720 protein-coding genes, 2 tRNA genes, 97 pseudogenes and 2 other annotated features (1 of these 821 running past the window's edge) are annotated in these 922746 nt (G+C 60.4%); of the genes and pseudogenes, 360 read left to right on the forward strand and 459 right to left on the reverse strand.

Annotation, left to right across the window (positions count from 1 at the left end; genetic code table 11):
* Both fbcH and petA read right to left on the reverse strand, forming a co-directional pair.
* A protein-coding gene (fbcH, locus tag IVB54_RS29280; protein ID WP_018454938.1) for a cytochrome b/c1 crosses the window boundary here: on the reverse strand, window positions 1–124 show its beginning. Its footprint begins 1949 nt before the window's first position; the window shows 124 of its 2073 coding nt (coding positions 1–124); its start codon is at window positions 122–124; its stop codon lies off the left edge, out of view.
* 62 nt (window positions 125–186) lie between these two features.
* Window positions 187–717 carry a ubiquinol-cytochrome c reductase iron-sulfur subunit gene (gene petA, locus IVB54_RS29285; RefSeq protein WP_026232845.1) on the reverse strand — a complete coding sequence of 177 codons (531 nt, stop codon included), beginning with the start codon at window positions 715–717 and terminating at the stop codon, window positions 187–189.
* A gap of 279 nt (window positions 718–996) precedes the next feature.
* Here petA and IVB54_RS29290 point away from each other — a divergent pair, with 279 nt between their 5' ends.
* The 6 genes from IVB54_RS29290 to IVB54_RS29315 all read left to right on the forward strand — a co-directional run bounded on the left by IVB54_RS29290 (window position 997) and on the right by IVB54_RS29315 (window position 4724).
* A complete protein-coding gene (locus IVB54_RS29290) occupies window positions 997–1455 on the forward strand; it encodes a tRNA (cytidine(34)-2'-O)-methyltransferase (protein ID WP_018454940.1) in 459 nt (152 codons plus the stop codon).
* Window positions 1456–1483: 28 nt separating this feature from the next.
* Window positions 1484–2116: a 7-carboxy-7-deazaguanine synthase gene (gene queE, locus IVB54_RS29295; RefSeq protein WP_018454941.1), complete on the forward strand. Its 633-nt coding sequence runs from the start codon at window positions 1484–1486 to the stop codon at window positions 2114–2116.
* 17 nt (window positions 2117–2133) lie between these two features.
* Entirely contained in the window at window positions 2134–2499 is a 366-nt protein-coding gene (locus tag IVB54_RS29300; protein WP_018454942.1) for a 6-carboxytetrahydropterin synthase, read from the forward strand.
* Window positions 2500–2503: 4 nt separating this feature from the next.
* Entirely contained in the window at window positions 2504–3403 is a 900-nt protein-coding gene (gene hemF, locus IVB54_RS29305) for an oxygen-dependent coproporphyrinogen oxidase (protein WP_088930634.1), read from the forward strand.
* Complete coding sequence (locus IVB54_RS29310) at window positions 3394–4146, forward strand: HAD family hydrolase (RefSeq protein ID WP_018454944.1); 753 nt, start codon at window positions 3394–3396, stop codon at window positions 4144–4146. The genes hemF and IVB54_RS29310 overlap by 10 nt, the downstream gene beginning before the upstream one ends.
* A gap of 371 nt (window positions 4147–4517) precedes the next feature.
* Window positions 4518–4724 carry a DUF2158 domain-containing protein gene (locus IVB54_RS29315; protein WP_247776549.1) on the forward strand — a complete coding sequence of 69 codons (207 nt, stop codon included), beginning with the start codon at window positions 4518–4520 and terminating at the stop codon, window positions 4722–4724.
* 112 nt (window positions 4725–4836) lie between these two features.
* Here IVB54_RS29315 and IVB54_RS29320 read toward each other — a convergent pair whose 3' ends face one another.
* Window positions 4837–5829 (reverse strand): TauD/TfdA family dioxygenase, encoded by a 993-nt coding sequence (locus IVB54_RS29320; RefSeq protein WP_018454946.1) that lies wholly within the window; start codon window positions 5827–5829, stop codon window positions 4837–4839.
* A 471-nt stretch (window positions 5830–6300) separates the two neighbouring features.
* Here IVB54_RS29320 and IVB54_RS29325 point away from each other — a divergent pair, with 471 nt between their 5' ends.
* On the forward strand, window positions 6301–6516 hold the full coding sequence (locus IVB54_RS29325) for a hypothetical protein (RefSeq protein WP_018454947.1): 216 nt from the start codon (window positions 6301–6303) through the stop codon (window positions 6514–6516).
* 99 nt (window positions 6517–6615) lie between these two features.
* On the opposite strand, the gene IVB54_RS29330 is transcribed toward IVB54_RS29325, so the two are convergent.
* A complete protein-coding gene (locus IVB54_RS29330) occupies window positions 6616–10365 on the reverse strand; it encodes a LuxR C-terminal-related transcriptional regulator (RefSeq protein WP_247363615.1) in 3750 nt (1249 codons plus the stop codon).
* 130 nt (window positions 10366–10495) lie between these two features.
* Here IVB54_RS29330 and IVB54_RS29335 point away from each other — a divergent pair, with 130 nt between their 5' ends.
* The gene (locus tag IVB54_RS29335; protein WP_204514104.1) at window positions 10496–10825 is read left to right on the forward strand and encodes a nuclear transport factor 2 family protein; all 330 of its coding nucleotides are present in this window, start codon (window positions 10496–10498) and stop codon (window positions 10823–10825) included.
* Between the two features lie 50 nt (window positions 10826–10875).
* On the opposite strand, the gene IVB54_RS29340 is transcribed toward IVB54_RS29335, so the two are convergent.
* From IVB54_RS29340 to IVB54_RS29360, 5 genes are read right to left on the reverse strand one after another with little or no spacing between them, the layout of a single operon-like run.
* Window positions 10876–11643 carry a TSUP family transporter gene (locus IVB54_RS29340; RefSeq protein WP_018454949.1) on the reverse strand — a complete coding sequence of 256 codons (768 nt, stop codon included), beginning with the start codon at window positions 11641–11643 and terminating at the stop codon, window positions 10876–10878.
* Window positions 11640–12896: a CCA tRNA nucleotidyltransferase gene (locus IVB54_RS29345; RefSeq protein ID WP_018454950.1), complete on the reverse strand. Its 1257-nt coding sequence runs from the start codon at window positions 12894–12896 to the stop codon at window positions 11640–11642. The genes IVB54_RS29340 and IVB54_RS29345 overlap by 4 nt, the downstream gene beginning before the upstream one ends.
* 9 nt (window positions 12897–12905) lie before the next feature.
* Entirely contained in the window at window positions 12906–13169 is a 264-nt protein-coding gene (locus IVB54_RS29350; RefSeq protein ID WP_018454951.1) for a DUF6111 family protein, read from the reverse strand.
* Window positions 13166–13837 carry a CoA pyrophosphatase gene (locus tag IVB54_RS29355; RefSeq protein WP_027568565.1) on the reverse strand — a complete coding sequence of 224 codons (672 nt, stop codon included), beginning with the start codon at window positions 13835–13837 and terminating at the stop codon, window positions 13166–13168. Before IVB54_RS29355 ends, IVB54_RS29350 begins: the two co-directional genes overlap by 4 nt.
* Window positions 13834–14445 carry a DUF1285 domain-containing protein gene (locus tag IVB54_RS29360; protein WP_018454953.1) on the reverse strand — a complete coding sequence of 204 codons (612 nt, stop codon included), beginning with the start codon at window positions 14443–14445 and terminating at the stop codon, window positions 13834–13836. Before IVB54_RS29360 ends, IVB54_RS29355 begins: the two co-directional genes overlap by 4 nt.
* A 280-nt stretch (window positions 14446–14725) precedes the next feature.
* Between IVB54_RS29360 and IVB54_RS29365 the strand changes: the two genes are divergently transcribed.
* The 7 genes from IVB54_RS29365 (at window position 14726) to IVB54_RS29395 (ending at window position 25958) form a co-directional block, all read left to right on the forward strand.
* The gene (locus IVB54_RS29365; RefSeq protein WP_018454954.1) at window positions 14726–15724 is read left to right on the forward strand and encodes a MoxR family ATPase; all 999 of its coding nucleotides are present in this window, start codon (window positions 14726–14728) and stop codon (window positions 15722–15724) included.
* Entirely contained in the window at window positions 15724–16668 is a 945-nt protein-coding gene (locus tag IVB54_RS29370; protein ID WP_247776550.1) for a DUF58 domain-containing protein, read from the forward strand. The genes IVB54_RS29365 and IVB54_RS29370 overlap by 1 nt, the downstream gene beginning before the upstream one ends.
* Window positions 16665–19478: a DUF4159 domain-containing protein gene (locus tag IVB54_RS29375; protein WP_026232848.1), complete on the forward strand. Its 2814-nt coding sequence runs from the start codon at window positions 16665–16667 to the stop codon at window positions 19476–19478. Before IVB54_RS29370 ends, IVB54_RS29375 begins: the two co-directional genes overlap by 4 nt.
* 7 nt (window positions 19479–19485) lie before the next feature.
* On the forward strand, window positions 19486–21549 hold the full coding sequence (locus IVB54_RS29380) for a membrane protein (protein ID WP_018454957.1): 2064 nt from the start codon (window positions 19486–19488) through the stop codon (window positions 21547–21549).
* A gap of 261 nt (window positions 21550–21810) precedes the next feature.
* On the forward strand, window positions 21811–22824 hold the full coding sequence (locus IVB54_RS29385) for an alpha/beta hydrolase (RefSeq protein WP_026232849.1): 1014 nt from the start codon (window positions 21811–21813) through the stop codon (window positions 22822–22824).
* 221 nt (window positions 22825–23045) lie between these two features.
* Window positions 23046–23450 carry a DUF2946 family protein gene (locus IVB54_RS29390; RefSeq protein ID WP_018454959.1) on the forward strand — a complete coding sequence of 135 codons (405 nt, stop codon included), beginning with the start codon at window positions 23046–23048 and terminating at the stop codon, window positions 23448–23450.
* 147 nt (window positions 23451–23597) lie between these two features.
* Entirely contained in the window at window positions 23598–25958 is a 2361-nt protein-coding gene (locus IVB54_RS29395; RefSeq protein ID WP_247776551.1) for a TonB-dependent receptor, read from the forward strand.
* Window positions 25959–25980: 22 nt separating this feature from the next.
* Here the strand turns inward: IVB54_RS29395 and IVB54_RS29400 are convergent, their stop codons facing one another.
* The 5 genes from IVB54_RS29400 to IVB54_RS29420 all read right to left on the reverse strand — a co-directional run bounded on the left by IVB54_RS29400 (window position 25981) and on the right by IVB54_RS29420 (window position 29992).
* Complete coding sequence (locus tag IVB54_RS29400) at window positions 25981–27138, reverse strand: hypothetical protein (protein WP_247776552.1); 1158 nt, start codon at window positions 27136–27138, stop codon at window positions 25981–25983.
* A gap of 30 nt (window positions 27139–27168) precedes the next feature.
* On the reverse strand, window positions 27169–27870 hold the full coding sequence (locus tag IVB54_RS29405) for a methyltransferase domain-containing protein (protein WP_018454962.1): 702 nt from the start codon (window positions 27868–27870) through the stop codon (window positions 27169–27171).
* 37 nt (window positions 27871–27907) lie between these two features.
* Window positions 27908–28423: an N-acetyltransferase gene (locus IVB54_RS29410; RefSeq protein ID WP_018454963.1), complete on the reverse strand. Its 516-nt coding sequence runs from the start codon at window positions 28421–28423 to the stop codon at window positions 27908–27910.
* A 67-nt stretch (window positions 28424–28490) separates the two neighbouring features.
* Complete coding sequence (locus tag IVB54_RS29415) at window positions 28491–29438, reverse strand: glycosyltransferase family 2 protein (RefSeq protein WP_026232850.1); 948 nt, start codon at window positions 29436–29438, stop codon at window positions 28491–28493.
* 62 nt (window positions 29439–29500) lie between these two features.
* Window positions 29501–29992 carry an NUDIX domain-containing protein gene (locus IVB54_RS29420; protein WP_018454965.1) on the reverse strand — a complete coding sequence of 164 codons (492 nt, stop codon included), beginning with the start codon at window positions 29990–29992 and terminating at the stop codon, window positions 29501–29503.
* A gap of 80 nt (window positions 29993–30072) precedes the next feature.
* On the opposite strand from IVB54_RS29420, the gene IVB54_RS29425 reads away from it, so the two are divergent.
* Window positions 30073–30954: a metallophosphoesterase gene (locus tag IVB54_RS29425; RefSeq protein WP_018454966.1), complete on the forward strand. Its 882-nt coding sequence runs from the start codon at window positions 30073–30075 to the stop codon at window positions 30952–30954.
* 39 nt (window positions 30955–30993) lie between these two features.
* Here IVB54_RS29425 and IVB54_RS29430 read toward each other — a convergent pair whose 3' ends face one another.
* From IVB54_RS29430 to IVB54_RS29440, 3 genes are all read right to left on the reverse strand, one after another.
* The gene (locus tag IVB54_RS29430) at window positions 30994–31548 is read right to left on the reverse strand and encodes a hypothetical protein (protein ID WP_018454967.1); all 555 of its coding nucleotides are present in this window, start codon (window positions 31546–31548) and stop codon (window positions 30994–30996) included.
* Between the two features lie 199 nt (window positions 31549–31747).
* Complete coding sequence (locus IVB54_RS29435; protein WP_007595122.1) at window positions 31748–31954, reverse strand: hypothetical protein; 207 nt, start codon at window positions 31952–31954, stop codon at window positions 31748–31750.
* Window positions 31955–31983: 29 nt separating this feature from the next.
* Window positions 31984–33615 (reverse strand): isocitrate lyase, encoded by a 1632-nt coding sequence (locus IVB54_RS29440; protein WP_018454968.1) that lies wholly within the window; start codon window positions 33613–33615, stop codon window positions 31984–31986.
* 222 nt (window positions 33616–33837) lie between these two features.
* Between IVB54_RS29440 and IVB54_RS29445 the strand changes: the two genes are divergently transcribed.
* The gene (locus IVB54_RS29445) at window positions 33838–35283 is read left to right on the forward strand and encodes a short-chain fatty acyl-CoA regulator family protein (RefSeq protein WP_018454969.1); all 1446 of its coding nucleotides are present in this window, start codon (window positions 33838–33840) and stop codon (window positions 35281–35283) included.
* A 138-nt stretch (window positions 35284–35421) separates the two neighbouring features.
* Here IVB54_RS29445 and IVB54_RS29450 read toward each other — a convergent pair whose 3' ends face one another.
* Entirely contained in the window at window positions 35422–35715 is a 294-nt protein-coding gene (locus tag IVB54_RS29450) for an antibiotic biosynthesis monooxygenase (RefSeq protein WP_007607017.1), read from the reverse strand.
* 229 nt (window positions 35716–35944) lie between these two features.
* Here IVB54_RS29450 and IVB54_RS29455 point away from each other — a divergent pair, with 229 nt between their 5' ends.
* Both IVB54_RS29455 and IVB54_RS29460 read left to right on the forward strand, forming a co-directional pair.
* A complete protein-coding gene (locus tag IVB54_RS29455; protein ID WP_018454970.1) occupies window positions 35945–36751 on the forward strand; it encodes a hypothetical protein in 807 nt (268 codons plus the stop codon).
* Window positions 36752–36915: 164 nt separating this feature from the next.
* Complete coding sequence (locus IVB54_RS29460) at window positions 36916–37257, forward strand: hypothetical protein (protein ID WP_018454971.1); 342 nt, start codon at window positions 36916–36918, stop codon at window positions 37255–37257.
* A 228-nt stretch (window positions 37258–37485) separates the two neighbouring features.
* On the opposite strand, the gene IVB54_RS29465 is transcribed toward IVB54_RS29460, so the two are convergent.
* The 3 genes from IVB54_RS29465 to IVB54_RS29475 form a co-directional block, all read right to left on the reverse strand.
* Window positions 37486–39075 (reverse strand): IS66 family transposase, encoded by a 1590-nt coding sequence (locus tag IVB54_RS29465; RefSeq protein WP_247776553.1) that lies wholly within the window; start codon window positions 39073–39075, stop codon window positions 37486–37488.
* A gap of 69 nt (window positions 39076–39144) precedes the next feature.
* Window positions 39145–39498, reverse strand: a complete 354-nt coding sequence (tnpB, locus tag IVB54_RS29470) for an IS66 family insertion sequence element accessory protein TnpB (RefSeq protein WP_247383196.1) — start codon at window positions 39496–39498, stop codon at window positions 39145–39147.
* Window positions 39495–39917, reverse strand: coding sequence for a transposase (locus tag IVB54_RS29475; protein ID WP_247383198.1), 423 nt, complete (start codon window positions 39915–39917; stop codon window positions 39495–39497). Before IVB54_RS29475 ends, tnpB (IVB54_RS29470) begins: the two co-directional genes overlap by 4 nt.
* Before the next feature lie 662 nt (window positions 39918–40579).
* Here IVB54_RS29475 and IVB54_RS29480 point away from each other — a divergent pair.
* A complete protein-coding gene (locus IVB54_RS29480; RefSeq protein ID WP_247776554.1) occupies window positions 40580–41089 on the forward strand; it encodes a hypothetical protein in 510 nt (169 codons plus the stop codon).
* Window positions 41090–41121: 32 nt separating this feature from the next.
* On the opposite strand, the gene IVB54_RS29485 is transcribed toward IVB54_RS29480, so the two are convergent.
* On the reverse strand, window positions 41122–41466 hold the full coding sequence (locus tag IVB54_RS29485; protein ID WP_247776555.1) for a hypothetical protein: 345 nt from the start codon (window positions 41464–41466) through the stop codon (window positions 41122–41124).
* A 405-nt stretch (window positions 41467–41871) separates the two neighbouring features.
* On the opposite strand from IVB54_RS29485, the gene IVB54_RS29490 reads away from it, so the two are divergent.
* Window positions 41872–43005 carry an AAA family ATPase gene (locus IVB54_RS29490; protein ID WP_247776556.1) on the forward strand — a complete coding sequence of 378 codons (1134 nt, stop codon included), beginning with the start codon at window positions 41872–41874 and terminating at the stop codon, window positions 43003–43005.
* A 3-nt stretch (window positions 43006–43008) separates the two neighbouring features.
* Entirely contained in the window at window positions 43009–43743 is a 735-nt protein-coding gene (locus tag IVB54_RS29495) for a DUF4435 domain-containing protein (protein ID WP_247776557.1), read from the forward strand.
* Between the two features lie 185 nt (window positions 43744–43928).
* Here the strand turns inward: IVB54_RS29495 and hxsC are convergent, their stop codons facing one another.
* From hxsC to hxsA2, 3 genes are all read right to left on the reverse strand, one after another.
* A complete protein-coding gene (hxsC, locus tag IVB54_RS29500) occupies window positions 43929–45149 on the reverse strand; it encodes a His-Xaa-Ser system radical SAM maturase HxsC (RefSeq protein WP_247776558.1) in 1221 nt (406 codons plus the stop codon).
* Window positions 45146–46594, reverse strand: coding sequence for a His-Xaa-Ser system radical SAM maturase HxsB (hxsB, locus tag IVB54_RS29505; RefSeq protein ID WP_247776559.1), 1449 nt, complete (start codon window positions 46592–46594; stop codon window positions 45146–45148). The genes hxsC and hxsB overlap by 4 nt, the downstream gene beginning before the upstream one ends.
* A gap of 351 nt (window positions 46595–46945) precedes the next feature.
* Entirely contained in the window at window positions 46946–47230 is a 285-nt protein-coding gene (hxsA2, locus tag IVB54_RS29510; protein WP_247776560.1) for a His-Xaa-Ser repeat protein HxsA2, read from the reverse strand.
* A gap of 1210 nt (window positions 47231–48440) precedes the next feature.
* Between hxsA2 and IVB54_RS29515 the strand changes: the two genes are divergently transcribed.
* Together IVB54_RS29515 and IVB54_RS29520 are read left to right on the forward strand one after the other, a co-directional pair.
* Window positions 48441–48782 carry a response regulator gene (locus IVB54_RS29515; RefSeq protein WP_346658624.1) on the forward strand — a complete coding sequence of 114 codons (342 nt, stop codon included), beginning with the start codon at window positions 48441–48443 and terminating at the stop codon, window positions 48780–48782.
* 175 nt (window positions 48783–48957) lie between these two features.
* The gene (locus tag IVB54_RS29520; protein WP_198288278.1) at window positions 48958–49128 is read left to right on the forward strand and encodes a hypothetical protein; all 171 of its coding nucleotides are present in this window, start codon (window positions 48958–48960) and stop codon (window positions 49126–49128) included.
* 256 nt (window positions 49129–49384) lie between these two features.
* On the opposite strand, the gene IVB54_RS29525 is transcribed toward IVB54_RS29520, so the two are convergent.
* A complete protein-coding gene (locus tag IVB54_RS29525) occupies window positions 49385–49654 on the reverse strand; it encodes a hypothetical protein (RefSeq protein WP_247776561.1) in 270 nt (89 codons plus the stop codon).
* A 370-nt stretch (window positions 49655–50024) separates the two neighbouring features.
* Between IVB54_RS29525 and IVB54_RS29530 the strand changes: the two genes are divergently transcribed.
* Entirely contained in the window at window positions 50025–50294 is a 270-nt protein-coding gene (locus IVB54_RS29530; RefSeq protein WP_247776562.1) for a DUF1488 family protein, read from the forward strand.
* Between the two features lie 625 nt (window positions 50295–50919).
* Here IVB54_RS29530 and IVB54_RS29535 read toward each other — a convergent pair.
* A complete protein-coding gene (locus IVB54_RS29535) occupies window positions 50920–51648 on the reverse strand; it encodes a Crp/Fnr family transcriptional regulator (RefSeq protein WP_247565824.1) in 729 nt (242 codons plus the stop codon).
* 434 nt (window positions 51649–52082) lie between these two features.
* On the opposite strand from IVB54_RS29535, the gene IVB54_RS29540 reads away from it, so the two are divergent.
* Window positions 52083–52319: a hypothetical protein gene (locus IVB54_RS29540; RefSeq protein ID WP_247455975.1), complete on the forward strand. Its 237-nt coding sequence runs from the start codon at window positions 52083–52085 to the stop codon at window positions 52317–52319.
* Window positions 52320–52415: 96 nt separating this feature from the next.
* On the opposite strand, the gene IVB54_RS29545 is transcribed toward IVB54_RS29540, so the two are convergent.
* Genes IVB54_RS29545 through IVB54_RS29560 form a run of 4 tightly spaced genes read right to left on the reverse strand, consistent with a single transcriptional unit; the run spans window position 52416 to window position 53551 of the window.
* Complete coding sequence (locus IVB54_RS29545; RefSeq protein WP_219683869.1) at window positions 52416–52646, reverse strand: hypothetical protein; 231 nt, start codon at window positions 52644–52646, stop codon at window positions 52416–52418.
* A complete protein-coding gene (locus IVB54_RS29550) occupies window positions 52643–52987 on the reverse strand; it encodes a hypothetical protein (protein WP_247776563.1) in 345 nt (114 codons plus the stop codon). The genes IVB54_RS29545 and IVB54_RS29550 overlap by 4 nt, the downstream gene beginning before the upstream one ends.
* On the reverse strand, window positions 52988–53254 hold the full coding sequence (locus tag IVB54_RS29555; RefSeq protein ID WP_247336604.1) for a hypothetical protein: 267 nt from the start codon (window positions 53252–53254) through the stop codon (window positions 52988–52990).
* 51 nt (window positions 53255–53305) lie between these two features.
* Complete coding sequence (locus IVB54_RS29560; protein ID WP_247412541.1) at window positions 53306–53551, reverse strand: hypothetical protein; 246 nt, start codon at window positions 53549–53551, stop codon at window positions 53306–53308.
* A gap of 47 nt (window positions 53552–53598) precedes the next feature.
* Between IVB54_RS29560 and IVB54_RS29565 the strand changes: the two genes are divergently transcribed.
* The gene (locus IVB54_RS29565; protein ID WP_247776564.1) at window positions 53599–53757 is read left to right on the forward strand and encodes a hypothetical protein; all 159 of its coding nucleotides are present in this window, start codon (window positions 53599–53601) and stop codon (window positions 53755–53757) included.
* Here IVB54_RS29565 and IVB54_RS29570 read toward each other — a convergent pair whose 3' ends face one another.
* From IVB54_RS29570 to htpX, 6 genes are all read right to left on the reverse strand, one after another.
* On the reverse strand, window positions 53758–54465 hold the full coding sequence (locus IVB54_RS29570; protein WP_247776565.1) for a hypothetical protein: 708 nt from the start codon (window positions 54463–54465) through the stop codon (window positions 53758–53760).
* Window positions 54466–54738: 273 nt separating this feature from the next.
* On the reverse strand, window positions 54739–57456 hold the full coding sequence (locus tag IVB54_RS29575; protein ID WP_247776566.1) for a hypothetical protein: 2718 nt from the start codon (window positions 57454–57456) through the stop codon (window positions 54739–54741).
* A gap of 65 nt (window positions 57457–57521) precedes the next feature.
* Window positions 57522–57731 (reverse strand): hypothetical protein, encoded by a 210-nt coding sequence (locus tag IVB54_RS29580; RefSeq protein ID WP_247776567.1) that lies wholly within the window; start codon window positions 57729–57731, stop codon window positions 57522–57524.
* 197 nt (window positions 57732–57928) lie between these two features.
* Entirely contained in the window at window positions 57929–59116 is a 1188-nt protein-coding gene (locus IVB54_RS29585; protein ID WP_247776568.1) for a tyrosine-type recombinase/integrase, read from the reverse strand.
* 312 nt (window positions 59117–59428) lie between these two features.
* Window positions 59429–60070 carry a tetratricopeptide repeat protein gene (locus tag IVB54_RS29590; protein ID WP_026232851.1) on the reverse strand — a complete coding sequence of 214 codons (642 nt, stop codon included), beginning with the start codon at window positions 60068–60070 and terminating at the stop codon, window positions 59429–59431.
* 134 nt (window positions 60071–60204) lie between these two features.
* On the reverse strand, window positions 60205–61137 hold the full coding sequence (gene htpX, locus IVB54_RS29595; RefSeq protein ID WP_026232852.1) for a zinc metalloprotease HtpX: 933 nt from the start codon (window positions 61135–61137) through the stop codon (window positions 60205–60207).
* A 186-nt stretch (window positions 61138–61323) separates the two neighbouring features.
* Here htpX and IVB54_RS29600 point away from each other — a divergent pair, with 186 nt between their 5' ends.
* From IVB54_RS29600 to IVB54_RS29610, 3 genes are all read left to right on the forward strand, one after another.
* A complete protein-coding gene (locus IVB54_RS29600; RefSeq protein WP_247366961.1) occupies window positions 61324–62625 on the forward strand; it encodes a lytic murein transglycosylase in 1302 nt (433 codons plus the stop codon).
* A 256-nt stretch (window positions 62626–62881) separates the two neighbouring features.
* Window positions 62882–63385 carry a DUF1993 domain-containing protein gene (locus tag IVB54_RS29605; RefSeq protein WP_018454975.1) on the forward strand — a complete coding sequence of 168 codons (504 nt, stop codon included), beginning with the start codon at window positions 62882–62884 and terminating at the stop codon, window positions 63383–63385.
* 183 nt (window positions 63386–63568) lie between these two features.
* Window positions 63569–64669, forward strand: coding sequence for an alkene reductase (locus IVB54_RS29610; RefSeq protein ID WP_018454976.1), 1101 nt, complete (start codon window positions 63569–63571; stop codon window positions 64667–64669).
* 188 nt (window positions 64670–64857) lie between these two features.
* On the opposite strand, the gene IVB54_RS29615 is transcribed toward IVB54_RS29610, so the two are convergent.
* The 7 genes from IVB54_RS29615 to glpD all read right to left on the reverse strand — a co-directional run bounded on the left by IVB54_RS29615 (window position 64858) and on the right by glpD (window position 72561).
* Window positions 64858–66600, reverse strand: coding sequence for an ABC transporter substrate-binding protein (locus IVB54_RS29615; RefSeq protein WP_039799251.1), 1743 nt, complete (start codon window positions 66598–66600; stop codon window positions 64858–64860).
* A gap of 127 nt (window positions 66601–66727) precedes the next feature.
* Window positions 66728–67057, reverse strand: a complete 330-nt coding sequence (locus tag IVB54_RS29620) for a DUF2160 domain-containing protein (protein WP_018454978.1) — start codon at window positions 67055–67057, stop codon at window positions 66728–66730.
* An 11-nt stretch (window positions 67058–67068) separates the two neighbouring features.
* Window positions 67069–67875, reverse strand: a complete 807-nt coding sequence (locus IVB54_RS29625; protein WP_018454979.1) for a carbohydrate ABC transporter permease — start codon at window positions 67873–67875, stop codon at window positions 67069–67071.
* The gene (locus tag IVB54_RS29630) at window positions 67875–68777 is read right to left on the reverse strand and encodes a sugar ABC transporter permease (RefSeq protein ID WP_018454980.1); all 903 of its coding nucleotides are present in this window, start codon (window positions 68775–68777) and stop codon (window positions 67875–67877) included. The genes IVB54_RS29625 and IVB54_RS29630 overlap by 1 nt, the downstream gene beginning before the upstream one ends.
* Window positions 68777–69862: an ABC transporter ATP-binding protein gene (locus tag IVB54_RS29635; RefSeq protein WP_247776569.1), complete on the reverse strand. Its 1086-nt coding sequence runs from the start codon at window positions 69860–69862 to the stop codon at window positions 68777–68779. The genes IVB54_RS29630 and IVB54_RS29635 overlap by 1 nt, the downstream gene beginning before the upstream one ends.
* A gap of 12 nt (window positions 69863–69874) precedes the next feature.
* Window positions 69875–71014, reverse strand: a complete 1140-nt coding sequence (locus IVB54_RS29640) for an ABC transporter ATP-binding protein (protein WP_247776570.1) — start codon at window positions 71012–71014, stop codon at window positions 69875–69877.
* Window positions 71011–72561 (reverse strand): glycerol-3-phosphate dehydrogenase, encoded by a 1551-nt coding sequence (glpD, locus tag IVB54_RS29645; protein ID WP_085361305.1) that lies wholly within the window; start codon window positions 72559–72561, stop codon window positions 71011–71013. Before glpD ends, IVB54_RS29640 begins: the two co-directional genes overlap by 4 nt.
* 230 nt (window positions 72562–72791) lie before the next feature.
* Between glpD and IVB54_RS29650 the strand changes: the two genes are divergently transcribed.
* Both IVB54_RS29650 and IVB54_RS29655 read left to right on the forward strand, forming a co-directional pair.
* Window positions 72792–73070 carry a type II toxin-antitoxin system Phd/YefM family antitoxin gene (locus IVB54_RS29650; protein WP_018454984.1) on the forward strand — a complete coding sequence of 93 codons (279 nt, stop codon included), beginning with the start codon at window positions 72792–72794 and terminating at the stop codon, window positions 73068–73070.
* Window positions 73067–73492 (forward strand): type II toxin-antitoxin system VapC family toxin, encoded by a 426-nt coding sequence (locus IVB54_RS29655; protein ID WP_018454985.1) that lies wholly within the window; start codon window positions 73067–73069, stop codon window positions 73490–73492. Before IVB54_RS29650 ends, IVB54_RS29655 begins: the two co-directional genes overlap by 4 nt.
* Before the next feature lie 2 nt (window positions 73493–73494).
* On the opposite strand, the gene IVB54_RS29660 is transcribed toward IVB54_RS29655, so the two are convergent.
* Both IVB54_RS29660 and IVB54_RS29665 read right to left on the reverse strand, forming a co-directional pair.
* Entirely contained in the window at window positions 73495–74337 is an 843-nt protein-coding gene (locus IVB54_RS29660) for a DeoR/GlpR family DNA-binding transcription regulator (protein WP_018454986.1), read from the reverse strand.
* 91 nt (window positions 74338–74428) lie between these two features.
* Complete coding sequence (locus IVB54_RS29665; RefSeq protein WP_018454987.1) at window positions 74429–75103, reverse strand: HAD-IA family hydrolase; 675 nt, start codon at window positions 75101–75103, stop codon at window positions 74429–74431.
* Window positions 75104–75257: 154 nt separating this feature from the next.
* Here IVB54_RS29665 and IVB54_RS29670 point away from each other — a divergent pair, with 154 nt between their 5' ends.
* A complete protein-coding gene (locus IVB54_RS29670) occupies window positions 75258–75734 on the forward strand; it encodes a nuclear transport factor 2 family protein (RefSeq protein ID WP_026232853.1) in 477 nt (158 codons plus the stop codon).
* A 230-nt stretch (window positions 75735–75964) separates the two neighbouring features.
* Here IVB54_RS29670 and IVB54_RS29675 read toward each other — a convergent pair whose 3' ends face one another.
* The 13 genes from IVB54_RS29675 to IVB54_RS29735 form a co-directional block, all read right to left on the reverse strand.
* A complete protein-coding gene (locus IVB54_RS29675) occupies window positions 75965–76156 on the reverse strand; it encodes a hypothetical protein (protein WP_018454989.1) in 192 nt (63 codons plus the stop codon).
* Between the two features lie 222 nt (window positions 76157–76378).
* Entirely contained in the window at window positions 76379–76789 is a 411-nt protein-coding gene (locus tag IVB54_RS29680; protein WP_018454990.1) for an acyl-CoA thioesterase, read from the reverse strand.
* A 36-nt stretch (window positions 76790–76825) separates the two neighbouring features.
* Window positions 76826–78922 carry a 3-hydroxyacyl-CoA dehydrogenase NAD-binding domain-containing protein gene (locus IVB54_RS29685; protein ID WP_247776571.1) on the reverse strand — a complete coding sequence of 699 codons (2097 nt, stop codon included), beginning with the start codon at window positions 78920–78922 and terminating at the stop codon, window positions 76826–76828.
* Between the two features lie 2 nt (window positions 78923–78924).
* Window positions 78925–80208, reverse strand: coding sequence for an acetyl-CoA C-acetyltransferase (locus tag IVB54_RS29690; RefSeq protein ID WP_018454992.1), 1284 nt, complete (start codon window positions 80206–80208; stop codon window positions 78925–78927).
* A complete protein-coding gene (locus tag IVB54_RS29695) occupies window positions 80208–82475 on the reverse strand; it encodes an acyl-CoA dehydrogenase (RefSeq protein WP_018454993.1) in 2268 nt (755 codons plus the stop codon). Before IVB54_RS29695 ends, IVB54_RS29690 begins: the two co-directional genes overlap by 1 nt.
* 176 nt (window positions 82476–82651) lie before the next feature.
* Entirely contained in the window at window positions 82652–83275 is a 624-nt protein-coding gene (locus IVB54_RS29700; RefSeq protein ID WP_026232855.1) for a flavin reductase family protein, read from the reverse strand.
* A 178-nt stretch (window positions 83276–83453) separates the two neighbouring features.
* Complete coding sequence (locus IVB54_RS29705; protein ID WP_247363620.1) at window positions 83454–84053, reverse strand: TetR/AcrR family transcriptional regulator; 600 nt, start codon at window positions 84051–84053, stop codon at window positions 83454–83456.
* Window positions 84054–84087: 34 nt separating this feature from the next.
* The gene (locus IVB54_RS29710) at window positions 84088–87225 is read right to left on the reverse strand and encodes an efflux RND transporter permease subunit (RefSeq protein ID WP_018454996.1); all 3138 of its coding nucleotides are present in this window, start codon (window positions 87223–87225) and stop codon (window positions 84088–84090) included.
* A gap of 179 nt (window positions 87226–87404) precedes the next feature.
* Window positions 87405–88511 carry an efflux RND transporter periplasmic adaptor subunit gene (locus tag IVB54_RS29715; RefSeq protein WP_085361298.1) on the reverse strand — a complete coding sequence of 369 codons (1107 nt, stop codon included), beginning with the start codon at window positions 88509–88511 and terminating at the stop codon, window positions 87405–87407.
* Window positions 88512–88727: 216 nt separating this feature from the next.
* Window positions 88728–90059: an MFS transporter gene (locus IVB54_RS29720; RefSeq protein ID WP_018454998.1), complete on the reverse strand. Its 1332-nt coding sequence runs from the start codon at window positions 90057–90059 to the stop codon at window positions 88728–88730.
* A gap of 145 nt (window positions 90060–90204) precedes the next feature.
* The gene (locus IVB54_RS29725; RefSeq protein ID WP_018454999.1) at window positions 90205–91368 is read right to left on the reverse strand and encodes a crosslink repair DNA glycosylase YcaQ family protein; all 1164 of its coding nucleotides are present in this window, start codon (window positions 91366–91368) and stop codon (window positions 90205–90207) included.
* Window positions 91369–91476: 108 nt separating this feature from the next.
* Window positions 91477–91725: a hypothetical protein gene (locus IVB54_RS29730; RefSeq protein WP_007595197.1), complete on the reverse strand. Its 249-nt coding sequence runs from the start codon at window positions 91723–91725 to the stop codon at window positions 91477–91479.
* A gap of 119 nt (window positions 91726–91844) precedes the next feature.
* Window positions 91845–92090 (reverse strand): hypothetical protein, encoded by a 246-nt coding sequence (locus tag IVB54_RS29735; RefSeq protein ID WP_018455000.1) that lies wholly within the window; start codon window positions 92088–92090, stop codon window positions 91845–91847.
* Between the two features lie 513 nt (window positions 92091–92603).
* Between IVB54_RS29735 and IVB54_RS29740 the strand changes: the two genes are divergently transcribed.
* Window positions 92604–93245 (forward strand): OmpA family protein, encoded by a 642-nt coding sequence (locus tag IVB54_RS29740; RefSeq protein ID WP_018455001.1) that lies wholly within the window; start codon window positions 92604–92606, stop codon window positions 93243–93245.
* A 57-nt stretch (window positions 93246–93302) separates the two neighbouring features.
* Here the strand turns inward: IVB54_RS29740 and IVB54_RS29745 are convergent, their stop codons facing one another.
* Entirely contained in the window at window positions 93303–94733 is a 1431-nt protein-coding gene (locus tag IVB54_RS29745; protein ID WP_085352672.1) for a phospholipid carrier-dependent glycosyltransferase, read from the reverse strand.
* Between the two features lie 51 nt (window positions 94734–94784).
* Here IVB54_RS29745 and IVB54_RS29750 point away from each other — a divergent pair, with 51 nt between their 5' ends.
* Window positions 94785–95486: a FecR family protein gene (locus IVB54_RS29750; RefSeq protein ID WP_018455003.1), complete on the forward strand. Its 702-nt coding sequence runs from the start codon at window positions 94785–94787 to the stop codon at window positions 95484–95486.
* A 2-nt stretch (window positions 95487–95488) separates the two neighbouring features.
* Window positions 95489–96658 (forward strand): hypothetical protein, encoded by a 1170-nt coding sequence (locus tag IVB54_RS29755; protein WP_247776572.1) that lies wholly within the window; start codon window positions 95489–95491, stop codon window positions 96656–96658.
* 155 nt (window positions 96659–96813) lie between these two features.
* Here IVB54_RS29755 and IVB54_RS29760 read toward each other — a convergent pair whose 3' ends face one another.
* The 3 genes from IVB54_RS29760 to IVB54_RS29770 form a co-directional block, all read right to left on the reverse strand.
* The gene (locus tag IVB54_RS29760) at window positions 96814–97302 is read right to left on the reverse strand and encodes a VOC family protein (protein WP_018455005.1); all 489 of its coding nucleotides are present in this window, start codon (window positions 97300–97302) and stop codon (window positions 96814–96816) included.
* Between the two features lie 42 nt (window positions 97303–97344).
* Window positions 97345–97773 carry a VOC family protein gene (locus tag IVB54_RS29765; protein WP_026232857.1) on the reverse strand — a complete coding sequence of 143 codons (429 nt, stop codon included), beginning with the start codon at window positions 97771–97773 and terminating at the stop codon, window positions 97345–97347.
* A gap of 131 nt (window positions 97774–97904) precedes the next feature.
* Complete coding sequence (locus IVB54_RS29770) at window positions 97905–98417, reverse strand: cupin domain-containing protein (RefSeq protein ID WP_018455007.1); 513 nt, start codon at window positions 98415–98417, stop codon at window positions 97905–97907.
* A 127-nt stretch (window positions 98418–98544) separates the two neighbouring features.
* Between IVB54_RS29770 and IVB54_RS29775 the strand changes: the two genes are divergently transcribed.
* Window positions 98545–98763 (forward strand): CsbD family protein, encoded by a 219-nt coding sequence (locus IVB54_RS29775; protein WP_007606928.1) that lies wholly within the window; start codon window positions 98545–98547, stop codon window positions 98761–98763.
* A 58-nt stretch (window positions 98764–98821) separates the two neighbouring features.
* Here the strand turns inward: IVB54_RS29775 and IVB54_RS29780 are convergent, their stop codons facing one another.
* The 5 genes from IVB54_RS29780 to ggt all read right to left on the reverse strand — a co-directional run bounded on the left by IVB54_RS29780 (window position 98822) and on the right by ggt (window position 105032).
* Entirely contained in the window at window positions 98822–99286 is a 465-nt protein-coding gene (locus tag IVB54_RS29780; protein WP_026232858.1) for an FKBP-type peptidyl-prolyl cis-trans isomerase, read from the reverse strand.
* A 60-nt stretch (window positions 99287–99346) separates the two neighbouring features.
* Complete coding sequence (locus IVB54_RS29785; RefSeq protein WP_018455010.1) at window positions 99347–101638, reverse strand: xanthine dehydrogenase family protein molybdopterin-binding subunit; 2292 nt, start codon at window positions 101636–101638, stop codon at window positions 99347–99349.
* A gap of 2 nt (window positions 101639–101640) precedes the next feature.
* The gene (locus tag IVB54_RS29790; RefSeq protein ID WP_026232859.1) at window positions 101641–102657 is read right to left on the reverse strand and encodes a xanthine dehydrogenase family protein subunit M; all 1017 of its coding nucleotides are present in this window, start codon (window positions 102655–102657) and stop codon (window positions 101641–101643) included.
* 4 nt (window positions 102658–102661) lie between these two features.
* A complete protein-coding gene (locus IVB54_RS29795; protein WP_026232860.1) occupies window positions 102662–103276 on the reverse strand; it encodes a 2Fe-2S iron-sulfur cluster-binding protein in 615 nt (204 codons plus the stop codon).
* Between the two features lie 169 nt (window positions 103277–103445).
* The gene (ggt, locus tag IVB54_RS29800; RefSeq protein WP_247776573.1) at window positions 103446–105032 is read right to left on the reverse strand and encodes a gamma-glutamyltransferase; all 1587 of its coding nucleotides are present in this window, start codon (window positions 105030–105032) and stop codon (window positions 103446–103448) included.
* Window positions 105033–105216: 184 nt separating this feature from the next.
* Here ggt and IVB54_RS29805 point away from each other — a divergent pair, with 184 nt between their 5' ends.
* Window positions 105217–105999 (forward strand): rhodanese-related sulfurtransferase, encoded by a 783-nt coding sequence (locus IVB54_RS29805; protein ID WP_018455015.1) that lies wholly within the window; start codon window positions 105217–105219, stop codon window positions 105997–105999.
* Window positions 105989–106207: a SlyX family protein gene (locus IVB54_RS29810; protein WP_007606917.1), complete on the forward strand. Its 219-nt coding sequence runs from the start codon at window positions 105989–105991 to the stop codon at window positions 106205–106207. Before IVB54_RS29805 ends, IVB54_RS29810 begins: the two co-directional genes overlap by 11 nt.
* 6 nt (window positions 106208–106213) lie before the next feature.
* Here the strand turns inward: IVB54_RS29810 and IVB54_RS29815 are convergent, their stop codons facing one another.
* Together IVB54_RS29815 and IVB54_RS29820 are read right to left on the reverse strand one after the other, a co-directional pair.
* Complete coding sequence (locus IVB54_RS29815) at window positions 106214–108118, reverse strand: diguanylate cyclase (protein ID WP_018455016.1); 1905 nt, start codon at window positions 108116–108118, stop codon at window positions 106214–106216.
* 171 nt (window positions 108119–108289) lie between these two features.
* The gene (locus tag IVB54_RS29820; protein WP_007595236.1) at window positions 108290–108505 is read right to left on the reverse strand and encodes a hypothetical protein; all 216 of its coding nucleotides are present in this window, start codon (window positions 108503–108505) and stop codon (window positions 108290–108292) included.
* 110 nt (window positions 108506–108615) lie between these two features.
* Here IVB54_RS29820 and hemE point away from each other — a divergent pair, with 110 nt between their 5' ends.
* On the forward strand, window positions 108616–109650 hold the full coding sequence (gene hemE / locus IVB54_RS29825) for a uroporphyrinogen decarboxylase (RefSeq protein ID WP_247776574.1): 1035 nt from the start codon (window positions 108616–108618) through the stop codon (window positions 109648–109650).
* 203 nt (window positions 109651–109853) lie between these two features.
* On the opposite strand, the gene hemC is transcribed toward hemE, so the two are convergent.
* The 3 genes from hemC to IVB54_RS29840 are packed head-to-tail and all read right to left on the reverse strand — an operon-like array spanning window position 109854 to window position 113127.
* Window positions 109854–110834 carry a hydroxymethylbilane synthase gene (gene hemC, locus IVB54_RS29830; protein ID WP_018455018.1) on the reverse strand — a complete coding sequence of 327 codons (981 nt, stop codon included), beginning with the start codon at window positions 110832–110834 and terminating at the stop codon, window positions 109854–109856.
* Window positions 110835–110859: 25 nt separating this feature from the next.
* Window positions 110860–112485 (reverse strand): choline dehydrogenase, encoded by a 1626-nt coding sequence (locus IVB54_RS29835; protein ID WP_018455019.1) that lies wholly within the window; start codon window positions 112483–112485, stop codon window positions 110860–110862.
* Window positions 112486–112536: 51 nt separating this feature from the next.
* Window positions 112537–113127 carry a TetR/AcrR family transcriptional regulator gene (locus tag IVB54_RS29840; protein ID WP_018455020.1) on the reverse strand — a complete coding sequence of 197 codons (591 nt, stop codon included), beginning with the start codon at window positions 113125–113127 and terminating at the stop codon, window positions 112537–112539.
* Between the two features lie 100 nt (window positions 113128–113227).
* Here IVB54_RS29840 and IVB54_RS29845 point away from each other — a divergent pair, with 100 nt between their 5' ends.
* Window positions 113228–113593 (forward strand): nuclear transport factor 2 family protein, encoded by a 366-nt coding sequence (locus IVB54_RS29845; protein ID WP_018455021.1) that lies wholly within the window; start codon window positions 113228–113230, stop codon window positions 113591–113593.
* A 344-nt stretch (window positions 113594–113937) separates the two neighbouring features.
* Window positions 113938–115899: an EAL domain-containing protein gene (locus tag IVB54_RS29850; RefSeq protein ID WP_018455022.1), complete on the forward strand. Its 1962-nt coding sequence runs from the start codon at window positions 113938–113940 to the stop codon at window positions 115897–115899.
* Between the two features lie 145 nt (window positions 115900–116044).
* Here the strand turns inward: IVB54_RS29850 and IVB54_RS29855 are convergent, their stop codons facing one another.
* From IVB54_RS29855 to pgm, 4 genes are all read right to left on the reverse strand, one after another.
* Window positions 116045–117025, reverse strand: a complete 981-nt coding sequence (locus IVB54_RS29855) for a PDR/VanB family oxidoreductase (protein WP_085349959.1) — start codon at window positions 117023–117025, stop codon at window positions 116045–116047.
* A gap of 11 nt (window positions 117026–117036) precedes the next feature.
* Window positions 117037–117789, reverse strand: coding sequence for a GntR family transcriptional regulator (locus IVB54_RS29860; RefSeq protein WP_007595257.1), 753 nt, complete (start codon window positions 117787–117789; stop codon window positions 117037–117039).
* A gap of 6 nt (window positions 117790–117795) precedes the next feature.
* The gene (locus IVB54_RS29865; protein WP_026232861.1) at window positions 117796–118845 is read right to left on the reverse strand and encodes an aromatic ring-hydroxylating dioxygenase subunit alpha; all 1050 of its coding nucleotides are present in this window, start codon (window positions 118843–118845) and stop codon (window positions 117796–117798) included.
* Between the two features lie 282 nt (window positions 118846–119127).
* Window positions 119128–120774 (reverse strand): phosphoglucomutase (alpha-D-glucose-1,6-bisphosphate-dependent), encoded by a 1647-nt coding sequence (gene pgm, locus IVB54_RS29870; RefSeq protein ID WP_018455025.1) that lies wholly within the window; start codon window positions 120772–120774, stop codon window positions 119128–119130.
* A 141-nt stretch (window positions 120775–120915) separates the two neighbouring features.
* On the opposite strand from pgm, the gene IVB54_RS29875 reads away from it, so the two are divergent.
* Both IVB54_RS29875 and IVB54_RS29880 read left to right on the forward strand, forming a co-directional pair.
* Complete coding sequence (locus IVB54_RS29875) at window positions 120916–122058, forward strand: alpha/beta hydrolase (RefSeq protein WP_085357448.1); 1143 nt, start codon at window positions 120916–120918, stop codon at window positions 122056–122058.
* Between the two features lie 85 nt (window positions 122059–122143).
* Window positions 122144–122962, forward strand: coding sequence for a transglycosylase SLT domain-containing protein (locus IVB54_RS29880; protein ID WP_039799270.1), 819 nt, complete (start codon window positions 122144–122146; stop codon window positions 122960–122962).
* Between the two features lie 260 nt (window positions 122963–123222).
* On the opposite strand, the gene IVB54_RS29885 is transcribed toward IVB54_RS29880, so the two are convergent.
* On the reverse strand, window positions 123223–124008 hold the full coding sequence (locus IVB54_RS29885; RefSeq protein ID WP_247776575.1) for a response regulator transcription factor: 786 nt from the start codon (window positions 124006–124008) through the stop codon (window positions 123223–123225).
* Window positions 124009–124254: 246 nt separating this feature from the next.
* Between IVB54_RS29885 and IVB54_RS29890 the strand changes: the two genes are divergently transcribed.
* On the forward strand, window positions 124255–125103 hold the full coding sequence (locus IVB54_RS29890) for an MBL fold metallo-hydrolase (RefSeq protein WP_247776576.1): 849 nt from the start codon (window positions 124255–124257) through the stop codon (window positions 125101–125103).
* A 30-nt stretch (window positions 125104–125133) separates the two neighbouring features.
* Here the strand turns inward: IVB54_RS29890 and IVB54_RS29895 are convergent, their stop codons facing one another.
* The 3 genes from IVB54_RS29895 to IVB54_RS29905 all read right to left on the reverse strand — a co-directional run bounded on the left by IVB54_RS29895 (window position 125134) and on the right by IVB54_RS29905 (window position 128543).
* The gene (locus IVB54_RS29895; protein WP_085349964.1) at window positions 125134–126024 is read right to left on the reverse strand and encodes an aldose 1-epimerase family protein; all 891 of its coding nucleotides are present in this window, start codon (window positions 126022–126024) and stop codon (window positions 125134–125136) included.
* 74 nt (window positions 126025–126098) lie between these two features.
* A complete protein-coding gene (locus IVB54_RS29900) occupies window positions 126099–127511 on the reverse strand; it encodes a mannose-1-phosphate guanylyltransferase/mannose-6-phosphate isomerase (RefSeq protein WP_247363630.1) in 1413 nt (470 codons plus the stop codon).
* A gap of 24 nt (window positions 127512–127535) precedes the next feature.
* Window positions 127536–128543 (reverse strand): NAD-dependent epimerase, encoded by a 1008-nt coding sequence (locus IVB54_RS29905; protein WP_026233673.1) that lies wholly within the window; start codon window positions 128541–128543, stop codon window positions 127536–127538.
* Between the two features lie 383 nt (window positions 128544–128926).
* Here IVB54_RS29905 and IVB54_RS29910 point away from each other — a divergent pair, with 383 nt between their 5' ends.
* From IVB54_RS29910 to IVB54_RS29940, 7 genes are all read left to right on the forward strand, one after another.
* Window positions 128927–130012: a glycosyltransferase family 1 protein gene (locus IVB54_RS29910; RefSeq protein ID WP_085349966.1), complete on the forward strand. Its 1086-nt coding sequence runs from the start codon at window positions 128927–128929 to the stop codon at window positions 130010–130012.
* 162 nt (window positions 130013–130174) lie between these two features.
* Window positions 130175–131356, forward strand: a complete 1182-nt coding sequence (locus IVB54_RS29915) for a glycosyltransferase (protein ID WP_210350951.1) — start codon at window positions 130175–130177, stop codon at window positions 131354–131356.
* A complete protein-coding gene (locus IVB54_RS29920) occupies window positions 131277–132737 on the forward strand; it encodes a glycoside hydrolase family 5 protein (protein WP_247363631.1) in 1461 nt (486 codons plus the stop codon). Before IVB54_RS29915 ends, IVB54_RS29920 begins: the two co-directional genes overlap by 80 nt.
* A gap of 27 nt (window positions 132738–132764) precedes the next feature.
* A complete protein-coding gene (locus IVB54_RS29925) occupies window positions 132765–134039 on the forward strand; it encodes a glycosyltransferase family 4 protein (RefSeq protein ID WP_018458846.1) in 1275 nt (424 codons plus the stop codon).
* Complete coding sequence (locus IVB54_RS29930; protein ID WP_018458847.1) at window positions 134036–135427, forward strand: hypothetical protein; 1392 nt, start codon at window positions 134036–134038, stop codon at window positions 135425–135427. Before IVB54_RS29925 ends, IVB54_RS29930 begins: the two co-directional genes overlap by 4 nt.
* Window positions 135428–135906: 479 nt before the next feature.
* On the forward strand, window positions 135907–139818 hold the full coding sequence (locus IVB54_RS29935) for a hypothetical protein (protein WP_018458848.1): 3912 nt from the start codon (window positions 135907–135909) through the stop codon (window positions 139816–139818).
* A gap of 215 nt (window positions 139819–140033) precedes the next feature.
* On the forward strand, window positions 140034–141191 hold the full coding sequence (locus tag IVB54_RS29940; RefSeq protein ID WP_018458849.1) for an acyltransferase: 1158 nt from the start codon (window positions 140034–140036) through the stop codon (window positions 141189–141191).
* Window positions 141192–141207: 16 nt separating this feature from the next.
* Here IVB54_RS29940 and IVB54_RS29945 read toward each other — a convergent pair whose 3' ends face one another.
* The gene (locus IVB54_RS29945; protein WP_240543968.1) at window positions 141208–142569 is read right to left on the reverse strand and encodes a polysaccharide pyruvyl transferase family protein; all 1362 of its coding nucleotides are present in this window, start codon (window positions 142567–142569) and stop codon (window positions 141208–141210) included.
* 19 nt (window positions 142570–142588) lie between these two features.
* Window positions 142589–144046 carry a lipopolysaccharide biosynthesis protein gene (locus tag IVB54_RS29950; protein ID WP_247776577.1) on the reverse strand — a complete coding sequence of 486 codons (1458 nt, stop codon included), beginning with the start codon at window positions 144044–144046 and terminating at the stop codon, window positions 142589–142591.
* 247 nt (window positions 144047–144293) lie between these two features.
* On the opposite strand from IVB54_RS29950, the gene IVB54_RS29955 reads away from it, so the two are divergent.
* Window positions 144294–145439: a glycosyltransferase family 4 protein gene (locus IVB54_RS29955; protein ID WP_247371314.1), complete on the forward strand. Its 1146-nt coding sequence runs from the start codon at window positions 144294–144296 to the stop codon at window positions 145437–145439.
* Between the two features lie 22 nt (window positions 145440–145461).
* On the opposite strand, the gene IVB54_RS29960 is transcribed toward IVB54_RS29955, so the two are convergent.
* From IVB54_RS29960 to IVB54_RS29975, 4 genes are read right to left on the reverse strand one after another with little or no spacing between them, the layout of a single operon-like run.
* On the reverse strand, window positions 145462–146556 hold the full coding sequence (locus tag IVB54_RS29960; RefSeq protein WP_018458854.1) for an acyltransferase: 1095 nt from the start codon (window positions 146554–146556) through the stop codon (window positions 145462–145464).
* On the reverse strand, window positions 146553–147659 hold the full coding sequence (locus IVB54_RS29965) for an acyltransferase (protein WP_018458855.1): 1107 nt from the start codon (window positions 147657–147659) through the stop codon (window positions 146553–146555). Before IVB54_RS29965 ends, IVB54_RS29960 begins: the two co-directional genes overlap by 4 nt.
* 8 nt (window positions 147660–147667) lie before the next feature.
* Window positions 147668–149011, reverse strand: a complete 1344-nt coding sequence (locus IVB54_RS29970; protein WP_018458856.1) for a hypothetical protein — start codon at window positions 149009–149011, stop codon at window positions 147668–147670.
* A gap of 7 nt (window positions 149012–149018) precedes the next feature.
* Entirely contained in the window at window positions 149019–150230 is a 1212-nt protein-coding gene (locus IVB54_RS29975) for an acyltransferase (RefSeq protein WP_240543140.1), read from the reverse strand.
* Between the two features lie 281 nt (window positions 150231–150511).
* Here IVB54_RS29975 and IVB54_RS29980 point away from each other — a divergent pair, with 281 nt between their 5' ends.
* The 4 genes from IVB54_RS29980 (at window position 150512) to IVB54_RS29995 (ending at window position 154455) form a co-directional block, all read left to right on the forward strand.
* Entirely contained in the window at window positions 150512–150721 is a 210-nt protein-coding gene (locus tag IVB54_RS29980; RefSeq protein ID WP_157643072.1) for a hypothetical protein, read from the forward strand.
* 138 nt (window positions 150722–150859) lie between these two features.
* Window positions 150860–151369, forward strand: coding sequence for a hypothetical protein (locus IVB54_RS29985; protein WP_018458859.1), 510 nt, complete (start codon window positions 150860–150862; stop codon window positions 151367–151369).
* A 28-nt stretch (window positions 151370–151397) separates the two neighbouring features.
* Window positions 151398–153629 (forward strand): AAA family ATPase, encoded by a 2232-nt coding sequence (locus tag IVB54_RS29990; protein WP_018458860.1) that lies wholly within the window; start codon window positions 151398–151400, stop codon window positions 153627–153629.
* Between the two features lie 532 nt (window positions 153630–154161).
* Window positions 154162–154455 (forward strand): hypothetical protein, encoded by a 294-nt coding sequence (locus IVB54_RS29995; RefSeq protein ID WP_018458861.1) that lies wholly within the window; start codon window positions 154162–154164, stop codon window positions 154453–154455.
* 37 nt (window positions 154456–154492) lie between these two features.
* On the opposite strand, the gene IVB54_RS30000 is transcribed toward IVB54_RS29995, so the two are convergent.
* Complete coding sequence (locus IVB54_RS30000; protein ID WP_247776578.1) at window positions 154493–155923, reverse strand: undecaprenyl-phosphate glucose phosphotransferase; 1431 nt, start codon at window positions 155921–155923, stop codon at window positions 154493–154495.
* 592 nt (window positions 155924–156515) lie between these two features.
* Between IVB54_RS30000 and IVB54_RS30005 the strand changes: the two genes are divergently transcribed.
* The gene (locus IVB54_RS30005) at window positions 156516–157253 is read left to right on the forward strand and encodes a metallophosphoesterase family protein (protein ID WP_026233678.1); all 738 of its coding nucleotides are present in this window, start codon (window positions 156516–156518) and stop codon (window positions 157251–157253) included.
* A 102-nt stretch (window positions 157254–157355) separates the two neighbouring features.
* On the opposite strand, the gene IVB54_RS30010 is transcribed toward IVB54_RS30005, so the two are convergent.
* A complete protein-coding gene (locus IVB54_RS30010; protein ID WP_018458864.1) occupies window positions 157356–157619 on the reverse strand; it encodes a hypothetical protein in 264 nt (87 codons plus the stop codon).
* Between the two features lie 941 nt (window positions 157620–158560).
* Here IVB54_RS30010 and IVB54_RS30015 point away from each other — a divergent pair.
* Entirely contained in the window at window positions 158561–158944 is a 384-nt protein-coding gene (locus IVB54_RS30015) for a hypothetical protein (RefSeq protein WP_143273163.1), read from the forward strand.
* 179 nt (window positions 158945–159123) lie between these two features.
* Here IVB54_RS30015 and IVB54_RS30020 read toward each other — a convergent pair whose 3' ends face one another.
* The gene (locus IVB54_RS30020) at window positions 159124–159339 is read right to left on the reverse strand and encodes a hypothetical protein (protein ID WP_018458866.1); all 216 of its coding nucleotides are present in this window, start codon (window positions 159337–159339) and stop codon (window positions 159124–159126) included.
* Between the two features lie 1403 nt (window positions 159340–160742).
* On the opposite strand from IVB54_RS30020, the gene IVB54_RS30025 reads away from it, so the two are divergent.
* On the forward strand, window positions 160743–161576 hold the full coding sequence (locus tag IVB54_RS30025) for a Crp/Fnr family transcriptional regulator (protein ID WP_204514099.1): 834 nt from the start codon (window positions 160743–160745) through the stop codon (window positions 161574–161576).
* 114 nt (window positions 161577–161690) lie between these two features.
* Here IVB54_RS30025 and IVB54_RS30030 read toward each other — a convergent pair whose 3' ends face one another.
* Together IVB54_RS30030 and IVB54_RS30035 are read right to left on the reverse strand one after the other, a co-directional pair.
* Complete coding sequence (locus IVB54_RS30030) at window positions 161691–162122, reverse strand: hypothetical protein (protein WP_018460247.1); 432 nt, start codon at window positions 162120–162122, stop codon at window positions 161691–161693.
* Between the two features lie 233 nt (window positions 162123–162355).
* Complete coding sequence (locus IVB54_RS30035; protein ID WP_026233982.1) at window positions 162356–162625, reverse strand: cyclase; 270 nt, start codon at window positions 162623–162625, stop codon at window positions 162356–162358.
* A gap of 606 nt (window positions 162626–163231) precedes the next feature.
* Between IVB54_RS30035 and IVB54_RS30040 the strand changes: the two genes are divergently transcribed.
* The 3 genes and pseudogenes from IVB54_RS30040 (at window position 163232) to IVB54_RS30050 (ending at window position 166538) form a co-directional block, all read left to right on the forward strand.
* Window positions 163232–163639, forward strand: a complete 408-nt coding sequence (locus tag IVB54_RS30040) for a hypothetical protein (RefSeq protein ID WP_085349974.1) — start codon at window positions 163232–163234, stop codon at window positions 163637–163639.
* Window positions 163640–164457: 818 nt separating this feature from the next.
* Window positions 164458–164895 carry a hypothetical protein gene (locus IVB54_RS30045; RefSeq protein WP_247363643.1) on the forward strand — a complete coding sequence of 146 codons (438 nt, stop codon included), beginning with the start codon at window positions 164458–164460 and terminating at the stop codon, window positions 164893–164895.
* A gap of 519 nt (window positions 164896–165414) precedes the next feature.
* Window positions 165415–166538: pseudogene (locus IVB54_RS30050) on the forward strand (OpgC domain-containing protein).
* A gap of 358 nt (window positions 166539–166896) precedes the next feature.
* On the opposite strand, the gene IVB54_RS30055 reads toward IVB54_RS30050, so the two are convergent.
* The gene (locus IVB54_RS30055) at window positions 166897–167106 is read right to left on the reverse strand and encodes a hypothetical protein (protein WP_245288561.1); all 210 of its coding nucleotides are present in this window, start codon (window positions 167104–167106) and stop codon (window positions 166897–166899) included.
* Window positions 167107–168066: 960 nt separating this feature from the next.
* Window positions 168067–168864, reverse strand: a complete 798-nt coding sequence (locus IVB54_RS30060) for an alpha/beta fold hydrolase (protein WP_247375306.1) — start codon at window positions 168862–168864, stop codon at window positions 168067–168069.
* A gap of 346 nt (window positions 168865–169210) precedes the next feature.
* On the opposite strand from IVB54_RS30060, the gene IVB54_RS30065 reads away from it, so the two are divergent.
* Complete coding sequence (locus IVB54_RS30065) at window positions 169211–169411, forward strand: DUF6494 family protein (protein WP_085349977.1); 201 nt, start codon at window positions 169211–169213, stop codon at window positions 169409–169411.
* A gap of 220 nt (window positions 169412–169631) precedes the next feature.
* Complete coding sequence (locus IVB54_RS41760; protein WP_346658303.1) at window positions 169632–169853, forward strand: transposase; 222 nt, start codon at window positions 169632–169634, stop codon at window positions 169851–169853.
* Window positions 169854–170577: 724 nt separating this feature from the next.
* Here the strand turns inward: IVB54_RS41760 and IVB54_RS30075 are convergent.
* Together IVB54_RS30075 and IVB54_RS30080 are read right to left on the reverse strand one after the other, a co-directional pair.
* Window positions 170578–170814 carry a hypothetical protein gene (locus IVB54_RS30075; protein WP_247363650.1) on the reverse strand — a complete coding sequence of 79 codons (237 nt, stop codon included), beginning with the start codon at window positions 170812–170814 and terminating at the stop codon, window positions 170578–170580.
* Between the two features lie 1856 nt (window positions 170815–172670).
* On the reverse strand, window positions 172671–173582 hold the full coding sequence (locus IVB54_RS30080; RefSeq protein WP_247776579.1) for a hypothetical protein: 912 nt from the start codon (window positions 173580–173582) through the stop codon (window positions 172671–172673).
* 1151 nt (window positions 173583–174733) lie between these two features.
* Between IVB54_RS30080 and IVB54_RS30085 the strand changes: the two genes are divergently transcribed.
* A complete protein-coding gene (locus IVB54_RS30085; RefSeq protein ID WP_007595423.1) occupies window positions 174734–174943 on the forward strand; it encodes a hypothetical protein in 210 nt (69 codons plus the stop codon).
* 319 nt (window positions 174944–175262) lie between these two features.
* Window positions 175263–175439: a hypothetical protein gene (locus tag IVB54_RS30090; protein ID WP_157643135.1), complete on the forward strand. Its 177-nt coding sequence runs from the start codon at window positions 175263–175265 to the stop codon at window positions 175437–175439.
* Window positions 175440–175619: 180 nt separating this feature from the next.
* Here the strand turns inward: IVB54_RS30090 and IVB54_RS30095 are convergent, their stop codons facing one another.
* From IVB54_RS30095 to IVB54_RS30100, 3 genes are all read right to left on the reverse strand, one after another.
* Window positions 175620–175832 (reverse strand): hypothetical protein, encoded by a 213-nt coding sequence (locus tag IVB54_RS30095; RefSeq protein ID WP_018459962.1) that lies wholly within the window; start codon window positions 175830–175832, stop codon window positions 175620–175622.
* Between the two features lie 230 nt (window positions 175833–176062).
* Entirely contained in the window at window positions 176063–176197 is a 135-nt protein-coding gene (locus IVB54_RS41500) for a hypothetical protein (RefSeq protein WP_007595432.1), read from the reverse strand.
* Window positions 176198–176628: 431 nt separating this feature from the next.
* A complete protein-coding gene (locus IVB54_RS30100) occupies window positions 176629–176874 on the reverse strand; it encodes a PilZ domain-containing protein (protein WP_018459961.1) in 246 nt (81 codons plus the stop codon).
* A 492-nt stretch (window positions 176875–177366) separates the two neighbouring features.
* Between IVB54_RS30100 and IVB54_RS30105 the strand changes: the two genes are divergently transcribed.
* Both IVB54_RS30105 and IVB54_RS41765 read left to right on the forward strand, forming a co-directional pair.
* On the forward strand, window positions 177367–177540 hold the full coding sequence (locus IVB54_RS30105; RefSeq protein ID WP_162847251.1) for a hypothetical protein: 174 nt from the start codon (window positions 177367–177369) through the stop codon (window positions 177538–177540).
* A gap of 1176 nt (window positions 177541–178716) precedes the next feature.
* Complete coding sequence (locus tag IVB54_RS41765) at window positions 178717–178899, forward strand: hypothetical protein (protein ID WP_345946354.1); 183 nt, start codon at window positions 178717–178719, stop codon at window positions 178897–178899.
* Between the two features lie 58 nt (window positions 178900–178957).
* Here the strand turns inward: IVB54_RS41765 and IVB54_RS30110 are convergent, their stop codons facing one another.
* The 6 genes from IVB54_RS30110 to IVB54_RS30135 all read right to left on the reverse strand — a co-directional run bounded on the left by IVB54_RS30110 (window position 178958) and on the right by IVB54_RS30135 (window position 186190).
* Entirely contained in the window at window positions 178958–179104 is a 147-nt protein-coding gene (locus IVB54_RS30110) for a hypothetical protein (protein ID WP_204513776.1), read from the reverse strand.
* Window positions 179105–179243: 139 nt separating this feature from the next.
* Window positions 179244–179741 carry a hypothetical protein gene (locus IVB54_RS41770; protein ID WP_345946562.1) on the reverse strand — a complete coding sequence of 166 codons (498 nt, stop codon included), beginning with the start codon at window positions 179739–179741 and terminating at the stop codon, window positions 179244–179246.
* Window positions 179742–183215: 3474 nt separating this feature from the next.
* Entirely contained in the window at window positions 183216–183674 is a 459-nt protein-coding gene (locus IVB54_RS30120; protein ID WP_088930802.1) for a hypothetical protein, read from the reverse strand.
* Window positions 183664–184239: a hypothetical protein gene (locus IVB54_RS30125; RefSeq protein ID WP_247295607.1), complete on the reverse strand. Its 576-nt coding sequence runs from the start codon at window positions 184237–184239 to the stop codon at window positions 183664–183666. The genes IVB54_RS30120 and IVB54_RS30125 overlap by 11 nt, the downstream gene beginning before the upstream one ends.
* The gene (locus IVB54_RS30130) at window positions 184232–184891 is read right to left on the reverse strand and encodes a hypothetical protein (protein ID WP_247295609.1); all 660 of its coding nucleotides are present in this window, start codon (window positions 184889–184891) and stop codon (window positions 184232–184234) included. Before IVB54_RS30130 ends, IVB54_RS30125 begins: the two co-directional genes overlap by 8 nt.
* Window positions 184892–186013: 1122 nt before the next feature.
* The gene (locus IVB54_RS30135) at window positions 186014–186190 is read right to left on the reverse strand and encodes a type II toxin-antitoxin system VapC family toxin (RefSeq protein ID WP_018458887.1); all 177 of its coding nucleotides are present in this window, start codon (window positions 186188–186190) and stop codon (window positions 186014–186016) included.
* A 659-nt stretch (window positions 186191–186849) separates the two neighbouring features.
* Here IVB54_RS30135 and IVB54_RS30145 point away from each other — a divergent pair.
* The 3 genes from IVB54_RS30145 (at window position 186850) to IVB54_RS30155 (ending at window position 189148) form a co-directional block, all read left to right on the forward strand.
* Complete coding sequence (locus IVB54_RS30145) at window positions 186850–187659, forward strand: YqaJ viral recombinase family protein (protein ID WP_247776580.1); 810 nt, start codon at window positions 186850–186852, stop codon at window positions 187657–187659.
* Between the two features lie 71 nt (window positions 187660–187730).
* Window positions 187731–187958 (forward strand): hypothetical protein, encoded by a 228-nt coding sequence (locus IVB54_RS30150; protein WP_247776581.1) that lies wholly within the window; start codon window positions 187731–187733, stop codon window positions 187956–187958.
* Window positions 187959–187975: 17 nt separating this feature from the next.
* Window positions 187976–189148 carry an ERF family protein gene (locus IVB54_RS30155; RefSeq protein WP_247368007.1) on the forward strand — a complete coding sequence of 391 codons (1173 nt, stop codon included), beginning with the start codon at window positions 187976–187978 and terminating at the stop codon, window positions 189146–189148.
* A gap of 811 nt (window positions 189149–189959) precedes the next feature.
* Here the strand turns inward: IVB54_RS30155 and IVB54_RS30160 are convergent.
* From IVB54_RS30160 to IVB54_RS30180, 5 genes are all read right to left on the reverse strand, one after another.
* Window positions 189960–191324 (reverse strand): HlyD family type I secretion periplasmic adaptor subunit, encoded by a 1365-nt coding sequence (locus IVB54_RS30160; protein ID WP_247295615.1) that lies wholly within the window; start codon window positions 191322–191324, stop codon window positions 189960–189962.
* An 18-nt stretch (window positions 191325–191342) separates the two neighbouring features.
* A complete protein-coding gene (locus IVB54_RS30165; RefSeq protein ID WP_247776582.1) occupies window positions 191343–193166 on the reverse strand; it encodes a type I secretion system permease/ATPase in 1824 nt (607 codons plus the stop codon).
* Between the two features lie 12 nt (window positions 193167–193178).
* Window positions 193179–196484, reverse strand: coding sequence for a hypothetical protein (locus tag IVB54_RS30170; protein WP_247776583.1), 3306 nt, complete (start codon window positions 196482–196484; stop codon window positions 193179–193181).
* Between the two features lie 730 nt (window positions 196485–197214).
* Window positions 197215–197757 carry a hypothetical protein gene (locus IVB54_RS30175; protein WP_247295619.1) on the reverse strand — a complete coding sequence of 181 codons (543 nt, stop codon included), beginning with the start codon at window positions 197755–197757 and terminating at the stop codon, window positions 197215–197217.
* Between the two features lie 141 nt (window positions 197758–197898).
* Window positions 197899–198516: a sigma-70 family RNA polymerase sigma factor gene (locus IVB54_RS30180; RefSeq protein WP_247295621.1), complete on the reverse strand. Its 618-nt coding sequence runs from the start codon at window positions 198514–198516 to the stop codon at window positions 197899–197901.
* Window positions 198517–199310: 794 nt separating this feature from the next.
* On the opposite strand from IVB54_RS30180, the gene IVB54_RS30185 reads away from it, so the two are divergent.
* The 10 genes and pseudogenes from IVB54_RS30185 (at window position 199311) to istB (IVB54_RS30230) (ending at window position 213596) form a co-directional block, all read left to right on the forward strand.
* A complete protein-coding gene (locus IVB54_RS30185) occupies window positions 199311–199505 on the forward strand; it encodes a hypothetical protein (protein WP_157643074.1) in 195 nt (64 codons plus the stop codon).
* A 116-nt stretch (window positions 199506–199621) separates the two neighbouring features.
* On the forward strand, window positions 199622–200872 hold the full coding sequence (locus IVB54_RS30190; protein ID WP_247295623.1) for an HlyD family efflux transporter periplasmic adaptor subunit: 1251 nt from the start codon (window positions 199622–199624) through the stop codon (window positions 200870–200872).
* A 3-nt stretch (window positions 200873–200875) separates the two neighbouring features.
* Complete coding sequence (locus IVB54_RS30195) at window positions 200876–203266, forward strand: peptidase domain-containing ABC transporter (RefSeq protein ID WP_247776584.1); 2391 nt, start codon at window positions 200876–200878, stop codon at window positions 203264–203266.
* Window positions 203267–204226: 960 nt separating this feature from the next.
* Complete coding sequence (locus IVB54_RS30200; RefSeq protein WP_247295628.1) at window positions 204227–204646, forward strand: hypothetical protein; 420 nt, start codon at window positions 204227–204229, stop codon at window positions 204644–204646.
* A gap of 267 nt (window positions 204647–204913) precedes the next feature.
* The gene (locus IVB54_RS30205) at window positions 204914–205312 is read left to right on the forward strand and encodes a nuclear transport factor 2 family protein (RefSeq protein WP_246648595.1); all 399 of its coding nucleotides are present in this window, start codon (window positions 204914–204916) and stop codon (window positions 205310–205312) included.
* 42 nt (window positions 205313–205354) lie between these two features.
* Entirely contained in the window at window positions 205355–208720 is a 3366-nt protein-coding gene (locus IVB54_RS30210; RefSeq protein ID WP_247776585.1) for an adenylate/guanylate cyclase domain-containing protein, read from the forward strand.
* Window positions 208721–208918: 198 nt separating this feature from the next.
* The gene (gene istA, locus IVB54_RS30215) at window positions 208919–210091 is read left to right on the forward strand and encodes an IS21 family transposase (RefSeq protein ID WP_247776586.1); all 1173 of its coding nucleotides are present in this window, start codon (window positions 208919–208921) and stop codon (window positions 210089–210091) included.
* Window positions 210092–210182: 91 nt separating this feature from the next.
* Window positions 210183–211673 (forward strand): annotated as a pseudogene (gene istA / locus IVB54_RS30220) (IS21 family transposase); the annotation flags it as partial.
* Between the two features lie 8 nt (window positions 211674–211681).
* Window positions 211682–212545: an IS21-like element helper ATPase IstB gene (gene istB, locus IVB54_RS30225; RefSeq protein ID WP_346658833.1), complete on the forward strand. Its 864-nt coding sequence runs from the start codon at window positions 211682–211684 to the stop codon at window positions 212543–212545.
* Window positions 212546–212708: 163 nt separating this feature from the next.
* Complete coding sequence (gene istB, locus IVB54_RS30230) at window positions 212709–213596, forward strand: IS21-like element helper ATPase IstB (RefSeq protein ID WP_276017385.1); 888 nt, start codon at window positions 212709–212711, stop codon at window positions 213594–213596.
* Window positions 213597–213809: 213 nt separating this feature from the next.
* Here istB (IVB54_RS30230) and IVB54_RS30235 read toward each other — a convergent pair.
* Window positions 213810–214181: pseudogene (locus tag IVB54_RS30235) on the reverse strand (transposase); the annotation flags it as partial.
* Window positions 214182–215350: 1169 nt separating this feature from the next.
* Here IVB54_RS30235 and IVB54_RS30240 point away from each other — a divergent pair.
* The 3 genes from IVB54_RS30240 to gmd (IVB54_RS30250) all read left to right on the forward strand — a co-directional run bounded on the left by IVB54_RS30240 (window position 215351) and on the right by gmd (IVB54_RS30250) (window position 217790).
* Window positions 215351–215758 (forward strand): hypothetical protein, encoded by a 408-nt coding sequence (locus IVB54_RS30240; RefSeq protein ID WP_247776587.1) that lies wholly within the window; start codon window positions 215351–215353, stop codon window positions 215756–215758.
* Window positions 215759–216023: 265 nt separating this feature from the next.
* The gene (locus IVB54_RS30245; RefSeq protein WP_247776588.1) at window positions 216024–216506 is read left to right on the forward strand and encodes a transglutaminase-like cysteine peptidase; all 483 of its coding nucleotides are present in this window, start codon (window positions 216024–216026) and stop codon (window positions 216504–216506) included.
* A 192-nt stretch (window positions 216507–216698) separates the two neighbouring features.
* Complete coding sequence (gene gmd, locus IVB54_RS30250) at window positions 216699–217790, forward strand: GDP-mannose 4,6-dehydratase (protein WP_247766797.1); 1092 nt, start codon at window positions 216699–216701, stop codon at window positions 217788–217790.
* A 74-nt stretch (window positions 217791–217864) separates the two neighbouring features.
* Here gmd (IVB54_RS30250) and IVB54_RS30255 read toward each other — a convergent pair whose 3' ends face one another.
* The 4 genes from IVB54_RS30255 to IVB54_RS30270 form a co-directional block, all read right to left on the reverse strand.
* Entirely contained in the window at window positions 217865–218851 is a 987-nt protein-coding gene (locus IVB54_RS30255; protein WP_247294384.1) for an NAD-dependent epimerase/dehydratase family protein, read from the reverse strand.
* 15 nt (window positions 218852–218866) lie between these two features.
* A complete protein-coding gene (locus tag IVB54_RS30260) occupies window positions 218867–220063 on the reverse strand; it encodes a glycosyltransferase family 4 protein (protein WP_247766798.1) in 1197 nt (398 codons plus the stop codon).
* A 29-nt stretch (window positions 220064–220092) separates the two neighbouring features.
* Window positions 220093–221067, reverse strand: a complete 975-nt coding sequence (locus IVB54_RS30265; RefSeq protein ID WP_247777527.1) for a GDP-L-fucose synthase — start codon at window positions 221065–221067, stop codon at window positions 220093–220095.
* A 746-nt stretch (window positions 221068–221813) separates the two neighbouring features.
* Window positions 221814–222758: an ABC transporter substrate-binding protein gene (locus tag IVB54_RS30270; RefSeq protein WP_247766799.1), complete on the reverse strand. Its 945-nt coding sequence runs from the start codon at window positions 222756–222758 to the stop codon at window positions 221814–221816.
* Between the two features lie 362 nt (window positions 222759–223120).
* Here IVB54_RS30270 and IVB54_RS30275 point away from each other — a divergent pair, with 362 nt between their 5' ends.
* The 5 genes from IVB54_RS30275 to IVB54_RS30295 all read left to right on the forward strand — a co-directional run bounded on the left by IVB54_RS30275 (window position 223121) and on the right by IVB54_RS30295 (window position 229588).
* Window positions 223121–224563, forward strand: a complete 1443-nt coding sequence (locus tag IVB54_RS30275) for an undecaprenyl-phosphate glucose phosphotransferase (protein ID WP_247766800.1) — start codon at window positions 223121–223123, stop codon at window positions 224561–224563.
* A 108-nt stretch (window positions 224564–224671) separates the two neighbouring features.
* Window positions 224672–225853 carry a glycosyltransferase family 4 protein gene (locus IVB54_RS30280; protein WP_247776589.1) on the forward strand — a complete coding sequence of 394 codons (1182 nt, stop codon included), beginning with the start codon at window positions 224672–224674 and terminating at the stop codon, window positions 225851–225853.
* Between the two features lie 150 nt (window positions 225854–226003).
* Window positions 226004–227296, forward strand: coding sequence for a hypothetical protein (locus IVB54_RS30285; RefSeq protein ID WP_247766802.1), 1293 nt, complete (start codon window positions 226004–226006; stop codon window positions 227294–227296).
* Between the two features lie 52 nt (window positions 227297–227348).
* A complete protein-coding gene (locus IVB54_RS30290) occupies window positions 227349–228149 on the forward strand; it encodes a glycosyltransferase family 2 protein (RefSeq protein WP_247766803.1) in 801 nt (266 codons plus the stop codon).
* A 98-nt stretch (window positions 228150–228247) separates the two neighbouring features.
* Window positions 228248–229588: an oligosaccharide repeat unit polymerase gene (locus IVB54_RS30295; protein WP_247766804.1), complete on the forward strand. Its 1341-nt coding sequence runs from the start codon at window positions 228248–228250 to the stop codon at window positions 229586–229588.
* A gap of 119 nt (window positions 229589–229707) precedes the next feature.
* Here IVB54_RS30295 and IVB54_RS30300 read toward each other — a convergent pair whose 3' ends face one another.
* Genes IVB54_RS30300 through IVB54_RS30315 form a run of 4 tightly spaced genes read right to left on the reverse strand, consistent with a single transcriptional unit; the run spans window position 229708 to window position 234487 of the window.
* Window positions 229708–231000: a right-handed parallel beta-helix repeat-containing protein gene (locus tag IVB54_RS30300; protein WP_247776590.1), complete on the reverse strand. Its 1293-nt coding sequence runs from the start codon at window positions 230998–231000 to the stop codon at window positions 229708–229710.
* A 50-nt stretch (window positions 231001–231050) separates the two neighbouring features.
* The gene (locus IVB54_RS30305; RefSeq protein ID WP_247766806.1) at window positions 231051–231446 is read right to left on the reverse strand and encodes a hypothetical protein; all 396 of its coding nucleotides are present in this window, start codon (window positions 231444–231446) and stop codon (window positions 231051–231053) included.
* Window positions 231437–232189 (reverse strand): hypothetical protein, encoded by a 753-nt coding sequence (locus IVB54_RS30310; RefSeq protein WP_247776591.1) that lies wholly within the window; start codon window positions 232187–232189, stop codon window positions 231437–231439. Before IVB54_RS30310 ends, IVB54_RS30305 begins: the two co-directional genes overlap by 10 nt.
* 42 nt (window positions 232190–232231) lie before the next feature.
* Window positions 232232–234487 carry a polysaccharide biosynthesis tyrosine autokinase gene (locus IVB54_RS30315; protein ID WP_247766808.1) on the reverse strand — a complete coding sequence of 752 codons (2256 nt, stop codon included), beginning with the start codon at window positions 234485–234487 and terminating at the stop codon, window positions 232232–232234.
* A gap of 81 nt (window positions 234488–234568) precedes the next feature.
* Here IVB54_RS30315 and IVB54_RS30320 point away from each other — a divergent pair, with 81 nt between their 5' ends.
* On the forward strand, window positions 234569–234718 hold the full coding sequence (locus tag IVB54_RS30320; RefSeq protein ID WP_247766809.1) for a hypothetical protein: 150 nt from the start codon (window positions 234569–234571) through the stop codon (window positions 234716–234718).
* A 35-nt stretch (window positions 234719–234753) separates the two neighbouring features.
* Here IVB54_RS30320 and IVB54_RS30325 read toward each other — a convergent pair whose 3' ends face one another.
* The 4 genes from IVB54_RS30325 to IVB54_RS30340 form a co-directional block, all read right to left on the reverse strand.
* Window positions 234754–235377 (reverse strand): hypothetical protein, encoded by a 624-nt coding sequence (locus IVB54_RS30325; protein ID WP_247766810.1) that lies wholly within the window; start codon window positions 235375–235377, stop codon window positions 234754–234756.
* Between the two features lie 139 nt (window positions 235378–235516).
* Window positions 235517–237004 (reverse strand): O-antigen ligase family protein, encoded by a 1488-nt coding sequence (locus IVB54_RS30330; protein ID WP_247375387.1) that lies wholly within the window; start codon window positions 237002–237004, stop codon window positions 235517–235519.
* Between the two features lie 28 nt (window positions 237005–237032).
* Window positions 237033–237551 carry a hypothetical protein gene (locus IVB54_RS30335; RefSeq protein WP_247375389.1) on the reverse strand — a complete coding sequence of 173 codons (519 nt, stop codon included), beginning with the start codon at window positions 237549–237551 and terminating at the stop codon, window positions 237033–237035.
* Between the two features lie 217 nt (window positions 237552–237768).
* Window positions 237769–238971 carry a polysaccharide biosynthesis/export family protein gene (locus tag IVB54_RS30340; RefSeq protein ID WP_247397777.1) on the reverse strand — a complete coding sequence of 401 codons (1203 nt, stop codon included), beginning with the start codon at window positions 238969–238971 and terminating at the stop codon, window positions 237769–237771.
* 273 nt (window positions 238972–239244) lie between these two features.
* On the opposite strand from IVB54_RS30340, the gene IVB54_RS30345 reads away from it, so the two are divergent.
* From IVB54_RS30345 to IVB54_RS30355, 3 genes are all read left to right on the forward strand, one after another.
* Complete coding sequence (locus IVB54_RS30345; RefSeq protein WP_247776592.1) at window positions 239245–239772, forward strand: hypothetical protein; 528 nt, start codon at window positions 239245–239247, stop codon at window positions 239770–239772.
* Between the two features lie 74 nt (window positions 239773–239846).
* Window positions 239847–240122, forward strand: coding sequence for a hypothetical protein (locus IVB54_RS30350; protein WP_247776593.1), 276 nt, complete (start codon window positions 239847–239849; stop codon window positions 240120–240122).
* Between the two features lie 165 nt (window positions 240123–240287).
* Window positions 240288–241568 carry a hypothetical protein gene (locus IVB54_RS30355; RefSeq protein WP_085359809.1) on the forward strand — a complete coding sequence of 427 codons (1281 nt, stop codon included), beginning with the start codon at window positions 240288–240290 and terminating at the stop codon, window positions 241566–241568.
* Window positions 241569–241578: 10 nt separating this feature from the next.
* On the opposite strand, the gene IVB54_RS30360 is transcribed toward IVB54_RS30355, so the two are convergent.
* Window positions 241579–242202, reverse strand: a complete 624-nt coding sequence (locus IVB54_RS30360; RefSeq protein ID WP_085359807.1) for a transglutaminase-like cysteine peptidase — start codon at window positions 242200–242202, stop codon at window positions 241579–241581.
* Window positions 242203–242394: 192 nt separating this feature from the next.
* Between IVB54_RS30360 and IVB54_RS30365 the strand changes: the two genes are divergently transcribed.
* Together IVB54_RS30365 and IVB54_RS30370 are read left to right on the forward strand one after the other, a co-directional pair.
* Entirely contained in the window at window positions 242395–243132 is a 738-nt protein-coding gene (locus IVB54_RS30365) for a metallophosphoesterase family protein (protein ID WP_085359805.1), read from the forward strand.
* Window positions 243133–243315: 183 nt separating this feature from the next.
* Entirely contained in the window at window positions 243316–243855 is a 540-nt protein-coding gene (locus tag IVB54_RS30370) for a hypothetical protein (RefSeq protein WP_231188850.1), read from the forward strand.
* A 41-nt stretch (window positions 243856–243896) separates the two neighbouring features.
* Here the strand turns inward: IVB54_RS30370 and IVB54_RS30375 are convergent, their stop codons facing one another.
* Entirely contained in the window at window positions 243897–244346 is a 450-nt protein-coding gene (locus IVB54_RS30375) for a hypothetical protein (RefSeq protein WP_247363721.1), read from the reverse strand.
* Between the two features lie 226 nt (window positions 244347–244572).
* Here IVB54_RS30375 and IVB54_RS30380 point away from each other — a divergent pair, with 226 nt between their 5' ends.
* Both IVB54_RS30380 and IVB54_RS30385 read left to right on the forward strand, forming a co-directional pair.
* Window positions 244573–244881, forward strand: coding sequence for a hypothetical protein (locus IVB54_RS30380; RefSeq protein WP_247776594.1), 309 nt, complete (start codon window positions 244573–244575; stop codon window positions 244879–244881).
* A gap of 759 nt (window positions 244882–245640) precedes the next feature.
* The gene (locus tag IVB54_RS30385) at window positions 245641–246864 is read left to right on the forward strand and encodes a hypothetical protein (RefSeq protein WP_018456118.1); all 1224 of its coding nucleotides are present in this window, start codon (window positions 245641–245643) and stop codon (window positions 246862–246864) included.
* A 20-nt stretch (window positions 246865–246884) separates the two neighbouring features.
* Here IVB54_RS30385 and IVB54_RS30390 read toward each other — a convergent pair whose 3' ends face one another.
* The 3 genes from IVB54_RS30390 to IVB54_RS30400 all read right to left on the reverse strand — a co-directional run bounded on the left by IVB54_RS30390 (window position 246885) and on the right by IVB54_RS30400 (window position 248097).
* Window positions 246885–247160: a hypothetical protein gene (locus tag IVB54_RS30390; RefSeq protein WP_083926416.1), complete on the reverse strand. Its 276-nt coding sequence runs from the start codon at window positions 247158–247160 to the stop codon at window positions 246885–246887.
* 203 nt (window positions 247161–247363) lie between these two features.
* Window positions 247364–247780, reverse strand: a complete 417-nt coding sequence (locus tag IVB54_RS30395; RefSeq protein WP_018456120.1) for a hypothetical protein — start codon at window positions 247778–247780, stop codon at window positions 247364–247366.
* Between the two features lie 41 nt (window positions 247781–247821).
* Window positions 247822–248097, reverse strand: coding sequence for a hypothetical protein (locus IVB54_RS30400; RefSeq protein WP_018456121.1), 276 nt, complete (start codon window positions 248095–248097; stop codon window positions 247822–247824).
* 998 nt (window positions 248098–249095) lie between these two features.
* On the opposite strand from IVB54_RS30400, the gene IVB54_RS30405 reads away from it, so the two are divergent.
* From IVB54_RS30405 to IVB54_RS30415, 3 genes are all read left to right on the forward strand, one after another.
* A complete protein-coding gene (locus IVB54_RS30405) occupies window positions 249096–249269 on the forward strand; it encodes a hypothetical protein (protein WP_162847250.1) in 174 nt (57 codons plus the stop codon).
* 639 nt (window positions 249270–249908) lie between these two features.
* The gene (locus tag IVB54_RS30410; protein ID WP_247368938.1) at window positions 249909–251459 is read left to right on the forward strand and encodes an EAL domain-containing protein; all 1551 of its coding nucleotides are present in this window, start codon (window positions 249909–249911) and stop codon (window positions 251457–251459) included.
* Window positions 251460–251574: 115 nt separating this feature from the next.
* On the forward strand, window positions 251575–251940 hold the full coding sequence (locus IVB54_RS30415) for an antibiotic resistance protein VanZ (RefSeq protein WP_018456125.1): 366 nt from the start codon (window positions 251575–251577) through the stop codon (window positions 251938–251940).
* Between the two features lie 43 nt (window positions 251941–251983).
* Here IVB54_RS30415 and IVB54_RS30420 read toward each other — a convergent pair whose 3' ends face one another.
* Both IVB54_RS30420 and IVB54_RS30425 read right to left on the reverse strand, forming a co-directional pair.
* Window positions 251984–252382, reverse strand: coding sequence for a CHRD domain-containing protein (locus IVB54_RS30420; RefSeq protein WP_039799634.1), 399 nt, complete (start codon window positions 252380–252382; stop codon window positions 251984–251986).
* A 196-nt stretch (window positions 252383–252578) separates the two neighbouring features.
* Window positions 252579–252863, reverse strand: a complete 285-nt coding sequence (locus IVB54_RS30425; RefSeq protein WP_018456127.1) for a hypothetical protein — start codon at window positions 252861–252863, stop codon at window positions 252579–252581.
* 239 nt (window positions 252864–253102) lie between these two features.
* Between IVB54_RS30425 and IVB54_RS30430 the strand changes: the two genes are divergently transcribed.
* Window positions 253103–253252, forward strand: a complete 150-nt coding sequence (locus tag IVB54_RS30430; RefSeq protein WP_240543981.1) for a hypothetical protein — start codon at window positions 253103–253105, stop codon at window positions 253250–253252.
* A 6-nt stretch (window positions 253253–253258) separates the two neighbouring features.
* The gene (galE, locus tag IVB54_RS30435) at window positions 253259–254251 is read left to right on the forward strand and encodes a UDP-glucose 4-epimerase GalE (protein WP_018456129.1); all 993 of its coding nucleotides are present in this window, start codon (window positions 253259–253261) and stop codon (window positions 254249–254251) included.
* Between the two features lie 40 nt (window positions 254252–254291).
* Here the strand turns inward: galE and IVB54_RS30440 are convergent, their stop codons facing one another.
* Window positions 254292–254750, reverse strand: coding sequence for a hypothetical protein (locus IVB54_RS30440; protein ID WP_018456130.1), 459 nt, complete (start codon window positions 254748–254750; stop codon window positions 254292–254294).
* A gap of 186 nt (window positions 254751–254936) precedes the next feature.
* On the opposite strand from IVB54_RS30440, the gene IVB54_RS30445 reads away from it, so the two are divergent.
* The 3 genes from IVB54_RS30445 to IVB54_RS30455 all read left to right on the forward strand — a co-directional run bounded on the left by IVB54_RS30445 (window position 254937) and on the right by IVB54_RS30455 (window position 258184).
* On the forward strand, window positions 254937–255173 hold the full coding sequence (locus IVB54_RS30445) for a hypothetical protein (protein ID WP_245288431.1): 237 nt from the start codon (window positions 254937–254939) through the stop codon (window positions 255171–255173).
* 179 nt (window positions 255174–255352) lie between these two features.
* Complete coding sequence (locus IVB54_RS30450; protein ID WP_026233092.1) at window positions 255353–256024, forward strand: hypothetical protein; 672 nt, start codon at window positions 255353–255355, stop codon at window positions 256022–256024.
* Window positions 256025–256042: 18 nt separating this feature from the next.
* Window positions 256043–258184, forward strand: a complete 2142-nt coding sequence (locus tag IVB54_RS30455) for an adenylate/guanylate cyclase domain-containing protein (protein ID WP_247363723.1) — start codon at window positions 256043–256045, stop codon at window positions 258182–258184.
* 35 nt (window positions 258185–258219) lie between these two features.
* Here the strand turns inward: IVB54_RS30455 and pobA are convergent, their stop codons facing one another.
* Window positions 258220–259392, reverse strand: coding sequence for a 4-hydroxybenzoate 3-monooxygenase (pobA, locus tag IVB54_RS30460; protein WP_018456134.1), 1173 nt, complete (start codon window positions 259390–259392; stop codon window positions 258220–258222).
* A gap of 48 nt (window positions 259393–259440) precedes the next feature.
* On the opposite strand from pobA, the gene IVB54_RS30465 reads away from it, so the two are divergent.
* Together IVB54_RS30465 and IVB54_RS30470 are read left to right on the forward strand one after the other, a co-directional pair.
* A complete protein-coding gene (locus tag IVB54_RS30465; protein ID WP_018456135.1) occupies window positions 259441–260346 on the forward strand; it encodes a helix-turn-helix domain-containing protein in 906 nt (301 codons plus the stop codon).
* Window positions 260347–260705: 359 nt separating this feature from the next.
* A complete protein-coding gene (locus IVB54_RS30470) occupies window positions 260706–261317 on the forward strand; it encodes an NYN domain-containing protein (RefSeq protein ID WP_018456136.1) in 612 nt (203 codons plus the stop codon).
* Between the two features lie 18 nt (window positions 261318–261335).
* Here the strand turns inward: IVB54_RS30470 and pcaG are convergent, their stop codons facing one another.
* Window positions 261336–261962, reverse strand: coding sequence for a protocatechuate 3,4-dioxygenase subunit alpha (gene pcaG / locus IVB54_RS30475; RefSeq protein WP_026233093.1), 627 nt, complete (start codon window positions 261960–261962; stop codon window positions 261336–261338).
* Window positions 261963–261966: 4 nt separating this feature from the next.
* Window positions 261967–262755 (reverse strand): protocatechuate 3,4-dioxygenase subunit beta, encoded by a 789-nt coding sequence (pcaH, locus tag IVB54_RS30480; protein WP_039799636.1) that lies wholly within the window; start codon window positions 262753–262755, stop codon window positions 261967–261969.
* Between the two features lie 97 nt (window positions 262756–262852).
* On the opposite strand from pcaH, the gene IVB54_RS30485 reads away from it, so the two are divergent.
* From IVB54_RS30485 to IVB54_RS30495, 3 genes are all read left to right on the forward strand, one after another.
* A complete protein-coding gene (locus IVB54_RS30485; RefSeq protein ID WP_018456139.1) occupies window positions 262853–263797 on the forward strand; it encodes a LysR family transcriptional regulator in 945 nt (314 codons plus the stop codon).
* Window positions 263798–263848: 51 nt separating this feature from the next.
* Complete coding sequence (gene pncB / locus IVB54_RS30490; protein WP_018456140.1) at window positions 263849–265153, forward strand: nicotinate phosphoribosyltransferase; 1305 nt, start codon at window positions 263849–263851, stop codon at window positions 265151–265153.
* A gap of 246 nt (window positions 265154–265399) precedes the next feature.
* Window positions 265400–266707, forward strand: a complete 1308-nt coding sequence (locus IVB54_RS30495) for a GGDEF domain-containing protein (protein ID WP_018456141.1) — start codon at window positions 265400–265402, stop codon at window positions 266705–266707.
* A 14-nt stretch (window positions 266708–266721) separates the two neighbouring features.
* Here the strand turns inward: IVB54_RS30495 and IVB54_RS30500 are convergent, their stop codons facing one another.
* Window positions 266722–267342, reverse strand: a complete 621-nt coding sequence (locus IVB54_RS30500; RefSeq protein WP_247777529.1) for a TetR/AcrR family transcriptional regulator — start codon at window positions 267340–267342, stop codon at window positions 266722–266724.
* 51 nt (window positions 267343–267393) lie between these two features.
* On the opposite strand from IVB54_RS30500, the gene IVB54_RS41775 reads away from it, so the two are divergent.
* Together IVB54_RS41775 and IVB54_RS30505 are read left to right on the forward strand one after the other, a co-directional pair.
* Entirely contained in the window at window positions 267394–267660 is a 267-nt protein-coding gene (locus tag IVB54_RS41775) for a hypothetical protein (RefSeq protein ID WP_018456143.1), read from the forward strand.
* 219 nt (window positions 267661–267879) lie between these two features.
* A complete protein-coding gene (locus tag IVB54_RS30505; RefSeq protein ID WP_018456144.1) occupies window positions 267880–271284 on the forward strand; it encodes an acyl-[ACP]--phospholipid O-acyltransferase in 3405 nt (1134 codons plus the stop codon).
* Between the two features lie 72 nt (window positions 271285–271356).
* Here IVB54_RS30505 and tcuB read toward each other — a convergent pair whose 3' ends face one another.
* The 3 genes from tcuB to tcuA are packed head-to-tail and all read right to left on the reverse strand — an operon-like array spanning window position 271357 to window position 274916.
* Entirely contained in the window at window positions 271357–272463 is a 1107-nt protein-coding gene (tcuB, locus tag IVB54_RS30510) for a tricarballylate utilization 4Fe-4S protein TcuB (protein WP_026233095.1), read from the reverse strand.
* Window positions 272464–272467: 4 nt separating this feature from the next.
* Window positions 272468–273496, reverse strand: coding sequence for an esterase (locus IVB54_RS30515; RefSeq protein ID WP_018456146.1), 1029 nt, complete (start codon window positions 273494–273496; stop codon window positions 272468–272470).
* 28 nt (window positions 273497–273524) lie between these two features.
* Window positions 273525–274916, reverse strand: a complete 1392-nt coding sequence (gene tcuA / locus IVB54_RS30520) for an FAD-dependent tricarballylate dehydrogenase TcuA (RefSeq protein ID WP_018456147.1) — start codon at window positions 274914–274916, stop codon at window positions 273525–273527.
* 157 nt (window positions 274917–275073) lie between these two features.
* Between tcuA and IVB54_RS30525 the strand changes: the two genes are divergently transcribed.
* Window positions 275074–275757: a GntR family transcriptional regulator gene (locus IVB54_RS30525; RefSeq protein WP_018456148.1), complete on the forward strand. Its 684-nt coding sequence runs from the start codon at window positions 275074–275076 to the stop codon at window positions 275755–275757.
* Between the two features lie 13 nt (window positions 275758–275770).
* Here the strand turns inward: IVB54_RS30525 and ybaK are convergent, their stop codons facing one another.
* From ybaK to mobB, 8 genes are all read right to left on the reverse strand, one after another.
* Window positions 275771–276244 carry a Cys-tRNA(Pro) deacylase gene (gene ybaK / locus IVB54_RS30530; protein ID WP_018456149.1) on the reverse strand — a complete coding sequence of 158 codons (474 nt, stop codon included), beginning with the start codon at window positions 276242–276244 and terminating at the stop codon, window positions 275771–275773.
* 246 nt (window positions 276245–276490) lie between these two features.
* Window positions 276491–279259, reverse strand: coding sequence for a formate dehydrogenase subunit alpha (gene fdhF / locus IVB54_RS30535; protein ID WP_018456150.1), 2769 nt, complete (start codon window positions 279257–279259; stop codon window positions 276491–276493).
* Entirely contained in the window at window positions 279256–280965 is a 1710-nt protein-coding gene (locus IVB54_RS30540; protein WP_018456151.1) for an NADH-ubiquinone oxidoreductase-F iron-sulfur binding region domain-containing protein, read from the reverse strand. The genes fdhF and IVB54_RS30540 overlap by 4 nt, the downstream gene beginning before the upstream one ends.
* A gap of 248 nt (window positions 280966–281213) precedes the next feature.
* Window positions 281214–281501: a hypothetical protein gene (locus IVB54_RS30545; RefSeq protein ID WP_026233096.1), complete on the reverse strand. Its 288-nt coding sequence runs from the start codon at window positions 281499–281501 to the stop codon at window positions 281214–281216.
* A gap of 91 nt (window positions 281502–281592) precedes the next feature.
* Window positions 281593–283248: an OFA family MFS transporter gene (locus IVB54_RS30550; protein WP_018456153.1), complete on the reverse strand. Its 1656-nt coding sequence runs from the start codon at window positions 283246–283248 to the stop codon at window positions 281593–281595.
* Between the two features lie 316 nt (window positions 283249–283564).
* On the reverse strand, window positions 283565–283828 hold the full coding sequence (locus IVB54_RS30555) for a sulfurtransferase TusA family protein (protein ID WP_018456154.1): 264 nt from the start codon (window positions 283826–283828) through the stop codon (window positions 283565–283567).
* 66 nt (window positions 283829–283894) lie between these two features.
* Window positions 283895–285151 carry a gephyrin-like molybdotransferase Glp gene (gene glp, locus IVB54_RS30560; RefSeq protein WP_018456155.1) on the reverse strand — a complete coding sequence of 419 codons (1257 nt, stop codon included), beginning with the start codon at window positions 285149–285151 and terminating at the stop codon, window positions 283895–283897.
* 9 nt (window positions 285152–285160) lie between these two features.
* On the reverse strand, window positions 285161–285688 hold the full coding sequence (gene mobB, locus IVB54_RS30565; RefSeq protein WP_085350470.1) for a molybdopterin-guanine dinucleotide biosynthesis protein B: 528 nt from the start codon (window positions 285686–285688) through the stop codon (window positions 285161–285163).
* Window positions 285689–285895: 207 nt separating this feature from the next.
* Here mobB and fdhD point away from each other — a divergent pair, with 207 nt between their 5' ends.
* Both fdhD and mobA read left to right on the forward strand, forming a co-directional pair.
* On the forward strand, window positions 285896–286786 hold the full coding sequence (gene fdhD / locus IVB54_RS30570) for a formate dehydrogenase accessory sulfurtransferase FdhD (RefSeq protein ID WP_018456157.1): 891 nt from the start codon (window positions 285896–285898) through the stop codon (window positions 286784–286786).
* On the forward strand, window positions 286773–287408 hold the full coding sequence (mobA, locus tag IVB54_RS30575) for a molybdenum cofactor guanylyltransferase MobA (protein WP_039799641.1): 636 nt from the start codon (window positions 286773–286775) through the stop codon (window positions 287406–287408). Before fdhD ends, mobA begins: the two co-directional genes overlap by 14 nt.
* Window positions 287409–287415: 7 nt before the next feature.
* Here the strand turns inward: mobA and IVB54_RS30580 are convergent, their stop codons facing one another.
* From IVB54_RS30580 to IVB54_RS30590, 3 genes are read right to left on the reverse strand one after another with little or no spacing between them, the layout of a single operon-like run.
* Window positions 287416–289365, reverse strand: coding sequence for a molybdopterin biosynthesis protein (locus tag IVB54_RS30580; protein ID WP_018456159.1), 1950 nt, complete (start codon window positions 289363–289365; stop codon window positions 287416–287418).
* Window positions 289366–289377: 12 nt separating this feature from the next.
* The gene (locus IVB54_RS30585) at window positions 289378–290484 is read right to left on the reverse strand and encodes a molybdopterin-binding protein (protein ID WP_247776595.1); all 1107 of its coding nucleotides are present in this window, start codon (window positions 290482–290484) and stop codon (window positions 289378–289380) included.
* A gap of 54 nt (window positions 290485–290538) precedes the next feature.
* A complete protein-coding gene (locus tag IVB54_RS30590; protein WP_247363726.1) occupies window positions 290539–291372 on the reverse strand; it encodes a substrate-binding domain-containing protein in 834 nt (277 codons plus the stop codon).
* A 301-nt stretch (window positions 291373–291673) separates the two neighbouring features.
* Here IVB54_RS30590 and IVB54_RS30595 point away from each other — a divergent pair, with 301 nt between their 5' ends.
* Window positions 291674–292567, forward strand: a complete 894-nt coding sequence (locus tag IVB54_RS30595) for a helix-turn-helix transcriptional regulator (RefSeq protein WP_018456162.1) — start codon at window positions 291674–291676, stop codon at window positions 292565–292567.
* Window positions 292568–292666: 99 nt separating this feature from the next.
* Complete coding sequence (locus IVB54_RS30600) at window positions 292667–293896, forward strand: ABC transporter substrate-binding protein (protein WP_018456163.1); 1230 nt, start codon at window positions 292667–292669, stop codon at window positions 293894–293896.
* A 184-nt stretch (window positions 293897–294080) separates the two neighbouring features.
* Here the strand turns inward: IVB54_RS30600 and IVB54_RS30605 are convergent, their stop codons facing one another.
* On the reverse strand, window positions 294081–295058 hold the full coding sequence (locus tag IVB54_RS30605) for a TAXI family TRAP transporter solute-binding subunit (protein WP_247363727.1): 978 nt from the start codon (window positions 295056–295058) through the stop codon (window positions 294081–294083).
* A 107-nt stretch (window positions 295059–295165) separates the two neighbouring features.
* On the opposite strand from IVB54_RS30605, the gene IVB54_RS30610 reads away from it, so the two are divergent.
* Complete coding sequence (locus IVB54_RS30610) at window positions 295166–296140, forward strand: tripartite tricarboxylate transporter substrate binding protein (protein WP_247363728.1); 975 nt, start codon at window positions 295166–295168, stop codon at window positions 296138–296140.
* Between the two features lie 380 nt (window positions 296141–296520).
* Window positions 296521–296596 (forward strand) — tRNA-Ile (locus tag IVB54_RS30615).
* 222 nt (window positions 296597–296818) lie between these two features.
* Here IVB54_RS30615 and IVB54_RS30620 read toward each other — a convergent pair.
* Window positions 296819–298609: a hypothetical protein gene (locus IVB54_RS30620; protein ID WP_346658305.1), complete on the reverse strand. Its 1791-nt coding sequence runs from the start codon at window positions 298607–298609 to the stop codon at window positions 296819–296821.
* A gap of 261 nt (window positions 298610–298870) precedes the next feature.
* Between IVB54_RS30620 and IVB54_RS30625 the strand changes: the two genes are divergently transcribed.
* A complete protein-coding gene (locus IVB54_RS30625; protein WP_247563179.1) occupies window positions 298871–300535 on the forward strand; it encodes an amidohydrolase in 1665 nt (554 codons plus the stop codon).
* A 110-nt stretch (window positions 300536–300645) separates the two neighbouring features.
* On the opposite strand, the gene IVB54_RS30630 is transcribed toward IVB54_RS30625, so the two are convergent.
* From IVB54_RS30630 to IVB54_RS30645, 4 genes are all read right to left on the reverse strand, one after another.
* Window positions 300646–301218, reverse strand: a complete 573-nt coding sequence (locus tag IVB54_RS30630; protein ID WP_247363731.1) for an ABATE domain-containing protein — start codon at window positions 301216–301218, stop codon at window positions 300646–300648.
* Entirely contained in the window at window positions 301215–302105 is an 891-nt protein-coding gene (locus IVB54_RS30635; RefSeq protein WP_247363732.1) for an EamA family transporter, read from the reverse strand. Before IVB54_RS30635 ends, IVB54_RS30630 begins: the two co-directional genes overlap by 4 nt.
* 5 nt (window positions 302106–302110) lie before the next feature.
* Window positions 302111–302437 (reverse strand): hypothetical protein, encoded by a 327-nt coding sequence (locus tag IVB54_RS30640; RefSeq protein WP_085359688.1) that lies wholly within the window; start codon window positions 302435–302437, stop codon window positions 302111–302113.
* Between the two features lie 63 nt (window positions 302438–302500).
* Window positions 302501–303376: an alpha/beta hydrolase gene (locus tag IVB54_RS30645; RefSeq protein ID WP_247776596.1), complete on the reverse strand. Its 876-nt coding sequence runs from the start codon at window positions 303374–303376 to the stop codon at window positions 302501–302503.
* Between the two features lie 262 nt (window positions 303377–303638).
* Between IVB54_RS30645 and IVB54_RS41505 the strand changes: the two genes are divergently transcribed.
* The 5 genes from IVB54_RS41505 (at window position 303639) to IVB54_RS30665 (ending at window position 305291) form a co-directional block, all read left to right on the forward strand.
* On the forward strand, window positions 303639–303767 hold the full coding sequence (locus tag IVB54_RS41505; RefSeq protein ID WP_018455653.1) for a hypothetical protein: 129 nt from the start codon (window positions 303639–303641) through the stop codon (window positions 303765–303767).
* A gap of 139 nt (window positions 303768–303906) precedes the next feature.
* Window positions 303907–304116, forward strand: a complete 210-nt coding sequence (locus IVB54_RS30650) for a hypothetical protein (protein ID WP_018455654.1) — start codon at window positions 303907–303909, stop codon at window positions 304114–304116.
* Window positions 304117–304236: 120 nt separating this feature from the next.
* Entirely contained in the window at window positions 304237–304416 is a 180-nt protein-coding gene (locus tag IVB54_RS30655; protein ID WP_018455655.1) for a hypothetical protein, read from the forward strand.
* 261 nt (window positions 304417–304677) lie between these two features.
* Window positions 304678–304890, forward strand: a complete 213-nt coding sequence (locus IVB54_RS30660) for a hypothetical protein (protein WP_018455656.1) — start codon at window positions 304678–304680, stop codon at window positions 304888–304890.
* 104 nt (window positions 304891–304994) lie between these two features.
* On the forward strand, window positions 304995–305291 hold the full coding sequence (locus IVB54_RS30665; RefSeq protein WP_026232997.1) for a hypothetical protein: 297 nt from the start codon (window positions 304995–304997) through the stop codon (window positions 305289–305291).
* A gap of 72 nt (window positions 305292–305363) precedes the next feature.
* Here IVB54_RS30665 and IVB54_RS30670 read toward each other — a convergent pair whose 3' ends face one another.
* From IVB54_RS30670 to IVB54_RS30690, 5 genes are all read right to left on the reverse strand, one after another.
* Window positions 305364–305654, reverse strand: coding sequence for a hypothetical protein (locus IVB54_RS30670; protein ID WP_018455658.1), 291 nt, complete (start codon window positions 305652–305654; stop codon window positions 305364–305366).
* Window positions 305655–305821: 167 nt separating this feature from the next.
* Complete coding sequence (locus IVB54_RS30675; protein ID WP_018455659.1) at window positions 305822–306313, reverse strand: Hsp20/alpha crystallin family protein; 492 nt, start codon at window positions 306311–306313, stop codon at window positions 305822–305824.
* Window positions 306314–306678: 365 nt separating this feature from the next.
* Window positions 306679–307551: an RNA polymerase sigma factor RpoH gene (gene rpoH, locus IVB54_RS30680; protein ID WP_026232998.1), complete on the reverse strand. Its 873-nt coding sequence runs from the start codon at window positions 307549–307551 to the stop codon at window positions 306679–306681.
* 25 nt (window positions 307552–307576) lie between these two features.
* The gene (locus tag IVB54_RS30685; RefSeq protein ID WP_018455661.1) at window positions 307577–307759 is read right to left on the reverse strand and encodes a hypothetical protein; all 183 of its coding nucleotides are present in this window, start codon (window positions 307757–307759) and stop codon (window positions 307577–307579) included.
* A 120-nt stretch (window positions 307760–307879) separates the two neighbouring features.
* Window positions 307880–308431: a TetR/AcrR family transcriptional regulator gene (locus tag IVB54_RS30690; RefSeq protein WP_247363734.1), complete on the reverse strand. Its 552-nt coding sequence runs from the start codon at window positions 308429–308431 to the stop codon at window positions 307880–307882.
* 115 nt (window positions 308432–308546) lie between these two features.
* Between IVB54_RS30690 and IVB54_RS30695 the strand changes: the two genes are divergently transcribed.
* From IVB54_RS30695 to IVB54_RS30705, 3 genes are all read left to right on the forward strand, one after another.
* Window positions 308547–309404 (forward strand): oxidoreductase, encoded by an 858-nt coding sequence (locus IVB54_RS30695; protein WP_018455664.1) that lies wholly within the window; start codon window positions 308547–308549, stop codon window positions 309402–309404.
* A gap of 47 nt (window positions 309405–309451) precedes the next feature.
* Window positions 309452–310453 (forward strand): NADP-dependent oxidoreductase, encoded by a 1002-nt coding sequence (locus tag IVB54_RS30700; RefSeq protein WP_018455665.1) that lies wholly within the window; start codon window positions 309452–309454, stop codon window positions 310451–310453.
* A gap of 242 nt (window positions 310454–310695) precedes the next feature.
* Window positions 310696–311499 carry an enoyl-CoA hydratase-related protein gene (locus IVB54_RS30705; protein ID WP_018455666.1) on the forward strand — a complete coding sequence of 268 codons (804 nt, stop codon included), beginning with the start codon at window positions 310696–310698 and terminating at the stop codon, window positions 311497–311499.
* 15 nt (window positions 311500–311514) lie between these two features.
* On the opposite strand, the gene IVB54_RS30710 is transcribed toward IVB54_RS30705, so the two are convergent.
* From IVB54_RS30710 to IVB54_RS30735, 6 genes and pseudogenes are all read right to left on the reverse strand, one after another.
* Window positions 311515–312312 carry an adenylate/guanylate cyclase domain-containing protein gene (locus IVB54_RS30710; RefSeq protein ID WP_247363736.1) on the reverse strand — a complete coding sequence of 266 codons (798 nt, stop codon included), beginning with the start codon at window positions 312310–312312 and terminating at the stop codon, window positions 311515–311517.
* A 133-nt stretch (window positions 312313–312445) separates the two neighbouring features.
* Window positions 312446–313630: an adenylate/guanylate cyclase domain-containing protein gene (locus tag IVB54_RS30715; protein WP_018455668.1), complete on the reverse strand. Its 1185-nt coding sequence runs from the start codon at window positions 313628–313630 to the stop codon at window positions 312446–312448.
* Window positions 313631–313773: 143 nt separating this feature from the next.
* A complete protein-coding gene (locus IVB54_RS30720) occupies window positions 313774–314355 on the reverse strand; it encodes a HutD family protein (RefSeq protein ID WP_247363737.1) in 582 nt (193 codons plus the stop codon).
* 73 nt (window positions 314356–314428) lie between these two features.
* Window positions 314429–315277: an SDR family oxidoreductase gene (locus tag IVB54_RS30725; RefSeq protein ID WP_018455669.1), complete on the reverse strand. Its 849-nt coding sequence runs from the start codon at window positions 315275–315277 to the stop codon at window positions 314429–314431.
* A 9-nt stretch (window positions 315278–315286) separates the two neighbouring features.
* A pseudogene (locus IVB54_RS30730) lies at window positions 315287–315838 on the reverse strand (carboxymuconolactone decarboxylase family protein).
* Window positions 315816–316517, reverse strand: coding sequence for a TetR/AcrR family transcriptional regulator (locus tag IVB54_RS30735; protein ID WP_018455672.1), 702 nt, complete (start codon window positions 316515–316517; stop codon window positions 315816–315818). Before IVB54_RS30735 ends, IVB54_RS30730 begins: the two are co-directional and overlap by 23 nt.
* 118 nt (window positions 316518–316635) lie before the next feature.
* Between IVB54_RS30735 and IVB54_RS30740 the strand changes: the two genes are divergently transcribed.
* From IVB54_RS30740 to IVB54_RS30750, 3 genes are all read left to right on the forward strand, one after another.
* Complete coding sequence (locus IVB54_RS30740; RefSeq protein ID WP_247363738.1) at window positions 316636–317625, forward strand: tripartite tricarboxylate transporter substrate binding protein; 990 nt, start codon at window positions 316636–316638, stop codon at window positions 317623–317625.
* 25 nt (window positions 317626–317650) lie between these two features.
* Window positions 317651–318187 carry a VOC family protein gene (locus IVB54_RS30745; protein ID WP_018455674.1) on the forward strand — a complete coding sequence of 179 codons (537 nt, stop codon included), beginning with the start codon at window positions 317651–317653 and terminating at the stop codon, window positions 318185–318187.
* Between the two features lie 114 nt (window positions 318188–318301).
* A complete protein-coding gene (locus IVB54_RS30750; protein ID WP_018455675.1) occupies window positions 318302–319114 on the forward strand; it encodes a class I SAM-dependent methyltransferase in 813 nt (270 codons plus the stop codon).
* 24 nt (window positions 319115–319138) lie between these two features.
* Here IVB54_RS30750 and IVB54_RS30755 read toward each other — a convergent pair whose 3' ends face one another.
* The 4 genes from IVB54_RS30755 to IVB54_RS30770 all read right to left on the reverse strand — a co-directional run bounded on the left by IVB54_RS30755 (window position 319139) and on the right by IVB54_RS30770 (window position 325131).
* On the reverse strand, window positions 319139–320695 hold the full coding sequence (locus IVB54_RS30755; protein ID WP_026233000.1) for a L,D-transpeptidase: 1557 nt from the start codon (window positions 320693–320695) through the stop codon (window positions 319139–319141).
* A gap of 329 nt (window positions 320696–321024) precedes the next feature.
* Window positions 321025–322074, reverse strand: coding sequence for a fatty acid desaturase (locus IVB54_RS30760; protein ID WP_018455677.1), 1050 nt, complete (start codon window positions 322072–322074; stop codon window positions 321025–321027).
* Between the two features lie 246 nt (window positions 322075–322320).
* The gene (locus IVB54_RS30765; RefSeq protein ID WP_247285483.1) at window positions 322321–323541 is read right to left on the reverse strand and encodes an IS701 family transposase; all 1221 of its coding nucleotides are present in this window, start codon (window positions 323539–323541) and stop codon (window positions 322321–322323) included.
* A 153-nt stretch (window positions 323542–323694) separates the two neighbouring features.
* Window positions 323695–325131, reverse strand: coding sequence for an oligosaccharide flippase family protein (locus tag IVB54_RS30770; RefSeq protein ID WP_247294652.1), 1437 nt, complete (start codon window positions 325129–325131; stop codon window positions 323695–323697).
* 304 nt (window positions 325132–325435) lie between these two features.
* On the opposite strand from IVB54_RS30770, the gene IVB54_RS30775 reads away from it, so the two are divergent.
* Entirely contained in the window at window positions 325436–326503 is a 1068-nt protein-coding gene (locus IVB54_RS30775; RefSeq protein ID WP_018455679.1) for an endo-1,4-beta-xylanase, read from the forward strand.
* Between the two features lie 3 nt (window positions 326504–326506).
* Here the strand turns inward: IVB54_RS30775 and IVB54_RS30780 are convergent, their stop codons facing one another.
* The 3 genes from IVB54_RS30780 to IVB54_RS30790 form a co-directional block, all read right to left on the reverse strand.
* Window positions 326507–327457, reverse strand: a complete 951-nt coding sequence (locus tag IVB54_RS30780) for a DUF6492 family protein (protein WP_247294657.1) — start codon at window positions 327455–327457, stop codon at window positions 326507–326509.
* Window positions 327458–327552: 95 nt separating this feature from the next.
* Window positions 327553–328347 (reverse strand): rRNA adenine N-6-methyltransferase family protein, encoded by a 795-nt coding sequence (locus IVB54_RS30785; protein WP_018455681.1) that lies wholly within the window; start codon window positions 328345–328347, stop codon window positions 327553–327555.
* Window positions 328344–331814, reverse strand: coding sequence for an AAA family ATPase (locus tag IVB54_RS30790; RefSeq protein ID WP_247776597.1), 3471 nt, complete (start codon window positions 331812–331814; stop codon window positions 328344–328346). The genes IVB54_RS30785 and IVB54_RS30790 overlap by 4 nt, the downstream gene beginning before the upstream one ends.
* Window positions 331815–331956: 142 nt before the next feature.
* On the opposite strand from IVB54_RS30790, the gene IVB54_RS30795 reads away from it, so the two are divergent.
* From IVB54_RS30795 to IVB54_RS30810, 4 genes are all read left to right on the forward strand, one after another.
* The gene (locus IVB54_RS30795) at window positions 331957–338400 is read left to right on the forward strand and encodes a non-ribosomal peptide synthetase (RefSeq protein ID WP_247776598.1); all 6444 of its coding nucleotides are present in this window, start codon (window positions 331957–331959) and stop codon (window positions 338398–338400) included.
* 141 nt (window positions 338401–338541) lie between these two features.
* Window positions 338542–338715: a hypothetical protein gene (locus tag IVB54_RS30800; RefSeq protein ID WP_247294660.1), complete on the forward strand. Its 174-nt coding sequence runs from the start codon at window positions 338542–338544 to the stop codon at window positions 338713–338715.
* Between the two features lie 245 nt (window positions 338716–338960).
* On the forward strand, window positions 338961–339692 hold the full coding sequence (locus IVB54_RS30805) for a 4'-phosphopantetheinyl transferase superfamily protein (RefSeq protein WP_018455684.1): 732 nt from the start codon (window positions 338961–338963) through the stop codon (window positions 339690–339692).
* Window positions 339689–340669, forward strand: a complete 981-nt coding sequence (locus IVB54_RS30810) for an LLM class flavin-dependent oxidoreductase (RefSeq protein WP_018455685.1) — start codon at window positions 339689–339691, stop codon at window positions 340667–340669. Before IVB54_RS30805 ends, IVB54_RS30810 begins: the two co-directional genes overlap by 4 nt.
* A 138-nt stretch (window positions 340670–340807) precedes the next feature.
* Here IVB54_RS30810 and IVB54_RS30815 read toward each other — a convergent pair whose 3' ends face one another.
* From IVB54_RS30815 to IVB54_RS30825, 3 genes and pseudogenes are all read right to left on the reverse strand, one after another.
* Window positions 340808–341833, reverse strand: coding sequence for a histone deacetylase family protein (locus tag IVB54_RS30815; RefSeq protein ID WP_018455686.1), 1026 nt, complete (start codon window positions 341831–341833; stop codon window positions 340808–340810).
* 126 nt (window positions 341834–341959) lie between these two features.
* Entirely contained in the window at window positions 341960–342901 is a 942-nt protein-coding gene (locus IVB54_RS30820; protein WP_026233001.1) for an SMP-30/gluconolactonase/LRE family protein, read from the reverse strand.
* Window positions 342858–344929 (reverse strand): annotated as a pseudogene (locus tag IVB54_RS30825) (PQQ-dependent sugar dehydrogenase). Before IVB54_RS30825 ends, IVB54_RS30820 begins: the two are co-directional and overlap by 44 nt.
* Before the next feature lie 206 nt (window positions 344930–345135).
* Between IVB54_RS30825 and IVB54_RS30830 the strand changes: the two are divergent.
* The 3 genes from IVB54_RS30830 to IVB54_RS30840 all read left to right on the forward strand — a co-directional run bounded on the left by IVB54_RS30830 (window position 345136) and on the right by IVB54_RS30840 (window position 347371).
* A complete protein-coding gene (locus IVB54_RS30830) occupies window positions 345136–345369 on the forward strand; it encodes a hypothetical protein (RefSeq protein ID WP_007606355.1) in 234 nt (77 codons plus the stop codon).
* 9 nt (window positions 345370–345378) lie between these two features.
* Window positions 345379–345555 carry a hypothetical protein gene (locus IVB54_RS30835; RefSeq protein WP_018455689.1) on the forward strand — a complete coding sequence of 59 codons (177 nt, stop codon included), beginning with the start codon at window positions 345379–345381 and terminating at the stop codon, window positions 345553–345555.
* A 226-nt stretch (window positions 345556–345781) separates the two neighbouring features.
* Complete coding sequence (locus tag IVB54_RS30840; protein WP_247294664.1) at window positions 345782–347371, forward strand: gamma-glutamyltransferase; 1590 nt, start codon at window positions 345782–345784, stop codon at window positions 347369–347371.
* 2 nt (window positions 347372–347373) lie between these two features.
* On the opposite strand, the gene IVB54_RS30845 is transcribed toward IVB54_RS30840, so the two are convergent.
* From IVB54_RS30845 to IVB54_RS30860, 4 genes are read right to left on the reverse strand one after another with little or no spacing between them, the layout of a single operon-like run.
* A complete protein-coding gene (locus IVB54_RS30845; RefSeq protein WP_247294666.1) occupies window positions 347374–348660 on the reverse strand; it encodes an FAD-binding oxidoreductase in 1287 nt (428 codons plus the stop codon).
* Between the two features lie 12 nt (window positions 348661–348672).
* Window positions 348673–349404, reverse strand: coding sequence for an amino acid ABC transporter ATP-binding protein (locus tag IVB54_RS30850; protein ID WP_247375406.1), 732 nt, complete (start codon window positions 349402–349404; stop codon window positions 348673–348675).
* Entirely contained in the window at window positions 349401–350054 is a 654-nt protein-coding gene (locus IVB54_RS30855) for an amino acid ABC transporter permease (RefSeq protein WP_018455693.1), read from the reverse strand. The genes IVB54_RS30850 and IVB54_RS30855 overlap by 4 nt, the downstream gene beginning before the upstream one ends.
* A gap of 30 nt (window positions 350055–350084) precedes the next feature.
* Window positions 350085–350843, reverse strand: coding sequence for an ABC transporter substrate-binding protein (locus tag IVB54_RS30860; RefSeq protein WP_018455694.1), 759 nt, complete (start codon window positions 350841–350843; stop codon window positions 350085–350087).
* Window positions 350844–351024: 181 nt separating this feature from the next.
* Here IVB54_RS30860 and IVB54_RS30865 point away from each other — a divergent pair, with 181 nt between their 5' ends.
* A complete protein-coding gene (locus tag IVB54_RS30865) occupies window positions 351025–351681 on the forward strand; it encodes an XRE family transcriptional regulator (protein ID WP_247294672.1) in 657 nt (218 codons plus the stop codon).
* A 105-nt stretch (window positions 351682–351786) separates the two neighbouring features.
* Here the strand turns inward: IVB54_RS30865 and IVB54_RS30870 are convergent, their stop codons facing one another.
* Together IVB54_RS30870 and IVB54_RS30875 are read right to left on the reverse strand one after the other, a co-directional pair.
* The gene (locus IVB54_RS30870; protein WP_247294675.1) at window positions 351787–353052 is read right to left on the reverse strand and encodes a D-amino acid dehydrogenase; all 1266 of its coding nucleotides are present in this window, start codon (window positions 353050–353052) and stop codon (window positions 351787–351789) included.
* A 70-nt stretch (window positions 353053–353122) separates the two neighbouring features.
* On the reverse strand, window positions 353123–354451 hold the full coding sequence (locus IVB54_RS30875; RefSeq protein WP_085350327.1) for an aspartate aminotransferase family protein: 1329 nt from the start codon (window positions 354449–354451) through the stop codon (window positions 353123–353125).
* A 149-nt stretch (window positions 354452–354600) separates the two neighbouring features.
* On the opposite strand from IVB54_RS30875, the gene IVB54_RS30880 reads away from it, so the two are divergent.
* Together IVB54_RS30880 and IVB54_RS30885 are read left to right on the forward strand one after the other, a co-directional pair.
* Window positions 354601–355149 (forward strand): cupin domain-containing protein, encoded by a 549-nt coding sequence (locus IVB54_RS30880; RefSeq protein ID WP_007600574.1) that lies wholly within the window; start codon window positions 354601–354603, stop codon window positions 355147–355149.
* Window positions 355150–355289: 140 nt separating this feature from the next.
* Entirely contained in the window at window positions 355290–355442 is a 153-nt protein-coding gene (locus IVB54_RS30885) for a hypothetical protein (RefSeq protein WP_018455699.1), read from the forward strand.
* A gap of 42 nt (window positions 355443–355484) precedes the next feature.
* Here the strand turns inward: IVB54_RS30885 and IVB54_RS30890 are convergent, their stop codons facing one another.
* Genes IVB54_RS30890 through IVB54_RS30900 form a run of 3 tightly spaced genes read right to left on the reverse strand, consistent with a single transcriptional unit; the run spans window position 355485 to window position 359282 of the window.
* Window positions 355485–357740: a xanthine dehydrogenase family protein molybdopterin-binding subunit gene (locus IVB54_RS30890; protein ID WP_018455700.1), complete on the reverse strand. Its 2256-nt coding sequence runs from the start codon at window positions 357738–357740 to the stop codon at window positions 355485–355487.
* On the reverse strand, window positions 357733–358788 hold the full coding sequence (locus IVB54_RS30895; RefSeq protein ID WP_247294681.1) for a xanthine dehydrogenase family protein subunit M: 1056 nt from the start codon (window positions 358786–358788) through the stop codon (window positions 357733–357735). The genes IVB54_RS30890 and IVB54_RS30895 overlap by 8 nt, the downstream gene beginning before the upstream one ends.
* Window positions 358785–359282, reverse strand: a complete 498-nt coding sequence (locus tag IVB54_RS30900; protein ID WP_018455702.1) for a 2Fe-2S iron-sulfur cluster-binding protein — start codon at window positions 359280–359282, stop codon at window positions 358785–358787. Before IVB54_RS30900 ends, IVB54_RS30895 begins: the two co-directional genes overlap by 4 nt.
* 240 nt (window positions 359283–359522) lie before the next feature.
* Between IVB54_RS30900 and IVB54_RS30905 the strand changes: the two genes are divergently transcribed.
* Both IVB54_RS30905 and IVB54_RS30910 read left to right on the forward strand, forming a co-directional pair.
* Window positions 359523–360167, forward strand: coding sequence for a TetR/AcrR family transcriptional regulator (locus tag IVB54_RS30905; protein WP_247294712.1), 645 nt, complete (start codon window positions 359523–359525; stop codon window positions 360165–360167).
* 53 nt (window positions 360168–360220) lie between these two features.
* On the forward strand, window positions 360221–360628 hold the full coding sequence (locus tag IVB54_RS30910) for a DUF4864 domain-containing protein (RefSeq protein ID WP_247294684.1): 408 nt from the start codon (window positions 360221–360223) through the stop codon (window positions 360626–360628).
* Here the strand turns inward: IVB54_RS30910 and IVB54_RS30915 are convergent.
* Window positions 360625–361890: an MFS transporter gene (locus IVB54_RS30915; protein ID WP_026233006.1), complete on the reverse strand. Its 1266-nt coding sequence runs from the start codon at window positions 361888–361890 to the stop codon at window positions 360625–360627. The two genes, IVB54_RS30910 and IVB54_RS30915, sit on opposite strands and share 4 nt — an antisense overlap.
* Window positions 361891–362066: 176 nt before the next feature.
* Here IVB54_RS30915 and IVB54_RS30920 point away from each other — a divergent pair, with 176 nt between their 5' ends.
* The 8 genes from IVB54_RS30920 (at window position 362067) to IVB54_RS30955 (ending at window position 369429) form a co-directional block, all read left to right on the forward strand.
* Window positions 362067–362489: a hypothetical protein gene (locus IVB54_RS30920; protein ID WP_018455707.1), complete on the forward strand. Its 423-nt coding sequence runs from the start codon at window positions 362067–362069 to the stop codon at window positions 362487–362489.
* Between the two features lie 79 nt (window positions 362490–362568).
* Window positions 362569–362853, forward strand: coding sequence for a hypothetical protein (locus IVB54_RS30925; protein ID WP_018455708.1), 285 nt, complete (start codon window positions 362569–362571; stop codon window positions 362851–362853).
* A gap of 9 nt (window positions 362854–362862) precedes the next feature.
* Window positions 362863–364284: a TolC family protein gene (locus tag IVB54_RS30930; protein ID WP_247294686.1), complete on the forward strand. Its 1422-nt coding sequence runs from the start codon at window positions 362863–362865 to the stop codon at window positions 364282–364284.
* 13 nt (window positions 364285–364297) lie between these two features.
* Window positions 364298–365635, forward strand: coding sequence for a copper oxidase (locus IVB54_RS30935; RefSeq protein WP_247776599.1), 1338 nt, complete (start codon window positions 364298–364300; stop codon window positions 365633–365635).
* Between the two features lie 35 nt (window positions 365636–365670).
* Window positions 365671–366126, forward strand: a complete 456-nt coding sequence (locus IVB54_RS30940) for a cupredoxin family protein (protein ID WP_085383679.1) — start codon at window positions 365671–365673, stop codon at window positions 366124–366126.
* 16 nt (window positions 366127–366142) lie between these two features.
* Window positions 366143–366445: a copper-binding protein gene (locus tag IVB54_RS30945; protein WP_085357864.1), complete on the forward strand. Its 303-nt coding sequence runs from the start codon at window positions 366143–366145 to the stop codon at window positions 366443–366445.
* A 346-nt stretch (window positions 366446–366791) separates the two neighbouring features.
* A complete protein-coding gene (flhA, locus tag IVB54_RS30950; RefSeq protein ID WP_247776600.1) occupies window positions 366792–368933 on the forward strand; it encodes a flagellar biosynthesis protein FlhA in 2142 nt (713 codons plus the stop codon).
* A gap of 295 nt (window positions 368934–369228) precedes the next feature.
* Window positions 369229–369429: a hypothetical protein gene (locus IVB54_RS30955; protein WP_247294690.1), complete on the forward strand. Its 201-nt coding sequence runs from the start codon at window positions 369229–369231 to the stop codon at window positions 369427–369429.
* A gap of 299 nt (window positions 369430–369728) precedes the next feature.
* Here IVB54_RS30955 and IVB54_RS30960 read toward each other — a convergent pair whose 3' ends face one another.
* The 6 genes from IVB54_RS30960 to fliI all read right to left on the reverse strand — a co-directional run bounded on the left by IVB54_RS30960 (window position 369729) and on the right by fliI (window position 376081).
* Window positions 369729–370949 (reverse strand): FAD-dependent oxidoreductase, encoded by a 1221-nt coding sequence (locus tag IVB54_RS30960; RefSeq protein WP_247294692.1) that lies wholly within the window; start codon window positions 370947–370949, stop codon window positions 369729–369731.
* Window positions 370950–371090: 141 nt separating this feature from the next.
* Complete coding sequence (locus IVB54_RS30965; RefSeq protein WP_247294694.1) at window positions 371091–372050, reverse strand: AraC family transcriptional regulator; 960 nt, start codon at window positions 372048–372050, stop codon at window positions 371091–371093.
* Between the two features lie 333 nt (window positions 372051–372383).
* Window positions 372384–373439, reverse strand: a complete 1056-nt coding sequence (locus IVB54_RS30970; RefSeq protein ID WP_247294696.1) for an anti-sigma factor — start codon at window positions 373437–373439, stop codon at window positions 372384–372386.
* Between the two features lie 51 nt (window positions 373440–373490).
* Window positions 373491–374036 carry a sigma-70 family RNA polymerase sigma factor gene (locus tag IVB54_RS30975; protein ID WP_018455718.1) on the reverse strand — a complete coding sequence of 182 codons (546 nt, stop codon included), beginning with the start codon at window positions 374034–374036 and terminating at the stop codon, window positions 373491–373493.
* Window positions 374037–374214: 178 nt separating this feature from the next.
* Window positions 374215–374634 (reverse strand): flagellar export protein FliJ, encoded by a 420-nt coding sequence (gene fliJ / locus IVB54_RS30980; RefSeq protein ID WP_007606301.1) that lies wholly within the window; start codon window positions 374632–374634, stop codon window positions 374215–374217.
* Between the two features lie 121 nt (window positions 374635–374755).
* Window positions 374756–376081 carry a flagellar protein export ATPase FliI gene (fliI, locus tag IVB54_RS30985; RefSeq protein WP_018455719.1) on the reverse strand — a complete coding sequence of 442 codons (1326 nt, stop codon included), beginning with the start codon at window positions 376079–376081 and terminating at the stop codon, window positions 374756–374758.
* A 415-nt stretch (window positions 376082–376496) separates the two neighbouring features.
* Between fliI and IVB54_RS30990 the strand changes: the two genes are divergently transcribed.
* From IVB54_RS30990 to IVB54_RS31005, 4 genes are all read left to right on the forward strand, one after another.
* Window positions 376497–377198 (forward strand): response regulator transcription factor, encoded by a 702-nt coding sequence (locus IVB54_RS30990; protein WP_007600544.1) that lies wholly within the window; start codon window positions 376497–376499, stop codon window positions 377196–377198.
* A 170-nt stretch (window positions 377199–377368) separates the two neighbouring features.
* Window positions 377369–377773, forward strand: coding sequence for a DUF350 domain-containing protein (locus tag IVB54_RS30995; protein WP_247294700.1), 405 nt, complete (start codon window positions 377369–377371; stop codon window positions 377771–377773).
* A 1-nt stretch (window position 377774) separates the two neighbouring features.
* Entirely contained in the window at window positions 377775–378161 is a 387-nt protein-coding gene (locus IVB54_RS31000) for a hypothetical protein (RefSeq protein WP_247294702.1), read from the forward strand.
* A gap of 3 nt (window positions 378162–378164) precedes the next feature.
* The gene (locus IVB54_RS31005) at window positions 378165–379325 is read left to right on the forward strand and encodes a glutathionylspermidine synthase family protein (RefSeq protein ID WP_247776601.1); all 1161 of its coding nucleotides are present in this window, start codon (window positions 378165–378167) and stop codon (window positions 379323–379325) included.
* Between the two features lie 173 nt (window positions 379326–379498).
* On the opposite strand, the gene IVB54_RS31010 is transcribed toward IVB54_RS31005, so the two are convergent.
* The 6 genes from IVB54_RS31010 to IVB54_RS31035 all read right to left on the reverse strand — a co-directional run bounded on the left by IVB54_RS31010 (window position 379499) and on the right by IVB54_RS31035 (window position 386267).
* Complete coding sequence (locus tag IVB54_RS31010) at window positions 379499–380371, reverse strand: protein-glutamate O-methyltransferase CheR (protein ID WP_085357855.1); 873 nt, start codon at window positions 380369–380371, stop codon at window positions 379499–379501.
* Window positions 380368–381567 (reverse strand): chemotaxis response regulator protein-glutamate methylesterase, encoded by a 1200-nt coding sequence (locus tag IVB54_RS31015; RefSeq protein ID WP_247294705.1) that lies wholly within the window; start codon window positions 381565–381567, stop codon window positions 380368–380370. The genes IVB54_RS31010 and IVB54_RS31015 overlap by 4 nt, the downstream gene beginning before the upstream one ends.
* Window positions 381568–381642: 75 nt before the next feature.
* Window positions 381643–382008 (reverse strand): response regulator, encoded by a 366-nt coding sequence (locus IVB54_RS31020; protein ID WP_007600538.1) that lies wholly within the window; start codon window positions 382006–382008, stop codon window positions 381643–381645.
* Between the two features lie 72 nt (window positions 382009–382080).
* Window positions 382081–382551 carry a chemotaxis protein CheW gene (locus IVB54_RS31025; RefSeq protein WP_085409211.1) on the reverse strand — a complete coding sequence of 157 codons (471 nt, stop codon included), beginning with the start codon at window positions 382549–382551 and terminating at the stop codon, window positions 382081–382083.
* 24 nt (window positions 382552–382575) lie between these two features.
* The gene (locus IVB54_RS31030; RefSeq protein WP_247363751.1) at window positions 382576–385416 is read right to left on the reverse strand and encodes a hybrid sensor histidine kinase/response regulator; all 2841 of its coding nucleotides are present in this window, start codon (window positions 385414–385416) and stop codon (window positions 382576–382578) included.
* A 197-nt stretch (window positions 385417–385613) separates the two neighbouring features.
* Entirely contained in the window at window positions 385614–386267 is a 654-nt protein-coding gene (locus IVB54_RS31035) for a histidine phosphotransferase family protein (protein ID WP_018458347.1), read from the reverse strand.
* Window positions 386268–386438: 171 nt separating this feature from the next.
* On the opposite strand from IVB54_RS31035, the gene IVB54_RS31040 reads away from it, so the two are divergent.
* Entirely contained in the window at window positions 386439–387266 is an 828-nt protein-coding gene (locus tag IVB54_RS31040; protein WP_247300655.1) for a 3'(2'),5'-bisphosphate nucleotidase CysQ, read from the forward strand.
* A 14-nt stretch (window positions 387267–387280) separates the two neighbouring features.
* Here the strand turns inward: IVB54_RS31040 and IVB54_RS31045 are convergent, their stop codons facing one another.
* A complete protein-coding gene (locus tag IVB54_RS31045) occupies window positions 387281–387766 on the reverse strand; it encodes a YHS domain-containing (seleno)protein (RefSeq protein ID WP_026233560.1) in 486 nt (161 codons plus the stop codon).
* 139 nt (window positions 387767–387905) lie between these two features.
* Here IVB54_RS31045 and IVB54_RS31050 point away from each other — a divergent pair, with 139 nt between their 5' ends.
* From IVB54_RS31050 to IVB54_RS31070, 5 genes are all read left to right on the forward strand, one after another.
* On the forward strand, window positions 387906–388511 hold the full coding sequence (locus IVB54_RS31050) for a DUF1134 domain-containing protein (RefSeq protein ID WP_018458350.1): 606 nt from the start codon (window positions 387906–387908) through the stop codon (window positions 388509–388511).
* Between the two features lie 119 nt (window positions 388512–388630).
* Window positions 388631–389929 carry a hypothetical protein gene (locus IVB54_RS31055; RefSeq protein WP_247337937.1) on the forward strand — a complete coding sequence of 433 codons (1299 nt, stop codon included), beginning with the start codon at window positions 388631–388633 and terminating at the stop codon, window positions 389927–389929.
* 156 nt (window positions 389930–390085) lie between these two features.
* Window positions 390086–390160, forward strand: a tRNA-Val gene (locus IVB54_RS31060).
* A gap of 792 nt (window positions 390161–390952) precedes the next feature.
* Window positions 390953–391150, forward strand: coding sequence for a hypothetical protein (locus tag IVB54_RS31065; protein WP_247371227.1), 198 nt, complete (start codon window positions 390953–390955; stop codon window positions 391148–391150).
* The gene (locus IVB54_RS31070; protein ID WP_247371224.1) at window positions 391150–391899 is read left to right on the forward strand and encodes a hypothetical protein; all 750 of its coding nucleotides are present in this window, start codon (window positions 391150–391152) and stop codon (window positions 391897–391899) included. The genes IVB54_RS31065 and IVB54_RS31070 overlap by 1 nt, the downstream gene beginning before the upstream one ends.
* 93 nt (window positions 391900–391992) lie before the next feature.
* Here IVB54_RS31070 and IVB54_RS31075 read toward each other — a convergent pair whose 3' ends face one another.
* Both IVB54_RS31075 and IVB54_RS31080 read right to left on the reverse strand, forming a co-directional pair.
* Entirely contained in the window at window positions 391993–394062 is a 2070-nt protein-coding gene (locus tag IVB54_RS31075) for a recombinase family protein (RefSeq protein ID WP_247776602.1), read from the reverse strand.
* Window positions 394052–394222 (reverse strand): hypothetical protein, encoded by a 171-nt coding sequence (locus IVB54_RS31080; protein WP_247293539.1) that lies wholly within the window; start codon window positions 394220–394222, stop codon window positions 394052–394054. The genes IVB54_RS31075 and IVB54_RS31080 overlap by 11 nt, the downstream gene beginning before the upstream one ends.
* Before the next feature lie 508 nt (window positions 394223–394730).
* On the opposite strand from IVB54_RS31080, the gene IVB54_RS31085 reads away from it, so the two are divergent.
* The gene (locus IVB54_RS31085; RefSeq protein ID WP_247338444.1) at window positions 394731–394877 is read left to right on the forward strand and encodes a hypothetical protein; all 147 of its coding nucleotides are present in this window, start codon (window positions 394731–394733) and stop codon (window positions 394875–394877) included.
* Window positions 394878–395353: 476 nt separating this feature from the next.
* On the opposite strand, the gene IVB54_RS31090 is transcribed toward IVB54_RS31085, so the two are convergent.
* The gene (locus tag IVB54_RS31090; RefSeq protein WP_346348203.1) at window positions 395354–395692 is read right to left on the reverse strand and encodes a cupin domain-containing protein; all 339 of its coding nucleotides are present in this window, start codon (window positions 395690–395692) and stop codon (window positions 395354–395356) included.
* A complete protein-coding gene (locus tag IVB54_RS31095; RefSeq protein ID WP_247367270.1) occupies window positions 395596–396015 on the reverse strand; it encodes a nuclear transport factor 2 family protein in 420 nt (139 codons plus the stop codon). The genes IVB54_RS31090 and IVB54_RS31095 overlap by 97 nt, the downstream gene beginning before the upstream one ends.
* A gap of 130 nt (window positions 396016–396145) precedes the next feature.
* Between IVB54_RS31095 and IVB54_RS31100 the strand changes: the two are divergent.
* The 5 genes and pseudogenes from IVB54_RS31100 (at window position 396146) to IVB54_RS31120 (ending at window position 400109) form a co-directional block, all read left to right on the forward strand.
* Window positions 396146–396698 (forward strand): annotated as a pseudogene (locus tag IVB54_RS31100) (Ada metal-binding domain-containing protein).
* A 31-nt stretch (window positions 396699–396729) separates the two neighbouring features.
* Window positions 396730–397203 carry a transposase gene (locus IVB54_RS31105; protein WP_247297715.1) on the forward strand — a complete coding sequence of 158 codons (474 nt, stop codon included), beginning with the start codon at window positions 396730–396732 and terminating at the stop codon, window positions 397201–397203.
* Window positions 397184–397537: an IS66 family insertion sequence element accessory protein TnpB gene (gene tnpB, locus IVB54_RS31110; protein ID WP_148750250.1), complete on the forward strand. Its 354-nt coding sequence runs from the start codon at window positions 397184–397186 to the stop codon at window positions 397535–397537. The genes IVB54_RS31105 and tnpB (IVB54_RS31110) overlap by 20 nt, the downstream gene beginning before the upstream one ends.
* Window positions 397538–397589: 52 nt before the next feature.
* Complete coding sequence (locus tag IVB54_RS31115; RefSeq protein WP_247384585.1) at window positions 397590–399161, forward strand: IS66 family transposase; 1572 nt, start codon at window positions 397590–397592, stop codon at window positions 399159–399161.
* Window positions 399162–399635: 474 nt separating this feature from the next.
* Window positions 399636–400109 (forward strand): hypothetical protein, encoded by a 474-nt coding sequence (locus IVB54_RS31120; RefSeq protein ID WP_247338441.1) that lies wholly within the window; start codon window positions 399636–399638, stop codon window positions 400107–400109.
* A gap of 136 nt (window positions 400110–400245) precedes the next feature.
* Here IVB54_RS31120 and IVB54_RS31125 read toward each other — a convergent pair whose 3' ends face one another.
* Complete coding sequence (locus tag IVB54_RS31125; RefSeq protein ID WP_247338440.1) at window positions 400246–402036, reverse strand: adenylate/guanylate cyclase domain-containing protein; 1791 nt, start codon at window positions 402034–402036, stop codon at window positions 400246–400248.
* Window positions 402037–402218: 182 nt separating this feature from the next.
* Window positions 402219–403589: an IS1182 family transposase gene (locus tag IVB54_RS31130; RefSeq protein ID WP_026233905.1), complete on the reverse strand. Its 1371-nt coding sequence runs from the start codon at window positions 403587–403589 to the stop codon at window positions 402219–402221.
* 579 nt (window positions 403590–404168) lie between these two features.
* On the opposite strand from IVB54_RS31130, the gene IVB54_RS31135 reads away from it, so the two are divergent.
* The 3 genes from IVB54_RS31135 to IVB54_RS31145 all read left to right on the forward strand — a co-directional run bounded on the left by IVB54_RS31135 (window position 404169) and on the right by IVB54_RS31145 (window position 406160).
* Window positions 404169–405053 carry a hypothetical protein gene (locus IVB54_RS31135; RefSeq protein ID WP_247368937.1) on the forward strand — a complete coding sequence of 295 codons (885 nt, stop codon included), beginning with the start codon at window positions 404169–404171 and terminating at the stop codon, window positions 405051–405053.
* Between the two features lie 358 nt (window positions 405054–405411).
* Window positions 405412–405774: a hypothetical protein gene (locus IVB54_RS31140; RefSeq protein ID WP_247368940.1), complete on the forward strand. Its 363-nt coding sequence runs from the start codon at window positions 405412–405414 to the stop codon at window positions 405772–405774.
* The gene (locus tag IVB54_RS31145) at window positions 405771–406160 is read left to right on the forward strand and encodes a hypothetical protein (protein WP_247336284.1); all 390 of its coding nucleotides are present in this window, start codon (window positions 405771–405773) and stop codon (window positions 406158–406160) included. Before IVB54_RS31140 ends, IVB54_RS31145 begins: the two co-directional genes overlap by 4 nt.
* Here the strand turns inward: IVB54_RS31145 and IVB54_RS31150 are convergent.
* Together IVB54_RS31150 and IVB54_RS31155 are read right to left on the reverse strand one after the other, a co-directional pair.
* Window positions 406141–407163, reverse strand: coding sequence for a site-specific integrase (locus IVB54_RS31150; RefSeq protein ID WP_247477909.1), 1023 nt, complete (start codon window positions 407161–407163; stop codon window positions 406141–406143). The two genes, IVB54_RS31145 and IVB54_RS31150, sit on opposite strands and share 20 nt — an antisense overlap.
* 143 nt (window positions 407164–407306) lie before the next feature.
* A complete protein-coding gene (locus IVB54_RS31155; protein WP_247335417.1) occupies window positions 407307–407504 on the reverse strand; it encodes a Dabb family protein in 198 nt (65 codons plus the stop codon).
* Window positions 407505–407787: 283 nt separating this feature from the next.
* On the opposite strand from IVB54_RS31155, the gene IVB54_RS31160 reads away from it, so the two are divergent.
* A complete protein-coding gene (locus IVB54_RS31160; RefSeq protein ID WP_247335419.1) occupies window positions 407788–407982 on the forward strand; it encodes a chorismate-binding protein in 195 nt (64 codons plus the stop codon).
* Here the strand turns inward: IVB54_RS31160 and IVB54_RS31165 are convergent.
* Window positions 407969–408130, reverse strand: a complete 162-nt coding sequence (locus tag IVB54_RS31165; protein WP_247300649.1) for a hypothetical protein — start codon at window positions 408128–408130, stop codon at window positions 407969–407971. The genes IVB54_RS31160 and IVB54_RS31165 overlap by 14 nt on opposite strands.
* Before the next feature lie 729 nt (window positions 408131–408859).
* Window positions 408860–410818, reverse strand: a complete 1959-nt coding sequence (locus IVB54_RS31170; protein ID WP_345956924.1) for a hypothetical protein — start codon at window positions 410816–410818, stop codon at window positions 408860–408862.
* 3492 nt (window positions 410819–414310) lie between these two features.
* Between IVB54_RS31170 and IVB54_RS31175 the strand changes: the two genes are divergently transcribed.
* From IVB54_RS31175 to IVB54_RS31185, 3 genes are all read left to right on the forward strand, one after another.
* Window positions 414311–415000: a response regulator transcription factor gene (locus IVB54_RS31175; RefSeq protein WP_018458359.1), complete on the forward strand. Its 690-nt coding sequence runs from the start codon at window positions 414311–414313 to the stop codon at window positions 414998–415000.
* 73 nt (window positions 415001–415073) lie between these two features.
* Window positions 415074–416495, forward strand: coding sequence for a type II and III secretion system protein family protein (locus IVB54_RS31180; protein ID WP_247335472.1), 1422 nt, complete (start codon window positions 415074–415076; stop codon window positions 416493–416495).
* 10 nt (window positions 416496–416505) lie between these two features.
* Window positions 416506–417168 carry a CpaD family pilus assembly lipoprotein gene (locus IVB54_RS31185; protein WP_018458361.1) on the forward strand — a complete coding sequence of 221 codons (663 nt, stop codon included), beginning with the start codon at window positions 416506–416508 and terminating at the stop codon, window positions 417166–417168.
* Window positions 417169–417211: 43 nt separating this feature from the next.
* Here the strand turns inward: IVB54_RS31185 and IVB54_RS31190 are convergent, their stop codons facing one another.
* The 11 genes from IVB54_RS31190 to IVB54_RS31240 are packed head-to-tail and all read right to left on the reverse strand — an operon-like array spanning window position 417212 to window position 425612.
* Window positions 417212–418249 (reverse strand): EscU/YscU/HrcU family type III secretion system export apparatus switch protein, encoded by a 1038-nt coding sequence (locus IVB54_RS31190; protein WP_247363754.1) that lies wholly within the window; start codon window positions 418247–418249, stop codon window positions 417212–417214.
* On the reverse strand, window positions 418246–419067 hold the full coding sequence (gene sctT, locus IVB54_RS31195; RefSeq protein WP_247363756.1) for a type III secretion system export apparatus subunit SctT: 822 nt from the start codon (window positions 419065–419067) through the stop codon (window positions 418246–418248). The genes IVB54_RS31190 and sctT overlap by 4 nt, the downstream gene beginning before the upstream one ends.
* A gap of 11 nt (window positions 419068–419078) precedes the next feature.
* Window positions 419079–419354, reverse strand: coding sequence for an EscS/YscS/HrcS family type III secretion system export apparatus protein (locus IVB54_RS31200; RefSeq protein WP_018458364.1), 276 nt, complete (start codon window positions 419352–419354; stop codon window positions 419079–419081).
* Between the two features lie 2 nt (window positions 419355–419356).
* Complete coding sequence (sctR, locus tag IVB54_RS31205) at window positions 419357–420022, reverse strand: type III secretion system export apparatus subunit SctR (RefSeq protein ID WP_018458365.1); 666 nt, start codon at window positions 420020–420022, stop codon at window positions 419357–419359.
* Window positions 420015–421100 (reverse strand): type III secretion system cytoplasmic ring protein SctQ, encoded by a 1086-nt coding sequence (gene sctQ, locus IVB54_RS31210; protein WP_051113044.1) that lies wholly within the window; start codon window positions 421098–421100, stop codon window positions 420015–420017. The genes sctR and sctQ overlap by 8 nt, the downstream gene beginning before the upstream one ends.
* 26 nt (window positions 421101–421126) lie before the next feature.
* Window positions 421127–421660, reverse strand: a complete 534-nt coding sequence (locus IVB54_RS31215) for a hypothetical protein (RefSeq protein WP_247282067.1) — start codon at window positions 421658–421660, stop codon at window positions 421127–421129.
* Window positions 421636–422946: a type III secretion system ATPase SctN gene (gene sctN / locus IVB54_RS31220; protein ID WP_083926521.1), complete on the reverse strand. Its 1311-nt coding sequence runs from the start codon at window positions 422944–422946 to the stop codon at window positions 421636–421638. Before sctN ends, IVB54_RS31215 begins: the two co-directional genes overlap by 25 nt.
* Window positions 422947–422993: 47 nt before the next feature.
* Window positions 422994–423614, reverse strand: a complete 621-nt coding sequence (gene sctL, locus IVB54_RS31225) for a type III secretion system stator protein SctL (protein WP_018458369.1) — start codon at window positions 423612–423614, stop codon at window positions 422994–422996.
* The gene (locus IVB54_RS31230; protein ID WP_157643061.1) at window positions 423611–424243 is read right to left on the reverse strand and encodes a nodulation protein NolU; all 633 of its coding nucleotides are present in this window, start codon (window positions 424241–424243) and stop codon (window positions 423611–423613) included. Before IVB54_RS31230 ends, sctL begins: the two co-directional genes overlap by 4 nt.
* A 13-nt stretch (window positions 424244–424256) precedes the next feature.
* Window positions 424257–425123, reverse strand: a complete 867-nt coding sequence (gene sctJ, locus IVB54_RS31235) for a type III secretion inner membrane ring lipoprotein SctJ (protein ID WP_018458371.1) — start codon at window positions 425121–425123, stop codon at window positions 424257–424259.
* A gap of 9 nt (window positions 425124–425132) precedes the next feature.
* Window positions 425133–425612, reverse strand: coding sequence for a nodulation protein NolB (locus IVB54_RS31240; protein ID WP_247282066.1), 480 nt, complete (start codon window positions 425610–425612; stop codon window positions 425133–425135).
* Window positions 425613–425797: 185 nt separating this feature from the next.
* Here IVB54_RS31240 and IVB54_RS31245 point away from each other — a divergent pair, with 185 nt between their 5' ends.
* The 4 genes from IVB54_RS31245 to IVB54_RS41780 all read left to right on the forward strand — a co-directional run bounded on the left by IVB54_RS31245 (window position 425798) and on the right by IVB54_RS41780 (window position 428747).
* The gene (locus IVB54_RS31245; RefSeq protein WP_247282065.1) at window positions 425798–426493 is read left to right on the forward strand and encodes a nodulation protein NolW; all 696 of its coding nucleotides are present in this window, start codon (window positions 425798–425800) and stop codon (window positions 426491–426493) included.
* 283 nt (window positions 426494–426776) lie between these two features.
* Window positions 426777–427049: a transposase gene (locus IVB54_RS31250; protein ID WP_247368945.1), complete on the forward strand. Its 273-nt coding sequence runs from the start codon at window positions 426777–426779 to the stop codon at window positions 427047–427049.
* A 37-nt stretch (window positions 427050–427086) separates the two neighbouring features.
* Window positions 427087–427368 carry a transposase gene (locus tag IVB54_RS31255; protein ID WP_247359464.1) on the forward strand — a complete coding sequence of 94 codons (282 nt, stop codon included), beginning with the start codon at window positions 427087–427089 and terminating at the stop codon, window positions 427366–427368.
* Between the two features lie 1004 nt (window positions 427369–428372).
* Complete coding sequence (locus IVB54_RS41780) at window positions 428373–428747, forward strand: ATP-binding protein (RefSeq protein WP_345947066.1); 375 nt, start codon at window positions 428373–428375, stop codon at window positions 428745–428747.
* A gap of 1062 nt (window positions 428748–429809) precedes the next feature.
* On the opposite strand, the gene sctV is transcribed toward IVB54_RS41780, so the two are convergent.
* The 6 genes from sctV to IVB54_RS31290 form a co-directional block, all read right to left on the reverse strand.
* Window positions 429810–431933: a type III secretion system export apparatus subunit SctV gene (gene sctV, locus IVB54_RS31265; RefSeq protein ID WP_247344790.1), complete on the reverse strand. Its 2124-nt coding sequence runs from the start codon at window positions 431931–431933 to the stop codon at window positions 429810–429812.
* Complete coding sequence (locus IVB54_RS31270) at window positions 431914–432357, reverse strand: histidine kinase (protein ID WP_247776603.1); 444 nt, start codon at window positions 432355–432357, stop codon at window positions 431914–431916. The genes sctV and IVB54_RS31270 overlap by 20 nt, the downstream gene beginning before the upstream one ends.
* Window positions 432358–432359: 2 nt before the next feature.
* Entirely contained in the window at window positions 432360–432896 is a 537-nt protein-coding gene (locus IVB54_RS31275; protein WP_018458378.1) for a hypothetical protein, read from the reverse strand.
* Between the two features lie 36 nt (window positions 432897–432932).
* Entirely contained in the window at window positions 432933–433823 is an 891-nt protein-coding gene (locus IVB54_RS31280; protein ID WP_018458379.1) for a hypothetical protein, read from the reverse strand.
* Between the two features lie 126 nt (window positions 433824–433949).
* Window positions 433950–434234 carry a hypothetical protein gene (locus IVB54_RS31285; protein ID WP_018458380.1) on the reverse strand — a complete coding sequence of 95 codons (285 nt, stop codon included), beginning with the start codon at window positions 434232–434234 and terminating at the stop codon, window positions 433950–433952.
* Window positions 434235–434301: 67 nt separating this feature from the next.
* Window positions 434302–434487 carry a hypothetical protein gene (locus tag IVB54_RS31290; RefSeq protein WP_247363765.1) on the reverse strand — a complete coding sequence of 62 codons (186 nt, stop codon included), beginning with the start codon at window positions 434485–434487 and terminating at the stop codon, window positions 434302–434304.
* A gap of 629 nt (window positions 434488–435116) precedes the next feature.
* Here IVB54_RS31290 and IVB54_RS31295 point away from each other — a divergent pair.
* Window positions 435117–436976: an HrpF/NolX family T3SS translocon protein gene (locus IVB54_RS31295; protein ID WP_275996078.1), complete on the forward strand. Its 1860-nt coding sequence runs from the start codon at window positions 435117–435119 to the stop codon at window positions 436974–436976.
* Window positions 436977–437052: 76 nt separating this feature from the next.
* On the opposite strand, the gene IVB54_RS31300 is transcribed toward IVB54_RS31295, so the two are convergent.
* Window positions 437053–437472: a transposase gene (locus IVB54_RS31300; protein ID WP_026233566.1), complete on the reverse strand. Its 420-nt coding sequence runs from the start codon at window positions 437470–437472 to the stop codon at window positions 437053–437055.
* A gap of 1973 nt (window positions 437473–439445) precedes the next feature.
* Here IVB54_RS31300 and IVB54_RS31305 point away from each other — a divergent pair.
* Window positions 439446–440069 (forward strand): hypothetical protein, encoded by a 624-nt coding sequence (locus tag IVB54_RS31305; protein WP_018458384.1) that lies wholly within the window; start codon window positions 439446–439448, stop codon window positions 440067–440069.
* A gap of 117 nt (window positions 440070–440186) precedes the next feature.
* Here IVB54_RS31305 and IVB54_RS31310 read toward each other — a convergent pair.
* A pseudogene (locus IVB54_RS31310) lies at window positions 440187–440630 on the reverse strand (transposase); the annotation flags it as partial.
* 564 nt (window positions 440631–441194) lie between these two features.
* Between IVB54_RS31310 and IVB54_RS31315 the strand changes: the two are divergent.
* The 3 genes and pseudogenes from IVB54_RS31315 to IVB54_RS31325 all read left to right on the forward strand — a co-directional run bounded on the left by IVB54_RS31315 (window position 441195) and on the right by IVB54_RS31325 (window position 442754).
* Complete coding sequence (locus IVB54_RS31315; RefSeq protein WP_247363768.1) at window positions 441195–441395, forward strand: hypothetical protein; 201 nt, start codon at window positions 441195–441197, stop codon at window positions 441393–441395.
* Window positions 441396–441421: 26 nt separating this feature from the next.
* Window positions 441422–441654: pseudogene (locus IVB54_RS31320) on the forward strand (hypothetical protein); the annotation flags it as partial.
* 113 nt (window positions 441655–441767) lie between these two features.
* The gene (locus IVB54_RS31325; protein WP_247478235.1) at window positions 441768–442754 is read left to right on the forward strand and encodes an IS110 family transposase; all 987 of its coding nucleotides are present in this window, start codon (window positions 441768–441770) and stop codon (window positions 442752–442754) included.
* 14 nt (window positions 442755–442768) lie between these two features.
* On the opposite strand, the gene IVB54_RS31330 is transcribed toward IVB54_RS31325, so the two are convergent.
* Genes IVB54_RS31330 through IVB54_RS31345 form a run of 4 tightly spaced genes read right to left on the reverse strand, consistent with a single transcriptional unit; the run spans window position 442769 to window position 445754 of the window.
* Window positions 442769–443371, reverse strand: a complete 603-nt coding sequence (locus IVB54_RS31330) for a plasmid pRiA4b ORF-3 family protein (protein ID WP_247776472.1) — start codon at window positions 443369–443371, stop codon at window positions 442769–442771.
* Window positions 443368–444933, reverse strand: coding sequence for an IS66 family transposase (locus tag IVB54_RS31335; RefSeq protein ID WP_247776473.1), 1566 nt, complete (start codon window positions 444931–444933; stop codon window positions 443368–443370). Before IVB54_RS31335 ends, IVB54_RS31330 begins: the two co-directional genes overlap by 4 nt.
* Before the next feature lie 51 nt (window positions 444934–444984).
* On the reverse strand, window positions 444985–445338 hold the full coding sequence (gene tnpB, locus IVB54_RS31340; protein WP_091898177.1) for an IS66 family insertion sequence element accessory protein TnpB: 354 nt from the start codon (window positions 445336–445338) through the stop codon (window positions 444985–444987).
* Window positions 445332–445754 (reverse strand): transposase, encoded by a 423-nt coding sequence (locus tag IVB54_RS31345; protein ID WP_247365184.1) that lies wholly within the window; start codon window positions 445752–445754, stop codon window positions 445332–445334. The genes tnpB (IVB54_RS31340) and IVB54_RS31345 overlap by 7 nt, the downstream gene beginning before the upstream one ends.
* Window positions 445755–446292: 538 nt before the next feature.
* Between IVB54_RS31345 and IVB54_RS41510 the strand changes: the two genes are divergently transcribed.
* Window positions 446293–446424, forward strand: coding sequence for a hypothetical protein (locus tag IVB54_RS41510; RefSeq protein WP_018460471.1), 132 nt, complete (start codon window positions 446293–446295; stop codon window positions 446422–446424).
* A gap of 76 nt (window positions 446425–446500) precedes the next feature.
* On the opposite strand, the gene IVB54_RS31350 is transcribed toward IVB54_RS41510, so the two are convergent.
* The 3 genes and pseudogenes from IVB54_RS31350 to IVB54_RS31360 all read right to left on the reverse strand — a co-directional run.
* Entirely contained in the window at window positions 446501–447001 is a 501-nt protein-coding gene (locus IVB54_RS31350) for a Mov34/MPN/PAD-1 family protein (RefSeq protein WP_018460470.1), read from the reverse strand.
* Complete coding sequence (locus IVB54_RS31355) at window positions 446989–448665, reverse strand: ThiF family adenylyltransferase (protein WP_256465309.1); 1677 nt, start codon at window positions 448663–448665, stop codon at window positions 446989–446991. The genes IVB54_RS31350 and IVB54_RS31355 overlap by 13 nt, the downstream gene beginning before the upstream one ends.
* Window positions 448666–449359: 694 nt before the next feature.
* Window positions 449360–450179: pseudogene (locus IVB54_RS31360) on the reverse strand (ISNCY family transposase); the annotation flags it as partial.
* A gap of 158 nt (window positions 450180–450337) precedes the next feature.
* Here IVB54_RS31360 and IVB54_RS31365 point away from each other — a divergent pair.
* The 3 genes and pseudogenes from IVB54_RS31365 to IVB54_RS31375 all read left to right on the forward strand — a co-directional run.
* A pseudogene (locus tag IVB54_RS31365) lies at window positions 450338–450613 on the forward strand (transposase); the annotation flags it as partial.
* A 371-nt stretch (window positions 450614–450984) separates the two neighbouring features.
* Window positions 450985–451167 carry a hypothetical protein gene (locus tag IVB54_RS31370; protein ID WP_157643078.1) on the forward strand — a complete coding sequence of 61 codons (183 nt, stop codon included), beginning with the start codon at window positions 450985–450987 and terminating at the stop codon, window positions 451165–451167.
* A gap of 159 nt (window positions 451168–451326) precedes the next feature.
* Window positions 451327–454503: a Ulp1 family isopeptidase gene (locus IVB54_RS31375; protein WP_345956915.1), complete on the forward strand. Its 3177-nt coding sequence runs from the start codon at window positions 451327–451329 to the stop codon at window positions 454501–454503.
* Between the two features lie 318 nt (window positions 454504–454821).
* On the opposite strand, the pseudogene IVB54_RS31385 reads toward IVB54_RS31375, so the two are convergent.
* The 5 genes and pseudogenes from IVB54_RS31385 to panB form a co-directional block, all read right to left on the reverse strand.
* Window positions 454822–454929: pseudogene (locus IVB54_RS31385) on the reverse strand (transposase domain-containing protein); the annotation flags it as partial.
* Window positions 454930–456303: 1374 nt separating this feature from the next.
* Window positions 456304–457440, reverse strand: coding sequence for an MFS transporter (locus IVB54_RS31390; RefSeq protein ID WP_247367985.1), 1137 nt, complete (start codon window positions 457438–457440; stop codon window positions 456304–456306).
* An 807-nt stretch (window positions 457441–458247) separates the two neighbouring features.
* Window positions 458248–458601: a hypothetical protein gene (locus IVB54_RS31395; protein ID WP_247367982.1), complete on the reverse strand. Its 354-nt coding sequence runs from the start codon at window positions 458599–458601 to the stop codon at window positions 458248–458250.
* Between the two features lie 136 nt (window positions 458602–458737).
* Window positions 458738–459589: a pantoate--beta-alanine ligase gene (gene panC / locus IVB54_RS31400; protein ID WP_247367979.1), complete on the reverse strand. Its 852-nt coding sequence runs from the start codon at window positions 459587–459589 to the stop codon at window positions 458738–458740.
* A gap of 14 nt (window positions 459590–459603) precedes the next feature.
* On the reverse strand, window positions 459604–460476 hold the full coding sequence (gene panB, locus IVB54_RS31405) for a 3-methyl-2-oxobutanoate hydroxymethyltransferase (protein WP_018458909.1): 873 nt from the start codon (window positions 460474–460476) through the stop codon (window positions 459604–459606).
* A gap of 2452 nt (window positions 460477–462928) precedes the next feature.
* Here panB and IVB54_RS31410 point away from each other — a divergent pair.
* From IVB54_RS31410 to IVB54_RS31430, 5 genes and pseudogenes are all read left to right on the forward strand, one after another.
* A complete protein-coding gene (locus tag IVB54_RS31410; RefSeq protein WP_247367997.1) occupies window positions 462929–463171 on the forward strand; it encodes a Dabb family protein in 243 nt (80 codons plus the stop codon).
* A gap of 297 nt (window positions 463172–463468) precedes the next feature.
* Window positions 463469–465001 carry an IS21 family transposase gene (gene istA, locus IVB54_RS31415; protein WP_247777530.1) on the forward strand — a complete coding sequence of 511 codons (1533 nt, stop codon included), beginning with the start codon at window positions 463469–463471 and terminating at the stop codon, window positions 464999–465001.
* An 11-nt stretch (window positions 465002–465012) separates the two neighbouring features.
* Entirely contained in the window at window positions 465013–465756 is a 744-nt protein-coding gene (istB, locus tag IVB54_RS31420) for an IS21-like element helper ATPase IstB (protein WP_247454818.1), read from the forward strand.
* Between the two features lie 269 nt (window positions 465757–466025).
* A pseudogene (gene pabB, locus IVB54_RS31425) lies at window positions 466026–467415 on the forward strand (aminodeoxychorismate synthase component I).
* Window positions 467412–467976, forward strand: a pseudogene (locus tag IVB54_RS31430) (aminodeoxychorismate/anthranilate synthase component II). Before pabB ends, IVB54_RS31430 begins: the two co-directional pseudogenes overlap by 4 nt.
* A gap of 112 nt (window positions 467977–468088) precedes the next feature.
* Here IVB54_RS31430 and xopAD read toward each other — a convergent pair.
* Both xopAD and IVB54_RS31440 read right to left on the reverse strand, forming a co-directional pair.
* The gene (gene xopAD / locus IVB54_RS31435; RefSeq protein ID WP_345946588.1) at window positions 468089–476494 is read right to left on the reverse strand and encodes a XopAD/skwp family type III secretion system effector; all 8406 of its coding nucleotides are present in this window, start codon (window positions 476492–476494) and stop codon (window positions 468089–468091) included.
* Window positions 476495–477252: 758 nt separating this feature from the next.
* Window positions 477253–477446, reverse strand: a pseudogene (locus tag IVB54_RS31440) (DDE-type integrase/transposase/recombinase); the annotation flags it as partial.
* A 115-nt stretch (window positions 477447–477561) separates the two neighbouring features.
* Here IVB54_RS31440 and IVB54_RS31445 point away from each other — a divergent pair.
* Window positions 477562–477963: pseudogene (locus IVB54_RS31445) on the forward strand (IS21 family transposase); the annotation flags it as partial.
* Window positions 477964–478464: 501 nt separating this feature from the next.
* Here IVB54_RS31445 and IVB54_RS31455 read toward each other — a convergent pair.
* Entirely contained in the window at window positions 478465–478881 is a 417-nt protein-coding gene (locus tag IVB54_RS31455) for a hypothetical protein (RefSeq protein ID WP_245288516.1), read from the reverse strand.
* 623 nt (window positions 478882–479504) lie between these two features.
* Between IVB54_RS31455 and IVB54_RS31460 the strand changes: the two genes are divergently transcribed.
* A complete protein-coding gene (locus IVB54_RS31460; protein ID WP_247477805.1) occupies window positions 479505–480779 on the forward strand; it encodes a hypothetical protein in 1275 nt (424 codons plus the stop codon).
* A 278-nt stretch (window positions 480780–481057) separates the two neighbouring features.
* On the opposite strand, the gene IVB54_RS31465 is transcribed toward IVB54_RS31460, so the two are convergent.
* The 4 genes and pseudogenes from IVB54_RS31465 to IVB54_RS31480 form a co-directional block, all read right to left on the reverse strand.
* Window positions 481058–481378 carry a hypothetical protein gene (locus IVB54_RS31465; protein ID WP_157643128.1) on the reverse strand — a complete coding sequence of 107 codons (321 nt, stop codon included), beginning with the start codon at window positions 481376–481378 and terminating at the stop codon, window positions 481058–481060.
* A 126-nt stretch (window positions 481379–481504) separates the two neighbouring features.
* A complete protein-coding gene (locus tag IVB54_RS31470; protein ID WP_247372323.1) occupies window positions 481505–481765 on the reverse strand; it encodes a hypothetical protein in 261 nt (86 codons plus the stop codon).
* Between the two features lie 65 nt (window positions 481766–481830).
* Entirely contained in the window at window positions 481831–482181 is a 351-nt protein-coding gene (locus IVB54_RS31475) for a Fic family protein (protein ID WP_245288556.1), read from the reverse strand.
* Window positions 482182–482454: 273 nt separating this feature from the next.
* A pseudogene (locus IVB54_RS31480) lies at window positions 482455–482541 on the reverse strand (plasmid stabilization protein); the annotation flags it as partial.
* 538 nt (window positions 482542–483079) lie between these two features.
* Here IVB54_RS31480 and IVB54_RS31485 point away from each other — a divergent pair.
* The 5 genes and pseudogenes from IVB54_RS31485 to IVB54_RS31500 form a co-directional block, all read left to right on the forward strand.
* A pseudogene (locus tag IVB54_RS31485) lies at window positions 483080–483510 on the forward strand (integrase core domain-containing protein); the annotation flags it as partial.
* A 1034-nt stretch (window positions 483511–484544) separates the two neighbouring features.
* On the forward strand, window positions 484545–484871 hold the full coding sequence (locus IVB54_RS31490) for a GcrA family cell cycle regulator (protein WP_083926576.1): 327 nt from the start codon (window positions 484545–484547) through the stop codon (window positions 484869–484871).
* 1135 nt (window positions 484872–486006) lie between these two features.
* The gene (hemN, locus tag IVB54_RS31495) at window positions 486007–487341 is read left to right on the forward strand and encodes an oxygen-independent coproporphyrinogen III oxidase (RefSeq protein ID WP_018459901.1); all 1335 of its coding nucleotides are present in this window, start codon (window positions 486007–486009) and stop codon (window positions 487339–487341) included.
* A 231-nt stretch (window positions 487342–487572) separates the two neighbouring features.
* Window positions 487573–487698 carry a hypothetical protein gene (locus tag IVB54_RS41515; protein ID WP_256374451.1) on the forward strand — a complete coding sequence of 42 codons (126 nt, stop codon included), beginning with the start codon at window positions 487573–487575 and terminating at the stop codon, window positions 487696–487698.
* Window positions 487699–488978: 1280 nt separating this feature from the next.
* Window positions 488979–490532: a carbohydrate porin gene (locus IVB54_RS31500; protein WP_247282780.1), complete on the forward strand. Its 1554-nt coding sequence runs from the start codon at window positions 488979–488981 to the stop codon at window positions 490530–490532.
* 783 nt (window positions 490533–491315) lie between these two features.
* Here the strand turns inward: IVB54_RS31500 and IVB54_RS31505 are convergent.
* Together IVB54_RS31505 and IVB54_RS31510 are read right to left on the reverse strand one after the other, a co-directional pair.
* Window positions 491316–492245: a TauD/TfdA family dioxygenase gene (locus tag IVB54_RS31505; protein WP_018459905.1), complete on the reverse strand. Its 930-nt coding sequence runs from the start codon at window positions 492243–492245 to the stop codon at window positions 491316–491318.
* Window positions 492246–492954: 709 nt separating this feature from the next.
* Entirely contained in the window at window positions 492955–493899 is a 945-nt protein-coding gene (locus tag IVB54_RS31510) for a hypothetical protein (RefSeq protein WP_088930847.1), read from the reverse strand.
* A gap of 360 nt (window positions 493900–494259) precedes the next feature.
* Between IVB54_RS31510 and IVB54_RS31515 the strand changes: the two are divergent.
* The 6 genes and pseudogenes from IVB54_RS31515 to IVB54_RS31540 all read left to right on the forward strand — a co-directional run.
* Window positions 494260–494865, forward strand: a pseudogene (locus IVB54_RS31515) (DDE-type integrase/transposase/recombinase); the annotation flags it as partial.
* Between the two features lie 123 nt (window positions 494866–494988).
* A pseudogene (locus tag IVB54_RS31520) lies at window positions 494989–495890 on the forward strand (IS3 family transposase); the annotation flags it as partial.
* Window positions 495891–496061: 171 nt separating this feature from the next.
* Complete coding sequence (istA, locus tag IVB54_RS31525; RefSeq protein WP_247361339.1) at window positions 496062–497600, forward strand: IS21 family transposase; 1539 nt, start codon at window positions 496062–496064, stop codon at window positions 497598–497600.
* A gap of 15 nt (window positions 497601–497615) precedes the next feature.
* A complete protein-coding gene (gene istB / locus IVB54_RS31530; protein WP_247356441.1) occupies window positions 497616–498377 on the forward strand; it encodes an IS21-like element helper ATPase IstB in 762 nt (253 codons plus the stop codon).
* 101 nt (window positions 498378–498478) lie between these two features.
* Window positions 498479–498712: pseudogene (locus IVB54_RS31535) on the forward strand (integrase core domain-containing protein); the annotation flags it as partial.
* 147 nt (window positions 498713–498859) lie between these two features.
* Window positions 498860–499070 (forward strand): annotated as a pseudogene (locus IVB54_RS31540) (transposase); the annotation flags it as partial.
* 278 nt (window positions 499071–499348) lie between these two features.
* Here the strand turns inward: IVB54_RS31540 and IVB54_RS31545 are convergent.
* From IVB54_RS31545 to IVB54_RS31555, 3 genes and pseudogenes are all read right to left on the reverse strand, one after another.
* Window positions 499349–501976 carry a Ulp1 family isopeptidase gene (locus IVB54_RS31545; protein WP_247777531.1) on the reverse strand — a complete coding sequence of 876 codons (2628 nt, stop codon included), beginning with the start codon at window positions 501974–501976 and terminating at the stop codon, window positions 499349–499351.
* Window positions 501977–503138: 1162 nt separating this feature from the next.
* Window positions 503139–503507 carry a hypothetical protein gene (locus tag IVB54_RS31550; RefSeq protein ID WP_026233973.1) on the reverse strand — a complete coding sequence of 123 codons (369 nt, stop codon included), beginning with the start codon at window positions 503505–503507 and terminating at the stop codon, window positions 503139–503141.
* 90 nt (window positions 503508–503597) lie between these two features.
* Window positions 503598–503980 (reverse strand): annotated as a pseudogene (locus IVB54_RS31555) (transposase); the annotation flags it as partial.
* Between the two features lie 89 nt (window positions 503981–504069).
* Here IVB54_RS31555 and IVB54_RS31560 point away from each other — a divergent pair.
* Together IVB54_RS31560 and IVB54_RS31565 are read left to right on the forward strand one after the other, a co-directional pair.
* Window positions 504070–505290 (forward strand): annotated as a pseudogene (locus IVB54_RS31560) (IS701 family transposase).
* Window positions 505291–506172: 882 nt separating this feature from the next.
* Entirely contained in the window at window positions 506173–506817 is a 645-nt protein-coding gene (locus IVB54_RS31565) for an FMN-binding negative transcriptional regulator (RefSeq protein WP_018455512.1), read from the forward strand.
* A 736-nt stretch (window positions 506818–507553) separates the two neighbouring features.
* Here IVB54_RS31565 and IVB54_RS31570 read toward each other — a convergent pair.
* Window positions 507554–513121, reverse strand: a complete 5568-nt coding sequence (locus IVB54_RS31570; protein ID WP_018455510.1) for a trifunctional serine/threonine-protein kinase/ATP-binding protein/sensor histidine kinase — start codon at window positions 513119–513121, stop codon at window positions 507554–507556.
* Window positions 513122–515280: 2159 nt separating this feature from the next.
* Between IVB54_RS31570 and IVB54_RS31575 the strand changes: the two genes are divergently transcribed.
* The 5 genes and pseudogenes from IVB54_RS31575 (at window position 515281) to nolL (ending at window position 522306) form a co-directional block, all read left to right on the forward strand.
* Window positions 515281–515910, forward strand: coding sequence for a response regulator transcription factor (locus tag IVB54_RS31575; protein WP_051112989.1), 630 nt, complete (start codon window positions 515281–515283; stop codon window positions 515908–515910).
* A 49-nt stretch (window positions 515911–515959) separates the two neighbouring features.
* Complete coding sequence (locus tag IVB54_RS31580; protein ID WP_051112988.1) at window positions 515960–516388, forward strand: response regulator; 429 nt, start codon at window positions 515960–515962, stop codon at window positions 516386–516388.
* A gap of 1203 nt (window positions 516389–517591) precedes the next feature.
* Window positions 517592–518854: a diaminobutyrate--2-oxoglutarate transaminase gene (gene ectB, locus IVB54_RS31585; protein ID WP_018455506.1), complete on the forward strand. Its 1263-nt coding sequence runs from the start codon at window positions 517592–517594 to the stop codon at window positions 518852–518854.
* 592 nt (window positions 518855–519446) lie between these two features.
* Window positions 519447–520608: pseudogene (locus tag IVB54_RS31590) on the forward strand (transposase).
* Between the two features lie 576 nt (window positions 520609–521184).
* The gene (gene nolL, locus IVB54_RS31595) at window positions 521185–522306 is read left to right on the forward strand and encodes a nodulation factor fucose acetyltransferase NolL (protein ID WP_247776604.1); all 1122 of its coding nucleotides are present in this window, start codon (window positions 521185–521187) and stop codon (window positions 522304–522306) included.
* A gap of 538 nt (window positions 522307–522844) precedes the next feature.
* Here the strand turns inward: nolL and IVB54_RS31600 are convergent.
* From IVB54_RS31600 to IVB54_RS31625, 6 genes and pseudogenes are all read right to left on the reverse strand, one after another.
* A pseudogene (locus IVB54_RS31600) lies at window positions 522845–523212 on the reverse strand (3-methyl-2-oxobutanoate hydroxymethyltransferase); the annotation flags it as partial.
* 228 nt (window positions 523213–523440) lie between these two features.
* Entirely contained in the window at window positions 523441–524442 is a 1002-nt protein-coding gene (locus IVB54_RS31605; RefSeq protein ID WP_247368784.1) for an aminotransferase class III-fold pyridoxal phosphate-dependent enzyme, read from the reverse strand.
* Window positions 524443–524619: 177 nt separating this feature from the next.
* Window positions 524620–525252, reverse strand: coding sequence for a dethiobiotin synthase (gene bioD / locus IVB54_RS31610; RefSeq protein WP_039799456.1), 633 nt, complete (start codon window positions 525250–525252; stop codon window positions 524620–524622).
* Window positions 525249–526404, reverse strand: a pseudogene (locus tag IVB54_RS31615) (8-amino-7-oxononanoate synthase). Before IVB54_RS31615 ends, bioD begins: the two are co-directional and overlap by 4 nt.
* An 86-nt stretch (window positions 526405–526490) precedes the next feature.
* Window positions 526491–526844: an aspartate 1-decarboxylase gene (panD, locus tag IVB54_RS31620; protein ID WP_018455497.1), complete on the reverse strand. Its 354-nt coding sequence runs from the start codon at window positions 526842–526844 to the stop codon at window positions 526491–526493.
* A 50-nt stretch (window positions 526845–526894) separates the two neighbouring features.
* Window positions 526895–527609, reverse strand: a pseudogene (locus tag IVB54_RS31625) (radical SAM protein).
* Window positions 527610–533633: 6024 nt separating this feature from the next.
* Here IVB54_RS31625 and gmd (IVB54_RS31630) point away from each other — a divergent pair.
* The 4 genes from gmd (IVB54_RS31630) (at window position 533634) to IVB54_RS31645 (ending at window position 540046) form a co-directional block, all read left to right on the forward strand.
* On the forward strand, window positions 533634–534719 hold the full coding sequence (gmd, locus tag IVB54_RS31630) for a GDP-mannose 4,6-dehydratase (protein WP_018455490.1): 1086 nt from the start codon (window positions 533634–533636) through the stop codon (window positions 534717–534719).
* Window positions 534700–535677, forward strand: a complete 978-nt coding sequence (locus tag IVB54_RS31635) for a GDP-L-fucose synthase (RefSeq protein ID WP_018455489.1) — start codon at window positions 534700–534702, stop codon at window positions 535675–535677. The genes gmd (IVB54_RS31630) and IVB54_RS31635 overlap by 20 nt, the downstream gene beginning before the upstream one ends.
* A gap of 219 nt (window positions 535678–535896) precedes the next feature.
* Window positions 535897–537723 carry a glutamine--fructose-6-phosphate transaminase (isomerizing) gene (glmS, locus tag IVB54_RS31640; protein ID WP_018455488.1) on the forward strand — a complete coding sequence of 609 codons (1827 nt, stop codon included), beginning with the start codon at window positions 535897–535899 and terminating at the stop codon, window positions 537721–537723.
* Window positions 537724–538696: 973 nt separating this feature from the next.
* The gene (locus tag IVB54_RS31645; RefSeq protein ID WP_018455486.1) at window positions 538697–540046 is read left to right on the forward strand and encodes an MFS transporter; all 1350 of its coding nucleotides are present in this window, start codon (window positions 538697–538699) and stop codon (window positions 540044–540046) included.
* 474 nt (window positions 540047–540520) lie between these two features.
* Here IVB54_RS31645 and IVB54_RS31650 read toward each other — a convergent pair whose 3' ends face one another.
* The 13 genes from IVB54_RS31650 to IVB54_RS31710 all read right to left on the reverse strand — a co-directional run bounded on the left by IVB54_RS31650 (window position 540521) and on the right by IVB54_RS31710 (window position 556104).
* A complete protein-coding gene (locus tag IVB54_RS31650) occupies window positions 540521–541387 on the reverse strand; it encodes an electron transfer flavoprotein subunit beta/FixA family protein (protein ID WP_018455485.1) in 867 nt (288 codons plus the stop codon).
* A 412-nt stretch (window positions 541388–541799) separates the two neighbouring features.
* A complete protein-coding gene (gene nifA, locus IVB54_RS31655; protein WP_157642943.1) occupies window positions 541800–543560 on the reverse strand; it encodes a nif-specific transcriptional activator NifA in 1761 nt (586 codons plus the stop codon).
* A 259-nt stretch (window positions 543561–543819) separates the two neighbouring features.
* Window positions 543820–544656, reverse strand: coding sequence for an SDR family oxidoreductase (locus IVB54_RS31660; RefSeq protein WP_247776605.1), 837 nt, complete (start codon window positions 544654–544656; stop codon window positions 543820–543822).
* 917 nt (window positions 544657–545573) lie between these two features.
* Window positions 545574–546548: a nodulation protein NodZ gene (locus IVB54_RS31665; protein WP_026232960.1), complete on the reverse strand. Its 975-nt coding sequence runs from the start codon at window positions 546546–546548 to the stop codon at window positions 545574–545576.
* A 198-nt stretch (window positions 546549–546746) separates the two neighbouring features.
* Complete coding sequence (locus IVB54_RS31670) at window positions 546747–548753, reverse strand: carbamoyltransferase (protein ID WP_247363789.1); 2007 nt, start codon at window positions 548751–548753, stop codon at window positions 546747–546749.
* Window positions 548754–548942: 189 nt separating this feature from the next.
* Window positions 548943–549731, reverse strand: a complete 789-nt coding sequence (locus IVB54_RS31675) for an ABC transporter permease (protein WP_026232959.1) — start codon at window positions 549729–549731, stop codon at window positions 548943–548945.
* Window positions 549732–549734: 3 nt separating this feature from the next.
* Window positions 549735–550649, reverse strand: a complete 915-nt coding sequence (gene nodI / locus IVB54_RS31680) for a nodulation factor ABC transporter ATP-binding protein NodI (protein ID WP_018455479.1) — start codon at window positions 550647–550649, stop codon at window positions 549735–549737.
* Between the two features lie 4 nt (window positions 550650–550653).
* The gene (gene nodU, locus IVB54_RS31685) at window positions 550654–552366 is read right to left on the reverse strand and encodes a nodulation protein NodU (protein ID WP_018455478.1); all 1713 of its coding nucleotides are present in this window, start codon (window positions 552364–552366) and stop codon (window positions 550654–550656) included.
* An 11-nt stretch (window positions 552367–552377) separates the two neighbouring features.
* A complete protein-coding gene (nodS, locus tag IVB54_RS31690) occupies window positions 552378–553007 on the reverse strand; it encodes a nodulation methyltransferase NodS (RefSeq protein WP_018455477.1) in 630 nt (209 codons plus the stop codon).
* A 22-nt stretch (window positions 553008–553029) separates the two neighbouring features.
* Complete coding sequence (gene nodC, locus IVB54_RS31695) at window positions 553030–554388, reverse strand: chitooligosaccharide synthase NodC (RefSeq protein ID WP_247478850.1); 1359 nt, start codon at window positions 554386–554388, stop codon at window positions 553030–553032.
* Between the two features lie 14 nt (window positions 554389–554402).
* Window positions 554403–555062, reverse strand: coding sequence for a chitooligosaccharide deacetylase NodB (gene nodB / locus IVB54_RS31700; protein ID WP_018455475.1), 660 nt, complete (start codon window positions 555060–555062; stop codon window positions 554403–554405).
* On the reverse strand, window positions 555059–555691 hold the full coding sequence (locus tag IVB54_RS31705; protein WP_018455474.1) for a NodA family N-acyltransferase: 633 nt from the start codon (window positions 555689–555691) through the stop codon (window positions 555059–555061). The genes nodB and IVB54_RS31705 overlap by 4 nt, the downstream gene beginning before the upstream one ends.
* Window positions 555688–556104, reverse strand: a complete 417-nt coding sequence (locus IVB54_RS31710) for a response regulator (protein ID WP_247289263.1) — start codon at window positions 556102–556104, stop codon at window positions 555688–555690. Before IVB54_RS31710 ends, IVB54_RS31705 begins: the two co-directional genes overlap by 4 nt.
* A gap of 442 nt (window positions 556105–556546) precedes the next feature.
* Here IVB54_RS31710 and IVB54_RS31715 point away from each other — a divergent pair, with 442 nt between their 5' ends.
* From IVB54_RS31715 to IVB54_RS31745, 7 genes are all read left to right on the forward strand, one after another.
* On the forward strand, window positions 556547–557491 hold the full coding sequence (locus tag IVB54_RS31715) for a LysR family transcriptional regulator (protein ID WP_018455472.1): 945 nt from the start codon (window positions 556547–556549) through the stop codon (window positions 557489–557491).
* 1796 nt (window positions 557492–559287) lie between these two features.
* Entirely contained in the window at window positions 559288–560007 is a 720-nt protein-coding gene (locus IVB54_RS31720) for a MerR family transcriptional regulator (RefSeq protein WP_026232958.1), read from the forward strand.
* Between the two features lie 1338 nt (window positions 560008–561345).
* A complete protein-coding gene (hisC, locus tag IVB54_RS31725) occupies window positions 561346–562422 on the forward strand; it encodes a histidinol-phosphate transaminase (protein WP_247523711.1) in 1077 nt (358 codons plus the stop codon).
* Window positions 562423–562631: 209 nt separating this feature from the next.
* Window positions 562632–563660 carry an LLM class flavin-dependent oxidoreductase gene (locus IVB54_RS31730; protein ID WP_039799450.1) on the forward strand — a complete coding sequence of 343 codons (1029 nt, stop codon included), beginning with the start codon at window positions 562632–562634 and terminating at the stop codon, window positions 563658–563660.
* Window positions 563661–563990: 330 nt separating this feature from the next.
* The gene (locus IVB54_RS31735) at window positions 563991–564266 is read left to right on the forward strand and encodes a hypothetical protein (RefSeq protein WP_026232955.1); all 276 of its coding nucleotides are present in this window, start codon (window positions 563991–563993) and stop codon (window positions 564264–564266) included.
* 555 nt (window positions 564267–564821) lie between these two features.
* Window positions 564822–565166, forward strand: a complete 345-nt coding sequence (locus tag IVB54_RS31740) for a hypothetical protein (protein ID WP_247289248.1) — start codon at window positions 564822–564824, stop codon at window positions 565164–565166.
* Between the two features lie 1310 nt (window positions 565167–566476).
* Window positions 566477–567214, forward strand: a complete 738-nt coding sequence (locus IVB54_RS31745) for an outer membrane beta-barrel protein (protein WP_247404916.1) — start codon at window positions 566477–566479, stop codon at window positions 567212–567214.
* A 478-nt stretch (window positions 567215–567692) separates the two neighbouring features.
* Here the strand turns inward: IVB54_RS31745 and IVB54_RS31750 are convergent, their stop codons facing one another.
* From IVB54_RS31750 to IVB54_RS31765, 4 genes and pseudogenes are all read right to left on the reverse strand, one after another.
* A complete protein-coding gene (locus tag IVB54_RS31750; RefSeq protein WP_247776606.1) occupies window positions 567693–568145 on the reverse strand; it encodes a LuxR C-terminal-related transcriptional regulator in 453 nt (150 codons plus the stop codon).
* Window positions 568091–568414 carry an autoinducer binding domain-containing protein gene (locus tag IVB54_RS31755; protein ID WP_247776607.1) on the reverse strand — a complete coding sequence of 108 codons (324 nt, stop codon included), beginning with the start codon at window positions 568412–568414 and terminating at the stop codon, window positions 568091–568093. The genes IVB54_RS31750 and IVB54_RS31755 overlap by 55 nt, the downstream gene beginning before the upstream one ends.
* Window positions 568415–569220: 806 nt before the next feature.
* Window positions 569221–570567: a cystathionine beta-lyase gene (metC, locus tag IVB54_RS31760; RefSeq protein ID WP_346658835.1), complete on the reverse strand. Its 1347-nt coding sequence runs from the start codon at window positions 570565–570567 to the stop codon at window positions 569221–569223.
* Between the two features lie 363 nt (window positions 570568–570930).
* Window positions 570931–571339 (reverse strand): annotated as a pseudogene (locus IVB54_RS31765) (transposase); the annotation flags it as partial.
* Window positions 570943–571058, reverse strand: a sequence feature (AL1L pseudoknot). It overlaps the preceding pseudogene by 116 nt.
* A 712-nt stretch (window positions 571340–572051) precedes the next feature.
* On the opposite strand from IVB54_RS31765, the gene IVB54_RS31770 reads away from it, so the two are divergent.
* Window positions 572052–572879: a transglycosylase domain-containing protein gene (locus IVB54_RS31770; RefSeq protein ID WP_247776608.1), complete on the forward strand. Its 828-nt coding sequence runs from the start codon at window positions 572052–572054 to the stop codon at window positions 572877–572879.
* A gap of 132 nt (window positions 572880–573011) precedes the next feature.
* Here the strand turns inward: IVB54_RS31770 and IVB54_RS41380 are convergent, their stop codons facing one another.
* The 5 genes from IVB54_RS41380 to IVB54_RS31790 all read right to left on the reverse strand — a co-directional run bounded on the left by IVB54_RS41380 (window position 573012) and on the right by IVB54_RS31790 (window position 574628).
* Entirely contained in the window at window positions 573012–573230 is a 219-nt protein-coding gene (locus IVB54_RS41380; RefSeq protein ID WP_253075304.1) for an FMN-binding negative transcriptional regulator, read from the reverse strand.
* Window positions 573227–573487 (reverse strand): FMN-binding negative transcriptional regulator, encoded by a 261-nt coding sequence (locus tag IVB54_RS41385; protein WP_346658855.1) that lies wholly within the window; start codon window positions 573485–573487, stop codon window positions 573227–573229. The genes IVB54_RS41380 and IVB54_RS41385 overlap by 4 nt, the downstream gene beginning before the upstream one ends.
* 180 nt (window positions 573488–573667) lie before the next feature.
* Window positions 573668–573820 carry a rubredoxin gene (locus tag IVB54_RS31780; protein WP_026232952.1) on the reverse strand — a complete coding sequence of 51 codons (153 nt, stop codon included), beginning with the start codon at window positions 573818–573820 and terminating at the stop codon, window positions 573668–573670.
* 94 nt (window positions 573821–573914) lie between these two features.
* A complete protein-coding gene (locus IVB54_RS31785; RefSeq protein WP_247776609.1) occupies window positions 573915–574406 on the reverse strand; it encodes an MFS transporter in 492 nt (163 codons plus the stop codon).
* 30 nt (window positions 574407–574436) lie between these two features.
* Window positions 574437–574628, reverse strand: coding sequence for a hypothetical protein (locus tag IVB54_RS31790; protein WP_247532466.1), 192 nt, complete (start codon window positions 574626–574628; stop codon window positions 574437–574439).
* A 106-nt stretch (window positions 574629–574734) separates the two neighbouring features.
* Here IVB54_RS31790 and IVB54_RS31795 point away from each other — a divergent pair, with 106 nt between their 5' ends.
* From IVB54_RS31795 to IVB54_RS31810, 4 genes and pseudogenes are all read left to right on the forward strand, one after another.
* The gene (locus tag IVB54_RS31795) at window positions 574735–574953 is read left to right on the forward strand and encodes a hypothetical protein (RefSeq protein WP_157642942.1); all 219 of its coding nucleotides are present in this window, start codon (window positions 574735–574737) and stop codon (window positions 574951–574953) included.
* Between the two features lie 842 nt (window positions 574954–575795).
* The gene (locus IVB54_RS31800) at window positions 575796–577016 is read left to right on the forward strand and encodes an IS701 family transposase (RefSeq protein ID WP_247285483.1); all 1221 of its coding nucleotides are present in this window, start codon (window positions 575796–575798) and stop codon (window positions 577014–577016) included.
* A gap of 238 nt (window positions 577017–577254) precedes the next feature.
* Window positions 577255–578015, forward strand: a pseudogene (locus IVB54_RS31805) (IS5 family transposase).
* A 147-nt stretch (window positions 578016–578162) separates the two neighbouring features.
* A complete protein-coding gene (locus tag IVB54_RS31810; protein WP_247296012.1) occupies window positions 578163–578531 on the forward strand; it encodes a hypothetical protein in 369 nt (122 codons plus the stop codon).
* Between the two features lie 219 nt (window positions 578532–578750).
* On the opposite strand, the pseudogene IVB54_RS31815 reads toward IVB54_RS31810, so the two are convergent.
* A pseudogene (locus tag IVB54_RS31815) lies at window positions 578751–578951 on the reverse strand (DUF2285 domain-containing protein); the annotation flags it as partial.
* A gap of 910 nt (window positions 578952–579861) precedes the next feature.
* Here IVB54_RS31815 and IVB54_RS31820 point away from each other — a divergent pair.
* The 4 genes from IVB54_RS31820 (at window position 579862) to IVB54_RS31835 (ending at window position 581172) form a co-directional block, all read left to right on the forward strand.
* Window positions 579862–580125: a hypothetical protein gene (locus IVB54_RS31820; RefSeq protein ID WP_247531351.1), complete on the forward strand. Its 264-nt coding sequence runs from the start codon at window positions 579862–579864 to the stop codon at window positions 580123–580125.
* Between the two features lie 26 nt (window positions 580126–580151).
* Window positions 580152–580385: a hypothetical protein gene (locus tag IVB54_RS31825; protein WP_247531353.1), complete on the forward strand. Its 234-nt coding sequence runs from the start codon at window positions 580152–580154 to the stop codon at window positions 580383–580385.
* Between the two features lie 3 nt (window positions 580386–580388).
* Complete coding sequence (locus IVB54_RS31830) at window positions 580389–580610, forward strand: hypothetical protein (protein WP_247339997.1); 222 nt, start codon at window positions 580389–580391, stop codon at window positions 580608–580610.
* Window positions 580611–580962: 352 nt separating this feature from the next.
* On the forward strand, window positions 580963–581172 hold the full coding sequence (locus IVB54_RS31835) for a hypothetical protein (protein WP_247776610.1): 210 nt from the start codon (window positions 580963–580965) through the stop codon (window positions 581170–581172).
* Window positions 581173–581987: 815 nt separating this feature from the next.
* Here IVB54_RS31835 and IVB54_RS31840 read toward each other — a convergent pair.
* On the reverse strand, window positions 581988–582410 hold the full coding sequence (locus IVB54_RS31840) for a hypothetical protein (RefSeq protein ID WP_247298775.1): 423 nt from the start codon (window positions 582408–582410) through the stop codon (window positions 581988–581990).
* A 19-nt stretch (window positions 582411–582429) separates the two neighbouring features.
* Window positions 582430–582651 carry a hypothetical protein gene (locus IVB54_RS31845; RefSeq protein WP_247369965.1) on the reverse strand — a complete coding sequence of 74 codons (222 nt, stop codon included), beginning with the start codon at window positions 582649–582651 and terminating at the stop codon, window positions 582430–582432.
* Window positions 582652–583884: 1233 nt separating this feature from the next.
* Here IVB54_RS31845 and IVB54_RS31850 point away from each other — a divergent pair.
* Window positions 583885–584139, forward strand: a complete 255-nt coding sequence (locus tag IVB54_RS31850; RefSeq protein WP_247369963.1) for a hypothetical protein — start codon at window positions 583885–583887, stop codon at window positions 584137–584139.
* 604 nt (window positions 584140–584743) lie between these two features.
* Here the strand turns inward: IVB54_RS31850 and IVB54_RS31855 are convergent.
* Both IVB54_RS31855 and IVB54_RS31860 read right to left on the reverse strand, forming a co-directional pair.
* Window positions 584744–585181 (reverse strand): hypothetical protein, encoded by a 438-nt coding sequence (locus IVB54_RS31855; protein ID WP_247385644.1) that lies wholly within the window; start codon window positions 585179–585181, stop codon window positions 584744–584746.
* Window positions 585182–585986: 805 nt separating this feature from the next.
* Complete coding sequence (locus IVB54_RS31860) at window positions 585987–586352, reverse strand: DUF6074 family protein (RefSeq protein WP_247776611.1); 366 nt, start codon at window positions 586350–586352, stop codon at window positions 585987–585989.
* Between the two features lie 53 nt (window positions 586353–586405).
* Between IVB54_RS31860 and IVB54_RS31865 the strand changes: the two genes are divergently transcribed.
* Window positions 586406–586585, forward strand: a complete 180-nt coding sequence (locus tag IVB54_RS31865) for a hypothetical protein (RefSeq protein WP_018455441.1) — start codon at window positions 586406–586408, stop codon at window positions 586583–586585.
* 177 nt (window positions 586586–586762) lie between these two features.
* Here IVB54_RS31865 and IVB54_RS31870 read toward each other — a convergent pair whose 3' ends face one another.
* Entirely contained in the window at window positions 586763–587026 is a 264-nt protein-coding gene (locus tag IVB54_RS31870; RefSeq protein ID WP_157642940.1) for a hypothetical protein, read from the reverse strand.
* A 484-nt stretch (window positions 587027–587510) separates the two neighbouring features.
* Between IVB54_RS31870 and IVB54_RS31875 the strand changes: the two genes are divergently transcribed.
* Window positions 587511–587879 carry a hypothetical protein gene (locus IVB54_RS31875; protein ID WP_247776612.1) on the forward strand — a complete coding sequence of 123 codons (369 nt, stop codon included), beginning with the start codon at window positions 587511–587513 and terminating at the stop codon, window positions 587877–587879.
* Window positions 587880–587881: 2 nt separating this feature from the next.
* Here the strand turns inward: IVB54_RS31875 and IVB54_RS31880 are convergent, their stop codons facing one another.
* From IVB54_RS31880 to IVB54_RS31895, 4 genes are all read right to left on the reverse strand, one after another.
* Complete coding sequence (locus IVB54_RS31880) at window positions 587882–589363, reverse strand: RES domain-containing protein (RefSeq protein ID WP_247776613.1); 1482 nt, start codon at window positions 589361–589363, stop codon at window positions 587882–587884.
* A 127-nt stretch (window positions 589364–589490) separates the two neighbouring features.
* Complete coding sequence (locus IVB54_RS31885; protein ID WP_247337010.1) at window positions 589491–590036, reverse strand: hypothetical protein; 546 nt, start codon at window positions 590034–590036, stop codon at window positions 589491–589493.
* Window positions 590037–590065: 29 nt separating this feature from the next.
* Window positions 590066–590743, reverse strand: a complete 678-nt coding sequence (locus IVB54_RS31890; protein ID WP_247776614.1) for a DUF6035 family protein — start codon at window positions 590741–590743, stop codon at window positions 590066–590068.
* A gap of 160 nt (window positions 590744–590903) precedes the next feature.
* Entirely contained in the window at window positions 590904–592100 is a 1197-nt protein-coding gene (locus IVB54_RS31895; protein WP_247542198.1) for a Fic/DOC family N-terminal domain-containing protein, read from the reverse strand.
* A 174-nt stretch (window positions 592101–592274) separates the two neighbouring features.
* On the opposite strand from IVB54_RS31895, the gene IVB54_RS31900 reads away from it, so the two are divergent.
* A complete protein-coding gene (locus IVB54_RS31900) occupies window positions 592275–592841 on the forward strand; it encodes a hypothetical protein (RefSeq protein WP_157642939.1) in 567 nt (188 codons plus the stop codon).
* A gap of 264 nt (window positions 592842–593105) precedes the next feature.
* On the opposite strand, the gene IVB54_RS31905 is transcribed toward IVB54_RS31900, so the two are convergent.
* From IVB54_RS31905 to IVB54_RS31925, 5 genes and pseudogenes are all read right to left on the reverse strand, one after another.
* Window positions 593106–593918, reverse strand: a complete 813-nt coding sequence (locus IVB54_RS31905) for an arylamine N-acetyltransferase (RefSeq protein WP_247453506.1) — start codon at window positions 593916–593918, stop codon at window positions 593106–593108.
* A gap of 471 nt (window positions 593919–594389) precedes the next feature.
* A pseudogene (gene queF / locus IVB54_RS31910) lies at window positions 594390–594832 on the reverse strand (preQ(1) synthase); the annotation flags it as partial.
* 202 nt (window positions 594833–595034) lie between these two features.
* Complete coding sequence (locus tag IVB54_RS31915) at window positions 595035–595247, reverse strand: hypothetical protein (RefSeq protein WP_247409040.1); 213 nt, start codon at window positions 595245–595247, stop codon at window positions 595035–595037.
* A gap of 27 nt (window positions 595248–595274) precedes the next feature.
* Complete coding sequence (locus IVB54_RS31920) at window positions 595275–595742, reverse strand: GTP cyclohydrolase I (protein ID WP_247776615.1); 468 nt, start codon at window positions 595740–595742, stop codon at window positions 595275–595277.
* Between the two features lie 658 nt (window positions 595743–596400).
* Window positions 596401–596631, reverse strand: coding sequence for a hypothetical protein (locus IVB54_RS31925; RefSeq protein ID WP_247776616.1), 231 nt, complete (start codon window positions 596629–596631; stop codon window positions 596401–596403).
* A 1254-nt stretch (window positions 596632–597885) separates the two neighbouring features.
* Between IVB54_RS31925 and IVB54_RS31930 the strand changes: the two genes are divergently transcribed.
* Window positions 597886–598569, forward strand: a complete 684-nt coding sequence (locus IVB54_RS31930; protein WP_247409038.1) for an HAD family hydrolase — start codon at window positions 597886–597888, stop codon at window positions 598567–598569.
* A gap of 384 nt (window positions 598570–598953) precedes the next feature.
* Here the strand turns inward: IVB54_RS31930 and IVB54_RS31935 are convergent.
* The 3 genes and pseudogenes from IVB54_RS31935 to IVB54_RS31945 all read right to left on the reverse strand — a co-directional run.
* Window positions 598954–599572: pseudogene (locus IVB54_RS31935) on the reverse strand (nitrogen fixation protein FixA); the annotation flags it as partial.
* A gap of 21 nt (window positions 599573–599593) precedes the next feature.
* A complete protein-coding gene (locus tag IVB54_RS31940) occupies window positions 599594–600337 on the reverse strand; it encodes a LuxR family transcriptional regulator (protein ID WP_247298780.1) in 744 nt (247 codons plus the stop codon).
* Window positions 600338–601235: 898 nt separating this feature from the next.
* The gene (locus tag IVB54_RS31945; protein WP_247409037.1) at window positions 601236–602099 is read right to left on the reverse strand and encodes a hypothetical protein; all 864 of its coding nucleotides are present in this window, start codon (window positions 602097–602099) and stop codon (window positions 601236–601238) included.
* Window positions 602100–602917: 818 nt separating this feature from the next.
* Here IVB54_RS31945 and IVB54_RS31950 point away from each other — a divergent pair.
* The 5 genes from IVB54_RS31950 (at window position 602918) to IVB54_RS31970 (ending at window position 607786) form a co-directional block, all read left to right on the forward strand.
* Complete coding sequence (locus IVB54_RS31950) at window positions 602918–603154, forward strand: hypothetical protein (protein ID WP_018455420.1); 237 nt, start codon at window positions 602918–602920, stop codon at window positions 603152–603154.
* Window positions 603155–603794: 640 nt separating this feature from the next.
* Window positions 603795–604667: a phosphoenolpyruvate mutase gene (aepX, locus tag IVB54_RS31955; protein WP_247777534.1), complete on the forward strand. Its 873-nt coding sequence runs from the start codon at window positions 603795–603797 to the stop codon at window positions 604665–604667.
* A 362-nt stretch (window positions 604668–605029) separates the two neighbouring features.
* Complete coding sequence (locus tag IVB54_RS31960; RefSeq protein ID WP_247336995.1) at window positions 605030–605830, forward strand: phosphocholine cytidylyltransferase family protein; 801 nt, start codon at window positions 605030–605032, stop codon at window positions 605828–605830.
* 7 nt (window positions 605831–605837) lie between these two features.
* The gene (locus IVB54_RS31965; protein WP_247776617.1) at window positions 605838–606443 is read left to right on the forward strand and encodes a CDP-alcohol phosphatidyltransferase family protein; all 606 of its coding nucleotides are present in this window, start codon (window positions 605838–605840) and stop codon (window positions 606441–606443) included.
* A gap of 233 nt (window positions 606444–606676) precedes the next feature.
* Complete coding sequence (locus IVB54_RS31970; RefSeq protein WP_247363836.1) at window positions 606677–607786, forward strand: histidinol-phosphate transaminase; 1110 nt, start codon at window positions 606677–606679, stop codon at window positions 607784–607786.
* 604 nt (window positions 607787–608390) lie between these two features.
* Here IVB54_RS31970 and IVB54_RS31975 read toward each other — a convergent pair.
* Window positions 608391–608863: pseudogene (locus IVB54_RS31975) on the reverse strand (transposase); the annotation flags it as partial.
* A gap of 82 nt (window positions 608864–608945) precedes the next feature.
* The gene (locus tag IVB54_RS31980) at window positions 608946–609179 is read right to left on the reverse strand and encodes a hypothetical protein (protein WP_247285856.1); all 234 of its coding nucleotides are present in this window, start codon (window positions 609177–609179) and stop codon (window positions 608946–608948) included.
* A gap of 1226 nt (window positions 609180–610405) precedes the next feature.
* Here IVB54_RS31980 and IVB54_RS31985 point away from each other — a divergent pair.
* Window positions 610406–610639: a hypothetical protein gene (locus IVB54_RS31985; RefSeq protein ID WP_018455411.1), complete on the forward strand. Its 234-nt coding sequence runs from the start codon at window positions 610406–610408 to the stop codon at window positions 610637–610639.
* Window positions 610640–610704: 65 nt separating this feature from the next.
* Here IVB54_RS31985 and IVB54_RS31990 read toward each other — a convergent pair whose 3' ends face one another.
* Together IVB54_RS31990 and IVB54_RS31995 are read right to left on the reverse strand one after the other, a co-directional pair.
* On the reverse strand, window positions 610705–611193 hold the full coding sequence (locus tag IVB54_RS31990) for a hypothetical protein (RefSeq protein WP_157642934.1): 489 nt from the start codon (window positions 611191–611193) through the stop codon (window positions 610705–610707).
* A gap of 156 nt (window positions 611194–611349) precedes the next feature.
* A complete protein-coding gene (locus tag IVB54_RS31995; protein WP_247776618.1) occupies window positions 611350–612342 on the reverse strand; it encodes a hypothetical protein in 993 nt (330 codons plus the stop codon).
* 799 nt (window positions 612343–613141) lie between these two features.
* Here IVB54_RS31995 and IVB54_RS32000 point away from each other — a divergent pair.
* The 5 genes from IVB54_RS32000 to IVB54_RS32020 all read left to right on the forward strand — a co-directional run bounded on the left by IVB54_RS32000 (window position 613142) and on the right by IVB54_RS32020 (window position 616122).
* The gene (locus IVB54_RS32000) at window positions 613142–613330 is read left to right on the forward strand and encodes a hypothetical protein (protein WP_247776619.1); all 189 of its coding nucleotides are present in this window, start codon (window positions 613142–613144) and stop codon (window positions 613328–613330) included.
* Between the two features lie 179 nt (window positions 613331–613509).
* Window positions 613510–613650: a hypothetical protein gene (locus tag IVB54_RS32005; RefSeq protein WP_247369848.1), complete on the forward strand. Its 141-nt coding sequence runs from the start codon at window positions 613510–613512 to the stop codon at window positions 613648–613650.
* Window positions 613651–614205: 555 nt separating this feature from the next.
* Window positions 614206–614424: a hypothetical protein gene (locus tag IVB54_RS32010; RefSeq protein WP_247367554.1), complete on the forward strand. Its 219-nt coding sequence runs from the start codon at window positions 614206–614208 to the stop codon at window positions 614422–614424.
* 380 nt (window positions 614425–614804) lie between these two features.
* Window positions 614805–615191, forward strand: a complete 387-nt coding sequence (locus tag IVB54_RS32015; protein WP_247776620.1) for a hypothetical protein — start codon at window positions 614805–614807, stop codon at window positions 615189–615191.
* Window positions 615192–615522: 331 nt separating this feature from the next.
* Window positions 615523–616122, forward strand: a complete 600-nt coding sequence (locus IVB54_RS32020) for a hypothetical protein (protein WP_247776621.1) — start codon at window positions 615523–615525, stop codon at window positions 616120–616122.
* A gap of 39 nt (window positions 616123–616161) precedes the next feature.
* On the opposite strand, the gene IVB54_RS32025 is transcribed toward IVB54_RS32020, so the two are convergent.
* Genes IVB54_RS32025 through IVB54_RS32035 form a run of 3 tightly spaced genes read right to left on the reverse strand, consistent with a single transcriptional unit; the run spans window position 616162 to window position 617671 of the window.
* Window positions 616162–616569 (reverse strand): hypothetical protein, encoded by a 408-nt coding sequence (locus IVB54_RS32025; RefSeq protein WP_247484952.1) that lies wholly within the window; start codon window positions 616567–616569, stop codon window positions 616162–616164.
* Window positions 616570–616571: 2 nt separating this feature from the next.
* On the reverse strand, window positions 616572–617255 hold the full coding sequence (locus tag IVB54_RS32030; RefSeq protein ID WP_247776622.1) for a hypothetical protein: 684 nt from the start codon (window positions 617253–617255) through the stop codon (window positions 616572–616574).
* Entirely contained in the window at window positions 617210–617671 is a 462-nt protein-coding gene (locus IVB54_RS32035; RefSeq protein WP_247412733.1) for a hypothetical protein, read from the reverse strand. The genes IVB54_RS32030 and IVB54_RS32035 overlap by 46 nt, the downstream gene beginning before the upstream one ends.
* Window positions 617672–617955: 284 nt before the next feature.
* Here IVB54_RS32035 and IVB54_RS32040 point away from each other — a divergent pair, with 284 nt between their 5' ends.
* Window positions 617956–618108, forward strand: a complete 153-nt coding sequence (locus tag IVB54_RS32040) for a hypothetical protein (protein ID WP_247776623.1) — start codon at window positions 617956–617958, stop codon at window positions 618106–618108.
* A gap of 393 nt (window positions 618109–618501) precedes the next feature.
* Here the strand turns inward: IVB54_RS32040 and IVB54_RS32045 are convergent, their stop codons facing one another.
* Complete coding sequence (locus tag IVB54_RS32045; RefSeq protein WP_247284183.1) at window positions 618502–618966, reverse strand: hypothetical protein; 465 nt, start codon at window positions 618964–618966, stop codon at window positions 618502–618504.
* Between IVB54_RS32045 and IVB54_RS32050 the strand changes: the two genes are divergently transcribed.
* A complete protein-coding gene (locus tag IVB54_RS32050) occupies window positions 618965–620206 on the forward strand; it encodes a cytochrome P450 (RefSeq protein ID WP_247776624.1) in 1242 nt (413 codons plus the stop codon). The genes IVB54_RS32045 and IVB54_RS32050 overlap by 2 nt on opposite strands.
* A 653-nt stretch (window positions 620207–620859) precedes the next feature.
* Here the strand turns inward: IVB54_RS32050 and IVB54_RS32055 are convergent.
* Both IVB54_RS32055 and IVB54_RS32060 read right to left on the reverse strand, forming a co-directional pair.
* Window positions 620860–623328: an ATP-binding protein gene (locus IVB54_RS32055; RefSeq protein ID WP_247776625.1), complete on the reverse strand. Its 2469-nt coding sequence runs from the start codon at window positions 623326–623328 to the stop codon at window positions 620860–620862.
* Complete coding sequence (locus tag IVB54_RS32060) at window positions 623315–623515, reverse strand: hypothetical protein (RefSeq protein WP_247776626.1); 201 nt, start codon at window positions 623513–623515, stop codon at window positions 623315–623317. The genes IVB54_RS32055 and IVB54_RS32060 overlap by 14 nt, the downstream gene beginning before the upstream one ends.
* A gap of 775 nt (window positions 623516–624290) precedes the next feature.
* Between IVB54_RS32060 and IVB54_RS32065 the strand changes: the two genes are divergently transcribed.
* Window positions 624291–624704 carry an alkaline phosphatase family protein gene (locus IVB54_RS32065; protein ID WP_247776627.1) on the forward strand — a complete coding sequence of 138 codons (414 nt, stop codon included), beginning with the start codon at window positions 624291–624293 and terminating at the stop codon, window positions 624702–624704.
* A 5-nt stretch (window positions 624705–624709) separates the two neighbouring features.
* On the forward strand, window positions 624710–624892 hold the full coding sequence (locus tag IVB54_RS32070) for a hypothetical protein (RefSeq protein ID WP_247776628.1): 183 nt from the start codon (window positions 624710–624712) through the stop codon (window positions 624890–624892).
* Here the strand turns inward: IVB54_RS32070 and IVB54_RS32075 are convergent.
* The 5 genes from IVB54_RS32075 to IVB54_RS32095 form a co-directional block, all read right to left on the reverse strand.
* On the reverse strand, window positions 624875–626464 hold the full coding sequence (locus IVB54_RS32075) for an IS66 family transposase (protein WP_247776629.1): 1590 nt from the start codon (window positions 626462–626464) through the stop codon (window positions 624875–624877). The genes IVB54_RS32070 and IVB54_RS32075 overlap by 18 nt on opposite strands.
* Window positions 626465–626533: 69 nt before the next feature.
* Window positions 626534–626887 carry an IS66 family insertion sequence element accessory protein TnpB gene (gene tnpB, locus IVB54_RS32080; protein ID WP_007601228.1) on the reverse strand — a complete coding sequence of 118 codons (354 nt, stop codon included), beginning with the start codon at window positions 626885–626887 and terminating at the stop codon, window positions 626534–626536.
* Complete coding sequence (locus IVB54_RS32085; protein ID WP_247336378.1) at window positions 626884–627306, reverse strand: transposase; 423 nt, start codon at window positions 627304–627306, stop codon at window positions 626884–626886. The genes tnpB (IVB54_RS32080) and IVB54_RS32085 overlap by 4 nt, the downstream gene beginning before the upstream one ends.
* A 738-nt stretch (window positions 627307–628044) precedes the next feature.
* A complete protein-coding gene (locus tag IVB54_RS41785) occupies window positions 628045–628248 on the reverse strand; it encodes an alkaline phosphatase family protein (protein ID WP_346658856.1) in 204 nt (67 codons plus the stop codon).
* 1074 nt (window positions 628249–629322) lie between these two features.
* Complete coding sequence (locus tag IVB54_RS32095; RefSeq protein WP_247293746.1) at window positions 629323–630735, reverse strand: MATE family efflux transporter; 1413 nt, start codon at window positions 630733–630735, stop codon at window positions 629323–629325.
* 1087 nt (window positions 630736–631822) lie between these two features.
* Here IVB54_RS32095 and IVB54_RS32100 point away from each other — a divergent pair.
* Both IVB54_RS32100 and IVB54_RS32105 read left to right on the forward strand, forming a co-directional pair.
* Entirely contained in the window at window positions 631823–632080 is a 258-nt protein-coding gene (locus IVB54_RS32100; RefSeq protein ID WP_247766851.1) for a hypothetical protein, read from the forward strand.
* A 98-nt stretch (window positions 632081–632178) separates the two neighbouring features.
* Window positions 632179–632384 (forward strand): annotated as a pseudogene (locus tag IVB54_RS32105) (cold-shock protein).
* Window positions 632385–632458: 74 nt separating this feature from the next.
* Here the strand turns inward: IVB54_RS32105 and IVB54_RS32110 are convergent.
* Entirely contained in the window at window positions 632459–632827 is a 369-nt protein-coding gene (locus IVB54_RS32110; RefSeq protein WP_346658857.1) for an ABC transporter substrate-binding protein, read from the reverse strand.
* A gap of 686 nt (window positions 632828–633513) precedes the next feature.
* Between IVB54_RS32110 and IVB54_RS32115 the strand changes: the two genes are divergently transcribed.
* From IVB54_RS32115 to IVB54_RS32125, 4 genes and pseudogenes are all read left to right on the forward strand, one after another.
* The gene (locus IVB54_RS32115) at window positions 633514–634713 is read left to right on the forward strand and encodes a pyridoxal phosphate-dependent aminotransferase (protein ID WP_247776630.1); all 1200 of its coding nucleotides are present in this window, start codon (window positions 633514–633516) and stop codon (window positions 634711–634713) included.
* A 66-nt stretch (window positions 634714–634779) separates the two neighbouring features.
* Window positions 634780–635322: pseudogene (locus IVB54_RS32120) on the forward strand (isocitrate lyase/phosphoenolpyruvate mutase family protein).
* On the forward strand, window positions 635319–635441 hold the full coding sequence (locus IVB54_RS41520) for a hypothetical protein (protein WP_256465310.1): 123 nt from the start codon (window positions 635319–635321) through the stop codon (window positions 635439–635441). Before IVB54_RS32120 ends, IVB54_RS41520 begins: the two are co-directional and overlap by 4 nt.
* A gap of 426 nt (window positions 635442–635867) precedes the next feature.
* Window positions 635868–636776 (forward strand): LysR family transcriptional regulator, encoded by a 909-nt coding sequence (locus IVB54_RS32125; protein WP_247777535.1) that lies wholly within the window; start codon window positions 635868–635870, stop codon window positions 636774–636776.
* A gap of 229 nt (window positions 636777–637005) precedes the next feature.
* On the opposite strand, the gene IVB54_RS32130 is transcribed toward IVB54_RS32125, so the two are convergent.
* Together IVB54_RS32130 and IVB54_RS32135 are read right to left on the reverse strand one after the other, a co-directional pair.
* Window positions 637006–637551: a DUF2285 domain-containing protein gene (locus tag IVB54_RS32130; RefSeq protein ID WP_247776631.1), complete on the reverse strand. Its 546-nt coding sequence runs from the start codon at window positions 637549–637551 to the stop codon at window positions 637006–637008.
* Between the two features lie 414 nt (window positions 637552–637965).
* Window positions 637966–638244 carry a DUF2285 domain-containing protein gene (locus IVB54_RS32135; protein ID WP_247776632.1) on the reverse strand — a complete coding sequence of 93 codons (279 nt, stop codon included), beginning with the start codon at window positions 638242–638244 and terminating at the stop codon, window positions 637966–637968.
* Between the two features lie 446 nt (window positions 638245–638690).
* Here IVB54_RS32135 and IVB54_RS32140 point away from each other — a divergent pair, with 446 nt between their 5' ends.
* Together IVB54_RS32140 and IVB54_RS32145 are read left to right on the forward strand one after the other, a co-directional pair.
* Window positions 638691–638972, forward strand: coding sequence for a helix-turn-helix transcriptional regulator (locus tag IVB54_RS32140; RefSeq protein WP_247776633.1), 282 nt, complete (start codon window positions 638691–638693; stop codon window positions 638970–638972).
* 706 nt (window positions 638973–639678) lie between these two features.
* Window positions 639679–640413 (forward strand): annotated as a pseudogene (locus IVB54_RS32145) (IS630 family transposase); the annotation flags it as partial.
* Between the two features lie 182 nt (window positions 640414–640595).
* Here IVB54_RS32145 and IVB54_RS32150 read toward each other — a convergent pair.
* Window positions 640596–640700 (reverse strand): annotated as a pseudogene (locus tag IVB54_RS32150) (transposase domain-containing protein); the annotation flags it as partial.
* Window positions 640701–640959: 259 nt separating this feature from the next.
* Between IVB54_RS32150 and IVB54_RS32155 the strand changes: the two are divergent.
* From IVB54_RS32155 to IVB54_RS32170, 4 genes and pseudogenes are all read left to right on the forward strand, one after another.
* Window positions 640960–641466 carry a tyrosine-type recombinase/integrase gene (locus tag IVB54_RS32155; protein WP_247776634.1) on the forward strand — a complete coding sequence of 169 codons (507 nt, stop codon included), beginning with the start codon at window positions 640960–640962 and terminating at the stop codon, window positions 641464–641466.
* 221 nt (window positions 641467–641687) lie between these two features.
* Window positions 641688–642095, forward strand: a complete 408-nt coding sequence (locus tag IVB54_RS32160; protein WP_247776635.1) for a hypothetical protein — start codon at window positions 641688–641690, stop codon at window positions 642093–642095.
* Between the two features lie 492 nt (window positions 642096–642587).
* Window positions 642588–643594, forward strand: a pseudogene (locus IVB54_RS32165) (tyrosine-type recombinase/integrase).
* Window positions 643595–643709: 115 nt separating this feature from the next.
* Window positions 643710–643853 (forward strand): annotated as a pseudogene (locus IVB54_RS32170) (transposase domain-containing protein); the annotation flags it as partial.
* Between the two features lie 29 nt (window positions 643854–643882).
* Here IVB54_RS32170 and IVB54_RS32175 read toward each other — a convergent pair.
* The 5 genes and pseudogenes from IVB54_RS32175 to IVB54_RS32195 form a co-directional block, all read right to left on the reverse strand.
* Complete coding sequence (locus IVB54_RS32175; protein WP_247776636.1) at window positions 643883–644758, reverse strand: IS4 family transposase; 876 nt, start codon at window positions 644756–644758, stop codon at window positions 643883–643885.
* Window positions 644656–645117 carry a hypothetical protein gene (locus IVB54_RS32180; protein WP_247776637.1) on the reverse strand — a complete coding sequence of 154 codons (462 nt, stop codon included), beginning with the start codon at window positions 645115–645117 and terminating at the stop codon, window positions 644656–644658. The genes IVB54_RS32175 and IVB54_RS32180 overlap by 103 nt, the downstream gene beginning before the upstream one ends.
* Window positions 645118–645174: 57 nt before the next feature.
* A pseudogene (locus IVB54_RS32185) lies at window positions 645175–645270 on the reverse strand (transposase DNA-binding-containing protein); the annotation flags it as partial.
* Window positions 645271–645510: 240 nt separating this feature from the next.
* Window positions 645511–645667 (reverse strand): annotated as a pseudogene (locus IVB54_RS32190) (IS256 family transposase); the annotation flags it as partial.
* 137 nt (window positions 645668–645804) lie between these two features.
* Entirely contained in the window at window positions 645805–646545 is a 741-nt protein-coding gene (locus IVB54_RS32195; RefSeq protein ID WP_247776638.1) for a hypothetical protein, read from the reverse strand.
* A 671-nt stretch (window positions 646546–647216) separates the two neighbouring features.
* Between IVB54_RS32195 and IVB54_RS32200 the strand changes: the two genes are divergently transcribed.
* Entirely contained in the window at window positions 647217–647444 is a 228-nt protein-coding gene (locus IVB54_RS32200; RefSeq protein WP_247777537.1) for a hypothetical protein, read from the forward strand.
* 439 nt (window positions 647445–647883) lie between these two features.
* Here the strand turns inward: IVB54_RS32200 and IVB54_RS32205 are convergent, their stop codons facing one another.
* Window positions 647884–648933, reverse strand: a complete 1050-nt coding sequence (locus IVB54_RS32205) for a lysine 2,3-aminomutase (RefSeq protein ID WP_247777539.1) — start codon at window positions 648931–648933, stop codon at window positions 647884–647886.
* 1679 nt (window positions 648934–650612) lie between these two features.
* Here IVB54_RS32205 and IVB54_RS32210 point away from each other — a divergent pair.
* The 7 genes from IVB54_RS32210 to IVB54_RS32235 all read left to right on the forward strand — a co-directional run bounded on the left by IVB54_RS32210 (window position 650613) and on the right by IVB54_RS32235 (window position 660916).
* The gene (locus IVB54_RS32210) at window positions 650613–651302 is read left to right on the forward strand and encodes a hypothetical protein (protein ID WP_247776639.1); all 690 of its coding nucleotides are present in this window, start codon (window positions 650613–650615) and stop codon (window positions 651300–651302) included.
* Window positions 651303–651321: 19 nt separating this feature from the next.
* A complete protein-coding gene (locus tag IVB54_RS32215) occupies window positions 651322–652353 on the forward strand; it encodes a pyridoxal-phosphate dependent enzyme (RefSeq protein ID WP_247777540.1) in 1032 nt (343 codons plus the stop codon).
* Window positions 652354–652357: 4 nt separating this feature from the next.
* Window positions 652358–653569, forward strand: a complete 1212-nt coding sequence (locus IVB54_RS32220) for an ATP-grasp domain-containing protein (RefSeq protein WP_247776640.1) — start codon at window positions 652358–652360, stop codon at window positions 653567–653569.
* On the forward strand, window positions 653490–655058 hold the full coding sequence (locus tag IVB54_RS32225) for a lyase family protein (protein ID WP_247776641.1): 1569 nt from the start codon (window positions 653490–653492) through the stop codon (window positions 655056–655058). Before IVB54_RS32220 ends, IVB54_RS32225 begins: the two co-directional genes overlap by 80 nt.
* Window positions 655059–655167: 109 nt before the next feature.
* Window positions 655168–655296, forward strand: coding sequence for a hypothetical protein (locus tag IVB54_RS41525; RefSeq protein WP_256465311.1), 129 nt, complete (start codon window positions 655168–655170; stop codon window positions 655294–655296).
* A gap of 1195 nt (window positions 655297–656491) precedes the next feature.
* The gene (locus IVB54_RS32230; RefSeq protein WP_247776642.1) at window positions 656492–658993 is read left to right on the forward strand and encodes a CoA transferase; all 2502 of its coding nucleotides are present in this window, start codon (window positions 656492–656494) and stop codon (window positions 658991–658993) included.
* A gap of 702 nt (window positions 658994–659695) precedes the next feature.
* On the forward strand, window positions 659696–660916 hold the full coding sequence (locus IVB54_RS32235) for a Xaa-Pro peptidase family protein (protein WP_247776643.1): 1221 nt from the start codon (window positions 659696–659698) through the stop codon (window positions 660914–660916).
* 473 nt (window positions 660917–661389) lie between these two features.
* Here IVB54_RS32235 and IVB54_RS32240 read toward each other — a convergent pair whose 3' ends face one another.
* From IVB54_RS32240 to IVB54_RS32260, 5 genes are all read right to left on the reverse strand, one after another.
* Entirely contained in the window at window positions 661390–661686 is a 297-nt protein-coding gene (locus IVB54_RS32240) for a hypothetical protein (RefSeq protein ID WP_247776644.1), read from the reverse strand.
* Between the two features lie 464 nt (window positions 661687–662150).
* Window positions 662151–663416 carry a Coenzyme F420 hydrogenase/dehydrogenase, beta subunit C-terminal domain gene (locus IVB54_RS32245; protein ID WP_247776645.1) on the reverse strand — a complete coding sequence of 422 codons (1266 nt, stop codon included), beginning with the start codon at window positions 663414–663416 and terminating at the stop codon, window positions 662151–662153.
* A 322-nt stretch (window positions 663417–663738) separates the two neighbouring features.
* Window positions 663739–664761 (reverse strand): 3-hydroxyacyl-CoA dehydrogenase NAD-binding domain-containing protein, encoded by a 1023-nt coding sequence (locus tag IVB54_RS32250; protein ID WP_247776646.1) that lies wholly within the window; start codon window positions 664759–664761, stop codon window positions 663739–663741.
* A gap of 33 nt (window positions 664762–664794) precedes the next feature.
* A complete protein-coding gene (locus tag IVB54_RS32255) occupies window positions 664795–665688 on the reverse strand; it encodes a 3-keto-5-aminohexanoate cleavage protein (RefSeq protein ID WP_247776647.1) in 894 nt (297 codons plus the stop codon).
* A 937-nt stretch (window positions 665689–666625) separates the two neighbouring features.
* On the reverse strand, window positions 666626–667846 hold the full coding sequence (locus IVB54_RS32260) for an aminotransferase class I/II-fold pyridoxal phosphate-dependent enzyme (RefSeq protein WP_247776648.1): 1221 nt from the start codon (window positions 667844–667846) through the stop codon (window positions 666626–666628).
* Between the two features lie 205 nt (window positions 667847–668051).
* Here IVB54_RS32260 and IVB54_RS32265 point away from each other — a divergent pair.
* Together IVB54_RS32265 and IVB54_RS32270 are read left to right on the forward strand one after the other, a co-directional pair.
* Window positions 668052–668665 (forward strand): annotated as a pseudogene (locus IVB54_RS32265) (transposase); the annotation flags it as partial.
* Between the two features lie 504 nt (window positions 668666–669169).
* Window positions 669170–669541, forward strand: coding sequence for a transposase (locus IVB54_RS32270; RefSeq protein ID WP_247776649.1), 372 nt, complete (start codon window positions 669170–669172; stop codon window positions 669539–669541).
* Window positions 669542–670644: 1103 nt separating this feature from the next.
* Here IVB54_RS32270 and IVB54_RS32275 read toward each other — a convergent pair.
* The 3 genes and pseudogenes from IVB54_RS32275 to IVB54_RS41790 form a co-directional block, all read right to left on the reverse strand.
* On the reverse strand, window positions 670645–672297 hold the full coding sequence (locus tag IVB54_RS32275; protein ID WP_247776650.1) for a class I adenylate-forming enzyme family protein: 1653 nt from the start codon (window positions 672295–672297) through the stop codon (window positions 670645–670647).
* A 738-nt stretch (window positions 672298–673035) separates the two neighbouring features.
* Entirely contained in the window at window positions 673036–673431 is a 396-nt protein-coding gene (locus IVB54_RS32280) for a transposase (protein ID WP_346658858.1), read from the reverse strand.
* A gap of 21 nt (window positions 673432–673452) precedes the next feature.
* Window positions 673453–673533: pseudogene (locus IVB54_RS41790) on the reverse strand (hypothetical protein); the annotation flags it as partial.
* A 738-nt stretch (window positions 673534–674271) separates the two neighbouring features.
* On the opposite strand from IVB54_RS41790, the gene IVB54_RS32285 reads away from it, so the two are divergent.
* The 3 genes from IVB54_RS32285 to IVB54_RS32295 all read left to right on the forward strand — a co-directional run bounded on the left by IVB54_RS32285 (window position 674272) and on the right by IVB54_RS32295 (window position 675792).
* Window positions 674272–674589 carry a recombinase family protein gene (locus IVB54_RS32285; protein WP_247776651.1) on the forward strand — a complete coding sequence of 106 codons (318 nt, stop codon included), beginning with the start codon at window positions 674272–674274 and terminating at the stop codon, window positions 674587–674589.
* A gap of 82 nt (window positions 674590–674671) precedes the next feature.
* Complete coding sequence (locus tag IVB54_RS32290; RefSeq protein ID WP_247776652.1) at window positions 674672–675160, forward strand: recombinase family protein; 489 nt, start codon at window positions 674672–674674, stop codon at window positions 675158–675160.
* 119 nt (window positions 675161–675279) lie between these two features.
* Complete coding sequence (locus tag IVB54_RS32295) at window positions 675280–675792, forward strand: hypothetical protein (protein WP_247776653.1); 513 nt, start codon at window positions 675280–675282, stop codon at window positions 675790–675792.
* A 69-nt stretch (window positions 675793–675861) separates the two neighbouring features.
* Here the strand turns inward: IVB54_RS32295 and IVB54_RS32300 are convergent.
* Window positions 675862–677417, reverse strand: a pseudogene (locus IVB54_RS32300) (ISL3 family transposase).
* A gap of 138 nt (window positions 677418–677555) precedes the next feature.
* On the opposite strand from IVB54_RS32300, the pseudogene IVB54_RS32305 reads away from it, so the two are divergent.
* Window positions 677556–678588, forward strand: a pseudogene (locus tag IVB54_RS32305) (IS110 family transposase).
* Between the two features lie 470 nt (window positions 678589–679058).
* Here the strand turns inward: IVB54_RS32305 and IVB54_RS32310 are convergent.
* The 3 genes and pseudogenes from IVB54_RS32310 to IVB54_RS32320 all read right to left on the reverse strand — a co-directional run.
* The gene (locus IVB54_RS32310) at window positions 679059–679379 is read right to left on the reverse strand and encodes a hypothetical protein (RefSeq protein ID WP_247776654.1); all 321 of its coding nucleotides are present in this window, start codon (window positions 679377–679379) and stop codon (window positions 679059–679061) included.
* Window positions 679380–679542: 163 nt separating this feature from the next.
* Window positions 679543–680289, reverse strand: coding sequence for a hypothetical protein (locus tag IVB54_RS32315; RefSeq protein WP_247776655.1), 747 nt, complete (start codon window positions 680287–680289; stop codon window positions 679543–679545).
* A 57-nt stretch (window positions 680290–680346) separates the two neighbouring features.
* Window positions 680347–680442, reverse strand: a pseudogene (locus IVB54_RS32320) (transposase DNA-binding-containing protein); the annotation flags it as partial.
* Between the two features lie 690 nt (window positions 680443–681132).
* Between IVB54_RS32320 and IVB54_RS32325 the strand changes: the two are divergent.
* Window positions 681133–683598 (forward strand): CoA transferase, encoded by a 2466-nt coding sequence (locus IVB54_RS32325; protein WP_247776656.1) that lies wholly within the window; start codon window positions 681133–681135, stop codon window positions 683596–683598.
* Between the two features lie 1087 nt (window positions 683599–684685).
* Here the strand turns inward: IVB54_RS32325 and IVB54_RS32330 are convergent.
* On the reverse strand, window positions 684686–685669 hold the full coding sequence (locus IVB54_RS32330; protein ID WP_247776657.1) for a nitronate monooxygenase: 984 nt from the start codon (window positions 685667–685669) through the stop codon (window positions 684686–684688).
* 425 nt (window positions 685670–686094) lie between these two features.
* Between IVB54_RS32330 and IVB54_RS32335 the strand changes: the two are divergent.
* The 3 pseudogenes from IVB54_RS32335 to IVB54_RS41795 all read left to right on the forward strand — a co-directional run.
* Window positions 686095–686347 (forward strand): annotated as a pseudogene (locus IVB54_RS32335) (transposase); the annotation flags it as partial.
* Between the two features lie 514 nt (window positions 686348–686861).
* A pseudogene (locus IVB54_RS32340) lies at window positions 686862–687028 on the forward strand (IS110 family transposase); the annotation flags it as partial.
* Between the two features lie 691 nt (window positions 687029–687719).
* Window positions 687720–687875, forward strand: a pseudogene (locus IVB54_RS41795) (IS30 family transposase); the annotation flags it as partial.
* Here IVB54_RS41795 and IVB54_RS41800 read toward each other — a convergent pair.
* The 3 genes and pseudogenes from IVB54_RS41800 to IVB54_RS32355 form a co-directional block, all read right to left on the reverse strand.
* Complete coding sequence (locus IVB54_RS41800) at window positions 687857–688264, reverse strand: zinc ribbon domain-containing protein (RefSeq protein WP_346658836.1); 408 nt, start codon at window positions 688262–688264, stop codon at window positions 687857–687859. The pseudogene IVB54_RS41795 and the gene IVB54_RS41800 overlap by 19 nt on opposite strands.
* 358 nt (window positions 688265–688622) lie before the next feature.
* Window positions 688623–688847 carry a hypothetical protein gene (locus IVB54_RS32350; protein ID WP_247776658.1) on the reverse strand — a complete coding sequence of 75 codons (225 nt, stop codon included), beginning with the start codon at window positions 688845–688847 and terminating at the stop codon, window positions 688623–688625.
* 132 nt (window positions 688848–688979) lie between these two features.
* Window positions 688980–689425 (reverse strand): annotated as a pseudogene (locus IVB54_RS32355) (ATP-binding protein); the annotation flags it as partial.
* Between the two features lie 1256 nt (window positions 689426–690681).
* On the opposite strand from IVB54_RS32355, the pseudogene IVB54_RS32365 reads away from it, so the two are divergent.
* Window positions 690682–690824, forward strand: a pseudogene (locus tag IVB54_RS32365) (IS3 family transposase); the annotation flags it as partial.
* A 384-nt stretch (window positions 690825–691208) separates the two neighbouring features.
* Complete coding sequence (locus tag IVB54_RS32370; protein WP_245286348.1) at window positions 691209–691718, forward strand: IS5 family transposase; 510 nt, start codon at window positions 691209–691211, stop codon at window positions 691716–691718.
* A gap of 182 nt (window positions 691719–691900) precedes the next feature.
* On the opposite strand, the gene IVB54_RS32375 is transcribed toward IVB54_RS32370, so the two are convergent.
* The 3 genes and pseudogenes from IVB54_RS32375 to IVB54_RS32385 all read right to left on the reverse strand — a co-directional run bounded on the left by IVB54_RS32375 (window position 691901) and on the right by IVB54_RS32385 (window position 696773).
* The gene (locus IVB54_RS32375) at window positions 691901–693121 is read right to left on the reverse strand and encodes an IS701 family transposase (RefSeq protein WP_247285483.1); all 1221 of its coding nucleotides are present in this window, start codon (window positions 693119–693121) and stop codon (window positions 691901–691903) included.
* Between the two features lie 210 nt (window positions 693122–693331).
* The gene (locus IVB54_RS32380; RefSeq protein WP_247776659.1) at window positions 693332–694966 is read right to left on the reverse strand and encodes a class I adenylate-forming enzyme family protein; all 1635 of its coding nucleotides are present in this window, start codon (window positions 694964–694966) and stop codon (window positions 693332–693334) included.
* 774 nt (window positions 694967–695740) lie between these two features.
* Window positions 695741–696773, reverse strand: a pseudogene (locus tag IVB54_RS32385) (IS110 family transposase).
* A gap of 138 nt (window positions 696774–696911) precedes the next feature.
* On the opposite strand from IVB54_RS32385, the gene IVB54_RS32390 reads away from it, so the two are divergent.
* Together IVB54_RS32390 and IVB54_RS32395 are read left to right on the forward strand one after the other, a co-directional pair.
* Window positions 696912–698468 carry an ISL3 family transposase gene (locus IVB54_RS32390; protein ID WP_247776660.1) on the forward strand — a complete coding sequence of 519 codons (1557 nt, stop codon included), beginning with the start codon at window positions 696912–696914 and terminating at the stop codon, window positions 698466–698468.
* Window positions 698469–698556: 88 nt separating this feature from the next.
* A pseudogene (locus IVB54_RS32395) lies at window positions 698557–698832 on the forward strand (transposase); the annotation flags it as partial.
* A gap of 2225 nt (window positions 698833–701057) precedes the next feature.
* Here IVB54_RS32395 and IVB54_RS32400 read toward each other — a convergent pair.
* Entirely contained in the window at window positions 701058–701219 is a 162-nt protein-coding gene (locus IVB54_RS32400; protein ID WP_247776661.1) for a hypothetical protein, read from the reverse strand.
* Window positions 701220–702420: 1201 nt separating this feature from the next.
* Here IVB54_RS32400 and IVB54_RS32405 point away from each other — a divergent pair.
* Window positions 702421–703338, forward strand: a complete 918-nt coding sequence (locus tag IVB54_RS32405; protein ID WP_247776662.1) for a TauD/TfdA family dioxygenase — start codon at window positions 702421–702423, stop codon at window positions 703336–703338.
* A 311-nt stretch (window positions 703339–703649) separates the two neighbouring features.
* On the opposite strand, the pseudogene IVB54_RS32410 reads toward IVB54_RS32405, so the two are convergent.
* The 3 pseudogenes from IVB54_RS32410 to panC (IVB54_RS32420) all read right to left on the reverse strand — a co-directional run.
* Window positions 703650–704339, reverse strand: a pseudogene (locus IVB54_RS32410) (IS630 family transposase); the annotation flags it as partial.
* 40 nt (window positions 704340–704379) lie between these two features.
* Window positions 704380–705535: pseudogene (locus tag IVB54_RS32415) on the reverse strand (IS30 family transposase).
* A gap of 1103 nt (window positions 705536–706638) precedes the next feature.
* A pseudogene (gene panC, locus IVB54_RS32420) lies at window positions 706639–707322 on the reverse strand (pantoate--beta-alanine ligase); the annotation flags it as partial.
* Window positions 707323–707482: 160 nt separating this feature from the next.
* On the opposite strand from panC (IVB54_RS32420), the pseudogene IVB54_RS32425 reads away from it, so the two are divergent.
* Window positions 707483–708289 (forward strand): annotated as a pseudogene (locus tag IVB54_RS32425) (IS5 family transposase); the annotation flags it as partial.
* 29 nt (window positions 708290–708318) lie between these two features.
* On the opposite strand, the pseudogene IVB54_RS32430 reads toward IVB54_RS32425, so the two are convergent.
* A pseudogene (locus IVB54_RS32430) lies at window positions 708319–708975 on the reverse strand (IS21 family transposase); the annotation flags it as partial.
* Between the two features lie 146 nt (window positions 708976–709121).
* On the opposite strand from IVB54_RS32430, the pseudogene IVB54_RS32435 reads away from it, so the two are divergent.
* Window positions 709122–709559: pseudogene (locus tag IVB54_RS32435) on the forward strand (IS21 family transposase); the annotation flags it as partial.
* Window positions 709556–710368 carry an IS21-like element helper ATPase IstB gene (istB, locus tag IVB54_RS32440; RefSeq protein WP_247776663.1) on the forward strand — a complete coding sequence of 271 codons (813 nt, stop codon included), beginning with the start codon at window positions 709556–709558 and terminating at the stop codon, window positions 710366–710368. The pseudogene IVB54_RS32435 and the gene istB (IVB54_RS32440), both read left to right, overlap by 4 nt.
* A 124-nt stretch (window positions 710369–710492) precedes the next feature.
* On the opposite strand, the pseudogene IVB54_RS32445 reads toward istB (IVB54_RS32440), so the two are convergent.
* The 9 genes and pseudogenes from IVB54_RS32445 to IVB54_RS32485 form a co-directional block, all read right to left on the reverse strand.
* Window positions 710493–710804, reverse strand: a pseudogene (locus IVB54_RS32445) (transposase); the annotation flags it as partial.
* A 61-nt stretch (window positions 710805–710865) separates the two neighbouring features.
* Window positions 710866–712809 (reverse strand): CocE/NonD family hydrolase, encoded by a 1944-nt coding sequence (locus IVB54_RS32450; protein ID WP_247776664.1) that lies wholly within the window; start codon window positions 712807–712809, stop codon window positions 710866–710868.
* Between the two features lie 390 nt (window positions 712810–713199).
* Window positions 713200–713925, reverse strand: a pseudogene (locus IVB54_RS32455) (IS630 family transposase); the annotation flags it as partial.
* Window positions 713926–714181: 256 nt separating this feature from the next.
* Window positions 714182–715483, reverse strand: a complete 1302-nt coding sequence (gene glyA / locus IVB54_RS32460) for a serine hydroxymethyltransferase (protein ID WP_276577060.1) — start codon at window positions 715481–715483, stop codon at window positions 714182–714184.
* Window positions 715477–716850 carry an L-serine ammonia-lyase gene (locus IVB54_RS32465; RefSeq protein WP_247776666.1) on the reverse strand — a complete coding sequence of 458 codons (1374 nt, stop codon included), beginning with the start codon at window positions 716848–716850 and terminating at the stop codon, window positions 715477–715479. The genes glyA and IVB54_RS32465 overlap by 7 nt, the downstream gene beginning before the upstream one ends.
* A gap of 1 nt (window position 716851) precedes the next feature.
* Window positions 716852–717448 (reverse strand): sarcosine oxidase subunit gamma family protein, encoded by a 597-nt coding sequence (locus tag IVB54_RS32470; RefSeq protein WP_247776667.1) that lies wholly within the window; start codon window positions 717446–717448, stop codon window positions 716852–716854.
* On the reverse strand, window positions 717441–720434 hold the full coding sequence (locus IVB54_RS32475) for a sarcosine oxidase subunit alpha family protein (protein WP_247776668.1): 2994 nt from the start codon (window positions 720432–720434) through the stop codon (window positions 717441–717443). The genes IVB54_RS32470 and IVB54_RS32475 overlap by 8 nt, the downstream gene beginning before the upstream one ends.
* Entirely contained in the window at window positions 720431–720718 is a 288-nt protein-coding gene (locus IVB54_RS32480) for a sarcosine oxidase subunit delta (protein WP_247776669.1), read from the reverse strand. Before IVB54_RS32480 ends, IVB54_RS32475 begins: the two co-directional genes overlap by 4 nt.
* Before the next feature lie 14 nt (window positions 720719–720732).
* A complete protein-coding gene (locus tag IVB54_RS32485) occupies window positions 720733–721986 on the reverse strand; it encodes a sarcosine oxidase subunit beta family protein (protein WP_247776670.1) in 1254 nt (417 codons plus the stop codon).
* 299 nt (window positions 721987–722285) lie between these two features.
* Here IVB54_RS32485 and IVB54_RS41805 point away from each other — a divergent pair, with 299 nt between their 5' ends.
* Together IVB54_RS41805 and IVB54_RS32490 are read left to right on the forward strand one after the other, a co-directional pair.
* Complete coding sequence (locus IVB54_RS41805) at window positions 722286–722441, forward strand: dihydroneopterin aldolase (RefSeq protein ID WP_346658837.1); 156 nt, start codon at window positions 722286–722288, stop codon at window positions 722439–722441.
* On the forward strand, window positions 722422–722682 hold the full coding sequence (locus IVB54_RS32490) for a dihydroneopterin aldolase (RefSeq protein WP_247777541.1): 261 nt from the start codon (window positions 722422–722424) through the stop codon (window positions 722680–722682). Before IVB54_RS41805 ends, IVB54_RS32490 begins: the two co-directional genes overlap by 20 nt.
* A 30-nt stretch (window positions 722683–722712) precedes the next feature.
* On the opposite strand, the gene IVB54_RS32495 is transcribed toward IVB54_RS32490, so the two are convergent.
* The 8 genes from IVB54_RS32495 to IVB54_RS32530 all read right to left on the reverse strand — a co-directional run bounded on the left by IVB54_RS32495 (window position 722713) and on the right by IVB54_RS32530 (window position 738033).
* Window positions 722713–723933 (reverse strand): GlxA family transcriptional regulator, encoded by a 1221-nt coding sequence (locus tag IVB54_RS32495; RefSeq protein ID WP_247776671.1) that lies wholly within the window; start codon window positions 723931–723933, stop codon window positions 722713–722715.
* Window positions 723934–724084: 151 nt separating this feature from the next.
* Entirely contained in the window at window positions 724085–725134 is a 1050-nt protein-coding gene (locus IVB54_RS32500) for an ABC transporter substrate-binding protein (protein WP_247776672.1), read from the reverse strand.
* Between the two features lie 892 nt (window positions 725135–726026).
* Window positions 726027–727097, reverse strand: a complete 1071-nt coding sequence (locus IVB54_RS32505; RefSeq protein WP_247776673.1) for a CobW family GTP-binding protein — start codon at window positions 727095–727097, stop codon at window positions 726027–726029.
* Window positions 727094–728740, reverse strand: coding sequence for an amidohydrolase (locus IVB54_RS32510; RefSeq protein ID WP_247776674.1), 1647 nt, complete (start codon window positions 728738–728740; stop codon window positions 727094–727096). The genes IVB54_RS32505 and IVB54_RS32510 overlap by 4 nt, the downstream gene beginning before the upstream one ends.
* Before the next feature lie 204 nt (window positions 728741–728944).
* Window positions 728945–731398: an FAD-dependent oxidoreductase gene (locus tag IVB54_RS32515; protein ID WP_247776675.1), complete on the reverse strand. Its 2454-nt coding sequence runs from the start codon at window positions 731396–731398 to the stop codon at window positions 728945–728947.
* A gap of 329 nt (window positions 731399–731727) precedes the next feature.
* Window positions 731728–733359, reverse strand: coding sequence for an amidohydrolase (locus IVB54_RS32520; protein WP_247776676.1), 1632 nt, complete (start codon window positions 733357–733359; stop codon window positions 731728–731730).
* 26 nt (window positions 733360–733385) lie between these two features.
* Complete coding sequence (locus IVB54_RS32525) at window positions 733386–734372, reverse strand: GTP-binding protein (protein WP_247776677.1); 987 nt, start codon at window positions 734370–734372, stop codon at window positions 733386–733388.
* Window positions 734373–735453: 1081 nt separating this feature from the next.
* Window positions 735454–738033 carry an FAD-dependent oxidoreductase gene (locus IVB54_RS32530; RefSeq protein ID WP_256465312.1) on the reverse strand — a complete coding sequence of 860 codons (2580 nt, stop codon included), beginning with the start codon at window positions 738031–738033 and terminating at the stop codon, window positions 735454–735456.
* 134 nt (window positions 738034–738167) lie between these two features.
* On the opposite strand from IVB54_RS32530, the gene IVB54_RS32535 reads away from it, so the two are divergent.
* Window positions 738168–738728: a cupin domain-containing protein gene (locus tag IVB54_RS32535; RefSeq protein ID WP_247776678.1), complete on the forward strand. Its 561-nt coding sequence runs from the start codon at window positions 738168–738170 to the stop codon at window positions 738726–738728.
* A gap of 534 nt (window positions 738729–739262) precedes the next feature.
* Here the strand turns inward: IVB54_RS32535 and IVB54_RS32540 are convergent.
* The 5 genes and pseudogenes from IVB54_RS32540 to IVB54_RS32560 form a co-directional block, all read right to left on the reverse strand.
* Window positions 739263–739496 (reverse strand): hypothetical protein, encoded by a 234-nt coding sequence (locus IVB54_RS32540; RefSeq protein WP_247776679.1) that lies wholly within the window; start codon window positions 739494–739496, stop codon window positions 739263–739265.
* 325 nt (window positions 739497–739821) lie between these two features.
* Complete coding sequence (locus tag IVB54_RS32545) at window positions 739822–740907, reverse strand: IS5 family transposase (protein WP_247776680.1); 1086 nt, start codon at window positions 740905–740907, stop codon at window positions 739822–739824.
* A gap of 293 nt (window positions 740908–741200) precedes the next feature.
* Window positions 741201–742706: an AMP-binding protein gene (locus IVB54_RS32550; RefSeq protein WP_247776681.1), complete on the reverse strand. Its 1506-nt coding sequence runs from the start codon at window positions 742704–742706 to the stop codon at window positions 741201–741203.
* A 566-nt stretch (window positions 742707–743272) separates the two neighbouring features.
* Window positions 743273–744474, reverse strand: a pseudogene (locus tag IVB54_RS32555) (acetyl-CoA C-acyltransferase).
* A gap of 69 nt (window positions 744475–744543) precedes the next feature.
* Window positions 744544–745713, reverse strand: coding sequence for a 3-hydroxyacyl-CoA dehydrogenase (locus IVB54_RS32560; RefSeq protein ID WP_247776682.1), 1170 nt, complete (start codon window positions 745711–745713; stop codon window positions 744544–744546).
* On the opposite strand from IVB54_RS32560, the gene IVB54_RS32565 reads away from it, so the two are divergent.
* A complete protein-coding gene (locus tag IVB54_RS32565; RefSeq protein ID WP_247776683.1) occupies window positions 745712–747268 on the forward strand; it encodes an ISL3 family transposase in 1557 nt (518 codons plus the stop codon). The two genes, IVB54_RS32560 and IVB54_RS32565, sit on opposite strands and share 2 nt — an antisense overlap.
* Before the next feature lie 12 nt (window positions 747269–747280).
* Here the strand turns inward: IVB54_RS32565 and IVB54_RS32570 are convergent, their stop codons facing one another.
* Both IVB54_RS32570 and IVB54_RS32575 read right to left on the reverse strand, forming a co-directional pair.
* On the reverse strand, window positions 747281–747826 hold the full coding sequence (locus tag IVB54_RS32570; protein ID WP_247776684.1) for a 3-hydroxyacyl-CoA dehydrogenase NAD-binding domain-containing protein: 546 nt from the start codon (window positions 747824–747826) through the stop codon (window positions 747281–747283).
* A 29-nt stretch (window positions 747827–747855) separates the two neighbouring features.
* On the reverse strand, window positions 747856–748389 hold the full coding sequence (locus IVB54_RS32575; protein WP_247776685.1) for an enoyl-CoA hydratase/isomerase family protein: 534 nt from the start codon (window positions 748387–748389) through the stop codon (window positions 747856–747858).
* A gap of 839 nt (window positions 748390–749228) precedes the next feature.
* On the opposite strand from IVB54_RS32575, the gene IVB54_RS32580 reads away from it, so the two are divergent.
* Window positions 749229–750410 carry an acyl-CoA dehydrogenase family protein gene (locus IVB54_RS32580; protein WP_247776686.1) on the forward strand — a complete coding sequence of 394 codons (1182 nt, stop codon included), beginning with the start codon at window positions 749229–749231 and terminating at the stop codon, window positions 750408–750410.
* 4 nt (window positions 750411–750414) lie between these two features.
* Window positions 750415–751551, forward strand: a complete 1137-nt coding sequence (locus IVB54_RS32585; RefSeq protein ID WP_247776687.1) for an acyl-CoA dehydrogenase — start codon at window positions 750415–750417, stop codon at window positions 751549–751551.
* Between the two features lie 96 nt (window positions 751552–751647).
* Here IVB54_RS32585 and IVB54_RS32590 read toward each other — a convergent pair.
* From IVB54_RS32590 to IVB54_RS32635, 9 genes are all read right to left on the reverse strand, one after another.
* Window positions 751648–752780 (reverse strand): IS3 family transposase gene (locus tag IVB54_RS32590; RefSeq protein WP_247776688.1). Its coding sequence is split into 2 segments (ribosomal slippage): window positions 751648–752522 and window positions 752522–752780, totalling 1134 coding nucleotides; the frame shifts between segments, so codons are not numbered across the junction.
* 797 nt (window positions 752781–753577) lie between these two features.
* Window positions 753578–754408: an ABC transporter permease gene (locus tag IVB54_RS32595; protein ID WP_247776689.1), complete on the reverse strand. Its 831-nt coding sequence runs from the start codon at window positions 754406–754408 to the stop codon at window positions 753578–753580.
* A 5-nt stretch (window positions 754409–754413) separates the two neighbouring features.
* Window positions 754414–755664, reverse strand: coding sequence for an ABC transporter permease (locus IVB54_RS32600; protein ID WP_247776690.1), 1251 nt, complete (start codon window positions 755662–755664; stop codon window positions 754414–754416).
* A 65-nt stretch (window positions 755665–755729) separates the two neighbouring features.
* Entirely contained in the window at window positions 755730–756023 is a 294-nt protein-coding gene (locus IVB54_RS32605; RefSeq protein WP_247776691.1) for a hypothetical protein, read from the reverse strand.
* Window positions 756020–756799: an extracellular solute-binding protein gene (locus IVB54_RS32610; RefSeq protein WP_247776692.1), complete on the reverse strand. Its 780-nt coding sequence runs from the start codon at window positions 756797–756799 to the stop codon at window positions 756020–756022. Before IVB54_RS32610 ends, IVB54_RS32605 begins: the two co-directional genes overlap by 4 nt.
* A gap of 76 nt (window positions 756800–756875) precedes the next feature.
* Window positions 756876–757964 (reverse strand): ABC transporter ATP-binding protein, encoded by a 1089-nt coding sequence (locus IVB54_RS32615; RefSeq protein ID WP_247776693.1) that lies wholly within the window; start codon window positions 757962–757964, stop codon window positions 756876–756878.
* An 855-nt stretch (window positions 757965–758819) separates the two neighbouring features.
* The gene (locus IVB54_RS32620) at window positions 758820–759884 is read right to left on the reverse strand and encodes an ABC transporter substrate-binding protein (protein ID WP_247776694.1); all 1065 of its coding nucleotides are present in this window, start codon (window positions 759882–759884) and stop codon (window positions 758820–758822) included.
* Window positions 759885–759966: 82 nt separating this feature from the next.
* A complete protein-coding gene (locus IVB54_RS32625; RefSeq protein ID WP_276577061.1) occupies window positions 759967–760446 on the reverse strand; it encodes a TOBE domain-containing protein in 480 nt (159 codons plus the stop codon).
* A gap of 668 nt (window positions 760447–761114) precedes the next feature.
* Complete coding sequence (locus tag IVB54_RS32635; RefSeq protein ID WP_247776695.1) at window positions 761115–762752, reverse strand: GMC family oxidoreductase N-terminal domain-containing protein; 1638 nt, start codon at window positions 762750–762752, stop codon at window positions 761115–761117.
* Between the two features lie 413 nt (window positions 762753–763165).
* Between IVB54_RS32635 and IVB54_RS32640 the strand changes: the two genes are divergently transcribed.
* Window positions 763166–764397, forward strand: a protein-coding gene (locus tag IVB54_RS32640) for an IS3 family transposase (RefSeq protein ID WP_247776696.1) whose coding sequence is annotated in 2 segments (ribosomal slippage) — window positions 763166–763457 and window positions 763457–764397 — 1233 coding nt in all. Because the reading frame shifts where the segments join, the coding sequence is not laid out codon by codon here.
* Window positions 763450–763566 (forward strand) — a sequence feature (AL1L pseudoknot). (Overlaps the previous gene by 117 nt.)
* 625 nt (window positions 764398–765022) lie before the next feature.
* Here the strand turns inward: IVB54_RS32640 and IVB54_RS32645 are convergent.
* The 13 genes and pseudogenes from IVB54_RS32645 to IVB54_RS32705 all read right to left on the reverse strand — a co-directional run bounded on the left by IVB54_RS32645 (window position 765023) and on the right by IVB54_RS32705 (window position 779069).
* Window positions 765023–766657, reverse strand: a complete 1635-nt coding sequence (locus IVB54_RS32645) for a thiamine pyrophosphate-requiring protein (protein ID WP_346658859.1) — start codon at window positions 766655–766657, stop codon at window positions 765023–765025.
* Window positions 766658–767843: 1186 nt separating this feature from the next.
* A complete protein-coding gene (locus tag IVB54_RS32650) occupies window positions 767844–768446 on the reverse strand; it encodes a plasmid pRiA4b ORF-3 family protein (RefSeq protein ID WP_085394294.1) in 603 nt (200 codons plus the stop codon).
* Window positions 768443–770008, reverse strand: a complete 1566-nt coding sequence (locus IVB54_RS32655; protein ID WP_247776698.1) for an IS66 family transposase — start codon at window positions 770006–770008, stop codon at window positions 768443–768445. The genes IVB54_RS32650 and IVB54_RS32655 overlap by 4 nt, the downstream gene beginning before the upstream one ends.
* Window positions 770009–770161: 153 nt before the next feature.
* On the reverse strand, window positions 770162–770923 hold the full coding sequence (gene istB / locus IVB54_RS32660) for an IS21-like element helper ATPase IstB (RefSeq protein ID WP_247776699.1): 762 nt from the start codon (window positions 770921–770923) through the stop codon (window positions 770162–770164).
* A gap of 15 nt (window positions 770924–770938) precedes the next feature.
* On the reverse strand, window positions 770939–772477 hold the full coding sequence (gene istA / locus IVB54_RS32665; protein ID WP_247776700.1) for an IS21 family transposase: 1539 nt from the start codon (window positions 772475–772477) through the stop codon (window positions 770939–770941).
* A 174-nt stretch (window positions 772478–772651) separates the two neighbouring features.
* Window positions 772652–773006, reverse strand: a pseudogene (tnpB, locus tag IVB54_RS32670) (IS66 family insertion sequence element accessory protein TnpB).
* Entirely contained in the window at window positions 773000–773422 is a 423-nt protein-coding gene (locus IVB54_RS32675) for a transposase (RefSeq protein WP_247776701.1), read from the reverse strand. Before IVB54_RS32675 ends, tnpB (IVB54_RS32670) begins: the two are co-directional and overlap by 7 nt.
* An 84-nt stretch (window positions 773423–773506) precedes the next feature.
* Window positions 773507–773891: pseudogene (locus IVB54_RS32680) on the reverse strand (IS21 family transposase); the annotation flags it as partial.
* Between the two features lie 601 nt (window positions 773892–774492).
* On the reverse strand, window positions 774493–776031 hold the full coding sequence (locus tag IVB54_RS32685) for a porin (RefSeq protein ID WP_247777546.1): 1539 nt from the start codon (window positions 776029–776031) through the stop codon (window positions 774493–774495).
* 311 nt (window positions 776032–776342) lie between these two features.
* A complete protein-coding gene (locus tag IVB54_RS32690) occupies window positions 776343–776594 on the reverse strand; it encodes a hypothetical protein (RefSeq protein WP_247776703.1) in 252 nt (83 codons plus the stop codon).
* A gap of 756 nt (window positions 776595–777350) precedes the next feature.
* Window positions 777351–778236, reverse strand: a pseudogene (locus IVB54_RS32695) (IS66 family transposase); the annotation flags it as partial.
* A gap of 120 nt (window positions 778237–778356) precedes the next feature.
* Complete coding sequence (gene tnpB, locus IVB54_RS32700) at window positions 778357–778662, reverse strand: IS66 family insertion sequence element accessory protein TnpB (protein ID WP_247776705.1); 306 nt, start codon at window positions 778660–778662, stop codon at window positions 778357–778359.
* Window positions 778659–779069, reverse strand: coding sequence for a transposase (locus tag IVB54_RS32705; protein WP_247776706.1), 411 nt, complete (start codon window positions 779067–779069; stop codon window positions 778659–778661). The genes tnpB (IVB54_RS32700) and IVB54_RS32705 overlap by 4 nt, the downstream gene beginning before the upstream one ends.
* 170 nt (window positions 779070–779239) lie before the next feature.
* Here IVB54_RS32705 and IVB54_RS32710 point away from each other — a divergent pair, with 170 nt between their 5' ends.
* The 3 genes from IVB54_RS32710 (at window position 779240) to IVB54_RS32720 (ending at window position 780631) form a co-directional block, all read left to right on the forward strand.
* Entirely contained in the window at window positions 779240–779386 is a 147-nt protein-coding gene (locus IVB54_RS32710) for a transposase (protein ID WP_247776708.1), read from the forward strand.
* A 229-nt stretch (window positions 779387–779615) separates the two neighbouring features.
* Entirely contained in the window at window positions 779616–780098 is a 483-nt protein-coding gene (locus IVB54_RS32715) for a hypothetical protein (protein WP_247776710.1), read from the forward strand.
* Window positions 780099–780241: 143 nt separating this feature from the next.
* Entirely contained in the window at window positions 780242–780631 is a 390-nt protein-coding gene (locus IVB54_RS32720; protein WP_247776711.1) for a hypothetical protein, read from the forward strand.
* A 111-nt stretch (window positions 780632–780742) separates the two neighbouring features.
* On the opposite strand, the pseudogene IVB54_RS32725 reads toward IVB54_RS32720, so the two are convergent.
* A pseudogene (locus tag IVB54_RS32725) lies at window positions 780743–781624 on the reverse strand (IS3 family transposase); the annotation flags it as partial.
* Window positions 781625–781846: 222 nt separating this feature from the next.
* Here IVB54_RS32725 and IVB54_RS32730 point away from each other — a divergent pair.
* The gene (locus IVB54_RS32730) at window positions 781847–783229 is read left to right on the forward strand and encodes an IS110 family transposase (RefSeq protein ID WP_247776718.1); all 1383 of its coding nucleotides are present in this window, start codon (window positions 781847–781849) and stop codon (window positions 783227–783229) included.
* A gap of 2 nt (window positions 783230–783231) precedes the next feature.
* On the opposite strand, the pseudogene IVB54_RS32735 reads toward IVB54_RS32730, so the two are convergent.
* Together IVB54_RS32735 and IVB54_RS32740 are read right to left on the reverse strand one after the other, a co-directional pair.
* Window positions 783232–783489: pseudogene (locus tag IVB54_RS32735) on the reverse strand (transposase); the annotation flags it as partial.
* Between the two features lie 407 nt (window positions 783490–783896).
* Window positions 783897–784763, reverse strand: coding sequence for a Crp/Fnr family transcriptional regulator (locus tag IVB54_RS32740; RefSeq protein ID WP_247776720.1), 867 nt, complete (start codon window positions 784761–784763; stop codon window positions 783897–783899).
* Between the two features lie 602 nt (window positions 784764–785365).
* Here IVB54_RS32740 and IVB54_RS32745 point away from each other — a divergent pair.
* Window positions 785366–786461, forward strand: a pseudogene (locus IVB54_RS32745) (ISNCY family transposase).
* Window positions 786462–786486: 25 nt separating this feature from the next.
* Window positions 786487–786624: a hypothetical protein gene (locus IVB54_RS32750; RefSeq protein WP_247776722.1), complete on the forward strand. Its 138-nt coding sequence runs from the start codon at window positions 786487–786489 to the stop codon at window positions 786622–786624.
* Between the two features lie 68 nt (window positions 786625–786692).
* Here the strand turns inward: IVB54_RS32750 and IVB54_RS32755 are convergent, their stop codons facing one another.
* Complete coding sequence (locus tag IVB54_RS32755) at window positions 786693–787532, reverse strand: transporter substrate-binding domain-containing protein (protein ID WP_247776724.1); 840 nt, start codon at window positions 787530–787532, stop codon at window positions 786693–786695.
* Window positions 787533–788364: 832 nt separating this feature from the next.
* Window positions 788365–788871, reverse strand: a pseudogene (locus tag IVB54_RS32760) (IS5 family transposase); the annotation flags it as partial.
* Window positions 788872–789122: 251 nt separating this feature from the next.
* On the opposite strand from IVB54_RS32760, the gene IVB54_RS32765 reads away from it, so the two are divergent.
* Window positions 789123–790784: an electron transfer flavoprotein-ubiquinone oxidoreductase gene (locus IVB54_RS32765; protein ID WP_247776725.1), complete on the forward strand. Its 1662-nt coding sequence runs from the start codon at window positions 789123–789125 to the stop codon at window positions 790782–790784.
* A 262-nt stretch (window positions 790785–791046) separates the two neighbouring features.
* Window positions 791047–792255 (forward strand): diaminopropionate ammonia-lyase, encoded by a 1209-nt coding sequence (locus IVB54_RS32770; RefSeq protein ID WP_247776727.1) that lies wholly within the window; start codon window positions 791047–791049, stop codon window positions 792253–792255.
* Between the two features lie 180 nt (window positions 792256–792435).
* Here the strand turns inward: IVB54_RS32770 and IVB54_RS32775 are convergent, their stop codons facing one another.
* The 3 genes from IVB54_RS32775 to IVB54_RS32785 form a co-directional block, all read right to left on the reverse strand.
* Window positions 792436–793086, reverse strand: a complete 651-nt coding sequence (locus tag IVB54_RS32775; RefSeq protein ID WP_007596236.1) for a CoA transferase subunit B — start codon at window positions 793084–793086, stop codon at window positions 792436–792438.
* Window positions 793087–793101: 15 nt separating this feature from the next.
* On the reverse strand, window positions 793102–793809 hold the full coding sequence (locus IVB54_RS32780; RefSeq protein WP_018453837.1) for a CoA transferase subunit A: 708 nt from the start codon (window positions 793807–793809) through the stop codon (window positions 793102–793104).
* A gap of 1051 nt (window positions 793810–794860) precedes the next feature.
* Window positions 794861–795805, reverse strand: a complete 945-nt coding sequence (locus tag IVB54_RS32785; RefSeq protein ID WP_247776734.1) for a TauD/TfdA family dioxygenase — start codon at window positions 795803–795805, stop codon at window positions 794861–794863.
* A 1612-nt stretch (window positions 795806–797417) separates the two neighbouring features.
* On the opposite strand from IVB54_RS32785, the pseudogene IVB54_RS32790 reads away from it, so the two are divergent.
* Window positions 797418–798378: pseudogene (locus IVB54_RS32790) on the forward strand (IS256 family transposase); the annotation flags it as partial.
* A 772-nt stretch (window positions 798379–799150) separates the two neighbouring features.
* Here IVB54_RS32790 and IVB54_RS32795 read toward each other — a convergent pair.
* From IVB54_RS32795 to IVB54_RS32820, 6 genes are all read right to left on the reverse strand, one after another.
* Window positions 799151–799747 (reverse strand): urea carboxylase-associated family protein, encoded by a 597-nt coding sequence (locus IVB54_RS32795; protein WP_247776736.1) that lies wholly within the window; start codon window positions 799745–799747, stop codon window positions 799151–799153.
* A complete protein-coding gene (locus tag IVB54_RS32800) occupies window positions 799708–800802 on the reverse strand; it encodes a 2Fe-2S iron-sulfur cluster-binding protein (RefSeq protein WP_247776737.1) in 1095 nt (364 codons plus the stop codon). The genes IVB54_RS32795 and IVB54_RS32800 overlap by 40 nt, the downstream gene beginning before the upstream one ends.
* A 104-nt stretch (window positions 800803–800906) precedes the next feature.
* Window positions 800907–802304, reverse strand: a complete 1398-nt coding sequence (locus tag IVB54_RS32805; protein WP_247776739.1) for an aromatic ring-hydroxylating dioxygenase subunit alpha — start codon at window positions 802302–802304, stop codon at window positions 800907–800909.
* Between the two features lie 135 nt (window positions 802305–802439).
* Window positions 802440–803249, reverse strand: a complete 810-nt coding sequence (locus tag IVB54_RS32810) for an IclR family transcriptional regulator (protein WP_247776740.1) — start codon at window positions 803247–803249, stop codon at window positions 802440–802442.
* A gap of 13 nt (window positions 803250–803262) precedes the next feature.
* Window positions 803263–805302 carry an alpha-ketoacid dehydrogenase subunit alpha/beta gene (locus tag IVB54_RS32815; RefSeq protein ID WP_247776742.1) on the reverse strand — a complete coding sequence of 680 codons (2040 nt, stop codon included), beginning with the start codon at window positions 805300–805302 and terminating at the stop codon, window positions 803263–803265.
* Between the two features lie 275 nt (window positions 805303–805577).
* Entirely contained in the window at window positions 805578–806162 is a 585-nt protein-coding gene (locus IVB54_RS32820; protein WP_346658838.1) for an Lrp/AsnC family transcriptional regulator, read from the reverse strand.
* Between the two features lie 1017 nt (window positions 806163–807179).
* On the opposite strand from IVB54_RS32820, the gene IVB54_RS32825 reads away from it, so the two are divergent.
* Together IVB54_RS32825 and IVB54_RS32830 are read left to right on the forward strand one after the other, a co-directional pair.
* Complete coding sequence (locus IVB54_RS32825) at window positions 807180–808016, forward strand: ABC transporter substrate-binding protein (protein WP_247776743.1); 837 nt, start codon at window positions 807180–807182, stop codon at window positions 808014–808016.
* A 175-nt stretch (window positions 808017–808191) separates the two neighbouring features.
* Window positions 808192–808435, forward strand: a pseudogene (locus IVB54_RS32830) (transposase); the annotation flags it as partial.
* A 353-nt stretch (window positions 808436–808788) separates the two neighbouring features.
* Here IVB54_RS32830 and IVB54_RS32835 read toward each other — a convergent pair.
* From IVB54_RS32835 to IVB54_RS32845, 3 genes are all read right to left on the reverse strand, one after another.
* Window positions 808789–809754, reverse strand: a complete 966-nt coding sequence (locus IVB54_RS32835; protein WP_247776745.1) for a nitronate monooxygenase — start codon at window positions 809752–809754, stop codon at window positions 808789–808791.
* 293 nt (window positions 809755–810047) lie between these two features.
* On the reverse strand, window positions 810048–810812 hold the full coding sequence (locus IVB54_RS32840) for an amino acid ABC transporter ATP-binding protein (protein ID WP_247776747.1): 765 nt from the start codon (window positions 810810–810812) through the stop codon (window positions 810048–810050).
* Window positions 810813–810825: 13 nt separating this feature from the next.
* A complete protein-coding gene (locus tag IVB54_RS32845) occupies window positions 810826–811656 on the reverse strand; it encodes an amino acid ABC transporter permease (protein WP_247777550.1) in 831 nt (276 codons plus the stop codon).
* 1253 nt (window positions 811657–812909) lie between these two features.
* Here IVB54_RS32845 and IVB54_RS32850 point away from each other — a divergent pair.
* On the forward strand, window positions 812910–813365 hold the full coding sequence (locus IVB54_RS32850; protein WP_247776749.1) for a thioesterase family protein: 456 nt from the start codon (window positions 812910–812912) through the stop codon (window positions 813363–813365).
* 803 nt (window positions 813366–814168) lie between these two features.
* On the opposite strand, the gene IVB54_RS32855 is transcribed toward IVB54_RS32850, so the two are convergent.
* From IVB54_RS32855 to IVB54_RS32915, 13 genes are all read right to left on the reverse strand, one after another.
* The gene (locus IVB54_RS32855) at window positions 814169–814951 is read right to left on the reverse strand and encodes a carnitinyl-CoA dehydratase (protein WP_247776751.1); all 783 of its coding nucleotides are present in this window, start codon (window positions 814949–814951) and stop codon (window positions 814169–814171) included.
* A gap of 930 nt (window positions 814952–815881) precedes the next feature.
* Window positions 815882–816763, reverse strand: a complete 882-nt coding sequence (locus IVB54_RS32860; protein WP_247776753.1) for a 3-keto-5-aminohexanoate cleavage protein — start codon at window positions 816761–816763, stop codon at window positions 815882–815884.
* Between the two features lie 123 nt (window positions 816764–816886).
* A complete protein-coding gene (locus IVB54_RS32865) occupies window positions 816887–817453 on the reverse strand; it encodes a hypothetical protein (protein WP_247776755.1) in 567 nt (188 codons plus the stop codon).
* A gap of 1634 nt (window positions 817454–819087) precedes the next feature.
* On the reverse strand, window positions 819088–820245 hold the full coding sequence (locus tag IVB54_RS32870; RefSeq protein WP_247776759.1) for an acyl-CoA dehydrogenase family protein: 1158 nt from the start codon (window positions 820243–820245) through the stop codon (window positions 819088–819090).
* Window positions 820246–820293: 48 nt separating this feature from the next.
* A complete protein-coding gene (locus tag IVB54_RS32875) occupies window positions 820294–821490 on the reverse strand; it encodes an acyl-CoA dehydrogenase family protein (protein WP_247776760.1) in 1197 nt (398 codons plus the stop codon).
* Between the two features lie 116 nt (window positions 821491–821606).
* Entirely contained in the window at window positions 821607–822854 is a 1248-nt protein-coding gene (locus IVB54_RS32880; protein ID WP_247776762.1) for a CaiB/BaiF CoA-transferase family protein, read from the reverse strand.
* Window positions 822855–823024: 170 nt separating this feature from the next.
* Window positions 823025–825526 (reverse strand): CoA transferase, encoded by a 2502-nt coding sequence (locus tag IVB54_RS32885; protein WP_247776763.1) that lies wholly within the window; start codon window positions 825524–825526, stop codon window positions 823025–823027.
* A 441-nt stretch (window positions 825527–825967) separates the two neighbouring features.
* Window positions 825968–826984 carry a 3-hydroxyacyl-CoA dehydrogenase NAD-binding domain-containing protein gene (locus tag IVB54_RS32890; RefSeq protein WP_247776765.1) on the reverse strand — a complete coding sequence of 339 codons (1017 nt, stop codon included), beginning with the start codon at window positions 826982–826984 and terminating at the stop codon, window positions 825968–825970.
* A gap of 845 nt (window positions 826985–827829) precedes the next feature.
* A complete protein-coding gene (locus IVB54_RS32895) occupies window positions 827830–828762 on the reverse strand; it encodes a 3-keto-5-aminohexanoate cleavage protein (RefSeq protein ID WP_247776766.1) in 933 nt (310 codons plus the stop codon).
* Window positions 828763–828865: 103 nt separating this feature from the next.
* A complete protein-coding gene (locus IVB54_RS32900; RefSeq protein ID WP_247776767.1) occupies window positions 828866–831241 on the reverse strand; it encodes a penicillin acylase family protein in 2376 nt (791 codons plus the stop codon).
* Between the two features lie 629 nt (window positions 831242–831870).
* Window positions 831871–832647 carry a GntR family transcriptional regulator gene (locus IVB54_RS32905; RefSeq protein ID WP_247776769.1) on the reverse strand — a complete coding sequence of 259 codons (777 nt, stop codon included), beginning with the start codon at window positions 832645–832647 and terminating at the stop codon, window positions 831871–831873.
* Between the two features lie 383 nt (window positions 832648–833030).
* Window positions 833031–834476: an amidohydrolase family protein gene (locus tag IVB54_RS32910; protein WP_247776774.1), complete on the reverse strand. Its 1446-nt coding sequence runs from the start codon at window positions 834474–834476 to the stop codon at window positions 833031–833033.
* A gap of 963 nt (window positions 834477–835439) precedes the next feature.
* Window positions 835440–836762 (reverse strand): aminotransferase class III-fold pyridoxal phosphate-dependent enzyme, encoded by a 1323-nt coding sequence (locus tag IVB54_RS32915; RefSeq protein ID WP_247776776.1) that lies wholly within the window; start codon window positions 836760–836762, stop codon window positions 835440–835442.
* Between the two features lie 872 nt (window positions 836763–837634).
* Between IVB54_RS32915 and IVB54_RS32920 the strand changes: the two genes are divergently transcribed.
* Both IVB54_RS32920 and IVB54_RS32925 read left to right on the forward strand, forming a co-directional pair.
* Complete coding sequence (locus IVB54_RS32920) at window positions 837635–838582, forward strand: aminotransferase class IV (protein WP_247776779.1); 948 nt, start codon at window positions 837635–837637, stop codon at window positions 838580–838582.
* Window positions 838583–838595: 13 nt separating this feature from the next.
* A complete protein-coding gene (locus tag IVB54_RS32925) occupies window positions 838596–839786 on the forward strand; it encodes a glycine C-acetyltransferase (RefSeq protein WP_247776781.1) in 1191 nt (396 codons plus the stop codon).
* A 136-nt stretch (window positions 839787–839922) separates the two neighbouring features.
* Here IVB54_RS32925 and IVB54_RS32930 read toward each other — a convergent pair whose 3' ends face one another.
* From IVB54_RS32930 to IVB54_RS32940, 3 genes and pseudogenes are all read right to left on the reverse strand, one after another.
* The gene (locus IVB54_RS32930; RefSeq protein ID WP_247363696.1) at window positions 839923–841272 is read right to left on the reverse strand and encodes an IS701 family transposase; all 1350 of its coding nucleotides are present in this window, start codon (window positions 841270–841272) and stop codon (window positions 839923–839925) included.
* Between the two features lie 74 nt (window positions 841273–841346).
* A complete protein-coding gene (locus IVB54_RS32935) occupies window positions 841347–841856 on the reverse strand; it encodes an IS5 family transposase (protein ID WP_245286348.1) in 510 nt (169 codons plus the stop codon).
* A pseudogene (locus IVB54_RS32940) lies at window positions 841796–842107 on the reverse strand (IS5 family transposase); the annotation flags it as partial. The pseudogene IVB54_RS32940 and the gene IVB54_RS32935, both read right to left, overlap by 61 nt.
* 114 nt (window positions 842108–842221) lie before the next feature.
* Between IVB54_RS32940 and IVB54_RS32945 the strand changes: the two are divergent.
* Window positions 842222–843442: an IS701 family transposase gene (locus tag IVB54_RS32945; protein WP_247285483.1), complete on the forward strand. Its 1221-nt coding sequence runs from the start codon at window positions 842222–842224 to the stop codon at window positions 843440–843442.
* A gap of 403 nt (window positions 843443–843845) precedes the next feature.
* On the opposite strand, the gene IVB54_RS32950 is transcribed toward IVB54_RS32945, so the two are convergent.
* The 4 genes from IVB54_RS32950 to IVB54_RS32965 all read right to left on the reverse strand — a co-directional run bounded on the left by IVB54_RS32950 (window position 843846) and on the right by IVB54_RS32965 (window position 849876).
* Window positions 843846–845015: a M20 aminoacylase family protein gene (locus IVB54_RS32950; RefSeq protein ID WP_247776782.1), complete on the reverse strand. Its 1170-nt coding sequence runs from the start codon at window positions 845013–845015 to the stop codon at window positions 843846–843848.
* 277 nt (window positions 845016–845292) lie between these two features.
* The gene (locus IVB54_RS32955; RefSeq protein WP_247776783.1) at window positions 845293–846516 is read right to left on the reverse strand and encodes a Xaa-Pro peptidase family protein; all 1224 of its coding nucleotides are present in this window, start codon (window positions 846514–846516) and stop codon (window positions 845293–845295) included.
* A gap of 122 nt (window positions 846517–846638) precedes the next feature.
* Window positions 846639–847556, reverse strand: a complete 918-nt coding sequence (locus IVB54_RS32960) for a D-aminoacyl-tRNA deacylase (protein ID WP_247776785.1) — start codon at window positions 847554–847556, stop codon at window positions 846639–846641.
* A gap of 1099 nt (window positions 847557–848655) precedes the next feature.
* On the reverse strand, window positions 848656–849876 hold the full coding sequence (locus tag IVB54_RS32965; RefSeq protein ID WP_247285483.1) for an IS701 family transposase: 1221 nt from the start codon (window positions 849874–849876) through the stop codon (window positions 848656–848658).
* A 114-nt stretch (window positions 849877–849990) separates the two neighbouring features.
* Here IVB54_RS32965 and IVB54_RS32970 point away from each other — a divergent pair.
* The 4 genes and pseudogenes from IVB54_RS32970 (at window position 849991) to IVB54_RS32985 (ending at window position 855652) form a co-directional block, all read left to right on the forward strand.
* A pseudogene (locus IVB54_RS32970) lies at window positions 849991–850751 on the forward strand (IS5 family transposase).
* Between the two features lie 74 nt (window positions 850752–850825).
* On the forward strand, window positions 850826–852175 hold the full coding sequence (locus tag IVB54_RS32975) for an IS701 family transposase (RefSeq protein ID WP_247767993.1): 1350 nt from the start codon (window positions 850826–850828) through the stop codon (window positions 852173–852175).
* Window positions 852176–852601: 426 nt separating this feature from the next.
* Window positions 852602–853078, forward strand: a complete 477-nt coding sequence (locus IVB54_RS32980; protein ID WP_247777552.1) for an Lrp/AsnC family transcriptional regulator — start codon at window positions 852602–852604, stop codon at window positions 853076–853078.
* Between the two features lie 849 nt (window positions 853079–853927).
* Window positions 853928–855652 carry an MFS transporter gene (locus IVB54_RS32985; protein WP_247776786.1) on the forward strand — a complete coding sequence of 575 codons (1725 nt, stop codon included), beginning with the start codon at window positions 853928–853930 and terminating at the stop codon, window positions 855650–855652.
* A 388-nt stretch (window positions 855653–856040) separates the two neighbouring features.
* On the opposite strand, the gene IVB54_RS32990 is transcribed toward IVB54_RS32985, so the two are convergent.
* Together IVB54_RS32990 and IVB54_RS32995 are read right to left on the reverse strand one after the other, a co-directional pair.
* Window positions 856041–856229, reverse strand: a complete 189-nt coding sequence (locus tag IVB54_RS32990; RefSeq protein WP_247776787.1) for a hypothetical protein — start codon at window positions 856227–856229, stop codon at window positions 856041–856043.
* A gap of 28 nt (window positions 856230–856257) precedes the next feature.
* Window positions 856258–856569, reverse strand: coding sequence for a hypothetical protein (locus IVB54_RS32995; RefSeq protein ID WP_247776789.1), 312 nt, complete (start codon window positions 856567–856569; stop codon window positions 856258–856260).
* Between the two features lie 528 nt (window positions 856570–857097).
* Between IVB54_RS32995 and istA (IVB54_RS33000) the strand changes: the two genes are divergently transcribed.
* The 7 genes from istA (IVB54_RS33000) to IVB54_RS33025 all read left to right on the forward strand — a co-directional run bounded on the left by istA (IVB54_RS33000) (window position 857098) and on the right by IVB54_RS33025 (window position 862945).
* On the forward strand, window positions 857098–858636 hold the full coding sequence (gene istA, locus IVB54_RS33000) for an IS21 family transposase (protein ID WP_247776790.1): 1539 nt from the start codon (window positions 857098–857100) through the stop codon (window positions 858634–858636).
* Window positions 858637–858651: 15 nt separating this feature from the next.
* Window positions 858652–859413 (forward strand): IS21-like element helper ATPase IstB, encoded by a 762-nt coding sequence (istB, locus tag IVB54_RS33005; protein ID WP_247776699.1) that lies wholly within the window; start codon window positions 858652–858654, stop codon window positions 859411–859413.
* A 315-nt stretch (window positions 859414–859728) separates the two neighbouring features.
* On the forward strand, window positions 859729–859890 hold the full coding sequence (locus IVB54_RS41810; RefSeq protein ID WP_346658839.1) for an autoinducer binding domain-containing protein: 162 nt from the start codon (window positions 859729–859731) through the stop codon (window positions 859888–859890).
* A 106-nt stretch (window positions 859891–859996) separates the two neighbouring features.
* A complete protein-coding gene (locus IVB54_RS41815) occupies window positions 859997–860254 on the forward strand; it encodes a helix-turn-helix domain-containing protein (protein ID WP_346658860.1) in 258 nt (85 codons plus the stop codon).
* 463 nt (window positions 860255–860717) lie between these two features.
* A complete protein-coding gene (locus IVB54_RS33015) occupies window positions 860718–860888 on the forward strand; it encodes a hypothetical protein (RefSeq protein WP_247293539.1) in 171 nt (56 codons plus the stop codon).
* Window positions 860878–862509, forward strand: coding sequence for a recombinase family protein (locus IVB54_RS33020; RefSeq protein ID WP_247776794.1), 1632 nt, complete (start codon window positions 860878–860880; stop codon window positions 862507–862509). Before IVB54_RS33015 ends, IVB54_RS33020 begins: the two co-directional genes overlap by 11 nt.
* Window positions 862510–862549: 40 nt before the next feature.
* Window positions 862550–862945, forward strand: coding sequence for a hypothetical protein (locus tag IVB54_RS33025; protein ID WP_247776796.1), 396 nt, complete (start codon window positions 862550–862552; stop codon window positions 862943–862945).
* Here the strand turns inward: IVB54_RS33025 and IVB54_RS33030 are convergent.
* A pseudogene (locus IVB54_RS33030) lies at window positions 862915–863175 on the reverse strand (IS3 family transposase); the annotation flags it as partial. The gene IVB54_RS33025 and the pseudogene IVB54_RS33030 overlap by 31 nt on opposite strands.
* 251 nt (window positions 863176–863426) lie before the next feature.
* Here IVB54_RS33030 and IVB54_RS33035 point away from each other — a divergent pair.
* The 4 genes and pseudogenes from IVB54_RS33035 to IVB54_RS33050 all read left to right on the forward strand — a co-directional run.
* A pseudogene (locus tag IVB54_RS33035) lies at window positions 863427–863948 on the forward strand (helix-turn-helix domain-containing protein); the annotation flags it as partial.
* Window positions 863949–864167: 219 nt separating this feature from the next.
* Complete coding sequence (istA, locus tag IVB54_RS33040; RefSeq protein ID WP_247777554.1) at window positions 864168–865652, forward strand: IS21 family transposase; 1485 nt, start codon at window positions 864168–864170, stop codon at window positions 865650–865652.
* A pseudogene (gene istB / locus IVB54_RS33045) lies at window positions 865649–866460 on the forward strand (IS21-like element helper ATPase IstB). The gene istA (IVB54_RS33040) and the pseudogene istB (IVB54_RS33045) overlap by 4 nt, the downstream one beginning before the upstream one ends.
* A gap of 130 nt (window positions 866461–866590) precedes the next feature.
* Window positions 866591–867240, forward strand: a pseudogene (locus tag IVB54_RS33050) (IS30 family transposase); the annotation flags it as partial.
* 46 nt (window positions 867241–867286) lie between these two features.
* On the opposite strand, the pseudogene IVB54_RS33055 reads toward IVB54_RS33050, so the two are convergent.
* From IVB54_RS33055 to IVB54_RS33080, 6 genes and pseudogenes are all read right to left on the reverse strand, one after another.
* Window positions 867287–867601: pseudogene (locus tag IVB54_RS33055) on the reverse strand (DDE-type integrase/transposase/recombinase); the annotation flags it as partial.
* 94 nt (window positions 867602–867695) lie between these two features.
* A pseudogene (locus IVB54_RS33060) lies at window positions 867696–868931 on the reverse strand (IS66 family transposase); the annotation flags it as partial.
* A pseudogene (locus IVB54_RS33065) lies at window positions 868924–869385 on the reverse strand (transposase); the annotation flags it as partial. The pseudogenes IVB54_RS33065 and IVB54_RS33060, both read right to left, overlap by 8 nt.
* A gap of 83 nt (window positions 869386–869468) precedes the next feature.
* Window positions 869469–869765 (reverse strand): annotated as a pseudogene (locus tag IVB54_RS33070) (IS3 family transposase); the annotation flags it as partial.
* Entirely contained in the window at window positions 869766–871133 is a 1368-nt protein-coding gene (locus tag IVB54_RS33075; RefSeq protein ID WP_247337952.1) for an IS110 family transposase, read from the reverse strand.
* A gap of 237 nt (window positions 871134–871370) precedes the next feature.
* Window positions 871371–871625 (reverse strand): annotated as a pseudogene (locus tag IVB54_RS33080) (transposase); the annotation flags it as partial.
* A 164-nt stretch (window positions 871626–871789) separates the two neighbouring features.
* Between IVB54_RS33080 and IVB54_RS41820 the strand changes: the two are divergent.
* The 3 genes and pseudogenes from IVB54_RS41820 to IVB54_RS33090 form a co-directional block, all read left to right on the forward strand.
* A complete protein-coding gene (locus IVB54_RS41820) occupies window positions 871790–872146 on the forward strand; it encodes an acyl-homoserine-lactone synthase (RefSeq protein WP_346658861.1) in 357 nt (118 codons plus the stop codon).
* Entirely contained in the window at window positions 872139–872312 is a 174-nt protein-coding gene (locus IVB54_RS41825; protein ID WP_346658840.1) for a hypothetical protein, read from the forward strand. The genes IVB54_RS41820 and IVB54_RS41825 overlap by 8 nt, the downstream gene beginning before the upstream one ends.
* Window positions 872313–872407: 95 nt before the next feature.
* Window positions 872408–872623 (forward strand): annotated as a pseudogene (locus IVB54_RS33090) (LysR family transcriptional regulator); the annotation flags it as partial.
* Window positions 872624–872722: 99 nt separating this feature from the next.
* Here the strand turns inward: IVB54_RS33090 and IVB54_RS33095 are convergent.
* Both IVB54_RS33095 and IVB54_RS33100 read right to left on the reverse strand, forming a co-directional pair.
* Window positions 872723–872941 (reverse strand): annotated as a pseudogene (locus IVB54_RS33095) (DUF2274 domain-containing protein).
* A gap of 27 nt (window positions 872942–872968) precedes the next feature.
* Entirely contained in the window at window positions 872969–873193 is a 225-nt protein-coding gene (locus IVB54_RS33100) for a TrbI/VirB10 family protein (RefSeq protein ID WP_346658862.1), read from the reverse strand.
* A gap of 81 nt (window positions 873194–873274) precedes the next feature.
* Between IVB54_RS33100 and IVB54_RS33105 the strand changes: the two genes are divergently transcribed.
* Entirely contained in the window at window positions 873275–873442 is a 168-nt protein-coding gene (locus IVB54_RS33105) for a hypothetical protein (protein WP_247777574.1), read from the forward strand.
* Window positions 873443–873520: 78 nt separating this feature from the next.
* On the opposite strand, the gene IVB54_RS33110 is transcribed toward IVB54_RS33105, so the two are convergent.
* The gene (locus tag IVB54_RS33110) at window positions 873521–875326 is read right to left on the reverse strand and encodes an ABC transporter ATP-binding protein (RefSeq protein WP_247776798.1); all 1806 of its coding nucleotides are present in this window, start codon (window positions 875324–875326) and stop codon (window positions 873521–873523) included.
* A 986-nt stretch (window positions 875327–876312) separates the two neighbouring features.
* On the opposite strand from IVB54_RS33110, the pseudogene IVB54_RS33115 reads away from it, so the two are divergent.
* Both IVB54_RS33115 and IVB54_RS33120 read left to right on the forward strand, forming a co-directional pair.
* Window positions 876313–876590 (forward strand): annotated as a pseudogene (locus tag IVB54_RS33115) (ATP-binding protein); the annotation flags it as partial.
* 290 nt (window positions 876591–876880) lie between these two features.
* Window positions 876881–877998 (forward strand): annotated as a pseudogene (locus tag IVB54_RS33120) (IS630 family transposase).
* A gap of 616 nt (window positions 877999–878614) precedes the next feature.
* On the opposite strand, the pseudogene IVB54_RS33125 reads toward IVB54_RS33120, so the two are convergent.
* Window positions 878615–880183, reverse strand: a pseudogene (locus IVB54_RS33125) (IS66 family transposase).
* Between the two features lie 84 nt (window positions 880184–880267).
* On the opposite strand from IVB54_RS33125, the pseudogene IVB54_RS33130 reads away from it, so the two are divergent.
* Window positions 880268–880762: pseudogene (locus tag IVB54_RS33130) on the forward strand (transposase); the annotation flags it as partial.
* On the opposite strand, the gene IVB54_RS33135 reads toward IVB54_RS33130, so the two are convergent.
* Window positions 880737–881503, reverse strand: a protein-coding gene (locus IVB54_RS33135) for an IS5 family transposase (RefSeq protein WP_247776799.1) whose coding sequence is annotated in 2 segments (ribosomal slippage) — window positions 880737–881167 and window positions 881167–881503 — 768 coding nt in all. Because the reading frame shifts where the segments join, the coding sequence is not laid out codon by codon here. The pseudogene IVB54_RS33130 and the gene IVB54_RS33135 overlap by 26 nt on opposite strands.
* Before the next feature lie 114 nt (window positions 881504–881617).
* Here IVB54_RS33135 and IVB54_RS33140 point away from each other — a divergent pair.
* Both IVB54_RS33140 and IVB54_RS33145 read left to right on the forward strand, forming a co-directional pair.
* Window positions 881618–882838: an IS701 family transposase gene (locus IVB54_RS33140; protein WP_247285483.1), complete on the forward strand. Its 1221-nt coding sequence runs from the start codon at window positions 881618–881620 to the stop codon at window positions 882836–882838.
* Window positions 882839–883373: 535 nt separating this feature from the next.
* Window positions 883374–883589: pseudogene (locus tag IVB54_RS33145) on the forward strand (transposase); the annotation flags it as partial.
* A 130-nt stretch (window positions 883590–883719) separates the two neighbouring features.
* Here IVB54_RS33145 and IVB54_RS33150 read toward each other — a convergent pair.
* Together IVB54_RS33150 and IVB54_RS33160 are read right to left on the reverse strand one after the other, a co-directional pair.
* Window positions 883720–884586 (reverse strand): annotated as a pseudogene (locus IVB54_RS33150) (IS110 family transposase).
* Between the two features lie 466 nt (window positions 884587–885052).
* Window positions 885053–885306, reverse strand: a pseudogene (locus IVB54_RS33160) (transposase); the annotation flags it as partial.
* A 987-nt stretch (window positions 885307–886293) separates the two neighbouring features.
* On the opposite strand from IVB54_RS33160, the gene IVB54_RS33165 reads away from it, so the two are divergent.
* A complete protein-coding gene (locus tag IVB54_RS33165) occupies window positions 886294–887205 on the forward strand; it encodes a TauD/TfdA family dioxygenase (protein WP_247776801.1) in 912 nt (303 codons plus the stop codon).
* A gap of 135 nt (window positions 887206–887340) precedes the next feature.
* A pseudogene (locus IVB54_RS33170) lies at window positions 887341–887709 on the forward strand (transposase); the annotation flags it as partial.
* Between the two features lie 429 nt (window positions 887710–888138).
* Here IVB54_RS33170 and IVB54_RS33175 read toward each other — a convergent pair.
* From IVB54_RS33175 to IVB54_RS33190, 4 genes and pseudogenes are all read right to left on the reverse strand, one after another.
* Window positions 888139–889140, reverse strand: a pseudogene (locus tag IVB54_RS33175) (IS256 family transposase); the annotation flags it as partial.
* A gap of 205 nt (window positions 889141–889345) precedes the next feature.
* Window positions 889346–889672 (reverse strand): hypothetical protein, encoded by a 327-nt coding sequence (locus tag IVB54_RS33180; RefSeq protein ID WP_247776802.1) that lies wholly within the window; start codon window positions 889670–889672, stop codon window positions 889346–889348.
* A gap of 81 nt (window positions 889673–889753) precedes the next feature.
* On the reverse strand, window positions 889754–890626 hold the full coding sequence (locus IVB54_RS33185; RefSeq protein ID WP_247776803.1) for a pantoate--beta-alanine ligase: 873 nt from the start codon (window positions 890624–890626) through the stop codon (window positions 889754–889756).
* Between the two features lie 206 nt (window positions 890627–890832).
* The gene (locus tag IVB54_RS33190) at window positions 890833–892320 is read right to left on the reverse strand and encodes a pentapeptide repeat-containing protein (protein WP_247776805.1); all 1488 of its coding nucleotides are present in this window, start codon (window positions 892318–892320) and stop codon (window positions 890833–890835) included.
* An 822-nt stretch (window positions 892321–893142) separates the two neighbouring features.
* Here IVB54_RS33190 and IVB54_RS33195 point away from each other — a divergent pair.
* Window positions 893143–893400, forward strand: coding sequence for a hypothetical protein (locus IVB54_RS33195; RefSeq protein WP_247454874.1), 258 nt, complete (start codon window positions 893143–893145; stop codon window positions 893398–893400).
* Window positions 893401–893469: 69 nt separating this feature from the next.
* On the opposite strand, the gene IVB54_RS41830 is transcribed toward IVB54_RS33195, so the two are convergent.
* Complete coding sequence (locus tag IVB54_RS41830) at window positions 893470–894081, reverse strand: MATE family efflux transporter (RefSeq protein WP_346658841.1); 612 nt, start codon at window positions 894079–894081, stop codon at window positions 893470–893472.
* On the opposite strand from IVB54_RS41830, the gene IVB54_RS41835 reads away from it, so the two are divergent.
* A complete protein-coding gene (locus tag IVB54_RS41835) occupies window positions 894032–894406 on the forward strand; it encodes a hypothetical protein (RefSeq protein WP_346658863.1) in 375 nt (124 codons plus the stop codon). The two genes, IVB54_RS41830 and IVB54_RS41835, sit on opposite strands and share 50 nt — an antisense overlap.
* Here the strand turns inward: IVB54_RS41835 and IVB54_RS41840 are convergent.
* The 3 genes from IVB54_RS41840 to IVB54_RS33210 all read right to left on the reverse strand — a co-directional run bounded on the left by IVB54_RS41840 (window position 894384) and on the right by IVB54_RS33210 (window position 896749).
* Entirely contained in the window at window positions 894384–894890 is a 507-nt protein-coding gene (locus IVB54_RS41840) for an MATE family efflux transporter (RefSeq protein WP_345947107.1), read from the reverse strand. The two genes, IVB54_RS41835 and IVB54_RS41840, sit on opposite strands and share 23 nt — an antisense overlap.
* A 160-nt stretch (window positions 894891–895050) precedes the next feature.
* Complete coding sequence (locus IVB54_RS33205; RefSeq protein ID WP_247454876.1) at window positions 895051–895323, reverse strand: hypothetical protein; 273 nt, start codon at window positions 895321–895323, stop codon at window positions 895051–895053.
* Between the two features lie 628 nt (window positions 895324–895951).
* Window positions 895952–896749 (reverse strand): ATP-binding cassette domain-containing protein, encoded by a 798-nt coding sequence (locus tag IVB54_RS33210; protein WP_247776812.1) that lies wholly within the window; start codon window positions 896747–896749, stop codon window positions 895952–895954.
* Here IVB54_RS33210 and IVB54_RS33215 point away from each other — a divergent pair.
* Window positions 896687–896998: a hypothetical protein gene (locus IVB54_RS33215; protein ID WP_247767844.1), complete on the forward strand. Its 312-nt coding sequence runs from the start codon at window positions 896687–896689 to the stop codon at window positions 896996–896998. The genes IVB54_RS33210 and IVB54_RS33215 overlap by 63 nt on opposite strands.
* Before the next feature lie 239 nt (window positions 896999–897237).
* Here IVB54_RS33215 and IVB54_RS33220 read toward each other — a convergent pair whose 3' ends face one another.
* Complete coding sequence (locus tag IVB54_RS33220; RefSeq protein WP_247776814.1) at window positions 897238–897432, reverse strand: hypothetical protein; 195 nt, start codon at window positions 897430–897432, stop codon at window positions 897238–897240.
* A 209-nt stretch (window positions 897433–897641) separates the two neighbouring features.
* On the opposite strand from IVB54_RS33220, the gene IVB54_RS33225 reads away from it, so the two are divergent.
* The 12 genes and pseudogenes from IVB54_RS33225 (at window position 897642) to IVB54_RS33280 (ending at window position 910915) form a co-directional block, all read left to right on the forward strand.
* A complete protein-coding gene (locus IVB54_RS33225) occupies window positions 897642–897923 on the forward strand; it encodes a helix-turn-helix transcriptional regulator (RefSeq protein WP_247767210.1) in 282 nt (93 codons plus the stop codon).
* A gap of 623 nt (window positions 897924–898546) precedes the next feature.
* Window positions 898547–899017, forward strand: a complete 471-nt coding sequence (locus IVB54_RS33230; RefSeq protein WP_247452812.1) for a hypothetical protein — start codon at window positions 898547–898549, stop codon at window positions 899015–899017.
* 216 nt (window positions 899018–899233) lie between these two features.
* Window positions 899234–899593, forward strand: coding sequence for a hypothetical protein (locus IVB54_RS33235; RefSeq protein ID WP_247767211.1), 360 nt, complete (start codon window positions 899234–899236; stop codon window positions 899591–899593).
* A gap of 597 nt (window positions 899594–900190) precedes the next feature.
* Window positions 900191–900424: an RES domain-containing protein gene (locus IVB54_RS33240; RefSeq protein ID WP_247371775.1), complete on the forward strand. Its 234-nt coding sequence runs from the start codon at window positions 900191–900193 to the stop codon at window positions 900422–900424.
* A gap of 19 nt (window positions 900425–900443) precedes the next feature.
* Window positions 900444–901244: pseudogene (locus tag IVB54_RS33245) on the forward strand (IS630 family transposase); the annotation flags it as partial.
* Window positions 901245–901469: 225 nt separating this feature from the next.
* Window positions 901470–902165: a hypothetical protein gene (locus IVB54_RS33250; protein WP_247282118.1), complete on the forward strand. Its 696-nt coding sequence runs from the start codon at window positions 901470–901472 to the stop codon at window positions 902163–902165.
* Between the two features lie 900 nt (window positions 902166–903065).
* Window positions 903066–904778 carry a nodulation protein NodU gene (nodU, locus tag IVB54_RS33255; RefSeq protein ID WP_247776816.1) on the forward strand — a complete coding sequence of 571 codons (1713 nt, stop codon included), beginning with the start codon at window positions 903066–903068 and terminating at the stop codon, window positions 904776–904778.
* 343 nt (window positions 904779–905121) lie between these two features.
* Window positions 905122–906612 (forward strand): annotated as a pseudogene (gene istA / locus IVB54_RS33260) (IS21 family transposase); the annotation flags it as partial.
* A gap of 8 nt (window positions 906613–906620) precedes the next feature.
* The gene (istB, locus tag IVB54_RS33265) at window positions 906621–907484 is read left to right on the forward strand and encodes an IS21-like element helper ATPase IstB (RefSeq protein WP_346658622.1); all 864 of its coding nucleotides are present in this window, start codon (window positions 906621–906623) and stop codon (window positions 907482–907484) included.
* A 246-nt stretch (window positions 907485–907730) separates the two neighbouring features.
* Window positions 907731–909320 carry a hypothetical protein gene (locus IVB54_RS33270; RefSeq protein WP_247776817.1) on the forward strand — a complete coding sequence of 530 codons (1590 nt, stop codon included), beginning with the start codon at window positions 907731–907733 and terminating at the stop codon, window positions 909318–909320.
* Between the two features lie 9 nt (window positions 909321–909329).
* The gene (locus tag IVB54_RS33275; protein ID WP_247455554.1) at window positions 909330–910016 is read left to right on the forward strand and encodes an HAD hydrolase-like protein; all 687 of its coding nucleotides are present in this window, start codon (window positions 909330–909332) and stop codon (window positions 910014–910016) included.
* Window positions 910013–910915 carry an NAD(P)-dependent oxidoreductase gene (locus tag IVB54_RS33280; RefSeq protein ID WP_247396070.1) on the forward strand — a complete coding sequence of 301 codons (903 nt, stop codon included), beginning with the start codon at window positions 910013–910015 and terminating at the stop codon, window positions 910913–910915. Before IVB54_RS33275 ends, IVB54_RS33280 begins: the two co-directional genes overlap by 4 nt.
* Before the next feature lie 208 nt (window positions 910916–911123).
* On the opposite strand, the pseudogene IVB54_RS33285 reads toward IVB54_RS33280, so the two are convergent.
* Window positions 911124–912399 (reverse strand): annotated as a pseudogene (locus tag IVB54_RS33285) (transposase).
* 201 nt (window positions 912400–912600) lie between these two features.
* On the opposite strand from IVB54_RS33285, the pseudogene IVB54_RS33290 reads away from it, so the two are divergent.
* From IVB54_RS33290 to IVB54_RS33300, 3 genes and pseudogenes are all read left to right on the forward strand, one after another.
* A pseudogene (locus tag IVB54_RS33290) lies at window positions 912601–912853 on the forward strand (integrase core domain-containing protein); the annotation flags it as partial.
* Window positions 912854–912902: 49 nt separating this feature from the next.
* Window positions 912903–913514 (forward strand): hypothetical protein, encoded by a 612-nt coding sequence (locus tag IVB54_RS33295; protein ID WP_247396072.1) that lies wholly within the window; start codon window positions 912903–912905, stop codon window positions 913512–913514.
* A 389-nt stretch (window positions 913515–913903) separates the two neighbouring features.
* Window positions 913904–914965 (forward strand): pyridoxal-phosphate dependent enzyme, encoded by a 1062-nt coding sequence (locus tag IVB54_RS33300; protein ID WP_247384641.1) that lies wholly within the window; start codon window positions 913904–913906, stop codon window positions 914963–914965.
* A gap of 103 nt (window positions 914966–915068) precedes the next feature.
* On the opposite strand, the gene IVB54_RS33305 is transcribed toward IVB54_RS33300, so the two are convergent.
* The gene (locus IVB54_RS33305) at window positions 915069–915563 is read right to left on the reverse strand and encodes a hypothetical protein (protein ID WP_247776819.1); all 495 of its coding nucleotides are present in this window, start codon (window positions 915561–915563) and stop codon (window positions 915069–915071) included.
* Window positions 915564–918685: 3122 nt separating this feature from the next.
* Here IVB54_RS33305 and IVB54_RS33310 point away from each other — a divergent pair.
* Complete coding sequence (locus IVB54_RS33310) at window positions 918686–919000, forward strand: co-chaperone GroES (protein WP_247282145.1); 315 nt, start codon at window positions 918686–918688, stop codon at window positions 918998–919000.
* Window positions 919001–919084: 84 nt separating this feature from the next.
* Window positions 919085–920743: a chaperonin GroEL gene (gene groL, locus IVB54_RS33315; protein ID WP_247776820.1), complete on the forward strand. Its 1659-nt coding sequence runs from the start codon at window positions 919085–919087 to the stop codon at window positions 920741–920743.
* A gap of 249 nt (window positions 920744–920992) precedes the next feature.
* Here groL and IVB54_RS33320 read toward each other — a convergent pair whose 3' ends face one another.
* Window positions 920993–921337: a prolyl oligopeptidase family serine peptidase gene (locus IVB54_RS33320; protein WP_247470283.1), complete on the reverse strand. Its 345-nt coding sequence runs from the start codon at window positions 921335–921337 to the stop codon at window positions 920993–920995.
* Window positions 921338–922746: the final 1409 nt, after the last annotated feature.

Here is a 922746-nt window from a genome sequence, read left to right on the forward strand (position 1 = left end):
AGTTCAGGTTGCGCGGGGTGGGATAGACCACGAAGGAGGAGTGCATGAGGCCGAGGATCGGCAGACGTCGCTCGATCCATTGCAGGGCCGGATTGCTCGGCTGGTAGTCGGATGGTCCGCTCATGATGCGATCCTGAGGAAATAATACGACGAGACGGCGCGAAGCTTCGGACGAGGGCCCGAAGCTCAGCCGATCTGGATTTTGGTGTCGGAAACGAACTGGTACGGCGGCACCGGCAGGTTCGCGGGCGCGGGCCCCTGGCGGATGCGGCCGGACGAATCGTACTGCGAACCATGGCAGGGGCAGAAGAACCCGTCGTAATTGCCTTCATGGGCGATCGGGATGCAGCCGAGATGGGTGCAGATGCCGATCACGACCAGCCACTGCTCATGGCCGGACTTGACCCGGGCCTCGTCGGACTGCGGATCGGGCAGGCTCGCCACGTTGACGGCGCGCGCCTCGTCGATCTGCTTCTTGGTGCGGTGGCTGATATAGATCGGCTTGCCGCGCCAGAACACCTTGATGTCCTGCCCCTCGGCAACCGGGCTGAGATCGACCTCGATCGGCGCACCAGCGGCGATGGTCGACGCATCAGGATTCATTTGGGAGATAAAGGGCCAGAGCGCGGCTGCGCCCCCTACTGCTGCAGCTGCCCCCGTTGCAACGAATAAGAAATCACGGCGTGTCGGATGGTCCGCCGAAGACGCTGTCGTCACGATTCCAACCCTTTCTTCTTATGCAGCCGGCGGAACCGCTCCGGGAGCCCCCAAGGTCCCCAGAACAGCCTGCCGGCGCCCGCGGCCCCCCCGCGGCGGCAGAACTTCGCGTGCCCCCACCAAAACAAGGCGAAAACAGCAGTCCAGAATCGTTCTATTGGCACCCTTGCCGGGCGAGCGCAAGCCCGCTATCGGCGCGGGAGCGTGCAATGCACGAATTCCGCGGCCAGCGATGTTTTATTGAGACATTTCCGGCCCGCACCGAACCCGGCACCGCCCATGCAGATAGCGCTTTTCCAACCCGACATCCCCCAGAACACCGGCACGATTCTCAGGCTCTGCGCCTGTCTGGGCATGGCCGCCCATATCATCGAACCGGCGGGCTTCCCGGTCTCCGACCGGCATTTCCGCAGGGCGGGAATGGACTACCTCGATCAGGTCAGCATCGTCAGGCATGACTCCTGGTCAAAGTTCGAGCAATGGCGGGCGGCGCAAGGCGCTCGCCTGCTGCTGTTCACCACCAAGGGGGCGACCGACTACCGCGATTTCCGTTACCAGACGGCGGACATCCTGCTATTCGGGCGCGAGAGCGCCGGCGTCACCGAGGCGGTGGTCGAGGCGGCGGACGCGCGGCTGGTGATCCCGATCGCTCCGGGGCTGAGGTCGCTCAATGTCGCCATGACCGCGGCGATGGCCGCAGGCGAAGCGCTGCGGCAGCTCCGGAACCCGCAAGTTTAATATGTTGAGGTATGTTGAGGAGAGACGGTTGAGTTACGCGGTCAAGGAAATCTTCCTGACCTTGCAAGGCGAAGGCGCCCATGCCGGGCGCGCGTCCGTGTTTTGCCGTTTTGCCGGCTGCAACCTCTGGAGCGGGCGCGAGGCCGACCGTCAGGAGGCCACTTGCAAATTCTGCGACACCGATTTCGTCGGCACCAACGGCACCCTCGGCGGTCGCTATGGCTCGGCCGCGGAACTCGCAGACACCATCGCCGCGCAATGGACAGCCTCCACCGAAGACCGCTATGTGGTGCTCACCGGCGGCGAGCCGCTGCTCCAGGTCGATACCGCGCTGGTCGACGCGCTCCATGCCCGCGGCTTCGAGATCGGCGTCGAGACCAACGGCACCATCGCCCCGCCCGAGGGGCTCGACTGGATCTGCGTCAGCCCAAAGGGCGGCAGCGATCTGGTGATCCGGCGCGGCCACGAGCTGAAGCTGGTCTATCCGCAACCGCTCGCCATGCCGGAGGCCTTCGCGGATCTCGCCTTCGAGCGCTTCTCACTGCAGCCGATGGACGGGCCCGAGGTCGCCCAAAACACCGCGGGCGCCATCGACTATTGCCTCAATCATCCGCAATGGCGGCTCAGCGTGCAGACGCATAAGTCGCTTGGTATCAGATAGGATTGGTTTTCGAACAGATGTGGGAATTGACGAAATCGTTTCGCTTCGAGGCGGCGCACTCATTGTCGGGAACGACGTTCGGCGCGGATAGCGAAGAGATCCACGGCCACTCCTTTCGCGCCGAGGTGACGCTGCGCGGCACGCCCGATCCCAAAACCGGCATGGTGGTCGATCTCGGCCTGGTCCAGCGCGCCATCGAGGATGTGCGCATGACGCTGGATCACAAGTACCTCAACAAGATCGAGGCGCTGGGCACACCGACGCTGGAAAACCTCTCGCTCTTCGTCTGGGAGCGGCTGGCTCCTATCGGCAAGCTCACCCGCGTCAGCATCCACCGCGACAGTTGCAACGAGAGCTGCACCTATTACGGTCCGCAGGGCTGACGAAATGACATCCACATTGGACCCGAGCTTGATCGAAGACCGCAAGACGCGCGCACGCGCCTGGTTCGAAGCCTTGCGCGACGACCTCTGCGCGAGCTTCGAGCGGCTGGAGGACGATGCCCCCGAGAGCCTTTATCCCGGTGAGGCCGGCCGCTTCAAACGCACACCCTGGCAGCGCACCGATCATACCGGCGCGGCCGGCGGCGGCGGCGTGATGTCGATGATGTCCGGCCGCCTGTTCGAGAAGGTCGGCGTGCATTGCTCCACCGTGCACGGCGAATTCGCACCAGAGTTTCGCGCGCAAATTCCGGGCGCGGCGGACGACCCGAAGTTCTGGGCCTCCGGCATCTCGCTGATTGCGCATCTGCGCAATCCGCACGTGCCGGCGGTGCACATGAACACGCGCTTCGTCGTCACCACCAAAGCCTGGTTCGGCGGCGGCGCCGATCTTACGCCGGTGCTCGACCGCCGGCGCACGCAGGACGATGCCGATAGCATCGCCTTCCACGCCGCAATGAAACAGGCCTGCACGCAGCCGAACGGCATCGCCGATTACGACAAGTACAAGAAGTGGTGCGACGAGTATTTCCACCTGCCGCACCGCAAAGAGGCGCGCGGCATCGGCGGCATCTTCTACGACTGGCACGACAGCGGCGACTGGGACGCTGACCTCGCCTTCACCCGGGATGTCGGCCGCGCCTTCCTGAAGGTCTATCCCGACATCGTGCGGCGCAATTTCGCGACAAGCTGGACCGCGGAGGATCGCGAGGAGCAATTGATCCGGCGCGGCCGCTATGTCGAGTTCAACCTGCTCTACGACCGCGGCACCATCTTCGGTCTCAAGACCGGCGGCAATGTGGATTCGATCCTGTCGTCGCTGCCACCGGTGGTGAAATGGCCATGACGACGATGAAGCCCGCAATGAGACCGCTGCCGCGCGCCATGCTGATCGACATGGACGACACCATCCTGTCGGCCTATGCGCGGCCCGAGATCGCCTGGAACACGATCACAGCGGAGTTCGCCGAGGAACTCGCGCCGCTGCCGCCGCAACTGGTCGCGAGCACCGTCCTGGCCTTCGCGAAGAATTTCTGGGCCAATGCGGACGCTTCGTGGCGGCTCAAGCTCGCCGAAGCCCGGCACCTCACCGTCAAGGGCGGTTTCGCCTCGCTCGCAGCCGCCGGTCATCGCGCCCTGCCCGACGACCTCGCCATTCGCCTGGCCGACCGCTTCACCGCCTATCGCGAGGAGGAGATGTTCGTCTTCCCCGGCGCGCATGACGCTATCGACAGGCTCAAGGCGCTCGGCATCAAGCTCGCATTGGTGACCAACGGCGCCGCCGACACCCAGCGCGCCAAGGTGGAGCGCTTCGAGCTGGCGCATCGCTTCCACCACATCCAGATCGAGGGCGAGCACGGCTTCGGCAAGCCCGAGGAGCGCGCCTATCTGCACGCGATGGAGGCGCTCGGCGTCACCGCAAGAGACACCTGGATGATCGGCGACAATCTGGAATGGGAAGTCGTGACGCCGCAGCGTCTCGGCATCTACTCGATCTGGATCGACGTGCATGGCGACGGCCTGCCCGAAGGCTCGATCGTCAAGCCCGACCGCATCATCCGCTCGCTGACAGAACTGGTGCCGGACTGACTGCAATCGGGGTGCGCAAACAAAAACGTCGAAAACAACCCCATGCACAGTAGACGGCCGCAGCAAAATCAAGGACTTGCGGCAAGCGCAAACTGCGGATCTGACGAAATCATTTGCGCCGTCGGGCAAAACAGGCGCATGGTGTGATGGTCGCGACGCACGGGACGGAAGAGCCCTTGTGCCATCCATCGAACAGGCACCATTGCCTCTCGTGATGGGATCGCTCCGGCCTAAAGCTCTCTGATCGACGTTTCAGCAGTCTGGCCGGTGGATGCGCGCTACCGCAACACATCCACTGACCGAGTAGCCCGTGATCGGCATGTCATGCCGGTTTGCTAGCTTCGCCGTCAATCAACCCGAAAGGACCATCCATGGAACTAAAAGCCGGCGATATCGTCATGCTGAAATCCGGCGGGCAGCCGCTCACCGTCGCGGACGTGAAGGGCGACGACGTGATCTGTCTCTGGATGGGCGCGGAGGGCGATCTGTTTCGCGAGACGCTCCCGGTTGCGGTGCTCGAGCACCTGGAAGAGCTCGACGACGAAGACGAGGATGAAGACGACGAAGACGAGGAGTAAGCGCGGCTGAGGCCGCGTCCTCATTAGGTCGGGGTGCTCGGCTCCGCCCAACCTGGTGTCCGCTCCTCTGTCCATATCGGCACGAGAGCGGACATCGCTGGATGCTCGAACGTCAATCCAACGGAACGTTCAAACTGGTCCCTTTGGTGATGATGCCGCCACGGTTACCGATCTCGATCGAGCCATAGCGCTGCTTGAAGCAATCGGGCAACGGCCGGTCGCTCTCCATGCTGAGCCAAAGGCGCAATAAATGACGCTTCTGGCCTGCATCGGGCCAATCGCGGAATCCGGTCCGGTCATGCAGCAAGGCATGATTGTAAACGAACTGCATGTCGCCCGGCTGAAGCCGCATGCCGAAATGCAGCGCGGGATCATTTGCGAGCGCGTCAAAAAGATCGAGCGCCTCGACGTGAGCCGGCGTCAGTCTCGGCGCATCGGGAAAGCGCTGCGCACTATCGATATATTGGCGCTGATAAAACCCGGTCAGGAACCCCGCATGCCAATTCAGCACCGGGATTTCAAGATATGGCTTTTCGTTCTCCGGCACCTCGCCCCGTCGGTCCGTCGCGATCGGATCAAACAAGAGAGCGGCAAGGTCGGGACGTCTGTCAAACATCTCGTTGTAGATTGTCGTCGTACTGACAAGGAGAGAATCCCCTCCCTCCATCGCCTCGCGAATGCATAACAATCCAACCACGTCGGACGAATCCGTGTGGAATGTTTGCCGTTCCGAGGTTTGATAAATTCGGGTGTTCGGATCCTTAGCATCGGCGCCGGTGTCACGGACGTGACCGAGAATGTGGCCCGCTGCATTCTGAGACCGCGCCGATCCAAGATGGGCGCCCACTCCGCAAAAGATCGTAGCGGCAAACTCCTGACTGTATTTTGCCACCGGGAGGCCGCGGATCACTTCGAAGCCAATGCCTACCAGGAGCTTCTTCTTGAGATCTTCCAGGTGCGCGCCGAGATGGGGAAGCGGAAAGCTTTCCTTCGTGATCTCGGCGATTTTTTTGTTTCTGCCAAGATATGTTTCAGCCACGCCCTCGAGTTCGGCGATTTCGCCGGCAGCAAGCGATATCAACCATCGATCAGGATTGGCTTTCATCTCAGCCCCCTCCCAGGCGGATGGGATATCGACCTTCCCTGGAGGGCGATGGATCCCGCTGGGCAGTGAGACCACATTCATAGGGTTGGTTCCTGAGGGAGATTTAACGTCAGACATCGGCGCGGACGATCGACGATATTGTGCCGACCGCTTGTTTGCAACTTGGCTGACGCGCAGCCCTGGGCCGAGTGCACTGTCGCCGACAACGGGTGCGCTCGCTTGACGAGATCCGTTCCGGGCAGTTGGCGATCCGCTTCCGCCAAGGGGATCGGTTAACAACATGGCCTCTCGTGCGATCGATCAAAGCCCGGGAAAAAATGGCATCAGCCGGAACGTTCGCGAAGCTGGCTGAGTTAAAAGCCATACGCGTCGCGCTGTGGTCATAGCCGCACCGCGCGCCCGATAAAGGCCCTGCACGAAGCGAAACCTACTCTGCGGCGTGCTTCGCAGCACGGCCGCGCGAGGATCGCGATGTACACGACGGCGATATACGATGAGCTGAGGCAGATCGAGCGCGACGTCGTCGAAGGAGAACGCCGGCTCGCCGAGCAGGAGGCGCTGATCATCGAAATGAAGCGCCAGAACGAGGACACAACCAAAGCTGAAGGCGAACTCGAACGGATGCGCATGGAGCAGCGAGGTCGCGATCAGGATCGGCAACGTCTGCTCTCACGGCTGCAACCCTGAACAACTGCTCCCCATCAGGCTGATCCGCCAAAGGCGTCGCGTTCCTGAGCCGTGGCTACGGTGACAGTTGCCATTTTCGGTCAATGACGATGCAGCGGTTCAGATCAGCAAATCATGATGCGCAGGTAGAATCGCTTGGTGCGGGCTGTTGGTGCCGTGATCGTCCGCGTGTCCGTTCAGTGCATGAGGGACGAGCTTGACGTTGAACCCGAGGCCTTCTTCCTGACCGGGCGGAACGTGCGCATCCAGCGGATGATTGAACTCTTTCAGTCCGACTATCTCGACGAAAGCAGAAGGAGCTACGCCGCTATCGAACCGGAATACCGGTCCCTGGTCTGCGCCGCCGGTTTCGAACGCAGCCTTGGCCGCGTGTGCGTCGTCTGCGATTGCTGCAGATTGCGCAGCGTGCTGCGAGTTACCGTGGTCCACGGTGGCTGGTTCTGCTGTCTTCACGGTCCCCGCAGCCTGCGAAGCCGAAGAGGGATGCTCGGCCCCATCGCCGGCGCCGTTGCCCGGTTTGCCTCCATGTTCCGTCGATTCCGTGCTTGCCGCCTTTGCAGATCCTGGCTCCGAAGCGCGTTGCGAGTTGCCGTGGCCCGCGCTGGCGGGCGTTGCGGCGGCCGGATCGATCGCTGCTCCGTCCAGCGGGCTTGCAGCGGCTGAGTGCCCGGATTTTCCGTGTTCCGCGCCGTCTGGTTCTGCCGTTGTCGCTGGTGTTTGCGCGCCTTCGGAAGCCGAAGCGTGATGCTCGCCACCACGGTCGGCGGCGTTGCCCGCTTTGGAGCCAGCTCCAGTCGATTCGCTGGCTGCCGCCTTCGAAGATTCTGGTTCTGAAGCGTGCTGCGCATTGCCGTGACCCGTGCTGGCGGCCGTTGCGGCGCCCGGATCGATCTCGGTTGCGTCTGGTGCGTTTGCAGCGGTTGAGTGCCCGGATTTGCCGTGTTCCGCGCCGTCTGGTTCTGCCTTCTGCGCTGCCCCTCCCTGAGCCTCCGGGTCCTTATCGTGATGCTCGGCGCCATTGCCGACGCCGTTGCCGGGTTTGCCCCCATCTTCCGTCGACCCCGTGCTTGCCGCCTTTGCAGATCCTGGCTCCGATGCGTGCGGCGGGTTGCCGTGGCCTGCACCGGCGGCTATCGCGGCGCCCGGATCGATCTCGCCTGCGTCTGGTGCGTTTGGGGCGGCGGAGTGCCCGGATTTGCCGTGTTCGGCGCCGCCTGGGTCGGCCTTCTTCGCTGGCCCTCCCGGAGCTTCCGAAGCCGAAGCGTGATGCTCGGCGCCATTGCCGACGCCGTGGCCCGCTTTGGAGCCAGCTTCAGTCGATTCGTCGGCTGCCGCCTTTGCAGACCCCGGCTCCGAAGCGTGCTTCGAGTTGCCGTGACCCGCGTCGGCGGCCGTTGCGACGTCCGGATCGGTCTCGGCTGCGTCCGGTGCTTTTGCAGCATTTGAGTGCCCGGCTTTGCCGTGTTCCGCGCCGTCTGGTTCTGCGTTCTTCGCTGACCCTCCTGGAGCGTCCGAGGCCTTATCGTGATGCTCGGCGCCATGGCCGACGCCGTTGCCCGGTTTGGAGCCAGCTTCAGTCGATGGGTCCGAAGCGTGCTGCGAGTTGCCGTGCCCCGCGCTGTCGGCGGTTACGACGCTGGGTTGGCCGATCTCGTTGGGCCCCGTCGACGAAACGCCGTTGCCCGCATTGATCGGACCATTGTTCGATGCGACATTTGCCGCTGCCGGGGCCGTCGCGCTATGAGCAAGCTCGATGGATGATGCGTGAGCCGACGCGGCAGACGCACCATCGCTCTCTTCCGTTGCATCCGCCGACGCGTCGCTGGAGCTTCTGAGCCTCGTCGACGTTCCCAAGCCGGTCCGGGCCGGCCCGAAATGGAAACCCGAGCCGTTGTTGGCCAGAAGGGCCCAGGCTCCAGCCGTCCCGAGCGTGCTCTCGCTCCCCTCGATACTGGTTTGGACATGATCCTTCGTCAGAGCGGCCTCATCGGTTGCGATCGCCGGTATCAGCGCGGCTTCGAGCTGCTCCAAGGTGGTCGCAACAGCCGCGCCATCTGGCTCGGAGCCGACATCCGCCTCCGCAACGGCCACGATCCCCTCGAGATGGATTTCCAGCAGGCCGCGATCGCCGATATCAAGGATATGATCGGTCGCATTCACATAGACGATCGTCTCGTTGCTTGCGGAGTCGTAGACCCAGGCGAGTGTATGTGGCGGTATAGACTTGGTTGCCGCCGTCATGTGCAGCCAGGCAAGCCCTCCGAAAGCCGCAAGATTGATCCTGCCCGGCCCAGATGCGAAATCGAACACGGCGTCGGAAGAGGTCGACTTGAACTGGTTAGACTCGGAGTCAATCGGGGAGCGATAAACAATTTTTCCAACGTCGCCGCCCCCGCCGACACCGGCATCGTGACCAGGGTCCGCGCCAACAAATTTATGGAGATTGTCACCCGCATCGCCCGGGCCCTTTTCGCCCAGAGCGCCTTCAGCGAGGTTGCCGCTTCCAGTGGTCACAGCGGCGAAAGACAGGCGGACATCGTGCGAAAGGAAACCCGGGGCTGAATTGTGGTCATGATTGGCGGCAGCATGGGTGATCGCGGCCAGTTTTGTGGTCGCACTCTCTTCAGTGACGGCCAGGATGCTGTCGATCGACGCTTGACGAAGGTCATGCGCGTGGGCGGCGAGATGGGGATCCTCCAGTGCGTAGATCAACGCACCGGTGAGAATAGCAAAGTTGCCATACCCTCCATGCATCGACATCGCATTGGAAAGAAGCCGCGGGAATTGATGTTCCGGGGCCGGGTCAGCTCCGACCTGTATGTCGTTTGCTCCTCGCAGTAAGGGCACGGGAAGATCGGGCGCGCCCGATCCAGCAGGAGCGTGGTGCGTCCACGCTTTCGCGCCCCCGAATTGCTCGGCCGCGCGTAGCGCTTCCATTGCCGCCGCCGGGTTGGTGATTTGGGCGGCCTTGGCGAACAAGTCTCTCTGAGCCTGCGTGGGCGGCTCGCCGGATTCCCAGACGACGAGGTGCCGGAGAATCCCTTTTTTCCAGGGCTCGTACCCCGCGTGCTCGTCCACGTGGCCGACGCCGTTCTCATCCGGGAAGATGTCGTTCGCTTCCGACGCCTTGAGTTCGTCCGCAATTGCGAGCGCCAGAAATGCCAGGGAGAGCGCGGCCAGGCCGGAGGGCCGTTGCAGCAATGCGATGGTCGCGAGCACAGTTCTGTTGGTGATCTCAAGCTTCTGGAAAATATTGTACAGGTGGACCTTGACCGTCCCGTCGGAAACGTTGAGCTGACGCGCGATCTCCTTGTTCGACATTCCTTCCGCCACGAGTCGTGCGATTTGACGTTCCCGTTGCGTCAACAGCTCCAGCATCCCTTCGACTTTGCTATCGCCGTCCGCCTCCTTGCCGGGTGCGGAGAGATCGGACTTCTCCAGTGCCACGCCGCTCTTCGTCATCAGCCGCAGCGATCGCAGCATCGTGGCGGGAGAGGCATACTTCGAAATTGCGCTGCAGGCGCCGGCTGCGATGGCTGAAGTCAGATCGTGGTCGGTATCGGACTCGGTGAAGAACACCAGGCGCGTGGAGAGCTTCTCCGCCTTCACAATCGCGAGGATCTCGGAGACCGTCAGATCCGGCACCTTGTCGGCAAGAAGCGCGACGTCAGGTGTCAGCTTCCGAATTGCTTCGAGGCAGCTTGTCCGATCGCTGGACGATGCGACAACGTCGAAGTCCGGCTGCGTCCCGAGGACCGACCTCAGTCCCTGCAGAACGATCGGCTGTGGATCGACGATCACGAGCCGGATGGGCTTGAGTATCCCCTGCCTGGCGGACGTGTCCAACATCGACTTTGGCCCTCGGCCCGGTCCCCTATGTCGTTCGCCATATGGCCGTGCCCGGGTGGGATATTAAAATCAAAAAAGGCCTGGCGGTTCCAGAGCCTACCCAGATTTGGACGCGATGCGAGTGAAAAATATGTCCTTTGACCCGATGGCCGTTGCGGTCGACTGGCTTGATGCCTATCGCGCGGGCGATATCGAAGCGATTTTGGAACTTCATGCCGAGGACGCCGTGGTCCACTGCGGCTGCGCCGGCGGCCAAACCATCACCGGCCGCGAAGCACTTCGTGCCTATTGGGTCGATCACCTCCGGAAATATCCGGCAGGCACGTTGGATGATCTCAATCCCTGGCGCAACGACGGCACCATTATCTCGTACCTCACCAGTGCTGGCGTCATGAGTGCACTTTTGGCATTTGACGCCGCCGGCAGGATCAAGGAACTGGACTGCAGTCCCTCACACTAGACCCGCGGCGTGAACCAAACTGGCAGCGGGACAGCGCCACATCCGATTGATTAGATGAGCTGCCTCGCCCCAGCCGAGATCATCACTACGCCGCCGGTGATCACCGCGACGTCGAGGATCGCGGTGTGGATGTGCACCGGCATCCGCTCGACGAAGGCTTTTGCGAGGAACGCGCCGGGGATTGCGATTGCTCCGATCAGCAGCGCAAAGGCGAGCACCTGTGCGGTCACGGCGCCGGCGAGGCCGAACACCGAGATCTTGATGAGGCCGGTGCCGAGCGAGATCATGGCATCGGTCGCGATCACGGCCGCGCCTTCCAGGCCCGCGGCCATCAGCAGCGACAGCAGGATCACGCCGGAGCCGGAGGTGCCGCCGACCAGCACGCCATAGCCGACCGAGCCGGCCGCAAGCCCAGTGTCGCCGATCTTGACCTGGCGGCGGCGGAGCACACGGCGCAGCGGCACGCTCAGGATCAGCATGGAGCCGATCACCAGCGCCGCGCCCGCATTGGTCAGCCGTGTGTAGCCGTAGGCACCAAGCGCTGCCGTCAGTGCCGCACAGGCCAGCACGATCAGCGCGCGGCGGCGATCGGCATAGCGGAGATAGGCGAGCGCGCGGCTGGAATTGGTGAAGATCGCGGAGATCGCGATGATCGGCACCACCGGTTCGGCGCCGACGAGAGGCACCAGCACCAGCGGCATCAAGGCGCCGGTGCCGTAGCCGGCGAGACCACCGATAATCGAAGCAAACAACGCCATCAACGCGACCAGCAGGAGCTGAAAGATCGAGATGTCGGCGAAGCCTGAGACGATGGTCACGTTCTCTCATCGCGGCTGACGCGTGCCGCAGCTTGATCGGCGATGGAAGCGAGTGCGGCTTCCTCTAGGGGAAAATCCGCCGCAAGCCAAGCGTCCTCCGCGAGCGTCAACACATGTCCGAGCGAGGGTCCTTCCGCCATGCCGCGCGCGATGAAGTCGGCGGCGCGAAGCGGAAATTTCGGCGCAGTCCAGCGCTGCGGCAGCTCGGCGAGCGCACGCCATCGCGACGAGCCGACGTCACCGCCGGCTCTCGCCCAGCCCAGCAACACGCGATCGTGATAGCGATCCGCACCGAGCCGGTAGAGCAGCCGCCGCGCATCGGCTTCGTCCTTGGTGGCCAAGCGCCACCAGCGGTGCCCCATCGAATCCAGCGCCTTGGTTTCCGCATTGGAGAGCCTCAGGCGCGTGGCGACGCGCTTGGCGTCTTCAGTCACCGCGATCGCCAGCGCGGCGAGGCGCCGCGTGCTGCTTGCGGTGAGGCCGAGCTCGCGCTCGATCACGATCATCGCCGCGAGCGGTCCGGTGTAGACCACGCCGCCGGTCAGCGCCTGCAGCAATCCGCCATCGGCCATCGCAAGCGCGGCGGCGGACGCGCCGGGAGCGACCAGAAGCTTCAGCGTCTCCATGCGCAGCCGCTCGGCCGAGAGGCTCGCGAGGCCGGCGCGTCCCCGGATGCAGGCGAGATAGCCGTCGCGGTCGGGATCGCCGGCGCCGAAGGCGGCGTGGATGCGGAAGAAGCGCAGGATGCGCAGGAAATCCTCGGCGATGCGCTGGTCGGGATCACCGATGAAGCGCACGCGCCGCGCGGCCGCATCCGCGATGCCTCCGACGTAATCGCGGACGACGCCGTCGGCATCGACCGAGAGCCCGTTCATCGTGAAGTCGCGGCGCTCGGCGTCCTTCACCCAGTCGCGGCCGAACGCGACCTTGGCCTTGCGGCCGAAGGTCTCGGTATCCTCGCGCAACGTCGTGACTTCGTAAGGTTGCCCGTCGATGACGAGGGTGACGGTGCCGTGGTCGATGCCGGTCGGCACAGCCTTGATGCCGGCAGCTTTGGCGCGCCGCATCACCTCGTGCGGGAGCGCCGTGGTCGCGATGTCGATGTCGCCGGGGACGAGGCCGAGCAGCGCGTTGCGCACGGCGCCGCCGACAACCCGCGCCTCCTCGCCATCCGCATTGAGCAATTGCAGGACGCGCGCGGTGCCACCCGAAATCAGCCAGGGCGCATCGGCGAGCATGGGCACCGCGCTCATCGGCCGGCCCTATCTTTCCACGCCCGGCACGAGCTTGCCGTTCTCGACATGGGCGGGGACATAGGTCGAATCCGGTGCGGCGCCGGAGAAATGCGCAAAGCCGATCAGCCCGGCGATCACCAGCACGAGCGCCGCCAGCATGAGACGCGCGACGATGGTGATCGGCCAGGACGATTGCACGAACAGGCCGGAACGCGTGGCGGCCAGGAACAGCGCATAGACGGCAAAGGGAACGAGGAAGATTCCGATCTCGGTCAGGATCGGCCGAATCATGACGAATAGATCCGCTCATAGAGCACACGGAGCATGCCGGCCGTCGCGCCCCAGATGTAGCGTTCGGCAAACGGCATCGCGTAGTAGGACCGCTCCATGCCGCGGAATTCCTTGCTGTGCACCTGGTGGTTGGCCGGGTTCATCAGGAAGGATAGCGGCACTTCGAACGCATCATCAACCTCGGAATGGTTGATCGTCAGCTCAAAGCCCGGGCGCACCCTGGCCACCGTCGGCAGGATGCGGAAGCCGAAGCCGGTGCCGTAGAGATCGAGATAGCCGATCGGCTCGACGAAGTCGCGCGACAGCCCGACCTCCTCCTCGGCCTCGCGCAGCGCCGCATCGAGCGGCGAGCGGTCGGTTGCGTCGATCTTGCCGCCGGGGAATGCGATCTGGCCGGCATGGTCGTTCAGATGCGCCGAACGCTGCGTCAGCAGAATGGTCGGCTCGGGATGATCGACCACCGCGATCAAGACCGCCGCCGGCCGCACCGGCTGCTCGCGCGCGATGATCTCGAGCATCTTGTCGGTGCCGGGATCGCCCGAGGCCGGAATGATGTTGGGATCGTAGAGGCCGGGCGGAACGTCGAAGCCGAGCCGCGCGGCGGAGCGGGCGAAGAAATCCGCCGCACCGATCACGGCGGGATCGTTCCTGGAGATAGGCTTGTTCAAAGCGCGGCCCTCACCTGCTCCGCATCGGCCATGGCGAAGAACTCGCCGGCCGACTCGACACCGAACATCGGCTGGCCATCGACCATCCGCTCCTCACCCATGTCAACCAGATCGTAATAGAGCGCGCGGGTGACCTTGGCCCAGAGCTCGGCGCGGATATGCAGATAGGGCGTCAGCCCGCCGTCCTTGGCCTGCTCGAAGCGCAGCCGGTGCGCCGCATCGCAGGTGACCCAGTCGTCGACATTGGTGCGGAAGCGGAGCACGCGATGGTTGGCATCGCCGTCCTTCTGCATCTCGACCGCCATGAACGGCGCGTCGTCGACGCGAATGCCGACCTTCTCCACCGGCGTGACGAGGAAATGCTTGTCGCCTTCGCGCTTGAGGATGGTCGAGAACAGGCGAACCAAGGCATGACGGCCGATTGGCGTCCCCAAATAGAACCAAGTACCATCTGACGCGATTCGAATGTCGAGATCGCCGCAAAACGGCGGATTCCACAAATGCACCGGAGGCAGGCCCTTTTTGGCGCCTTCGGCATCGGCAGCAGTTTTGGCAGCGGCAGTCAGCCCCTCAAGACCGCGATCGGCGCTCTGCCCTTGGTTCGCCATGGTTTGCCCTGACTTTGTCATTTGGCACGATCGGTCATTTGGCACGATTGGTGCAGGTTTACGTTGTATCCGGGTACTCGGTTCCACCCCGCATTCGTCCGGTGTGGAGGTCGCCACTTCGTGATGCCCTACATATCCCTAAGCCGATAAGGTGGGGATAGGTTAATTCAACGAATACATGGCCTTCCTGCAAGTCTAGCATAGGGCCCACGTCTTGAGTTGAGGACGTGATGACATGACGACGCAAGCGAGCTGCATGGCAGGCTGAAGGAGCTAACGGATGGCGGAGAGTGTCGAGAAGCTCGAAGACGGGATAGTCCGTTCGGCCGAGCAGGTGTCGAGCCAGATTCGCGCGGCAAAGGATGCGATCGCGTCCGTCATCTTCGGCCAGGATCGCGTGATCGAGAACACGCTGGTCACCATCCTCTCCGGCGGCCATGCGCTGTTGATCGGTGTCCCCGGTCTGGCCAAGACCAAGCTGGTCGAGACGCTCGGCATCACCCTCGGCCTCGATGCCAAGCGCATCCAGTTCACGCCCGATCTGATGCCGTCGGACATTCTCGGCGCCGAAGTGCTGGACGAGAGCACCTCCGGCAAGCGTGCCTTCCGCTTCATCTCCGGCCCCGTGTTCGCGCAACTGCTGATGGCCGACGAGATCAACCGCGCCAGCCCGCGCACGCAGTCGGCGCTGCTGCAGGCGATGCAGGAGCAGCACATCACCGTTGCCGGCGCGCGTCACGATCTGCCGAAGCCGTTCCACGTGCTCGCCACGCAAAACCCGCTGGAGCAGGAAGGCACCTATCCGCTGCCTGAAGCCCAGCTCGACCGTTTCCTGATGGAGATCGACGTCGACTATCCCGACCGCGACGCCGAGCGCCGCATCCTGTTCGAGACCACCGGCGCCGACGAGACGCTGGCGAAGGGCTCGATGACACCTGATGCACTCATCACCGCGCAGCGACTGATCCGGCGCCTGCCGGTCGGCGATTCCGTGGTCGAGGCGATCCTGTCGCTGGTGCGCTCGGCCCGTCCGGGTCCGGACGGCGGCGACACCAGCAAGTTCATCGCCTGGGGACCGGGCCCGCGCGCCAGCCAATCGCTGATGCTCGCGGTGCGCGCTCGCGCGCTGATCGACGGCCGCCTCGCGCCCTCAATCGACGACGTGCTCGACCTCGCCGAGCCCGTGCTGAAGCACCGCATGGCGCTGACGTTCCAGGCGCGCGCCGAAGGCCGCACGATTCCGGACGTGATCCGGCAATTGAAGACACGGATCGGTTGATGGCGGCGGAGAACGGGCACACAGCAAAGGAGGTCATCGCGATCCGACGTGCCGATGGCGAAAGCCGCACGCTCGCCGCTTCGCTGCCGCGCCTGGTGCTCGAGGCCCGCCGTATCGCCGCCAACGTCATCCACGGCCTGCACGGCCGCCGCCGCGCCGGCTCCGGCGAAAATTTCTGGCAATACCGCCGTTTCGTCTCCGGCGAACCGTCGCAGAATGTCGACTGGCGGCGCTCGGCGCGCGACGATCTCCTCTATGTCCGCGAGCTCGAATGGGAAGCCTCGCATACGGTCTGGATCTGGCCCGATCGTTCGCCCTCGATGGCGTTCGCGTCAAAGCAGGCGCGTGAATCCAAGCTCGAGCGGACGCTGATCGTCGCCTTCGCGCTGGCCGAGCTGCTGGTCTCCGGCGGCGAGCGCGTCGGCATCCCCGGTTTGATGGCACCGACCGCCAGCCGCAGCGTCATCGACAAGATGGCGCAGGCGATGCTGCATGACGATGCCGACCGCTTGAGCCTGCCGCCCTCCTTTGTGCCCGCGGCGCTGGCCGAGACGATCGTGCTGTCGGACTTCTGGTCGCCGCTCTCCGAGATCAGGACCACGCTCGCCGGCCTGTCCGGCTCCGGCGCGCATGGCACGCTGGTGCAGGTCGTCGATCCCGCCGAGGAATCATTCCCCTATTCCGGCCGCGTCGAGTTCGTCGAGCCCGAGGGGTTCGGCGTGATCACCGCCGGCCGCGCCGAGAGCTGGGCGCAGGATTACACCGCCCGGCTCGCGCTGCACCGCGATCAGATCCGCGCCGAGACCAACAAGCTCGACTGGCTGTTCACGACGCATGCGACCGACCGCTGGGCCGCCGAGCTCTTGCTGTTCCTGCATGCCGGCATGCAGGTGAGCAAATCGGGCGCGCGCACCACAACGATCAAGGCGGGGCCGGCAGCATGATGGGACTGCCGCTCGCCTTCACCGAACCGCTGCTCCTGATCGGCCTCGTCAGCCTGCCGGTGCTGTGGTGGCTGTTGCGCGTGATGCCGCCGCGGCCGCGCCGGATCGAGTTTCCGCCGACGCGCCTGCTGTTCGACATCGCACCGCGCGAAGAGACCCCGTCGCGAACGCCGTGGTGGTTGACCGCATTGCGGCTGCTGGCTGCGGCACTGGTCATTTTCGCCGCCGCCGGTCCGATCTGGAATCCGCAAACAGGCGCGGCCGCCAGCAAGGCGCCGCTGATGATCATGTTCGACGACGGCTGGAGCGCGGCCTCGAACTGGGACATCCGGATCAGGGCCGCCGACGAATTGATCGCCAGTGCCGAGAACGACCGCCGTGCGATCGCGCTGGTGCCGCTGTCCGAGCCGAACCGCGATATCACCCTGATGCCGGCGGGCGCCGCGCGCGTCGCGCTGCGGCAGCTGACGCCAAAGCCGTATTCGATCGAGCGCGTCGAGACCCTGACCGCAATCGATCGCTTCCTGAAGGCGACCGGCGACTGCGAGATCGTCTGGCTCTCCGACAGCGTCGATACCGGTCGCGGCGAGGAATTCGTGGCGGGCCTCGGCAAGACCATCGGCGATCGCAGCCTGACCGTGTTCGAAGGCGGCACCTCCTCAGCCCTAGCCCTGGTCGCGGCCGAGAACGCCGCAGCCAGGATGACGGTGAAGGTGCTGCGCACCGACGGCGGCATCGCCATCGGCACCGTGCGCGCGCTGGACCAGAAGGCCTCGCCGATCGGCGAGGCGCGTTATTCGTTCGGCCCGCAGGACAAGGAAACCGAAGCGTCGTTCGATCTGCCGGTCGAGCTGCGCAACGACATCACGCGGCTGGAAATTGCCGGTGAGCGCTCCGCCGGCGCAGTGCAGCTGCTCGACAAGCGCTGGCGCCGCCGCGCCATCGGCATCGTCTCGGGCTCGACCAGCGAGACCGCGCAGCCGCTGCTGGCGCCGACCTTCTATCTCACCCGTGCGCTGGCGCCGTTCGCCGACGTGCGGCTTGCCGACAAGGGCTCGCCGCAGCAGGGCATCACGCAGTTCCTCGATCAGAAGCTGCCGATGATCATCCTTGCCGATGTCGGCACCATCGCCCCTGAAATCCGCGAGCGTCTCAATGCCTGGATCGACCAGGGCGGCGTGCTGGTGCGGTTCGCCGGTCCGCGGCTGGCGCAGGCCGAGGACGATCTCGTCCCGGTCAAGCTGCGCAAGGGCGGCCGGACGCTCGGCGGCAGCCTGACCTGGGAAAAGCCGCAACATCTTGCCTCCTTTGCCGCCGATGGTCCGTTTGCCGGCGTCGTGGTCCCCAAGGACGTCACCATAAGCCGCCAGGTGCTGGCCGAGCCCGACGCCGTGCTCGCCACCAAAAGCTGGGCGTCGCTGGAAGACGGCACGCCGCTGGTAACAGGCGAGCATCGCGGCAAGGGCGTCGTCAGCCTGTTCCACGTCAGCGCCGACATGCGCTGGTCGGATCTGCCGATGTCGGGGACCTTTGTCGAAATCCTGCGACGTGTCGTCGACATGTCCGGCTATACCGCCAAGCCGGGCCCAGGCGTTGCCACTGAGGCGAGCGCCGAAACGGTGGCGCCGTTGCACATCCTCGATGGCTTTGGCGCCTTCGGCCCGCCGCCGGCCGCCGCAAAGCCGCTGCCCGCGGATTATCGCGACCGCGCCACACCCGATCATCCGCCGGGCTTCTATGGTCCGGCAGAAGGACCGCTCGCCGTGAACACGCTTGCCAGCGCCGACCGTATCGCAGCCCTGAACACCGCGAGCCTGCGCGCCCGGCATGCCACCTACACCAACGCCGAGCCGCAGGACTTGCGCGGTTGGCTGCTATCGACGGCGCTCGCGCTGTTCCTGATCGACGCCATCATCGTCGCGGTACTCGGCGGCGGCCTTGCCGCGCTGGTGCGCCGCCGCGCCGCGCCCGCGATGATCGTCTTTGGGCTGGTGCTCGCAGGTCTCGCCTCGTTCGTGCCGACGCCGTCGCATGCGGACAGCGCGCCCGACGAGTTCGCGATGAAGGCGGTGTCGCAGACCCGCCTCGCCTATGTCGTGACCGGCAATGCCGACGTCGATTCCATCGTCAGGGCCGGGCTATCCGGACTGACGCTGTTCCTGGCGCAGCGCACCGCGCTCGAGGCCGGCGATCCCGTCGGCATCGACCCGGCGCGCGACGAACTCGCTTTCTTCCCGCTGATCTACTGGCCGATCGTGCCGGGCGCGCCCAAGCCGTCGCGGGACGCCATCAACAAGATCGACGCCTATATGAAGCAGGGCGGCACCGTGCTGTTCGACACCCGCGACGCGGTCGAAGCGCCACCCGGCGCGAACGGCGCCGCGCAGACCCCGGCCATGCAGACGCTCCGCGAGATCCTGTCCTCGCTCGACGTGCCCGAGCTGGAGCCGGTGCCGCGGGAGCACGTGCTGACCAAGACCTTCTATCTGTTGCGCGACTTCCCCGGCCGCTTCAGCACCGGCCAGACCTGGGTCGAGACCTTGCCGCGCGAAGACGACGAGGACAGCGCGCAGCGGCCGGCACGCGGCGGCGACGGCGTCTCGCCGATCATCATCACCTCGAACGACCTGGCCGGCGCCTGGGCCGTGCGGCCCGACGGCCAGTCCATGCTGCCGGTGATCGGCGCCGACCCCCGCCAGCGCGAATTCGCCTACCGCGCCGGCGCCAACATCGTGATGTACACGCTGACCGGCAACTACAAGGCCGACCAGGTGCACGCACCGGCCCTGATCGAACGGCTGGGGCAGTAGGATCGATATGAATTACGGCATCGCATTCACGCCGCTTGTTCCCACGATCGTCCTGTGGCTCGCGCTGGCCGCGATCGCCGTCATCGCGCTCGTGCTGCTGCTGGCGCGGGCGCGCGGCGCTGCCGTGCGCGTGGCCGCGCTGGCGCTGTTCCTGCTGGCGCTCGCCAATCCCTCCTTTACCCGCGAGGACCGCGATCCCCTCACCTCGGTCGCCGCAATCGTCGTCGACAAGAGCCCGAGCCAGAATTTCGGCAATCGCAATCGCGAGGCCGCAACGGCGCAGGAAGCGCTGGTCGACAGCCTGAAGAAGATCAAGGGGCTCGAGGTCCGCGTCGTCGATGCCGGACAGGCTGACGGCGAGACCGACGGCACCAAGCTGTTCGGGGCGCTGGCCTCGGCCTTGTCGGACGTGCCGGTCGACCGCGTCGCCGGTGCGTTCCTGATCACCGACGGCCGCGTCCACGACATTCCGGCCAACGCCGCCGGGCTCGGCTTCCAGGCGCCGGTGCATGCGCTGATCACGGGGCAGAAGGACGAGCGCGACCGCCGTATTGCGGTCATCGCCGCGCCGCGCTTCGGTATCGTCGGGCAGCCCCAGACCATCACCTACCGCCTCGACGACCAGGGCGTCAGCGGCGAGCGCGCCAAGGTTACGGTCCGCAGAGACGGCGAGGTCATCAACGAGCGCACGCTTTCGAGCGGCCAGAGCGCAAGCGTCGACGTCGACATCAAGCATTCCGGGCCGAACATCGTCGAGATCGAGGCCTCGCCGCTCGAGCGGGAATTGACGCCGGTGAACAACCGCGCCGTCGTCGCCATCGACGGTGTGCGCGACAAGCTGCGCGTGCTGCTGGTCTCGGGCGAGCCGCATTCCGGCGAGCGCACCTGGCGCAATCTGCTCAAATCCGATGCCAGCGTCGATCTCGTCCACTTCACCATTCTACGGCCGCCGGAGAAGCAGGACGGTACGCCGATCAACGAATTGTCGCTGATCGCGTTTCCGACCCGGGAGCTGTTCCAGCAGAAGATCAACGAATTCCAGCTGATCATCTTCGACCGCTATGCCCGCCAGGGCGTGCTGCCGATCGCTTATTTCGACAACATCGCACGCTACGTGCGTTCCGGCGGCGCGGTGCTGGTCTCGGCCGGCCCCGACTACGCCTCCAACACCAGCATCTGGCGCACGCCGCTGGATTCGGTGCTGCCCGCCGAACCGGTCGGGGTGACGGAAAAGCCGTTCTACGCGCATCTGTCCGACGTCGGCAAACGCCATCCCGTCACGCGTGGCCTCGAGGGCTCCGCCTCCGAGCCGCCGCGCTGGAGCAGGTTCTTCCGCACCGTCGATACCCGCAATGCGGTCAACCCGCCCGTCATGACGGGCGTCGACGGCAAGCCGCTGCTGTTCCTGTCGCGTTTCGGCGAGGGCCGCGTCGCGCTGCTGCTCTCCGACCACATCTGGCTGTGGGCGCGCGGCTATGAAGGCGGCGGTCCGCATCTCGACCTGTTGCGGCGGATGTCGCACTGGCTGATGAAGCAGCCTGATCTGGACGAGGAAGCGTTGCGCCTGCAGGTGCAGGGCAAGAATCTCGTGGTGGTGCGCCAGACCATGGCGGACAGCGTCCAGCCGGTGAGTGTGACCTCGCCGTCGGGCGTGTCGCGCGACCTGACGCTTGCAGCCGGAGATCCCGGCGAATGGCGCGCCAGCCTGCCGGCGAGCGAGCTCGGGCTGTGGCAGGCCACCGACGGCACGCTGAAGGCGCTGATCAATGTCGGCCCGACCAATCCGAAGGAGTTTTCGGAAGTCACCTCCACCACCGAAACGTTGAAGCCGCTGACCCAGGCGACCGGCGGTGACGCCGTGCGCGTGGTCGACGGCGCCAGCGTCGAGCTGCCGCGCATTCTGCCGGTCCGCTCGGCGAGCGTCTTCCATGGCGACGGCTGGATGGGCGTGCGGATGCGCGACGCCAGCGTGGTGAAGGGCGTCGGCGTGCTGCCGATCTTCGCCGGCCTGATCGGGCTGTTGCTGCTGCTCGGCGCGTTTGCTGCGACGTGGATGCGCGAGGGGCGCTAGGCGGCTTACGCGCGTCCCTTCGCTTCCCGTTAGTCGGATAAATCCCATCGTCACTTCTTCGCCGGAAGCTCCATAACGCCTTCGACCCCGAACTCGGTCGCATGTAGCACGTTGTGAAATCTGGAGGCGGTTCTTCCTCGACCCTGGGCAGGCGTGTCCCTGTCCAGGCATCGCCCGCAGCGGACAAGAGCAGTTCTGAACGCAGCCCTTCGCAGCACTTAAACAGTGCGAGCGTTCGATGAGAAGCGGAGTTACTCGACCATGACAGACCCACTTCACCAGCGCACGTTCAGCTCGCCTCGTCAGACAACGCGCTATATCGAGTGCGGGCCGGTCGACAGACCGTTGATGATTTTCGTCCATGGCTGGCCGAGCATCAGTTTGATGTGGCGCGCGCAGATGGAAGCGTTTGCCGCCGACGGTTGGCACTGCGTCGCTCCCGATCTGCGCGGCTACGGCGGCTCTTCCACGCCTGCAGCCAACGACGCCTATACCATCGAGGAAATCGTGACGGACATGGCCGAACTCCATGATCACCTGGGCGGCAAGCCTGCGATCTGGGTTGGCCACGACTGGGGCTGTGTTGTGGTCGGTGAGTTGGTCGCGCATCAGCCAAAGCGCAGCCGCGGAGTCGTGCTGACCTCGCTGGCATATCAACCCGACGGGCACGCCCTGCGCACAGTCGTCCCGCTGGTCGACCGGACGATTTATCCGGTCGACCAATATCCGGATGGCCAATGGGATTACTACCGTTACTACAACACGCACTTCGAGGCGGCAGTCGCCGACCTCGATGCAGACTTGGCAGCATCGCTGGCGTCGATCTTTCGGCCAGGCGACCCCGCCGGCATCGGCAAGGTTTCGCCGAATGCGATGGTCACGCGCAATGGAGGGCGCTTTGGCGCCGCGCACCGCGCTCCGCCGACTGAGCCCGATTCGGCTCTCTGGCCGCCGGCGGACTTCGACGTGCTGGTGCAGACGTTCAAGGCTCATGGCTTCCGCCCATCCTGCGCGTGGTACATGAACGACGACGCCAACATCGCCTATGCGCGCAAGGCACTCAATGGCGGCCGCCTGTCGCAGCCGGTGCTGTTCGTTAACGGCGACTTTGATCAGATCTGCAGCATCACCGGAAATCGCCAAGGTGACCCGATGCGCGCCACCTGCCCGGACCTGACCGTAACGAGCATGCCCGCAGGGCATTGGCTGCCGCTGGAGCGCAAGGCAGAACACATCGAGGCCATCCGCACCTGGCTCCGGAGCAAAAAGCTCTGATGCCACCTGCTCGCGCTGACACTGAGTCCAATCGCCGTCCGCGTAAGCCGTTTGACAGGTCCTCAGCCTAGGCTTTCAGTTGCCTGCACGACACGGCAAGGAGCCGGCCCGCTCGGGTCGGCTCGACAGCGGTTGACATCCGCTGACGGATTGCGCGATGTTACATTATAACATCGCGGGATCAGGGGATGATACCTCGCGATGTGGGGTGGCGTTTCCAGATGAAGTGGTTCCGGTCGAATATCAGGCACGGCGCCCGGCTCGCGATCTTCGCGATGCTGGTGCAGTTCGCGCTGACGTTCGGCCACAGCCATTGGTTCGCCCAGGCGGCTCCCCTCGCCCAGTCCTCGCTGCAGCAGACCGACGGCGCCCAAGCTCCCGCTTCGATCGACCGTTCCGCGGTCGAGAGGCAATCGCCATTGGCTCCCGACAGGGAGCAACCGGGCGAGGACAATTGCGCGATCTGCGCATTGGTCGCGATGGCGGGCACCGTCTTGTTCGCGGCGCCGCCTGTGTTGCTGCTGCCGCAGGCGATCGACCTGCTCTACCGCACCACCGACGCCGAATTCGTCCACCTGAAATCGGCCGGTACGGCATTCCAGCCCCGCGCCCCTCCCGCGTCCTGACTTCCACAACGCTTGATCACGCCCGGGCTCGCCGCTTTCAGGCGCATTCCCGGGAGCAGCTGAAGTCGAATTCCGTCGCGCAGCGACGGCAGGCCGCCTCCGATCAGCAGACGAACATGCGGACGGCGCCTGACTGGAATCAGGACCATGTCATTCAAATTGCGGCGCGCGCAGCGCCTTGGCGGAGCAAGCCTGCTCCTGCTCGGCGCCGCCACCTCGGCGCTGGCCGAGGATAAGTCATCGACCGAGATCCCCGCCGTCACCGTGACGGCTCCGAGCCCCATCGTGCGCAGGGCGGTGGTGCCGACCCGCAACCCCGGTCGTCCCACCCGAACCGCGCGGGCACGCAGCCACCAACGCGCTGCGGACGCCACGCCGGCAACCTCCACGCCGGCCGCACCTCAGCAGGGCGTGCTGCCCATCGTGACCAACCAGTTCGCGACGGTCACGGTGGTGCCGAACGAAGAGATCCGCCGCGAGGGCGGCGGCCAGCTCGGCGACCTCCTGTTCTCGAAACCCGGCATCACCGGATCGAGCTTCGCGCCCGGCGCCTCCAGCCGGCCGATCATCCGGGGACTTGACGTCAACCGCGTCGGCATCGTCGAGAACGGCACCAATGCCGGCGGCGCCTCCGATCTCGGCGAGGATCACTTCGTTCCAATCGATCCGCTCGCGACCAACCAGGTCGAGGTGGTACGCGGGCCGGCTGCGCTGCGCTATGGCTCGACCTCGATCGGCGGCGTCGTCAGCGCCACCAACAACCGGATTCCGGATGCGCTGCCGAACTGCGGTGCCCAGCCGTTCCAGAGCTTCGGCCTGCCGGTCAAGGCGCCGCTCGCAGCGGCCGCGACTTCGCCTTGCGTCAGCGCCGAGACGCGCAGCGCGTTCAGTTCGGTCGACCGCGGCGTCGAAAGCGGCGTGCTGCTCGACACCGGCGGCGGCAATTTTGCCTTCCATGCCGACGTCTACGGCCGCAACACCACCGACTATAGCATCCCGAGCTACCCGTACCTGAATGACCAGACCCGGTCCGTCGCCAACGGACGCCAGCCCAACTCGGCGACGCGCTCGGACGGCGCCTCGATCGGCGGCTCCTACTTCTTCCAGGGCGGCTATATCGGTGCGGCGATCACGCAGAACGACGCGCTCTACCACATCCCCGGCGTCGACGGCGCCGACCACAACACGCGCATCGACGGCCATCAGACCAAGATCAACGTCAAGGGCGAGTACCATCCCGACGCTACGGCCATCGATGTCGTTCGCTTCTGGGCCGGCGCGACCGACTACCGACACAACGAGATCGGGCTTGCCGATCCCGCCGATCCCAACACCGACGGCGTGCGGCAAACCTTCACCAACAAGGAGCAGGAGATCCGCACCGAGGTGCAGCTGATGCCGTTCAACGCGCGCTTCGCCGAGGTAACGACGGCGCTGGGCTTCCAGGTCGGCCATCAGGAATTGAGCGCGCCGAGCCCGGACAATCCGGGCACGCTGTTTAACGGCCTGTGGGACCCGAACAACAGCACGCGCGTTGCGGGCTATGCTTTCAACGAGTTCAAGTTCACGGAAGCGACGCGGGCGCAGATCGCCGGCCGCATCGAGCATGTCGAGCTGCACGGCACGACGCCGGATTTTCCCGCGGACTTCCTGCCCGACGGCACGCCGCAGGCGGGTATCGGTCGCAATCCGTCCTTCACGCCGAAGAGCGGCAGCATCGGCCTGTTGCAGGACCTGCCGGGCGGCCTGGTCGGCAGCATCACCGCGCAATACGTCGAGCGCGCGCCGAAGGCGGCGGAGCTGTTCTCGCGCGGCGCACATGATGCGACCGCGACCTTCGACATCGGCAACCCCAACCTCACCATCGAGACCGCGAAATCCGTGGAGGTCGGCCTGCGCAAGGCAACGGGGCCGTTCCGCTTCGAGGCGACGGTCTACTACACGCATTTCAACAACTTCATCTATCGCCGTCTCACCGGCGTGATGTGCGACGACGACTTTGCCTCGTGCGGCACGCCCGGCGCCGAGGTGAACCAGGCGGTCTATTCGCAGCGGGACGCGAACTTCCGCGGCGGCGAATTCCAGTCGCAGCTCGACTTCGGTGCATTCCAGGGCGGCATCTGGGGCATCGAGAACCAGTTCGACGTGGTCCGGGCCACCTTCACCGACGGCACCAATGTGCCGCGCATTCCGCCGGTGAGACTGGGCGGCGGCGTGTTCTGGCGCGACGACAACTGGCTGATGCGCGTTAATCTGTTGCACGCCTTCGCTCAGAACAACGTCGCGGTGATCGCGGAGACGCCGACGCCGGGCTACAATCTCTTGAAGGCCGAGGTGAGCTACAAGACCAAGCTCAACCCGAATGCATTCGGCGCGCGCGAGATGCTGCTCGGCCTCGTCGGCAACAATCTGTTGAACGAAAACATCCGCAACTCGGTGTCCTACACCAAGGACGAGGTGTTGATGCCCGGCATCGGGGTACGGGCGTTCGCGAACTTCAAGTTCTGAAAGCGCGATTGCTAGCCGGACTTCATCGTGCTGTGGCTGAGGCGGCCGCTTCGGGGGCCCCCTCTGATGCCTCCTGAAACAGCACGGCAAACAGCAGGGTCCACAATGTCAGGAGAGAAATAGGGATCGTGTAGTACGGCGTCGCGATCGGATAGGTGAAGAAGAAGGCGAGGTTGAGCGCCAGATTGGCGATCGTGAGCAGCGCGACGCGGCGAATGCCGTTCGCCTGCCGCAACAGCCAGATCGAGCCTGCGATTCCGATGACGATCAGCAAGGTCTGGAGCGGATCGGCCAGATAGTCCCGGACCACCGCGAACGAAAAATCCAGTGGCCTGACATCGGGATTGTTGCCGTAGGTCGATGCGAACGGACTGCCGGCGTTGACGGCGTAAGAGACGATGGTCGGGATCACGCCGGCCAGCAACGCGACGCCGAACACAAGCCCCTGCAAGAACCGGGACATCGTCCGCTTCGCAAGAAACGCGACGAGGAGAAAGAGACCATAGCCCGACGCCAGGAAAAGGTTGGCCAATCGAAAGTCGACGGTCAATCCGAGCAGGAAACCGATTGGCGCCAGCAGCCAGATATTCGGTTGAGATCGCGGGCCCGCCAGCCATCGCGCCGTGAGACATCCTACGAGCGCGCACACGACGACCGTCGGGGCCATCGAATAGCTCGCCTTGACCGGATTGACCATCAGGTAGATCGCAAGACAGCCGAACGTCCCGGCCATCAGGACCAACCTCATGCTGCGCGCGAGAGAAAGCGCAAACAGCGCAAAGCCCAGGACGACAATGGTCGCCAGCATGTACATGGGCGCGACCTGGTGCCTTGGCGGAAACAACGCCAACACGAGGCCGACGCCCGGCGGGTATTGAATGACGACCTTCCCCGTGGCCGGCATCAGATTGTGACATGGCGCCGCGGTCGTATCGTTCCAGTCGGGGTAGCCGATCTCCTTCAGCTTTGCTTTCTGATAGCCATCGTCGTCGCGGGTGAGGCTGGTGTCGAATCCCTCCACCAGCCCGAATCTCTGGAACAGATGCGCCTGCCGCAGGTAGCAGATGTCGTCATAGACGCCGCGCGCCTCGTTCCATCGCATCATGGTCCAGAAATGGCCGACCAGCACCGCGAGAAACAACACGACGAAGAAGGCTTTGCTGGTGTGGATCTTCTTCATCGGGATCATGCTGGGGCGGGAGGCGCTGCTTCAGCGGAATGCAAGATAGAGATTGGACGATAGCGGGCCGAGCGACAAACCGGTGTAGCCCACAGCCGCGGACATGGGGTTGGACGACTTGGCACTCGCAGACTCGGCAACCAGCGCGGCGAGCCCCAGCAGCCGTTTTCGCGTCATCAGGATCAGGTTCTGCTCGTCGGTCCATTCCGACTTGCCGGCGATCATGCAGGCGATCCTGAAGGTGCCGTCCAGATAGTGCGCCAGCGGGATGGCCGTGTGGTGCTCAACCGGAAAGAACCTGTTGGGCACCGTGATGAAGACCCGCCGCGCGACGCGGCCAAGCTCCTCGACCAGGAGCACCTGGTTTTCATGGCTGCCGGCATGCTCGAGCACGGCATTGGACGTCGCGACGTCGAACGCATTGTCGTCAAACGGCAGCCGTGTATTCGGTTCGATCTGCACGTAACGGCAAAGCGGAAAAGCCGCCTTGAACCCGATACCTTCGCCGAGCCCGCAAGCCGTGATCTTGTGCTGATGCGGGTAGCTTCGCTCCAGCACGTTGGCGCCGTCGTTGATCACGTCGGACACGCCGACATCCAGGATCTCGTCCGCCGAGGACGGCTGCATCTGGGCGATGAAATCCTGGTAGATGCGGTCGCGCGCCGCGATCAGCAGCTTTTCCGCCGTGCTCCCGGACGCCACTTCCCGGTAATATTGCTGATCGACCGGCACTGCCCTACCTTCATGTGAGCTTCGAAGCGAGGGCGCGTCAGGTTCGCGTCTTGCTCCAGTCGGGACCGACCGGCCCCGATACGCCTTCGAACGCGCCCTCGACCAACTCGATGACGAGGAGCCGGCTGTAATCGACCGGGCCCGGCATGGTGACGCGTCCCTTGGGGACTTGCTTGAAGCCGACGCGGCTGTAATAGGGTTCGTCGCCGACCAGCAGCACCAGGCGATGGCCCTGCGCCTTGGCATCCTTCAGCGCGCGCTCGAGCAGCAGCCGGCCGACGCCGCGGCTGCGGAACGGAGGCTCGACCGTCAGGGGCCCGAGCAGCAACGCCGGCGTGTCGCCGACGCAAATCGGCAATTGCCGGACGGATCCGACCAGCAACGTACCGACGCGGGCGGTGAAGGATAGATCGAGCACATGGTCCACGTGCTCGCGGATGCGGTACGCGCTGAGCACGAAGCGGCCCGGTCCGAAGGTGCGTTCGTGCAGCCGCTCGATCGCCTGAGCATCGCCGACGGCTTCCGACCGGATGGTGAGGGAAAGATCGTTCATCGCGTCGGCGGGATATCACCTTGGAGGGCAGCGGTCCATACGATTGCGCCCGGCCCCCGGGGCAATTTCAGCTCCGCCCGAGCGGTGGTTGGGACAGGTAGGCGAGCATCTTCATTTCCCGCCGCCCGCGCGTCACGGTGTCGAGCACGAGCCCCGACGAAGCCGAAAGCAGCGCCATGATCATCAGACCCATGGAAAGCACGGCGGTCGGCAGGCGCGGTACCAGGCCGGTTTCGAGGAAGGTGATCACCACGGGCAATCCGAAAGCGATCGACAGCAGCGCGAAGACGATGCCGATCGCCGAAAAGAAGCGCAGCGGCCGCTCCAACCGGTTGAGCTTCAGCATCGTGTTGAAGATGCGCAACCCATCCTGCCAAGTATTGAGCTTGGAGAAGGAGCCTTCCGGGCGCGCATAATAGGGCGTCCCGACCTCGGCGACCGGCAGCGACAATTCCAGCGCATAGACCGCGAACTCGGTCTCGATCTCGAAACCGCCGGACAGGACGGGAAAGGATTTGACGAAGCGGCGGGAGAACACGCGGTAACCGGACAAGATGTCCTTGAAGGTGTGGCCGAAAGTCGATGCCAGGAAACCGGTGAACAGCCGATTGCCGATGCGATGACCGCGCCGGTAGGCCGCTTGCGATTGATCGACACGCAGGCCGACAACCATATCCAGATGCTCGTCGAGGAGCTGGTCGATCATGCGCGACGCGCTCGGCGCGTCGTAGGTCGCATCGCCATCGACGAGCACGTAGATGTCGGCTTCGATGTCTGCGAACATGCGGCGAACGACGTGGCCTTTGCCCTGGCGCCGTTCGCTGCGCACGATCGCTCCCGCCTCGCGCGCGACCGCCGCGGTACGGTCGGTCGAATTGTTGTCGTACACGTAGACCTCGGCCGCAGGCAGGGCCTTGCGGAAATCGGCGACGACCGTCGCGACGGCGGCTTCCTCATTGTAGCAGGGCACCAGCACGGCGACCCGAAATGGCCATGACGTCGTCGATTCAGACAATCTTCATCCCTCGTCCATGCGCCGACACCGCAGGCGCGGCGATCTACTAGCACGGGCAGCCATCATCGCCACGTCGCAATCCGCGGCCTGCCGTCCAGCACTTCGGCGATCCGCAGCCGCGTGCCCGGCGTGGTCCCTTCGGGCAGCGCAGTGACCGCGAAGAATCCGCACTCCGCGATCTCGCGGTTGGGCGCGGGCAGGCGATCCTGCTTGAACTGCCTGACGACGTAGACCGCGACATGGTCGCGGCGGGAGACGTGGCTGTTGAGGAAGATGCCGTGCAGCACGGCGTCGCCGGTGAGATCGATATCCCCCTCCTCCTTGAGCTCGCGGCGCATCGCGTGCTCCATGGTCTCGCCGAGATCGACGCCGCCGCCGGGCAGATACCAGCCCGTGACGTAGCTGTGCCTGACCAGGAACACCCTGGTGTCGGCATCCACCACCACGGCGCGGACGCCGAGCGTCATCCCGCGGACCAGCAGGAAATAGGCGTGGAAGATTCGCCGCAGCAGCGGCTCGAATTTCCGTCGGACGCTGTTCAGACGTTCCCCCATCGGGCTCCCTTGATGCCCCGCTTGCACCTAGCCTGCGACCTTGCCATTACAGCGGACGAATAGCGAGGCAATCGCCCCCCATGGCTCCCTTCACGCTCGCCCATCTGTCCGACCCGCATCTGCCGCCGCTGCCGAAGCCGCGGCTGATCGAGCTCGCCGGCAAGCGCGCGTTCGGCTATGTCAACTGGACGCGCAACCGTCACAAATACCAGCGCCGCGAGGTGCTCGACGCCCTTGTCGCCGACGTGAAGGCGCAAGGTCCCGACCACATCGCGGTCACAGGCGATCTCGTCAATCTGGCGCTGGAGGCGGAGTTCGCGCCGGCGCGCGCCTGGCTCGACGGCGTCGGTCCGCCCGACCGCGTCACCACGATTCCCGGCAATCACGACGCTTATGTCCGCGCTACCTTTCATCGCTTCGGCGAAACCTTCGCGCCCTATCTTGCGGGCGACGATGGCCGTATCGGCTTTCCGAGCCTGCGCCGGCGCGGGCCGCTCGCACTGATCAGCCTGTCCACGGCGGTGCCCACCTTGCCGTTGATGGCGACAGGCGCGCTCGGACGCGAACAGCTCGCGGCGCTCGAAGAGGTGCTCGAGCGGCTCGCAACCGAGGACGTCTTTCGCGTGCTGCTGGTGCATCATCCCCTGAAGTCCGGCGCGCGCCACAAGCGCATGACTGACTCCGCCGGGCTGCTGACGCTTTTGAAACGCCACGGCGTCGAGTTGATCCTGCATGGACACGACCACATTCATTCGACGATGTGGTTCGAGGGACCCAACGGCAATATTCCGGCCCTCGGCGTGCCGTCGGCCTCCGCGCTCGCGCACGGCCGCACCCCGGCTGCGGCCTACAATCTGTTCACGATCGAGAAGGACAACGCCGGCTGGCGTTGCGAGCAGACGGTGCGGAGCCTGGGGGTTGGACTTCAGATCGGACAGATCAAGCATGTGAGATTGATTTGAGGCCGCCCGTCATTGCTCGCAATGACGACGGCGAACGTCTCACCAGCTCCGCAGCGCCGCGAGCACGGCAACACCGAACAGCGCGGCGGCGCCGAGCACAAATCCGAACACGAACGGCCACACGCGCGAGCGGCGCCGCGGCGGCGCTAGCTCGGGCTTCGGCTCGGGCGGGACCACCATCGCATGCTCGCGTTCGATCATGCGGCGGGCGACATAATCAGTCACGGCCTCGACGATGACAGCGGTGTCGTGCGATTCGGCGAGCACGATGCGGCCGAAGCGGGTGTCCTGCACGAAGCGGTACATTCGCTTGTCACGCCCCATCAAGATATGCGCGACGACGTCGATCCAGAGCCTGGGCGTGTCGCCCTGGCTGATGCCACGGTCGAACAGGTCGATCTGATCGGGCACCTGCGCGAACAGGGGATCGAGCGAATCGTTGAGGATCTCGAGCCGCGCCACCTCGGCATCGCGCAAATCGACGACGACGCCGGTCCGGTCGGCGGCCTCGATCCGCGCGCGCAACAGCGCATCGCGCAGCCGCACCGGGCGCGGCTGGCTGGGATGGATCCCGCTGGTCTCGGGCTCTGACATTGGCGGCCTCGTCCTCACTTGGCGGGATTAACCTATCAGCAACCAAAGTGTCCGCAAAGGGCCTACAATTCCAGTGACTTACGACGCCCACAAATCTTTCACCTGTGCCAAAAACAGACGGTCCCACCCGGCTTGCGCCGGATGGGACCCTCCGTCCTTGGACGTCTTCTTATTCAGATTGGCATGCAAGTTCAGATTGTCACGCCGAGACCCGCGACGGCTCTTCCACGATCGAGAAGCGGACGCCCGCCTTGTGGCGGTTCTCTTCCGAGACCGAGCGCCAGGCGTCCTCGGCCTCCTTGCGGGTCTTGAACGGACCCTGCACCTGGGCCGAACCTTCCACGAGCTTGTGGAAGTTCATCGAACCGAACTCGCCGCCGATCACCCAGAAATTGCTGTTGGTCATTGTCGTCTCCTGTCGATTAGCGTGATGCGTTAGCCGAACTGGTTCATCGTGTTGTGGGCACCGCCCGCCTTCAGGGCAGCCTCGCCGGCGAAGTATTCCTTGTGGTCGTCGCCGATGTCGGAGCCGGCCATGTTCTGATGCTTGGCGCAGGCGATACCCTGACGGATCTCGGCGCGCTGGACGTTCTTGACATAGCCGAGCATTCCCTGGTCGCCGAAATATTCCTTCGCCAGATTGTCCGTCGATAGCGCCGCCGTGTGATAGGTCGGCAACGTGATCAGGTGGTGGAAGATGCCGGCACGCTTGGCCGAATCCGCCTGGAAGGTACGGATGCGCTCGTCGGCTTCCTTCCCCAGCGGCGTATCGTCGTATTCCGGCTTCATCAGCTCGGCACGATTGTACTTGCTGACGTCCTTCCCGGCTTCCTTCATGGCGTCGTAGACCTGCCAACGGAAGTTGAGGGTCCAGTTGAACGAGGGCGAGTTGTTGTAGGCCAGCTTCGCGTTCGGAACCACCTTGCGGATCCGGTCGACCATCTTGGCGATCTGCTCGATATGCGGCTTCTCGGTTTCGATCCAGAGCAGGTCGGCGCCGTTCTGCAGCGAGGTGATGCAATCCAGCACGCAGCGGTCTTCGCCGGTGCCCGGGCGGAACTGATAGAGATTGGAGGGCAGGCGCTTCGGACGCATCATCTTGCCGTTACGGTTGATGATGACGTCGCCGTTGCGGGCGTTCTCCGCGGTCACTTCCTCGCAATCCAGGAAGCTGTTGTACTGGTCGCCGAGGTCGCCGGGCTTGTGGCTGACCGCGATCTGCTGGGTCAGGCCGGCACCGAGCGAGTCGGTGCGGGTCACGACGATGCCGTCTTCAACGCCGAGTTCGAGGAAGGCGTGACGGCAGGCCCGGATCTTGGCCAGGAACACCTCGTGCGGCACGGTGACCTTGCCGTCCTGGTGGCCGCACTGCTTTTCGTCCGAGACCTGGTTCTCGATCTGGAGCGCGCAGGCACCCGCCTCGATCATCTTCTTGGCGAGCAGATAGGTGGCCTCCGCATTGCCGAAGCCGGCGTCGATGTCGGCGATGACGGGCACGACATGGGTCTGGAAGTTATCGATCTTCTCGATCAGCTCCTTCTCTCTGGTCTTGTCGCCTTCCTTGCGGGCCTTATCGAGGTTGCGGAAGATATCGTTCAGCTCGCGCGAATCGGCCTGACGCAGGAAGGTGTAGAGCTCTTCGATCAGCGCCGGCACCGAGGTCTTCTCGTGCATCGACTGGTCCGGCAGCGGGCCGAACTCGGAGCGCAGCGCCGCGATCATCCAGCCGGACAGGTACAGATAGGTGCGATCGGTCTTGCCAAAGTGCTTCTTGACCGAGATCAGCTTCTGCTGGGCGATGAAGCCGTGCCAGCAGCCCAACGACTGCGTGTACTTGGTGGGGTCGCCGTCGTAGGCGGCCATGTCGGCCCGCATCAGCGCCGCGGTGTAGCGAGCGACGTCGAGGCCGGTCTTGAAGCGATTCTGCAGGCGCATGCGGGCGACGGCCTCGGCCGACACCCCGTTCCAGGTCGGCTGGGTCTCAAGGAGCGACCGGGCCGCCTCGACCTCACTCTGATACGAGGCAGGGGCCTGGAAGGTGCTGATGCCGCGGGGCTGGTAATTCATGTGCCTGATCCTTTCACGACGATGGCACCGCCATCGACATTCTTGACAATGCATTGCGAGATGCGTGTCAGAAGCTAAACGCGAGAAAGCCTAGCTCGTATAGTAGTCTTGTATTTGAATGGTGATGTCATGTAACATAGGTGATTGTAATAAATGTCACTTTGTAAAACTTGTAAAGAATATAGGTCAGTAAGACTGCCTTACGACTTTGGAGACCTGAGAATGCCCGCCGGATCCGGTAAGAAGCTCTTCGTCGGCCCGCGCTTCCGGCGGATCCGGCAGCAATTGGGGCTGTCGCAGACTCAGATCGCCGAGGGGCTCGGGATCTCGCCGAGCTATGTCAACTTGATCGAGCGCAACCAGCGTCCGGTGACTGCGCAGATCCTGCTACGGCTGGCCGAAACCTACGACCTCGACCTGCGCGACCTCGCGACCGCCGACGAGGACCGCTTCTTCGCCGAACTCAACGAGATCTTCTCCGACCCGCTGTTCCGCCAGATCGACGTTCCCAAGCAGGAACTGCGCGATCTGGCCGAGCTTTGCCCCGGCGTCACCCATGCGCTGCAACGGCTCTATGCCGCCTATACCGAGGCCCGCCAGGGCGAGACGCTGGCCGCGGCGCAAATGGCCGACCGCGACGTCGGCACCCGCTATGAGGCCAATCCGGTCGAGCGCGTCCGCGAGCTGATCGAGGCCAACCGCAACTACTTTCCGGAACTCGAGCAGGCCGCGGAGACTCTGCGCGACGGACTGAACGTGCCGGCCGAAGAGCTTTATGCGGCACTGGCGGCACGGCTGCGCGAAAAGCATTCGATCCAGACCCGCATCATGCCGGTGGACGTGATGCGCGAGACGCTGAGGCGCTTCGACCGCCATCGGCGCCAGCTCCTGATCTCCGAACTGGTCGACCCGCCCGGCCGCGCGTTCCAGCTCGCCTTTCAGCTCGGCCTCGTTGAATGCGCGCAGCATCTGGAGACCATCATCGGCCGCGCCGGCGCGCTCGACGACACACCGCGCCGCCTATTCCGGATCACGCTCGGCAACTACTTTGCGGCCGCGGTGATGATGCCCTACCCGGCCTTCCTGGCCGCGGCAGAAGCGTTGAACTACGACATCCATCTGCTGGCGCAGCGCTTCAATTCCGGCTTCGAGCAGGTCTGCCATCGGCTCACCACCCTGCAGCGGCCGAACGCGCGCGGCATCCCGTTCTTCCTCTTGCGCGTCGACAATGCAGGCAATGTCTCGAAGCGATTTTCGTCGGGCACGTTCCCGTTCTCGAAATTCGGCGGCACGTGTCCGTTGTGGAACGTGCACTCGACCTTCGACACGCCTGACCGCCTGCTGAAGCAGGTGATCGAGCTGCCGGACGGCACGCGCTATTTCTCGATCGCGCAGATGGTGCGCCGCCCCGTCGCGCCGCACCCGCTGCCACAGCCGCGCTTCGCCATTGGCCTCGGCTGCGAGATCCGTCACGCCGCGCGCCTCGTCTACGCTGCCGGCATCGATCTGGAGAAAACGGAGGGCACGCCGATCGGCGTCAACTGCCGTCTCTGCGAGCGCGAAAACTGCGCCCAGCGCGCCGAGCCGCCGATCACGCGCACCCTGATCCTGGACGAGACGACGCGGCGGGTGTCGAGCTTTGCATTCTCGAATGCGAGGGAGCTGTAAAGCACACCGCTGTCATGCCCCGCGAAGGCGGGGCATCCAGTACGCCGCGGCCTATCGGTTCAATCCCTGCCGTTTCGGAGTACTGGACGCCCGGTCAAGCCGGGCGATGACAGTTGAATGTGCGGCTGCACCCAATCCCTACGCCAGCGTATGCACGATCACCGGCCCGGCGGCGGCGCGGGCGTCGCCTGCAAGCAGCGCGCCCAGATCCTTCTCGATCCAGGCGATCGCACGCCTGTTCGCCTCCTCCGCCTGCTCGAATTTGTCGAAGATCGAAATCGCCGTGACCGTGTCGTCACCGGCATAGACGACGTAATAGGCGCGGAAGCCGTCGACGTCGCTGATGATCGGAACGGCGCCTTCCTTGATACGGCGCGCCAGCTCTTCGGCGCTCCCGCTTTTTGCCTTGGCCTGACGGATGGCGGCATACATGGCATCCTCGCTTCCGGCTATCTGGTTTGAGGGCTTGGTGCCCGGACCGCATGCTACGCCGAAGCGCGCGGGCAATCCACGCTTGGTTAACTCGGCGCTAATTCAGTTCCGCGATCCGCAACGATCGATTAAGCACGCCTCAACATCGCTGCCTTAGTCTCGCCCCACTCACTTTTCGCAAACAACGGCGGCTTATTCTGCCGCGTGAAGTGACATCAGGGGGTTCATCATGCGCATTGCGTTGCTGCTGACCGCGACCATTGTCGGCGCGCTCTTTGCCAATCCATCCCATGCCGGACCGCTGGATCCGTCCTCCGGCGCAGCGCAGGCGTTACCGCCGGGCTTCCAGAGCTACCGCGGCTACATGTTCGACCTGTCGGAGAATTCCGACCGCAAGGATGTCGACAAGCTCACCGACAATGTGAAGAGCCAGATCGACGTGGTCGAGGCTGCCGGCCTCTCGCCGCGCGTGCTGCGCTTCTTCCGCACCGTCCCGATCATCGCCAGCGAGCTGGCCTGCCTCGACGAAGGCGCCGCGACCGCGTGCTACGGCCGGGTCACGCCTGACATCCAGCGCACCGCTCCCCGCACGCTGACGGTCTGGGACCCCAACAAGCAGCGCTGGAGCAATCCGAACGCCGTCGACCTCGCGGTCGATTCCGGCCTCGGCGTGATCATGCTGCGGCCGGATATGATGCGTTACGAAAAGGAAGCGGTGCTGCTGCACGAGCTCCTGCACGCCTACCATGCGCGGCTGTTGCCGGACGGCTACGCCAACAAAGGCGTGATCGGCTATTACGCCTACGCCAAGTCCAAGGATCTCCTGCCCAAGGAGTCCTATGCGCTGAAGAATCACATGGAATTCTTTGCGGTGACCGCCAGCATCTTCCTGGCCGGGAAGAGCGAATTCCACGACCCGAAGTCGCGCGAGGCGCTCAAGGAGAAGTTGCCGGACTATTACAAGTATCTGGTGGGGGTGTTCGGCTTCGACCCCGATCCGGCAGCTGCGAGCGGCCCGGTCGCCTCGCTGAAGTAAGACAGACAGCGCAAAACCAAGGCAGAGAGCCGCGCGCACAGCGCGGCTTTTTTGTTTTGGTCACCGGAAGCTGCGGATGACGCGCGGCCGGGAATTGCCAAGGTGGGGCCCGATCTGCATAGTCCCGCCCGCATCGATACCGTTTTCGAAGAGGATAGAACAACATGGCGGACGCCGACCTGGATGTCGTGATCCGGCAACTGGCCAGACAGCTGCATACGGGCCTGATGACCCGCGCCAAGGAGCGCCGGGATCGATTCAACGGCCTTGCGGCCAAGGCCAAGGGCAAGGAGACCGGCGACCGCTTCAAGATGATGGCCAAGGCCACCATGGAGCAGGCCGTTGCCGCCGCCAAGCGCCTGCAGATGTCCGCCGACAACGTCGCCGACAGCTACGCGCGGTCGATGCGGATCGCCGCCAGCACACCGGTCGCGGTGAAGGTGGAGAAGAAGGCGCCCAAGGAAAAGCCGGTGAAGAAGGCGAAGAAGGCCAAAACCAAGAAGTAGGAACGCACTTTCTTCCTTCTCCCCTTGTGGGAGATTCGCGCACAGCCTAACCGGTTGAAACGATGAGGAAAAGCTCGGCCGGTGTCCGTGTGGTGTCCCCATTACGGGGTTCCTGCACCGGCATCGGCCAAAGGATGCGCAAGCGCCGCGACGGAAGTCGAAGGTGCCCGAACCCAAACCACAATTCGTCAAATACTTGCGGACAAGCGTAAGCGCTTAGCCGCAACCCTATTGAGGCTGGCTTGACGTTTTGCGGAATCGCCACGGCATGAGGTCTTCGATGCGGCTATGGGGATGGCCGTCGATGATCGTCTCGAGTGTTTCGGCGATGTAGGCGGCCGGGTTGACGTCGTTGAGCTTGCAGGTGGCGACGATCGAGGCGAGCAAGGCCCAGTTTTCGGCTCCGACCTCATGACCGGCGAAGAGCGCATTTTTTCTGGTCAGGCAGACTGGCCGGATGGCGTTCTCGACAGGGTTCGTGTCGAGCTCGAGGCGCCCGTCTTCGAGGAAGCGGGTCAGACCTTGCCAGTGATTGAGCGCGTAGCGGATGTCCTCGGCGAGCGTCGAACCGCTGGAGATCATCGACAGCTGCTTCTCGAACCACATTTTCAAAGCGGCGACGAGAGCCAACGAATGCTCCTTTCGTGCGGCGAGCCGGATGTCCGGCGATGCACCGCGCACCATGGCTTCAATGGCGTAAAGCTGTGCGATGTGCCGAATGGCGGCCTCGGCGATCGGCGATTTGCTATTGCGGGCCAATTTGACGAAGCGTCGGCGCAAGTGGCTCCAGCAATGCACGAGCGTCCAAGGCCCTTGCAGTCGAGCGACTTCGGTCAGTCGATCATAACCGTCATAGGCATCGCATTGCAGGAAGCGTCCGCCAAAGCCATCCAGGAACTGCTCAGCGAAGGCACCGCTGCGACTGGGGGCATATCGGAACAGCACGATCGGCGGACTTGGGCCGCTGTGGCCGCGGTCGTCTGAGGCAATCGCCCAGAAGTAGCCTTTCTTCGTTTGGCCGCGCCCGGGATCGAGTACCGGCGCCTTGGTCTCGTCCATGAACAGCCGATCCGCCATGGCCAGGTGGTGGCGCATGTGGTCGGCGATGGGCTGAAGATGGAAGCAGGCGCGGCCGGACCAGTTGCCCAGTGTCGCCCGATCAAGTCGGATGCCCTGGCGCGCATAGATCTCGGCCTGACGGTAAAATGGCGTATGGTCGCCAAATTTGGAGACGATCACATGCGCGATGGCCGCTTCGGTCGGCAGCCCGCCGGGCACGACGTGCTCCGGTGCGTGCGCCTGCACGACGGGGCCGGAGCAGCGGCGACAGATGTATTTTGGGCGGCGTGTGATCAGCACGCGCCATTGCGCCGGGATCACGTCGAGGCGCTGGCTGACGTCCTCGCCGATCTTCGTCATGGCGCCGCAACCGCACGGGCAAAGCGTACTCGCAGGCTCGATGATCCGTTCCACCCGCGGCAAATGGGCAGGCAGGCAGCCGCGATTGCGATGAGAACCTTGATCCGGCGCGCTCCGCGATCGGCCCTTGATCACAGCCTCGGCTCTCTCCTGCGCCGCGTCCAGGATGCCTTGCGCGATCTCCACGTCTTCCAGCGGCAAGTGATACTGATCTGGCCGCAGCTTCTCGGACGTCGCGCCGAACTTCTCGCGTCGCAATTCGCCGAGAATGACCTCCAACCGACGCCGCGCCTCTTCCGACGTCGCCAGCGCCGCCTGATGTTCGCTCAAGGCCGCCTGCGTTTGCGCCAAAAGCGCTTTCAATTGTTCATTTTCGTCGCGCAGCGCCGCGATGCTCATGCGCTATTTCGAGCACATCGCCGCCGCGCGTGCCACATTCAAAATAGCTTCCGAGTCATTCTGCCGCAGTTATCCAGCCGCCTGGGGACGCCGCGCTTCTTCCGGGCGGACCAACCTCCAATCCAGCCCTTCGAACAAGGCAGCGAACATCGCGGGCGACATTCGCATCACGCCGTCTGCGATCGTTGGCCAAACGAACTTGCAACCTTCAAGACGCTTGTGCACCAACACCAGACCCGTTCGATCCCAGACCAAAATCTTGATCCGGTCCGCTCGTTTCGATCGGAACACGAAGGCTGCGCCGCTGAACGGGTCGAGACGAAGCATCTCCTGCACCTTCGCCGCAAGCCCATCGTGGCCACAGCGGAAGTCGATCGGCCGCGTCGCGATGTAAATCTTCAGATCGGCACCGGCCGCGATCATCGTGACGCTCGCATCGCGCGGATCACACGGGACAGCTGCTCGCCATCTATGGCTGTGTCCGTCCGCAGCACGACATCGCCGATCGCGATCTCGAGCTTGATCGCCGGAACCTGACGCTCCTCCAACGCACCTTCCACGACCAGCGGCGCGAATGTCGGCTGCGATGCCTCGCGCGGCGGCAACATGCCTCGCTGTCGAAACCGCCGCCGCCAATCGTAGATCTGCCAGCGCGTCGCTCCGTGCTTGCGCGCCACCTCGGACACCTGGGCACCGGGTAACAGACTCTCGGCGACGATCCGAGCTCTCTCGGCTTCCGAACGTACGCGGCGCCCCGATGGTCCTTCAAGAACCTCCAGCCGGCTCACCGACCCCCTCGTTGAGCCGTCCAAATGGACGTCCTTTTTGCTGTCCAATCCCATCCCAAACCTCCGTCCAAGCCGGAGGCTTCTTTCGCACGTTCATTCGAATTCTGAAGCAAGGGTATCGGCTTCGCGCTTACGGACAAGCTCGGCAATGGCTCGACTCAAAGTAGCGAGTCGGCCCACTACTATTGCACTACGGGTCCGCTAGCGCCGCCGTGCACCACGGCGTTAGGGACGATGCGGGCAACCTGTAGGCCTGTGGCCCGGCCCCAACGCACTCGCCATCAGACGGCGATCCAGCGGAAGGATACTCGGGGGTGACGCAGGGTCTCCTAGAGGCGGTTCTAGAGCGCCAATAGTGGGCCGATGCACCCATGAACGACGGCTTATTCGTTCGATGGGACGTTTAACGCAACCCTCACGGATTGCGCGCGCGTGATCCGAGGGCATCAGCAATGAAACCTCAGATCAGACTAATCATCAGCGTCAATGTTGCCGCCTGCCTGTTTGGCATCGCGGCGATAATAAAAGCGTTGATGTAACCCAAGGGGCGGGAGTTTGCTCAGGCAGGCTTCCGCTTCTTTGCTTCTTCACCTTGGGCTTTTCCTTCAACGGCTCATGAGGCTTCTTGAGTGCGCCACGTAGCGCAGCCTAGGAACGCTCTTGGGCCTCCTCATCGCTGACTCTTGCGTCATTTTTATCTGCCACGGGAGCCGTCCATGCCTGCTACCAAATTCTCTGCGATTGAGGCTGACCTGACCTCTCGCCTTGGACAGATTGCCATAAATACTGCGGTAATTGAAGAATGGCTTGGCCACATACTAGCGACACTAATCGATGCTGATCCGGGCGGCCTTCACGTTGTGACTAACGATTTGAGCATCGGCACGATTATCCAGTCTATCAAGACCGTAATCTCAATTTTTGAGCCAACCCGGCCCGACCTGTCGGAGCTTAGAGAGCTAATCGAGGATGCGGACGAAATACGCATTGAACGAAATGAATTTGTACATGGCCTTTGGGACCAAACAAATTGTGCACCTGGATCAGCCCTAGTCCAACTCACCAACTGGAAAAAGGCTGAGGTAACAAGGGAACGCCTTGTTACGACGGCGGAACTCCAAGAGCTTCTGGTTGATTGTGACGATTGGCTTGAGCGGTTCGTCATCCTTGGACGCAAGTTCGGCTTCCCCCGCCGGAAGGGGCAAGCCAAATCCATCTTTGCTTAGACCCTCGGGCGCGACGACATCGCCACTTTGGTCTACTTCCCCTTCCGCCGATATCGGCCGAGCGCCTCGGCGCTGCGCCCGGCGTAACCCTTCGCCCTCGCGATGTCGGCCTCGGTCAGCCTTGCCCTGATCCGCTGCCAGACCTTCCGGAACTGAGCCTTGGCGTCGTTGAGGCTGGCGCCGCCTCCGGCTTCGTCCGCCTTGCACGGCCTGCCGGCCAGCCAGCAATTCCACGCCCACAGCTCGGTGCCGGCTGAGCCGTTGGCCCGCCTGATGCGGCCGATGGACAGCCCGCGCCACAGCACCTCATAGTCGTCTTGGCAGCGCTCGCCGCCGATCACGGTGCCGCGCAGGGTCAGGGTCTCGTCGTCGGTCATACTGGGGATAAAGGGATTGCGTGGGTTGGGATCAAGCCTTCGATGAGCTGTAAAAGGCCCACAACGCCAAGCAAGCGTTCGGCAGCGAGCAAGGTAGCAACATGCGGTGGGTGAGTGCCCTAACCAGTTCCGCCTTTGCTAGAGGCGCGAATGACGGTAAGCGGCGAGCCTCCAATCCACCGATTAGGGATTACACCAGACGCCATTTGGGAATCCCAGCGATTCCGATTTGCATAGGCTGCGATTCGCGGGCATGAAGCTTGTCTCGTACGCACGACAGACACTAGGCCCCTCATCTTGCTGATGCGCAACGTCGTCCAAATTGCGCGGGCAATTTAACCTGTTATCTAAAGTTCTGCGGTAGAAACGTCTCTTCTCGGCCAAATTGGTACACGGGCAGCAAGCATGAGAATTGAGAGCTTCGAAGTCCTCGATCTGAACGGGCGCGAACACAAGCTAAGTGCTGCGTTCGGCCCTGGCGTAAACATTCTAACCGGCCGAAACGGCGCTGGAAAAACAAGTATCCTTAAGCTCCTCTGGTACATCATCAGCGGGAACATCTCCATCGCGCTCGACGAGGTCAATTTCCAGCGGGCAACGATCAAGACGGACATGTACGAAGTTACGGTTTTTCGAATCAACCGAAACACGTGCAAAGTCGAACTGACAATGCCCGGCCAAGAAACAATGCTCTTCGAGGACGAAAGCGATGACGACGAAAATTATCACATTGACGCGGAAATGCGCCCCAATCAGATGTTGCAGGAGTTGGGAGGATCAATTTTCTTCCCAACTTTTCGACGTATCGAAGGTGGCTTCACTTTGAACGCGACTCTAGCGCCACCATCGCTGCGCCCTTCCGTCAACGCTCCCCCACGCAAGAATGCCGTGGAAGAAGGTCTCCTCTTGCTTTCACGAAGACTCAGCAACGGCCCACACATGTTCGTGGCCGCAATATCGACTGTAGACATTGTGGGCCTTCTACTGCGTCAGTACACGGACCTTTCTGAGAAAGTTAATAGACATCAGCAAGAGACGTCGCAGAGCATCATTCAAATTATCAAGGATTTCAAATCTGATGAGACCGAAGTAAAGGAGATCAACAAGGCAAACGATGTTTTAGACGGCATAAGAGCGTCCATTGAAGAGATGGATCGTCAGCGCGCCATCGTCATGACTCCAATTGAGGGAATATCGACAGTAGTTGAGGGATTGTTCAAACACACCGGAATCACATTTGACAGACGCTTGAGCTTTGGTGACGCTGCGAGTGCGGTCAATTCAAACGCGCTTTCGGCTGGTGAAAAGCAAATGCTTAGTTTTGTTTGCTACAATGCGTTCTATCAGAACAGCGTCATCTTTATTGACGAGCCAGAGCTGAGTCTGCACGTTGATTGGCAACGACAGTTGTTTCCTATTCTGATGAAACAACAGTCTTCGAATCAGTTCATAGTTGCCACCCACTCGCCTTTTATTTACAGCAAGTATCCCGACGCCGAAATTAGCGTTGACCCGGATCGTGGTGATCAGGAAAATTAAGCAATGCCGACCGCGAACAAAGCTGAGCCCACCATCGACGAAGTGATTGCAACCTTAAATCACTCCAGTCTTCCTACGCTCGTAATTGAAGGCACGGACGACATCATCATCTTCCGGCGATTAGAAGAGCAGTCAGAGAACCTAACGCTTTCCGTGCTTCCGGTGGGTGGACGAAAGACGGTTCTAGCCCTCTTCGATCGACTTGCAGAGATTAAGTCAGAACAGGCTATCGCATTCGTCGCAGACAGAGACCTCTATGTCTTCACCGCAATTCCGGCGGAATACACTGCAGACAATCTGATTTTCACCGAAGGCTATTCAATCGAGAACGATGCGTTTCGCGACATTGATTGCGAGAGGCTTCTTGATGCCACTGAACGACAAACATTTATTGACGAGATGAAGCGTTTTTCTCATTGGTATGCATTAGCCGTTTCACGAGCGGGCGCCAAACTCAAAACCCATCCTAGTCGAATTTTGGACAATGCCGTCGAGTGGGCGCAGATGACGCAATTAAATCCTGCAGAAAGCTATCCGCAGGATATCTATGACAGCGTCATTGCAGATTATAACAAGCTCATCCGGGGAAAATCCCTCTTCGAACTTTTTTTACGCCGAATGCACGGCGGACGACCCGCCCAACACAATAAAAAAGCGTTGATGGAAATGGCCGCTACCGCTCCCGGCCCGTACATCAGGAGCTTGTTTGACAGAGCGGAAGCGCTTCTCGTGACGTGAACGCCTGTCTCTCGCACACGCATTTGAGACCTGAACGTCGATTGCCGCGCTCATCAAGCTCGCCCCCGCTACGGCGGTAACTTTCGAGCACCCCTCCCATTCGAATCACAGCTTCGCTATGCGGATCGCCGGGCCTGCCCCGGTTCAACGCCCGCATGATCCCGAGCCGAGCCGCCATCCTCGCGCTATTCCGCGTGGTCAACTGCTCGGCAACCTTCAGCCGATGCCCCGCGTGTGATTGCGCGTACGCCGCGACTGAACCGTGGACGTCCGGTCGTAAAGAATCCGCTACAGGTGTTCTTCTCGTCACACCGATCGCATTCTTCGACAAAACCATTTTTCCAGTCCGAGATAGACTGGAGCGCATGCGGCCAAGCTGACTTCGGAAGGACGCATTTCGGCAAGTTATAGATCGACACGTTGACGCCAGCGCCACTCAGGTGGTCAACGGCCTTGGCAAGGCCGTGGCCGTAGTCCACCGGATCCATCCAGAGCGTGGCATCATTTGCAATGGCAAAGCCCGTGTTTTCCAGACCCATTAACGCGACGTGATCGACAAATGGCAGATTACGGGCAATCCATCGGCCCGTGTCCTCGATGATCGGCGCGGTCAGCGCATGTAGGACAACGCGTATTTCGACGCGCTGTCCCCGGTCCTTCAGCTTAAGAATGCCCAGTAACGTTTCGTCGAAGGCGCCCTTGGCCTGAACGACGTGATCGTGGATATGATCGACCGACGCATAGACCGGGATGGCCGCCATCAAATTCGGATGGCTAATTTCCCTCCAGGCATCCACGATTTGCGAGTTCGCGAATGCGCGACCGTTCGTGAGCACTTGGATGGCGGTCGCCGGGAGCCGGTCGCGGCATTCCTTCAGGACAGCAATGAAGTCCTCCCAATCCGACAGCGTCTCTCCTCCAGTGAATGTCAGGGCACGCGTTGCTGGGTCAAGAAGAGGTAGGCTTTCTTTGATTTCGTCGAGAATCCACCGGTCATCGACATCTTTCGGCGGCTGCGAGCACATCAGGCAGTAATTGTTGCATCGCTCCGTGACCAGAAAGGAATTGTGTACCGAATTTCGGCGATACAGCGTACGGAATTTCCTCGACGCATGATCCAGGCCCATGACGTCGCCATCCGCGAGATAGTCATATTTCGGCGGCACCGCGAGTAACCGTCCTTTGAACGTGCCGGGTAGGTCGATCGCGCCGTCGGCGACGACGAAGATGGACGGCCAATCGGCTTCTATCGCGCGCCTGATTTCGTCTGGCGTTCTGGCGAGCGCGAAATCCGCCACATGACGTTCGGCGGCACTATCGACCGACCGGAGTCTAAGGACCGACCGAGCTTTGTCAGAGGAAAATCCAACGCTCTGGGAGGCCGTGCCGTAGAGAGGAAGGGTCATGCGGCGGCCCACCGTCGCAATATGGCAGCATCTTCCGGAGAGTTCTCCAGAATATCCAACAGCAGGCCCATGATGCCTTTCTGCCGGGCGCAAAACGCCGACAGAGGCTTGATTCCCAGCGCATCACCCTGCGTGGCGTGATGATAGACAGGATCCGCGCCGCAGTGGCTTTCATACACACAGGTCGAACATTCGGGCGCGCACTGGGTCAGTGACGACGAAATCGCGCCAATTAGCTTGTCGGACAGAATGAGAGAGTTGTAGCTGTCGTGTTCGACGTGACCGAGCCGGAAAGCGTCGTCACCGATCTCGGCAAGCATCCTGCCTTCATCCGAAGCGAAAACACTGCCGTCATAATTGTAGACGAGCGCGCCAAGCCCAGCGCCGGCCGGGCTACGCAAATCTACGTAACCGATCGGGCGATCCGAGAGCATCCGTGTGAGAAGCAACGCCGCATAAAACTCCCGGAACGGGGTACCCTGTCGGTTGATCTCCAGAACTCGGCGCAATCCTCGCTCGTAGAACGCAAGCCACTTCTGCGCGTCGTACTTGGCGAACTGCTTCGTTTTGATCGCAAATCCGAACGGAGAAAGCGGGCGCAGGAAGATGCCATCCAGCCCCAATTGGAGATATTCGTCGATGATCTCATCGACGCGGTCGAGGCTCGCCTCCGTGGTAGTCATCAAGGCCCCGATCCTGTCGGCACCTAGAATCTCCTTGGCTCGTCGGATTCCAGCAACAGCTAGTTCATAACTGTTCGCACCGGGTCGGGGACGGTTCTTGTTGTGCAGATCGGCTGGACCGTCGAGGGAGGTTGAGAGCAGTACGTTGTTCTCTTTGCAGAAATCGAGAACGGTTTCGTCCAACAAGGCCAAGTTTGAGGCGATGACGAAGTCGAGCTTCTTGCCGGACCGTTGCTGCGCAGCGGCAACAATCGTTCTGATCAGCGGAAAATTGAGAAGGGGCTCTCCCCCCTGGAACTCAATCTTGATGCGGGCGGCAGGACTGGCGAAGGCGATGTCCAACGCACGCATCGCGGTTTCTTCGCTCATGTCGAAGCGCGAGCGGTCGGTGCTTTGGCGGGAGACCTGGCAGTACGGGCAAGAGTGTTCGCACCGTAGCGTTACGACAAAAATATGCAGCGGGGTTACTTGTTGCAGGAACGACATCCGGCTTCTCAGCCGCGCTGCTAAAAGCTGCCGTTGGGCTTTCTGGTTGGTCCCGGTGACAAGATGAGCCGCGTACGCCTTTTCGTAGAGGCCGTCGCCAGGGCGTATCCGAAGGTCGACTAGCCTGTTCAGCTCATCTTCAGTCAAGCGAATGAAATCACCGACCATGTTGGCGACGAGGTACTGGCTTCTTCCGATGCGCTCAAGATTGAATGGCAGCAACGAAAGATCTTCTGCCGCCGCGCCGAAGGCGTCAGGAGGTAGGAAACGTGCCATGGTGCTCCGGCTGAACTTTATCCGCCATCATTGTGGGTAGCGGCCAACGACCCGAAGGCAAGTGCAAGAATGACGTTCCGGACGCCTTCGGTCTTCTCAGCCACCCGAGTTCGCAAATTCTCGTCGGCGACTAGGTTTAGGAACCGTTCCTTCAGGTCGTCCGGACTTAATGGCGCGCCTTTTTGCGGATGAGCGGTGGGAGCAAGACGGCAGACATAGCGCTCGCCCACCCGGTTAACCCGGCAAGTCGCCGTTCCGATCAGACGATAGATTGCCGCGTCCAACGCCCCGAGGCTTTGGACGCTTGAATCGAAATCGACAGTTACCTCGACCGGAGACGCCGCAAGATCCTTAGCGGCTAGAGGCATGTGACGAATGGGATGCATGTGACGCATGCGATGAGTGCCCCGCAACAATCGTCCCGTCAGGCTGTTTGGTCATCACGAAGCCGAGAAGATCCTCGCCCGCCTGAAAGTGCGCGTTAGGCGCAGGCTTCGCATGCAAATCCTGCTTCACCGCCGACGTTACGTCGTCATTGAGGACCGTCGGCTTGGCTTCTGCGCCGTGCACCGAGAGACCAGTAAGTGACGCAAGCGCCGCGCCAAGCGAGAGCAGTATTTTGGATTTGTCAGTCACTTTATCCCCCACAGGCCAAGAATTTGAAGTATGCGCCATCTACAACTTAAAGAGGTGACGAGTCCATAGCGTTTGTTCAATAATTGAGCATCCGACGTGGCGTAGCCTCCTGAAATCCCCAGCTCTATCGCTCATCAACGTGCCGGCGGCGAGCTACTGCCGGTCGTGGGTGTGGACTAGGGCACACTCATGAAGCGGCGGCCGCCTGATGTCCGGGTTTGCCGCCAACATCGGCCAAAGAGCGGGTGGGCTCCGAGGTCGCAGATGGGCCAATACCGGAAGTAGCCAACTTGTTCGATCACCCCTGTCGATGCGGACGCTGAACGTCAGCGAAAATTCGAGCGATGCCGCTCCCGGCATCATCTTCCCCACGCTAGGTGACTACCTATCCAAATGCCGCGATTGCAAGCACAACGGCGGCGACGAGGATCGGACCTGCATCGGAGAAAAAGGGAATCATGTGGCTGACCTACGCACTGCCCGATGATCATGAACCTAGAAATATCGCCACGGACAAGCACGCGCAATCTGTGCGCTAGGAACTTTGTTCAATCTCATGATCGTTCTAACATTTGCACTGACGCAGACAGGACAGAAGAACCAAGACTCACTTGCGATTACCCTCGGACCCGGACTGGGATTGTAACCGCACATCGTTCGATGACATTGAAAACCGTCACAAGCATCATAACCCATGAATGCAATTTCAGGGGCGGGATAACCTGAACAATACACTTTCGTTCCAGTCCAGCATTTGCCACCGTTCCCTTTTGAATCACTCTTCACGTATGTCATTCCCAGATCAGTGCAGTCTGCTGGCGACCCATAGCAAAATGGGGCTGTCCCGATCCACATCCCTGACTCCGCAAATGCATCTCTGCTTAGCAAGATAGCGGTTAGTGCGAAGACTATCCTGAATAGGATCATAGAAGCCTCCCTACCTGTAAGAGATGTGGAGGGGGCACCAGGTGGATACCCTGAGACCCACCGCAGAAGATATTTGAGCAACCAGAGACGCCTGTAAAGAAAAGATCCGCATGTCGCACGACTTACCAGTGGTCAGTCGCACTGCGCGTCGCAAGGCCCAGTGATGACATCAGCGCCCGCAGACTTTCCGTGATCCAGATCAAGGGATTGGCCTACCCTTGGGGGCCATATACGCCTAGGCAGGCTGGACATGGCTATGATGGCGCAGCGGACAGTTGTGGTCGTGATCGACGACGATGCGAGCCTTCTGAAGAGCGTGGCGCGGCTGTTGGCGTGCCACGGCATTGAGAGCCGGACGTTCGCCTCGGCCGAGGCGTTGCTTGAGAGCGACAGCGTGCAGACGGCAACCTGCTTGCTGCTTGACATTCACCTCGGGGGAATTTCGGGGATCGCGCTGCAGCGCCGGCTTGCGGCATCGGGATCGAAGTGGCCGGTCATCTTCATGACCGCGAGCGACGACGAGGCCACGCGCAATGAGGCGATGGACGCCGGATGCATCGCCTATTTACGCAAGCCGTTCGCACAGGATGACTTGCTGAATGCCCTATCGAAAGCTCAGGCTTAGCAGGCGCAGCCAGAACAAGAACGTTCGGGGGCGCTACGTCGGTTTGGCGTCCAGAGGGGCGGTCCAACCTTGCGCTCTGCCGGGTCCGGTCTAACCCTGACACCCGACTTATCCACGGGCGGCGGGATGATATGATTATCTGCGGCTAAACGTCCGATGCGCAACGGAGTGTTCGATGGCGAAGGAGATCAAACAACTGCGGAAGCAAGCTGAAAAGGCCGCGCGCGCTGCAAAGGCAGTCGCAGATGCTGAGGTATCTCAGGAACTACAAGCCTTAGCACGCGCCTTCAAAAGCCAAGCCGACGTTCTGAAGTCAAAAAGGCGAGCAGGCAAGAAGAGACGGTGAACTTGATCCTTGAAGAACAGCTGTAGAATACTTTGCGATTGGTTGCGCAAGCAGGCTTCATTTATCCTGTTCTCGCCGAAGGAGGTGATGACCTTCGCATGCTGCCCTTGTCGCTGCGGAAAGAGCAACTTGGCACATCTGCTGGCGCGGCGTCCTGAAGGTGTCTTCATCAATCCTTTTAAACGCGGCGAGCTTGGGCCTGATCTGTTTCGCGCTTGCTTGCGGGCAAAGAAAGAGGCCGCCCGCTGCGGCGGCCTTAGTTCATCCGTTGCCGTAGCTGGTCCGTGATTGCGCGCTGATCGTCCGCGTGTTCTTGTGCCACCCGGCGGGCTTCCAGGCCGCGCTCATCCGATTGGGTGGTGAGATCGAAGATCATCTGCGCTTGGCGAGCCAACTCCTCGAAGTTCTTCGCAGCTTGACGGAGCGAGTCTCTGGTGCTCGGATATTGGCAGTTATCCGCTTTAGTGTGGAACTCCTCCGCACGCATAAGCCAATATTTCGGTGGGTGCATACGCTCCGCGCCCATAGGCCAATCCCTCAATGAGCCGTTTCAGGCCCTTAATGCAGGTTAAGTGGGAAGGTTCCCGGATGCACCTTAAAACAGCAAGGCAGGCGGCTGCTCAAATTAAACTGGCCATCTCGGAAAGCGACCGGGCATCATCGGCCGGAGCGATCGAGAACCCGCGATAGGAACGATGCCCATCAGCCACTCTTGGTTCTGCATGCGTTTCAGACGCATGAGGCTATCGGTTCGGTAGCCGGGAGCGGCCTCAGCCCTAGGTCGTGCCACCTTGGCCTGGGGCCGTTCTTTGGGCTGAAGGCTGAGCTGCGATGAGGGTGAGCTTCATCCCAGCTCGGCCGCGATTTATCGAAGACTGAGCGACGGACTTCCCGAGATGCCACTTACCTCTGATCCATCTGGCGAGTTCGATGCCGCGAACAACGAAGCGTTGTTCTTTGCGATGTTCGCGGGCGACGACCGCATTGATTGTAGAGTGGATATAACCGCCCTGCGGGATCGCGCTGCGGCAGACGGAACCAGCCCAAGCGACGTTATCGAGACGTTCAAGAGGCATCGCTCGACGATTGAGCGGATCGCAAGTGAACAATACGACACCGGCGCAACGATGCCCGTTGTGCGAACGCATCAGCTTACGCCGCAGTAGCGCGTTCGGCCTTCCTGTCTAGGTCAACGAATGGTCGATCTTGGCGGCTGCAGCCTCGCCAATACCCTGCCGTCGGCAGCTCTGACGGCAATTGCCTTGTTGAGCATGGCCGCCTTTTTTTCCCAATCCGCAAAGCTTCTAGCTCGTCCTCGGCATCCAGGGCCATGATCGAGCTTTCTGGACAAGCGACCTCACCGCATTCCCGCCAACGTCCGGGGTCAACAGGATAGCTCTTCAGGGCACCGCTCCATCGGTTTATAGGCCACTGTGGCCGTAAGCAGGCCCACCCGGACCGCGGAGACGGCCCCGGCTTCAGGGGGCTGTTATAGGCCGGGGCCGCTCCGCCAGCTCGGATGACCGAGCGAGACAACAAACCAACTACTGAGAGCAGGTTCCTAACCGGAGCGTCAGCAGGTCCTCGCGGCGTCAGCAGCCGCAGCGCGAAGTATCAACGATACATAACGGCAAATTAGCGCATCCGCCTGAACTTAGGACCTGCCGTTGCAGTGCGCCAACCGACCCATTGGACCACGAGCGGCGCTTGTTTCAGTTTTCGAAGAGGTCGCCCACTGAGGGCGGCCTTACTTTCCAGATTGGCCTGATAGGCTGTGAGGCGCTGAGTTTTCTAACCGCTTGGCGTCAGATGGAGATAGGTGCGATCGAACCCTGCCAGCTCTTCCAAGCGTTCCTGGTCGAGCAAGTTGAAGCCGGATTTGTCCGTTTCGACCAACCGTTCCCCGCGCAGAGCTTGAAGTGTACGGTTCGTATGGACCACTGAAAGTCCCAAGCAATCGCCAAGATCAACTTGAGTGATGGGCAAGCTAAACTCTCCGCCGCGAGTGCGCCCGATTGCTTGAAGCCGCTCGTGCACTTCGATCAACAGGTGAGCCATTCTCTGCAGGGCGGCCCGCCGCCCGACATTCACGATCCATTCTCGAAAGATAGAACCATCGATCAGCGTCTCTCGCCACAAGGCCGCGGCCAGGTGCGGCTGTCGCGCCGTTACCTCCGTCAGCTCGGCATGCGAAATGAACCCAAGCGTGCAAGGCGAGAGGCTGACCAGATCATGGTCCATGATCCCGAGGTGAAGGCTTTGAAGGTCAGGTATGTCGCCGGGAATATGCAAGGACAGGACCTGTCGCTCTCCGTCGGCCGTGGTTTTCGACCGCGAGGCAAATCCCTCAACGATCAGACAGCACTCGCCGGGACGACTGCCGTCCGCCACGATGATTTCACGGGCGCCAAGATGCCGCTCACGAATCCGCAGGCTCTGAATGGCGCGGATGTCTTCGCCATCCAGGTGGTTCGATACAGCGAGTTTCGTAATGAGCGCTGACGCAAGATTTGCCGGCATCGGATCACCCTCATGCGACCTGAATGACGACAGCCACTCCGGCCTGATAGGCGGGAGTCGCTTGAACTCTCAGCGCCGGCGCCCAATGGTATCTGCCGGGCATAGACAATAACTTATCAGGAATGAAACCGGTCCTGCGACTTCAGTCGCTTTGGTTAGTTAAGCGCGAGCCCATTGATCCAGGTTAAGAAAGTACCGCAGATTGCATCAATCGCTAAGGCCGACCGCCAGGACCGCACGCGGGACAAGGCGACACCTACATCGATGCCACTTTTTCGGTTTTTTGATCTCTATACGGGCCTCCCCATGCGGTCGGTGCGTCGTTGACCAATGGACAAACGATGCGCCCGCCACCAAGCCGCCCGAATCACGTCCCGTTACTAAGCATTGACTCGCGCGCAGCGTGGATAGCCCAACAGACAGGGCGGACTACTATGGCCGATGCGAACTGGGACGACTTGGATAGGTTTGAACAAAGGCTGCTGATCAAGTTGTTCGGCGGCGGCTCAACGCGATACGATGATCCGGTGGTTGTTGAGGGTCTTCGACGCCGTGGCTTTGTAGACGAAAACAACCAACTTTCCGTGCCAGGGCTGCGTGTTTTCGCCGTTGCTTTCCGCGAACAGCAAGCAAAAGCCCGATCCCATTTGGCTATCCGGACAAGCCACTGAGTCAGAGCCGCCGCAACAACCGATGACGCCGCCGCCACTGTCGCCATCCATTCGGTTGCTTTTGCTGCCGTTCCTGAAGACGTGCGAGGGATGCATCTAGTGTCGTTCCGTCGATTGCGCCGTCGTCGCACCGAACGCGCGGATGGCGACCTCCTGCGTTGCCCACATGCGCCACTCTTCGAGATCACCGGCATAGCGCAGCATCGATTTGCGAAATGCCGCATCATCAACGCTCATGCCTTTGTCGAGCAGCAGGTAATTTCCATGCTTGACCAATGCCTCGTTCCGACGATCGATAAACAATTGCTGTGCCTCTTCGAACGTCATTTCGAGCCTCCGCGCTTAACTGCCAATTTCCAAATTCTGTTTCCGCCTTCACCAGGCCGGACCCCAGTCGAGTCAAGCTCGGAATGCCAGACACTTCCCCCGTGCGTGACGAAGGAACCCGGCGGATACGTCCGCGATGCATCCCAAATGCCCAAGTACCGCAGTGTCGGGCGCGACTCGAGTTCCTTGATCCGCTCTCTCAGCGGCGTGATTGCTGCCAGGACGAAATCGCCGATCACCGGTGCCAGCGATTTGACGAGGCCTTCGATCTCGGCTCGCCGTTGTGGCGAGACTCGGGCTTCGATCGCACGGCGCTCTTCGAGAGTTGGAACGTTCGTCATTTACACGTGCTTGATGTTGGGAGCTTTCCCATGGCGTCGCTCATACGCAAGCGACAGCCGAGCTTGCTCGCGGACCAGCGCGCGACACGCGCGCATGTTGCCAGGATTATCGCGGCGCCAGAGCAGTTCGCGGATTTGTTTGGTTATCCGATTGATGGCAACCAAATCATCGGCTTCCGGCAAAATGCGAACCACCGAACGCCCCATCTTGCGGGCAACCAAACGGCGGCCAGTTTCTAGGTCCGTCGCTGATAACTTGACGACCATTGTCGTCTCCTCATTATTTCGAAGTCGACCTTCAAATAGCAGATCGCGACCTCAACCTTCGTTACGCTGTAACTTGCGGTGCTGTTTCTGCAACGCCAGCTTCAAAGCTTGGGCGAGTGCTCGCGCATCCTGCTCGTCCCACTCCGCCAATGTGCCCTGGCCGCGAAGCCAGTCCTTGTCGTCCCAGTCGAGATCGACGGCAATTCGCGTAGCGCCGCTCGCCTTGCGCGCGCGGTGTGCCCGCATGCGCTGGGCGGCGGCCGTCGGTGCAAGCTGCGCCTTCGCCTTTGTTTTCACGGTGGCCTCCTAAATGCCGTCAACTCCCGTCTAGGAATCTGATCCCATTGCACAAGGACCAGCCGGTGCGGTTCTCGGGGCTTTGCAGGCCGGTTTCGAGTCCACCCGCCCCGGTGTGCTGGCTTTCGATCCGCTGCGCCACCCGCGAGGGCGTACAGATCACGCAGCCGTTCAAGACCTTCATCGCGGCCCGCGAATACGGTTGATCAGCGATCATCGATTTCTTGAGCCATGCGTTGCAGACACATTGACGCCGTCTCCATCGCCTGCACGACGCAAAAGTGGCTCTCTTCATCGATCTTGTTCGCGGCGTGCCATGACTGGATACGCGCGCAGAATTCCGTGGTGTATTTCAGCAGCTCGTTGTGGAAGGCGCCCGCCTGCTTGATGACGTTCATGTCGATCTTCGGCGGCTTCGGCAGCTTGCGCGGCTCCGGCTGCGCCTCGTTGGCATGCTGCGGGCTCGGCTCAGGCATCTTGCGCGCCTTGCCGTCCTTGCCGATGCGCTTTTCAACTGGGGAATGATCCCCAGTTCGCGCGCGGGCTTTCGCGACAGTCTTATGATCGACTCCGATCTCTTCCGCGATGGCGCGATCCGATTTCTGCGGATGCGCTGCAATCGCGGCCCTCGCGACCTTGTGCGCAGGCACGTAGGTCATCAGCTTTTCAAGCTCTTTGCGGGGGCGATCGAAATAGTCGTACACGAATTGCTTCCAGCTCTGATTGTCAGCCTCGACGCGGGCGCGCAGCGTCACGAGCATCTCGCCCGCCTCCCTCCGGTGGTTGGCGGAGTCGTTGTCGTTCTGATCTGCGAGCCGCAGCTTGATGCTGATCGCTTTCACGACATCAACGAGCGCCGCGCTTTCATGCTGCGAAACGACTTTCTTCAATGCCGAGACGTTTGCTATTGCCATTCTTCACACTCCAATGATTTCTTCGGCAACGCCGACCTCGACGACGCCGTGACCGGTGACGTGACCTGACCCGAAAATCCCCTCTTTTCTACAAACCCCTCTTTTCTCCTCTCCTCTCCTCTCTTGCTCTTCAATTTCTTCATCTCTTCCAGCAAGAGAGTAAAATGGGTCACTAGTGTCACGACGGCTCAAAAGACGATTACGATCAGATGCTTGAGTCCGTGACCGTGTTCGTGACCAAGTCTCCTCGTTTTCGCTATTTCGGGTCACTGGTCAGTGACCCGGAACAGCATCATCATCGTCATCCTGGTCACTAGTGACCCGATTTGTGTGCCGCGCGCGCATCTTGATCACGCTCTCGCGCGCGTCCCAGGTCGGCGGGATCAGCGAGTTGACCTCGCGATCCGGCGCCGTGGCGGTGGGGATCTTGCCCTCGAACAGCCGGCTCCCGTACGCGGCCCTGTGGTAGCGCAGGCCGCGCTTGTTGAGCGCGATGCCGCAATAATAGCGGCTGGTTCTGTCGCGCATCTCCTTCCGATGCATGCCGATCCGGCCGTCTCCCATGGCCTTGAGCGCCTTGCTGATGGCTTCGTTCGTCGGCAGGCGCCGGTCCTCGCCCTTCAGCTCCAGCCACCACGCAGAGTGCGCGAGACAGAAGTCGGAAGTCTTGAGCCGCGCCATCGGGTCGAACTCGATGCACTCCTCCAAGAAGCCCGCCACGAGGTTGCTGTCCTGATGGATCGCTGTGGCAGTCTCGGCGATGCTGTCGGTGGTCGCGATCGAACCACGGTCCAGCGCCCTCCGCAGGCCCGCCATCGCCCAATTCAGGATGCCCGGCAGCTCGGCCGCCACGACGAATTCGCCAGGGCTGGCGAAGCCCTGCCGGATCGCTTCAGCCGCCGTGCCGATGGGCCGCTTGTCGTCGAACGCGCGGGTCACCTCGATCACGATCATGCGGCTGACGATGGCCCGCGTCGCCTCCTTGAACTGCGGCTGGAAGTTGGTCGCCCAGAAGATCGGCGAGCGCACGATCTGCTGCATCATGGGACCGTTCTTGATGTTGATCTGCACCGGCTCGCCCGTGACGATGGCCTTGACCGTGGCCGACATGTGCCATTGCGGCCCGAATGCTTCGTGCAGCACCCACGGCGCCCGCCGCACGAACGGCATCAGGCCATGCGTGCCGTCAACCGTGCCGATGCCGGCCGTAATCGGCTTGTTGCCGAACAGCCCACTGACCACCTCCAGCACGCCAGACTTGGCGCGATTCTCGTTTCCCCAGAACACACAGGCTTTGCGCAGGCCGCGCGCCTTCTTATCGATCAGCGCGGCGCCGATCAGCTCCTGCACCACGCCGACGAGATCGCGCTGCTCGTCGGCCGGCTTGTCGCCGAACATGTCACCGACCATGGTTTCCCACCACGGGCATTTGGCGTCGCCCTGGTACTCGACCTCGACCCGCCACGTGCAGAAATGATCCGGTCGCGCCGGCTCCAGCGCGCCGGTCTTGGGATCGATCAGCCCGGAGCGCGTCGGGATTTTGCCATGCTGATCCCAGGGCAATTCGCCGTCGCGCCACAGCTCGGGCCGGCGCAGAATCCAGTTGCGCGTCTCGCTGATCAGCCTCGTCGCGGTCTTATAGCCGAGCGCTTCGCAGTTGTGCTCGATTCGCACGTCGAGCCATTTGGTCTCGGCGCGCAGCTCCCAAATGCCGTTGGCGTAGAACCATGCACCGTCCTTGGTGTTGATCAGCTCCTCGCCCTCGCTCGCGAAATGCGCGATGACCGCCTTGCCGATCGCGATGTGCAGCTCGTGCGGTTTGGGCGGCGCCGGCGTGGGCAGCTTGACCACATTGCCCCCACGGGCAGTGCCGGTCGCCTGCTGCTCGACCTCGAAGTTGGCGACTTCACTCTCGACGACCTTCAGCTCAGCCTGGGCGCGCTTCTTCTTCTCCTCCGGCGGATGCTTCCTCATCCAGTCCTCGCACATCTTGACGAGGCCGCGTTCCTCGCGCCGCCAATTCCAGCGGCTGCCATAATCGCCTGCCGCGCGCTCGGTGTAGGCGAGCACGGTGGCGACGACCTCATCCTTGGGCACGCCGGAATTGAGCAGCGCCGCCGTGCATTGCAATTGGGTCTGATGCACCGAGGCGTCGCCGCCGGCCATGAACATCATGTTTTCGAGGCGCTGCTGCACGTCGATCGGCGGCTTCAGGTTGAAGCGCTTGGCGTACTCGGCAAAGAAGTCGAGCATATCATTGCCGGTGCCGGCCGGGTTCGCATGCTCGCGCTCCTTGCGCAGCATCACGGGCGATTGCTCACTCAGCCATTCTTCCAATTCTTCGAGGTCATAGCGGCGATCGGGATGCAGCTCGATGATCTCGACCGGGACCAACTCGCCGTTCTTGCTGTTGCGCGAGCCGGGCAGTCGCATCACGCGGCTGACCTCGCACACCGCGAGATCGCCGGCCATGACATCGGCGAGCTGGCGATAGAACGCCTCCAGGCGGTCTTTGTTCGCCTGGGTGTCGACCGGTTCCTTGAAGAAATAATAGACGTGGATTCCGTTGCCGGAGAATACGATCGCGCTCGGCTGATACTTCAGCCGCTTGAGCTGCTTCAGCACCTCGGCGCGCGGATCGGCGCCGAGCCCGTCGACACCTTTGAAGTCGATGTCGGTATGGCCCGCGTTGGTCTCCTTGCAATTCTCCTTGTTGCGCTTCTGCGTGCCCTCGCGCTGTGTCGAGACGCAAACGAACGTGCCGCGCCCGTTGATGTCCCACTTCTCCATGAAGTCTTGGACGTGCGCGAAATTGCGGCCGATGATGTGGCGCTCGGCGCCCTCCATGCGCTCATTGGTGAATGAGCAGATGTAAGCCGGCCCGGTGGTGTTGGCGAGGAGTGCTTTCAGGAACTCGATCGGGCCGATGGCCTGCGGGTTCGTGCTGTTGGCTTGCGCGCACGCGGGCGCCCTTGTATCAGTGACAACCATTCTAAAAATTCCTGAGATGACGATTGAGAGGCGGCTGGCAGGCCGCCTTTTCAGCGACTACGCGACTACGCCACATTCTCGCGAGCACGACGCCACGCTGCGGCAGCCTCGCGCGAGATCAGCACGCGCCTGCCGACGTTGAACGTCGCGGGCATCAGGCCCTTCGGCTTCAATTTATAGAAGAGCTGCGAGCTGATCCGATTACGCGTGCAAAACTCGTCAACACTGTAGGCGTCGGCGTCATCCGGACCGTTCGGTCGCATCGGAGAGTGCATCAGTATGCTCCTTATAATTTTCGGTGAAGCCAGGTGACCTCACCGCATGAGGAGCAGTATTAATAACGCCGCGTTTGCATTTGTCTGCAACAGCAAGGAACGCGCTGCTCGATAAGACACCTTTAAGATCAGGAACTGTTCGAAAAGACACGCAGCGTCAGGCGTGGATGGTCACAGCACCACAATGAAGAGAAGCCTCAAGCGGCACGGCACCTCGTGCTGGATGTGACGCTCGTCTCGAGATCGAGTAACGCCGCCCGCGTCAGCGATTCACTTGGATCGCCAATGATGTACCGGCTGTAGTTCTTCTCGATCATCGCGACCGATGTGTCGTGGTGAGCGGCAACAACGCGGGTCGGCACGCCTTTCAGCAGGTGCCGGACGATCGAACAGTGCCGCAGAGCATAGGGCGTCACCTCCGGGCCAAGCCCGAGACTTTCGACGACCGGACGGAAGCTCGTCGCCAAGTTCCACATCTTGTCGAACATCGAATCATGCCCGGCCCGGCCGGCAACCTGCTTACGCAGCGCCTTAGCCAACCGTGTCGAGATCGGCAGCGGCCGATATTCGATCTTGCGGTTCTTGCCCTTGCGGCTGGTCGGCATCATCAAGCGCGCCGCGTTCAGATGATCCTGCAAATCGGCTGGCGTCAGCTTGAACACCTGACTTTCACGAGCGCCGGTCTCGGCCAGAACGTCGATCAGCAAGCCGAAGTCACGATCCTCATCATACGACCCGGTAACTAGCGCGGCGACGGTTTGATCGGGCAGGATCACGTTGCGAGCGACCTCGCTATCGGGCAGCTTCCTGAGGCCATTCTTCCATGCGGCGGCATTGGTGATGCGCTTATCGTTCCTGGCAGCCAGCGCGAGCGCGGCCTTGAGCGAACGGCCGATGCGATCGGCGGATGAGGGCTTTAGGCCGGCCTTGACCAGGCCGGCGCGCCAGTCGCGCAGCTCCCGCTCGGTCAGCAGTGCGACCGCCTTGCTCTTCAAGGCGTCGGTCAGATGTAGGCGGAGCTGGGTGGCGTTGTATTTGCGTCCGCCGCGAGTTTCGAGATCGGCTTCATATGCATTGATGGTCTCGGCGACACTGATCGGCTGCTCGGTGTTGCCTTCGCCGGCACGCGCCAACATCTTGGCGCGCTCCAGCGCTTGCCAATATGACATGACGCTTTCGCCGTTGGCGTCTTCGTGGTCGTCGGCGAGACCGAACCGCTTGAGCCAGCCATGGCACTTCACCGACCACGTGCCGGGACCAGTGTTGCGACGATATGCGAGAAAGATGCCGGGCGCGATCAGCGCGGTGTATGGCTTCTTACGTGTCGCGAGCTTCAAGCGCGCAGTACGGTTTTCCAGAAATGACGAGCGGGTGCGGCGGGCCATGGTGTCCCTCGAAATGTCCCCAAAATGGGGGTGGGTCGGGATGGCACCCATCGTACCTGAATAGGAATAAGATAAGCAAACACAATGAGTTATGTGAGCTGTATGGGTCTGTATAGGTCGCTATGGACTTCGGTTTCTCCCCTTGTGGGAGAAGGTGGCGTGAAGCGCCGGACGAGGGGTGGTTTCCGCGAATTCAACTGCAGCAGACTCACGCGCGGAGAGATACCCCTCACCCGTCTCGCCGCTTCGCGGCGAGCCACCCTCTCCCACAAGGGGAGAGGGTTGCAGCGGCGCACGCAGCTCTAGATATCTCTACCGCCCTGGCGCGGCGAGCCGGGTCGGCTCGGCGCTCGCGAGTTCAGCGAGTTTTGCGCGTGCCGCGTCGCGGGTGCGGGCATCCTTGCCGGCGGGCAGCGCCAGCGCGGCTTCGAAATCGGCGCGCGCTTCATTCGCCTGGCCACGCGCCAGGAAGGCGAGGCCGCGATCGAGCCGAGGCTGCGCATCGGAGGGGTCGAGGCGGACCGCGGTGTTGTAGCTCAGGATCGCGCGATCGAGATCGCCGGCGGCCGCGAGCGCGAGACCGCGCTGGTGATAGGGCGCGGCGTGCCTGGGATCATGCGCGATCGCCTCGTCGTAATCCTCGATGGCAAGTTCGAGGTCGCCGTTCTGCCGGCGCGCCAGCGCCCGATCGCGATAGAGCGAGGCACGGTTGGGATTGAGATGGATGGCCTCGTCGAAATCCGCGATCGCCCGCCGCCAGTCGCCGTGGCGCAACGCGATCCGTCCGCGCCCCTCATAGGCGAACGCGATCAGCGAGCCGCGCAGCGGCGAGAAGCCGATCACCGCCGAACAGATGTCGGGCTCGTCCTCGTCTCCGCAATTGACGACGGTGTGCGTGGACAGGCCAATCAGCACGCCCACGACGATCAACAATGGTACTGCAGCTTTGGTCATCTTCGACGGTGGCAGGCAGAGGGCCGGCCACGCATCCCCTTTCGCAGGAACTGTCACGGCAGGGTGTTAACACCGGCCGGGACCGTCCTGTGTGCGACAGGTCACAAAGCGTGCAAATTAGAGCCGCTGCTGCGTCAGCCCCAAGGCCCGCGCGAGGAGGAGCGGCCCCACGGGCTCCGCGGCGGATAGTTCTCATTGGCGCCGACCGACGGCGACGCCTGCGCACCAAGCTCGGCTGCGAGCTGCTGAAGCGCCGCGATGCGATTTTGCGTCGAGGGATGGGTGGCAAACAGATTGTCCACGCCGTGGCCCGACAGCGGATTGATGATGAACATGTGCGCGGTGGCTGGATTTCGTTCCGCCTCGAAATTCGGGACCTGATGCGCCGCGCTTTCGATCTTCACCAGCGCCGATGCCAGCCACATCGGCTGACCGGCGATGCGTGCGCCGAGATTGTCCGCGGCGTATTCGCGGGTGCGGCTGATCGCCATCTGCACCAGCATGGCGCCGATCGGGGCGAGGATCATCATCAGGATCGAGCCGACGATGCCCGGGCCGTTGTTGTCGCGGTTGCCGCCGAAGAACATGCCGAACTGCGCCAGCATCGAGATCGCACCGGCAATGGTCGCGGTCACAGTCATCAGCAGCGTGTCGTGGTGCTTGATATGAGCGAGCTCGTGCGCGATCACGCCCGCAAGCTCCTCGCGGCTGAGCTGGTGCATCAACCCGGTGGTGACCGCAACCGCGGCATTCTCGGGATTGCGCCCGGTGGCAAACGCGTTGGGCTGCGGCTCGTCCATCAGGAACACGCGCGGCATCGGCAAGCCGGCGCGGGCCGCTAGCTCGGCCACGAGCCCGACCAGCTCCGGTGCGCTGCTGCGGTCGACCTCATGGGCGCCATACATGGACAGCACCATCCGGTCGGAGTTCCAGTAGGTGAAGAGATTGGTCGCCGCGGCAATGACGAGCGCAATCATGGCGCCGCCGGCACCGCCGATCAGATAGCCGACGCCCATGAACAGGGCGGTGAGGCCTGCGAGCAGCATTGCGGTACGAAGATAATTCATGGCCGTCTCCCGAGGCCGGCCGTAGCCGCTGGAGGCGTTGCGGGCCGGCGAGCATGAGGTAGGGATGACCCCGGCCCGCCCGCAAGGTTTCAAGGTGCGTCGCGGAGCCGCGGCACTGGTTTGAGGTCAATCGTTCCATTAAGCTTGGCCGAGAATCCAAGCGTCTCCTCCCCTTGCGGAAACCTCATGCTCCAGACCCGATTTGCGATCGCGGCCGCCGCCCTGCTCACGCTCGCCCTTCCCGCCTCTGCCCAGTTCGCGCCGCCGCCGGCAAAGCCCGCGGCTCCCAGGGCCACTGGGCCCTCGCCGCGCGCGGCGTCGTGCCATAACGGGGCGAACTTCGATCGCTTCCTGGTCGACGTGAAACAGCAGGCCGTTGCCGCCGGCGTGTCGCAGCGGACGATCGCGGCGGCCTCGCCTTACCTCGTCTACGACCAGGGCATCGTCAATCGCGACCGCGGCCAGCGCGTGTTCGGCCAGCTCTTCACCGAATTTGCCGGCCGCATGGCCGCGCCCTATCGCATGCAGAACGGCCAGCAACATATCAAGCAACATGCGGCCGCGTTCGCACGCGCGGAAAAGGAATACGGTGTGCCGCCGGCAGTGATCGCCGCGTTCTGGGGACTGGAGAGCGATTTCGGCGTCAACATGGGTAATCTGCCGACACTGAAATCGCTGGTGTCGCTGGCCTATGATTGCCGCCGCTCGGAGATGTTCGTGAACGAGACCATCGCCGCGCTGAAGATCATCGACCGGGGCGACCTGCAACCGGACGAGATGGTCGGCTCCTGGGCCGGCGAGCTCGGTCAGACCCAGTTCCTGCCCGTGCATTACGTCAACTACGCCGTCGACTATGACGGCGACGGCCGACGCGATCTCCTCCGCAGCGAGGACGACGTGATCGGCTCGACCGCGAACTACATCGCCAACGGCTTGAAGTGGCGGCGCGGCGAGCCGTGGCTGGAGGAGATCAAGGTGCCGCAGAACCTGCCGTGGGATCAGACCGACCTCACGGTGCAGCTGCCGCGCTCAAAATGGGCGCAGCTCGGGGTTACCTATCCCGACGGCCGGCCGCTGCCGAACGACAATCTCGCGGCCTCCGTGCTGCTGCCGATGGGACGCTTCGGTCCGGCCTTCATGGCATACCCGAATTTCGCGGCCTACACCGAGTGGAATAACTCGCTGATCTATTCGACCACCGCGGGCTATCTCGCCACCCGCATCGCGGGCGCGGCTCCGATGCGAAAGCCGTCCACACCGGTCGCGCAGCTGCCATTCAACGAGCTCAAGCAATTGCAGCAGCTTCTGGTCCAGGCTGGCTTCAATGTCGGCAAGGTCGACGGCGTGCTGGGCCAGCAAAGCCGCGCCGCGGTGAAGGCGATGCAGATCAAATACGGTCTGCCGGCCGATTCCTGGCCTTCGGCCGAACTGCTCGCTCGCATGCGTGGGGGCACGGCACAGGCGCAGCCAGTGGGGACGATCCGGTAAGCACCAGGATCGCTGTCATGCCCCGCGAAAGCGGGGCATCCAGTACGCTGCGGCCTTCAATCACAGCTGCTCGGAGTACTGGATCGCCCGGTCAACCGGGCGATGACACGAGGGTATGACGCCGATAGCACCACAGCCCGCTCGGTAGAATTTTCGCACTGCACAAGCCCCTCCGGCGATTGTATTTTTCCATGACGTTCCCATGTGAGTAGCTCAGGTTTCTCCTGAGATTTCCCACTTTTGAAGCGAGCATCACATGTCCTTCCACGACGCCGTCGTTCCTGCCTATTTGCAAATGTTGAACAGCCTGATCGGCCTGCTCACGAAAGCCGAAGCGCATTGTGCGGCCAAGAAGGTCGACCCCAGCGTCCTGCTGGGCTCCCGCCTGTTTCCGGACATGCTGCCGCTCTCGAAGCAGATCCAGCTGGTCAGCGATTTCGCAGCCAAAGGTTGCGCCCGGCTGACCCATAGCGACGTGCCCTCCACACCGGACACCGAGACCAGCTTTGCGGAGTTGAAGCAGCGCCTGGCGAAGACCATCGACTACGTGAAATCGTTCAAGCCCGAGCAGTTCGAGGGCGCCGACACCAAGGACGTCACCTTCCCGGCCGGCCCCGACAAGTCCATCACCATGAAGGGCCAGCAATTCCTGAGCGCGTTCTCGCTGCCGAACTTCTATTTCCACGCCGCAACCGCCCACGGCCTTCTGCGCCACGCCGGCGTCGAGATCGGCAAGCGCGATTTCCTCGGCGCGAACTGAAAGGCGATTATTCAGACGGCCGCGGCGGGAGATCCAATCTGCTGCTGCGGCTGAAATTGCACATGCTTTATGCTGCGCGGCTCGGCTGCGCATCTCGCCTGCAGTTTCTGTATGGCTCCTCCCTTGCGCTGATTGCCGCAATGCACAAGTGTTCCGGATCTCTCACCGCCTGGAAGCATTCTCATGAGCCGTTCGACCAAATTGTTTGAGACCTACAAGCTCGGCCCGATCACGCTGGCGAACCGTTTCGTGATGGCGCCGCTGACGCGCAACCGCGCCGTTCCCGGCACCTTCGTACCGGGCGCGCTCGCCGCTGACTATTACGCCCAGCGTGCCTCGGCGGGGCTTCTGATTACCGAAGCGAGCCAGGTCTCACAGCAGGGCCAAGGCTACCAGGACACCCCCGGCATCTACTCAAAGGACCAGGTCGCCGGCTGGCGCACGGTCACCGATCAGGTGCATCAGCGCGGCGGCAAGGTCTTCATCCAGCTCTGGCATGTCGGCCGCATCTCGCATGTCGACCTTCAGGCCAATGGCGCAGCCCCGGTGGCGCCGAGCGCGATCCGCGCCAAGGGCAAGACTTTCGTCAACGGCACTTTCGCCGACGTCTCCGAGCCCCGTGCGCTCGAGCTCTCCGAAATTCCAGGCATCATCGACGATTTCAGGCGCGCCACGAAGAATGCGCTCGAAGCCGGCTTCGATGGCGTCGAGATCCACGGCGCCAACGGCTATCTGCTCGAGCAATTCGCCAAGGACGGCACCAACAAGCGTACCGACGCCTATGGCGGCTCGATCGAGAACCGCGCGCGGCTGATGCTCGAGGTCTCCAGGGCCGTCGTCGCCGAGGCCGGCGCTGATCGCACCGGCATCCGCATCTCGCCGGTGACGCCGGCCAACGACATCTCGGATTCGAACCCGCAAGCCTTGTACGACCATATCGTCGACGGCCTCGCCGCGCTCAAGCTCGTCTATCTCCATGTCGTCGAAGGCGCCACCGGCGGTTCGCGCGACATCGCGCCGTTCGACTATGCGGGCCTGCGCAAGCGCTTCCCCGGCGCCTACATCGCCAACAACGGCTATGATTTCGACCTCGCTGCCAAGGTGCTCGAGGCGAACGCGGCCGATCTCATCGCCTTCGGCAAGCCGTTCATCTCCAATCCCGATCTGGTCGAGCGGCTGAAGCAGGGCGCGGCGCTGAACGACTGGGACAAGAACACGTTCTACGGCGGCGGCGCGAAGGGATACACGGACTATCCGACGCTGGCGGCTGAGCCGGCGGAATAAGGCGTCGTTGTCGCTCCATCCTCCGTCATTGCGAGGAGCGAAGCGACGAAGCAATCCAGACTACCTCCGTGGAAAGACTCTGGATTGCTTCGCTTCGCTCGCAATGACGTGTGGAAGCAAAATCCACGACAATAAAAAGAAAAAAGGCCGGGATTGCTCCCGGCCTTTCGTCGTTATGCTGATGTGCCTTACTGCAGCGAAGCGCGCTTCGGGGGCTGTGCCGGCCACGACTTGATCAGAGTGTCGTAGTCGACCGTCTCACCCTTCGGCTTCTCGTTGGCGAGCTTGCGCTGCGGGGCAATCGTGCCGTCCTTCTGGGCCTTGGCGAACCAGAACTCGGCCGACTCCTTCTTGTGCAGCTTCGGACCGCAGGCGCCCTGCACGCCCGACTTCTCCAGACGCTCCATGACGGAGTCCTGGGCCGCGGCAAGCGAGTCCATCGCGGCCTGCGGCGTCTTGGCACCGGACGACGCATCGCCGATGTTCTGCCACCACAGCTGCGCCAGCTTCGGATAGTCGGGCACGTTGTTGCCGGTCGGGGTCCACTGCACGCGCGCGGGCGAGCGGTAGAACTCGATCAGGCCGCCGAGCTTCGGCGCACGCTCGGTGAACGACTTGTCCCAGATGTCGGATTCACGGATGAACGTGAGACCGACATGGCTCTTCTTCAGCGACACCGTCTTGGAGACGATGAACTGGAGATAGAGCCAGGCCGCCTTGCGGCGATCCGGGGGAGTCGATTTGAGCAGCGTCGCCGAACCCGCATCCTGGTAGCCGAGCTTCATGCCTTCCTTCCAGTACGAACCGTGCGGCGACGGAGCCATACGCCACTTCGGCGTACCGTCCGCGTTCATCACGGCGATGCCCGGCTTCACCATGTCGGCGGTGAAGGCGGTGTACCAGAACATCTGCTGGGCGATGTTGCCCTGCGCCGGCACCGGACCCGACTCGGAGAAGGTCATGCCCTGGGCCTGCGGCGGAGCATACTTCTTCATCCACTCGAGGTACTTGGTGATCGAGTAGACCGCGGCCGGACCGTTGGTGTCGCCGCCACGCTCGACCGAGGAGCCGACCGGACGGCAGCCTTCCATGCGGATGCCCCATTCGTCGACCGGCAGACCGTTCGGGATGCCCTTGTCGCCGTTACCGGCCATCGACAGCCAGGCGTCGGTGAAACGCCAGCCGAGCGACGGGTCCTTCTTGCCATAGTCCATATGGCCATAGACCTTGACGCCGTTGATCTCCTTGATGTCGTTGGTGAAGAACTCGGCGATGTCTTCGTAGGCTGACCAGTTCACGGGCACGCCGAGCTCGTAGCCATACTTGGCCTTGAACTTGGCCTTGTAGTCGGCGTTGGTGAACCAGTCGTAGCGGAACCAGTAAAGGTTCGCGAACTGCTGGTCGGGCAGCTGATAGAGCTTGCCGTCCGGCGCCGTGCCGAACGACTTGCCGATGAAGTCGTTGACGTCGAGCATGGGGTCGGTGACGTCCTTGCCCTCGCCGGTCATATAGTCCGACAGCGCGATGGTCTGGCCGTAGCGGAAGTGGGTGCCGATCAGATCGGAATCGTTGATCCAGCCGTCGTACACGTTCTTGCCGGACTGCATCTGGGTCTGCAGCTTCTCGACGACGTCACCTTCCTGGATGATGTCGTGCTTGAGCTTGATGCCGGTGAGCTCGGAGAACGCCTTGGCCAGCGTCTGCGACTCATATTCGTGGGTCGTGATGGTTTCGGAGACCACGTTGATCTCCATTCCCTTGAAGGGCTCGGCGGCCTTGGCGAACCACTCCAGCTCCTTCTTCTGGTCTTCCTTCGACAGCGTCGAGGGCTGGAATTCCGCGATCCACTTCTGGATCGCGGCGTCGTCGGCGGCGCGCACCGGCGCCGAGACGGCCAGCGACACCGCGACGATGGCGGCGACGCTGGACATCGTCAGAAAGCTATTCTTGGTCAATGGACGTTCCCTTCTCCTAAACTGCCGCATGTTATTCCTCCGTTGCAGCGACAAACTTTTTACAGGCCCGGGTTGGTCCCGGATCTGGCCGTTCCTTCGCGGGCTAGACCGTGCGGAAAATGAGTACGGCCGTGGCCAGCGAAATTCCTGATGCGATCCAAAGGCGCGAAATTTCAACTCCGTCCTCGCCGATCGGCAGCGTGGCGAGGGGGTCGGTGCCGGCGAAGGCGATCCACAGCAAGTGGATGACCGCCGCCGTGATCAGGGAGATGAACAGGCGGTCGCCGCGCGTGGTCGGGATGCGCAGCACGCCGACGCGCTCGGCTTCGGGATAAGCCACCCCGAGCCAGGTCATCACAGCCAGCGTGCAGGCGAGCGCGACAAAAAAGATCGCCGTCGGCGGCGTCCAGGCCATCCATGCAATCCATTCCATTTGATGCCTCCCTAGACCCGACCGAGCGCGAAACCGCTCGCGATATAATTGCGGACGAACCAGATCACGAGTGCGCCCGGGATGATCGTCAGCACGCCGGCTGCCGCCAGCAGGCCCCAGTCCATGCCCGCAGCCGACACCGTGCGCGTCATGATCGCCGCGATCGGCTTGGCCGAGACCGAGGTCAGCGTGCGCGCGAGCAGCAGCTCGACCCAGGAGAACATGAAGCAGAAGAAGGCGGCGACGCCGATGCCGCTCGCAATCAGCGGCACCAGGATCTTGATGAAGAAGCGCGGGAAGGAATAGCCGTCGAGGAAGGCGGTCTCGTCGATCTCGCGCGGCACGCCGGAGACGAAGCCTTCCAGGATCCACACCGCCAGCGGGACGTTGAAGATGCAGTGCGCGAGCGCGACCGCCCAGGGCGTATCGAACAGCCCGATCGCCGAATAGAGATTGAAGAACGGCAGGGCATAGACCGCGGCCGGCGCCATGCGGTTCGAGAGCAGCCAGAAGAACAGATGCTTGTCGCCGAGGAAACGGTAGCGCGAGAACGCGTAGGCCGCCGGCAGCGCCACCGAGATCGAGATGATGGTGTTGAGGACGACATATTCCAACGAGTTGATATAGCCGGAATACCAGCTCTCATCGGTGAAGATGCGCTTGTAGTGCTGGAGCGTCGGCGCGTGCGGCCACAGCGTCATCGTCGAGACGATCTCGGCGTTGGTCTTGAAGCTCATGTTGACGAGCCAGTAGATCGGCAACAGCAGGAAGATCAAAAACAGCGCCATGATGAGGCGACGGCCGGGGATCGAGTGCATCACACGGCTCCTTCCTGCGGCTTCCGATCGCTGCCGGCGTTGGTCATGACGGTGTAGAAGATCCAGCAGACGATCAGGATGATGAGGTTGTAGACCAGCGACAGCGCGGCGGCCTTGCCGAGGTCGAACTGGCCGAGCGCGATCTTGACCAGCTCGATCGACACGAAAGTCGTCGAATTGCCGGGCCCCCCACCAGTCACCACGAACGGTTCGGTGTAGATCATGAAACTGTCCATGAAGCGCAGCAGCACCGCGATCAGCAGCACGCGGTTCATCTTCGGCAGCTGGATCGCCTTGAACACGGCCCAACGCGAGGCGCCATCGATCTGCGCCGCCTGGTAATAAGCCTCCGGGATCGACTTAAGTCCGGCATAGCACAGCAGCGCGACCAGGCTGGTCCAGTGCCAGACGTCCATCACGATGACCGTGACCCAGGCGTCGATGTCGTTGGAGACGTAATTATAATCGATGCCGGTCGCATTGAGGACATAGCCGAGCAGGCCGATGTCGGGACGGCCAAAGATCTGCCAGATCGTGCCGACCACGTTCCACGGGATCAGCAGCGGCAACGCGAGGATGACGAGGCAGGCCGCAACCGTCCAGCCCTGGCGCGGCATCGAGAGCGCGACGACGATGCCGAGCGGCACCTCGATCGCGAGGATCACCAGCGAGAAGAACAGATTGCGGCCGAGCGAAGCCAGGAAGCGGCCGCCGAGGTCGGTCGAAGGATCGAGCAATTCCTTGAACCAGCCGACACCGTTCCAGAAGAACTGGTTGTTGCCGAAGGTGTCCTGCATCGAATAGTTCACCACCGTCATCAACGGCAGCACTGCCGAGAAGGCGACGACCAGGAACACCGGCAGCACCAGGAACCAGGCTTTTTGGTTGATAGTCTTGTCCATCAGGCGGCTCCCTCCACCAGAAGGCTGTCGGCATAGACGTGGACGTGCGACGGATCGAATTTCAGGCCGCCCGTGCCGTCCGGGCTGGTGAAGCCGGCCGGCGCGCGCGCCGCGAGCTTGGCGTCACCGAGCCGCGCGCGCGCGAAGCGGATGCGGCCGAGGTCGTCGACGCGTTCGATCTTCGCACTGAGCAGGCCGGGCGCCGGCGCGACGGCCTCAACGAATTCCGGACGGACGCCGATCTCGATCTTCGCGCCAGCAGGCAGCTTGTCGTAGCTGCGGTTGAGCGCGATCACATGACCGCCGATCTTGGCCTCACGGCCCCTCACCTCGGCCGACAGGATGTTCATGCCGGGCGAGCCGATGAAATAGCCGACGAACGTGTGCGCCGGCTTGTCGAACAACTCGGCCGGCGTGCCGCTCTGCACCACGCGGCCGTCATGCATGACCACCACGGTGTCGGCGAAGGTCAGCGCCTCGGTCTGGTCGTGGGTGACGTAGATCATCGTCAGGTCGAGCTCGCGATGCAGCGCCTTCAACTTGGAGCGGAGCTGCCATTTCAGCTCGGGGTCGATCACGGTGAGCGGCTCGTCGAACAGCACGGCGGCAACGTCGGAGCGTACCAGGCCGCGGCCGAGCGAGATCTTCTGCTTGGCATCGGCCGTGAGCCGCGTCGCCTTGCGGTTCAGATAGGGCTCGAGGTCGAGCAAGCGGCCGATCTCGGCGACCCGCTTGTCGATCTCAGCCTTCGGCACGCCGCGGTTCTTCAGAGGGAACGCCAAATTTTGCCCCACCGTCATGGTGTCGTAGATCACCGGAAACTGGAACACCTGGGCGATGTTGCGCTTCTGGGTTGACAGCGGTGTGATGTCCTCGCCGTCGAACAGGATTTTCCCCCGCGACGGCGTGATGATGCCGGAGATGACGTTGAGCAGCGTGGTCTTGCCGCAGCCGGACGGCCCGAGCAGCGCATAGGCGCCGCCCTGCCGCCAGGTCATGGTGACAGGCTTGAGAGCAAAGCTGTCCTGCGGGGCATCATTGCCGCCGTAGGAGTGGGCGAGATCGACGAGGTCAATGCGGGCCATGTCGCATCCCCCTCAGGCTTTTTTCTTTGACGCGTTTTCTTCACGCGAACCGCTCGGCACTTCGCTTGAAAACGCTATGGGACCGGGTGCCGCGACCAGCCGGTCGGCAGCATCGAAAACGAACACGTCGTTGGGATCGAGCACGGCATCGAGCGTCTGGCCGGGCTCGAATTCGTGCACGCCGTGCAGCACCGCCACCCAGTTCGATCCGTCGCGGGTCAGATGCACGAAACTCTCCGAACCGGTGATCTCGGTCACCGTTACCGTCGCATGGAAGGCGTGGCGGTCAGTCTCGCCATTGGCAAGTGCGAGCTGATGGGCGCGAAATCCGACGCGATAGGCGCCGTCCGCGAGCGAGGAATAGAGACCGGACGCCGGCGCGGCAATGCCGCCCGCATATTGCACGGAACCGTTCTTCTTCTCGATGCCGACGAGATTCAGCGGCGGATCGGAGAACACCTGCGCGACCCGCAAGGTCTGCGGATGACGGTAGACCTTTGGAGTCTCGCCGATCTGGAGCGCCTCTCCCTGCCACATGCACACCGTGTTGCCGCCGAGCAGCAGCGCCTCGGTCGGCTCGGTGGTGGCATAGACGAAGATCGCGCCGGAGGCCTCGAAGATGCGCGGCAGCTCGGTGCGCAGTTCCTCGCGCAGCTTGTAGTCGAGATTGGCGAGCGGCTCGTCGAGCAGCACGAGGTCGGCGCCCTTCACCAGCGCGCGCGCCATCGCAGTTCGCTGCTGCTGGCCGCCGGAAAGCTGGAGCGGCGTGCGCTTCAGGAACGGCTCGAGCCGGAGCAGCCGGGCGGCTTCCGCAACGCGCGCCTCGATTTCGGCGCGCGGCTTGCCCTGCACGCGCAAAGGCGAAGCGATGTTCTCGTAGACCGACAGCGAGGGGTAGTTGATGAACTGCTGATAGACCATGGCGACCGAGCGCTGGCGCACGTCGACCCCGGTGACGTCCTTGCCGTTGACCAGCAGCTTGCCCGATGTCGGTTTGTCCAGGCCAGCGAGCAGCCGCATGATCGAGGTCTTGCCCGACAGCGTCGGCCCGAGCAGCACGTTGAGCGTGCCGCTCTCGAGCGTCAGCGAGACGTCGCGGATGTGTGGGACCCAGTCGACAGTCCGGGTCACGTGATCGAGTGTCACCGTCATGAGCGTCCTCCGGCTTCCAGCAGGGGACTTTGCTGCACGGCGTGGGTCCTGATCCAGTCGTCCAGCGCCGCGATCTCGTCGGCACTTAGTCGCAGGCCGAGCTTGGAACGGCGCCAGACGATATCTTCGGCGGTGACGGCCCATTCGTTGGCGATGAGATAGCGGACTTCGCGCTCGGTCAGCGTCGCACCGAAGGCCTGGCCGAGATCGACCGCCGATTTCGCATCCCCAAGCAGCTTGATCGCCCTCGTGCCATAGGCGCGCGCCAGGCGCCGCGCATGCTCGTGGCTGAGGAAAGGATAGCCGCGCTGAAGCTCGGCGATCAGGCCGTCGACATCGGACACGCCCATGTCGCCGCCGGGCAGCGGCCATTTGCCGGTCCAGCCTTCGCGTGCTTTCGCACTGCGAAGATAGGGCGCGAGCCGCTCCAGCGCCTCCTCGGCGAGACGGCGATAGGTCGTGATCTTGCCGCCATAGATCGACAGCAGCGGCACGCCGCCGGGCGTGTCGAGTTCGAACACATAGTCGCGCGTCGCGGCCTTGGCTTCGCTGGCCCCGTCGTCATAGAGCGGACGTACGCCGGAGTAGGTCCAAACCACGTCATCGGGCGTGACAGGCTTGGCCAGATATTCGCTCGCCGCCGTGCAGAGATACTGGATCTCTTCGGCCGTCGCCTTCACCTTGGCGGGATCGCCGTCATAGTCGCGGTCGGTGGTGCCGATCAGCGTAAAATCGTCCTGATAGGGAATGACGAAGATGATGCGGCCATCTGCATTCTGGAACATGTAGGCGCGGTCGTGGTCGTAGAGTTTTTTCACGACGATGTGCGAGCCCTGCACCAGGCGCACCTTGGCTTTCGCGTTGACGCCGGCGCCGCGGCCGAGCACATCCTCGACCCAGGGCCCGCCGGCATTGACAACCGCACGGGCCTGGATCGACGAGCGCGCGCCTGTCAGCGTGTCGATCATGCTGACGGTCCAGATGCCGTCTGACTGTTTGATATCCGTCGCGCGAGTGCGGGTGCGGATCTCGGCGCCCTTGTCGGCGGCATCGCGTGCGTTGAGCACGACGAGACGGGCGTCGTCGACGAAGCAGTCGGAATATTCGAACGCGCGGCCGTAGCGGTTCGGGATCAGCGGGCGGCCGACCTCGTCGCGTCGGAGGTCAACCGAGCGCGTCGCCGGCAACAGATGACGGCCACCGATGTGGTCATAGAGAAAGAGGCCGAGGCGCAGCAGCCAGGCTGGCCGCAGGCCCGCATGGTGCGGCAAAACGAAACGCAGGGGGCGAATGATGTGCGGCGCGATGCCCCAGAGAATCTCGCGCTCGATCAGCGCCTCGCGAACCAGCCGGAACTCGTAATATTCGAGATAGCGCAGGCCGCCATGCACCAGCTTGGTCGACCAGGACGACGTCCCGCTCGCCAGATCGTTCATTTCGCACAGGAAAACCGTGTTGCCGCGGCCCACCGCGTCGCGCGCGATGCCGCAGCCGTTAACACCGCCTCCGATAATGGCGAGGTCGAAAATACGATCCAACAGACGCATCCCCCGGCGACCGCCCGTTCAATCGAGCGGTTACTTTCGCTTTTGATTAGATCACACCAGAAAACGAAAGCAAGATGAAAGAGGAGAGAAACGAAGTGAAAGCGGAACTTTTAAGCGGGCACACGGGGGGCGAAATAGGCAGTTCAGGAGGGATTTGAGCGGCATTATTGCTCTTGAAAAGTCGTCGATGACCCTTATTAGTAAGAATAGTCATATTGGTCGTTGTTTGCATGACGGAACACACTGCACCAGATTCACCAGCGACGGACTCGTGGACGCTTGCCAACGCCAAGGCCCGGCTCTCCGAGGTGATCGATCGTGCCCAAGCCGGCCCGCAAATCATCACCCGACACGGCAAGCCCAACGCGGTGATCGTTTCCGTCGAGGAATGGGCGCGCAAGACGGCGCGCAAAGGTACCTTGGCCGAATTCCTGCTGGCTTCGCCGCTGCGCAGCGGCGACCTCGAGCTTGAACGCGTTCACGACGCGCCGCACGACGAGCTGCCGTGAATCTACTGCTCGACACCAACGTGTTGTCGGAGGTCCAGAGGCCCGCCCCTTCGCCGAAAGTCTTGTCATGGCTTGATACGATCGACGAGGATCGTGCGTTCATCAGCGCGGCATCGATCGCCGAGCTTCGTCGCGGCATCGCGTTGCTGGAGGACGGCCGTCGCCGTGCAGCACTGGCCGCCTGGCTTGCCCGCGATCTGCCGGAGCGTTTTGCCGGGCGCACACTGCCGATCGACCACGCGGTCGCGGAACGCTGGGGTGACCTGATGGCTCAGAGTCGCAGAAGCGGTCTCGCATTGTCTGTCATGGACGGCTTCTTTGCCGCGACCGCGCTGGCAAACAACCTCATGCTCGTCACGCGCAATGTGAAGGATTTTGCGGTATTCGGCGTGCCGCTGCTGAACCCGTGGGACAACCCATAGTCCTACCTCAGCCGCACCACCGGCGCGGCCTCGGGCGCTTCTTGTGCCTCGGCCTGAGCCTCATCGACGTCCGCCCCCTTCGGCATCGCGGCCATCACCTCGATGCCCTTGCCGTGGCAGATGGTGGCGAGGCGCTCTGGCAATTCCTGGTCGGTGACGAAGGTCTGGATCTGGCTGATATGCGCGATGCGGACCGGCGCGCTGCGCCGGAGCTTGGTGGAATCAGCGACCAGCATGACGCTGCGGGCGTTGGCGATGATGGCCTGCGCCACCTGCACCTCGCGATAGTCGAAGTCGAGCAGCGCGCCCTCCTCGTCGATCGCGGACGCTCCGATGATGGCATAGTCGACCTTGAACTGGCCGATCAGCTGCGTCGCGGTCGAGCCGACCACCGCGCCGTCGGCGCGCCGCACCGTGCCGCCGGCGACCACCACCTCGATGCGGGGATGACGATAGAGCAGCATGGCGACGTTCAGATTGTTGGTGATAACGAGGAGGTCCTCGTGCGAGGTCAGCGCGCTCGCGACCTCCTCGGTCGTGGTGCCGATGTTGATGAAGAGCGAGCAGCCGTTCGGGATCAGCGAGGCGGCCGCGGCTCCAATCGCCTTCTTCTCGTCGGCGGCGACGAAGCGCCGCGCCTCGTAGGCGAGGTTTTCGACGCCGGATGCGATGATGGCGCCGCCATGAATGCGGGTCAGCGAGCGCCGCTCACAGAGGTCGTTGAGATCCTTGCGGATGGTCTGCGCCGAGACCTCGAACCGGCGCGCCAGCTCCTCGACCATGACGCGGCCCGAGGCTCGCGCGATGTTGAGGATTTCGGCTTGGCGATGGGTCAGTCCGGTCACGGCGATGGCCTCAAGTCAGGAAGCTGCATGGTGCGGCGGTTCGCGCGCTCGGTCAATGCGCGCGCCGATCACGGTTAACGGACCAAGGTCCTCACCACGCCATTGCGGCGGCGAGACGCGCCAGCAGCTCCGGATCGTCGAAGGCGCTGGCGGAGGCGATGGCCCCGGCGGCGACGAGATCAGCATGGCTGAGGCTGGTCCGGATACCGATGGTCGGAATGCCGGCCGCTGCGGCCGATTGCACGCCGGTGCGGGAGTCCTCGAACGCGATCGAGGCCATGGCGCTGGCGCCGGCAAAGCGCAACCCTTCCTGATAAGGCAGCGGATGCGGCTTGCCGTGCAACAGCTCGGCACCGATCACGAGCGCCTTGAAGCGGTGCGTGATGCCGAGGCCGGACAGCAGCAGCTCCGCATTGAGCCGCGGGGCATTGGTCACGGCAACCATGGGAATACCGGCCGCATCCGCCCTGTCGAGCAGCGCCATCAGGCCCGGCAGCGGCTCGATCTGCCCGGCAACAAGCGTGCGGAAGACTTCCTCCTTCTCATCGAGGATCAAGGCACGCCGTTCGGGCGCCTCGTCGGGCAGAAAACGCTCGCCGATCGATACATTCGCGAAGCCTTGCAGCTCTCTGGAGAAGCGCGCGTGATCGAAGACGTGGCCGCGAGGGCCGAGCACCAGATTGAACGCCTTCAAGTGCAGCGGATCGGTGTTGGCGAGCGTACCGTCGATGTCGAACAGCAACGCCCTGCCGATAGCCTCGATCATGTCCGTACTTTCCCGAATATATGACGCATCAATACGAAAGCCGTATCAATACAGCGTCAATCGCGCAATGACGCACGTGCATGACCAATACGCGACCCTCGACAAAGTCGCGTGCGACTGCAACACTCCATGCAAGACCAAAAAGGAGGAAACGATGACGATCAACCGACGCGATCTCGCTCTCTCGACTCTTGCCGTCCCAGCTCTTGCCGTCTCCACTCTTGCAGTTTCAGCGCTCACGACACCGGTGCTGGCGGCCTCGGCCGACGAGGAAGCCGTGGCGAAGAAGGTCGAGGCGTTCCGTCTCGCCCAGATCGCGGCCGATCCCAAGGCGCTCGGCGCACTCTGCGCCGAAGAGGTGAGCTACAGCCATTCCAGCGGCAAGGTCGAGGACAAGGCGACCTTCATCGCCAACGCCACCGACGGCAAATCCAAATTCCTGTCGATCGAGTACAAGGACCCGACCATCAAGGTCGTCGGCCCCGCCGCGATCGTGCGCTTCCACTGGGTGGCGGAACAAGAGATGGCGGCTGATGGGAAAAAAGTGCCGACCAACCTTCACATCCTGATGAACTGGCAGAAGCAGGGCGACGACTGGAAGCTGCTCTCACGGGCGGCGACGAAGTTGTGAACAACGGCTCTTCCCCTCTCCGTTGCGGGAGAGGGTGGCTTCGCGAAGCGAAGTCGGGTGAGGGGTTTCTGTCCGACAACGAATCCTCTCGCATTGGAATTCGCGGAGACGACCCCTCATCCGGCGCTACGCGCCACCTTCTCCAACAAGGCGAGAAGGGAAGGCAGAGTTCGCGGCAAAAGATTCCCACCTCTCGGGCCACACGCGGCCCGGAATGACCCGCGGGAGGACTAAGCCGCTTCCTTCACATCACCGTTAACCAGCTTGCGCGCGGCGCGCTCGGCTTCGCGGGCGTTGCGGAAGAGCTGGCCTTCGAGACGGTTGAAGCGGCTGGACGAGGCGAAAAAGCAGTAGCCTCCCTGGGAACGAACGACGATACCTGCGGTCTGCGAATCGACTTCGATGATGTAGCTGTCCGGCATGGTCCGTGGATTCCTCAGTGCGGGCAAACAACGGCAGTTCTGCCCAAAGGTTCCTGGGCATTTTGACGCCGTTTCCACCCCGGATCGACACGCGACGGAGTACGCCGGGACCTCATCCGTTTTATGACTGGTTCTTGGCAAAGCCGCGGCGGCGGGACTCAGTCGCGCCGCGTTTGGTGTTGCCGCACGCATCAGACAGATGAGGCGCAACGCCGCGTGCGATTACGTCGCGATCGCGGTGTCGGTCGGGCGAACCGGCTGCGGGCGGCCGTGCTCGTCGATCGAGACGTAGGTGAAGTTGCCGTCGGTGACGAGGAACGGTTGCTGCTCGCCGCGGCGCAGCGCCCATGCTTCCAGATGCACGGTGATGGAGGTGCGCCCGACGCGAACGAGGTGGGCGTGGACCGAAACGAGATCGCCGACATAGACGGCCTTGCGGAAATTCATCGCCTCGATGGCGACGGTCACGGTGCGCGACTTCGCGACCTTTGACGCAAACACGCCGCCGCCGACGTCCATCTGGCTGAGCAGCCAGCCGCCGAAGATGTCACCGTTGGCGTTGGTGTCGGCAGGCATCGCCAGCGTGCGAATGCAGAGATCGCCGCCCGGCCCGGCATCGGCTTGCTCGTTCATGCCGCTCTCACTTGAAGATTGCTCACTTGAAATTGCTCACTTGAAATTGTCCCAGCCCGGATCCGGCGCAAAGCGCTCGCCGAATCTTCCGGCCAGCGCGCGCAAGGTGGATACGACATGATCGACGCCACGCGTGCGCGCATAATTCAACGGGCCGCCACGGAACGGTGCATAACCGGTGCCGAAGATCATGGCGCCGTCGACCATGTCGGCATCATCCACGATACCCTCGCGAAGCGCCGCGACGCAGACGTTGGACATCGGCAGCACCAGGCGGTCGATCATCTGGTCGGTGACGCGCGGACCGGTCTCGGGCAACGGCGCCTTCTCGGCCTTGCCGTCACGCCAGACGTAAAAGCCCTTGCCGGTCTTGCGGCCGAGTTCGCCCTTGGCGACCTTCTCGCGCAGCCAGGCCGGCGTCGGCGGCAGCAGATCGCCGAACTTGGTGCGCAGCATGTCGCCGACATCGAGACAAATGTCGAGCCCGACCTGGTCGGCCAGTTCGATCGGCCCCATCGGCATGCCGAACTGCTCCGCGGCGGCGTCGATCAGGCGCTGGTCGATCTTCTCGTCCAGCATCACCATCGCTTCCAGCATGTAAGGCGTCAGCGCGCGGTTGACGAGGAAGCCCGGCGAGCTCTTCACCGGCAACGGCAGCCGATCGATCGCGCCGACGAAGGCGAGTGCCTCCTTCAGCACCTGCGTATCGTTACCGTCATGGCTGACGACTTCGACCAGTTGCAACCGCGACACCGGGTTGAAGAAGTGGAGACCGACCAGCCGCTCCGGCCGCGCCAGCGTGGTGCGCAAATCCTGCAGCGGAATGCTCGACGTGTTGGTCGCGAGGATCGCGCCCGGCTTCATTCGCGGCTCGAGGCCGGCATAGACCTTCTGCTTGAGCTCGAGCTTCTCCGGGACCGCCTCGATGATGAGATCGGCGTTGCGGACGCCCTCCCCATCCATGTCAGGCATGAGGCGATCGAGCGCGTCGCGCACCTCGGTCGGCTTGCGGATGATCTTGCCGTAGAGCTCGGCGGCGCGCTTGACTGCGCCCGCGATCGGCTCCGCCTTCATGTCGGCGAGCGAGACGCGCACCCCCTGCCCCGCGCACCAGGCCGCGATGTCGCCGCCCATGGCGCCCGCGCCGATGACGTGGGCATGCCTGATCGTGTTGCCGGAGCCTGCCGCTTTCTTCATCTGCTCGCGCAGGAAGAACACGCGGATCAAATTCTGCGCGGTCGGCGTCACCATCAGCTTGGCGAACGAGGCCTGCTCTGCCCCGAGCATCGCGGCCTTGCTGCCGCCATGGGTCTCCCAGAGATCGATCAAGGCATAGGGCGCCGGATAATGCTCGCGGGACGCGGCCTTCGCCGCCTCCGATCGCATCCGTTTGGCCAGCAGCCCGCGCACCGGGCCGAAATTCGCCGCACGCGTCAGAAAACCCGGCCGCGCCCTCTTGAGGCGGCCGAACAGCGCATCCTTGACGGCATTGCGAACGTGGCGCTCCTGCGTCACGGTGTCGACGAGGCCGAGCGATCTGGCGCGGCGGGCATCGATGGTGCGGCCGGTCAGCATCAGGGCCATCGATTGTGTCGGATTGACCAGCGCAGTGAAACGCGCGGTGCCGCCGAGACCGGGATGTAGCCCCAGCATCACCTCAGGGAAACCGAAGCGCGCGCCGTCGATCGCGATGCGCGATTGGCAGGCGAGCGCGACTTCGAGCCCGCCGCCGAGGCAGAAGCCGTGGATCACCGCGACCGTCGGCAGCTTCAGCGCTTCAAGATGATCGACCACCGCATGGGCGGCGCGGATCCGCGTCTCCACCATCCCGGCGTCACTGGCGCCGCGAAATTCGTTGACGTCGGCGCCCGCGATGAAGCCGGACGGCTTTGCGGAGCGGATCACGAGGCCGGCAGGGCGCTCGGTCTCGATCGCCGCCAGCACGGCGTCGAACTCCTCCATCACCTCCGAGGACAGCGTGTTGGCGCTGGCGTCAGTGCGGTCAAACAGCAGCCAGGCGACACCGTCGGCGTCGCGCGTCAGCTTGAAGTGCTTGTAGGGACGATCGGCGGCGGGCTTGGGCCCGAGCTCCAGCACGCCGTCGCCGAGCGCGGTCATGATCCTGGAATCCATGGTCATACCGCCTCGATCAGCATGGCGCCGCCGAGCCCGCCGCCGATGCATTCGGTGGCAACGCCGCGCCGCGTGCCGAGCCGCTTCATGGTGTTGACGAGATGCAGCACGATGCGATTGCCGGACGTGCCGACGGGATGCCCGAGCGAGATAGCGCCGCCATCGACGTTGAGTTTGTCGCGGTCGACCTCGCCGGCAGCGCCGTCCAGTCCCAAAATCTCGCGGCAGAACTTGTCGTCATTCCAGGCGGCGAGGCAGCCGAGCACTTGGGTGGCGAACGCCTCGTTGAGCTCCCAGGTCTCGACGTCCTGGATGGTGAGATCATTGCGCTTCAGTAACGGCGTCGCCGACATCACAGGACCGAGACCCATGATGCTTGGATCGAGTGCGGCCCAGTTGCTGTCGACGATGACGGCCTTCGGCGTCAGCTTGTGCCTGGCGACCGCTTCGTCGGACGCCAGGATCACCCAGGACGCGCCATCGGTGATCTGCGAGGAATTGCCGGCGGTGACCTGGCCCCAGGGACGCTCGAACACGGGCCGGAGTTTTGCGAGCCTCTCGGCCGTCGAGTCCGGACGCACGCCATCATCATGGTCGAAGAATTTTCCGTCGCGGGAGAACGCGGTTTCGACTTCGCCCTTGAGAAAACCTTCCGCCTGCGCATGCGCGAGCCGGCGATGGCTCTCGGCGGCATAGGCATCGGACTGCGCACGGGTGATGCCGAAGAGATGGCCGACGACTTCGGCCGTCTGGCCCATGTTGAGATCGGTAATAGGATCGGTCAGCCCGCGCTCGAGGCCGATGATCGGTTTGAGATAGCGCGGCCGCAGCTTGAAGGCCGCGGCAAGCTTCGCGGCGACGCCCTTGGCGGTGGCGAGGCCGGCGAACCAGCGCACGCCGGAATTGGGCCAGACCAGCGGCGCGTGGCTCAAGGCCTCGGTGCCGCCGGCCAGGATCATGTCGGCATGGCCCTCGCGGATGTAGCGGTACGCGGTGTCGATCGACTGCATGCCGGATCCGCAATTGATCTGAACGGTGAAGGCGACCATGTCCTCGCCCATGCCGAGCCGGAGCGCGGCGACGCGAGCCGGGTTCATTTCGTCCGCGATCACGTTGACGCAGCCGAGGATGACCTGGTCGAAGGTATCAGGCGAAAACGGCTGACGCGCCAGCAGTGGCCGGCCGCATTGCACGGCGAGATCGACCGGCGTGAACGGCCCCGGCCCCGAACGCGCCTTCAAAAACGGCGTCCGACTGCCGTCGACGATGAAAACCGGTCGTGCCATCAGCTCGCCGCCCTTTGTTCACCGAGTTCCTGGAAGAACTGATGCACGTCGCCGGTTTTCTTGTAAATCGGCGACAGCGCCTCCGGCGCAAAATCGTCGACCTCGATCACCTTTGTAACGGCTTCGCGGGCCGCGGCCAGCTGCTCGCCCTCCGCCTGCGTGATCACACCCTTGGCCACCGCATCCTTCCAGTCGCTCAGATGAGCCGCGCGCATGCGCCTGGCGATGGCGTCCGCACCTGCGATCAGGTTGAACGCGCGCTCCAGCCGGGCGAAGCCGCCATCGTCGTCGACATAAGCGAGATCGGGCGTGAGGCGGTCGCGCGCGGCCGACGGCTCCAGCACGAGGCTCGCGCATTGATGCACGACCCGGTCGGAGGGACCCAGCACGCGGGCGCCGAAGGGCTGGACCACGAATTTGAGGATGCCTGCGACGAAGCGGTTCGGCAGATTGGCGAGAATCTCGGCAAGCCGGTTCTCGATGGTCCGAAAGCCCGTCGCCATGCACCATTCGAGCGCGGCAAAATCCTCCTTCTGCCGGCCCTCGTCCTGCCAGCGCTTCAGCGCGGCAGAGAGCAGATACAGCTCGGACAGGATGTCGCCGAAGCGCGCCGACAGCATCTCTTTGCGCTTGAGCGCGCCGCCGAGCGTCAACAGCGCCATATCGGCGCAGAGGGCAAAAGCCGCCGAGTAGCGCGAGAGCTGACGATAGAATGGCCTGGCGTCACCCGCATCGGGTGCAAGCGCGAAGACACCAAAGCTCCAGCTCCGGCCGAACGCGCGCAAGAGTGTCTCGAAGCTGTGGCCGACATGTTTCCAGAACACCTTGTCGAAGGCGGTGAGCCCGCGCTCGCGATCGGCATCGGCAAGCGCATTCATCTCGTCGAGCAGATAGGGATGGGCGCGGATGGCGCCCTGTCCGAACACGATGAGATTGCGGGTGAGGATATTGGCGCCCTCGACGGTGATGCCGACCGGAACGGCGCGGTGGAGATTGCCGAGATAGTTTTGCGGACCGTCGATCACGGCCTTGCCGCCATGGATGTCCATAGCGTCGTCGACCGCGGTGCGCATCCGCTCGGTCGCGTGCAGCTTCATGATGCCCGAGATGACGGCGGGATGGATCCCGGCATTCAGTGCCGCGCAGGTCAGCCGTCGCGCCGCGTCGAGCTGATAGGCAGTGGCGACAATGCGGGCGAGCGGCTCCTCGACGCCCTCGAATTTGGAGATGGAGATGCCGAACTGCTCGCGGATGCGGGCATAGGCGCCGGTGGTGCGGGCGGCATAGGCGGCGCCGGCGGCGGAGAGCGACGGCAACGAGATGCCGCGGCCGGCGGCGAGCGCCGTCATCAGCATCTTCCAGCCCTGCCCCAGCCGCGCCTGGCCGCCGATGACGTAGTCGAGCGGAATGAAAACGTCGCGGCCCCAGTTCGGACCGTTCTGGAAGACCTGCATCGAGGGCAAATGGCGTTTGCCGATTTCGACGCCGGGAAGATTGGTCGGGATCAGCGCCACGCTGATGCCGAGCTCTTCCTGGTCGCCGACGAGATAATCGGGATCATAGGCCTTGAAGGCGAGGCCAAGCAGCGTCGCGACGGGGCCGAGCGTGATGTAGCGCTTGTGCCAGTTGAGCTTCAGGCCCAGCACCTCCTGGCCCTCGAAGGTGCCTTTGCAGATGATGCCGGTGTCGACCATCGAGGCGGCATCAGAGCCGGCCTCGGGGCTGGTGAGGCCGAAGCAGGGAATGTCGCGGCCATCGGCAAGACGCGGCAGCCAGCGCTGCTGCTGCTCCTTCGTGCCGAAGTGCATCAGGAGCTCGCCGGGGCCCAACGAGTTCGGCACCATCACCGTCACCGCGGCGGCGATCGAGCGGGTCGATATCTTGCGCACCACTTCCGAATGCGCATAGGGCGAGAAGCCGAGGCCGCCGAACTCCTTCGGAATGATCATGCCGAAGAATTTTTCGCGCTTGACGAAGTGCCAGACATCGGGCGGCAGGTCGCGCCATTCCCAAAAGATCTTCCACTCGTCGAGCATGGCGCAAAGCTCGTCGACGGGGCCGTTGAGGAAGGCCCGCTCCTCTTCGGTCAGCGTTGCCTGCGGGACCTTCAGCAGCTTCGACCAATCGGGGTTGCCGGTGAAGAGATCGGCGTCCCACCAGACGTCGCCGGCCTCCAGCGCCTCGCGCTCGGTGTCCGACATCGCCGGCAGCACGCCGCGCGCCCAGGAGAAAATCGGCTTGGTCAGGGTGTCGCGGCGGAAGCTCATGGCGGACCTCATGCATCGGCGCGGTGATCGGGCATTTTAGCGGAAAGTGGCCGGCGGCGGTGAAGACTTCGCCTGCGGAAAGACGCGAATTGACGCGGCCGGGCAGCCGCCCAGGGGCCATAACGGCCGAGGCGTGGTGGCAGTTCCGGGAGGGGATAGCTTCGCGGTCGGCCGGTCTAATCCGGCCGCACCATCTCGAACATGTTTTCCGGCTTGATTTCGAAATAATCCCCGCTGCGGCCGGCGCGTACGATCGGGCGGGCGGCGGCGGTCTGGTAGACGCCGTCCTTGATCATGGCCTTGTCGATGTGGACGGCAACGACCTCGCCGAGCGTCAGCCAGGCATTGGCTTCCTTGCCGTCGGCGCCCTTGAGGCGGACGATATCGGACACCTTGCATTCGAAGGCGACGGGACTCTCGCCGACGCGCGGCACGTTGACGAGCCTGCCGGGCACGGCGGTGAGGCCCGCAACTTTGAACTCGTCGACCTCAGGGCCAACATGCGCCGCAGTCGCGTTCATGTGCCTGGCCAGGTCCATGGTGGCGAGGTTCCAGACGAACTCGCCGGTCTGCTGGATGTTTTCGACCGTGTCCTTCCAGTTGGTGGAGGAGAAGCCGATGATCGGGGGGACGTAGCAGAAAGCGTTGAAGAAGCTGTAGGGCGCGAGGTTGACGTGGCCGTTGGTGTCGCGCGACGAAATCCAGCCGATCGGCCGCGGCGCGACGATGGCGTTGAAGGGATCGTGCTTGAGGCCGTGGCCCTTGGCGGGCTCGTAGAAGTGCAGGTCTTTGTCGGTCACGCGCTGTTTCCTTCTCGTCATTGCGAGCGCAGCGAAGCAATCCAAAATCCCTCCGCAGAGACAGTCTGGATTGCTTCGCAAAGCTCGCAATGACGGAGTTTGTTGATCCGTCCTTGCCCGCCATCAGCCGTCATTCCGTGGCGGTCGGCCTGCTTATAGGAGGAAATCCGCCGCCGCGTCAGTGGCGCGGGGACAATCCCGCGATGACGAAATCGATCATCTGGTCGATGGTCGGGCCCGGCTTGGTAGCGCACTGGGCGATCATCTGGGGGTGGAAAAAGCGCATCATCGCGGTGCAGGCGCACAGCGCAGCCAGTTGCAGGTCCGGCGCCTCGAACTCGCCGGAAGCCACGCCTTGCGTGATCATCTGGCCGATGACCCCGGCAATGCACTCCATGTGGTTGACGCAGACGTCCCAGTCCTCCTGCATCGCGATCTCGACCATCTCGTGCAGCTTATTGTCGCCGACATAGCGCTCGGTGTTCATGCGATTGATGGTGGTGAGCAGCTCACGGAATCGCGGCAGTACCGGACCGGGCCTGGCCACGATCCGCTGCGCTTCCAGCTCGACCTCGCCCATTAGCGAACGGGCCACCGCCTGATGGATCGCCTTCTTCGATTCGAAGAAGCGATAGACGTTGGCGGGGCTCATCTTGAGCTCCTTGGCGATGTCGCCGACCGTGGTCTTGAGATAGCCGATCTGGCGGAACAGCCTCTCGGCCACGTCGAGAATGCGTTCCCGGGTGTCGCCTTCGATATGTTCCGAAACCAGTGTCATCTGTCAGACTCGTCAATCAGCAGTTCATCTTCACTTATTCAGCCGCCTCAGCAAGCGGAATTGCGTTCTGGTCATCGCTCCCATGCTGCGGCGCGGCAGGCTGCTCGGGCGTGCCCGCCTCATCCAGGCTCTTGCGGAACCAGAGGGCGTAGAGGCCCGGCAGGTACAGCAGCGTCAGGAAGGTCGCGACGAACAAGCCACCCATGATGGTGATCGCCATCGGCCCCCAGAATGCCGAGCGCGACAGCGGGATCATGGCGAGGATGGCGGCAAGCGCCGTCAGCACCACCGGACGGGCGCGGCGGACGGTGGCCTCCACGATCGCCTCGCGGCGGGTCAGGCCGTGCGAGACGTCGGTCTCGATCTGATCCACCAGGATCACGGCGTTACGCATGATCATGCCGGCGAGCGCGATCAGGCCGAGCAGCGCCACGAAGCCGAACGGGGCGTTGGCGATGTTGAGCCCGAACGAGGCGCCGACGATGCCGAGCGGCGCAGTCAGAAACACCAGGATCAGGCGCGAGAAGCTCTGCAGCTGGAACATCAGCAGCGTCAGCATCACCATGACCATCAGCGGGAAGAGAATGAAGATCGAGGCGTTGCCCTTGGCGGATTCCTCGAACGCGCCGCCCGCCTCGATGCGGTAGGCCGGCTCCAGGTTGTCCTTGATTGCCTTCAGCTTCGGCGCGATCTGGCCGGTGACGTCGGGCGCCTGCACGCCGTCGACGACGTCGGAGCGCACGGTGATCGCCATGTCGCGGTTACGCCGCCACATGATCGGTTCCTCGTGCGCATACTCGATCTTGGCGATCTGCTGCAGCGGCACGGCCACGCCGTTGCGCGAGGTGATGGTGAGATCGCCGACGGCGCCGAGGTCGAGCCGCTCGGACGAGACGGCGCGCGCGACCACGCCGACCTTTTCGATGCCGTCGCGCACGGTCGTCACCTGCGAGCCCGAGATCAGCATCGACAGCGCCTGCGACACGTCCTGCGGGGTCAGGCCCATGGCGCGTGCGCGATCCTGGTCGACGACGAGCTTGAGGTAAGGCGACTGCTCGTTCCAATCGAGCTGGACGTCCTTGACGCTCTTGTTCTGCCGCATGACGTCGCGGACTTGGTAGGCGATCTCGCGCACCTTGTTGGCGTCGGGTCCGATGACGCGAAACTGCACGGGAAAACCAACCGGGGGACCGAAATTGAAGCGGTCGACGCGCACGCGGGCCTCGTTGAGCGCGCCGTCGGCAACGGCGTGTTCAAGCTTGGCCTTGATGCGCTCGCGCGCCTCGACCCCCTTTGCGACGATGACGATTTCGGCAAAAGCCTCGTTCGGAAGCTGCGGATTGAGGCCGAGCCAGAAGCGCGGCGAGCCCTGTCCGACATAGGCCGTGTAGGTCTCGATGTCCTTGTCGTCCTTGAGCATGGTCTCGGCCTTCTTCACCGCCTTTTCGGTGACGTTGAAGGCGGTGCCCTCGGGCAGGCGAAGCTGGAGGAACAGCTCGGGACGCTCGGACAGCGGGAAGAACTGCTGCTGGACGTGGCCGAAACCGACGATCGAGGCGATGAAGACGCCGACGGTCGCGACCACCACGGTGATGCGGTGGTCGACGCACCACTGCACGATGGCGCGCAGGCCCCGATACATGCGGGTCTCGTAGACCGCGTGCGGATCGTGATTGTGGTGCACCTTGATGTTGGGCAGCAGCATGACGCCGATATAGGGCGTGAAGATCACCGCCACGAACCAGGACGCGACCAGCGCGATCGCCACGATCCAGAAGATGCTGCCGGCATATTCGCCGACCGCGGAATTGGCAAAGCCGATGGGGAGGAAGCCAGCGGCCGTGACCAGCGTTCCCGTGAGCATCGGAAACGCAGTGGATTCCCAGGCAAAGGACGCCGCACGCATGCGGTCCCAGCCCTGCTCCATCTTCACCACCATCATCTCGACGGCGATGATGGCGTCATCCACCAGCAGGCCGAGCGCGATGATCAGCGCACCGAGCGTGATGCGGTGCAGGTCGAGCGACATCGTGTTCATGACGACGAAGACGATGCCGAGCACCAGGGGCACCGACAATGCGACCACGATGCCGGTGCGCCAGCCAAGCGCCAGGAACGACACGAACAGCACGATGACGAGGGCTTCCATGAAAGAGTGTACGAACTCGCCGACCGCGTGCTCGACCACCTTGGGCTGGTCGGCGATCAGTTTGACGTCGACGCCCTGCGGCACCGCCTTCATGAATTCAGCCGTCGCCTTCTCGACCTCCTTGCCGAGATCGAGGATGTTGGCGCCCTTGGCGGTGACGACGCCGATGCCGATCGCGGCCTTGCCTTCCTGGCGCACGACGAAACTCGGCGGGTCGACATAGCCATGGGTGACGGTGGCGATGTCGCCGAGGCGGAACACGCGACCGTTGCTCTCGACCGGGGTTTCGGCGACGGCCTTGGCGCCGTCGAGCGCACCGGTGACGCGCAGCGGCACGCGCTGCGACGAGGTCTCGACCGTGCCGGCCGGCGTCACGTTGTTCTGCTTGGCGAGCGAATCGAACAGCGCCTGCGGCGTGATGCCGAGCGTGGCGAGCTTGGCATGGCTGAACTCGACGAAGATGCGCTCATCCTGGTTGCCGTAAACGTCGACCTTGGTCACGCCCGGCACCTTCAGAAGGCGCTGACGGAAACCTTCCGAGACCTTCTTGAGCTGGGCGTAGTCGGCGCCGTCGCCCGTCATCATGTAGAGGATGGAATCGACGTCGGAGAACTCGTCGTTGACGACGGGCCCGAGAATCCCTGCGGGCAGCTGGCCCTGCACGTCGACCAGCTTCTTGCGCAGCAGATAAAAGAGATACGGCACGTCCTTCGGCGGCGTAGAATCGCGGAAGGTCACCTGGAGCGCAGTGAATCCGGGCTTGGAATAGGTCTGCACCTTCTCGAAGTAGGGCAGCTCCTGGATCTTCTTCTCGATGGGATCGGCGACCTGCGCCTGCATTTCCTGCGCTGTCGCGCCCGGCCACAGCACGGAGACGTTGACCACCTTCACCGTGAAGAACGGATCCTCGGCGCGACCGAGCTTCTGATAGGAGAAGAATCCGGCGACGCCGAGTATGAGCATCAGGAACAGGATCAGCGTCGGATGGCTGACGGCCCAGGCCGAAAGATTGAAGCGCTTCATCGCACTCTCCAAAGATGATCCGGTTGCAAAAAACCACAGCCACTCTGTTGAACGCGTCGTCGCGAGGCAGCGAAGCAATCCAGGGGGCTGGGCAGGTTCTGGATCGCTTCGCCGCTTCAGCCCCAGCATTTGCGCTTGGGCCGAAACTCACCTCACACGACGTAACTCGTAAAAGAGACTTAAAAGGACAGTGACGACACGACCCGTACCTTCTGGCCGGGATCGAGCTTCTGAACGCCGAGGGCGACGATCTTGGCGCCCTCTTCGACACCACCGGTGATGACGACGTCGTTGCTCTCGTAGGACTTCACCACGACCGGCTTCAGCGTGACCGCGCCGTTGTCGTCGACGACGTAGAAGGACGGCTTGCCGCCTTCGTTGAACAGCGCCGACAGCGGCAGCCGCGCGACGCGTTCGGTGGCGGCGTCCGACAGCGTCAGCGTCGCGGTCATGCCGAGCGAGACCTTGTCGTCGGCCTCGGGCAGCGAAAACTTGGCAAGATAGGTGCGCGTGGCGGGATCCGCGGTGGGCGCGATCTCGCGCAGCTTGGCCGTGTACTTTTTGCCCGGCTCCGACCAAAGAGTGACGCTGGCGGCGCCCGATTTGGCACGTCCGACCAGCGTCTCAGGGATCGCGACGACCGCTTCCTTTTCGGCAAAGCGGGCGACACGGATCGAGGTCTGGCCTGCGGCAACCACCTGGCCAGGCTCGATCAGCGTTGCGGTGACGACGCCACGGGCGTCGGCGTTGAGCGTCGCGTAGGAAAGGGAATTGTTGGTCAGTTCGACCGAGCGCTCGGCCCGGTTCAGGCGGGCGCGGGCCTCGTCGGCAGCGGCGCGGCTCGAATCCAGCTGCGCGTCGGTGGTCCAGCCCTTGGCCTTCAAATCCTTGGCGCGCTGCTCGGCCGCGGCGGCCTGGGCCAGCACGCCGGTCGCAGCGGTCTGTTCGGCGACGGCTTGCTCGGCCTGGAGCTTCAGATCGACCTCATCGAGGACCGCGAGCGGCTGACCGATCTCGACGGTCTGGCCAACTTCGACCAGACGCTTGGCGACCTTGCCCGCGACCCGAAAGCCCAGATCGCTCTCGATCCGCGGCCTGATCGTGCCGACGAAGCTGCGCTCGGGCTTTTCGGCATCGTAGTGGGCGGTGGCGACCAGGACCGGCCGCGGCGGGTCGGCCTTTTCAGCGACGGTGTCATTGCACCCAGCGAGGGCGGCAGCCATCAGCGCCAGCGAAACACCGGCCAAAAGCCTCGAATAGCTGGACAAAACGGATCGGACGAACATCGGAGGACACTCCCTCGGCTGCAATGAGAGGAATGTCGACTAATCACTGATGAAAGTCAATAATCGTCAGTCATCAGGAAAGCGTGATCGTTAAGAGGTGGTAACCTCCCCGCTGCCCTTGGCGGAAAGCCCGGACTGTTGGAAGAGAGCGTCGCGCCGCGGCCCAGAGGGACCGCACGGAATGGGCCTGGCTTTCGCCAGGGCGACATTTCGAGGCTACCGCCCCTGTTCGGCGAACTCGTGCTTGCTGTCGTGGCCACCGATGAAGACCAGGATGCCGGCGATCAGCGGCAGCACCGCGAGCACGAGCAGTCCGGTCGAGGTCTGCCCGGTGGCTTCCTTGACCCAGCCGATCAGATACGGTCCGCCGAACCCGGCGAGATTGCCGATCGAGTTGATCAGAGCGATGGCGCCGGCCGCCGCCGTGCCGGAGAGCCAGGCCGTCGGCAGGGTCCAGAACACGCCGAAGCAGCAGAACACGCCGATCGCGGCAACCGTCAGCACGATCATCGTCAGGGTGGGGTCGGTGAGATAGCTGGAGACGCCGAGAGCGACGGCGGTGAGCAGCAACGGCGCGCCGACATGCATCACGCGCTCGCGCGTGGCATCGGAATGCCGCGCCCACAGGATCATTGCGATGGTGCCGAACAGATACGGAATCGCGGTGACGAAGCCGGTCTGGGCGTTGGTGAGGCCGAACGCCTTGACGATCTGCGGCAGCCAGAACTGCATGCCATAGAGCGCGCCGACGAAGCCGAAATAGACGAGGCTCAGCATGATCACCTTAGGTGAGGTCAGCGCCTCGCCGAGCGACATATGCTTCACCGCCTGCTTGGCCGCGATCTCGGCATCGAGCTTGGTCTTGAGCCAGGCCTTCTGCTCGGCCGAGAGCCAATCCGCCTTCTCTGGCCTGTCGGTGAGATAGAACCAGGTGACGATGCCGAGCAGCACGGAGGGAATGCCCTCAATGATGAACAGCCACTGCCAGCCCTTCAGGCCCATGGCCCCGTCGAGGCCGAGCAGCAGGCCAGAGACCGGCGCGCCGATCACGGTGGAGACCGGAACGGCGATGGCGAAGGCCGCGAGGAAGCGGGCGCGATATTCGGCCGGATACCAATAAGTGAGATAGAGGATGATGCCGGGGAAGAAGCCGGCTTCGGCGACGCCGAGCAGGAAGCGCAGCACGTAGAAGCTCGTGACCCCGCTCGTGAGCGCCATCAGCGCCGAGATGATGCCCCAGGTCACCATGATGCGGGCGATCCAGCGGCTGGCGCCGAACTTCTCCAGCGCCAGATTGCTCGGCACCTCGAAGATGAAATAGCCGATGAAGAAGATGCCGGCGCCCCAGGAGAAGATCAGCGGCGTGAATTTCAGCTCGGCATTCATGGTCAGCGCGGCGAAGCCGAGATTGACGCGGTCGAGATAGGAGAAGAAATAGGCCAGCACCAGGAACGGGATCAGACGCCAGGAGATGGCGCGGATCGTCGAGGTCTCGATTTCCGACTTGGCTGCGCCGGTCGAACCGGCATAGGTCGTGGTCTGGCTCATGGCTTCCCCCGGGTTGTTGCTTTTATGGGCTGATCCGGGGTTTTGAGCATCGCCGCGAAAGAGTCAATGGAGCAAGCAATGCAAGGGGCGCAGCCGGCCACCACGTTGCGCTACGACAGAGCTCGGTGATCCCCGCCGCGCACAACTACTCTGCCAATTGAAACTTCGCAAAGCGATCGAGCTCCTCCTCGATCTTCCGTTTGAGCTCCTTGCGCCCCGCGGTCTTCTTCCCCTCGCCGACCCAGGTCCATTTCTGCATCAGCAGCTTCTTCGCCTGCCGGTCGGTCTTCAGATCGAGCGCGGCGACGATCTCGTCGCCGACCAGCACGGGCAGCGCGAAATAGCCGAGCTTGCGTTTGGCCTTCGGCACATAGGCCTCGAACAAATGGTTGTAACCGAAAATGAGATTGGTGCGCTTGCGCTGGATGATCAGCGGATCGAACGGCGACAGGATATGGACCAGATCCGGCGGCGCGCACTCGCCCGGCTCGAGCGCAGCCGGCACTGCCCAGTGCTCCTGCTTGCCGGCACCGTCGATGGCGACAGGCACGAGCTCGCCACGGCGGACGCGCGAGCCGATCAGGGCAGCCACCGCCGGCTTGCGCGGCGCGTTGAGATGGCAGACCGAATCGAGGCTCACGACACCTTGCGATCGCAGCGCGCGATCGAGCAGATAGACCGTGATGTCCTTTGCCGACGCCGGCTTCGGCAGCTTGTCCCAGCCGAAATGGCGCGTCATCAGCTCATAAGTCTTGAGCATGCCCTGGCGCTCGCTGACGGTCACGGCACCCATGTAGAAGGCGAGCTGCAATGCCCGCTTCGAGGGTTTTCGGCTTTGCCAGAGATGCTCCTTCTCGGTGAGCACGTCGTCCTCGATGTCGCGGATCGTCAGCGGGCCGGCGCGCACCAGCCGCATCACCTTGCGCATGTCGGCAGGTTTCACCGAGGCGAACCATTTGTGCCCCTCGCGGCGGTGCTCGCACATCGCCGGCAGGAAGAAGCGGAAGTCGCCGGCCGGCACGTAAGACAGCGCATGCGTCCAATATTCAAAGACGCTCTTGTCGACGCTCTGGGCATGGCGCAGGTCGGCGCGCCGGTAGGACGGAATCCGGCTGAACAGGATGTGATGATGGCAGCGCTCGATCACGTTGATGGTGTCGATCTGCACATAGCCGAGATGGGCGACCGCGTCGGAGACGGCTTGCGCGCCGTCACCGAACGGCGCGCGCTCGTCCAGCCGCTGGGCATGAAGCCAGATTTGCCGGGCCTGTGTCGTGGTGAGTGGAATCGGTTTGGGCGCGCGGGACATTGCGGAATGCAGTGTAGCGGGATTCGCATCCAGCCAAGAAGCCGATCCAGGAGCGGACAAGGAAAAACCGCGCCGCCATCTGCTGACAGCGCGGTCGGAAGGCGCTTGCTACTTCATCGACATGGCCTTCTGCGCCTTCATGTAATGCATGCAGGCGCTTTTCATCTTGCCGTTGCTCATGTCGGTGTTGGCCATGGCCATTTCCTTGTTCATGGCCGTCTTGGCCGGCGTATCCGCCGTGCCGCCCATCATGGCGGCGGACTTCATCATATTGTCGCTGGTGCACGCCATCATCGCGGCAGATGCAGGGGAAACGGCGAACGCGACCAAAGCTGCAGCTGTGAGCAAGATTTTCATCGAAAAGTCTCCTCCGCAAAACGAAACCGGCGTCATGTCGGCCTTCGCAATACGTATTCTCCCGCGAAGACGTTTCGTGGAGAAGACAATTTCTTGCTGCGGTGCGAAGACGGCAGGACTCAGCGGCCGGCTTTCGGGGCTTTGGACCGGTCGCCGACGCTGCCTGTTGCGACATCGGGTTCGCACGAGGCCTTGCCGCGCTCCTCCGCCTGGCAGCGATAGACGTTGCCGGTGAGACGATCGACCAGCCACATGTTCTCGTCGGTCGGCGCTTGAAGCCCGACATAGCGGGAGGTCAGCCCCGTGATTAGTGTCGACAGCAAGATCGCCACCGCGATCATCGCCGCCCCGATATAGATGGGCATGGAGCTCAGGGACACGGTCCGATCCGGCGGGCCATTGCGATAAAACTGGTAATCACTTGGCCTCGGCACTGGGTGGAACTCAGCTCCCTTCGTTTGCGCTTGTTGGAGGCTGTGCCCTGCTAGGCGTCCATCTGGCCGAAAAATTGTTCACAGACAGGCCAACACGCGACGGCTTTGCGACAATCGGTGAGCATGGGTTTCCTTGAGTGAACCGGCCCCCGCCGCCCGAGCGGCACCTCGGCGCGGCGGTCCTCAGTGATGCGGATCACGACAGGACTGCGACGGCTCGAACCATCGCCGAAGAGGTGTGCGACCACTTCTCTTCCCGCGCTGGCGCCCCTCCTCGGAGCGGACCGCGGGTCGGCTCTCTATGAACCGAAACCGCTTGAAATACGCTGCCGTGGTCCAGGACGGCCCCGTTTCCACCGTGACCAAGATCACACCAGGGCTTTTGAACCTGCCCTATGCTCGCAGCATCAAATAGCCATCAGGCGTCACAACGAGGATACGACAATGACCCGTTTCAATAACTCTTTTGCACTCAAGGCGGTGACCCTCTCGGCAATTCTGTCGATGACAGCCGGCTTGGCTATGGCCGGCGACGGCAATGTCTCTACCAACCAGATCCTGGATGCACTGAAGCCGAAGCCCGTGACCCGGGGTCTGTCCGCAGGTCCGCAGGTTGATCCGGCGGTCCAGGCCAAGGAATCGACGTTCCTGAACACCGTGCGCAACCGCTCGACGCGGTCGCTGTCGACGGGCGAGCGCGAGCAGATTGCCGAGCTCGCCGCGACCAAGCCGAAGATCGATCTGGAGATCCAGTTCGACTACAACTCGGCCGACATCGCCAAGACGTCGGTGCCGTCGGTACAGGCGCTCGGCAAGGCGCTGTCCGATCCCTCGTTGAAGGGCTCGACCTTCGTGGTCGCCGGCCACACCGATGCGGTCGGCACCGAGGCCTACAATCAGGGGCTCTCCGAGCGGCGGGCCGACACCATCAAGAAATACCTGGTGCTGAACTACGGTCTCACCGGCACCGATCTCGTCACCGTCGGCTACGGCAAGACCAAGCTGAAGGACGCCGCCAACGGCGCCGACCCGATCAACCGCCGCGTCCAGGTCGTGAACATGGACACCAAGACCGCGTCGAAGTGATTCCGAAATTGTCGCCCATCAAGACGCCGCCTGCCGTTCTCCCGGCGGGCGGCGATTTCATATCCAGCTTTGGAAGAGCATCAGCCGATTGAAGGTCTGCATCGATGTGCCGACGAAGGCCGCCGAGATCGGCAGCATGGCGGCAAAGCCGATCGCGACGACCCCGACATAGGCCCACAACAGCCAGCCCGGTAGACCGTCCCGCCGCAGCACGTAGACCAGCGCGAGCGACGCCACGGTCGCAGCCGGCAGATAGTAATAGATGAAGGCGAGCGTACGCGGCAGCAACGCCCAGGCGAGCCAGGACCCGAAATAGAAGACCGCGATCAGGAACGCATCCCGGCGACGCGCGACGACGAAATCGCGCAGCACGACGGCGAGCGCGAGCAGCGTCGGCCACAGCACCAGGGGGTTACCGAGAAAGACGATCGCGGAGACATTGTCGTCCACGGTCTTGTCGAACAGGAACCACACCGGGCGCGCGAGCAGCGGCCATGACGGCCAGGCGCTCATATAAGTGTGGCCGGCGATGGCAGTGGTGGTGTTGTCCGCGAAGATCCGGCGCTGCGCCTCGACCAGATCCGGCAGCGACACGCCGTAGAGTGGGACGAAGGCCGCAAGATATGTCATCGCGGGCAGGACAGTGAAGCAGAGCACGACGTGATGTAATCTGAAGTCGGGCCAGAGATCAGGCCGGTACCAATCCCCCGGCTTCGCGTCGGCAAACAGGGTGTGCCAGCCCTGCATCAGGCGGATCACCGCGACGATGACGATGCAGATTCCGAGCGGAAACAGGCCGCTCCATTTGCAGGCGGCCGCACAGCCGAACAGGCTGCCGGCAGCCGCGAATAATGCATGGGGACGATCCTTTCGAAAGCCATGCATGAAGGCGGCAATCGCGAGCAGGCCGAAGCCGAGTGCAAAAATGTCGAGCATCGCGACGCGCGCCTGCACGTACAGCATCTGGTTGCAGGCGGCGATCAGCGCGGCGGCGATCGCAGGCCCTTGCGCGGCGAACAGCGCGAGGCCGCACAGATAGATCGCGACGATCGCGAGCGCGCCGAACAATGTCGCGGGATAGCGCCAGCCCAGCGCGCTGTCGCCAAAGGCCGCGATCGATAGCGCGATCAGCTCTTTCGCCAAAGGTGGATGCATCGGATTGAGCATCGATTGCGACACCGCTGGTGCCAGCATCTGCCGCGCCGCCGGCACGTAGTGCACTTCGTCGAAGACGAACTTCTCCGGCGTCGTCAGGCCAATCAGCAGGGCAAGATGCGCGACCAGGAAAATCGCGACAGCAATCACTGCGCTCCGCGACACCTTCGGAACCGCAGGCAAGTCAAGTCGCGTTTGTGGGGATGTCTTGCGTGGCAATTTTGCGTCACCGCGGAGAATAATAGAGATCGCGGTTTTCATTGAACGCATTCTGCCGCAACTGTCACTAAGCATAACGCAGGTCTCGCGCTGCTTGTGATAATTCCGCCACATCGCAAGCGCGCGTGATCCGGTACGATCAGGGACACATCGATCGGTTGCGAAATGAATTTGCGTTTCTGGCTTTTCTCCACGCTGTTGTCGACCCTCTTGTGCGCGGCCCCTTGCGCCCAAGCCCAGACGCGCGTCGGTGAAGCCGTCTTGATCCAGAATGAAGTCGTTCGCGTGGCCTCGACCACGACGCCGATCAGCGTCGGCGACAGCATGCTGCGGGACGAGACCGTGCGCACCGGCGCCGGCAGCGCGGCTCGCTTCGTGATGGCCGACAGCACCAATCTGTCGCTCGGTCCGAGCGCCACGCTCAAGCTCGACCGCACCGTCTTCAACGACGAGCACAGCTATCGCGACGTCGCGATCCGCATGACGACCGGCGCATTCCGTTTCGTCACGGGACATTCCGAGAAGACCGCCTACAAGATCACGACCCCGCTCGCGACCATCGGCGTGCGCGGTACCACTCTCGATATCCTGTCCCAGCGCGGCCGCTCGGTCGTCGTGCTGCAGGACGGTGCCGCCAGCGTCTGCACGACGAGCCAGCAATGCGTGCAGCTCACCCAGCCCGGCGACACCGCAATCATCACCTCGACCGGCGGCAAGATCTCCATCAGTAAGACCAATACGCCGCCCTGGACCTTTGCCGCGACCTGCGCCGCGAGCGCGGGACTGTGCGCGGTCAGCCAATATGCGGAGGCCTCGCCGACCGTCACGCCCGCCATCCATGACGACGGCATGCTGTGCGGACGCTGAAGATGGCGAATCTCACCAGCCTCAGGCGCTTCATCCTGGCGAGCGTGCTGACCGCCGTGGCTGCGTTTGCGTTTGTCGCGTTCCATGCCCGTCCGGCGGCAGCCGCCGCGATTTGCGAGCCCGAGTGCGGAGGGTCGACGCCCACCCCGGCGCCGAGCTATTCCCCCTCGCCCACGCCGACCTACAGCCCCTCGCCCTCGCCCAGCCCCACCCCGTCATCGTCGCCGAGCCCTTATCCGTCATCCTCGCCGAGCCCGACGCCGACACCGATACCAACCGGCGCGGATTCAAGCGGCAGCTCGATCGGCGGCCTTGCCAATCAGCGCTTCAACCAGATGATCACCAACCGGGTGCTTGGCACGGTGCTGCTCGGGGTCAACGAGCAGATCAATTGCAGCAACTGCGTCAGCGCGTTCGGCTCCGCAGGCTCGTTCTCGGCCGGAATCCACGGCCGCAAGGAGCTGACCAACAATCTGTCGCTGCTCGCCGGCATCGCCTACACGCAGTACAGCGAGGGCGGCTACAACATCACAAGCGCTCCCATCGCCGCGTTCGCGCTGCGCTATGATTTCACCGACTGGGGCTCGTCGCGCCCGTTCTTCGACGTCGGCACGATCCTGACGCCGTGGGAGAAGGCGCGCTACACCCGCAGCTACAACACCAGCCTCGGCCCGGTGAACGTCACGAGTTCGACCAACGCCGCGAACTACGCCGTTTATGGCCGCGCCGGCTGGATGAGCCGCGTGTCGCCCCGCGACGAGGTCGCCGCCTCGATCGAGGTCTGGCAGCTCTGGCAGCGTGTCTCGGGCTATACCGACAGCGCAGTGGCGTTCAATCCGTTCGACGCCAGCATCGCGACCGGCACCGACCGCACCAGCCTGGTCAAGATCGGCGGCCAGTGGACGCATCTCTACGGCAGCAGTATCGAGGCCAACATCAATGGTGGCTGGGTGCAGTCATTCGCCAGCCATAGCGGCATCGTCGCCACCGTGACCGGTGACGGCATGGTGGTGCCGACCATGGGTAACCAGGGCTGGTTCGAATATGGCGGCCGGCTCGGCTTCCGCGTGCAGAAGGGCTGGATCGTCGACCTGTTCGCCAACGGCACGCTCGGCCCGCAGCCGGTGGGTAACACCATCCATGGCGGCGTGGGGCTGCGGATCAATTATTAGCGGCAGGCCTTCGCTCATATTCCGCTGTCATGCCCCGGCTCGACCGGGGCATCCAGTACGCCGCGGCCTATCGATTGACCAACGACCGTCTCGGCGTACTGGATGGCCCGGTCAAGCCGGGCGATGACAGTGAGGATGTGGCAAGGGGACGCCCTTCACGCCGCCGACTTGCCATCGAACGCCCGCCGCAGCGCCTCCACGTCCAGTTTCACCATCTTCATCATGGCCTGCATCGCGCGTGCGGCAGCCGCCTTGTCGGGGCTGGAGAGGAATTCGAACATCACCTTCGGCACCACCTGCCAGGCCACGCCCCAGCGATCCCTGAGCCAGCCGCACTGCTCTTCCTTGCCGCCATGGGCCAGGAACGCATTCCAGACGCTGTCGACCTGGGCCTGATCGTCGCAATGGATCATCAGCGAGATCGCGTGGGTGTATTCCATTTTCATGCCGCCGTTGAGCGCGACCAAAGGCTGTCCCGCCACCGAGAATTCGACGACGAGCACGGAGCCTTCCTTGCCGGACGGGCCATCTGAAACGTTGCGCTGAACATGCGTGATCGCCGAATTCGGCACGAGCGAGACGTAGAACTTCGCGGCTTCCTCGGCATCGCCGTTGAACCACATGCAGGGAACGACCTTGGACATCTTGAATGCTCCTCTTCGGTTTCTTGCTGTTGTGGGGTTAGATCAGGCGTTCGCCATGTCGGACTGCGCCGCGAAGGCTGCCATGTCCATCCAGTTCACGCCCCACATGTGGCCGTCCGGATCCTCGAAGCTGCGGCCGTACATGAAGCTGTATTCGTCCTTCGGGCTGGGATCGGCCACCCCGCCTGCAGCCGCGGCCTTGCTGACGATATCGTCGACCTCGGTCCGGCTATCGGCGGACAGGCAGAATAGCGCCTGGTTTGAGGTCTTTGCATCCGAGATCGGCTTCGGCGTGAACTGCCGGAATTTCTCGTGGGTCGTCAGCATCGCGTAGATGGTCTCGGAAAAGACCATGCAGCTCGCTGTTTCGTCGCTGAATTGCGGGTTCCTGGTCGCACCGACCGCCTCGTAAAAGGCAGTGGCGCGCTTGAGGTCGGTCACGGGCAGATTGAGGAAAATCATCCTGGGCATCGGAGCTCCTTGGGCGGGGTTCTGCCCAAGGACGGACAGCCAAGCGGCGATCCGACACGGCTTCCGGATCTTTTTTGGAGCCCTGCCCGCGAGGTTCTGTCACACAGAACCCGCTGGCTTTCAGGCGATCCTCACTTCTTCTCGTTCGGATCGCGGTGAATGGGATCGACCCACAGGACGGTCGCTGGCTTCTCGACCGGCTCGATATCGAGGTTGATCGCCACCGCCTCGCCGTCGCTGCGCACCAGCACGCATTCCAGCACCTCGTCCGCGCTGGCGTTGATCTCCTGATGGGGCACGTAGGGCGGCACGAAAATGAAGTCACCGGGGCCGGCCTCTGCGGTGAATTGCAGGCTCTCGCCCCAGCGCATCCGCGCCTTGCCCTTCACCACATAGATCACGCTTTCGAGATGGCCGTGGTGATGCGCGCCGGTCTTGGCGTCGGGCTTGATGCTGACCGTGCCCGCCCACAATTTCTGCGCACCGACGCGCGCGAAATTGATCGCGGCCGCGCGGTCCATGCCCGCCGTCGACGGAACGTTGGTATCGAGCTGGTTGCCGGGAATGACGCGCACGCCGTCATGTTTCCAGCGATCGTGGTGATCGTGGTCATGGTGGGAATGCGAATGGTCATGGCCGGTCATGGGACTTGCTTTCTATTGGTTCCGTGTGCGGCAAACTAACCCAAAGCCGCGACATCGAGCCATAACAAAATCGGAACCCTCATAACCGTCGAACGTTGTCTTGGCGAGCAAACCGCAGGAGAGTTTCATGGGTAGCACGACCGACAAGATCAAGGGCACCGCAAACGAGGCAATGGGCAAGGCCAAGCAGGGCGTCGGTGAAGCCACTGGATCCGAGCGCCTAAAGGGTGAAGGTGCAGTCCAGGAAGTGAAGGGCAAGGGCCAGCAGGCCATGGGCGACGCCAAGGACGCCGCGAAGGACGCGGTTGATCGCGCAGCCGCTGCGGCCAAGCGCGCGACGGAGTAACGGCCTCGCACTGAATGCGAAAAGACCGGCCGAGAGGCCGGTCTTTTTGTTTGCGGGCTTACTTCACCCCGAGCAATTCCACGTCGAACATCAGCGTCGCGTTCGGCGGGATCACGCCGCCTGCGCCCCGGGCGCCATAGCCGAGCTGCGGCGGAATGATCAGCGTGCGCTTGCCGCCGACCTTCATGGAGGCAACACCCTCGTCCCAGCCGGCGATGACGCGGCCCTTGCCGATCGGGAATTCGAAAGGCTCGTTGCGATCCACTGACGAGTCGAATTTCTTGCCCTTCTGGCCGTTCTCGTAGAGCCAGCCGGTGTAGTGCATCACGCAGATCTGGCCCGGCTTGGGCGAAGCTCCGGTGCCGGCGACGCTATCGGTAATCTGCAAACCTGAAGCTGTTGTCATGGTCTTCCCTGCGGTCTGGGCCGAGGCCGTGGTGGAAACGAAATCGGACACGCCGGCGATCACGGTGATCGCGAGTGCCGACATGATGGCGAGGAGCATGCGCTGTAAACGCTGCATAAGAGACCTTCCGTTTGAGGCGCAAGGTGTCTAGCGCAACGCTGACGCCGTTTCCACCCCTCACACCTCGATATTTTCGAGCCGCACGGGCAGCTTGCGGATGCGCTGGCCCGTGGCGTGATAGATCGCATTGCAGATCGCCGCATTGGTGCCGACATTGGCGAGCTCGCCAAGGCCTTTCACGCCGGCCGGGTTGATACGGTCGTCCTGCTCGGAGAGCAGGATCACTTCGACACCGGGCACGTCGGCATTCACGGGGACGAGATAGTCGGCGAGATTATCGTTGACGTAGCGTGCATTGCGCTCGTCGATCTCGGTGGCCTCCAGCAGCGCCGAGGACATGCCCCAGATCAGGCCGCCCATGAGCTGGCTGCGCGCCGTGCGCGGATTCATGATGCGGCCCGCCGCAAACGCTCCCACCAGCCGGGGGCAGCGGATTTCATGGGTAAAGCGGTTGACGCGGACCTCGACGAACTCAGCACCGAAGGCATAGGCGATCTTGTCTTTCATCTGATGGCCACCGACGAGCCGCGCGTGCCCGCTGTGCATGGCCGTGAAGGAATCCAGCGGCGCGCCTTCGGGCTTCCACTCGCCGTATTCCTCGACGATGCCGACGCCGAGCGCGTCGAAGGCCTTCTCGAGATCGAGTGGACGATCGCTCTGCGCCGCCTGCGTGCTCGGCGCCTGGCTGATGCCGACAGTCTCCTTGGCCTTGTCGGCGAGGCTGTCGCTCGGCATCACGGCCTTGAACAGCCTTTGGCGAATGCGGTCGCAAACCATCATCACCGCCGAGCAGGTGCTGGCAGTCGAGTTCGAACCGCCGGCAACGGGCGCCGGCGGCAGATCGCTGTCACCCAGGAAGACCGCGACCTTCTCCAGGGGCACGCCGAGCCGCTCGGCCGCGGTCTGGGCGATGACGGTATACGCACCGGTGCCGATCTCGTGACCGGCGATCTCGACCCGGGTACGGCCGTCGCGCTGGAGGCGGACGCGCGCGGCAGACGGCGCCATCTGCGTCGGATAGCAGGTGGCAGCACAGCCATAGCCGACCAGCCAGTCGCCGTCCGACATCGATTTCGGCTGCGGCGAGCGCTGCGACCAGCCGAACGCCTTCGCGGCCTCGTCGAAGCACGCCATCAAGGACCGCGATGTATAGGGCTTGCCGCCGATCGGCTCGACGGTGGTGTCGTTGATGCGGCGGAGCTCGACGGGGTCCATGTTCAGCTTCACAGCGAGCTCGTCCATCGCGCTCTCCAGCGCGAAGAGATACGGCACCTCCGGCGGCGAGCGCATGAAGCCGGGCGTATTGCGGTCGGCGCGCACGATCGACACCAGACTTGCGACGTTCGGGCAGGCATAGAGCCGCGTCGTCGTCTTGGTGCCGCCGACGCAATAGGCATCCGGACGCGACGAAACCTCCGCGCCGTCGTGCCTCAAAGCCACCAGCTTGCCGTCCCGACCCGCACCAAGCCTGATCTCATGGCGCGTCTCGGCGCGGTAGGTGGCGATGGTGAAACCCTGGTCGCGGGTTGGCACCAGCTTGATCGGCCGGTTCAGGCGTTTGGCAATGCCGGCGATGATGGCAGTGCGGGACGTCATCGAACCGCGCGAACCAAAGCCGCCGCCGACATAGGGATTGACGACACGGACCTTGTCGGCGTCGATACCGAGCTGCTCGGCGACGCCGTTCTTCAGGCCGTAGACGTACTGGCTGCCCTCGTAGACGACGAGCTCGTCGCCCATCCAGGCGCAGCTCGTCGTAAACAGCTCCATCGGATTGTGGTGCTGGGTCGGCGTTTCATAAGAGGCGGTGAGCTTGACCTCGGCCGCGTCGAACGCCTTGGCGAAATCGCCGACCTCCGGGTCTTCCTTGAACTGTGCGTTCTGCCCCTTTGCCGCTGCCGTGGTGGTCCCCGGCGAGTCGAAGCTCGCACTCGGCGCCGCGGCCGTGTAGCTGACCTTGACGCGATTGGCGGCCTCGCGCGCCGCCTCGTAACTCTCGGCGATGACGACGGCGATGATCTGGCCGTCATGGGCGATGTCGGCCGATTTCAGCGGCTGGATCGTGGTGCCGGCATAGCCGCCATTGCTGAACAGTTTCGATTCCTTCAGCTTCGGAGCGTTCTCGTGCGTGACGATGTCGATCACGCCGCGGACCCGCCTGGCATCGTCGAGATCGAAACTGTCGATGCGGCCCTTGGCGATGGCGCTGGTGACCAGGAATGCGTAAGCTGGATTGTCGAGCGGCATGTCGGACGCATATGTCGCCCGGCCCGTGACCTTTGCGGCCGCGTCATAGCGCGGCACCGGCTTGCCCATGTTCGCTTTCGGCTCGGGAGCTGCAGCGGTCATGATCAGATCTCCATCGTTACGGCCTGCTGGAGCGCGCGCGCCACCACGCGCTTGCCGAGCGCGATCTTGAAGCTGTTGTGCTGGCGGCCCCTGGCGTCGGCAAACGCGGCATCGGCCACACGCTGCGCCAGACCGTCGTCGAATTTCTGTCCCTTCAGCAGCGCCTCCGCCTCGCGCGCCCGCCACGGCACGGTGGCGACGCCGCCGAGCGCGACACGCGCGTCCCTGATCGTGCCATCCTGCACGTCGAGCGCGACCGCAGCCGACGACAGCGCGAACTCGTAGGACTGCCGGTCGCGCGCCTTGAGATACACCGAGCGCGGCCAGCGGCCGGGAACGGAGAACGCAGAGATCAGCTCACCGGGCCGAAGCGTGGTCTCGATGTCGGGCGTCCTGCCGGGTGCCTTGTGCAAATCCGCAAACGGCAGGTTGCGCGTTCCGGACCTGCCGGTAATCTCGACCATCGCATCGAGCGCGATCAGCGCCTGCGCAAAATCGCCGGGATAGGTCGCGATGCACTGATCGGACGTACCGAGCACCGCATGCATGCGATTGACGCCGTCCATGGCGGCACAGCCCGAACCAGGATTGCGCTTGTTGCAATTCTCATAGGAAACGTCGCGGAAATAGCTGCAACGCGTTCGCTGCATCACGTTACCGCCGAGCGTCGCCATGTTGCGCAGCTGGGCGCTGGCGGCGAGCTTCAGGGAATTCGCGATCACCGGATAGTGGCGCTGGATCTCGGCATGCGCGGCCACGTCGGACATCTTCGCGAGCGCGCCGAGCCGCAAGCCGTCACTGCCGGGCTCGATCGCCGACCAGCCCCGCGCCAGCGGATTGATATCGACGATCGCGGCGGGCCGCATCACGTCCAGCTTCATCAGGTCGATCAGCGTGGTGCCACCAGCGAGCGGCTGTGCTGTAGCCTTCGTCAGCGGATTGTTCGCAGTTGCGGCAGCACTGAGCGCCTGCACCGCCATGTCGGGGTCTGTTGCCCTTTGATACGAAAACGGTCGCATGCGCCTAGCCTTTCATGATCTCGGGCGCGGCCTGCTTCACGGCGGCGACGATGTTGGGATAGGCGGCGCAGCGGCAGATGTTGCCGCTCATGTATTCGCGGATGTCGGCCTCGCTGCCCGCATGCCGCTCCTTGACGCAGGCAACGGCGGACATGATCTGGCCCGGCGTACAATAGCCGCATTGAAACGCATCGTTGTCGACGAAGGCCTGCTGCATCGGATGCAAATGATCGTCGGTGGCAAGGCCCTCGATCGTGGTGATCTCCTGCCCCTCGGCCGCGAGCGCGAGCGTCAGGCACGACACCACGCGCCGGTCGTCGATCAGTACCGTGCAGGCACCACATTGGCCGTGGTCGCAGCCCTTTTTGCTGCCGGTGAGCTTGAGATGCTCCCGCAGCGCGTCGAGCACCGTCGTGCGGGCGTCGATGCGCAGGCGCTTGTCCTTGCCGTTGACCCGCAGCGTGACATCGACAGGAAGCGCCGGATCCTGGGCGGCCGACACGCTCGCATCCTGCGCGGCCGCACGCGCCGTCATGGGGACCAGCGCGCTGCCGGCAACGCCGGCCATGAAGGCGCGCCGATCGAATTCGGACGGTCCGGAACCTGATTTTTCGGACATGGAGGGCCTCCGCCGCTTCGAGCAAGAGCAGCGCACGCCTGCACCGCTCATCGGCCCTTAACCTGAAGCAATGAGCTCCGTTCCGAACGAGAAAGGGCGACGCAGCAAATGCCGCGTCGCCCTTCGTCAACTTTTCCTGATCTCGCGCGGGGAACTCCGTGCGCGGTGGTCAGTATCCAAGCGCGCAACCGTCTTTGCGCGGATCGGAACCGCCGGTGAGCGTGCCCTTGTCCCAGTCGATCCAGATCGCCTGCGCGCCGCCGAGCGGACCGACGACGCTGGTGGTCTTGTGGCCGAGCTTCTTCAGGCCTTCGACAATGGCGGCCGGCACGCTGTCCTCGAGCTGGTACTGACCTTCATAATGCAGGCCGCGCGGCATATCGATCGCCTCCTGCACGTCGCAGCCATAATCGAGAATGTTGGTCACCACATGGGTCTGGCCAACCGGCTGATATTGTCCGCCCATCACCGCGAACGGCATCACGGAACGGCCGCCCTTGGTGAGCAGGCTTGGCATGATCGTGTGCAGTGGACGCTTGTCGCCGGCGATGCAATTCGGGTGGCCGGGCTGGATGCGGAAGCCGCCGGCGCGGTTCTGGAGCAAAATGCCGGTCTTGTTCGAGACGATCGCCGAGCCGAAGGAATGCGCAACCGAGTTGATGAAGGAGCAGACGTTGCGGTCCTTGTCCACGACGGTGATGTAGATGGTCGACGGGTTCATCGGCGGCGCGACGTTCGGCAGGTCGAGCATGCCGTCCATGCGGATCTTGTCGATGTGCTCGTTGCAGTATTCCTTGGCGAGGATCCTGGCGACCTCGATCTGCATATGCTCGGGATCGGCGACATGCAGCTCGCGATGCATGTAGGCGATGCGCGCGGCCTCGGCTTCGAGGTGGAAGCGCTCGATGCTGAGCGGCGCGTATTTCGTCAGGTCGAAACGCGACAGGATGTTCAGCATCAGCAGCATGGTGAGGCCGGGTCCGTTCGGCGGGCACTGCCAGACGTCATAGCCCTTGTACATGGTCCCGATCGGCGTCGTCGTCTCAGTGGTGTGCGCGGCGAAATCGTCGAGCGTGTGCAGGCCGCCGATCCCGCGCAGGGTCTCCACCATGTCTTCCGCGATCGGGCCCTTGTAGAAGGCGTCGCGGCCGTCCTTGGCGATCGCCCGCAGCGTCTTGCCGAGCTCGGCCTGGCGGATGACGTCGCCGGCCACCGGCGGCTTGCCGTGCGGCAGCAGATACCGCTCCGTGTTGGTGCCGGCCTTCAGCTTCTCGAACTGGTTCTTCCAGTCGAAGGCGATGCGGGGGGCGACGACGTAGCCTTCCTCGGCCGCCTTGATCGCGGGCTGAAGCAGCCGCTCGAAGCCGAACTTGCCGTGATCGCGCAAGACGGTTGCAAAGGCGTCGATCACGCCGGGGATCGAGACCGCATGCGCCGAGGTCAGCGGCACGGAGTTGATCTTGCGCTCGAGATACCAATCGGCGTTCGCCGCCTTCGGGGCGCGGCCGGAGCCGTTATAGGCGATGATCTTGCCCTCGCCGCGCGGCTGGATCAGCGCAAAGCAGTCGCCGCCGATGCCGGTCGATTGCGGCTCGATCACGCCGAGAATGGCCGAACCCGCGACAGCCGCGTCCACCGCCGTGCCGCCCTCGCGCAGCACCTCGATCGCGGCAAGCGACGCCTGCGGATGCGAGGTCGCCACCATCGCGTTGGTGGCGTGGACCGTGGACCTGCCGGGGAAATGGAAGTTTCTCATCGAATTCTGCTCTCATTGGGCGTCTGGTGCGGATGGCGCGCCATCTCGGAAAAACCGGGCCTACATGACACATTCCGGCCGGCCGGGGCAATGCTGGCATGCCAGGGAAATGGCTGCCATCCGCCGGGAATAGAGCTGCTCGATGCGGGTTTTCCGGGCGAGCCCCGCCTGCTAAACGGGCGCCATGATTTACAAGGTCGCCGCCTTCTACCAATTCGCCGCGCTGCCCGATTACCGCGAGCTGCGCGAGCCACTGCGCGCGTTCTGCGCCGGCCTGGAGCTAAAGGGCAGCGTGCTGCTCGCGCAGGAGGGCATCAACGGCACGGTCGCGGGCGCGGGCGAGGCCATCGACGCGCTCACCCAAGAGCTCGCTCACGGCGACATGTTCGGCGGCAGGTTGAACAATCTCGAATTGAAGTTCTCGACCGCCGAGACGATGCCATTCGGCCGGCTCAAGGTGCGGTTGAAGAAGGAGATCGTCACGCTCGGCGACGAAAGCGCCGACCCGACGCGGCAGGTCGGCACCTATGTCGATGCGGCCGAATGGAACGCGCTCATCGAAGCGCCGGATACGCTGGTGCTCGACACCAGGAACGCCTTCGAGGTGGCGATGGGGACGTTCGAGGGCGCGCTCGACCCCGGCATCAGGAGCTTTGGCCAGTTCAAAGATTTTGCGGCCGAGCAGCTCGATCCCGCCAGACACCGCAGAATCGCGATGTTCTGCACCGGCGGCATCCGCTGCGAGAAGGCGAGCGCACACCTGCTCGCGCGCGGCTTTGCCGAGGTCTATCACCTCAAGGGCGGCATTCTCAAATATCTGGAAGAGGTGCCGGAGGCTCAGAGTCGCTGGCGCGGCGAATGCTTCGTGTTCGATGAGCGTGTCGCGCTCGGCCACGGTTTGCAACAACTTGGTTTGCAAGAATTTGGATTGCGCGAACGGGACAAGGACGCGGCACGTGACGAATGAGATCAAGACGCTCGGCGAGCGCATCGACACGCTGGAGACCCGCCTCGCCTATCAGGACGACGCGATTGAGACGCTGAACCAGACCATCACCGCGCAGTGGAAGCAGATCGACGCGCTGACGCGGAGAATCGCAGAGCTCGGCGAGCGGCTGCAGGAGGCCGAGGCGAATGCGCCGGGAGCCGCCAATGAGCGTCCGCCGCATTATTGAGCGGGCTTACTGACCGGACGCCTTGAGAAGAAGGTTACTCACCTCGCCCGACATCATCAGCCGGTTGCGCCCGGCCTCCTTGGCGGCATAGAGCGCCTGGTCGGCGGCCTCGACCAGCGAGGTGACGCCGGCCGTGCGCTCCAGCGCCGGCCGGCACGCAGCACCGCCGAGCGAAGCGGTGACGCAGCCAGCCACATGGTTGCTGGTGTGGACCAGGCCCGCATCACGGATCGCCCGTCGAATCCGGTCGCCGATCAGGGCGCAGCCCGCAGCGTCGGTGTTCGGCAACAACATGGCGAACTCCTCGCCGCCGTAACGCGCCGCAAGATCGCCGGAACGCTGCGCCTCAGCAGCGATGATCTGGGCCACCTGCCGGAGGCAGGCATCGCCCGCGGGATGGCCGTAGTCGTCGTTGTAAGACTTGAAGTGGTCGACGTCGATCATCAGCAAAGAGAGGCTGGAGCGCTCGCGATAGGCACGCGCCCACTCCTCCTTCAATCGTTCATCGAAGCGGCGGCGATTGGCAAGCCCGGTGAGGCTGTCTTCGATCGCGAGCGTTTCGAGCCGGGTCTCGAGCTTCTTCTGCTCGGTGATGTCGCGCGAGATCGCGACCACGCCGTCGACGCGGCCATTCTCCTTGCGGGTCACCCGCATGGTCGATTCGAGCCAGACTTCCGAGTTCTGCCGGTGCACATTGCGATAGGTGACCCGCGCCTCCTCCGCATCGCCGCGCTTCATGGCGTCGACGAGGGCCTGGACCTGCGGCCGGTCGTCCGGGTGAATGCCGGCCAGCGCGAGGGTACCGATCAGTTGATTGGCGCGCCAGCCAACGACGCCGATCGATGACGGCGAGACATAGCGCAGCCGCTCGTCGAGCCCGATACGGGTCACCATGTCACTGGAGCCTTCGGCAAGCAGCCGGAAATGCGCTTCCTTCTCGACCAGCGCGGCCGCCATACTCTGGCCCCGTTGCAGCTGCCGCACCAACACCGCACCGATGATCGCGATCAGCATGACCAGCGCGAGCACGTAGAGCATGCGGGAGATCGCCGCAGCACGCCAGGGCGCCAGCAATTCGGCCTTGTCGACGGTGGCGAGCAGGACCAGCGGATAACGGCCGGAGCGCTTGAAGAAGCTGACCCGGTCGGCACCGTCGAGCGGCGACTTGAAATGGTAGGCGCCGCCCGGCCGCTGCAAGGCGGTATCGCGGAACAGCGGCGTATCGGCAACGCTGCGACCGACGAACCTGTCGTTGCTGGGGTTACGCGCGATGATCAGGCCGTCGCCGTGCGTCAGCGCCACCGAGCTGTTGCGGCCGATCTCGAACTGTTCGTAGAAATGCGAGAGATATCCCGAGCTGATGGTCGCGAGCACCACGCCGCCGAAGCTGCCGTCCAGCTTGTTGAAACGGCGCGACAGGGTGACGACCCACTCGCCGTCGAGCAGGCTCTTCACGGGGCGGCCGACATGGGGTTCCCGTTTCGGCGAGAGCTGGTGATAGCGGAAGAACGCGTCGTCATTGAGCGTCGAGCCGATCGTGCCAGGCGAGGTCAACCAGTTGCCGCGCTCGTCGATGATGGCGAGGCTATGGATGCGCTCTATCGCCTTCTTTCGCGCCTCCAGCAGGTTTCGGAGCTTGGCGATCGTGGCCGGCTCACTGCCGTCCATCTCCAGCCGGCTGACGACGCCGACGACGCCTGAATCCAGGAGATCGAGGCTGTCCTCGGCATGTTGCGTCAGCGAGCGCGCAACGTTCGCCATTTCTGCCTCGGCGCCCTTGAGCACCGCGTCGCGGGCCGCCCATTCCCGCCAGCCGCTGACGCCGAGGATGGCCACGCAGGTCAGCGCGACGAACGCAGCCGCCCGCAGCGGCAGGCGGCTCCATCCGGCTCTTTGGGTCACAGCACTCATGCAGCAGAATTCTCCGATGCCCGGAAACTCTGCTGCTTCTGTTATTGAACTCTGAAACACCGGGAGAAATATGCAGTGATGTCCCCGGCTTTCCGTAGTCGTACGGACGCCGGAATCAGCGCATCGCTAACAAGGCATTAGCAAACCTATCGGAATCCGGCGCTCTCCGCCTTAGCTGAAGATCGCCTTAACCTTGTCCCAGAGCGAGGGATTGTCGGCCTCCGCATCGGCCTTCGAGGGCGTCGGCTGGGCGGCGCTCACGGGGTCGGACGCCGGGAAGGTATCTTTCAGACCGGCGTCGAGCTTGGCGTGGCGGTCGGCGGCGAGCGCTTCGTGCAGATCGTCGGCGTGCTTGTCATGCGGCGCGGGGTTGAATGTCTCAGCCATGGTCTCGTCCTCCGTTGGCTGGTCAACGCGGCCCAATTGCGCTTGGTTCCCCTGTTCCGCTTCGGGCCGTGGCGGTGTATCAGGAGCCCTAACCATCTTCAGGACCGTTCGTGCCCCAGTCTGCGACCAAACCATTCATCGACGTCCTCTCCGGCCCGCGGCAGGTCGTTCCGCCGATCTGGATGATGCGGCAGGCCGGCCGTTACTTGCCCGAATATCGCGAGGTGCGCGCCAAGGCCGGCGGCTTTCTCGATCTCTGCTTCAACCCGGAGCTTGCCGCCGAGGTGACGCTGCAACCGATCCGGAGGTTCGGCTTCGATGCGGCGATCATCTTCTCCGACATCCTGGTGATCCCCTATGCGCTCGGACGTTCCGTGCGCGTCGAGGTCGGCGAGGGTCCGCGGCTCGAACCGCTGGATGATCCCGCCAAGGTCGCAACACTGGCGAAGCACGCCGATTTCGGCAAGCTCGCGCCGGTGTTCGAGGCCCTCAAGATCGTGCGCAGCGCGCTCGATCCCAAGATCGCGCTGATCGGCTTCTGCGGCGCTCCGTGGACGGTGGCGACCTACATGGTCGCCGGCCAGGGTACGCCCGACCAGGCCCCGGCGCGGATGATGGCCTACCGGCATCCGGAGGCGTTCGCCGAGATCATCGACGTGCTGATCGAGAACTCGATCGAATATCTGCTGGCGCAGCTTGCGGCCGGCGCCAGCGCCTTGCAGATCTTCGACACCTGGGCCGGCGTGCTGCCACCCTCCGAGTTCGCGCGATGGTCGATCGAGCCGACCCGGCGCATCGTCGAAGGCGTGCGCGCCAAGGTGCCGGACGCCAAGATCATCGGCTTTCCGCGCGGTGCCGGTGCGCAACTGCCCGGGTTCGTCGAGGCGACCGGCGTCAACGCCGTCAGCATCGACTGGACCGCGGAGCCGGCCTTCATCCGCGAGCGCGTGCAGAGCAAGGTTGCGGTTCAGGGCAATCTCGATCCGCTGGTGCTGATCACAGGCGGCGCCGCGCTCGACCGCGCGATCGACGATACGCTGGCGAATTTCGCGCAAGGGCGGTTCATCTTCAATCTCGGCCACGGCATCCAGCCGGAGACGCCGATCGCCCATGTCGAGCAGATGCTGAAGCGGGTTCGGGGCTGATTTATTTTGCGCCTGGGGAGCGGAAAAACAAAAAAACGCGAAAACAACTCCATGCACAGTAGAGAGGCCACGCCCGATCAATGACTTAGGGCGGACTGAAATCAGGTGCGCCGTGATCGCATCAGAGCGCGCCAACATTTGACCCGTCGGGCAAAACAGGCGCATGATGCCATCATCCCACCGACCCCCGCCTCGCGGCCGACTTAGCGCGGCCGGCTGCGCTCGATGATCTCCGCGGCGCCCTTGGCCAGCAGATCCAGTCCCACCGCACGGCCGAGTTCGCGTGGGCGATTGGCGGGGCCCGAACGCAAGGCTTCGATGATGGTGTTGCCGGAGAGATCGAGCACGGACGCGGTGAGCGACATCTGATCACCCGCAATGGTCGAAAAGCCCGCCACCGGCGAATTGCAATGGCCGTTCAGCACCCACAGCACCTCGCGCTCTGCATCGGCGCAGGCGTGGGCAGCGGGATCGTCGATCGATGCGAGGACGCGACGCGTCTGCCAGTCCTGCGCGGCGCATTCGACGGCGACGATGCCCTGCCCCGCTGCCGGCAGCATCTCGGCTGCGGTAAACTCGTAGGCGATGCGCTGTGAAAGGCCGACGCGGTCGAGGCCGGACCGCGCCATGATGAGCGCATCCGCAGGCCCCACCGCGCCGCCATCCGGCAGGCGCTGCTTCTCGCCATTGTCGAGTTTTCGCACGCGCGTGTCCGCGGCGCCGCGGAAGTGGATGATCTCCACGTCCGGAAACAACCGCCGCGCATAGGCGGCGCGGCGGACGGCGTTGGTGCCGATCTTGAAACCCTTGCCACGAGATTGGCGCAACGCCTCCAGCGTCACGCCGTCACGCAGCACCAGCGCGTCGTTGGGAGGATCGCGCGAGAGCGTGGCGCCGATCACGAGGCCGGGCGTGTCTTCGTTGCCGGGCATGTCCTTCAGCGAATGCATCGCCGCGTGGAGTTCGCCCGACAGCACCGCGGCGCGGATCTGCGCCACGAAGGCACCGCCCTTGCCGCCATGGGGCAACAGCTTACTGGTCTGGTCGAGATCGCCCGTGGTGTCGAACTTGACGATCTCGACGTCGAGATCGGGCATGGCGGCGGTCAGGCGGCGCGCGATCTCTTCCGTCTGTGCCAGCGCCATCGCGCTCTTGCGTGTGCCGATCTTGAATCGCGTAGCCAAGCCCAAATCCTCTCAAGACGCGAGTTTACCGCGCATCCTCCAATATCATGTCGGAGGCCTTTTCGGCGATCATGATGATCGGCGCGTTGGTGTTCCCCGACACGAGATCGGGCATGATCGAACCGTCGACGATTCGGAGGTCTTCGAGGCCCCTCACCTTCAGCCGCTGATCGACCACCGCGAGCGCATCATTGCCCATACGACAGGTCGAGGTTGGATGGTAGATGGTGCTGCCCCGCTCACGGCAATAGTCCAGCAGCTCGGCATCCGTGGACACCTTCGCTCCGGGATCGTACTCGTCGACCACGAACGGCTTCAGCGCCGGTGCATGCAATATCTTGCGCAGGATCTTCAGGCCTTCCACGTTGGTGGTGCGGTCGGTCTCGGTCGACATGTAGTTGATGCGGATCTCCGGCGGCACTGTCGGGTCGGCGCTCTTGATGCGCAAGGACCCGCGGCTTTCGGGACGGAGCTGGCACACCGACGCCGTGAAGCCGGAGAAATCGTGCAGCTTCTCGCCCATCTTGTCGGTCGAGAACGGCAGGAAGTGGACCTGGATGTCGGGCGAGGCCAGCCGCGGACTGGTCTTGAAGAACGCGCCCGCCGTGCCGGCCGCGATCGTCAGCCAGCCTTTGCGGAACAGCGCATAGCGCGCGCCAGCCATGGTGCGGCGGAGCGGATGATTGACGGTGTCGTTCAGCGTGATCTTCTGCGAGCAGCGCATCACGATGCGGACCTGCATGTGGTCCTGGAGATCGTGCCCGACGCCCGGCGCGTCCAGCACGACGTCGATGCCGTGCTTGCGCAGGAGGTCGGCGGGTCCGACGCCGGAGAGCTGGAGCAGCTGCGGCGAGTTGTAGGCGCCGCTCGACAGCACGACCTCCTTGCGCGCACGGGCGCGGCGCAATGTGGCGCCCTGACGGTATTCAACGCCGATCGCGCGGCGGCCCTCGAACAGCACGCGCTGGCCAAGCGCGCCAGTTTCGATCTTGAGATTGCGACGGGCCTTGGCGGGGCCGAGATAGGCCACCGCCGTCGAGGCGCGGCGGCCGTTGCGCGTCGTGGTCTGGAACAGGCCGACGCCTTCCTGGGTGGCGCCGTTGAAATCAGGATTGTAGGGCAGACCGGTCTCGACCGCGGCATCGATGAAGGCCTTCGACAGCGGGTCGGTCACCACCATGTTGGAGACCGGCAGCGGGCCGCCGCTGCCGTGGTATTGATCGGCGCCGCGCGACTGGTTCTCGGCCTTCTTGAAATAGGGCAGCACGTCGTCATAGCCCCAGCCGGCGTTGCCGCGCTGACGCCATCTGTCGTAATCCTCGTGCTGACCGCGGACATAGAGCAGGCCGTTGATCGAGCTCGATCCGCCCAGCGTCTTGCCGCGCGGCTGGAACACCTGACGGCCCTTCAGCTCAGGCTCCGGTTCGGTCTGGTACATCCAGTTGACGGTCTTTTCCTTGAACAGCTTGCCGTAGCCGAGCGGCACGTGGATCCAGATGTTGGAATCCTTCGGGCCTGCCTCGAGCAGCAGCACGCTGTGCTTGCCGTTGGCCGACAGCCGGTTGGCGAGCACACAGCCGGCAGAGCCGGCACCGACGATGATGTAGTCGAATTCAGGGTCGGAGGGTGTCAGGGAGGAAGTTGCGTTCATGCGCTACTGTTCTTTTTGTTGACGGGCGTTTCCAATCATCACTTAGCACGATCATGCAGCCACGCGCAGCGCCTCGACCAGCGACCTGAACGCACGGGCATATTCCGCACCCGCCCTTGCGATATCGGCGCGTCCGGCGCAGGCGACGGCGGCCTCCGTTACCGCGCCGAGCAGCAGCCGGGCCAGCGGCTCGACCGGCTGCCGCGCGATCAGGCCGGCCTCCATCGCCGCCGCAATCGCGCGCGGCAGCTTGCCGCCGAAATGTTTGGCGTCGATCTCGCGCCAGCGCTCCCAGCCGAGCACGGCCGGGCCGTCGCGCAGGATGATCTGGCCGGTCGGGCCCTTCGCGGTCGCGGCGAAATAATGCTGGGTGCCGGCGACCATCGCGGCAAGCACGTCCTTCTCGGCACGGGCCGTGCTGTCGATTTCGGCGACGAGGTCGCGCGAGACCTCATTGAACACCGCTTCGAACACCGCCTCCTTGGTCTTGAAGTGATGATACACCGCGCCCTTGGCGACGTGGGCGGCTTCGGCGATCTCGTCCATCGTCGTCGCGACAAAGCCTTGCGTCCCGAACAGGCGGCGCGCCGCCGTCAGGATCGCCTCCGATGTCGCAGCCCGCCGCTCCGCCTGTTTCGCCATGGGTCTGCTGTAGTCGAAATGGACGAGGACAGCCAGTTGACTTTTCGACCGTCGGTCGGTATTTACCGACCAACAGTCGGTTTTATTCGTGAGGTGCACCATGCCGAGCCGTGATGTCGTCGAAGCTTTTGCCAAACGATTGGAGGACGGGGATTTCGTCGGGGCGATCCTCGACTACTACACGCCGGACGCCGCCACCTATGAAAACCAGGGCGATCCCGTGGTCGGACGCGACAAGCTCGCCGCCAAGGAGCGCGGCGTGCTGGCAGCCTTCAAGGAGGTCAAGGCGGTGCGCATTGGGCCGAGCCTGATCGAAGGGGATCATGTCGCGACGCGCTGGAGATTCAGCTTCACCAATGCCGAAGGCATCATCCGAACGTTGGATGAGATCGCATGGCAGACCTGGCGGGGCGATCAGTTGATCGAAGAGCGGTTCTATTACGATCCGAAGCAGTTGGGGCGGTGATGCCTGAAGCACAACTGTCATCGCCCGGCTTGACCGGGCGATCCAGTACTCCGAGACAGGCGTGATTGATCCGATAGGCCGCGGCGTACTGGATGCCCCGCCCCAGTGCGCAAGTGCGCACAAGGCGAGGCATGACAGCGGAATTGGTAGCGAACATAGCCTCCCGTCACAGCCGTAACGCGAGGCGCCGCATTTGTATCGATTTGTTATCGATACAATATCGCGAACACGCAGAAGTGGTCAGAGCAATCGTCGCAAGTTTGGATAATTCATAGTTCGTCAAAGGTTTGCAGCGAATTCTCCTGACCGGGCCGGACAAGCGGCCCATGCTGCTAGGCTCTGGAATGCGGACTCAAACGACCAGCTATTTCGCGCGGCTGTTCGCCGGCGATCTGTCGGCCTTTGGCGGTCCCGTAACCGACGAAGCCGTCGCCGGCCATATCCGCGCCGAACAGATGTCGCTGGTGCTCGGCTATTCGGTCGGCATCATGCTGGCCAATGCCTGCAACGCCGGGGTACTCGTCGTCGCGCTGTGGCATTCGCCGGACTTGAAGCTGGCCTTGATCTGGGCCGCCATCGTGGCGGGCGCCGCGATCGCGTTCGGCCTGCAATCCCATGCCGCGCGCCGCATCACCAAACCGCAATTCGTCTCGCGCCGGGCCATGCATCGGCTGGTGCGCAATGCTTTCATCCTCGGCGCCGCCTGGGGCACCGTTCCGGTCGCATTCTTCGTCAATGCCTCAACGGGCGGGCAGCTCGTCATCACCTGCCTTTGCTCGGGGATGCTGGCGGGGGGCGCGCTGGCCTTCGCCACCATCCCGATCGCCGCGATCGCATTCACGGCCCCGATCTTCGCTGGCATCGCGATCTGCCTCGGCAGGAATGGCGATCCGGCGTTTCTGCTGATCGCTTTCCTGGTGGTCGTCTACGGATCAGTGCTGCTGCGCAGCGTGTTCGTCAATTCGATCGCGTTCGCACGGCGCGTGATGCGGCAGATCGAGGCCGAGCGTACGGTGCGGCAGGACTCGCTGACCCATCTGCCCAATCGCGTCGCGTTCAACGAAACGCTCGATGCAGCCTTGAAGCGGCTCGCTCTGTCCGGCGAGGAATTCGCGGTGCTTCTGCTCGATCTCGATCGTTTCAAGGAGGTCAACGACAAGTTCGGCCATCCCGCCGGCGACGAGTTTCTGGTCCAGATCGCGAGCCGCCTGCAACGCTGCACCCGCGCGGCCGAGCATGTCGCACGCATCGGCGGCGACGAGTTCGCGCTGGTGATGGCCAATCGGGCGCGGCCGGAGGATGCGCTCGAGATCGCCGAGCGCTTCGTCGCGGCCTTCGACGAACCGTTCCAGATCGAGGGTCGCCAGATCGTCGGCGCGACCAGCGTCGGCATCGTGCTGGCGCCGCGCGACGGCAGCACGCAACTCGACATCATGAAGAACGCCGACACCGCGCTCTACCGCGCCAAGAAGGCCGGACCCGGCACGGTGTGTTTCTTCGAGGAAGCCGACGACCGCTCGTCACGCGACCGCAAGGCGCTGCAATCGGATCTGGAAGGCGCCGTCGCCAGGAACGAGCTGTTCCTGGTGTTCCAGCCGTTCCTCGACCTCGACGGCAACCGCATCACCGGCTTCGAGGCACTGCTGCGCTGGCAGCATCCCCAGCGCGGACTGGTGCCGCCGAGCGAATTCATACCGATCGCCGAGCAAACCGGCTTGATCCACGAGATCGGCGAATGGGTCGTCCGCCGCGCCTGCGCGACGGTTGCCGAGTGGCCCGAAGAGATCAGGGTCGCCGTAAATTTCTCGGCCGCGCAGTTTCACAACAACGGCCTCCTCCAGATCATCGTGCAGGCGCTCGCGGACGCGAAGATCGCCCCGCACCGGCTCGAGATCGAGATCACGGAATCGATGCTGCTGTCGAAATACGCCTCGGCCGCGTCGGTCCTGAACGCGCTGCTGGAGCTCGGCGTCACCGTGGCGCTCGACGATTTCGGCACCGGCTTCTCCTCGCTGACTTACCTGCGCAAGCTGCCGTTCAGCCGCATCAAGATCGACCAGTCCTTCATCCGCGACATGCTGGTGCAGCCCGACTGCGCCGCGATCGTGAAATCGGTGATTGGGCTCGCGCGCGACCTGCGCATCGGCGTGGTCGCCGAAGGCGTCGAGACCGCCGACCAGCTCGAATATCTGCGCCAGATCGGTTGCGACGAGGTGCAGGGTTATCTCATCAGCCGGCCGGTGTCGGCGGATGGCGTTCTGGCGCTGCTTGATCCGAAGAAGTTGCGGGCGACCTACGCGGCGTAGCCACCAAAGCATTCACGGCGTCACGGCCGGGCCTGTCCATCCACACCTACGACATCGCACGAAGAACGTGGATGCCCGGGCCTTCGCCTCGCCGAAGCGGCTCCGACCGCGCAGGCGGGACAAGCCCGGGCATGACGACCTCACCTCAGACCGGATCCGCCCGCAGCAGCGTGTCCACCGTGATGGTGCCCCGCGCGCGGGAAACGCAGGCGCAGATCTTCTGGTTGCTTTGCTTCTGATGGTCGCTGAAGAAGACGTCGCGATGGTCGATCTCGCCGTCGATCGCGACCACGTCGATGGCGCAGAGGCCGCATTCGCCCCGCTTGCAATCGTACATCACGTCGTGGCCGCTGGCGTTGAGCACGTCCAGCATCGAGCGCTCGCGCGGGATCTCCAGCTCGACATCGGAGCCCTTCAGGCGCACGCGAAATGTCTCAGTCGGCAGCGTGCCGCTGGAGCCGAAAGTCTCGTAGCGGAGATCGGGAAGCGGATGGCCGGCGCCGATCCAGGCGTGGCGCGCGGCATCCAGCATGCGCATCGGGCCGCAGAACAGCGCCAGCGTGTCTTTGGGCACCGAGGCGAACAGGGCGTCGAGATCGAGCCGCTTGCCCTCATCGCTGGCGTGAACGACCAGGCGATCACCCAGCGTTGCGGCGAGATCGTCGAGATAGGCGGCCTCGGTGCGCGAGCGCACCGCGTAATGCAGCGTGACATCGGTGCCGCGCCGGGCCAGCGCCTGCGCGGCACCGAGGATCGGGGTGATGCCGATGCCGCCGGCGATCAGGCAGTAGTTTTGGCGTGCCCAATCGACGGCGAGCAGCGAGGCGGGCGTCGTGATGTCGAGCCGCGCGCCCGGCCGTAACGACCACATATAGCGCGAGCCGCCACGCGAGTCCTCGGCGCGGCGCACGGCGATCCTTAGACCCTGGGACGAGGCTTCCCCGACCAGCGAATAGGACCGCGTCTCGGGCTGCCCGTCGATGGTAACGCTGATATTGATGTGGCTGCCGACCGGATAGGCCGTGCCGTCGAACTGGTCGGGCCGGATCAGGAATTCGCGGATGCCGGGTGCGAGATCGCGCATCGAGACGAGCGTCGCCGGAATCCAGGTTTCGATGAAGCGCATGGTGACTGCCCTCAATCGGTTGCGGACTTGATCAGCGCAAGCGCCGGCAAGAGGTCGAGATGGGTCCGGTTGCGCAGTGCGAGCCGCAAATTGCGCACCGCGAGCCGCGCATGCTCGCGCATGACCGCTTCGGCGCGGGCGCCTTCGCGGTTCTCGATGGCGTCGATCACGACGCGGTGGTGCTCCTGCCCGATGATCAGGATTTGCTGTGCCTCGGGCAGCGCCGACTGCGCCATCACGAAACCGCTCGGCGACGCAAACGGCAGCGACGAGGCGCGGTCGATCTGCCGGATCAGCGGCGGGCTACGCGACAATTCGGTGAGCAGGGCGTGGAAGCGCGCGTTCAGCGTGACATAGGACGAGAACGCATCGACCGAGATCGGCACCTGGCGCAACAACTCGTCGATCGCGGCGAGGCACTCCTTCAGCGGCTCGAGCTCGCGCGCGGAGACGCCGCGCTCGGCGGCAAAGCGCGCGGCGAGCCCTTCCAGCGTGCCGCGCAGCTCGATGGAATCGGAGATGTCGCGCTCGGAGAACGCCTTCACCATGAAGCCGCCGGAGGGAATCGCCTCCAAGAGGCCCTCCTCCTCCAGCCGCACCAGCGCCATGCGCACCGGGGTGCGCGAGGCGCCGGTGGTCTCCACCGCCTGGAGCTCGGAGATGCGCTCGCCCGGGCGCAACGAGCCCGACAGGAGCTGGTCGCGCAGCGCGAGCTGCGCCTTCACGGTCTGCGAGACGGAGCGGTCGACCTCGCGCTCGGCCATGTCGGCTTACTCCGCGGCCTGAAGATGCTGCGGCGGATTTTCCTTTGCCACCATCTTGTCGATCAGCTTGCGCGTCCACATCGCGCCGGCGTCGATGTTGAGATTGTAGAAGATGCGATCCGGGTTCTCGTCCATCGCGCGCTGCTGCGCCTCGAGGATCAGCTCGTCCTCGTGGAAAATGCCGGAGACGCCGTCCCGGATCTCGGTGGTGATGCGCTGCTCACCGAGCTGATAATTGCGCACGAAGGCCCAGAAATAGTGGCAGGTCTTCTCGGTCTCGGGCGTGATGGTGTTGAGCACGAAGCCGTTGACGCCCTGCGAGCGGTCGCCTTCCGGCGCGCCGGTGCCGGTCGGGGCCACGCCGACGTCGATGGCAATGGTGCAGGGCGCTTCGAAACGGATGATCTGCCAGCGGTCGACGAGGCCGGACTTGCCGAGTTGTTTCGCCCAGAACGGCGGCGCCTCGATGCCGCGCATCCAGCGCGTCACCGTGACCGTCTTTTCGCCATGGGTGACGTCGAACGGCGCCTCCGCGACCGCCTCGTTGCCGATGGAAGAGCCGTGCACGAAGGTCTCGTGGGTGAGGTCCATGAGGTTGTCGAGCACGAGGCGATAGTCGCAATTGACGTGGATGGTCTTGCCGTCGCCGGCCCAGGCGGGGTCGTGATTCCAGTGCAGGTCGGGCACCAGCGCAGGATCCGCCAGCGCGGGATCGCCCATCCAGAGCCAGATGTAGCGATGACGCTCGACCACCGGATAGGCGCGCACGCAGGCCGACGGGTTGATGGTCTCTTGCGAGGGCATGAAGGTGCAGCGCCCTTGCGCGTTGTACTTCAGGCCGTGATAGCCGCAGACGACGGTGTCGCCTTCGAGCCTACCCTTGGACAGCGGCACCAGGCGGTGCCAGCAGGCATCCTCCAGCGCAGCCACCGAACCATCGGCCTTGCGGTACATCACGACGTGCTTGCCGCAGATCGTCCGCGGCAGCAGTGCCGGCTTCACATCGGCGTCCCAGGCGGCGGCATACCAGGCGTTCATCGGGAAGGGTTTTGTCACCGGTTCACTCCCAAGGCTTGTGGATACGTTATGTATACAATAGCGATTCCGTTCAAGGGCGGATGGGAGCGTATTATAATACCTTTATCTCGCATCGTGTATACAAATCTGTTCCGCTGTCATTCCCCGCGAAAGCGGGGAATCCAGTACTCCGCGGCGGTTGTTGGTTTACTCAACTGGCGCCACGGCGTACTGGATCACCCGCTTTCGCGGGTGATGACACCTGTTGATGCGGCGAGTCCCCCCCGGGGGAGCAGTGGCAGCGGCGCTTTGGCTCGACGACTACGCCCCGAACACCTTCGCCAACCCTGTCTGAGCCTCCTGCTGAATCGCCTTCAGGTGCTCGGGGCTGCGAAAACTCTCCGCGTAGATCTTGTAGACGTCCTCGGTGCCTGACGGCCTTGCGGCGAACCAGCCGAAATCGGTCTCGACCTTGATGCCGCCGAACGGCTGGCCGTTGCCGGACGCCTTGCTCAGGGTGGCGCGGACGGGATCGCCGGCGAGATCCTTCAGGCCGAACTGCTCGGGCGTGACGGACTTCAGGATGTTCTTCTGCGGCGTGGTGGCGGCGACGTCGATGCGCGCGTAATGGGGCACGCCGAACTCGACGGTGAGATCGTTGAAGAGCTGGCTCGGATCGCGGCCGGTCTTTGCCATGATCTCGGCCGCGAGCAGGCCGAGGATGATGCCGTCCTTGTCGGTGGTCCACACCGTGCCGTCGCGACGCAGGAACGAGGCGCCTGCACTCTCCTCGCCGCCGAAGCCGAAGCCGCCCGTGAGCAGGCCGTCGACGAACCATTTGAAGCCGACCGGGGTCTCGACCAGCTTGCGGCCGAGTTTTTTCGCGACGCGGTCGATGATCGAGCTCGACACCACCGTCTTGCCGATCGCGGCGCCCTTGCCCCAGTTCGGGCGGTGCGCGAACAGATAGAAGATCGCGGTCGCGAGATAATGGTTCGGATTCATCAGGCCGCCGGTGCGCGTCACGATGCCGTGGCGGTCGGCGTCGGTGTCGTTGGCGAAGGCGACGTCGAAGCGGTCGCGCATCGCGATCAGGCTCGCCATCGCGTAAGGCGAGGAACAGTCCATGCGGATCTTGCCGTCCCAGTCCACCGTCATAAAACGGAACGTCGGGTCGATCGCCTCGTTCACCACGGTTGCCTTCAGGCCGTAGCGCTCGATGATCGGATGCCAGTAATGCACGGCGGCGCCGCCGAGCGGATCGATGCCGATATTCACGCCGGCGGATTTGACCAGGTCGAGATCGACCACGTTGCCGAGATCGGCGACATAGGGTGTGACGAAGTCATAGGCGTGGACGTTCGCGGCTTTGCGTGCCCTGGCGTAGTCGATGCGGTTCACGCCTTTGAGGCCGTCGGCGAGATAGGCATTGGCGCGCTTCTCGATCACGGAGGTCGCGTCGGTGTCGGCCGGTCCACCATGCGGCGGATTGTATTTGTAGCCGCCGTCCTCGGGCGGATTGTGCGAAGGCGTGACGACGACGCCGTCGGCAAGGCCGGAGGTGCGGCCCTTGTTGTAGGTCAGGATCGCATGCGAGATCACCGGCGTCGGCGTGTAGCCGCCGTCCTTGTCGATCATGATGTCGACGCCGTTGGCCGCGAACACCTCGACGGCGCTGACCAGCGCCGGCTCGGCCAGCGCATGGGTGTCGATGCCGATAAAGAGCGGACCGGTCAGCCCCTTTTCACGTCGGTAATCACAGATTGCCTGCGTCGTCGCGAGGATATGGCCCTCGTTGAAGCTGGTTTTGAACGAGGTGCCGCGATGGCCGGAGGTGCCGAACGCCACCCGCTGCGCGGGATCGGCGACATCAGGCTTGCCGGCGAAATAGGCCGTCACCAGCCGCGGAACGTTGGTGAGCGCGTCCGGCGAGGCCTGCTTGCCCGCCGCGGGATGAACATCAGCCACTGGATATACCTCGTCCTGTCGTAGAATTGCGCGATACCATAGCATCGGCCAAGCCCCCGCCAAGAGCACAACACCCGCGATGGGGCGGCCGTTCCTGGGATCATGCTATGGTCTTTTGATCGGGGCTTTTCGAGTCGGGGCATGACGCTGTTTCAGAGGCTCTTGGTTGTTCTGATGGCCTGGTTTGCGACGGCTGGCATCGTGCCCGATGCAATGGCCGCGGAGTTCTACACCGAGGACTTGCGTATCCCGATGGCCGAGGCCGGACCGCAGGGCCTGGAGGCGTTCCTGGTCCGGCCAGCCGGGACCAAGCGCTATCCGCTCGCGCTGCTCAGCCACGGCTCGCCGCGCAGTTTCGACGATCGCGCGACGATGTCCGCGCACAAATATTACGGCATCGCTCTCGAATATGCCCGGCGCGGTTTCGCCGCGCTGATCGTGATGCGGCGCGGCTACGGCACCTCGCCCGGCGGGCGCGTCGACAGCGTCGGCGGCTGCGCCAATGCCGCTTATCTGCCGGCGGCGGCGGTCGCGGTGGCGGATTTGCGCGCGGCGATCGAGGCGATGGTGCGCAGGGCCGACGTCACCACCTCGGGCATGATCGCGGCCGGCCATTCCGCCGGCGGGTTCGCCACTGTCGCCTTGACCGCGCAGGCGCCAGCGGGTCTCGCCGCCGCGATCAGCTTTGCCGGCGGGCGCGGCTCGCGCGACGATGACGACGTCTGCAATCCGAACGGGCTGGTGCAGGCCTTCGCCACGTTCGGCAAAACCTCCCGCGCGCCGATGCTGTGGGTCTACGCCGCCAACGATTCGTACTTCGGTCCCGACCTCGCGCGCCGCCTCCATGACGGATTTCGCGCCAGCGGCGGCAACGCGAAATTCGTCGCAGCGCCGCCTTACGGCGACGATGGCCACTATCTCTATTCGGTGGTGAGCCGTCCGCAATGGACGCCCTATCTCGACGCCTTCCTGCGCGAGCGAGGTCTCGGCCACGACGTCCTGAGCCCGCCCGATCCGCTGCCGCCGCCGGGCCAGCTCAGCGAGGCCGCGCGGGCCGAGTTCGCGCGCTATCTCGCCAGCACGATGCCGCACAAGGCTTTTGCGGTGTCGCCGAACGGCGGTTACGGCTGGCGTACGGGGCGCGCGACCGCCGACGACGCCCAGCGCGATTCACTTGGCGCCTGCACAAAATGGTCACCCACCTGCACACTCTATGCGGTCGACGACAAATTGGCCGGGGCTGCGCCAAGCACATCAACCGACCAGAGCTCGCGGTCGCGATAGCTTCATTGCGCCGCTGGCCGGTCGCGCCGTCCGAGCCAGGCCGCCAGAAAATCGGTTGTTAACTCGAAAGATATAATACATGTCCATGCTGCGGGATCGAACACACATCAATGCCCGCGCGGCGTGGACACACGTTGCGATCGCTGTGCTTTGGTTGGCATCCACCTCCGTGCACGCTCAGGGCAGCGCTCTGAACGCCGCGGAACCGGCGTTGGCGGCTGGCGGTCACGATGCAGATCTCGGCGCTGGAGAGACGCCGGCCTCGCGGGCGGCGATTCGAAAAATTATCGAAAGAGAAACGGCCAGGACCGATCTGCCCGCCGACATCGCGGAGGCCGTCGTCTTCGTTGAAAGCGGATACAATCCGGGCACCATTGGCGCCGTCGGCGAGATCGGCCTCATGCAAATTCGACCCGAAACGGCAGCGATGCTCGGATTTCGGGGACATAACGCAGAGCTCGCAGAGCCCGATATCAACATCCACTATGGCGTTCTCTATCTGAGCCGCGCATGGCGCCTGGCAGGCGGGGACCTTTGCCGCGCCCTGATGAAATATCGAGCCGGTCATGACGAGGAGTCCATGACGCCGCGCTCCCAGGTCTACTGTAATCGCGCCCGCAATCGTCTTGTCGCCATGAACTCGACGAATGTGGGAAACCAGGCTGCCGCCGTCCCAGATGTGGCACCGGCGCCAACTCCGGCGCCCACCGTCTCGAAGTCGGCGCACAATCAGAAATCAGCGCACAATCAAAACAGACCGGCACAGCCGAAGGACGTTTACGCACGTTACGGTCAAGGCACGGCGGTCGCGAGCAGGGCATACTGGGCAGCACAGGAAGCCCGGGTCCGCATCATCAAGGCTCGCGTCGAAGCCAAGTGGAAACGGGTCGCATCACGCCAATAGAATTAGAGTCGCCTGCCTTGAGACGAGCAGCGATTGGACGAACGACATTTTTGAAACCGGACTTTGAAACCGAACCTGAATAGAGATCATGCACAATAGTTTGAGAGTTTTGTTTGCAATCTTCGCGACCGGCGCCGTGGCGCTGTCGGCCTTTCTCGCCATTCGGTTCCTGGTCGGCTTCAGTGGCTGAACCCGACGGCTCAGCCGGCACCGTTTCGTGCTGCGCCCGGCTTCTAGAGCCGCTCGCTCAGCGCGAGCTTTTAGCCGACGCCGGTGACCGTGGTGATGACGGGCGTGCCGCTGCCGACGAGCTTGCGGCGCAGCCTCGCCACCAAGGCATCGACGGTGCGGATGTCGACCTCGGCCTGGCGATTGCTGACGACCTCGATCAGATAGTCGCGGCTAAGCGGCCTGCCGTCGGCACCGACGAGCGCCGCGAGCAGGTCGAATTCGGCGCGCGTCAGCGCCACCGGCTTGCCGTCGCTGCCGAGCAGCTCGCGCCGCGTCAGGTCGATGATCCAGTCGCCGAAGGCGATCGAATTGTGGTTGCGCGCCGCCTTGCGGTCGATCGAGCGCCGCCGCAGCACGCTTCGCGCGCGCGCGAGCAGATCGCGCAGATCGATCGGCTTGGTGACGTAGTGGTCGCCCGCGACCTCGAGGCCGAGGATGCGATCGACGTCGGTGTCGCGGCGGGTCACGAAGATGATGCCCGCGTTGCTGGTCGCCTGGATCTCCTTGGCGAGATCGAAACCGTCGCCGTCGGGCAGCTGCACGTCGAGGAAGACGAGATCGGTCCGCGTCCGCAGCGCCTGGCGGCATTCCGCGCAGGAGCCGGCGCCGACCACGTCGAAATTGTTCTCGCTGAAATAGCCGACCAGCATCGTCCGCGTCACCGGATCGTCCTCGACGACGATCAGCCGCTCGCGGCCAGCGACACGCAATTCCTGAACTGCGGAATCAGCCACGATGTTGGATGTCCTGTGTGCTTGCGAACTGGCCTGGATGCTCAGGTCGCCGAGCGCGCCGTCCTGTGAACGTACATTCACGACTGTTCGAGCCCCCTCGAATTGCCTGCTGCAACACTAGGCGCGTTATCGCGCCCAAACAACATTGGTCACGATCTGGCCGAATTAAGTATGAATTGGCCCACACTTCTCGTCCCGCGCATCGTGTTCGGGGGCCCCGCACAAGCGGTTGTTGTGGGGGCTGACGGCCGTCCCACGGACGCTTGCCTCGCCAAACGCTTCAAATCTACTGTAACGCCCGAAAAGTCTGCCCCAGGAGGTGGCGCCATGGAAGTCATCCTGCTCGGCACCGGCGGCCCGCGCCCGGACCCGCGCCGCATGGCGACGACAACGCTGCTCAGGCTCGGCGGAGAAAATATCCTGATCGACGCAGGCCGCGGCGTCATGGTGCAGCTCAGCAAGGCCGGCGTGCCGCTCGGCTCGATCAACACGGTCTTTCTCACCCATCACCATTTCGACCACATCGGCGACCTCTACGACGTGATGCTCAATTCATGGCTGCACGGGCGCAAGGACGATCTGCGCATCTATGGACCGCCGGATACCGAACGGCTCGTCAATACGCTGGTCACGCAGGTCTACGACAAGGACATCGCCTGGCGCGATCAGGGCGAGCCGAGCTTCGGCGGCTGGAAACCTGTCGTCGCGACCGACATTATACCGGGCCCCGTTCTCGACACCGGGCGCTGGAAGATCAGTGCCGAACTCGTCTCGCATGGCGACGGCCTCGACATGTCGCCGGCCTTCCTCGCACGCTGGACGTGCCTCGGCTACCGCTTCGAGGCCGAAGGCAAGGTCATCGCAATTTCCGGCGATACGGTGCCGTGCCCCGGTCTCGAACGACTGGCTGAGGGGGCCGATCTGCTGGTCCAGTGCTGCTTTCTCGCCACGCCGGAGATCGACAACGAGCACCTGCGCCGGCTTGCGAAATTCACGATCGCCTGCGGCGATACAGTCGGCAAGGTCGCGGCCAAGGCCGGCGTCAAGAAGCTCGCGCTGACTCATCACCGGCCTCGCACCGATGATTCCATGCTGAATGCGCTGCTCGCGGATGTCAGGCGGGACTACGCGGGTCCTGTCGTGCTCGGCGAGGACCTCACGCGGATCGAGGTCTGAGAACTCGAGATGCGCGAAGGCCGTCCGGCCTCAGGACGATCCAACCTCAACCCGAAATGACAATTGCTCTTCCGTCCCGGGCGCGATGTGCATCAGGCCCGCCTTGTCAGTGAATTCGCCGTCGAAGCCGGCGGGACTGGCATAGCCGCGCCAGGGCTCGATGCAGAGGAACGGCGCGCCCGACGGTTTCGACCAGACGCCAAGCTCGCGAAAGCCGCGCCATGACATTTTCAACCACGGCCCGGTGGACGCGCCCTGCTCCGCGGCATAGCGGACCGAAGTGCTCGCAATCCGATCGAAGATGATTGCGTCGTCGACGAACAGGGATTCTGACAGGGGCAACACGGAGCCTTGGACCGGGCTCGGCTCCGTTGCCGGACGCAGCAAGCCGCCGTCGAGACGGCGGACGGGGGATGGCTCTGCGTTCGCGAAGCTCAGCGCGTAACTCTCCTTCGCCAGTCCTGGTTGCAGCGGCCAGTTGAAAGCGGGATGGCCGCCGAGCGAGGCCGGCAACATCTCCTTGCCGGTGTTCGCGACCACGAGTGAAAGATCGAGACCGGATTCGTCGAGCGCATAGGTTGCCGTCAGGCGGAACGCAAAGGGGTAGAGCGCGCGCGTCGTCTCGCTGTCTTCGAGCACCAGGATACAGCGACTTTCGCCACGTTCCATCCACGCAAAGCGGCTGTCACGCGCGAAGCCGTGCTGGGTCATCCGGTAGGTCCTGCCCCGGTGCCGCAATTCGTCATTGGCGAGACGCCCGACGATCGGAAACAACAGCGGCGCATGGCGCGGCCAGGCCGCCCCCGCCTGCCAAACGAACTCGATGCCGGCATCGCTCGCCAGCGAACACATCTCCGCGCCTTGCGCCTTGATGGTCGCGGCGAGCCCGCCGCAGCGGATTGTGTGCGTGTCGTCGGTCATAACAGCCTGCTCCGATCATCGCAATTCGCAGGACAATTTCTAAATGTTCGCGGAATGTTGGAGCGACATTCTGCTCAAGAGCGCTGATAGTCGTCTTCAATCCGGATGATGTCGTCTTCCCCGAGATAGCTTCCCGTCTGGACCTCGATCAGCTCCAGCATGATTTTACCGGGGTTCTCCATCCGGTGCACCGCGCCCATCGGGATGTAGATCGACTCGTTCTCGTGCACGCTTTTGACGGTGTCGTTGACGGTGACGCGGGCGGTGCCGCGGACCACGATCCAGTGCTCGGCGCGATGATGGTGTTTCTGCAGCGACAGACGCCCGCCCGGCTTCACCACGATGCGCTTGACCTGGTGGCGCTCGCCATTGTCGACCGACTGGTAGCTGCCCCAGGGCCGATGCACCTTGAGGTGCTCCTCGGTGACCTTCGGTGCGACCGCCTTGAGTTTCGTGACCAGCCGCTTCAGCCCGTTGGCATCCTTCTGACGCGAGACCAGCACTGCGTCCGCGGTCGCGACCACGATGAGATCGTCAACGCCTTCGAGTGCGACCAGCGCGGCATCGGTGGTGACGTTGCAGTTGCGGCTATCTTCGAACACGGCGGCGCCGTGCGCGGCATTGCCTTGCGCGTCCTTGTCCGACAATTCCCACACCGCGTGCCAGGAGCCGACGTCGGACCAGCCGCACGACACCGGCACGACCGCTGCGCGCGCGGTCTTCTCCATCACCGCATAGTCGATCGAGATCGCCTTGGCCGCGCCGAACGCCTCGGGCTCCAGCGTCACGAAGCCGAGATCGCGACCGGCATTGGTCACGGCATTGGAGATGGTCTCCACGCTCGCCGCATCGACCTTGCGGTATTCGTCGAGCAATACGCTGGCCGGGAACATGAAGTTGCCGCTGTTCCAGAGATAGCCGGAATTGACATAGTCGGCTGCCTTCACCGCATCCGGCTTCTCGACAAAGCGCGCGACCGCGTGCACCTCGCCGGAGATGACCTCGCCCGGGCTGATATAGCCGTATTCGGTCGCCGGCCGCTCCGGATTGACGCCGAAGGTGACGATGCGCCCGGCGCTCGCGGCGGTGAGGCCCTGGCGGCACGCCGCGACGAACGCGGCATTGTCCTGCACCACGTGGTCGGCGGCGAGCGCGAGCACGATCGCCTCACTCGAGCGGTTCTGCGCGAACACCGCGCCGGCGGCGATCGCAGGACCGGAATCGCGCCGCATCGGCTCGAGGATCACGTCGGCCTCGATGCCGATTTCGGCGAGCTGCTCCAGCACCATGAAACGGTAGGAAGCATTGGTGATGACGATCGGGCGATCGAACAGCGAGGCCTCCGAGACGCGGAGCAGCGTGTCCTGGAAGGTCGAGCGCGTGCCGAACAGCGGCAGGAACTGCTTGGGGCGCACCTCGCGCGAAGCCGGCCACAGCCGCGTTCCGGCACCGCCGCACATGATCAGGGGGATAATTTTTTGGGACACGTGTGAGCTACTCAAGAGAGGGGTTTATACGCGGTGATAATTTCGGTACCATTCGACAAAGCGGCCCAAGCCATCCGCCAGCGGCGTCGAGGGCGTGAAGCCGACGTCGCGTTGCAGGGCCGAAATGTCGGCGCGCGTCTCGAGGACGTCGCCTGCCTGCATCGGCAAAAGCGTGCGGATCGCGGGCTTGCCGATGATCTTCTCCAGTGTCTCGACGAACTCGATCAAATCGACCGAGCAATTGTTGCCGATGTTATAGACGCGATACGGCGCATAGCTCGACGAGTTTTCCGGCTGCTCGGCGTTCCACGCGGGATTCGGCGTCGCGGGACGATCAAGGGTGCGGATCACGCCCTCGACGATGTCGTCGACATAGGTGAAATCGCGCCACATATTTCCATTATTGAAAAGCTTGATCGGCTCACCCGCAAAGATCGCGCGCGTGAAGAGCCAGGCGGCCATGTCGGGCCGGCCCCATGGACCATAGACAGTGAAGAAGCGAAGTCCGGTCACCGGCAGCTTGTGAACATGTGCGAACGTGTGCGCCATCAGCTCGTTGGCCTTCTTGCTCGCGGCATAGAGGCTGACCGGATGATTGACCGAATGCTCGGTCGAATACGGCAAGGTGCGATTGGCGCCATACACGGAGCTCGACGAGGCGTAGACGAGATGCGCCAGGCCGTGGCGCCGGCCCGCTTCGAGCACGGTGACGAAGCCATCACAATTGGCGCGGATGCTGGTGATGGGATCGTCGATCGATGCGCGCACGCCGGGCTGCGCCGCAAGGTGCACTACGCGGTCGGGCGAGACCTCGTCGAACACACGCGTCACCGCAGCGAAGTCTGCAAGATCGATCTCGTGGAATGTGAAAGCCTCATGCTTGAGCGTCTCGAGGCGAGCGCGCTTGAGCGCGGGATCATAGTAAGGGGTCACTGCGTCGATGCCGACAACTCGTTCCCCGCGCGCAAGCAAGCGCTCACAGACATGCATGCCGATGAAGCCGGCAGCGCCGGTAACCACCACGGGGGCCAAAATAAACTCCGTTGTCCGTCCTCATATACCGCATTGCCAGACTGAACCGGTAGAGGCAAGGGTTCAGCATTGGAGAACAGCCCCCTAGCATCGGCAAGCTTAATGCCGGGCGCTTCGGATGTCAGCCTTCCCCAAGTTAACCAGACGGGAGCGCCCTCTGCCTGCCGACGCAACATCAGGCGCGCGTCCATAAAAGGCTCCCGGCTGCCCGGGAAGACTTTCAACAAGTGTTCCCGGGGAGCACCGAACGAACAGCGCGATCACGCGGCCGATGCCGTCATAATTCCGTGCCTTCGGGCTGCTTCTTTCCGTGCTCACATTTGGTTCGAAAGCACACATCGCGACCCACGCGTTGTGGCATCGACAACCCGAACGGCACAAAATTGAAGCTTTTCATCAACGGCCGCTTTCTCTCGCAAAAGCTGACCGGCGTTCAGCGTTATGCCGCCGAACTGGTCAAAGCGATCGATGCCCTGCTTGCGTCCGACCAATCGCCCGCTGCCCTCAGAGGAGCCGAGTGGCAATTGCTCGTGCCGAGCGAGACGAGCGAAGCGATCAATCTCGCCCACATCAAGGTACGCAAGATAGGACGGCTGAGCGGACATGCCTGGGATCAGATTGAACTTGCGCGCGCCGCCGCTGGAGGTCGCCTGATCAGTCTGGCCAATGCCGGACCTGTGTTTCATGGCGATCATATCGTCGTCATCCACGACGCACAGGTCTTCCGCCGGCCCGATTTCTTCAATTGGCGCTATTTGGCCGTCCACCGCACGATGGGCCGCCTGCTTGCACGGCGGGCCACGATCGCGACCGTATCGGCCTTTTCTCGCAATGAATTGGCTGCAATGCTTGGCCTTTCGAAAACGGACATTCCGATATTCCCCAACAGCGCGGAGCATTTCGCGTCCACAACGCCTGATCACGGTATTCTCGAACGATTAGGGCTTCAGCCGGGAAAATATTTTCTCTTTGTCGGCTCCAGAACCAAGAACAAGAATCTCGCCGTTGCAATCGAGGCGGCGCGGCTGCTCGAACGAAAGGACGTTCCCCTCGTCATTGTCGGCGGAGATAACAGCAAGGTATTTCAAGACAATCTGGGCGAGAGCGAATCGGGCCTGCTTCTGGCAGGACGCATGGCGGATGGCGAGATTGCAGCTCTGTATGCGCACGCTCTGGCGTTTGTCTTTCCCTCTCTATACGAGGGCTTCGGTGTACCGCCACTTGAAGCCATGATCTTCGGCTGTCCGGTCATAGCCTCGACGGCTGACGCGGTGATGGAAACGTGCGGCGAAGCAGCTGCTTATTTTTGCGCCAACGATGCTCAAGCGCTGCAACAGCTTATGCTCGAAAGGTTGGCAATCGGCGCAATCTCTGATCAGGAGCGCCGAAAGCAACAAGATCGTCTTGCATTATATTCGTGGCAAGACTCGGCGCGAGCACTGTTGGATTTTCTCGCGTCGCGCGCATAGCGGCGACAACGGCCGCCATCCAACGAGTTCCGTGTGTACGTTCGACTTCGAAGCAAGAGAGCTTCGACATCGCGGCGCAACAACACCACACCGCTGCCCAAATCTCGCTATGGATTGGATGGATTGTGATCGCATCCGTTGATGCTCAATTAAGGATGCGCCATGTCGATCTTCCCAACTCAATCTTCCGCAAGGCAGGCGGTGAAGGTGCTGCATGTCGCGGAAACCATCCGGGGTGGGATAGCGAGCTACCTGAACGAATTGCATCCGCAGCAGCAAGCGAGCTTCGGCGCGGAGAACGTGCACTATGTTGTGCCATCGGATCATCGCCACGACCTCGTCGGAATCGATGACAGCCAGATCACGACCTTCGACAGATCGGGCCGCAGCATCGCCGGACTATTTCAGATGCTGCGGGCGAGCATGCAGGCGCTCGACGCCTTCAAACCCGACGTAATGCATCTCCATTCGTCGTTTGCCGGACTCGTTCTCAGGCCCGCGTTGGCGGCTCGTTCCGAAGGTCCTCGCGTCGTCTATTGCCCGCATGGCTGGGCGTTCTCGCGAGAGACCGGCCGCCTGAGCCATCTGGCGGCAAAAGCTGCAGAGACTCTTCTGGCCCGCACGTCGGATCGTATCATCTGCATTTCCGGCGATGAATTCAATGAAGCGGTCCGGGCGGGAATTCCGACCGACCGTCTGACCCTGGTGCACAATGGCATCTCCAAGAGCCGCCCACTGCCGTACGGCGCTGCGACAGATTGGACTTCAAAGAAGGCCAAGGTCCTTTTCATTGGCCGTCTTGATCGACAAAAGGGCTTCGACCTCCTGATCGAGGCCGCACGATCCCTCGAAGATGTCCTGGATGTTCGCATTGTCGGCGCCTCCGTGGTCAACAAGTTCGACGGAGCTGCGGTTCCCGCCAACGTCTCGCTGCTAGGCTGGCTGGATCGTCAGCAGATCGAGGCTCAGCTGGAGGCGGCCGATCTCGTCGTCATCCCGTCACGATGGGAGGCCTTCGGCCTCGTCGCTCTGGAAGCGATGCGCGCGGCCAAGCCCATCCTGGCCTTCCACAGCGGAGCGCTGCCTGAAATCGTCGTTGACGGCGTCACCGGCGTGCTTTGCGAACCTGTTGCGGTTCAACCTCTCATCGACGGCTTCCGACGGATGCTCGATCTGGATCTCAAGGTCCTGGGGCAACGCGGCTACGATCGCTTCAAGCAGTTTTATGACGTCCAGAAGACACACCGCCAATTGCATCAGGTCTATGTCGAACTCCTCGACGACAACAAGAGCGGAGTCGAGCAGAACGTGGCACTGCAATCGGACCTCTCGAAGCCTTTTTGAGGTGAGTTGCGGCAGGCGAGAAATGATGACGGGTATGATCCAGGCGATGGCGGGCCACCGCACCTTGGGTCGCAACAGGCTGCTCTGGATCGCGAGCCTCATCGCGTCTGTTTCTCTGTCTGTCCCGGCATGCGCTCAACAGGCTCAGACGCTTGAAAGCAGATTCCTGTTGGGTATCGGCACCCATCAGGGACTGGGAGGGCCGGTCAGTTCGCGAGGCTACGTGCCCTCCGTGAACGTCAGCCAGATCAAGCAACTGGGCTTTAACGCCTTCCGCGACGATTTTCCCTGGTCTGATTTCGAATTGCCGGGACGTCGGATGGGCTTCACGCCGCGGTTGGGCAGGCTCGACGCGCAGGTTCAGTCCGGCATCGCCCGGCCGCTCCTCATCCTTGCATTCGGCCATCACCTCGTGCCGAACTCATCGCCTCCGACGACGGACGAAGCCCGGCAGCGGTTCGCGGACTATGCGGCAGCGGCCGCGCGATCGGTCGCGCCGCAGCGCCCGATCTTCGAACTCTGGAACGAGTGGAATCTGGCAGCCAAGAAGGACCCTTCATTCTCAGCCGACAACTACCTGGCCCTCGCGAAGGTAGCACGGCCCGCGGTCAAGCAGGCGGTGCCGAATGCACCTTTCGTCGTCGGCGCGATCGGCGACGATCCCGGTTGGACGTGGACGGAGAAGATGCTGCAAACCGGCATCCTTCAATACGCCGATGGCGCCTCGATTCATCTCTACAATTTCTGCATGGCGCCGGCGAAGCGCAATTCGGCCGAGATTATCGACCGGCTCACGGCGTTCCATCGACTGGTCGGCCAAGCGAGCGGCAATCCCGACTTCCCCATTTACGTGACCGAGACTGGCTGGACCACGGCTGCGAACAAATGTGGTGTCAGCGAGCAGGCTCAGGCCGATAACACGGCACAGCTCATCCTGTGGGCCTCGACAGCGGCGCGCTGGCTCAAGGGGATGTGGATCTATGAGCTCAAAAATAGTGGTCAGAATCCAGCCGAGCTGGAGGACAATTTTGGCCTCTACGGTTTCGACAATTCGCCCAAACCCGTAGCCTGCGCGGCGCGTGGCGCCTGGGCATTCGTCCGTTCCACTCTAACCGCCGAACGAAGAAGCCTTGCCAACGGGGTGATGTCGATCGGAGCATCCTCGACCACCGGCGGCAAGATCGCGGTCTGGTCCGAGGATCCGGATCGACGCTACGAGGTCCGGATCAGAGGCGATCTGCCGGGGGCGACTTTCGCGGCCCCCTGCGATGCAACTGCAAGGCCAGCCTCCGGGATCTGGCTGCCGGTTTCGAGCACGCCGGTGCTGATCGCCGCCAATAATGACGCCATTCCCGCACTGGATATACGGCCGGCACGGTAATCGGATCGGCACAAAGAGGTTGACGCGATGAAGATCCTTTTGACATCCACGCTTTATCCGACCCCGCAGGCACCAAAGATCGTCGGCGGAGCAGAGATCTTCGCGCGGAGATTTGCCGAGGGCCTGGCTCAGCGCGGCGACGAGGTCGAGGTGGTGCGCGCCGCATCCGCACCCGAGCAGGGCCGTGAATTATGCAACGGTATCAACGTCTATTCCGCACCGGTGCAAAACGTCTATGCGCCGTTCACGGAGCAAAAGAACGTCGTGAAACGAAGCATCTGGCATGCGATCGACGATTGGCAGATCCAGGCCCCGATGATCGCGGAGCGCATTCGCGCTTTCAAGCCGGACGTTCTGCATTCCAATAATTTATCGGGCCTGACCACGGCGATCTGGCGGGTAGCCGCCAAGCTCGGAGTTCCGGTCCTGCATACGCTTCATGATTATTATTTGACGTGTCCACGCTGTTCCCGCTTCGACAAGGGCCGCTCCTGCGAACACACCTGTACGAGCTGTGGGATCCTGACGTACCACCGCAAACGGGCGACGCATTGGCTCGATGCCGTGGTCGGCGTCAGCGAGCGCGTCCTCTCCATTCACACCGATATGGGCATGTTTGCCGAGACGCCAATCCGCACCGTCATCCGCAATGCCTCGACCGAGCCGCCGCGCTCACCCTACCCGCGGCCTGTCTGCACGACGGAAGTGACATTCGGCTTCATCGGACGGATCACCGAGGAGAAGGGCATCGACAATCTCATGCGAGCGCTGGCCATGCTGCCGCCCGATCGGATCCGGATGATGATTGCCGGCCGCTTGGGCGATCAGGAACAACAGCGCCTGAGAGCACTGGCGCCGCATGCACGGGTCGAGTTCATGGGATTCGTGTCTCCCGATGAATTCTACAGGCAAGTCGACGTCGTGGTCGCTCCGTCCATCTGGCACGATCCGGGCCCGCTCGTCGTCGCCGATGCCAAGGCGGCGGGCAGACCGCTGCTCGGTACGCACTTTGGCGGCATGCCGGAGGCGATCGAGCATGGCGTAACCGGGTGGTTGACCGAAGCAGATCCACAATCCCTGGCCACGAGCATGCGCGAAATCGCCGCGGACCCGCACAAGATCGACGAGATCAGCCGTCGGCTTATCGCCGACACGAACAAGTGGATCTTTTCCGACGTATTGTCGTCGTACAAGAACCTGTATGAACAACTGCGTCAGCGACGGATGTCGTCCGTGCGCCCGGCAATAGCCGGGGTACCACAAGCGCATGCGGTGGCAAAGAGTAGCTTCATTCCGAGATGACACGTCTCTTCGCGATCGCCGGCTACGTTTACCAAAGCGCAGCAGCGATCATCCTGATCTTTGTGATCAGTCACCTGCTGCCTGCCGCCGACTACACCAATTATTCTCTCGCAATGGCCTCGAGCCAGTTGCTCTGCGTCCTCATGTTCGAGTGGCTGCAGCTCGCGGGGCTGCGCTTTCTTGCGGCCGCCAAGGAGAGCGAGGCGGCTCGACTGAGATCGTCGCTCTTTGCGGCGGCCCTCATGAGCGCCGGCGCGCTCGTTGCGGTCGGGAGCTGCGCCTCCTTGGTCAGCGGCCTCACGCCACGGCTGGTCGTCCTCGGCCTGAGCGTGGCCGTTCTTCAGGGCTCGACCGATTTGTACTTCTTGTCGGTACGACTGTCGAACCGGCTGGGGACCGCCTCCTGCCTTCTTGCCTTGCGTGCGACGGCTCTTTTGGGCGGGGCCGTCTCGGGCGGAATGATCTCAGGCACGGCCGAAGCAACGCTGCTCGGCATCGCATTGGGTCACCTGCTTGGGCTCCTTGCCGGTCTCATCGCATATCGCACGCCGCTGGATCGCGTGTCGCTGCGAACAATGCTGGCTGACTGGAAGGACTTCTCGCGTTACGGCATGCTTGCAGCCGGCGCGTCCGTGATCCATTTGTCCGTGCCGGTTCTGCTTCGTATCATCGTCGTCGGGCGACTCGGCGCCACAGGAGCCGGTGCAGGATTTTCCATTGCGCTCGACCTGCTGCAACGTCCCTTCTGGGTCCTCAATGCGGCGATCCACACCGTGAGTTATCCTGAAGTGGTCAATGATTTCGAGCACGGGAGCGCCACGAAGTCGAGACAATCGGCGCGGCACATGTTCGAGTTCATGATCTGCACAACCCTCGTCCTGCTGGGCGGGCTTGTCGCCTTCATTCCGGACGCGGCCCGCATCCTGGTCCCGCGGGAGAGCGTCGAGGGCTTCCTGGCGACAGGGCCGGCGGTCGCTGCTTTCTACTTCCTCCATACCCACCTGCAGGCGACGATCGCGGTCGTTCCCCACCTGGAAAAGCTCGCGACCAGGCTCGCCCTCGTTGCTGCCGGGCAGCTGGCAATGGTTGCGGCGTTCTCCCTGGTTGCCGTCTGGGCCGGCCTGTCACCCCAAGCGGCAGTCACCTGCGCCTCGATCGCCACGCTCGCGGCGATCTTGGCCGGGCTTGGCCCTACCCTCAGGTTCGATGCGTTCCCGCGCTGGCCCTTGGTGCTTCAGGCGCTCGCAGCCGCCATTCTGATCGGATCGCTCAGTCATGCGCCGAGCGAACCGGCGGCGTGGCTTGCTGGAAAGATCGTCATCGCCGCAATCGTCACGGCTGCGGTCGGCTGGCGCGGAAACTTTCTCCTCCTGGCCCGCCCGAGCTGATCTGTCGACCGGTCTCTTGCAAACCTTCTTTGGAGCTAGATGCGCCCTTGACGCTCTGCCCGCGTCCGCGAAGTTCCTACCGTGGAACTCTCTACTTCGCTTCAAAATGCGGCGAAGTGACTGACAACCAGTACGAGAATATTGAGTGACTTGCTCGTGCCGGCAAAATCTACCAGCGCATCGGGTCGGCCTGACAGCTTCACAGCTCCGCGCCCCAAGTCACATGCATCATTGAAGCGCGACATGCGCATAGATTCAGCAGTGAAACCTTGCGAATTCTTGGAAGCGCCATGTTGAGGTCATGCTGCGTCGGCACGACATCGTTATTGTCTTGAATCAGAGTCGAGCTGTTCCTGCGAGGAACTGCTGATCGCTCTCGATTTGTAGCTCCGATTTTTATCTGAAATTCACACTCGATCGAGAAGGTTGAACGCAAATCCCTGCGAGCAATTTCGTTCGCGTAGAAACTCGAGTGTGAAATGTCGTCAGATCAAACCGTCCTCTCCGCAAGCGGCTTCATCAACTCCATCGGCGTCAACACGCATGCCGGCTTCGGGTGGACCGACTACAATAACCTCGCATTGATGGTCGATGACCTGAAGTATCTTGGCGTCACCCATTTGCGCGACGCGATGGGAACCAGCCCCGCCGCACAACCGGTCGTTGAAGGGCTGGCGGCTGCCGGCTACAAATTCGACTTCCTGGTGTCGTCCGCCCTGCCCCAGCTGGGCACCGCCGGCCTCCAGAAGTATATCGTGTCGCTCGAGAAGTTCGTGGCGAGCCATCCAGGCAGCATCAGCGCCATCGAGGGGCTCAACGAGGCCAATCACCAGCCCTTCAGCTACAATGGCAGCTCGAGCCTTAGCGCCGCGGCCCAGTTCCAAAGCGCGCTCTATCAGGCGGTCAAGGCAGACGGCACGCTTTCCAGCATTCCCGTCATCAATTTGTCGCTCGCCTACAACGATCCCCAAGGCTACAGCCAGCTCGGCAACATGTCGGGCTCGGTCGATTTCGCCAATGCGCATGCCTATGTCAGCACCAGCTTGACGACCAGCAGCTCACTTGCTGCCACCTTGAGCGCCGTCTCGACCGCCGCGCCGGGAAAGCCCATCGTGATTACGGAGACCGGCTACACCACCCAAGCCAACACCCAATATCTCGGTGTCGACGAGACGGTGCAGGCCAAGTCGATCTTGAACACCCTGGTGGATGCCTACAAGGCTGGCGTGAGTGCGACCTATCTCTACGAGATGTTCGATCGCGACTCGTCCGCCAGCAACACCAATCCTGAAGCCAACTTCGGTTTATTCAACTCCGACGGAACGCCGAAGCTCGCCGCGACGGCAATTCACAACCTGACGAGCATTCTGGCCGATGACGGCAAGGGCGGCCTGCAGCCGACTAATCCATTGAACTACACCCTCAGCAACATGCCGGCCTCGGGCAACAGCATGGTGCTCGGCAAGAGCAATGGCGCCTACGAGCTTGTCGTTTGGGCGGAGCCGAAGCTCTGGAATGATGCGGCCGATGCCGAGATCTCCAATCCGACCCAGACGGTCACGGTGAACCTGGGCGGCGTGCATCATTCGGTCAAGGTGTACGACACGCTGACCGGGACCACCGCGATCGCGAGCTACACGGACGTCAGCACCATTACGATTCCGGTCAGCGATCACCCGCTGATCATCGAGATCGACGCGCCTGCGACCACCCCGATTCCGCCGGACACCCGAACCAGTGTCAGCGGTACGGCTGCCGAGATCGTGCCGCAACTGTCCGACCTGAGCACGTCGACGGCGCTTCAAGCCATTACGCTCACCGACTCGCATGTCCTGCCCGTCGCTTCGAAGGCGACGATGGACTATATGATCGCGCATTACGGCAATGCGCTGTCCAAGATCCAGGGCGGCCATTCCTTCTCGATCACGAACTCGGCCGCGACCTGGAGCAGCACGAAAACCTATGATGCCAGCGGCAACCTCCTGTCGAAAGCGGACACCGGCCTGAACGCAAGCGGACTGCCCACTTCGACCACGATCGTCTACACCGACGGGTCCAAAGACGCGATCGGCTACACCGGCGGCGTAAAGACCACCTCCGTCCATTTCGCTACCGACGGAACCAAGACCACCGACACCTACAACACCACCGGCACGCTTCTCAGCGAAGTCGTGCAAAAACCGGACGGCTATTATTCGACGGCCATCTACACCAACGGCGTGAAGACCACGGTCTACGTCAAGAACGCCGACCACACCCAGGACAACTATACCTACAACATCAAGGGGCAGAGCTACACGAGCCAAGTCCAGCACCTGGATTCAACCGGCAAGGTCACGTCCGTGGTCCGCAGCCATGCGGACGGCTCGCTCGATTCGACACAGGTCTACAACAGCGACGGCAGTCGCGTGATCACCACCTATAGCGCCACGGGGGTCAAGCTGGTCGAGACCGACTACCATGCCGATCGCAGCAAGGACGTCTGGACCTACAACATCAAGGGCCAGAACTACGCGACCGAGCACGACGTTTACGATACGACCGGCTTTCTCACGACCCTGACGCGCCTCCACACCGATGGCAGCCTGGCGTTCAAGCTGGTGCAAACGACCGACGGCACCAAGACGACCGATTGGTACAATGCCGCCGGCAGCCTCACCAGCGAAGTCGTCCAAAAGGCCAACGGTTTCAGCTCGACGACGCTCTACAGCAACGGCGTCAAAACCAACGCCTATGTCAAGAATGCCGACGGCAGCCAGGACAATTACGCCTATGGCATCACCGGCCAGAGCTACAGCACACTGATCCAGCACGTCGATCCCTCCGGCAAGGTCACGGCCGTGACCCGCAAGCATGCCGACGGCACGCTCGACTATACGCAGGTCATCAACAACGACGGTAGCAGCGTCGTCACCAACTATGACTCAGCGGGAAAGCGGACGAAGGAAACCGACTATAACGCCGATGGCAGCAAGGATATCTGGCTTCTCAACATAACCGGCCAGACCTACACGACCGAGCACGACATCTACGATGCGGCGGGCTTCCTCACCTCGCTCGTTCGCACGCACGCCGATGGCAGCCTGGCTTTCAAACTGCAGCAGGGCAGCGACGGCACCAAGGTCTCGGACTGGTACGACGCCAGCGGCATCCTCACCAGTGAGGTCCTGGAGAAGACGAGCGGCTACAGCGCAACGACGATCTACACCAACGGCGTCAAGACCGCGGCCTACATCACCAATGCGGACCAGAGCCACGACAATTACAGCTACAATATAACAGGTCAGAGCTATACCACGCAGTACCAGCACCTCGACCCCTCCGGTGTCACGACCGAAGTGGTCCGCACGCATGCCGACGGGTCGCTCGACTACAGCCAAGTCGTCAATAGCGACGGCAGCAGCGTGGTGAGCAACTACAATGCCTCCGGCGTCAAGATGACGGAGACCGATTACCACGCCAACGGTTCGAAGGACGTCTTCCAGTTCAATATCGTGGGCCAGACCTACACGACCGAGCACGACAGCTACGATCCGACCGGCTTCCTCACTAACATCGTGCGCACCCACGCCGATAGCAGCCTCGCCTTCACGCTTGTCCAGAGCTCAGACGGGACCAAAACCTCGGACTGGTACGACGCCAAGGGCGTTCTGACCAGCGAGGTGACGACGAAGATCGACGGCTATAGCTCCACGACCGCCTACACCAACGGCGTCAAGACTGCCGCGTACATTACCAACGCCGATGGCACGTCGGACAATTGGAGCTACAACATCAAGGGGCAGTCCTACACCACGCAGCATCAGCACCTCGATGCCTCCGGGCATATCGTCGAGCTTACCCGGACCCACGCCGATGGCACGCTGGACTATACCCAGGTCATCAACAACGACGGCAGCAAGCTGACCGGCATCTACGACGGCTCCGGTTCCAAGACCCAGGAGATCGCCAACAACGCCGACGGTTCGAAGGACGTGTTCCTGTTCAACTTCAACGGACAGGCCGGCACGACGCAGCACGAAAACTACAATTCAGCCAATGCACTCCAGTTCTTCGACGACACCAAAACCGACGGCACACACAACGTCACGGCGGTTGCGAGCGGCGTGACGATCCAGGGCGGGGCCGGCAACGACCTGTTCTCGGCGGCGCCGAGCTCGACCACAATCGTCTACGATCACGGCCAAGACCAGATCGTCAACTTCCAGGCCGGCGACGCCGCCACTCACGACGTGATCCAGATCTCGAAGCTCCTCGCCGCGGACTACGGCCATCTGCAAATCACGCAGTCGGGCGCGAACGCCCTGGTCACGCTTTCGGCCAGCGACTCGATCCTCCTGAAGAACGTCAACGTCGCCAGCCTGACGAGCCACGATTTCCTGTTCGTCTGACCACGGCGAATTGTCCGCAGGATCGCATCAATATCTCAGGCGCCGGGACCAGCTCAGGCAAGTCCCGGCGCCGTTCAATAATTAGGCGGTTGCCTTGTCGCGAGGCAGGAGCTGCATAACGGCTATTCGCCTGCCGTCGAACGCCGGCCCAGCGAACTTGCGTCACAATTGACCGCTAAGCAGACGGTAGCGTCAGGCAAGGAATTCGACACGCGATGGAAGCCAATGAAGCAAGACGGTTCGTCGTTCTCGACTTCTATCGTTTCGTTGCCGCTCTCGGCGTTTTCATTTTCCATCTGAAGACCATCGACAGCGGTATCGCGCCGATCTGGAACGGATCTTATGGCCTTTTCGTGGACATGTTCTTCATCTTGTCCGGGTTCGTGATCTCCTATTCCTATCCGTCTGACGCGCGTGGTCTCAAGGCATATTCCCGGTTCATGATCCGCCGCATTGCGCGGATCTATCCGCTGCATTTTCTGACTTTACTCGTGTTCGTATTGCTGATCGGGTTCGGTCTGGACCGATCGGCGAGGTCGACGCCGCTGGACTTCCTGTACAACCTCGTGCTGCTTCAGGCCTGGGGCGTTACCGATCATTTGAGCTTCAACTCTCCGTCCTGGTCGATCAGCGCGGAATTCTTCTGCTATCTGATCTTTCCCCTGCTTATGCTGCTTGCACGCAAGGTCCATCCGCTGGTGCTGGCCGCCATCGTCGCTGCGCTCTATCTGGTCCTGGCCCACGGCCATTTGCCGATCTGGCAAGAACGATCGCAGATGTATGGAGCCAATTATGACTACGGGATGCTCCGTGCGCTGCCGAGCTTCTTGAATGGAATCCTGCTCGCCATATTGTTCAGGTTGTCGCACCCGTATCGGCACAAGCCGGTCGTCTTCGCCGGCATCGCCCTGTTCGGGATCTCCGTGCTTGTCCTGAACATCTTCGCCAAGCCGGATCTGGCCATCATTCTGTTCTCCTGCGCGATCCTGCTCACCGCCGTCGGGGAGAGCGCTTTCGTGCAAATTCCGGGCAGCCGCCTCCTCGGGCGGCTCGGCAACACTTCATACTCGATCTACATGCTGCACGACGCCGTCCTCATCGCCGTATTCAAGCCGTTGTGGGCGTCGCTTGGTCTGCGTCCGGATCAATTTGGCCTCTTTGCTCTCGCGTGCTGCGCGATCCTGACCATCATCGCCGATCGCACCTATGCCTATTTCGAGAACCCGGCGCGGCGGCTGATCAATCGTGGGGCCGACATCGGATTTGGATCGCCGCGCAAAGTGCAATCGTCCGCCAAGACGCCTGCCACCAACAAGACGTCTGTCACCAAGACGTCCGTGCGTTTCGACGAGACGGAGCAGGCCGCCAACTGACGTCCGCCCGCTTCCCTCAGGCGACCTTACCGTCGGACACCGCGTCAACCGACATCAAACCATCGCCCCGCAGCGGAGCGATGTTGGCGCGCGACAGCTCCATGACTGCCGGCAGCATATTGCGGACCTGCGCGCCGGCCGTCTTGTAGGCGCCGAGGAACCTCAGCAGAAACTTCTCGAGATTGTCTCCCGCGAGCAGTTGCTCAGGTGAGAGAAGAAGCGATTCGCTCACACCGAAATGAGCGAACAGGCCCTGGAACTTGTCCTGGTATGTGATCGCCGCAACCGGCGTTCCCTGTCCGAGAGCCGCAATCGCAAGATGCATGCGGCCGGTGACGACGCCGTCCACCAGACCGACGACTGCCTTGATCTCGCTCGCTGACAGCACGTGCTCGACATGATGAACATGGTTGCCCAGCGCTGCGCTCAGGCGACCGGCCAGCGGTCGAAGGCAATTGTCGTCGGCGATCTCCGGACGATAGTCGTGCGCGAGCAACACCCAGCTCGCGTTATGCTCTCGAGACATGCGCTCGATTGCGCTCGCCGCGAGTTCGATCATTCGCCGTAACTTGGCCGGCTCGGATTTCCTGAACAACATCGGGTGGATATTGAAGACAAAGACGTCGCGTCCCTGCCTGCGCTGCTCCGCAATCGCGGCCGCAATCTGCTTCACAGCCGCGGTCTCCGCCTGTGGCACCAGCATGAATGCGGAATCAGCGACGAGGTGCGCACGATTCGGGGCGAACTCTTTGAAGCGCTGAAGAGATAGTGCATCGCGCAAATTCAAGACCACGCCGGGATCGAGCAGCCGAAACACCTCGCGCAATGCCTTGGCCGGACGGGAGTTGAAGCTGAATCCGAGCACGCTGACCTTGGCGCCGCACGCTGCCATGAGATCGGCGACGAGCAGCATGCGAGCGGCGTCCACGGGGGAATAGTAGCCGTCCAGCACGTCTGCCCCCAGAACCATTCCGAAATCCGGCCTGGTGAGAGAAAGCTCCTGCGCCACCGTCATATAGGAAAACGGCTGCCTCCAAAATTCGAGCGGCTTGAACCCCATTGCGCGCACTTCCGCGCTTGCCGCTTTGGTGGCGGTGACAATGTAGACCTCGATGTTCGGATGGGCCTGCTTCATCTCGCCGACGGCCGCCTCGATCATGGCCTCATCGCCGCGCGACTGATGAATGCTCCAGGGGTCGGACGGGAGCAGGACGAGCCGGCGCGGGTTGTTGCGCGGCGCGGCACTGCCGCCGATAGCCTTCCTGGCGATCTGCCACCTGCGCAACTCGAGCAGATCGACCGCAAAGGGCGTGTTCTTCGCGCTGTTGAGCCAGCCTCGGAGATGCTTGCGAACGGGTACCGGAATCAATTGCTTCACGACGTCTTCCTCGTCTTCATCAGGCGGTCGCACCACGCTTCACGACGAAAGCGATCAGGGAGAACAGCTGCTTTCGCCAGAACAGCAAGATGCTCATCAGATAGGTCGCCCCGAAACATGACGAGAGCAGTCCTATCCGCAAATAGGGATTCATGTCCGGGGTCGCTTCGCGGCATAGCGCAACTGCGCCATAAGCCAGAAGGATGGCGCAAAGACAGCCTGCGACGGGCCGCAGAAACTGGTTCCAGCTCAGGCCCAGCAGCCTGAGCGCCAGCGCGAACGTCACGGGCGTCACCACGAGCTGCGCGACAGCGAAGATGGTGGCCAGCTGACCAATGTCGTGCGACGGCAGCAGGAACATGGCGGGGACCACCGTGGCGAATTTGAGAATGTTCAGCAGGAAAACGTAGTTGGGCTTGCCCATGGCGCCAAAATAGGCGCTGTTCACGAACTGCACCGTCTGAATCGCGCCGATGAGCATCAGCGGCCTCATCACGGCTTCGCTGCCGGCCCATTTTGAGCCGAACAGCAGCAGGGAGAACTCCGGCGCGATCGCCGCCAGGAGCACAAAGACCGGAGAGCCAATCAATGCTCCGAGGCTCACGCTTCGCAGATAGGCGTCGGCAATACGGTGACGCTCATGCGCGATCTTGGACAGTGCGCTCAGCGCGACGTCCATGACCGCCTGTGTCAGCAACTGCATCAGGATAATGTAGACCCGCGCGCCCACCGTGTAGATGCCCAAGGCCGCGACGCCATAAAGCGACAGGATGATCATGTCGATCGTACGCACGATGGCGAAGTCCAGCAGCCTGTTCGACACGACGTGGATGCTGTAGCCGGAGAGTTCGCGCAAGCTCTTCAGATCGTAGCCGCGCATCGGGAGCCATCTGGGCTGGCTCCAGAGCCACAGGCCGCTGACCGCGCTCTGAACGACCACCTGGATCACGAGACTGAGGGCACCGAACCCGGCATAGGCACAGGCGATCCCGACCACTCCGGAGATCGCGGTCGCCACCATGGTCCTGAGCGCAAGCACACGAAAATCCATCTGGCGCTTGTAGAGCGCCTCCTGGAACAGCGTGGCGGTACCGATCGGAAGCGAGAGGCTCGCAGCCGTCAAGAGCGGCGCAAGTCCCTTCACGTCGAGCCAACGCTCGATATCGGTCGCCAGCAGGGCGATGAGAACGGCAAGGAGGACCGATGCCGCCAGTGAGCAGAAAAATGGCAGCGTCACGTCCGCAGGCTCGAGCGTGCGTCGCTGGATCAACGCGTCACCGCACCCGAATTCGGAAATGGAGCTCAGGAGCAGCAGGATGAAGCCAACCAGCGCGGCAAGACCGAAATCCGCAGGATTGAGCAGCCGCGCCAATATCAAGAACAGAACAAATGACAGCGCACGGCCGCCCCAGTTCTGCGCCAGCGACCACAACAACGCGACCACGACCTGATGTTGTTTGCCCGGAGTGACGTTCATCAAAAAATCGACCCAATTCCGACAGATCCAATCACAATCGCCCGCTAGACAAACAGGGAATCGATGACCGCGCGTGACGTCGCCCTTTTCCACTCCGTCCCGATGGCGGCAGCAATCGCGCAGCAGTACGACGACGTTATGGCAATCAGATGAGCACCATCTATCATCCGATTTAGCGTGGAAGTGAGTTCAAATCGTGGACTACACTCCAACCGGCTCAGCGATGTGATGCAAAATGGATGCCTTGATGAATTCGCCTACCACCGCCTTCAATCGCAACTCCAGGCGCTTGCGCGTGGCGATCTACGCGCCGCATTTTGCAGAATATTCCTACCGGCTCGCGTCGGGCTTGGCGCGCCATTGCGATGTTCGCCTCGTCCTCAACCGCAAGGATGCGAACCAGCAGTGGGAACTGGCCGATATCGCGGTGACGACACCCTTCAACACAAGGATCCGCGATTTGAGCCTGCGCCGCGCCGGCGCCATCGGCATTCCAGCTTCATTCATGGACATAATTTCGTTTCGTCCAGACGTGGTTCATTGTCACGAAGTTCCGGAAGTCTACACATCCAAGCTGATCCAGTTCCTGCGTCCGCTTGGAATCCCGCTGGTGCTGACCGTTCACGACGCAATTCCTCATTCGGAAGGCGGCTCGGGCACCTCTCCGCGCGAGGACGGCTGGCGCGCGCGCATGCGCGCGGCAGCGTCAGTCGTCACGACGCACGGCGAGAGCTGCATTGCAGATTTCCGCCATGCGACGCCGGACTTTAATGGAGAAATCGTCTCCAGCATGCACGGCGTGCTCATGGTGCCCCCGACGCGCGCCGCGGCCATCGAACCCGAATCTGCACGAATCCTGTTTTTTGGGCGGATGTGGGCTTACAAGGGGTTGGACATCTTCATCGATGCGATCGACCTGCTGGACCGGCGCGGCGTGGCGCACGAAGCGATCGTCGCGGGCCGCGGTCCCGAGATGACGCGGCTCGGCGCGCGCATGGAGGCCATGCCGACGGTCAAAACGATCGATGCCTATATCTCGCCCGAGGATACGGGACAATTATTTCAGTCTGCGACCGTGGTCGCCCTGCCCTATAAGGATGCGACGCAGAGCGGCGTGCTGGCGTCTGCTTACGGGAATTCCCGTCCCGTCGTCGCCAGCGCCACCGGTGGCATTCCTGACGTCGTGACAGACGGCGTGAACGGGCTTCTGGTCCCGCCTGGTAATGCTGCCGCCTTGGCCGATGCGCTCGAACGCGTCCTGACCTCGAAATCGCTTACCGCGACATTGACCGACGGTGCACGGCAGACAGCGGCGGGCCAGTTGAACTGGGATCGCATCGCCGATGGCCTGTTGCCATCCTACCGCAAGCTTGCCGGCCGTACCGTGAGCTGATCGTGACTTATATTGCGATCTTCTAGGCGGACTGTTCCATCTTGCTCAATGACCGAAAGAACATGCCGCGGACCGCGCCATCCAACAATCGTCTCAGCCTCACCTCGATCAGCTCGTAGGTGATCGCGCTTGCAACCAGCGACATCAACGATCCCAGCAGGATGAATGCTGCCCACAGCAGCCAGCGGTCGACACCGACAGCGACGAGCTTGAGCCCGATCACCTGTAACGGAAACAGGACGAACGGGTGCACGAGATAAAGGCTGTAACTTATCTTGCCGACATACTGCAGGGCCGGCGTGCTGAGCGCCCTGGCGAGACCGGAGTCCGGGGCCAGCACCATGGCGAACAGCAAAAGGCCCGGAATAAGACCTACGAACGGGTGAAACAGCACCAGGCTCGCGTACATGGCGACCCCGCACGTCAGGCCCGCCATCAAGCCAAGAGGTCCCGGAATGGAGATGCGCCAACCCGTGGCGCTGAGAAGCATGCCAATGCAGAAGAACGCCGTGATCGGGCAATGCAGGAGACAGGCCACGCCCAGCAAGATCAGGGGCGCCGCCAGCATTCTCCCTCCGATGCGCCACACCGAGAATGTCAGCCCGAACCAGATGTAGAACGCCCATTCGTAAGTCAAGGTCCAGGCATTCTGCTGAGCAATGGGCAAGCCGAGAGCGTCCTGCACGAAGAACAGATTGGCCGTGAAGATCGCGAGATAACCGGTCAGATCGATCCCGCGGAAGAATTTGTAGCCCACGATCGGGCCAATCACGAACAGCGCGAGATGCAGCACGACGAACACCGGCATGATGCGCAGGACACGGTCGAAGAAGAACCTTGGCAGCGAGCCGTGCCGCACCAGACTGGCCGGGATCAGGAAGCCGCTGATCATGAAAAACAGCTCGACACCGTGGCCGCCGACATTGATCACCGATTGCAGCCAGAGCCAGAGCGGCGGCAGGAAGCCCGGATCCGGAATGTCGTACACGCCTCCCTTTGGCATGTCGTAGAAATGATCCATCAGCACGCTCAGCGCCGCAATGCCACGAAGTCCCTGGACGGAGGGAACGAAAGATCCGTCGTATCCGGCATTCGGCTGGCGCGTTTTTTCGATCACTCAGCTGCCCCTTGCGCGCTGAGCGCCGGCTCGAGAACGACCGCCCTCCTGCGCTTCGACCGGAACCTCTGGCCGAACGATATGCTGGGCTTCTCGACGAACGCATATGTCGACCAGCTGACCAGAATTGACAATGCTGCGACCAGCGCGGCGAAAGCGGCCCATCCCAGCGGTCCATCACCGAGCCAGACGAGGCGATGGATCCAGACGATCACGAACGGCGACATCAAATAGACGGAATAGCTGATGGTTCCCACGAACGCCATCGAGCGCCAGGCCATCCTCTCACCGAACGCCGCAAACGCGATGAAGACGAGCGCTGCGCAGACATAAGCCGACCCGATCGAATAGCTGTAGAAGAAGTTCTCCTGATAGACGCCGCCGAACCGCCTCTCCGCCAGCGTGATGGCGAAGATCGCATAGAACACCGTACAAACGGCGACGTGCGGCCATCGCAGCTTTCCGCCGATGACGGTGTCGCGGATGACCTTGCCCAGGAACATCGCCGAAAGGTTCAGCCCAACCTCCATCAGCGACGACACCGTCCTGCTTTCGATCAGAAGTGCTGCGGCGGTCCCGACCAGCGCCGCAGCAATGACAATCGCAACTGCAGTAAAGCGCCGGTTCAGCAATCCCATCGCGAAAAGAATGGTGCATCCGACATAGAACAGGAGCTCGATCGCCAACGTCCAGTAGAAGATCCAGAGGTTCGGGATGTTCACGAAAGTCTGCAGCATCGTCACGTTCGCGATGACCTGCGACAACGGGTAGGCATTGGCCTCCAGCACCTGCATCGTGACGAGCCCGATCACCATCGACGTCCAGTACGCCGGGTAGAGCCGAAAGAAGCGGCTGATCGTGAAATCGCGCACAGGAGTAGCACTGTCCGGAAAACTGAACGGGATGACGAATCCGCTGACGAAGAAGAACAGCACGACTCCGAACCGGCCGAAGTTCATGTAGTAGCCGATCGCATCGTGGAAGACCCAGTAATACGCGCCGGTGGGGTGCTTCTGGACGATCACCTCGAACACGTGCTGGAACAGCACCGCCAACACGGCAATGCCGCGCAGCGTATCGATGAATGCAAGCCGTCTATGCATCGTTTGTCTCATCTGCTCCCACGCGCTGCCGTCCCTGGCATATCTACGCCGAGACCCTCCAATGAGCGGATCGGCCGCGGCAATTCTATCGGAACGGTATCGGCTGCCCGTGCGGAGGTCGCCCGCCGGGAGAATACTTCGCTGAAGCTCAATGCGATGATCAGGAGCCCTGATGCTGGACCGTAGTTCAGGACGGTGATGGTAAACAGGTTGACCACGAAGAGCAGCGTCAGCTTGTAGACGTCGGTCGCTCCGAAGTTGGCGCGGAACACCATCACCATGAATGCGACGAACGGAAGCCCGAACATCAGGTATGTTCCGATGTAGAAGTTGTCGACCGGTACCCAGTACGCCGCGAGCGGCGAGAAAAGCTTCTGCGGATAGTTGAAGCAACCCGCGCCGCAGCCGGTTACCAGACCGATCGGCATCAGCTGGCTCATGTAGACGAACGGCAGCTGCCAGCTGTTATTGATGCGGTCGAGAATGCTGAACAAGGTCGAGTGCGGCACTGCTGCGGTGCCCGATGCGACCACGATCATGAAGAACGGAACGAGGATCGCAGCGAACGACCACAACGCGATCGCGCGGATCGCGGGGAAACGCGACTTCTCCGGCAGCATTCGCACGATCACCAGCAGCACCAGGTACAGCACGAGAACGATCATGGTCGTCTTGCTGGTGGTCAGACGAATGACGTAAACCGCCAGGGAGCCGTACAGAAGGCACCAGAGCGTGCTCTTGCGGATCGACGTGATCGCAAACGACACGAGGATGAAGAATGCGGCCATGGTATTGTCGGCGGCAAAGCCCATCAGCCGCTGATCGTCACCGCCATAGGCCCACCATAGCCGGCCCGCCTCACGCACGGCGCCAAAGGATTCATATTTGTAGCCGACCCAGGGCATGAGGTAGAACTTGGTCAACAACACGCCGATGACGGAGAGATAGAAGGTCACGGCGATGATCGACAGCAGCTTTCGGTAGGAACCCAGGCTCGAATCGCAGAAACAGAATCCGACAAACACCGGCAGCATCATCTTGAAAGCCGAGATCGCGGCGGTCGCAGTGCCCATCATGAAGTAGCCGAGCACCAGCGACAGCATGATCTGCGCGAACACCAGGAGCGCCAGGGTGCTGCGATTGCGCAAAATGCAATGCACGAAGAACTGGGCCAGACACAGCAGCGCGACGCCGTCGGGCAGGTACCAGAGCGTGTCCAGATGAAAGATGCTGGTGTAGTAGCGGATCACGCCGCCGAAGGCGTCTCGGACCAGATAAACCCCGAGCGCGATCGCCTCGATGTTGAGGCTGACCAGCGTGATCTGCGGGCGCTGCAGCGCAAGGGCCGTCATGCTCGCCTCAATTCGTCAGCCGCGCCGATGGCGCCGGAGATGGCGAAAAATCGGGCCGGCTTCCAAGGGCATTCCGAAGCAGCTTACCGCCAAGACTCTCGATGTAGAGATAGCTGAAGTTCGAAACTACCAGCACAGCGGCCAGGGAGATCACGAGGTTCAGCGTCGCCGGCAGCCCCGTCCAGATCGAATCGAGCGCCGCGATCGGCCGTGGCCCAAGTGCCCGCACGAAGTACTCCGCGAAGAGCACCACGAGCGCATGCACCATATAGATGGAGTAGGATCTGCGCCCCAGCCACACCAGCGGCCGCGCCACCAGAATCTTCGGCACCAGCAACGCATCCGGAAACGCCAGCAGCGTGCCAAGGAAGGCTGCGAAAACAAGCGGCGCCAGGAAGGTGGTCGCCGGATTGGTCTCTGCGAGGCTGACCAGGACGATACTGGCAATCATGGCGATCAACTGCAGCCCTCCCTGCACGGCAGGGCTCGGCTTGCCTGGCAGCCGACGAACGATCCTGACGGTCAAGACACCGAGGAAGAAGCTCACAAAACAGCGAAGAATGCCGAAATCGGTCTGGAGTCCCAGACTCCTCTTGTCGAGCACGAAGACGATCACGACAAGACTTGCGACCGCGACGAGCCCGGAGACGGCGTAGAACCACGACAGCGAACGCATGCGCTGGGCCAGCAGGACGATCAGGCCGAACACCAGGTAGGTGTAGAATTCGACACTTATGCTCCAGCTCGGAGCGTTCCAGCTGAGATAGTCGATCAGTCCCATCGAATGCAGGAGAAAGACGTTGAGCAGGAAGGAATAGGCGTTGTTCACCTCGAAGGCGGCTGGCGCGGCAACCACGACGCCTGTGGCGACCAAGCCGATACGCAGGAGGCGGAACAGCAGGTTTGCGATCAGCATGACGATGTGAAGCGGATAGACCCGCGCCAAACGCCGCACCATGAATTCGCGCAGCGAGAAGCGTCCGAAGTCGCCCTCGACGTAGCTCAACGACATCACGATGCCACTGAGAACGAAGAACAAGTCGACCAATAGCCACGCGCTTCTGAAGAACGAGCAATTGATCCACGCATTGTGTGGGAATGCCGCGAGAAAGGTCGGCATCAGCAGGAGATGGTGGATCACCACAGATGTCGCGGCGATACCCCGGATGCTGTCGAGCGGCAGGACATGCGCTTTCTCACGATGAACCAACTCCGTCACATCGACATTCCGTAGCTGTTGCACCGCAGCAGTCTGTATCAGGTCTTTGCGTGCTTTCAATCGTCACGATTGAGGATTCGCGTATGACGCATGACGACCGGCGATAAATTCAACGCTCTCTGTCATTCGAACATGCGCGCGACAACTTTGCGCCATTTTTGCTGATCGAGGAGCATCGGGACGAACGAACTGACTCGCCGGCGAATGGTCGCGAGCATTTGCGAACAAAGTATGCGCGAAACCCGGCGGTGTTGCGATTTAGCCTGTACAGAAGATGTTTCTTGATCCAGGCGCTATCCAGCGCTGCTCGCTCGAACAATTTTCGTGTGTCAATTTCGCGACAAGATTTTTGCGACCGCCTCATAAATCTTCAAACTGCAAAAATCGCAGGCGCCATTGTGCCGATCTCGCAGGCATTGCAAATCGTACTTGCACAACCGACGAAAGGTAAGGCACTGATGTATCAATCGATGGGAAGCGCGACCGAATGAAACCCGCTTTTGCATCGCACAAAAATTGACACAGTTGGCTGCCACTCTTCGCGTGTACTGGTTTGCAGCAACGACGAAGGGACACGGATGAGCTGCGAAGTGACGCGTCGTACGAAGCCGAGATGGCTACCCATCATCTTGACGGGATTTGCTCTGATCGCATCGGGCGTCGGTCCGACCCGCGCTCAATGCGTTGGATTCTCGGACCGCGCCTCACAAACCGAACTCGACGCCTTCGTGAAGGCGCCGTCTTCGCTTCTGGAACGGCTACGCAACGACAAAGAGAAGCTGAGGGCTCGCCTTTCTTCATATATCGCGACCAATCCATCGGTGTTGCCGTCGGTGCAGACGCTCATTTCCGAATTGGCTTCCCCCGACCGCTCGACCATCGGCGCGGCGCTGCGGCTCGCAGAAGCGCTGTGCACGTCAACGAAACCGGACGCTGCGCGCAAGATTAGGGATTTCACGCAGCGAGTCGGTGACCTCGCCGTGCAGGCGGGCTATTCCGCGGCGGGAGAAGATGGCTCCAGCGCCCAATTGCAGCCGAGAGACAACAAGCCGACGCAGCCTCGGGGCGGAGCGCTGTTGGAAGGCGAATGGAAGACCAAACTGGCCAATCCATTCAAACCTGTTCCCCTCCCGAATTGATCCTGACCATTAAGGCAGCGAATTTCAGATGTATCAGCCTAGAGAACACTTCCAATCGGGACACCGGTTTGGCATCGAGTTTGGCGGCGCGGTCCTCAGCTTTGACCGTGTCACTGATGTCCTTCGTCGGCAATGGCCGCTGATCGCTGCGGCAGTTGGCGCTTCGCTGGCTCTGGTGATCGTCTATCTGGTTCTGGCAAAGCCGATGTATACGGCAAACGCCCGTATCATGATGGACACCCGGCAAACCCAGGTTCTGGACAAGGACAGCGGGACCAACAGCGCTCTGATCGACACCGGCTATGTCGACAGCCAGGTCGAAGTCATCAATTCTGACGATCTTATCCTTTCAATCGTTCGCCGCCTGCGGCTCACCGAGGATCCGGAATTCAACGGATCCAATCCAGGACTTCTCGCCGTCGTTACCGGCAAGATCATGTCAGTGTTCGAATCCGGCGAACCGCCCACGCAGGAGCGGATCGAACATGCCGTGGTGGAATCGATTCAAAAGAGTCTCAGGGTCGAGCGCGTCCTGACCACATACGTCTTGTCGCTCAATTATCGCGCACACAGCCCGGACAAGGCAGTCAAGATCGTAAATGCGATCGCCGATGCCTACATCGTGGGTGCACTGGAAGCAAAATACCAGTCCACTAAACGGGCGACCGAATGGCTCCAGCAGCGGAGCGTCGAGCTCAGCGAGCAGGCGACGGCCAGCGACCGCGCGGTGCAAACCTTCAAGGCAGAGCACAATATCGTCGGAACCAGCCGCGGCCTCATGTCCGAGCAGCAATTGTCGGACTTGAATACACAGCTGGTTCAGGCGCGGGCGGCCACGGCCGAAGCCAAGGCGCGCCTCGATCGGATCGAAGCGATTTCCGACCAAGACCTCGCCCAACCCACCGTGACGGACGCCCTTAACAACTCGGTCATTACGCGCCTGCGCGCCCAGTACCTCGATTTACAGGCCCAATATGCCGATTGGTCAAGGCGTTACGGCAAGACCCATCTTGCAGCGGTCAATTTGGCCAACAAGATGGAGGAACTGCGCAAGAATATCGCCGATGAGCTTCATCGGATTGGGGACGCTTATCGCAGCGACTACGAGATCGCAAAAAGCCGAGAGGCTTCTCTCGATAAGAACGTGAAAGAGCTGGTCGCCCAGGCGGGTCACACCGGCCAGGCAGAAGTCAAGCTGCGCGATCTCGAAAGCGCGGCCGACACCTATCGCAATCTCTACAACAACTTCCTGGAGAAGCTGCAAAGCGCCACCCAAAATCAGAGCTTCCCGCTCAGCGAGGCACGCCTGATCAGCACCGCGACCAAGCCTGATCGCAAAAGCTCGCCGCGGACGGTTTTGGCCTTGGTGGGAGGCTTGGTCGGCGGCCTCTGCCTCGGCTTCGGCGCCGCCTTTGCGCGCGAGCTCCTCAACGACGTCTTGCGGACCCCCGGAGAGGTCGAGGACGAACTCGGCGTGAAGTGTCTTGGCGTTCTCCCAGATATTCGCCCGCCGACAAAGACGCGCGCGTTGCTTTCGGCATCCGCGAAAGCCGACGAAGCGGGACTATCCCGCTATGTCGTCGATCATCCGTTCTCGCGGTTTGCGGAAACGTTGCGCAACATCAAGGTCTCAATCGACGTTGCGCGCATGACCCGAGAGATCAAGGTCATCGGCATTGTATCGTCGCTGCCAAAGGAAGGAAAAACGACAGTCGCGGCCAATTTCGCTCAGTTGATTGCCATGACAGGTCACCGCACCATCCTCATCGACGGCGACCTGCATACGCGCTCACTCACACGGGAACTCGCGCCGAACGCCAACAGCGGACTGGTCGAGGCCCTCAGTGATCCCACGGGCTTCAGCTATCACGTGCAACGAAGCAAGGAGACCGGTCTCGATTTCCTGCCGTCCATCGTTGCTTCGCGCATGGTCAATTCGGCCGACGTCATCGCATCGAGGCCAATGGCCGACCTGCTCGCGATGCTCCGGGAACACTACGAATATATCATTATCGATCTTGCGCCTGTGATGCCGGTGGCGGACTCAAAAGCGTTCAGCGTCCTCATCGATGCAATGGTCTATGTGATCGAATGGGGAGCAACCACGCGAGCTGCGCTTCAAGAATCAATTTCGGGGTCGGAGATCCTTCAGAAGAAGCTGCTGGGTGCTGTCCTCAATCGCGCCAACCCGAAGATGCTTGGACGCATCGAGGCGTATAAGGGTAAGCACCGCAACAGCTATTACGTCGAACATTCCTAGAGCGAGGGGCGCAGCAAGCCGCACAGTCCGCGGCTGCGCCCCTAGCGCAGGCCCCGACCTGCTGACGGCCGCCGCGGAGCCTTCCGAAGAGACTGCAGGGACCCACTTTTCGGTCCCATCGTCTGCAGGAGCCGACCGAAACGGGCCGTCGGAAATTCGCAGCCGTGGGGCGGGACGCCAGGCGGGGCGAAGATGCGTCAGCGGGGCTCTATTTGAGTTCCGGGGCCGCGACGACGTCGGAACCAACCCGCCAAGTGACCCCATCGTCGGGCTCCGATACGCGCCCAATCCCCGTATTCATCCGGAATCCACAAATGCCGATCTCTGCCATAGCCCAAGGCATGGATTGACGACGGCGATCCGGACGAAAGATAGTAGATAGTGACGTGTTGCCTGCACAAACCTGCCCCCGGCACGAAGGGCTGTTGATCGTGACCGCAACCTGGACTGCCGAATCTTTGAGCACCTTTCCTTCCGAGGTTCAGGGGGCTAACGTGCGCTCATACTCTTCGCATTTTTTCGGCAGGTTCGGATGGTGATTGCTCTTATTGTCCTGAGCATCTGGGTGTTGCTCAATATTCTTTTCGTGTTGATCGTGGTTCCCCCGCGTAAGGCCCGCCGGGGATCCCGACCGCTGGCGACCACTCTCGCGCCTGCCCCGCTCGATCCGAATCGCCGAGAGCTCGAGCATGACGAGCCTTTTTCGCTTCGTCACGTCGTTGCCTCAGTCGCCATGGGAGCGTTCTTCGTCCTTGTGCCGCCAATGCTTGCGCTGCGGGACGCCGTCCTTCGTCTCTTCAAGAAGACCCCCGGCAACGGAAGCTGAGGGCCGATAAGTGCCGCCGCCACCTAGGCGGCTCCTACTAATAGGCCTCCTGGAACAGGACCGTCGAGGCCGTACGCGCCATGATCTTCAGATCCAGCCAGATACTCCAATTGCTGACGTACCAGACGTCATATTCCACCCTTTTTTCCATCAAGTCGATCGTCGGGGTTTCTCCCCGGAAGCCGTTGACCTGAGCCCAGCCTGTCAGGCCCGGCTTCATGTGGTGGCGGTAGACGTATTTGCTGATGAGTTCATCGTAGTAATTGTCATGGGCGAGCGCATGCGGGCGCGGCCCGACCAGGGACATGTCGCCGCGCAAGACATTCCAAAGCTGCGGCAACTCGTCGATGCTTGTCATGCGAAGGAAACGCCCGATCTTAGTGACCCGAGCATCCCGTTTGGTGGCCTGGGTAATCGTCTGGCCGTCCTCGCAGACCGTCATGGTCCGAAATTTCCATATCTCGAACGGCTTGCCGTTGAACCCTCGGCGCGACTGGCGGAAGATGGCAGCTCCCGGCGATCCGAGCTTGATCAGAACGGCGACTGTCAGCAGCAGCGGTGCAAGTATGACGAGCGCCAACAAGGCCACCCCTCCATCAAGACAGCGCTTTTGGAAACGCTCGAAAACACTGAGCGGCGGCCGCTGAATCTCGACCGCTACGGTCCCGCTGACTGGCAGGAATGGGCGCGACACGAGGTCGGCGATTGAATCATCCGGCAGAAGGCGTACCGGTTGGGGCACCGCGCGCAGGAAGGGCCCGATCTTTCGGAGCATCGGCAATTCGTTCCAATCGATCGCTAGAAGATATTCATCGACGTCCGCCTGGCGCGATTGCCGAATAACATCGCGAATCTGTCGCTCCCAATGGCCGTCGCCGCTGTCGATCCCAAGCACGAAATGACGCATGACGTCGAAACCGTTTCTGCGCAAATCCTTGAAGCGGCTTGAGGTGAAATCGAGCGGCTTCAGGCTCAACAGGATCACCTTGCGATCGACCAAGCGGCTTCTGGCATAGTTTGTCGCGAGTACGAACTGCCAGACAAAGCGCAGACTGATCAATCCGGCGCCTCCGATTGCAGCAAAAATGATCACTGTGCCGCGAGACAGATTGTCCGTGGATTTGAGCAGAAATGCCGCCATAGCGAGGATCGTCAGCGACGCCAACCAGATGAAGACGGCCTTGCGCAGCTGCCAGACCAGATTCAGCAAGCGGTGCGTGGCGTAGACGTCCTGGGAATATGCGACCGCGACGAACACAACGCCGACAATCAATCCTGCCCCCATCGACGCGCCGTCGCCAGTGGAGGCAAGCGCAACATTGTAGAGCGCCGCCCCTGCACCATAACTGAGCAGGATCAGCAGCAGGTCGGCAGCGATGATGACGATCTGAAAAGGCCGCTGAAGAGCCGTGCCGCGCGTTGACGACAGTGCACCAGCGCCTTCAGAACCATAAGTTGCAACAGCCATTCGAACCTCTGCTATCGAGAATGCTTGACGCTGATCCGTGATGCTGAAGATCCGTCACTTCCCCGAACGCAAACTGTGAAGTGATCACAGCGATATTGTGGCGCTGCACGCGAAACTTTTGCGATGCATGAATGCATCGCGTTTTGTTGAGAGGTCATGGGCGCGGAAGACCTGCGTCACAGTGCTGACACACGATCGAAACTCGCTGCCCTATTTTGAATCAGGTTCCGCGTCGAATTCGCTGGGGCGCCTGCGTGAAGCGATAGCAGCTCATCTTTGATGCGCCTGTTGCCCACATTGAGTGACTCCGCAACCGATGTGATTCGATTAGTAGAAGTCCGATGAATTACGATCTAGAGCTGTATCCGCCCAGCTGTCTTCAGCGAGGCAGGCATCTTCCCGCTGCCGGGCGCGATGCAGCCCACGGCAGAGTTGCCTGATTTGCTCAGCGCGCGCCGACAAGCTAAGCAAGCGAATACCCTCCTTTCCTTCGGCGCAATCGGGCTGTCTGAGAGGCGACACCCTTCAATAAGGTCCGGCCGCGGACCGACTTGGCGAAACTGTCCCCACCACCTCACCGAGTGTGCGCGCCATGACATCTTTTGCCCAATCACACCCGCCGATTCATAGGCCGCAACTGCCGGATGGCGTCCGAATTTACGCGATCTCGGATATTCATGGCTGCTCGCATTTGCTGCAGCCCATGCTGCGGGTCATCGACGCCGACTTGGCCCACAGTCGGCCACGCTATGCGATCGAGGTGTTCATGGGCGACTATGTCGATCGCGGCCCGGACACGCGCGCCACGCTTGACCTCTTGGTCGAACGAAGCCGGCGGGGAAACTCGATTTTTCTCAAGGGAAACCACGAGGCATTTTTAGTGAGGGTTTTCGAAGACCCTTCGTTGTTTGAAGATTGGCTTCGCATCGGTGGCGCCCAGACACTCATGTCCTATGGACTCGCGCCGCCAGACCTGAAGCGCGACGACCCAGCGTCGATCATGCGCGATTTGATCCGCGCAATGCCGGGTGAGCATCTGGAGTTCCTGGACGAACTACGGCTTAGCTTTACCTGTGGAGATTTTTTCTTCGTCCACGCCGGCGTTCGCCCGGGTGTCCCCTTGGCCGAGCAAAGCGAAAGCGACCTGCTTTGGATTCGCGAAGAGTTCCTTCAGAGTGAGGAGCAGTTCGGCAAATATATCGTTCATGGTCACACGCCGGTGCGCACCGCCGAAGTTCTGGCAAACCGGGTCAACATCGATACGGGCGCCTACGCGACGGGCAATCTAACTCTCATGAGCATACAAGGCAGCCGGATGCTCGCGGTATGACTGCCCAGGATATGACTAGCCTGGGAATGTCTCCCGATTCGTCGGGAAGATTGTTCCTGAAGCCAATGGAATGCCTCGGCGGTCACGAGCTAAGAGCATCACCTAGTTGAGCACGAGTGGCATTTCCCCTCCAGCCCGCGTGTCGGCCATCCAGTTGCGCCAGGCCCGCTCATGCTTGGCGTAGAGCTCCAGCCATCGTTGTCCCGGCTTGTTCTGATCGAAGCGAAGGCCAGGGCCGAGGGGCGCGTCGGGCTTGTCCAACGTCTCGAACTCGATGGTTTCCGCGATCGTCAAACCGAAAAGGACACGCTGTCCTGTACCGTCCACGATGTACCGTCGCGGTGCGTCCCTCATCGGCTGGGTCATGTTCTGTGTCGCCTATGGTCGTGAGAACAAAGGTGTCGCTCGCACGCTGGACGAGGCCTAAAGGGCACGTCGGACGCGCCCGAATGCCGAGCTGGGAGTCGATCGGGCTGTTCTGCGCGAGGTACCGGAGGGTTCGTTCGTCGTCGTTCGTTGCGACCGCCGCGGACGCAGCGCATAGACCGACATGACGCCGGCGCAGAAGATCAAGGCGAAGACAAATGCAGAAGCCATAGGAGTCGTCCCTGAATAGTGCAGTGCTCATCAAGAGTGAGCAGTGTGTCGACATCATGATTCCTGATGATCTTGGTGGCTCTCCTGCTGCCAAAAGATTGCCCACGCGTGATCGTGTCCTGAGCAGCAGCATCTGAGTTGTCTGATAGCGCGATCTTTTGGCCGGACGCACCGACACGGATGGTCACCTTCAAATCTGTTCTGTCCCGTCCAGGTGGATTCGCGCACCTGAAGAGCTGGATTTCGCAGCCATTCTATGGAACGATGCGCTTGCAACCTTTTAGAGGCCGTCGCGTTATTTCTCGCCCATTTCGAGAGGGATTGATCCAATGAACTTCCGCACCCTTGCTCCATCCATTGCTCTTTCTGTTCTTGGCCTTGCTTTGATAACGACCGCAGCTTCAGCCGCGGAGCTCGCGCTTGCTCCTGCGCATCATCGGTCGGCCCACCTCCGAACCGGTTACGTGTTTTGGGATGATGTCTACCCGCCTGCGATCTATGGCCCCAACCTTCGCTCTGTCGAGGAAGTCGCCGCGCTCAAGGCGGAGGCCCGACCTGTGTCGCAACGCTGGTGGGGGTATTGGTACGCTCGGTGAACGGCACAGCGTTTAGCGACCAGCCGCGTTCACCCATGAATCGCCGCAACACCGGGCAGCCGGTGGCGGCGATTTTGTTTGAGCTTGCCTGGCCGATCCAACCATGATCACCGCATGGGCGGCAGCATGAGGCCCAAAACAGCGGCGGCAAGCCTATGTTTTTTCGCGGGATACTGGCTGCAAGCGCATGCTGCGGCCGCAGGTGAATGCGCCTTGCGGCCCGAGCGCTTCGTACTGCTTTCCGACACCGTGTATTGGGTTGTTTCAATCCCAGCCGGCACGGAATGCCTGCAAGGCCTGCGCGGCAGAACTCAGCTTCTGGATGAAGTTAAACTGGCAGAGGCGCCCAGTGCCGGTCATGTGACGATCGTCGGCCCGTCATTTCGCTACCAAGCCCCCTCACGTCCAGGGACTGACCGGTTTCGAATTGCGGTGTCAGGCGAAAACCGCAGGCAGCGCGGATCCTCGATCATCGCTGTGGAAGTGACCGTCAGATAGGGCCGTGCCGACTGGCGAGGAAGCGGAGCCGGAGCGCTGTCGCTGCACTGGACGGCTCGATGGAGAAATTGAGGCAGCCCCAGCCCGTGCCGCCTAAACTCAGTTCCGTCGCGGAAGGATCCTCACGGAAGGCTGCTGCCGATTGCCGGCAAGCTTTCGAGGTCCCGTCGGGAACGCTGCTACTTCGCCTGCGCACCCCGGTCCCAGGGCCGCTTGCCATCCGCGCCCCTGTCCCACGGCCGCGCGGTCGGGGCGTCCTTCTCCTGCGTGGCGGCCTGCGCACGATCGGCCTGAACCCGTTCGCGATCGGTTAATGGGGCCTTCGGGGCTAGCGGTTCGGGCTGCGCCAAGGCCGGCGTCGCGATGAGCAGCATCGCCAAAATCAATTTTTTCATCCCCGGCCTTAACACACTGGCCGCAGGCTGTCCGATCTATTCGGAGCCATAGCTCGAAGGAAAAGGCCCACAACGGTGGGCCTTTCGGTGAGAGCTGATGAATAGATCGCCCTATTTCTGATCTTCGTTGCTGGTGCCTGATCCGGGGCTTCCGATCGGCAAACCATTAGCTGAATGACCAACCCCGGAGTTACGCTCGGCTTGCGCGGCGGCCGGCGTCTTTCCGTTCGCGGTTGGGGGTTGGACGTTCGGATTGTTCTGGCTGGGGTTGGGGCTGCTCGTGTTCACGTTAGCGCCGGTGGTGGTGCCTTGAGTCCCTATGCCGGAAGGAGCCGAGGGGCCCGAGGTCGCGCTGCTCGACGAGGTGCCTGTCCCAGCACCAGAGCTTGCCGCCGAACCCGCGCCGCCGCCGGCTCCCCCACCCGAGCCGCCACCGCCGCCTTGGGGGAACGCTGTCGACGAGAATGCTATGCAGGCAAGGACAACGAACAGAGGTTTGCGGATCATGGATGCGTCTCCCTGCGCTTGAACAGCAATCACGACAGACGCAGGAAGTTCCTTCGCTGCCGCGGTCCGAATTCCCTGCGAACAGGGAATTTTACAGGGAAAGCGCGCCTGCGGTGAGGCCGCTATCCCATGAAAATGCGAACATTTGCCTCGAAATTCAGTGCATCCGGGGCGCGATCCGCCAAATCCGAACAGGGAATTTATCGCTAGCGAACAGGGAATTTGCGTGCATACGGCTGGACGAAACAGGCGATGTGCGGGCTACGGATCCGTGCCGCATGCCGTGGCGCGAATAGCGCAAGCATCGCCTGTGGATCACCGCCAGTGCAGGGGCGGCGTCTGCGCACGGCGAGGAATCCCGAACAGTCGCCGAATTTAACTGGCAGCAGGGCCCTCCTAGGCTAGGCTGTGTACTCATTAAGCAGCTGGCCGCGTTATGTCCGCACTTTCGGCAGACCTAAGCGTGCTGGCCTGGGGCCTCCTGACGGACAACGCCCGCATGTCCGTTGAGGGCAAAAGCGTCGCTCTGGCGGACGGCGGCAAATTTCCGGCTTTACCCCAATCGACCGACGGATAATTGCACCGTGTCAACGGAAGCGCCGGGCCAAAAGACGTGCACGCCCCACACCGCCGAAGACGTCAGCTAGGAAGCCAAGAGCAAGCGCTGCCGGAACCATCACCGGTTGATCATCCCGCAGGGCCCCGCTCGCCGAGTCGCACAACGGGCGTGAATAGTATGATGTATGCAAGATCCTGCTTGCGCGGCGAGACGCCGGCAGCGTCTCCGCAAATGTCCGTGCTTGATCTCGACTAATGGCTCTGTTTGGATAGTTGCCTTTCGGCAACTCATAATTCGGATAATCCTAGTGAATGAAATAGATGGACGCGGCCGTTCAGTGGGGGCTCTTTCACAAGAAAGCATCGGGACCGTCAACCGCACTGGCATCGGGAATCGGCTACTGGCAGCGCTGCCGCCAGCGGATCTCAGCTTGCTCACGCCCTACTTCCAGAAGATCTCGTTTGAGCCAGATGCGGTTCTGGTGCGCTCGGGCGATGAGATGGACCCGGTCTATTTTCCCCATAGCGGCGCAATCGCCTTCATGCTCGATATGCCGGACGGGCAAACGGTCGCAACCACCTTGATGGGACGGGAAGGCGCTTTGGCCTCTTTCTCCGTACTCGGCCCATCGCTTTCATCCGTGACCGCGATTGCACGCATCGCTGGCACAGCATCATTGATTTCCGCCGCCAAATTTCGGGATGCCTATGCGCAAAGCGCAGCCATCAGGAATGTCGTTCAGCTCCACGCCCGCGCGGTGTTATTGCAACTCCAGCACGTAGCCGCTTGCAACGCGCTGCACCGGGTGGATGGCCGCATGGCGCGGTGGCTTCTGCAGCTTCACGACCGCGTTCCCGATGACCTCCTTCCGGTGACGCAGGAGGCGCTTGCGCAATTGCTTGGGGTGCGGCGGACGACAGTGACTCTGACGATGAGCAAGCTGCGCGCGGCCGGCGCCGTCCCCTCCGACCGGCGCGGGTTTATCGAGATCGACCGGGTGCGGCTCGAGCGCGTTGTATGCGACTGCTATGCGCTCATGCAGCGCAAGATCGATCGGATGTATTGCCAGGAATTGTCGGCGCCCCAGCCTACCCGTGCGCCGTTCCGGGAAAGCGCCATCGTCTCGTCCGGCGGAGCGAGTGGTGAATCCAGAGCCGTTTCGCAGAAATAGAGACCATGCGATAGCCGCCTTCGGTCAGAAGCTGCCATTAGGTAGCAGGCCGGCGCAGGTCCGCAACGGGACATGAGCCGACTTCGCTCCAAGCAGCGATACTTGTCAGGCTCCTTAGCGGCCGTAGGGGAAGCAGCGGTGGCGATCGAGTGTGAGACCGAAATGCGCTCCTAGCGCAGCGATGGCCGCATCCTGCTCAGGATAAGGATCGGCATTGCATGCGGCAACGATGATGATCCGGAACCCGCCGCGATCCTTGCCACCCGGTGGCAGCATCGCTGTAGCCAGTGGATTACCCTCCCTGTCACGCAACGTGAGGAAAAGCGGCATCTCTCGCTGTACATGGGCCTCGAGGCCGATGTCGCGCTCGATCGCGTTGGGCTGCTCCGGACGCCAGGATTGGACTGCCTTCTCTCGCTCGCGGCAGAAATATTTCTCGACTGTGTGGCGCATCAGGCGCGACTCTTGCACCGCTTCACCTTCCGTTTCGATACGGAACCAGGTCTTACCCTTCGGCGTGTCGCAAACATACTGCATTTCGCCCATCCTGATCGCCGCAATTCTAGGGCGGCGGGCCCGCAAAGCCAGAATGTCATTCTCGTCGCGTTTCGATCTTTGCGTTTTTACACAGCCAGGGTCAATCGCGTCACTTTGGCCGCGTGCCGTTCTCTACCGGTCTACCCCTGTGAACGGATATCGTCAGACCGCTTCGGCATGTCTCAATGGGCCAACAGGCGACATGGTACCACCACAGCCGGCACTTGGCCGGGATCGATACTTCACGCCTTTTTGGTAAACCAAATCGTTGGAGCTTTCGCTACTCCCGCATTCTGCATGGCATTCTTCAATTCAGCACTCTCCGCGAAGGCTTGCGCAGCTTCAATCGTGGCAAACTCGTGAGTTACTGTGATGTCATTGGGATTTTCGACTGCTCGGTAGACAGCCTCGGCTGTTACGCCCTTCGTCTTCTGAACCGAAGCAAAATCGTCGTAAACTTTCCGCCAGGTCTTGTAGTCGGAAACCGTGTGTCTAACAAACATAGTCGTCATCAGATGTTCCTCCCAGACTGGTCGTAGCAATCTTTCCACGAACGCTTGAAACAGCACTTCCAGTAGCACCAGTATAATACCGGCCACCGCTGGGAGCTATTTCATTTCCGGGTTGCACTGATGGCATCGGACCCTTGCCCTTTGTCCGATAAAACTGAGGCGTGCTGCCACTTCGCTGATGGGCTAGCTCCGGGCGGTCTTGCGGGAGCAGCATCATCGCCTCCGCACTCGACGCCAATAGGTCGTGGCCGCGCACTTACTGCGACCCGCCACAGGACCAGTCAGTGACACTGACTTGCGTATTCAGTTGTCGCAGTGTGAAGTTGCTGACGCCGGGTCCGAACTTCAGGCCTAAGCAAACTGAGGCATTATGCCTCTTGGGCGAAACACCCATTTCTAGGGCGCGTCCGTTCTCGTAGAATGTGGTTGCCCTTGAAGCGGGATGTGCCGAAGTCACCGTTCGGGACGAACGAGCAGTACTAGCGCTGTCGGCAGGTACGCTAGCCTAAGAGACCGCCCCCTTTTCGGTTTCACACCACGATTTCACATTCCACACGCGCGCAGCTTTTGCGGCGGCTTGTTGCAAGTAACCCAGGGAGAAAAGCGATGAGCAAGATCGATCGAAGGTCTGCATTGACATTCGGGTTGGCAGCGGCATCGGCGGCCATGATAAAGCCCGCCGCCGCTCAAACGACGGGCTACAAGGACACAACTCCGTGGCCAGGTGTGGTGGTGCGTGAGTATGATGGCGAGACACCATCGCTGATCCCGGGTTTTAAGACCGTCTCAATGCGCGACATCATCATGCAGCCGGGATCGAAGACCATGGGGCCCCCGATGATGAATGCCATGGTCTGCCATATCACCGAAGGAGAGCTTCGGCTTGAGCAGGACGAAAAGACCTTTACCGGCAAGAAGAATTTTGTCTGGACCTGCAACAAGGACACAAAGGAGCAGGCGTTCAATGATGGGAACGTGGTCGCGATTATGCGGATCACGGACCTAAAGGCTTAAGGTGCGTTTCTTCGCAAAAAAAACGATTGTAGTTGCGAATGGCGCACGCGACGGCGCACCGATCGGGTCGGTTTGCCCTCTGACGTGACTTCCTGGTTGCGCCGAACTCTAGATATGTCGCTGCGCCAACCGACGCGAGACAAACGTCTAAGGGCTAGTTGGCGGACGATATGAAATCGACGAGCGCCCCGCCAATTGGTCGGGGCGTCTCAATTCAAGACTACTGCAACATGAAGAGAGAGAGAGAGGGAGAGGGAGAGGGAGGCCGATGTCTGAATTGGGGTCACAAGCGGTCCTCGCCGGCCTGCTCCCGACAGGTCGGCTATGGGCCAGGAAGAGACATTTATCTCGCGCTGCGCGTCATGCGATCTGAGTCCGTCTCGCGCGCCGTTGCCCTTCTATGCCTCAGCGGTTGTGTGAAACCTCCGCGCGTTCATAAATCGTGAGTTGTGTTTGCCGTTGATCAGATCATGCTCTTCCAGTCGAGGTAAACGTGTGCCCGAATCGGACATCTAGTGCGCTGCCAGGCTCGCCGCTCGGCACGCAGTGACACGCAAGGTTCGAGCCGAGCTGACGCGGCTTTAAACGGTATCAGTCAGCCCCACCTTGACATCTTTTCGCGACAGGTCAGTGCCGCTGCTTGAACCCGCTGCCGCTGCTGCACTCCCCGCTGTGCCACTGCTCATCGAAAGGTAGGGCTCAGTTCCTGGGCGGTTGCAGCGATCAGCGCCGTTCACGACGTACCATATTTCGTTAGGTTTCTCGGGCCTCGCGACGCCGCGATGGCCGCAATGTCTCGATCTCTGGGAGGGAGAGACATGATGAAGCGATCGCCTATTCTCTCTCTGGTGGCTGTCGCGAGCTTCACCGTCCTATGGTTTGTTCTGGATGCCGATCTGCATTTTAGAAGGGCGGCTGCCACTGCAACAACAGCCATGCCACCCGAGGTCGTAGCTGCCGAGCCTTTCAGAACGGCCCACGCCGCTAACAAAAGGTCGATGAGGATACTTGCACTGGATCAGGCTAAGCATCTCGCTTTCTGGACGTCCGTTTTGAAGAATAGAAAGCAGGCCTGTGGAGCTGTTGTTCGGACCATGTATCAAGGCGGCACCGAATCTGGGGTCGATGCTTGGCGCATTGGCTGCCGGGACGGCAGCGAATATTCGATAACAATTAATCCGGACGCGCATGGCTCTGAGGCGGAGTTTCCGGTTTCGGTTTGCAGTGGAATCGCTTTCGCCGGAGGTGCTGAATAGCCCCGTCATTGAGCGTTCAGCACCTGCGAGATCGCCTCTTTATGCCAGCTGTTATCCGCTGTCCCGGCGCGTCCTCGCCAACATGCGAGGATGATCATGACGATTACCCGATCACGACGTGAAACGGTGGAGTTCGAGCACCCATTTCGGATCACAAGCTTCGAGCGGATACTACCGGCTGGCTCCTATGAAGTGATTACCGACGAAGAATTAATGGAAGGAATGGAAGGAATGGAAGGATTATCATTTCCGTCCTTTCGGTCCGTCGCCACCATGATGATGGTGCCTGCGCCGCCGCCGCGCAGCTCTTTCGTCGAGATGGTGGCGATCAGTTCGATCGATCTGTCCGATGCCCGGGAGCCGATGCGATCGTATCCCGTTAGTGACGCGCCGGCCCACCTCGACAAGCACCGGACTGCGCTGAACATTGACAGTCGCCGGATGCTGGCGGAGATCGAGCGAAACGCGTTGCGCGGACTGCATCCGCAGCCCGAACCCGAGTTGCTCGCGGCGCCTGCGATGCCATTGGCGGGCCCGCGGCCGGAGCCGAAAGGGCTAGGCCGCGACCTACGCATCGATGCTTGCCGCGGCCTCGCGCTCTGGTGCATCTTTTTGAATCATTTCCCCAACAACATCGGAAGCTGGCTGACGCTGCGGAACTACGGCTTCAGTGATAGCGCGGAAGTATTCATGTTCGTCTCGGGTGTGACCTGCGCACTGGCTTACGGCAGCGCACATTCGCGCGATGGCTGGCCCGGCGTCATCACCCGTACGCTGTGGCGAAGCTGGGACATTTATGCTGCATTTCTATTGCTCACTATAGCTTGCGCCATCATGGTCTACCTAACCGGCGGTGGCCGGATCGCCGACGAGAGCAACACGCGCCTTTTGCTGGAACATCCGGGTGCGGCGCTCGCGCATGCGGCGATCCTGCAATACCGTCCGGTCAATACCGACGTCTTGCCGATTTTCGTGGTTTATCATCTTTTGTTTGCACCACTATTGTGGTTGCTGTTGCGAGTGCCGAACGTGACACTCGGCGCGTCGCTCTTGCTTTATGCGCTGGTACACGTCTTCGGCTGGACCGTCCCGGCCTGGCCCAACAACGGTGGTTCTTCAACCCGCTGGCTTGGCAGCTACTGGTTGTGCTCGGCGCCTGGTGTGTCATTGCGGGCAAGGGAGTCTGGCCCTGGATGACCTGTCGCATCGCGCTTGTACTTGCAGTTCTCTATCTGACTTTTAGCCTGATCGTCGCATTGAGTTGGTGGCTCACGACCCTGGAAGATCTGGTCCCACAAGCGCTCGCCAGTGTGGTTTACCAAGTCGACAAATCGGATCTCGCTCCCTTGCGGTTGCTGCATTTTTTAGCGCTTGCGATTGTGGCGGTATGGCTCGTACCCCGCGATTGGCAAGGACTGCCGATGCCGCTGATGCGCGCAGCGATCCGCTGTGGGGAGAATTCGCTGGCAATCTATTGTCTCGGTGTTCTGCTGGCGCTCGCCAGCCAAATAGCGCTGGCCGACATCTCGAATGGTCTTGCGATGCAGATCGCGCTCAGCCTCGCCGGCATCCTGCTGATGATCGCCGCCGCAACGCTGCTGAACTCAATCAGGATCAAACCCAGGCAGCCACGATTGATTTGAAGACTTGAGGAAACTTGTTGGCCAGAGAGGCGAGCAGGCAAAATTCGGAGAAGGCTGCCGACGGCCAGCCTCCACGTCTTCTCTTCCGGGAGGCGATCAAGCTACGAACTTCACGCGGTGACACGATTTGCAGCGTGATGCGAACGTTGAGATGCTTCCTCCCAAAATCGCAACATGACCGCTTCGGGTCAAAACGCGAAGAACTGAACGTGAGTTGATCTGTCTGCCATCCCTCAATCAGCGGACCTTGTGGAGGGGCTCGACTTTGTCGCCCAAAACGGCCGCCCGATCGCCTCTCAGCGCACGGGAGGAATTATGTCGACACATGAGCTTAAGGATGCTCAGAGTCGGCAGCGCATCATTGGTGGTCAAGCCGCACCACGTCATTCGCCAATTTCGGCGAGCTGCGGCGCAGGAGGAAGCACACCCCGCAAAGTGTCTCCTTCCTCCACATCAGGCGGCAGGTGAAGGTTTCGGAATGTTCGTCGAACGATAGCGCAAATTCGCTGGCGAATATGTAGTACGGCGTGGAGATGCAGGTTCCCAGGGCGCTGATGTCGCGCACCACGCACGGATGGATCCCACTCATCCACCAAACGACAGCCGCGCCGCCCGGTTGATCGGTATCCGCTCCATTGCTCGACGTTCGACCATGGCGAGATTCTCCAATGAAGAGGTAACTTCCAATCGAGCCATCGCAGCGATCGCGATTGCACCTCTACAGAGTCAGTTTTCCGATCCCGCCGAGCCCGGAAAACGGCAATATCTGCACGTTGATCTGCACCGCCTAGGCTAACAAGCAGTATTTTGTCTCATTAAAATTAAACCGGATCGCGCGGTTAATCCGCCGACGTTGGTACCCACCTCACAAGCAAATGAAACCGCTCAGGACACGTCTTTTCCACGAAAATGAGGTATTTCACAGCACTTTCAGCGAACCTGAGCTACTATTAATTGAAATGAGTGATTTTACGTCCTCCGGCCTGACAATGGCGGTTTTTAAATAGTCATAGTAAGGCGCGCTGATGAGTAGGCCTGGTCAGGGGCACAACCGCATGACAGTTCTGCACGAACGCGTTTGGTTTCTAAGATCTCAACTGACAGAGCTTCAGAACCCTCGCAGCCGGGTTGAGCAAGCCGAAGAACGAAGTCGGCAAACGTTCAAAAGTCACAGGTGTCTCGGCGATGCGTCGCCGATTGCGGCGACAGCGGCGTTTTGTTTTCTAGCCACACACCGTGGCGACGAACGTGCCGTAGGCTCGCAGCCACGAAGCATCAGAGATCTCTGGCCGAAAAAAGCGCCCGCGTTGACTTGTTCGGCTTGGGTCAAAGGCAGCCCTCGGCAGCTTGCATGATCGGGTCGGCTCATCTCCCGGAAGCGGCCCTCGCAGCGCTCTAACTGAGGTCGGTCACGGGCCATGTGTGGAAGTCGTTCGTACACTGGCTACTCGCAAGCCGAGCGAGACGGATCGCTCGGCTACAATTTAGTTATGGCAGCCCAGGAAAGTCGTTCCTGATCAGATCAATCTCACGCTGCTTTCACCAGCACGTCAGTCAACCAATCCGGCTCGGCGATCATAACGGAGTGGCCAGACGTCGCGTTTTCGAGGACGGTCCAAGAATTATCGGACTTGCACTCCCCTGCCGCTTTGTCCAAGGCCGCTAACTGGAATTTGGGTAAGCGGATGTAGGTTTTCTTCGCGACCCTTTCGCGTGCGCCGGAGAGCTTCACAGGCTGCAGCCATGTGCCAATCGGTTGAGGAGTTACCTTCGATAGAACCCAAGCAACGTCTTTGGGGTCGCTAAAGGCCGTCGGGGGGAGCGCTTTGGGAGCCGGACGGCTGATTGCACCCTCCTCTATCGGGAAGGAGACCAAGTCTCGGAATGACTCCCCGTCGGCAGGCTTTATTGCATCAACCCAGACGATAGATGACACACGGTTTCCAACGCGCTCAAGCGCGCCCGATGCGGGACATCCGGCATACGAATGGGCAACGAGGCAAATGTCTGTGAGGTCTTCCCATTCGACGAGATTTGCGATGTCCGTGATGTGCGTGTCGAGATTTATGTCTCTGCTGAGGAGATGCGAGCGTTCTGCCAATCCCGTAAGCGTAAGCGCATAGACTTTGTGGCCCTGTTTTTCGAGCCTCTCGGTGACGCGATGCCAACACCAAGCTCCGTAAAAGGCTCCGCCAATAAGAACAAAAGCCTTTTGCGCGGATTGAGCACGTGCGCTGCTGATGCTTGATGAAGTTACCGAGACCGCGCTTACTCCGGCCGCGAGACTGCCGATCAATCTGCGGCGGGTGACGTCTGACAAGGTCATGAAATCTCTCCGTGCAAAAAAATTGGGTACCATACGAGTGCAACAGTGTAATCGCCAAAACCGAACAAATGGAAGATGACTTCAGCGGCCTCCGAAGGAATATTTTTTTGACCGGTCACTGACTTCCGCCATGGGTCACAAGCGGCGGTCGGCGACAGCTCCAGCCGTGTCCGGTCCACCTCAAACGGCCGACCTTGCGCCGCCTCGGGTGTAGTCTTCAGCTCGGGGCCGACGTTGTAGGCAATCAGGTTGAGGAGGAAGTCGGGGGTGACGCGAGTTGGGCCTCGATGTTGGGTCTTTGCTCGCCTCGTGTTAGACATCGCCTGACCGACCAGGGAGAACAGCCATGACCGCCGAGTTCGATGAAGACCGCTTCAATATGGCTATCCGTAAATTTCTGAAGCATGTTGGAGTTACATCGCAGCGCGAAATCGAAAACCTAGTGCGCAGCGGGGCGGTGAAAGGTGGCCAGCTCAAACTGCGAATGACCCTGTCGGCTGAGGGAACGGCGCTGAAACATGTAGTCGAGGAAACAATCGCACTCTGACGATGTCCCGGCTGCCCCGGCATTGCCGCCCTGTTGGTGGAGCATTCAATCCTGTTGATTTCCAGCAACGACTGCTTTGGGTCATTTTCGACAGTTTTGGCACAGAGTGCGGGATGGTTGATGCCCGTTCCTGTCCAAAAGGCGCGTACCAGTGTCTGCCCATGAGCGTTGCGTTTGGCCGAATGGCCGTGATTCAAACTTCCGAACTGGAGCTCGAATCATGCGCTACGAACTCGCTGACTATGAATGGACCGCTATCAAGCCGATGCTGCCGAACAAGCCGCGTGGCGTCCCCCGGTCGAACGACAGACGGGTCCTCTTCTGGATCCTTCGATCAGGAGCACCCTGGCGCGTGATCTGCCGGCGGCGTTTGGGCCATACACCACTTGCTACAACCGCTTCGTCAGGCGGCGGCGGGCTGGCGTCTGGGGCCGCATCATAAAAGCGCTTGCCACTGCCCATGATGCCGCTACCCAGATGATCGACACCTCCATTGTCAGCGTACATTAGCATGGGGCCTGCATCGCAAGGAACCAGCCAATCGATGGGAAGGTCCCGCGGCGGTTTGACGAGCAAAATCCATGCGGTGGTCGACAGCAATGGTCTGCCGGTACGGTTGGCGCTGAGCCCCGGTAAGGCCAATCCGTTCGACTTGCCGGATCAAACAATGTCGTCGGGTGGCGAGGCGGTACATAGGCTGGCCGCCAACTACCTTGCCTTCGTTCAGCTCGCGTCAATCAGGCTATGGCTGCGTCCTTATGAGTCCGCGTCTTAGTTCTTGCCAAGGCGGTCCGATGCAACATCGCGATGTGCGGTTTCGTTCTACCCCTTGTCATCGATGCCGCGCGAAGGGTTGGTGTCCGGCTGGGCACTGGTACCTTGCCGAGACCGAGCTGCTGGGCGGCTGCGATGCCGATCGTCACCTTGCACGATCTGAGCGAGGTGCCAGCTCCGGATACTGCGACTTGCGCTCAAATGCTTGAGCAAGGACGCCGCCTGGGACGTGGCCGGCCCCGCGGGTCGAGCTGATGAACCGCGCGACGTCTGGATCCATGCGCAATGGGATGAGGCGAAGGTGCCTTAGCGGCCGTTGGTGGAAGCTATGCTTAAAATCGTTCAGGGCGCGGGACGGATAAGACAAGCCGACCGCCCAGCCTCTTTCCGCATCAGCCGCGCTTCTTGTGAGCGGATGGCTTAAATTCCACGACCTCGTGCTGCTCGCTGGAATCCGAGTGCCCTTGTTGTTTTACGATGATCTCAAGCTCAAGAGCTTCGAAGGCGAGTTCATCCGCCAAGCGTTGAAAGAGCGCGCGCTTTTCGGCATCGGCCGCCGACTGACTCATAAGAGCAAAGTCTCTGGCGTCCGCGCGGAGCCTCTCCAATCGTCGCCTGAGGTCCTTCATCGTCTTGGCTCAGGTTCTAAACTCATCCTCGACGCAAACAGTAACCTTGCTGTCCGGGATGACGGATGATTCAACCACGGAAACAATATATTTGTTCTCCTAACTGTTAGTTAGCGGCGTATTCACCGCGCGGTGCATAGGCACGGTCGCCCGTGGGACCAACTTTGGATGGACGGGCTGGTGGTCACGGCGCGAGGCCTCGGCATTCCGACCTCGCCGCAGGTCCACCCAGCCAGGGTGCCATCAAAGGTACATCAAGGTCTGAAACCGAACAGACCCGAGTTTTGCACCGGACTAGGCTTCGACTAATTCTTTGTGTCCCTAGATGCGCTGGGATCCGACGGTGTCGGCGTCCCAGTGAGGTGGATGTCGAGGCCGTTTTCGCCCGGCTGCGCAAAGGTGGCTCCTCGCGACCGGCTCCGGTTTATGGCGCGATATTAAATGATCCAATTATCCGGCGTCTGGCAGGCGAGTTGCGGCGCCAGCCATCGGGACCCTGCCACGCCCCCCGGATCTCGGTCGCAAGTCTGCTCGCCGCTTCGCTCGCAGCTACAAACCCTGCTTTATCTAGCCAGGACACGTTTGGGCGAAACGGTCGTTCGTCGCTCGACCTGCGCTTTGGCGTCCAGCACTTTATCGCCAGCTCGCGCGGCGCGCGGCCGACTCACCTGGTCCGAAAGACTGGGGCCCTTTCCAAACGTTCCGACCGGAAGACCATTTGTCGCGTGACCACCACTGATGTTTCCTTTGGCCTGTGCTGCCGGGGCTGATGCGTTTCGGGCGGGTAATGAGCCGATGATCATCTGGTCCTCGTTGCTTGTACCCGTCCCAACGGCCCCGATCGGCAGGCCATTTTGCGCGTGGCCAACCCCGGCATTTCTTGCGGCCTGTGCGGCCGTCCGCGACTTTGTCGGCGTGGCGGGTTCAACGTTCGGATTGTTCAATTGATTGTTGGTGCTCGGATTTGCGCCGGTGGCGGTGTCTTTCGTCCCCATTCCGGCAGGCGCTGAGGGACCAGCGCCGGCGCTACCCGCATTCGTCCCCATTCCGGCAGGCGCCGACGGACCAGCGCTGGCGCTGCTCGCGCTTGTCCCCGTGCCCGCACCCGCCGACCCAGCATTTGCGGCGCCTCCTGGCGCGAGGACCAGCAGAGCTGAGCTGGCGACGATGGCGGCGAGCACCAAAGGGGTGGCATGGGGCATTGGACGATCTCCTTGCCAGACCGTTAACCATGATCCCCCGGCGCGGTTCCTCTGCGCCATGGCGGGTTCTGCCGCATGGTGCTGGACCGCACGCGCGCCCTCGATTGGTCGCACGCAAAACGCAAAACCGCGCCGGCTACTATTGCCGATTCAAGGTGCCATTGCAGATTAGTCAGCAGCTCTGACGGAGGTGGCCGCTTTAATGTAACACTCGGGTTGCTTCTGCTAGCCGGACCTTCTCTCTCAGCTCCTCAAGATCCTCGAGCGCGTCGAGTAGTTGCATCAGATTGCGGGTAACATGTGCCAGATTGGGCTTTGGGCGTCTGAAGATTCGAATTTTTGGTCCCATTGCTAGACGTCTCCTCGCAACGAAAATCACTGGTCCGACTGATTGGCAAGGAGCGTGCCATCTGAGCGTCCGCGGAGAGCTCCGGTGATGGGAACGCCAGTCGCGCTCCCGCCCCAATCTAACAGGGAAGGAGAGCGCCAAAAGGCTTCGCCATCCCCCACATTGGGACGATTATCTCCCACCCGGTTGCGAGTGAACTATGGGCTGCAAGCCGCGCGATGGCGGCAGCTGCGGAGCAAGCAACAGCCCTCGGCGCTCCGCACCGAGGTCTCGCAGCGATCGGACGCGTTGAAAACAGCTAATCCCTAGTCCTGCACGGCCTGGTCGGTCTGCAGCGGCGCGTGTGGCCGCCCCCTGTCTTGCGGCCGCGGAACGGTTGGCACAGGTTTGCGGATCGTGGCGGCAATTGGCCTGGGCAACGGCACCGGCGTCTTGGGGCGTAGGATCTGCTCGGAAGCGTTAGTGGTGATGCCGGCCAATCGTTCTTGGACCATTCTGAGCTGCTCGGCGGCATCCGCTCTGTCTCGCACCATTTGTGCCTGGACCGCCGTAAGCTGGTTGGAGAGCTGGCCAAGGTCGCGGACGATTTGATCTTGGCTGGCCTTGAGCTGCTCGATCGCTTGCTGCGGGTTGGTAAGGTCGCCCGACAATCCCTGGAGCGTCGGCGCCAGCTCCGGCGAACTGGGGCTGGCGGCTGCCTGGATCGCATCGTGCGGTGTAGTCAACGGCCCCGGTTGCTGAAGTGCCACATAGGTCGCACTCGTCTGAGTGGTAGGCAGAGCCGAGGAGATCTCGGCTCTTTCTTGCGGCAACGACGAAGGTGAAACGGCATGCGCGGACCACCGATACATCATTGCTCTGACCGCATCGCCGTCGGATGACTGCGCTGCAAGAGCAGCTAAACAGATGCCGCTTGCCAACAGCAGACCGATCAGGCCGCGCAGTGCCGGCCTTCCGCGCAATGAGCTCGCCCCGCGGTCAGGTGGTCGAAACCATTTCGCGGAATTCTTCGGCTGAGAAGGATGGCCCGTGCCATCCTGATCTAACTTGGAAAGCTGTTCGTTGACACGCGCCAGCTGTTCATCTGCATGTGCGATCTGATCATAGGCGTGGACGAGCCGTTCATCCGCGCGCGCAACAAGCTCGACGTCTTCTGGTGAGAGCGCGGGACCATGAATTTGTGAGCCGGGATATATCGGTTTAATCGGCGAAAGCATCGGCGTTCCCCATTGCACCCAATGTCACCCGGACCGAAGCCGAGCATTAAATCGGGCAGGTCCACACTCCCCAACGCCGGTTTGACCAAAGCAAGGCCACAAGATGAAAACCGGAGGGCGGATTTTCGGCGACAGCGCACAGGGCTCTAATCCGTCGAGGGTCTTCGGGATCGACGGACGGCGGCGCATCGCCCGGCAACCCGACGGAGCTGGCCCTCGCGGTTCGCGGGCCCATTCAAAGCGGTCGTAGTGCCAGCGACTGCACGCTTCTCCCCCAAGCCCGCCACCAGGGCATCTCGACCACTCTCGAAGACCTGACTTTGGTGGTTACAACCCTGGCGCTGCACGCCATGAACTCCGCCGCGCGCATCGAGCAGATGCCTGCCAGCGGATGCATCTTCGTTGCGGCGAATTCGTTTCCTTGTCGCGATCGTAAACCGTTTTGACGCCGCGGCCTCGGCCTTTCTGACCCGCTTTCGTAGCTCGATGAGCTGACGGTACTCGGCTTCCAGCGGGTCGCGATAGGAGAACTGCGCGGCTGGTGCACGATAGTTCGAATTTCCATACGACGAATATCGAATCATGGAAATCGAACCCGTTTTCAGGCAACCCCCGCTAACTGGTGGTTCGGAAAAAAAGCCGATCGACGCGATCGATATTCCGTCTGGGCAAGTTGGCAACGAATGTCACTCGTTAGGCTTGATGCTACCGAGGAGGCTGGATTGCGCTCGCGCTCGTGAACCGCCTACACGGAAGCTGTGCGATCGAGATGATCCTGATGCGGTGGAGCATCAGTAGCTTGACTTCGATGCACCGACCGCAGATCAACTCGCCGTCCCCGGCCGGTGGCGCAAGAACTATCAGCTCTTCTGGCGCGAACTCTTCTTCGCAGTGATCGCAGCGGGGGATTTCGAGCATCCGCGCATTTGCTCACGCAGTTGTGGCGGATTCGATAGCCTCTTTACCCGACCGCTCGCAAGAGCTTGATCAATACCCACGGCCGAGCTGCACCAAGTTCGTTCCCAATCGGGAACGTTGTTGAAGAAATCCCGGACGTTGCAGATTTACAACCCGCGCAGCCATTCGCGATACTAAGCTCGTCCATGGAGACGACCAGACATGCTTACTTCAACATGATCGCGGGGGGCGAAATGTATGATGTCTATCGCAATGACAGGCGCTTCTTGCTCGTTCTAAGTTCAGGCTCTCCCGTGCCCGTGCTTTACTCTGCACATAAGTGGCGGAAGAGCAGGAAACGAGTTCTCAAGGTCAGCGACGAAATCAAGTCAGCCGTTCAGGCACAAGGCTATTACGTCCGCAGCCTGCGGATCACCAAGGAGCGAATGATCGACGTCGAGTAGGTGGCGAGCGGGTGTTCTCGTTGGCGCGTTTGATCACCAGCAACCAAGCCGCCATAAGCGCGCTGTTCCGCGTCGTCAACCGCCATGTCGGCAACTTCGCACCGATGCCGGGGTGTTTCCGAACCATTCGGATCGGGGCTTTTCGGAGGGTGCAGAGTGCGAGATCCTCACGATTGCGGGTGGGCATGCCGCCTAGCACGGGCGGGCCGCCCTTACGTCTCAAACGGAACTCCATGAGCAGGCCGAGATTTTGGCTTTCTCCATTGAACCTTTAATCGAACTGTCGGACGAACCTTCAATCGGAAACCGGAGGTTTCCCATGAAGCGTCTGATCTCATCTGCAATCGCCGCCGTTGCCTTCCTCATTGTTGCAACCACTATGCTGTGGTCTTACACACCTTCGGCTGAGCGCCATGTCACCCGTACAGCCATAGGTCATTGCAAGAATTTCCACAGCCTGGCCGGGACAAAAGCGTCCGAACTATTGCCTTACTAAGCGCCAATAAAATGCGTCGAGACGATGTGACCTGTAGCAGGTGGCTGGATGCCACGCCGACATGAGAGTAGGCGAAGGCGCTGCAATGGCCCGTTGCCGGATGATGTGCTCAAGATCATTATGCGCGGGACCGAGAAAGAAGCTAATCGGGCGGCTTGAACCGCGAACTGCTTTGGCAGCTTAGCTCGCCGCCGCGCCATCCAACCGCGCCAGCCCAGCCTCGATCACGGCGATATCCTCCTCGATCTGCTGGACGGTCGTCCCGAAATCAAAACCTGTACGTGCCTTTAGGTCCACGGCCAGTTTCCGACGCTGCATGCGGAGATCATCCAGAGCCCTTCGATTGTTCAAGCGAACGTAACCGTCCACAATCAGCTCGATTGCGTTTGGCATCCCACCCCCTGTCGTGATCGACCGGCGCCGAACCGCTTACACACTTCAAAACGGCATCTCTTCGCAAATTGTGTGCAGCAGCCCAAGCCGACCTGAGGCCAGGAGAGCAAGGGGCTGCACAGTTTAATGGAAAGACCGGCTCCCAATGTCGCGATTGCGCGTTGTTCATCCCTTTCGAGATCGCCCCATGAGATGCCGTCCATGACGGGTCTCCGTCGCAAAAGAACTATTTAAAATCCAAACGCGCGACCGATCTGCCGCAGCATAGCCATGGCCGCGTCGGTGTACCGACCGTGGGTCAGGTATTGATCCACTTGCGCTGTACTGATCAGCGCAACAACGAAGACCGTGAAGCCCTTAAGCATTGGGGCGTCTCCTGAAAGAGACCGCCAACCGGGCGTGTCGAATAGACTGTTCTCAGAATGCGCTGCCGCATAATGCGACTGTATGTAAATGGTGACAGTGACCGGTAACCAATCCCTTAACCGGCGTTAGGTGCGCGCGCCAAGGGCCGAGGCGAAGGCGCTGCAAGAGCCGTTGCTCATGTGCTCTAGGTCTTGATGCGAGAGTTAGGAAAGGAAGATTAGCCGCTGCACAGAGGCGCGCGGTTCCTCGATAGCGCAAACAAGAAGCGGCGAGTGTTAGTCCCCACAAAATGGAAGTCACTTCTTCATGGCGTCTGCTGCATCGGGGGACCACGAACGGATTTCCGGTCTATTGTTTGACATCGCCCATCCATGCCAGCAAAAGAACCGCGAGTTCCATTGTAGGGCAGAGCTAACTGACTCTTCTCCGCCTAAAGATCCTCGAACGAGACCCCGATAAGATTTCCACTCAACCAGACTAGGCGGCAACTTCGGATGATGCGATCTTTCTCGAGCATTAGTTTGAATGTGGAGGCCACGTGCCGCTTCGACGGAAGCTCAACTGCTGCCCCTTCTTCCGACATGTTGACCACGCGGCAGCGTAAGCTGGCGCCGTCGCCTGAAATGTAGGCGACCTCGTCCACATCGATGCGCTCCAGCTTTCGACGTTCTATCATTTCATTATAGCCGCAACGTGATCATCTTCGCCCGATGTGCACCTTGTCTCTAGCAGCTTAAATTGTCGCTCGATCTGTGTTGCTAGGTCTGATCGTTCCTTAGCAAGAGCTTTTCTTTGCTCAAGCATGTCGTGTCCGTCACGCTCGAGCACCTGGATCAAGGTGGTTTGACTTTCGATATAAAGCTGCTTGGTTGCGATTGCTCGAGCGATAGCCGCTAGTTCATCATCGCAATCCGAAGTCATTAGCAATCTCATGGCTGGCCTGTCGGCGAGTAAAGCTACATCCTACCTGGCCTTACCTGCGAAAACGTTACACTTGTCCCAGCAGCCCGGCGCCTTCTTTTCCAACGGATTAGTCTGAAGGCGCACACGCGACACATTCTCCCGTTTGTGCGGTGTCCGTACTCTTACGGACGTTGCGCATCCGCAAGCTTTGACGTCTACTTCTGATTGTTTTTATGACGATCTTTGTTTCCCGACGAGAGGGCCCATGAGCGTTAAAGCCATGATGGCGATGATCCTCCAGAACCAACTGGCCTTGCGAGGCGTGCATTCGCTGAAGGCGTCTGACTACGACCAGATCGTAGAACTTCTGATTGAGCAGCTCAGAGAGCTGGAGCTGAGCTTGGCTGTGCGAGAGATTACCGACAAGCCCCGGGAATAGCAGCAGCACCCGATTTTTTAAGGGAGGACGAAGACGAATGCGGAGATTATTGTTCAGCACCAGTGCCCAAAGCCGACAACCGCTACTGGCTGATCCGATAGAACAGTGGCGGATACCCGGCCAATCGGGTCCAGAGCCACGCGTTGGTGCGGCCTTCAGTCAGATTTCGTCCGTGCAGCAATCTCTTTGACCTTTATCAACGTTCGTTCGAATTCTGATTTGAGATATTGCTCGTGCGCCCGGTCCGTTGGCTTCAGGAGAAATGCGACTTTCACGAAAAAGCGGTTCAACAGCGAAGTAATTAAAAGATTGTCCGAGTGTTTCGACCGGAGCGCCGTAAGTCGGCGACGCATCTCGATGAGATCAAGCGTTTCGTGGTCCGGCTGCTCTCTCAAGTGAAGCTCGCGCGACTGTCCAGCGTCGAAGTCGCTGCACCGAATATAATGGTGCGGCGACTTCGCTGGGGTGGAGCGGACAAGGACAATGTCCGTGTGCGCAAACTAGTCCTCTAGCGCGCGGCCGCAATCGCGGTCTGGAATTAAGCTTGATGTTCGTGTTGCAAGTTAATTCTGGAACTGAGCAGGGCGAACGATAGGAGGTGTTGAATTTCGGATGCACTGCCCGGGCTGTTCAATGTTGAGCGCAACGTGGACACTCCCCATCTGCTGCTTTGCCGAGCCATCATGCGAATTCTTGTCTGAGGTCTTGCGTCTCCCAACGTGCACCATCGCTCCTGACGATCTTCTTGGCGCGCTCGAAGGCGTGGCTTTCGGCTGCATCGTCGCCGACGCGGACATCCTAAAGACGTTGGCCGTCTTCCGGCTCGGCCCCAGGGCGATCATCGGCGGCTCGTGCGTGACGCCCTTCGTCTCTCGTCAGAGAGGCAAGTCGGTCCAATTGATTAGCTAATCCGGTGAGTGTCCTTGCGACGCTCTTCAACAAAATTGCTCGTTCGGTGGAAATTGCGGATGATTTAGCAACGGCCTTGTATTCAATCGCGAGTTCTTGACGTCGGGCGGCAACATACAACCAACGGCCGGTCTGTCCGGTAGCGGACACACCCACCTGACCTGAGGCCGGCTCGCGGCCTTTAAATAATAAAAGGAACTTAATTTATTTAATTGCTTTAAATTTCGTGCGGCTTAATATCCGCACGCCACCGACCGGAGCTCAAGCATGCCAAGCCCCACAGAAGACGAGGACCGCCGCGAGTTCTTAAAGACCTGCGGTAGGTTTGCCGTCGTGACGCCTCCAGCGATGACGCTCCTGCTATCAACATCGCTGACGTCTAACGCCATTGCGCGGTCTGGCGGGGGCAGCTCGCATGAGCATCACCACCACCACCATCATGACGATTAAGGCAGTGGCATTTCGATAGGCGTTGCCTTGGGCAACGCCGTAGGCGATCATGCCGGCCTTACGCCGTCGCCGGCATGGAGTGGGCGGCCCTGGGGCGCTCCTGAAGCCCCCCTGCGCTCCAGGGCGCTTTCCACAGGCGCACGACCCCGATCCGGGCGAACATCACCGGCGCGCCTCGCTCCGCGACCAGTAGCAGCACTTTCATTCTGGCCGATCGCCGACCGGCAGCCCACCTCGCTTGTTGGGCGCGAATCGGCGAACTGTATAGGCAGGCGTAGGCGTGCAACAGGCTGGGGGGCCGCTGGTGAGAAGGTGGACGCCGGAAGATCATCAGCGGCTGATCGCTATGGCCGCCGCAGGAAATCGACCCGACGACATTGCTCGCGCGCTGGGGCATGGACAGAACCGGCTGTGCGAGGTCGCGCGCATCTCCACAACATCCCCTTGCGATTGGTGACGCAAAAGCGGAAGTGAACCGGAGTTGAGGCGGCCTCATTCGCGCGTAGGGGGACCTGATTGAGGAGCTGCGAGATCGCCGTGACAAGTTGGGCCGGCGCAAACGGCTTCTGCAACAGGATGCTGTTCGGGACGCTCTGGGACGCCCAATGGTCGGCCGCAGCGCCGGTCATGTAGATCACGGGAAACGTCGGCTCTTGTTCTCGAACCTGTCTGGCCAAGTCCCAGCCGCTGAGCGAGCCCATAACGTTCACGTCCACAACAAGCGCCCGATACTCTTTCATTCCGCTCTTAAAGAGAGTCAGAGCTATCGGTTTAATCGGCGAATGCATCGGCCCATCGCACCCGATGTCACCCGGGCCGAGGCCGAGCATTAAATCGGGCAAGTCCACACTCCCCAACGCCGGTTTGACCAAAGCAAGGCCACACGATGAAAACCGGAGGGCGGACTTTCGGCGACAGCGCACAGGGCTCCAATCCGTCGAGGCTCTTCGGGAAAGACGGACGGCGGCGCATCGCCCGGAAATCCGACGGAGCTGGCCCTCGCGGTTCGCGGGCCCATTCAAAGCGGTCGTAGTCCCACCGACTGCACGCTTCTCCCCCAAGCCCGCCACCAAGGCATCTCGACCCCTCTCGACGACCTGACTTTGGTGGTTACAACCCTGGCGCTGCACGCCACGAACTCCGCCGCGCGCATCGAGCAGATGCCTGCCAGCGGATGCATCTTCGTTGCGGCGAATTCCCTTCCTTGTCGCGATCGTAAACCGCTTTGAGGCCGCGGCTTCGGCCTGTCTGACCCGCTCTCGTCCCTCGATGAGCTGACGGTACTCGGCTTCCAGCGGGTCGCGATAGGAGAACTGCGCGGCTGGTGCACGATAGTTCGAATTTCCATACGACGAATATCGAATCATGGAAATCGAACCCGTTTTCAGGCCACCCCCGCTAACTGATGGTTCGGGAACAAAAATGCCCGATCGACGCGACGATATTCCGTCCCGGCAAGTTGGCAACGAATGTCACTCGGTAAGCTTGATGCTACCGAGATACGTTAAACCTGGAACTGCTACCAGAAATGGATCTGCACGTGAGCCGGCTAGCTATACGAACACGCGAGATCGAACCGCTCCGAATACTGACGACGCCAAACCACGAACATAATACCGCAAATATTCGTTGCGAGTTGCGGCCACTTCTGTTTGAGCTGTGGAGAATAGTGAAAACCAGAAGAAATAAGAGCGCAGCTCGCATTTAATCCGACGCAGTGAGTCGGAGTGCCTGAAGTGCCGGACATTTGGTTTCCACTTCTCGCGACCGCCATCGTCGGCACACTCCTTTTCCTGGCGTTCCGACGATAGCGCGCCGTGTGGCAATAAATCCTCAGCGGCCGCTGAAATCGCGGTTCCCTACGTGATGCCTTTGACTGTGCATAAACAGGAAGGTTCACTTCCAAGACAGGAGGTGGACGTGAGTACCTGGTTGCTCATTTTTCTAGTTATTTTGAGCGTGGGCATTTTAATCGCACACGCTATCGACGCGATGCGCTCCTGAATCGCCGGACGTCACGTGCCATTTAATTGGATTTTCCTGAAGAAGACCAAAATCGCGCACTTGTCTAATCGTAAGCGCTGCTCCGGCTCGAAATAGAGCGGCTGAGGGCTGAGTCTTCCCGCATCGGTCGTCAAGGCGAGGCAGACTGGTGAGTCGGGAAGCAAGACAAAGGAATGCATGTTGGTTTTGGCACTAACAAGGCGAAGGCTGTCTTCGCGCAGCTATGCAAGTCGCAAAGCGTTCATTGTTCAGACGCCTAGCGGCTAAGTTTGCTCTCTCAAGAGAGAAGAAGCCCCGCGGATCACCACCCGGAGAGCGAGACCGACATCGGCTCGCGCCTTACTAATGCTAGCAGAAGGAGGGAGAACCACCGCATGAAAGCCGCGCAAATCGGGCGTTATTCGCAATGCTCAGCAGACGCCCTGAAACTAACCTCCTGCGAGACGATCCACCGCCCGATGGGAAAGAGCCGCGCGAGCCGATATTCGGCCCCGGAGACAGCCCCGTGTTGAGATCCACGCTCCTGCGCTTTCCCGCGCCAGCGTTTCGCGGCGCTCGCTTGCAGCTGTCGAACTGCGGGACCTTTCGAGATTAGGTAGCCAAGGCCAAGCAGAGATCTCGTCGTCGTCGGCCAAAACGCGCGATCTGCCGATTTTCCTTGGCGCGGGATGCTACATCCGGCGGATCCAAGCTAACGCGCGCAGATCGCGGCGGTGCCGGGGCAGTAGACGGTGCTGGCGGTGTTTTGTGCGATTGCGAGATCCAAGGCGCGGCCTTGTCTGCGGGCGGCAGTCACCTGGAAGCCGTCCATTTTGCGAATTCGAAAACCGTGAGGCCCGAGCGGCAGGCCAGCAGCAATATCTTGCTTGCCGCTCGCAGCAACTCGACGCGCGGCAATCCACCGAGGCAAAGCCTACAGCGAGTGTGCGAAAGCGAACAGACCTGATGGGTGAATTTGACTAGTCTCGCGGTGGTCCCAATTGCGGGCCACGTCTTCTGGGGCAGTACCATAGAGGGGCGTGCAATGGACGCTCGTGCGCGACTGGATGGTTGTCATTTCGCTCTGCACCAAAATTGTGAGGCACTCGCGTCTCAAGTATCCGAACTTGAGGCTCTTCGAGACCGAGTAGCCAAGGCCGAGCGCAGAATCGTCGGTGCGGCACGCGAAACTGGAGCTGGAAAGGCGGTTTATGAGCGCAGTGCGGTCGGCCCGGCCAGCAACGCGATCATCTGATCAGCGTAAGGGTCCGGGCTTTCAAGACTGACTTCGCTGCTACCCGCCCCAGCCGGGGGGCCGGACTGTGGACATTCGTGATTACCAACCGCAATTTGAGCAGATGTCCCTCGATGAGTTGTGGGCTCTCTACACGGACGTCGACCAGATTCTCGCCGCGAGGATCGTTGCCAAAAAACAAGAACTCGACAGGCGACTCCAACAACTCCACCAAACTTATGGACCGGGCGGTTCATCAGAGCTCAGTGTCCGCGCATCATCGTCGGGTCGCGACCGCCTCTGACAAGGGCGTCGCGCTTGCCGCAAACCCAGCGCGCGAGCGAGGCGCCCCGCCTACGGTGATCGGGCCATCGATCAATGTCTGCCGGCGGTGGCTTCAGCTTGTGGCTGCACCTGTCGTCCTGGCAACAGACCAAGAGACCGCGGCCGCCGAACCAGCTGATGTCCATAACCGGGAGCAATGAAAATGCAACACCACAGCATCGCCGACGTCAGCTGCGTCATTCTTCAATGCCTGGATGCATATCAAGCCGCTGACGTTGAACCACTCGTGTTGAAGTGTTTCCCGGATCTCGACCGGCATACGCTTTGGCAGGCGTACAACGTCGCCTTGGTGGCATACACGTCAGGCACAGGCCTTCACCACCAACAAAAGGAAGCAGCGGCCGCTGCGATAGTGAATTTGGAAAATGCACGGGTTGATCGATCGCCTTAATAAATTCCGTTCGGAGACCAAGCTCGACACGTCGATCGACGCTAACACCGGCGCGATTGTTGGCACACCCGAGGCGACCGGCGGCCGCTCAAAGCGTTGGGGTCTGAGCGCGTCAACTTGCGGAGCTAAGTTGAATCGCTTCAACAAAATTGGGTTCGTTCTGCACATTCCGAGTCTCCCTTCATCTCGCGGGCGGAGCCGCGCGCGAACATTCCAGTCCCAGTGCGCCATCTCCGCTCGGGCTCGCCTTGGGCTCAAAGCGGTGCTTGAGCAGCTGACGGGTGTGGTCGGCTGCTTGTGCAAGCCGGCTATCCCCACAGCTTTCCGCCTTGGCGCGCCGCAGCAGCCTTGAACCGACCGCGGCTATGTGCCTGCGCCAGAGAGGCAAAGTCGGACCAACTTATCCCGCCTTGCCTGCGAGCGACGAAGATACCGCTCGACCATCTTGAGGTCGTGGAACGTATGGAGGCCCGCGCCCGGTCGCAATGGTCGCCACGGCACTAGGGCCAGATCGCAGTCAGGCACAGTTCCGTACAATTCCGTCAGAAGCGCGCCAGCCACCGCGCGCGCCGCGGTGACATCGAGTTCGGCCTGCGCGATCGATCGCGCTTGCATCAGGTCGATCTGGCCGGGCATTGAGGCGATGATCGCGCGGGCGAGTTGATCGACGCGCTCGAGCCGATCAGAGCCGAACTGCGCTTGCGCGGCCAAACCATGGCGACGGGCATTTCGGCTCGCCCGCGACTTTCCAGCCGCGGATGCTGGGCCGGTGCTTCGTTTCGCGTTGGCGCGATTGGCGGCGCGTTGCCGGTCAGTGGTCATTGCTGGGCGGCTCCCGCAAACGCAACACGTCGGATGCAACAGCGTCCCGGTCCGGCTGCGCCGGCCGTTGCCCTTGCGTCTGCATGCGGCGGTAGAACGCAAGCCCCGCGAGTGCCCTGTCGCGCCGCGCGACCTTTGACGATTGTAACTGCTCGAGCACGAGCAATGTCGACAATGAATCGAGTACCGCCTCTGCCTCCAGGCAGAATTCGTTTAAGCCGGCCTCCTTGAGGACGGCTGCCACTTCGGCCCTTGCTTTCAGATCGCCACGTGACCAGCGCTCCACCAGAGCCACACGGTCGGCGTCGTTCGCAGGGTGATGTTCTGCAAGGAAATTGTAGAGTGCCTGACCCTGGCGCGCCGCGATGACGTGAGAGGTGGCGCGCCGGAAGATTGTAGTCTGCCGATCGCTGTGCGCCAAATCCTCGGCGTACATTTCCTCGATCCGGTCGCGCGGCTTGAGGGCGGCCTTGACCTGACGATCATTCCCCTCGGCTTCATCGCCCCAGGCGCCCGGAAGCGCTCCTCCGTTGATCGAATCTGCACCGCGCGCGGGTCTAGACATCTTTGACCTCCAACAGGGCAGCCCACAATTGATTGCATAGTCGCGAAGGCTCCTTTTCATGGAAGCTCTTGCGCTCCTGCAAGGAGAGGCCCCGCTTGGCGGCCTTCAGTCGTGTCAATCGATCAAGCGCCCGATCGAGTATCGCATCGCATTCGCGTTCGTATTCCAGCTCGCGCGCCAGCACGTCCTCGGTGAGAAACTCAGCGGCCATCATCATCCGGACCTCCTCGCAAGGTGGCGCCAGTGCCGGCAGAAACTTCTTCTCGACTTCCCGGCGTAGAGCCTTGATCCATGCTTTGGTCGTCCTGAACTTATATCTCGGGCAATGTTCGCTGAGGTGACCCGTCACATGGCTGCGCAGGGACGCGAGCGCTATCTCCACCTCATGCGCTTCATGCGCGCGGTTCAGCATCTCCAGGAATACCTGCAGCCCCTGAGATTCGTCATACGCCGCATGCCTGGGGTCGAGCCGCGCGGAGTTCATGCGGGTTTTGAGCAGTCGCTGGTAGCTGTGCTTGCGCCAGACCCACTTGGTCATCGTTAGCACGCAGTCTTCTTCGTCCGCCCCGCAGGGCATGTGCTCGTTGGTCAACCGCATCAGCAGAAGCGCAAACTCAAGCGGATCTTCGCCGTCCAGAAACAAGAAATCCATTTACCTTTCTCCCCACTGATCAACATCGCTGAACTGACACAACTGGCGTCTCACCAGGCGCGGAGACGGGCTGCGACAGATGCGCAACGCCGCGCCGGTCCACGGCTGGATCAAACAGTTCGCCAACGCTGGCCGCGAATGATGTCCGACGACGGTTCGATCAACGTCGTCGACCCACCTCGCCTGGATTCCATCATCGGTGTAAGGGTGCACAATCACGGCCGCCGCGCGGCGGCCGTCGAAGGGCCGTTGCGAAACCCGCCGTGCGCGGCCGTGCCGAACAATATGGGAGCAATTGAGCTTTGATCGCGCGGTCATTTCCTTGCCTCTCGTAGAGAGAGAACTCGTCCGACCGAACGTCGGACGAGTTGTTTCCCGGAAACTCCCGTGGGAAAAAATGAGCCAACCCAAATCAAGCGGTCTTGGCTTCACCGAAAAGGTGACACGCCAGAAGTTAAAGCAGACCTAACGAGCGCCGACAGGGTCCGCGGCTGCGTTCTACTTTTCAACACCTATATGCGGCAGGGAGCATCCACACGGCAGCCCCTGCAAGTCCGAGACGGCGCGAACGCAAAGTTTGAACGGCGATACGATTGAAATGCTTGATTTCGCGCACCAAAATTGGGTTCGTTTTCGCATTTGAATTCCGGATGCGATTTCTGATGCTCCGAGCCTGCCGCTGCTCAAGCTGCGAGCTTCATGCGCGAACTACGACACCATGACGCTTCGCCTCGATCCTTAGTTTTCGAGTTCGCTGATTTCGTAGCCACACGCCCGGTCCGCCGCCGTTTTCGATGAACTCGACCCGGGCGAACTTGAGCGCTTGCCGAAGGGGCTGCTCGTTCACTGAAGTGACCGAAATTTCCCCATCAAGGGACTGCTCGCCGGATGGTCTTGCGGGGCTGTCAGACTAAGGCCGCCGCAATTTCCGTATCGATGAAGTCATCGCCTTTGAAGAGCAGGGGCTCACGTGGTCGTTGCCAACGCGTAAGCAAAGCAGTCGCCGAAATTCAGCTTGGCGGGATGTCCGCTGCCCTTGCCAAAATCACGGTAGCCTCACGCGCAATTCGTGCCTGAGGTTCAGTAACCGGCTCGATGGCAATCCGTGCTTCCTTAAGCAGATCATGGAAGCGCCGGCTGGCGATCGGATCGCGGCTTCCATCGATCACGAGTGCCGCTTCCAACGAAGTTGGCGGCCGACATGCAGCGCGGCGAATGGCTCTCGATCGCAAGTGCGGAGGCTTCCGCTTCGGGTTCGTCACGCAGGATGGCGACCAGCGCGGAGGTATCGATGATCATCGGGGCAGTCCACGATTATCGTAAAGGAGTTCGCTGTGATTGGCCGAGCGATAAGGTTCTTTCAAGCGCTTGGCACGGTCTGACCGATCTGCAGACGTCGGTCCGATAGCCGGGCGTCCTGCTCGCGGTGGACGCGCTCAAGGCGCTTGGGGAACGGCGGTCGTGACCGCGGCAGCCATGGGTTCACCGGTGCGCTGCGCGAGCTCTGCAGCCAGACGGGTTTTGATGTTCAAGCCCATTGGTACCTTCTACCATGTAAGTCATGCCATTCTACCCGACCGCGCGCAGCGACCGCACACCTAAATTCCAGGGCGTGGTCTGCGGGCTATTGGCGCGGTCTTTCCTCGGCTGCTTTCCGGAGGCGAACGCCGGGACCTCCTCCATTCGAGTCGATGAACTCGACGCCGGCCGACTCTAGGGCTCGGCGGATTGCCTGATCATTCGCCGCTGTCAACGAAGTATCTCCGTCGCTTACTTCCGCGCGGCGAATAGTATTGGCGCCAAGCGCCGAAGCCTCCGCAAGCTCAGCCGCGCTCCACCTCACCAATGCTCTACCGGCCCTGATCTGAGCGCTAGAAAGCTTGCTTTTCATGTTGACTTTTAGCCTAAATGGGTTATATTTGCCCATATGGAGCGATTCGTGTAGGGAGCGATCTTGAATGAAATCCACCAGCTGGACAAAGCGTTTCGAAGACCGCCGCTCGTTCATCGGCGGGTCCGATGCTCGGATCATTATGGGCAACGACGCAGGCGCACTGCTCCGGCTCTGGCAGGAAAAGCGCGGCGAGGTCGAACCTATCGACCTGTCGGGCGATCTCATCGTCCAGCTCGGCACCGCGACCGAGCCCCTCAATCGCGCCTGGTACGAGCGCCAAACCGGCCGCGCCATCGAGCACGTTCAGCGGCGGGTATTCCACCACGTGCACAAGTGGATGGCCGCGACCCTGGATGGGCGGGTGCACCAAACCGGCGCGGTGTTCGAGGCCAAGTTCATGCTGCCCTGGAATTTCTCTGAGGAAGCGGCGGCCGACAAGCACATGGCGCAGCTCCAGCACAACATGTGGGTGGTCGCCGCCCGCGCCGCGGTGCTCTCGATCATCACCGGCGGCGGCAAGTGGCTGGAAATCGAGCTCCATGCCGATCCCCTGTACCAGCATCTGCTGCTCACCGCGGAGAAGAAGTTCTGGCGCTGCGTGCAAAATGGCGAGGCGCCGCAGCTGTTCGGCATCGAGCCGCCCCGGCCGCGGCTAGCGGCGGTGCGGGTGGTCGACATGACCGGCTCGAACGTCTGGGCGGAACTGGCCGCGCTCTATCGCCAAACCCGCGCCGCGGCGCTGGACCACGAACGGGCGAAAACCGAGCTCAAGGCACTGGTGCCGGAAGACGCCAAGGAGGCGAGCGGCCATGGCTTGCGGGCCAAGCGCCCCAAGTCCGGCGCGATCAGCTTCGAAGTGGTCGACGCCGCGTAAGCAGCCGGCCAGATCAACCGCGGGCCGCGGCTTGGCGCGGCGCCAGCTCCCCGCCTTCAGAGAGTCTGTCGATGCGGCCGCGCTTTGACTTTATCCATCTCGACCCCTCCTCGGATCCTCCGGAGCCGTATCAGGAAGCGTTCGAACTGCTCGGGGAGTTGTGGGCCAAACTCCACGGCTTTGAAGCGTCCTGCGCCCAAGACCACGTGCTGCTCGGCCTGGTCCGTCACCTAGAGCAGCAGCTGGTCGTCGCCGGAGTCGTCTTGGCGGTCCAGCTGGACGTCCTGAACAACCGATGATTTCAGCGGAGACGGCGATGCAGCGATGCAGCGAGACCATCAGCCAGATCGCCGGCGCGCTCGCCAAGGCGCAGGCCGAGCTGGACAACCCGGAGAAATCATTGACTGCCACGATCGCATCACCCTTCCCGCGCGAAGAGAGCCGCACCTTCCGCTACGCCTCGCTCGCCAGCGGTCTTGAGATCGTGCGCAAGTGCCTCACCAAGTACGGGATCGCGACCGTGCAAGCGACCGCGATTGATTCCGACACCGGCCTCATCAGGCTCACCACCACCCTACTCCACAGCTCGGGCGAATGGATCGCCTCCGACTGGCCGGTGTGCCCGGTCACTGAGACCGCCACCCCGCACCGGATGGGCGCCGCCCTGACCTATGCCCGGCGCTACGCGCTGTTCACGCTGGTCGGCATTGCCGGCGAGGACGATCTGGATGCGCCGGATCTGCTGGCTGGCCCGCCGCTCGCGTCGCTGACCGGACCCGTGGCAAAGCCGAGGCCGGTCAAAGGCGTTGTGAACCAGCCGCTGCGCGATGCGCAAGCATCGGCCGAGCTCCGGAACCGCCTGCTTGGCGAGCTGGGGTCACTCCCGAGCGGGGATGACCTCCTGAACTGGGCCAAGACCAGCCTGCCGCTCAAGAACACCCTCTTGGAGCGAGACGCTCGCGCAATTGAAGCCGCCTATCAGACGCGGCTCGAGGCGGCCGTCCCTTGCGAGATCAGCATCGCGCCGGACGAGCTTGCGCTCGGAGACCCGGTGCGGGCGGAACGATCTGTTGAGGTTGGCGCCGAGCGAGTTGGCGCGGCCGACGGCCAATCCAACCCCGAGCCAAGCATCGGGCTGGCCTTCCCCAAGGAAGCCTCTCGCAAGCGCAACAAGGCGCACCTCGCATTCGTGCGCGACCAGCCCTGTCTCATCTGCAAGCAGACGCCCTGCGATGCCCACCATCTCAAGTTCGCGCAACCACGAGCGCTCGGCCGCAAGGTCAGCGACGAGTTCACGGTGCCCTTGTGCCGCGCGCATCATCAACAGCTGCACCGCCATGGAAACGAAAGGGCATGGTGGTCGGAGGTACAGATCTCACCGCTGCCCCTTGCAAAGGAGCTTTGGGCAGCGAGCCCAGTCCATGAGCGTGCGACAGCGTCCGCCATACCACCTCCGCCGGCCTCAGGTCCGGGGACCACTGCACGATGACTCGGCCGCAATGTGGGGTCAGCGAAGCGAATGGCGCGAAGGATGGGGACTTAACCGCCGAGCGATCTTTTTGTGTCCTGCCATGGGTCGCGCGGCTGAACCTTACAGCCCAAAACCCCGGCCAATCTCCCGCATCAGTCTGAACGCGGCGTCAGTATGGCGGCCATAGAAGAGCGCGCGATCAAGCTGAGAAAAGATGCCCATTCCGAATAGCGCGATAGCAATGCCTCTAAGCATGGTTGTCGACCGGGTTGAACGATGCTGTTAAAATTCAAAACGGCCCCAGCCGCAGGATGGGGCCAACAGCGGGGCCGGCATTCCCATTTCAATGTGCCGCAATGGGCGGTAATCGGCACGGTCCCAGCTGGCCACATGAAAGCTAACGAATAGTTTCGCAACTCCCAAGCCGATCATGGTGCCTCCATTGGCTCCCTCGTTTCGCGGGTGCCAAGCCGACCAAGCAAGCAAAATCACCGTTCGGGAGCACGCCATGTGTTTGAGCGTTGTCGTCGCCGGCCAACGGCTCGACGACGGCACGCGGACCGCAAATGCCTTTGCGGCCGCTAGGGTAGCTAACTCTCGCGATCATGGCGCGCCGATACCGCACGGAAGCGACGCTGTATGTCGCGCATTCGCTGTTCAGGACCTTAGGCCGAAACGAGCAGGATCGAGTTCGGGGCTATCCTGCCGCCATGAAAAACGAACGCGAGAAGGGCTGAGCGAAGCAGCGCCGTTTTATCAAGCCTCAGACCGAAAGGCTTGAGCTCACCGTACACGCGAGTGCTCAGCATTGAGGTCCAAACCGCTCGCTTCAGGTTTCGCGGAACGCGCGGGAGAGGCTGTCGAGGACAGGCTTCATGATGTACTCGAAAAACGTACGTTCTCCGGTCTTGATGTAAATGTCCGCGGGCATCCCGGGCGTCGGGATGAATTCAGGCATTTGCCTGAGAATATCGTCCTGGTCCAGGCGCACCCGAACAACATAGAATTCCCCACGCGTGTCGCCGTCGCGACGGGTTTCGGCCTTCCCCTGCACTTGCTCCGCCAAGGCGTCCGCTGACACGTAGATGACGCTCGCCCCGACCATGGGCGTGATGCGCTGGTTGAGCGCCGACAGCCGCACCAGCGCCTCCTGGCCTACGCTCACATGCGAAATGTCCTTGGGGTTCACATGTGCCTCGATGATGCGCTCGTCGCCAATCGGCAGGAGCTCAAGGATCACGGCACCAGGAGAGACCACGCCGCCCGGTGTATGGAAGTTGTTCTTCACCACAATACCTCGAACGGGCGACCGGACATCGACCCGATCGACCACATCCTGAGCGGCGCGAATCTGCTCCTCTCCGTCGTCCAGCTCGGCCTCGGTCTCGCGCAACTCCTTGATCGCCTCCCGAAGTGCCGTCGTGTGGAGCTGCGCTATTCGTTCGTTCGCCTGGGCGATCCGCTCCTTCGAATCGGCGATGCGGCCGAGATATTCGCCTAGCTCACCCCCGAGACCCGCCTCTGAGCGTCGCAACGCAAGCACATCCGACTTGCGGACCAACTGCTGGCCAAGAAGGGAATTCTTGTCCTTCAGCTCTTCGACGAACAAGGAAATTCGCTCTTTGGTGGACTGAACTTGCGCCTGATATCCGCGGATGCTTTCCTCCAGCCCAGCGATTTGCTTTAGGAGTACGCTTTCGTCGGTCACCAGACTTGCCCGGCGGGCCTGAAGCTCGGCACGTTGCCGCTCAAGAATCGCTTTGATTTCTGGATCACGTGCGTTCTCGCTGAATGCGGCCGGGGTTTCGATTGCGTCAGAAGAGCTCATTTCAGCTTCCAGACGCGCCTTCATGGCGAGCAGTCGATACTTCTTCAAAACCAGCCGTTTCAGCTTGGCGTTGGCAGCGGTATCGTCCATGCGAACCAGGACCTGGTTGGCCTCGACGGCATCCCCGTCCTTGACCGCAATCTCGCGGATGATGCCGCCCTCGAAGTGCTGGACAAGCTTGTTCTGCCCGGTAGCCACGAACGTACCCGAGGCGACGACCGCACTGTTGAGTGGAGCGACTGCGGCCCAAACGCCGAAACAGCCGAGCCAAACAACCAAGATGGCGAGGCCGGTGAAGATGGGCCATTTGGCGCTCAGCGGAACACCGCGGTACCACTCGCCGATGTCGTCCTTTACCGCTCTCATGCTGTCCTCCCGCGCTCGTCACCCGCCCGAGGATTCGATGCGTTGCGGCTGCTCCGGCTCATCACCGCCGGCCCTGGCGGGCGACCGAACCAGGCGATGCAACACCTCGCTCGGAGAGCCGAATGCTTCCGCGCGTCCGGCCCGCAGTATCAGCACTTTGTCAACACTGTTCAGTAGCGCCGGGCGCAGGGTTACGACCACGGCGGTGACCCCCCGCCTCTTGGCGCGCTGCAGGGTCTCGGTCAGAGCCTGCTCGCCCGCCGCGTCGAGATTCGAGTTGGGCTCGTCGAGCACGACAAGGGACGGATTACCGAAGAAAGCCCGGGCGAGCGCGATGCGCTGCTTCTGTCCTCCCGAGAGCGGCCCGCCACTGCGGTCGAGCACGGTCTCGTATCCTTGCTTCAACTGGCAGACCATGTCGTGAATTCCCGACAATATCGCCGCCTCATAGATGCTCTCGTCGGGCAAGTCGTCGCGCATGCGGCAGATGTTCTGCTTGATGGTCCCGGGAAATAGCTCGACCTCCTGGGGCAGATAACCGCTATATTCCCCGAACTGGCGGCGATCCCAATTGCGCAGCTCCGTTCCGTCCAGCCTGACCTTGCCGGCTGTCGGCACCAGACAACCCACCAGAATGCGCGCGAGCGTCGACTTGCCCGATCCGGACGGTCCGACAATGGCCAAAGACTCTCCGGGCGCGAGCTCGAGCGACACGCCATTGAGCACCGGCTCCTTCGAGCCCGGCGGCAGATACAAGACCCGATCAACGCTCAGGCGCCCTTGCGGTCTGGGCAAGCGCAGCTTAGGCGCCTCGCGCTGAAATGACTCGACGGCCTGCTTGACGCGGGCATAGGCCGATCGCGCCTGAACGCAGCTGCGCCATCCCTCAATCAAGCCCTCGAGCGGCTGCAGGGCGCGGCCGGCAATGATCGAAGCCGCGATCATCATACCCCCGGTGATCTCGGCGTGCAGGGTCAGATAGGCACCGGTACCAAGGATCGTGATCTGGGCCACGAGGCGGACGAATTTCGACGCACCGCTGATCCAGAAATTCCGGTCAAGGGCTTGGCTCTGCACCGTCAGCGCCGGCGCCTGCCGGCGCCCCCAGTGGAGAATGCTTTCGCTGAGCATTCCCATCGCATTGATCACCTGCGAATTTCGCGCCAGCGACTCCGCCGCCGCATCGGCCTCGGCGGCATGCAGGCCAGCCTCGCTCAGACGCTCCGAGGTCGCTTTCTGGTTGATCAGCGCAATAAGTGCCAGGACCAAACCCGATACGACTGCGATCCAGCCCAGATCTCGGTGAACGAGGAATATGACTGCGAAGTAGAGGGGCGAGAGGGGCGCGTCCATCAGTAAAAGCATGATAGGGCTCGAGATGAAGCCCCGCACCTGGTGAAGGCTGCGGATCGCCTGGATGGTTCCTCCCTCGCCGGCCCTGGCGTTGTTGATGCTGCTCGCCAGCACTGCGCCGCCCAGCACCGCTTCCATCTTGGTCGCAAGACGCCCCAGCACCTGCCGACGCAGAATGTCCACGATCGAGAGGACACCGATGAACGTCAGCGCGAGAGCCGAGAGCATCAGCAGTGTCTCGAGACTACGGCTCGTCAGCACGCGATCGGATATTTGAAAGAGGTAGATCGGCAACGTGAGCATCAGCAGATTCACAACGACCGAAAATGCTGCGACCGCTACGAGGTTGGTGCGCGCGACCGAACGCCAGGCGGCCAGCGCGTTGACAGGTCCGACATAGTCGCGGGCCTCGCCGCCGGGTGCGACGCGATGTTGAGCTCCGGAATGATGGTTGCGCGGCGGATCGTCCAGTGTCTCGACAGCTGCCATGTTTGCCTCCCACTAGAGGATGGCATCATGAGTTCCAACATGATCGATCGGAGTATTATCCACGATGTCGGGAGGCGGCGGCGCGGGTTTTTGGACGTCGGCAGCCAGCGGCGCCGAAACGTCTTGCGCCGATGCGGTGTCCGCCTGCGACACGGCAGTCTGGGAGGGCGCGATCTCGCTGCTGAGCGTGACGCCATAGTCTGTATACTGGGTTCCGTTGAACAGCGAATCTGCCGGCGGCGGTGGCGCATCGTTCAACGCGATCACATCGCCCGCGACGGCGGTCGTCGCCGCGGCATTTGAGGTGTCCGTCACGACGTTCTCCGGGGCAGTGGTGGCGGATGCCGAACTCTCGATCGGTGCGTCAGCGGTGGTGGCGAGCGCAAGAAGCGTGTCGGCCGATCCAGGAGTTTGAGCGCTGCTGGTGTCCGGCACGGCCGGCGCCACCGGTTCGGTCGCGGGGGTGCTGAGCGAGTCTCCGGTGCTGGTGAGCACCGGCTCGGTCGTGTCAGCGACGGGTGCCGCACTCGCCAAAGCATCGCCAGCCACGCTGCCCGTGTCCGCCGGTTGCGACACGTCGCTCGGCGCATCGGTCGGAGCCGCAGCTGTGGTGAGCGCCGGCTCGCTGATGTCCGCGACGGGCGCCGCACTGGCCAAGGCATCGCCAGCCACGCTGCCCGTGTCGGCCGGTTGCGACGCGTCGCTCGGCGCATCGGTCGGAGCCGCAGCTGTGGTGAGCACCGGCTCGGTCGTGTCCGCGACCGGCGCCGCACTCGCGAAGGCATCGCCAGCCACGCTGCCCGTGTCGGCCGGTTGCGACGCGTCGCTTGGCGCATCGGTCAGCGCGGTTGTGGTGAGCACCGGCTCGCTCGTGTCCGCGACCGGCGCCGCACTGGCCAAGGCATCGCCAACCGCACCGCCCGTGTCGGCCGCTTGCGACACGTCGCTCGGCGCATCGGTCAGAGCCGCAGCTGTGGTGAGCACCGGCTCGCTCGTGTCCGCGACCGGCGCCGCACTGGCCAAAGCATCGCCAGCCACGCTGCCCGTGTCCGCCGGTTGCGACACGTCGCTCGGCGCATCGGTCAGCGCGGCAGCCGTTGTGGTGAGCACCGGCTCGCTGATGTCCGCGACCGGTGCCGCACTCGCCAAAGCATCGCCAGCCACGCTGCCCGTGTCGGCCGATTGCGACGCGTCGCTGGTCGCATCGGTCGCAGCCGCAGCCGTTGTGGTGAGCGCGGGCTCGCTCGTGTCTAGGACCGGCGCGGCACCCGCAAGACCATCGCCAGCCACGGTCCCAGTGTCGGCCGGATGCGACACGTCGCTGCTCGGATTGGTCAGAGCGGCAGCCGTTGTGGCGAGCACCGGCTCGCTCGTGTCAGGGACCGGCACCGTACTCGCCAGAGCATCGGCAGCCACACTACCCGTGTCGGCAGGTTGCGACAGGTCGCTCGGCGCATCTGCCAGAGCGGCAGCCGTTGTGGCGAGCGCAGGCTCGCTGGTGTTAGCAGCGGGCGCCGCACTCGCCAAAGCATCGCCAGCCACGCTGTCCGTGTCGACGGGATGCGACACCTCGCCGGCCGGATTGGTCAGAGCGGCAACTGTTGTGGTTAGCACAGGTGCGCTCGTGTCAAGGACCGGCGCGCCACTCGCAAGTGCATTGCCAGCCACATCGGTGGGCTGTGATACATGACCAGGGGCACCGTTACCGGTGATCAGTTCCGCCTCCGCGATCTCAAGGGGTGATGCTGAACTATCAAGCGTGTCAGTTCCCGTGCTTTCCGATGCAACCGTTTGCGACAACGCGGTCGACTGAGTGTCTGGACCCGTCGTCTGGTCAACCACCTCGTTGCTCACCGTGCTCACGGTGTCGATCGCCGTCGCAAGCGCCGGCGGCACCGTAGCCTCGACCGGCGCAATTGTTCCAACCACGTCATCGGGCAGCGTGCTCGCAGTGTCGGCCAGAGTCGATAGCGTCGGCTGCGCCGCCGACTCGACCGGCGCAATCGCGCCGACCACGTCGTCGGGCAGCGTGCCCGCGGTGTCGGCGAAGGTCGTGAGCGTCGGCTGCGCCGCCTCGACCGGCGCAATTGCGCCAACCACGTCGTTGGATAGCGTGCTGACGATGTCGGTCGCCATCGCCAGCGCCGGCGGCACCGCCGCCTCGATCGGCGCAATCGCGCCAACCACGTCGTTGGGCAGCGTGCTGACGGCGTCGGTCGCCGTCGCGAGCACCGGCGACACCGTCGCCTCGACCGGCGCAATTGCGTCAACCACGTCGTGGAATAGCGTGCTGACGCTGTCGGTCGCCGTCGCGAGCACCCGCGGCACCGTCGCCTCGACCGGCGCGATCGCGCCAACCACGTCGTTGGGCAGCGCGCTGACGGTGTCGGTCGCAGTCGCCAGTGCCGGCGGCACCGCCGCCTCGATCGGCGCAATTGCGCCAACCACGTCGTTGGGTCTCGTGCTCACGGTATCGGTCACCGTGGCGAGTGCCGGCGCTACCGCCGCCTCGACCGTCTCAATCGCGCCAACCATGTCGTTGGGTAGCGTGCTGACGCTGTCAGTTGCCGTCGCCAGTGCCGGCGGCGCCGCCAACTCGACCGGCGCAATTGCGCCAACCACGTCGCTGGATAGCCTGCTGACGCTGTCGGTCGCCGTCGCCAGGGTCGGCGGCACCGCCGTCTCGACGGGCGCAATCGTTCCAACTACGTCGTTAGGCAGCGCGCCGACGCTGTCGCTCGCTGCCGCCAGTGCCGGCGGCACCGCCGCCTCGACCGGCGCGATTGCGCCAACCACGTCGTTGGATAGCGTGCTCACGGTGTCGGTCGCCGCGGCGAGTGCCGGCGGTACCGCCGCCTCGATCGGCGCGACCGCCTCAACCACGTCGTTGGGCAGCGCGCTGACGGTGTCGGTCGCCGTCGCCAGTGCCGGCGGCACCGCCGCCTCGACCGGCGCAATCGTTCCAACTACGTCGTTGGGCAGCGCGGTGACGCTGTCGCTCGCCGTCGCAAGTGCCGGCGGCACCGCCGCCTCGACCGGCGCCATTGCGCCAACCACGTCGTTGGGCAGCGCGCTGACGGTGTCGGTCGCCGTCGCGAGTGCCGGCACCACAGCCGCCTCGAGCGGCGCGATCGCGCCGGCCTCGTCATCGGATCGCGTGCTGACGGAGTCGCTCGTGGTCGCGAGCGCCGGCGGCACCATCGCCGCGACCGACGCAATCGTGCCGGCCACGTCGTTGGGCACCGTGATGACGATGTCGCTCGCCGTCGCGAGCGTCGGCGGCACCGCCGCCTCGACCGGCGCAATCCCTACCACCACGTCATTACTAAGGCCGCCGAGCATTCCAAGCGGGGGAAAGGAGTTGACGATCGACGGGCTAAACGAGTCGCAAAGCACATTAGACCCAACGGATTCGAGCGTTGACTCACCGGGCAATTGAGTGCTTCCGAGGTCGGAATCCGCTGAAAGCGAGTTGACGCGACTGACGCAACTAACGTCGGCTGAGGCGTGAGCATGGTGCTTGCAAAAATCGACCTCGTCGCCACTCCCACCCCCACCCCCAGAGTTCGCAGTAGCGACTGCTTCGCCACGAGCGGTGCTCGGTCTGGGCGCGTCTTCATGCGGCTCCGCCAGGAGCCCGGTCGGATCGAGCTGAGCCACATGCGTGTCCCACGAGGCGGCCGGCCCTTTTGGCCTCTCATCCTCCGCGCCCGGTTTCGCGGGATCGCTCGCAGGCAGCTCGTCATTTGTCCCTTGCGGCCCCGCACCTGCTTGAGCGGCTGTCGTGTCTTCTTGCTTGGCCAGCGCAGATTTGAACGGGGCGGCAAGAAACTCCTCGCAGGCAACTAGCTGGGCAATAAAGAACGACCGGGTCAAGAAACTGAAAGAGCCGGATCGCTTGTCGGCGCGCTGCACTCCGGCTTCGAAAATCTTCCGCTCTTGTTCGAACAATTCGCGCTTTTCTACCTGGTGCATGACCGCCGCCTTTCTTGATCAAAAATCACCCTCGCCCGGCAGCATTCACCGCCAGGCGAGTCTCTTCGGCATGTCAGGCGTCCGTGTCGTGCGACGTATCCGTCGCCGTGTCGAAATGCCCTACGTCGAAGTAATCCATTGGGCCCATCAAACCGATGGCGTATTCGAGCGCATCGTCGCAAGACATCGAAGCTAGCGCGCCGTGTATGTCACCCGAATGATCTGGACCGTGCGAGCTGAAATCACCCGCGAACTCACTATGGGAGAAGTCGAACTTGGCCAGCGCGTCACCCGGACTGCGATCGGTGTCGCCCCTGCTGCCATCGTCAGCCGGCTCGAGATCGCAATGGTCCTTGGGCTGGTATTCGCCGTCGTTGGCGTCCTTCCAGCCCCCATCGTGCTCTGGGTAGTCGCCCTTGGGGTAGGCGCCGCTAAGCTTGGCATAATTGTCCTTGCCGTCGCCGTTCTTCGAGCAGTCGTCGTCAGCGCTGTGATCGTCGTTCCATTTTGACAGCCTGCCGTCGTCATAATCGTCGGGCTTGGTTGACGTGCATTGCTCGGGTGGGGCGCCCTTTATCAGCCCGAGAATGCTCGTAACACTGCTCAGGATAGACATGGCTTCGCTCCTCGCTTCAGCTTTGCGACAGTCGCGGGCACGTGCGTCACGCGCGCGTGCCCTGCCCGGATCACCGCGCCATCACCCCTACTGTCGCCGAAGCACGCCGATGGATGCAGCGGCGAAAAAACAATTCACGCGTCATTCGAGCTGCCGGCGCATGGCCACAAGCTCTCTCCGGATCCACGCCTTGACGGTTCCGACAGGAACCCGGAGGTATTCGGAAATCTCCTCGTGCGTGCGCCCGTCGACGATCGCCAGAAGCAGGCTCGCGCGGCGCTGTGGCTCGAGTTGATCGAGCATGGTTCGCAGCGTCATGCTGTCTGGGATACAAGAGGCAGGGTTCGGAGCGGCCTGCTCGCGCGCGCAAATGGCATTCAATGCATCGTCCTCGAGCGCGAGTTCGCGCCTGGCGTTCTGCCGCATCTTGAGCGCCGTGTTGCGGACGATCGCGTAAATCCAGCCCCGGGCGGATCCTCGTGCAGGATCGAAGTTTTTCGCATATCGGAGAATCTGCGCGAATGCGTCGTGGATGACGTCCTCGGAACGCGATCTGTCGTGCACGATACGGTGCGCCATCGCGCGCAACTGTTCCTTCTCCCGCGCGTAGATCTGGCCGACGGCAGACTGCGATCCGGAGGCGCACTCAAGCAGAGCTGTTTCGTAATTAAGAGCCGTCTCGCCAGTGAGATAGCTGTCATGGCGCGCTACGCCGCAGCGAGACCTTGCCTTTGTTAAATCGAGGCACTGATGGGGCATGGTCGAAGTCACCCCTCATAAGGCAGAGCAGATGCGCGACATTTTTCACGCACAGGGCCTGCGGCATTTAATATCGCGCATTTAATTCATTTAAATGATCGGTTTTAACAAAATACGAAATCGCTGTCGGCGAACTCAAGTCAGCAAGCATCGAATTCGTTCCCGGAAGTTTTCGAAAATTTTTTTCCCAATCGCCAAAGGGTGACGTGGTCGTCAGAGTGCAGGCGGACCATAGCACGTCGTTCTCGGCTGCTAGGTGAGCCGCTGAGAGGAGCAACGTAAGTCCTCGAGCCAACTTCCAAAATGGAGAGCGTCAACATCGTCGCTAGTCGCGTTTATAACTTCAGAGCACGCATTGGATCCGACCACCATGTAATGCCATCGAGGGACATTCGAAGCACCTTCAACGCGCTATGTGACAGGACGTGACAGGGCGCGGCGACTTGCGCAGCTTCCGCGATGAGTGCAGCGATCGAAACAAGCTAAGGCGCTTCTTGGGCCGAGCTCGCCACATGGCGCGTCATCGCGCTTTCCTTCGAAGGCGCGATGTCGCATCTCAGCCGCGCAGAACATCCAGCAGACCAGACCGTCCAACTCACTGTGACGAAGCCGCCACCGAGTCCCACTTTAAAGCGCCTTGCACACGACGCTGCAGAACGCGATACAACAAGCGTCAAACACGTGCCGCTCACAAAATTTACGCGACCGTGCATCCAGATTGGCGTCTCGCACCTAGTGATGACGTGGCAACAGTTACATCAATGTTCCGCCACTTACATCGAAAGGAGACCAACATGCTGGAGATGACCAAACTTGCTCACCCTATCGAACTGTCTGATGAGGAGCTCGACCTCGTGGCCGCCGGCACCGGCGGCTGTGGCTGCCAGGATGGCGGATCACTGATCCGAACTGGCGACATCAATGTGCTCAGCGGAAACCAAGTTCAGGTTGGCCTGCTGTCCAAGCAGTCCCAAGTCTTTATTGGGTAAAGGCGGGATGCATCGGCGAACCGCTTCTCCAACAGGGGAAGCGGTTCTCCGGTAGCCATCCGCAGTCTTGTTTTGGCGGAAAGATACTCCGCGCAGCGCTTCAGTAAGGTGCGTCCATGGCGAACCGACCAACTCTGTTTCGTAAGGAAGCCGTCGACTTTTTGCATCAGCGCCACACCTGGGGTGAGGTCGTATTGCTGCAGCCGCTGTCGAGCACACTTCTTAGCTGGAGCCTTGCGGCGCTCGTTGTATTCATTTTGTGTTTTCTCTCCATCGCGCAATACGCCCGCAAGGAGACCGTCTCCGGGTATCTGACGCCGACCTCCGGCACAGCTAAGATTTTCATATCACAACAGGGCTTCATCAAGGCGATACACGTGAAGGAGGGGCAAGAGGTTGCGGGGGGCGACCCGCTCCTGACCATAGTTACTTCCCAAATCACGGCCAATGGCGATGACGTCAATGCGACCGTACTTGCGGTGCTGACGCAGCAACGCAATGTGGTCGAGCGACAGATCGATGCCGAAGATCGCCGAACCGCCTCAGAACGGGATCGCCTCGGTTCCACGATCAAGGGGATTGAAGGAGAGATTATCCAACTCGAGGACCAGCGGAACATCCAAAACGAGCGACTGAAACTTTCCGAGAGCTTCGTATCAACGGGCGCTAAGCTAACCGCGAGCGGCGCATTACCAACGATTGAGCTCAAGCGCCGCGAGCAGGCCGCACTTGAGCAAAAGCAGAGTGTGGTGTCGCTCGATCAGCAGATCACCGCGCGACACACCCAGTTGACAGACGCTCGGCATACACTCGAGCAACTCCCAACCATCGCCGCAGAGAGGATCCGAGGACTGCGTAATGAACTGTCCTCGATCGAACAGCGCGTGGCCGAAGTGAATGGGCGGCAGGCTTACGTTATCAAGGCGCCAACGAGTGGGCGCGTATCGACGCTGCAGGCGACAATAGGCCAAATCGCGGATCCCCGGCATATGCAGCTCGAAATCATTCCCGTTGATGCGCCCTTGCAGGCCGAGCTGTTCTTTCCGACACGCGCGTTTGGTTTTGTGCGTCCCGGCCAGCAGGTTCGGATACTTTACGATGCATTTCCTTATCAGAAATTCGGCACCTACCGCGGCAGCGTGACCAACGTCTCTCACACCATTCTGACCGGCAACGAAACGACCGGGCCGATCGCCCTCAAGGAACCGGCTTACCGTGTGACTGCGGCTCTCGAGCGGCCCGACATCGACGCCTATGGCCGTAAGATGCCGCTTCAGCCGGACATGCTGCTCAGGGCCGACGTGATCCTCGAGCAGCGGTCCCTGATGAGCTGGCTGCTTGATCCGGTGTTAAGCGCAAGGATGTAGCCCATGCAGGGACTATTGAATTTCAGCGGACGCAGATCCCTCCCGGTCATCCGGCAGACGGAGGCGACGGAATGCGGGCTCGCATGCCTCGCCATGGTGGCGTCTTATCATGGTCATCGAACTGACTTGAACAGCCTGCGGCGGCGGCATCCAGTGTCCCTAAAGGGCGTCACTCTCCGCGACCTCATGCAGATAGCAGCTCACCTGGGGCTGTCATGTCGGCCGCTGCGAATCGAGATCGGCCATCTCTGCCAATTGCGTCTGCCGGCTATTCTGCACTGGGACATGGCTCATTTCGTTGTACTGAAAGCGTACAGGAGGAAAGGGATCGTGGTGCACGATCCGGCAGCCGGCGAGAAATGGTTTCCCCTCACTGAAGCATCAAGACATCTTACCGGGGTCGCGCTCGAACTCTCGCCTATTGAAACGTTCTGCCGCACAGATGAGAGAATGCGATTGCCGTTCTCGGTTTTCTGGAGCGGAATGAACGGAAGCAATTATGCTCTGGCCCAAATACTAGTTCTGTCAGTGGTCATCGAATTGCTTCTCCTCGCCGCCCCTTTCTATATGCAGCTCACGGTTGACGAGGTCATCGCCAGGGGAGATGTCGATCTCCTGGTCGTACTCGGGCTAGGATTCGCGCTCCTTCTCCTGATACGGATCGCCTCGACCGCAACCCGCTCCTTCATTATTCTCGTTCTGCAAAACACGTTGAGCTTTCAAATCGGCGCGCGGCTGTTTCATCATTTAGTGCGCTTGCCGCTCTCATTCTTCGAAAAGCGGCACATCGGCGACATCCTGTCACGCTTCAATTCGATCGAGCCCATCCGCAACGTGCTCGCGGAGGGATTGATCACGGGGTTGATCGACGGTCTCATGTCGGTGTTGATGCTGGTGTTGATGTTCACCTACAGCATCCAGCTCGGACTTGTCGTCCTGCTGGCGTTCGCGTTGTATGCCGCCCTGCGGCTCGCTCTCTTCGGGATGTTCCGACAACGGAGCGAAGTGGCCATTCACAGCAAGGCAGACGAGAACTCCACCTTCATCGAAACCGTGCGAGCGGTGCAAAGCCTAAAGTTGCTCAACCGAGAGAACGAACGGGAGGGCCAGTGGCTGAATCGCTATGCTGCGTATATTAACGCCAACGTGCGGCTAGGCCGGGCCAGGATCAGCTTCAAAGCGATGAACGACACGATATTCGGCTTGGAGAACGTAATCACGATCTACCTCGCCGCTCGTCTCGCACTGGACAACCTCATCACGGTTGGAATGATATTCGCGTTCGTCAGCTACAAGCTGCAGTTCGCTGAGCGGACAGCGCTGTTGATCGAGAAGCTGGTAGATGTCCGCATTCTCGGACTGCACCTGGAGCGTCTCGCCGACATTGCGCTCACCCCGCTCGAGCGCGGGCACCACCTGGACCTGTCGTATATCCGGCAGATTCGCGGCGCGATCGAACTGCGGAACGTGTGCTTCCGGTATGCAGAAGGAGAGTCTCTGATTCTTAACAACGTCAATCTGTGCGTTGCTCCCGGACAATTCGTGACGATCATGGGACCATCGGGCTGCGGCAAGTCGACTCTTGTCAAGATTATGCTTGGGCTGCTCGAGCCAACGAGCGGAGAGGTTCTGATCGACGGTCTTCCGCTAGGCCAGATTGGACCGCGCGCTTATCGCGAGCAGATTGGCGCGGTGATGCAGGAGGATCAATTGCTGTCGGGATCGATTGCCGACAATATCTGCTTTTTTGATACAACCTTCGATCTGCAAGCGATGATCGATTGCGCGCGGATTGCCGGCATCCACGACGACATCATGGCAATGCCGATGAGCTACAACAGCCTCATCGGTGACATGGGAAGCTCGTTGTCTAGCGGGCAGAAACAGCGAGTATTGCTTGCGCGCGCGCTCTATCGCCGACCAAAGATCCTGTTTCTCGACGAGGGCACGGCACATCTCGACACCGAGAAGGAAAAGGAAATCAATGCGAATCTCCGGCACCTTAGTATGACTCGCGTGAGCGTAGCGCACCGACCGGAAATTACCCATGGAACAGATATGATCATCCATCTTGCCGCGGCGGCCAGACCGTTTCGGGCCGGAATGACGAGCCTCAGACGAGAAGCGGGGCCTGCGCAAGATGTCGGCGTCACCGGGTTTGCCGCCGAAGGTGCGAAATCGGCCGAGACCGGCCACGATGACTGCCCCGGTGCCCCCACGGGCGATTGCTCGAAGCGCGATAGTGACTGGAAAGACGCCAAGGACGACGACTGCCATTCACAGAAGGACTGCTGCCAGCCGCGGAAAGACTGCAACCCCAAGCCGTCCGACGACTGTGGCAAAGCCGACAACCCCGGTGAAGCGCTGGCCAGGATCGACTTCTCACGATGCTGATTCGGCTCGCGCAGTCCGGATCCTTCGCGTGACATGCAAGGCGCACTCGCTTCGATGACCCGCTCGGATACGCCATCGGCTGGCCAAACGCCTGCTGAAGTCGCGCGAGGACGTCCTGGCCGGATAGGACTCAACAAGCCGATTCATTGTTGCCTGGATTCCGATGTAAGGCCGGGCTCAACTTTCCCCCAGCCTTGAGCCTGGGTCGCTCCGAACCTCATGGAATTAGTCTCGATGCTCACGCTCCGGTTGGCTGCTGCCGCCATCAAGGCATTCGAAGAACGCCTCGAACAAACCAGTCGCGGTCTCGCCTGTTCACGCGGGCGGGGCGCCATCAATATGCGAAACACCGACGTTTTCGCAGATTGAGACGAACGCCCTCTTCGCGTCAGCGTCCTCAAAGCAAAATCGTGTGCCTTGGACTCCGCGCTCGATCCACCAGTCGATTTTGTTTGCCCGCGAAAATGCGGGATGCCTCTCCGCGCAACTGATCCAATTGCCTTCCATAGGCCCGAACGATCACACAATTTGTCATTCTCTTATCCCCCAAAAAAGCGCTGTTCTAACTATCCCTGAACGCAAGAGTGCTTCCGGCTGCTCATCGCGCACGCGCGGTGAGCTATCCCTTCAAAACGCCAGAAAGTCATACAGTCAGTCGCTCCGCAGCGATCGCACGTCAATCGCTCCTGGCCGAGCATGTAGCGCCCGTGGATCCCGGTAGCGGCATTTTTGCACGATGGACAAATCAACAAAAAATTGCGCATACGCCAGCGCATCACCAGACCGCCCAACACCTTCGACGCCCCTTCGTGAATCAGGTATCTCGCTGAGGAGGAGCTTAGCGAAACTTTGCACGCCTGAATGTTCGATCGCGAACACAGGAACCGCCCTGCGCTTGCTCAGAGCGTGGTGGTATCCTTTCGGAAAGCTGCTAGGCTACCCTCAACTGCGAGAGAGCGAATGAGCGATGACGCGAAAGATGCAGGCCTTGCGGCGTTAATCAGTGGTATTTTTGCTCGGTCCGCGTCGCCCGTCGCCGCGCCTCCGGCGCCGGAGATGCCGTCAACACTCCAACGGGAGCCCGCGGTCGCGGCAGCGCCGCCAGCCAAGCCGCTCGTTCCCTTGTCCCCGGGCGGCCCCGATGAAAAACGAGCGCGACTGCCCGCGGTGGCGATCGCCGACCTCGTCCTTGGTGAGCTTCGCAAAATGGATGGCTTTCCGAAATCCGGAGTCTCGATCACCGTCTACGGAAGTCGACCTTGGAACGCCATGATCAGGTTCGCACCGTTCTCGACTACGTCGCAAGACGCTGCACGCCTGCGCCACGCTGTGCCCGACATCGTCTTCAGGCTTCGGGGGTACGTCGAGCTCGAAAACTAGGTTCTGCCGATCACGTTCGCCAAACTCGCCTCCTATCCCGCCGGGCTCGGCGTGCTTCCGACAATTGGACTTGCTGCGCCCATCCCCCTGCCGGTGTGAAATCTAGGAAGTCGGAAAAGGGCGCTCATAGCCCTCAGCGGAAGTATGGATGTGCCCTCGTTTCGTCCGCGGCCTAATAGCACGCCCTGTTCCCGCGAGTTCCGATTTCGCGAACTGGCCAGCAGTAGTATGATGGAGGTCACTAAGCCAATTCTGAGGGAGGGAATCATGCCGAACCTGGCCTCCTCGACGAACTCCGACGTGAGAGCCGAAGTTACCGGAGCTTATGCCGCGTGGGATACGGCGTTCAACAAAGCTGACGCCAAAGGGGTCGCCACAGCGTACGTTTCAAACGCGAAAGTGTTACCACCAACGCATCAGGTTATATCGGGTCCGGAAGAAATCGAAAAATTCTTTGCTGGGCTGTTTTCAGGCGGATTCACTGATCACAAACTAACAATCATAGATGCGGGTGGAGACGAGAAGGTCGTCTACAGTACCGCAAAATGGACGGCCAACGGCAAGGGACCGGATGGGAGCCGCCAAAGTGCCGGCGGCATTGCCACCCATGTGTTCGAGCGTCAAGCGGATGGCTCACTGAAGCTGAGGTTACATACCTTCAACTGAACTCGCCGTCGTATCGCTTGGCGCCGCGCGAGGAGACGTCGCGTGGATATAGCCGAATGGCTTCGCAGTCTTGGGCTGGAGCGCTACACTCGCGCTTTCCAGGAAGCCGAAGTCACGCCTGATGTCCTGCAAGACCTGACTGAAGCCGATCTGCGAGAACTCGGCTTGCCGCTCGGGCCGCGCAAGACCGTATTGAAAGCGATTCAGGCGCGCATGTCATCGATCGCTTCCGTCGCCACTGATGCTGGTGAGCCAACCGAACGGACAAGGCCGTCACTGCCCTCAGAGGCGGACCGTCGGCAGCTTACGGTCATGTTCGTCGACTTGGTCGGTTCCACCGCGCTCGCCTCAGGGCGCGACCCCGAGGAGCTGAGTGACCTCATGCAGGCCTACCACAACGCCGTGGCGGGCGAGATCGCCCGGTTCGAAGGCCACATAGCCAAGCTCCTGGGCGACGGCGTTCTCGCGTATTTCGGTTGGCCGCGGGCGCATGAAGATGAGGCGGAGCGTGCCGTCCGCGCCGGGCTTCGAGTGACCAAGGCGGTCGCCTCCCTTACCGAGCCGGGCGGTGTAGCGCTTGCCGCACGCGTCGGCATTGCAACCGGTCTCGTCGTGGTCGGCGAACTGATAGGCGAGGGAGAGGCTCGCGAGCGCGCCGTGATCGGCGAAACCCCGAACCTGGCTGCCCGACTGCAGAGTCTGGCCGAGCCCGGTGATGTGGTGATCGCCGAGTCAACGCGCCGCCTGCTGGCCGAAGCCTTCATTTACCAGGACCTCGGCACAGTGCCGCTCAAAGGTTTCCCGGAGCCGGTGCAGGCCTGGCTTGTCAGTGGTGAGGGCGCAGCCGAGAGTCGATTCGACGCCCAGCACGGCATGGCAACGACCGCGCTGGTCGGACGAGACCAAGAACTTGCATTGCTCCTGGAGCGCTGGGAGCAGGCGAAAGAGCGAGAGGGACAGATTGTCCTGCTCGGCGGCGAAGCAGGCATTGGCAAGTCCCGGCTCGTGCGGGCGCTGCGCGACCACCTCGCAGGTGCGCCGCACACGCCACTGAGCCATTTCTGTTCTCCGTTCCATACCAGCACCGCCTTGTATCCTGTCATTGGGCTCCTTGAGCGGGCAGCAGGAATACGACGGGAGGACGCTCCCGAAGAACAGCTCGATAAACTCGAGGCCATGCTCGCTCTTGCCACAAACGACGTGCATGAGAGCGCGCCGGTTCTTGCGGACCTCCTGGCAATCCCGACGGGGGAGAGATACTCGCCACTTGCACTTAGCCCACACCAGAAGAAGGAGCGAACGTTCCAGGCTCTCCTGGAGCAGATACAAGGCCTGGCGGCAAGGCAGCCGCTGCTCGCCGTCTACGAGGATGTTCACTGGGCAGATCCTACCATGCTCGAACTCCTCGACCGGGCCGTTGACGAAGTGCAGCAACTCCCGATTCTGATCATCATCACCTTCCGGCCTGAGTTCGTTCCGCGCTGGGCAGGTCATGGGCACGTGACGGCGCTCTCTTTAAGCCGACTAGGCCGCAGGCAAGGGGCGACTGTCGTGGACCGGATCACTGGCGGCAAAATACTTCCACAAGAAGTGCTTGAGCAGATTCTGGCTAAAACTGATGGCGTGCCGCTGTTTGTCGAGGAACTCACCAAGGCCGTCCTCGAATCCGGGTTGCTCAAAGACCGGGGTAGCTACTATGAGTTGATTGGTCCTTTGCCGCCCCTAGCGATCCCGACGACGCTCCAGGACTCGTTGATGGCGCGCCTCGATCGATTGGCGCCGGTAAAGGAAGTCGCCCAGATCGCGGCATGCATTGGGCGCGAATTCGGACACGAGCTTCTAAGATCGGTAACGGCGCTCGACGAACACGCGCTGCAGCGTGCTCTCAATGATCTAATGACAGCGGAACTCATATTCCGCCGTGGAGCACCTCCGGATACGGGCTACAGCTTCAAACATGCGCTGGTCCAAGACATCGCGCATGAGAGCCTTTTAAAGAGCAAGCGGCAGCAGATCCATGCTCGCATCGCTGCAGCTCTCGAGGAACATTATCCTGCCCGTGCAGAAGCTGAGCCGGAAACGATCGCTTTGCACCTCACGCAGGGGGGACTGGCGGGAAAGGCGGTCGGCTATTGGCTGCGGGCGGGCCGGATTGCCGCGGGGCGTTCCGCCAATCTCGAGGCGATCGCTCATCTCACAAGAGGGCTGGATGCACTCAAGTCGAATCCAGAAGGGCCGGAGCGCGATCGCCAGGAACTCGCCCTGCAAACGGCGATCGGAGGTCCGCTGATTGCCATTCACGGATACACGGCTCCGCAGCTTGGCACGGCCTTCAGCAGGGCCCATGCGCTCTGCTATGAACTCGATGACACGGATGCCTTGTTCGCCACCCTTAGCGGCAAGTTTGTTTTCCACTTCGTGCGAGGCGACTTTGGTGCCATGCAGAGCCTTGTCGCCGAGGCCCAGCGCGCTGCCGAGCGCACCGGGGACACGGCGCTCAAACTAGCTACGCATCGTTTGGCGGCGCTCACCGCCATGCACGCCGGCGACTTTCTTACGGCGCGCTTAGAGCTCGAAGCGATCGTGAGGCGCTATCAGCCGGATACGCATCGGCCGCCACCTGTCCACTATGTACATGACCCGAAGGCCTCGGCGCTACCCTACCTGGCGATCGTGCTTTGGATACTTGGCTATTCCGAACAGGCGCAGAGGGCCAGCCGCGCGGCGTTTGAATACGCTGCGGAGTTAAATCAAACGAACCTTACGGCGCACGTGCAGGTCTATGGCGGAGCGGGGCCTGCGGAGCTGATGGGTGACGTGGCGGGTGTGCATGCGCACGCTGAAGCCATCATCGATCTCGCCGATCAGCACAGTTTGAATTATTGGCGCTTGAGCGGTCTCATCCTACGGGGTTGGGCAATGGCCCAAGAAGGTAACGTGGAGGGCGGCATGGCCCTCATGCGCCTCAGTCTGAACGAGAGGGCCAGGCTCGGAGCCAGTTGGTACCAGGTCCGGTACTTGTGGATGCTCGCGGCGATGCACCATCAGTTAGGTGACGACGAAAACGGGCTGGCCACCCTGGCCGAAGCGAAGGCCATTGCTGCGCGCAACGAAGAACATATGTGGGAGGCGGAGCTTGCATGCATGGAGGGCGAACTGCATCGCACTCGTGGTGCTCCAGCTGAGGAGGTCGAGAACTACTTGCAAGCTGCGCTCAAGATTGCTCAAAGCCAAAGCGCGAAAGCCTTTGAATTACGTGCGGCCATGAGTCTGGCTCGGCTTTGGCGCGACCAGGGCAGGAAGGCCGACGCGAGAGGCCTCCTTGGTCCCGTCTACGGCTGGTTTACGGAAGGGTTGGAAACATCAGACCTTCGTTCTGCCAAAGCACTCTTGGAGGAAATCGCTTAAGTTTAACGTCACGTGTTCAGCGGTGCACCATTCGCATGGTCCGGGGCTTCCGGTGGACCGAAGCTTCTGCTGAGGCTCGCGCAAACTGGAAAACTAAATTGGTTGTCGGTGGGCACCCGGGTGTCGCGCGCCATGGAAAACTGCCCCCTCAGCGTCACGAGGAATTGCCCCCTCCTCGGATGGCTGAGGAGAGAGTGAATGAAGCGGGAACGAATCGCTGAAAGCTCGGCGTGGAATGATCCACGGGGGCAGGTGATGAAGACGCCGGATGACGTGGCGGAGATGATGCGCCTGAGGGCGTGCGGGTGGGGTGTGAAGCGGATTGCGCGGCAGCTGGGCTGCAGCCATCACACAGTAAAGGACTACGTGGCGGCGGGCAGGGTGAAGCCATTCAAGTCGCCTAAGCGGCCGAAGCGTCTCGACGGCCTTGAGGGTTGGCTGCGCGAGAGGCTCATTCGGCATCGCGGCAATGCCGACGTGGTGCGCCAGGACCTGTTGGCGGACAAAGGCGTGGCCGTCAGCCGGCCCACGCTGCAGCGCGCGGTGCAGCCCTATCGGCAGGCGCTGAAGGCGGAGGCGCTGGCGACGACTCGGTTTGAGACGCCGCCGGGCCGGCAGCTGCAGATCGACTTCGGGGAGCGCCTGGTCGAGATCGGAGGGACGAAAGTCAAGGCATTCGTGTTCGTGGCAACGCTTGGACACTCGCGACGGCTCCATGTGCGTGCGTTCCGGGCCGAGAGGCAGGAGCATTGGTTCGCCGGGCTCGAGAGCACATTCACGACCTTCAGCGGTGTGCCGGAGGAAGTGCTGATGGACAATCCACGCGTGCTTGTCGTGCGCCACGACGCGGTGAGCCGGTCGGTTCAGTTCAACGACAAGCTGGTAGCGTTCGCAAAACATTGGGGCTTCCGTCCTCGCGCCTGCGCGCCATATCGGGCGCGCACGAAGGGCAAGACGGAGAACGGCGTCGGCTACCTGAAGAAGAACGCGATCGCCGGTCATTCCTTCCCAAGTTGGGAAGCATTCGAGGCGCATCTCGACAGATGGGAGCGTGAGGTTGCGAACGTTCGTATCCACGGCACGACCGGCGAGGCGCCGATCATCCGCTTCGCGCGTGACGAGATACATCGGTTGAAGCCGCTCGGCCGGCAGCCGTCGTTTGGATCCTTTTTTGAACTGACCCGCGTCGTCGGCAATGATTGCGCCGTCGAGATCGACACGAACAGCTACTCGGTGCCGTGGCGCCTGATTGGCGAGCGCGTGGCGGTAACGATCGCGGCCGGCGAAGTGCGGATCCGCCATGGATTGCACCAGGTAGCAGTGCACAAGCAACCGGAGGGGCGCCGGCTGTCATTCGGCCTGCAATATTGACCCCCTAAGCCGGGGGATCGGCGTCCAAAATTGACCCCCTACAGGTTGGTCTGTTGCGCTGCCTGCTTCGTCATGAAGCAGGTGGTCGGGGATGCTGATCGTGGAGACAATCGCCCGGATACGGCGCGAGCACTTCATCAAGGGCAAGACGATCAAGGAGATCGCCCGTGACCTGAAGGTGTCGCGGAACACAGTCCGGAAGGTGCTGAGATCGGGAGAGACCTCATTCGAGTACGAGCGTGTTGTCCAGCCGCGGCCGAAGCTGGGACGATGGGCAGCAGAACTCGACGGGTTGTTGTCAGGGAACGCGGGCAAGTCCGCTCGCGAGCAACTGACATTGATCCGGATGTTCGAGGAGCTGCGTGAGCGCGGCTATGACGGCGGTTACGACGCCGTGCGGCGCTACGCCAGGCGATGGAGCAAGGAGCGCGGACAATCCACGGCCGCTGCCTACGTCCCGCTTAGCTTTGCGCCCGGAGAAGCTTACCAGTTTGACTGGAGCCACGAGGTCGTCCTGCTCAATGGCGTGACGGTGATGGTGAAGGCCGCCCATGTCCGGCTCTGCCACAGCCGGATGCTGTTCGTGCGTTGCTATCCGCGCGAGACACAGGAGATGGTGTTCGACGCCCACGACCGGGCGTTCGCCCTGTTCAAGGGCACCTGCGTGCGCGGCATCTACGACAACATGAAGACGGCGGTGGAGACGATCTTCGTCGGCAAAGGGCGTCTCTACAATCGCCGCTTCATGCAGATGTGCAGCCACTACCTGGTCGATCCGGTTGCCTGCACGCCAGCGTCGGGTTGGGAGAAGGGCCAGGTCGAGAACCAGGTTGGGCTTGTCCGGGAGCGCTTCTTCACGCCGCGGCTGCGGTTCAAAACCCTCGACGAGTTGAACGCGTGGCTGCTGGACAAGTGCATCGCCTACGCCAAGGCGCACCGGCATCCAGAACTGGCCGAACAGACGGTCTGGGAGGTGTTCGAAGCCGAGCGGCCGAAGCTCGTTCCCTATGCCGGCCGGTTCGACGGATTCCACGCGGTGCCGGCATCGGTCTCGACGACCTGTCTGGTGCGGTTCGACAACAATAAATACTCGGTCACGGCCAACGCTGTCGGGCGGCCTGTCGAGGTTCACGCCTACGCCGACCGCATTGTGATCCGTCAGGACGGACGCATCGTTGCCGAGCATGCTCGCTCGTTCGGCCGCGGCGAGACGACCTATGATCCCTGGCATTACGTGCCGGTACTGGCTCGCAAACCCGGTGCCTTGCGCAACGGCGCTCCCTTCAAGGACTGGGTGCTTCCGGCTGCGATCGAACGTGTGCGGCGTAAGCTTACCAGTGCCGACGATGGCAACCGGCAGATGGTCGATATCCTCAACGCGGTTCTGACCGACGGCTTGCCGGCCGTCGAAGCAGCCTGCGCCGAGGCGATCGCTCACGGCGTTCATTCCGCCGATGTCGTGCTCAACATCCTGGCCCGCCAGCGTGATCCTGCGCCGCCAGCCAACATTCTCACCCCGGCCGCACTGACATTGCGCCACGCCCCGATCGCCGACTGTGCCCGTTACGACAACCTCAGGAGAACCATCTGATGGAACGTACTCAACTCTTCGACCTCATGGGCGAGCTCAAACTCTACGGCATGAAGGCTGCCTTCGACGAGATCATGGCGACCGCTGTCAAACGCCAGCACGAACCCCAGCGCATTGTCGGCGACCTGCTCAACGCCGAGATCAACGAGAAGCAGGCCCGCTCGATTAAGTACCAGCTCACCATCGCCAAGCTGCCGCTGGCCAAGGATCTCGAGGACTTCCAGTTCGAAGGCACACCCATCAACCAGACGCTGGTCAATGATCTCGCCGGCGGCGGCTTCATCGCCCAGCAACGTAACGCCGTGCTGATCGGCGGTACCGGCACCGGCAAAACACATATGGCCATCGCAATCGCCAGAAGCTGCATCCGATCCGGTGCCCGCGGCCGCTTCTACAACGTGGTCGACCTCGTCAACCGTCTGGAGATCGAGACCCGCAATGGACGGCAAGGTCGGATTGCCGAGCATTTGACCCGGATGGACTTCATCGTCCTCGACGAACTCGGTTATCTACCGTTCGCCCAATCCGGCGGCCAGCTCCTGTTCCACCTCGTCAGCCGGCTCTACGAGCGCACGTCCATCGTCGTCACCACCAATCTCGCGTTCGGTGAATGGCCCAGCGTCTTCGGCGACGCCAAAATGACCACCGCGCTTCTAGATCGCCTGACCCACCATTGCGACATCGTCGAGACCGGCAACGACAGCTGGCGCTTCAAAAGCCGCGACGACGATCACGCAACCCGCGCTCGCACCGTCTCCGCAACCCCGACCAGCTCCGACGGTGCGAGCGCTACCGCCAAAACCCGCCGCTCGAAGGGGTCAAAATTGGACGCCGATACGGGGTCAAATTTGAACGCCGATTGACAGCGCCGGCTGCGGATCGTCGACTCCGCCCATCTCGATGGTGTTGCTGGTCGCAGGGCGCGGTCCGCCGGGCGGAGATCGCGGCGGTGCTGGCGCCGTCCTCACCGCCGTCGTTGTTACGTCCTCTTGCCGAATACGAAGCCGTGGTCGGAGGACGCTTCTGATGACGCGGGCAAAAAAGGTAATGGAAGCGACGACCGATCCGCTAGATGCCATGCTGGCGCGATTGCAGCTCTCCGGCATCCGCGATCAGCTTGATAGTTTGCTCGACGAGGCGGCGCGCGCGAACCTGTCGGCGCGTGAGACGCTGATCTTGCTGTGCGAGCGCGAGATCGCACGCAAGGACCATCGCCGCATCGAGATGGCGCTGAAGCTCGCACACTTCCCGGCCGTGAAGGAGCTTGCTGGCTTCGACTTCGAGGCGCAGCCCTCAATTGATCCAAAGCAGATCCGCGATCTTGCCGCGTCACGTTGGATCGCCAACGGCGAGAATGTGCTGCTGCTCGGGCCGCCCGGCGTCGGCAAGACGCACTTGTCGATCGCGCTGGGGCGAGAGGCTATCCTGGCCGGGTACACGGTGCAGTTCACCACGGCGACGACGCTGGTCGCAGGTCTTGCCAAGGCCCACGGCGAGCGACGCCTGGACGAGAAACTGCTCGCGCTGTCGAAGCCAAAGCTGCTCATCGTCGACGAGCTCGGCTACTTGCCACTTGAACCTGACGCGGCGCATCTGTTCTTCCAACTGGTCAGCCGGCGCTACGAAACCGGCGCCATGCTGATCACGTCCAACCGCAGCGTTGCCGAATGGGGCACAGTGTTCGCCGATCCCGTGGTCGCCACCGCGATCCTCGACCGGCTCCTGCACCACAGCCATGTGCTGACGATCCGCGGCGACAGCTACCGGCTCCGCGCCAAGCGCAGGAGCGGCCTCATCAAAACGCCGACCGCCGGTGACGACCCTCCGGTCGGCTCCGCCTCCCTCCGGCCCGTCACCGGCGGAAACAACCTTCACCGAGATCATAATCCCGATGGTGGGGGCAGTTCTACATGACGCAAAGGGGGCAGTTCCGGATGGCGTTTGACACCCGGGCCCGCACTCGCGATCGTACTGGCAAGACCCAAGAGGGCGCGGCAGCGCGAGAAGCGCCAAAAAGAGCAGGTATTTCGTTGAGGGCTGCTCTGCTGGGCAAGGGCTTTAACGAGGCAGAGTACCAGCGCGTCTTCAGATCGATGGAACAAGATCACTTGGATGCGCTGATGGTACGCGATGAAGCATCAGACAGCTCTGTTGCTCGTTCGTCTTGGTCGGCACGAACCGCATGTTGGGCCTTGTGACCGCCTCGCAAATAGCCTCCGCGTCGGTGCTGTCGTTCTTCTGCCGCTTGACGTAGGGCTTCACATAGGCCGGAGGCATCAGACGCACCGTATGTCCCAACGCCTGCAGCTCGCGGGACCAATGGTGCGATGAAGCGCAAGCCTCGATCCCAACTAGACACGGCGGCAACTTCTCAAAGAAGGACAGCACGAAGCGGCGCTTGAGCTGACCGCGTATGATCACTTGGCCGGCTGCATCGACCCCATGCACTTGAAAGACCGACTTCGCGATATCCAGACCAATCGTTGAATCTGACTGCATAGTTTGCTCCTCCGAATCGTGGGAGCCTTAAACGGCGCCCAGTCTTTTGGCACTCTCGTGCCCGTGGAGGAGCCGTCCACAGCATCAGAAGCGGGAATGCCAAAGAGCTCCCTGCTCAAGCCGCACCTCGCAAGAACCGATGACGTTCACTCCTTCAGGGCAGCAAAAAGCCCGCAACAATACGCGGGCTTTGGTCGCAGGACAGAAAATCGTTAGCTTTCGTCGTTCTGCCAAAAGCTCAGCGATGGTTTGACCACGACCACGAGGCCGGCAAGGGCGAGAAAGGCGACGGCGACGAACGTGATTGCGATCTCTTCCATGAAGTCTCCTGAGACGCCCTTGCGGAGGATGCAGGTGCGTTGCGGCGGGATCGTGGCTCCAAGGTGAACTTAGCGTGCCGTTTACCAACCATTGCGTGACCGCCACTCCCGTCAACCTAGGCCCGATCTCGCAGTTCTATTCGTCGACCCACCAGGTAAGCGACGGATAAATGACCAGCAAGCTGACGAGGGCCAGCGATCCGGCCAGTAGCGTCCCTATGATCAAAGCGCCTATCATGGATTATATTATAAACACATTAAATTTTAACGCAATTAAATTATTTAATTGGTTGTTTCCCCTTCGGAGTCCGCTGCGGCCAAAAGTGTCGGTCGGGCGCTCGGTTGCGAACTGCCGGGCTGCCCTATGAACAGACATATAGCTGCACCGCATTAACAGACGCCATGGACTACCAGCAGACGTCGCTTGCGGGCTGAACCAACGAGATCGCGCACCGAGGCGCAGCCTCTGCCTTTACAGATTGAAGTACAACATAGAGACTAGAACCGTCGAAAATACACCTAGCCCTATTATGGCAACTTTAAAAACCAGGTCGGCTGCCAAGTGCACCTCCCTCAGTTTGCAAATCAGTTAGAAGCATACGCCTTACTTCCGCGCCTGCAATCCGGGAAAGGAAAGCCATTCATCAATATGGGCGGCGATATCGCACGTGGGCCTTCGTCAAAAGGTCTTCACGTTCCGCGCCCGGAGGCAGGTGCCCTGCCTTTTCCCTTGCCCCTAGCTTCCTCGAGGAGTCGTTGGCCTAGCGTCCTATCTGTTTGAACCGGTGGCGTTTCATAAACGTCCTCCCGATGTGATATCTGCTACTTAAACGCTCTCAGAGTCGCGCAGTGCGTTACGGCTATCGCGTGGTGCGGCATAGACTTCTGAATACTTGCCGTCAAAAAGCAATCGAGATGACGCTGCGGCGTATTGATGTCGCCGGCATTGCGCTGGACTTTCAGGATGTAGCTGAAATCTACACGATCGATAACGCACGGGACTGGCAGCTAGATCCTTCTGCTGCGCTCGATATCGAGGCCCGCCTGCGATCGTACGGCTTCGATCAGCATGAGATCAGCATGGGAGTCTATGTTCAAGCGCGCGATATCCTCGTGCTGTTTGAATCGCCCCTGAACGGAGCACAGCTTCGACGCCTAATGATGCTGAAAGAGATTAACAACTTTCGGCGCTCAAAAATGGCTGATCTTGCCAATCCTGCGGAGCGCAAAGGTTGGCCAAGCGGCGTCAAGCTCTAGCGAAAAGGTCTTCCTGACGAGACCTTGCCTCGACGTTAGCTTCATCCGGCAACGATCTTATGGTCCAGATTGCCCAGCGCACTGCTCCACAATTGAGCATGAGTTGCCTCACAATTGTCATAGCACCTCCACTGCAACCCAATATAGTTCGCCCAAGCAATCAGGAATGATCAGGCGAATTTCAATGATCAGACATGCTCTCCGCATGCTGGCCACGTATTGTGTTTGCAGCTAGCCAGCTTATTCAAGCTACGAATCTCAAGCAGTGGCTCCGCCGCTGTCATTCTCACAATTCTGCGTCCAGTATCCGGAGGACTGCCAACGCCACGACGATCGCAGAATCAGAGACTTCCGCTCCTCAATTCAGCGTTGGCGAGAACTCGCTGAGATCAATTCGACGGTGAATTTCGGCATAGCGCCAAAGGATCTGCTCGCAAGCCGACGTGACGCGGAATGGCAGATATTTCCTTCCGAGGGCAATTGCGGCGACTATGCCGTTACCAAGCGCCATCTATTGCTTCGATCGGGTTGGCCCAGCTCGGTTCTTCTTCTCGCAGAGGTCATCATTCGGGCAACCGGAGAGCACCACCTTGTACTTCTTGTGCGCGAGGGAAGAGCGGTCCTTGTACTCGACAATCTAAGTCCGGTAATCACGCCCCTCGTGGATGCCCTGGACCGATACATCCTCGTGCGGTCTGAACCGGGAACTGATCCCCAGCATTGGACGCGCGAAGTTGGCGCTTTCTAGCAGGAATTCGAAGCACATGCCTCGCGAGTATCCTTCACGTTGGCAAGCAGGCGCAGAGTAACCATAACGCAGATTCCGGAGCATCCCGATGGGACCGAGTAGGCCGTTAATCTAGGCTTGATTTTTGCTCGGTTTCACTCTCCCTAATGAAGTCAATTTCGTGTAAGCACAAATCTTCATTTTGGGATTGATATGACAAAGAAACGAGCACTGATTACGGGCGTCACCGGCCAGGACGGCGCCTATTTGGCTGAACTTCTTTTGCAGAAGGGGTACGAGGTCCACGGCATCAAGCGTCGAACCTCCCTTTTCAATACCGACCGCATTGACCATCTGTATCTCGATCCACACGAGCCCAATCCGCCCTTCCGGCTTCACTATGGCGATCTCACGGATTCCTCGAGCTTGATCCGCATCGTCGGCCAAGTGCAGCCAGACGAGATCTACAATCTCGCGGCGCAGAGCCATGTTGCGGTTTCCTTCGAGGAACCCGAGTACACGGCGAATTCCGACGGCCTTGGCACGTTGCGCATCCTTGAAGCGATGCGCATTACAGGCTTGGAGAGGAAGGCGCGCTTCTACCAGGCCTCAACGTCTGAACTCTACGGTTTGGTTCAGGAGATCCCCCAAAAGGAGACCACGCCTTTTTATCCGCGCTCCCCGTATGCGGTTGCCAAGCTCTACGCCTATTGGATCACGGTCAATTACCGTGAAGCCTACGGCATGTACGCCTGCAACGGCATTCTGTTTAACCACGAATCTCCTGTCCGCGGCGAGACCTTCGTGACCCGAAAGATCACGCGCGCCTTGGCACGGATTCATTTGGGTCTGCAGGAACGGCTTTATCTCGGCAATCTCGATGCGTTGCGCGATTGGGGACACGCGCGCGACTATGTTGAGATGCAGTGGCTGATGCTGCAGCAGGAAAAGCCGGAAGATTTCGTCATCGCAACGGGCGTTCAACATTCGGTGCGAGACTTCGTCAACGTCGCGGCGAGCGAAGTCGGCATGAAGATCCGATGGGAAGGCTCCGGCGTCGACGAGAAGGGCTATAATGTTGCAAACGGAAAATGCGTGGTCTCGGTTGATCCGCGTTATTTCCGGCCGACTGAGGTCGCCACTTTGCTTGGAGATCCGTCCAAGGCGAAGGAAAAGCTTGGCTGGCAGCCGCAAACCTCTTTCGAGAGTCTTGTGGGCGAGATGATGAAAGAAGACCTTGAATCTGCAAAGCGAGATGAACTCATCAAGCAGCACGGCTTTAGGTATTTCCCACGTCATGAATAGGCAATAATAGAAAGAAGCGGCGGTCACCCTTGTGACCGCCGCTTGCGAGCCTGCCGAACCGTTTGCCTAGAATTCTACTCGAACCGCCCCAGCGCGGAAGATGAGCGCCAATCTTGGAGAGCGCTCACAAGATCGAACCTCCTTACAAAACCAGTTTCTTGAAGTTTTCGCGGCACTATGTTTGTCGACCGAAACAACTTCATCACGCGAGCTCGATTAACAGAAGTTTTGATGCCGATCTTCGAAAGCACTTCGAAGAGAAGTCCCGCAAGAAGGATCAGCTGCAACGGTATCGTGCCTACGGGCTTAGGTAAGTGCGCCGCATCCCGAAATGCGGCGCAAATTCCTTCAGTCGTAACTGGCTCATCAAACGCAAAATTGTAAGTAATAAGCTTCTCATCGCTCCTTAGCGCGAATTCAAACGACGCAACGAGGTCTTTGACGTAGCCACAGGCCTTCTTCGTATCCCGCCTGCCGGGATAGAAAAATGTTCCTCTTTCCAGAGTTCTAGCTAATCGCGTAAAATTACCCCGCTCCTGAAAGCCAAAAACGACAGCAGGCCGAACAATAACAAGCTTCCGATCAACGCCCTCGCGCTGCCAGACTTCGTGTACCCGCTCAGCCAAGAGCTTCGATTTGCCGTATGCGCTCTCGGGATTTGGTTGGCACAACTCCGAGACTTCCTCTTCACTTGGCCCGTATATCGATATCGAGCTAGTGAAAAGCAAAGCACTGACACCAGCCCGACGGGCATAATCAGTTACGTTCAAGGCACCAGAAACATTTGTCCAATAGTACTCCCAATCGTCGTGACCTGGAGTTACGTGGACGGCCGCGAGATTATAGATATCCGTCACGTCAGGAACGAACTCAGGAGGAATCGGATATCGGACGTCACAATGGACATACTCGACCCCAACCGTCTCGAATCTTGGATGAGGCGCGATATCGGCGCTTACCACCCTCGAATAGTCACCAGACTCAATGAGGGCTCGAACTAGATGCGACCCAATAAATCCGTGTCCCCCGAAAACAACAGCAATTCGTTTGTCAATTTTCATAACAACCTTCTAAGGTCATGCCTTTTCAATCACCGATAAGTATTGACCCATAATAGCCTGCTTGTTCATGCAATCGGCCACGAAAGACTGACCGTTTTGCCCCTTTGCTTCCAATTCCTCCCTGCTGTCGATGAGAGTAACAACGCTCTCAAACAATGCGGTTTCATCGCCAGGGGAAACGCATATCCCTGCCTTGGAACGTTCGGTCAAAACATCCAGGGGACTACTTGGCTCTGCGATACAAACATAAGGACGCCCAGCCGCCATGATCGAAAATAGCTTCGACGGCAACGCATAATTCGCAACATCAAGCGCTTGCGGGACCATATGGAGGCTGGCCGCCTGCAAGCTTTCCGTGAACTTCTCGCTGCTTGCCAGCGGCAAAAAGATCGCATCAGCAATGCCGGCGTCCTGAAACAGCCGAGCAATGCGCTGCTTTTCCGAGCCGTCTCCCTGCATGACCACTCTCACGTCACCACGCTCAACCGACAGCCGCTTGATCAAAGGCAAAAGCTGATCGAGGTTCTGCTTTTTTCCAAAATTTCCAGAGTACATCAAAACTGGCGGCGAATGCGGCATCGGCGCCTCCCGTGAAGGAGTCGCCCAAATTGAAATCACAGAAATCGGCTTCTTACAGCCAAGCTTCTGAAGTTCACTTTTCATGCCGTCGGTCAAGACAACGATCTGGTCGGACCGATTGAGCGCGAATCGCTCGACCACCTGCATTAGCGAAATCAATACCGGACTGGTGGCGATCTTGAGAGAACGAGCCAAACCGCTCTCAATATCGTGCACAACCGTAACGATCTTTGCTCCTGAAAGCAGCTTGATTACTAACGCTCCGAACACCGTTAGAATGCTGGGCACGTAAGCGACCACTATGTCAGTGGCTCCAAATTGGCGGCGAACAGCCCGGTTGAGCACACCAAGCAGAAAGCGAAAGTCGTTCTTTACTCGCTCTTTGAAGCCTCCCGCACCTCGCTCGCTTACAGGAATGCGAGATATTTTTATCTCGTGCAGACTCTCCTCGTCCCGCCCACCATCAAGCCAGTCGCCGAACTTTTCAACTGTTGGGTAGTGTGGGCGGAAAGCGACCACACGAACTTTAAATCCGTGTTCCTGGAGCCAAATCGCAAGCTCCGTGCAATATGGCGCAGATCCGATCTCTTCAGGCCAAAAATACGGGGAAAGATAGAGGATATTCTTGATCACTTGCATATCTCTTCTGAACGGGCAGAGCTCTAAGCTTGGACGCCAACACGCATGTTCCGTCCACCCATCTCGAGAAAATCTGCATAAGCAACAGCCAGCCCAACCGACAAGGGGGTCTTTGGCGCCCACCCAAGTTCGCGAACGCGGGAACTGTCGAGGAGCTTGCGCGGCGTGCCGTCGGGCTTGGACGCATCGAAAATCAATTTACCTTCGTAGCCGACAACATCAGCTACAGCCGCTGCGAAGTCTGCGATCGACAACTCGTCTCCGCTACCGACGTTTATCGGCAGGTCACTCGAATAATTCTTCAGAAGAAAAACGCACGCGTCCGCAAAGTCTTCGACGTTGAGAAATTCACGAAGCGGCGTACCGGTGCCCCATACGGCGACACTGGGTGCTTTTGCGAGCTTGGCTTCGTGGAAGCGCCGGATCAGTGCCGCCGGAACGTGACTATGATCCGGATGATAATTGTCGCCACGGCCATAGAGATTGGTCGGCATCACCGAAATGAAGTCATCGCCATATTGCCGACGAAAGGCTTGGCACATCTTGAGGCCGGCGATCTTCGCGATAGCGTACCACTCGTTGGTCGGCTCAAGCGGCCCAGTCAGTAATTCGCTTTCGGCGATCGGCTGCTTGGCGTGTTTGGGATAGATGCAGGACGAGCCAAGGAACAGTAGGCGCTGCACGCCAACCATGTGACTTGCGCGGATCACGCTCAATTCCAGCGCCAGGTTGTCGCAGAGAAAATCGACCGGGAGATTGTTGTTGGCTGCGATACCGCCAACCTTTGCGGCGGCGTGAACCACCACCTCTGGACGATTGGCCTCGAGCCATTTCAGCGTTGGCTCTTCCCTTGTGAGGTCCAGCTCACGCCGGTCGGCCGTCAGGACAGTGCAGTTCTCTGACGCAAGCCTGCGGACGACGGCTGATGCGACCATGCCGCGGTGACCCGCGACGAAGACACGTTTGCCCGTGAGATCGTAGGTTGAAACCCCTGCCATCGTATCCTCTACCAGCGGCTTGGCCGGATCATCCGGCGGCCGCCGCACTACGCAATCACGCTGCCGATGCAGCCCGGGCAGTCTGGTAACACAATCTTCACCATGCGACAGCCTGTCCCGGTCTGACAAAGATATTCATGGTGAACCTGCGCTGCGCGCACAAAAGGTCAGCACACAATGAAACAAAAACGAGCAAGGCAGCCGCATCAGCTGTGCGGCTGCCTTTAGACATCATCGAAAAACGGCAGACGCCGCCTGTTAGCTCAACCTCAGTACGCCCGGCGCAGGACAGGACCGAGAGGCGCGCAGACCCGATCCATATACCAGCCATAGGGCGTCTCGACCCGCACCAGCGGGCAACGGCGCCACGGCGCATACCGATACGGATAAGGCTGCGCCCAGAAGGTAATAGGGGTCACCTGGCCCTCACCCGTAAGCAAGGCCGCAGGTGCCGGCATCTGCATCGCGGCGCTCGCTCCGCTCGCCGCGGAAAAGCTAACAGTTGCGGCCAAAAGACCCGCTCGCATCAACGTCTTAAACATCCCAAAAAGCTCCTTGCCCTGCGGATTTGATCCCCGAGTCGCTTGTCAGCCCCCAGCCGACCAACGTCACGATGCATAAGCCACTCCGCGATTGGCCCAAATAGTGAACCGAACTTTACCAAGGCCACCGGTGGAAATGCAACTCATGCCGGGCGGCCGACGGACTTTCGGAACGACATGGCGCACGGGTGTGGCTTATTGGTTCTATTTCTCCCCACTCCAGGCGCCTGGGGTGGCGAGGTCCGGTGAACGGCGGTACACATCCCGAAGGAACTGGTAGTTGACCGTCTGAGCGAGCGGCACGTCTTTCTCGCCTAGGTTGGCGAAGAGGAGGATGTCCCGAAGCGTCCGCCAGCGGCTTTCGTCGTAGTCGCCGATACGCCCGCCTGTCGGCAGTACCAGCGGGCGCAACTGCTGCAACTCGAATCTCAGCCGCTCGGAGTTCAGCCTGGCCGGGCCGGCGCCAGCGAGAACGGGCACGCTCCGTGCATAGTCCCCGTAGGCAAACTGCCATCCTCGAATGAGGCCCTGAAGGACATCGGCGATCACGGACTGCTGGTCATGGATGAGATCATTGCTCGCGAAATAGACCTGGCCTGGGACATGGATGCCGTAGTCCTGCGGCTTGATCACGTTCAGCTTGACGAAAGTCGGACTGGAGGGATCGGGCTGCTCGTCGGTCGGGGCAATGATCGCATCCGCCTCTCCCGCCCGGAGAGCATCGAAGCTGTCGCGGTCCAGGACCTTGGTAATCTGGCTGCGGGGAAGCCCGAGCTGCGCCATCATGGCATCAAAGACGACCTCTCCCTCGCTCGCCTTGCGATACCCGACCCGTTTCCCGACCAGGTCAACCGGCCGCCGCAATCCCGAGCTTTCGAGCGTGAAGATCGCAACCGAGGTATCGAGAAAGCTGGCCGCGAAGGCCGTGACGGGGACGCCGCGCCAGCTCGAAAGCAGAAACTTCTGGCCACTCGTCACCCCGATGGCATGTTGGTGTGCAATCGTCTGGACGAAGTCAGGGTCGGGTTGGGCAGCCAGCTCAATGCGGGAGGAGAAATATCCCTGCTTCGATGCAGCGAGTTCGCCGGCAAACCGCGCGCGATATGGCCCGTCGAGGAGGAGCTTGACCGCGACGGGCTCGGAAGTCATCGGAGCTCGGAGGGGGGCCGCGTCGGGGCGAATAAGGAGCAGCACGGTTCCGACCAAGGCCACAACAGCAAGGCCAATGGCGAGGTAGCGCTTTCCTCTCGGCCGGGTCCGCCGCCGGGACTGGGTTCGAGGCAACGAGATCTTCCTAACGGGTTGTGAAATTTAACATATCAGTCGAGGCGAGATGGACTACAATGCAGCTTGTGGGGTAAGGTTAATTTTTCCTTCGCCTTGTTCTAGCAGCGATTTTGACCGATAGCACGACGTGTTCGGATAATGAATTTTGAGTCAGTGGGTTTGGCAGGATGACGATTCTTTCCACTCGACCAGTACCGGTGGCTGATTCTGCGACGGAAATTCGTGTGGTCGAGCCGGCCGTTGCGGCTTCTACAGGTTTTGCACCGAGCTGGCTGCGCCCTGTGATTGTGGAAGGTTTAGTAGCGGTGGTCGATGCGGCGCTGGTCGTGATCAGCGGGATTGGCTGCGCGGTCGGTTATCTCCTGGCGAGCGCAGGGGTCGTCGGCAAGGCCGACGTCTATGCGGGGGCGAGCGTTCTTGTCGCCATCAACTTCATCCTTCTGACGACCGTGCAGCACGGCTACCGTCTCAAGGCCCTCACCAACCTGCCGCGCACGTTCCGGATGACGCTGGCGACGTGGACAGGCTTGTTCGGCGCGCTGCTGGCGATCGCCTTCACGATGAAGATCAGTGAGGAGCTCTCCCGCGGCGCCGCCATCTCGTTCTATCTTGTCGGCCTCACCCTCCTCCTCGCCTGGAGGACGGCCGCAGCGCGCTGGACGGCGCGGGCCCTGCGCACCGGCGCCTTCGCCAACGGACGGGCGATCATGATCGCCGAGTTCGGCCTTGCGGCCTCCTCCAACGCGATCGACGAGCTCGGCCAGCACGGCTACCGCCTGATGCGTGTGATGGAGATCCCGGCCAAGGACCTCGCCTCGCCGCTGCTGCTGTCCTCGCAGGCGCCGCGCTTCGAGGAGATGGTCGCGTATGCGCGCGAGAACCGGATCGAGCACGTCTTCCTGCTGATGAACTGGAGCCGGCAGCACGCGATCGACAGCATTCTGGACGCGCTGAAGATCTTGCCGCTCCCGGTGCATCTGGTGCCTGACGCCAACACGGCGCGCTTCCTGCGCTATCCGCTTGAAGGCACCGGCAACACCTTCACCGCCGAGCTGCGCCGCGCGCCCTTGTCCTGGAAGGAGCGCGCGCTGAAGCGCGCGCTGGACCTCGTCGGCGCCAGTCTTGCGCTTTTCGTGTTCGCGCCGGTGATGCTGGTGACCGCGATCCTGATCAAGCTGAGCTCGAAAGGCCCGGTGTTCTTCCGCCAGACCCGCCACGGCTTCGGCGGTCGCGCGTTCAAGATCTTCAAGTTCCGCACCATGCGCGTGCTGGAGGACGGCCCGACGATTCGGCAGGCAGAGAAGAACGACCCGCGCGTCACGCCGATCGGCAAATGGCTGCGCAAGACCTCGATCGACGAGCTGCCGCAGCTCTTCAACGTGCTCAAGGGCGAGATGTCGCTGGTCGGCCCGCGCCCGCACGCGGCCGCCCACAACACCGAATATGAGCAGATCATCGGCAACTACGCCTTCCGCCACCACGTCAAGCCTGGCATCACCGGCTGGGCGCAGGTTAATGGTTATCGCGGAGAAACCAGGACGCTCGAGCTGATGCAGAAGCGCGTGGAGTATGATCTTTGGTACATCAACAACTGGAGCATTGCTCTGGATCTAAAGGTAATCTTTCTAACCGCGCTGACGGGAATGCGCGCCCCGAACGCCTATTGATTCCTTTCGACGGCCACCATCGAACTCGGTGCAAACTGGAGTGCTGAGCAACCGTCGAGACTAAATTCCCATAAGCATGCACAAATTACTCTGAGGCGCCAAAAAGCTATGTCGCGTGAAAAAAAAATCAGACTTCTCGCGGTAGCGACCCATCTCTTACCCGCGAGAGGCTGGGGCGGAGTTGCTGTTACAGCCCGCACTTTCTTCGAACTCCTCGCCTCTCGCGGTCAGGCCGAGTTGAACGTCGTGACCAGCGATGCGTGCCGGGAAAAAGGGCATATAAGCCATGACGACCTACACTTTGCCGATTATGTCGAGCTCTATTGTGCGAGCAATTTAGATAAGAGCGCGTTCAGCTGGGCCGCAGTACCGGCCATACTGCGACAAATTCGTCGAGCTGATTTCGTCTACTCCGCCGGTATCATGACATGGCCAACCACTTTAGCCGCTATCGGCGCGTACCTTTGTCGTCGGCCGTTCGCTTTCCACGCTCATGGTGGTCTACTTGAAGATCGCTTGCGCGAACTCAAATCAAAGCACCTCAAGTGGCTTTTGTTCAAAGGCGCAATTTTGCCTTTTCTGAAGCGAGCATGTTTCCTCAATTGCTCGTCGGAGTTCGAGGCTACGAACGCCAGGAGAATCTTCCAGAAAACGATTCTCATTACTCCAAATTATCAGGACATTTCGTCTATTCCCCTCATTGGGGCGCAAGAAACACGCACCAAGGAACTTCGATTGACCTTTGTGGGCCGCCTGCACAAAGACAAAGGCATCCATCGCTTCAGCTCCATCTGGAAATCATTCGCTCGCAATGGCGATCTTCTGCAAGTCATTGGGGGGCATGATGATGAATACGGTCGTACATTGATTGGGGAATTTGGCAACGATCCGCGTTTTTCCTTTCTCGGCGAGCGAAGCCGATCCGAAGTATTCCAACTGATTGGCAGCTCAGACGCCCTTGTGCTGCCCTCGGGACTAGAGGGGACGCTACGCGAGAACTTCGGCAACGTCGTGCCGGAAGCTCTGGCTGTTGGACGTCCAGTCTTAATCAGCTCTCGTCTTGCTTGGCGCGACCTCGAAGAACGGGGGGTCGGATTTTACCTTCCCGAGAACGATCATGAAATAGTGGACACGCTAGCGACCCTTCGTGAATCTGCGAAACCTTTGGCCGATCCCACAAGCTGCCGAGAATATGCAATGAGCTTCGACCGAAAAGCCTCAGGCAGCGAAATCGATCGTTTCCTCAGCCTCGTTGAGCAAAATACACGAGGCAAGACGCCCCGCACGTGAGGCGATTCGTGGTCCACGGATCATCGAACAGCAATTGAGCAATCGCAGACGAAAGTCCTCCACTTCTACCCGGCGGCACTTTTTCCAGCGCCAGCTACGCCTTGGTCGCCGTGGGCGTCCACATTCTGAAGCTTCTCCTAAGGTCGACAGATGACCAGACAGCGCCTTGTTCGAGCAATCGCATCGGCCGTAATCGCCCTCACCACAAAAGGGCAATCACTCCTCTTTCTTCTTGCGCTTCTCGCTTACGGCGGCCAATCGGATATTGTTCGTTTTGGCCAGTATACGTCCATGCAAATGCTGATCGGATACGTACTATTCTTCAGCACCGCATTCGCGCACGGCCGGCTCATCTTTACTGGCAAAGAGACTCGCGAATACCGATACATTCCAGTTACAGCCTCCGTACTGTCTCTTCAGTGTATCATACTCCTTCTGATCAGCTTGATCGTCCACGTGCTTTGCAATCCGATGAGCATCGCCGCAAATCTGCTTAGCGTTTCCATCGCCTGCTCGATAATTCTCTATCTCGCATCGGAGCATTTCGTAACAACCGCGAGGTCCGTAGACAATTCCTACTACCTCGGCATGACCGGCGTGATCCGCCTTTTGTCGGCTGGCGGTCTATTTGGAGTTGGATATTTCACCAGGTCCATCACCTTTGACCAATTTTTGTTTTCCATCTCGACAGCGTCGCTATTGGTTAGCGTAATAGGGTACATCGTGTTTAGAGACAAATATCAACTCTTCTCTGGAGCTCGACATTTCTGGATTGACTCGAGATTCGCATTTGGAGCGATGGCATTCTCCCTGCAATTCTCGCTCCTGCCTCTTTGCGTCTGGATACAAAATCTCTCTGGTCGACTAATCGTTAGTCCACAGGCGTCATCAGCCCCCGGCTACACAGTGTATTCGTTCGCCGCAGCCAACGCTTCAATTGTGACATTGATCGTATTCGATTCAATGCGATCGAGCATATACAATATCTCGAGCGATCACATTCCAGATCAGTGGCTGAGAGTATTCCGGATGACCACTCTAGTTAGCGCTTTGAACTTCGCGCTTTACGGCTTGGTGATAGTAGGAGCGGTCCACCTTTACACGCAAACGCACGATCTACACTTTGACGCACGCTGGTACACACTGCTCTCGCTGTCGATTGCCCTAACTTTTCTCTCCGGTGTGAGCGAGTGGCTTTGCGTCTCGGTTGGCACGTTGAAGATTCTCAATCTGGCGATGACCTTCTCGACAATTCTTTTCGGACTCCATTTACTCATGCAGCGGACGCTTGCATCAAACGACATCGAAACGGCCCTAATAACTTCGTCTATTTCTTCGAGTCTGTTATTTTCCTGCATCTGCATTGCAGGAAATCTTTCTATTGTGCGACGATTGGTAGCTGCCTCGCTTGGACCGACGCCAGGAGCAGGTGGGCTGCGATGACTCCGGATATTCGACACAGCCGATGTAAAGCCGATCTGCGAGCGAGCCCACAATGAACGACCATCCGACAGCAATCGTAATCCTTACAAGAAACGAAGAGATCAATATCGGAAAATGCATCCAACATCATCAGCAGCACTGTGACGTTTACGTAATAGACTCTGAAAGCACAGATCGCACGAAGGAGATTGCCGAATCCCTGGGAGCGAAAGTTATAGAAAGAACATGGAGCGGGTTCGCCGACCAACGAAATTTCGCACTCGACACGCTCGGCCCTACGTATGAGTGGCTGATATTCATCGATGCAGATGAAATGTTTGACGCGGCAGTTTTTGATTTCGTGAAAAGCCGGGCCTACCCCTCCGAGAGCGATGTAATTTACGTTTCTCAAACGATTTACCTGAATGGCAAGCCGCTACGATATGCACCCGGTTATCCGATATACCATCCTCGCATCGCGAGAACTTCGCGCGCGCGATTCTCTCAGAATCAATCCGGGCATGGCGAAATGATCGACGCGACAAAGGATCTGAAGACTTACCACCTCGACATTCCGTACAAGCATTTCATTACTAGCCACGGAGTTGACCAATGGCTTGTTAAGCACATCTCGCTCGCAAGACTTGAAGCAAGCCAAGTTAAACAGGTGAATGAAGCGACTACCGCTCGAATGCGCTTGAGCTTGCTTATACCCGATAATATTCTTAGGCCACTCATCCGGTTCGCCTATCACTACATGATAAAGGGAGGATTCCGGGACGGCCGCGAGGGATTGGTCTTTTCCGTCATGTATATGTGGTTCGAACTCTCGAAATGGATAATTCGGACCGAACGACGATACTCTCAGCACTAACGCGCCCAACGACGTCGACTAGTTCGCAATAGTAGCAAGGCTTTGTTTCAAGCGCTCACGCCTGGGACCGACAAGTCAATCGAAAAGGAAGAACTCAGTTGCTGACGCTGCTGGTAAATCTATCGACCGTAGCGATACTTGGACCGGTCGTTATTAGAAGTTTTGGTGCGATCAGTTATCAGGTCTTTGTTTTTGCATTGCTTACCATCGGGTTGCCGATAAGAAGCTTGGTTCTACATATTGACATGAATCAATTTTTGCTCGGGGGAGCACTTATATCGAGCGACGACCTAGAGTTTGCAGATGCGATTGGTGCCGCCAGTATTTTTGGCTACACTCTTGTAATCCTCGCATTGAAGCAGCGTCGGCGCCCACACCCCGATGGGACGACAACCAATTTATTCAAACACAACCAACTACTCCTGTTTTCTCTCGCACTGTTAATTCTTGTCGCCCAAATCACCTTGTCGCTGAATTATTCCTCGGGCGATCTAAGTTCATTGGAGGTACTGTCTCAACGGAGCATCGTTTCGGGAAGTGCAATCGTCCTCGCGATAAATTTGTCGCCCATCGTGTTGACGCTCGTAATCGCCAACATATTGGTCTCCTCCAGGTCTGGAAGTCATGTTGCCGTCGTAGGCGCATGGCTCCTCCTCTTCATAGCGCTTGGTTGGCTTGCGCTGCTATCGGGCCGGGCTACTGCTGCCATTGCGCTTTGGTCGCTTATCCTCGCAATGAAGTATATTGGCAAGGCGAAGGTAAATGCACTGCACGTTAGCTCGGCAGGAGTTCTAGTGGCGCTTGTCACGATCGCTGGGCTTGCGCTGAGAAAGGCGAGTCAACAAAATATAGACGTTACCGCCTCCGTTGCCTTGTCTTTGGGCGACGTGCTCAATTCCTTGTCTGAGGCGTTGCCGTCAGTAGATCACTTTCTCGTTGGCATTCTCTATTATACGAGGTCCGGGTTCGATTTCGGAGCGCATATTTTGGATGCGCTGGTAATTCTCGTTCCACGCGACATCTGGCCGGATAAGCCAATTCTAATGCCGCAGAAGATTGCTACCGCGCTGACACGGTATGACAAATCCGGGCTACCTGCGGGCTTTCTGGGTGAAGGATATATTGCAGCGGGAATTGTTGGAACAGCCCTATCGACCGCAATACTGGGATTCTTTGCTCATTTTTTCCAGCGGGTTCTCGAAAGAGTTCAGGGTCGCAATATGATTGTTGCGACTTGGGCGATTGTTATTATGTCGTCTATACTCGCTGAGTATGTGCGAGTGGGACCACAGGGAGCCTTGTCAACTTTGATTATTGATCTTGGTCTGTTTCCGATCGTCTATCTTGCAGCGAAGCTCACACCAAAGAGACCGCTGCGGAAGAACGTTGGATATTTTCCGCAGGCCAATTCGTCGGGCGAAACACACGGCTTGTCGTGAGGCGGCCTGCGGATTGACTTGACCAGCTGTGGAGGGCGCATTGGAAATGCAGGCCAGGATTTTAGGTACCGAGTTGTCGGCGGCGATGAGATCACGACACGCGCCATACGGCCGTTGTCTTATTTGTCGTAGCCAACCACGTAGTTATCTGAGAACTTCACGTCTTCGGCACCGATCATGATGAAGGCCGCAACCTCTGCCCCGTGGTCGGAATTATTAACCAATAAATTATCAGAAATAGCAACGTTCGCGGGCGCCAGATATCCCCTTCCGCGGAACCGCTCGCCCACCGACACCACGATCCCATTTCTGTTGCGAGAATAAATAGCGTTACTTCGAATCTGCACATCGTCGGCGAACGGCCCGGCTAGGTAGCTCGAATCTCCACCAGAATTTCGATTTCCAACAACGATGGCACAGTTGTAGTACTTGTCCCGGCTATAATCAGAGCGCACAACATCGACAATTGTGTTGTTCTCGATCACTATTCGTTGGTTGGTCTCCTGCCTGTTATTTGTATCTGTGATGATCGCAATTCCGTGTTTTGAGGCGCCGATGATGACATTATTGTAGACTTGGATGCCTTCTGATCCGTAGATGCCAATGCCACCGCCCTGCGGACCTTGCCGCTCGCAAAAATTGTGGTGAATAACAATTTCGGACGGTGTGCGCTTTCCTTTCTGGTCCACCTGCGATCCGACGGCGATGCAATCGTCGCCGTTAAACTGAAAATGGTTATGACTAATCTCCCCGCGAGTCAGGCTGGTTCCTGACGCTTGACTGCCCTGATTTGACGCCTGAATGCCATCGGCGACGCTGTGCAGAATGCGATTACGAGTCAGCCTAAAGTCAGAGACATTCCGTAGGAAGACACCATACGAGGCATTTTCGACAACGTTTCCCTCGAAAGTGAACGATCTGACATTCTGCGCGTAAATGAGAGGCCGGGATGTAAGCTTGTATCTCTTTCTGGCGCAGAGAAAGTGCAGTCCCATGACCGAGACGTTCGATATAACGGAAGCCGACGATATGCTGAGGAGCGCAATATCTTCTCCCAGTGAGGCATCCGCCTCCCGATAGACGAGAATAGGAGGAGCGTTCTCGTCCCCCAACAGATGAGTGCCTCCCTTTGTGATCTGCAAGATATCGTTTGATCGGGCGCGAACAACATACGTTCTTCCTGAAGAGAACCTAATTGCGCCTCCTTGAGATAATGCACTTTGAATTGCCTCAGTATCGTCGGTCTCACCATCTCCCTTAGCTCCGAACTCCTCGACATAGCGCACCACTAGCGCGGGAGCGGGAGGGGAAAGGCTTGCGGCTTGCGATGGACGGAGCGCAAATAGCGACATCAATCCCAATAACGTGCGGCGATGGATCTTTAGTTCATGATCAGGGCTTGCGTTGCCCATCCAACGACAAACAAAAGATCGTCTCTCCAAGTAGCCCAACCAACTCCAGTTCATTTTTGATCGACTGAGTAGCGAAATGCCGTCACCTTGGTCATCGTTCCCAAAATTGTGTCCACCCGCTTGTAGGCTTGGACATTGAGAGCATTGCACTGCTGAGTATTGTGATAGCAGACCTTGAGTTTAATTGGCCTCGAGCAGTTGTTCTTCACGCTCACCACGTGGTCAACAATGTCCTTGTTCGCGACGTGAACACGCGCGACCGCCTCGATGTCCAAGCATGGCTTACCTAGCGGGTCCCGCACGATTGATAAGGACGCTTGTTCTGCCGGCCCCTGAAGAGTGAAGCTCGACCTTTTTTGCTCGCTCTGGGCATAACAAGAAGAGGAATAAATCAAGGCGACGATAAGTCCTCCTACTTGAACAACTCTCCAAAACATCATCGCCAAAACCTCTCATCTATACTCACCCCAGGAATGCTTATACTTACAGCCTCATTGGCCAAGCGCTTCGCAAACAAAGTGCGGGGGAGTATATGTATCTGCGAAATACCCTGGAGCAGTCGATTTCGTTGCTGCCATCCGACGCCAACAAAATTGAACACCGCAGCATCAATAAATTCGCTACTAACCAATGCACAAAACTCGGAAACAACTTTAGCCTGCAAAGATTCGTCCAACATTGGAAAGGCAGCCAGCGCCAACCTGTTGCGTCGGATAGCAATCCATCCTTCCATCGGTCCCAGGAAGTATGACGTATCGAGGTAGCTAATCGCTTCCGGATCAAAACCTTCGCTGAGAAGTTGAGTAGAATACAGCGCTAGCCAAAGATAAGCGTCTCCAGGATTAGACGCCAGCGAAGACAATATACTCGCCTTCGCATGAACTTTCTCGGTACCTGCCTCCTGAAGGTCTATACTTCTGATCGACTCCTCGGCAATTCGGATTTTCATGAGCGCTTCTGCGCGCGTTATCTTAGAATACTCGGGAAACCACTTGGCTCGCCCCGTAAATACTGCAAGCGACTCTCGCAGCGCACCCGGCTTAAAGCGATCATCAGCGAGAAGGCGCGCAGTAACTTCGTTCTTAGTTGCCGCCATCCCAAACGGGGGCACCGCGAAGCCAACCCAACTCAAGGAAACAGCACCTAATACGATCAAAAAAGCTCGCGCAAACGTCTTAATATCGCGCATTGTTTCCCTCAATGCTCCGATGTGGGACGCTCTCTGGCGAACCTACTCCACATACCCGTACCGCGCGTAGTATTTTTGATAGTAGTAGCGGCCATGATAAGACTCATATCGAGCAAGGAGCTTTGTATCTGCCTTATTCAGTACCACGCCCAAAAGCTTGTCGTGTATCTCCGGCGCTCCGCGTAGATTATGACGCACGACGTCAATCTTGGTCTTGCCCCATTCCACGACAAAGACATAGGAATCCACGTAGTTTGAGGTAACGCGGACGTCGACCACAGGCGCCATAGGTGGCATGTCAAGTACGACGTAGTCATACTTCGTCCGCAATAGTGCCATCAAATCGCGCATCGGCTTGGACGCTAGGATTTCGTTGGTATGCAGCAACTTCGAAGTGGTGCCGGCGGGCAGGATTGCAAGTTTAGTCTGTGGGTCAACCGTCAGAACATCATCGAGTTTAGCGTGCTGCGCAACGACGTCGACTAGGCCAGCCCTTGCATCCGGCAGCAAGGCGCGGGAGAGCGAGGGATTACGCAAATCGGCGTCGATCAGAATCACGCGCGCGCCGCCATGGGCAATGAGCTGCGCAAGGTTGGTCGAGAGCGTGCTTTTGCCTTCGTTGGGCAGAGTTGAGGTCACCGCCAGCACGCGATTCTCGCGCACGATCGAGTTTAGATCAACCGCAACTTTCAGCGAACGCACCGCCTCTGAAAAGCGCGACAACGGGTTGTCGACGACGTAGCGCAGAAAGTCCGGCTCGGGATTTCTCTTCTTTCGGTCAAGCTTGCTGGGCCACGTCGGAGCCGACAGTTGCGGCCCAAGCGTCGGGAGGATCGCGATGCAGTTCGTGCCGAGCTGCTCCTCGACTTGGCTGGTGGTACGGAAAACCTTGTCGGCGAACTCGCGCGCAATAGCAGCTCCGAGACCCAGCATCAGCCCGCCGAGCAAGCTTACTGCCAAGATAATCAGCGTCCTTGGATAGCTCTTGACTAACGGGGTGGTCGCGGCGCTGATGATCCGAGCCTCGGTGATCGGAAACGACTGCTGCTGCACGCTCTCCATGTAGCGCTGCAGGAAGTTGTCATACATCGCCTGATAGCTCTGCGCGTTGCTTTCGAGCTCGCGGAGCTGCACCTGCGCCTGGTTCGTGAGCTGCGATTCCGAGACGACGTTAGCGAGGCTCGACTTGATCGCTTCCTCCCGCGTGACGGCGATGTCGTAGTCGCTCTTGTAGGATTCCTGGATGCGCCTGAGCTCGTCGATGATGTTCTTCTTGATCTCAGCCATCTGGCGGCGGAGATTGACCGCGGCGAGGTGATCAGAGCCATATTTCATCGCCCAGATAGATTCCTTCGAGGCCATGTCGACATACTGGCCGCGCAGCTTGACGATGGTCTCGTTCTTTAGCGCGTCGGCGACGCTGGCATCTGGAATCTCCTGCTTGAGGATGTCGTTGATGCGATCCATCCGCGCCTTGGCTTCGGCGGTTGAGGCATGCGCCATCACCAGCTGGCTGTTAACCTCGGCAAGCTGCTGCTCGTTCATCAGCCGCCCACCCGTGTCCACGATGTTGTTGGCGGTCTTGAAATCCACTACCGCCTTCTGCGCGGCCGAGGCCTGCGTGCGCAGCTCCTTGATGCGGTCCTGCAGCCAGACGCTGGCGCGGCGAGTGGCCTGGTATTTTGCTTCGAGCTGATCAACGATGTAGGCGTCAGCGACTGCGTTCGCAATCCGAGCGGCTTTCTCCGGATCGCGCGACGTGAAGCCGATTTGCATCACATAGGTGAGACCAAGACGCCTAATCGTTCTGCTGCTCTCAAAACGTTGAAGCGCCTTACGCGTCAGCTCGAATTCGGAGGACTCAATCCCCGAGGTGAATAGGCCAGCAATCGAGCCGACGATCGCTCCGAACAGGCCGCCGCTGCTGCCAGTGAACTCCGGGTCTTCCGTGAGATGTAGGTCGCGGATGACGGCGAGGCTGATGTTCTCGGATTTCAGAATCTCGACCTGAGTTTCAATGGTAGCCGAATCGATCGCGATGTCGCCGAGCACGGATTGCTGCTGGAACAGCTGCACCTTGCGCGTGTCGATCACCATCGAGGCGGTGGAGGTGAACAGCGGCGCGGCGGTGAAGAGATAGAGCAGCGCCAGGATCACGCAGGCCGAGACGATCGCGACCATGGTCGGGAACTGGCGCCTGATAATGTCTAGATAGGAGGTCAGCGTCTGCGACGGAGAGCCGTCGGCCTCGGCGAAATCACGGTTGATCTCCGAAGGCGGCTTGTTCACCTGCAACATCTAGCAATTCCTGAAAATGGATCGATCTGTGTTCTTGGAATCAATGTTCGCCAGAACCTGGCTGCGTCCGGAGCAAGCCGGATGCCAAAGCCCGCGCTGCGCGCAACATTAGCACAACTCTGCCTGCAATTGAACGCGCTCGATGCAGTGCACAGCGGACGTCACGCGACTTTTTGTAGCAAGCTTAACGGCGCAAAAGCAAAGCGGCGCCCGCTGGCGCCGCTGCCGTGATCGTTTCATCGGGCGGCCGAGAGGGCCGGGTCCGGTCAGCGCGGGCTGACGTTGCCGCCAGCGTTGGTCGTGCCGCTGACGCCATTGCTCGCGTTCGGGTTGACCGTCGTCGCATAATGCAGGCCGCCGAAGCTCGGCGCGCCGTTGTTGGAACCACCGGTGTTGCCGGGGTTGCCGGTCGGTCCGCCCGCGCCGGAGCCGCCGCCGCCGCCTGCGCCACCGCCGGCCGCCGCGATCGCGACGTCGCCGGTTGCGGCCTGGTAGGCTGCGATCACGTCGGGGTTGTTGGTGCCGGCGATCGCCGCCTGGATCTCAGTGGCGAAAGCCTGGTCGGCGACCGCGGCCATGCGGGCGAGCTGGGCCAGGCCGGCGGTGATCGCGCGGATCTGGTCCTTGGTCGTCGCGGGGTCCTTGAGGAGCGCGATCAGCGCCGGAACCGTGGTGGGATCAGACGCGCCGAGGTCGCGCACGCGCGAGATCAGCTGCGCACCGGCCGGATATTGCGTCAACAGCGTGCCTGGTGTGGCCTTGAACTCGGAAATGACCGTGGCCGGCAGCTGGCGCTGCGGCGGATAGACGGCAGCGCTTGCGGCGCTCGAAATCGTCGCGGCCAGGGCCGCGCCCGCAGCCATGCGAAGCGCAATCTTGATAACGCTCATAATAAAACCTCCAAAAAACGTCTGCCCACTTTACGTCTCGGGCCCGGGCAAGTGGCTGTGTAGTGTCGGAACCTAGCGGAAGAGCAAATCGCTGTCCACTTATTCTAAAGACTTCGTAAACGGCGCAACTGCTTCAAAACTAGACAGTTTTGTGAAGCGCGCGGGCGCGGCGCAGGCCCCGCGCGGGCCGCGTCTGGCGCCCCTTCTCGTCCGGTGCGGCGATCGCCTCGCCTTGCGCCCGCGCCGGCTCGCGGATGCGGAACGATTGCGCCAGGCCGGCGCCAAAAAGCGCAAAGAACGGAATGGAATAGCCGGGGATCTGGAGCGTGAAGTCCAGGCAGGAATGCAGCAGCGACAGGCTCGCGGTCGCCGCCGCCGCCAGCGGGATGATGGCATCGCGCCGCCGGGCGAACACGCCGCGGCCCAGGATGACGAACATGACCGCCCATGCGGCCGCCACCAAAAGCGCCATGGGGATGCCGACGTCGGAGGCGAGCTCCAGCGGCGTGGAATGCGCGATATCCCAGATTCCGCGAATCGAGATGTTGGGGCTGCGGTAGGGCGGGAAGGCCCATTGGAAGGTGCCCATGCCGGTCCCGAACCAGGGATTGTCGGCGATGATCTGAAGCGTGGATTTCCAGGCCTCGATGCGGCCCTCGTCGACCAGGCCCTGGCTGTCGAACCGGCTGGAGACGCGGCCGCCGAGCAGCTGCATCAGGCCGAGCGCCACCACCACGCCGGAGCCGAGCGAGATCCAGATTCCGGTCCGCGGCGGCAGGTCCTTGCGCAGGAACACCGTGAAGGAGGCGATCATCGCGAGCAGCGACAGGCTGACGCCGGCGCGCGAGCCGGTCATGAACATCGCCATCAGGCAAATCAGAAGCGCTCCGAGATGCGGCAGGATCTGGCGCGGCGGGATCTCGGCCACGTCGCGCGACACGCGCTTCCATTCGACGTGCCGCTCAGGCAAGCGCCGGCGGACATCCTCCAGGATCAAAAGCATCCAGATCACCGCGCAAGACCCGAAATAGGCGGCGGCCGTGTTGCGGTTGATGAAGGTGCCGGTGACGCTGCCCATATAGGCCGTCTTGTCCCGCCACAGGATCATGGTGGGCTCGATCAGGAACGAAGCGACGCCATAAAGCGCGTAAAGGCTGCCGGAGACGGCGATGACCCAAAGCAGACGTCGGGCGCGCTCACGCTCGGCACCGACGGTGATGCCGAGGAGGATCGCCAGAATGTTGGCGAGCGGCGCGCCCAACGCGAAGAACGCCTCGTTCTTGACGATGGATGCCGACGGCGCAATCGGCACCCCTAGGAGATCGGACGCCTGCTTCCAGATCGGGTTGAACGGCGCGATCCAGGGATGATCGGAGAGCTGCTCATGCAGCACGAAGGCGTATCCGGCCACGATCACCCCGATGCCCGCGATCATCCAGAAATGGGGGCGGCGCAAGTCGCGCGTCGGCGCCACGATCAAGGCGAGGCCCAGGCACAGGCACCAGAACGCGATCGAGAGGTCGTTGGTCGAGCCGAACGGGAACGGCGCCCCGGCGACGACGAAGAACAGGATGAAGGTCGCAGGCCAGCTCCACGACCAACGTATACGGGGAAGCGGAAAGCGCATCGTCGGTTAGCCGGCCTTGGCTCTAGCTCTAGAGGAAGCAATCGATCGGATAGATCTTCAGATCCACATTCAAGCGGCTGATCCGGGTCTGCGCCCGGAAGCCGTAGAATAGCCCAAGGTTATCACTCCCCGCGTCCAGTTTTATTCCGGGGGTCAACTCATCCGGCGGGACCAGAAGCCCGATGTGGCGGTTGATGCCGGCTATCTCGATTCGCCCGTCGCCCTCGCCGAAATGTCCCGCGAGCTGGGTCACCGTCACCTTCGGCAGCCCGCGACGCTGATGGCAGACCTCCTCTTCCCATAGCTTGGTCTGCCGAACGAGAGGTTTGCCCGCGCCGTCGGGAACAACAATGTCTGAGAAGTTGGGGTGCAGCATTCCGAAGAAGCGGCTCTCCTTGGCGTTTGCTGAAAGCCGGACGGTGAAGGAGAGCTCGCCCTTGGCCTCGCGCAAGTGCCGAAAAATTGGTGCATCAGGCTCAGCCGAGACCACCACGTCGATCCGGTGGCGGACACCGAGCTGTTGGGTTTCGCCGGCAGCCTTGCCCATCAGAGACGGCCCCGCGATGACGAGAGCCAATAAGCACCGAGCTGCTTGCCGTCCAAAGCACATGAAGACCTTGCAACCTGCGGGGTGACCGATCGGCGGTGAATCTTGCTCGGTGAAGCCTTGATCCACCCCGAACAGAACCGCTGTGATTGCTAAACGAAAATGGCACCGGGACAAAGCCCCGGTGCCATCGCTCTTGGTAGATCAAGTCGGCTGATTACGGCGCCAGCTTGATGTTGTTGCGGAAGATCAGGGCGTTGTTTCCGAGGTTCACCGCATCACTGCCGGTCGCCATGATCACACGCAGGTACTGCAGGAACTTGGCAGTTTCGACATTGCGCGAGTTCGAAACGTAGATGATGTCGCCGTTCTTCATCATGACCTTGGTGCCGAGGAAGAAGCCACCCGGATCGCGGAAGTTCACGTTGAAGATGACCGGGATGGTCTCGGTCGTGTATTTGCTGACGTCGATGCCGAGCTGGGCAGCGACCTCACGCGGCTCGCGGCGATAGAGATACACGGCAGCCGGATCGGCCTGACCGTCGAGAAGACCACCGGCCTTGCCCACGGCTTCGCCGAGGTTGATGCGCCATGCGTCGAAGTTGAACTCGCCGCTCTGGCCGCTGGCGCCGAACGCCAGGAACTTCTGCTGTTCGCGATAGACATAGATGCTGTCGTCGGGACGCACATAGATGTTGTTCTCAGGCGACATGACCAGATTCTCGAACGGAACGGTTGCGCGCCGTCCGCCGCGTTCCAGCATCACCCAGGTCTCGAAGCCCTGGCCTCGGATGCCGCCGGCGCGGGTGATCGCGTCGAGCACCTTGTCCTTCGCGCCCGCAGCGCTCGCCGGATAACGCGCGGGCGCATTGACTTCGCCAAGCACGCTGATGAGCTGGGTCCGCTGCGACGACATCGCCACCACGACCTGCGGCTCGATGGCGCGGTTGGATATCTTTTCAATGATCGCGCGCTGGATCTGAACCGCCGTGAGACCCGCGGCCTTGACCTGACCGGCGTACGGCACGGTGATGAACCCGTCATTGTCCACCGACTGATCCGGAATGGTGACGAAGTTACCGGGCCTGACGCCGGCTTCCGCCGGAATGAACAGACCACCCGCAGCCGCTTCGAAGATGGTCACGCTGACGACGTCGCCGATCCCGAACACAATGCTCGCCGGCGGTCGTTTGTCCGTGAACGCGCCCGCGAGACCCTTGGGTTCATGGGTATGTAGAATGTTCACGGTGGCTGGGTTGAGCGGCACCAACTCGTAAGCCGGCGCACTTTCAGTCTGTATGTGGTTGTTAACGTCGTCCGTTAGCGGGCCGGAGCCTGGATTCGTGGAGCAGGCGCCAAGCGCCAGCGCCACGGCCAAAAACGCGGGCTTCAATAAATAGGTCTTAGCAAAGGAATGCATCAACGCGGCCCCAATCGTCCCAATTACCTCAAAGTGGTACGGGCTAGCGGACGGCGCGACAAGGGTTCCAGGCCGAAACCGATGGTTAACGGCGCAATGAGTCCGCCGGTGTTGCGCCCGCGCCACTACTTTGGAACCCCTGCTAACCCTTTGTGACTGTTTGTTGTAATTCGTGTGCCCGATCGGTAGGCAACCGCTCAACCGACGGGCGAGGCGTTCTCACCCCCGCGTATCTCTGGTAATGCTCCGACCGTCTCATAAGGAGTTCCGGCGTTGCTCTTGGCGATTCTTTCCCTTGCTCTGACAGGATGGTTGCTCGCCGGACCGGGGGACGAAACCCCGGGGCGCCCCTTCATTGAGATCGCAGGCCCATCCTCCTCGATTTGGAAATTCACCCGCACCCAAGGCCCAAAAGAGAGCGAGAGCTTCGCTTCCATCTCCAAGACAGCCGAGACGATGCAGTCTGACCCGGAGTTCGCCGGCCTGATCGTCCGCTGCGCTCCCAAAGCCAAGATCGACGTGTTGGTGGCCTTGATCCGCCCCTTCCCGCCACGGAGCCGCCCTAAGGTCACGATCGCCTCCGCTACGGGGGGCACCGTGACGGTCGAAGCCAGCATGGCAGCGGCCGGGGCCGCAGTCCTGTTACCGGACGAGGTCTCGGCCTTTGCCGCCGGCAAGTGGCAGACGACGCCCTCGCTTTCCGTGGTGGTGAAGGAAAGTGACACCGAGATCAAAGGCGTGGTGGCCCTGAACGGGCTTCGCGAAGCCTATAATTCCCTGGCGGCCAGTTGCGGCCAATAGACAAAATTTAGCCATACGACTTAAGGGTCTTTTTAGGGTGGGGAACCTAAGGTCCGGAGCACGGAGTGTTTCGGATGACCGAGCTTTTGATCTTCAGCTTTCTGGTAGGCGCAGTTCTGGGCCAACGCTTTCGCGTCCTGGTGCTCCTGCCGCTGACATTCGTCATGCTGCTCGCCGCGATCCCGGTCGGCTGGATGGCCAATCTGGGCTTCCTTGACGGCCTGAAGGGCGTCGTGTTCGCGGCTATCGCGCTCCAGGCCGGCTATCTCTTCGGCTCGGCCGCCCGCTTTGCTCTCGCCGCCGGTCGTGCCGCCCGCGTGTTTGCCCGTCCGCTCAAGACCGCCCGCTGACCTCTTTGGCGCATCAAGAGTCCGTCTGATCCCCCGCACGCGACGCTGCCTTAATGTGGGTTGGGTTGGGGTTGGGAGCTGCGTTGGCTGCAGAGCTCTGTTTGAAAACTTGCCTCCGGCTTGTATGGTGGCCTGACCCTTTCAGGATTCCTTCCAGGCGCACGTTTGTCCTTCGCTTATTTTGCCCTCATCGTTTGCCTTGTTTCTGCATCCGCTCTCGACATTGCCGGCGCCAAATTCGGCGTACAGCTCGGGATGACGGCTACGGCCCTGGGGCTATTTGCAGCGGTCTTCAGCGCACGAAAGGCCGACTACGAGCACTATCTGCGTGCCACGGTCTGGGGCCGTTGGATCCTGATCGGCATTCCCCTTTGTATCGCGGCTCAGCTGGTGCCGCTGTGGCTGAGTTGGGCGCATCCGATCTGGGCGAGCAGCCACGATGCTCTGGCTGGCCTGTCGCTTGGGCCAGTGACGGCGGATCTCGGCCTCACCCTGAATGCGCTGTTTCAAGCCCTCGCAGCGATCTCGTTGCTCAGCGTGACCATCGTCGTGGTCCGTGACCGCAGCCGTGCCGAACTGGTGCTGTTCGTGCTGAGCGGGGTAACCGCGGTGTCGGCTCTGACCTTGGATTTGCGTCCGTTCTCATCCGCCCTTGCAACCGCCGTTCCTTCCGACCTGGCGACAACGATGGCCGGTCTTGGCGTCATGCTTAATATAGCCGTCATGCAGCTGGCCGCCGAGCGGGCCGAAACGCGCCACTCGGTCGTTCGGTCGGTCGCCATCGGCCTTTGCGGCCTTGTGGGCGCTCTGGCCAGCGCGGTCGCGGTTTTTGGCTTGTCGGGGACGAACAGCGCGATCGCCGCGGCCTTTGGCCTCGTGTTGATGTTGCTGATCCTTGTCATTCGAAGGATCGACCTATCCCCGTTGGCCGCAGGCGCGCTGTCCTTAGCCGCGCTGGTCGGAGCGATCATTGTCCTGAGCTTCTTGTTCGAAAAGAATGCAGGGCCGATTCTTTTGCGGCTCGTCGCGGAGGTGGGGGCCGAAACCAGAGCCGCGCTGGAGCGAATGTTGGCCGACACCAGGTGGTTCGGTGCGGGGGCAGGCACCTTTTCTGCCGTTGGCAGGATCTACCAAAGCGATTCCGGCGCGGCTTTGATGGCGCCCTCGACGGCTTTTGCCATCTTCGCGGATACCGGATGGATCGGTTTTTCCGCCGCGCTGCTGGCGGGCATGTTGGCTTTGGGCCGCTTGTTTTTGGGGGCTTTGCAGCGCGGCCGCGACTCGTTCTTCCCTGCGGCGGCCGCGGCCTGCCTTGTCTTCGCGCTGGTTGAGGGCTTCGCCGGTTCAGGACTGCTGCATCCGGCAGCAATCCTTTGCCTGTCAACGATCATGGGACTCGGCTTGTCCCAAAGCATCACCCAGTCCCCACGCGGCACGGGTCATTAGTCGTTCGTCGTTAGACGTCGCGATCAGCCAGTGACGCCCAGTAGGTCGGGTTCTTGGGCATTTGGATGCGGACCCACCGATAGGACTTTTTCGACCAGGGCAGGATGTGCCCGGTGAGGTTATCCAGCACGAGATCGCCGGCGAACGTGCGCACCACGACCACAAGATGATGCTCACCCCAGGTCGTCACGACCTCGCTGAGCAACACCGATCGCGCCGGGAAGCCCTTGGCAATCAGATCGTGGCGTTTTGTCACGGCGTAGTCGTTGCAGTCGCCGCTGGTGGGATGCAGCAGCCACTTCTCGCCGCGCAGCCCCTCCAAATTAGGCTCGGGTCGGATCGCGCTGTTGACCCGCCGATTGACCTCCTGAAGCTGGGCCATGCGCTCGGCCGTGAGCTTGAGACGTCCGCCCCTGAACACGATTTGCTGCGGTCGCGGCTTACACTCGCCCTCGTACTTCAGGCAAAAGAGCGTGAAAGCCATCGGCGCCAGGGTCGGCTGGTCGAACTTGATGTACTGGATGGCGCCGCGCAACGCCGACGGCGCACCGACAAAGGCGGCCTCGGCCTTGTGTTGAGCCGCCCCAGCCAACAGAGCGGCGGCAATCGCCAGGAACTTTAAAGTCTTGCGCATGTCGCGCTCCCCATTTCTTGTTGGGGAAACGCTACGGGACACGTCTTGAAATCCGGCTCAAAAGCCGAGCGATCCTTTAATCAAAACCGCTGCGACTCCGTCAGAAACAATTAAGAATACCGATGCGTAACTTGTTCTGCTATGAGCGACCATGCCCTCCATTCATGACGCCAGACCCGATTCGACCAGCTGATGGGCCTTTCCAAGCGTTTTCGTAAGAACGTCAAGCCGCGGCTCCCCGACGGCGTGAGGATCTATGCCATCGGCGATGTGCATGGACGCGCCGACCTGCTTCAGTCGCTCTTAACTGTCATCGACGCCGACCTTGCCCGCTCCGCTCCCGAACGAGCGATTCAGGTCTTTCTTGGCGACTACGTCGACAGGGGCCCGGACTCGCGCGCTGTGATTGATCTCCTGATCGAGCGCTCGAAGTCGCATGAGACAGTGTGCCTCAAGGGCAATCACGAGGTGTTCCTGCTCGAGGTCCTCAAGGACCCGGCGCGCCTGGAGGAATGGCGTCGCTACGGAGGCCTGCTGACCCTTGTTTCATACGGCATCAACCCGACGATGAATCCGACGCCGGAGCAGCAGATTGAATTGATCGAAGGGTTGAGGCAGGCGCTTCCGCGGGAGCATCTTTCGTTTCTTCAGCAGCTCCGCCCGTCCTTCGCGTGTGGCGACTTCTTCTTTGTGCACGCCGGCGTCAAGCCGGGCGTAGCCCTGGAACGTCAGAAGGAGGAGGATCTGCTCTGGATCCGCGAGGAATTCCTCGAGTCCGAAAGACGCTTCGGCAAATATATCGTCCACGGCCATACCCCGGTCAGCGTCCCGGATATCCGCTCAAACCGGATCAATATCGACACCGGCGCTTACGCGACCGGCAACTTGACCTTGCTCACGATCCAGGGCGATAGTCTGCTCGCAATTTAGGACTTTTGCAGAGTTGCTGGCCAACTCCTGCGCCCTTCCACACGGGCATCGAAATTCATCATGAGCCGCATGACCTTGCTTCGCATCATTGGCGCCTGCATCGCAGTGATGTTGCTGCTTTACGCAGCATTGGGGTTTTACGGCGATCTCACGCGGTCGAACTTTCGGGCGAGCGATTTGTTCTTGGGCGAGTTTCCGCCCGAGAAGGTCAACGTAGCCGCTTCGGGCGTTCTGGCGCCCCTTTCATTCGACGGCGACTTGCTGGCGAATTATGCGGCGGCCAAAGCCGCGGATTTTCTTCACCGTCCTGCAGCCGATGTGAACAGCAGGGCCGCCGAGAACAAGGCTGCCCAGGATGCCGTTGTTGCGGCTCTGAAAGTATCGCCCATCCGGCCCGCGCTTTGGCTGACGCTCGGCACGCTGAAGACGCAGGCGGGTGAGCTGGCGACGCCTGCAGTGAAAATGTCTTACCTGGCCGGCGCGGTGCCGATCGCCGTCGCCTTCGCACGGCTCCAAACCGTCACATCGAACGCGGCAGCAGCCGACGAAGAGATCAAGCTGCTGGCGCAATCGGACGTCCGCGCGGCGCTTGCCAACCGCTCTCGCTACGAGCAGCTCCTGATCGCTGCCTACCTGCAGGCCACGCCGCAAGGCAAGTCGCTGCTTCTGGAGACCACGCAGGGGACCGATCCCAAGTTCAATCAGATTTTGCGGCGGTACTGAAGTTCGAGCGCGAGTTAGCCTGCTGGCTTGCAGTCAATTTTTCAGCGCGTCGCTTTTGGTGCGATCGGCACGAAATCCCGCTCACGGCGCGGTTGATCCGGTCGCCCCTGGTAGACGAACATGCCCTTCTTGGTCGAGACGATGTCGCCGCGCTGCAGGCTGTCGTCGTTGAGGAGGCGTTCGGTCGCGACAAGGTCCGGATCCTCCGGGACCGGTTTATAGAGCTCTGGATGGTCCCGCCGCTCGCGCGAGAGCTCCTTGGCTCGTCGCCGCGCATCTTCGATACGCTGACGCCACTCGTCACGGCTGACTTCCGGCTCGCTTGGTGGAAGATAGTCGCTGACCGAGGGCTCCGGTTCGGTCTGCGCAAAACACGAGGGCGGATTGGCGAGACCGAAGTCGATTGCACCGGCAACGGTCAGGACCACTCCGGCCAGCTGCCCAAGCCGCCTGGCATGAGCTAGAAAGGTGTGAGGTCGCGCGGTTGGCACGCTGTAACTCCAGGGCAGAGCGAGAAGAACGAGCAAGGGCCGGAAACTTCTCGTCCATTCCCTTCAATCTATACGTTTGCCGATTGCACGAAAGCCAAATCGCGGGCAAGCTTCGTGCTTTAGCTCGCGAGGATATTGACCACTGGTCCGCAACGTTACTTTCCTGGTTCTGGTGATCTTTTTAGGCACTCACTTTGCGACAGCAGGCCAGATCGAATACCCGCAAGTGATCCATACGCAATACGAAGCCGTCGATCAGAAGACCGGGGGTCACTTCGTGCTGTGGTCGGAGCGGGAAAAGATCTTCTATGGCCTGGACCAGAAGCTTTTCCCGGGAGCTCGGTTTGTCGACATCACCCAGGTAACCCCAAGCGTGGGTTCGATCACACTGACCTATGTCGAGGTGCGGACCGTCAGCAGCACGACGTCGGACTATCTGTATCTGGCAGGAAATGTCCGCTTTCGCGTCAGTGGGATGGCGCTCAAATCCAGCAACTTCCCCGCCGGCGGCGGAATGACACCCAACGTACAGTAGCCAGACTAACGCCTGCTCGACCCACTAGTCCGCGTTCTGTTGCCGTAATAGGAGCGCGCGCGCCCTCCACTGACCAGAGGCGGCTGAATCTGGCTCGGAATATTCCGCGTAGCCGTGCTCGGCGCGGGCTGCGAGGGATTGACGATAATTACATTTCGATCGGGGGTCGATGGATCATTGACCCCCTGGGCCCGAGCGCTGAGGGCCCACGTGCTTGCCGTCACAAGAAGCGTAAACGCGGTCAGGACTAATCGTTTCATAAGATGTCTCCCAAGCGAGAACATCGGGAGGCGATCACCGTTCCTTCACGGTTGCTTGGGTCGTCATTGCCGAGGCACGGCGATCAACTTGCCGTCTCTCCAGACCCCCTGAGCCGCCATCCCGCTCGGCAGCTTGCCCGGCGCCAGGTTTCGGGTGGCTGTGGGTCGTGAGGCGCTCTGGGCCGTTTGGGTTTTCTTCGTAGGGGTGGTCACGATGCTGGTGCTCGTCAAATTGGCTTTGTCCTTGGTCCCTTGTGCAAAAGAAGGTTGCACCAGGAGAGCCACAAACGTGAGTGCTATGAAACCGTCGCGCATGATCAAAATACCGGAAAGAGGAGCTCGTCGAACTGTCACAGCTTTCTGCCCAAAAGCAAGCCCCCGAAGCTGTTCGACATGGGCTCTTGCAAGGCTGGCGATCAGAGCGGCTTTCGCCGAGATAGGATTTTGACGCGGAAAAGCCTAGCGAAACAGCCTGTTCCGGGTTACTTGATCGGCCTTGATGACCGACCCCAGCGACACCGCCGCCGGCGCGCCAAATATGCACGCGATCAAGGCCGGGTTTGTGCGTCTCCTGTCCGGGCGGATTCGCGACATATCCAGCGACCCCCGGCAGATCCGCGAAATCGTATACGAGCTGGCTCGCATCAAGCTTCTGGAACAATTAACGCATGGCGACGCACGGGAGTCCCGCGAGCTCCAGCAAGTGCTTGAGCGCGCCATCCGGGAGGTTGAGCTTTCATTTGACCGTAGCGAGCGCGACGCGCTGTCCAAAGCGCCGGAGTTGGCGCTAGACGTCGCTTCGCATCAGTCGCCACCCAGTCCCCCGGCTCCTCAGCCCGTTCCGCATCTGGCGCCCGTTCCGCCCTCGCCGCCCGTCCCGAAGCCTGCGGAAACAGGGCGCGGTTCTGTCGCACCGCCAAGCCCGCCCGACCAATCTCGGCGAAGCGGCATCCTCAACTCCCTCATCCGATTAGCCGCCATCCTGGTCGTCATTGCCGGTGCCAGCGCGGCGGTTACTTATTGGCCGCGGTTGAGGACACAATCCCTCGCATTGTGGCAGTCCGCGACGCTGTCCAAGCGCACCTCCACAAGCCCCGAGCCTCACCCCACCGGGGCTGTGACTCCATCGAGCGGTGAGAGCGTCGAACGGACACCGGATCAACCGAAGGAGCCGGTGACGCCTGCGCAACCCTCGATGCCGTTGCCAACGACCTTCGGCGTCTACGCCCTGAGCCAGGGCCAGCTCCAGGAGCTCAAGCCGGTCCCCGGGAAGATTCCGGATCGTCGTGTCGCGATCTCAGCAGCAATCACCACACCGAGCGCGACGACCCTGACAAGCGGAGATGTCAGCTTCATTGTTTTCAGGCCCGACGGTGGTGTCGATGCAACCGGGACCGAGGTTCGAGTAGTCGCAAAAGTCTCCCGAGCGATGGGCGTCGATGCAACCGGGAAAGCGGCCATGGTCTCTGCCGGCGACACCTGGGTCATCCGCAGCATGTCCTTCCCTTACAAAGTAGGTCCGGTCGAGGATCAGCCGAGAATGCTATCGCTGCAGCCGGAGCAGGACGGCTTTACGCTTTCGCCGGGTCGCTACGTCGTGGTCGTCAAAGGTATGGGCTATGACTTCACGGTGGCCGGGACGCCGACTGATCCCAACCAATGCGTCGAACGCATCAATGCAACGAACGGCGCATTCTACTCCCCCTGCCCGCCGCGACGCTAAAGTGGCGCGACGCGTTCCGTTTATTTCTTGGCCTTGGCGTCTTTAGGCGCATCCGCGGGCGCATCATCGACCTTGCCGTTGTTCGTGACGCATTTGCTGAAATAATCGCGCCGCTCCTTGGCTGTCCCTGCGCTGCCGGCAGCGGGATTGCCGATTTGCTTTGGAGGAAAGGCCTTGGCCAAAGCTGCGTCGCATGCACGCGCTACTTCTACAGTGACGGCCGACGCCGTTACTGGCGCGCCAATAGCCAAAACAAATGCCAATCCCATTGACCTTTGCAAATTTCTGGAGATCACCTGGCTCGCTCCTTCAATCCGTCCGAGAACGCTGGACGGGACCATATCAAAACCGGCAGAAGAGCCAAACGGCAAAGCGGCGCCCGAATTGTCCCGTGGCAAAGCTGTTCAGCGAGAGATTATGCTTTTCGGACCGAGATATCCATCGTGCCCAAACCTGCTGCGTTTAGCAGACGGAAGGGTGCCGAGCCAAACCCTCGATCCTAGCTATTGAGCTGCGGCGGCTTCAGGTTCGGAAAGCGCGTGAGCATCGCGGTCCTGATAAACCTCAGATGAGCGATGGTGTTTGCCAATTCCTTGAGCCGCCGCTGGCCGTTGGAGATGTCGGCGGCAAAGAGATCTTGATGATGACTGTCGATCGGCTCCCGTTCGAGATATTCATCGGTGCCGTTTCCGAAAGTGACGGATGCACGCGCGAGTGCGTCATCAACACGTCGTCCCAGGCCGACCTGCTCCCTCTCCGCATCGCGCAATGCCGTATCGATCGCGACCATGACGGCATCGATTCGAACGCGGTCCGTCTCCGCATCGCGCTCGATGGTACGGGCCTTGAAGCCTTTGTCCTCACGGCGGGAGCTGAGAAAATTGTGTGCGCGCGCTCTCAGGAACAGCTGAAACATTTGGGCCATCCCACGTTCGAGATTTGGACCGCTAACATCGGTCAGACATAGTTAACAAAGCTTGAATCTTGTGGCTGCTCCGCCTGGCTTTGTACGATCCACGCCCGCCAGGCTCCTTCGTGTTTCGAATAAAGCTCAAGCCATCGAGCTTCGTGCGCCGCGGCGGCCCCATCGCCCGGACCGATTTGAACCGTCTCTCCCGATGTGATGTCCAGCGCTTCGAACTCCGCCGTTTCCGGAAGCGACAGCCCTATCAGCACCCGCTTCCCTTGCGCATCAACGAAATACCTGCGGGGCGCGTTGTGCCTTTCAGTCATTCGAATGAGTCTCGTCCATGATCCAAGGACCTGGAAGATCTTTCAGGTGTCGATCATAGGCGCGAACGAAAACCATCAAAATAACGATGCAAATTATCGCGCCTAGCAATGCAATCAGATACGTCATTTACGCCTACCCTAACGCGGGGCCACGGAAAAATCGGGGCGGCTAAGCTTCCGCCGTGAATCGAGATGTTCTAGGTGGCATTGGCTAGGCTCTCAAGAATTACGACAAGTTAACCTAACCGCACATGGTTATTTCGATAATGCTACAGAGATCGCTCGGCAAACAGGCCAGGCGCGAAATACCATCATTAGGAGGGCGACCGACTTCGTCCCGCCCCTGTTGCGGGAGTATAGGGCGCATAGAGACGATATCTTGCCGATCGCTTGCGTGAGCGCCACGCCCTCGCACCATAGCCGCAAGCAAAACCGCCCGCGAAGATCGAACCCAAAATCACAATTGCCAATATTTGAACGTCCCATTTTTTCGGCGCGTTCCTCCCATTGCATTTCATCTTGTCGTTGTGACGACTTCAAGATCGGCACCGCTGAAAGTTTTGCCAGGCGATGACGAAATTTGTGCAAGGAGCTGATTGAAGTTTGGTCGTTGCCGGACAGCCGCGGGCCGGGGAATGACAAAACGTCTCACTGATTGAAGTTGGATCCGGCCGGATGTTAATCGGGGTTCACGCAGTCCATGCAGCCTTCAAAACCGGCGCCCGACAATTCGGCTTCCAGCCATTCAAAGCGCGGTAACGGCCGCCGCTGATCAGCATTGACACCTCCGTGATAGTACGGAGCGACAAAGCCGGATTAGACGCGTTAAGGTTGAGCGGTTAGCTTAATCCGCGTTGTTTGTTGCGAATTCTCACTAATCACTTATCCCATCGTCTCACCGGGCTCCCCCAAGCTCGGCCCACCCAAGCAAAGCCGTCGAGCGACATGGGTCCGCTTGGCGGCTTTGTCCTTGTCGCGACGAGAGGATGATTTCGGTTATGGCGCGCAAGCCCTGGTCGTTCAAGGAAGACCGCCGGCTGATGGAGTTGGCTAAGTCTTCGGCTTCATTGGAGGAGGCGGCGAAACAGCTCGGACGATCGCCCGATGCGATCAAGCGCATGGCCCTGCGCCTTGGTCTTTCGTTGAAAACGAAGGCGAGAAAAAAGGCCTAAGCGAGCGTGCGGCGGCGTTCCGCCAACGACGTCATGATGGCCGCGGGCGCGCGATCGCCGGTTCTGACGAAGAACGAATGCGTCGTGTTGCTGATCGGAGTAGAGCAAGGACCTCAAGGCAAGGTGAGGTCGCCGTCCGCCCCGAAGGCTCGACTCCGGCTACATGAAATAGATGCGCTCTAGCCCGGTTCGCCAGGGAACCGAACCAGCGCGCTCGCGTTGACTCCAACTTCATCGCGAGGTCTGGCCGTGGCCCATCTTGCCATTTCCGTCATTCTGGTCTGGTTGGCTATCAATATCGCCTTCGTGGTCTTGCGCTTGCGAGCCACCCGGCCACAGCATGGTGGCAGCCCTCGGCAGGCTTCCATCGCGCCCTACAATCCCGCACCCGCTTCGCTCCGCCATCGAATGGGCCGCCAGAACTTGGGAGCGGAAGGTTAAGTAGCATTTTCGATAGGGTCCCCCGGTCCGGGGGCAGACGGGTCCCTCGCCTGCCCACCCCCAAAGGCCGGTTCCACATGCCTCGCCCGCGCATTAAACCCTATCTTAGCGCGTCCTGATTAGGATCGGCCGACGCTTCCCTCTGTTCCGCCGGGCCGAATGAGATTGCAGCGACCGACTTTCGTATTTGCGGCGTTCGTGCTCGCGAGCGCGGCCGCGTTCGGCGTGGCTGGCCACTTTGCGGCAACTTCGTTCATTCGGTACCAGCAGGCCCACCAGCTCGACGAATTGACCGAGGTGGTTCTGCGTCGCGCCGAATTTGCGGTCGACTTTGCCGGCGCGAGCCTGGGCGAACTCGCGCGGCGCGATCTTGCCGATTGTGGGCCCGCGACGCTGCAGGCGATCCGGCTCCACGTCTACCAACGTTCCGCAATCAAGGATGTGCGCCTCGTCAACCCGGATGGCTCGGTGATCTGTTCGGCCTATTCCGAAACGCTGGAATTCGACAAGGGATGGATCGACCGCCGCGATATGCTTCCCTCGCACGACAAGAACCTTTCGCTCTTCCGTGTTGAGCAATTCGGCGGGGATGCTCTGGGCGTGCTCAAAGACATCAACGGCAATGCCGCATTGGTCGCCATTCTTGGCGTCAACGCCAGCCTGTTCGACATCATGCCCGCCGAGTTGCGCGCCCACAGCGAAGTGATCCTCGCGTTGAGCAACGGCGAGAAACTTGGCGAATTCCTGCTCGATCCCGACAAAGCCTTGCAGGCCCCGATCGATCTCGACAAAAATTCAGCTCGATTCCCACTCCATGCGACCATTCGCCTCGAACGCGGCATCCTCTCGACGTGGAACAACGAGGCTTACTGGCCGACGCTGGCCGTAGCATTTGCAATCGGCGCCCTTTTCGGCGGGCTTTTCGCGCGGAGCCGCCGCATGGAAGGGCCCGTCGCCGATCTCGACCGCGGGCTGGCCGCGAACGAATTCAAGCCGTACTACCAGCCCATCTTCGAGCTCAAGACCGGTCGGATCAAAGGCTGCGAGGTGTTGGCTCGGTGGCTCCTCAAAGACGGATCGGTCGTGCCTCCGATGAACTTCATCCCGCTCGCGGAATCCAGCGGCCGCATCCAGGTCATGACCTGGCAGATCCTGCGATCAGCGCTGTCGGATCTGCAGCCGCTGTTGAAAGCGAACAAGGATTTTAAGCTCTCCCTCAACGTCGTACCAAAGCATCTCTTGAGTGCGGGCTTCATTGAAACGCTCCGCCGCACGGTCATGGCGGCGCAAGTCTCCGCGCGCCAGATCGTCATCGAGGTGACCGAGCGCGACGAGCTCGACGACCTCGCACGCGCCGCAGCCGTGGTCAGCGAATTGCGGGACTGCGGGTTTCGCGTCGCCATCGATGACGTCGGCGTCGGTCATAGCGGGCTATCCCGGCTCAAGGGCCTGGGCGCCAATACAATCAAGATCGACAAATTTTTCGTCGACACGATCACCGTGGACGCATCGACTGCCACGATCGTGGAGATGCTGGTCGCACTTGCGAAGGACCTCCAAATGACGGTGGTCGCGGAAGGCATCGAGACGGAGGAGCAGGTCCGGGCGCTTATTTCATCCGGCGTAGAGGAGGGGCAGGGCTATCTGGTCTCCGCCCCACTGCCCTTCCCTCGATTCAACGAGTTGGTCGAGTCACGCTGCTTGGCGCAGAGCGCTAAATTGCCGACCGACGCGGCGTTGGTGGCCTGAAAGGATTGAGCCGTTAACCCGGGACGGCAAACGCGCCGCGCCCCTTGCTCAATCAGCCTTAACGATACTCTCATCTTTCAACGCGGCCTGGCTCCGGTCCGGCTATGGTCGTCCAATGCGCCGCAACCACCTTATCGCAGCCGCAGGCGTCTGCTTCGCGCTCATCGTCTATGCCACGCTTGCGAGACTGGCGGGGAGACCCGTGCTTATTGGCCATCACGAGGCTTATTGGGTCGTCGTGATCGAGCGCTTCAGCGTCTACGGGTTGCTGGGATTTCTCTTGTCCTTCCTGTTGCCCGGTCGGCTCACCCTCGCATGCTCGCTTGTCGTGGCGGTCGCAATGGGGCTGGAAATCCTGCAAGCGATGACGCCCGATCGTGATCCGGGTTTCCTGGACGTGCTGCAAAAAGCAGCAGGCGGGACCGTCGGGGTCCTCCTCGCTCAAACAATCCTGGCCTTCTTACCGAGGCCGCCCTCCTGAGCAGATGCATGGCCTGCACGTCTGCATCGGGAAGTGACCGTCCTTATTTTATCATTTGTCCGCGTAGTTCACCGCCCGGGTTCGCGGCCGTATGAATGTTGGCATACCATTTCCCAGCCAGCAGGTCCGCAGCCTGAGCTTCGGTGAGCGTTGCGCTCCCCTGAATCGGGCTTTGGACCGTCTTGAACGGCAGCACGATGCCGGCGTTCTTGCCGGCCTCCACGGGGCCATGGAAATGTGCCCCCATGGCTGGCCCGGTCAAGCCGGCGAAGCTGACTGTGTAGGTCAGGGTTTTCGCCTCCGTATCGTAGGTCGCCTCGGCCTTGCCTGTTCCAGGCGAGTTGTTCGGAGGCACTTCATTGCTGCCTTTTAAATCGGCCTGCAACTTCACGAGCTCTGCATTTGCCGTTGCGGCTGTCATGATGATCAGCGCACCCAGCATCGCCGCTGCCAACAGTGTCGCGTAGCCTCGATCGCTGTCGTTCCTCATGGCATCCTCCTTCAGGCTCTACGGCCCGCTGCGGTTAAACCCCGGCCAGCAATGAAAATTCCGGATGGAGATTTATGCCTGATTCGGAACAACTATCGCGAGAATCTCGGCTCCTTGTACCCGGAGCCTGATGGATTGCGTGCGGGAGCTAAGCCGAGCGGCGCCGGCCCAGGAACTGGTTCGGCGTCAGGAGTTCTGCCATCTGCCGATGGGTGGCCTGGAGCGTCTCGATGGCGCCGTCCAGATCAAAATCGGCGTCCCGGACAGAGGCGAAATATTTGGCCGTCAGCGCCAGATCGAGCTTGACGCGGGTTGCGCCGTCGCGGCTTTTGCGGCGGTCAAGTGACAAATGGATGGCCCGCATTCGTGCCTCGGCAGACGTGCAGCCGCTAAGCTCGGCGAGTTCGTCATAGGTCATCCAGATCTGTGCCATGTTTCAGTCACTCCTTTACTCGGCATCAGCTTAATTTTGGTTCTTAAAGCTTCGGTTGCCGCGATGCGCGCGCCCACCGTTTCGCAGCGATAGGGTCAATGCGAGCTAAACGAAGAAGGACGATCGTGCCGAGCCGCCGGTGGGTTGCATACAGCGAAGATCAATCTATGCTCACCAGATCGATCAACTATTGAACTGAGGCAATCGCATTGGGACAGGTCACTTCGGAAGCCCTCTCCTTGATTGATGTCGTCTCCCGTGGCGCCACGCGGCATGTCCTCGCCTTCCGCAAACGTCCCGCATGGCTGACGCTTGCGGTGCTCGTGCCGGGTGCCGATTTGGTGCTGGCCGCGGACGCATGGATGATCGTTGATTTCACCTCGAGGTAAGCAGACATGACCGACCGACCGACTGTCCTCGTTACGGGAGGCGCGGGCTATATCGGCTCGCATGCCTGTCGCGCCCTGACCGCCGCCGGCTATCAGCCCGTCGTTTATGACAATCTGTCGACAGGTCATCGCGGCTTCGTCGCCGGCCCGCTGGTAACAGGCGATCTGCTCGACGGCGCCACGCTGGCGCGCGCCTTCGCCGAGCACAAAATCACGGCGGTCATGCATTTCGCGGCGGCGAGTCTCGTCGGCGAGTCCATGACCGACCCGCAAAAGTACTACATCAACAATGTGCAGGGCACGCTGTCGCTATTGCAGGCGATGCGCAATGCGGGCTGCCATCGTATCGTGTTCTCCTCGACCGGCGCCGTCTACGGCAATGCCGATTCCAAGGAACTGCCGGAAGACTTCCCCTGCGCGCCGATCAACCCCTATGGCGCATCGAAGTGGATGATCGAGCGCATGCTCGCCGATTACCGCGCCGCTTACGGCTTCGGCGCGTTCTGCCTGCGCTATTTCAATGCCAGCGGCGCCGATCCTGCCGGCGGCATCGGCGAATTGCGTGACAATGAAACCCATCTCATTCCGCGCGCCATGATGGCATTACAGGGCCATGTCGATTTTGCCGTGTTCGGTCAGGACTACGACACGCCCGATGGCACCGCGATCCGCGACTACATCCACGTCACCGACCTCGCCGCAGCGCATGTCGCGGCGCTGAAGCTGCTGGAACAAGGGCATGCCGGCGGCAGCTTCAATCTAGGCACCGGCTCCGGCTTTTCGGTACGGGAGATCCTGACCGCCATCAGGCAGGAGACCGGGCGCGAGGTGCCCCACACCGTCAAACCGCGCCGCGCCGGCGATCCCACCTATCTGGTCGCCGATCCCTCCGCAGCGCGAAAAGCGCTGAATTTCGTGCCGCGATATTCGGATCTGCCGACTGTAATCCGCACCGCCTGGGCCTGGCACCAGAGGGCTCATCCGCTTAAGCAGCCCTGACAACATCCTCGAAGTCGATCAGGCGGGATAAGACGTGGCCTTATGGTCTATTCCGTTCTGAGCCGAGCGATCCCGGCGCAAACGGATGGCGCGATCGCGAACGGCCGTCGAGCCCCTTGGGCAGCTTGTCGGCGTTGAGCTTCACGACCGCACCTCGGGCGTCAACGGCCGGCACCTCGTCCTGGCTGTAGATGAGCGTCGCCTCGAAGGTCACATCGGGGGCCTGCTCGGCCGTTCCGGAACAGGTCGCCATCGCACCGCTGCACACGCCCGCGAGCTTGACCTCGACCTCGTCGAGCCCGAACACGGTCGGCGGCCCCTCGGCATGACGCCGCGTGGTCAGAACCGCCGTGAAGCGCTGCTCGTCAATTCGGTAAGAGCCTCCATAAGTGAAGAAGCTGTCGCTGCCGGAGATTCGTCCCTCCGCCAGATGCACGACGCCCGTGCCCTGACCGCGCGGGGTCCTGAACCAGGCCGCATATTTGCCGTCTCTCAGCATGAAAACATCCACCGTAAAACTCCAACGTATTTGCAACCAACTCTGGGGCGCGACAATGACCCGCGCGGGGAGCATTCCGCCACGGTTAACGCCCTGCAAAATCAACCCGTCAATTTGACGCCGAGGCGCAGCGACGCGGGCGCACGCTTCCCGTGCGGCGGGCAAGAAAGCTGGAGCTGGACCTCGTTGCATACCGCGCTAAAAACGATCGGCGTGCCGACCTCGTTTGGCAGCACGCATATAACCGCTATCAACTCCAGCCAGTTCGTGACAGCTAGCCTGTCACGCTGGGAGGAAGTGGTCGAGATCGCCGCCGGTCAGCAGGCGACGCCGTATCAGAAAACCGAGGCTACGCTCGCGCCCATCATAGATATGGAGAGTGCAGCGGAGAGCCACCCGGTTGAGGCCGTCCCAGCCGAATGAAATTATCCATCCAGCTTGCCGGCGCACTGTCTTCTCGAGTCGCCGGCTTGAACCTCTTCCTGATAGAGTGCACCAATATCAAAGAGTGATTCCGGTCACACTTGCCTGGGCGTTTCGCTGCTAAGCATCGGGCCTGGATGGGGACCGGCAAATATTGGTCGAACTGGATGAGAATTGCCATGAAAAGCCTGATCGGCGCTGTTGTCGGCACATGCTGTCTTGCTGCTCCGGCTTTGGCGGAGAGCCCGACCGCCATCGTCGAGGACGTGCAAGGCAAGGTCGACGGTGTCGCGTTCATGGATTATGTGGTGCCGGGCAAGATCATCAAGCTGGGGCCCAAGGCAACCATTACGCTCAGCTATCTCAAATCGTGCCAGCGCGAGACCATCAGCGAAGGCGTCGTCATGGTCGGCACCGAGCAGAGCACCGTGCAACTCGGCGAGGTCAAGCGGGAAAAGGTCCCCTGCGATACCAACGCGGCAAAACTGTCGGAGCGCGAGGCGAACCAGAGTGCCGCGACGACCTTCCGCACCATGCGGTCGGACGCCAAGGGCAGCGCTCCGGCCAAGCTGCCGACGCTCTACGGTGTCGCGCCGTTGGTGCAGGCCAAGAGCGGCAGCACCCTGGTGATCGAGCGCACCGATGGCAAGGAGCCCACGATCAGCGTGCCGCTCACGAGCGAGACCATGGTCGGAGGCAAGTTCTATGACTTCGCCAAGGCCGGGAAGTCGCTGACGCCGGGCGGCAGCTATCTCGCCATCCTCGGCACCAAGCGTTACGCCTTCCAGGTCGATCCCAGCGCCACGTCGTCGCCGACGCCGATCGTGGGACGCCTGCTGCGGCTCGAATAGGCAGCTAGCGACGGGGCGATGCGGCGGATCGGCAGACGGGACATCGTTGCAGCGATCCTGATTGCGCTTCTTGCAGGCGCCGTCGTCACGTCTCCGCCGTTCCAGACGCTGCAGGGCCTGTCGCTCGACGTCCTCACGGCACTGCGCGGCAAGCTCGTCGGCGACCACCGCGATCCCGCGACATCACCGGTCGTCGTCGTGGCCATCGACGGCGAGACCTACGACACTCCGCCGTTCCAGGGGTCGCCGACGCTGACCTGGACGCGCGAGATCGGCCGGGTGCTCGGCAGCATTGCCGACGGCGGCGCCAAGGTGATCGGTTTCGATGTCATCTTTCCGAGCTCGATCGAGCGGTCGGAGATTCCCTTTGGCGATGCGCCGCTTGGCGCGCGACTGAAGGGATTCGACCGAGACTATCTCATCGCCTTGCGGAAACTCTCTAGTGACGGCAAGCTGGTGCTGGGCGAGGTCCTCAGCAGCGATCATCCGGACCGCGCACAGCAATTGGCTGTGGGGAATAACGTCCGCGGCCTCAACGTCTATACCGACACCGACCATGTAATCCGGCGAATGCCGCTGAGTTTTCCTGTCGGCGACATGCCAGCTTCCGCAATGGCCGTCGAACTCGCCACCCGCGCGCTCGGCGCAAAACCGCAGACCGCGCCTTCTGGCGTGACTGCTTTGTCCGGCTATACGATCCCGAGCGCGGTGCCGAACACGCTAACGCTCAATTTCCGAGGGCTCGGCCGCGACGTGCCGACATATTCGTTCGCAGACCTGCACGCCTGCGTCGAGAAGAACGACCGCGACTTCTTCCGCCGCGCCTTCGGTGGCAAGATTGTGGTGCTCGGCACGATCCTCAATGTCGATGACCGCAAGATCACCTCGATGCGTCTTTCCGGCGGCTATGACGGAACGCCGGCCGCAAGATGCGCCCTGCCTGCACCGGCAACCACCGAACAAAAAGCCCGCAGCGACATCGCCGGTGTCTTCGTGCATGCCAACGCGGTGCGAAATCTGATCGAACGCGATGCGGTGACCGAGCTCGGCTTTCCACTGCGGAGCATTCTCACCATCGTGTTCGCAGCGATCGTGGCCTGCGCGGCCTGCGTGCTCGCACCGGGTGGCGCACTGATCGCATGGTTCGGCCTCACCGCTGTATACGCCGCTGTGGCTGTCGGTGCATTCGTCCATGCCTTGGCGCTGCCGCTGACGGAGCCGGCACTCGCAAGCCTTGCCGCGCTCGCGATGATGATCGGCTACCGTTTCGTGCTGGCCGATCGCGACGAGCGTTTCCTGCGCAGGAGCTTTGCGTTCTATCTCGCCCCCGAAGTGATCGACACCATGGTTGCCTCCGGCAAGATGCCGGCGCTCGGCGGCGAAATGCGCAACGTCACCATGTTCTTCTCCGACCTGAGTGGCTTCTCCTCCATCGCCGAGACGATGACGCCGGGCGAACTGGTGACGCTGATGAACGAATATCTGTCGGCCATGACCGACATCATCGAGAGCCATGGCGGCTATGTCGACAAATATATCGGCGATTCCATTGTCGCCATGTTCGGCGCGCCCGCCGACGATCCCGCGCATGCGCGCCACGCCGTCCATGCCGCGCTGAAATGTCACGCAAAGCTGGCGGAGCTCAACGCCGGCAGCGCCGCTTTCGCCCGCCGCGGCCTGTCGCACCGCATCGGGCTCAACAGCGGCGAGGCTGTCGTCGGCAATATCGGCTCCCGCCGCCGCTTCAACTACACCGTGATGAGCGACACCGTGAACGTCGCCTCGCGGCTCGAAGGCGCCAACAAATATTATGGCACCGCAATCATGGCTTCAGAAACGACTGTCGCGCAGACAGGCAATACTTTCACCTGGCGCGAGCTCGACGCCATCAAAGTGATAGGACGCGGCGAGGCGATCAAGGTGTTCGAGCCCCTCGCGGAGAAGGGCACGGAGAGTGCCGGGCAGACGAAGGTTGCCGCCGCGTATGCGGAAGGGCTGGCGTGCTGGCGGGCAAGGGAGTTTGCGAAGGCGGCTGATGCGTTCGGGCGAATGGCGGAAATGGATCCGGCGTCAGCGCTTTTTGGCAAGCGCGCGACTGCGCTCGCTACAAATCCACCGGGGTCGGATTGGACGCCGGTGAACATCCTAGAAGGAAAGTAGCGCAGCGTCCCACCGCTTTTCGGGTCCACTCCCCGCTAGAACGGCAACCCCACGTAATTCTCCGCCAGCAGACGCTGCGCCGTCTCGGACGACAGCAGATACTCCAGCTCCGTCTGCTGAAGCCTCTCTTCATACTCGGAACGGTCGGGGAAGCGATGCAGCAGCATCGTCATCCACCACGAAAAGCGTTGCGCCTTCCAGATCCGCGCCAGCGCCTTGGCGGAATAGCCCTGGAGCCCGGAATCATCGCCGTTCTGATAATGCGCGAGCATGGCGTGGTAGAGATAATAGATGTCGGAGCCGGCGCTGTTCAGCCCGCGCGCGCCGGTCGGCGGCACGATGTGGGCGGCATCGCCGGCGAGAAACAGGCGACCGTAGCTCATCGGCTCGGCGACGAAGCTGCGCAACGGCGCGATGCTCTTCTCGATGGACGACCCCGTGATCAGGCGGTCGCCGACCTCGTGCGGCAAACGGCGCTTCAGCTCGGTCCAGAACGCATCGTCGCTCCAGTCCTCCACCTTGTCGGTGAGCGGCACCTGGACGTAGTAGCGGCTCAGCACTTGCGACCGCAAGGAACACAGCGCGAAGCCGCGCTCGTGCTTCACATAGATCAGCTCCGGCGACACCGGTTTCGTGCGCGACAGCACGCCGAGCCAACCGAACGGATAGATCTTCTCGTATTCCCGCAGCACGTCCTTCGGGATCGACTTCCTGCTGACGCCGTGAAAGCCGTCAGCGCCGACGATATAGTCGCAATCGACTCGGACGGTTTCGGCATTCGAACGATAGGTCACGTACGGCTGGTCCGAGGTCAGGTCATGCGGCGTCACGTCCTCGGCATTGTGCACGACGTTGCCGCCAAAGCGATCGCGCGCCTCGTAGAGGTCGCGCGTCAGCTCGGTCTGGCCGTAGACCAGCACCGAATTGCCGCCGGAATGCTTGTGGAGGTCGATCTGGGAGAGCACCCCGTCATGGGCGATCTCGAATCCCTTGTGGATCTCGCCCTCGCGGTCCATCCGCTCGCCGCACTGTGCCTCGCGCATCAGCCTGGCGAAGCCGTGCTCGAGCACGCCGGCGCGGATCCGGGCAAGCACGTGGTCGCGGCTGTACTTTTCCAGCACGACCGTGTCGATGCCCTTGAGGTGCAGGAGCTGGGACAACAGCAGCCCGGACGGCCCGCCGCCGATGATACAGACCTGGACTTTCATTTTTGCGTCCTCCTCGGCACTTTCTTGCAGATTCAGCGCCGCTGACGGATGGAGGCTTTCGTCTTTGTCTTGTACTATTCGAACATGAGAAACCCAGCCCCCGCCCCGGCAATCCGGGTCTACAATTTGTTCGGCGAATCCGGTGATCTGCCCGATGTCGTGCATTGCGAGACGATAGCGTCGCGCTCGGTGCTGCACGATTGGACGCTCGCCGTGCACCGCCATGCCCGGCTGCACCAGGTGCTGCTGATCGAGCGCGGCGGCGGCGAAGCGACGCTCGACGGGCGCGTGGTGCAGCTGAAGCCGATGCAAATCGTCAACGTGCCCGTCGGCCACGTCCACGGCTTCCGTTTCGTGCCTGATACCCAGGGCTGGGTGCTGACCATCGCCGCGGAAATATTGGACGAAGCGCTGCTCGCCTCCGAAGGGCTGCGAGGTGCCTTGTCGCGCTCGGCCGTGATACGCGGCACGCCGCAGATTCGGACCACCATGAAGCAGATCTTTGCCGAACACGCCGCGCGCGATTTCGGCCGAGCGCATGTGCTGCGTGCACTTTCGGCGGCCATGATCGGGCTGGTGGCCCGCGCGCTCACCGGCGAGAGCGGTGGCAACGGCACGGCTGAAAGCGGACTATTCCGCCGCTTCGAGGCGCTGCTGGAACAGCATCATCTGGAACGCTGGAGCGTTGCGGACTATGCGGGTGCGCTGTCGATCACGCCGACCCATCTCAACCGTGTGACCCGGGCAGCAACCGGCGACACCGCCTCGCACCTGATCCTCAACCGGCTGATCCGCGAGGCGCGGCGCAACCTCGTCTACACCAATTTACCGGTCTCGACGATCGCCTATGCGCTTGGCTTCGAGGACCCCGCCTATTTCAGCCGGGTCTACGCCGCCGCCACGGGCGTGTCACCGCGGGCCTTTCGTGCCCAGCTTCATGGCGATGAAGGCTGACACACCGGCCGATCGATCAGCCGCGCCTGTGGTCGAAGGCCACGCTGGGAACCGCAATGGCCTTTGTGCCAGCGCTGCCACTTAACCTTCGTATATGGGGCCCTATCCTTTGGATAGGCGCCCTTTACCTCAGTACAATTGAGTAGGGAATGCGCGCGCCTTAGCCTGGCTGCATTCGGCGCCCTGGCGCCGGTGGCATTGTATCCTCCCTAACCTGGGCGCAAGACGGCCGCCCCTGTCCGGTCGTCTGCGCTGCTTTTTCGGCAAGCCATCGGTGCCTTCAATGTTTTTCCGGCCGACACACCGCCCCCGGCGGTTGGACCGGCCACCTTTCGCGTACAACTGGAGATTTGTGCATAATGTCTTCGATTGAGAAGATCGCACTCTTTATCGATGGCTCCAATCTCCATGCCACCTCCAAGGCGCTCGGCTTCGACATCGACTACAGGCGACTGCTCGGCGAATTCCAAAGCCGAGGTGCGCTGTTGCGGGCCTTCTACTACACGACCGTCGTCGAGGATCAGGAGTATTCGTCAATCCGTCCGTTGATCGATTGGCTCGACTATAACGGATACACCGTCGTCACGAAACTCACGAAGGAATTCGTCGACGCCATCACCGGCCGCCGCAAGGTGAAGGGCAGCATGGATGTCGACCTCGCCGTAAATGCGATGGAGCTCGCCGAGCACGTCGATCAGATCGTTTTGTTCTCGGGCGATGGGAATTTTCGTTCGCTGGTGGAAGCCCTGCAACGCCTCGGTGTCCGCGTGACGGTCGTCTCCACACTCTCCACTCAGCCGGCCATGGTCGCTGACGAGCTGCGCCGACAGGCGGACATATTCATCGATTTGGCAGAACTGAAACCAAAAGTGGGGCGCGATCCGGCCAATAGGCCGGGATCGCGCGAGATGCGTCAGTCACCGCAATTCCACGCGCGCGTAGCGATCGATCGCAGTGACCAGGTGGAGTGAACCTTCGGGCGGCGGCTCTCAGACGTCGAAGAACATCGTCTCCTCCGGCCCCTGCAAATTGATCGTGAAAGCATACACGATCTTGGCGCCACGCTCGCTGCGCTTTGCGATCAACGTCGAACGTCGCACCGGCTGCTCGATCAGGCTGAGCACGGGGTCGGCGGCGTTCGCAGTCTCTTCATCGGAGAAATACAGCCGGGTGTTGAGCCCGATATTGATGCCACGCGCGACGATCCAGATGTTGACGTAAGGCGCGCATTTGCGGCCCGCCTTGTCGGTGATGGCCCCGGGCTTGATGGTCTCGAACGTCACCAGCCCGCTCTCGAAGTCGGAGCCGGCGCGGCCCCAGCCACGAAATTCCTCGTCGAGCGCGCCGGTCGACCGATCGGCCGGATGGTTGTAGCGGCCGGCCGCGTTCGCCTGCCAGATCTCCAACAGCACGTCACGCAGCGGCGTGCCGCTGCCGTCGAACACCTTGCCCTCCAGCGTGATGCGTTCGCCTTGCGTGTTCGGCGTCACCAGCACGTTGGAAAAGTTCTTCTCGAAGATGTCGAAGCCGGCCATCGCCGGGATCAGGCCGATATGGACGTAGGGCCCGGCGGTCTGCGAGGCGGTTTCCTTGAGGTAGTTGAGCGGCTGCGGCATGGACCTAGTTCCCTGCGGTGCGATTTTCAAAGTAAGTGGAGCGCTGGCCGCGCAAGACGATGTCGAAGCGGTAGGCGAGCGAGTCGAACGGGGTCGATGCGTTGAGGTCGAGCGGCGCGATGAGGCGCTCCAGCGCATCCTTGTCCGGGATCGTCGTCAGGATTGGGCAGACCGGGATCAGGGGATCGCCCTCAAAGTACATCTGGGTGATCAGACGCTGTGCAAAGCCCGAGCCGAACACCGAGAAGTGGATGTGAGCGGGACGCCAGCTGTTGACGTAGTTGCGCCAGGGATAGGGTCCCGGCTTCACGGTGCGGAAATAATAGTAGCCGCTGTCGTCGGTCAGCGCGCGGCCGCAACCGCCGAAATTCGGATCGATCGGCGCCAGATACGTGTCCCTCTTGTGCCGGTAGCGGCCGCCGGCATTGGCTTGCCAGAACTCGACCAGCGTGTTCGGCACGCCGCGGCCCGTCTCATCCAGCACGCGGCCGTGGACGATGATGCGTTCGCCGACGGGATCGCCGTCCTTGGCGTAGTTGCGGATCAAATCATTGTCGAGCGGGCCGAGATCGTTGTGCCCGAACACCGGCCCCGTGATCTCCGAGACCGAGTTCTCAAGCGACAGCAACGCCTGGCGCGGCGAGCGCAGCACCGAGGATTTGTAGCCCGGCGCGTGCGCCGGCGGATGCATGGAACGGTCGCGCTGGAAGAAGCCGCCGTCACCGAGCGGCGGCGTGAACGGCTCGGGACGGTTGGGGCGGGATTCCCGCAAGGCTGGCGCCTGGGCATGCATCGGCGTTGTCTCTCCCTCTGGCGCGCTCCCGTTGGGGCGCACGGCTTATCGGGAGATGATGGCGCCGGCTATTCTCAAGATAAATAGATCGATTATAATGCATTCCATGAATAAAATCGATCATTTGGCGCTCGATGGCCACGCGCTTGAGCTGTTCCTGGCCGTGTTGGAAGAAGGTTCGGTGACGGCGGCCGCAACGCGGCTCGGCCTGACGCAATCCGCGGTCAGCCACGCCCTGAACAAGCTGCGGCGGATCGTCGGCGATCCGCTGTTTGCCAAATCCGGCCGCGGCATTGTCGCTACGGCGCACGCCCAGGCGCTCGCGGCAAAGGCGCGAGCGCTGATCGACGAGATGCGCAGCTTTGCCGGCGGTGTCACGTTCGAGCCGGCGAGCGCGCAGCTTTCGCTGACAATCGCCGCCAATGACTTCCAGCGCGACCTGCTGCTGCCGCGGTTCTTCGATCATGTCGCAGCGCAAGTGACGAGCCTGAACCTGCGCGTGATCCCCTCGCAGTCGCCCTCGCCGGCGATGCTGCGCGAAAACCGCTGCGATCTGCTGATCACGCCGCTGCCGCCATCCGGCGTGGACATCGTGCAGAAGCGCCTGCTGCAAGACCATTACGTTTGTTACTACGACCCCAAAGCGCGCGCGGCGCCGGCTACGCGCGGCGACTATCTCGCGGCGCGTCACGTCACGGTGGTCTACACTGACAATGAGCGGCTCGACTTCGATCGCCGGCTTGCAGCCAACGGCTTCCACCGCGACATCGCGATCTCCGTGCCGAGCTTCTCCGGCGTGCCGTCCTTCCTGCGTGGCTCGCAGATGCTGGCGAGCATGCCGAGCCTGCTGGCGACCGGCGTGATGCATGGCTTCGCCCAGGTGCGGATTCCGCTGGCCTCGCGCACGCGAACCCTGGCTGAGTTGCCGATGTTCATGGTCTGGCACCAGCGCTATCAGAAGGACCCCGCGCATCGCTGGATCAGAAGCCAACTCGAGACCGTGGCGGCGACGGCCTCGCACCCCGCCCCCGCGAAAACCTGATCCCCGTCAAACCCACTGGTTGCGCCGCGGCCGCCACGCTAGAATTCCCCCATGACAGTGACCGACATTGCGAGCCGGACCTACAATCACAGCTGGCGGCTGGATCCCATCATCCGCAGCCTGCTTGATACCGACTTCTACAAGCTATTGATGTTGCAAATGATTCGGGAAGCTTACCCGAATCAGCAGGTGACATTCTCGGTCATCAACCGATCGCGCCATGTCCGGCTCGCCGAAATCATCGACGAGGGCGAGCTGCGCGCCCAGCTCGACCACGCCCGCACCATCCGCTTCACCAAGAAAGAGCTGATCTGGCTTGCCGGTAACACTTTCTACGGCAAGACCCACATGTTCTCGGCGGACTTCATCCGCTGGCTCGCCGAATTCCGGCTGCCCGAATACGAGCTGCGCAAGGTCGAAGGCCAGTACGAGCTGCACTTCCACGGGCCGTGGAGCCATACCACGATGTGGGAAATTCCTGCGCTCGCCATCCTCAACGAATTGCGCTCGCGGGCGGCGATGAAGGGCCGCGGCCGCTTCGAGCTCGACGTGCTCTATGCCCGCGCGAAGGCCAAGCTGTGGACCAAGGTGGAACGCCTGCGCAAGCTGGATGGCCTCCGGCTCTCCGATTTCGGCACCCGTCGCCGCCATGGCTTCCTCTGGCAGCGCTGGTGCGTGGAGGCCGTGAAGGAAGGCCTGGGCCCGTCCTTCATCGGCACCTCCAACGTGCTACTCGCGATGGACAATGATCTCGAAGCCATCGGCACCAACGCCCATGAACTGCCGATGGTCGCGGCTGCGCTGGCCAAGGACGACGAGGAATTGCGCTGGGCGCCCTATCGCATCCTCGACCAGTGGCGCCAGACCTATGGCGGCAACCTCCTGATTGCGCTGCCCGACGCTTTTGGCACCAAGGCTTTCCTGCGCGATGCGCCGGAATGGGTTGCCGACTGGACCGGCTTCCGCCCCGACAGCGCGCCGCCGATTCAAGCCGGCGAGGAGATCATGAAATGGTGGGAGCAGAAGGGCCGCAATCCCAGGGACAAGCTGCTGGTGTTCTCCGACGCGATGGACGTGGGCTCGATCGAGGAGACCTACCACCACTTCGTCGGCCGGGTGCGGCTCTCCTTCGGCTGGGGCACCAATCTCACCAATGATTTCGTCGGCTGCACGCCGGACGGCTCGTTCAACCTCGATCCGATCTCGCTGGTCTGCAAGGTGTCGTCGGTGGACGGACGTCCGGCCGTCAAGCTTTCCGACAATCCCGAGAAGGCGACCGGCCTGCCTTCGGAGATCGAGCGCTATTTGCGCGTCTTCGGCGACGCCGGCCGCGTGCGCAAGCCGGTGCTGGTCTAGCGCCAGAGCAATCTATCTCCATCAAGTAAACCATCTGGGGCAAATGCGCGACATCAGCTCGCCGATGCCGCGTCAGTTCCGGGTCGACGGCATTTGCGACGATCTGCAAGCATCCACTTCACAACGCCTTCACCCTGCGACGCAGTCTCCTGGCATTTTCAAGTCGAGTTAAGCACCTTTCGCGCGTAATCCGCGTTATGAGCGGATCGCTCCGCTGGGGTCGTTGAGCGACTTGGGGAACGCATAGTGTTTCGCAGAACAGCGCCGTCAACGAAGGGACGAAGCTTCCTTCACGTCATCAAGCTCGTTTCGCCTTTCGTCACCGTCGTTCTGCTGCAGGCGGCGATCGCCGGATTCAGCCTGGAGGTGATGTCCTCGGTCCGCGCCTATGTCGCGGGCGAAGCGTTGTGGTCGCGCTCGCAGAAGAACGCCGTCTATTTCCTCAATCTCTATCTGCATTCGGGCGACGCCAGCCAGTTTGCGCAATATCAGACCTCGCTGGCCGTTCCCATCGGCGACGAGTTCGCGCGCTGGGCGCTCGAGCGCGATCCGGTCGACGTCGAGGCCGCCCGCATCGGCTTCCTGCAAGGCGGCAACCATCCCGATGACGTGCCGGGACTGATCTGGCTGTTTCGCTACTTCAAACAGGTCAGCTTTCTCAAGGAAGCGATCAGCGAGTGGGCTGCCACCGACCCCATGCTGCTGGAGCTGAGCGTTTTCGGCGAGGTCATCCGGTCAGAGTTGAAGAGCGGACCGGTTCAGGACGGCAACCGCCTGCAATTATTGTCGTCGCGGCTTTCGGAGCTCAACACTCAGTTCACGGTGCACGCCAAGCGGTTCTCCACCGTTCTCGGCGAAGGCTCGCGCGCCATCAAGATGACGCTGACTGGCGTCAATATCGTCACAGCCATGACGCTGATCCTGCTCCTGATCTGGCACACGCGGCGATTGGTGCTGCAACGACAGGCGTTTGAGGATGCCCTGCATGCCGAGAAGGAGCGCCTAGTCTGGCAGGCGTCGCACGACTGGCTGACCGGCTTGTCCAACCGGCGCGCGTTCGAGGCCCGCCTGCAAAGCGAGTTGGACGACACCGCGGCGGGTTCGCTGGGCCTGGTCCTGCTCGATCTCGACCAATTCAAGGACGTCAACGACAGCTGCGGTCATCTCGCCGGCGACCGCCTGCTCTGCCAGATCTCGCGTCTCCTGCAACAGGAACGACGGCCGCATGACCTGGTGGCCCGGCTTGGCGGTGACGAATTCGGCCTAATCCTTCCACAAAGCACGCCGTACGACGCCGTGGATATCGCCGAACGGCTGCGCCGGTCGCTCGAGCTATCCGTCTTCGCGTGGGACGATCGTTGCTTTGCAGTGACCGCCAGCATCGGCGTTGCCTGCATCACCGACGGCAACACCATGCTCGAGGACGCGATGCGGCGCGCGGATGCCGCCTGCTATCGCGCCAAGGAGAACGGACGCAACCGTGTTCAGGTCGACAACGGGACGACGGACGTCGTCGTCGTCACCTCGCGGCACCGCAAGGCCGCCAGCGCGTAGCTGCGCTCCACACTTTATCGTACTGGCACAATCCCGAGCCCTGCGAGATGCGCATCCAGAAACTGATCGACTTGCTGGCGCAGCATCTGCGGCGGCACGGCTACCATGCGTTCTTCGAGGCCGAGCGAGATGATCCCGTGCACGGCGGAAAACAGGGTGCGTGACAGCAGCGCGATCTGCACGTCGTCTGCATTCGGAAGCAGCCGCACCAGGGGTGGATGCATCAGCGCGAAGGCGTCCATCACCATCTGAAGGATGTCATCGGGGTAAGGGCGGTCGTCCTCCATCCGATGTTCGAACAGCGAGCGCAGCAGATTGGCGTGCTCCGCAAAAAATTCGAGGTAGGTCGCGGCCAGCCCGTAGAACTGGCGAAAGGGATCCTCGGCGGGAACCTGGCCCAGCCGCACCGTCAGCTCCTTAACGGTCTCCCGATTCACGGTCAGGATCACCCCGTCGAAGTCGCCGAACTCGTTGTAGACGCTCCCAACCGAGCAGCCTGCGGCGTCCGCAACATCCCGGACTTTCAACGATTTCAGCCCCTTAGCCGCGATAATGCTGCGAGCGATCTCCACGATCTGCTGCCGCCGGCGAGATTTTTTTCGGTCTCGCAACGATTCGTCTTGAACATTGTTCATTTTCAAGGTACTCATTTGAACAATGTTCAAATTAACCTGGAGATCTGCAAAATGCAAACCCTCGCTGTTGATATCGCCTCCACCTTCGTCGATGACGCCACAGCTCTCGTGACCGGATCTGGCCGCGCCCTCCTGCGGTTCGCGACGGGGCCGATCGATCGCATTGCAAATGCCTGCGACATCGCCGGCGTCCTGACCGAGCGGCGGGCGACCTTCCGGATGTGGCGGGCCAACCGCGACCGCGCCCGTCATGAGGGCCGCCGCATTAGCCTGCTCGGCCGCCTCTCGCCCTTTCGCCGCCTTGCCCACCTTACCTGAGGCGCGCACGCCTCCTTGCCGGGGCGTGATAGAGCCGCGACCAGCCATTTGCGAACCAAACGTCGCCACGCGGAGACCAACAGGATCGGAAGGTAAAGGCGCAGAGCAGGCCGGGGCGATCGTTCGTCAACCCGCAAATGCCCGTCGCATCTCCTCGGGTCCCGAAGCCCATCCGACAATGAAACAACCTCAGACAGCGTTTCCAAAACAGGACTAGTCATGATCAGGGATTTGATGTCGTCACGCCGCTTCGCGCCGCTGTTCTGGGCGCAATTCTTCTCGGCGCTGAACGACAACGTGCTCAAGAACGCACTCGTCATCATCCTGCTTTACAGTGCCGCGACCGGCCACGGTGATGCGCTGGTGACGGTCGCGGGCGCGGTGTTCATCTTCCCCTATTTCATCCTGTCCGGGCTCGGCGGCCAGCTCGCCGACAAATACGTCAAATCCGTCGTCGCAAGGCGGCTCAAATTCGCCGAGATCTTTGCCGCGGGCTTTGCCGCGGCCGGCTTCTTCCTGCACTCGGTGCCGCTGCTGTTCGCAGCGCTCGCACTGTTCGGCGTCATCGCCGCGTTGTTCGGACCCGTGAAATACGCGATGCTGCCGGACCAGCTCGAGCTCGGCGAGCTCGCGACCGGCAACGCGCTGGTCGAAGGCGCGACCTTCATGGCCATCCTGCTCGGCACCGTTGCCGGTGGCCAGTTCGTGGCCGGCTCCGCGCATATGGGCTGGGTCGCATCGGCCGTGGTCGTGCTGGCCCTGCTGTCCTGGACCTTCGCCTCCCGCATTCCCGCGACGACGCCGTCTGCACCCGATCTGCCGGTCAACGCCAATCCCTGGACCTCGACGCTCGGCCTGTTGAAGACGCTGCACGCCGACCACCGGCTGTGGGACGGCACCGTGATCGTCTCCTGGTTCTGGCTGGTGGGCGCCATCGTGCTCTCGCTGCTGCCGGCGCTGGTCAAGGAGGTCATCGGCGGCACCGAGGGCGTGGTGACGTTGTGTCTCGCGATCTTCGCAATCGGCATCGCCATCGGCTCGCTGTTCGCCGCGAATCTGAGCCACGTTCGCCCAAACCTCGCGCTGGTGCCGATCGGCGCCGTCATGATGGGGTTTGCCGGCATCGACCTCGCTTGGGCGATCGGCGTGACCGCCAAGGGCCAGGACATCACTGCTGCCGACTTCGCAACTTCGTTCGCGGGCCTGCGCATGCTGCTCGACTTCGTCGCCTTCGCATTCGGCGGCGGGCTGTTCGTCGTTCCGTCCTTCGCCGCCGTCCAGGCCTGGTCCGCCCCCTCCGAGCGCGCCCGCATTATCGCCGCCGGCAACGTGCTGCAGGCCGCCTTCATGGTGGCCGGCTCGCTGTTCGTCGCGCTGTTGCAGGCCGGCGGATTGCACATCGGCTGGATCTTCTTTGGCCTCGGCGTCATCAGCTTCGGCGCAGTCTGGTTCGTGCTGACCAAGTGGGGCAAGGAAGGCGTGCGCGACTTTGGCGGGCTGCTGTTCCGCGCGCTGTTCCGCACCGAGGTCCGCGGGCTGGAGAACCTGCCGCCTGCTGGCACGCGCATGCTGATCGCGCCCAATCATGTCAGCCTGATCGACGGCCCGCTCCTGCACGCCGTGCTCCCGATCGACGCGAGCTTCGCGGTTGATACCGGCATCGCCAAGGCCTGGTGGGCCAAGCCGTTCCTGCGGGTGGTCAAGCACTACACCATGGACCCCACCAAGCCGCTGGCGGCGCGCGACCTCATCAAGCTCGTCGCCGCCGGAGAGCCGGTGGTGATTTTCCCGGAAGGACGCATCACTGTTTCCGGCTCGCTGATGAAGGTCTATGACGGCACCGCGATGATCGCGGACAAGGCCGACGCAGTCGTCGTCCCGGTCCGCATCGAAGGCGCCCAGCGCTCGCATCTCAGCTATCTCAACGGCAGCCAGATCAAGCGCTCGTGGTTTCCGCGGGTGACCGTCACCATCCTGCCGCCAGTCAAGCTTCCGGTCGATCCGTCGCTCAAGGGCAAGGCGCGCCGCAACGCCGCGGGCGCAGCACTTCAGGACGTGATGATCGACGCCATGGTGAAGAACGCCATGCTCGATCACACCCTGTTCGAGGCGCTCGGACACGCCTATCGCGACCGCGACACCGGCAAGGTCATCGTCGAGGACGCGCTCGGTACCAAGCTGACCTATCGCAAGCTGATCCTGGGCGCGCAGGTCTTGAGCCGGAAGCTGGAGAACGGCACCGCTATCGGTGAGAATGTCGGTGTGCTGCTGCCGAATTCCGCTGGCGTCGCCGTCGTCTTCATGGCGCTGCAAAACATCGGCCGGGTGCCGGCAATGCTCAACTTCTCGGCGGGCCCGGTCAACGTGCTTGCCGCCATGAAAGCCGCGCAGGTCAAAACCGTGCTGACGTCGAAAGCTTTCATCGAGAAGGGCAAGCTCGACAAGCTGATGGCGGCGATCTCCGCGGAAGTTCGCGTGGTCTACCTCGAGGACGTCCGTGCTTCGATCGGCACGGCCGACAAGATCAAGGGCCTGCTCGCCGGCACCGCGCCCCGCGTCGCCCGCCAGGCGAGCGATCCGGCGGTCGTGCTGTTCACGTCGGGCTCGGAAGGCACGCCCAAGGGCGTTGTGCTGTCCCACCGCAATATCCTTGCGAACGCCGCACAGGCGCTGGCGCGGGTCGATGCCAACGCCAATGATAAGGTGTTCAACGTGCTGCCGGTGTTCCACTCCTTCGGGCTGACCGGTGGAATGATGATGCCGCTGCTCGCGGGCATTCCGATCTACATGTACCCCTCGCCGCTGCACTACCGGATCGTGCCCGAGCTGATCTACCAGACCGGAGCCACGATCCTGTTCGGCACCGACACATTCCTCACGGGCTATGCACGCTCGGCCCATGCCTACGACTTCCGCACCTTGCGCCTGGTGATCGCCGGCGCGGAGGCGGTCAAGGATCGCACCCGGCAGGTCTTCATGGAGCGTTACGGCATCCGCATCCTCGAAGGCTATGGCGTCACCGAGACGGCACCGGTGCTGGCGATGAACACGCCGATGGCCAATCGTCCAGGCACGGTCGGCCGCCTGTCGCCGCTGATGGAAAGCCGCCTCGACCCGGTCCCCGGCATCGAGGAAGGCGGACGCCTGTCGGTGCGCGGACCCAACGTAATGCTCGGATACTTGCGGGCCGAAAATCCCGGCGTGCTCGAGCCGCTCGCCGACGGCTGGCACGACACCGGCGACATCGTGGCGATCGACCCGGCCGGCTTCATCACCATCAAGGGTCGCGCCAAGCGCTTTGCCAAGATCGCCGGCGAAATGGTCTCGCTGTCGGCGGTCGAGAACATCGCGACAACGCTGTGGCCGCAGGCCGGTTCAGTCGCCGTGTCGATCCCGGACCAGCGAAAGGGCGAGCGCATCGTGTTGCTGACGACGGAGAAGAACGCCGAGCGCAGCGCCATGCAAGGCCACGCCAAGGCGATCGGCGCGTCCGAGCTGACCGTTCCCGCTGCGATCATGGTGGTCGACAAGGTGCCACTGCTCGGGACCGGCAAGACCGACTACGTCACGGCAACGACGATGGCCCGCGAGCAGGCGTCTGGACCAGAGCGCGAGGTGGCATAAGAGAGATGCACGAGGCGCCTCAATCAGGCGAGGCGCGGTGCCCCGATCGGCCGCTTCCGCGCCGCCTGAATCTCAAGAACCGGCTTCTCCGCGTCGCTCCTGCGCATAACGCACCAGCGCCGCGAAGCGATAGATGCCGTGCACGAACTTGCCGTAGGGCATGGTGATGAACAGCGCGAACACTGCACCTAAATGGAGTGCCAGCAGCGGTCCCATGGCGGCAGTCTCCCGCAGAATCAGAAGCAGCATGCCGGTGAACCCGGTCAGGAACAGCATGGCGATGAAGCCGACATCCATGCCGTAGCGCTGCTCGTCGAGCAGCGCCGGATCACGCCGCATCTTGGCGACGAACAGGCCGATCGGCCCGATGATCAGGCCGATGCCGCCGAGCGTGCCGAGAACCACCGGCAGATCCCACCACGGATACGGCGCCTCGCGGCCGAGCAGATAGTGATACAGCGTTGCGGCCGAGGTCGCGGCGAAGCAGAGCAGGAAGCCGTAGAAGGTCAGGTGATGGAAAAGCTTGCGCCGGTCGGTCGGCTTGTCATCCTCATTGTAGCAGCCGACGCCGCCACCATGGAGGTAGCGCAGCTCACCAGCGTCGCGCATCGCCTGAAAGATCGAGCCGCCGTCCGCACGGCCGCCGATCGGCGGGCCGATATCCCGCCAGAAGGCACGCACGCTCATCACCAGCGCGAAAATCGCATAAAGGAAGGCGGCGCTGAACAACGCTGCCATCGCGTTGTGCGGCATCAACTTGTAGAACGCGCCGGGGCCAGTGTGCACGCCAAACAGCACGCTGCGGTCGTTTAGGGCAGCGAAGCCGAGTATGAAGGCGGCCATGCTGAGCGCGGCGACGATGCTGATGACGAGACCATTGCGGGCGAAGGCACCGGACAGCGCCTGCGGCCAGGCATAGGTCGCATAGGATTCCGCGCGCGCGATCGCCAGCGTCTGCGGGACGTTGACGTTGAATTCGTGCGGCGGCGAGAACTGGCAGTCGACGTAGCAGGCGCCGCAGCCATGGCAGAGATTGGCGAGATAATTGAGGTCGCCGTCGGAGAAGGCGCGGCGCATCTCCATGGCGGGAAAAACCGCGCAAAGGCCTTCGCAGTAACGGCAGGAATTGCAGACCGTCATCAGGCGGTCGCCTTCATCCAAAATTCTGCTTCCGTGCATGGCTTTACTTCGTCAGGCCTTTGCCCTCGAGCCATTTCTGGATCAGGGCCGCGACCTCGAGATTGTTCTTGTCCATCATCACCATATGCGAATTGCCCTTGATGCCTGTCTGCGGGAGATCGATGATGTCGACGCTGCCGCCGGCCGCCTTGATGGCGTCCGCAAAGGCGATGCCGTTGGCGCGGATCTTGGGCCAGCGCGAATCGCGCTCGATATAGTCGCCGTAGATGATGAGGGTCGGGACGTTCTTCAGCACATCCGCTTTGGCGGGATCGCCGATGCCGGCCGGCTCGATCGCAATCAGCGCCTTGACCTTGTCAGGGCGGGCTTGCGCGACCTTGAAGCCGAAGGTGCCGGCCTGGCTGTGGAACAGAAGCACCGAGGGGCCGACGCGATCGATCTCAGCGATATAGGCGGCGATGGTCGCATCGTCGGTCGTGGTCCAGCGCGGTACGTTCTGCTTGACGAAATTCTCGTAACCCTCGACGGGGAACTGGTTGCCCGGCAACAATTTTCGCTTGGCGGGATCGGGATCGTACGAGTTCGGCCCATCGCCGATGCGGAAACGCTCGAACGGGTTGGCCGTGGTCAGGAAGACCGGCTCGCCTTTGAAGATATCGGGATATTGCGCCCAGCCCGCGCGTCCGCGCTCTACTGCGTCGGAGTTATAGACCCCCCACCCCATGCGTAGAAAATAATTCAGCCAGCCTTCGCGTCCGTCAGGCGTGGTCTCGTAGGTGACGCCGGTCAGTCCGCCGCCATGCCACATCAGCAAAGGATAGGCACCCTTCTCGTTTGCCGGCAGGAAATACTGAACATACATCTGCTCGACCTGATACGTGCCGTTGGGATCAACCTTGGCCGGCACTCCGCCGGGCGCGAACACGACCTCCCTCACCGGCTTGCCCGAGATTTCGACAAGACGGCCACCGACATGGAACGAGCCCATGTCTCGCAGCGTGATCGGCTCGGCCGCGTGGGCGTAGCCGACGGTCAGCAGCGCCGCGATCGAAGCAATGGCAATGCGTGACATGGTTCCTCCCTCGTGTCTGTTCTTCCGCCTAATTCTTCGCGTGGCGTGCCGCTTCCCGTCCTGCGATCCGCCCGAACACGCTGCCGATGGTCATGCCCATGCCGGCGGCATAGCCCTTGCCGAGCACGTTGCCGGCCATGATCTCGCCGGCCGCGAACATGTTGGCCGACGGCTTGCCGTCAGCCATCAGCATGCGCGCTTCCCTGGTCACGCGCGTGCCGAGATAGGTGAAGGTGATGCCGGGCCGCACCGGATAGGCAAGGTAGGGCGGTGTCTCGATCCGCCGTGCCCAATGCGTCTTCGGCGGCGTGATGCCTTCCGTGCGGCAATCGTCCAGAATGGTGTGGTCGAAGGTGCCGGGCTGCACCGCGGCGTTGAATTCGGTGATCGTCTTTTCCAGCGCGGCCGGATCGAGCTCGAGCTTGCCGGCAAGCTCAGCCACCGTCTGCCCTGCGATCGGCGGGAATAGCGTCGGCATGAAGCTCGTGACCACGGTGGAGTCGAAGATGATGTAGGCGATCTGTTCGGGCTGCGCGGCCACCAGCCGGCCCCAGATCGCGTAACGCTTCGGCCAGATGTCCTCACCTTCATCATAGAAGCGCTGCGCGTGCTTGTTGACGACGATGCCAAACACGACAGAATCGTGCCGCGTGATGATGCCGCCGTCGAATTTCGGCGCGCGCGCGTCGATCGCGACCGCATGGCACTGGGTGGGGTCGCCGACCTCCTGCACGCCCTTGGCGAGCAGCATCTTCAGGATCGAGCCGCGGTTATAGGGGGTACCGCGGATCAGGAAATTGTCGGCGGCCTCACCCCAATATTGCTTCAGCCATTCGATGTTGGCCTCGAATCCGCCGGCGGCGGCGACCAGCGACGTCGCGCGGATCTCGGTGTCGCCCTTGATCGGCCGCCTGAGGTGGGCGGCGAGAAACATGCCGTCTTCGATCATGAGGTCGATAACCTCGGCGTCGTATTCGATTTCGACGCCGAGCTTCTCGGCGGTGAGATAAAGTGCGTTCAACATCGCGCGGCCGCCGCCGAGGAAGAATGAGTTGGTGCGGCCGAGGCCCAGCGTGCCGCCGAGCGAGGGCTGCCAGCGCACGCCCTGCTCCACGATCCAGTTCAAGATGTCCTTGGACTCGCGGATCATGTGCCGGGCGAGCACCTCGTCGGTCTGGCCGCCGGTGACGCGCAGGAGATCCTCCCAAAACTCTTCCTCAGTGTAGGGGCCGGTGAGGATTTCGGTCGCCTCGTCATGTGCGCAACGCATGTTGCGGGTGTGGCGCGTGTTGCCGCCGCGATAGAACTTTGGCGCGCCTTCGAGCACCAGCACCGATGCCCCACCGCGTCGCGCGCTGATCGCCGCACACAGCGCCGCGTTGCCGCCGCCGATCACCAGCACATCGTATTTGCTGCTCATGCCGTCTGTCCGATGCGACGAAGTTGGAGACATTCTGCCCGCCGGCGGCCCCGGCCAATCCGGCTGGTCATTGCGCACCTTTGTATACAAAGATATACGAATGTCCGGCAAGCGTTATCCTGCATGGGAAGGATGCGCGTGGCGAGCACGAGGATGCATGGCAAGACGCCCGACAAAAGCAGGCGGCTCGATCGCGCGCGGCAGCGGCGTGGCGCTCGGCGAAGCAGTGTTCCGCTCGCTCTGCGAGGCGCTGCAGGCCGGCAGCTACCGCGCCGGCGACCGCCTGCGCGAGGAAGAGGTCGCCCAGCGGCTGAAGGTCAGCCGCACCCCGGTGCGGGAAGCGCTCGGGCGGCTTGCCGCACGTGGGTTCGTCGAACCTGCCGGCGGCCGCGGCCTGATCGTACGCAACCTCGACATCTCGGAGGTGCTCGAGCTCTACGCCATGCGCGAGATCATGGAGGGCGCCGCCGCCCGACTTGCCGCCGAGCACGCGTCTGCGACCGAGGTCGACGCGCTCAGGGACATCGAGCAGACCTTCGTGGAAGCGTCGGGGACTGATCCCGCCGAGATGGCGCGGCTCAACCGCGCCTTCCACGAGGCGATCTGCCGCGCCGCGCGCAACCGCTATCTCGACAACGCTTCGCGGGAATTGCAGGACTGGATCGCCCTGCTCGGTCCAACCACGTTCACCGTATCCGGTCGCCCGTCGACCAGCCACGGCGAGCACCAGGCCATCATCGACGCCATCGCGGCTCGCGACGGCGGCAAAGCGGAGCAGCTCGCGCGCACACACATCCGCGAAGCGCTGCGCTGTCGGCTGAAGCTGTTGCAAAAACAATAGCAGAGCGCCGCGCTCAGGCGACCAGTTCCGCGACGATCGCCTTCAACACGTCCCGCACATCGCCCGGACTGAGCCGCACCTGCAGTCCGCGCTGACCGCCATTCACGTACACGTAATCATGTGCGAGCGCGCTCTGCTCGATCACGGTGCGCACAAGCTTCCGCTGCCCGAATGGGCTGATGCCGCCAACCTTGTAGCCGGTGAGGCGCTCGGCCTCAGGCGGCTTCATCATCTGCGCCGACTTGCCGCTAACAACAGCGGCGAGCTTCTTCATCGAGACTTCCTGATCGGACGGGACGATCACGCAGACCGGCTTGCCGTCGACCAGCGCCATCAGCGTCTTCAAGACGCGCGCGGGATCCTCGCCGAGTGCGGATGCAGCCTGAAGGCCGATGCTCTCGGCGTCGGGATCGTAGTCGTAGGTGTGGACAGTGAAGGCAAGACCGGCGGCCGTGAGCGCGCGTGTGGCTGGGGTGGCTTTGGACACGGACGATGTCTAGCACCGCCGCTGCGAGGAGCGAAGGGACGGCGACACGGGTGGACACATGCACCACAGCCTCAGCGTCGTCCCGGCGAAGGCCGGGACCCATAACCACAGGGAGGAGTTTGGAGAAGACTCGTCGTTCGGTACGCCCACCATCCGCTAACGAGACACCTCGCGGTATGGGTCCCGGCCTTCGCCGGGACGACACCGCAGGCATTGTGTCGCCAAATAACCGGCGAGCGCGCTGCCCTACTCCGCCGCGTCGCGCATCTCGGCACGTTCGGCCCTGGCCGCGCAGAACTTGAACTCCGGGATCTTGCCGAACGGATCGAGCGCCGGATTGGTCAGGAGATTGGCCGCCGCCTCCGCGTAGCAGAACGGCATGAACACCATGTTCTCGGGAACGTCGCGGTCGGAGCGGACCTTGACCTCGACCGCGCCGCGGCGGGTCTCGAGCCGGATGAAATCGCCGGGCGCGAGCTTCTTCCTGTGCATGTCCTTTGGCGACATGAACGCGACCGCCTCGGGCTCGATCTGGTCGAGCACCTGCGCGCGGCGGGTCATCGAGCCGGTGTGCCAATGCTCGAGCACGCGGCCGGTCGAGAGCACCATCGGATATTCGGTGTCGGGGATCTCGTCCGGCGGGATGACGTGAGCCGGAACGATCTTGCCGCGGCCGCTGGCGGTCGGGAAGCCCGTGGTGAAGATGATCTCGTTGCCGGGCACGTCGGGACCGTCGACGGGATAGGTCACCGCGCCTTCGCGCACCAGCCGCTCCCAGGTGATGTTCTTCAGCGACGGCATCAACTCCGCCATCTCGGTGAAGACCTCGCCGGGACCGGCATAATTCCACGGCAGCCCCATGCGCTTGCCGATCTCCTGGATGATCCAGAGATCCTGCCGCGCATCGCCCGGCGGCTTGATCACCTGGCGTGCGAGCTGCACGCGGCGATCGGTGTTGGTGAAGGAGCCTTCCTTTTCGGCAAACGCCGAGGCCGGCAGGATGACGTCGGCGTGGAACGCGGTCTCCGTGACGAAGAGATCCTGCACCACGAGATGGTCGAGCATGGCAAGCGCCTGGCGCGCATGCTGGAGATCGGGGTCGGACATCGCTGGGTTTTCGCCCTCGATATACATGCCCTTGATCTCGCCGGCATGGATCGCGTTCATGATCTCGACCACGGTCAGACCGCGCACGGGATCGAGATCCTGGCCCCACAGCTTCTCGAAGACGCCGCGCATGTCGTCGCGGCCGACCGGCTGATAATCCGGCAGGAACATCGGGATCAGACCGGCATCGGAAGCGCCCTGCACGTTGTTCTGGCCGCGCAGCGGATGCAGGCCGGTGCCGGGACGCCCGACCTGGCCGGTGATCAGCGCCAGCGCAATCAGGCAACGCGCATTGTCGGTGCCGTGGACATGCTGGCTGATGCCCATGCCCCAGAAGATGATCGACGATTTTGCCCGCGCATAGGTTCGCGCGACCTCGCGCAGGGTCTGCGCCGGGACACCGCAGATCGGCTCCATCTTCTCCGGTGTGAACTCCTTGATCTTCTCCTTGAGCTCCTCGAACCCCTCGGTGTAGCCGGCGATGTACTGATCGTCGGTCAGCCCTTCGGTGATGATCGTGTGGATCATCGCGTTCAGCATGGCGACGTCGGAGCCCGGCTTGAACTGCAGATGCTTGGTCGCATGGCGCGACAGCGTCTGCCGGCGCGGGTCCATGACGAACAGCTTTGCGCCGTACTGCTTGACCGCGTTCTTGATGAAGGTCGCGGCGACTGGATGATTCACGGTCGGATTGGCGCCGATCACGATGATGACCTCGGCGTCCATCGCAGCCGAGAACGGCGCCGATACGGCGCCCGAGCTCAGACCTTCGAACAGCGCCGCGACCGACGAGGCGTGGCACAGACGGGTGCAATGGTCGACGTTGTTCGAGCCGAAGCCGGTGCGCACCAGCTTCTGGAACAGATAGGCCTCCTCGTTGGAGCCCTTCGCCGAACCGAAGCCGGCCAGCGCCTTCACGCCCTTCTCGTCGCGGATCTTGACCAGGCCTTTGGCCGCCATGTCGAGCGCTTCTTCCCAGCTCGCTTCGCGGAAATGCGTGAACGGATTGGCCGGATCAACCTGGTCGTTGGAATCCTTCTTCGCGTTGGGCAGCCGCACCAGCGGCTTGGTCAGGCGATGCGGATGATGGATGTAGTCGAAGCCGAAGCGGCCCTTGACGCAAAGGCGGTTGTGATTGGCGGGGCCGTCACGGCCCTCGGCATAGATCACCTTCTCGTCCTTGACCTCATAAGTCACCTGGCAGCCGACGCCGCAGAACGGGCAGAGCGAGTCCACCTTCTTGTCGGCATAGACGACACGGGTCTGCTTCTCGTCCAGCATTACGGCCGGCATCAGGGCCCCGGTCGGACAGGCCTGCACACATTCGCCGCAGGCGACGCAAGTGGACTCGCCCATGGGATCGTCGAAATCGAACACGATTTTCGAGCCGTGGCTGCGATAGGCCATGCCGATGACGTCGTTGACCTGGACCTCGCGGCAGGCGCGCACGCACAGTCCGCACTGGATGCAGGCGTCAAGATTGACGCGCATGGCCGGATGGCTGGCGTCGGTCGCCCAACGCTCGGCGGCGGGGAAGCGACTCTCGGTAACCCCAGTGGTTTCGGCCCAGTGCCAGAATTTGGAGTCCGGATCGTGCGAGGTCTCGCGCGCCGGCTGGTCGGCGACCAGCAGCTCCATGACCATTTTTTGCGCGGAAACCGCGCGCGCGCTCTCGGTCTTCACCTTCATGCCGACCGATGGCGTGCGCTTGCAGGACGCCGCGAGCACGCGCTCGCCCTCGATCTCGACCATGCAGGCGCGGCAATTGCCGTCGGGGCGATAATCCGGCGCGGGCGAGTAGCACAGATGCGGAATCTCGCGACCCTGGCGTTTTGCGACTTGCCAGATCGTCTCGCCTGCATTGGCCTCGACCTGCTTGCCGTCGAGTTCGAACGTAATCTTGGTCATTCGGCCGCTTCCTTGAACTCGTCAGGGAAATATTTAATCACGGTGGCAAGCGGATTCGATGCCGCCTGTCCGAGCCCGCAGATCGAGGCATCGCGCATCGCCTGGCTCAATTCGTCCAGGAGAGCGCGGTTCCAGACCGGTTGCTGCATCAGCAGCGCGGCCTTCTGGGTTCCGACGCGACACGGCGTGCACTGGCCGCAGCTCTCGTCCTCGAAGAACTTCATCAGGTTCAATGCGGCCGCGCGCACGCTGTCCTTTTGCGACAGGATCACGATCGCGGCAGAGCCGATGAAGCAGCCGTATTTTTCAAGCGTGCCGAAATCGAGCGGGATGTCGTCCATCGCCGCCGGCAGGATGCCGCCGGACGCACCACCCGGGAGGTACGCGTAGAACTGATGGCCATCGGCCATGCCGCCGCAATATTCGTCGATCAACTCGCGCACGGTGATGCCAGCAGGCGCGAGCTTCATGCCGGGATTCTTGACGCGGCCCGAAACCGAGAAGCTGCGCAGGCCGTGCCGCTCATGCCGGCCGTGGCCCTTCCACCAGTCGGCGCCCTTCTCGATGATGTCGCGCACCCACCACAAGGTCTCGATATTGTTGATCAACGTCGGCAGGCCGAACAGACCGACTTGGAATGGATAAGGCGGCTTGTGCCTGGGTAAGCCGCGCTTGCCCTCGATGCTTTCCAGCAGCGAGGATTCCTCGCCGCAGATATAGGCGCCAGCGCCGCGGCGCATGTGCAGCGTCGGACCGCCCGGCGGCAGCTTCGCGATCTCACGTTCGAGGATTTCGCGCGAGGCCGGATATTCGTCGCGCAGGTAGATGTAGATATCCGAGGCCTGCACCACATGCGCACCGATCAGCATGCCCTCGAGGAAACGGTGCGGATCGCTCTCGAGATAGACGCGATCCTTGAACGTGCCGGGCTCGCCCTCGTCGCCGTTGATCGCCATCAGGCGCGGGCCGGGTTCACCAAGCACCGCGCGCCATTTACGTCCCGTCGGGAAGCCGGCGCCGCCGAGACCGCGCAACGAGGCGTCGTCGAGCGCCTTCAGCAGGTCGTCCGTCGGTAGTTCGCCCGAGCACAGGCGATTGAGCAGCTTGTAGCCGCCGCCGGCGACATAGGCTTCATAGCCGATATAGTTGGGCAGATGCGCGTGGGTATCGCCAGCCTTCGCCGCCGCCATGACATTGGCCACCGTCGCATGGTCAACAAAGTTGTGTCCGACTTCCGCGGCAGGCGCCGTATCGCAGCGGCCGACGCAGGGCGCACGCACCACGCGGATACCGGGACCTGACGCGTCTTGCAAATCCGCGAGCAGCTTCTCTCCGCCGAGCATCGCGCAGGTCAGCGAATCGCAGACGCGGATCGTCAGCGGCGCGATATCGGGCTCGCCTTCCTTTACCACGTCGAAATGCGCATAGAAGGTCGCGGTCTCGAACACTTCGGCGAACGCGAGCTTCATCTCGTCGGCGAGCGCGGCGAGATGCGCGGCCGAGATCTGGCGGTACTGATCCTGGATCAGGTGCAGATATTCGATCAACAGGTCGCGACGCCGCGGTCGGTCGCCGAGCAACTGCGCGATCTCATGAGAGGCGGTGGGATCGACCTGCCGTCCCTTGGGTGTGGATTTGGCGCGCTTCCGTCCCTGGCCGGGATGTTCGAACTCGCGAACCTTGTGAACGTCGTCGTTGCTGCTCATGGAGACGTCGCGTTCTCTTCAAATGCGTGATGAGTTTGGACCGGACCGCCAAGGCGATCAGTCTTCATTTCCCGACTCGATCAAACGGAACCACCGGTTCCTGCGTCCCGCCGATCAAGCCAAATTCGACGCAACTCTAATCTCTGGTATGCCAGATGCAAGAGAATTTAGAGCGTCTCTAGAATGATTTAGGAGGCAGGCGGTCGCCCGCCGTGCCCTTTTGCGCAAGCGTCGGATGGAACCCGATCTCAAGTCTTGCTCATGCACTCTTCAATGTAGAACCAGCGATCGTCGCCGGCGAGGCCCTTGGACTTCACGTCGGCGCGGCAGGCTTTCAGCTTCGGCTTGTTGGTTGCCCATTTCGCCTTCATGTCTTTCAGCTTCTGCATGGTGAGCTTCATCTTGCCAGGTTTGGCTTGCGTCGCTGCAGCAGGCGCCGCCGGCGGCGTCGCCGTCTGCGCGGATGCGGCATGAAGGCCAGCGACGAGCAACACGGCCGCGAGGCAAATTCGAAGGCAAATTCGGGTGCGAATCATTTCAATCCCCCTAAGTCCCATTTCTGATGATGTCCGAAAGGCCAACGAAGCGGGACGCCTGATGAGCATCCCGCTTCTGTCTCGACGACGGTCAGAAGATCTTGACCGCGCTCTCCAATGTCTTCCAAACACCCCAAAGCAGGGGGACGCCGACGAACGCCCAGAACAGCGCCGCCTTGGCGTCAAGCCCGCCAAATCCGATGCCGTAGGAGCCGTGCGGCCCCGCGGCGGCGGCGCTGGCGCTTGCAGCCTGCAACTTGGCGACATCGGCGTCCTTCATGTGCCACTTCGAATCGACCGGCTTGATCAGATAGTTGCAGATCAAGCCCGCAATCAGCATCGCACAGAGGATGTACATAGTCGTGTTGTAGAGCTGATCGCGCGGCACGCCTGCCGCGAGCTGGAACTCGCGGATGTAGTTGACGACGACGGGACCGATGATGCCTGCGGTGGACCACGCCGTCAGCAGCCGGCCATGGATGGCGCCGACGAACTGGGTTCCGAACATGTCGGCGAGGTAGGCCGGCACGGTGGCGAAGCCGCCGCCATACATCGACAGGATGATGCCGAAGCCAAGCACGAACAGGAGCTTCGAACCCATCGCGGCAAAGGTCGGCGCCAGCGCGTAGAGCACGATGCCGAGGATGAAGAACGTATAGTAGGTGTTCTTGCGCCCGATCTTGTCCGACAGCGATGCCCAGAAGAAGCGGCCGCCGATGTTGAACAGCGACAGCAATCCGGCGAAGCCCGCGGCGATCGCGGCGATCTGCGCCTTCTGTCCCGCATCGAGCGCGTTGAAGCCCACCTCCGGCAGGCCGATCAGCTTGCCGGCGAAGATCTCCTGTAGCATCGGCGATGCCATGCCGATCACACCGATGCCGGCCGACACGTTCAGGCACAGCACCCACCAGATCAGCCAGAATTGCGGCGTCTTGTGCGCGTCGTTGAGATGGACGTTGGCCTTCGAGATCATCGCGTTGGCCTTCGACGGCGCGGTCCAGCCCTCGGGCTGCCAGCCGGGCGGCGGCAAGCGATAGCGGAACGCGCCGATCATCATGAACACGAAGTAGATGACGCCCATCGTGACGAAGGTCTCCCAGACGCCGACCGAGGTCGGGGTCTTGAAGTAGTTCATCAAGAGGTTAGCCAGCGGCGCGCCGATCATGGCGCCGCCGCCGAAACCCATGATGGCCATGCCGGTCGCCATGCCGCGACGGTCCGGGAACCACTTCACGAGCGTCGAGACCGGCGAGATATAGCCAAGACCGAGACCGATGCCGCCGATCACGCCCGAACCCAGCCACAACAGCCAGAGCTGATGGGTGTATACCCCGATCGCACCGAGGAAGAGGCCGCCGCACCAGCACAAGGCCGAGACGAAGCCGGCCTTGCGCGGGCCTACGCGCTCCAGCCAGCCGCCCCAGACCGCAGCCGCGATACCGAGCAGCACGAAAAAGAGCGTGTACATCCACCCCATGCTGGCGACCTTCCAGTCGCAGCTGGTCGTGAACAGCTCCTGAAACAGTGACATGTCCGCGCACGCCTTCGGCGCGGTAACTCCGATCGCGCGCGACAGCGGCAACCAGAACACCGAGAAGCCGTAGGCCATGCCGATACAGAGATGGATGCACAGCGCAGCCGGCGGCACCAGCCAGCGATTGAACCCGGCGGTCGCGATGGTCCGCTCGCGATCCAGAAAACCTGCGCCGGCACCCGAAAGTGTTCCAGCGCTCTCGATGGTAGACATGCATTCCTCCCCTAAAGCCGCCCTTCTGAACGGCCTGCCACGACGGTCCTGTTCCTCAGCCTGCAGCGCAGCCTTTGTCCCTGCTGCTCCACAATGATCGACGCGCGCCAGGATCGTCACGCGCATCCGAGACGTTAAACCCCTAACCGTGGGGACTATGCCCGACGCCACGGCCGGGCTTCTTTCGACGGCCCATTTGCTCCGCATATCGCAGGCACGACTCGACCTCCGCGTCTCGGCGGAGGACGTCAATTGGGGCAGAAGTGATGATCGATGTCGATAGACAAAAGGTAGGTATCAACCGAGTGACCGCGAGCTAAGTGGGCGGCGCACCATTGATATTTTCTATCGATCGATCGGCCTTCTCAATCAAGAACACGATGCGCGCGTCGTTGCGCTCGGTGATCTCCACCGTGTCGCCGGTCTCCCGGATCAGGTTCGGAATGTCAATCACCGACAGCGGATCGGTGCAGTACACTTCGAGCTGATCCCCCGGATGCAACGGCTTCAGCGCTTTGCGCGTCTTCAGGGCGGGCAGCGGGCATTTCAGTCCGGTGAGATCGAGCGTCGTTCTGGTCATCGGCGCAACATGGCGGGAGCGACCGATGGCGTCAACGCCGAGCCAGCACCAGCATCACGTTCAGACTCAGAGCAAATCGGCATAGGACAGGAAACCCACGCTCTGCCCCGGCTCGACACGCGTGACCTCCTCATCGAGCTCGATGAGGCCGTCGGTGTCGATCAGAGAGGACAACAGCCCAGCCCCCTCGCGTGGAAACTTGATTGCCTCGAATGCGCCGTCCTGCGTGCGCCGCAAGGAGGCGCGAACATATTCGCGTCGGCCCGCCTTCTTCTTGTAGGTGAATGCCGCGCGCACCGGGATCGGCAACAGCGGCGCCGGCAGGCTCCCCGCAAGCGCGAGCACCGTCGGCCGCACCACATGCACGAAGGTGACGAAACTCGCGACGGGATTGCCCGGCAATCCGATCAGCGGCGTGCCCTCGATGATGCCCATCGCCACGGGCCGTCCCGGCTTGATCGCCATCCGCCACAACACCAGCGAGCCGATGCTTTCGACCGCGGCCTTGACGTGGTCCTCCTCTCCGGTCGAGACGCCGCCGGTGGTGAGGATCAGATCGTGCGTGCCTGCGACTTGCTTGAGGCCATTCGCAAGCGAGGTACGTTCGTCGCGCAAAATGCCGAGATCGCTGACCTCGCAGCCGAGCCGGCGCAGCATCGCCATCAGCATGAAGCGGTTGGAGTCGAACAGCTGCGAGGCCGCGCGCGGCTCGCCGGGCGAAGTCAATTCGTCACCGGTCGAGAACACCGCGACACGGATGCGCCTGACGACGTCGAGCCCGACCAGGCCGAACGCCGCCGCGAGCGCGACATGTTGCGGCAGCAAGCGCTGGCCTGCGCGCAGCGCGATGTGGCCCTGGGGGATGTCCTCTCCCGCAGGGCGGACATTCGCGCCCGGCTTCAGCCCCGGCGGCAGCACAATTCGGCCGGCGTCATCGACGCGGACGTCTTCCTGCATGAAGACGGTTTCGGCATCCGGCGGCATCGGCGCGCCGGTGAAGATGCGCGCGGTGTGGCCGGCCTTGATCGGCGCTAGTGCCAGACCGCCGGCCTGGATGCGGCCGTCGAGCGGGAGTGCCCGCTCGGCGCTGTCCGGAAGATCGGCGTTGCGCACGACGTAGCCGTCAACAGCGGAATTGGTGAAGGGGGGCAACGGCAGCGGCGCCGCGATATCGCGGGCCAGCACCCGCCCATCAGCATCGATGAGCCTCACGGTTTCGAGATCGACAATCGCGTTGACGCGCGTCGTGATCAGGCCAACCGCCTCGTCGACCGACATCATCGGTCCGCCGAAGGCAAAACAATCGTCCGACAATTGCGCCATGGTGCCTCGTCAGCGCATCGCAGCGCTTTTCGCGACCGCTTCCTCGACCGGCATCGCCGCGCGCAGCAGCAATTCCGCGGCAGCGGCGATATCGTCGAGATGGACGGTCGGCAGTCGCGTTTCAATGGCGACATCGGCCGCGATCCCGTAAATTCCGGGATCATCGGGAAACAGCAACGGCTTGTCGTTGGCCGCGCGATGCACCTCGATCTTGCGATGCGGCTCGCGCTTGAAACCCTCGACCACGACGAGGTCGACGGCTGACAATTTGCTCAACAGTTCCGGCAGTCGCGGCTCCGCCGCCCCGCGCAATTCGTGCATCAGCGCCCAGCGATTTGACGAAGCAACCAGCACCTCGGCCGCGCCGGCCTCACGATGGCGCCAGGAGTCCTTGCCGGGAACGTCGACGTCGAACTGGTGATGCGCATGCTTGATGACCGAGACGCGCAAGCCAAGCGCATTGAAATGCGGGATCAGCCGCGTCAACAGCGTGGTCTTGCCCGCACCGCTCCAGCCCGCAAGGCCGATGACTTTCATTCCAGCTCCGTCTCCGCGAGCGACCAGGTCCCTGATGGAACCACTCTCTCCTCCGTCATTGCGAGCGCAGCGAAGCATCTAGGAATGGATCCACAGCGGCAGCCCGGATTGCTTCGCTTCGCTCGCAATGACGAAAAGGCGGCATTTCGTTCTTTCGCTAGCATGCTTATATCGGCTTGACCCGAATGTCATGCTAACGTCGCGGCCATGATGAAGATCGACAAAGCCCCAGTGCCCCTGATCGTCCCTGATACCGACGACCCGCGCCTCACCGAGAGCGTGACCGGGACCGACCAGTCCGGCGCCAGAATCGAGATCAAGGTGCCGGTGGAGCGCCCGCTGACGCTCTACCTGAATTCGCAGGAGATCGTCACCATGATGACGATCGGCGACTATCCGGAATATCTGGCGCTGGGCTATTTGCTCAACCAGAACATGCTGAAGTATAATGACGCGGTCACCGAGGTCGAATACGACGACGACCTCCAGGTGGTGGTGGTGCGCACCGAGCATCACACCAATTTCGAAGCCAAGCTGAAGAAGCGCACGCAGACATCGGGCTGCGCGCAGGGCACCGCCTTCGGCGATCTGCTGGAGGCGGTCGAGAGCGTGGCGTTGCCGAAGGCGGAGCTGCGGACCTCCTGGCTGTACCAGATGACGCAGACCATCAACACCATGCCCTCGCTCTATCTGGAGGCCGGTGCGATCCACGGCTGCGTGCTGTGCAGGGAGGGGGAGCCGCTCTGCTACACCGAGGATGTCGGCCGTCACAACGCCGTCGACAAGATCGCGGGCTGGATGTACCGCCACGGCGTCGATGCATCCGACAAGATCCTCTATACCACGGGACGGCTCACCTCTGAGATGGTGATCAAGACGGTCCGCATGGGAATTCCGATCCTGGTGTCGCGCTCCGGCTTCACCGCCTGGGGCGTCGATCTCGCCCGGCAGGTGGGCTTGACGCTGGTCGGCCGCGCGCGCGGCAAACGCTTCATCGCGTTGTCGGGGGAAGAGCGCATCGTCTACGACCAGAACCTCGCTTATGTCGAGGAGGAATCGGCCAAGCACAAGCGCAAGGGTGAAGGTGGTGACGATTAGCTGTCCGACCACGCAAGGCGTGCTGCTCGCCGGCGGCCTCGCGCGGCGCATGGGCGGCGGCGACAAGCCGATGCGCACTATTGGCGGCCGCACCATTCTGGAACGCGTGATCGCGCGCCTATCACCCCAATGCAGCGGGCTGATCCTCAATGCCAACGGCGATCCCGCCCGCTTCGCCGCGTTCGGTTTGCAGGTCGTCGCCGACGACGTGCCCGGCTTTCCCGGTCCACTCGCCGGCATCCTTGCCGCGCTCGACTGGACCGCGGCGAACCGGCCTGAGGTGGAATGGGTGCTCAGTGCCGCCGGCGACTGTCCATTCCTGCCGCGCCATCTGGTCGCGCGCTTGCATGACGAACGCATCGCGGCGAATGCCGAGCTCGCCGTTGCGGCGTCGGGCGGCCAGTCGCATCCGGTGATAGGCTTGTGGCGCGTTGGCTTGCGAGACGAACTGCGTCACGCGCTGGTGGTCGAGGATCTCCGCAAGATCGACCGCTGGACCGCGCGTTATCCGCTCGCGACCGTGACGTGGCCGAGCGAACCGCTCGATCCGTTCTTCAATGCCAATACGGTCGAGGATATCGCGGAAGCCGAGCGGCTCGCCGCACTGGATGCGGCGTCCTAACCAAGCTCTACGCCGGCCGGAATCCGGCCCGCTCCAGCGCGGCACGCGCTTCGTCCGAGCCGAGCGCATCGAGAAAGGCCCGCACCGCCGGACGCTGCTTCCGCGCCGTCACCAACGCGAAGTCATAATGCTCCTCCGCGAGCGGAATGAAACCGAGGCCGACCGCCTTGGCGACCGGCGCAATGGTCATGCCCCAGTCGGCGCGATGCTGCGCGACCGCCGCGGCCACCGCGTTGTGCGAGCGTGGCTGGTTCCAGTAGCCTTCCGGGCGCGCACCACCGAGCAACCGGTCGATCAGGATGCGCGTGCCGGCGCCCTGGTTGCGGTTGACCATGATGCAGGAGGGATCAGCGAGCGCCGCGACGACGGCGTCCTTCGCGCTGTGGCCTTCGAAACGCTTGTCGCCCTTGCGGAACACGATGCCCTGCATCCGTCGCCAGCCCGGCACGAGTTCGAGACCTTCGACGAGGTAAGGCGCATTGTAGGTCTCGCTCTTGTCGTCGAACAGATGGATCGGCGCCAGATCGCATTCGCCGCGCCGCGCCGCCGCAAGTCCACCGAGACTGCCGACCGCGATCGAGCGCACGGTCAGCCCGGCATGCGCGAGTTGCGCCGTGACGAGATCGAGGCCGGCGCAATGACTGCCGACGATGACGAGATCGGGCACCCGCACATGCGGCGTGAACAGCGTCACCTCGGCTTCGGTCCCGGCCGGCATCTGGTCGGCGAGTGCGTCGATGCGCAGAAAACCGTCGGCCTGCGCGAACGACGTGATCGCACCGGACCCCTTGCCGGAGGGATAAGCGATCAAGCCGTCCTTGCCTTCGACCAGCGAGACCATGACGAATTCGGTGCGGCCGAGCTCGGAAGCAATGCGCACCGGCACGGTCGCGCTCACCTTGGCATCGGAGCGCGGCGGCAGTCCGGCCATTTTGCGCAGCACCGGTACGATCATGTCGTGAAAGGTGAACATCGCCGAGGTCGGAAAACCCGGCAGGATCACCACCGGCTTGCCGTCGCACACCGCAAGACACAGCGGCTTGCCGGGCTTGAGCGCAATGCCATGCGCAATGATGCCGGGCTGGCCGAGCCGGCCGATGATGCGATGAGACAGATCGCCCGCGCCTTTCGACGTGCCGCCGGAGAGCACTAGCATGTCGGCGTCCGCCAGCGCACGCCGCATGGCGGCTTCGAGCTGAGCTTCGTCGTCGGGAATGGCGCCGAGGAAAACCGCCTCTCCGCCGTTCTCGTCGATCGCAGCAGTGACGATCGCGCCGTTGGTATCGTAAATCGCAGCAGGCGCGAGCACCTCGCCGGGCTGAACCAGTTCGTCGCCGGTGGAGATCACGGCCACACGAGGTTTGCGCACGACGCTCACCTCGGCAAGACCGCAAGCCGCCAGCATGCCCACCTCGCGCGAGCCCACGATCGTGCCGGCGCGCAGCAGCGCCTCGCCGCGCGCGATATCGGATCCTGCGTAGGATATGAATTGCCCGGGCGAGGCGGCGCGACGGACGTCGATGGTGGCCGATCCCGCCGGCTGGGTATGCTCGACCATGACCACGGCATCGGCACCGCGCGGCAGCGGACCGCCGGTGGCAATCGGCGTTGCCGTTCCCGCCGCCACTTGCAGCGCGGGTACGGTGCCGCAGTGAATAGTCTCGCCATTCAGCCCGAGGCGAACTTGCGCACCTTCGCCGGCTGTCGCAAGGTCCGCTGAGCGCACCGCGAAGCCGTCGACGTTGGAACGGTCGAACGGTGGCACGTCGATTGGCGCAGTGATGTCTTCAGCAAGCGACGCGCCGAGCGCTGCTGCGAGCTTGCGTCTTTCGCTTGGGATCGCGCGAGGGAACAGCGCAGCCTCGAAGCGTGCCAGGGCCTCCTCGCGGGAAACGATTTTCAGGAACTGTTCCTGTTCGAGTGCGCTGCGGACTTGCGATTGCGGGATCATGGTCATGCTAAACCCATATCATTCCCGCATCAGATAGGCATCGACCGGCGCGCCCACTGCAAATCCCTCGTGGCCGGCGGGAACAAGCAGCCATGCATCGGCACGGGCCATTGCCTGGAGCGGCCATTCTCCTACCGCAAGCGGCACCCACGCATGATGTTCCTCGGCCAGCAGGACCATTTCGGCGATGCCGACGCTGGATGCAATCTTTCGCGCGAGCGGCAAGACTATCTGTCGGCGCGGCTGCCGCGCCGACAGAAGGTCGACGAGCGGCAGCACGAGCGCGAGCCAGACCGCGAGCGCATGGTCCGGCGATCCGGGCAAGCCGACGACAGGAATGGTTCCCAGCCGCCCGATCGCGGCGGTGCGTCCGGGCTGGAGCGCAAGACCATGGGCAATCACGTCACCACCCTGGGCCAGCGCCGTGACCGCGGCATCCTTGCGACCGACGCCGCTGCCGCCGATCGTCAGCAGGAGATCGCAGGTAGGCGTCCCCAACGTCTCCGCGATCGATCCCGCGTCTCGCGCGCCGGCCTCGCTCGTCTGCACATCCAGTCCAGCGGCGCGAGCAATGTCCGCGATCAAATGCATGGTCAGCGTTGCACCTGATACATTGACAATGCGCAGCCGCGGACGGCGCACGCTCAGCCGGTCCAGCCCGGCGGCGCGCGCGAGCAAAAGAGCGGCAGGACCGACCGGATACCCCTCTGCGGCGGCAGGCGTTCGTCCGTCGATGTCGCTTCCTGCGCGCCTGACGCCCTGCCCCGGCACGCCCTCCGCCAACACCTGGGCGAGCGGACCAGACACCTCGACTGAATCGGCATCGAGCACACAGTCGCATCCCGCTGGCATCGCGTCGCCGGCATCGACCCAGGCGGGCGCTGTCGGCAGCGGCAGCGGTGAATAGGAGGACGCGCCGACCAGATCATTGGCGCATAACGCCCAGCCGTCCGCGGCAGCGACGTCACAGGATGGTCGAGGCGCGAGCAGCGGATTGCCCGCGGCGATGCAGCCGGCCGCTTCGCTCAGCGGCAACTCCACCGGCGTGAGCGGATCAAGCCCCTTCAGCAACGCGGCGAGCGCGGTGTCGAGTGGCGTCAGCGATGGCGGCAGGCGCTGGGTCATGCGCCATGATGGACCATGCATCGCCCGGTTTGGCAACCGCTGGCGACACGAACGTCAGCCGCCCGACTTGTCCGCATTGGGGAAGAACAGTTGTTGTCCGTCGACCTTGTATCCGGCGATCGCCGCCTGCCCGTCCGGCGAGATCAGCCAGTCGACGAAGTCTTGCCCCAATTCCTTCTTGACGTTCGGAAACTTCGCGGGGTTCACCAGCATCACGCCGTACTGATTGAGCAGCCGCTTGTCGCCTTCGACGACGATGTCGAGATCGCCGCGATCCCGAAAAGCGATCCAGCTGCCCCGGTCGGACAGCACATAGGCGTTCGCCGTGCGCGCTGCATCAAGGGCTGAGGCCATGTCCTGCTTGGCTTCGCGATACCATGCGCCCTTGGTACGGGCGATGTCGATGCCGGCGACGATCCAGAGCGCGAGCTCCGCGGCATGCGTGCCCGAGCGGTCGCCGCGCGTCACGAACGGCGCGCCCTTGGCCTCGATCGCCTTCAGCGCGGTCGCGATGTCCTTGCCCTTCACGCCGGCGGGATCGCTCTTCGGCCCGATCAGCACATAGTCGTTGTACATCACGTCAAAGCGCTTCACCGCAAAATCGTCGGCAACGAATTTCTCCTCCTGCGGCCGTGCATGCATCAGCACGACGTCGACTTCGCCCCTTCGTGCCCCCTCGAGCACCTCGTCGGCGCGCCGCGCGATCACCGTCACCTCGATGCCGGTCTTCTCACGGAACATCGGCAGCAGATAGTCGAGCAGGCCGGACTCCTGCGTCGCTGTGGTCGTGGCGAGCACGATCGCGCGGTCCTCCGCGGATGACGCTGCAACGCCGGCGACGAGGCCGCAGAGAAGCGCGAGTGCAACGGAGAGGCGGCGGACGGCCATGATCGGGTTCCCACTGGCTATGACGCGATCATGATGCTGATGGATTGCGCCGCACTCGTGACGCGTTTGCACATTGTGCCCGCAGCGTCGGGAAATTCCGGCAATGCGCCGCGCGCGAAGACCGCAAGATCCGCACCACGCGAGCGATTCAGGATCGTTCACCAAGGCAGAGATCGCGCGTGGGGATGTGTTGCAAAGCAGCGAGATGATCGGGCATGGTCGTGGCGGACAAAACTTGAAATGCAGAATTCCACCTGCGTCGAACGTCAAAAAGAAGCAAGAATTTGCATAGGAATGCAGGATGGAATTCCTGACGACCAGCGAAGCCGCCGACTATCTTCGGCTCGGCGAACGCAAGCTTTACGAACTCGTCACCACCGGTGCGATCCCCTGCACCAAGGTGACCGGAAAATGGCTCTTCCCGCGGCACGAACTCGACCTCTGGGTGCTGTCCGGACTGGCGCGCCCGGCCGGCATGCTGATCGCGGAGCCGCCGCCGGTCGTCGGCGGCAGCCAGGACGAGCTTCTAGATTGGAGTCTGCGCGAATCCGTCTCGGGCCTGGGCTCGATGAGCGAGGGCAGCGCACGCGGGCTCGAGCGCTTACAGCGCGACGAGGTGATGGCCGTGGCAATGCACTTCCACAGCGTCGACGCCGACGGCAATCTTGCGGCCGAGGCCAATGCGACGGTCCTGCGAGACGCTCCGGACCTGCATGATGCATTGCTGGTCGCGTTCGCGCGCCGCGAGCAGGGTCTCGTGCTGCCGCCGGGCAATCCCAAGCGGCTGCGCGGCCTTTCCGACGTGCTCGCGCTCGGGGCCAGGATGGCGATGCGACAGCAGGGCACGGGCGCGCAGATGCTGCTCGATGTGCTGCTGAAGCGCGCCGGCGCCTCGACGCGCGATTTGCGCCGGATCGAGATGCCGGCCCTGACCGGGCCGGATCTCGCCGAGATCGTTCGCGCGGGACAGGCCGATTGCGGCATCGCGACGCGTGCGTCCGCGCGCTCGGCCGGCCTCGATTTCGTGCCGCTGGTCTGGGAGAACTTCGACCTCGCGATGCGGCAGCGCAGCTATTTCCGCCCCGCCATGCAGGGCCTGATCCGGTTCCTCGGCGAAAAGCGGTTGGTCCAGCGCGCCGAGGAGCTGACCGGCTACGATCCCTCCCCGGCCGGACAAATCCGCTTCGCCGCCTGACGTTGACGCCCGCCCCCAAATAGTTGCAAAAGAAACCAATTCAGCCGGGCCATACCCGGGGGTACACCGGCCAACGCGCCGGATCAGGGGAGGACAAATATGAAGCCAACGAGATTTGGACTGCCGGTCGCTGCCGGCTTTGCAGCGACGTTCCTGGCGGCGACGCTGCTGCCGGGCGCCGCAATGGCGCAGGTGTCCGACGACGTCGTCAAGATCGGCGTGCTCACCGACATGAACGGTCCGGCCTCGGCGCCGACCGGCCAGGGTTCGGTGACGGCGGCGCAGATGGCGATCGACGATTTCGGCGGCACCGTGCTCGGCAAGCCGATCAGCATCGTCGTCGGCGACCACCAGCTCAAGGCCGATATCGGCGGCGCCATCGCGCGGCGCTGGTACGACGTCGACCAGGTCGATCTGATCGTCGACGTGCCGGTCTCCGCGGTCGGGCTCGCGGTGCAGAACATGGCCAACGAGAAGAAGCGGCTGTTCATCACCCACTCGACCGGCACCGCGGATTTCCACGGCAAGTTCTGCTCGCCTTATGCGATCCAGTGGGTGTTCGACACCCGCGCGCTCGCGGTCGGCACCGCGGACGCGGTGGTCAAGCGCGGCGGCGACAGCTGGTTCTTCATCACCGACGATTATGCCTTCGGCCATTCGCTGGAGCGCGACGCCTCGGCGGTCGTGACCGCCAATGGCGGCAAGGTGCTGGGCTCGGTGAAGCCGCCGCTGGCGACGCCCGACCTCTCCTCCTTCGTGCTGCAGGCGCAGGCCTCCAAGGCCAAGATCATCGGCATCGCGGCGGGTCCGCCGAACAACATGAACGAGATCAAGACCGGCTCCGAATTCGGCGTGTTCAAGGGCGGCCAGCAGATGGCGGCGCTGCTGGCGCTGATCACCGACATCCACGGCCTCGGCCTGCAGGCAGCCCAAGGGCTGTTGCTGACGACGTCGTTCTATTGGGACTTGGACGACAAGACCCGCGAATGGTCGAAGCGCTACTTCGCCAAGATGAACAAGATGCCGTCGATGTGGCAGGCCGGCGTCTATTCGAGCGTGATGCACTATCTCAACGCCATCAAGGACACCGGCACCGACGATCCGCTCAAGGTGGCCGCCAAGATGCGGGAAAAGCCGATCGAGGATTTCTTCGCCCGCAATGGCCGCTTACGCGAAGACAATCTGATGGTGCACGATCTGTGGCTGGTGCAGGTGAAGACGCCGGAGGAAAGCAAATATCCGTGGGACTATTACAAGATCCTCACCACGATCTCGGGCGACAAGGCGTTCGGTCCGCCGGACCCGGCGTGCGCGATGGTGAAGAAGTGAGGGTGTAGCGACGCCGCGCTGACGGTGCACCCTCTCCCCTTGCGGGAGAGGGTGGATTCGCGAAGCGAAGCCGGGTGAGGGGTCGTCTCCGCGAGTCCAACTCGCTGTTGAGTTCGCGGAGAGATACCCCTCATCCGGCGCTTCGCGCCACCTTCTCCCACAGGGGGAGAAGGAAGGAAGCGCGCTACTTCACCACCCCGATCTCGCGAAAGTACTTGATCACGCCGGGATGGATCAGCTCGGGCTTCGGCGCGGCGGCGACGGTGTTCGCGGCCGTAGTCTCGCAGGCTTGCGCGAGCTGCTTGCAGAAGGTCGGCTCGACACCGTGAAGCGTCTTCGCCAGGCGATAGGCGACATCGTCAGGCAAATCTTCGCGTGTCAGCACAAAGCTCCAGGAGCCGAGCGAGGCGATCGGCTCGGACTGGTTCGGGTAGCTGCCGGCCGGGACGGTGAGCGGCTTCAGGAAGGCATGCTTGGCGCGGATGCGCGCGATCTCCTCGGCACTGGGCGCGATGAAGCGCGCGCCTGATACGCTCGAGGCCACCGCCGCGAAACCGGGCCAGCCGATGCCGGCGCCCCAGAGTGCTGCGACGCGGCCATCCTCGACCATCGCGGGGCCGTCGCCGGCGCGGTCGAGATAGATCGCCTTGAAGTCCTCGTCCTGCTTCAGGCCGAGGCCATCGAGCACGTAGCGCGCCAGGATCGGCAGGCCGGAGCCCTTGGCGCCGAACGCGACGGGCTGACCGACGAGATCGCGAATGGTCTTGTACTGACTGTCCGCGCGCACCACGAACATGCCGGGGTTGGAATAGATCGCCGTGAGAATCTTCAACGAGACCTTCGCACGGCCGATGCCGGCGAAGGCTTCATAGGCCGGCTCGCCCGCGACCAGAGCGAGATCGAGCTCGCCCTTCTCCAGCAGCGGGATGTTCTCGTTGCTGCCCTTGGTGTTGCGCGGGGCAATGATGGTTTGCGGATCGGCTGCGTTCATCGCTTGCGCAAAGGCGTTGCCATAGAGCGGAAAGCCGCCGCCGGGCGTCGCAGTGCCCAAGCTGATCGTCAGGCTGGGTGTGTTGGTCGGAATGGCGTTGGCTCCGGTTTGAGCGGCGGCGGGGCTTGAAAGCAGCGCCGCGCCGAGCAGGAAAACAAAAGCGAATCTCATGGTCGGTCCCGGCGGGGGCGCGTCAACATCGACTTGCGGCGATGTAGGCAGCGCCCCGATTTTGTGAAAGCATGCAGCCCAACGACAATAGAACAATGGGAGACGTCATGTTGCGAATTTTGCGTAACAGTGTTTGCGGGCTGGTTTTCCTTTCAACGCTGTTGGGCGCCGCACCTCCCGCCTCCGCCGCTTATCCCGACCGTCCCGTGCACTGGATCATCGGCTTCTCCGCCGGCGGCCCGGTCGACATCGTGGCGCGGATCATGGCGCAGTGGCTGACCGACCGCTTCGGCCAGCAATTCATCGTCGAGAACCGCACCGGCTCGGGCGGCAACATCGCGGCCGCTGCCGCGATCGCCTCACCGCCGGACGGCTACACGCTGCTGTTCGTCGCGCCCAACAACGCGATCTCGACCTCGCTCTACAAGAAGCTGCCGTTCGACTTCCTGCGCGACACCGTGCCGGTCGCGAGCATCATGCAGCTCACCAACATGCTGGTCGTCTCCAACGCGTTCCCGGCGAAGACGGTTCAGGAGTTCATCGACTACTGCAAGGCCAACCCCGGCAAGATCTCCTTTGCCTCGTCCGGCAACGGCACCTCGGTGCATATGTCGGCGGAGCTGTTCAAGGTGATGAGCAAGTGCGACATGGTGCACGTGCCCTATCGGGGATCTGCGATCGCCTTCCCCGACATCATCTCCAACAAGGTGCAGCTGATCTTCGACAACCTCCCCTCCGCGATGGAGCAGGCCAAGGGCGGCAATGTCCGCGCGCTCGGCGTGACCTCGCCGCAGCGCTGGCCGAGCGTGCCCGATGTGCCCGCGATCGCCGAGACGTTGCCCGGCTTCGAATCGGTCGGCTTCTACGGCATCTCCGCGCCGAAGGGCACGCCGGCCGACGTGATCGAGATCCTCAACAAGGCCGTCAACGAGGCGCTGAAGGACCCGAAGCTGGTCGCGCGCCTCACCGAGACCGGCGGCATCCCCAAGCCGATGACGCCGGCCGAGTTCGGCAAGCTCGTCACCGACGAGACCGAGAAGTGGCGCAAGGTGGTGGAGTTCGCCGGCGTGTCGGTGGACTAGGCCTGCGGAACTGCCGCGCGCCTGCAGCGCGCCAACGCGACATCGGAGGGGATCGGAAGACCCCTCTCCAACAAAATGTGCGAAAACAACCCCATGCACAGTAGAAAGATCTTGGCATTACAAGGGGTTACAGAATCGAAAACCGAACCCCCTGGCGCGATTGCCAGAGGGCGGGGACGAAGGCTCGGCGAGATGGGCTTGCGCCGTCGGGTAAAACAGGACTATAAGGGCATCATCGCCAATTTCGGTTATTCAAAAATCCCAAGGCTTGCCGCGCCAACGTTTGCAACCGCCGGCGCCAGCATTGCACCCCCGCCTCCGTCCCTGTAAACGAACCGCGCACCGTTGCCGGCCGCAGCTTTCGCGGCCGTCTCGCGGCGGGGCCTGTAGCTCAATGGTTAGAGCCGGCCGCTCATAACGGTCTGGTTGCAGGTTCGAGTCCTGCCGGGCCCACCAGCAAATGTTGGACGCCATGGAAGTTTGGACTTGCGCCACCCAGGCTGGACTCCGCGCCATGTATGTCTGGACGGGTGGAGCAAGTACCCTGCCTCCACTAGTGCGTTTATGGTTAGAACTAGCCGCCCATAACAGCGGCGTTGCGGTTCGATTTCACGCATCCGTCGACGAAACATTATTCATGTGAGCCGGATGTGGCTTCCGACCACGCGTGGTGAGAATCTAGTCTGCCCTGTCGCTTCGGAGCGAACCGAACATGTCGCGGACGCTGTCCTCGGAATGGCCGGACTCTCTCTGGCGATCACGATACTCGTCCATCATCTGGTCAGCTCGCTGCTCTTCGTAATCCGTGTACTCAGCGTATACTTCTTCCAGCCTCTCCAATTCCGGACTAACGTCCACGCCAAGGGTCGACGCGAATAGCTCATAGGCACCTCGAAGGCCGTTGAAGTCGTCCTCTTTGCGGCATTCGTCGATATCAGAGGCGATCTCGTGTCTTGAGTTCTCGAACGCTGCCCGTAGCACAGCTAGGTTCGCCGCGCTTCTAGGTTCTTCGAGGTCGAGCACGCTGACAATTTCACTGAGCTCAACTGACCTGCAGGAAACCTGCGCCTGCTTTAAGAGCTGTTCAATTAGCTCGTGCTTCAACGTTGGAGATTGTAGTGGTGCCCACGAGACGCGCTCAAGTGCGCGGAGAGCTTCGACACCATCGATGATCGACATTTCACGGTCGCGCCAACTTGAGGACATATCACCCCCAAGCGACTTGGCGAGATCTAGCATATCCTTAGTCTTCATCGCATCTGCGAGAGGGACGATTGCGGCGAAGCGCGTTTCTTCCGTCCACTCTATCAGGAAGGTCCCATTCTGCAATTCGACCAGCCGATGCGATCTCGATGTAGCGTTTCGTATAGCAGCGGCAATGGATTCGCCGCCTTGGACGAGGGCTGCTCTAACCCCTTTGACGCCACGTTTGCTTATATTCCAGACTCGTTCGATTTGGCTGAAATCTACGGCGCCAACGACTAGGTCGACTGCGTTTTCCGGCGCCCTGCGAATGACTGCGTTGACCAAGTCGATGACCGAGGGATCAAGAACTTCGAAGGCGTTACCACCCGTCGGCCGGAGGAACGCGTTAGCGAGTTCGGCCATCGCGGTAGCCCAGTCTTCCGGCTTTCGTTGGAAGCCCCACCGCTTTGCACGTGCGTCGTGGAGCTTTTTGAAGGTCGGCTGGAGGACTACGCCCTCCGCCTTGCCGCCGAGGCTGTAAAGTGTCAGCAACAGGGAGCGACCAGCGTCGCTAAGTTGATGGTCGTAGGCATGCAACCAGACCTCAGAGGGGTCCTTGAGCAAATTGCGAACAAAATCTCGGTACTCGCCCGGCGAAATAGCCTGAATTCGGCTGAAGCTCGACAGCCATTCGATCAAACGCGGATTAAACTTTGGGTGCCGGACGACTTCGAGATAAAAGTCGGATCGCAATAGAGCATCCTTGTAAGCGCCAGGCAGCTCGCTGAAATAGAGGTGATTGTACAGGATTTGAGCCTTCTGGGCGAAGCTGTAGTCTCCAATTTGCAGGACGACTTTGTGGCCGTTGAGGCCGACTTGACGGAGTCGTTCCGACGCGGCGACGGCTTGCCCAAAGATGTGCTCGCGAGTGGTTAGCACCAGGCGGGCCTTCGGTGAGGCCCTAACCATTTCGATGAAGTCGGAAATGGCGCGGTCTTCGTTGCGAAGCAAACCGGATGTGCGATCGCCGAGGAAGGTTGCGCCCATAAAATCGTCAAAATAAAAAATCTGTGACTTACCACGCTGAAAGAGTTTCTGTCCTTCGGCAAGATCGCGGCGGATCACCACCGGCTCCCAACCGCGTTCAAGGTGCTTGTAAAGCAGCATGTTAGCCAGAGTCGTCTTTCCAACGCCGGGCGCCCCAGAGATGATAACCACTCTGCTCCGGTCGAGGATATCGAGGGCGTTCGGATAAGGTCCTTCGCGCGTCGACGCGAGGAGCAACAGGAGTTGGAGATCAAATCAGAGCAGGCGTTCGAGTTCCTGATCTAGGTGACAGTGCAGTCATGAGTACCACCGTTTTCGCGGATTCGATGGCTCACGAATTTAGTGCACCGTCACCCTAATACGCCTCACCAAATTTCCGGTGGACCGCCTGATTTTGTTGGTGCCAGACATGATTAATATCACGACACTCCCGTTGCGACACGCGATGTCCGCGAGCGCATCCAGCGGCGGACGTGTGGCGCCGCTTCGGCCTCTCTCATGTCGGGACTGATGATGCGCAAGCTTCTGGCGATTTTGGTGATCTCGTGCTGGGCCAGTTTGGCTTACGCACAAAAGGCCGACCTCATTGTCACGAACGCAAAGCTCGTGACGCTGGATCCCGCATCGACGATCGCGCAGGCTCTCGCAGTCCGCGACGGCAAGATCGTCGCAATTGGCGGCAACGATGCCATGGAAGGCCTGATCGGGCCCGCGACGCGCCGTGTCGACGCAGGTGGACGCACAATCATTCCGGGATTGATCGATTCCCATATTCACGCGGTGCGCGCCGGCCTGACCTACGCAACCGAGGTCAACTGGATCGGCGCAAAGACGATTCCCGAGGCCATGGAACGCTTGCGCCAGGCGGCAACAGCGCGCCCGGCATCCTGGATCATCGTGGCCGGCGGCTGGAGCGAATTGCAGTTTACTGAGAAGCGGCGGCCAACGCTCGCCGAGGTGATGGCGGCCGTTCCCGACAATCCGGCTTACATCCAGCTGTTCTATTCGGCGGTGCTGATGACGCCAAAAGCGCAGCAAGCCCTCGGGATGTCCGCGGATCAGTTGCCGGCCGGTATCACGACTGAGCGCGCCGCATCGGGCGACGCCACGGGGTGGCTCAACGGCTCCATCGTCAGTATCTCCGCGCTGTTCGATCGGCTGCCGAGGCCGAATTTCGAAGAGAATGTCGCCGGGACCCGGCAGTTCTTCACGGAGCTCAATCGTCTCGGCGTGACCGGGATCGTGGATCCCGGCGGCTTCAGCATCTATCCCAGCCACTACGCGGCCTTGCAAAAGCTCTGGCGTGACAAATCATTGTCGGTTCGCGTTGCCTTCAGCCTGTTCGCCCAGAATGTCGGCGCGGAATTCGACGAGTACAAGACTCTCACGCCGTTCCTGCCGATGGGATTCGGCGACGACATGCTGCGGTTCAACGGACTAGGCGAGCGGATCACCGGCGCCATGTACAACAACAATGCGCCTGACGCGGCCGCCAAGGACAAGTTCCGCGAGATCATTCGCTGGGCGGCCAAACAAGGGCTGACAGTCACCATCGACTGGCAGGAAGACAAATCCGTCCATCACCTCCTGGACCTCTATGACGAGGTCAACAAGGAGACGCCGCTCGCGCCGTTGCGCTGGTCCATCGCCCATCTCGACAACACCTCGCCCCAAACGCTGGCGCGCATGAAAGCCCTTGGTATCGGCTGGACCATGCAGGACGCGATGTATCTCGGAGGTGACCGTATCGTGGCGCAGGTCGGCGAAGCCGCCCGCAGCATGCCACCCCTCGTCACGGCGTTGCGCATGGGAGTCCATGTCGGGGCCGGCACGGATGCGCATCGGGTCGCATCCTACAATCCGTTCGTGGCGCTGCAATGGATGCTCGACGGCAAGACCGTCGGCGGACTCTCGACGCGCGGCCCGGACGAAACACCCAGCCGCGAAGATGCCTTGCGCCTCTACACCGTGGGAAGCGCGTGGTTCTGCTTCGACGAGACGCGGCGCGGCACGCTGGAGACCGGCAAGCTCGCCGACTTCGCGATTCTCGATCGGGATTTCCTGTCCGTCCCCGTCGAGCAGATTGGCGCCACGTCGTCTCTGCTGACGGTTGTGGGCGGCAAGGTCGTCTACGCAGCGGATGCTTTCGCGAGCGCGAAATAGGAGCTGGAGGGCCGCCGTCCGCTCATGACGGTCTGGTTGCAGGTTCGAGTCCTGCGGGCCCACCAGCTTTCCATTGAGAAGGATGGCCGTCGCACTTGGAGGCTGTCGACTTACCGGCGCGATTGCATCTTTGCGCGGTTTCCGCAGGTGGCCATTTCGCACCAGCGACGGGATCTGTTTTTGGTGCGATCGATGAACAGCCAGTGGCAGTCGTGCTGTGGACATCGTTTCAATCGGTCGAGTTCGTCGCCGCGCAGCAGGTCGACCGCAGCCCAGGCAAGCGGACCAAGGATTCGGTCCCCGTGCGTGAATTCGATGGTGGCCGGCGAACCGGTCAGCAATGCGGCCGTGAAGGTACGGGCCGCAACATCGTGGATCACCGCCATGCTCAGCGCCGGCGGTTCATCGCCGTCCGCGATCGCAGCGCCTACCTGGTCGATCGCGTTGCGCAGGCGCCGGCCATCGTAGACCAGCAACGCCCGCTGCCTTGCATTAGGCGAAAAATCGACGCCCACCAGTCCAGCATCCCTTGCCCAGGCCAGCATTCCCTCGGCGTCGCGCAAGTGATCGGCCTCTTGGTCCGTGCCGCGCCAGCTGATCGTGTTGGCGAAATCGAGCGCCAGATTCCCCGCTACGCGGTGAAGCGGCGGCGGTCGATCGGCGATGCTGCGCAAACGCTTCACGTCGGACGTTCTTCCCAAGGCCGGAGCAGCGCCATCGCGGCGGCCACCAGCATGAGGGCAGCGCCGCCGATCTCGAGCCAGCCGATCGCCTCGCCGAACAACCACGCACCGGTGCCAAGCGCGATGATCGGAGAGACAAAGGCATACAGACCTGCGCGCATCGTACCCCATTCACGCAGCAGCACGAGATAGATCGTATAAGCCACGATCGTTCCGAGCAGCAACAGGAACAACAGGCTGCCGATTGCCGCCGGAGTGAGGAAAGCGTCGAGCGTGTCTCTCGATACGGGTTCCAGCACCAGCGAAAGGCCGAGCAGGGCGGCGCCGCCGATCGCCGCCTGCACCATCGTCAGCGCCAGGGGCTTCACCGGACCGACCAACGGACGCGCGACCACGCTGCCGACGCAATAGCTCACGGTCGCGGCGACGATCGCCGCGAGCCGAAGGCCGCTCGCATCGGACCCGGCCCCGAGCCGCGCCCAGAACAGCCCGATGACACCGACACAACCGATCGCGAGCACGACGGCATGATGCCAGGTCGGCCTCTCCTCGCCGGTCAACGCGGCGAGGGCAAACAGCAGGACCGGAATCAGGGTAAGGTTGACCAGCCCCGACAGCCCTGATGGCACGTGCTGCATCCCCCAGAACAGCAAGCCGTAGGTGCCGGTGTTGACCAGCAGAGCTGAAACGATCGTTGGCCGTGCGCGGCCTTCGGCGAATGCGGCGCCGGCGCCACGCACCCCGATGGCTAGCAGTGCGGCCGCCAGCAGGTATCGCGCGGCGGCGAGCAGCAGCGGGGGCAGATCGCCGAGCCCGACCTTGATGGCGGCCCAGGTCAGCCCCCAGATCAACGACATTGCGGCGAAGAGGACAAAGTTGCGCACCATCGTGCTCAGCGCATGCCGTACCGATCGACCAGAACGCGGTGGATTTCCACCCTTTGAGGGAGTTCGATCAGGAGTTCGGGATCGCGGTCGAGGTGATGCACCTTGGTCGGCTCGGCCTTGGTGAAGGCAGTCATTGCCTGCATGTCGGACCAGTAAGAGATGGTCGTGAACCATGTCTCCTCGTCAAGGTCCTCGCGCAGCAGCTGGACGCCGAGCGCCGTCTTCTCGAGCGGCGGAATGCCTTCAGCGCGCAGATATTGCTCGTAGCTGTCGGCGATGTCCCGCCGGGTACGACCACGCCAGATTCGTGCGATGGAAGGATTGGTTGGCATGCTTGCTTCCTCCTTTAGGCGGCGAAGGGACACCAGCGCGGCGAAGGCCGCGCCGTGGGACGATCAGGCATGGACACGCGCAAGGAAGGCGCGGACCAGGGGCAGCGCCTCATCGAAATGCGTCTCGAGCAGCCAGTGTCCGGCGCCGTCGAGCAGGTGCAGATCGACATCAGGCAAGTCGCGGCGATAGGCGCGGGCGGACTCGGCCGGCATGTATCCGTCTTCGGGGCCCCACACCACGAGCGTTGGAGGACGGTGCTCGCGCAGATACGCCTGATAGCGCGCGAACCAGCCGAGATTCTCCTCCAGCTTCTCCATCAGCCCGACGCAGACCTGTCGGCGCACTGGCGTGTCCATGAGTGGCCAATGAAGCTTCCAGAGGTCGGGCGGCACCCGGGCAGCGTCGTCGTCCGCCACTTCGCCAACGAACTCCGCACGGAAGCCATCCTCGCTCACGGCCTCCTCGAGCGGCCGGTGCCTCGCCGGCGTCTTGTCGGCCCACCAGGCCTTGATGGTCGCGTATTTCGGGCCCAGCACATCCTCATAGATACCGCCGTTCTGGATGATGAGCGCGGCGATCCGCTCGGGGTGAGCGATCGCGTGCCTTAGCCCAATCTGCGAGCCGTAATCGTGGAGCCACAAGGCGTATCGTCGCAGGCCGAGCGCATCGGCGAAGCGGGCCAGCACGTCTGCATAGGCATCGAAGTCATAGGCGAATTCCGACGGGTCGGGCGTGTCGCTGTAGCCAAAGCCCGGCCAGTCGAACGCGATCGTCCGCCATTGGTCGGCGAGCGCCGGCATCAACCGGCGGAACTGGAAGGAGGAACAGGGATAGCCGTGCGGCAGCAGCAGGACCGGCGCGCCGGCGCGTCCCGCTTCGCGATAGAAGATCGACATCCCGTTCAACGCCAAGCGCCGGTGCGTGAGCCCGCTCGCCATTCAAGGCCTCCATCATCTGACACCACCTAAATGCGTTTAGGCGGTGAACGTTCCGAGGCCGGGGAGCCGTGTGGCGACGAACAATCGGCGCGATCACGCGCCATCGTTGTGCGGGTGGTGCCGAAGCCGACATGAGCGGAGGGCTTATCTGGCACCGTTCGGCTGTTCCGCTGGGCTGCCCCACCAGAAACGCTGCGTGTTCTCGCCGAGAACCCGCCCATACAATGCTCAATCAACCGCTCTTTCGCGGCAGGAGCCGTCCATGACCAATGAAAAAGGCCCGAACATCAAGAAGAAGCAGAAATGCAAGAACTGCGAAGGCAAAGGCCTGCTCAAGAAGGGCGACAAGGTGGTGAAGTGCCAGCGCTGCAAAGGCACGGGCGTGCGGTGATGATGAGGTGATGGCCTCCAATGCGGACGGCGTACTTTCCCAGGTTGCGCAGGCTCGCGACTGACGTGCACCGCATCTGACATCACGATTGGCACTTCCTGCGGCAAGACGCGTTGCGGTCTTTTCGAGGGAGGTGCAGATGACCAAGACCGACACGGAGGGCGTAAAGACCGGGACACCGCCGACGGGTTCGGCGGCGCTCAACCCCGGGGATGAAGCCGCACCGGGGACGATGGGCACCGGCGAAGATGTGTGTCCGGATTGCCATGGCAAGGGGCGGATCGACGGCGCGCCCTGCGCGACGTGCGGCGGCAGCGGGACCGTGATCCGGGCCGTCGGCGGGGCCTGAGCAAAGCGCGGGCCGCGCGGCGCTTGAGCCCGGCTGTGGCTTTCGATCGCGGCTTCATTGTTCCAGCAACGAACGGCCCTCGCCCGTGTTTTCCGGATGCGAGACACAATGAGGCGCGCCATGACCAAGGATGCCGGACTGAAGCCCGACGATTTTCCCATCGAAGCCGACAAGGACAAGCTCAGGACCCACAAGGGCGAGCCGGTGGCCTCGGCCGAGTCGGAGAAGATCGCGGATCAGATCGCCGAACGGCTGAACGAGCATGCTCACCAGGAAGAGCAGGATCGTTGGTCGGCCTAGGCAATTCGCCTTGCCGACACCCATCCGGAAAGAGCAACGGATAGTTTGTAGGACCGAGCTCGCAGGAACGACGTCGTTGGAACGACCTGGGGCCGTTGCGTATTGGGCCGCGCCGGGTCCTTGCGATTCCGGCAATGGCGGCCTCGGCTCGAAGCCCCGCCCCCGGGCCACAGGCCGGGGCCGCCTGACGGGGGATCGGCCCGGCATCTCAGGCCGTCTTGGAGGACTGCGCGAGAGACCATGGAGGCGCCCACACCAGGGATGCAAAACCCGCTTCGACAGGCGCGGCTCTACGGCTACCTGATCGAACGCGAGGGCGCGCTGTTTCATCCCGGCGGCAGCCACCCGCTGTGCAGCGCAGGCATGACGCGACGCATGATCGAGGCGGGCTGGCTGGTGAAAGCCGGCGATCGCTACGAGTTGACGCCGCAGGCGCAGGAACGGATCGCCCCGCGTGCGATGAGCTCGGGATGACTCATCGTCGCTGTCGCGGGATTTCCGCTCCCGCCCAGGAACAGGTGCGTGCCGAGATCTTTGCCTCGGCACGGCATGTGACGACGTCAAGCACAGGAGCGGACATGAAAAAGCTGGTTCTCGCAGGGCTCGTTGCGGCTCTCGCATTCCCCTCTTCCGCATTCGCGCAAGGCGGCGCGGGTGCGTCCAGGACCGGGTCGAGCATCGACTCCTCAGGCACCGGCGGCACGACGGGAGCGGGAGCCTCCGGCCTCAACACGTCATCGGACAACAATGGCGGCGGCGCGAACGCACCGGCCAAGTCCTCCACGACCCGGCCAGGCGACAACGACACCAGGCAAACCCAGGGCGGTCAGCAGGCCATGCCGGGCTCAGGCTCGACGGGAGCGAACCGCAAATAGACGCGGCGCGACGCGCATCCAGTGGATGACCCTCACGCAAAAGGCCCGGATGATGGTCCGGGCCTTGTCTCGTCACCACCAGGGATCCCAATAGGGCGGTGGAGCGTAGGCGTAAGGCACATAATAGGCCCGCCGCACGACGCGCGGTCCATAATAGCCGTAGGGCGGGCCATAGAAGCGCGGGCCATAATAGGCATCGGCCGCCAGCCCCGCCGCAAGCGCACCGGCAACAAGACCGAAGCCGATGCCGGGACCGCCCCAATGGCCGTGCCAGCCGCCGCGCCAGCCATGGGCTTCCGCCGGCGAGGCCGCCGCCACGAACAGGGCCGAGATCATCGTCAGGACTAAAGCAAGTTTCTTCATGTGCGACTCCCAGAACTTGGAAACCGACCGCAAAACGCCAGACCGGAATTGAAGTTTCCGAGCGTTCCGGAAAATTTTGCAGCGAGCCGACGGACGCAAATGCGGCCGCCGGCCGGACGCGGGCGGGAGCGGCGGCTCCCGCCCACGGCCATGCTTACACATGGTGCTTACTTGCCTTTGATCGCGATGCGCCTCACCTTCTGTTGTGCCGCCGGTGACTTCGGCAGGGTGACGGTGAGAACGCCGTTGTTGAAGGAAGCCGCGACATTGTCCTGGTCGACGTCATCGACCGGAATGCGCCGCTCGAAACGGCCATAGTAACGCTCGCTGAAGAGACGCTCCTTGTCTTCCGTTTCGCTCTTCTTCTCGCCGCTGATCGTCAGCACGCCGTTTGCAAGCTCGACGTTGACGTCCTTCTGTTCGAGACCGGGAAGCTCGGCGACGACCTTGACTTCCTTGTCGCTCTCGTCGAGTTCGACGTTCGGCCAGCCCATTGCGGTCGAGGAGCCGAACGGACTGAGATCAAAGCTGCGGAAGGCGTCGTCGAACAGCCGGTTCATCTCACGATGAAGCGCAAGCAGCGGGTTGCCGGCTTCGCCGCGTTGAACGGCCATGTTGCGTGAGCCGTTGTTCCACGGAATGAGATCGCGTAGTGCCATTGTCGTTTCTCCTTATCTCCTGTCTTGATTGTCGATTGGCGCAGCTCGGCGCGCGGCGAGGGCCACGCACGCGCTGCAAAGCCCGGACGATCAACTCGTCAGGCCGCCTGCTTGTGCTCGATTTCGGGTCGGCATTGCCGGCAGCATCGATCGCGATGCGACGCGGCGGAACGGCGGTCGAAACCGATGGTCGAACGCCAGAGGGGAGACATATCGTCGGTTCTCATAACCACATCCTCCTGTGAGCAACATGGATTAAGAGCATCACCGGGGCGAGCCCCGATGGCCTTGCCGGACCCTGCTTTGGCGTCCGGCACCGCACTCGCATGCGGCTGCCAAAAGAATTAGGAGGCGCCGATTTGGTTTCAAGAGCCGGCTGCCAGGCGTCCGGCGATAGCAGCCCGAACCTTTTCGAACGCGCGCATTTCGATCTGCCGCACCCGCTCGCGTGAAACGCCATACCGTGCCGCGAGCTGCTCAAGTCTCAGCGGCGGCTCGGAGAGCCAGCGCGCCTCGAGAATGTCGCGCTCGCGCGGCTTGAGGACGTCCATGGCGCCGGCGAGGGCTTCACGCCTCCGTCTGGTTTCTTCCCGCTCGGCGTATTCGGCTTCAGGACTGGACGCGGGGTCGACGAGCCAGTCCTGGACTTCCCTGCCGTCGGCGTCGCGCACCAAGGCATTGAGCGACAGGTCGCCGCCGAGGCGCCGGTTCATCTCGATGACGTCGTTCTCCTGCACGCCGAGCCGCCGCGCGATCCGGCTGGCGTGCTCGGGACGGAGATCACCATCCTCCAGGGCGGAAATTTCCGCCTTGGTCCGGCGAAGCTTGAAGAACAGCTTCTTCTGCGCCCCGCTGTTGGCAATCTTGACCAGCGACCAGGACCGCAGGATGTATTCCTGGATCGACGCCTTGATCCACCACATCGCGTAGGTCGCGAGCCGAAAGCCCCGCTCCGGCTCAAAACGCTTGACGGCGTGCATCAGGCCGACGTTTCCTTCGGAAATGATGTCCGCAACCGGCAGGCCGTAGCCGCGATATCCCATCGCAATCCTGGCAACGAGCCGCAGATGGCTTGTGACGAGATGATAGGCTGCCTCGCGGTCGCCGTGCTCGCGCCATCGCTTGGCGTAGGCGATTTCCTGATCGGGCCGCAGCATCGGAAACTTGCGAATTTCCGCCAGGTAATGTGTCAATCCGCCCTCAGACGACAGCATCGGAACAGTTGCAGTGCTTCCCATTGCCCACCTCTTCGAGTTGGTCTGCTTACGCTCCAAAATCGACATGACAAAAAATGGTTTCGGCCGACGATGTAACGACCGGTGGGGCCGGCGCGTGAGTTTGCGGCGGCTCTGGCCGGGTCACGAGATAGAGCTCGCCCGCCACCAACAGGAGGGCAGCGACGGCCAGGGCCAACATGCCGAGCACCAGATCGCTGTAGTCATCCATGCGCGTTCGAAAGTATGTCGATGTCGAAGATCGGCAGCCATCGCTTTTGGCTGTCCGCGACGTCGAACGTCGTCACCGGAATTTTGTTCCGGACTTTCGGCGCCCCGCCGGGACGCGGCCTCACCCCGCCAGCGAATTCCTCGTCGCGCGAAGAATATCGTCCGACAGCTTGGGATCGTCCACGGCGCGGGCAAGCACGAGGGCTCCCACCATGGAGGCGGCGGCGGCGAGCGCCTTGTCCTCGCGCTGGCGTGGCTTCAGCGTGGAGGCCATCCGGCTGCTCAGCAAACCGATCACGCCGCGCACGCCGGCGGTGAAGCGCTGCCTCAGGCCGCCGCTTTGACGTGACACCTCACAGGCGAGCGCAGCGAAGGGGCAGCCGGCGGCGGGATCGTCGCGATGCCCCGGCGAGAGATAGTGCGAAACATAGTCCTCGAGCTCGAAGGCCTCGGGGAATTCCTGACCCTTGGCGTCGATCGCATGGGCCACGGCTTCCTCGACCAGCCGCTCCTTGGAGCCGAACTGGCTGTAGAGGCTGCCGTGCGTCATCCCGGCCGCCTCGGCGAGTGCGTCGACACCGACGCCGGCGATGCCGCGCTCCCGCAGCAGGCGCGAGGCAGTCTCGAGAATATGCTCGCGATTTTTGGCGGCCTGTTCCTTTGAGACGCGCATGCGACCGATCCTTAGAGGCGGGGCTTGACTTTTATAATTACGATCGTCATGTATATCAATAGTTACGATCGTAATCAAACGATTTCAGGCCCGGAAGTGGCGTCGGAGAGGCATTATGAACAGGATTACACCGAAGATCGCGCTGGTGACCGGCGCCTCCTCAGGCATCGGCCAGGCGACGGCGGAGCGACTCGCGAACGCCGGCTACAAGGTGTTCGGCACCAGCAGGCGGGGCGCGCAGGCGGGCAAGCAGGCGTTCGAGATGCTGGCTCTCGACGTCACCAGCGATGCATCGGTGGAAGCCGCCGTCGGCGAAGTGATCCGGCGCGAGGGCCGCATCGACCTGCTCGTCAACAACGCCGGCTTCGGCGTTGCCCCTGCCGGCGCGGAAGAGAGCTCGATGGAGCAGGCGCGCGCGATTTTCGAGACGAACTTCTTCGGCCTGATCCGGATGACGCGCGCCGTCGTGCCGCACATGCGGCGCCTTGGAAGCGGCCGCATCATCAACATCGGCTCAGTGCTCGGCTTTCTGCCGATGCCTTACGGCGCGCTCTATGCCGCGACCAAGCACGCCGTGGCAGGCTATTCGGAATCGCTCGACCATGAACTGCGCACGCGGGGCATCCGGGTCTCCGTAGTCGAGCCCGCCTACACCAAGACGCCGTTCGACGCGAACTTCATGGAGCCCGACGCCACGCTCGACGAATATCGCGAGGCGCGCGCCGGCGTGACCAAGCGGGTGAACGAGGTGATGGCGACGGCCGAACAGCCCGGCGTCGTGGGCGATGCCGTGCTGAAGGCCGCGAGCGCGGTGCGCCCGCAACTCAAATACGCGGCCGGCAGCCTTGCGAAGCGCCTGCGATTTCTGCGCCGGTTCGCGCCCGCAGCCCTGGTGGATGCCGGAATCCGAAAGGATTTGCGGCTGGATGCGACGGCGGCGCTGCAGCCCGCCCGCACCGCGCGGGCTTTCTGAGGGCCGCAATCTTGCCAGTGCGAAGAACCTTCGAACCGAGAGAAAAAATGAGAGCCCTCGTGTTCAAGCGCTACGGCAAGCCGGACCAGATCGCGTTGGCCGATATCCCGCGGCCGACGCCGAAGCCGAACGAAATCCTGGTCCAGGTTCATGCCGCGGGGTTGAACCCGATCGACAACATGATTCCGAAGGGAACGTTCAAGCCGATCCTGAAGTTTGAACTGCCGGCCACGCTGGGCAGCGACCTGGCGGGCGTCGTCGTCGAGGTCGGAAGCCGCGTGACCCGCTTCAAGCCGGGCGACGCCGTCTTCGCCAGCATCTTTGATCTCGGCACAGGCGCTCTCGCCGAATTCGCGACCGTGCCGGAGGATGCCGCCGCGCTCAAGCCGCCGAACCTGGACTTCGTGCACGCGGCCTCGATCCCGATGGTCGGCCTGACATCGTGGCAAGCTCTTAGGGAGCGCATACGTCTCAAACCCGGCCAGAAAGTCTTCATCCCCGCCGGCGCCGGCGGGATCGGCACGTTCGCGATCCAGCTCGCGAAATATTTCGGCGCCAAAGTGGGGACGACGACCAGCACTGGAAATATCGATCTGGTGCGCAGCCTCGGGGCTGACGAGGTGATCGACTACAAGACCCAGCAATTCGAGGAAGTGCTGCGGGACTACGACGCGGTGCTGGGCACGCTCAGGGGCGATGCGGTCGAGACATCGCTTCGGATCCTGAAGCGGGGGAGCAGGATTGCCTCGCTGGTCGGGCCGCCGGACGCCGCGTTCGCGCGCGACCGCGGGATGAACGTCGTCATGGTGTTCCTGTTCGGATGGCTGAGCCGCAAGATCATTCGCCGCGCCGGCAAGATCGGCGCGGAGTATTCGTTCGTGTTCGTGCACCCGGACGGCAGGCAACTCGCCGAGATCGGCGAGCTTCTCAAGGCGGAGCGTATCCGGCCGGTGATCGACAAGGTCTTTCCGTTCGAACAGGCGAAAGACGCGCTGGCCTATCTCGAAAAGGGACGAGCCAGGGGGAAAATCGTCGTCCAGATGAGATGAGGGCGTGGATCCGCCCCGCGCGCAATCGCCTCAGTCCCCACCCCGCCACCGCTCCGGCACGCTCTTGAGCCCACACCCTCGTTCATCGTCGTTTCGAAAACGCAGATGCGTTTTCCGATACGCACGATCGCCCATGTCGGGCCTGATGCAATCTTCTGCATGATACCACATCATCGCTGCAGCGCTCTCATCAGCACGGGAAGACAGAATCCATGATGTCACAATCTGACGAGTCCGCGCCGATGGCGGACATTCCGTACGGTGAGCGGACGAAGATCACCATCGAGCGCAAAGGCCACATCGTGCTGATCGGCATCAACCGGCCTGGCATCGACAATCGGCTGGACCCGGAGGCGACAGAGAGCCTGGCGAGAGCCTACTACCAGTACGATCGAGATCCCTCGCTGCGTGCAGCGGTTCTGTTCGGCTACGGCGAACGCTTCTCCAGAGGTGTCGATGTCGACGCCTACAAGGCATTTGCTCAATCGGGAAAGACGATGATGGAGGGACCCGGCTTCATCGACCCTCTCGGGCGGACCAAACCGGCGCTCACCAAGCCGCTGATTGTCGCGGTGCATGGCGATACCTGGAATATGGCGCACGAAATCTTCCTCGTTGCGGACATCCGCATAGCATCGGAAGACACGGATTTCGGCCAGGACGAGAACACGCACGGCCGCTTTCCCGGCGGCGGCTCAACCGTTCGCTTCCCACGAGAAGCCGGTTGGGGAAATGCCATGCGGTTCATTCTGACGGGCGATCATTGGGATGCGAACGAAGCGCTCCGGATGGGAACGGTTCAGGAGGTGGCAACAAACCGCGACGCCGCTCGCGCGAAGGCCGTCGAGATCGCCGAGAAGATCGCCGCATGCGCTCCCCTCGGCATCAAGACCTCGATTGCGTCCTCGCACCTTGCGCTCGAAGACCCCGAGGCCGCGCTTGCCAAACTTGGCGACCAATATCGTGCGCTGCTCACGACCAGGGACTTCCAGGAAGGGCGGGATGCCGAGGCACAGAAGCGTCCACCCGTTTACGAAGGACGGTGAGAGCTTCACCCACTCTCACCCCTCCACTCTATAGAGTCTCCATTTTTCCGGCACGCCCTTGAGCCGGTGAATGCCGTGATCTTTCAGGTTGATCGCCGACTGCGACGCCATCAGCTCCTTCACCGCGCTCGACACCAGCACCTCGCCGGCGCGCGCCTTTGCGGCGACGCGGGTGCCGATGTGGAAGGCGAGGCCGACCGCCTCAGTGCCGCTCACGGTGTATTCGCCGGCATGCAGGCCGACCCTGAGCTCGAGGCCGAGCGTACGCACGGCCTTCTGGATCGCGGTCGCGCAATTGATTCCGGCGGCCGGCGTCTTGAACGTCGCCAGCACGCCGTCGCCCGTCGCCGTGACTTCCTTGCCGCGCGAGCTCTTCAGCTCCTTGCGGACCGCCGCGTAATAATGGCCCATGATCTTGGTCCAGCGGACATCGCCGAGCTTTGCGGCTTTTGCGGTGGAGCCGACGATATCGACGATCAGGATCGTGGCAAGCGCCCGCTTGAGCTCGGTGTTGCCTGCGGCCGGTCGGCGCCGGAGCACGATCGCGCCGGTCAGCGGTTCATAGCGATGATTGCGGCGCCGCGCGATCGCGGCCTTGGCGTAATCCTGGGCACGCTGCGCGCTGCCGCAGCGAATTGTCTTCTGCTGCGGCAGACGCGTCCAGTAGACCTTTCGTCCGTCACCCGCGCCCTGGACTTCCACGGCGCCCCATTTCAGGAGGATCGCCGTGCCAACGCGCCGGACACACCACGCCTTCGACGTGTAACCCGATACGTTCGACTGATGGATTCCGATGCGGAGGAATTTTGGCATGAACGTGCGGCCGATCGATGACACGCTTGGACGAAACGCTTGGGCGGCGTCGCACCGAGCGTAGTCACACAATCCTGCGTTGGCAACAGGACTCGATGATCGCCCGCTGCTTAGCCGGGGGCCTCCGTCATCTTCAAAACGCAAAAAGCTCGATCGGATCGCTGAAGCCGCGCACCTCATATTTTCCGACCTGCTCCAGCTCGAACTCTCGCTCGACCAGCTCGGCAAAGTCGCGTGACAGCAACACTTTCTTTCCCAATTGCTTGGTCAAGGCCTCGAGGCGTGAGGCCATGTTGACGGCGGGACCGATCACGGTGAAGTCAAGCCGGGTGGACGATCCGATATTGCCGTACATGACGTCGCCGACATGGACGCCGATGCCGTAGTTCAGCGGCGCTCGGCCGGTGCCGTCGTTGCGCGCGTTCAACGCGATCATGGCCTGCCTGGCTTCGGTCACGGCATGCAGCAGGTTTGCGCAGGCCTTGGGCTCGCTCAGCGGAAAGATGGCGAGCAGGCCGTCACCGATGAATTTCAGGATCTCGCCGCCATGCCGCGCGATCGGCTCCGACATCGCGTCGAAATAATCGTTGAGCAGATCGATGACGTCGTCGCGCGGCCAATTGTCGGAAATCTTGGTGAAGTCGCGCAGATCGCAGATCATGATCGCGGCGCGCACCGTCGTACCGGTACCGCGCCGCGTGGCGCCGGCCAGGATGAGCTCGCCGGCATGGGAGCCGACATAGGTCTCGAGCAGCGTTCGCGCCAATCGATTCTTAACGCGGATCTCGCTGACCAGCGCCAGCACAGGCAACAAGTTCTTGAGGGCAGCGACATGGGTGTCGTCGAAGCCGCCGGGCCGGTTGGTCGCGAAGGTGACGAGATGGCGCTTGCCGAGCGTATGATAGAGCGGCCAAGCCACATAGTCGGTGAGGCCCTGCGCGCGCATCTCGCGGTAGAGCGCGTGCTTGCGGCCGAGCGCTGGGTCCTGCTCGAGATTTTCGCGCAACTCGGTCGCGCCGTCGAACATTTCGTTGGCGGGACTGCCGATATATTCAGACCGCTCGCGGACGTCATGGTCGACCCGTGCAATCTCTGCCTCGCGCATGCCGTCGGCCCACATGAAGCGGGCGCCCAGCCATTGCGGGTGCTGGATCAGCACGTGAAGGGTTGAGCGCGCCAGCGGAATGCCGGCCTGCTGAAGCCGGATGCACATCTCGGCAAAGATATTGTCGATAAAGCGCTGGTCGCGCGTGCCGTTGATCAACCAGTCGACGACGCCGTCGGACAGCGTGGCGGATTTGTTCTCTGGCGCGGTCATATCTGCCCGTTCATATCGTGGCCACCCATATCGCGCTTGGGGCGGCGGCCTGCATCAAGGCAGATATCGTGCTCCGGCGCGACGGCGTCAACCTAGCCAGTTGCATGGATTGTACGCATCGCTCTGATCGGCGGGAACGCCGTTCAGCCGACGACCTGGATAGAGCCCAGCACGGCCAGCCCCGAGACGAGCGCAAGCGTCGATGCCCCCGTCAGCTCGACTTTCAAGGTGTTTTCGTGCGAAATCGAAAAATCCGTGCCTTCGAGACGGATAGTGCAGTCGCCGCGCGCCGCATAAATTAGATGCGTGCCGGCGGAAAATCGCCGCTCACCGGGCTCCTTAAGCGCTTCGAGCTCAAGCGCGACCGCACCGCGCCGGCCCATCAAATTCACCACCTCGACTCGCCCTTCCTCGAGCCGGGTCACGATCTCGAGCTCGCCGGTGAAGCGCACCGTCGTAAACGGCTCGCGCTCGTCGAATTCCTCGGTGGGCGACTTCAGCACCAGCCCGCGTCCGCCGACCACCATCTGCAGGCGGTCGATGCCGGGCATATGGGAGAATGGCCCCGGCGCCACAATCGGCGTGGTCGCGAAGCGCCAGAGCAGGCTGTCCCAATCCTTCACGGATTCAGCGCGATGGGCATCCGCAATATCGGTGAAGATGCCGCCGCCGTTCTTCCAGGGCGAGCGGGCGTAGTCTTCGGATTTCAGCAGTGTGGTTTTCATGCCTTTGAGGCTTATCAGATGAGCAGGCCCTGCGAAACTGTCGCGTCGAGCCGCAGCCTGTTACGGATCGACGTCACATCCCGCTCAGGCCGCTATCGACCGCGAGCGTTTGCGCGGTGACGTAGACGCTCTCGTCCGAGAGGAAGAACAGCACGGCATAGGCGATTTCCCAGGCGGTGGCCTGGCGGCCGAACGGGACGTGACCCTTGCCGCGCGAGGGGCGGCCGGCGCCGGCCTCGCGACCGTTCGGCGTGTCGACGAGACCGGGATAGACGAGGTTGGCGCGGATGCCGCGGCGCGATCCGAGATGGGCGATGTTGCGCATGAGGCCGCCGAGCGCGGCTTTCGAGGAATCATACACCGCCATCTGCGAGCCGGCCTTCAGAGCGGCGATGGAGGAGATGAAGACGATCGATCCGCCGTTGCCGAATTTCGGCAGGCCCGCGCGGCAGCACAGCATCGGACCGCGAACGTTGACGTCGTAGATCGCATTCCACTCCTCGGGGCTGACGGCGTCGAGGCCGACCTTGCCGAAGGTGCCGATGTTGAGGACCATGCCGTCGAGCCCGCCCATGGCGCGATGTGCTTCCTCGATCATGCGCTGGACGTCGGATTCAGAGGTGACATCGGCCGTGATGGCAAAGCCCTCGCCGCCTTCGTCGGTGATGTGCTTGACGGTCTGCTGCGCGGAGGTGTGGTTGAGATCGGCGACCGCGACCTTCGCGCCCTCGCGCGCGCAAAGAATGCTCATGGCGCGGCCGTTGCCGATCGGATCGGTGGCGGCGTCGAACACACGCTGGCCACCGCCGACGATCAGGATGCGACGCCCCTCAAGGCGTCCCCTGCCCGGCGCTTCGCCCAGCGATTCCGCACTCGGCGCGCGAACATAGCGCTCCAGCCTGGTCTCGGAATTCTCACGCATGCGCGCCGCCTATCTCTTGCCGCTGTCGTAGACCTTCATGCCGGCTGCCGGGTCGAGATCGGTCTCGGTCGCCTCGGTGACACGCGCCATCATCATGTAGAAGCCGAGCGCGACAATGGATTCGACGATCTCCTGGTCGCTGAAATGCGCGCGCATGGCGGCGAAGATCTGCTCGGGAACGCGAACGTGCTCGACCACTTCGCGGCCGAATTTCAGCAGCGCGCGCTCGGCCTCGCTCAAACCGGCAGCATCGTAATCGGCGCGCTCGACCGCATCGATCTGTGCTTGCGTGCAGCCGACACCAAGCGCGATCGGCACGTGCTGGCGCCATTCATAGGCACCGCCTTCGAGCTGGGCGGCCTAAAGGATCAGGAGCTCGCGATGGACCGCACTGAGCTTCTGCTTGTGCAGGATCGAATTGCCGAGCCGCATCGCCGGGATCATGTTGGCCTCGGCATGGGCCATCATGCGGAAAATATTCAGCTTGACCGGCATGCGGTCGAACGAGGCGCGGATGTCGCCGCTCGTCGTCTCCGGATCAATCAGGGGCAGCCTTGCCACGAGTCTCTCCCTTGGCTTTTCGTTTCTTATTGTCCTGTGTCCCGCCATCCGCCGCGATCAGCGACAGGAAGAAGGTGAGATAGCTGTCGATCGCCTCGATCACCTTCGGCCGCGGCGACGGTGCCGCGCCCATCACGTAATGCTCGAGACGGATGTAGATCAGCCCGGCCGCGAACAGCCGCGCGGTCTCGCGTGGGTCCGGCGTCGAGACGAGACCGGCGAGCGCAAAGCCGCGGAAATAATCCGTCATCATGCTCTGCTCGCGCGCATAGAAATGATCGGCGAATTTGGCGCGGATGCCGGGCACGCGGTTGCGCTCGGCGGTGATCACTTTCTGGAACTGGTGCTCGCGCGGATCGGACCATTGCTCGACGAGATCCAGTGCAAACTGGCGGCAGAACGCGGCGGGCTGGCGCGCGAGCTGCTTGTAGCGCGGCTCTTCCAGCCGGCTCGCCGAGCTGGCCGGGCCGTGCTCGCTGACGATCGCCTCGAGGATCGCGGCCTTGCCGGCGAAGTGATTGTAGAGGCTGCTCTCGCGAATGCCGACGCGACGCGCGAGCTCGCGCATCGAGGCGCCGCCATAGCCGCTCTGCGCGAACAGATCGAGCGCCTCGGCGAGAATGCGCGCGCGGGTCGTGGGCGCAGCCGCTTCCGCCGCGCTGGTGGTGTGGACAGCCATGCGGGCTTGACTAACGAACGATCGTTCGCTAGTCAACCGCCGGCACGATCGCTCGTTCGGTCTTGCGCTTCAACTCCGCTCTCAAAAGAAGCGGAGAGCAATCTGGGGAGATCAGGTCATGGCGCGCTTCGTCCATTTTCGTCTGCTGCGCGCCGCAACTTTGTCATTGGTCATAACGTTTTCGGCAATGCTGCCTGCGCGGGCCGAGGATCCGGCCGCCTATCCCACGCACAAGATCAGGATGCTGCTGCCTTATGCGGCCGGTGGCGGCGGCGACGTGATCGGACGACTGCTCGGCGACAGGATGGGCAAGACGCTCGGACAGAGCGTCTATATCGAGAACCACACCGGGGCTGCCGGCACGCTCGGCACCCAGATGGTCGCGGCGTCGGCGAATGACGGCTACACCATCACCGTAGGCGGCATGACCACGCATGTGCTGGCGCCGGCGATCTATCCGAAACTGCCTTACGATTCGATCAAGGATTTCACCACGATCGGGCGCATCGGCACGTCCTCGATCATGCTGGTGGCGACCAAGGATTTTGCCGCCAACGACATCAAGGGCCTGATCGCGCTGGCCAGGAAGGGCGAGCCGATCCAGTACGGAAGCTGGGGCGTCGGCTCGACCGGACAGTTCTGCGCGGAAATCCTGATGCAGCAGACCGGAATCAAGATGGACCACGTGCCGTTCAACGGCATCGCCAAACTGGCCGGCGATCTGCTCGGCGGCCACATCTCGCTGGCGAGACTCGACATGGCGACCGCGACGCCGCTGGTGAAGGACGGCTCGATCAAGGCGCTGGCCGCCTGCGGCGAACGCTCGCCGAGCCTGCCGGATGTCGCAAGCTACAAGGAACAAGGCGTGCCGTTCGACCGCAGCCTGTCCTGGGCGATGTATGCGCCTGCGGGGCTTGCCGAACCGATCGCAAGAAAGCTGTCCGCGGCGCTGAAGGACGCGCTCGCCGATGCCGACGTGAAGGAGAAGCTGCTGGGGCTTGGCATCACGCCGCAATTCGTGCCGGGCGACGAGCAGCGTGACATCAACGCCAGCGACATCGCGGCCTGGAAGCAGGTTGCCAAGGACGCGGGCATTGAACTGAAGTGATCAAGCTGACAAGAGGAGCGCGGGCATGAGCCGCATCTTCGGCGCGGTACGCCAGAACGGTTATGTGGTGCGGGACATCCACTCCGCGATGAAGCACTGGATCGAGGTGATGGGCGTCGGTCCCTGGTACTACATGGACCGCGTCAAGACCGACTGGTTTTGCCATCGCGGCGAAAACTCCGCCCTCGAGATGAGCATCGCGCTGGCCAATTCCGGCGACCTCCAGATCGAGCTGATCCAGCAGCGCAACGACGCGCCCTCGCTATATAGGGAATTCCTCGAGTCCGGCCACGAAGGCCTCCAGCACATGTCCTACTGGAGCCACGACTACCAGGCGCTCTACGACAGGGCGCTCGGGCTCGGCTACAGGATCGGCCACGAGGGCCAGATCGGCGGCGACAGAGGACGCTTTGCCTATTTCGACACCCAGGCCCATCCAGGCACCGTGATCGAGATCTCCGACATCAGCGGCACCAAGGGGCCGTTCTTCGAGAAGGTCCGGCAGGCGGCGGCCAACTGGGACGGCACGCGGCCGATCCGCGAGGTCGGCGCAAGCCGATGACGCCGGCGGCCAGCAAGGCGATGCAGGCATCGGCCGGATTCACCGCGCTACTGGCGCGGTAGACGGCAATCCATGGTAACGTGAGCCTCGTCTCCGAACTTCAGCGAGGCAAGCATGTCCAACACCGACAAGGTTTTCGCCGGCTCGATCCCGAAGCTTTACGACGAATATCTGGTGCCGATGATCTTCGCCGTTTACGCCGACGACATCGCAAGACGTGTCGCGGCCCGGTCTCCCTCCGTGCTGCTCGAGATCGCGGCAGGCACCGGCGCCGTGACGCGCGCGGTGGCGGCGGCGCTGCCGCGCGGCGTTCGTTATGTCGCGACCGACCTCAACGAGCCGATGCTGGCTGTCGCGGCGCAGCGTCAGGCAGACGACGATCGCATCTCGTGGCGCCAGGCCGACGCATCGGCCCTGCCCTTCGACGATGCAGCCTTCGACGTGGTCTGCTGCCAGTTCGGCGCCATGTTCTTTCCGGACCGCGTGAAGGCCTACGGGGAAGTGAAGCGCGTCCTCAACGGCAATGGCACGTTCGTGTTCAACGTCTGGGATCGCATCGAGGACAATGTGCTGACGCATGAAGCGACCGTCGCGCTCGAAAAGCTGTTTCCCGACGACCCGCCTCGTTTCATGGCCCGGACGCCGCACGGCTATCACGACAAGGCCGTCATCAGAACCGACCTCGAACGCGCAGGCTTCCGTGACATATCGATCGAAACGCGAGCTGAAATAAGCCGGGCCCCGTCGCCCGAGCACGTCGCGATCGCGCTCTGCCAGGGCACGCCGCTGCGCAGCGAGATCGAGGCACGCGATGCCAGCAAGCTTCAGGCTGCGACCGACATCGTTGCCGAGGCGATCCGAACGCGCCATGGGTCCGGACCGATCGAAGGCAAGATCCAGGCTATCGTCATCGAGGCGCGGCGATAGTGGCGAGCTTCGATCCGCCCGCTCCTACCAGAAGCCCCGCTGCATCGGCTGTGCCGGCTGATAATATTGATACTGGCCGCGCCGGCGCGGATTGACGGGCTGCGGATTCGGATCGCGCTGGAAGAAGAAGCCGAAACCGTTGCCGCCATTGTCCCAGCCGTCATCGCTCGCCATGGCCATCGGAGGCGCGGTCGGCTTGCGCGTGATGAAACCGCCCTGGGGCTGGTTGCTCAGCACTGCGACGAACTCGGTGCGGTAGTTGGTCTCGCTGCTCAGCGGCTCGTCCGAGATGATGATCGAGGAGCGCGGCAACGCGGTCGGCGCGATGCGATCGAGCACCTCCTGTGGGATGGTGATGCGGTCGAGTGCGTTCCTGGCGTTGTCGCTGTCTTCGATCGTGACCACGCTCCAGCGCAGGCCTGTGTCGGTCTTCGCCATCGCGGTGAAGATATGCGTGCCGAGCGGCTGATCCGGATTGCGGATCGCGACGGGAACCTCGATGCTGGTGTCGAACACCTCGCCGCCGCCGTCCGGTGCCGGCTTGTGCGTGTTCCGCCGCACGTAGAGCTTCTGCGTCGCGCGGCTGATGTAGACCGAGACCGGCTCGAGTGCGAGCTTTGCGTCGGTCGCGGCCTTCACGGCATCGGCCTTCCTGGCCGCTGCCGCCTTGGCGGCCTCTTTCGTGGCAGCCACCGCGTCGCGCTTCGGTTGTGCGGCGCTCTTGGCGGCATCGAGCTGCGTCGCCGCGTCGGCGGCCTTGGTGGCGGCCTTCTGCTTCAGCTCCTCGGCCTTGGCGCGGGCCTGATCGGTCTTGGCGGCCGCGAGCTGCCTGTCGGCGAAGGCGAGCTCGGCGTCGGCGCGGGTCTTCTGCTGTTCCAGCTTGCGCAACGAGGCCGGCAGCGATGCCGCCTCTTTCGCGGCCGCCGTCGCGGCCTTCTTGGCCTCGTCGGCCGCCCTTGTGGCCTCCTCGGCCTCGCCGGAGAGCCTGCCAATTTGGCCCGGCGCCGCCGCAATGGCGTCCCGCTTCGGCATGAACAGTGCGGGATGAACGATGTCGATCGGAGCCGCGTCGTTCGGCGAGATGATCACCCGCATCCCGATGTTGGTCTTGTCGAACAGGCCCTCCGCAAAGCCGAACGGCATCCGCACGCAGCCATGCGAAGCGGCGTAGCCGGGCAGCGGCCCGCCATGCAGCGCGATGCCGTTCCAGGTGATGCGCTGCATGTTCGGCATCCAGGCGTCGTCATACATGGTCGAGTGGTGGTCCTTGTCCTTCTCGATGATGGCGAAGACGCCGGCCGGCGTCTCGCGTCCCGTCGTGCCGGTGGACACCGGCGCGCGAAAAATCCAGCCCTCGGCGTCGTAGAAGGTGACCTGCTGGCTCTTGATCGACACGATCGCCATGATCGGTTCGCCAGCCTCGCGCGGTGCCACCGCCTCGGCCGGCTGACGCGCCTGCTTGGCCGCATTGGCCGGAGCCACGGCCGCAAAGGCGAGCATTGCCGCCAGGGTCACAATTCCGGGGGGCCCCCAACGCCGCATCGCCACGGTGGATTGCGCCGTTGTCATCAGGTTTCTCATGCCATCCTCGGTCGAAATGCCAGTCCGCCGGTCATTGATCAGATTGCGATCTTTGAATTAAGAAATCGCCGCCGCCTTACGTTCCGTCTGTGGCGACATTCGGCACGTTCCGGCGATAAATCTCATATACGACGGTTAACGCAGGCGGAAGGGCGCCGCGCGGCCGAAGCTGGCGGTCTATCGCTGCGACAGAATGACCGGGGATCGGTGACACGGCTGCCAGCGCCCGGCGTCGGACGGCGAAGCCACGTTGAACGGCCGCTAGACGCCCATCGCGTTCCGATCGCGCGAATTCACGCCGGTCGGCGGCCGCGCGGGGCAGCGTAAAGCTAAGCCACTGGAGTCAAGGCTGCCTTTTCAAACAAGGCTGCCTTGCCAAACAAGGCTGCCTCTCCAAAGGAGACGAGCCGCTGCCGTTCCTCGTCCCACAAGGTCAGCCGCACGGTCCGCAAACTCTGGAGCAGCGTGATCCGCCCGACACCAGCGAACTGCGGATGGTCGCGCAATACGTCCTGCAAGCGATAGCAGGGAATTCGACTGGACAAATGATGGATGTGGTGGACGCCGATATTTGCCGTGAACCATCGCAAGACACCCGGCAATTGGTAGTGAGAGCTGCCGTGCAGCGCGGCGTCGTGAAAGTTCCAGGTCTCGTCGTGGGCCCAATGCGTGTGCTCGAACTGGTGCTGGACGTAGAACAGCCACACACCGATAGACGCCGCCAGGACAACGATCGGCAGATGCACAAGCAGCAACGGCCCATAGCCGACCAGCCAGATCATCGTGACGGCGAGAACCGCGAGGGCGATGTTCGTGCCCATCGTGCTCAGCCAGGGTTTCCAGCCGCGACGCATCATCCCGACCGGCAATCGGTGCTTCAAGATGAACAAATACGAGGGACCGGCGCCAAACATCACGAGGGGATGTCGATACAAGCGATACAGCGTCCGGCGCCATCGCGACCGCCCGAGAAATTCGCGCGTGGTCAACGTATCGATGTCGCCCAAGCCCCTGTGGTCGAGATTGCCGGAATTCGCGTGATGGCCCGCATGGTTATGCCGCCAGTAGCCGTATGGCGTCAGTGTCATCACGCCGATGGCACGGCCGACCCAATCGTTGGCAACGCGGCCGCGGAAGAACGAGCCGTGTCCGCAATCGTGTTGGATCATGAAGAGGCGGACCAGCAAACCCGCCGCGGGCACCTCGAGCAGGAGGGCAAACCAATAGCCCTGGTCAAGAGCGACCCAGATCAGAGCCCAGATGACGACGAACGGGATCGCCGTGATCGCCAGTTCGAGGACACCCCGCGTATTGTCAGGCTCGCGATAGCGGGCAAGCAACTGCGCCGATGCGCGGATTTCCGGCGTTCCTTGGGTCATATCTGCTCTGCTCCCGACATGCCGCCCAAGAAGCACAGTTATGGCCACGGACGCAACAAAATCGCCCTCCGCCCTAGCATTACAGTTGCTTTTTTGATTTGAAGTGGGCGCGTTGAGCGGCAGCCTGGTGAGCTCTGCGCCAGAAGGACCATGCGATGATGTGTGCGGGTTGAATCCGCTTCCGCGCAAGTCTGATAGCAATGCGGCGGATTTCCTGGATTGACCAACGGATCAGTGGTGGGGTGGTTATGTTTTGGCTTTTGCCGGGGGGCGCCGTTTCGTTTTTTTGGGCGGTGGCGGATTAGCGCGATGTCGGATCGCGGCCATCATGGCGAAGGCGAGCATCACCAAGGACACATGACGGTGCCAGCCATGCCAGGATCTGCTCTCGTTGTGATCGAGCCCGAACTCGTTTTTCGCCGTTTCAAAGCTGTCCTCGATCGCCCATCGATGGCCTTCGACCGCGACCAGCGTTTCAATGGCTGTTCCCGCTGGGCACCAGGTGGTGAAGAAGGCGAGGTCATCATCGGCAATGCGACGACGGATCAGTAGACCGCGTGTCCACAAACCGTCATTTGCACTGTTGGACTGCTCGGCCTCGAGATCCGCCAATTCGAGATAACACCAATCGTGCAGCCGCGGTCCTTTGGTTCCGGCTCCCGCCGACAGGCGCTTCCAGTCGGATGAGCGCCGCGTCCGGGCGAGGTCTGCAGCCGTACCGGCGACCGGCGGTCGCTTGCCCCAGGATCGAAACACATGAGCGCTGCTGACCCCAAGCACGTAGCCTTTGCCTGCCCGACGTAGTTGCTGTTCGATGTTGCCAACACCGTAGACGGTATCACCGGCAACCCACTTGAATGGTACAGACCCGGCTATCGCGCGTGCGATCATTCTCGTCGCAAGCTTTGGTTTGGTCGCAAAGCCGACATCGGCAGGCACATATGTGGCTTCCAGACGATCTGGATCGTCGGTCCATTCCTTCGGAAGATACAACGCGCGATCGATGAACGCATGGCCATGACGCGAAACGTAGGCAGCGAAGACGCCGATCTGGCAGTTCGTGATCTTTCCTGCCGAACCAGTGTATTGCCGCGCCACTCCGCATGACGCTTTGCCCTGTTTGAGAAAACCGGTCTCGTCGATCACGAGCACCGCATCGTCATCCGCCAAATGCTCGATGACATAGTCGTGCACGATATCGCGCAGGGCATCAGCGTCCCAGTCTCCACGACCCAGAATCGCCTGCTGCCGCCATGGGCCGGGATCGCCAGCCGCCTCCGCGCGCATCCAACCGGTCTTGCGCTGCTCATCTCCGAGCAGACCTTCCAGGAACAGACCTGCATTCGTCGCAACACGCTCTTGCGTGAACAACGGACGTATCCGTTGCTTGATCTCTCGAAGCGACGCCGCCCACAACGCAAGCGTCGCCTCAACCGACGCGGCCCGCGCCCACGACATTCGAATCATGGTTGCCCATGGATTCAGAAGCCCGCAACAAAAGCAACTGTAATGCTAGACCCGGGCGGCTGTGCGCTTCCGGTCGGAACCGAGCCATCGCCAGGCCAGGCGGCGCTTTCAGAGCTTCAGACGCTGAGGCCGAGCCTCGTCAGGCATCGCGGCTTAAACGCCCAGCGCCTTGCGGTTGAAGGTTCGCAGGAAACGCAGCGACAGCGTCCGGACGTTTGCGATGTTCAGCAACCACGCGGCAGCGGCATAAGCGAGCCCGCCGGCGAGGCTCACGAGCATGAGCGGGACGAGGCCGATGCCATTGACCTGGGATCGTGCCACGAGGATCGCAGCCGCCATCGCCGCGGCGGAGACCGCAACGCCGGCGAGGCGGTGGAGGTCGAACGGGACCGGATGGGCGCGATGCATCAGCACGACGGCAACGAGGAAACCGATCGCTTCGGTTGCAAGGGTCGCCAGCGCCGCGCCGTAGAGACCATGGCCGGCCACCAGCACGAACATCAACGCCACGCTGACGACCAGCGTCAGGAACGACTGCGCCGCCAGCATGAACGGTCGCTCGGCAAGCTGGAAGCTGATCTGCACATAGAACTGATTGGCGATGCCGAACAAGCGCGCGAGCACCAGGGTCGGCAGCAATACCGACACGCCGGCGCGGAAGTCGACGCCGACGAGCGTGCCGGCGACCTGGTCGGCTACGAGCGCGAGCCAGACCGCGACGGGCGCAACTACGACGAGCAGAAGTTCGAGGCTCTCGGTCAGCCGCTCCCGCGTCGTCTCGATGTTCTTGTCCGACAATGACCGGAACACCAACGGCACGGTCGCCGCGGCGACGCTGGAGGCGATCATGACCATGAACTGTCGCGGCAGATCGGCGGCGACGCCAAAGATTCCGGCGGCGTCCTTGCCGAGCAAATAAGCCACGATGAGGCGGTCGCAGGCCGAGTAGACCGCAACCGACAATCCGGCCAGCGTCAGCGGCAGGCCGTAGCGCGCGAGCTGCACGAACTGGCTGCGCTGAAAGCGCGCGATCCTGGTGCGGTCACCGAGAAGGTTCAGGATGATCCCGGCGAGCGAACCCAGGCCGAATGCGGCGAGCAGTCCCAGTCCACCCCAGCCGAGCCAGATGCCGAGCAGGCCGAAACCGACGCTCGACACGCTGCGCACGATCGAGATCGCCGCGAACCTGTAAGGGCGCAGTTTTGCGCGCTCGAACTCCTGGCCGACATCGACGGCATTCGCCATGATCGCGACGAACATGCTGGCAAGCAGCAGCCCAACGCTGAGATCATTGCGGAACAGGAAAACCAGCGGCGTGGTGGCGCAGAGGACGGCAACGGTGAGCGCGAAGGCGACAATCGCTGTGCCGCGAAAATCGACCTCGGCCGACATCGCCTGATAGCGCGACACCGACAGCTTGATCCAGGCGAAGAAGATTGCGCCTAGAATGCCAGCCAGGCTGATGCCGACGACATAAACGCCGTACTCCGCCGGCGTCAGCAGCCGCGTGTAGGCCGTGACGGCAAAGAAGCCCACCGCCGCAGGCAGGATGTAGGCGACGAGATAAATCGAGAAATGGCGGTTCAGCATGCGAGCACGGGACCGGCAACGTTGTTGCGAGTGTGACGGCCGTTCATCAATTGGACCATGGCGGGGCCAACGAATTGCGCCGCAACATCTCTCAAGAGTGTCACATAAGTCTGGAGATCGGGCGGCGAATCCGGTTTTGAAGCCGCTTTCGCGGGTTAGCGTTAAATTTGCCCTTCCCTGACGGCGCCACGGCCACCGAAAGGAACCGTGATTCGCACTGGCAAAGTTAACCCAACGAGGGAAATCCCCGGCGTTGCAAGGCGTCGCTTGGTACGGTGGCGCGTTGGCTCCGATAAGGAATGCCGTGACCAGGCTCGACAGACGCGAATTTCTCCTCGGCAGCGCCGCAGCACTCGCGGCAGCCGCATCGGCGTCCGCAGCGCCGGCGTCGAAACTCGCCCAGCGCTATCAGGGATTTGGTGCCGCGGCCACGCTCTGGGATCTGCAAGCGGATCCCAGGCTCGGCGAAGCCATCAGCACCTACTGCACACAAGTCGTGCCGGTGCTCGAGCTGAAATGGCCGATGCTGCGTCCGGACGCGCACACCTTTGCCTTCGAACGCGCCGACGCGATCCTGGATTTCGCCCGGCAGAACGACCTGACGATGCGCGGCCACGCGCTCGCCTGGTATCACGACATTCCGGACTGGACCAAGCAGATCAAGGATACCAAGGGCGTCGAGCGCGCTTATGTCGACCACATCGGCACCGTCGTCTCCTATTACAAGGACAAGCTGACGTCGTGGGACGTAGTCAACGAGCCGATCCCGGACAATCCGCACAGCCCGAAAGACCGACGCGAGTCGTTCTGGACGCAGCATCTGGGCAACCGCTGGATTCCGCTGGCGTTCCGCACGGCGGCCGCGGCCGATCCCTTCGTCAAGCTCGCGATCAACGAATACGACATCGAGTCGGCCAAGGACACGTTCGTCGCGAAGCGCGCTGCCTACCGCCATCTCATCATGGAGCTGCTCGACCAGGGCGTGCCGTTGCACGCCGTGGGACTGCAAGCGCATCTGCATGCCGAGCTCGAGATCGACACCCATGGGCTTGCCGAATTCGTCACCGAGCTGCGCGCCTGGGGCCTCGAGGTGCTCGTCACCGAGCTCGATGTCGACGACCAGAAGCTGACGGGGACGCCGGCGGAGCGCGATGCCATCGTCGCCAAGCGCGTCGATGATCTCTTGACCGCGATCTCGACCAGCGGACCGGTGCGCTCGATCCTGACCTGGGGCCTCTCGGACCGCTACAGCTGGATCAACGGCACCTTTGCCCGCGCCGACAAGCAGCCGAACCGTCCTTTGCCGCTCGACGGCGAGTTCAAGCCGAAGCCGTTCATGAACGTGATCAGCAAGTTCACGAGAGACGTGTAAGGTCTAGCGAGCTTTCGGCACTTCGAACTGAGCCTCGTCGCCCATGTGCTCGGGCGAAAGACTCGGACCGCGACGGTCGCGCGAGCTGAGGCGGAACACGTCGCGGATGTCGTCGATCGAGGTCGACGAATAGGACTGGATGCACAGCGCGACCTGGTCGGGCGAAGCGGCGCGCATCATCGCTTCGATGGCGGGACGGTCGAGGCGGGTGTCGTCCCAATGCGAGACCGCGATGCTGTCCTCGGTGACCCGATGAGTGGCCAGATGCGCGGGCGCGTTCGCGACGAAATGGCCGTACATGAGATATTCCGAGAACTTCTTCTTCCGGCACAGTGCCAGAACCCAGTTCAATCCCGTTGCCGACTTGATCGAATCGGTCATCGCGCGCGCGGTGTCCTTGTCCCAGACCAGCGCGTTGCCGACATAGTCGTCCGCGGGGAAGGACCGGTCCTTGATGCCAAGGAGCTGATCGACGGTGCGGAGCCACAGGACATGCAAGGGGTGGGCGGCGTCGATCCCGTTGCGCGTGACGAACAGCGGGGTCTTCTCGGCGCCGGCATACTCACCGACGTCGAATTCGCGGAAGAACAGATTGTCCGAATCCAGGATGCAAACGCGCTGCTCTGGCGCGTTGAGGACGCCGGCGATCTTGAGGATCTGCTGAATGTGCCAGCCATGAACAGGTGACGACAGCAGCGACAGCCAGACGCGCCGTTTGCTGATGAACTGCAGAGCCGGCGGCAACGCCCACAGCCATTTCGGCAAATAGCGCGAGGCCGGAACGATGACGCGTTTGTCGGAAGCGAACCGCGCGAACAGCGGCAGATCCTCATCGTTAACGAGAACATAATGCCGTGTGTAGCCCGTCAACCAGATGTCGATGCTCTCGCTGAGCAGCGAAAAGCGCTCGATATCCTTGGCGTAGCTGGCGGTCAGCAGGGCAACGGAATGCATGGCGCGCGCTCGTATGGCGATCAGGCCGCAGTCATAGCGGCGCCGAGACGCGTTGGATACTTACATTCGCAATCAAGGTAAAATGAAACGAAGCATTAGCCATCCGACGGCAACCCCTGCGCGATGCCGCGAAAGCGCAGCGGCGCCAGCGCGGAGGCGCGCTGCCACCAGTCGGCGACGCGGTCGTCGAGCGCGGTCAGACCGCGGCCTTGGCCGGGAAATATCCGGATCTGCTGCACCGCCTCGGCTTCGAACCCCCTGCCCTTGCGGGTGATCTTGAGGGCGGCGCCTTCGCGGTCCCGCTGGGTCAGCGGCACCAGAAGCCGGCCGCGCGGACGAAGCGACCGAAGCCAGAGCGGATGCGGCTGCGAGAAGCCGGCATGAACGATGATCACGTCGGCGGGTTCGCCGATGTCCTCGCATCCGTCGCCATGGACGACCGCGACGTTGCGATAGGCGCCAAGATAGGTTGCGGCGCGCGCCGCAAGCCGCTCGTCGCATTCGATTGCCTGCACCCTGCCCTTGGGCCCCACGATCTTCGACAGCACGGCTGAGAAATAGCCGAGCCCGCAGCCGATCTGGACCACACGGTCTTTTTCCCCGACGTCGAGCAAATCGATGAAATGCGCCCACAGGCTCGGAAGTCCGGTATCAAGCTTGCGGCGCGCATCGATCGCGACCAGCACATTGTCCTGGAGATGAACGGGATCAGCATCCGGCGTCAGCCGATAGTTGCGCGCCGCCTCGGTCTTGATGCGCCACGGCCCCTTCGCCAGAAACTTTTCGCGCGGAACAGTGCCGAGGGCTTCGAGCAGGCGCGTTGAAGAGATCCGCTCGCGTTTTGAGATCAGCTCCACGTAACGCGCACGCGCGGCGGCAAGATCGCTCATCTCACGGAATCGGCCTGTTTACGAACAAGCGCGTCCACGCCGAGCTCGTCGATCAGTTGCATCGCCTGTTTCAGGTCCGGCGTGGAAAAGCCCTCGCTGAACTTGGCCACAATCGGTACGAGCAGGAGACGAGCGTGCTCGCGCTTGCCGGCTTGGTGCGACAGGCGCGCGAGGCTGACGGCGGTGCGAAGCTCCCAGGACAGAGCGCCCTGCTTACGCGCGATCTCCAGCGACAGGTTGAACAGGTCCTCGGCCTCCTGCACCGAGGCCGGATTCTCATCCGACAGGGTGATCTCGCCTTGCAGGCGGTAGACTTCGGCGAGGTAGGAGTGGTCGCCGGTCCGTCTTGCGGTCGCGAGCGCACCGTCCAGCGCGCGCAAGGCGGCATCGCGCATTCCGACCTTGGCGTAGGCCTCCGCGAGCAGGCAGCGGAACCAGCAGCCGGCGAGCCAGGAATCCATCGCTTCGTATTCGTCGAGGCCGAACCGCATCTGGCTGAGGCCTTCGTCGGCCTCGCCGAGCTGCGCCAGCGCCCAGCCGCGCAGGATCGCCGCCTGCTGCTTCCAGTGCAGGAAATTGTGCTCCGTGGCGATGATCATGGCGCGGTTGGCATGGTCGCGCGTGCCCTCAACATCGCGCAAATGCTGGCAGAGATAGGCGCCGAACACGAGCGCGAAGGCGAGCGTGAATGGGTGGCGGATCTTCTCGGCGTTCGCGATCGCCTGTTCGCTGTGCTGGCGCGCCGCGTCGGGCCGGCCGAGGAACCACAGGAGGTAGCCGAGATAGGACAGCGAGACGACACCGGGATCGGTGCCGTGCCGCTCCATCAGATCGGAGTGCAGGTCGGGGCTGTAGAGGTTGATGCAGCGGTGCAGATGATGCTGGGACGCGGCAAAGCGCCCGCGATAGAGCATAGTCATCGCGATCGAGCGATGCGCCTCGATCAGATAGCCGGTCTGCTGCGCCGGTTGCGTCCCCTCGTTCAGCCGCTCGCGCTTGGCGAACTTCAACAGCTCGACGCTGAGATCGTGCGCGCGGGTCAGATCGGCGCGGATGAAATGACAGACCCAGAGCCCGCGCGTGGCGGCGAAGGCCTTTTCGTCGTCGTCGAGCTGCTGGCCGAGTGCGAGGGCGCGGACGTAGTTCTCCTCGACCTCCTGCACGGCATAGCCCTTGGCGGCGATCAGCGCGTTGCCGAGCGCGATGCGCAATTCGAGCTCCATCTCATCGGCGCCCTGCATGCGCGCATTGGCCTGCACGACGCCGAGGCCGCGGCCCAGATGCCCGATCGCCTCTAGATTGGCGCCACTCTTGGCCGCCTGCTTACCGGCCTTAAGCCAGAAGCTGGCGGCGCTCTCGCTCTGGCCGGATTCGGTCATATGATGGGCGAGCAGTTCCGGTTCGCGCTCGGTCTTCTCGGGATACATCTCGGCCAGCACCTGGGCGATCCGGGAATGCAGCTTGCGCCGCTCGCTGTGCAGCAAGCTCGCATGCGCGGCGTTCTGAATCATCACGTGCTTGAAGGAGTAGAGCGCGTCGGGCGGATGGCCGCGGCGCATGATCAGTCCGGCCTCCTCCAAATGATTGAGCGCGGCCTCGATCTGTTCGGCGGGTGTGTTGGCGACCGCGTGCAGAGTCTCGTAGGAGAATTCGCGGCCGATGGTGGCACCGATTTGCGCGATCCGCTTGAACGGCCCCATCCGGTCCAGCCGCGCCATCAGCGAGTCCGTCAGCGTCGCCGGGATCGCAAGCTGCCGCCACGGACCCGACAGCACGTAGCGCCCGTGCCGTTCGGTCAGGAGGTTGGATTCGAGAACCGTCTTGGTCAGCTCCTCCAGGAACAGCGGCACGCCGTCGGTCTTGACGATGATCTCCTCGATGACCTCCTTGGGAAGCTCGCGTCCCGCCACGCGCTCGACCAGCGTCGCGCGCAACTGCCGGCTCAACCGGTTCAGCACCAGGGTCGTGATATGCGAATGGGCGTTCCAGCTCGGCTGGAATTCGGTGCGCGCGGTGATGATGACCAGGATTGCCCGGTTCTGTGCCCGGTCGACCAGGAGATCGATCACCTCACGGGACGTCGGGTCGATCCAGTGCAGATCCTCGAATGCGATCACCAGCGGCTGCTCGCGCGCAAGGCCGAGGAAATGATTGACCAGCGCCGCGACGGTCGCATCCTTTTGCTGCTGCGGCGACAGCTCGAGCGGCGGATAGCGGTCGCCGGTCGGAATGGACAACAGCACGGCAAACAGCGGCGCAACCTGCTCGATGTCGCCATGAGCGGCGGCGATCGCGGTCTCCAGGCTCGCCAGCGACTGAACGGACGCATCCTCGCGATCGAGACCGAGAGAGAATTTGAGCTGCTCGGCGAACGGATAGAACGCCGTGGAGGTGTAATAGGGCGAGCACTGGAACGAGACCTGTCCATGGCGATCGCCCGCGATCCGGTCGAAGATCTCCTGGATGATGCGCGACTTGCCGATGCCGGGCTCGCCGAACTTGACCACGACCTGGCCCTCGCCCTCCTTGGCCTGCTGCCAGCGCCCCATCAGCAGCGCAATCTCCTCCTCCCGGTTGACGAGCGGGGTCAGCCGCGTGCCCATGGCGGCGGCGAAGCGGGTCTCCACCCGCGAGGCGCGCATCACGTGCCAGGCCTGGGCTTTCTCCGAGATTCCCTTGAGCACGTGGACGCCGAGATCGCGGTAGTCGAACTTCCCCTTCAGCAGCGACTGGGTCGACGTGGAAATCACCACACCGTTGGGCGGCGCCAGGCCCTGCAGGCGCGCGGCGAGATTGACGGTTTCTCCGACCGCGGAGTCGCGCTCTTCGGTGCCCTGTCCGACGAGGTCGCCAACCACGACGAGACCGGTTGCGATGCCGATGCGGACGGCGGGTGAGTGGCTGAGCGCGCCACGCGGCTCGATCGCGCGAGCGGTCGACAGCACCCGGACGATTTCCAGCCCCGCACGCACGGCGCGCTCGGCGTCGTCCTCATGTGCGGTCGGATAGCCGAAATAGACCAAAATACCGTCTCCGACGAAGCGGGCAGCAAAACCTTCGTAATGCTTCACGACGCGGACACAGGTTTCGCGGAAGCTCGCGATCATGTCGCGCACGTCTTCCGGATCGAACTGCACCGAGAGCGAGGTGGAATCCACCATGTCGCAGAACATGGTGGTGAGCTGACGCCGCTCGGCGCCGACCTCCGTCCGGATTTGCGGGCGCGCCGTCGCGTCGGGCTTCTCCGCGGTTTCGGCCCGGAACAACGCGGTCATGGCGCGCTGGAGCCGCTTCCGATCGCCGAGCGGCAATCCGAGCTCGACCAGATCGGATTCGGTCAGGTCCGCCATGACGTCGAGATCGAGACGGTGCTGCGCGAAGAGATCGGTATAGTGGCTAAGACCGATACCCTCGAGCCAGCGCTTCAGCCCGCCTTCCGCTCCCGTGCCCGGCTCATTCTCCAGCATGGTGATTCCGCCCGACCAATCACTCCGTCGAAGGGCTTAGGGCCCCGCAACCACAGATTTTGGGGCCAAAACTTCACCTCAGACTGGACGCCTTTCCTAACTTCTTGGAAGAATAGCCCAATCGGATCAAAAGGGAACGGAATTGTCGGACGCCACACGCCCAGCCCCGCGGGAAGCGAGCACGACGGCCGAAGCGAAGATATTCGAGGATATCGGCGGTCTTCTCGATTTCCATGCCCGCAAGATGCCGGTGGCCCCCGCCCTCCTCGCCCCCGGCCAGCCGGTCCTCAACTACGGCGGGATTGGCGCGCGGACGCAGGATCTCGTCCGCACGCTGCGCGGGCTCGGCATCGCTCCTACCGACCGCATCGCGGTTGCGTTGCCGCGCGGTGCCGACAGCGCACTGGCCCTGATCGCGGTAGCCTCGAGCTGCGCTTGCGTTCCCGTCAATCCCGATCTGACGGCGGACGAGCTGCAACGCTATTTCAGCGAATTGAAGCTGACGGCGCTCGTCACCCCGGCCGACACGAACTCGGCGGCCCGCGATGTCGCCAAGGCGCTCGATATTGCGGTGATCGATTTCGTGCCGGGGCCGCAAGACGATCTCGGCGGCTGCGCGTTGGTCGGGCCGGCGGTCGGACCGGCGAGCAGCAGCGGCGCCTCGCGCGGCGACGACGACGCGTTCATCCTGCTGACCTCGGGCACGGCGGCGCGACCGAAGATGGTGCCGCTGACGCATCGCAATGTGTGCCTCTCCGCCTACAATGCCGGCCGCGTGCTCTCGCTCGCGTCCCACGATCGTCTGCTCAACGTCCTGCCGCTGTTTCACGCCCATGGTTTGATTTCCGGCCTGCTGACGGCGCTGGCCGCGGGCTCCAGCGTAGTCTGTACCGAGGGTTTCGACGCAGCCTCCTTCTTCGGCTGGATGCGGCAGCTGCGACCGACCTGGTACACGGCAGTGCCGACCATCCATCGCGCGCTGCTGACGGCGGCGGAAGCCAACCCGGATCTTGCCCGATCGTCGTCGCTGCGCGTGATCCGCTCCGCCTCGGCCTCGCTTACGCCTGCGATCCTCGACGGGTTGGAGGCGACGTTCGGCGTTCCCGTGCTCGAAACCTACGGCATGACGGAGGCGGCCTCGCAGATCGCGGCCAACCCGTTCGAGCTGCGCAAGGTCGGATCGGTCGGCCGCGCCGCGGGCCCCGAGATCACAATCATGGACGAGACGGGCCGCGCGCTCGCCAGCGGCCAGCACGGCGAGATCATGCTGCGCGGACCCAACATGAGCCGCGGCTACTATAATGACGAGCCGGCGACGCAGGCTGCCTTCCGCGACGGTTGGTTCCGGACCGGCGATCTCGGCTATCTCGATGCCGACGGCTATCTCTTCATCGTCGGCCGCATCAAGGACGTCATCAACCGCGGCGGGCAGAAGATCTCGCCTCTGGAGGTGGAAGAGGTTCTGCTCAGCCATCCGGCGGTGCTGGAGGCCGGCGTGTTTGCCGTCCCGCACCCGAAGCTCGGCGAGAACGTCGCCGCAATCGTGGTGCTGCGGCCGAATTCCGAGGCGACTTCGGACCAGTTGCGCCAGTTCGCCCGGAAACGGCTCGCGGCCTACAAGGTGCCGAGCCTGATCCGCAGCGTCGCGACGCTGCCGAAAGGCGCCAGCGGCAAGGTCAAGCGCAATGCGCTCGCCGAATTGATTGCAACGGACGGCGGCGAGGAGGAGGCCCGTCTGCCGCGCAACGCGCTGGAGACCGAGCTCGCCGGGATCTGGGCCAATCTGCTGGAGCTGCCGCAGGTCGGGGGCGATCAGGACGTCTTTGCGCTCGGTGCCGACTCGCTCGCGGTGACGCAGATGCGTTCGCGCCTGCGCGAACGCTTCAATGTCGATTTCTCGTTCGAGGACGTTTTTGATTGCGCCACGGCCGCCGCGCTTGCGGCCCGGATCGAGACCGCCGCAATCCATCGCGAAACGATGCTACCGGCCTGGCGCCAGGCCGGGGAAGCAGACGCGCCGCTGTCGTTCCAGCAGCAGCGGATGTACGTGCTCTCGCGGCTCGACCCCACGCGCTACAATTATAACGTCGTCGAAGTCGCGCTCCTCAAGGGTGGGCTCGACGTCGCCGCACTTTCTGCGAGCCTCACCGCCGTATCGGCGCGCCATGAGGCGTTGCGGTCGGTCATCGTCGAACGCGAGGGCGAGCCGGTGCAGCTTGTGCTGCAATCGCCACCGCGGTTCGAGCGGATCAAGCTCAAGCCCTGCCCCGCGAACAAGCGGGTCGCTGTTGTCAGGCGCGAAGCACTCCGGCTCGCGCAACATCCGTTCGACCTTGCGAACGAGGCACCGCTGAAGGTCACGCTGCTCTCGTTCGACAAGAGCAGCCATGTGCTGGTGGTCAACGTCCACCACCTCGTCACCGACGGCTGGTCGCAGCGGCTGTTCTGGGAAGAACTCGCCGCCCATTATTCGGCAGCGCGCAAGAACGACGTGGCAGCACTGCCTTCGCCCGCCTTCCAGTATCGCGACTTTGCGCTCTGGCAGCAGAGCTGGGCGCAGACGCCGGCGGCCAAGGAGCAGCTCGATTACTGGCGGGTGCAACTGGACGGCGTCATCACGCTGCCGCTGCGAACCGACCGCCCAAGGCCGGAGGTCTGGAGCGGCCACGGTGCCCGTCACTATCTCGAATTCTCCAAAACCCTGTCGGCCGACCTGCGCGCGCTGAGCCAGAACAAGGGCGTCACGCCCTTCATGACCCTGCTCGCCGTGTTGCAGTGCCTGCTGTTCCGTCACACCGGACAAGAAGATGTCGCGACCGGATCGCTGATCGCCAACCGCAATCAGATCGAGAGCGAGCGCCTGATCGGAGTGTTCGCCAACACCCTGATCCTGCGCAATGATTTTGGCGGCGATCCGAGCTTCGGCGACATGTTGCGCCGGGTACGGCAGGTCACGCTCGATGCCTATCGCAATCAGGATCTCCCGATCGAGGAAGTCCTGCGCTCGCTTCAGATCGCACGAAGGACGGACGGCAATCCGCTGTTCCGGATCATGTTCATCCTCCAGAATGCCTCGATCGAGGCGGCACGATTCTCCGGTCTGTCGACGCGGCGGATCGAGATCGATCCAAAAGTGGCGCGATTCGACATCACGCTCGAACTGGTCGAGGCCGACGGCCGTTTCACCGGCTTCTTCGAATACGCCACCGATCTGTTCGACGCGGCGACGATCGAGGGCATGGCCGCTCAGTTCAAAACCCTGCTCAAATCCGTCATCGCCGATCCGGAGCAGCGCATCTCCCGCCTGGCACTCCTGACTGAGGCCGAACGCCGGCAGCTGCTGGCGCAGGGCCGGGGCGTGCCGGCCAATTTCGTCGCGCGCGGCAATTTGAGCGAAGGTTTCGATCGCCAGGTCAAGAAGACGCCGAACGCGATCGCGGTGTCGGACGGCCGCACATCCCTGAGCTACCGCGAGCTGGCGCGCCGCAGCCAAGCGGCTGCGCGCTGGCTCACTCTCGAAGGCGTCGGCGCCGAGGCCGTGGTCGCCTTGCTTGCAGATCGCGGGCCCGACCTGCTCGCCGCGATGATCGCCGTACAACGCGTGGGCGCCGCCTTCCTCAATCTCGATCCCGACCAGCCGCGGGAACGGCTCGCAACCATCCTCGGATCGAGCGGGGCCCGCATGCTGCTGATCGAACGGGCGCAGTCATCCATGGCGGAGGCGCTGCTCGAACCGCTGGTCGAGCGCATCCAAATGGCCGAGCTCGAGGACGCGATCGCGCCAGCGTCGGCCAAGCCGGCCCCCGCAAAGCGGCGCGCGGCGTCGAGCCTTGCCTATCTCATCTACACCTCCGGGTCCTCCGGCGCGCCCAAGGGCGTCATGATCGAGCAGCGCGGGCTGTCAAACCATCTGGCGTCGCTCATCTCCGAGCTGAACCTCTCGTCCCGGGACGTGATCGCGCAGACCGCGCCACAGAGTTTTGTCATCTCGGTGTGGCAGTTCGTCGCGGGGCCCATGGTCGGCGCGCGCGTCCACATCTGCGGGACCGCGATCGTGCAGGACCCGATTTTGCTCGCGCGCGAGATCGAGCGCGAGGGCATCACGGTGCTCGAGATCGTCCCATCGCTGCTGCGCGTGATCCTCGATCGCATGGACGAGGCACAAATCCGACGCGCCTTTGCGAGGCTGCGCCTTCTGATCTCGACGGGCGAACCGCTGCCCGTCGATCTGTGCAAGGCCTGGTTCGCCCGCTGTCCGAAAGTGCCGCTGATCAACGCCTATGGTGCCTCGGAATGTTCCGACGACGTCTCGCTGCATCGCCTGACCAGGGCGCCCACGACCACGACGGGCAACGTCCCGGTCGGCGCGCCGCTGCCGAATACCCAGCTCTACGTGCTCGACGCAAGCCTGCAGCCGCAGCCGGTCGGCGTAACCGGCGAGCTCTGCATCGGCGGCGCCGGCGTCGGCCGCGGCTATGTCAACGATCCCGCGCAGAACCGGCAGCGCTTCCTGCCCGATCCGTTCTCGCGCAAAGCTAGCAGCCGGCTGTACCGGACCGGCGACCTCGCCCGTCGCCGTGCCGACGGCACGATCGAATGCCTCGGTCGCGCCGACCATCAGGTCAAGGTCCGCGGCTACCGTATCGAGCTCAAGGAGATCGAGAACGCGCTTACCGACCATCCCAGTGTGTGCGCCGGCATCGTCGAGCCGCGTCGCGAAGCAAGCGGCGATATCAGGCTGATTGCCCATATCGTCGCGAGATCCGGCAGCCGGAGCAGCGCCAGCGAGCTGCGCGATTTCCTGAAGAGCCGGCTGCCGGGCCATGCCATCCCGTCCGCGTTCCTGTTCCTGGGTCAGGTGCCGCTCAATGCCCATGGCAAAATCGATCGGGCCGCGCTGCTGGCGTCGGCGCAGCAGGAAACGTTCGGACCGGATGCGGCCGTGCCGGCGCGGCGCTTTACCGAAAAGGTGCTGTCCGACATCTGGATCGACCTGCTGAAGGTCGAAAGCCTCGGCGTCACCGACAATTTCTTCGACCTCGGCGGCCATTCGCTGCTGGCGGGCCAGGTCATGGCGCGCGTCGCTCGGGCGCTCGGCGCGTCGCTGCCGATCAAGACCATCTTCGAGGCACCGACGATCGACGAGCTTGCCCGGCGGGTCGACGAGGCCGTGGCGGCAAAGCCGCGCAAGCCGGCCCCAACTGTAGCGAGGTTGGCTAGTGCGAGCCTGGCCGAAGGCAGCCCTCTCTCGATCGCGCAGGACCAGATGCTGCGGATCGAGCAGAATCTTCGCGGACTGCCGCTGTTCAACCTGCCTTTCGCTTTCCGCCTCCAGGGGCCGCTGAATCCGGCCGCCCTGGCGCAGGCGATCGACGACATCGTGCGCCGGCACGAATCGCTGCGGACTCATTTCGGCTGGAGCGGCGGGGAGCCCGTCAGCCGCATCGCCGCGCCCGGCGCCCTCGGCCGTGTCCTGACTGTCGGGACGATCGGCGACGGTCAGCCCCACAACAACAAGCGGCGCAAGGCGCTGGAGCTCCGCAAGATCAATCTCCTGATCGAACAGGAGACCTATGTCCCGATCGACACCACGCGCGCGCCGCTGCTGCGCGCCCGGCTGTTGCGGCTCCACGATGGCGATCACGTGTTGCTGCTGACGCTGCACCACGCCGTCGTCGATGGCTGGTCGATCGGCGTGCTGTTCGAGGAATTGTCCTACCGCTATGCGGCGCTGGCCGGATATTCGTCGGTGCCGCTGCCGAAACCGCCGCCGGCCTTTTCGGACGTGGCGCGCTGGCAGCGCTGGTGGTGCGGCACCGATGCCGCCCGCCGTCAGGCGGCCGACTGGACCGAGAATTTGCGCGGGGCGGCTCCCCTCTTCGAGGGCGAATCAAGGCCGGGCCCGTCCAGGGGGCACCATCCGGTCAGTCTCAAGCGTGAGCTGATCGGCCGGCTCGCGGCTTTCGCCGGCCAGCACAATTGCACGCTGTTCATGTGCCTGCTGACCGGCTTGAAGGCCGTGCTGCTGGCGCGGACCGGCCGCGACGACATCTCGATCGCCACCGCCATGGCCAATCGCGCCCAGCCGGACACCGACCGGATCGTCGGTCCGTTCGAGAACACGGTGATCGTTCGCACCAAAATCACGCCGGAGCTGTCGTTCGCGCAGGCCGTAGTCCGGGTCCGCCAGAGCGTGCTTGACGCGCATGCGCGCCAGGAGCTGCCTTTCAACATCCTGGCCGATCATTTGGAGCAGGAGGGGGTCAATCCAGCCTCGCTGCTCCAGGTCTATTTCACCCTGCAAAATCCGCTGCGCCAGCCGCTCGATCTGCCTGATCTCACGACAGGATCGATCGGCAACATCGCCCGCGAAGGCCAGCCGGTGCTGCCGATCGACCAGACATGGCTGTCGCTGATGCTCAAGGAGCGGCCGACGGGAATCACCGGTTCGTGCAATTACAAGAGCGAGCTGCTCGACGGCGCTACGGTCGGCCAGTGGATGGAGGATCTCCTCGCGCTGCTCGCGGCCGCCCTCGCCCAACCCAACACACCGCTCGGCCGATTGCTCAATCGCAGGGCGGCATGACCGGCCGTACATCACGGATGAATACGGGGTCACTCGTCAAAGCTGTGAATGACCAAGTTGCATCTTGATTATTTGGCGCCATCGCGCAAGATTATTCTCGCGTTTTGATTTGGACGAGTATTTTCAACCGGGGAGTTCGTTATGGGTTTCATCAAATTTACCAAGGGCACCTCGTTGAGCGACAAGGACCGCAAGGCCCTGCAGAAGTTGCTCGGCGCCGAGAAGAAGAAGCTGCAGTCCGCGCTGAAGGACGTCGACGCCAGCATTTCGATGTTGGGCAGCTCCAAGAAGTCCAAGAAGAAGAAGAAGACGTAAGACTCGTCGGCCGGGACGCCGCACGAATCTTCAGGCTTCAGTTTTCGGGCTTCATTTTTCACATTTGGCCGCTCGCGTGTCGAGTTGGGGTCTCGCACAAGCTTGCGCCCGTAAACCGGCCAGCAATCGACAAGGATTCGCCCGAGTGGACCGCTAGAAGCGGTCCGCTTAGTTGATTCTTGCTCAGTTGATTCTTCCGTCATGGCAGGGGATTTGGCCCCGGCCTGGCGCCATGGGCCCAATTGATGGCAGACGACAGAATTGAACTGTTTGTCGGATTGATCGAGAATTTTGACACGCCAGGTGCGATCGATACGTGCCGGCGCCTGCTCTCGGTCGACGAACGGGTACGAGCCGACCACTTCGTGTTCGAGCGGCACCAGCGACAGTATATTTTCGCGCACGCGATGTTGCGCCTTGCGCTCTCGCACGTCGCACCTGAGGTCGCACCGACCGACTGGTCATTTGCGGCCGGGCGTTACGGGCGGCCGTTTGTCGCATCACCCAGGACATCGAGCACGCTGCATTTCAGCCTGTCGCACGCCGACGGCTGCGTCGCCTGCGTCGTGTCGGGGCATGAGACCGTCGGCGTCGATGTCGAGACCGTGTCGCGTCGGGTGGCGCCGCTGTCGACCGCGCTTCGGTTCTTCGCGCCGGAAGAGGTCGAAACGCTGCGCAGGCTGCCGGAGCCCGCCGCGACCGAGCGCTTCTTCGACTACTGGACGCTGAAAGAAGCCTATCTGAAGGCCAGGGGTTTCGGCCTCAATTTGCCGCTCGACGCTTTCGCGATGCAGGTATCGCGCGAGGCCATCGAGATCAGCTTCAAGCCCGATATCCCCGACGATCCGCAAGGCTGGCGATTCCAGCTGATCTCGCCGTCGCCCTCGCATCGTCTCGCGATCGCGGACGGCTCCCGCGCCACCGGCGGCCTTCCCATCACCCGCAATGGATGGCCGCTACAGGAGGCGGCTGAATGACGCCGCGGCGGCTGCGCGTCTTTCCCGCGATTTCGCGCAACCGCGACCCCAAGAAATATGTCGACGAGCTGATGCGGGTGGCGCAGTTCGCCGATCGCAACGGCTTCGAAGGCATCCTGCTATTCGAAGGCAACGACGTGTTCGTCGAGCCCTGGGCGATGGCCCAGCACATCATCGGCGAGACGACCCGATCCTCGCCGCTGATCGCGGTCAATCCGGTCTACATGCACCCGTTCACGGCGGCAAAATTCGTCTCGTCCTTTGCGCAGCTCCACGGCCGCAAGGTCTATCTCAACATGATCACGGGGACGGCGGTCAGCGATCTGCAGGGGCTCGGCGACGAGCAGTCGCACGCCGATCGCTATGTCCGGCTCGGCGAATTCGTTGCGCTGATGCGCCAGCTGCTGGCAAGCCCGCGTCCGACGACTTTCGAGGGCCGGTTCTACCGCGCCAGCAACCTGCAACTTCGGCCGCGCCTGCCGCCGGAGCTGATGCCGGAATTTCTGGTCGCAGGCCAGTCCGAGCCGGCACAGCGCGTCGCAAAGGAGACCGGCTGCATCAAGATGCAGATGTTGCCGCCGGATCTCGACCGCGGCCTCGATGCGCCGGGCATGAATTTTGGAATTTTCGCCCGCGAGGGACGCGACGAGGCGCGGCAAGCGGCAAAGGCGCGTTTCCGCGATAATGCCGACGATCGCGAGCTGCTCGCGCTCACCGTGGAGAACAGCGATTCCGTGTGGAAACGGCGCCTCTACGAGAGCCAGAGCGGCGAGCTCGCGGACAATGGCTATTGGCTGCTGCCGTTCCTGACCTTCCAGGCCGACTGCCCCTACCTCGTCGGCAGCTACGCGGAGATCGGCGCGAAGCTGAAGGAGTTTGCCGCGAAGGGGCTGACCACGATCATGCTCGACATGGTCGCGGACGAGACCGAGATGCAGCACGTCTGCAAGGCGCTCGCGGCAAGCGGGATGTTTTGAGTTGTGGATGAAGTCGACCTAACCATCCACATCGTCATTGCGAGCGTAGCGAAGCAATCCAGAGTCCCTCCGCGGAAAGATTCTGGATTGCTTCGCTACCCTCGCAATGACGGAGAATGATGGGCTACTCAGCGAGAATCAGCGCGCCTCTTCGAAGCCGGCCAGCACCGAGGTCAGGTTCGCGCCGAGGATGTCCGAGAGGTAGCCGCCCTCCTGCACGAACACGGTCGGCAGGCCCATCTTCGCGATGGCCTGTCCGATGCGGCGGAAGCCCGGCGTGGTGACGGCGAGACCCTTGAGCGGATCGTGCTCGGAGGCGTCGAGGCCGAGCGCGATGACGAGGGCGCCGGGCGCAAAGGACTCGATCGCCTTGCGCGCGACGTCCATCGCCTGGATGTAGCCGTCATCGCCGGTGCCGATCGCCAGGGGAATGTTGAGATTTGTGCCAAGGCCGGGACCTTCGCCGCGCTCATGCGCATAGCCCCACACGTAAGGATAATACGCGACGGGATCGGCATGGATCGAGACCGTGTAGACATCCGGCCGCGCGTAGAAGATTCCTTGCGTGCCGTTGCCGTGATGGACGTCGACGTCGAGGATCACGACACGCTCGTGCCTCTGCCGCAGATGCGCCGCCGCGATCCCGCTGTTGTTGAGGAAGCAGAAGCCGCCGGCCATGTCGCGATAGGCGTGATGGCCGGGCGGCCGGCAGAGCGCATAGGTCGCATCCTCGCCGTCCATCACCATCTGTGCCGCGGTGACCGCGACGTCGGTCGCAGCGCAGGCCGCAGCCCAGGTGCCCGGGCCGATCGGCGCCGCGGTGTCGGCGGTGTGCCAGCCGAGCTTGCCGGTGATATGGGTGGGATAAGTCGCGGCATGGCGCACCGGATGGATATTGCCGATCATCTCCGGGCCGGAATCGCCGAGCGCGGTCCAGGCCTCCCAGGCCTCGCTCAGGAACGACAGATATTCCGGACTGTGGATGCGCGCACGCGGTCCCTGCCCGAATGTGGTCGGCTCGACCAGTTGATGCTTGCCGTCCTTGAGCCCTTTGAGCAGGCGGTCGGCACGTTCGGGCTGCTCGGTGGTGCGCTTGACCACACCGCGAACCAGGAAGAATTGCGGATCGTGGCTGCGATGCAGCTCGGTATGGACGGCTTTCACTCGAACACTCCGTGGTCGCTTTGAGGGTGCCACAGATGTCTAAATCCCCGCGGCGGCGAGATGCAAGCAAGAAGAATGCCGCCCCTGTCGCACCGCCCTGCGCCGGAAGCAGATCCCTCGTGAAGCTCAGCAGCGCCCGCGCTGAAGGCAGTGCTCGCGGCCCTGCTGGTCGGTGCGGAAGGACTCGACGAAGCCGCCCTGACGCTGAGTGACGAAGATCGTCTTGCCGTCGTGGCCTCCGAAGGCGAGGTTGGTCGGCTCCTTGGCTCTCAGCGTGATCTCCCGCTCCACCGCGCCATTGGCCTTCATCAACGTGATCGTGCCCTTGAGGATGCGCGCAACATACAGGCGGCCAGCGATGTCGGTGCGCAGGCCGTCGACAGTGTCGGGCTGAAATGCCTTGACGAGTCTTGGACTGGTGAGCTCGTTGCCGGCGACCGTATAGGACCAGATCTGACCGCTGCTGGATTCCCCGACATAGAGCGTCTTGTCATCAGGGCTGAGATCTATGCCGTTGGTCGTGCCCATCGCGCGCGGCGCCGACATCAGCTGTCCCTGCACCGTTCCGTCGGCTCCCTTCGCGATGCGCCAGATGTGGCCTTCGCGACCTTTCCAGTTCGGATCGCTCGCGTAGATCGTGCCGTCGCGGGCGATGGTGATGTCGTTGGGCTGGTTCATCTCGTCGGAGTGAAACCAGATGGCGGGCTCGGTCGATCCCTTCGGGATCGCGAAGATGTTGTGCTTCTTGTAGTCGGCGATGAACATGGTGCCGTCGCGCGCGAAGCGGATGGCATTGCCGACGCTGCCCTCGGGCAGCGCCGTGAACGGCTCGGACGCCGTGCCGCCGACGGGCAGCTTGCCGATGGTGCCGGGCTTGCCGAAATTGACGACGAAGAGATTGCCGTCGAGATCGGCGGCCGGCCCTTCGATGCCGAACGTGTATTCGCCTGATGGCGTCACCTGCACGCTTTCGAACAGTTTCGTTTCCGCTCGGGCCGGTGCCGTCGCAAGGACGAGAACAACGCTACTGCACAGGCACCAGAAATTCCTGCCGGATGTAATAGCCATCGCCGTCGCTGCACTCGCCATTCAGATAGGCATCGGCCGGTCGGAAGAAGCGGCTGAAACCGGGTTTGTCTACAGCGTTCCTTTGTGTCACGACGACGACCTTGGCAGCCGGTATTTCGCCGCATTCCTTGTTCGTTTTGCCAAAGAACTTGCGCTGCGGCGGGCCGGACTTGATCCGCATCCGGATGCCTGGAACCATTCTTGACACCAGCAGATCCGCCGTGTCGAGCAGGCGCGTGTAACCGGGTTCGGCCTTCGGCAGGCCGTCGCCACCCGGCGGCATCAGTTTCTCCGCGCCCAACCCACGAAGCCGCGTGCGCAACTTTCCGGAATCGGGATCACCAGGATAGATCCAGCCATCCTGCGACAGCATGAAGCGAAGCACCGTCGCGTCCTTCTGAGCGTCCGATAGGCCCGGCTTCAGGCCGAAATCCGAGTGACAGCCGACGCAGTGCTTTTCGACGAGGCCCTTGCGCAAATTGGTGAGCCGGACGCTGTTCTGCGCGTCCCTGGCCACGAAGACCGCCAGTTGCTCGATCAGCGCCTGGCTACGCACGTCGCAGGGCAGCGGCGACGGCGCATCGCCCGCGGCGCGGTCGATCCGGATCACGGTCTGGTTTTTGTCCTCGACCAGCCAGATTGCGCCGTCCTCCGCGACCGTCATGCCGACCGGCGCACCTTGCGGCCGCGCGCCGTTGACGCGGTGCCAGCCTGCGATCAGCTCCTCGAACGGCGCGGCGGCGACGGCGCCGGCCTCGGTCTGAAAGCTGTGGGTCGGATCGGCCGCGCAACTGACATGATAGCGTACCGGCGCCGGGGCGGGCTTCGGGAAGCCGTGATCGTCGACGTCATAGACGATGACGCGGCTGCCGGTCGGGCGATAGCCATGCAGGCCGACCAGCAGCTTGCCCTCGAGCTCCGGAAATTTCGCGCCGCGATAATAGAGCATCGCGAGCGGCGCGCCGTGCGGCGGCAGCAGCGAGAACGGCGCCTTGTAGAGAGCGTTGGCGGTGCACAGCGATTTGTAGACCCCCGACCGCAATACGATCCTGAATTCTAGACTCGGCGTCGACAAATCGTAGCAATAGGGCCAGCCGTAATGCCTGCCCTGCTCGATCGCGTTGATCTCCTCGTTCGGCTTGAAAATGTCAGGCAGGTCGCGGCCGTTCTCGCCTTGCAGAAAGGCATAGCCCGCATCAGGGAAGTTCGGATGCAGCGCCAGCGCCATCGAGTTGCACAGGCCGCGCGCATAGACACCGTGCGGCGGGTCGGGTTCGCCAGGCTTCAACGCCGGGAAGATACCGCCCGGGGGCGGCGTGAACAGCCAGATCGACGCCATTGCGGAAACGCCCTCGGCCGCCGCGCAAGGTCTCGTGATCGGCGCCGGCGTGATGCAGTCGTCGCTGTGCGAGCCGACATTGACGAACAGCCGGCCGTTCTTATCAAAGACAAACTGCTTGAATGGATGCGCGCTCTCGTCGAGCTTTTTGCCGTCGGGCAATGTGATCCGGCGGCCGGGCATGTGACGGACGACGGTCTTGCCGTGTCGCGCGGATTGTCGGCGAGCGGATCGAACCGGAAGATCGTCTCCGCGCTCGAGGCATAGAGCTTCTTGTCCGGGCCGATCGCGAGGCCGAACGGATATTCGATTGCAGTCAGCAACTCCTTGAACAGCTGTCCCTGGGGTGCCCGCGGGTCGAGCAACAGCAGCCGGCCAACGGTATGGCCCCAGCCCGCCATGTCGGCGACCACGAACAGGTCACGACCGGGCACCTGGATGATCGAGCGCGGGAATTTCAGCCGATCCTCCTCGCTGGCGACGAGGCCAGCGCAAAATCCCGCCTTCATGTCGATCTGGATTCTGGGAAAGGCGAGATCGGCGCTGCCGCAGGTCTCCGTGCCGATCGCATAGCCGCTCTTGCGGACCGGTTCTGATGAGCCTACCGAGGCGAGGGTCAGGAGGACCACCAAGGCGCCCGTGCATGCGCGCAGGCTTCGGCTTTCACGCCAAAATGTGAGGTGGTTCACGGCGCCTCCCGGACGTTCCGTCCAGGGTTGTTCCATGCCGCGGGAACGCCGTCCAGTTGATCAACACCCCCTTGTGATCAAACCAGCAGGGGGCTTGGCGCCGACCAATCTCCGTAGATTCCCTTACCGGGCTCGACCCGAATGTTTCGCGAAGGCTTGGAATGGTATCGGTTTGCCGTCCCAATCGCTCCCAATAGGAGACGCATATGGTCCAGGTCTATTTTCACTGCTCCAACTTGGACGGCACGCTGATCGATCGCAGCGGCACAGCCGTGACCAACCTGACCGAGGCGCGCGACCGTGCCGCCCAGATCATGAACGCGATGATCCTGACGCCCGGCGCTGAGGATTGGCGCGACTGGGTAATCCATGTCAGCGGCTCCGACGGCGAGGAGATCTTCGACCTCCCCTTCACTGCCATGCTCGGCAAGCCGCACTGAGGTGATGCCATGTTGCTCGCGTCACTGACCCTGCTCCGCCAGCCCCTGAACTTCATCGCCAGCAAATGGCTGACGCTGATCCGGATCGCGGGCAATCCCTACCGCCCCGAGCTCCACTACATGCGCGGGCCTGGCCCGAAATGGCACGCCAGGTATCAGGCCAGCCGGCTGGATCGCGCGCGCTGAGCCCTGCGGCTTCCGCTTCCCACTGATCGGTCTCATAACTCGTCATGCCCGGGCCTGTCCCGGGCTTTCTCGTCTTGGCATCTACGTCTTGCCGACTGCGCCACCCCCGCTGTACACACCAGCCATGCCGCGTCGCCCTTTCGATGTTCTCGATGGGGGCGATGTGCCATTCTTCGCGGAGCTCAGCGCAACGAAGCCAAACCGAAGACAGCACACAGACATCATCATGCCGCACCAGTTCAGCCACACCCAAACCGTCCGCAAGCCCGCCGTCACATCCAAAGGCGGCATCGTCGCCGCGCAATCGCGGCGGGCGGCCGAAGTGGGGGCGCAAGTGCTGGCGGCGGGCGGCGACTGTGTGGACGCGATCGTCGCCACCACCTTCGCACTTAACGTGCTGGAGCCCTGGAACAGCGGCATGGGCGGCGGCGGCGCGATGGTGCTCTACCGTGCCGCGGAAAATCTCCACGAGGTGATCGACTACGGCATGTGCGCGCCGCAAAGCCTGCGCGCCGCCGACTATCCGCTCAGCGGCGAAGGCGCGGCTTCCGACCTGTTTCCCTGGCAGCGGGTGAAGGACGACCGCAACATCCACGGCCCCGGCTCGATCGCCGTGCCCGGCGTCGTCGCCGGCATGGAGGAGGCGCATCGCCGTCACGCCAGGCTGCCGTGGAAGGATCTGGTCGCGCCGGCCGTCGCCCTCGCCGGCGAAGGCCTGCTGGTCGATTGGTGGACCACGCTGACGATCGCGGCATCGGCGTCCGATCTTCGGCGCTATCCCGCGAGCGCGACAACGTTCCTGAAGGACGGCCTCCCGCCGAGCGCGCCGTGGGGCATCAAGTCCGAGACGCGACTGCCGCTGGACACGCTGAAGGCGACACTGGCGCACCTGGCCGACGCCGGTCCGCGCGATTTCTACCAGGGCGATCTCGCCAGGAGCATCGCATCCGACATCAAGGCCGACGGCGGCGCGCTGTCAGTGGAGGATCTCGCCGCGTTCCGAGCTCATCGGCGCGATCCGCTGGCGATCCCCTATCGTGGCGGCAACGTGTTTGCGACGCCGGAGCTCACAGCCGGACCGACAATGGCGCATGCGCTGCGCCTGTTGCAGCAGAACCTGAAGCCGGGAAGCGCGCCCGACGCGGCCGCCTATGCCGAATATGCCGCCGCGCTGCAATCGGCCTATCGCGAGCGACTCAAGGATATGGGCGATGCCGACGGCAAGCGCTCGCTCGGCGCGGAATATCTGGCGCCCGCCTGCACCACGCACTTCTCCGTGGTCGACCGCCACGGCAACATCGCGGCGGTGACGCAGACGCTGCTGTCGTCCTTCGGCTCGAAATACGTCACGCCGCACACCGGCATCGCCATGAACAACGGCATCATGTGGTTCGACCCGAAGCCAGGCACCACCAACTCGCTCGCCTCTGGCAAGCGCTGTCTCACCAACTACACGCCCGTCATCGCCGAGGCCGAGGACGGCAGACGGCTCGCGGTCGGTGCCTCCGGCGGTCGCCGCATCCTCCCGTCGGTGATGCAGATCGTGTCGTTTGCGATGGATTTTGGCATGGATCTCGATGCCGCAATCCATCAACCGCGCATCGACGCCAGCGAAGGCGCGATCGTGATCGGCGATACCAGGCTGCCGGCGGACACACGCGAGATGCTCGCGGCCCGATTCGACTACGAGGAAGCGCGGGTGCAGTACTTGCCGCAGAAGTTCGCCTGCCCGAGCGTCGTGATGCGCGACGGCGACACCAATTCCGGCGCGGTCGAGATTTTTCAGCCCTGGGCCGACGCAGTGGCGGAAGGCTGAGCTTAGATCCCCAACCGGTCCCGCACGCGGCCAGCGATCACTGCCGTCGTCACGCCAACCGGCCAGAAGGCGTGCATCGGGATCGGCTTGATGCCGGTGACGGGCATGTCGATCTCGGCCTTGGCGCCGCCGATCAGACGTCGTGCGAGCTGCGCGCCCATCGCGGTCGAGAGCGCGACGCCGCGGCCGTTGCAGCCGAGCGAGATCAGGATGTTGTCCGCGGGCTCGTGCACATGCGGGTAATGATCCGCGGTGATGGCAAGCCGGCTGTTCCAGCCATGGGTCCAGGCCACGCCCTTGAGCTGCGGCCATAGCCGTTCGGCGTATCGCATGAGATAGGCGACGTCGCGCGGCGAACTGATCCAGCGCATCGGGCCGCGGCCCCCCATCAAGAGGCGGTTCTGCTGATCGATGCGGTAATAGACGGTGATGTGGCCGCTCTCGTAAAGGACGGGACGCGTCGGCATGATCGAACGGGCCACGTCGTCAGAGAGCGGGGCCGTGGCCGCGATCGAGGAAAACACCGGCACGATGGTGCGGCGAAGCGCCGGCCAGAGATCGTCGGTAAAACCGTTGGTCGCGAGCAGCACCTTGTCGGCATGCACCACCGCGCGCGGCGTCTCGATGCGCCAGCGGCTGCCCTCGCGACGGAGTGATAGTGCGGGTGTTTCGCCATACACCTTCGCGCCCGCGGAGATCGCGGCGCGCGCGAGGCCGCGGGCATAGCTGAGCGGATGCAGATCGCCGCCGCGCGCATCCAGCATGGCGCCGATGTAGCGATCCGTGCCCGTCATCTCGCGCAATTGCTCGCGATTGAGGTACGACACCGGCATGCCACGGGCGATGCACTGCTGTGCGGTTGTCTCGATCGCGGCGGCGCTGGCCTCGTTATAGGCCGCGCGCAGCGTGCCGTTCTGCCGTGCTTCGCACGGGATCTGGTAGCGGCGGATCAAATCGTGGGTGAAGTTCGTCGTGCCGTAGGAGAACGCGACCATGCGGCGGCCGAGCTCAGCGCCGAAATCCGCCTCGATCTGATCGGGATCGTGCTTCAGTCCGGGATTGGTGTGACCGCCATTATTGCCGGATGCGCCCCAGCCCGGCTCCTGCGCCTCCAGCACCAGTGCCTCGACACCCTGCTCCGCCAGGTGCAACGCCGTGGACAGGCCGGTGTAGCCGCCGCCGACGATCGCGACCGAGACCGTCCTGTCGATTTCGAGCGGCGGCGTAGTCGGCGGCACGACGGCGGTGTCGGCGTAGAGGGACGGCGGCAGAGGCAGGCGCGTGGTCATGGCGAAGACCGGTCAGAGCGGATGCAGCACGCGGCGCAAAAAGTCCTGCGTGCGCGGATGCTGGGGTTGATTGAGCAGCGACTTGGCCGGCCCCTGCTCGACGATGACGCCGCCGTCGATGAACAGCACGCGGTCGGCGACGTCGCGGGCAAAGCCCATCTCATGGGTGACGACGACCATGGTCATGCCGTCGTCGGCGAGCTTGCGCATCACGCCGAGAACGTCGCCGACCAATTCAGGATCGAGCGCCGAGGTCGGTTCGTCGAACAGGATGGCCTTGGGCTGCATCGCCAGCGCCCGTGCGATCGCGACGCGCTGCTGCTGGCCGCCGGAGAGCTGGGGCGGATGCTCGTTGGCTTTCTCGGCAAGGCCCACCTGGGCGAGCAGCGCGCGGCCACGCTCGAATGCGGCAGCGCGTGGCTCCTGCTTCACATAGAGCGGACCTTCAACCACGTTCTCCAGCACCGTCCGGTGCGGAAACAGATTGAAGCGCTGGAACACCATCGAGACCTGGGTGCGGACTTTCACGATCGACGGCGCGTCGCTGTCGACCTTCAATCCCTCGACGCTGATCTCGCCGCGGTCGTAGCTTTCGAGACCGTTGATACAGCGCAAGATGGTGGACTTGCCGGAGCCGGAGGGGCCGACGATGCAGACCACCTCGCCCTTCTGGACGGACGCCGTGATGCCCTTGAGCACCTCGTTCGCACCGAAGCTCTTGTGGACGTCGGTCAACTCGATCATTTCTTGCCGGCCCGCTTCTCGAAGTGACGGACCAGCAGGATCAGCGGAATGCTCATGGTGAGATACATCAGCGCGACAAGCGTGAACACGTTGGTGTTCTTGAAGGTCGAGGACGCGATCAGCTTGCCCTGAAGGGCGAGCTCGGCGACCGTGATGGTCGAGGCCTGCGAAGAGTCCTTCAGCATCATGATCATGACGTTGCCATAGGGCGGCAGCACGATCCGCACCGCCTGCGGCAGCACGACCCGGCGCATGGTCAGCCACCAGCCCATGCCGATCGATTGCGCCGCCTCGATCTGCCCTTTGTCGATGGCCTCGATGCCGGCGCGGAAATTCTCCGCCTGATAGGCCGAGTAGGCGATGCCGAGCCCGAGGATCGCGGCCTGCAACGCGGACAGGGTAACGCCGAGATCGGGCATCACGAAATAGAGGTAGAACAACAGCACGATGATCGGAATGCCGCGGATCACGTTGATCAGGCTGGCGCTGAGCAGCGACAGGACGCGGATGCCGGAGACCCGCATCATCGCCCAGACGAGGCCAAGAACCGTCGAAAGCAGCAGCGAGCCGATGGTGACGACGATCGTCAGCGCGACGCCGCTCATCAGGATCGGGAAGAATTCGGCCGCGTCGTGCCAGAAGCCTTTCATCGATCAGCTTTCATCGATGGCCTCTGCCGATCAACCCTGTGCCTTCAGACCCCATTTATCGAGGATCTTGTCGATGGTGCCGTTGGCCTTCAGCTTGGCGAGCGAAGCGTTGATCTTGCCGAGCAGCGCGGCCTCGCCCTTGCGCACGCCGATGCCCACCGAGCCGACGGTGACGGGCTTGTAGCCATCGACCAGGCGCACCTCGGGGAAGCCGCCCTGCTTCAGATTGTAGGCGAGGATCGGATAGTCGGCGTAACCGGCCTTGAGGCGGCCGGTGTTCACGTCGCGCAGGATGTCGGGGATGGTGTCGTAGGCCTTGACGTCGGCGAACAGGCCGGACTTCTTCAGCGCGTCGACGAAGGCGGTGCCGACCTGAGCGCCGACCGTCTCGCCCTTCAGATCGTCCTGGGTGGCGTAGGCCTTGGTGTCGCTCTTGGGGACCACGAGGCCTTCGCCATAGGTGTAGATCGGGTCGGAGAAGTCGACGACCTCCTTGCGCGGCGCTGTGATGAACATCGCGGCCGCGATGATGTCGATCTTGCTTGATGTCAGCGACGGGATCAGGGCCGAGAACTGCATCGGCTCGATCTGCACGTTGAAGCCGGCATCCTTGCCCACTTCAGTGACGAGATCGACCATGATGCCCTGGATGCTATTGGTCTTGGTGTCGAGGAAGGTGAAGGGAATGCCTGTCGGCGTCGAGCCGACCTTCAGCACTTGCTGCGCCGAAGCCGGCGCTGCTGCGGCAATCGCGAGTGCCGCGAGCGCGGCCAGACCAAAACGCTTCATCGCATCCCCCTTGGGCCCGACCGATGGCGGCGCTCGCAAACCTCGTTCATCGCAGACGTTGCGGGCAAAGCCGTTTCGGCCTATTTTCACCAATATGAAAATTTGGTCACACTTCTGCGGCCGATGCAAGTGGTTTTCATGCACATGAAGGAAGCGGTTTGACGTGAGCGGTGGCAAGAGAATGCACAGGCCGGCCGCCGCAAAGCCGGTGAAGAAGGTGAAGGTGAAAGCCTCCGCCCGGGCTATCGCCAAAGCGGCCGAGCCGGCGATGGATGTTGCGGTCGGCCGCCGCATTCGCGATCTCAGGCGCATCAGGCAATTCTCGCTCGAGACGGTCGCCTCGCGCACGGAGCTGTCGATCGGTTTCCTCAGCCAGATCGAGCGCGGACTGTCGTCGCCGTCGCTGCGCGTGCTGGCCACGCTCGCCGACGTGCTCGGCGTCGGCATCGCCGCGCTGTTCGGCGCGAGCCCGAACGCCGACGGTGCACCAGATCAGGTGGTCACGCGCGGACTGCAGCGGCCCGAGCTGAAGCTCTGGCGCACCGGCGTGTCCAAGCAGTTGCTGAGCCCCGCCAGCCCCGACAACCGGCTCAACCTGTTCCTGGTGCATCTGGAGCCGGGCGGCTCCACCGGTGACGAGCTCTACACCCATGACGGCGAGGAAGCCGGCCTCGTTCTCGAAGGCGAGATGATGCTGACGGTGGACAGCGAGACGTGGTCGCTGAAGACGGGCGACAGTTTTCGGTTTGCAAGCCGTCGGCCGCACCGGTTTTTAAATCCAGCCAATGACGCGAAGGCGGTGGTGCTGTGGGTGAATTGCGTGACGGGGACGGCGTAGCGCAGCCGTCATTGCCAGCGAAGCGAAGCAATCCACATTCTCACCGCGGAGACACTCTGGATTCCTCGTCGCGAGAGCTCCTCGCAATGACGGGAGGATAGAGTCTTAGCCAAACCGGTACTTGTACCGGTCCACTGTCAGCGCACTCACATCAATGTCCGGCTTCTTGCCTGACAGCATGTCGGCGAGCACGCGGCCGGAGCCGCAGGACATGGTCCAGCCTAGCGTGCCATGGCCGGTGTTGAGGTGAAGGTTGGCGTATTGCGTCGGGCCGATCACGGGCGGGCCGTCCGGCGTCATCGGGCGCAGGCCGCTCCAGAACGTCGCCTTGGAGAGATCGCCGCCTCGCGGAAACAGATCGGTCAGCGAGTGATCGAGCGTGGCGCGCCGCGCACCATAGAGCTGGCTCGAGAAGCCGGAGATTTCGGCGGTGCCGCCGACGCGGATGCGATTGCCGAGGCGCGTGATGGCGACTTTATAGCTCTCGTCCATCACCGTCGATTCCGGCGCGCCGGAAGCGTCCTTGATCGGTACCGTGATCGAATAACCCTTCACGGGATAGACTGGCAGCGAAATATCGAGCGGCGCGACCAGCCGCGACGACCAGCTTCCGAGCGCGAGCACGTAAGCTTCTGCCTGCAACATCCCAGCGCTGGTCGCGACGCCGCTAACGCGCGCCCCGTCGGTGACGATGCGGTCGATGCCGGTATTGAACATGAAGCGCACGCCGAGCGCTTCGGCATGCTTGGCCAGTGCCTGCGTGAACATGTGGCAGTCGCCGGTCTCGTCCTGCGGCAAGCGTAGTCCGCCCGCGACCTTCTCTTTCACGCCCGCCAGAGCCGGCTCGGCCGCGATGCAGCCCTCGCGGCTCAACACCTCGAACGGCACGCCGTATTGCTTGAGCACGGCGATGTCCTCACCGGTGCCGTCGAGCTGGGCTTGGTAGCGAAACAGCTGCAGCGTGCCCTGCGAGCGCTCGTCATACTGGATGCCGATGTCGCGGCGCAGGTCGCGCAGGCAATCGCGGCTGTATTCCGCGATCGGAATCATCCGGCTCTTGTTGATCGCGTAGCGTTCGCTGGTGCAGTTGCGCAGCATCTTGAGCAGCCAGACCCACATCACGGGATCGAGCTTCGGCCGGATCACCAGCGGGCCGTGCTTCATCAGCAGCCATTTGACCGCCTTCACCGGCACGCCGGGACCGGCCCAGGGCGAGGAATAGCCGGGCGACACTTCGCCGGCATTGGCAAAGGAGGTCTCGAGCGCCGGTTCGGGCTGACGGTCGACGACCGTCACCTCATGGCCGGCACGCGCGAGGTAGTAGGCAGAGGTGACACCGATGACACCGCTGCCGAGGATCAGAACTTTCACGCTTGGTCAAACTCCTGCGGCATCACGCTCGCCGCTGCAAGAGGGAACTCCGCAACGGCGAGAGCAATTATCAGGCCACCCGCTTGATGGCATCGCCGAGGATCGACACGATATCGTCGATGTGGCTCTTCTCGACGATGAGCGGAGGCGACAGCGCAAAGCTATCGCCACTCATGCGGAAGTACAGCCCGCGATTGAAGCAGTCGACCATGACGTCGTAGCCACGCACGCCGACCGTACCGTCACGCGGCGACAGCTCGACCGCGCCCATCAGGCCGCAATTGCGGATATCGACGACGTTGGGCAGGCCCTTCAGCGAATGCAGCGCGTCGCGCCAGTATTCAGAGATCGAAGCACCGCGCGTCAGCAGGCCTTCATCCTTGTAGATGTCGAGCGTCGCGATGCCCGCGGCGCAGGCGACCGGGTGCGCCGAATAGGTGTAGCCGTGGAACAGCTCCATCGCGTTCTCCGGGCCGACCATCAGGCCGTCGTGAACCTTGCGGCTCGCAAACACGGCGCCGCAGGGAACGGTGCCGTTAGTGATGCCCTTGGCCGTCGTCATCATGTCAGGCGTGACGCCGAAGAAGTTGGCGGCGAACGGCGTGCCGAGGCGGCCGAAGCCGGTGATGACCTCGTCGAAGATCAGGAGAATACCGTGCTTATCGCAGATGTCGCGCAGGCGCTGGAGATAGCCCTTCGGCGGCGGCAACACCGCGGTCGATCCGGGCACTGGCTCGACGATGACGGCGGCGATGGTCTCGGCGCCATGCAGGGCCACCAACCGCTCGAGATCATCGGCGAGCTCGGCGCCATGCTCGGGCTGATCCTTGGCGAAGGCGTTGCGGGTGAGATCGTGGGTGTGACGGATGTGGTCGACGCCCGGCAGCAGGGTCGCGAAGGCGCGGCGGTTGGCGACCATGCCGCCGACCGAGGTGCCGCCGAAGCCGACGCCGTGATAGCCGCGCTCGCGGCCGATCAGACGGGTGCGGCTCGCCTGGCCGTTGGCGCGGTGATAGGCGAGCGCGATCTTCAGCGCGGTGTCGACCGACTCGGAGCCGGAATTGGTGAAGAAGATGCGATCGAGGCCCTTCGGCGCGATCTCGGCCAGACGCTCGGCGAAGTCGAATGCCAGCGGATGGCCCATCTGGAACGACGGTGCGAAATCCAGCGTCATCAGCTGGCGCTCGACGGCGGCGGCGATCTGCTTGCGGCCGTGGCCGGCATTGACGCACCAGAGGCCGGCGGAGGCGTCGATCACCTTGCGGCCGTCGACGGTGGTGTAGTGCATGCCCTCGGCCGAGGAGAACAGGCGCGGCGCCTTCTTGAATTGCCGGTTGGCCGTGAACGGCATCCAGAACGAGTCGGTCTTGATGGTGTTCGGAATCTGATGAAGGGTCACGGGCCACGCTCCTTTGCTGACCTGCTACCAGAGGCACGGCTTGAAAAGCGCAACAAGTCCTTTTCTGAGAGGCTGCAAGCCATTGATTTGACTGGGGCTGCCGGTCCATATTTGCGCGATCCGCAACACCTGCAACACGGGACAGGGACATGAGCGTCGATATCGGTGGACGGCTGCGATTCATCCGGGCGCGCCAGAAGCTGTCGCAGCGCGAACTCGCCAAGCGCGCCGGCGTCACCAATTCGACGATCTCGCTGATCGAATCCAACCAGATGAACCCGTCGGTCGGCGCCCTCAAGCGCATCCTCGACGGCATTCCGATGGGGCTCGCCGAATTCTTCGCGCTGGAGCCGGAGAGCCGGCGCAAGATATTTTACCGCGGCGAAGAGCTGACCGAGGTCGGCAAGAAGCCGATCTCCTATCGGCAGATCGGCGACAATCTGTTCGGTCGCAGCCTGCAGATCCTGAAGGAGCGCTACGAGCCCGGCAGCGACACCGGGCGCGTTCACCTCGTCCATGACGGGGAGGAAGGCGGCATCGTGATCTCGGGAAAGCTCGAAGTCACCGTCGAGGACGAGCGCCGCATCCTCAATCCGGGCGATGCCTATTACTTCGAGAGCCGGCGTCCGCATCGCTTCCGCTGCGTCGGCGGCAAGCCGTGCGAGGTGATCTCGGCCTGCACACCGCCGACATTTTAAAGTTATCCGCGATCCTACGGAGCCACCGGTATCTTACGGAGCTTGAGCCATCTCAATTTCCGCAGCCTGATCCTCTATATATTTCGAGCCATAGCCAAGCAGCCTCCGCTTTCCGGAGCCGCTTCGTAACAGGGCTCGCTATGAAGATCACGCTCGCAAATGCAGAGGCCGCACTCGATGAAGTGCAGCGCGACAACGACAAGCTCCATTCGGAGGAGCTGCGCAAGGCCATCGCGAACTACATCGAGTCGCAGCGAGAAGCGCTCAAGGCTCTTCGCAAGAAGCTGCACTAGCAGGCGGAGAGCGAGACAGCCTCGCCGGCCCGCGGCCTCAGGCTACGTCAGCAACTCCTCGATCCGGATCGGAAAACGGCGGACACGCACCCCAGTCGCATGCCACACCGCGTTGGCGACCGCGCCCGCACTGCCGGTGATGCCGATCTCGCCGACACCCTTGATACCGAGCGCGTTCACGTGCGGGTCGTGCTCATCGACCGTGATCACGTCGAGCGGCGGCACGTCGGCATTCACCGGGATATGGTACTCGCCGAGATTGGCGTTCATGATCCGGCCCGTGCGGCGGTCGGTGATGGCTTCCTCGTGCAACGCAAAGGACAGGCCCCAGATCATGCCACCGAACAGCTGGCTCTGCACCATACGCGGGTTGACGATGCGTCCCGCGGCGAAAGCGCCGACCATGCGGGTGACGCGGACCTGGCCGAGCTCGGGATCGACCTTCACCTCCGCGAACACCGCGCCGTGGGCGTGCATCGCATACTCCTCCATCGCCGCCGGATTCGGCGCGCCCGTGCCGCGCGCCTCGAGCTCGGCGACGCCGGCGCGCGCGAGAATCTCGGAATAGCTTTCGCCGCGGCTCTCGTCGTCGCGCCGGATCAACCTGCCATCGCGCGCGATCACGCCGGCATTGCCGGCGCCAAACAGCGGCGAGCGCTCATCGTTGGTGGCGAGATCGGCGAGTTTTGCAATCACGGCCGCGCCTGCGCTGTGGATCGCGGCACCCGCGGTTGCCGTGTGTGCCGAGCCGCCGGCGATGCCGGCATCGGGCAGGTCGGATGAACCCGCCTTGAACTCGACGCGGTCGATATCAAGCCCCAGTTCGTCGGCCGCAATCTGCGCCAGCGCCGTCCAGGCGCCCTGCCCCATGTCATGCGCGCCGATTTCCATGGCGCCGGAGCCGTCGCGGCGAAGCACTGCGCGTGCCTCGGCCTGGAACATCAGCGCCGGGAACGTCGCGGTGCCCATGCCCCAGCCGACCAGAAGGCCATCGTCGTCGCGCATCTGCCGCGGCTGGAGCGATCGCTTCGCCCAGCCGAAGCGCGCCGCTCCCTGCTCGTAGCAGGCGCGCAATGCCTTGGACGAGAACGGCTTGCCGGTGATGGGCTCGACCTCGGCATAGTTCTTCAGACGAAAGGCGAGCGGATCGATGCCGCAAGCCCACGCCATCTCGTCGATCGCGCTCTCTAGCGCGATCGAGCCGGTGGCCTCGCCCGGCGCGCGCATGAACAACGGCGTGCCGGTGTTGACGCGCACGGCATCATGCGAGGTGCGGATCGCGGGCGCCGCATAGAGCGTGTGCGAGGCATCAGCCGCGGGTTCGTAGAAATCGTCGAACGTGCTCGACACGGTCCTCGCATGGTGATCGAGCGCGGTCAGGCGCCCCTCGCCATCTGTGCCGATGCGCAGCCGCTGCCGCGTCGGCGCGCGATGGCCGACCGGGCCGTACATCTGCTCACGGCGCAGCACCAGCTTGACCGGTTTGCCGACGAGCTTTGCCGCCATGATGCCGAGCACCGGAGGGCCGGCCATGAGCCCCTTCGAGCCGAAGCCGCCGCCGAGGAACGGGCTGCGGATGTGGATCTTGTCGTGCGCGATGCCGAATAATTCGGCAACGCGCGCCAGCGACAGCATGAGACCCTGGGTCGGCATGTCGATCTGCAGACTGTCGCCGTCCCAGGCAGCCACGATCGCATGCGGCTCCATCGCATTGTGATATTGCGGCGGCGTCTCGTAGATCGCGTCGATCCGCTTGTCGGCGGAGGCAAGCCCCGCCTCGACATCGCCGCGGTGATTTTCCGTGGGGTTGCCGACACCGACGACCGGCGGCACGAAGCTTTCACCCGCATCGAGGCCGATGAGCGCGGGCAGCGTCTCGTAGCGCGGCGCCAGCAGCGCCGCGCCTTCGGTCGCAGCCTCCAGCGTCTCGGCGATCACGACGGCGATCGGCTGGTTGGCGTAGCGGACCTCATTGCTCTGCAACACCTCCATCCGGAACACGAAGGGATTGGTCTTGATCTCGGGATCGATCGCGAGCCCAGGCTTGTGGTCTGGCGTCATGACATCGACGACGCCGGGGTGGCGCTTGGCGGCGCTGACGTCGAGCGAAGTCACGCGGCCGTGCGCGATGCTGGAAACGGCCATCACTGCAAACAGCATACCGGGCGGATGATTGTCAGCGGCGTAGGTCGCCTGGCCTTTGACCTTAAGCACGCCGTCGCGGCGGGTCAGCGGCTGGCCGATGTTCGAGCCGTGGCGCAGATGAGCGGGCGCGCTGGTGAGATTAACCTCAGGCATGAATGGCTCCGGACGTCGAGGCAAAGGGAGAGGCCGGCAGCGCGGGGATGCGCGCAGGCGTACCGGCAGCGGCGAGGCTCAGCGCGCGCACGACGATGCGGCGCGCGAGCTCGATCTTGAAGGCGTTGTCGCCGGACGGTTTTGCGTCGGCGAGCGCGCGCGAGGCGGCTTCCTGGAAAGCGTGCACCGTGGGCGCGACGTTCCTGAGCATGTCCTCCGCAGCGCGGGCGCGCCAGGGCTTTGCGGCGACGCCGCCGAGCGCAAGCCGCGCCTCCGCGATCTTGCCGTTCTCGATCCGCAGCGCAGCCGCAGCCGAGACGACGGCGAACGCGTAGGACGTTCTATCGCGGACCTTGAGATAGCGCGCATGAGCGGCAAAGCCGCGCGCCGCGGGCGGCAGACGCACCGCGACGATGAGATCCCCCGGTTCGAGCGCCGATTCACGCTCAGGCGTATCGCCGGGCAGGCGATGCAGTTCGTCGAGCGCGATCTCGCGCCGCCCGTTCCTGCCTTCGATCTCGACGATGGCGTCGAGCGCGACCAGCGGCACGCAGAAATCGGACGGATGCGTGGCGATGCAGTTTTCGCTCCAGCCGAGCACGGCGTGGGTGCGGTTCTCGCCGTCGCGGGCGTCGCAGCCGCTGCCGGCCTCGCGCTTGTTGCAGCGGCTTGCGGTGTCGTAGAAATACGCGCAGCGCGTCCGCTGCAGCAGATTGCCGCCGACGGTCGCGGCATTGCGCAGTTGCGCCGATGCGCCGGAGAGCAGCGCTTCGGCGACGGCCGGATAGGCCTTGGCAAAGTCTGCGTCATGCGCAAGATCGGCGTTGCTCACCAGTGCGCCGATGCGGATACCACCGTCGGCGAGGCGCTCGACCCGATCGAGTCCGTCGAGATGGGTAACGTCGACCAGACGATCCGGACGGCTGACGCCGCCCTTCATCAGATCGAGCAGATTGGTGCCGGCGGCGAGATAGACGGCGCCCGGCTGCGTCGCGGCCGCGACGGCTTCGGCGACCGTGGCGGGCCTGACATAATCAAATTGCTTCATGCGGAGCGCCTCTGATTGGATTCGTCCATGCCGGCCTGCGCGTCGAGCACGGCATCGACGATGCCGGCATAGGCGCCGCAGCGACACAGATTGCCGCTCATGCATTCGCGAATGCGCTCGGGATCGTTGCCGGCCTGTGCCTCGCTCATCATGCCGATCGCGCTCATGATCTGGCCGGGCGTGCAGAAGCCGCACTGAAATCCGTCGTGGGAGATGAAAGCGGCCTGCACGGGGTGAAGCTGGTCGCCGCGCGCCAGGCCCTCGATGGTGAGAATGTCGGCGCCATCATGACTGATGGCCAGCGCGAGACAGGAGTTGATGCGCTTGCCGTCGACGAGAATGGTGCAGGCGCCGCATTGGCCGCGGTCGCATCCCTTCTTGGTTCCGGTCAGGTGGAGGCGCTCACGCAGGAGATCGAGCAGCGTGACGCGCGGATCGTCGAGGACGAAGTCGCGCCGCGCACCGTTCACGGTGAGGCTGATGGAGTGGTTCATACAAGGCTCCGATCAGGAATAGACATGAGTGATCGCGCAGCGCGCCACCGCCGTGGCCGCCGTCGATATGCGCCCCCCGAACATCATCCGGGGCAACGACTTCAGCGAAGATACGGAGGCAGCCTCCGCTTAACAAGGGCCGGCGGGAAATATTTGGAATTCGTCAAAAGCCCGTGCGCATCAGCGCGATGCAGCCCCGTAAGGGTTCAATCTAACCAATTCGTGATCTACATTGCGTGGATGGACGACCACACCACCGACCAGACCCGCAAGCCCCGTGCCGATGCCGTGCGCAATCGCGAGCGCGTGCTCGAGGCGGCCAAGGCCGTGTTCAACGCGGGTGGTCCGGAGGCGAGCCTGGAGGCGGTGGCAAAACGCGCCGGCGTTGGCATCGGCACGCTCTATCGGCATTTCCCGACCCGCGAGGATTTGTTCGAGGCGGTGTACCGGCGCGAGGTCGAGCAGCTCAGCGAGCTCGCCGAGCAGTTGAAGAACGCCAGTGACCCGGTCGACGCGCTCAGGCGCTGGCTGCGCTCAGGAGTCGAATTCGTTGCCACCAAGAAGGGCATGGTGGCAGCCTTGGCACTCGCGGTGCAGAGCGGGTCGGAGTTGCATGCCTTTTCCTTTGAGCGCCTGACCAAGGCGATCGGCTCGCTGCTCGATCGCGCAGCCGCGGCCGGCGCGATGCGCGCGGACGTCAGTCCCGAGGACTTGCTGCGCGCGTTCTTTGGCATGTGCTACATGCACGACCAGCCCGGCTGGCAATCCTCGGTGCTGCGGATGCTCGACGTGTTCGTTGACGGTTTGCGGGTGCAGCCTGCCATGAAAGCCAAGGTCCGCGCGTCCGCCAAGCCTGCGAAGCCGGCTGCAAAGCGGAAGCGATAGCCCTCGAGATGTGCTAGGATCGGCGCCGCCGGGATTTCAACGCGGAGCTTGTCATGCGCATCGCCGCCTTGCTGGTCTTTCTCAGTGTCGCCTTCGGTCCCATCTCAGCGCGCGCCGACGATGTCGCGACGGCACAGAGTATCATCCGCGCCCAGGAGCAGGCATTCGGCCGTGACGACGCGCGCGGGGCCTATTCCTACGCCGCTCCTGCGATCCAGGAGATCTTCCCCGCGCCCGACATCTTCATGTCCATGGTGCAAAACGGCTATCCGCCGGTGTACCGGCACAAGAGCTTTGAATTTGGCGGCAGCAAGAGCGAGGGCAGCCGGATTGCCCAGCACGTCCATATCATCGATGCCAATGGCGAGGCCTGGGAAGCGCTCTACACGCTGGAGCAGCAACCGGACGGCAGCTACAAGATCACGGGTTGTTCGCTGCTGAAGGTGGGACAGGCAGTCTAGGTCGCAAAACCCGGACCGGTCCTGACTGCATTGATCCGCGAGCGGATCAGCAGCGTCAAGACGATGCCGATATTGAGCGCGTTCCACGCCACGCCGTTGGCGAACGCCGCCGCGTAGGAACCTGTCGCGTCGAAGATGACGCCCGAGACCCAGCCGCCGAAGGACATGCCGAACACGGACGCGAAGATCACGATGCCGACGCGGGTTGCGGCCTCGCTCGCCGGCATCGCCTCGCGTACGATGATGGCATAGCTCGGAACGATCCCGCCCTGGAACAGGCCGAACATCGCTGAGATCAAATAGAGCGAGGTCAGGCCGTCGAAGAACAGATAGAACACGAGTGCGAAGCCTTGCGCCACCGCACCGATCAGCAGTGTGGGGATGCCGCCGATCTTGTCGGCGAGGTAGCCCGAGCCGATCCGGCTGACGATGCCGCAGGCCATCATCAGCGACAGCATCTCGGCGCCGCGCGCCACGCCATATCCGAGATCGCCGCAATAGGCGACGATATGCACCTGCGGCATTGCCATGGCGACGCAGCAGGAAATGCTGGCGATCGAGAGCAGCACCGTCAGCGTGTTGGTCGAGAGCTTGAGGTCGACCCGCGGCGGCGCTGCATTGGCATGATCGTGAACCTTGTCGTCGCCCATCTGCGCGCGCAGGACCAGCACCAGGATGGTCATCAGGCTGACGCAGACGAGGCCGATGCCGATATGAGTGAAGCGCCAGCCGATCGTCTGCATGCCCGTGCTCACGAGCGGCGGCCACATCGTGCCGGCGACATAATTGCCGCTGGCGACGATCGTCACGGCCAGGCCGCGATAGCGCTCGAACCAGTGCGAGGCCTCCGCCATCAGCGGCGCAAAGGTCGCCGACGTGCCGAGCCCGATCAGGAAATACGCCGCCACGAACTGCCAGAGCTGGGTCGACAGACCCGCCAGCACATTGGCGACCCCGAGGAAGGCAATGCTGATCGCCATAGCCGCCACGATGCCGAAGCGGTCGGTGATCCTGCCGGCGATGACGCCGCCAAGCCCGAAACCGAACATCATCAGGGTGAAAGCCAGCGACACCGCGCCGCGCGTGGCGGAGAACTCGGCTTGCACCGCGGGAATCATGACGACGATCGCCCACATGCCGACGCCGCCGATCGAGCCGATCAGAAGCGCAATGACGAGGCGCATCCAGGCCTGACGCGAATCAGGGGTGAATGCTTCGGGTGTTTGTCCTGACTGATTTGGTGCGTGCACGGGCGGGACCATGGCCCGCGGATCACCACAGGGTCAACCATTGTGGCGCGATATTGGGCATGCACGGTGCACTGCGGTAAGATGGAGCTTGGCGAACGCGCGTTTTGTCATTATTTTGCAAATCAGCGCATGCAACACGGCGGCGCGGAGAGCATGTCGGCGGAATGTTGCTGCGATTGACACGATCGATGCGGATCAAGGTGGGGCGCTTCATTGCCTTCGCCTATCTGTTCTGCGTGATCGCGCCGGCCGCAAGCCTCGCCTGGGGTAGCGCTCCAGCACCGTGCCTCGACGACGCGCTTCTCGCCGACCGCGTGCCGGTGCATCACCAGATGCAGGCCGGCCACACGCATGACGGCGCCTCGCATGACCACGCCAGGCCGCATGCGCATCATCAGGGCGCCGCGCAGGACGCGCCCCCCACCCCTCATCATCACGGCGGCAAGGGTACGGCGGGACCGTGCTGCGCGATGATGTGCGTGAGCGCGCTGCCGGCCGACCTGCCCAGCGTCGCAAAGTCGCTTCAGCCGGTTTCCGCCTGCTCGCCCGAGATCGTGGCCAGCCTGCACAGCGCGGCGCCGCCCCTGCACTACCGCCCTCCGATCGCCTGATCTGACGCGCGACGACGTCAGGCCGAGCGCGCATCCGCGCGCGCGCACCTGTGGTCTCCAGACAGATCAGGGATGACTCATGCTTACGCTTTCCGGGGCGAAGTCCGCCGCTGCATCCGCGGCGCGGGGACGACACTTTCGATTCAATTGGCCGCTGCTGGCCGCGACGGCCTTGGCGTTGTCCGGCTGCATGCCGGCAACGATACAAGTCGCTGGCGCTGATCCTGCCGATCCCGCGGCCAAGATCGCGCGCGCCGGCTATCGTTCGACGATTGCGCCCTACACCAGCCTGCGGCCCGCGACGCCGGCACCATGGCGCGAGCGCAACGAGAGCGTCGCGCCGCAGCTCAAGCAAGACCGGTAGGAGCGCGCCATGACACATCGTCTCGCGCTAAGCCTGCTCGGTCTCACCTCGTTTGGACTTGCAGGCTGCGCCGCCTTCTCGCCCGACAGCGGCATGAAGGCCGTCTCGGAACTGACGAGCCAGACCATCAACAAGGATGTCGCCTTTGTGCGAACAACCGAAGGAGCCGGCGCGGTCGACGCGCGCGGTCGCCAGCTGCTGTCGCGAACACTCAGCATCGAGACCGCCGTGCAGATCGCACTGCTCAACAACAAGGGGCTTCAGGCCGCTTATAACGAGCTGGCGCTGGCCGAGACCGATCTCGTCGAGCAGAGCCTGCCGCCCAATCCCGTGTTCTCGGTCTCCCGGATCTCGGGCAACGGCGCCAGCGAAATCGAGCGTCAAATTGTCGGCGACATCCTCGCGCTCGCCACCCTGCCGTTCCGCTCGGAAATCGCCCGCGACCGTTTCCGCCAGGCGCAATTGCGCGCAAGCCTGGCGACGTTGCGGCTTGCCGCCGATGTCCGCCGCGCTTATTGGCGCGCCGTTGGCGGCAACGAGATGGTGGCGTTGCTGACGGATGCGAAGGCGACGGCGGAATCAACCGCGCAGCTCGCGGTCAAGCTCGGCGAAACTGGCTCGATCAACAAGCTCGATCAGGCCCGAGAACAGGTGTTTTACGCCGAAACCACCGCCGACCTCGCCACCGCGCGACAGACGGCGACGAGCGCGCGCGAAAAGCTGGCGCGCCTGATGGGGCTGTGGGACGGCGGCCTCGACTTCCGGCTGCCCAATCAACTGCCGCCGCTGCCACGCCGGCCGCAGGCTTTGCCGTCGATCGAAGCCGACGCGGTCGCCCATCGCATCGACCTGCAGATCGCGCGGCTCGAGCTGAGCGCGCTCGCAAAGTCGCTGAACCTCACGGAGGCGACGCGCTTCGTGACCCTGCTCGATCTCGCCGGCATCTCCCGCCGCACCCGGGATCCGGAAGGCGCGCCGTTCCGCGAGCGCGGCTTCGACGTGCAGTTCCAGATCCCGATCTTCGACGGCGGCGAGGTGCGGGTGCGGCAGGCGGCGGAGACCTACAATTTCGCCTTCAACCGGCTGACCGAGCGCGCCGTGAATGTACGCTCCGAGGCACGCGATGCTTATCGGGTCTATCGCTCCGGCTACGACATCGCCAGCCATTATCAGCGCGAGATCATCCCCTTGCGAAAAATCATCACCGAGGAGATGCAGCTCCGCTTCTCCAGCATGCAGGTCGATATCTTCGCGCTGCTCACCGAGGCGCGGCAGCGGCTCGCGTCGCTGCGCGGTGCAATCGATGCCAGGCAAAGATTTTTCCTTGCCCAATCCGACTTGCAGACCGCCGTCAATGGCGGCGGCGCGCCTGCTGACGGCGACAATTCAACCACTCTCGCCGCGGCAGCGCCTGCCGATGGCGGTCACTGACATGGAGGCCAACATGTTTTCCCGCCGAGGATTTTTGGGTAGCGCCGCGCTCGCCGGCGCATCCGTCGTCAGCGGCCGCGCCCAGGCCGCCTCGATTCCGGAAGCCCCGCACATGGACAAGGTCGTGATGCAGCCGCCGCTGCACCCCGTCAGCGGGCCGGACTATCGACCCGTCGTCACGCTGAACGGCTGGTCGCTGCCGTTCCGGATGAACGGCGACTGGAAGGAATTCCATCTCGTTGCCGAGCCCGTGGTGCGCGAATTCGCCGAGGGCATGAAGGTGAATTTGTGGGGCTATAACGGCCAGTCACCGGGCCCGACGATCGAGGCCGTCGAGGGCGACAAGGTCCGCATCTTCGTGACCAACAGGCTGCCCGAATACACCACCGTGCACTGGCACGGCATGATCATTCCCAGCGGCATGGACGGTGTCGGCGGACTTACCCAGCCGCACATCCAGCCGGGAAAAACCTTCGTCTACGAGTTCGAGATGAGGAAGAGCGGGACCTTCATGTACCATCCGCATTCGGACGAGATGGTGCAGATGGCGATGGGCATGATGGGCATGGTCGTCGTGCATCCGCGCGACCCGAGCTTTCGGGCCGTGGACCGCGACTTCGTCTTCGTCATGAGCACCTATCGCGTCGATCCCGGCACTTATCTGCCGAAGGTCAACGAGATGACCGACTTCAACATGTGGACCTGGAATGCGCGGGTGTTTCCCGGCATCGATCCGCTGCCGGTCAGGCTCGGCGACAAGGTGCGCGTGCGCATCGGCAATCTCAGCATGACCAACCATCCGATCCATTTGCACGGCCACAGCTTTGCGGTGACCTGCACCGACGGCGGCTGGATTCCGGAGAGCGCGCAATATCCGGAGACGACGACGGACGTACCGGTCGGCGCTGTCAGGGTGTTCGACGTGCTCGCCGACAACCCCGGCGACTGGGCGTTCCACTGCCACAAGTCGCATCACACCATGAACACGATGGGACACGACATGCGCAATATGATCGGGGTGTCGCGCAAGGATCTCGTCAAGGCGGTCGGCAAGCTCGCGCCTGACGGCATGGCGATGGGCTCGACCGGCATGGCGATGGGCAACATGGAGATGCCCGCGCCCGACAACACGCTGCCGATGATGACCGGCACCGGTCAGTTCGGCCCGATCGAGATGGGCGGCATGTTCACGGTGATGAAGATCCGCGAAGGCCTCGCGCGGGACGATTATCGCGATCCCGGCCCCTACCAATTCCCGCAGGGCACCGTCGCCTACGAGGTCACGCCGCCGGCCCCGGAGCCCGTGCGGCAACAACCAGGCGGACCGCCGATGAAGAACATGAAGATGTGAGCGTTTCGATGAACCACCACCAACTGGAGCTACCAATGAAGACGACGATCAAGCTCGGTCTCGCGCTGGCCGCGCTTTCCACCGCGCCGGCCTTGGCCCACGACCAGCACGGGCACGGCACCTTTTCGGCCGGCGAGCCCGGCGATCCCAAAAAGCCCGCGCGCACCATCGAGATCCTGCTGAACGAGATGGACTATGCCCCCGCCAGGATCGAGGTCAAACGCGGCGAGCAGATTCGCTTCGTGCTGCGCAATGTCGGTAAGGAGGACCATGAATTCCTGCTCGCCACCACAAAGGAGAATCTCGCGCATGCGGTGGAGATGAAGAAGCACCCGCACATGGAGCATGACGATCCCAACGGGGTCAGGCTCGCGCCGAGCAAGACAGCCGAGATCCTCTGGAAGTTCAGCAAGGCCGGCACGTTCGAATTTTCCTGCCTGATTCCCGACCACCGCGACTACGGCATGGTCGGCCACGTCACCGTGAAGTAACGCAAGGGAGGCTCCCATGAACCGCATCATCCGTATCGCCGCCGCGCTGGCGCTGGCCGTCGGCCTTGCCACAGGTGCCCTGGCAGCCCAGGGCGCCGCGATCAGCGGCGAGGTCAAGAAGATCGACGAGGGCGCCGGCAAGATCACGCTCAAGCACGGGCCCGCGAAGAACCTCGGCATGGATGAACCCATGACCATGATCTACCGCGTCAAGGACCCGGCCGTGCTCAAGCAGGTGAAGGTCGGCGACAAGGTGACTTTCGAAGCCGAAGAGGCGACTTCGGGCTATACGGTGACCCGGATGGAGAAGGCGAAGTAGGGCCACTTCCTCCGTCCGCCGATATCGGCCCCAGACGCTTCCACAAATCATGGCCGGGCTCGTCCCGGCCATCCACGCCTTCGGCGGGACAAGCCGGGCATGACGACTGCTTGCCTGCCAGATGGCCGAAATACCCCGGTCAGCCCCCATGCCGCACCCTTTATTAACCCTTTGCTAACCATACACCCGGCAAGAATTGCCCAGTGGAGTCGAGTGTCGTCAGCCGCGTAGAACGGGAGCTCCCGTGGACGCCAGTGCGGTGCCTCACTTTCGGAACGGCGGCCCCTCGGCCGCCGCGCAGACATTTGGGGCGCGCGGACGGCAGTCGCGCGGAGGGGCAGCTACCATGGTCGACGTCACCGCAGGACAGGGCGTAGGCAGCACGAACGCCGGTTTCCCGACCCTTGCCGAAGTCGGCAACATCCTCAAGCGCGGCGATATCGCGCTCGCGCTCGGCGTTCTCACCATCCTGGTGGTGCTGATCCTTCCGCTGCCTGCGATAGTGCTGGACCTGTTCCTGGCGATTTCGATCACACTCTCGATCCTGATCCTGATGACGTCGCTGTTCATCCAGGCGCCGCTGGAATTCTCCGCTTTTCCGACCGTTCTGCTGATCTCGACCATGCTGCGGCTGTCGCTCAACATGGCCTCGACCCGCCTGATCCTGTCGCACGGGCACGAGGGCACGGATGCCGCCGGTCACGTCATCGAAGCCTTCGGCAGCTTCGTGATGGGCGGCAATTTCGTCATCGGCATCATCGTCTTCGCCATCCTGATCATCGTCAACTTCGTCGTCATCACCAAGGGTTCGGGCCGTATCGCCGAAGTCGCGGCACGCTTCCACCTCGACGCCATGCCCGGCAAGCAGATGGCGGTCGACGCCGACCTCTCCGCCGGCCTGATCGACGAGACGGTCGCCAAGCAGCGGCGCAAGGATTTGGAGGACGAGAGCGGCTTCTTCGGCGCCATGGACGGTGCCTCCAAATTCGTCCGCGGCGATGCCATCGCCGGCCTCCTGATCGTCTTCATCAACGTCGTCGGCGGCATGATCATCGGCGTGGCGCAGCAGGGTCTGTCCTTTGCCGATGCCGGCCGCAGCTACACGCTGCTGACCGTCGGTGACGGCCTCGTCACCCAGGTGCCGGCGCTGATCGTTTCGACCGCGGCCGGCCTGCTCGTCTCCAAGGCCGGCGTGTCCGGCGCCGCCGACAAGGCGTTGATGAAGCAGTTCTCCGGATATCCGCAGGCGCTCGCGATGTCCGCGGCGGTCATGCTGGTGCTGGCGGCCCTGCCGGGCATCCCGACCCTTCCCTTCCTGGCGCTCGGCTCCGGCGCCGGTGCGCTCGCCTGGCACGCCCGCAACCGCAACCGGGCGACTGCCAGGGCTGAGGAAGTCGCGAAGACCGCACCTGCGCCGGGAACGCCGGGCGCAGCCGGCTCCGCTGCGGCGGAGGAGCCGATCTCCGCGGCGTTGAAGATCGACGATCTCAAGATCGAGCTCGGCTATGCCCTGCTGCCGCTGGTCAACGGCCCCGACGGCACCGATCGCCTCACCGAGCAGATCAAGGCGCTGCGCCGCTCGCTCGCGATCGAGATGGGTTTTGTGATGCCCGCCGTGCGCATCCTCGACAACGTCCAGCTCGAAGCCAACACCTACATCATCAAGATCAAGGAGGTCGACGCCGGCACCGGCAAGATCTGGCCGAACCAGTTCATGGTCATGGACCCCGGCGGCAGCCAGGTGCAGGTGCCCGGCATCCACACCACCGAGCCGACCTTCGGCCTGCCCGCGACCTGGGTCGATGCCAGCCTCAAGGAGGAGGCCTCGCTCAAGGGCTATACCGTCGTCGACGCCGCGACCGTGCTCTCGACCCACCTCACCGAGCTGCTCAAGGCCAACATGTCGGACCTGCTCTCCTATGGCGAGGTGCAGAAGCTGCTCAAGGAGCTGCCGAAGGAGCAGGGCGAGCTGGTCAAGGACATCGTGCCCGGACAGGTCACCGTCTCCGGCATCCAGCGCGTGCTGCAGCTGCTGCTCGCCGAGCGCATCTCGATCCGCGACCTCTCGACCATCCTCGAAGGCATCGCCGACTCGCTCGCCTTCTCGCGCAATCCGGCCACCATGGTCGAGCACGTCCGCGCCCGCCTGGCGCGGCAGATCTGTGCGCAGAACACCTCTTACAGCGGCTACCTGCCGCTGATCGCGCTGTCGGCCCGTTGGGAACAAGCCTTCGCCGAATCCATTATCGGCCAGGGCGAGGAGCGCAGCCTCGCGATGCAGCCCTCGAAGCTGTCGGAGTTCATGACCGGCGTGCGCGACGCCTTCGAGCGCGCGGCGCGTGAAGGCGAGGCCCCGGTGCTGGTCACCTCTGCGGCAATTCGTCCCTTCGTGCGTTCCCTGGTCGAGCGGTTCCGGGCCCAGACGACCGTGCTGTCGCAGGCTGAAATCCACCCCAGGGCGAGGTTGAAAACGGTCGGAAGCATCTGATTTGCCTTAAGAAGCCGTGTGTTTTTTGGCCACAGGCAAATGGTTTTTCAGGTTTTGGCGCCTTGCCGATCGACGGCGGGCAAGGCGCTTGGCAGACACATTACAGCTTTGAAATAATTGCTAAATTGCACGATCAAGGGTCGTTTTCTGATCGCGGCTTCTCACGTCCTGTCACGCCCTTGTGATCGCCTCTTGGGAACGAATCCCCCCAATACTAGGTTGTTGGGCACCGGAAGCATGAACCTGCCCAAGCACGCAGGCGACTACTTCGGGTAGATGGCGGCAGGAGCCTTCCATGAACCACTCGATTTACAGCGCAGATCGCTCGACCCACCTCAAGATCGTGGTTGTCGCGCTCGTTGCCGGCATCACGGTGGCGGGTCTCGGGATCACCGCGCGTACGAGTTCAGATGACGGCCTGACCCAGACCGCTCGCGTCATGAAGGCGGGCAAGCCGATCGCTATCACCAGCTCGAACGTTTCCCTCGTTCGCTAAGGAGATTTGAGTTTCAGGAATTCACGCGGCTCTTTATCAGCCCCCCAAAGTCGCCACGTGGATATGTAGACGACCCCAACCCCAAGTCGACTACAGAAAGCGCCCGCCCCCCACGGGCGCTTTCTCATGTCTGGGGTATGTCGTCACCGTGAGCGCACGCGCGTGCAGCTGCGTCATTGCGAGGAGCTCTTGCGACGAAGCAATCCAGAATCCCTCCGCAGAGACATTCTGGATTGCTTCGTTACGCTCGCAATGACGATGGAAAACGTACCGCCGTCATCCCGCAACAGGCACGGATACTACCGCGCCCCATACGTCGGCGGCGGCGCCTGCACGGTTGGGACTGCCGCAGCGAATAGCTCGTCCTTGCTGCCCGACAACGGCGGATAGATGCGCTTGCGGTTGATCGTCTGCTTGGTTGCCTTCGCGGCCGCGCCGGTGGCGCGGACTTCGCGGTCCCACCCTTCCGTATAGAGTGCGCCCCAGCCGCCGAGATCGAGCACGGTCACGTACCAGTCTATCCGCAGCGGCAGCATCGGCAGGCCCGCGAGATCGGCGACCACATTGTGGCCGGCGAAGCGGCCCATCGGACGCGCGAACTGGCAGGACATCACGGTCGGATGCAAGCCGTCGACCACGCTCGAGGCGACGTCGCCGGCCGCGAACACGCCGCCGGCATCCGCAACCCGCATCATGGGATCGACCAGAAGACGCCCGAGGCGATCGCGTGCGTCCGGAAAGCTTGCGGCCAAGGGGCTCGCGCGCATCCCGGCACACCAGATCACCGTCCGCGTCGGAATGAATTCGCCCGAGCTCAGACGCAGTCCGGCGGCCTCGACGGAGACGACGCGCACGCCGAGCCGCGTCTCGACGTCAAGCGAGGCCAACGCCGTCGCGATGACGGGACGCGCATGCGCGCCGATCGTGGCGCCCACCACCGGATTGGGATCGACCAGGATGATGCGGCGGCTGCCGGTAATGCCGGCGCGCGCCAGCCTGTCGGGCATCTCGGCCGCGACCTCGATGCCGGTGAAGCCGGCGCCGACCACGACGATCGTCGAGCGCCCCGGCGCGGGCACGCTGCGTCCGAGCGAGGTGAGATGATCCTCGAGGTGGCGCGCCGCTGAATAAGTGTCGACATCGAAAGCATGCTCGGCAATCCCGGGAATGTCGGGACGCATCACTTCGCTGCCGAGCGCCAGCACCAGCCGGTCATAAGCCAGCGTCTCGTCGCCGCCTCCCGTGACCAGCGAAATCTCGCGCCGTGCCGGATCGATGGCTTCGACCTCGCCGATCCCGTGACTGACGCCGATCGGATCGAGCAGCTGCGGCAGCGGAAGCGCGACCTCGCTGAGATCGGCCTCGTAATTGCGGACGCGGATGTTGTGGTAGGGATTGCGATCGATGACACGGATCTCGATGTCACGGCCGGCCGCGCCGATCTCCTCGCGCTTGCGTGCGGCACCGATGGCCGCCCACAGACCTGCAAACCCGGCGCCGAGCACGACGATACGCGCCATGTCCGTTGACTGCATTTCCCAAGAGAGCGACGACGAAGCGACGAACGATCAAGCTGTCTGACCGCGCAGACAAATATAGCTCATCCTGCCGGATGGACCAACTGCGGTGGTACCGGCGCGCCGCACAAATTCTCGGTCGGCTCAGGCCTCGCGCAGTTCCGACGGCGTCGCGGCAAAGCGCTTGCGGAAGGCGCGGTTGAAATAGGACAGATCGGAGAAGCCAGACGAATGCGCGATGTCGCTGATCTTGCGGGTCCTGGCGCGGGGATCGCTGAGCAGCTTGCGCGCCTGCAGCAGGCGCTGCTCCAACACGAATTCGGTGAAGGTCGTTCCGGCCTGCTCGAACAGGCGCTGTGCCTGACGCGGGCTCAGGCCGGAGCGCGTAGCAATCTCGGACAGGCAGAGATCGTTGCGGCCAAGCGCAGCCATCACGTCGGCGCGCATGAGATCGAGACGGGCCGCCGCATGACCTCGCCCGCGCGCGAGACTTGCATGTTCGGCGTCGGTGCCGAGCAGCAGGCCGACGAGATCGACCATGTGCTGCGCGGTGAGGCGCTGGCCGACGGCATCGAGATGCGGCGCATGATGGGCGGCAAGGGAGTGGTAGCGCAAGATCGTCTCGGCGAGCGCGCCGTCCGAGAGCACTTGCGACAGCTTGTCCTCGGCGCGCGGATGGATCTCGAGCAGCGCGCGGCGCGGCATGCGGATGGTGGTGAAGCGATCTTCCTCGGTGTGGCCGACGGTGCCGGTGATGCCCATGTCGACGAGCACCATTTGCGCGGGCGCAAGCTCCACGGCATGGCCGTTCTGCCCGACGCGGACGAGGCCCGCATGCGCGGCGATCAGGACGAGATCGTCGCTGCCGTCGGCAAGATGGCTCTGGGTGCGTGAATATTGCGCGGAGGCGCCTTCGGGAATGGCGAGCGCGATATTGTCGACCACGCTGACCTGGAGCCGGCAATCGATGCTATCGCCTCGGCTCGGCCCGATATCGAGGCCGCAGGCCCCGAAAGTCCGCTCGCGCCAATGCTCGAAGGCCGGGCCGTGTGGCAGCCCCGCATATTGGTGAATGAAGATGCCCGATGTTTTCGCTGCATCCATCTGATTTCTCGCCCCTCTCCGGCACCATGATTGGGGGGCGCCGACTGCAAATTCCGGGCATTTGACGCCGCGAAGCGCGGAGAGGTTCAAATCGAGGGCGGATTCGGCGGAATTTGTCGGAAGACGACGGCGGGACGGACCGTGGCGACAGAACCGATCAGGCATTGCCACCACGATGTTGAAGCGTCCAATGCCCCCGGTGTCGTCCTGGACAAGCGAACAGAGCGAGCGCCGATCCAGGACCCATTACCCCGAGATTGAGTGGTTGCTCACCCGTTGCAACAAGCTCTTGGGGCAATGGGTCCTGGCTTTCGCCAGGACGACAATGGAAACCTACTTCTTCGCGGGCGCCTGCGGCTGTGACGGCGGCACGGTTTCGATCAGCTTGCCGGAAAACACCGGCGCCGAGGTCGGCTGGCCGTTGGGCGAACCGCCCGCCTGCTCGAGCGTGACGGCGTAGGTCGCGCCGTTGACGACGTCGGCATCGTACGAGCCGAGCACCGGTCGTGCGGTGAAATCGCCGGCGCCGATCACGCCGAGCGAACGCGGACGCGGCAGCTTGTCGGAGATCAGCCAGAGCTCGAAACTCTTGCCGGGCTCCGGTGTCGCGCCCACTTTACGCACCGTAAAGTTCTTGGTCGCGCCGTCGATGGTGAGGATGAAGGCGGGACCTCCGCCCTGGCCCTGCAACAGGGCGACATATTGCGACGACGCCGGGAGCGGCGCCGGTGTCTTCACCTCGACGGTCTGGATGCGCGGTGCCGGTCGCAAGCCGCCCGGCAGCGCGTCGGGCAGGAAGATCTGAAGCGACAGCGTCACGAGCAGCGCGGCCGCGAGCGCGCCGACGGCGGATGCGATGGTGCGCCAGCGCTTCACGCGGCCCTCGAGCCGGATCACGTTGCTGTTGTCGGCAACCGGCGGCGGTGGCGCACGCGCGACCTCCGGGTCCGGCGCGTGGACCTGCGGCATGAATATCGGCACGACGTCGGGAATCGCATCGGTCTCAAGTCGCGCCGCGGCAGGCTGCTCCGCTTCAGGAGGCTGCGGCGCCGGCTGCATATTCTCCGACGGCACCTGCGGAGGCACGGTCTCGGGCGAGGAATATTCCGGCACAGGTGGCGGCGGCGCTGCGTCCGGCAGTGCTGGCGGATCCTGCGCAAAGCCCGTCCGCGCGAGCTCGGACCTGATGTTCTCCCACACGATCGGACGCGGCTCGATCGAGCCGACCATCTGGTTGAGGACGCCGAGCCGGAATGCCCACGCCTGCACGACATCGGCGAACGCCTTGTCCACCGCCATCATTGTCTCGACCTGCGCGCGCTCGCCGGCGTCGAGCGTGCCGAGCGCATATTCCGCGGCGAGCGCGATATGGTCCTCCGTATAGGCCATCACTTGCGGTCCAGACCCACCCTCACCGTATGAGCTCCCGTAGCCCGAATCTCATAGCCCGAGACATTCGCGAATATCCATCATGCTGCGCCGAAGCCACGTCTTCACCGTGTTGACGGGCGCCGCGAATTTCTCCGCCAATTGCTCGCGGCTCCAGCCGTTGTAATAGGCGAGAAGCACGAGCCTCTGACGGTCCGGCTCGAGCCGGCCGATACATTCCAGCAGCCGCTTCAATTCCTCGGTCATCTCCCTCCGCGCCAGCGGATCGGGGCTGTCGCTTGCGACTTCCATCGCCTGGGGCTCTTCCTCGATGGAGACTTCCGTCTTCTTGCGCACGATGTCGATGGCGCGGTTGCGCGCGATCGACGCCATCCATGTGATCGGCGACGCGAGAGCGGGATTGAACTGGCCGGCGCTGTTCCAGATCTTGACGTAGGTCTCCTGAATGACCTCCTCTGCGAGATCCTGTCGGCGCAAGATACGGAGCACGACGCCATAGAGTTTCGCGCGCGTGGCGACGTAGAGGCGCTCGAACGCGGCCTGATCGCCCTGCGCCATCGCCCCAATCAGCCCGACCAGCTCTGCTGGCGTCAGCATTCAGCCCCCCAATGCGCGGCCCGTCGCATTCCGCGCAGGCGCTGGCATTCCGCCACCATAGCGCGCGACAAAGCCGACCACCAAGGGGGCGCGGCGCCACACTGTGGACAGGGCATGCGAAAACCCGGACCTTGGGGTCCGGGTTCTGCAAATTCTCGCAGGTCTGGCGGCTAGCGTCTCAGGCGACGGCGCCCATGCGGGCACGCATCAGGCCGATGCTGTCGAGATCGGCCTGCTCGCGGGCGTTTTCCTCGGCGCGTTCGCGGGCCTGATCGCGCTCGTCAAGGAGCTCGACCTTCTTCAGCTCCTCGAAGGCTTCGGCCAGCGCAGCCTTGGCTTCGTCGAGCTGGCCCTTCAGCTCGTCGGCCGAGCGGGTCAGGTTCTCGCGACGCTGGATGGCAGCCTTGGCGTAGGTCGGATAGGCGAAGTGCGAGGGATCGTTGATCCCGGCGCGCTCCTGCTCGGTCGAGATCTCGCGTTCAAGATCGGTCGACATCCGCTGGAAGTCGGCGATCATGGTCTCGATCTGGGTGACCCGGCGGCGCTTCTCGTCGACCTGAAATTTCTTCAGGCGGATGAGTGTATCACGTGACTTCATCGACTCGTACTCCCCAGAAGTCCCTTGGCTGCACGTGGGACAACACCGGTCTCCCCACAGGCCCGACGGGGGCCAAGACCGGCTCTACTACTCTGTGGGATGGGATGATGACGGGACAAAGTTAGCGTTCCGTTTCCAAATCACCAAGGATTTGCGCCAACTGGCGGTAGCCGTCCGCCAGCGATGCATTTTCATCCTTGCGCTGGCGCAGGAAGGCCTCCAGCGGCTCGTGCAGGCGGATCGCCTCGTCGACCTCGGGGCTGGAGCCGGCGCGGTAGGCGCCCAGACGGATCAATTCTTCCATGTCGGCATAGGTCGCCATCACCGCCCGCGCCTTCTGGATGGTCGGCCAGAACTGCGGGTCGGCCGATTTCGGCATGGTGCGGGAGATGGATTTGAGGATGTTGATGGCGGGGTAGCGGCCGCGCTCGGCGATCGAGCGCTGCATCACGATGTGTCCGTCGAGGATGCCGCGGACGGCATCCGCAATCGGCTCGTTATGGTCATCGCCATCGACCAGCACCGTGAAGATCGCGGTGATGGCGCCCTCCCCGAGGCCCGGACCGGCGCGCTCCAGAAGCTTCGGCAGCTCGGTGAACACGGTCGGCGTGTAGCCCTTGGCGGTCGGCGGCTCGCCAGCGGACAGGCCGATCTCGCGCTGGGCCATGGCAAAGCGCGTCACCGAATCCATCAGGCAGAGGACGTCCTGCTCCTCGTCGCGAAAATACTCGGCGACCGCAAGCGTCAGATAGGCGGCCTGGCGGCGCATCAGCGCCGGCTCGTCGGAGGTCGCGACCACGACCACGGAACGGGCCAGGCCCTCCTCGCCAAGGTCGTCCTGCAAGAATTCCTGCACCTCACGGCCGCGTTCGCCGATCAGCCCGATGACGCTGACGGCGGCATCGACGTTGCGCGCAAGCATCGACAGCAGCACCGACTTGCCGACGCCGGAGCCTGCGAAGATGCCCATGCGCTGGCCGCGGCAACAGGTCAGAAAGGTGTTCATCGCGCGCACGCCGAGATCGAGCGGCGCGCCGACGCGCTTGCGCGAGTGCGCCGGCGGCGGCGAATTGCGGTACGGCATCGGCGCCGGGCCCTGCGGCAGCGGCCCCTTGCCGTCGATCGGCTCCCCCAGCGCATTGACGACGCGGCCGAGCCAGGCCGCGCAAGGCCGCACCTGATTTGCGGCATTGGCGATGACGGCCTTGCAGCCGCGCCGTACGCCGTCCAGACCGGCGAACGGCATCACGACGGCGTTGTTGCCGGAGAAGCCGATCACCTCGCAGGGGATGGAACGGTTGCCGCCGGTCTCGATCACGAGCCGCGCGCCGACCGACATCGCATGGATCGGACCGGCGACCTCGACCATCAGGCCGCGCACGCCGACCACACGGCCATAAATATTGATGCCGTCAATGTCGCCGATCTGTTCGGCAAGAGCCTTCACAAGAGGGCCTTCATGAGGTGATCGCCTTCATAATCCGGGGTTTCGTGGCGAGAACCTTAAGTTTCGCCATATTTCTGAACGGCGCTTAACTTCGTGTTTACCCGCATCGTTAATCATTGCGTCACTGTCTTTGTGACTGAGCGTGGCTCCCCTTCAGAAGAAGGCTGAGTCGCGGGAGTCGGTTAGGCCCGTCTCTTAAAGTGGAACTTGAACGCAACCGGATAACGAAAGCTGCTTCGCACACAAGACCTTAGGGCGATTCGACGAAAATTGCATCTACAGGGCTTGCGTTCCAGAATCAGAATTTGTTAACCATCTGTTGTCAGGATCCGAATCAGTTGTTCAAAGGCGTTTTGTTGTGTGCCGCGAATGCGGCCGACCTGACGCCCAGGAGCGGCGACTATGGGGAACTGGCATGCGCGTTTTGCTGATTGAAGATGACAGCGCCGTCGCGCAGTCGATCGAGCTGATGTTGAAGTCTGAGAGCTTCAACGTCTACACGACCGATTTGGGGGAAGAAGGCGTCGATCTCGGTAAATTATACGATTACGACATTATCCTTCTCGACCTCAACCTGCCCGACATGTCCGGCTACGACGTGCTCAAGCAGCTTCGGGTCTCCAAGATCAAGACACCCATTCTGATCCTCTCCGGCCTCGCCGGCATCGAGGACAAGGTCAAGGGTCTCGGCGTCGGCGCCGACGACTACATGACCAAGCCCTTCCACAAGGACGAGCTGGTTGCCCGCATCCACGCGATCGTGCGCCGCTCCAAGGGCCATGCCCAGTCGGTGATCCAGACCGGCGACCTCGTCGTCAACCTCGACACCAAGACCGTGGAAGTCGGCGGCCAGCGCGTGCATCTGACCGGCAAGGAATACCAGATGCTGGAGCTGCTCTCGCTCCGCAAGGGCACGACCCTCACCAAGGAAATGTTCCTCAACCACCTCTATGGCGGCATGGACGAGCCCGAGCTGAAGATCATCGACGTCTTCATCTGCAAGCTCCGCAAGAAGCTCGCGAATGCCTCCGAAGGCCGCAACTTCATCGAGACCGTGTGGGGCCGCGGCTACGTGCTGCGCGAGCCGCATGAGGTCGAAGAGCGCATCCCCGCCTGATCCTGGGTTTTACCCGCGAGCCCTTCGGGGCTTGCTCCTCCCAGCCTGGACCCCGCCGCAAATGGCGGGGTTTTGTTTTTTGGGGACGCGAACGGGGCCTCATCGTCCTTGCGCCGTTGAACCGCTATCCTTCCCCCGCCGACGAATGGTCGCTGCACGATGGGGGAACGATGATCCTGCAATCACTGACCGGCCTGCCCGCCTTCCTGGTCTATTTCTGCACCGGGCTGATCGCGATCGTGGCGTACCTGTTCGTCTACACCCGCATCACGACGCATAACGAATTCCAGCTGATCCGCGACAACGATCCGGCTGCGGCGATCGCACTCGGCCTCAGCCTGCTCGGCTTCGTGGCGCCGCTGGTCAGCGCGATCGCGCATTCGGCCAATGTGCTGGACTGCCTGATCTGGGCGATGATCGCGCTGATCGTCCAGATCGTCGTGTTCTTCCTGGTGAGAGTGCCGGTGCCGAACCTGTCGGCGCGGATTGCCGCCGGCGAACTTGCAGCTGCCATCTGGCTCGGGCTGTCCTCGCTCGCCGCAGGCCTGCTCAATGCCGCCTGCATGATCTACTGACATGGCCGGCAAGCCCTCCAAAAAGGAGTTCGGCAAGCGCCGGCCGGCGGCCGGACCGCCGCCTGCACAACAGCCGGTGAAGCGCTCCCGCCATGTCGCGCTGCTGGTGATGGGCACGATCGCGGTCGGCACCACCGCCTACACGCTGATGCCGCGGCAGAATTGCGAGCCCTCTCCTGCCGGCACGGACCCGGCGGTGCAAGCGAGCACCTCGTGCAGCAGCAGCCGCAGCTCCTCCAGCGGCGGCGGCAGTTCGTCGCGATCGAGTTTCTTCAGCAGCGACTCCTCGAGCCATTCCTCGTCCGGAACGTCGTCCGATTCAGGCTCCGGCGGCGTGAGCCGCGGCGGCTTCGGCTCGTTTGGCCATGGCTTCTCCGGCGGCGGCTGACCCATGCAACGCATCGTCTGCCCCGAGCGCGACGACTGGCGGCAGACCGCCGAACAATGCGGCTTCGCCTTCCACACCATCGACGGTGAGCGCTATTGGGACGAGCGCGCCTATTACGCCTTCACGCTCGACGAGATCGAGCGTGGCATCGAGGCGCCGACCGGCGAGATCGACGCGATGTGCCTGGAGCTCGCCGGCCGCGTGATCGGCGACGAGCGCCATCTGCAGCGCTTGAAGATACCGGAGGCGTTCTGGAGCCTGATCGCCGAGAGCTGGGCACGAGACGACCGCAGCCTCTATGGCCGGCTCGATCTGAATTTCGACGGCAAGGGACCGGCAAAGCTGCTCGAATACAACGCGGATACGCCGACCTCGATTTTCGAAGCCGCGGTCTTTCAATGGACCTGGCTCGAACAGGCGATCGAACGGCGCATCATCCCGTCGCGGGCCGACCAGTTCAACTCCATCCACGAACGATTGATCGAAGCCTGGAAGCAGATTGCCGCTAGCCGCCACGTCCATCTCACCGGCACCACGGGCAATGAGGAGGACGCCGGCACGCTCGCTTATCTCGAAGATACCGCGCGCCAGGCGGGACTGACGACCACGCTACTCGACATCGAGGCGATCGGCTGGCGCAATGATACCGGCGGCTTCGTCGATCTCGGCGACCGCGACATCACGCTCGCCTTCAAGCTCTATCCCTGGGAATGGATGTTCCACGACAGCTTCGGCGCAAAGCTCAGGGACGCACAGACACGCTGGATCGAACCGCCGTGGAAGGCGGTGCTCTCCAACAAGGGCATCCTGCCGCTGCTATGGGAGATGTTTCCGAACCATCCCAATCTGCTACCGGCGTTCTTCGAGGACGATCCGCAGGCAGCCGAGCTCGGCAGCTCCTATGTGCGCAAGCCGCTGCTGTCGCGCGAAGGGGCCAATGTCACGCTGGTGTCTGGTGGAATGCCGCTCGACGAGCAGGCAGGCCCCTACGGCGCCGAAGGATTCGTGCGGCAGGCGCTCGCGCCGCTGCCGAATTTTTCCGGCTTCTATCCCGTGATCGGAAGCTGGCTGGTGGATCACGAACCCTGCGGCCTGTCGATCCGCGAGGACGAAAGCCCGATCACCGGCAACGGCTCGCGGTTTCTGCCGCATGCGATCTTGTGAGGTGCGCTCTTCATTCCTTCTCCCGTTGTGGGAGAAGGTGGCGCGAAGCGCCGGATGAGGGGTTCTATCCGCGAGTTCAAGTGTCGGTGGGCTCGCGGATAGAACCCCTCACCCGTCTCGCCGCTACGCGGCGAGCCACCCTCTTCCGCAAGGGGAGAGGGGAAGAACGCATCTCAACGCGCCGCTGCTACCTTCAATGACGGCGGCATCAGTCCACCCATCGGGCGGCCGGAACGCGTCGGATTGAGCTGATAGAGGCCACGACGATCGGCGATCGGGCGGAACGCGTCGGTAATTCCGACGACGGATTCGGCGGCGCCCAACAGCAGCGTGCCGTCGGCTTCCAAAACCTTCGCCATGCGCTCGAAGATCACGGCCTTGGTGTCCTGGTCGAAATAGATCAGCACATTGCGGCAGAAGATCACGTCGAACGTGCCGAGATGGGAGAAGTCCTGCAACAGATTGAGCTGGCGGAACTGCACCATCGCGCGAATGTCGGCATTGAGCTGCCAGACTTCGCCCGCTTGCGTGAAGTATTTCATCAGGTGCTGGATCGGCAGGCCGCGCTGCACCTCGAACTGGCTGTAGACGCCGGCCTTGGATTTCTCCAGCACCTCCTGCGACAGATCGGTGGCGACGATCTCGATGCGCCAGCCGGCGAAGGCTGCGCCCATCTCCTTCACGCACATTGCAATCGAATACGGCTCCTGTCCCGTCGACGACGCCGCCGACCAGATGCGCAGCGACTTGCGCGCCGCGCGCGCCCGAAGCAGTCCCGGCAGGATCGTTTCGCGCAAGTGATCGAACGGGATCTTGTCGCGGTAGAAGAAAGTCTCGTTGGTGGTCATCGCCTCGACCACGTCGCTTGCAAGCCGTCCGTCGCCATTCCTGATCTTCAGCACGAGATCGGGAATCCCGGCGAGGCTCGCCTTGCGGGCCAGCGGCAGCAGCCGGCTCTCGACCAGATACTGCTTGTCCGGGGAGAGATCGAGGCCGGAGCGCTCTTTCAGGAATTTGCGCAGATAGTCGTAGTCAACCGGCGTCACGAGCGGTCTCCCGCGAACAGGCGATTGACCCGGGCGCCGATCTGGTTGAGCGGCAGGATCGCCGCACAGATGCCGGCATTGGCCGCTGCGCCCGGCATGCCCCAGACCACGCTGGAAGCTTCGTCCTGCGCGATCACGCTGCCGCCGGCGGCGACGATGTCCTTGCCGCCGCGCATGCCGTCCGAGCCCATGCCCGTCAGGATCACGGAGAGGATGGCGCCATGCCAGATGTCGATGGCGGACGTGAACAGCGGATCGACCGCGGGCTTGCAGAAATTGACGGCGGGACCGTCGTCGAGCGCGATCGCCACGTCGGCGCCGCTACGCACGACGCGCATGTGCTTGCCGCCCGGCGCAAGATAGATGCGGCCCGGCTTCACCGGCTCGCCATCCACCGCCTCGGCCGCCGGCTTGCGGCTCGTGCGTGCCAGATGCTCCGCGAGAATGGTGGTGAAGGTCGGCGGCATGTGCTGGGTGATCAGCACCGGGACGCGGTCGATCACGGGGCCAAGCTCGGCGACGAGCGCCATCAGGGCCTGAGGACCGCCGGTCGATGAGCCGATCAGCAGCACCCTCGGGGCTTGGGTCGAGAACGGACGCGTGGATAGCGGCGAGGACGACGACGCATGCAAAGCCGGAGCCGCCGCGGACGCGGCAGGCCGCGCGACAACCGGCCCACGTGTCGCCGGAGCCGGGCTTGCGGGCGCGAGCGGCGGGCTCGCAACCGCGGCCTTGCGGCGCAGCCGTGCGCCGAGGTGGCGGATTTTCTGGATCAGGTCGTGATGGAAGATGTCCGCAGCCGAAGCCTCGCGCGTCGATTCCGGCTTCGGAATGTAGTCGGCGGCGCCGAGCGACAACGCCTTGAAGCTGATCTCCGCGTTGCGGCGGGTCAGCGTCGAGGCCATGATGATGACGAGATCGCGCTTCTTCGCCAGAAGTTGCGGCAGCGCCGAGATGCCGTCGAGCTCGGGCATTTCGATATCGAGCACGGCAACATCGGGATTGATGCGTTCGATCTGGTTGACCGCCTCGAGCCCGGTGCGCAGCGAGGCCGCGACCTCCATGTCGTGCTCGGCGCCGATCCAGCGCGAGATCAGACCGCGGATGACGACGGAGTCATCGACGACCATCACCCGCAACGGTCCGGCTTCCCGCGACGAGCCCGGGGTCGAATTACCTGCGAACGCAACACTCATTACTCACCAACTCAGACTGAAACGGTCAGTTGAAAACAAACGCCGAAGGAGCCGTTCAGCCTCCAGGGCGGTCGCTCAGATAAGGCCGACTTCCTGGAATTTCGCCGTCACGATGTCCTTGTCGAAGGGCTTCATGATGTACTCGTTGGCGCCAGCGTGCAGCGCGCGCGCGATATGCGCGACGTCGTTCTCGGTGGTGCAGAACACCACCTTGGGCTGGTCGCCGCCGGGCATGCGCCGGAGATGGCCGAGGAACTCATAGCCGTCCATCACCGGCATGTTCCAGTCCAGCAGCACCGCATCGGGCAAGCCGCGCTTGCAGGCCTCCAGCGCCTTCTCACCGTCCTCGGCTTCGAGGATCTGGAAGTCGAGGCCCTCCAGGATCCGGCGCGCAACCTTGCGGATGACGCTGGAATCATCAACGACGAGACAAGTTCGCATGTGAACCTCTGCTTCCCCCCCTTTTGCGGGGGCACTTCCAATTGCAGGTACGTCGGCGGATGTGCCGGCGTATCAGGCCGCCATCATATCGGGCGCGAGCTCGAGGACGCGATCGACGTCGAGGACGACCATGAGCTGGCCGTCGAGACGGTGGACACCGCCGGCGAGCTTGGCCATGCGGGGGTCGAGATTGACGGGGTTTTCTTCCATGCCGTCCTCGGCGAGCCGCAGCACTTCGCCGATCTGGTCGATCAGGAGGCCGTAGGATTCACCGCGCAGGTCGACGCCGACCGCCATCGGGATCTTGCCGTCCTCGGGCTTGGGCAGGCCGAGCCGGGCGCGCATGTCGACCACGGTGACGATGCGGCCGCGCAGGTTCAGCACGCCCGCGATCTCGCGCGAGGACAGCGGCACGCGGGTGACGCGCTCGGGCATGAACACGTCCTGGACGCGGGAGATCGGCAGGCCGAACAGCTGGCCGCCGATCATCGCGGTGACGTATTCGACCATGGCGCCTTCGCCGGACTGGGTCTTCTTGGTCATGTGCGTATCTCCTGATCCCGCTGGTTACGCTGCTGCGCGGCTCAGCTCGGAGGCACCGGCGGCGCCCGCGGTCTGTTCCTTCAGCGCCGCGATCAGACCGGGACGGTCGAACTTGGCGACATAGTCGTGGAAGCCGGCCTGACGGCCGCGCTCGATCGCCGCCGGCGACACCAGCGCGGAGAGGCCGATGATCGGCATCGCGCCCAGATTGCTGTCGGAGCGGATGGTCTCGGCAAACTCGAACCCGTTCATGTCGGGCATCTCGATGTCGGTCAGGACCACGTCGAAGCTCTGCGCGCGCAACGCCGCGAGGCCCTCCTGCGCGGTCGGCGCGGTGCGGACGCGGTAGCCGGCGGCCTTGAGCACCGGGGCCAGCATGTTGCGGAAGAACGCCGAGTCGTCGACCAGCAGCACCGATTGCGAGTGCAGCGACGGTTTCATCTCCTTGCGGGTGAACCAGTCGGCGAACGCCATCGGCAGGAAGTGGCCGACGTCGATCACTTCGGTGGCCTGGCCCTTGATCACGGCCGAGCCGAGAATGCCGGAGGAGGATCCGCCGACCTCGATGTTGAGCCGTTCCTCGACGATGTCGATGATCTCGTCGACGACGAGGCCCATGGAGCGGCCGTCGTCGGAGAACACCAGGATCGGCTGGGCGCCCTGGCTCGCGATGGTGACGCTCTCCATGGCAACGAGCGGCATCAGCTGCTCGCGGTACTGCACCATGTAGCGGCCGTTCGAGAACTCGATCTTGTCGGCCGGCAGCTCTTCCAGGCGCGTGACGAGCCCGAGCGGGACCGCCTTGGGCTGGGACGAGCCGGCGCGGAACACCAGCAGCGAGGTGGTCTGCTCGCCCGATCCGATGCTGTGCGTCCCGTTCTCGCTGTTCATGTCATGGGCCGAGGAGCCGGCGGCGCCGAGCGCCTTGGCAATGCCGTTGGGGTCGATGATCATGATGACCGCGCCGTCGCCCAGGATGGTATTGCCCGAGAACATGTCGATGTGGCGCAGCTTCGTCGACATCGGCTTGACCACGATTTCTTCGGTGTGGAACACGCCGTCGACGACGATGCCGAAGGTCTGGCTGCCGACCTGCGTCACCACGATGAAGCCGTTCTCGGGATCGGAGACGGCGCCGTCGTCGATCTTGAGCAGCTTCTTGAGATGGATCAGCGGCAGCAGCTTGTTGCGCAGCCTGAGAACCGCGGTGTCCTTGATGCGCTCGATGCGGTGCTCCGAGTTGGCGCGGGCCCGCACCAGCTCGACCACGGAGAGCTGCGGGATCGCAAAGCGGTCGCCGGCGGCTTCCACGATCAGCGCGGAGACGATGGCGAGCGTCAGCGGGATCTTGATGGTGACGGAGGAGCCTTCACCGGCGACCGACTTGATGTCGATGGTGCCGCCGATCTGGTCGATATTGGTGCGCACCACGTCCATGCCGACGCCGCGCCCCGACACCGAGGTGATGGCGGCAGCAGTGGAGAAGCCCGGGGCGAAGATGAACTTGTGGATCTGGGCTTCGCTCATCTTCTCGAGCTCGGCCTCGGTGACCAGACCTGAGGAGATCGCCTTGGCCTTGATCCTGTCGGTGTTCAGGCCACGGCCGTTGTCGGCGATGCAGATGATGATGTGGCCGCCCTCGTGATAGGCGGACAGGCGAATGGTGCCCTGCTCGCCCTTGCCGCCTGCGAGACGCTCGGCCGGGGTCTCCAGGCCATGGTCGGCGGAGTTGCGCACCATGTGGGTGAGCGGGTCCTTGATCAGGTCGAGCACCTGGCGGTCGAGCTCGGTGTCGGCGCCGTGCATCTCCAGCTCGATCTGCTTGCCGAGTTCGCTCGAGAGGTCGCGAACGATGCGGGGCAGCTTCTGCCAGGCATTGCCGATCGGCTGCATGCGCGTCTTCATGACGCCTTCCTGCAGCTCGGCGGTGACGTTGGACAGCCGCTGCAACGGCACCTTGAACTCGGTGTCCTCGTTGCGGCGGGATATCTCCAACAGCTGGTTGCGGGTCAGCACCAGCTCCGAGACCATGGTCATCAGATGCTCCAGCGTATCCACGTTGACGCGGATCGACTGGTTGGCGATGCTGGCTCCCTCAGCGGCGCCCTCGTCGGCGATCGCCTTCTTCGGCACGGCCTTGTCCTTGGGCGCCTTGGCTTCCTTCGCTGCTTCCTTGGCAACAGGCACCGGGGCTTCAGCGGCAGGCGGAGGCTCCGCCTTGACTTCGGCCCTGGCAACCGGGACCGGCACTTCGATCGCGGTCTCGCGGAAGGCACGCTCGAGCTCGTCGAGCGAGACTTCGCCCGGACGCAGCGGACGCTCCAGGCTCTGGTCGGCCAGCACGCCGGAGGTCGGCGCGGCTTCGACGGCGACAGGCGCGTCCGGCACCAGCGGCGGCGCTTCGGCAACGGCAGCAGCAGCAGCGCCGGCCGGCATCGGCTGCGCCGAGCCTGACGCGATCGGCTGCGCCGACGCTGACATAGCGGCCATGCCCTGCTCGACCATCGCTTCCAGCTTGTCGATGAGATCGCGGTCGGTGCCCTCGGGCTCGGCTTCGGTCGCCTCCAGCCCGGCCAGAATTTCCTTGATGCGGTCGATCGAGGACAGGATCACCGTCACCGCCTGCCCCGTCACCGGCATGCCGTCACGGAATTTGCCCATCAGCGTCTCGCCGGCATGCGCCAGCGCTTCCAGTCGCGGCAATCCGAGGAAGCCGCACGTGCCCTTGATGGTGTGGACCAGCCGGAAAATGTTATCCAGGATCTTGGCGTTGTTCGGCTCCTGTTCGAACTTCACCAGCTGATTGTCCACGGTGTCCAGGCTCTCGCTGGTTTCCGTCAAAAACTCCCGCAACAGATCATCCATGAAAACAGGCCTTCATACAGGGAGGGCGCGCACACAAGACGTGATGCGCCAATTCGGAATGGGGCCAGCTTCACCGCAAAGCGTTTAATAATGGTTGAGTATGTGGAAAAGAACGGAACCAACAAAGAGATAAGGCGCTCCGGACAAGCCGAAGCGCCTCGTAAAGATTCGATTAACGTTTGAGAGCGGCGGCGTGTCTACGACGCGATAATGGTGATGGCCTCGCCTTCGTGCGCGAGCCTCACGGTCAGCCCGCAAGCCTCTGCCAACAGCCGCGTATAATAAGGCTGGATCGCATGTGCATCCGCAGCCGGGCCGCGCTCGCCGCTCAGGAGCTCGGAGATGTTCTGCGGCAGGCGCGCATTATGTCCGGTCGCGGTGATGCGGAAGCTCATGGTCTCGCCCTCGCCGATCGGATCGATCGTCAGCGTGCCGCCGCGCGGGATCGTGTGCTGCGAAACGACCAGCATGTTGAGCAGCAGCTTGACGCGATTCTTCGGCAGCAAGATCCGCGGCAGATTCCAGGTGATCGAGCACTTGCCGTCCTCGATGTGGCCGCGCGCCATGGTCTGGGCATCGCCGAGATCGATCTGCGCGCCGGACGAGCCGGCCGCACCAAAAGCGAGGCGGCAGAACTGGAGGCGAGCGGAGGCGGTTTTCGCGCTCTTGCGTATCAAGTCGAGTGCGAACTCGCGGTCGTCGGGCTTGGGATCGTCGTCGAGCACTTCGAGCCCATTGACGATGGCGCCGACAGGGCTGATGAGATCGTGGCAGACCCGCGAGCACAGCAGCGCAGCGAGTTCGAGCGCATCTGGAGCGGTGGCGGTAGCGGGTGACGAAGCGTCAGACATAAAGGGTTCCTGGAATTGCACGGCGCGGACGCGGCGAATCAAGCATGCTTGACGAATGCCGCAGGTTCTAACATTCGCTGGCACGTGGCAGCTAGCTTGCGATCGGTTCGAAGCGGCCCTAATGCCGCGGCGAATCACTCGCTTAGGGATGGAATTGCCGATGAATGAGGCATGCAGGTGAAGCGGATCATCGACGGCGCGGCCGCCTCCCACCTGATGGAGCCGCTCACCGCCCTGGTGGTGAAGGCGGGCGAAGCCATCCTCGCGGTCAACCGCGCAGCGATGCGGGTCGACGGCAAGCAGGACGGCTCGCCGGTGACCGAGGCCGACCTTGCGGCCGACCGCATCATCGCGGACGGGCTGGCACAGCTTGCGGGCGACATCCCGACGCTCTCGGAAGAGCGGACCCAGCTCGCCTCGCCGCCGTTCCGCGCCAGCTTCTTCCTGATCGACCCGCTCGACGGCACCAAGGAGTTCGTCGCCGGGCGCGACGAGTTCACCGTCAACCTTGCCCTGGTGACATCGGGCGTGCCGCTGCTGGGCATCGTCAGCGCGCCGGCACTCGGGCTGCTCTGGCGCGGCATCGTCGGCCGTGGCGCCGAGCGCGTCGGGTTCGACGGCGCAACCATCGGCGCTGCCGAGCCGATCCATACCCGCAAGCTGCCGCCCCTGGGCGAACCCTGGATCGCCGCGGTGAGCCGCTCGCATGGAGATCCCCGAACCGAGGCGTTCATCGATCATCGCCCCAGCGCCGTCAGAAAGGCGGTCGGCTCGGCCGTGAAATTCGGACGGATCGCGGAAGGCAGTGCCGACATCTACCCCCGCTTGGGGCCCACTTGTGAATGGGACGTCGGGGCCGGCTACGCGGTCGTGACCGCGGCCGGCGGCAGCGTGACCGACGGCAAGGGCGGCGCGCTCCGCTTCGGCGAGCGGCACGATGGCGGCTTCATCATCCCGGAGTTCATTGCTTGGGGTGACCCGCAGGCGGCAAGACTCTGAGGTCGTAAAGGGGCCTACTGGCTGAGCTTGTCCTGGAGGGCGGGCCAGCGCTTGCCCACCTCATAGAGGAAGCGCTCGGGATTGGCGGCGAAGGCGTCGCGATTGGCTTCCCGGCTGAACAGATAGAGCCGCTGCGCCGCGATCGCGAAGAAGCGGGGGTTACCGGCGATGATGACGCCGCGGGCGATATCGACCGGATCGTAGCCGCCGAACTGCGGCCCGTAGACCTCGGGATGGGCGAGGAAAGACGCCCGGTTGCCCTCGTTCCGAAAGCGCCAGACGGCGCCCCACAGGTTCGCCTCGAACTCGGCCGTCCCCTGCACGGCCGTGCCAGCGACGAAATAGGCCACGGGGTCGAAGCCCTCGATCGCCACGCCACTGAAACGGTTGACGACGATCCGCTCGGTGGTGGCCGCCTGCGCCGGCAACCCCGCGCAGAGGATCCAAATGCCCGACAGCATGCAGACCAGAAGGCCGATCAAGGCAATTCCGGGGCGCAAAGGGCTGGCTTCCTGCCGTTGTGCCGTCATAGTTGCTGCGGATAACATCCGAGTCGAGGGGACATCCGGCGCAACCTAGAGCCGCGCCTGTTGGCGCCAGGTTAAGGAAGCGACCGGATTCGATACCAGGGGTTCTTTTATGACTTTCGCATCACGCCTTGCCGCAGTCGCGCTTGCCGCGATGGTCGGGTGGATCAGTCCGGCTTCCGCCCAGCAGCCGCCGCCGCCCGACTTGCCGCCGCCGCAGCGGACCCAGACGCCCAGCACCTATGGGCCGGACGAACTCGTGAACGCCGGGCATCGCTTCTTCGGCAACGTCTCGCGCGGTCTCGCCTCGATCATCGAGAAGGCGGTCAGCCAATGGGGCCTGCCCAACGGCTATATCCTCGGTGAGGAAGGGTCCGGCGCTTTCGTCGCCGGCCTGCGCTACGGCGAAGGCACGCTCTACACCAAGAACGCCGGTGACCTCAGGGTCTACTGGCAGGGTCCCTCGCTCGGCTTCGACTGGGGTGGCGACGGCGCGCGCACCATGACGCTGGTCTATAATCTGCCCGCCACCAACGCGATCTACCAGCGCTTCGCCGGCCTCGACGGCTCGGCCTACATCATCGGCGGCTTCGGCATGACGGCGCTCACCGCCAACAACATCGTGCTGGTGCCGATCCGCTCGGGCCTCGGCCTGCGGCTGGGAGCCAATATCGGCTATTTGAAATTCACCCCGCGCGCGACCTGGAACCCGTTCTAGCGTTCCGCTTTCCCCTCCGGCGACGGATCAAGGTTAACGACATGTCGGGGCTGGCTTTTTGCCGGCCCCGCATGCAATGTCCTTGGTAAATTTTTCCTTAGCTTTGGGAGTTCTGGCCCATGGTCGAACCGATCATGTACCTGGCGATCGGTTTCCTGCTCTCGATGCTGTGCGGGCTCGCGATCGTGCCGCTGGTGCATAACCGCGCCGTGCGCCTGACCACGCGCCGGCTCGAGGCCGCCACGCCGTTGTCGATGGCCGAGATCCAGGCCGACAAGGACCAGCTCCGCGCCGAGTTCGCCATGTCGGCGCGACGGCTGGAGATGAGCGTCGACCAGCTCAAGAACAAGACCACGAGCCAGCTCGCCGAGCTCGGCAAGAAGAGCGACGCCATCAACCGCATGAAGATCGAGCTCGGCGAGAAGAACGCCACGATCTTCGCGCTCGAAGCGCGCGAGAAGGCGGTGAAGGAGCAGCTCCGCGCCACGGAAGAGGAATTCAACACCAAGACCGCAGCCCTGCGCGCCGCCGAGCTCGCGCTGACCGACAAGCAGGGCGAGCTCGCAAAGATCAATTCCGAACTGTCCGACCGCTCGATGATGGCGGAGAGCCGTCAGGTCGAGCTGGTCGCGGTCCGTGCGCAGATCGAGGAGCTGAAGCACCGCGTCGGCGACGCCGAAAAGGAATTTGCCGCGACACAGGCGCGGCTGGCGCAGGAGCGCACCGAGTCCGAGACCGCTTCGCGCGAGCTCGGCGACGCCCGCGGCCGCGTCGAGAATCTGAGCCAGCGCGTCACCGACCTCGATCGCCAACTCATCGTGCAGGTGAAAGAGGCCGAGATGTTGTCGGGCCGCGTCGGCGATCTCGAGGGACGCCTTGCCACGCAGGGCAAGCTGCTCGCCGAACGCGACTATGAGAACAACCAGCTCCGCCAGGCCAACGAGGCCAATGAGCGCATCATCAAGGAGCTGCGCGTTGAGATCGCGGCGTTGAGCGGCGGCAAGTCCTCGGCCGCAATGGAATCGATCCGCGCGGAAAAGACCGCGCTCGAGGAGCAGCTGCACACCGCCCGCGACGAGCGCGCCAAGCTCCAGCGCGACATCAACGCGATCCAGCAACAGGCCGAGAGCTCCTGGGCGACCGAGCGGATGGAGAACGCGCTGCTGCGCGAACGCATCAACGACATCGCAGCCGAGGTGGCCAAGCTCGCGATGCAGCTCGAAGGGCCGAACTCGCCGATCGAGGCCCTGCTCGCGGCGGAGGCCGGCCAGCCGCCGAGGCCGGCGCCACGCCCGGCCAACGACGCCCCTGCCAACGGCACCGCCGCAGGCACCCTGCCCGAAGGCGGCGGAACACTGGCCGAACGCATCCGCGCGCTCCAGGCCCACGCCTCCCGCGCCCGCCAGCAGGGCGCGTAAGCGGCCCCAAGATGGTCTGACCGCCGAATTGCGGGTCCGGGGGAAGGTTTTCCGGCCCGGCAGCGCCTCGAAACTTGACACCTTCGGCCTGCACTTCTAAATCGCGGGCTCCAAAGCATCGGCGGCCGAAACTCGGGTCGCCTGCATGATGGTTTCGGGTGCATAGCTCAGCGGGAGAGCGTTCCCTTCACACGGGAGAGGTCCAAGGTTCGATCCCTTGTGCGCCCACCATTAACCTAGCTAAATCAGCCACTTAGCGGCGAGGTTCTCCAAGTATGTGCCCCAAAAAAGCGGGGGCACAATAGGGGCACGAAGCGGGCAATGATGGTGCGAGGTCTACAGAACGGCTCGGCTGGTCATCGTACGACCGTTCGATGTTCTCCCCACCCAACCAGTGTAGGCGACCTCGTTTGTCTCGACGCGCTCTTGTCCTGCGACGTTCCTGCACTGTTTCGCTCTACCTTTAATCCTTCTCAGGCGGTAAGCGATCACTCTGCCGAGCAGCAGGACTTCGGCTGCGTCCCTAAAGAAAAACCCGCCAGCGACGTAGGGCTGACGGGTTCTCATTTGCCCGCGCGTATCCGCGGTACTCGTCACCCATCCGCGATGGCACATCGTGCAGCCATAACGATCGACGTTTAGGTTATCACCGTCTCTTGCTGGCTGATGTGTTGCTCGCCTTGATGAAGGCGACGCTCGGCCAAGGTCAAGAATGAGGGGCGGCAGCGGTCTCGCTTACCTTCGCTCTGGCTCAAAGCGACCGAGCCGCCGTGGGCCACACCAGACTTCGATCGGTTGGTTAAGAGCGGCGCCTGTGCCACCCCATTTGGGGGACCGGCAAAAAGAAAACCGATGCTGGCAATCGGAAATCGAAACCCGATTCAAACACCGCTAGGTGGCCAATGTCGCACGTCCGTTCGGCGCGTTTCAGCGCCCTACTCCAGATTTGCGCTCCCGAATATTTCACCGAAGCCGTAGATCGTGCGGCCGATAGGCGCGCTCAGTCGCGTTCTGACTACGTGCGTGCTGCTGTTCTCGATCGCCTTCGCGCTGATGGAATCGAAGTCGAGCGAGGGGCAGCCTGACATGCTTGCCAATTTCGCCCGCGCGGTCGCGCTTGGCTCACTCATCGTCATTGGCGCTGTCGCGCTGTTCGGCGGGGACAAGTCCGAAGGCGCCTTTGACGTTTCGTTTGGCCTCGCATTCGATCGGGGCCGCTGATGTTCGGTGACTCGTTCAAGTTCGTCATCGGATCGCTCTGCGTCGCCTCGCTGGTCTTAGCCGCCCCCGCATTCGGTCAAAAGACTAAGGCGCAACTCAACACAGAAGTCGGCACGACCTTCCCGGATCAGTCCACCCGCCAGATCACCCCTTCGGGCGTCCGGACGTTTCAGAATGACCTGATCAACTCGATCATGCCGACCGCGCCGGTCATCAGCGGCAATCTTGCGTGCTTCAGTGGCACTACAGGGTTGCTTCAGGATTGCGGATCGGCGCCCTCGTCAGCTCAATTGCAGCCGTACACAGCTGCGAATACATCCCCAGCATCGCAGACAATCCAGGCGCAGCTCCGCAAGATACCCGTGTCGTGTGAGGATTTCGGGACGTGCGGCACGACCGACGATACGATGAATGTGCAGGCGGCGATCAACTACGCCGCAGCTCAGGGAAGGTGTTTCCAATTCAATAGAATTTATACATTAACGACAATTATTATCGATACTGTTTCAGCGCCTTGCATGAATGGCAGAGGTGGACTAATTGCGAAAGCAGGCTCTGTTGCCAATGCACTGCTTGAAATCAAGGACTCGGTCGGTATCGTTATCGACGGCAATATTTCGCTAAACTGTAGCGGAGAAGCCGGCGTAGCGAATGGGTTCAAGTTTTGGGGCACAGGTGCCAATGCCGCTCAGTACAATCCAGGACTATTCTTTGCGGCAATCGCTGGCTGTAAGAACATGGCACAGTGAGCGCAAAACCTATCGCACCAGGAACGAGGCCAGAGCAGATGTGTTCGATTACATCGAGCGGTTCTACAACCGCGCATCAGAACACCCATCTGTCTATGTTGTTGAAGAGAAAAGACTTTGCTGATTGGGATTCGATCCCGTGGGGTATCTTGGGTTCTGTCGCGCTCGTTCGGCGATAGATCGAGCAGCAGTTGTTATCAGCGAGCTGCGGGCGAAGATCCAAGGACCATCCGACAGAGGATGGATGGCTTCGATTTCACCGGCTTCAGCGGCCAGCCGGAGCGTCTTGGGCGCGATCTTCAGGAGCTTGGCGGCGTTGCTGAGGTTTAGCCAGTGCTCGATGCCGTCCTCGGCGGGCTTGAACACCGGGATGCGATAGTGCGAGCGCAGCGAGGTAACACGCTCGCGCGTCCAGCGATTGCCGTTACCGGTCTCGAGGCCGTTGCGGTTGAGGAGGCCGGCGATCAGATCGTCGCTGGCGATCAGCACCAGTCGGCGCACAGCCTCGATGATGTTGGCGGAGGTGCTGTTACGCTGCCCGCGCCGGCGCTTGGGCAGGCGTATCTCGCTGTGAACGCCGCCGACCCAGTGGACGATGAGGACGATCTCGGAGGCCGCATCGTCGATATCGGCCACGACCTCATGGATGAGGGTGCGCACAACGCGCTTCTTGAGGCGAGCATCCGTCGTCGGCGCATCCCAGACCGCTTTGAGGTTCGAGGCTAGAACGCCGAGCGAAGCTGGATCGGCAATGGGGGCGGGCGTCGCCGCCTCATGCATTGCGATCTTGCCCTCGACCTCCGCCGCGTGAGCGAGCGCCCTGTTCCAGCGCGCTTCAAGCTCGCCCGCCACCAGCCGGTTCGCGGGGTCAGCGGCATCGTACTGCCGGAAGGCCCGGTCGGCGGCATAGCGCGCCGCTTCGAGGTCGCGACTGAGAGCATCGCGCACCTGATCCCGCCGTTCCCTGGCTTCCTTGGCGGCCGCGGTTGCAGCGGCGATAGCGCCCGGACCGACGACGCCAAGCAGCGCTTCCTCGACTGCATCATCGACGCGCAGTCCGCCGAAGCCGATGCAGTGAGGGCCACCATTGTCCATCCAGGCGCGGCTGCAGCTGTAGCGCGGGATATGGTGCTTCATGCCGGAGTATCGGAGTGTGAGCTTGCGGCCGCAGCGCTTGCACCGGATCAGGCCGGCCAGCAGCCCGTCACCATGCTTGGGCGCGCCGTGATGCCGGCCGGTGGGAATGTTGCTGCTGACCATAGTGCGGATCGCCTCGAACCTCTCCCAGCTCACATACCCTTCGTGGGTGTTGGGCTTCAGCGCCAGCCATTCGTTCCGCGCCTTGCGGCGGATCTTCACGCTCACGCCTGCGGCGCTGTATCCCGCCGCCACAGCCGTCTTACCATAGGCATAGGCGCCGCCGTAGACCGGGTTCTCAATGATCCGGTGGATGGCGGAGTAGCTTGGTCGCCGCCAGGCCGTGTCGCCGCTGGTCTGCTTCACCGGCAGATCGAGATTGTACTCGTGGAGCCAGCAGAGCGCCTGTCGCGCGCTGCCCAGTTCCTCGACCTTGTCGAACACCAGCTTGATCGCTTCCTGGACACGCCCATCCGGATCTTTCTCATAATGGTCGCCGGGCTTCACGAAGCCGACGGGCGCCGCCACAACCAACTCGCCCCGGCGCGCCTTCTCGTAGCGGGCCGAGAGCGAGCGCTGGCGCAACAGATCCAGCTCGTACTCGTTGAGGCTGCCCTTGAGCCCGAGCAGCAGGCGGTCGTTACCGTGCCTCGGTGCATAGATCGTCTCCTGATCGACCAGGACGGTATCGACCACACGACACATCTCGATGAGTTGCTGCCAATCCCGGCTGTTGCGAGCGAAGCGCGAGACCTCGCGGGCGCAAACCGCGCCAACCTTACCGAGGCAAACCTCCGCTACCATCCGCTCGAAACCGGCGCGTTGTACCCCGCCGGCGGCTGAACGACCGAGATCATCATCGATCACTTCAATCTCTGACCACCCGAGCGCCGTCAGCCGGTCCCGCATGGCGTACTGCAACGCATTGCTCTCGCGATTGTGCAACACCTCATGCGCTGAGGATTGACGCACGTAAAGAAGCGCCTTGCGCTCGAGATGATGAGGCCTGACCTTGTCAGAAATCATGACCGACCTCCTTCGCGCGCGGCGTCGCCGTCGTCGCAGCATGGTCGAGGATCAACTGCGTCATCAGACTCATAAGGGCCGCCTGCGCTTCCGCCGGCAGCTCCGACCATGCCGGCGCGCCGATGGCGCCGTTCGACAGGCCGCTCCCGAACAGATCCATCTGCTGCTGCGGCCGCGGTCGTTGATTGTGTCGGTATCCGCTCCCTGGCATTGCCGTCTGGCTTGACATGAGTCGCTCCCCGATTCTGGCCGTGAGAGCCTCTGGATGCGCCAGAAAGCGGGGCAGCTGATGGCGTTCGATCCTTCAACGCTACATCGAGAAGCGCAGAAAGCGCCGCAAGTGCATCGATCCTAACAAGCGGCTGAGCTGTCAGAAACCCGGCGTCATGGCATGCCGTCCGGTCGAACATCCATGCGGGAACTTCCAGCCAACGGTCTGCTTGCGATCCGTCCAGGGTGCAGCGAAAAACGACATCGTCGGCCTTGTCGATGGCTCCATGAACGCAAACTCGGCGCCCAAACCAAGGATGATGCCGATAAAGAACCTCGCGAAGAACGGTCCTGTGGGCGTTCTCAAACGTCGTTGTACAACACGACCCGACGTCACTCGACGATCGGTTACCTCAGCCCTGTTGAGTTCGAGCGCAAGGTGGGATTAGCTTAACCCGGTGTCCATCAAACCGGCAGCAGCTCACCTTCTTCTGATCGGTCGCCAGCTTTATCTTCTCTCTCAAAAGAAGGATGTTCGAATATTCCTTCTCGATCTCGGGATCGATGCGAAGGGATTCAAGCTGTTGGGCGTGCAGTTTGAATAGCGCAGCAATGTGCTCACTTTGGATGGGGCGCATGGCAATCAACCCCAGATTGGAAACGAACTCAGTCAGCGCAAATCAGGTAGAAAATTTTCCGAACGCACATCATAGAGCGAATTTCGGTGCGGCGTCTCGTAAAATAAACTGCCAACGTTACTGTCTTACTTTTGTAGCGCGTTACTCCTCGGGGCACGCGCCGATCACTCCCTTCAACGGAGCGAATTGCTAGAGCCCGCTAAGGACGGTATCGGACATCACAAATCTGATGATCGGCACTTTGGCTAAGCGCCATAGGCGGTCATTCTTTTGCGCAGGGCACAACCACCGATATGCGAGACGGCGGTGGGAAGCGTGCCGAGCTGCCGGGTGCACGCCACCTTGACGGCGGTCCGGATGTTCCATCTAGGGATCAAATGGACAGTCCCGCTCGCAGCGGCCAAGCTCTCACTTCCGAGCCCACGTCACAGGCGAACGACGTTCTAATGATGCCTGACCGGAATCAGCGAAGGACCATTCAGGTTAACCGGCAGTATTTCGAAGAGCACGTGCACCATAGGTGTATCCGTCTTGTTAAAAACGGTGTGGTTTATATCCCCAGATTCAAAGAAGAAATCGCCCGGGGCGTAAACTACAGTCTTATCCGGCAAGACGTAAGTCATGTAGCCGGAGGTGACTTGGCGGATGCCGGGGCCCTCGTGATTGTGCTCACCCAAAGCGGCCTTCAAAGTGGCTCGAAAATCATCTGCCAGCCCTTTCGGGTGTCCATGTATTCGCGAACCAGCTTGATCCGCTCGCCCGAAAGGACAAAAGCGAAGCAATAGTCATTCTCGTAGGGCTTGCCTCCAGGAAGAGTGGCTCGCATTCGCTCCTCGACGACCACAGTATCGCCATCGGCATGAATGCCCCGAAACGAGATGTCGACGTTCGAGAACAGATGATGCATTTCCGAGGCAATAAAGTGTGCGATTTGGTCCGGTCCAATCATGTGGTCGGTGTGCTTGAGAGCGACCGCCGTGGCATTTCCGGCCGGTGCGATCCATTCGGCATCGGGAGTAAACAGCTCGGCGATTAGCCTCGCATCACGGGTTTGAAACGTCTTCCAGGCATTGATCACGACCTCTTTAGGATTCGTGCTGTTCATCTTTTGCTTCTCCAAGTGCTCAGCGAGTCTGCACCTTCTCTATAAGAAGGGCGCACCGATATCGCTGGCCGGAATCGGACCTGATCATCTCAGGACTGTTATTCTGGCCACCCCTGCGGTAAGATGAGTCATGCTCAGTTTTGAGGTATGCAACACCGCGCGCTTGCAGCGCGATACGCGCTATGACGGCCGTTTCTACACGGCAGTGAAGACCACGGGGATCTACTGCCGCCCAGTTTGCCCAGTGAAGCAGCCGTTGACCCGTAACGTGGCCTTACTATCAAACTGCGGCGGCCGCCGAGGCTGCGGGATACCGGCCTTGCCTGCGTTGCCGTCCGGAGACCGCGCCCTTCTGTGCTGCCTGGAATGGCACGCGTTCGACAGTCGCGCGGGCCTTGAAATTGATCGATGGTGGCGCGTTAGATGACGCTTCGGTTGCCTCACTGGCCGATCGGCTCGGGGTAAGCTCGCGCCACCTTGCGCGTCTGTTCGAGCGGTACGTCGGGGCCAGCCCCCAACAGGTCGCGAAGACCAGGCGTGTACAGCGGGCGAAGCGCCTCCTTGACGAGACGACTGAACCATTGGCCCAGATCGCCTACCGAGCTGGCTTTGGCAGTGTGCGCCGATTCAACGTAAGCGCGAATTTCCCTGCACCTTTTGCTTTTGAGTGCTCTGATGCATGAGGTGTCCACCAAAATAGGTGGACACCTTGTGATGGCAGACGATGATCAGAAACTGCGGGTCAGGCTTGTTGGTCGGAACGGTCGCCGGCGCTACGAGGCGGCATCGAAGGAGCGTCTTGTCGCGAGTTGTCTTGAGCCTGGCGTTTCGGTATCGAGACTTGCGCTCGAACACGGGGTCAACGCGAACCTGCTTCGGAAATGGATCAAGAAGCACACCGCGACCAGGTCTCTCCCGCGGTCTCCCCCATCGGCGTTCATCCCGGTTCAACTTGAGGGGGCTTCCGATCGCGCCCTGTCGCGGGGGAGCAGCGTGGCGATGGTGGGTTTGCCGGCGGCTTGCGATGAAGTGCGCGGGTCGGAACCCAAGGGGACTACAGCTTTTTGTTCTCCGGCCAAAGTGAGCGCGTCGCTGCCGAACGGCGTGAAGGTCGCGCTGGAATGCGGCGATGTGGATGCATTGACGGCGATCATCGGAGCCCTGGGCCATGTTCAGACTGGGCGGTGACCTGCAGGTCTATCTGCACCGTGAGCCGATCGACTTCCGGGCTGGCATCAACAGCCTTGCGGTTCTGGTCCAGGAGACGATGGCGCTCGATCCGTTCGCTCCGGCGGTTTTTGCGTTCTGCAATCGCCGTTGCGACCGGATGAAGTTGCTGTTCTTCGACCGGTCCGGCTTTGTGCTGGTCCTGAAGCGGCTGACCGAGGACAAGTTCCGATGGCCGCGCCGCCAGGAGGCGGTCGTCACGCTGACGACCGAGCAATTGCACTGGATCCTTGACGGCATCGATATCGATGCGATGGTCCGCCATCCGGTGCGGCAATATCAGGTTGCCGGCTGAGCTCTCGACTTGAGCGGTTGACGCGTCGGTACGGTTCAGATTCAAGAATCCGATGAATCGAACCGGCGAACCGAGTGTCGAAGCGCTGTTGGCGCGCATTGCTGCGCTGCAGGTGGAGAATCGTCAGCTCACGGAGCGCGTCGTCAGGCTCGAGGAAGAACTGGCGCTGGCACGCCTGCATCGTTTTGCGCCGCGCAGCGAAAAGCACGTCGACCGTCTGTTCAATGAAGCCGAGCAGGCCGCCGACGAGGATGATGCCGGCAGCGAAACGGACAATATCGCCGAACTTCCGGACACGGGCTTGCCACCCGTCGAAAGCACAACGGGAAAGAAGCGCGGCCGCAGACCGCTGCCGGCGAACCTGCCGCGTGAGCGGGTCGAGTATGACCTGCCCGACGATCAGAAGGCGTGTCCTTGCTGCCGTGGCCAGATGCATCGCATGGGCGAGACTGTCACCGAGCAACTTCATATCGAGGTGAAGGCGAAGGTTTTACAGAATGTGCGCTTCAAATATGGGTGCCGCCATTGCGATCGCACCGGGATCAATGCCCCTGTCGTGACCGCGCCGATGCCGACGCAGCCCTTGCCGGGCAGCGTTGCCACGGCCTCAACGCTGGCGTTCGCGCTGGTTCACAAATATGTCGATGGCACGCCGCTCTACCGTCTGGCGCAGGCCTTCGAACGCGCAGGTGTTCCTGTCAGCCGCGGCGCTTTGGGTCACTGGGTGATCGGCTCGAGCGAGAAGCATCTGCATCGCATCTCAGACGCCCTGAAGCTGCGGCTCAGACTGCAACCTCTCATCCATGGCGACGAGACGACGGTTCAGGTCCTCAAGGAGAAGGACAAAAAAGCCACCAGCACATCGTACATGTGGGCTTATCGCAGCGGCCAGGGCAGTCACGAGCCCATCGTTCTTCTGGATTATCAGCCGGGCCGCGGCCAGATCCACCCGCAGGCCTTCCTCGGCGATTACCGTGGCATCGTGATGAGTGACGGCTATACCGCATGGCGCACGCTGGAAGGGACCACCCACATTGGATGCATGGCCCACTCCCGACGGCGCTTTGTCGATGCCCTCAAGGCGAGGAAGAAGGGCGGCGGCCCGCCAGAGCAGGCGCTGCGGTTCTTCGAACAGCTTTACCGGGTTGAAAGGCAGGCGCGGGACGAAAAACCAGACAGAGGCGAAACGCCAGATCAATGCATTCGCCGCTTCCGCCAGCAACACAGCATTCCCGTCCTGAACGCCCTCAAGGAATGGCTCGATCAAATCGCCCCGAAGGTCTTGCCCGACAGCAAGCTTGGCGATGCCGTATCCTACACTCTGAACCAATGGTCATATCTGACGCGCTACACGCAAGACGGCAGGATGCCGATCGACAACAATCTCCTGGAGCGCGATATCAGAATCTTTGCCACTGGCAGAAAGAGCTGGCTGTTCAGCGACACCGTCGAGGGAGCCAGGGCCAGTGCCGTCGTCTACAGTCTGATGCTGACCTGCCGCGCCTCACGCGTCGAGCCGTTAGCCTGGTTGCGCCACGTGCTCACCGAATTGCCTCAGCGCGCCGACGACGCCGATATCACCGACCTGCTGCCCTTCAACTTCCCCAAAACCGCCGCTGCCTGAACGGGTCAGATGCCGCCCTCGATACGAAGGCCATCCGTCAAAAGCGCGGGCGTCATCGTGCGGAGAAAATCGCGCTTACGATTCAACGCCGTCTTTCGCGAACTCTATGGGCGCTCGCCCTCCAGCATTCGCCACCGCCGCAGAGTATTCGCCTGAGATCGGGCATCCCAACGTTGGTCCGCTGTTGGCCCCTTCGCGTCCGTTGATGCGGCGTCGGTCCATGTCCGCTCAAGAGGACAGACCGGAGGTTTGCAGCAGCGCTAGACAGACCGACCCATTGCAGAAGTGAGATGGTGTTGGGGTGATCTTGCGACCGGTACTGTGGGCTGTCGTTCTCCGACGCTTCTAAGCGATTGCGGCAACCAGGGCTTAACCAGAGACTTGAGCGGGAAATTCACCAGTGCGCTCTACCCAAAGTCGGGCTTTGATTGAACGCCTCAAGGAACGTTGAGCAGAGCTGAAAGGGTGCCCAGCATGGAAGTACAAGCGGCAAGATCTCTCTTCAAGACGATCGGCTTCGTATTCGGGCTGTTCTGTCTTCTTCTGACCTATGCTTCAGGCGTTCGATTTTACGAACACGTGCTGGGGGGCCGATCCATGCCAGAGCACGGGGCGAGCCTGGCGCTCGACGTTGGCGGGAATGTCCTCCTCTTGGGCATGAGTGGCTTCGGGTTGGTTGCAGTGTTGCTCATCGCCCGAAGAGGGTTTGACCGAGTTGTAGGGAACTGGCCATACGTCGTTCCTGCCATCTTGGTCGCTGTGTTTTGCGCGACGATGGCCGCTACGCTGGGCGCCAGACGAATGACCTGGGTTCTTCCTGCGGCCAGTCTCTTCGGCCTCATCGGGCTATGGGCCGGATGGAGTGTTCTTAGGCAGCATGGATTGCCGATCACTGCCCGCGTCTCGGATATGTCCCTGATCCGAAGACAGAACGAGACCGGCCAGTGACGGGGGCGTCCCGAACGTACGTCAGCTTTGTGGCCCATCGCGTCGGCTGGCGCAGTGCACAGGCAGGCCGGGACTCAGGGGCGAGCAGAAGTCATCGCCTCCGGTGCGGACCGCCGCCTTTGACCCAAGTCGGACATCATTCCTCCGGTACGCCGGCCACGCGCAGCCCTTTCAGGATGCGCCTACTTCCCTCGAGATACACCGCACTATTGCCCATTGAGATGCTCTGCACCCGACGAATAGTAAATGTGGGATCGAGCGCTTGCCCTGCTTTCGCAGCGGCGTACGCGTCGTTCAGCTTGCCAAGTAAGGCGAGAGCAGCCGCAAGCCCAAAATGTACGAGGGGATAATTTCGGTTGACTTCGATACCGCGAAGGAACCAGCTGACTGCTTCGTTATCTGCTCCGATCTGCAACTTGGAAAACCCGACTGGCGACAGCCATCGGTAGGCAAGGATGTCACGAGGAGAGAGGCGCAATGCTTGATTTACGTGAGCCTCGGTCTCTGCGCCGCAGCCCATCATATACTTAGCGAGACCAATCATCGCGTGGGCGTCAGCAAAATTGCGATCCAATTCCAACGCTCGCTCGCACTCTGTCAGGCCTTGAAGCGCGCGGTTCGTATGCATCAAGACGATCCCTAGGAGCAAATGTGCAAAGGGATGATTCGGTGCATGGGACAGCGCCTCTAGGAGTATCGTCTCTGCGGCTGCTAGCCGAAGAGATAGGTCGTCGATCAAAAAGATCGATGAGGATGTCACATCGACCGCCGCCATCCAGACCGTCGCGTCAATGTTTTCAGCGTCGATCGCCAATGCCCGCTCGAAACAAAGGCGAGCTTGTGTCAGGGATCTAGACGTAAGGCCCTCATTGAATGAATGGCGGCCTCGGAAAATCAGATCCATGGCGTCGGGGTTCGGCGTGTTTTCCGCTCGCCGTGCCTCAGCCTCAATCAGCTGGGCATTTACTGTGTTCGCCAGCCGCGCAACGATCTCGTCCTGCATGTCGAGCAGGTCAGCGATAGATTTGTCGAATCGGTCAGCCCAGAGGTGACTACCTGTTTCGGTATCGACAAGCTGCACGTTCACTCGCAGCCGGGTGCGGTCACGCTGTATGGAACCTTCGAGTGCGTACCGGACCTTCAGTTCGCGACCGATCTGTTTGAGGTCAGCGACCTTTCCTCTGTAGGTGAATGCTGTGCGTCGGCCAATGACGAACGAGCCTCTAATGCGCGACAAATCCGTGGTCAGGCTCTCGGTCACGCCATCTACGAAGTAGTCTTGCTCGGCATCACCGCTGAGGTTGGTAAAAGGCAACACAACGACGGAAAAATGAGGTGGCGAAACCGGGGCCTGTCTTGTGCGCCTAGTCTCTGATGCCAACTTATCTCCATCCCGGATCATCGCATAAGCCCGGACAGGGTTGGCGATGTTCTTGAGATGTTGTTCGCCCATATCGGCGAACTCAGCGTCGACCTTGCCTCGGACGTGTTCGTAGACAGAAGCCGACACGCATATGCCACCCGGCTCTGCAATGCTCTCCAGCCTTACCGCTTTGTTGACGCCGTCTCCAAAGATATCGTGGGGCTCGACGATGACGTCGCCAATATTGATGCCTACGCGGAAAGCAATACGTGTTTCGTCGGCGTCACCTATTGTAAGTTCCTTGATGAGCGTTTGAAATTGTACGGCAGCCCGCACCGCTTGGACGGCGCTCGAAAATTCTGCCAAGAACCCGTCGCCGGTATTCTTCACGATGCGGCCCCGGTGTTCGGTGATTGCTGGGTTGACAGCGTCCGCCAAGAGCGCGGCAAATTTGGCATGCGTAGGCTCTTCATCGGTATGCATTAGCCGCGAATAGCCAGCCACGTCGGCCGCCAATATCGCTGACAATCTGCGTTCGACCCGGACTGGCCGTTCTTGCACCATGGCTTAGAATCCAAACCTGGGCGATTGTACATCAGATCGAACAGGATTCCACCTAACCGATGTCTCCTATTGGCCGATTTTGTTGCAAAAGTTGGCTGCAATGGATTTGGCCGCTGGGCCTTTTGTTGAGCCGCGCTTTGAAGCGCTGGCCCTGACGCATTTTACGCAACTTTGACGCTACGCTACGCGATGCGCAGAACCTGAGCCGGCGGCGGTCGTGCGACCAGCGATGCAAACCGCCTCAGATTCTGAGCGATGGCGGCTAGAACAAACTCATCCTGGGCACCTTGCGGGCCTCGCAATCGGAGCCGACCAAGCTTCAGGATGCGCTTCAAGTGTGCGAACCTCATCTCGATCTTCTTGCGCTGACGCCGAGAGAGCTCGAAGCCCTCGGTGCCAGCGAACGACCGGGCAACGTCTCGGGCATGCTCATGGATATCGCGCGGGATCTTGCGTGATGGTTCCTTTGGGCAGCACTGCGGTTTGAGCGGGCATACATCGCAGTCGAGCTTGCTGGCACGATACAGAAGGGTCTTGCCCTCGTGCACGGTACCGCTCGTCCCAAGCCGCTTACCACCCGGGCAGTGGTAAACGTCCCCGGTTGGGTCATATCGAAAGTCGCTCCGCGAGAAGGTGCCATCATCCCGCTTCGACTTATCGAACACAGGGATATGCGGCGCGATGCCCTTCTCCTCGACCAGCCAGTTCAGCATCGGAGCCGCTCCGTAAGCGGTATCCCCGACAAGTCGCTCTGGCTTGAGACCAAAGCGCTCCTCGGTTCGTTCGATCATGGTTTTTGCTGCACCGACCTCGGCCTGGCGAATGGCGCGGGAGGCCTCGACATCCACGATGACGCCGAACTTCACGTCGATGAGATAGTTGTCGGAGTACGCGAAGAATGCCGGCCCCTTGTGAGCGCCGGTCCACTGCGCTGCCGGATCGGATGGCGAGACAAACTTCGGGATGACATCGCTGGCGGCGCCCCACGCCGGATCGTCGAGGGTTGCCAAATACTCCTTCACCGCGCGGCTGGACCTGGCCGGATCGCGATCCCTGCGCCAGTCCTGACCTGCGATCGAGCGCTGCTTGTTCGCGTCGGCCGCAATCAGGCTCGCATCGACTGCAAATCCTTCGCCACCAACCAGACCGGCGGCAATGCATGTCTCGACAATCCGTTCGAACACGCGGCGGAGAACATCTCCATCACGGAAGCGCTCGTTGCGGGCGCGCGAAAATGCCGAATGATCCGGGACAGCGTCCTCGATACCAAGCTTGCAGAACCAGCGATAGGCGAGGTTCACCTGCACTTCACGGCAGATCAGCCGTTCCGAGCGGATCGCAAAGACATACCCCACGACCAGCATCCGGATCATCAGTTCCGGATCAATCGACGGGCGCCCCATCGACGAATAGTGAGATGCTAGTTCACCGCGAAGCCAGGACAGATCGAGAGCAGCATCGATCTTCCGCACCAGATGATCTTCGGGTATCGCGTCGCCAAGACGAAACTCGTAGAACAGTTGACCTTGGTCACTCTTCAGACGGCCCATCATGGATCGACCTCGCCGAGATTCGCGTCAACACAACGGAATCACGATTCGTGACTTGTCTCAACCGACTTTTGCAACAAAATCGGCCCTTCGACGAAGTGGCAGCATCGCTCCACGAGGTCCGCTTATTGAGGCATGGCAGGCCAGATTTGCTCACGTTCAGTTCTTCGTATTTTGACCCGCAACTGACTTTCGAACGGTTGCGATGTTGGGCGGCCCCGAACTCATGCTGATTCGATGAAAAAGGGTGTAGAGCCAGAGCGCTCGCTCGGTATCCGGGTGATCGACTTGGCCGTAGCCTCTTAGGAGGGCTGATGGCTGCGCGGGTCTTCGTGGGAAGAGCAGAACAGGGCCTTGGCCAAGTCGAAGAGCTTGGTCGGTGAAGCTTGGTGCGTAACTCTAATTTGCATTCTGGCCAAGCCGCTACAGCTGGCTGGAAGTTGGTTGAAATCTACTACGGGATCGTCAAGCAAGACCTTGGATGGGGGCACGCATTAGGCTCGTCGGAAATTTCCGAGCTCCAGAGGCTTGCGCCTGTCGATAACTTGTTAAACCATGGCTCTCTTTTGATGAAGCTTGCACATGGCCCTTTCCGTTAGATTTTACCTCTTTGCCGAAGACGGGCTAAAGCGCATTTCGCAGCGCGTGATGATGGCGCTGGTGCATGCCCAGGATGCCATGCCGCAATATGCCGGCACAAAACAAAAGGTTGCTGATGTAATTCTGGAGGTGGAGGACGGAAAGCCGCTCCGTATCCAGCAGGCAGAAGGCACCTTTCTGAGATTTGATGAGCGTGGACAAGTTCGCGAGGGCCTCGTCGCCTCAGGATTTGCGGCTCTCAATACAGGTCTCGCACTGCAAGAAGCTCTTCGAAAACCGCCTAGCAAAGTCGTCAACCTCGCTCCAAAGCTCAATCGAGAGAAATGGGAGCGCGAGAATCGCTGGACGTTGTCCAAAGAGGATCTCGATCTGATCGCTGATGACATCTGGGGCCGTAAGCGCGTGGCTGCATCCAAGGTGGAAAGGGCGAAGGGGACAGTACCCAAATCTCCGCAAATCACTTTTGACGCGCGCGAGGCGCTGCGAGAAATTCAAACCGGCATCTCGAGTATCGACAACAAGCTGACCTGGTTGAGCGAACCGTCCCTGAAGGGGGTTGCGCATGAATCCCGACAGAACGCCAAGAGTGACGTGGACGGACCGTTCTGGCTCGCTGTGGCGCAGGCCGCCGATCGTTATCATGAGCTTCTTGTCAGACGCCGCACTGGACGAGGCGCTTGGTATGCCGTGGTTTCTATTCTGCATTGGGACGCTGTCCGTCGAACGGCCGATACCAGCGCCTCTTTTCATGAGCGTTGTGCTTCCAAAAAAGAAGCAGAGGACGCGGTGCGGCGGCTCTTGGCCGAGCACGGAAAGCTTTTCAGCGCCATAGCGCGATCGGCAACAAGGCGCCGATATCGCTGTTGAATGGCTCATCGGCGCCCCCGCCGGCATGAGCTAAACCCCGGAAAATTCCAGCATCAGCTGGCCTAGTTTTGGGGAGCACTTCAGCACTTCAAAGCGGAAGTGCTCTCTGAATTGGAATGGGATGATAAGGAGGAGCAGCGCGCTACTTAATGGCCAGAACAGCGCATGAACATATTCCCCGGATTTCCCCCGGGTGTTGCAGCTTCGTTCTGCCATCTAGTGCCGGTAACTGCCGAAAGCCAGCAAACCACAAAGGGCGAATACGCCTATAATATCAGAGGGATTGGTGGTGGCCGCACAAGGGATCGAACCTTGGACCTCTCCCGTGTGAAGGCGCTACCAGCCATTGTAATTGTTGATGGATTTTTATCTGATCGGGCATTCCCCGCGACTTCCCCGGTTCACCCACCTTGTTGAGCATTGGTTGCGACTCTGGCAATCTTCTGTGATGGCCTCTAATCCGGACGCTCAACTTTTTGCGCAGTTTCTGGACGCCAAGGGCGTCTCGAACAAATGTCCTCGCTGCAATACCTCGAATTGGTTGTTGAACAACCAGCCTTCCCCTTGGGGTGGGATTTGGGGGAAGAATGCGGAGGGCAGCTTTTCGCTGGACTCGCCGATTTTCGAGATATCGATCTTGATCTGCACCAACTGTGGATTCGTCAGTCCCCACGCGAAGCATTATTATGACCAATGGGTGGAGGGGCGGAAAGAGAAATGAGCGAGCAGTCAGCGACTTCCGGAGGCATTGCCGAAGGGCATACGCCTGCTGCTCGCATATCAATGCCTGCTTTTGTGGATTGGCACATGATTCTTGATCGCGAGCTTGACCAACTTACCCAGCCGCAGTCGGGGCTGCTTGGGTCCCTCGGCTTCGTAGGCTTGGGGGCGGTGCTCGGCCTGATCGGCTCTTTTGTCGCGGCGCTTGAGAAGCTCGCCACGATTCCTGCCGCTCCTGTATCCAAGGCCGATATCAGTAATCTGCTGGCGTTTCCGGCCTGCATCGTGCTTACCGCTATTTGTCTTTTACTCGCGTTCCTGTCATGGCGGCGCAATTCTGGCCTCGCTGATGAAATCCGTAAGCGACCTAAGCACGCTTCCTTCTAGAAAGAGCAGTATCCGGCACCGGCAGCAGATCCGCCTGCCGCGCCTCCGCGCTCGCCATCGTGTGATTGTACCGATCAGCCGAGTCAGGATCCTTCCATCGGCCGGTGCGGGTCAGCCCATAGGTGTCGAGCCCGCCGTAGCGGTGCATCCAGGTGCCGTAGGTGTGGCAGAAGATGTGGAAGCCGCGCATGCGGCGCGGCAGCACGACGCCGGCGCGGTCCAGCGCCAGGTAGAGCATCTTGTAGAGCCGGCCGCCTTTGCAGAACCGGAACAGCCGCTCATCGCCATGGCGGTCGAGGAACGGCTCACCGGCACCAATGCGGTTTCGGCCGGCAGCACCGTTGGCCAATACCGTCCCGGCGGCCTTTCGGGGCCGGGTGGGGCGGGGCGGCGCCTTTCGAAACGCTTCCACCACGATCGGTGGCAGGTGTACCGGGCGGGGCTCGCTGTTCTTTGTGGTGCCCAGATAAAGCAGCGCCTGGTCCAGCTTCAGCCCGCGTAGCAAGGCCTCTTCCGTCACATCCCCAAGCCGCATACCTGTGTAGAGCAACGTGAGACAGAACAGGCCGAACTCAGGCTCGATTGCATAGGCCTCGCGGATCACGGCAAAGGCCTGGTCCGGCTCGAGCCATTCGGTGGCCTTGCTGCCGCGCCAGCCCTTGGGCCGGCGGATCTTCAGTTCGATGCCGGCGTGCTTAAGCACGGCCGATACGGGCGTGTAGAATTGGCGGTTCAGCGTAGTAGCGGGCGCCAGAGGGTAGACGCCGCGCGCGGCGTTGTCGATTGCGATCTGGTCGATGCTGGAGAGCGGTTTGTCGCGCAGGGCGTGGTCGCGAGTGGCTTCGATGATCTTGCCCAGAAACTTGGCCTCGCCGCCGGCCTTGAGATAGGCGAGCGCCGCATCGGCGAAGGTGGGCGGCCGAGGTGCCTCGACTACCTCCGGAGCGGGACGATAGCCTCCCCGGCAGAGCCAAGCTGAAGAGCTTCTTCCGCGTTGCCGCACTCGATCTCCTGCACATCGAGTGTCTTCTGCCCCAGTCGTCGAGCGTCGATCCGCGCGAAGCTAATGACCTCCACGGAAGCATCTACTCAAAGTTCATCGCGAAGTTGCGGATTGACTTCGCTCAGGTCAGTCCGCTCCGAGAGCTACTGCCGGATCGACTCCTGGTAAAGCTCGTGCGCTTTATAGGCTTCGAGTTCGACTTCGTCCTCGAATTCACCGCAGACGATCACGTCAATTTCGTTGCCAAGCCGGTCACTCTTGCGCTTGCGAGCGAGCTCAAGCCGGCGTGCGTGCGGGATTTTGCCGAGAACGGAAAGGCCGTCGCGCCGATCTCCCGGCATTCCAGGGCGGCGCCGCCGCCTTTTTTGGCTACGAGCTGAACAGGACGCTGGAACGATACCGTCGGGAGGCATCGCTTGCCTCAGGCACTCCTATATCTTTACGAGGCGTGATAAGCTTGGATTACCGCCATGACAAATGCTGGTCCTTTCTACCGGGTGGCCGGAGCAGGATCCGGTTCGCCGGCGTGAGAGAGCTCGCCGAACAGTCGAAGAATTTGTTGGGCTGGTTACAGTCTCAGCCCCCTCCTTTACACCAGGCCAGGCCGTCACGGCTGTACAACGCGTGATTGATCTGTCGGGTGACGCCTTCCAGGTCAACATTGCGCAGCGCTTCAGCGCTCGCCTGGCGAACTCGTTCGATCTGATAGCCTTCTATTGTCAGCTGCGGAAAATGAATTCGGCTCCCTTTGCCGACCTTCTTCGGTATGGCGAGCTCACCATTGCATCGAGTTCGCCCGAGCATTTCACAAAAGTTTGACGCGCCGGCAGATCAGCTCAAAAGCGCGGCCGATCGCGCGAAATGCCTGCTCACCATCGCTGAAATCGCCGCTCACCATCAGCGAAACGCGGAGGCCTTGGGAATAAAGCTCGCGAAGCGTGTCGGTATGAAAAGGCAACGTCGCCATTGCGCACAATATCTCTGTGATCCTCCACTGCATTTCCCTCGACGGCACGTCGTTTGACTGGGGCCACGCGCCGGCCCGGCCTTAATTTGCAAGTTTCTGGCCCGGTCCGCCGGGCCGGCGATGTCCCGCTGAGACGGTGGTCGTGGTGACCTCGGTCAATCGACTGGTGGCGAGCTCGCCCGCCCGCCGTTGCAGAGGATGACCCACCCCATCCGGACATCATCATGAGGCGCTTGCGATCTCGGAAAGGACCATAACCCCGGCGACGGGCAGCTGATCGCATTGCATTTAGGTGACGGCTAATCGACCAAGAGAACCGAGCTGGTTATCGATCCGAGTCTCTTTACACCGCATTCTGGTGCTCCAGGCCGGGAAGCGCAATCATTGGTAGGGCGCTAAGCACGGCGCCGCAGACACTTACGAAGCGATCGGCGATGGGATCTCGAACACAAATGCGCAAAACTGTTTCATTCACGATCTGAAGCATAGCCGGATCCTAGGCTATTCGGACCCGGCCATCGCAAGCGCGGCGACAAGGGCCGCGATGCTGTTTTTCAAGCGAACGGAAGTCGGGGTCTCCACGCTCCCGATCGAATTTCAGTCGGACCCGTTGTCGATCTGTTCGAGGAGCCCGCGCGGGCTTCGAGTGCATCGAGGATTTCCTCTCGGTGATACGGTCTGCTTGATGGTGTCAGCACAGCGACGCTCTGGCGCGAGACACTCAGGTAACTACATCCTGAGGCGCGCGAACTGCATCGACGCGTGCTCCGCCTCGGGAAGGGAGGCGATGCTCAACAACGACTTACAGAACGCAGGCGCGAGCTTGCCGCGGTGGATCACGACGTTCTTGTGCCCCGTGCGGGCTTGAGCGCTCTGCCATTGCCGATTGTAGCCGCGCTGTTCATTGGACTTCACGTGGCAAGCGGCGAAGTCGGCGACGCCCAGCGTCGCCAACTGCAAGGCATGTACCGGCAGCTTGGTATGGATGTGCACCCACATCGGATTTGGCATCCTACCACTGCGCAGCGCCTTGGGCTGCAGCTCGACCTCGAACAGCGTCGTTGGCTCGATCTTCAATGCGTGGGGTGGATACACAGACGCAAGTTCTTCGGCCGCCCGCAACTGTTCAAGGTACTTCTGCGATGGAAACGCATAGGTCTTCATGCAATCGATCGTGATCGCCGCCTTTTGCGCGTTCACTGAGTTTGCCTGTCCCTGAACCTCGGACAACATCGCCTTAAGCCGGACTATTTTGTTGTGCACTTCGGTCATTTGCGCAGGCGTGAGTAGGCCACGTCGGCGGGGCTCCTCCAGCGCGGCTACACAGGTCTTAATCTCGATGGTCTGCGTCTGCAGGCGTTTAAGGACGAGATCCACGACGTGGTCGGCGTCCTCGGGCTTCATCTGGCGCGCTTGCGAGACGGCGCTTTGCTGAGCCGGCAGATCGAACTGCAGCAGCTCGTCCAATCGCTTGAGTAATCCCGTCAGTGCGTTCCTGGAGGGCGGAGCCTTCCACATGTCCAGGTGCCCGGTCGCCGATGACGACGCCCTCGCGCGCGCCTCCTCTGCACTCGCGAGTTTCTTCGTACCCAGATCCGAGAGTACGATAACCGTGGCAGCGTCGGGCCTGGCGAGCTGCGGCTCGCGCAGCCTGGCAGTTGAACTCGCCTCGCCTGCGGCCGGTGCGCGCTTGCCTTTCCCTTTCCTGCGCGCCGCGTGGTTCTCAGCCGCTAAGTTGGTCTTTTCCGATATCGCAGTCTGGGCAGGCGGCTCCACTTGCCTGTTTGGCTGCACTGCCAAAAGTCGCGTGACTTGGTGCGCGGTGACCCATGCACCTTCCACGATCTGGTCCAATTGTTCCAATGGAAGGTCGGCATCCGTTCTAGCATCCCTTAGGCTGGCAACGATGCGTTCCACCCCTGAGGCAAATTCCGAATGCCGTTCCATGGCTCCTTCCAGAACGGCGCAGTGCTCTGCGTCGAGTGGTTCTCCGTCCTCGTTAAGAACGGCTTTGCACGTCGAGTTGAATGCCGGAAAAGCATCCTGGATATAGGTCCCGAGCAGACGCACCCGCCCCTTCTCATCCATGAGGGCGTCCCTCACGACTGGTTCAAACGTGCTCGCCTGAGACTCAATCAGAAGCTTCGCGAGCTTAATCCGCGATTCCAGATGCAAGCACCCATCATAAAGTGCCGAGCCGGTATGCAGGCGTAGTGCGGCCTCGATGGGCTTCCGCATCTCGGCCGTCGTGCTTGGCAAGTTGGCAGCGGTCTCGCAGACGGACACCATCCGTTCCGAGCGTAACAGCTTCTTTCCCCACCACTCGATGACAGGCATATGGTCCTTCACCATACTGGAAGCCACTCGGCTCAGCTGGTCGGGGGTAGCGTTCGCGAAAATCCGCTGGAACAGGTCTGCCGAATTCTTTCTGCGGTCTTGCAAGGCGGAGATAATCGCCGAGCCCACCAATTTGGCTTTCCCCCCAGCATCGAGCACGACATAGCAGCATCGACGGACGTCAGCGTCGGACAGAATGCTTGGCGCCACGGCCGGGCGCAGCCTCGCGTAGTACTCCAGAACTGCCGAACCTGCTTCGACGAACCGATCGATCAGCTCTAGCGTCTCCTCCAGCTCGGCATCCTCGCCCGGCTGACGGCAAGCGGCAAGTTCCTCACGCAGGCGCTCCATGTGCCGCCTTGTTGCGTTGATTTCTTCCTCTGACGAAGAAATGGGGACTGCCACACCGGAAGTTGGCGGCTGGCTGGCGACCGGTGCCGTGTCTCCACCCTCCGACACTGAGGGAAAGCCGCGCCGCCGTGCAGTGACTGCACGTGGCGCAGCGGCTGCACGTGCCGCAGCGCCTAGGATTCGATCTGGGCCAACGGAGGGACCGGAAGACCTGTCGCCAAGGGCATCGTCGGCACCGCGCGCCGTGCTAGCGGACGGCGTCCCTCCATCTTGGGGCCCAGAGCGCATCCGCTCCACGACGGAATCGAACGATTGACTGCCTTCCCCAGGGGCTAGATTTGAGTGCGAGCGTGAACTGCTCGATCCGGCTCCAGCATCCCCAATGCGCGATCTGCCAGATCGGCCAATGCCCGTCATATTCCATCTCCGATCAAGTCGAGAATGCGTAGCCTGTCTGGATAGACAGGCTGGCTGACGAGTAGCTGACGAAGGGCGTTTTTCCGGTTGCACAGGAAACCCACATCGCCGTGGATCGTGGTCGAGTAGCGAGGCCATTTGGCTTTGCCCTCACACATCCGGGCAGACGGCTTGGCGAGTAGGCCGGCGGAGTCTCACCGCCGGGCTCTCATGGATCCCAGCGTGAGACTCTCCCGTCACTGGGCTCCCATCAGGCGAACGAGCCGCGTATGCCGGTCTTGCATTGTGCAAAAAACCGGGACGTTCGCGAGATAGCCGTTCGAGAACGCGGCCGGTCTTCGCCTTGCGACCCATAAAGCGTTTGGACCTCCGCATCATCCAAGCCTCGATTGTCTGATTGACGTATCGGAGGATTGCCCCAGAGGCGCCCGCCTGAATCGACCGTATTACACAATCCCCTCCCGCGGAGCGGATTGAGCTGCCGAGCGATGTCACCATTGACACATGGGTCCGTTTTCGGAGGTCCAAATCCCGGATTGCCACCCGCATAAACTTCACCGCCGAAGCGCTGAGCCGAGGCAGAAAACTGCAAAATGCCGACGCGTTTTGTGAGTTCTTTGCCCGTCGCGGTCGAAGCGTAGCCGAGGAAGTCGAACTTGACGTTCCAAACTGGGCATCTGTCACGCGCGAGGAGCCCTATTAGGCGCGAGCGCTTCCTTCAAGTTCACTACTGAACCGGTCCCTACAATAGCGAAATACCAGTCGGTTCCGCCAGCTTTCATCATTCCGAATCGCGTTGTCCCACAGCCAATCTTCGAACAGCGCGCTCCAGGTAATACGAGGGATCATCGTCAGACGAAATCCGTCTCGCAGCTCTCTTCACCATCGCTATCCTCGACTTTGGAAAGATACTTTGTAGGGCTGTCTACTCGGTGCCACTGGTCGTTCTCGTTCTCCGTCCACACTTTGGGATGCTGTTGAGGATCAAGCACCCAGTTTTTGCGACCCGCCATGAACAGAACCTATTTCCGCTATACGGGGTTCCATACCTCCTACGCCAGGACGTGATAAGACCAACGGATGATCGCCGTCCATTCGCAGTTCATGCTCCAGCAGGATATCGCCCGCGTACTCGTCGAGCGGATGAGTAACGCGTAGATCTACCACGGACGTGATAACGTTACGCCCGAACTGTTGGCGAAACTGGTCTCCCTCGATCCGGACCGAGCCTCCGGCTCACAGTTTCGTCACCCGACCTGATAGCTGAAAAATCGCGCCGGCTTATCCGGATCACCGTAAGTACTGGAATAGCCTTCACCGGCAGTTGCAGCCGGCTCGGCTTTCTCCGACAAAATCCGAATACTCCTGCGGGTTACTGGCGATGTGCATGATGTCACTGGACAAGACTGTCTCACTTTGCGCATGAACGATTCTCGGTCGACGATCTTGATAATGGGCGGATTGGAACGCAAGGAGTATGGCGACGCGCCCGCCGACGACGACCCACCTCGCTCCAGGCCGGCAACCGCTTCCGCAACGGATCCACCGATTCTGCCATACATCAGATCGCTCCCGCATTGGCAAAGTGCACGCGATTGAGCTCGTGCGCGGCAAGCTTTGCCAGGAGGATATACAGCTTAGCTGACCACAACGTGACCAAAGCAGCTGTCCGCGCTCCAATGCGCCGGCCAAGCACTCTGCGCAAGACTTATTGGCCGTCAAGCTCTCTAGGACCGGGGCGCTTCGGCTCAGACGGGACAACTTGCAGACGCGCGGTCATGCACCATGCGATTTCCTGAGCAAGTCGCCCACCGATTCCGAGATGCTGCACATTCTGATCAGACGTAGAATGTCGATCAGAACAACATTTTTCTCACGTCCGGATGGAGCAAAACCGACATTGCTGGGCGAGTGACCATGACTGGGTTTGCTAGTCCAGAAGAGTCGGTGCCCAATGTGAGCCTTGCAGGAAGACGCCGTCATGCAAAATCACCAAAATCATCGCTCACCCTACCAGAGCTGCCACCGACAGATTGCGTTCGGTCATCAGAGCATCAGGTGCGACTAGGAGACTGAGACACAGACCTCAGACGTCTTGTCACTATCCAGGATGTGAATGCAATCTATCCAAAGAATTGATTTCACACTTCATGTGCTGCCGGGTAGGGAAAGCGCCGTGCATCACGCAACGTCGTAGGTTTGCTGTCGGCAAAGCTGCGATGAGTACGTGATCATGGACACCGCGATCGGATTGTAGGCACGGTTTTGCCCGGTGCGGCCAAGTTCATGTCACCCCCGTTTTTGGATTGTCCGGCCGTTGAGCAGTTCTTTCCAAAGCGTCTCGGTGATTTTATAAAAGTCAAAAAAATAGGAAGGCGCGGCAGGACGGCCTCGTTATGGCGTTCTCCAGCTGAGCGTAGCCGCGCTTGGCCATCACTGTCGCTCCGGTGATCGGAGCACGAAGGAGGCTCACCTTTTTGGCCGAATGAGGAAGTTCGTTGCTCAAGCACGGAACGCCTGCCCGCGTGTGAGGCTTTGCAAATTGAGGGCCGCGATGCAAATCGCATATCATCGCTGCTCCCCCATCAAACCTGCGGCCGTGCGGCTGCGCTCGCCATCGGAAGCATCGATCGTGATGAGGAGATTTAGATCCAGACCATGGAACGGCATTGTCACTAATCCGCCTTGTGAATGCATCGAACCAAACCATCGATTTCACCAATCAATGTGTTCTCGGCAATCATCTCGACTTCACGATGTCGGCGACAACTGCCGCGATTGTTCCGGCGCCGAGCGGGTGCTGCCCGCCTATCGATGCATTGTATTGATTGCCGCCTACGCCCCGGTGGAAAGAGCACATTCGACGTCACCAAGATTCACGCGCGCCACGTGAGACAGTAAACAACGCCAGTCGAGCTCACAATGGAATCCCGATCCAATATGCGATTCGCCAGTACCGCAGCTCTTCGTCTATTCCGGATTCCAATGCTTACGCTGAGGCCGGACTGTTCAATTCCGCTCGGGGGTGGCGTGACGTGGTGGGTGTCTTGGCGTGACTTGATAGGAGGTCCTGGAATGCGAACGCTACTCGTTGATCATGAGAGGGACCCCGCGCGCGTTGTACAAGATGCGCTCTCCGATTGCGGTTTTGCCGTTGACGTAGCGTGCACCCTGGACGAGGCCGCCGCCGCTTTTTCTTGCGCCAGCTATGACATTCTCTTGCTCGAGTTGGTTCTACCGGATGGAGACGGCTTGGATTGGCTGAAGCAGTTGAGACGTGACGGACATTCAATGCCTGCCGTGATGATGAGTAACTTCAATGAGCTCGGTAGGCGGATAGCGCTATTTAATGGCGGTGCGGACGACTTCCTGCCCAAGCCCGTATCTACTGATGAACTCATCGCACGAATGCGCGCTACTCTGCGCCGGTCAACGCAAATGACGGCCCCCATTGTTACCTTTGGCAATCTACGGTTCGATTCGATCGGTCGGCAAGCGACGGTCAATGGTCGACCACTGAAGATTGCCCGCCGCGAGGTGTGCATTCTTGAACATCTGCTCAGCCGCGCCGGCCGCACTGTGGCTCGTGCGTCATTGGAGGATAGCCTCTATGCATTTGACGACGAAGTCTCAACCAATGCGCTTGAGGTCGGAATCTATCGTTTGCGCGGTCATTTGAGTCGGTCCGGTGCGACGCTACGGATCAAAACCGCGCGCGGGATCGGCTACGTCCTTGAATTGAAAGGCGCGGCATCGACCGCGTAGTTAATTGAACTTGAAAGAAACGACCATCTTGAGCATCATTCTTGACAAGCATGCTGGCGTCACTCGAGGATCGATCGCCGCCAACGGCCTTTCGTCCACATTTCTTCCTTGTCTTTGGCAGCTTTTGTGCGTGGTCATCCTGCTATTCCCGGCTGCGGCCGTAGCTCAGATCAAGCGGGATGATGGAAGTGGGCCGCAGCGTACGGCTGCCGACGGCATTAGCGCAACGCTGACCCTTTCCTCTTCGCTAGGTAAGACGATTCACCTGCCAGCGCCAGCCGCGAGCATCTTTGTCGCAGATCCTACGGTCGCGGACTATCAGGCACCTTCGAACAGGACCATCTTTGTTTTCGGCAAAAAATCCGGTCGGACCACCTTGTTCGCACTGAACGAGGCCGGGGAGGCTCTCGCTGAGCTGCGTGTTGTCGTCACCCAGCCGATCGAGGATCTGCGCGCCACGCTGAAAGCCCAGGTCGGCGACTATCCCATCCAGGTAAGCTACACCCCGCGCGGGGCCATCCTTAGCGGTACGGCGCCCAATGCGGAGATCGTCGATATAGCGATGAAAGTGACCGAGCAGTTTCTTGGGTCTGGTGCGCTCGTCGTGAACAAGATTCAGGTGGCGGGGTCATTGCAGGTGAATCTGAGCGTGCGGGTGGCGGAGGTCTCCCGGAGCGCCATGAAGGAGCTCGGCGTCAACCTCTCCGCTTCCGGTCAAGCTGGCCCTTTCACTGTCGGCTTGGTCAGTGGCAGTGGTGGTGGATACGGCGCGGCGCAGGGCGGCGGTACGGCGAAGATGGGGGTCAACACTGGCCATGTGAACGTCAGCGCTATGCTCGATGCACTGGCTCACGAGCGCCTCGCTTCCGTACTCGCTGAACCGAACCTCACCGCAATGTCAGGCGAATCCGCCAGCTTCCTCGCCGGCGGCGAATTTCCCATTCCGGTGTTGCAGGACAATCGGCAGGTCTCTGTCGAGTTCCGTCACTTCGGCGTCAGCCTGGAGTTTGTGCCGACCGTTCTCAGTAACAATCAGATCAATATCCGCGTGAAGCCTGAAGTCAGCGAACTATCGTCACAAGGTGCTGTCAACATCAACGGCATCTCCGTGCCGGCTCTCTCCACCCGGCGTGCAAACACGGTTGTCGAGCTCGCCAGCGGCCAGAGCTTTGCAATTGGTGGGCTTATCCGGCGCAACTTCAGCACTGAGATCACGACTTTCCCTTGGCTCGGCGACGTTCCGATTCTTGGTGCGCTATTTCGCTCATCGTCATTTCAACAGGATGAGACGGAACTCGTGATCATCGTCACGCCTTACGTCGTGCGGCCAAGATCGAACTCGAAGCAGATGAGTGCGCCCACCGACCGCATCGCTCCGCCCTCAGACCTCGCGCGCAGTCTGACGAACACATTGGCAACGCGCTCGCCTGTTCGCGGTACTCCCCCGATAAGCGTACCAGGCGCGACAAGGGGCACCGGCCACACCATCGAATGAGGATCGACCAATGAGATTACGATTCGTGCGCCCCTTCATCGGTCTGACGGCCAGTCTAGGTGGCTGCGCAAGCACCGCGCCGACTTACCTCGAGCCGACCGCGCAAGCGATCCTGGTTGAACAAGAGAAGAACGTCTTACTGTTACAGACCCTTGGAGGGCCCGAACGGCAGCGTCTGCGTTACTTCATAGCGAGTACCAGTCGCGGTCGGTACGACACGCTCCATCTTGATATCGTCGGCTCACGTCGGCTCGGGGCGCAGATAGCAGCTGAGGCCCGCGCAGTGGGCGTCGACGCTCACAACATCCGCCTGTACGGTCCATTCATCGATAGGCGTGATGGCTCTGCCGCCCGAATCGAGGCGATTACGTACGAGGCGCGCCCTCCCGTTTGTCCGTCGATTGCGATCGTCGGCCCTTCAGTGAACGACAATTCTTTCGATCCGACGCTTGGCTGCTCGATCCGCAACAACTTGGCCGGCATGGTCAACGATCCGCGCGACTTGATTGACAATCAGGCCGTTGTGCCGAGTGATGGCAATCGTGCGGCCATTCCCGTTGCCACATACAAAACCTTCGCGACCGGCAATAACAGCAACTTGGGTATGGCTAACAACAAGCTGCCGTCAGATCCCACGTCTGCCGGCACCCAGACCGTGCAGCCCTCTCGATAGCGAGAACATCAGTCATTCGATGCGACCTCATTCACAACACGAACTAGACTTGGCCGGCGGCAAAGAGTGCTTTTGCGACAGCCTCGAAGTACTGGACAGGAATGGAATTGCCAAGGCTAGTGTTGCGGATTAGCTCACGGACCAGGACGTGATCTTCGACGATACTGAGACGAAGGCGCCTCGCTTCATCAAAGAGCCGTGAAGCCGCCTCCCCGTCGCCGCGGCAAACCAGGACCGGGACGCCCGTTTCGCCACGGATGTAGCGTACCCCGACCAGCAGCTCGCGCCCAGTCAAGATCAATGTCGCGCGACTCACGCCGAGAGGAGACTCGCTCGCCTGCTCCCGCCGAAGGCGTCGGTGTTCGCGTTTCACCTCCGGATTGCCTTGCTGCTCCTTGTCCTCGCGCTTCATATCGCTCTTAGTCATGCGCATGCCGCGCAAGAACAACCAACGCTGGATGAGGAGATCGACCAATCCGCCGATAAGAAATGCACCACTTGCAATCCCGATCAACAGTTTCACTTGAATGAACACGAACTCGAAGCAGCCCGTGCCGCAAACCGGCAGATAGACCAGTGTCTTCCACGCGCCGACAACGACGAGGACAAAGATCGCGCCGAGGCAGAAGACCTTGAACAAAGTCTTGCCAAGCTCGATGAGGGAACGCAAAGAGGCGATGCGCTTCAGTCCGTTGATGGGATCAATGTTCTCGAATTTCGGCGTCATCGGCTCGGAGGAGAACACTAATCCACCATTGGCTAGGACCGTCGTCAGAATTGCGCAGGTGACCATACTCCCAAGAAGCGGGCCAACGATTCCCAGTGCAAGTTCGGGCAAGACGCCGAGCGCAAGATCGACCGCAATATTGAACGGCTTATCAAGCAGCTTGTCAGTCAGCATGAGCGCTTGACGACATTTGTCGTAGATGGAACTCGCTTCTAACCAGACATAACCGAGACCGGCGCAAGCGCTGAGGGCCCTGACTAGATCCGTGCTATGCGGAACCACGCCTTTCTTGCGCGAGTCGCTTAGCTTCTTTTCAGTGGGGGCGAGCGTTTTCTCTTCGCTCGTGTCGCTCACTTCAGTTTCCTCTCAAGCCTCTCCAGCTCTCGGCTCGACTGCATGATTTCGGCTTGCATGTATTCGATGAGGTAGAGCGTATAAGTCACCATGACGATCGCAAAACCTATATTCTTGATCGTCAACGATAGGTCCCGCGGGTTGAATTGCGGCGCAAAGCGCCCGAGCAGAAGCGCTGATATGTCGGCCAGCAAGAGGAAAGCTACCACAGGTCCAGAGACCAGGACGGCGGTACGTATGATGCTGTCGAGCACGCCCCACAACTCCAGCGTCCCTCGCATGCTCAGCGTGGGTCCAAGCTGATAAGCCGGCCAAACCAGATAGCTGCCGTAAAGCCCGCTGATCATGGTTTGCAGGCCCCCCGATACGACGAAGATCGTGGTCGCGGTGGTCCCGATAAGAAGTCCCGTCGCCGAAGCCTGACTGCGTGTCGCGGGATCGGCGGGAGTGACCACGCTGCTGATGCCCCGTTGCGCGTCGATGAACTCGCCGACGGCCTGAAGACTCCAGAGGGGAATACTGAGGAGGGCGCCGATCAGTAGGCCGACACACGTCTCCTTAAGACCGAGTAGCGCGATCTTGAGCAGACGAGTGTCCGGATCTAGCTCCTTCAGGCCATCGGCGATGTGCGCCAAGTATGGTAGTTCGAGCGCGACGGCAAGGCAACCGCGGATCAGGCCGCCGATCTGCGGACGCGTAAATACCGGAAGCACCAGCATGATGCCCACGGGGCGGGCCGCACCAAGGCCGGCAGCAACGACGAGTTCGATGGTCGCCTGGATCAGACTTTGCGTGTCGGCGGTTGACAGATCATACATGACGGCTGCTGCTAGTAGCCCGTCGTGAGCGCGGGAAAATCAGTAAAGATCTGCTTGGCTTGTTCGATGAGCGGGGCGCTCAGCACCGGAGCAAACAAACCTATAATCCCAACAATGACCAAAAGCTTCACAGTCAGTGGCAATGTCTGATCCTGGATCTGCGTTGCCGCCTGGATGATGCCGATGATGGTTTCGGCGACCGCCGCTGCAATGAGCGGAGGCAGAACCCAGGTCATGAAAAGCACCAGTGATCGGCTCATAAAAGGGAGAATAGTGGCCTCATCCATGCTCACCCTCCAGGTGTTGAATAGCTCAGCACCAGCCCGTGCATAAGCCGCGACCAGCCGTCAATCGCCACGAACAGAAACAGCTTGAAAGGAACTGAGATCACTGTCGGAGACACCATTGACATGCCCATGGCCATCAGAATGGTCGTTACGATCAGATCGATAGTGATAAACGGAAGGTATAGTAAAAACCCGATTTCGAAGGCACGCTTGAGTTCTGAGATTAGAAAAGATGGGACGAGAATGACAAAATCATCGGCTGTCGCTCTGCCGCGCATCTCTTCCGGCCAGACACGCTCGGTCGAGGACAGGAAGAAGCCTCGCTGTTCTTCATTGGTGAAGTTCTTGAGATAGCCTCGCAGCGGCTCCTGCCCCACTTTCGCGGCGGCTACCCAATCCTCGAGCGTTTGATAGCGGAGCTGCAGATCGGCGACTCGATTGTAGCTCTGCTCAAAGACGGGGGCGCTCGTGAAGGCGGTGAGCATCAATGCTGCGCCGTATAGAACGATGTTCGGTGGAATCGATTGGGTCCCAAGCGCATTGCGAACGAGGAAGAGAACGACAGATACCTTTACGAACGCCGTGGTCGTGACGACAGCGAAGACCAACAAGCCGAGCGCGGCCGTTACCGCAAGAAGCGGCAGTATTGCTGGTTCAATGTTAGTCATTGCCCGCTAACCCGCCACGCAGTCTAACGCCGAGCTCGTCCCCAATACGTACTATGTCGCCACTCCCGATACGTACGCCGTTTGCAAGGATATCGACCGGGCCGTCGACCGGCCGGCCAAGTTCGAATACATATCCTTTGCTGATGCTTCTCAGGGCTCCCAGCGTGATGGGCCATCGGCCGCATTCAAAGACAAGCGAAATCTCAATATCGTCGAGATCGGCTTCCGAAGGCGACTGCTGTAAACCGGGCAGTGTCGTCATATGCGCATACTCCAGAGGGCGCGGCCGCAAGCGAAACGGTCCGTGCAGAATCAGGCGGGTGCCAGTGACATCTGCCGCGGCCCATAACGGGCCGGCAGTGAGGATGATCTGACCGCGGGCGAATGGCATTACATCCGGCAGCAAAGCGTCGCCCTCACGTGTTTTGCGAAGAAGCGAGGCTGACGCCCGGAGGGAGCCGATCTCTCCTGCAATTGTAACGGGTAGCTGTGCGGGGACCTCACACAACTGTCGCGGCAATTGGCCGAGCAGCTCGCCTAAGGCGCGGAACGCCGGCGGTATCGGTCCGTCAAGAGGCGAGAAAAGAAATAGGCGACCTTTGCCCCTGACCGGACCGTAGATGATGTCGAGTTCGATATAAGGCCCGTTCTTCTCGGCCTTTCCAACATGAAGGAGTCGCAGTTGCTGCTCTGTCTCAGTCTCCAGGTGCGCGAGCAACGATTCAATTGCAAGTTCGAGAACCAGCGAACGACTTGGCTCGGAAAGTAAAGCTAGGCCACTCTGTACTGTCGAGATCAAGACCTCCGCAAGCGCATGCGGTATCGACAACACGAGCGCATCATCACCGAGGCGCCAAACGCAATCGAGCATCGACAGAGCCGGAGGTTCCTCCTGCCACACAAGTCGTTCCAGTCGCACCGATAGCGGCTTGTCGCAAAGATTACTCCGCAAAGAGGCGGAGGGCCGCACGTTTCTGTTGAGCCATGAGACGAGACTCTGGGTTAGACGCTGGCTCGGCTCGTACTTCGCGTATGCGTTCGCGCGAGTTGCAGGAGGCGACTGTACAGGGCAGCGCATTTGGTTCCCAACTGGACTAGCGGTCATCAAATTGAACCGCCCGCCACCAGCGTGGGCAAACCCCTCCCATGGCGAAGCAAGACTTCATCATCAGCCTCTAGCTCGGCTGTTACTTCCGAATGGGTATCGGCCGCACGCCGGACGTCGGTCTCGATTTGTCGCCATTTATGAGTCGCTGCGGAACGCTTCGCCCAGTGCGCACGCCTCTCGGATGCCGCTGTCTCGGCCTGCTTCTGAGTGATACGCGCCTCCTCAAGTGTGCGGCGTTTCGAGCTGATCTCAATCGCTAGCCTCTCAAGAGTGAGCTGGCAATGATCGAGTTCAACGACGGACAAGGTACCGACCGACATCAACTGCTGGTAAACCTCCGCCTGGGCCTCTGTATGATGCTTTTCAGCAATTCCAAGTTCCTGCCATGCGTGCTCCGCGGCCGAGGTCGCGATATGACGCTTGGCTTCCATATTGGACAACTCACTACGAGCACTACGCTCGCGCATATCCTTCACTTGCCGCAAGCTCGAAACGTGTATGCAACTCATGCGGTCAGACGGCACATCCATGTGACGGTTTCCTCAAAAGTGGACGCATCGTTTTCACCCTGGCGTAAAAACTCGCGCAGATCATCGATCGAAGCGACAGCTCGGTCCGTCAGCGGATCGCTGCCTTGCTTGTATTCGCCAACCTTGATCAAAAATTCGGCCTCTGCATGACGGGAGATAAGATCACGGAAGAGGGATGCTGCCTTGCGATGCGGTGCAGATACGACGGCATCCATGACGCGACTGCGGCTCGACAGTACGTCGATGGCGGGGAAATGCGCCCGCGCCGCGAGAGAGCGTGAAAGAACGATATGACCATCGAGAATGCCACGCGTTTCCTCGGCGATTGGATCGCCCGTGCCGTCACCTTCCACAAGCACGGTATAGAAGGCGGTGATTGAGCCACGCTCACTCATACCAGCGCGCTCCAGCAAACCTGGCAACATTGCAAAGACAGAGGGAGGAAAGCCCCGGCGAGTCGGTGGCTCACCGGCAGCAAGCCCGATCTCCCGCATAGCGCGGCTAAATCGCGTCAATGAATCCATCATCAGAACGACGCGCAGGCCTTGATCGCGAAAATATTCGGCGAGCGCGGTTGCCGTATAAGCACATTGCGCCCGCTCCGTCGCTGAGCGATCGGAGGTCTCAACGACGACGACCGTGCGGCGGAGGGCAGTCTCCCCAAGATGCCGCTCGATGAATTCACGCACTTCGCGTCCACGCTCGCCTATCAGCGCAACCACGGTCACGTCAGCGACCGCGCCTTTTACGATCTGCGACAGTAACGTCGACTTGCCGCCACCAGGCTCTCCATAAATGCCGATGCGTTGGCCCTCGCCGCATGTCAGAAGACCATCCAAGACGCGAACACCGAGTGGCAGAGGGCGAGCGATGATGCACCTCGTCATTGGATTTGGCGCTTTGCCGCGCAGCGGGCGCGTCTCCATGGCTTTGACTGCGCCCTTGCCATCGAGTGGACGGCCGAAACTGTCGATCACCCGGCCAAGCAAATTGGGGCCGACCGGCACTTCGTGCATTCGGCCAGTGGCAACGACTTCTGCGCGGCCGGACATCCCTTGCAGGTCACCGATCGGCGTCAGCAACACCCCGTCCTGCAACAGACCGATCACCTCGGCCTCAAGCGACCATCCGGTGCGCGGATCCTTGAGCACACAAACTTCTCCAATACGAGCATCCGGCAAGACTGCATGGATCAACGTGCCGATCGCACGCGTGATCCGCCCGCGTACGGCACGCGTGTCCACATGGCTTGCCGTAGTTCGCAGACGCGCCAGCGCCGCGTGCAGAGTCCCATCTCCATCAGGACAGCTATGGTCTGGTCTCGGCGCCGTCACTATTCGTCTGCCTCATGATCTAACCCAAGCCCCAAACGCAATGCGCGGAGCTGCGCGTCAAGTCCGAGATGGATATTGCCAAATTCGCTCCACAGCACGCATTCGTTCGCTGACAGCGCCGGGTCCGGAATAATTCGGACTTCCGGCCGGTCCTCCCGTCCGTCGCAGGCAGCAAATTCGCGCGTAAGCGCATCAGCATCCATGGGGGACGCATGAAGGGACAGTTTCGGCCCGCCATATCTGTGCGAAATCGTGTGACGAACCGTCCTCACCAACATCTCGCCGGGATCGAAATCGCCCAGTAGATCAGTTACGATGTCCATCACGAGCGCTGACAGTTCCTGCTCCAGAACGGCCTTTCGTCGTGCCACTTCCGAGGCAGCCTGCGCGACCAGCTGTGCCATTTCCTCGGCGCCGGCCCTCACCCCCTCAGCATGGCCGCGCGCACGCTCCTTCTGATAAGCTCTGCGCGCCCAGCCGCGAACGCGCTTCAGATTGCGCTCGGCCACGGCACGCGCCTCGAGGGCGCTGTGCCAAATCTCGAGATCCCTCGCCGCTATGAGTGGCCCAAGGGGGCGGATCTGCGGAGCGACGGGCGGCGCAGTTTCGTCGTCTGTCATCCCGCTGGGGCCTCCCTCGCCAAATGGGCCAACACCGGCGAAAACAATTGGCCCGCGGCATCGCGGTGTTCAGTCGCCGGATTGTCGGCGGCCGTTCCGACAGCTAGGCGTAGAAGCACGCGGCGGCAATCAAGCGTTGACGCTTCATCGAGCCAAGCGCCGAGGCAGGCATGTCCATCGTCTTCAATCCCTAGCGCGAGTTGTTGAGGATCAGCAATTAATCTGGTCGAAACCGCATGCGCTGCATGTCGGATCCCGAAAGCCAGCACCTCGGTGCCGACGTGCTCGACCAGAACGGCGACATCATGCTTTGAAACCAGCCTTGTCAGCGAACGGGCATGCCAAATGCCGCCGGCGAGGAGGGCAGCCCTGCTCGGATCATGCCCGAGGAGAAGGTCTGGCCCGAAGTCACCTCCGTTCAAGCCCAGTTCATCTTCAAGCAGCAACGCTTGCAGTCTTATCTGCAGCCTAGGACTCTTCTGCAGTCGCACCAACGTCGCAGACGAGAGGTTCGCGTCAAGTCGCGCGGCAAGGCGGGTCGGATGAATCGTGGCAGCAAGCTTACGAATACCTACAGAGGCTAGTTTAAGCGGATCATGCCGCTCGGCAGACGGATTCGGTCTCGTCATGTCGGATACCACACTACGCCGCATTAGGCTTAATCGCTTTGCGAATCATCTCCATAGCAGAGACAGCCGAGCGCCCACCGACAGCGCTAACTTTCTGAGATGATTGCCTGCGCTGACGCCCACGAGCGCTCAGCAAGACGCAGGACAGCACGCCGAATACAGACCCGCCGAGACCCATGGCAACCGCAACCAATGGCGTCGAAATGACTCCAGATGCTTGGGCGAGACCAGCCGCAGCCGCCGGTCGCGGCTCTAGTGCGGGCCGCTCGACTGAGACGAAAACAACAGCCACCTTGTCATAGGTTAAGCCCTCGATGCTGTTGGCGACGAGCATTTTAATCTGCGGCAGCAAGATTGAGAGATTTGCCCTCGAGTCATGTCGGATGAAAACCGACGCCGAAGATGGCGTGGTGTCACGTCGCAACAGGTCGTTCTTTGGCAGAACAACGTGGACGCGCGCCGAGAGGACACCATCGATATCACTGATCGTGCGAGATAATTCCTCGCTCAGCGCATAGACGTAACGGGCGCGCTCCTCGATTGGCGAAGCAATCAGACCCGCCGCGCTGAACACTTCGCCTAGACTCTTGAAAGCGTGGCGCGGCAACCCTTCGCCATTCAGCAGGTCGATTGCGGAAGCAATCTGAGTCTGCTCGACCTGGATCGTGATAGTCCCGTCCTTAGCAGCAACGCGGAGCGCATCGACCCCGTTCTTGAGGAGGACCGCAAGCATCTCATTGGCCTCACGCTCCTGAACTTTCGTGTAGAGATCGGCTTTGCAACCAACCAGGGCAAGCAGGAGCGGCAGCAGAGCCACAAGTTGAAGCCGCTTGCGGAATGGGCGCGCCTGATCGCTTTCGCGATCGATTAAACCAATCATTTGCCCCACTCAGCCCGCCGATATCAGCTTATTCAGAGATGAACCGAGGCTACCGATACCATTTGAAATGAGTGTTACCTGGATGACGCTGTCAGAAACATCCTTCAGATTCGCCAACATCGCCTCGAAGTCACCTGCGCCACTGGGGGCGCCCGGCACACCTGCTTCCGCTTTGCCGGGTTGCAGCAAAAGGGGCTCCGACGTCGACCCGGTCTCCGCACCTTTTGGAACTGCATTGACCGGATACATCGCAGAAAGATTCTGGAGGATGCGATCGCCCAGCGGGCTCGCCTGTGTTGTTGCACGCGATACCTCGGATGTCGACGGAACCGCCGCCGCTCCCGTTACTGGAGGCGCAAGGTCTTGAACCGAAGCCGCTTGCAAGAGACTCTGCTGAAACTGGACCTGCTCGTCGACCGCTGTTGCCGAACAGGCCTTGGACAGGCCTTCTAGATTGTGAGAGATCGGCGCAGCGCCTAACATCATCATGGAAAGACTCGCTCTCATCGAGATGTGATACGACCAGCCGTTCAAGCCGATTAGCGGCTCAATGTCCTAGACAGGCCAGCTGACGACAAGCTGACGAGTTCGCCCGCACATCGCCATCTAAAGATCACGTTTCGCGTTCACGTACCGAACGTACTCCTGTTAGTTTAAGTCAAAGAGAACCATGAATGCTCATCCGATCCATAATCCCGCACGTTTTGAACGGAGTTCTGTGTGTCGCCGTTTTCGTTTCCGGCGGAACACAGATCGCGCGCAGCGCTCCCCTGTCGCTGCCCTCGACCCCTTATCGATATACGGTTCTGGATCAGGAGCTTTCTGCCGCGCTGCAGGAATTCGGCAACAACCTCAATATTAAAGTCACCATCAGCGCCGAGGTGAAGGGTCGGATTCGCGGGCACATGCCGGACCTGCCACCGCGCGAGTTCCTTGATCATCTGACTCAAGTCTACAATCTTCAATGGTATTACGATGGGCTCGTGCTTTACGTCTCTACCGCAAAGGAAGCGCAAACTCGTCTGCTTCTGCTAACTTCAATCAGCTGCGACGCGCTCAAGGCAACCCTCGATGCGCTCGCCATTTCCGACGAACGCTACATCATGAGATCGGCTCCGGGAAATGGCCTAGTCCTTGCGTCCGGTCCACCACGCTTCATCGCACTCGTGGATCAGACGCTCAATGGTCTCGTGGCGGAGGCGCAGGCGCGACCTCGCTCCATCGAGATGCCGTCTCGGGAATCTGTGCTGATGTTATATCGCGGCGCCTCCGCGACGATCGTTCGGGATGGGCGAACTGAAGCCCCGTACTCTTCAGACCTGCCGCGTCAGGAGGGTACCTTGCCTGCGCAAGGGCCGGGCCCAAGATGATACCGCTCAATCAGCCGTTACGCGGGGTGTGCAAGGAGGCTGGACCGATCGTCTGATCAGACGCCGCACAAGCAGGGCGAGACGAACGTGTCGTAAATCGGCTCCAGAACACGAGAATTGTCGCTGCGCGACCTTGTCCACCAGTATCGGGATATCCGGTGGTAGTGTGCGGGAGGTTCTGCAAAAGCTAGCGGCTGAAGCGGTCATAGTAAATCCGGTGCTTGCGAAGATCACCGCCCCTAGCGGAGCAAGGCCACCAAGACCGTGACGAAGATTAGGACGGATGGCTCTACCGTCAAACAGCTTATTGCGTCGGAAAGGGATCCTGAAACCGCTAATCCGGGGTGCGGTGCAGGAAGCTCTCGAAGCCACGATGGCGGAGGCGCTGGGCGAGGCGCGGCTGGGCTATCGCTCCGGCTACTATACCCGCTCGCTGATCACCCCGGGTGAAGGTGCCGCAGGACCGTCAGGGGCGGTTCTCGACCAAGCTGTTCAACGCTATCAGCGCTCGGAGAAGGCACTGGTAGCGGCGCTGGCGTTCGGACAGCAGTCTTGAATGGCCCCGGTTTTGCGACTGCACCGCATTTTGCGGCTTGGACGGGTTAACACCGAGGGCACAGTCGAGCGGCGGGAAAGAAAGGCTCGGGGCAGTATCAAAGCCTGAAAATCGGCAACTACGGACGCACTTGATCGTTGGTGCGACCTCAATCATCAAGCTTGGCAAGCGAGGCTCGAAAGCCCCGCTCTGGATTCGGACCATGCTGCAAAGACGGGCCGTCAAGCTCATAGCGGTGGAGTTCGCCAACAGCTTGCGCGCACCATATGGGCCTTGCTGGTCAGAGGCGGCATCTATCATGCGTCGCGTGCAATGCTGAAACCTAATCTTAAGAAGTCTCCGGCGGAAGAAGAAAGCTGCCGAGGAGGCAAGGTGCAAATCTGGATGAACCCCGAATGACGACATTCCCGGTCGCAATCAGACCGCCTGGCTTACTGCGCTTCGAGCGCGAGAAATTGATTGGCCGATTGCTTCCGCGGATATCATCGTGGCCAGCGGCCGGGCGCCGCGTTTACAGGTCGAATATATGACCGCACCGTCATCCCTTGTTCGACCAGAGAACGATCTTGCAGCCCGGGCCGTTCCACACATGAGTCAGAGCCCCTTTTGGATGCCGATCGGGGGTCCAGTCCAATGCCGAACGCCACCCGTGTCAGCCACGACGGGCTCGTGTGGATCAGTGGGAACTATTACAGCATACCCGACCATACGCGGCGCAGTGTCGAGGTGCAGCAATTGCCCGATGTAATCCCATTCTCGATCAAGCGCAATCGTTGCCGTCCATCCCGTTCTAGAGAAGGCCGCCGGCGAACTCGCGTCGCGCCCGAGCATCGACAGGCGGTCAACCGGTCTAGGTCGCGACCAGGCGTATCCGAAGCCCTCGTCGATCGGGCCGGCGATCACACGCCAAGGCGGTCGCTGGGCGTTACCGAGGTGTCGCAAGCGCCTCCCCCAATCGGAAGGCCGGCCATAACCATCCACGCGCAGCCGGCAGCGATCGACAGCGTCAAGAAAGGCCTAATCGCACTCAACATGCCAGGTGCGCTCAGAATGCTGGACACCACGCTGCGGCGGATTGAAAGAGGGTGAGGTCACCTGGATTGAGGCGCTCGAAACGCTTATCGAGGAGCTGACCGTGCGCGACAGTCGCGGTGTCAGCACCGCGCTGAGAATGTCTCGCCTGACCACGGTCAAAAAGGCTCGCTGGCTTCGACTTCGCATTCCAGCTCGATCGCAATCGCATTCTGGCGCTTGCCCAATTGAAATTCATCTGCTTGCGACACCGGCAAGAGCGATCTCACGCCGGCACTCGCGGTCGAGGCCGTGAAGGCGGGAAAGAGCGTCGCGTTCGCCACGATCGCGGACATCGTGACGACCACCGTGCGCGAGCACCTGCGGTTCCTCGCCCGCGCCTCCCTCCTTGTCGTCGACGAAATCGGTTACCTCCCGGTCGCGCCTGGCGGCGGCAATCTGTTCTTCCAGTTGGAAGACGCCCGCTATGACAAGGGCGCGATGATCCTCAATTCAAACTGGCCACAGCAGTGCTTGATGGACTGCTTCCCCACGCAATTGTTATCACATCGAGGGATCGAGCTATCGGCTCCGCCAGCACGCCGCTCTCGTCCCGGAAACGTCCGCTCGCCAACCCGCCGCAGCCCAAGCGCCGCGGCCGCCCGCCTGGAAGGACCAATGACTTAGCGGCTGATCCCCGAAGCACAATCGCCGTCACCCAGGGAAATCTGGACATTCTCACGGAAAGTTCGCTGCCCGTTGACAGAGGTCCATGATCGCCACCAGGTACAACAGCCATCTGCAGTCGAAACGTAAGTGATGTCGGCGAGCCAGATCCGGTTCGCTGCTGCGGCCCTAAAGTTGCGATCGATGAGGTTTGGCGCGATCGGCAGGCCATGACGGCTGTCGGCAACGCGGTGCGGCCGGGCCATCATGGCGCCGATGCCTTGCCGATGCATTAGGCATTCGATCCGGCCATGGCTGGCGCCAGGTCCTTGTGCCCGCAGCGCGGCATAGACCCGTGGGTTGCCGTCCCCGAGCGCCGCTGTCCTGATGAGATATCAGTCGAGAGCGCAGCATTGGTCGTCGTGCGTGCTCTGTCCGGACGCTCGCGCCAGGCGTGATAGCCGGCCGGCGAGACCTCGAGCAAGAGACAACAGAACCAATACGTCCGCTACTATTAGGTATGCCCGGGTCACTTGTGTAGGGCGGCAGCGCCAGCGCAGCGGGCGGGTGCTTGCATTGCGCGATATCGTGCACCGATCGTTGCGGACAACGTGATTTGGTCCGCGCAATCGGAATACGCTGCGCTGACGCGATTGCTTGTATTGCGGTTGTGGCTCACGAAGCGTCCCACGTTCTCAAGTTAACGCATTTAGTCTTGAGCGCATATAGGTCGCAGGTCCAGGCAGACGTTGACGAGCAATCAATGCGAGGCGCTTTCGCATCGACACGCAAGACCGATCCGCTGCGTTGATCTTCCGAGCTTTTTTGCTTCAACGCGTCGCGCAAAGCTCCTGGTCAGGAGTCCGGCCGATCGCGCACTCAATGCGTTCGCGCATAGCTGGATCGATATCTTTGGCGCCGAGCAACTTTGGCGCCGGCCGCTCTTGCATTTGAAGAGCTGGTCTATCCCAGCTAGCGCAACTGCAGAGCCCCAGAGTGGCGAAGAGAGCCGAGCACGAAAGCAGACAAAATGAACCCAAGCGCCACCGCGCTGCCTTACGAGGTGAATTCATGCGGTCCTTCTTAAATTGACTGCTGCGCCTGTGAATCGGGCGCAAGGAGCGTGTTGCTGAGTTCCTCGGACGGGGCGTCGTCGTCCTTTGCAGCTGCGAGTGTAATGGATCCAACAGGCTGGATTGTGAAGTCCGAGGCAAGGTCCTGATAGGATAGAACAGCAAGATCGATCCCATTACGGGTGAGAAAGCCGCGGACAAAGCGTCGAATATCCATCGAAGCAAGGATAACCGGCTTGATCTGCGCCCGAACTACGTTCGAATGGATGTGACGCATTTTTGAGAGCAGCGCCTCGCTTTGCCCGTCGCTCAAAACCAAGTAGGGTCCTTTGGCAGTCTCTCGAACCGCGCTGCGCACGATATCCTCGGTTTGACGTTCGATGACAAAGACCGGCACGACGCGGTGTGCGTTGGCATACCGGTGGCAGATTTGCCGTCTCAGACCGGAGCGAACATGTTCCGTGAGCAAGACGACGTTTTGTTCACGTCCGCTCCATTCGGCCAATGCCTCCAGAACCAGCCGTGTGTTCCGGATCGGAATACCCTCCTCCAGGAGGCGCCGCAAGACGTCGGCTACTTTAGGGATCGGCGTCGTACGCAACACCTCCTTGACCAGATCGGAATATTCCGTCTCCATGCGGCCCAGCAACTGGCGCGTCTCCTGGATACCCACCAAGCACTGTGCATAGCGGGTCAACGCCGAATGGACGCGCAAGGCCAGGATTTCAATGGGACGGTGGTGCCCGATGCCGGCTGCTTTGAGAGCCGGTGCATTGCTCTGTTCAATCCAGATTTGATCCGTCTCCCGGTCATGCCGAAACGGGATGCCACTCAATTCAATGTTGGCCGGATCGTCGTGGAGTGCGAGCTGGGTTGGATCAATTAACTCCTGCTCGACGGGCACGCCCTCGACATCCACCCTGTACTGCAGGTCTGGCAAGCGCTCGTCGACCTCGATGGGGATGCGCGGAATTGTGATGCCGAGATCAGACGAGATCAGTCCCGAAACGCGTGCAATGTGCTGTTGCAATTCTTCTTTGTCGATCGCCCGTGTCAGACTTGACGCAAGGAACAACGCGATGGGAAGCGCCTCCGCAGGCACGATTTCCTTGTTAGACTCTGTGGGAGCCGGGCGAGAGACATCAGCGCTTTTCTTGCCGCTTTGGGTCCCACCGTCGGCAAAGCTCGCTGCCGCAAAGACTGCAGCCAAGACGAGAAAGACAGGGAGCGGAAAACCCGGAATAGCCCCCATTACAACGAGGACGCAGGCAGACAGCCGCAATGCGTGCGAGTTTGCTGTGAGCTGGTTAACGATGTCGGTCCCAAGATTGAGCCTTACGACCCCATTTACACGAGTGATGATTGTCGCAGCTGTAATCGAGAGCAGCAGCGAGGGAATTTGTGAGATTAACGCATCACCTATGGTCAGCAGGGTATATTGATGCAGCGCCGCCTGGAAAGACATGCCCTTGGAGAGCAGGCCGATGGTGATCCCGCCCAGCATGTTGACGCAGATAACTACCAATCCTGCGATGGCGTCGCCCTTTACGAATTTCATGGCGCCATCCATAGCCCCGTAAAGCTGGCTTTCTTTCTCCAATGTAGCGCGCCGGCTGCGCGCTTCGTTCTGATCGATATGGCCATTGCGCAATTCCGCATCGATTCCCATCTGCTTGCCTGGCAGAGCATCGAGCGTGAACCGCGCCGCCACCTCCGCCACGCGTTCAGCCCCCTTGGCCACGACGATGAACTGCACCATGGTCACGACTAAAAATATGACAATACCAACGACGATATTCCCCGATATGACGAAATCACCGAACGTGCGAATGATGCTGCCCGCATCCCCCTCAGCCAAGATCAGCCGCGTCGTTGATACGGTGAGCGCCAGACGGAATACCGTGGAAATCAGAATGACGCCTGGCAAGGACGAGAAATCAAGTGGAGTGCTAATATAGAGAGCGACCATCAGCAGCAATATGGCGAAGCCCAGATTGAAGCCGACGAGCGTATCGATCGCCACTATCGGGATCGGCATGATCATCATGCCGACCGTCAGAAGCAGCATCAACGCGACCATCAAATCGGAGCTGGCCGACGCGCGCGCAATGATCTTACGCAGGACGCTGGTCATGGGGACCTTCCGATCGTTGATTGATCAGGCCAGTGCCGTCACGCAACGAGACATAGCGTTGGAAAGCGGCGAGCGCCTCGTCTATGAGGCCGGCCCGCCGCAGGGCGTGGCTACGCAACAGCATCAGAGAGATACGCGCCGAGGGTTCGTCATCAAGTGTGTTCAGCCTATCTATGACCTGCAACGCCTCACCTCCGAGACCTTCCAAGATGAGGGCATAGGAGAGAATCCGTAATAGATCGACATCTCGCGAGTCCTTGCCGACGATGAGTCGTAAGAGAGCCACGCATTCTGCGCTCTGCCCACATGCAAGGTGAAGATACGAAAGTGTACAGAGCAAATCGCGCTCCTGCCCGGAACTCAGTGAGTCGTTATCGGATTTGGAAACGTTGGTCGTCCGTTGCGCTCCATCGGAGTTGAACATTGTTAGGCTTCGATCAAGCTATTCCGATTCCGGCGGAGCAGCGCTAGCCAGTGCAGTCCCTGCCGTAGGACGACGATACCGCCCCCAGCTATCGGATCCGCAGGCGCGGCCGCCAGCTTATGGACGAGACCTTCCAGAACAATGCTATACCGCTCCGCCCGCAGCATGTCCGGATGACGAAGGCTTGGCGTGACGAAGGAGAGTAGATCGTGCGCGATATCGCGCCCGTAGAGCGATGCCATCCCAGCGCGTTGCTCGAGCTCATAAATGCGAGTGCGCATCTCGTTGAGACTGACACGCCCGACTGCATCAATACCTTTGGCCTCCGATGCGGCTTCGATCGCTAGATCCAGCGGCATATAGCGCGTGTTCAGCTCGCCCCAGATCGACGCCAGCTCCTTCTCGCCGTTTGCACGAGCACCGTCCGCCTCACCTTTATTGGGTTGGATTGTCGGCCCTATCACTGGTTGATGATGGTGCTCGCTGAGTCTCTGCGAAGCAGTGCCAGGCCCGACATCGTAGCGGGACACCTTTGACATGACGATCTCCTTATCCTTCCTTCGGGCCCGGAAACCCTAATACGGAACGGCAACAACGCGGCCATTGCGGCTTAGCAGCACACGCCCATCCTCGATTCGAGTGACCGCCCATCCGTCGGCCAAGAGAGCGCCGACGAAATACTTCTGCCCACCGACAAGGAGATAGGGCTGGGGTCCGCGCGAAACAGCTTCGATCGCGATTGAGGATGGCTGCTTTTCCTCCTTGACGATCACTCCGTTCACCAGTGTCACCGCACCGTATGTACGACCATCGAACCATTGCTGGAGCTCCTGCCATTTCGCAACGGTTGCAGGCGTGACTTTTCCCTCAGCGCTAACAAAACCCGGCCCCGAACCAACCCTGATATCGAGCAGGCCCGCCTTATCAATTTCCTGTTTCAGCACTTCGGCCGCAGCCTGAGCTCGCCGATCGTCAGGCCGGTTCATACCCAGCTTGGGTACAAGCTCTGCGGCAGGCGGAGCAATGCCGGTCGGTGCACTTCCGCTGGCTTTGAAGAAAATCGTCGAGAGACTGCCTACGCCAAGAAAGCTGAGGAGCACGAGGGCGAGAGCTGAGATCCAAACGCGCGAGAGGCTGATCGACCGAGCCTCAATCGCATTCTGCATCGACCAGCGAATAGACATGGCGCCCGCACGAATGACGGCGGGAAGAAAAAGAACAACACGCTCACCTGCGGCGATATCCCCTTCGCCCTCTGGGGTGCTTACGGTCGCAAGAGCCTCAAGCTCGATTGAATTGCCAACGAGGGTGATACGTAGGTGATGCGGCTCAAGCCCTTGTTCGACGAAAACCATATCCGCGTCGAGGCCGCTACCGATAAGACTCGTTCCGACAGCCGCCTTCCCGCTTAGCCCAGCATAAGGTCCCGACAGTACCTCGAAATGTAAGGAGGCGGCCTCATTCACGGACAATTCTCCGAACTATGAGGAGCACGGCAGGGCGATTGGTCGCACGACTCATTCCTAGGCCGCACCACTCACATCACCCCGACGACGGGAACGGCGGGGCGAGATTCGCCCCGCCTTTCACCGTTATCCGTTGACGCGCTCGCTGGCCGCCTTCCTCTCACTCGAGAGCTCGGTCGTCAGTGCACGCAACTTTATGTCCTGCACCATGGCCTGCTGGTTAACCGCCTTCAATTCGTCGATCAGTTTCTCGAAAGTACCCGTCCCACCAACGTTATCGGTCGCCGAGTTACCGACGCCGGGACCCGCGGACTTGGTATCAGTCTTGTTATCAGTCTTGCTAGCATTCTTGCTATCATGGGAGTCGTGGACACCACCAGTAGAAGGGCTAGTAGAGCTTGTTTTGGTCATATCGCTTCACCTTCCATTTTTTTGCTGCCATCAATGGCAACACTCCACTGACGTCGAAGAACCGGCGTCAGGTATCCTCTTCTGTTTCAGCTATAGCTTCGCGAAGATTTGACATGTTTCGCTCCATCGCCTGCATCGCGACGTTGGCAAGAACCGAACCGAAAGCCGATTCGAACTTCTGACGATCAGCTACCGACTGCGAGCTGCCACTGTCAGAATTGGTATGGATCACGCCTTCGATTGCCCCGGCCATCTGGTGCCTCTCACTTCAGTTCCGCCAAAACGGTGGTATCACCACCGAGCGATTCACATTGCTCACGCTACTGGGATTAGCTGTCGAGAAGCTGACGAGAATGAGAACAACCTCACTATCGTCAAGTGAACCCAGCTGAGAGCGCGCATTCGCAGGTACATGCCGCGACTGCCACCGCGCGAATTTCTCGGCCCCACTTTCAATCTCTACATAATGCCGACGAGCGCCAGATCGCGGCGCCGGCCCAACGCACCTCATCACATCGCTCGATCAGCAATGGTGTGATGGCAAGTCGGAGGCAAAACCGTGCGCAGTTAAAAATGCTACCGCGGGAATCGGTGGTGATGTTGTTTCGTGGCCCCACAGCGATCGTCACTCGGGACTGACGACCGCAGGCACCTGCTTTGCGAAAGCGTCAGAGCAGCGTCGTGCCTGCACATGCTCTGAGCCGGAGATGAGTTTCATGAGCACGATGACGCCTCTCCGGGATGTTAAGACGACCGACACTGGCTCGTCCTGCTCCGTCTAAAAGTCGTCAGCTTCTCGAAAGCTCGCCCCCTTAACGTGAAAGCCTCGATCTTACGATGTCGATGCCAAGTATTTACCGCAATGGAATGGAAATGAACCTAATGCAGCTCAACAGCGTTTCGCTGCCCGCCAGTGCAGATCCAGCTCTGTTCGGGCTTGTCCCGGGGGCTTCGTCGGCCTTGGAATCATCCGCGCAGACCCCCGGCCAGATTCGGGAAGGCGAACCTTCGATGTTCGAGGCGATCGTGTCCATCTGCTCGCGGGAAGAGAAATCCGACGTTCCCTCCACGCCACCGGATCTGCTGCAATCAGAACGACAGATCCCGCAGGATTCGCTGGACCAGTTGTCAGCGCACTCGAAGGCGGCGATCGAGGCGGTGATGAAGGATCCGGTTTTTTCTTCCTCGGTCGATTCCTCCTCGGTCGACACCCCTGGTGCAGACGCATCGTCGACGGCTGCTCCATCGCCTGACGTACCGAGCACTCCGGTGCCAAGCTCTAGGATCACGTGGAACGGCGGCACGCTCACCAATGCCGAGTTGCAGATCGTGGCAGTGCTGAACCGGCATAAGGACCAATGCCCACTCAGCTGGGACTCGCTGGCAGCCAAGGCCAGCGATCCGTCGACGCCCCCGGATCTGAAGGAGGCGATCGAAGGATTGCGACGCGATCCAGAGCTCTTCTATGCGATTGGCTCCCAAGGGGACGGCCGCTGCGGCGGCAAGATCAAGGCCAAGGATCTGTCAGAGTTTTCCGCCAGCCATTCGCAGGTTGCTACATTCCAGGAGCAGCAAGCGCAAAGCTACGAGCAGAACTATATTCCATCCGACGGCACCTCGAATGGACAAGCATCGGTCATGACGTTGAATGATGCATTGCGCGAGCTTTACAAGTATTCTGACTACCTGCCCAAGAATTTGAGCCTGGACGATTTCAAGCGGATCGTCGACGGCAAAGCCGACACTGGTAAGTGTCCGCCTCAGCTGATCGCGGCGGCTCAACACTTCCTCGAGCACCCGGACGCCTGGGAGCAGTTGTGCGGTGGTGCGACTGATAAAATCCACAAGGAAGACTTCTTGCAAGTCGCCTCCTCGTCGATGAATTCCACGCAAAGCGAGCTGAACACGCTCGACACGATCAACAAGAATCAGAACGCCTTCTTCGGGGACGGTGACCTGACACGACACAAGTTGGCGAGTATGGTCGAGGACAAGACTCTCGACCCGAAGATACGAGAAGCGGCATCGCAACTGCTCTCGGACCCGATCTTGTTCCGTTTGCTAAACAATTCGATTACGGGCTACAAGACCCATCAGGAGTTCTTCGATTTAGGCGGCGGGCATACGGTCGACTCCGGTAATATCAGCAACAACGACTTCAGGCACTTCTATAGCAACATGTCACCTGCGAACCATACCGTTCAGCAGATCAAGACCCATGTCCCCAAGACCGCCGCTGAACAAAATGCAGTCACAGACATGTTGATGGGGGTATCCGACCAACCCGATGTCGCGTCTCCGAAGAAGAATGGCGGGGTCCTCATGCATGCGGTCGATGACGTAGCCAAGGTGGGCTCGAAGGTGCTCGACTGGGAGGCCACGGCAGTAGGCCTGCTCGGCGTCATTCCGGGACTGGGCGAGTTGGCCGATGGCATATCGATGGTGCTCGAGCTCGAGTCGCAAGCATTGAGCCTTCTGCATACGGGCATTAGCGGAGGTGATATGAAACAGGCTCTGAAAGAGGTTGGCCTTAATCTTGCGGGGCAGGCCATTAGCTTTGTTGCTGGGCCCGAGGTCAAATTCGCGCTGCGCGAGGGCCTCGCAAAGGAGATGCTCGAACAGACCGTGCAGTTCGGCCTCGATACGGCGATCTCGAAAGTGCAGTCCTATGCCGAGGACCATTTGGACGACCTGAAGGCACGCCTTACCGAGCCCATGCAGGCCGCAGGCGTTCCGAGTTAGGTCGCTACGCCGCCGTCGTCTCAGAAGGTGGCCTGAAAGGCCAGTTGCGGGTAAGGTGCGATTCGTATCTACCTTTTCAGGGACGGACGCTTGCAACTTCTGCGCCGCTCGACAGTACGGCCTCGAGAAAGTCGGTATGTGCCACGTCATCAGGGCGAAGCCGCCGCTCGGCAAGCGGCGGAAGAACGCGCGCTGCACTCGAGGCGCACCCCACGCGCGATGAAAGTCGCCTGTAAAAGCCGCCGAGCGCGGTGTCTGTACGGCCCACGGTTACGGCAGCAAGGCGCAGAATTGCCGCCGCCCTACCGCCGGATCCGCGCGTTCGGGACGAGAGCATTCTGCCGCCGGAGACCTTGTCGTTCGGCGCCAGTCCCAGCCAGGAGGTAAAATGCTTTGCACTTCGCCACGAGGAGAGGTCGTCGCCCCATTCAGCGATCAGCTTCAGCGAGAGGTAAGGACCGAGGCCGTCGAGCGTGGTGATGTCCTTTCCGAGCAACGGAACAGCGCCACGCGGACGTTCGTAAGCTAGAGCGTTCGCCTGATCGGTTCGATTCCGACGCGCCTTCAACACGGATTCGATCCGGGGCGTCGCAGACAGATGCTTTCTCGTGGTAGGCGTCCTAAAGCGCAAGTGCCTGCTCGAGCGCAAACAGACGCTCGGCGCGATAGCTTCCGGTGAGCGCGTTCACGATCGTCTCCGCGCTAGCGTGGCAACTGTAATGGGCGCAAGCACGCCAGCGCCTCAGGATCGCGCGGATGAGGCGCAGCCGGTGGCGCCGGTGATGTCGGCGAGATCTGGTGGAGTTGAAGATTATCTCCGTCAAGGCCTTGTGCATATGCTTGATGTGGGAGGCCGCGTACCCAATCAGACGCTCGCGCTGGCGCACGTAGGCTCGCAGCTCCGCAATCTGTCCTTTGGGCCGAAAGCTGGCTCGCGACAGCCCAAACGAATGGAGCCGCTGCAGCCACTGCGCATCGGTGATATCGGGCTGCCTCGAGCATCGGCACCACTTCTGACTCAAAACACATCGGCCAACCGGTCCGGCCGGCGCCGGCCGCGCCACCCTTCTTCTGCGATGGTAGGCGGGGTTGTTCTGGGTCCGATACGCGGTTGACGGACTAAACGACGCCTTGGCGGCGGCCACTGGCGGGCTGACGGTACTTCGTGTAGAGCCTTCTGTCGTTGCCGCCCGTGATGCAAGAAGTTTCTGACCCGTTCGGCGTGTGGACGATGCGCTCTTCTGTCAGGCCTTCCTTTACGGCGTCCTCAGAAGCCGCTGGCCGGTACGGTGATCCGCGGATCAAGTCCAATTCTCATCTCCGAGCACCTCGGCTCTTCAGCTCTAACTGGTTTTCCTGATCCAGATCTGTTCGATCGTTCCGCCCATTAGGGTCGTCCCCTTCTCACACCCTTCACCAACGTCAGGCTATTTCGTGCTGCATTCGTCATGATGCCGTCACTGCCTGCGCTGGGTTCCGATAATCCACCTTCCGGGTGGCCATGGCCCAAATCGTCCCAGCCATCTTGGCCGCGAAGGCGATCGCCACGAGCAGTGCGCGGCTTCCGCGAGAGCGCTTCGGCGAGCACAAGAGCTGCGTTTGCGCTCAGGTAATCTACCACTTCGCCGGCGGCCAGACCGTCGTCCGCCACTGATCCAGCAGAGCTGGCTCGAGACCGGAAGACGAGCCGCGGGCGTGGTAGTCGATGGCTCAGCTCCGGCTGCCTGTCTTCTCGACTCGGCTTCGGAAGGCGGAGCTTCCATGAGTTCGAGCACGGCGCGCCCCTTCCTACGCCAACCGCCGTTCAGGCGCTCGTCGAACGGCAGTGCCACGTAGTAGGCGACGTCATCCGGAGTCACTCTCGCGATCGCGTTGCGCGCCACGCGCCCACGATCCAGTCGACACTGCGTGCAGTTCGCTGCCTCGGACTGGGAGTGCCACCAGGTCGAGCAAGCCATCCAGCGCACGAGACGCTCGGGCGGCGGTGGAAGTCGCTTTCCTCGCGGCGAGCTCGACGCCTCGGCGGGTCCGAGTGCCCCGCATCATCTTCCCCTTGCGACGTGCCGCTTGCACCAGTCCAGCACCTCCTCGCCTCGTGCTGGGTGGATAACGTGGAAGCCTGCATCGCGCAACGCCTCGACGATACGCGGTCGAGCTGCCCAAAGGGGTCGGATTTTCCCTTTATGCGCTGGCGTCAGCTTACGGACAGCTAAGCTGTCTATCAATCGGGTAAGGTCTAACGACCTGAAGCAATGCAAGACGTATGATCCAGGTGCAGTCGTCATGTACGGTCGAGTTAACAATTGGCCCGATATTCCGGCCGAAGAAAGATATCATCGGGCAGCAAACGCTGAGGAAGCGGGTGCCGAAAGCCAGGGCTTCGCGGATGCGTTCGCTAGAACGCGATTGCAGGAGTCCGCTGGCAGCTCACCTTCGCAACCGAGTTATTCCCTCGTTCGAAAACCTCCTGTGGTCGAGATCGACAGAGCTACCTTCAGGACAGAAGTGAGGACCTTTCATGGCGACGCAATCAACCGCATCGCCAACAATCCACACGAGTACTCGGAATTTGTATCCGCAAGAGCTAAGCGCACAGCAGAGGTCGCTAAGGAATACGGTATCAGAAGAGATTCAGAAGACGCCCGATATTACAGCTACCAATTAGGAAATGTGAGCGTTGGCCTCCAAAGAACGGAGGCCGGATTCAACATGACTGAGTTCGAAAGCGATAAGTGGCGAAAACAGTTCCCTGGACGCAGTGAAGTCACCTCAATTGTTGATTTTCAGGTTGCTCATCCGCTTGTCGCGAACGCCGGCGATATTCTGCTCGAACATCAGCTTCGGCAAGACGGCGAACGACCATTGGTGAACTGGCGTCCTGCTAATGCAGAAGCGAAGGCCCGCGCAGAGACAATGGGCTTCGTTGAAGTGGACGAGGACGACATGGTACTTGACCCCACTCAGTCCGCCCAGTGGACAAAAAACAGCCTCGGTGAATGGCAGCGCGCAACTAAATCTCAGCTTTATCTCTCCAAGGTCGATAGTGATACGGAGGTTGCAGCAGATTCCGAAGAGGATGGTGACTTTATGTAATGCCCAGATCCGCTGGCATTCATGTTTGGGCAGGCGGTGGAGCAAGGAGCGCAGGCAAACGGACAGCTGCGGCAAAGGTCAAGCCTCAGCCGAGCGAAACCGACAATTCGACTGGATCGATGCCGACAACCCGGCAGCATCCTTGCCGAGCAGCGCAGCCAGCGCCTCAGAGAAGTCGCCGGTCGAGATACCCTTCAGGTAAAGGATCGGCAGCAGCGTCTCGATCGACTTCGACCGGCGCATGTAGGGCGGCAGGATCGACGGCGAGAACCGGATGCGGCCAGGATCGGCGGCGTCCGCTTCGCGATCGCGTACACGCGGCTGGCGGACGGCGACCGGACCGATGCCGGTCATCACTTCGCGCTCCGGCAGGTGACCGTGGCGGACGACGCGCTGGTGGCCGTCCCGGGTCTTCAAATCGGCATGCTGGCCTAGAAAGTCTGCAACCTCGGCCTCGACCGCCTGGGCCAGCAGGGCACGCGCTCCATTGCGCAAGACTTCTGTGAGTTGATCGTCGAAGATTCCTGGCTGAATCAGATGGATGACGTTATCGTTGGACACGGCATATCGCTCCTTCGGTGGAGAAGTGGAGGCGTCAAGCACCCCCACGATATGCCGCCTTTCCGATTCCCGCCGTCACCAACTTTGGGCGATAGCTCATAACCGGCGTGCCCTCGCTCGTGCTGACGGACCATGACCAGCTTCGCTCACGGCGCTTAAAGGAAATCTCAAAGAACGAAAAACGATCGGACATAAACACCGATGGTCTGTCTGTACCGGAACGCCCGCCGCGGCTGCCCCGGAGATGGATTCGCCGTGTGGTGGAAAATAGACACTCTGGCAAGTGGCGAGACATCGCACGGACATCGCGGCGAAAATCGTCAAAAAGAGCCCCTCCAGCGCTGAATTCCACCAACGATGCGGTTCCTCCAGCACTGGAGTGGCGGAGCAAGACCAGCACAACTACCCTGTACGTGGAGGGCACAGCAGCAACGTCTCGGGCACCTACGAGCAACGACGACTGTGGTGAAGTTCATACTCGACTTTGGAATCAGCTAGTAGTCTCTTTGAGCGGTTCACCGTGCTTCCTCTGCTACCATTCTTTGCGCCTTGCGGAGTCGCCAAGTGTTGGACGCAACGACCACTGCGCTTTTGCGTGCTGTTCTTGAGGAGGTTTGCGACGGTCTGCCTCGCAGCGAAACCGGCACTCGGGCCCATGTCGCTTCCAAAATCTTGGAGGCCGCCAACAAAGGTGAGATCACAGCGGAGCGCCTTCGGCAGGTCGCAATGCAAGCTCTTCGCTCCGCGCCAACGATGTGGCGGTAGATGCAGACAACTCTGATAGCGCTCATGTGAATTTCCAGGTCACGGTGTTGAAGATCTTTGTCAGCTACCCGGACGGGTTCGCATCCATGCCGGATCTCAAGCGAGACATGGCCATTTTGGCCACGAGCGGTCCGGATTGGGCGGCGCGCACCAAGAGAATGGGCGCCCGTGTGCCAGAGCTCGATTTTTTTCGCAGCAACTCGTCGAGCGCTTGAATGGAGGGTGGCGCATCACGGAAAAGGGACGAGCGGTGCTCGAGTGTCATTCGGCCTGCAAAAATTTGCAAACGATGACGTAATTGCGGTCGGCACTCGTGGCAGACAACCTCCGTTATCGTGGAGCCTCGCAATTAAATGATTCGAAGGAGCTCCCATGAAGCAGTACGTCCGGCTGGACGTCTCACAGAGAGAAACCGCTGTGTGCGTTGTCAACGAGACTGGTCAAGTGATCTTCGAAGGGAAAGCAAAGTCTAATCCTGGTGCCTTGACTGACCTGCTTAACAAACATGCGCCTCATGCCGAGCGTATCGGCTTCGAGACCGGTGCTATGGCGAGTTGGCTATGGCATGAACTCCGCAGGGTTGAGCTTCCCGTGGTCTGCATCGACGTTCGGCATGCGCACGCAGCTTTGTCGGTCCGAATGAACAAGAGCGATCAGAATGATGCGCGAGGGCTTGCCGAACTGGTGCGGCTTGGATGGTATCGAGAGGTAAAAGTCAAAAGTGAGGAAAGCCAGAAGATCCGAGCGATCCTTGTCGCCAGATCTCGGCTAGTGTCCATGCACCGAGACATCGAGAACCAAGTTCGCAGCTTGATCAAGGAATGTGGATTGCTGTTCCCTCGCGCGATCGGCCAACAATTCCGCAACCAGGTCAGCGAACTCTTGGGCGTCGATCATTTGCTTCTCAGCGTGATATCGCCGCTGCTCTCGATCCATGAGAACGTTTGTCAACAACAAGGTAAGTTCGACGACCAGGTCCGCCGGTTGGCAAAGCTGGACGACACGACGCGTCGCCTGATGACGGTCCCCGGGGTCGGTGTCGTGACGGCCCTAACGTTCCGCCACACGATCGATGACCCCTCGCGCTTCCGATCGGCTTCGACGGTCGGCGCCTACCTAGGCCTTACGCCGAGGCGCAGCCAATCCGGCGAAACCGACACCAACGGAAAGATATCTCGATGGGGCGACCGGCTTCTCCGAACTTACTTGTTCGAGGCCGCCACTGTCCTTCTTTATCGAACCAAAAAGTGGTCTTCCCTAAAGGCCTGGGGCATGAAGCTCGCCAAGCGGATCGGCATGAAGAAGGCAAAGGTCGCCATCGCCCGAAAGATCGTAAGCGTCGCTCTGAGGCCCATTTGATTGGTGCTTGACGTCTATTTTGAACGCGTGGTGCGCCGGCGCGGCTTCCATATTTCCGACAATGCGTTGACGGCGGCCTCGAGCGCCTTCCGGTCGACGACGTTGGGATCAAACTGCTCAGGGCCCCAGAGGCGCATTTGTTCGTGCTCCGGATGGGTGGGGTCGCGGATGGCGTCGAGGTATTCGGTATAGCCTGACGCACCGCCGACATCTTCCGGAGGACAACGGCCGGCGGCCTCGAGCAAGAGGGGAAGTCGCTCCGTTGTCGTGTTGTCGAACCACTTTTCGAGCTTGATCACGTGATCCCAGCTGTCGCCGAAGTCGTAGAGATAATGGATCGTCTTCGCGCCGGTCTCGTGAACGATATTGGAGAGCCGCGTCTTGCGAGCATCGATGGGCTGAGGGCCAAAATCTCCATCGGGATCAGGGATACCCCAACGTCCTTCGCCAGCCAAAAACTCGAAGAGATGGCTATTCGTCCAGCCAAACGCCGCCTGAAGCGTCAGATGCAGCCGATCAAGGCGCAGCGTGAGCGGCACGACAAGGCATCGCATCACCTCCGGTTTCACGTCCTTGAGGGTCACCTTGATCCGGACCGCGGTCGTGCTGAGGCTCATGCCGCAAGCCTCGGATCTTGTGCATGCATCGTATAGGTGGATGCCCAGGGAAGCAGTTCGTCCAGCCGTGCCGCCGGCCAGCCATTGACGAGCTTTGCGAGAACGTCGGCAAGCCAATACTCGGCGCTGACGCCGTTGAGCTTACAGGTCTCAATGAGCGACGCCAGCAATGCCCAATTCTCAGCACCCTCGTCACACCCGGCGAACAGGGCGTTCTTGGCATTGAGCTTGATCGGCCGCATCGCACGCTCGACTGCGTTGGTGTCCATTTCGATGCGCCCGTCATCAAGGTAGAGCGTCAAGCCGTTCCAATGACGCAGTGCATAGCGTAAAGCTTTCGCCGTCTCACTCTTCTGCGCGAGGTGACCAAGCTTCGCCTCAAACCACTGCTTCAAGGCTGCAGCCAACGGCCGGGCATGCGCCTGCCGGCCCGCGCGGCGCTCGGCGTCAGATCGGCCACGGAGGGCTTTCTCGACCGCGTAGAGCTGGGCGATGCGCTCGAGGGCCTCGCGGGCAACCGGCGCCGGCGCCGGCGAAGCCTCGCGCTCGATCTTCACAAACTGGCGCCGGAGATGCGACCAGCAGAATGCGAGCGTCCCGGACAAGGCGTCCGCACGCGTCTCTCGCATCATGGTCTTGTAAGCCTGATAGCCGTCGCAGTGGATGATGCCGCGATAGCCTTCGAGCAGTCGCAAGCCATGAACGGCGCCGCGGCCTGGTGCATAGGCATAGACCACGCCGGGCGGATCAGGCCCGGCCCAAGGCCTGTCATCGCGCGACAGCGCCCAGAAGTAGCCGGTTTTGGTCCTGCCGCGCCCGGGATCCAGCACCGGCGCCGGGGTCTCATCGACACAGAGCTTCGGAGAGGCGAGCAGAAGCTGGCGCAGTCGATGCCACAAGGGCTTCAATTCCTGGGCCGCATAGCCGACCCAGAAGGCGAGCGTGGAACGGTCGATGGCAATACCGTGCGTCGCCAGCATCTGCGTCTGGCGGTAAAGCGGCAAATGCCAATGATACTTGGCATCGATCACATGCGCGACGAGCCGCTCGGTCGGCAGTCCTCCCCTGATCAATCGCTCGGGAGCAGCATGCTGGAGGACGACGCCGTGACAGGCGCGGCAGGCCAGTTTGGGGCGGCGGGTGACGATAACGCGATACTGCGCCGGTACGACGTCCAGCCTCTGGCTCTCATCGTGACCGATCTCAAAAAGGTCGCCTGCGCAGCATGGGCAGCAGGTTGCAGCGGGCATCAGGTCCTCGATGATGCGCGGCAAATGCTCCGGCAGCTTGCCACGATTGGCCCTGCGCTCGGCAGCTCTCTTCTCGCGTGTTTTGGGATTGGCGCGGTCCTCGGCTGCTTCGAGAGCCGCGACAGCCTGATCAATATCCTCCAGAATAAGCTGGAGCTGATCAGCGTCAAGCTTTTCCGACGATCGACCGAACTGCGCGTCTTTTGCAAGCTTGAGCAACCGCTCGAGCCTGGCGCAGCGATCCAGCAGAGCCGCGGCAAAGGCACGCAACTCGGCTGGATCGCTCGGCAGTTCATCAGGCAAATCACTCATTGGCCCGAGTCTGCCATGCTTCGCGCCCCGATGCAGCGAAGATTTTATGTCCTACGCAAGCGCTTTCGGCTGCGGGATTCGAGGCGCATGCATGCGTGTCCAATCCATGCCGGCCAGAAGCGCGGACAACTGCGCGGCGTTCATTCGCATGACGCCGTCAACGACCGGCGGCCACTTGAAGGCGCTGCCCTCAAGCCGCTTCCAATACAGCACGAGGCCACTACCATCCCAGACCACGATCTTCACCCGATCAGCGCGCTTCGCACGGAAGACCACCGCCACGCCCTTCATCGGATCGTGGCCCAGCGTCTCCTTCGCCAACAGCGCCAGACCATCCGCGCCCTTCCTGAAGTCTACAGGTCGGGTCGCAACGTAAATCATGAGGCCAGCGGGAGCCGTCAGCATGAACGTGCCCGGCGCAACGCAACAAACACATCACTCAGCACGGCAAGTCCAGGCGTCCCTCGCACCTCAACTCGTGCCCCCTGGAGCTCAACCGTCACAACGGCTGCTTCCGGCGATGAGGAGGGCGCGGCAGCCGCCGATGGCGACGATTCCGACACCAACGGCACAAACGACAGTGCACCCGCCGCAGCTGGCAGCACCAGTTGACCTAAACGCGCCCGGCGCCGCCAGTCATGCACCTGCTGTGGCCGGCAGCCATGCCGGCGTGCGATATCTGTTACAACCGCGCCCGGCTCAAGGCTTTCCGCGACAATCCGGGCCTTCAAATCATCCGGCCACTGCTTACGGCCTGCGCCGGCGTACACTTCGATACGCTGTGTCAATGGTCGTCTTATGTCGTCCGAATGGTCGTCCATTATGAGCACCCTTGCAGAAGATGACTCTTCTAACGGTGCTCCCAAGATCGCGCACAGACAATCTAAAGGGCCGCGGCGCTACGCTTACGAAAGATCGCCGTGATTCTCCACTGCATCTGGGTCGATGGCACGTCGTTCGACTGGGGCCAGCCGAAGCCAATCTGATATTTGCTCGCAAGTTCCTGGTCCGGTCCGCCGGACTGGCGATGTCCCGCTGGGACGGTGGTCGTGGTGACCTCGGTCAATCGGCTGGTGGCGGTTCGCCCGCACTCCGCTGCAAACGTTGAGGCGCCCGATCCGGACATCATCATGAGGCGCTAGCGACCTCGGAAAGGACCATGACCCCAGCTACGACATCAACCCAACCCGACGAAGCCGCCAACGACGTCGATTGCCAAGCCCGCTAGGCAATCGTCTCGCCATCCGCGATCGCTCCGTCTCCACAACCTGATCAGCTCCGACGGAGCAATCGCTACCGGCGTGTCACTGGAGAGAGGAAGAATGGTAGCTTGACAACAAACCGCAATTAAAGGGCCGATTGACACCCGAGGGCAAGGCGCCATTACAGGTTTTGATCGCCGAGGAGACGATCGAAGAAGCCAAGATACGGGCAATCCGGGAGAAGACCAGCGTGTCCGGGGTCGTCGAGGAGCTGCTGCAGGGTGGCTAAACGGCACCTACAAGCTGAAGTAATAGTGATACACGCCGACCGAAAATTCGCGTCCTAGCGGGTTCCAGAAGACACTTTAGTCATACCGTTGCAGTCGAGCCGACTCGATTGACAAGCTGCGGCGCCAGCGCCAAGCCGACACCCGTCTGAACTCGGCGACCCGCACATCCGCCCGCCACTCTTGTGGGCGTCCGAACAGAACCAGCATCAGGACCTTAGACAACCGAGCGTCGCGTGACAGAAGGACGCGCCGCAACGCGCGTTTGTCGGTCCCGCTAAGACGGCCAGACAATGCATCAGGATGTGTGTGCCAATCACCGACATACACGTTCGTACGCCCCGATCGTTCGTATTCTAAGCCGATCTGAGCCGCTTCCCAAACGTGATCGTGTTCGTAGGAATAGCGTTTATGGACGGCGGCAGGACCTGCCCCCATCACGGCGGTGATCACGACGTTAGCATCGTCGGCCCAATATCCGGTAAGCACCCCGCCGGTCTCGTTCGGGTAGAAGCGGTCGGCGTCACCGCGCAATTTTTCCAGTGACGGCGACGAAATCCAGGCGGCTAGGCCTTGCATGTGCAGTTCGCATGTCGGGTCAAGATCTCGCTACGCCACGAGGGCAGTTTTACCCCAGCCTGCTCATTGAAACTCAGCGTGTGAACGGTAGTTGAGCCGTTCCCTCCACCGGCAGCAAGAAAAGCTGAAGCGACTCGCATTCCATGCAACGAGATTTCCTGCAGATCGTAAGACACACCTGTGAACGTTCGCTCTGAGCAACCTGGAGGCTGGACGAGACCGCTTTCGTCACCAAGGCCAGGCGGTTTGGAGATCAAGCCGTCGTCCCAAGCGCGCAGAAGACAAGCGGGGCAACCTCCTTCCGGACCATAGAGCACCACGACACCTCCACTAACCGGAGGCGATGCATGCATTGCCATGACGGGAAGGCCGAGCCGCGCCGTAAAGTCGTGAATGAATGACATATTCCAGTACGCCGCCGTGGCGTCGATAACCAGGTCAACTCCGTCGGCCGCATCGGTCAAGGCGCGCTCATCCCTGAACGGATATTTCTGCGACTGCGTCCCCAATTGGTGCTTGATAAAGCGCACGTCACAGTTGGGGAATTCGTTCTTAATGAAGGCATCCAGAGCCTCAACCTTCGACCGTCCCCAGGCGCTCGCCCCCAACGGCCAGCGCATGGAGTTGCCAGGCTCAACGATGTCGGAATCGAGTAGCCTGAGCTCTTTGACGCCGTTGCGAGCCAGATCAATTGCGAGCGGCGCTCCGATGGCACCCGTGCCGATGACGCAAACCTTCTTGGCAGATCGATCAGACGCTTGCGGCGCCCTCGAAGCCAAATCGGAAACACCCGCCCGTAAGGTGCGAACGATGCCCCCTGACAGGGGTTTGCGGCCTTGGAAACTCTTTTTGCTGCCCACAGACAGTGCGAAGAGCCAGCCGTCCCCGTTCCGCTTCCACTCGAGCTCGGAAGGATAAAGGAAAGCATTCAAACGGAAGCTCCGTGTGGACAGGGACGATGAAGAAAAAACTGGAGACGAAGAAGCGATTTCGAGGCCTATGAGATTCCGCAGAACGTCCTCGGTCCCGGGATTCGGAGTTGTATCGAGACGTTCCCACGGAATGGTTAGGTCCCTCGCGTTACCATTGGCGAGAAACGCGGGGAGTCGTCTGTTCCAGTCTGCCAGTACAGCGCCATCCTGTGCGAAAACCGCGGTCACCGACGCGCGCAATCGAGGCGTCTCCGTTTCGCCATTCTCGATGGTGTATTTGACACTAAGCCGACCTGAATCGATACGCTTGGCCCAGAGATCCCAAGTTGTCTCGATCAGGCAGTATGGAAGGTCATCTACTGGCGATCCGTTCCACCAAACTTCCGCTGGCTCGCCCTGCCGATCTTCATTGGCGCTTGCCTTCAGCGCATCGGTGAGCATCTCTCGAAGTAGGGCCGGTACCGTCAGACTAGAGGTCCATTGCCGACTATCCCTGCCGATAAGGCACAAGGTGCCGTCGGGGGCAACGTGTCTGCGATCGCGAAATGGCACCGGATCCCGCAGCAGGACCTGAGGCCGAAGAAAGGGATAACTGTCCGGATATACCGCCCTGAGTGGAAGAACTCCGCCCTCATGAGGCCACTCGAAATCAAGTACAAGTCGGTGGTCTTGCAGAGCACCGTCCTCGGGGCGAGGATCTACGTTTTCGGACTGAAACGCGTCGAGCTCCATCTGGAGCCGACCGGGAAAGCGTAGATCCCACTGCGGTATTCCGCCCCTTGGCTGCAGGACAGTATCGCCCACTCGCCTTACCCCACGACACGTGGCGGCGGCTTGGGAGGCTCGGGAGGACCGGGTGGCTTGCCGGGGTGCGGTGGCGGACCGTTGCCAGGCGTATCGCTGGGCGGGCCCGGCGGCACGTCAGGATGCTCCGGATGAGATGGGTGGGGCGGCTTAGACATCTTAAAACTCCTTCTGCTCGCTTGGGCCACGGGGCCGACGTACGCACGCTGCAAGGGCACAGATCCACACGTTCGTCGTCGGTACCCATCGATCCAGAGCCAAAAGTGTGGTCCCGTTACCTCACTTGCAAGAAAACACCGCAAAACTGCGGGATTTTCACGTTTTGCGGCATTTTCGCCGCAAATCACGGACTTTCTTTTGTGTGAACTAGATCAGGTCCCGTTTTGCTGAGCCGATAGTAATAACGATTATTCGTGCCACAACACGGCCGAGTAGCCTTGTGTGGTGCTCAAAAAATGCATTTTCGAGGCGCAACAGCCGGAAATCTGTGCAGAATCAGATGGATGACGTTATCGTTGGACACGGCATATCGCTCCTTCGGTGGAGAAGTGGAGGCGTCAAGCACCCCCACGATATGCCGCCTTTCCGATTCCCGCCGTCACCAACTTTGGGCGATAGCTCACGCAGCCGCCTCAAGTCCTTCAAACCGCCGATAACCGATGATGCGTCGGACCACGGCTCCGTTCTTCTGTTCGACAAACGCCTGGTCGTTCTTGCGGTAGGGTCGGCAACGCGTGAACTCGATGTTCATCTGCTCACATGCCGTGCAGCGAGAGCGGCAGCTGTCGGCGAACTTTTGTCGTCACGGTGCTCAGGAGCGTTTGCTCGCGCACCAGCAACGGCGCACACTCCGTCCAACAGGTCGCAATATCCGTGAGCACCAGCGTCTGTATAAAACCGGCGCGCGCCGAGGGCCCACTGTGAGCGACCAGATCGGCTTCGACTAAGCCCGGCGCCGGATACTTCCAGCCGGCGGACGTCCGTACCGGGATTCCGTCGCTCTGCGCTCGCCACCGGGCGGCACCGCTGGCGTCCACCTTCCTCTCGGATCTTGCCCAGCGCCCTATCGATCGTGGACGCGCTCCCCGCCAGTAGCTTCGCACAGGATTTCAGGAGCCAGGCCCATGTGACCGTTGCGTTCCATCGACTCGATCAGGAGCGGCAGCAGCGCTTTCAGCCTCTTGCCGCAGATCCGGTCGGATGCCTCACAAAGCACTACCAGCGCATTTCGCTCAGCTTCCTCGTAATCCGGCGACGGGTGCGCCGAACCGAGGATTGCCTCATCTCGCCTCGGAGCAGGCGCATCGCATGCTTTCGATGCAAGCCCGTCACAAGCACAAACTGGTCCAGAATTCGCGCTTCTCCGCGCGGCTCGCCTCTCTGTAGCGCTGCCCCACAGCGCCCGTCAGCTCTCTCCGAATCGCCATGCTCAGTTGCCTCATTATCGCGCCCGCAGTCCCATCCCACTGGGGAGCAAATTACGTGAGGCAGGCACAGCACAGCATTCAGGAACATTTCAACCGACTTCTTGCCATCCTCGTATGGCTTCCGACCGGGACGATCGCCCATGATGCCCTACACGCTTGAGGCCGATCCGTGTGCCACATCCAGGCGCACCGCTCTCGAGCGCTTCCTAAGCGACGGTCGCATCAAGCTCGACTCCAACGCCGTCGAGCGCGCAATCCGGCCACCAACCATCACGAGAAAAAACGCGCTCTTCGCGGGCAGCCATGGTGGCCGGACCTCGGCCACCATCGCCACGCTGCTGCAGACCAACGAAGATGAACAACCAGACCCGCACTCCTGGCTCACGCAAACTCTCGAACGGATCGCGCGGCGCTGGCCGATCTCTCAGATCGATACTCTCATGCCCTGAACTTCCAAGCCTGAACGGCCAAAGTTTCGCGCTTACGCCACTGCCAACACGTCTTACCGGCGGCGGCGCGCCTCGCGCAATTAAGGTGCTCGAAAGCGGGGTAGATCACCAAGCTGCGAGGATTTGCCGCATCGTGAAACGGGTATGAAAACCCAAGCAGGCTCGACGCGACAGCGATGGGGGCTTGAAGTCTACGTAGCGTCAGGTTGTACAGTCTGAATCATACATACGGCCTTCTCTGAAGCTTCATGATCACTCGGAGCGGCTCGGTTGGTTGTAGCGAATGTGAGGACGTTGACCTGAAGAGGAAGCAGAGCTTGCAGTGCAAGTATTGAAACCCGGTCGCCTTCCAACAGCAGTGGGGCGGCCCAATGTCGGTCGCCGATGTGCCGCATGCGATGTCCCGGAAGGAGGGGCGGCAACACCGTGGCTTTTTGAGTCGTGCGAGTATTTGGGTTTCGTTTCTCCTGGATCGTTTTGAGTTTGGCGAGCGGTCACCTGTTGCCCAGGAGCCGGGGCGCTTTTCTGCAGCAGCCAAGACCGGGCAGGTGTGAGTAATGCACGAGCTCGGAGCGACGCGCGATAACAGTCCCTTTTTGTTCAATTTGGCGATCTTGACGCCCGGCTTTTTGAAGCCGGAGTCTCTGTGGTCAATGCGCCGGAGTGTGGCTCCGGGGCAGCTATGAAGAATCTTCTCATCTTAGGAGAGTCGTGTGGAACCGATCTATAACGATCCGAACTCTTGGATGCGCTGGTACGCCGAGCAGCAGGCGTTGCAGCGTGCGGGGCAAGAGGCCGACGTCGACCCTGCGGATCAAGCCGGCTTCGAGCAGCAATTGGGCGAGCTGCAACTCCGCTCTCCTGAGGAGAGTTCCGGGGTTAGTTCCCCCGACAGTTCAGCCGCACGGTCGCATGAAAACATCCAGCGTACGGACGTTGGTGGTTCGATGCGAATGCGGCCAAGGTACAACCTGCGGGACAATTCGTTCAGCAGCACGCGTCACAGTGTCGATGTTCCGCACGCTCATCTTGGCTCGCCTGCAAATAATTACCGGTCTGACTTGCAGGACAGGCCATTCAGCAGCATGCGTTACGCAGCGCCCTCGGAGGAACAACCTACGGCGCGGACGAAGGACAATAAGCCGCGTGGACTGTTCTCTCGGGTCAAATCAGGGTTAAGCAAAGTCTTTGGAGGAAATCACCGTGAGAAGTGGTCCGGCGGCCCAGCCTCTGATGACGTCTACTCGGAGCTTCGCATCGACTTTGCAAAGCGCAGTCGCCCGTCCGAAGCAGACCTAGCGCTGATTGAAGAGTTCAAGACGGCATTGGGCAGCGCGAACCGTAAAACGAAGACGATCGAGAATTATGTGATGGCTCTTCGAATGTTCAGCGAATTCCTCCAACCCAAAGGCGTCACTCTGAACGACCTGCTTGGCAATGCTGATCTGCTGACAGCCTATAAAGATGAATTTAAGAAGGTGGCGAGCGCCAATAGCAGGAACTATGTGGGTGGAGCCTTGGATACACTCCAGAATTTCCAGGCTGGAAATCCCATATCTGCTCCAGCTGGGGTGGGTACGCGAGAGCAACCGATGCACCCCCAAGACGAGCGGATGATCCGCCAGTTCGTGGAAAACGTCAAAGACTACAGAGTAGATCCCGATGGTACCAGAGGCCGCGGGACTGGAAAGGTCCCGCTTGCAACGATCAAGGGCAATGTGCAAGCGCTCAACGCGTTTGCTCGTTGGCTCCGAGCGCAGAACAAGGGGCCCCTGGCTCCTCGGGCATTCAATGAGCCAAGGTCGCTCGCCGACGACATCAACGAGTACTTCGTAGCTGGCGGCGATGATCGTGACCGCCTCAGCGCGGCATTGTCTCATCTCCGCAGGATCGGGGCTGACGGGCTCCAAGCTGTCGGTGCCGGGCCCCGCCTGATGGGGCGCGAAACGTTGTCGGCTCATCCGAAGGACGTCTCCACGATCAGTGACTTTTTAACGGACGCTCTATCCAAGCTTGGATCCGACGCGACTCGCAAGGAGAAAATCTGCGCTTCGGCGAGGGCTTCCAGGCTACGCTCTTTTAGTGATTGGCTTCAAAGAGAGGGCAGGCCGAGCATCATGGACCGTATCGAGGGCAATGCTAAGCAGCAGTCGTCATTGAGCGCAGATTATGCGGCGTACAGCAAAGCCACAAAGCAGACACCCCCACTCGATCTCCTTCGACAATACCTGGGTCTCGAGCCCCAACAAGGACTTCGTGCTTATGACGATGACGCCAGCCTGATCGAGAGCCTGGCCAAGGAAGAGCTGAGAAACCTCGACCCAGCTTCCGAACAGAGAAGAAAAACAATTCGTAATACTGCTTCGGCCCAACGCAATTTCAGTAATTGGCTCCGCACAGAGGGTAGGGAAAGCATCGCGAGCCGAATCAACGGCAATAGTGAGCAGCGGCGCTCGCTGGAGGCAGACCACCGGGCTTTCACGGAAGCCAAAGGGAAACTTGGCCTGAGTCTCAGGAAGCTCAGGCAGTATCTGCAACTCGTTGAGGCGAACAGAGGGCTGGGTGTGACCTTCCCTCAGCAGAGGGCTAGCTCGAACTCAACCTCAACCTGGGTGCGAGATTTGCCGACGCCGCCGTCCGAAAGTGAGTGGCCGCCGCTGCTAGATCCGTTTGGGCAGGCTGGCTTGCAGGAACCGGCCAGGTCGAGCTCGACCTGGTCCCCGCACGTGCCGTCCGACTTTGATCCAAGTGAGTGGCCGGCAGCGCAAGGCCCGGTTGGCCCGGGTTGGCAGGACCTGGCCGGCTCGAGCTTAACCTGGTCTCCACGAGTGCCGTCCGACTTCGAGTGGCCAACTCCAGAGGGCGCGCCAGCTCGGTCCTCAGACATCTACCACGGTTTGGCTTCTTTCACTGATCTGCCGTCCACACCGCAGGAAATGCGTGACGACGCCCAGTCAAGGCCGGTGCTCAGCCCTGCCGGCAGACCGCCGTTCTTCATCGGTTCATCAGGCACGCCGCAAGAGCTCGAGGATATCGGATATCTCGTCGGCGAGGATTGGCAGCATGGCTCACAGCCGGTGCCGGACTTCCTGCTCGATGTACTGGACAATAGAATGCTGTTGCCGAGTTCGCGAATGGCTCCCCAGCCGGTCTCTATCAACGGTGAGACCTACTCCATTGCGTTGGGGCCGCGAGGACGCCGCGACGCCCAGCTGATCCATCACCCTGGCCCATCCTCGGTTCCTGATGCCCGGATCGGCGCTTCGAGGGCGAGTGCCTCTGCCAGCGACCGCAGCGGACGGGTGCTCGGAGCCTCGGAATGGCTGGGTGATCAGCATATCCAGCGGGACTACGAGCTCCTGTCGCAGGAGTTGCGGCAAAGCAATCCAAACCTCGCCGCCCGGACCCGGTTCGTCGATCCTCTCATCGCCTTTCAGGTGGGCCATGGTACGGACGGCGACGCCCTGGACGCATTCCATCGCATTGTCAACGATCGGAATGGCAACGATACGGCCGACTTCCTGTTCTTGCCGGTGAGTGATGCGAGCGCTACGAACCTTCATGCCCGCGGCTCCCATTGGTCGTTGCTGCTGGTAGATCGCCGCGATCGCGACAGGCCGGTCGCCTATCATTACGACTCCGCCAAGGCATACTACGACTCCGCCAAGGCATACAATGCCACACCTGCAGCAAAGCTCGCAGCGCGGGTGGGAGCCGATTTGCGAGATGCCCCCATGCGCCAGCAGGGGAACGGCTATGATTGCGGAGTGTTTGTGGTCGACGGTACCCGGGCGCTGGTCAGACGGCTCGCGGGAAGACGGCACGCAGATCTGAGCCTCCTCTACCTCGTCGTCGATCGGCAGGCACTGCGAAACCGGCTAAGTGGGTGAAGTGGCTTCAACTGAATAGCGCGTGCAGCTGGTTGAACTGTATCCGTCCGAGATAAGCCGGGGACAGTACGCCTGAGGGGTTCGGTTCCTCTGTGCATCCTGATGAGCTCCATCAGGTTAGCCGAGTCGGTGAACGCCATGAGCCGTCGTTACCTATGCTGTAAACCGAGATGACGCCGCCCACCGGGTCCACTCCGTTGGCCACATCCCAGAGCCAGTCCTCGTCCTCGCCGAGGTCCTTTGCCACGCGACCAATGGTGAAGACGAAATTGACTCTGTTGACGTGTGCTGAGCGGAGGACGTCGACGTGAGCGACGTCTAATTCCACGGCAGCAACTGGTGTAGGCAGCTCTGTGGCATGTCCGCGATGCGCGCGAAGGCGTCGGCGAGCCACGCTTTCGCATCGATGTTGTTGAGACGCGCCGTATGATGAGCGTCATCCGGCGGGAAGTTCCGAACCGGACGTTTAATTGGACAGCCCGCGGCCGGGCTTCTGCGAGGTCGACATGGCCGCCCCTGGCGGCACGTCGGTGGCGGGATCGTTCATCCAGACCATGACGATGGCCGATTCGCGACGGGCTGGACGGAGTGCCTGCCGTTGGTGAGGCGGGATGGCTCGCTGGTTGTCGAGGCTATGAAACACGCACAGAGCCGGTTCCGCTGGCTTCTACGCGGTGTGGACTTCGACAACGACAGCAGGTTCATGAACGAGGTCTTCGCGCCGCGGTGCGCCAACCGAAGCTCGGGGTGACGCGCTCGCGTGCCTACAACAAGAACGGTCAGGCCTTCGTCGAGCAGAAGAATGGTGCGTTGTGCGTCGCTTGATGGGCTACGGCCGTTTCGTTGCCCTCGACACGGCGCACGTGATGGGCCGTCACTATTCGGCGGCAACTCTACGTCAACTTCTTTCAGCCGTCGTTCAAGCTCAAGGAAAAGCGCCGAGAAGGGGCCACGCCTGCACCCTTTGGTTTTAAGAGTTGGTACGCGGCTTGCTCCGTTCGGAGCAACATTATGGCGCGAGAGACACACGTGCGCGTTGTAAGGAGCGGTTCATCTGCAGGGTTTGCGATAAGCGTGGCACCATCCTAAGGGAACGAAGTGACCCAACCATGCCCATGAGAAAGCGTGCCGACCAAAAACTGCAATATCTTCACGTCGTGTACGCGTCAATCCAGCTTTCTCTTCTGGTGCCGACTTCGAGACTCTTCCATGCGAGATCCGTACGAAGGCCGATCTCGTGGTCCTTCTCACTCTCGTCGACCCTATCGAGCACCGCCCGCACTGGCGAGGTTGTCTCGGCTTCGAACGTCGGGATAGTCCCGAGAAAGAATGATCAAATCGACCGGGCTTGCAGAATTCGATTGATTAAGGCCACCGCACAAACCTGTCCAGGGGCTGCGAGATACCAGATACCGGTATTTCGAAGTCCGTGAGGTATCAACGCCTGCTCGGCGAACGTCCGCTTTGGGCAATTGGGTTGAACGCTCGAGCTTGCGAACAGCCGAAAGCGCGGATTCACATAGGCATAGAAGCCTGGGATGAAACGATTGGGCGAACAGCAAGCGCATCAAGCGACCTATCGTAGGCATGAAGGCAGATCTCTGTAAGAACGCGGACCACCAATCGCCGGGCCTGAAGCACTACCGGAGAAGCGCACCGCTTTGGGACCAGCAAAAAGTAGCCGATCATCGGCGCCAGGCAGATATCAGCTAGCCACCTCATTGCCGTCTCGATCAGAGACAAGACACGATCGGAGCTTCTCTTGCGCGCGGGTGCCGCTCTTTCACGTTTCAAACGCATTCACCGTGTGTTCGCCGTCGCGATCGGCGCCAAGAGCACGACGAGGCACATGAGCCCGGCTAGGACCCCAAATGCGGCCGGCAGTCCCACGTACTTGGCCAGTAAGCCGATACCAGCTGGCCCAATGAGAATTCCGGCATAACCCACCGTCATGATCGCGGCAATCGCCGGACCAACGGGCATCGCCTCCTGCGTGCCGGCGCGCCGGAACAGAATCGGGGCGACATTCGATAGGCCAAGACCAATGAGCAGCAAGCCGATCATGGCGATGACGGCCGCCGGTGCCGCCAGCAGAGCTCCGAAACCTGCCAAGGCCAGTAGACTTCCGAACATAAGTGTCGCGCGGTCCCCCGCCCGTTCGACGACGGCGTCGCCAGCAAGGCGTCCCACCGTCATGGCTATGGAGAACAGTACATACGCTAAGCCGCCCTGCGTCTTTGGAGCAAGACCAGCGCCGACGACCAACAAGGCAGCCCAATCGAGCATCGCGCCTTCGATAAGGAAGGCGATCGCCGCAATCACGGCTAGAAGGAGCACGATGGAACGCGGCAGAACGAACGACGGTCCCTGGTCCGCCTGCGCCGTTGGTACCAATCGCGGCCACGCCAGCATGATCGCGATCACTATCAATCCCGAGCAGACCACAGCCGAAACAAATGCGTCAATCTGCAGCGAGAGAAAAGCGGTCATGGCTGCAGACCCCACAAGTCCCCCGATGCTGAATTGAGCGTGGAAGCTGGACATCAGCGGGCACTCCGCCGTGCGCTCCACCTCCATCGCATGAATGTTCGCGGCCACGCTAATCGAGCCTATCGAGGCGCCTAAGGCGAAAAGCGCGACGCCGAGCGCCAACTTGCTAGCTGTCGTGAGGCACGGCAGGACGATCGCGAGACTAAGCCCACCCACAAGAATGATCAGCCTGACGCCGTAGCGGGCGCTCAAAACACTGGTCAGAAGCATCGCGATGATGGATCCAGCACCCAGGCAGAGCAGTAGTAGGCCAAGCACGCCGTCATCGGCCGCCAGCCGGTCTTTCGCAAATGGTACGAGCGGGGCCCAGGCCCCGAAGCCAACGCCGGGAACGAAGAATGCAAGACGCGTTGCTAACCGAGAGGATGGTTGACCAGCAGACGCCATGACAGGGACCCTATTGATAGACGACCTGCGGGCGCTGTACCAACGACGGACTCCCGAGCGACAGAGAGTGCGCAGGTTCGGCGGTCGAGAGGACATCGTTTGTTGGCGCAATCCGCCATGCCGGACGGTTCAGCGCGTGATATCGGATCGCGTCGATCGTCACTGTTCTAGTTCGATCCGCGACAACATCTTTGATTGCAAATACGATGCCACCGCGAAAACGCACGTGACGACTCGATACGATCGGGCAACTGTGCCGGCTAGGCATGGAGCGTCGGGGGCTCTCAACAAGCTTGATACTTGCTGATTGATGAGCGCGGTCGCGCACTGAAGGAGCACGAAGCACCCGAGTGCGCCTCGAGACCGCGTATTGCGATTCCGTGACGCCCTTCAGCGCGCCAACGCGGCCTCGCCTTCCGTAGTCATATCCGCGACAAATCAATATGGCTCAGTCGCAAAGCTGACGACGAGATGAAATTGTCCGCCGATCGCAATGGGCCTCAATGCGAGGCGATTGGTTTGCAACCCTGTTACTCTGGGCTTGCGTAGCCTGAGCTTGTGGCAACCGACATCGCGATGTAGACGCCGACATAAACAGTTGATCATCGAAGGTACGCAGAGGCTTGTGTGCCTGCTAGACCCATCGTCTTTGTCAACGCCCCCCGTCACGGCTCGCCATTGACGACTTCTTCATCGAATTGGCTGTGCACATGGACCGGCATTGATTCTTGTCCGTGTGCGGGAGGGATGCGCTCGTTGCCCAACATTCCATCGAGAAAGCTGCCCCGCCGAGATCGCGACCCGCTCCTACGTAAACAGCGGACGAATCCGTTGCTCGGTCTGCCGCAACAAAGAAGCCCACAGCGTCGCGCATCTTCGACCGACGCTCCACCAATCATCAAATCCCGAATGATGGTGGCCCATAGATTCAGAACCACCCGAAAATTGCAACTGTAGTGCTAGATCCGGTGCGCCAAATGCATCGAACTCCGTCCGGATCGCGTGTCGGTGTTTCGTTACGCGCATATTCTCTCCTTCAAGAAGGATCAGTGCAAGATCGGCGAATGCGCGCTGCCCCAGACAGTCGCGCGTCATCTTCAGTCGGAATTGATTACGGAAGCCCCGGTCGACGCGGGCTACGTGCGCATTAGTTTCGACCACTTCGATCTACCCCGGCTAGAAATCTTGCCGCGGCGAAGCGCGAGGGGCGGCCGCGTCGGAACTTCCAGGGTTACACCGACGAGACCGCCGAAACAGATAAGAAGAACACAGTTTGTCGATTTGGTTCTGAATTGCGCTACAGAGTTGGCAACGCGAGCAGTACGTTGTCGATCAGCCGGGTCGAACCGACGTAGGCTGCGGCACAGAGCGCCGCCGGAAGCCGCAGCGGACTCGCGGCGCGCTTGAGCGTATCACCATCGACAAGTTCAAGGTATTGCAGCCGATCAACGGTCTCAAGATGCCGCTCCGCGATCGCAATCAGCTTATCCACCTCGCGCACTCCTGAGCGGAACTCATCCGCCGCGGCGAACAGCCCACGACTGATGGCAACGGCTCGCCGACGTTCTTCCTCGCTCAGATTGCGATTGCGACTGCTCATCGCGAGCCCGTCCGGTTCCCGAACGGTTGGCACGGTGACGATCTCGATCGGAAGATTGAGATCAGTTGCCATGCGACGCACGACCGCGCATTGCTGAAAATCCTTTTGCCCGAAAAACACGACGTCCGGACGCACCATGTTGAACAGCTTGCATACCACGGTTGCGACGCCGCGAAAATGCCCAGGCCTAAAAGCCCCGCATAGTGGCTTCGCCAATTCGCCCGGTTCGACGAAGGTCTCGAATTGAGCCGGATAGACTTCCCGTGCACCCGGCGCGAAGACAATCGCAACACCGGCATCGCGGCACAATTTTTCATCGCGCAGGAAATCGCGAGGATAGCTGCTGAGATCCTCGTTTGCTCCGAACTGCGTCGGATTGACGAAGATGCTAACGACGGTGACGTCGCATTGCGCTCGGCTCGCCTTGACCAGGGCCAGATGGCCCTCGTGCAAATAGCCCATTGTCGGCACTAGCCCGACGCGTTTGCCCGCGCTGCAAGCCTTCGCCAGTTCACGACGAAGCTCAGCGACCGTCGTAATCGTCTGCATCGTAGCACCTTACATCAGGTTGTCTTAGGAGGAGCCCAGTTTGCGATGATGTCACCCAGGCTTTCAGGAAGCCGATAGGACTCTTGCGGCGCCGGGAACGCTCCACTGCGGACATCGGTAGCCCAGCGCGACAGCGCCTCCTGCAACAGCTGAAAACCATCTGCATAGGCGCGAACGAATTTGGCCCGACGACCTTCGGTCAGCCCCAGCACGTCATGGAATACGAGCACTTGGCCCGAGCACCCGGGACCCGCGCCTATTCCAATAGTTGGTATCGACAGCGATTCGGTCGCTCGCTGGGCGAGCTCGGCCGGAATGCCTTCAAGCACCAACGCGAAGCATCCGGCCTCCTGCAGACGGTGAGCGTCATCAAGCAGCCGCAAAGCGTCATCGGCTTTCCGGCCCTGCACCTTGAATCCGCCCATGATATTGACGCTCTGCGGGGTGAGGCCGAGATGGCCCATGACGGGAATTTCGCAATCGACCAGGGCGCGCACCATTTCCACGCGCTTGGCCCCGCCCTCGAGTTTCACTGCATCTGCACCTCGCTGCAGGAATCCTCCGGCGTTACGTATCGTCTCCTCCGGACTGAGGTGAAAGCTAAGAAACGGCATATCGGCCACGAGCAGGGCACGGGGCCTTGTGCGCGCAACAGCCTCGAGATGATGATTCATCATCGCCACGCTGACAGGCAACGTGTTGTCGAATCCGAGGCAGACATTGCCAACACTGTCGCCGACAAGAATGATGTCGACGATGGGGTCAGCGATGCCTGCAGTAACCGCATCGTAGGCGGTGGTCATGGCGACACGCCGCCGCTCCTGCTTCCACCGCTGCAGGATTGGAATCGTGATCCGCTCAACTGATACTTCCGAAGCGTGGCTCATTTTCGATCCGTTCCGTCAGATGGCCTCAGGTCGATTTCGCAGCTCTAAGCGATACAATTTAATCTCACCTGTCTCGCCTACGATTTTGAAGCCACCGCCCTCCCGAAGTCCCCGCGTCTCCGAATATGCTAGGCGAACGGTAATCCGATTCTTGCGACCGAAGCAGTTGAGTATTGCGCGCATCCCGGGGGACCACCCTTTTTCTATGGCGGACGAGTGAAAACTGTCAACCATGAAAGGGAAACATACGCCTCCAAAGTAGTAGGCGCGTGCATAAAAACTCCAATGGTCGCGCGACCATCAAGCAAGAACTCACCAGATTCAAATTGTCATTTGGAAGCGCGTTGCGTCACGCTGGGTCTCAGGGCGCGCCGATGCGATCATTCTGGCAATTTGCCTGCGGCGTTGTCTTAACCGCATCTCTTGCATGTCGGACTGGCTGGCTCTGCCCAGGGAGGCAATACTCTACCGGAGCGAGTTCTTTTCCGAGCCTCATCAAGTTCAACTGCAGCCCGAGGATTTGTTGCCGCTCACACCTGCTGCGCTGCATCAACGCTCCGGCATACTTACTTCCCCATACAGAGCTGATAGAAATTGCGTACCATGCCCTGCTCCAATCCCTTCCCCGGGATACTTGGCACTTTCCAGCTCCCGAAACAGGCCTCGCGCTCACCTCTGTTGTAGCGGCATATCGCGATCGATTAGTTCGATGAACCCCTGCCTGTCGGCCGAAAATTGCGTTGCGCGTATTCCGCGGTGAAATCCTTCAAACGAGCTCGGAGTGACCGCCGCGCCTTCGTCAAATGCAAGCGAGTGCTTTCCAGCGCAGCAGATCGTGAAGACGCGCGTCTGCCGCCGCTAATTCGATGGCGTGTGGATAACCCGACCGTACAGACTTGTCAGGCGAGCCGCTTAGAGGCGTCGCTGACCTGAGGCGCCGGTGCGCTTGCCGTCGGCTTGCTGCTCAATTCGTAGCAGCCGTGGCAACCCAAGCGTCAGGCCATCGAAGACTCGACAGTTTGACACGGCCAGCCAAGTCATGCGATGCAAAAAGGGCTAAGCGGGGTTAAGGCGCAGTAGTGCGGTCGCAATCTAAGCGGCGGCCGCCATTGCGAGGTCAGCAGCTTCTGCTGCACACGTTCAAAGGCCATTACTATTCGTCGAAGACACGATTTCGTCAACAACACCCCGCATTCCCTTGGTGCGTCTTTTCGTGGCGTCTTGTACTGGTTGTCAGCGCGATCGTTCTACCCGCCGCGCCAATGCGTATGTCGGGTCGATACCGCAATAGGCGTCCGTCCCCGAACGAGAACTGGCAATTGCCAGGATCCCCCGGATACGTCCTTGCAGACAAGAGCGTCCTGCCAAGCGGTCGCAGGACGTACGCCCGAAGGCGAGACAAAGCCAAGTGGCATGGGAAGTGCTAGCAGCGACAAACAGCAGATTGCGCATGTCTTGCCTCCGCTAGGCTTTGCCTAAGGATAGACCATCGAATTACTTGTATTGATGTCAAGCAAATGGCAGCCGCGCTTCCCTGGGCAATCGCATCCACCGATGTACCAGCGCGTTGGGCTCTCACGCGCATGCAAGCAACGCGGTCCAAGTGAAGGCCGTCTAGGAGTGCTCGATCAGAACCGCGGCACCTCGGGCGGCCATTTTTTTCCAAAACTTGGCGAAGGCGGAGCAGCATTTCAGCGACTTTCCGGAAGGCAGCGCAGCCTTCCGGCGCGATGCAGCTGCGCGTTGGAAGCGCCTCCAGGCAAGCGTGTGCACCAGGTACTACCCTTCTTCGTTACTTCGCGACGAGCAGCGCCGAAACGATAAGCTCCTCCCAGGCGACATGTATGGCTAAGACTATCGCCACGTTCCGCGATTGAAAGTCGTTTCACGATCATCTCTCTGCGGTGATCAGCCGAAGAGCGGAATCAACCTTGAAGTCACGCGTCGATGTCATCGCTTCAGGGGCTGGCGGCGGCCTTCCCCCTTCTGTTTTGTGACCCAGCCTGTATTCAACGAAGGAGCGCATTTTGCTGCAGTTCTTATGCGCCGATCCTGCAAGTGAGACCGTTTCATGCACGAGATCCGCGCGAAGCTAATGACCGTCGACGGAAGCATCTGCTGAACTTGTCCTAGCGACTATGATCAGGCGGTTCCTTACTTCGATGCAGAATTTCGTCTCAGAGATTGTCTACCTTGCGTAATAGCGGAGGAAGAACAGCAAGCTAAACACCCGCCACCGCAATGGTGCAGGGCGCCTGCCGTGCAGTGGCATCTGAACGGCTGCCCGAGGCTTGCAGACTTTGCGATGAGGCATCTGTCGCTTTGGGCGAAGTCAAACCGGAATGTTCGCGATCACCGACGGTCATCTATGATTCGACACATCGTATTCTTCACCGCAAAAGATTAGGCGCATGTCGACAAAATAGTCGACGGCCTTTCCGTACTCGCCAAAATCCCGCACGCACGCCGGCTTGAGGTCGCTCGCAACCGCAAGAGTGACCGGCCTGGCAACGAAATTGACGTGATCGTCTACGGTGAATTCGACGACGATGTCGAACTGGTAGCCTATAAAGCGCACGAGCTTTACCAGGAGTCGATCCGGCAGGTAAGACCGCTCCGAGAGCTACGTCTCGCGGCCGATTACAGCATGTCAACAGATGCGGAGCCATTTGGCAGGCCCTACCCGCGGGCGTAATTAACCTGGCAGGCACGTAGGGGTTTTTGGGTGCCCACGAGGCACGCCTTCGCCGGACGGGATTACAATCGGCCATGTATCGCTGAGCGACAGACTGCGGATTCCGATCGATGTCGCCCAGGATTCCGAGATGATCTCGCCCACCATTCCGATTTGAAGTCGCCCACCCGTTCCGAGATGATGTCGCCCACCATTCCGGGATGATGTCGCCCGGGTGACGAGGCCTCTTCTGGCTCCCATAGGGTCAACTCTTTCGCTTTGCGAAGGGGACCCTGGATGCCGACGGAGAGGCTTGCGATGCGCCGTGTGCGCGATGTGATCAGAATGAAGGCGGCCGGGCTGCCGAGCCGCGAGATTGCGCGACGGGTGGGCGCGGCGCCCTCGACGGTGCGCCTGGCGCTCCGGCGGTTCGAGGCCGCGGGCTTGAGCTGGCCGTTGCCAGACGACGTCACCGACACGGTTCTGGAACTTCGCCTGTTCGCGAAGACCGGCAATGGCAACCGTCAGGGTCACCGCCGCATCGCCGAGCCCGACTGGGCGAGCGTGCACCGCGAGCTCAAACGCAAGCACGTGACGCTGTCGATCCTGTGGGAGGAATATATCGCCGCGGAGCCTGGCGGATACCGGTACTCGCGCTTCGGTGAGCTCTACCGCGCCTGGGAAGGCCGTCTGTCGGTGACGATGCGCCAGGCCCATGCGGCCGGCGACAAGTTGTTCGTCGACTATGCCGGCGATGGCGTGCCGGTGGTGGTCGACCGCCTTACCGGTGAGCGCAGAACGGCGCAGATCTTCGTCGCCGTGCTCGGCGCATCGAGCTTCACCTACGCGCAGGCGACGTGGACGCAGGGGCTCGCCGACTGGATCAGCGCCCATGTTGGCGCCTTCGCGGCGATCGGCGGCATACCGGCGCTGCTGGTGCCCGACAACACCAAGGTCGCGGTCATTAAGGCGAGCCTGTACGACCCGCAGATCAATCGTACCTACGCGGAGATGGCGGCGCATTACGGCACCGCCATCTTGCCGGCGCGGCCGCGCAAGCCGCGCGACAAGGCCAAGGTCGAGCAGGCCGTCCTCATCGTCGAGCGCTGGCTGCTCGGCCGCCTGCGTCATCGCACCTTCTACAGCCTGGCCGAGGTCAATGCGGCGATCGGCGAACTGCTCACGAGGCTGAACGAGGAACGGCCGATCCGGCGGATAGGCGTGACACGCCGCCGGTTGCTCGAGGAGGTCGACCGGCCGGCGCTCAAGCCATTGCCGGGTTCCCCCTACGTCCCCGCCGAGTGGCGGATCCGCCGCGTCAGTCTCGATTACCACGTCGAGGTGGAGAAGCATTACTACAGCGTTCCGCATCGCTTCGCCCGCGCCGAGGTCGAGGTGCGGTTCACGGCCCGCACCGTCGAGATCTTCCACAAGGGCGAGCGGATCGCCGCGCATCAGCGCATGAGCGGCAATCACAAACACACCACCGTGCCGGAGCACATGGCCTCCAGCCATCGGCGCTACGCCGGCTGGACCATCGCGCGTATCCGCCAGGACGCCGCCGCGATCGGGCCGGCGACCAGCGCGTTGTGCGACCTCATTCTCGACGAGCGCTCGCACCCCGAGCAAGGCTTCCGCGCCTGTCTCGGCATCCTCAGGCTCGCCGCCTCCTATGGACGCGAACGGCTGGACGCTGCGGCTGCGCGGGCGATCGACATCGGCGCGCGCACCTATGGCTCGGTCAAGTCGATCCTCGCCAACAATCTCGATCGGCGTCCTGCTCACCAGCGCTCCGCGGACGATGCGCCGATCCTGCATGCCAACATCCGCGGACCGCGCTACTACAATTAGGAGATCATCCCTTGCTCACCCATCCGACCCTCGACCGCCTCAACGCCCTCGGCCTCCATGGCATGGCCAAGGCCTTCGCCGACATCGAAGCCACCGGTGAGGCCGCAAGCCTCGGTCACGCCGAATGGCTCGCGCTGCTGCTCGAACGTGAAGCCTCGCTGCGGCACGACAAACGGCTCGCCACCCGCCTGCGCTACGCAAAGCTGCGCCAGCAGGCGTGCGTCGAGGACATCGACTACCGCACCCCGCGCGGTCTCGACCGCCCGCTGTTCGCTAAGCTTGTCGAGGGCCGTTGGATCGACGACCACGTCAATCTCCTGATCTGCGGCCCGGCCGGCGTCGGCAAGAGTTGGCTCGCCTCGGCGCTCGGCCACAAGGCCTGTCGCGACAATCGCTCTGTGCTCTATCAGCGCGTCCCGCGACTGTTCGACGATCTGGCGCTCGCCCGCGGCGACGGCCGCCATCCACGCCTGTTGCGCGGCCTTGGCCGTGTCGATCTGCTGATCCTCGATGATTGGGGACTCGAGCCGCTCGACGCCGGTGCCCGTCACGACCTCCTGGAAATCCTCGAAGATCGCTACGGTCATCGCTCCACCATCGTCACCAGCCAGCTCCCCGTGGACCAGTGGCATCTGCTCATTGGAGATCCCACCTATGCCGACGCCGTGCTCGATCGTCTCGTCCACAATGCCCATCGGCTCGACCTCACCGGTGAGAGCCTGCGGCGAACCCGGCAATCCGCCCGAAAGACCTGAGCCCGTGGCGCTGTGGACATGCCGCTGCGCTTGGACGACGCAATCGCGTTGCCCACATGCCCACAGCAACCGCAGAAGAAGAAAACAGGTCGAAGTCGCGATTCCAGATTGACCACGCGGCTTGACCGATGCCAGAGAACCAGCCGGCCAGAACGCCTCGCCGCTGGGCGAGATCAAATCGGAAAGGTGGGCGACATCGTCTCGGAATCCACGGGCGACTTCATATCGGTACGCCTGGGCGACTTCGTCGGAATCCGCACGACAGACTAATGCATGTATTGGAATTGCAGTGGATTGAGCCCGTCACAGCCATGCGACGCCTCGCACATCGGAGGCACCTCACGGTCCTGGATAGCGCATCGAGACACGCGGTGCTCGGGCAGTACTCGTATGTGACGTGCGATCCCTTCATCACTTACGTAATCGCGGACGGGAGAGGTATTTGCAACGGAGAGTCCATTGTGGGCGATCCGTGGGCGGCACTTCGCGCTCTGCTAGCCAACTATCCGCAAATGCATCGCGCCGATCTCCCGGCATTCCGGGGCGGCGCCGCCGGCTTTTTTGGACACGAGCTGAACAGGACGCTGGAGCGATTGCCGCTGCCGACCATCGGGGGGCATCGCTTGCCTCAGGCACTCCTACATCTTTACGACGTCGTGATAAGCTTCGATCATCGCCATGATAGATGCTGGACCCTTTCTACCGGGTGGCCGGAGCAGGATCCAGTTCGCCGGCGTGAGAGAGCTCGCCAAAGAGCCGAAGGATTTGTTGGGCTGCTTACAGTCTCAGCCCCTCCTCCTGATTTTAAACCTGGCGAGGCGGCTCATGGCATTCAAACTTCAGTCGCCAGGGATACATCGCGGCGGTACAGCGCGTGATTGATCTCATTCTGTCGGGTGACGCCTTCCAGGTCAACATTGCGCAGCGTTTCAGCGCTCGCCTGGCGAACTCGTTCGATGGATAGCCTTCTATTGTCAGCTGCGGAAAATGAATCCGGCTCCCTTTGCCGCCCTTCTTCGGTATGGCAAGCTCACCATTGCATCGAGCTCGCCCGAGCGTTTCCTAAAGTTTGACGGCGATAGGTCGAAACGCGACCTATCAAGGGGACGGTGGCGCGTTCTGCTGATTGCGAGGAAGACCGGCGTCGCGCTGAGACGCTGGTACATTCGGAGAAAGACCGCGCCGAGAACACCATGATCATCGACCTCCTGCGCAATGATCTCTCGCGCGTTTGCACGCCCGAATCAGTCCACGTCCCGTCCTTATGCAATCTCGAGTCCTATGCCTCACTGCACCATCTCGTGTCCGTCGTTACGGGTGAGCTAGCACACGGAGAGGATGCCGTAGGCCTACTTAGGGCCTGCTTTCCCGGCGGCTCAGTTACCGGAGCTCCCAAGGTACGCTCGATGGAAATTATCTTGGATATCGAGCGTGTGGCGCGAGAGGTGTATTGCGGGGCCATAGGCTACATAGGATTCAATGGACATATGGATGTAAATATTGCCATTCGCACCGTAACGATCGGCGACGGCCAGGCCGTCTTCCATGCAGGCCGGGATAACAGCAATGTCCGATCCGGCCGCCGAATATGAGGAGAGCCTTGCAAAGGCAGAGCGCATTTTTCACGCATTCATTGCTGAAGACGCCGGTGCATCTTGATTGTCATTATCGACAACTACGACTCTTTCGTCTTCAACATTGCGCGATATTTTCGCAAGCTTGGTGCAGCAACACGTGTCGTCCGGAACGACGCGATGGACGTGAGCGAACTTGCTGACCTCAGGCCCCGCGCGGTTGTCATCTCCCCCGGTCCGTGCACTCCAATTGAGGCTGGAATATCGACAGCCCTCGTTCGTGAACTTTCGGGTCAGGTGCCAATTCTCGGGATTTGTCTCGGACACCAGTGCATTGGGACGGTGTTCGGCGCACGCGTAACGCGCGCCCGTCGTCCTATGCACGGTCGGTCCTCGTATGTCACACATGAAGGCGGCGGGCATTTCAAAGAACTACCGTCTCCACTTCGTGTGGGGCGCTACCATTCGCTTATCGTCGAATTGGATCCTTCATCTGCCCGTCACCTGACGGTGACAGCACGCTCGGATGATGGAACTCATGGCCCTCGCCCATTGCGATCAACCAACATATGGCGTGCAGTTCCATCCAGAGTCGATACTCACCCCACAAGGGGACGTACTGTTCGCAAACTTCCTACGCGCTTGAACCTTAGAAGGGCCAAGCGAGCGCGAGCTTACTCACAGGCAAAATGGCTGTTCTGTTCGCTTCCGCACATCGGCGATACAATTCCGGTCAAGAACCGCACAGGAGCTGCGGCTCACCCTGGTTTTGCGCGGTGTGAACAAGTCGCCGCGGTAATCTCTCTTGCCTCCGTTGACCTGGCGATCTCGGGCATTCTTGATTCATCGAAAGCTCGCAATCCAAATGCCGCAGCGGCGCCGTCCTTACGATCTCCTTCGGCTCCCCAGTGGGGTATGCCCAGCGCGCCGTCAGGGATCGCAATTTCTGTGCAAACCTCTCTCGTCCGCTGCACCAGTTTCTCGGCCTCAGCTTGCTCCAAAGCATCCTCGCTTGATTGCCGCCGCAGCCTGCCGAGAATTTTATAGCTGTCGTGATTGGCAAGCTTGGCTTGATAGCTGCCTGGCGTGTGGAACTCCACTTCGAAGCGATAAGAGTCCGCCGTGGTGAGCACTGTCTTGATGCCGACGAAAGTCGGACTGCGCATTCTGAACCAGTTGGTTGTCTGGCGTTCGGTGTAGTCCCGCTCCTCGAAGGCCAGCATGGCTTTCTTGAAGGCACGTGTAAAATCCTTGTCAGGAATTTCTAAGACGTGGCGTACCGCGTTGCTGAAGAGCTGTGGGGCGCTGCTGGGTGGGATGCTCATGCCGGTGAGCTGATCTGTCATGGAGGCATGCGATTTCAAGCGGCGCTCCAGATGGGGCATCTTCACCTCGATGCCGGCTTGCGCAAGGATTCCGGCAACCTCGCGTGCCGCTGCGGTGATTTTCCTCTCTTCGGCTATAGCTCGGCCAGCCTCATTTTGAGCGCGTTCTGAGGCCTGCTCGCGGGTCAGCGTGATCATGTCAGCATCGTCAGCGGCTGGCCGGAGGCCGGACGGTTTGCGCAAAATGCCCTGCTCCGCAGCGAGTTTGATCGAGGTCTCCATGATTGAAGCCGCCAGAGTGGGGTTGTCCCTCAGATCCTCCAAGGTCGCATCGACATCAAACCTTCCGCGGGCGAGGGTCGCCGCCACGCCCTTGACGTAGGGCACGGACTTCAAGCCCGGCGTCTCGTAGAGGAGCCGCTGAAGATGACTGCTCTTCTGGAAAAAGAGGTTGGCGCCAGTATCGGATTTATAGGCGTCGGTGCCGACCTTGATGCCGAGGCTCAGCAAGTTGTTTGCGCTTTTTACGAGGTCGTCCGCATTGTAACCATCCGGGCGGGGATCGATGCGAGCAGGATAGTGGTCGAGTAAAAGCTGGATGCGGTCTCGTGGCTGAGGCGTTGCCGGATAGGTCTCCGCCAGATCCGGGAAAAGGTTGCAGAGCCTTGCGCTGAGGCTCGGGTTTGCGGCGTTCGAGCTTTCGATTATTTCGGGCAGGGGTTGCTCATTCGGCTTCACTGCCCATGCCGCTAGGTTGTCGACGAGCAACTCGGCCATTTCGCGAGCAACCAGATGTTTGGCGACCTCAATCTCGCTCCTCGCTCTCGCAAACGTGTTCTGGATATCTTGGCTACTCACCTCTTCCTGGCCCAACAGCTGACGGATCTCTCGCCTGAGCTCGTGGTGAACGCCCTCATAGGTGCCAAAGACAGCACGCTCGGCAAACCAGCGTTGTGCTTCATGGGATTGAGCCAGAAAGTTTCGCTGCAGGCAGCTATAGGTTCCCAGGACATCCTGCGTGGCGGCGAGGATCTGGCGGGCGCGACCGAACTGGTAATTGTCGCCCTCAAGCGCCGGGGTATGCGACTTTGGCGGCTTCAGCGACGGAAGTCCGAGAGCTTGCTCCTTGCGATCGAACTGGCGCACATGCTCATAAAGCTGCGGCCGGTCGCCGACGATGACGACGGTGTCCCCGTCGAAGTCTCCGTCAAGTTTTTTCTGTTCACCGATCGGGACGGCAACCAACGAGCCCGGAGCGAACACCTCGGTAGCCTGCAGGATGCCGACGCACTCGAGCGGCGTGTCCACCTTGGCGCGGTCCTTGCTCGAGGTCCAGCTCGAATGGCATTTGACGTCCTCGGCAGACAACACCAGCCCACGGTCGGCGTAGCCGGCCGGCCACATCTTATCCGGCACAACCATCAGAATGCCTTTGGCAAAAAAAGTCGGATCGTCGCCCGCCAGTTCCTTCCCCGACTTCTGCGCGACATTGAAGCTGTATTGGATGGCTGTGCAGTTTTCGAGGAACACAGCGGTCGGGTCCCCCTCAACGGCCGACTTGACTCGCTCGGCGGCAAACGGGCGCAGATTGGGCTTGTCGTAGGGCGAGCGCCCGATCAGCACGCCGCTCGCCCCCATCAACGTCTCGCTCTTGAGCGTCGGCACATGGAGACAGTCATCGCTGGACGGTACGGCAACCGCGCCGGGACCGTCGATGTGTCCGGCCGTCACGGTGCGAAACAACTCTTCAGACGTCAACTCTCGCCCTTGTCTGCTCTCGAGCCAGGTTTTGGCCTTCTCCCGCGCCTCATCGGTCACCGGCTCGCTTCGGGGATAGTGTTGCAGCGCCGATGCGGGAACGGACATTCTTCTTCCCTCAGCAAAGGCAGGCACCCGATCAGGACCTTCCTGTCGGCGGGCGCGATTTACAGCTGGCATACGGTTGGCCAGCGAGGCCTTGATAAAACCGCAACCATCATGCGGCCGCAAGGCGATCGGGCCTTCTGGCCCAGTCAGCTTGAAGGGATGCTCCTCGCTGGCAGGACGGTCCGGCAGCAGCGACAGTTTGAAGGCGCCCTCCAGCGCGTAGTCCCGAGGACCTAGGTCCTTGATTGCCGGCGGCGCGGCAAAACCCCTGCGCTGAGTGTAATAGTATGCCTCTTTGAAAGGGGCCCAGGCACGTGACAGCTGCTCGAACGCTGTGCCCGGCGCCGTTTCGGCATACGGAATCGCCAGCAGCTTTCCCCCGGAGGACTCTGCCCTCGCCACACCTGGAAGGCGGCCGGCGATCTGCGACACGGGCTTTTTGGGCGGCTTTAACTTGCTTCCGCCGAACAGGTCCATGCGGTATGGCACACCCTGGACGGTGATCGTACGCGCCAGCATGAACGCGCTCGGCTTTCCTGGCAGCTGGACCGCGACGACGGGCAAAACCCCCGAGGTCAGGCGATGAAAAATCGAATAGCGTGTCTCGGGCTCCGTGGCCACTGGCCGGCCCTGCATGTCCACCACTGACAACTGCATAAGTCCCGCGTCACCCTGCGGAGGTCTGGGCTCGTGGGCCATGGTTCGCAACACCTGATGGACGTCGAACACGGACGCTGGATGTTGGGCCTGGACCGTCGCCGCATTCTGCGCCAAGAACGTGTCCAGCGCATCGACCGGACTCTCCGCCGCGATCTCCGCCATCAGGTTCCAGCTCATGTTGGAAAGATCGCCTTCGACGAGGCCGCCCGTTTTGTCCAAAATCTCCTTAGTCTTGCGCTGCAGCTCTTCCTGCCTCACCCGCAAATCGGACTTCTTGCCTTCGACATAGGGCCGGCGGAACAATGCCGCGAAAACCGCACGGGCCTTGAGCGTTTGATAGATCGACAAGGCGGGGCAACGGCTCGAGTACGGCCCTCGGGCTCGCTCGGCATCGCTTGCTTTGAGATGCCCCTCGATCTTGTGCTCGACGATCGGTTGAATGTCGTTCAGCAAGTTTAAAGCCCGCCTCCGGTGCCAGCGCAGGTGCGGGCTGCGCGCCAGCGGCAGGAGAGCGACGCAGAGAGTACCCATGGTTTCGAGGTCGTTCTCAGCGGCAAAGCCAGGGGCACGATGCAGTTCCGTCAGCCGGTCTAACCCCGTGGGTGCGAGCAAACCGAGATCGTCAAACAATTGAGCCTTAGCCAGCGCTTTGAAAATCATGGCGATGTTCAGAACCTGGGTCTGCTCCAGGCGATCACTGGCATAGTGAAGGTAGTGGGCCATACCGTGCAGCCGATTCTTCAGCAGAGCGGTCTCTATGATCTCTCCAGTGCCCTCTCCCCTCGTGACACCTCGCCCGAGAGCATTGGCTATCATGCTGAGCTGAGTTGTGGTGAACGCTCCGAATCGGAGGTCTCCCGAGCCGAGTTTGCCCGCTATGTCGATTATCGCCCCATGGCACACCGCCTCTTCCGGCCACTTGCTAAAGCCGTTCACCAGGATCGCCAGTTCCCGCGGAGTAAAATCAGAGAGCCGGTTGTCACGGCGAGAGACCTCGTTGGCAATCGCGACTGTGGCTTGGCGAGCGTCCTGCTCTTGCAGCCACTTGCTGAAACCGTTCACCAGGTTCGCTAGACCCTGCGGAGTGAAATCAGACAGCCGGTCGGCGCGAAGGACCTCATGGGCGATTACAACGGTGGCCTGACGTGAGTTCTCCTCTTGTGGGTACTTGCTAAAGCCGTTCACCAGATTCGCCAGGTGCTGAGAGGTAAAATCGGAGAGCCGGTCGGCGCGGCGAAGCACCTCACCGGCGATCACAGCGGTGGCGTGACGTGAGTTCTCCTCTTGTGGCCACTTGCTGAAACCGTTCACCAGGTTCGCCAGACCCTGCGGATCAAACTCAGAAAGCCGGTCGGCGCGGCGACAGACCTCACCGGCGATCGCCAGCGTGGCTTCGCCACAGCCCGTCTCGTCAGGCCACTTGCTGAAACCGTTCACCAGGTTCGCCAAACCCTGCGGATCAAACCCAGATAGCCGGTCGGCGCGGCGACAGACCTCACCGGCGATCGCCAGCGTGGCGTCGCCACAGCCCGTCACATCAGGCCACTTGCTGAAACCGTTCACCAGGTTCGCCAGACCCTGCGGATCAAACCCAGACAGCCGGTCGGCGCGGCGACGGACCTCGTCGGCTATTTCAATTATAGCGCTGCAGCAGTCTGTCCTTTCCGGCCACCTGCTGAAGCCGTTCACCAAGCTCGACAAGTGCCGGGGAGTAAAACTGGAGAGCCGGTCCGCTCGGCCAGCGCGGCGACGAACCTCGTCGGCGATTGCAAGTATAGCGTCGTTGCACTTCGCCCCCTCGGGCCACCTGCTGAAGCCGTTCACGAGGTTCGACAAGTGCTGGGGAGTAAAATTGGAGAGCCGGTCGCCGCGGTGATGGACGACCTCGTCGGCGATTTGAACTATAGCGTCTCGGCAGTCCTGCGGCCACTTGCTGAAGCCGTTTACCAAGTTCGACAACGCCTGTGGATCAAAATCAGAGAGCCCGACATCGCGGCGGCCCGCGCGGTAACGGACCTCGGCGGCGATTTGAACTATAGCATCTCGACAGTCCTGCGGCCACTTGCTGAAGCCGTTCACCAGGTTGGCCAACGCCTGTGGATCAAAATCAGCGAGCCAGACATCGCGGCGACCCGCGCGGCGACGGACCTCGACGGCGATTGCCCTCATTGCACCGCGACACTCCGCCTCTTCCGGCCACTTGCTCAAACCGTTCACCACGGTAGCCAAGTTCTGCGGACCAAAGTCAGAGAGCCAGACATCGCGGCGGCCCGCGCGGTGACGGACCTCGCTGGCAATTGCCCTTATAGCACCGTGACACTCCGCGTCTTCCGGCCACTTGCTCAAACCGTTCACCACGATAGCCAGGCTCTGCGGACCAAAATCAGAGAGCCCGGGAGCGCGGCGGCGAATCTCAGCGGCAACTGCTATTGTGGCCTCACGAGAGTTCTCCTGTTCCGGGCACTTGCTGAAGCCGTTGACCAGCAGGGCGAGACTTTGAGCGTTGAGCTCCGAAAGTGCTCCGCGTTGCTCACGAAAAAATCTGGCGATTCGGATCATTCCATTGCGACATTCCGCCACCCCGGGATATCGACTGAACGACAATACGAATAGGGAAAGCGTTTTGCTTTCGACGTCGTATAGTGCATTGCCGAGGCTCGACACCTGAGCTGCCATGGCCCTGCAAGCTTCCACGCCTGCCTGACCTCCAGCCTCCCGGCTCATCGTGTTGCATGAGGTGGCGTACCCCCATGTATTCCGGGCGCGGATATCTTGTTCCCATCTTGGGACAAATTCGCGTTTGAACTCGGAAGCGGCCTTTTGCAGGAATGTTGCGTGGTCCGCTCGACCCTGCAGCTTCCTGTCATACTCCACCACAGCGCATGAGAATTTAGTGATGTCGCCAGCGAAGGAAATGTCATGTAAAGCGTTATTAAGTAGTTCCGAGTATCCACGCTTGAAGCTCTGTTCGGCTACATGGACGAAACGCCGCCTTCCCGGTCCTGCACCCGGGTCGGTCTCCGTTTGCCTGTGGGGTGGCACCGTGTCTGGTTGCCAGCTTCTGGATCCTTTATTGCCGAGCCAGGGTTTGCCATCAGAACCTAAAGAAGTTTCTTCTCGACCTGGCGCTCCACCCTCCGGCAATGGGGGAAAACCGCACCGTCGCGCAGTGGCTTCACGTGGCGCAGCACCCAGGATCCGATGTGCGCCAACGGAGGATCCGGAAGATCTGTCGCCAAGGGCATCATCGGCACCGCGCGCAATGCGAGCGAAGGACGTCCTTCTATCTTGAGGCCCAGAGTGCATCCGCTCGACGGAATCGAACGATTGGCTGCCTTCCCCAGGGGCAAGACTTGATTCCGCGTTCGCCGCCTTCGCCAGTCCCTGCGCCTCGGACAACTTCATCTTGAGCCGGACTGTTTTCTCGTGCACTTCGTGCACATGCGCAGGCGTGAGCAGGCCGCGTCGACCAGGCTCTTCCAGCGGGTCCAGACAGGCCTGCATCTCGGCGGGCTGCGTCTGCAGGCGCTCGACCACGATGCCCACTACGTGATCGGCGTCCTCGGGCTTCATCTGGCGCGCTTGCGAGACGGTCCTTTGCTGACCAGCCAGATCGAACTGCAATAGTTCGTCCGACCGCTTGACCAGTGGCGCCAACGCCTCCGTCGATGCCGGGGCCTGCCAGACCGCCGAGTGTGCCGCCGCCGACGACGCACTCGCATGCGCCTCCTTGGCGCTCACAAGCTTCTTCGTACCTAGATCCGAGCGCACGAGAACCTTGTCCGCTGGCGCGGTGTCGCTGTCGCCCGCGGCGACTTGCGGCTCGGGCCGCCCGGCCGAACTCGCGGCATCAGCAGCCGGCTTGCGGTTGCCTTTCCCCTCCCTGCGCGCAGCGGTGCCTTTGGCCGCCGCTGCCTTGCCGGCAGTGTCGGCCGGTACCGTAGCGCCAGCGTCGGCCGGGGATGCAATGATGGCTGACGTTTTCAGCTGCAGTGCCAGGAAGTGCATGACCTCGTGCGCAGTGATCCGTGCGTCGTCTACGATCTGGCCCAACAGTTCGAATGGGAGGCTGGCACCTGTTCGGTTATCGCTTAGCTTGGCAAGGATGTCGTCGTGCAACGCCAACGCAAATTCCGAAAGCCGTTCCATGACTCCTTCCAGAACGGTGCAGTGCTCTGCGTCGAGTGCCGCTCCGTCGTTGTGCAGAACGGCTTCCTCCGTCGAGAGGAATGCCGGATAAACATCCTGGACAAAGGTCCCGAGCAGATGCACCCCCCCGTTCTCACCCATGAGGGCGTCCCTCACGGCCGGTTCAAACGTGCTCGCCTGAGACTCAATCATAAGCTGCGTGAGCGCAATCCGCGATTGCAGACGCATGTACCGCGCATGAAGTACCAAGCCGGTATTCAGGCGTAGTGCGGCCTCTTCGGGCTTCCGCATCTCGGGCGTCGTGCTTGGCAAGTTGGCGGTGGCCTCGCAGACGGACACCATCCGTTCCGAGCGCAACAGCTTCTTTCCCCACCACTCCACGCAAGCCGCGTGCTCCTTCGCCACACTGGAAGCCACTCGGCTCAGCTGGTCGGGGGTAGCGTTGGATTCGAAAATCCGCTGCAACAGGTCTGCCGAATTCTTTCTGCGGTCTTGCAAGGCGGCGATAGTCGATGAGGCCAGTGCGTTGCATTGGTGGGCCGCATCGAGCACGGCATAGCGGTATCGACGGACCTCAGCGTCCGACAGAATGCTCCGCGCCACGGCCGGGCGCAGCCTCGCGTAGTACTCCAGAACTGCCGAACCTGCTTTGATGAACCGATCGCTCAGCTCTTGCGCCTCCTCCGAGTTCTGGGCGTGCATGGCCGCATTACGGCAAGCGTCAAGTTCCTCAACCAGGCGATCCATGTGCCGCCTTGTTGCGTTGATTTCTTCCTCTGACGAGGAAATGGAGACTGCCACACCCGAAGTTGGCGGCTGGCTGGTGACCGGCGTCGTGTCTCCACCCTCCGACACTGAGGGAAAGCCGCGCCGCCGTGCAGTGGCTGCACGTGGCGCAGCGGCTGCCCGTGCCGCAGCGCCTAGGATTCGATCTGGGCCAACGGAGGGACCGGAAGACCTGTCGCCAAGGGCATCGTCGGCACCGCGCGCCATGCTAGCGGAGGGCGTCCCTCTATCTTGGGGCCCAGAGCGCATCCGCTCCACGACGGAATCGAACGATTGACTGCCTTCCCCAGGGGCTAGGCTTGAGTGCGAGCGTGAACTGCTCGATCCGGCTCCAGCATCCCCAATGCGCGATCTGCCAGATCGGCCAATGCCCGTCATATTCCATCTCTGATAAAAGGGGAGAATCGCTGCTTATGATGTTGCGGGCTGATGTCGCTCAACCATGGTGCATCAAGGCTTTGGCCCATAAGTGCAATCGCCCAGATGGCGCATGGCATGAGGTCTGAGGAACCTGCGGCATGTTTTCGTCAACCGTCATGGTCAGCCCGGACCCGAGACGGCGCGGCCTACTCCTGGCCAAAGTACACGCCAGCAGCCCAAGATCGGCCGAGACTGGCACGCGATCGCATCACGCCGCACTCGCTATCCTCAGTTTTTCAGAGACAGAGTGGAGGTTTGATTGCGCGCTGCCATTCACCGGGACCGTTCTTCGTCCACCCACGCGAAGATGAATTGTCGGTAGAACCACTCCGGCCAAATGCATCCGGGCAAACATGTTCGCGAATCTTTGGCTTCCTACATCCGTTTGCCCGGTGGCTCCCGACTGATTCGCTTCGTCAGCTTCGCCGCTGTAGAGGACATCGAACGAGGCACCAATTCGACCATACATGATGATTCGCAGCTCCTGCGTTTGCATTGGGTTCAGGCTGATGAGGCGCGGCAGGCCTAGATACACCGCCTGGCTGACGATTGGCTGACGAAGGCGTTCTCCCGGACCGATAAAGAAAATCCGAGACCTGGCTCAAGCGTTAATGAATCGGGCTGCGGCCTACACCGGCCGGCGAAGGCCGCAGGTCAGGCCGCCTGGGCCTGCGATCAGGCGCTGTCACCTTATCTAAGGAGCGGGAGCTGGCTTGGACGAAGAGATTACGGAAGGTTGAGAATATCGAGACGAAGCGCTGCAGGCTTCCCCGGCGAACGGAAGCCCTGCATCGTCCGCTCCCGCTTTCGCAGCGGCACATGGCAATTCTCGGCCCTATTGTTGAAGCCCCTGTGCGCGGTGCTCGGCATCCGGCATGACCTGCCGTTTCGTCGCTCAATAGGACCGCAGTGTGATTTTTCATGGAATAAGGACCCTGCTTGAGGGGTCGTTTTCATCCAAACGGGCCCCCCTTAACGCAAGGGCGTGACACTGCTTCCGGTTTCATCGGAGGCATTTGTTTTGGATGTTGGTTGTGAAGCCGATTGCAAAGATGCGCCGGCTTTCGCTGGTTCAAATCGATCAAGCAGATCTGCCGGGAATTGAAGGTCTCTCGGGAGGTGGTCCGCAAGGTCCCTGCGTTCGGGGCAAACGGAGTTCCGCTACGTGCGCAAGCATCAGCCGTTGCCTCGGCTGGGTGCATGGCGCGATGAGCTTGAGCGGCTTTTGGCGACCAATGCGACGAAGCCGTCGCCGGAACGGCTGACGCTGATCCGGATTTCTATCTTGTCGAGCCGGTGGCCTGCACGCCGGCGTCGGGCTGGGAGAAGGGCCAGGTCGAGAACCAGGTCGGGCTGTGCGCGAGCGCTTCTTCACGCCGAGGCTCCGCTTCAAAAACCTGGAGGAACTCAACGCCTCGCTGCTCGACCATGCATCGCTGTGCGGGAAGGCCTCGCGAAGCCTGAACTTGTCCAGCGCGCGCAGCGACGACAGCCGGAGGATCGATTGATGACACTCGTTCGCCGGCATTGCCATTTCCGATCCGGACCTCAGTCTGCGGGCGATCGCGGCACAGCTCGAGACAATGCGGGAGCGGACGCCGGGCGGCGGCTGGCAATGGGCGGCCTCGTCGGTCGAGCATCTGCTCGATCACGCGGGGCGTCTCGGTTTAACGGTGCACGAACCCGCTGACGGCTGAAAGCGGGCATCCGCCGCCGTTCTCCTGCCCTCCCGTTTCGTCCTGGTGTGACAAATAAGGAGAAATTCTACTCTCCCTCTGGCGTAACGTCGGAGCCTGCCCACAAGCGCGGAAGACCGGCGTTGTGATTCCTGATGTTCAAAGCCTTCCTTGCAGCGCGGGGAAGTTCTCTATCGCGTGCTTGACGGCGGCATCGCCTTGGAGACTGCTGACGTCGATCCGTCCCTCTTCCTAGAGAGCATCAAGGAACGACATCTCGCCGCGATCATGTTCGAACAAGGGCGCCAGTCGTTCTTGCCATTCGGCCAGCACGAGCTCGCGCCAGGCTTCCGGGCGGCCGTCCTTGTCGAACATGTCGCTCTTCACGACGGTTAGCAATTTTCCGCGGAGTTCGTTGGCGTCGTAGCTATATCCGTCCAGCGAGGCCGTCCGCCAGTTCAGGTCCCGTGTGGCCGCCCCGATCGCGAGCGTAGCGAGCTTGACCTGTTTCCAATCCAGCCCGCGGACGTGCAGCAGGCGCCATGCGTCGTAGAGATCGCGCAATGCGCAGCGCGCGGCCATCGCGACGCTTTGTCCGGCTGCGATCTCGCGCAGATCCACGACTGGGATTTTCTTCGCGGTGTAGCCGCCCAGAGGAACGGAATTCATTAGCGACGTCCCGAAGAACGGCGTGCGGTACATGTAGTTGACGTCGACCTCGATCGTGCCGGGCCGCCGATGGGCCGTCCCAGCCGTTGCCCAGCGGTGTGCACGGAAATCGGCGTTGCTCAGTCGCGAAAGAAGTCACTGACAGGCACGCCGCAGCGAGATCGACGGCCGGCCGCTAAGCGCATCCGCGACCTGGCCAGACGACCTTTTGGGGTATCCCGCTTAGAGGCGGCGCGCCATTGAGAGGTGGTGCCGCAAACGGGGCAGAGCGGTCCACGCGAAGCTGACGAGACGCGTGCCGTCCCCGGTCGCTGCATAGGAGGAAAAGAGCGCGACCGCCTTCCGATGGCCGGAAATCATGAGGGTTCCCCCTGGTTCGACAGCTTTGAGCCGGAACGGCGCTCCGGTTACTCCGAAGCTGCGGAATTTGCACACGCTGGCACCGCGATCGCAAGTGTGCTTGCCACGATGGCGATGGCAAGAGTGGATTCCTGAAGCGTTTTCACGGGCATCCTCTCTCGGACTTGTGAATTCATTGACTTCGCCCACTCATGCGGCGAGGGGAGCGATCAGAAGCTCAACTGGGGCGATCACAAGGGATTGAGACAACGGAGCTACCTCACTTGGCCGAGGCTCCCAATGCTGGCGCCAATAAACGGAAGCCCCGGCTTGGCGCGCGCCGCTCCCTTCAGTCTCGGACGTCTGCGGAGTCCACTCCCTCAGGGGAGAGTAGGCCAAAATACAACCATAGTCGCAGTACAGAACAGAGAGCGGCGGCACAGAGCGCCGGCCGACTGCTGCGGCCCGACTGCGGCGGGGTTTCTCCTCCTTTACCCCGCCGCGCCCGAAATCAGATCTGCTGCAAACGGCATCCTCTTCTTTTCTCGCGCAATCAAGGAACAGAATTGACAGTTCAAATCGGCGTCAATGGCCACTCCATGTTCGCCTCCGGGGCGTACCGCCAGATCAATGACGAGGACGTCTTCAAGACGCTCGCCGCACATAAGCTCAAGCGATACCGCCTGACCATTCCTCTGGCGGCTGACACTGATCCATGGGCAGCGACGCGCTTCACCTCGATCGTGGGCCTTGCCGCCAACTATGGCGTCACTCTTGAACCTGTTCTGGCGCTTCCGCTAATGTGGGGCGACAAGACCGATGCCGGCAAGTATCCTGCCGGCGACGCTGCTGCGATCTACTCCCAGGGCTACAATCGGACCCTGGCGTTTGTTCGCCAGTTCGCATCTTCAGTCGGCGACTGGGAACTTGGTAACGAGATCAATCTGACCGTCCGTGATGCCAACGGCTCTCCGTTGTTCGGCAAGGGATGGACCTCTGCCGAGTTCGCTGCATATCCGTCGATGGTCGACTTCGCCAATCTCTTGCGGGGAATGTCGGACGCGATCGAGCAGGTACGCCGCGACACCGGCAGAAACCTTCGGCGCATCGTCGGCACCACATCGACGATGTTCGGCTACATCGACTTCATGAAGGCGAATGGCGTCAAGGTCGATGTGCTCGGCTATCACTATTACGAGCATGCCGGCGTGAACCCGACGAACTACTGGGGCGGAGTTCGTCCCAATTTCAACCTGTTCACAAAGCTGTCGAGCTACGGCGTTCCAGTCGCCATCAATGAGATGAATGGCGCCGAGATCTACGACTCAACGTTCGTCAACACCTCGACGTCGGCGTCGATGTCGGCCTGCAACTCAAACCTGGATGCGATGCTGGCGAGGTTCTCTCAGTATTCGTTCATCGAGTGGATTGATCTCTACGAGCTGATCGACGAGCCGGACAAGACTGGTCCCGATGGTCGGTTCGGGCTGATGTTCAATCTGTCGACCCCGAAGCCGCTCATGTCGACGGTTGACAAGTATACGGGTGGACCCCAATAGGCCGCACCAGCACCGACACCAGCTCCCGTATCGCCCTCCGGCGCCGACCTATCCGTGTCCTACCGATGCTCCTGCGTACGGGGCATCGGTCATTTCGTTTTCCTGTCGATCACCCTCATCGCTTCAGCAACCTCAATGACCGCAACCGCGCATCCGGCATCGGCCTGTTCAATGCCGGTCGCCAGCTTGGCTGGTCTCATGGGAGCAACCCTGCTCCACAGATCGATCGACGATACCCGACCTGTCGACTTGGAAGCTCGCGGTTCAGAGCGGAACGCTCATTGATCAACGCTCTTTGGCCTGTGAGCGACCAATCCGTCCTTCACGCGCTCCGCGAATGTCTCCCCAGACTTCGCTTGTTCAGCAAAGGCCACAATGCTTGCTTCCGTTTCGGCGATCTGGGTCTTCATCTGTTCGGGACGCGCGGACCATCCGCCGCCATGCGCCTGATGCCGGTCGATTTCTTCGACTGTCTGAGCCTGCACCTCATCGGATAGAACGTCAGGGGGCGGCAATGCGCAGAGCTTCTCGAACTCATCGCTTTCGCTCTGGAGCACGATCGACGAGTAGTCGGAAAATACGATGAGGGAATCGACCATCTCGTCGGTCTCGTCTAGGATCAAAACTCACGCACCCGGCGAGCCTTTGGATCATATTCTGTGGCGGCCGCCGACGAGGATTCTGATTCGACATCCAGGCTATGATCCAATGAAGATGATACAGGCTTAGCTCGCTGTTCCGGTGTCGTTCGAGAAGGCCGTTCGATAAAGCTCCTCAATCTTCGCGACTTCGTCTGGCGTTAATTGGGAGAATTCGTTGTCACGGGCGCGCTTTGAGAGTCGCCCTTCATTCTGTTGCAAGAAAAAGAGATTGTTGAGGGTGCGCTCCGGCAAGTCCATCATATTTTCGACGCCCGCTCGGAATGTATCGAAGCTCCGCAAGAACCGGATGTCCTTCGGAAGATCCTGTTCGATGGTCCTCTGCACGCATTCGTACAGAAACTCCGCGTGCGGCGTTGCATCGAAAAATCGGTAAACGTCAGCCCTATCATTCAGGACCTTGACGTTGCCCTGTGGAGTAGGCTGCCATTGGACGCATGGAAGCAATCTACTCGAAGCTTTCTAATACGTCCTTGTATTCGGCGGTTTTGTCTTAGGACGGCGGCTGAAAACCGGAAAGTGGATGCCGGCGGATTGAATCCGTCGTGCCAGGTGAGGCCATTGCCGTCCTCGAATGGATGGATGTAGACGAACCCGAAGGCCAGCACGGCGGCAGCCACGGCGGGGTCAAGCTTAATTGACGAGGCCTGGTCGAACGCGATCAATCCGTGGACGAGGGAGGCGATATCTTCGTGATGGCGCGCTGATATGGTCCGGAATGGGTCTCTGCGTCTCGTGGTCATGCTCACCGATGAAACCGCCTTCCTGCCGAAAGCCGAGCTTCACGAAACGCTCATCCACCGATGACAATGCGGTGCAGGCGCAAGAACACCGTCTCATCGAGCGGCGTCCATCCTGCTTCGCCGATGACCTTATCCCACCGCTGGATAAGATCCTGCGGCGGCTCTCGCCTTCGATGACGCAGCTCGATTTTGACTCCTTGAGGAGAAGGTTTAATTGCGCGGGCCCGCCGCAACGCCCTGGCCAGGGGGCCTGGCTCGGAACGCCGGCGCGCCCGTCAGGAGGCGCAGCCGGCCCTCGGGACGCACGGCGGCCTCCAGAATGGCGCACATTTCCGCTTCCGCGCTGCGATTGTGCTACGCCGGCGGATTTTCCCCTCGTAGGCAGCACCATTCTCAAGCGCGATCGGGCTGCACGACCGGGTCCACGAAGGTGATGTGCAACGTGATCGGCCCTCTAGAACCGTCGAGCAACACGCGAAGCCTGCTGCGCGTAGCACCGAACCCGAGAACGACTCCTTGCTTGCCGCTCAGACGCGGTCCAGCCGCTTCGCAAACGACTACACGTTCACCTACGGTCCAGTCGTGGAGCGTACTTTCACTGGCACATGTCACTTTGAGTGTCCCAGGACTTTACCCGTCCCAACTCCAACCACGCCGAAAGAGACACGCAGTTAACGATCGCACATCGGTCCCTCCGTTTCCGACACGCCTCGAAATGCTGCAAGACTCGCATAATTGCGGCCCGAGGCCTAGTCGAATGTTAGAGCTCTGCCTGGCGGTTCAGGGCCGGACTGGATCCACCAGTTGGAGTACGAACCTCCCGAAGCTGGTCTACTTTGAATTGGAGGATCCTTTTTGCAGTGGCGTTTATCCATTGGTCTAGGAGGGGCCTAACGGGCGTGTGGCGCGGGAACTGGACCGGCTGATGATCGAGCGCGGCAAGCCCAGGATGGTGGTCAGCGATAACGGCAGCGAACTCACCAGCAACGCCATCCTGGTGTGGGCCGACCAAAGCCGTGTCGAATGGCACGACATCGCGCCGGGCAAACCCATGCAGAACGCCTTCGGCTGTGGGATGAGCTGTTGAACGAGACGTTGTTCACGTCACTGGCACAAGCCCGCGTCACGCTTGGAAGTTGGCGGGCCGATTACAACGACACAAGACCACACTCGCAGCTCGGATGGAGAACCCCGTCCGAGTTCGCGATGACCTGCCACCCGCGCCGGGATCTGGCGCTGCGCTATGCCGAAGGCTCCGCGCCAGCTCCCGTCGCTGCCACCACCCAACCGGGCAAATCCAACGGCACGGCCGAACTCAGGATTGGATAAAACCTGGGGGCAAGGTCAGGCGCTCTCAGGGCAATGAGCGTTCTGTCCACCGTCGCGACGATATCCGCGACCGTGCTGTGGTCGGCATCGCGGTGGTGCTGTTCACGACGCATGACCATTCGGAGGTTGCGCCACGTTCTCCGATGCCGCGATCGGACTGACAGTCTTACGCTGCTGAGCATGGACAGGAGGACTTCATCTTAATAAAACTGGGAGTCTAATACTTCTGCGGCGGGTCCACAATTGTGACGCTTCGCTCTGACGAGAATATTGTGTGATTTGAATCCACGGCTACGATGTCGCGGTATTTTGTTATCGACCAATATGGACCGTACGGGCTGCCTTCGCAATAATGGACGGGATCTTCCCTTCGCAGCCGCTCGAAACAAGTCCAAACGGTATCACCTTCAAAACGCTTGGGCTCGCTTACATCAAAACGGCTCAGCGGGATGTCAGCCTCCTCGCAAGCGTTCTCTGCCGATAAGGCTGTCATGATTGTCTCGCGGACATTGGCGTGAAATTTTGAAAGATCGGCTCATGCGCTATTTTGCACTCGCATGGAAGCTCGGTCGAAACACAGCGAGCTGGGCCCTACAGTAACAATGTGTGACGGATGTCATGGCTCGGCTTCGCGAGAGCTCTCTGAAATTATCTTACGGCCGAAGTTACTTGGGAACTTGGTTCGGCCCCCGTCGATAAAGAAAAGTGGAAAGGCGAGCGAAGCTCCCCTATCAAGATTGGGGAGGCGCGCGAACTCGCTTTGTGGTAGTCAACATCAGGACGCAAGCACTCGCCGCGATGGCACCCAGCGGCACGCCCGGTTGCCACTCGACTACTTATTACGCGAGCAGATGGCACCCTAATCACGGTAGGGACTAAGAAGAGAGCGCGGTGTGCCAAGGACACTCGTTTTCCTTCACTCGCGAGCGGGCTTTCTTAGAATGAATGAACAGGAGACCAAACCGGCGATCGTGCGCGAGCCGGACGAAGAGTAAACTAACCTGGGCGTCACAACTGGCACTAAAGTATCCTCCATGCGCTGGAATAGAAGAGAATTGGCACAGCTGGAAAAGCTCTGGGCCGCGGGACAGAGTGCCGCGCAGATCGCGCGTCATCTCGAGTGCAGTCGCAACGCAGTTTGCGGCAGGCTAGCTCGGTTGGGCCTCACTCGAGGTCACAAGCCACCAACAGCAAAACCCAAGATTAGACCCGCCCCGAAGCGAGGGCCGACGGCGATGGCGGCTGGTCGCGACTTCGTCGGAAAGAAGCTGTCGCAAAGGGCGCTAGATAGCCAGCCTCAGGAAATGAGCAAGCGGCAGCTTTACGCGATGCTAGCTGAGGCAGTCAGGAATACCGCGTAGAGCTATCAGGCGCGCCGCGATCTCCCGGGCCTATGCGCCGGATGGTCCATTCGGACGATTTGCTTGTTGGTTTGCGCGCTTTGTGGCTATGGGACAAACAGTGGCGTCGAGTAGACTGTTCGCGGCGGAGGCTCGATCGTAGGTCAATTCATTCAATCTCAAGAGGCTGGATGCTCTGAATTAGAAGAAGAATGCGTTCTGGTTCTTGAGCCTCGGTTTCGGCTATGCGTCTTCGGGGAAGCGCCCGACGTCCTGGCTTGCGCCGGTGTTTGGAAGTTTCTGCACACGCCTGCCCGACGAAGTACACGAGCTCGGGTGAAGCCGCTTGACCGTGAGCCTGTCCGGATGGAACCTCCGACAGGTACCGCCCCGGCGTCGGTGACAAGCTCAGCCTTGGAGCAACTTCACGGACCGCCGAGCTCTCGAGATATTGTCCGACCTCGGTCGAAGAAATAGACCCCTGCAGTGCCCAGGCACAAGACGACCACCACCCACCATAGGTGCCTTGACGATCTGTGCAAAACCGGTGGCAAGTCTGAAACGGCTGTTCAATTGCATCGATCACTCCTCGCTCGCCTACCCGGTGATTACTTTTTCCATACCAACTCGAGAACAGACTCACGCCAACAGCCGTGGCGCCGCGCGACACCGACGATCCGCGCATTGGTGAAGTCGACTACGTACCGGGATGTCCCCGAGCCGGCGCAGGATCCCTGGGTGGATGGGGAATACGCCAGGCAGAAGTCAACTACCAAACCTGGTCAGTTGCTGAAGATTGCGAGGCGACGTATCAAATTTGATCGATGAACCTCTCACGAGTCAGGTCGTGGAGCAGTTCCAGCTCTAGCAGCGTCAACGGCCCCGGCGGATGTCTCGTTGGCGAACGTCGGAGATTCGCGAAGCGGAGTTGAATCTGGGGCCCCGCCGTGGCCGTGTTGATTCGAGTATCTCGCCTGCAGCAGTTGTTCTCTGTCTTCGAGAGGAACGGCTTGCTATCCCACACCGCGTTTCGTCAGCAGATCGGCCGTCACGCAAGCTTCCAATTGTCTAGCGACATTCCGGATACTATCGGCAAAAAGGAATGCAAAAGACTTCGCTTGCGACCACAAACTTCGTAAACATAGGATAACAATCGTTGCAGACCTCGGTCCTGGAAAAGTATTGCGATGCTCGCCTTCCTTGGTACACCATTTATCCAACTGTAGCCCAGTTCTCCACGGTGGTCGGCGCCGAAGCCTGTGAGAAATGGCTGCAGCGCCTGCCGGTTAATGAGTCCGTGTCGCTCTATTTCCACGTTCCGTTCTGTCGATCGATTTGCTGGTATTGCGGCTTCGCTCGAAGCATCACTCGCCGGGATTCACCCATCCTAGAATATTTGGCGGTTCTTCGTAAGGAGATCGAGTTGGTCGGGGCGCAGGTGCCGCAACGGCTGCCTGTGAGCGACGTGCACTTCGGCGGTGGAACGCCGACCCTCATCGAGCCCGCGCAGTTCGGGGCGCTGATGGAACTTCTGCGCCGCCGCTTTGCGGTTTCGAAAACGGCCGCCATCGCTGTTGAGATCGACCCGCGCACGTTCACGCTCGCCACATCCGAAGCGTTAGCGGCTGCCGGCGTGAACCGGGCGAGCCTGGGCGTCCAGAGCTTCGATCCAATTGTTCAAAAGGCCATTAACCGCGTTCAGAGTGAGGCACAAACAGAGCGCGCTGTCGAAATGCTGCGGCAGCATGGAGTAATCCGCATCAACTTCGACCTCATCTACGGTCTGCCAAATCAGACGGTGCAGTCCTGCGTTCAGACCGCGACTACGGCGGTGGCCATGCGACCAGACCGGCTTGCGGTATTTGGCTACGCGCACGTTCCTTCCTTTAAGAAGAACCAGCGCCTGATCGACGAGGCAACGCTGCCAGACAGCCCTGCCCGTGCAGAACAGGCCGCGGCGATGGCCAATACACTGATTGCTGCGGGCTACCGCCAAATCGGACTCGACCATTTCGCCTTGCCGGACGATGAGCTCACGCTGGCGCAGAAAGCCGGTCGCCTGCGGCGGAACTCACTGGGTTACTCGGCCGACACCCGCCATAAAGTCATCGGCTTTGGCCCGTCGGCCATCGGCCGCCTTGGCGACGGTTACGTCCAGAACGAAGTTGAAGCGGGTTCTTACAGCGACCAAATCAATGCCCGCCGTCTGGCGACGGCAAAGGGCTACTGTCTCAGCCTCGAAGACCGCGTCCGGGCCGCAATCATCGAGCGACTGATGTGCGATTTCGAAGTCGACGTGCCGGCAATTTGCATGACTCATGGATTTGACCCGGTCCCTTTCCTCGGTTCACCCGAACGCTTGGCAATGCTCGCCGAGGATGGGATCGTGGAGGTGGAAAAGGGATTCATCCGCGTGAGGCAGGAGCATCGTTTTCTAACTCGCGCTGTGGCCGCCGCATTCGATGCTTATCTTGGCGCGCCGCTCTGCTAAGACCAGCCAAGGAGCGCTGATCGTATGAATGCATCACCTTCCGTTATGCGCCCAGAAGCCCGGGTAACGATTTTCGCTCATCTGGTGCACTCACGTACAGCGCCAAATTCGTAAACGACGCCGTGCGCAGCTGCGCGACGAGAGCCGACCCGGCCCTACCGCGAAGACGGCTAGGCGAGTTGCTGCCGGGAATTGGACGCCCCCGACTGCAACGCAGTCCGCTCAAGCGGCGTGACCGACAAAGTTCATCACATCACCACCATTGCCCGTGTGGCCGCGGACCTCGACCAGGACGACGACTGGCTGCGGGAGGCCGCCAACAAAATGGCGATCGAGGACGGCTTCATCTGGGTCTAGCGCGCCGGAGAAGATGAGATCTAGGCGTTCAGCGACTTCGGTATCGAAAACCTGATCAAGCTCGTCCGGCTGTACGAGGATATTTCGACCTCCTCAAGCGCTGGCAGCGCGGGATACCGCAATCAGCCTGCGATCTACGCTGGAACTCCCAGCAAAGAGGAGCGCTTCGTGGTGATGCACGACGGATCCTATTGATGTGCATGGTCGCCGCTCGACCTGGATCGCTACGGTCCGCTGCGTGCAATCCAGAGCAACAGCTGGTCGACGCGATGAGCTAGACCAAAGAGCACAAAAAGGACCAGCGCCGGCGCGACACGGCGCCAACGATAATCGAGCACCACAGTTAGAACCGGATCCCGCGGGATCGAAGCAAGTTTCCCGTAAGAGCCTCGCGCAACCGGAATCGAAGGCCTTCCCGAATGGCACTAGTCGATGCTGCCATACCGGAGTTCGTCACTGACGCCGGGACGGTCTCGCGCCGAGCGGCACGATACCTACGATTCGCACAGCGAGGCCGACGTCCCGCGCCCCGTCAACCTACTAAACCTAGCAATTGATGCAGATGACGGACACATGCCAGTCATTGCCGGTGAAACTCGCTCGGGCCACATCAAGGACGAAGTCGCGATGCGATATAGATTCGGTAAATCCAATCGAGCTGATGGATGTTCTGTCTGGTCCCGCAGCTATCAAAACGCCTCCAATCGCGCTCTCCACCTTCCCATGAGAGCCAATCAAGGCCTCGTGCCGGCCTCAGCGAGCTTACGGGCGTCAAAAGATGTTAGCCCCTTCTGCCCGCCTGTGCTTCATCCCATGGACCGAGCTGCAGGCGTTTCTAGGGTCCGGCGTGTTCTTATGCGAGCTCAGCTACTGGCGGGGCTCTCTGTTGAAGAACATCCTCGTGGCAGCGGATTTGTCGCGAGACTCCCTGGGCTCCGTGCGCTGGCCGCCAATCTCTTGCCAGCGAACGTCACATCGAGCAGGCCACTCTCCGACTCGACACGGTGCAGCAGATGCTTGCACTCGATTAGCGATCGAGCGGCTGGGTTGCGCCGCGCTGGGTACCACCAGGTTGGCCACGCTGCGCCAGCAGTGGTGATAGCACGGAAGGCTGGGCGGGTCTCGTTGGCATAAAGATGCCGCCTGGCCTCAAGCGTCACCTACATCGCCTTGAGCGCTAGGATCGCGAACCGGCCTAGGCCGTCAGGTGGACGTGCACCTTATTCAAATCGACGGACGTGGAAATCACGATGCATTGTTGCGGTATAGCGCCAGTATCCATGCGGGCAGACTCGGCTGGCGCAGTTGCTTTCATCTCTCGACCAAGTGCGAAGCCAAGAGGGCGTATTCTCCTTTCCCTGATAGCTAGTCTCGCCTGCAGTTCGGCGGAGGCAGAACCTCGTGATATCTCTGGCCCTAGAAGTCACAGCCCCGATGAGCTCGCCGAGGCAAGAAGCCAAACAATCTCGAATCCGGCTGTAACCTTCCGAAGCGGCAGGCCCAAAGGAGCAGCGCGCCTTTCTGGAAACTCGCTGCCAAAAGCAGCTAGGTCTACCACAACGGGCGATAGTGCGGAGGTCACCGCCAAGAGCAGAAGTCAAAAGCAGAATGACCCATTCGCAAAATTCGAGAAGCTCCGCGAAAAAGGTGCGGCGTTCACTGGTCCTGGTCCTGCGGACACCGTAGATCAGGATACAGCTTCTGTCAGATCCGAGCTTTCGGATCTCGGGATTGGATTCGCTGGCTGGACCCTAAACACGTTTATCAACAATCAACTCGGTAATGCGGCCAGAAGCACCATCGCCAATCAACAATATGTCGGCCAGAATCCGACATTTAGTACGGTCAACTCTATGATCGTGACCTATGACCTCGCTCGGTTTGGAATTCCCGACGGTCAGATCGTCGTGGGAGCCGAGCATCAATATTGGACATGGAAGAGCGCCGGGCCAGACCGACTGGGAATCAATGCAGTTTCCTACTATCAAACATTGTTCGAAAGGAAGATCGAACTCAAAGTGGGTTACCTCAGGAACCAACATGAGTTTGCGGGTGCCGGAGAAAAAGTTTTTGGACCCTCGTCGAAGATGCTGTTCCAAGCAGGCATGAGCAACAATTGGGCGCCAACGCCGGCTCTTAATCTGAAATACAACTTTGACGATCGCTTATATAACAAGCTCTCAATCCAGCGCTCGCTTAGTCCGGCCGGTCAATATGCGCATGTAAGCGAAAATCCCACTGGCTTGAACTGGAGCACGCGCGACGCGGGCATTCTTTTGCTTGATGAAGTTTGCTATAAGAACAAGCCTACTCCCGGCGTACCCGAGACTTGGCTGCGGGCTGGCGTGGGCTTTAACAACAGCAGCTACACGGACCTACAGCATCCGACGCAACCGACGGCCAAGGCGAACAGCGTCTACTATGTAGCTGCGGATAGGCAATTCTGGCAGTCTGCCGTCCATGGCTCGGCATCTCGCGGAATCTATGGCGGGTTCTCTGTGATGTACGCTCCGCCTGACCTAAATAGGGCTAGTCAGTACTACGAGCTTCGCCTGTATGCGAAGGGCCTGTTTGACAGCCGGCCCACTGATCAGATGAGTCTTGTTGTCAACAACACCATCTGGAGCCATTTCGCGGTGGACGCTGCATTGGCGAAAGAGCAGCTGGCGCACCGGGACAGCACAGCAATTTCGGGACTGTATACGGCGCATCTGGCGCCCGGGATATATACAACCGTAGGACTGACGTACATCAATCACCCGACAAGCATTACCTACACGCCGCAAACAGGACACGCCCTGAATATCTTGGTATCTACGTCGGTATTCTTCTAGGCTCTGAGGACTGCGCGGAGCGGCATGTAGTCGATGTCCCACTCGCCCTTTTCAACGGTATGGGCCACCCATCACGGCGATTTTGGTATCCGCTTTGCTCCTGACGCGAAGCCGGGTACCGCGTAAATTGAGCCTTGGTATCCAACGTAGCATGCTGTTGGGAATGGTAGGTTAGAGCCTTTGCTGCTTCGGTCTACGAGCGATAGGCCGACGTCGTACTTGCGCAAGAGCTATACCCTCCGGCCGCGGAATGATCTCCCATGCTCATTTGTTCAATCGAGTGCTGAGCTTGCGGCAGCGACATTGCTTTCGGATGATTGCTGGTGCAGCTCGTCAGAATCGCGCCCGAGCTCGTACTCTGCCATGACAGGCCGAAATCGTGCCCTCGGAGCTTAGTTCACGCCGAAGAGGTGTGGTAAGCGGAACCGCGACACAGATGCCAAAGCTACCCAACTACGGTAATCGCTGTATCTGTCCGACGGTCGTGGCGCTGGCCGAATGGCAATGCGCGAGGTCGACGGACACGTGCCCCCCCTTCGGCGGCAAATCGACCGGACGCGGCCGGATGACTTGCGCCACTCGAATGCTGACTCATTTTCGTCGGTCGAGACGAGCTTTAGCATCTTACTCCAGCAAGGAGGTCGCCTCCCGAGTCTGCGGCGCGTTAGCCCTCCCATCCAATTGCGCGTGGCGTTCTGCTGGGTTCACTTCTCTTCTCAAACATCTATTCGCGCGAACATGCGATAAGAGCAGTGCATGATTGGTGAATTTTGCCGAGCCTTGCTAGGCAACCTTCGTGGACGGGTGCTTCGTCGTCTTGAGGCGCGTTACACTGCTTCGACCGTCGACGCTGACGGGCGCGTCACCATCGATTGTGGCACGATGAACGACGCGATGCTGGTCACCGTAATCGTTGACCGCATAATGCTGCGTTGCGCGGTTATCCCAGATCGCGACATCGCCTTCTTTCCAGCTCCAACGTACGGTGTTTTCGGGTGCCGTGATATGAGACTGGAATAGATCAAACAGCTTCTGACCGTCGCGTTTTGGGATACCAATAAACCTTTGCACCAGATCGCCGAGCACCAGGGCGCGCTCGCTGGTCTCGGGATGTACACGGACCACCGGGTGCTCCGTCTCATAGATCGTTTTGGTAAAGACCTCATCAAAATGCTTCTGGTCGATTTCGCGAACACGGCAGGTCCCAGCGTAGTCGAAGGCGTTGCTGTGAACGGTCCAGAGTTCGTCGGCAAGCCGTTGGAGCGGCCGCGGCAGATCCAGATAGGCGGCCACAGCGTTCGACCAAATCGTATCGCCACCGGACGATGGGACCACAATGGCTCGCAGCACCGCAAGTCTAGGATACGCCGCGAGAAAGGTTCCATCGGCGTGCCATACATCGGCCCGGCTACCTCCGCGCGCGGAATCAAGCTCGATGATCGAGGCCGTTCCATTGACCGTACCGAGTGTCGGATGCGGCACCAGCCTTCCCAAACAAGCAGCAAATCGCTCCTGCTCCGCGTCATCAAGATGCCCCTGATCGCGGAAGAAGATCACCTTGTGTTCGAGCAGCAAGCTGGTGATCTCAGCGATGGTTTGGCGCGGTAAATCACCCGAGAGCTTAATATTTCCGATTTCAACACCGATGCGCGCTGCGCGCTTGACGACGTCGGTCAGTGGAATGACCCTCTCGGTCGAAGCCGTTTGTTTCATTGCGAATATTTCCAAAGCTTTGCGGATTCTTCAAGCGCACTAGGGCGCGTGTGACTAGGTTTCGTAGGCGAGCCTCGCGCTACGGGTACTCTCGAGCAAGCACCATGCCAGTTGGAAAACGGAGCTGTGAACGTCCCTCAGGTACGGGACCGGGTTTGAGTCGAACAGTTTGCCAGGAACTCGATGCCACCCCCCACCCTCTTTCCAACCCACCCGGGCCGGCGGCGAAAGGTATAGGGCGCATAGTCGATAGAAAATGTACCGCTCGGCACTCGAAGAGAAAGGCCATACGGTCCTCGTGCAACGTCGGGCAGCCAGCCTTGCGCGCTGTTCTCGTCCAGTATGCGCACTCCGCTTAACAGTTTGCGGCAATCGGCCAGTCTCGAGCCGCCTCTGCGAACGGACCATCACCGGCTCTCAAGGTGTCCGGGACCTGCCTTGGCCGTGATCACTGCCGAAACAGCATCGGCTGGAAATGGGAGAGGAATAGATGACCCTGGAAGAGCTCCAAACGATTGAACTACGGCTTCATCCAGGCGAAAGCCATTGATCCGCGGCACTGGGCTCGCGATGTTCTCGATGCACCGACGTCCGAGCACGGTAAGGCAGATGTTCTGCACGGTCCGGCTGGATTTGCCCAACAAGCCAAAGATATGTCCACTACCAGTCTTTACAGGTGTTTCAATGTTGTCAAAGTAGTTGCCCTCGATCAGCACTTGCACAGATGGTCCAGCATCCACTGCATGGAAGAATCCGCCGCTCTGTTGCGCATTCGTGTTGTGGAAGTAATTGTTGAGGAGATGAATAATAGCCTGGGCACCGTCAATGTGCGGCGCCCGCCCTGAGATCTCATGGAAATAGTTATTTGCGATGGTGATCGTCTGCGGGACACCAAGAAAAGGAGATTCCAATAGTGCTCCCCGTTACAATAGGAGGAATAGGTATCGCTGCCATCGAAGTCGTTCCAGGAAATCGTAATATTCGTCGTAGGGCCAAGGCCGCCGGCAATCATCTGCCGCCCGATATTATGAAACCGGTTGTGATCGATCCAAACCAGGTCGGCTCGTGCAATTGCAATAGCATCGCCGGCAAATATCATGCCTTGATTGATATCACTGATGGTCAGGTTGCGAATAACGACGTTGCTGACCCCATTTAGGCGCAGCCCCTTCCCTTTGATTGTCGCGCTCGGGCCAACGCCGATCACCGTCTTGTTTGAGCCAATCTCCAGCGGGTGCTTGCCGGCCCTGTCGAAGCCGACCAATGTCTTCTCCTTGCCGTCGCAATGCGCATCGTTGCCATCTATAAGGAGAAGGGACTCACTTTTATACGGTGCCGAACAAGCACGGCCGTATTGGCAACCCTGCCCCTCGCCTTGCCCTTCCGTACCGGTAAAGTCTATGGTTCCGGCTACCTGAATCTCGCGCGGACTACTGTCATTGCAGCGCCCGAAGCTGTACGAACGACACAACTCATACTTCAGAGCTTTGGTTGATCTGACCTGAACTACCTCGCCTCCAAGGCCGCCCGTCGCTGCAGAGCCAAAGCCATTGAGGGCTTCCGATCGCACATAGTTCGATCCGAGCACGGAAGAGACGCCGACGACGACAGCAAGTCCACCGAGCACGCGCAACGACCGTTTGATGTGCTTCATCGTGTCCCTCATAGGCATGTGCTCTCTTTTACCCGGAAAACCCGCACGAGGACTTGAACTCTCGAACTCAAATGCTGAACTGGAATAGGCCATCAGCATCCGGCGTTAACGCCATCAGATCGTCCTCAATAAGGCAGGATCGGAATATCGGAACCATGCTACGCAACAGGTGCAGCCGCACGCTCCGCACCAGCTGTGATGGATCTGGGTAGCCATTGAGCCAATCACGGCCGATGAGAGCAGCGGTCGACCTTCGAGAGCCCCGTCAGAGGAATACTGTGGGGTGCAACACGTCTGGCCTAGGAGTTTAGTCCCAAGTTTTGATGGTGCATTCTTATCGCACGATTCGAAGGATGCGCTATGGGACAAGTTTTACACGGCTGCGCCACGACGACGGAGGCGGTCCGTCGAACAATACAAAATAGTCAAGAGAGCCTGAGAGTGCTCGCCAAGCGCTACGGGATCAACCAGAAGACTGTCGCGAAGTGGAGGGAGCGCGAGACCGTCGCCGATCTCCCGACAGGCCCCAAAGAAGCCAAATCGACCGTGCTTTCCATCGAGGAGGAGGCGATCATCGTCGCTTTCCGGCGGCATACGCTATTGCCGCTCGACGATTGCCTCTATGCGCTCCAGCCGACCATCCCGCATCTGACGCGATCATCCCTGCATCGCTGTCTCCAGCGCCACGGGATCAGCCGATTGCCGGAGGTCGGAGGCAGCAAGCCTCCGAAGAAAAAATTAGAGGCTTATCCGATCGGCTATTTCCACATCGACATTGCTGAGCTCCAGACCGCTGAAGGCAAGCTCTACCTCTATGTCGCTATCGATCGCACCAGCAAAGTCGCCTTCGTGCAACTGGTCAGGAAGACGGGAAGGACCTCGGCCTCGACCTTCCTCGAAGCTCTGATCGCGGCTGTCCCCTACAAGATCCACACGGTTCTCACCGACAATGGGATCCAGTTCACTTTCCCCCCGCGCTACGCGGACGGCCCCACGGCAAGAGAGCTGGCTCCGCAAATTCGGACAGTAGTTTGAGTGGATTTTCTGCCTGACAGCGGCGAGGATTCTTGCCGCGAATCAGGAGCGAAGATGACGAAGAAGAGCCGCCGGACGCATTCTCCGGCATTCAAGGCGAAGGTTGCTTTGGCTGCGGTCAAGGGCGACAAGACGCTGGCGGAGCTGGCGCAACTGGTTGATGTTCATCCGAACCAGATCACGATCTGGAAAAACCAGCTCCTGGAAGGCGCCGCCGGCGTGTTTGGGCATGACAAGGCATCGGCCGAGACGCCGGTCGATTTGAAGGCGTTACATGCCAGATCAGCGAGCTGGCGTTGGAAAACGATTTTTTGTCCGGCGCGCTCACCAAGGCGGGCCTGCTGAGCGCAAAGCGATGATCGACCGCGGTCATGATCTTTCTATCGTGCGCCAGGCGAAGGTCCTGAAGCTGGCTCGCAGCACGGTCTACTATGAACCTCGGCCAGTTTCGGCCGAGGACCTTGCCTTGATGCGTCGGCTCGATGAGCTGCATCTCGATTATCCCTTCGCGGGAGCGCGTATGCTGCGATCGTTGCTGCGGCGGGAGGGCGTATACGCCGGTCGCCGCCACATCGCGACGCTGATGAAGCGCATGGGGATCGAGGCGGTCTATCGTCGCCCGAACACGAGCAAGCCGGCACCGGGTCACAAGATCTACCCGTACCTGTTGCGCGGATTGAAGATCGAGGGGCCCGACCAGGCGTGGGCAATGGACATCACCTACATTCCGATGCGGCGTGGCTTCGTCTATCTCGCGGCGGTCATCGATGTGTTCAGCCGACGGGTCCTGGCCCATCGCGTCTCGATCACAATGGAGGCGGCCTTCTGCGTCGAAGCGGTCCAGGAGGCGTTGGCGAAGCACGGCAGGCCCGAGATTTTCAACACGGACCAGGGCAGCCAGGTTCACCCGCCTCGAGTTCACCGATGTGCTGCTGGACGCGAAGATCGCCATCAGTGCGCGTTTCGCGGGATCGTGAGCACGGATTTCAGCGCATCGTGAGCAACGATTTCAGAGGATCGTGAGCAGCGATTTCAGGCGATCGTGAGCAACGTTTGGCGGTGCCGGACGCTTCGACCGACAACTCAACCGGGCTACGGATTTCTCATTCAACCAATGAGGAAGCCTGATGCCTACCGAGAGATTGTCGATGCGCCGGATCCGAGAAGTTCTACGTTTGAGGCACCAGGGCCTGACCGAGCGCGTCATCGCGCGGACGTTGGGAGTGAGCAATGGGGTCGTACACGGTTATGTGCGTCGCGCCCGCCTTGCGGGGCTGACCTGGCCGCTGCCGGAGGGCCTGGACGACGAGAACCTTGAACTGCTGCTGTTTCCGGCGCCGACGGCAGCCTCGCAAAGCGACCGGCGCCCGACACCGGATTGGGCTTATGTCGAGAAGGAGCTGCGCCGCCGCAGCGTGACGCGCCTGCTGTTGTGGGAAGAGTATCGCGCCGCCAATCCGGACGGCTTTGGCTATACCTGGTTTTGCACGACGTTCGAGGCCTGGAAGCAGCGGGCCCGGCCAAGCATGCGTCAGACCCACGCCGGTGGGGAGAAGGTATTCGTCGATTTCGCCGGCGACACCATCGATATCTTCGATCCCATCACCGGCGAAGTGCGCGCCATGAAGCTGTTCGTCGCGGCGATGGGGGCCTCGAACTACACCTACGCCGAGGCCTGCCCAAGCGAGAGCCTGTCCGACTGGATCGGCGTGCATGCCAGCCTGTTCAGGTATCTCGGCGGCGTGCCGAAGTTCGTGGTCTGCGATAATCTCAAGGCCGCCGTGACCAACCCCGATCGCTACGATCCCGGGATCAACCGCACCTATGCTGAGATGGCCGGCCATTACGGCACCGCGATCCTGGCGGCCCGGCCGAGGCGACCAAAGGACAAGGCCAAGGTTGAGGTCGCAGTCCAGATCGCCCAGCGCTGGATCCTGGCCCGCCTGCGCAACCAGCGCTTCTTTTCCCTGGCGGAGCTCAATACCGCCATCCGCGGGCTCGTCGTCGAACTCAACGCCCGCCAGATGCGCGGCTTCGGCTCCAGCCGGACCGAACTGTTCGCCGAGATTGATCGCCCCAGGTTGAGAGAACTGCCGGACCAGCCCTACGTCTTTGCGCGCTGGAAGCGTTGCCGTGTCGCCCCAGATTATCACGTCGAGATCGACGGCCATTGGTATTCCACCCCTTACCGCCTGATCCGTGAACTCGTCGATGTCCGTATCGCCGACAAGACCGTCGAGGTCTTCCACAAGGGACAGAGGATCGCCAGCCACGCCCGTGCGCCCAACCGGCGCGGCCACACCACGATTGCCGATCATATGCCCAGCGCCCACCGCCGCTACGGCAAATGGACAACGGGAGGGCTGATCGCCGCCGGCGAGAAGATCGGTCCATCGACGGCGGCGTTCTTCCAGGTCGTCATCGAAGCCCGGCCGCACCCCGAGCAAGGCTTTCGCACCTGCCTCGGTATTCTGTCGCTGGCCAGGAGCTACGACCATGCGCGCGTCGATGCCGCCTGCCGACGCGGCATCCTGATCAAGGCTCGCTCCGTCGCCTCGATCCGTTCGATCCTCAAGAGCGGCCTCGATCGCGCTTTCCTCGACGAGACGTCCGACCACCAGCCCCTGCGCCACGGCAACATCCGCGGTCAGGGCTATTTCCACTGAACCAGGGAGACTCCAATGCTGACACACCCCACCCATGAACGGCTGATCACGCTTGGCTTGACCGGAATGGCCAAAGCCTTCGAGGAGCAGCGACGATCACCGGACCTCGACGCCCTGCCGTTCGAGGAGCGCATCGGGCTTCTCGTCGATCGCGAAGCCGCCGAGCGCGACACCAAACGTCTCACGACCCGTCTCAAGTTCGCCGCGCTACGCCAGAGCGCATGCGTGGAAGACGTCGATTTGCGCACGCCACGCGGCATCGACCGCAGCGTCTTCGCCAGACTCGTCGGCGGCGACTGGATCGACCGCAACGAGAACCTGCTCATCACAGGGGCAACCGGGCTCGGCAAAAGCTGGATTGCCTGCGCCCTCGGCCACAAGGCCTGCCGCGACACTCGTTCGGTCCAGTATCACCGCGTCCCGCGCCTGTTCGAGGCGCTCGCCCTGGCTCGCGGCGACGGCCGATATGGCCGGCTGCTCAAAACCATCGGCCGCGTTCAACTTCTGATCCTCGATGATTGGGGCCTGTCAGTTCTAAATCCGCCCGAACGGCGCGACCTTCTGGAGATCCTCGATGATCGCCACGGTCGCGCCTCCACCATCGTCACCAGTCAGGTCCCTGTTGAACATTGGCACGACGTTATCGGCGACCCAACCCTCGGCGACGCCATCCTGGATCGCCTCGTTCACAACGCTCACCGTCTGCAACTCTCCGGAGAAAGCATGCGAAAGCAGAACGCCCGCAATCAAACTCTTGACGCCAACTCAAACCCCTGAACCAATCACCCATGTCGGTCAAAGCCGCTGCTCACCATCGCGCGAAACAGCTGCTCACGATCGCCTGAAATCGCCGCTCACCATCAGCGAAATGCGCAGCCATCAGCATGGACGGCAAGGGCGCCTGGCGCGACAACGTGTTTGTCGAGCGGCTCTGGCGCACGGTCAAATACGAAGAAGTTTATCTCCGCGCCTACGACAGCGTGTCCGAGGCGCGAGCGTCAATTGCCAAGTATCTGGCCTTCTACAATCAGGGAGGCCCTCACTCGAGCCTTGACGGGCGCACGCCCGACGAGGCTTACTTCGGCACGCAAGCTATGGTGATGGTCGCATGACCGTCGCCGACGATTTTGTCGTCGCTCTGGTCGGGCTACGCCCTCCCGACGCAACGACAAAATCGTAAGGCCCCGCGTTCAGCATAACCCGGCAGGAATCCACTTAAACCCCCGCGGGGCGCTGTCCAAACAACCGGGGTCAGCTCTGTCCGCCGCGTCACCAAGACCATCCATCCGCCGCGAGATGAAGCGCCGCGCCGCGGTCGAGCCGGTGATCGGTCACCTCAAGGCCGAACACCGCATGAGCCGCAACCACCTCAAGGGCCGCGCCCGCGACCGAATCAACCCCGTCCTTGCCGCCGCCGGCTTCAACTTCCACCTTTTGCTGCGCTGGTTCGAACGGCTTTTGCGGCCCTGATGCAGAGGCTCCGGTGCATCATCCGCCAGCCGCACTACGCTTGAACCAGCGCGTTGCGGGAAACTTCACGGACGACATCCTACGCCGCATCAGCGCTTTACGCCACGCTCGCCAACCTCTCAGCACGCCGGCGAATAAGACGGGCTAGCTCCGGCTCCGCTCTCGTTGTGAGACACCATCATGCTCTGCGAACGGGCCGATTGCAGACCTTCAATCGGGGCGAAGTTGCACTTCAACCCCTTCAACCAGCTGCGCGCGCTATTCAGTTGAAGCCGACATCAGCCCCTTAGTCGGTTTTGCAATGCCTGCCGGTCGACGACGAGGTTGAGGAGGTTCAGATCTGCCTGCCGTCTTCCCGCGAGCCGTCTGACCAGCTCCCGGGTACCATCGACCACAAAGACACCGCAATCATAGCCGTTCCTCTGCTCGCGTATGAGGGCATCTCGCAAATCGGCTCCCACCCGCGCTGCGAGCGTTTCTGCAGGTCCGGCATTGTATGGCTCTAAGGAGTCGTAGTGATAGGCAACCGGCCTGTCGCGATCGCGGCGATCTACCAGCAGAAACGACCAATGGGAGCCGCGGTCAAGGAGGTCCGTAGCGCTCGCATCACTCACCGGCAAGAACAGGAAGTCGGCCGTATCGTTGCCATTCAGATCGTTGACAATGCGATGGAATGCGTTCAGGGCGTCGCCCTCCGTACCATGGCCCACCTGAAAGGCGATAAGAGGATCGACGAACCGGGTCCGGGCGGCGAGGTTTGGATTGCTTTGCCGCAACTCCTGCGACAGGAGCTCGTAGTCCCGCTGGATATGCGCGTCACCCAGCCATTCCCTGGCTCCGAGCACCCGTCCGCTGCGGTCGCCGGCAGAGGCACTCGCCGTCGAAGCGCCGATCCGGGCATCAGGAACCGAGGATGGGCCAGGGTGATGGATCAGTTGGGCGTCGCGGCGTCCTCGCGGCCCCAATGCGATGGAGTAGGTCTCACCGTTGATAGAGACCGGCTGGGGAGCCATTCGCGAACTCGGCAACAGCATTCTATTGTCCAGTACATCGAGCAGGAAGTCCGGCACCGCCTGTGAGCCATGCTGCCAATCCTCGCCGACGAGATATCCGATCTCCTCGAGCTCTTGCGGCTTGCCTGATGGACCGATGAAGAACGGCGGTCTGCCGGTCGGGCTGAGCACCGGCCTTGACTGGGCGTCGTCACGCATTTCCTGCGGTGTGGACGGCAGATCAGCGAAAGAAGTCAAATCGCGGTAGATGTCTGAGGACCGAGCTGGCGCGCCCTCCGGAGTTGGCCACTCGAAGCCGGACGGCACTCGTGGAGACCAGGTGAAGCTCGAGCCGGCCGGGTCCTGCCAACCGGTCGGTCCAACCGGGCCTTGCGGCGCCGGCCACTCACTTGGATCGAAGTCGGACGGCACGCGCGGGGACCAGGTCGAGCTCGACCTAGCCGGATCCTGCAAGCCGGCCTGCCCAAACGGACCTAGCAGCGGCGGCCACTCACTTTCGGACGGCGGAGTCGGCAAATCTCGCGCCCAGGTTGAGGTTGAGTTCGACCCAGCCCTCTGCTCAGGGAAGCTCACACCCAGCGCTCTGTTTGCCTCAACGAGTAGCAGATACTGCTTGAGCTTCTTGAGACCCACGCTATCAACTCTCCCTGTGGCTTCCCTGAAAGCCCGGAGGTCTGCGCCCAGCGAGCGCTGCTGCTCACTATTGCCGTTGATTCGACTCGCGATGCTCTCCCTACCCTCTGTGCGGAGCCAATCACTGAACTTGCGTCGGATCGAAGCAGTCTGTTGAATTATTTTTCTTCTCTGTTCGGAAGCTGGGTCGAGGTTTCTCAGCTCTTCGTTAGCCAGGCTCGCGATCAGGCTGGCGTCGTCGTCATAAGCACGAGGTCGTTGTCTGTGTCGCCTGGTCTCGAGACCCAGGTATTGTCGAAAGAGATTGAGTGGGGCGCCCGGCTTTGTGGCTTTCTGGTACGCCGAATGATCTGCGCTCAATGACCGCTGCTGCTCAGCATTGCCCTCGATGCGGTCCATGATGCTCGGCCTGCCCTCTCTTCGAAGCCAATCACTAAAAGAGCGTAGGCTGGACGCCTTCGTCGAAGCGTCGTGTTTCTCCTTGCGAGTCGCGTCGGATCCAAGCTTGGATAGAGCGTCCGTCAAAAAGTCATCGATGATGGAGACGTCCTCCGGATGAGCCGCCAATGTTTGGCGCCCCATCAGGCGGGGCCCGGCGCCGACAGCTTGGAGCCCGTCAGCCCCGATCCTGCGAAGATGAGACAATGCCACGCTGAGGCGATCATCATGATCGCCGCCAGCTTCGACGTACTCGTCGATGTCGACGGCGAGCGACCTTGGCTCGTTGAACGCCCGAGGAGCCAGGGGATCCTTGTTCTGCGCTCGGAGCCAACGAGCAAACCCGTTGAGCGCTATCATATTGTTCCTGATCGTATCAGGGGGAACCGTTCCAGTCCCGCGGCCTCTGGTGCCATCGGGAGCAACTCTGTAGCTTTTGACGTTTTCCACGAACTGGCCGATCATCCGCTCGTCCTCGGGGTGCATCGGTTGCGCTCGCGTACCCACCCAAGCTGGGGCGGATATGGGATTTCCAGCCTGGAAATTCTGGAGTGCATTCAAGGCTGGCCCCACATGGTGCCTGCTATTGGCGCTCGCCACCTTATTAAATTCATCTTTATAGGCTGTCAGCAGCTCAGCATTGCCAAGCAGGTCGTTCAGAGTGACGCCTTTGGGTTGGAGGAATTCGCTGAACTTTCGAAGAGCCATCACATAATTATCGATCGTCTTCGCGGTACGGTTCGCGCTGCCCAATGCCGTCTTGAACTCTTCAATCAGCTCCAGGTCTGCCTCGGACGGACGACTGCGCTTTGCAAAGTCCATGCGAAGCTCCGAGGAGACGACATCAAACGCTGGGCCGCCGGACCACTTCTCACGGTGGCTTCCTCCAAAGACTATGCTTAGTCCTGATTTGACCCGAGAGAACAGTCCACGGGGCTTGTTGTCCTTCGTCCGCGCCGTAGGTTGTTCCTCCGAGGGCGCTGCGTAGCGCATGCTGCTGAATGGCCCCTCCCGCAAGTCAGACCGGTAATTATTTGCAGCCGAACCAAGATGAGCGTGCGGAACATCGACGCTGTGACGCGCGCTGCTGAACGCATTGCTCCGCAGATTGGACCTTGGCGGCATTCGCATCGAACCACCAACGTCCGTACGCTGGATGTTTTCATGCGACCGTGCGGCTGGAGTGTCGGGGGAACTACCCCCCGAACTCTCCTCAGGAGAGCGGAGTTGCAGCTCGCCCAATTGCTGCTCGAAGCCAGCTTGATCCGCCTCTTGCCGCGCACTCTGCAGCTCCTGCAGCTCGGCGTGCCAGCGCATCCAATAGTCCGGATCGTTATAGATCGGTTCCACACCACTCTCCTACTAGATGAGACGACTCTTCAAGCCGCCTGGCAGCGACACCGGCGCGAAAAGCTAGACGTCAAGATCGCCAATTGAACAACAAGGGACCGTTATCGCGCGCGCTCCGAGCTCGTGCATTGCCGCAGAAGAGCGCCCCGGATTCCTGGGCAACAGCTGAGCTATCGCCAAACCTTAAACCAACGAAACCAAATACTCGCACGGTCCAAAAAGCCATGGTGCCGCCTCCCCCCTTCCAGGCAAGAAGGGCATGCGGCCACACCGCGATCGAAACTGGGCCGCCCCATTGCTGTTGGAAGGCGTCCGGGGTTTGAGAAGTTCCCTTGCAAACTCTCTTCGTCTTCAGTTCAATGTCCTCACATTAGCTACAACCAGCCGGCCGTGCCTGCACAATCAATACTCCAACGCACCTGCGCTCTTAGGACATTGAAGCCTCTCCTTCCGATCATGAAGCTTCACCGCATGTATGATTCGGACTGTACAACCTGACGCTACGTAGACTTCAACCCCGATCGCAGAGCCGGCTCCGGAAATGAGCTATCGCCAAATTTTGGTGACGGACGGGCCGGTCATGCGGCGGCGGTTTTGGGCTGACGGTCGGTCGGCTTGGCGATGCAGCACCTCCTCAGGGCTGAGAATGAAGGCCAGTGTCTTTGGCGCCTTTGGCGCACTGAATGATCTGGTCGAAATCCCAATCGAGGCCGAGCGTGGCGCGGTAGAGAAATCGAAGCGCCGCGACGGTCACTTGCACCGAGCGTGGCGCCAGCTTCTTCTCGTTCGTCAAATAGACCGGGTAGGCGTGCCAATCGGTCGGCAAGTCGTCGTCGGCGATCTCGTGTTCGTCTGCCCGCCGCCTGGGCCGGTTTCCGTCTTCGGCCTCGAGCGCGGACCCTTTCGGAAGGGATCGTGCGCCGGCGGCGCCGCGCCGCTCATCAAGACTGTCGGTGCGGCCCCGGGTGCACACATCGAGATCGGCGCCGCCGTCGCGATCCATGGCGTGCTGCTGCCCCGATCCCGCCTCAGCCCGTCGACGCTCAGGGACGATCGCTTTCGCCTTGGGCGGGTAATCGTCGCTCCGCCTGGCATCGCTCAGCGCATGGAGTTTTGTCGTGCGGCCGCCTCGCGAGCGGCCGATTGCTTGATTGTGCTCCCCCCTTTTCCGCCGGAGGCACACCGGTGAGCTTTAATCGAGGTCGAGTCGAGCGAAAGCGCGACGGCATCTTTGCCGGGCTTGGCCAGCGCTTCAAAGATCGCGCACCATCGTCCGCGCTTTGCCCAACGATTGAAGCGATTGTAGATCCACCGCGCACCCGATTGCAGCATTTGAATGAAGCCGCTGATAATGCGCCGATCGTCGTCCCGATCCGGTCCGGTCAGTCCCGTCGGCAGGTGAGGTTCTATCCGCGCCCACTGCTTATCATTCAACCAAAACAGGCCGCCACGCATCGCTCGTCCCCGAATCAAAATATGCGGAAGAGAATCACGTGGCGCAAATTAGGTACAGACCCTAGCATTACAGTTGCTTTTGTTGCGGGCTTCTGAATCCATGGGCAACCATGATTCGAATGTCGTGGGCGCGGGCCGCGTCGGTTGAGGCGACGCTTGCGTTGTGGGCGGCGTCGCTTCGAGAGATCAAGCAACGGATACGTCCGTTGTTCACGCAAGAGCGTGTTGCGACGAATGCAGGTCTGTTCCTGGAAGGTCTGCTCGGAGATGAGTAGCGCAAGACCGGTTGGATGCGCGCGGAGGCGGCTGGCGATCCCGGCCCATGGCGGCAGCAGGCGATTCTGGGTCGTGGAGACTGGGACGCTGATGCCCTGCGCGATATCGTGCACGACTATGTCATCGAGCATTTGGCGGATGACGATGCGGTGCTCGTGATCGACGAGACCGGTTTTCTCAAACAGGGCAAAGCGTCATGCGGAGTGGCGCGGCAATACACTGGTTCGGCAGGAAAGATCACGAACTGCCAGATCGGCGTCTTCGCTGCCTACGTTTCGCGTCATGGCCATGCGTTCATCGATCGCGCGTTGTATCTTCCGAAGGAATGGACCGACGATCCAGATCGTCTGGAAGCCACATATGTGCCTGCCGATGTCGGCTTTGCGACCAAACCAAAGCTTGCGACGAGAATGATCGCACGCGCGATAGCCGGGTCTGTACCATTCAAGTGGGTTGCCGGTGATACCGTCTACGGTGTTGGCAACATCGAACAGCAACTACGTCGGGCAGGCAAAGGCTACGTGCTTGGGGTCAGCAGCGCTCATGTGTTTCGATCCTGGGGCAAGCGACCGCCGGTCGCCGGTACGGCTGCAGACCTCGCCCGGACGCGGCGCTCATCCGACTGGAAGCGCCTGTCGGCGGGAGCCGGAACCAAAGGACCGCGGCTGCACGATTGGTGTTATCTCGAATTGGCGGATCTCGAGGCCGAGCAGTCCAACAGTGCAAATGACGGTTTGTGGACACGCGGTCTACTGATCCGTCGTCGCATTGCCGATGATGACCTCGCCTTCTTCACCACCTGGTGCCCAGCGGGAACAGCCATTGAAACGCTGGTCGCGGTCGAAGGCCATCGATGGGCGATCGAGGACAGCTTTGAAACGGCGAAAAACGAGTTCGGGCTCGATCACAACGAGAGCAGATCCTGGCATGGCTGGCACCGTCATGTGTCCTTGGTGATGCTCGCCTTCGCCATGATGGCCGCGATCCGACATCGCGCTAATCCGCCACCGCCCAAAAAAACGAAACGGCGCCCCCCGGCAAAAGCCAAAACATAACCACCCCACCACTGATCCGTTGGTCAATCCAGGAAATCCGCCGCATTGCTATCAGACTTGCGCGGAAGCGGATTCAACCCGCACACATCATCGCATGGTCCTTCTGGCGCAGAGCTCACCAGGCTGCCGCTCAACGCGCCCACTTCAAATCAAAAAAGCAACTGTAATGCTAGGCTAGGAGGATGGGCCGTCGCTCTTGACGTGCTGGACCGGCGGGAGGCGCTTGAGCTCTTCGCCATTTTCGACCAGCACCAGAACGCGTGGTGCATTCGCATCCCGCGGGAAACAGATAGGCGGCGCGGCTGGGATCCTCGTCATCCTGGATTGCACGTCGGATGTTAGGCCCCTGTCTGCGATATAGGTGGGCCAGATTGGGCCTGTATGTCGCGTGCCAGACACATCGCACAGACGGACGCCTCTTATCGACTTCTTGACCGGCGATCATCACGCCGCCGGAATGGCCAAGATTTCCTTGCTTTTGATATGTCCGTCCAGTGCCGGCGCGGATCTAGCACAACCAGTCACCGCCAACCTGCGACTCGCGGCGCGGCGAGCTGATGCGGCAAGGGCTCAGCCGCAACTCTGGCGTCCCACTCATAGCTCTAAGGTGAAGCTGCTCATGTGCTGCAGTCATCGGCACGAAGAGCCGAATTCGTCTGCAGGCGGCCCGTGGAAGGCAACGGCTGGCCAGCGTGCAAACGCACCCTCCGATCTGCACCTGCACCTTTGACTCATCATAGGCTTACTGGCCCAGGGGCCTAGAGCGCGGAGGAATGAAAATACCCACCAAAACCGATCGTTTCTGTGATCCGACACGAGGCGTACCCTAGTCCGAATCATGAGTCGCCCGGCTTTCCGTCGGGCTGCCGGGGAGCTTCGTCGATGTACACGCCGCCCTCCTTCCAAGTTGTCGATATCACCGACGTTCATCGGACGATGCGCGAGGCACGCACGGCGACACTGATCACCGCTACTCACGAAGGGCTTGTTGGAACGATGCTGCCCGTAGTACTCGACGAGCGCGAAGGCTCCATGGGCACGATTTACGCCCACGTGGCGCGTGCGAATCCGCAGTGGAAGCTGACACCGGCTGGCGAGGCGATGGCCATTTTCGCTGGGCCGGAGGCCTATGTCAGCCCTTCCTGGTACGTGACCAAGCACGAGAGAGGCGAGGCCGTACCGACGTGGAACTATGTCGCTGTGCATGCCTACGGGCCGATCGAATTCTTCGATGATGCCGATCGGCTGCGAAGGGTGGTCACGCGGCTGACCGATGTGCATGAGCGCTCGGGCAAAGACCGCTGGGCGGTGTCTGACGCCCCTGCCGATTTCGTCAAAACGGAGCTGAAGGGGATTGTCGGCCTGCGATTGCAAATTACACGGTTCGATGGCACGCGGAAGATGAGCCAGAACCGCAACGCGGCGGATCGCGCCGGCGTCATCGAGGGGTTATCAAAGAGCGACCGTGACGAAGACCGTCGTGTGGCTCACCTCATTGCGATGACGAACCCGAACGACGTATTGTGAACGACGCGGTACCACCTGCATTTCTCCATATCTCGACTGCTCTCCTTCTGCACAGCGATGCGCCGGCAGCGGAGGGTTCCTGCTCGCGGCAGGTGCTTTTCACAGAGCAGAGAAAACCATACAGGACGCCATCGCTTGCGCGTCAGCTATTGCAACCGCCAACAGCGGCGCGCGGCCCCGAGGCCAACTCCGGAGAAGAAGAGCGGTACACCGGTTGCAATCCGAGGTGCGCTTCGGGGCGCATGACAGAATGCTCTGCATTGAGATCGGATTCAAGTGGGCTGCCCCGGCTCCACGGTTATCAAAGCAAGCGGTTTCGAAACCAGTTTAGTACGGAATGTTGCGATGGGCCGAACTGATCACCCACACTGAAGATCTGCACTGCCACAGGCGACGGTTGCATGCATTAAGTTAAATCATGTCGCCCTCCCGACTCAAACAAAAGATGCTTTGGAGGGCGATTGCCGTCATTCTCTCCAACAGGTGCAGCTTTCGTCTGATTCCGCTTGACGCCCTGCAAGCCTCTGAGACTTGCAGGAAGCCCTCAAAGCGTCTTGAATCCGACGTTAGGGTCAGATTGCAGATCTTCTGACAATTCGCGACAATCTGCGCACGCTCCAACACTCCCCGATGGGCAGTAAGAAACGCGAATGTCTCAAATCCTCGAGGTCTCGCCGTTGCTTCTGTCACGATGATCGGGGCTCCCGGAGCGCCCTGCTCGATGTCGAATTCGAGCCTAAGACGTTGAAGAGACCTGTTCCGACCGATCCACGCCCTCCGGCGCAACCGGCATGCTGAACTGAAAGACAGCCCCGCGAGGATCATTGGCGCCCGCCCACATCCGGCCTCCGTGCGCCTCAATAATAGAATGGCAAATGGCCAGCCCCATGCCCATGCCTTCGGACTTGGTGGTGTAAAACGCATCGAACACGCGGTCAGCGCAGTTCGGATCGAGTCCTGGACCCGTATCCCGAAAAGTGACCACTACGTTATTCGAGTCATCTGTCCGCGCACTGATCAGTAACTCGCGATCACTTTCGTTGATCTCGCTCATGGCCTCGATGGCGTTCGTGATCAAATTGAGAATCACCTGCCGCACCTGGACGCGATCTGCCCGGACGAGCGGCAACGCCTCAGTCCGTCGCGTTTGCACCCATACATCATTTTTCGCAAGTTCCGCGCGAACTAGGCCCAGCACCTCTAAAATCAATTCGTCAATTGCGAGAAGCTCCGTTTGCATAGGAGCCTTATTCATAAGAGCGCGGATCCGGCGGATCACGTTCCCTGCTCGCATACTGTCACGGACAATCAACCCGAAGGTCTGCCGAACTTCTTCCAGATTTGGGGGTTGAGCACCGAGCCAATTTAGCCCCGCCCCCGCATTACTCCGGATCGCGGCAATCGGCTGGTTGACCTCATGGGCGATTGAGGCGGCCAGCTGTCCCATTGTCGTGATCCGATTGGCGTGTGCCAGCCCCATCAGAGTCTCGCGATACCGTCGTTCGCTTTCACGGGCTTCCGCTTCCGCTCTCTTTCGCTCTGTCAGGTCGAGGACGAAGCCAACACCTTGGTCGTCTCGCGCATCGAATACGGCGACGCCAACTAGCACCGGCACGCGGCTGCCATCCTTGCGGACATACTCTTTCTCGAACTGCTGAACCGCTCCGGTCCTTTTTGCTTCTGTTCGCGCATTCAGTGTACGCTCGTGCCATTCTGGCGGTGTCAGGTCGAGACCGTTCACTCGCCCCGCGACGAGATCCTCTCGGTCGTATCCAACCATCGTGAGAAAGCTTTGATTTGCTTCGATGATCTCGCCTCCTTCGCGAATGATGAATATTCCAATGATGTTAGCGTCAAGTAAGCGCCGGATTTTCGACTCCCGTTGCTGAACTTCGCTGTACAAGCGGCTGTTTTCCAGCGCTGTTGCAGCTTGGGACGCAAGCATTTTCAGCACCGAGTTGCGGGCAGCCGAGAATATGCGCGCGGCGAGATTATTCTCCAGATAAAGTACGCCGATCAGCTTGCCCTGCGTGATCAGTGGCAGGCAAAGAATAGAACGCGCTTTGCGCTCGCGGATATACGGATCTTCCGCAAATGAAGGCTCGGCGACAGCATCTTCGAGAATGACGTTTTCGCGGACACGCAGGACGAAATGCAGCACGGACTCGGGAAGAGCCATCGGCGTTACGGGCTGTTCATTCACCTTTACAAGCAGCGCATCCGCTACCGTTGTGGCTTCCGCCTCGATCCGTGGCTCGCCTCCATGTAGCAGAATCAACAAACCTCGTTCGGCGCCGGCCTGCTCAATGGCAGTCCGCATAAGCGTGTCGATTAGCTTTTGAAGAACAATCTCGCCGGAAATCGCCTGCGACACTTTTGTTACCGTCGCGAGATCAAGATGCTCAACCGGAGCTCCGATCCTCAGGCCATTCACGGCAGGAGCGGTCTCCTCATGGCTGAGGTGGGGATTCTGCTCGTCGAGCTGACGCACTTTGCCATCTGCCCCCCAACGAAGGTAGCCGCGCCGGGCGTCCTGCAGGTAAACCCGGGATATTCTGTCAAAACCACGCGCAGCATAAAAGCGCGCTGCAAGCTCGCAAGCGATTGCCTCGTGGTGGGCGAAACCGTTACGTGCTGCGGTCTGGATTGCGTGTTCATACAGTCGCATTGCGTGTGCATCCCGGTATTCGAGCCTTGCAATTTCAGCGCCGACCAGGGCAGTCCGATTCTCAAAATTTTCGGGGCAATTCGTCGCCCATATCTGCAGCTGTCTGTAATGGGCATCAATGATAAGCCAATGTTGCTGTTGTTCGCTTTCGCCTAGCTTGTCGCAGTAACATGAGTGAGACAGCGCACCAAAGAAGTGAAACTCCGCGATCAAGGGCTCTGTCGGCATAGTCCATAATTTGGGCTCCGCCTTGGAGCGAGCATCAACAGCCGCAGCATAATCGCCGGCTAGAAATCGCGCCTGAAGTTTGCGGATCCAGTAGACGGTTTCACTAGGTGACAGCTCCAGACTCCGAGCCAACGATCGCTCGACCTCTAGCTCGTCAAACTGTTGGTCATCCAAGCAACCGAATGAGCGCGTGAGGCCGCGCATGCTTCTAATGATTGCGAGCTGAGCGGCTACGGTATCAGCAGCAAACTGAACCTTTCTATCCCGTATCGTAGCAAAGCTTTTCTCTATCTCGTTCTGCACCTCTTTCAGGGGATCTCCGGCCATCATCATATTTGAGGTTAGATGAAGCAAGCTGTACGCCTCGTAGATGACATCGCCGCTGCTGATCGCAGCTGCGAGCGCTCGCCGAATCAAAACTCGGCCACCTCTTAGGGGCTTCGTCCACGGGATCACGTTGCACCCGAAGGCCAAATAGACGGGAGCCCGAAAGCGGGAGAACTCACCGCGATCAACCAGGTCGCAAGCAAGACGACCAAATTTGTCAGCTGCTTGGTAGTCGCCGAAGCGCCCGGCCAAGATTCGGCCCAGCCATGCGTAATGGGCGCAAGAAGCATCGGTGTTGCCGTATTCGAGGCTGATGGTGACAGCTCTGCAGATAACCAAAGCGGATAAATTGGCGTCCGTGAAACCTGCGGGCGGAAGAATGCGCGTCAAGACGGCAAGCGTGGCAAGCATGGTCTGATCTGTCATCGCAGGCAACCTAGAAAGATCCTCGATTGCCTCGGGCAGCTGTGACCACATCCGCTGATATTCGGTTAATGTTTCCTGGTCCGTCGGATGCTGCGACCACTCGATCCCGACGTCGTGAAGATATTCGAGCCCTGTGAGCACTGCCCGCCCGTGCTGGCCGAGCGCCAAGTAAAGATCGACCCGCAAGCATGCGACCGTTGCTCGCTGGGGCGCGTTCAAGGCGCGCTTCGACAGTACCGACAGGAGGCTTTCTGCAATGTCCAGCTGGCCTACCAAGAATTCGCATTCAGCCCGGCTTGTCTCCAGTGCAAACGCGAGTTCGTGGCGCCTTCCCCAAGAGTGCTCCGCGAGCAGCGCAGCACCGACGGTGAAATATGTGAGTGCCGAGGCGTAGGCAGCCGACGCCCTGGCACGCTGCCCTGCGACGAAATTCAGCTCTGCGAGCTGCTCACGCTCATGACCGGAGGCAATTAGCGCGACGCCTCGATTGAGTTGGCTGACGATGTCGAAGACAGCCTCTTCGCGTTTGTGCGCAGGAACGTGTGCCGCCAGCAACCGACCGATCCGCAGATGGGCAGGAGCGCGCGAGGATTCCGGCACCAGGAAGTAGGCCGCCTCTTGAACGCGATCATGGAGGAAGCGGTAGGCTGTTCCGTGGCGCGCGATGAGTTCCTGCCGGATCGCCGGCCACAGGGTCGCATGCACCTTCTCCTGCGAAATTTCGAGCACGATCGCAAGCTCCGCCGTCCCGGCGATGTTGCCGAAACAGGCCAGCTGTTGCAGCGCGTCCTGCGTTGCCTCAGGCAGGCGGATGAGCTTGCCGAGCATCAGATCCACGACATTCTTGGTGTACGCTTTTGCGTGAATACGCTCGAGATCCCACCGCCAGCGCGCCGACTCGTGATCGAACGTCAATAGCTGCTCTTCGGCCAGTTCAGAAAGGAATTGAATGGCGAAGAACGGATTACCCATCGTCTTCTGATGCACCAACTTTGCAAGCGGGGCAGCGCGTTTTAGTCCGCAGCGAAGGGTATCCGCGACTAACTGCGCGACATCGTCTGCAGCGAGCGGCGAGAGCGTGATCTCCTCGAAATTTACGTCGGCTCTCCTGAAGGAGTCGAGCTTGCGTTTGAGTGGATGGCCTGCATCAAGTTCGTTGCTGCGGTAAGCTCCAATCAGCAGCAGGTGCAGATCCGACTGCGTCAGGAGATCCTCGATCAAGTCGAGCGTTGCGGCATCATGCCACTGCAAATCGTCGAGGAAGAGCACCAAAGGATGGGTTCGCCGCGCGAACACGCCAATGAAGCGGCGAAGCACCAGTTGGAAACGCATTTGCGCTTGCCGGGCTGGAAGCTCAGCAACTGCGGGCTGCTCGCCAATGATCAGGCTCAGATCGGGGATCAATTCGACCATCAGTCGTCCATTCGTGCCGAGCGCCTCCAGGAGCGCTTGCCGCCAGGTGGCGAGTTCGCCCTCACTTTTGCTGAGAAGAGGACGGACAAGACTCTGAAACGTCTGCACTAGCGTCACATAAGGAACGTCGCGCTTCAGTTGGTCGAATTTGCCTGATACCAACTGCCCGCGCGAGGGCACCAGTGCTTTGTGTAGCTCCTGGACGAGCGAAGACTTACCGACACCGGAATAACCGGCGACGAGCACCAACTTCGGCGCGCCGCTCTTCACCGCGCGATCGAAAGAGGCAAGCAAAACCTCGATCTGAAGGGCTCTGCCATAGAGCTTCTCGGGGATGAGCAGCCGATCAGGTGTGTCGTCTGTGCCGAGCTCAAACGGGTCGATGCGAGCGTGGTTGGCCCATGCTGCGAGACAGTGTTGCAGATCGTGCTCAAGGCCAGCGGCAGTCTGGTAGCGTTCCTCGGCGGTTTTCGCGAGGAGTTTCATCACAATCTGAGATATCGGCTCCGGGAGGGTTTGCGACTTCTCGACGGGCGGTGTTGCTTTTCTTGCAATATGACAATGGATCCACTCCGAGGGATCTGAGCCCGTGAACGGCAGCGCGCCCGTCAGCATCTGGTAGAATGTCACGCCAAGTGAATAGAGATCACTGCGACAATCGACCGAGCGATTCATTCGTCCGGTCTGTTCGGGCGCCATGTAGGGCAGCGAGCCGGCGATGAACTCGGCAGGCTCAGGCGGCACGCGCTCGCGGGACAGACGGGAAGCCAGACCAAACCCAGTGAGTCGCACCTGTTCGTCAGGACAATTGACCAGAATGTGAGCGGGTTTCAGCTCCTTGTGGACCAAGCCGTGCCGGTGAAGCTTGCCCACGGCCCTCGCGATACCCACAGCGAGGCGTAGGAAGCGCTTGGGCTCCATACGGATCCCGAGTAAATTTAGCAGTGGCTCGCCGCATGGATCCTCCAGGACCAGCATAGTCCGACCGGCTTCCCGGATGAGTTCCAACGGCCGCACCGCCCATCCCTCGTCTAGCTCCTCCCTCAGCCCGTACTCATGGGCGAGGCGGTCGAGCGTCGCTGGGTGTTCCGCGATGGGCCGCACGACAAGCACGACAGCCCTGCTGCCGTGGATTTGCCGGTGCCACCCACGGCAGAACGCGCGATCACCGTCCTCCCACAGGAGCTGGATGTCACTGTCGATACTTGAGCCGAACAGAGTTCGGCTGAGGTCCCGCGGCATTTGCCCGCCCGATCAATAAGGACTGAGCCGGAAGCTGACACATATCGGGCGAGCTTGTGAAGAGACTTCGCAAAGGGGCCGGAGTACCGATTAAGGCCGCCAAAGAGTGGACGGCGGCACGCCGAGATGCGACTTACAGACCCAATACGTGGCCCAAGCGTGTCGATCCAGCCCAATCCTGCGCGCCGGCCGAGCCTGCACAGAATCGGCGGCGGCGCTCTCGCTAGCGCAGTGTGTCGGCGAAGGATTGTATTCGATGGAGTGGGCTCGTGGCCCGTTACCCGACCATGGCGCACTGCCCGACGTGCAGCAGGGCCCAGATCGCTGCTTCGGTTCTAAGACCCGAGGAGAAGCAAGATGCTCGCTCGAGTCGCTGAACATAAACGCCGCAAGGGCGCTCAGGCTAGAAATCCCGGCGACACGAGCGGTGCTGTTTTCGAGATCGACGTTCACTCCTGGCTCCATTGTTGGAATGCGCCATGCAGTCATCGACTCTGAACCACAGCATCAAGGGCAGATCTGAAAGCCAAGTGTGAGCGAAACCGCGCCCATAACTATTCTCTTCATTCCTCCAATGATGGAGCAACTGACCCGCGACAAAGGCACCCCTGATGCTCACCGAACGCCCGTATAGGCCCTCGCTGATCGGAATGCCGCTCGCTGCCGTTCGCCGCAGGGCAATTGCCGGCCGTTGCGAAGCCGATGACCGAGAGAGTTCTCGCTGCTTGAACCGCTGTTCAAGCAAGGCGTAGGCTACCCCAAAACCGGTGAAGAGAATTGGAATTAGAATAAAGTACAGCGGAACGCCTTCTTTGCCAATTCGATAGATCTGCGCCGGCATCGTACAAACTGACGCTACGAATGACCAAGCCCCCCTTCCTGGCCGGCACGAAGTAGCGGGGAGTCACGACCTACTCTGCCTTGCTGAGCGAGCCCAGCTTTGCCACGCTGGTTGCTTCATTGGAGGCAGCATCACCACGGATGTACTGGCGATGTGGGGCGAACCCGACGCACTTTCTTCTCGACGGAGTGCGTCGGCTCGCCTTTAATGCTTCTGCCTGGCCCTGGGCCCTTAGCGGATCGATGAGCTACTGGCAGGTCTAACAACACCTTCAGGTTGACCCCTCGGGGCGCGTTTTGTCCTTCCTATGTAGGTCAAGAGCGAACCTTCAAGGTGCCGGGCACGGACCTCTGATGTCCGCAAATTCTGGTGGAAGAATCATTCTTTCGCTGGATCAGCGGTTGTTTGGCTGGTGCAGGAGAGCAAATGCAACTGCCTTTTGGCGAACCGGTCCGCAGCTGGACACCGAATGGAGTGTGTCCCGCCTCTCCTTCAGATTACGCCGCCTCATGTTGGGGTGCGAGGCTCGTGAAAGAACAACGCCACGAACGCACGTGAGCGCCCCTGCAGCAGCTCGAATTCGAGCAACTTTCCTACAAACATGACGGAAAGGACTTGAATCGCACCTTGCGTCAGGTTGTACGAAATCGGTGCAAGGTGCTTTCCTCACACAGAGCAACTCACAGGCGCTCCGACGACGGAAAAGAAGAGTTCATGTTGCTGATGCCGCTGCTACTCGCTCTGATGTCTATTTTCCTTAGCATGGGTGCGATAGTCTACTCCGCTTGCCGATCTCAACGCCGGCGGGATCGGCGCATGCACAGGCACAATCGGGCCGATTCGCTCAGCTCGCGCCCCCGCGTGCAACTACCAAGGCGACGGGCATTCTGATCGTTCAGCCGCATAATCAGCCGTCCGCTGCAGTCTCACTCGCGAAGGCCAGGCGACACGCGCCGCCGCTAAAGCGAGCGCCTCAAGTTCTGGATTCGGTGCTTCTCGATCGGCTGCTGATCGTTTGATCGGCGCCTTGGGAGCCAATCCAACGCGACGGCGGACAGACTCCAAAGGCAGTTCTCGACCAGTCGGGCGGTTTTTGCTACACTTTCCTGTCTGCGTCACGCTGGCGCGAATGGCTGACCGGTCACATACCTTGAAAATTTCAAAGATTTGCACTGCGCGAACGTCCTCAAAAGCCTATGCGATCAATCGAAGGTGGTCGTGAGGCAATAAGTCTACTGTAAATCGTATAAGTGAGGCTCTTATCGTGACCAAGCGCTCTGAACCCCGGAAGGAAGCCCCAAATGTCGTCGGGCCTGAGGTGAGGCCGAGCGTCTTCGTCGTCGACGATGACCTCTCAATGCGCGAATCGCTGGTCAACCTATTTCGTTCGATCGGTCTAGATGTCGTTGCTTACGGATCCGCCCGGGAAATGCTCCAGAGCGAGCTCCCTGATGTTCCTAGCTGCCTTGTGCTTGACATCAGGCTGCCTGGATTGAGCGGCCTTGAGCTCCAGAATGAGTTAGCCAAACAGAAGATTCACATTCCCATCATTTTCATCACCGCTCATGGCGATATTCCGATGACCGTCAAAGCCATGAAGAGTGGAGCAATCGATTTTCTCAGCAAGCCGTTTCGCGATCAGGAACTACTCGATGGCGTAGTCGCAGCTATCGAACAGGATCGGAAGAGACGAGGTGTAGACAAGGTGGTCAGCAGGCTCCAGTCCTTGTTTGAGGCCCTAAGTCCACGAGAGCAGGATGTGTTGAAACTGGTCGCCGCCGGGCTATTGAACAAACAGGTAGCCGCGGAACTCGGGCTCGCCGAGATTACAGTCAAAATCTATCGCGGCCACGTGATGAAGAAGATGGGAGCTCGATCGCTAGCCGATTTGATCAGGATGGCTGAGAGGCTGGGAATTGGGACTGAGCGTTTCACGGTACAAACCTAAGTATGATTTTACAATTTCGTCGTACACGCGCACCCTTCTGCTGGCCGTCATGCGTCGGCCAGCGCCTTCGCCCAACCAAGAACAGGTCGTCTTGTCTAGGTATTCAACTGTTTCCGTTATTGACGACGATCCTGCGATTCGTGCCGCACTGAACAATCTTTTGAAATCGCAGGGCCACATCGTTCATACGTTTGCATCGGCTGAGGAATTCTTGCGGTCGTCTCAATTGAACCACACGTCCTGTGTCATTGCAGACGTGCAGATGCCCATGATGAGCGGCTTTGAACTTTTGGAAAAGATGCGAGCCCAGGGCCACGCTGCACCGTTCATCTTGATGACTGCCTTCGCAGATGATCGCACGCGAGCTCGCGCGTTGAGCGCGGGCGTAGCCGGTTTTTTTGCCAAGCCGTTTGCTGACCTGGAGTTGAGCGCCTGCCTCGATGCAGCGCTTCGCGAGCAGGGTGGAACGAACGCGTGAAAGATGGGGAAGCAGTCTGGACCAAGCGCACTCGCGCGGCGCTTACGATGTCGATCAATGCGCGACTGCCCGTGCTTACCGCGTGCCAGTGGACCATCGCCTTTCTTGCCGCATTCCTGTCGTTGTTGTTGCACTTTCGGCATCTGGTTGAAGCACTTGCAACGTCGGGCTCCTGACAAGGCGCCTTTGGTATGATCGCGCAATCAGAGGACGCGAGGCCCTCATCGGTTTAACGAGCGCCCTACCTTCACTCCTAAGATCCTTGCTGAGCTTAGCGCGAAGTGCCACGGCAGCGGCTTGCCGGCAGGACGTCGTTAGAACAAAGAATTCACCTGAAACTTGTGCCACCGCTCCAGACAAATCTGGCACCGAGTTTGCGGGAGCAGGACGGGACGATCGCGTCCAAAATCCCGCAGTCTGTCGAGGCGATCGCTTCGGAATTCACAGGAAACCCAAAGGCCGCATTTTCGATGTTGAGCTTTCGAAGGATCGAGCGGTGTACGCCAAACTCGCCAATTTGCGTTCGCTCCCAGCAACCCTTCGGCGGGCCGAAGCACCCGAACCTACGCAATCGGGTTGCAGGGCAACACAAATGCCACTGGTCGAAGCAATTTCAAGCCACGCCTTTGCTGCCGAACGCATCCACGCCACCACTCTCCGCGCCGATCCCGGCCAAACGCAAGGCCCAAAGCGGCGGCTCTGGACGAGCGATAAGCCCGCGCACCGGGCCAGATCCGCGGCGGCCCTGTCCCTTCTACTCGCCGGGACCCTGAGCGTGAGCATCCAACACACGCCTCCGGCTGGCGGGCTCCGCGGTCGCCGGGAGCGCATCGGCCCTCTGGTCGCGATGAACTTTCTCGGCCCACATACTTCCCCGCTTCCAAGCTAACCGCGCTGTATGCGCAAATTCTTCGATCGCGCGCGACTAAGCAAACCTGCCCGCGAAAGACGACTTAGCCGGGGCCCTCGCTGGATGGGGACAAAACTACTAGACATAGTAGCTTTGTTCCGCCTGGTTCTCGGGTAAGCCGTTGGAGCTGATTTTCAGACGCCCTACGCAGAGCCCAAAGGACGACGAGAGGCGCCGGAACCGTGCGCTCATGATCCGCCAATCCTGTACAATGTTGGCCGCGCGCTTGTTCGTCGGGCAGATTTTCTTGTCGAGGAGACGACGACATGGTTGGAGGACACGAGCCGCACAGAATGAAGACAGTCGAAATGCTAGAGTCTAACGTGCGCTCGTACTCACGTTCCTTTCCTGCTGTGTTCAGCAGGGCGCGCGGCTCGATTATGTTCGCAGAGGATGGCCGAAAGGTCATTGACTTTCTGTCCGGCGCTGGAGCGCTAAATTATGGCCACAACAATCAGGAGATCAAAGCGGCAATCAGCGAGTATCTGGACTCGGACGGCGTCGTCCACGGCTTGGACATGGCCACTCCAGCTAAGGTCGAATTTATGGAGACCTTTAGCTCTGTCATTCTTCGTGAACGGAATCTTTCCTACCGCTTTCAATTTACAGGGCCTACGGGAGCTAACGCTGTTGAAGCAGCTCTAAAGCTCTCGCGTAAGATCACAGGACGTCACAACGTCATTTCTTTCACGAATGGATATCACGGTCAAAGCTTGGGAGCCATAGCCGCGAGCGGTAACCGCTTTTACCGCAAAGCCAGCAGCATTCCCTTATCCGGCACAACGTTCATGCCCTATGATGGGTATCTTGGCTCCGCTCACAGTCCGGCGGATTACGTGCGAAAGGTATTAATGGATGAGAGCAGTGGCACTGATCTTCCAGCCGCCATTCTCGTCGAAACCGTGCAAGGAGAGGGAGGCATTAACGTCGCCGGTAAGGAATGGTTGCAGTCAATTGAGGCTTTGGCAAAAGAGGTCGGAGCTATTTTCGTAGTTGACGATATCCAAATGGGCTGTGGCCGTACAGGCGAGTTCTTCAGTTTCGAGTTCGCCGCGTTGTCGCCAGACATTGTTGTAATGTCGAAATCGCTGAGTGGGTACGGTTTGCCACTATCGATGCTCCTGATCAAAGAAGCGATTGACGCATGGGAACCAGGCGAGCACACGGGGACGTTTCGAGGAAACAACCTTGCACTCGTTTCTGGCAAAGCGGCTTTGAATCTGTATTGGCGCAACCAGACGCTCTCGCAACAGGTCCGACGCTTGGGCGCATTTATGCGGCGTAGACTCGATGCTATCGCGCACCAGCACGGAAACAAGTTTGCTGTTCGTGGACGGGGCTTGGTATGTGGATTCGATTGCAAAACGACCGAAATCGCAGAGGCAACGTCACATAGAGCTTTTAAAAAGGGATTGATTATCGAGCGATGCGGACCGACCGATCAGGTTGTCAAGTTCTTGCCTGCACTTACGATCGATCAAGAAACGTTGGGACAAGGCCTAGATATATTTGAGGAGTCATTGACCGAAACATTGAATTCAGCCCGAGCAAGCTAAACTTGTAGGCACACGAGAGAAACTGTTGCTACCGACAGCATCGCCGCACAAGTCACTGGCGTGAGCCCTTGCTTGCCGCCGAAATGGTCAGGAGTTTTGAAGCGATGATCATGAAGGTGACGTCTGAAGGCCAAGGCTATTCGAGATCGGCCGAGTCGGCTTATCCGCGGAGAGCGCCTGCTGCCCTCCTCGGTCCACAACGTGAGTGCGAGCAGCACCTTTGACCATAGAACCTCGCCCTCGCGAGCGACTCTGGTCGGGGTGGCTTATTTAAGTTTTCCAGTCTGAGGTCGGCCGAAGGTCAGCTCGTTGTGCGGAATGGAGTCCAATGTTGTGTATGGCTTCTTGGTGGCCAGATGCCAGCCGCACGAGCGCGGACTTTGTTAGGACCGTAGATTGAGCAGCAGCGATCCAGCCCGAGCCGTTTACAGCATAGGCGCAGCAGCAATCATCCCGCGGCCGGCTTTGCGACGAAAGCCGTCAAGGAACGCGCGGTGGGGATGTCCCGGGTTCTGTTGAATTTCTGAAGAGGTCGGGGTTGCCGTTGAGCCGGTAGGCTCGGCGTGCTGATTCCCCAAAGGAGAGCGACGTGATGACGAGAGATATCACACCGGCTGGTTGGCCGGCGACCGGGCTGTGGACGAAGCGTTTGCGAAAGTGCAGGCGAGCTTTGACCGGTTCTGCCTTCCGGCAGGGATCGAGGCGCTCGGCACGATGACGGAGGCGGATGTGACGGCGGCCTGCGAACGGGTTAGGGCGTGAACGCCCGCGAGGTCACGATTCCGTCCTGGGACAATGGCGGCGCAGGAGCACTGGCTCGCTCGCTGGGCGATGGACTTGATGCTGATCAATGTGTTGACGCGCCGGTTCGCCCGCGCTGTCCGGCTGCCGGAGGGTGACGTGCAGGCATCGGCCGGATCGGGGGGTGTCAAAGTCGGCTGCCTCGCGGAGGTTCGTAGCGCTGCCGACGGCGCGGCTGGCCGACTTCATGGCGGCCGATCTGTCGGCGCTCGACCTTCTGGTGGTCCAAATCGACGGGCTGCATCTCGGCGACGATCTTGTGCTGGCCACCGCGATCGGGGTCGACGGCGAAGTCAAAAAGCATCCGTGGCGCTGGTGGAAGGGGCGACCGGATTGCCGCAACGTTTCAGGCCCTACTGGACGATCTGGTTTCGCGCGGGCGCGACCCGGCGGTGCCAAGACTGTTGAGCGTTGTCGAAGGCGATCTGCCGCACCTTCGGTTCGGTCGCCACGACCCAGCGCTGCCAGATCTACAAGGTGCGCAAACATCATGGAACGCCTGCCGAAAGAGCATCATGCGGCCACCCGTCGGGTGCTGCGCCAACCTGGGAGCTCGATGACGCCGAAATGGCTGAAGAATTGATCCGCAATGTCGCGCGTCGAGTCGATCGGCATGGCTCGGCGTAGCTGTGAGCATCCTCGCGGGCCTCGACGAAATCCTGACTGTCGTCCGGTTGAAGTTGCCGAAGGAGCTTCGTTCATCGCTTGCCTGTACAACATCACCGAGAACATGATGCGCACCATTCGCGGTGTCACGCGCAACATCAAACGCGGGCGGGATGGCCCTGCGACGGGTCACGGCTGGCGCTCGAGGTCAACAAGGGCGTCGGACGATTGAAGGCGCATAAGCAATGATCGGTTCTGCGTGCGGCCACGATCGCAGGACGATCAAGCCCGTTGCCCACGTCACGACGGCCGCGTGGCATTCATTCCGGCAGCGTCGGCCCGGTTGAACAGCCATCGGGAGATCGCCGGCGCTGTTCACGGCGTCAGCTACGCTAACCGAGCCAGCATCTCAATCAGAAAGGGTCGGTCCTCGGCTTTTGCCCCAGTCTGCAGAGCACCGCTCTCCGTGTGCGCGCGTAGCACACTGCCGCAACCCCAATGTTGGCGTGCCCGAGTTCAGCATCAGAAGCGCCTATTGGCGTGAGCGCCTCGGCGGCAACCGAAGGTGACGGCCAAATGTCAAGTATGCTGGGCGGACGGAAGAAGCCCGACGCATCTGCCGGGTCTGAAATGCGTCGGGCTGAGTGGGAGACTGAGTGCGACAGTCTTCCTCCCAGAACCTGCCTCAGCAAATAGTATGCCGCGCCCGTACTGCTACATCACTACCTTGACCTAGATATCTGTTCTGCCGCGAAGTTCCTTGAGGCATTCAGAGAGGCTCGGCCCACAGCTCGTTCTTGAAGGCTAAAACAAGCTGAGCTTACTCCCTTCCAAAAAGTCCCGCCATCACCTTTCGTTTGGATCAAAAATGAGGCAGAAGAACCGAACAACGGGCCGCCGGCTCATCAACAACAGATAGCTAGATGTTTCATACATTGCTACGCGTGACTGGAACGATCGCCCCGAGCTCGCGCACGACAGAGGCTAACGATCGAGATCTGAGCTTAGACTTCGCGAAAGGTGCGCTCATTGTTTTGGTGATCGTTGGGCACCTGATCCAGTATGTCATCTACCGAGACGACGGGTTTTGGTATTCGCCGTACTACAAATCGATCTATATGTTTCACATGCCACTCTTTATGGCGATAAGCGGATATCTTTCTTCTCGATCGCTGCTGCAAAAGTCGTTCACTCGAGCCGCCAGCGACCGTGCGAAGCAGCTCTTGCTGCCGATGCTGTTTTGGTGGACGTTCATGGAGACCGTTAAGCTGGCGGCATTGTGGCGCGCGACCAGCATAACGAGCGGACTTTTGGGATTTTTAGACGATTTCGCTGGCACCTACTGGTTCATCTGGGCCACGTTTGTTTCCTACCTTCTCATCAAGATTTCTAGCAGGCTCGACCAGCGATCGTGGGTCATATCTGGCGTAGCCATACTGGTCGCACTCGCGCCTCTGACATTCTCCATATCACCCCTGATCAGATTCACTTACCCATTCTTCTGCTTCGGCTTCTTGCTTGCTCAATCGAGAGAACGATGGACGAGTACATGGCGACGTCACAAGCCGCTCCTGGTCTTATTTCTCTCGATAGTCACTTGCGTATGCTTTCTAGCGTGGGGCAAGGACACCTATGTCTACAATAATCTTGGGGTAATTCACGATCTTCGGTCGGCTAAAGACGTGCTTCTGATGTTTGTTGGCTCTGCAGCTGCCTCAGCAATCGTTATCGAACTCCTGCTGCAATGCTGGAGCCTTGGCCATTCAAATCGGATGGCCCGCTTTATCGCTGTGGAGTTGGGCCAGACCACGCTGCTGCTCTACCTGGTCCAGGGTACCGTGTTCCGTCTCATGGATTTCGTACAATTCGGAGAACTTTGGGATCTCACGACCCGGTTGATCATCGCGGGTCTGCTCGGTGCCTCGATTATTGCGATCGCGCTAATGGTGCGCTCGATTGTTCGCGGCGTTCCATATCTATCTCAGCTCGTCGTTGGAATGCCGCCACGCTCAGGTCTCCCGCAGGCCAAACCTGCAATAAACTAGCTGTATTGCATTTAATTGTTTGAGTACGGCAGGGTATTGCGATGGCATCGACTTGTGACGCCCGGAACAGCGTTCGACGGCGACGGCGTGCCGCCCGTCGAGCCGGTGATCGGCATAAGAGCAACCCCATCGAAGCGTGTATTGCTCAGGTTTGTATGGCACCGGCGAACTCAGCCCATTGCGTCCGTCTGTTCAATCGAGAGTCGTGAGATGAGCTTCGCTGTACCAGTCCTCTAGCCGCCGGGTTTCGACCCAGATCTGGCGATCGAACGTAATCCAATCACACTCGGCGAAATGTTTCTTCGAGTGCCGTACTGAATCCGAGACGTCCCAGTCGTTCGAATCTCCGTCTCGGCCCGCAGTTGCCCATGCACTACCTTGACTTGGAAGGCGTCCAGTTTACGATCGAGTCGCGCAAACCGTCCGGAAGACGACATGACTCCTGCGACGCGGGGAATGCTGCGTTAAGGACATCAGCTGCCCAGCGCGAGAGGCCCTCCTGCAGCAGCTGACGGTCCTCTACATAGCCTGCGTCTGTGCCAAGCTGCAGGAAATCTCTAGCGTTGCGTATCGTGTCCTCGGGACTGATATGAAAGCTGAGAAACGGCATGTCAGCTACAAGCAGGGCGCGAGGCCTTGTTCGCGCGACCGCCTCCAAGTGGTGATTCATCATCCCATGCTGACGGGTAAAGTGTCATCACACCCAAGGCATACATTGCCGACGCTATCGCCGACAAGAATGACGTCGACGACAGGATCGGCGATACATGCCGTCACCGCATCATAACCCGTGGTCATGACGATGGTGTGCCTTTCCTCCTTGCATCATTGCAGAACTGGAATCGTGACGCGTTCAACTGACAGCTGCGAAATGTGGCTCTGTTCGATCTGATCCGGCCTCCGCATGTCTCTGGAAACGGCCTTCCTTGGAACCCACATTGCAGATGCGAGGTCACAATCGCCCATTTCGAAAGTCTATGGCAAGGCTCTCTCAAGTCGTTCGGGAAGCCGACGACAGCTCAGGATCCTTCATCTTGCGCTACCGCGCGCGTCTTCAGGCCAGCGCATCGGCAGCGTCACAGATGCGTGCATAAATTTCGTCCAGGTCACCTGCTGTTACATAATATGGCGGCATCACATAAATCGTATTACCGAGTGGACGCAGCAAGAGATTGCGGTCGTTAAGAAGGCGTGAAGCCTCGGGCCGACGCCTGCGAGATAGCCGGTATCTCTCGTCTTCAGGTCGAGTGCTGTGATGGTGCCGCTACGGCGAACGTTTGCAAAGCGCGGATCGGCGCGGAATCCTTCAATTGCCTGCTCTTGCATGGTTGCGACCGCAGCGATGCGCCGGTGACATTCCTGGCCTTTCCACAGATCCAGGTTAGCTTTGGCGGCGGCACAGGCCACCGGATTTGCCGTATACGAACTCGAATGAAAGAATGTGCGCGTACGGTCTTTTGAATAATGGGCATCGAAACTCTCTGCCCGGCAGAGTGTCACCGCGAGCGGCAGCGCCCCTCCCGTGAGACCCTTGGAATAGCACGCTATATCTGGCACAACATTGGCCTGCTCACAGGCGAAGATTGTTCCGGTGCGGCCCCAGCCCGTCATGACCTCATCGGCAATGAACAGAACGTCCGGCGCCTCGCAGATCCGCTTCATCTCTCTTAGCACCCAAGCTGGGTACATCAGAATTCCGCCTGCCCCTAACATCAGAGGCTCGACAATAAAGGCTGCGGGATTTTCGTTCCGACATGCTGACTCAAGCGCATCGAGCGTCGCCCGCTCACGCCGCTCGCAGGGAACGGGATTGAGGTCACGTCGAACAGGAGAGGTCCGTACGCCGCGTTGAAGACACCGCGGGCACCAACTGACATCGCGCCGAACGTGTCCGCGTGATAGGAGTGCTGCTACAATGATGCGTGTTCGCTCTTCGCCTATATTGTGCCAATAACCGAGTGCCATCTTCAAGGCGACTTCCACGCTGGCTGACCCGCTGTCCGAGTAGAACACGTGGTCCAAGCCTTGGGGTGTGAGTTTCAAAAGGAGCCGAGCGACCTCCTCAGCCGGATCATGCGTGTAGCCGGCGAAAATGACTTGGTTTAGCTTGCCGGCCTGTTCCTGAATCGCGCTCACGATCTACGGATGGCAATGGCCGTGAGTGACGACCCACCAGGGTGAGATTGCATCTATGATTCGATTATGCATCCGCAGTGTAGAGTTAAGCACCATCGCCACGCACAACCTTGGTCATCTCGTTGTGAAGAGCATGCTGCGTGAATGGATGCCAAATTGGCGACCTCTTGTTTGGCTTCATGGCGTGAAATCGCCGCGAATAAACGAGCCTTTGAAGACAGCCTGCAGGCTCTCTGCCGTCAAAGGAGAAATCCAGGGCAGCCGTCCTAACCAACGCACCCGCGCGATGTCACAAATTGCGCTCTCAGTCTCCGAATTTCTTTCTCCGATGAATGCGATCCCAAGAATGTCGATCTGGCGCTTTCGCAAGGCCTCTATCGAGAGCAAGGAGTGATTGATGGTTCCGAGTAGCGTGCGCGCGCAAAGCACGACGGGAAGTCGCCACCGCTCGAAGATGTCGATGTAGAGTGCACTAGAATTCAGCGGCACCATCAACCCGCCAGCGCCTTCGATGACGAGCGGTCGCTCCCCGGTTTGCGGCAGGACGAGCGAATCGGGGTCGATGCGAATTCCGTCTATTTCGGCGGCATGGTGCGGCAAGGCGGACGTTTTAAGGCGGTAACGCTCCGGAACGATCCGATCGGCCGGAAGACCGCTCAGTCGTGCGACCTGCTCGCTATCGGTCTCTCCTTCAACACCGGCCTGAATTGGTTTCCAATAATTCGCGCCGAGAAGATGGGCAAGGCCTGCCGAAAAGACAGATTTGCCGATCCCTGCATCTGTGCCGGTCACCACGATCCGCTGGCTCATCGAGATTCGCCCCCCGTCTCCTCAGCGAGGGCATCGAGCATCGCACGCACCTCATCCTCTCCGACGTTGACCGTCAGTGAAATTCGTAAACGGGCCGTGCCGGTCGGCACTGTTGGCGGTCTGATTCCTCGGATGTCAAATCCGCGAGCCTGTAGCGCGGACGCTAGCCTCATGGCGCGGGCATTCTCGCCAACGATATAGGGAAGGATCTGCGAGTTCGAAGGACTTCTCTCGCCTCGCGCAACCATCTCCTGATGCGTGAACGCGACAAGCTTCGCCAGCCGCTGTTGGCGCTCCGGCTCCTCCTGCAGGATCAACAGAGCCTCCCGTACGGCCACCGCCATTAACGGCGAAGGGGCGGTCGCGAAGATAAACGGGCGACAGCGATTGATCATGAAATCGCGCAGCACGCCAGAGGCGGTGACAAGCGCGCCGGCAGCTCCCAGCGCCTTGCCGCAGGTATGAACAACCAGGAGATTTTCGCGTCCTTCAAACGGCCCTGTGAGCCCTCGCCCCTGCTCGCCGTAAACGCCGGTGGCATGAGCTTCGTCCACAACCAAGAACGCATCGTGCCGGTCCGCGATCGCGAGCAGGTCTTCAAGTGGTGCGAAATCGCCATCCATGCTATAGAGACTCTCGACTACGATCCAGACCTGCCCCGCTCCGCCCGCGGCACGCCAGTCGCAAATTGCGCTTTCGATAACCTGCGGGTCGTTATGGGCGGTGATTCGAAACGCGGCTCGGCCAGCTCGTGCTCCTTCGTGAATGCTGGCGTGCACCAGGGAATCAAGGACGAGCACGGTCATCCCGTTGCGGCAACGTTGTCAGCACCGCAACCTTTGCAACATAGCCACCGCCGAAGAAGAGCGCGGTCTGCGCGCCGAAGAACCGCGCCGCTGCTGCTTCGAGGCATTCGTGCTCCTCGCAGTTGCCGCCCAGAAGCCGTGATCCGCCGGCTCTGATCGAAGTACCGGCTTCAAGCGCGGTGACGATCGCTTTTTTCATCCGCGGCGCGCTCGCCAGGGCCAGATAATCGTTGGATGAAAAGTCAATCCCGGTGCGCGGCCTGAGACTCTGCAGGCGGTTCTCGTGTTTAAGCGCATCCAAGCCTGCCGCATAGCTGGTGACTTTACCCGCAATGATGGTATTCATTCTTCACTCGCTGAGCCAAGGATCGACGCCGCAAAACTCCTAACTGGCCACCAACGACAGGGCTCTACGCGATTAGCTTGTTGGATTCAAATCGGCACGATGCGATTTTGTCGATCAACCAGCACAATGCGCGGCCTGAAGATTCTTGCCTCCGCCTCGTCAACTGAGGCGTATGCAACGATGCTTATCCTATCGCCGGGCATCGCCAGTCGCGCCGCCGCACCGTTCACGTCTACCGTGCCGGACCCTCGCGGCGCTTCTGTCGCAAACGTTGCAAAGCGTGCCCCCGTCTCGAGGTTGTAGAGTTCGACGCGTTCGTTAATCAGGATACCGGCCGCGTCCAAAAGTGCGCGATCAATCGAGATCGAGCCTTCAAAGTGCAGGTCGGATTCAGTTACCGAGGCGCAATGAATCTTTCCCTTCATCAAGACAATCTGCATTTCTTACCTACGCTAGTGGCTTGCGCGCAGCACGCCGTTCTTCTGATGGCTTAAGCGAGTCCAGACGTAATGCCGAGCCGAGCTAACAAACTTGCATCACCGTCAAATTGCGGGTTTTTGGTAGTCAGCAACACATCGCCGACAAAGATGGAGTTCGCACCCGCCAAGAAGCATAGGGCTTGGAGTTCATCACTCATGTACTGGCGCCCGGCGGCCAACCGTACGACGCTCTTGGGCATCATGATCCGCGCGGTCGCCACCAGGCGCACCAGTGCAATCGGATCGGGACGCTCCGCCGTGACCTTCACCGGCACGCCATTCACCTCGTTCCACAGGTTGATCCTCGGGTGAAGTGTCCACGTTATGATTGTAGAAGTCGAGGCCGGCGTCGGCGAGGCGTGCGGCTTGCTTTGGCGTGAGCATGCCGAGCGTTACGCACGTCTCCATGCCAACACGTTTAACGGCGGCAATCATGTCGCAGACCTTATCGAGGTCGCGGTCCTTTGGACTGCGCCACGCCGCGGCCATGCAGAAGCGACTCGCCCCGGCCGCCTTGTCGCGCTGCGCGGCGGCGACCACATCAGCGCGATCCGTCGCGCGAGTCGCCTTCAGGCCAGTGTCGTAATGCACGCTCTGTGCGCAATAGGCGCAGTCTTCAGGACAGCCGCCGGTCTTGATCTGAGCAGGCTTGCGGTTTCGACGTGGGTCAAAATTACCGCGAGGAACGGTCTGGGCCTGAACTAGGAGCTCGGGAATTGGCTGCACGTAAACCCCCTCCGCCTCGGCACGTTCGCAGTCGCGGCGGACCGGCGCGCCGTTGCGGCCGCTATTGCCTTCGACTTCCACAGCACCCTCAAGATTTTCGCTCGATCGTACAGACGACAACGTCGTGCGTAGCTCCGCAAAGCAACACTCTTGCCCTGTATTGAACGAGAAATATCGCCGAGTTGCGCGGGCATGGCGCTGATATCAGGCTAATCGCCGCCCCCTCATGCAGGATTTCCCCGCGGGCGCGCCTCACTCAGGTAACTAAGCGGTGCGTCCGGTAGTTGCGCCCCCTAGGAGACTCTTCCGATGCAAATGTATTTGGCCGCGCGCCGTGTATAACGGAGCGACAGATCTGCTCACCTGGCTGAATCCTCAATGGTGTTGTTATGCGCGTCACATTCCGCACAACAAACGGCGGCCTCAACAAGCCGACTCTGCGAGCGTTACCTTCCGCCCCTTTCAGAAGTGCAGCGGGTTGGGCTCTGGGGCGCAGAGTAGTGGCTGACGGCCCCTTGGCGGGCCTTGGCCACCTAGGCTCGCTCGCCGCTGTGCTCGTCGTCCCTGGCTGTGGTGAGCAACTCCGCGGGACTCTCGATTATGTCGCCGCCGCCCGACTTGGCGTCGGCGGGGCGAGATCCGCTAAGGTGTCGCACTCATCTGCGCAAACAGAATTGCCGCTTCAGACGGCCCGAGCCCGACGATGCCCACGAAGGCTGCCGGAGGCATCGGAATGACCTGACGCGTCGGCCTCCAGAGATGCAGGCAATAGCGACTATTGTTCACATACTGCGAATGAGGAGGATGCAGCTGCATCACGCATTCCTCTTCATCCCAAAACATATCTTTAGCGAGGCACATCTCCTCCCAGTTTGGAGATCGCCGTGGCGTCGACACTGAGACATGCTCCCATCCCGGACGGATTAAGCCGATGATCTTGAGTTGGCAGCCACAAGGCCCCTGCACGAAGAAGAGACCAGAAGGGCCAGACCCTGGTGCAGTGGCGAATTGGCCCTCGCGAACGCGCCCCGCTTCCAGTCTTTCTACACTGTGCCTCCTCATGCGTCCTCCATTTGGCCGATAGAGTTGCATTCGGCACCACTCGTCTTGTCCGAGTCGCACATCGAACGGGCACCCGGGCATGGGCAGCCCCAGCTACCGCTGATCATCTGCACCGAACCTACTTGGATGAAGATCATCGGTTCTATCCGCACCGTTCACCGGGGAGTTCTCTTCGGTTTGTCTTTCGACATCTGATCGTCTCTTCAATTTTCTTGTCATTCGCGCCTTCGTTGCGAACCCGGCCTCATGCAGACAATCTGCGCAGAGATCTATGATGGCCCGTCTTGGCAAGCCGTGCCAGCAGGAGCTTCTGCTCGCCTCTTCGCCTGAACATGTCCGCAATGTATGGCGTTGAGTTCAGCAGTGCTTGGTGCAAGATGCCAGAATTCGACTGAAACGCCTCACGCCAAAATGGCGGCGGAAGCCAATTCGCGTGGCATGATCCGGCGAACCGGCTACTTTGTCACCCAAACAACCGTCCTGGCTTCAGCAACATGATGCAAAGCGCGACGCCAATGCCTCGCCAGTTCATCGAGCGAGAGGCTTTTGATTCGACGAGCTGACGGTGGGCTTTCATCTCATCCTTCTCATGTCTAGCGGTTAGCCGGCTTGCCGCCTGAGACACCGTCAATGCGTCATCTATGTGGCCGGCCCCGCGACTCAGAATGGATTCATGGTCAGAGGCTCGGACGCGCGGACCGCACTCGTTCAGCAGCCTAGCTCATTGGCCTTACCGCATGACGCAGTTTCGCAGTTCAGCTAACGGGCTATGAGCTCCAACGGAGAGACACCCGCGCCGGGGTCACAAGGCGTTGACGATCGGTGCAACCGTCCGCCCGGTGGCGATCAGAACTGCCCGTCAAGCTCATTTCTTTGCCGCCCCTCCGCGAGGCGAGCCAGCTTATCATATTCTTCAGCGACCTTGAGGAGCCTGCATCTGGATGTGTCGTCCTCGAGCGACTCCGCTTTTCTTCGGGTCGCTTCAGCACGGCTTCTCCAATGTTTGGCGTCTGAGAACAGCTTTTTTTCCTTCATGCGGAAGACGATGCAATTTTTAGATCACGAAAATGCGACACATGCCCTACGTAAGATCCCGTAGGTTGGCTTTCGCAAAAGCACCTCATTTGCGGTTATCTGCCGACCACTCTGTTGATGTCTGCGATGCGACAAGCCGCTCGCAGCAAGCGCGGCAAAGGGCGCGAATGCGCGACTCTCGACATTAGGGCTTGAATCGTACGTAGCGTCAGATTGTAGGGTCTCTTACAGTTGGCAAGCGTGCTTGGCCGTACAACAGCTTCCGGGCGACACAATTTCGAGTGTATCATTTGGCGCCCAGATTGCAGAACGCCCGCCTTGTCCCGGGCGCCGCAGTGAAGTCGCCTCGGCGAATCATTGCACGTGTGGCGACTAAGCCAGGCTGCAGGGGAACCGGATTCTAAGATCGCAGCAGCATCCTCGCGTGGCGGTTGCCCGATTTGACAGATTGCTCACGCAGAAGGTCGCCGTCCGGAGATCGGGGCCTCGCAGCTCAGAGTGGAATGGAAGTTGGAGGCCATACTCATCTTACGTAGCCGTGATGCGGCCGCGGCGAACCTGCAATAGCTTGCTCACGCCAAAACAGGTAGCTCCAGGCATACACGGTTGCCAGCATTCTCGCCAGAGATGCGTCGACTGGTCGCTCATGCCGAAGCCGCCTTCGGGTGCCTGGATTGCCTCCGCCGCCGCCTCCATCACGTCGTATCCAAGACGGGCAACACGGCCTTCGGAGTAGCAATGACTTCTACAGCTTTGGCTAGCAAGTGGCCGTTCAACTGATGGCCATGGCGAGCGCGCGAGGTCAGACCACAAGGAAATCTCGATCTATGCTCTGTCCGAAATGTCACACAGATAACTGGTGCGAGATCGCAATGCACGATCCCTGGAGCGGCCGACCAGTGATCAACTGCAATACTTGCGGTGAGTATGCCGAATACGATTGCCTCCAGCGCAAAACAGCGCACGCGATCATCGCAGCTACCTTGGCCTGTAACGTTAGCAAAGAGGACGAGCGAGATCCGCGGGCGGTTGCTGAAACGATTTTGGATGTGCTGGAGAATGCCGGCCTAACAATCGCTCGCGCCTCAAGATGAATGGGAGGACGCCGATCGGCGCCCGCTACAAGGCCCCGGCCATCCATCAGAGAGCATTGCCAACTGCGCCGCTCGTTCCAACAGCCATTTGATTGCCTGCAAAACCGCGGTCTTTCCCCCGGCCGACCTGGAGTAGTCGGCGTAGCAAGTCTTCAATACCAACACGATTGTAGCAAACGCGCCAATCTGGACTCGAGCCGCGATGCTCTCAATGGGACCAGGGCTGAGTACCGCTTAGGCCTTCCAACGTGACGCTCGGCAAATCTTCCCACAAATATCGAATCCGCGATGATCAACCCGGCGTGGCCTGCACCTGACGACGCCTTTCGAGCTCGTCCATAGTTCAAGGTTATCTAGAACGGCGAAGTCATTGTTGGGTTACCTGACGGGAGCTTGGCTCTTTGACCAGGTTAACGGGCTGCCGATTGATCTCGTTTCCAATCTTCTCAGCCGCCGCGGCACCGACAACTCCCGGGAAGCAGCCCCATTACGATGGTGACAGCGGCAGAGCTCGGCTGGATAGACAAAGCCAATTCGCACCGACTCGCCAGAGCATTCCAGCCATGGGCGATCGATTGCGTCGCCAAGGCACCTCCTATCCACACATTTAAGTAAGCTTGATTGATTCGCTTGATCACTCGTGGCCACCGACGAGCAGCCTCCCAACTGGGGGGTCGCTATGCGCGCACACTCGAGCGGACCTGAGCTGCGCCTTCCGCAGACGATTGATACCCAAAGCCAACTGCCTTGGTGAAGCGCCTCCCGCCCTGCTCGTCTTGCGGCTGGCTCCTGGCAAACGAATACGGGTTCGACATATTCACGCGATAAGCTCGGAGGGGGATTGAATCATACGTAGCGTCGGATTGTAGAGTGCACAGCTAGGGAGCACCAATGTTCGGCCGCTTCCAGCGGAGCAGGCCGACCGCTTGCGATGAGAGGTCTTCTGCCAAAGCGGCTGAGGATCGCGCTCAGCCGAAGAACGCACCTTCTGTCCTGTCCACGCAATCGCCGGCCCCATGAAGACAAGATCGCCCACATGTAAGAAGGACCAATCCAGCCTTGGAGGCTACGAAATACGTTTGCGGGCACTGAGTTCCAAACCAGCCGCCGCGAGATCGATGCGGTATCCCGGAGCGGTCATGTGAGAGGACCCGATGGATCCAACAGGGTCTTGCTCGTCGATCACTGTGAGGGCCAATGCCGGGCCATTGTTGGTTTCAAGAATGGCGATCCGGGAGCCGCGTATATGTGCGGCGACCCCGTTGTGACGGGGCCTCGCCAAAAGCTGTCATCGTGGTGCGCTTATCACCATTCCCGAATGCACGTCATGCCATGGTCGGACGGACGCAGCCTCGTTGAACGAAAGTAGACTAGATGAACAACCGTAATCCGAGACGAGTCCGCGCAAGTGCTAGGCATGGGCAGCGGTCATCGCGGGAGCAAGAGAGCTGCCGATAGATCCGCGAGCTGGGTCTGCTCGAGGTGCAGGCCTGACGATTGCCCAAGAGCCGAACGCCGATCCGGCAATGAGGCCCATCAGGACCTGACGAGCGATTATGGAGAAGCTCATGTGAGCGCCTTGGAAGAGATGATGTGGAAGTTTATACCCGCGAGGGACTGAAGATTGATCTCGGCACCATGATTGAGGGAAACACCGCGTTCGAACCCGATAATCCGGCGATTCATTTCGAGACGCGCCTCTAAAGCTTACGCTGCTTTCGGCGCATTCGAGCGGGGGCACTTGGTTTAATGACCCGGCTCGACCTCTCCACTCTCGACGAGCAGCTCATCCGACTTCCTTCTGCCGAGGGGCTGCAAATCAAGTGTGATAGTTGAGGTAGAACGCAGTTGATCCGTCAGCTCAGGCTGCTATCCGCAGAATGCTTGCTCAAGAACCGGACTTTGCCGACAAGAGAAGGGGCGCTCGGGACCAGCAAACCGCCAGTTTCAATGGCAGCGGCACGTGCTCGAGGCGGCTTAATTCACCCACAAGCGGGCTTTGCCTGGTCATACTACGGCCGGCCCGAAGACATGCTTGCGAGCGCGGAAAACACCCCCCGGCGGAATGGTCGCCGAACCGAGCACTGACCTTGTGAGCCATATCGTCCGCCCGCTAAACGCACCATTGTTGTTGATTCCTTGGCCACTCGCGAGCAATGAACCGCCAGATGCCTTTCGCTACTGAATTCGCCCTTCGGGGGCGCAGGGCACACTGATCGTCGCGATAACCCCCTTGAGGTCCCATATAGCACTGGCCTCATTCATCCAGCGTTTTTCTGTGAACTCAAACAGCACGGAGGCAGTATGCGCGCCTTCACTTTTGCTTGCCAGATCACCAACTTGATTGTCCAGAAATGATCGACGATGATAAGTACTGCGCGACAGAGAACGAATTTCAATGCTTTGTTTGGCCGGCTTGCTCGCGGTTGCACTGGATGAACAGCAAGATTGGAAAACTCATAGGCAAGGACACGAAATGAGGGAAACTCGCTGGCTCAACGTGCGAGTTGACCACGAACGGACTGTGGAACGCTTCTCGGCCAAACGGGTCTGCTTACCTCCCATCCGCGCCGCAATTTCATTGGTCGCGCCCACGCCGAGAAACGCCTGACGAAGGCCGAACGGAATCTTCCGGACTACAAACTTTCGTATAGTCCTTCAAAACCCTTTCGATGTGGAAGGTTACCTCCGTACAGTTGAGCGCTTGATGCAATGCCTATACAGAATCCAGAACTCGGCCGTTCGAGAGCGTGACGCTTCCGCATTTCGAAGAGGCCAGACGCGATTGACGTCGTCGATCGGGGACCGACATTAGCCTGCGCAGAGCAACGATTTGTCAAACCAAGAGAGCAAACGGCGGGTCGCTCTAATCACCGGCGTGACTGGACAGGACGGCGCCTATCTGGCCGAATATCTGCTGTCGCTCGGCTATGTCGTGCACGGCATCAAGCGGCGCTCGTCCTCGTTCAACACTGCGCGGGTCGACCATCTCTACCAGGACCCGCATCTCGGGGACGTGCCGTTCCTGATGCACTACGGCGACATGACGGACTCGACCAATCTGATCCAGCTGGTGCAGCAGATCCGGCCGACCGAGATCTACAATCTGGCCGCCCAAAGCCACGTCGCGGTCAGCTTCGAGAGTCCCGAATACACCGCCAATGCCGATGGGATCGGCGTGCTGCGGCTGCTGGAAGCGATTCGCATCCTCGGCATGGTGAAGGAGACGCGGTTCTACCAGGCCTCGACCTCCGAGCTCTACGGCCTCGTCCGGGAGATCCCGCAGAAGGAGACCACGCCGTTCTATCCGCGCTCGCCCTACGGCGTGGCAAAACTCTACGGCTACTGGATCACGGTGAACTACCGCGAAGCCTATGGCATGTTCGCCAGCAACGGCATCCTGTTCAACCACGAGAGCCCGATCCGCGGCGAGACATTTGTGACCCGCAAGATCACGCGCGCTGTCGCCCGTATCGAGGTCGCGCTGGAGGAGACGCTCTATCTCGGCAATCTCGAAGCCAAGCGCGACTGGGGCCACGCGCGCGATTACGTCGAGGGCATGCACAAGATCCTGCAAGCCGACAAGCCCGACGATTTCGTGCTCGCCACCGGCGAGATGCACTCGGTGCGCGAGATGGTCGAGCTATCGTTCGCCCAGCTCGGCCGCCGCATTGCATGGCGTGGAGCAGGGGTCGAGGAGACCGGCGTCGATGAGACGAGCGGCAAGACGGTGGTGAAGATCGATCCGACCTATTTCCGCCCCACCGAGGTCGATCTCCTCGTCGGCGACGCCAGCAAGGCGCATCAGGTGCTCGGCTGGAAGCCGAAGCACACGTTCGCCCAGCTCGTCGAGGAGATGATGGCAAGCGATCTGGCGGAAGCAAAACGGGAGGCGGCCCATGGCAAGCGCACCGTTTGAGCTGAAGGGCAAAAGCGTCTACGTCGCCGGCCATCGCGGTATGGTCGGCAGCGCGATTGCGCGCCGGCTCGCGCGGGAGGACGTGCAGCTCGTCACGGTCGACCGGCGCGAGGTCGATCTCTGCAACCAGACGGCCGTGTTCGAATGGTTCGCGAAAACGCGGCCGCAGGTGATCTTCCTCGCCGCCGCAAAAGTCGGCGGCATCGTCGCCAACGACACGCTGCGGGCCGAGTTCATCTACCACAACATCACGATTGCTGCGAACGTGATCCAGGCCGCGCATCAAAACGGCGCCGAAAAGCTGATGTTTTTGGGCTCGTCCTGCATCTATCCGAAGCTAGCCCCACAGCCGCTGCGCGAGGTCTCGGTGCTATCAGGCCCGCTGGAGCCGACCAACGAGCCCTATGCGATCGCCAAGATCGCCGGCATCAAGATGGCGGAAGCCTATCGCGGCCAGTATGGCAGCGACTTCATCAGCGTGATGCCCACCAATCTCTACGGCCCCGGCGACAATTATCATCCCGAATTGAGCCATGTCGTTGCCGCGCTGATCCGCCGCTTCCACGAGGCGAAGGTCGCGGGCGCAAAGAGTGTCGCCGTGTGGGGCACCGGCACGCCACGGCGCGAGTTCCTTTATGTTGACGACATGGCGGATGCCTGCGTGCACCTGATGAAGAGCTATTCGGGACCGGAGCTGATCAATATCGGCACAGGCGAGGACATCACCATCGCCGAGTTCGCCCGTGTCGTCGCCGAGGTCGTTGGCTACAGCGGCGAGATTGCCTTCGACACGTCGCGCCCCGATGGCACTCCGCGCAAGCTGCTCGACGTCAGCCGTCTCGCAAGCCTCGGCTGGCGCGCGAGGACATGGCTTGTAGATGGAATGCGCCAGACCTACCGGGCCTTCTTGGCCGTATCGGGTACATCGGACAAAACGAGAGCCTCATGCAGCTGCTAACTGCTGACGGCGCTCATTGTGCGATTGCCAGACAGTTGCTTTAGGAATCTCCCGGCGAATTCGACAGGGCTCCACGTTTTCTTGGAGTTCGAGCACCTCCGGGTGCCGCGTGCCCGATGGAGGGCAGGCACGGCTAGACTGGCGGATAACTAAAGCGAGCGAATTGGTCAGGCGCGCCATGCGGGACGCTCTGTTTTGAACTTGAGGTAAACTGACTAAATGTGCGGAATTGTCGGCATCTTGGGGCGCGGTCCGGTCGCGGATCGTCTGATCGATTCACTGAAGCGACTGGAATATCGTGGCTATGACTCAGCGGGCATCGGAACGCTCAAAGGAAACCATATCGAGCTTCGACGCGCCGAGGGCAAGCTGAGGAACCTTGAGACACGCGTTCGCTGCCATCCGCTCTCAGGCCATGTCGGGATTGGGCACACGCGCTGGGCTACTCACGGCAAGCCGACGGAGCACAATGCTCATCCCCATGCAACGGACAATGTTGCAGTCGTCCATAACGGCATAATTGAGAACTTCCGCGAGCTGCGAGCGGAGCTAAAACAGCATGGCGCCTGTTTCGCCTCTGAAACAGACACCGAGGTGGTGACGCATCTCATCGACTTTTATCTGAAAGATGGCTGCTCGCCGCAGGAGGCAGTAAAAGCGTCGCTGCCGCGGCTAATCGGCGCGTTTGCGCTTGCAATCCTGTTCAAGGGTCAACACGACCTCATGATCGGTGCGCGCAAGGGCTCACCACTCGCGATCGGACATGGAGAAGGCGAAATGTATCTCGGATCGGATGCTATCGCGCTCGCGCCCCTTACCGGCTTGATCACCTACCTTGAGGACGGCGATTGGGCTGTGCTCAACCGCAACTTCAGCGTGGTCTACGACGCACAAGGCACAGTTGTCCGCCGGGAGGTGATGAAATCTGGCGCGTCGTCGGTTCTCGTCGACAAAGCAAACTACCGCCACTTCATGGCGAAGGAAATCCACGAACAGCCAGAGGTGATCGGGCAGACGCTGGCGCGTTACGTCGATATCGCCACCGAGAGCGTGGCACTGCCGCAGGAGCTTCCGTTCGACTTCAACGAGATCGGACATATCTCGATCACGGCTTGCGGTACGGCAGGCTACGCCGGCCATGTCGGCAAGTACTGGTTCGAGCGGCTGGCTCGTATTCCGGTCGAGCTCGATGTCGCCTCCGAATTTCGGTATCGTGAGGCGCCGATGCGCAAGGGAGATCTTGCTATCTTCATCTCGCAGTCCGGCGAGACGGCCGATACGCTGGCCGCGCTCCGCTATGCCAAATCGCAAGGCCTGCATACCCTCTCTGTCGTGAACGTACTGAGTTCGACCATTGCGCGCGAAAGCGGGACAGTGTTGCAGACGCTCGCCGGACCTGAGATCGGCGTTGCCTCGACCAAGGCGTTCACATGCCAGCTGGTCGTCCTTGCGGCGCTTGCGGTCGCTGCTGGCAAGGCGCGCGGTGAATTGCCGGATAGCGACGAGGTCGATCTCGTGCGAGCGCTGATCGAAATCCCACGGCTTGTTACCGCGGCGCTTGCCAGCGAGCCGCAGATCGAGAAGCTCGCACGCGACATCGCCAAATCGCGTGACGTGCTATATCTTGGTCGCGGCACGTCGTTTCCATTGGCCCTGGAGGGGGCACTGAAGCTGAAGGAGATCTCCTATATTCACGCGGAGGGCTATGCGGCCGGAGAGCTCAAGCACGGCCCGATCGCCTTGATCGACGAGAGCGTTCCCGTAATCGTCATTGCTCCCTGCGACCGGGTGTTCGAAAAGACCATCTCGAACATGCAGGAGGTCGCCGCACGCGGCGGCAAGATTACCTTGATAACGGACGCTCGGGGAGCCGCAGAGGTATCCATGGATTCACTCGCGACGATTGTGATGCCGGAGATGGATACGACGTTCACGTCCATTGTTTATGCGATTCCGGTGCAGCTTCTGGCCTACCACACGGCCATCCTGATGGGCACGGACGTCGACCAACCCCGAAATCTCGCGAAATCGGTAACTGTCGAGTAAGGCAAGGTGATGCGACCTGGACATCGTGGTCAGATTCCGAATGCGCACAAGCCTCGGTCACATCGAATTACGATGTGCCGCCCAGCTCCTGGCCCGATGCCACCGCATGGTTTCGCGGCGGTTCATAGCCCTCGCTTACGGAGGCGAGCCTCATGTGCAAAATTTACGGCCAATCAGGTTGCGAGGCTGGCGTGGCCTTGCCTCCGGCAAGCAAGCAGTCGCGCAGGGCTTATCACGACATTCCGATTGCTTGGACCTGGTCATAATTCGTGACAAACATCCAAGTTTCTAATACGACGTGGAAGCCAGATGAAGCTGTTCGATTAAGCCCATTATCGCTGAGGAGGCCCGCTGTGATCCTCCCCCTCAGCGCGGGTTTTGGACCGCATTAGGACCGCAGCGCCCCTCGAAGTACGAGGCGCGCCTCGCTTCGAAGGACAACGTGGCACTTGCCCGAGCATGGCGATCGGCGCTATCGGACGGGCTCGATCACCAGCACGCTCACCAAATCTTTTCCGTAAACCTCAGGTTAACTTGAGCAACTCGAGGCCAAATCGCTGGACATCGGGTGAGATGCTAACGCACCTCGGCTCCAATCGCAGGCTCGCGAGCTGTTCTAGCAGACATCTCACGGCAGCTCTTCCCTGCCGCTCTATCCCATGCATCTCGTCCTTGCTTTTCATTGCATGTCGGTGCGCTCAATGAGGAATTCGGCCACGCCACAGACAACAACCTTTCCACCGAGAATTGCCCGAGGTTTCAATAGGTTGAGAGTCACTCCTGCGACGCGAGCGGAATAACGCCCGAAAAACTGTGCGAGTTTGCGGCAATTGCCGAAAATATGCCGGAAACGTCAGGCGCTTACGGGTTGGTCGATAGTGCCCTTATGGCAGATTCGCGGCCATGAAACTGCACTCGGCTGGCGTGAGATTTTCTCCAGAACCGGCCATTTCAAACCGAGAGGAAACTCGCCATGTCACCAGCGTCCATCGCGCAAGCGTCAAAGGCCAAACAGCGCATTGGCGCCATCTTACGTGCGACGAGCGGCAACTTCCTCGAGCAGTTCGACTTCTTCTTGTTCGGGTTCTACGCCAGTGCCATCGGAAACGCGTTCTTTCCATCAGGAAGCGAAACCGCTTCACTGCTTAACACCTTCGGTGTGTTCTGGCTGGGGGCGTTGATGCGACCTGTTGGCGCGATTGTGCTTGGAGCCTATATTGACCAGATTGGCCGTCGGCAAGGCCTGATCATCACGCTTTCGATTATGGCTATTGGCACCGTCATCATCGCCTTTTGTCCCGGCTATGCAACGATCGGCATTGCCGCACCCGCGATCGTGCTGTTCGGACGGCTGTTGCAGGGCTTTTCTGCGGGCGTTGAGGTTGGCGGCGTTTCCGTCTACCTCTCCGAGATTGCCACCCCGGGTAACCGCGGCTTTTACACATCGTTTCAGTCTTCGAGCCAGCAGGTTGCGATCTTTGTCGCGGCTCTTATCGGATATTTTTTGAGCGAAGCACTTCCGGCCGAAATGGTTGCCGCCTGGGGCTGGCGGATCCCATTCTTCCTTGGCTGCTTGATCGTTCCGCTTATCTTCTTCCTGCGCCGGACGCTGGAGGAAACTCCGGAGTTTCTGGTCATGAAGACCCACCCAACGGCCCGCGAGGTCTTTGCCTCCACAGTTGCGAACTGGCGCATTGTCATTCTTGGCATGATGATCGCAATGCTGACGACCACGACCTTCTATTTCGTCACAGTGTACACGCCTACGTTCGGCAAGCACGTATTGCAGCTGTCCTCGCAGAACACGCTCTTGGTGACGCTTTTGGTCGCCGTGACGAACTTCATCTGGAACCCAATTGGCGGCGCGATCTCTGATAGAATCGGTCGGAAGCCGGTCTTGCTGACCATTGCCGGCCTTGCCTTGGTGACTGTATATCCGGCGTTGTCCTGGCTTGTGACCGACCCAAGCTTTGGCAAGATGGTGGCAGTGGAGATGATGTTCTCGTTCTATTTTGGCACCTACAGCGGCGCCATGTTGGGCGCTTTGGTCGAAATCGTGCCGAAGCACGTTCGCACAACCTGCTTTTCTTTAGCCTTCGCACTCGCCGCAGCTCTCTTTGGTACCTTTACGCCGCTGGCATCGACTTGGCTGATCGATCGGACCGACGACAAGGCTTCGCCGGGTTTCTGGTTGATGTTTGCAGCTTTGCTCGGCATTATCGCCGCGCTCAGGATTTATCCAGGAAACACCAACAGAGTTGCGAAGCTGTCGCGACCCGAGGGGTCTAACGGGGCCGTAAGCGCGCAATTTACCACACGTTAGCAGCGCGCCCACGGGGGACCTTCACGTCCAAGACTGAACTGAGCGGGGTGCGTGGCGGTCCTTGCGGTGATCTCGGTAGTCCGCGTGCCACTCGGCGGGCCGCGGGCCACTGCGGAATTCATGCAGCCTCAAGACGTGCCCGTTAAGTTTGCATGGCAGCGCACGTGGAGCTCGCGCGAGGGATGTATCTCCCTCGCGCGAGCTCTGCTCGTTTTTCACCTAACCGAAAAGTGCGAGTCGCGCCGCTCGACCACACAACGCATCGAGCGTTGCGTTAGTGCTCAGCCATTCCGACTCAGCATCAGCGACGGCTCGTCCCGATACGGCTCGACATTGCATAGGAAGAAGGTGTATCGCAGCTCGCCAATTCTCAGCTAGCGGTCGAAAAGCTTGAATCGTGCCTGGTGCGCCGAGCGTCGGGCCAGCATGACCACGACCCCGGCCGTCGCTGGCTCCGCTCGATCAGCGGCGACTTCACGCACCGCTAGTTTGGGCGGATGAGGTACCGCGCGCAAGCTGTGCGAGCTCCGTCTCGAGCGTAGGGTTGCGCTTGAACATGGCGTCGATCAACGCTTGCGCCGGCTGCTCGGCCGCTTCCACCCACGTCGCCTTCTCCGCTCGTGCGGAGGGCGCGAAGACACGCTTGACGACCGTCGGCGACCCCCTCAGACCGCATTTGGCCATGTCATCCACGCCGGCAGTTTGAGCGCTCCATTTTACGACGGAGGCACGGGCCGCACGCAAGGCGTCGATCATTGCACCGCGGCGAATTTGATTGCTTGCCTCTAACATGCTGATGAGACAAGGAAGCTTGGAACGCAGCACCTGGACTCCTCCTTCGCAGCGCCGTTCCGCATCGATCGTGCGTGCTTTGAAGTCCAACGCTTTGATTGTTGAAACATACGTAAGCTGCTGGACCCCGAGCCTCTTTGCAATGCCAGGTCCCACCTGCGCCGTATCGCCGTCGATAGTCTGCTTGCCAGTGAATATGACGTCTGGTGGGCCATATTCCTTGCCGATATTGCGAATCGCGCACGCCAGAGCGTAACTCGTCGCCAGCGTATCAGAGCCTGCGAAACTACGATCGGTGAGCAGGACAGCACGATCGGCACCAAATGTCAGCGCCTTTCGGAGAGATTCTTCGGCCGACGGCGGCCCCATTGTCAGAACAGTGATTTCACCGCCGAACTTGTCTCGTAGCTCGAGCGCAGCTTCCAGTGCGAACAGATCATATGGGTTGATGATCGTCGGCACGCCCTGCCGCATGATCGTATTCGTGACAGGATGCACGCGGATTTGTGCGGAGTCGGGGACCTGTTTGATGCAGACGATGCTGTGCATATGCTTCTCCTAAGATGTTGAGCAGGCTCCCCACGAATAGCAACTGTCATACCACCCCAGGCACTTCGCCGATGTGCGACGAATGCAACGGCTGGCGATTGACGGCGAGACCGTTGGGACTGCGACGAGCTGCGTAAAGCGGGACGTGATCTCTCTCATCTGAGTCGCGCCATAAACGGCCCGGCCGCGATCTTGCGCTGGTTCGACACCTAATCATTTCTCATAGGGCGAATACATTGCAAGCAGACGATGACCAGCACGCGGCTGACGCGAAGATGGCTTACGCTCCCGGCATGGCCTCCCAAGCAGAGCACATCGGTTTCGTATCCGCTTCATGGACCAGAGTACCGCCTTTTGCGCACGCTCTCCTACCGCGCCCGGCGATCGAGAGAGACGCGAGCCGACTTTTTATTCAGAAGCGCTTGATCTCGATACCGTGCCTTCTCAAGGCATAGCCAATCTGGCGCGGCGTCAGTCCAAGCAAGCGCGCCGCCTTGGCCTGTACCCACCCGGACGTTTCCATCGCGGCGACTACGCGCTCGCGATCTGTGACCTTGGCGGCACCTATGTTGGGTCGGCCGGGTGGCTCTAGCGGCGTCAGTTCGCTACCGACCGGCTGAACGTGTGCCACAGCTTGTGTCGGCGGCATGCTCAGCCTCGCGGGAAGTGAGATTATCGGGCTCGGCTGTCGTGCCACTTGCTCCAGCCCGCACTTCCATAGCGTGGCCGACAGGCATTGCCCGTGGCAGCAGGCAAAATCGTCTCTTACGATCGACGATCCGTGCGCCAGGGTCGCGGTCCGCTGCACACAGTTCTCCAGCTCACGGACATTACCGGGAAATCCGCAATTCATAAGAACGTCTATCGCACTTGACTCGAAGACCAGAGCACGGCCGTTCTCATTGTTGAAGTTCTTCAAGAATCGAGCGGCGAGAAGCGGAATATCAGTGCGTCTTTCGCGCAGCGGCGGCAGTAGCAGAGGAACCACGCTAATGCGATAATAGAGATCGGCACGAAACTCCTTCCTTGCCACCGCCTCTTCAAGATTCTTGTTCGTGGCAGCAATCACGCGGACGTCGACTTTGATCGTCTGATTGCCGCCCACCCGCTCGAACTCCTGCTCCTGAAGCACGCGCAGGAGTTTCGCCTGGAACGACGCCGAGATCTCGCCAATCTCATCCAGAAACAACGTTCCCTTGTCCGCGAGTTCGAAGCGACCCTTGCGCGCGTTGAATGCGCCCGTAAACGCCCCCTTCTCGTGACCGAACAATTCGGATTCCAGCACCGTCTCGGTGAGGGCTGCGCAATTCAGCTTGATAAAGGGGCGTTTGGCGCGCGCTGAACGCTCGTGAATAGCCTTCGCGACCAGCTCTTTGCCGGTGCCCGATTCGCCACGCAACAGAACGGTGCTATTCGATTTTGCGATCAGCTCGATCTTCTCAAGCATCGCGCGCAGCGCCGGACTGTCGCCGATAATTCCCTCGACTTGGACCTTCTTACGCTCCCGGCCATGAGGCTTGAGCTCGGACGAAGGCTGCGTCTGCAGCCGGAACTCCTCGTCCATAAGCCGCCCGCGGTCGCGCACAAAGGTGCAATGCAGCTTTGCCGTCTGGCCCAGAAGGCTTGCGACCATCGTCAGCAGGCGGAGGTCGTCCTCGAGCTGCGCATGCGTCCCGTTGTCTGCGATGCGGTCGATGCTCAGCGTACCCACAACTTTCTCGTCGATCTCTATGGGAACGCCGATGAAGGCAACACACGTATTACGGGCGGCGTCTAGCATCATCTCGACTTCCGAAAAACTGAAGATCGAATGCAGCGCTACGTTCTCGACGATGAGCGGCCGCCCCGTCGCCACAATTTGATCAATTGCTCCTTGCGGCAAGCGCCCCCCGCAGCGCGCGTCGCGCCCTTCGCTCCGGCCGTCGTCTACGATGATCTCGGGCAGCCCGTCATGTTCGAACAGACATACGATGCCGCGCCGCATCTGCACGAGCGATGGCAGCCGCTCGATGACGCTCGCCAGCTTGGCTTCGAGCCGGGATAGGCCAGTGAGCGTGTGCGCTATTTCAAAGATCGTGCTTAGCGATTTCTCTTGCGACGGCAGAATAGAAGCGGAAGGGTCCGCGCCGGAGGTTGAGTTTGGTGTTTCGCTCAGGGAAACGCTGTCCAGCATAGTGACTTCTCCGTTCCTTTCTTGATCCTCCCCATCACCTCGATCGGACTTGTTAGACTCGTGTTGCATGCCTGCCTCGATCTGACATCCAATTCTCAGGCCGGGGGCGAGAGATGACGGCTCTTCATGGCACGCCGGCAGCACTTACAGTGACTAGATTTTGCGCTTATTCTTTCCAACTCGCTGCGCGGATTCGCCCGGCCAACATGGCTTCGATCGATGAAGCTGAGTTAGTCGGGTTCGCCAGGAACGGATTCACTCACAAGTGTTGCCCGCCATTGATCGGCACTTCGGCACCCGTGACATAACTTGCCGCATCTGAACATAGGAAGAAAATGACCTTGGCGACCTCTTCGGGTGTACCCACCCGGCGTAGTGGGATCTTTGGCACAAGATGCGCTTCCGTATCAGGCGACAAAATGTCCGTCTTGATTTCGCCGGGCGCGATCGCATTGACGCGAATGCCATGTGAGGCGTAGTCGTGCGCCATTTCGCGCGTGAGACAAGCGAGCGCAGCTTTCGACGTGGCATATGCCGTGCCTGCAAATGGATGCACCCGCGCTCCGGCGATCGAAGTCACATTGACGATCGAGCCTGACGCCGCTTTTAGCTCATCGAACAGACCTTGAGCGAGCAGGATCGGCGCCACCAGATTGAGGTGGAACACGCTCATCCAGGTATCGACTGAGGTCGCCAGCGACGTGAGCCGGGCACCGTTTGGCGTTTTTGGTGAGTTTCCGGCATTGTTTATCAGTCCCTGCAGCGGTGCGCCGGCAAGGCGCTCCTTTATCTGGGCAAGCACGCGCGGTAGCGTCCGATGATCGCTCAGGTCGACTTCGATATAGCTATCCCCCTCTGAGTCCCATGGGCAGCGCACCGCGTCGAATGGTTGGCGCGCGCAAGAAATGATGCGCCAACCGGCTTCCGAAAGCAATCTTCCCGTGGCGCGACCGATACCGCGCGATGCCCCCGTCAATACCAGCGTCTTCCGCTCACGCAGCGGACGGCCCGCTCCATCGGCGTGAATTGGACCACGAGGGTCCGTTTCCGACGATTTAGCTGCGACCGCGTTGTCATCTGGTAGACCTAGATTCACACGCGACTCCCTTCCGCTCCCCTCGCCCGTGCACCTGGTGCAGGATCCGGGCCAGAGCGAAGCAGGGCACAGGTGGCGCGCTTTTACGACGCAAATGGCAGGTTCCGAACATCTGGCCTGTTTGCTTTGCGACACCGGCAGCGCCGCAGCAATGGCTGTCGTCGAGCTCCCGGGTGCTGCCCACTGCGTGCGCTACGCTTCGAGCCAGAGGCTGGGGTTTCCATGGCGAGCTGACTGCGTCACCACTCCACGAGTGGTCTGTGGGTCATGCGCGCTAGACGAGATAGATTAGCTGCGGGCGGAGATCAGGATTTAATGGCCGGTTCGTCCAAGTTCCTCTCGGCCTGGTTACGCGCGGCCGCACATACGGCTCTTGAGCCATACCGATGGGCCGCCGGCCGCGCGGTTCATCACACCTCCGTCCGAAAGGACTCCGCGAGCGGAGCATGAACAAAGGCCGTCGTCCAAAAAACGAAAGCCCTGCCCAGCAAAGGCGATCCATCTACCGGACGCGCCTCCTTGCTGCTGGGACATTCTGTCGTGACTGTCTGTTACGTCAGATTTCCTCGGCGACCCGGACCGCCATTGCCGTGCTTTTCACCGTCTGGCCAGCCACGGCGGACTTGGCTGGAGGATGACAGAACTGTAAGCTTTCCGCGCGACTCGACTTGCACCGGAGGGCCCGAAGTGTTGCCGGGCAAGACCGCCGGCCCTCGCTGGCATCCGCCTTACGCTTCTCAGGCGTTCGCCCTCCCACCGCACCGCATCCATGGTAGTGCGCCGGTCAGCCGTCGCTTGCGGGACGGAAGTCGCCATCCAACGTTCCTGCGACACGTTACGAAACTCGACCGTGTCGAAGCCAGCAGTATCAGACCGATGATCTAGCCCGTCATTGTTCAGGCCCACATTCTGGCGCTTCAGGAAGCCGCGAAATGCTCGTATGGATTATCGATCAGGGTCAAGCGCTCCGGATTGCTCTGGTCGAATTCAATAATCCGTGGCACGAGCAGACGGGCATAGCGCGTGAAGGCGCTGGTGGGGGGAAAGCGGATCACGGTAGCGCACCGCGCAAGAAGATACATGTCGATGAGAGCCGAAGCTCCACCTTCAATTCCCATTTCCGCACTATGCAACGGCCCTGCCCGATCGGCCTGGAAACGTTTTGGTACGGCGAAGACATCGGGAAACAGACCCGATAGGCGATCGAGCACCTGTGCACTGTCAGTGCACAGGAAGACCTTTACAGGCTTTGGATATGGCAAAGCCTTGGCTTTACGGATTGCCATGCAAACCTGACGAAGGGCGAGCTCCGAATCGGCCCAGTACGGCGCATGCTCCATGATATCTTCGCCATTGCCGTGCCGAACATGAACGCCAATGATGCTATGGCCGCTAAAATGTTCCTCATACAAGGCGTCGATCCGCGCTTGAATCTCAGACCTGAGCTTGATGTTCCGAAAGATCAGTCGTTCGGCTGCCTCGCCACAACGCCACATCAGGCAGGCGTCACAGACAATGGTGTTGGCTTCGTTATCTTCTCTCGCCTGGAACAGCTCGGTCAGTTCGTCACGTTCTCGGAAGATCTGCTCATCCGGACGATTGATGCAGTCGATCGACGGCCTATTCCACCACCGCGGGAAGAACGGTCCGGGAAACGAGAGCTGGTTGATCCGGTCATCGCAAATCACCGGTACCCCAGCGATGTCCTCAACCGGCTCGAAGAACACCGGAAAGGCGTTGCTGAACGGTCGGTCGATGTAGCAGGAACCGCGCCAGTCAACGACGAGCGTCCGCCCGGTCCGCTGCGCGTACGACCAGGCCGACGCCAATGACCAGAGGCAGTCACCGAAGCCGGTACGCCTCCGAGAAATAACAAAGCGTTCCTTGGTCAAGTTATCAAACCCTTCTCGTTTTGCAAGATCAGCTTTGTGTGGCGCACCTAGCATCTGCGATTCCGATCCACGCCAGTGGACGGCTGGTCACCGGGACGCAAGGCGATCAACCCGCAACCCTCCTCCACGGCACCGCGCTTGGGAGGTCATACGAGAGGCCTCCAAAGAGCCCTCTTCCGCATTGCTCACCTTTTGCAATCACGCAGTCGGTGACGGATGCAGCCGTATACGGCGGAGATCCCAGAGCCCACGCAGTTCGTTCACGAGAGCTTCTCGCCTAGTCCTGTCAGTGGTGACCCTGGCGAGAAGATCGGCAAGAACAGCTTCCTTCTCAATTTGCATCAGCATGTCGAACAGGTCATGCGAGACGCGCACGCTCTCCTGGCTGGAGTGACCCATGCGGATCTCGCAGACTGTCTCCTGGCGTTCTCGGCCCGCATGAGCGCGAACCCGGTAAAGAGATACATGGGGCGGCAGTGATACAGCGAGTGCAGTCCAGCTTTCGAGCGTTGTCGCCCGCTTTTTGACGAGGAATGAACCGATTACAAGGCCATCCAGCTCGGTTGACAAAAACGCCGTAATCGCATCGGCAACGGAATCTACGATCGGTTCGGCATTGTTGTTGAACGACGTGTTAAGCAAAATCGGGACGCCTGTCCGGCTCTTGAACGCATTGATGAGTTCCCAATAGGCGGCATTGTTCGTGCGGGAAACCGTCTGCAGCCGAGCCGTACCATCGATATGCGTGATCGCGCCCAGCAAAGCACGCTTGGATTCCCGCACGCGAACGACGAAATTCATGAAGGGGTATTCTGCGCGACCATCCGGCAACTCAAAGAACGCGCCCGCATCCTCCTCCAGAACTGATGGTGCAAATGGTCGATAACTCTCGCGCTTCTTGACCATCGCATTGATCCGGTCCTTGTTCGCCGCGGGCCTCGGGTCCGCAAGAATACTACGGTTGCCGAGCGCACGAGGGCCGAACTCCGATCGGCCCTGCACCCACCCGATCACGGCGCCATCAACCATCCACTCGGCTGCTCTGGTTGCGACGTCAGCGGTCCGTTCAAACTCGAGGTGTCCGGCCCATCCCTTCAGTTCCTTTTCGATGCTATCGTCGCTGCCGACATCTGGCCCCCAATAAACCGCCTGTAGCCGCTCGCGGGGCGCAGGCTGCCCGGCCTCGTTCGACACCATCAGCGCCGCGCCCAATGCGCATCCGGCGTCATGCGCAGCCGGCTGCACGAAGATGTCTTCGAACAGGCCTGAATACAGGAGTTTTCCGTTCAGCGTGCAGTTATGGGCCACCCCGCCAGCCAGGCACAACCGTTTCATTCCGGTCGACTCACGGTAATGCCGCAGAATGTGAAACACGATCCGCTCCAGCGCCTCCTGCAACGATGCGCTCACATCTCGATGCTGTTGGGTGAACGGCATTCCCTTTCGCCGGACCTCGATATTTTGCAGCAATGCTGGGCCGATACGTTCGAGGTGAACGCGGTAGCCACCGTTTGCGCAGAGCTCATAGAATTGGGAAAAGAGCTCGCGATAGCGTGCGGGATCTCCGTAAGGAGCCAGTCCCATAACCTTATACTCGTCGAACAGGCCGTAGCCGAGATATCGGATCGTCTCCAGATAGAACAGTCCGAGGGAGTTATTCTCTGGAAATGTCATAAGCTCGGTCATTTCGCTGCCTGACCCGACAGCCAAGAGACCCGACAGGAAGTCGCCACAACCGTCGATCGCGAGGACCAGGCTATCTTCAAAACCCGACATCGCCAGAGCGCTCACGGCGTGGGCCTGATGGTGGCCTACGAATGACACCCGGGAAGGATCAACTTGGGTACCGAACTCCGTGGCTAGAAGGTGCCGTAGCAGCAGATTCGCATCTAGGGGAATTGAGATTTCCGGTTGTGAGATGAACAACCGTTCGAGCATTGCATTGCAATAGGCTTCAGTAGCGTAGAACGCAATACGATCGACGTCGCGAAGCTCCACACCCGCGGCTGCAAGACAGTATTCGATCGCACTGCTCGGGAGCTTGTTTGAATGTTTGATCCGGTTAAGGCGCTCCTCTTCCACGGCAGCGATCACGCGCCCGTCCTTGACAAGTACCGCGGCGCCGTCGTGCAGAAACGTGCCCGGCAGCCCAAGGGGGTTTTCATAGACCCTGTCGAGGCCGCCACTCAATCCTAGACACAGCATCTTGTTCTCCGTTAATCCTGAGAGGCCTGTTGGCCTATTTCGTATCGCTTGCTTTGGGAGTAGGCCGCGCGAGGCCGATCAGGCATCGCTAGCTGACGAGACGCATATAAGCGTCGCACGCGATTGGAAATTCGCTAAGCCCGATATCTCATCTCGCACACGCGATGCTTCGCTTAGATCTTATTCCTCTCACCGCATCAGGCGCTGCCGAAGGAGCACGGCCGAGACGAGGAAGGGAACTGCTGCGTAGATGCAAAGTGCGCCCACATGCAATCCGACGCTGTCAACCGGTCGACCAAGCATTGTTGGACGAATGAGATCGACCGAATGACTCAGCGGCAATAAGGCTGCGATGCGTTGAAATGAACCGGGCAACTGGCTCATTGGGAAGATCGTCCCGCTTAAATACATCATGGGCGTAAGAATAAGCGACTGGTAGAAGATGAAATAGTCGTGGCTCGGTGCAAGTGCTGAAACGACCATTGCGAGGCTCGCGAAAGTAACGCCAGTGAGGGCGATGGCTGGTAACGCATAGGGAATGGATGACCACTCTGCGTAACCCAGCGCGACGGCCACAATCGTGATCGCGGTCCCGGCGAGCAAGGCCTTGCTCGCTGCCCAGGCCACTTCACCGAGGACAATGTCGCCGAGCGTAAGGGGCGTACAGAGCACTGCCTCCCAGGTGCAATTTGTCTGCATGCGAGCGTAAGCCGCATAGATCGTTTCGAAGGTTGCGGAGACCATCGCGCTTGTGGCAACCATTCCAGCCGCCAGAAACGAGATGTATGAGGTGCCCTCAACACCACCTATGATCATTCCAAGGCCAAAACCGAGACCGAACAGAGAGCTCATCGGCTCGGCCAGATTCCCAAGAACCGATGCCAGAGCAACTTTCCGCCAAACCAGAAAATTGCGGCGCCATACCGCCATCCAGTTCCATGGATTAGCAGGGAGCGCCGGCGCAAAACGTTGCCACATCGTTCAGTCCTTTATCTCTCGCCCGGTTAGCCGCAAGAACACATCCTCCAGATTTGGAGGACGCTGCAGAAAGCGCAGATCCGTGCGGTTGACAAGCCGGAGGCGCACCTGCTCTGGATCCGTGACATAGCAGAACAGCGTCTCCCCGCTCACCTCAGCGCGCTGCACTTGGGGTCTGACCAGCGGCAGCAGTTCGTGCGGGTTACCGCCGTAAATCTCGATCACTTGGCAGCCGATCTGCTGCTCGATCAGCGCGCGAGGCTGACCTTCGGCGATCTTACGGCCGTGCTCGAGCACGCACAGGCGGTCGCACAATCGCTCCGCCTCTTCCATGAAGTGGGTGGTGAGAAGGATCGTTTTGCCGCGCCCTAATAACGAGCGCAAGCGTTCCCAAATCAGGTGACGGCCGTGCGGATCGAGGCCGGTCGTCGGCTCATCAAGGACCAAGAGCTGCGGATCGTTAATGAGGGCCCGTGCCAACGTCAGGCGTCGCTTCATGCCGCCGGACAGTTCGGCGACTCGCGCGTCCGCCTTGTTCTCCAGGCGTGCGAATTCGAGCAGTGACGGCGTGACCGCTTCCACCTCAGCCGCGCTCATGGCGAAGTAGCGCCCGAAAACGAGCAAGTTTTCGCGCACCGTGAGCTGAAGATCAAGGTTATCGAACTGTGGGACAACCCCGATCCCCCGGCGCGCCAAGCGCGCCCGCGCCGGCACTGGCTCGCCGAGCACGCATATCTTACCTGCGTCGGGCGATGCAACACCCAGGATCAAACGCGCAAGCGTGCTTTTACCCGCGCCGTTTGGTCCCAGCAGACCGAAGCACTCTCCCGGCGAGACCGTAAACGAAAGAGCGTCCACGACGACCCTGTCGTCGTAGAACTTGCTCACCTGGAAAAGGTCGACTGCCGCGGTTGACATCTGCTTACGCCATCGCGACGGACGTTGTTCCCGCCGCTTCCCCGCTTGCGCGCTTTTTTGTCCAAAGCAGGCCGTCACACCATACGTGATCGACGCGTCCCCACTGGCACGCGGCGGCAGCATCCGGGAAAAAGCCGCGTCCATGCAGATTGGCGCTGGTATTGCAAAGCAGCGGAATGGCTGTGAGCTTCTCGTATTCGACGAGAAGCTCGGCCACTTTATGCTGGGAGGTTCTAGAAACGGTTTGTAGACGAGCAGATCCATCGAGATGCACGACGGCGGGAATTTTGTCCCGCCATTCTGGTCGCGTCTGGTGATCGAACAGCATGTACGGATCGGGTATTCCAGGGCTAAAAATCTCCGCGGCACGATCCTCCAGGCATATCGGCGCTACCGGCCTGAAATGCTCACGAAGTTTGACATCGTTGAGATGATCTTTCATTCCTTCCCAGCTCGCAGCCGCGAGAATGCTTCTGCCACCCAAGGCTCGCGGCCCGAGCTCGGCACGCCCGGCAAGGAAGACCACGGGCTTGTCGCAAGCGAGGATTGCCGCAAGTTGGCCCATAGTGCAGGGCGCGCCCTCCCATTCGGGCGGGACTTCGCTGGGACGCACGGCCGGTCCGCTGTAGACCGACCATTCCAGAGCTCTAAAGCCTTGCTGTGCCGCCAATGCAGAGCAAGCAGCACCAATGGCTGAGCCGCTGTCGTTCGGAAAGGGCGGCACCCACACGAAATCGAACAGGCCTGTCGCACGAAATGCACTATTCCACTTAATATTCAGGCCACAGCCGCCGGCTATGCAGAGGTTACGCGCCCCCGCAAGATTCGAATGCCGCTCCACCACATCAGCAATGGTGCGAACCAGCAGACGCTCTAGAAACACGTGAAATGACGCAAGGACGTCTTGGGCCTGTTTTTCCTTCAATCGCATTGCGCACGCATCGAAGAAGTCGTGCAGAGCTTCAAGTGGCGATTGTGAGCTGTTGATCTCTTCAAGCTCGGGACAAGCACCCTCAGCATCCGTGGCAAAGTGCGCCTCATAAAGTTCATGAAACGTCTTAATACAATCCTCGTCGGGCGATCCCAGTGCGATATAGGCCATCAGCTTGCCGGCAATACCGAGATCCCAGCTGGTCCGGTCTGCCCGCCTGTAAGGTCCAAAGTGGTGTCCTGCCGTCGCATAGGCGTGACCTATTATCGGAAACAGGCACTCGATGAACCGGATGCCGTGGGGCTCTACATAGTAGAGGCGCGGAAACATGCAGCCGTCCCACACCAAGCAGAAAGCAGATTGTCCGGATTTGGCAAACGAGCTGGCGCAGTATGCGGATGCTACGTGCCCGGTAACATGGGGATAGCTTTGATAGGGATATAGCTTCCCATCAAGCATGAGGCCGATCCGATCGCGGGACGTCAGGGGGCTATCGCCTTGCCGTTCGACATACGGCGCGCCCTTGAGCTTGATGGTCGTCGTCCCACTAAGGACTTCAAACTGTGACTCGAACTCTCCATCCCAGCCATCAATGACGAACTGATCAACATCGCTCGGATCCAGCCCGTGCTCCGCCAAGGCGTCAACAACGGCATCCAGGTTGTCGATGGTTTGATAACGCGGATTGTTGTTCAGCTTCTCCTGTTCGACACAAAACACCACCCGGCCGTCCTCGATCAGAGCGACTGCCCCGTCGTGCGTCAACTTGATACCGCAGATGCGCATAGTAGGTCCTTTCAAGCTCGGCCGTTAGAACAAATCGAAGATCGCTCCGGATTGCGAAAGCGGACCAACAAGCAGTCTTCGTCAGCCGACTGCCCCTGGCACTGCACGCGTTCGACCTCAATGAGCGCTTCAGCCAACATCGTGATGACTGTCTCGGCGCCAGCGACATGCCCCCATCGCCTGCAGGTGGCATCACGTGCAGATCCGAAGACCAGGTGCCCACCTGGAGCAAGCATCTTCACCAGCTTGTCGATTGCGGTACGCATCCGTGTCATGTCTTCGAGATAGTAGAGAACTTCGGCGACCACGATCAGATCGAACAGCTCTTCGGTCGAGAACTGCAGAATATCGGTCGCCGCCCAGCTGATATGCGACCACCTCTTGGTCCGCTGGACCGCTCGACCGATCGCTCGCGGCATAACATCGATGACCGTGAGCCGTTTGCAGTGAGGAGCAAGCTTCTCTGTGAATGCACCGGCCGCGCACCCGATCTCGAGGCCGGTTGAGACGGCGCCGTTCGACAGCGATAGTCGTAGCAATTGGGTGTGACGCTCACGTTCGAACGGATTGTCGTCAAGCCGCCACGGGTCATCGTTGGTCAGCTCCCGTTGCAACGATTGATATGTCTTGTCCACGCTCACCACTAAATCCCCTACAAAGCTGTCAGTCAGTCGCGGCGGCAATGCCATCAGACGCGATCAGCTGCGAGGAAGCGCGCGAAAGACCTGCCCCGCGAATTGAGCCTGGCGCTTCCGATCCCGGGTTAAGGCTTGGTCCATTTGTCGCGTCTTCGATCGAGGCCTTCGACTCATCGACGTCTGATGATTTCGCTACTTTGCGCGAGAGCCAGTCGCTGTTGCTCAAGGTACAGAGCGCATAGGCTTTCATCGGGAGCAGGAGGAAGATGTTGATAGGCGTGTGCAGCGAGAAGCCGATAAATCGAAGCTCGCCGGCACGAAGGGCCGCCACGCTGCATCGAACCAGGGTCATCGCGACGATGGTCAGACCGGTCCACCAGGGCACGGTGCCGGTGAGCGCGAGCTGAGCGAGCGCGGCAATCGATGAGATGGCGAGCAGCAGCGGCCCGAGGTTCTGTCCGAGCACGTCGAGCGTAAGGTACCGGTCCAGGCCGGGCAACAGGTGCAAACCCAGCAGCGTATCGCGGTAAGTGCTCCGCGCCCAGCGGAGCTGTTGCCGCAGATAGGGCAAGAGCCTGTCCGGGACCACCGTGGCGGCGATGGCGTCCGGAACGTACTCGGTTCGAAACCCTGCCTTGAGCATGAGGATCGTCAGATGGCGGTCCTCACCGAAGTCGCTCGGCTTTCCTCGGAAGAACTGCGTCTCGTACTGGTCCAGCAGCAACAGCAGCGCGGAGCGGCGGTACATGGCACACGGCCCGCAGCAGCACATGACGGCACCAAAGCGCGTCTGAGCCGCGCGCTCCTCGTTGCAAGCCAACCAGTACTCCATGTCGATCAATCGGGTCAGCCAGCTGTCGTTCCGGTTGCTGGCCATCAATTGCCCCATGGCCGCGCCGACGGCTGGATCCTGCATCTTGCGTACGAGTTTGCTGACCACGTCGCTGGCGATTTCCGTATCGGAATCGACGTTGAGCACGAGATCGCCGAACGACCGGCGTATCGCTGCGATCTGCGCCTTACGCTTTCCAACGTTACTTGGCAGCAGAATGACGGTGAACCTCGGGTCATACGCGTAGCTCCCATGGACCGGGGCCACTGCAGCGACATTTGCAGAGCCGTCATCGACCACATACACCTGCAATCGCCCTGGGTAATCCTGGCTTGCGAGAGATTTCAGGCAGGCCGCCAGCGTGCGCGGATCCTCGTTGAAGCAGGGCACGATGATATCCACGCTGGGCAGAGCTGCGCTCTCGACGAGGTCGTACGGCGGCAGTGAGGCGTCGGTTCGCAGCGCATAAAGCGCCTGCGCGGTCTTATGGACGCTGGAGAGCAACGCGTAGGAGGCAACAGCAGCGGTGCTGATGGTGGCAAGCAGGCTCATGTGATTTGATCTATTCAGTGAGTTTGAGGAAGCGACCGGATTGCAAATCCAAGGTCATGCAGTGCTGGAATGAGCTGGGCGAGCGCCGTCACGGTCTGGTCGCGCCGACTAGAGTGAGGGCAGCGTTTCAACTCGTCGGGAGGGCACCCGTCGTGCAGGAGCACGATTGCTCCCGGCCGGACCGAGGCCAGCACCGCGGCAACAATCGCCTCGCCGCCAGGACGAGACCAGTCTTGCGGGTCCACTGACCAGTGCAGGGCTGCCAGTTCGGCCTTCGCCGACACGGCGAGGGCCTCCTTGGTCCAAGTCCCATACGGCGCACGCATGTGCCGCACAGAGGCTCGCGGGCAGGCCATTCCGATGACCTTGTTCGTCGTTAGGATCTCGTATTCCACCTCATCCGGCATGCATTTGGATAAATCCGGGTGCGTCATTGTGTGGTTTGCGAGTTCGTGGCCTTCTGCAATGATGCGCTGGATCAGCTCCGGCTGGCCCGCTGCATATGCACCAATCACGCAGAAAGTGGCGGGGGCCCGATGCTGCGCCAGCACATCCAGGATAGCCGGCGTGCAATGCGGGTTGGGACCATCATCAAACGTCAGATAGACACAGCGCTCTCCGCCCGAGTCGGCGCAGTCGCTCCGCGCTTCAGTCTCGTTGTCTGCAGACGTCACAGTTCTGGCCCGTTCCGTTCAATCATCTCACCGGCCGGCCATTCGCTCATTGGCCTCGCAATCGGCAGAACGAGGCCGACCACGTCCTCCACGCGCGTCGGAGGCACAGTGAGATAGATATCCGGACGAGCGGACCGGACACGGAGCCCTGGCAGAACAGTCGCTAATCCCTGTCGCCCGAGCAGCCTGGTAATATGTTTCTGCAGGGCAGATCGGACCGTGCCAAAACCGAACGGCACCCCAAGATCTCGCAATACGGGATACATCACGCGGATGGAGTGGCTGATGCCGAGCCCCTCGAGATCCGGGCGCACCCCGTACAATCCGAGTTCGGCCACAAGCAGATCGACCTCACCCACTTTTATGAAGCGGCGCAGTGCGCCGATGTGAATCGCAACACCACGATCATCGTAGCCGATTGCGCGAATCTCAGGCCTTGCGCCGGCCCAGCTTCGATGACCTTCAAAGGGCTTTGCATTGAATGCCCCGGTCGGACCATAGGTCTTCCGGAAGAAGTCGGACAACTCAATATGGTCAGCAAGTTGAAGCTCATTCTCCCAGCACAGCCTCCAACGAACTGGAGGGCGCGCCGAAGCACCTCGTGTGGATCCGGGCGCGATCATTTTCATAGAGAGTAATTCCTATTCATTATCTGGCTCCTGACGCACGCCAGCAGTTCGCTACGCTCGAAAGGCTTGCTCAAAAACTGGAGTCCAGTTTGCAGGACTCGCCTCATATCGTTTTCGAAGCTGTCTGTGAGCAGAACGGTGGGAATCGCGCGTCCGGATGCAGCCAGATGATGGAAAAGCTCAAAGCCACTCATCACGCTCGACTGCATGTCCGCGATCAAGCACGACGTGATCAAACGGCGGCCCGATTTCAAGAACTCGTCTGCGCTCTCGAAGGGTTCGGGTACGTAACCCGCCGAAAAAACCATATCTGTCAGATCTTCACGCACTGACCGATCTGCATTCACAATGGATACGACGTCGAGCGTGTGCGCAACTCGCATCAGATTCACGAAGGACGGCTTCGCTTGCATGTTCGGCACGATTTCTCCGCAGCAAGGACGCAATCGGATGCGACCAAAACACATTTGGCACCCGCAACCGAAGGGGTCCAACTGGAGGGAAATCTACGGTCAGGTTAAGCGTTCGCTCAATTCTACAGCGGTACACGGCCGGTATAGAATGGGTTGGCGAAGCCATACGATAGTTTGCTCGTCCTATACGCCCACGCACATTTGCGGATCCCCACCGTGCTAGCTCGCCGAGATAGGACTTGCGCAACACGCGCGAAACTGCGACCGCACGGTCCAGATGTCTTGATCGATCCCTGGCGCTGGGCTGAGACGCGCTACGATTTGTAACCATTCTGATAGATCTGGCATCTCGCTAAACTATCCTTTGCTATCCTCAGTCGGTACAAATGGTAAAATCGATTGTATCGATAGAACACATTCACACGGTGGATCACTCAAGATTATGCGTTTCAAGGGCCTCGATCTGAATCTCCTCGTCGCGTTCGACGCCCTGGTGACGCAAGGCAATCTCACGGCGGCGGCAAGAAGCATCAACCTCAGTCAACCTGCCATGAGTGCTGCCGTCGCGCGGCTTCGCACTTACTTTCGCGATGAGCTATTCACGATGAGGGGTCGGAAGCTTGTCCCAACGCCGCGGGCTCAAGCGCTCGCAGCCCCAATTCGCGAGGCTCTCGCTCACATTCAGCTCTCCATCATTTCTCCGGAGGGCTTCACTCCGTCTCAATCGAATCGGCGATTCAGGATCATCCTGTCCGACTTCATGACTGTCGTGTTTCTTCGAAGAATCGTGGACCGCGTCGCGCGGGAAGCTCCGACGATCAATTTCGAGTTGCTGCCGCCCTTAGAGGAACCCGATGAACTTCTCCGGCGCGGTGAAGTCGATTTTCTCATGTATCCGGAGATGTTCATGTCGAGTGCGCATCCCAAGGCGGCACTGTTCGAGGACACGTTCGTTTGCGTGGGCTGCCCCATGAACAAGCAGCTGGCGCCGCGACTTACGTTCGAGAAGTACATGTCGATCGGGCACGTGGAAGCCCGGTTCGGGGGCTCCCTGAGGCCCTCCTTTCACGAATGGCTCTTGCTCGAGCATGGTTTCAAGATACGCACCGAGGTCGCAGTGCAGGGTTTTGGTATGATTCCGCCTATGTTATTGGGCACCAACCGTATAGCGAGTATGCCCTCAAGACTGGTCAGCCATTTCGCAGACACGATGCCCCTGCGGGTCATCGAACCTCCGCTGCGACTTCTCACATTCACCGAGGCCGTCCAGTGGCCGGCCATTCATAATACTGATCCTGCAAGCATTTGGATGCGCAACATGTTCTTGCAAGAGGCATCCATGATGGTCTCTCCGTCCGAGACCAACCAATGTCACGGCCCGTTCTAGCATTGTTCGGCGGTTTGCGATCTAATCTCGGTTAACCAGATCTACGCCAGGCTCGAGGCTCCGGTCCTCGCTGGTGTTCGGATTGGCGCGTTTGAGCGTAGTTTGATCGGGTCGGCCGCGCTCTTGATCTCGCGCTGGCGTGACGATCTTGCGCTTCATACAGCTCGTTCGGCGGCGCTCCGCCTGACTTGCCTGACACGACGGCTGCATCGCACTGTTCTACATGAGCTGAGGCTCAGAGCTCGCGAAATGATCCGGCCAGTCAGATGAACGAAATCAGGCCTTGGCACTAAAACAATCCCTCGAATCGTACACCGCGTCAGGTTGTAGACTAAGACCTGCGATCGAGGCTGCAAACGTGGACACTGGCAGGCACCCACACCGCTCTTAACCTGCCGGTGGGCATTCTCCTTGCCGTCCACTCTCCCGGTGATCGCAGCAGCAATGCCAAAGCACCACATCGGATCGGTGGGTGCAGGTCATCCTTTCGGATCGCGACAGTGGTGTTATTCGAGAGTGTCGTGGCGCGTCGCGCGCGGGATGCCGCCGCCGTTGGTCCCGAGTTGCGGCCACTCACCGCTGACCTCGAAGAGCTACTTCGGTGCGGTAACATGATTTGCCAATCTTACCCAAAGCATCTATGTCCAGCGCTCGCACACCAAAGCGATACTGTTCGAGAATGAAAGTGAGTGAGCTTCTGGACGAGCAAGGGACTGTGCTGCGCAACACTGATCCGGCTCACGTCTGGATATGCGAGTTATTGCTGTAGGAGCTATGGCACGTCGTTGTTTCCCGGCGCGCCCGCGCGGCGCCGGGGGCGTGTTGCCCGTTTTGAGTGTGCCTCCACGTCCGACGGATATCGGAGCGATCCTTCGAGGCTCCGTCCTCAATCGCGAGTAACGTTTCGCCAACCGCGCGAGGTGCGCTCGCGTTGAGATACATGCCGGAAATGGTTTTGCGGCCCGCCTTCTCTCATTATACTGGCGCTTTGCGTCGCAGAGTTTCGCCGTTGAAGAGCAGCCATCATCTTGTGGCATTCCAAAACCCGATGTTGCCATGCGCGAACAACGCCTTCGCGGCCACAAAGCCATCAACAGACTAGCAGCGCGTCGAAAACGCTGCTAGGTGCCGAGCGGGCGGCCGCGCCACCCATCTGATCAGATCAGTACTTTGTCTGGGCAGCCGTTCGTGAAGCTGTGTCTCAAGAGCAAGCGGGGTGGCATGTACCTGCTTTCGCTTCGCGTGGCGATCAGACGGCAAATGGCCGCTGCTGCGCCAGCATCCAGCGGAAATTGCACAGTTTCGGTCAGGCAGTGTTGGACAAAAGGGAAGCAAACGCCGTGTTGCACAACGGCACCACACGAACGCACCTGTCACATTCTTTCGCGCACGTCGCCGCTCCGTCTTCTTTTTGCCCTACCACAGCCAAACGGCTTCCCCACGTGCAGCGAAGGTGCCGCAATGAAAGGAGCATACTGTTGGAGAAGCCGAGCGGAGTCTACGACCCGGAGGATCTCGCGAGCTTGGGAAACCTTTTTGATCGAGCAATCGCGTCTTTACCGACATGCATGCGAACCGGCGAGAATCGCGTAGCGATCGCCAGACTTGTGATGCAACGCGCAGCGAGGGACGAATTGGCGTCGCTGGCGAACTTGATGCTTGCACTTGTCTCGGCTGATTGATTAACAGCATGCGCTCAGTGCTCCTGGGGTTCGCAGCGAGAGACCATCATCTAGATCATTGAAATCACTTGATTCTCACGTGACGTCAGGTTGTAGGCTTGCAAATTGAGGACCATGACAAAAGCCACACCACGACGGCGCCGATGGCGCATTGGAGAACTTGCAGAGGCGACCGGCGTAACGGTACGCACTCTGCATCATTACGAACATACGGGGTTGTTGACGGTCGCGGAACGTACCGGTGGCGGTCACCGCATGTACGATCGTGAAAGCCTACAACGCGTCTGTCAGATACGGGCGCTACGTGAGCTCGGCTTCTCGCTTCCTGAGATCCGCAAAGCCATCGAGGGACGGTCGTCTCTCACGGACCTATTGCGCAACCATCTCGAGCGAATTGAAATTCAAGTCGCGCGGGCGACATTATTACGGGATCGATTGCGCAATATGACGACGCAAGGTGAGACAGAAGTTAGTGTCGACGAGCTACCGGCCACGTTAGATGCAATGTCGCGGATTCAGGAACGTACCCCCTCGGCCATCTGCACATGCGCCTCTAACGCTAGCCGCGAAGATCGGTGGCGCAAGATTCGGGACGAGCTACGAAGCTGCATGGATCGGGGCGAGCCGCCATGCGGTGAGCGACCAAATGCGGTCGCGCGTCAGGCCCGTTCGCTGCTGACTGAGATCGCAGGAGTTGATTCGACTGTCTCGATGATACTGAAGGTGCTGACGCGATTGACTGAACCACACAATCTCGCCGGCTGGGATGCGAGCCTCATGCGATACCTGGATCTCGCCCTCGCCGCGCTGGAGAGCCAGCTCGGAACGAGTTGACGCACCCGGCTGCCGGACTCGGTTGCTCAAATGTCTCTAACTGAATGAGCTGATGCTGATCCTTGTCTGACTGAGGATCGTTGGCCCGTAGCAATTCGCCTGCGAATGTGCGTTGTCGACACCCTGGGAACTTTCGCTCTGCCAACCTCGACGAGCACGCTTCGAAGTACTTGATCCGTACGTAGCGTCAAATTGTACCTTCTAAAAGTATCGACGCAGCGGCGGGGCGACCTACAGAGCGCCGGCTACGCCGACGGAGACTCCAATGATCTGCACCACTTTTGGAAGTTCCCGGTGAGAGCGCTGGGCGAGAACAATTCGGTGGATGACCGTCTTTGGCCATTGCCGGCGACTCCGGCACGCTCCTTTACCTCCATGCCGCACTCGACGAAGAATGCTGCAGGGGCAGCCGATGTCGCCAAGCTCAAGGCTTCAAGCCAATCTGCTGCAGGTTGCAGGCTACGCTTATGCCCCAGTTCAAGCATGGGCAGGCTCGGTCAGACGGGCGGGCACCGTCGATGCCACGCGGGTCGCTGCGGCCGAACCTCGGGCTCAATCGAAAGGGCCATTGCCACGTCGATTCGACTCCAAGGGAGACAATGCCGCCCCTGGGTCCATCGATTACCGCTGGCCCGATAATCCGTCGAAGGGGTCGCGCAGACCTGGCCGCCCGCACCAACACCGCACGGAGCGTTGAATGATGAACCATCCTAGGCCTCGCGATTGCGCGCTGGTCACGTGCGTCGCAGTCGCCGCAGTCGCGGCATTTCTCGCCCTCGCGGCAATGCTATCACAGCTGTCGTACGCGCCCGAACGGCCGCCCGAAGAGTACGTTCCCATTCGTCTGGTACCACTGGAGTGAGCATCACTTCCATAATCGTAAGGCCGACGAACATCGGTGGCTTCTTCCACCTAGTGACACTGATGCGCACCTCGCTCTCGGGAGTGAGCTGCCATGACCTCTTTAGAAGGAACGTAGCTTGTGGCAACATGTCAGGCGTGCGCAGTCTGTCTGCGGATTACGAGTTCAAGCCACGTTAGCCGCGCTGTTCGGCCGAGTGGACGTGGCGTTTCCTCCCCTCTTGAAACAGGTAGTCGCCGGGATAACGCCGTGCGCCCGCCTGATCCGCACTGATCGCTGCCGGACTTTGAGCCGGACTCTGATCCGGTGCGGCGCTTAGATCTGAGCCCGCCTGTGGCACCCACCCTCACATTCATGCACGCCTTGCGCTTCCCGGCTCCGAATACGGGGCGCGCATCAGGTAGGCTCGATGAAGGCCGTCAACTGCTCTCGTCGACGAAAGGGAGAACATCAAATTGGATACAAAACTGCAAAATATGCTTTCCTCGCTCTCGCCGGTGGCTCGCGAATTGGATGCTCTGCCGTCCGGGCGGCCTACGCGCGACAATACTTCCGTGAAACTGAATACGAATGAGAACCCATTTCCTTTGCCAGCCATCGTGATGCGAAGCGCAATTGCAGCTCTTGAGGTGCAATACCGCTATCCAGAAGATGACAATATCAGCTTGAGGCAAGCGGCCGCTGCGGCGTACGGGATTGCCACTGATCGCGTGATGGCTGGCAATGGATCGTCTGAACTCCTCAGTCTCATTTACAGAGCCTTTCTTGCCCCGGGCGACAGCATCGCAATGATGTCGCCCGGCTTCTCATTCAATCGCAAGCTTGCCATGTTGCAAGGGGCTCGGTTCATTGAAATTCCCTGGTCTGAACCCGACCGCTTGCCGATGGACGAGCTGCTTTTCGGTCCGGCTAAACATGCCAAGTTCATTCTGCTGGCCAATCCGAACAATCCGACCGGAACCTTCGTTCCGGTCGCTGAGATCGAGCGCCTCGTTACACGGTCTGACCGATTGATCGTATTGGACGAAGCTTATGTCGATTTCGCACCTGAGGACGGCCTACGCCTCATTGAGCGCCATTCGAATCTTCTGGTCCTGCGCACGCTTTCCAAGAGTCATTCCGCCGCTGGCATTCGCGTCGGCTTCGGTTTCGGCCATCCCGAGCTGATTGGGCGGCTTCGCAACATCCAGAATGTTTTTAACATGAATGTGGTCGCTCATGCCGTAGGCATGAGCGTCCTTGCGCATCGCGACGCCTACGAGGAGAACCATCGCCACGTCAGGTCTGAGCGTCAGCGCGTAGCGGCCGCCCTCTCGGAATTTGGGTTCTCCGTAACGCCTTCCCACGCGAACTTCCTCCTCGCCCGCGTGCCGGTAGGCCAGGGTGGCAGATGGTGGCAGGCGGCGTTGCAAGACCAGAGCGTCCTCGTTGCCTTCTTTCCGGATCCCGGCCTGGAAGAGTGCATTCGGGTTAGCATCGGTACAAAGCGCCAGATGGATGCGTTTCTTGCGGCTGTCGGCAGCATTCTTAAGAAAGTGGGATGCCGTGGCTAGTGAACCCTTCCACTCAGGTCACAGATCCCCGTTCGTCATCGAACAGGACCCGCACATGATGCAGCTTCGCGACCGGCCTCAGTCAGTTGTTGTCCGGTCGGCGCATTGCGAGCTGCTGAGAACGGCTTCGCAGCATATGCACGCCAGCGAGCGCTTCTTGAACCCCAAAAACCTAGCGGACTCCGGTCCTCTCTATAGGAGATAACTGAGTGAGAAACGTTCTTCCCTCAAACCTGACCTGCGGCATTTTTGATCATCTTGACGAGGACGGTCCCGATATCGCCAGGCAATACGCGGACCGCCTCGCGCTGGCGGAGGCCTACGACCGGCTCGGTTTCTATGCCTATCATCTGGCAGAGCATCATTGCACCCCCCACGGACGCGGTCCATCGCCGAACTTGTTTCTGTCAAGCGTCATACAACGCACACGGCGACTTCGCGTTGGTCCGTTGGTCATGCTGCTCAACCTCTACCACCCGTTGCGGGCATTCGAGGAGATCTGCATGTTGGATCACCTGAGCAGCGGCAGAGTCGAGGTCGGCCTTGGTCGCGGCTCCCTCCCGATCGAACTGAGCTATTTTGGGGTTGGAGCCGATGTTGCCTCTAGCCGTTACGAGGAAGCTTCCCAAATCTTCGTTAACGCGATGAATGGCGGCCCGCTCTCGTACAAAGGGCAACATTTTGCGCTGAGCGACGTTCCTTTGACGCTTTCACCTCACCAGCGTCCTTGTCCCCCGACATGGATTGCTACAAATCGGCCAGAGTCCGCGCATTGGGCGGCGGCGAATGGCGCTAATCTGGCGTGCATGGGACCCTCTTCTGCCGTTCGCAAAGTAACAGATCGCTATCGCGCTCATGGAAACGCGAAGTATGACACCAACGGTTCAGCACCATTTCTCGCATTACTCCGCATGGTCGTAATTGCCAGCTCTGAAGCAGCCGCCCGCTCCCTCGCCGCGCCAGCCTACGAAACCTGGCTCAAGAGCTTTAAGTTCTTGTACGACCTCAATGACATCCCGCCTCCATCCAACCTGCCCCTAACCTTGGATGCCGCAATTGAGAGTGAACTGTGCGTTGTCGGATCCCGCGCTTCGGTGCGCCAAACTCTTCTCGATCACGTGGAAGAGGCAGGCGCCAACTATCTCCTTTGTCAGCTCGCCTTTGGATCTCTGTCACTGGATGCCTGCCTCAACACAGCAACTGCGATTCACTCCGAGCTCATGGCGGCGGAGCACTGATGGTGAGCCGATTCCAAGCAGTTCGCCCTTGACCATGCAATAAATGGCAACACCGAGGCCCATGAGCACCGCAGCCGGATGCATTTGTCAGGCCGCTCTTATGGCTCAAGTGGCTCTTACGCGCATGAGACCCTTTCGACTACATCACCAAGGTGTAGTCTCGACGGCAATAAATGCCGCGTCTCCCATTTTGCATGTGTTGATATCGCCCGCGCAGTGGTTTGCTTGGCCAGGTGAGTTGGCTCACGCTCATCCCGCTTTGGCGCGCCAGTTCGTCGATCGCATTTCACACGAATCCAAGATGTGGCTTATCGCACGGGCGGGCCTGTCGTGACGCGGTCCCCGCAGCGCTTCGACCAGATGGACGAGATCGCGCGTAAGCTCGAGATCGTGCTGGCGGAGTTGGCTTCGCTGCGCATTCTGCTGGCTGCGCACGGAATTAGCACCCCTCCGCCTCTGCATGAGGACTACCTCACTGTTCAGCGATACGCAGCGATGAACCACATAAGCCCCGAAGGGGTGCTCTCTCGGATCCGCCGCGGCAAGCTGCGCGCGGAGAAGCGCGGTGGCCGCTGGTGGGTGAAATGCACGGTTTGCACAGCATAGCCGTGCAGTGGCGAGGACAGTTATGGTAGCCGAAACGAACCAATCCGAGATACGGAATCCAGCACGTGAAAATGATCTGCGCGTTTAAGTTGCCGCCCTTTCTGCGCTCGACCCGATGACCAATGGAGAATCAAGAGATGATCGAGGTCAACGTGGCGCACGACCAACACACCGTCGCGGGATCGGTAGGCTCGATGTCGATGCACCCAGGCAATCACAAAACGCGCGCGTGGCAGAAATCCAACTCCGATGCCGCTGCATGTATTGTGGCAAATGGGAAGCGGCGCATACCCTCCGTTTTGCACGTGAGCCACCGCACGCTACCGAGTTACGGCTTGGAGCGCAGGAAAGAGAAGTGCCTTGCTCGCAAATCGCACCTTGCGAGTTCCGCTGAGCCTATCTTGAACGTCCGTCTCACGCGGGCTGGGGTGTAGCAGCCGACATGTATCCCAGTCATTCGCCTGTTCAGGGTCGCCTCGCGCGCCGGTGCGAGACGCGGACAGGTCTAATTTCGCTGGGATAGTCCGAGATTCAGGCTGGAGAAGGAGATGGCCAATGATGTCACCAAGACTAATGTCAGTTCTCGGGTCGACGGTAGCAGTCGAGCGTATATTTTGGAAATTTCGAGAATTGATTGATGGCGATAGCGCGATCTCACCTGAAGTTCGAGAGACGCTTCATGTAATCCTAGATGCAAAGCTTCTTTCCGCAAAAGATAAGATTATGAGCGACGCGCGCGCTGCGATTGACGCAACTCCTGATTTGCCGCAGGCGGCCCGCGATCGAGCATACCGGTCGCTCGACTTTGCAATGAAGATGTTCATGACCAGTGAACCGCGCCGCGCTGAGGATCCCTTTAACGAAGTTGGTATCTGCAGCGCTCATCCCAAGACGCGTTGATGCAGGACCCGCTCCAGCGATCGGCGCCTCACTGCCGCCGTACGACCCGGTCAAGACCGGTGCTTTGCCCAGCGTGGATGTCGTCGTGCCCTGCTTCAACGAGGGACCGGCGTGCGCTTGCCGCCTGCCTGAGGTCTCTCGCAAGCCAGGGCTTCCGGCAGTTCTGCTCCGCCGCCGCTCCGAGTTCCCGCACGCCGTGGTTCCTAATGCGGCATTCGGCCTTGCTCAAGCAAGGAAATTGCCGATCTGCCACAAGAGGGCGAACGCCGGGCGCCGTCAGTTCGTCGAGCACAAAATTCGGGAGGCGGCGTGGAGGGCACGCGCGTGCAGTCAGTCCCAACAGCGCGGTGCAAGGTACGACTGCTGGCCGATTTGACCCGAGACACTGACGGTGACGACGGCGAGCCGGCCGTTCACGGATGATCGGATCGGCAGCCGTGTATTCGCGACCGGCCCTGGACCTTGCAACGTACGTTTGTGTGATCTTAGCATGCGCGGAAGCCATTGCCGGACCGAATTCTAACAAGCGCTAGTGCACACCATCGACAAGGAGCACCTTTCACTCTCCTGCGGCATCTACGCCGGTTCAATGCCCGTGTCCATCTGCACTGGGCCAGAAGGCTGATCCAGAGCCACCGCACGACTTCGAATTTCATCTCGCGCAGGATCAGCGCCGCATTGACCGCCGAATTGAAATCTCTCAACTCGCCTACCTAAACCGAGAGGTTTCCAAGGTTAGGCTCTCCTCCTAGAACTCGATCCGCGATAGTCACTACAGCGGATGCATCATGAAACCTGACGAGCGCCTCGCCGAGGTCCTGGAGAATAGCGCGTGTTTTGATCATGAGGCATCGGAGGTGTGGGCGCAGTGCCTCTCACCCACTGAGCGGCTGGCGTATATTCGAAAGCATCGCTCTCACTTCCGGTTCGCAGATTACGATGACGTGATATCTGTTATACGGGGTCGGCGCTTCACCGGTTGCTCATCGCAGCTCCTTCGGTGGCGTCACAGGATAAGAGCAAGGGCGTTGCAAGGCGCTTTGCTCTTTTCGGTTGCGGTGTGGCTGGGCCTCGTGTGGGTTGCGGTGCGCTTCATCCGCTGAGATCAGCAGCTCGCTTTTCGCCGACGCCACGCAATCCGGTTCGCACGCGAAAGAGCATTGCGAAGCGTGATCCGCAACGCCGCAACCTGACGCAGGGTTCGGTTCAAGCATTCCTTTCCGACGAAATGTTGCGGTGCAGCTACAGCTATCCGTGCGGATGTTGTTAAGACGCGCGAGGCTCGGGGCACTCAAGACATGAGAGTAGAAATGAAGAACTTGTTGCTCGCGACTGCAAGCATTGTGGCGCTCGGCGCGATTGCGCCCGCATTCGGCGCGGATCTGGCTGCGCAGCCCGTCCAGCCTCTCTATGGCAAAGCTCCGCAGCTTGTTGCGGCTATGATCTATGACTGGAGCGGCTACTACGTCGGCTTGAACGGCGGCTTGGGCTCAAGCGCGAATTGCTGGGACTTCAATGGCGGCACACCTGAGGGCTGCCATGATGCGACCGGCGGTACTGTGGGTGGCCAGATCGGGTATCGAAGGCAGACGGGCCAGATCGTGCTTGGTGTTGAAGGCCAGGGGAACTGGGCTGGTTTGACCGGCTCGAATGACAGCGTCGCGTTTGCGGATATCAACCAGACCAAGATTGATGCGTTCGGCCTGATAACAGGGCAGATCGGTTATGCCGTAGACAACGTATTATTTTACGCCAAAGGTGGTGCCGCAGTGACGAGCAATACCTATCAGATTAGCTCGAGCCTCACGGGCGCGCAGCTTGGGAAGAGCGACCACATTCTTTGGGGTGGTGCGCTGGGAGCTGGGATTGAGTACGGTTTCGCGCCGAGCTGGTCGGTCAGCCTCGAGTACGACCACCTATTCATGCAGCCCGGAGCGGTGCACTTCGCCGCGCCCGCAGGCGGAACCGATCGCGTCCGCCAGGATTTCGATCTTCTGACTGCCCGGCTCAATTATAAGTTCGGCGGCCCGTTTCTTCTGAAATATTGATCAGCAGTACGAACGAAGAATCGGAAGCCCCGGCCCATGGCCGGGGCTTGTTTTTGCAAGGGCAGGCTTGCTGCATCAAGCAATACCGTTATCCCAGGCGATTAGCTTGCCGCAATCCAGGCCCAAAAACCGCTCCCATATTGATGGGTATCGGCATCCACAACCAAGCACGCTTGCGAAGATCACTGTGATCGCACGCGCGTCATCGATGCGCCGAATGGTCTACCGTCATGGCCAGTCCACGTCGGATTTAGGCGATCGTACGAACCTCTCCCGCCTCGAAAACTCGACCAACCCTCGGCGGGATACGCATCTATGCCCCCGAAGACGACGAGACGACAGGCGTGTCAGCTATTCGCGGCGACAGCATCTTCTGCACCTTGGGCTGAACGTGTCCTCGCTGTCATGTTGCCACGCTGGTCAGATCGATCGCTCGTGACTTCGACATAGGTCGGTACGGGGCAGCGGCGCCGAAACGTCAGATTAGACCGGGGCGAATCGCCTTGGCACGGCAATGGGTACGGCTGTTCGTCTCTAGCTTTCGCATCGCGTTCTTCAGGTGAAAGTTCACCGTATTCTCGCTGACTCTCAGGATGACTCCGATTTCCCAGGATGATTTCCCCTCTTCCACCCAGCGGAGGCAATCCTTTTCTCGTTCGGATAGGGCCACTTTCATATGGCATTTGCCCTCCGATGAGGGCGCGATTTTTGTAAATGCATGATGAAACTGCCAAGCCAATGCGTTGAGACGACTGAGGCGATACTGAGGGTCGACATCGTCGAACCTGGATGCAAAGGATACGACGCATAGCCGTCCAAATGGTCCGAACAGTGGTACGGTTACGCCGTGCTTCAGACCCGCCTCTTTGGCCTCATTCAACACACGCACTTCGCCGGGTTGCAATCGATCTTGTGAGCGAGTTGATCCCATAGAAAGGCGCCGACTGCATCGTCGTACCGAACCACAGGATCGATGGCATTGTATCGGCGTTCAGCATAGCGCTCGCGCCACGCGGAAGGAAAGCTCACCGTCACGGCGGCTGGCAGATACTCTGGCCGGCGGGTCGGCTCCGCGTCCGTCAGCGCCCTGTAAGCGACTTGACTGAAGCCCTGTTCGCTCGAGCAGCTCACAAGCAGATCGAACAACACCTCGGGAGATCGACTCTGTTTTGCGCATTCGATGAAGCAAAATAGGTCCATTTGGTGCCTCCCGCCACCGACTTAGGCAATCCGGTGCTGCGTCTTTTGAGCGGATCGATTTGGGCAGGGCCCTGCGCCACTTCGGCCTCATCTTGCTTCGAAGTGCCTCGACCGAACGCGACAGTCATACTTCTCGTCACGAGCTTCAATCGAGTTGGCTGAGATCGGGTAGCTGCTCGATAGAGAACATTGTGCATGCGCCTCTTCCGGAGGAGGCGGACCTGAAGCGTCCAGCAAATGTCGTCCCAGCTGAGGCGGCAGGAGCACTGCCGCAAGCAGGAGTGTTGGAGAACTGGGCGCCACGTTCACTGCTACAATTCGGACATTCGTCGCGAGAGAGACAACCTTGTTGGTGCTAGCTGAAGAATGTATGTCGCATCGGCAAGTACGCGAACGATCGTTTACGCCTTGGGTCAGCCTCCGCGCCTCTGCTCCGGGGGCCAGCCGAGCTAGTAGACCCGGCGCCCGCGTCATAGGGCACAGAGGCAATTAGTCGCAGAAATGGCATGCATCCGCTGCGATATACCCGTTTGCGGTCGCGCCGTAACCGAACGGAAAGCCGGAGATTCCCGGTTGCGCGGTCGCCTATTGCCAAGCGCTCGTGTTGAAAAGCACCCGGACATGTTTGGGCAAGCGAATCATCCGAATACGGCAATGGCCTGCGGCTTAAATGAGATCCAACCGACCGCACACATGGGCGTTGTGCTCACGCACATTGACAGACAGAAGCCGTACGCATGGTTGCGATAGCGCCCCCAAGCGTCGCTCTTATCGGCCTCCTCGCACCATCAATACTGCCCTTGAAATCACCCGTCTCTGCTCTCATCCTGGTAAGCAGCGTCGCTCACGGAGTGTTCGCAGGCGGCTTGCAGCGCCTGATGCATGTCCGCGATGAGATCACTCGGCCTCTCGATGCCGGCGTGAATACGAATCAACGGTCCATCAAATGAAACCTTAGCTTCCGTTCGTGGAGGATCATCGACAGGCAGCGCAAGGCTTTCGTACCCACCCCACGACAATCCGATTCCAAAAAGGCGCAGTTTCTGGAAGAAAACCGAAAGCTGGGCCTTGGGCATAGCCTTCAGAACGACGCCGAACAGGCCACTTGCACCCAAGAAATCCCGCTTCCAAATATTGTGGCCGGGATCGTTTGGGAGCGCAGGGTGTAGAACCCGGCCCACTGCCGGGTGGTCTTCCAGGCTTTGAGCCAGCTTGATGCCATTTTCGCAATGCTGCCTCATGCGAACGGCTAGTGTCCGCAGTCCACGAAGAGCTAAATAGATGTCATCTGGCCCAGCGATCTCCCCGAAATGATGAGCGCTTGGCTGCAGGAGCGGCCACGCTTCCTTGTTAGCAGTAGCAATGCCCAGAAGGGCGTCGGAATGACCAACGATATACTTGGTCGCGGCATGGATCGAAATGTCGACGCCATGGAGAAAGGGTTTGAAATAGAGCGGCGTCGCCCAAGTGTTGTCCATGAGCACGAGCGCACCCGAATGATGCGCGATCGCGCACAGCGCGGGAAGATCCTGTACCTCAAACGTCAGTGACCCCGGGGACTCCAGGTACACAGCTCGCGTTTTTGCTCCAATCTTCGCGAGTAGATCCGAAGGTTGTGTGGGATGGAAGTACTCCACTTTGACCTTAAATCTAGTTAGAACCTCGTTCGCGAATATCCTGACCGGTTCATAGACGTTATCGCAGATCAAAACATGATCCGCGGCCTTCAGGATCCCGAGAAGCGCGTGGGAGCACGCAGAGAGCCCCGAAGGGAACAAGATCGAACGATACCCGCCTTCCAGTTCACAAATGGCAGCCTCGAGAGCGCGAGACAGCGGTGAGCCGAATCGTCCGTAGTTCGTCACTGGATTCTGCTTGCGCCTATCCCACTCTTCGAGGCTTTCCGAAACGATCGTGGAACCTCGATAGACAGGCACATTGACCATCCCGGCGTGTTCAGCCGGCGCGCGACCGAGATGAGACAATTTCGTGTTGGGCTCTGGCAAGCCTTTACCCGAAGGGATCCGATCCATACTTCTCCTATCTGGGATCGCGCCGCTTAATGCGCAGCGAATGCCCACAACGTGCAACTCGTCTCCGGCGCGACCACTCGAGAACTCTGCATCGACGCCCTCTTCGTCATCATATCCCAATTTTAGAGCAGCTCTCCTCCCGCACCGAAAGCGCGGTCAACCGCACAGCGAGACCGTGCCGGACCGCGCTCCTGAAAGTCGGTGGTCAGCTTCATGCAGATCTACAGTGGGTCCATCACTACAGCAAAGGTTGGGCCAGACGCGCGGGGTGCGGGCTGCAGGCGGATTAACCAGGACTGATCGAATGACTCGGCACCAGGCGACTTTCTTGTCGGACAAAAGACGCTGCATGTGGGCTCCTCGCCAAATCGGTTAAATCGGGACGATCTTGATGTGGGTTGACAATTGCACTTGTTATGAACTCGCGCGTTGGCGTTGTTTTTTCAGCCGCTTGGCTGGATCGCGCCGCTTGGCCGCATCGGCGTGGTAGGTCGAGGGGGCGCATCGGCAGGACCTTGCAGATCGGCTCACCCCCATGCGCCCACGATGGATCATCAAGAGGCGATCATGGCTTGGACCCGCGGTCGAGCTCCGCCATCGCAAAATAGGCGCTTGCGTTCCGTAGGATTTCGTTAGCCTGCCGGAGCTCGCGGTTCTCCCGTCGGGGCCTTCAGCTTCTCGGCCATCTCAGTCGGAACGCCGGTCCGCTGCCCGCGGTCGATCTCGTCTTCTTGACCCAGTCACGAAGCGTTTGCGGTGTGCCGCCGATCTTTGCCGCAACCGATCTCACCGCCGCCCGGCGCGAAGGATGCTCGCCGGAGAGATCCAGAACCATCCGAACCGCTCGGGTTCGGACCTCGGGTGACAATTTGTCCGTCGTCTTGCTCGTCATGGCTCCATCCTCTCAGGAGTTGGAGCGTCCGACAAACCCGGGCGGTTCAAACCGATACCTGACTGAATCGAGAGCTGGACCTTAACACCACTTGAATCGTACCTAGCGTCAAGTTGTACTAACTACCGGTTCGATTCTCCGAACCCGAGACACATTCCGGCCTCAAGGTGCAGGCGCGGGACATTGAGGATCTGCGAGGCGTGCTTGAGATGATGGTGGCAGCTCTTATTGTCCTTTCGATTGTCGCCGCCGGTGGGGCTGGCTACGGCGTCCGTACTCGGCGCTTTCGCATCCGACGAGAGCGCGCGCGGCTGCATATGGCTACGGCCCACTCCGCAGAGAGTTGCAGCAGTCATCCGCCGTCGCGCAACTCGCTCGAGCAACCCGCGTGCTGGCAACCAGAAGCAGATCTTGCGGACCAGAAGCGCTCGACAACAGCCCGCGAGGGCTAAACAAATTCACACGGGCTCACCTCTCACCTGCAGAATTCGCTGCCGGCACCCTCGGCAAGGTGCAGCTGATGCCCGAGTTCTTACGTTGTGCTGCGGCGTGTCGCGGCTCCAGAACTACGACAGATGCTTTGTCTGGCGGGGACGTCCGAACGGAGCGGCGTGCCGCAGGCAGCACGCGTTTCGACGCGCTAAGTTCAGAACAATTTGAAACGCAAGTGAGTCAGATGATACCGCGAAGAAGAACCCCAATCCCAGATCGTATGATGGCTGGAGCCACGCGTGGCTCGTCGATTATGCGCGGTGCAAGGCTTGTTCCCCGATCCTTGCGCTGTACGATCATCGATCCGCTTTCGGAGGCCTTAACATTCGGGCTCATCAGCCTCATAGTGTTAATGATCGTGGCAAACCCCGTTTTTCAGAAAACAGGTGATCAGGATTGGAGCCAGGGCGACGATCCCACACTCTGTCTGCCGGAATGTCGCACGGGTCTGACCAGCGCTTGCGCGACCTACAGCTCGATTTCAGTGAAGGAGCTTCCGGACGTCCTAGTCAAGGCGACATTGGCAACCGGGGATCGCCGCTTCTATAGCCATTTCGGCTTTGACCTTACCGCGATCGCGCTCTCATTTCATGCCGCCCCGGGCACACAGGCCGTGCGATCGTCCATTACCCAGCAGGTTGCGAGAATTCTATTCCCCTCAGATCAACCAAATTTGGAGGTCAGGATTCAGGAGGCGCTTGTCGCAATTTGGCTCGAATGGCGGCTCAGCAAGGATGAAATCCTGAAGATCTACCTAAACCGTGTGCAGATCGGAGGCGGCATCTTCGGCGTCAGTAAAGCTGCGCAGAGTTATTTCCAGAAGCAGGTTCAGGATATCGAGCTTGGCGAAGCAGCCTTGCTTGCCGGCCTGATAAATGCGCCACTAGATCTATCTTCGCATGTTGCTCTTCCGAATGCGCGTGAGCGTGCAAACCTGGTTCTGGACACCCTCCTCGAGACCGGGCTCATCACCAATGATCAGCTGTTCGCGGCAAAGCAACATCCGGCACGCCTGATCTTCATGGATCAGGACGCATCTCCGAATTGAAGCGATCGAGGCGAGCGTGATCTCGCGGAAGATGATTGCCACTGCTGCCAACGAGTGGAGGGTAGCACAGCTGATTGACTGGCTATGAAGCCTGCTCCGTGTTGACGGCTGCGGCCAGCATTGCCTCGCCCATCACATTGTTCCCTGTGCCTTTAGGGCATAGCCGGCGCCGACAATATCTCGGACCTCTTTGTTCTGGCTGAGCTTCGACTTGCCTATGAGGCGTGTGACCTCGATCTCGACGCCGACGATCATCTTGAGCATCTCGCCGATGTAGTCCTTGGGGCTGTCGGTCATCTTCCAAGGATCGGCCTGTTTCGCCTCATGAATGCGCGTCAGGCGCGCGACTATGCCGCGGACATACGCTCATCATCGCGGATCGTGACACGTCCGTACACATGCGCAACCATGTAGTTCCAGGACGGGACCTGCTTCTTGGACTCGACCTTGCTCGGATACCAGCTTGGCGCGATGTAGGCATCCGCGGCGCGGAAATCGATCAGAACCTCATCGCCGGTGGCGAGATCCTGACAAATAGGGCTCGTACGAGCGACATGCGAATGAAGCACGCCCTGCTGACCTTCGCGCGCATGCAGCTCGAAGGGAATATGATTCGCGTCAACCCACTCTTCCCGTTGGTAAAGAGGATGCCGAGCGGATTTTTTTCAATGAGATGGTGAAGTACCTCGGCGCGAGCCTCAACGAAGTGCGGAGGGACGTACATGACAACTCCTTGACTATTGCAGGACGCTGTGCACCCTTAGGTCGCGCAGCATCAACGGTTTGGTTCAGACCTCGGTCATCTCGAATTCACTTTTGCCAGCACGCCGGTCGGGGCAGATCCAATCTGCGGGCACGTCCTCCCAGCGGGCGCCGGGCGGAATGCCCTCTTCAGGCCATCCGTCTCGCTCGTTGTAAATGAGCCCGCACAACGCACACATCGAGGTCTTGTAGAGAGGCGCGTCGGACGCGATCTCGGTGTTCACGTGAGCACTTTCGTTGCTCGTGACAGCTTCCATATTCGTCGGGCAGGGTTCATGAGGTCGACTTAGGGCGAGTCTGGCCTATCCAACTTGTAACTGCATTTTTGCTGGTGCGATCGCGATGGGATAGATCAGGCCGGGGTAGATGTTGCCGGTTGCCGGTGTAGCTGACGAGCGAGAGGCTGATCAGCGGAACGAAGCCGCCGAGTATGCCAGTGCCGATGGGATACGGAAGCGACAGCGAGGTATATCGCAGCCGCGCCGGAAAGAGCTCGACGAGAAACGCGGCATTCGGCCCATACACCAGCACTACCAAGACGAGTTGCGCCAGGAATAGCGCGGTGACAGCCACGTAGTTGTGCGCAGCCGTGGCGCTTGCAACGCCCATGTAGATGTGAATGCAGAGCGCGGCGGCGAGCAGAAGTCCGGTGACGATCAGCGGACGACGTCCGATGCCGTCTGACAAGGCCCCGCTCACGACCACCAGGGGCGTACCGATGGCTAGGGCAATGGCGACGCAGACATTCGCCGTCAGGAAATCCACCTTGAGAACGCTCTGCAGGAAATACAGCGCTTAGAATTGCCCGGTGTACCACACGCATCCCAGACCCGCCGTCGCGCCGAAGAGAGCATACAGCGCATAACCAAATCCTTGTCTCGTGCCGAAACTTTCGCGAACCGGCGCGCGCGAGACCTTGCCGGCCTGGCGCATCTGCTCGAAAACCGGCGACTCGCTCAGCTTGAGACGAAGATTGATCGAAAACACGACGAGAAGTGCGGACAGCAAGAACGGGATACGCCACCCCCAAGCATGGAAACCTTCCTCCCCGAGCGTTAGCCGACACGCCGGCACGACCAGAATTGCAACGAAGATGCCATCGCTTGGTAAGAGGAAGTGCCTCGATGGACCTTCAGAAATTCTCGATCAGAAAATCAAAGATCTGCCTGCAGGCCCCTATAAAATCGGCCTAAAGGCGGTGATGGCGCATATTGATGCCGCCATCAAGCACTACAAGCGAGGACAATCCGAGCCAGACCAAACACTATTCACCGATGTTGTCTTTCGCTGCAATCAAGCTTTTGAGGGTTAAGGAAGCTTACCGAGTGCTCGCTGGCAAGGACCCGTCGCGTATCGCGCCCCACAAAATCGAGGAGTTCCTCGGTCAGGCTGATCTACTTCGAAAGAAAGTGTTGGATCAATTTGCGCGTTACCGGACCGAATGGCGCAACCCATTCCACGCACGACTACGCTCTCGATTTCGACGAGGACGAAGGCCTGATGGCAATCGTATCTGTCACGGTCTTCGCCATCGTTCTTTGCGATCAGATCGACGGAAACTTCCTTTTGACACTGCGGCGGACCCACGAGCGCCTGCCGCCACCCCGACGACCCGGCAGGCACACCGCTGCTTGACTTAGTTACGAGCGCCCTTCTCAGATTTGCTCAAGGACATACAGATGACCCTTTGGTTTCTCGCGATCAATTGAGACCGCATTATCTTCGTACGGTGGGCACTATTGCGGGCTATCTCGTCAGTGCGCTGCGCGGCGTGCCAGGTGTTAGGGTCAAACAGAGCCAACTGTTCTCTGATAGAGAGGCTGATATCGTCGTCGAGCGATCAACGGGAGTGAGCTCTACGGAGAAGGTAATCGTTGAGTTGAAGGTTTCCTCCTCAGGGAAGTCCCTTCCGAGCGCTTCCTTCGACGTAGCGCGGTCGAAAAAGCCGCTTACTTCTTGCACCTGCCCGACGTGACGGGAGCCGTCGTATTTCTATATTCCGGCAGCAATAAAACGTATGAGATTGCCGATACAACGGAGGCGCCGATAGAGAAGATGCGAATAGTCGGCGCGGCTTCGGATACAAAGTTAGTGAGCCCAAGAGATTAGCATTACAGTTGCTTTTGTTGCGGGCTTCTGAATCCATGGGCAACCATGATTCGAATGTCGTGGGCGCGGGCCGCGTCGGTTGAGGCGACGCTTGCGTTGTGGGCGGCGTCGCTTCGAGAGATCAAGCAACGGATACGTCCGTTGTTCACGCAAGAGCGTGTTGCGACGAATGCAGGTCTGTTCCTGGAAGGTCTGCTCGGAGATGAGCAGCGCAAGACCGGTTGGATGCGCGCGGAGGCGGCTGGCGATCCCGGCCCATGGCGGCAGCAGGCGATTCTGGGTCGTGGAGACTGGGACGCTGATGCCCTGCGCGATATCGTGCACGACTATGTCATCGAGCATTTGGCGGATGACGATGCGGTGCTCGTGATCGACGAGACCGGTTTTCTCAAACAGGGCAAAGCGTCATGCGGAGTGGCGCGGCAATACACTGGTTCGGCAGGAAAGATCACGAACTGCCAGATCGGCGTCTTCGCTGCCTACGTTTCGCGTCATGGCCATGCGTTCATCGATCGCGCGTTGTATCTTCCGAAGGAATGGACCGACGATCCAGATCGTCTGGAAGCCACATATGTGCCTGCCGATGTCGGCTTTGCGACCAAACCAAAGCTTGCGACGAGAATGATCGCACGCGCGATAGCCGGGTCTGTACCATTCAAGTGGGTTGCCGGTGATACCGTCTACGGTGTTGGCAACATCGAACAGCAACTACGTCGGGCAGGCAAAGGCTACGTGCTTGGGGTCAGCAGCGCTCATGTGTTTCGATCCTGGGGCAAGCGACCGCCGGTCGCCGGTACGGCTGCAGACCTCGCCCGGACGCGGCGCTCATCCGACTGGAAGCGCCTGTCGGCGGGAGCCGGAACCAAAGGACCGCGGCTGCACGATTGGTGTTATCTCGAATTGGCGGATCTCGAGGCCGAGCAGTCCAACAGTGCAAATGACGGTTTGTGGACACGCGGTCTACTGATCCGTCGTCGCATTGCCGATGATGACCTCGCCTTCTTCACCACCTGGTGCCCAGCGGGAACAGCCATTGAAACGCTGGTCGCGGTCGAAGGCCATCGATGGGCGATCGAGGACAGCTTTGAAACGGCGAAAAACGAGTTCGGGCTCGATCACAACGAGAGCAGATCCTGGCATGGCTGGCACCGTCATGTGTCCTTGGTGATGCTCGCCTTCGCCATGATGGCCGCGATCCGACATCGCGCTAATCCGCCACCGCCCAAAAAAACGAAACGGCGCCCCCCGGCAAAAGCCAAAACATAACCACCCCACCACTGATCCGTTGGTCAATCCAGGAAATCCGCCGCATTGCTATCAGACTTGCGCGGAAGCGGATTCAACCCGCACACATCATCGCATGGTCCTTCTGGCGCAGAGCTCACCAGGCTGCCGCTCAACGCGCCCACTTCAAATCAAAAAAGCAACTGTAATGTTAGGGTCTGTACCTAATTAGCGAGTTCTGATTCCCTGGTGCCAAGTTGATTCGGCACGGGGGACTTCGATGCGCAAAGGACTGTTCTGGCTCAACGACAAGCAGTGGGCTCAGATAGAGCCGCATCTGCCAACGAACCAGACCGGCCCGGCGCGCGAAGACGATCGACGCATTATCAGCGGTATCATTCACATGCTCCAGTGCGGCGCACGCTGGCGCGATTGCCCGTCCGACTATGGCCCTTACACGACGATCTACAATCGGTTCAATCGCTGGGCTAAGCGCGGACATTGGCAGGCGATCTTTGAAGCGCTCGCCCGCTGCGGCAAGGACCGAGTGGCTTTGTCGATCGACTCCACCTCGATCAAAGCGCATCGCTCGGCGAGCGGCGGAAAAGGGGGGAGTGTGAACAGGCGATCGGCCGCTCGCGCGGTGGGCGGACCACGAAAATCCACGCGCTGAGCGACCCTGATTGCAAACCTTGCGCATTTCATCTCACTCCGGGACAAGCCGCAGACATTGCCGCAGGGCCGGCCCTTTTGAAGCTCGCGCCGCCCATGTCTTCCCTCATTGGGGACAAAGGCTACGATGGCGACGGCTTTCGCGCCGAAATCGTCAATCGCGGCGCGAAACCCGTCATTCCAAACAAATCCAACCGGGTAACCCTCCACAGCTTCAGCAAGCGCCTCTATAAAGGGCGCAATGTTATCGAGCGCTGTTTCTGCCGGCTCAAGGATTTCAGGCGTGTTGCTACTCGCTACGACAAACTTGCCAGAAACTTCTTGGCCGCCGTCCACCTCGCCGCTCTCGTCGCTTATTGGATCAATTGAGTCTGAACCGCTAGAAGTGCACCGTCTGTTTGGCATGGGCCTCGGGCTTCTCGTTGGCATAAATGCGGTGCTCTTCACGGCTATGATTTTCTCGGAATGCCGGCTCACAGCCGCGATTGCCGGCGAGCGGTCCGCCGAGACGCCGGAATGCAGGGAGATAACGGCTCGGATCATCGAGCGGGAAACACGCATTTCGATCACTTCTCGGCCTCCGGCGGCAGTGTCTTTTTCAAGAAGCCGGACAGGGTCTTAATCTGCGATCCAAAGTTTGTGAACGCGAGCGGCTTCCCGTCAAATGATTGGTTTGCCCTCGCCGCGACGGCAGGAAGCGCGGTCACGGGTGTCGATCCGAAAAAACTGCAGGCGGCGGCTCATCGATGCCAGAGAACCGCACTCAAGGACGACGGCGAACAAGCTAGCGTTGCTCTTCCTAACGCAGCAGTCGGGTGTCAGGCGTTCACCAGAGACGGCGGAGGCGTGGTCGTGGATGTGGCAATACCGCTGCGAAAGCATTGAACTGGTTCAACGCAGGTCCCAGCACACCGCCGCGTTGTTGCCCGCGAAATAGGCAGAGCCTGCCCGAATTGGTTAACGGGTTGTTAATCGGGGTTCGGCAGGCTTACCATCAGCGCTGCCGATCAGCCCCCCAGCCACAGGTAGCGCAAAGCGATGGCCGGCGGCAGCGATGCCCGCCGGCCATTGTCGTGACCTAGCCCTTTCAGCAGCCGAAGGCCATCCTTGCCGCAGCAACCGACGGTACCCACTGTCAGCGACCCATTTCGCGCGCTCAAGATGGCTTTCGAACGCGGGCCGAGCGCGCGCTGGCTCACGTTCCGGGTCAATGCGCAAGATGATCCGCGATACCTCGCGCCAGTCAGCGCCTTCCGCATCGGCATCAAGCATGCGGAGATAGGTGATGCGGTGCTGTTCATCATAGAAACATGTGCTTCCTTCCGATCATTGGTTGCAGCGCCGGGACCATTCTCGGTCTTTGTGTCGCCCGGGTGGGCGCCGGCACGGGACTAAGGCCGCTGCGAAAGGTGGCTGATTTATTCCCCGCGCGATCCGGGTTGACGTGATCGGTATGCGCGCCGGCGTTCCCAATTCGGCCCGCGGTAGGGCTGGTCATCCGGCGTTCTTGTGAAGCGCGCCGGGCGAGTACCGAGGCAGCGCCGCTGCGACATTCCATGCAGCCCGCGGCCGCTTCCAAGCCGCTAGGGAAGTTGGACAGGATAGCCAAATCGCCCCCGCGTTTCGGGGTCCGCACCTACCGCAGCGCGGGGCCGTAGGACTGCCGGCACTCGACAGCCCGGTCATGTTGCACACTGGTTATTGATCCGGCCAACCCAACATGCAGGCTTGGGATGTGCCGGCGCCGACGCCAAACACGCGCCCAGCTGGGACCGCGGCGCCTGCGCGCCGTAACGGAAGTTCAATGCCAATGTGGAGCATCTCTCGGCGGATCGCGGCCGCCACCTGAGCCGGTAAAACAAGGCGGGCCCGGTATTCCTAGGAACCCGGGCCCACAACCTCAGCAACGTCATGGCGGCGCCGTTCGGCTGCGTGTTGGGTTCTAAGCGCCCTTGTCTCAAACCGCCTTGAGCAAGGTCAAAGAGTGCCCTTCTGGCAGTCGGGCTGGTCATCGGTCGACTTGATGCTATCGGCGCAAGCGGATGCAATTCAACCTCGATGGACCAGGCGAGCATAGCTTCGCCTAACGGTGGGCACGAACCAAGCAGATGCGTCCTCCCATGCCGCAAAACAACAACCATGAACCATTTAGAAAAGATTGCCGGCTGTTCCCGATCGTTAAGTGATCGTAAACCATGCGATGGCAACAAACCGCATGGAAACCGAACTCCCGCCTGAAACGATACTGCGAGACAGCCGTCAGCAAGAAAAGCGCAGGTCGCTTTTTAAGCACTATCACCGGCAATTTCTCGATCGTCTTCGTGACCGCGATTGGTTGTCTTCGTTAAAGCTTCCCGACAGCCCCGGAACGACGCTCGCTCTTTTACGAAACGGATGGATGGAGCGACGCTCAACGGGCAAAGGCGTCGAATATCGTATGACCGAAGCCGGTCTGTTGGAGCTTAGCCGGCCACGATAACTCAAAGGCGCAGTGGAGGCAACGCAGTGTCAACAGCCATGGAAATGATCGTCGGCGGCTACGTGAAGGTGCGGGACCGACGAGCCTTGACGGACCTGCTCGCGCATCGGCGCAAGATGCTGGGCGAACTACACGCTGTCTCCGGCATCGATCTCGCGAACGCTGTTCAGGCCGTCCAAGACGAAATAACAACTATCGAAGCCGGCCTAGAAGAACTCAAGCCGCCGCCCGGCTCGCTCCCCGAAAACGAGTGGAGCTAGGGCGTGCGCGTTAACAAGATCAATTGGGAGAAGATCGGCCGCATGACAGAGCCCGGCCGTTACAAATGCTTCTTCGGCTATCTAACCGTTACGTCAGACGACATCGAAGTGTGGACGCGCTATCCCGACGCGACGTTCACTTTGATTGTGGGGCCAACGACTGAGCAATCGGTGGGCGAAGATTACCGTTTAGGCGCGTTCGACATCGGCGATCCACAACAGTAGGCGGTTCGCCGTCGGCGATGCCTATCAGGCTGCCGCTTGCGCCGACCTGGCCAACGCGCTAAGCCCCGATCTACACCGCCTCGCCGGTACATCGCTGGACAAGGGCGCCGAACTTGATGCACTCGCGGCGATGCCAGCAGACGACCGGGCTTCGCTGATCCGATGGGCGGCCGCCGGCGAGATTGCCGCCTTTGCGATCCTGCTGGCCGGTTGGTTCAGCGAGCGCGCACTCCGTGCAGAAAGACGGCGTCGGATACCCCATCGACGCCGCTGATCGTCATGGTTGCAATGCTAAGTGAAGCCTCGCCAATCAGTTGGGGGCAACATGGTTCGGGCATTTCGCGATACTGTCATGGCACTCACTTTTCTTGTAGTCGCGGGCAGCAACATTTTGTGGGATTTCATGAATAGCTACCTCGCCTGCGCCCTTGCACTGACCGCTTCAATCACAGCCGGCGTTTGCGTCGAGCGCGCCTTCATGAAGCGGCCCAATCGCGAGATGGCCCGCCTCCACCACGAGCATTCGGCAGAAGGACCAATAGGCCGGCGCGGCTGGGAGTAAGGCCAGCTCGGCTTACGAAATACGGCTCCCGTGATTGAGACGCTGCATTCCCGATCGCGGCGAGATCAGCCCTGAGCTATTCCGGGCCGCTATCGCATGGGTGTTGAGGGGCTGGTATCCAAGCATCGCGATCGGCCTCACCGTGGCGGCCGGCAGAAGCACTGGATCAAGGTGAAGAACCGCAGCCACCCGGCGACGGAACGGGAGCTATAGATCGGCAGCACGGCTGTTCCAGAATTAACCTGATCTCGCTGCATCAAGCTTAATTCTGCAACTCGATTGCAGCATCGCTGCGAAGCGTTACCTTCTGAGCGCCGGACATTGCCCGTCCGGCTCCACCCAAGGCGAAGTCGTCGCGCCAACATATTCGACGCGGCGCTTCGTTTGATTGCAGGCGGTTTCGTTTGGAAAAGCAGCCGGACCACGAACCGCTTGATCTCGTCGAGATGCGTCGGCAACTCACCGTTCTGCGTTCGCAACATTCCGAAAACCTTGGAATAGCGTCGCTGTTGAACCGCTTCCTCGTGAAGATCGCGTTTCTGTCAGAGCCGAGGGACGTCGCGCACGCCCAACATCTGCGGTCTGAGTTCGCACGAACGCTACAAAACGTTGAAGCGATCGCATCGCGGTCCCCATCTGTGAGGCCATCAGGCGCCGTCAAGCAGCCCAAGTAACACTAACGCACAGACCTCCTTGCGCCTGCCTCCGGCGGCGCCGATGCTGGATGCAGTCGCGAAGTCGTCCTCGTCTCGCGTACCGGCGGCTTCGCGGCTAGGGGTCGCCGCCACAAGCGACGGCCCCGCCCTTGATCAGATCTAGGGAGCGCGCCGCACCGCTCGGGGTACAAACGGCAGTCTCGGAGAAAACGACTTGGCGATCGCGAGAACCGCGGCTTCGTCGGTTTCGAGTGCGATCTTCTGGGCGAGCATCACATCGCCAACTGCCAACGCCCGTTCGGGGAGGAAGCACCATCCCACCTTAGGCTCCAATTTTTCATCCAGCTCCAAAACATTGCTCATGGTGCCCTGATGAATTCGGTATCGACGGCCGGTAAGAGAACCAGTGACTTCAAAAAAGCCATTGACATCAAATTGCGCGCGCTGTTCTGGAGATAACCATTCCCGCAAAAGACGGCGTGCACGCGCTTCCGGGCCATTTTGCTCGTTGAAGCTCCGATAGAGCGCACGCAGGGCGCGCAAACGCGCGCCCTGCGCGACGTTGCGTCCGAACAAAAACATCTTCGGTGCTACGACGGTTCTAACCGCCGACTAAGTGCGGATAGAACAGCGTTTCCTCCGCTGTTGCATCAAATGTCCGTATCAGCTTGAGATCGCCGGCCGGGGTCCGAGTGGCAGCGGTAAATCCCCGGCCGGTAAACATCTTGAAGCGCCGCTCGGCCTCGGCGAGCCCCTTGGGGTCGTCTTCCTCAAAAAAATGTCTGCTGTCGCCTGTGCTGTCCATTACAATCTGGGTAGCCATGGAAGAGAACTCCGCAACGCCTAGCCTCTGATGAAGAACAAACCTCGCTGCGATCAATAGTGTTCCTGCTCTCGGCAAATTTCATTGTGCCTTCTTGTTAGTCAGCGGTCGTCTACGAACATTCTACCGTCGCGACGCTACCCGCGCCAAGGGGCTAGGTTCTTGGACTATGTTTCAACACGTCGCGCACCAATCCTCAGGAAATGGAACGAGCAGCCACGGCCCGTCCTCAATGTTATCGTTTGCAGCTACGGGTCTGCCGGTCGCGAGGGGCTCGGCTGCGAACTCTTCGACCTCAGCGGTACTCGCCGCGTGACGCTCGGCGCAGCTTAAATCACTTTGCATGAATAACACTTCCCACCGGGGCACGATCGAATTTGCAGCGTCTTCGAAAAATATGGATCAAAAAGATCGGCACGCGACAAAATATCAGACCCCCTTGGCAAGCGATAGGAGCGCGGACCTGTCCTTTTGCATCCTAGTCGCGCGCGCCATCACGCGTTGCAGTGCAGCCAACAGCCATCTCCATTCTTTGAGAGCCGTCGCTCCATCAAACTTTGCGGGCGGCGATCATGGCCTGTGAGGGCGGCTCAACGGAGTTCTGCGCCGCGCGCCGTACCTCCCTGCCGCGCAGCGCACGGCGGAAGCGATCGCTGCTAACCCGGAGAAGTTTGACCGCGCTATCGCGGCGGAAATCGGCGTCAGTCACCCAATCGTAGCGAAAGCCCGTCGATCAACTGGAAAGCAGTTACCAGTTGCAAAACGAACCGGCCGCCACGGCAAGCAACGGAAGGCGCCGACCATGTCAGCTGCGCAGGTTGAGGCATTCTCGGTCGATGAACTCGACGCCTGCGACCGTGCTGTCGTTTGCCTATACTGCAGCGAAGCTTCAAGCGCGGCTTGCGAAGGCGAAGAAGGCCCACGACGAACTGATCTGCGCCGCCTACCGCGCGCAAGGCGATGCGCCTAATATCGAGGCGCGGGCAAAGCGTCGGCTTGCCGACGAATACGATGCAGCGCAAGCGCGGGGTGAGGTTGCGCGTCTTGGAGATAATCTGCCTAGAGTTACCACCCGGAACGCTAGCAAGCCGACAGCGGCCGACGTCGGTATCTCCCGCCAAGAATTCCATGAGGCGCGCCAGATCAGGGACGCGGAAAAGCGCCACCGCGGCGCGCCGCTAGGAACCACCGCGGGGGAATTCCTCGCGGCAATCACGAGTGTAGTGTCCGTCGGTGCCAAACCCGGCCGCCTCCGGAGTGTTGCAGGGGGGGCTGCTATTGGCAATCATTTTGATCCTGGCTCTCGCCGGCGCGATCCTCCTTCTAGCGATCCGCATCGTCATCGGCTGGATTTCCCCGACCGCCGGTAAACAGTTCTCCCCGGCGATCGACATAGCCGGGACGTTCTTCCTGAAACTGATCGTCGTGGTTGCCCCGGTCGCGATCTTGGCCGTCGTCGGCTTCGCGCTGATGACCTCCACCAAGTAGAGCAAGCGAACCACGACAACGATATCAGACGCCACTTCGGGATAGAACGTCGCCTGACGATTACCTAGATCGAAGTGAACGCGACCTCGGTCAGGCATGGTTTTGCCCGAGCTCGCAGATACCGATTGCCGCGGCTTGATTGCGTGAACTCGATCGGCTTGATCGGACAGACGGCCTTCAACATGTGGGCCGACAGCCCGCAATACCTCGCGGCTTGACCCAGCCGCAGCGCCGCCGGCCAGTATGGTAGGTCGCGCTTCATGTCGCTGCTTTGACCCGCCCGGCCAGCGCGGGTACTCGTTCGTACCGACGTAGCCGCGCTTCCCAACACCCGACCTATATGACCGTTTGGTAAAGCCATCGTCGGTCCACTCCGCAAACAACATCCGCTCGCCCTGGAACCTAATTTCGAGTTTTCTGGTGTGCGCTGGATTGTCGATCTGCCGACGCAAGGACAGCGCCATATGGTTGTATCGGAAGTCGTAAACGCGGGTCCGGCCGTCGAGCGCTTGGATAAGAAACCGGCAGCGTTCCGGAAGGATCGCTAGAGCGACCTTCACCAAAGCCTTGATGCGTTCAGAGCGGTCAGCTTGGTACATGCAATTCAGCTTGGTGTTTCGGCTATAAGCTGGTCAAGTTCACTGGCCGTAATCAGATCGCGGTGCATTAGGACTTTCGCTACACGGTCAATCTCGGCCCAGTGCTCGTCGACCAACGCTTCACAATTCTGCAAGATGACGGCCAGTATGTCGTTCGCCTGCCGAAGGACGTCCGGGGGAAGTTCAAGCTCCTCGTTCCCAGCGCCGGGCAACGACTGGCCAGATTTCAGTAGAGCAATAGAACCGGCCGCCGCTTGTGCAATCTGCAAGTCGCTTTCGGCGCCGTCAGAAAACGAGCTGGGACGCCCTGAGAAACGAACGTTCGCGACTGGTCCTGCTAATGCTACAGCGCCATCGATCTCGTACCCCGCAATCTTCGCTTCTACTGCTTCTCCACTCTCATAAGACGCCGAAGCGGTTAAGGCTCCGACCGATCCTGACATACGTATTTCCGCGCATGCTAGGCCTTGACGGCGAGCCAGTACTGCGTGGGCCGCTTCATGGTATGCCATCATCATTCGTCTTCGCCTTCGCTCGCCCATGGTTGACCTTTTTCGTAAAGATGGCCCGGAGGACGGCGGCGGAAGCCGCCGCCCCATTCGACGATGTTATGCCGCAATTCCGGCGACGCGAAGGACCGCACTTGCTAACTCGCGGCCCAGAAGCAGACCTCGCCCCTGTCCGCGGCCGCAATAGTTGCTCTTCTGCACTTTCTCGAACAGCATCATGCCGCGCGCCAAGATCAACATTCCTGAGACGGTAAGCGGCGCGTGCTGGCGAATTCTATACAGCAAATAATGGATTTTCTTTGCTTCTATGTGTGCTGCGTCCTTCGCGGCTTCGACACCGGAGACTTCGATAGCTCTGGCGCACTGGGCTCCGTATCGTTCCGCTGCAACAATTCGCGCTGTCAGGTCCCCTTCCAGTCGTTGCCTAGCCCGCTTGCCTCCCCAACGTTCGGTATCCCCCCGGACCACGGCGAGTGCGATGCGGAGACGATCGGGCTTGAGCAGGTTGAGCCAGGCCGCGTCGGGGTGGACCGTCCCGTTGGCATCGACGATCGTGCGATAGAGCGGCTGCCCTTCGAACCCTTCGGCTTGTTCAAAGCAACCTTAGAAGGCCCGCCCGTCGGCCGCGGACGTGATCACGACCGAAGGCGGCGGTTCGGGCCACTGTTCAGCGGCCGGCGCCCGGGCCTGCTCTAGGCGCGCCACCGCGGCCCGGTAAGCCGGCGTGCGGCAGCGGTGCTCATTGGCCACCGCCCGGCGTCAGAACCTGCCGCCACAGTTCGGCGCGGACCTTTGCTTCGATGCGCCGGACTTCCGCGTCGATGGTGAAATGATCAACGCCTATTTCATCCAGTGTCCGACGGATCGCGTTTAGATTTTGCCGAACATGCTGCTCGCCTTGCTCGGCAGGTCGCGTCAGAACGAATTCGACGTGGCGCTTGATGTAAGCGGCGTCCCGGAAGCGGCCGGGCAAAAGTAAGACCTTCGCCTTCGGCTCGGCGATGCGGACATGAAGCCGGGGATCGCCTTCCTGAGCCGGCGCCACTTCGCGCCGGGCGTTGCGCACGGCGCGCGACACGGCCCGTTCAGTCATGCTGCCCTCCAAGTCCGACGATCTGCGAAGACGATCTGCCAAGCGGCCTTCGCGAAAGCGTGGCAATGCTGTTCGATTTCGGCATCGGTGATGCCCAGCCCAGCGAGCCGGCCCCACTCGATGTCAAGGTGCTCGATCAGAAATTTCTCAGCGTCGTCAGCCGACGGTCGCTTGCGCATTTCGGCGGCTATGAAAGCGACGATCCGACGGTGGCGGGCCGACGGGAACGCGTAAATGTGCGCTGAAGGAACTGCCTTGCGTCGGCGCTTCATCGGTCAACTCCCGATCTGCTGGATGAAGGGCGGCGCGCTGGGGAAAGGTTCAGAGACCGCAGCGCGCCGCCGCTAGCGCCGCCCGGGTACGTCCGCCGGGTCGGCGCCGGCGCTGACGCGGGACGGAACCGCGCGCGCCGAAGTGGAAGGTTAGGCGGCGGCTTGATCGCCGCGCAGAAGCTGGAACAAATCTTCCACAGGAGCAGTCGTGTGGCGTCCGTTCTTTCGAACGCGGATCACGCCGTCCTTCATTAGCTCATAAAATCTGGTTGTCCCAATTCCAGCGACTTCGCAAAAGCGGTCGACGGGCACGTTCAGGGACAGGTTGTAAAGTTTGACGACGTCCGGGAGCGTCATGTCGCCGGGGCGAGAACGATGGGAGGTCGACAACTGGGGCGGCAATTCGCGGCGCATTGGGAGAGTTCTCCTAGGCTTCAGTTTCGTCCATGACCGCAATCATTCGCGACACTCAGAGCGTTCGTCAACGTGCCCAAAATCCAATACTAAAGCACCGAAGTTATGTCGTTGATGCGAGGTTTATTCCGGTCCGACGGATTATTGATGAAACGACTACATCGAATGGGCGGGTGCGAAATCGCGCAGCGATGTGATTTGCGGCGGTCATTCCGGGCGCTTTACCGGTCGATTTCGAGCGTAGAGAGACGAAGGCGAATGCAAGTGACGGTGCTTTCGTTTCACCGCGGCGTCGAATGCCGGCGGATGACTGCGCCGAGCTGATTACTCGGATGCGTTACGGAGACGCCGTCTTGGCGACGAGATCGTGCAGTTCAACGGTGGCTCGGCTCATATCACTCGCGCAAAGAATGGATTTTGGCATGGGCCTAACGGTCCGCGGAACACGCATGTGAGCGCAGTTCTATTGTTACCTGAGACAGTATTGTCGAAGCTGAGAGAGGAGAAATGGCAGCGGGTACTCGCAGTTCATCCTTGGACGGACCACCCTCTTCCGGACGAGCTACGAGAGATCAACCGATTTGAGGCGGAAGACGACAAGTGGATGTTTCGGGACGGAAAGCGGTTCGCCGACATGTCAGCCTGCCTGATCCGTGGTCGCCAAAGGAAGAATGAAAGCTATTCCCTTGCAGGCAAGCGCTGGCGCATCCCAATTCGGGCCGCTGTTCTCATCGATACGTTCGCGGTCGTCGTAGGAATTTTCGTGCCACTGCTTGTGGCCGGCGAAAGCGCCTCATGCGTCAGCGCCATTAGTCGCCGCCGCCATCACACACCTTCTCGTGACCGGGTGTAAATTTAGAACGGCGATCGATCGTCCTTCTCCCAACGGGAACGACGCACCTGATACTCGTCTGTCTTGAAGACGACGCCCTCCACATGGTGTACGCTGACGCTGTCCGGCTTGAGGCGAAGGCTTGGCTCCCGCAGATCGGAATCGACCCGTTCTCCCGTCAACGCCGGCATGGCATCGAAGTCGGGCCATCCTGGCGATTTTTCCTTTTCTGCATCAACCTTTGCCCGCGGCGGCACCTCCTCGAATACCGAGTAATCGACTTCCCACCCCTCCGCGGTACTTTGCCCCGTCCTGGCTCTGATCTCGGTCCCGCTCGGAATTTCCATCGCCTCGACGCGCGCAGCCTTGTGGAATAGGACGACGTTGAGCACGTCTCCCGCGACCTGAACCGACGGGAAGATAATGCCATCAATGGGCACCGAGGATTCCGTTGCGAGAAAATCGGCGATGGCTTGCGTTGCCAGATACTCGAAAGGCTCGTCGTCGGGCATGACCGGTTGGGTGATACGGTTGCTCAGAGATTTCAGAAATTGCGCTCGTTCCAGCCGGCGCGCAAAATCGACGTCAAAGATGCTTCCGCGCATCTGGACATTCTTGAGCGCCGTCAGATCGAGCAGCCGGAGTTTTCGGATGATCTCGAATTGCGCCACGGCAACCTTGCTTCCAACCGGAGGCCGCACCTCGGCGATGGCGGCCTTGGGATCGTTGGCGCCGTAGAACACAGAAATGCCCCGCGCATTCATGCGACCTGCCGCAGCCACCAGCGCTGGCGGCGACCCGAGCTGGAGGTCGGGCCGACACATCGCCACCTCGAGTTTGTCCTCGGACTGGAAGACCCGGGCACGAGAGAGTGTATGGAAGGGCGTTCCGGGCCCCGCATCTACGACCAGAGGCTGCCCCTGCCGCGTCCGCAAAGCATCCACCCCGTCGAAGATGGCAGCCAGATGCGTAGCTGCGGTGCGACTGAAGAAACGCGCCTCGGTCTTGAGTGAATTCTCGAACCGATACCATTCCTCGCGCAAAGCATCATCGCTGACCTTTTTCTCTTGATAGTAACTGTCGCGCGCGAACTCCGTCTCTTCACCCATGGCCGCGCTGTCGAAATCGCTATGTTCCTCCTCCAGGATTGACTGGACGTCCTGGGCCGCGTCTTCAGGGATTTCGGCGGCGTTTTGAATGGCGTACACGACATCATCGCCATGTCGATTCCATTCGTAGCTCAGCTCCTTGTCGCGCTGGAGCATATATTCGTAGTCGTTTGGTTGATCTGACGTTCGATAGTAGTGCTGCTCGAACGCGGTCGCCAGACGTGCGGCCATCTTGTCTAGGCTGAAGGTACGACGCGCCTTGTCGCAATAGCTGCACTTGGCGCGTTTGCCCTTTGCGCGAACTTCATCGCTTAGATACTGCTCGCCAATGCAGGCGTAGCATATGCGCTTCGCTTCGAGGTCGTCACTATCTACGGAATGCACGATATTTTCCACCTTGTTGCTCCATCGTCTCCTACCAAGCCGCTGCCCCCACAGGCAATCTGGCCCCGTCCGTAATCCTCGACTCACTTGATTGCGCTACAGAATACGTCAAGCGGTGAGATACGCTGCTGGCATTGCGTCAAGCTGAAGAGAATATCTCCGGGAACAAGGCCAGCGCGATCTTTCCCGACACGCTTTGGCGATCGTCTTGCACCACTGTGCGAGCTTTGACGATCTTGTTGCGAACACTCTCGATTTCAAAGAGAGCGTCCCTGTTGGTCAGTCGGGCGAAGGTCCGAATGAGGCGCACATAGCGCTGTCGCCGCTCGACATTGAGGAAGGAGTTCAGCACCTCGACAAGATTCTGCTGCCGCGATCCGACTGGCCGACCGTCGACCAGGGAAAGTAAGCAGTTGATCAATGCATCCACATCGAGCGCGTGCAGCTCGTTGACGTCGCTCCCCGGAATCGCCACTTTGGCGACGAGTTCGCCAAACAGGATCTCACGCTCTTTCCATTTCGTACCTCTTTCGGCGAGCGCGCCGCGCCAGCGCGACAGAAAGTCATGATGCCAAGGCGGCCTCGACGGGACCGCGTTTGCGCGCCCTCCCTCGATCCAATTGAGGTCGGAAATCGTGACCAATTTTGAGCGCCATGCGTCTACATCCAGCCAGAACGCGCGCAAGATTACTTCTCGCCGCTGTCTGGAGAGGGCTATCGTTTCATCGTCAATTGAGAACAGGTTCTTGTCGTGGGAGTAGAAATGTCCTCAAACGAACTGAGTAATCGGCCGCTCGTGGGTGGCTCAAGATTCCAGGTGAGCCAAATCAGGCGAATGGACGCGCTCTCATAGAAATCTTCGCGTTGCACGATGATGGGGATTTGCGTGGTTGCAAGTTGAACCTCCACGACGAGTGGCAAGCGATCATAGATCGCGCGTACGTCCGGCCGCCGCCGTCCATTCTCCAGGATGAGATACTCATCGACAACGACGCTTCCTGCGGTCGTGCGCGGATCGTTGGTCAATAACTCACCGACGATATGTTTGATTTTAGCATGCAGCGGGCTTTCCTGCGCTCCGTCAAATTGCTGCGCGCTAACGATATCGACGCTGGCCGGCGTCCCCGTCCACCAGGGACAAAGCTGTGGGGCACCCGGGTGGTGTTTCCAGTAAGGCTGGCCGGTCCGGCCTTCGCGCGGAGCATAGACGGCATGTCCGCATTTCGCGCAGACGAAACGCGCTTTCCTGTCGAGCCGCGCGCGCGTCGCCGCGCGACGGAGAACCTGATAATCATCCTTGCTCATCGCTATGAGCGCATCACTCGTGATGCTGTGCATCGATGCAAGGTCAACCACTCTTTTGAGTGTCCTTCGGAGAATCGCCTCGACCATCTACCGAATCTCCCTTCGTCCGGCGTGATCATTGAGCATTTGCGGGATCGCGTGCTATGGAAAATCGCCTGTGTCTGGAAGTCCCGCCGACGGCATGACCGGCGGCGGGGCGAAGACGCAATTCGCGGCTTCACTGATTGTCAGCCCGGCATACCGGCCGTCAGGTGTCCGCACCGGGAAGAATGGGTTCTTCGCCGAAGGGTCGGTTAATGATCGACAGCGCGTCGGGCGCGGCGAAGACGCGGTTGCGCGCATAGCCGGTACGCTCGTTCAAGATTTTATTCTCGACCAGTTGCTCTACCGCTTGCGAGGCTGCAGGCACCGTAATGCTGAGAAGCGAGGCCAGACGCTTGACGGTCAGCACCGGATAGTGCGGCAGAACATCGAGTGCTCGCAGGCTCGCTGAGCCCTGGCGAAATTTGCGCCGCTTTCGCCATCGATCGCCAAGTGCAGACAAAGCGTCGCGCGTCTTCAGCAGCTCATCCGTGGTGCCGACAATTGCGTCTGCCATGAATCCGACCGCTTCATGCCAATCGAGGCGCTGCTGAGCCGCTTTGAGCGATTCATAATAAGCCGCCTTGTGGGCTTCAATGTACGGTGACAGGTAAATCGGCATCATGCCTTCTGCCGCCATCATCAACGGCAGGAGGAGACGGCCGACGCGGCCATTGCCATCACGAAACGGGTGGACTGCCTCAAAATGTGCATGCGCAACCGCCATTCGCACAATGAAGCTCTGGTACATCGCCTGCATGCCCTCGCAGCGCATGTACTTCATCGTGTCCTCAAGACACGCGCCAATGTCAGACGGCGGCGTCGGATTGTAGGTCGAGTAAGCAATATCGCCCCTGCCGCCGATCCAGACCACAACCTGGCGAAGATCGCCGGGCTTGTCCTTGTATTCTGCGTCGCCGCGCATGACGGCGTGATGCAGATCCTGCACCAAACCGCTTGTGAAGATTTCCAGTTTCTCTTGTCTGGCCCGCGGCAGGAAGTCATCGAGCGCGAGCGCGTAGTCACGCACCTGAACTACCGCCTCGCCCTGCTGGGAATCTTCGCTTTCTTCACCGGACAGCAATTCGTCAAGCGTGCTGTTGGTGCCTTCGATCGCCGAGCTGCTGACAGCTTCCCGCCGTGGCAAGATGCGGCTGATCAGATATGGGTCCTTTAGTTCGGCCGCGAGCGTCTCGATACGCACCAAGGCTGCATCCGCCGCCCTGAGCCGGGCAAGGACCGCCCCCCCGGCAACGCCGTCCTCAGGCGGGGGCAGCGGAACCACGCCGCAATGCGCCGCATAGGGCGCCGGAAGCCGCTGCAATCGTTCCCGAACGGCGTGAGTGAGATTATCGCGGTTCAAGAGAAACCTTCCGCAGAAGAGCCAAGTCCGACACCCTAATAAAGGTTGTTGAGCTATACTTCAATAAAGCGACTGACGGTGGGCCCTTTATAACGTTCTTAGGTTCCATAAAGGAACCTTTTGCCGTACTGTCCTTACGGTATATATTGCGTAACGACAGTACGGAGACATTTCGTGGCCGATCCTACGGTAGTCAGGCGAGTAAGACGCCAGCGCGACGTTCGCCTGGCTGAAGGCTGGCAGGAAGTCCGTGTGTGGGTGCCCACCGAACAAGACGCAAACGACATCAGAAACCTCGCCGCCGATCGCAGGGCAAAAGCAAAAGCGCTCGCCGGCCTTGACGAAGGAATTAAGAGCATGCCCCCAGAAACACTGCACCGCATTGCCGAGGCGATCGCATCCCAGGGCTCGGCAGCCTACACGACCCCTTCCGGTCCTGTACTGGACCTCCTCACCAAACTCGCGGAAGAGGACGATCTCGCGAGCTTCTCGCGGGCTTTCATTCTTCTGGCGCGCGCCGCACCGGCTAGGGCCGCGTTTGTCGCGGGCGCGGTGCCGGCAAAGATCTCCAACTTCCTGATCAAGCATCGCGGCGTCAAGGCGACCGCGCTGATCAAGTGGACCGAGTCGAATCCGGATTGGACTGAGGAGCTCAAGAACGCACTGCGTGATCCCGATCTATTTGTTCGTGTTGTCGAAGACTTCGCCTCCGCGATCAAGCAAGGTGCCGCCGCTCACTAGACCTTTGACAAAGAAACCGGCGCCGTTTCAAAGCTCCGACGAGAGGGATCGCCGCAGCCCGCACCCTCCGGCCAGCTGTGACATAAAGGCGCCAGGCGCTCGGCACCCTTGAAGCCACGGATCGATGGGATCATTCCAGAGCAACTCGATCGTCCCCTGAAGCACTACGACATCGCCAATAACAGAGTCGACGATCCCGCCCTGGGATTTGGAAGAGACCGCACAGGCCATCGTCGCGCTGGGAATGCTTGATCACTTTCTTTCCTATACAAGTCCACGTGACCCAAGCTTTTCCCATAACGAATCAACGGTGCACTGAGTCAGTCGGAGCCCGAAGACATTGGCCAAGACCTGCTGCAGTTCGATCTTCGTTTCCACTGTTTGTGTTTCCCTAAATTGGCTGCGAGTCAATCTGAGCTTCTTGTTAAGCAAGGTTGCACGTCCCTCAGATGTCAGCACACTCATCATGAGGACGGATGGAAAGGGCATACGATCCCAGCGTGCGCAGATGAAGTTGGCGCCCTCGAAATCGGGTGGCAGGGCGACGGCTCGGTCAATGCCGAAAAGAGCGAACCATTCATCTTCGTTCTTGCGTTCAAGCACGAGCTCTCCACTGGCCGGGTCGGCCCGCAGACGAAACACGTCCCCGCCAACTATTTGCTGCTCCTTCGCATCGATTCGTAGCGGTGCAATCGGTGCCGGACCGGGAAAGCCGGCATCGGCAAGCCAGTCGCAACCCTCTATGGTCACGATCAATGCATGATGTGTGCGTGGGCCACCTTCCGAAGCCCCCATGCGCACCCTGCAAAGAATTGGCCGGACCGTGAAATCGAGTTCTTCGAGCGCCAAGCCAAACAACTTGTTCAATTCGAAGCAATAGCCGCCTCGCCGGGCATCGATAAGTTTGGCCCAGATCGAATTCTCAGTCAGATCGGGGATATCGCCCAGCAGAACATCAATGTTCTCATAGGGGATCGCTCGCATTTGAGCCTGCTGGAGCGCAAGAAGGCCATCAACCGTTGTCGGGACTTGAGCAAGGCCGATCCGATCGAGATAGGTCGCAATCTTAAATGCCATGGCACGTCCTCTGATGTCTGGATTCGTTTGATTAAGCCGCCGGAAGGGCGATGACTTCGCAGGCGACGCGTAGAAGGTGGCCATCTCTCCTATAGAAATGAAACAGCCCCAGCACTTCCGGCGACAGCCTCAGTGCCAGTATCGAGCCAACGGGCCATTTGTGCACGGCCGGAGCAGCCCGTAGGACTCCCGGTCCGCGGCGATTTGCAACGGCGATCTTCCAGCCTTGCGAATCATCTCGTCTCGCCTCGCCGCGAATGCTCCGCGTTTCGAGATCCACCGCCGCCCGCGATCCGCCATCACTAAGTAGAGAACGGCGAGAGCTACCAGCTGAGGAATCGCTCTCAGCTACACCAGCAGTTTCTGCCGCGTTCAACATGACATCACCCTTGATGAATCGTAGTTACGAACCTGCAGCTCTTGCGCTACTAACGAGCGGCTGTCGCTCTTTTGGTTGCTCAGCCGACGGCAGCGATAAGGCGCCACACCTGTATCGCGCAACCAGGCGCCCTCCGGTGGCGCGCCGGTCTGCCAGAACACGTCGATCGGGATGCCGCCACGCGGATGCCGATAACCGCCGACGCGCAGCCACAGTGGTTTGATCGCCCTGGCAATGCGTCGGCCGACTAGCGCTGTGCATTCATCATGCAAAGCGCCGTGTTTGCGGAACGAAGTCCTGAACTGCTTCAGTGATTTGGAGCCCACCAGTGCCTCGTCGGGCGCGTAGTCGATTACGATGAAACTCGGCTGACCGGTGACGGGCAGACCGAGGTGAATTCCGGGCAGGTGCAGCGCACGTTGGCGGGCGGTCCGTCGCCGCGCCTGAGCGGCGCGTTTTCGAGGACCGCCTTATCTGGGCTTCCTGGCGTCTCGACGTGGGCGCCGACCTGTGTAAAGTTCCGGGTGGTAGGCACGGGCAACTCCTTGATGCATGCCGCCGGAAGTGCAGCCGTCGAGCCGGGCATCGCCGATGAAGTCCTCCTGATCCACTGCCGCTGCTCTCGAGTGGACGACGACATCGGAGAAGCCACCGCGATCGTCGCAAGGGTGAAGCCGCAGAACCTTCCAACCCCGTTACCGCACGCCGAGAAACTTCGTGTTTGAATGACGACGCGCTCAGTCGCGCGTGCAGTCACCTCCTGAGTGCTCCGCTCCGCTGCCTTGGCTCAACGATTGCATCCATATTGCTGGCTTGGTCGCCCCACCGATGTTGAGGGTTAGTAGTTTGTCGACGTCGGCAGGCTTGTCGACGGGCGACATCTTGGCCCAACAGGCGACGGTGCGACGGCGGGCGCCGCTGGCAAAACGCAGCAGATAGGCCGATTTCACGGCCGTATGTCTTGAGTGATACATAGGTCACGGTTTAGTCCTTGATGAGCGCCAGAAATTCGCTACGCAGTATTTTGCTGTCGCGGAAACACGGCGCATGATGCTGGTCACCATAGTGGTTTCCGTCTCGCGAACGCCTCGCCACACGCACTGGTGCCGCGCCGTAACCATGACGGCCAACCCCTTCGGATTAATGTGGCCTCGAGCTCGTCTGCCAACATAATACGCTTCCTCTTGGATTGCGAGAGCGCCATGATCAAGTTGGCCGCACGCACAACTTTGCTGATACCGATCACCGACACCAGGCAGCACGCCGACCCACATGCGGTGGAGCTTGTCGGGGCCGAACCATCCCGAGCCGCCGGGCCGCAATGAGCCGAACGAGGCCGAGAGAAGCGCGCGGCGGGCGCCGGCGGTGAGGCCCGCGAGATCGGGGCAACCCGGCTCGCCGATCACGAGCGTCGGTTGCGGCGTGGAAAGGTCCGGGAGGCGCATCGAAAACCCTCAATGAAAATGCCAATGACCGGAACAAAGTGGTGCGAGCACGCCGATCTCACGGTGATGGAGCCAAGCGCGTAGGTCTCTTGCAGGCAGCCCGCGTTTGGCAAGTTCCGTAGCCGCAGGGCTAGCTTCAAAGCGCTCGACGAACACCTGGCGCACGTACATCTTGGATATCCGTTTTGCAGTCGCAGTCGTGTTGTGGTCGCGGCTAGTGTCGATAACCAAGCCTCAAGCAAGACTGCAAGTGCTGCTCGACTTCTGCTTGTACTATCTCACCCTCACCGGGCCGCAAGTATTCTGCGACATCGGCGTTTATTCCAAAGGACACGCCTGCGTCGAGCAGGCGTTTACGAGTTGCTTGCGTTGAGCTCATCAAACATCCTAGCCGGGCGCTTTGCCTCGCTCTCGCGCGAACAAGTTGATCTGCGGGCGCTTCTGCATTTCGGCAGTCCACATGATGCCCCTGGCGTCGGAACGGCCGCTTGTCGCCTCCCGATCTGCGATTACCTGCCGCATGGCCTTGATATCCTGGATGAGTTCGAGACTTCCACCGTGTCGGCAGTATGGCCAGTCGAGCGATGCCATCCATTGTGCTGCGTAGCGCCTCCAACGTTCGAAGAATGACGGAGTTGTTTCATGGAATAGATAGCTTTCATCTGAACTCTTGACTGGTGACGGCGAGAGATCGCTGTTTTTGAAATGCGTCCTTCACCGTCGCTGCAATCAACGTGCCGAAAACCGCCTTCTTCGTCTTGCTGCAAGAGAACAACACCATTGCGCTTTGCGAGCGCGCGCGGAAACATTTTACGCCCTGATGTCGGGGACCGGACATTAACGTCTTCAAGCGACCCGGCTGAAAACAGACATAGCGGCGTGAAAACATGAGCCGGTCCCCTTGCCGACCTCGCTTGCGTCTGCGCCATGTGCCTGAAAGTACACTCAGTGAAGCCTAGCCGAATCGCACGAGCTTCGTTCACAAACGCCCTCATTTATATGACGCTTCAATAGCCTTCACTTTGCGTATCGATGCCGTCACGGAGCGTCTACCCATTGAAAGCTGCAACAACGGCGGACAGCGCTGTTCGCTCCGTGACATCAAGGAGATCGGAGCGTGCACGAATTCAATCAGCAAACAGGGCCCGATGGTCCCTCAGGTGGGGGTCCAGTTCACTGAACGTTTTCGTTCTTCAGCGTAGGGTTCGGACTGGCCGCTTGAGTATTGGACCAAGACATTCCCGCCGCGGCAACAGTCGCGTAACGCTCTTTGCTGCGGCTGCTAGGCGGAGCACCGCGGGATAGCCCCATCAGGCACCGTGCCCACCAAAGCTGACTTTTGGCGGCCGCGCTGTCGGAAGTCAGGCAGCCGGATCAGGGCGGCTGTTTCGAATCACACAGTTCGCTTGCCAAGCTCGGCGAAGCCTCCTGCCCGCGAAAGAGGACTTGGTACGAGCCTTGCTTGCTGAGGCGCAAAACCATGTGCTTCGCGCCAGCCGACGGATTACCTCCGCTCGGTGTCGGTTCAGACATCGGATGTCTGCAACCGTACAGGGGGGAAAACAACAACATGCAACGGGCGACATCCATAATCGTCGGTCAAGGAGACATAGCATGTCCGGTGCTGCAGGCGCATTTCTGTTGCCTTCAAGCCGCTCACAAAGGCCGGTTTCCGATCAGCTCAAGCACATGGTGCCGAAGCTTGAAAGCCGTGCACAGAGGGGATTCCGCGTTGCCGCATCTATGCATGAAGAACGGTTTCAACATACAAAGTCATGCCGGCCAGCAGGCAAACTAGCAGATGTTGATTTCACTGAGCAGGACGCGCATTCCAGGCCGCATGCAGCTATAGCACACGTTCGCACTCCCTCTCACAGGGAGAAGAGTGACGCCGACTTCCAGCCCTTTGACAATCATAAAACCTCCTGCCGTCGTTTGACGGTTTGTTTGAACGGGGCTCTGGTCAACGCTGATGTGCCCTTTGAAGTCTGCTTTCCTTGCTGCCGCGGGGACATGAGGGAATCGGTCTTTCTGCGTTTACGCTCGAGATGCCGCCCCCTTGGCGGGCAAAAACGCGCAGACGAGACTTCAAATAGATTGATCGCCGATCTCACCTCAACGAAAACGTCTGCAGCATGAGGCCATGATGAAACCTGCTCTTGTATTCGATTGGAACGGCACTCTCCTCGACGACGCCGACGCCTTGCTACAGACGACGAACACCATCTTGGACCGCTTCGGCCGAGCTGCCATCGACATGCACACTTTTCGGGATCATTTCGATGTTCCACTTTCGGTTTTTTACCGCAATCTAGGAATGTCGGAGAGTGAAATCGAAACGGTCGATAGCCATGACAGCGCTATTTTTCACGACACTTACGAACCGCTGGCGAGCAAAGCCGAACTGCGCGAAGGCGCGCGTTGCATTTTGGAAACGGCACGTCAACAAGAGGTTCCCAGCATTATTGTTAGTAACCATATAGTCGATCCCCTTGTTACCCAATTACGAAGACATGGAATCGACGATTGTGTCGCGGAGGTTCTGGCTTTTGAAAGCCGCGCTACTCAATATAAAAGCACAAGCAAAGGAGAGCGGCTTCATCTGTATATGCGAGCATACAATCTGAACCCCAGCTCAACGTTCATCATCGGGGACATGCCGGTCGAAACGGATATTGCACGCGAACTTGGCCTGATCAGCGTAGCCATTACCGGCGGGTTTGTTTCCGAGACGCGTCTGCGAGCGGCGCAGCCGGATTATCTCATCGAGGACCATCATAAGCTGCTGCCCATTCTGCAGGAGCGTGGCGTTTTTCAGAACTCATAACGACGCAGAGCATGACTGAAACCTTCTACCGTCCATGTCTTCCTGTTCTCCAGCGAAGCCTTCACACTGATGGCCGAAGCATCGGCTCTGGACGGACGAGGCCCAAACGAAGGTGCGCGCCTAATTAGTATTGGCCGATAGGGGACTTCGCCGTTCGAGTTTGTCAATTTGCAACCTGAGGCAGTCCGACTCAACACCCATTCCCTACGTCGAGGTCCTTCCAGACGGGCCGGTGTTGAAGACGTAAGACCCGCGCCGAGAAATTTCCTCTTGTCGGGAGCGCGCTTGCCGCGGCGCTGCCGTCGAGTTCTTATCCAGGAGCGTTAGAGCCTCGGAATTGTGCAGCGACGCGCATGCCTGATAGCGCCCACAAAGCTGCCCAGATTACTCGCGGACCGGTGCGGCAACTTCCGCTTCAAGCTTTGGCTGGTGCTTGAAGATCGCGTGGATCAAAGCTTGCGGCGGCTGCTCGGAAGCCTCCACGAGCATCGCTTTGTCAGCGCGCGCCGAGGGAGCGAAGACTCACCTGATCACGGTCGGCGAGACCACATTTGGAATGGTCCTCGAGACCCGCGTCCTGTGCGTTCCATTTCACGATTGGCGCGCGGGCGGCTCGTAGCGCATCCGGCCATGGCGCCGCGGCGAATCTGGTCGTGGCCTCGAGAATCGTAATGAGATACGGGCTGGTAAGCAGAACCTGGACACCGCCTTCGGCACGTCGTTCCGTTTGGATTGTGCGCACGGTTAGGTCTAGTGCTCTGATCTTGCCGACGTAGGTCAGCCGTCGGCATCCCAAGCCGCTTCGCAATCCGGGTCCCACCTGGGCGGTGTCACCGTCGATGGTTTGCTTGCCGGTAAAGATGAAGTCGGCGGCATGCTCCTTACGAACTTTTCGGATGGCGGCTGCCAATGCGTAAGTTATCACCAGAGTATCAGAACCAGCGAAGCGCCGGTCAATGAGCAGAACGGCTCGATCGACGCCGAATGTCAGCGCCTTGGGTACAATCGTCGTCCATCAAGATGCTCACGCAGCATGGACATCAAAAATAAGATTGAGGCGGATCGCCACAATGACGGCTTGGATCCGGCTGGTCGCGCCCAGCTTTCGCATCGCGTTCTTAAGATGAAAGTTCACCGTATTCTCGCTGATTTGTAATATCCTCCCGATTTCCCATGACGATTTGCCCTCTGCCACCCACCCTAGACAATCTAATTCCCGCTGTGATAGCGCAACTCTCATATTGCAGTTATCTTCCGCCGGACGTGTGATCTCCACACAAGCGGTGTGAAAGTGCCAGGCTAGTGCGTTCAGATGGCCTTTGGAATGTTGAGGATCGGCATCGTCGAACCGAGATGCAAACGATACGACCGATAATCGACCCAATGGCCCAAACAATGGTACACTCATGCCGTGCTTGAGACCGGCCTCTCTGGCCTCATCAAGTACGCGCCTTTCGTCGGGCTGTAGTTGATATTGCTCGGCGAGTTGATCCCACAGAAACGGCCGCGAAAGCGTCGGTGTCCGCCGGACCACCGGATCGATTTTGTGGTACTTTCGCTTAAAATATCGTTCACACCACTCGGGCGGCCACTTAACGGCCACGGCGGGCGGCGGATACTCCGGTAGACGAAGTGGCTCTGCGAAATTGAGCGCTCCGTAAGAGACTTCGCTGAAGCCTTCGTCGCTGGCACAGCTCACAAGAAGCTCGAAAAGCGATCGGAGCGATTGCGTTCGCGTCGCGCATTCGGTGAAGCTGAAAAGATCCATTTTGGGCGCCTCAGCGGGCTGACCCAAGAGGTCGGTATTGCGCCGCTCGATTGAGCTTGTTTTAAGCGGAGGCAAGTTCCAATCCGTCGCCGAGCCGCTCCGCGGTCCCGAGCTCAACGAGCCCGGTGTCACCGCGGATGTTCGGCTTGCCGGCGAGCATGAAAAGAAATGGGCCAAGCTCGTGCACGATCTACGGATCTGCATCGTCAGCCCCCAACTGATCTTCACCGCGCCGGCACCGACGAGAGCCGGGTCGATGAGCAGCCCAACAGACTCGTCGCGCAAGTTTGGCTCCTTGCATGAACAATGCGCGGCGTCTGGGTGGCTTAGTCGCACGCCTCCGACGCGAACAATTCTTAAGGGTTGAGCGCGACCGGCCCTCGTCGTGCAAGACGATGTTCGTCGGGGGGATACCCCGATATGCCGGCGGTCGGAAATTCTGCTTGGTGCAGAGGGCACTTTGCATACGCATCTCCGGAAGGGAGAGAACCTAGGGATGAGAACAGCAAGGGTCGTACCAGTTGCACCGCTCCAAAAAATCAGGTTTAACGACAATGACTTGAGAGAATTGCGATAGCTGCCTCGAGCGCGTGCGTTGAAGAATTCGCGACAACAGGAGGAAAGCCGACAGGCATTTGGCTTAATTGTTCGTGATGATTGCCTGATTGGCTTTTTCTCTTGACGTGTGACCGGTGCCCCTTGTGCAAGGCACCGCTGAATCGCTCATTATTGCGTGTCGCTTGCCAATAAACTGAAAACGAGCGAAAACGTTCAAGGACAGCGCATGCAGGCTGTCTGAATCCTCTGTGAGCCGAATCCGCTCTGGCCGACCAACACATGCACTTCTGAGGCACTGACGGGAGATGAGCGCTCGTCTGTCTAGTTGCGCGCCGACGCTTCAATCTGTCACTGCCGCTGTTAGCGGCTTACCGACGTTTCTCAGGACAGCGGCGCGGCAGTTGACAAACATCTGCTTCGTGTAATTCTCGCCGAAGTAATCCAGTACGAAGGTGCCTGTATAGTCCGGATCATCGCCCACGCTGCGGATTAGGCTGTCGAGAATCTCGCCGATTTCGGAAATGCGCTCGCAGTAACGGGCACGGAGAACATTAACAGCGTTCATCGAGTGAACTGCCTCGTCGGCAACCACCTCTCTCAGGCAACGAAGGAAGCTGCTGCCAAGTCCGGCATAGAACTCTCTATCCGCAGCATAGGCGCGGCAAGTACACATCTCATCAAATGCGATCATAACGATCAGAGAGAATTCGTCCTTCAAGTATTCATTGATTGCAGAAAAACTATGCGATCGAGCCTCCAATCTGTCTCGAAGATCTTTTTCGGATTCACCAGCGACAAGCTCCATGATCCGGATGAAACTATCGGTGTGACGCTCTTCATCCGCGGCCCAGGCACTAATAAACGCCTCAGCTTCGTTGGTGGCGATCAGATTTCGGTTGAACACTTCTTGTTTTAAGTGCCTCGCGTCGTATTCAGTATACAACTCTGGCCACAACTTGTCCCGACGTGCGCGCACAATCGATGGTCCGGCCGTGAACATGGCCGGCGTCAACTCATCGAAAATGTCTTTTGGATTCCAGTTCCGTCGAATCGGCGCAATCATCCGACTGTCCTTCTCTGTGAGCAGCCTGGCAGACGGCGCTCGCAAAGCACACTTGCTCCACACCAAGTATGCTGTCGCCCCCTCGTTTTGGTGGGCAATTTCGAGACGGAACTCATCAAACGGTTTGAAACTCGCGATCATCAACAGAAGCTCATGGGGACGGTCAACGTTTTATAGTTCGCGTGTAGTGTAGGCTGCGGCATCCCATCGCTTTCTTTGCAAACCGCTCCCTTTGCTTGCGCGGCAGGCGAACTGGGGGTCGCGGCGGCTTCCCGGCGTGCGTCAAAGCAGAGAGCCGACTGAAGGAATTCTGGCCGATTTGGTGGCCGCCGCAGGAGCTTCGCTCGGATGTGAAGGAGCATGAGCCAAGCTGGGACCATCAGCTATGACGGGTAAACCGGACTTGACCTCCCAACGCCTTTGACCGCCCCTTTTGACCCGATCCAGGCGTTCAGCCCTGACGACATCGTTCGCGGCATGGCGCCCCGCGGCTGCCAAGGAGATTCTCGAACTGCATTTGGAGCGGCCTAGCCATTCTACCTAACGAATATCGACGCAGGTGGCGGTGGCGCGCGATGCCCAACATTGAATGATTTCACTTCGCATGGAGTTGCGAGGGGTCGGCCTGCTTCTGGAGCAGCAAGCCGAGCTTGCGTGCCTTCTTCCTTACTGAGGTGATATGGCGATCGAGCCCCGGCTATATCGAAGGCCACGCGAATGGTCAAAGCAGGAGGCGCAGCGATTGATAGCTCTCGCGCGTCAGAAAACCTGCGCCGTCGGACCCGGTATCTGGGTTGGACTCCGCCCGGCGCCGACAGTGCGGTCGCGATGTGTGTCTCTGTCCTAATTCCCACATTTGCGAACAAAAGCGCAGCCGTTTGTCGCCCCTCGGACAGACGGGCCAAATCCGCTCGGCTCCAACTTCGCTATTGGAAGCAGTCATCGGTTGGGGAGACGAAATGGAACATTTCCTATTAATTGAAATGACCCGCGACAAATATGTCGAGCGGTGCAAGCAGCGGGCATTCGATCATCTCGACCGAGCTGATCTTAGGAACTCGGTCGCCTCGTTTGTGCGCAATATGAACGCGCTTCCCGATTGCGAGTTGCCAAACTACTTGGCAATGCTTGGCGGTTCGCTTCTGACGGCGAACGATGCGCTCGGCCGGAGAACGCTCATTGAGGGATTGAGGTGATGGTCCGATGATCAAGCCAGCGAGGGTCTGGGCCCGCTCAATTTCTTGGGAAGGGGATGGCGCACTACCGAGCTTACCTTTTGGATCACGACCGCCACGTTATAAGCGCGGCCAATTTGCAGTGTGCCGACGAGCAAAAAGCACAGGAACGTGCTCAGCAGCTAGTTGATGCCATCGACATCGAGCTATGGCAACTCGACGGACGTATTGCGGTGTGTTTGAAGCCGCCACAAGCCGAGCCTCGCACGTGGCAGGACAGGCAAGACCGCGGCGCCCTACAGACAAACGAAGCGTGCGTGAAAGTTAAGCGCGCGTCTCAGTCCTAGGCTTCGGTTGATTGCGGATCACAGGCGCGGGATAGTTAGGGAAGACGCCCGGCATGGGCTGCAAGTTGCCGACGTAGCGATTGACCACGCGGAAGATGGCTCTTGAGCACTCCCACACGGAGCAGGTTTGCGGGCGCGGTCAACTACCAACCCTCGCAATTGATCTAGATGACGGAAGCAGGTCACCTATCGATTGATGAAATCGGCCGGTCTACACGTTAGGCCCGTCATCACAAGGAATTGGCATGCAAGACCGATTAGCATCTGTTCGCGCCAACGGCCCCGATCAATCCGCTGGTTCCTCACCTGCTGAAATGCTGCGGGCCGAAATCTGTTGCCGCAGCGAGCTATCGTTCCTCATGGAAGCGCATGATGGTCTCTCCGCCGCAATCGCTGAGCGCGCGGGGTTCAAAGGCCTCTGGGCGTCCGGCCTGTCAATTGCCTGCTCCCTGGGCTACCGCGATGCCAACGAAGCGTCGTGGAGCCAACTCGTAGATGTAGTCGAGCGGATCGTGGACTCGAGCGGACTGCCTGTGCTCGTTGACGGAGATGGCGGCTTCGGGAATTTCAACAACGCGCGCCTCGTGACACGCAGCCTCCGTCAGCGTGGAGCAGCCGGCGTGGCGCTCGAGGACAGTTGCTTTCCGAAGATGAACTCGTTTGTTGGGCATCGGCACCCCCTCGCCGATGTCGACGAATTCTCTGGCCGCCTCCGGGCAGTGAAGGATACAGTCGCGGACGACTTGATCTTGGTGGCAAGGACCGAGGCGTTGATTGCTGGGCATGAGATGGACGAAGCACTTTCGCGCGCTCACGCCTACGCCGACGCGGGAGCCGATGCGATCCTCATTCATTCGCGAAGGAGCACCGCGGACGAAGTCCTTTCGTTCGCGCGCGCTTGGCAGAACAGACTGCCGGTCGTGATCGTTCCGACGAAATACTATCGAACACCGATTTCTGTATACCGAGAAGCCAGCATCTCTACGGTGATCTGGGCCAACCAGTCTATGCGAGCGGCAATAGCGGCAATGCGTCAAGTCTGCGGTCGCATCATCGCTGAGGAAAGCACCGCGAGCATTGAGCCGCACATCGCTACTCTCGAGGAAGTCTTCGAACTGTTCAAGTACGACGAACTCGCCCGTGCGGAAACGCGATATTTGCGTCCCGACGCTGAACTGCGCAAATAGGGTTTCGTCGACACAGGAGCGCATTTTCGTTGTCCACCTACTGTCCTGGACTTCCTCCTAGCTGGCCAAGTTCGACTGCAATCTCAAATGCCTAACCATTGCACTGAGATGTCCTGAGATAGCGTAGCCCGCCTCACTCAACCGAAATGCGCACTTTGCCATCTCGGCAGCTCGAGGCACCGGATCCACCGCCTCCCTTCTCTCTGGTGAAAGGACCGACGAGAACCATTTGTCTGTCTTAACGCTTGGGCTCCATTTTCAGATGGCTCCGGCAGACCTGATCTCGCTTCAGCACGCTAAAGCTGGCGCAAGAAGTCCGTCGGTGTTTCACCTTAGAGGCGCGACGAAAAAGGAACTAAACTGTGACCGATGCTCCCAAGAACGCCATCATTCTCGCCGCTGGCTGCGGCTCCCGCCTGCGTCCTCTGACAGATCTGCGGCCGAAGTCGCTGGTCGAGGTCAACGGCACTTCGATTCTTCACAACGCTCTACACAATCTGGAATCTGTTGGCGTGGAAGAGGTGACGATCGTGGTGGGTTACCGCAAAGACGCCATTCAATATGCCTGCGGTAGCAACTTTGGCGAACTCAAAATCAAATATGTCGAGTCGACCGTCTTCGACCGCACCGGAAGCGCCTATTCTTTGTGGCTGGCGCGCGACGCTCTTCTCTCCGGAGACTGCTTTCTTCTCGAGGGCGACGTCTTTTTCGAAGAGGATGCGCTGCGACACTTGATAGTCTGCCGCGGGACCGACGTAGCTGCAGTCGTTCCCTTCGATGATTCAATGGAAGGGTCGGCCGTCCTGTTGTCGCAGAACGGCTTCATCTCAGGCTTTCGATTGAAGCAAACCGCGGCAAATCTTGTTGCGGATGGCCCAAAGCTTTTCAAGACGATGAACCTCCTACGGCTTTCAGCGCCGACACTCAAGGCAACGATCGTTCCGACACTGGACGATATCATCACCGCTGGAGCTAGGCAGACCTACACCGAAGAACTTTTGGGTTATCTGATAGCGAGGCGAGGCCTACAGCTCGCCGCGGCGCAATGCGACGGCCTCAGCTGGTACGAAATTGATAATGCTGACGATTTGGAGATTGCCGAGCGCATTTTCAAGGACCGAACGAATGCCTACGCGGCGAGACGTCATTTGCAAACGAGGTGAGAGTTCAATGCTGAAATACCTTTGGGATCCAGCGAACGCGATAACGATCACAGGTCTTCTCTTTTCCTCCGCCAGCCTGTTTTTAGCTCTCTCTGACCGCCTGGAGCTATCTGTGGCAGCGGCGCTTTGGGCTGTTCTATCGGACCACCTGGACGGGTTTGTGGCAGGTCGCACGAAAGGTCGAGATCCAGATGTCGCAAAAATGGGAGCGAGCCTCGACGGCTTTGCAGATATCATCTATGGAGCCGTTGTGCCTGCGGCAGTTGTGGTACAAGTCAGCCAAGCTTCACAAGTCGCGTTTGCGACCGCAACCGCTCTACTGGTGACGGGAGCAATAAGGCTTAGCTACTTTGCGAACTTTGGCAGGTCGCGTGATGGACGGTTCTTGGGCATCCCCTTATCATACGACGTGCCGCTCCTGGCGCTTCTATTTCTTTTTAAGCCTCTTATTCCTTTTGAAGCATTTCCGGATTTCGTGAACATTGCCTTCTTGCTGCTCGCTATAGCGCATGTCGCGCCTCTTCGCGTGCCACCACTCAGCGCAACAATGTATACGGCAATAAGCATCTTCGCCGTCGCGTCATCGGTGCTTTTAGCCAGTCGCTCCTTTTGATTGCGGATGGAAGTATGATCCAGCGACTGGCCTTCTTGGGCTTGCAGGCTTCACTCCATGCAGGTCACATGATGACGTGTAGTCTCGCCAACCCCGGCGTGCACCAGACTTGTTGCCGAGAACATCTCCGCACGGATCGGCACTGCTCGAGGCTTGTTCGCCGGGAGCTTGTCGGGAGATCGCGACCATCCTACGATTTTCGTTTGCCCTGAAACGTTGAGCTAGTCGCACTCATGAATACCGCAGCACAAATCGCCGTATCCCTTAGGCCGGACGAGGTTTCTGACCTGGTCAACCGATTCCCCGGCGGCTATTGGAAATATGACATCAAGGACTTCGTCCTTCTGGTAAATCCATATTTTCCGCCGCAGGCGTTCCTTGACGAACTTAAGAACGCTCTACCGCGGCTTATTACTTGCTATCCCTCTCCTAATGCGCAGCTGGTCCAGCTTCTTGCGGATGCGGTAAAGACGCCGGTTAATAATCTTGTCATTTGCAATGGCGTGGCTGAACTGATTCCCATCCTCCTTGGCCGACTGGGTATGCGGATTGCTGTCCCGGTCCCAACCTTCAATCCCTATGAAACCACCGCCTTGCTCGGGCGGTTGTCACGCTTTTTCCTGTCACCGCCAGATTTTGAACTCGATGTGCACCGCTATGCAGCATTTGCGCGTGCAAATGGTGTCGACGCCGCAGTCGTGATATCGCCGAATAATCCCACCTCGCGGATGGTTCCCTATGCGGATTTACTATATCTGGCTTCCGCGCTTCGAGCTCAACAGCAACTCCTACTGATCGACGAGTCATTTATCGAGTTTAGTGAGCTCGGGCGAAGTGCAAGCCTGGAAAATCATCTGCTGGAATTTCCGAACGTGATCGTTCTCAAAAGCCTTGGAAAGATTTACGGGACATGCGGTTTACGGGTCGGGTATGCGGCATCAGCAAATGTACAGACGATGGACGAAATTAGAGCCGCCCTCCCCACGTGGAATGTTAATACGTTTGCTGAGTTTTTTCTAAGCAAGCTTCCTCACCTGGCGCACGCTGCAAAGCAGAGTTGGGTGAGGGTGGGCAGCGACAGGGACAAACTATACGCAGACCTGCGCAGCATCGACGGAATGAGAGTTCTGAAGCCCGACGCAAATTTCGTGTTCTGCGAACTCCCGCCCCATTGGCCGGATGGGGACGTGATCGCCCAAACACTTTTAAAAGATAGACGGATATTGATCAGGCACAATGGCGGCAAGACTCTTCAGAATGGTAAACGATTCTTGCGCATCGCAAGCCGCACTGAAGACGACAATAGGCTTTTGGTGGAAGCACTGAAAGACATCTCTGATTAGCGCAATCGACGCCGGTACTAAGCCTTCTCATGGCTGATCCAGAAGGAAAGAAACTTTAGTTGGGGGCCAGAGCTGCAATCGCAGAACACTCCATTACTCGGTCTAGCGGAATCAAAGCAGATCAAGGCCCCGCGGCAACCACATCGCGGTTCTCTTCGCGCCGTCGGCGACCACAATCTTCCAGCGCGGATCGGCTATGTACAGCACTCTTCATGCTGACCTAATCTGGTATGTGACACAAGAGCGCGTCCGCGCTGGCGGACGGAAGTCCGCCATGTTCGACTAATAAGGCGCGAAAATTGCCCCATCGGGTCACATGCCCATCCTCAAGCCACGCACACTGAGTCTGCTGTCCAAGTGCGAGCGTCGTTCTCCCGAACAAGCCTCATCATTTCCACCTTCGCGATGTTCTACCTCGCCCACCGGGCGTTGACCGTCTGAAAGCGGGTTCTCCCGATTCTCGGAACGAGGTATCTGCATTAAGTCGTCATGCGCTCGTCTATTGGTGTTGCCATCTCGTAGTCCGCCAGCCTCAGGCCGCGAGCGACAGCTTCCGCTCCTTGTAGTCTCGCCCCCGACAATCGATAATCCTTGGTAACTCCGCTGTCCCGTTGCGCCACTTGGCCGACGCGATGCCGAGTTCGGCCAGGTGCCCGCGCAGTGCATTGCTCAACATTGGTAGGCTGGCGCACCAGCGATTGTCGAGTCCGGTGCAGCATCAAAACGGCTGCTGCTCCGTCGTCTCTTGACCGGGACAAAACGCATCGGCGGCCGCGTCACAGCCTCACAGATCGCAGCCGCATCATTCGTAGCGTTCTTACTGCGATTGAGGTAGGCCTTCACATAGCTCGGAGGTGTCAGTCTGACCGTATGTCCAAGCGCCTGAAGTTCGCGGCCCCAATGATGCGCTGAGGGTCATGCTTCGATCCCAACCAAACAACGTGGCTGCTGGCAAAAATACTCCAGCACCTTTGCCCGACTTACCCGCTTCATCAGGACCGCGCGCGTGACATCGATCCGATGCACTTGGAACAGCGACTTCGCCAAATCCAGACCAATCGTGCTAACCTCACCCATGACGGCTCCCTCAACGGGCAGATCACGCTTCCCAGCACGCCCGGCATGTTCCGGCGGTACCAACTTGGTCGGCTTGGCGATGTCAGGCGTGCTGAGCAACATCGCCGATGTCCCGACTGGTCACAAGGATGAACTGCAGATGATGCAGTGACGACCATCTTCGAGACCGGCCGGTCCGGTGGCCCGCCGCAGCCTTGAGCAGCGGCATGCCATCGAGCGCCGGTTCGTCGGGCTCGACCAGATACGTCAGCAAGGCGCCAGGTGTATTGCGTTTGATTTTAGCCAGATCAGCGCGGCGGTGGTGACGATTACTCACAGTGATACCTCGTCGTCTCCCGCAATCGTTTCTCTCACCCAGTTTGTCGTCGTAGCAAGCCATCTGGTGGTGCCTTGCGTGGTGGGCGTGGCGCGCTGCGGTGCATCATGCTGTAGCGCTAGCTGTAACGCCAAACGCTCGCGGCATGCGCGCGTTCTGCACGCCCCCGAACAGAACCGCGAGCTGGAGCGCTGCAGCGTTTAAGCCCTGCCGCACTGCTCGCACTTCCTGCACCGTTCCGGAGGACTCTCGCCCTCGTCACGAACGTGGAAGACACGGCGGCTCGTGTGTCGGGCATCGAACCTGAACTCACGACGACGCTCCGGCAAAACACCCAGACGCTGGGATAATCGACGAGCAGCGGTGGGCTGACGTGTGACTGCTGGCTCGCCTCGATTCAGAACGGCACAGCCGGGGTCAAAATCTCAAACAAGGTAAATGCCGCCAAGCCCAACCGCTCGGCGCCCAGAGGGAGCGGCTTGCGTCAACATCCGGGAATTCTGCGGCCGACAAGCGGCTTGGAACGACTTCCCGATTGCAAAGTTTTCCTGTTGCCCTTTGCCAGCGGGTGGGTGCCTTTCCCAAGGGGCAGCCTCAAGACAGCCCCAGCTTCACCGCCCTGAAGCTGGGGTCCGTTTGCTCTCTCAATGGTCTCGGACCGCGCTGACCGAAGCAGCCACCCTGCGGCAATTTGCCTGACGTATTGAAATCCGATATTTACCCATGATAGTTTTCACTTTTACGCTCGCGCTATTTGCTCTGAAGCCGTCCTGATAGTGCTTTTTGTGCTGGGGAGGACATTATGCGAAGCTCTCGCCCAATCTTTTGTGCTCGACGACTTGGTGAACTCATTTCTCAGCTCTCAGAGTTGGAAGATCTTCGAGATCTGGTCGAAGAAGCTGAGCGAAGCGCCCGAGGTGTGCCTCCACTACGCTGGACACATCCTCCGTCGCGCCGCGTTCGACGTGGTGAACGGGTCGCTTTGTCTGTTCGCCTCCGTCGCCACGCGGCACTAAGGGGGAATGCAGGAGCTATCAGCTCCCCCTGACAACGACAACCAAGTCGATTGGGCTTTGCCGGAGCCATTCCTGGACGGATGGTGGGCTTCCTCCTAAGCCTCTCCAAACGCTGGCTTGACCAAGAGATCGATCGAATGCTGGTGGACTACCCACCGAGAGAAGACACCTGACAGCCCTGTCGGACTATTCTTATCGTGGCCATAGCCCATGCAACAGAAGGGCCGTTCGCCAATGGACGAATTCGCGATGCTTCTCGCCGAGCTGGACCGGTGCAAGGCGGAATTTCAGCACCTGCAGAACGAACTCAATCTCGCGACCGGCGCCGGGCCGACCGACATAGTAGCGCTTCAACACGCGGCCCGCCGGATGAGCGGCATCGCAGCCCGCCTCGAGGCTTTGACGCGCGCCATCTCGAAAGGTACGGCCAGCGGAGTACATTGAGCACTCCCCTCCCTTCCCTTGAAGGGAGTGAAGGCAACCGTCGAGAAGGCGACCTACGAACGCCATTACGGGGCTATGACCCGAATCGGGAAGAATAGCGCGACAATCACGAGACAAACGCCAAGTCCAGAGATCGCAAGGTTCATCGCAATCCAAAACTGATTCAGACGTAGAACACTCAGTTTCGGAAATTCTCGCGTGTTGTCATCATCCGCGATCCGTCTGATGCTTCTCAGAGGTGACCCTGGAAGCAGCGCATCATAGGCATCACGATAGCCCCGTGCGCGCCGCGTGTGTAGCTGTATCCGCTCGTATTGCTTCGCGGAAAACACTGCTCCGAACATGCCGAGCAGAACGAGTAGCAGTGCAGGCGGCAGGTCCAAAGGACTCAGCGTCTTGTCCGAAGTCATGAAGGCGATGACTGCGCCCGAAATGCCTATGAATGTAGATGCTACCGCCGCTCGTTGCGTCTCGTGATGACGCGCTTGGATCGAATTCTCTGAGTACATTTTCCAATGCGCATCGCGCAAAGTGGAGTCGTGTTCATCAGGCACTGGACCCTCCCGGCGTAGGAGCGAGTTTCCCAAAAAATGAACTGCAATTAATGCTTTAGACCACAACATTAGCAGAAATGCCACAGGTTGATAGTCCCTATGTGCTCACCCCTGAAGGGAGTCTAGCCGAAAATCTGCACCGGAATAGCGCCGCTGTTATTGGGGTCCACCCGTATACTTGTCAACCGTCGACATGAGCGGCTTCGAGGTCGACAGATTGAACATCAGCCCGAACCGACCTTCGGGACCAGTCTTGTCCGGCTCGTCGATCAGCTCGTAGAGATCGATCCACTCGATGAACGAATACTGAGAGAATTTCGCCAGCATCGCATCCAGGTTTGAGTTGCAGGCCGACATCGACGCAGACGTCGAGGTGTTGACGAAGGTTGCGTCGTAGATCTCGGCGCCGTTCATCTCATTGATGGCGACTGGAACGCCGTAGCTCGACAGCTTTGTGAACAGGTTGAAATTGGGACGAACTCCGCCCCAGTAGTTCGTCGGGTCCACGCCGGCATGCTCGTAATAGTGATAGCCGAGTACATCGACCTTGACGCCATTCGCCTTCATGAAGTCGATGTAGCCGAACATCGTCGATGTGGTGCCGACGATGCGCCGAAGGTTTCTGCCGGTGTCGCGGCGTACCTGCTCGATCGCGTCCGACATTCCCCGCAAGAGATTGGCGAAGTCGACCATCGACGGATATGCAGCGAACTCGGCAGAGGTCCATCCCTTGCCGAACAACGGAGAGCCGTTGGCATCACGGACGGTCAGATTGATCTCGTTACCAAGTTCCCAGTCGCCGACTGAAGATGCGAACTGGCGAACAAACGCCAGGGTCCGATTGTAGCCCTGGGAGTAGATCGCAGCAGCGTCGCCGGCAGGATACTTGCCGGCATCGGTCTTGTCGCCCCACATTAGCGGAAGCGCCAGAACAGGTTCAAGAGTGACGCCATAGTTGGCGGCAAGGCCCACGATCGAGGTGAAGCGCGTCGCTGCCCATGGATCAGTGTCAGCCGCCAGAGGAATGGTCAGGCGGTATCGCTTGAGCTTATGTGCGGCGAGCGTCTTGAAGACGTCCTCGTCATTGATCTGGCGGTACGCCCCGGAGGCGAACATGGAGTGGCCATTGACGCCGATTTGAACTGTCAATTCTGTTCCTTGATTGCGCGAGAAAAGAAGAGGATGCCGTTTGCAGCAGATCTGATTTCGGGCGCGGCGGGGTAAAGGAGGAGAAACCCCGCCGCAGTCGGGCCGCAGCAGTCGGCCGGCGCTCTGTGTCGCCGCTCCCTATTCTGTACTCCGAGTATGGTTGTATTTTGGCCAACTCTCCCTGAGGGAGTGAACGCTAGACCTGCCGCCCGTATGGGCAGGTAGCCTCAAGTTTCGGCGAACGATGATATTCGCGCCGTGCTAGCTTTCGGCATTCCCGCACGGTTGGCGGAGGAAGCGGACCGGCACCTGACAAAGTGCAAAGTTCAATGCGGCTAAAAATGTGCGCTGTTTCACAAAAGTGCACAGACTGCCGGGCTAAAGTCATACACGCTTACTTTCCCTCGTACGTTGCGCCTGCACTATTTTTGGCTTTCATTGTTTTGTGTTGGAGGCATTGATGAAGAGCTCTCGCGGTCTCCTTTTTGCCCAGCGGTTGAACGAACTCAATTCTCGGCTCTCAGAATTGGAAGAACTTCGAGAGCGGATCAAAGAAGCGGAGCGACGCGCCTGCGGTGCACCGTCACTACAATCGACACCAAAACTCCGAAGTCTCGCGAATATCGATATCTGTCCTGACACTCGTAACCGGGCACGCGCCGCTTCTATGCGACGGACTTCCCGAAGGGCGCGACCGGCGCCCTAATGGAGTGGCCGGATTCACCTATGAAAATGCTGGAACTGGAGAGGACTGCGACGCTGCGGCCATTCCAATCGTCCAAGTATTGCGGGTCGCTCAATGGTTTCAGCCGATCAGTCGAACGAGAACACCGTTGTCGCTACGCAGTTGCCGATCGCGGGCAATTGGCACCTTTTCGAGTGGATTTGGGGAGTGAGCTTTTTCCTCAGCATCATGCTGGCGATGACGGGATGGCTCTACGTGCTGGGCACGCTTTCCATCAAAGTTGTCTATTGGCTAGCTTCCTAGCAGCTTCGCGCGACACGCCCATTGCCGAGAAGATTACCATTAAAATTTGACCGAGATTTTAGAACCGTCCTTCAGCGGTCTTCCGGTACGCTGTTTGAGCATTCATCAGTGGAGGCACTCATGAGATATCTACCTGACCATGGCCTGCCCCTTGTTCAACTCAAAGAGCGTCGCCGCGAATGGTCGTGGCGCTGCAGAGCCGCATCGGCCCGATCAGCGATGACGAACTGCAGAAGATTGCAGCCATACAGCAGACCATCTCAGCTTTCGAGGATGTCATCGCAGATCTCGACGCGGAATGCCTTGATCGGGCGGCTTGAGACGAGCCAATCAGGCTTGCGCACGCCCCGGATCTGGATAAGGATCATGCCGCTACCGGCTCGCGTATTGGGTGGCCGCCCCACCTTTTATTAGGACCATTGGCAGGCCGCCGTCATCCCCAGGATGGCGGCGGTATGATTCAGGGGCGACGAGCTAGCCTAGTAGCGCGAGCACTCTCAATGCCGCGCAGCCGATCATTCCCCAAATCGCAAGGCTAATCAGCAGCGCATCGCTCATCGCGTCCATCCTGCGTATCCCCTGGTGCAGAGTGGCGGTGATTCGAAGAAGTGACCAGAAATTCCCGTTGTGCGCCGCAAGGCCGGCACGTACTCGCCTCCCAACGAGAGAGCCAATACCCTGAGAGAGTGGAAGGACTGCCATCTGCGCGAACCAGATCGCATCGACAGTCGCGCAGATGACGACAATCTTACGCAATAACCTTTACGAACAAACTATGCGTCTACTTACCGAGGAGAGCGAACCGCATGTTGCTAGCCAACATAGATTCAGCCAAAGACTAACACTGGCTGGAGGCAAGGCCGAGGGAACGGCTGATGCCAAGAACTATCCAGGAACAACTGGACCAGGTGGAACGTGATATCAAACTTTACACTGAATTCGATAAGGCCGAAAAAGCTCGCTTCGATCGCGAGTGTTACCTCTGGACCGCGGAAGACCGCATCGAGTGGCAGGAGACGCAGCTTTCCAATGCTCAATATCTTCGGGGACTAAACGACGAGCGCGTTGCGTTGCTTAAGCGGCTAAAGGGGTGAGCGGCTGTTGGCGCAGCGCGGTGCCCTGAAGGGAGTGGACCGCCTGTCCTGAGGGAGTGGACGTTGGTGAGGGGAGATTTACGCTGCGATTGTCCAGCCGAGAGGAACCCTAAGTAACTTTCTCACGTAAACACTTCTAAGATGGCATTTTCGGAGAAGACCCATGGCCAACGCGAACCTCGCAAACCCGTTTGCCAGCTGCTCAATGAAGCTGAAGCGCGCTCATTACAATCTTACGGTCGGCATTGGACCAAGCAGCATGTGTATGCGCAGAATTAGGCGGCCAAGCTGCAGACGGAACGTACTTCCCCCATGGGAAAGATGCGGCACATTTCGAAAAGAATTTAGAGAAGCAATGTCGCAGGGTACCCCAACATTTCGTGCAGATTATTCGTGAATGCGAGCCATACTGTGGGGGCAAGGGATACCTAATCCGTGCCCTGCACGAGCTAAACATCGTAGACAAGAAGCGCCCTCTTATCCAGCAAAATTTCGCGATGCAAGAGGTGCATATCGATCAACAAATCGAATCGACCCCCGAAGGTCTTGTCATCCTTCCGCCCGTGCATTGGAGCAGCGAAGCGGCCGCGAAAGATGAAGACACCAGCGAAAACTCAAAAGACGCAGTGCGTTTTAGCTGTTCGCTCTCGTTTGGAGAAGTCGAAGTCCTCCGAAGCCGGCCGGTCCGAGTAGTGATGGAAGAAATGGCGGCCTGCGTTCAGCAGATTATCGAAAAGCTAGGAAAATCCGCTCTCTCGCAGCCATGACCATACCGAAATGCCTGCACCTATGTGCTTCGTTTGATGCACCGCCCTGGGAGATTGTTCTCGGAAAGGCACTGTCCAGAAGGGAGTGGACACAGCTTGCTCAGGGCTCGTAGGATCAAGCACTCAGGAGAGGCCAGATGCCTGTTGCAAAGCCCTTTCACCGGAATTTTCGAGGAATCGCAGATGGACCGAACTCGGGTTACAGCAGCTTGGCCTACATCCTCGATCGCGACTACGCGAGAGACGCCGAACATTATGTTCGTGCACTGACACTGATCCAGGACGATCTTCGTTCAATATTCGAATACGTCGAACACCAAGCGCCGAGTGCATGAGCGTCTACTCGTTCCGGATCCACTCGCTCTTCATGCGGACCTGCATCGAGATTGAAGCAAATTTCAAGGTGATCCTAGCCGAGAACAATTGCAGCCGCAGCGGCCGGCAATTGAATATGGTCGACCATCGAAGGGTAGATGCTACACACCACCTGTCGTCCTACGAAGTCATGTTACCTATTTGGAGCGGTTCGCCGCCGACCTTGCGACCTTTCGAACAGTGGCGACCTCTACGTGGACTTCCGAGTCCCCACGGAAAGGGCGTCCCAATTTCCTGGTACCAAGATTACAACACCAGCAAGCATGATAGGCACGATGCTTTCAAGAAGGCTAATTTGAAGAATCTGATCCTGTCCGTCGCCGGTCTGCTGATGATCGTCACGTCTCAGTTTGGTGCACAAGATTTCGGCGCTGGCACACCAGCAATAGTTTGGTCCAACGGCTATCAGCCGATGCGCGCTTCGATCGGCGAGCTATTCAGAGTCAACTATCCCACCGACTGGGCCGAGGATGAAATCTACGACTTCAACTGGTCGGATATCAAAGATCAACCGAACCGGTTCGGGCGCATCGACTTCGACGCCATACCCGCTTAAGCGACGTGACGCGCGATGGACGATGCACGAATAGTCAAACTAGCTCTTCGATTCAGCTCGCCTCAGGCCCAAAGCGCTCAACGAGGCGGCCAGTGTCTCTTGAGCCTGTTGCGTCGTGTAGCTGTCTCGCGTCGTTATGGTTACGATCAGAGCTGCCGCTGCCGCGATAGCTTCTGCTTCACTGACTGGCCCAGCCACCCCCTGCACAGGCCAGGTCGCAACTGGCATATTGCCTGGCAAACTCTGAATTACCGAGAGTTCGCCGCCGTCGTAGGGACGACCGCCAAACCAGTACGTTGCCGCATCGCCGATGTCGCCGCTTTGATTTGCCGGCTGGCTGACATTCTGCGAGACGGCCGGATTGTCTCCTACCCAAAGGGCGAGCACGACGTTGATTGCGTTCTTGTTCGCAGCAGAAATAAGAGTGACACCATAGTGAGCGGTCATGATCAGGGGTTCCTTCGCGACATGAGATAGGAGGCCAGGACCGCTGGTTTGGTGGCACTCAGTGGCTTGGTGATAAGAAAGGCCGCTCCGATCCCGGTCCAATAGTTTGACGGAGTGGCGAGCGCGCGAGCAAACAGAGCGACGCGGGCTGCCGCCGTTGCGGGCGTCCCGGGCAAGCTCCCTTCCTGCGCTCCGTCCATGAACAGCACAGTGCCAGCGGAGCTATAGGCCCCTCTGATCACCCGGCGTCCTGAGAATAGCGTGGTGCCGCCGACAGAGACGTTGCCGCCGCCGGTTCCGAAAACCGTTCGGCCGTAGACTGGCGTGGCGATCCTTCCGATCGTGCGAGCGTCGCTTTGCGACGCGTTGGCATAGCCGAACAGATCGAAAAACGTTGCGCTGGCCACAAGATTGTCGTTCTGCGCCAGCGACCACAATTCGCCGCCCGCGTCCCCTGCCGGCAGGCCGGTGAGCAGCGCGGCGTCTGTGCACACCAGACAGTCGTCGATACCGTCAGAGGTTAAACCCGGGGAACCGTTGAACGAAGTGCTCGAAAACACCGGCTGCGCTGCCCCCGAAGCTTGAACCGCGCTGTATCCAGCGACGATGTCCCGCCAAGAAGAAACCCCCGTCGCAATCGTCATGCCGCCGTTCGCGCCCCAATAGTGCGCGTCAGCGTCCACCATGCAAGCAGATCATAGCCGAGCGCCACTACGGGATTGTAGGCGTTCACTCCCCCAAGGAGTGTGTACAGGTCAGTGAAGTTCGCCTGCGTCGCGGCGCGCAACTGATCGCTTGAGAGCCCGGCATTTAGATAGCGCGCGACCGGCAGCAGCAAGCCGCTGGCCACGATCGCATAGGCCGGCACGAAGACAGGAACTCCGGTGAGCCCCTGCGCCTTCACCGCAGCATAGAGGTCCGCAAAATTGGCCCGCGTAAAGTCCAGCACCTGGCTGTCAGAAAGCCCGCTGTTCAGAAGCCGCGGCACCAGGTTGGTACCGTACTCGGAATTCAAAGCGGCATAGAGCTCCACGAAGTCGGCCTGCACTGCCGCCCGGATCTGCTCGCGGGAGAGCCCGATGTTTAAATTTTGCTGCGTCATCTTAAGCGGTCGATCTCAGGATGTCGTTGAGCGACGCAAACCGAAACTCCTTCAGCGCGCTGCTTCAGTCGCGTTGATGACTTCGACGCCGACGGCGCGTGCGGCCTCGTCCCAGCCTGCAAAGTCCGGAACGAATTCGCGCTAATAGATCTCGGAATCGCGGGCCGAGCCCTTGTACTCGTCGTGGCAGTGCTCCCGGTCCTACCCGCGTCGCGCCGAGCGCGATCGCCAGGCCATCCCAGTTCGCCACCAGCTGGCGCCGCGGCTCGTACCAGCCGGAATCCGTGAAGAACAGCACGCTCGCCCAGGGCGCCAGCACGGCCGACAAGTTGATGGCGATCGACCGCCGGCCGCGCACACGCTGGCAGATCTCCGCCATGAGGCTCGGGCCCGACGCCAGGCAGAAAATCGTCTCGCCATTGAACAACCAGGCGTAGTTGTCTTTTCCGGTATGCTTCAACCCAGGAGTCCGTTCCAAGCGGCCGACCGCCACGATGTGCGAGCACGCTTGCCCAGTCACGTGTTCCAGCAACAGCGCATGCATCCTCCCCGGTGTAGGGCGGGCTGGCGGGCGGGGGCGTCTTTTCACTTCCGCACGTTCCGATCCCTGTACTGCCGGAGAAGCGCAGAGCGTCGCGCCAGAGGCGCCGTGCCTAACTATTGACGAGCTCCTGGCACAGATCGGGAGCCCCGTCACACGCCTGACCACACGAGCGAGCTAGACGATGCCGTTTATCAAGGAAGTAAAGTGGGAGCACGTTCCTAGCAGCACCAGCGGCGAGGATAGTAAATGGTGAAGCCGCTGCGGCCAAGGCCGTGCTTGGATCGGATCAGTTGGCTATTTGACGGCGCGCAAGGCGCCGAAGGAATTGTTGCTTTGGTCTTTGACATGCCGCTGGAACATTGCCCAAGCGCGGTCCAAACATCTCCATCTTCTGTTTGATTGAACGCGCGACCGCGACCACCGCGTCGGTCCCCTGCCCGATCGCGTTGTTCAGATTGAGCATGCCGAAGTCAGGCCTTATTTTGCAGCGGCCACAATTTAAGCGGGCCGCCGCGACTCTTCCGCAATGAGACGTGGCCGACTCATCTGGCGGCGTTCCGCTCGCATAGACAAAGTGGCGGCGATCTCGCTCCTGCCGGAACTGGCAGGGGGCGCCGCTCAGTTTTTCGAGTATTCTTTGCCGCTTCGGCGAGAAGCTCTTCCCAGCTGAAGCACTCGGCACGCACTCCATGCGGTTACGACCTGTCGAGATCGGGTTCTTCAAAGAGAAACGGCCAAAGGACACGGTCATGAAAACGCCCTTTAACGTGCGCGGAGGCGAAGATGTGCGCGGCATCCCGTTGAGAGATCTAGATGTAAGCGAACCTAGACGATTTCAAGATGATAGCTTGTGGCCCTGCTTCGAGCGGCTGCGAAGGGAAGATCCCGTTCACCACTGCCAAGACAGCCCATACGGACCATATTGGTCGATAACGAGATACCGCGATATCGTGGCCGTCGATACAAATCATAAAATATTCTCGTCAGAGCAAGGTGTCACGATCCTCGACGTGCCCGAGGAACATTGGACACCGAGTTTTATCAAGGCAGGTCCTCCCAAACATGCCGCGCAGCGCAACACCGTAAGTCCGATACTCGCACCGGACAATTTGGAAAAACTCGAGGGATTAATCCGCAGTCGCGCTGGAACAATCCTTGATGGCCTGCCGCGCGATGAAGCCTTCAACTGGGTCGATATGGTCTCGATCGAGTTGACGACGCAGATGCTGGCCACACTTTTCGACTTTCCGTTCGCGGATCGCCGGCTCCTAACGTACTGGTCGGACGTAGCCGTTGCAGCGCCGACGGTTGGGCAGGCGATCGACAGCTGGGGCAAGCGAAGCGCAATCCTGTCCGAGTGCTTGACATATTTTACTCGGCTTTGGCGGGAGCGGATAAATGCCGAGCCACGATTTGATCTCATTTCGATGATGGCGCACTCGTCCGGGACTCGGCATATGGAGCCACGTGAGTTTCTTGGCAATCTCATTCTACTGATCGTGGGGGGCAACGACACCACGCGCAATTCGATCACCGGTGGCCTGCTGTTCATGAACCAGCACCCCTCCGAGCTACGAAAGCTACGAGATAATCCCGCCTTGGTGTCGAGCGCTGTGTCCGAGATTATTCGGTACCAAACGCCAATCGCACATATGCGCCGCAACGCCACCGCGGACATTATCATGGGAGGCAAACAAATCAGGCGAGGCGACAAGGTTGTAATGTGGTACATCTCTGGCAACCGAGACGATGAGGTCATCGAGGACGCCAACAAATTTACGATCGATCGCAAGAACGTGCACCAACATCTCTCGTTCGGATACGGCATCCATCGTTGCCTTGGTCGACATCTCGCGCGGCTGCAGCTTAAAATCCTCTGGGAGGAGATACTGAATAAGCGCATGGAGGTGGAGGTCGTTGGCGATCCGGAGCGCGTTGCATCGAACTTCGTGCACGGTTATTCCGCACTCCCGGTCCGAATCATAGTCTAGGCTGTGACGCCCTGAAATGATGCGTGAGCTACACGGCAGGACCGTCGTCGGGCTCTCTGATGACCAGTTACGCCATTGCACGCGGACTGGCGCGCGCCGCTGAAGGTCGCCATCCCGGCTGGAGCCCGCACCTCTTGACCAACTTGGTCCGCCACTACGCTTCGCGTGACGCATCTCTCAAAGGCATCAAGTCCATGTCCGGGAACTCTGTCACAATCGGGTTCAGACCGGAGCACGGGCGTATAAGGTGATAGGTAAGCGGCAAGGAGACCGCAAGCCGGAACCTTTGGTCGCAGCGGTCCTCCGGTGCCGGCTTATCGCTTCGAAGACAGCCGGTCCGGCGAATGCACTGTTCGCGATTCAGTGGCCTTCTGCCCGCGCAGAAGCCGGCCGCCGACCGGCGTGCGGCCTGATCCTGAACCCCTGCGGCCATTATCGTCGGCACCAACCCCAGGTGCAGCGCCCATCATCATAGCGGTGTCAGGCCACAATGAATGCGCGATCATCGCGATCCGTCATCGGCGCTGCCGGTCGATCCAGAGCCCGCGCGGGGCGACGAGCGGACCAACTTCACCGCATGGTCCGGCCTCGAGGGTGCGTGGCCACAGGTTCACATACACGCGTCAGCGACGGTCTGGGCCGGGCGAGGAGCATCAGTTCTTCTTCGGCACGAGGTTGAGACTGACAGCGCTGCAACTGCAGCGGAGGACTTCCTTGTCACCCTTGATAGGCGAAACGCAGAGGAATTCGCCGCAATCGGTGTTGGGGCACTGCATCAGTTGAAGCAATTGTTGAAACGAACTCACGACCGCAGCGAATTCCTTCGATTGCAGGTCCGCCCAGGCGTTGTAGTGAACCGCCTTGTTGATCATCCACTCTTCTGACTTTGTCGCCGCCACCCGCTTTTTGGATTCTATCTGCAGCGCTTCGGCATCCTGAATATTTTTCCCCCACGAGGAGGCGGAGTCGCGCGCCTCTTTGAGACGGGCCTTCCATGCGGCTAACACCCCGGGCCAGAGATCGCCCAGGTCGTATTGTCCGTTTCCATGATATTCGATGCGAGCGCGCAGATTATCCGCAAGGATCGTCGAGGTGAACTCCAGATAGCGTCGCAAAGTCCCTGCCGCCAAAAATACATTGTCATTGGCGAGGTGTTTCTGGATCTGCGTCCAGACGTGACCCTCGTTCCAGACCTGTGGGCCACTGTCGACCGTCCAGCCGCCAAAGCTAAGAGTGCTCTGAACCAGCTTTTCGCTCTGCATGAACTTGAGCCACACGCCGTCGTGAGTGGTCAGGACAAACTGCGTGTTTGGAAATTTCTGCTTCAGGAGCGCGCAAACCTCACGACGATGGCCGGCGTCGACCGACATCAGCACATCGTCGAGGACGGCAAGCGTAAATCCATCGCCGAGCGTGTGCTTCACCAGTGCAAGATAGAGGCAAAGCCCCATGCCATCCTGATGGCCCTCGCTGTGGTAGGCCCCGGGAGGAAATCTGCCTCGTCCGTAAAAGTCGACATCGAAGGCCAGTTTGCCCAATGATGCAGAGAGCTTGCCCTCGAAATTGGCCTCATCGTCGCGGTTGATGAAACTGTAGTATTCGGTGAAGTCCTTCTGCACCTTGTCGTAGATGCCTTCCAACATTGCGGTGCTGACCGTACCGTAGTGGCTAAACACCGCAGAAGCTGTTTCGGCCTGCTGGGCCGCGATATTGAGGGTCTGCTGCGTCCCACGGCATTGATCGTATTTCTCCTGGGCAACGATCAAGAATTCCTTGGCTTCTTCCTCCTTTGAAAGGTCGGAGAGCGTTTCGATATAGGCCGCCAGACGATCGGCGGGCTGAAGCAACTCGACCGCGGGCGATGCCCCCAGTCGACCAAGGGCTTGCAGCGCGTGGGCGATCGCTGCCGGGTCCCGGACGACCTTGTCTAGTGTGTCGCGGTCACTGTCGAGGGCCTTTGCGTGGGACCGCAGCGACGTGGCATCTATAGGAGGATTGGCCTTTTCGCACCATTCGGCCACTTTGCCCGCGTCAAGCGCCATCGCCCGCAGGTGAGCCGCGAGAGGGTCGATCGCCAGGGCCAGTTGCTTCAATGCCGTCGAGGCCGCATCTGCCTTTGCGATCTTCTCTTGAAGATGTGTTGCCAGGAGGGCCATCTCCCAGGGACCGTCGCACAGTGGACAAGCGTCTCCTTCGACCAGCTCAAGACCCCGCTCAACCAAAGCGCGCTGCTTGACAACCCTTAACAGAGCCGGATCGTCCGTGAGCTGGGCGAGAGCGGCGACTGCATCCGACTTTGCGCCAGTTATGGTTATTTCCTGCGAGACAGCCAGCCTCTTCAGGAAACTCGCAAGGTCATTCTTGGCGCCGAGCTTGGAGAATGGCTGCGACGCCTCGTGCTCGGCATCTGGATTGATGCCTACCTTCAAGGCATTTTCCGGCGCGAGGTCCGCCACAGGATCGAGCTTCAGCACAGCTCGACGAGCATTTACAGAAGCAAGCAGATCAGTTTTGTTTGGAGTGGCAATGCCGAGATGGTGAAAGAAATCGGACTTGGTCCGCCGATCCTCCACCTCGGCCCTTCCGTGGTCGCGTTTTGCATCGTTGGCGACGCGTTGGAGTGAGACCCGCAGCTTTTCGAGCTGATCAAGGCGCAGCAGCTCTTGGACGTATTGTGATCGTTTGCCTGCAGGAACGAGAATATATTTGATGATTTCTCGACGAGACAGGGCAAACTCAGGATGGGTTTCGAGCTGCGCCAGAAGCGCCCTGGTTTCAGCACTGCTCGGCTTGAGTACCGCGGCGCCTGGATTCTTGACGCTCCGCTCGATTATGAAGCTCTTTTTGAGAGCGGGCGCATAGACCTGCAGGCGAACGAGCGCGGTTTCGGGCTTTTTGCTCGCGTCGACATGTGGAGCGTGCGCCTTGACACTCAGCTCCGCCGTGCCCGCACCGCCGAGACGAGTGATGTTTCCGGTGAGGGCAAATTCGATCGCATCCACGATGCCGCTCTTGCCGGTACCGTTCGGCCCCGCAATGCCAAAACTCCTTCGGCCCAAGGAGCGCTTGAGATGACGAATTCCACGGAACTCGACAATTTCGATTTCTTCAATCTGGATCATTGCTCGGCTCAGCAGCGCTGAAAATCGCCGCCCGTAGGCTCTCGGCGTCCAATTGATGATTCGCCAGTGCCTTTCGCAGTGCCGACAAAGACGCCCGCGAAAGGGTTTTTTGGTCCTCGAGCTTTTTCAAGAAGGCATCGACAACGGATGAAACCGTAGATGAAAAGGGAAGATCGTCAGCGGCCATATGGTTGCAATTCCTGGGCTGGCCACCTGCTTCTGTGCGGCAGCGTCAATCGCGAGACGTCTCGACAAACAGCGATTCCGGACGTGGTCCTAATGGTTGTGCACAATGCGCCGCTAATGGCTTACGTACGTTGCTAGCCCTGCAAAGCCGCCCCGAACGCGTCGCCAAATGAATTGAGATTAGAACTGAGCCACCCATCTGGCACGATGAAGCCGACTTGAAAGCGCTGCCTGAAATCAATCAAGCCGACCGATCGACCATCGGAAAAATCTGCGGTGACCTCGGCTTGAGTTTGACTTGAACTGAGTCAGCGAGCACACCGCGGAGGCCAAGCCGACGCGAACGAAGCAAAGAACGCTGCCCTCTCAAGCTTGACATATTTTCCTGCCCCAGACCCGTGGCGGGGCTCGTTTTACCCGCCACGGCAGCTGCGAACTAGGCTAGGCGGCCGCAATGTTCGCAGCGCGGCCGCCCTCCGGTGCCCGAGGCGAGATTCTGCCGTTCGATGTTATTGCCCTCGGTACACTTATCGTTGTCGTGATAGACGCTTCGCGCACCAGGTTTCGTTGAATGAAATGGTGAAACTTTCGACATAAATCGGTCCCCGACGGAGATGGGTGCATTTGTTCGTATGTGGTAGCAAACATGGGGGTTTGAATTAGTGCAATGACTCTCGAGCCAGCGCTTAAATTTGGCGCTCCATCGAATTTTTCGACGAATTTCACCATCGATGACAGCAGACCGGCCCTTGCGGGACGCAGATCGAGCTTGAGTTATGTCAGTTATTGGGACGCCCCACGACGCCAGCAAAATCAAGATAGACTGCCTCACCGACCTGCACACGACGGTGCTGCCGGTATGCACCGGGGAGCCCGATATTTCCTCGCACGATTGTGGGACTGGCGCGCCAAAGACGATGGCAGCGATCAGCTTTGTCGATCGGCAGTTGCGCCGCGTGCTCGATGGGTGGGAGGCTGAGGGCGTCTCCCTTGGCGTGCACCTGATCACCGCCTCCGGTCATGGACATGTGACGGTGCATGCGCGGGCCGATCTATTTGAGACGCTCGAGGCTGCCGGGCTGCGCTGCGGCCCGGCACCGGCGGCCGGGATCGATGCCACGTCATACCTGGCCAAGTCGGAGCAATTTACCTCGCCGAGCCATCGGACGCCGTTATCCGCCGCACAGTAGGATCGATGATCGAGCGGCCCTGGTGTGGTCTGGTGTTTACCGCCGGTGGCGCGGCCTATGGCATTGCGGCGGGCAGCTTTGCCCGCCATTTGGTGTTCGCCGACCATGCCCGATCGGCGGACATTCTGTTCTCGTTCCGGTCGGATGGTCGTAAGCGCTTAGCCGCAACCCTATTGAGGCTGGCTTGACGTTTTGCGGAATCGCCACGGCATGAGGTCTTCGATGCGGCTATGGGGATGGCCGTCGATGATCGTCTCGAGTGTTTCGGCGATGTAGGCGGCCGGGTTGACGTCGTTGAGCTTGCAGGTGGCGACGATCGAGGCGAGCAAGGCCCAGTTTTCGGCTCCGACCTCATGACCGGCGAAGAGCGCATTTTTTCTGGTCAGGCAGACTGGCCGGATGGCGTTCTCGACAGGGTTGGTGTCGAGCTCGAGGCGCCCGTCTTCGAGGAAGCGGGTCAGACCTTGCCAGTGATTGAGCGCGTAGCGGATGTCCTCGGCGAGCGTCGAACCGCTGGAGATCATCGACAGCTGTTTTTCGAACCACGACTTCAACGCGGCTACCATTGGCAGCGAGTGCTCCTTGCGCGCGGCCAACCGTATGTCCGGCGATGCACCGCGCACCATGGCTTCGATGGCGTAAAGCTGTGCGATGTGCCGAATGGCGGCCTCGGCGATTGGTGACTTGCTGTTGCGCACCAATTTGACGAAGCGCCGGCGCAAATGGCTCCAGCAATGCACGAGCGTCCATGGCCCTTGCGGTCGAACGACTTCGTTCAACCGGTCATACCCGTCATAGGCATCGCATTGCAGGTAGCGTCCGCCAAAACCGTCGAGGAACTGCTCAGCAAAGGCACCGCTGCGACCGGGGGCATATCGGAACAGCACGATCGGCGGACTTGCCCCGCTGTGGCCGCGGTCGTCTGAGGCGATCGCCCAGAAGTAGCCTTTCTTCGTTTGGCCGCGCCCGGGATCGAGTACCGGCGCCGTGGTTTCGTCCATGAACAGACGATCCGCCGTGGCCAGGTGGTGGCGCATGTGTTCCGCGATGGGCTGAAGATGGAAGCAGGCGCGGCCGGACCAGTTGCCCAGTGTCGCCCGATCAAGCCGGATGCCCTGACGCGCATAGATCTCGGCTTGGCGGTAAAACGGCGTATGGTCGCCAAACTTGGAGACGATCACGTGCGCAATCGCCGCTTCGGTCGGCAGCCCGCTGGGCACCACGTGCTCCGGTGCGTGCGCCTGCACGACAGGGCCCGAGCAATGGCGACAGATGTATTTCGGGCGGCGCGTGACCAACACCCGCCATTGCGCCGGGATCACGTCGAGGCGTTTGCTGACGTCCTCGCCGATCTTCGTCATGGCACCGCAACCGCACGGACAGAGCGTGCTCGCAGGCTCGATGATCCGTTCCACCCGCGGCAAATGGGCAGGCAAGCAGCCGCGATTGCGATGAGAACCTTGATCCGGCACGCTCCGCGATCGGCCCTTGATCACAGCCTCGGCTCTCTCCTGCGCCGCGTCCAGGATGCCTTGCGCGATCTCCACGTCTTCCAACGGCAAGTGATACTGATCTGGCCGCAGCTTCTCGGACGTCGCGCCAAACTTGTCGCGTCGCAATTCGCCGAGGATGACCTCCAGCCGACGCCGCGCTTCTTCCGACGCCGCCAGCGCCCCCTGATGCTCGCTTAAGGCCGCCTGCGTTTGCGCCAAAAGCGCTTTCAGTTGTTCATTTTCGTCGCGCAGCGCCGCGATGCTCATGCGCTATTTCGAGCACATCGCCGCCGCGCGTGCCACATTCAAAATAGCTTCCGAGTCATTCTGCCGCAGTTATCCAGCCGCCTGGGGACGCCGCGCTTCTTCCGGGCGGACCAACCTCCAATCCAGCCCCTCGAACAGGGCTGCGAACATCGCCGGCGATATCCGTATCACGCCGTCTGCGATCGTTGGCCAAACGAACTTGCAACCTTCAAGACGCTTGTGCACCAACACCAGACCCGTTCGATCCCAGACCAAAATCTTGATCCGGTCCGCTCGTTTCGATCGGAACACGAAGGCTGCGCCGCTGAACGGGTCGAGACGAAGCATCTCCTGCACCTTCGCCGCAAGCCCATCGTGGCCACAGCGGAAGTCGATCGGCCGCGTCGCGATGTAAATCTTCAGATCGGCACCGGCCGCGATCATCGTGACGCTCGCATCGCGCGGATCACACGGGACAGCTGCTCGCCATCTATGGCTGTGTCCGTCCGCAGCACGACATCGCCGATCGCGATCTCAAGCTTGATCGCCGGAACCTGACGCTCCTCCAACGCACCTTCCACGACTAGCGGAGCGAATGTCGGCTGCGATACCTCGCGCGGCGACAACATGCCTCGCTGTCGAAACCGCCGCCGCCAATCGTAGATTTGCCAGCGCGTCGCTCCGTGCTTGCGCGCCACCTCGGACACCTGGGCACCGGGTAACAGACTCTCGGCGACGATCCGAGCTCTCTCAGCTTCCGAACGTACGCGGCGCCCCGATGGTCCTTCAAGAACCTCCAGCCGGCTCACCGATCGCCTCGTTGAGCCGTCCAAATGGACGTCCTTTTTGCTGTCCAATCCCATCCGAAACCTCCGTCCAAGCCGGAGGCTTCTTTCGCACGTTCATTCGAATTCTGAAGCAAGGGTATCGGCTTCGCGCTTACGGATGGTCTCGATCCATTTGGCCTTATGAGCCGCACCTGGAGTGCGGATGGGGCGGTCGGCTTCGGAGTGCACGACGGGTGGCATGCCAACGAGATGTCGTCGGTCGGGATTTTGGCGAGACCGCTGATCGAAAAATGACTTCGTCTCGCAAGTTCCCTCAGGCATTTGCGATATTGCGCCGACAGTGCTCGGTCTTCTGGGCCTTTCGCGACGGGCAACGATGACCGGTCGTGCGCTCGCAGAGATCTTTATCGATGATGGACAGGACGTACCTCGTACGGTTGAAAAGATATACGAGACCAGCAGCGGGAGGAGAGGATTGCGACGTCGGGCCGAATTTGAGGCCAGATTACGTCGAGGAACGCTGAAGTCAGGAAGGCTGAGAGGCAAGATCTGGGTTGCCGGCGGGCGGCGGCGCAGGCGTCGGCGCCAGCAGGGTCTCCACTCGTCTGAGCATCTCGGCGGAGGTCGCGATGCAAGGGAAGTGGCCGGAGAGCGTCACTTGTCCGAGCTTTCGAGCTTTATGGTTCAGCAGGCGCCTTGCCCCCGCCGAGTTGGAAGCGAGGACTGAGAAGGTCCTGCCGTTCGCCGCGAGGATCTCACCAAGTGATGGCACACCGACTAGATGGCCCTCGCTCGCGGCATCAAGGTGCTCGATCAGGCGCGCGTCGCTCGTGTCGACAGAGCGCGGTATGGGCGACTGCCTGTCGAGATATTGATCTCAATGATGCCGTGGCGATCCGGCGTCGCGCCAGTGACGAGGCTCGTGAGCGCTATTCGTGTTTCGCTGGGCGAGACGGTGCGCTGCCTGCCAGCACCGCACCGCGGCGCTGCAGCCTGACCAGATTTGGCGTCAATGATGGTTTGACGAGATCGGGTCGAAGCCCATCGAACAGCACGATGAGAACCCGATCCCGGTTCGGTCGGTCGAACATGTAAAGCTTTCGTTTAGCTGGAACGTAGCGGACCGGGAGCGACCAGGACCTGGCTGGCGCAGCCCAGCGCCATCGACTTGGAGCCGAGGCTGATCGCTAGCGCGAGCGCAATGCGGGTATGGCGCTCTCAGCCATGCTGACCAAAGCCCGGCCAGCGCGACGGCCGCTCCCGAGCCGGGATTAGCGGCGTGCGAGTGCCAGCAGCTCTCCTCAGCTGTAGATCGGCCCGGCTTGTCTTGAACGGAGGCTGCGGGGTCAGTGGTTTGGTCTGATCATGATCGCCTGATGCACCTCTGCGGGCACAGCGTGAAGCCACGGAATTCATCACAGGCCCCGAGGATCGCTCAATTCCGGCGAGGACGTCAGGTAGGATGTCCAGCAACGTCGATAGCATGGCCTCGCAAGCAAGGGTAGCAAATGCCGCGTCCAGGAGAAGCTGCTCGGCAGCCCTAGCCGATCCTGATCTGGTCGACGTCGCGATTGAGCCAGGAAGCGTGACTGATGCTGCCGGCGGATCGTTTCGCCTGGCGGCTTGATTCCTGCGAATGCGATGCATCTCGTGTGCTTGGCTTTCACAGCTGTGGCGCTCGCAGACACCGGTCGGCGTTTCGAAAATTGATATGCCCTGACTAAGCGTGATCGTATCGACGCCGGTGCGCGCCGCTGGGCTGCTCGATTTGCCGGCTTTGCTCTCGAAGGGAGGGACCCGTTGAGCCATTCTGGCAGGAGTGACAAGTTGGAAAGCCTGCAAATCGCCAAGGACGCCTTGAGGATTCCTACTCGCACTCGAACGAGCTAACCACTTTGGCTATCGTTTTTTGAAATGAAATGATCGAAAAATATGATGTTAGTTGAGTTACTATTTCGTTGTTATGTTATCCCTGCAGTCGCGCCGTGACGCGAAACCTTCAATTTTCAGTCCGGGCGTTCGCCCCGGTCACAACCGCACGGGCAAGCACCCGGGCATATCGTCGCCGCTGGCATCAGTGATGCGCGCGCCTCAGAGAGGGCGACTTGCTAAGTGGCGGAACCGCAGCACGAGGATCGCCGCATAGATTGTGAATCCGGTCGACAAGCCAATCCATATACCGACGGCCCCCAAACCGATCTTCAGACTGAGCCAATAGCTGAGGGAAAAGCCGATCGGCCACCAAGCAATAGTCGCAAACAGCAGCGGCACCCGCGTGTCCTTCAGCCCGCGCAGGCCGCCTGCCGTAATGCACTGGGCGGCGTCAGTGATAAAGAGGGTTGCGCCGACGATGAGGAGCGTTGCAGCGAGGCTGATCGTTGCCTCCGAATCGCGAGCCGTTCTGCCCAGAAACAGCTCCACGACCTCAAAACGCACGGTGATCAACGTAAGCGTTAGCGTTGTAGCTATGACCATACCGAGCAACATCGCCGCCAGATTCGCCCGCTTGACGCCTGCACGGTCGTCGCGGCCGGCGGCATGGCCAACGCGCATGGCAGCAGCCGTCCCAATGCCGAGATAAATCATAAACAGGGTCGAGGAAACCTGAACAACAATCTGGTGAGCGGCCAGTGCGCTGTTGCTGATCGAGCCCGCAACGAGCGACGTGGCTACAAATAGTCCCGACTCGATCAATGAAGCGATGGAGATCGGCGTCCCAAATGCGATGAGCTGCCGCATTGCGCGCCAATCGAAACGCCAGAGATCCGCAAGCACATGGTACTCACGGAACGGCCGGCGCAGTGCAGCGAACCACAAGCCCGCCAAAAACATGCCGCAGTTGACCAGCGTGGTCGCAAGACCTGCCCCGAACAGCTCCAACCGGGGCAGCCCAAGCTTCCCATAGGCCAGAATATAGACCAACAACGCATTGAGGGGGATGGCGGATAGCGTAATCCAGAAGACTGGCTGTGGCCGATTGACCCCACCCATGAAATTGCGGATAGCCAAAAACGCCAGTGCCGGAGCCGTGCCGAGGGCTAATCCGAAGAGGTATTGCTGGGCGAGCTGCGCCACATCTGGGGTCTGGCCCAAGGCAAGCAGTATTTGCTCTGCTCGCAGCGCCACAGCAATGATCGGGAATGACAGGATCAGGGCCAGCCATAGGCCCATGCGCAGCGAGCGCTGTACCGCGCCTAGATTATTTTCCCCAAACGCCCGCGCCGCCAAAGGCGCAATGGCACTTAGTAGTCCCACGCCGAATGTGACGCTAATGAGATAGAGCCGGCCTGCCAGCGCTGCCGCGGCGAGCGCCTCAGCGCTGATACGCCCGATGAAGGCAAGATCAGTCGTCATCATCGCAACCTGCGCAACCTGCGTCAGCACCATTGGCAACGCGAGCTTCGCGGTTTCGCCGAGCTCGATAGAGAAGCGACGGATAGCTGCCCGTCTCGTCCCTTCTGGTCGCCAGATTAATGCCGGCTTTGTCTTGGCTATCTTGTCCATATCATCAGGCCGCCGTTTGCCTCGGCGAACGAAATACCGCTTCTTTCACGGAGTATTACGTTCTGACGTGAATTCGCGGCCAGCCTGCGATGCTGCTCGCGGGCAGCCTCGTGCGACCGCACGTTTAGACGCAAAAACGGACCACGGCTTGGCCACTGGGCTTCGACCAGCGCGGCGCCGATTTTCGCATGCAATAAGCGCCAAGGAGAGGTTGCAAATGCCGCGCCAGAATTGGCCAATCACCGCAATCGTGCAATGGAAACGGCGCGCATCGGGATGGAGCCAGGTCGATCATAGAGGCGATTCATGCGCAGGCCACTGCGTTGATGCCAAAGATTGGAGGCCCGAAGTCGGACCCGATCCATGCCACGAACTGAAGACTTATCATCCCGCAAGCCATCCCTGCACTCCTGAGCAAGCGATGGGATCTCGCTCTTCAACGCCGCCCATCTCACTCTTCAAAGCCCATGCCAACTGCGGCGAATTGAATAGATGCTCGCTCTTCTGGAAGCGGACTTGTCGGGAGATCGACAGCACGTCGCAAACAAGACAACCGGCATCGCCTGCTCACCGGGGAGAGGGCGGCGATGCGACCACATGACGAGCGTGATTTCATCCGTTAGGAGGACCTAGCGGGATTGACTCGTTTGCTCGACTGGATCACAGACATCGATATGCAATCACATTGATGAGCTGCGTGGCCTCGATCCCAGGCTTGGCACCTTGGAAAATGACGTGCTCTCGACATTGGTGGCACAAGTTAGGAAGCCATAGACGTCGATCGTGACTTCCCCTTCCTGGGCCTTGCACGGGATTGTCCAGGAAAGGCTGCATATGAGTGCGGTACTGTGCTGCCTCGTTAGCTTTATCCGGCAAGGTTTTCGTTTGAAAGCGCTGATGTACGCTACCCGGCCGTGGCTAGTGCCGGTATCGTCGGGAGTTCCTTGAATCTTTGCGTGCGCATGTGAGCTTTCAGCTATCCATACTGAAGATACTTGCCGGCCAGCCGGGCGGCCGAGCCGCTCTTGAAGTCGTCAAACAGCACTTGGCCATCTTTTACACCAGCGGACCCGAGTGGCCAGCGCGCATGAAGCGCATCGCGAGCCGCGAGCCGAACCTCGACATCTTCGGACAAAATCTCATCGACCGCGAGGTGGGATACTGGACCATCACTGAGGAGGGACGGAAGGTCCTTGAGGCCCTTGAGAAGCTCGATCGATTTGTGGCGCAAGGCCAGCCCGAGGCACAGGCCGATGAGCCAGCTGGCGATGAGCGACCGCCATTGCCGGCTGCGCCGCCACGACCGATGGCCCGCAGAAACCGTCCTGGGCGTAAACGGTTGTAGACGCGTGATGGGCGCTCAACGTGAGGGGTCGCGCGGACGTCCTTATGGTCAGGCAGTTCTTCGATTAGATCGCGGAACTTCAGTTTGGAAACAATGCAATGGCATTGGGGACTGTGAAGTGGTTCAACGCGGCCAAGAGATACGGCTTCACCAGCCAGAAGACGGGGGAGCTGGCCTCTTCGTTCACATCAGCGCGGTCGAGAAGGCCGGCTACACTGATCTCGCGGAAGGCGTGCGGGTCAGCTACGAGCTGATGGCTGGTCGTTCGGGCAAGAGGAGCGCCGAAAATCTGCCCATCGGCTGATCGGCTTGCCTTGAGGAATCTGCCAAGCTTTGGTATTTCTGAATTAGCTTGTGGCTTGCGCGAGAAGCATCGACTCAGCAAATCTCCCCGCCTGAGGCCGTTTCGACGAGCTTGTAAGGACCGCTTCGAACAGGGGCTGTGGTCCACCGCTCCCACGAGCCCGCCGCCACGAAGGCGCGCTGACTGACGATCTCCGATCCCCAAGCAGCCAAACGCTGCTCGAGGAGCGCGTCGCCGCCCTTGGCAATGACGATAAAAGGATCAACGATTTCGACTTTCTCGAGCCGATCAAGGGACTGAAGCGCCTGGGACATTCCGCGGCGTCCAGGTCCGAGCAGGTGGTCAGGACCAAGACTGAAGGCTACATCTTCGGCGGTCAAAGACGTTCCGTCATGGAAAGCCACTCCCTTGCGCAGGAACAGCCGCAGTAACTGCGCATTGATCCGCTCTCAACGCTCGGCCAAGCCGGGCCGTAGCGCCATATCATGGGCATGGTCGAAGGTGATCAGCGTTTCGAAAAGCTGCGGCATAGTCCGGCGAATGGCAGTATCGGTCGCGATGACCGGGTCTAACGATCGCGGAAATCCGGACATGCCGACCTTGAGGCGGCGACGCGTCAATGTCTTAGGCTCACCCTCCACAGCACCGGCGCCTGTGCTGGCCAACACGCTTGCGGCAACCGCGCCTGCGATGGCTTGCCGTCACGTGAGTTCGATATGGGTCATCACCCCTCCGGTTCCACTTCCATTCCTACGGATGCCACGCCCCGAAATTCTTAGATCGGCACTGACATTGGCGGACCACCGAAATTGGGCGCTTGTGTCATCAGGCATATTCGCGATTGTGTGCGAGCTTAAACCTGAACTGCTACGGCAGGATGACATTAAATCGAGTAAGTCGATGTAAGCTTGCGAAGATGCGATAGTCGGCACTTCTAACGCAGGCTGATGAGAGGGAGAGCGAAGACGCAACGCACTGCGAACGGCCCAACAGCGCCGCACGAAGAAGCGATACGATTATCGTAATCTACGATGATTTGTCCAATGCTGCGATCCCCCGGTTAGTTTGGTCGTTCGCGTTCGGATAGACGCCACGAAACCGCTCATTCGAACTCGAAGGATATTGGGTCTTGTCTCTCGTTTCAGAACGGCTCAAACTCGTCCGTCCCTCTCAAACTAAGGTCATGACGGCTCGCGCCGCCGAGCTGAGCGATCAGGGCGCCGACGTGATTACGCTCAGCCAGGGTGAGCCGGATTTCGACACGCCGTCCGGTATCTGTGAAGCTGGCATCCGAGCCATCCGCGACGGGAATACGAGATACACGGCGGTCGCCGGAATCAAGCCACTGCGGGCAGCGATCGGCGAGAGCCTCCGTCGCGATCATGGCCTCGATTACGGTATTGACCAGATCACGGTGGGCTGCGGCGCCAAGCAGGTCGTGTTCAACGCACTATTCGCTAGCCTCGATCCGGGCGACGAGGTTGTGATCCCAACGCCATGCTGGGTCTCCTATCCCGACATGGTGGCGCTGGCAGGCGGCAAGCCGGTGGTCGTCGCCTGCAGCGAACTCGATGGCTTTAAGCTCCGCCCTCGGGCGCTGGAGAAGGCGATCACGCCGCGCACCAAATGGTTGATGTTGAATTCGCCATGCAATCCGACCGGCGCAGTCTACAGCCGAGGTGATTTGCTCGCGCTCGCTGCGGTGTTGCACGAGCGTACCCATGTGCATGTGCTATCCGACGACATCTATGAAAAGCTCACCTACGGCGCCGATTTCGCAACAATGGCCGCAGTCGCGCCGGATCTCTACGAGCGCACACTAACAGTCAACGGCGTGTCCAAAGCTGACGCGATGACCGGTTGGCGCGTCGGGTATGGTGCCGGACCTCTGGCGCTAATCAAGGCCATGAACCTCGTCCAGGGCCAGACTTCTTCGCACACCAGCTCGATTTCTCAACATGCCGCGCTCGAGGCGCTGTCAGGGAGGCGGGACCATATCAAAGAGTTCGTGCGCGCGTTTTTGGAGCGCCGCGACCTTGTCGTGGCCAAGCTAAACCAGGCGAAGGGGCTTGCTTGCCGTGTGCCGGACGGTGCCTTTTATGTTTTCCCCTCTTGCAAGGGGGTTATCGGCAAGCGCACGCCGGACGCCAAGCTGATCGAAACAGACAGTGACTTTGCGATGTATTTGCTCGACGCTTTCGCCGTGGCTGTCGTGCCCGGCAGCGGCTTCATGGCCTCGCCCTATATCCGGATTTCCTATGCTTCGTCGTTCGAGGACCTCAACCGGGCCTGCGACCGAATCATCGCCGCCTGCGCGACCCTGTCCTGAAAGTTATTCTGATGTCCCTGCCAAAAGCCTGCGCGCCCGCATGGCCGAGACTGGCCGGTCCACATCATGGCCGCCCACAGCTCATTTTCGGCGATTCTCGCGGAAGAAGCCGGATTTGACGGACTGTGGGCGTCCGGCTTTGAGCTATCTGCGCCTTATGGGCTGCAGGACATGAGCCTCATCTCAATGACACAGCATCTCGACATGCTGCGGGCGATCGCCGGACGCACGAGGCTGCCGATCGTCGCGGACATTGATACGGGCTAGGGCAATGCGATTAGTGTCATTCACACTATCACGGAATATGAGCGGGCCGGCGGCAACGCCGTTATGATCGGCGAGGCCGCCATCACGGCCAGATCAGACCCTGATTTCCTCGTCATCGCCCGCACCGAAGCCTTGATTGCCAGCCTCGGCGAAGCGGAGGCCCTGCGTCGGGCGCGCGCGGAGGCTGGCGCGGACATGATCCTGATCCATTCGAAAAGGACGAATCCTTCCGAGATCGAAAGCTTTTCGCGCGCCTGGATGGAAGCGGTGCCGCTGGTGATCGTGCCGAACGCCCTGACCTCGAGTCCAAGCGGGTCAAAACGTTGGGCAATGTCAGCATGATGATCTTTGGCAATTACGGCATCCGTGCTGCTGCAAACGCCATGCAGGAGACCTCCCGACGGATCATCGCTGACGGCGGCGTCCAGAACGTCTACAAAGGATATTCTGCCGGTGGATGAGACCATCAGAATCCAGAATATGCACGAGGTTAAGGCGGCTGAAGCTCGCTTCCTTCGCTGAACGCTGCGCTGATACTGCTGTCGAGATTTGAGAAGGAACTCAGGACCGCGCTCTGCTCCGGCGCACTCTAAACGCTCTTAAGATGTGGTCCTGTCGTCTAGACGACCCTCGATGTCGACTGCTCCATCAGCGGTTAGCCCGCCTGGCGGCACCTCGAGATCACCTCTTAAAAAACCGTCGACGGGAATCGGTAGTTGCGGGCCAGCCCCCACGAACCGTAGCAAGAAGGCGGATTTTGCGCGTGAGAAATCGTTCATTAAGCGGCAATCCGGCTACACACATCAAATAATGTGATGGAGCATTCATTTCCGGCAATGGCCGCCGTGGACAATCAGCGGACATTCCAGGATCTACCGCAGCAGAAAATGGCTGCCGAACACAATGAAGTGCCCCTCAATGCTATACGGGTGTTTGTGACCATTGCGCGCGAGGGAAGCGTAACGCGTGCAGCGAGCACATTGGGAACGACACAGAGCTCGGTCAGCCGTTATTTGGCTGTGTTACAAGACTACTTTGGCACCGATCTTGTGCAACGGCGAGGCCGGCGGAACGAATTGACTGAATTCGGAAGGCTCTTCGCGAACGCGGTTGCCGAACCGCTTGACACAGTGTGTTTCACCGCGAAAAGGATGCGGCGTAGGATCCGAACGGACGCTAATCGACTCGTGGTCCACACGTCTCTTTCCACCTTCGCATACTCATTTCTGATTCCGAATCTCCAGGCGTTCTCTGCCGAGATGGGCGGCGTAGTCGTCGACGTGATCAGTTCATTGTCTCCGCCGAGATCCTCGGACAATTTCGACATCTTGCTCACTCGCGATCTTTGTATCGCTGAACCGGCCGACGATTGGGCGATCTACAATGAGACGCTTGTATGCGTAGGTTCTCCAAATCATGTCATGGGACAAACGCTCGCAACTGTCCATTCAACGCCAATTCTGAACATCACATCGCGGCCCGACATACTGCCAACATGGCTTAGGGCCATGAACCTTTCCGCAAAGGACATCAAGTTGGGGGCGCGATACGATCATAATTACCTTGCTTTGCCGGCCGTCATGGCCGGAAAATGCCTGCTTGTGGCGCCTGAAATTATCGTCAGCGATCTCGTGCGGACAGGGGCGCTCCATGTGATACCAGGATCGCGCACTTCAAGCGGCATGCAGTATCGGGCGTATGCTGTGGACCGAAGTGACAATCCCGAGATCGCTCGTGCCTTTTGCCGATGGGTCGCTCGGCTCTGCAAAAGGGCCGCAATTCCGGAAGCCGCCTAACCGCGTATCGGTGTTAGCAGAAGTTCGATCGATGGCTTTGAATAATGCTAGCATCCATTTGCACGTGCAGACCGTTCCCGATCGACGGCGAGGCTCATTTTTAGGCGAGTACCGCGGCCAACCCGCAGTCCAAGACGCTAACCGCGCTCCGCCAGAACCCTTTCCGCCTGCAAACCGGCCGACTACAATCGTCTTGTGAGATATCAGGGCCGCACCATCAACCAAAAGCTCAGGACGCCTCGCCCCTGTCTTTGCGGTTGCGACGGAGCAATGCGCGATAGCCGCCTCTCATCAGACGCAGCCCCGCCCGGACCAGGCGAATGGTCTGGCTGCGGAGATGGTCTGTTTTCCAACCGCGATCGGGAATACGATGGTTGCCGAATAGGCCTTGCGCGATTTCGCGATAGCTGTTTCCTTCCAAGGCCCCATCGACTGCACGCAAGGCGAGGATAAGCCGATGACGGGTCAAGATTGGCAGCGTCAGAGGGGGTGGTCCGATGGGCCGCCGTTCAAGCGCCAGCCAAAGTCGATGAGCTGCCCGCACACGAACCTCGAAGTTGCGATCGATCGGCAGGTCGACAGCGATCGATGAGCCCACCGGTGGCAGTTCTGCTAGCCAAAGGCGATGCTTCGCTCCTCCGAGCGTCACGATGGCATGCCATCCATCCTGCCCGCAACGAAGCTCGCTATCCACTAGTATGCTGGAATCCAGGTCGTACCGTTTGGACGCCGCCGAGCGGACAGCTGCGCGCACGGAGAGCACGGTCGACAGCACTTCAGGCGCCCAGAAAATGGCTTGTTCGTCGGACGTCTTTTGCGGATCAGCTGCGAAAAGACAGCCCCCATCGCTGTCGAAAGTGGTCCGCCATCGCGCTGGATCGTTCGCTGGCGGCCAGGGCCATATAGTCTCTTTGGTACTCGCAATTGCGGCGCAGCCATTCCCAGGCTATGTCCGCAGCTTCTGCTTTCTTGGCGTCAGGATAGGCTTCCTCAGATTTCCAGTCAGCACCTGGCATCGGACCACTTTCCCCGTATGTTCTTAACGCACATGCAAGGAATTGCAGCCCGACAAATGTGACTATTTATGGTTGCACAAACTCAGATATTCGCTGTTAAATGCAGTTACGCGATCGGACGATCACGTTTTGCGATCGGACATCAGCAGAAGTGACGTCCGTTTCGAACTCATTCATTCCTCGCCGTTCGGCCAACCGCGCTGCAGGAGATGCCGAAAGCCGTGACGCGCCGCCCATTTGGCGCGAGCCATATGACTTTCAAAAGTACGGCGGGCGCGATCCGGATCCAGGGTGGGATCAATACCAAGCACAATGCGCGCGACTTCCCGCCAATCAGCGTTATCGGCCTCGGCATCCAGCAGACGCATATAGGTGACGGCATGTTGCTCGTCATAGGGCGTAAGCTGGGGCGCCTTGGGCGCGGAATCTGCGATCTTGGGATCGGGCGGCACTGCCTGAAAGTCCTACCAGATTGAGAAGCATCGATTTAAGCGAGGGTAGCCGTATTCAGAGCCTCTTCGTAGAGAACCGATTGTCGCGGCATGCAGGAGTATTCTTGCCGAATCACTGGCTGGCAGCGGCTATCGCCGTCGATTTCGTTCGCGACCACGGCCAGAATACATTGATCGCCGTCCGTTAAGCCCAGAGCGCGATCAGCAGAACTGCCGTCCGGCGTGCGACAGCGTCGGCCCGAATCAAGAGGCCGACATCGGATGCTGCTCGTCATAACTCGTAAGCACTGTCTCATTCGGCGCGACATGGCGATATTCGGATCCAGTACCAGCTCTTTCATTTAGCTTATGCGCGGACTCTGCTCATCTGCATTCTGGACGAACTTACCGCAATAGTACGTCTATAACCAGTGGTTTGATGGCCGTCAGAATGGCTGCTTTAGCGCATGAAAGCTCGTGCGCTTGTCGCCTGGAATGTGCGCCGGATCCGCGTAGATCGCGGTGTTCCGCAAGAGCGGTTGGCGTACGATGCCCGCATTGACCGCTCCTATATGGGCGGTATTGAGCAGCAATCGAAGAACCCGACGATTGATCTTCTCGACCGTATCGCGGCAACGCTTGACGTTCATGTGTCTGAATTTTTTATCCAACCACCTAAAGGTTCGGCGCCTCCAAAGACATTGCGTAAGGGTCGCAAGCCGGCGCGCGCGCATCGCAAAAAGAAATAGTACTACTCGCCGACGATATGCTTGCTGCCATAACGGCAAACATCAATTTGGCAATTGCCGCAGACTTCACCGGAAGCCAACAAGACAATTGCCGCAGATTTCAAACGGGAATCCGGCCGCAAACCCGTGATGGGCTGCGGTCGCAAGTGGACGGTTTTATGATCAGAGCCCCCCCTGCGCCGCTTCAGGTGTTCTTCCCACCTCAACTTCCCTAAGGAGGCTGGTAAAATAATATCGTGGTTCCCGGAAGCTCGCATTACCTCCACGATCAGCACGCTTGACTGTACGGAAGGGTAGAACATTCGCGAGCCGAAGAAAACATCTCGTCGCTTTCCACGGACCCGAGGACACACTCGGCCCAGAGCGATCTCTTTTTTGCCAGAAGTGGCTGGGAACCACCAGACCTCATATAACTGGTGACCTGCAGCCAGCTGCCATGCGGCTTCAGCAGCGTCCGGGTTCGGCAGCGCGCGAAGTACGATGCCCTTCGTCTCGGTCGGCCACTCCGTAAAGAAACGACGAGAAGCCAACCCCCGCGATCGAGAAACGATGTCGATGATCCAAGCGTGCCCGCGATGGAGTCGAGAGCGGACTTGCTGAACGTCGTGGTCGGCTAAAGCGCGATGGGGTTAGGCTGAATCGATTTGGGATCCCAAAATCAGTGTGTTTCTGATGCACCATGCTGGCTGGGCGGAGGCCAGCATGGATGGGCAAGCCTTATTCTCTGGATCTTCGCAAGCGCGCGGTGGCGGCGATTGAGGGCGGAATGTCCCGCAATCGGGCTGCCAAGCAATTTGGAGTGGCGATCAGCACAGCGATCGGCTGGTTGAAGCGGGTCGATGAGACCGGCAGCGTTGCGCCGGGCCAGATGGGCGGTCACAAGCCGAAGGCGGTTCGGGACACCACGCGGTCTGGCTGTCGCAGCGGATCAAGGACGGCGATTTCACCATACGCGGGCTCGTTGCGAGCTTGCCGGCCGCGGCCTGAAGGTCGACTACCACTCGGTGTGGGACTTCGTGCATGCCGAGAAGCTCAGCAACCGTGGTGGACTGGCGAACGCGATCGTCCCGACGTGGCACGGCGGCGAGCCCAGTGGACAAAGTACCAAGGTCGCGTCGAAGCTGAGCGGCTGGTCTTCATCGACGAGACCTGGACCCGGACCGACATGGTGCCCTTGCGGGGATGGGCCCCTCGCGGGCACAGACTCCCCACCAAGGTTCCTCACGGCCGCTGGACAACCACGACCTTCCTGGCGGCCCTGCGCCATGACCGGATCGATGGGCCATGGTTCATCGAGGGACCAATCGATGGCGTGAGCTTCCGGATCTATGTCGAGAAGGTTCTACTGCCGACCCTTAGTCCCGGCGATATCGTCGTCCTGGACAATCTCGGCAGCCACAGAAGCAAAGCTGTGCGCCAGCTTATCCGCTCCGCCGGAGCGAGGTGCTCGACAATGAATCACAAGCGATTCATCCGATTCAAGATTTTTCGGTCGGGGCTATCGCAATGGAATCAAGCATTTGTGGGTAATTGAAAGCCGGTCAGCACCCAGGCAGGCGCGATGGTCTGAGGTGAAGCACTCAGGCTGCAACGGCGGCCTTGGACTGTTGGTTCGCTTTCCAAATTCCAGGGAAGCAGGTCGGCGACTCTGTTGGCGGGGTGATCTGGAAGCCTGCCCAGCACGTCGGCGAGCCAGGCTTGCGGATCGACGTCGATCATCTTGCAGGTTGATGCGGCTCGCCGAACTATGCCGAGTCGGGTCGTTTTCCCCAGATTTCTCGCTGACCGACGTTTGGTCGGTTCGGCATAGTTCGTTCTCTGCCTCCGCTTTCAACAGCGGAGAACAGGAGCATGGAAGTTCGAGAGTACTTGGGCAGAAGCCGGCTGTACCGAGGTCCATCGTCCCCATCTCCCGGTCATCCGCAGGTTCCTGCACGAGGTGTGCTCCGCCGGCGCCGGCGCCCTGTGCAAGATCAGCCAAGAAGAGGTGATCCGCTATGTTGAGCGCAACGCCCAGGTCGGAACCCGGGAACGGCAAGGCGATGTGCTCGTCTTTGCGTGCCTTTCTCCGTTACCTCCACCATCGGGGGCTGAACTCGCGCCCGTTGGCGGATTGCGTTCCATCGATGCGCGATGGAAGCTAGCAACTCTACCGACCTATCTGCCTGCCGCTCAGGTGCGGAAGGCTCTCGACGGTTGCGACCGAGAGACGGTGATGGGAAGGCGCCACTACGCCATTCTGTTGTTGCAGACCGAGCGCGGCCTGCGGGCCGATGAGGTTGCGACGCTCACCCTCGGCGATATCGACTGGCGCGCCAGCGAGATACTCGTTCGCGCCAAGGGCCGACAGCGTGCACGAATGCCGATACCGCCGACATTGGCGCGGCTATCGTTGCATGTCTGCGCAATGGCCGCCCAAAGTCGCCGTGCCGACGGCCGTTCGTCCGCACACTCGCGCCACACGTCGGCTTTGCTTCCGGATGCGTCACGATGATGGCCAAGGCCGCTCTCGATCGCGTTGGAATCGAAGGTTGCGCCCACCGCGGCGCCCATATCTTCCGACACAGTCTCGCTACGAGCTTCTCCGAGCTGGCGCGACCTTGTCGGAGATCGGACAGTTGCTACGGCACGAGAACCACGACACCACCCGGATTTGCGCGAACATAGACATCGATGCGCTCAGAACATTGAGCCTGCCCTGGCCGGGAGGCTGCAATGACCGATCTGCGCTCCGCACTCGATAAGTACCTAAGCATGCGCAAGGGATTGGGATACACGTACGAGCCCAAGACCGGTCGGCTCGCCGAGTTCGTCCCCTTCATGGAGAAGCGCAAGGCCAGGATCATCAGGACGAAACTGGCAATGGAATGGGCAACGCTGCCGCCCGATCGTCATGCATCCTGGGCGCTGCGATTGAGCGACGTGCGTGGGTTCGCGCGCCATGCCGCCAACTTCGATCGGAGAACGAAGGTGTCGCCCGTCGGCATGCTGCCCGGATGGAAGCGCGCCAAGCCCTATGTCTATAGCGATGCGGAGACGGATGCGTTGCTGACGGCAGCGCTGGCTCTGCCGGCCAGCGGAACGGGCTGCGCCGATGGACCTATCATACCTTGTTCGGGCTGATCGCGGTGACAGGCATGCGTATATCCGAGGCGATGGGCCTGGAGCGTGATGACCTCGAACCTCAACGCCGGCGTGCTGACAGTTCGGCTGACCAGTTCGGCAAGTCGCGGCTCGTGCCATTACATCCAACGACGAGAACCGCGCTGGGCGACTGCGCCCACCGCAACGATGCGCCACTCGGATCACGCTGTGGCTCGACCTTTCTTCATTGCCGAACAGGGAGGCCGCTTGCTGCTCCAGTACGTTCATCGCGTCTTCTGGCGATCGTCCAGAAAGATCGGGCTGCGGCGCCCAGGTGATCGTACCGGGCCACGCGTGCACGAGTTCCGTCATCGCTTCGCCATCCGGACGCTGCTCGACTGGTATCGAAGGCAAGGACCTCGAGCAACAACTCCCAGTGCTCTCCACTTACCTCGGCCACGCCTGCATGCGATACCTACTGTTATCTCTCGGCCTGCCCCGAGTTGATGGAAGAAACGGCGCGGCCCGGCCATGGGAGGTGACGCCGTGAAGCCTGCCTACAAGGTCGCCACGTTGATCGAGCGCTTCTTCACCGAGCGCCTCATGCGCCAGCGCAATATCAGCGGCAACACGACCGCCTCCTACACAGACACGTTCCGGCTGCTGCTCATGTTCGCACAGTGCGGCGCGGAAGTCCCCATCGGCCCTGACCCTCTCCGATCTGGATGCAACGTTCATCGGCACTTTCCTCACCGACCTCGAGGTAAAGCGCAGCGTCAGCGCGAAGACGCGCAACCTGCGTCTGACGGCCATCAGATCCTTCTTCAGGTTCGTGTCCTTCGACGAACCGGCACACATCGCGCTGATCCAGCGCGTGCTCGCCATACCGAGCAAGCGCCATGACAAGCGGCAGGTGCACTTCCTGACGCGCCCCGAGATCGAGGCGGTTCTCGCCACGCCCGATCGAACGACGTGGCTTCGTCGCCGCGATCACACCTTGCTGCTGCTCGCGGCCCAGACGGGCTTACGCCTCTCCGAGCTGACTCGCCTTGACCGGGATGCTGTCCACCTCGGGTCCGGCGCACACGTGTCGATGCGTCGGTAAAGGGCGGAAGGAGCGGACCACTCCACTGACCACACTCGCTCGGTGTGCGCTCCAGGCATGGCTCAAGGAGCGGTTACGGAAGGAGCGACAGCGTTGTTCCCCAACGTGCACGGGGCCCGGCTCAGTGCCGACAGCGTCCAGTCGCTGCTGCGAAAGCATGTTCGTGTCGCTCACAAGAATTGCCCGTCTTTGAAGGCCAAGTCACCGCACGTGCTGAGGCACAGCGTTGCGATTGACTGCTGCAAGCCGGGGTCGACTGCTCCGTGATCGCACTGTGGCTCGGTCATGCATCGGTCGAGACGATGCAGACGTACTGCACGCCCACCTCGCCCTCAAGGAAGCGGCCCTGGCGAAGCTCAAACCGTACGAGCGCGGCAAGCGAACCCGCTTCCAGCCGAACGACCGCCTACTCGCCCTGCTCGAGGCGCTCTGAACAACCAGACTATGCCGAATGGAATGGGGCTGCCCTGCACGCGATCGACGGTGCCAGCGCGTGACCATGGCGTGCCATACCAAATCCGTTCGGCATAGTTCGGCGGGCGGCACAAACCGCCAAAATGAACGACCTGGATCCACAAGCCTGGCTCGCTGATGTCCTGGCGCGCATCGCTGCACATCCAGTCCTACGGCTGGACGAACTGCTGCCCTGGAATTGGCGAGACCAAAATAAGCAACTCAACCAGGTAGCCTAAGTGGCCGCTTCCGCGGTCGTCACCGGCTTTCAATTACCCGCATTTCCAGCTGCTCCGATTTCGGCGCCGAGTTCGATATGGGTGAGTCTGGAGAGTCCGCGCCAGATGACAACATTTCCGGGTGGCAGATCGGCGGCCCTGGCCAGGTAGCCACCCAATCGTGCAAGTTTGGTCAAGTAGAATGCGAGGGTTTCAGGGCGACGCCGTCGATTGCCAACGTCGCTGATGAGTTCATCGAGCAATGCGATCTCGGTGTCCGTCAAGGCCATCTTCGGTGACGCGTCCGGGGCCGTGCGATTGAGCATGGTGAGCCAGAGGACGCGCCAGCTAAGAATACAGAAGACCGCCATTAGATTGGCAAGTCGCTCCGCGGTCCGCAGTTTTGAGTCTTCCGCCCTGCAGCCCGATTTCAAGATCTTATGGAACACCTCGATTTTCCACCGCATGGCGTACCAGTTAATCTTCTCGGTTGCCTCGGAGCGTCCCCGGACGGGTAGGTCCGTGATTAGCTTCCACTCAATGGGTTTCCGGCCCTTTGGCGCACCGCGCTCGCTGGCGTGGATTACCGTCAGGTCGAGGGCTGGATAACGTTTCTGCTTCCCGATGGGAGGCAAGACTGCGATCCGCTTGAACTTGATTTCCAGCGCGGCCTTCGTCGTCTCACCCTTGTCGTTGCGCACGTCGATGTAATGCAAGCCTTTGACGCTGGTCTCCTCCATCTCGGTTGCAATCGTATGACCGCCGTCGCCCGCCACCCGATCGACGCAGGCGCTGACAAGGAAGTGAGCGCCAAGCTCTTGCGTCAGGCAATACAATTCGTAGATGTCGCTTTCGCGGTCGCCAATAAGATGCAACGCGCCGGCTGTCCGAGCCGCTCGATCGATTGCCTGAGATTGCCGAGCCATCGAACGCTCTCCTTCTTCTCGATGGGAACGCGGATCGGGTTGACCTTCTTCTTGAGTTGGGCCGCGCCCTTGAATTTTTTCCGTGTCCAGAACTTCACCGCCGCCAATCCCAGGGGGAGGCCCTCTACGGTCACCGCGAGGCTGGAATGCATCAGCATTCCGCAGACCGTGCGATGGCGCCAACGGCCACCTTTGTCCCGGCCGCTATTGACGCTCTTGGTTATGCCGATCGCGCTCGTGTTCGCGCGTTGGTAGGAAAATTCCGTGGTGCCCTGGATAAGGAGAATCGGGCCTGTACAATCATCGTAACGGGTGCGCGTGGCGGCGAAGTGGCCGCTAAGAATGTCGGCTTCCTCCACGCGCTCGTTGGCGAAGAAACGGTAGGCTGCCTTCGTGTTCACCCAGTCTTGGCACGCGAACGGTATGCTCCCGCCCATGCCATCACCAATTTGCCTTAACAGCTCGCCAAATCGTTGACCAAGACGGGCGTCCTTGAAAGCTGTCTTGTCGATCTCGCGCTCAGTCCAGTGTTCGACGGCGCTTTCATCAGATCATCCTGGTGAACATCGGGCCCGCCGACCGACCAGATATCGCACCGCTCGAACACATAAAGGCACCTCGCCGTCGCGATTCAGGTGCTCAACAATGAATCACAACCGATTCATCTGATTCAAGATTCTTCGATCGAGCCTCCCGCAAATGAATCAAGCACTTGTGGGTAATTGAAAGCCTCACCTGATGCTTACCTAGCGGCCGTCCGCGGCCTTCAAATCGGCATGCTTGCGAGAAAGTCCGCGACCTCGGCCTCGACGGCCTTGGCCAACAAATACGCGCCCCATTGCCTAAGATTTCGGTGAGCTGATCGTTGACGTTTCCTGGTTGAATCAGCTTGATGTTATCTTTGGACACAGCATATCGCTCCTTCGATTAAGAAGCGAGGCGTTAATCACCGCCACGAGATCGCGCGTTCCGATTTTCGTCGCCACCAACTTTCAGCGATAGCTCTGGCATGCATACGCCGAACCCACTGGCAAATCGGGCAAAACTCACAGAGGAAAATCTCTGTGAAAAGTTACTAGCTCAGGTTTATAGCAGCCATCGACCTCGCTCTTTAGCTCCTCGCCAGTTATCCAAACAAGCCAATTGTCCTCGGCAATACCCTCTTTCACCAGCCGCAATATCGATCCGCCAGGTTCATGGTGACGGTAGTGTGGAAGCCCTTTGTCCACCCGCCAGCGTGCCACAAGCGCACATAAGAAGTCGGGAGCCCACATTGCAAACGACAGGCTATGTGTTATTCGAGCTAGCATCTTCGGAACACCCTGTCCTCTGAGCTCTCTCCGCACCCAGAGATCGCCGTTGTAGGCTACTTTGCCGGTCATCTTCTTTGCGCTAGGTGCTGTGCAAGCACAATGATCCTGAGGATGTTCGTGTGCGATCGGGTCAGTGTAAAATGCCCGTCGGGACCGAAGGTGCTCTTCAAAGTTGCTGTTCGAAAGGTCGTACAGGCGAGTAGCATTTGTAAGCACAACGTCCTTTTTTTTGTCGAGGCCGACGACCCAATATCCGTCACCTGAATCAATTGTGGATCGGTCTGGCCGAAAGTTTGGGAATGTTTTCCCTTTTGTTGGAGTGGCCTGAGTAATTGATACATATTCCTGGAAGTCGAATCCCATCAATAGGCTGATGTCCTGGTGGGCAGCGACGGCGTCGTATATTTGAATGGAGCGTGAGATGTGAAAAGGAGCTACCGCGCACGTCACTGCCGCTCTCTCCTCTACCATCATGAGCCTCCATAGCCTATATGCCAGCAACTATGGTATCGACTGAAGAACGTATTCCATACTACCTTTTCTTGTGGCCGACTTGCAGGCAAATCACGGATGGTCGGAGGACCTGGTCACCAATTCGTCCGTTGTAGTGCGGTGGGCCTGAAACTGCGGACGCAAGATATGTCAGCGATGATGGTCTGAGCCCCTTATTTCACCAGCAATGGGGATACTCCCCGGCGATCGCTTCCGCATCGAGAATGTCGTTTTAATCGACCTTAGCTCCGCCCGGCCGAGGATTCGGCAGCGAAAACTCCGGTCGGTCTCGGAGTTGAAGCAGTTCTTCACACGCGGCGAGTTCGCGGATGGAATCTGGTTGTATCGCCGATGGTGGTGTAGCTCGGTAGAGCAAAGCGGTCCGGACGCGTGCGCCCTCGATGGCGCGTAGCGGGCGGGCGCGGTGACCCGCCGCCACTCCCCTCGGGCTGGTTCCCTCCTTCTTGCCGGCGCTAGGACAAGACTGTTCAACGCGCGGCGATGAGGTCCGTGAACCGCCGCAGAGCGCAGGCATCGGTGCGCTCCTCACCAACATCTTTCTGCACTACATCCTCGACCTCTGACCCACCAATGGCGTCGTCGGGCACGCACGCGGCCGCATCGTAACCGTGCGCTATGCGGACGACTTCGTCATGGGCTCCGAGAGCAAGGCGGATGCGCAGGAGATGCTCTTGGCCCTCAAGGCGCGGCTGGCCAGGTTTGGCCTGATGCTCCATGAGGACAAGACGCGGCTGATCGAGTGTGGCCGGTTCGCGGCCCTCTCGCGTCAGCGGCGCGAAGGGGCGGCCCGAGACTTTCGCCTTCCGCTTCACCCACTACTGCGGGCGGACCCGAGATGGCCGTTTCATCGTGAAGCATAAGACGGAAGGGAAACGCCTGACGCGTAAGCTGACGGCGTTGCGGCAGGAGGCTTGGCGGCTCATGCACGCGCCACTTGCCAAGCAGCACGAGTGGTTCGCCGCTGTGCTGCATGGACACTACGGCTACTACGGCAGGCCGCACAATTATCCAGCGCTCAACGGCTTCTACCGCGAAGTGCGTCGGATCTGGATGCGCTGTCTGAGACGGCGCAGCCAGAAAGCCGGCGAATGGGTTGGTCGGAGTTTGAGACCCTGACGGCACGCTTCGGCCTGCCCGTTCCACGCATCACTCGCACTTGCGCGCAGGCGCGGATATGACGGGGGTTAATCTCGGGAAGAGCGGCGGGGAAGCCGCCTGCCCGGGTCTGTGAGGGCAAAGCCAAATGGCCGAGTTACTCGGCCACGATCTGCAAACCCTCATCAATCCACGTCTCGATCATCATTCGGGCAGATCGTCTAACCAGCAAGCGGGCTCGATGTATGGCCTGGAAAAGATCTTTCCAATTCTGTCCGGGAACTTGTTCTGATGATATCGCATATAAACGCGCCCATCATCTCCAAGATCGAGGATCTCGATTTTTCCTGAGTAGTGCGACATGATGTATTTAAACGTCTTTTCGATGCCCGCGAGACGTTGAGTGACGCCGCGCGCAATCTCTAATCCGCGTCGAAGCGGAACCTGAAAGTGCGAGGCGGCCTTCACCGGCCTGGCTTGAAAGAGATAATAAGGGCGGACCCCCATTTGGTGACACTTGGCAAAAGTCGCTGCCAAGATCTCAGGATCATCATTAACTTTCGCGAGAAGCACAGATTGATTGAGGAACTGCACTCCCTGTGCACGCAAACAGCGGATATTCCGCTCAGCATCGACCGAGATCTCACCGATGTGATCGAAATGTGTGACAAGCACCGCAGTTTTACCAGCATCACGGATTCGTTGGAAGAAAGCAGGTAGAGCTGGATCCTCGAATCGCTTTGGTTCAAAGGCGAAGAGCTTCGTGCCGATCCGAATGGAATCCAAATGTCGGATCGGAAGCAGATTTGTAAGAATTTCGTCGAGCTTTGCCGTGCTAAGAACGAACGGATCGCCTCCTGATAGGAGCACATTCGTCATCTCAGGATGACAGCCAATATATTGCCGAACCTTCGCGAGGTCCGGTACAGTTTCGTCGGAGTCTCTACCAACAAGTCGTTTGCGGAAGCAGAACCGACAATAAGAAGCGCAACGGCTAGTCACCAGCAACAGCCCGGTCTGGGCATACTTGTGTTGAAGTCCTGGCACGACGGTGTTGTCATGCTCGCCGCTCGTATCCAAAACGCCGGGACTATCCAACTCCTCGACTGAGGGCTCCACAATGTACTTTAGCTGGTCGTAGTAGCCACTGTTTGCGATCTGTTGAGCATAGAATTTGGTGACATGATAGCGCGTGATGTTCCGGGCTTGGAGCTCCGCTTCCGTAATCGGGCGAGCGCCATCTATGAACTTCATGCCTGTTGTGCGGAGCGGCGGATCTACATTGGTGGACGATGACTGGGGTGAGCGATCGGTACAGGTGACCGGTACGCCCGCGGCATCGTGCATGTCATGTGGAGAGAGCTTCATTTGAACTCCTTTGGTCGGAGAGCGCGAGATCGTACGCGCGAAAGCTAATTTGTCCCCTTCTCAGCAATCTGCGTGCCAACAAGAGTGGGTGCCTTGTCTATGCAACGCAGTGGACTTTACGCCCCGCCCGCTAGTGGAGGGTTGTCCTTCAGTTTGTCCGGCTGAGAGCATGGATGTCTTCGATCGGACACAACGGTCCAATGAGCCACGCATGCTTATCATCCCGATCATCAATCGCTCCTGGGATCAGGTGGATGTCAGCCCCCAACCCTACCGCAAGTCATCGAGAACCACCGAGAGCCTTGTCGGCTACCACTCATCTGAGAGCGCGCGTGCGAAGGGCTTTGCTCGATCGAGCTACAACCCCGCCGCGCGATGAAATTACGTAGCTGGCGATCCCAACTCCAACAATCCCCGCTCGTATCTTCATTTTTGACGGAAGATCCTTTTGAACCCGCTCTGATGAATTGCTGCATGTGGTCCGATGCCTAGCGTAAGATGATTGACGCCGGAGGGCGCGACACGCGGATCGACGGCAGGCAGCCGGGCGACCACTGGTTGTGAATCGATCCCAGGATACGAATAGTCGACGAATGGGTGCCAATTATCGCCTCTCCGCGATGATGCTCAAGGCGATGCTGCGCGCTTAGGAAGCAAAGCCGTCTGGCCGAGCAGTTGGTGAACCAACGCGACCTGCATTTCGGATCCTGAACAGGACTCGGCACAAGCCGAGACAAGGCCTAGATTGCCCCGGGGGACAAGACCGTGGTGCTATCGTTCGAGCGCCGCAAGCGGCCAGTTGGACATCGACCAGACTTACAAGTCGATATCGCGGGAGATTATTGGCTGAAGCAAGGGCGCACCTGGACAGGGGGATTTTTAGCTTGGCGCAAATTTGATCCCGCAACCACCCGCTGCCCGGTCCCAAATGACTTTTCCGGGTTGAGCGCTGGGCAACGTCAATGCATTACCGAAATGACCACTCTGGCTCGATAGCCGCTCGCAAGGCGTGAGCTTAAGAGCGAACTCTCACTGTTGGTAGGTGCGCAAATCTGTGCACCTCGCTAAAGTGCCGCTGCGAAACCCATTACTAGTACCAATCGCAGAAGAAGTATGCGTTCACCTGAAGCGAAGCATTCATGGCATCAACTTCCGCCGACTCATTTCACGGCGGGCATTACTTGTGGTCCGCTACTGTCGCGCGGTTACGCCACGGGAGCGACATGATGGATATTCCAATGATGCCTCGGACGGACAACACACACGCCCGCTCCTACTCGCTCGCGAAGCCATACGGGGTGGCTATTTGCCACCCTCATTTCGGCGAGCTGCTCCAGGGAGCCTTCACTGTCAAGGAAAGGGGGCACCGCCGGACAGTGCGTGCGCTGGTTTCAGTTCACATGCCACACGTCCATGGATCGGAAGCCCGTGCGACGTTAAAGCCGAGCCGCATTGGGAGGTTCGAGCCTCGGGTCGGCCGCACGGGTATCGAAGTGAGACCTGGTCATTTCCACAAATGTGAGATTGCCGCTCGGCTAACCCTCGATGCTCTAGCGATGAGGAACATGGGGGCTACACTTGAAGTCCGTACGTCGGTGCCGGAAGGCGTCGGCATGGGCTCCTCTACAAGTGGCGTAGTCGCCTCGATCCGTGCGGTCGCCAAAGCCGTCGAAGCTTACCGGGGGTCCCGGGTGATTCCGGCGCCTCATCTCCAAGCCAAGCTTGCCGTGTCGGCCGAGCATGCGTGTGACTCGTTGATGTTTGACTGCACAAGTAGCACCATTCTGTTCGCCCATCGAATGGGCAAGATTGTCCGAGTGTTCAACGGTCCTCTCCCGCAAATGTTGATTTTGGGGTTTGACACAGGCTCGGCCGAGCGCGGCATTGGAACTGACGGACTCCGGCGTGCGCGCTACTCGCGTGATCAGATCGCCGCGTTCGGGTGCGCGTTGGCAGTCCTTGAGCGTGCAATTGCCGAGCAGAGCGTCGCACTCGTCGGCCGCGTTGCGACTTTCTCCGCTACGCAGAGCGAGACCGCCATTCAGAATCCGCTGAAGAAGCCGAAGTTCAACGAACTCCAGCGCATCAAGGAAGACACCGGATCGGCCGGTATTGTCGTGGCGCATAGTGGTACCGTTGCCGGCTTGATCTTCGATCCGGAGCTCCCCGACCTTCACAACCGGTTGGACGAGGCTAGAACCTCGATTAGCCGCCTTGGCTTCAGTCGCCTCTGTAGCTTCTCGACCCCATATTGAGGATCAACACTTGGTGGACATGCTATCGGACATCATCAGTGCTCATGCGCCCCTCAAAATCGTTTCACTGCGGCTTAACTTGGCTGCGATTGATTTCAGGCTAATGAAAGTATTCCCCGCCTTCAACATCATCGAAGCCGGTCTTCGCAACGGTGAAATCGGCCCTAACACGACGATCGTTGAAACATCTAGCGGAACGATGGCTCTCGCCCTCGCCATCGTTTGCATGCAATTCTCGCTCAAATTGCACATCTTTGGCGACCGGGCTATCGAGCCACCTCTCAAACGCACCATGCAGGAGCTGGGGGCCGAAGTTCACATTGTCGATGCGACAGCCTCCAACGGGAACGTACAGTTGCTCCGGAAGAATGCGCTCCTTGAGTTTGTGGATCGAACTAGAGCGACCTGGTCACGACAGTATGACAATCTCGCCAATCGCCTTTCGTATGCGCGTCCCGCTGCGGAGGCGATCAGGGAGTTCGGCGAGATCGACGTTTTGGTTGCAGCGGTGGGGTCTGGAGGTTCATCCTGCGGACTTGCACACTATTGCCGCGCATTCTTTCCGAAAATGAAACTCGTTGGGATCGATACCTTCGGCAGCGTCTTATTCGGCCAACCGGTCGGCCGACGCGATTTGCGAGGTCTGGGCAACAGCATTCTGCCTGGCAACTTGTTTCATCAGGCGTTCGATGAAATCCATTGGCTTGGTGCGAACGAAGCATACCAAGCGGCGCACCGACTTCATCGCGAGACTTCGTTAAAGCGTGGGCCTACTAGCGGGGCGGCCTATCTCGTGGCCAAATGGTACGCGGAGCTCTCTCCAAAAAGCAAAGTGCTTGCGGTCTTTCCCGATGACAGCAACCGCTACGAGCAGAACATCTACGATCCCGGGTGGATGCAGGCGAACGGCTATCAGGCCGAGCTCGCCGCGACCGAGCCTGTTCTTGTCCCTCACCCGCTTCATGCTGATAACGGCTGGTGCCGTTTCAACTGGAGTCGCCGCTCGTTGGCCGAGGTGATGGGTATCAACATTCCGCGAACTGAAGCATAAACGAATGGCACGCTCGGCTGCGATCTTCATTGAATCCAATACTACAGGGTCAGGCGCCGAATTTATTCTGCGTGCACAAGAACTGGGGCTCGTTGCGGTGTTTGTTACCGCTTCACCAGAGCGGTATGCCTTTTTGCCTGGCATCGCGGAGCTCAACGTATGCATATGCGAAACGACTTCACAAGCTGCTGTTTCGGCCGTAATCGATAGCGTAGCTGCGGCCATGCCAATCGAGCTGCTAACGACGTCTAGCGATTTCTACCTTTACACGGCTGCCCTGCAAGCCAAACGTCTCGGGCTCACGGGTCCGGATCCCGATGCAATCGCGCTTTGCCGTAATAAGGGCCGTCAGGCGGCCGCGCTGCGGGCGGCGGGCATCGGCGTGCCTAAATGCGCCCAAGTCAGCGCCGAGTGCGATATCCACAACGCGATTACACAGGTCGGCTTACCTGGAGTCACGAAGCCGATCAGCGGTAGTGGCAGCATAGGGGTTACCCTCGTGCAAACTGAAACAGATGCAGTTGCAGCGTTGCGCAAGCTCCTCGATACCACGAATGACGTGCGTGGCCGTCCTATGCAGTCTGGCGCCCTTCTTATGTCCTATATTGCAGGGGAGGAGTATTCAGTCGAGATTCTCGATAGCCTGATTATCGGTGTGACGCGCAAACATCTTGGGACCCTACCGCATTTTGTCGAGATCGGACACGATGTACCGGCGCCAATCTCGCCTTGGTTAAGCGCGCGAATCGCAAATGAAGCGCTTCGCGCCATAAAGGTCCTGGGTCATGTGCAAGGACCAGCTCATGTCGAACTCCGGCTTCATCAGGGTTGTGTCACGATTATCGAAGTAAATCCGCGCCTCGCTGGCGGTTCGATCCCCAGCCTTTTTCGACACGCGACTGGTTTTGACCCGGTCCTCGAGGTCCTTCGCAGCCTGCTCGGAATGCCCCCGAAACGTTTAGTAGGAGGCGCTCACGGGTCGATTAGGTTCATCGTTCCGGAGCGCGATGGCTTCTTTGCCTGTCCGCAGAACCACAAACAGGTCGTCGATCGTTTCGGACTGGCGGAGTTCGTTCTATATCAGACACCGCCAATACAATTCAGGCGCTGCAACGATTTCCGTGACCGGATCGGTCATGTCATCGCAGTTGCTAACGATGCTAGAGCTGCGGCTGAGCGTGCCGCAGCTGCCGTCGCTTTCATCTGTTGCGCATGAGGAGATCACCTTGCAAGGCACAGGCCGCATCAAATCAACTCTCCATCCTGAAGCGAGCGCTATTGTCTTCGATAGTGATCTTCAACGCGCAGCGAACGACGAGCTTCCCTTCTACGCCGATATTGACCGAGCCCAAGCCATAATGCTTGAGCGGGTCGGGTTGATCGACCGCGATCTCGCCAGAAGAGTACTGGCGGAGCTTGACAAGTTGCAGGCCGAGGCCTTCCAGAGCGTCGCAGGTTGCCGAGCCCCCCGGGGAACCTATCTCGCCTATGAGGATCACCTCCGCTCGACAATCGGCAGGGAAGCTAGTAATCTACATCTTGGGCGCAGCCGCAACGATATCAATGCGACGCTCGTAAAGCTCAAGCTGAGAGCGCCGTATCAGGAACTGGCACAGGAACTACTCAAGCTTCTGCAAGCGCTGTGCAGTCTCGCTCGCGATCACCTTGAGACAATCTTCCCGCTGCACACCCATCGTCAGCCAGCACTGCCATCCACTTTCGCGCACCATCTGACGGCGTTTGCTGGCGCGCTCGCGCGCGATCTGGACGCCCTTCTGGCGCTGCATCCCCTGCTCAACCTTTCCTGTCTCGGGGCCGGCGCCGGGGGTGGCACGACCTTGCCAATCCTCCCGGAGTTGACGGCAAGGCTGCTCGGCTTCGCGATGCCACCACTGAACTCAATCGACAGCGTGGCGTCTCGGGATCTCAACCTTCGCCTGTTGGCAGGCTGCGCGATTCTCGGATCAAATCTGAGCCGCATCGCAGAGACATTGCTGCTGTGGATTGGGGAAGCGGGTTTGGCTAGTCTACCGGACGAATTGGTAGGCTCTAGCTCCGCGATGCCTCATAAGCGGAATCCCTTCCTGCTCGAGCACGTCCAGGGAAAAGCAGGCGCAATCAATGGTTGTTTCGTCGCGACGATCACGGGCATGCATAGCACACCTTTCACGAACTGTGTAGCCGTCGGAACGGAAGCCACTCGCCACATCTGGCCCGGGATTGACTATTCCATTGGAGCGGTGCGCCTCATTCGGTTGTGTTTCTCAGGGTTGAACGTCGTTGAAGACGCAGCCTACGCTATGGTTGAAACGTCGTTCGTGAATGCTATGGAAACGGCGACTCGCCTCGCGCTTAGCAGCGATCTCGATTTTCGTTCCGCTCATAACGAAGTCGGGGAGTTGGTTACGACAGCCATCGAGTGCGGAGCACCGACTCTCCTGGCGATCGTGAAAGACGGCCGCATGCTCAATTCCGAGATATCGCCGGTGCCAGAGGTCATCGCGCGAAACGCTCGAGCTGGAGGAGGGCCCGCCCCGGATGCCGTTGCGACAGCGCTGGACGAGCTTGAAAAGAGCATGGAACGAGCAGCGGCTCTTTTGCGTGATCTCGGCGCTGGTTTGAGCCGCGCTCGAGAGGAACTTCGATCCGCAATCGCGAGCCTCGACGAGTCAACCCTCAAGGGATCGACAGGAGCCCAGCGATGAGACACGAAGTACCGAAGTTCACCGACAAACGTCCGGGTGATCAGACCCGCAAGCGGAAGCGGAGAACCTCAGAGCCGTTGAGCTCGAAGCGACGCGCGGTGACGCCGTCTTGGCCGTGCTGAAGGACTTGCGCGCTCGTCGCTGCGGCCCGGGCGAGACGCTGTCGCGCTGGGAATACGGGCTGCTCGACAGCCGTCACGAGTTCACCAGTGACGACGTTGAAATAAGCGGCTTGTGATTCGGGAGACTGCCTATGACAAAACACAATCCCCGCCCTCTTGGGATTCTCAGCCTCGAAAGAGGGCCGAAACCTCCACCTCCGAGGCTCGGCTCGCTCCTCCACCCGTCAACGTTTGCGTTTCCAGTCATCTCGGAAACTGTTGAGGGAGCTTGGGCAGACGTCGCAATGCGCGGCGATCCAACGATTGGACCAGCCACGATCGCAGCGGCGAAGCGCTTGGTCCAAAGAGGCGCTGTTGCGATAAGTTCAAACTGCGCCTCGTTTATCCGACACCAGGACGCTGTGGCCGCGACGGTGAATGTGCCCGTCGCCACATCGACCTTGCTTTTGGTACCGGCATTGCTTGGCCAACTTAGGACGACTTCCAAGATTGCTCTCCTTTCTGCTGATTCGAGAAATTCCAGCGAACGCGTGCATCGCGTTCTAGATCCCGATCAACGGTCGAGATTGGTGATTGGCGGCGTAGAAGGAGGTAAATTGCACCAGAACGAAATGAAACGCCCTCCAGTATATACCGAAACTGCCGATATTGAGGCGGACGTCGCGGCCTGCATCTCCCGTCTCCTCCCTGCAGACCCAGCGATATCTGCGGTTTTGTTCGAGTGCACGGCTTTTCCGCCTGTGTCGCCAGCGATCCGTCGTATGACGAACCTGCCAATCTACGACATCGCAGGCCTCTGCAGGATGATGATGGAGTCCCTTGGTCATGATCTAAGGCATGTTTCAACGAGAATAGCGCAATGATCATGACTACCGAAGCGGAGGCCGTACCGGCGAATGCAATGGCTTCAGCGCTTGGCAGAGGCCCTCCTGATGATCCCTCGAGTGGACCGCATCGTGCGAATATTACCGAGGATGGCGTTTCTCAGATGGACTCTCAAGGAGCTTGCAAGGCCGGCGGCGCCTTGACGGTTGGATTCAGTTCCTTCTTCGTCGTCTCTGTCGCCCTGCGCGAGGCGGATTGAACTGAGCTTGCTTCAGCCCATGCGGAAGATGTCCTTGCGCCCAGGCCGCCCCGCCAGCGCTAACCAATGCGTTGGCACACTCATACGTTTCGTCCTTGCAAGGCGCGCGCACCGGGAGGGCGATCCCCGGCGAGCATACGAACAGCAAGTCGCCCTACACTTTATGCGCGGCATACTCATAAAAGTATCAGCCCGACAAAGCAATGCCTCATGGCGAAGGACTAGTTATGCCACCGTCAACCCTTCCGCTCTTCGGTGTCAAGGTCGTTGATTTCGGACAGTACATCGCCGGCCCGGCAGTGGCGATGATTCTCGCCGATCTTGGCGCGACTGTTGTACATATCGACCCACCATCCGGTCCCCTCTGGGACAGCCCGGCCAATGCAACCCTTAATCGAAACAAGCTGATCGTTTCGATCGATTTAAAGACTGAGGAGGGTTTGTCGCGAGCGCACACGTTGATCGCCGACGCGGATATCGTGATCGAGAATTTCCGCCCGGGAGTGCTGAGCCGCCTGGGGGTCGACTTCAGCTCTTTGCGCAAGACTCGCCCAGCCCTGACTACCGTTTCCATTCCAGGCTTTGCGTCCAACGATCAACTCCGTCGCGAGTGGCGCGCCTTTGAAGCGGTAATCGGGGCATCCTCCGGATTGTTCACCGATATGGGGTTGAACCGTGTCTTGAGGGGTATTGACCCGTCCTTTTCGCCGCTACCTCTGGCATCGGCCTACGGTACGATGCTAGCGGTATCGGCCGCTCTGCTTGCGCTTCAGGCGCGGGAACGCAGCGGAGTTGGTGACCAGATCGAGGTGCCTCTTGCATGCGCGGTGATGGAGGGACTTGCATATAATTCGATTAGCATTGACCAGCTTCCCCTTCGATATAAGTCGCCACGTGAGCGCGAGATAGCTCGGCGACGCGAATCGGGCCTGCCGATGAACCTCTCTTACCAGGAGACGCAGGAACTCCTTGACCCATTTGCCCGCAACTACAAATGCAAAGACGGGCGCATGTTCTTCGTCCTCTGCTCAGCCCACAAGCATCATACGAGGCGCTGCTTGCAGGTGTTGGGTCTGTATGACGAGCTCCTGGCGGAAGGGCTTGTCGAAGAGATGAATACTTATCTTTCGATGCGCGACTGGCGATCTGACATCTCACTCAGTTCGTCTCCTTTGCCGAAATCGTGGGCAGACAAGATCGCCGGGCGAATGAAGACCGTCTTTCTTACCCGCACCGCGGCAGAATGGGAGGACATTTTCGGTGAGCGTCGAATTCCGGCAGCACCGCAACGTTGGCTGCAGGAGTGGATCAGAGACGATCACGCAGAACGCGCGGGGCTGATGATCAAAGTCGATGATCCGGTGTATGGACGAATGACTCAGCCCGGACCTGTAGCCTGGCTGGAGGAAAGCGGGGAAGTGATGCTGAACCCAGCACCCCGAAGATGGGTCGCCTTTGATCAGGCCGTCGCGGCGTTCTCCAGCTTACCTGTAAGGCAGTTGTCGGCACGCAAGGCTGACAGATCGGCAGGGTGGCTCGACGGTGTGCGGGTACTAGACCTAAGCAATGTCATCGCTGGGCCGCACTCAGGATGCTATCTCGCCCGTTTCGGGGCAGAGGTGATCAAGCTCGACCCCGCCAGCCCGCTTTTCGACAGCTCTATAACAGTCATCTACGGCATGACCCATATGCGCGGTAAACGCTCGGTTCTGCTAGACATCGAGTCATCGCCTGGCCGAAAGGTTTTCGAGAGGCTCGTGAAGTCTGTTGATGTTGTAATCTGGAATGCAACTGACCGCCAGGTCGAGCGCGTTGGGCTTGATCCGCAGAGCCTCAAATCCCTCAATCCAGATGCGATCTTCTGCCAGCTCGATTGCTTCGGTGGCATCCGGCGCGGCCCACGAAGCGATTATCTCGGCTACGAGAATCACGTTCAGGCAACGACAGGCATTATGCTGAGATCCGGTGGTTCCGACGAAACGCCTGAGGAATACGCACACGTCGGTACAATCGACGTGATGGGCGGGTTCAGCGCGGCTCTCGGAGTAGCGGCGGCGCTTTATCAAAAGGCCAGGACCGGACGAGCAGGGAGGGCTCGCACGTCCCTATCGGCGCTCGCCGGTCTCTTGCAGATCCCGTTCTGCTACGACTACGCAGGACGTGGCCCCTTCGACGAACCGGCCGGGATAAATTCCAAGGGCTATGATGCCTTGAATCGGTTCTACACGGCCTCGGACCGCAGCCTCTTGCTCAGCGCATCCGAGCGCGATCTGCCGCGACTTGAAGGAGTTGCTAGGCTTCAAGGCGTTGCCGATGTGCCGAAGGAGGAACTGACCGCCTTCCTAGCCCATGCTATTGCTAAGGATTCTGCAGAGAATTGGATTTCGGCATTCAATACAGCCGGCGTCGGTGCCGCCATTTGCGAGAGTATCGCGGCCATTCGGTCGGGGCATTCGAGGCTTGCGGATGGTGCTCCGGGAACCGAACAAGGCAGCTACGCCTTCTCGATTTTCCGTGACCATCCCAGCGGGCATGTTCTCACGCAGGTTGATCATTACGCGGTCCGATCGACCGTCGGAAAAGTCTATGCTCTCCCTCCCGCGGAACAATACGGCGCTTCGACGCGCCAAGTTCTGCAGAAACTACAATACCGCGACTCCGAAATTGACGCGCTGTCCGGTGCGAAGGTTGTAAGCGAAGGCTGGAGTACCGACTATTTGCCCAGCTGAAACAAAGACCATCGCGAGCTGCGCACAAGCCGAAGGCATCTTAACAGGCAATAAGAGCCCCACGTGGACCCGGCCGGCCTCAGACATGAACGACTAGGCCCTTCAGCACTTAGCAGGCCTTCAAACCTCTGCAAGGTAGAGACCACTACTGGGAACTGATGCGACTTGTGCTTGGGCCCAAGAAGCACACTGTAGAAACGGATGATCATCATGATCGCTGAGCGAGCAGAGACAACACCGCAAGCCCTAACTTGTCGACTGGATTCGTGCCGTAGAACTCACGCACGTCGTTGCCGGCCGCTTTGCACGACGATCATGGCAGACCTAGGAGCGGATGGCCGGTTTCGCTCAACATACCAGATGATGGATATGCTGCGGAAGACGCGCTCACTCGCGCTGCGGCCTATGAGCGGAAGAGATGCTTCCATAAAGAACAGGGCACCTTGGCCGGAAGATAGAGAAGCTCGTGGGCCCGAATGGGCGACGGAACTGATGGCCGCGACGATCCAGAGTTGCGGTATTTCTGAGTGACATTGACGTCTCCGGTCTTGCCGAGGAATTCCGTGTCCCATGGTTCGCACCAAACTGCGAGTGCCTCTTTCGAATATGTTACCGCATGCGCGTCCGAACTTACGTGATCTGCTGTCGAACCAGCGTCGAAATTATCGATCGCCTTCCCGTTGAGCCTTGCCGAGAAAAGCTATGAATGCTATTGGTTCAGAATCTATCAGAACGATTCCTTACGCTCCCTTCCCGCGGGCCGAATACGAAGATCGGGTCGAACAAGCCCGGCGTTCGATGAGAGAACATGCCATTGACGCGCTTCTGGTAACCTCCGAACACAATTTACGATATTTTGTCGGCGAGCCTAGCACGACGCCGCAGCAGACAACTCGGCCCCGCTTTCTTCTTATTCTTTCGTCCGGTGAGGCTGTTGCAGTCGTTCCAGAGGGAATCGATCAGTTTTATAAGGAGACGACCTGGGTCAAACGCTGCCGGAGCTGGCCCAGTCCGAATCCAAAGGATGAGGGGGTGTCGACCCTCGCCGGAGCATTGCGCGAACTATTGCCGGAGAATGCGAAAATCGGCACTGAGCTTGGCGCCGAAAGCAGACTTGGCTTCCCTACGGGAGATTTCTTACGTGTTGCGGCAGCGATCAAACCTCGGATATTTGTAGATGCATCGGATCCGATTTTCACTCCGTTGCGGATGATCAAATCTCCATTAGAGGTCGACCGAATTCGAACTGTATGTAAGCTTGTCTCGGAAGCATTTGACAACCTGGCGCCAAAGCTGCGTTTGGGTATGACGGAACGGGAGGCGTGTCGGGTCTTCGAGCTCGAATGCTTCAATCGCGGGGTCGAAAAGACGGCTAAGATAGTGGGTGTTTCTGGCCGCGGCGGTTATACACGCCCCTACGGTGTTCCGAGCGACAAAGTTCTCTCGGATGGTGACCTGCTGTTTATTGATGCCGGCTGCCTATTCGACTTTTATTGGAGCGACTTCGATCGACATTTTGCCTTCGGCGCGCCTGATCGGCACACCCAAGATGCCTATCAAATCGTTTGGCACGCCACTGAAGCGGGAATCGCCGCCGTTAAACCAGGTACTCCGATCTGCAATGTATGGCGCGCAATGTCAGATGTCCTAAATGGCTCAAACAATCGCGGTAAGGCCACGAACATCGGGCGAATGGGACATTCGATGGGTTTATGGATGCCGGAGTTGCCCTCGGTGCAGCCTGATGACAAGACGATCCTAAGACCAGGCATGATCATCAACATTGAACCAAGCACCTCATACCCGTCATATTTTGACGGATCGCCGAAGTTGATGCTGCACGAAGAGGTCGTCGTCGTGACCGACTCTGGGGCGCAACTGCTCACTTCTCGGGCTTCTCGAACTGTATCGGTGGTCCTCTAACAAAGAGAGTGCTGTGCACGGAACTCCCCATATGCTGCTACTGGTATCCGAATCGACCGCTGCAGAGTGCCCCGCTAGAGTGGACACTCGGGTTGTTCAATTCATGCAATGTACACTCGCGGTGCGCGCGTTCGTGATCGGATTCACACGAACGTAGTCACGCTTGAAAGTCTTAAGAATGCCTCGACCATGCCGTTGCTCTTGTGCTCTCGATCTGCGTGAAAAGGCTCGAGGTTCAATGGCTGCGACAATCTCAGGGGTGCGATAGGTGGCGAAGAAGAAGGCTTGTGAGCCATTGCACTTTGCCTGGAACCCGGATGCCCCCCGAGCTGCTCGAGATAATGTATCATCATGTCTCGGAGCAATTCGCCGGAGGTCAAAGTCGCTGTGGCTACCCGCCTGACGACTTCGCGGTCATGGCCGTTAAGCGCGGTCGTCGTTGCGTTCACTCGTTCACTCGATGGCTGGAACTCTTACATCGCCGTCGCTCGCCAACATGTTGGGATTGCGCTCGACTGCAACAATCTCGCGTTCGCCAACCACCACTCTTTTTGGAAGCTGAGCTTCGCGGCATGCAAGAAGTCCCACACCGAGTAGTAATCGATCTTCAGGACGCGTCCGGCAAGCTCGGCAACGAGCCTGTGTATGGTGAAATCGCCGTCCTGGATCCGTTTCGACAGCCACATCGCGTGGTCGCCCGAAATCACTTTTCGTTTGTGACCACCTATGTGGCCAGGCTCAACGCTGCCGGTCTCATCGACCCGCTTCATCCAGCCGATCGCCGTGCTGAATTGCGGGACATTCCGCCGTGCATCGCCGCCACCACGCGCTTGCGAAATCCAAAGAATAAGGCTTGCACATCCATGCTGGACTCCGCCCAGCCAGCATGGTGAATCAGAAAAACCGCGATCTAGGGATCTCAAAGCGATTGAGCCTAACCCCCTCCGGGTCTCGACCCAAGCGCCGATGCGAGTCCTCAAGCAAGACAGTGTTGTCGTCACCGGGCCAGAGAGCTTCCCTCTTCGATCAGGCCGGCCGTCCCGCGCAAGCTTTCGGCATCGCCCCACCGCCGCGCCTGACTACGTCTCTCGCTGCAAAGCGCCTGTCTGCACCGGCGTGTCAACTCGAACTCGCAGATGCGGGTAAAGTGGCTTCGATATGCCTGCTCGCTCCAACTCCGGGCAAGTGCAAATGAGCTCCGGGCAAATCGGGAATCACTCTCTTGGCGAGCATTCTAGATCAGATGCTCCCAGTTCTGTCCGGTAAGCACGCGCCTGACCGTGCCTCCAAATTCCTGGAATATCCCACGCAGCCCTGCATGCTTAAGGCCATCCATCGTGCGATAGCCGAAAGCCTTGATCGTTCTTTGGCCCATTAGCCGCAACGCGAATAAAGCTGCGGATGCGGCTGCCTTCCTCTGATGATTGGTATGCATTTGTTCGATTTCCTCGAGCGAAACCGGCGAGATCGCTAGATATCCTGCGTCAATGGCGGCATGCAGCAACTCTTGGCCGGCTGGCGTGCGAACGAGGGCCACGTTGGTCCCTGGAGCTTCAGCATAAAGACGCTTCCCGTTACGCAGTATCCAGCCATCTGGGACGGACACATCGGCGACTTCGCCAACTGTGTCTGGACAAATCTTGCAACGAAATTGGATTTCGTAGCCGAATTTTCCCATATACCAAGCCCCCGGGTAGGGAAGATCATAAACAGTTCCATCTCTCGTCTGCACACGCAGAGGGCCCGGCCATCCCTCACCACGAAAACGGTATAAGCCGATGTCCAGCTCGTCTAAGCCGTGGTGGCGAATTACCGCCTTCGCGATGTGCGCGGAGGGAACGCCGCCACAAAAGATGGTCAGCATGTAGGGAATCAATTGTTCGACCCGCGGGTCCACTCGTCCCAGGGCACGAACGGCCGAGATGTCGCAAGGTTTGGCGATGACGACGAAGCGCCTCTCTTCATCTAGCAGCCGGTGCAGATTGACAAGTGGCGACGATGGGCCGTAACGAGACTGAGCTCCGCCTAGCACTTCGTCCGGTGTCCTCGAGATCGTGGAGATCGTCAGCCATGGCTTACGATCATCTGCGCGGACATGTAGCACTGCCTGAACCCGGCCACTGGAAAGCAGATATCGGCCAAGGGCCGTCAATGTTCCGCCAGCGGCCGCCTTGTGACGGACAAGCGGCTCCCGTGACCAGGACCTGTGTATCTCGTGCATAGGTCCCCATACCGGATGAACCGTGCTTGCTTTAGGTCTGCCCGGACCCTGAACCGACACGCCTGGGCAGAAGGCCATGATTTGCCCCGTTTTGCCCGCTGCTACTTCAGCTTCGACGAGTGGTCGCATGTTTCCTTCGACATTGATGCCCATCGATATCGCAGGGGCGGCGATACTCGCGCACATGCCACAGCCCGTGCATAGGCCAGCCTTGACCACATCCTCGACGTCCTGGGCGGGCGGGGCAAAGAATCGTCGCTTGCTGTCCTTATCGTTCATGCCAAGTGATTCTCCTAAACTCTTGCATTCTGGTGAGCGCCCATTTTCACGTCTTGCGTGCTCGATCCGTGCCGGCGAAGATTGGTTTTTCTGCTCATTGACAGCCGGATGCTCGTTTCGACGCACTCCGGACGAGGCAGTGTTGCTTGCATCCGTGCCGACTTCAGCAAGTGCTCACGCAATTTCCGTGTCCTTCGTCACGTTCGCTGCGGAGGGTAATATAACCAGATCTGCTGACTCATTGGCCGGCAGGTCTCATCATCCCTCTAGCCCTGTGAAAGCGAGAGGCTGTTCTCGTCCAAAACAATCTGCACGCACCACATTACTGGGCCGGAGCAGTGCGCTCGCGGAGCCCCTTCTCCCAGCGCGCGAGCGTCTCCCCCGCGCCGTAGCGTTGAGCTCGCAAGGCCTGCAGCAGGGACACGAGGCAGTCGTCGCGCTTCTCTTCTAGCTCAGGGAAGGTGAGGTTCTCTACACTAGCCTGCAATTCCGATTGCTCGGCGAGCCTGTCAAGAAATGCATCAGTGAGTTCCGGGACGTCTGTGAGCTTCGTCCACGGGTACTTTAGCATGGGTCCCCACTGCTCCATGTAGCGACGCATGCCGGCCGCGCCACCGCCGATGCGGAAGGGACCGAGAATCGCTCGGCGCAGCCCGAAGGAATAACGCACGGCGTCATCAACCTCCTCCACGGTGGCCACACCGTCGTGGACTAACCATAGCGCTTCGCGCCACATCGCCTCCTGCAACCGGTTCGCTATAAACCCGTCCACCTCTTTGCGAACCACGAGCGGGTGCATTCCAACCGACCGGTAGATCGCCGACGCCCGAGCCAGTGTTTCGGGCGTTGTGTGCTGTCCTGCGCACAACTCAACTAGCGGCATCAGATAGGCCGGATTAAACGGGTGTGCAACGAGCAGGCGCTCGGGGTGGTTCATCTCCGCCTGCAGCAACGACGGTGCAAGCCCCGATGTCGAGGAGCAGATCAGCGTATCTGGCGCAGCCGCCCGGCTGGCGACCGCGAGCAGTTGCTGCTTGACATCCAGGCGCTCCGGCGCCGATTCCTGAACGAGTTCCACGTCGCGCACGGCGTCGGCAACCGACTCCACCACTGTTAGGGATCCCTCCGGAGGCAGCGGGACTTGCGTAAGACTCCGATATGCCCGCCGCGCCTTGAGCACGATCTTTTCCACGCGATCGAGAGCGCCGGCCGACGGGCCGTACAGTTGCACATTCACCCCGTTGAGCACAAAACGTGCGGCCCAAGCGCCCCCGATAACGCCGCCACCCAACAGCCCGACCGCGCCCGGTGGCCTGTCCAACATTGACGTTGAATGCTCTGTCATGGGCCTTGACCTCTCCACTTGTCTTTTTAACTCTCAGGCGTACGCTTTGAGCGCGAGCTTCTCGCGCACCTCGTCCGGCCGCATCACTCGCACTCCGATCCTTTCGAGAATCTGTACCGCCCGTTCCACGAGCTCAGCATTCGTCGCCAGTCGCCCCCGGGACAGATAGAGGTTGTCCTCCAGCCCCACCCGCACGTTTGCACCCACTAAGGGCGCCAGCGCCACGTAGGGAAGCTGCATCCGCCCAATCGAGAAAGCCGAATAAACCGAGCGCTTTGGGAGCTGGTGCACGAGCGCCATGAACGTGCTCAGATCACTCGGCGCACCATAACGGATCCCCATGCAGAGCTGGATCAACGTGGGCTCTTCGATCAAGCCCTCCCGGATCAAGTCATGCACCAACACAAGCTGACCGGAATCGAACACCTCGAGCTCAGGACGGACACCGAGCTCGCGCACGCGCGCGGCCATCGCGCGCAGTATCCCGGGGGTGTTGACCATCATGTACTCATTCCGAGTAGCAAAGCACATCGTCCCACAATCGAGCGTGCAGATCTCGGGACGCAACTCTTCCACGTGCACCAGCCGCTCAAGTGCGCCCACCAAATCGGTCGAAGGGTCCATCGGCAGGGGAGAATTGGCTCCGCCCAGTAGGAGGTCGCCTCCCATGCCCGCTGTCAGGTTAATGATGGGATTGAAGCGCGAACTCCGAATCCGCCGCACCACGTCCCGATACAACGCCGGATCACGCGAGCCCCTTCGGGTAGCACCATCACGCACATGGATGTGCACCACTGCAGCTCCAGCTCTCGTCGCCTCGATTGCGGAATCCCCGATCTGCTCCGGGCTCACCGGAACATGTGGACTAAGTTCCGCCGCGTTTCCGCTGCCCGTAAGCGCGCAGGTGATGAAAACCTCTGAAATCATCTCAGACTCTCGTTTCTCTCAAAGTGCTCAAGCCAGGTGTGTGCTACAAGGTGCCCACTACGGTCGCTGGAAGCCAGGGTTGTAGTACCGTCGGCTCGAGAGGGTGCGGTCATCTACTTCTCGGCGGTAGGAAATGTGGAGCCCTTGCGATCGTCCTCATCCCAGCAATCAACGTGCCACCCGCCGAATGACTTACTCGACTCGCCGCCGGGGGGAACACGCGCGCAAGTGACAGCTTAATCACCGACATCAGCAGCGATGGAGGGTTAGCGAGTCAGCGCGTACTTTCACCTTACATTAGCGGAGCTAGAGATCTGTCGGATCCAGAACGCGATTGTCTGGAATGAGACCCGTTTCGATCGCGTTGAGTTCGTAAAGACAGTCCGTCGGCATGAGGTCGCGGGTTGTCGTGGCTCTAAAGCGGACGTGGCCGGCAGGACACGCTGGCACCGCGCCGCCAAACGTCCATCGCTCGACGACGACGCCCTTATGGCGGACATTACGGACCCCGTCCTCGGCATCCGCGCCGACCTGGCCCTCCAATCTAATGCGGCACAACACCGGCTCACGCTGTCGGCCCGGTGCTAATATCCACCGGATCCGCGCCTTAGCTGACAAAGCCGCAGCTCGTATTCTGCGGTCGCGGCCTCCAGATCAATCAAGTGGTTGCTTCAGCACAGATGTGCCATGTCCACCCACGATGGCGACGGGGTCTCGCAGCGGCTGAAAGGCTTACTGCCTGTTCAGCCTCCGAGCGAGACAAGCAATTTAACGGTAGCGCATCGAAGCGGCCATGAATGAATTGGAAGGAAGAGATCCTGCAGTTAGCGGCGGTGGCAGCGTGAACGATGTCTCGCTCTTACGCGTGCAAACCATCTCCGCTCACATCAGCACCGGGAGTGACCAGGGAGCTTCAGAATAGCTATGTGCAGATACATCACCTTAGAGGATAGGGTTTCCCCGTTCTTTCGGCGATTTGTTCTAACATACAGTCGCACAGCCGCTCGATATCGTCAGGCTCATGCTTGGCTGTAATGGAGACCCGAATTCTGGCCGCTCCTTGTCCTACGGCTGGGAAGAACGTGACTAAAGTATAGATTCCCCCATCGAGAAGTCCTCTTGAAACTGCGAGCGCGTCGACCTCCGATCCAACCGTAATCATTCTGATCGGAAGAGAATTGCCCTGCCCCGCAGTCGTGAGGCGGCGGTCAAACATATCGATTCGTTGCGCCAGTTGCATCTGTCTCCGACTGAGTTCCGGAGAGCGGTGAAGTTTGCACGACTCAAGCGCAGCGCCAACGGTCGCCAGATTGGGTCCTTCCGAATACGTGGGAATAGACTCTCGTCGTAGCAGCGATTCATGGTGAGCTGTCCCCAGCATCAATATTCCGCCCGATGCGCCAAATCCATTGCCCAGCGATCCAGCTATGAGCGTACGGTCACCTAACGTTTGTGGAAACTGAGATCGAACAAACCCTTCCCCGTGACTTCCGAGAATCGATATGCCATGAGCATCGTCAATATAGAGGAAGAGCCCATAACGTTCCTGGAGTTGACGCAGCTTCTCGATCGGCGAATAGCTTCCCATCCAGTAAACACCGTCGCAAACATAGGCGACCACTGGGTGTTCTCGGCACAACTGTTCGAGAGTACCGATATCGTTGTGGACGATTGCTTTCACCCGCGTGTCATCGGCCGTAAGATTTTGACAGGTTGGAAACATGCATGAAAAGCCGTCGAACACCACGACTGGCTTCTTCCCGCCTGTTAACCGACCGGAAGCAAGCATGGGCATCGCGACCAGATGAACCAGCATCAGGCTGGAGAAGGTAAGCACACGCGCGCGGAATATCTTAGACAGAGCTTCTTCAAGTTCAGCCAGAAGATCGGAGCTTCGCTGCTTGCCGGCGCGGGATGAATGCAATGATAGCTGCCCTTGGATCGCAGCGATCGTGCCGGCGACGATTGCTGGATGATCGTCGAGACCCAGATACGAACATCGAACGAAATCGAGTGGCGGCCGTACTTGACTGTTGCCAGGAACAATGGAGCGTCTAGACGTGAGACATCCGTCAGCCGCGATGAGGTCGGCTCGGAGGACAGCACGAGGATCGGTGATCCGAAACTGTTCATTCTGGTGACCAGGAATCGATTGCACTGGCGTTCTCCATTCTGTCTACCAAAAGCTGCAACCGTCAAACCAGCTGTCTTCGCCCAAGATCGAACGTTCGACAAAGAGCAATTTCCGTACCAGGCTCGTTGAAAGGCGCACCAGTGCATTAGGCGCCAGTGTCTACGAAAATACCGTCACGTGATTCCCTCTCCTGCGAGTTTTTGATCGGGGCAAGAGAAATGGGCGCGGGTTGGCTTGGCTGAATGATCGGCAAAGGGGACGTATCGAGCCTCATCTGCCGGCAGGACTGACGCGGCCGGATCAGGACGACGACCGGCGCATCATCAGCGGGATTGTTCACATGCTGCAGTCGGGTGCGCGATGGCGCGACTGCCCGCGTGAATACGGCGGTTACACGACCTTCTGCAATCGCTTCCACCGTCGGGCCAAGCGCGGGCGACGAAGACGGCGTCGTGATGTCGCTCGACTCGACGTCGATTAAAAGCTCGCCGGTGTGCCCCCGGCGGAACGCGGCGCGCACAATCTAGCAAACGGCCGCTCGCGCGGAGGCCGCATGAGAAAATCCGTGCGCTGAGCGATCCATTCTGCCGCGGTCGTCCTGCATCTGACCGAGGGCAGGATGCCGATATGGCGGCGGCGCCCGATGTTCTGGCGCTCGCGACGCCCGCGTCGCTGACAAACGGTATGACGCCGACAACGTTCGCGGCGATATTGTTCGTCGCGGCGCCAAGCCCGTCATCCCCAACGAGTTCAACCGCGTGTCATACATCGCTTCAACAAGCAACCTACAAAGACCGAAATGCCACCGAGCGCTGCTTTTGCAGGCTCAAAACGAATCAACGGGCCTCCGCCTCGACCAGCGATGCCGCCGTACGCCACACCATCGTCGATCTCATCTTTCGGCCGTCATCGCAGCGATGCTCACTCTGCAGAAGATGGCTCCGTGAAAAACTGCCGCACAAACCAATTCTGCCAAAGTAGCGCTAATATTCTCCAGCCAATCGAATTAACAGCTCTATCCAGGGCGCCTTGAGCTCGGACGCTGTTGACCTCACGGGTTCGCTGGCGGACCATACTCTGGTACTTACTCCATGTACCTGCTCGACCGATCTAATCGGCCCGCCAGACCTACTGCCCTGAAGCGCCCGACGACCGCTTAACCAGTTGTCGCGAGACTCGTTCAAGTCACCCCGCTTGGGCGAACACCTTGAGAGAGCAAGGGGCCCTCGGGTCACCGCTGCTGCAAGCGCGCCACGTAAATGCCCCTCCTATTCTAGCAGTCTGCTCAAGAACCCCCTCGCCACGGACGGGCTTTGATGATTCACTCTCGAATCGGCGAAGGCGATCATGCGCGGCAGGTTTACGGACCAGGGCGGCCTGTTCGTAGATTGCGCCGGATTGCGTGTGCCACCGAACCATCCGCTGCGGAAATTCCGGGAGCTTGTCCGGAACGTTTTGACTGATCTGAACCGTAGCCTTGAGAAGCTCTACGCCAGCGAGGGACGTCCTTCGATCCCGCCGGAGCAATTGCTGAGCGCCTTGCTGCTGCAGGTGTTCTACGGCATCCGTTCGGAACGCCAAATTGATGGAGCAGCTGAACTAGAATCTTTTGTAGCGCTGGTTCGTGGGGCTTTCGCCGGACGATCCGGTCTGGGACCGACGACCTTTACGAACAACTGGCAGCGGCTGCAGAACGAGAACGTGTTCACGAGTTCGTGACCAGGCTTCTGAGCCATCCGCAAGTCCAGCCGCTGCCGTTGGACGAGCATTCTCGGTGCACCGAACGCTGATCGAACCCTGGGCTTCACAGGAGAGTGTTCCCCCCAAGGACGGCCGCGGCGACGAAGATGACGACGCCAGCTTTCATGGCCAGAAGCGCAAGAGCGACGCCCAAGCCAGCACCAGCGACCCGGACAGCAGGCTTATCGCAAGGCGGCCGGACGGGAGGCAAGCTTTGTTATATGGGCCACGCCACCATGGAGAACCGGACGGGCTGGCTGTGGCCGGCAGGGTCACGCATGCCAATGGCACCGCCGAACGCCGAGCTTTGGACACCATGCTGAAGGCGAGACGCAAAGCCGCGCGCCGCCGCATCACGGTCGGTGAGGACAAAGGCGTACGATACCGCCGATCACATCGCCAATTTTCGTGCCATCGGTGTGACGTCGCATGTGACGCAGAACCAGGCCGTCACCAAAACCGGCAAGAACCGCAACAGCGCCACCGACGAACGAACCACGCGGCATCCGGGGTACGCGTGTCGCGTCGTGTCGAGCGATGGTCGAGTCCATTTTCGGATGGGGCAAGCAGCATGGCACCATGCGCAAGACTAAACATGATGGCAGGCGTCGCCGCCGACTTCCTGCTCAATCTGATCGCCAATAACATGATCCGCATTCCGAAACTGCTTGCCGCTTAGCCACCCCACGCCAGGGTAAATTCAACACAGGTGAAAACACTACACCCAGTTCCGTCGTGTCGCCCCGACAACCCCGGCGAGAATACGAAAACCCTTCATTTCAACTTCTTTCTGCAGACTGATAGAGCCGGTCTGATCGTCCAAATGGGACACGAGCTCGGCGCTTCTGTCGGAAGATCAGACCAAAGGGGAGAATGCATGCTCGGAGCGACCAGTGTTGTGAGAGCGGATCTACCCGACAGTCCAACATTAGTCCGGGCGACATGTTGTAGCGCCTCAGCCGTGATACGAGCCCTTCAGTACACGGCTGCCGTGTCCGTGGATTTCCGAAGGGCAGGTGTGCTTTGGTCGTTTTACGTGCGGAGCCCGCAGTACGTCACCTGGTCGCCGCGAGGGCGCGCCTTCACCGCCAGCGCTTCTGCTCAGCGTCGTAAGCGCCGGCAATCGGATCACTCACTGCCGTTAGATCACGCTTAAGCACTTTATTACTGGACGTGGTTCTAGGGAGCGCCGAAATGAAGCCAATGTATCGCGGCACCTTGAACACGGCGAGGTGCGTACGAGCGTGCTCGAGAATCCGAAGGACGGCGTCGTCCGGCGTAATGCCTTCCCGTAACTCGACGTAAATCTTGACCTCCTCTCCACGTTTTACGTCGCGAACTGGCACGGCGGCGACATCTGAAATCTCGGGAAGCTCGCGGATCACCGCCTCCACCTCTCGCGCAGCGATGTTCTCGCTCGAACGGCGAATCATGTCTTTTGTGCGCCCAACCAACCAATGGAAGCCGAGTTCGTCGCGACGCATCAAATCACCCGTCTTGAACCACTCTCCTTCGAATGAGACGGTATTGGCCTCCGGCTTGTTCCAATATCCCTTACAAACTCCGCGTCCCTTAACCCACAGCTCGCCTACCTCCCCCAGCGGCGTGGGGCTTCCATCCTCACTTATCAGCTTCAGTGCTCGAAAAGGTGCGCTAATCCCAACAGAACCGGAGTCGGCTAGCTCGTCGAAGTCATTCGCCATTCGCGTACCGAAGCCGATTTCTGTCATTCCATAAGCCTCCTGGGTGCGCACTCGAAATCGCTTCCGGAATTGTCGTACCGTATCGGGCCCCCAGCCCCAGTTCAGAACTTGCTTTAGGCACGTGGCCTCGTCCTCGTTGGCAGCCTCGGCATGGCGCGCTACCAGCTCGGGACACTGGCACCACTCGATGCGATGCTGCTTGAGCCAGCTGATGAAGCGAGTCGAACTGAGTTGCGGAGCAAGGTAGTGGGTGCCACCATGCCGGTATGACTGTAGCAGATGCCACGGGCCATCGACATAGAAGAAGGGCTGCGCAGAGAGATATCTCTTGTACGGCTGCCCATCCCAAGTCGCCGCCTGATACGAAAACACGCTCCAGTAGTCGTGGGTCAACATGCAGCCCTTTGGAAAGCCCGTTGTCCCCGAGGTATACTGAATGTTCAGCAAATCGTCGGAATGGATATCCTCGGCTACCAGAGTGTCAGCCACGCCTTTGACCAATTTATCGAGGGTGGTAACTGCTCTTTGGGAAGGTTGGCCCACAAGAATCGCTTGTTCTATGGTAAGATCTTGCGGCCAAGGCGTCATCGCCATTAACTGAGACCACGCAGAGTCGTCGACGACAACGAATCTGGCCTGTGCGTCGCTAAGGACGTATTCTATTTCTCTAGGCGTGTAGCGCATGTTGATCGGGACCATCACCGCACCGAGTTTTGCAACGGCGAACCACAGGATTGGAAATTCGATGCGGTTAGGCAGCATCGCCCCGATACGATCACCCTTGCGTACGCCGAATGCGCGCAATGCGTGTGCATATTTGTTGGATAATTTGTCCATCTCCGAGTAGGTCGCGCGCTCGCCTCGGTCGAAAACGTCAATTGCGACCGTCGAGCCGTGCGCTCTCGCCTCGCGCGAAACTAGCTGACCGACCGTGGTCGTCTCATACGCGTATTCCAATGCCGCGATTTTGCGCCTTACAGTTGCGAGCCGCTCTTGCAGCTGTGATTCTCTTAGCTTGGTAGGGTCCATCATTGTTACTGTACATTGGGTGTTAGAAGGCAAGACAAGTCGACTAGAAGGCCGCTGCGGTTGACAGCTCTTTGAGAGTCATGACCACTATAGCCAGTGCGGTGGTCTCGCGAAAAAATTACACATTAGAGCCTCTGATCGCCGATAGAACGCCCGTAGCCAGAGAGAACGTTGCACGAAACGTTGTACACCTGGTGTCGTTTACATGTGCATAGAGCCCCGACATGTTAAATGGATCGATCGACGCTTGCCATTGCCGCGTCTTCCCCGATCCTGGTAGGAGGCTTCAGTAGCTAGTTTGCCTTATGGTCCGGAACAGAAACACCACCAACTCTGGTAGTGAAACCGTATTGTCTACTGGTCGTTCAAACCTGAACGTGTCCATACTCAGATAGAAGATCTCGATAGTGGCCTCAAACCGGCTAACTCCGGACCATTCGGGAAGTCGGCTATAGACGTCTTTGATGCAGAAACGTTTTCCTATCTGCGCGTCGTGGATTCCCCACCTCGATTTAAGAGCGTCATTACCTTTGCGGTCGCATCGGTGCGTCACCACGCGCGAGTGGCTAACGCCGGCGTCCGGTCCAAACGGGCTTCGGTGCACCGACTCAGCAGAAGGTCTCCTTGGCGATCCGGTCCAGCACTGTTTGCCGCAGGATCTCGCGCTCGGTCTTTAAGGAACATGTGGACCGATGTGCGACACTGCCTACGGGCTAGTTCGACTGCGCCCCGGCGAAAGAATTAGTGGATGCGCTCTGCTGCGAAGACGTGGCTCCGGATCGCATCGACCAGAGCCATCAGGCTTGCTGCGGAGGCACCTACCCAGTCCGCGAGCGCCGATACGTCGAGGTCGATACCTTCACGCCGGTAGACGTCGCTCGGACGATGAAGGGGCAGGTGCAGGCCGTACTTGGCGAACAGGACATGGGCCAGCAGCTTGGGCCCTGCACGCCCGCGCGCAATCGGGTGCGAAGGAGCCGGCGGCTGGGTGATCGCTTCGCAGGCCCGGCAGACGAGCTTCTCGCGCACATGCTGGATCACCTTCCACTGGCGCGGAACGAGCTCCAGCGTCTCGGTCACGTCCTGGCCAATTTTGCGCAATCGGCTGTCGCCGCAGCGTGGGCAAGTGGCAGGCACCGGATAGACAATGCGCTCCCGCTGCAAATGCTCCGGCAGCGGCCGGCGGGCCGGCTTGCGGCGCTCAAACGATGGCACCGTAATCTTGTCGGCTGCCATCTGCGCCGCGGTCTCAGCGTGGTCACATCGTCAGGGAAAGAATCATCGGCGCCCATGCCAACCAGAGAATCATAACTTGCCGTCGCTGTCCGAACCGCCGATCGTGGTATCGATTTAACTCCTGGCGATCAGCCGGCCGCCTGCGGCTGCCACGTGTGTTGCGGCATCCGCAAGTCAATGCCCTCCAGCGAGGGGATTGAGGAATGTCCCCAATAGTGAGTCTGACGAATCATTTCCGGCGATGGTCGAGGTCGAGACCCCCACCATCCTTTGTGGGGCCGCTCATATCGAGTGATCAGGAAGATCGGCCAGCGAGGCCGAGGCATTCCTGCTTCGTATGAAGTTGAGTATCGCGCAGGAACCAGTCTCCTGATTCAAGCAACCGCAATCGAATATTATGGAGAAGAAGCAAATCAGATTAAGCTGAGTATGGAGGCTCTACTCGAGCTTTTATCGACAGCGGATTGTCCCGACGCACATGAGCATGGATCCAGCCGATCTTTGGTCGACGCTGACGCCCGCGCTCCGACGCCAGATCGTCGACGACGTCGCCGCGATTTTGGCGGAGATCTCTCATGAAGTCCGAGTTGATCATACCAAGCCACTTGGCGCGCAAAGCTGTAGTCTACATCCGGCAGTCGACGCCTCACCAGGTCGTAAGCAATCAGGAAAGCCTGCGCCTTCAATACGCGCTTCGCCAGCGCGCCCGCGAACTCGGATGGCGTGAGGCGGCCATCAGACGTGATTGACGCCGATCTCGGCTTGAGCGGCACGTCTATAGCACAGCGTAACGGCTTCAAGGAACTCGTTGGCCGTGTTGGCCTGAGCGAAGTGGGACTCATCCTGTCGATCGACGTGACCCGCTTGGCGCGTAATTGTACCGACTGGTATCCGCTCCTGGATATCTGTGGTCTACGTGGCTGCCTGATCGCCGACGGCGATGGTGTCTATGATCCGGGCACTCCCAACGGGCGGTTGCTTCTCGGGCTGAAGGGTTCGATCTCCGAGCTTGAACTACATACGATCCGCAGCACGGCTGACCGCCGGCCTGCTGGCTAAAGCCGAACGCGGCGAACTTGCGGTTATGCTGCCAATCGGACTGATGCGGGATCCGAGCGGAGTGGTCGTTAAGGATCCCGACATGGCCGTGCAAGGGCGGCTCGGTCTCGTCTTCCAGTTGTTCCTGCAGCTGCGCAGCGTTGCCAAGGTCATGCGAGCGTTGAACGAGCGTGACCAGGAACTGCCGCGTCGTGATCGGTATGGTGATTTGTGCTGCACCCGCGCGACGCTGGCTGCTGTCGCGACGATCTTGAAGAAACCCGCCTACGCGGGCGCCTTCGTCTATGGACGAACCCGCTTCCAACCGCCGAAGCGGGAGGGCGGCGTGCCACAAAAGGGTCCGCGGCCGATGGAGGAGTGGCGGATCGTCGTCAAAGATCGATGTCCAGCCTATATCGAGTGGCCAATTTATGAACAAATCCGAGCCGTCATCAGCGATAATCGAGCCGAATACATGCGCATCAAAACCCGAGGCGCGCCTCGCAATGGCGAGCTTCTGCTCCACGGCATCGCCTGGTGCGCAAGATGCGGCCATAAGATGTACGTTCGCTACAAGGGCGGCGGCGAGTAGGTGCACACCTGCGTACCCAGCGAGGTCAGCCAACCTGCCAACACATCCGCGCCGCCCATATCGATGCAGCCGTTGGCAACGCATTCCTGACCGCACTAGCGCCTGTCGAACTAGATGCTTTGTCGCGTTCCCGCCGGGTCCAGCAGCAGATGAACAATGCGTTACGCTCCAACGCAGAACGTGAGCTCGAGCGCAAGCGGTACACGGCGGCGCTTGCTGAACGGCAGTTCAACCGAGCTGATCCAGATAATCGGCTGGTCGCCTCGGAACTAGAGCGTCGATGGGAAGCGGCGCTAAACGACTTGCGCGCCGCCGAAGAAGCGCTTGCCCGACAGACGCCGTCCAAAGCCATCACGCAAGTAGCCATAAGCAAGGAGCTCAGCGAGAAGGTCATCAATCTCACCGGCCGCCTCGCGCAGATATGGGGTGACGAGACTGTCTCGGACGCGCATCGCAAGGCTTTGTTGCGATGCCTCATCGAAAAGGTCGTGCTCGACCGTGGTGAGCACGACCTGGCCCTGGCCAGGATCGTCTGGCGTGGTGGCGCCGTGACGGAGCTCGAGGTGAAGATGAGCGTCAACTCCGTCACCAGATTGACGCGAGGCGCGGAGATATGTTTCGGCATGGAATAAGGACCCCGCTTTCGGGGTGATCGGCATCCAATCGGGGCTCTGACGCATATTCGATGATCGTGTTTGTTTTTATGGCGCGCCAATCAGCCTAGCCTGAAGGAGATCGAGCTTAGCGCGCCCGTACATCTGCCGTTTGACCAGCTTGAGCTTGGTGATCTGAGCTTCCACTTGGCCATTGGACCATGGTTGCGTAATAGCGGCGTGCACCGCGCCCTTATCGTTGGCGATTCCATTCGCGAACGAGGCAATGAGGCTCCGCTTGGAGTCATCAATCCAAGGTTCGAGCTCCATCTCGGCCTTCTTTCGGATCATCGCGTGGAAGCGGCCAAGAGAGCTTGGGCATCGGCCAGCATAGGAACGTTTTGTTCGATGACCGCAAGCGTGACGGTCTCGGCCCTGGTCAGGTGGTCGCGCTTCGTCGTCATCAGCTGCGCTATCGTCCTGGCGGCGGGGACCTTCTGCAATTGTTGATGGCTGATGGTCTCGGCACGTCGCCGTCGCGTCGTCCATTCCGCCACCACGCGCAGCGATCCCTTGAAGCCTTGTCCCTTCAAGCGGCGCCAGAGCTCGGCACCGTTGCGACAGCCGCCTGACCACTGCGCGTCCAGGAACGGCAGATGCCCGTCCAGGGTGCTTTGACGGGTGCGGAACATATCCGTACCGCCGCCGCGGCTAATTTGGCGAACCAGATTGCGACTATGTCCTGTGCGGCGGACGATCTCCTTGAGCGACACACCGTCGCTGACGAGAGCCGTAATTACGGCATGGCTGTCCTGGCGCCGCAGATAGCCCTGATAGCGCAGCTTTTCCGCACAGGTCAGCAATTCCGGGGCGATCGTCGTCGCTCCGATTGCGGTTCGGATTCTGTTCATGGAGCGGCGCACCGCATCAAGGAAGGCCGCGCTCGCATTTTCCATCAGATGCCAGCGGTCGGCGACTTGGATGGCGTTCGGCAGCGCCTTGGCTGCTGCCTCGCCGTATCCACCACCGCGATCTCGCGACACAATGTTGATCGCTGGGTGCTTCGATAGCCACGCCCGAACGGTCGCAGTTTCCCGGTCGGGCAGCAGGGTAACGATCCGCCGGCGCTCCAAATCGCACACGATCGTCCCGTATCGATGGTTTCTCCGGAACGCCCAGTCATCGATGCCCACAACAAGCAATGGATCTGTCGGCATCGCCGCCCGCCGGCGGACCACCCGTAGCAAGGTATCGTTGCTAACGGGCAGCATGAGCCGCTTGGCGAAGCTTGCCGCCGGCCGGCCGCCCAGCGCCAACCCCAAGTGATGGACGATGTATTCCAGCCGTGCCGTCCGGCGCCGTCGAAGCGGAACGATGTCTTCTCCAAACCGCTCTGAGAAGATCCGCCGGTGGCAATGCGGCACCTCACATGTGAAGCGCCGCGTGAGCAATCGGAGGCGCACCTTTCTGCCCGCTGATGGCAAATCGGCCACGTGCCGGATGTAACGGCTATGGACTCGGCGCGATGCTGTCGCGCACAAAGGGCATTGGGCCTCCGCAGCCTCTGACCGAACAGCCAGAATAATTGAATCCTCTGAATCACTTACGCCATCAAACACCAAACCACTCGGTACTAGCGATGAAATTCGAAAGCCTGTCCGCATGGCGCCGATTCTCCGTTAAAGAACCACAGTCGCCGGCGAACTTCATCAGAAATGAGGGTGTGGAACGGCCCTTCGAACCGGCATCAAAAGTGCCTAACGTGGTCGCGTAGAGAGGCGCCACAAAGGAAGGACCGTTCCATGGAGAAGATTATCACGGTGGGTTTGGATTTGGCCAAGTCGATCTTTCAAGTTCACGGCATCGCCGAAAACGGGAAAGTCTTGGTTCGTCGCACATTGCGGCGATCGCAGGTTCTGCCCTTCTTTCGGAGCCTTCCAGCTTGCTTGGTAGGTATGGAGGCCTGTGCGAGTGCCCATCACTGGGCACGCGAGATCGCGGCGCTGGGCCACGCTGTCCGCATGATGCCGCCAGCCTACGTGAAGCCTTACGTCAAACGAAACAAGACCGACGTGGCGGATGCTGAAGCCATTTGTGAGGCGGTCACCCGCCCGACAATGCGGTTCGTACCGGTGAAGACTGCCGAACAACAAGCGGCCAACATGATTTTGCGAACGCGAGAGCTGCTGATGAGGCAGCGCAGCCAGACTGCAAATGCCCTGCGTGCTCATATGGCCGAATTGGGCATTATCGCCGGCACAGGCATGGCAAGCATCGCAAAACTCCTGGTGCTTCTCCGGGACGAAAAAGACAATAGGATCCCCGGCGCCGCCCGCTTTGCCCTGATCCTATTCGCTGAACAGATTGAGCTGCTTACAACCCGCATAGAGAAGCTCGACAGCGAGATTTTGGTTGCCGTCAGACAGGACCCCGATGCCAGGCGTCTGATGAGCATTCCGGGTGTCGGTCCTCTCCATCGCCGCTACCGTTCGGACATCGGTTTTGGACGCTCGCAATTTTGCGACTGCACGAGATTTTGCGGCTTGGACGGGGCTCACACCGAGGGCACAGTCGAGCGGCGGAAAAGAAAAGCTCGGCGCGATATCAAGGCGTGGAAATCGGCACCTACGGACGCTCTTGATCGTTGGTGCGACCTCAATCGTCAAGCTGGCTAAACGAGGGTTGAAAGTCCCGCTCTGGGTTCGGACCATGCTGCAACGCCGGCCGGTCAAGGTCGTATCAGTGGCGTTAGCCAACAAGATTGCGCGCACCATCTGGGCGTTGCTAGTCAAGGGCGGCATCTATCAGGCACCGGCCGCAATGCTGAAATCTTAATCTTAAGAGCTCATCGGCGGAAAAGGAAAGCCGCCGAGGAGGCAGGGTGCAATCTGGATGAACACTGAATGACGACATTCCCGGTAGCAAGGACCGCCCGACCCACTGCGCTTCGAGCGCGCAAAATTGATTGGGCGATTGCTTCCGCGGACATCATCGTGGCCAGCGGCCAGGTGCCGCGTTCACAGGCCGAACATATGACCGCACCGCCATTCCTTGTTCAATCAGAGAAAGACCTGGCAGCCCGGGCCGTTCCACATATGAGTCAGAGCCCCGATTGGATGCCGATAGGGGTCCCAGTCGAACGCCGATTGACAATCGACCCCTTAATGTCAGCCCCATAGAGCACCCCCTCGCGAATCAGGGGCTCAGAAAGGAATCACAAGTGATTCTTTCGATTCAAGATTTCGCCGATCAGCGGATCAGCCCGAGGGGTTAAAGTTATGGATAATTGAAAGCTTCACCGGCTTTTAATTGCCCACATTTCCAGCCGCTCCGATTTCGGCGCCGAGTTCGATATCGGTGAGTCTTGAGAGTCCCCGCCAGATGACAACATTTCCGGGTGGCGGATCGGCAGCCCTGGCCAGGTAGCCACCCAATCGTGCAAGTTTGGTCAAGTAGAATGCGAGCGTTTCAGGGCGACGCCGTCGATTGCCAACGTCGCTGATGAGTTCATCGAGCAATGCGATCTCGGTGTCCGTCAACGCCATCTTCGGTGACGCGTCCGGGGCCGTGCGATTGAGCATGGTGAGCCAGAGGACGCGCCAGCTGAGAATGCAGAAGACCGCCATCAGATTAGCGAGGCGCTCCGCGGTCCGCAGTTTTCAGTCTTCCGCCCTGCAGCCCGATTTCAGGATCTTGTGGAACATCTCGATTTTCCACCGCATGGCGTACCAGTTAATCTTCTCGATTGCATCGGAGCCGCGGACGGGTAGGTCCGTGATTAGCTTCCACTCAATGGGTTCGGCCCCTTGGCGCACCGCGCTCGCTGGCGTGGATTACCGTCAGGTCGAGGGCGGGATAGCGGTTTTGCTTTCCGATCGGAGGCAAGACTGCGATCCGCTTGAACTTGATTTCCAGCGCGGCCTTCGTCGTCTCACCCTTGTCGTTGCGCACGTCGATGTAATGCAAGCCTTTGACGCTGGTCTCTTCCATCTCGGTTGCAATCGTATGACCGCCGTCGCCCGCCAGCCGATCGACGCAGGCGCGGACAAGGAAGTGAGCGCCAAGCTCTTGCGTCAGGCAATACAATTCGTAGATGTCGCTTTCGCGGTCGCCGATATGAATGCAACGCTCCGGCTGCCCGAGCCGTTCGATCGATTGCCTGAGATTGTCGAGCCAACGAACGCCCTCCTTCTTCTCGATGGGAACGCGGGTCGGGTTGACCTTCTTCTTGAGTTGGGTCGTGCCTTTGAATTTTTTCCGTGTCCAGAATTTCACCGCCGCCAATCCCAGGGGGAGGCCCTCGACGGTCACAGCGAGGCTGGAATGCATCAGCATTCCGCAGACCGTGTGATGGCGCCAACGGCCACCTTTGTCCCGGCCGCTATTGACGCTCTTGGTTATGCCGATCGCGCTCGTGTTCGCTCGTTGGTAGAAGAATTCCGTGGTGTCCTGGATAAGGAGAATCGGGCCTGTACAATCATCGTAACGGGTGCGCGTGGCGGCGAAGTAGCCGCTAAGAATGTCGGCTTCATCCACGCGCTCGTTGGCGAAAAAGCGGTAGGCTGCCTTCGTATTCGCCCAGTCTTGGCACGCGAACGGTATGCTCCCGCCCATGCCATCACCAATTTGCCTTAACAGCTCGCCAAATCGTTGACCAAGACGGGCATCCTTGAAGGCAGTCTTGTCGATCTCGCGCTCAGTCCAGTGTTCGACGGCGGTTTCATCAGATCATCCTGGTAACCATCCTGGCCGGTCGACCGACGAGATATCGCACCGCTCGAACACATGAAGGCACCTCGCCGTCGCGAATCAGGTGCTCAACAATGAATCACAAGCGATTCATCCGATTCAAGATTCTTCGATCGAAGCCTCCCGCAAATGAATCAAGCACTTGTGGGTAATTGAAAGCTTCACCGGACGGATACGCATTCACGCCCCTCCCTCTGAAGAGCATCGTACCGCCTGTGCGACCACGCCTCACCAAAGCAGGTAGTATCTTGGCCTTTAGTTAGTCGCGTAGAGTGGATCGGTAACTCTCCAAAGGCACGAAGCGCCCTTGCAACATCAGGCGATGGTGCAGCAATGATAGACATACCTACCTGGTCACATGTGCCAGGTTTTCTTGGGAATGATTGGGCCGCTGTTGCCACTCAGGATTTCTCGTTATGCAGCTAGCAGTAGTGCAACGAGAGCTTCGGCGATCGCTGGAGCGCCGCTCGATCAGCGTGTCGCAGACGACCCTTCCGTCGGCTCCTAGACCCGTTTCGGCCAGGCTTCTGAGCCATCGCCCATCACGAGTTACATACGAGAGAGCCGCGCCCGCGACCGTCGGCTTGTTAGGTTCACATGGCGGGGCAACTCACTTGCCGGAGCATCAGCATGCATGAGAACAGCGGGCGATCGACGAATGTGTTCTCGCATTTACGCGTTGTCGAAATCGGCAGCTCCGCGGCAACCAGCTATTGCGCGCGATTGTTTTCAGACTCCGGTGCCGATGTTCAGAAGGTCGAGTCACCGTCAGGCGATCCACTTCGCCGCAGCGGCCCATTCACACCCCGCGGCCAGAGCGCGTGGTTTGCATTCCTGAGCTTCAATAAGTCAAGTATCATCATCGACCCCAGCGCCCCGGACGCGAGCACGCGGCTAGCGACACTGATCAACAATTGCGATATCTTGCTCGATGGTCGCGACATCGACTCCGCAGATTGCGCTCCTATTGACCTAGACGAGATACGGAAGCAGCGCCCAGAGATGATCTACCTCGAAGCAAGCTGGTTCGGAGCGGGCGGCCCTTATGCAGGATTTTGCGCAACTGATTCCACTGTCCGTGCGCTTGCCGGCCTGGTCAAGCTGGTTGGGCCTGCGAAGGGGCGCCCGTTGCACGCCCCGGACTTTCAAACAGGCATTATGGCCGGCCTGTGGGGCTTCATTGCTGCGGCTGCTTCGGCCGTTGGAGGGACGCAGGGCGGAGGCGGGCGCTCCTGGTCGCTGAGTGTTTTCGAAGCCAGCATCGCACTGAGCGAGTATCAGATGTTTCAGTCCTTTCAGTGCGGCGACCTAATGCATCGGATTGGTGTCAACCGATTTTCGTCTGTCTTTCCGTGGGGCATCTATGAAACGAGGAATGGATGGCTCGGGCTTTCGGTGGGCACGCCGGCGCAATGGCGTGCGTTCTGCGATATGCTTGGTTTGCCCGAACTACGTGATGATCCGCGTCTTGTTCTAGGCGAAGATCGTTCGAAGCATATGGAACAGATCGAACGCCAGTTCATCCCTCGATTGAAGACGCGCACGGCACAGGAGTGGTTCGCGGAGGGACTAAACCGTAGACTTCCCATCGTGCCAATACCCGAAATATCCAATCTCCTCCAGGATGCCGAGAAGACACGGCGCGGCGCGCTCGTGCCCGTGGTGTTTGGGGAGGAAGAAGCCTTGACGGTAGGCTCGGCTCAGCGGCTGACATTGACGCCGCCGCTCCGCGGAGGGAGGGTTCCGAGCGTCGGTGAGCAGCAGGTATTCGCAAACAGCCGAAGACCTCTAATCAGTCGGGCGTCCCAAGCCCATGGCTTCAGCGATGCCAACCGGCAGCCCTTACAAGGAATCCGTATAATCGACTTCACCATGGGCTGGGCGGGCCCCTTGTGTACCCGAACACTGGCCGACCTCGGAGCGGACGTCATTAAAATCGAGGCTATTCAATATCCGGATTGGATGCGTGGCGTAGACCGGCGGGCGGCTTACGTCGACGAGCGGAAGTACGAAAAGGTTGCACCATTCTGCACCCTGAACCGCAACAAGCGGGGTATTACCCTTAATCTGAGGCATTCACAGGGCGTCGCTCTTGCGAAACGACTGTTGGCGGGAGCAGACATCGTCGTCGACAATTATTCAGCCGATGTGCTGCCGAAGCTCGGGCTTGGTTACGATGTCATTAGTGCACTCAATCCTTCCGTTGTGATGATGTCAATGTCCGCATTTGGTACGGACAGCATTTATCGCAGTTGTCGGGCCTACGGCTCAACTCTCGAGCAGGGCTCTGGGTTGCCGAACGTTATCGGAAACATCAACGGGCCGCCCGTGATGAGCCACATCGCATTTGGCGATGCCGTTGGCGGCTTAAACGGCTGTGCTGCAGTTCTTGTTGCGCTGATGCACGCCCGCCGTACCGGGCAGGGACAGTTCATTGATCTCGCGCAGATCGAGTGCATGATGCCCTTTGCGGCGCCATGGATCACGCTCCACTCGATCGACGGTAAGGCTCCGAAAAGGTACGGCAATCGACATCCAGATTTCGTGCCGCACGGCTGCTTCCGCTGTGCGGGTGAGGATAATTGGATTGTCATAGCGGCGACGGACGAAGGGATGTGGCAGAGGCTCGCATTGCTTATTGGTCGAAGTGACTGGGCCGCTGACGAATCGTTGAAAACGTCGGATGCGCGACGTGAGATTGAGGAAGTTATCGAGACGGTTGTCGAATGCTGGACGTTCTCTCGCGAACCAGATCGGGCTATGTACGAATTGCAAGCTGCGAGGGTTGCTGCCGGTGTGGCCCGCCTACCAGGTGACCTCCTGAATGATCACCATCTTAAGTCGCGTGCTTTTCTGCAGGAAGTGGAACGTGCCTTCATAGGGAGGCATCCGCAGACGGCAATGCCTATTCGCGAGGGTCTACGTCCCCATGCGATCTACACGGCAGCGCCGACGCTAGGCCAGCACAACAGAGAGATCCTATCAGAGCTCCTCAACCTTTCCGATGCTGAAATGGCACAATTGGTGAGCGACGACATCATCGGCACGGCGATGCTTTCAGAGGAGGAGCCCGAAAATACGAGGAAGACCTCGTAGGGCTGCAAAGAGCTAAGGGACGTTGGATGCTGTTGGCATGAAGTAGAAGGGTGACGAAGTGTCCTCGAGTTGGGGAGGATACGCGGCACCACTGCGCAAACACGACGACGGCAGCCTGTCGAGCAATACAAAATAGTTAAGTGGTGCCTGAGGGAGCTCGTTAAGTGCTACCGCATCAACAGGCTACTGTCGCTCAATGGAAGCAGCGCAAGTCCGCCGCCCTAGCTTCCGACTGCGATGTCCCTGACCGTCTGCACTAGGAGATCACTATTTGCTGATATGCGAAGACATCGAGAAGCCCCGAAGGCAGGCGAGCGCCTGTTCGCCTTCTCGCCTGCCGCCGAGCCAGTGGAAAAGCGCACGTACGACAACTACGACTGTCTGGACAGCACGAGTTCGAATCGCTGTTGTTGGGATGTCCGGCATCTACTGATAGCCTTGGACGGTGCTTCCCTGATCGTCGACCTGGCCATTGGACCACCATGTGTGTGATCTCGCTGCGCCGGTGTACGTCTCCTTGCCTTGACAGCCAAGCTGCAAAGTGCGGCGGGAAGGTGAATTGGATTTCCATTATCGGTGAGGCTCCCGTTGATCTTGTAAGGGACAGCGGTCAGAGCTTGAGGCTGGGGCCGAGGTCCTTCTCGCCTTTCTGGAACTGGCACGATGACGAATTGGCTGTGGATGATCTCAGCAGGGCTGATCTTCCCGTCGTCCGTAGCGATGTGCGGCACGCGCCCGCATTCTTGTCGGGTTAGTATGAACAAGAGTAAAACGACGCGCGAGGCCTCGCCGAACTGCTGCGGATTGGGTTGGTACCGGGAGCTGAAGGACAAGAGCAAGAAAACGACGAAATTCGTGCGATACTCGTTGTACGATTTCGTCTCTTGACCATTCGCCGCGATATCGAGAACCAGGTTCGCAGCCCAGATCAAGGAGTATGGATTATTTTTCATCGCGGGACCAGTTGCGACGGACCAATCGCTACAGGCGTGCTACTGGAGAGAAAGAATGGCAGCTTGACAACACCCCGAAACAAAATGGTCGATTGGCTTTACACTCGGCTCCATCAGCGCTGACTTGAATGCGGTTAGATACGAGAGCAACTAGCACTCGCTAACGCAAATTTATATTGTCCAACGATCTCGCTCACAAGCTCAGCGGCACCCATAACCGAGCGAACACCCGAAACAGAGTGGCCAGCAGACCGAATATTGATCGTGCGCCGCGGCTCATCGCTAGAACCCGCTCCGCGAACATTCTGCTTAGCGCGCCATTCCGACACCGATTCGTCAAGTTTTGATGGATCGAGACCGGCCGCCACGATTGAGCTCCGCAGCACATTCAATGGGATACCCGAAAATGCACTGGACAAGACGACGTCGTCCATCGAGCTATCGACCAACATCTGACGATAGGTATCGCTCGCCATACTTTCCGAGGTGGCAATGAAGCGAGTACCCATGCAAGCGAGTTCGCACCCAAGAATGCGTGCTGCCGCTACGGAAGCTCCGTCTGCGATACCACCAGCGAGTACAATTGGGCCGTCGAATCTGTTGCGAACCGCGCGAACAAAAGCAAATGGATTCGCCCATCCGGTATGACCGCCTGCGCCGGCGGCAAGCAGAATCAAGCCGTCGGCGCCGGCTTCAATGGCTCTCTCCGCGTGGTGCAACGAGGCGATGTCGGCGAACACGAGACAGCCGATTTCGTGCAAAGCATCAACTGCAGCTGCCGGGGATCCCAGGCTGGTGATGACAATCTCCACCTTGTGGCGCACAAGACAGGCAAGATCATCTCGGAACCGAGGATGACGGATCATGAGAGTTGGACAGTGCGGCGCCGCTGGCCGCGTTAAGCTAGCGAGGTCGTTCTCTATCAGGGTTAGCCAACGGTCGAGTTCATCAAGAGACCGGGCGTTGGCGGTGGGAAACGCGCCGATCGCTCCCGACCGGCAGACGGTACTGACAAGATCCACTCCAGAGACATCGGCCATGGGCGCGACGATTAGAGGTAATGTGAGCCGAGACGAGAGCGCAATTGGCAACCGGTCACTCTCGAAAGCTGCAGTCATGGTATCAACTCCTTAGTTGGATCGAGTCTTGCAGCAAATCTCTCAAAGCGTCTCCTGCGAAGCTTGTGAGGTCAGTGCACAGTGACGGGCGGCATCTGCGATCGGTGGACATAGAGCCAGGTCGCGCCACTCGCGAGTAACAAGACGTTTGTTAGCCAAAGTGTCTCGCTCGTGCGATGAATCCAATCCCCAAAGTTGGTAGTTGACTGCAGTAAACTCATTTAGGCCAGCAGCGGCGAAGCACAGAGAGCCGCTGTTTTGTGGTCCTAAAGGAGGTGCCCACCGAGCGCTGAAAGCGCGAGACCTAGGGTGTCTGGCCCAGACTAACACTGACGATGTACTCTCCCAGCCCAAGACCATCCGATTGAGCTACTGCCGGTTGATGGACACGGAGATTAGGTGTTTCATGAAGCCGGAGGTAGGCGATGACTAGAAGAAAGTTCAGTCGGGAGTTCGAAATGGAAGCGGTGAAGCTGGTCCGGGAGCGTTGGGTGTCGGTGGCGCAAAGCCGGCCCTGACTTAGACGTTCATGAGAATGTTCTCCGCAAGTCGGTGAAGGAGTCCGGCTCATCCTCCGCAAGCCTTTCCCGCAACGGGCAGATGAAGCCGGAGCAGCAGGAGGTCGAGCCGCTGTGCCGTGAGGTCGCCAAGCTGAAGGCCGAACGGGATTTCCTAAAAAACCATCTAGCGCCATTGGCACGCCTGCGCGGGGTAGAAACAACATTATGCTATCATCGGCGGCTGGGAGGGTAGCCGCCCTCAGCTTTTTGGAGGCCCAATCCCGGTTAAGAACGTGGTCCATGGGTGCATGCGGACTTGAGAGTGGTGACGCCGCTTCGGAGGCGATCCCGATTGGGAAGATGATGATTGGCATAACGCAGACCCTCCTGCTCATGATTGGATGGAGATTTGCTATGCCCAAGAGGACGACCGGTAACCGCCCGGAGTTTGAAGCCGGTCAAGCTCGGGGCCGCTGCATCGACATCGACATCCGAATCAAAGATGCGCATGGCTGCGGCGGATCCGGCTTGCACTGACATGCCGGCGCGCACCTTCGGCATATTCACGCAGAGCGTACATGATGTAGCGGACTGGTTCAAAGCATGCGGCGTGACCGGTGTCTCGACGGAATCACCGGGTCTATTCGAGCCGGTCTTACGAAATTCTCGGGCAGCGCCGGTTCGAAGTCATTCTGTTCGACGCGCGGTACGCCAAGAACGTGCCAGGGCGCAAAACCGATGTGAGCGATGCCGCTTGGCTGCGCCAGCTTCATTCCTATGGGCTCTTGCGCGGCAGCTTCCGTCCGAATGCGAGATTGCGACCCTGCGCGCCTATCTACGCCAGCGCGAGCGGCTGGTGGAATATGCAGCCGCCCATATGCAGCATATGCAGAAAGCCCTGATGGAGATGAACCTGCAACTTCATCACGTCGTCTCCGACATTACGGGCGCGACCGGAAGGCGGATTATCCGAGCTGTCGTCGCGGGTGAGCGCAATCGTGACGTGTTGGCACCGTGACGTGCGCTGCCATTTCTCCATCGAGACAATCCGCGCGGCACTGGTGGGCGACGATCGGGAAGAACATATCTTCGCCCTGCGCCAATCACTGGAGCTATATACGACATTTACCAGGCGAGGGTGCTGGACTGCGACCGCGTCGCTCGAAGCATTAACCGCTGTGTTGAACAATAACGGAGCAAAGCCGGGTGCAAAGCTATCGAACCCACGCTTGAGACCAAGCAGGTCAATACACCCACGTTCGAGGTCAGAACCGCAGGCATGGCCAAGCGCTACGCATTTTACCCCTGGCTCGCGCCGGGCAACAAGATCTCGGGCGGCAAAGTTCTGTCTCCTCGCACACCAAGGTCATCGAGTCGGGCGGCCGCCCTGTTGCGGTTGGGGGCCACCACCGTCGGGCGGAGCGATACGGCGCTCGGTGCATTCTACCACCGGCTGTCCTCACGGGCGGGCGGATCAAAGAACGTGAAGGCGACTGCCCCGCGAGCCGAAATGGCTCAGCGCGATCGTCTCAACGGCAATGTTGGGTCCGCTCTCCTTTTGCAGTCCGCAAAGCGCTTGGCAGCGTGGCACTAAACTTAAACATAAATGGGTTGCTGCGGCAGTACTTCCCGAAAGGCACAGACCTGAGGATCCACAGCGCCGCCGAGATATCCGCAGCAGCGCCCTTCAATTCCGACCGAGAAAGACGCTGGGTTGGAAAACGCCGTTCTCCGGCTCCTTAGCGGCAGCGGTTGGAGCGGGGGTAGCGCTCGGACCGACGACGCCGAGCAGTGTTTCCTCGATTGCCTCATCGACGCGCAATCCGCCGAAGGCTATGCAGTGAGGGCCGCCATTATCCCTCCAGGCGCGGCTGCAGCTGTAGCGCGGGATATGGTGCTTCACGCTGGAGTAGCGGAGTGTGAGCTTGCGGCCGCAGCGCTTGCACACGGATGAGACCGGCCAGCAGCGCGTCTCCATGCTTGGGCGCCGTGATGCCGACCAGTGGGAACATTGCTGCTGGCGATGGTGCGGATCGCCTCGAACCTCCTCCAGCTCACATACCCGCCGTGGGTATTTGGCTTCAGCGCCAGCCATCCGTTGCGCGTCTTGCGGCGGATCTTCACGCTCACGCCGTCGGCGCTGTATCCCGCCGCCACAGCCGTCTTACCATAGGCATAAGCGCCGCCGTAGACGGCGCTCTCATGATCCGGTGGATGGCGGAGTAACCGGGTCGCCGCCAGGCCTGTGTCGCTGTTGGTCTGCTTCACCGGTAGATCGAGATTGTACTCGTGGAGCCAGCAGAGCACCTATCGCGCACGTGCCAAGATCCTCGAGGTTGTCGAACACCAGCTTAATCGCCTCCTTGACGCGCCGATCCGGATCTTTCTCATAATGGTCGCCGGCCTCACGAAGCCGGCGGGCGCCGCCACAACCAACTCGCCCCCGCGGGCCCTTATCGTGGCGGGCCGAGAGCGAGCGCCGGCGCAACAGCCCTTGAGCCCGGCAGCAGGCGATCGTTGCCGTGCGTTCGCGCATAGATGGTCTCCTGATCGACCACACCGTTATCGACCACGCCGCACATCTGGATGAGTTGCTGCCAATCCCGGCTGTTGCGAGCGAAGCGCGAGACCTCGCGCGCGCAAACTGCACCAACCTTGCCGAGGCAAACCTCCGCCACATCCGCTCATAGCCAGTGCGTTGTACCCCGCCGGCTGCGCATTTCGCCGATGGTGAGCAGCGATTTCAGGTGTTGGTGAGGAGCTGTTTCGGGCGATCGTGAGCAGCGGCTTTGACCGAGATGGTGATTGGTTCAGGGGTTTGGGTTGACGTCAAGAGTTTGGTGGCGGGCGTTCTGCTTTCGCATGCTTTCTCCGGAGAGTTGGAGGTAGTGAGCGTTGTGAACGGGACGATTCAGGATGGCGTCGCCGAGGGTGGGGTCGCCGATAACCTCGTGCCAATGTTCGACAGGGACCTGGCTGGTGACGATGGTGGAGGTGCGACCGTGGCGATCGCCGAGGATCTCCAGCAGGTCGCGCCATTCGGGCGGATTGAGAACCGCAAGGCCCCAATCGTCGAGGATCGGGAGTTGAACCGGGCCGATGGTTTTGCGCAGCGGGCCATAGCGGCCGTCGCCGCGAGCAAGGGCAAGCGCCTCGAACAGGCGCGGCACGCGGTGATACTGAGCCGAGCGATTGTCGCGGCAGCCCTTGCGCCGAGGGCGTACGCAATCCAGCTTTTGCCGAGCCCGGTTGAGCCCAATCCGGTGACGGGCGCCGCTCGCTTTGCGGGGCTGCCGTCGGCGCTGCGAACAGCAACAGCTCCAGGCGCTCGTGGTCCAGGCCCTCTCGCAGCGGCCAGTTCAGCTCCGCAAGGCGCGCGCGACGCACTTATCCATGCACGACGCCATTGCTCACGCCCAACATCCGCGCGATGACGCGCTCGGTCAGGCCCTGGTGCCTCAAACGTAGAACTTCTCTGATCCGGCGCATCGACAATCTCTAGGTAGGCATCAGGCTTCCTCATTGGTTGAATGAGAGCCCGTAGACGGTTGAGCTGTCGGCCGAAGCGTCCGGCGCCTCGAAAACGTGCTCACGATCGCCTGAAATCGCTGCTCACGATCCCGCGAAACACGCACGCCGGCGGCTGAACGACCGAGATCATCATCGATCACTCCGATCTCTGACCACCGGAGCGCCGTGAGCCGGTCCCGCAATGGTGCATTGCAACGCGCTGCTCTCGCGATTGTGCAACACCTGGTGGGCCGAGGATTGGCCACGTAAAGAATCGCCTTGCGCTCCAGAAGATGAGGCCTGAGCTCTCAGAGATCATCCACCTCCTTCGCGGGCGGCGTCGCCATCGCATGAGCATCAACTGCGTCATCAGGCTCGCGAGGGCCGCCCGCGCTTCCGCCGGCAGCTCCGGTCATGCCGGCTCGCCGATCGCGCCGTTCGACAGGCCGCTCCCGAACAGACCCATCTGCAGCTGCGGCCGCGCCTGTCGATTGTGTCGGTATTTGCTCCCTGGCATTGCCTTCTGCGCGACATCGGTCTCTCTCTGATTCTGGTCGTGAGAGGCTCTGGATGCGCGAGAAAGCAGGGCAGCTGATGGCGTTCGATCTTCAACGCCAGATCGAGAAGCGCAGATAGCGCGGCAAGTGCGGTTATGCTGACAAATGGCCGAGCTGCCAAAACCTCAGCTTCGGGCATGCCGTCCGGTCGAACATCCATTCTGGAACTTCCGGCCAACGTTCTGCTTGCGAGCCAGGGGGCAGCGAAACGACATCACCACCCTCGTCAACCGCGCCATAAACGCAAACTCGGCGACCAAACCAAAGCTGATATCGATAAAGAACCTCGCAAAGAACGGTCCTGTGGGCGTTCTCAAACCTTGTTGTACAACAGGACACTCAGACACTCGACCATCGGCTATCTCAGCTTAGCTAAGCCGGTCTCCATCAAAACGGCAGCAGCTCAGACAGCCGGCACGCTAGTGCCTGCGAATCAGGAGCAAGGATGAGCAGACGAGCACGCCGGAACCTCACCGGCCTTCAAGGGGAAGGTGGCGCTTCCCCCGTCTAGGCCACCGGACGATAGCTCAGCTTGCCGAGCAGTTCGACATCCACCCCAATCAGATCACGGCGTGGAAGGCCCAGCTGTGGCCGTGGCTTTCGAAGATTTTGGACCTTGCGGCGCACCGCGAGCACGCCTGCGATCGATTAAAGTCGCGCACGCCAAGATCGGGGCTAACGCTGGAAAGGAGTCCTCACCAAGGCGGAATTGCTAGGGTCTGTACCTAATTAGCGAGTTCTGATTCCCTGGTGCCAAGTTGATTCGGCACGGGGGACTTCGATGCGCAAAGGACTGTTCTGGCTCAACGACAAGCAGTGGGCTCAGATAGAGCCGCATCTGCCAACGAACCAGACCGGCCCGGCGCGCGAGGACGATCGACGCAACTATGGCCCTTACACGACGATCTACAATCGGTTCAATCGCTGGGCTAAGCGCGGACATTGGCAGGCGATCTTTGAAGCGCTCGCCCGCTGCGGCAAGGACCGAGTGGCTTTGTCGATCGACTCCACCTCGATCAAAGCGCATCGCTCGGCGAGCGGCGGAAAAGGGGGGAGTGTGAACAGGCGATCGGCCGCTCGCGCGGTGGGCGGACCACGAAAATCCACGCGCTGAGCGACCCTGATTGCAAACCTTGCGCATTTCATCTCACTCCGGGACAAGCCGCAGACATTGCCGCAGGGCCGGCCCTTTTGAAGCTCGCGCCGCCCATGTCTTCCCTCATTGGGGACAAAGGCTACGATGGCGACGGCTTTCGCGCCGAAATCGTCAATCGCGGCGCGAAACCCGTCATTCCAAACAAATCCAACCGGGTAACCCTCCACAGCTTCAGCAAGCGCCTCTATAAAGGGCGCAATGTTATCGAGCGCTGTTTCTGCCGGCTCAAGGATTTCAGGCGTGTTGCTACTCGCTACGACAAACTTGCCAGAAACTTCTTGGCCGCCGTCCACCTCGCCGCTCTCGTCGCTTATTGGATCAATTGAGTCTGAACCCTAGCATTACAGTTGCTTTTTTGATTTGAAGTGGGCGCGTTGAGCGGCAGCCTGGTGAGCTCTGCGCCAGAAGGACCATGCGATGATGTGTGCGGGTTGAATCCGCTTCCGCGCAAGTCTGATAGCAATGCGGCGGATTTCCTGGATTGACCAACGGATCAGTGGTGGGGTGGTTATGTTTTGGCTTTTGCCGGGGGGCGCCGTTTCGTTTTTTTGGGCGGTGGCGGATTAGCGCGATGTCGGATCGCGGCCATCATGGCGAAGGCGAGCATCACCAAGGACACATGACGGTGCCAGCCATGCCAGGATCTGCTCTCGTTGTGATCGAGCCCGAACTCGTTTTTCGCCGTTTCAAAGCTGTCCTCGATCGCCCATCGATGGCCTTCGACCGCGACCAGCGTTTCAATGGCTGTTCCCGCTGGGCACCAGGTGGTGAAGAAGGCGAGGTCATCATCGGCAATGCGACGACGGATCAGTAGACCGCGTGTCCACAAACCGTCATTTGCACTGTTGGACTGCTCGGCCTCGAGATCCGCCAATTCGAGATAACACCAATCGTGCAGCCGCGGTCCTTTGGTTCCGGCTCCCGCCGACAGGCGCTTCCAGTCGGATGAGCGCCGCGTCCGGGCGAGGTCTGCAGCCGTACCGGCGACCGGCGGTCGCTTGCCCCAGGATCGAAACACATGAGCGCTGCTGACCCCAAGCACGTAGCCTTTGCCTGCCCGACGTAGTTGCTGTTCGATGTTGCCAACACCGTAGACGGTATCACCGGCAACCCACTTGAATGGTACAGACCCGGCTATCGCGCGTGCGATCATTCTCGTCGCAAGCTTTGGTTTGGTCGCAAAGCCGACATCGGCAGGCACATATGTGGCTTCCAGACGATCTGGATCGTCGGTCCATTCCTTCGGAAGATACAACGCGCGATCGATGAACGCATGGCCATGACGCGAAACGTAGGCAGCGAAGACGCCGATCTGGCAGTTCGTGATCTTTCCTGCCGAACCAGTGTATTGCCGCGCCACTCCGCATGACGCTTTGCCCTGTTTGAGAAAACCGGTCTCGTCGATCACGAGCACCGCATCGTCATCCGCCAAATGCTCGATGACATAGTCGTGCACGATATCGCGCAGGGCATCAGCGTCCCAGTCTCCACGACCCAGAATCGCCTGCTGCCGCCATGGGCCGGGATCGCCAGCCGCCTCCGCGCGCATCCAACCGGTCTTGCGCTGCTCATCTCCGAGCAGACCTTCCAGGAACAGACCTGCATTCGTCGCAACACGCTCTTGCGTGAACAACGGACGTATCCGTTGCTTGATCTCTCGAAGCGACGCCGCCCACAACGCAAGCGTCGCCTCAACCGACGCGGCCCGCGCCCACGACATTCGAATCATGGTTGCCCATGGATTCAGAAGCCCGCAACAAAAGCAACTGTAATGCTAGCGCAAAACGATGATCGACCGCGAGCATCATCTGTCGACCACCAGGCCGGCAGTAGTTTTGCAGATCAGCCGCAGCGGTTCGTCCCAGACGCCGATCTCGCGGTCATGCGGCGTCTCGATCGGTTGCATCTGAGCCTGCTGGCTGCCCACCGGAATAGCGCTTCAGCCCCAGCGTTTCTCCTCAACGTCGTAGGTGTTCGATAACGGATCGCTGATGGCCATCAGTTCACGTTTGAGTACCTTCTTGCTGACGGTTCTCGGAAGCCTCGGAGTGAAAGCGATGTACCGCGGCACCTTAAATAGGGCAAGGCGCGCACGAGCATGCTTGAGAATGCGCTCTACCTGCAGGTGAGCTGGCGTGAGCCCCTCTTTTAGTTCCACGTAGATCTTCACTTCCTCGCCACGTTTGTCATCGCGAACAGGCACCGCGGCCACATCCGCGATCTCGGGAAGCTCCCGAATGATTGCCTCGACCTCGAGCGCAGAGATATTGTCGGCATAGCGACGGATTATATCCTTCTTACGTCCCACGAACCAATATAACCCGAGTTCGTTACGCCGCATCAGATCACCCGTCTTGAACCATTCACCATGGAAGCAATCTTCATTCGCTTCCGGCTTATTCCAGTAGCCCGTGAAGATCCCACGTCCCTTCACCCACAGCTCTCCGGCTTCGCCTACTCCGGTGGGGCTACCGTCATCGTTGACCAAGCGCAGCTCACGAAATGGAGCGCGAATCCCCAGCGAACCGGCATCATTCATCTGCTGGATATCGAGAGGCATTTGCGTGCCGCATCCGATTTCTGTCATGCCCCAGGTGTAGTTGCCGCGCACGCCGAGCTGCTCGCGAAATCGGCGTACCGTCTCAGCACTCCAGCCGTCGTACTGCCAGACGTACTTCAGGCATGCAGGTACGTCATAGTCGCCTTCTGCTATAAGCCTCGGCAGCGCACACCACTCGATGCCGTATTTCCCGATCCAATCCATGAATCGCGATGGCTGAAGTTGCTGAGCAATGTATACCGTGCCGCCCTGCCCATATGAATTCAGAAGAATAGCCGGCCCCAACATATGGCCGTAGGACGCCCAACTCAGATACGTCGTGTATGGGCTCAAGTAGGCACATACATACGACAACACGCCCCAATAGTCGTGCGTCAGCATGCAGCCCTTCGGAAAGCCCGTCGTGCCCGACGTATATTGGATCGTCAACAGGTCCTCGGGGCGGATGCCCTCGTCCACCGGCGATTCGTCGATACCCTTAGACAATAGATGAAGATTGATAACTGTCCTGTCCAAAGACTGCCCGACGAAAATTACTTTATCTCTGGCAAGCTCCTGCGGCCAGTGATCCATCGCGCAGAACACTTGCCATGCAGATTCGTCGACGATGGCGAATTTGGCTTGGCTATCGACGAATATGTATTCGACCTCCCTCGAGGTGTAGTCCATGGCGATCGGGACCATCACCGCACCAAGCTTTGCGAGCGCGAACCACAATGTCGGCATTTCTATGCGGTTGGGCAGCATCACCCCGACGCGATCGCCCTTGCGCACTCCGAATGTGCGCAACGCATGTGCATAGCGGTTCGACCTGCGATCCATCTCGGAATAGGTGGCGCGCTCGCCGCGCTCAAAGATGTCGACCGCGATTGTGGAGCTGTGCGTTCGCGCCCGCATCGAAACAAGCTGCCCGACCGTTGTGGATTCATATGCGGTCTCTAGCGCCTTGGCCCTGCATAAGACGTTTTCTACCCGGCCGCGCAGTTGGTTTGATGCAGAATCTATAGCGGGCATTGTTAGAACCTCAGGTTTGGTTACAAAGAACAAGAGCGCCAGCGGAAGCCCCCTTCCACATTGGCAAATTCCTCCGCTGCTTCGGCAAGAGACAGCGGCCGGCGATCTCCCACCCCCTCTGACAAGGCGGCTGGCACGCTCGCGATCTCGAAACGAACTTAGCTCGCATTGAGCTTGAACGCTCTTGGGATGAGCTGCATCATCGGCTACGCCGCGAACATACATAAACAGCAAAGGTCGAAACACTATCTATTCTGGTGAGGAATACTGGTGCAGACGTTCGCGCACTCAAGTAGGGTCCAGGGTCACGAGTTCCCGTCTTTTCGCGGCGAATGCGAGGAGTGGAGACAAAAGGGCATTGGAGTCTCCCATGGTGGTCCAGCGACTTGCTCCCGCGACATTAAGCGACTAAGGCGGCGCGAACTGAAGTCGCTCACGGATCCGGTGTGTGTTTCGGCATGGAATAAGGACCCGTTTTCGGGGTGATCGGCATCCAATCGGGGCTCTGACTCATATGTGGAACGGCCCGGGCTACCAGGTCTTTCTCTGATTGAACAAGGAATGGCGGTGCGGTCATATGTTCGGCCTGTGAACGCGGCACCTGGCCGCTGGCCACGATGATGTCCGCGGAAGCAATCGCCCAATCAATTTTGCGCGCTCGAAGCGCAGTGGGTCGGGCGGTCCTTGCTACCGGGAATGTCGTCATTCAGTGTTCATCCAGATTGCACCCTGCCTCCTCGGCGGCTTTCCTTTTCCGCCGATGAGCTCTTAAGATTAAGACTTCAGCATTGCGGCCGGTGCCTGATAGATGCCGCCCTTGACTAGCAACGCCCAGATGGTGCGCGCAATCTTGTTGGCTAACGCCACTGATACGACCTTGACCGGCCGGCGTTGCAGCATGGTCCGAACCCAGAGCGGGACTTTCAACCCTCGTTTAGCCAGCTTGATGATTGAGGTCGCACCAACGATCAAGAGCGTCCGTAGGTGCCGATTTCCACGCCTTGATATCGCGCCGAGCTTTTCTTTTCCGCCGCTCGACTGTGCCCTCGGTGTGAGCCCCGTCCAAGCCGCAAAATCTCGTGCAGTCGCAAAATTGCGAGCGTCCAAAACCGATGTCCGAACGGTAGCGGCGATGGAGAGGACCGACACCCGGAATGCTCATCAGACGCCTGGCATCGGGGTCCTGTCTGACGGCAACCAAAATCTCGCTGTCGAGCTTCTCTATGCGGGTTGTAAGCAGCTCAATCTGTTCAGCGAATAGGATCAGGGCAAAGCGGGCGGCGCCGGGGATCCTATTGTCTTTTTCGTCCCGGAGAAGCACCAGGAGTTTTGCGATGCTTGCCATGCCTGTGCCGGCGATAATGCCCAATTCGGCCATATGAGCACGCAGGGCATTTGCAGTCTGGCTGCGCTGCCTCATCAGCAGCTCTCGCGTTCGCAAAATCATGTTGGCCGCTTGTTGTTCGGCAGTCTTCACCGGTACGAACCGCATTGTCGGGCGGGTGACCGCCTCACAAATGGCTTCAGCATCCGCCACGTCGGTCTTGTTTCGTTTGACGTAAGGCTTCACGTAGGCTGGCGGCATCATGCGGACAGCGTGGCCCAGCGCCGCGATCTCGCGTGCCCAGTGATGGGCACTCGCACAGGCCTCCATACCTACCAAGCAAGCTGGAAGGCTCCGAAAGAAGGGCAGAACCTGCGATCGCCGCAATGTGCGACGAACCAAGACTTTCCCGTTTTCGGCGATGCCGTGAACTTGAAAGATCGACTTGGCCAAATCCAAACCCACCGTGATAATCTTCTCCATGGAACGGTCCTTCCTTTGTGGCGCCTCTCTACGCGACCACGTTAGGCACTTTTGATGCCGGTTCGAAGGGCCGTTCCACACCCTCATTTCTGATGAAGTTCGCCGGCGACTGTGGTTCTTTAACGGAGAATCGGCGCCATGCGGACAGGCTTTCGAATTTCATCGCTAGTACCGAGTGGTTTGGTGTTTGATGGCGTAAGTGATTCAGAGGATTCAATTATTCTGGCTGTTCGGTCAGAGGCTGCGGAGGCCCAATGCCCTTTGTGCGCGACAGCATCGCGCCGAGTCCATAGCCGTTACATCCGGCACGTGGCCGATTTGCCATCAGCGGGCAGAAAGGTGCGCCTCCGATTGCTCACGCGGCGCTTCACATGTGAGGTGCCGCATTGCCACCGGCGGATCTTCTCAGAGCGGTTTGGAGAAGACATCGTTCCGCTTCGACGGCGCCGGACGGCACGGCTGGAATACATCGTCCATCACTTGGGGTTGGCGCTGGGCGGCCGGCCGGCGGCAAGCTTCGCCAAGCGGCTCATGCTGCCCGTTAGCAACGATACCTTGCTACGGGTGGTCCGCCGGCGGGCGGCGATGCCGACAGATCCATTGCTTGTTGTGGGCATCGATGACTGGGCGTTCCGGAGAAACCATCGATACGGGACGATCGTGTGCGATTTGGAGCGCCGGCGGATCGTTACCCTGCTGCCCGACCGGGAAACTGCGACCGTTCGGGCGTGGCTATCGAAGCACCCAGCGATCAACATTGTGTCGCGAGATCGCGGTGGTGGATACGGCGAGGCAGCAGCCAAGGCGCTGCCGAACGCCATCCAAGTCGCCGACCGCTGGCATCTGATGGAAAATGCGAGCGCGGCCTTCCTTGATGCGGTGCGCCGCTCCATGAACAGAATCCGAACCGCAATCGGAGCGACGACGATCGCCCCGGAATTGCTGACCTGTGCGGAAAAGCTGCGCTATCAGGGCTATCTGCGGCGCCAGGACAGCCATGCCGTAATTACGGCTCTCGCCAGCGACGGTGTGTCGCTCAAGGAGATCGTCCGCCGCACAGGACATAGTCGCAATCTGGTTCGCCAAATTAGCCGCGGCGGCGGTACGGATATGTTCCGCACCCGTCAAAGCACCCTGGAGGGGCATCTGCCGTTCCTGGACGCGCAGTGGTCAGGCGGCTGTCGCAACGGTGCCGAGCTCTGGCGCCGCTTGAAGGGACAAGGCTTCAAGGGATCGCTGCGCGTGGTGGCGGAATGGACGACGCGACGGCGGCGTGCCGAGACTATCAGCCATCAACAATTGCAGAAGGTCCCCGCCGCCAGGACGATAGCGCAGCTGATGACGACGAAGCGCGACCACCTGACCAGGGCGGAGACCGTCACGCTTGCGGTCATCGAACAAAACGTTCCTATGCTGGCCGATGCCCAAGCTCTCGTTGGCCGCTTCCACGCGATGATCCGAAGGAAGGCCGAGATCGAGCTCGAACCTTGGATTGAAGAATCCAAGCGGAGCCTCATTGCCTCGTTCGCGAATGGCATTGCCAACGATAAGGGCGCGGTGCACGCCGCTATCACGCAACCATGGTCCAATGGCCAAGTGGAAGCTCAGATCACCAAGCTCAAGCTGGTCAAACGGCAAATGTACGGGCGCGCTAAGCTCGATCTCCTTCAGGCTAGGCTGATTGGCGCGCCATAAAAACAATCACGATCATCGAATATGCGTCAGAGCCCCGATTGGATGCCGATAGGGGGTCCCAGTCGAACGCCGATTGACATTCAATCACTGGCAAGGGCTGACCCGCTTCCTCGAAGACGGGCGCCTCGAGCTTGACACGAACCCGGTCGAGAACGCCATCCGGCCAGTCTGCCTGACCAGAAAAAATGCGCTCTTCGCCGGTCATGAAGTCGGCCCGGAAAACTGGGCCCTGTTCGCCTCGATCGGCGTCGTCTGCAAGCTCAACGACGTCAACCCGGCCGCCTACATCGCCGAAACACTTGAGACGATCATCGACGGCCATTCCCAAAGCCCCATCGAAGATCTCATGCCGTGCCGATTCCGCAAAACATCAAGCCAGCCTCGGCGCTTACGGTGGAGCGGCAGCCAGCCCAACTGGAGGACTGGGGGAGAGCGTCGCACGATACCTAAGCCAGCTTGTCACGGCGGCTTCACAGGTCTTAGGAGCCAGTCCGAATCCCGACCTCAGGTGGGGCAGAAATTCTGGTAACGCCTCGCCACTGTCCCCCTGTGACCAAACCAGCGGCTCCGGTGCGGCCTCTCATGTTCCGATGATTACCTTGCATGCGTGACCGGGCCTTCGGCCGCGGCAGACGGCATTGTCTCGTATATCAGCGATACCCATGCCGTCTCGTGTTTAATAAACCCACTCGGTCCTCGCGAGCTCCACCTCGCGAGGCTCCCGCAACGCACATGGTCCCTGTCTAGAACTTCGAATCCCGCGTTACACGAGGTGCGCAAGACTGTAAATCTGACCGAATGCGACTTGCACTCACAAGCCTCCATTTGCTTGACTACCAATCTTACGGACTGAATTGTCAAAACATATCGAGCGCTACCGGATCGCTAGCGGCAACGAATGAGGTATCGGACGCGCCAGCAAACCGCCAGCTGCTGCCTAATCTTAAGTTCAAACACGCTTCATAGCTCGCAAAATCGCTCTGTAATATCCGTCGAAATGATCGTCAAGCTCAGAACTTGAGCGCTGATGCCGTGAAGAACTGAACCGCGGCACCGGCTCGATCATAGCACAAGCGCTGTCAATCGTGCGTGAAACAGACGTTGGCGAACAGGAAGACCGGGACCGATTCGAGCCACCGTAAGCATTCTTGAGGGCTTAATTGTCCCAGCACATGTGCGCTATCTGAAACATTGACTATCAGAGATGATAGCTTGCCAGGACAGGAGCATCGCGATTTAGATTGGCTCATCGTTGCAGGCTATGATGCGACGGTGCGGCGGCGAAACGCTGGGACGGCGCAACGATCGCCTGTCAGGAGGCGGGAGACTTTCGATATGACTTCGGATGACTACGGTTATCAGACAAGCGAGTGCCTTTTCATTGGCCGTTCCGAGATTAACGGATTTGGTCTGTTTTCGAGGAAAGCAATATCGAGCGGCGCTGTCGCAGGCAGACTAGGTGGGGCTATTCTAGGGACGGCCAACAAGAGAACCATACAGATCGACCGTCATCGGCACCTTTGTAGTGATTTTATCGACTTCGTAAATCATAGTTGTCGCCCGAGCGCCTATGTCCGAGTCGAATCCGAGACTATTGTTCTGAACGCAATCTCGGAGATTGGTAGCGAGACTAACGAAATAACGATTGATTACAATTGCTCGGAGTACTCTCTCGCGGAGAGCTTCATGTGCCGATGCTGTCGAAAACCAAATCATATTGCCGGATACAGGTATTTGATGGAGACAAATCAAAAGGACTATTTGCGTCGCATACGCCGTTTTACACTGTCGCATCTCCTGCAAATGGCAGAGCAGGTTAGGACGACGTCGCCCAAACCGAGATCCCATTAAGACGGCCATCAAGCGAATTAAATGTGCCAACGCAATGGCGAGCAATGCGGTACCAAGCGCAACCCTACTGAAGCGCTCTCAGTGGCGCAGCGCCATGGCACATACCTCAGGCGCAATTGCCGAAATCTGTTGGCGTGAATGTTCGCTTTGGCTCAGCTCCAGCCGGTGCAGGTCTACTTGGCGGCCACTTGGTATGTAGTCCTCGCACCAGTATTCAAGCTTTGCCAGCACCGCCATCAGCGGGCCGTGCCTCAGCTCGTGGCGATCATTTAGATCTTCGGCCCAAGGGCAATGCGAAGACCCGCTGTCGTCCGACCAACTCCCCGACCGTATGCTGGATCACATCCGGGCGGCGATGATCGCTAGCCCAATCGTCAAAGCGCCCACCAGATTGCCGATCGGTGGTGCCTACAAACAACATTCCAGCATTCGATCACCACGTCGCCATCAAAGGCCGTTCCACAGCCCGGCCTTGCACGGATCCAAAATCAAACCATTCTGCGCCACACTCTGTCGGCATCGTCGCATTCCTTGAACCCATCATAGTCCTTCGCAAACGAACTGGCCCTCATTCGCATCCCGCCGTGCGTCAACGCAGCTAGGGCGATTTCGGCATCAGCATAGCTTCGACTATGAGTCGGAGGACGGTCCCGCATTAACCGCAGGCGAAGTTGGCTCGTGCCGCTCAGTGCCCGATCGCGTAATTGTGGGCTCTATATGCTAAATCACCCGACAAAGTCAGTTGTGACGCGAGCTGCTGGACAATGAGCGCGTCACCGCTACACCAAGGTCGTGCTCGCGCGCGAAAAACATGCGATCGATCAGACGATGCTTGCCGTCGCGCCTTCCCACGTTGGACATCAACGGTTCGTCGGCTATCTGGACGCGCGGCTCGGCCATGATCCGTTACGGGTTCACAGACGTCGAGCCCCATGCATTAGGTGTGCGTCGCCCCCATTTTGTCATTTTGTCCGCATGCGCTTATGTATGAAGCCCGCTGAGGCGCAGCGATCTGCGAAGCGGTCACTGGCCCCAACATGCCCTCCTGCAATCACCGTCGGTTCGATGCCGACGGCGCCGTGAGGTGCGGGCTAAGGTTCAATTGGCACAACTGTCTTAGCTGCCTTCGTCCATCTTCTCGATCTAATCTAAACCACAAGTCGCCGAGAACGTTGATTGATCTCTCGACCGAGACTTGACAGCGACGTGATCAGAACGGGCCCTCAGCATAGCCTTGCTGCCTAAAAAAAGGTTCCTTCGAAACAGGGATTGCCGCCCGCCCCGGCGGAACTGTGTCGAGTTCGGAACATGTACGTCTCAAACTGCACGTCGTCCGGCACGCCCCACCGACGCGCGAGCGCGATTGCAGCGTTGGCCTGAGTGAAGTAGCTGCCTGGGTTGGACAAAGGCGCCCTCCTGCGATCCGCGACGAGGACATACGGCACCCATTCCGCTATGTCTTCGGCCCGCCAACGCGCTGATGGCCACCGCCTCGCTCTGCCTTTGCTTTGATCACGGGTGCTGCTCATGTGCGGGGGGCCCACCGGGCTAACCGCGCTCGTCCTATCCACGACGAGACAAAATTGTGTTGAAACACACGCGCGTGTGCAGACTGTACGAAGATGAGACGTTCCCTCGTAATTTTGATGGGTTGAGTTTTGGCTGTGGCGAATGGCACGATGCTTGCTGAGGTCGTCCTGTAGGAGGCTCGAACCTGAATGCGTCATCCCTCACCCGCCCCTCCGCCCAAGCGTGAAACCTTTGTTGGACCGACTGATTCCACCATCCCGAGCCAGCTGAGCGAAGCGGCATCATGAGCCAAGAGATACTATCGCCTGTGATCCTACCACGGGGGCACGAGTCGCGGTTCGGCCGGTTCAGCAAAACCGAAGACCTCGCCTACCGCACACGCGGGGGCCATCGACTTTCGATCTGGTTGTTCGACACGTGGATCAACTGCAAATGCCCGCAGCCGAGCCGCACGAGAGTCTAACAACGGTGATGACACGCTGTAAGCGCCCGAAACTGGCGTTCAGGCAGTTGTGCCGCGGCTGATTAGAACAGATTTGTCTCGCAAAGAAGTAACCTGGAGCATACCGCGATGAGTGAAACGGCTTGGATCGATAAAATTGTACCGCGCGCCGACGTCGTAAAACGCGCAGCTCGCATCGGCGCTGAAATTAGGAACATCAAGCTGTCAGGCGATTTGCCTGACCAAACGATTGCCGCGATCAATGACCTACTGCTCAAGCATAAGGTTATCTTCTTCCGCGATCAGGGCCATCTCGATGACGCAGAGCAGGAGCGTTTTGCCCTTCGTTTTGGAAAGCTCGTGCCGCACCCAACGCTCGGTGCTAGCAAGGGAACGGCATCGATCCTAGAGCTTGATTCTGCGCGGTTTCGGGTCGACTTATGGCACAGCGATGGGACTTTCATGGGGGCCTATCCCAAGATTACGGTGCTGCGAGGCGTCGTAATCCCGCCATTCGGAGGCGATACCGTCTGGTCAAATACGGCTGCAGCCTATCTTGCCCTACCGCAGCCGCTGCAACGGCTTGCCGACGAGCTCTGGGCCGTTCACACCAATGACTACGGGGTTAGGCCTGGCACCAGCGATGTCGATAAAAAATATTATGACGAGGTCTTCACTAGCACAATCTATGAGACCGAGCACCCCACGGTGCGAGTTCACCCCGAGACCGGCGAGCGGGCGCTGGTGCTGGGTTATTACGTGCAGCGTTTTGTTGGAATCCCAAAATATGACGGCCAAAAGCTGTTGGATCTCTTGCAGTCTCACGTCACCGCGCCCGAAAACACCGTGCGCTGGAACTGGAAGGAGAGCGATGTCGCAATCTGGGACAATCGCGCCACGCAACATTATGCCGTCAACGATTACGGCGACGTGCGTCGAATCGTTCGTCGCGCCACGATCAATGGCGATCTGCCCATCAGCGTCGACGGTCGGTGCAGCGTAACCCGCGTCAAAACCAACAAGCAGGCGCCGGCAAGGATTACCTAGCGCGTTTCGCGGATTGCACTGAGATCGACCGGTCATTGGCTGCGGTGCGCCAAAGGACGCACTGCTCATGCTCGATACGCTTGGCGCGGCAAGAGAACGTTCATGTGGCGCAACGGATGTCGTTTTTTGCAGATCCTTATGAGACCTGTGCCGACGTGGTAGCTGATGTTGGGTCCGCTGTTGGACCTCAGATAATCGATTTGGCGGTCGGTGAAGTCGTCTTTGAACGGCCAATATCCGTCCGCGAAGGAGCGATCGCCGCCAGTGACCTAAAGCGAACCGATACGCCCGCTACTGGCTCTGCACAGTGATTATGACTCTTTGAAAGTGGCGGGATAGGCGCGACCCATTTTGGTGCCAGCCTTGTCTCTTGTGAATATCCATTTGATGGGTGGGCGGGCGGCATTTCGTTCCCGTTCCCAGGCGGTGATTTCGCGGCGCAGTCGCTTGGGGTCGTTGAGCCTGCGATCCAGGCGCTGGCCTCGCAGAACGCCGATTTCGATGTCGACCATGTTGAGCCAACTTGCGTGCTTGGGGGTGTAGTGGAACTCGAGCCGCCGCAAATTCGCCTGGCTTCTGCGCGTGGGAACGGCTGCCACGGCGCGCCGGCGGAGTGGGTCGACAAATTCTCCTGAACGGCCCGGATGATCTCGGCGTCGGGATAATCGATGTCGACGAGATCACGCATGCAATGGGCGTAGTCTCTCGCCGCTGCCCGCTCGGTGACCTTGACCTTGCGCCAGGGACGATGCACGTCGAGAAGAACGAAGAGATTGACGGTGCCATTGCGACGATACTCGTAATCGTAACGTTCGAGCCTGCCGGGCTTGGCCGGAATGGGCAGACGCGCCTCGCCCATAGTTGCACCGGGCTTTCGTCGAAGCACACCACTGGCCATCTGGGCTCGGTCGCCTCGGTATAGAGCTCGAGCACATCCTCCATGCGGGGGACGTATTCGCCGTCGACCTTGGAATGCACCACATGTCTTTGCGCCAGGGCTGGGCGGATTCAAATGGTCGTCGCAACACCAGTTATTTTCACTCATAGCAGCAATTCGTCAAGCGCCTCCGCCGGCGTTTTTCAGCCTAGTGTCTTTCTCGGTCGAGCATTGAGGGCCGCTGCCACAGCGGATATCTCCTCGGCGCTGTGGATGCTCAGGTCTGTGCCTTTCGGGAAGTACTGCCGCAGCAACCCGTTGGTGTTCTCGTTAGTGCCGCGCTGCCAAGCGCTTTGCGGGTCGCAGAAGTAGACCTGGATACCCGCATCGATCTTGAGACGATCGTGCTGAGCCATTTCGGCTCCCTGATCCCAAGTCAGCGAGCGACGCAGTTCTTCGGGTAAGGTGATGACGGTGCGCGTGATCGCGTCGCGCACGGCTTCGGCCCCGTGTCCCGCGAGCGCAGGTCCGTTCTTCACGCGCGGAGCTTCGCCATGCCCCGCCAACCGGGGAAGGTGCAATAGCATCGTGAAGCGCGTCGTGCGCTCGACCAGCGTGCCGATTGCCGAGCTGCCAAGACCGAGGATGAGGTCTCCCTCCCGGCACTGCTCGATCGGCAGCTTCAGCAGGGCGCTCACTGATCATGATCTCGGGGGTGACAAGCCCTTGCCTCGCCTGCGTACGCGCGCTCTGGGCATCCGTAATACACGCCCTGTTCGCAAGCAGGCCGTCAGCTCGCGGTGCAGCGCCCCACGGCCCTGAACGAAGAGAGCTTGATAGATAGCTTCGTGGCTGATGCGCATCGTCTTGTCGTCCGGGAAGTCGATCGGCAAGCGTCGGGCAATCTGCTCAGGGCTCCAGGCTTTGGCCCATCGCCGATCCTTGCGTGGGCCATGCCGGCGCCCCTTCCACGGAACGGCGGGACCAGGAACGGGAGCGCCGGTCGGGGCTACGACGCCGCCAGCAAGTCTCTCCTCCACATAAGTGCGCAAGGTCGCATTGAGCGCAAGCTTGGTCGGCTTGGGTCGGCGGGCGGATCGATCCGAATGCCATTGGGCAGTTGTTGCCCGATACTCCAACCCGCCGCCGCGGGTGGCCGCGTTGCGCCGCAGTTCACGGGAGACTGTCGAAGCAGCCCGCCCCAGGCGACGTCCAATCTCCTGTATGGAATGGCCCTGCACCTTGAGAAGTGCGATCTCCTCGCGCTCAATCAACGAGAGGTACCGCCCGGAGAGCGCCTTTTGCCGAAGATCGGAACATCGCTGGTGGCATGCCGCCCGCCTTTCGGAACAATCTGCTTCCGAGAGGTTGTGACAATCCAGCTTCGAGCGCAGCATCTTCGCTGCTCAACCCCGCGGCAATCGCCCGCCAAAATCTATTCTGTTCATTGCGTCCCGCAACGGACGGCCGTCCTGGCGATGGCAATGGGGCTCTTCCCGCGCGCCGATCGACGCCTTACAACGTTCATCGCAACCTCCTCTGGTATTGCGACGACCATTTGAATCCGCCTTGGTTGCCTAAGACATTGCTGCCGTGCCCTCCTTAAGAGCATAGTTGTGCTGGCTCTTGCTCGGCCACGCCAGTCTGGAGGAAGCGCCATCCGTGATGGAATTCGGCGCCGGAGGGTTCTTTTTGTCGATTTTCACCGCCATGGCTGTGCAATCTATCGCTACTCAGCAGACTGTCAATTTTCCGCCACAACGCGAACCGATCTCCGGGCGCAGCTGTAGCGGACGTTCCACTACAAACGGGCCATCTGTTTATGTTCGATCGTTTTTCATTCTTTGAGATTGCCTTTAAGCGTCTTGGGCGAAGCTGGTGATGGTCCATCTGCACGAGCGAGGGCACGCCGGTTATAGCAGACTCACGAAGCAGTCGAGCCGCCGCCAGATACGAAGCGAACAGAGCGTTATTTCTGCTGCTAAGCGCGCCAATGGGCCCGCCTGTGTAAGTTTCGTCACGCCGAGCTGGCGAGCGGTGTCGGTCACGGCGTTGGCTCCGACGTCATTAGGCCCCGGTCTGTGAGTGGCCATGTCAATGACCGTGTCCAAGTCCTCGTATTATGCTGAATGCATCTAGGAGATGTCGATGAAGCAGAGCAAGCAAAACGAGAGACCAGGTGGCAGCCTCCCCGGCAAGGTACTTGGTGGAAAGACGAAAAATTGACCGCGACGATGAAGCGCCGTGCCCTCAAGATACAGAAATCTGAGCGACCGGATCCGCCATCTCAATGAGGACGGCTGCAGGCCTGCTGGCACTAAGCTCGTCGGGGGCGGCGCAACGATGGCTCGGTTCTTCTCCGATCTCGCCTCTCTGCACCTGCTTGCTTTTCCAGGGTGAGAGACCCACCGACTGGGAGCTTCCTATCTCCTAGCGGCGCCCGGATCGAGCAGGACGTTGTCGATAAGCCGGGTCGAGCCAACATAGCCTCCTGCACAAATGGCCGCCGGACGCGATAACGGGTTCGTGGCCGGCTTTAGCGTTTCAGCATCGACGATTTAGAGGTATTGCAACTTACCTAGCGCCTCCAGGATTCGCCGGACAATCGATAGCATCCGGCCGGCATCGCGCTCTCCTTCGCGAAACTCGGTTTCTGCCGCGAGCAGGCCTCGGCTGATCGCCAATGCACGATTGCGCTCCGGCGCGCTGAGATAGCGATTTCGGCTGCTCATGCGAGGCCATCCGGCTCGCGGACTGTTGGTCTGGCGACGATTCGATCGGCAGATTGAGATCAAAGGTCATGCGGCGGACGACTGCACATTGCTGCAGATCTTTCTGCCCGAAAAACGAGACATCCAGACATCCGGCTGAACCATGTTGAACAGCTTGCAGACAACGGTCGCAACGCCGCGGAAATGGCCGGGCCGGAATGATCCGCAGAGAGGCTGTGCGAGTGCACCGGGTTCAACAAAGGCATCAAACTGAGGCGGGTAGACGTCCCGCACCTCCGGAGCAAAGAGGACGTCGACTCCTGCCTCCCGGCAAAGTTTTTCATCGCGAGGGAAGTCTCGAGGATAGGTGGTGAGATCTTCCTTCGGACCAAACTGTATAGTCGTCCGTGAAGAAATCCCAAGCTGTTGATTTGGAATCCAGAAACCGCATTTTGCCGTCGCTGGCTTTGCTGGAAAGCGGGCTTTTGGATCGGGATTCCTTGCACACCTAATTTGTGATTCACTCGCCTTTTGACTGCTTTGGCGAGGGGATGCGATGCGGCCACGGGAGCGGAACGAGAGGGGAGAGCAGGATCTTTTCCGGTCCCGGCTCGATCAGATCATCGACATGAAGCATCCGCTGGTGGCGCTGGGGCGGACGGTGGATTGGAGCTTCCTGGAGGAGCGGTTCGGCGAGGTCTACACCGATGATCCCGGGCGGCCGCCGCTGCCGACGCGCTTGATGGCGGGGCTGGCGATCCTCAAGCACACCTACTACCTATCCGACGAGGTGCTGTGCGAGCGTTGGGTCGAGAACCCCTATTACCAACACTTCTGCGGCGAGGAGTTCTTCCAGCACCGGCTGGTGTTCGATCGCTCGTCGCTGACGCGCTGGCGCCACCGCATGGGCGAGGAGCGGCTGGCTGCGCTGATCCAGGAGAGCCTGTTGGTTGCCACCAGGACCAAGGCGATCAAGCCATCCGAACTGTCACGGGTGATCGTCGACACCACGGTTCAGCCCAAGAACGTGACGTTTCCCACCGATGCGAAGCTTTTGAACCGGGCGCGCGAGAAGCTGGTAGGGTTGGCGCAGCGCCACGCGGTGGATTTGCGCCAGTCCTATGCGCGCGTGGGCAAGCTCGCCCTGGTCCAGCATCAGCGCTATGCCCACGCCAAGCAGTTCAAGCGCGCCAATCGGTTACTGAGGAAGTTGCGCACCTATCTCGGCCGCGTGATCCGTGACATCGGCCGCAAGATCGACGGTGACAGCGGGCTCGAAGCAGCGTTCGCAAAGCTGTTGCCGCTGGCGCGGCGCGTCCACGAGCAGCAACAGCGTCAACGCGGGCCGAAGATCTATTCCCTGATCCGAATTTGCTGCGGCGTCTGCGCGTCCACGGCGGCCTTGAGATTATCGCAGACCACGAACTTCGGCACGCCGCCGAGGTACCTGAACAGGCTGGCATGCACGCCGATCCAGTCGGACAGGCTCTCGCTTGGGGAGGCCTCGGCGTAGGTATAGTTCGAGGCCCCCATCGCCGCGACGAACAGCTTCATGGCGCGCACTTCGCCGGTGATGGGATCGAAGATATCGATGGTGTCGCCGGCGAAATCGACGAATACCTTCTCCCCACCGGCGTGGGTCTGACGCATGCTTGGCCGGGCCCGCTGCTTCCAGGCCTCGAACGTCGTGCAAAACCAGGTATAGCCAAAGCCGTCCGGATTGGCGGCGCGATACTCTTCCCACAACAGCAGGCGCGTCACGCTGCGGCGGCGCAGCTCCTTCTCGACATAAGCCCAATCCGGTGTCGGGCGCCGGTCGCTTTGCGAGGCTGCCGTCGGCGCCGGAAACAGCAGCAGTTCAAGGTTCTCGTCGTCCAGGCCCTCCGGCAGCGGCCAGGTCAGCCCCGCAAGGCGGGCGCGACGCACATAACCGTGTACGACCCCATTGCTCACTCCCAACGTCCGCGCGATGACGCGCTCGGTCAGGCCCTGGTGCCTCAAACGTAGAACTTCTCGGATCCGGCGCATCGACAATCTCTCGGTAGGCATCAGGCTTCCTCATTGGTTGAATGAGAAATCCGTAGCCCGGTTGAGTTGTCGGTCGAAGCGTCCGGCACCGCCAAACGTTGCTCACGATCGCCTGAAATCGCTGCTCACGATCCTCTGAAATCGTTGCTCACGATGCGCTGAAATCCGTGCTCACGATCCCGCGAAACGCGCATGGGCGGCCGCATCCCAACGGCAAGCACGACCAGGTCGTCGATTATCGGCACGTGATCCATTCCTTGCGGCGCAAGCCAATGGCGCTGCTCAATCTCGTCTACCGTGATCGGCTGTTCCCGCGCGATGCCTATCGCCGAACCTTCGATTGCTTGCGCGAACGGCTGCCGGACAGGAAAGCCTGCCGGATCATGGTCGATCTGCTCGCACTGGCCCATGAGCGCGGCTGCGAGGCCGAACTCGCCGATCAGCTCGCGACCGAGCTTGATGCCGGCCGACTGCCCGACCTCAACCGGCTGCGCGCTTACTTCTCTCCCGATCCGGCCTGCGTGCCGCACGTCGTGGTGCAGCTCGCACCGCTCGCCACCTATGAGTGCCTCATCGGTGCCGGCGAGATCGGAGGTGCCGCATGAGCACGGCCAACACCATTGACACCGCGCGCCTCAATCTATTGCTCAACGAGTTGCGGCTGCCAGCCATCAAGGTGCTGTGGCCGCAATTTGCCGAGCAGTCCGACAAGGAAGGCTGGCCGGCGGCGCGCTTCCTCGCCGCCATTGCCGAGCACGAGATCGCCGAACGCGGCCGCCGCCGCGTCGAGCGCCATCTCGTCGAGGCGCGGCTGCCCGCCGGAAAGACCTTCGACAACTTCGACTTCGAGGCTGTGCCGATGATCTCCAAGGCGCAGGTGACCGCGCTCGCCGCCGGCGATGGTTGGCTCGGCAAGGGCGCCAATCTGCTGCTGTTCGGCCCGCCCGGCGGCGGCAAGAGTCACTTGGCGGCAGCCATCGGCCTGGCCCTTATCGAGAACGGATGGCGCGTCCTCTTCACCCGCACCACCGATCTCGTCCAGAAGCTCCAGGTGGCGCGGCGCGAGCTCAATCTCGAGGCCGCCATTAACCGCCTCGATCGCTTCGACCTCCTGATCTGCGATGATCTTGCCTACGTCACCAAGGACCAGGCCGAGACCAGCGTGCTGTTCGAGCTCATCAGCGCTCGCTACGAGCGGCGTTCCATGCTGATCACCGCCAATCAGCCCTTTGGAGAGTGGAACAGGGTCTTCCCGGATCCTGCTATGACGCTCGCCGCCATCGATCGCCTCGTTCACCACGCCACCATCGTCGAGATGAACGTCGAAAGCTATCGCAGGCGCACCGCGCTCGAGCGGAAGCGTGGTCCAGGGCGACCATCCTCGCACGCGACACCAAAAACACTCGCTGATTGACGCTCCGCGACAATCAGAGCGAACAAAACTCTTGCGCGCGACAATCATCGCGGCAATCATCACCTCGCCGCGACACCGACTCGCCATCCTGATTGTCGCGCGCTTCCCATCCAGATTGTCGCGCTATAACCGCATCGCTGCCGCCGACAAGTCGGTCCGCCTGGTTGAGCAGCTCTGTCTCCAGCGGCGTCGCGTCCCAGACACCGTCCGCAATGAAACGGTGCAACTGGTCGTAGTTGCTCGTGGCAAGGCGTTCCGCCATCGGCTGAATGCTCTTGCGATCGCCAGGACCGATCAGTCCCGCAACATACAGAGGACACATCCGCTGTCGGGTCTTATGACCCAGCCGGTCCAAGAACGGCCTCAGCCAGCGTTCGAGTTCGTCTTCCCATCCCGGGATGGTCAGCCCTCCAAGAGCCGACCACCCATGAATCATTGAAAAATTGATTCGGGAATCCTATAAAACGGGACAAAATCAACAATCTGCCAAAGAAGTGCTAGTGCCATTCACCTTTGAACATGGGGCAGCCGTCCAACATGACCTCGCCATTCATGACAGTAGTCTCGCGTGTGAATCGACTACGAGTTCTCACTTCAATACGTTCACCTGCAGGTAGGCGAATATCGAGGCGCGCCTCACAGTGCGCGGCGGCGGCATCTGGCCGTGCTGCGGAGGTATTCGCACGCACGAACTGCTGGAAGCGGAAGGTGGTTCCGGTCGCAGTGCGAAGCTCGCTGGTCGAGCCGATCTCCACGGAGACTGCACCCGTAACCGCGTCCCGCTCGATCTTCCAAATCGGCGGCTCACCGGGTGCGTGCCATGGCCTGCGGCGGACGGTCGGATCGGGGATCGGCAATGCGAGCCCGTCTATCGGCTTGGCAGTTTCTGACACGACTGGCAGCCGCACGAGTGAGCCGCGGAGCTGCACTCTCAGGGTGGGATTGGTGCGAAGCGGCCAGATGAATGGGAAGTCCGAGCACGCGATCGCGAGTCGCAACCGATGGCCTGCGGCAACGAAGTACGACGTTGCCCAGAGTTCAAGGCGGTATTCAGCCATTGCGCCGCGCTCAACTGGCTGAGCGCGCTCTAACGACTCGCGGTTGGCGGCGGATAACCATCCAGTCGTGATCAACGTGGAGCGACCGTCCGGCGCGACCGCGTTGAGCTTGGCTACCAGTTGGAGTTCTTCACCGTCCTCTAGCGCGACGTGCAGGATCGCCTCGGGCGAGCCGGTGATCTCGATCCCCTGATCGAGCGGGGCGCTAGTGTAAGTGAGCGAACGCAAGTCGTCGTACGCCTGCTCCAACGGATACCCGACGCCCATCTGAATCATGTCAGGTAGCGTCGCGGCCGTACCGACCGTTGGGTCAGAGCGGTATAAGTCACCGCTTCCGCTCTGCGTCGGTGCTACACCAAGTGCGTGTCCAGGTTGTAGGTGCCAATCCTGCATCTGCGTGCGGGCGATTGGCCATTCCCTCTCGTGCTTCCAGCGCTCAGCCCCCTGTACGTAGAGGGTGACCTCCGGTTCGGAAGGAACGCCGTTCTCCTCGCCCTTCAGCCAGTGATCAAAGAAGCGTTGTAGTTCGTGCAGGAAGTCGACCGGCGCCCGCACCGACAGGTCAGGAAATTGATGCAACCACGGACCCATTAAGAGCTTCCTGCGGCCCCCCACGTCCCGATATAAGTCCACCATCGCTTGAGGATAAAAGTCCCGCCAGCCGCCGATGGCGAATGTCGGGACCTTGATTCGCTCCGTCGGGATCGGCGTAACCTCGACCGGCTTTTCATCGACGTCGCCGTACCGCTTGTGGAAATTCCGTGCACCATCGCGCTTGAGCCGATCGAGCCGTTCGCGCCAAACACGCATCCATCGTCCCTCATGGTCCTGAAAGGTCGGTGGCGCAAGGTCAAGCGCTAGCATCATCGCCAACCAGCTCGCGTTGCCGATACAGATCTTGCATCCGCCCGGTGCAAAGTCCTTGCGGCGGCCGGATACACCGTACATTGGAGCAATCGCCTTCAAGTGTGGCGGCTGTTGCGCTGCTGCGGCTAGCGAAAGGGTAGCGCCGTAGGAAATACCCCACACTCCGACGGAGCCGTCGCACCAATCCTGCCCCGCTGCCCATTCGACGACTTGCGCCGCGTCTCTCCCCTCTCTCTCGTAGTCGAAGTCGGCCACCCCCTCGGAGCCGCCAGTCCCCCGCAAGTCGACCAGCAGAGAGACGTATCCGCGCTCGGTGAAGTAGCTGCTCGCGTGCGCATGCGATGCGCCCGTGCGATCATCCTTACGGTACGGATAGAAACTTGCGACAGCGGGATACTTTCCCGGAGCGGTCGGTAAGCAGAGACTCGCTGCGAGCTGGACGCCATCGTTGAGCGGAATCAGGATGTTATGCACCCAGCGCAGGTCATATACACTATGATCTTTCGCACGTTGCATCGTCCATCTCCTCTTATGCCCGAAGTATCTAGATGCTAAGCTACGCCTGGAATTTAATTTGTCGCTCGCAACGAATGACAGTCAATAGTGAGGTCGATGGAGAGAAACTCTGCAAGAAGTAATGTTTCTGGCAGGAAAGCTGCGTCCACGTCATGAGAACAGTTTTGAGCTGGGAGTGGGACACTTTGCAATCTGTCGGTCGCGCGCCAGCGGGGCGGCAAGAAACTGGCAGCGACGCTATTTTATAGTCATTGCGAGGCTGGCACCTCGGGCTGATAGCGGTGGCTACTCCCGTCCAGATTGCAAGGATCAGATGATCGATTACTTGCCGAACGGATTGGCGGGTCGGCGAACAAACAAAACGTCGCGTGCGCGAAGCCGAGGCGGCTCTCAACGAAAATTGCTTGCGCCCTTAAGGGGCTCGCCCGGTCCAGGTACTGATCTTCGATGCCCTGAGTTTTTGAGATAGTTCGCGCATTCTTCGGACGTGAAGGTGTCGAGGAGTGCGCCGATGGCGGCGCAGACTGCATCGACGGTTCATGCGGCTGCCTTGCGGAGCAGATGTTTGAGCTTGGCAAAGTCCTATTCGATTGGGTTCAGGTCGGGTGAGTATTTTGGCAGGAAGAACAGCTTGGCTCCGGCGGGGCGGATATGCTGGCGCACGGCTTTGCTTCTGTGGCTGCCGAGATTGTCCAGGACGACGATATCGCCGGGACGAAGGGTCGGTAGGAGAACCTTCTCGACATAGATCCGGTCACGCCATCGATTGGTCCCTCGATGAACCATAGTGCATCGATCCGGTCATGGCGCAGGGCCGCCAGGTCACGGCTTTCCAGCGGCCGTGAGGAACCTCGGTGGCGAGTCTGTGCCCGCGCGGCGCCCATCCCGCAACGGCCCAATGTCGGTCCGGGTCCAGGTCTCGTCGATGAAGACCAGCCGCTCAGCTTCGAGGCGACCTTGGTACTTTGGCCACTGGGCTCGCCGCCGTGCCACGTCGGGACGATCGCGTTCGCCAGCCACCACGGTTTTTTTGAGGCTGAGCTTCTCGGCATGCACGAAGTCCCACACCGAGTGGTAGTCGACCTTCGGGTCGCGGGCGGCAAGCTCGGCAACGAGCCTGCCTGGCCTGCGCAAAGCTGACACTCACCTGCTTGGTTTAATCCGAACTTTCGATCTGACGCTCACCGCACAACCCTTTAGCGCAGCAGCGCGGCTGTCTGCGGCTGTCTTGAGACCCGCTCTCAAACCCGATCTCGCCCCGAGCTTTCCCGGAGGTCACAACCGGTTCCAAGTTCATGTCGAAGTCCTGCCGCTGCTCGGCAGCACACTTTCGTCGATGAAGACCAAGTGCTCAGCTTCGATGCCGGTCCTATCAATAGATCGGGAATCTTGCTACCAGCTCAGCTACGCGCGATCGTACCCTTTCCTCGATGGCGGGGGCTTCGCCAGTATTGGAGGCGGAAATGGCATCGAGTACGTCCGCAATGAGCCCCCCTATGGTGCTGAATTCAGACACACCAAAGCCGCGCGAAGTTGCGGCTGCAGTACCGAGCCGAATGCCCGAGGTGACGGTCGGCTTCTCCGGATCGAACGGGACGCCGTTCTTGTTGCAGGTAATCCTAGCGCGCCCGAGCGCAATTTCCGCCGCTTTCCCCGTTAATCCCCTGGAACGCAGGTCTACCAACATCAGGTGATTTTCCGTTCCCCGCGATACGATCGCATAGCCTCGCGCCTGGAGCTCACTTGAAAGCGTTACGGCGTTAGCAACGACGTTGCATGCATACTGGCGAAATTCTGGCGAAAGCGCTTCTCCGAACGCGACTGCCTTTGCCGCAATGACATGCATCAGGGGGCCCCCCTGCAAGCCTGGAAAAATCGCCGAGTTGATCCTCTTGGCTAATTCCTCGTCATTGGTCAGAACAATTCCTCCCCTCGGCCCACGCAGCGTTTTGTGTGTCGTCGAGGTCACGACGTGTGCATATGGGAAAGGCGACGGATGGACGCCACCTGCCACGAGGCCAGCGAAATGCGCCATGTCGACCACGAGATAAGCGCCGACAGAATCAGCGATCCTACGAAAAGTGGCAAAATTCCAGAAGCGCGAATAGGCCGACCCGCCCGCGATGATAACCTTCGGCTTGCACTCCTTCGCAGTACGTTCAAGTGCCTCCATGTCGATTAAATGATCGTCTGGCCGCACCCCGTAGGATACGACGTTGAACCATTTGCCTGACATATTCGGCTTTGCGCCGTGCGTCAGATGGCCGCCAGCTGAGAGGTCTAATCCCATGAAGGTATCGCCTGGCTTCATCAGGGCCATGAACACGGCCTGATTGGCCTGGCTTCCCGAATTAGGCTGCACATTTGCAAATTGGCAGCCAAATAGCTCCTTGGCGCGGTCACAAGCGACAGTCTCGGCTATATCCACGAATTCGCAACCGCCATAGTAACGCCGACCGGGGTAGCCTTCAGCATACTTGTTGGTGAGAATCGATCCTTGGGCCTGAAGCACAGCATTCGAAACGATATTCTCCGAGGCAATCAGCTCAATCTCGCCACGTTGTCGACCGAGTTCGTCTCTGATGACTCCAGCAATGAGGGGATCGCTCTGGTCAATGTCAGCAGAGAAGAACCCGCCAACTGTCATCTGATTCATAGGTTCGCTCCTTAACATTCGGCAAGATTTGCGGCGAGCCCCCCGAGCGAGGTCTCCTTGTACTTCGATTGCATGTCGCGGCCGGTCTCCCGCATGGTTGCAATGACCTTATCGAGGGACACGACATGAGATCCGTCGCCCTGCAATGCGAGCGACGCGGCGCTGATGGCCTTGATCGCGCCGAAGGCGTTGCGCTCGATACAGGGCACTTGAACAAGCCCGCCTATAGGATCGCAGGTCATCCCAAGATGATGCTCCATGCCGATTTCCGCGGCGTTCTCGATTTGCGCATTGCTGCCGCCAAGGACGGCGGCAAGACCGGCCGCTGCCATAGAACAGGCGACACCAACTTCGCCCTGGCAACCAACCTCGGCACCGGAGATCGACGCGTTCATCTTGAATAAAGCGCCAATGGCAGACGCTGTCAGCAAGAATTGCCGCACACCAGCAGCGTTGGAGTTGCGGCAATGATCGCGATAGTATCGCAAGGTCGCTGGTACGATTCCTGCGGCTCCATTCGTGGGCGCGGTCACCACCCTGCTTCCAGCCGCGTTCTCCTCATTGACGGCAATGGCATACAGGCTAACCCAATCCAGAATTTCGTGTTGCGCGCGATCGTTTGCCCCCGCCGACGAAGCAAGCTTCTGGTACAAAGTGGGCGCTCGCCGACGAACGCCCAAGCCGCCGGGCAGCTCACCTTGGGTGACCATACCGCGGTCAATGCAGGCCATCATCACTTGGACGATCCGATCGAGCTGATGCTCAATATCCGTTGGCGCACGTGAAGCCGCCTCGTTTGCTAAGACCATTTCGGCAATCGAGAGGCGCGATGCTGCTCCCATGTCCAGCAGGTCCTTTCCCGATCGGAACGGATACGGAACAGGAGTTGCAACAGTTGCAGGTACGCGCCCAAGCTCAGATTCACGTACGACGAACCCGCCGCCCACGGAACACCACCGCTCCTCCCGCATCATCTCACCCTCCGAATCAAGGGCTAAGAACGTAAGCGTATTTGGGTGTTGAAGCGGGACGGGCAAGCGATCGAATGTGATAGCGGTGCCGGGGTCGAACGCGATTGAAAGCTGACCTGCGAAATTCAACAGCCGGTCCTGGCGCACAGATGCGACAATGGTCTCTGCGAAATCTGGATCAATCGTCTCGGGTGAGTGGCCGGCGAGCCCGAGAATGACGGCCTTGTCAGTTCCGTGCCCCTTTCCAGTCCATGCGAGGGAGCCAAACAAGCCCACGCGAACCGCAGCAAGGCGTGGCAAGAGACCGGCGCCGAGTATGGCTTCACTGAAAGCTGCAGCAGCCTTCATCGGCCCTACCGTGTGCGACGACGATGGGCCAATCCCCACCTTGAACAGCTCGAAAACAGAAATCAAGTTAGACCACCCAAACGTTATCATGCTGCGCCGCGAGCTCACTTCGAGCCTCGTCTAGCAATTGCCATACATAAGGAACAAACGAACGCCAGACATCAACATGAAAAGTAGAGATGTCCAGCCGCAAGAGGATGACTGGCGCCTTGCCGATCACGGTCCGCGTGCACATGCCGACTGGAAACTGCGCGGGCGATAGATCCAGTGGGCAGCCGTGATTGAGAATATACTCGCTCTTAGGTCCCGAGACTGAAAAGTCCAATGAGCGATGGGTAACATCGACAAGTGCGTGGGAGTGCTCCTTCAGACTATCGTGCAGAAGTGCAAACAGTGCCTCCGGTATTTCGTCGACAGCCTGCAGTAACCATTCATCTGGACCCAGCCATGCTGCGGTCCTTGCTCCCTTGCTTGCAAAGCGGCATGGCTCTTGAGGCAGGTTGATGCAAAAGGCATCGCTTACGGCCCTTACCGCCGCAGAGCGGCCGCGGAAGGCGACCTTCACTGCGGCGGGAAGGACAGCGAGCATTGCGCCAGATATCGTGCGCGCATTCAATGCGAGCCCAGTCAGCACGTCTGATTGCAGTGAATATGAATCAGGCATTGAGCCGCACGCCTTTCGGATCGTAGAAGATGGGCTGGACGACGTCGACCTCAACGGCTCCAGCGTGAGTCGGCACTGACAATCGCGTCCCGGCGCGGCTCCTTCCAGCACGGATGAGCGCAAGCGCAATCGGCCTGCCGAGCGTTTCGCTCCAGTAAGATGACGTTACGTGACCAAGCATGGTCATGGGAATGCGCTCATTCGGATCCGCGACCACCTGTGCGCCCTCTTCGAGGAGGGTTCTGGCATCGACGGTCAACAGTCCAACAAGCTGTTTGCGATCGTCTTGTGTCAGTGCCGCCCTTGCGAGCGAGCGCTTGCCGACGAAGTCCCTCTTGGCCTTACCGACCGCCCAGCTTAGTCCGACGTCGTCAGGCGTTATCGTGCCATCAGTCTCCTGCCCGACGATGATGTAGCCTTTCTCAGCGCGCAGAACATGCATCGTCTCGGTTCCGTAAGGCGTGATGCCGTAGTTCTGCCCCTCCGCCATGATTGATTCCCATACTGCCAAAGCGCATCCGCTCGGCACATTGACTTCGAAGCCGAGTTCGCCCGTAAACGAGACCCGAAACAGCCGGGTCGGGACGCCGCAGATCCAGGCTTCGCGTACGCTCATATGAGGCATCGCTTCGGCGGAGACATCGATTCCTTTGACGAGCGGGGCCAGCGACTTGCGCGCATTGGGTCCTTGGACCGCGATCACCGCCCATTGCTCGGTTGTCGAGGTCAGCCAGACCTCGAGATCAGGCCATTCGGTTTGCAGGTAGTCTTCCATCATGTTCAGGACACGAGCCGCCCCGCCTGTGGTCGTCGTGACATGGAAGCGATCCGGCGCGAGACGGCCAATGACACCGTCGTCAAGAATGAAGCCATCCTCGCGCAGCATGACGCCATACCGAAGCCGGCCGGGCTCAAGCTTGTCCCACCCATTGGTGTACATCCGGTTCATGAATGTGGCAGCGTCCTTCCCGACGATCTCGATTTTACCGAGCGTCGAGGCATCAAAGATGCCGACCGACTGCCGCGTCGCTCGACATTCGCGCGCGACGGCATCATGCATCGTTTCGCCGGGTTTCGGGAAATAGTGAGCACGCTTCCACTGGCCGACGTCTTCAAAGACGGCACCGGTTTGTTCCGCCCAGGAATGAATGGGCGCCCTTCGCTCCGGCTCAAACAAGGCGCCGCGAGACTGGCCGGCAAAAATGCCGAAGGTCATTGGCGTGTATGGAGGCCGAAAGGCCGTAAGGCCAGCCTGAGAAGCGGATATGCTCCGCAGTCCTGCGACAATCTGCAGCGCGTTCATGTTCGAGGTTTTGCCTTGATCGGTCGCCATTCCTATTGTCGTGTAGCGCTTGACGTGCTCGATCCCCCTGAATCCCTCGCGTACCGCCAGAGTGATGTCGTTCGTGGTGACGTCGTTTTGGAAATCTACCCATGCGCGCGCTTTCCGCTTTCGGCCGGTCGTCGGCGCACCGATCAAACCGCCTGATGCCACGCTTCGCGCTTCCACCAAGAACGATTTCGCAATCGAAACGTCGGCACCGAGCTGCGCCGCGGCGGCCAGACCACCTGAAAACCCGTCATTCAGCGCGGCTGCGAGATCATAGACACCGCGACAAGCGCCTACAGACCTCTCCCGCTCCATGGACACGTCGGGGAGGTAGGCCTGCAGACCATCGTCGTACTTCAGCTGGCCGCGCGACTGCGAGAACAGATGCACGCTTGGCGCAAACCCGCCGGACATCAGGACCAGATCGCAGTTGACCTTTCGTCGCTCAGGCTTTCCTGTATCGGTCGAGACGAGTGTTGCCGAGGACACGCGCAGGCGGCCGGTCGTCGTCGCGAGCGACGTCTGTGGCATAACGTCTATACCCTTCTCCCTGGCGCGCTCCACCCAGTATCCGCTCGGGCTGCTGCGAAGATCGGCAATGGCGGGGATTACTACTCCCGCAACCTGGAGATCGACCGCTGCCCGGTATGCGCTGTCGCTGGCTGTAACCACGACCGCGCGCGCTCCCGGGAGTACACCGAAGCGATTCACGTATGTGCGAGCGGCCTCCGCCATCATGACCCCTGGCCTATCGTTTTGCGGAAACACAATCGGCAGCTCGATTGCGCCTGTCGCAAGCACGATCTCCTGTGCCCTCACCTGCCACAACCGCTCACGCGGCAACTTGCCCCCTTCCGTCAAATGATCGGTGACTCGCTCATTGAGCCCGATGAAATTGTGTGGGTACCAGCCAAATGCCGTCGTACGCGCCATCAGGGTGACGTTCGGTAATGAGGCGAGTTCGTCCAGCATGGCTCTGCACCAATCGGCCGCCGCTCGCCCATCGATTTTTGCGACGGTTTCGGCCAGAAGGGAGCCGCCCATTTCCGCCTGCTCGTCGCAGAGGATCACCCTTACGCCGGTTTGAGCCGCAGCGATGGCGGCCGCAATCCCGGCCGGTCCGGCGCCAACGACCAGCACATCGCAATGGGCGTAGACCTGCGTATAACGATCGGAGTCGGCCGTGGTCGGAGCCCGGCCCAGCCCTGCGGCCCGGCGGATCAAAGGCTCGTAGACATGCTTCCAGCCCGCCTTGGGCCACATGAACGTCTTGTAGTAGAACCCTGCGGGAAGAAATGCCGACAGGACCTCGATCACCGCGCCGACGTCGAAAGCCAAAGCCGGCCAGCGATTTTGACTTTCGGCGACCAGACCTTCGTATATCTCGACCTGGGTCGCCCTCAGGTTCGGGGTGTAATGAGCCTCATCGCGCCCCACCCCAACCAGTGCGTTCGGCTCCTCGGCGCTGGCCGTCATGATGCCCCGCGGACGGTGATACTTGAATGATCGGCCAACGAGATGCACGCCGTTCGCAATCAACGCTGACGCCAGCGTGTCTCCGACAAATCCCTGATAGGGCTTTCCATCGAAAGTGAAACGGACAGGCTTGCTGCGGTCGACGCGCCCTCCTGTCGCCAGACGGAATCGTGTCCTCATGCGGTCGCTCCACCCTCATTGCGGGGAGAGTTCGTTAGGTAGGTGGCGGTGATCTTGTCGTCGAGCGTATTCCTGCTCGCATTGAAGAACCGGCCGCACCCGTGGATGTGACGCCAGCGTTCGGCATGCATCCCCCTGGGATTGCTTCGCAGATAGAGATACGCACTCCATGCCTCATCATCGAGGTTCATTGGATCTGGGGGTCGGCTGACATGCGCTTCGCCACCATAGAGGAATTCAAGTTCCGGCCTCGGACCGCAATATGGGCAGTTGATCAGAAGCATCGTTGCATGTCTCGCTAATGAGCCACGGCAGCCGCGGCCGCCTCGTCAATCAGGAATCCGTCCCGGAATCGCTCGATCGTGAACGGGGCATTGAATGCATGCGGCTCGTCCTTTGCAATAGTCCACGCGAACAGATCGCCCGAACCCGGTGTTGCCTTGAAACCGCCGGTGCCCCACCCGCAGTTGATAAAGAGACCTGGTGTGGGAGTCTTACCAATAATCGGCGACCGATCCGGGGTGACATCGACGATACCGCCCCAGTTGCGGAGCATGCGTAGCCTGCGGAACATCGGAACCAATTCGCAGACTGCGTCCAGCGTGTGATTAGCAATGTGAAGACCTCCTCGCTGCGCATACGAGATGTACGCGTCAGTGCCCGCACCAATGACGAGCTCGCCCTTGTCAGATTGCGAGAGGTAGGCATGAATCGTGTTCGACATCACGACGCACGGGAACACGGGCTTCACCGGCTCAGACACCAGCGCTTGCAACGGAAAACTTTCGAGTGGCAGCCGTAGGCCCGCCATACGGGCGACGACACTGCTGTTGCCTGACGCTACGATGCCGATCTTCTTCGCGCGAATCGAACCGCGCGTGGTCTCGATGCCCTCGACGGCGCCAGAAGGCCCACGGCGAATGCCGGTGACTTCGCAGTTCTCAATGAGATCAACTCCAAGGGCGTCAGCTGCTCGTGCATAGCCCCAAGCCACCGCATCGTGTCGCGCGGTTCCGCCTTTACGTTGCAATGCACCACCCAAGATAGGGTAGCGCATGGAGCCGCCGACGTTGAGCGGCGGACAGAATGCCTTGCATTGCTCCGGTGAGAGCCATTCGTTCTCGACACCGTTCAGTCGGTTCGAATGGACATGCCGCTTGAAGACCTGCACGTCGTGAATGTTGTGCGCCAGCATCAATACGCCGCGCGGGGAGTACATCACGTTGTAATTCAGCTCACGCGATAATCCATCCCATAGAGTCAGTGCGTGATCATAGAGCCGCGCACTCTCGTCAAACAGATAGTTCGATCGGATGATCGTAGTATTTCGTGCGGTGTTGCCGCCACCAAGCCATCCCTTCTCGACGACCGCGACATTGGTTATCCCGTGTTTCTTGGCTAGATAGAACGCGGTGGCGAGCCCATGGCCGCCTCCCCCAATGATGACAACATTATACGCAGGTTTCGGATCGGGCGAGCGCCATTGGGGCTGCCAATGAAGCTGGCCCGTAAATCCTCCGCGCAAGAGAGAGAATAATGAGAACCGTTGCATCCGGCGCACTCCTTTGAACCAAACCTAGCTTGTTCCCATCCGGCATACAGGCATAAGAGCGTCAACAATCTTGGATGTTGGCGACACTGCAACAGGGACCCCGGTTCCGTCTGGCGGAGCAATTTGATGAGATACAACATGAAGTCCTTCTGCCGTGCAGTGGGTAAATGCCGACAGATGCGAGAGTTTTGGCACGCTCATGCTGGTCAGCATGGCCGAAGATCCTTACCCTTTGAAGGTTGCGCCTGAGGAATTTTCACCTGATCAGCAGGCGCACCGCTGAGGAGCCATTGAGAGCCATGTTAGGCCATCGCTTTGACAACACGAGTTTCATAAAAGCATTGGTCGTACACGCCCGGCATGGGCTTCTTCCTCACGAAGCGCAGTTCGGCCAGAAGTTTGTCATCGACGTCGATCTACACGCCGACCACCTTGATGCAGCCCGGTCTGTCTGACAACGTCAATGATACCATAGACTACTCAGAGGTTGTAACCCTAGTGATGAAGTCATTTGCCGCCTCGGGACGTTGCTTGCTCGAGCCACTGGCTGCGGCGATCGCGGAGGAATTACTTCGAACGTATGCGGGGTTGGATGCCGTAACGGTAACGGTGCATAAGCCGCACGCGCCCGTTGTCGCGAACTTTGACGATGTTGGCGTTCGGACAACGCGCAGGCGCCCGTCGACACCCCCGTGACGAGCCGACCCTTGTTGATCGAGCTGACAATCAGAAGTACGGCCGGCGCTCGCGTTGCAGGAAGCCCGCGGGATCGATCTTAATCTCTCGGATCATCTCACCTCCATTGTTCCTGTCGGACGATGTAGTCAACGGCTGCTGGATGAGCCTCCAATCTGGCACTGATAACCCAATGGAGCCAAACCGCGCGGCGGGACTTCCTGCCTGCTTGTCCTGCCAACCCTGAATTAGCGCATTCATGGAAGCGATTCCGTTACGGCGGGCAATCGAAGGCGTGCAGCCAAACGTTCCTCGAAAGACCCGATTGAAGTGCGAAACATCTGAAAAGCCGCTCTCGGTCGCAATCGATGTGATGGAGTTGTGCGACTGTGCAAGAAGCCAGAGGCCGTAAAAGATGCGCAGATCGCGTGAGAATTCTTGAATGCTCTTTCCCGTGGCACTTCGAAAGAGCCGCTCGAGCTGTCGTTTCGACAGAGCAACCTTGATGGCTATGTCAAGAGTCTTGGGCGGCGTACTCAGGTTTTGCTCAATTACCAGCATGGCGCGTCTAACCCGCGTGTCGTCGACCGTTGCCATACTTGGTGGTTGAGGCTGCGGGTGGGCTGCAATGCGGGCCTCGTCGGTGATCATGATATGTAGGCTCTTTTGGGCGCGGCCCGGCCCCAAGTGGCGTTCGACCATCCAAGCCGCAAGATCGAGCGCTGCGAGTCCCCCAGCACAGGTGATGAACTTGCCATCTTCGACAAATAATTGGTCCGCAACAGGAATGATATCGGCGTAACGCTCAACAAAATCTGGAAAATGATACCAGCTCACGCAGCACTTGCGCCCCTGCAAAAGCTGCGCCTCCGCTAGTGCAAAGCTTCCAGTGCACACGCCGGCGATCGATACGCCACGATCAGCTGCCTGACAAAGGAACTGCAACGTCCTGGAATGATAGATGAGGCCGCGATCCAGCAATCCGCCGACGACCACGATGTAGTCGAAGCGTTCTGGCCGGTCGAACGTCTCCCAGGGCGCGACTTGCAAGCCACAACTTGCCGAAATCGGATTAAGATCCGGCGCGAGAATGCTCCAGGAGCAGCGTTCGGGACGACTTCGGTCCCCCTCATCTGCAGCCAATCGTAACAGATCGATGATTGAGGAGAAGGCGATCAAAGTGAAATTCGGCAATAAAACAAAGCCCACTGCTAACTTGCGGCACGGGAACTTGCCGGAGACTGAACCGGTTTTGATCTTGGTGTCAGCCATCCACGGTCTCTTTGCGAACAAATATAGAGTTGCGATCCCCGGATCGGGCGCAAGTTTGCACCGTTACCTTGCGCGCCGCCTTTGCTTAGTTCAGTGAAGGCCACTGATGGCGCGGAGGAGGACGCCCTCCGCGCCATTCCTACGTTGGACCTTACTTTGCGAGCCAGGCGGTAAAGCGCTGGCGCAACTCGGTACCCTTGTCAGCCCAGACCTTGGAGTCGACCTTCAAGCCAACACGGTCATGGTCCGGGGCCGTGGGGAGTTGGGGCATGATCGCCGGATCGATAAGTGGCATCGCGTCTTGGTTGGCCGGACCATAGGGCATGTAGCGCGTGAACTCGACTTGCGCCTGAGGCGAACCGGCGAAGGCGATGAACTTGTACGCGTCGTCCTGCCGCGAAGCGCCCTTGGGAATCGCCCACCCGGTAAAGCTCAGTAGCACGCCATCCCACATGATCTCGAAATGCTTGCCGGAGTTCTTGACGGCATCGGAGATGCGGCCGCTATAGGCTGCGGTCATGACAACCTGCCCGTCGGCTAGAAGCTGCGGGGGCTGCGCACCGGCCGTCCACCAGACAACGTCCTTCTTGATCGTGTCGAGCTTCTTAAAGGCGCGGTCGACGCCTTCCGGCGTGTTGAGCACCTTGTAGATGTCCTTGACGGCCACGCCGTCGGCCATCAGCGCCCATTCGAGGTTAGAGTAGGGATCCTTAAGCAGTCCCCGCTTGCCAGGAAACTTCTGCAGGTCGAAGAGGTCGGAAATGGTCTTCGGGCCGTTGGCCAGCTTGTCCTTGTCATAAACGATGACGATGCTGGTGAACTGCATGGGTACGCCGCAGTCATAGCCGTCGGCGCCCCGAAACTTAGCACGGTCGAGGCCCAGCTTGCTCCAGTCGATGGGTTCGAGAATTCCGGCATCACATAGCCTTATGGCATCCGATTCGCCGATGTCGACCAGGTTCCAGCTTACGGTTTTGGACTCGACCATGGCGCGGATCTTGGTGGTCTCGCCATTGTACTCGTCCTCAGTGATCTTGATTCCGGTCGCCTTTGTGAAGGGCTCGAAATAGGCCTTGCGCTGGGTCGTCTGATAGGCTCCGCCCCAGGAGGTGATCGTGAGCTGATCGCCCGCAAAGGCGGGGTTCATAGGCGCGAGCATGCCCAATGTCAGCCCAGTCAAGGCAACGGCGCTCGCCCTCATCCATGATTTCCTCATCGTCTAACCCTCCCACTATGCCGCTCCGGTATGGAGACGGCGCTGCTTAAGATCCCTGCCCGCCTTGTCGACGGTGCCCTCGGATCGTCCTCCCGCCGCATCGAGCACCCGACAATTTTCAGGTTTTCCGACCGATGGTGATCGCCGCACCGGACTCGAGCTGCACTCCGGACCTCGGCAGCTTTGTTACAAAATCATAATGGCCGCCGGGCACGCACGTGCAGAAAACTTGAGAAGGCATCTTTCGTGTGTGGCATCGGCCTCATCCCCCGCGCGTCCTAGCGCCCAGCGATCACCCGCGCCGCCGACTACCAGAGCACGACGTTGGTTCTTGTGGATGGCAGCTTCTCGAGGTGCCCGTCGAGACCATGCGGATGGTCGTAAATGAGGCTCTGCGCTTGACCAGCCGAAGCATTCCGTCCCTACTTGTGTTCAAACGCGACCTTGAGGTCGACAGAAAGTGCGTTCTTTCATCAGGATAGTATCAGTGTGCTAAAGCCGAAATTCATCGATGTGTCCCTTCGCATTGATGCAATTCTGCGTTAACCTGCCAGAGTGTGAGGGTTCATGTCGTGCGCAACCACGCCGGCGGTGTGAGCTTTGGAATATGGGCTGGCAACTGATAGCCGATCTGCTCATCAGTGGCGTTGGTGCACCGCGCGACGAATGCGGCTGGGAACACACCCTGTGAAGGGCAACCATGCGGGCCGCGTATCTGAGCATCGACTGGAGGCCGCCTTGAAATCGCGTCCGTGAAACCAGGAGTAGAGAACGAGGAGTTTCGGTGATCACTTGTCCCCGGGTGCTGAGGCAGTCGACGTCAACGCGGCCAATTCTTGATGAATCTGCCAAGCCGGAGCAAGCGCCAAGAGCTCGGTCATTGTTCGTCCTTCAGCATGGTTCTCGCTGGACGGGTGGCGACCGCAGCAAAATGCCGCTCGACATCGCGCTCGCTCCACCCCGATGATGGACCTATAACAACGAGGCTAGAGGTTCGGCAGGATCGAGCTGCTGTGTCTCGATCAAAGCTCTCCCGTCTTCCGACGCGCTGATAAACAGAGCGATGCACCGGGTCATCTTGGAGGGTGAAAACCCCCTTCGCCCTGATAACATGGGCCGGGAGCTCGCGCAGCGCAGCCAAAAGCAATTCTCGATCGAGCGGAACCTCCCAAGAGCCTGTCCAGCTTGCGAAGGACGAGGCGTGTCCTTCCGTCGTGCACCGGATTCTCGAGGTGCGCTCGGTGCTGATCCCGAGAACGACATCGACGGGAACATCGGCTTGCACGACTTCAACGATGGTCCGTGGTGCCGCGATTTGCTCAATGCGAGTACGAACGAAGTCCGCCCCGCCATCTAGCAGATCGACCTTGTTGAGAACGATTAGATCCGCGGCCATAAGTTGGGACGAGACAAGCCACGCAGTTTCAGGGTCTTCAACATGGCCAAGGAATGTTTCCGCATCCACCAAAGTCAGGATGCCGTTTAGCCGGATTGCAGGATTGGCCAGCGCTACTTGTGCGATGCCATGTGGATCAGCGACGCCGCTGGCTTCGAGGACAACTGCATCTGGCGGTTCGGACCGCTGAAGCAGCCGCAGCAACGCCTTGGTGAGATCTCCTGATATCGAACAGCAGACGCATCCGTTCGTCAAGCCGATGGCCTCGTCGCTCCGAGAGCGTATCAAGTCTTGGTCGATGTTGATGGCACCAAAATCGTTGACGAGCACGGCAATCCGCCGCCCATGACGTTCGGAGAGTAGCCGGTTGATCAGAGTCGTCTTTCCAGCGCCGAGAAAGCCGCTGATGAGAGTCAACGGCAACGTCGGGCCAGTTTGCACGCCTGCTGGGATCAGCCGAGCAGCTTCGAATATTCCCATCAACATCTTCATTGCTTCGCGATGGCGCGAAGCTAGTGCGCTATCTAGCGGCTTCTGCGCTTCGCGAGTCATGCCGGCTGCAGCTTTCCGCCAAGCACTGTGCCCCAGACCTTGATGTCCTTCAGTCCAATTGGATCGACTTCAAATGGATCGCTCTCCAGGATCGCGAAGTCGGCAAACTTGCCGGGCTCGAGGCTGCCTAGCTTTTGCTCAGCGCCAAGGACGTATGCGGCGTCGATCGTGATTGCTCGCAGCGCGCGTTCGACACCAACCCTCTCGCCCGGGGCAAGAACCGTTTTACCGTCGCGAGCAATTCGATTTACGGCAACCCATGCCGCCGTGAGCGGATGCAGAGGCACAAGAACGAGTGAATAGTCGGAATGCAGTGCGAAGATCACGCCCTCACGTTCCAGAGAACCAAGTCGTGCCACTGCTTCTGAGCGGTCCGGACCAAACCCGTGCTCGCTGTGGACCTGGCTGCGATAGTGCACAAAGTAGTTGTTCACGCTGGCGATCCCACCAAGCGCCTTGAGGCGGCGGGCTTGGTCCGGCCTACTGATGCAGTAGTGCTCCAGGGTGAAGCGGTGGTCGAACTTTGGCGCGATGTTTTGCAGCGTGGCAAGTGCATCGAGCGAGGCATCAATCGCCTCATCCCCATTTGCGTGACAATGGATTTGGATTCCGGCTTTCCAGAACGGAAGCATTCGTTCGTGAAGCGCATCCCAGGGAATGTCGTTTCTAAGGCCGTTACTTCCATCGAGATAACCGGGGAAATTCAGACGCAGTGACATCGCGGGGAATGAACCATCCGACAGGAATTTAATGCCGCGGATAAACAACTTATCGTTGCTCCTCCTCATTGCATCCAGCAAGAAATCCGCGGCGTCGCCACCGTGATCCGCGTAGAGACACATTTCCAATGGCACGAGCCCCATGCGGACCGGATAGTTTGGGTCGCACACCACCGTCGAATGCAACTGCCATTCGCTTTCGTTGCTGCCCATGTCGGCGGTCGTGGTCACGCCGGCTTTGCGCGCGATATCGCCCATCCTCCGCAGGCCCTCCGCGCCCCCTCGCTCGGCGAGCACATCCCGCATTGCGCCGAGCGCAAGGCGGCCAGCCTCAAGTTCGACGAACTGGCCGTTCAATCGCCCGTCGGGATATCGCATGACACCGTGGACGTTCGAATTTGCTGGAATTGTGGCCCACGAGATCGCGGCGCTATTCAGATAAGTAAAGTGCGGCGCGTAGGAGATGACCCAGATGGGCCGCGTGTCGGAGACCTCGTCCAGTTCGTCGCGGTGGAGATGACCCCCCTGCGACGCTGGATCTAACCCCCACGCAATCAACGGCGCAGTGGGATCGGGAGCGGAACTGTCAGCTTCACGCAGTTTGGCAATGACCTCGCGCCGAGTCGGCAGGCCGCGATTGATCCCCTGCGGCCCGGGCGAATCGATTGGTCCAATATAGTGTGTAGCAAGGTAACCGGCCGAGAGCGCGAAATGGGTATGTGGATCGATCAGTCCTGGCATGATGATCTTGTCCGCGAATGTGTCGTCGATCTTGTAGGAATGACGGCTGAGCCATGGCCGCATGGAATCGATTGTTCCGGTCGAGAGCACACGGCCGTCCATGACGGCGACACAATGAGCAAAAGGCCGACCGGCATCCATTGTGATGACGCTGCGTGCCCGGTATACTGTGATCTCGCTCATTGTGACCTGCACTTTCTACCGATTTGAGTGCGAATGAAGGTCGGACAACCGAGATCCGCAAGAATCCGTCCTTCACGGACTGCAACAGCTTCAACGCGAGATGCGTGCGACGATTGGACCATCAAAAAGTCGGTCGGCTGTGTCCATCTAGGCACCCCATTCCGACGTACCGTTGCAGCAGACGAGGCGCGGATCACGCTGACGCTACGCCAGTATCTTCGAATTGGATGGATCATATTGCGCAGCAAATTGGGCTATGGCTTTGTGGCGCCTTCCGGCCACTTCGATCTCGAATTGTGATGCGGAAAGGAACGAAGCATCTACTCCGTCGTCGTTTTCGACATAGCCCATGCCGAGGGAGGCTCGGACACGATGTCCATAGGCGCCAGAGGTGACGGATCCGACGAGGCGACCATTGGCCCATATGGGTTCTTGATGATATACAAGAGGGGCATCTGGTTCGACCATGCGCAATTGCACGAGCCGGCGGCGTAGGGGTCCTTGTTCCTTCTGTCGCAGCAATGCCTCGCGGCCAATGAACCCTTCCGGTTTTTCTAGTTTCACGGCAAAGCCGAGGCCAGCCTGGTAGGGCGTGTCTTCTGGCCCGATGTCATGGCCCCAGTGGCGATAGCCCTTTTCCATGCGCATAGAGCCAAGGGCGAAGTAGCCAGCGTGTGACAAACCGTAATCAGCGCCCGCCTCAACGACCCTGTCAAAGACATGCGCGGCGAACTCGGCGGGTACGTACAGTTCCCACCCGAGCTCGCCCACATACGTGACGCGACTTGCGCGTAGCTTCGCATAGCCGATCTCAATTTCCTGGCTCGATGCAAACGGAAAGGCCGAATTCGAGAGGTCGCAGCCTGACAACCGCTCGAGCAATGGCCTCGCACTAGGCCCCATAAGACCGAGCATCGGTAATCCCGACGTTACGTCCCGGATAAAAGCGCGGGCCTCATCTGGAGTGTTGCGTCGTAACCAAACTAAGTCTCGAGTTTGCGACGTCGCCGCCGTCACGACCAGGTAAGAATCCTCTGCAATCCGAGTGACTGTGATGTCGGCCTCTATTCCACCCCGCTCGTTTAAGCACTGTGTGTAAACAAGCTTGCCAACGGGCACGTTCACATTGTTGGCACAGATCCGGCTGAGGACCGCACAGGCGTCCCGCCCATCGACCATATACTTGACGAAGCAACTCTGATCAAAGAGTGCGACTTTCCCGGCTGCATTCCGGGACTCCTGACCGACAATATCGAACCAGTTTTGCCGGCCGTATGAATATTCGATTTCCTTTGCCTTTCCGTCGAGGGAGAAGTACCCGGGCCTTTCCCATCCAGCGGCCTCCGTCATCACTGCACCGAGCGCCTTCAACCGATCATGGAAGACGCCTTGACGAACATTGCGTGCAGTCGCGTATTGACGGTACGGCCAATGCATATCGAAGAGAAGGCCAAGAACCTCTTTCGTGCGGTCGTAGAGATACGTTTTGTTCGATTGGAACGGTTGCATGCGGACAACATCGACATCGGCGAGATCGACCGGTGCGTGCCCCTCCTTGATCCAAAAGGCGAGCGCCTTTCCGATGCCCCCGGACGACAAAATGCCGACGGAATTAAAGCCGCAGGCCGTAAAGAGCCCCGACACCTCGGAGGTCTCCCCAAGCAGATATCGATTGTCAGGCGTGAAACTTTCAGGGCCGTTGAAAAACAGCTGTATGCCAGCGTTGGCAAGCGCCGGGACCCGCTTGACCGCCATATCGAGAATTCGTTCGAAATGGTCGAAATCCTCAGGCAGCGAGTCGAAACAGAATTCCGGCGGTATGCCGTCGCGAGCCCATGGCTTAGCATCCCTTTCAAAGCATCCCACAAGCAGCTTCCCGGCGTCTTCCTTGTAGTAAGCCTCTTCGTCGGTCACGAATAGAACCGGTAACTCACGAGGCAAATCCCCAATAGGCTCCGTAACGACGTAGAAATGTTCCGCTGCATGGAGCGGCAGAGAAACGCGTTGCTTCGCTGCGAACTCGCGTGACCACATCCCACCGCAAACGACGACCTTCTTGGCACGAATATTACCTTCATTCGTCGCGACGCCAACGGCACGCCCGCGCTCAACTAAAATCCGGTCGACCTGCAAGTTCTCTATGATCTTCGCGCCGCCCATACGCGCGCCCTTTGCAAAGGCTTGCGTGACATCGGCCGGGTTTACTTGGCCGTCTTTCGGCGCCCATACGCCTCCGAGAATGTCTTCAAGATTGAGCAGTGGCCAACGCTCCTTGATCTCTGCAGGCGAGACGGCATGCATCTCAAGGCCGAAGTTGCGTCCCATCGAAGCGCCGCGTAGCAGTTCTTCCAGACGATCAGGGCTTTTGGCGAGGCGGAGAGCTCCATTCTGTTTGAAACCCGTTTCCTGCCCTGTCTCCGGGCCGAGACTGTGAAACAGCTCCCCGGTGTATTTAGCAAGCTCGGTCATGTTTCGTGTGGCTCGCAATTGCGTCACTAGACCGGCAGCGTGCCAAGTCGTTCCGCACGTCAACTGCTTCCGCTCGAGCAAGACGATATCGCTGATGCCCAGCTTTGTGAGATGATAAGCGACCGAACAGCCCGCTATGCCGCCGCCGACGATCACGACTTCGGCCCTCTCGGGAACCCTTCTTGTCATTATAAGAAACTTCCCATCGATTAGTTCTAAGCGAATGCGACGACATGGCAGTTGAAAGCAGATCGTGAAGGTGATCCGAAGCGGCGGCTAGCTAGGCTTCGCGAGTCCCGTACGGCAGCCGTCATTGCTTGTTCGTTTTGCGAAGTCTCAGTGCATCTAGTGAAATTCGCGAACGACAGGGACGACTGTGTCGTCTCGACAAATGGCGGAAAGCTATTAGTTGGCGCCGCGCCACCCGAGTGCCCTGATCGACCACGTCCCCTGCCCACGGGGATATTCTCGGTCTCGCAGCTGCGCTCTGTGCAACCAAGGAAGAAGCGGCCCGTTCATCAGACACTCTCCAAATCTTCAGTGTCAAGTCCGCCGACGACTGTCCCGAGAATTGGGATTTGGAGAATTCGGCCTGGTTCGCATGCGACTGGGTCCTGCCCGAGAACAACGAAATCGGCGTATTTTCCGACGGTAATGCTCCCGATCTTGTCTTCCATCCGCAAATGGTATGCCGCGTCAATCGTGATCGCTTTTAGCGCACTTTCCATAGGGACCCGCTGCTCAGGACCCAGTATCGCGCCCTTCATCGTACTTCGGTTAACCGCGACGTTCAGACAGACAAGGGCATCTGGCCATGTCATTGGGGAATCGCAGTGATAGGAAACTCGCATGCCCTTTCTTGAGGCTGAGCCTGAGGGGACGAAGCGAGCCGCACGCTCTTCACCAAGCAGGTAATCACGGATCGCCTCGCCCCAATGATGCAGGTAAGGCAGAAAGTACGAGCAGACGACATTGAGTTGGATGGCGCGGTCGATCTGATCCTCGCGCATCATCCCGCAATGCTCGATGCGAAGCGGACCTGAGACGTTCTTAGGCCCGACCTTGTCGATCACCTTCTCGTAGACATTCAGGACCATGTCGATCGCACGATCGCCGTGGGCATGAATTGCCACCTGCCAGCCCTCGCTCGCATATTTGAGGACCAATTCGTGCAGCTTGTCTTCTGAATAGTTCGCATGCCCCGTGCTGTTCTCGGGCAATCCCATCCCCTTAACAGTCATTTTATTGTTGAGGTATGGCTTGGTGGTCCACACATTTCCCAACAGGACGGAGCCGTCCGCCCATAGCTTGACGCCAATCATGCGGAAATCGTCGTCGCCAAAATTCAGAGGGACTGATGCATCATCCTTAGGAGATTCGTATCCAATAATACGAAGTGGGTTTGGCCGCGATTTTACTGCGGCCTGGAGCATTCTGGCGTTACCAGGGCTGATCCCGATCTCTGACGTTGTGGTATACCCTGCTCTCACGAACTTCTGCACCCACTCCTCGAAGCTACGCTTCTTCCGCTCCTCGCCACAAATTGCGAAAAACTGATCCATCACTCGCCAGGCTGCCGTTTCCTCAAACTTCCAAGGAAGACCATCTGCGGCCTTGAAGAAGTTTCCATCGGGCGGAGGAGCGTAATCAGCATCGATATCAAAGGCGGCAAGTGCTTTCGTGTTTATGTATATTCCGTGAATGTTGGAGGTTCCGACTAGGATGGCGTTGTTCGGAGCTATGTCGTCGAGGAGTTCGCGCGATGGCTCTTCCATTCCCTCGTGCAATTGCGGATCAAGTCCGAGGAACCAGATGATCTCACCGGGCTTGGCTTTCGCTACACGACGGCGCATCTTTGCAACCACCGCGGAGAAGCTCGGTTCGTGAACAGCTCGAATATCCACGACTGGCTCCCCCCACAGCATCCCACTCGACATGGGATGACTATGCGCCTCAACGAATCCGGGCAGCATCGCGTTGCCCTTCAGATCTGTTCTCTCAGTGCCCACACCGCAGAACAGTTCGACATCCTTCTTGGAACCGACCACGAGAATCCTACCTCCTCGGACTGCAACAGCCTCAACGATAGGATTCGAAGGATCCATGGTGCGGATTGGACCACCAAAAAACATGCGGTCGGCTGACTTCATCTAGGCACCCCAGTTCGACGTACTCTCTATTGGCAAATCATTGGACCCTTCGGGCCCCGCGGTCGCGCGATCGGTACGAAACTACGCGCCCCAGGACAGAGCTTGAGGGCCGCAGCAATCGCACGTCTGTCGAGTTCTCCCCGGCGTGCGATCAGGACGATCCGACTGATCTCGGGACCGTCTGCTGTTTCCACTTCGACGGAAGAGCGCTTTCCCACAAGCTGAAAGAGTGCTCGTAGCGGATGCTCTCCATTGACCATCAGACTTAGAACGCCCTTGCCGCGAAGTATTTGGGAGGGAAGCTCGTCACAGAACCGTTTGAAAGCTGCTGCGTTGACGGGAGATTGCCAAAAGAACGAGGCGCTTTCATACAGATCGGAGTGGTTGTCCTCCGGGGCTGCTCGTTGTCGACTGCGCTTTGGTTCCTCTGGCGGACCAAATAGAATGGCAGTCGGAATTTCGGCCCGCAGAACCTCCAACAGCTTCATGCTCCGTTGAGCCGCCTGAAGGGTCTGCCGCACCTCGACGCGGACCGCCTCTGAGACCAAATCGGTCTTATTCAGGAAGACCAGATCGGACATAGCGGCTTGATCGATTGCAAGCTCCGCGCTTCGAAAGTCGAGATCGAGCAGGTTGGACGTATCGATTAAACAGAACAGCCCGTCGACATAAAATAGCTCCCTAACCGGATCGCTATCGAAGATCTTCAATATGCCTGCAGGGTGCGATACGCCACTGCACTCGAGTGCCACGCGCGTAAACTTGTTCGGCAGTCGGCTGAGCGAGACCAAGCCAGCCGCCAGATCGTCCTGGATGGAGCAGCAAACGCAACCATTGCTGAGCTCGATCCGATTTTGCGTCTCGACCTTGATCAAGTCCTGATCGATGTTAACAGCCCCGAAGTCGTTCACCAAAACAGCGAGGCGATCATCTCCCGGGTTGTGCAGGAGATGATTTATGAGGGTGGTTTTCCCCGCACCGAGAAATCCGGAGATAATTGTCGCTGGAACCATCGCAGCACGCGCCTTATCCAATGAGACACAAGCCCGGGGCGCTCTTCCGTGGGCAGCCTGACGTTGAGGTCCAGCTTGCACGCTCGGCCACGCCACATGCCGACACTGCCGAGGAAGAAGCAACAAAATGACCGAATGAAACGGAGCGCTCAAGGGCGAGCTGCCGTCCGATTTGGGCTCGCTGGGAGTAGACCTCGAAGGAAACAGTGGCTCGCGCAATGAGTGTGAAGTTGATTTTTTAGCGACAGCTGCGGACGTGGCATGAAAGCGGCAGCCATTCGCGGCAAAGCCGAACACAGATGATCCTGCGACCTGCTGCGCGCAATTGCCTCTGCCAGCGACTGTCAAAAAAAATCCTCTAGAAGTTATGCTGATGACGCTACATGGGCTAGATTTTTTGTCAACGTGAACTTTATCTGTCCTTTTTCATAAGTGCCGCGATCATGCCCCACCGAAGCGATTGCAATACTTCCGCCGGGGATGGCCGGCACCTGAGTTGATGACGATTACCTAAAGCCCGGTCGCCCATCTAAAGCAGGGTCCAATGATGCGAAGACACGCAATCTCCGGTTTTACTATCATCATCCGTGGCTTTTCCGGCTATGCGCTAATTCTAAATCGCGCACAGAAGATGGCAGCCCCGCGATACTAGCTTAGGTCGCTGTAGATCGTCTTTCGATGCACTCGGGAATGAACCGCAATTTGTGATCTCACGGCGGGACAATGATCTCGTAATTGCGCCCTGTGAAACTTGTCCTCGTGTGGCGTAGTGCGCGAGCCGGCTGACAGCAAATTTCTGCTGCCCGCAGGGCGCCGATGGACAGCCTTCGCCAGGTTAACGTATGGTGTGTACTAAGAAGCGACAGGAGCATCCATCTTATTCCCGCGGGAGCAACCGATCGCCATCGGCGCCACTTAGAATCGTGGTGAGTGCGCCGGTAGTGCGGCCCTTAAAGTTCACATCGCCAGTTAATAGGTCCTTCTCAGCCGATTCGAGCTTCTTGCTCTTGCATCGGTTCGATGTCCGCGGTGACTAGCGAATGATGAATGTAACCTCATCGATCATGAGGAGTGAGCTACGTTAGAAGGCCGAAGCCGATACGAGAGCGCCTTCCCGGGCCGCCTTTACCCGGCTGTTGCCGGGATCGTAGAAGGGACGGAAAGATGCACGCGCAGGCACGCGCACACCCGCAACTTCAACTTCGAATTTCGCGCTTTCAAGGAAGGAGTTATCAACACTGCCATTTAGGCTGTCGATGTAACCCAGGCCGAGGCACGTTCCTATCGTGTGCCCAAACATGCCCGATGTGATGCGGCCGACAAGCTTTCCATCGCACCAAATCGGCTCGTTGTGATAAAGCAATGCCGTGGCATCTTTGAGGGCGACGTGGATCATCTTTTTCTTTGGCCCGGCTTCTCTCTGGCGCTGCAGGGCATCGCGCCCGATGAATCCTTGTGGCTTCGACCAAGCCACAGCAAACCCGAGCCCCGCTTCCAATGGAGTATCTTCGTCTGTGATGTCATGCCCCCAGTGGCGATAACCCTTTTCCATTCGGAGAGAGTTCATCGCATGATAGCCGGCTAAGCGCATGTCAAACGCACTTCCAGCTTCCCAGAGACAATCGTACACACCCTGAACGAACTCAGTAGGAATGTACAGTTCCCATCCTAGCTCGCCGACATAGGTAATACGGCTTGCCCTGACTTTGGCGTAGCCCATATCGATGATCCGCGACGTTGCGAACGGAAATTCTGAGTTCGAGAGTTCCGCATCCGTTAGCTTACCCAAGAGATCTCTCGACTTCGGACCCATGACACCCAGCACGCTATAGGAAGAGCTTACGTCTATGGCGAAAGCCCGAGCGCCGTGGGGAATATGGCGCGTCAGCCAGGCGAAGTCTTTGACTTGCGTGGCCGCTGCGGTCACGATGAGGAACTTATTCATACCTTCACGAGTGATTGTTAGATCGGCCTCGATGCCGCCTCGGTCGTTGAGCCATTGCGTGTAGACTATACGACCGACCGGGACCGAAATGTTGTTGGCGCATATTCGGTTGAGAACACATTCGGCGTCATCCCCCTCAAGTATGAATTTCGCGAACGATGATTGGTCAAACAAGCCAACGCTTTCTCGCACCGCGCGGTGTTCTGTGGCGGAAAATTCGAACCAGTTCTGACGACCGTAGCTATATTCGTACTTTGCCTCGGGCGCCGTCGGTGCGAACCAGTTCGGTCGCTCCCAACCGGCTATCTCTCCAAAACAAGCTCCCCGCGCCAGCAGACGGTCGTGCAAAGCTGAGCGGCGAACGCCCCTCGCTGTATCAGGCTGACGAAACGGCCAGTGCATCGCGTACAGCAAGCCGAGGGTTTCAACGGTCCGATCTTTTAGGTATAGTCGATTTGATTGGAACGGCATGACTCGCCGGACATCGACATCCCAAAGGTCCATCGGCGGATGGCCGTCAACAATCCAGTCAGCCAGGACCTTTCCTGCCCCACCTGCGGACCTAATACCGATAGAGTTGAATCCCGCCGCAACGAACAGATTTCGAACTTCAGGCGCTTCTCCCAGCATGTACCGGTCGTCTGGCGTGAAGCTTTCAGGGCCATTGAAAAACAACTGAATGCCCGCTTTTGCCAGTATCGGCACGCGGCGAATTGCCCGCTCAAGCAACGGCTCAATGTGCTCGAGGTCGTCCGGTAGCGCGTCGAATTCGAAGTTCTCGGGGATTCCATGCATACCCCATGGCTTTGCGACCGGTTCGAACCAACCAACCAACAGCTTGCCGGCATCTTCTTTGAAGTACGTGCAGGCGTCGGCGTCACGCAGTACCGGCAGGTGCTTGTGGATTTCTGGGACCGGTTCCGTGACGATGTAAAAATGCTCGGCAGCATGAAGCGGCACATTGGCGCCGACCTTGGCGCTAAGTTCCCGCGCCCACATCCCCGCACAATTCACAACGAATTCCGCGGCGATCTCATCGCTTTTTGTTCGCACGCCAGTCGCACGGCCGCTCCGGATGAGAATGTCAGTTACGGCTGTGTTTTCGAAGATCTTCGCACCGCGAACTCGCGCCCCTTTGGCAAGCGCTTGCGTCGTATCCACCGGATTGGTTTGCCCATCCTTGGGCAGATGCACCGCACCAACGAGATCCTCGGTCGCCATCAAAGGCCAAAGATCTCCTGCCTGATTGGCAGATAGGATGTTGACTTCCAATCCAAAGCATCGGGCCATCGAAGCGCCACGCCGGAGTTCTTCAAAGCGCTCTTGGTTATTTGCGATTGCGAGCGATCCAATCTGTCGATACCCGGTGTTTTGGCCGGTCTCGCGTTCGAGCTCAGCGTAAAGCTCTGTTGAATACTGGGCCAATCGCGTCAGATTGTGAGTTGCACCGAGTTGGCCGACAAGGCCGGCCGCGTGCCATGTAGTTCCGGACGTAAGCCGCTTCCGTTCCAGCACGAGGACGTCTGTCCAACCTCGAAGAGTCAGATGGTAGGCTAAACTGCAGCCCATGATGCCGCCGCCGATGATGACGACTTGAGCTGAGGTTGGAATTTCAGTCACTACGCGATCCCCGATGTTCGTGAAATTATTGCATAGTTTTTCACATCTGTGAATATAACTTCCGATTATGAACGCTTTTTTTTGAAGTTGTGCCATCTATCGATCTATAGAGAAGGCGCGGCGCGCGGTGTGCCTGGATTTCCTTCGGTTGGCGAAAGAATCGAACGTTCATGGCTATAAGATCGATACGAGCGGCGGATGAATGGGCGGCGTCGCAGCCAGGATCTACTATGGATGCAGAGGCCGCCGTGGGCGGGCAGATCCGCGAACTTCGTAAAATAAAGAAATTGACCCTCACCCAACTTGCGCAAGCCGCAGGAATCTCGGTCGGCTATCTGAGCCAGATCGAAAGAAACCAGTCGAAGCTACCTATCGGGATTTTGAAGAAGCTTAGCGATGTTCTCGGCGTGCACATAAATTGGTTCTTCAACGGAAACATGCAGGCTAGCTCCGAGGAACGGGATGTCATCGTTCGTAAGGCGCACCGGCGACGGCTCACATTCACTGGATTGGGCATCGTTGAAGAGCTTTTATCTCCAAATCTCGCCGGACCTCTCGAGTTGCTTTTGAGCACGATCGAGCCCGGCGCCGATAGCGGCGCTTACAGCCATGACGGCAATGAGGCAGGCATTCTGATCGCGGGCCAATTGGACTTATGGGTCGACGGAAAGCGCTTCCGACTTGAGGAGGGTGATAGCTTTTCGTTCAACAGTACCTCACAACATCGCTGCGCCAACCCTGGACAGATCCCCGCAAAAGTCGTTTGGGTGATTACTCCGCCGCATTATTGACTGCATGAGTGTGGGTCACTACTCCAGCTATCGATCTATCTCAACTCGCCGTCTTCACCGAACGGTGCGGGCGAGCCGCTTGGAATACCACTGGTCGGCGACGAGCTGGCGCTTCTGCATACGCCTGACTGTTCCGGAAGTATTACAGCCCCTTACGCAGTTTGACCTTGCCGCGCTGTGGATTGTCTGGGCAGCAACATTTCTCCGCGAGCTCGCCACGAACGCCGCCGTCTGACTTGGCCGTTGATAACTCGCCGCAGACATAGGCCGGGCTGGAGCTGTGATTGTGCTTGCATCGCAGGCGTAGCTGTCGAACGACTGCGCCGAGTTTTGAGGCAGACAGTCGTGATTTCGTGATTTTCAGGGTGCCGCAGTTTCTTGGTCGTGCTCACGTTGGACTGGGCCCAGGCGGAGCCTGCGCCACGAAGCTAAGCGCGCTGGCACCGACGAGACCTAGGCGGGCACGTCGGTCTCGGCTTCCTCTAAGAAGCCGGCCAGCTTCGGCAGCTTTGGCGTAACCATCCGGCGAGCCTTTCAACTACCCACAATTCCAGCGGCTGCGATTTCGGCGCCGAGTTCGATGTCTGTGAGTCCCGAGAGGCCGCGCCAGATGACAACATTTCCAGGCGACGGATCGCCGGCCCTGGCCAGGTAGCCACCCAATCGAGCAAGTTTGGTGAGATAAAATGCAAGGCTTCCAGGGCGATATCGTCGATCGCTGGCACCACTGATGAGTCGATCGAGCAATGCGATCTCGGTGTCCGTCACGCGAGCTTCGGTGACGCGTCTGGGGTGATGCGATTTTGCAGGTGAGCCAGAGGAGGCGCGCCAACCGAGAATGCAGAAGACCGCCATTAGATTGGCAAGTCGCTCCGGCGTCCGGAGTTTTGAGGCTTCCACCTTGCAGCTGATTTCAGTATCTTCTGAAACACCTCGATTTTCCCCGCATGGCGTACCAGTTGATCTTCTAGCAGTCTGCTGAAGAACTCTGAAATGGAGGGTTTTCGTGTTCTCGCCGGCGGTTGTTGGAGCGGCGCGGTGGAGTTGGACGTAATTTTTGGCCTGTTGTTGGGTGCACCCTGACGCGGGGTGGCTAAGCGGCAAGCAGTTTGGGAATGCGGATCAGGTTATAGGCGATCAGATTGAGCAGGAAGTCGGCGGCGACGCGGGCGATGCCACGATGTTTGGTCTTGCGCATGGTGCCATGCTGCTTGCCCCATCCGAAAATGCACTCGACCATCGCCGGGCGCGATTGCGACATGCCATACCCCGGATGCCGCGTGGTTCGTTCGTCGATGGCGCTGTTGCGGTTCTTGCCGGTTTTGGTGACGGCCTGGTTCTGCGTCACATGCGGCGTCACGCCGATGGCGCGAAGATTGGCGGCATGATCGGCGGTATCGTACGCCTTGTCCTCACCGGCTGTGATGCGGCGGCCTGCGGCTTTGCGTCTCGCCTTCAGCATGACCTCCGAAGCCCGGCGTTCGGCGGTGCCATTGGCATGCGTGACCCTGCCGGCCATCGCCAGCCCATGCCGGTTCTCCATGGTGGCGTGGCCCATATAGCAAAGCTTGGCCTCACGTCCGGCCGCCTTGCGATAAAGCCTGCTGTCCGGGTCGCTGATACTCACATGGGTGTCGTTCTTGCGCTTCTGGCCGTGGAAGTTGGCGCCATCGTCATCGTCGCCGCTGCCGTCCTTGGAGCGAAAACTCTTCTGCGAAGCCCAGGCTTCGATCAGCGTTCCGTCCACCGAAAAATGCTCGTCCGACAATAGCGATTTGACCTGAGAATGGTTCAGAAGCCTGGTCATGAACTTCGTGAACACATCGCCGTTCTGCAGCCGCTCCCGGTTCTTGGTGAAGGTGGTCGGGTCCCACACGGGATCGTCCGGCGACAGTCCCACGAACCAGCGATGCAAAAGATTATAGTCCAGTTGCTCCATCAACTGGCGTTCCGAGCGGATGCCGTAGAACACCTGCAGCAGCAAGGCGCTCAGCAATTGCTCCGGAGGGATCGAAGGACGTCCCTTGCTGGCGTAGAGCCTCCCAAGGCTGCGGTTCAAATCACTCAAAACATCCCGGACCAGTTCCCGGACCTTCCGCAGCGGATGGTTTGCTGGCACGCATTTATCCGGCGCAATGTACGAAACCGGGCCGCCCTGATCCGTAAACCTGCCGCGCATGATCGCCTCCGCCGATTCGAGATGATAAAGTGAATCATCAAGCCCCCTCCGTGGCGAGGGGGTTCTTCAGCAGACTGCTAGATCGCTTCTGAGCGACTGCGGAGGGCTAGGTCCGTGATGAGCTTGCACTCACTTGTCAATTAACGAATCTCGTCGTCAGAGAGCGCGTCGATGCGGTCGCCACGGCTGACCGCGCCCGGCAATGCGCCCTTTCCTAGCCCAGTCCTTTCAAAGTTCTGCGGAGTCAGACAAACAACTGCTATCCACGTGGAAGATGGTGGCTGCCACAGCCGTTACTCGGACGATAGGATCTTTCCCGGTTGGATCTCGACCGCCTTCGCTCGGGAGATCCGCTCCTCGCGAAGCTGTGTTCGGCGCACCTTTCCCGCCTCGTCGCGCAGCGGCTTGTCGATAAATTCTACGGAGCGCGGGAGTTTATAGGGTACCAGCCGCTCGGCCAAATGCGCCAGGAGCGCCTCGGCGGACAGGCCAGCGCGCGCCTGGACGATAGCGTGGATGGACGAGCCCATATCTTCATCCGGCAGACCGACCACGGCGCACGAGATCGCCAAGGGATGCTCCTCTATTGAGGCCTCGACTTCGGCTGGATAGACGTTCGACCCGCCCACCAGAATCATGTCGGTGCGCCGGTCGGCGAGATAGAGATAGCCGTCTTCGTCGAAGTGACCTATGTCGCCGACGCTCTCCCACCCGCCGGGCAGCGCACGCGCGGTGGCGCCGCGGTAGGCGTAGGTGCGCGTTGCCCCATCGACTTCGCGCAAATATATTTCGCCTGTCTCTCCGGGCGGCAGCGTGTTTCCGTCAGCGTCAACGACCTTGATTTCACCCCAGGCCACGCGGCCAACGGAACCCCGATGCTCTAGCCATTCGCTGCCAGTAATGATCGTGCCTGCCTGGTTCTCGCTCGCGCCATAGAGCTCCAATATGACGTCAGGCCCAAGCCAATTGATGAAGGCCTCCTTCAGCCAAGGCGGACAGGGCGCGGCGAAGTGCCAAAGCGTCTTCAGCGACGAGAGATCGTAGCGGGCCCGCACCTCATCCGGCAGCCGCCATATGCGGCTCATCATGGTGGGCACCAAATAGACCCATGTCGCCCTTCGCCGCTCTATTTCAGCTAGCAAGCCCTCCGGGTCGAAGCGCGGCATCAGCACGATTTGAACGTCGCAAGCTAGTGCGTCCTTGGCGAAGATGAACGGCCCACTATGATAAAGCGGCCCAGGTATCAAAACCGTATCGCCCCGGCCAAACCGAGAGAAGCCCGGTCCACTGGGTTCAGCGGGCGTCAGACCAGGTTTTCCGGAGAGCACCAGCTTAGGTCGCCCGGTAGATCCCCCCGACGCTATAGCCACCGAGACAGGAGCAGCGCGCGACTTCAGCGGACTCTCATCCTCAGACAGCTTGAGCAGGTCCTGCACGGTGACGCGCCGGCGATCGGTTTCCATGCCTGGCAAGGCGATTACCACCGACGGCTCAGCGAGCTCGACTATGGCCTGCAGCTCAGCCCGCGGCAGTCGAAAGGAAACGGGCTGCGGAGTCGCGCCCAATTTCCAGACACCCCAGCAAGCCTCAATGAACTCGACGCTGTTCGGTAGTCCGATCGTAACCAAATCGCCAAACTGGACACCGAGCCCTTCTAAGGCACGCGCGATGCGCCTCGCGCGGGCCTCAAGCTGACCCCAAGTAATTGTGGTCTCGCCGCAACTCACCGCTGGTCTATCCGGCGTCATTTGGGCAGAGCGAGACAATTTCTCGCCCAACGGAATCAACTCTTCAGCCATCTTCCCTCATCGACGCTCTTCATCCCTGCCCCAGTTTGGACGTGAATCATCTGCCTACCACTACACCCAAGCCTCCAGAAGTATGGCTTTTCGTTTGCGCGCAAAGGCGGCATATTTGGCAGTCGTGACGCATCGATCGGCCAAAATATCTGCTCTCGCAATCAATCCACGATGTAGTGAATGCAGTTTGGCTTGCAGCCTCTGGCGGGCTGCCGGATTGGCGCCAACCAGCCCAAAGTTGCGAGCCGCTCGCTTAAACCTTCGCCCCTATTTGAACTTCCTCATACATAAGCTCCTGCCTCGGACGGACGCGAAGCTCCGAGCAAATTGGCGATGCGGCCTCGCGGCGAGCTGCCGCACTTGCAGGTCATCGGCCCATAGTTGTAAGTCCCGGGACCAAGTGAGGCCTTGCCGAAGAAGGCCGAACCAAGAGAGATACTGGCAGCGCTTCGATACAGCCTTCCAAAAGCACCCGCGGCCAGAGGAGCCGGCTCTGGGACGAGGGAGGCTTGGTCTGCCTGGGGGGACGCTGCCGGAGGACCAACCGGGTGATCGTCTCGATAGCTTTAGATCTCAAAAAGACCCGCTGCGCCCATGCCGCCGCCGACGCACATCGTGACTACACCAAGCTTCGCGCCACGGCGCTTCCCTTCGTACAGGGCGTGCGCAACGCAGCGTGCGCCCGTCATGCCATAGGGGTGGCCGATCGCGATCGAGCCACCTGAGACGTTCAGCTTCTCGTACGGGATACCGAGCCTATCCCTGCAATACAGCACCTGAGACGCGAAAGCCTCGTTTAGCTCCCAGATGTCAATGTCCTCGATCTTGAGCCCGTGGCGGTTTAAGAGCTTCGGGATTGCAAAGACCGGACCAATGCCCATTTCCTCAGGACGACAACCCGCTACGGCCATACCACGATAGCCGCCCAGCACTTGTAGACCACGCTTCTCGGCTTCCTTGCGTTCCATCATCAGGACGGCGGCCGAGCCGTCAGAGAGCTGGCTGGCGTTGCCGGCTGTGACAAATTTGCCTTCCTTCAAGTAGCGCCCCCTTTGAAAGCGGGCTGAAGCTTCTTGAGGTCATCCAGCGTGGTTTGCGGACGATTGCCCTCATCAGCGGAAATGGTAATTTTCTTGTCCGTGGTCTGGCCTGTTTCTTTGTCGACCACCACTTTCATGGTGGTAGTGACCGGGACGATCTCGTGAGCGAACCGTCCTTCTGCTTGCGCCCGTGCAGTGCGTTGCTGTGAGTGGTGGGCGTACTCATCCTGAGCCTCACGGCTGATACCATAGCGCTCGGCAACGAGTTCGGCAGTTTCGATCATGGACATCCAAATTTCAGGGATGCGCTCCTCTAGCCAGGGGTCAACAGTCATAAAGCGGTTCGACTTCTCGTTTTGCACCAGGCTAATCGACTCTACGCCCGCTCCGATCGCGATCGAGGCACCGTCGTTTACGATGTACTTGGCGGCCGCGGCTACAGCCATAAGCCCCGAGCTGCACTGCCGGTCAACAGTCATGCCCGACACCGTAGCCGGCAGACCAGCACGCAGCGCGGCCTGACGAGCGACGTTATAGCCTGTAGTGCCCTGCGGCAATGCCGTGCCCATGACGACATCGTCGACCTCGCCGGGATCGATACCAGCCTGAACCACAGCTGCGCGTATCGACTCTGCGGCTAGAGTTGCACCATAGGTGTTGTTGAACGCGCCCCGGTAGGCTTTGCCAATAGGGGTTCGTTTCGCGGCGACAATAACGGCTTCACGCATGGAAAGAGTCGTCCTTTCGGTTGATCCGCTCATCCAGCTCTCGTCAGGATGAACCGAGTTCTAACTAGGCTAGCTCACGCGTTGATCGAAGCTGGCGAACGTCTTGCCGTCGGCAACCAGCTTTTCCAGCAAGCGCGCCGGCTTGAAGTCATGGCCCATGGAGAGCTGCAGCTCTTTCATCTTTCCGAGGACCTTACCTAGTCCGATTTGATCAGCGTAATACATCGGCCCGCCGCGGTAGACCGGCCAGCCGTAACCGTTGACCCAAACCACATCGATGTCGGAAGCCCGAAGGGCCTTGCCCTCCTCCAGGATTTTCGCACCTTCATTGATCATTGGATAAAGGCAGCGCTCGAGGATCTCCCCATCAGAGATGCTGCGAGGAATCTTGCCGGTTTTGGCGATGAAGTCGCGAATAATCTTTTCTGTGATTGGCGAGGGTTTGGCGTTGCGGTTATCGTCGTAGTCATAGTAGCCGGCGCCAGACTTCTGGCCCAAACGACCCATCTCGCACAGGAGTTCACGCAAGGTAGATCCTGTTGATTCCTCCCTCACCCAACCGAGATCTAATCCAGACAGATCGGCCATGCGGAAGGAGCCCATTGGAAAGCCGAACTCGTACAGCACCCGATCCACGTCCCAGGGACTCGCTCCCTCTAGAACCAGTTTCTTGGCTTCGCGTTCACGTGACGTCAATATGCGGTTGCCGATGAAGCCGTGGCAGACCTCCGCCAGCACCGCAATCTTGCCGATCCTCTTGGCCAAGTTCATCGATGTCGCGATAACATCCTTCGCCGTCTTATCACCGCGGATTACCTCGAGCAGCTTCATCACGTTGGCCGGGGAAAAGAAGTGCAGTCCGATCACGTCCTCCGGTCGGGTCGTCGCCGCAGCGATCTCGTCGACGTTCAACTCCGACGTATTCGTGGCCAGGATCGCGCCGGACTTGCAGATGCCGTCTAGCTTGGTGAACACCTGCCTTTTGATGTCCACGCGCTCGAACACCGCCTCGATGATTAGGTCGCAGTTAGCGAACTCTTCCATCGAGAGCGAGCCGCTCAGAAGATCCATCCGCTGGTTCACCTGTTCGAGCGTCAAGCCGCCGCGCGCGGCCGTTTGTGTTTCGGCATGGAATAAGGACCCCGTTTTCGGGGTGATCGGCATCCAATCGGGGGTCTGACTCATTTCCGATGAAGTTTGCGGGGCGACTGTGGTTCTCAAACGGAGAATCAGCGCCATGCGGACGGGCTTTCAAATCTCATCGCTAGTACCGAGTGGTTTGGTGTTTGATGGTGTAAGTGACTCAATGGATTCGGTTATTCTGGCTGTTCGGTCAGAGGCTGCGGAGGCCCAATGCCCTTTGTGCGCGACAGCATCGCGCCGAATCCATAGCCGATACATCCGGCACGTGGCTGATTTGCCGTCAGCGGGCAGAAGGGTGCGCCTCCGATTGCTCACGCGGCGCTTCACATGTGAGGTGCCGCATTGCCGCCGGCGGATCTTCGCGGAGCGGTTTGGAGAAGACATCGTCCTGCTTCGACGGCGCCGGACGGCACGGCTGGAATACATCGTCCATCACTTGGGGTTGGCGCTCGGCGGCCGGCCGGCGGCAAGCTTCGCCAAGCGGCTCATGCTGCCCGTCAGCAACGATACCTTGCTGCGGGTGGTCCGCCGGCGGACGGCGATGCCGACAGATCCATTGCTTGTTGTGGGCATCGATGACTGGGCGTTCCGGAGAAATCATCGATACGGGACGATCGTGTGCGATTTGGAGCGCCGGCGGATCGTTACCCTGCTGCCCGACAGGGAAACTGCGACCGTTCGGGCGTGGCTATCGAAGCACCCAGCGATCAACATTGTGTCGCGAGATCGCGGTGGTGGATACGGCGAGGCAGCAGCCAAGGCGCTGCCGAACGCCATCCAAGTCGCCGACCGCTGGCATCTGATGGAAAATGCGAGCGCGGCCTTCCTTGATGCGGTGCGCCGCTCCATGAACAGAATCCGAACCGCAATTGGAGCGACGACGATCAACCCGGAATTGCTGACCTGTGCGGAAAAGCTGCGCTATCAGGGCTATTTGCGGCGGCAGGACAGCCATGCCGTAATTACGGCTCTCGTCAGCGACGGTGTGTCGCTCAAGGAGATCGTCCGCCGCACAGGACATAGTCGCAATCTGGTTCGCCAAATTAGCCGCGGCGGCGGTACGGATATGTTCCGCACCCGTCAAAGCACCCTGGACGGGCATCTGCCGTTCCTGGACGCGCAGTGGTCAGTCGGCTGTCGCAACGGTGCCGAGCTCTGGCGCCGCTTGAAGGGACAAGGCTTCAAGGGATCGCTGCGCGTCGTGGCAGAATGGGCGACGCGACGGCGACGTGCCGAGACTATCAGCCATCAACAATTGCAGAAGGTCCCCGCCGCCAGGACGATAGCGCAGCTGATGACGACGAAGCGCGACCACCTAACCAAAGCCGAGACCGTCACGCTTGCGGTCATCGAACAAAACGTTCCTATGCTGGCCGATGCCCAAGCTCTCATTGGCCGCTTCCACGCGATGATCCGAAAGAAGGCCGAGATGGAGCTCGAACCTTGGATTGATGACTCCAAGCGGAGCCTCATTGCCTCGTTCGCGAATGGCATTGCCAACGATAAGGGCGCGGTGCACGCGGCTATCACGCAACCATGGTCCAATGGCCAAGTGGAAGCTCAGATCACCAAGCTCAAGCTGGTCAAACGGCAAATGTACGGGCGCGCTAAGCTCGATCTCCTTCAGGCTAGGCTGATTGGCGCGCCATAAAAACAATCACGATCATCGAATATGCGTCAGAGCCCCTTTTGGATGCCGATAGGGGGTCCCAGTCGAACGCCGATTGACAGCCGTTCGGTCGTAGTTCGACTTGATGACGGCGAAGCCCCTGTCGAGCGCCTCCTGCTTGATCTCAACTATGGTCACGGGGATGCCGACGTTGGCGAAGTTCATGGCGATACCGCCACCCATAGTGCCTGCGCCTAGGATGCCGACTTTAGTGATTGGCCGTGTCTGCGTGCTGTCCGGAACATCCGGGATTTTCCGCGCCTTGCGCTCGGCAAAAAAGTAGTAACGCTGAGCTCGCGATTGGGGGCCGGACTCCAGCTCCGCGAAGAGTTGCTGCTCGATTCGCAGCCCCTCCTCAAACGAGTTTAAATTCACTGCGGCTTCAATACTGCGTATGTTGTATTTGGGCGCCAGCACCCCTCGGAATTTCCGCGCGTTGGCCCTCCTAAATTTGTCAAAGATCTCGGGATGACCTTTGGCCGTCTCGAGCTTGGCAGTTTTATCGCGGATCCTTACCAGCTGCCCGCCCTTGGCCAGCACCTTGAGCGCGAACGCGATGGCGCCCTCCTTCAGTTCACCCTTTCGACGAGCTCATCGACCAATCCCATGCCCAGTGCTTCCATGGCGCTCAGATGGCGGCCAGAGGTTACTATGTCCAGCGCATTCTCGACGCCCACGAGACGCGGCAGCCGCTGCGTGCCTCCTGCGCCTGGAATGAGGCCCAACGCCACCTCCGGCAGCCCCAACTTGGCGGAGGCGACCGCCACACGGTAGTGAGCGCACAGCGCCACCTCTAGTCCACCGCCCAAAGCGGCGCCGTGGATCGCAGCAACGACCGGCTTCGTCGAATTCTCGATCGCGGTCTGTATCTGGAACAGGCTCGCACCCGTTGGGTGATTGCCGAGTTCCTTGATGTCGGCCCCGGCAATAAAGGTGCGCCCTTCGCAGATCAGCACCACAGCGTCAGCCTCGGAGGCGAGAAAACGCTGGAAACTCTCGAGCAGTCCATCTCGCACGCGCGCCGAGAGTGCATTTACGGGCGGACTGTTGATCGTGATAACCGCGATTTTGTTGTGGAGTTCGGTTTGGACAATTTGATCCATGTTCCCCCATAGCTTTGATAGTTGGCTGCCCTATGATCCATTTCGAGTTGTCAATGGCTTCCAGCCCGGCCATCAACATTGGCGCCAACGAACGCGAGAAACATCGAGCCGTCTGTACCACCCGAAAGATTGCGGGGGGCTGACGAGATCTTCTCAATCGGGCCCTACAAGGATAGCCAAGCCGATTGCATAAATTGCGCGAATGTCCGCCGATGGGCGGCGAAATGCTGCAAGGACGCCGCCGCTGTGCCGTAGCTATTCCTCTCAGCTACCTAGCTAAACCGGCGGCGTTTAGCGAGGCGCGAGTTTGAAGATGATCGCTGCACAGGTCGTCGTAGCGGATCATCCGAGACAGGCAGCGGTGCTGCGGCACAACGTTACATTCCTATCGAATCCGATGTGGAGTGATAGGGAAATCGACGTGGGCGTTCACGCGCACCTGTCGATCAGGGACGAGGCCAAGATCCAGCTAGCCCACCGATGATTGCGGACGACCGAGTGCATCAACAGATGCGACACTTGTGGTAAAGGTGTGGATACGGCGCGGAGCCGTTAATGTTGCAAACCGTCCTTTGCGATTAAAGGCGCAAGCCGCGTGGCTTTCGAGGAAATTCCGCTTCAATTGTCGCTTTTTGACGGCTTTTGTCATCATCGATGCGCTAGGTTCGCTGCTACCGTGCGCTGTGCGGCGCGGTCCGGTAGGAGCAAATCTTCGATGCCGATTATAGCAGCCGCCCTAACATAGCGCCTGATCTTTCGATGCTGCAGCTATCGGATATTGCGCGAACGACGTCACAGCTTAGCGGTGACGTGAAATTAGCAAGTGGAGGTGTACCAGGGTGAGCGATCTTGAGTCATTCCGGCAACACGTACGTGCATGGCTTATGGCCAACTGCCCTTCGGAAATGCGCGAGCCTGTTCGGTCCGCCGACGACAACGTCTTGGGCGGCCGTCGGGCCGTCTTCAAGAATATCGCGCAAAAGGTCTGGTTGGAACGCATGTCCGACAAGGGCTGGACTGCGCCAAGCTGGCCGAAAAACTACGGCGGTGCAGGGCTTTCGCATGAGGAGACGAAGATCCTCCGCGAGGAGATGGACCGGCTCGGCTGCCGCAATCCACTGGACTCATTCGGCCTCGAAACGTTGGGCCCAACGCTGATGAGATACGGGACCGAGGAACAGAAGATACAACACCTGCCAAAGATGGCGGCCGGCCAAATCCATTGGTGTCAGGGCTATTCCGAACCAGGCGCCGGCTCTGACCTCGCGTCGCTGGCGACTCGGGCAGAGGACAAGGGCGACTACTTTCTTGTAAATGGTCAGAAGATTTGGACCAGTAACGCCCATAAGGCGGACTGGATCTTTTGCCTCGTGCGAACTGATACGTCGAGCAAACACAACGGCATCTCGTTCCTGCTTTTCGACATGGAAACGCCTGGGGTCTCGGTCAAGCCCATCAAGCTGATCTCCGGATACTCGCCGTTTTGCGAGACGTTTTTCGATAACGTAAAGGTCCCGAAGAAGAACCTCGTAGGTGAAATAAACAAAGGCTGGGAAATCACGAAATACCTGCTCAGTTATGAACGCGAAAATATTTCTGGCACCGGGTTGGAAAGTCCGCGGCTGTCACTCGGCGAGAGGGCCAAATTGGCGCTCGGAAGCGAACCGAATGGACGACTGGACGATCCGATCCTGAGGAGCCGCATTGCGCTGTTCGAGGTCCGCGCTCAGGCGTTCAAAGCAGCCTCCGAGCGTTTTGCCGACGAGTTAAAGCACGGGCGCGGTCATCCGGCGCAGGCATCGATGATCAAGTACTTCGGAACTGAGTTGAACAAGCTGCGCTACGAGTTGATCATGGCCGCAGGCGGCTCGGACGCGCTGGAATGGGACAGCGAGCGCTCTCAGCAGGGCGCTGACGCTCGTGCTTGGCTGCGTACCAAAGCCAATTCAATTGAAGGCGGCACGTCTGAGGTGCAGCTCAACATCATCGCCAAACGTATTCTCCAGCTGCCCGGAGCGTGAAATCGTGCCCCTCTTCCACACTGAAGATCAAACGATGCTTGCTGACACCGTTCGATCGTTTCTTGCAGAACAAGCGTCGGTCAGCCATATGCGCGCGCTGCGAGATGCAGGAGACAGGATTGGGTTTTCGCCCGATCTCTGGAAGCGCTTCGCTGAGCTCGGCCTAAACGGCGTCCTGTTGGATGAGACCGACGGTGGCTCCGGGCTCGGGCACGTCGAGGCTGGTATCGTGCTGGAGGAGATTGGCCGTAATCTTACACCCTCCCCGTTCCTCTTGACGGCGATTGGCGCGGTGACAGCGCTGAAGAACGGCTCAGCAGAGCAGCGGCAAACCTGGCTGCCTCGGATCTGTGCCGGCAACGCGGTGGGCTCGCTAGCTCTGGACGAGTCGGTGCGTCATCAGCCGGGCCGGATCGGATTGAAGGCCGAGCGCGTCGGCAGTGTGTTTCGGCTCACAGGCGAGAAACGGTTTGTAGCATACGGCCACGTAGCTGACTTCTTGGTAGTGGCGGCGAGAACTGCTGGCTCGTACGACGAGGAGATGGGCATCACGCTATTCCTTGTGGAGAGTAACGCGGCGGATCTCACGGCGGAGACCGAACGTCTCATCGATGCGAGCTTCGCAGCACGTCTGAGGTTCGACGGCGTGGAGGTCGTCGCAGACGCAGTTATCGGCGACGTGGATGACGGTTTTAGTTGCCTGGCGAAAACGCTGAGCGCGTTGCGTGCCGGGGCCTCGGCTGAAATGATAGGCGTGGGCTCCCGCGCACTGGACATGACTATCGACTACCTCAAACAGAGAAAGCAGTTCGGCCGTCTGATTGGCTCCTTTCAAGCGCTGCAGCACCGCGCCGCTCACCTTTACACGGAGATGGAGGTCGCCCGCGCCGCCGTCCTCAAGGCCCAGCAGCTGCTTGACCGTCACGACGGGCAAGCCGAACAGGCTGTCATGGCGGCTAAAGCCGTGACAGGCATGGCTAGCGCGCTAGCTGTTCAGGAGGGCATTCAGATGCACGGCGGCATCGGCATGACCGACGAGTATGAGATCGGCTTCTATATGAAACGACAGCGAGTGCTAGCCGAACTGTTCGGCGACGCGGACTATCACGCGCACCGCATGGCGCACCTTGCAGGTTACTGAACCTTGCAGGTGATTGAGGAGCCGAAGAATCAGTTTGAGCTGGTCCCGATTGTCTGAACAGAATCTCCGCGTTGATAAGTGGAGCCTCTGCCGGGGTTAGGCTGCCAAGCGGATTGGCAGTGGGGTGAAGTAGGCTTGATCAGGTGTGCTGCCGTCAAGGCTCGAGTGGGGACGGCGGCGATTGTAGAAGTCGAGATATCTGCCGATCGAGTCGCGCGCCTCGCTGACGGTCTCGTAGGCCCGCAGATACACCTCCTCGTACTTGACGCTGCGCCACAACCGCTCGACGAACACGTTGTCCCGCCAAGCCCCTTTGCCGTCCATGCTGATGGCGATGCCGTTGCCGGCGAGCACGGCGGTGAAGTCCGCACCGGTGAACTGTGAACTCTGGTCGGTGTTGAAGACGTCAGGCCGGCCGTGCAGCGCCAAGGCATCCTCTAGGGTCTCGACGCAGAAGGCCGCTTCCATCGTGATCGATAACCGCCATGACAATACTGGTCGGGTAGCCCAATCGAGCACGACAGCGAGATACACGAAGCCGCGCGCCATCGGGATGTAAGTGATGTCCATCGCCCAGACCTGGTTCGGACGCGTGATCTCCATGCCGCGCAGCAGATACGGATAAATCTTGTGGCCGGGCTCCGGCTTCGTGGTTCGGGGGCGGCGATAGAGCGCTTCTATCCCCATCCGCCGCATCAGCGTTTTGACATGCCGCCGGCCGATCTTGCACCCCTCGGCAGCCAGCAGGCCTCTCAACATCCGCGAACCGGCGAAAGGAAACTCCAGATGCAGCCGATCGAGACGCCGCATGACCGCGAGATCGGCGTCCGACACCGGGCGCGGCAGGTAATAGACGCTGCCACGGCTGATCTGCAAGACTTCCGCTTGCTTCGTGATCGACAAATCGTGCTCGCGGTCGATCATCGCTTTGCGCTCAGCAATCCCGCCGTGGTGAGCGCACCTTCCAAAACATCGTTCTCCAGCGTCAGCTCGCCGAACTTGGCGTGCAGCGACTTTACGTCCACAGCCGGCACGGCGGCCGTCACACTTCCAGATCCGAAAACCTCGGAAGCTCCTCCCTCGAGCTGCGCCTTCCACGCCATAATCTGATTGGGATGGACGTCAAATTGCTCAGCCAGTTGAGCTATCGTTCGGTCGCCCTTCACGGCAGCGAGTGCCACCTTGGCCTTGAAAGCCGGCGTGTGGTTCCGGCGCGGTCGTCTGCTCATGGTCTCTCCTGTTCGCGGCGATTATCGCCGCCGTCAGGCAGACACTCCACGTATCCTCCTGTTCAAATTTGCGGGGCCAGCTCTGTTATAACCCGAACGGGCAACGTGCAGCAATATGTCCCCTTCAGATTGACCTTGGGATCCCAGACCTCCCCCGACATCTTGGCAAATGCCTGTTTGCGCAAGATGCCTGCCTTGCAGATGAGGATGTTGACGTGCCGAAAGCGTCGATCGCAGGTCCGAGGATGTTCCGACCTCCGGCGGCAGTTGATACGTCGTCGTTAATGGCTACCGCGCGCCGGCCGGCCGCTTAGCATGTCCGTACATTGCGCCGCGGGCTGCCGTTATCCTCGCGATCCGCTTGTCCGCAACTGAGTGCGACGTCACTGACTTGCCCGAGGAGCGCAATAGTCGCGCAATCGCTCATCGACCGGAAGTGCGTGACCGCTGGTAGTCAACTAACCGCCCGGTTAGATCACCGACTAGCGCCTTGGCAGCCAGGCCCTGGTGAGCTTGAACGATGGCGTGATTAGAGGAGCCGAGATCTTCATGCGGCAAGCCCACCACAGCGCGCGAAATTGCGAGTGGCTGCTCGTCGACCGGCGCTTCAATCTCAAAGAGACCGAGCCTAGGCGGTTGGTCCGCTGCTCCAAGTGGCTCGATTTAAGGCTGACATCGCAACAACTAACTGCGGGCGCGTCCGCGGTCGCCTGAGGGCGGCGGGATAACTGTTGGTCCAACGAGATCATTTCTTCGGCCATTTTACGTACAAATTGCAACACGCGATCGGCAGGCGTTCAGGTACGGCGTATACCGCGCAGCCGTTCGGAGCGCCGCCGCAGTAACTCAATTGTGGTCAGCATAGTGAGGGAGAACAGGATCAGCACCGTCGCTGCCGCAGTGATAGTGGGACTAATCGACTCTCGGATCCCCGAAAACATAACCCTTGGCAAGGTGCGTTGGTCAGCGCTCGATACAAAAAGCGCGACCACCACCTCATCGAAAGAGGTGATGAAGGCGAAGAGCGAGCCAGTGATCACTCCTGGAAGTATGAGTGGCAAAGTGATCTTGAAGAAGACAGTGACTGGCGGGGCGCCGAGTCCGGCGGCAGCGCGGGTTAGCGAGTGGTCAAAGCCCGTCAGGGTCGCGCAGACGGTGATAACGACGAAGGGCGTAGCCAGCGTGGTGTGCGCCAAGATCAGCGCAGCAAAGGTGTTAAGCAGCCCGACATCGGCATAGAAAAAATACATGCCAACACCGGTGATCACGACCGGTACGATGATCGGCGAGATCAGCACGCTCATCACCGGCGTTCGCCAGGGGAAGTGCGGGCGGCTGAGCCCGAGCGCGGCTAGCGTTCCTAAAAACGTAGACAGAAGCGTGACGGAAACGGCAACGAAGAGTGAGTTGTAGAGTGCCCCTTGCCATCGTTGAGTCAGGAAGAATTCCTCATACCACCGCAGCGACAGGCCTGGCATGGGATAGGTGAAGAAGGGCACGGAGTTAAAAGACAGTGGGATGATCACGAGGATCGGCGCGACTAGAAACAGCAGCACCGCCCCGCATAGCAGCCGGTGGAGATAATACCATCCTTTCTCCATTGGAGAGGTATAGACGGAAGCAGCCATCGTTCTCATCCCATCTTGATCCGCTCGATGCCGACCAGCTTGTTGAAAACATAGTACAGTAGCAGCGTGGCAATGAGCAGGATGGCGCCGAGCGCCGAGGCCATGCCCCAATTGAGCGCTTCGCTCGTATAATAAGCCACGAAAGAGCTAACCATTTGATCAGCCGGCCCGCCGACCAATGCGGGGGTAATGTAGTAACCGAGGCATAAAATGAAGGTCAGCAGACAGCCGGCGCCGACTCCTGGCAGGGTGAGCGGGAAGTAGACTTTCCAGAAAGCGTAGAAAGGACCAGCGCCGAGCGAGCGAGCCGCACGGACATAGTTTGGAGAGATCGTCTTCATGACGCTGTATATCGGCAGAAGGGTAAGGGGCAGCTGGATATGGGTCATGGCCACGATGGTCCCGACTCGATTGAAGATGAGCTCAGCTGGCTGCGATATGACATGCATGGCCATCAAGGTGTCATTGATGATGCCGTGCTGCTGCAGGAGCACGACCCAAGCGGTCGTGCGTACTAACAGGGAGGTCCAAAACGGCAGCACGACCATGATCATCAGAAGATTGCTGGTCTTGCGCGGCAATGTCGCCAGCAGATAGGCTAGTGGGAAGCCGAGCAGCAGAGTCGCGGCTGTTACACCGATGCTAATGCCGAGCGTGCGCAAGAAGACGTCGCGGAAGATCGCGCTCTCCGGCGGTGCGGCGACAATCTGACCGTTGGGACCATACTGGTAGTCCACGGTTCGCAGCAGGTAAATGGCGGTAAAGGCTGACCTTCCGCGCTTCAATAGGGTCCAGACCTCGTGCCGTCCCCATAGCGGATTGATCTCGATCAGCGCCGCCTTGTAGGGACCGGCGGAAAGCGTGCTTACTTTGCGGGCGCTCGATATTACCTCGCTGCGAGCGCCGGGTAGCTCATGGTTAATTCGTTCGCCGATCCGGGCCGCGGACTTCTGCGCCCATGACGTTTTCAAGTCGTTGACCAGTGCTGCGTAAACCGTCTCCTCGGGCAGGTCCCTTCCGTCCCACCCGCTCAGCGCTGCCATCGTTCGTGGCATCAGGGACAGCAGCGTATCGTCGTGGACCGCATTGAACATCATACGGCCGATAGGCAAAACAAAACTGATCAGAATGAACAGCAGGAGAGGCAGGACAAGTGCCAAAGCCCTCAGCTTGCGTGCGCGCTCGATCCGCTGGAGCTTGATACGCAGCGGCATGCCGTTGAGGCTGCCAGCGATTTGGACGGCCATCGTCGCCATCAATTCCTCTCTCTGTTCGTGCATTTGAGGTGACGAGGAGGACGGTAGCCCTCTCCGCCATTGGTTCACTGCTGCTTCCCAAGCCAGGCGGTAAAGCGCTGGCGCAACTCGCTGTGCTTGTCGGTCCAGAACATGACCTCAGATAACTCAGCAGCCTTGGCCGCAAGCTCTGGCGCAGTCGGAATCCCGGCCAGGATCGCCGGATCAAGTAGCGGGTCTGAGCCCTTGTTGCCCGAACCGGTGCGATACAAAAGCGCAAGCTCCGGCTGAGGCTGAGGCGAAGCGGCGACACCAATGAACTTATAAGCCCCGTCTCGGTGCGCAGAGCCCCTGCGGATTGGCCACAAATTGAAGCTCATGATTTGAGCATCCCACATGATCTCGAAATGCTTACCGCAGTTTTAGCAACATCGTAGATCTGGCTGTGCCAGCTCGCCGTCATGACGAACTGGCCGTCGGCGACCAGCTGCGGCGGCTCGGCTTCCGCCGTCCACCAGATTACGTCCTCATTGGTTCTATTGAGCTTCCCCAACGCGCGCTCCAGGCCTTCGGGCGTCTTGATGACATTGTAGACGTCCTTTTTGGCCGCGCGCTCGGCGATCAGCGCCCATTCGAGATTGGGCCAGGGATCCTTATAAAGTCCGCGCTTTCCGGGGAAGCTCTCCAGGTCGAACAGGTCGGCGATGGTCTTGGGACCGTTTGGCAGCTTGTCCTTGTGGTACGGGACGATTGCGGCCGAGACGTGAGTCGGCACGCCGCAATCATACTTGCCGTCTGCCAGGAACTTGGCCTGGTCAAGACCCAGCTTCTTCCAGTCGAGCGGTTCGAGGATGCCCGAATCGCAGTTTATGGCCGCAGATTGATCGATGTCGACCACGTCCCAGCTGGCGGTCTTCGCTTGGACCATGGGGTGGATCTCGTCGAACTCAAAGTTGTATTCGTCTTCGGTGATCTTGATCCCGGTGGTTTTCGAGAAGCGCTGGCATAGGGCCTTGCTGGGGCTTGCCCGGAAAGACCCGCCTGGAGCAACAATCCTCAGCTGATCACCGGCGAAAGCAGGTTTGAGGGGGATCAGCGCTCTCACCGCCAAACCAGTTATGGCGAGAGCGCTCGCGGTCACCAATAACTTTCTCATCGTCCGTTCTCGCTCTATGCCCCGGGATGGAGGCCGAAGACAGCTATCTGGGTCAAAGTTAAGGTTTGGCTCGTTGTCACGGCGCGTCGAGCGCCCGACAATCCTCCGTTTTCCAACCGAGTGTGATCTCTGCGCCGGGTTCAACTTGCGCCACCGAGTCCGAGTTCGGCAGCTTGACCACAAAGTCATCATGGCCGCACACCGAAACGCGGGTGCGCACATGATCTCCCAAATAAATGAGCTCTGTGACGCGCGCGCTGAAAACATTGGGAAGTGAGCCCGGCGCCGGATTAAGCTTCACCCGCTCCGGCCGTAGTGAAAGCAGGGTCCGTCGGCCAACTGCCTCGATATTGACCGCGAGTGCCTGCACATTATGACCGCCGGGAAGCTCCACCTTGCAGGTCGTGCCGTTGATCGCCACGACGTTCCCCAGCAGCCGGTTATTTTCGCCGATAAACTGAGCGACGAACGCGTTCTCCGGCTGCTCGTAGAGGTCAGCCGGAGCAGCGAGCTGTTGGATGACGCCATCATTGAACACCGCAATCCGGTTAGACATGGTCAACGCCTCCCCCTGATCGTGCGTCACATAGACCACCGTTACACCCAGATTTTCGTGGATATGCTTGATCTCGAGCTGCATTCGCTCGCGCAACTGCTTGTCGAGCGCGCCAAGTGGCTCGTCCATGAGCACGAGCTTGGGATCGAACACGAGCGCGCGTGCGAGTGCGACACGCTGCTGCTGGCCACCGGAAAGCTGTCCGGGCCGACGTCCTGCGTAGGCGCTGAGCCGGACCATGTCGAGTACCCGCTTGATCCTGATCTCCGTCTCTGGCTTGCCGATCTTGCGAACCTTGAGTGGGAAGGCGAGGTTCTCTTGCACGGTCATATGTGGGAAAAGCGCGTAGTTCTGAAATACCATTCCGATGTCGCGCTTGTGCGGCGGTGTCTTGCCGATCGAGCGCCCGGCCAACAGGATCGAGCCATGGGTGGGCGCTTCGAAGCCGGCCAGCATCATGAGCGTGGTCGTCTTCCCAGAGCCAGACGGTCCAAGCATGGTCAGAAACTCACCCTGAGCGATGCCCAAGTTGAGGTTCTTTACGACCAGTGTTTCGCCATCATAGGTCTTCTGAACGTCGCAAAATTCCACAAAGCTCGAGTCCGGCATCGCTCCTCTTTCCTCCCCTGCGCGTCCTGGCGTCCACTACTGCGCCGCTGTTGACGACCAGGCCACAATTGGCTTTCGAGAAATAGCAACAGCTGCGGACAATTGAGATCGTAAGGACACGCTCGCATCAGGCGAACGCATCAGATCCACTGTTCCCCGATCTGCGTTGACTCGCGGCCTGACGGACGATATCGGACCAGTGAGCCGCTTTTCGTCAATCTCGGCAGCCACAGCGTTGGAATTGTGCATCTCATCGCTACTTACAAAGATTTTCACTAGATGCAGCCGCAAGAACGATAAGTGAGAACGAACGGATGCCACAGATCTGAACGGCCAAAGTGATGATGTGCGAGCGGTGGCTCCTCGATCGCAAATGCCATCAAGATCTTCGACGTCGATTCACGGCGCCCTCGGTGCCGCGGAAAGGGTGCTCGTCTTGCGGGCACTCGATACAATCTCGTGATAGCGCCAGTTAATTCATAGTTCGTGCGTATGCGATCGCACGATCGATGTTCTGCGACCCAGGTCGACGTGAATGTTCAGCGAGAGCAGCATGCGCGGCTCATAGGGTAAGGTGTCGTCCTTCGCCATCTCCTCAGAGCTGCTATGGCGGCCGCAACAGGACAGCAGCGTATCGTCCCGGGCTATTGAACAGCATACGGCCGATCAGCAAAACAAAACTTAGCAGGGATTAGCAGCAGGAGACGCAAGAAAAGGGCGCAAGCCCTCAGCCTGCGCTCGTGCTTTGATGCACGGCAGCTTCATATCCAGCAGCATACCGCCCAGGTTGCCGGCGAATTTTGCAGGCTATCATCGGAATCCAATCCTCCCCGGGTCCTCGCGAAAGTCATGGTCTTACTTGGCAAGCCAAGCCGTGAAGCGCTGACGCAGTTGATCGCCATTCTCAATCCAGAAGAGGACGTCAAAATCGATCGCCTGCACCGCATGCTCCGGCGCAGTTGGAAGGTCGGCCAGGATCGTCGGATCGATGAGCTTCGCTGCCTCCGTGTTGCCGGTACCGTAGGCGATAAAGCGCGTCATTTCGGCCTGAGAGTGAGGCGAAGCGGCGAAACCAATAAATTTATAAGCCTCGTCCCGGTGCGGAGTGCCCTTGGGGATTGCCCACAGGTTAAATGTCGCAATTTGCGCGTCCCACATGATCTCGAAATGCTTACCGGAGTTTTTCACAGCATCATAGATCCGGCCGTTCCACGCCGAGGTCATGACGACCTGACCGTCCGCTAGTAACTGCGGTGGCTGCGCGCCGCTTGTCCACCAGATTACGTCTTTCTTGATCGTATCGAGTTTTTTGAGCGCGCGCTCCACGCCTTCGGACGTCCGGAGCACATTGTAGACGTCCTTTTTGGACACGCCATCGGCGATCAGCGCCCATTCGAGGTTAGTGTAAGGGTCCTTATACAGCCCGCGCTTTCCGGGGAACTTCTCGAGATCGAACAGGTCGGCGACGGCCTTTGGGCCATTTGGCAGCTTGTCTTTGTCGTAGGCGACAACTGTTGCAGAAACGTGAGTCGGCACGCCGCATTCATACCTGCTGTCCCCCAGGAACTTGGCTTGGTCCAGACCCAGCTTCTTCCAGTCGAGCGGTTCGAGGATACCCGAGTCGCATAGCTTTATGGCCGCCGATTGATTGATGTCGACCACATCCCAACTCACCGTTTTCGTTTCGACCATCGCTCGTATTTTGTCGACCTCAAAATTGTATTCGTCTTCGGTGATCTTTATCCCAGTCGCCTTCGAGAAGGGCTGGAACAGGGCCTTACGCTGGCTTGCCTGAAGGGCTCCGCCACCAGCGGTGATCGTGAGCTGATCGCCCGCGAAGGCAAATTTGAGGGGGAGCAGCGAGCTCAGCGCTAAAACAGTTACGGCGAGAGCGCTCGCGGTCACCAATGACTTTCTCATCGTCGATTCTCCTCTATGCCCCAGGATGGAGGCGGCGCTGCCGAAGACAGCTATCTCGCTCAAAGTAAGGTTCGGGTCGTTGTCAGGGCGCGTCGAGCGCCCGACAATGCTCCGTCTTCCAGCCGAATGCGATCTCTGCGGCGGGTTCAACTCGCGCCACCGAGTCCGACTTCGGCAGCCTGACCACAAAGTCATCATGGCCGCACGCCGAAACGCGGGTGCGCACATGATCTCCCAAATAGATGAGCTCTGTGACCTGCGCGCTGAAAAAATTGGGAAGTGAGCCCGGCGCCGGCTTTAGCTTCACCCGCTCGGGCGGTAATGAAAGCAGGGTCCGTCGGCTAACTGCCTGGATGTTGACCGCAAGTGCCTGCACATTGTGACCGGCGGGAAGTTCCACCTTGCAGGCTGTGCCGTTGATCGCCACGACGTTCCCCAGCAGCCGGTTATTTTCGTCGGTAAACTGAGCGACGAACGCGTTCTGCGGCTCCTCGTAGAGGTCAGCCGGAGCAGCGAGCTGTTGGATGACGCCATCATTGAACACCGCAATCCGGCTAGACATGGTCAACGCCTCCCTCTGATCGTGCGTCACATAGACACCGTTACGCCCAGATCGTCACGACATGCCGATCTCGAGCTGCATTCTCGCGGGCAACTGCTTCCCCCCAGCCAATCGGCTCGTGCACGTCGAGCACCTGCAGTAGAGTCAATGCTTCCCTACGGGAATTGCTAACGTCGATCGCGTTGCGGACGATAAAATCCAATCATCTATTTATCGGGACCACCGAGTTGATTTTCAACAATCTTCGGCGTCGGATCGTCGAAATTGCGCGTCGTATCAGTCCATTTCGAAGTTTAGGGTCGTTATAAGATCATCTTCGCGCCTAGGCGTTGTGTACCGGCTTTCACGATCGTTGTGCAACGCAAAGGCAATTCTCGACAGACGCTCCGCAGTAAGCTTCGAACAAGCTCTCGAACAAGTTCTTGGCAAAGTTTGGCGAGGTTTGACGCTTATTCAAGCTCTGAGGCCGCGTGGGATCCGACAGTGATGGCGAAGGGGGCGCTGCCCAATCGCGAAAATCCGAATCCGGTCGAATGGCCAATCTGAATATAAGCTGCGGCACCTACTCGGGCGACTCGCGTCGACTCCCCGCGAACCCTGCATGTCGCTGCATGCGCCAATGCGCTGACGGTCCAGCACTGATTGAATCTGGGGTTGGCAGCACAGTGCTAAATCGCGGAAGATGCGGCGAGGCGGGGGCCATTGAGCCTGATGCCGCCTTTAGCATCCTCCTTGATCATGTCTGCTCCTTTCTCGGCGACCATGATGGTCGGCGCGTATGTGTTGCCGGAAGGAACCGTCGGCATGATAGAAGCATCAATCACGCGAAGCCCAACAAAGCCGCGCACACGCAGGCGGTCATCAACCACTGCCATCGGATCGCTGCCCATCTTGCAAGTGCCGACAAAATGATGGAGTCCCGCTCCGGTACGTCGAGCGTAATCAAGCCATTCTTCGTAGTTCTGCACCTTATCGCCAGGGCAGATCTCGAAAGAAGTCCACTTGGCGATGACAGGGTGCTGCATGATCGTGCGTGCGATCTGCAGCCCGTACACAGTGGAGTCGCAGTCTGTCTTTGAAGATAAATACTTCGGCTCGATGGCTGGCTCGCTACCGGGGATTGTCGAGCGGACATGTATCGAACCGCGCGAAGTGGGCCGGCATTGGTTGATCGCGACGCTCATTCCGGGTTCTTTTTCGAGGTGTCCCGGCCGGGACGGATCCTTAGTGCCGGGCGCCATGTGGAATTGCACGTCAGGCGTCGGCTGACTGGGATGGGTGCGCACGAAGCCGGCGACCAGTGCTGTTGGTCGAGTAAGCAGACCTGTGCCATTCACATAGTACCGTATGATTTCGCGCAATAGTCCCAAGCCCCGGGCTTGCTCGTTAAATGTGATCGGCCGGTTGATGCGATGACTTAAGCTTACACAGAAGTGGTTGCCATAATTCTCGCCAACACCGTTCAACTCGTGACAGACCTCGATCCCGAGTTTCCTCAGGACTCGCGGCTGGCCGATGCCCGAGAGCTCTAGCACGCCGGGGGACTGAATAGCGCCGCAAGAGACGATCACCTCACCTCCGCAGCGCGCCTCCCGAATTTCGCCGTGCAGCCTATACGCGGCTCCAATCGCGCGCTTTCCCTCGAACAGGATGCGGCTGACAAGCGCATTGGTCTCGATGTGCAGGTTGGACCGGCTACGCGCCGGCTCCAGGAATGCGCGAGCCGCCGACCAGCGCTCACCGTTCTTGATAGTCGCTTGGAAGTAGCCGAAGCCCTCCTGCTGCCCGTCATTGTAGTCGAGGTTGCGTGGAAAGCCGCTGGCCTCGGCGGCTTCGATAAGCGCGTCGCCAAGCATATGGTGCTCGCTGCTGTCGCGTACATTTAGTGGCCCGCCTTTGCCGCGCGACTCCTCGCCGCGACCCTCGTAGTGTTCTGATCTTGTGAAATACGGCAGTACATCTTTATACGACCATCCGTGATTGCCTAGTTGGCTCCAGGTGTCGTAGTCGAGCGGCTGTCCGCGCACATAGAGCATGCCGTTGATCAAACTCGAGCCACCTAGCCCCCGCCCGCTAGTACATGGGAGGCGGTGCGTGCCCACGCCGCCATCGATCTGGAAGTTCCAGCTGAAGGTTTTGCGGAGCTGCTGCTTGGTGTAGCCTGCCGGAATATTGATCCACATCGATCGGTCGCGTGGACCAGCCTCGAGCAGCAGTACCTTGACGCGCGCATCCTCACTGAGGCGATTGGCAAGTACGCAGCCGGCCGAGCCACCACCGACGATGATGTAGTCCCATTCGGGCATCGTATGAAGTTCCTGTTTCAGGTTCGAACGTGTCTGCTCGTCTAAGGACTAATAGTAGTACTCGTTGTCGAGTAGAATCTCGCCCATTTCGTGCTCATGCTGTCGCGCTTCGTAACTTCTCCATCCGGCGCACGAACGGCGAGGACAACGTTCAAGCGTTCCCAAATCATAGCGATAGCGTGATCTCGATTTCTGCAATAAACGGTCTGCTCACGCGCATATTCGGCGCGTCGGCGCCTTCTTCAACGGATTTCGGCTGGTCGGCCCCCGCCCGCCGCCTATCATGTCCAGTTCACGCTGACTTCCGCGTCATGAATCAATCGGATTTCACACCTCGCTCAGCCAGCTCCAGGCCGGCATCCATGAACCGCCCCGGGGTTTGCCGGAGGCTCCAACTGCGAGAGGATGGAGCCATGACGAGCAAGACGACAAACAAGTTTTCACCCGAGGTCCGGACCCGAGCGGTTCGGATGGTTCTGGATCACGCCAGCGAGCACCCGTCACGCTGGGCGGCAGTGATGTCGATCGCGGCCAAGATCGGCTGCACGCCGCAGACGCTGCATGACTGGGTCAAGAAGGCCGAGATCGATAGCGGGCAGCGGGCCGGCGTTCCGACCGACACGGCCGAGAGGCTGAAGGCGCTCGAACGAGAGAACCGCGAGCTTTGGCAGGCCAATGAGATCCTGCGCAAGGCAAGCGCCTATTTTGCGATGGCGGAGCTCGACCGCCGGTCCAAGCCATGATCGCCTTTATCGAGGATCATCGTGGGGCGCATGGGGTCGAGCCGATCTGCAAGGTGCTGCCGATCGCCCCCTCGACCTATCACTCCCATGTGGCCAAGCGGCGAGATCCCGCCAGGCTGTCGGCGCGCGCCCGGCAGGATGCTGCGCTGAAGATCGAGGTCCGGCGCGTCTTCTATCAGAACTTCGGCGTGTACGGCGTGCGCAAGGTCTGGCGGCAGCTCAAGCGTGAAGGGTTCGATGTTGCCCGTTGTACCGTGACGCGACTGATGCGGGACATGGGCCTACAAGGGGTCATCCGCGGCAAGCCCGTCAAGACCACGATCAGCGACAAGGCCGCGCCATGCCCGCTGGATCACGTCAACCGCCAGTTCAAGGCGCCGAGGCCGAACGTCCTCTGGCTCTCCGACTTCACCTATGTCGCGACCTGGACCGGCTTCGTCTACGTCGCCTTCGTCATCGACGCCTATGCCCGCAGGATCGTGGGCTGGCGAGCCTCGCGCACGGCGCATGCAGGCTTCGTGCTCGATGCGCTGGAGCAGGCATTGCATGATCGACGGCCGGTCCATCGTGGCGGGCTCGTGCATCATAGCGATAGGGGCAGCCAATACGTATCCATTAAGTACACCGAGCGCCTGGCCGAAGCCGGCGTGGAGCCCTCTGTCGGCAGCGTCGGAGACTCCTATGACAATGCTCTCGCCGAAACGATCAATGGACTTTACAAGGCGGAGGTGATCCATCGGCGCGGACCATGGCGCAGCTTCGAGGCCGTCGAGTTCGCGACGCTGGAATGGGTGGACTGGTTCAACAACCGAAGGCTCCTCGAGCCCATCGGCAACATCCCGCCGGCCGAAGCCGAGCAACGCTACTACGCCATGATGGAACACCCCGCCATGGCGGCATAACTTAAACCAAATGGCCTCCGGCAAACCCGGAGCGGTTCATCCATGCCTTCATTTCGAATTGCACAATCAAAAAGTCAAAGCGTTCACCAAGTCCGCAGACCAGCCTCTCGCTCGCGTCAAACGCGTCGGCCATAGCCCAGCAAAGTTTATGTGGCGAACTTCAGAGTCAAGTGACTAGTACTCCGCAGGAGTTGCGCCGCATCCCGGGGGCAATCAGCGTATGGCGCACAACGCCGCTTTCGCACGCGACGAGCACCATAGTGTTTGATGATCATGACTGGCCGCGCGCTTACGGTTGCGGATCAATTACAGGCGGGTCCTATTGTTGGTTCGATAGCGCTTCGTTTTCGGTGTATCCACGGGAACGCTCCCCCAGTTATCTTTACCAAATGAAGGGAAACGCCATGACTACAAAAAGGCGTCACTATCTGCAGATGAATTGGTCGAGCATCTGTGAGGCGTCCCCGGAGCGGTCAATCCGCAGAATCCGACGGCATTAACCGAGCTACGAGGTCCGGATGTATTCGAAGTTCAGATCACCGGTTCGCTAAGTAGCGATCTGCGCACTGTGCAGAGCTCCGCTCGCGCCGGGCGGCTCAGCTGTAGATAAGGCATCCCTCATGGCTCAAGTCCCTGGGCGCGAGATATCGGTCTCTTTGCAGGTGATGAATTCGAGCAGCACCGGAACGCCGTCCCGAGTCCTGTCGATCCCGCGCTTGATCGCGGGTACGATATCCTCAGGCCTTATGATACGCTCGCCATAACCGCCGAAGGCGCGCGCCATTGCTGCATAGTCGCCGGAGATGTCGGTGGAGCGATACTTTTCGGTTGAGACCGACATGATCTTCAGCTCGCACGCCATTGAGAAGTTATTGAGCAGGATCGATAGAATTGGAATTCGTTCTCGCACAGCCGTTTCGAAGTCCATCCCGGTAAATCCGATGGCCGCATCGCCCCAGACGTTGATGCAGAGCTTTTCCGGCCGCGCGAGTTTCGCGCCCATTGCGAGCCCCAAGCCGTAGCCGAGTTGCGTCGTCTTCCCCCAGCCGAGATAGGACAGCGGCTCGACAGACTTCCAGAAAGGCGTGAGCTGGTCACGTGGGCTGCCCGCATCGTGAGTGATGATCGTGTTCTTGATGTCAACTGTGTGCTGAAGGTCCCACAGCACGCGATAGGGGCTGAGCGGTGCGTCTTTGCTTGTTAGCTTCGGCATCCACCTTGCGAGCCACTCCTTGTGCGAGGCTGCAATTTCCTCCGCCACCCCTCGCGCGTCACGGTCCGACGTGACGCTCTTGCCGACCTCCGCCAAGAGTGCATCGAGCACGAGACCGGCATCTCCGACAAGGCCGATTGTCGCTTCGACGTCCTTGTTGAGATGGTTGGGATCGAGCGTGGAATGGATTACGGTCTTATCCTTGGGCATGGCGATGCCGAAATCAGTCTCGGTGAAGGAACAGCCAATGCCGAAGATGGCATCGGCTTCGGCCAAAAAGTGTGACACGGCGCGCGGCATCGCGACCCCGCCGGAGCCCAGCGAGAGCGGATGCGTTTCAGGAAACGCAGATTTGCCGGCCAGACTCGTGGTGACGGGGATCGCCAGCCGCTCGGCAAGCCGCTTCAGTTGCGGCCAGGCCCGGGCATAATGTACACCCTGGCCAGCATAGATCACCGGGCGTTTGGCGCCGATTAGAAGCGCCGCCGCTTGCTTGATGTGCGCCGGATCCGCACCATAGCGGGTGCGCAGCACCGGCGTGTAGTTTAAGGGCTCCGGAACCTCCTCATTCCACATGTCCGTGGGGATTTCGACCACCACAGGTCCGCCGCGACCATTCTTCAGCTTGGTAAACGCCCGGCGAAAGATATTGGTGACTTCTGAGGCGAGCGTGATCGGCTCGGATGACTTCGAGAAAGGGCGCATCGCTTGGCTTGAGTTGAAGTTTGGCTCTATGTTGGCGATCCGGCGCGGATAGCCCATCGGCAGCACGAGCACGGGCACTGACTCACCAAAGCATTGCGCGACGCCACCCATGGCGTTCTCTGCGCCGGGGCCGTGCTGCATACAGAAGGCGCCAATCTTCTCACCCGAGGTAATCCGAGAGATCGCATCTGCCATGTGAACGCCGACGCGCTCCTGGCGCACCATGACGGGACGGATGTCGGCTTTTGCGGCATATTCGATCAGATGGTTCACCGGATAGCCGCAAAGAATTTCGATGCCTTCGCGCCTGAGAATTTCCGCAATCGCTTCGCCTAACTTCATGATCTTAGTCCCCAGAATCAACCGAATATGCTTCGGGCTGCTGTTCCTAGTTGCCGCACCTTTATCGACTGTTCATCCTGGACAGCTGCTCACGGTGTCCTTGCTGGGCGTCGCTGTCGACGTCGCGGGCACCGCGACATGCACGCGGACCTGTCAATCGAAGCGACCATGTAGTCGCCAACAAGTGTGCATATGAGGCAGCTGACCGTCGCACATGTGACCGCCAGCGCGCCGCTCTCCCCTCCCCGATCCATCGGTCGGATGAGAACCGCGCGGATGCGTTTCATTTGAGCATGTTGGAGACCGTCTGCTATCAGGGAGAAAGTGGTGCTTCTAAACTCCCACCCAGCACACATCTAAGGCGCGACCAGCGCATAAAGGCTGCAAAGATCGAGGACAAATGAGAGAAGTTCTGCAAAAATGCGAGCAATGCCTCTTTTTCACCCGCAATTACGAGTATCCATCAATCGAGATCGGCTGGTATGCCGATCAGGGGCGTAAGCTTAGCACTGGCGCCGTCGATGGCTGCTTTTGGGTGTTGGGCCGCAGACCTCGCGGCAGGGAGCTGCTTCACCGCTCTCGTTTCGGAAGCCAGAAACGCAAACGATCGACATGCGTTCTTGTACGACGTTATTGCAGAGGATCAGCCTAAAGAGCTCCGAAGCTCTGTGAACCGCCAATTTCCGAGAATCATTCAACGAAGACACCCAAGCCCTTGCGCGTTGACTCATATAAGAAGGCCTGCGGCGGGCATGCCGGAGGCCTTCTCAGAGGTGTAACTTAGATCATGGTCGTATAGGCGAGTGTGACGATGTCTTTGAACAGATCGGACTGGGTTGGGGATGCCGCCTTCCACCTAGGCCTGCTGCATGAGCCCGTTCGTACGGTGTTTCCCAGCGGCCTTTCCAGCGTTTGATGATTGATCGCGGCGTCGTTTGCAGCATGAGCCGCTCGGGCTTCGCGGGAGGCGACTCTCACAACTGGGATCCCCGCTGCGTGAGTAGCATTTTGGCTCATGGAGTGCTGTGCGTCACAACAACACGCCAATGGCCACATCTGCGGCGCGATGGCTACCCAAAGCTCGCCCATATCGGTGAGGTCGGACAGGCGAACTGGCCTACTTCGTGGGTCTGGCGAAGATGACCGTAAGCGTCGCTCTGAGGCCCATTTGATTGGTGCTTGACGTCTATTTTGAACGCGTGGTGCGCCGGCGCGGCTTCCATATTTCCGACAATGCGTTGACGGCGGCCTCGAGCGCCTTCCGGTCGACGACGTTGGGATCAAACTGCTCAGGGCCCCAGAGGCGCATCTGTTCGTGCTCCGGATGGGTGGGGTCGCGGATGGCGTCGAGGTATTCGGTATAGCCTGACGCACCGCCGACATCTTCCGGAGGACAACGGCCGGCGGCCTCGAGCAAGAGGGGAAGTCCCTCCGTTGTCGTGTTGTCGAACCACTTTTCGAGCTTGATCACGTGATCCCAGCTGTCGCCGAAGTCGTAGAGATAATGGATCGTCTTCGCGCCGGTCTCGTGAACGATATTGGAGAGCCGCGTCTTGCGAGCATCGATGGGCTGAGGGCCAAAATCTCCATCGGGATCAGGGATACCCCAACGTCCTTCGCCAGCCAAAAACTCGAAGAGATGGCTATTCGTCCAGCCAAACGCCGCCTGAAGCGTCAGATGCAGCCGATCAAGGCGCAGCGTGAGCGGCACGACAAGGCATCGCATCACCTCCGGTTTCACGTCCTTGAGGGTCACCTTGATCCGGACCGCGGTCGTGCTGAGGCTCATGCCGCAAGCCTCGGATCTTGTGCATGCATCGTATAGGTGGATGCCCAGGGAAGCAGTTCGTCCAGCCGTGCCGCCGGCCAGCCATTGACGAGCTTTGCGAGAACGTCGGCAAGCCAATACTCGGCGCTGACGCCGTTGAGCTTACAGGTCTCAATGAGCGACGCCAGCAATGCCCAATTCTCAGCACCCTCGTCACACCCGGCGAACAGGGCGTTCTTGGCATTGAGCTTGATCGGCCGCATCGCACGCTCGACTGCGTTGGTGTCCATTTCGATGCGCCCGTCATCAAGGTAGAGCGTCAAGCCGTTCCAATGACGCAGTGCATAGCGTAAAGCTTTCGCCGTCTCACTCTTCTGCGCGAGGTGACCAAGCTTCGCCTCAAACCACTGCTTCAAGGCTGCAGCCAACGGCCGGGCATGCGCCTGCCGGCCCGCGCGGCGCTCGGCGTCAGATCGGCCACGGAGGGCTTTCTCGACCGCGTAGAGCTGGGCGATGCGCTCGAGGGCCTCGCGGGCAACCGGCGCCGGCGCCGGCGAAGCCTCGCGCTCGATCTTCACAAACTGGCGCCGGAGATGCGACCAGCAGAATGCGAGCGTCCCGGACAAGGCGTCCGCACGCGTCTCTCGCATCATGGTCTTGTAAGCCTGATAGCCGTCGCAGTGGATGATGCCGCGATAGCCTTCGAGCAGTCGCAAGCCATGAACGGCGCCGCGGCCTGGTGCATAGGCATAGACCACGCCGGGCGGATCAGGCCCGGCCCAAGGCCTGTCATCGCGCGACAGCGCCCAGAAGTAGCCGGTTTTGGTCCTGCCGCGCCCGGGATCCAGCACCGGCGCCGGGGTCTCATCGACACAGAGCTTCGGAGAGGCGAGCAGAAGCTGGCGCAGTCGATGCCACAAGGGCTTCAATTCCTGGGCCGCATAGCCGACCCAGAAGGCGAGCGTGGAACGGTCGATGGCAATACCGTGCGTCGCCAGCATCTGCGTCTGGCGGTAAAGCGGCAAATGCCAATGATACTTGGCATCGATCACATGCGCGACGAGCCGCTCGGTCGGCAGTCCTCCCCTGATCAATCGCTCGGGAGCAGCATGCTGGAGGACGACGCCGTGACAGGCGCGGCAGGCCAGTTTGGGGCGGCGGGTGACGATAACGCGATACTGCGCCGGTACGACGTCCAGCCTCTGGCTCTCATCGTGACCGATCTCAAAAAGGTCGCCTGCGCAGCATGGGCAGCAGGTTGCAGCGGGCATCAGGGTCTCGATGATGCGCGGCAAATGCTCCGGCAGCTTGCCACGATTGGCCCTGCGCTCGGCAGCTCTCTTCTCGCGTGTTTTGGGATTGGCGCGGTCCTCGGCTGCTTCGAGAGCCGCGACAGCCTGATCAATATCCTCCAGAATAAGCTGGAGCTGATCAGCGTCAAGCTTTCCCGACGATCGACCGAACTGCGCGTCTTTTGCAAGCTTGAGCAACCGCTCGAGCCTGGCGCAGCGATCCAGCAGAGCCGCGGCAAAGGCACGCAACTCGGCTGGATCGCTCGGCAGTTCATCAGGCAAATCACTCATTGGCCCGAGTCTGCCATGCTTCGCGGCCCGATGCAGCGAAGATTTTATGTCCTACGTGCGCATTTCGCTGATGGTGAGCGGTGATTTCACGCGATGGTGAGCAGGGATTTCGCGCGATCGTGAACAGCCGCTTTGGCCGACATGGTGATTGGGTCAGGGGTTTGAGTTGGCGTCAAGAGTGTGATTGCGGGCGTTTTGTTTTCGCATGCTTTCTCCGGAGAGTTGCAGGCGGTGAGCGTTGTGAACGAGGCGGTCCAGGATGGCGTCGCCGAGGGTTGGGTCGCCGATAACGTCGTGCCAATGTTCGACGGGGACCTGGCTGGTGACGATGGTGGAGGCGCGACCGTGGCGATCGTCGAGGATCTCCAGAAGGTCGCGCCGTTCGGGCGGATTTAGAACTGACAGGCCCCAATCATCGAGGATCAGAAGTTGAACGCGGCCGATGGTTTTGAGCAGCCGGCCATATCGGCCGTCGCCGCGAGCGAGGGCGAGCGCCTCGAACAGGCGCGGGACGCGGTGATACTGGACCGAACGATTGTCGCGGCAGGCCTTGTGGCCGAGGGCGCAGGCAATCCAGCTCTTGCCGAGCCCGGTTGCCCCTGTGACGAGCAGGTTCTCGTTGCGGTCGATCCAGTCGCCGCCGACGAGCCTGGCGAAGACGCTGCGGTCGATACCGCGTGGCGTGCGCAAATCGACGTCTTCCACGCATGCGCTCTGGCGCAACGCGGCGAACTTGAGACGGGTCGTGAGACGTTTGGTGTCGCGCTCGGCGGCTTCGCGATCGACCAGCAATCCGACGCGCTCCTCGAACGACAGGGCATCGAGATCCGGTGATCGTCGCTGCTCCTGGAGGGCCTTGGCCATTCCGGTCAAGCCGAGCGTAATCAGCCGTTCATGGGTCGGGTGTGTCAGCATTGGGGGGTCTCCCTATCAGTGGAAATAGCCCTGACCGCGGATGTTGCCGTGGCGCAGGGGCTGGTGGTCGGACGTCTCGTCGAGAAAAGCGCGATCGAGGCCATTCTTGAGGATCGAACGGATCGAGGCGACGGAGCGAGCCTTGATCAGGATGCCGCGTCGGCAGGCGGCATCGACGCGCGCATGGTCGTAGCTCCTGGCCAGCGACAGGATACCGAGGCAGGTGCGAAAGCCTTGCTCGGGATGCGGCCGGGCCGCGATGACGGCCTGGAAAAACGCCGCGGCAGAGGGACCGATCTTCTCGCCGGCAGCGATCAATCCTCCCGGCGTCCATTTGCCGTAGCGGCGGTGGGCGCTCGGCATATGATCGGCAATCGTGGTGTGGCCACGCCGGTTGGGCGCGCGGGCGTGGCTGGCGATCCTCTGTCCCTTGTGGAAGACCTCGATGGTCTTGTCGGCGATGCGGACATCGACGAGTTCACGGATCAGCCGATAAGGGATGGAATACCAATGGCCGTCGATCTCGACATGATAGTCGGGCGCGACGCGGCAACGCTTCCAGCGCGCAAAGACGTAGGGCTGGTCCGGCAGTTCTCTCAACCTGGGGCGATCAATCTCGGCGAACAGTTCGGTCCGGCTGGAGCCGAAGCCGCGCATCTGGCGGGCGTTGAGTTCGACGACGAGCCCGCGGATGGCGGTATTGAGCTCCGCCAGGGAAAAGAAGCGCTGGTTGCGCAGGCGGGCCAGGATCCAGCGCTGGGCGATCTGGACGGCGACCTCAACCTTGGCCTTGTCCTTTGGCCGCCTCGGCCTCGCCGCCAGGATCGCGGTGCCGTAATGACCGGCCATCTCGGCATAGGTTCGGTTGATCCCGGGATCGTAGCGATCGGGGTTGGTCACGGCGGCCTTGAGATTATCGCAGACCACGAACTTCGGCACGCCGCCGAGATACCTGAACAGGTTGGCATGCACGCCGATCCAGTCGGACAGGCTCTCGCTTGGGCAGGCCTCGGCGTAGGTGTAGTTCGAGGCCCCCATCGCCGCGACGAACAGCTTCATGGCGCGCACTTCGCCGGTGATGGGATCGAAGATGTCGATGGTGTCGCCAGCGAAATCGACGAACACCTTCTCCCCACCGATGTGGGTCTGACGCATGCTCGGCTGCGCCCGCTGCTTCCAGGCCTCGAAAGTCGTGCAAAACCAGGTATAGCCAAAGCCGTCTGGATTGGCGGCGCGATACTCTTCCCACAACAGCAGGCGTGTCACGCTGCGCCGGCGTAGCTCCTTCTCCACATAAACCCAGTCGGGGGACGGTCGTCGGTCGCTTTGCGAGGCAGCCTTTGGCGCCGGGAACAGCAGCAGCTCCAGGCCCTCGTCATCCATGCCCTCCGGCAGCGGCCAGCTCAGCCCGGCAAGGCGGGCGCGACGCACGTAGCCATGCACGACACCATTGCTCACTCCCAACGTCCGCGCGATGACGCGCTCGGTCAGGCCCTGATGCCTCAAACGTAGAACTTCTCGGATCCGGCGCATCGACAATCTCTGGGTAGGCATCAGGCTTCCTCATTGGTTGAATGAGAAACCCGTAGTCCGGTTGAGTTGTCGGCCGAAGCGTCCGGCACCGCCAAACGGTGCTCATGATCGCCTGAAATCGCTGCTCACGATCCTCTGAAATCGTTGCTCACGATGCGGTGAAATCTGTGCTCACGATCCCGCGAAACACGCATCCTACGCAAGCGCTTTCGGCTGCGGGATTCGAGGCGCATGCATGCGTGTCCAATCCATGCCGGCCAGAAGCGCGGACAACTGCGCGGCGTTCATTCGCATGACGCCGTCAACGACCGGCGGCCACTTGAAGGCGCTGCCCTCAAGCCAACTTCCAATACAGCACGAGGCCACTACCATCCCAGACCACGATCTTCACCCGGTCAGCGCGCTTCGCACGGAAGACCACCGCCACGCCCTTCATCGGATCGTGGCCCAGCGTCTCCTTCGCCAACAGCGCCAGACCATCCGCGCCCTTCCTGAAGTCTACAGGTCGGGTCGCAACGTAAATCATGAGGCCAGCGGGAGCCGTCAGCATGAACGTGCCCGGCGCAACGCAACAAACACATCACTCAGCACGGCAAGTCCAGGCGTCCCTCGCACCTCAACTCGTGCCCCCTGGAGCTCAACCGTCACAACGGCTGCTTCCGGCGATGAGGAGGGCGCGGCAGCCGCCGATGGCGACGATTCCGACACCAACGGCACAAACGACAGTGCACCCGCCGCAGCTGGCAGCACCAGTTGACCTAAACGCGCCCGGCGCCGCCAGTCATGCACCTGCTGTGGCCGGCAGCCATGCCGGCGTGCGATATCTGTTACAACCGCGCCCGGCTCAAGGCTTTCCGCGACAATCCGGGCCTTCAAATCATCCGGCCACTGCTTATGGCCTGCGCCGGCGTACACTTCGATACGCTGTGTCAATGGTCGTCTTATGTCGTCCGAATGGTCGTCCATTATGAGCACCCTTGCAGAAGATGACTCTTCTAACGGTGCTCCCAAGATCGCGCACAGACAATCTAAAGGGCCGCGGCGCTACCACTCCTCGACGTGGATCGCCCGCCAGGCGCGGATCCGCCGGTCGAAGCGTGCGGCGGATTCCTGCGGCCAGCTCAGGAACGGGTCTGAGCACCTCGTCGAAGATGTCACGCGCCGCCACGCGGGGAGCCCGCCTTCAGCATCGGCATGACCTCGAGGCCGACGACGTGGGACAAGGCATCCGGCCGGCGCCTTTGCCGCGGAGACTTCCTTTGCGACGGAAGACGCAGATTCTCTCGAGTCGATAAGCGGTCAACGCACTGAACGATGCCTTCGCGGCCGCCTGTGGCGGCGAATTGGTTTAACGGAACTCCATTTGGAGCCTCATCTTGTGATCGGTGACATGGCCGCCCGGCAACGGGTGAGTCCTCTTTGGCGAGAGAAACATCGATCACCGGCCAGCCGCGATGATCAGACGGCGCGGTCCGCTCGATCGCGCGGTCGCCGGGCTCGTTACTCCGGTCGGGCTACGCCCTCCCTGCTTCACGAGCCCGGCGAAGCTCTCTCATTCCTGATTGACGCTGCACTTCCATCCTCATTGCCGCGCCGCAGCGTCTTGCGCCCGACGTGCGTCTTCTGAGGCTCTGCCCTCGGCTGGGGCTGCCGGTCGCGCCGCTCTCCGCGACGGCGGCTCATTTCAAGGGCGCCGAAACCTGGCGCTCTAGTACTGCCTCTCATCGTCATGTGCTGAACAATGGATGCTCGGCTATCAGAAGGATGCCGAGACGATGAGGTTTCGCGCTCACGTGACCTCCCGGCTTTGGCCCCAGTCGCCTTGGTATCTACTAGCTCTCGTGGGCGATCGGCCTGCGCCTTTACGTCATCACGTGCGCCAGGTCCTATGAAAGTGTAGTCGGTCGAAATCTGGCCTGCGAAGCTCAGTCCGAATTTAGAAAAGGCCCCCGGCGGGCATGCCGGAGGCCTTCTTGGAGGTCTACTTAGATGTATTTGAGCCGGTCTTGTCTCCTTCTGCTAAGATATAGAGAAACTTACCAGTTGCGGTGAGCGCGCAGCATCAATTGAAGGCTCTGCTGATCCTTCAGTTCGTATACCCCGCCGGGCTTGGCGATACCGGACTGCACCGGCAAGGTGACCGTGCTTCCGCTCGCGTACTTCTGGTCAAGCATCGCGTAAACAAGCTCGGTCGAGAGGGTCAGATTCTTGACAGGATTCCAGCGAGTGGCCACACCGACTACCGCATAGTTGAAGTCGGGGTTGCAACCAGCCGCGCCGCTCGACAGGGCGAGAGTTGCGACGAATGCGCCGCAGAGGTAACCCTTGGCCGTGCTGTTGTACCGCACAGCACCCAAGCCGCCGAAGATAGAGGAGTTCCAGTAGGGGTTCCAATTATGGGTATAGGCACCGTTGAAGCCGTAGCTCGTGGTTAACTGTTGGCCAGCGCCCGCAACGAAAACGGAGTCAGAGAGACCAGCAATACCCACGCTCTGGTATGCACCTGCGAGGCCCGTACCGCTGTACATCGCAAAGGTCCAGGGAGCATACTGCTGAAAATTGTAGGCGGTTGCACCGTTTGTATAGACGCCTTGGACGTTAATCGTGTCACCGGGACCGGTCGGAATGTTCTTGATTGACAATGCAAGCTGGCCGGCCCAGCCCCACTTGTCACCGGGGTGCCCTGTCGTTTCATCGGCACCGTAATAACCAGTGTGGTTGTCGTGCGCGGCGGCCGATGCTTGGAAAAGTCCCCAAGCCTGATCGACACGTAGCATGGCGACGAGATCGGGAGACCGCGAACCACCGATGTCGCCAGCTCCGTATGTACCGGTCGCAAGACCTGCGGCAGTCGCACCGGTCACGTTCCAAATGTTTGTCGTACTATGAGAAACTTGGTCCTCGGCCGAGAAGCTCGCCGTAATGCCCTGCCCAAAGTCAGCAGTATAGGCAAACTGATTAACAGCCTCCCAACCACCGCCGCCAGGCAGGCCATCAAACCCGTTTCCTGGATAGTTGGTCCAAGGTGAAGAGAACTGCGACTGCGCTCTACCGATGGTGAAGCCAGCGAACTGCATAAACGCGTAGTAAACAGTGAGCGAACCCCCAGAAATCGAACCGCTGCTGCTTCCTGCAGGGTTAATTCCATTGTAGGCCGTCGAGCCGTTGATGGCGGTTGTGCCGGCGCCGCCATAGCCGCCCGCAGTCCAAGTGAAGGCCAGCTCAGCGTAGGTGCGAAGGACACCATACTCGGTCGCGGTACGGGTATCTATGCCAAGGTCGGCGCGGGATTGAGTCGTGTAGTAGTTGCTGAGGCGGTTGTGCGCGCCAGCAACGCCGCTGGTTGCGGCTCCCCAAACGCCGTTTGAGCCGAAGATGGTTGTAGCACGCAGGTAGCCGCCGAGCTTGATGCAGGTGTCGGTGCCCGGGATGTAGTAGAACCCAGCGCCGTACAAGGAGCAGATTTTGACGTACTCGATCGCCTTGGCCTTGACGGGGAGATCGGCCGCCTGCGCTCCGCCCATAGCGATCAGACCCGCTGCCGAACTTAGAAAGAGGCTCTTCGCCATCTTCATAAAAACACCCTCCAGTTGTTCAACCCAAGAATGACTAGTCTCGCTTTCAAGGAGATCAGCCACCTTCGCCCCCAATCATTCACGACCTACAGGGCCTTCCTCGAACACCGCCGATGAATTTCACCGGTGACGTCGCGGTGCGGACCATTCCGCCGCTCGCATTGATAAGTTGACAGATTGCATTACTCAGCGGCACGGAAACTTCGTACGAAACGGACAGAAGCGAGCGTGCGTTGTGCAAGCGTGATGTAATCGCTTCACAAGGGTACGATCTGTACCATAGCGGCTCGTAATCGTTCGTTTCGTACGCATCAGTTATCGTTAGGCGCGCTGAATACAATTTCTATACGTGAGCCGCGCGAGGTAAAATGCTTTGCACTTGGCCACGAAGAGAGGTGGTCGCCGCATTCAGCGATCAGCTTCAGCGAGAGGTAAGGACCGAGGCCGTCGATGGTGGTGATGTCCTTTCCGAGCAACGCGAACAGCGCTGCGGACGTCAAAAGCGAGAGCGTTCGGCTGATCGGTTCGATTCCGACGCCGCGAGAGTCGCGGGGCTGGTCCATGGCCATGACCGCGGTGGAGGCTCAGTTCCTTCAATCCGGCTTCGATCCGGGCGTCGCAGGCAGATGCCGTTTCGTGGTAGGCGTCGAAAAGCGCAAGGGCGAGCGCAAACAGATGCTCGGCGCGGTAGCTTCCGGTGAGCGCCTTCGCGATCGTCTCGGCGCTGGAGCAACTGTAATGGCGCAAGCACGAGCGCCTCAGGATCGCGCTCGCCGGCAAGGATCGCGCGTATGATACGCAGGCCGGTCCCGCCGGTGATGTCGGTCACGACGTGGTGCAGCTGAAGAGTCATCTCCATCAAGGCCCTCTGCATATGCTGGATGTGTGAAGCGGCGTACTCCAGCAGACGCTCGCGCTGACGCACGTAGGCTCACAGCTCGGCAATCTGCCCTTTGGGCCGAAAGCTGGCTCGCAGTAACCCGAATGAATGGAGCCGCTGCAGCCATTGCGCATCGCTAACATCGGTCTTTCGCCCCCGGCACGTGCTTGGCATCCCGCGCGTTGACAAGAAACACGGTAAATCCCCGAGCGTCCAGAAGCTCGAATATTGGAATCCAGTAGACGCTGGTCGATCCCATCACGACGGTCTCGGCTCCGCATTCCACAAATCACTTTACCAGTTGATCGAGATCGGCCGTGAAGGTGCAAAAAACTGCGAACTGCCTCACGTGCGTGATCAGTTCCTACGGCAGCCATGTGCATAGTCGCACCAACATCGATGGCAGCCGCGTTCGGGTGCACCATGGGCATGGTACGGAGCCGGCGTAGGCGTCAGCCTGCATCAGTCCGGCATAGCCTGCCAGATGCTGCTCCGGATGCGCACCGCCACGATCGGGCGAGTAGAAGAACACGGCCGCCGGCGGATCTGGGCCGGCAAACGGCCGGTCGTCGCGCACGTAAGTCCAGAGCCGTCCGGTCCGGGTCTTGCCCTTGGCCAGGACTGGCACCGTGGTGTCATCGGCGTGGATGCGCTCGGCTGCGAAGACATGGCTCCGGATCGCATCGACCAGAGGCATCAGGCTTGCTGCGGAGGCACCTACCCAGTCCGCGAGCGTCGATACCTCGAGGTCGATACCTTCACGCTGGTAGACGTCGCTCTGACGATGAAGCGGCAGGTGCAGGCCATACTTGGCGAACAGGACATGGGCCAGCAGCTTGGGCCCTGCACGCCCGCGCGCAATCGGGTGCGAAGGAGCCGGCGGTTGGGTGATCGCTTCGCAGGCCCGGCAGACGAGCTTCTCGCGCACATGCTGGATCACCTTCCACCGGCGCGGAACGAGCTCCAGCGTCTCGGTCACGTCCTCGCCAATTTTGCGCAATCGGCTGTCGCCGCAGCATGGGCAGGTGGCAGGCACCGGATAGACAATGCGCTCCCGCGGCAAATGCGCCGGCAGCGGACGGCGGGCCGGCTTGCGGCGCTCGAACGATGGCATCGTAATCTTGTCGGCTGCCATCTGCGTCGCAGTCTCAGCTTGCGCCGCGTTCTCCTCCAGGTCCGAGCTGTAGCTCGAGCTGGTCCAGCAATGCGCCTCGCTCGGAGGACTGTCCGAACTGCTCGTGCCGCAGCTTCTTCTCAATCAGCAAAGTCCCGGTCTGGGCCTCGGCTTCCGCGGCCAAGCGGGCCACTCGCTCGGCGCGCAGCATCGCCTGCAGCGTGATCACATCGTCCGGAAGAGAATCATCAGTGCCCATGCCGACTAGAGAATCACAAGACGCGATCTCTGTCCGAACGGCTGATCGCGCCTCCGATTCAAATCCCAGCGATTAGCCGGCCGCCTGCGGTCGCCAGGTATGTTGCGGCATCCGCCAGTCGATGCCCTCCAGCAGGTAGCCAAGCTGGGCTGCGGTAATTGTCACGACGCCATCAGCCGGCGATGGCCACAGGAAGCGGCCGCGCTCCAGCCGCTTGGCATAAAGCGACATGCCCAGTCCGAACACATAGAGGTCGCCCCCGTGCGGGTCTCGCGTGAACGCTTCCTGCACCAGCAAGGCCAGCGAGTTCATGCCGCGACGCATGTCGGTGTGGCCGGTCGCAATCCACACCCGCACGCCCGACGCAATGGGGATCACCGTAGGCGCCCATCTGCGAGCGCCGCCACGGCTGCCTTCAGCGTCGCCGCGTCGACCGCATCCGTGATCCGCATCCGAGCCCCGGCCGCAAACTCGATCTCGATCGTCCCGCCGTTGCTGGCCGGCGCGACTGGGCAAGGCGTCAGACCTGATTCCGCGATCACCATCGCCGGCACGAAGCCAGGTTGACGGGCGGCATCCTTCGGCTCAGGCCGATACGACAGTCGCCACCGCAGTAGCAATGAGCGCGAAACGCCATGCCGCCGCGCCGTTGCCGCGACTTGGCGCGGCGCCTGTAAGCTCTCCAGGACGATCTTGAGCTTCTCGTCCTCGGAGCAGCGCCGCCGCCGGCCCGTGTCCGCTACTTCGAGCCGCTCGACTTGGGCACTGCGCCTATCACTGTCCATAAGGACAGTTCTCAACAACACGCCTCACTCGGCAAGGCGGCCTTCACCGGGCTTCACCGGCTTTCAATTACCCACATTTAGTCGAACGGGCTGAGGGAGCGCATAAACCATTGCAACGCAGGAATCGACCTGATTCCTTGTCTGGCGCCGATTCGCTGGGGGCGGTGCGGATGGACGAAGAAGCCGGCGTATGGTTTGATCGCGAGCTCGCTGGCTGCAGCCTTGCCGACGTGCACCTGAACAAGCGGCTCCGCAAATTGGTAGCGCAGATCGGGAGCGCCATGGGCGAAAGTATTCCGCTGGTGTGCCAGGACTGAGCCAATACCGAGGCTGCGTATCAACGACCGGGTCAGTGAGGCGGACATTCTGGCCGGCCACTTTCAATCGGCGCGTGAGCGCACGATTGCCACCGACTTCTAGTGCTCCATGATACGACCGAGTTCAGCTATCAAAGAGAGAACCCAGACGCGATCGGGATCACCAAGAGCATAAACAGCGGCCGGGACAAGGGGCCGCCTGAGATCGCACACGGTTTGCGGCATCCTGATGCACTCGAGCCTGGCGGTGACAACCGATGGGCTGCCGCTTGGACTGACGGCCGTCAAATTTTGGACCCGGAAGAAATTCAAGGGGATCGCCGCACTTAAGAAGAAGATCAATCCGACCCGCGTTCCTATCGAGAAGAAGGAGAGCATTCGGTGGCTGGACAATGTCCGGCAATCCACGGAGTTGCTTGGCGATCTGGGACGATGCGTTCATGTCGGTGATCGCGCGAGCGACATCTATGAGCTGTTCTGCGCGGTCCGAGAAGCTGGAGCGCATTCCGTGATTAGGACTTGCGTTAACCGTTTGGCTGGCGATGGAGATCACACGATCGCCGACGAAATGGACGAGGTCGCGGTCAAAGGACTGCATTGCACAGACGTCAGAAACAGCAACGGCGATCCCGATGACGCCGTCCTGGAGATCAGATATCGAAGATTCGCGTCTTGCCGCCGATCGGAAAGCAGAAGCGCTCTCCCGCGCTGACCTTGACAGTGGTCCATGCCGAAGAGCGCGTGACGCCGAAGAACAGAAAGAAAATCGAGTGGAAGGATCGCAGATCTGCCAGTCAGCTCCCGCACCGACGCCATTGAGAAGCTCGAATGGTATGCTTTGAGATGGAGATCGAGGTGTTCGACAAAATCCTCAAATCAGGCTGCAAAGCTGAGGAGTCGAAGCTTAGGACCGCCCAGCGTCTGATCAATCTGATGTCGCTCTTTTGCATCCTGAGTTGGCGGGTCTTCTGGATGACGATGCTCAACCGTTCCGCTCCAGACGCGCCGCCAACCCTCGCGTTGACCGCGACCGAAATCGGCGTGCCCGACCGCCTCGTCAACGACAAACCCAAAGCGAGACAGAAGAGGCTTTCGCACTATCTCATCAAGATCGCCCGGCTCGGCAGTTATCTCGCCCGCGCCAGCGATCCGCCTCCCGGCAATACGGTCATGTGGCGCGGGCTGTCGCGCCTCACCGACATCGCGATAGGCGCCCTGGTCGGAGGAGAATTTGTGGGTAATTGAAAGCGTCACCGGAAGCATACGATTAGCGCGAGGAAGCGATGCAATATGACTGAGCTGGTCCCGGTTGTCTGAACAGAATCTCCGCGTTGATAAGTGGAGCCTCTGCCGGGGTTAGGCTGCCAAGCGGATTGGCAGTGGGGTGAAGTAGGCTTGATCAGGTGTGCTGCCGTCAAGGCTCGAGTGGGGACGGCGGCGATTGTAGAAGTCGAGATATCTGCCGATCGAGTCGCGCGCCTCGCTGACGGTCTCGTAGGCCCGCAGATACACCTCCTCGTACTTGACGCTGCGCCACAACCGCTCGACGAACACGTTGTCCCGCCAAGCCCCTTTGCCGTCCATGCTGATGGCGATGCCGTTGCCGGCGAGCACGGCGGTGAAGTCCGCACCGGTGAACTGTGAACTCTGGTCGGTGTTGAAGACGTCAGGCCGGCCGTGCAGCGCCAAGGCATCCTCTAGGGTCTCGACGCAGAAGGCCGCTTCCATCGTGATCGATAACCGCCATGACAATACTGGTCGGGTAGCCCAATCGAGCACGACAGCGAGATACACGAAGCCGCGCGCCATCGGGATGTAAGTGATGTCCATCGCCCAGACCTGGTTCGGACGCGTGATCTCCATGCCGCGCAGCAGATACGGATAAATCTTGTGGCCGGGCTCCGGCTTCGTGGTTCGGGGGCGGCGATAGAGCGCTTCTATCCCCATCCGCCGCATCAGCGTTTTGACATGCCGCCGGCCGATCTTGCACCCCTCGGCAGCCAGCAGGCCTCTCAAGATCCGCGAACCGGCGAAAGGAAACTCCAGATGCAGCCGATCGAGACGCCGCATGACCGCGAGATCGGCGTCCGACACCGGGCGCGGCAGGTAATAGACGCTGCCACGGCTGATCTGCAAGACTTCCGCTTGCTTCGTGATCGACAAATCGTGCTCGCGGTCGATCATCGCTTTGCGCTCAGCAATCCCGCCGTGGTGAGCGCACCTTCTAAAAAACTGGTCTCAGCGCTGCTCGCTCCCTGTGGGATAGAAACGCATTGCCGCTAGACTGCGGCCGGAAGGGAGCGGCCGATATGATTTTGGTGGCATGTGACCCCGCTAAAAAACCTGGTCCATGGGCTGTTGCGTACGTGAGAGTGGTGACGCCGTCCCGGCGATCCCGTTTAGGAATCTGAATAAATTGCGCAGCCCAGCCCTTCCGCCGTGTCAGCAGGAGGATTGGAGATGAACCGCAACAAATCGAAATCCAGGGCCGACCGCACGATGCCCATGGTGCACCCGAACGCGGCTGCCATCGATGTTGGTGCGACCATGCACATGGCTGCCGTCAGGGCAGATCGCGCACCTGAGCCAGTACGCAGCTTTGGTACCTTCACGGCTGATCTGCATCGGCTGGTCGACTGGTTTACAGAATGCGGCGTCGAGACCGTCGTCATGGAATCGACCAGTGTCTACTGGATCCCGATTTTCGAGCTTCTCGATGCACGGGGGTTCACTGTGTTTCTTGTCAACGCGCGCGATGCCAAGCACGTGCCGGGGCGCAAGACCGATGTCAGCGACGCGCAGTGGCTGCAGCGGCTCCATTCGTTCGGGTTGCTGCGAGCCAGCTTTCGACCCAAAGGGCAGATTGCCGAACTGCGAGCCTACGTGCGTCAGCGGGAGCGTCTGCTGGAGTACGCGGCTTCACACATCCAGCATATGCAGAAAGCATTGACTGAGATGAATCTTCAACTCCACCACGTTGTGGCCGACATCACCGGTGCGACCGGCCTGGGCATCATTCGCGCGATCCTTGCCGGCGAGCGCGACCCTGAGGCGCTGGCGTGCTTACGCCATTACAGCTGCCACTCCAGCGCCGAGACGATCGCGAAGGCGCTCACCGGTAGCTACCGTGCCGAGCATCTGTTTGCGCTCGATCAGGCACTCGCCCTTTACGACGCCTATCGCGAGAAGGCATCTGCCTGCGATGTCCGGATCGAAGCTGTGTTGAAGGAACTCAGCACCCACAGGGGTCGTGATCATGGATCAGCACCGCCAGTCTCGCGGCGTCGGAACAGAACCGATCAGGCGAACGCTCTGGCTTTCGACGTCCGGGCGGCGCTGTTCGTATTGCTCGGAAAGCACATCACTATGATCGACGGCCTCGGCCCTTACCTTTCGCTGAAGTTGATCGCGGAATGCGGCGACGACCTTACCTCATGGCCAAGTGCAAAGCATTTTACCTCCTGGCTGGGGTTGGCTCCGAGCAATAAGATCTCCGGCGGCAAAGTGCTCTCGTCACGAACGCGCCGATCCGGCGGTCGGGCCGCGGCTCTTCTGCGCCTCGCTGCCGTCACCGTCGGACGCACTGACACCGCCCTCGGCGCCTTTTACAGGCGCCTCTCGTCCCGCATCGGCAAGGCCAAGGCGGTGACCGCCACGCCCCGCAAGATCGCAGTCCTATTCTACAACGCGGTGCGACACGGAATGGAGTATGTCGATCCGGGGGCCTCATCCTACAAGACGCGCTACCGCACGCGGGTCGTCAACAATCTGCATCGGCGTGCCAAGGCGTTCGGGTTTGTTCTCCGGCCAGTGGAGCCGAAAGCTGGTGCTGCCGTTTCTTAGGAATCGTTCTCCAGCGTCAGCTCGCCGATCTTGGCGTGCAGCGACTTTACGTCCACAGCCGGCACGGCGGCCGTCACACTTCCAGATCCGAAAACCTCGGAAGCTCCTCCCTCGAGCTGCGCCTTCCACGCCATAATCTGATGGGGATGGACGTCAAATTGCTCAGCCAGTTGAGCTATCGTTCGGTCGCCCTTCACGGCAGCGAGTGCCACCTTGGCCTTGAAAGCCGGCGTGTGGTTCCGGCGCGGTCGTCTGCTCATGGTCTCTCCGGTTCGCGGCGATTATCGCCGCCGTCAGGCAGAAACTCCACTTCTCCTCCTGTTCAAATTTGCGGGGCCAGCTCTGACCATGCTTGCTGCAGTGCTACTTATTGATGTATGCGGCTGGCGTCCCCTGGAGCCAGGCCTCACCCACCCCATTGCCGTTTCAATAGGAGTGATCTGACGGCATGCGTGCTCGAAAGTCATCTCGACGGGCAGATGATTACCGGACTACCTCACCGCTTCAAATTAGACTGGAAGTGCTCGAGCGACCATTGATGCTATGTCGGGCTTCGCATCGCGCCTGTGGCTTCCGCCACCCTGCTCGCTCGCGCGCCTGCATACAGAGATCTACTTGAAGCATGTGGCTGTGCCGCAGTATACAATAGCCCCGTTCACGACCGCCGCTACAACGAACTGAACTGAGATTCCAAGCCGCCGCACGCGCTGTCAATAGCAGAAATTGGGGTGCCAGTTGGAGCATAAGCTCCTGCAATCAGCTTGTAACAGCTGCATGCCGCGTGCTCAAGGCGCTGCCTGTCCTCGATGTGTAACATGCCTCGTGTCTTGCGAATTAGTCCCCGTTGTTCAAATCGGATCAGCGTTTCCGTTACCCCAGGGCGGCGCAATCCCAACATCGAAGAGAGGTAGTCATGTGTAATAGGGAGGATATCAGCATTCAGAGCGTCACTAGCCAAACAGAGCCAGCACGCGAGCCGGGTTTCCCGATCGTGTCGAATGCCGCACAATCCGGTCTGAGCGCAATGCAAGTTCTGCGCTTGAGCGTAATGAACAAGATGCTCTCGGATGTCGGAGCACTCAGGCAGGACGCGCCCCAAATCCTCCACAAGAATTCTGTGCGCGCTTCCGGGAACGAGCACAACAGACTGACGCGTGGCAAGATGCCCTCCGGCTAAAAGCGAAGCGCCCACCGCACCCCGATGTCCCATTAGCGCTGTTTCAAGGACGCTTCCCGCTGAGACGATCCTCAGCGAGATGAGCCCCGCCTCTATGAAGTAGATGTGGTCAAGGGGCCGTTTGGGTTCTTGTAGCACGATGCGTTCTCTCAGAACGACCGGCTCAAGGTATTCTCCTATTACCGCGAGTTCTTGAAGAGAAGCGCTCGCGAGAATCGCGTTTCGGACGAAAGGCCGCGTATTGGAACGCACCGCACCAGGACGGTGAAGCATTGGAGGTGTAGCGGATACCTGTTTGAGAGCGGCAGCTTCGGAGCTATCGCGCCCGCCGAGAACGGACAGGAATTGGTCGGTCATACTGCGGTCCGTCTCTTGTTGAGAGAAACTCTTAACGGTCGACCCCTTTTGACCTTCACCGACGGTCAATTCTAAGTCTAGCAGTGGGCAGCCTTTCGTTCATGCAAACAGGCGCCAACTGGCGAATGATTCCTGCGTTGAGGTCGTCGGTCATGACGTATTTCACCGCGCAGTGTTCTTTTGGCATATCAGCATCCTACTTTGCACGTAGCATTTTGAGGGGGTTAGCTTGGCCCGAAGAATCGGGCGGCATCGAGCGCCGACCAATCCCGTTCGCCTAGCGCGACCTTGGGCCGCGCAGCCCGCGGCGCGTCTGATCGGGACCTGATAAAGGGGCCTTAATACCCTACGGTGGGCATCACCAGTTCCCGGTCACCTCTGCGCGGGCTATACTTCCAGTGCTTCCGCGACGGTGTCGCCGACGCTCGTCCCGGAGGACGTCTCATGATAGAAGTCCTGCGCCACGCCTATGGTTCATCTCGAAACAATATGCAGCGCGGAACCATTTGACGGCGGGCATTACGTCACCAGAAATGCTCCTGATGCTGAGTTGATGCGTCGCGTAAATTGCTCTCCACTGGCAAGGGAGCGCAGCGGCAGCGATGAGCCGTATGGCGCACGCAGGGAGTCGAAGTCTGCTTACGCGGCGCTACAGGGCATCGAGCCGAGTCGAAAAGGGCCGTATTGTCGAGCAGTCCGTTGCGACTACTGGCCTGCATCGGAAGCATGCGATGCGGCTGCTGCGCTGCAATCCTCATCGCCAGACAGCGGGGTGTCGCAATCGTGCGTGGATCTAGAAATGTGCTGATACGACTTTGGGAGGCCGCAGACCGGGTGTGGTCCTCTGCGACGCGGCATCCCTGTTCATAATTCAGCGGATTGGGCAGATCCTGCGCCCGGTTTCGTGGAGGCCGATACCTTGTTTCTCAAACGGTCCTACGGCGCGGGGTAGCGTCGTCCAGACGCTCGTTCTGACGGACGTCACGAACAGGCTGACATCGTCGTCACGTGCTGTGGCCCTACGGCAAGGACGATCAGGCCATTGTCGAGCAGAAGAACGGCGCGGTTGTGCGCCGAATGGTCGGCTAGCGTCCATTCGAGGGGCTTGAAGCGATCGCTTTGCTGGCTAAACGTTACCGTTCGGCCCGCTTGTTCGTGAACTGCTTAGCCATGGTTCAATTGATACGAAAGGAACGCGACGGACGCGTGTCCACGAAACGCACAGCGCCCTCGCGACCTCACATCGCGGCTGGCTCCCGTCCGGCCGCGTCAATGAAATCTGTGCCGGCCTAGATCCGCTCGCCTTACTGCGCGAGTCGGAGCCGTCCAGGAGCCGCTGGTCAGTGTCACCGACGCCGCCCCAGCAATCCAACCAACTGCGATGCCATCGACCGAACAGCTGTTGTTGAGCTTGCCGATCGCGTGGAAAGACGGAGCGGGACGCGAGACCGACAGGCCAATTGCGAAGCCGAAGCGAACGGTTACCCCGTTGGTCAAGGCTACGCCACAGCTGCGCGAACGCCCCGGGGCCGAGCCGTGGCGGACCAGCGGCGAACTCCTGTTCAAGCTTCAGGCAGAAAACCCCGAGTCTATCCGCGCAAGGTACTCCGAACTCGTCATCGTCGTCTTAAATTGTGGCGCCGAGACCATGCAAGCGCACTGGTGGTTGGCCTGGGAAAACGCGGCACAAACCCGTGATCGTCACATGACGGAAAGCCCGCCGATGCTGGACGAAGCAACGGCGGTTTCTTGGCTTTGCAAGCGCTCGGTCGAGGACGAGCGCTTGATCGCCGCGCTCGAGAGGCCCACCAGTTGCGCCACCCGCTTCGTTCGCTCGCTGGCTACGGAGCAAAATAGATGACGCAACAGTGGGTCTATCGGGCCCATCGGTACAGGCGGCAATACGGCTTCCGACCCAGATTGTCGCGATTAGGGCTGACCATTGATCGTTGGCTGCCCAATACTGGCCTGATCCGTCAAGCCCCACTTGCGCAGCAACTGTCCATAGGTGCCATCGGCGATCACCCCGGCGAGCCCCGTTTTTAGCTCCTCCCCGAGCTGGAGATTATCCTTTGCGAAAGCGAAACCGGTCATCAGCTTGACGATGGGCTTACTGATGACTGCGTACTGGTTTCCCTCCAGCTTGTTTTGATACGCGATGACGCCTTCACCGGTGATAGCGGCGTCGGCGCGCCCTTGCTGCACCAGTAGTCGGTTTTGGGCCGTGTTCTCACCGAGCACCACCTCGACCGCCGGCTTGCCATTTCTGACGCAATTCTCTGCACTCCATTTCTCAATTCCCTGAATCTCGATAAGGCTGGAGCGTGTAGCCGCTACGTGCTTACCGCATAACGCCTCCAGGTTCGCGAACCCCTCAGCTTTTGAGCTTAAGGTGTAGAATATCTCGTTTGAATATACGTAATCTAGAAAGTTCGCATTGGCGCGGCGCTCGGGTGTGTCACCCATTGTGCCCAAAAGAATGTCGGCGCGCTTTGTATTCAGCGGCGCAAAGCTAATCATGAGCGCGTAGCTTGTCTCCGTCCAGGCGACCTCCGCTCCGATCTTCTTTGCCATTGCCTCCAGAACATCGATGTTGAATCCCGCGACTTTGCCAGCCTTTTCATCTTTGAATTCGAACGGCGGATAAGTGGTCAGCGCCATTGCGTTGATAACTTTCTTCGCGCTTTGCGCGCTGGCGTCAGCGGTCATCAAACCAGCTATAGCCACAACCGCGCTCATGATTTGACGACGGATACTCTTTGAGAACATCTCGAATGCCCTTCTATGGTTAATCAGGAATCATGTGCTTTTCGATCAAGTGCAAAACGATAGGCCGCCGAGGCCCCATGCGATGGATGGCCCAGTAGCTGTTCGGGTAGGCGGCTCCCCACGAGCCACCCTTGTCTCATAGAGACGATGAGTCGACTTACGATGCCAGGCTCTAGTCATTCGGGATAAGCGCGAGATCGCGCCCTCTCGGCAGATACCTGCCTGAACTGGAGCCGGCGCTGAAGAGTTCCTCGTGTCAGATTCATTTTGGACTGGTGTGTCCGCGGTGTTGGACTGGACCGCGAATCGACCGAGATGGCACCCTAACCGCATCACTCTGTACCGCAACCAGAGCCGTTGCTGCAGGTGGCGCTTGCTACTCCGAAACGATCTCTCGGCGAACGAACCCATCCGGAGTCGGTAAGAACGGCGCGACATGTCTTACTCCAATGCCGGGCGCCGATGTAAGAGGGCATGCCGGCCCTATCCGACCCCAAACACGCCCACAAAGGTGGATAGCGCTGAATGATTATAGTAAGGGATCATCGAGAGTGATTAATGCGAGGAGGCATCAATTGACGATTAAATTCAGCTCTATAGCATGTTTTTTGATCGATTTCACCGCTTGGTTGCGCACGGTTGATGGTGAGGCAAGCCATGCACCAACGTCGACGTGCCAGCGGTTTCCAGTGCCGGCGAAATGTCGGACTACGTGAGAGCGCCTCGATTGGCTTTGTGGGACCGACCTGTCGAGATCTCGAAGCCGCACCAACGTTGTCCTTTGCTGAATTGCTGCCCAAGTGATCCAGAAGAGAAGGGAATGTCCAAGCGACGGCGCAGACTCATCAGCGCCGAGCCATAGCCTGATTGAAGCGAGACGGGCTAGTTGGCGGCAAGTTTGTCGTAACGCGTGGCGACCCAACGGCATTGCTTAATCCTGTTGTAGAACCGCTCAACTCGATGGTGGGCGCGATAAAGGTAAGGACCGAGACAGATCGGCTCGCTGCGATTACTTTTGGGTGGGATGTTGATCCGTGCACCCGTCCCATAGGAAGTTCTCTGATGCAATCGGCGTCGTAATCACGGTCCGCAAGCAGCATCGATCCAGGCTTTATGCGAGACAGGAGTTTTACAGCAAGCCGATTATCGTGAGCCTCGCCAGGGGTCGGCGCAGGCCGGACCGGCGGGCCTTTTGTATCGACTCGCGCATGAATCTTGCTGGTCAATTCCGCCCCGTGACCGTCCGATTCGTTGGCTTCTATTCCAGTTGATGCAGGGTACGTGCTCAGGCACGCAGACAGATCATTTGCACAGCGGCATCATGTGCCCCCGGTAGCGCACGATTCGAGCCCCCAGTACGGGAGTGTGAATCACGGTTGTCCGGCCAAACGCAGCTCTTCGGGCTTTGGCGCTTTCGAGGCGAAGCGTACATGACCCTCGCCCCGCGTCGAGAATAACCGACCTCTGATGTCGGGCAGTTCGACGAAAAAGTGGGGCGTGCGAAAGCGCTCGCTGTACTGCGCACGGGGTTGTCCTGACCGCCAATAATGATAAACAATTGAGTCCGATTTACCCAACCCGAGTAGGAGCATGAGTACTGAGCCGCTGCCGCGACGTGAATCCATGGAATTCGACGTCGTCATCGTCGGCGCCGGCCCCTCGGGCCTGGCTGCGGCGATCCGGCTGAAGCAGATCAATGCCGATCTCAATGTCGTGGTGGTGGAGAAGGGCTCCGAGGTCGGTGCGCATATTCTCTCCGGCGCCGTGATCGATCCGGCCGGGCTCGACAAGCTGATCCCGGACTGGCGCGAGGATTCCGATTGTCCGCTCAAGACGCAGGTCAAGGACGACCGCTTCTTCTGGTTCACCGAGACCAGCGCGATCAAGCTGCCGAACTTCATCATGCCGCCGCTGATGGACAATCATCACTGCTATATCGGCTCGCTCGGCAATGTCTGCCGCTGGCTGGCGCGCAAAGCGGAAGCGCTAGGCGTCGAGATCTATCCCGGTTTTGCCGCGGCCGAAGTGCTCTATGACGACAATGGCGCGGTGCGCGGCATCGCCACCGGCGACATGGGGATCGGCCGGGACGGCAAGCCGAAGGACTCCTTTACCCGTGGCATGGAATTGCTCGGCAAGTACACGCTGTTCGCCGAAGGTGCGCGCGGCAGCCTGACCAAGCAGCTGATCTCGAAATACGCGCTCGACACCAAAAGTGAGCCGCCGAAATTTGGCATCGGGCTCAAGGAAGTCTGGCAGATCGATCCGGCCAAGCATCAGAAGGGCCTCGTGCAGCACGCGGTTGGCTGGCCCTTGAACAACAACACCGGCGGCGGCCTGTTCTTCTACCATTATGACGAGAACCTGGTGTCGATCGGTTTCGTCGTTCATCTCAACTACAACGACCCCTATTTGTCGCCATTCGACGAATTCCAGCGCGTCAAGAACCATCCGGCCGTCCGCGCGACGCTTGAAGGCGGCAAGCGGCTGGCTTACGGCGCGCGCGCCATCACCGAAGGCGGGTACCAGTCGGTGCCGCGGCTGAGCTTCCCGGGCGGTGCGCTAATCGGCTGCGCGGCCGGCTTCGTCAACGTGCCCCGGATCAAGGGCGTGCACAATGCCATGGGCACCGGCATGCTCGCGGCCGAACATGTTAACGTGGCTCTCGCTGCGGGCCGCGCCAATGATGAGCTGGTCGAATACGAGAACGGTTGGCGCGATTCCGTCGTCGGTAAGGACCTCTATCCTGTCCGCAATGCCAAGCCGTTGTTGTCGAAGTTCGGCACCTTCATCGGCGCCGGGCTCGGCATCTTCGACATGTGGTGCAACACGCTGTTCGGCGGCTCGCTATTTGGCACCCAGTCGCACGCGAAGCCCGATCGCGCGACGCTCGATCCGGCCAAGACCCACGCGCCGAGAACATACCCGAAGCCGGACGGCAAGATTTCCTTCGACAAGCTCTCGTCGGTGTTCCTGTCCAATACCAATCATGAGGAGGACCAGCCGGTCCATCTCAAGGTCACGGACATGAACCTCCAGAAGACCTCCGAGCACGACGTGTTCGCCGGTCCCTCGAATCGCTATTGCCCGGCCGGCGTCTATGAGTGGATCGAGGAAGGTTCGGGCCCGCGCTTCCAGATCAATGCCCAGAACTGCGTTCACTGCAAAACCTGCGACGTGAAGGACCCCAACGGCAACATCACCTGGGTTCCCCCGGAGGGCGGCGGCGGTCCGAACTACGAGGCGATGTAACAAGGTTAATGAGTAACACTCCGCCTGACGTAGACGATAGGCAGACTCTAATCGTGTGGCTTATTGGAGCACCGGTCAGTTGCTGGGGCTGCGGAAGAAGTGGCGGTATCGGAGCAATGCGAACATAGCCGAAACTTATGAGTACGCCCCTAGTTAGCGGGTCAGCCGTCGAGCTTGGTGGTCTTGCATAAGCGTTCGGAAATGTGGGGCTTTGGCGATCGGAATTCCATCAGATCTATCAACCAGGTGATAAACCCGGATTATGTTTCTCCTCAACCAGCACACGGATTACCGTGGTCCTTTAGACGTATCAGACGCCGAGACATTGAGCGCCGCGGCCGCTCGAGAGGTCGAGCGATTTCTCAGGTATCGCGAGGGACACAAAGAAACGCCCCTCGTTTCCTTAACTGCCCTTGCTCGTGAAATCGGAGTGACTTCGATCCATCTCAAGGATGAAGGTCAACGCCTCGGCTTGGGTAGCTTTAAGGCGCTAGGCGGTTCTTACGCCGTGATCCGCTTGGTGCTCGAGAAAGCAAGTGAGCGATTCGCCCTCGATGTCGACGTGCGCGACTTACACAAGGCTGAAGTGAGGGCGGTGGCAGCAGGGATGACGATCACGTGCGCGACGGATGGCAACCATGGCCGATCGGTTGCTTACGGCGCTCAACTTGTCGGCGCTCAATGCGTCATCTTCGTTCATTCAGGCGTGAGCGATGAGCGTATCGCGGCCATTGCTCGGTTTTGTGCGCAGATCGTCCAAGTCGAAGGCAACTATGACGACTCAGTTGCCGAGGCAACCCGCCGTGCGAAGGAACAGAGTTGGACTCTGGTATCTGATACCTCGTGGCCTGGCTACGAGCGCATTCCCGGGTTGGTAATGCAGGGGTACACTGCCCTACTTAGCGAAGCCCTGCGTCAATTGCCGGACTCTCCGACTCATGTCTTCGTTCAATCAGGCGTTGGTGGGTTTGCCGCTGCCGTTGCCGGACACTTCTCGATACTATTAGGCCGTGACCGTCCGTTTTTCACCGTTGTGGATCCTTCGTGTGCAGCGTGTCTTTTGGAAAGCGCCCGAATCGGACGTCCCTTAAAGGTGGCGCATAAGGGATCGACGGTGATGGCAATGCTCGAGTGCTATGAGCCGTCGCTTATCGCTTGGCGCGTCCTTTCGCGCGCAGCTGATGCTTTCATGACTGTCGATGATGAGGACGCGGTCAATGCGATGAAACGTCTGGCGAATCCGGCCGACGGAGACCTGCCAGTTGTCGCAGGCGAAAGTGGCGGCGTTGGTCTCGCAGCTCTACTAAAGGCGGCTTCCAATTCCGCCTTGCGGGCCTCAATTGGTCTTGGCCCAAATGCACGGATATTCCTCATCAACACCGAAGGCGCGACCGATCCTCGGATTTATGAAAAGCTCGTCGGTACGACGCCCGCGGAGGTGACCGCGCCTAATTTGAACGCTGCGAGTTAGGGCGGCGAACGAAGCAAGAGCGGCTCGACACCGCACGATTAAGGTCGGCCGCCGTAGGGTGGCATCTATCGGCCGCGCTGCCGGTAGCCGCGCTGCGGCGACAGGATGGTTTGTGCGATGAAATCGGCGTCTTCGGGACGCGCAGACCGTATCGTCATGCGCGCCCCCTTTGCGAAGACCTTACGTGTTCTTCAGCGCGACGCGGAATTCGGCTTCGGTCTTGGCCTTGACCTCGTCGAGCGAGACGCCGTCGGCGAGCTCGATCAGCGCCATGCCGCCGCTGCCGTGCTTGTCGATGGTGAAGACGGCCAGGTCAGTCACGACCATATCGACCACGCGCTCGCCGGTCAGCGGCAGATTGCACTGCTTCAGGAGCTTTGGACCGTCCTTGGCCGAATGCTCCATCACCACGACCACGCGCTTGACGCCGGCGACGAGATCCATCGCGCCGCCCATGCCCTTGACCATCTTGCCGGGGATCATCCAGTTGGCGAGATCGCCGTTCTGGGCCACCTGCATGGCGCCGAGGATCGACAGGTCCATGTGGCCGCCACGGATCATGCCGAAGGAATCCGCGCTCGAGAAATACGAAGTCGACGGCAGTTCGCTCACGGTCTGCTTGCCGGCGTTGATGAGATCGGCGTCCTCTTCGCCCTCGTACGGGAACGGGCCCATGCCGAGCATGCCGTTCTCGCTCTGAAGGCTGACGTCCATGCCGTCCGGGATGTAGTTCGAGACCAGCGTCGGAATGCCGATGCCGAGATTGACGTAATAGCCGTCACGCAGTTCCTTCGCGGCGCGCGCAGCCATCTGTTCACGGGTCCAGGCCATCTTAGTCTCCTGATCTCAAGCTGCCGTGCGCGGGCGGGTGTTGCGGAATTCGATGCGCTTCTTGGCCGTTCCGACCTCGACGATGCGCTTGACGAAAAGACCGGGCGTGTGGATGTGGTCGGGATTGAGTTCGCCGGCCGGAACCAGATGCTCGACCTCGGCCACCGTGACCCTGGCGGCGGTCGCCATCATCGGGTTAAAGTTGCGCGCGGTCTTGCGATAGATGAGGTTACCTGCGGTGTCGCCCTTCCAGGCGTGGACGATGGCGAGGTCGGCGAACAGGCCGCGCTCCATCAGGTATTTCTGTCCGTCGAATTCTTTCACTTCCTTGCCTTCGGCGATCAGCGTGCCGACGCCGGTCTTGGTGTAGAAGGCCGGAATGCCGGCGCCGCCCGCGCGGATGCGCTCGGCCAGCGTGCCCTGCGGATTGAATTCGAGTTCCAGCTCGCCGGCGAGGAATTGCTGGGCGAACAGCTTGTTCTCCCCGACATAGGACGAGATCATCTTCTTGATCTGGCGGGTTTCGAGTAGGCGGCTGAGGCCAATGCCGTCGACGCCGGCATTGTTTGAGACCACCGTCAGGTCCTTGACGCCGGAGTCGCGGATCGCGTCCGACAGCGTCTCGGCGATGCCGCAGAGGCCGAAGCCGCCCGACATGATCATCATGCCGTCTTTCAGAACGCCCTCGAGAGCCGACTTGGCGTCGGGATAGACCTTGTTCATGACTTACCTGGTTCAATTGAGGAGAATTGACAGTCCGGAAGCGCCGACACGCTGGTATTTGGCCGCTCGGGCCGAGCAAGCGTTGCCGCGGGCAAGCATACAGCGTTGAGCCATAAGCGATAAGACAGAACTTCACACGCGTCCGTGAGCGGTAGCGCATAGACGTCGCCGCGCGCTGCGACTGAAAGTGGCGGACCGGCCGCGATATTGTCAAGCTGGACATGGCAGCTGCTATACAACAAGCGCTGCCGGCTAAAAGGCACGTGCACTTTGGATCTGCTCCTGCGCTTCAATCCCACGTAAACCTAGCAAGCCGCCGATCGCATGTACGGCTCTTTCATTCCTTATTTGCTTTTCGCTCGGCATCCGCCACCAAGTTGTTTCTTCGCATAGTCATTTCGGCCGGAGACCTTTCGCCGCTTCGTTTGCGATACCTTGTTAGCAAGTACACCTACGTCAAATTCAAGAGGAAGATGGCGAGCTGTTGGGCCCTGTGTGCATATATTCTGCTCAATCTTCTTCTTCCGTGCAGAAATTAACCATGGCGTTACACTGTGCGCGGTGCGATGTAATCAGCAGGCGGGCATTGACATGCGGTGAGTGCAAAATCTAGGGGCGCACGCCCTCCCGAAGTTTCGCTAGGCAGCGGACCAAGAATGCAATTAGCTGAGGCCTGAACTATCTAAAGGCCTTCGCGCGCTGACTGGAGGACCCTATTCGGCTTTGCCTCGGTCTCCATCCAAGAAGTTCTAAATGCGCCCGGGGCCCAAACCGGCCAGGAATTGCTCGAGAGTCTAATGATCAAATTCGTCCAAGAAGCCCCGCGCTGATGCTGCCAGAGCTCAGGTCTGCATACGGCGCAAAAACTGGTGGCGACGGATCTAAGACGTAACCACTGGACAAGTCGGGGCTTGAAATCGACCGCCGTTCCGTCGAAGAGAGCATGCAATCCGCAGCGGCCAGACGTAAAGCGGTGAGGAGCTCGATTGAGAGCCTTGCCATCCATCGCCAGTACAGCCGGAAGCATTGTGGCACTGGAAGCAGCTCGATATCACCAGGGCGAGCTGCGACTCCGCATTTCACCGTGGGCTTTGGGAGCCTTGGACGTCCCCGGTCTTGGCGCGCTGCCGCGTTTGGCGCGTCGGCGGTCGTCCATGCTAAGCAGCGCGTTGCAATCGGCTGTCAGGCGCCCTTGCGCTCGATGATAATCGTTATCATTCATCTCCTGATAGTGGGCCGCGCGGCTGTCCCAAATCGCAACGTCACCCGACATCCAACTCCATCGCACCGTGTTTTCCGGGGCCATGATATACGACTGCAGGAGAGTAAACAGTTTCTGGGCAGTATAATTCTGCAGGCCAACGAAGCCCCGCACGGAAGTTCCGATCGCAAGCACGCGCTTCTCTGTCTCGGGGTGCACGAGAACGAGGGGATGAGCGGTCTCGGAAATCGATCTGGAAAACACCTCCACGAAAGGCTGTTTCGGTGTCTCGGCGGCGCGCCCTTCCATGCCACTATGGTTATTAGTGTGAACTGCCCAGAGCTGATCGGCGAGCATGCGCAACGATAGCGGAAGCGTCTTATATGCACCCGCCATATCCGACCAGACGGTATCAATGCCATAGGGCGGACTTATCGCACCCCGCAGGTGGGATACCTTTGTGCATCCGTCGAATGTAACCGCCGTGTGCTGCCACTGGCTAACGCCACGACCGTTGCCGGCAGAACCTAGCTTCAGAAGCGACCGCATCGACTTGGTCGTACCGACTTTATCATCTGAGGCCGGAATGCCTAGCTTGACGACAAAGCGCTCCTGCTGGACCTCGCTAAGACACTGCTGATCACGCAAGAAGAGCACCTTATGCTCGAGCAGCAAATAGTTGATCGCGCGGATAACCTCGTCCGGCAAATCATCGGATAGCCGGACGTTCCTGACCTCGGCACCAAGGCGAGGTGCGCGCTTGATGATGTCCGCCTTTGGAATCACGTGTTGCATGGCTGCTCCGTTGCTCATAGTCGCTTTCATAGCCGCTATCCCGTGAACAAATGCTCCGACCGAGCGTGGTCGCGGACGCGACGGCGGGAATGAGTCGAGATCATCTTGAAAACCTTGGCTGCGATTGCAAAATGAGCGATCTCACCTTCACGCTGTAAATGGTAGGGGCCTTTGATGTATAGTCAATGAAACGAAACCAGCTTTATTTTCGATGGCGAGCAACGTTCGCTTCGCGGAAGAGGCAAGGCACGAAATCTGTACGTTCACGATTGCGGGAGCGAACACGCCACGCTCTGCGACAGGACGCGTTTATGGAATCAGCGCGCGAAACGTACTCGAAGCGGCGTGTGCGTTGATCTAGGCGAGTGCGTGGTGTCATCTGGCCAGATCGTGTAAACCAAACCGACGTGTCCGCTCGACAGTTTAGTTTCACGCTATTGTCACGGAACCGGTCTAGACGACCGCAGAAGGCCGCGCAGACGATACCTTTGGCCGTGACGATAAAAGAAGGGGCTGGTCAGAAGTGCTCGCCTCGCGCGAAAGGCGTAGACAAGGCGGCGCATAACAGGATGCGCGGAGCCTCGATTTGGAAGGAAGAGCGCAAGTAATAACGGCATGATCTCCGGGGACGGCGCCGACACTGCAACACATGGTCGATCGTATGCCCAAATAGTTACTTGCGCTCCGCTCGGTCGCTCTCTTTCTAGGCTCGCTGGCGACTTCAGGTTTAAGGAGCTTGTCTTGCAGCACCGTTGTGGACAGCGATAGTGCAGTGATCGGGCTGAAGGTGTGAGGTTGTCGACACCGGCCGGTGTTGTATTGGACCGACGTGGGTGTCAGATCTGCCGCCTGTGCAATCGACAGCCATAACGCGTCGACGAGCGTGGGCATGGAAATGGTCTCCCACGAAGCGTATCGCGCCATTGTGGATACCTGAGTTCATATGAGCGCGCTGTCTCGGGTGGACCGCTGGAGTGACGATGATCTCGACAATCGGATTACGTCAACATGCGCAGGCGTCTCGGATGGTTCTCAATAGTTGGATGACGATTCCACCACGATGAGATTGCAAGATCGCTCGACGACCATCAACTGTATGGAGGTAAGCACCGGCAAGACGGTTTCAGTCGCGCGCTGTGTAGACGAATGCCAAGTTGGCGACTTCGCTTATCGCAAACGGAATCATAAAATCATTGCGCACCAAACGAAGTGTTGAAGATGGCCTGCAGCGTGTCTGTCGTAAGAGGTGAGATCCGGGGGAGCCGCCCCACCCATCGCATCCGCCCCAATTCCGCGAATGCGCTCTCAGGTCCGGGTTCCTGCTCCCGATGAATGCAATCACGACAATGTGTATTTGCCGCCTACGGAGAGCTTCAACCCAAAGCGAAATGGTTCGTTCCCTGCTCCGTACCCGGAGCAAACCAGGATCGGAAGACGCCATTGCTTGAATACGTCAGTCGCGTCCCCGGTGGTGGTGTAGCTCGGTAGAGCAAAGCCGCCCGGACGCGCGCCTCCAATAGCGCCGTAACGGGCCGGCGGCTTTGCGGTGGTCACCGGTGATTCTCCGGTAGGATCGGGTTGCGACACGCCAACGCAACCAGAGGAACCACCGATGACCGACGACATGATGAACCTGCGCACGCTGGTAGAGAAGAACCCTGATGCCGATCTATTGCGCGAGATGATGGGCTTTGCCGCCCAGCCCTGATGGAGCTGGAAGTCGCAAGTCAGACCGGGGCAGCCTATGGCGAGAAGAACCCGGAGCGCCTGGCCCAGCGCAACGGTTACCGCGACCGGATCTGGAGACCCGTGCCGGCGCCGTCGAGCTGCGGATTCCAAAGCTGCGCAAGGGCTCGTACTTCCCGGGCTTCCTGGAGCCGCGCCGCATGGCCGAGAAGGCGCTCACCGCCGTGGTGCAGGAAGCTTATGTGCAAGGCGTTTCGACCCGCTCGGTGGACGACCTGGTGCAGGCCATGGGCATGACCGGCATCTCCAAGAGCCAGGTCAGCCGGCTGTGCGCGGAGATCGACGACAAGGTGAAGGCGTTCCTCGCCCGCCCGATCGAGGGCGACTGGCCGTATTTGTGGATCGATGCCACCTACGTGAAGGTGCGCCAGAACGGGCGCATCGTGTCAGTGGCGGTGATTGTCGCGGTCGGCGTCAACAGCGACGGCCGGCGCGAAGTTCTCGGCATGGACGTCGGGCCCTCCGAAGCCGAGACGTTCTGGACCGCGTTCCTGCGCAAGCTCGCCCGCCGCGGCCTGCGCGGTGTCAAGCTGGTCGTCTCAGATGCCCACGAGGGCATCAAGGCCACTGTGGCCAAGGTACTCAATGCCTCCTGGCAGCGCTGCCGCGTCCACTTCATGCGCAACGCACTGGCGCATGCCGGTAAGAGCGGCCGGCGTGTCGTCTCCGCCTTCATCGCCACCGCCTTTGCCCAGGACGATGCTGAGGCCGCCAAGACGCAGTGGCGCAAGGTCGCCGATCAGCTCCGCCCCAAGCTGCCGAAGCTGGCCGGCTTCCTCGACGAGGCCGAGACCGACGTGCTCGCATATATGACGTTCCCGCAGCAGCAAGACGGAACGCAAGCGTCGGCTGGTGGCGCGGCGCTCGCCTGGGACGGCGACTCCCTGCCTCGGTCCCACTCCTGTCAATCTTGCTGATTATGGCGTGGTCGTCATCACCGTGACGATAAATCCAGGTCGTCTCCTACCGGTTGGCCGGTTTCGTGCATCGCGTCGGAACGAGCGGTCACGTACCAAGCCGATGAATTTCGCGGGAGTCCTTGCTACCCGGAGCCGGCGCCGCGGCATTCGTCGGGTTTGCCAGGCGTGGCGTTCGAATCGGCAGCGAAGCAAGCTTTCCGTCTCGTCCGATCGTGGTATCCTGTGTTGCTGCAATGGAAGCGCATCGGCGGACCGTTGTGTGTGCTCGCCCTCCTATGCACGGGTCGGTCGGTCAGCTTTCGTAAAGCATGGTGGCCAAGGACGTTGTGAAGGGTGTTCGTTGCGTCTTCGTCCTCCTCCGCTACCATTCTAACGTTTGGAACTCAGCGGTGCGATGCGCGTCACGTCTCATTATGTCGCCACGCCCAGATGGCGGTGAGATTATGCCGCTCCTACGAGCATCGACCAAGACGGGGGCTTGCCGTACCATCCAAAAGGATTACGAACGGACCAAAGGGGTGCTGCTGGTAAAAGGTCTTGCACCTGGCATGTTATGCGTCACGCGTCTTCCATCGACTCTGCCTGCGCCATCCCTCGTGGTCCTGCCAGACAAAGCATGGTATCGAAGCGATTGAGGCGAAATCCCCTGTAAAGGGGTAAGAGGGGCCGCCACCCCGCACTAGTCAATCGAAACTGCCACGTCACTTGGCGTGCAATCGACGCCGTTGACGGGCAGCAAATCCATTGGGCAGGCTGAGAATACGACGACCGCTTCCATCTCTGCCCGGAATGCGACGTGATCTCCGGGCTTTGAGGCAGGTGGGCACCAATCGAGCCGATTACCACGAATCACAGGAACGTTCATGAAAAGGTTCAAGGGACATGGCGTTTCGGGCAAGATCATCCCTATCGCCTTCATCGCAGCCGCCAAGTTATCGGTGCAGTTGGCATGATAGCCGGTGTGGCCCAGTAACTCGTAGCGATGACGGTCGCAGGCGGCAATCAAGGTGTCATGTATGCCGGGAGATGAATCTGACAACAGGGTGAGAATGCGCCGACGTTTGTTGGTGACCAAGGAGTCGCCGCAGCCGGGCATAAGCCTTTTGAGAGACGCTCGGGTGTGCTCCATCGACATGAACTCGGACGTGTCGCTTGCATTGAACGCCCAGGTATCGACGACCTGACTTCCGTGGATATTGGTGATACGGACGGTCTGCGCTTCACCGAGCTGAACGGCTATGCCCTTGCCGGCAGGTAAAACGAATTTGCTCGACACGTCGATTCTCCTGGCCGTTGCGAAGGGTCACGTTCGGCAGTCGTTAAAAATGGATCGCAATGGCGGCGGCTTGAGGGAACACCCATGGCGGCAAGCGTTGTGTCAACAGCGTTCACCATTGTAGGGGAGCCCGCGATGTAGGCGCGCCAGCTGGACATGGCTTGTGAGGCCAAGTCGGCTTTTAGCACGGCATCCAAACGGCCCCGCCGCCAGCGCGCCGATTGGGCACCGGGCGCCGACAGGACCACATTGAGCGACAAGTTCTTGTGCGCGCTCGCGAGATCTTCCAACTGATTCACTGAGAACAGATCGGGCTCATTGCGAACCCCGAAGTAGAGACGGATGTCTTGGTTTATCCCCTTGCCAAGACCGTTTAAGAGCATTGACAGGATCGGAGCGATACCAGTACCTCCACCAACCGCAACGATCGGGCTGGTATCGTCGCTGCGCAGAAACGCGGTTCCATACGGACCGTTTATGGTGACGCGACCGCCTACGACGGCGCGTGCCACTCCTTCGTCCGTGACGGCGCCACCCAGCACGCGTTTGATGTAGAAGTCGATTACCAAGTTCCCGGGCTCGCTTGCCATGGAGAACTCACGGGCAGGTAGGCCGTCGAACGTGAGGGATGCGTATTGCCCGGCAAGAAACTCAAATGGCTCAGGCGAGCGCAATTGCACAAGCCAGACATCTGGGGTCACCAGTTCGATCTTCACGATTTCTGTGTCGAGAGACACCACTGCGGGCAACGGCACATCGCTGACTGCGGGCTCAATAAGGCAGTCAGAGGTTGGTATGGCACAGCAGGGCAATATCAGGCCAACACGCCGCTCCTCTTCCGATAGAGCCGAGTCCAAATAATCGAGGTGTTCGACTTGGCCAGACAGGAGATGGGATTTGCAGAGACCGCAAAATCCCGTGGTGCAGCCATGAGGGTATTCAACCCCTTGTTCTAATAGGGTCTCAAGAATGGTCGCACCAGGTCGCAGGATGGCATTGACCTTCGATCCGTACACACTCAAACGATGCTCATTATCCTGAACAGGGTGGCTCAATGGCGCGCTCGCTTACTGAGATATCAACCGAGCGGAAGCATTCGTACTCAAGATTTCGTGCCGACTAGTCATTTGTCTTCCGCTCCTTTTGACTGCGTTCTAACCTAGCCCGCGGCAACTTTTTGGCCATTGAAAACTGTCACCGCTTGCTCTCGGATTTCATCGAGCCGCTTGGCCGAGGGTTGCGGCGAGTTTTCAAATTTGTGCTCTCGAAGGGCATCTGCGTACCAGCGGCCAACTCGGCCGCACGCCTCCTTGTCGTCTCGCTCGTTCGAAGCCTTAGGAATGCGCAAGACCGTGTTTCGGGCATGTGTGCGGATAACCGGGTTGGCTTGCTCGACGAGCGTGACGCCCAGCGGGTCCTTTCCGGATTGCACTGCTTCTATGCCAGCCTTCAGCATTTTCCGAAACGTCATAACGCCCCGATCGCTGGCCACGAGATGTTCGCGGCCGTGGATTGTCATTGGACCTTGAGACACGAACGCATCCCAGTCGCCCGGCGCTCGTTGCCGCTCTTGGTAATCGCGATTGCCGCTCTGGGTATCGATGTTGCCCGCCGTAGACAGCGCTTCGGCGCCGCCCTTATGCTGACGGTCGAGATATGCCGCAACGCCCGGAATTTCAACCTCCGGCTCGATATCGCGCCAGCCGATAGTCATCGTGTTGTAATCGTCGATGGGAACGACCCAGTTTGTTGATCCGCCGCGGATATCATTAAACACCTCTCCTTCGGCATCCTCGATCCCTGCCACCCGCGTCAGGTTTGGCATGATCAAGTCATTCGTCCGTATATACACCTTATCTTTCCAGCGAAAGGTGCCCGCGTACATCACGCCGATGGACGTTTCGAACCACTGCAGGGCGACCGGGATCTGACTGAACACCTCAGTGAACTGGATGCCAAACAGACCGCAATGCAATTGCGAGATATGCATCGGGTCAGTCTCGTTTTCGCGGATTTGCAGCCAATTACAAGGTGCCAAGTCCTTGCGCCGGAATTGTGTGCCCGGCCCGCGTTCAAGCACGTCATAGACCGGAAACGCCGGTTTCTTATCCGGCGGCCCCATGTAGGCGAAGAGCAAACCCTTAAATTCGTGAACAGGGTAGGCGCCCTGGCACAGACGATTCTTCAACCCCGACGAGTCGCCTGGGATATCGAGAATCCGGCCGTCGACGTCGAAATGCCAGCCGTGATAGCAGCATCGCATCCCGTTTTCTTGGATCTTTCCAAACTCGAGCGAGGCGCCGCGGTGGCTACAGCGGCGCTCAAGAAGACCGTAGTTGCCCTGCCCGTCCTTAAAGGCGACAAGGTCTTCGCCCAGAATTCGAACGGCCATTGGCACATCGGTGAACTCCGAACCGAAAGCGAACGGCTGCCAGAACCGGCGCAGATATTCACCTGCCGGCGTGCCTTTTCCGACCTTTAGAAGCTCGGTGTCCGGGCCCACTTCCTTCCGATCGTATGCCGAATAAGGCCGCTGCAGTAGGTTGGTCCGTTCCATTTTCTGACTCTCCATCATTTCTGCGACAGATCTGCATTCTCTCGCATCAGTTCATGTGACGCTAAGCGTCAATCGCTACATCTTGTCACAGTGGTGATCGCCCACAGTTCTTGGGCATCACATGGAGCATTCGGTTTATTCACCGCTCCGCATCGCAACTTCGCACATCACTTGGAGATAAAGCGTCAAATTCTCTTCGACGCGGTGTGACGGAGCCGACACGGCAATCGCAAAACCTGTCTCGGTGTCTCCGATGGGGACGGCGATGCAGCTAAGGCCCGGGACAAACTCTTCCTTTTCGAGGGCGTAGCCCTGCTTGCGAATTTGCGCAAAATGCTTTTCCAGCGCCACAAGGTTCGTGATGGTCCGTGGGGTAAGCGCCTCGAGCTTACGTGTTTCGAAGTAAGCCTTTCTAACATCGGGACTGGAGAGCGCGAGAAGCAACTTGCCGGATGCTCGCGCATGTGCGTTGCCGAAGTAGCCAGGCGGTACGTCGATGGCCGTTACAGTCGCACGGCCGCGCATTGCGGAAATGACTACGATCTCTCCCTCCGCCCATCCGACGGCGTAGGCGGTCTCACCTGTACGATTTGCGATCTCCCGAACGAGAGGCGCAAGGCGCTCTGGTGGCGCCAGATGCCGCTTGAATGCTTCGATCAAGCCCGCAACTTTCAGTCCCAAGACATACCTTTGGGAGTTGTGGTTCTTTACGATGACTCCTAGGACACTGAGCGACTGTAGAATATGGTAAGCGGTTTGCCGATTGAGCTTTGTTTCCTTGATGATGTCAGAGGCCATCAGGCCGTTTTCGCTTTTGGCAATGAGGAACAGGACGGAGAAACCTCGTCCAAGCGACTGAATGCGCGGCAAAGGCGCTTTAACGAGATCCTGCTTCGCCTTACGTTTTGTGGCAGGGGCGCGTCCGGTTTCGATTTGAATGGCCATGAGTTTCTCGCAGTTATGAGCCATACGGTAATTCGGAGGCATGATCTGGCCGTGAAGCGCGCGACATCACGCGATCCACAGCGGCCACGATCGCCTCCACGGAAGGAAGAAGAGCTGCTTGCAGCACAGGCGACGCGGGAATGCGAGTATTAGGAGTGCCCAGACGCTGAAAGTTTGCAAAGCCTCGCTCGGAAAGCCGCGCGGCAATCTCAGCGCCGAAACCACCGCTGAGGTTCGCTTCATGCACGATGACGGCCCGCCCGCCGCACTGTTTGACTACGGAGATGAGCTGAGTCTCATCCAACGGCGCGATCCAACGGAGATCCAGAACGGCGGCTTCCACACCCTTGGCAGAAAGTATCTGGGCGGCTTCCTCAGCACGGTTGGCGATCGCGCCCCAAGATATGATCGCTACGTCTGAGCCCTCTCGGCGAAGCTTCGCCGATCCGAGTTTGGAAATAGTTTTGGTAACTTGCCCGTTTGTTTGATAGAGCGCCCGCGATTCAATAATAACGCAAGGATCGTTATCCGCCACGGCCGCACGAAGCATATCGTAGGCATCTTGTGGCGTGCTCGGTATTCCGACTTTCAGGCCAGGCACATGCGCAAGGAACGCTTCGAGACACTGCGAGTGCTGCGCGCACGAGCCTGGCGTTGCACCTTGCTGAAGGCGCACGACCATCGGGGCACTGTCTTTGCCTTGCGTGACATACCGCACGTTTGCGGCTTGATTGACCAATTGATCAAGCGCAACGAGGAGGAAATCCATCCACATGATCTCGGCGACCGGCCGGAGACCGCACATCGAGGCACCGACCGCCGCCCCGAGGATCGATGCCTCGGCAATAGGCGTGTCGAAGACACGCTCTTCGCCGAACTCGCGTTGAAGATTGCGAGTACAGCCAAAAATTCCACCGGCAAATCCGACATCCTCGCCGAAAACGAGAACCTCAGGCCGCTCTGTCAGCTCGTCCCTGAGAGCGTCGTTTACCGCCTGCTGGTAAGTGAGCTCCGTTGCAACAGCCACCAGCTTGGAATGCGGCGGGGTGTCATCCTCGGCCACTACGTGGAGGAGCGCCCTCGCCGGATCCGGCTTCGGTGCAGCCGTAACGCGCTCGATCAGCTCTTCCATTCGTGTCTTGATCGCCGCAACATCCGCGTCTAGTTCGCTTTCGGAAAACAGGCCTTTTGCAAGAAGCCGCCCGCGCAGGCGCCGAATCGGATCGGCGTCCGCGGCCTTGAGGCGATCGGCTTTCGGCCGATAGTGCTCAATGTCGCGATTGTAGTGCCCCCACAAGCGAACCGTCTTGCACTCAATCAGGGACGGGCCCTTGCCTGCCCGTGCATGGTCGATCGCAAGAGAAATCGTGTCGCGAACCGCGATGGGGTCGCAGCCATCGATCGTGGCGCCGGAGATACCGTAGCCAGCAGCGCGACGGGATAGCCGCTCGATCGGGACAATGCGATCTATCGGTGTCATCTCTGACCACCCGTTGTTTTCGCAGACGAAGATGACAGGGAGCTTCTTATACGCGGCGAAAACAATAGCCTCGTGCAAGGCCCCTTGGTTCATCGCACCGTCACCGATCGAGACTAGCACGACGCCTTTCTTCTCGCCCATCGCCAGAGCGACACCGTTTGCGATGGCCGCGCCTGCGCCAACAATCGAGTTTTCTCCCACAAATTTCGTGCCCGGACCCATAAAATAGGCAGAACCACCCCGCCCTCCGTTGATGCCGGTTTCGCGATGGCAAATTTCAGAGAGGATCTCGAAAGGATCGAGTCCCGCCTCGATCGCCCACCCGTGGCCCCGATACGTGGCGAGAATGCGATCCTCGTCGTTAGTTGCAGCGCAAGCGCCCACGGCGATTGCTTCCTGCCCGGCACAAAGATGGATTGAACCGGCAACCAGCGCGTCCGCGCCAGCGCTCATCTTCAGGCACGCCTCTTCGAAGCAACGAATGAACGCCATGCGCTGAAGTGCCTGCCGCGCAAACTCTGGATCAATCGAGGTCGCTGCCCCTTCAGCTGACCCGTGCGGACGTTCATTCATGGAAGTTCGCCATCTCAATTATCGCTCAGACAACTTTGTAGTTAATACCAGCTCGTGTCAACTTATTATGATAGTATCACCATTTCATACCGCGCGTTTAGGAACTCAGCTCTATCGCTTCGACAGTTGGGGCGCTGAGCGTGTTCTGGTGTTGACGTCAAGCATTTGCGCCGCCGCTCGTTAGGAGCCTCGAAGTTGCAATGTCCTGTTGCGATCCGTGCTTGCGCTGCGCAACATGTCACTACCCAGACTGACGGTAGGCAATGATCAGCAAGTCAGGAGCCACCCAATGAGTAGGCAGCGCTTGCGACAAACGCGATTGGCAAGGTGAAGCCCACCTTTATCCGGTCCAAGACAATCATGGTTTCAAGGCGCTTGATGTTGGGATGCTGTCCAGCGAGACGTTTGGTGAAGTCCTCATAGCTCTCGAGATCAGTTGCGGTAACGAGAAGGACGAAGTCAGCCTGGCCGGCAACGGAGAATGCGCTCATCACGTCTGTCATCTTGCGCATCGCCTGCTTGAAATTATCAACGATCTCCAGTCGGCCACGCTCAAAGGTAATGAGAACCAGAGCGGTGACCTGTCGGCCCACCGCCATTGGACGAATGATTGAAACGTCCCTCTCTATCACGCCCTCTGCTCGCAGGCGCTTTAGGCGACGCTGAACTCCTGACGCAGACAAGCCCACCATGGCGCTAAGCTGCTCACTGGCAAGACGATTGTTGCGTTGTACGAGGTCAAGAAGATGAGCATCGATTTTATCGAGCCCTATGGCAGTGCGGCGCTCATCGGACTTCGATTGGGCGGTCCAGGCGCATAGTTTGCTTCCGTCTCTGGTTGTCACCACTGAGTTCGCCATGTCCGATTGTCTCCTGCGAGGCAATCGTAACGTGGGTCGTCAATGTGTGTCAACATTGAAGCCGTGTCTCAGCATTTGATCATGTTTCATGCGTCTTCGGTCATCGGCCCGGCTTGAGGCCATTCTCTCGCGTCGGCTGCACGGGTACAATTCGACCTCACGTTTGAGCCCACGGAAGGATGATTGCCTCGCATCATCGGCGAGCCTGGTGAAGGCCAGACAAGCGCGGTTAGCCCAAACGTTTCGCGAGCAAACAAGAGGATGCTGCTAATCGCGGGGCGGCGCCTCGCATTGGTGCTCCGCTAAGGGAAGTTCTGCACGATTCCATAGAACCTACGGCCAGCTCACGTATGACCCGCGAGCTGCGGGATAAGGATCGCTCATCGGCCGGCGCCGGGCTGCCCTGAGACGGCAATTCATGCCCACCAGCGACGCCATTACGGCTTTGCGGCCGCTCCCACGCTGGTCGTCTGGCAGCCGCGGTCCGGGTGGTTTAGTCAAGAGGCGTCCTCGAGCATCTTGCATGAAAGCGTCACAAAGTCTGGACTGAGCACCAGAATTCGGCAAACGAGCATATAGAAATGCGGAAATTCGCCGTGCAAGCGCTACGATAATCGAATCATCAATTCTTGAGGCTCACGATGGCATTGCAGAGCATCAGTCGTTCCGGAGTGACGCGTGGTGTGACGCCGTGGCGCCTATTCCGTCGAACTGTCAATTGCCTGTTGTCGCGCGAGCCTACGCGAACGTCGTCCTGCTTGGCGATCAACGCTGGCTTCAGCCGCCTGTCGACCGGCCAAGCGAGATGACCTGGCAAGCAGCGCGAAGCATGGGCTTGGCTATGCCGCTGGAGGAGACGGTGGCTCCGTCGGTTGACTTACACATGGTGATGTTGTCCACGCGCCAAACATTCAACTCTGAAGCACCGAGTTATGCGCCTCGGTTGCGATGTCGTGACCCCGTTGTTCCGCTGAATAGCGCGGCGTCATCGAACGAAAACACATGAGAGGAAGACAGATGCCTGCAAGACTTTTAGTTCGTGTTGCGGCGAACGTGCTAGCTATCGCACTCACAGTATCTAGCGGGGACGCGGACGCTGAAGGCGCAAGAAAGGTTATCAACGCGATGGCGGTAACTGTATTCCCGCCATTCGAATTCGCAGATGCATCCGGGAATCTCGTTGGGTTCGACATCGATATACTGAACGGGATGGCGTCGAAGATGGGCACGCAAGTCAACTGGACCCAATCGACCTTCGCGCAGATAATCAGCTTCGCCCCGATCAAGACAGCGCGCGCGGACATCCTTTCGAGCGCACTAGGCGATACGCCGGAACGCCGTGCTAGTGTCAACTTCATCGACTACGTATATCAACCCTACGTATTCTATACGTTACGTGCAAACGCCGAGAACTTCACCAACATCGAAACGCTATGCGGTAAACGTGTGGGGGCAATACGTACTAGTGTTATCGAAACCGGCGCAGTCGTCAAATGGAGCGAGGAGAACTGCACAAAAGCCGGCAAGCCTGCAATCATCGTTGTGCCCGGTGAGAACACTCCTCAAGTGCGGCTCATGGTTAAGCAGGGCTTTGCCGATGCGGGCCTGACAGGTGCAGCGATAATTGCGTATCAAAATACGCTTGAGGGAAACCAGTACGTGGTAGTTGGCAACCCTGTGATCAAGCTTCTGACCGGCATGGCATTCTCAAAGGATGATCTCCAGTTCGCACAAGAACTTAAGCAGGCACTTGGCGCGCTGATTGCCGATGGCACCTATGGCCAGCTACTTCAAAAATGGGGCCTGCCGGAGGACGCGTCGATCCAAAAGCCAATGGTCAATGGCGAGCCGTGATCGCCGGCGTTGTTCGGCCGTTGTGGTGCCAAACGCCTTTGTAGTTGAAAGAGATAACCAACGCTTTGTAGAGCGTCTGCGCACGGAGCTCAGAGTCGGCTTCGCAAATTAGAACAGGTCGTTAAGTGGAGTTTCTGCCTGAAGACGGCGATAATGGCCGTGAACAGGAGAGACAATGGGCAGACGAGCACGCCGGAACCAGACACCGCCTTCAAGGCGAAGGTGGCACTGGCGGCCCTCAAGGGTGATCGGACGATAGTCCAGTTGGCCAAGCATTCGACGTCCACCCCAATCAGATCACGGCCTGGAAGTCACAGCTCGAGGGCAGCGCTTCGGAGGTTTTCGGACCGGGAGGCGGAGCGCCGGCGATCCCGGCGATCGATGTGAAGTCGCTCCACGCCAAAATCGGAGAGCTGACCTAGAGAACGATTCCTAAGAAACGGCACCAGCTCCCGGTTCCAAGGTGCAGGACAAAGCCGAATGCCTTGGCACGTCGGTGCAAATTGTTGATCACTCGCGGTCGAGCTGCTTAATGGGCGGCGCGGTGAGATCAGGGATGAACGAGATCTTCGTTGAAGACATACGACTCCCGTCCGAGAACTCTTGCTCGACAACACAGAGGGTTGATCCCGCTCCGGCGAGCTTGGCTCGGGTTGAATAGCCGTCGTGAGGGCGACCATTAGGATCTGGGACACGGATCGGCACGCCACCGGCGAAAAGTGCCGCTACTGACCTCGTTTGCAGATTTCCGCCAACTAAGGAAGGCGATCGATCATGCTCTAACGCGATAACGTTCAAGCTCGTCCAATGCGGCCCGATATTCGCGATCAAGCCTTTCTACGATCCGGCGAACAGGCTCGATCTCATGGATTGTGCCCACGCCCTGCCCGGCCGACCATATCCCCTTCCATGGCTTGATCTCGGCGCCTTCTAGACCGGTGAAGTTCATCTTCGCGCTGCTGCTCGCGACAGTTTCTAGGTCAAGCCCTTGCGCCACGATACTGGGGATGAGCATATTCGCTCGAGCTCCGGTAAAGGCGCGCGTGATGATCAGATCTTCACATGAGCTGGTGAGCAGCATCTGTTGATGGCCCGGATCGGTTCGACTTTCCGATGCGGCCATGAAGGAAGTGCCGACATATGCGAAATCAGCGCCCAACGCTCTCGCCGCAAGGACAGCCCGGCCGCTCGTGATTCCGCCAGCCAGCGCGATGTATCCGGAGAAGAAGCTCCGGACTTCCTCGACGAACACGTTGTTGCAGAGGTCCCCAGTATGTCCGCCCGCTCCCGCACACACGAGTACGAGGCCATCCACGCCCGCCGCAGCTGCCTTTCGCGCGTAAGCGAGGGAGTTGACGTCTGCGAAAACGAGACCTCCGTAGGAATGCGCGACTTCGACTGCGGGGCGGGGAGCGCCCAATGCGGTGATGACGATTGGAGGCCTAAATGTTTCGACCATTTTGAGGTCTTCCGGCAGCCGATTGTTAGTCGAATGCATCACCAGATTTAGGGCCCAAGGCGCCTCAGGCCGCCGATCGCTCAGGCCGGATTTGATGGCCTCCAGCATCTGCTTGAGCTCGGCGCCATTTCTGGCATTCGGCGTTGGAAGAGAACCCACGATGCCGGCCTGGCAGCAGGCCAAGAGAAGTTCGGGCCCGGAGATTAAAAACATAGGGGCTGCGAACAGCGGCAGACGGAGGCTTCGTAGGGCAAGATTGACGTCCCGGATCTTGAGCATAGAATCTCCATTCATTCCTGCAAGAGCTGGCCCGATTGCGGCGGTTAAGCGTGATCGCAGCTGCTGGCTAAACCCGCTTCGCAGCGGCTCATATCGCACTCTCGAACTTGCCGGCTGTTTCCGGCGCAAGAGAATGGGTTTCATAAGCCCGATGGCTACCGCCTTGCGCGTCCGCCCCGGGCTGGTTGTGGTGAAGGCGCGACCGCGAACAGGTTCGCCACAGGACGAAAACACGGGTCGCAAAGACAACTCCATTCCGCGGTTTCAATCCGGTAAGGGCGGCACGTCTCGACTCAATTGAGTACGGCTGAAATAAAATTCATGGTTCGAGCATGCGTCGGACTGTTGAGCACCTGGGCCGGAGGTCCGCTTTCGACGACTTGCCCTTGATCCATGAAAATCACTCGACTTGCCACTTCGCGAGCGAAGCCGAGTTCGTGAGTGACTACGATCATTGTCATTCCAGTCTCAGCGAGATCGCGCATCACGGCAAGCACTTCGCCGACCAGCTCGGGATCCAGCGCGGAGGTAGGCTCGTCGAACAGCATCAGCGCTGGTTTCATCGCGAGCGCGCGAGCAATTGCCACACGCTGTTGCTGACCACCTGAGAGCTCGATTGGATAGGCGTCGCATTTGTGGGACAGCCCGACACGCGCTAGCAAGTCACGGGCATCGGCCTCAGCCTGCCTGCGTTCATGTTTGAGCACCTGAACTGGACCTTCCGTAACGTTTTGAAGCGCCGTCTTATGGGGAAAGAGATTGAAACGCTGGAACACCATGCCGGTTGCGAGGCGTTGCCGCGCGATGTCACGCTCCGAGAGTTCATATAGCTTCCGGCCGACACGACGGTAGCCGACCAATTCGCCATTCACCCACAGAGCGCCGCTATCAACCGTCTCCAACTGATTCATGCAGCGGAGCAAGGTGCTCTTTCCCGACCCCGATGGACCGATGATGCACAGCACTTCGCCACGATCTATTTCGAGGTCGATACCCTTGAGCGCTTCGAATCCGCCATACGACTTGCGCACGCCGCTGGCTTTGACAATGGGATCCATGTGGTGTTCCGGTCTAGCGGGGGTTCATATCGCGGGCGCCGCGAGCGTAATGCCGCTCTAACCTCGTCTGCAGGAACGTAAGCACGGTAACCACGGTCAGGTACCAGAATGCAGCAACGATCAGCAGTTCGATTACGTAGTTGTTCACGTAGTAGATGTTCTCTACGTTGTGCACGACTTCCGAAAACTGGATCACGCTTGCGAGCGACGTAAGCTTGACCATACCGATGAGCTCGTTGCCGATTGGGGGCACGATGACCCGCATTGCCTGCGGGAGGATGATTCGGCGCAGCGCTTGAAGACGGGGCATGCCGATTGCGCTCGCCGCCTCGTACTGCCCTTGATCAACAGATAGTAAGCCTGCGCGCACCACTTCAGATGTATAGGCGCCCTGATTGATACCCAACCCGAGAAGTGCTGCAACGAATGGTGTCATCACGTCCACCGTGCGCACATCGAGGAGGCCGGGAATGCCCAGCTCGGGAAATACAAGCGCGAGGTTGAACCACAGCAATAGCTGCAATAACAACGGTGTGCCGCGAAAAAACCACACGTAACTAGCAGCCGCCCAATTGACCACTGGGTTGGCCGACAAGCGCATGATCGCCACCGTCACTCCGATCACGACGCCCATCAACATCGCCAAGGCCGCCATCAGCACAGTGTTACCTAGACCGAGGACAATGGTGCGCGCCGTTAGGTATCGGCCAACAACAGCCCAATCGATCTGGCCGTGGACAAAAGACATCACAATCCATGAGACCGCCGCCACGACCGCGACAGCACTGATGTAGCGGCCCACATGCTTGCGCCGCACGTGTTCTAGTCGAGAGATATCCTCCACCTTCTGATCCTGCTCATTAGCGGCTAGCTTTCCGATCGCTACATTGGACACGAAATTGTCTCCTACCCGCCTTTGACTCAAGCACGCGATCTCCTGAGGATCGTCTTCTTCCGTATCTGCCCGCGGACGCTACGCCGGTTAGAGGTCAGCTCGCGGGGAGAAGCTACGCCTTCCTTTCCGCAGAGTTTCTTCAATATCCGGGCGGACAATGCCCAAAATGAGCACATTCCACAGAATATCGGAGCTTATCTGCAACCGGCGTCGCCGGAGAGCGTCGGTTTCGTGCGCAAAGCCAAACTCGCATAAGTAGGGCCGGCACGCGCGGGCGCTCATGTGATGGACCGTCTGCAGTTTTGGACGCGAGCCGCTCGCCCTTGAACAGATCATGGGGTGAGACAGCGTGATCGAGGCATTAAGGCCGAGGTTTGCTCGTCATCGGAGCTCATGCAGACGCTTGATGCGGCTCAATCAAATAGTCACCTCGAGGCCGTCCGATCTGATTGTTGGCCGCTTCGTCTGAGTACCGGCCTTCCCACATAATGTCGCTGTAGGCGCTGTTAGCATTCGTGTTTCAGATGAAGGGGACAGAGCGTTCTGCTTCTCCCACCAGCGCTGGTTCTCGGCTGCGAGGAAGCGATTGCGGGATGATATGGGTTGATGTCCCGGTCGATCGTCGTTCGATCTCTGTTTAGGCACCAGGCGAGAAACAATCACCGCAGGCCCGACCTCAAGAATGCATCTCATGTCGATTGCGCCAGCAACTACGCGAGTGTTATCAGGCAGCGTCATTTCGAAAGATAGAGCTCGGTTCGCAGTTCGAGTTTTGAAATGCTGCACCAAGTTCAGCGCACTCGACACAATGCTCCGCATTGTGGTGTTGCGAGCAGGATTTTGGCGGGACTTGGACCTGAATTAAAGGAAACAAGACACGATTTGCGCTAAGCGTTACTCATGACAAAGCACGCGCGACGTTCTCCTGAGAAGTTCAGTTCGACAATAGACCCGCGCCTCCGAGCCTGGAGCTCGGCGCACTTGATGGACGACTTTCGAATTCTAGCTCCAACCGGGGGCGTCGCTACGCGGAAAGACCGCGTCCGACAGCAAGCGGGGACGCCGCAGGGTGCGGAGTTAAGCCGAGAAGCCTGCAAAGACATCCAAGCGGCTGGCCGGGACGAAAGACTGAAACTCTGCACAATTCCGTAGCTGAGAACTGCAATGCGGCCAATCAGGCAAACACTTCACGAGGATGAAACATGACTTGGATTAAAACCTGGAAAGGTGTCGTCGACAAGGACTGGCTCGACGATCTCGATCATGTCAATTTCTTGACATATCAGCGCATAGCTGATCTTGCGAGTACTGAAGTATGGCGGCAGGCAAAGAATGATCTTGCGTCTGAACCGGATCTTCATTTCGTCCTGACCGAAACCTATGTTCGTTATATTCGCGAACTGCGGTTGGGCGCATCGGTTGAAATCTATACGACCCTGATTGCTTCGGACACAAAGCGGTTTCATCTTCTTCATCGCGTCGAAAGCGCTGGCGAAGTGGCTTGCACTGTCGAGACACTTAACCTCTGCTTCGACTCAGCGAGCCGGAAGGTCGCGTTGTTCACAGCCTCCGTCAGAAGCTACTTCGCAGCCTGGCCGAGCCCCCCGTCCGATGCCCATCCGAAGTTGGCAATCAGCAGAAGGCCATCGCATAGCTGACGTGATAGCACCGCTACGCCCGCGCGATCTCTGCGGCTGTCCGCTGCCAGCAATGAGGTATGTAGCAACGTTCTCACCGAGGAGTGCTCAAGCAGCATCAGATGCGGCTTGGTGACGGCGAGGTCAACATGTGGAGCAGGCTCCGCCCGCGCTCGCGCATCCTTAGGTGACCCCCTGTCTACCAAATCTGCGATTACTCGGCTGGCACACCACGGAGACGCGCCGCCGGCTTGTGTTCCCTCCGCCGCAGAGGCACGCCGCTACGCGTCAGCTTGGTTGGCATCAAAGCAGACGTCCATTCTCCACCGATGATGCACCTAGCAAACCAGACGGTTCGATAATGCTCTTCAGCTCGGTCCTTCTGGCATAGGTCCTCGCGCCCGGTTCGGACGTACCTCGTCGGGGCTAACTACGCGCGCTCCAACTCGTTCAAGCGCGGTCGCTCGTTGCACGAGTCCGCGTTAGTCGCGTAGCAGGACGCACCTTGAGCTATTTCAGTCGGGCGGCCATCTTGCGTAGCGTCGGCTGACTATTGATCTTGACGGTCTCACCCGGACGGAAGTGCATAGACCCACAATCTGTCGTGCAGCTCTTCAGGCCCAGCTCCTCAACGTACAGCACTCGCTTAAACGCTCCTGTGGCTCGTCCGCCGCCGGGCCCAGGCGCTCGCGCGGCAAACTTGTTCTGAGCGCCGTTGCGGGACGCCGCATTGTTGCGCGGCGGTGCATCGAAATGACGCGGCCGTCGAACGCTACTGGTATCTAGTGACCGGCCTCCTCGCGCAGCGCCTCACAACATCAAGACTATCTGCCTTTCCATACGGGAGTGCGCTTTTCTGCGAAGGCACGTGCACCCTCAAGACGGTCCTCTGAACCATAGAGTATATCGACAGTCGCAAGCTGACGCCGATTCACGCGGTTTAGGGCGTCTTGATAGCTCAGCGGCTCAGCCATGCGCACGGTCTCTTTGATGGCAGCAAACACAAGGGGCGGGCCGCTCGCGAGGAGCTTCGCGATCTCCCATACGCGGTCCTCGAGTTGTTCCTTCGGAAGCACTTCATTGACGAGGCCCCAGCGGTGTGCCTCGGCGGCGTTCATCCAGCGGCCGGTGTACAGAAGGTCCAAGGCAATATGAAATGGAATGCGCTTGGGCAGTTTGACCGATGCCGCGTCGGCGAGCTGGCCGGCGCGGATCTCCGGTAGTGCGAACGAAGAATGATCTGACGCATAGATCAAGTCGCAGGAAAGCACGAGTTCGAAGCCGCCACCAACTGCCATTCCATTGACACAAGCGATTACCGGTTTGTTCAAGTCGCGCAGTCCCTGCACGCCACCGAATCCACCGACTCCAAAATCGGCGTTCGCCGATTCCCCAGCCGCAGCGGCGGTTAGGTCCCACCCGGCACAAAAGAACTTGTCACCAGCGGTCTTGAGGATGGCAACGCGCAGCTCTGGATCGTCTCGGAAGGTCTTGAAGGCCTCACCCATTAGCTGTGAAGTGTCGGCGTCGATGGCATTTGCCTTTGGGCGGTCGAGCGTGACCTCGAGGATCGCGCCCTCTCGGCGCGTTGTTATAGCTTCAGCCATTCTTTCTGTCTCCATCATCGACGCCGTGAGATCTGGCTTTCGCGCTCACTTGTATAAAGGTGGGGCCGCAAACGCTGAGAACGCTCGCATCCTTCTGAAAAAAATGCGCTCGCTACGGACCCTATCTCCTCAATGTCGACTGTTTGCTGCAGTGTGTTTCGCCTCGACACACATTTCGTGCAAAGAGCTGAAGCCGACGCCCGAATCAGGCGCGCTGCGCAAAGCTCTGCAACAAAGGGCGCCCAAGGGAACAGGCCAAGTCCTCGATGCGTGAAATGCGAGACAGATCGCTTGGATGCGCTGAGCGTGAAATTGCGGCATTCTGCTTCGCAAAAAAGAGGCCTCGCAGCCCTTGACGCGGACAAAGGCGGAGCTTCGAAGGGTATCCGCCTTCGTAGTTCTAGCGAAGGCCTTTGCAAGAGGCCGAGCGGAGCGACCAGCGATGTCGCGCTCGGCCTGGGCGGCTGGTTCTCACACTTTAGTACTGCAGCGCCCACGCGGGGAGCTGTATATCCGCGGTCCTCGTAGGCGACATATTCGCTGCGTGCCCGGGGCTGGCAGCACCCCTGAGCCAATCCACCTATTGAACATTGCGCTGGATGAACCGGTTCCAGCCTCTCTAGGTCATGCTCTAGGAAGCCACCGAGGCGGCATTCACCAGAGCTGATCATTCATCCTGCATGTGGATCATGCTGAACGTAACCGTCCTTGTGCATTAGGGGGAAATTGTAGGAACCAGTTTGATCAGTTCAGTGCCGGATGGCCGACGCGGCGATATGCGGACTCCGGACCCGCCGCTTCCGCGAAGGACGTGGTCTCGGAGCTGAATTCCTCTTTGCTCCGCATCGTGCAGAAGCGATGCTTGGCGAGCAGTTGCCGGAGTAAGCTACAAAAGCGCCACTTCCGGCTAGTGCATGTTGCGAAAGGGGCCTAGTCGCGCTTGACCAGCCCCAGCATGTTTCGTGCTTCGGCCGGCGTGGCGATGCTGGAGCCCATGCGCTCAATGATCCCGACTGCGTTGTCGACGAGTTCGGCGTTGGATGCCAGCACGCCGCGCCGCAGATAGATATTGTCTTCCAGACCGACGCGGACATGACCTCCCAGTCTTACGATTGCCGCGACCGTAGGCATTTCGTCTGGACCACATCCGAATCCAGCCCAAATCGCGCCAGGAGGCAGGATCTCTTTCATAGCCTGGATGACGATCGGCTCTGCCGGAGCACCGTAGCCGGTGCTGAGGCAGAACTGGAACAGCGGCGGGCCCTTGAGGGTGCCTTCCGCGATGAGTTTCTTGGCATTTTCGATGTGGCCGAGCTCAAAGCATTCGATCTCTGGCTTGACGCCGGCATCCTGCATCAGATTCGTCATCTCGCGCAGGTCGGACATGCGCGCCACATAGATGGACTCGCCGAATGCCAACACGCCGCAATCCAATGTGGCGATCTCCGGCTTTAGCGTGGTCGCTTGAAGGACGCGGTTCTTCGGGCTTTTGAGTACAGTGGTCTTGCTGAGCGTGGTTGGTTCAAGGGAATCTAGCGCAATGCTCCCGTCCATTCCGCATGTCAGGTTGATGATGACGTCGGTGGACGAGTCGCGCAGTTTCTTTACGACCTGCTCGTAGAGCTCCAGGCGGTTGGAAGGCGTGCCGTCATCTTCGCGAACGTGGATGTGAACGATGGCTGCGCCTGCTTTCGCGGCATCGATGGCTGCTGCCGCAATTTGCGAGGGCGTCTTGGGAAGTTGCGGATGCTTGGCGACGACTGTCGCATTCCCGCCAGTGATTGCGCAAGTCAGAACGACTTTTCCGGACATTAAGGGCTCCTCTGGTGGGGCAGTTGGGACTGCTCGCAAGGCGCGTTGCTTTCAAGCCAGGGCGCCCGAATGAGACAGCGACAAATGAAAGTCATGCGGTCTTGGTTAGCTGAAGCCCGCGGGCTACTGTTGCGAACCGTGTACGAGTCCGGTCGACACAGCAGCTTCCAGGGCAAGTCGGCATGCGGTCGAGATATCGTAGATTGGCCGCCCGAACCTGCGACGTATCGCAGGTGTGATCATTGGGAAGAGAGTGCACGTGAACAGTAGCGCTGCAACCTTTGGATTCGTGTCAAGCAATCGCCTGACGCAGGAGGCCACATCCTCCTCGATCTCGGCAGGTCCCGTCGGCAGGTTCATCGTCGCGTTTCGCGCCATGTTGCCGCCTTCGATGCCAACAACCACAACCCTTGCGCGCTCGGCCGGGTCAGTGAGGCCAAGAAGGTCCTCGGCAAAAAGGGTTGAATCCGATGTGACCACTCCGACCTGCGTACTGGGAGCTAACTGACGGAGCAGAGCCGGCAAAAGTACCAACGTCGACATCATTACCGGGACGTCTACCGCAGCGGCAACGGCTGCCTGGTAGCGGATCGCAAAACCGCAGTTCGAACCGATAGCCACAGCACCGTCTTCGACGAGCTTGCGTGCCGCGGCAATGTAGGCAGGTGCGAGCGTGAGATCGCCGCTCATTGTGCGATCCACAGTGGATCCTTTGACGCTCTCTATGAGGACGGGAAAGCCGTAAGTATCCGGACTCATAAGCGAGCCGGGTTGCGGCGTGGGTCGCACCCAGCCGGGTTCACGATCAAAGTCTAGGATTCCAAGAGAGCCTTTGTTCTTCGATGTCATTGAGATGTCCAAAGCGTAACGTGTGTTAGATCACTTATAGAGCCTCTGGGGGGCGGATTTCGCCGAATTCAGCACATAAACGGCCGAAAATGTGTGCTTCATTGGAGAAACGCGAAGCTTCGCGGCTATGGTGAAGAGTTTGCCCTTCCGATCGTGGGCGACTGGTGAGCCGCACCTCCAAGGCTTCCAGGGAGGCTCCCTGAGCGCGGCTTGTGCCGGATGCATGTTTTCGCCGGCGGGCGAACGTGAGACCAGCGCCGCGGCGCGTAGGTCGAGCAAGCTGTCCAATGCTTCTTCCAGGGCGGCAGCCGACGCGATGCGGTCGGAAAGTGGTCAATAGTTACGCCTCACCGTGGTTACGGTCCCGAGGCATGCTAAAGCCGACCATTCATAAAGCTTTGCGCAGCGGCATACCGCAGCGAGCGCCAGGACCAAGTGGTACCACGTGTTCGCGGTCGTTCGGCACCAGGTACTGTGAACATGCTTCGGGAAGGACCCGCCTTCCCAATCAACTGCTTCAGCGGGGCGGTCACAGGAAATTGCAGTATGTGGATGGATGTTGACGCTGTCGGAGGGCAGCGTGTCTGCTCGTCTGCCTTCCTTTCAGACCGGCGCACCCTCTTCTGAGAATGCCGGGCGCTACCACACGATCCTCGGAACCGGCACGCTTGTCGACGGTCGCAAGATGGCGGGCGCTCACGCCGGCAATAGCGGCCACGTAGCTGAACGCTCGGCTAGGCATTTTTTCTTCTAAGGGGGGCGCTCGCCAGTGGATGTAATCTGGGCATCCTCCTTATCGCGCCCGCAATTTCAGCGGAAGTCGACCGAAGAAAGTGGTGTTCTCGGCTTCAAGCCATACGAAAAGCGAAGCCCTGCGGCCAGCGCCATTTCCCAGAGCCGCGGGCGCGTCGACGAGGTAGTAAGTGCAAGGTCCTTGCGGCTGGCCCTCATTCACCCCTGAAAAGCTTCGTCGCGACGCTCATCAGGATGCCGATCTGCGGCCGTAGTTGTCGTTATCAGTGATCTTGATTTCGTTCGCTTAGAGAGGGGCTCAAAATGGCTTTGCGCTGGGCCACCTAGTATGCTCCTGTACCGGAGGTGGCCGCCAGCCGATCGCCAGCGAATGCAGGCATTCCCAAAATCAGGGCCGTCGCTAGGCCTGTCGCCGTCAAGGCGCCGGCGATTATGAAAATGGCTGTGAATCGGCTTGCAAATGTTGCAGGCCGAATGACAAATGGCCTAATCGTATTGCTCTCTGCTAAGCCACGCGGGTATCGAGGCGACGCCGTCCCTTGAGCCATCCCAGTCGATCACGGCCCGCCTGACGCCCGATCTTCGTTGGACAACGCAGCTTCAATGTCGGAGACCAGAACGAACCGTGGCAGAATGGCCCCGTATATATGGAGAACCCGGAGAATCTCATCTCCGCTCGCCCAGCTTCTTGTAATCAAAGCGAACCGCCGTCGTTTCTTTCTTTAGTCTGCCTGCTCGCTGGTAAGTCCTCCAAGATTGGCAAGGCGGCTCAGATGATAGTCGGCATCGCCAAATAGCGTGTCGAGCATGATGACATGCTTGAAGTAGTGTCCGATGCTGTACTCCATTGTCATACCGATGCCGCCATGGAGCTGGATTGCTTCATGGCCGATTACCTTTGCCGAGCGGCCGATCTGGACTTTTGCCGCGGAAATCGCGCGCTCACGCTCGGTCACGTTGCCTTCTCTCGTCATCATCGCCGCATAAAGAGCCATCGAGCGGGACTGCTCTAACTCAACGAACATGTCGGCTGCCCGATGCTGCAACGCCTGGAAACTGCCAATCTTCTTGCCGAACTGCTCGCGCGTTTTAAGGTAGTCAACCGTAATAGTTAGCATTTCGCCGAAACTGCCGACGGCCTCTGCGCAAAGTGCTGCAACCGCCTCGTCCGCGACTTGAGAAATAATCGGGAACGCAATTGCCGGATCGCCGATGACGTCGTCTTTCTGGATGCGTACCTTATCGAGCGTGATCTCGGCGGCACGCAATCCATCCTGTGTCGGATAACCACGGCGTGTGAGGCCCGGCACGTGCGCATCGACAAGGAAGAGCCCAATTCCCCTCTTGTCCCGCGTGTCGCCTGCCGTACGTGCTGATACGACGATCTTATCGGCCGCCTCGCCGTGAAGGACCAGGCCCTTGGTGCCGCTTAGGAGCCACCCGTCGCCGTCTTGTTTCGCCTGCGTCTCAACGTGGAAGAGGTCGTAGCGAGAGTGCGGCTCGGAATAAGCGAAGGCCATTTTTGTCCGGCCTTCGGCGATTGCTGGGATCAGCTCGGCCTTTTGCGCCTCATTCGCTCCAAGTCGGAGCACACCGCCGGCAAGGACCACGGTCGCCAAATAGGGCTCCAAGATCAACGCCTTGCCGAATGCCTCCATGACGATCATGGTTTCAACCGGACCGCCACTGAATCCACCCTGTTCTTCCGAGAATGGCAATGCCAGAAGCCCGAGCTCGGCATAGCGCGACCACATTGCATTACTGAAGCCCGCCTGACCGGCCTGATATATACGGCGATTATCGAGGCTGTAGCTCTCAAGCAACAGTCGCTCAATGCTGTCCTTGAGGAGCCGTTGTTCTTCCGAGAAATCGAAATCCACTTTGGAAATTCTCCTGCAACGGGGCGTGGTGCTGATGACCCTGAACCATCAGAGGCCGAGGATCCCTTTGGTGATAATGTTCTTCTGAATTTCCCGCGATCCCGAATAGATGGAGGCCGCGCGGCTATAGAAGTAAGTGGGCGCGATCATTGGCGGCCAGTCAGGACCGATCGGGGACGTGTTACGGTCCTCGAGTTCCTGTTCAGATAGCTGGGGTAGGGCATAAGGGCCTATTACATCCATAAGAAGCTCAGCAGTTGCCTGCTGGATTTGAGCGCCCTTGAGCTTGAGGATGGAGCTGGCCGGATCTTGCGCACCGTTTTGCTGCTTTGATGCGTTGGCGACAACGCGGAGCTGCGTCATCTCAAGCGCCTTCAACTGGACCTCGACTTCAATGACCTTCTGCTGGAACGTTGCTTGGTCGATTAGCCGCTCACCTCCCGCGCGAGATCGCGCGGCAAGGTGCTTGATACGTCGGATGCGCTCCTTGGAAGCGCCAACCCAAGCTCCTCCGAAGCGCTCGTTGCCGAGCAGCATCTTAGCGTAGTCCCACCCCCTATTTTCCTCGCCAACTAGATTCTCGGCCGGGACTCGGACGTTATCAAAAAAAATTTCGTTAACTTCATAACCACCGTCGATCAGCTGTATCGGACGTACATTGACGCCGGGTGACTTCATATCGACGAGAAGGAAGGAGATACCCAGTTGCTTCTTCACATCGGGATTGGTCCGTACCAGACAGAAGATCCAATTGGCATGCTGTGCCAAGGTCGTCCAGGTCTTTTGGCCGTTGACAACATAGTGGTCGCCATCGCGCACGGCCCGAGTCCTGAGAGAGGCTAGGTCGGAGCCGGCGCCAGGCTCCGAGAAGCCTTGGCACCACCAATCTTCGACGTTGATGATCCGAGGCAAATAGTATTTCTTTTGCGCCTCATTGCCGAACGTGTAGATCACTGGTCCGATGAGAGATACACCAAAGTCGTACATGGTCTGCGCGGGAAAGGCTTGTACCTCTTCCTCGAAGATGTACTGCTGCGCTGGAGACCATCCCGCTCCGCCGTACTCTTTTGGCCAATACGGGATTCCCTTTTTGTTGAGGACACGCGCCCCGGCGACGATCTCCTCCTTGGACAAAGTCCGGCCTTCCACCAGCTTGCGTCGCGTCTCCGGCGGAACGTTGCCGCGCAAGAACTGACGTAATTCGTCACGGAACGCGCGCTCGTCTTCTGTGAAAGTGAGATCCATTAGAGTTTCCCGATTGTTGACTCAGCCGCGAACTGCGAAAAAGAGTGAATTGGAGCACGCGATGAGCATCTCTCCAGCGCGAACGGACTCGATCTGTTTGCTCGACCGCTGGGACATCATGATCCGATTGCACCCTCTTGCCGAAGTCGAGCGATGCCAGCCGAACTGTAGCCGAGTTCAGCGAGTACTTGTTCGGTATGCTCTCCAAGCGTCGGCCCGGGGGTTGCAGATCCCGGGACTGGAGCGCCATTGATGTGAATGGCGCTACCAACGGCTTTGACAGTCCCGCACTTCTGATGCTCGAACTCGACGATCATGCCCCGCGCGCGCGTGTGCGGATGCTCTAGTGCAGCGCCGATGTTAAGAATAGGAGCATGAGGAATTCCGGCGGTCGCTAATTTTTCGCACCATTGCGCAACTGTCTTTGCTTTTAACCGCTCGACAAGCGCAGTTTCGACCTCCTTTGATCGTTTGACACGGCCCGCATTTGTCTTCAGCTCTGCGTCTGCGGCGAGCTCCGGCAACTCCAGGACACTACACAGTGACGGCCACATGTGATCGCCATAGACTGCGATGACCAGTTCGCCATCGGAGGCGGGAAAGACATCATAGGGGACCGCGTTTGGACCCGCATCTACCGGCGGGGGGAGTTCACCATCCGCCAAGTAGCGGCCCGCAAAGTACGGAAAGGTTGTAAGGAGAGACTCGAATAGACTGAGGTCGATCACACAGCCTTTGCCGGTCTTGACGCGTCCGACCAAAGCCGAGGCGACCGAGAGGGCGCCATAGACGCCAGTAAGAATATCCCCAACAAGAATGCGCAAGGGCGGTCTTCCTGGTTCTCTGGTCAGACTCATCAATCCCGTCATCGCTTGCGCTACGAGGTCGAATGCTTTGTAGTCCCGCAACGGACCCGTCTGGCCAAAGCCAGAAATAGAACAGATAACGAGACCAGGATTCAGCTGCAAAAGGCGCTCGTAACCAAAACCGAGCGAGTCGAGCGTACCTGGACGGAAGTTCTCGACCAGAACGTCAGCTCGCTGCACCAATTTTTCAAGGGCGAGCCGGCCCTCATCACGCTTCAAATCAAGCGCCAAGCTGCGCTTGTTGCGATTAAGAGCGGCAAAGTAATAGCTTTCCTCATCGCGAAATGGATCGACTTGGCGTGAAACATCCCCTGCACCAAGCCTCTCGACCTTCACGACATCGGCGCCTAGGTCAGCCATGATCGTCGTGCAAAGCGGGCCAGCCAAGACGTGCGTGAGGTCCACGACGCGGATGCCCTGGAGCGGCCGACGCGCAGGATCTTTTGCGCTTTGGTCTTGCGTTGCCTCTGGGTTTCCGGCTGCTTGCTCAGCTATCACGATAATGATCCCTTCCTAAAAGTGTTTCTTCTTTGGTCGAAGCGCAACCCGCATCAGTTGCGGTTGTGGTACCTTTACCGTCGCAAACGGTCGAAGGGTTGTTTGGCGCTTCAAGCGCCTGGTCGATCCTGTTAAGGAGACCTTAGGCTTTGCAAGCGCGCATTCGTCTCTCAAGTAGGCAAGTACTCGGTACTCCAGCCTTCGCTTACAACCTTCGCACCGGACAGCGCGTCAATTTCGGAGTCGCGGTATTGTAGTTTCTGCAGAACTTGGCGCGTCGAAGCGCCGTATTGTTCCGCGGGAGGGAGAGCATAGACTTTTCCGACGGTCGATCGGACCGCGTAATGATCAACCTGCGTGAGAACATGCCCGCTGGGATGGTCACGGAAAATCGAGAAGGCGTAGCTGCCTTGTTCGGTTCCCGGAGCACCATCCGCAAGCCTCGAATGCCCCGACCGAATGGCCGCGATACTCTCGCAAATGGCGGCACCGACGCCGGCTGTATTGAATGCCGAAATCCAATTCTCTGCAGAATCCTTAGCAATAGCATGGGCTAGGAAGGCGGTCAGTTCCTCCTTCGGCACATCGGCAACGCCTTGAAGCCTAGCAACTCCTTCAAGTCGCGGCAGATCGCGCTCGGATGCGCTGAGCAAGAGGCTGCGGTCCGAGGCCGTGTAGAACCGATTCAAGGCATCATAGCCCTTGGAATTTATCCCGGCCGGTTCGTCGAAGGGGCCACGTCCTGCGTAGTCGTAGCAGAACGGGATCTGCAAGAGACCGGCGAGCGCCGATAGGGACGTGCGAGCCCTCCCTGCTCGTCCGGTCCTGGCCTTTTGATAAAGCGCCGCCGCTACTCCGAGAGCCGCGCTGAACCCGCCCATCACGTCGATTGTACCGACGTGTGCGTATTCCTCAGGCGTTTCGTCGGAACCACCGGATCTCAGCATAATGCCTGTCGTTGCCTGAACGTGATTCTCGTAGCCGAGATAATCGCTTCGTGGGCCGCGCCGGATGCCACCGAAGCAATCGAGCTGGCAGAAGATCGCATCTGGATTGAGGGATTTGAGGCTCTGCGGATCAAGCCCAACGCGCTCGACCTGGCGGTCAGTTGCATTCCAGATTACAACATCAACAGACTTCACGAGCCTCTCGAAAACCTTTCGGCCAGGCGATGACTCGATGTCTAGCAGAACCGAGCGTTTACCGCGCATATGGGTCATGCCGTAGATGACTGTTATAGAGCTGTCGAAAAGCGGGCTGGCGGGGTCGAGCTTGATCACCTCTGCCCCGAAACGGGCGAGATAGCATCCTGAGTGCGGCCCAGCGATGACATTGCTTAGGTCTAGTACCCGCACACCGTCGAGCCACCCTGCCGATCTGTCAGCCTTGCGTGCCGACAACTGCCTTACAGGTAAGCTGGAGAACGCCGCGACGGCCTGATCAAAGGCGACCCATCTTCGGGGTGCTGGGTTCAGCATCACTTCCCCGCTTTCCTCCAGCCAGGCTACAGGTCCGGGCTGAGTCATTCGTCCATACACCGGATCATCGACTTTGATCATCAGCCCCGCGCGTTCTGCGTGATCGTCTCTGATCCACTCCTGCAGCCAACGTTGCGGTGCTGCCGGAATTCGACGCTCACCGAAAATGTCCTCCCATTCTGCCGCGGTGCGGGTAAGAAAGACGGTCTTCATTCGCCCGGCGATCTTGTCTGCCCACGATTTCGGCAAAGGAGACGAACTGAGTGAGATGTCAGATCGCCAGTCGCGCATCGAAAGATAAGTATTCATCTCTTCGACAAGCCCTTCCGCCAGGAGCTCGTCATACAGACCCAACACCTGCAAGCAGCGCCTCGTATGATGCTTGTGGGCTGAGCAGAGGACGAAGAACATGCGCCCGTCTTTGCATTTGTAGTTGCGGGCAAATGGGTCAAGGAGTTCCTGCGTCTCCTGGTAAGAGAGGTTCATCGGCAGGCCCGATTCGCGTCGCCGAGCTATCTCGCGCTCACGTGGCGACTTATATCGAAGGGGAAGCTGGTCAATGCTAATCGAATTATATGCAAGTCCCTCCATCACCGCGCATGCAAGAGGCACCTCGATCTGGTCACCAACTCCGCTGCGTTCCCGCGCCTGAAGCGCAAGCAGAGCGGCCGATACCGCTAGCATCGTACCGTAGGCCGATGCCAGAGGTAGCGGCGAAAAGGACGGGTCAATACCCCTCAAGACACGGTTCAACCCCATATCGGTGAACAATCCGGAGGATGCCCCGATTACCGCTTCAAAGGCGCGCCACTCGCGACGGAGTTGATCGTTGGACGCAAAGCCTGGAATGGAAACGGTAGTCAGGGCTGGGCGAGTCTTGCGCAAAGAGCTGAAGTCGACCCCCAGGCGGCTCAGCACTCCCGGGCGGAAATTCTCGATCACGATATCCGCGTCGGCGATCAACGTGTGCGCTCGCGACAAACCCTCCTCAGTCTTTAAATCGATCGAAACGATCAGCTTGTTTCGATTAAGGGTTGCATTGGCCGGGCTGTCCCAGAGGGGACCGGATGGTGGGTCGATATGTACAACAGTCGCGCCAAGATCGGCGAGAATCATCGCCACTGCCGGGCCGGCGATGTACTGTCCGAAATCAACGACCTTGACACCGAAGAGCGGAAGGGTTGACGGCCGCATAACTAGTCCTTCGCCATGAGGCATTGCTTTGTCGGGCTGATACTTTTACGAGTATGCCGCGCATAAAGTGTAGGGCGACTTGCTGTTCGTATGCTCGCCGAGGATCGCCCTCCCGGTGCGCGCGCCTTGCAAGGACGAAACGTATGAGGCGGTTTGTGCCAACGCGCCAACATGTCCCTCACTCATAGCCACACTTTCCGATCCGTTCGGCCGCGATGGCCTGGGCATTAGAACCACCGCATTCTCTGGCACGACGCCATCTTCTCTCGTCAAATGGGCCAATTGAGGCGTTGTCAGAATAGCCTGGCGTCGTGACGGAGAACTCAAGACGAACCATCATTTCGCGCCAGACGCCTCGGACTAGCAGGGACTCGTGAGCGCCTTCGCCGGAGCAACGCCGGGTCCACTGCTCGCCGGGTTGGGGTAACCAGGAGGATATCCCTAATCAGTAGCGCGGTCTTTCAGACCCTGTTCCCAGCGCGCCAAGGTCTCGCCCGCACCAAATTCCTGATCGCGCAGCCCCTGGAGCACGGCCACAAGCGCCTCGTCGCGCTTCGCTAGGATCTCAGCGCCTGAAAGGTTATCCGATTTCACCTGCGCGTCTGATTGCGCAGCCAGCGTGTCTAGAAAGTCCTCGGTGAGTTCCGGTACGTCGGTCAGCTTGGTCCATGGCCATTTTAGCATAGGCCCCCACGTCTCCAGGTAGCGGCGAATCCCAGCCGCCCCGCCACTCATTCGGAAAGGACCCACCACGGCTCGACGCAAGCCAAAGGAGTAGCGGACTGCATCATCGACTTCCTGCACAGTCGCCGAGCCATCATGCACCAGCCACAGCGCCTCGCGCCACATCGCTTCCTGCAATCGGTTGGCGATAAATCCATCAAGTTCCTTGCGTACTACGAGCGGGTGCATACCGATCATACGGTAAATCTCGTCCGCCCGCGCCATAGCATCTGGCGCCGTCTGTTGCCCAGCGCACAGCTCAACGAGCGGGAGCAAATATAGAGGATTGAAAGGGTGAGCAACGAGCAGACGCTCGGGATGCTCTATTTTCGCCTGCAGCAAAGACGGACGAAGACCCGAGGTCGAGGAACAGAACAGCGCGTCAGGTCGCGCCGCACGACTGGCCGTCGCGAGCAGCTCCTGCTTGAGCTCCAGGCGCTCTGGCGCAGACTCCTGTACGAGATCCACGTCGCGCACCGCGTCCGGGACCGACTTGACAAGCGTCAGAGAACCTTCCTTTGGCAGCGCGACCCGCGTCAGTCGTTGAAATATCCGGCGTGCATGGTCCACAGTATTTTGAACGTGCTCGAGCGCACCGGGAGCTGGATCATATAGCCGCACATCCACTCCGTTGAGGGCAAATCGTGCGGCCCACCCGCCGCCGATCGTCCCACCCCCCAACAACCCAACGGTGCGCGGTAGCTTCCCAGACGTGAATTGTGAATTGTTTGACATCGACCTTCTACTCTTAGCCATGAATATTAGCGCAAGCGCTTCGCGCATTCCGAACTCTAATGAGACCTCTACCTCCGCTACAGGGGACCGGTTCCCATCGTGAGTCGCCCGCACTGCTCGCAGACCACCGCAAACGACGCGGGTGACGCTCCGCTGGGGCGCCGCTCACATACAGCGGCCCCTTCCCAAAACACTCTCACCTCGTATCGCCAATGCACTTAGAGACATAGTACCGGGCCCGTGAAGCTGACGTTGACTAATATGACGCGTCAGGAAGCAGAATTCCTGCGATTTATCGCCAGAAGTTGAAGCATTCATTGCCCAACACCCACTTCAGAGCCGCGGAAACCAACAGAGATGTGTCTGAGCGTGAGGAAAGATCGGCATACCGCAAATGCCCGCGGAAAGGCGTTCCTGTCGCACTTCTCGACGTTAGTCAGGACGGCATTGTAGACGAAGGTCGCCGAGGCAAGACGGCAATACAAAGGAACGTGCGAGGCAGCCACTTTCGGACGGTGCCGTCGGATTTGGCACCGAAAAGGAATGCATCATATAGCGTGTCGTGTTCAGTGGCACTAGTTGGAGCGCCAAATGAACACTCAACACTCGTTGGATTCATAAGCGCCAGCTCAGAGTTTCGCTGCCGGTGTCGCCGAGGTGCGGAGGGTCTGTGGGACAACAACCGATTGCGTCCGCATCTCTGCGCGATCGGGCGCTTTATGCCGGTCCGTACCGCGTGGTGCTTGCCTTACCACGCTCAAGCAAGCCAACGATAGAATTCCTGATAGGAAGATCTTGCAGCCATCAGCGCCTACACGTGGGTAATCATGATCGATATCGATCCGCTAAAAATTTACCGCATCTCCTCCCTTGAGCGACAGGAGCTCACGAGCTTCATCGGGCGTAGCAACCGTCCGACCCAGCCCTTCAATAATTGTGCGAGCGATGCGCACTTGCTCGGCACTGCTGGTGGCCAGTTTACCCGGACCGCTCCAGAGCGAATCTTCGAGTCCGACACGTACATGCCCCCCGATCGCGGCTGCGATGGCGCCCACTTTCATTTGGTTGCGGCCAGCTCCCAGCACAGACCAGTGATAATCCGATCCGAACAAGCGGTCAGCCGTCCGTTTCATCATCAGGATATCCTCGGGGTCGGCACCGATTCCGCCCAGAATTCCGAACACGCTCTGCACGAAGAATGGAGGTGCAATTATCTTACGATCGGCAAAATGCGCCAGAGTATAGAGATGTCCGATGTCATAGCATTCGACCTCAAAACGAGTTCCGGCCTCGGCGCAACTGGTCAATATCTTCTCGATGTCTGCAAACGTATTTCTGAAAACGCGGTCTCTGGATCCTTCGAGATACGGCTGCTCCCAAGCGTGCTCGAACTTCTTAAAGCGTTCGAGCATGGGATATAGTCCGAAATTCATCGAACCCATGTTCAGAGACGCAACCTCTGGCTTAAAGGCTGCGGCGGGCCTCAAGCGCTCTTCAATTGACATAGTTGCGGCGCCGCCGGTGGTTAGGTTGATCACGCAGTTCGATCGCTGTTTGATGACGCTGAGGAAAGGCAGGAATGATTCCGGACGCTGATCCGGAGAGCCATCGACAGCGTTGCGCGCGTGCAGGTGAACTATGGCAGCTCCGGCTTCTGCTGCTGCAATCGCTTCCGCAGCAATTTGCTCCGCAGTCACCGGAAGAAATGGAGACATTGACGGTGTGTGAATCGATCCAGTCACAGCGCAGGTTAGAATGGTGCAATTGGCTCGAACCATAGTGCTCTCCTTAGGCCTCGTATCCATTCGACAGCCGATACGCATCAATCTACCTTATCAGAGCGCGTTGGCAGACAGCGGATCGCAACCACTCCCGCTCCGCTCAGCCATCAGCCGGGATTGCTCTGACATAGATACGTTGCGCCACAGCCGCGTCCACCGCCTCGTCTGAATACAAAAACGGGACATATCCCCCTTCAGACCATGTTTGAAAAAGGTTGGAATAGAATGGGCTGCGCGGATCGCCGGACTGCCCAGGGACGTTGATGCAGCGCGAGTTATCCCAATTGCCAACGTCCAAAACAAAGCGAACGGACGCACCGACCACGGTCCGGAAATCGTCCTCCCGATAGCCCGCATGTAGCACGGTTGAAGCGGAGCCAGGCATGGGCGCCGGACCAACATCAGCGCGCATCTTCCATTCAGGCTGCACAGAGCGGCTCAAGGCATGTTCGAAATAAACGTGATGCAGATCGCCCCATTTCCAGCACGACGGGTCGGAGCCAAACTTTTCAGATATGTCAGCTACGGTCTCAATCAAAGTCGAACTGAGTATTGCATTCCGCCCTGCCTGCGGGGATGGGCCAAATACGGATGCTGGAGTCTCTAACGCTGTCAGAATTCCCTCGACGTCGCCAGGGAGCATCAGCCCACGAAGCATAGGATCATGTACAAACAGCGCGAACACGGCGGGTTTTAATCGCTTATGGAGCCACCATTCCTGCACAAGTCCGGCCGCCGAATCGATGGAGAGCACGCAATCCCAGTCCAGGAGCAGTCGGGCAATCTCGACCAACTGCGGGATGCGCTCCAGCCTCGATTGGCGCACCAGCTTTTGCAGACGCATTCCCGGCCACGAAAGGGCGTCTGTCTGCAGGACGCAGCTGTCTTCGACGCGGTGACTTGTCGACTTACTCAAGACATCTTGGATTCGCCGCGCACGACTCTTTTCCACCCATTCGAAGCCAATAGGAACGGCGTCATGCGCCCAGTCCGCTGGTAGGTTGGCTTCATTCGCAGAAGCGACGAACCCCTCTGCCGGATTGATTTTATTCGGCATTCGGTCCAGCTCCAAGCGCCCTTGCCATTCGTATCGGCCATCGCCCGGAACCGGCATGAGCCCGTTCCAATTCGGCCGGACTGGAATGGATCCATATGGCAGCCAGGCAATATTGCCGGAAGTGTCGGCATAAACATGATTAAGCGATGGCGTAGCGTAGCGAGAAACGCCTGTCCGGAATTCGTCAATGTTGCGAGATCTCATAATCGAAACCCCAGCGAGATAGGCGCAGGTGCCGGGATCCCACCAAACCGATCGCAAAGCAAAGGCGCGGTTCAACTCGGGCTGTTCAAGGAGCACGGGGCCGTGACGGGTAAAATGCAGCGCGTGAGTTTCGGAAGGGTACCCCTTGATTTCGAAGATCTCAGGCAGAACCTGCATTGGTTCCCATCGATTCTCAAACCGATACTCTAGAGCGTTTTCGGGATTGATCTGATAACAATAGACGTCCTCTTGATCTGCGCGGAAAATCGTTCCCGTATATGCACAAGTACCGTTATGGCCCATGCATAGGCCGGGAGCGATCGGCTCGCCCGTGCCGATCACATTGAAGTCCGGCGTCTTAAGATGCGCCAGGTAACGCAACGCTGGAAGAGCATGTAGGCGATGCGGGTCAGTGGCAATGACAGGACGCCCCGACGCCGAACGCGAGGAGTCGACAGCCCAGTTATTCGAACCAGACCAGTGGGCATCGGCGATTACGTCGGACAGAGCATTGACCTTTGTCCATTTGCAGGCCTCAGCCCTGGTGGCCTGCAGCCGCCCCGGCTCAAAGCTCACGGCTGCAGTTGCCAATTTATACCGGTCGAGAATGTGAAGCGGCAAGCCTTCTGCGGCGAGTCCGCTGGCGCTGCCCGGCTCGACTCGCGGTTCAAGATTCGCGCGCAGAAGGTCCGCCTCTGTCGTTGCCCCAGCCAGGATGACGCAGCGCAAGATCTCGGAGGCAGCGTTGCGCGTCAGCGCGTGGCTGCGGATGCGCACGACGTCCTCGGGCCGCCACTTCTCGGGCCTTGATCCGGTCAGGTTGAACTCAGGCGGAAGGCGTACGGGTTCATCCGCACACAAGTCGATCCACGCATTGATGCCCGCCGTGAAGGCGTTACAGATTTCCTCCATGTCATCGGCATAAGAGTTATATTCCGCGTGCATATCGCCTCTGTACAGGACAGAACGCGCGGCGATATCTTGCTCCAGATATCCGGGACCAAAGGAAGCGGAAAGTCGCCCGAGACCTCGTTTGCGCCACAAGTCCATCTGCCACAACCTATCGCGCGCCGCATTAAAGCCTTGGAGGAAAAAGCCATCCTTGGTGGATTGCGCGCGTAGGTGCGGAATGCCCCACTTGTCAACCAAGATTTCGGCATCAGCTTGAAGGCCGCGGACGCGTAGCGTTTCGACAGCTGGAAAAGCGTCATTCATAGCGTAGTTCTAGTTGCGAGGTCTGGGAGGCAATGGCGGTCTGGTTCATTCCGGCCCGCGATTCTTGGTTGGAGGTTGCATCCGACTTCCCCTCTCATTCCTGACGAATCGCTGAAGCCTAGACGTTTCAGCATTCATTATCGAAGAATATATACATAGTATATTTAGTAGATGTCAACGATCTGAAACGGCGACCCAGCAAACTCGTCCGTGTCCATTTCGAGTAATTGGCGCGCTCGGGTTTATTTCTCAGCTTTGTGCATATGAATATTCGCCGCGACGAAGAGATGGATGCGTCGCGCACTTGGGAGGCCATTCCATCTATTTGGACGATGAGGTCATCTGGGTCATCTGCGCATTTGCGCGCGAATTGTAAGAGCCAAGATCGCGCTCAAGCGCGATCTGCTGGAGATGGCGGAACTCTCGCATTGTGCCAGCGTTCAGCTCAGACTGGCTGTGTTTAAAGCATGGTCCGGAAAGGCGTGCAGCGGCTTTTGCAAAAGATCCTGCTTAAACAATCTTCGAAATCACGATGACGACTTCCCCGATCTGATCGCTGTTTAGCGCGCAAACGGCTGGATCTATCTAGCCCGGACAGAAGTATCCTCTCTAAGCCTAATTGCTTGGAGTCACTTCTTTCGCTTACGTGAGTTTGGTCGCGAAGAGCCCTTGGCCGCCTGGCGAAATTGATAGACGAAGTGATCGGCGCGCGAAATGGCGCGGCCCACAAACAGCTCCTCACCGCCCCGCCCAATGGCGTTATATTGCATTGCGAGCACGGGGAAGCCAGGCACCACCTTTAGAAGCGCGGCCTGCTCCTCTGTGGCCGTCGAACCTTCGACCTGGTAGTCCATGTGCTCGAACTCGGCGTGAGCTTCGATCAGCGGCGTTATCAGACGCTCTCGGATTTTAGGTATCAGAACATCGGCGAACTTGTTGGGAAACCAAGTCGTATCCAGGACCACGGGCTCGTCATCTGCGAGAATGATCTTATCAAGCCGGTATCCCATGTCTGACTTCTCAAGTTCAATTGGACCACCATTAGTCGAATCGACTAGCGTCAGTTGGAGCACTTGGATGCTGAGCTTCAGGCCCGCCTTGCGAAAAGTATCTTCGTAGTCTAACCCGATAACGCGCACGATCCTGCGCTTACTTGCGACGAAAACACCAAGGCCCTGTCGGCCGACGAGACGACCCTCGAGCGAAAGGTCGCGGATCGCGCGCCGGATAGTGATCGTGCTGACTCCAAAATCCCTGGCGAGTTCTACGGCGCTAGGCAGTTGCGCACCGGGCTTGTATGTCCCGCCATCGATTAGATTTCTCAGTTTTCGAGAGACCGATCGATAAAGGAAACCGTCATTCTCTGCCAGTCGTTCCGATTCAGATGTCTGCCGCTTAGCCATCATGAAATCCTACTTCGCAAAGAATAAAAGCAGAATGGTCGCCATCACGGCATCTGATCCTCTCGCCCCTCACACTCTGCACAATCTCATCCGTCGCGGACCGGTCAGTCGCAAGCACAGTAACCATTTTCGGGAATTCGATTGAGAACACACCCGAACTTAGCGGCTCGCCCTATCATCCTTGGTAGGACAACTTGGGAAGCCTCGCAACTCCAATGGGAGGACTCAGAATTACAGTGCGCTTTTTCGGGCCGAGCGCTTCGCCAGCAAATGAAGGCAGTGACGGCGTGATGCCGCCGCAGACGCGGCCAAACTGCGGCGTCGGCCCCGGGTGTTAGCTGCTAGCACGGCCTAACCCAACGCAGCCACCGACGCTATGACTCTCTTCAGCCCCCAATGAACTCCCAGTCCATATCTCCCGCCACGATGGGCCAGTCCAGGTCTCCCTTTAACCCGGTCTTGGCCATCAGCCTGCGAGCAGAGGCGCAGGCGGATAGGTAGATGACCCGCTCGTCCAAGCGGGTGGAATGGCCGCCCTTGACGATGATTTGGCCATCGCAGATCACAGTATCCACCGATTTGGAGCGCGCGACCAGAACGGTCTCGAAGACCGGGTCAGTGCCCGGGCACGCTTCAGGCAAGTCATTGCGTCGGATTACCAGGTCTGCGCGCTTGCCGGGTTCAAGGGAGCCGATGCGATCTTGCCAGCCCATGGCCCTCGCGCCCCCCAGCGTCGCGATCTCTAACAGGCTGCCCGGGGAGATGTAACCACCTTGGGTGCGGCTTGCGAGATAGGCGATGTAAGGCAACTCGCCAAATGTCCATAGCTTGCACAGGTCGCTTCCTAAACCGAGATTGGTGCCCCGCGCGCGCAACTCCAGCATACGTTGCCGGGCCGACTCACCGATGCCGTAGAAAAAGAAATTGCCGGGATGCCAGATCACGGACATTCCCGAGCGTACGATCGCGTTCACCTCGTCGTCGCGCAGAATATTCATGTGTACGAAGCTGACATTTGGACCCAGTACGCCGATCTCCTCGAAATGGACAAGGGCGTGCTTGCCTAGGCGCTTGTCTTCTGTCTCGACGGCCTGGGGCAGGAAGGATTGGTGCTGGGTGTAGATCACGCTGTTGTCGTCGGCACATTTCTTTGCTGCAAGCATCAAGGTATCTGACGCCGACCCGGAACCATAGACCGCGACATGTCCACCGATCAGGGCGTTCGGGTCCTTGTTCCTGCGGAGCTCATTTCCCATCAGCTTGAGGCTGCGTTCAAGGGATGGCGGCGCGCGGTCAAGCGCTGCTAATTGTGTTCCTCCCAAGGAGTCTGAAAGGTAGGGGTCGGCCAGCGATCCGCGAATACCTACCGCCTCGGCCGCGGTGGCCGCCGTATCGGGTTCGAGCACGGTGCCCGGATCCATGAAACAGGTGTAGCCGTTGCGCGCCATCTCGAGGCAGGCCAGCAAAGCGGAGGCGTGCTCGTCTTCGTCGGTCATTGCATCGACCCATTCGGCGTAAATCGGCTTCGCGGCCCTCCCGTCGGCGCCCGACTTTCCCACCGCGGGACGCTTGGGATCGTCGGTGATCGAGGCTCGAGTGAGATGCATGGTCGTGTGGTAGTGCGCCTCGACGAAGCCCGGGTGCACCACCGCGCCACCCGCGTCGATCACGCGAATTGGCGCGACTGCCGGCAGAATGTCGCGCTCCGGTCCCGCCATCAGGATGTTCCGGCCGGTAATCGCAACCGCACCAGGTCGATAGATCGTGCGTTTCGCGTCCATGCTCAGTACACACGCATTCTTGATCAAGATATCGCAAGCAATAGGTGCCATGACCCGCCCCTCCGGTCTAAGTGAAATACCAACTTAATATACTCACTATATCGAGCGGTGACAACTACACGCCGAAAGAGCCGGCGCCGAACCGTGGAGCGCAACGTTGCGATTCGCGTTGCGGCCCGCTGGCCGCTACAGGGCGAGTGACAAACTCTCCTACGCACTGGGGAAGAACGAAGTGTCGGCACTGGTGCACGATCGCTCGGATCGATTGATGCGACCATTGAGCGCAAACCGATTGATGCCGTATCATGCTTGTGCGAATGGGGCACACACCGCGGAGGACTCCTACTCTCCTCTCGCTGACATTTTGGTCAGTAGCTATTGTTTAGCCAGCTACGGGCCATACCGGCTTATGTTGGAGAAGCTGCTGCAAGCAGTCATTCAAAATACCGAATGGGCAGCTGACGTGGTCCCGTGGTTTGCCCGCGACATCGCGAGGCACAAAGAAGTTAAACATCGTCCGAAGCGTGCGGGCGTCCGCAACAGGTTAACGGTCAAAAATCTAGGCGACTCCTGCCCTGATGGCTGAGCTCTCGAGCATCTTTGCGATGAGTTATTGGAGGCCCCGCGGAGCGGCACTATCGATCTAAATCAGTATCATTGCACTGACGGCCACATGAACGAACCTGCTCGAGGACCTCTAAGGGATAGGAGCCAGGAGAATGTGGGCGAAAGATGCGGTTGTAGAGCAGCGCCATCACTTAAGAGGCGACGGCGATTCGGCTCGTTGGCGCCTGCACTTGGGATTTTTTGCCATTTGCCCGGGAGCATCTTTCCAAGGAACGGTTCTGCCAAAGCTTGCGCAGCTGGCCGAACCGATGCTTAGGCGATCGGCTCGGCTCAATCGGCGGGCGAAGTAAGAGCTGCCTAATAGCATGTAATGCGGTTCACGCTCAGACCGGCGCCTCCACTGTGCACATTTCGCGCTGGGGGGCGTTTTCTCTCTAGGTAGCTAGGTCAAGGCGCGCAGGAGGCTGCGATCAACCTTCCATTCAACTGGAGGAAATCTTCGAATGCGCTTGCTAAGCCATCGAGCTCGCTTGCGGTCATCGGTAGAGACAAGGTGAGCATGCCCCTGCGGGCCAGGTATTGGCAACGCTCTAACATCTCCAGATGAAAGAAGGGCTTTGCATTCGGATCTTCCGTCTCCGTGTCCGCGATGGTGCGGATGTCGCCCTCTCGGAAATGAATGTTCATCATCGAGCCGCGTCCAGTGAACTGTATGGGCAGCGCACGGGCTTGCGAGATCCCGTTAAGCCTCGCCCGCAGCGCATCGCCCATGGCGTTTAGTTGCACGAGACGCTCGCTAGTCAATACGTCTGCCGCAGCCACGGCCGCAGCCATGGATATGGCATTGTTATTAAAGGTTCCGGCATGAGCAAGCGCATCCGGCCGATTTGGATCGTAGAGCGCCATTATATCCTCGCGCCCTCCAAAGGCGCCGAACGAAGCTCCCCCGCCGAGGTACTTGCCGAGCGTTGTGAGGTCTGGCGTAATTCCCAGGGCGCCCTGGAGCCCACCGGGCGCAAGGCGAGAGCACATGACTTCATCAAAGATGAGAATGATGCCATGCCGCTCGCAAGCGCCGCGAATTGCAGACAGGAATTCCCGGCTGGCCGGAATGCATCCTGCCGAACCCTGCAGCGGTTCAACGATAACCGCCGCGAGGTCGCCCGCCTCGCGATCAATCGCAGCCACGGTCTGTTCTATCTCGTTGTAAGTGCAGAGCACGAGCGGGAACGGCGCGTTTTGAACTGAATCGCCAGATTTATAAAGCAATACGCCCCCGTGATAACCTCCGCGAAAAGCCATAATTCTCGAACGTGTGGTGAAGGCTCTGGCTGTCACCAAGGCCATCAGATTCGCTTCGGTGCCCGAATTCGTGAACCGGATGCTTTCGACAGATGGAAACCGCGAGCACAGCGACGCCGCCAAGCGCGCCTCGTTCTCGATGTAGCCCCCACGGACCCAGCCCGCTTCAATAGCGTGCTGAATAGCTGCTTTGATCGTTGGCTCTGAGTGTCCGAAAAGCCCGGCGCTGTATTCGCCGAGGAAATCGACATAATCATTGCCGTCGAGATCTTGAACTCGACAGCCCGAGCTCGTCTCTATGACGAAGGGAAAGGGCTTAAAGAACAGAACGGATCGTGTATTTCCCCCGGGCATGAATCGGGATGCGCGCTCTATGTAGGCACGGCTCAGCGGGTGTTGTCTGGAGTAACGCTCCTCCGCGTTGGTCAGCGCGCGAGCGAGATCCAGGTTATGTCTGATTTCGTTCATGGCGAGTTTTCCGTTTTTCCAGTTCAAGCCGCGAATAGTTTACTAGGTGGGTTGGATCGCTCGTGGCGAGCGATGGCCTTCGGCGACAGGAGAGCGACGATCAAGTGCGCGTTAGAAGGAGTAGCCATCCCCAGAAGCTGGCAGTTCTTGTTCATCCCGCAGGCTGATCGAGAAGCCGGTTGTTATCGACAGCCTGCTCCCGGCCAGGCCGCCGTGAAATTGTACGTAGTGCCTTCAGAGCCTCGCAAACTGTGATGGTGTGGAATCGGGAGGATGATCGGCATGCGGACCGCATACATTGCCCTTTTGCGTTTGTGAGTAGTGAAAGCACGCTGCTTTCATGCCATTCAATATACTTGGTATATCGAGTTCTCGTCAACGACCAGTCACCGGTTTCGAATAGGGACTTTGCAGCACCACGTTCACACGAGGATCGGAGCCGCATGAAATTTTTACTTCGCGCTGCCGAGCCGCCGATCCATCTTGCTCGTTTGTGCGAAGCACCATGTTCCTTGCCCGCTCACCACATTCCCGCCATTCGACGGACCGCACACATTCTGCGCCACGAAATTCTGCAGATCTTGGTGGTGCGACAGCGAGCCGATCATCGGCGATCGACGGAGCACTCAAGTCGCGTCTCCGGCGTGTGAAAGCTTCACCTATTCCATTCAGACGCAGAATTTAGGCCAAGCGAGGTGCCACATCAGCGGAATGCGGCTCCTTGGAGCTGTTAAACTCTAATGCGACTAAGTCCAGTGGGCCGACCGATTTCGATCCCCGACATCTTGATGGAGCACCATGTCCGAGATCCTTATCTTCACGAAGCAAGAATTCGTTGCTTGTTTCAACCCCTCCTATTGCAAATGACTACGATGACAGAGCCCTCAACTGTGCTTTCAGCAATCGATAAGCATCACATCGACCAACGGCGCTACCCTCATGGGGTCGCTTTCATGGATGGCCAATACCTGCCGATGTCCGAGGCGAAGATCTCTGTGCTCGATTGGGGTCTCCTGCACTCAGACGCAACGTACGACACGGTGCACGTCTGGAACGCCCGGTTTTTCCGGTTAGATTTGCATCTTGACCGTTTTCTGGCAGGCGTTGAACGCCTTCGAATGAAGCTGCCTTACGACCGCGAGAGAATCGCGTCGATCCTCGAGCAGTGTGTCGCCTTGTCGGGCCATAAATCGGCTTACGTTGAGATGATCTGCACGCGAGGTTCGTCGCCGACGTTCAGCCGCGATCCTCGCCAAGCAGAGAACCGCTTCATCGCGTTTGCTGTGCCTTATGGCTCGGTTGCCAATAAGGAGCAATTGAAAAGAGGCTTGCATGTCGCGATCAGCGAAACCGTCCGTATCCCGCCCAACTCAATCGATCCTACCATCAAGAATTATCATTGGCTCGACCTCGTGAAAGGCCTTTTCGACGCCTATGATAAAGGTGCCGAGACAGCGCTGATCTTAGATACGAAGGGGCATGTCGCGGAAGGACCAGGCTTCAATGTGTTCCTTGTAAAGGATGGATCTTTGAGAACGCCGGCTTTTGGGGTATTGCCGGGTATCACGCGTCGGACCGTCTTTGATCTCTGTGCAGAGATGGGGCTTGCCGCCACTGCGGCCGACATCAGTCGTGACGACATCAAGAAGGCTGACGAGGTGTTCATCACCTCCACTGCCGGCGGGATTATGCCGGTGACGCGCATCGATGACACCACGATCTCTCAAGGACAGATCGGAACCATCACCCGCCGGCTCACGGATCTGTACTGGCAAAAGCACGCTGATCCCGCGTGGTCGACGGCTATCATTTATCCCTGATCGGAAACGAACTATGCGCTCGCAAATTGGTCAGCGACTTCGTGGCAACCTCGATGAGCTATCATCGCATAATCTCCTAAAAGTCGAACAAGAGATCGTTTCGCCCCAGTCGACGCATATTTATCTGCGCGCACTTGGCGAGCGCGATCTCCTGAACATGTGCGCCAATAACTATCTCGGTCTGTCCAATCACCCTGCCCTGGTGCGAGCCGCGCATGCAGGTCTCGAGCGGCATGGTTTTGGAATGTCGTCCGTGCGATTTATTTGTGGGACGCACTCAGTTCATCGCGCGCTTGAAAGCAGGCTCTCCAGCTACCTTCGCACGGAGGACACGATCCTATTCGGTTCGTGCTTCGATGCGAACGCGGGATTGTTCGAGGCCCTGCTCGACGCTGACGATGCGGTAATCAGCGACAGCCTGAACCATGCGAGCATCATAGATGGGATTCGGCTCTGCAAAGCGAAGCGCTTTCGCTACGCCAATAATGATATGAGGCAGTTAGAGCAGGCTCTACGAGAGGCAAGCAATTGTCGAACAGTGCTCGTCGTGACCGATGGCGTGTTTTCCATGGATGGTGCTGCGGCGAATCTGCCCGGGATCTGTGACCTAGCGAAGCGTCACGGGGCCTTGGTTATGGTCGATGACTCTCATGCGGTCGGGTTTGTCGGACCAGAAGGGCGTGGAACGCCGGCGCGGTATGGGTTGGAAGATCGGATTGATATTCTTACCGGCACGCTCGGCAAAGCACTCGGCGGCGCCTCTGGCGGATACGTCTCGGGCCGTGGCGAGATCGTTTCTTGGTTGCGACAGCGTGCGCGCCCATACCTGTTTTCAAACTCCCTAATGCCGGCGATCTGTGAAGCGTCATTGGCTGCAATCGACCTGGCGGAGAAGGCAGACGATCTTAGGCAAAATCTGTCTGCTCGCACTGGCCAGCTGCGTCAAGGAATGACCGATCTGGGATTTCACGTATTGGGCAGCGATCACCCGATTGTGCCCGTCATGACGGGCGATGCCGCAGTCGCGGTTCAGATTGCTGAGTATTTGTGTGCGCGCGACATTCTCGTCGTTCCCTTCTCATATCCTGTCGTGCCGGATGGTGCTGCGCGGATTCGCATGCAGGTAAGTGCCGCGCATCGTACAGACGACATAGAGAGAGTGATCGCTGCATTCCGAACAGCAAAGACGGACCTTGGCGTTTAGGGTCTCGTAGTTCTTGCGGGGGAGATCCAACATCATCAGTCTTCGTTCGCGATGGTTTGCGGTGAAGAAGTGTTTGCAGAAAAGCAAGGTGATGACCTAGCACTACTTTGGCAGAATGTGTTTTCGCCGCTGTTTTTCAAGGATTTGCTTTCGGCAATGTGGGCACTGCTGGGGCGGCGGCCGAAGGATGAGATCGACGATGGCGTGACGTACGGCGGGCATAGTCGGTTGAGGCGGAGGCCCGTTGATTCTTTTTTTTTCGCCCCGCGTTTGCGAGGCGACGATGTTGCAGGAAGGCGTAGGCAATCATTGTCATAAGGGCGTGGCGATGAAGACCTTGCCATGATCGCCCTTCGAAGTGATCAAGTCCAAGTTCCTCCTTCAACTGTTGATGCGCCTGCTCACAAATCCACCGTGCCTTGATGGTGGCGGCCAGCGTGCGCAGATCCGTCGTCGCCGGAAGATTGGCGAGATAGTATTTCTTCTCCCCGGAGGCACGTTGCTCGCCAATGAGCCAGGCTTCGTCGCCTGGGAGATGCTGCTGACCTTTATCCCATATCCGCTGCGGAGGGCCGTCGGCGGTGCGGACACGGAGAGCAGCAAATCGGGCTTTGAGCCGACCTTTCGTCCCGCTGCGCCAACTCACGGTTTTCCATTTGGCGCTGGCCAGCATTTGTTCTGCCGCAATCGATAAGATATCGGGCACGTGGTGCTTTCGTGGTTTGCCACGGGCTTTGGTGATCGGCCAAATGAGCTTCACATCGACCGGATACACTTTCTGGTGCCGAGGGATACCGACCGCCCAGGCCAGCCCGCGCTCTGTTAGCCCTTGTCGAAACGGCGCGCTGAGGCCGTATCCTGCATCCGCCAGCACACATCCAAAGCGTATGTTGGCTGCCATCGCGCGGTCAATCTCGGCCAAAGCGATCTCCGGCTTGGACCGCGGCGTTCGGTGTTCGACTGGCACGCGAGCGCGCTTCAAGCGAGGCATGTCGCTTGTCCAGCTGTCAGGCAGAAAGAGACGTAACGCGACCATCACGGGCACTTCCCCGCGCGCAAGCGTTAAAGACACCAGCGTTTGGCAATTTGCAGTTTTACCGAGAGCCGACGCGTATTGAGCCGCAACACCGACCGATCGCTCACCCTTTTTCGGCAGTGAGGTGTCATCAATAACCAGCACCGCATCCCTGCCGCCGACAAGTCGGTCCGCCTGGTTGAGCAGCTCTGTCTCTAGCGGCGTCGCGTTCCAGACGCCGTCCGCAATGAAATGGTGCAACTGGTCGTAGTTGCTCGTGGCAAGGCGTTCCGCCATCGGCTGAACGCTCTTGCGATCGCCAGGACCGATCAATCCCGCAACATATAGAGGACACATCCGCTGTCGGGTCTTATGACCCAGCCGGTCCAAGAACGGCATCAGCCAGCGTTCGAGTTCGTCTTCCCATCCCGGCATGGTCAGCCCTCCAAGAGCCGACCACCCATGAATCATTGAACAATTGATTCGGGAATCCTATAAATCGCGGCAAAATCAACAATCTGCCAAAGTAGTGCTAGGGTTCAGACTCAATTGATCCAATAAGCGACGAGAGCGGCGAGGTGGACGGCGGCCAAGAAGTTTCTGGCAAGTTTGTCGTAGCGAGTAGCAACACGCCTGAAATCCTTGAGCCGGCAGAAACAGCGCTCGATAACATTGCGCCCTTTATAGAGGCGCTTGCTGAAGCTGTGGAGGGTTACCCGGTTGGATTTGTTTGGAATGACGGGTTTCGCGCCGCGATTGACGATTTCGGCGCGAAAGCCGTCGCCATCGTAGCCTTTGTCCCCAATGAGGGAAGACATGGGCGGCGCGAGCTTCAAAAGGGCCGGCCCTGCGGCAATGTCTGCGGCTTGTCCCGGAGTGAGATGAAATGCGCAAGGTTTGCAATCAGGGTCGCTCAGCGCGTGGATTTTCGTGGTCCGCCCACCGCGCGAGCGGCCGATCGCCTGTTCACACTCCCCCCTTTTCCGCCGCTCGCCGAGCGATGCGCTTTGATCGAGGTGGAGTCGATCGACAAAGCCACTCGGTCCTTGCCGCAGCGGGCGAGCGCTTCAAAGATCGCCTGCCAATGTCCGCGCTTAGCCCAGCGATTGAACCGATTGTAGATCGTCGTGTAAGGGCCATAGTCGGACGGGCAATCGCGCCAGCGTGCGCCGCACTGGAGCATGTGAATGATACCGCTGATAATGCGTCGATCGTCTTCGCGCGCCGGGCCGGTCTGGTTCGTTGGCAGATGCGGCTCTATCTGAGCCCACTGCTTGTCGTTGAGCCAGAACAGTCCTCTGCGCATCGAAGTCCCCCGTGCCGAATCAACTTGGCACGAGGGAATCAGAACTCGCTAATTAGGTACAGACCCTAGCATTACAGTTGCTTTTGTTGCGGGCTTCTGAATCCATGGGCAACCATGATTCGAATGTCGTGGGCGCGGGCCGCGTCGGTTGAGGCGACGCTTGCGTTGTGGGCGGCGTCGCTTCGAGAGATCAAGCAACGGATACGTCCGTTGTTCACGCAAGAGCGTGTTGCGACGAATGCAGGTCTGTTCCTGGAAGGTCTGCTCGGAGATGAGCAGCGCAAGACCGGTTGGATGCGCGCGGAGGCGGCTGGCGATCCCGGCCCATGGCGGCAGCAGGCGATTCTGGGTCGTGGAGACTGGGACGCTGATGCCCTGCGCGATATCGTGCACGACTATGTCATCGAGCATTTGGCGGATGACGATGCGGTGCTCGTGATCGACGAGACCGGTTTTCTCAAACAGGGCAAAGCGTCATGCGGAGTGGCGCGGCAATACACTGGTTCGGCAGGAAAGATCACGAACTGCCAGATCGGCGTCTTCGCTGCCTACGTTTCGCGTCATGGCCATGCGTTCATCGATCGCGCGTTGTATCTTCCGAAGGAATGGACCGACGATCCAGATCGTCTGGAAGCCACATATGTGCCTGCCGATGTCGGCTTTGCGACCAAACCAAAGCTTGCGACGAGAATGATCGCACGCGCGATAGCCGGGTCTGTACCATTCAAGTGGGTTGCCGGTGATACCGTCTACGGTGTTGGCAACATCGAACAGCAACTACGTCGGGCAGGCAAAGGCTACGTGCTTGGGGTCAGCAGCGCTCATGTGTTTCGATCCTGGGGCAAGCGACCGCCGGTCGCCGGTACGGCTGCAGACCTCGCCCGGACGCGGCGCTCATCCGACTGGAAGCGCCTGTCGGCGGGAGCCGGAACCAAAGGACCGCGGCTGCACGATTGGTGTTATCTCGAATTGGCGGATCTCGAGGCCGAGCAGTCCAACAGTGCAAATGACGGTTTGTGGACACGCGGTCTACTGATCCGTCGTCGCATTGCCGATGATGACCTCGCCTTCTTCACCACCTGGTGCCCAGCGGGAACAGCCATTGAAACGCTGGTCGCGGTCGAAGGCCATCGATGGGCGATCGAGGACAGCTTTGAAACGGCGAAAAACGAGTTCGGGCTCGATCACAACGAGAGCAGATCCTGGCATGGCTGGCACCGTCATGTGTCCTTGGTGATGCTCGCCTTCGCCATGATGGCCGCGATCCGACATCGCGCTAATCCGCCACCGCCCAAAAAAACGAAACGGCGCCCCCCGGCAAAAGCCAAAACATAACCACCCCACCACTGATCCGTTGGTCAATCCAGGAAATCCGCCGCATTGCTATCAGACTTGCGCGGAAGCGGATTCAACCCGCACACATCATCGCATGGTCCTTCTGGCGCAGAGCTCACCAGGCTGCCGCTCAACGCGCCCACTTCAAATCAAAAAAGCAACTGTAATGCTAGTTTCTTGTTTTTTTAGGATTTTCGCTCGAGCGAGTTCGCGATCAGCAGGCGCATATCACCTCATCGGACAGCTCGTGGTGCGGAAGCGACAGGTCTTCTGGCAATCTCCCGCGGTTTGCCCATTGCCTGCGGCAATGCCGACGACCATCGCAAGTCAGCGCGAGCGGCTTAGCGGCTGGGCCGTGCAGCGAGTGAACATTGGGGTCTTACGTGCTCCTCCCGCCGACGCCTCAGACGCCTAACAATGTCTCAACCAAGTTCACCCAATAGCCGATGCCATACGGCAAAGCTTCGTCGTTAAAATCATATGCCGGGTTGTGCACACCAGCGGTCGGTCCGTTTCCAATGAAAATCAGAGCGCCTGGCCGCGCCTCAAGCATGTAAGCGAAATCCTCCGCCCCCATGCGGGGTTTAATGCTCTCGTCAACGGAACCGGACTCGACGAGACTGCGTGCCGCCCTGATCGCCAAATTAGTCTCCTGGATGTGGTTGAAGGTCACCGGGACCGACCGACGGTACTTGAACTCGATATCTGCGCCAAATGCGCTCGCGATGCCCTGGGCGGCTGCCATGATCTGGCGTTCGGCGAAGTCTCTCAGGTCAGGGACGTGGGTTCTGACCGTGCCAGCCATTTCGACCTGATCAGCGATGATGTTGTAAGCATTGGCAGCATTCAACTTCGTCACGGAGATCACGAGCGAATCGATTGGATTGATTTTGCGTGAAACTAGAGTCTGTATGCCGAGGATGATCTGTGCCGCAATCACGACTGGATCGATGGTCTCATGCGGCTTAGCCGCATGGCCGCCCCGGCCCTTTACGATAATGTCGAAATCGTCCTGCGACGCCATGATAGGCCCACTGCAAATGCTGAATTTGCCGACCTCGGTGCCCGGCGCGTTGTGCATCCCAAAAACTTTGGAGATGTTGAAACGGTCCATGATTCCTTCCTGGACCATTCTTAGGCCGCCAGACGGAAGTTCGACTTCTTCCGCCGGCTGAAAGATCAAAGCAACGCAGCCCTTAAAGTTGCGCGTGCCGGCAAGGTATTTCGCAGCACCCAACAACATGGCCGTATGACCATCGTGGCCGCACGCGTGCATTTTAGCGGGTGCTTTCGACGACCACGGCTTGTTTGAGGCCTCGAGGATCGGCAAGGCGTCCATGTCCGCCCTTAGCGCGATCGTGGGCCCGTCTCCGCCAGTTCCCTGGATCAATGCAACGATACCGGTTTCAGCGATCTCCGTCTCAATGTGATTGATACCGAAGGAAGCCAGCTTCTCGGTCACGAACCTAGCCGTGTTGTGCAGCCGATAATCTAGCTCAGGATTTTCATGAAGGTAGCGACGCCACTCGGTTGCCTCTCGTTGCAGATCTCGGAAAGTTTCCACGCCGTGCATGTCAGACCTCAATTTGTGAGTTCAATATGATACGGCACTGTAGAAGCCCGGCGGATGCGCCATGCTTTGGAGCCTCTTCGAGCACCTTCTGTTGCTGTCAGCCACATTCCCTCCCAGCTTTGCGTCTGATTGGACATTGAGGTCTCGCCCGAACACGTGAACGAGACACGGCGAGGCAGCCTCTATCCATTGAAAATTGTGGAACACTTCTCAAGGTTAGGCGAAAACCCAGCGTGCTCTTCGCCCGATCCAGGGCATTTAGACTGCTAGCGTTCTCTTAGTTCGCGACAACCGCTATTGTTCGAGAAGCCCGAGAAGTGAGCAGTTGCGCCCCAGAGTCGGTCACGACGACGACCTCTTCGTGCAGCATCAACTTCGGCGATCCGTCAAAATATGACGGGTATGAGGTGCTTGGTTCAATGTTGATGATCATGCCTGGTCTTAGGATCGTCTTGTCATCAGGCTGCACCGAGGGCAACTCCGGCATCCATAAACCCATCGAATGTCCCATTCGCCCGATGTTCGTGGCCTTACCGCGATTGTTTGAGCCATTTAGGACATCTGACATTGCGCGCCATACATTGCAGATCGGAGTACCTGGTTTAACGGCGGCGATTCCCGCTTCAGTGGCGTGCCAAACGATTTGATAGGCATCTTGGGTGTGCCGATCAGGCGCGCCGAAGGCAAAATGTCGATCGAAGTCGCTCCAATAAAAGTCGAATAGGCAGCCGGCATCAATAAACAGCAGGTCACCATCCGAGAGAACTTTGTCGCTCGGAACACCGTAGGGGCGTGTATAACCGCCGCGGCCAGAAACACCCACTATCTTAGCCGTCTTTTCGACCCCGCGATTGAAGCATTCGAGCTCGAAGACCCGACACGCCTCCCGTTCCGTCATACCCAAACGCAGCTTTGGCGCCAGGTTGTCAAATGCTTCCGAGACAAGCTTACATACAGTTCGAATTCGGTCGACCTCTAATGGAGATTTGATCATCCGCAACGGAGTGAAAATCGGATCCGATGCATCTACAAATATCCGAGGTTTGATCGCTGCCGCAACACGTAAGAAATCTCCCGTAGGGAAGCCAAGTCTGCTTTCGGCGCCAAGCTCAGTGCCGATTTTCGCATTCTCCGGCAATAGTTCGCGCAATGCTCCGGCGAGGGTCGACACCCCCTCATCCTTTGGATTCGGACTGGGCCAGCTCCGGCAGCGTTTGACCCAGGTCGTCTCCTTATAAAACTGATCGATTCCCTCTGGAACGACTGCAACAGCCTCACCGGACGAAAGAATAAGAAGAAAGCGGGGCCGAGTTGTCTGCTGCGGCGTCGTGCTAGGCTCGCCGACAAAATATCGTAAATTGTGTTCGGAGGTTACCAGAAGCGCGTCAATGGCATGTTCTCTCATCGAACGCCGGGCTTGTTCGACCCGATCTTCGTATTCGGCCCGCGGGAAGGGAGCGTAAGGAATCGTTCTGATAGATTCTGAACCAATAGCATTCATAGCGTTTCTCCTAAAAATGCACCGCGCGGGCGCCAACGGGCAAGTTCAACAATCTCGCTGTGCAGGACGCCGACTCCGACGACTCGCGCCCCGGCGTGATCATTCGGCAACACCCTTGGCCTTCAAAGCCGTGCGTAGCTGTTTATGCGAAACATTGGGACGCCAAGTTCCTCGGCAAGCAAGCGCGCAACGGCCTTGTAGGGCGCTTTGAGCTTATCGTGGTACACGATGGCTTCAATTCCGCCCACGATTGAATCCACGCACGCTCTTAGATTGATCAATCGACTTTCGTGATCATAGCCGCCAGACACCAGCCAATGATTGGGTAGGACGTGACTAGCTGCTATCGGGAGGTTGTCGAATGACTGCAGCACCGCGGTTGTGAAGCTTGGTTCAAAGTGGACGCCGCCGACACAGAGGACGGAACGCACAGGTTCATCCATCCGATCGAACGTATGCAGAAGAGCTCTCGCCAGCACTCGGGCGGCATGGGGATTTGCCCAATCGCCTGGCGAGCTTCCGATCTCGACGTCGATTGCAGAAGGCCTCAAGTCCGCGAGACAGGTCCCAGCATAACCGGCTTTGACGCCTGACCAGTGAGTCGCCTCTAAGTAAGTGCGAAAGTTATGAAGATCAGAGGTTACGCGCTCGGCCTCAATGGCAAGAAGAAGCCCCCGAGTAATTCGGGGGTCAACTTTGCTGAAAGTCCCCGTAGCCAGGTCGCCAGTCGTTTGAACAGAGAAAATTGCGTTTGGCGCATTGGCACCCTCGTGCCAACGCACTATGCCGATGACATCGGCGTCACCGAACCGCTCATTGAAGAGTGGTGCGTAGCGCGCATAGTCGTTACTTACGACCTCGTTAGTGCGTACAATCGAAACGATAGTGTCGCGCAGGCCCGGGTCCTCGAGCACCGGATGTCCATCAATCTCGAGCCCCGTCGAAACAAGGGTGCATCCGGTCATGATGGCGTTCAGAACGTGACCCGCCACCGGATCTTTTTCGCGGTCAACGCAAAAGATGAAGACGGCACGTCTCACTGCCTCCCTCCTTGGATTTCACTCGGGATTGAGAGCGCACGAGTCGCCCCCGAGCGCGGTTCCCGACTTCCAAGAGCAGCGCACTCATGAAAGTCGGGCGTATGTAATAAAGCCGCGGCCTCAAGAGACCCACCAAGGCATGCCTGAGTGCGCTTCAACACCGGCGCCGGGCACAAGGTGACGTTCGTGGTCGACCGAAGCCTTCGACGGGCTGCGGTCGGAACCCGCGTCAGTCGGGAAGGACTGCACTTATCTGCCGAATTGATAACGCGGTCGAATTCATAGTGCGTTGATCGCAAATTAAATGCACCACTGACCGGAAGCAGCATCGTCGTCTCCATAGGGCCTAAGAACCACCCGTCGGACGGAGTGACCGGATCACGTTTGCAGATCTCGCAGCCAGGACGACGAGTTCGGGATCAAGCTCGACGAGAGTTCTGAACATTTGGCCGGGGACGGATCCTCAGGGTGCGTGCCGGGAACATCCAGACACATTTGGAGGAGCACTCGATAGCGGTGTTGACGCATTCAGATGCGATGAGCAGCGCAAACTCGGCGTTCAAGGTCATTTCGAATCGCAAGACTGAGAGTCCTCAAATTGCGGACGGGCCCGGCGGCACTTCACTGCTGCTTTACCTGAACGCTGGCGGTCTGGCTGGGACCATCAACGCCGCGTGAGACCGGCGGAATAATCGTAAGCCAAGATACAGCGAATTCTTGACACCAAATTGCATGAGACGCGCGGCTTTGAGAGGCGGTACGTATCGCCGGTGCCCCGACATTAGACCGACTTTTGTGCTCTCGTCGTGCGTTTTTTTGGATGAGCTTGCAGCATTGCTGCGACCAGCGGGCTATTGCGCTGAAAAGCGGCGACATCCCGCTCCGCTACAATCGGCATCAGCGGCTTCATCCGGCTAAAGCTTGATTTAGCATTACAGTTGCTTTTTTGATTTGAAGTGGGCGCGTTGAGCGGCAGCCTGGTGAGCTCTGCGCCAGAAGGACCATGCGATGATGTGTGCGGGTTGAATCCGCTTCCGCGCAAGTCTGATAGCAATGCGGCGGATTTCCTGGATTGACCAACGGATCAGTGGTGGGGTGGTTATGTTTTGGCTTTTGCCGGGGGGCGCCGTTTCGTTTTTTTGGGCGGTGGCGGATTAGCGCGATGTCGGATCGCGGCCATCATGGCGAAGGCGAGCATCACCAAGGACACATGACGGTGCCAGCCATGCCAGGATCTGCTCTCGTTGTGATCGAGCCCGAACTCGTTTTTCGCCGTTTCAAAGCTGTCCTCGATCGCCCATCGATGGCCTTCGACCGCGACCAGCGTTTCAATGGCTGTTCCCGCTGGGCACCAGGTGGTGAAGAAGGCGAGGTCATCATCGGCAATGCGACGACGGATCAGTAGACCGCGTGTCCACAAACCGTCATTTGCACTGTTGGACTGCTCGGCCTCGAGATCCGCCAATTCGAGATAACACCAATCGTGCAGCCGCGGTCCTTTGGTTCCGGCTCCCGCCGACAGGCGCTTCCAGTCGGATGAGCGCCGCGTCCGGGCGAGGTCTGCAGCCGTACCGGCGACCGGCGGTCGCTTGCCCCAGGATCGAAACACATGAGCGCTGCTGACCCCAAGCACGTAGCCTTTGCCTGCCCGACGTAGTTGCTGTTCGATGTTGCCAACACCGTAGACGGTATCACCGGCAACCCACTTGAATGGTACAGACCCGGCTATCGCGCGTGCGATCATTCTCGTCGCAAGCTTTGGTTTGGTCGCAAAGCCGACATCGGCAGGCACATATGTGGCTTCCAGACGATCTGGATCGTCGGTCCATTCCTTCGGAAGATACAACGCGCGATCGATGAACGCATGGCCATGACGCGAAACGTAGGCAGCGAAGACGCCGATCTGGCAGTTCGTGATCTTTCCTGCCGAACCAGTGTATTGCCGCGCCACTCCGCATGACGCTTTGCCCTGTTTGAGAAAACCGGTCTCGTCGATCACGAGCACCGCATCGTCATCCGCCAAATGCTCGATGACATAGTCGTGCACGATATCGCGCAGGGCATCAGCGTCCCAGTCTCCACGACCCAGAATCGCCTGCTGCCGCCATGGGCCGGGATCGCCAGCCGCCTCCGCGCGCATCCAACCGGTCTTGCGCTGCTCATCTCCGAGCAGACCTTCCAGGAACAGACCTGCATTCGTCGCAACACGCTCTTGCGTGAACAACGGACGTATCCGTTGCTTGATCTCTCGAAGCGACGCCGCCCACAACGCAAGCGTCGCCTCAACCGACGCGGCCCGCGCCCACGACATTCGAATCATGGTTGCCCATGGATTCAGAAGCCCGCAACAAAAGCAACTGTAATGCTAGGGTCTGTACCTAATTAGCGAGTTCTGATTCCCTCGTGCCAAGTTGATTCGGCACGGGGGACTTCGATGCGCAGAGGACTGTTCTGGCTCAACGACAAGCAGTGGGCTCAGATAGAGCCGCATCTGCCAACGAACCAGACCGGCCCGGCGCGCGAAGACGATCGACGCATTATCAGCGGTATCATTCACATGCTCCAGTGCGGCGCACGCTGGCGCGATTGCCCGTCCGACTATGGCCCTTACACGACGATCTACAATCGGTTCAATCGCTGGGCTAAGCGCGGACATTGGCAGGCGATCTTTGAAGCGCTCGCCCGCTGCGGCAAGGACCGAGTGGCTTTGTCGATCGACTCCACCTCGATCAAAGCGCATCGCTCGGCGAGCGGCGGAAAAGGGGGGAGTGTGAACAGGCGATCGGCCGCTCGCGCGGTGGGCGGACCACGAAAATCCACGCGCTGAGCGACCCTGATTGCAAACCTTGCGCATTTCATCTCACTCCGGGACAAGCCGCAGACATTGCCGCAGGGCCGGCCCTTTTGAAGCTCGCGCCGCCCATGTCTTCCCTCATTGGGGACAAAGGCTACGATGGCGACGGCTTTCGCGCCGAAATCGTCAATCGCGGCGCGAAACCCGTCATTCCAAACAAATCCAACCGGGTAACCCTCCACAGCTTCAGCAAGCGCCTCTATAAAGGGCGCAATGTTATCGAGCGCTGTTTCTGCCGGCTCAAGGATTTCAGGCGTGTTGCTACTCGCTACGACAAACTTGCCAGAAACTTCTTGGCCGCCGTCCACCTCGCCGCTCTCGTCGCTTATTGGATCAATTGAGTCTGAACCCTAGCACTACTTTGGCAGATTGTTGATTTTGCCGCGATTTATAGGATTCCCGAATCAATTGTTCAATGATTCATGGGTGGTCGGCTCTTGGAGGGCTGACCATGCCGGGATGGGAAGACGAACTCGAACGCTGGCTGATGCCGTTCTTGGACCGGCTGGGTCATAAGACCCGACAGCGGATGTGTCCTCTATATGTTGCGGGATTGATCGGTCCTGGCGATCGCAAGAGCGTTCAGCCGATGGCGGAACGCCTTGCCACGAGCAACTACGACCAGTTGCACCATTTCATTGCGGACGGCGTCTGGAACGCGACGCCGCTAGAGACAGAGCTGCTCAACCAGGCGGACCGACTTGTCGGCGGCAGGGATGCGGTGCTGGTTATTGATGACACCTCACTGCCGAAAAAGGGTGAGCGATCGGTCGGTGTTGCGGCTCAATACGCGTCGGCTCTCGGTAAAACTGCAAATTGCCAAACGCTGGTGTCTTTAACGCTTGCGCGCGGGGAAGTGCCCGTGATGGTCGCGTTACGTCTCTTTCTGCCTGACAGCTGGACAAGCGACATGCCTCGCTTGAAGCGCGCTCGCGTGCCAGTCGAACACCGAACGCCGCGGTCCAAGCCGGAGATCGCTTTGGCCGAGATTGACCGCGCGATGGCAGCCAACATACGCTTTGGATGTGTGCTGGCGGATGCAGGATACGGCCTCAGCGCGCCGTTTCGACAAGGGCTAACAGAGCGCGGGCTGGCCTGGGCGGTCGGTATCCCTCGGCACCAGAAAGTGTATCCGGTCGATGTGAAGCTCATTTGGCCGATCACCAAAGCCCGTGGCAAACCACGAAAGCACCACGTGCCCGATATCTTATCGATTGCGGCAGAACAAATGCTGGCCAGCGCCAAATGGAAAACCGTGAGTTGGCGCAGCGGGACGAAAGGTCGGCTCAAAGCCCGATTTGCTGCTCTCCGTGTCCGCACCGCCGACGGCCCTCCGCAGCGGATATGGGATAAAGGTCAGCAGCATCTCCCAGGCGACGAAGCCTGGCTCATTGGCGAGCAACGTGCCTCCGGGGAGAAGAAATACTATCTCGCCAATCTTCCGGCGACGACGGATCTGCGCACGCTGGCCGCCACCATCAAGGGACGGTGGATTTGTGAGCAGGCGCATCAACAGTTGAAGGAGGAACTTGGACTTGATCACTTCGAAGGGCGATCATGGCAAGGTCTTCATCGCCACGCCCTTATGACAATGATTGCCTACGCCTTCCTGCAACATCGTCGCCTCGCAAACGCGGGGCGAAAAAAAAAGAATCAACGGGCCTCCGCCTCAACCGACTATGCCCGCCGTACGTCACGCCATCGTCGATCTCATCCTTCGGCCGCCGCCCCAGCAGTGCCCACATTGCCGAAAGCAAATCCTTGAAAAACAGCGGCGAAAACACATTCTGCCAAAGTAGTGCTAGTATCGCCAAAAAACGGACTCGCGCTGCAAAGTCGGCTCGCGGGCCGCTCTGCTAGTATTTCTCGCAGAGCAGAAAACCATGTCCAAGACATCAGAATCATCGTCATGAACAACGAAGTCGAGCTCGACGTCATGTCGGCACCGGTCCCTGCCGGACGACGGCCACGGTCGTTCGCCGCCCAGCCGGCGATCTTCGCTGAGTAGCAGGACAAAGGTCTTTTGGAGATCAATTTTGCGACTCGCGCTGCATATTTGTTGAAATTGCCGATAGATCGACGATACTGATGTCGCAATGATGTTTTTCAACGAGATTTCCCCACAAGGGGAGTTTTTTCTGCGAAGAGCAGGGAGTCTTTGCAGGATTTCCTCTCACGCCTGGAGCCGGTTATGCAATACGACCGAATCGACGCTCACATCCTCGAGATCGTGCAAAAGAATAACCGTCTGACATCCGAGGCGATTGGCGAACTGGCCGGGCTTTCTGCTACCGCGTGTCAACGCAGACTTAAGAGGCTTCGTTCGGCAGGCATCATTGAGGCCGACGTTTCGATCGTCTCGGCGAAGGCGGTAGGAAGACCCATTCAGATGCTGGTGTTGGTGACCTTGGAGCGGGAGCGCTCGGACATAATCGATAGATTCAAGAAAGCCATCAAATCATCAGTTGAAGTAGTCAATGGGTTTTACGTTACAGGTGATGCTGACTTTGTCCTATACATTACCGCACGCACCATGGACGACTATGAGCAGTTCACGCGACGATTCTTCCGTGAGAACCCCGATATCAAAGGCTTCAAAACCATGGTTGTAATGGATCGGGTAAAAGCCGGCTTCGCTATTCCAATCGAGGCTCCGTCCGAGGATTGAAGCGATTGTCTCACGACGCAAATCTGCGTGCTATCGTTTATCGTCGCAGGCAAGCTAAAGCGCACTGCCGAGCTACAATAGGAATCGAGCGCAGATGATGTTTGGGCTAGGTGCAATTCATAGGACTTGAGCAGCGTCTCACTCGGACGAGTGGCGCTTGTTGCGCTAACGGTTCTGGTTGTAGCGCACGCGAGCTGACTGATTCGGTCGAGCGGAACTCGCGAACGTTTACCGAATGGAGAGGTGGTGGCGGCTTGCACAGCATGCGTCGCATGCCGCGCTTTTTCATCGCTCAGTGCGTGTAAAACGCTGCCAACCGCCACATCGATCTTGTACTCTGTGCAATTAGCGAACCTTCGATCGGATTTTTTAGATCCGCTTCGAGTAGAACGCCCGTCTATATGCGTTCAGATATTGCTAGCATCCCACTCTGACATAAATATGCAGATCTCAAAAATTCGACGGCGATCTCTTCGCAGCAGGGCTGATGCAGCAGCTCGCTTGCCGAAGCCGGACCAGATACAATCCATTATACGGGATCAAGACCTGGCCCAGGACTATACCGCCTCTGGCGCGGTTGAGTGCGTGCCACACCTTGCTGACGCGGCCGGGATGTCGCGGCCAGTGATTAAACATCGGCCCCGTTCCTGCTCACGCTCCAAGGACAAGGGTCAGATCCGTTCGCTCCAGGGCCGGCTAGAGCCACAGCGAATCCTCGGAGCGAGCTTCGCTCTATTAAGGCGTTTTGCACCCACATGCGGCACAAAGCAGACAGGGCCGCTCACCGTTGGTCAGTAGCCGAATTTCGGAGCCTATCTTCAATTCATCGGAGGTAACGCAGCAAGCGAGATGACTTATTCTCCCAAGCCTCTGGCTTTCAGCGCTGAAAGCATCACTGCGCCGTTCCGCCACCCTACCTTCCGGCGCATCTGGCTCGCCAGTCTGCTTACGAATTTGGGCGCCCTGATTCGGAGCGTCGGCGCGGCCTGGGCGATGACTCAGATGACATCGTCGGCCGACAAAGTAGCTCTTGTTCAGACCGCGTTGTTGCTGCCTGTTATGCTGATCTCGATGCCAGCCGGCGCCATTGCTGACATGTATGACCGGCGAATCGTGATGCTCGTCTCGCTCGCCATCTCGCTCGCTGGTGCGACCGCGCTGACGACACTTGCCTGGCTCGGCCTGGTCACGCCGGACTTGTTGCTGATACTTTGTTTCGTGATCGGCAGCGGTGTAGCCATGATGGATCCTGCCTGGCAGTCCTCCGTTAGTGAGCAGGTGCCGGCGGAAGCCCTTCCGGCGGCGGTCGCGCTGAACAGCATCAGCTATAATATTGCGCGCAGCGTAGGACCCGCTATTGGCGGCATTGTGGTTGCGACAGCGGGCGCTGTAGCTTCCTTCGCGCTGAACGCCTTGCTATATCTGCCGCTCCTTGTTGCGCTATTCTTTTGGAACAGAAGTTCCGAACCTGCGTATCTTCCCCCCGAGAAGCTAAACCGTGCCATCGTGTCGGGGGTCCGCTACATCGCTAATTCGCCCCCGATCAAGATTGTTTTGGTCCGTTCGATGGTAACGGGCCTGATCGGCGGCGCCATCATTGCGTTAATGCCACTCGTTGCACGCGATCTCCTGCGAGGTGGTGCCCAGACGTATGGGATTACGCTCAGCGCGTTTGGCTTGGGTGCGGTGATCGGAGCACTAAATATACCCGAAATACGGAAGCGGTTGAGCGGTGAGGCAGCAATCCGAGCGTGCGCTTTGTCGATGGCTGGTTCGCTTGCCGCGGTGGCGTTGAGCCGCGATCTAGTTCTAACATCGGCCGCGCTTGTCCTTGCGGGCGCCGTGTGGATGATGGCGTGGGCCCTTTTCAACATTGGCGTGCAACTGTCGGCGCCGCGATGGGTCGCGGGACGATCGCTCGCGGCCTACCAAGCAGCTAGCTCAGGCGGTATTGCTGTCGGTAGCTGGGGCTGGGGTCGCCTGACCGATGCCGCCGGCGTCGAAACGGCACTTTTGATATCGGCCGTCCTGATGTTGAGTTCTCCGCTATTGGGACTTCGGCTCCGCATGCCTCGCATAAACCTGCGAAGCGAGGACGCCGAGGCGCTCGCCCATCCTGAGGTTCGCCTTGCGCTAACCGATCGTAGCGGGCCCCTTGTGATAGAAATCGAATATCGTGTGACACAAGAGAATGCGCGGGCCTTTCACAACATAATGCAAGACGTGCAGCTGTTCCGGAAAAGGAATGGCGCGTATGGCTGGTCCATCGCACGCGATATTGCCGATCCGGAATTGTGGACCGAGCGCTACCATTGCCCGACCTGGCTTGATTACCTACGTCAACGCAACCGCTCGACCCACTCCGAACGCGCGCTGGACCGTCAAGCGGCGTCGTTCCACGTCGGTCCGGAGCCCGTGCGAATCCGTCGGATGCTAGAGCGACCGTTTGGATCCGTTCGGTGGAAGGATGATGTACCTGACCATGCCGCGAACGAAGTCTTGCTGGGCGACTTGGGCGGAGCCCAACGTGGTAATGTCATTTCCAAGACCCGCGCCAATTCGATATTGCCCTGAGGCATCTCGCGTGCTTCTCGCCACGGAAACCAGCACCTTTCGGCACTGCAGCCCTTCGAAGCTCGACCAGAGAATGGCGTTTGCCGTGATGACCGTTATCCCCTTCGTTGCGAGCTCACCGTGGACGGGTGGTCTTCGGCTCGGTAGTCGAGCCCTGAGGGCTGTGTCAAGTCTGAACAAACGCACGTTCAGACGCAGAAGCTAGATGGCCTTTTGAAGACCACCAAAGCCGCAGCGTCGTCCTTCCAGAATTCGCGTGGAGATACCGTTTTTGTCCCCGCTTAGGTTCGGCTAAACCAATTCATAGATACCTACAAAAAAAGGGCCACTCCCGAAGGAGTGGCCCGCCAAGTCAGGGAGGAAACGTCCCATGGTGGGACCTCTGGGATCAGGCCGCAGCCTGTTCGATCGGTGAGAACGGCAGGCCGAGACTTTCGGCTACCGCCTTGTAAGTTAACGGGCCTCGGTAGACATTGAGACCTGTTCGCAGATGCGGATCTTCGCGCACGGCTGCAAATCCCTTGTTGGCCAGAGCCAAACGAAGTGGAAGAGTCGCGTTATTCAATGCGTCCGTCACAAGCCTGCACCCAGACTTGAGGAGACCCTTAGCCTGGTCCGAATCTGGAGCCAAATGCAGCTACGCGAATAGAATCTGTTTCTCTCGCAGTTGGCTCCATTCGAAAGCCTCGGCTCCTTAACCTTACGATCATCTCGCTAGCTGCGAACACCTCACGAGCGGAGCCCAGGATTGTTGCGCCTGGCTGGCGATAGTTCTCATCCGTTGCGCCAACTTCAGCCCCAGCATTCGTCCGGATGAGCACGCTGTGACCGACAGCCACGTAGTCGCGAACGGCTCCCGGCGTAAGTCCCACGCGGTATTCGTGTCTCTTGATTTCCTTTTGAACACCGATCTTCATTTGCCTCTCCTTGAGAGTCCTTTTAATCGAAAACACCGTACGGCCTGCGCCGCAGACGTCCGGATTTTGCAGAAATTCAGCATCTTTCCCGCGGTCATGCAGGATTCCAAAAGGAGAACGATCGAGAAGCCTACAGGAGGTCTCCTCAACCCCACAACATAGCAGATGCAGAGTCGAATCCAGCTGGCCCCCAAAATAGAGGTTGCAGCTAGCCTAGCGCCAGCACATTTCGATGCAAACTTTCTCGAGCAACCCGCCCAGATAGCTCGCGATTTGACATCATCGACCACCGAGGACCGCCGTGTGGTCATCCACGCTGTATCAAGCCTTTCAAAAACTCGCCGACCGGCTCGTCGTGCGCGTTTCGCGGGATCGTGAGCACGGATTTCAGCGCATCGTGAGCAACGATTTCAGAGGATCGTGAGCAGCGATTTCAGGCGATCGTGAGCAACGTTTGGCGGTGCCGGACGCTTCGACCGACAACTCAACCGGGCTACGGATTTCTCATTCAACCAATGAGGAAGCCTGATGCCTACCCAGAGATTGTCGATGCGCCGGATCCGAGAAGTTCTACGTTTGAGGCACCAGGGCCTGACCGAGCGCGTCATCGCGCGGACGTTGGGAGTGAGCAATGGGGTCGTACACGGTTATGTGCGTCGCGCCCGCCTTGCCGGGCTGACCTGGCCGCTGCCGGAGGGCCTGGACGACGAGAACCTTGAACTGCTGCTGTTTCCGGCGCCGACGGCAGCCTCGCAAAGCGACCGGCGCCCGACACCGGATTGGGCTTATGTCGAGAAGGAGCTGCGCCGGCGCAGCGTGACACGCCTGCTGTTGTGGGAAGAGTATCGCGCCGCCAATCCAGACGGCTTTGGCTATACCTGGTTTTGCACGACTTTCGAGGCCTGGAAGCAGCGGGCGCAGCCGAGCATGCGTCAGACCCACATCGGTGGGGAGAAGGTGTTCGTCGATTTCGCTGGCGACACCATCGACATCTTCGATCCCATCACCGGCGAAGTGCGCGCCATGAAGCTGTTCGTCGCGGCGATGGGGGCCTCGAACTACACCTACGCCGAGGCCTGCCCAAGCGAGAGCCTGTCCGACTGGATCGGCGTGCATGCCAACCTGTTCAGGTATCTCGGCGGCGTGCCGAAGTTCGTGGTCTGCGATAATCTCAAGGCCGCCGTGACCAACCCCGATCGCTACGATCCCGGGATCAACCGCACCTATGCTGAGATGGCCGGCCATTACGGCACCGCGATCCTGGCGGCCCGGCCGAGGCGACCAAAGGACAAGGCCAAGGTTGAGGTCGCAGTCCAGATCGCCCAGCGCTGGATCCTGGCCCGCCTGCGCAACCAGCGCTTCTTTTCCCTGGCGGAGCTCAATACCGCCATCCGCGGGCTCGTCGTCGAACTCAACGCCCGCCAGATGCGCGGCTTCGGCTCCAGCCGGACCGAACTGTTCGCCGAGATTGATCGCCCCAGGTTGAGAGAACTGCCGGACCAGCCCTACGTCTTTGCGCGCTGGAAGCGTTGCCGCGTCGCGCCCGACTATCATGTCGAGATCGACGGCCATTGGTATTCCATCCCTTATCGGCTGATCCGTGAACTCGTCGATGTCCGCATCGCCGACAAGACCATCGAGGTCTTCCACAAGGGACAGAGGATCGCCAGCCACGCCCGCGCGCCCAACCGGCGTGGCCACACCACGATTGCCGATCATATGCCGAGCGCCCACCGCCGCTACGGCAAATGGACGCCGGGAGGATTGATCGCTGCCGGCGAGAAGATCGGTCCCTCTGCCGCGGCGTTTTTCCAGGCCGTCATCGCGGCCCGGCCGCATCCCGAGCAAGGCTTTCGCACCTGCCTCGGTATCCTGTCGCTGGCCAGGAGCTACGACCATGCGCGCGTCGATGCCGCCTGCCGACGCGGCATCCTGATCAAGGCTCGCTCCGTCGCCTCGATCCGTTCGATCCTCAAGAATGGCCTCGATCGCGCTTTTCTCGACGAGACGTCCGACCACCAGCCCCTGCGCCACGGCAACATCCGCGGTCAGGGCTATTTCCACTGATAGGGAGACCCCCCAATGCTGACACACCCGACCCATGAACGGCTGATTACGCTCGGCTTGACCGGAATGGCCAAGGCCCTCCAGGAGCAGCGACGATCACCGGATCTCGATGCCCTGTCGTTCGAGGAGCGCGTCGGATTGCTGGTCGATCGCGAAGCCGCCGAGCGCGACACCAAACGTCTCACGACCCGTCTCAAGTTCGCCGCGTTGCGCCAGAGCGCATGCGTGGAAGACGTCGATTTGCGCACGCCACGCGGTATCGACCGCAGCGTCTTCGCCAGGCTCGTCGGCGGCGACTGGATCGACCGCAACGAGAACCTGCTCGTCACAGGGGCAACCGGGCTCGGCAAGAGCTGGATTGCCTGCGCCCTCGGCCACAAGGCCTGCCGCGACAATCGTTCGGTCCAGTATCACCGCGTCCCGCGCCTGTTCGAGGCGCTCGCCCTCGCTCGCGGCGACGGCCGATATGGCCGGCTGCTCAAAACCATCGGCCGCGTTCAACTTCTGATCCTCGATGATTGGGGCCTGTCAGTTCTAAATCCGCCCGAACGGCGCGACCTTCTGGAGATCCTCGACGATCGCCACGGTCGCGCCTCCACCATCGTCACCAGCCAGGTCCCCGTCGAACATTGGCACGACGTTATCGGCGACCCAACCCTCGGCGACGCCATCCTGGACCGCCTCGTTCACAACGCTCACCGCCTTCAACTCTCCGGAGAAAGCATGCGAAAACAAAACGCCCGCAATCACACTCTTGACGCCAACTCAAACCCCTGAACCAATCACCCATGTCGGTCAAAGCCGCTGCTCATCATCGCGCGAAACAGCTGCTCACAATCGCCTGAAATCGCCGCTCACCATCGCCGAAATACGCACTCGTCGAAAGCACAGATCGTGATTCTGCTCAGCAGAGCATGGCCGATATCGCAGAGGCGCTGACTCTATCTAGCTTCGCGGTCTTGCACTTCCTCATAATCCGGGCAGTCCCCCGACCCTAATCTCGATCCGCGATCCTGGACAGCACACTATCTTCAAATGCGAGTCCGTTGATCCCGTGGTGCGTGAGGCGATCCGCTATAATCAGGCCTTTCAATGGGGGCTGGGATTTGGCCCGCCAGATCGGAACGAGAGCGCGAAATATTTGAAGAAGCTAAATTCGGCATCCGTTATGGATTTACATTTCCAATTCACGACCACAACGGTTCGCTCAGCGGCGCTGAGCTTTGCGACCGACGACCGTCGGGCCAGCTTTGAGCATTCGATACTCATACATGCCCAGAACCTGCGGCTGATCGCAACGTTCTTCCATGCACATGTAAAGCGTTTCTGGACGGCCGATCGCTTGGTCGTCGGGGTAGCATTGTCTCCCCGAGAGCTCGAATGTCTCGAGTGGTCTTCCCGCGGCAACTCTGCTGGAGACATCGGGATCATTCTCGGTATCACCGAGCGTACTGTGTGCTTTCACCTGAATAACGCCCGAGCAAAGCTCGGCGTTGGCTCGTTGCGTCAAGCCGTCGTGCCGTTAACCGAAGTAAAATTTCGAACATTGAGCTGCTGCCGGTTTGATGGACACCGGGTTAAGCTAATCCCACCTTGCGCTCGAACTCAACAGGGCTGAGGTAACCGATCGTCGAGTGACGTCGGGTCGTGTTGTACAACGACGTTTGAGAACGCCCACAGGACCGTTCTTCGCGAGGTTCTTTATCGGCATCATCCTTGGTTTGGGCGCCGAGTTTGCGTTCATGGGGCCATCGACAAGGCCGACGATGTCGTTTTTCGCTGCACCCTGGACGGATCGCAGGCAGACCGTTGGCTGGAAGTTCCCGCATGGATGTTCGACCGGACGGCATGCCATGACGCCGGGTTTCTGACAGCTCAGCCGCTTGTTAGGATCGATGCACTTGTGGCGCTTTCTGCGCTTCTCGATGTAGCGTTGAAGGATCGAACGCAATCAGCTGCCCCGCTTTCTGGCGCATCCAGAGGCTCTCACGGCCAGAATCGGGGAGCGACTCATGTCAAGCCAGACGGCAATGCCAGGGAGCGGATACCGACACAATCAACGACCGCGGCCGCAGCAGCAGATGGATCTGTTCGGGAGCGGCCTGTCGAACGGCGCCATCGGCGCGCCGGCATGGTCGGAGCTGCCGGCGGAAGCGCAGGCGGCCCTTATGAGTCTGATGACGCAGTTGATCCTCGACCATGCTGCGACGACGGCGACGCCGCGCGCGAAGGAGGTCGGTCATGATTTCTGACAAGGTCAGGCCTCATCATCTCGAGCGCAAGGCGCTTCTTTACGTGCGTCAATCCTCAGCGCATGAGGTGTTGCACAATCGCGAGAGCAATGCGTTGCAGTACGCCATGCGGGACCGGCTGACGGCGCTCGGGTGGTCAGAGATTGAAGTGATCGATGATGATCTCGGTCGTTCAGCCGCCGGCGGGGTACAACGCGCCGGTTTCGAGCGGATGGTAGCGGAGGTTTGCCTCGGTAAGGTTGGCGCGGTTTGCGCCCGCGAGGTCTCGCGCTTCGCTCGCAACAGCCGGGATTGGCAGCAACTCATCGAGATGTGTCGTGTGGTCGATACCGTCCTGGTCGATCAGGAGACGATCTATGCACCGAGGCACGGTAACGACCGCCTGCTGCTCGGGCTCAAGGGCAGCCTCAACGAGTACGAGCTGGATCTGTTGCGCCAGCGCTCGCTCTCGGCCCGCTACGAGAAGGCGCGCCGGGGCGAGTTGGTTGTGGCGGCGCCCGTCGGCTTCGTGAAGCCCGGCGACCATTATGAGAAAGATCCGGATGGGCGTGTCCAGGAAGCGATCAAGCTGGTGTTCGACAAGGTCGAGGAACTGGGCAGCGCGCGACAGGCGCTCTGCTGGCTCCACGAGTACAATCTCGATCTGCCGGTGAAGCAGACCAGCGGCGACACGGCCTGGCGGCGACCAAGCTACTCCGCCATCCACCGGATCATTGAGAACCCGGTCTACGGCGGCGCCTATGCCTATGGTAAGACGGCTGTGGCGGCGGGATACAGCGCCGCAGGCGTGAGCGTGAAGATCCGCCGCAAGGCGCGGAACGAATGGCTGGCGCTGAAGCCCAACACCCACGAAGGGTATGTGAGCTGGGAGAGGTTCGAGGCGATCCGCACTATGGTCAGCAGCAACATTCCCACCGGCCGGCATCACGGCGCGCCCAAGCATGGTGACGGGCTGCTGGCCGGCCTGATCCGGTGCAAGCGCTGCGGCCGCAAGCTCACACTCCGATACTCCGGCATGAAGCACCATATCCCGCGCTACAGCTGCAGCCGCGCCTGGATGGACAATGGTGGCCCTCACTGCATCGGCTTCGGCGGACTGCGCGTCGATGATGCAGTCGAGGAAGCGCTGCTTGGCGTCGTCGGTCCGGGCGCTATCGCCGCTGCAACCGCGGCCGCCAAGGAAGCCAGGGAACGGCGGGATCAGGTGCGCGATGCTCTCAGTCGCGACCTCGAAGCGGCGCGCTATGCCGCCGACCGGGCCTTCCGGCAGTACGATGCCGCTGACCCCGCGAACCGGCTGGTGGCGGGCGAGCTTGAAGCGCGCTGGAACAGGGCGCTCGCTCACGCGGCGGAGGTCGAGGGCAAGATCGCAATGCATGAGGCGGCGACGCCCGCCCCCATTGCCGATCCAGCTTCGCTCGGCGTTCTAGCCTCGAACCTCAAAGCGGTCTGGGATGCGCCGACGACGGATGCTCGCCTCAAGAAGCGCGTTGTGCGCACCCTCATCCATGAGGTCGTGGCCGATCGACGATGCGGCCTCCGAGATCGTCCTCATCGTCCACTGGGTCGGCGGCGTTCACAGCGAGATACGCCTGCCCAAGCGCCGGCGCGGGCAGCGTAACAGCACCTCCGCCAACATCATCGAGGCTGTGCGCCGACTGGTGCTGATCGCCAGCGACGATCTGATCGCCGGCCTCCTCAACCGCAACGGCCTCGAGACCGGTAACGGCAATCGCTGGACGCGCGAGCGTGTTACCTCGCTGCGCTCGCACTATCGCATCCCGGTGTTCAAGCCCGCCGAGGACGGCATCGAGCCCTGGCTAAACCTCAGCAACGCCGCCAAGCTCCTGAAGATCGCGCCCGAGACGCTCCGGCTGGCCGCTGAAGCCGGTGAAATCGAAGCCATCCATCCTCTGTCGGATGGTCCTTGGATCTTCGCCCGCAGCTCGCTGATAACAACTGCTGCTCGATCTATCGCCGAACGAGCGCGACAGAACCCAAGATACCCCACGGGATCGAATCCCAATCAGCAAAGTCTTTTCTCTTCAACAACATAGACAGATGGGTGTTCTGATGCGCGGTTGTAGAACCGCTCGATGTAATCGAACACATCTGCTCTGGCCTCGTTCCTGGTGCGATAGGTTTTGCGCTCGGTGCGTTCGGTTTTCAGCGACGAGAAGAAGCTCTCCATCGCCGCGTTGTCCCAGACGTTGCCGGACCGACTCATGCTGCAGACGATGCCGCTATCAGCCATCAAGCGCTGGAACTGCTCGCTGACGTACCGGGCGGATTCAAACGGTCGTCGCAACACTCGGAGTTAGGAGGTTGCGATGAACGTTGTAAGGCGTCGATCGGCGCGCGGGAAGAGCCCCATTGCCATCGCCAGGACGGCCGTCCGTTGCGGGACGCAATGAACAGAATAGATTTTGGCGGGCGATTGCCGCGGGGTTGAGCAGCGAAGATGCTGCGCTCGAAGCTGGATTGTCACAACCTCTCGGAAGCAGATTATTCCGAAAGGCGGGCGGCATGCCACCAGCGATGTTCAGATCTTCGGCAAAGGCGCTCTCCGGGCGGTACCTCTCGTTGATTGAGCGCGAGGAGATCGCACTTCTCAAGGTGCAGGGCCATTCCATACAGGAGATTGGACGTCGCCTGGGGCGGGCTGCTTCGACAGTCTCCCGTGAACTGCGGCGCAATGCGGCCACCCGCGGCGGCGGGTTGGAGTATCGGGCAATAACTGCCCAATGGCATGCGGATCGATCCGCCCGCCGGCCTAAGCCGACCAAGCTTGCGCTCAATGCGACCTTGCGCACTTATGTGGAGGAGAAACTTGCTGGCGGCGTCGTAGCCCCGACCGGCGCTCCCGTTCCTGGTCCCGCCGTTCCGTGGAAGGGGCGGCGGCATGGCCCGCGCAAGGATCGGCGATGGGCCAAAGCCTGGAGCCCTGAGCAGATTGCCCGACGCTTGCCGATCGACTTCCCGGACGACAAGACGATGCGCATCAGCCACGAAGCTATCTATCAAGCTCTCTTCGTTCAGGGCCGTGGGGCGCTGCTGCGGCGCGGCAATCAGGATGGAAGTGCAGCGTCAATCAGGATGAGAGAGCTTCGCCGGGCTCGTGACGCAGGGAGGGCGTAGCCCGACCGGAGTTACGAGCCCGGCGACGGCGCGATCCGAGCGGACCGCGCCGTCTGGTGATCGCGGCTGGCCGGTGATGGATGGTTCTTCTCGCCAAAGAGGAATCACCCGTTGCCAGGCTGCCATGTCACCGATCACCAGATGAGGCTCTACATGAAGTTCCGTCAAACCAATTCGCCGCCAGAGGCGGCCGCGAAGGCGTCGTTCAGTTCGTCGACCGCTTATCGGCTCGAGAAGGATCTGCGCCTTCCGTCGCAAAAGAAGACACCGCGGGAAAGGCGCCGGCCGGATCCCTTGGCCAACGTCTTCGGCCTGGAGGTCGTGCCGATGCTGAAGGCGGCTCCCGGCGTGCGGCCCGTGGCCATCTTCGAGGAGATGCTCCGACGCCATCCTGAGCTGGGGGCTGGAATCCGCCGCACGCTCGAGCGCCGGATCCGCCCCTGGCGGGCGATCCACGGCGAGGAGCAGGAGGTCATCTTCCGCCAGACCCACGAAGTGGGCCAGGTCGGCCTGTCCGACTTCACCGATATGGGCGAGCTTGGGGTCGCCATCGCTGGCGTGCCGCTCGATCATCGCCTGTATCACTTCCGGTTGGCCTATTGCGGGTTTGAACACGCCCATGTCGTGCTCGGTGGCGAGAGCTTCGTCGCATTGGCCGAAGGGCTGCAGAATGCCCTGTGGTCGCTCGGTGGGGCACCGCGGGAGCATCGGACCGACAGCCTGTCGGCCGCCTTCTGCAATCTCGATCGCAATGCGAGGGACGATCTGACCAGGCGGTACGAGGACCTCTGCGCCCACTACGGCATGCGGCCTTCCCGCAACAATCGCGGCATCGCCCACGAGAACGGGGCGATCGAAAGCTCGCATGGCCATCTCAAGCGCACGATCGCCGATGCGCTGCTGTTGCGCGGCACTGCCGACTTCGATGATCTCGCCGCCTATCGCGGCTTCATCGACGAGATCGTCAGCCGCCGTAATGCCCGCAACTCCAAGCGGATCGACCACGAGCGCGCCACCCTGCAGGCGTTGCCAGATCGCCGCACCTCGGACTACGAGGAGGTGATTGTCCGCGTGACGTCAAGCGGCGGCTTCACCTTGCGCAAGGTGTTCTACACCGTGCCGTCGCGTTTGATCGGGCACCAACTGCGGGTGCGCCTTTACGACGATCGTCTCGACGTGTTCGTCGGCGGCACCCATCTCGTCACCCTGCCGCGTGGGCGGCCGCATTCCAACGGCAAGCACGACCAGGTCGTCGATTATCGGCACGTGATCCATTCCTTGCGGCGCAAGCCAATGGAGCTGCTCAATCTCGTCTACCGTGATCGGCTGTTCCCGCGCGATGCCTATCGCCGAACCTTCGATTGCTTGCGCGAACGGCTGCCGGACAGGAAAGCCTGCCGGATCATGGTCGATCTGCTCGCACTGGCCCATGAGCGCGGCTGCGAGGCCGAACTCGCCGATCAGCTCGCGACCGAGCTTGATGCCGGCCGACTGCCCGACCTCAACCGGCTGCGCGCTTACTTCTCTCCCGATCCGGCCTGCGTGCCGCACGTCGTGGTGCAGCTCGCACCGCTCGCCACCTATGAGTGCCTCATCGGTGCCGGCGAGATCGGAGGTGCCGCATGAGCACGGCCAACACCATTGACACCGCGCGCCTCAATCTATTGCTCAACGAGTTGCGGCTGCCAGCATCAAGGTGCTGTGGCCGCAATTTGCCGAGCAGTCCGACAAGGAAGGCTGGCCGGCGGCCCGCTTCCTCGCCACCATTGCCGAGCACGAGATCGCCGAACGCGGCCGCCGCCGCGTCGAGCGCCATCTCGTCGAGGCGCGGCTGCCCGCTGGAAAGACCTTCGACAACTTCGACTTCGAGGCTGTGCCGATGATCTCCAAGGCACAGGTGACCGCGCTCGCCGCCGGCGATGGTTGGCTCGGCAAGGGCGCCAATCTGCTGCTGTTCGGCCCGCCCGGCGGCGGCAAGAGTCACTTGGCGGCAGCCATCGGCCTGGCCCTTATCGAGAACGGATGGCGCGTCCTCTTCACCCGCACCACCGATCTCGTCCAGAAGCTCCAGGTGGCGCGGCGCGAGCTCAATCTCGAGGCCGCCATTAACCGCCTCGACCGCTTCGACCTCCTGATCTGCGATGATCTTGCCTACGTCACCAAGGACCAGGCCGAGACCAGCGTGCTGTTCGAGCTCATCAGCGCTCGCTACGAGCGGCGTTCCATGCTGATCACCGCCAATCAGCCCTTTGGAGAGTGGAACAGGGTCTTCCCGGATCCTGCTATGACGCTCGCCGCCATCGATCGCCTCGTTCACCACGCCACCATCGTCGAGATGAACGTCGAAAGCTATCGCAGGCGCACCGCGCTCGAGCGGAAGCGTGGTCCAGGGCGACCATCCTCGCACGCGACACCAAAAACACTCGCTGATTGACGCTCCGCGACAATCAGAGCGAACAAAACTCTTGCGCGCGACAATCATCGCGGCAATCATCACCTCGCCGCGACACCGACTCGCCATCCTGATTGTCGCGCGCTTCCCATCCAGATTGTCGCGCTATACGCTGCACCGCGAGCTGACGGCCTGCTTGCGAACAGGGCGTGTATTACGGATGCCCAGAGCGCGCGTACGCAGGCGAGGCAAGGGCTTGTCACCCCGGAGATCATGATCAGCGAACGTCCTGCTGAAGCTGCCGATCGAGCAGTGCCGGGGCATTGGGAGGGAGACCTCATCCTCGGCGTTGGCAGCTCGGCAATCGGCACGCTGGTCGAGCGCACGACGCGCTTCACGATGCTATTGCACCTTCCCCGGTTGGCGGGACATGGCCAAGCTCCGCGCGTGAAGAACGGACCTGCGCTCGCGGGACACGGGGCTGAAGCCGTGCGCCACGCGATCACGCGCACCGTCATCACCTTACCTGAAGAGCTCCGTCGCTCGCTAACCTGGGATCAGGGGGCCGAAATGGCTCAGCACGATCGTCTCAAGATCGATGCGGGTATCCAGGTCTACTTCTGCGACCCGCAAAGCCCTTGGCAGCGCGGCACTAACGAGAACACAAACGGGTTGCTGCGGCAGTACTTCCCGAAAGGCACAGACCTGAGCATCCACAGCGCCGAGGAGATATCCGCTGTGGCAGCGGCCCTCAATGCTCGACCGAGAAAGACACTAGGCTGAAAAACGCCAGCGGAGGCGCTCGACGATCTGCTGTCATGAGTGAAAGTAACTGGTGTTGCGACGACCGTTTGAATCCGCCCCGTCTGCCGCGATCGGAGTGATGTATCAGGGCATCCGGCTTGCCCCGCCGCCAGACCGCCATCAACAGGGCGTCCGCAACCAACTGGGCGGTCATGCTGGCGCTCATCGACCAGCCGACCACCCGGCGCGAGAACAGGTCGATCACCGCCGACACATAGAGCCAGCCCTCAGCCGTCCAGATGTAGGTGAAGTCGGCGATCCACTTCTGGTTCGGGCGCTCGGCCTCGAACTGCCGATCCAGAAGGTTCGACGCCACGTTCACAATCTGGCGATGGCCTGCGTCCTTCGGCAGACGCCGGCGTCGTGGCCGCGCCCGCAGGCCTGCAGGCGCATCGTAAGCGCGATTTTCTCCGCACGGTGACGCCCGCGCTTTTGACGGATGGCCTTCGTATCGAGGGCGGCATCTGACCCGTTCAGGCAGCGGCGGTTTTGGGGAAGTTGAAGGGCAGCAGGTCGGTAATATCGGCGTCGCCCGCGCGCTGAGGCAATTCGGTGAGGACGTGGCGCAACCAGGCTAACGGCTCGACGCGTGAGGCGCGGCAGGTCAGCATCAGACTGTAGACGACGGCACTGGCCCTGGCTCCCTCGACGGTGTCGCTGAACAGCCAGCTCTTTCTGCCAGTGGCAAAGATTCTGATATCGCGCTCCAGGAGATTGTTGTCGATTGGCATCCTGCCATCTTGCGTGTAGCGCGTCAGATATTCCCATTGGTTCAGAGTGTAGGATACAGCATCGCCAAGCTTGCTGTCGGGCAAGACCTTCGGGGCGATTTGATCGAGCCATTCCTTGAGGGCGTTCAGGACGGGAATGCTGTGTTGCTGGCGGAAGCGGCGAATGCATTGATCTGGCGTTTCGCCTCGGTCTGGTTTTTCGTCCCGCGCCTGCCTTTCAACCCGGTAAAGCTGTTCGAAGAACCGCAGCGCCTGCTCGGGCGGACCGCCGCCCTTCTTCCTCGCCTTGAGGGCATCGACAAAGCGCCGTCGGGAGTGGGCCATGCATCCAATGTGGGTGGCCCCTTCCAGCGTGCGCCATGCGGTATAGCCGTCACTCATCACGATGCCACGGTAATCGCCGAGGAAGGCCTGCGGGTGGATCTGGCCGCGGCCCGGCTGATAATCCAGAAGAACGATGGGCTCGTGACTGCCCTGGCCGCTGCGATAAGCCCACATGTACGATGTGCTGGTGGCTTTTTTGTCCTTCTCCTTGAGGACCTGAACCGTCGTCTCGTCGCCATGGATGAGAGGTTGCAGTCTGAGCCGCAGCTTCAGGGCGTCTGAGATGCGATGCAGATGCTTCTCGCTCGAGTCGATCACCCAGTGACCCAAAGCGCCGCGGCTGACAGGAACACCTGCGCGTTCGAAGGCCTGCGCCAGACGGTAGAGCGGCGTGCCATCGACATATTTGTGAACCAGCGCGAACGCCAGCGTTGAGGCCGTGGCAACGCTGCCCGGCAAGGGCTGCGTCGGCATCGGCGCGGTCACGACAGGGGCATTGATCCCGGTGCGATCGCAATGGCGGCACCCATATTTGAAGCGCACATTCTGTAAAACCTTCGCCTTCACCTCGATATGAAGTTGCTCGGTGACAGTCTCGCCCATGCGATGCATCTGGCCACGGCAGCAAGGACACGCCTTCTGATCGTCGGACATGGCCCAGGGCTCCGATGATTGCCGTCAATGCATCCACATCGCCGCATTCCAGCGCGACCTTCACGCCGTTCGGCAGCGACGCGCTCACTTTGGCCGGAGAACAAAAAGCTGTAGTCCCCTTGGGTTCCGACCCGCGCACTTCATCGCAAGCCGCCGGCAAACCCACCATCGCCACGCTGCTCCCCCGCGACAGGGCGCGATCGGAAGCCCCCTCAAGTTGAACCGGGATGAACGCCGATGGGGAAGACCGCGGGAGAGACCTGGTCGCGGTGTGCTTCTTGATCCATTTCCGAAGCAGGTTCGCGTTGACCCCGTGTTCGAGCGCAAGTCTCGATACCGAAACGCCAGGCTCAAGACAACTCGCGACAAGACGCTCCTTCGATGCCGCCTCGTAGCGCCGGCGACCGTTCCGACCAACAAGCCTGACCCGCAGTTTCTGATCATCGTCTGCCATCACAAGGTGTCCACCTATCTTGGTGGACACCTCATGCATCAGAGCACTCAAAAGCAAAAGGTGCAGGGAAATTCGCGCTTACGGCGCATCAGCCGTTCGACCCGGTGCAGGCCGCATTCGACGCCGTCCGCCAGAAGGTCTCGCCAGACGCGCCGCGCGCCGTAAGTCCGGTCACTGGCAAGGAAGCTGACCTTGACCTGCTGGCCTACGGTCTCGTCGCTCCGGGATCTGGCGCTGGGCGATCGGTTCAGCCAGGCATGAAAGCCCGACCGCGACACGCCCATCGCTTCGCATAGCCATGCCACCGGCCAGATGCCCCGGTGCTTCGCGATGAAGCCGAACTTCATGTCGCTTCCTTCGCGAAGTAGGCAGCGGCCTTCCTAAGAAACAGCCGGATTGGCGTCCGTCGGAATGGCCTGCAACACGAAGCCCAGAGATTTGGCCCGGCGCTGAAGGTTGGCGAGAACGCGGCTGCGATATTGTTGCTCATATTGGTTGGCACCTGGATCCCTGTAGCTCATGCCGTGCCGGAGGGTGTTGTAAAATAGAACCGCAATCTTGCGGGCGGTCGCTGTCACCGCCTTTGACTTACCCGCACGTAAGGACAGGCGGCGATAGAATGCTCCGAGCGCCGTATCGCTTCGCCCCACCGTGGTGGCCGCCAACCGCAACAGTGCGGCAGCCCGGCTGGAAGATCTCCGGGTGCGCGAAGAAAGCACTTTGCCGCCGGAGATTTTGTTGCCCGGTGCAAGGCAGAGCCAGGACGTGAAGTGCTTGGCGCTCGGCCATGCCCTCAAATCCGTGCCGCACTCGCCGATAAGCTTCAATGCGAGCGACGGACCCAGTCCATGGATCTCAGTCAGATCGACGCCGAGCACGCCGTGCAGCGCGGTCCTGACGTCAAAGGTGGGCGTGTTGATCTGTTTGGTCTTGATGCGCGGCTTGGATAGCTTCCCGACCGGCTTTGCCCCTTTATTTCCTAGCGCGGCGATCAGGACTTCGAGCTTGCGGTCACAGTCCAGCATCTTCGCCTGGTAGACGTCGTAGAGTTCTAGCGATTGGCTCAGGGCGAAGACATGTTCGTGCCGGTCGTTGCCTACCAGTGCCGCGCGAATGGTCTCGGTGGATGAATGGCATCGCACGTCCCGATAGGTTGCCAAAACATCAGGATTGCGCTCGCCTGCAACAATGGCCCGGATAATCCGCATGCCAGTGGCGCCCGTGATGTCCGAGACGACATGATGGAGCTGCAGGTTCATCTCCATCAAGGCCTTTTGCATATGCTGGATATGGGCGGCGGCATATTCCACAAGCCGCTCGCGCTGCCGCAAATAGGCCCGCAGTGTTGCGATCTCGGCATCGGGTCGGAAGCTGCCTCGTAGCAGTCCATAGGAATGAAGCTGCCGTAACCACGCGGCATCGCTGACGTCGGTCTTGCGTCCGGGCACGTTCTTGGCGTACCGGGCGTTGACCAGAATAACCTCAAATCCACGCTGCTCCAGGATTTCATAGGCTGGGATCCAATAGACCCCGGTGGATTCCATCGCGACACTGGTCACGCCGCATGCGCTAAACCAATCCGCCAGATCATGGAGATCTTGTGTAAATGTGCCGAACGCGCGCACGGGAATGTCAGTGCAGTCCGGGTTCACCGCAGCCATGTGCATCTTTGATCCGATGTCGATGGCGGCCGCGCTGACGTTGACTGGCTTCAATTCCGGCCGGTCACCGGTCGTCCTCTGGGGCATCGCAAATCCTCCATTCACTCATGAGCGGAAGGGTCTGGGTTATGCCAATCGTCATCTTCCTATTCGGGATCGCAGCCGAAGCGGCGTCACCACTCTCAAGTCCGCATGCACCCATGGACCACGTTTTTTAACGGGGACAGTGCCTCCAATAAGCTGACGGCCGCTACCCTCCCAGCCGCAGAGGATAACACAGTGCTGTTTCTACCCCGCACAGGCGCGCAACGGCCCTGGACAGTTTTTTAGGATATCCCGCTCCGCCTTCAGCTTGTTGACCTCGCGCCGCAGCCGCTCGATCTCCAATTGCTCAGGCTTCAGTTGCCCGTGGCCGGGGAACGACTGCGCAGCGTCGAAGCCGAACTCCTTCACCCATTTGCGCAGCACGTTCTCATGAACGCCCAGGTCTCGGCCAGCTTGCGCCACAGATACCCCGCGCTCCCTGACGAGCTTGACCGCCTCGATCTTGAACTCTCGACTGAACTTCCGTCTCTGCATGACCCACCTCTGGCTCGATAAAACACCCAATCTCGGTGTCCATCAAACCGGCAGCAGCTCACATAGAGCGCCTCCTCTTCGTAGACACCTGAGTGACTGCACAGGATGCGCTCGCCTCTACCTCTCTGCTTTGTTTCACAAAACAAACCGGAGAGGTAAGCATGATGCAGCTCATCACCCCAGAGTACTATGGCGAGTTCCTCGATGATCTCTCGGATAAGCATCGACTGAGGTATCATGTTTCCAGACAGCGCTTGGACCGGGATGTCGAGATCAGCGGCGACATGGAGGTCGACGAGTTTGATGTCCTTCGGCCAGTTCATCTACTGAACCGCTCAATCGATGGGCGTGTTCAGGGTCGCGTCCTGCTTCTGCCTTCGACCGGGCCAATCATGCTGAGAGAACCACGAAGCGATCGGATTTGGAGAGCAGCCCGTTCGCCCTCGATGCTCCGTCGGATGCGGCGAAGGCGAGCGGCGGACTTGCTGCGGCAACTTACGAGTGTTTGCCGGCATGCTTGAGCTCGGCGTTTTCATTGAATTGACCGAAATCGTCACTGTCCTCGATGCCCGGCTGGAGCGCATTCTTCGCCGGGCCAGGTGGCCCTCCGCCCGATGGGGAAAGCTCGTCCTCTCGGAAACACCAAAGCCCTTGCTGGATACCTGGAGGTCTCGCCCAATGCCCTGAATCGCAGCCGCAAAGCGGGACACATCTCAGGTCCTGTGCTCTGCGCTGCACTCATCCGAGCGGCCGCCTGATCTGGAAGTAAGTACAATAAGGGCATGGCTGCACATTTTGAGCGTAAAGCTATCTGGTTTGAGACTTACGATGCACAAACCACCTCGATAAGAACCTCCCTTCATGCCAACAAGGCAATCGAACTGAAACACCTGAGACTCGCCGTTGCTGCGGCCGATTGCGGTAGCCTCCGTCAGGCCGCCGCTTTGCTGAATTCGCAACAATCGAGCATCAGCCGTAGAATTGGTGAGCGCGAGCACCATTTTGGCGTTGCCGTTTTCAAACATCATAGCGGGGGTGTGCGTCCAACCCGCGCCGGCTCGGTGTGCCGCCGCCTTCCTAGAAATGCTCTCCGAGCGCTATCCTTCACCTCCGCTCGGACGCTGAGGCACTCGTCGCGCTTTTCGGAAAGTTCTGCCTGCTGCGATGAACCGAGCCAGCATGGGGGCGATCACTCTCGCGAGATCCGTGATGGGCTGTCCCGTCTCCCGCGCCAGGATTCCGGCGCAGGCGATGAGACCCCGGTGGATGCCGGCGGGAAGTTCGTGCGTGACCTTGACGGGCTACTCGTCGTCGATTGCACCGAGTTTAAGCTTTTGCCATTCTCATCCGCTGTAAAGCCCGAGCACCAGGTCACGATTGACGATCACCCGCACCCGAAAACACGGATGAATCATCAATGTTGGTCGGATGTTGAGATTGCGGCGAACCATTTGCTGGCCGGTTTGGTTGATCGAATCGCCTGCTCCGAGTCGCAGGGCCGCAATGACGTCGCTGTTCGTACTACCACAGTCGGCACCTGAATTCGCCTCGGTGCCAACTGCGCGCAGGCCCTAAAGCGCTGCCGTCCCCAAGCTCCTTCCAGTGGCTGTCGACCTCGTCCTCGAGACCGGAATAGCCCGCCGCGTCCGATGGCGCCGAACGACCTAGTGCTCGACTTCCTATCGGATCAGCTCACCGATGGTCGCCACTTCCGTATGCTCACCGTGGTCGACGACTGCCCCCGCGAGTGCCTGGCGCTGTTCGCGATCTGCATCCCTGTCAACGTCGCGATTATGTTTGAGCTTCAGCCGGGTTGAGTTTCTCCTGGTTGTGCGCCTCCCTTTGCTGAACATTCAATTCTTTCGCGGCTCAAAGATGAAGTCTACCTGCCATCCCTATTCGCTAACCTGCTGTAGAGTTCCGAACTCAGTCGCTTGGCTCTCCAACAGCAGCCGATAGATACCGCCGGACCGCCTAGTCAAAGCAACATGCGTGCCCTGTTCGGCGATGACGCCGCCATCAAACACTAGGATGCGGTCGAGGCTGCGCACCGTCGACAGGCGATGTGCGATCACAATCGCGGTGCGGCCCTTCATCAGCCGCTCCATCGCTTCTTGGATGAGGGCCTCCGATTCTGAGTCGAGACTTGAAGTTGCCTCATCCAGGATGAGCACCGGCGCATTCGCAAGAAACGCGCGCGCCAGCGCAACGCGCTGCCGCTCACCGCCTGAGAGCTTGACGCCACGCTCACCGACCAGCGTGCTGTAGCCCCTGCGCAGCCGGAGGATGAACTCGTGCGCATTCGCAAGCCGCGCCGCCCGCTCGACCGCTTCCATGCCGGCTCCGGGCCTGCCATAGGCGATGTTCTCGGCAAGTGAGCGATGGAACAGGATCGGCTCCTGCTGCACGACCGCTACCTGGCTGCGGAGCGAGTGCTGCGTGGCCAGCGCAATGTCCTGACCATCGACCAGAATGCGGCCGCCCGAGACGTCATAAAGCCGCTGAATGAGCTTGACGAAGGTCGTTTTGCCGGAGCCGGAGCGGCCGACCAAACCAACCCGCTCGCCGGCGCTTATCTCAACTGATAGCTTATCATAGAGCGGCACCCCCTCGCCGCCATACCGGAAACTGACATTGTCGAATACGATCTCACCGCCATTAATGGCGATCGGCCTTGCATCTGGCACATCGCCAATCCCGATCGGCTCGTCATAGATTGCGACCAATTCCTCCATGTCGTCGACCGAGCGCTGGAGATTGTTGATGTATATGCCGACCTCGCGCAAATACGCGTGAATAACGTAGTAACTGGTCAGCACATAGGTGACGTCGCCCGGCGAGGCGCGGCCCGCCGTCCACAGCAGCAGCGCCCCGCCGATCACAGACACCCGCAGGCACAACAGCAGCGAGTACTGAGACATGGCGGCGTAGTTGTAGCACAGCCAGGTTCGTCGGAGCCGCACGCGCCAACGGTTGATGATCCGGGCGAACCGAACATCCTCGCGCGCTTCCGCGCCGAAAGATTTTACCACCGCGTTGCAAGTTAGGGCATCGGCCAGCGTGCCGCCGATCTTGGTGTCCCAGGCGTTGGAGACGCGCGCGGCAGGCGCGATATAGCGGATCGAAAATGTCATCGTCACCGCGACATAGAGAGCCGTACCAATCGCGATCACGCCCCCCAGCGCAGACCAATGCAGCCAGAGCAGGATCATCGAACCGACCAGTACCGTCAGAGACGGCAACAAGGACATGAGGATGGTAGTGTTGAGCAAGTCGAGGGCCCACATGCCGCGCGTGATCTTCCGCACGCTCGATCCGGCAAAAGAGTTAGCGTGCCAATCGGTTGAGAACCGCTGGACACGTATGAACGCCTCGCGTGCCACATCTGACATCGTCTTGAGTGTGAATGTAACGATTGCCCCCAAACCTACGAGGCGCAAGATCATCGAGAACAGGCCGAGCACGACGATGCCGCCGAAGGCAGCCAGGGCCGCACGTCGTGCGGCCTCGTTGTAAGGGCCTGACGTCAATGCATCCACAAGCTGGCCGGAGTAAACCGGCATGAACAGGTCGGCCGCCGTTGCGCCAAGGAACCCAACCAGCACGAGGGCGGCGCGGTAGGGCTGGAGCAGCCATTGGCGGAAAACGAACGGGAGCACCGCACGCATTGCGATAGGACGTTTGTCAGCTAGATGGGTCATGCCGCAACCCGGCCCCGCTCCGGATGCAAATCGAGCCCATCTGAATTGAACCCCGGATCGCGCCGGCGCGATTGAGCACGGGCATTCCGTCGGCTTTCCGTGGTCAGGCGAAGCACTCGAGGGCCGCTTGGAACTCGCTCCATAAATTTCCGCGGAAGCGTGGCGGCCTCCTGCAAAGGGAAACGCCTCACCTCACGCACCATTAGACGCCCTGAAGAATTCATTCATTGCAGCATTCTGCTCGAGAAAGCCCTCTCCTTCGAAAGATCACAGTCGTCTCAAAGCAGGCCTCGCAAGCAATCATGTCTAGTCCGGTTCGTGAGGCGTTCGCGCATGGGAGCGATCGGCGAGCACAAGATGGTACATCAAGAAGATAGTGACCGCGTTTCATGACTATACGGCCATGAGACAACGCACCGGCCAGGTGTAACGTGATCAGATTTATGTTCGATCTCGAACACACGAGGGCGCTCATGCAGTGCCAGTGTCAATCGTCGCAATCAATTGCCAAGGCTGGTAGTTGACAAGGCGGTAGGTGTACCGAGCCAATGTGTGGGTAGCCGATTGCGCAGAAGGACCGGGTCGATAGGTCTCCTCGCACAAGACATTTGCTTCCTGCGAATAGGTGTCGAGCTCCAGCGCGATAGAGATCGAGCAACTGAGCCCTCTGCAGTACTAAGAACAGCTCACAAGCGACATATTTTAGATGTCCAAAGGCGAGCTGCTGCCGGTACGGGGCGACTATGTTGCTGTGCTAGCACCAGACGTCTGCCGCCCACTTGAGCCGTGTAAGAAGAAGCGAACGCGATTTGGCAGCGCGCGACGTTGTCGGGCCCCGGGGACGCGCACCTGTTTTTCTTAAATCCATTTAAGTGGTGCCGCTAACAGTGTTAGGTGGCGCAGGCGTCAATGGCGCCGGCTGTTGATCGGCATAGTGATAGTATAACCGGTTCCAGTGGGCGGCAGATCATCATAGCCAGTTACGCCTGCCCAGCGTCAAGGCGATCTGGCCGACGCTTGCCGCGCAGTCGGACAAGGAATGTTGGCCCGCCGCGCGCTTCCTTGCTGCGCTTGCTGAGTACGAAGTGGTTGACCGCGCCCGCCGTCGGATCGAGCGGCACGTGGCCGAGGCGCATCTGCCCGCGGGCAAGACGCTCGCCTCCTTCGACTTCGACAGCGTGCCAATGCTATACAAGGCACAGGTGTGGCACTCGCCGCAGGCGATGTCTGGCTCGAGACCGGCGTCAATCTGCTGCTGTTCGGTCGTTCCGAGTCAGATTCATCCTGCCCATCTCGCTACCCCCTTAGAGTTGAAGCTCTTGTTGACCCGGATCGCCAGACGAAGGCCGCCGGAACCGCCGCCCATGCGCGGCGCGCTTGAATGGACTGCAAACTTGAAAAATTCGAGCCCCTTCTCGTTCTTCGCTCCTGACATCCGGGACTCGGTGCAGAACACTCTCTAGTGTCCTGACTCACAATTTCGCAATCGTAGATTCGCATTAGATTTGCGTCGCCGTGCCAAGGATTGAGGCAGCAGCAGCGACGGAGGATCTGATGGCGGTTCAGCAACTTGCCTCCCTGACATTGAGCGGTGAAGAGCGTGCCGAACTGAGGTCGCTGACGATGCGGCGGAAGACGGCGCAGGGGCTGGCTCTGAAAGCCCGGATCGTGCTGACCTGCGCGGAAGGCGGTCAGAACAAAGGAAGTGGCGGCCAAGCTGGCCCTGGACCGATCGACGGTAGGCAAGTGGCGGCGGCGTTTTGTGGAGCGGCGCGTGGACGGGCTGCATGACGAGCCGCGCTCCGGGGCGCCACGTACGGTTGACGATGCCCGCATCGAAGCCGTGATCGTGAGGAGTTGGAGAGTCGCCCCGAGAACGCCACCCATTGGAGTTCCCGCGACATGGCGAAGGCCAGCGGCCTGTCGGTATCGACGGTGCAACGCATCTGGCGGGCCTTCGGGCTCCAGCCGCACCGGATGGAGACGTTCAAGCTCTCGACCGATCCAAACTTCGTGGCCAAAGTGCGCGACGTTGTGGGCCTCTACGTCTCGCCACCCGAGCACGCCATTATTCTATGTGTGGATGAGGAATCGCAATCCAGGCGCTGGACCGCAGTCAGCCGATGCTGCCGATGCGTCCCGGCCAGCCGGCCCGAAGAAGCCATGACTATACGAGGCACGGCACCACATCGCTGTTCGCCGCCCTCGACATTGCGAGCGGACGGATCATCGGCAAGTGCTACGGACGCCACCGTGCTGCTGAGTACCGCAAGTTCCTCGACGAGATCGAGGCTGTCGTGCCGCGTGAACTCGACGTCCATCTCGTCATGGACAACTACGCCACGCACAAGACCCCCTTGATCCGAAAATGGCTGGCTAAACGGCCGCGCTGGCACGTGCATCTGACCCCGACGAGTTCGTCATGGCTCAACCAGGTCGAGCGCTTCTTCGCGCTCCTCACCGACAAGAAGATCAGGCGCGGCATCTATCGCAGCGTCGCCGCTCTCATGGCTGACATCACTTCGTTCATCGACCGACACAACGCCGATCCAAAACCGTTCCGATGGACTAAGTTCGCCGATGACATCCTTGCTTCCATCGAACGCTTCTGCCGATACAATGCCCCGGCAAAACACAACCCAATGTCGCGAACTTCTGGTTCAGGACACTAGCCAAAAATGCTCCAGTTTGCCGGCCTCAGGTCTAACGGATGGAAAGATGAGGCGAGCAAGGTCTTCGGAACAGATGGGAGATTCAGTGCGCAGGGGCGCGTGCCGCATAAGTCATGCTGACCAACTGACGAGCGAACAAAGTCCGCGAGACGATGCAGGCTTTGAGACCGAGCGGACGCAGAAGTCCTCGAGGACTTGATGCGCGGCAGCGACGGAGTGCGAGCAGCGCGTCCGCGCGCTTTGGCTGCCGATGCGTTTGAGGTGAACAGGCTTGACCGATTCCCGTTCTCACCACCTGCGCGATCCCGCGGGCATCGTTCCGGTCGGTCTCCACCTGCATGCCATAGTGCCGCCTTAAGCTAGCGAGTTCCCAAACTGATGGCCGGCAGCGCCAGTTCGATTAGGCTTGCAGTCAGCCCCTTTTGAGGTCAATCCTGCCTCCAGGCCCATCCGGTCAAGTTGACCAGGCGATTGTTCGAGGTACTGCACAATCGATCGCGCGTCCGCCCCGTCGTTTCCGGTCTCGTCCACCGCACATGTGGCAACGGACTTCAGGGAACATCGAGACCGACGCAGATCATGATTTTTCCTCCTTGGATGAAATCGCACACGATCGTTAGTCAAAAACGTGCCGCGCGGCGTCTTCGATTCTGCTATGCGGATGGCCGTCGATGATGGCCTCGAGTGTTTCGGCGATGTAGGCGGCCGGGTTGATGTCGTTGAGCTTGCAGGTGGCGACGAGCGACGCAAGCAAGGCCAAATTTTCAGCCCCGACCTCATGCCCGGCGAAGAGAGCATTTTTTCTGGCCAGGCAGACTGGCCGGATGGCGTTCTCGACCGGGTTCGTGTCGAGCTCGAGGCGCCCGTCTTCGAGGAAGCGGGTCTGCCCCTGCCAGTGATTGAGCGCGTAGCGGATGTCCTCGGCGAGCGTCGAACCGCTGGAGATCATCGACAGCTGTTTCTCGAACCAAGTCTTTAACGCGGCGATTATGGGCAGCGAGTGCTCCCTGCGCGCAGCCAGCCGGATGTCCGGCGATGAGCCGCGCACCATGGCTTCGATGGCGTAAAGCTGTGCGATGTGCCGAACGGCGGCCTCGGCGATCGGCGATTTGCTGTTACGGGCCAATTTGACGAAGCGTCGGCGCAAATGGCTCCAGCAATGCACGAGCGTCCACGGCCCTTGCGGTCGAGCGACTTCGGTCAGCCGGTCATAACCGTCATAGGCGTCGCATTGCAGGAAGTGTCCGCAAAAGCCATCCAGGAACTGCTCCGCAAAGGCACCGCTGCGACCGGGGGCATATCGGAACAGCACGATCGGCGGACTTGGGCCGCTGTGGCCGCGGTCGTCGGAGACGATCGCCCAGAAGTACCCGTTCTTCGTGTGGCCTCGCCCGGCATCGAGCACCGGCGCCGTGGTTTCGTCCATGAACAGACGATCCGCCATGGCTAGGCGCTGGCGCATGTGGTCCGCGATAGGCTAAAGATGGAAGCAGCCGCGGCCGGACCAGTTGCCCAGTGTCGCCCGATCAAGTCGGATGCCCTGACGCGCATAGATCTCGGCTTGGCGGTAAAACGGCGTATGGTCGCCAAACTTGGAGACGATCACGTGCGCAATCGCCGCTTCGGCCGGCAGCCCGCTGAGCACCACGTGCTCCGGTGCGTGCGCCTGCACGACAGGGCCCGAGCAATGGCGACAGGCGTATTTCGGGCGGCGCGTGACCAACACCCGCCATTGCGCCGGGATCACGTCGAGGCGTTTGCTGACGTCCTCGCCGATCTTCGTCATGGCACCGGGACCGCACGGACAGAGCGTGCTCGCAGGCTCGATGATCCGTTCCACCCGCGGCAAATGGGCAGGCAAGCAGCCGCGATTGCGATGAGAACCTTGATCCGGCACGCTCCGCGATCGGCCCTTGATCACAGCCTCGGCTCTCTCCTGCGCCGCGTCCAGGATGCCTTGCGCGATCTCCACGTCTTCCAACGGTAAGTGATACTGATCTGGCCGCAGCTTCTCGGACTTCGCGCCAAACTTGTCGCGTCGCAATTCGCCGAGGATGACCTCCAGCCGACGCCGCGCTTCTTCCGACGCCGCGAGCGCCCCCTGATGCTCGCTTAAGGCCGCCTGCGTTTGCGCCAAAAGCGCTTTCAATTGTTCATTTTCGTCGCGCAGCGCCGCGATGCTCATGCGCTATTTCGAGCACATCGCCGCCGCGCGTGCCACATTCAAAATAGCTTCCGAGTCATTCTGCCGCAGTTATCCAGCCGCCTGGAGACCCGCGCCGGCGCGGTCGAGCTGCGGATTCCAAAGCTGCGCAAGGGCTCCTACTTCCCGGGCTTCCTGGAGCCGCGCCGCATCGCCGAGAAGGCGCTCACCGCCGTGGTGCAGGAAGCCTACGTGCAGGGCGTCTCGACCCGTTCGGTGGACGATCTGGTGCAGGCCATGGGCATGACTGGCATCTCCAAGAGCCAGGTCAGCCGGCTGTGCGGCGAGATCGACGACAAGGTGAAGGCCTTCCTCGCCCGTCCGATCGAGGGCGACTGGCCGTATTTGTGGATCGACGCCACCTATGTGAAGGTGCGCCAGAATGGCCGCATCGTGTCAGTGGCGGTGATTGTTGCGGTTGGCGTCAACAGCGACGGCCGGCGCGAGGTTCTGGGCATGGACGTCGGGCCCTCCGAGGCCGAGACGTTCTGGACGGCGTTCCTGCGCAAGCTCGCCCGCCGCGGCCTGCGCGGTGTCAAGCTGGTCGTCTCAGATGCCCACCGAGAGCGGCGAGGTGGACGGCGGCCAAGAAGTTTCTGGCAAGTTTGTCGTAGCGAGTAGCAACACGCCTGAAATCCTTGAGCCGGCAGAAACAGCGCTCGATAACGTTGCGCCCTTTATAGAGGCGCTTGCTGAAGCTGTGGAGGGTTACCCGGTTGGATTTGTTTGGAATGACGGGTTTCGCGCCGCGATTGACGATTTCGGCGCGAAAGCCGTCGCCATCGTAGCCTTTGTCCCCAATGAGGGAAGACATGGGCGGCGCGAGCTTCAAAAGGGCCGGCCCTGCGGCAATGTCTGCGGCTTGTCCCGGAGTGAGATGAAATGCGCAAGGTTTGCAATCAGGGTCGCTCAGCGCGTGGATTTTCGTGGTCCGCCCACCGCGCGAGCGGCCGATCGCCTGTTCACACTCCCCCCTTTTCCGCCGCTCGCCGAGCGATGCGCTTTGATCGAGGTGGAGTCGATCGACAAAGCCACTCGGTCCTTGCCGCAGCGGGCGAGCGCTTCAAAGATCGCCTGCCAATGTCCGCGCTTAGCCCAGCGATTGAACCGATTGTAGATCGTCGTGTAAGGGCCATAGTCGGACGGGCAATCGCGCCAGCGTGCGCCGCACTGGAGCATGTGAATGATACCGCTGATAATGCGTCGATCGTCTTCGCGCGCCGGGCCGGTCTGGTTTGTTGGCAGATGCGGCTCTATCTGAGCCCACTGCTTGTCGTTGAGCCAGAACAGTCCTTTGCGCATCGAAGTCCCCCGTGCCGAATCAACTTGGCACGAGGGAATCAGAACTCGCTAATTAGGTACAGACCCTAACATTACAGTTGCTTTTGTTGCGGGCTTCTGAATCCATGGGCAACCATGATTCGAATGTCGTGGGCGCGGGCCGCGTCGGTTGAGGCGACGCTTGCGTTGTGGGCGGCGTCGCTTCGAGAGATCAAGCAACGGATACGTCCGTTGTTCACGCAAGAGCGTGTTGCGACGAATGCAGGTCTGTTCCTGGAAGGTCTGCTCGGAGATGAGCAGCGCAAGACCGGTTGGATGCGCGCGGAGGCGGCTGGCGATCCCGGCCCATGGCGGCAGCAGGCGATTCTGGGTCGTGGAGACTGGGACGCTGATGCCCTGCGCGATATCGTGCACGACTATGTCATCGAGCATTTGGCGGATGACGATGCGGTGCTCGTGATCGACGAGACCGGTTTTCTCAAACAGGGCAAAGCGTCATGCGGAGTGGCGCGGCAATACACTGGTTCGGCAGGAAAGATCACGAACTGCCAGATCGGCGTCTTCGCTGCCTACGTTTCGCGTCATGGCCATGCGTTCATCGATCGCGCGTTGTATCTTCCGAAGGAATGGACCGACGATCCAGATCGTCTGGAAGCCACATATGTGCCTGCCGATGTCGGCTTTGCGACCAAACCAAAGCTTGCGACGAGAATGATCGCACGCGCGATAGCCGGGTCTGTACCATTCAAGTGGGTTGCCGGTGATACCGTCTACGGTGTTGGCAACATCGAACAGCAACTACGTCGGGCAGGCAAAGGCTACGTGCTTGGGGTCAGCAGCGCTCATGTGTTTCGATCCTGGGGCAAGCGACCGCCGGTCGCCGGTACGGCTGCAGACCTCGCCCGGACGCGGCGCTCATCCGACTGGAAGCGCCTGTCGGCGGGAGCCGGAACCAAAGGACCGCGGCTGCACGATTGGTGTTATCTCGAATTGGCGGATCTCGAGGCCGAGCAGTCCAACAGTGCAAATGACGGTTTGTGGACACGCGGTCTACTGATCCGTCGTCGCATTGCCGATGATGACCTCGCCTTCTTCACCACCTGGTGCCCAGCGGGAACAGCCATTGAAACGCTGGTCGCGGTCGAAGGCCATCGATGGGCGATCGAGGACAGCTTTGAAACGGCGAAAAACGAGTTCGGGCTCGATCACAACGAGAGCAGATCCTGGCATGGCTGGCACCGTCATGTGTCCTTGGTGATGCTCGCCTTCGCCATGATGGCCGCGATCCGACATCGCGCTAATCCGCCACCGCCCAAAAAAACGAAACGGCGCCCCCCGGCAAAAGCCAAAACATAACCACCCCACCACTGATCCGTTGGTCAATCCAGGAAATCCGCCGCATTGCTATCAGACTTGCGCGGAAGCGGATTCAACCCGCACACATCATCGCATGGTCCTTCTGGCGCAGAGCTCACCAGGCTGCCGCTCAACGCGCCCACTTCAAATCAAAAAAGCAACTGTAATGCTAAATCCCTCCAACGCAGTCCGCGTCATATCAATGCGGCCCGCATGTCGGAGCCTGCCATCCTCCCAAATCACCACCTCCCCGAAAGTTCGGTGGATGTCGATGCCAATCACCCGTCGCATTCGCACCTCCTGCCAATCAGACCACATGACGGGAGCTACGGGCGACACGACAACTACGGATTCGCGCTCTCAGCGCAACCGGGCGAGTCGCAGAGGCGGCCAGCTACTAACTCGAGCTCGCGGCTCATCGAATGCATGCCCGCACCTTTGTGCTCCCGGTGCCTCTGTCCCGATGGTCGCACCATACGCTACGATCTTGAAAATCGCAGCGGAACATCGGCACCGAGAAACTCTCATACCGGTTACCAACCCGATCGAACGCCTCAACGGCGAGATCAAGCGGCGGACCGAGGTGGTCGGCATCTTCCCCAACGAAGATGCCATCGTTCGCCTGATCGGCGCGATCCTGCTCGAACAGAACGATGAGTGGGCCGTGCAGCGTGCCCGCTACATGACACTGGAAACCATCGCGCCGTTGAGCGATGATCCGAGCGTCAGCATCACGGCTATCGCCAGCTGACCAGCCCGGCTCCAGCCGGCGAACGCGGTGACCCGCCGCCAGCTACACCACGCCACGGGACATGATCCAATTTATCGGCGAGCGCCACCGATACGACCTTGACCGGCCGTCTTTGCAGCATGGTCCGAATCTAAAGCGGGACTTTCAAGCCTCGTTTAGTCAGCTTGATGATGGAGGTCGCACCAACGATCAAGAGCGTCCCTAGGTGCCGATTTCCACGCTTTGATATCGCCCCGAGCCTTTCTTCCCCGCCGCTCGACTGCGGCCCTCGGTGTTAGCCCGTCCAAGCCGCAAAATCTCGTGCAGTCGCAAAATCGCGAGGATCCAAGATCGACGTCCGAACGGTAGCAGCGATGAGAGGGCCGACGCCCGAAATGCTCATCAGGCGCCTGGCATCGGGGTCCTGTCTGACGCCAGCCAAAATCTCTCTGTCGAGCTTCTCTATGCGGGTTGTAAGCAGCTCGATCTGTTCAGCGAACTGGATCAGGGCAAAGCGGCGGACGCCGGGGACCGTATTGTTTTTTTCGTCCCGGAGAAGCACCAGGAGTTTTGCGATGCTTGCCATGCCTTTTCGGGCGATAATGCCCAATTGGGTCATATGAACACGCAGGGCATTTGCGGTCTGGCTGCGCTGCCTCATCAGCATCTCTCGCGTTCGCAAAATCATGCTGGCTGCTTGTTGTTCGGCAGTCGTCACCGGTACGAATCGCATTGTCGGGCGGGTGACCGCCTCACAAATGGCTTCAGCATCCGCCACGTCGGTCTTGTTTCGTTTGACGTAAGGCTTCACGTTGGCTGGCGGCATCATGTGGACAGAGTGGCCCAGTGCCGCAATCTCGCGCGCCCAGTGATGGGCACTCGCACAGGCCTCCATGCCTACCAAGCAAGTTGGAAGGCTCCGAAAGAAGGGCAGAACCTGGGATCGCCGCAATGTGCGACGGACCCAGACTTTCCCGTTTTCGGCGATGCCGTGAACTTGAAAGATCGACTTGGCCAATCCAAACCCACCGTGATAATCTTCTCCATGGAACGGTCCTTTCTTTGGGGCGCCTCTCTACGCGACCACGTTAGGCACTTTTGATGCCGGTTCGAAGGGCCGTTCCACACTATCACTTTTGATGAAGTTGAAGCGCCGGCTCGCGTTGGTTTCACAAAGGAAGCAACATGATGCAGCGTGCCCTGCGACCGTCGGCCCTGATCCCTCCTGGGTTTGAGGTGGAGAGCGCCCTCTGTGATGGCGCCACGACCGTGATCACCGTGTCCGTCCCACGAGCGACAAGAGTCTCTGTCCCGGATGCAGAGCCAGTTCTGGGCGGATTCATAGCCGATATCAGCGATGCCTCACCGATCTGCCGCTGGCGGGGCGACCGGTTCGCCTGATAGTCGTGGCGCGCCGCTTCGGCTGCGTTACTGTTAAGTGCGGTCGACGTATTTTCACCGAGCGTTTCAATGACGGCGCTCCGGTAGCCGCCACCGCGGTCGCGCGCGACCACAGCAATTTGCGCTGGCCCACGAGCCAAGCCTGCGCAGTGGCTGGCTCTCTGTCGGGTAACAGAGTGATCGGTCGTCGCCGCTCGAGGTCGCAGATGATTGTTCCGTACCGCTGATTGCGCCGCCAGGCCGAGTCGTCGATACCGATCACGCTCGGCGCAGCAAAAGGCAGACACCTGCGCCTTCGAACCACCCGAAGTAACGTATCGTTGCTCACGGGCAGCCTCTCCGTCGACATCCAGGGCCCCTTCGCAAAGCCGAAAGGGTTGACCATACGGCAGCCAGAAGAGGCCTCGTCACCCGGGCGACATCCCGGAATGGTGGGCGACGTCATTCTCGGATGGATGGGCGACTGCTGGGCGAAATCATCTCGGAATTGTGGGCGATATCGACCGGAATCCGTAGTACTTTACTCCAATCCTCCTTTTGAGTTGGCGCGATGATGAATTTTCATCTCAGCAAAGCAAATCACAATTCAGGTTGCATCACGACGGTCTTGCATTTTGGGAAGGCCATCCCGCAAAACGGGTTATATAGCCCGTGTTAAACCACCGCGGGAACTGCTAACGGCCAGATGGCATCGATCTCTCGCTTCACGAGCTGCTCCCTACGTGACAGGCGGATGAAACAGGCGCGCACATTGAACAATTGAATATCTCAAGAACCCAACGCTAAGATCATCGTGGACCAATAACAAAACTTAAGGTAGGGCACAGAGTGCGCGAAGGTGCCGATTTGGTGAGGCCGCATGTTGTCGATTTCATCCTAATTGCCTCGATTGTACCCGTTGTGCACGTGCATGAAATCATTTGCCCGAACATCTCGAAGCCTGGCTCGCGGACAAAATGAACATTTCTCATCGTCGAAAAGAAAGCTGGTTTCGTTTCATGGACTAGACATCGATTGATCGTATGATTGAGATGTAGGAGCGAGGTAATTCGTTATGCTGCAGGTCGATTCCGGGAGCGTTGTCGAGCATTTTCCCCGTCCGATCGGAGCCGAGGCAAGAGTGGCCCTGATCGCGACAGAGCAGGTTGCATGATGGTCGTGATGCATAGCCGACCGCCCGGCTTGGCTCTTTGTGGCAACTGCTGGAGCGCGTTGTGGCCGAGTAGGGCCCGTCACCAAACGGCCTTCCTTCGCCTCCGCCATGAGTCACGCGACCAAGTATCGCGCAGCTTTGTTTAGGGATCACGATAGTGAGAGCATGATCATGAGCAATCTGATGACCACGGATAATGTCATTCCGCGAGCGGACATCGTCAAGTCCTCGGCCCGGCTTGGTGCCGAGATCAGGAACATCAGGCTATCCGACGACTTGTCCGAAGAGGTCATCTGCGCCGTTAGCCAGTTGCTCCTCGAGCACAAAGTCATATTCTTCCGCGATCAGGGACATCTCGATGACGCCGAACAACAGCGCTTTGCCGTCCGGCTGGGCTCGCTTACATCGGGTACGAAAAAGCGTTCATCGACCCCGGACATGGCATCGCGCCGCGACAGCGATCACGCCAGTCAGGTGCACATGGACGTCGCATTCGGTGACGCATGTCCGAAAATCTCGGTACTGCGCGGCGTCGTGATCCCTCCTGATGGCGATGACATTGTTTGGTCCAGCCCTGCGGCCGCATATCTCGATCTCCCCGAGCCGCTGCGGATGCTGGCTGACAACCTGTGGGCGGTGCACTGCAGCGTCTATGATTGCACAGCGACTAGGCACGCCATCAACACGCACACGCAGCAATTCAATGATGTCTTCACAGGAACAATTTGCGAAACCGCCAGTCCGGTTGTTCGTGTCCATCCCGAAACGGGCGAGCGTTTGCTCGTGCTCGGGCATTCAGTGCAGAACTTCGTTGGCCTGGGAAAATATGTCAGCCAGAAGCTGTTCGACCTGCTTCAATCCTACCTCACCGCACGAGAAAATAGCGTGAGCTGGAGATGGAAAGCGGGCGACGTTGTAATCTGGGACAACCGAGCGACCGAGCGCTACGCCATCAAGGACTCCAGCGGTCGGTATCGCGTGGAAAAGCGGATCGGCACCGATCGAGACATGCCGCTCAGTGCGGTTGGCCCTCGCGGCGCGACCGGCACCAAGTCAAAGCCGCAGGCTGCCAAGGCGGCCTAGAGCGTCCACTGATCTTGTCCACCGCGACAGACGCAAGCCGTTCGAAGTGTGCGTCGTAAGACCTTTGTGCGGGGGCGCGAGCGAGGCGGTAGATCGTGTCCCGTGGCGTGGTGTAGCTGGCGGTGGATCACCGCGTTGAACCCGCGGGTACGGCAGTCCGGACCGGGCGCCGCCCATCACGGCCGCATCAGCAAGATCGGCCGCAGTCACGCGCGCGCCATGCTGGTCGAGGCGGCCTGGGCAGCGGCCAAGGCGCCTGGTCCGCTGCATGCGTTTTTCGTGCGCATCCGCGCCCGGCGCGGCCATCAGATCGCCGCGGTGGCCGTGGCCCGGAAGCTCACCGTGCTTTGCTGGCATTTGTTGACGAAGGGCGAGGATTACCTGTGGGCGCGCCCGGCACTGGTCGCCATCAAGACCCGCGCGATGCAGCTTCAAGCCGGACATCCGCAACAGAAAGGCAGCCGGCGTGGGCAAGCGTATGCCTACAACATCAAGGCATTGCGCGACCGCGAGATGTTGATTGCCGCACAGGCGGAGCAAAGCTACGAGCGCTTGGTGACGCAATGGAAACCACGGCGGCCAAAAACCGGCGCGCGGGCGCCTCAGCTCGGCAAGGCAAAATAGGGCAGCCTGGTGGCGCTTGCAGCCGATGCGCCACGCTTCGCCACGAGGTCGCCCGCCCACCAAGGATAATCCCGCCTGACGGCAAGTGCCAGCCAGGAATGCAGTCCCGTTCCACGCCAGCATGCCGCCGTGCTCGGGCCGGTCAAGGCCAAGCCTTGCGGTGGCCGCAAACGCGGCCAGCCTTGACCGCCCCTGCGCGCGGCGGCTGCGAGATCGATGGCCGGGACGGAAGAATGGCCCGCGGCGCAGCCGAACAAAAGAATGGACGTACGCGATTCTGCAATCGTCATCTCGGTCATGAAAAAAACGCTTGTCCATCTCATCCGTGGAGTGCAGCTTGGTCCGGTGCTGCGGCGGGAACGTCATGTAGGCCAGCACGTCGGTCTCGGCGTCGTCGAGGAATCCGGCAAGCTTGGGCAGCTTGGGACGGAGCTGATCGGAGACCTTGCGCCACTGCGTTCGCGCGGCCTCGGCATCGTCCTGGGCAAAGGCGGTGGCGATGAAGGCGGAGACGACACGCCGGCCGCTCTTACCGGCATGCGCCAGTGCGTTGCGCATGAAGTGGACGCGGCAGCGCTGCCAGCTGGCGTTGAGCACCTTGGCCACAGTGGCCTTGATGCCCTCGTGGGCATCTGAGACGACCAGCTTGACACCGCGCAGGCCGCGGCGGGCGAGCTTGCGCAGGAACGCGGTCCAGAACGTCTCGGCTTCGGAGGGCCCGACGTCCATGCCGAGAACTTCGCGCCGGCCGTCGCTGTTGACGCCGACCGCGACAATCACCGCCACTGACACGATGCGCCCGTTCTGGCGCACCTTCACGTAGGTGGCATCGATCCACAAATACGGCCAGTCGCCCTCGATCGGACGGGCGAGGAAGGCCTTCACCTTGTCGTCGATCTCGCCGCACAGCCGGCTGACCTGGCTCTTGGAGATGCCGGTCATGCCCATGGCCTGCACCAGATCGTCCACCGAGCGGGTCGAGACGCCCTGCACGTAGGCTTCCTGCACCACGGCGGTGAGCGCCTTCTCGGCCATGCGTCGCGGCTCCAGGAAGCCCGGGAAGTAGGAGCCCTTGCGCAGCTTGGGAATGCGCAGCTCGACGGCGCCGGCACGGGTCTCCCAGATCCGGTCTCGGTAACCGTTGCGCTGGGCCAGGCGTTCGGGATTCTTCTCGCCATAGGCCGCCCCGGTCTGGCCTCCCACTTCCAGCTCCATCAGGCGCTGGGCGGCAAAGCCGATCATCTCGCGCAGCAGATCGGCGTCGGGGGTCTTCTCTACGAGCGTGCGCAGGTTCATCATGTCTTCGGTCATCGGTGGTTCCTCGGTTGCGTTGGCGTGTCGCAACCCGATCCTACCGGAGAACTGCCGGTGACCACCGCAAAGCCGCCCGCCCGCTACGGCGCTATTGGAGGCGCGCGTCCGGGCGGCTTTGCTCTACCGAGCTACACCACCACCGGGGACACGACCATAAATTGCGCGCACCATTTAGGCCTTGCTGGCCCGCAGGCGGCATCTATCAGGCGCCGCCTGCAATGCTGAAAACCAATCTTGAGAGCTCTCCGGCGGAAGACGAAAGCTGCCAAGGAGGCAAGGTGCAAATCTGGATGAACCCGGAACGACGACATTCCCGGTAGCAAGGACCGCCCGACCCACTGCGCTTCGAGCGCGAGAAATTGATTGGGCGATTGCTTCCGCGGATATCATCGTGGCCAGCGGCCAGGCGCCCGTTCACAGGCCGAACATATGACCGCACCGTCATCCCTTGTTCAACCAGAGAAAGATCTTGCAGCGCCGGCGGTTCCACATATGAGTCAGAGCCAATTTGCAAGCTGATCGACAGCAAGCGTCTCTCCTAGTTAGAGCCCGCGCGAACTATCGCCCATTGCTTCAAGCTGCAATTTACATGGAAGTCAGACCCGCACCTTTAGGGCAAATCGATCCATATATCTGCAGGACCATCCAGAAGCGTATCTTGATCCGGCACATAGACATTATCAGGCACTCTGAGGCCGTGACCAACGGCGACTCCACTGATTATAAAGGGAAGCTCGAGCTGCTCCTGATCTTCAAAGCTGTCCGCGCCAACAATTCGGAGACTTTCCAGTTCAAACCGTCGGAATTTGATCAGCGGATTTGCCGACGCTATCAGGTCTTTGGCGCAAGATACTCCCCGCGCGGCCTCTTTTCTCAAGTGGTCCAGCGCCATGAAGAGAGACGAAAGCTCGTCCAGCTCAGAACGATTGAAGTGTCGCAACCGCGACGAAATCGGCACTCCGTTCCTGTATCGTACTGTCGGCACAAATAGTATCTCGCAATCAAGAAGCAGGTCTGTGACCGCTTGTTTCACGAGAAGGGCCTGTCCAATATCCTTTAAACCGAAATAGCTGCGATTTGGTCGCGCAAAACAAATCCAGCGGATGCATCCGGTGATACCTTCCTTGAGGAGCCCATGAGGCCCGCTCGCACGCAGCGGATAATCCCCTTGAGATACAAAGGTGCGATATCCTGGCGGAAACATCTCCGCGTCGGTCGTTGAAATGACGGCAGAAGCGCCCGCTCCCAGCGCAAGCGCAATGTCATCCTCCAAATTGAACTCGTACTCAGGACGTGGGCTAAGCTGAATCTTGTTCGGATAGACTGTGACAATGGCCACATCGTTCTCGGCTGCGGCCCTTCTGATTAACTCCGCGTGGCCCAGATGCAATGCTCCTAAAGTGTGTACTGTGCCGATAGTCTGCCCTCTTCTTGCTACGTCCGTAATGAAGGTCTTGCCAGCTGAAAGAGACGCTAGATGCATGCTTCCTACTCCGTCTTGTTGATTGCCCGGCAGCCCTGCTGCTCGAGCAGACATGACCCATGGCGAGCGCTACCGGCCACATCGACCGCGCGGCGGATGAGCTCATGAGCGCCTGGAGTCCGGCCACAACGGGGACGCATCCCGCTTCTCCATTGTCCTTCTCTATGATGACAGGCGCCCCAAATGGTCATGCGTCCTTTAGCCCATCAGGTCGATCCTTCTCGACCGCGCCTCATTAGCGATGAGAACTCAGCCAGATACTCTGAAGGTTCGGATTTCTGATCTTCCACGTCCTTCAAAGCAGCCTGGAGCCCAGGACATCTGTCTGCAAAGAAGGGCGGTTCAAACGTCGTTATCCTTGCATCCGAGAAGTCTGTTTTTACAAAGCTTGCCTGGAAAGGTGAAATTCCACTCAAGTTAGTCTTGCAGAGCGAGGATTGATTCATTCGAACGTATGCCGTACGGGCCGCTTCCAGGTTGCTGCCAGTCATTCCTGCCGCAATATAGGACTGAACAAGGTTGGCTCCCTCGAAATTGGCGCGGTTCAAAGCCATGGACTGCGGAGGATCACCGGTAATCATTGAGCGATATAGGTACGCCTGCGAAAAATCTGAATCATCGATATCGCAATCGCGTATAAACGCACAGCGCGCACGGAAGCCGCGCAACTGGGCGGATCGCATCGTGCTCTCGAAGATCGAAATGGCTTCCCCTGATGCGCGAGATAGATCAGCTCCATCGAGCTGACAAGAACGAACGGATACTCCGTTCAACACCGCGCCGACGAGGTTGGCATTAGCGAGGTTTACCGACAGAAGTCGCGCCTCCGATAGATCTGCCTCCTCGAGCTCCGCCTTCGCGAGATTTGAGAGGCTGAAATCCGCAAAGGGGGCGCTCAGCGCTTTGGCCAGGATGCGACCGCTCGCCTTTGAAAGCCTGAAGTAAGGAAGATGAGCGTTCTCTAGGACAAGATCATCGATCGAAGTGGGGCGCAGGATTGATAGATACTCCCCCCTTGACTGCAAGAGCGAGCTGCCGGTCAGATGCGCCTTCGTCATCGTAACTTGGTTTAACTTGGCAAAATGAAAGGACGAGCAAGGCAGGTAGCATTCATTGATGGTCGATCCTTGCAGTTCAGCGCCATCAAAGACAGCGTGGCTCGCATCACATTGATAAAAGAGGACGCCACTTAGCACTGCGTTGTCGAAACGGGTCCTTCGCATGCTGCACCCGTGGAATAGGCTACCCGTTGCATCGATGAGATTGCGCAGACTTGCATCGTCGAAATTGCAAACCTGTGCGGCAATAGCATGCATATACGCAAAGTCGAGCTTGGCTCCGCGGAAACTTGCTCGCTCTAATCCCGGGCAAATGAGGTTGGCCTCGGACAGATCGGCTCCATCCAGCTTCGCTCCGTGAAGTTGCGCACGATTGAGGATGCATCGCCGCAACGGAAATCCGGATAGATCGTGACCGTTGAAGTTCTCGGAAGATAGCCGCAGGCCGATGCCGGTCTGCTTGATCGCGGCCTCGGTTCGCCTTTCCACCGCAGCCAACGCAGACGCCCGGTCACCGTTTCGGCTCCAGTAGCGGACAAAGTCGCCATCTGCCGAAGATTGGCTTATCGCTGTTGCACGGATACCCAACTCCTCAGGCACGCTGCAATGGCTAGTGGCGTTGATAGCTTGCGTCATTGCCGGGTTCTTCCATTCTCGATGACGAGCGCACTTTTTCAGCCTCGTTTGCCGGGCCCTTTTTTGCATGGCCCCCCTCTTTGAGCTAGCCAAGGTTTGCCGCGAGCGCCTCTTGGGATTTCTTTCTGCGAGTTAAGCATCATCCCTCATCAGGATCTAACTTACCTGACCGGGCCTCTTGAATTGCGCCATCACGAACCGACGCGCACGAAAAGCCTGAGCAAGTTGCAGCAGACGGAGTTGATCTCCCAGGACGTCACCCTTGGGTACTTAATCGATCTGTCGACAGTCGAGCGAAAAACGCCGCAACTTCGGCTACCCCCGAGTTCGTGCTTCTACCAGTCGGCCTCACGATACACTTCAATAGCAACGTCTGTGCCAGTCCCTCATCTATCCTAACAGACGTTGAATCATTGTCTAGAAACGGCGCTCGGCAGAAGGCGTCTGGGCTTTGGTAACTGACAAGGACTTGCGTCCTGTCACAAACCGGACAGTCATTCCCGACGCTCGTAACGGCGGGTCTTGCTTGTTTCTCCATCGTTTCGACTACAAATGCGATGTCCCTCTCCATCACCGTCGCGTGACGGTCCCCTTCAATGCACGTAGGCGCATTCTCCAGATGTCGTATTAATGAGCCACAATTCGCCGCCTGCGTTCCTCAGTTTTGGTCCCGGCGACGCAGCTCCGTTCCGGAAATTCGCCGACAACGTCGCGCGAGGTTCCGGGTGCGGAGTTCGGGTCAGGAGTTCACATGCAGGGCGCGCAATTGCATTGTAGGCGCGGATAGGCTGTCGCACTTTCTTACGAGCTCGGCGATGCCGGATGGGCGTGACGGGTGATGAGCCTGAGGAAGCGCTCGACCTGGTTGAGGCAGGAAGCATAGGCTGGAGAGAATGTGCCAGCCTGGACTTCGGGCGGGCCAGCTCCTTGGATGCTTGTGGTTGCGTGGTTGCCAAGGACGAGATGGATGTCAAACTGGGCCGGCAAATTGGTTTCGATGTGCCTTTGCAAAGGCACGGAACTGCTGGTGACTGCGCGGTCAAGAATTTTGTTTCCAATCGGACGCCTTGCCCTCTTTGAAGGCGGAGGGACCCCCGGAGTCGCCTCGCATTCCTGGATTCCCGCTCGCCAAGAACCGCCATTACGCAATCAAGTGACGGCTCTGAATGCACACCTGCTCGCCCGCAGCGGGAAACGGAGGACGAGGGGCCCTGTATAGATGTTCTTCCCGATTGACAAGCCAATCCAGATGCCGGTCGCACCAAGCCCGATCTTCAAACCAAGCACGTGGCCAAGTGAGAAGCCGATTGCCCGGTAGGCAATGCCGACGAACAGAAGCGGCACCCGAGTTTCCTTCAGTCCGCGCAGACCGCCCGCCACAATGCTCTGCGCGGCATCAGTGACAAAAAGGCTCGTGGCGACCACAAGGAGCTCTGCAGTCCGCCCGATCCTTGCGTCGGCATCTTCGGCCGATTTGTCCAAAAGCAGCTCGGCGATCTCAGAACGCGCGACGATCACCGCAACGGTCAGCAAGGCAGCGATTAGCGTACCGAGCAGCATCGCGACCAGGCCTGCCCGCTCGATGCCAGGACCGCCGTTGCGGCCGACCGCATGGCCAACGCGTACGGCCGCCGCCAAGCTGATGCCGAAAGCGAGCATGGATGTAATCACGGTGATCTGAAGTGCGATCTGATGAGCCGCGAGTGCACTGGTGCTGATCAGCGACAGGAGCGCAGCAGCGGACAAAACTCCGTACTGCATCAGGGAGGCGATTGACCGGACTTCCGATCACGATCAGCTGTCGCAAGAAGGGCCAATCCAATTGCGAGAGATCTGCAAGCACGTGGTAGTTACTGAAAGGACGACGCATTTCGGCAAACCACAAACCGGCCAGGAACATCGCACAGTTAACCAGCGTGCTCGCAAGCGCCGCACCGAACAGCTCAAGCCGCGGCAGCCCGAACTTGCCATAGACCAACAGATACACGAGCTCGGCGTTGAGGGGGATTGCCGCCAGCGTGATCCACAAGATCGGCTCCGGCCGGTTGACCGCGCCCATGAAATTACGGATGGCCTGCAGCCATAGCGCCGGCACTACGCCACAAGGCCAGTCCGAACAGATATTGCTGGGCGAGCCGCGCCGCGTCTGGAGCCTGACGAAAAGCGAGTAGGATTTGCTCTCCACGAAACACAAACGCTACGATCGGGAACGATAGTAACAGCGCCATCCATAGGCCCGTGCGCAGTGCGCGCTGAACCATAGCTAGATTCCCGGCCCCATACGCCCGCGCCGCCAAAGGTGCGATCGGCGCCACCAGGCCCGCGCCAAAGGTGAAGCTGACGAGATAGAGCGTGACGGCCAGGGCGGCCGCAGCGAGTGCCTCAGGCCCGATGTGCCCGATGAAGGCAAGATCCGCCGTCATCATCGCGACCTGCGCAAGCTGGGTCAACACCATCGGCCACGCGAGCTTCACAGTTTCGTTGAGCTCGATCTTGAAGTGTTGGCCAGCCGCCCGTCTCGTGCCCTGCCGCAAAACTGATACCGGTTGTGCTTCGATTATTTTGCCCATGGAAATCTAGCTACTTGTTTGCCCCGGCCGCAAACGACTCTTGTTCCGCCGAGATGATGCTCTTTTTCGCCCTGAAGTCGCGATCTCCTGCCCATGCGGGATCAGTCCGGCCGGGCAGCTGCGCCTCACAGAGGAGGCGCGCATCGGCCTGGGCTTACCGTTAACCCTGTGGTTTGGCGACTGCTCGTGCGCTGATGCGCGGCTTCATCAGCGCCTCCGCCAGCGCATCGAGTCGCATTTTAAGCGCAAAGGCGGCAGGTGGCTGGCGGTCATCGGCACCGCGATAGGTGCGGGCGTGGACCGCAATCGAGGCTTGGTCGATCACCTTGGCGAAAGCGTGCGCGAGCGCGCACTGAGTCGGACAGTGGCGCTCGGGAGTCGCAATCGCACGCGACGCATACGTGAACTGAGAGGCTATGATCTTCTGAGCCATCACTACATTCCTTGAGCATGCCATGCTGGATGACAGCTCCTTTTTAAGGCTCGTGCCAACTGCGATAGCTTGATTTGTAATGGCTATTTGCCTTTGGCGGGCGTGTCCTCCTCCGACAACATGTCGCAAATCCGACGGTCAGCATCAAAGACGAGCCCAAAGCCCGCAGACATCCCGCAAATCCACCAGGAATCCGAATAGACGGATGCCGATATGACAACCCTCCGAGCTCGCCAGCGCCGCAAATCGGCTAGACTGAACTCTCGACTCGGGTGGCAATAATCGCTGCGCGCAAGACAAAGGCGTCGCTTGCCTGAGCAGGGTATGGCTTCGACGCGTTTTCAATGGCCAAAGGCCGTGGCCCGTTCGTCGAAACGGCCTTCATCACAGGATCGGGAATGAGCGCACTTATGAGCGTCTTCTTAGAGCGGCTGAATGAACGATTGGCCAGCCCGCCGCGCGCAAGACTTGGGACTGCGGCGATCAAGCCTCTGGTGTAGTCGGTACTCGGATTGAGGAATATCTCGTCCCTGGTGCCGGTCTCGACGACGCGCCCTTGCGCATGACGATGACGCGATCGCTGAGATGGCGGACAAAGCCGAGATCATGCGAAATGAAGATGTTCATGTTAAGATGCGCCTTCAGATCGGCAAGCAGGTTCAGCACTTGTGCCTGGATTAGGGCGTCGAGCGCTGAGACCCGGTTCATCACAGACGATCACGGCGGGCCTTGGAGCAATCGCGCGGGCGATCGCAACGCGCTGGCGCTGACCGCCCGAGAGTTCAAGCGGTTGGCGATCCAGGAACGCTGAAGATAGTCCCACCAGGTCAAGGAGCGGGACGACGCGTGCATCACGCTCGCCCCTGGTCAACACGTCATTGGCGAGTCTATCGGATATGATGCGTCCCACAGTCCAGCGAGGATCAAAGGAGCTGAGGGGATCTTGGTAAATAACCGTGACAGCCCGGCGCCACGTCCTGCGCTCGCGATCAGTGACCGTGGTCCAGGCCTGACCTTGAAACAGAACGGCCCCGCCGTCGGGTAGCTCGAGCGCCAGCGCCATTCGTGCCATCGTCGACTTCCCAGACCCGGACTCGCCGACGACGCCCAGAGTCTCGCCAGATCGCAGCTCAAAGGAGACATCGTCGACGATTGTCCGCGGCACGCCATCTGGCCCTTTGAACCGCTTCAAAAGGTTTGTCGCGCTGAGCACGACCGGAGGCAATGTCGATGGCAATTGCGCGGGTAATTGCTCCAGAGAGCGTGACTGCGGCCGCGGCGGCCGTGCAGCGGGCAATAACGATAGACGAGAGCCTCGCGGGCGAGCAGATGGCACTGCATCCAGAAGCTGGGGGGTATAGGCGTGCTGCAGCTCCTGGAAGACTTGGTCTGCCGATCCGTGCTCAAGGACCTCGCCTTCATGCATGACCAAGACCTCGTCAGCTATCCGGGAGACCACCGCCAGATCATGGCTGATGAAGATGAGCGCGTTGCCCCGAACCTTGCTCTCTTCCTCTCTTCCAGCAATCCCAGCACCTGTGCCTGCACAGTGACGTCGAGAGCCGTGGTCGGCCCGTCGGCGATCAGGATGCGTGGATTGACAGTGTGGAGCAGAACTTTGGCACCAGCTAGTTGCAAGCGTGGGCACTATGGATGCGACGGCAACATCAAATAATGCGATCGAATGCGCTTATTTTTGTGATGTATTTCGTGAGAACTGGCAGCACTATCCGACCCTCGTGGCTCGCAATCCTTTAGGGCCTTTATCCGGTCCTGCACACCGCGGTGTCTGAGTTCGCCACGTTTTCGCCACCAAGAGGTGCCGACATACTCCGTGCAGGGCAGAGAGTGCGTGGTGCCCACAGCCTCATACGAGTGTGCTGACTACACATGAAAGCCGGCGTGGCCGCGCCGCTAGCCCAGGCCAAGCTCAAAATAGCGCGACACGACCTCACTGCTCTGGTCGACGCGGATCGTCGCCGGGACTCCTACCTCCTTGCAGGCGCTTTCCAGGATCGCCACGCCGTTGCTGCCGCCGAAGGTGAACCGGGGCTGCAGGGCCGGCGAGAAGCCATTCGATCCAAGCAACCCCTTCCCGGTTGGCGCCATCGTCGCCAGTAAGTCAACAGATGCTGTTCCTCATGGGAAGTCAGCACCCATTCATTCGGCGCCGCGTGCCCGACATCTAGGTCCAACGCCGGCTCATTCGCTCATTCATGTAAGCTCACGCTGCAAGTTCGCTATCTTTTGTCGAACTCGAGACAATAGACGGGTTATAGCCAGTGGTTTGATTGCCTGCCAAATGGCTGCTTTGGCGCATGAAAGCTCGTGCGATTGTGGCCTGGAATGTGCGGCGGATCCGCGTGGATCGCGGTATTTCGCAGGAGCAATTGGCTTACGATTCGAATACTGACCGCTCATATATGGGCGCTGTTGAGAGGCAAGACGCGAATCCATCAATCGATCTGCTCGATCGGGTCGCTGAAACACTCGGTGTCCATTTGTCGGAGTTCTTTGTCCAACCGCCCAAAGGAGCAACGTTCTATGAGACTTTGCCCAAAGGTCGCAAGCCGGCTCGTTCACATCACAGGAAGAAATAGCGCGCTGCTCGCATTGGTTCGCGGAAAACATTCGCAATTTGGTGTATCGGAATTTTGAAAGGCTGCGGAAGCGGAAGGCTTCACGCAGGAGAGATTCGCCGAAGCTACCGGGCAATACATCAGCGGGCGGAAGTTTCGACCCAATCCCGCTGTGGTGACCCTGCTCGAACCGCCCGGCCCACATAGACGCAAGTGGCTGCGAGCGCTTTCGTTTGAGCGGCTGGCCTCAGCGACGATGCGGTCGCCCGGCCCCCAGGCTCGCGTGATGATCTAGCCCTGGAAGTCGGAGCCCGTCTCCTGAAAGTACCAATGGTAGCCGTGTCACTTCGAGCCCCGCGACTACCGCGCCTCGATAGCGATCTGAAGGCCGAAGACGATCGGCGATGCACCCGCTTCTCCGCGGGCCGGAGCATTCGCAACTTGGCCAATTGATCATTGACGCTGCGCGCGCCATCTCCGCTGAAATGGGCTCTCTGCACGCAATTGAAGCACTCGTATCAAGTTAAGATAGTTCTGTGCGCAAGCCAGAGAATCCAGCTAGAGGACCGCGCGGGCTCGTGAAGCCTTCTCACTTGCGTGATGCACATCGTACGAGTGGCAATCTCGCGTAGAGTTGAGGCCGCTTGGCCGCGCTCTCACAAATGCCGTTCGGCAGCATCCAGGATTTGCTCGCGGCGCCCTACGCGTTCAGTCGGCCCCCGGGACTGATTTGCAGTTCTTCCGCAGGCTGCTTCGAAGAAGCCATCCCGTCTTATGCTTTTGGCGGCCGCCTCACACGGCCCCAGGGTAGCGTTCGTGTCGATCTCGATGGCACAGTCGCTGCCGACGACGCGGGCCAGTTCGCGCAAAGTTCCGAACGACGGCTGCCCGCCGAGCGGCTTCAACCGGTGTGCCTCATCACGGTCTCGCCCGAGGAAGTGCCGGGCCCGCATTGGCCGGAAGCCAAAAAGAGGCCGCTGCTGGACTTATCCAGGAGCGGCCTGATTCGTGGGAGGAAGCAGACCAGCCCGGTCTGCCAGCGGATCGGCACTCCAGAGAAGTCGGCAATAGAGCGTTGGCCGGAGTTGACCCATCGGGGGTCAGTTTCTAAGTGAAAACATTCGGCAGCCAGGACAGGTCGGCGCGTGCTCACATCTAGACGGGGTTGAAACCAGGTATCAGATCGGTGAATTCCATAGATGAGTAAAATCGGGTACAATGGGCGAAAGTGACAGGCTGTCGGAAAACTTACCACGCTTCTACCGGCCACCCGTAAAGGCGCATCATCGGAAATCTACGCACGATCTTTGCGCGATTTTCCGAAAGGCTCCATGCTCGTTGTGGCCTCCTTGCCTATCATCGACTGGAATGACTGTCTGCTGCGAGATTTTCAAAACGTCTCCAAAGGTGCGCGCCGCCACATGTACGCGGCGATCACTTTTCAACGGCCGATATTTCCGACTACGTGGAGTATCTGTCCCACTCGGGTGCTTCAGAACACCGGGCGCAACTGGCGAACCTGTTTCGCCAGGCAGGATTTCGTGGCGAATCCGGACAAACTCCATTATCTATGGAGCGCGGCATGGGATAGCGCTGGCACTCAGTTCGATCTGGCAGCCGGAGACAAAGTCTTCGTCGAAGCGGCCACCTGCCATGGCATGAAGTCGTACGCACATTTGGCTAAGCTCTAGCTGGTCGGCGGCCGATGGCGGGGGAAGGACTGCTTGCGGGCCGTTCGACAAGGCGGCCGCGGCCGGACGGCGCGCGCGTTTTCGCGCCTCCGACCATACTAGAGTCCGAGGGCGAGGATTACGAGCGCGGGCGCCGTCGCGAGATCGCACGGAAGCGGGACATCCTGGCCACCGAGGATGACGCCTATTGGTCCTGACGAAGCCAGCGAGCCGCTTGCGTCGATGGCGCTGAAGCGGGCCTTCTACACAACACGCTGTCGAAGTGCTTGGCCCCAAGCCTGCGCATCGGATTGCGTGTCGTACGCACTTCCATTCTGATTGCCGCGCCGCAGTCACGCATGAATCTTCCGTATCGTGCCGTCAGCAAACACCTTGGGCCGCCAAGCCCGCCGGCCATTGAGGTGCGCGCACTGAACACGCCGCGCCCCTTCCAGCAATTGGCGATCCGCTTCCTCCAATACCGCGAGCAGCGGTCTCGCAGGCGCACACGGCACCAGCACCACGGCCTTGCCGAATGGCGTCCCCAACAGCACCAATTCCGGTAGCGCTCGGAACGACGACAAGTCCAGCGCGCGTTCGCGCTGACGGCATGCCTAAATGGGCGCGCCGCCGAGGCGATTGGCGGCACACGGCCGAGCCAATCCGCCCGGCATTCCCTACTTCTATCTTGGCTCATTGCCCGAAACTGCACTAGCCGAGGGTTCGCCCTCATACCGGCGAGGTCGCATGCGCTGCCGATTCTGCCCTTCCCAAAATAAGGCGATCGAATTGCGAAACCCGCGCAAGCTGGTCTCGCCATTCTTGCTAGTACCCACTTTTCTTGGCTCGTGAGTCGCGATTCAAGATATGGATGATCGAAGCAAGAGAAGTCCACCTTTCGCGGAAAGATCGCAAGGTGCTTGAGGCGTGTTGTCGCTCGCCGGTGACGTTGCAGCGCGATTTGAAGCGGGCGCGGACAGTTCTATTGGCGGCGGATGGCGTAGCACCCGCTCGAAAGAAGTCGGAGCCCAGCCGCGGATTGTCAGCGTTTGGCGGCACCACCATGCCGATCATCGCCTTGAAGAGCTGCAAGACAATCCGCGTCCGGGCAAGCAGCCGATCTATACGAAGGCCACCCACTAGCGGATTCCGAAGCTGCTGGACAAGCTGCCTCCGCAAGGGTTTGCGCGCTGGAGCGGCCGTGTACTGGCCGAGGCGCTGGGCGATGTTGACGTCCAATATGTCTGGCGCTTCCTGCGCAGCCACAAGATGGACCTCGCGGCTCGCAAGGCCTGGTGCGAGAGCAACGACGCGAATTTTACCGCCAAAGCCGCCGATGTTGTTGGCCTCTACGTCGCCCCGCCCGCGAAGGCCATGTGCTATGCGTCGACGAGAAGCCCTCGATCCAGGCCTTGGAGCGAGCGCAGGGTATCTGAAGTTGCCCAATGGCCGCGCCTTGACCGGCCAGAGCCACGATTATAGGCGCGATGGCACCACAACATTGTTTGCGGCGCTTGAAGTCGCCACCGGAAGATCATCGCGGCTCATTCAACGCAGTCTCCGCGTCGAGTTTCTCGGCTTCATGAAAAGCGTCCCCGCGGCCTTTCCGGGCCGAAAGCTGAAGAACGAGCACTGGCTCAAGGCCCACCCCAATGTGCAATTTCATTTCACGCAAGTAGCGCAGCGCGCTGTTTAGCCTTCATCAAAACGGCGACGCGCAAAAGACGCGAGATGGAGCATCGCGACGAATTGTCGGAGTCGCGACACCCCGTCCTACCCGCGACACGCGCCAAATGGGAATTAGCAATGGATATCAGTGCGCCCGTTTGGCACGCTCTTTGAACTTATGAAGGGACATCCCGTCGTGTGATGCCCCTGTCAGAAAGAGGTGGTGTTAATGAGCGTCCCAAATTTGACGAAACGAGCAAATGCCCTCGGAAGCGACAAGGGTGATGAGGTCGGCGACACCCATGGCTACACCGGCTTCTACTCTTTTCTGTTCGAGGAGTTCCGCCACGAACCCTTCACAATGGTCGAGATTGGATTACAGCACGGGAACGGCTCTCTCGATCCAGATTTACTCGTTGGTCGAAAGGTTGACGATATTCCGTCTATCAAAATGTGGTTAGAGTTCTTTCCCAAAGCTGAGATCGTCGGCTGCGACATTGCTGACTTCAGCGCCTTTAAGATGGATCGGTTCCGTTTCGAGCGCCTTGACATGGGCGATGCGGTAGCCTTGGAACGCCTTGCGAGTTCGCTCCCGCCTGTAAGGATCATTATCGAGGATGCTTCACACGCAGCTTACCACCAGCAGCTTGCTCTAGCGAAGCTGTTTCCCATCGTCGAGCCTGGCGGTTTTTACTTTATCGAGGATCTTCATACCACGCACGCGATTGCCGCACGATTGCCGCCCTGCAATTCAACTGAGACGGTAGTGGAGAAGTTCACCCAGACGCGTCAGCTTGACATTCCGTTTCTGACCGCGATTGAACGCAGAAACCTCGAGACCACAATTAGGAAGATGTTCATCCACCGCAACGACAAGGGGGGCGTCAACCGCTGGACCATGAAGATGGTGGGATTTGGAAAGTAATAAGGAGTCAACTGAACCTTCGGGCCATCAAGTTGCCTATCTGGGCGGCTGTTTTCGCTAGCGCAGGTGAGAACTCCAAAACTCCAAACCTGCATCTCAGGAATGTGAATGCGTTGAAAATGGCGATAGGTGTGATTGTTTCGCTAACCTGAGTACCTCGGGGGCTTCTCATTGATGTTGCTGTCGCGCGACGCTGCCGCTCGAACTCGTTTTGGACGACCAAGTCTTTGGAGTTGAATGCCGCGGGGGAGGGCTACGACTTAATCGACCATCGCCGCATCTGTTCGACAAGAACTTCCGAAGGTACAACCTGATTCTTTGCCGGCTTCAACGCCCGAGCAATACGATGAACTCGCCGGCGCAGCGACACGGACTCGACAGGTGCGCCGCTGATGACGGACAATTGGAGACTTAAAGCGCACCTCCAGCCCGTCCAGGGATCGCGTGCGGCACTCTCTCCACTTCGACCTGTGTATACCGAACGCCGACCAGGCATTCCGATTGATCGAGACCACCCATTCCGGCCGATCGCGACCGGCCTGTAGACGGGTGTACGGGCCCCGTCGCATGATCCGGGAATCCGCTGCAAACGCCACGAGCGAGATTACCTATGAGGAAAATCGGCGACATGCTTCGACTGTCTGCTGCTGGCTTGCTCCGATTGCGGTTGGCGCAAATCATGCACTGCGCTACGCGCGGCATCTAAGAATCAGATCTCCGCGCTATCTCATGCTGCCGATGCCGAACGAGTCGTCGACATACGGAATGACACGTTGATCAAGATCGAACACGAGCAGTCCCAGGACATGAGTCGGCCACGACGACCGCTTGCTCGCATGCTCTCGGACTCCGACTTGATCTTCAAATCACTCGAATTTCCGGGTTAAATATGGAGGCACTATGCGCATCTGCGGTATCAAGCTGACGCACGACGGAGCGATCGCTCTTGTCGAGGACAACCGGCTTGTTTTTTGCGGCGAGCAGGAGAAGCGGAGCAATAATCCGCGTTATCAGTCGATCGGCAACCTTGATGCAATCGTCCTCGCCTTGGCGGAACACGGTCTAGATCCGCAGCAAGTTGATCAGTTCGTCATCGACGGCTGGGCAGGGAAAGTGGAATCGCAATTCCAGGTCCTCAGCGGAACGACACCTATCACTCTCAAAGGGGCGCCGTATGTTGAACGCCATGCAGAGGGCCTTCTCACCTCGCGCGACGGTCTTGGCCTCAGGCTCGACGGCAGAGATTTTCCTTATAGGAGCTATCCGCACGTCACAGCCCATCTGGCTTCCGCATACTGCACCAGCCCCTTTGCCAAGGCGGGACAGCCCGCTTTTTGCCTCGTGTGGGACGGCGGCACCTTTCCGCGTCTCTATCATATAGAACGCGGGGGCGCACGATTCCTCGAATCGCTATTCCCGCTTATTGGACACGTCTACGCGGCCGCGGGCCTTCACTATGGACCCTACAAGCAAGCGAACCGCGCAAGCTGGGATCTAGCCGATCCCGGCAAGCTGGACCCAGGCGGTGCCGGCAAGCTCAACCTGGGCATTGCCGGCAAGCTGATGGCCTATATCGCCCTCGGGCGTGTTAGTGAAACCATCGTCGCGGTCTTTGAGGAACTCTACCAAGAGCGCTTTCCGGCGGACACGAAGCTTTCCGCTTTCCGTACGGACATCGAGAGCATGGGATCGGCGCTTGCGAGTGTACGTGACTTCTTCGATGCCAGTACGCTTCGGTTGAAGGCCACGGCACCTCAAGATGTGCTCGCATCGTTTCATTGCTTCCTCGAGCGCCTGCTAATCGGCGAAATGGCGAATGCTTTGCAGCGGCATGCGCGTTTTGTGTCGCGCAATTTGTGCATAGCCGGTGGCTGCGGTCTCAACATCAAATGGAACAGTGCACTACGTGCGTCAGGCCTGTTCGATGCTGTCTGGGTACCCCCTTTTCCGAATGACAGTGGCTCGGCGATCGGTGCCGCTTGCTGCGCAATGGTAGCGGACAAAGGCTTCGTGCCGCTGGAATGGTCGGTATATAGTGGTCCAGCCCTGCAGCCTAGCGATGTGCCGCCCGATTGGGAGGCTGCGCCGTGCAGTATGCATGAACTTGCAACCATTCTGGCCAGCAACCAGCCCGTGATCTTCCTTGCAGGCCCCGCCGAGCTTGGACCGCGGGCATTGGGCAGCAGAAGCATTCTTGCAGCCGCGACTTCGCCGCAAATGAAGGATCATCTCAACGACATCAAACTTCGTGAACACTTCCGACCAGTAGCGCCGATATGCCTAGAGGATCGTGCGCCAGATATTTTTAATCCCGGAACGCCGGACCCTTACATGCTTTTCGATCACCAGACACGAACAGAGTGGCGGGACAAAATCCCGGCCGTTGTACATCTCGACGGATCTGCGCGGTTGCAGACGATTTGCAGGACCTCTCAGCACAAAGTCGCCGAGCTTCTCGTCGAATACGAAAAGCTCACGGGCATCCCGCTGCTTTGCAATACGAGTGCCAATCAGCATGGACATGGGTTCTTCCCGGATGTCACAGCGGCTTGCGAGTGGGGACGCGTTGAGCACGTATGGGCCGACGGCATACTGTGGACGAAAGCTCCATAAACGAGCGATTGGCGTCCGAAGGCGCGTCTCGCGCGAACATGAACGCATCTCCGGAGTGGCGACACCATCTCGAGCAAGTCGATATGGTTGAAGAGTGCTCCGCCCAAAGATCGGTGCGGGCAGACGCACAATTGCGTGGTCGTCGGCATGGCACCGCCTGAGGATGTTGCATCGAAGGGACCGATGCTGCCGAAGATGCACAAGACGACAGGATCGAATGGCCTGTTACTGTCATTCGGCCTGCAATATTGACCCCCTAAGCCGGGGGATCGGCGTCCAAAATTGACCCCCTACAGGTTGGTCTGTTGCGCTGCCTGCTTCGTCATGAAGCAGGTGGTCGGGGATGCTGATCGTGGAGACAATCGCCCGGATACGGCGCGAGCACTTCATCAAGGGCAAGACGATCAAGGAGATCGCCCGTGACCTGAAGGTGTCGCGGAACACAGTCCGGAAGGTGCTGAGATCGGGAGAGACCTCATTCGAGTACGAGCGTGTTGTCCAGCCGCGGCCGAAGCTGGGACGATGGGCAGCAGAACTCGACGGGTTGTTGTCAGGGAACGCGGGCAAGTCCGCTCGCGAGCAACTGACATTGATCCGGATGTTCGAGGAGCTGCGTGAGCGCGGCTATGACGGCGGTTACGACGCCGTGCGGCGCTACGCCAGGCGATGGAGCAAGGAGCGCGGACAATCCACGGCCGCTGCCTACGTCCCGCTTAGCTTTGCGCCCGGAGAAGCTTACCAGTTTGACTGGAGCCACGAGGTCGTCCTGCTCAATGGCGTGACGGTGATGGTGAAGGCCGCCCATGTCCGGCTCTGCCACAGCCGGATGCTGTTCGTGCGTTGCTATCCGCGCGAGACACAGGAGATGGTGTTCGACGCCCACGACCGGGCGTTCGCCCTGTTCAAGGGCACCTGCGTGCGCGGCATCTACGACAACATGAAGACGGCGGTGGAGACGATCTTCGTCGGCAAAGGGCGTCTCTACAATCGCCGCTTCATGCAGATGTGCAGCCACTACCTGGTCGATCCGGTTGCCTGCACGCCAGCGTCGGGTTGGGAGAAGGGCCAGGTCGAGAACCAGGTTGGGCTTGTCCGGGAGCGCTTCTTCACGCCGCGGCTGCGGTTCAAAACCCTCGACGAGTTGAACGCGTGGCTGCTGGACAAGTGCATCGCCTACGCCAAGGCGCACCGGCATCCAGAACTGGCCGAACAGACGGTCTGGGAGGTGTTCGAAGCCGAGCGGCCGAAGCTCGTTCCCTATGCCGGCCGGTTCGACGGATTCCACGCGGTGCCGGCATCGGTCTCGACGACCTGTCTGGTGCGGTTCGACAACAATAAATACTCGGTCACGGCCAACGCTGTCGGGCGGCCTGTCGAGGTTCACGCCTACGCCGACCGCATTGTGATCCGTCAGGACGGACGCATCGTTGCCGAGCATGCTCGCTCGTTCGGCCGCGGCGAGACGACCTATGATCCCTGGCATTACGTGCCGGTACTGGCTCGCAAACCCGGTGCCTTGCGCAACGGCGCTCCCTTCAAGGACTGGGTGCTTCCGGCTGCGATCGAACGTGTGCGGCGTAAGCTTACCAGTGCCGACGATGGCAACCGGCAGATGGTCGATATCCTCAACGCGGTTCTGACCGACGGCTTGCCGGCCGTCGAAGCAGCCTGCGCCGAGGCGATCGCTCACGGCGTTCATTCCGCCGATGTCGTGCTCAACATCCTGGCCCGCCAGCGTGATCCTGCGCCGCCAGCCAACATTCTCACCCCGGCCGCACTGACATTGCGCCACGCCCCGATCGCCGACTGTGCCCGTTACGACAACCTCAGGAGAACCATCTGATGGAACGTACTCAACTCTTCGACCTCATGGGCGAGCTCAAACTCTACGGCATGAAGGCTGCCTTCGACGAGATCATGGCGACCGCTGTCAAACGCCAGCACGAACCCCAGCGCATTGTCGGCGACCTGCTCAACGCCGAGATCAACGAGAAGCAGGCCCGCTCGATTAAGTACCAGCTCACCATCGCCAAGCTGCCGCTGGCCAAGGATCTCGAGGACTTCCAGTTCGAAGGCACACCCATCAACCAGACGCTGGTCAATGATCTCGCCGGCGGCGGCTTCATCGCCCAGCAACGTAACGCCGTGCTGATCGGCGGTACCGGCACCGGCAAAACACATATGGCCATCGCAATCGCCAGAAGCTGCATCCGATCCGGTGCCCGCGGCCGCTTCTACAACGTGGTCGACCTCGTCAACCGTCTGGAGATCGAGACCCGCAATGGACGGCAAGGTCGGATTGCCGAGCATTTGACCCGGATGGACTTCATCGTCCTCGACGAACTCGGTTATCTACCGTTCGCCCAATCCGGCGGCCAGCTCCTGTTCCACCTCGTCAGCCGGCTCTACGAGCGCACGTCCATCGTCGTCACCACCAATCTCGCGTTCGGTGAATGGCCCAGCGTCTTCGGCGACGCCAAAATGACCACCGCGCTTCTAGATCGCCTGACCCACCATTGCGACATCGTCGAGACCGGCAACGACAGCTGGCGCTTCAAAAGCCGCGACGACGATCACGCAACCCGCGCTCGCACCGTCTCCGCAACCCCGACCAGCTCCGACGGTGCGAGCGCTACCGCCAAAACCCGCCGCTCGAACGGGTCAAAATTGGACGCCGATACGGGGTCAAATTTGAACGCCGATTGACACTTGGCGGCTTTCGGACGAAGGCGTCGCAATTCGGTCAGCATGTCGGGACACGGACACGCAAACTCATCCCGGGCAGCCCAATTGTTTAAGCTTCTCGAATTGCGTCGTTCCGTCAGCGCGAGCCGGGTCGCCTGAGGACTGGTATGGCGCTTGCTTAAACAGAGCGGAGCAACTTCTTTCGGCTAAGTACATTCGCCTGTGATGCCAGCCGGAACATCGGCGTTTAACACGAGGGGTAAAGGTATGTCCGGCGTTGCTGCAGCCTTTCTATGCCCCTCAAGCCATTCACCATCGACTGCTTATGATCGGCTCAAGCACATGATTCCGAAACTTGCACTTCGTGGGCAGGCGGGGGTCGGGGTTGCCGCTTTCATGCACAAGCAAGGTTTTCGATATGGGAGAGCGCTTCTATCATCAAGCGGTTCAGTGCGCATTGAACCCAGCGAACAAGATCGAAGCTTTCGGCCTCATGTTGCGATCGCTCATGTCCGTAGCCGGTGCAGCGAACTCAGTGATGGCGGTGACATTCGGCCGATTCAAAACAATGGGAGCACCCACCGCCATTTGGCAGTTTCTCTGGACGGCGCTTTGGTCAATGCTCGTGAACTCAGACGAGAATTCCTTTCGAAGCAACAACGAACAACCGTCAACACAGATGCTGAGCTCTTGCTCAAGTGTATTGAACGCTGTTGCGAACGAGATTATTGGCGCCACGGTCTAGCCGCTAATTACAAAACTGTATTTCGAGAGATTGATGATCGTATCGATGGCGCTATCAGCGCGCTTTTTTTGGACGGAGACGGAAACCTCGTTGCATATCGCAATCGGACCGGTTTGCGACCATTGGAGGCTATGCAAACAGATGACGGGTTTTTGCTCTTTGCTTCTGAAAATTGTGCCTTTGCCGCTCTAGAGGGTGATACGCAGCAAATCTTGCCAGGCCACATAAAGTATGTGGACGGGAAAACGGGGTGCAGCGTTGATCACTCGGTGAGCAACGGACGACATAAAGCCACGCTCTGCACCTACGAAGCTCTCTACTTGGGCAGTCCGAACACATCGATCGAAGGCCAGTCACATCTCGAAACCCGCTACAACATCGGGGTCGTCTTGGGGGCACTCGTTGCGCGTCGACTGCAAGCGGAAGCGGGCCCTGCGCCCACAATTGTCTCCTCCATGCCGCATACTGGTGGCCCGTACGCCGATGGCCTGTTTGCATCTCTAGCTGAATACGGGCTGTTGGCCGAGCGTCGTGAAGTGGTCGCGACGACACTTCTTCAGCGGACTCTCATCGGCACACCTGGCGGACGAAAATCTCGCATAGCTCGAAAATACCGCGTGTCGGACACCGACCTTGCTAAGGCCAGCATAATAGTTGTCGACGAAGCCCTCATTCGCGGCGATACCAGTCAAGCAGTAACGAGTATGCTCCTTACCGCTGGAGCCAAAGCCGTGCATTGGGCGATCGGTTCGCCGCCTATAGTAGCTCCGAACTACTACGGCATGGGCATCGACACACTAGATGAGCTCGCATTCTGGCAGGTTTGGAAGCGATTGCCGTCCGAGCAGCGTGCTCAAAGCATGCTCTTCCATAAGATGGAACCCCACGTTCTCAGACTAATCGAAAGCAATATCGCGGCATCGATCGACGCAGCCACGACAACGTATCTGCCCTTCCCGCTGCTAGGATCGTTGCTGCCCGGCAGACTGGAGAAGTTCGATTTGTCACCTTTTACATTCGAGATGCCAACCCCGGCGGGACAGCAGCGCGCGGACAGGAACTTACGCAAACTAACCGCCGATCTTCCTTGTATGCAATCAATCCGCGCTTGAGGTCAGTTCATGAATCCCGTCCTCGTCTTTGATTGGAATGGAACGCAGCTCGATGATGCGCACGCGCTCCTCCAAACGACAAATGCCATTCTCGACCGCTTTGGTCGTCCGACGATCCACATGGACACGTTTCGGAAACATTGCGATGTTCTGCTATCACTTCTTTATCGCAGTCTCGGAATGTCGCGGGACGAGGTTGCGGAGGTGGATCGCGATGGGAGCGCCGCCTCTCACGAGACCTATGAACCTCTTGCGGATAAGGCCGATCTGCGCGAAGGCCCACATAGACACTTGGAGCTGGCGCGGCGCGAAGCAGCTTTGTCCATCATCGTGAGCAATCATATCGTCGCCCCGCTCCGGTCTCAATTGAGACGACTTGGAATCAACAACTACATTAACGAGGTTCTCGCCTTTGAAAGCCGCACCACTCAATACCAGTTGATGGGCAACGGAGAGCGGCTTCGTCTGTACATGCAGAAGAACAACCTAGAGCCGGCGTCAATCTTCATCATCGGCGATATGCCGTCCAAATGGACATTGCACGCCATTCTCGGACTCAAAGCGTATGGGTCACCCGCGGTTTTGTTTCGGATTCGTGCTTGCACGCGGCGAATCCTGACTACACGATTGACAACCATCATGAATTATCGCCGATCTTACAAAGGCACGGCTTCTTTCAGAATGCATAAATCATGACCGCCGAGCTATTACCCAACGCACGTCCAAAAGCTGCGAACCAGAAAATAGGCCTTATCGGCGTCGGGCGCATGGGAACCGGAATGGGTCTCTGCCTGTTGCGGCACCAAGTTGAGCTGCATATCAAAGCGAACAAAAGTCGTTTCGGTGCGGATCGATTGGCTGCGGCAGGCGCCCGTGAGCATCCTTCCATCGCTGAGCTGGCGCCGCATGTAAGTGCGGTGGTGTTATCCCTGCCATCAAGCAGGGAGGTTGAGGCAGTGTGTCTTGGGCAGGACGGGCTTTTTGTCCATATGTCCCGTGGAGGTTTAATAATTGACTGCACCACGTCTTATCCTGGCTCGACAGTTGCACTGGCGGAGCAGGCTCAAAAACGCGGCCTCGCTTTTATAGATGCCCCAGTAACACGGAGCCCTGAACAAGCAGAGCTCGGCCTTCTCAACGCGATTGTTGGATCGAACGAAACGCTTTTTCCTGTGGCTGAAGGCATTCTTGCTACTTTTTGTGAGACCGTTCTTCATGTCGGAGATGTCGGACAAGGTCATGAGCTCAAGCTTGTTTACAACAGCATGACTATGGGCATAGCGGCGGTAGCCTCAGAGGTCTGCCAATTCGCGAACGCTCTTGGCATCGATCTTGTAACACTCCGCTCCTTGGTTAGTCGCGGTTCCACTAATAGTGGAATATTCCAAGCCTTCGTGGCCTTTTTGTTGGGCGAGAAACCCGATGTTCTGGCAGTCTCAATTGCCAATTCTGCAAAGGATATTGGGTGCGCAGTGCGTCTGGCGGGCGAGAGCGCTGTTTCGGTACCGATCCTGGCTGCCACCGCCCACAAGTTAAACAACGCAGTTGCCGGGGGTAAAGGCGAACTGACACTACCTCATTTGTCTCACCCATAAGTTCTTGGCCTATCGAACCGCAACGAGGATCGGTGGCGACCAGATCGATCCTTGCCTCGCCCGACGTTCTCCGATGTTGTTTAATCCCAAGCTTTGTTGGTGCATTCTTGTCGCACGATTCGAAGCATGCGCTATGGGACTGTTTAACACGGCTGCGCCACCACGTCGGAGGCAGTCCGTCGAGGGAGATGTCCCGATCGCTCTTAAACTACGTCGGGCCGACGTTGCCGGAATGGATGTTGCGCGGCGCTCGGACGTGGGCAACGGGCTTGATTGTCATGCGATCGTGGTGAAGCTTGAACGGCCGCACCCAGACCGCCAATTACTTATGCGCCTTCAATCGTCGGAAGCCCTTGTTGGCCTCGATCATGCCGGCCGCAGCCCATCGCAAGGCCGCGCCGGCATCCTGCCAGCTCTTGACGTTGCGCGTGACGCGGCGAATGGTGCCCATCATGTTCTCGGCGATCTTGGTAGAGGCGAGCGATCGACGCAGCTGCGTTGGCACCTTCAACCGGACGACAGTCAGGATTTCCTCGAGGCCTTGGAGGATGGTGGCCGCTACGCCGGGCCATTGCTGGTCGAGTCGACGCGCGAGATTGCGGATCAATTTTTCAGCCTTGTCGGCATCGAGCTCCCAGGCCTGGCGGAGCACGCGACATGTGGCCGCATGATGCTCTTTCGGCAGGCGTTCCGTGAGGTTGCGCGCCTTCTGGATCTGGCAGCGCTGAATCGCGGCGGCCGGACCGAAGGTGCGGCGGATCTCTTCGACAACGCCTTGGCGTCGTCGACGATGAACAGTCTTGGCACTGTCGGGGCGAGCCCGCGCGAGACCACGTTGCCCAGCATGGCCTGAACCGTTGCGGCGTTCTCGGTCGCTCCTTCCACCAGCGCGAGCGGATGCTTGTTGCCTTCGGTCAACCCCGATCGCGTCGACCAGCACGAGATCGTCGCCGAGATGCAGCGCGTCGATTTCGACAGAAGGTGGAGCGCGGACAGATCGGCAGCCATGGAGTCGGCCAGCCGCGCCGCCGACATCGCCACAAACCTCCGCGAGGCCGCCGACTTCGAAAACCCGCGATCCGGGCGGTGCCGGCACGTCACCCTCGGGCAGCCGGACAGCGCGACCGAACCGGCGCGTCGACACATTGATCAGCGTCAGGCTCATCGCCCAGCGACCGAGCCGGTCTTCCTGCGCTGCCGGTTCCAGCTCGGGATCGTCACCTCGCGGCCGTCACATCCCGGACCCGCGGGCGCTCGCCTCGATCTTGCCGCCGTGGAAGCCGATCTGTCCCCGCGTTCGGCCCGAACGGTTCGCCCGCCGCGCCGCGTCGCGACCGTGGCGCGCAGGCCGCCGTGACATCCGCCTCCATCATCGTGCCGAGCGCCTCGTCCCTGCCGCAAGGCAGGACTGGTCGAAGCTCGCCCGCACTTCTGCGAACGCTTCGTCCACAAGCCTCGGTCGCCGGCGAACCAGCCGGTGTGATATCTCCCGTCTTGGCGTTGCTCTCGTTTGTGGAATCAGCACCCCGAGCCTACCGGCTCAAGGTGGGCAACGCCAACCTCTTCAGAAAATCAACAGAACACGGGACGACCTCCCGTCGAGCAATACAGAATAGTCAAGAGAGCACGAGAGCACTCTGTGCGATGCCAAGAAAATGGGGGCGAACATCGCTGGCGAAGATCAGCATCTCTGGACCAATGGCCTGGTCGAGCGCATGAACCGCACGATCAAGGAAGCGACCGTCCAACGCTACCATCACGATCGAGACGATCAGCTCGGAACTCACCTTGCCAACTTTCTCACCGCCTAAAACTAAGCTCGGCGGCGGAGACCCTGAAGGGCCTCACACCCTGCGAATACGTCTTCAATGCTGGATTTCCCAGCCAGCACGATTCAAACTTAATCCTCTCCAGCAAACGCCAGGACGAAACACCTAACTGGTCTAAAGCAGTGTATAAGATCGGCCATACGGCCGGAGGCGTAAGAATGGGAAAAGTCATCTGCAAGCTTTCTACACACTTAACGGCTGCGCCTAATGGCGCGCCCTTCGAAATCTACGCGCCGTCCCTGCGAAGCCTTCCAGCAGGCTCCATGCTGGTGATGGCGACCTTGCCTGTCATTGACTGGAATGACTGCCTTTTGCGCGATTTGCGCAGCCTCGGCAAGCAAACGTTCATTCATGCCTACGCAGCAATGGTAATGATCGATTCCTTCGCCTGTTGGGAGGATTTTGCCGATTTATTAAAAGAGGCGAGAATTTGCGGTGTCGTAAATTTTCCACCTGCATCTATCATCGAGCAGCCTTCGGCTACCATGCGGGTTAACACCGGACTGGAGCTTGAACTTCGGCGTATGGAATGGTTTGCTAGCTTGGGATTCAATAACTTGTTTGCTGCTGTCAGTGATTCTGAGGTCACAGTGGCAGAGAGAAGACTTGGTTCGCATCTCAAAGGTATTGTGCATTTGCCCGAAGGGGCTCTTGAGTTGAGGATTCGCGACGAGATGGAATTAGTCCGGCTTGACCAACAGGGGTCGTCCACACCAAAATTCTCGCTTTTGCATGCGACGGCTTCAAAACAACCTATTCGCAAGACATGATCGTAGGCTATTCCAGTATCCGCAGTTTCTTTATTTTCTTGTAAAGCGTCTTCCTTGAGTGTGATGGATCCAAGGCTGGATTGTGAAGTCCGAGGCAAGGTCCCGATAGGATAGTACAGCAAGATCGCGATACTGCAACGAGGGCACGTGCTGCTCGCAAGCTTCTTACGGCTTCAAGAGACTTCCTGCCGATAAACCTCTCAGATCATTGCGCAAATGCGCAATTTAAGGCGTAGGCGGACTCGAGCGCGAAAGGGGCCTCCGCGAAAAGCGCGCGATCGAAGTCGTCGAGGGTGGTGCTCGCAAATACAGCTGATTATGATCGACGCAAATAGTTGCTGTGCAACGGTCCAGCAGCAGCCGTCACCTGTAGCGGGCAAGATCAACGCATGAACAGCACCTCCTCTTCACCAGTCAATGCGATCGCAGCCGAGCTTGGCCGCCTCGATCCCGCATACGCGCCGACGCCACTCCTGAACCTTCCGGCGCTTGCGGAGGGGCTCGGAGTGGCGCAGGTGCTAGCGAAAGACGAGGGCCGCCGCATGCTCGGCAGTTTCAAGTCGCTTGGTGGCACCTATGCCGGGCTGCGCGCGCTCGCCCGGGCCTCGCGCATGCAGTTGGCCGACCTTCTCGCGGCCCGACCTAAGGGGCAGCCGACCCTGGTCTGCGCCAGTGACGGCAATCATGGGCTCGCGGTAGCTGCCGCCGCGCGCTTTGCCGGGGCGCCTGCCCGCGTGTTCCTGCACGAGGGCGTGCCGAAAGCGCGCGCGCGCCGCATCGAGAATCAGGGTGCCGAGATCGTATGGGTGCCGGGCACCTACGACAATGCAGTTGATGCGGCCGCAGCCGCGGCCTGCCAAGGCGCCGGCATTCTTGTCGCCGACACGACCGACGATCCGAACGACCCCATCGTTTGCGACGTCATGGCGGGGTACGGCGTCACGGCGGCGGAAATCCGTGATCAGGTGGATTTCGCCGGCCTTGGGCGTCCGACACACGTCTTTATACAAGCTGGGGTCGGCGGACTCGCCGCTGCCATCGCCGAGGGTCTCTCGGGCTGGCTGGCATCTCCGGGCTGCATCGTGACGGTCGAGCCGGAAACCGCAGCGTGTCTCGCGCCCGCGCTCGCGGCCGGTCGCCCGATTCGGGTGATGGGCGATCTCCGAACATCCGCGGAGATGCTCTCCTGCGGCCAGGCGAGTGCGGCCGCCGTTGCGGTGCTCAGGCGTCACGGCGCTCGCGCCATCACCGTGCCCGAGGCGGAATTGGTGGATGCTGTCCGCGTACTCTCCGCCCACGATGGCCTTGCCACCACGCCGTCCGGTGCAGCGGGCCTGGCGGGTGCCATGGCTGCCCTCGCAGACCCGAGCCATACAAGGGATCTCGGACTCGACCGGTTGAGCCGCATTCTCGTCCTCCTCACCGAACGCGCCTGGGAGGACCGAACGTGAGCACCGCAATCTTCGCTCCTAGTTCGACTTGCATCCTCTCAGTGACGCCATGTCCGGCAGGCTCGACGCTTCATCACTGGATCATCGGCGGTCCGTCTCCGGCTCAAGAACCCAGCGGCGCGCCCCCGAGGGAAACGGGCCCTTCTGCTTTAGGCGGGCGAGTGGCTCTTGTAGTTGGCTTTGAAGCGGCCTGGGCTACTGGCGCACGAATATCTGCAGGAAGATGCGCAGCAATGTTCTGCAGAGACTCAATTCTTGAGGTCAGGGCTGCGATTTGATCTAACATGCGTTTCAAATCGGCTTGCTGCGCATCGATGTTGCGGTTGAGCGCTGAAATCTCCTCGCTCGCCTGCTGTTGCCCCGACCGAATCTCCGAAAGGGCCGCTTTGTCTTCAGGTGACAACGCCGGCATTGGGACGACTTCACGTGCCACTAGCGCCTCGATCATTCGGTCGATATGGGGCCGGTAAAATTGACCCCCAACGCATAGCCCGATGAAGATGGCGACAAATCCAACAACCCACGGAAGGCGTCTTGATGACGTCTGCAAGACGGGCGGCAACTCCGAACCGTTCGCTTGATCAATCACATCCATCATTCTTTCTCTCGATCTATATTGGCTCTCGTTGCCGCCGTAGTAGATGACGGTCAAGAGCGTCTATGCGAAACTAATTGGTCATGCGCACAAAGATATCGGGAAAGATCATTCCGCTTCAGCGTCCACACGACTCTGCTCGTGCAACGAATCGATGTTTTCCAGCGCCAACAGGCACTCGGCGCATTAACGCTGCACGGGCAACGAAAACACGCACGATACGATCGCGTCCATAGCTCTAAGTACACTCGCGATGGCGCGGGCTCCTCCGCACCAGCGGCAATCTGCCGGGAGCGCTGTCGAAAGATAAACAAGCACGCTCGCAGAAGGCGGGCTCAGCTAGCTTCTCAGATCAACTCTGCGCCCGAACCGATGGCTACAGGCAAAGTTAAAGCTAGCCGACTGAGAGATGACGAATCGCGATCTATAAGAACGGGCATTATCTGCGCGAGTCTAACAGCGAGCCACTTAACCAGGATCATGAGCCAGGAGCCACGGCTCCCCTATGCCGGAATTTACCGGTGTATGGGCTGGCATCGTGAGATCGGCATCGTAGCGGGGCCACGTCTTACCGCCACAAGGACATCATACGCACGCGGTGCATTTTTCAAGCGTGACCACCCGGTTCGCAGACTTACTCGAAATACAAGGAATATCGATTGGCGACTGAGTGGGCCTATCTTTTCGACTTGCAAGCCTAACAGCCTGCATTGAACGCGGCGGCATTTTCGCGGCGAGCTTAGAGCAAGCCCATCAGGTGTCAGCCGTTTCAAATTGCGATGGAATTGCTGGGGAATTCTTCGGAATGCGTGGGTTTCTGGTTTTGTGGCGCAACAGTGTGGGCAGCACGCGGCGGGCACCAAGATGGCTTTGTGCCGCGGCTGACCGCGTCCATGCCGCCAGTCACGTACCCTAGTCTGACGATCGCGGTCGAGTAGCTCGGCCATTTGGCTTTGCCCTCACAGACCCGGGAGCCGGCTTTCCCGCACCCGGCTCTTCCCGGGAGTAACCCGCGTCATTCATTGGATAGATAAAAATGACCTGGGCAGGAAATACCGCGCTCGGCCAAGCCGGTTCTGTTTTGTGATCAGCCGCTTTTTCACCGTTGTGGATCCGTGGCGCGACGCGCGCCTCTTTCAAAGCACTCGACCCGGGCATCCGGCCAAAGTGGGTCATGCGCCGTCATAGTGATGGCGACGCTCGAATGCTACGAACCCTCGCTAGCTCGCGATAGTATTCAACCAGAATGCCAGCCTCACTCGCGTCTCACATGATAGCCCCAACATGAACCGCGGTTCGGACCGACGCCCGGCATACCTGCTAAATCGCTTCGAAGTACCGCTGGCGTTCACAGTCGGAGAGTTGATGTTGAACGGCTTCCCACTCCCATTGCCGGGAACGGGAGAACGCTTCAACTTCCGGTACCGCACCACGTAGCCGTTCGCACTTGCCACGAAGCATCAGCTTCCTTCTAGCATTGAGATGCAGGTTTGAGGGCCACCATCTCGCGTCGCTCACAGGCAAATCAGCCGCTCTACTTACGTGTGAGCGGCGTCTTACGATCCGACGGTGAGCCAAACGCATCTGCCGGACGCGCGTTGCTGTGACCCAGACACAGGGAGCTTCACGGCACTCGTCGATGACCGGGCTCGCCTTGCGTGAGCCTCGGATTTGGGACATTCGCACTGTATGTTGCTCGTTGGGACGGGCTTCGGGTGCCGAAGTCTGTCACCGCCCATTTCGACACCTTACATCTTGACGTAGGGTGCGATTCAAGCCCCTCAGATAGCTTATCGTGTGAAATTTTCGGACAATGCGGCTGTGTCGCATGTAATCCGAGGCGCCACAGTATGTGTACGATGTCCAAGATGAATCCTATCAAGCTCCAAAGCTAAAGACGCGCTCGAAGCACAAGGCAGGCAAATGAGCGCTAGGGCTTGTTGAAGGAGAGCGCTTGTCGTGACCGCAGGTATAAGAGCCGCCCGATTACGTCGTTAGGGCCGCATTATCATGTCCACATCACGCCGACCAAGTCCGCAGACCAGACGGCTCTGCTACAAGGCCTGGCGGACCTGGGGCGAACTTAGATTCACCTGACTAGTTTCGGAGTCCGTATCCCTCCGGCGGCGCCCGGCGGCGGCCGTCTTGTGTAGTTTGAAGTTTAGCTTTGAGGTCACGTAGCGATAGGGCGCCGAACGTCGTTGGCGACGGAGCTGCGACGAGCAGGTTCGCCATTTGCAGGCTTGCGAGACGGTCTGCGGCCTCGCGCGCCGGTACGGGGTGGCTTACAGCCTGCTGTTCACCAGGCGCCGACAAGCGCACCAGGGGCGACCGGGCGGAGATTTCGTGCCAGCTCTTGTTCCTGTCGAGATCCACACCTACGCTGGCTCCGGTATTGATCAGCACGCCGCCACCGGCGTCTTCGCAGCTCGCCCATCGCTTCAGCATTTAGTTCTACGGTTGCCAGGTCATGGTCGCGGGACAGTTCGGCGAGCTGTTCGCGCATATAGACCTGTCGCGATGCTGGCAGAGGCCTTTCGCGCAAGCCGGGGACATCGGCGCGCTCGCTGTCTGGAGCACGGGCGAGCCGTCCAGCAGCGACTTCGGCGCGCAAAGGTGATCTGAAACTGGAAGCGGTGCCGAACGATCTGAGCACATTCCTGCGCTAGCTCGCGCAGCCAGTGTTGCCTCGCCTCGACGTACTGAGTATCGGATCATGGATCAAGCGGAGCGATACCCCAATTCGCGACCTCTGCGTCAGGTTCTAAACGCATCCCGATCTTAGAACGAAGTCAGCCGACGATTCGCATTTGAGCCCGCACCAGATCGGCGGTCCTTTACCAGCTCGAATTTAGGGCAGAGGAATTGAACTGTTAGGCGAGATTGGGTTGAGACGCAGAGCCGCACGACTCACTCAGAAGAAGGTCGGGTGCTCGGCGGCAAGCGGAGAAAGTGATCTGGGGCAGCCCCCACAGAGATCCGCCGCCCAGCGGATTTTTCCTGCTACAAACACTTGTTCCCCAAAAAATCGGTCCTATTTCAGCTGCGCCTGCGTTGGCACTCGCGGGCCACGATTGCTAGCAATCGGGAAATCTTCAACTGAAGTAAATGCTTAGGAGATCTGCATGGAATTCCGTCCGCTTCACGACCGCGTCGTGGTCAAGCGCATTGACGCAGAAGAAAAGACCGCTGGCGGCATCATCATTCCGGACACTGCCAAGGAAAAGCCTTCGCAAGGTGAAGTCATCGCCGTCGGCCCCGGCGGCCGCGACGAGAGCGGCAAGCTGATCCCGATCGACGTCCTGGTCGGCGACCGCGTCCTGTTCGGCAAGTGGTCCGGCACCGAGGTCAAGATCGACAACGTCGACCTGCTGATCATGAAAGAGAGCGACATCCTGGGCGTTCTCACGGACGCGTCCGCCAAGAAGAAGGCCGCCTAAACCATCGCTCGCACCGCTCATCCTGAGGAGCCCTGCTGGGCGTCGTAAAGGGTGAGACCAAGTAAAACATTCAGGAAGACCCACATGTCAGCCAAAGAAGTCAAGTTCGGCGTAGACGCCCGCGACCGCATGTTGCGCGGCGTCGAAATTCTCAACAACGCGGTGAAGGTCACGCTCGGTCCGAAGGGCCGCAACGTCGTGCTCGACAAGTCGTTCGGCGCTCCCCGCATCACCAAGGACGGCGTCACCGTCGCCAAGGAGATCGAGCTCGAGGACAAGTTCGAGAACATGGGCGCGCAGATGGTGCGCGAAGTCGCCTCCAAGTCCGCCGATGCGGCCGGCGACGGCACCACCACCGCAACCGTGCTCGCGGCTGCGATCGTTCGTGAAGGCGCCAAGTCGGTTGCCGCCGGCATGAACCCGATGGACCTGAAGCGCGGTATCGACCTCGCGGTCGAAGCCGTCGTTGCGGACCTGGTCAAGAACTCCAAGAAGGTCACCTCGAACGACGAGATCGCCCAGGTCGGCACCATCTCGGCCAACGGTGACGCGGAGATCGGCAAGTTCCTCGCCGACGCCATGAAGAAGGTCGGCAACGAGGGTGTCATCACCGTCGAGGAAGCCAAGTCGCTCGAGACCGAGCTCGACGTCGTCGAGGGCATGCAGTTCGACCGCGGCTACATCTCGCCCTACTTCGTCACCAACGCCGACAAGATGCGCGTTGAGATGGACGACGCCTACATCCTCATCAACGAGAAGAAGCTCTCCTCGCTGAACGAGTTGCTGCCGCTGCTCGAGGCCGTGGTGCAGACCGGCAAGCCGCTGGTCATCGTCGCCGAGGACGTCGAAGGCGAAGCGCTTGCCACCCTGGTCGTGAACCGTCTGCGTGGCGGCCTGAAGGTCGCGGCCGTCAAGGCTCCGGGCTTCGGCGATCGCCGCAAGGCCATGCTGCAGGACATCGCAATCCTGACCGGTGGCCAGGCGATCTCGGAAGATCTCGGCATCAAGCTCGAGAACGTCACGCTCAACATGCTCGGTCGCGCCAAGAAGGTGATGATCGACAAGGAGAACACCACGATCGTCAACGGCGCCGGCAAGAAGGCCGACATCGAAGCGCGCGTGGCTCAGATCAAGGCGCAGATCGAGGAAACCACCTCGGACTACGACCGTGAGAAGCTCCAGGAGCGTCTTGCCAAGCTCGCAGGCGGCGTCGCGGTGATCCGCGTCGGCGGCGCGACGGAGGTCGAGGTGAAGGAGCGCAAGGATCGCGTTGATGACGCGATGCATGCGACCCGCGCGGCTGTGGAAGAAGGCATTGTCCCGGGCGGCGGCGTCGCCCTGCTCCGTGCCTCCGAGCAGCTCAAGGGCCTGCGCACCAAGAACGACGACCAGAAGACCGGCGTCGAGATCGTGCGCAAGGCGCTCTCCGCGCCCGCCCGCCAGATCGCGATCAACGCCGGTGAAGACGGCTCGGTGATCGTCGGCAAGGTCCTGGAGAAGGAGCAATACGCCTACGGCTTCGACTCGCAGACGGGCGAGTATGGCAACCTGGTCAGCAAGGGCATCATCGACCCGACCAAGGTGGTCCGCACCGCGATTCAGAACGCAGCCTCGGTTGCGGCTCTGCTGATCACCACGGAAGCCATGGTCGCCGAGCTGCCCAAGAAGGGCGGCGCCGGTCCGGCGATGCCTCCGGGCGGCGGCATGGGCGGCATGGGCGGCATGGGCGGCATGGACTTCTGATCCAACTCTCTCAAAATGCGATCCCCGGCAGAAAAATGCCGGGGGTCATTTTTTTGCTCGCGGCTTTTTCAGTTCGTTGTTCTGATCTCGCGCTATGCGCTCCCGCTATTTGCACTGGCGACCTTAACGAACTCACTCGTCAACCGCACTCAATCCACAAGCCGCCTGGATGCATAGGTCTATTCGGGTGCCAGCCGGCGCGCGTATCCCATGAGATTGGCGGCCGCGCTATGCCCGCCATCGATATTTTCATAGCAGTAATGGGGCTGGCCGAGCGCCGCAAGCCTGGCGGCTGCCTTGCGGCCGTGGGCCGGATGCACGCGATCGTCCTTGTTGGAAGTGAGAATGAACGGGACCGGGTAGGTCTTGCCCAGGACACGCTTCTGACAGGGTGAGTTGGTCTCGATCCAGCCGCGCTGCTCGGGATGGCGGGATCGCCGTATTCGCCGATGTAGGAGGAGCCTGCGCGAACTTGGTGAACCGAAACATGTCGAACAGCGCCACCTGCACGATCGCTGCGTTGAAGCGGTCCCGGCGCTGAGTAATCGCGGTGCCCACCAGCAGACCTCCGTCGCTGCCGCCGACCACGCCCATCGGCGCGGAGAGGTGACTTTCCGACGGATTAAGTCCTCCGCAAAGGCGATGAAATCATCCATGCCCGCCGCTTCGTTGCCGCCTGGGCCGCCTCGTGCCAGCGCGGCCCAAACTTGCCGCCGCCCCGCAGGTTCGCGACGACATATGCACTGCCCTGCTCGGGCCAGAGCCGGCCCGTCGCTCCGGCAAAGGATGGCAGGAGGGTGGCGAGGACTCCGCCATAACCATTGTAAAGAGTTCGGATCTCCGCTCCGAACCTCGCGTTCTTCGGACGTACCAGAAAGTAGGTGCGGGTCCTGGCCGCGCTAGCTGTCAAGCCTGGTACGCGCCCAGATGCCGCGCATGTGATTCTTGTCCTGATATTGCTGCGATCCCCCCGTTCCAACGAAACATACCAAATCCGGTCTTTGGCCTGAAGCATGCTGAGCGCCTCCTCAAAGAAGCGGCGATTGCACGGATCTGATTGGAGCACGCCGAGCGTCTTGTCATTCTCGGCGCGGGCCCAAGCCAGTGCGCGCGGCTCTTCGATTTCCTGGAGCCAAAGGAAGGGCCGCAGGGGCCGACTTCTGGAGAACCGCCGTGGAGGACAGACACGTCAGCGAGAGCAACACGGCGGCAAGGAGCCGGGAGTGATCCTGGACTGGGTGGGCCGCCCGGCTCACGCGAGCGAGCTGGGCCGGAAGCAGACAGAAGAGGTACATTCGGTCTCGACAGCGGACATGCGTGGACCGTGCCCGCCAGTCCAAACGAAGCAAGCAGGGTGCCGCCTGAAAAATGGAGCTCCTCCAGTCGCCGGTCGCGCCCGTTGGCTCAAACCTGACAATGTGGTGTTAGCTTCAAGTATTGTGATGCGCTTTACGCTTCTCGCCGATGGAACAGAGGTGCCCTGCGCTGGCGTTTCACAGATCGGTCCGTAATCGCGCTAGAAGCATTATGGCGCGCCTGGCTTGCAACGGCACGTGCTCAAGGAAGGCTCTCGCGCGGAGAATTTGCCGCGGCTTGGTGCAGCGAGCGCGAGCACATGTCAGCACGGCGCGTCATCATGCGGAGGGTCAGTGACGAGCCCGCCGAAACGGCAGGTCGTTCTCGCAATTCGCAGGCATTGCACGAAGTGACTCGCACTCCGCGGGATCGACCATAATTATTTGCAAGCGCAACGCACCCTTAGGCGCACATACCCAATCACCTGCGCAGGTTCCTCGGGTGAGAACAAGAACTGGCTTCACGGAATCAAGCACAGGCTCTCGGCTTTCGTCAAAACCGTCAGGGCAACGTCTCTTGATTGTTCATTAAGAGCCGCCACCAATGGTAGTTCGCTACTCACCGACCTGCGAAATCGAGGCGGCGACCCAGGGAGAGGTTGGTCTTACCGGCTGGCAACGACGGCCGTGATTTCCCGAGTCTCTGGT

This window comes from Bradyrhizobium sp. CW1 (assembly GCF_023100665.1).
GTDB classification, from domain to species: Bacteria; Pseudomonadota; Alphaproteobacteria; order Rhizobiales; family Xanthobacteraceae; genus Bradyrhizobium; species Bradyrhizobium canariense_D.

Bases quoted from the DNA above. Each gene is read 5' to 3' on its own strand.
- IVB54_RS31005 (WP_247776601.1), top strand. From the start codon at position 378,165: ATGCAACGCATCGTCTGCCCCGAGCGCGACGACTGGCGGCAGACCGCC.
- IVB54_RS29550 (WP_247776563.1), bottom strand. From the start codon at position 52,987: ATGACGAACGTTCCAACTCTCGAAGAGCGCCGTGCGATCGAAGCCCGA.
- IVB54_RS30180 (WP_247295621.1), bottom strand. From the start codon at position 198,516: ATGCCCCATCAGTGCCTCGATTTAACAAAGGCAAGGTCTCGCTGCGGC.
- IVB54_RS32310 (WP_247776654.1), bottom strand. From the start codon at position 679,379: ATGGCGGTCTTCTGCATTCTCAGCTGGCGCGTCCTCTGGCTCACCATG.
- IVB54_RS31505 (WP_018459905.1), bottom strand. From the start codon at position 492,245: ATGAAACAAACGGCTTCGACCGAGAGGGTCATTCCACTGACCGACGTC.
- IVB54_RS30450 (WP_026233092.1), top strand. From the start codon at position 255,353: ATGAAAAGCCTGATCGGCGCTGTTGTCGGCACATGCTGTCTTGCTGCT.
- IVB54_RS30270 (WP_247766799.1), bottom strand. From the start codon at position 222,758: ATGACTTCCGAGCCCGTCGCGGTCAAGCTCCTCCTCGACGGGCCATAT.
- IVB54_RS30915 (WP_026233006.1), bottom strand. From the start codon at position 361,890: ATGGTCCCGCCCGTGCACGCACCAAATCAGTCAGGACAAACACCCGAA.
- nodI (WP_018455479.1), bottom strand. From the start codon at position 550,649: ATGTCAACCGCGGCAGTCGACCTTTTCCAGGTGAGCAAGTTCTACGAC.
- IVB54_RS32605 (WP_247776691.1), bottom strand. From the start codon at position 756,023: ATGAGCTTCAATTTGTGGCCAATCCGCAGGGGCTCTGCGCACCGAGAC.
- IVB54_RS30515 (WP_018456146.1), bottom strand. From the start codon at position 273,496: ATGTCACGCATTGCCATTGCTTCGATCGCGGCGCTGCTGACCGTCGGC.
- pobA (WP_018456134.1), bottom strand. From the start codon at position 259,392: ATGAAAGTCCAGGTCTGTATCATCGGCGGCGGGCCGTCCGGGCTGCTG.
- IVB54_RS31185 (WP_018458361.1), top strand. From the start codon at position 416,506: ATGAGATTACGATTCGTGCGCCCCTTCATCGGTCTGACGGCCAGTCTA.
- IVB54_RS31370 (WP_157643078.1), top strand. From the start codon at position 450,985: ATGTCGGTCGCCGATGTGCCGCATGCGATGTCCCGGAAGGAGGGGCGG.
- IVB54_RS31250 (WP_247368945.1), top strand. From the start codon at position 426,777: ATGGCTCTACCGTCAAACAGCTTATTGCGTCGGAAAGGGATCCTGAAA.
- IVB54_RS31115 (WP_247384585.1), top strand. From the start codon at position 397,590: ATGAATCGAACCGGCGAACCGAGTGTCGAAGCGCTGTTGGCGCGCATT.
- IVB54_RS29625 (WP_018454979.1), bottom strand. From the start codon at position 67,875: ATGCACTCGATCCCCGGCCGTCGCCTCATCATGGCGCTGTTTTTGATC.
- IVB54_RS31635 (WP_018455489.1), top strand. From the start codon at position 534,700: ATGGCAAGCGCACCGTTTGAGCTGAAGGGCAAAAGCGTCTACGTCGCC.
- IVB54_RS30705 (WP_018455666.1), top strand. From the start codon at position 310,696: ATGGCGGACATTCCGTACGGTGAGCGGACGAAGATCACCATCGAGCGC.
- IVB54_RS30855 (WP_018455693.1), bottom strand. From the start codon at position 350,054: ATGAAAGGCTTCTGGCACGACGCGGCCGAATTCTTCCCGATCCTGATG.
- IVB54_RS30925 (WP_018455708.1), top strand. From the start codon at position 362,569: ATGCTTACGCTTTCCGGGGCGAAGTCCGCCGCTGCATCCGCGGCGCGG.
- IVB54_RS32160 (WP_247776635.1), top strand. From the start codon at position 641,688: ATGACCGATCTGCGCTCCGCACTCGATAAGTACCTAAGCATGCGCAAG.
- IVB54_RS32765 (WP_247776725.1), top strand. From the start codon at position 789,123: ATGAGTACTGAGCCGCTGCCGCGACGTGAATCCATGGAATTCGACGTC.
- IVB54_RS31705 (WP_018455474.1), bottom strand. From the start codon at position 555,691: ATGAAAATGATCGCGCCCGGATCCACACGAGGTGCTTCGGCGCGCCCT.
- IVB54_RS33075 (WP_247337952.1), bottom strand. From the start codon at position 871,133: ATGCCCCAGAGGACGACCGGTGACCGGCCGGAATTGAAGCCAGTCAAC.
- IVB54_RS30130 (WP_247295609.1), bottom strand. From the start codon at position 184,891: ATGGATTTCTTGTTTCTGGACGGCGAAGATCCGCTTGAGTTTGCGCTT.
- IVB54_RS31855 (WP_247385644.1), bottom strand. From the start codon at position 585,181: ATGTCAGGATCGGTCGGAGCCTTAACCGCTTCGGCGTCTTATGAGAGT.
- IVB54_RS29970 (WP_018458856.1), bottom strand. From the start codon at position 149,011: ATGACGGCCCTTGCGCTGCAGCGCCCGCAGATCACGCTGGTCAGCCTC.
- IVB54_RS29535 (WP_247565824.1), bottom strand. From the start codon at position 51,648: ATGCCGGCAAATCTTGCGTCAGCGCTCATTACGAAACTCGCTGTATCG.
- IVB54_RS32215 (WP_247777540.1), top strand. From the start codon at position 651,322: ATGCTATCGGACATCATCAGTGCTCATGCGCCCCTCAAAATCGTTTCA.
- IVB54_RS30725 (WP_018455669.1), bottom strand. From the start codon at position 315,277: ATGCGTGAGAATTCCGAGACCAGGCTGGAGCGCTATGTTCGCGCGCCG.
- IVB54_RS29310 (WP_018454944.1), top strand. From the start codon at position 3,394: ATGGCCATGACGACGATGAAGCCCGCAATGAGACCGCTGCCGCGCGCC.
- IVB54_RS29740 (WP_018455001.1), top strand. From the start codon at position 92,604: ATGACCCGTTTCAATAACTCTTTTGCACTCAAGGCGGTGACCCTCTCG.
- groL (WP_247776820.1), top strand. From the start codon at position 919,085: ATGTCAGCCAAAGAAGTCAAGTTCGGCGTAGACGCCCGCGACCGCATG.
- IVB54_RS30650 (WP_018455654.1), top strand. From the start codon at position 303,907: ATGACCAAGACCGACACGGAGGGCGTAAAGACCGGGACACCGCCGACG.
- IVB54_RS30015 (WP_143273163.1), top strand. From the start codon at position 158,561: ATGGGCGGCAGCATGAGGCCCAAAACAGCGGCGGCAAGCCTATGTTTT.
- istA (WP_247777530.1), top strand. From the start codon at position 463,469: ATGCGCCGTGTGCGCGATGTGATCAGAATGAAGGCGGCCGGGCTGCCG.
- IVB54_RS32645 (WP_346658859.1), bottom strand. From the start codon at position 766,657: ATGAAGTTAGGCGAAGCGATTGCGGAAATTCTCAGGCGCGAAGGCATC.
- IVB54_RS30320 (WP_247766809.1), top strand. From the start codon at position 234,569: ATGCCAAAGCCCGCGCTGCGCGCAACATTAGCACAACTCTGCCTGCAA.
- IVB54_RS31325 (WP_247478235.1), top strand. From the start codon at position 441,768: ATGAAGCAGTACGTCCGGCTGGACGTCTCACAGAGAGAAACCGCTGTG.
- IVB54_RS29545 (WP_219683869.1), bottom strand. From the start codon at position 52,646: ATGACGTTCGAAGAGGCACAGCAATTGTTTATCGATCGTCGGAACGAG.
- IVB54_RS32780 (WP_018453837.1), bottom strand. From the start codon at position 793,809: ATGAACAAGGTCTATCCCGACGCCAAGTCGGCTCTCGAGGGCGTTCTG.
- IVB54_RS32915 (WP_247776776.1), bottom strand. From the start codon at position 836,762: ATGAACGAAATCAGACATAACCTGGATCTCGCTCGCGCGCTGACCAAC.
- IVB54_RS32140 (WP_247776633.1), top strand. From the start codon at position 638,691: ATGAAAGCTCGTGCGCTTGTCGCCTGGAATGTGCGCCGGATCCGCGTA.
- IVB54_RS29640 (WP_247776570.1), bottom strand. From the start codon at position 71,014: ATGACGGTGACACTCGATCACGTGACCCGGACTGTCGACTGGGTCCCA.
- IVB54_RS31330 (WP_247776472.1), bottom strand. From the start codon at position 443,371: ATGAGCCTCAGCACGACCGCGGTCCGGATCAAGGTGACCCTCAAGGAC.
- IVB54_RS32615 (WP_247776693.1), bottom strand. From the start codon at position 757,964: ATGCCGGACTCGAGCTTTGTGGAATTTTGCGACGTTCAGAAGACCTAT.
- IVB54_RS32220 (WP_247776640.1), top strand. From the start codon at position 652,358: ATGGCACGCTCGGCTGCGATCTTCATTGAATCCAATACTACAGGGTCA.
- IVB54_RS30720 (WP_247363737.1), bottom strand. From the start codon at position 314,355: ATGAAAACCACACTGCTGAAATCCGAAGACTACGCCCGCTCGCCCTGG.
- IVB54_RS29860 (WP_007595257.1), bottom strand. From the start codon at position 117,789: ATGGCCGAGCGCGAGGTCGACCGCTCCGTCTCGCAGACCGTGAAGGCG.
- IVB54_RS30105 (WP_162847251.1), top strand. From the start codon at position 177,367: ATGAGCGTTAAAGCCATGATGGCGATGATCCTCCAGAACCAACTGGCC.
- IVB54_RS32835 (WP_247776745.1), bottom strand. From the start codon at position 809,754: ATGCTCAAGATCCGGGACGTCAATCTTGCCCTACGAAGCCTCCGTCTG.
- IVB54_RS41520 (WP_256465310.1), top strand. From the start codon at position 635,319: ATGATGATCTTTGGCAATTACGGCATCCGTGCTGCTGCAAACGCCATG.
- IVB54_RS30385 (WP_018456118.1), top strand. From the start codon at position 245,641: ATGACCGACCCCAGCGACACCGCCGCCGGCGCGCCAAATATGCACGCG.
- IVB54_RS30415 (WP_018456125.1), top strand. From the start codon at position 251,575: ATGCGCCGCAACCACCTTATCGCAGCCGCAGGCGTCTGCTTCGCGCTC.
- IVB54_RS29425 (WP_018454966.1), top strand. From the start codon at position 30,073: ATGGCTCCCTTCACGCTCGCCCATCTGTCCGACCCGCATCTGCCGCCG.
- IVB54_RS30060 (WP_247375306.1), bottom strand. From the start codon at position 168,864: ATGACCTTGTCAGACGTCACCCGCCGCAGATTGATCGGCAGTCTCGCG.
- hxsC (WP_247776558.1), bottom strand. From the start codon at position 45,149: ATGACCCTTCCTCTCTACGGCACGGCCTCCCAGAGCGTTGGATTTTCC.
- IVB54_RS29880 (WP_039799270.1), top strand. From the start codon at position 122,144: ATGCTGCGGGATCGAACACACATCAATGCCCGCGCGGCGTGGACACAC.
- IVB54_RS33205 (WP_247454876.1), bottom strand. From the start codon at position 895,323: ATGGCTCAGAAGATCATAGCCTCTCAGTTCACGTATGCGTCGCGTGCG.
- IVB54_RS30540 (WP_018456151.1), bottom strand. From the start codon at position 280,965: ATGAGCAGCAACGACGACGTTCACAAGGTTCGCGAGTTCGAACATCCC.
- IVB54_RS29315 (WP_247776549.1), top strand. From the start codon at position 4,518: ATGGAACTAAAAGCCGGCGATATCGTCATGCTGAAATCCGGCGGGCAG.
- IVB54_RS30150 (WP_247776581.1), top strand. From the start codon at position 187,731: ATGCGGCCGCGCTTTGACTTTATCCATCTCGACCCCTCCTCGGATCCT.
- IVB54_RS29935 (WP_018458848.1), top strand. From the start codon at position 135,907: ATGTCGTCAGATCAAACCGTCCTCTCCGCAAGCGGCTTCATCAACTCC.
- IVB54_RS41840 (WP_345947107.1), bottom strand. From the start codon at position 894,890: ATGGGCAAAATAATCGAAGCACAACCGGTATCAGTTTTGCGGCAGGGC.
- IVB54_RS29580 (WP_247776567.1), bottom strand. From the start codon at position 57,731: ATGCACTCTCCGATGCGACCGAACGGTCCGGATGACGCCGACGCCTAC.
- IVB54_RS30700 (WP_018455665.1), top strand. From the start codon at position 309,452: ATGAGAGCCCTCGTGTTCAAGCGCTACGGCAAGCCGGACCAGATCGCG.
- IVB54_RS32965 (WP_247285483.1), bottom strand. From the start codon at position 849,876: ATGATTCGAATGTCGTGGGCGCGGGCCGCGTCGGTTGAGGCGACGCTT.
- IVB54_RS32685 (WP_247777546.1), bottom strand. From the start codon at position 776,031: ATGAAGATGGCGAAGAGCCTCTTTCTAAGTTCGGCAGCGGGTCTGATC.
- IVB54_RS29520 (WP_198288278.1), top strand. From the start codon at position 48,958: ATGGCGAAGGAGATCAAACAACTGCGGAAGCAAGCTGAAAAGGCCGCG.
- IVB54_RS29845 (WP_018455021.1), top strand. From the start codon at position 113,228: ATGCCGAGCCGTGATGTCGTCGAAGCTTTTGCCAAACGATTGGAGGAC.
- galE (WP_018456129.1), top strand. From the start codon at position 253,259: ATGACCGACCGACCGACTGTCCTCGTTACGGGAGGCGCGGGCTATATC.
- IVB54_RS32175 (WP_247776636.1), bottom strand. From the start codon at position 644,758: ATGGCTCGGCAATCTCAGGCAATCGATCGAGCGGCTCGGACAGCCGGC.
- IVB54_RS29525 (WP_247776561.1), bottom strand. From the start codon at position 49,654: ATGGGCGCGGAGCGTATGCACCCACCGAAATATTGGCTTATGCGTGCG.
- IVB54_RS31985 (WP_018455411.1), top strand. From the start codon at position 610,406: ATGCAACAGAAGGGCCGTTCGCCAATGGACGAATTCGCGATGCTTCTC.
- IVB54_RS32210 (WP_247776639.1), top strand. From the start codon at position 650,613: ATGGGGGCTACACTTGAAGTCCGTACGTCGGTGCCGGAAGGCGTCGGC.
- IVB54_RS32255 (WP_247776647.1), bottom strand. From the start codon at position 665,688: ATGATTTCAGAGGTTTTCATCACCTGCGCGCTTACGGGCAGCGGAAAC.
- IVB54_RS30185 (WP_157643074.1), top strand. From the start codon at position 199,311: ATGCTGGAGATGACCAAACTTGCTCACCCTATCGAACTGTCTGATGAG.
- hemF (WP_088930634.1), top strand. From the start codon at position 2,504: ATGACATCCACATTGGACCCGAGCTTGATCGAAGACCGCAAGACGCGC.
- IVB54_RS32485 (WP_247776670.1), bottom strand. From the start codon at position 721,986: ATGCAACGGTTCTCATTATTCTCTCTCTTGCGCGGAGGATTTACGGGC.
- IVB54_RS29785 (WP_018455010.1), bottom strand. From the start codon at position 101,638: ATGACCGCTGCAGCTCCCGAGCCGAAAGCGAACATGGGCAAGCCGGTG.
- IVB54_RS29815 (WP_018455016.1), bottom strand. From the start codon at position 108,118: ATGAGTGCTGTGACCCAAAGAGCCGGATGGAGCCGCCTGCCGCTGCGG.
- IVB54_RS29850 (WP_018455022.1), top strand. From the start codon at position 113,938: ATGCGGACTCAAACGACCAGCTATTTCGCGCGGCTGTTCGCCGGCGAT.
- IVB54_RS32875 (WP_247776760.1), bottom strand. From the start codon at position 821,490: ATGGATCTCACTTTCACAGAAGACGAGCGCGCGTTCCGTGACGAATTA.
- IVB54_RS31135 (WP_247368937.1), top strand. From the start codon at position 404,169: ATGGCCCTTTCCGTTAGATTTTACCTCTTTGCCGAAGACGGGCTAAAG.
- IVB54_RS33195 (WP_247454874.1), top strand. From the start codon at position 893,143: ATGGGCGTGACGGGTGATGAGCCTGAGGAAGCGCTCGACCTGGTTGAG.
- IVB54_RS29685 (WP_247776571.1), bottom strand. From the start codon at position 78,922: ATGGATTCCAGGATCATGACCGCGCTCGGCGACGGCGTGCTGGAGCTC.
- tnpB (WP_247383196.1), bottom strand. From the start codon at position 39,498: ATGATCGCGGCCGGTGCCGATCTGAAGATTTACATCGCGACGCGGCCG.
- IVB54_RS33225 (WP_247767210.1), top strand. From the start codon at position 897,642: ATGAAAGCTCGTGCGATTGTGGCCTGGAATGTGCGGCGGATCCGCGTG.
- IVB54_RS29940 (WP_018458849.1), top strand. From the start codon at position 140,034: ATGGAAGCCAATGAAGCAAGACGGTTCGTCGTTCTCGACTTCTATCGT.
- IVB54_RS30300 (WP_247776590.1), bottom strand. From the start codon at position 231,000: ATGGGCAACGCAAGCCCTGATCATGAACTAAAGATCCATCGCCGCACG.
- IVB54_RS32995 (WP_247776789.1), bottom strand. From the start codon at position 856,569: ATGAAGATCGGTGTTCAAAAGGAAATCAAGAGACACGAATACCGCGTG.
- nodU (WP_247776816.1), top strand. From the start codon at position 903,066: ATGCGCATCTGCGGTATCAAGCTGACGCACGACGGAGCGATCGCTCTT.
- IVB54_RS32025 (WP_247484952.1), bottom strand. From the start codon at position 616,569: ATGACCGCTCACTATGGTGTCACTCTTATTTCTGCTGCGAACAAGAAC.
- IVB54_RS31275 (WP_018458378.1), bottom strand. From the start codon at position 432,896: ATGTCAAAGGTGTCCCGCTACGATGTCGGGCCTGGCACTGCTTCGCAG.
- IVB54_RS30340 (WP_247397777.1), bottom strand. From the start codon at position 238,971: ATGCATTCCTTTGCTAAGACCTATTTATTGAAGCCCGCGTTTTTGGCC.
- IVB54_RS31035 (WP_018458347.1), bottom strand. From the start codon at position 386,267: ATGTCTGACGCTTCGTCACCCGCTACCGCCACCGCTCCAGATGCGCTC.
- IVB54_RS30930 (WP_247294686.1), top strand. From the start codon at position 362,863: ATGACACATCGTCTCGCGCTAAGCCTGCTCGGTCTCACCTCGTTTGGA.
- IVB54_RS30785 (WP_018455681.1), bottom strand. From the start codon at position 328,347: ATGAGCGATCTTGCCGCCGCGCGTGCGCGTTACGTGGAGCTGATCTCA.
- IVB54_RS29875 (WP_085357448.1), top strand. From the start codon at position 120,916: ATGACGCTGTTTCAGAGGCTCTTGGTTGTTCTGATGGCCTGGTTTGCG.
- IVB54_RS32575 (WP_247776685.1), bottom strand. From the start codon at position 748,389: ATGGATCAAATTGTCCAAACCGAACTCCACAACAAAATCGCGGTTATC.
- IVB54_RS29440 (WP_018454968.1), bottom strand. From the start codon at position 33,615: ATGAATTACCAGCCCCGCGGCATCAGCACCTTCCAGGCCCCTGCCTCG.
- IVB54_RS29460 (WP_018454971.1), top strand. From the start codon at position 36,916: ATGGCGGACGCCGACCTGGATGTCGTGATCCGGCAACTGGCCAGACAG.
- IVB54_RS33185 (WP_247776803.1), bottom strand. From the start codon at position 890,626: ATGCATCTAGCGTCTCTTTCAGCTGGCAAGACCTTCATTACGGACGTA.
- IVB54_RS33210 (WP_247776812.1), bottom strand. From the start codon at position 896,749: ATGCATGAAGGCGAGGTCCTTGAGCACGGATCGGCAGACCAAGTCTTC.
- IVB54_RS41505 (WP_018455653.1), top strand. From the start codon at position 303,639: ATGACCAATGAAAAAGGCCCGAACATCAAGAAGAAGCAGAAATGCAAG.
- IVB54_RS30740 (WP_247363738.1), top strand. From the start codon at position 316,636: ATGGCGCGCTTCGTCCATTTTCGTCTGCTGCGCGCCGCAACTTTGTCA.
- IVB54_RS33235 (WP_247767211.1), top strand. From the start codon at position 899,234: ATGCTCGTTGTGGCCTCCTTGCCTATCATCGACTGGAATGACTGTCTG.
- IVB54_RS30545 (WP_026233096.1), bottom strand. From the start codon at position 281,501: ATGATTCGCACCCGAATTTGCCTTCGAATTTGCCTCGCGGCCGTGTTG.
- IVB54_RS32245 (WP_247776645.1), bottom strand. From the start codon at position 663,416: ATGAACGATAAGGACAGCAAGCGACGATTCTTTGCCCCGCCCGCCCAG.
- IVB54_RS29335 (WP_204514104.1), top strand. From the start codon at position 10,496: ATGTCCTTTGACCCGATGGCCGTTGCGGTCGACTGGCTTGATGCCTAT.
- IVB54_RS29600 (WP_247366961.1), top strand. From the start codon at position 61,324: ATGCTCCAGACCCGATTTGCGATCGCGGCCGCCGCCCTGCTCACGCTC.
- istB (WP_346658833.1), top strand. From the start codon at position 211,682: ATGGAACGTACTCAACTCTTCGACCTCATGGGCGAGCTCAAACTCTAC.
- panC (WP_247367979.1), bottom strand. From the start codon at position 459,589: ATGCAGACGATTACGACGGTCGCTGAGCTTCGTCGTGAACTGGCGAAG.
- sctL (WP_018458369.1), bottom strand. From the start codon at position 423,614: ATGACAGACGACGAAACTGCGCCGCCCGTCGCTCCGCAGATCCGCCCC.
- IVB54_RS30030 (WP_018460247.1), bottom strand. From the start codon at position 162,122: ATGGGCGAAATGCAGTATGTTTGCGACACGCCGAAGGGTAAGACCTGG.
- IVB54_RS30505 (WP_018456144.1), top strand. From the start codon at position 267,880: ATGATCAGGGATTTGATGTCGTCACGCCGCTTCGCGCCGCTGTTCTGG.
- IVB54_RS30290 (WP_247766803.1), top strand. From the start codon at position 227,349: ATGAACGACCATCCGACAGCAATCGTAATCCTTACAAGAAACGAAGAG.
- IVB54_RS31715 (WP_018455472.1), top strand. From the start codon at position 556,547: ATGCGTTTCAAGGGCCTCGATCTGAATCTCCTCGTCGCGTTCGACGCC.
- IVB54_RS31165 (WP_247300649.1), bottom strand. From the start codon at position 408,130: ATGGCGACGTTGCCTTTTCATACCGACACGCTTCGCGAGCTTTATTCC.
- IVB54_RS31650 (WP_018455485.1), bottom strand. From the start codon at position 541,387: ATGCACAGCATCGTCTGCATCAAACAGGTCCCCGACTCCGCACAAATC.
- IVB54_RS32945 (WP_247285483.1), top strand. From the start codon at position 842,222: ATGATTCGAATGTCGTGGGCGCGGGCCGCGTCGGTTGAGGCGACGCTT.
- IVB54_RS32535 (WP_247776678.1), top strand. From the start codon at position 738,168: ATGGATGCAGAGGCCGCCGTGGGCGGGCAGATCCGCGAACTTCGTAAA.
- IVB54_RS29390 (WP_018454959.1), top strand. From the start codon at position 23,046: ATGAAGTGGTTCCGGTCGAATATCAGGCACGGCGCCCGGCTCGCGATC.
- IVB54_RS29990 (WP_018458860.1), top strand. From the start codon at position 151,398: ATGTATCAGCCTAGAGAACACTTCCAATCGGGACACCGGTTTGGCATC.
- sctT (WP_247363756.1), bottom strand. From the start codon at position 419,067: ATGTATGATCTGTCAACCGCCGACACGCAAAGTCTGATCCAGGCGACC.
- flhA (WP_247776600.1), top strand. From the start codon at position 366,792: ATGGTCGACGTCACCGCAGGACAGGGCGTAGGCAGCACGAACGCCGGT.
- IVB54_RS30820 (WP_026233001.1), bottom strand. From the start codon at position 342,901: ATGGCTATTACATCCGGCAGGAATTTCTGGTGCCTGTGCAGTAGCGTT.
- IVB54_RS32490 (WP_247777541.1), top strand. From the start codon at position 722,422: ATGCAGCCCGGTCTGTCTGACAACGTCAATGATACCATAGACTACTCA.
- IVB54_RS31920 (WP_247776615.1), bottom strand. From the start codon at position 595,742: ATGCGCCTCCCGGACCTTTCCACGCCGCAACCGACGCTCGTGATCGGC.
- IVB54_RS30065 (WP_085349977.1), top strand. From the start codon at position 169,211: ATGACCGCCGAGTTCGATGAAGACCGCTTCAATATGGCTATCCGTAAA.
- IVB54_RS29770 (WP_018455007.1), bottom strand. From the start codon at position 98,417: ATGACCGGCCATGACCATTCGCATTCCCACCATGACCACGATCACCAC.
- IVB54_RS30090 (WP_157643135.1), top strand. From the start codon at position 175,263: ATGAAGCGTCTGATCTCATCTGCAATCGCCGCCGTTGCCTTCCTCATT.
- IVB54_RS33110 (WP_247776798.1), bottom strand. From the start codon at position 875,326: ATGACCCATCTAGCTGACAAACGTCCTATCGCAATGCGTGCGGTGCTC.
- IVB54_RS31770 (WP_247776608.1), top strand. From the start codon at position 572,052: ATGATGGCTGGAGCCACGCGTGGCTCGTCGATTATGCGCGGTGCAAGG.
- IVB54_RS29840 (WP_018455020.1), bottom strand. From the start codon at position 113,127: ATGGCGAAACAGGCGGAGCGGCGGGCTGCGACATCGGAGGCGATCCTG.
- IVB54_RS41775 (WP_018456143.1), top strand. From the start codon at position 267,394: ATGCAAACCCTCGCTGTTGATATCGCCTCCACCTTCGTCGATGACGCC.
- IVB54_RS31095 (WP_247367270.1), bottom strand. From the start codon at position 396,015: ATGAACAGCACGAATCCTAAAGAGGTCGTGATCAATGCCTGGAAGACG.
- IVB54_RS31930 (WP_247409038.1), top strand. From the start codon at position 597,886: ATGATGAAACCTGCTCTTGTATTCGATTGGAACGGCACTCTCCTCGAC.
- IVB54_RS32730 (WP_247776718.1), top strand. From the start codon at position 781,847: ATGAACCGCAACAAATCGAAATCCAGGGCCGACCGCACGATGCCCATG.
- IVB54_RS32610 (WP_247776692.1), bottom strand. From the start codon at position 756,799: ATGAGAAAGTTATTGGTGACCGCGAGCGCTCTCGCCATAACTGGTTTG.
- IVB54_RS30955 (WP_247294690.1), top strand. From the start codon at position 369,229: ATGAACCACTCGATTTACAGCGCAGATCGCTCGACCCACCTCAAGATC.
- IVB54_RS29290 (WP_018454940.1), top strand. From the start codon at position 997: ATGCAGATAGCGCTTTTCCAACCCGACATCCCCCAGAACACCGGCACG.
- IVB54_RS33270 (WP_247776817.1), top strand. From the start codon at position 907,731: ATGTCCGGCGTTGCTGCAGCCTTTCTATGCCCCTCAAGCCATTCACCA.
- IVB54_RS32095 (WP_247293746.1), bottom strand. From the start codon at position 630,735: ATGGACAAGATAGCCAAGACAAAGCCGGCATTAATCTGGCGACCAGAA.
- IVB54_RS30200 (WP_247295628.1), top strand. From the start codon at position 204,227: ATGAGCGATGACGCGAAAGATGCAGGCCTTGCGGCGTTAATCAGTGGT.
- IVB54_RS31030 (WP_247363751.1), bottom strand. From the start codon at position 385,416: ATGGATGATCTGTTGCGGGAGTTTTTGACGGAAACCAGCGAGAGCCTG.
- IVB54_RS41760 (WP_346658303.1), top strand. From the start codon at position 169,632: ATGCGCTACGAACTCGCTGACTATGAATGGACCGCTATCAAGCCGATG.
- IVB54_RS29790 (WP_026232859.1), bottom strand. From the start codon at position 102,657: ATGCGACCGTTTTCGTATCAAAGGGCAACAGACCCCGACATGGCGGTG.
- IVB54_RS31465 (WP_157643128.1), bottom strand. From the start codon at position 481,378: ATGGTCGATTCCCTCATCGTATTTTCCGACTACTCGTCGATCGTGCTC.
- IVB54_RS41820 (WP_346658861.1), top strand. From the start codon at position 871,790: ATGCAGCTCATCACCCCAGAGTACTATGGCGAGTTCCTCGATGATCTC.
- IVB54_RS32775 (WP_007596236.1), bottom strand. From the start codon at position 793,086: ATGGCCTGGACCCGTGAACAGATGGCTGCGCGCGCCGCGAAGGAACTG.
- tnpB (WP_007601228.1), bottom strand. From the start codon at position 626,887: ATGATCGCGGCCGGTGCCGATCTGAAGATTTACATCGCGACGCGGCCG.
- IVB54_RS30960 (WP_247294692.1), bottom strand. From the start codon at position 370,949: ATGGCGCGTATCGTCGTGCTCGGCGCCGGGTTTGCAGGTCTGTGGGCG.
- IVB54_RS30640 (WP_085359688.1), bottom strand. From the start codon at position 302,437: ATGCCAACCAATCCTTCCATCGCACGAATCTGGCGTGGTCGTACCCGG.
- IVB54_RS32055 (WP_247776625.1), bottom strand. From the start codon at position 623,328: ATGATCCAGATTGAAGAAATCGAAATTGTCGAGTTCCGTGGAATTCGT.
- IVB54_RS41830 (WP_346658841.1), bottom strand. From the start codon at position 894,081: ATGCAGTACGGAGTTTTGTCCGCTGCTGCGCTCCTGTCGCTGATCAGC.
- IVB54_RS30805 (WP_018455684.1), top strand. From the start codon at position 338,961: ATGGCAGACGACAGAATTGAACTGTTTGTCGGATTGATCGAGAATTTT.
- IVB54_RS32390 (WP_247776660.1), top strand. From the start codon at position 696,912: ATGCGGACAGGCTTTCGAATTTCATCGCTAGTACCGAGTGGTTTGGTG.
- IVB54_RS32235 (WP_247776643.1), top strand. From the start codon at position 659,696: ATGAATGCTATTGGTTCAGAATCTATCAGAACGATTCCTTACGCTCCC.
- IVB54_RS30790 (WP_247776597.1), bottom strand. From the start codon at position 331,814: ATGCTGGAGAATGAGCCGGGCACGGGAGCGGAAGGCGGGCTGAAGCGC.
- IVB54_RS30850 (WP_247375406.1), bottom strand. From the start codon at position 349,404: ATGATCGAGTTGACCGACGTCCACAAGAGCTTCGGTGCGAACGAGGTG.
- IVB54_RS31755 (WP_247776607.1), bottom strand. From the start codon at position 568,414: ATGGACCTATTTTGCTTCATCGAATGCGCAAAACAGAGTCGATCTCCC.
- IVB54_RS32045 (WP_247284183.1), bottom strand. From the start codon at position 618,966: ATGACCGTGTCCTTTGGCCGTTTCTCTTTGAAGAACCCGATCTCGACA.
- IVB54_RS29495 (WP_247776557.1), top strand. From the start codon at position 43,009: ATGCCGACCGCGAACAAAGCTGAGCCCACCATCGACGAAGTGATTGCA.
- IVB54_RS31105 (WP_247297715.1), top strand. From the start codon at position 396,730: ATGGCAGACGATGATCAGAAACTGCGGGTCAGGCTTGTTGGTCGGAAC.
- IVB54_RS29375 (WP_026232848.1), top strand. From the start codon at position 16,665: ATGATGGGACTGCCGCTCGCCTTCACCGAACCGCTGCTCCTGATCGGC.
- IVB54_RS32505 (WP_247776673.1), bottom strand. From the start codon at position 727,097: ATGACTCGCGAAGCGCAGAAGCCGCTAGATAGCGCACTAGCTTCGCGC.
- IVB54_RS29890 (WP_247776576.1), top strand. From the start codon at position 124,255: ATGGAAGTCATCCTGCTCGGCACCGGCGGCCCGCGCCCGGACCCGCGC.
- IVB54_RS30205 (WP_246648595.1), top strand. From the start codon at position 204,914: ATGCCGAACCTGGCCTCCTCGACGAACTCCGACGTGAGAGCCGAAGTT.
- IVB54_RS31810 (WP_247296012.1), top strand. From the start codon at position 578,163: ATGCAGGGAGATAACGGCTCGGATCATCGAGCGGGAAACACGCATTTC.
- glyA (WP_276577060.1), bottom strand. From the start codon at position 715,483: ATGTTAAGGAGCGAACCTATGAATCAGATGACAGTTGGCGGGTTCTTC.
- bioD (WP_039799456.1), bottom strand. From the start codon at position 525,252: ATGAGCCAGCGGATCGTGGTGACCGGCACAGATGCAGGGATCGGCAAA.
- IVB54_RS30755 (WP_026233000.1), bottom strand. From the start codon at position 320,695: ATGAGAAACCTGATGACAACGGCGCAATCCACCGTGGCGATGCGGCGT.
- IVB54_RS30080 (WP_247776579.1), bottom strand. From the start codon at position 173,582: ATGCTTTCGCCGATTAAACCGATATATCCCGGCTCACAAATTCATGGT.
- IVB54_RS30360 (WP_085359807.1), bottom strand. From the start codon at position 242,202: ATGCGCAAGACTTTAAAGTTCCTGGCGATTGCCGCCGCTCTGTTGGCT.
- IVB54_RS29715 (WP_085361298.1), bottom strand. From the start codon at position 88,511: ATGTTCGTCCGATCCGTTTTGTCCAGCTATTCGAGGCTTTTGGCCGGT.
- IVB54_RS30995 (WP_247294700.1), top strand. From the start codon at position 377,369: ATGATCCTGCAATCACTGACCGGCCTGCCCGCCTTCCTGGTCTATTTC.
- IVB54_RS31455 (WP_245288516.1), bottom strand. From the start codon at position 478,881: ATGAATTCCGTTCCTCTGGGCGGCTACACCGCGAAGAAAATCCCAGTC.
- IVB54_RS30715 (WP_018455668.1), bottom strand. From the start codon at position 313,630: ATGACCGCGCCAGAGAACAAATCCGCCACGCTGTCCGACGGCGTCGTC.
- IVB54_RS32560 (WP_247776682.1), bottom strand. From the start codon at position 745,713: ATGGCGCTGATTCTCCGTTTGAGAACCACAGTCGCCCCGCAAACTTCA.
- IVB54_RS29745 (WP_085352672.1), bottom strand. From the start codon at position 94,733: ATGTGGCGGAATTATCACAAGCAGCGCGAGACCTGCGTTATGCTTAGT.
- IVB54_RS31245 (WP_247282065.1), top strand. From the start codon at position 425,798: ATGCTCATCCGATCCATAATCCCGCACGTTTTGAACGGAGTTCTGTGT.
- IVB54_RS30155 (WP_247368007.1), top strand. From the start codon at position 187,976: ATGCAGCGATGCAGCGAGACCATCAGCCAGATCGCCGGCGCGCTCGCC.
- IVB54_RS31835 (WP_247776610.1), top strand. From the start codon at position 580,963: ATGGCACTCACTTTTCTTGTAGTCGCGGGCAGCAACATTTTGTGGGAT.
- IVB54_RS31155 (WP_247335417.1), bottom strand. From the start codon at position 407,504: ATGCCGGGAGATCGGCGCGACGGCCTTTCCGTTCTCGGCAAAATCCCG.
- IVB54_RS32925 (WP_247776781.1), top strand. From the start codon at position 838,596: ATGCGCTCGCAAATTGGTCAGCGACTTCGTGGCAACCTCGATGAGCTA.
- IVB54_RS30000 (WP_247776578.1), bottom strand. From the start codon at position 155,923: ATGGCTGTTGCAACTTATGGTTCTGAAGGCGCTGGTGCACTGTCGTCA.
- IVB54_RS31795 (WP_157642942.1), top strand. From the start codon at position 574,735: ATGCCATCGCTTGGTAAGAGGAAGTGCCTCGATGGACCTTCAGAAATT.
- istB (WP_247776699.1), top strand. From the start codon at position 858,652: ATGCTGACACACCCGACCCATGAACGGCTGATTACGCTCGGCTTGACC.
- IVB54_RS31020 (WP_007600538.1), bottom strand. From the start codon at position 382,008: ATGCGAACTTGTCTCGTCGTTGATGATTCCAGCGTCATCCGCAAGGTT.
- IVB54_RS32840 (WP_247776747.1), bottom strand. From the start codon at position 810,812: ATGGATCCCATTGTCAAAGCCAGCGGCGTGCGCAAGTCGTATGGCGGA.
- IVB54_RS32755 (WP_247776724.1), bottom strand. From the start codon at position 787,532: ATGTTCTCAAAGAGTATCCGTCGTCAAATCATGAGCGCGGTTGTGGCT.
- IVB54_RS30595 (WP_018456162.1), top strand. From the start codon at position 291,674: ATGGAATTCCTGACGACCAGCGAAGCCGCCGACTATCTTCGGCTCGGC.
- IVB54_RS30120 (WP_088930802.1), bottom strand. From the start codon at position 183,674: ATGACCACTGACCGGCAACGCGCCGCCAATCGCGCCAACGCGAAACGA.
- IVB54_RS31125 (WP_247338440.1), bottom strand. From the start codon at position 402,036: ATGGTGCAAGAACGGCCAGTCCGGGTCGAACGCAGATTGTCAGCGATA.
- IVB54_RS30500 (WP_247777529.1), bottom strand. From the start codon at position 267,342: ATGAACAATGTTCAAGACGAATCGTTGCGAGACCGAAAAAAATCTCGC.
- IVB54_RS31890 (WP_247776614.1), bottom strand. From the start codon at position 590,743: ATGGTCGAGGCGATTCTCCGAAGGACACTCAAAAGAGTGGTTGACCTT.
- IVB54_RS30835 (WP_018455689.1), top strand. From the start codon at position 345,379: ATGTTGCTCGCGTCACTGACCCTGCTCCGCCAGCCCCTGAACTTCATC.
- IVB54_RS29360 (WP_018454953.1), bottom strand. From the start codon at position 14,445: ATGGCGAACCAAGGGCAGAGCGCCGATCGCGGTCTTGAGGGGCTGACT.
- IVB54_RS31075 (WP_247776602.1), bottom strand. From the start codon at position 394,062: ATGATTTCTGACAAGGTCAGGCCTCATCATCTCGAGCGCAAGGCGCTT.
- IVB54_RS29925 (WP_018458846.1), top strand. From the start codon at position 132,765: ATGAAGATCCTTTTGACATCCACGCTTTATCCGACCCCGCAGGCACCA.
- IVB54_RS31745 (WP_247404916.1), top strand. From the start codon at position 566,477: ATGAAGAACTTGTTGCTCGCGACTGCAAGCATTGTGGCGCTCGGCGCG.
- IVB54_RS31580 (WP_051112988.1), top strand. From the start codon at position 515,960: ATGCGTCGGCCAGCGCCTTCGCCCAACCAAGAACAGGTCGTCTTGTCT.
- IVB54_RS30610 (WP_247363728.1), top strand. From the start codon at position 295,166: ATGTTGCGAATTTTGCGTAACAGTGTTTGCGGGCTGGTTTTCCTTTCA.
- istB (WP_247776663.1), top strand. From the start codon at position 709,556: ATGAGCACGGCCAACACCATTGACACCGCGCGCCTCAATCTATTGCTC.
- IVB54_RS32650 (WP_085394294.1), bottom strand. From the start codon at position 768,446: ATGAGCCTCAGCACGACCGCGGTCCGGATCAAGGTGACCCTCAAGGAC.
- IVB54_RS29485 (WP_247776555.1), bottom strand. From the start codon at position 41,466: ATGACCGACGACGAGACCCTGACCCTGCGCGGCACCGTGATCGGCGGC.
- IVB54_RS32930 (WP_247363696.1), bottom strand. From the start codon at position 841,272: ATGATTCATGGGTGGTCGGCTCTTGGAGGGCTGACCATGCCGGGATGG.
- IVB54_RS33190 (WP_247776805.1), bottom strand. From the start codon at position 892,320: ATGACGCAAGCTATCAACGCCACTAGCCATTGCAGCGTGCCTGAGGAG.
- IVB54_RS29705 (WP_247363620.1), bottom strand. From the start codon at position 84,053: ATGACACTGGTTTCGGAACATATCGAAGGCGACACCCGGGAACGCATT.
- IVB54_RS30765 (WP_247285483.1), bottom strand. From the start codon at position 323,541: ATGATTCGAATGTCGTGGGCGCGGGCCGCGTCGGTTGAGGCGACGCTT.
- istA (WP_247361339.1), top strand. From the start codon at position 496,062: ATGCCTACCGAGAGATTGTCGATGCGCCGGATCCGAGAAGTTCTACGT.
- IVB54_RS30880 (WP_007600574.1), top strand. From the start codon at position 354,601: ATGAGCGTCGATATCGGTGGACGGCTGCGATTCATCCGGGCGCGCCAG.
- IVB54_RS30020 (WP_018458866.1), bottom strand. From the start codon at position 159,339: ATGAAAAAATTGATTTTGGCGATGCTGCTCATCGCGACGCCGGCCTTG.
- IVB54_RS31865 (WP_018455441.1), top strand. From the start codon at position 586,406: ATGCTGTTCGATTTCGGCATCGGTGATGCCCAGCCCAGCGAGCCGGCC.
- IVB54_RS29385 (WP_026232849.1), top strand. From the start codon at position 21,811: ATGACAGACCCACTTCACCAGCGCACGTTCAGCTCGCCTCGTCAGACA.
- tnpB (WP_091898177.1), bottom strand. From the start codon at position 445,338: ATGCTGACGGCTCCCGCTGGCCTCATGATTTACGTTGCGACCCGACCT.
- IVB54_RS31080 (WP_247293539.1), bottom strand. From the start codon at position 394,222: ATGGATCTGTTCGGGAGCGGCCTGTCGAACGGCGCCATCGGCGCGCCG.
- IVB54_RS30010 (WP_018458864.1), bottom strand. From the start codon at position 157,619: ATGACCCAGCCGATGAGGGACGCACCGCGACGGTACATCGTGGACGGT.
- IVB54_RS29635 (WP_247776569.1), bottom strand. From the start codon at position 69,862: ATGGCCCGCATTGACCTCGTCGATCTCGCCCACTCCTACGGCGGCAAT.
- IVB54_RS31015 (WP_247294705.1), bottom strand. From the start codon at position 381,567: ATGAGTGTTGCGTTCGCAGGTAATTCGACCCCGGGCTCGTCGCGGGAA.
- IVB54_RS29350 (WP_018454951.1), bottom strand. From the start codon at position 13,169: ATGATTCGGCCGATCCTGACCGAGATCGGAATCTTCCTCGTTCCCTTT.
- IVB54_RS30040 (WP_085349974.1), top strand. From the start codon at position 163,232: ATGAGCAAGATCGATCGAAGGTCTGCATTGACATTCGGGTTGGCAGCG.
- IVB54_RS30745 (WP_018455674.1), top strand. From the start codon at position 317,651: ATGAGCCGCATCTTCGGCGCGGTACGCCAGAACGGTTATGTGGTGCGG.
- IVB54_RS30145 (WP_247776580.1), top strand. From the start codon at position 186,850: ATGAAATCCACCAGCTGGACAAAGCGTTTCGAAGACCGCCGCTCGTTC.
- IVB54_RS31565 (WP_018455512.1), top strand. From the start codon at position 506,173: ATGTACACGCCGCCCTCCTTCCAAGTTGTCGATATCACCGACGTTCAT.
- IVB54_RS30190 (WP_247295623.1), top strand. From the start codon at position 199,622: ATGGCGAACCGACCAACTCTGTTTCGTAAGGAAGCCGTCGACTTTTTG.
- IVB54_RS29555 (WP_247336604.1), bottom strand. From the start codon at position 53,254: ATGGTCGTCAAGTTATCAGCGACGGACCTAGAAACTGGCCGCCGTTTG.
- IVB54_RS31645 (WP_018455486.1), top strand. From the start codon at position 538,697: ATGTCACCAGCGTCCATCGCGCAAGCGTCAAAGGCCAAACAGCGCATT.
- IVB54_RS30935 (WP_247776599.1), top strand. From the start codon at position 364,298: ATGTTTTCCCGCCGAGGATTTTTGGGTAGCGCCGCGCTCGCCGGCGCA.
- IVB54_RS31840 (WP_247298775.1), bottom strand. From the start codon at position 582,410: ATGTTTTTGTTCGGACGCAACGTCGCGCAGGGCGCGCGTTTGCGCGCC.
- IVB54_RS32275 (WP_247776650.1), bottom strand. From the start codon at position 672,297: ATGATGGACCCTACCAAGCTAAGAGAATCACAGCTGCAAGAGCGGCTC.
- IVB54_RS30780 (WP_247294657.1), bottom strand. From the start codon at position 327,457: ATGCATTCCGTTGCCCTGCTGACCGCCAGCTACGCCAAGGATATCGAG.
- IVB54_RS30255 (WP_247294384.1), bottom strand. From the start codon at position 218,851: ATGAAAATTGACAAACGAATTGCTGTTGTTTTCGGGGGACACGGATTT.
- IVB54_RS29345 (WP_018454950.1), bottom strand. From the start codon at position 12,896: ATGAGCGCGGTGCCCATGCTCGCCGATGCGCCCTGGCTGATTTCGGGT.
- IVB54_RS29750 (WP_018455003.1), top strand. From the start codon at position 94,785: ATGAATTTGCGTTTCTGGCTTTTCTCCACGCTGTTGTCGACCCTCTTG.
- IVB54_RS31240 (WP_247282066.1), bottom strand. From the start codon at position 425,612: ATGATGATGTTAGGCGCTGCGCCGATCTCTCACAATCTAGAAGGCCTG.
- IVB54_RS32495 (WP_247776671.1), bottom strand. From the start codon at position 723,933: ATGGCTGACACCAAGATCAAAACCGGTTCAGTCTCCGGCAAGTTCCCG.
- IVB54_RS30665 (WP_026232997.1), top strand. From the start codon at position 304,995: ATGAAAAAGCTGGTTCTCGCAGGGCTCGTTGCGGCTCTCGCATTCCCC.
- IVB54_RS30285 (WP_247766802.1), top strand. From the start codon at position 226,004: ATGACCAGACAGCGCCTTGTTCGAGCAATCGCATCGGCCGTAATCGCC.
- IVB54_RS30605 (WP_247363727.1), bottom strand. From the start codon at position 295,058: ATGAGATTCGCTTTTGTTTTCCTGCTCGGCGCGGCGCTGCTTTCAAGC.
- istA (WP_247776700.1), bottom strand. From the start codon at position 772,477: ATGCCTACCCAGAGATTGTCGATGCGCCGGATCCGAGAAGTTCTACGT.
- IVB54_RS29450 (WP_007607017.1), bottom strand. From the start codon at position 35,715: ATGTATGCCGCCATCCGTCAGGCCAAGGCAAAAAGCGGGAGCGCCGAA.
- IVB54_RS32010 (WP_247367554.1), top strand. From the start codon at position 614,206: ATGCCAAGAACTATCCAGGAACAACTGGACCAGGTGGAACGTGATATC.
- IVB54_RS32885 (WP_247776763.1), bottom strand. From the start codon at position 825,526: ATGCGGCCGTCAACCCTTCCGCTCTTCGGTGTCAAGGTCGTTGATTTC.
- IVB54_RS31050 (WP_018458350.1), top strand. From the start codon at position 387,906: ATGACTTTCGCATCACGCCTTGCCGCAGTCGCGCTTGCCGCGATGGTC.
- IVB54_RS41500 (WP_007595432.1), bottom strand. From the start codon at position 176,197: ATGCTTAAGGGCTTCACGGTCTTCGTTGTTGCGCTGATCAGTACAGCG.
- IVB54_RS30675 (WP_018455659.1), bottom strand. From the start codon at position 306,313: ATGGCACTACGCGATCTCATTCCGTGGAACAACGGCTCACGCAACATG.
- IVB54_RS30075 (WP_247363650.1), bottom strand. From the start codon at position 170,814: ATGAAGGACCTCAGGCGACGATTGGAGAGGCTCCGCGCGGACGCCAGA.
- IVB54_RS30335 (WP_247375389.1), bottom strand. From the start codon at position 237,551: ATGGGCAAGGCTGCCGGCGAAACCCAACAGCTCGGTGTCCGCCACCGG.
- IVB54_RS31845 (WP_247369965.1), bottom strand. From the start codon at position 582,651: ATGGCTACCCAGATTGTAATGGACAGCACAGGCGACAGCAGACATTTT.
- IVB54_RS29610 (WP_018454976.1), top strand. From the start codon at position 63,569: ATGAGCCGTTCGACCAAATTGTTTGAGACCTACAAGCTCGGCCCGATC.
- IVB54_RS29795 (WP_026232860.1), bottom strand. From the start codon at position 103,276: ATGTCCGAAAAATCAGGTTCCGGACCGTCCGAATTCGATCGGCGCGCC.
- IVB54_RS29400 (WP_247776552.1), bottom strand. From the start codon at position 27,138: ATGAAGAAGATCCACACCAGCAAAGCCTTCTTCGTCGTGTTGTTTCTC.
- IVB54_RS30710 (WP_247363736.1), bottom strand. From the start codon at position 312,312: ATGCCAAAATTCCTCCGCATCGGAATCCATCAGTCGAACGTATCGGGT.
- IVB54_RS29720 (WP_018454998.1), bottom strand. From the start codon at position 90,059: ATGAGCCAGACCACGACCTATGCCGGTTCGACCGGCGCAGCCAAGTCG.
- IVB54_RS30655 (WP_018455655.1), top strand. From the start codon at position 304,237: ATGACCAAGGATGCCGGACTGAAGCCCGACGATTTTCCCATCGAAGCC.
- IVB54_RS32600 (WP_247776690.1), bottom strand. From the start codon at position 755,664: ATGGCGACGATGGCCGTCCAAATCGCTGGCAGCCTCAACGGCATGCCG.
- IVB54_RS32375 (WP_247285483.1), bottom strand. From the start codon at position 693,121: ATGATTCGAATGTCGTGGGCGCGGGCCGCGTCGGTTGAGGCGACGCTT.
- IVB54_RS29365 (WP_018454954.1), top strand. From the start codon at position 14,726: ATGGCGGAGAGTGTCGAGAAGCTCGAAGACGGGATAGTCCGTTCGGCC.
- IVB54_RS29570 (WP_247776565.1), bottom strand. From the start codon at position 54,465: ATGGCAATAGCAAACGTCTCGGCATTGAAGAAAGTCGTTTCGCAGCAT.
- IVB54_RS31055 (WP_247337937.1), top strand. From the start codon at position 388,631: ATGGTCGAACCGATCATGTACCTGGCGATCGGTTTCCTGCTCTCGATG.
- IVB54_RS30310 (WP_247776591.1), bottom strand. From the start codon at position 232,189: ATGCGCGATATTAAGACGTTTGCGCGAGCTTTTTTGATCGTATTAGGT.
- IVB54_RS32710 (WP_247776708.1), top strand. From the start codon at position 779,240: ATGGACGAAGAAGCCGGCGTATGGTTTGATCGCGAGCTCGCTGGCTGC.
- IVB54_RS29765 (WP_026232857.1), bottom strand. From the start codon at position 97,773: ATGCCCAGGATGATTTTCCTCAATCTGCCCGTGACCGACCTCAAGCGC.
- IVB54_RS32100 (WP_247766851.1), top strand. From the start codon at position 631,823: ATGAAGCGCATCGCGAGCCGCGAGCCGAACCTCGACATCTTCGGACAA.
- nodU (WP_018455478.1), bottom strand. From the start codon at position 552,366: ATGCGCATCTGCGGTATCAAGTTGACGCACGACGGGGCAGTCGCTCTG.
- IVB54_RS30100 (WP_018459961.1), bottom strand. From the start codon at position 176,874: ATGATAGAACGTCGAAAGCTGGAGCGCATCGATGTGGACGAGGTCGCC.
- IVB54_RS30085 (WP_007595423.1), top strand. From the start codon at position 174,734: ATGTATGATGTCTATCGCAATGACAGGCGCTTCTTGCTCGTTCTAAGT.
- IVB54_RS30325 (WP_247766810.1), bottom strand. From the start codon at position 235,377: ATGAGCGTTATCAAGATTGCGCTTCGCATGGCTGCGGGCGCGGCCCTG.
- IVB54_RS32205 (WP_247777539.1), bottom strand. From the start codon at position 648,933: ATGAAGTTCATAGATGGCGCTCGCCCGATTACGGAAGCGGAGCTCCAA.
- IVB54_RS41800 (WP_346658836.1), bottom strand. From the start codon at position 688,264: ATGGCTGGCGCTGAAGCCAAATACCCACGGCGGGTATGTGAGCTGGAG.
- sctJ (WP_018458371.1), bottom strand. From the start codon at position 425,123: ATGATTGGTTTAATCGATCGCGAAAGCGATCAGGCGCGCCCATTCCGC.
- IVB54_RS29780 (WP_026232858.1), bottom strand. From the start codon at position 99,286: ATGCAGCGTTTACAGCGCATGCTCCTCGCCATCATGTCGGCACTCGCG.
- IVB54_RS32715 (WP_247776710.1), top strand. From the start codon at position 779,616: ATGCACTCGAGCCTGGCGGTGACAACCGATGGGCTGCCGCTTGGACTG.
- IVB54_RS31230 (WP_157643061.1), bottom strand. From the start codon at position 424,243: ATGACGAGACCGAATCCGTCTGCCGAGCGGCATGATCCGCTTAAACTA.
- IVB54_RS30800 (WP_247294660.1), top strand. From the start codon at position 338,542: ATGGGTTTCATCAAATTTACCAAGGGCACCTCGTTGAGCGACAAGGAC.
- IVB54_RS30125 (WP_247295607.1), bottom strand. From the start codon at position 184,239: ATGTCTAGACCCGCGCGCGGTGCAGATTCGATCAACGGAGGAGCGCTT.
- IVB54_RS29475 (WP_247383198.1), bottom strand. From the start codon at position 39,917: ATGGGATTGGACAGCAAAAAGGACGTCCATTTGGACGGCTCAACGAGG.
- IVB54_RS31475 (WP_245288556.1), bottom strand. From the start codon at position 482,181: ATGACCACGAGACGCAGAGACCCATTCCGGACCATATCAGCGCGCCAT.
- IVB54_RS41825 (WP_346658840.1), top strand. From the start codon at position 872,139: ATGCTTGAGCTCGGCGTTTTCATTGAATTGACCGAAATCGTCACTGTC.
- IVB54_RS33140 (WP_247285483.1), top strand. From the start codon at position 881,618: ATGATTCGAATGTCGTGGGCGCGGGCCGCGTCGGTTGAGGCGACGCTT.
- IVB54_RS31345 (WP_247365184.1), bottom strand. From the start codon at position 445,754: ATGGACGACCATTCGGACGACATAAGACGACCATTGACACAGCGTATC.
- IVB54_RS32070 (WP_247776628.1), top strand. From the start codon at position 624,710: ATGATCGAGCGGCCCTGGTGTGGTCTGGTGTTTACCGCCGGTGGCGCG.
- IVB54_RS31490 (WP_083926576.1), top strand. From the start codon at position 484,545: ATGCGCTGGAATAGAAGAGAATTGGCACAGCTGGAAAAGCTCTGGGCC.
- IVB54_RS31270 (WP_247776603.1), bottom strand. From the start codon at position 432,357: ATGTTCAACTCCGATGGAGCGCAACGGACGACCAACGTTTCCAAATCC.
- IVB54_RS29760 (WP_018455005.1), bottom strand. From the start codon at position 97,302: ATGTCCAAGGTCGTTCCCTGCATGTGGTTCAACGGCGATGCCGAGGAA.
- IVB54_RS32230 (WP_247776642.1), top strand. From the start codon at position 656,492: ATGCCACCGTCAACCCTTCCGCTCTTCGGTGTCAAGGTCGTTGATTTC.
- IVB54_RS32955 (WP_247776783.1), bottom strand. From the start codon at position 846,516: ATGAATGCTATTGGTTCAGAATCTATCAGAACGATTCCTTACGCTCCC.
- IVB54_RS29725 (WP_018454999.1), bottom strand. From the start codon at position 91,368: ATGTCCCGCGCGCCCAAACCGATTCCACTCACCACGACACAGGCCCGG.
- IVB54_RS30420 (WP_039799634.1), bottom strand. From the start codon at position 252,382: ATGCTGGGTGCGCTGATCATCATGACAGCCGCAACGGCAAATGCAGAG.
- IVB54_RS30910 (WP_247294684.1), top strand. From the start codon at position 360,221: ATGCGCATCGCCGCCTTGCTGGTCTTTCTCAGTGTCGCCTTCGGTCCC.
- IVB54_RS32270 (WP_247776649.1), top strand. From the start codon at position 669,170: ATGCGCGGCAGGTTTACGGACCAGGGCGGCCTGTTCGTAGATTGCGCC.
- IVB54_RS32125 (WP_247777535.1), top strand. From the start codon at position 635,868: ATGGCTGCCGAACACAATGAAGTGCCCCTCAATGCTATACGGGTGTTT.
- IVB54_RS32545 (WP_247776680.1), bottom strand. From the start codon at position 740,907: ATGCGCGGCAGGTTTACGGATCAGGGCGGCCCGGTTTCGTACATTGCG.
- IVB54_RS32530 (WP_256465312.1), bottom strand. From the start codon at position 738,033: ATGGCACAACTTCAAAAAAAAGCGTTCATAATCGGAAGTTATATTCAC.
- IVB54_RS32865 (WP_247776755.1), bottom strand. From the start codon at position 817,453: ATGAGCGGCGATCTCACGCTCGCACCTGCCTACATTGCCGCGGCACGC.
- IVB54_RS32595 (WP_247776689.1), bottom strand. From the start codon at position 754,408: ATGGCTGCTTCCGTCTATACCTCTCCAATGGAGAAAGGATGGTATTAT.
- IVB54_RS32810 (WP_247776740.1), bottom strand. From the start codon at position 803,249: ATGGCCATTCAAATCGAAACCGGACGCGCCCCTGCCACAAAACGTAAG.
- IVB54_RS29575 (WP_247776566.1), bottom strand. From the start codon at position 57,456: ATGGTTGTCACTGATACAAGGGCGCCCGCGTGCGCGCAAGCCAACAGC.
- IVB54_RS29585 (WP_247776568.1), bottom strand. From the start codon at position 59,116: ATGGCCCGCCGCACCCGCTCGTCATTTCTGGAAAACCGTACTGCGCGC.
- IVB54_RS29915 (WP_210350951.1), top strand. From the start codon at position 130,175: ATGTCGATCTTCCCAACTCAATCTTCCGCAAGGCAGGCGGTGAAGGTG.
- IVB54_RS30830 (WP_007606355.1), top strand. From the start codon at position 345,136: ATGGTCCAGGTCTATTTTCACTGCTCCAACTTGGACGGCACGCTGATC.
- IVB54_RS31140 (WP_247368940.1), top strand. From the start codon at position 405,412: ATGGATTTTTATCTGATCGGGCATTCCCCGCGACTTCCCCGGTTCACC.
- IVB54_RS32825 (WP_247776743.1), top strand. From the start codon at position 807,180: ATGCCTGCAAGACTTTTAGTTCGTGTTGCGGCGAACGTGCTAGCTATC.
- IVB54_RS31870 (WP_157642940.1), bottom strand. From the start codon at position 587,026: ATGCGCCGCGAATTGCCGCCCCAGTTGTCGACCTCCCATCGTTCTCGC.
- hxsB (WP_247776559.1), bottom strand. From the start codon at position 46,594: ATGGCACGTTTCCTACCTCCTGACGCCTTCGGCGCGGCGGCAGAAGAT.
- IVB54_RS29895 (WP_085349964.1), bottom strand. From the start codon at position 126,024: ATGACCGACGACACGCACACAATCCGCTGCGGCGGGCTCGCCGCGACC.
- IVB54_RS31025 (WP_085409211.1), bottom strand. From the start codon at position 382,551: ATGACCAAGAAGACCCAGTCCGGCGAAGGCGCCATGGTCGAATACGTC.
- IVB54_RS32785 (WP_247776734.1), bottom strand. From the start codon at position 795,805: ATGCAACACGTGATTCCAAAGGCGGACATCATCAAGCGCGCACCTCGC.
- IVB54_RS31670 (WP_247363789.1), bottom strand. From the start codon at position 548,753: ATGCTGTGTCTAGGATTGAGTGGCGGCCTCGACAGGGTCTATGAAAAC.
- IVB54_RS32920 (WP_247776779.1), top strand. From the start codon at position 837,635: ATGACAGAGCCCTCAACTGTGCTTTCAGCAATCGATAAGCATCACATC.
- IVB54_RS32330 (WP_247776657.1), bottom strand. From the start codon at position 685,669: ATGACTGCAGCTTTCGAGAGTGACCGGTTGCCAATTGCGCTCTCGTCT.
- IVB54_RS32405 (WP_247776662.1), top strand. From the start codon at position 702,421: ATGAGTGAAACGGCTTGGATCGATAAAATTGTACCGCGCGCCGACGTC.
- pncB (WP_018456140.1), top strand. From the start codon at position 263,849: ATGACAGTGACCGACATTGCGAGCCGGACCTACAATCACAGCTGGCGG.
- IVB54_RS32065 (WP_247776627.1), top strand. From the start codon at position 624,291: ATGTCAGTTATTGGGACGCCCCACGACGCCAGCAAAATCAAGATAGAC.
- IVB54_RS29670 (WP_026232853.1), top strand. From the start codon at position 75,258: ATGACGATCAACCGACGCGATCTCGCTCTCTCGACTCTTGCCGTCCCA.
- IVB54_RS31945 (WP_247409037.1), bottom strand. From the start codon at position 602,099: ATGATCGCGAGTTTCAAACCGTTTGATGAGTTCCGTCTCGAAATTGCC.
- IVB54_RS29330 (WP_247363615.1), bottom strand. From the start codon at position 10,365: ATGTTGGACACGTCCGCCAGGCAGGGGATACTCAAGCCCATCCGGCTC.
- IVB54_RS30975 (WP_018455718.1), bottom strand. From the start codon at position 374,036: ATGCTGACGCCAGCAGAGCTGGTCGGGCTGATTGGGGCGATGGCGCAG.
- IVB54_RS31285 (WP_018458380.1), bottom strand. From the start codon at position 434,234: ATGACCAAAACAAGCTCTACTAGCCCTTCTACTGGTGGTGTCCACGAC.
- IVB54_RS32805 (WP_247776739.1), bottom strand. From the start codon at position 802,304: ATGGAACGGACCAACCTACTGCAGCGGCCTTATTCGGCATACGATCGG.
- IVB54_RS33305 (WP_247776819.1), bottom strand. From the start codon at position 915,563: ATGATGGATGTGATTGATCAAGCGAACGGTTCGGAGTTGCCGCCCGTC.
- IVB54_RS32475 (WP_247776668.1), bottom strand. From the start codon at position 720,434: ATGAGGACACGATTCCGTCTGGCGACAGGAGGGCGCGTCGACCGCAGC.
- IVB54_RS30525 (WP_018456148.1), top strand. From the start codon at position 275,074: ATGGCAAGACGCCCGACAAAAGCAGGCGGCTCGATCGCGCGCGGCAGC.
- IVB54_RS32075 (WP_247776629.1), bottom strand. From the start codon at position 626,464: ATGAGCATCGCGGCGCTGCGCGACGAAAATGAACAACTGAAAGCGCTT.
- IVB54_RS31750 (WP_247776606.1), bottom strand. From the start codon at position 568,145: ATGGGATCAACTCGCTCACAAGATCGATTGCAACCCGGCGAAGTGCGT.
- IVB54_RS29395 (WP_247776551.1), top strand. From the start codon at position 23,598: ATGTCATTCAAATTGCGGCGCGCGCAGCGCCTTGGCGGAGCAAGCCTG.
- IVB54_RS32035 (WP_247412733.1), bottom strand. From the start codon at position 617,671: ATGACGCAGCAAAATTTAAACATCGGGCTCTCCCGCGAGCAGATCCGG.
- IVB54_RS30195 (WP_247776584.1), top strand. From the start codon at position 200,876: ATGCAGGGACTATTGAATTTCAGCGGACGCAGATCCCTCCCGGTCATC.
- IVB54_RS30175 (WP_247295619.1), bottom strand. From the start codon at position 197,757: ATGTCTATCCTGAGCAGTGTTACGAGCATTCTCGGGCTGATAAAGGGC.
- pcaH (WP_039799636.1), bottom strand. From the start codon at position 262,755: ATGCATGCCCAGGCGCCAGCCTTGCGGGAATCCCGCCCCAACCGTCCC.
- IVB54_RS29540 (WP_247455975.1), top strand. From the start codon at position 52,083: ATGGCCGATGCGAACTGGGACGACTTGGATAGGTTTGAACAAAGGCTG.
- IVB54_RS32550 (WP_247776681.1), bottom strand. From the start codon at position 742,706: ATGGCTGAAGAGTTGATTCCGTTGGGCGAGAAATTGTCTCGCTCTGCC.
- IVB54_RS30470 (WP_018456136.1), top strand. From the start codon at position 260,706: ATGTCTTCGATTGAGAAGATCGCACTCTTTATCGATGGCTCCAATCTC.
- IVB54_RS32675 (WP_247776701.1), bottom strand. From the start codon at position 773,422: ATGGACGACCATTCGGACGACATAAGACGACCATTGACACAGCGTATC.
- IVB54_RS30590 (WP_247363726.1), bottom strand. From the start codon at position 291,372: ATGGCCGTCCGCCGCCTCTCCGTTGCACTCGCGCTTCTCTGCGGCCTC.
- IVB54_RS30045 (WP_247363643.1), top strand. From the start codon at position 164,458: ATGATGAAGCGATCGCCTATTCTCTCTCTGGTGGCTGTCGCGAGCTTC.
- IVB54_RS30990 (WP_007600544.1), top strand. From the start codon at position 376,497: ATGCGCGTTTTGCTGATTGAAGATGACAGCGCCGTCGCGCAGTCGATC.
- hisC (WP_247523711.1), top strand. From the start codon at position 561,346: ATGCTTTCCTCGCTCTCGCCGGTGGCTCGCGAATTGGATGCTCTGCCG.
- IVB54_RS32030 (WP_247776622.1), bottom strand. From the start codon at position 617,255: ATGGTGGACGCTGACGCGCACTATTGGGGCGCGAACGGCGGCATGACG.
- IVB54_RS31390 (WP_247367985.1), bottom strand. From the start codon at position 457,440: ATGGCGTCTGCTGGTCAACCATCCTCTCGGTTAGCAACGCGTCTTGCA.
- IVB54_RS32950 (WP_247776782.1), bottom strand. From the start codon at position 845,015: ATGCACGGCGTGGAAACTTTCCGAGATCTGCAACGAGAGGCAACCGAG.
- ectB (WP_018455506.1), top strand. From the start codon at position 517,592: ATGAAGACAGTCGAAATGCTAGAGTCTAACGTGCGCTCGTACTCACGT.
- IVB54_RS31170 (WP_345956924.1), bottom strand. From the start codon at position 410,818: ATGGAGCGCCTGCGTGAGGAACTTGCCGCTTGCCGTCAGCCGGGCGAG.
- IVB54_RS30485 (WP_018456139.1), top strand. From the start codon at position 262,853: ATGCATTCCATGAATAAAATCGATCATTTGGCGCTCGATGGCCACGCG.
- IVB54_RS32380 (WP_247776659.1), bottom strand. From the start codon at position 694,966: ATGCCCGCTATAGATTCTGCATCAAACCAACTGCGCGGCCGGGTAGAA.
- IVB54_RS30940 (WP_085383679.1), top strand. From the start codon at position 365,671: ATGAAGACGACGATCAAGCTCGGTCTCGCGCTGGCCGCGCTTTCCACC.
- IVB54_RS30920 (WP_018455707.1), top strand. From the start codon at position 362,067: ATGCGGATCAAGGTGGGGCGCTTCATTGCCTTCGCCTATCTGTTCTGC.
- IVB54_RS31120 (WP_247338441.1), top strand. From the start codon at position 399,636: ATGGAAGTACAAGCGGCAAGATCTCTCTTCAAGACGATCGGCTTCGTA.
- IVB54_RS29690 (WP_018454992.1), bottom strand. From the start codon at position 80,208: ATGGCACGACCGGTTTTCATCGTCGACGGCAGTCGGACGCCGTTTTTG.
- IVB54_RS30160 (WP_247295615.1), bottom strand. From the start codon at position 191,324: ATGAGAGCGGTAAAGGACGACATCGGCGAGTGGTACCGCGGTGTTCCG.
- IVB54_RS30455 (WP_247363723.1), top strand. From the start codon at position 256,043: ATGCGGCGGATCGGCAGACGGGACATCGTTGCAGCGATCCTGATTGCG.
- IVB54_RS29605 (WP_018454975.1), top strand. From the start codon at position 62,882: ATGTCCTTCCACGACGCCGTCGTTCCTGCCTATTTGCAAATGTTGAAC.
- IVB54_RS30970 (WP_247294696.1), bottom strand. From the start codon at position 373,439: ATGGCCTATACGGAGGACCATATCGCGCTCGCCGCGGAATATGCGCTC.
- IVB54_RS32890 (WP_247776765.1), bottom strand. From the start codon at position 826,984: ATGTCAAACAATTCACAATTCACGTCTGGGAAGCTACCGCGCACCGTT.
- IVB54_RS32635 (WP_247776695.1), bottom strand. From the start codon at position 762,752: ATGCCCGAATGGGACTACATCATCGTCGGTGGTGGCTCGGCCGGCTGC.
- tcuA (WP_018456147.1), bottom strand. From the start codon at position 274,916: ATGAGCAGCAAATACGATGTGCTGGTGATCGGCGGCGGCAACGCGGCG.
- IVB54_RS32905 (WP_247776769.1), bottom strand. From the start codon at position 832,647: ATGATGGCTAAGCGGCAGACATCTGAATCGGAACGACTGGCAGAGAAT.
- IVB54_RS29950 (WP_247776577.1), bottom strand. From the start codon at position 144,046: ATGAACGTCACTCCGGGCAAACAACATCAGGTCGTGGTCGCGTTGTTG.
- nifA (WP_157642943.1), bottom strand. From the start codon at position 543,560: ATGCTGGACAGCGTTTCCCTGAGCGAAACACCAAACTCAACCTCCGGC.
- IVB54_RS32020 (WP_247776621.1), top strand. From the start codon at position 615,523: ATGAGCGTCTACTCGTTCCGGATCCACTCGCTCTTCATGCGGACCTGC.
- IVB54_RS30280 (WP_247776589.1), top strand. From the start codon at position 224,672: ATGTCGCGTGAAAAAAAAATCAGACTTCTCGCGGTAGCGACCCATCTC.
- ggt (WP_247776573.1), bottom strand. From the start codon at position 105,032: ATGAGAAACTTCCATTTCCCCGGCAGGTCCACGGTCCACGCCACCAAC.
- IVB54_RS32525 (WP_247776677.1), bottom strand. From the start codon at position 734,372: ATGGTTCCAGCGACAATTATCTCCGGATTTCTCGGTGCGGGGAAAACC.
- IVB54_RS29955 (WP_247371314.1), top strand. From the start codon at position 144,294: ATGAATTCGCCTACCACCGCCTTCAATCGCAACTCCAGGCGCTTGCGC.
- IVB54_RS30750 (WP_018455675.1), top strand. From the start codon at position 318,302: ATGTCCAACACCGACAAGGTTTTCGCCGGCTCGATCCCGAAGCTTTAC.
- IVB54_RS30315 (WP_247766808.1), bottom strand. From the start codon at position 234,487: ATGTTGCAGGTGAACAAGCCGCCTTCGGAGATCAACCGTGATTTCGCC.
- IVB54_RS31940 (WP_247298780.1), bottom strand. From the start codon at position 600,337: ATGGATCTTTTCAGCTTCACCGAATGCGCGACGCGAACGCAATCGCTC.
- IVB54_RS33250 (WP_247282118.1), top strand. From the start codon at position 901,470: ATGAGCGTCCCAAATTTGACGAAACGAGCAAATGCCCTCGGAAGCGAC.
- istB (WP_247776699.1), bottom strand. From the start codon at position 770,923: ATGCTGACACACCCGACCCATGAACGGCTGATTACGCTCGGCTTGACC.
- IVB54_RS30555 (WP_018456154.1), bottom strand. From the start codon at position 283,828: ATGACCAGAACGACGCTCGATCTCACCGGACTGAAATGCCCGCTGCCC.
- IVB54_RS30895 (WP_247294681.1), bottom strand. From the start codon at position 358,788: ATGAAGCAATTTGATTATGTCAGGCCCGCCACGGTCGCCGAAGCCGTC.
- IVB54_RS30860 (WP_018455694.1), bottom strand. From the start codon at position 350,843: ATGAAGCGTTTTGGTCTGGCCGCGCTCGCGGCACTCGCGATTGCCGCA.
- IVB54_RS30405 (WP_162847250.1), top strand. From the start codon at position 249,096: ATGGCGCGCAAGCCCTGGTCGTTCAAGGAAGACCGCCGGCTGATGGAG.
- IVB54_RS32705 (WP_247776706.1), bottom strand. From the start codon at position 779,069: ATGGACAGTGATAGGCGCAGTGCCCAAGTCGAGCGGCTCGAAGTAGCG.
- IVB54_RS32655 (WP_247776698.1), bottom strand. From the start codon at position 770,008: ATGAGTGATTTGCCTGATGAACTGCCGAGCGATCCAGCCGAGTTGCGT.
- IVB54_RS33240 (WP_247371775.1), top strand. From the start codon at position 900,191: ATGGGCGCGCCGCCGAGGCGATTGGCGGCACACGGCCGAGCCAATCCG.
- IVB54_RS29465 (WP_247776553.1), bottom strand. From the start codon at position 39,075: ATGAGCATCGCGGCGCTGCGCGACGAAAATGAACAATTGAAAGCGCTT.
- IVB54_RS32325 (WP_247776656.1), top strand. From the start codon at position 681,133: ATGCATGAGAACAGCGGGCGATCGACGAATGTGTTCTCGCATTTACGC.
- IVB54_RS33295 (WP_247396072.1), top strand. From the start codon at position 912,903: ATGGGAAAAGTCATCTGCAAGCTTTCTACACACTTAACGGCTGCGCCT.
- istA (WP_247776790.1), top strand. From the start codon at position 857,098: ATGCCTACCCAGAGATTGTCGATGCGCCGGATCCGAGAAGTTCTACGT.
- IVB54_RS32565 (WP_247776683.1), top strand. From the start codon at position 745,712: ATGCGGACGGGCTTTCAAATCTCATCGCTAGTACCGAGTGGTTTGGTG.
- IVB54_RS31355 (WP_256465309.1), bottom strand. From the start codon at position 448,665: ATGGAGCTCGACGCGTTTCAGTCCGAAAACGTAGATCCTCGCCCCGAG.
- IVB54_RS29620 (WP_018454978.1), bottom strand. From the start codon at position 67,057: ATGGAATGGATTGCATGGATGGCCTGGACGCCGCCGACGGCGATCTTT.
- htpX (WP_026232852.1), bottom strand. From the start codon at position 61,137: ATGAATTATCTTCGTACCGCAATGCTGCTCGCAGGCCTCACCGCCCTG.
- IVB54_RS32850 (WP_247776749.1), top strand. From the start codon at position 812,910: ATGACTTGGATTAAAACCTGGAAAGGTGTCGTCGACAAGGACTGGCTC.
- IVB54_RS32085 (WP_247336378.1), bottom strand. From the start codon at position 627,306: ATGGGATTGGACAGCAAAAAGGACGTCCATTTGGACGGCTCAACGAGG.
- IVB54_RS33275 (WP_247455554.1), top strand. From the start codon at position 909,330: ATGAATCCCGTCCTCGTCTTTGATTGGAATGGAACGCAGCTCGATGAT.
- IVB54_RS33320 (WP_247470283.1), bottom strand. From the start codon at position 921,337: ATGGGCGTGGTCGGCGGCAGCGACGGAGGTCTGCTGGTGGGCACCGCG.
- IVB54_RS30770 (WP_247294652.1), bottom strand. From the start codon at position 325,131: ATGCTGAACCGCCATTTCTCGATTTATCTCGTCGCCTACATCCTGCCT.
- IVB54_RS31295 (WP_275996078.1), top strand. From the start codon at position 435,117: ATGCAGCTCAACAGCGTTTCGCTGCCCGCCAGTGCAGATCCAGCTCTG.
- panD (WP_018455497.1), bottom strand. From the start codon at position 526,844: ATGCAGATTGTCTTGATGAAGGGAAAGATTCATTGCGCCTCGGTAACT.
- IVB54_RS29965 (WP_018458855.1), bottom strand. From the start codon at position 147,659: ATGCATAGACGGCTTGCATTCATCGATACGCTGCGCGGCATTGCCGTG.
- IVB54_RS32900 (WP_247776767.1), bottom strand. From the start codon at position 831,241: ATGAATGACGCTTTTCCAGCTGTCGAAACGCTACGCGTCCGCGGCCTT.
- IVB54_RS29920 (WP_247363631.1), top strand. From the start codon at position 131,277: ATGTCGAACTCCTCGACGACAACAAGAGCGGAGTCGAGCAGAACGTGG.
- IVB54_RS32000 (WP_247776619.1), top strand. From the start codon at position 613,142: ATGGTTTCAGCCGATCAGTCGAACGAGAACACCGTTGTCGCTACGCAG.
- IVB54_RS30580 (WP_018456159.1), bottom strand. From the start codon at position 289,365: ATGACCATGATCCCGCAATCGCAAGTCCGCAGCGCACTCGAACAGGAA.
- IVB54_RS30890 (WP_018455700.1), bottom strand. From the start codon at position 357,740: ATGCCTGAGGTTAATCTCACCAGCGCGCCCGCTCATCTGCGCCACGGC.
- IVB54_RS32520 (WP_247776676.1), bottom strand. From the start codon at position 733,359: ATGAAGTCAGCCGACCGCATGTTTTTTGGTGGTCCAATCCGCACCATG.
- IVB54_RS32895 (WP_247776766.1), bottom strand. From the start codon at position 828,762: ATGGTTCGAGCCAATTGCACCATTCTAACCTGCGCTGTGACTGGATCG.
- IVB54_RS30845 (WP_247294666.1), bottom strand. From the start codon at position 348,660: ATGACCACGCGCCTGCCTCTGCCGCCGTCCCTCTACGCCGACACCGCC.
- IVB54_RS29805 (WP_018455015.1), top strand. From the start codon at position 105,217: ATGATTTACAAGGTCGCCGCCTTCTACCAATTCGCCGCGCTGCCCGAT.
- IVB54_RS32450 (WP_247776664.1), bottom strand. From the start codon at position 712,809: ATGCAACGTGCGAAAGATCATAGTGTATATGACCTGCGCTGGGTGCAT.
- IVB54_RS29590 (WP_026232851.1), bottom strand. From the start codon at position 60,070: ATGACCAAAGCTGCAGTACCATTGTTGATCGTCGTGGGCGTGCTGATT.
- IVB54_RS30945 (WP_085357864.1), top strand. From the start codon at position 366,143: ATGAACCGCATCATCCGTATCGCCGCCGCGCTGGCGCTGGCCGTCGGC.
- IVB54_RS30265 (WP_247777527.1), bottom strand. From the start codon at position 221,067: ATGGCAGGGGTTTCAACCTACGATCTCACGGGCAAACGTGTCTTCGTC.
- sctQ (WP_051113044.1), bottom strand. From the start codon at position 421,100: ATGCGCTGCCCTGTACAGTCGCCTCCTGCAACTCGCGCGAACGCATAC.
- IVB54_RS32050 (WP_247776624.1), top strand. From the start codon at position 618,965: ATGAAAACGCCCTTTAACGTGCGCGGAGGCGAAGATGTGCGCGGCATC.
- IVB54_RS30645 (WP_247776596.1), bottom strand. From the start codon at position 303,376: ATGGCGAGCGGGCTCACGCACCGGCGCTTGGCGTTGAACGGGATGTCG.
- nodC (WP_247478850.1), bottom strand. From the start codon at position 554,388: ATGAGCCTGCTTGCCACCATCAGCACCGCTGCTGTTGCCTCCTACGCG.
- IVB54_RS31510 (WP_088930847.1), bottom strand. From the start codon at position 493,899: ATGAAGCACATCAAACGGTCGTTGCGCGTGCTCGGTGGACTTGCTGTC.
- IVB54_RS30760 (WP_018455677.1), bottom strand. From the start codon at position 322,074: ATGACCCAAGGAACGCCGGAAATCCGCGCATCGGCGCAGTTGCTTGCC.
- IVB54_RS29675 (WP_018454989.1), bottom strand. From the start codon at position 76,156: ATGCCGGACAGCTACATCATCGAAGTCGATTCGCAGACCGCAGGTATC.
- sctR (WP_018458365.1), bottom strand. From the start codon at position 420,022: ATGACTAACATTGAACCAGCAATACTGCCGCTTCTTGCGGTAACGGCC.
- IVB54_RS29835 (WP_018455019.1), bottom strand. From the start codon at position 112,485: ATGAACGCAACTTCCTCCCTGACACCCTCCGACCCTGAATTCGACTAC.
- glmS (WP_018455488.1), top strand. From the start codon at position 535,897: ATGTGCGGAATTGTCGGCATCTTGGGGCGCGGTCCGGTCGCGGATCGT.
- IVB54_RS31335 (WP_247776473.1), bottom strand. From the start codon at position 444,933: ATGAGTGATTTGCCTGATGAACTGCCGAGCGATCCAGCCGAGTTGCGT.
- IVB54_RS29665 (WP_018454987.1), bottom strand. From the start codon at position 75,103: ATGATCGAGGCTATCGGCAGGGCGTTGCTGTTCGACATCGACGGTACG.
- IVB54_RS30005 (WP_026233678.1), top strand. From the start codon at position 156,516: ATGACATCTTTTGCCCAATCACACCCGCCGATTCATAGGCCGCAACTG.
- glp (WP_018456155.1), bottom strand. From the start codon at position 285,151: ATGGCGCAATTGTCGGACGATTGTTTTGCCTTCGGCGGACCGATGATG.
- IVB54_RS30395 (WP_018456120.1), bottom strand. From the start codon at position 247,780: ATGTTTCAGCTGTTCCTGAGAGCGCGCGCACACAATTTTCTCAGCTCC.
- IVB54_RS30585 (WP_247776595.1), bottom strand. From the start codon at position 290,484: ATGACCCAGCGCCTGCCGCCATCGCTGACGCCACTCGACACCGCGCTC.
- sctV (WP_247344790.1), bottom strand. From the start codon at position 431,933: ATGACCAGCGTCCTGCGTAAGATCATTGCGCGCGCGTCGGCCAGCTCC.
- IVB54_RS30660 (WP_018455656.1), top strand. From the start codon at position 304,678: ATGCAAAACCCGCTTCGACAGGCGCGGCTCTACGGCTACCTGATCGAA.
- IVB54_RS29380 (WP_018454957.1), top strand. From the start codon at position 19,486: ATGAATTACGGCATCGCATTCACGCCGCTTGTTCCCACGATCGTCCTG.
- pcaG (WP_026233093.1), bottom strand. From the start codon at position 261,962: ATGCCGCAGCCGCTCAACTACCTCAAGGAAACCGCCTCGCAGACCGCC.
- IVB54_RS30365 (WP_085359805.1), top strand. From the start codon at position 242,395: ATGGGCCTTTCCAAGCGTTTTCGTAAGAACGTCAAGCCGCGGCTCCCC.
- IVB54_RS31290 (WP_247363765.1), bottom strand. From the start codon at position 434,487: ATGGCCGGGGCAATCGAAGGCGTGATCCATACCAATTCTGACAGTGGC.
- IVB54_RS32470 (WP_247776667.1), bottom strand. From the start codon at position 717,448: ATGCCTGATTCATATTCACTGCAATCAGACGTGCTGACTGGGCTCGCA.
- IVB54_RS30600 (WP_018456163.1), top strand. From the start codon at position 292,667: ATGAAGCCAACGAGATTTGGACTGCCGGTCGCTGCCGGCTTTGCAGCG.
- IVB54_RS29650 (WP_018454984.1), top strand. From the start codon at position 72,792: ATGACGGAACACACTGCACCAGATTCACCAGCGACGGACTCGTGGACG.
- IVB54_RS30035 (WP_026233982.1), bottom strand. From the start codon at position 162,625: ATGACGACTATGTTTGTTAGACACACGGTTTCCGACTACAAGACCTGG.
- tcuB (WP_026233095.1), bottom strand. From the start codon at position 272,463: ATGCACGGAAGCAGAATTTTGGATGAAGGCGACCGCCTGATGACGGTC.
- IVB54_RS29420 (WP_018454965.1), bottom strand. From the start codon at position 29,992: ATGGGGGAACGTCTGAACAGCGTCCGACGGAAATTCGAGCCGCTGCTG.
- IVB54_RS29735 (WP_018455000.1), bottom strand. From the start codon at position 92,090: ATGCCCATCTATATCGGGGCGGCGATGATCGCGGTGGCGATCTTGCTG.
- IVB54_RS32820 (WP_346658838.1), bottom strand. From the start codon at position 806,162: ATGGCGAACTCAGTGGTGACAACCAGAGACGGAAGCAAACTATGCGCC.
- IVB54_RS30670 (WP_018455658.1), bottom strand. From the start codon at position 305,654: ATGAAGAAACTTGCTTTAGTCCTGACGATGATCTCGGCCCTGTTCGTG.
- IVB54_RS30350 (WP_247776593.1), top strand. From the start codon at position 239,847: ATGACCGAGCTTTTGATCTTCAGCTTTCTGGTAGGCGCAGTTCTGGGC.
- istB (WP_247356441.1), top strand. From the start codon at position 497,616: ATGCTGACACACCCCACCCATGAACGGCTGATCACGCTTGGCTTGACC.
- IVB54_RS31200 (WP_018458364.1), bottom strand. From the start codon at position 419,354: ATGGATGAGGCCACTATTCTCCCTTTTATGAGCCGATCACTGGTGCTT.
- IVB54_RS30900 (WP_018455702.1), bottom strand. From the start codon at position 359,282: ATGAACCACTCCATCAGCCTCACCGTGAACGGTGCGCGGCGCGACTTC.
- IVB54_RS29530 (WP_247776562.1), top strand. From the start codon at position 50,025: ATGCCACTTACCTCTGATCCATCTGGCGAGTTCGATGCCGCGAACAAC.
- xopAD (WP_345946588.1), bottom strand. From the start codon at position 476,494: ATGACGGGCATTGGCCGATCTGGCAGATCGCGCATTGGGGATGCTGGA.
- IVB54_RS30735 (WP_018455672.1), bottom strand. From the start codon at position 316,517: ATGGCTGTCCACACCACCAGCGCGGCGGAAGCGGCTGCGCCCACGACC.
- IVB54_RS29755 (WP_247776572.1), top strand. From the start codon at position 95,489: ATGGCGAATCTCACCAGCCTCAGGCGCTTCATCCTGGCGAGCGTGCTG.
- IVB54_RS31710 (WP_247289263.1), bottom strand. From the start codon at position 556,104: ATGCAAGCGAAGCCGTCCTTCGTGAATCTGATGCGAGTTGCGCACACG.
- IVB54_RS30625 (WP_247563179.1), top strand. From the start codon at position 298,871: ATGTCGGGACTGATGATGCGCAAGCTTCTGGCGATTTTGGTGATCTCG.
- IVB54_RS32690 (WP_247776703.1), bottom strand. From the start codon at position 776,594: ATGGACCAGCCCCGCGACTCTCGCGGCGTCGGAATCGAACCGATCAGC.
- IVB54_RS29730 (WP_007595197.1), bottom strand. From the start codon at position 91,725: ATGAAAATCTTGCTCACAGCTGCAGCTTTGGTCGCGTTCGCCGTTTCC.
- IVB54_RS33015 (WP_247293539.1), top strand. From the start codon at position 860,718: ATGGATCTGTTCGGGAGCGGCCTGTCGAACGGCGCCATCGGCGCGCCG.
- IVB54_RS32620 (WP_247776694.1), bottom strand. From the start codon at position 759,884: ATGAGAAAGTCATTGGTGACCGCGAGCGCTCTCGCCGTAACTGTTTTA.
- IVB54_RS33020 (WP_247776794.1), top strand. From the start codon at position 860,878: ATGATTTCTGACAAGGTCAGGCCTCATCATCTCGAGCGCAAGGCGCTT.
- IVB54_RS31175 (WP_018458359.1), top strand. From the start codon at position 414,311: ATGCGAACGCTACTCGTTGATCATGAGAGGGACCCCGCGCGCGTTGTA.
- istA (WP_247776586.1), top strand. From the start codon at position 208,919: ATGAAGCGGGAACGAATCGCTGAAAGCTCGGCGTGGAATGATCCACGG.
- IVB54_RS31800 (WP_247285483.1), top strand. From the start codon at position 575,796: ATGATTCGAATGTCGTGGGCGCGGGCCGCGTCGGTTGAGGCGACGCTT.
- IVB54_RS33105 (WP_247777574.1), top strand. From the start codon at position 873,275: ATGGCGCCGAACGACCTAGTGCTCGACTTCCTATCGGATCAGCTCACC.
- IVB54_RS32740 (WP_247776720.1), bottom strand. From the start codon at position 784,763: ATGACCGACCAATTCCTGTCCGTTCTCGGCGGGCGCGATAGCTCCGAA.
- IVB54_RS33165 (WP_247776801.1), top strand. From the start codon at position 886,294: ATGAGCAATCTGATGACCACGGATAATGTCATTCCGCGAGCGGACATC.
- IVB54_RS29775 (WP_007606928.1), top strand. From the start codon at position 98,545: ATGGGTAGCACGACCGACAAGATCAAGGGCACCGCAAACGAGGCAATG.
- IVB54_RS30865 (WP_247294672.1), top strand. From the start codon at position 351,025: ATGCACAGGCCGGCCGCCGCAAAGCCGGTGAAGAAGGTGAAGGTGAAA.
- IVB54_RS31000 (WP_247294702.1), top strand. From the start codon at position 377,775: ATGGCCGGCAAGCCCTCCAAAAAGGAGTTCGGCAAGCGCCGGCCGGCG.
- glpD (WP_085361305.1), bottom strand. From the start codon at position 72,561: ATGCGTCTGTTGGATCGTATTTTCGACCTCGCCATTATCGGAGGCGGT.
- IVB54_RS30110 (WP_204513776.1), bottom strand. From the start codon at position 179,104: ATGAAAGTGCTGCTACTGGTCGCGGAGCGAGGCGCGCCGGTGATGTTC.
- IVB54_RS41805 (WP_346658837.1), top strand. From the start codon at position 722,286: ATGTTAGGCCATCGCTTTGACAACACGAGTTTCATAAAAGCATTGGTC.
- IVB54_RS33310 (WP_247282145.1), top strand. From the start codon at position 918,686: ATGGAATTCCGTCCGCTTCACGACCGCGTCGTGGTCAAGCGCATTGAC.
- IVB54_RS31965 (WP_247776617.1), top strand. From the start codon at position 605,838: ATGCTGAAATACCTTTGGGATCCAGCGAACGCGATAACGATCACAGGT.
- IVB54_RS31820 (WP_247531351.1), top strand. From the start codon at position 579,862: ATGGAAACCGAACTCCCGCCTGAAACGATACTGCGAGACAGCCGTCAG.
- IVB54_RS31070 (WP_247371224.1), top strand. From the start codon at position 391,150: ATGTTCGGTGACTCGTTCAAGTTCGTCATCGGATCGCTCTGCGTCGCC.
- IVB54_RS31545 (WP_247777531.1), bottom strand. From the start codon at position 501,976: ATGGACTTTGCAAAGCGCAGTCGTCCGTCCGAGGCAGACCTGGAGCTG.
- IVB54_RS32855 (WP_247776751.1), bottom strand. From the start codon at position 814,951: ATGGCTGAAGCTATAACAACGCGCCGAGAGGGCGCGATCCTCGAGGTC.
- IVB54_RS32980 (WP_247777552.1), top strand. From the start codon at position 852,602: ATGCAATACGACCGAATCGACGCTCACATCCTCGAGATCGTGCAAAAG.
- IVB54_RS33300 (WP_247384641.1), top strand. From the start codon at position 913,904: ATGAACAGCACCTCCTCTTCACCAGTCAATGCGATCGCAGCCGAGCTT.
- IVB54_RS30550 (WP_018456153.1), bottom strand. From the start codon at position 283,248: ATGTCTACCATCGAGAGCGCTGGAACACTTTCGGGTGCCGGCGCAGGT.
- mobB (WP_085350470.1), bottom strand. From the start codon at position 285,688: ATGAAAGTCATCGGCCTTGCGGGCTGGAGCGGTGCGGGCAAGACCACG.
- IVB54_RS31740 (WP_247289248.1), top strand. From the start codon at position 564,822: ATGATGTCACCAAGACTAATGTCAGTTCTCGGGTCGACGGTAGCAGTC.
- IVB54_RS29710 (WP_018454996.1), bottom strand. From the start codon at position 87,225: ATGAAGCGCTTCAATCTTTCGGCCTGGGCCGTCAGCCATCCGACGCTG.
- IVB54_RS32225 (WP_247776641.1), top strand. From the start codon at position 653,490: ATGTCATCGCAGTTGCTAACGATGCTAGAGCTGCGGCTGAGCGTGCCG.
- IVB54_RS29630 (WP_018454980.1), bottom strand. From the start codon at position 68,777: ATGGACAAGACTATCAACCAAAAAGCCTGGTTCCTGGTGCTGCCGGTG.
- IVB54_RS29445 (WP_018454969.1), top strand. From the start codon at position 33,838: ATGCCCGCCGGATCCGGTAAGAAGCTCTTCGTCGGCCCGCGCTTCCGG.
- istB (WP_346658622.1), top strand. From the start codon at position 906,621: ATGGAACGTACTCAACTCTTCGACCTCATGGGCGAGCTCAAACTCTAC.
- IVB54_RS32860 (WP_247776753.1), bottom strand. From the start codon at position 816,763: ATGTCCGGAAAAGTCGTTCTGACTTGCGCAATCACTGGCGGGAATGCG.
- IVB54_RS32510 (WP_247776674.1), bottom strand. From the start codon at position 728,740: ATGAGCGAGATCACAGTATACCGGGCACGCAGCGTCATCACAATGGAT.
- IVB54_RS29320 (WP_018454946.1), bottom strand. From the start codon at position 5,829: ATGAAAGCCAATCCTGATCGATGGTTGATATCGCTTGCTGCCGGCGAA.
- IVB54_RS29430 (WP_018454967.1), bottom strand. From the start codon at position 31,548: ATGTCAGAGCCCGAGACCAGCGGGATCCATCCCAGCCAGCCGCGCCCG.
- IVB54_RS29855 (WP_085349959.1), bottom strand. From the start codon at position 117,025: ATGCGCTTCATCGAAACCTGGATTCCGGCGACGCTCGTCTCGATGCGC.
- IVB54_RS32060 (WP_247776626.1), bottom strand. From the start codon at position 623,515: ATGGCCGCTGACGATCTTCCCTTTTCATCTACGGTTTCATCCGTTGTC.
- IVB54_RS29410 (WP_018454963.1), bottom strand. From the start codon at position 28,423: ATGAACGATCTTTCCCTCACCATCCGGTCGGAAGCCGTCGGCGATGCT.
- IVB54_RS29930 (WP_018458847.1), top strand. From the start codon at position 134,036: ATGACACGTCTCTTCGCGATCGCCGGCTACGTTTACCAAAGCGCAGCA.
- IVB54_RS30690 (WP_247363734.1), bottom strand. From the start codon at position 308,431: ATGCGCGTCTCAAAGGAACAGGCCGCCAAAAATCGCGAGCATATTCTC.
- IVB54_RS31780 (WP_026232952.1), bottom strand. From the start codon at position 573,820: ATGTGTGCGTTGTGCGGGCTCATTTACAACGAGCGAGACGGATGGCCT.
- IVB54_RS30135 (WP_018458887.1), bottom strand. From the start codon at position 186,190: ATGATCATCGATACCTCCGCGCTGGTCGCCATCCTGCGTGACGAACCC.
- IVB54_RS30695 (WP_018455664.1), top strand. From the start codon at position 308,547: ATGAACAGGATTACACCGAAGATCGCGCTGGTGACCGGCGCCTCCTCA.
- IVB54_RS32625 (WP_276577061.1), bottom strand. From the start codon at position 760,446: ATGTCTAGCCGGATTGCGGTGTTCAATGATGGCGTCATCCAACAGCTC.
- IVB54_RS30440 (WP_018456130.1), bottom strand. From the start codon at position 254,750: ATGCTGAGAGACGGCAAATATGCGGCCTGGTTCAGGACCCCGCGCGGT.
- IVB54_RS29695 (WP_018454993.1), bottom strand. From the start codon at position 82,475: ATGAGCTTCCGCCGCGACACCCTGACCAAGCCGATTTTCTCCTGGGCG.
- IVB54_RS31925 (WP_247776616.1), bottom strand. From the start codon at position 596,631: ATGTTTTCACGCCGCTATGTCTGTTTTCAGCCGGGTCGCTTGAAGACG.
- IVB54_RS30905 (WP_247294712.1), top strand. From the start codon at position 359,523: ATGGACGACCACACCACCGACCAGACCCGCAAGCCCCGTGCCGATGCC.
- fdhD (WP_018456157.1), top strand. From the start codon at position 285,896: ATGATGAAGATCGACAAAGCCCCAGTGCCCCTGATCGTCCCTGATACC.
- IVB54_RS41810 (WP_346658839.1), top strand. From the start codon at position 859,729: ATGGGGGCTGGGATTTGGCCCGCCAGATCGGAACGAGAGCGCGAAATA.
- IVB54_RS29435 (WP_007595122.1), bottom strand. From the start codon at position 31,954: ATGACCAACAGCAATTTCTGGGTGATCGGCGGCGAGTTCGGTTCGATG.
- IVB54_RS32290 (WP_247776652.1), top strand. From the start codon at position 674,672: ATGGCCGTGCAAGGGCGGCTCGGTCTCGTCTTCCAGTTGTTCCTGCAG.
- panB (WP_018458909.1), bottom strand. From the start codon at position 460,476: ATGAGCCACGCTTCGGAAGTATCAGTTGAGCGGATCACGATTCCAATC.
- IVB54_RS29325 (WP_018454947.1), top strand. From the start codon at position 6,301: ATGTACACGACGGCGATATACGATGAGCTGAGGCAGATCGAGCGCGAC.
- istA (WP_247777554.1), top strand. From the start codon at position 864,168: ATGAGGCTCTACATGAAGTTCCGTCAAACCAATTCGCCGCCAGAGGCG.
- IVB54_RS29300 (WP_018454942.1), top strand. From the start codon at position 2,134: ATGTGGGAATTGACGAAATCGTTTCGCTTCGAGGCGGCGCACTCATTG.
- IVB54_RS31675 (WP_026232959.1), bottom strand. From the start codon at position 549,731: ATGTGGCAACGTTTTGCGCCGGCGCTCCCTGCTAATCCATGGAACTGG.
- IVB54_RS29480 (WP_247776554.1), top strand. From the start codon at position 40,580: ATGCCTGCTACCAAATTCTCTGCGATTGAGGCTGACCTGACCTCTCGC.
- IVB54_RS29995 (WP_018458861.1), top strand. From the start codon at position 154,162: ATGGTGATTGCTCTTATTGTCCTGAGCATCTGGGTGTTGCTCAATATT.
- IVB54_RS30635 (WP_247363732.1), bottom strand. From the start codon at position 302,105: ATGGTGCGCAACTTTGTCCTCTTCGCCGCAATGTCGTTGATCTGGGGG.
- fliJ (WP_007606301.1), bottom strand. From the start codon at position 374,634: ATGAAGTCACGTGATACACTCATCCGCCTGAAGAAATTTCAGGTCGAC.
- IVB54_RS31720 (WP_026232958.1), top strand. From the start codon at position 559,288: ATGACAAAAGCCACACCACGACGGCGCCGATGGCGCATTGGAGAACTT.
- IVB54_RS31500 (WP_247282780.1), top strand. From the start codon at position 488,979: ATGCGGGCAGACTCGGCTGGCGCAGTTGCTTTCATCTCTCGACCAAGT.
- istB (WP_276017385.1), top strand. From the start codon at position 212,709: ATGACGCGGGCAAAAAAGGTAATGGAAGCGACGACCGATCCGCTAGAT.
- IVB54_RS32200 (WP_247777537.1), top strand. From the start codon at position 647,217: ATGGGCTCCGAGAGCAAGGCGGATGCGCAGGAGATGCTCTTGGCCCTC.
- IVB54_RS32975 (WP_247767993.1), top strand. From the start codon at position 850,826: ATGATTCATGGGTGGTCGGCTCTTGGAGGGCTGACCATGCCGGGATGG.
- IVB54_RS32770 (WP_247776727.1), top strand. From the start codon at position 791,047: ATGTTTCTCCTCAACCAGCACACGGATTACCGTGGTCCTTTAGACGTA.
- IVB54_RS30400 (WP_018456121.1), bottom strand. From the start codon at position 248,097: ATGACTGAAAGGCACAACGCGCCCCGCAGGTATTTCGTTGATGCGCAA.
- IVB54_RS32240 (WP_247776644.1), bottom strand. From the start codon at position 661,686: ATGAAGCGGGTCGATGAGACCGGCAGCGTTGAGCCTGGCCACATAGGT.
- IVB54_RS30965 (WP_247294694.1), bottom strand. From the start codon at position 372,050: ATGGATGCAGCGAAAACATCGGGCATCTTCATTCACCAATATGCGGGG.
- IVB54_RS29615 (WP_039799251.1), bottom strand. From the start codon at position 66,600: ATGTCCAGCGTCGCCGCCATCGTCGCGGTGTCGCTGGCCGTCTCGGCG.
- aepX (WP_247777534.1), top strand. From the start codon at position 603,795: ATGCTGCGGGCCGAAATCTGTTGCCGCAGCGAGCTATCGTTCCTCATG.
- IVB54_RS33220 (WP_247776814.1), bottom strand. From the start codon at position 897,432: ATGGCGCCAACCGGGAAGGGGTTGCTTGGATCGAATGGCTTCTCGCCG.
- IVB54_RS30685 (WP_018455661.1), bottom strand. From the start codon at position 307,759: ATGGATGACTACAGCGATCTGGTGCTCGGCATGTTGGCCCTGGCCGTC.
- gmd (WP_247766797.1), top strand. From the start codon at position 216,699: ATGACAAAGAAACGAGCACTGATTACGGGCGTCACCGGCCAGGACGGC.
- IVB54_RS32515 (WP_247776675.1), bottom strand. From the start codon at position 731,398: ATGACAAGAAGGGTTCCCGAGAGGGCCGAAGTCGTGATCGTCGGCGGC.
- tnpB (WP_148750250.1), top strand. From the start codon at position 397,184: ATGTTCAGACTGGGCGGTGACCTGCAGGTCTATCTGCACCGTGAGCCG.
- fdhF (WP_018456150.1), bottom strand. From the start codon at position 279,259: ATGACCAAGATTACGTTCGAACTCGACGGCAAGCAGGTCGAGGCCAAT.
- IVB54_RS32500 (WP_247776672.1), bottom strand. From the start codon at position 725,134: ATGAGGGCGAGCGCCGTTGCCTTGACTGGGCTGACATTGGGCATGCTC.
- IVB54_RS33280 (WP_247396070.1), top strand. From the start codon at position 910,013: ATGACCGCCGAGCTATTACCCAACGCACGTCCAAAAGCTGCGAACCAG.
- IVB54_RS30465 (WP_018456135.1), top strand. From the start codon at position 259,441: ATGGAGGCTTTCGTCTTTGTCTTGTACTATTCGAACATGAGAAACCCA.
- IVB54_RS32195 (WP_247776638.1), bottom strand. From the start codon at position 646,545: ATGATGGTAGAGGAGAGAGCGGCAGTGACGTGCGCGGTAGCTCCTTTT.
- IVB54_RS29490 (WP_247776556.1), top strand. From the start codon at position 41,872: ATGAGAATTGAGAGCTTCGAAGTCCTCGATCTGAACGGGCGCGAACAC.
- IVB54_RS30330 (WP_247375387.1), bottom strand. From the start codon at position 237,004: ATGCGCTTTCCGCTTCCCCGTATACGTTGGTCGTGGAGCTGGCCTGCG.
- IVB54_RS31350 (WP_018460470.1), bottom strand. From the start codon at position 447,001: ATGCAAGGCCTAGCCGCCTGGATTTCGTCGCCGTCACTGGAAAAATTG.
- IVB54_RS32480 (WP_247776669.1), bottom strand. From the start codon at position 720,718: ATGCTTCTGATCAACTGCCCATATTGCGGTCCGAGGCCGGAACTTGAA.
- IVB54_RS31950 (WP_018455420.1), top strand. From the start codon at position 602,918: ATGGAACATTTCCTATTAATTGAAATGACCCGCGACAAATATGTCGAG.
- IVB54_RS31570 (WP_018455510.1), bottom strand. From the start codon at position 513,121: ATGCCGCGGGACCTCAGCCGAACTCTGTTCGGCTCAAGTATCGACAGT.
- IVB54_RS30165 (WP_247776582.1), bottom strand. From the start codon at position 193,166: ATGGCAGCTGTCGAGACACTGGACGATCCGCCGCGCAACCATCATTCC.
- IVB54_RS32005 (WP_247369848.1), top strand. From the start codon at position 613,510: ATGGTCGTGGCGCTGCAGAGCCGCATCGGCCCGATCAGCGATGACGAA.
- IVB54_RS31215 (WP_247282067.1), bottom strand. From the start codon at position 421,660: ATGGATGTGCCGTCTGACCGCATGAGTTGCATACACGTTTCGAGCTTG.
- IVB54_RS32815 (WP_247776742.1), bottom strand. From the start codon at position 805,302: ATGAATGAACGTCCGCACGGGTCAGCTGAAGGGGCAGCGACCTCGATT.
- IVB54_RS31905 (WP_247453506.1), bottom strand. From the start codon at position 593,918: ATGGCATTTAAGATTGCGACCTATCTCGATCGGATCGGCCTTGCTCAA.
- IVB54_RS31970 (WP_247363836.1), top strand. From the start codon at position 606,677: ATGAATACCGCAGCACAAATCGCCGTATCCCTTAGGCCGGACGAGGTT.
- IVB54_RS32400 (WP_247776661.1), bottom strand. From the start codon at position 701,219: ATGGCCGAGCCGCGCGTCCAGATAGCCGACGAACCGTTGATGTCCAAC.
- IVB54_RS30885 (WP_018455699.1), top strand. From the start codon at position 355,290: ATGAAGATCACGCTCGCAAATGCAGAGGCCGCACTCGATGAAGTGCAG.
- IVB54_RS32985 (WP_247776786.1), top strand. From the start codon at position 853,928: ATGACTTATTCTCCCAAGCCTCTGGCTTTCAGCGCTGAAAGCATCACT.
- IVB54_RS30095 (WP_018459962.1), bottom strand. From the start codon at position 175,832: ATGCCAAACGCAATCGAGCTGATTGTGGACGGTTACGTTCGCTTGAAC.
- IVB54_RS30425 (WP_018456127.1), bottom strand. From the start codon at position 252,863: ATGGCACAGATCTGGATGACCTATGACGAACTCGCCGAGCTTAGCGGC.
- IVB54_RS31145 (WP_247336284.1), top strand. From the start codon at position 405,771: ATGAGCGAGCAGTCAGCGACTTCCGGAGGCATTGCCGAAGGGCATACG.
- rpoH (WP_026232998.1), bottom strand. From the start codon at position 307,551: ATGGGAAGCACTGCAACTGTTCCGATGCTGTCGTCTGAGGGCGGATTG.
- IVB54_RS29680 (WP_018454990.1), bottom strand. From the start codon at position 76,789: ATGAACGAGCAAGCCGATGCCGGGCCGGGCGGCGATCTCTGCATTCGC.
- IVB54_RS30840 (WP_247294664.1), top strand. From the start codon at position 345,782: ATGCCGCACCAGTTCAGCCACACCCAAACCGTCCGCAAGCCCGCCGTC.
- IVB54_RS31040 (WP_247300655.1), top strand. From the start codon at position 386,439: ATGCAGGTGAAGCGGATCATCGACGGCGCGGCCGCCTCCCACCTGATG.
- IVB54_RS31550 (WP_026233973.1), bottom strand. From the start codon at position 503,507: ATGGATCGCGACGGCGGCGCCGATCTCGATGTGTGCACCCGGGGCCGC.
- IVB54_RS32250 (WP_247776646.1), bottom strand. From the start codon at position 664,761: ATGACAGAGCATTCAACGTCAATGTTGGACAGGCCACCGGGCGCGGTC.
- IVB54_RS29455 (WP_018454970.1), top strand. From the start codon at position 35,945: ATGCGCATTGCGTTGCTGCTGACCGCGACCATTGTCGGCGCGCTCTTT.
- IVB54_RS32750 (WP_247776722.1), top strand. From the start codon at position 786,487: ATGCTGGACGAAGCAACGGCGGTTTCTTGGCTTTGCAAGCGCTCGGTC.
- IVB54_RS41765 (WP_345946354.1), top strand. From the start codon at position 178,717: ATGCCAAGCCCCACAGAAGACGAGGACCGCCGCGAGTTCTTAAAGACC.
- IVB54_RS31130 (WP_026233905.1), bottom strand. From the start codon at position 403,589: ATGATGGGCCGTCTGAAGAGTGACCAAGGTCAACTGTTCTACGAGTTT.
- nolL (WP_247776604.1), top strand. From the start codon at position 521,185: ATGTTTCATACATTGCTACGCGTGACTGGAACGATCGCCCCGAGCTCG.
- IVB54_RS29370 (WP_247776550.1), top strand. From the start codon at position 15,724: ATGGCGGCGGAGAACGGGCACACAGCAAAGGAGGTCATCGCGATCCGA.
- IVB54_RS29820 (WP_007595236.1), bottom strand. From the start codon at position 108,505: ATGGCTGAGACATTCAACCCCGCGCCGCATGACAAGCACGCCGACGAT.
- IVB54_RS32910 (WP_247776774.1), bottom strand. From the start codon at position 834,476: ATGGCACCTATTGCTTGCGATATCTTGATCAAGAATGCGTGTGTACTG.
- IVB54_RS30810 (WP_018455685.1), top strand. From the start codon at position 339,689: ATGACGCCGCGGCGGCTGCGCGTCTTTCCCGCGATTTCGCGCAACCGC.